Consider the following 922,746-nt stretch of genomic DNA (forward strand, 5'->3'; position numbering starts at 1 on the left):
CCGGGTACAACGAATCGCCATACCTGAAATCCGGCAACAGGCATCGTCACCGCAAGAGCTATAACCCCTGCAATCATGAAGTATACCCAAATCACGTCCGTCGGTCCCAGCACTTGAAGCTGACCCTCCACGTCGCGAGTCAGCATTTCATACAGCGGTTCGACATATAGAAAAGCGGCACAAAGGGCTACCAAAAAGGTGCCCAGTGTGATGAGAATCCGCTTGCGGAGCTCTGTTATGTGCTCTATTATATGCTGCTCCTGTTCGTGTCCCTGCTCGTGCGGGGTCATTTCAATTTATCTCCATCCTGGATATCTTCGCTTGAAACCAGTTCACGTGTTGAGTTTTTGAACTCGCTCAGTGTTCGACCGAAGGCACGGCCCAGTTCAGGCAGCTTCGAAGGACCGAAAATAATTAAGGCGATCAACAAAATGAGGATCAGCCCTGTCACGCCGATGTTTCCTAAAGGCATATGATCAACTCCTTTACCCTATTTTGTATCCGAAGCCATCCGAAGCAGTTCTGAAATATCTCTGGCTATCGACTCGTCGCGCGGTGCATCATGCAGCTTCGAGGCAATTCGGTCGATCAGCGCAGGAGCTTGCGGATTCGTTACCGTTAGAATTTGCACTTCTTCATTAAACATGCTCTTCACTTGCTCTTTGGCTTGCGACATATTATCGTTGTCCGCAATCTTTGCCCCGCTTACGCCTTCATCCGGCTCGCCTTTGCCTGACATTCCTTCTGTCTGACTTAACACCTTTTGCTGCATGTTGTCATAGTGGTTGGACGAAACCTGTGATTCTGCGCGTGCCAGAACAATCGTGTCATTAAGGACAAAAGCTTTCACCCCATCAATGCCTAGACCTGCAAGTCTTGACTGTACATGGGAAGAGACACCGCCCTCATGCAGGCTGGATGAACCGATCATGCTGTACACGGACATACCCATACCGCTTGTGGTATTGCCATGGACATTGGTCGTTTCGGTTTTCGGCCCATGATAGCTTGGGATGACATCGGTACTGTGCAAGTGCACGGCATCGGCATTACGCTGCTCCATGGATTGTGCATTTTGTTGATTGTCGTCGGTTTGATTTAAGCAGGCTGTTAAAGAAAGAAGCAGTGCCGAGCCCAAAATCGGGCCTTTCCACCTGCTCCACAATTGATTCATGAGCATTCGCCTCCATATCGGTTAGTAATTTTATCATGCCCGGATGGAGAATAATGTATGAATGAAATTTTGATGGGGACAATACCCATTATTCAAAAATGAAGAAGAGTAGGGGTGCAGAGAGTTTGAGCGAACAAGACGAACAACAAACCAAACCATCGAAGCCTGGCAGCTCGCAGACCATGTCACGGCGGAAGTTTCTGAGAAACTCCGGTTATGCCGTGGGAGGGGTCGTGCTGGGCGGTGTGCTCGGTTATCTGCTGCCGAAGCGGGAAACCCCGCCTGCAGCGCCGGCGCCTGAGCAGAATGAAAACAACTACAACCAAGCCTTAATGTTTTTTAACCAGGAACAATACAGGATCACGGAAGCAGCCGTAGAGCGCATTTTTCCTGCGGATGAGAATGGTCCGGGCGCCAAAGAGCTGGGTGCGGCATTCTTCATCGACCATCAGTTGGCCGGTGATTGGGGCTTCAATGCAAGAGATTATATGCAGCCCCCTTTCTATGTTGGAGAGAAAACGCAAGGCTATCAGGGTCGATTAAGACGACGTGAGATATTCTACATTGGTCTCCGCGAGATTCAGAACTACAGCCAAAAAAAGTATCAAAAAGATTTCCCGAGCCTGGCGCCAGAGGAACAGGATGCCGTGTTAACTGCCTTTCAGAACGATGAGGTCAAATTGACAACGATCTCAGCCAGCGGGTTCTTTAACCTGCTGCGCAGCAGCACATTGGAAGGGGTATACAGTGATCCGCTGTACGGCGGCAATAAAAACATGCAGGGCTGGGTCATGCGTCAATATCCGGGTAACCAAATGGCTTATACCAACATCATTGATAAAGATTTCACCGTGATCCCGCCGAAGAGCTTAAAGGATCACCTATAACCGCTCATATATAGCGAAAGGAGTACAGATATGGCCAAAAAATTACCGAAAACGGATGTTGTCATTATCGGCGTCGGCTGGGCTGGCGGGATTATCGCTTCGGAATTGACCAAGAAGGGATTATCCGTTGTCGGATTAGAAAGAGGGAAAGAAAGGGTAACGGAAGACTATTACATGGCTCATGATGAGCTCCGTTACGCGCTTCGGTACGATTTGATGCAGGACCTCTCCAAAGAAACGATTACTTTTCGGAGCACCGAAAAAATACGTGCGCTTCCGATGAGGCAGTATGGTTCGTTCCTGTTAGGGGAGGGGCTCGGAGGGGCCGGCGTCCATTGGAACGGGCAAACGTTCCGTTTCCTGCCCTACGATTTTAAAATCCGGAGCATGACGGAAGAACGATATGGGAAAGATAAAATACCGCCGGAAATGACAATCCAGGACTGGGGTATCACCTACGATCAGCTCGAGCCGTTTTTTGATAAGTTTGAGAAAACGACCGGTATCTCCGGCGAGGAAAATCCCATGGCAGGGAAACGTTCGAATCCTTACCCGACCCCGCCTATGCTCCACACGCCATCTATGAAGATGTTTGCAGAAGCGGCGAAAAATCTGAAGCTCAACCCCTATACGGTGCCTTCAGCCAATCTGTCGGAAAGCTACACGAACCCGGATGGCATTTCCAGAGCGGCCTGCCAGTATTGCGGATACTGCGAGCGCTTTGGCTGCGAATACGGAGCGAAAGCGGACCCTGTCGTTACCGTGATTCCTGTTGCGAAAAAAACCGGGAAATTCGAAATCCGTACCCATTCTTATGTTAGAAGAATTCTGCATAAGGGCGGTAAGGCAACGGGTGTCATGTACACGGACCTAACGACCGGAGAGGAAATCGAACAGCCGGCGGATATCGTAGTATCTACGGGGTATGTATTTAACAATACCCGTTTGATGCTCCTCTCGAAAATCGGCAAACCATACGACTCGTCCAGCGGGACGGGTGTGATTGGCAAAAACTATGCCTATCAGGTTATCAAAGGGAACGCCGCCGGATTTTTTGAGGATAAATTCAATTTATTTGCCGGTGCGGGAAGCCTGGGAATGAGCTTGGACGATTTTAACGGCGACAATTTTGATCACTCGGACTTGAAGTTCATTCATGGAGGGAACATTGCCCATACGGTAACCGGACAAAGGCCAATCCAAAACAATCCGGTTCCGGAGGAATCACCGCGTTGGGGAAAAGAGTTTAAGGCGAATTCCTTAAAGTATGCAAACAGCGTGCTGTCCGTGGGCTCTCAAGGTTCTTCTATGCCATTTCGGCATCACTATCTGGATTTGGATCCCACCTATAAGGACGCATTCGGAGACCCGTTGATTCGAATCACGTTTGATTTCGAAGAGCAGGACCGCCAGTTGGCCAGGTATCTGTCCGATCGCTGCGCGGAGATCGTGCAGGAGATGGGAGGCCAGAACATAATGAAACTGAAGGAACTGGGACCTTACGAAATTACGACATACCAATCGACTCATAATACCGGCGGGGTGATTATGGGAGAGAACCCTGGCAATTCGGCCGTCAACAATTACATGCAAATGTGGGATATGGAAAACTTGTTTGTAGTAGGCGCATCCGCTTTCCCGCATAATAGCGGCTATAATCCGACCGGAACGGTCGGAGCTCTTGCTTATCGCACCGTGGATGGAATTCTGGAGTACAGCAAAAAGGGCGGGCTATTAGTGTAGCCCGCATTTTACAAAAGGAGGCAGTTTCAGACATGTTCAAAAAAGGGTTACTGTTTGTTATGCTTTTGACAACTTTTGCTTTTGCAGCGGTAGCATGCGGCGGCGGCAATACATCCGAGCCTGCTCCTGCTGAAAACGGGGGACAGGCCCCACAAGAAGGAGCAACCGGCGGAGATGCCGGCAATGCTGAAGCAACGTCGCTCTACAATGCCAACTGCATGGCTTGCCACGCAACAGACTTGGCCGGGGGCGGGAATTTCCCAAGCCTGCAAAACGTAGGGTCCAAGTATGATGCTGGCGAAATTGCGGGTATTATTACGAATGGACGCAATGGAATGCCGGCATTCCAAGGCAAGCTGACGGAAGACGAAATTAATGTGCTGTCCCAATGGCTGGCTGCAAAAAAATAAGGTGAACTAAAAATGAAATATGAGGACCCTCATGCTACAATGCAGATAGGAATTGCGTTGTTATCATGGGGGTTTCTTCATATGATTACAACGTAAGAATGGAACACTTTTTTGGAGGTGGACTGTGAAGTCATGACAGAGGCGTTCGTATCCTCCTATAGCACATGTTCAATAAAGTGCCGAACGGTGGTTTGCTTTTTTGCCGGCATCCTCACCTATCGGAATAATTTTGAAGACGCTGCAAGCGAAATCGCCCTTCGATATCCCGATGCCAAAATAGTGGTGATTTTTCCGTATGGGATGGCAAACGGCATAGCGGGTTCCGCATTAATCCGTTTACTAGCCCGGCAGCTTACTCAAGTCGGTTATGACGTGGTTCGAGAGTACTCTCGTCGGGTAGTGAACGCAGGGCAGATCCTCCGCAAGCATGCAGCAGATGCAGATCAACTGATCCTGATCGGTCACAGCGCCGGAGGCGTTATTGCTTATAAGGTTGGGCTATATTTGGAGGAGAATTTTGACTTTCGAGGAATCCATGTATTTGCTGTGGGATGCCCAAAGTTTTATTTGAAGGACATTCCATATAACGACCGCTTTACATATATTACGGGCCAGAATCCGGACAGGATCACCCGAATTGGCAGTTGGCGCAAGCCGGGTTCTAGGGTGTACCGCGGAAGGCCGGGGCGCGAGGTTCAACTGGATTTTAATCCGGATCATCAGGGATGGCGGTTTCATGCCTCTTACTTTCTGAAATCGGCCTGGACGGATTCAAACGAAGCGTTCCATACCAATTCAGTAGATCTGGTATCCAAAATCCATGAATTGTACCCCGGAAACTGATAGTTACGTAATAAATATTATGTAAACTATAAGTGCGTGTAGGTTGTGTCATTTGCTGCCTCATCATGTGAATGGTCAAAGCGGTGAGGAAGAGTTATAGGACAAAGAGCCGAATTCCCTAGAAGGAATTCAGGCTCTTTGTTGCTTTACGGCCGTATATTCGTCTGATGATTTTTACGAAATTTCAGAGGAGAGAGACCGATTATGCTTTTAAACGTGCGGCCGAAATGGGTAGAATTCTCGAAGCCGACGCTTTCGGCGATATCGGAAACCTGCAAATTGGATTCTTTCAACAAATGACATGCTTGCTTGATCCTTACGTTATTCACATACTCGATCAGGGTAAATCCCGTTGATTCCTTGAAGGTTCGACTAAGATGGGAGGGACTTACATGGAATCGGCTGGTGAGTTCCTCTAATGTCAGGCGCTGATCGTAGTGGTGATTGATAAAGTGGGCAATATGGGAGATGCGCTGATGAACCTGGTTGGTTGAGACAGTTATGTATTGACGACCACTGTTTAGAATGCGGTGGATGAACACCAAAAGCTCGGACAGCAGGATTTTGAGATAGAAATTCGACTCTGGGAATCCGTTTGCCGATTCGGCGGCCATCTTCGCAAAAATCCCTTCGACATACCCCTGCTCCTGGCCTTTTAACCGGACGGAACCGGAACCTGCCTGGAATGGGGAGAGGGGATGAAAAGACGAATCCTCGGTTAATAACCCGCCTAAAAATTCCTCTTGAAAGAGCAGCGTTACTCTTTCAAATGGGGCCCCGTTAGGATTGATCAGACGGTGCCCGTCATTCTTGCGAATGAGCAGCATGGAACCGCCCACGAGCTGAAACGGCTGGCTTCCAATACAATAATGCAGTTCGCCCGAGACAATATACAAAATTTCATAAGCGTCGTGATAGTGGAGTGAAGGAATGCTTGACCGGGATTTGCTCTCTCGACTGATATAAAAGGGATCGGAGCAAAAAAAGTTGATGTCATATCACCTCTCACGGAATCCAGCTAGGTCATGATGTCCTCATTGTACCCGAAGCCGTTTGAATTGTTAATCAAAATAACAGCAATATATGTTGAAAATGGCCATTTTTAGATAAGATCCAGCGAGAATCCAGAGAAAACATGGGATATATTCAAGAAGGTGGGATTGAATTGAATCCTCAAGCCAAGCCGTTCATGTTGAACGGGAAAGGGGTTGCAAAGCATGCGAATCAAGAAGAAAAGAGGAAGGAATCCACAGCGGATGGTCTTATTGTTTTTAGCATTATTGTTGATCCCCTGGACATTGCCGGCAAATTCCTATGCCGACTCCGTGACGTCCAAGCCCGAGCTAGCCTCCGATGGACCGGGGAAAGCGGCCGAGGCCTTAATCGCTGAATGGGTCTTCAAGAACAAGGGAGAAGGAGGCATCCATCCTGCAACCGGAGGACAAAACATGTCTTCCTCCATCCTCCAACAGGTCGGAGGATATTTCGAATACTACGACAGCAAAGCCCAAGACATCAGCTATCAGGGCTGGGACAATGGCCAGGGCAAGAAATATTGGTTGGCCATGGTTTCTACTTCAGCCTACAAGAATGTCAAACTATCCTCGGAGCAAAGCTCTTCGGGTTCCGCTCCTAACGATTTCAAAGTACAGGTAAGCACCGACCGAACGGTATGGACGGACGTACCGGGAGGCACTGTTCAGATGAATATGGTTTCAAGTTACAATTGTCCGAATCAATCCTGCATACTCCGTAACATCCCCCTGCCGAATGCAGACGATAAGCAAATGCTGTATATCCGTTGGGTGGTTAACTCCAATAAGCCAGCCAACCCCAAAGATAATCCGAAAGGCATAGGATCGGGAGGTTCCAGTAAGATTCGGAACATTCGCGTAACCGGGGAACCGATATCCGGAACAACGCCTGAACAGCCTACCATCGACTTATCTTATGTTCCGGAACAAGGTGCGGAAAAGGTATCCGTGACGACGCCGATTGAGGTGAAGTTCAACAAACCGATCACGTTAACGGCCAAACAGGACATCACGGTACGGGATGGCCAGAATCAGGCTGTTCCAAGTCTTGCCGTCGAAGTTATAAACCAAACGACCTTACGCATGGGGCATGGAGGTTTAGGTCAAGGGAAAAGCTACAGGGTTACCATTCCCCAAACCGCGGTCCAAGGAAAAGACGGCTCCCCCCTGATTCGAAATATCGAGTGGAGTTTTACGACTGTAGGTACCGTCTCTTCGCCGAAACTCATTAACATGACCTTGAACGGCGATCCAAGGACGAGCATGGCTTTCGCTTGGTACACGGATACGCCGGCCGGAACCAAAGTCCAGGTTGCCGAATCAACGGGAACCGGAAACCTGTTTCCGAAAGAGGGGGTTCTTGAATTCACCGGATCTTCGGAAGAAATTTCGACTTATATGACCAAGAGTGACAGAACAATCGGAAAGAAGAAAACGTTTTTCAGCCATAAAGCAAGCGCGAATGGATTAAAGCCGGGAACCGATTATGTATTCCGGGTAGGCGATGGTTCGATATGGAGCTCCGTTGGATCGTTTAAAACTGATACGGCGACACCGCAGCCTTATCGCTTTATCGTGGGAGCCGACTCTCAGGCCTCGAGCAAATCAGGCTTTGAACCATGGGCAGATACCTTTAAGAAAGCCTACGAACATATTGGCAACCCCAAATTTCTGATCAATGCCGGCGATCTGGTCGATAATGGCGACTTGGAAGAGCAGTGGCAGTGGATGCTTGGGCTCGCGCAGGAGCATCTGATGAAAGTGCCATTTGTACCCGTACTGGGCGGACACGAAGTGTCGGATTGGGACGGGGACGCCACGACGCCGAATAACAACTTTTACAACCATTTCAATCTGCCACGGAAAGTGGTGGATGCAACACATGACGGCTCGGTTTATTCTTTTGAATACGGCGATGCGCTTTACATGGTCTACAACTCGCAATTTAACGGCAAGCTGAACGAAGACGGCTCCGTCGACTGGGATGATGATCAGCACGAACAGTTTTGGAACCAGATTGATTGGATGCGGAACACGGTGGCGAAGACCGACAAGAAATGGAAGTTCGTCACGCTTCACAAAGCGCCTTATGCAGCCGGCGATAATTCCGCTCAATGGGAAGGAGATCGCGTTGAATTTTACAGAAAAAATCTGATTCCTGTTTTTGACGAGCTTGGCATCGATATGGTGTTCGAGGCTCACGATCATATGTACATGCGTTCCTTCCAAATGTATGGGGACAAGGTCATCGATCCGAAAAAACTGGAAAAAGACGAAGCTGGCAACGTCGTCAATCCTCAAGGAACGGTGTATCTGATGTCCAATGCATTTGGAAACAAATTCTATTACAAGAACGAACCGTATGACGATTACTTCGCGGCAATTAACAACCAGCCGAAGAAAAAAATGTTTACGGATGTGTCGGTTTCGGATCAAATTCTGAAATTCGATGCCTATACGGCCGCTATTGAAGATGAAGGAAAGAGCGGATACGGAAAAAATGGGCTGAAGGTATACGATCATTACGGCATCAAACGAACTGACACCAAACCGGATCCGGTGGAGGGAGCTCAGGTTAAACTCCAAGGTACCAAGGCTACGTTGACCTGGAAGACACCTTCTTCCAGCAAAGAGCAGGTAAGAGGATTCCGTATTTACGAAAAGGATGACAAGATCAGCAAGCATTGGAGCCTCTATGTGCCCGTGAAGTCGGGAACGTCGCAGTACAGTGCCGTCATCGACAAATTAAATCCGGATATCCAATATAATCTGGTGATCAAATCTGTTGGCAGAAGAGACAATTCCAGTCCAGTCACGGTAAGCACGTCGGATCATGCCGAGGGGAATGAGCCTCCATCTGCTGTGGATGGTTTGGCGGGCAAAGGCGTGTCTCCTTTCCAAATTGACCTGACCTGGAGAGCGCCTTCCGGCAAGGCACCGGATCGGTATCATATTTACCGCAACGATCGTCATGTTGGAACAACCAAGGAAATAACGTATATCGATACCGGGCTGACGCCCGACACGGAATATCGGTACAAGGTGACGGCCGTCTCCGCGGGAGGAGTCGAATCGCTGCCGTCTGCAGAAATCCGCTTGAAAACGATGCCTTCTTCGCAAGGCACCGGGCCTTACAAGCGGTTCCCGCAGCATACGGCTTACACCGCCGGCTCGATCAAGCCCAATCATCTGCAACAAGCGCAGCTGGATGCGACCGTTGCTCGGCTGTATGATGAATGGAAGCAGAAATACTTGAAAAAGAAGCCGTATCTTCAATCTTCGGAGCCGGATCAGTACTACGTCTGGTATGCCGACGGGGACTGGTTCCAAGAAGAATATGACGAGGAGCTTAAAGTCAAGTATCAACCGATGACCGTTTCGGAAGCGCACGGATACGGGATGCTAATCACCGCACATATGGCGGGCCATGATCCTAAGGCCAAGGCTTATTTTGACGGGTTATATCGTTATTTCAGAGCACATCCGAGCAAGATCAACCCGGACCTTATGGCTTGGAAGCAGGGCGATACAGGTCAGGCCGTCGTGAATGTCGGCGGTGTTGATTCGGCCACGGATGGTGATATGGATATCGCATACGCTTTGCTCCTTGCGGATCGCCAGTGGGGAAGCGATGGTGAGATCAATTACTTGGCCGAAGCCAAAAAAGTAATCGACGCGATCATGAAGAGCGATGTCAATCACGCTGAGTGGACGTTGAAGCTTGCGGATTGGGTGAGCGACAACGATGCTAAATATGGCAGTGCTACGCGTCCTTCCGATTTTATGCTTCAGCATGTGAAAGACTTTAAAAACGCGAGCGGAGACGCCAATTGGGACCGGGTCATCGACAAAACCTATTCCATTAGCGAAGAAGTATACAAAAAGTACAGTCCGAATGCGGGGCTGCTGCCCGACTTTGTGGAGAAGAAAAACGGCAGCTATGCACCGGCAGATCCGGAATTCCTCGAGTCTGAAACAGATGGAGACTTCAGCTATAACTCTTCGCGTATTCCTTGGCGGATCGGCACGGATGCTCTTATGACTGGGGAAACTCGTGCCAAGGAGCAGCTCAATAAAATGACGTCTTGGATTCGCCAAGCGACCGGGGATGATCCAAGCAAAATATATGGAGGATACAAGCTGGACGGGTCCAAAGCACTCGTGGATTATACGGATACATCATTTTCTGCGCCGATGATGGTTAGCGCCATGATAAATCCGGCCAATCAAGCGTGGCTTAACCGATTATGGGACCACAATGCCTCCATCTCCACGAACGATGACGTCTACTTTGGGAATACGCTGCGTCTTCTAAGCATGATTGTCGTTTCGGGTAACTGGTGGTCACCGACCATCGCGGACACCGAAGCGCCGATGCAGCCAACCATCGAAGAAGCGGTAGCCGTATCCGATTCATCCGTGGAACTGAAATGGATTCCATCTATTGATAATACGGGAATTGCGGAGTATAAGGTTTATCGGAATAATAGCGTTATTGGAACGTCGAACACGACGGATTATAAGGATAGCGGCTTGACGCCGAATACAACGTATCAATATTTTATCGTTTCGTACGATACTTCCGGCAACATGTCCAAAATCAGTAATGTCCGAATCGTCTCGACGGGGAAGCAGTGAATGTAATGCGATGATGATTTTACGATGAAGTGCTCTTCCGCATTGATAGCATGGGCTAAGCGGTAATCATAACGAAGGAATAAAGAGCCTGGGACCAATCCGGGCTCTTTATTGTCCGCTCCTGATAACAACCTATTTACCGTTTGTTTAAGAATAAGGGGGATTAGAGCTATACCTGCTTCCTTATTTGATTGCGAATTTCTTAAGTTGTTTCCTTAGCCGAAAAGGTTATACTTATCAATAGGTTAATTTGAAAGTCATCAGGAGGATATGTGAATGGCAAAACAAGATGAAGTTTCATTACAGAAGAAATTGAGGCCAAGGCATATCAGCTTTATGGCGATGGGCGGTGTAATCGGCACCGGCATATTTAAGGGAAGTGCGGAGACGATCAGTCTCGCCGGTCCGGGCGTTATTTTCTCTTATATCTTTGCAGGACTGCTTCTTCTGGTCGTTATGGGAGCCATGACGGAAATGGCAACGGTATATCCGGGCCGCAATATGAAAGATTTTGTTCGGGAAGCCTTTGGAAAACGGGTTTCTTTTGTCATGGGCTGGATGTATTGTTTCATGTGGCTGTCAGTATGCGTAATTGAAGTGATTGCGGCAGGCAGCTTTCTGCAATACTGGTTTCCGGAGGTTCCGCTGTGGCTGCTGAGCCTTGCAAGCGCGGCGCTCATTATTTTAATCAATATGATGAGTGTTGGAAGTTTTGGCGAAGTGGAATTCTGGCTTGCCGGGATCAAAATCGCCATGATAATTAGTTTTATTGTATTGGGAAGTTTTCTTATGTTTGGCATTATTCCAAGTTCGGACACCCCGTATCTTCAAAATTTCACCGCTCACGGCGGATTTTTGCCAAATGGGTGGTTCGCCATATTCTCGGCTCTGCTTGTCGTTACCTTTTCGTATGGAGGTTCAGAGCTGATCGGTCTCACATTAACCGAAACCGAAAATGCGGAGAAAATCCTGCCTAAAGTCGTGCGCAACTTTATTTTAAGGGTGATTTTGTTCTTTACACTGCCCATCCTGATCATATGCGGATTGATTCCGTGGAACCAACTGGGAGGAGAGGCAAGTCCTTTCGTTCAGGTGTTATCCGCTACGGGATTGCAGGGCACGGCCCATATTATGAATTTCATATTGGTAACGGCCGTGCTGTCGGCAGCCAACTCCGGCATCTATGGTGCGACGCGCATGATTTATTCCATGGCAGCCGCAGGGGAGGCTCCCCGGAGCCTGGCCAAGACCACGAGCAAAGGCATTCCGCTTAATACGCTGAAACTTTGCGCGATCATTCTTTTGGCGGGCTCCCTGCTGGGACTGATCGCGCAAGACCAGTTGTTTCGGATCTTGATGGCGGTTCCGGGCTTCGTTGTGGTGCTGGTATGGATCTGCATTTGTTTCTCGCAGCTGAAGCTTCGCAAAGCATATCCGATGCAGCCCAGCTTCAAGGTGTGGGGTTTCCCTTATGTGACTGGGATTACTGCGCTTTGCCTTTCGGTAATCACGGTTCTTTTCCTCATAGATGGACAGAATCGGGTCAGCATCAGTGTATGCCTGTCCGTTCTGCTGTTATTGGTTGTCTGGTCCATCATGAAATTCAAGAACGAGAGCAGAAGCGGATAATGGAATGGATGTCGGGCTTCAACTTCATGGTCATCGGACAAGCGGAAATGGTGTCATGATCCGGTTGTGAGCCGCATGGCTGCGATTAAGAAAACGGAAAGTACGAAAGAGAAGGCGGCAGAGGAATGAATCCTCTGTCGCTTTTTTTTATGCGTGGGAACAAGTAAAGAAAGTGAAAGGAATGTAAAAAAGGAGAAATTGATAGCGCTTTCTTATGGAAATTATAATGAATTATACATAAATTTGCAGTGGTCTAGGTAGGATCGTGTTCATTAAAAAATCCTAATGACGAAGGTGCTGATGGGTTTGATGGTACATAAATTTTGCAGACTGAAATGGCTGAACATAGTCGGATTCTTAATCTTGATCATCGCGATTATCATTTTTATCGCAAAGCCTGAATTTACACAAACACATCATGAAGACACCTATATCGCGACAGTTGACGGTGTAGAGATTCATATAAGCGAATTTCAAAGAGCCATTCAAGCCAATAGAGCTGGAATTATCAACTATTTCCATGAAAAATATGATGCTGCCCAGTCGGCCGCATTTTGGTCCACGCCATACGGAAATGAAATCCCGCTTGAGTTGATCAAAAAGAAGGCGCTGGAAGATAGCATGAATCTTAAAATTCGACAGATCCTTGCCAAAGAGCAGGGAGTGCTTTCCGATATCAGTTACGACGGTTTTGTACACAACTTCAACCTTGAAAACGAGAGAAGGCAAAAAGCAATCAAGAATCATCAGGTTGTTTTCGGACCCGCTCAATATACGGAGGAAACTTATTTTGAATATGTGATGGGAAATACAACCTTATCGGTCAAAAACCAGCTGATGGATCATGACTGGAAGCCGAATGAACAACAGCTGATTACGTTTTACGAGGCGAATAAGAGCCGGCTTTACGATGCCCCCGCAACGGTGAAGGTACGACAATTATCGTTATCCTTTCTTGATGCAAGTCGGAATGTCGATCCACTTCTTAAGACGCAGGAGAAAAAAAAGATGGAGATTGCCAGGGAGAAAATTTCATCCGGGATTTCATTTGAGCAAGCAGCCAAGGACATCAATCAAGCTGACCAGGTTTCGGAGCAGTTATATAACTTGGACAGCTACAGGCACAACGCCAGAAGTCCGGTAGCTCAAGCTTCAGCCAACCTTCGTCCAGGAGAGGTTAGCGAAATTGTTGAAGAGAACGGCCACTTCTATCTAATCCAATGCATGGAGAAAGGTCAGAAGGGTTCCAAGTATCTGGCATTTGACGAAATTCGAGAACAAGTGTTAAAGGACTTTATCGATAACAAATACGAGGAATACATACGTGAGCGGGTAACCGATGCGCAGGTTGTATTGAATGAGGAGCTGTACAGAAAATTCCAAATGTAACCGCCAATTTGGCATTTACATAAATAAAAATGAAAGGAATGAAGTTGATTGCGCCAATCGTTTTTCAAAAAGCTTATCTGTATGGTTTCGATTTTATCTTTCGTTTGCAATTGGGTTACCGTTTCACCGTCGACTGCTTCTGCAGCCGGAACCACTTATTATGTGGACAGCACAGGAGGAGATGACGGGAATAACGGCACAAGTCAAGACGCTGCATGGAGATCGTTAGATAAAGTTAACGCAACTACCTTTGCCCCAGGCGACAAAATCTTGTTTAAAGCTGGGGAGAGCTGGAACGGCAGGCTGTGGCCTAAAGGTTCAGGTTCAAGCGAACATCCGATTATTATCGATATGTACGGTTCCGGTAGCAAACCATTAATCGCAGGGATTACGTCCGAACTGGAAGCCGTTTTTTTGAAAAACCAGGAGTACTGGGAAATCAACAACCTGGAGGTGACAAACAGCTCGCCGCTGCCTTTTGATCGAGATTGGGAGAATCCGCGGGGCCAAAGACGGGGTGTTTATATTTTAAATGAGGAAGCAGGTTTATTGAACCACATCCATATCAAAAACATGAACATCCATGATGTTGATGGATCATATACCACACGCTCCGGGGGCATCATTTTTGATTCGGTTGGGTCGACTACACCCAGCGCATTTAACGATATTCTCATTGACGGAAATATACTGACGGATGTGGATGCCTATGGAATTTATATAGGTTCCAACTGTATCTTGCGGTATGGAATGGGTGATTTATGGCCATGGGTACCTAAACCATACGGGCCATGGACGCCGTCTACCCATGTGAAAATATCCAATAATACCGTCATTAGAGCTGCAACAGGCGGGATCGCATGGAATGTCACCGATGGAGCGGTGGTCGAGCGCAACACCGTCCAACAAGCTACGTATCTGGCAACCAATGCTTCCATTTGGTGGGCGTATGCGGACAATAATCTCGTTCAATTCAACGAATCGTTTGCCAGTGTGAACGGCGCGGAAGACGGGCATGGCTTCGACGTGGATGCAGGAAACATCGGTTCGTTGGTTCAGTACAATTACAGTCATGATAACGCTGGCGGCTTCATGCTGTTCGTAAACGACACGTACTACACAATCAATACCATCGTCAGATACAACATAAGCCAAAACGACAGGAAAAGTATATTCCGATACAGCGGATCCATTGATCATGTCTATAACTACAATAATACGATTTACGTAGGAAAATCGTCAGGCAACCCGGTCATGAGCGATTACTTCACCAAGGCTTCGGGTGCTCCGCGCAACATTCATAACTATAATAATGTGTACTACAGCGTCGGTGATAAGGGATGGGACTTGACGGGTCAAACATTTGACTACAATGCATATTACGGAGGAAACACATTGGTGCAGGCCGATGCACATAAAATCACGGACGATCCGAGATTCGTTGATCCTGGAAGCGGTGGCAATGGCATGGGTACGGTGAATGGGTACCAATTGCAAGCGGATTCACCACTCCTAGGGGCAGGCATTCGCATAAAAGATAACGGAGGAAGGGATTATTTCGGCAACCCGTTATATAATGGTGCTCCCGATATCGGTGCCCACGAATACGAGGGCGGTGTGCCACCAGCCGGGAATATGCCAGATCCGATCGTCATCGTTCCGAAACGGCCAGCCAGCACACCTGTTGACAATCTAGCTACGCATGCTGTTGCAAGTACGACATTTCAAACGTCATCAACAGGACCGGTCGAAAACATTATTGATAATGATTATGACACGGCATGGGAAACCGATGCTGCGCCAGCATTTCCGAACGATATCACGCTCGATTATGGCAGTCAAACGCTTATGGCCAACCAATTGAAGTTAAATACTAGATACGGAAAAGAAAGGGGGATTACGAACTTTGATCTTGAATACAGCAATGGTTCGGCATGGATTCCCTTACGCACGAACATCAATCTCACTTGGGATCTGAACACGGGCGCGGATGAGATCAAATCCGTGGAATTTCCACTGACTCGATTCTCTCAAATCAGATTGAAGGTCCATGACGGAGCCGGCCAATCGGGGCGAATCGCACTGAACGAACTTGAATTGTATAACAATCCTGAACTGTCCAAAGATATGGTAACCACAACCTTTGCTACAGGAGCAGGCACCATTACTGATATCATCGACAACAATTTGAACTCTGCATGGGGAAGTAGTGGAGATGTGAGTTTTCCTGGTTATATTACCCTTGATTACGGCAATCATAAGGTTCCGGTCAACAAGGTTACATTGGTCACATTTTTCGGAATCGGCCAAGGCATTACAAATTTTGATGTAGAGTATTACGACGGAAGCCGGTGGGTGACGGCATTATCCGACGCATCGGTTGAATGGGAGCTTAACGACAGCACCAAAGAACACCAGAGCGTTTCTTTTCCAACGGTAAACGCCTATAAACTTCGATTAAAGGTTAATGACGGGAATCGGATCTGGGGGAACATTGCGTTAAATGAACTCATCGTTGAGCATATCTCTGATAACGTACCCGTTACTGGAATTATGATTGATAGACCAGAGCTTGTGTTTAATACCTCTTCCGGCCGCAGCGTAGAGCTCCATGCAACGGTTATGCCTGATCATGCAACCAATAAGAATATGACATGGAGCACGAATCAAGTCCAGGTGGCAACGGTAGACAATCATGGAATCGTAACTGCCGTAGGGGAAGGAAGGGCAGTCATCACGGCCACGACGGACGACGGTGATTTTGAGGCCTCCAGCCATATTACGGTGGATTGGACAGCTCCGGAGATTACGATAAATCAAGTGGTAACATCTGAATTCAACACGGGTGTGTTTCAACCCGAATTTGAAGTGGCAGACACGCTGTCAGGCGTCGACCAAGCAAAAACCGAAGTCATGTTGGATGGAAAAGCACTAACGGATCTAATGGATATTCCTTTATACAAACTTGAGCTGGGTACACATACGTTTACGGTAAAAGCTATGGATGCAGCAGGGAATTCATCGACGCAATCCGTAGATTTTCAAGTAAAAACAAGTTATGCTGCTCTTGAGGAACTGGTTCAACGTTTTGCAGACAAGGGCATAATTAACAACAAAGGAATTGCTAACAGTCTGCTGAAAAAATTGCAAAAACAAAACCTAAGCAGTTTCATTTCAGAAGTCCATGCACAAAAAGGGAATCATATCTCCGCCGAAGCTGCGGAATATTTGTTACGCGATGCAGCGACGCTCCTTAACCCATAGCAGATTTTTTATAGCCGTCATTGTCACATTGCCATTGACAATGCCGTCAGATTCAATAGATTCATAGTAAAATTCCAATTGTCTACTTCGTATTCTCACAGCTACGGCTCATGTGCAAACTTCCTTGCATGTGAGACCGTAGTTTTTTATGCCAGTTCATACTCCGTTCATATTGACGTCACGGGGAGTACATCTTCATTGGTTAAGATTCCATTAGCGGCGCATGGAGGAAGCCTAATAGACAGATCAGGACAGGAGAAGATGAGCGTGACACAAACAGAGAAAATGACGACGAGGAATGGGACGAAATCAAAGAAAGTACGAAGTGTTTTACTTAAAATCATAGGAGCAATCGTTATCGCCATTGTTCTTTTTCTAGGTATTGTTTATATCACCAATGTGATCAGCAGTCATTCCGAGGCGAAACGAATAGAGCCTTACGGCCAGCACGTGTCTGTAGACGGGAAAAATATGAATGTGTTCATTCAAGGCGAAGGTAAGGAAACGATCGTGCTTCTTCCAGGTTATGGAACAGCTGCACCAGCGCTTGATTTTAAGCTGCTCATTGATGAGCTATCTCCATATTACAAAGTTGTGGCGGTTGAGCCTTTAGGTTATGGATTAAGTGATGGAACTGAAAAAGAACGAACCATAGAGAATATCGTAAGTGAAGTTCATGAAGCGCTACAGCAACTTAACATTAACCGATATATGCTCATGGGCCACTCGATTGCAGGCATTTACGGCATTGATTATGTGAACAAATATCCGAGCGAGGTCACTGCATTTGTCGGCATCGATAGCAGTGTTCCAACACAACCGGGTATGGATGTTAAATTCCCGCTAAAAACGTTTGCATTTCTTAAAAAATCAGGTCTCCAAAGATTGGCGGTCAAATTTGGTGGCGATCCCTATGCTGACCTCGCATTTGATGATCACACCGTAGAGCAGATGAAAATGCTGTCGAATAAAAACTCGAATAGTTCCACGATGTTAAGTGAGATGGACCATATCTCTTCCAATTTTAAAGAGGCTCAAGGCTTAACATTCCCTAAAGACCTTCCACTTCTACTCTTTGTACAAGCGGATAATCCAGACTTTCCAACCTGGATTCCGTTGCATGAAGGTCAAGTCAAGGATTCTGACCATGGAAAAGTAATTCCACTTGAAGGAGAACATTATCTGCATCATACCAAATTCAAAGAAATCGCTGAAAAATTTAGAGAGTTTATGAAAGAAGTATAAGGGGGGCCAGTCCTTTAACGAAAATATACGAAGTGAACGGATTCATATTAAAAAGCCGGGTTTTCCTTCTTTAAGGAATCCGGCTTTTTGTTGGATCAAAAAGTTATTTCTTCGATGGCGTTACTGTTTTGTATTCAATGACTTGCAATACTTTTGGTTCGATAGCTTTTAACATTTGTTCTTTTGAAAGGTTGTTGTTAGGAACTTCGCCATCAGCTTCAGCTTGGATTTGCAAATCAACCTGTGTTTCTGCAATGACATCCACAACTTGCTGCTTCGAGACATGTTTAGTTGCTGCAATCTCCACTACAGATTTACCTTTTGCTAATTCTTGTTTTAATTCGGTTGGATTCATATTAAGTAAAGAAAAGAGTTTATCATCATTTAAAAAGGCGTCTGCAAAATAATCGGGCTTACCATTTGTAGTGAAGAAACCTTCCACTTTACCGTTTGAAGAAGCAGTCTCTCCTCCAATGAGAGAAACACTGATTGAATTACTCTGCACCATAACCTGGTAGAACGGTGTTTTTGATCCCTTATGGGTGTAATTCAACATCAACGTTTTCTGATCCGGGTTCTCCAATTGCTCCGAAGCAAACTCATACGCTTCGATGTTGCCATACATTTTATCCAAGAGATCATCAACCTTCGCTTTGATCTCCCGATCGGTTAAAGCCGTGAGTGGCTTCTCCTTAGGCTCCCAATTCTCTTGAATCACGTGTTCAATCTCACCCGTCGTACTGTTTGTATGAAGGGTGATTTTTTTGCCGATTCCCCCTTTTTCCTGGAGGATGATGCTTGTTTGGACACCTTGGACGTTGCTTGCCTCGATAATCTCAAACGATTTGGTTTCAGGAAAAGCACGATACAGCTTCTCAAGTGTGGCTTTGCCAACCTCATCCGTCTTGACTTGTTCAGCAGTCATCGGGGTTCTAGTCAGCATTTCAATCAGCGTAGGGGCAGCAAATGCTGCGGTTGGAATCAAAATCGCAGTCGCAACAATTCCAGCTATTAATCGTTTTTTCATAGGTTTCCCGCTCCTTTTTTGTTGCACATATTGTGAATAGGATCGTGCTATTCGGTTGGAAATTGCCGGCGGGCAATCCAACGTCTCTGCTTCTTTGCGCAGATGTTCACGGATATTGCGTTCAATAGTCATTGATCTTTTCCATCCTTTCCGGGGGGAGATTCCATATGTTTTTTCGAAGCGCCTGGATGCCTGCATGATATCTGGACTTGACTGTGCCCAGCGGGATGTCGAGTACGGTCGCGATTTCCTCCAACGTATAGTCGTGAAAAAAGCGGAGGATAATCACCGTTCGCTGTTTATCAGTCAGTTTCTGGATGGCCTGCGATATCATTTGATTCGAGCCGTCCATCAACACAGAAGGTTGATCCCAATGCGACTCTTCCCGTGAGAAGGCACGGATGCGTTCAAAAATTCGGAATCTCCGCCAGCGCTTGACCCGAAATCTCTGCACTTGACGGATGACCAAGCCGTGCAGCCAGAAACGGAAAGGTCGATTCGTATCGTAATTGGCAAGCGACGTCCACATTTGCATATAAATCTCATTCATGACATCTTCCCGATCCTGCTGATGATCCACCAGAAAGGAAACGGTCCGGTAGACGTCCTGATAGGTGGCATCGTACATCGTATGAAACGCCTGTTGATCACCATCCTTCATTTGTTTGAGCAATTGGTACATATATTCACTTTGCATTCAGAGGGCCCTCCTGGGTAAGCTTACACACTATATTGTCTCTCTATCAAAAAAAGGTTCGGTTTCATTATTTATTTTTTTCGAGAACGATTCCGTAGGGGGGGGACAACCCGGTTACTTAACTATTATACAGTCCGTCTGTGTATGCGTTTGTTGCGAACCTATATAACCGCGGAGGTTAACCAATCGAAACTAAAAAAAACTCGTATCCTTCACGGATACGGGTTTTTTAAATCATGGAGGGAGTTCATGGCGAGATCATTGCAGATCTCGAAGAGAGATTGGATTGAACGTTAATGGTTAATATCGCATTTGTTCATAATGAAGGAGATTTGATTCTCCAGTCGGTTGAGTTGTTCCTGTGTTTCCTTGTCTTCAGCACCCTGTTCCCGCAGAGCGGTAAGCTCCTGTTTGAGCCGATGGAGATCGTCGCTGGCTTTCGCGCAGTCATAGTCGCTTTCCAGATTGTCGAGCATCATGGTTCCTCCTTGGTTGTATTGTGTGGTTCTTCACTAGTATGGAGGATACTTCCAAACTTATTCATGGCTTCGGTTAAACGAGTTTTTTGCGAATCGCCCCTGAATTCATGTCGGTCAAGGTAATCATGACGATAATCCCGAGCAAATGCAATGAGGGCATAGGGGCGGAAGGCCGTGTATCGGGCTTGGAGGTTTAAAAAATATAACTATGACAATCCTTGTCACTATTAGCAGATAGGATGGAGTTAAGGATGAATTTCTTACATCCAATTTCAATGGGGAGGGAAGATGTAGAATTAACGATTACCATCAAATATTGAACGAGTTTCTTAAGAAGGGATGAACCAATCATGTATATAACCGTTTCAGATTTTATTACAGAATGGAAAAGAGAAGCAGAATTAACACAAAGGGTGTTAGACAGTTTAACGGATGAATCATTACTGCAGCAAGTATACCCAGAAGGCAGGAATCTGGGAAGAATTGCATGGCATTTCGTAACGAATACCCCTGAATACTTGACTGAATTCGGGCTTGTCGTCGATCAGGTACAAGATTCTGCTGAAGTACCCTCTGCGAACCAAATCGCCGAGACTTTTAGAAGAATAAGTTCTAATGTAGAAACAGCTCTTGAAGAACAATGGACGGATGAGACTTTAAAACAATTTCAAAATGCCTTTGGACGTCAGGAATCCAATGCTACCATTTTTATGGGATTGATTAAGCACATCGCTCATCATCGAGGACAGGTTACCGTCCTGATGCGTCAAGCGGGATTGAATATCCCTGCGGTATATGGTCCTTCAAAGGAAGGGTGGATACAAATGGGAGTAGAGAACCCGCCGCTTTGAACATGAATAAGCTCGGAGAACATGAACATACACGCATAGGAAGTCGCGAATCATCGCGGCTTTTTTTGTTATTACGATGTAAGATCATGAACAAATTTCATCCCCGCATTGAAGTTTTTATAGTAAAATGGAATTTGTGGTTTTACCATAGATTAGAATCGTGATTTTAGCGGAAGAGGAGTTATTGAGCAAGTGAAAAAGTTATATTCAACATGGTTCGGAAGCTACTGGAGTCCTTATCTCGTTATGGCTCTGGCCGGTATTCTCAGCGCGGTCTACTTCGGAATCACCCATACGGTATGGGCGGTAACCGGTGAGTTTACTCGCCTCGGAGGGCATATTCTGGAATTCACCGGGGTGGATATATCGGATTGGGCGTATTTCGAACTCGTCCATATGGACGGAACGACATGGACGCGGACCGACGGGTGGATCGTATGGGGCATGTTTATCGGAGCCCTCATTACGATTCTGCTGAGCAGCAATTTCAAGATCCGAATGCCGAGACAGAAACGGCGGTACGTTCAGGGATTTGTCGGCGGAATCATCGCGGGCTTTGGAGCCCGGCTGGCTCTGGGCTGCAATCTGGCAGCCTTTTTTACCGGCGTGCCTCAATTCTCCCTTCATTCCTGGATCTTCATCGTTGCTACTGGCGCGGGCACATTCTTGGGTGCTCGGCTGGTTAACACAAGGTGGTGGAAAGGGAAGCCCGTTCTAAAAATGGGCGGTACCGTGCCGTCCGTTAAATCGGGTAAGAACAGGCAACCTCTACTAGGGGCTGTGTTAGGTCTTGCGTACATCGCGCTGATCGTATACTTCTATGTAACTGGCCGCACGATGCTGGCGACAGCCGCCCTTTTCGGAGCGGCATTCGGCATCCTGATCGAACGGGGGCAGATCTGCTTTACTTCCGCTTTCCGCGATCTGTGGATCAGCGGCCGGGCCTCGATGACAAAAGCGATTGCCGTCGGCATGGCAGTCAGCTCCGTCGCTACGCTTATCGTAATTCTTGTATACGGTCTGGACCCGATTACAAAAATTGCCGCCCCAAGCACCTTTATAGGCGGATTGCTCTTCGGCCTGGGTATTGTCATGGCCGGCGGTTGCGAAACCGGCATGATGTACCGGCTGATGGAGGGACAAGTTGTCTTTTTACCCGTGTTTATCGGCAACATTATAGGTGCAACCGCTTTGGCATATGCATGGGATCATATGGGGGTATTTAACCTTCTCGTGAAGAGTGGCTCGCCTATTAACCTGATCACCGTCATGGGTCCGGCGGCTGCATTGATTGTTACGCTGCTCGTACTCGGTGGCGGATTCGCTGTCGCCGCATACTGGCAAAAAAACTACCGCTTCGGCGTAGGATTCAAGAAAGGGGATGCAACCCATGTCCGTTGATTTCACACTGGACCTCCGGGGGGAATCTTGTCCATACCCGGTCATCTACACACTCGAAACGCTCCGTGATATGAAAAAAGGACAAACGCTTCAGGTCATTTCGGACTGTCCTTCCGCATTTCGCAACGTGCCGGAGGAAGTCGTAAAACACGGCTACACCATGGCACAGGAGCCGATCAAAAACGGCCAGGAATTCAGCCTGTTTATCCAGGCGTAATGCTATTCTCATAACCGCGAAAAAAGCCTCCCTTCTGACAGGGGGGCTTTTTTATGTGAAGCCGTTTGCAGCAACCGTAAGCAACATGGAATGTTACGGTAAGTTTACGGGCTGTGGAGTGTGAAAAGCTCTCCAAGTTAATTGAATGACTTGGAGAGCCTTTTTATTGGAGAAGATCACATGGAATCAGAACTTGATTTTAAGCGTGTCACCATCCAGATAGACACCCTCGGAACGCATAATCGGCAGCTTCTGCTCCGCCGAAAAGCCAATGGTTTCCCCGTCTCTTAGTGTGACGTTCTGTTCAACGATGTATAAAGAAATATCCATAAGGAATTCACGAAGCTCGGCAGGTGTCACCTGGCTGTCCAGCACTTCGATCTCGTCTTTACCAAAGGCTCTGAGCCCATATGTATATCCATTGACTCCGGATTCCGTGCGAACTAGCCCGAAGTATACCAGATTTAACAGCGGAAATAGATCGTCGGATTTCATGGTTTCAGCCATTTCCACAAAGAGCTCAGGCTGAAATACCGTGCCGGATGAATAGAGTCCGACGGCATTAGGCAGCTTCAAACAGCTCGCCGCCAGCTTGGTGTACACCCTGCCGCTATCAAGCGGGGAGGCAGCTCGCGAAAACACCGCCAGAATAAGCTGGCTGACATGGGTTTTGGTTACCTCCACAGCCTCTGGCCACAGGTAGTTGCCTTGCGCGTAATGCTCAGCCTCGCCATCCGGTACCGGAGCATCAACGAAGCTGACCGCGATCATGCAGCCGTCTGACTCAAAGACCAGAATTCCTTCTTTTTCCTCTCCGGAGCTGCCATCCTCCGGGGAAGAGGAAATATTCCAATCGTGCAGAAGATTTGCTTTGATCTGTTCCAGGTCGCATTCCGGGGAGTTCAACAGAATGAAGCCATTAAATATCCCGGATGATTCATTGGAATCCAACGTGTTATCCTCTGAAGCTTCCCCTGCCTCATATTGTGCAGCCTGCTTCATCCAATACTCACGAATCATGTTAACCATGGCTACAGCTTCCTGTTCCGCGGTGGAAGGATGATAGGGCTGCATCTCACTGAATACATGTCCACAATGCTCGGTGTCTGACGGACTTTCATAACCGCCGTAAACGCCGACCAGCCATTTGCCAAACAGGGTCTTCTTATATTTGAAAATATAATAATGCATGTCGTGGAGATCAAATTCTCCCGCTAATTCGATTTTGCTGGGCTTATGGCCGAGCTCTTGTTCATTTGCCAGCCATTCGATCATGGAATCCTTAGCTGCTTGTTGTTGAACTGTCATTGTGTTCCTCTCCTTATGTATGTGCGATAGTATAACTGTTATATTCTACCAACCTTTATGGTGTTGGGCAATACTAGAAAAACGCGGATGATTAGCCGATGAGGGAACGTTTTTTTTGAATGCGGTATTCTCAAATATAGGCAGGATTGATCCATAACCATATTGAATATTTTTACATACATACGGAGGAATGGTGGTGGGTAGGTGGAACTTCTAAGGGTTTCATATGAGCAGAAAATAATATTACGTAACCTGATGGAACTCTATCAATACGATATGAGTCCATATGAAGATGAGCGTGAGAATGACGTTAACGAATTTGGTCTGTACGATTATAAGTATTTAGACCATTACTGGACGGAAGAGGGGCGGTATCCTTACCTTGTTATACAATCGGGGAAGCTGGCCGGATTTGTATTGGTGAGAGAAATCAAAACAGCAAGTGATGCAACTCCAAACTATTCCATGGCGGAATTTTTCATCTTGAAAAAATACCGAAAGCAGTCAATTGGTAAAGAGGCAGCTTTCAAAGTGTTCGAAATGTTTAAGGGCAATTGGAGTATCGCTTGGTTGGAAAAAAATCTGTCAGCCCAAGCTTTTTGGACAAAAGTCATCTCAGAATACAAGGCCGGCGAATATTCCAATACCATGTTCTCAGGTAACCCTGCAATTAAATTTTATGCATAAGGATTGATGAGAAATCTTTATGATAGAATTTCTTGAACGTCATCGGATGGGAACCTTTGTACTGATTACACCAATCGTAATTTGAGGTGAACTTATGGAGCATCGTTACCCCTGGTTTAGGGTCACTTTCGCCGCTTAGGCATGAATCGGCCATCATTTTTCTGGTGGAGCGTTATCTTTTCCAGAGGATAAGACAAATGGAAATGAAGAAGCGTCATAAATCCATCCGGGACGGTCGCCTAACCGCCCTCCACTGAATATATCTGGAGTATCAGATGATTCAAGAGAGGATGTTGACCTTGCAAGCAGTTTCTCATGTTCTCGATCAGGGGTGGATTGCCTACACATCGAATCGCGGCGGACCGTTCGACATTTGGCTGTACCGACCGCAGGACGGACTTCATGTTCAACTTACTCGGGGACTTGGCGCGGAATTCTCCGTTCCCTATTGGTCGCCCGACAGCAGGAGGATCGCATTTATCGGAATTGGAAATGTGGTCTACTTGCTGAGTATCGCCACGCGTACTGTAGCCAGGATTGACCAAATCGCCCCCTTCACGCTGTTGGACTGGTCTCCTGACAACCGGTCTCTGGTGTATGTTAAAAACGACCGAATCGTCGTTTATGATACGATCACGCATCGGAGCTATACCTTCTCAGAGCCAGGAGCTAGTGATGTCCAATGGTTCCCTTCGGGAACGGAGCTCCTATTTGCGGCTCCCGATGCCAGCGGTATCACGCAGCTCTTCCGCATGCGAACCGATGGCTCGAACCGGAGACAAATCACGCAAAATACGAACGGACCGCTCCACGACGTTCGGATATCCCCGGACGGAACCTTCGCACTGTATACATTCCCTGGTGCAAGCATCTCCATAATTTCAACTGTGGATTTGGCAACGGGTACCATCTATACGCTGGAAGGCGGACCGCTCGCCAAAAACTATTTTCCGTCATGGTCCCCGGACTCCCAGAGCATCGCCTACAGCGCAACCGCTTATGAAGAGCCCAATTATTATTCTCTTATCCAGATCGACAGCCGCACCGGTCAGAATCAACGAACGATAGCGGCATCCGACTGTTTTGCCACTCCCGTAGGGTGGTCCCCGGACGGTATGAAAATCGCGTATTTATCGGGATGCGCAGGTGTAGAAAGTGCAAGTCAGCTCTGGATTGTGGATCTCAGGGATCAGGTGCCGATGAACGTTGTCAGCGGCGGCCGGATTACAGCTTTGCAGTGGTCTCACAGAGCCAGAAGGATTTCGGAAAACATCTTCACCAGCTTTGTGTACCGGGTATCCTTTCCATATCCCGCAAACTGGCGTCGGGTCAGTGAAGAGAGATACGAAGGGGCCGACGGTTTTTTCCAGGTATCTGCGATTTCATCGAGTGAAGGTATTACCGAAGTGTGCCACTCTGAAGCCTTTCACCCATTGATGCCTTACGGCTCATCACCAAGAATTGTTCCTGTGAAGATACAAAATCAAGAAGCGTGTTTCATTTTTCCGTCAGCCGACCAACCAGCGGAGATGAATAAGCAGTCCGCCCTGATCGTAAGATACCCACGCCCTGTCCAAATTGGGGAAACGTTCTACAATTATTTTATCTTGTTCGCTGACGTCAACCATATCCGTCAAATTGGTGCGCGGTTGTCGTTCATTTAGTTAACTATTCATTTCTTTCGAACCATAGAGAATAAATCCTACTTGACAGGTGGTATTAATTGGTTTAATCTAGCCACAGGCATTTCCCTTCAATGATCATTAAATGATCATTCATTATCTTAGCATTGAACGATACGGTCAGCCGATTGGTCCACCAAAGGCTCCTGTTTACTCGTTTTGTCGTTAGTACGACGAAAGGGGTAGATGGGGGTCTTTCTGTATTTCAAGAGTTAGCTGTGGGAGATAAGGACTGCATATGGAGGTTTATGACCCGAGAGAGGAGCGACATGGAAGAGAAGGATTGGGATTTATTGGAGGAGGCTGATTGGCATTTTCGTAAAGTGGTACGCAGGTTTGTCAAAGAGCGTGACAAAATCTCGGTAGAAGGCATCTCACTGCCAGGCTTGCTGATTCTCAACACGATATTCCGGGATGGCGAGCAAAGGCTTGGCGAGCTGGCGGAACAGCTCGATTTCACATCCGGAGCGGTAACGGCGATATGCGACAAGCTGGAGACTTCCGGATTCGCGATCAGAAGGCGGAGCAAGACAGACCGGAGAGCGATTGCCTTAGACATTACAGAAGCAGGAAGACAGATGCTGCAGCGTAACGAAAATGTTGGCGGGTACATGATTGAGCTGATCTTCGGCGCATTCTCGCACGAGGAGCTCAGGGAACAGATTCATTATTTTAAACGGCTCCATGAACATCTTGAAGGTTTCTCGGATTCCGTGCTGGGACAGTGCGCATTATCCACCGAACCCAACGAAGGAAATGTTCAAGGTCATCGCGGCTCCTTGAAACGTTCGAATGCATTTATTTCTTACTAAATTCAAATTTGAAAGGAAGTTGTTACATGGGACATCCGACGATTTATCCAACAGGTACAACGGTATATAACCCAAAGAAGGCTTGGAGCGGTTACACGATTTATCAAGCAGCGGATACAGGGGCTCTCCTCATCGACATGAATGGGAAAGAGGTTCATTTGTGGAAAGGACTTCGAGGTTTTCCCAACAAGCTGTTTCCGGGTGGTTACGTGCTTGGCAGCACGTCAGAGCGCGATCCGAATTACGGGTTTCAGGATGAGACCAATCTGGTGCAGGTCGACTGGGACGGTAATATCGTCTGGAAATTTGACCGTTATGAATACATAGAGGATCCGGGGCATCCGCCGCAGTGGATGGCACGCCAGCATCATGACTATCAGCGGGAAGGCAATCCCGTCGGTTATTATGTTCCAGGGCAAGATCCGAAAGTGGATTCGGGCCATACGCTCATTCTGGCCCACAAAAATGTGAAACGTCCCGAGATATCCGACATTGAGCTGTTGGACGACACGATGATCGAAGTGGATTGGGAAGGGAATGTCGTGTGGGAGTGGGCCGTCAGCGATCACTTTGATGAACTCGGATTTGATGAGGATGCGAAGCTCGCATTATCCCGCGATCCGAATACGCGCGGCTTTGGCGCTCATGCGGGCGATTGGATGCACATTAATTCGGCATCGGTGCTCGGGCCTAACCGATTCTATGATGCGGGGGACGAACGTTTCCATCCCGATAATATAATCTGGGATGCTAGGGAAACGAATATTATTGCCATCATTGATAAAAAAACCGGGGATATCGTCTGGAAGCTTGGCCCCGATTATTCCACGGAGGAAACAAAGCATATCGGCTGGATTATCGGTCAGCATCATGCTCATCTCATTCCACAGGGCCTTCCGGGCGAAGGTAACATTCTCATCTTTGATAACGGTGGCTGGGGCGGTTACGGAAAGCCGAATCCGGAAGCGGGAGATGGCCTGAAAATAGCCCGGCGTGACCATTCGCGCATCCTGGAAATCAACCCCGTTACTTTAGAGATTGAATGGCAATATACGCCGACGGAAGCTGGATTCCAGGCTCCGCTTGACTCATACCGTTTTTACAGTCCATATATCAGCTCGGCTCAGCGGCTCCCTAATGGCAACACCTTGATCACCGAGGGGGCTGACGGGCGAATATTCGAAGTGACACGAGAATTCGAGCTGGTGTGGGAATATATTTCGCCTTATAAAAACACCCGCAACTCCAATATGGTCTATCGCGCATACCGGGTTCCGTATGAATGGGTACCTCAGCTTGAGTTGCCTGTTGAGACGGAGATTGCTCCGCTTGATGTTGCCGATTTCCGCCTGCCGGGGGCCGCACAAAGAGGTGCCGTTACGAGCGTGGAAGTAGAAGGCACGATCTCGTATGGAGAGGGAGCGCTTTGCGTGGCCAGAACGGATGAACTTGTGCAAAAAGGAAGGGATCGCAATGAGTAGAAACCAATCTTTGAAGCAATGGAGTTTTCGGTTTCTGTCGCTGATTCTCACCATGAGTTTGCTAAGCGGGTGCGGAAATGCTTCGGGCGAGCAGCAGGGGAATCGGCTCAAACTGAAAATCGCGGATATTTCCACCAATACCGTGTTTCGTGTGGCTAAAAGCAAAGGGTTCTTTGACAAACACGGAATTGATGCCGAATTGGTAAACTTCGCTACGCCGGCTGAAGGCGTGAACTCCTTATTCATTAAACAGGCAGACGTTGCATTCGGTGCGGACTTCCCGCTCCTGAACGCTGTCAGCAAAGGCGATTACTCCATCTTCGCTTCATCAGGAACAGCAACGGATGTAAGTGCGAGCGAATGGAAACTATTCGTCCGTAAAGAAATTGGGAGCGCTGCTGATCTCAAGGGTAAAAAGTTAAGTTTCTCAAGAGGCACTTTCATCCCTTATCTATGGGATGTTTATTTGGCCGAAAACGGAGTTGCGTTGTCGGATGTGGAACTGATCGGGCAGGGAGGTTTCGACGAGGCGTTTGTGGCTCTCAAAAAAGGCGATATTGACGCCGCCTGGGTATATGGGGCAGTGCTGAACGAGAAGTTCGGCGCGCTTACCGAAGCCAAAGAACTGTCGAATATGTCCAAGACACCGGTAAGGCTGGGTACTGGATTGATCGCTTCGAATGAGTTGATCAACAGCAACAAGAAAGGTTTCGTAGCGCTTCTGAAAGCGCTGGATGAAGCGTCAGCCTATGCCCAGGCGCATCCGGAGGAAACGGCGGACCTAATGTATGAAGAAGTCAAGCAGCCGAGAGAAGCGACCCTAAAGGATCTGCCGAAGAATCCATGGAACATAGGTTTTACGGATAAAGCCTACGAAGGATTACAGGGACAGAAGAAATATATGGTGGATAACGGTATCATCGAGAAGGATTTCGAACTGAATGAGAAATTGAATCTGGATTTGGTAAGAGAAGCATTCCCGGATCGAGTCATTGAATTGAAGTGAGGAGATGAAGATGATGAGAGCAGCGTCAAGGCAGAATGAAATCCATATTGAACAGTTGAATAAAAGCTATACACAGCAACCCTCGGCAGGTGACTTGCACTATATTATTCAGGACGTCAATCTGGCGGTAAAAGGCGGCGAGTTCTTTGTTCTTCTGGGTCCAAGCGGGTGCGGGAAGTCGACGCTGCTTAGTCTGATCGCCGGCTTTGTATCCAAGACATCGGGACAGGTGAGAGTAGGCGAGAAGGAGGTGGACCGTCCGGGCCAGGATCGCGCCGTTGTCTTCCAGCAAGCGGATTCCTCCCTGTTCCCATGGCTCACCGTAAGAGAAAATGTGGAATTTGGACTTCGCATGAAACGCATACCTGCCGCGAAGCGAAAGGACATATCCAACCAGTTTATTTCACTTGTGGGTCTTGCGGGGCATGAAAGCAAATATCCACGCGAACTGTCAGGCGGTATGAAACAACGGGTACAGCTGGCAAGGGTATTGTCCAATGATCCCGCGATATTGCTCATGGATGAACCGTTCGGCGCATTGGATGCGATGACAAGGCGGACCATGCAAAGGGAGTTGGTGCGCATATGGCAGGACACCGACAAAACCGTCATCTTCGTGACGCACGATATTCAGGAAGCCCTTCTGCTGGGAGGACGCATCGGCATCATGTCAGCGGGACCATCCTCGAAAATAACGGATATCTACGAGGTGCCTCTCGCTTACCCGAGAGATTTAACAGATCCGGCTTTTCATGCGCTATATAACCAAATCCAATCGCACTTTGACGAGTAGGAGGAGACCCATGAGCGAGAAAATGAAGAAATGGTCGCTGCATATCCTGCTGTGGATCGCCGGCCTTGGCGTCTGGCAGTTGCTTTCCCTTGCGTATGGGCCTGAAATACTGCCGGGTCCTATCTATACCGCCAAGGGCGGATATGAATTGTTGACGGACGGCACCCTGATTCAGTATATCGGGATCAGTTCATACCGGGTGCTGCTCGGCTGGACCCTTGGCAGTCTGATTGCGATACCGGCCGGACTTATCATCGGAAAGGTCGGGCCGATCCGCGCTTTCGCCGAACCTTTCCTCAATTTCATCCGGTTCATCCCGCCGATTGCCTTCATCACCTTGTTTCTGGTCTGGTTCGGCATCGGGGAAACATCGAAAGTGATGCTTATTCTGTATGCAACCTTCTTCATTGTGGTATTAAATACATTGACGGGCGTTCTATCCGTAGAAGAGGATAAGATTCGCTCCGCCCGCAGCATGGGGGCATCCGAGTGGCAGATTGTGCAGCATGTCATCATTCCGGCAACGGTTCCTTTTATGTTCACTGGCATTCGGCTGGCCATGGGAACCTCGTTCATGGCGATTATCGGGGCAGAAATGATTGCATCCAATGAAGGCGTGGGGTATCTGATCTGGAATTCACGTTTGTTCTTCCGCACGGATTGGATTTTTGTCGGATTGATTTGTCTGGGATTGATGGGGTTCATAACGGACCGTGTCGTGGGTCTGCTCGGGCGCAAGCTGTTGTCCCGTTACGGGGTGGTTAGTACGAATTCACTGCGTCGTTGAACGTGAAGCAATATACGAAGCAGCAGTTCCCTCTTATGGAGGGGGCTGCTGCTTTTTTAAATCTCCTGGTTATTTGGAATAATGGATCACCATGCTTAACCTGTTCATCGAGGCGCCGGAGTTATGGTAAACATGAGGTTTATCGGCCTTAAACCGAATGGATTTACCTGGAGTCACCGTATATTCCTCGTTATCGACACGAATGGTAAGCTCTCCCTCGAAAACAGTAATAAACTCTTCCGTCCCCTCGATGTGAGCCTCTGCACTTAAATAACCGCCATGCTCCATTTCTAATGAATATATCTCGAAGCGTCGTCCGTCCTCATAGGGAAAATAAGGATAAATCCGAATTTTTCCGTTATCCTCCACCAGCGCTTGGATCTCTTCCTGAGATACCACGACCGTTTCGGAATGAGGCTCATTGATCAATGACGTAAAAGAAAGCTTTAATCCGTTCGCGATTTTCCATACGGTTGTTATGGAGGGGCTCGATTCTCCGCGTTCGATCTGTCCCAGCATCGTCTTGCTGATTCCAGTCATCTCCGCGACTTTATCCAGGCTTAGCTTCCTTTGCTCCCTTAGCAGCTTCAAGTTATTCGCCAATATTAGATTGATGGGCTTCAAGGTATCATCGACCTCCATATTGCACATATTGTGCGTTATGACATACATAATGTATAATTATAACGGATGAACGCTATAACGTACAACTTTATTCATTATAACATTCAAGAAAGGAGGGGGAGCGTGTTGATCGTTCCGCTGTTGACCTATGCGATTGTCGCTTCATTTACGCCCGGCCCCAACAACATCATTTCGATGACTTATGGACGGAGTCACGGATTTAAAAAAACGCTGCGCTTTATCGGAGGTGTAGCGGCTGGATGCTTGGTCATTATGCTGTTGGCCAGCTATTTCAATCTGGTATTATCCCCATTCATCCCGAAGATCAGGTTTGTTATGAATATCATCGGTTGCCTGTACCTGATCTATCTGGCCATTAAAATCATGCAGAGCAAGGCGCATCGTGCAGATGATAAGGCGCGTGGATTCAATACCTTTTCCTTCGGATTCATCTTACAATTCATGAATCCGAAGGTTATTTTATACGGGATTACGGCCATATCGACCTTCGTAATGCCGATCTCTACATCCCATGCGCAGTTGTTATCATACTCGTTCTTGCTCACGATCGTCGGCATTTGTGCCAATATGACCTGGGCGTTGTTCGGCTCGCTGTTCCAGCATCTGTTGTCCCGGTATGAGCGCCTGTTTAATATATCGATGGGATTGCTTCTGCTTTACAGTGCAATTTCTATTTATACCGCCAACTGATATGCCCTTCTTCGCGCGTCATCGACGCCCTAGCCAAAAGAATAAGGCTTCCCGGATCGCTCATCCGGAAAGCCTTGCTTTGTTTTATTCGTAAATTTTGGAAATCTGCTCTTTCAGTTTGTTGGCGGATGCATGGAATTGGGTTAGTTCCTCATCATTAAACTCGAGATTCAGAATTTCACGAACCCCTGAACGATCAACCACACATGGTACGCCTAAGTACACATCGGACACACCGTGGTAGTCCGTGAGCAGGGTGGATACATTGAGAACGGAACCTTCGTTTTGCAAAATGGAGACGATGATCCGATCAAGCGCCAATGCGATCGCATAGGAAGTGGAGCCCTTGGCGTTAATGATTTCATAAGCCGCATTCTTGGTGCGGTCGAAAATATCCTCTTTTTCGCCGTCTGTCAGATCGATCCCGATCCCTGCGATGTTGGCAATGCTCCAAAGCGGCAGCTCGGAATCGCCGTGTTCTCCGACGATATGGGCGTGAATGCTGCGCGGATTAATGCCTTTGTTTTGTCCGATCAAATACCGGAAACGGGCGCTATCCAGCAAGGTACCGGAACCGATTACGCGATTGACCGGGAAGCCGCTCTTCTTCAAGGTGACGTAAGACAGAATATCAACCGGATTCGTGGCCACGAGAATGATGCCGTGATCATTGTATTTCACGATGTTCTGGATAATTTCGTCAAATATCGCCGTATTTCGCTTCAATAAGTCAATTCGCGTCTCGCCAGGTCTTTGGTTGGAGCCTGCGGCAATGACAATGATGTCTGCATCCTTGCAATCGCTGTAATCTCCAGCCCAAAGCTTCACGCCTCCGGCAAAAGGGAGGCCATGATTCATATCCAAGGCTTCGCCAAGAGCTTTGTCATGGTTCGCATCGATTAGTACCAGTTCAGATACTCTCTCACGTAAAAATAAGGTGTACGCAGTCGTTGCTCCTACAGCTCCTGTACCAATGACCACCACGCGGGACGGTCGCTGAACTTCATTTTTTGTCATAAGTGTTTCTCTCCTTGTACTGAGTTAATGAAATTTGGTGAATGGTTATACTTCTATTTTACTTACCCTCATAAGCCGCTGCTCGAACAGTGACTCCCTCAGGCATCTTCGATAGTAATGATAACATATTCAGGAAGATTTAAGCAGCGGGAGTGTGATTTATTTCATACAGTAATAGAAGTAAATAGTTGTCTTATTTCCTGAATCATGACTCTCTGATATTCATTACCGTCATGGTAGAGCTCGCCGATTTTTTTGTACGTTTGGTCCAGTTGTTCTTGATATCCTGCAGCTTGTTTATCGGGGTGGTTCCTTTTGAACTCGTCCATGACGTTTTGGATGTATGACGGTCGAGCGCCCCAAGTTCCGAATACTTCTCCGGTGCTTGCATGGAGGAAGACTGCAATCGGCTGTGCGCGTCCGCCATCCGTGAGAAAAAGATCCATTGTCTCCATATGATCTTCCATGATGAGCACTTCGGTCGGAATACGGCTATATTCCAATATTCTAAATAGTACAGGAACATTCCATATGACATCCGGACACCAATCCGTACAGAGAATAAGGCAGTGCAGTTGCTTGAATATGTGCAGCTCAGAAGTGAAGAATCGCTCAGCCTCTTCGTTCTCCCATTGGAAGCGATCATAGACTTGTCGACATAATTCCTTGGTGTTTGGGATGCAACTCAATTTCATTTCTCGAATCTTCATATTCTCCATAAATTGGTGAGGCGTTAAACCCTGGCCGATTTTGTGATGGAGACGGATGGGATGAGTCATGGGATCATACGTCCTTTCGTAACAGATTCATATGGATATACATCCAAGCTATCGTTAGCGTAAAATAAAACTGACCGTACCGAAATGGTCAGTTTTTATCTGTTTATGAAAGTCAGATGTTATAAAAGTGGTATTATCGAAAGAAATGTTTCGTGACTAGGGATGCGCATAACGTGGACCTGATTTATTGTATAATCTAGTAAAAGTATCTCCTATTTAGCTATAAAGAATGCCTGAGGTGGTCCAAATTGTTTGATATTCTTTTACCCGAGCAAAGCGAGTTCCCGTTATACCAGCAGTTATATCTTCAAATTCGTGAGGGTATCCGTAATGGCACCATTCCCAACGGACAACGATTGCCTTCCGTTCGTTCTCTCCAGCTTCAACTCAATATAAGCAAAACGCCGATAGAAACAGCTTATCAAATGTTAACGTCAGAAGGGTATGTGACCAGCAAGCCGAGGTCAGGGCTATATGTCATGAACCCATATCAGGAACTATCACATCACCATCAACAGCAGATTCCCCCTATAACCACGATGTCTGTCATGCATTCCTATGGGCGCTTGAATCCAGGTTTTATTGACTTTAATCCCACTCGATTAGATCAAGCGTCTTTTCCGCTGCGAACCTGGAATAAAATGTTGAAGGAAGCGCTGGAACAGCATGTGAGTGACATTGGAATGTATGGAGATCCGCAGGGTGAATACGGGCTTCGCACCATGGTTTCCGAATACTTGCGGAATTCCAGAGGGGTTAATTCAACACCTGAGCAAATTGTGATAGGTGCCGGAACGGCTTATAGCATGGGGCTACTTTCCAGAGTGCTGCAAGGGATTAAACATATCGCTGTTGAGGAACCGGGTTACAGCTTGGTACGAGATCAATTTCAGCTGAATGGCTGCCATTTACTTCCGATAACGCTTAATGATAAAGGAATCTCGCTTGACCAGCTGGAGCGCAGCCATGCCCAGCTTGTATATGTCACACCCTCTCACCAATTCCCGACGGGAAGCATTATGCCATATCCGGAGCGGGAGCGATTACTGGAATGGGCCCATGCCAAAAACGCATACATTATCGAGGATGATTATGACGGCGAGTTTCGATACCAGGGGAAACCCATTCCTTCCTTGCAAGGATTGGATAACAACGGTCGGGTCATATATGCCGGCACGTTCTCGAAAGTATTGACTCCGACATTGCGAATGAACTATCTCGTTCTGCCGCCGGCGCTGCTGAATCAAATATCCCACCTGCGTCAGGAAGTGTTCTTTGCCCCTTCACGCGTGGAACAGTGGGCAATGACTGCGTTTTTTGAACAGGGGCACTGGTACCGTCATATTCGTAAAGTGCGTAATCTGTACAGGAAGAGACATCATCAGTTCATCGGGTTGATCGAAGCTTATCTTGGCGGGTTTGTTGAAATTACGGGTCAGAATTCAGGACTCCACATTCAGCTGATCGTTAAAAAAGATGTGTCCTCGGAAGAATTGATTCAGGAGGCGGCGAAGGTCGGGGTTGTCGTATATGACCTGCGAAAAATGTGGATGAACCACCAGCAAGATGCTAACCAGTACCCGAGGTTATACATGGGATTTGCGGGCTTGAACGCAGTTGAAATGGAATCAGGAATACGGCTTCTGCAAAAGGCTTGGAACATGGGCTGAACACGGTTAATGTTTAACCTGTCTTTTATAAAACGTTGAAACTGACCATTTCATCAGGGTCAGTTTATTGTTTATGATAAAGCAAAAAAAGTAGGAGTGTACACTTATGATCAGCCAAAGTGAGGTAAGGGCATATTTAGACCGTTTAGGCATCTCGGATATTCAGGCTCCGTCGAAGGAATATTTGTTCGAGCTGCATAAAGCACACGTGGCGCGAATACCTTGGCAGACCTTGGATATTTTTGCTGGGAAACCGACATCCATCGATATACAAGAATCGGTACAACTTATGATCCAGCATCGAAGCGGTTATTGTTTTCATCTAAATGGAGCCTTTACCGCGCTTCTTCGAGGCTTAGGTTATAAGGCATATTGGCATCAGGCAGGAGTCCAGCCCTTAGGACAAGAACCTCGGATTAACGGCTTCCATCTCGGGATAACCGTATGTCTATTGAATGATCAACATGGGGAAGAAGAGAGGTGGCTCGTAGATGTCGGTCTGGGCGATATGCCCTGGGAGCCGATCCCATTGAAATTCGGAGAATACCTACAGGGACCTTTTCAATATGTGCTTGAGCCGTCTCGCATAACGGATCGTGGCTGGAGGCTGATTCATGATCCCCATTATTCTTTTGTAGGCGTAGATTATGCTCCTGATGTGGTGAACAGCCTGGATATGTTTAAATCAAATCATGCATTTTATAGCCGATCACCGGAATCTCCATGGATGGATCTGTTCATTATCAGGCAACGGCACGAGTTGGGTATGAATGAACTCAAAGGCTGCATATGGAGAAAGTGGAGCGGTAACGCCCTGGATAAGGTAGAGATTTCATCGAAGTCGGAATGGTTTGAGATCCTGGCGGACATATTTAATGAGCCGCTCGTCAACTATTCCACATTCGAACGGGACCTGATATGGGAGAAGGTATATAGGCAGCATCAGAATTGGAAGAAGCTTATGGAGAATGAGTCAATATAGAAGGCGTCGAATGCTTTACCTCCATTTGGTTCTCGAGCTGATCCCCAGCGGTATAGAACACGCTAAACCAATCTGTCACTTGAATTCCCGGAAACGCAGGTGATAAGATGAAACATAAAATTTGTGTTGTGAAGCATCATTAATTGCTACATTACCTAGCTGTAAGGAGATATAGTCATGGCAACCATCGATGATTTGACCAAGCTGGATATTCGGATCGGGACGATCGTGGAGGCAGAGCCTTTCCCGGAAGCACGCGTTCCGGCTATCAAAATGAAGATTGATTTCGGCCCGCTCGGGATCAAACGCACAAGTGCCCAGATTACGAATCGATATGATGCGAACACCCTCGTAGGGAATCAAGTGGTAGCTATCGTCAATTTTCCGCCGAGACGCATAGCTGGCTATCAATCCGAAGTGCTTGTGCTCGGCGGGGTACCGGAGCCAGGAGACGTTGTGCTTCTGAAACCGGATGTCGATCTGCCAAATGGAACGCCCATCGCTTAAACCTATTTCATCGGTCGGTCCGGTCGCCTTCGACCTGGTCCGACTAGATGAACCTCACCTCGCTACGCCTTTTCAACAATTCCGCGGCTCCTTCCGCAATTTTCTGAACACCGACTTCGATTAGTTCCTCCTTCACTTGAGATACGCTCAGCCGTATCATGGATTCGTTCTTAAACTCAGGCAAGAACATGCTGCTGGCATCCTGAACATATACGTTCTCGTTCTCCAGATGGCTAACCAACTGATATGCTTTCAATGGCACCGGCAGCTGAATCGTGGAATAAAACCCGGATGGCGAACCCGTAAAGGATAAGAAGGGCGGCAGGTGAGTTTGGTAAGCCTGCTGGAGCAGAGCTCCTTTCTGACTATAGGTCTGCCGCATCCTCTGAATATGTGCACGGAACATCCCGTTCTTCAGATAAATTTCGAGTGCGCCTTGCATGAGCACGGGGCTATGTATGTCTGCAGCGTGCTTCGCCCGCTGGAACATTTCACTCATCTCTTCGGGGATCACGGCCAAGCCCAGCCTTAGTCCCGGGAGCAAGACTTTGGAAAAGCTCTTCGTGTAGATCACCCTGCCGGACGGATCGTAGGCAAACATCGGATCATGTTTTGAATCCCGATCCAAATCTCCCATATAGTCATCCTCGATGATATAAACATCATACTTCTGCGCCAGCTCTACAATCCTCTTCTTCTCCTCATTGGAATAGCTGTAGCCTGTAGGGTTATGGAACCTTGAGACCGTATAGAAAAACTTGATATCGCGAGTTTTAAAAATGTCCTCGAGCTGTCCAAAGTCGATTCCGTCGTTCGTAACCTCAATCCCGTATGTCACAGCTTGATGGATCTTGAGGGAGTCCATCATGCTAAAATGCGTGGGCTGCTCCACGCAAATATTGTTCTTTCCGTTAGGAAAAGGGAGGGAGACGAGCAGATGCAGCGCTTGCTGCGAACCGGATACAACATAGATCCTCTCAGGAATCGTGAAGACCTGCAAATCGAGTAAATGTCGGGCTAACTCAACACGAAGTGACTTCAAACCCGGAATCTGGGAATAGGTGAACAACTCTTCCTTATATATTTCAATCGCTTGGTTCATGCAATGCTGAAAGTCTCGGTAGGGCATGACCGCTTTGTCAGGTCCCGCAGATCGGAAATCGATCACTTGGTCCGCGGGGTTCTGGCTGTTTCTGTGTACACTGCCCTCAACGATGTAGTAACCACTCTTGGGAACAGCGTAGATGATATGTCTCTTTTCCAATTCAGCATAAGCCCGTATGGCTGTATTTTTGCTGCAAGAATAGGATTCTGTCAAAGCACGGATGGATGGCAGCTTGCTGCCTGGTTTCAATAATCCATTCAGTATTTGGCATTCTATTGACTTTATAATGTCGGTGTATTTCATATCTCGTTATACCTCCAATCGATCTGTACGGGTACAGAGCCGGAAAACATGCATTCTCACAACGATACGCTATAAGTATACTCTACAATACAGCATGCTTTGGTTAGATATTGTTTTTTTCTGGGATGTTCTCCTTATTCCGCTTATGGAGGTCTCATTGTGGAGGTGGAGCTTGCTTGCCGTTTCGCTCATTGAAACCAGGATAACGATTCATCGGAGACAGCATGCCAAGTTGTTGATGCTGATTGGAATGGATTGTGTCCTGATCATGATACTTTTCATGGTTAGGAGAACGATGTAATGACGTCTAATGATATGGGGTTTGAGGAGTGGAATCGATGCATTTGAAGTGGGTATGGGTCTTCTTGTGCCTGAGTTTGGTGCTAATACATACGGGCTGTGACCGCAACCAAGAACCGGATCCGGAAGAGATCGCAAAACGGTATGTTGAATGGTGGGAGGAAGGCAGCTATGAATCGATGTACGATCTGCTGTCACACAAATCCAGACAGGAGATGACAAAGGAGGAATTTATAACACGATTTCAGACTATTTATGAAGGGATTGGAGCTGCAGACCTCACCATAACGCCTGACTTTACGGCTAAAGTAACTGAAGAAACAACGGATGAGCGAGTATTCTATCCATACCATATCCAATTGGAAACATCGGCAGGCCGGGTGCAGGCAAAAGGTTCGTTTGAGCTTTCAAAAGAGGACGATGAAACCGAGGGTAAGAGCCTGTCTTGGCGAATAGTGTGGCATCCATCCTTGATTTTGCCAGCTATGGATGACGGGGATAAAGTGAACGTGCAGACGTTGCCATCCAGCAGGGGGGAGATTTTGGATCGAAACGGTCAAAGATTGGCCATTAATGGCACCATGGAGGTCATCGGTATCGTTCCGGGTAAGCTCGGTGACGATAGAGAACAGATCTTGCTTGAGTTGGCTGAGCGATTGGGAGTATCGACCGAGATTATAAAGCGAAAGCTTGATGCGGCGTGGGTGAAGGATGATCTGTTCGTACCCATCCTAAACCTGAATGCGCAGCAGAGCAGAATGGATTACAGTGATTTGGCAGGCGTAGTAAAGAAGAATGAACGTGCTCGAGTCTACCCTTACGGTGCTGCAGCAGCACATCTAACAGGCTACATCCGACAAGTGACGAAGGAGGATTTGACCAATGCGCCCGAAGCGCAGTATGGAACGAATGAACTTATCGGTAAATCAGGATCCGAGCAAGTATATAATGAGGTGCTGCGCGGCCGGGACGGTAAACGGATATCAATCGTGGATTCCTCGGGTAAGGTCAAAGATATCGTAGCCGAGAAGGAAGCCGTAGATGGTCAGGATATTCAGCTAACCATTGATGCTGAACTACAACAATCCATATTTGCTTCATTTCGTGAGGATGCAGGTACCGCAGCGGCCATCAACCCTAAGACCGGAGAAATTTTGGCATTGGTTAACAGCCCGTCCTATGATCCTAATGCTTTCATTGTTGGATTATCGACCGAGCAGTGGGATGAGTGGAACCATAATCCGGATAAGCCGCTATTGAATCGTTTTACTAAGCTGTATGCTCCGGGCTCGGTATTCAAACCGATCACGGCTGCGATTGGTCTGAAGCTTGGGGTCACTACCCCCGGAAAAGTAAGGGAGATCCACGGCTTGCGTTGGTCCAAAGATCCGAGCTGGGGAAATTATTACGTGACACGCGTGAAGGAAGTTCCTGTCCTGAATCTAAGAGATGCTCTTGTGTATTCAGATAACATCTATCTGGCGCAGGAAGCATTGGAGATTGGTGCGGATCCTTTTTTGAAGGAAGCTGTAAAGTTCGGCTTCGAAGAGGGACTGCCGCTTCAATTCCCTTTCCCGAAAGCAAGCCTAGCTAATGAGGGGATAAAAAGCGAAATTCAACTCGCGGATTCCGGATATGGTCAAGGAGAAGTGCTCATGAGTCCTCTGCATTTGGCACTAGCCTATACCCCCTTTATGAATGGCGGGAAACTGATTCAGCCTGTGCTGGATTCATCTGAGCAGGAGATCCTTCCTAGTGAGACGAAAGAGGTGTTGGATTCGCATACTGCCGAGATCATCAAGAGCATGCTCGTAGATGTGGTTCAGGATCCAAAAGGCAGCGGACACGGTGCTGATATTTCGGGCATTGAGCTTGCTGGCAAGACGGGAACCGCCGAACTCAAAATCAGCAAAGCCGAAAAAGGACAGGAGAACGGATGGTTCGTTGCGTTTGACACGACGGAGTCCAAGCTCCTGCTCGCGATGATGGTAGAGCATGTTGAAGGACGGGGAGGCAGCGGGTATGTGGTGAACAAAGTCGCGCCGATTTTGCAAAAATATTACGGGAACAAATCGCCTTGAGAATAAGCTCACGAAAAGCTCTTGTTAAGCGAATTGGACGGTTGTAATATGGAATAAAACTAGTCGGAGATGATCTTATGAACAAGATTCAATTCTCAGTCCAAGTTCGATTGGTATCCGATCTAACACGTTCCAAACAGTTCTATCAAGAAGTGCTGGGTTGTGAAGTGAATGACGTTTGGGCGGTCAGGGATGATTTTGCGCTCGGATTCAAACTGATTCAGGCGGAATCCCGCTCAGATGTCACGCCGAATCCAGTAGGCAAGGACCAAGTGACGAGATGGGATACCTATGCTTACGTGGATACACATCACGATTTAGATGCATTGTATGAGGAACTGACCTCCAGGGGGGCCGAAGTGGCACAGGAACCTGTATTTATGGAAGCGGACTGGGGCGTGTGGAAGGATTTTGCGATTCAAGATCCGGACGGCTACGTGATTGCATTCGGCTCCGGGAAAAAGAACTAGGTGGGTGCGATGACGGACATCGATATAATGCAGGTCCTTATTAGCAGCGATCCTTCCCTCTTGGATTTGGACGCCATTGTACAATTTTTGCGGGAAAGCTACTGGGCTAACGAGCGCTCGGACCAGAAAATCAAAAAATCGCTAAAAGGCTCTACGTGCTTCGGCGCATATTACAACAACCGACAGATCGGCTTTGCTCGCGTGGTGACGGATGGCGCGACGGTTTATTGGCTGTGCGATGTGTATGTGGATGAAGCTTATCGGGGGCTTGGAGTGGGGAAGAAATTAATCGAAACGATTACTACCCACGAGGATTACCGAAATGTATTCGGCATATTGTCTACGCGGGATGCCCATGGTCTGTATGAACCATACGGTTTTGTCCGTGATCACGGAAAAACGTTGACTCGAATACCGGACTTTCTAAGGAAAAATTAATTGAAAATAAACCGTATCCCGTGCTAACCAAGGCAAAGGAATCGGTAAATTTCCATTAATCCCTCGGATATGAGGACCGTATCATTAAAGGGCTTTATAAAAGCTTGCCCTGTTAAGAAGGGGGATTCATCTATGATTATATGGGTAAACGGCGCATTTGGTTCAGGGAAGACCCAGGCTGCGCATGAGCTTCAGCGAAGAATCCCGAACTCGTACGTGTACGATCCGGAGAATGCAGGTTACTTCATTCGCGATAATGTGCCGAGGGATGCGAAACGCGATGACTTTCAGCATTATCCAATGTGGAGGGAGTTTAATTACTCCATGTTTAAGTATTTGGACCAGGAATCCGATCAATTGATCATTGCGCCGATGACCATTACGAACGCGGAATATTTTGATCAAATCGTTGGTAATTTGAGACGTGATGGCGTGGTGGTACATCATTTTACGTTGTGTGCTTCCAAGGAAGTACTCCTGAGACGACTGCGCAGCAGAGGGGAAGGCCCGAACTCATGGGCCGCACAACAAATTGACCGGTGCATTAGCGGATTCTCGAATGAAGTGTTCCAGCATCATATCGACACGGATCACCTATCGATTGATGAAGTGGTAGAGAGTATCGCAGCATGGGCAAATGTGAAGTTATTGCCAGATCATCGCAGCTCAGCCAAGAAGAAACTCGATCGAATGAAAACCAAATTTGCGCACATCCGATTTTTTGGATAACAAGTGGAAAAGGTATATTCTAAAGTGCGTGGTGTAGAGTTTTAGCGATACCGGGAATATTAACAAAAGAAAAGACGATTTCTCTTATAGAGAAGTCGTCTTTTTGTGTGTTTAAGATAACAGAAATCAAATCATTAAAATATTTTATATATAGCTAAATATTTTGCCTTGATGAAAAACGAGCCCTTCATGTACGTATATTATCAATAAAATCAAGGGGTAATGGAGAGCTCCATCAGAATTGGATGTGCGAATTCACAAAATTACATTGACAAATACCTAAAGATGGATTATTTTTTGTACATAGGAATTAAAGTTGCATTAGAGCAAAATAATTGGTTCGTGGCAGGACGGGGCTTGAGATTTTCCCGGATTGTCTAAGGATTGAGTAAACTCATTATTGATGTGGAGTGGAGGAGAAGAAGATGGAGAACAAGAGGACTAGTAGAAACAGGATATTAATAGGGGCAGCCGCCATTCTGAGTTTGCTGCTGGTGTTATCCGCGTGCGCTTCGGGAGAAGTGAAACAGGAAGGAGCAGCGGGTGAACAGGGAAATAAGAAAATCCGCGTAGTTACAACCATTGGACAGATTGCGGAACCCCTCTCCGTTATCGGGGGAGATCGGGTCGAGGTACTGAGCTTGATGGGGCCCGGCGTCGATCCGCATTTATATAATGCAACCCAAGGCGATATCAAGAAATTGGATAGCGGTGATGTTATTTTTTATAGCGGGCTTCATCTCGAAGGCAACATGACGGAAATATTCGAACAGATCGGTAAGAACAAACCTGTACTGGCGATTGCGGATGCCATCCCGAAGGATCAATTGCTGCAGGATGATACGCAGGCCATCGATCCCCATGTATGGTTTGACATCGATTTGTGGAAAGCGTCTTTGGATTCGGCTGTAGAGAAGCTGAAGTCCCTGGCCCCGGATGATGCCGACTATTTTGAAGAGAACAAGCAGAAGTATTTTGCCCAGTTGGATGAATTGAAAGCGGAGGCCAATGATAAGTTGAGTCAGATTCCGCAAGAGCAACGGGTCATGGTAACCGCTCATGATGCCTTTGGATATTTCGGCCGCTTGCATGGTCTGGAGGTAGTTGGACTGCAAGGCCTGAGTACGGAGGATGAAATCGGCCTTTCGGATATCAACGGAACGATCGATATTCTCCTGCAGCACAAGGTGCCTGCTGTATTCGTTGAGAGCAGTGTCAATCCAGCATCGATTAATGCCGTTATTGAAGGTGCTGCCAAGAAAGGGCTGGATTTAAAGCTTGGAGGAGAGCTTTTCTCCGATGCTATGGGCGAAGCGGGAACAACGGAAGGAACTTATATCGGAATGTATCGTCATAATGTTGAAACCATCTATCATGCATTAACAGGAAGTGGTGAATAAAATGTCTGTACTTCAAGTTCAAGACCTCAATGCATCCTATCGTAAAAATAAAGTGCTCCACCATGTCTCTTTTAATGTGGAACAAGGCTCTTTAACCAGTATTGTCGGGCCGAACGGCGCCGGTAAATCAACGCTGTTAAAGGTCATGCTGGAGCTTCACCCCAAGCTGTCCGGTAATGTCTCATTTTTTGGATCAAGCTTAAGCAAAACCAAATCTCGTGTCGGTTATGTGCCGCAGCGCGGATCCGTGGATTGGGATTTCCCGACCGATGCACTGGATGTTGTCATGATGGGTTTATACGGCCGGGTAGGCTGGCTGAAGCGACCGAATAAGAGCCATAAGGAAAAAGCGATGGCATCGCTGGATCAAATGGGCATGGCGGACTTTGCCGACCGGCAGATCAGCCAGCTCTCCGGTGGACAGCAGCAGCGCGTATTCCTCGCAAGGGCGCTTGTCCAGGATGCCGACCTCTATTTCATGGATGAGCCGTTAGCCGGTGTGGATGCTGCAACCGAGCGGGCGATTATGACCACGCTGAAGGATCTGAAAATGGCCGGTAAAACCGTAATGGTGGTCCATCATGATCTCCAGACGGTTGAGGATTATTTCGACCATGTGCTGCTCCTGAACCGTACGGTCATTGCGCATGGGAAGACAGAAGACGTATTCACGAAGGAACATGTATACCGCGCCTACGGCGGTTCGCTTCGCTGGATGAAGGAGGCGTAACGCATGCTGAATTCATTACTATCACCAAACACGCAATGGGTGCTATTGAGCACGTTAATCCTGGGCATGGCAGCCGGCATGATCGGCTGTCTCGCCTATTGGAAACGGCAAAGTTTGATGAGTGACGCGTTGTCTCATGCGGCTCTTCCCGGTGTCGTGGTTGCATTTGCATTGACCGGAAGCAAGAATCTGCTGGTGATGATACTCGGAGCTGCTGCAAGTGCTTTAATCGGAGCCTGGATGATCCAGTGGATCCGCACCTCAAGCCGCATTAAGGAAGATACGGCCATGGGCATGATCCTTTCTGTATTTTTCGGATTGGGCATTATGCTGCTTACGATTGTCAACCGTACAGCGGGCGGAAATCAGAGCGGGCTGGATAACTTTATTTTCGGTCAGGCTGCGTCCATGGTTCGTAAGGATGTTTTTACGATGCTCATCCTGGCAGCTTTAGTTATTCTGGTCGTCTCGATTGGCTTTAAGGAATGGAAACTGTTTCTGTTTGATCCCGATTTTGCTCGGGGATTAGGGTTGAATAGCCGTCTGATGAATACTTTCTATATGGGGGTGCTCGTTCTCGTCATCGTCATCGGCATACAGGCTGTCGGCGTTATTCTGATGGCGGCCATGCTGATCATTCCGGCTGTCAGCGCAAGATATTGGACTCAATCCTTCAAAATGATGGTCATTCTGTCAGCCATATTTGGAGGGGGCGCCGGGTTTGTCGGGACGCTGGTCAGCACGATAGGAAAAGGGTGGCCTACAGGGCCGTTCATCGTTGTGGCTTCTTCCGTATTGTTCACGATCTCCCTGGTTTTCGGAACCGAGAAAGGCCTGCTGATTCAGGCACTGCAGCTCCGGTCCCAGAAAAAAGAACATCTGGACGCAGGCAATCAAGCCGTTCTTAGTCCACGGCTATCCGAAAGGGGTGGCAATCAATGACCTATACAGGATGGATATTGCTCACGGCTTCTCTCGTCGGATTGTCTTGCGGCATCGTCGGCGTGTTCCTGATATTGCGCAGAATGGCGATGATGGCCGATGCGATCAGTCATACTGTGCTGCTAGGGATCGTAACGGCTTTTATCGTCACCAGAGAACTAAGCGGACCTCATATGCTGATCGGTGCGATTATTGCCGGATTGCTGACAGCGGTCCTCGTTCAATGGTTTCATTCCCGGGGCGTTCAGCAGGATGCATCGATTGGTGTTGTCTTTACCACCTTGTTTGCGATTGGCGTTATCCTGATTGCAACCCAGGTTGGCAATGCGCATCTGGATACCAAGCATGCCCTTATGGGAGAGATAACGTTTGTGCCTTGGGATGTGATGCACGTTCCTCTTTTAGGGGAGGTGCCAAAAGCTACCTTCATGCTTGCAGCCGTACTCATCGTTGTGGTCCTCGTGATACTGGCATTTTACAAGGAATGGAAGATTACGTCCTTTGATCCGGCCCTTGCAGCCAGTATCGGCATTCCTGTCGTACTCATGCACTATGTATTTATGTCGCTGGTCTCCATCACGACGGTTGCATCGTTTGATGCCGTGGGAGCGATCATGGTGGTGGCTATGCTTATAACCCCTGCGGCGGCGGCTTATCTCTGGACGGATAAACTCTCCATCATGCTGGTATTAAGCGGAGCATTCGGCGTCATTTCTGCATTCATGGGTTACTATGTCGCGTTATGGCTGGACACCTCCATCTCGGGCTCTATGGCATTTGCCACGGGTATTGTATTTATTCTCAGCTTCCTGATCTCTCCGAGACATGGCGTGCTCTCCCGTTATCTTCATAAATTTCATACGCACGGCAGCGAAGAGAAACTGGACGGTGTATCCTAATATAAGGGTTGCCATGAAGCTTGGGCGATGAGATGCCCAGGCTTCTTTTGTCTTCCAAAATCCAGGGTGTGGTATAATCAGGAAAAAATGCCGTGTTGTGATGAAGGTTAATTTCAAGGAGTGAGTACATATGCAGATGGAGTCAACAAGACTGGTGATCCGGGATTTTCAGGAGAAGGATTTTGCTAGTATTCATGCTTACGCCTCTGACCCATTGGTGACCGAGTATACGATGTGGGGACCGAATACGGAAGAGGAAACTTTAGAATATTTAAAGGAAATCCAACAAATGAAAGAGCAGAGCCCCCGTGACAGCTATGAACTGGCGATCGTACTGAAAGATAGCGGCCATTTAATCGGCGGTGTGGGTCTTCACCGATCCAAGACAAACGCAGAGCTTGGGTACTGCTTGAATTCCGCCTATTGGCGACAGGGTTATGCTACGGAAGCGGCTAGCGTCATGTGCCGTTTTGGTTTTAAGGAGCTGGGAGTTCATCGGATTTACGCCACCTGCCGGCCTGGAAACATCGGGTCAGCTGCGGTTATGCGCCATATCGGAATGAAGCAGGAAGGGCATCTTCGTCAGCACCTGTGGTTTAAAGGGGCTTACCATGATTCCTATTTATTCTCCATCCTCAAAGATGAATTCGAAGTATAAATCTATCTTATTGTTAAGGAGCCTCTGCCTGCATGGATAATACCCAATTGTTGATCCGTCATAACGGAATTTCGATTTACGAGGAAGCGTCAGGTAAAGTGTATTATACGAAAGAAAATCATGTGTCCGTTGTTGTTCTGGCTAAGCATGGCGATCAACTGCTGCTGATCCGTCAATATCGCGCCGCGGTGGATGACTACGTCATTCAGTTACCCGGCGGTGGCGTAGGCGAGGAGGAGGACCTGGAATCGGCAGCACGCCGTGAGATGATGGAGGAAACGGGCTGCACCTGCGGCAAGCTTCATTATCTGGGCAAGCTGTATCCGGCGTCCTGGAGATGCAATGAGATTGCCCATGTTTATTATACGGATGAGGTAATCAGTCAAGCGGATCAGCAGCTCGAGGGATACGAGCACATCGACGTAGTAAGAATGAGCGTAACGGAATGCCTGCACCGAATTAAGGAGAATGAGCTTCAGGACTCCGAGCTGGTCTTTGCGATGATGCAAGGTTTGCTAAAGGGATTTATTCAGTATAATTAATGGAGGTTTCATATTTTATGGAGTTTGTTGGGATTTTCATGACCGTGTTAAGTATCGTCGTTGCCATCATTGTCATTCGTTACGCGATCAATTCATCCAAAATCATCATTAGAATGGATGCCATGCTTCAAGAGATGAGAATGCTTCGAAAGGATGTAAATGAGCTTAAGGAGAACAAACATATCGTGGATAAAAGAGCATAAGTCGATCTCGATCCTCCATGAACTACAATCCGTACGAAGAGCCATGCCCATACAGAACTTATCTGTATGGGGGGCTCTTTTTTTCGTGAATTATGGACAAATTCATCATTTATGCCGCGGTGACAAACTTGGAGACCTGGGAACGAATATAATCCAATATGAGCATAAAGGAGTGTTCGAACTATGGGAAGGCATCTGCTGATCTATGATGTGGAGTGGTGGATCTTAGGAAAGCATGCAAAGGTCATTCAACAGCATCATCCCGCTCTGGACCTGATGTCCATCGGAGAATTGGATCGGTTTCTGGAACAGCACAGCAGCGATGATATCAATCAGGCCTATGAACGAATAGGTTCGTTGTGCCTGGGGATCGCAGCTTACTGCATATTCAAGCATATTCGAATCGATGCTTCAGCCGCTGTCTCCTATTATTACTTCAGTCAGAATTATGAGACTCTTCGGGAATGGCAACTAGATGAACTTGTCCCCGACCCGGAGTTTCTCAGGCTTGTCATCCCTAGAATCGGGGTTATTGGCGCGATGAACGAAAAGCTTAATCAAGCTCTGCGAAAGGTTGCGCCGGAGGCGAACGTGGAATATATCGGTCATTTTGTAGATCATCGAATCTTTCAACCATCAACCCGATTACGCAGGAGCAGCAGCCCGCTTGTGATCGGTTGGGCCGGTGATCCTGCTAAACGATCTAAAAATTACACTACATTATATAAGCAAATCCGAGACCACTTCCGTCATGATGAAAGGATTACATTTATGGAAACGTCCGGGGCGTATTCTTATGAAGATATGCCTAACTTTTATCATCAGCTGGATCTTCTTCTGATCACATCGGCGAATGAGGGAAGCGGAGCAACAGCGCTGGAGGCCTATGCATGCGGGGTACCTGTACTAGGGACCCATGTGGGCAACGTCAAGGCAGCGGCTCACCCGGAAGCGCATGGCTTGATCCTGGACAGCGACAATCCGGAAGATTTTATGAACTTGATCCATTCATGGATAGGACAAAAGCGCAAGCTGAATGACATTGGAGCGCAGTGCAGACATTACATTGAGTCATTCTGGACGATAGAGCAGGGGATTGGGCGCTGGTTAAGCGTATTATTCCAATTGGATAGGTAGTATGGCTATGAAGGAGGGGAGCCTGTGTTAGATCGAGTATCCGTGCTGATTCCGTATCAATCGGATGGTAACGGACCCAGGGATTCAGCTTTTGAATGGGTATTGGGCTACTACGCGCAGGTTATGCCGGAAGTCGAAGTATGCGTAGGCGAAATAACGGATTCCGGAGAGCTCTTTAGCAGATCCAAAGCCATCAATCGTGCCTATCAACAGGCTAACAAAGACATTATTGTCATTGCAGATAGCGATATTGTATACGATCCGGCTTTATTGAAGGAGTCCTTGACTTACGTAAATAGCGGGCAGTGGGTCATTCCCTTCAGCCGGATCCTTCGTTTATCCAAAGAAAAATCGCATTTGCTGCTGCAGCAAGAAAACATATGGCCATTGACCGTTAAAACTGAAACAGCCGCGGAGCAGGCGACCGCATTTGTTGGCGGATTTAATGTGCTTGGCCGCGAAGCCTATGAAACGGTAGGAGGATATGATGAACGATTTGTCGGTTGGGGCGGGGAAGATGAGGCTTTTGCCTATGCGCTGGATACCTTGGTCGGCCGTCATATCCGCCTGGAAGGGGAAATGGTTCATTTTTGGCATCCATTCGTAGGACCTGACGGGAATCCCAATTACGATTCCAATTACGCGCTGTATCAGCGGTATAGCCTAGCAAGAGGCGATGTTAATGCGATGCGAAAATTGATACTCGAACAATCTTCTCAATAAGGAGGAGCAAATCGCTATGAAGCTGTCAGTCATTGTACCGGTATTAAATGAAATCACCTTCATTCCCCTGTATGTAGAAAGCGTAAGCCGCTTCGCGGATGAAATCATCATTGCCGATGGCGGCAGTACAGATGGAACCATCGAAGAGATTGAACGTCTCCAGAATCGGTATGCGATCCGACTGTTTCATGTCCAGCAGAGCGGATTGCCATACACCGAGGATTGGAACGAGTCCGTGGTACGTAACTTTCTGATTGACCAGGCTCAAGGAGACTGGATCATGAATCTGGATATCGATGAAATGATGGAGGATCGTTTTGCTGAAGTGTTGCCGGAACTCATGAACCGATCCGATGTGGATATCTATCAGTTTCCCTTCGTTAATTTCTGGGGGGATCCATGGACGATCCGGGTGAACAGTCCCGGTGATGAACGCTGGTCAAACGACATCACCAGAATGTGGCGGGGCAAACAAGGAATACGCTATCGTGACGAGAAGCATCACTGCACGCTGGAGGCGGCAGAAGGCAAGAGTATATGGAGCATACCCCGCGGGCGAAGCGATGTGAACGTGTATCATTACCACTATGCACTCGGCAGCAAAATCAAGTTCAACGATAACCGAAGAGGCGATGTCAATGTGCAGATGAATCTCGGACAGCCGGATTGGAACTTCAAACCCGAACAATATGATATCGTCACACGGCCTTATGAGGGTCATCATCCTGAGGTGGTCATGAACTATTTGAGTCGGCGGAAAGGCCAGGAATCAACCGAATAAATCTATACAACAACAACCCCTCCATGATCTGAACGTCACATTCAGTTATCATGAAGGGGCTGTTATTTTAACTTATCTTTCTATTACCTCATGAACAGACAAGCATAGATGGCTAACCGCTTGAGATACACCGATCGGTTCCAATACTTGCAGCTTCGATACTTTAGTATGCAAGGAATTGAGCTGTTGTTCATGATAGCTTAAGGAATCGGCCCAGTATTGAACGGAATGGACCTGGGGGTGGATATCCGTAGAGCCGCAATAAATGACTAGATCAAACCTGACCTCAGAGAACAAATCGATCCGGTTTGTAAAATACAGCTGGGGTCCTATTTTTCGAGTTCCCACGATTTGATTGCCATGAAATAGATGGGTATACACGATCACCAAGAGGTCCTCGTTCTCGCATAATCCCTTCACGATCTGCTGCCAGCGCCTGGAATTGGTTTCCCATACGGTAAGTCCGAGCACCAGGACTACTTTCTTCCCGGTTTGGTTGACTCTGGATGCGATTTCGGCCGGTTGATCCACTAAATGAAAAATACTATTCGGCCCTTTTGGCATTCTCCACGGTTTGTTCCACTTTTGTTCATAATAAGCTTTGTTCTTATTCCATAACTCGTTATAGACATTATTATTCAGCTTATTGATCGTAACGCTGCCGTGATGATATACAAAGGCATCTTCAACGATGGCCAGGCGGTACCCGGCATTCCTGACGCGCTCGCAATAATCATCGTCCTCAAACATTCCAAGGCCGAAAGCGGGATCCAGTGCACCCACATGTTCCCACACACTCCGCCTGATGGCTACGCAGAAAAATCCAAGCAGATCCGTATATCGGTATTTTCGCCGATAACGTTCGTAGAATTCGGTAAGCCAACGTGGATGGGCACCTTGAACAGCATCCCCTATAAAATGATCCAGCGCTTGATCATTTCCCACATGATTGGACATCGGACCTGTCATAGCAAGCTTGGCATCCTCTTGAAAAGGTCTGAGCAGACGAGAGATCCAGCTTCCGTCGGGAACAAGTGTATCGTTATTTAACAGGACGATAAATTCTCCGTTGGCGTGCTCACACCCCAGGGTGTTGCCGGCGGCAAAACCAAGATTCGTAGACGAGGTTATCACCTGGATCAACGGATGACGCAGGCTCTCGAGATAGGAGGATGTCTGATCCTTCGAGGCATTGTCAACAACGATAATCTCCAGGTTAGGATAGTGACCCGGTTGGAGGAGTCGTTGAAGGCATTGCTGCGTATAGGACCAGTTATTATGAACAACCAGGATAACACTGACCTTGGGATATAGATGCTGCACAATATAATCATGAAGTGCTTCATAACGTTGAGACCAATTGTTGCATTCGGCAAATTGCCGCCGCTGTTCAATTGCGCTGTTCTCGGACTCAAGCAGAGCAGCTTCAATCGCCTCTTCAAATTGCACTTCCGTATCGGCAATCGTGACGATGTTACCTGCAACCGTCCTTACTTCAGGAAGTTCCGTAGAAATGACGGGTTTACCGGCTGCCAAATATTCATACAGCTTGACGGGATTGGTCGCTAACGTCAGTTCGTTCTTCTTGAACGGAATTAAAGCAACCTGGAACCGATGCAGGTACGCCGGAAGTTCATGATACGGTTTTTCTCCCAGCAATAATACGTTACTCAGCTCCTCGATCCCCGAGGTGTCGCAGCCAAAGGTGTGTCCAATGAGGACAAACGTCCATTCCGGCCGGCTTCGGGCCAGTGATTCCACCAGTTGAATATCAAACCAGTCCGAGATAGCCCCGTAGTAACCGATGATGGGCTGATGGATGGATTCAAGTTCGGGCAGAACCTCATCCGGAGGCTTCGAGAAGTAATCGGAATCTACTGCATTGCGGATAAGTACAGTGGCCGGGTTGTAATGGGCGGCCCAATCATACAGATGCTGAGAGGTTGTCACCACAAGCTCTGCTTCCCGAAGCAGCTGTTCTTCCAGCAGGAGCATGGATTTGTCGTTCGTTGAGAAGCCGCCATGATGGTCCATGCAGTCGTAGACGATATGATGCTGATCCATCGCGGTAACGAGCGGAGTCCAGAACGGGAGATCCACAATCGAGACCAGTTGGGATAGTCCGAATTTATCCCGAACATATTCAACCGACCATTTTAAATACTGAATATCCCAACGATCCATTTCATCTTGGTATAGATTTAACGGCCGATTCGCGCATAAGGTGACAAGCCATATATTCCGATCAATATTTTTGACCTTTACCTGGCGACTGATTTCTTCTCTGGATGTATCTTCTTTACCTATGCTAATCATCTCCGGAGTTACATAGAACACCCGGTGCCCCTGCTGCGCAAACTGCTCAGACAGTTGTTGGGGCCGCTGCCATCGAAACTGCCAATCGATAACGGGAAAACGTATAACATCGTATAGGGCCTTGGTCTTTGGCCCGATCTTCTCGGCAGTCAGCGTAGCCGCCGCTGTGGCTGACTGAACAGAGACAGGCTCCATGTGTTGTACGGACCGCGAGTACGTCGTTGGGAATGTGACCGCGGGAGCAAGCGGGGAAGCCGTTGGCTTCTTGCGGTTGTACTTCAGGTTCAGGCGGCGATGTTTCCCGCGACGTGATGCGGCTCGATGGGTTGTAGACTTGCGTCGGCGGTGCTGCTTGATTTTATTCAAGATTAGCCTCCTCACTGGTGCAATGGTCTATTTAACAAAATATGTATCATCCCAAACATCTGTATGGGTAGAACACCAGGTGCAGCGGAAAATCCTTTAATGATCAGGAAGCATTCCTCGAGCCATGGACAGCTGAAGCCTATAGCTTTAGGCCATTTTCTTATCTTTGTACATTCCGAGTTACCACTGTCCCGACGCTAACATAAGGTACCAATGAACTACAAAAAGGGAGGAAGCTCTTGTGAGGAGATATTGGAACCTTGGTCATGATTGTGAGTGCAAGGAAATCACTGGCCGAAGAAAGAAAAAGCAGGCGAAACCTTCTCATTCGGTGTGGAGGAAAATCCTGATTCTACGTCGCAAACTCATACGCAGCATTGTACAGATCCGATTACAGATTGCTCAGTTGAATGCACGCATCATCGCGCAGCAGGAGCAGGTGAGTGCACGCATCAATGCGCTGCAGGAGCAGGTGAATGGTTTAGAAGTAGGACAAAGCAGCGGTGTCCTTGCTTTATTAAGAGGAAGGCTGAATACTCGGATTACTATTGTAACCACGGCAGGTTCCGTATTCGGAACGCTCATAGCCATCGGTGAGGATTATATACAAATTGCCGAGCCGAACGGCAGCATAGACATCATTCCGTTCCGCAGTCTGTTGTCTATCGCTTAGATAAAAGAGAGGAGGGAGAACAGAATGGATTTTTCAGAAATTCTGGCTACATTCGTGGGCAGGACGGTAGAGGTTATTCAGACCAATCAATTTCTGCAGGGGCAGTTGCGTTCCTCGGCAAACGGATTAATTACGGTGGAGGTTGTGAGCTCGAATTATATCCCTACCTCACAAGTGGTCACCGTATTTAATGATACGATCTCATATGTGCGCATTCTGCCCCTCTGAGTGATTTGCCAATTCCGATTCATTTAACTTGTCTATTAAAGAGCTCTTCCATGCCGGATAGCGGTGGGGGTAGCGATGGGTCATGCTGGCTTTTCTTAGTCTTCGGTGGTAAAGCGCCTCCGGGACATGGTGAAGCTTACTGGTTTTGGATAGCTTGAATAAAATCCCAATATCTTCATACAGTCTTCCTTCATAGAGGGTGTTATGGTCCCAGCCTTTCTGCTGCTTGATTATAGAGACATTGAACATGCGCGGGGCAACAGCCGGGGCATCGTTCAGCAGCAATAGGGAAGACAGGGGAAAAGGCGCAGCCTTAACTCCTTGATATACCAGTTCTTTATTTGAGCGTTCAAGCCATTCCATATGGTCACCATAGATGACGGCAGCGTTCTGCACACTCTCTGCTTCCCGTAAGAGAATTTCCAGTGCATGGGGGGGCAGCCAATCATCGGCATCAAGCTCCAATAACCAGGGGGCTGTCGCCATATTCAGAATTTGATTCAGTGCTCGGGACTTCCCTGAATTTTCCTCCAAACGGACCAACTTCATTCGGGGATCCACAGGCAGTCTCTGCAAATAAGCTGTCGTCTCTTCATCGGATGAACCGTCATCCAGAATGACAAGCTCCCAAGCCCCACAGGTCTGTGCCAATACGGATCGGACAGCCCAAGGAAGATATTCGCCATCATTATAGGTGCACAGAGCAATCGTCACCTTTGGAGGAGTGGCGGCTCTTAATGTTGGTGTATGTCCTTGGGCTGCAGCTTGAAGAATTGGTGATACTGCGTTCCATTCTTCCGGTTCTTTCATCCAGGCAGGGGCGATGCGATGAGGATATAAGATTCCATCGGAAACCATTTCCGTCCACTCATATCGGGTTGATAACTGGAGTTGTTTATCGATCAACACGTATTTTTGGAATGGCAGCAGATCCCTCGTCGTAAAACCCGGTGTCTGTTCCTTCATTACAATCTTCGTGCGCCATAACAGGGGACCGCGGGGAAAACGGAAGGATGGAACAGGTCTGTAACTAGATGCGGCCGGTTGATCTATGATCGTAACGGGATTCACACTAAAGCCAGGTGAGCGGTCAGTGCAGGTTTGCAGCCACCGTTCGATTTCTTTCTCGGCATGAGGTTGTACAGCATCTCCGGCATAGAGTGTCATAAACCACGGATCCATTTCCCGGGATAGGGCTTCATTCATTATAGCTGCAGATTGTTCTTCGATTTGAACCACGATAGGACGCGCATTAGAAATAAATCGCTTAACCGTGGATAATGTATACTCGCTTAGATGCGGATTTAAACCTGGAAGAATAAACACGAGCATGGTCGTTATCGTTCCTTTCTCGATCCTTATGGAAACGGCTTGTATACGGATTTAAACGAATGGATAGCACAATCTGTTTATCATATGCCCATATGCACGCGCGGGATACAAACTATTGCCTGAAACCGACTCTTTGTTGCGACGTTCTGGTAAATCGGGAATAATAGAGTTTAGAGTTCGACAGCCAGGGATGGGGGATAATGATTCAGATGAAATCGACATATAGTCAAATCATTCAGCAAGCACAACAATTTGCGCGTTCTGTTCTCGGACAGGATTCAAGCGGTCACGATTGGTGGCATGTTCAGCGTGTCACCCGAATCGCGCGGATCCTGGCATATCTTGAAGGTGCGAATGCATACATATGTGAATTGTCAGCTTGGCTCCATGATGTAGCCGACGAGAAGCTGAATGAATCGAAGGAAGCGGGTTACGAACGGGTTCAGCATTGGTTGCAACAAGCCGGTGTGGAAGCTTCCGACCAGGAGAACGTGTTGGAGATTATCAGTACGATGTCATTTTCGGGCGGAACAGGAAGCACAATGCGTTCATTGGAAGGCCAAATTGTACAGGATGCAGATCGTCTGGATGCGATAGGCGCTATTGGGATTGCCCGAACATTTGCTTATTCCGGATGGAAGGGGCAAAGCATGTATGATCCATTCATTCCCCTTCGGGAGCATATGACACGAGAGGAATATCGAAAGGGCAAAAGCACAGCCATGAACCATTTCTATGAAAAGCTTCTGAAGCTGAAGGACAAGATGAATACGGAATCAGCAAGGCTGCTGGCAGAAGGCAAGCATCAGAGTCTCGAACTCTTTCTCCAGTTATTCGATAAAGAGTGGGCGATGGGGAATGAAGCCTACCTGCACGAATCCCCGATGCATCGCGGGAATGTTTCGCGTGTCCATATTGCCTTCGACGATTCAACCGCAGGGTCGTTAAAGATGATGCTGCGATCGAAACCAGGAGAAATCGTAGTTACATTGGGCGATGATCTCATGGTTGGGCCGCTTCCGAAAGATGAGGATTTCTCCCGTTCGTTTGTCATCCGAAATGAATGGTTTATGCAGCGGTATAGCATTGGGCATGCGGATGACAGGAAGTTAGGGATGCTGCAAGCAGCCTTCGCTTGGCTTACATGGCCCGAGCAGCTGAGGGAGGTGCCGTGCTTGGTTTGGGCAGGGGATTCCGCCTCGGAACAACTTGGTCTGCGCAGACTGTTATCACTGATTCCGGACCATCTCGATGTTAGGTTGGTGAATGCGACAAGTTTTCTTCACAAGCAAAACCCGAACATTTCGTATCGAGGTACGTTTGAGTTAGCTATGGATAAACTTCAAAACGTGCTGGACACAGCCGAGCATGTTCCATTGTCGCCGCAAGATCAGGCTGGCTATCGAGCGGATTGGCAGCGTATCCTGAACGAAGAAGGTGCCCTGCGTGTGCTTCAAGGGGAGCTGTTACGCACCGTTCCTGAATCTTACTATGATGAAGATATACTGCAAGCCGCTTATCGTCTTGAGGCTAGACACGGGTTCTTCAAAAAATCAGCCCGCATCATTGGCGAGGTGATCGGAATGGGTATTTTAAACGTATCCGACTCCTTTATCGAGTATCGGGTTCGCCACCTGATACAGAAAGGAGCTTTAACCTATAACGGCGAGCTGACTGCGATGCGAAACTACAGCGTGTCCCTTGTTGATGCTTCGGCGCCCGAGGAGCAGTGGAGTAATGAACAGCGCCTAGCGAAGGTCGTAAAGCTGAAGTCACTGCTGCTTGAGATGATGGAGATCAACCATGCAGAGAGAGCTCTGATGGAAGAAATCCGGCAGCTGGATGCAGTAGATCTGGGATTATCTGTTTCCTCCGAGCCGGAAGCCTTAAAGAGCAGCTTACAATCTCAAATCGACAGCCTGTTGGGCGTGTATCAACATCATCAAGAACAACGCGTGTCCTTCATGGGATCCCTGGAGAAGGTGTTAATCCAGATCGATGATGCGGCTCCGAAAGAATAGATTAAGTACATTCGTACCAGGTCGGAATCGTTATATTATTTTGACAGAGAAATGATAGTGGAAAGCGGTGGAGTTATGTTGTTTACAGCACATCAGATTCAAACCATAAGAGAACAAGCGCTTGGGATGGATAAGCACAGACAAGTAACACCCGAAGCGCTGGCAACGATATATGATCATCGATTGTTTCACTTGTTTGTGCCCGATGAGCTTGAGGGACGAATGACCTCGCTGCCGGAGGCTGCGCGCATTTTTCAGGAGAGTGCGAGGATCGACGGTAACCTGGGATGGCTGGTTACGATTGGAGCAGGCGGAGGATTCTTTGCGTCACTGATGAGCCGGGAGGTGAGCCGTCGCGTATTCGCACACCGAGAAGCGGTGATTGCGGGCAGCGGGATGCCGACAGGTACGGCAAGACAAGTGGACGGCGGATTTATTGTGAACGGCAGCTGGAAGTATTGCAGCGGTTCTACCTATGCTACGACCTTTACAGCCAATGCAGTAATTGAACCGGGTTTCACGGTACAAGACGCGACTGGCGAACTGACTGCAGATCAGAATGAGTCCCTAATTCGATCCTTTATCCTGAATCCTGGTCAAATCGAGATTCTGGAGGATTGGAATGCCTTTGGGCTGCGGGCAACGGCCAGTCATACGATATCCGCTGTGAATGCTTTCGTGCCGTTTGAGATGACGTTCTCACTTACGGAAACCCAAGGGTATGAGAACGAAACGATCTATCAATATCCTTTCCTTCCGTTTGCTCAAGTATCTTTTGCCGGTGTGGCCGCCGGCATTGCCGAGCATTTCCTTGAGGCTGCAGAATCACTTGCGACACAGAGGGGAGGCTCTTCTCATGTGGTCGGCAAGCTGGAGGAGCGTAAAGCTGCGTTGGAGCAATCTGTTTCGGATTTTTATGAGTCGGTGGAAGGCTCATGGGAGGAGCTGCTGCGTAACGGTGAATTATCAAATGCAACAGAAGCAGAGGTAACCGCCCGAAGCATAACAGCAGCCCAAACCGCGTTATCCTGCGGCCAGCAGGTGTTCCCGCTGCTGGGTTTATCGGCTGCGATGGAAGACGCCGAAATCAATCGCTGCTGGAGGGACCTTCAGACGGCATGCTCACATGCGCTGCTAAGAAGCTTCTGATTGAGAACTAAAGCTATTTCGAAGTAAAACCATGGGCTGCATACCAGGCAGCTCATGGTTTTTAGTTTTTGGCTTTGACAGAGATGTCTTCATTCGCTTCATTTGATAGGACTTACAAACCAGGTCGTCAAACCAGGAAATAACGCTGCGATAACGGCAGGTGGGAAGATGGGGCGCTTGTCAGCCTTTCGCCGTTAACGCTTACCGCATAGGTCACCGGATCCACCATAATTTCCGGCGTCTCTCCATTGTGAATAAGATCCGTTTTTCTCACAGTTCGGCAGTTCCGGACAGGCAGGAGCTGCTTCCGCAATCCCAGTGGATCAAGCGTACCCAACTGAAGGGAGGATTGGGATACGAAAGTAGCGCTTAGCGCAGCCTGGGCTCCGCCATAACTGCCGAACATCGGCCGATACATATAAGGCTGCGGTGTGGAGATCGACGCGTTGGGGTCGCCCATGACGGCATGGACAATCATGCCGCTCTTCAGCACGATCTCCGGCTTGGCTCCGAAGAGGGCGGGTTTCCAGAGTACGAGATCGGCCATTTTTCCGACTTCGATGGAGCCGACGTAATCGGATATGCCGTGGGTCTTGGCAGGGTTAATGGTGTATTTGGCAATATAGCGCTTGATGCGGAAATTGTCCGATTTCGTATCCGATCCTAGCGGGCCGCGCTGTTGTTTCATTTTGTCCGCCGTTTGCCATGTGCGGATAGCGACTTCGCCAACACGGCCCATCGCTTGCGAATCGGAGCTGGTCATGCTAATCGCTCCTATATCATGCAGAATATCCTCAGCTCCGATCGTCTCTGCCCGAATCCGGGAGGAGGCGAAGGCAACATCCTCGGGAATACGCGGATCGAGATGATGGCAAATCATTAGCATATCCAGATGTTCGTCAATCGTATTCACCGTATAGGGCATGGTCGGACTGGTCGAGGAGGGGAGGACATTCGGCATGGAAGCTACTCGCAGCAGATCCGGGGCGTGACCGCCTCCTGCACCTTCGGTATGGTAGGTATGAATCGCCCGGCCGTTAAAGGAGCGCAAGCTGTCTTCAACAAAGCCCGCTTCATTTAGCGTATCGGTATGGATGTTAACCTGCACATCCAGTTCCTCGGCGACGTTCAGGCACTTGTCGATTACGTAGGGCGTGCTGCCCCAGTCTTCGTGGATTTTGAGTCCAGCCGCACCGGCATGGACTTGTTCGGCCAGCGCTTCCGGACGACTGCTATTCCCGCGGCCCAGAAAAACCATATTAATGGGAAGGGCATCTGTTGCTTGCAGCATCCGCTGCAGGTTCCATACCCCAGAAGTACAATTGGTTGCCAGTGTTCCCGTAGCAGGCCCGGTACCTCCACCAACAAATGTAGTGACACCGCTTTGGAGCGCGATTTCGACTTGCTGTGGACTGATAAAGTGCACATGCGAATCCACGCCGCCGGCTGTTACGATCAAGTTCTCGCCGGAGATGACTTCCGTGCCTACACCGATAATCATTCCGTCGGTGACGCCATCCATCATGAGTGGATTCCCCGCTTTTCCGATACCGCTGATGAACCCGTCCTTGATCCCGATATCCGCTTTAACAATCCCCCAAGTATCGATAATGATGGCATTCGTAATGACCAGATCCAGGACGCCTTCCGCGCGGGTAGCGAGAGGATGTTGGCCCATGCCGTCACGTATCACTTTACCGCCGCCAAACACGCATTCATCTCCATAGACGGTATAATCCTTCTCAATCTCAAGCCAGAGGGAGGTGTCGGCGAGTCTAACCCGATCCCCTGTCGTAGGCCCGTACATGCTGGCATAGGTAGCACGATCGATTGTTGTCATAAGCTCACCACCCCATTGGTTTTTCCGTTCGTTAAACCTGCAAAACCGTGAATCTCCTGGCTGCCGCCAATTTGAACAAGAGTGACCTCCAAGGTTTCCCCGGGTTCGAACCTGGTCGATAATCCGGAAGCGATATCGAGTCGATAACCTTGCGTGCCGTTTCGATCGAATTGCAGGGCCGGATTGCATTCGTAAAAATGGAAGTGCGACCCTACCTGGATCGGGCGGTCTCCGCTGTTCGTAACTTCGCGCGTAATGCGAGGGCGGCCGGGTACCAGCTCGATCGGCGCATCTCGCAGGTCGTATTCGCCTGCAATAATGCCGGATGAAACGTTAGCGCCTTGAATCGGGTCATGAACGCTGACCAGCTTGGTACCGTCCACAAAGGTGGCTTCGACCTGAACTTCTCTAAGCAAGTGGGCCACCCCGTCCATCACTTGATCGGCTGACAGCACATGACGCGCTTCCTCCATTAATTCGGCTACAGACTTACCATCACGAGCTCCTTCAACAACAAAACCTGAAATGAGTGCCGCCGCTTCCGGATAGTTTAATTTCAACCCGCGGGCTAAACGTTTCTGCGCTAATTCCGACGCGAGAAAAAGCAATAATTTGTCTCTTTCTTGGTAAGTGAGGTGCATCCAAGCCACTCCTTTTGCATTATTTGAGTTAGAATACTTTACATTTCATGAAGCGAATAGAGACTGATTGAAATAATAAGACATTTATTTTGGATAAATGTAGCACTATACAAAAAAATAGTCAACATCAATGTCATATTATATAACATTGAATTCACTTCGTTTTCTGATGATCTCCAAGCTGTGATAGAGGATTTTGTTAGGCACAAAAAGGCCAACCAGAAATCTCTGGCTGACCTAAAAATACGAAAAAACCTTAGTAAGGGCCTTTTCCTTATTATCGAAACTTCCCGTAATCTTTAATGTGCACATCAAACGAGCATTCCACCGGAATCTTTTGAAGCTCCTGCCGCCAGTTCATTTTTTTCCATTGTTCATAGCCAACCCGATTTCGAACATGACTGCCGATTCCGAGATTATCCACCTGATGTTTTTTCATCAACGTAATCATGGCATCGCTTTTTTTTGAAATATATTGACTGATTCGCTGCTCCAGCTCACGCCGTTCCCGCTCGTTGTTTAACCTGGCATCACCGATGTATTCCAGAACAGAGCCGGTAACCTTGACATGAAACGTAACCTTCTCAACGCCTTGTACTCCGCGGGTGATCTTGACTTTTCGCGTGCTGATCAATGAACTGAACATGACGTTTTCCTGCTTGCCGTTAATCTCCGTCAGATCAATATTAATTTGGCCTTCTCGGAATTTGTCTTTCAGAAAAGCGAAGACCAATGCGTCCTGAGGTTCAATCTTCGTAACATAACGATCATCTCTAAATAAGGCGATACCATCCGTTGTAATGTAATTGTTCTCATGCTTCTTAAGAATCGGTGCAACAGGGTCTACGCCCTGATCAAAAAAATCCCTGGCGAAATTAAATAACGTGACCTTGGGAATGGTCTGCCCGAGTGCTTCCTTCTCAAGCAGCATATCGATATATCTGCCGGTTCGCGGGTGCTGCTTGTAATCGTCAATGAGCAATTCGCCTGCACTGCCTTCAACCACGCTGATTTTTACCTGCGAAGAGATGGAGGGATCCCGAAACAAGGTATCCAGATGACCGTGCAATCCGCTTTCCGCCAACGAAGTACCAAACAGCACATTACGCAATTGTCCACTCACCAGCAGCATCCCCGTTTGTCTGGACATGATCATTCTCGCTTCCTTGCTGCTCTTGGCTGTTGCCGTCAGCACTTCACGCTTAGCGGATGTCTCTGGATCCGCTTGGGGTATCGAGACTGAGAAGCTTAACTCGCCATTCGGGAGCAAATCATAGCTTGTCGTTTGGATGAATCCTAGATCTTCCAAAATGCGTTGATCCCCGCAGCCGGATACAGGGATGATACACAGCAGTAGGAGTAAGCACGTACATTTTTTTAACATATCACATCACGCTGCCTTTTTGCGCCGCTGCCATAACAGCAGAAGTATTAAGATCAACGGCATTATGTAGGCGAATCCAATCTGGATATAACCCAGAAATAAAAGCCACTCCCGGATTGTGTTCAATACCGTTGGAATGTAGGAAATGAGCAAAGCTGCCAGAATGATAAAAAAATAGTGGACATGGACTTTGACCTTTGGAAAAACTCTTTGGGTGCTTTCGCCAGCCGCCCAGAAGTAAAGGACCAGGGTAATGAGGGTGGTAAACAAGAAAAAGCCGTAGAAAAGATTCTCGATTCGCTCAACGAATGGAAGCTTGATATAAGCCAGCAAGTCCAGTAACGGGAATAACATGACTTTAAGCATATCCGAGCCAATTACGCCAAACGAAACAAAACCCAAGAGCGTATAGGATACCGTACGAATTAAATTTCCATAAAATACCGCTCTGAACAGTTTGGTCTTCTTATCGGTATAGGGAAACAAAAGTAAGCACAGCTCATAACCCAAGTACGCCAAATAAATTTGAAAAAGACCCTCGGTCATGCTGTAACCGTCTTTAAAAATATAAGGGGATAATCTCTCGATTTTGAATTCCCCAACATAATATAGCATAAGCAAGCTCATCCAGATGGTGGTCCAGAAGAAAACGGTCGAAGCCTTGGAAATGTTATAGAGCCCTTTGGTCAGCAGTATAAATGCAAGAACATCGATCGCAATCTTGAACACCATGGGGTTGGTTGTTGGGAACGCGAACATCTGAAAGATCAGTACATACTCCTTGGCAACGAGACAGCCAATAAGTGCCCATACCGTACTAATCGCCAGATAGAAGGGGACCAGAATGAACTTGGGAATACTTTTTTCTAATATTTCGAAAATGGACTGTCCTTGGCCCAGCCGATACACCCAATACATCATGTAGATATTCAGACAGACCATAAGGGACACCGGGATGGTGATTAGCCAACCATTTGTTCCGAAATATTGGGCTTCGACCTGGGTAATGCTGAATACATAGACACCCGTTTGAATCATGTAGATGAGGATCGCGGTATGGAATTGGGATAGTTTTTCTTTCAATTGTCCTCACCTCTTCATTTTTAACTTCACTTTATTTCTTGCTTTGACTTGGGTTGGCCGCTTGGCCAACGTGGAAAAAGGCAGCCTCAAGAATACATCTTTCCAGTCATAGGGCTCAAAAGGAGCAATGGGTGACAAATAGGAGGAACCGACACTCGTCAAACCACTTAAGTGAATGACGATATAGGCCAAGCCAAGAGCCAACCCCATATTCCCCCATAATCCAGCCATTACAATAAGCCCAAAACGGAAGAGGCGAAAGGATGCGCTCATGACATAATTGGGTATAACAAAGGAAGCGATAGCAGAAGAGGCAACAGCAATGATCAGTATGTTACTGGTTAATCCCGCTTGCACGGCAGCCTGACCTATCACGATACCGCCTACGATGCCGATGGTCTGTCCAATTTTGGTAGGTAGTCTGGCACCGGCTTCCCGCAGCAGCTCAATGGTAGTCTCCATCAGGAGCGCTTCAAAAATCGGGGGGAAGGGCACTTTACTTCTGGACTCTGTCAGTGTCAGGATTAGATTCTCCGGAATCATCTCATAGTGGAAGGAGGTTACCGAGACGTAAAGGGCCGTCAATGTCACCGTGATCATGAGCGCTGCAAACCTCAGGAACAAGGTTGCCGTGCCTATGCTCCACCTTTGGTAATAATCGTCGGAAGACGAGAAAAATTCAAAAAAGTTGACCGGGGCGCTGAAGGCGGTGGGGCTCCCGTCCATAATCCCGACGATACGACCCGATACCAGCTTGGATGCGATCGTATCCGGCCGCTCGGTGGTCAGAAATTGTGTAAAGATCGAATACGGATCATCATCAATGCACTGAATCAGCATGTTCGCATCATGGATAGCATCGATTTCGATATCCTTAATTCGCTTTATCACTTCTTTTACATAGATCTCATTGGCGATGTCTTGGATGTAAAGAACATAGACATCAGATTTGGTCACTTCACCAACGGACAATTTAATGACTTTGAGATGAGAACTCTGCACTCGCTTCCGGATCAACGAAAGATTGGTATAAGCTTGTTCCGTAAACGCCTCGTGCGGACCAATAATGATGGACTCCGTTTCGGATTCGGCAACCGTACGTGATACCGGGAAAATAACATCGATCAGGTATGCATTTTCTTCGTAAAAGATAGCCGCCATACCGCTAAGAATGCCTTCCACGCATTTTTTGGTTTCCGTTACTTGTTTAAATTGGGATTGCTCTGTTAACAGCTCCAACGGCGTCTCAGATTTCAACAATGGAGGGAGCAGGTCACGCTCCAGCCGATCCTCATTGACCAAATGGCTGAAATACAGTACATGCAAACGTTCCTTATGATAGGTTTTATGGACAAAATCGGCGGCATTATCAAATTGATCCATGATATGCTGCAGCGTTAGTGCAACTTCTTCCTGGGGGTTAGGGTCCTGTTGATTTTCGTGAGTATGGCCTTCTTCAGAATGTTCATGGCTAACCAGAAACATGGATTTTAACTTCTGTTTCATCCTCACGCCTTTTCACCTCGGATTCCTGCATAGTCTGTCACAGTGTGTGTACTTTTCCCTCAATTTATCCAACGAATCCCATGTCGAATTAGGATGAACATAAGCGGGAATCTTAGGCATGAGAGACAAGCGCCAGATTTATCTAGAGGTGTAAAGAGGAGGTTTACTATGCTGGGCAGCATCTTATTAGCCGGTGTTTTATCGCTTGGGATAAGTCCTGGCGATGATCAAGGAATAAAAGAGTCTTCGAAAAATCAGTTTCAGCAGGCTATCTTTGAATCTCGCGGTGAGCTTGTGGAGGAGGCTGTGAGGACCTGTGAGAAACATTTCGGTACAGCCATCTTCTTACCGCCGCAGTTGCCGCCTGTAGCTTTCACGCATCAGTATGGCCGCTGCTATGACATGAAGGGCGGATTGGACGAGCATTTGGAGGTTCATTACCAAAACCGATATAAACCTGAACATGACTACAAAATCGAGTTATATCCCCTGGAAAATAAACAGCAGCTGAACCATCTATCCTTTCAAGAATCGGAGCTGGCAGATCATACAACCGCAAAGTTCTACAAGGGACCGATCAATACGCTTCAGCTGTTCGTACTCGAAAAGGGAAACTGGCAATACCTTCTAACTGCTGCAAATCGCACTTCATCAAAAATCAGGCAGCAGGAATTGACGGAAATTGCAGAGTCCCTGATCCATGCCGTGAACAGTAAAGACCCTGCTTCCGCCACATGGGGAACTCTCGCGGTGACGGAAACGAAGCGTAAATACAATATGGATGTCGTCGACTACCTCTATATGGGAAGAACCACGATATCCAGTGAAATGGCGGAGGAGAAATTTAAGCTATGGCTGAAGAAAGGGGCTCGTGAATTCGGTGTATACGTAACCGTTTCGTTTCATCCGACAACTCATCAGTTCATATCGATTCGGTACGAAGAATTGTAGCTGGAATTCGAGCTGGATAGCAGGAATACACATGATTTTCAGATAGAGATTCACGTTTGCTATTTTGAAAGTCGTGTTTTCCTGCTGTTCAGAAGCATGCATATGGTGTACCATATTTGGTGAAACTTGCCTCCGTTCTACATTTTGCGCCAGTAATAGTGATTTAGGAGTGATTCGCTTTGTCGTTTATAGTACTCAAGCTCCTATTTGTACCAATGATATCGGTTTTTATCATGGTGTCGTCAGTTTATCTTGGATATCAAACGTCAATCCCTTTGATGCTGGTCACGGCATCGTTACTGTATGCATCCGTTTTTTTCGATCGAAAGTACGAATGGCTTCGCAGTATACAATTTCTCTTTCTCGGGGCGTTTCATTATGTCAGCCAATTGAATTGGTGTATCTTGCTGTATTACATACTAATCATCAATCTCATTCATAAAAAAGAGCGTTTCATAGAAACGATGCCGCTGTGCCTTCTTATGGTCCTTCAATATTCCATCATTCGTCTGACGTATGTACCTTTTACAAAATACCATATTCTGGTTTCCGTGTTTGATTGCTTAGCATCCTTTGTCGTCGTCATTTCCTTTCATTTTGTTAACTTTCTCGAATCGGAGAAGAAGAAATTATATAAGCAAAACGATTACCTGACCTATCACGATCCCTTGACGGGACTTCTGAATTATGATGGATATTTGCATAAAGTTCAGCATCTCATTGAGGTGAACAAGCCCTTTCAGTTGGTGTTACTGGACATCAACAACTTCAAATCGTTAAATGCCAAGGATATCTCAACAGCCAATGAGATTCTGATCAGTTTCTCACGGGCCGTGCGCAAACTGTTCCTGAACGATATGCTGGCAGCCTCCCGTTATGCGGGAGACCGCTTTGCTATACTGCTACCCGAGCACGTCAACATCGACAGCAGCATGTTCCATTTTGAACATATCGGTGTACAGGTGACCTATAGCATCACTTGTTACCCGCATGAAGCTATAAATTATCAAGAGATGATCAGCACGGCAGAGGACCGGATCTTTCAAATGCGGCGCAATTCCTGGATGAGAAGCCAGGAGGAAATGATCCGAACGGAAAAGATGAAAATGGTGGGGGAATTGGCTGCCGGGATGGCCCATGAGATTCGGAATCCTCTTACCTCCATTAAAGGGTTTATTCAACTCTCCAAAACTCAAAGTTATAACATTCAGCCCTGGTATGAAGTCATTATGGGGGAGATTACGCGGGTAGGGGAGCTGACGGCAGAATTTTTGCACTTCTCCAAGCCCCATGCCAGCAATATGAGGGTAGAATCACTTACGGACTGCATGACTCGAGTCTATTCATTGTGTGAATCCGAAGCAGCCTCGCATGGACATTTATTTATGCTGGACATAAGCGATGAACCGATCCAGATCGTCATGGACCGTGATAAGATCATCCAGGTGCTAATCAACCTGATTCGTAATTCCTTTCAAGCGATGGAGCACACCGGCTCCGTCCGAATCTCGCTCAGGGCGGAAGAACGAATGGCTGTCGTCGAAGTTGAGGATTCCGGTAAAGGCATTGCCGATGAAAATTTGGCCAAGATTTTTGATCCGTTCTATACAACCAAAGAAGAAGGGACCGGCCTTGGGTTATCCCTGTGTCAAAAAATTGTAGAGGACCATGGCGGCAGAATAACAGTGCAAAGCGAGCTGGGTATTGGCACAACATTTACCTTGCGGATTCCACTGGCTTAGAAAAAATGGATGGCAATCTATCGTAATATATCCTATGATAGGATAGTTATTTAGCAACCTAAGAAGGTTTGCTGAAATTTTATACTTATGCATCAATGTGTTGCAGGAAAGGAAGTAACAAAACGTATGTCGATGACCACGAATGAAGCCGGTTCAGCCATGGTTCTAACTCGCAGGAAGAGGCTTCAGTTTGCCTTGATTCTCGGATCTCTTTCGGCTTTCGGGCCGCTTTCCGTTGATATGTATTTACCTGCACTGCCTAAACTCTCCGAGAGTTTGGGGTCGCCAGCATCGTTGGCCCAATTAAGCCTGACGGCGTTTTTGCTTGGTCTTGCTCTGGGACAGCTTGTGGCAGGCCCGCTCAGCGATATCCGGGGGAGAAAAGCACCGCTCATCATATCCTTGATTATGTATTCGATTACCTCCTTGCTGTGTGCGTTTGCCCCAACGATATGGGTTCTGGTTGTGCTTCGGCTTGTACAGGGAGCAAGCGGAGCAGCCGGTATCGTCATATCCAGGGCTGTCGTCCGGGATTTATACACCGGTTCGGAGCTGACCAAATTTTTTACCTTGCTGATGCTGATCAATGGTTTAGCACCCATTATCGCTCCCGTATTCGGAGCGTTTATCCTTAATTTCGTCTCTTGGCGCGGAGTTTTTGTCGTCCTCTTCCTGATTGGATTGCTTATGCTGCTCGCTGTATGGTTTGGTCTTCCGGAAACGCTCAATCGGGAGAAAAGGGCCAACGGCGGGATCAAGCAAACCTTCCGTACCTTCGGTACGCTGGTTCGGGACCGCGTATTTGTCGGCTATGCGCTTTCCCAAGCGTTCGTATCAGCCGCGATGTTTGCTTATATCTCAGGGTCACCATTTGTATTGCAGGATATCTTTGGCGTATCCCCTCAAATGTACAGCCTGTTCTTTGCCGTAAATGGGGTCGGTATTGTCCTGTTCTCTCAAATTACGGGCAGATTAGCTTCCCGCACAGGGGAAACCAAATTGTTGACAACGGGTCTGGTCATTGCGGCCTTTGGCGGCACGTCGCTGTTCGCGATCACATGGCTCGGCGGCGGATTGCTGCTGATTGCACCCATGTTGTTCCTGATTGTTTCTGCCGTCGGCATGGTCAGTGCAACGACTACATCCCTGGCGATGCAGAAGCAAGCAGCCCACACATCAGGCAGTGCGTCTGCACTTCTTGGATTACTGCCATTGTTATTAGGTGCAGCCGCAAGTCCACTCGTGGGCCTGGGAGACGGAACAACCGCGGCCCCCATGGGAACGGTCATCGGGATCGCAGAATTGCTGGCCGTAAGCTCGTTTCTGTTCCTTGTTTTGCCCTTTAGTCATAGGAAAGAGACTCCTGTCTCCTTGTAAATGAGAGTCATGACATATAGAGAACCCGCACATTCATGGTGCGGGTTCTTTTGTTTATAAAACAATCTGAATGAATTACCTGTAATGCAATCATAATACCAGAGAGTGAACGAAACTGGATATGTACAAAAACGCGAAAAATAGAGAAAAACACAAAGATAAAGCAGGTGAACCAGCTTGAAATGGATGTCAGTCCTTGGTCTATTGTTTATGCTCCTGCAAGGGGATGAACCGGAAAACAACAATTTAATGATAACGCAAGAAGGCAAAGTCATGGCAAGCGTGAACCGAAGCGAACATGCGCTTGATGTTTTCCCGCTGCTGGATATGGATAAATACGATCAATGGGTGGATGCGCTTGATCGGAAAACCTATCTGGAAGCCCGGAACGCCCGGATTGGCAGCAGTGGCCAAATCATTCCGGGGCAGAATGGTCATAGACTGGATCGACGCAAGCTGCTGGAACAATATTATTCATATTGGTACGGCACTGGGGGTGCTTCCGTCGAAGCACCGAGGTATCCGATTTATCCGAAGGTGGATACCGAGCTTCTGGCCTCCATTCGGGTTAAACCGATAGGTTACTATGTCACCTATTTTAATTCCAACAACAAAAATCGTTCCCACAATATCGCGTTAGCTGCTCAGGCGATAGACAGTGCAGTTGTATTCCCCGGAGAAACCTTCTCGTTTAATCAGGTGGTTGGTATGAGAACAGTGGACAGAGGTTACAAGCGTGCCGGCGTTATCGTCAGGGGCGAATTATCGGAGGGAGTCGGAGGAGGGATTTGTCAGGTCTCCTCCACACTGTATAATGCCATTGACCGTGCAGGCTTACAGATTGTAAAGCGCTACTCTCACAGCCGGAACGTCCCGTATGTGCTGCCCGGGCGCGATGCTACGGTGAGCTGGGGAGGACCTGATTTTGTTTTTGAGAACGCCTATAATCAGCCTATCCTCATCCGGGCATTCGGTAATGGGGGAAGAATGACCGTTGCGATATACTCTTCTGAACTCATTGAATATAAGCCACGTAACGTACCGAGCATCTCCAACATGCTGCCGGAGGAGACGAGTGACAACAAGCACAATCCGGTTAATGGTGATTAATCCAAGGGTTGGATGGATGCAGCAGGTCGCGGGCTCGCCGACCTATACCATTGCATACACAACCAAAACACTAGAATAAGATCAACCGCGTCGCCACCGTAATACATCAGCATTCCGCCGAGCTGGGCCTGTTCCGAAGATACGCCATCGGGTGGATGGGCATATAGGTATTTGGAGAGTATTCCATGTCCGGCAATGGCGATCATCAGGATGATCGCACGAGCCTGAAAGCTGCGACGGTGCGGAGCCACATCCACGTAAATCAAAGATACTGTAAATAAATACCCGGCTGCAAAAACATGAACATGCACGACGATATGCAGCAAAAGGTTATGATGCATGGCCATGAATAAGCTGGTTGTGTACAGGATCCATAATCCACCGATATTCAACAAGGTCGCTACCGCCGGATGAACAATGATTTGGGCCGGTTTGCTCTTCAGCAAACGAGTGATTTGTCTGGCGATTGGAACGGGTGTAGACCTGAGCAGCAGCGTCATCGGCGCGGAGAATGCAATCAGCAGCGGTCCCAGCATACCGAGCAGCAGATGTCCGAGCATATGGATCGTAAAGTTCGCAGGGGCGAGTCGCGCTAGCGGACCGATCAGCGGCAAAACCATGCAAAGCATACCCGCAACCCAGCAAACATAACGATGGATCGGCCACATTCGGTAGTTGCGATTGGAGACCGCAGCAGCAATGATATATAGAAGAATGAGAAACGCAAAGATTAAGCCACCCATGATCCATTCCCAGAAGATCCATGAAGCAGAGGCCCCGGACATTCCAGCCCCATGATCAAGCGAATGGTTACTCATCATAGGATCAGCCCTCCTCGGAACGGTCACGATTTTGAGTTCGCACGATGAGAATCATACCAACTATGATCATGGCCGCAGCAATCAGGTTCCAGACCCAATCATAGGGACGGATATCGACGTTATACCGAATCTGGTGCAGCCGCATCCATTTATGCTGAATGATGCCGTCATACAGCTGGAAGGCGCCGCCTCCAAGCAGAATGCCTCCAATCCACCGTTTAAGCCAGAATGCATTCCGGCGATGCAGATCGGCAAGCATGAATGAGGACCCGATGGTAGCAAACCAGCTGAACGCATGAAACAGTCCATCAGATACAAGTCCAATTTCGGTTGTAGACTTATCGTAGAAATGATGCCAGTGCAGCAGTTGGTGGAACACAACCTCATCGATAAAACCGACCAGACCTAATCCGAATAAGATTCCGGCCCATACATTACGCGTGGAGTATCTTATGCGCTGTAATTGGTTTTCTTTGGCTGTTGTTGATTTCATTCGGTTCATCCTCTTCCAGTTTATAAAAATTCGAGGTGTATCGGTTAAAAGGGTGCCATTATCTAAGTTTACCCATTTTTACCATATCAATAACCAGAAGAGGTAGAGCGGTATGTTCTTATCGATGTCACCTCGATCAGATTGGTACTTATGCCAGTCTTCATGAAATTTGCCGGAAGTGCAAAACGGGTGGAAACCTCCTCGATTGCGGCGATTCCATGAACGTTACGGTGTTTCTGAGGCGGGGTAAAGTTAAAAAGAAGGATGCAGATAGACTGTCATCCACAATGAACGTCAGTTCGGCTGCTTGACACGGTTGTATCCCATGAACAGTACCAACCGTTTCCCCGATTAACGGGGAAACGGTTGGTTTATTGGATGTTTATGAAATGCTTCATAAGCTTTGATGGGATTTTCGAACCAGGCGGCAATTCCGTCAGCCGTCATTTGATCGGAGGCAGCTTGCATCAGCAGTCCAGCGATAGGCTCAGGAAGCGGCTCCGTCATCGCGTTGGTCCATTCCGTAACAGCCGTAATATATTGCTTGGTACGGTTCCAGTAGTCTATACCAACAGCTTCATCCCAAGTCGATTCCTTATGAGTTATGAGGGTTTCATATAACTGTTCAGCGGCATAAGAAGCGGTATTACAGCCTTGGCCTGTTATCGGGTCACTGAGAAAGACGCTATCACCGCACCCAAGTATCAGCGTTCCGTCCATTATTGCATATGGCCTGTGAATGACAGGCGTAATCGCGGTTTGTAGAAAGGCGTTCTCATCGATGAGTGCAAATCGTTCCATATCGATTCGTTCATATATAGGATGAAAGTGCTCTTCAATTACATTCGCCATACGTGCTACAAATTCGGAAGTGTTCTTAATCCCTTTAAAAACATCCAACATTCCTTCAGGCACAGCTTCAATGAATAAGATGGTGGCACGCCCTGAATCGGTCATAGCGGGAATCTCGAACATTTCACCGTTCCCCGGAAGAACCGTAATGGAAATACCCTCAGGCTCCACGGGTCGTACTCCGGTAAAATAACCAACAATGCATTTCCGTTGAGGCGCTTGGTAAGGAGTGAGTCCCGTTTCTACAGGAAATGGTGCCAGCGGCCCGGTCTTTCCCGTTGCGTCGATGATGAGATTGTAGGATGGAATCAGGTCCAGAAGATCTTCCGGCTTCAAACGCCCGTGAATTAACTTCACGCCCTGAGCAGCTAAATCATTCATCGATTCGGCGAAGCGTAAGCGCTGGTCCATGGATGCTGCGATTCCGGAAAGATTGCCCGTGAACAGTTTTTGTTGACCTAACTGAAAGTGAATCGTGCGGATGTGAGGCGCGTTATCCTCGTCAGGCATGCTAAAACGCCGTTCGCGTTCCAGTGTGGGATGAAAATGAACCTGTGTGGATCGAATTCTCCCATCAAGGATGTTCTGCGGCTCTTCATAATGATGCAACGTGACATCAAAATCATTTTTCAGAGAATAGGCAAGCTGGATTCCGGCGGTACCGCAGCCGATGATACCAATACGTCTCATTACATAAGTCCTCCTTGAAAATGGCTTTTAAATAGAATACAGTGATGCCGTTTGGATAAAAAGGGTGGAATTAACTATTATTCACTCCTGCATTTGAACTAAAGGAGAAATGTCAATTATGAGATTTAGTTTACATAATAATTAATATGTAACTATATGGAGTATTCTTAGAGATTACTCATGAGATATCTGCATCTTATCTGCATCTGCTCATGGTATTCTATTAAGATCAGAATCATCTATTTTATGAACGGGAGATCGAACGGTGCAGAAAACAATTCTTATCGTTGAAGATGAACACATTCTAAGAGAAGTCATGAAAGACTATTTGCTTCATGAAGGGTTTGAAGTTCTGGAAGCTGTTGACGGGAAAAGAGCAATGACATTATTTGAAGAGCATGAAGTGAATTTGATCATTCTCGATATCATGCTGCCTGAACTGGACGGCTGGTCCGTCTGTCAGCGTATTCGCAAAATATCGAACGTCCCGATCATTATGCTGACCGCCCGTGTCGATGAAGACGATACATTACTCGGTTTTGAGTTAGGAGCGGATGATTATGTAACCAAGCCATACAGCCCTCCCATATTGTTGGCAAGGGTAAAACGGCTATTGGAGCGTAAGCAAAATCAAGGAAATCAAGGAAATACGCTGACAAGCGGCGGAATCAAGGTGGATTTTCCTTCCCGTACGGTCACGGCACAAGGGGTAAACATTCATTTAACCTATACGGAATTTGAGATACTTGCGTATTTAATGAAGAATACAGGCGTTATTATTACGAGAGAGCAATTGATAACTAGAATCTGGGGTTATGATTATATCGGGGATGAACGGACGATTAATAGTCATATTCGAAATCTACGCACGAAATTAGGTTCCAGCGCTATTCATATCGTAACCGTCGTTCGTTCGGGATATAAATTTGAGGGATGCCCTTGAGGTAAAATTCGAGGAAGCAGGGTATCGTTATTTTAACCCTTTTTAATTAACTACAGGTTGATGCCGCGATGGCGTGTTTTTCACATGAAATGCATTTAAAACATAATGTTCACGTAAAGGGCGCAGAACTTCGGTTCTGTGTTTTTTGTTGTTCATGCCATATCTGTGACCGTCCATCATGAAGTCGATGTCGCGCACCCATTTTTAAACGATATCAATATAATCTGCATTTAATCTTTATCGAGCCGCATTAAACTCTGACGTGTAGAAGATTTACACAACCTGAGAGGAGTATTGCAATGCGAAAGATGATGATGGCCATTCTAGTTACGGGAATAATCAGCCTAACGTTGATGGCTTGCGGCAATCAAAAACAAGTGATGGAGGAGGAATCCTATCAATCCATCTTCCAAGACAGTGTATTTCTTGGAGATTCTATAACGGAAGGACTCTCGTTTCATGATGTATTGGATGAAGCCAATGTCATAGCGGGTGCCGGGAAAACAGCCGAAATCTCGATGGCCATGAAGGATGTCAAAGACATCGCAAGCAGAAATCCGAAGCGGGTGTTTATTCAATTGGGGTCGGATGACATTCTATGGCCGACGGATGAGCCCATACCCTATTCGTTGTCCCATTATGCGAAATTAATCCGCAGCATCAAGGATGAACTTCCTAATGCCTCGATTACCCTGCTGTCCGTAACCCCGGTTACGCCGGAGGCGGAGAAGAAGGAGCCTCGTTATAAACAAATTGGGGATTACAATCAAGAACTGCAAGAGCTTGCTCTTAGCGAACAGGTAGGATTCGTCGATCTGTCTCCGATATTCAATAACACGCAGGGACTGCACGATACGGACGGGATCCATTTTAAAGCTCAATTCTATACGCTTTTGCTGGATTTTCTCAAGGATCAGTTAACTTAATGGCGGCATGTATTGCTGGTTGTCCGGGCGGTGAGGGGATTTGGTCTTTAGCAGTCTAACCTTCCTGTTCGTCTTTCTGCCGGTTACCCTTGTCCTCTATTATATGGCTCCACGCCGAATTCGTAATGCCGTCCTGCTTCTTGCGAGCTTGGTGTTTTACGCCTGGGGTGAGCCATTGTATATCGGGATCATGGTCTTTTCCACCGTCTTCGATTATGCGAATGGGCTGCTCATTCATCACTTCAGGGGACGAAAAGGATTAGCCCGCACGATTTTTATCGGCTCTATTTTCGTAAACCTAGGCGTTCTTGGTTTCTTTAAATATATTGGATTCCTGGTCGACAACCTGAACCTGCTGTTTGGTTTCCAGCTCGAGGCTTCAGAGCTTCCGCTTCCGATAGGAATCTCTTTCTACACGTTTCAAACGATGTCTTATGTGATCGATATCTATCGTGACAAAGTACCTGTGCAGAAAAACCTTATATCCTTCGGTGCTTACGTCACGATGTTTCCTCAGCTTGTAGCGGGTCCTATCGTTAAATATGGTGATATTGCCAAGCAACTAGCCTGTCGTACGGTAACACTGGCCCGCTTCGGCGAAGGGGCGGAGCTCTTCCTTAGAGGGCTGGCCAAAAAGGTGCTGCTTGCCAATAATATCGGACTACTTTGGACCAGCGTGAAGGCTGTGCCTGCAGGAGAGTTGACGATCGCTTCCGCCTGGCTCGGCATTATCGCATTCACCTTCCAAATTTATTTCGATTTTAGCGGATATTCCGATATGGCGCGCGGACTTGGTAAAATGCTAGGCTTCGATTTTCTGAAAAACTTCAATTATCCCTACATGTCTGTGAGCATTACGGAATTTTGGCGGAGGTGGCATATTTCTCTGGGCACCTGGTTCCGGGAATATGTTTATATTCCGCTTGGCGGTAATCGGGCTGGTATACGGAATCAGACTCGAAACTTACTGGTTGTCTGGTTTTTAACCGGCTTTTGGCATGGAGCGAGCTGGAACTTCATCTTGTGGGGGTTATATTTCGGCTTCTTGATCTGGATGGAGAAATGGTTCGTTCTCGGATGGCTCAGCAGGCTGCCAAGCTTCATTGGTCATATATATACACTTTTCGCCGTGATTATCGGATGGGTACTGTTTGAGTTTGAGCAAATATCAGCAGCGGCTGCATATTGGGGCGCGATGTTCGGTTTTGGAGGACAAGGGTTCTACAATGCCGACACCCTGTATGATCTGTCTACGAATGTTGTAATGTTGCTTGTTTTGTCCCTGTGCGCAACACCGTATCCTAAGAAGGCTTTATTATTATTCAGGCAAAAGTCGGGGATGGGAGGGGCCATCGTTGTATGCGGCCTTTATATTGTGATGTTCTTCATGTCGACCGCCTTCTTAGTCAATGAAACCTATAACCCCTTCCTGTACTTCCGGTTTTGAAGGGAGGTGATCTTTCTGAGTAAGCATGACCCATTCTATTACGGCATAATGGCTATCGCCTTTATGTTATTTCTGGGAGCAATCCTGGCTCTGCAAATGTGGACACCGGTAAGATCTTTCTCGGAGTCGGAGAATCGGGTGCTGGAGCAGCGGCCAACCTTAACGTTCCAGCATATGATGACAGGCCATTTCACATCTCAATATGAGCGATATGTTTCTGACCAATTTGTTCTGCGGGATACATGGATTGAATGGAAGTCCGGGATTGAACGTGGGATTGGCAAGAAGGAGAGCAACGGGATCTATTTGGGTAAACAGGGCTACCTGATCCAAAAATTTAATCCCCCAACGAACGAAGAGCTTGAAGAGAAGGCGGCTGCCCTTCTTGCGTTTGCAGAGGATACGCCTCAACTTCGTAAATATGCCATGCTTATACCCACCGCTGTGAGCGTGTTTTCCAATCAATTGCCGGACTTTGTCGATAATGACGATGAGTTAGCGCATATAGACCAATTAAGCACAAGGATTTCACCTGCAATCACGATGATTGATGTGTATCCGGCACTCTTCGCTAAACAGGAAGAATACATTTATTATCGAACCGATCATCATTGGACAACTAAAGGTGCATTTTATGCCTACCAGGAGTTAAGCCAAGCGATGGGATGGACGCCAAAACAAAAAGCGGATTTCAACGTGCGAACGGTGACGGAGGATTTCTACGGTTCTCTGTATTCGAAGAGCGGTTATAGACATTCCAGTCCGGACTCGATCGAAATTTATGAACTGAAGGAAGAGGAGAAGTACCGCATCGAGTATGTTGATGAACATACAACCGCAGAATCTTTTTATGAGCTGAGTCATCTCAATAAGAAAGACAAATACGCGCTTTTTCTCGGCGGAAATCATTCCTTAATCAAAATAACGACCGGGCATCAGGTAAACAAGAAGCTGCTTGTGGTCAAAGATTCCTATGCCAACAGCATGATTCCGTTTCTAACACCTCACTATGGCGAAATCTATGTCGTAGACCTTAGATATTATGATGAAGAGCTGACATCATTGGTGAAACGGCACCGAATTCAGGACATGCTGCTGCTGTATAATGCTGTAACTTTTTTTGAAGATCCGTTCGTTAAGAAACTGGCAGAATAAGAAAATAGAGAAGGTGAGAAATATGGTTGAATTGCTTAAACTAGGCCGTATGCCATGGTTCATCATCTGCTGCTGCATCATGTTATCCATGGCCGGCATATTTACCGGATGTTCAAACATGAATGACAGAACCGGGAATTGGTCTGCGACCGAAGTCGGTCGGCGCATTCAGGAAACAATAGCGTTCGATCATATGAAGGAAGGGGATCTGGCAAAACTCCAGAAGTTATACCGCATCCCTGCCGAACAAGTTGAAGATTTTGTACTGTATACGTCCTCGTCGAATGTGAAAGCAGAGGAATGGACAGTCATGCAATTCAGCGATGCGGCGGATGCGGACGCTGCCATAGCCAAACTAAACGAAAGAATCAAAGAACAGGAGGCAAAATTCAGGGACTATCGTCCGGATGAATATAAATTGGTAAAAAACCATGTATTAAAAGCCAAGGACAGATTCCTTTTATTCGCGGTTTCAGCTGAAGCGGACCTCATTGAACGCACCTTTGACGAAGTTGTCCGGTAGACTTATGTTCTAAAAGGCCCTATTCAATACACTTTGTTTGTCTTAATAAATAACATAGTCAAAAGGCGAATCCCTAACGGGATTCGCCTTTTTCATGGTAGCAGCAAAATTCATCATGTTGAGCATTAGCCATGAAGCGAAATCGGAATCTCCTTTACACCGCGGACAATCATACCAGGTCTCCATTCAAGCTCATCGATGTCCCGTTGAAGCTCAAAATGGGGGTAGCGGCGGAGCAGCGTGTTGATTGCGATTTCACCCTCCAGTCTGGCGAGGGGGGCTCCCAGACAGAGATGAATCCCTTTGCCAAAGGCTAAATGCTGACTCTTCTCCCGGGTGATATCAAAGATATCCGGGTCGGCAAATTGGGAGGCATCCCGATTTGCGGAATTCAAAGCAATGACAACCAAGTCGCCTTTCTTCATGTGAACGCCATGAAAATCCATATCCTCCGCCGCCCAGCGGGAGGTGCTGAATTCAACGGGGCCGTTGTAGCGCAGCATTTCTTCAATAGCGCCATGAATGAGTTCGGGCTGCGCCTGCAGAAGCCGGCGCTGCTCCGGATGCTCCAGTAGCGCAAGCACGCCATTTCCGATGAGGTTCACCGTTGTTTCATGGCCGGCAATAATCATTAAGGTAACGACGCCATACAGCTCTTGTTCCGATAAGCGCTCACCTTGATTCTCGGCAATGACCAATTGACTAATCATATCATCGCCGGGATTTTTGCGAACCTTGGCAAACCAGTCCTTCAAATAAGCGATAAACTCGTTCATATGCTGACTTACTTGCTCGTTCATTTCCTGGTTGGAAGCGCCGATGATGGAATTGGACCATACCCGGAACTTGTCCTGATCCTCGGTAGGAACGCCAAGGATTTCACTTATTACAATAATGGGAAGTTTGAACGCGTACTCGTCAATGAGATTCATGGTGTCTTTGGAGGAGACAGCATCCAGCAGGCCGTCCGCGATCTCTTGAATATGGCTTCGCATATCCGAGATCCTCTGCGGCGTGAAGCCTTTCTGGACCAATCCGCGAAGCCGTTTGTGATCCGGCGGATCGGAGAACAGCATGTTGGTGCTGAACACGCTGGCCTGTTCCCCACCCATTGCTTTCGCGATGTCTTTGCTGAACCGGCCATCCTTCAGTGCTTCAACGGCTTCAGCGTAACTGCTGATCAGCCATCCGAAACGTCCATCCGGAAATTGCAGATTCAGTATGGGATCGCTTTGCCTCAATTTCTCGTACACAGGATAAGGGTTATGGGTAAATTCTTGGGTAAACAACGCATTTTTCAGAGATTCGTTCACATTCATCGGTATGGTCTCCTCTCGAAAATGATAGTTTCATATCCAGTATAAGGGATGGCGAAAAGGATAACCAATTTACGGTTGAAATGACGCCAGTCTCCAGTTCCTTCATGTCTCCTGTTAATGAATCATTGAGTTTTTTAGCTCAAGACTTTTTGCAATATGTCAATCGAATTGTATAAATCGTCATTTGCTTAAGATGAAATCAACATGCCGTTGTATGTTTTGCGAATATCGCCCCGGCGGACCCTCCATTAATCTGGGATAGACACAAACATTCGAAACGTTGGAGGGTTAGGTCAATGAGAAGAAAAGCACTGTCCACGAGTTTGATCATCTTGTTATTAGGCACGATACTCATGGCTTGTTCGTCAGGAGGAGGCAAAACGGGCGAAACGAATACGGGGGAGGGAGGTACGGACCCCAGCAGTACAACCGAAGCGGGAGCAACGACTTATCCGATCCAAACAGATAAGAAGCTTACGTATTGGGGCGAGATTAACGGCAATCTGATCGGAGTCAAAAATTCGCACAGCGAAATTCCGTTTTTTCAAAAATGGCAGGAGAAAACCGGGGTTCCGCTGGAATTCACAGCTCCGCCTACGGGTCAGGTCCGGGAATCCCTGAACGTCATGCTCGCTTCCGGGGATTTGCCGGACATGATTGAGTACAACTTCATTGGAGACTTTCCGGGGGGGCCGGAAAAAGCAATTAATGACGGTTACATCCTCAAGCTGAACGATTTGATCGACCAATATGCGCCCAACTTGAAAAAGTACCTGGAGGAGAATCCGGATATCGACAAAATGGTCAAAACCGACAGCGGCAGCTACTATGTATTCCCGTTCATCCGCGGGGATGAGTACCTTCGCGTCTTCCAGGGACCGATCATCCGTAAGGATTGGCTTGACGAGCTGGGACTTCCGGTTCCGGAAACGATAGATGAGTGGACGACAACCTTACGGGCGTTCAAAGAGAAGAAAGGGGCAGCCGCTCCGTTCTCGGTAGTGAGCAAGCCAAGATTTTTCAACGATTCCGGGAATGGCGCTTTTATTGGAGCGTTCGGCGTGAATCGCGGTTTCTACCAGGAAGACGGGCAGATCAAATTCGGCCCTTCGGAGGCCGGGTTCAAAGAGTATTTGAAACTGTTCCAGGATTGGTACAAGGAAGGACTCATTGATAAAAACATCGCAACAGCTGATACCAAAGCCGTTGATGGAAACATGGCGTCCGGCGCTACCGGGGCTACCGTCGGGAACGCCGGGGGAGGCATCGGGAAGTGGCAGCCGCTGGTAGAGGCAAACGATCCGGATGCGGTCCTAGTAGCAGCCCCGTACCCGGTGCTGAATAAGGGCGACGTGCCGAAATTCGGCCAACGCAACCAAGGCTATGCCTCGGAGGGGACGGTCGCCATCACGACTGCGGCGGAGGATCCGGAGCTTGCCGTTCGCATGCTGGATTACGGCTACAGTGAGGAAGGGCATATGTTCTTCAACTTCGGTGAGGAGGGCGTCAGCTACAATCTGGAAGGCGACTATCCGAAATTCACGGATCTGTTAATGAAGAACCCGGATAAACTGGCTCCGGCGCAGGCGATATCGCTGTATGCCCGCAGCAGCTATAACGGACCGTTCGTCCAGGACAAGCGTTACGCGGAGCAGTTCTTTGCCTTGCAAACCCAGCGGGACGCGATTGAAGTGTGGAAGAATACGGATGCAGCCAAATACAGCCTGCCTCCGATTACACCAACGCCGGAAGAGAGTTCTGAATACGCAACGATTATGAACGACATCAACACGCTTGTGGATGAGATGACCATCAAGATCATTCTGGGGAACGAATCGGTGGATGAATTCGAAGGCTATGTGGCCAAAATGAAGTCGCTGAATCTCGATCGTGCCATCGAGATTCAGACCGCAGCGCTGGAGCGTTACAACAACCGGTAAACAATACAAGGGGAGGGCTGCTCCGGCCCTCCCCATTTGAAACGAGGTGAAACCCTACATCATGAACGATCGTCAGTCCTTCAAGAGCCGGTTCATCCGGGACTTCGTGATGAACAAGTATTTGTACATCATGATGATTCCCGTCATCGGCTATTACCTTATTTTCCATTACGGTCCGATGTACGGCGCGATCATTGCCTTCAAAGACTATTCTCCGATGAAGGGCATTCTGGAAAGCGATTGGGTCGGACTCAAGCACTTTGAGGAATTCTTCAACAGCTATTATTTCCTACGCGTTTTAAAGAACACCATTCTCATTAGCTTGTATACGCTGATCTTTGAATTTCCGGCACCGATCATTCTGGCGCTGTTGATCAATGAAGTGCGCAAGAAGAAGTTCAAACGGGTCGTCCAGACGATAACCTATATGCCTTATTTCATATCACTGGTCGTAATCTGCGGCATTATTACGGACTTCACGAACGCCGACGGATTAATCAACCGACTGTTCATGTTGCTGGGATACGACGGTCAAGCCATGCTGCAAAAGCCGGAGCTGTTCAGGCCCATCTACGTCCTGTCCGAAATATGGCAGCGAATCGGTTGGGAATCCATCATCTATATCGCCGCGTTGATGAGCATCGACTTGGAGCAGTATGAAGCCGCTCGCATGGATGGAGCGAGCCGTATCAAGCAGATGTTTTACATTACGCTTCCGGGGCTGTTGCCCGTCATTACCATCATGTTCATTCTGCGCATGGGCAATATGCTGAACGTCGGGTTTGAGAAAATCATTCTGCTCTATAATCCGGTCACGTACGAAACGGCCGATGTCATCTCTTCCTTCGTGTACCGGAAGGGATTGCTGGAATTCGGTTGGAGTTACAGCTCCGCGGTCGGTTTGTTCAACTCCGTTATCAATCTGGTGCTCCTGATTTCGGCGAATTACATCAGCCGCAGGGTGAGTCAAAACAGCTTATGGTGAGGTGGTATCTTTGAAGAAGGAAAGCGGTTGGTTTGACCGGATATTTAATATCATTAATTATACATTTCTGGTTCTGCTCGTCATTGCCACGTTGTATCCGCTGCTCTACGTATTGTTTGCGTCATTCAGCGATTCGTCGCAGCTGTTGGCCAACAAGGGTTTGTTATGGAAGCCGGTCGGCTTCAGTCTGGATGCCTACAAGAGCGTCCTTGCGAATCCCGGTATCGGCATCGGCTTTCGGAACACGTTATTCATTGTGGTGTTCGGCGTGATCGTCAACCTCTTCATGACGGCGCTGGGAGCATATGTGCTGTCCCGCAAAAACGTGATGTGGAACAAAGTGTTCATGTTCTTTATCGTATTCACGATGTTTTTCGGCGGCGGGCTGATTCCGTTGTATTTAATCGTAAAAGGAGTCGGCCTGCTGGATTCCTTGTGGTCAACGATTCTGCCATTCGCCATCAGCACGTTCAATCTGATCATCATGCGAACGTCCTTTATGGGCATCCCGGACAGCTTGGAGGAGTCGGCCAAGATTGACGGAGCCAATCACTTCACGATTCTGTTCCGGATCATTATTCCGTTATCCATGCCTGTCATTGCTGTAATGATTCTCTATTATGCGGTAGATAAGTGGAACGGCTGGTTCTACGCGTCGGTGTTTATCAAGAGCCGCGAGTTGTTTCCGCTGCAATTGGTGCTGCGCGAAATCCTGATTGCCAATTCCACGGAGAGCATGTCGGCCGGCGCATCGGCGGGGGATCGGTTCCAGATTGGAGAAACCATTAAGTATGCAACCATTATGGTGGCTACGATACCGATCCTGTGCATTTATCCATTCTTGCAGCGTTATTTCGTTAAAGGTGTCATGGTTGGATCATTGAAAGGTTAATCCCATGAATCATAGCAATCGCATAAAGGGTAAGGAGGTCTGGCGTAAATGAACAGCGTGATTAAGAATAAGCATGAGGTTTGGAACCAAATCAAGAGCAAAACGGATCGGATGCTGGAGGCAATCGGGAACAAATCTCCGCACGTTGCCGGCGCGGACGGTAGGTATGACGACATGAGGCTCGATTGGTGGACATCGGGCTTTTGGCCGGGAATTCTATGGATCGTCTATGATATGACCGGTGATGAGAGATACAAGAATGCAGCTTGGGATTGGGATGAACGACTGTCGGAGCGATTCCTTGAGAATCACTATTTCGACCATGATGTAGGCTTTCAATTCCTGCCGACCGCAGCAATCAAATACAAGCTGACGGGAGATGCGGATGCCGCCCGGCGCGCTTTGTTCGCAGCCAATTTTCTGGCGGGCCGGTTCAATGCCCAAGGCAGCTTCATTCGGGCGTGGAACGGCGATAAGCACGGCTGGTCGATCATCGATACCATGATGAACCTGTCCTTGCTGTTCTGGGCATCGGAGGAAAGCGGCGATCCCCGATTCGCGCATATCGCAAGAGCCCATGCAGACATGGTGATGAAACAGTTCATAAGGGAAGACGGATCCGTCCATCATATTATCCGGTTTGACCCCATGACCGGTGAACGGGCAGAAGCCATAGGAGGACAGGGAGCAGCGCCGGATTCCGCTTGGAGTCGGGGGGCGGCATGGGCCCTATACGGTTTAACGAATACGTATAGATATACGGGAAACCCGGCATATCTGGGAGCCGCGCAGCGCGTAGCCAACTTCTTCATTGCCAGCCTGCCCGACCATCATGTGCCTTCTTGGGATTTTCGGGCAGAGCGAGAAGGAGCAGAGGACATTCCTCGGGACAGTTCGGCTGGTTCAATCGCCGCCTCGGGGCTGCTGGAACTTGCCGACGCGCTGCATGAACCGGAAGGCGGGGGGTATGGCGCGGCCGCAAGACGCATCTTATCGTCGCTGCACGAACATTACGGAACCTGGAACGACTCAGAGCATGAAGGCATTCTCCTCGAAGGCACCGGTCACAAACCGGCAGGGCAAAACGTGAACGTGTCCCTCATTTACGGAGACTATTTTTACGTGGAGGCCATAGCGAAAATAAACGGCTGGCAGCATCGTATTTTCTAATAATGAAATGGTGCCGGGATGGAATGATTCCTGCTGCTGAGCATAGGAAGCCCGATAGACGAAAGCTGTCTATCCGGGCTATTTGTGCTGTGGCTGTGGGCGCATCGAATTATCGGATCGTCTTTTTGTCAATCGAATTGAACTTTTTATCTATATGCCAATGCAAGCTCTTGCCGTATAATAAACTCCTGATCTACACATAGACAATTTACGAGGATATGGGTGATGAGCTATTGCTGAACATTCAATATTTGTGGCAGAAACGGGAAAGCATTATCGTGACCTGGCTCGTATCATACAGTGCTGTTCTGTTCGTGCCGATTCTGATCAGCCTGGTCATTTACGCGCAGGCAAACGATACGCTGAAGAGCGAAATTCACCGGGCAAACGATTCCTTGCTGAAGCAGATGCGCTACACCATCGATACGCAGATCGATCTCATGAAGCGGCTCAACATGGAGATGACGTGGAGCCCGACACTCCAAACGCTGATGTATTCCAATCAACCGGCTAAGGAAGCGCCCTATACCGCTTACCAATTGGTCAAGGAGTTCCGCTTATATAAAACGTCTTACGCATCCATCGACGAATTCTATGTGGTGTGGAAAAAAGACAATTCCGTTCTACGTTCAGGCAATATCCGGGATATGAAAACGGCATTCCATACGATACATCATACGGGTGCACTTACTTTTGACGCATGGAGGGAACGGATCTTCGGCGCGGGCACGAATCAATTCATACTCCTGCCGCATCTGAATGCGGCCCCTGCGGAATCTTCCATTGCGTACGTTACTCAGCTTCCGAACGATTTGAATGGACAGGAGACCGGCACGGTCGTGGTTATGGCGGATACCGGCAGGTTTCAGGAAGCGATCGAGAGCATATCGGGTTTTAGTGACGGGACGCTGCTGATCCTGAATCAGCATAACGAGATTCTGATGACGAATCGTCCGGGATCGAAGGAGCTGAAGCCCTTCATGGACGGAAGCCGGGTTTTGCTGGACCAGTCAAGGGCCGGCGAATCGGAGCTGTTCTATATGGACTCCACGGTGTCGGATTTGAAGTATGCCTTAATCATCCCCAGCAGATTGTACTGGGAAAAAGCCGTCTATGTCCGGAATTTCACGTATATCAGCATATTGGTAAGCCTGATCGGCGCCGGCGTGCTGACCTTGTTCTTCATGCGTCGGAATTACTCGCCGATCCAGCAGCTCGTGGAATCGTTGAAGGACAAAGGCACGCAGAGCTTGCCCGCTGAACGCAACGAGCTTCGGTTTATTCAGAAGGTCATCATGAACACGAGATCGGAGAAGAACGAAATTGCCCAGCAGCTGCAGAAGCATCAGCATGTGCTTCGGTCCAATATGATCAACCGGCTGTTAAAAGGAAAGCAGGACACGCTGGTTCCTTACGAAGAAGCCTTCCGCTCCTTCCAAATGCCGCTTTATTCCAGCGAATTCGCCGTCATTCTATTCGTGATCGAAAACGAGGAGAATCTGTATGCGAAGCTGCCGGGCATTGATATTAATGAAAGAAATAAATTGATCCACCTCATCATCTCCAACGTTGTGGAGGAGTTATCCAGTCAGCAGGGGCATACCGGGTATGTAGCCGAAGTAGACGATATGATGGTCTGTCTCGTTAATTTGAAAGCGGATTCTTCGGAGAGGGATCACGATTTGCATACCATCGCGGCGGAAGCCCAGCGCTTTCTGGAACGGTATGACATGGAATTGACGATTTCCATTAGCGGAATACATTCGTCGTGGATCGGTATTGCAGAGGCCTATCAGGAAGCCGTGGATGCAATGGAGTACAAAATGGTGCTCGGCAAGAAAGGCATCATTACCTATGAAGAAGTCCGAAGCGATGCGATGGCAGAAGATTCGTTCGGGTACGATTATCCGCTTCAGGTGGAGCAGCAGTTAATTAACTTCATTAAGGCCGGTGACTTCGACCAGGCCAGCGCCTACATGCAAGAGATCACGCAGCGAAATTTCGATAAGCCGATGATGTCGCTCACGTTGGCAAGATGTCTAATATTTAATCTCGTCGGCACGATGATCAAGGCCATGAATGAGCTGGGCGACAGCGAGAACAGCACATTGGCCAACTATACGCAGCGAATGGACGACATCATAGCATGTGATACCATTCAGGAGATGCAGACAGCCTTGCAGACTCTGCTTGAGGAAGTTTGCGCTTACGCCGCCGAGAAGCGCTTAAACAACGTATCCCAAGAGCGGGAGGACGCCATCCGCCATCTCGTCGCGCAGGTTACGTCATACATTGAGCACAATTATCATGATGCGAATTTGAACGTCAATGCGATCGGCGAGCATTTTGAACTGAAGGGCAGTTATTTGTCCAAGCTCTTTAAGAATCAAACAGGCGAAGGCCTGCTCGACTGCATTCATAAATATCGAATCCAACAAGCCAAAGAAATGATCCGGCACAAGCAGGAATCGATCAACGAAATATCCCGATTGGTCGGTTATAACGATGCGGCGACTTTTATTCGGGTATTCAAGAAATACGAGGGCATTACGCCCGGCAAATACAAAGAAATCTATTGATGAAGGGAGTAGGCATGCGTATGAAGTTGCAGAGCGAATGCACGCGGATGGCGTTGATGGTTGTCTTCATTGCGCTCACCTGCCTGTTGACAGCTTGCGAACACCCTGGGACCGATTCGGCCGTTAAGACCAGTGACCGATCGTCTCCTTCTAAACAGCAAGGGCCCCACACTCCTGCTTCGGACGAACAGCTGACTTTAACGTACTGGGCTGAGCTGAACGGCAATGCCGCAAGCATCAAGTCCAGCTTCTACGAAGTGCCTTTCTTTCAGGAGTGGCAGCACAGAACAGGGGTCAAGCTTCAATTCATCCAGCCGCCGACCAACCAAGCAAAGGAAGCGATCAATGTCCTGCTTACCTCCGGAGAGCTGCCTGACATGATCGAATACGAATGGATCAACTATCCGGGCGGACCGGAGAAAGCGATCAATGACGGCTATATTTTGCGGCTGAACGACATTATCGATCAATACGCGCCCCATCTGAAGCAGTACCTGAACGAGCATCCGGATATTGACATGCAGATCCGGACGGCCAACGGGAGTTATTACGCTTTTCCGTTCATTCAAGGAGACGACAAGCTGCGTACCTACCAAGGTCCGATCATCCGAAAGGATTGGCTGGACGAGCTTGGACTGGAAGTGCCAACGACGATCGACGAATGGCACAATGTCTTGACCGCCTTCAAGGAACGGAAGGGTGCTGAAGCACCGCTGACCTTCCTGGGCGTACCGAATCCGCTGTTCGGCATCGAAGGCGGCGGCTTTATTGGAGCTTATGGCATTAAGAAGGGGTTTTACCAGGAGGACGGCAAGATTAAATTCGGAGCCCAAGAGCCGGAATACAAGGAATTTTTAACGTTGTTCCGCGATTGGTATGCCGAAGGCCTCATCGATAAAAATTGGGCTGCGGTCGATTCCGAAACGCAGGATATGAGCATGATCATCGGCCGCAGCGGTGCAAGCATTTGGAATGCAGGCGCAGGCATCGGCACCTGGCTGCCTATTCTGCAAGGAAACGATCCATCGGCGGAGCTCGTTGCGGCGCCTTATCCTGTCCTGAATAAAGGTGACCGACCGAAATTCGGCCAGCTCGCCCCAGCCATAGGCTCCAGCGGCGGAGTCGCAATCTCCAGCAACAGCCAGCACGTCGAGGAGGCGGCTCGCATGCTGGATTATGGTTATGGGCCGGAGGGTCATTTGCTGTTTAATTTCGGCATCGAGGGAGTCAGTTATGTGATGAAGGACGGCTATCCCACGTATACCGACACCATCCTGAAGAATCCTGACAAGCTGGCACCTGCCCAAGCTCTCGCAATGTATACCAGAGCCAGCTACTTCGGCCCGTTTGTGCAAGATACGCGGTACATGGAACAGTACTATAATTTGCCGGAGCAGAAGGAGGCGGTTCGATTATGGTCCAGCACGGATGCGGCGCTGCATAGCTTGCCAACGCTGCCCAAAACGGAGAAGGAAAACACGGAGATGTCGGTCATCATGCAGGAAGTGAACAAGGTTGTCGATGAGATGTCGCTTAAGATTATTTTTGGCACCGAACCGGTCGAGACCTTTGATATGTACGTGGAGCAGATGAAGTCGCTCCAAATCGATCGCGCCCTACAGATCCAGCAGCAGGCTTTAGATCGCTATAATCAGGCCGTTTCTGTCAGGTAAAGACCGTCAGTGGAGGAAATGGGCATCGGAATGTAGTTTTTGATCATAGGACTCCATTCGTTCATGCCCTACAATCAAGGTGAAATGCCGACATGGCTTTGCCGTGAATCTTGCCGAGCAGCGATGGGAGGTGCAAAACACAGCTTGTTGTAACCGTTCACATCCGAATAAATCGTAATCAAGGAGGAGAATGAGGCAATGAAAAGAAAATGGCCCTTCCTAGTGTTGGCGCTGACTTTAGCTGTTGGAATATCCGTACCGGCAACGAATGAGGTACAGGCATCGGTGAAGGATCAACAACCATCGCAAGGGAGCGCAAGTGAGGGCATGTCATTAGATAAGGATGGCAGAAGCCGACTCTATCCTAAGAACTGGTATCCGGGATATCAAGATGAGCAGGGAAGATTTTTGCACGATTTCTCCTATGCCGGTTATCGGCGAGGGGAAGAAGAGATTCCGAGAACGAAAAAGAATAAGCGGATCGATGTGACAAAAGCGCCGTATCATGCGGATTCGTCCGGCGGCAGCGATGCGACGGCGGCTATTCAAAAAGCGATCGATGACGCATCAGCGCTTGGTGGAGGCGTAGTGTATCTTCCAAAAGGCACCTATCAAGTCGCTCCACAGCCCGGCAGGGATTATTCCTTGAACATATCGGCAAGCCATGTGGTCCTGAAAGGCGACGGCATGAACAAGACTCATATCTATAATGCGCAGGAAAACATGAAGAATAAGGATATCATCCGGGTCAGCAGCGGAGATTGGAAGAAAACAGGGATTTCCACGAAGCTTCGGAAATCCCTTACCGATCCAACCGCGCTCTTGCCCGTTGAGGATACCAGCGGGTTCGCGGTGAACGATTACGTGGTGATCACGTTCGAAACGACCCCGGGCTTCTTGAGCGAACTCGGCATGCAGAACAAATGGTCTTCCCGTCTTGGTAAGGTAGAGCCGTTATTCTACAGGCAAATCGTTGCCGTGGATCCTGAGAACAAGACGCTTACCTTGGATATTCCAACCCGGTATCCGATGAAACTTCGAGACAATATCACCATTAGCCAGACGGAAGATCCGATCGCTGAAATCGGTTTGGAGGATTTCTCGTTGGCCAACGTTCAGAATTCCAAGCCGGGGCTTGGCGAGGATGATTTCAAGGTCATCGGAACGGCCGGATATGAAAGCGATAATGCCAAAGCAATTAATGTCGTGGCTGCGGCCAACAGCTGGATTCGGAATATCAGCACCTATAAGCCCTCCGGCAATACAGACTATCATATTCTGTCCAAAGGGATCATTCTGGACCGGACCAAAAATGTCACCGTCGAGGATGTGACGATGCAGTACCCGCAGTATCGGGGAGCGAACGGGAACGGTTATTTATATCAATTCATCGGCAATGATAATCTCATCAAAAACAGTAAAGCGGTTGGAGCCAGACACAGCTTCACGTATGCCAACTTCTCCGCGAACGGGAATGTGCTGCAGGGTGCGTACTCCGAAAATCCTTCGCTGCTGACCGATTTCCACATGTATCTCAGCATGGCGAATCTCATTGATAATCTGGTCGTAAACGGCGATGCGATTTCGGCGATTACGCGAGACTACGGTTCATCGGAGACGAACCGCCACGGTGTCGTTACCACGGAGAGTGTATTCTGGAATACAACCGGACAGGCAGCACATCGAAGCAAACCCGGAGTCATCGTGGAATCGGAACAATTCGGCAACGGCTACGTGATCGGAACGAAAGGCAGCGTCACCGGCGTGAACGTCCATATTGTCGGCTCCATTCCGGATGCGAATACCCAGCCGTTTGATATGGCGGAGGGAATCGGTGAAGGAACGCGACTGTCACCACAGAGCTTATATCAAGACCAGACTAAGAACCGAATGGATCAGATCAACCTGGGCTTGCAATCCCTGCTGATTGATGGCGAGCCTATAGCAGGCATGCAGTTTTTAAGAACGGAGTATGCCCATACGCTGCCATATGGAACATCGGAGCCTCCAGTCATCGCTGCAGCGCCTTTTTCCAAGGATGCTAAAATCAGCATAAAGCAGCCGCGTCAAGCAGACGGTACAGGCGAGATCATCATAACGGATCGCGGGCATACCCGGAAGGTGAAGGTGAATTTTACTGTAGCGAAGACGCCGGTTCTGCCGGAAAATATCTCGATTACACCGAATAAAACCGTTCCAGGGTGGAGAGTCGCCGGAAATGCAATCAGTGCCGGCCGGAGCGGGGAACTGGTATCCTATCTAACGTTAGATAACGGTGAAGTGGTCCAAATCTCGGATTTGAACATTCCCGTAACGTATACATCAAGCGACGAGACAATCGGATATACGGAAGGGAATACATTCCATGCAACGAAAGCTGGCATTGTCGACATCGTTGCAAGCTGCGTGTTTCAAGGAGTGACCGTTGAAGCACGCGAAAGATTCGAAGTCAAAGAACCGATGGCGGAACCGGAAGGGCCTTTGGCCGCTGAATCCAAGGTTACTGCAAGCGCTGACGACGGAAACCTGCCGATTCATACGCTGGACCGTGATCCGGATTCCAGGTGGTCCGCGGATGGCAAAGGGCAATATTTGCAGCTGGAGCTGGAGCGGCCGACACTGGTGGATCAAGTCAGCATCTTGTTCTACAACGGGCATACGCGATCGAATGTTTTTGATCTCGAAATTTCAACGGACGGAAGCAGCTACCATAAGGTGCTCAGTGGCGTTTCCAGTAAGAAACAGGCAGCCTATGAAACCTTTGCATTCACTCCGGTTCAGGCGAAATACATTCGTTATGTCGGACAAGGGAATGAGATCAACACCTGGAACAGCATCATCGAATTTTGGGTTCATGGGGAGTAGCTGAAGAGGGGCATCCTGCCACTGTGATCAAAGCAGCGGCTGGATGCCCTTTTTTCCTTTGTTCAGGTGCCGGGCATAGGGATAAGACGCAACGATGAAATAACGATTAAACCGAATGGGCGTATCGGAGACCTGCACCAGCAGGTCTGTTTGCGTTACGATTCTGGAGGGAGAAATCAGTGCCTTTTGGTCTACTGACTATGCGCACAGTTCTTTGTTATATTGGATCATATCTGAAAGGAAGAAAGGGGGAATATGCCGGTGAAATCCGTTTCGGGGGAGAAGGCTGGGCTGTTGTTTCGATTTTTTATACCATATGCCGTCATTCTGGTAGGCTCGCTACTGGTTGGTTGGTTTGCTTATGGGAAAACCTCGAATCTGATTGAAAACGAGACGGTGAGGAGCACCTCCGCGGCACTGCAGCAAATTCAGGAAGCGCTCGATCAGAGATTTGCCGAAATCGAAAACATTGCAAGGCAGATGTCGAGCGAATCGAAGATTCAATCCTTTCAATTCGAGAAAGAACCATTTGCCGGGACAGGTCCGTACCGTCTATGGGATTTAGAAAAGAGTTTGTTTAACTACAAATTGTTTAATCATTTCATCGTGGATTATTACATCGCGTACAAGAACAGCAGTATGATCATCTCTCCCCGCAAGGTGTACACGGCAGATCAGTATTATCGTTCGCTGCTGCGCTATGAAGGTCAATCATTAAGCGAGTGGAAGCAAGCTCTGTTTGGGCAGTACCATTACAAAACGTATGCGCCGGGGCATTCGGTTGTTTATGAAGGTAAACCTTACTCGGTCGTGAGTTATATGCAATCCTTCGGGAATAAAAGCAGCAGCGGGGTGGTCACGATTCTGATTAACAACAGGCAGATCCAGGACATGCTTCGCAAAGTCGATCCGGAACAAGAGGGTTTTGCCTACATCGCGGATCAGAACGGCAACCTTATCAGTTCTATTGGTTTGAAAGAACCGGACGTTTTGAAAGCGCTTCCCAAACAAGGGGGCTACTCCCATATCCGAAGGAGCGGTCAGGAAATGCTGGTGACGCAATCCACGTCCAAATACAATGGCTGGAGCTATGTATCCGCTCAACCGAAATCCGTGGTGCTCCAAAAGGTAAATTATATCAAACAGCTGACATTGACGATTTTTATCACGGCTCTTCTGTTGGGGCTTGGCATGGCCGGCTATTTCGCTTATCGAAGCAGCAGGCCGTTCCTTAAGATCCTCCAGCTTCTACCCTCTTCGCGTCGGGATGTAAGGCTTGCTGTCTCTCGTAACGCCGTTGACTATATTGGACATTCCGTATCCGAGCTGATTGAAAGCCATGATACGCTGAAGGAACGGTTAGAAGAACAGATTCCGATGCTGCGAAATGTCGTGGTTGACAGGCTTCTGAAAGGAAGCTTCACATCGATGCAGGAGATAGATGCTGCCATGGAGCACGCACAAGTCCAACTTCGGGGATCTCACCATGCGGTAGCTCTTCTTCATATTCGGGGATACCAGGAGCCGTTTATGGAAGAGATGCTGATGGAACTCGATATTGTAAAAATCAACATCCGTGACCGGATTCAAGCGTTATGCGGGGAGAGGGTGCTGCTGCATGATTTTGGTGAAAACCAATTGGTCCTGATCCTGTCGGGAACAGCAGCAGACAACGCGGATTTTACGACACAGATGCGAGCGAATGTACAGGTAATTTATGAGCATTTGAGCGGAATCTCAGATACGGGTTTGTATCTGGCTGTTGGAGAATGCCAGTCCAGCGTTGCTGAGCTGTACCGTTCCTACGGGGAGGCCAGGTTTGTGCTTCATCACGCAGGATGGAGCGAGAAGACTCCTATCTTATATCATGCTGAAATGGAAATGCCGGCCTTCTCCTATTATTACCCGGCCGATGAAGAGATGAGGCTGATACAGCTTGTGAAGGCAGGCAATCTGGATGAGACGCAGCAGCTTCTGCTGCAGATCAAGGAGAAGAATAGATCGGAGCGGCAATTGCCGATGGCCGTGGAGAAGCTCCTTGCCCAGGAGCTTAGCGGTACCTTGATGAAATGCTGCGAACAGACAGGAAATGATGGAAGCGGCAGAACGGAGGAAATGGACGCCGTCATCCGAGCGTTAAACCCGGTCATGCCTCCTGCCGAAGCTATGAATATTCTCTACACCGCATTCACTCGGCTCTGCCTGAAGAACGAGGAGAGGAAGAAGAGCCACAATGATCATTTAACGAACCGGCTGCTTACCCATATCGAGAACCACTATGGAGAGAGCGATCTGAGTTTATCCACGCTCGCCCGGGAAACCCGCACCTCCGAAGCTTACGTATCTTACTTCTTCAAGGAGCAGACGGGTTTGAATTTCTCGGAGTATCTCGAGAAGCTCCGAATGGATGAGGCAAAGCGGGAGTTGGCGGCGAGCGAGAAGCCGGTAAGTGACATCGCTGCAGCTTGTGGTTATCTGTCGCTCAACACCTTCAGCCGGGCGTTTAAACGGGTAAATGGCATCAGCGCTACCGAGTATAGACGCCTTCACCGGGCCGGAGAACATGCTTAATCTAAAGAAATGCGTAATGCCGGATTGGTGAATAACAGCCCATTCTAAAATTCTGAATAGCGACCGGAAACATGAAGATTTACGCCGATCAACCCGGCTGTATATACTCCAATCACGGACCAGATTGGGACGAATTCATTAACGATTGGAGTGGTAACTGCTGAGTGGCTGGAAGAGTATCATCCGTAGCTGGCAACTGTACGCGCTTTTTTTGCTCCCGTTGTTGTACATCATCATATTTAAGTATGTACCGATGTACGGCGCGCAGATTTCGTTTAAAGAGTTCAACGTCACGAAGGGGATCAACGGAAGCCCATGGGTAGGCTTTGCCCAGTTCGAACGCTTCTTTCAATCGCATGAATTCTGGCGACTGCTGAAGAACACATTCTCCATCAGCTTGTACACGCTGATCGCCAGTTTTCCGTTTCCCATTATGCTTGCGCTTGGACTGAATTATGTAAGGAACCGGAGATTCAAGAATACCGTCCAGATGGTTACATACGCGCCTTATTTCATCTCTCTGGTCGTACTGGTGGGCTTGATGCTGCAGTTTATGGATCCAAGAACGGGACTCATCAATACGATGCTCGGCTGGATCGGCATAGGTCCGTTTCATTTCATGGCGGAAGCTTCCTGGTTTCAGTCGATCTATGTGTGGTCCCATATTTGGCAGAATGTCGGGTTTTCCTGCATCATTTTTTTGGCAACGCTTTCAGGTATTGATCCGGCCCTCCATGAAGCAGCCGTCATGGATGGAGCCACGAAGATGCAGCGGATGCGCCATATTGACCTCCCGGGCATCATGCCCATCGCCATTATTTTGCTCATTCTGAATACGGGGCAAATGCTGGAGACCGGCTTCGAGAAAATTTTGTTAATGCAGAACGCACTGAATTTGCGTTCTTCCGAAGTCATTGACACGTACGTGTACAAGGTTGGATTGGTATCTCAAGCGATGAACTTCTCATATGCCACGGCAATTGGGTTGTTTAAAGCGATCATCGGTTTCGTTCTGCTGCTGATCGTGAATCAGACGGCCAAAAAGCTGAAGCAGGAAAGTCTTTGGTAAGGAAGGGAGGACATGTATGCAATCACCTGCCATGAAGGAATCCGGCTCGGACCGCGTTTTTACGGTGGTCAACTACATCATTTTATCCGTTTTCCTAATCGTTGTGTTATATCCGCTGATTTATGTAGTCAGCGCCTCATTCAGTTCCAGCAGCGCGGTTTTGTCGGGAAAGGTATGGCTGTGGCCAGTCGACCCGACGCTCGAGGGTTACCGTGCGGTGTTCAAAAATACGATGGTCGCCAAAGGCTTCATGAACACGCTGTTCTATACGCTGGCAGGCACCTCGATCAATCTCATTCTGTCTGTTTTGGCGGCATACCCGTTGTCGCGCAAGGATTTTCGGGGCCGCAGCGTGTTCATGCTGCTGTTCGTGTTCACGATGCTGTTCAATGGGGGGCTCATTCCGACCTACCTGCTGGTGAAGGATCTCGGCATGATTGACACGGTATGGTCGATGCTGATTCCCGGGGCGCTGTCGGTGTGGAACGTCATCATCATGCGGACCTACTTCCAGACGACAATCCCCCCGGAATTGCTGGAGGCTTCGCAGCTGGACGGCTGTACGGATTTCCGGTTTCTGTGGCGCATCGTGCTGCCGCTTTCGGGTCCGATTCTGGCCGTCATTGCCCTATTCTATGCCGTTGGACACTGGAACCAATATTTCAACGCCATGATCTATTTGAAGAGCGCGGATTTGTACCCGCTGCAGCTGGTGCTCCGCGATATTCTGGTGCAGAACGAGGTCAATATCGAAATGCTCGGCGACGCCAAAACCGCTGCGGCCCGGCAAGGGCTGCGGGAGCTGCTGAAATATTCGCTGATCGTGGTCACTTCAGTGCCGCTGTTGATCGTTTATCCGTTCTTGCAGAAGTTTTTTGTCAAAGGGGTCATGATCGGTTCGTTAAAGGGATAATACATCCATCATTTCAGGAGGGCGGGACGTTATGAGAAAAAGAACACGGGTTATCATGAGTGCTTTCACCGCATTTAGTATCCTTCTTGCAGGCTGTACGGGTTCACAGAGCCCGAAGGGCGCGGATGAGGAGCAGAAAGCCGGCACCGAGCCTATCGCATTATCCGAACCGGGAACCTATCCGCTGGTTCAAGAGAAAACCACCTTGAAGGTAATGGTGCGGGGAAATCCACTGGTCGAGAATTTCGAAACGAATGAATTCACCAAATGGTACGAAGAAAAAACGAATGTGCATATCGAGTGGGAGGTCGTTCCGGAGCAGAGCATGCAGGAGAAGCTGAATCTCGTTCTTGCCAGCGAGGATTATCCCGATGTCATCATGGGCTTGAACATATCGCCGGCGCAGCAGATGATTTACGGCTCGCAGGGCGCCTTTCTTCCATTAAATGATTTGATCGAGAAGCAGGGCCCGAACACGAAGAAATTGTTCCAAGAGAACCCGGAGATCCAATCCACGATTACGGCGCTGGACGGCAATATCTATGCGCTTCCGGAAGTGAATGAATGTTATCACTGCTCCATGAGCCAGAAGATGTGGATTTATGAGCCTTGGCTGAAGAAACTCAATCTCAAAATGCCCGAAACCACCGATGAGCTGTACGAGGTGCTGAAGGCTTTCAAAGAACAAGACCCGAACGGCAATGGAATCCAGGATGAGATTCCGCTGTCGATTTCACCGAAATCCTGGAGCTCCTCCATCGATGCGTTCTTGTTGAACTCTTTCATCTATAATCCGGTTTACGGCTCAAGTTACAAGCATATATTCATAAAAGACGACAAGCTTGACGTTGCCTTCAACAAACCGGAGTGGAGGGAAGGATTGCGGTATATGAATAAGCTGTATGCTGAAGGGCTGCTCGCTCCGGAGTCGTTCACGCAGGATGACAATCAGCTGATCCAGATCGGGGAGAATCCCGATACCGTGCTTCTTGGTGCTTCAACCGGCGGCCATCAGGGTATATTTACCCAACTCCTCGGCGAAAGCGGAAGATGGTTGGAATATAAGACCGTGCCGCCGCTCAAGGGACCGAATGGGGTTCGCTATGCGGCTCTCGATTCCACCGGAATGAACCCGGGTGCATTTGTCATCACGAAGAAGGCCAAGCATCCTGAGCTTGCCCTGCGGTGGGCGGATGGGCTGTACGAGCGGGAGCATACGCTGCGAAGTGTGTATGGCCGCCCGGACCAGGAATGGCGGGAAGCGAAGGACGGAGAGATCGGCATTAACGGGGAGCCTGCGGTCTGGTCTGAGTTGAAGTCATACGGTACGGTCCAAAATATTGCCTGGATTCAAACCGGCCCGAGTTTGCGTACAAATGATTTCCGCCTGAGCGCTGTTGCCAAGGGAGACGACGACCTGGAAGTCGTATTGTACAACGAGACGAAAAATAAATACGAACCTTACAAACCAACCGATGTCAGCACCGTGCCGCCGTTATTTCTAACCAACGAGCAGGCGTCCGAAGTAGCGGATCTGTCCAAGACGATCAACGATTACGTGGATGAAATGATGGCCCGCTTCGTGATCGGCGATGCCGATCTGGATAAGGACTGGGATAGCTACGTGAAGCAGCTGGAGGCGATGAATGTAGCCCGCTACCTGGAAATCTACCAGGAAGCTTATGATGGAAGAAGCAAATAAAGGAGGGATTGCAGGATGAAGGTTGGAGTGAGCACCTACAGCTTGCTGCCGGCTATTCGCGCAGGAGAAATGACGGTGCTGGATGTGGTGGATTGGATCGCGGAGAACGGCGGCCAGCACATGGAGATTGTACCCTACGGATTTACGCTGGAGGACAATCCAGAGCTTGCCGATGCGGTGCGTGAGCGGGCGGCGGAAGTCGGCATCGCGTTATCCAACTACTCCATGCCCGCTAATTTCGTCCAGGAGAGCCGGGATGACTTCGATGCGGAGATAGAGAGGATCAAGCGCCACGTGGATACGGTCAACCAGCTGGGAATGAAGCATATGAGGCATGACGTAACGGCGTTCACGCTTCCGCCGGAGAAGATGGGAATTAATTATGTGGAATCCCACCTGGATATGATCGTGGAAGGATGTCGTCATATTGCAGATTACGCAGGCCGTTACGGTATTACGACCACGATCGAGAACCACGGCGTGAGTGTACAGGCGAGCGACCGGGTACAGCGCGTGCTGCAGGCTGTCGATCGCCCGAACTTCAAAACGACCCTGGATATCGGCAACTTTCTATGCGTTGACGAGCAGCCGCTGGTCGGCGTGAAACGCAACTTGCCGTTTGCCTCGCTCATTCATGTGAAAGACTTCTATTATCGTCCGTTTGATCAAGACCCCGGCGGGGGAAAGTGGTTCCGAACCTCCCATGGCAATTACCTTCGAGGCTCCATCTTCGGCCAAGGGGATCTTGATGTGCGACGAATTCTCCGACTCATTAAGCAGTCCGGTTATGACGGAGATATTACGCTGGAATTTGAGGGCATGGAGGAGTGCAGGGAAGGAACCCGGTTGGGCTTGGACAATCTGAAGCGGTTATGGGACGAAGCCTAGGTGGTTTCGAAACGGTAATTATATTCTCATAGTGAAACAGATATGGAATAACAGAATCGCAGAAAAGTCGCGCCTAGCGCGACTTTTCTTATTTATTATATACTTCGACTTCGAGGCATTTATTTCATCATATTAACTAATAACATGGTGCGTGGGTTATGGATGGGTTTCATTCTTCATCTGCATCAGGTCGGCTATGATTTTACATTCGGTTCGAATTCATATAAGATATAACGTGGATAATGTTTATCGTCTTTAATCGCGAATAGATGTATGGATGTGTTGTTAAGATATTGAACCGATATTTTCGTAAATTGAGGTGCTGCTTATGCATATGAAAACAGGCGTGGAACAGTCGGTGTATGCCCTGGTTCTATTGAATATGCTGCCGGACAAGGCGGTGCTGCCTGGGGAAGCGATTAGCCAGCAGCTGGGGACATCGGTAACCTATTTTCAGAAACTGTTAAGAAAGCTGGTAACAGCAGACATCATCACGTCTGTGCCCGGAATCAAGGGCGGTTTTAGATTAAAGAAGAAACCGGAGGATATCCGAGTATACGACGTATACCTCGCAGTGGAAGGGCAGCAATCTCTCTATTCATCCAACGGAATTCTAGTAGATTTGCTGGACTTGGAGAAAGAAGAAAGCTGCTGTCTGTTATCCGATTTAATGGAGGAAGCGGAGTCTTCCTGGAAGGCCGTATTAAAGCGGGAGACCATCGCATCACTGTCAGAGGAAATGTGCGGTGAACGCTTTAAGGACAAGGTTGCGGCTTTAGAGGAATGGATCAATAACAAAATGGTCATTTAACCGAGGAAGGGATGAAATCGCATGAGATTAAGCGTATTGGATCAGGCACCCGTAACAAGCGGGAACACGGCGGAAGGCGCCTTGAAAAAAGCGGAAGAACTGGCTATCCTGGCAGATGAATTGGGATACAGCCGAATGTGGATGGCCGAGCATCATGGAGGAAATACGTTTGCCAGCTCCGCACCCGAAGTGACGGCAGCCCGGCTTGCAGCCAAAACCGACCGGATTCGCATCGGTACCGGCGGCGTCATGATGATGCATTATTCTCCCCTTAAACTCGCGGAAGTGTTTAAGACGCTAAGCGCTTTTACTCCGGGAAGGATTGATTTCGGTGTAGGACGAGCGCCGGGCGGCGATACAAGTGCCATGTACGCTTTGTCGGAAGGGCGGCAGCTGATGCTTCATAATATGTATGATAAGCTTGCAATTACCATGCAACTCCTTCGTGATGAGGTCCCGGAAGATGAGCTGTATGCCCAAAACGCTGCTGCTCCAACCGGCGTTGCGCTGCCGGAAGTATGGCTGCTCGGCTCAAGTGGCAACAGTGCGTTAAAAGCGGCTCAGATGGGGGTTGGCTACTCCTTTGCGCAATTCTTTAACGGAGCGATGAGCAATGAGATCTTGGATCATTACCGCGATAACTACCAGCCATCCATATTCATGGAAAAGCCGGAGATTAACGTATCCTATATGGTGACTACGGCCGAAACGAAGGAAGAAGCCGAGTATGAAGCGCTGCCGCAGGATATTTTCCGTTTGATGATGAGCAAGGGTCGGATTACGCAGGTGCTGACGCCCGAAGAAGCTCAGAATGTGTCCTTAACGGAAATCGACCGGATGGCTATCCAGGAAGGCCGCAAGATTCATCTTGTGGGAGCGGTTCAAGATATCGCGGCACGCTTGCAGGAAGAGCAAGCCCACTACGGGTTTCAGGAAGCCATGATATGCAGCATTCCGCATACGCAGGAAAAGCGACTGGAGGTTTACCGCTTGCTCGCACGCGAACTGCTGTAATACTATAAAGTAGACTAGGGATAGGCGGATGCCTGTCCCTTTTTATAAAGGTGAAATTTTATTGATCCCTAACGAGAGTGAATCTGTTAGAATAGTAAAAAATTAGCTATTTTCATCATTCACACAGCAGTTAGGAGATCTTATGCCGTTTACATTCGCTCACCCCGTCATCACGATGCCTTGGTGGAAGAAGAAATCGCTGCCGGTGTCAGCCCTCATTATCGGCTGCATGGCACCGGATTTTGAATATTTTGTCCGATTTCGGGCAGCTGGTATATGGAGCCATGAGGGTCCTGGTATCTTGCTGTTTAATCTTCCCATGATCTTGCTCCTGTACGTTTTATTCGAGACCGTGGTACGACCCGTTCTATTCGTATATTTGCCTTCATGGTTCCCCTACCGCTGGGATCGGGAAGGGAAGCTCCCGACCTCACTTAAAGGTTGGCTTACCGTAACCCTCTTGGGATTGGTGGGCGTTGGCACGCACCTGCTGTGGGATCAGTTTACGCACAAAGGTGCCTGGATCGTGAATCAGATTCCTATACTTACCCAATGGATACATATCGACTCCGTACAAATACAGGTGTATAAATTATGTCAGCACGGCAGCAGTCTGTTGGGGCTGATTCTGATCGTATGGTGGATTCATCGCCATTTGTATGTAGCATCAACGCGAAGAGAGCATTCGTATCCGGTTTTACCTTTTTGGGGCGTATTTGTGGTGATTTATATTCTGGTTATGCTCATGGTCATGTTGAGAGTTGTTGATGGTGATGGGATGACGTTGGTATTACACCTTGTCGTTCCGGCCATCAGCAGCTTTCTGCTTGCAATACTTGTAGCTTGTCTTGTCTTTTGGCGGGCTGCAAGGGGTAAGTAGCATATCTAGTACACAAAATCGGAATTAACAGGAGGATGGTTATGGTAACCGTTGAGCAATTCACGCATAGGGGAATCCATTTCTTAAATGAAGATGCACTAGTCGTAAACGAGCGAGCTGCCGTGTATGGCGTGTTAGATGGGGTTTCATCCATCGTCCCATACCTTAGCGACAAGAAGGAAACCGGAGGTTACATCGCTGCTCAAGCCGTGAAAAACTACTTCGAATCACTGGACCGGGTCGAACAGCTTACGGAGCATGCTGCGGCAGCGAACCAAAAGCTAAGAGAGCTTATGGTGCAAGCCAATATCAACCTGGAGGAAAAAGATGGGCTTTGGGGTACTGCTCTTGCTCTTGTACGAATTCAAGAGGATCGCGTGGAATTTATACAGACAGGCGACTGCATGATTCTTGCCGTATACCAAGATGGAGAGGTTCGCCCGTTGACCTGGAGACAAGTCGCTCATTTAGAATCTCCGGCCATCGAGAAATGGGAGGAAGGCGTGAATAAGGGATTGTCCAATCAAAAAGACCTCCACGGGACGGTTATGGATATCATCAGGGAGAATCGCTTTCAGAGTAACACGAATGGAGGCTATGGCGTATTGAACGGGGAAGCCCGAGCCGCCCATTTTCTCGAATACGGAAAGATCAACAGGTCACGATTGAAGCACGTGATCTTGTTATCGGATGGTTTATTCTGGCCTTCCAAGGATGTGCCCAGTGATCGATCCTATTGGGACTATACCGTGCAGCGTATACTCGAAATGGGTGTTGAGCAGTATGCACATGAATTGCTAGAGATCGAAGAGGCTGACCCTGAATGCCTAACCTATGCAAGATTTAAAAAATCCGATGATAAAACAGGTATGGTGCTTCACTTTAACAGCCCTTAGATGGTCAATCGATAAAGCGTTTATGGTCTCCCAGAGCCCGTGTATATCACGGGTTCTTTCTTGATTTCGGAATGATGAGGCATCCTTATAATTAGGGGAATCCTTCCACGAAATACTGACATATTGTCGTCAGTGTTTCGCATCTATAATGAAGAAAAAATTCGAAAGCGAGGTTATCCCATGTCTAACGATCATCACGATACCAAGTACCAAGATAAAATCTCGATCCGTCCCTTCAATATGAACATCCCTCAACGGAACATTGACGAGCTGCGAGCTCGTTTAGCTCAGACCCGGTGGCCTTCTCAATTACCTGGAGCTGGATGGAATCGGGGGATTCCTGTCGCGTATCTTAAAGAGCTGGTGGAATACTGGCAGAATGAATATGACTGGCGTGAGTATGAGCAGCAGCTTAATGCATTTCCGCAATTTATAACGGATATTGAGGGTCAGCAGATTCACTTTCTACATGTACGATCTCCCGAGCCTGATGCCCTACCGTTGATCATGACGCATAGTTGGCCAAATTCCATTGTTGAATTCATAAATATGATTGGACCACTATCCAATCCAAGAGCATACGGTGGAGATCCAAGCATGGCATTTCATATCGTGGCACCTTCACTTCCAGGGTTCGCTTTTTCCACTTTTCCGGAGCCGGCAGATGAGAGACCATGGAGCATCAAACGCGTAGCCCGTGTTTGGGCTGAGCTGATGCGCAGACTCGGTTATGAAACTTATGGGGCACATGGCAACGATGCGGGCGCTTTAGTTTCCCCCGAGTTGGCTATCCTTGATGCTGAGCATACGATTGGTGTTCATATTACAGGAGGGCTGGGTATCCCGATGGGAGACCCGAATGAATTGGATGGACTTAGTGAGGAGGAAATGGCCGAATTCACCCGTCTTGCCGAGCTTTTTGCAGGAGGAAGCGGTTATGCACCTTATCTGTCCAATCGGCCGCAGACACTCAGTTATGGGCTTCTTGACTCACCGGTAGCTGGACTTGCTTACCTTGTCGAGCGGTTTAAAGAATTTGACGGATGGCCCAACAACTCAGAAGAGCTACCTCAAGAACCGATCCATAAAGATTTGCTGCTCACCAACGCAACGTTATATTGGTTCACGCAGACAGCGGCTTCCTCGTCCTGGACTTATTATGAAGGGGCAGCCGGGATGCCAGCAAATCAAATGAAAGTACCGACAGGGGTTTCACACGGGGGAGGTTCTGTCTTCCGGCGTATTGCTGAAGCCAAAAACAACATTGTGCACTGGTCAAATCGAGAGAGTGGTAGTCATATGGTTGCCATGGCAGACCCGGATTCGCTCATTGAGGATATCAGAGTATTTTTCAGCAAGCTTCGCTGGCTTTAGGCACGTTGTGAAATCGGTATAAAACAAGAGCATCATTAGAAGGGTTTGGGGCCCTATATCATGAAAAATATACAAACGTGCTTTGCCTAACAACATTTTCATGTCCGAATCATATTTTATTGTAATGGCATGGAAGCGGGAGGTATGTGGCATGGGCCAACGAACGCAAAGAAAACGAAGACAGCAAACAACCTCGCATAAAGCTACGATTAAACAATTGGCGTTTATTGCAGCTATCTTAGTGTTAATTGCCTCAGCTATAGGCCTCTACGTTGCATACGATGACTTGTTCGAGGATGAAGACGTGGAAGTTATCGTATAACAAAGCGTGTTGGGACAAACCGATCCAAAAAACGTTTATTTATCTTTTTCATATATGGCACATGAAGGTTCCACTTCAATACAAAGGCAGCCGTTCTTGACCATTAGAACAGGCTGCCTTTGATATGGCTTCTTTTTATGGCAAGAGTCAGGAATCTGCTTCGTTTTTGGTCGTAGGTGTCATTGGACCATTTTGATGGGGGAGCAATTTCATGCCAGCGTGCTCCAGATGGACTTCGACGTGAACGGTCTCCAGAGCGTCTGCTTCAATCGGTTGGGCAGAGGACTGATTGATTTTTTTCCAAAGCTGGGGGTCCTTCCTGAACAATACGTGCTCAAAACCGAAGAGGTCCGTTTTTGAAGTTACCCCATTTTTAAACGTAGCTAGAATTTCCTTGCGTACTTCCTTAGCTGCCTGTAGTTCCATATCCGTCTTGTTCATATCATCGAGCGCTTCCACCACGTTTCCAGTTAACTTGACGCTAACGTGGTATTTAGGCATGCCGTTGACAATCTTTAGTTTCCTGCGGATTTTGGGGTTCGATAAAACCAAGATTCCAGCTAATTCGCCACTCTTATTTGTAATCAGGATGTGTGAACGTTTCGTATCGGCTTCTAGCCAGCGCAAACCGGTGAGCTTGTCATTGGTGAATAAGCCTTTCGATTCCCCTTTGGCTATAGGAAATACTCCGTTAACCACCAACTTCGGATTTTCTTTTTGGTTTAGGCTCCATGTCTTTTTATCAATCGTGAGATTTGGAAGCAGCATCGTCCAGCCTGGTTCTGTCATCAGCGCCATGAAATCGAAATATCGAATGGGTTCAATATAGGATCTCTGTTTATATTCCTCAACAGGTTCATGGGCTAATGTGTTTAACGGGGAAAGGTTGAAAAACGCCGGGACATTCAATAGTTGTTCGATCGAATCCTTTGTGCCAAATACCCACGGGGTCATTCGAACCTCCTGATAACGGCCGATGGTATCCAATTTGGTTAGGACATTCGATTTCAATACGTTCTCACTAATGAGTATACAGGAAATATGGCTCCAGACCGTTCGTTCCTGGGAAGAATCATAGATGGCATTGATCGCCATGTCCAAGGTCCTGCCCTTTGTTTTGGAAGTCCATATTTGGGAGGGCTTTTCCGCCTTACCGGTTTCGGTTTTGGCAACGGATGTAAAATCCATCATCTGAGTGTAAACAACAAAGTGATCCCCTTCTTGATCGATTCCGATGGCCGTGATGTAATTGATGTCTTGTATTTCCTTGATGTCCCAGCAGCCTGTTAACATATTGAGAATGACCATTAACCACATTAATTTTAGGATTCTGACGCAAATTGTCATCTCATGTAGGTTCCCTTTCTTCAGATGTGTCATCTATCGTTTGATACATTTGCGGTCGTTTTTTGTTGAAAGCCCAAGGTTTTTTCAAGAGGGAATTCATCAGATCTTTGATGGTTAATGGTGACAAAGGAGCTAAATACGGAAGACCGAAGGATTCCAACACAGAGAGATATGCAATGAGGCTTAGTACTCCAATGAAGAATCCAAGCATCCCCAGCAAGGAGGACCAGATTAACACATAGACTCGGATAATGCTGACCGTCCCACTTAGCGTCTGATTAACCAAAGTAAAAGTTGCGACCGCTGTCGTTGCAGATACAACCAGCATGGTTGGTGATGTAAGGCCCGCGCGGATGGCGGCATCACCGATAATCAGACCGCCTAACACTGCGATGGTTTGACCGACTGCTTTGGGCAGCCTGATGCCAGCCTCTCTGAAAAGTTCGAACATACCCAGCATTAACAGGATCTCCATCGGCCCGGACAGCGGAAGCCCGAACCGGGAAACGGTAACGGTCGCTAGAAGCAGAAAGGGGAGCTGATCCATGTTATAGCTTGTCAGCGCTACCCAAAATCCCGGCAGCATAATGGCGAGAAAGAGACCCAGCAGCCTGAGAAGTCGCTCAAAGATTACAAAGTAATAAGGAAAATAGGAATCTTCTGGCGTTTTTAATAATTCCATCAAATTGCATGGGGCTATTAATGCCATTGGCGAACCATCCACAAGAATAACGAAACGTCCTCGAAGCAAGCACTCCACTACAAAATCCGGTCTGCCAATGTAGTCCATCAGCGGAAACAGGGAGAGAGTAGAATCGGAAAGGGCTTCTTCCAGTTGACCGCTGGTTACGAGAGCATCGACTTGGATGCCTTTTAATCGCTCTTTAGCCTCGTTGACTACTTCCGGGCGTATGATATCGGAAATGTACAGCAGCGAAACTCGGGTCTGACTGCGTTCGCCGATAACCATTTGTTCATTATGGAGCGTGGCGGTGCGCAGTCTTTTTCTGACGAGTGCCACGTTCGTGATGATATCCTCCGTAAAAGCGTCTCTTGCGCCTTTGATGGCCACCTCGGTATTGGATTCCTCAGGCTGTCTATTGGGACGCGCGGCGATATCGATGGAATAAAAGCATTTTTCGGTTGAAAAAAATAGTATCAATCGCCCTTCAAAGAGAAGCTTTACAACATCGGCATGCTTGTTAACTTCACTCCATTCCATCGATTTATCCAGTTCTCTGGCAAGTGGTTCCCAATCTTTGAAGTGCTCCAGCTTTTCTTCCAGATCCGGCAGCACGTATTGAGTCATCACCATGGCATCAACCATACCTTCACTGTAGATCAGCAAAGCAGGAATCGCACTAACATTCTTTGCCGGGAAGGATTTGATGACAACGTCTGCGGAAGAGGCAAACATGGAACGCAGGGTATGTTCATCCAATGTGTCGAAAGTGGGCTGACGGTCAACAGCACCCCGTACTTGTTTTGAATTTCGACGGAACATTCGATTTCGAGGTCTGTGATGTGTCATCGTCTACCCGCCCCCTTTTGTTTTAGGTCTAAATGTGACTACGATCGCAATGAACAGTGTCAGCCCAGATAGGAAGCCAAGGAATGCAAGTGAATATTTGCCCAGAACGAATAACTCGATTTGTCTATCGATTACCGGAATTAAAGAGAAGGCAGACAATGCCACCCCGAGCCCTAACAAATACCAAAAGCGCCGCTTGGATTTTTTAAAGGATATGCCATCCGCCATTATAAACAGGAAAAGAGAGATACGGATTAATGTCCCTGAAATCCATTGGTATAGAGCCAGAAAATCGACATGCGTTATATATTTCGTAATCGTGACCAGCATCCACTGTTCGTAAGCGGGATAGCGGGATTCCATCGCAGGAACAGGACCGAATGTGGCGATCGCTCCCATCAACGGTCCAAGCGTGAGCCCACCGAGAAGGACGGATAATATAACAATGGAGAGGTAGTTCATCTTTCGTTTCATATGATGCTGAAGAAAGATCAGCACAATCATCTCCATAAAACCGCCGCCGGCTACCATCATGCTCTTGAGCATCGGGGTGTAACCTTCTACGAATAGTGGTGTCAACAAGGAATAGTCCTTATATTGAAGATTCGACACAGCTACAAAATGGCCCAATACCCACACGATGGGAAGTAAGATTCCGGATATAATGGCTATTGAGCGAATGCCGTTATTCGCCACATAAACGCATAACAGAATAATGGCCAGCGAGACGACCGTTTTGGGCGTTTGCGGTAGGTAGGTGACCCGAATCCAAGTCGCTGTTTCTCTTAAAATGACCATGGACATCCAAAAAAAGTAGAGTGTCATGATACTCACAAATATCCAACCGACGACCGAACCAAAACAATCCTTGAACCAGGTGAATATCGATTGCTGCTGCGTTCGTTTCATGATAAAGAACAAAATGTAGACCCAGCCAATATGCAGGATCATCGTCAGCAGGGTACCCATCCATGCGTCACGGCCCGCGTACTGCAGAATAAGCGGAATCAGGATAACATGATTGGTGATACCCAATGACAACAGCATGATGAAGTAGACCTCAATCGATGATATCTTTTTGCTAGTGGGCATTATACTAATCTCCATACAAGGGAATACATGCTAATCGATATAGTGAGTATTCACCATTTGCCGCATTTTATGTATAAGAGAAGGAAGTACAGCAGAGAGTCCTTCAAATTCATAACTAGTTCGAGCATCTGTCGAATGGATGTGGTTTTTGCGATTACCCAAGAAATAATCAGGGGAAATCATCTGGCTGCAGATTAATTTGACATCGTAAATCGGGTCGATTGATGGGGGAGGGGAGGGTTGAACGATATTAATTAATGATATTAACTAAATTAATTAACGGCATTAAACACCATCAATGAATAGTGATTGCGTGGTCAATTAATGTCGTTAACTAATTTTATTTAATGACATTAAATATTTTCTCTAAAGGCCGTAAACAAGGGGGAGGGCAGGATATCTATTACATCATAAAAGCATCGCAGGTCCAATCCTAATCGGACCTGCGATGCCCCTATACATCTGTCACTTGTTTAACAGGAATCATCATTTCTTAATTGGCGGCAAGTTGTAGCTTTCACGGATCAGAGAGAAATAATGATCGGCGCGAACGACTTTGAAATCTGCCCCGAGCTGTTCGGTCAGGGCCAGCGCATCGGAAGGGGTCATGCTCCATGCGAGCATACCGAGTGAGACAAACAACGGTGACTTACCGTCCCAATTCGCTTTGGCTTCATTGAGCACCTGCAATCCGTCTTGAACGGTGCTGATCCCGCGGATCGTGGATACGGGCAGGCTGTCGCCAACGATTTCAACCCCGTATTTGTCTTCATAACTAATAAATAAACCGGGTACGTTATATTCCTCCTCATATGCTTTTGCTTTAAACGGAGATAACTGCACATTCTCGCTATCGACTCGGTTCAGAACATAAGGGATCGTCATTCCCGTCTTTTTCAGATATTTCTCGGTTTGCCGTAAAAACTGCTGGAAGCTTGCATCCGGCCAAGGACTAGGGTAAAAATATCCGGCACCAGACGGCCCGGCAATCAGCAAATCGTTCTCTGTAGCCGAGTTGAGATAATAATTCAAAATCGCGGGAGCACCTTCATAGAGCAGCGGGCTGGAGGTCCAGTTGATCGGAACTTTGCCCCGGGCCGGGTCATCCCACATGACGCGCATGCGATGCTGGTTATATTGAAAATTGTCTCCTTCCGTAAAGGTATAGGTCACGTAGATTTTGTTCTCAAGTGCCGGTTGTGGAGGTGTTTTCGCGAGCTTGAACTTCGGCTTGGTTCCGGAGAAAACGGTCAGATTGCTGAACCAATCGGCCGCCAGAACATACACGCCATAACGGGAAGCGATCTCGACCGAGCTGAACTCGCCCTCCACATCATTGCTGAACCAGCCAAGGTAAGGAGTACCCGGCTCCACATCGGACATGATTTTCTCGAAGAGCGCTTTTTGCTCAGGCACATTAGAATCGAGCCAGAATACCATCGCTTTATTGGCAACGGCGTAATCTCGTAAATAGCCATAGGGCTCCTGCTGCTCGGCAGAAGGAGGGCGGATATTCCCCGCCGAAACCTTGTACTGATTCCACATATCGACTTCAGCGGTCAGTTTCTCAGTTCCCGCAGGAGGGGTGAATTCATATACAAAATAACTGCCGTTATCGGCAAAGCGGTGCCCGCCTGAGCCTTCACTAAACTTGGAGTTTTGCCGATCATAGAGATAAGTCTCTTCTTCAGGGGTTCCTGCGATGAAGGTCGCTATCTCTTTGCCGTCTGCCTTAACCGTCACTTCATGTACCGCGGGTCCCCAACCATCCTGGGTGAAAGCATCATCAAAGCGCAGATAAACCGATGATTCTCCCAAGAGGGAGGAGAGGTCGAGGTTATAAGTATCACGGTTGCTTGCATCCCGCACCTGCTGCTTCTCTTCTGCAATTGTCACGAACGATTCAGGCAGTCCGGAAGGAATACGAATCGCTGTATCCGGATCCAGCCCGATCAGCATCTGATGAGTTGTCTGCTTCCACAGATGCTCATATTGCCAGGTGTATGCTTCAAGCCGGCTATCGAATTTGCCGCGAAGATCGTCCAGAATCTTCAAGTCGTATGGAGCTTTGGACAATTTATCGGCCAGCTCAGGGCTGGCAACGACCGCCTTCTTCAAACCTGCGAGCGTGGTGGCGACATTAATCGTGTCAGGAACTTCCGGATCATATACAATCATGCCTTTTGCCTCGCTGCGATAAGCGGAGAACACGTCCCAATAATCTTCATGAAGCGTGTAAGGCACGTTTATATCGTTAAGCCAGGTCATTTTCCCTTCTTCCTGGGATTCAATCAAATAGATCCGGGGCTGTTCCCTGTTAACGATTCCCTGCAAGGTCCCTAACAACAATTTAATGTCACCTGGCGCATCATAAATATCTGCGGCGTCCAAATGCTTAGGCTTCTTGAAACTTGGCAGTTCACGATGATTGGAGCCGTCAGTTTGCGCTGACTGTGGATCCGTTTCGGAAGCGTAAGCTGCGCCGGTCGTTAATGAAAAAGCACATAGGATGGCTAAACAGAGAATCGTGAATCTACGAGCCATGGCGAATTCACTCCTTGTTATGGTCTATGGTCAGAAATTGAAGCGTGTGTTCATCCGTAAACCTCTATCCTCCTTTTGCGGCCCATTAGCAGGTCAACACGCTTATCAACACATATTAAATATATTCAAATATAGATTTACAAGTGGTTCGACAAAACTTCCTATAATTCTTGAAAATTAGGCAATTTAAACACAGGTATAGCAAGGGTTTGTCGTCATGGGCTGTTGATCGACTCATGCTTGTTTATTGCGCTTGTATGTGTAAGGATATATTATATATTTCAAATATCATGAATGAATTGGTGATGTGATTAGAATGAGTGTAAACGATCGAATTCCGTTGTATCAGCAAATCCAGGACTATATCCGACACGTCATAGCAACAGAAAATATGAAGCCAGGTGATCGTATTCCGACAGAGAAGGAGCTGATGGATCAGTTTCATGTCAGTAAAATAACGGTTGCCAACGCCCTGACCGGATTAGCGAATGAGAAATTAATTGCCCGCGTCCCGGGCAAAGGCAGTTTTGTAGCAGAGGAGGCCAACTTCTTACCTGCGGGCCAGGCATCGACTACGCCGCTTAAGGGAAGAGACGGGAAACGGGCCACGGGCATGATTGGCGTGATTATGCCCACCATCCATGATTATTTCGCGATCAGACTTATCGAGGGCATCCAAGAGGCACTGAATGACGAAGGTTATCGGAGCATGATCATGTTGACTGACGGCAAGCTGGAAAAAGAAAAGGACGCCATCAAAGAGCTGAAGGCACTCGGAGCCGAAGGCCTGTTAATTTTCCCGGTCGACGAGGAGAACTACAACGAGGAAATACTGGGTATGAAGCTGTCTGGGTTTCCTTTTGTGCTGATTGACCGGTATTTGCCTGGGGTCGAAACGCATTATATTGCCGCCGATGGAAGGCGCGGCACGAGACTCGCCGTTGAACATCTATGGGAGCTGGGACACCGGAACATCGCCATATGCTCCGATTCTCCCCTTCAAACCGTCACCGTTCAGGAGCGGATCGAAGGATATATTGATGCACTAAAGGACAAAGGCGCGTTAATCAATCCGGCGCATATGATTACGGATTTCAAACCGCTGAGCGTGCTAAAGGATGCCGAAGCTCATCCACTGTACCGGTATATCCGAAATCGTATGGTTACCGCCTATATTTCGCTAAACGGGAGATTGGGCGTACAAATCTATCAGATGGCTAAGCAAGCGGGGCTTAACGTGCCGGAAGACGTTTCGATCGTCAGCTTCGACGATCCGACTTCCATCGTGGAGGAATTCAGCATATTTACCCATGTCAAGCAGTTTGAATGGGATATGGGATATCAGGCTGCCGGCAAACTGCTCGAAGTTTTACGCGGTCATGGAGAAGTGAAGAGCTACAGCAAATTGTTGATTGAGCCTGAGCTTGTGATCCGCCAAACTTCGGGTCATGTTCCACAAACTTAATCATTACGCTAAGGAAGAGCCCTTTCCGTTAACTAACGGAGAGGGCTTTTTTTAATTCTCACTAAAAAACATATTGAATATATTAATATTATATATTATATTCTAGAAAATGATGGATTACCTAGAAGCACAAGTACATCTAACCTGAGCAGGGAGGTTGAGAACGTGCCAAAAGATCGCAGAGAAGAGCGAACCGGGTTTCAGGAATCGGCTCCGTATCATCCCGACTATGATCTTCAGACTGACTTTGTGATGGTCTACGGAATTGACGAATCGATGCCGGAGCGCATTCAGCAATGGAAGGAAAAGGGATATATCGTCCATCTGATGACAGGCGTCGCATGGGGGACATACAACAACTATCTGGACGGGGAGGTTGACGGCTTATCCCATTGGGATGAAGCTCAGACCGATCGTCACGGGGAGATGATCCTGCATGGCAAACGACCGGTTATTCCTTACATGGTGCCAACGATTTCCTTTGGCCGCTATCTAGCGGATCGAATACGGATCGCGGTTGATGCGGGCGTCGAGGCCATCCATCTGGAGGAGCCGGAATTCTGGGTGAATGGCGGTTATTCGGAAGCGTTTAAGCGGGAATGGCTGCTGTTTTACAAAGAGCCATGGATTCCACCGCACACTTCACCTGACGCACAATACCGAGCCTCCAAATTGAAAGCGCATTTATACACGCGTGTGCTGGACCGGTTATGTGCAGAGATGAAGGATTACGCACTAACTCGTTACGGCCGAGTCCTTCGCTTTTACGTTCCGACCCATAGTCTGATCAATTATACGCAGTGGCGAATCGTCAGCCCGCAATCCGGACTCGTTGAGCTTCCATCCATTGACGGATACATTGCACAGATCTGGACGGGTACATCAAGGACGCCAAACGTGTATGAAGGGCAACGCAAGGAACGAACGTTTGAAACCGCTTACCTTGAATATGGTGTGATGCAGGAGCTGGTTCGCGGAACTGACAGACGCATGTGGTTCTTGCATGATCCGATCGAAGATAACCCGAACCACACATGGGAGGATTACAAACAGAACTACTTAAAGACCGTTGTCGCCTCACTGCTGCATCCCGGGGTTGCCCATTACGAAGTTTCACCCTGGCCGCGAAGAATCTTTAAAGGAACTTATCCATCCGATGACGGCTCGGGTAAGGAGTCCATCCCGTCGGACTATGCAACGACGCTGCTCCAGGTCATGCATACGCTGGGCAACATGGGCCAGGAAGTGATCGTATCGGCGGAAGATGAAATCCAAGTTGGCGTTCTTATTGCCGACTCCGCTATGTTTCAACGGATGAAGCCGGAACCGGAAGCGCCCGATGCCGGCAAATACGACGGTACCGACCCTGAAGGATTTCAGGCGGAAGGGGACACGGAGCTTCTTGATTTTTCCCCTTTTTACGGTCTGTCGCTGCCGCTGCTGAAGCATGGAATACCCGTTCGTCCGCTTCAGCTGGATAATGTAAGGCGGTATCCCGGGTATTTGGCTCCATACCGAGTGCTGGTTCTGAGCTATGAATTCTTCAAACCGGAGTATCCGGACATTCATAATGCGCTTGCCCAGTGGGTGCACGAAGGCGGGGCGCTGATCTATGCGGGCGATGACAGCGACCCGTATCATGGCATTCGTTCATGGTGGAACCATGATCATAAGGATCAACCGTTTGGCTCGAAGTACAACTCACCGCGAGAGCATCTGTTTGAGCAGCTTGGTCTGAAGGAGAAAGCGGAAGGTATCCATCGGGCAGGAAAAGGCGTCGTGTGCTGGTTGGATCAACATCCGACTGAACTTGCCCTATCCAAAGCCGGGGCAGACCGGCTGCGGCACGCTGTCCAAGCCACGCTGGAGGCACTTCAAGGCACAGAACGAACGGTGATTCCCAAACATTATTTCAAGCTCAAACGAGGTCCTTATCTTATCGTTTCGGTTCTTGAGGAATCGATCACCGATGAGCCGTTGAACATCGCAGGCCCGGTTGTGGACTTGTTCGATCCAAAGCTATCCGTTCTGCCTCAGGTTATGTTAAGTCCAGGGAAACAAGCACTGCTCTATGATGTTGAGGCCGGACGCCCTTCGGACGGCAAGGTATCCGTTATTGCCGCTTCCTCCCGCATCGAGAATCTTGTCCAGACGGAATCAGGTTTCCGATTCATTGCGAGAGGGCCGTCCAATCTGCAGGCAAGCGCGAGATTATACTGCCCAACAGAGCCGATATCTGTCCAGTACATCATTCAGGATCAAGCCGTACCTGCCGGATGGGCATGGGATCCGCAGTCGCTAACCGTCCTGCTGCAGTACGAACATGGCGGCGCGAACCTGGCAGAGATCCAGGTTGATTGGACAGCGCAATTCATACCTGAGCCTGCAACCGATTGATGCCATAGAGAGGAGCAAATCATCATGCCATACGAACCGATAAGGCTGGAACCGTTAAAACAAATGTTAAAGCATCTCCGGGAAGCTATATATGAGCCCGTTGCCGAGTTGGGAGTGACGGCATGGGTTACGCCCGAGCCCGTATCGTACATGGATCGAATGACAGGCACGCCAATGACGCTTGTCCATGGAGAACGATGGGGCAGACTGTGGGACTGTGCCTGGTTCCGTTTTACCGGGAGTCTTCCGGCTAATTGCCGTAAGGAAAACGTCGTCCTCTTACTCGACATCAACGGCGAGTTGTGTCTGGTAGACCAGGAAGGTTCGCCGGTTCAGGGATTGACTACCGTGAATTCGGAATTCGATTTTTCATTAGGACTCCCCGGCAAACGTGTTGTCCGGCTTCATGAGATGTACATGAACGGATCTGACATTGAAGTATGGGCAGATGCAGGCAATAACGATCTCTTCGGCAAATATCGGGGAGGAACCTTGAAAGAGGCTGTCATTGCGATCTGCCGGGAAGACATTCGAGGTCTCTATTACGATGTCGAAGTGCTATTGGAAGCTGCGGAGCAGCTCCCTGCCGGAACCGCACGCAAAGAGAGAATCTATCAGGCGCTGTATGACGTATCATTGCAGCTTACGGATTTCTCGCCGGAACCGATCAATCAAGCGAAGAGGCAATTGGATAAACAATTACGCTTGCAGGGGGGCGATCCGGTCTTAACGATCAGCGCGGTGGGTCATGCACATATTGATTTAGCCTGGTTGTGGCCCATCCGCGAAACGATCCGGAAAGGTGCCCGAACGTTCTCGACCGCACTTCGCATGATGGAACGCTATCCGGAGTATGTATTCGGCGCAAGCCAGCCCCAGCTATACGACTGGATGAAGTTGCATTATCCCGCGCTATATGAACAGATCAAGGAGCGGGTACGTGAAGGCAGATGGGAACCGCAGGGGGCCATGTGGGTGGAATCGGATACCAATGTGCCGGGCGGTGAATCCCTGGTACGCCAGATCCTGTACGGCAAGCGATATTTTCAGCAGGAATTCGGTTTGGAGATGAAATCGCTCTGGATGCCGGACGTATTCGGTTACTCCGCAAGCCTGCCGCAGCTGCTCAAGAAGTCGGGCGTGGATTACATGATGACCCAGAAGCTCTCCTGGAGCGAGTATAATCGACACCCTCACCATTCCTTTCTATGGGAAGGGATTGATGGTTCCGCCGTATTAACGCATATGCCGCCTGAAGATACGTACAACAGCCCGGCGGCCCCGCGTTCCATCGCCAAAGCGGAGCGGGAATATTTAGATAAAAATGTATCCGCCCATGCCCTGATGCTCTTTGGCATTGGCGACGGCGGAGGCGGTCCGGGCGAAGAGCATTTGGAGCGGCTGGCACGCGAGAAGAACCTGCTCGGCCTGTCCCCCGTCAGGCAGGAGCCCTCATGGAAGTTCTTTGAGCGATTGAATGAAGAACGCGAGTCATTCCAGACCTGGCGCGGTGAGCTTTATCTGGAGAAGCATCAAGGCACCCTGACCAGCCAGGCCCGAAGCAAACGGTACAACCGAAAGATGGAGAAAGCACTGCGCGAGCTGGAGTTTGCTTCCGTGCTGGCTGCCCGGTTAGGCAAGACATACCCATCCGAAACGCTGGAGACGATCTGGAAGGAAGTCCTGCTGTATCAATTCCACGATATTCTTCCGGGATCTTCAATTAAGCGGGTGTACGATGAGTCGTTAGAGCGGTATGAAAAGCTCCTTTCACAAACGGAAGCCATGATTACTGAAACCTACCGCTATCTGGCAGACCACATTTCACACGATGCCGAGGCTTCTTCTGGAACTGTCGTGTTCAATTCGCTGCCTTGGGAACGCCGGGAGTGGCTGCGCTCAAATGGACGATGGCATAACGTGTTGGTTCCATCGATGGGCTACGCCGTCATATCAGATGTCGCCGATCCTGGCCTTGGAGTCGAAGATGAAGTAGCGTCAGGGATCGAAATGCTTCTGGAAACACCGGAGACGGAAATAGACGTTACAGCCTCGGAACGAAGTCTGGAGAATGACAAATTGATCGTTACATTTGAGCAAAATGGAGGCATTGTATCGATCCTGGATAAGGCGGAAGCACGCGAAGTCATTCAGCAAGGCCGCTCGGGTAATGATCTGCGCGTGTATCATGACGACGGGGATGCCTGGGATTTCCGTCATGATTATTCGGCGAATCCAGGTAAGCCGTTAAATCTCCTTCATATTCAGGAGCTGCGGGACGGCCCGCGAATCGGGCTGGTCTTCGAATATGCTTATGGGGAATCCACGCTGACTCAGAGCGTTGTGCTAACGGAGGGCAGCCGGCGCATCGATTTCGAGACGGTCGTTGATTGGAGAGAGAACGGCAGGATGCTAAGAACCTCGTTCCCGGTCAATATACGCACGGATCAGGTTCACTGCGAAATTCAGTTCGGCAGCTTGAGCAGACCGACCCACCGCAATACGATGTGGGATTTTGCGAAAGATGAGATTTGCGCTCATCAATGGGTTGACTTATCGGAGCCGGATTATGGTGTCGCGCTGCTCAATGATTGCAAATACGGCCATCGGGCGATCCATAACGTGCTGGATCTGCATTTGCTCCGCAGCAGCTCTTATCCGGATCCGGAAGCGGACCGCGCGGAGCACCGATTCACCTATTCGTTATATCCGCATCAAGGGAACCATGTCCAAGCCGAAATCTACCGAAGAGGCAATGAGCTGAACATCCCGCTTCGTACGATGACCATGCCTTCCAAGCCTGATCAAGAGGAAGGAAAGCTTCCTTCATCCGAAGCATTTCTGCGACCGGATCATCCGAGCATTATGGTGGAATCCGTCAAGAAAGCCGAGGATGGTGACGACATCATCATTCGTCTGTACGAAACATCGGGAACACGCGCCAACACGGCACTTCATTTCGGATTTGAAGCGGCCGAAGCCTGGACTACGGATCTGATGGAAAACATCCTTACTGCGCTGCCGATTGACAAAATATCCAATACCATTGCGCTTTCCTTCACGCCGTTTGAAATCATCACGCTGCGTTTGAGATTCCGTTAATATAACCGGGGCGGCCCATCCGCCCCACTGAAAGGAGAGGTGGGAATGTGAGCAAGTCACGATTAACCAACAACCGATTCATGAAACGAATCTGGCAGCACAAGCTCTTTTACTTGTTCATGCTGCCAGGCATCGTCTGGTTTTTTCTATTCTCTTACGTGCCCTTATACGGAATTCAAGTTGCTTTCCGGGACTATACCTTCGTTGGCGGATTCACCGGGAGTCCCTGGGCAGGATTTAAATACTTTGAACAATTCTTCAATTACTATCAGTCTGGTGACATCATTCGCAACACGGTCATCATCAGTCTCATGAAGCTGCTGATCGGATTTCCGATGCCGATCGTGCTTGCGCTCCTGTTAAATGAAGTTCGGAAAATGAAATTCAAGAAGACGATTCAGACTCTTTCTTATTTACCTTATTTTGTATCGTGGATCGTGGTTGTTACTCTCATGCAGCGTTTACTGACTCCATACGGGGGTCCGGTCAATGACTTGCTGGGGTCATTCGGAGCCGAATCGATCCAGTTCCTAAACAACCCTACCTGGTTCTACCAGATGATTGTCGGGTCGGACATATGGAAGAACATCGGCTGGAATTCCATTATCTTTATGGCCGCCATTGCGGGTATCGATCAGCAGCTCTATGAAGCTGCCAAGATGGATGGCGCAGGACGTTTTAAGCAGATGTGGCATGTGACACTTCCAGGTATCCGCAATGTGGCCATCATATTGTTCATTCTCGCCGTGGGGAATCTGATGAGCGCCGGGTATGAACAGCTCCTTCTCCTGAATGGTCCTGCGACTGCCAGTATGGGCAGCGTGCTGGACGTGCATGCCATCAATTCCGGTATCCGGGAAGGGCGTCTCAGTTACGCCGCTGCGGTCGGACTGTTCCAAAGCATCATCGGGCTCATTCTGGTTCTGACCGTTAATCGAATCGCCCGCAAAGTCAGTGATGTATCCCTGTTCTAAGGAGGTGACGTTATGAAACGTAAATGGTCATTATTCTCGGTGTTCAATTACACCGTTCTTGCCATCATTGGATTTTCCATGATCTATCCGTTTATTTATATTTTGGCGTATTCCCTTAATGACGGGAAGGATTCCATGATGGGGGCGATCTATTTTTTGCCCCGTAAATTCACGCTGGAGAACTACGCCCAGGTATTCGATAATGCCCGCATCTGGAAGGCGTACCAAATTACGCTCATGCGCACCGTGCTGGGTACATTCCTTCATGTTGTGCTGTGTACGCTGATGGCCTATGCGCTTTCCAAAAAAACATTGCCAGGCCGCACTTTTTTCACCTTTTACATCTTTTTGCCGACGATTTTCAGTGCCGGGTTCATCCCGTTCTTCATCACGCTGCAAAAACTGCATCTTATCAACAGCTTCTGGGTGTATGTTCTGCCGATGCTGTTCAATTTCATGCACATCGTCATTATCCGGACCTTTCTGCAAGGCATACCTGAAGAGCTGGAAGAGTCCGCCCGCATTGACGGGTACGGCGATTTTCAAATCTTCGTGCGGATCATACTTCCGCTTTCGGGACCGGTGCTGGCCACCATCTCCCTGTTCATCGGAGTGGCCCATTGGAATGATTGGTTCTCGGGGGCGTACTACGTATCCAACAAAGATTTGATACCTGTGCAGACCCTGTTGCAAGAAATGCTGACGGAAGCTGAAGCACTGTCCAATTCCATGCAGCGGGCCGCGCAGCAGGGAGGGCAGACGGTTGGCGGAACCAGCGGTGCTGGCGCAACTCCGGAATCGCTCCGGATGGCCTTGCTTGTCATTACGGTCTTCCCGATCTTGTGCATTTATCCGTTCCTGCAGCGATATTTCGTAAAGGGGGTTATGATCGGTTCGGTTAAAGGTTAGGTCATCCTGACCCGGAATTTGTCCAAAGCTTTACCAAGATCATTGATATCCATATTCCAGGAGGCGATTGGTTTGAAGAGGGTTTGGTCGAAAGGCGTATCCGCATTGCTCGTGTCCATCATGGTTGGAGGTTTGCTGATCAGCTGCACGAATTCATCAGGGAACGGAGATAACGGAGAAGGGGCAGAAGGAGAGAATTCATACAAACTCAAAATATTACACAATTGGAATGGCTCAAACGGTTCCGATGCCATGACACCGGTGGAGGAAGTCATCAAAGAGAAGACGGGCGTTACCCTGGAGTGGGAATATACCAAGGGCAGCGAGACGGAGAAGGTCAACCAGATCTTCGCCACGCAGGATCTGCCGGATATCTATACCGGACCTGCCTGGGGCGGGGAACTGGATGGCATCATTAAGGCTGCCAACGAGGGACAATTGGTGGACATATCGGACAAGCTGAAGGATTATCCGAACCTGTCCAAATCCATTGCGGAAGAAAATGTGCCGCCGGCATTATATGAGAAAGCGATTGATGCTTACGACGGCAAAAAATATTTGCTGCTGCAAAATCAGCCGGCCACGAACGAAGACGGTATGGATTGGCTCTATGGCTTCTATGTGCGCAAAGACATTGCCGAGAAAGTCGGCGTCGATCCGCAATCCGTTGTCACGAAGGACGATTTCTATAACTTCCTCAAAAAAATCAAAGATGCCAATCTGCAAGAGAACGGCCAGCCGGTCTTTCCGCTGGGCGGTTTCAGTAACGGCTGGGCCGTTGGCATCGGCAACACTATGTTCTACCCGGGTGCAAGTTATGTAGATAAAGGTGACGGCACGGTTGAACATAACTTCTTCACGAAGGGTTATGAAGAGTACACGCTGTTCTACCGGAAGCTGGTTGAAGAAGGGCTGCTGGATCCGGAAACCTTCACCCAGACGGACCCGATCGCCAAGGAAAAAATCAATCAGGGCCGCATCGCTATCCTTGCCGCGCATTATCCGGCCATTCTGGATGCTTCCAAGGAGTATGTCTCCTCGCATCCGGGCAGCGACTACATTCCTCTCGGCCCATTGGAGCGCGCTGACGTCGAGCCGGACAGGCCTGTTGATCTCGGAATTCAGGGCAACAACGTCACGGCGATCACGAAGAACTGTAAAGGCGCTTGCGTCGACGCAGCGCTGAAATTCCTGGATTTCATGGCCTCGGACGAAGGGTTCATGCTGGCAAGATACGGAGTGCAGGGCGTTCACTGGGACATGAAAGACGGCAAGCCGGTTGCCAATCAAGAATGGTTTGACAAATTCAGCACGGACACCAACATGAAGCTGCGCAAGAACGAAGGCATCAGCATTGGCCTGGAGTCGCTGACGGGTCTTGACCGGATCAATTCGGTTGCTGGCGGAGACATCTGGGCTGAACAGGAACGGCTGGACGCCATGGAGAACGCACGCAAAATCCTCCGACCGAACGGCATTCACGTGATTACCGCCTATAACCCGGGCGATGTCATCACGAAAGCGCCGGAATGGGAAATGCTGAAGCCATCGATGGATCGGATGGGCGATGCCTGGAAGGAAGCGGTTTTTGCCAAATCGGATGAAGCCGCCATGAGCATTATCAACGAACTGCGCGAACAGCTCCGCAAGACCGGATACGATAAGGCGATGCAGTTCACGAACGAAAATCTGAAGGGGAAAGACGTGGTAACCGTTCAGATGCCGAACTGATGACGTCCATCATCAAGGGAGCCCGGTAATACGAAAGGCTTCGCAGCACCTTGGCAATCAAGGGGGCGAAGCCTTTTGCGCTCTTCTCACTTTTGTTTCCAAATCGCAAGGATATGAAAGGCATTACCCAGAATAAAGAAGAATAAAGGAGTTGAAGTCAGATGACAACGAAATTCAGACCTCCATCCGTACCCCTGGTCACCGTGGATCCATATTTTAGCGTGTGGTCCGCTGCAGATCATCTCTACGATGATCATACCCGGCATTGGACGAACAAGATTCAGGGCATGACGGGACTAGCCAACATTGATGGCGCCCCGCGAAGATTCATGGGAAAAGTTATCACGCAGGATGCGTCAGAACGACTTGAGCCTGAAGCGCTTGAGCAAATCGATCTGACAGTTGAGCCACTAACCACCCGTTATACGTTTCAGGGGGAAGGCATTGAGCTTCAGGTTGAGTTCACCACGCCTTTGTTGCTGGATCATCTTGATCTGTTATCCCGGCCCGTCACGTATGTAACGGTACAGGTTCGTTCGATGGATGGGCGTGCCCATGATGTTAAGATCTATTTCGATGTCACAGGCGAGTGGTGCGTGCATACACCGGATCAGCAAGTGACCTGGGAGCATCGCCTAATCGATGGACGCTTGAATATGATGTCGATGGGCACTGTGGAACAGCCCATTCTACAGCTTGCCGGAGACGATACGAGGATCGATTGGGGGTACATGGTTTTGGCGGTCCCCCGTACGGAACGTGTCCAGACGGTGATTCATGCTGTGACAAGCCGTGAATCATATGTACGAACCGGTCAATTACCGTCGGAAGATGATCATCAGAAGCCGCGACCGGTATCCGATAACGTTCCCGTTATGGCCGCTGAAATCGAATTGGGTCCGGTCCGGGAAGAATGGGTATCCGAGTATCTGATGCTTGCTTATGACGATATTCATGCTATCGAGTATTTTAACCAGCCGCTGGATGCTTACTGGAAGCGAAACGGAACGACGTTCCATGACATGCTGTTACAATCTGCCGACCAATATGAAGACATCATGCAGCAATGTGAGAGCTTCAATCGTCAACTCATGGCCGAGAGTCTTGCCGCAGGCGGCGAAAAATACCGGGATATCTTGGCGTTGACCTATCGACAGGCAATTGCCGCGCATAAATTGGTTGCCGATGAAGCGGGACGCGTGTTGTTTTTTTCCAAGGAGAATTTCAGTAACGGATGCATCGCTACGGTCGATGTCAGTTACCCGTCGATTCCATTGTTCTTAAGATACAATCCTGAACTGGTCAAGGGCATGATGCGTCCGATTTATAAATATGCCACAAGCCCTGATTGGCCGTTCGATTTTGCGCCTCATGACGTGGGAACGTACCCCAAAGCCAACGGTCAGGTGTATGGCGAGAATAAACTGGAGTACCAGATGCCGATTGAGGAATGCGGGAATATGCTCTTGATGGCTGCCGCGGTATGCAAGTATGAAGGAGATACGGATTTTGCCCGGGAACACTGGGAACCTCTTACCGCATGGGCGGGGTATTTACTGCAGCATGGGCTCGATCCGGATAATCAGCTGTGCACGGATGATTTCGCCGGACATTTGGCGCATAATGCGAATTTGTCCATTAAAGCGATCTTGGGCATTGCCGCGTATTCGTACATGTGCGACCAACTGGGCTTGCAGGAAGGAGCCACTTATCTTGCAGCCGCTCGAAACATGGCGAATGAATGGATATCCATGGCCGATGCAGGAGACCATTATAAGCTTACGTTCGACAGTGCCAACGATTCTTGGAGCATGAAATATAATCTGGTATGGGATCGCCTGCTGGGATTAAACCTGTTTCCAAAAGAAGTTGCAGCCCAAGAGCTGGAATATTATAAACATAAACAGAATCGATACGGTCTTCCGCTGGATAGCCGCGATACGTATACAAAAGCGGATTGGCTGGTATGGTGTGCCTCTATGAGTGCTACGCAATCCCAATTCGAAGCCATGATTGCGCCCTTATGGGATTTCATGAATGAAACCTCTGCTCGCGTTCCGGTGACCGATTGGTATGACACGATGAGCGGCAAGCAAATGAATTTCCAGAACCGCTCCGTTGTCGGTGGGTTTTTCATCCAATTGCTGATGTCCCGGTCTGGATTAAATTCGTGAAAAGACAGGTGATGCAGTGTGAATAACGTTAATGTTCAGGACGAAGTAGCCCATAAGGATCTAAAGCAGGAGCTAACGCAGCTGAAGGTGCAATTCGAGAATCCGGATGCCACGTATCGCCCGCAGCCGTTCTGGTTCCTGAATCATGAGCTCACGAAGCCGGAGCTGGAAAGCCAGATACAATCGATGTATGAAGCGGGTGTCGGCGGTGTTGTTCTGCATGCTCGTCATGGGATGCAAACCTCGTACCTGTCACCGGCATTTATGGAAGCGTTGGAGTTCTGTACCCTGGAGTGCGAGAAGCGCAGCATGGTCGTCTGGCTGTACGATGAGGACAATTGGCCAAGCGGAACGCTGGGCGGCAAGCTGACCCGTCGGCATCCGGAATATCGCATGCGATACTTAAGGGTCGAAGAGAAAAGATATACGCACGACGGACAGCAGCAAGGCTTGAAGCTGGACTTTGCACGCTATGATCATAATGAGCTTATAGCCATTCTGGCTTATCGCGCTGTGGAGCAGGACGGGGAATGGCTGCTCTGTGATGATCCCGAGGATCTCACGCATGCATGGGGAGGAGATTGGACGCCGACAACGGAGGATTCTTATATCGTGCTGGCCTGCTGGTCCTGTGAGATCGCGGAAGGCATCACGTTTGCCCAAGGGTACTACTTGGATACGTTGAATCCGGAAGCCGTCCAGGCTTTTATCCGAATGTCCTATGATCCGTTTCAGTCCTTACAGAAATACTTTGGCGCAACGATTCAAGGTGTTTTCACCGACGAACCCGGACTCATGATTCACGATGGTTTCTTCGGCGTGGAAGCGATCCGTACGACCGTTCACGATGTGACCGCTACCCTGCCCGGCATGGTGTTTGCTTGGACACAGGGCATGGCACAGCGGTATCGCCAAGAGAATGGGTATGATCTCATCCCGCGGTTAGGCGCATTGTTATACAACATGGCTGATGGCAGCCGATCAACGAAACAGCAATATTATGATACGATAACGCGCTGGTATGTTGAGGGTTATCATCAGGCGATTCGTACATGGTGTGAAGAGCATGGACTCCTGTACATCGGACATACGCTTGAAGAGCCGGTTTGGGGACAGGCCAGATCGCAAGGCAATCAGACCCGGGTACTGCAGCAGTTTCACTACGCAGGCGTGGATTATCTAACGCCCGGAATCGGTACGAAGGAGAATCCCCATCGGATTGTGTCCGTGAAGACGGCAGCTTCTGTCGCGCTGCTGAACAGCAAGGAACGGGTAATCTGCGAATCGTTTGGGGCAAGTGGTCACGGCTATTCCATGCGTCAACGGCGACTGGATGCGAATTTCATGGCATTCCTGGGCGTTAATCTGTTTATCCCGCATGCGTTCTATTATTCGTTTGCCGGGTATCGGAAGACCGATTTTCCGCCGACGGAATTCAAACACGCGCCGCATTGGCCGCATTATCGTGCTTTTGCCGATTATATCGGGCGACTGAGTCTGCTCGGCGCGTGCGGTAAACGTACACCGGAGGTTCTTCTGCTGTCACCTATTCAGACGGTATACGAAAATATGTTCGTATCCGGTCAATCGAATAGACATCCCTCTTCCGATGCTATGTTCTCGCTCCTGTCGGATCGTTTGCTTCGCAGATCCATTGATTACGACTATGTAGATGAATGTCAGCTTCGCGAAGCCACCCTTATGGATGGGGAAGGGGTTCGATTTAGCGAGGGTGGGAACGTATATTCGGTTTTGACTATGCCGGAGATTGAGGTCATGTCGAAGGACATTGCCGCACAGCTCGTTTCTTATGTGAAGCAAGGCGGTACTCTCGTGGCTGTAGGAGCGATCCCGCGGCATAGCGAGTCCTTGCATCATGATCCAGAACTGGCGAAGCATGTGCATGAGCTATTTGGTTCGACTCCGCAGCATGATGCGTTACGATCCATTGGCAAGGGTTATAGTCTGTTTTATTCCCTGGAGGATCGCGATTCATTGGATTCGTTGTGTGAACGTTTAGGCGGGTTATTAAGGAAATCTCCTGTTTTACGATGGAAGTTGATCGAAGGTCAACATGAGGATTTGATCAGTGTAGAACGTGTGTTCGATAATCAAGTATTTGTGTGGCTGATGAACTGGTCGGAGAAGCCTGTTTCCTTGAAGCTTGATGCAAGAGAGGCGAAGCACCGTATTGAAGAATGGGACTTGGAAAGCGGGAATATACGCCGGTTAACCAGCGATTCCGTTCTTACCTATGCTCCCGGAGAGCTGCGAGTTCTCTCGCTTGTACCGGAGGAAAGCCCAATCGGCGAAAAAGAACAGATGTTCGATTCGGATCGAAAATCCAAGGATGTAATCGTTCTTGAAGATATGTGGCGTTTTCAGACCCTTGAACCCAACGTTTTATTACTGGACCAATGGCAGGTCACGCTGAATGACCGAAAGTCCAGAATGAACGCAACGATGCCTGGGCAAGTGAACACGTATCGTACAACGTTTACCATGACGCAGAAATTGATCGAACGATTGCAATCACCGAGCGATAGGGGGCTTCCCGATCAATCCAATATCAACCCATCACCGAAGATCGAGTTAATTCTGGACGATGTGGAGCAGAAAATACCATCCCATATCGGCTTTCTGCAGCGTAGGCGCAATCTTGAAATCTTCGTGAATGGCGTAAGGCAGAATGCGCTGCAGCCCTCAAATTGGCAGGATCAACACTATGCCAGCGTGGATGTCACCCCTCATTTGTTAGCAGGCGAGAACCAACTTGAGATTCTGACGGTTTCATTGCTGGAGCCGATGCCGGCGATTTCATTCCCTGCATTTTTGATCGGAACCTTTGTTATAGAGGATCAGATGAGGCTAAATGCGGGTTACGAACATGTGTTTGGTTGTTGGTCATCTGCCGGCTATCCTTATTATGCGGGAGCGGGAGAGTACTCACAGCAAGTGGATCTAACTCAACTTAACTTGGCTCCAGATGAGGAATTATGGCTGGAAGCAGAAGATATCAGAGAGACGGCTTGTTTATACGTGAATGATATGGAGGCAGGGATCCGGTTGTGGCCGCCTTATCACTGGAACATCACGTCATATGTTGAACAAGGGAACAATCACTTTACCATCCGTGCAGCCAATACGCTGGAGAATTTGTATGGAAAGTCTGCTTTGCCTTCAGGGATGAACGGACAGGTCAAGTTGGTTCGTCGAACCTTATCCAAAGATATATAATCTTATAAGATATTTCTGAAAATGACTACAGCGAGTTCAGGTTGTAGTCATTTCATTAATTTAGTTTACATAATATATGATATGTAACCTATTAACCGAAAAACTTGCGTATTTCGAGTTTCAAAGCCGGTTGCTTTTTCTATCGGACATAGGTAGGGGAGCTCCATTCTTACAAATTCAACGATTTACGATGACATTCTCTTAATCATGAGGGCTTACACTTGAGAAGTTTGATGAATGATAACAACTCGGAGGTGCCATGAAATGCAGCTAAAGAAGAAAACCATCATGGTTTTGGCGCTCAGCTTGTCCATTCTTTCGCAAGGCATGATTGTTCATGCCAAGGAAGACGGGGCGAGGTTTAAGCCGGAAGGAAACGGCAAATGGATGACGGGTGAGTATCACGCGCATACGTATCAATCCGATGATGCCAGTCAATCGCTGCAGGAATTGCTGGACAACGGATTCGAAAAGTATCACTTGGATTGGATCGCGGTCTCCGACCATCTTAGAGTTTCTAAACGGGACGACGAGGGAAATCCTCTGGCCGGCGGAGCTATTCCGTTCTCTAAGGGAATGGCTCAGTACCAAATCCCCAAGATCCAGCAGCTTCAGAAAGCAGGGAAATACAAGAACAAAATGATCTTTTCTGGTGTTGAGTGGGACATGCCTACATATGAACATGTGGGAGTCGGCATTATAGCAGGCAATTTCGGTTCAGAATCGAGCCTGAAGGCAGTTCGTCAGTTCGAGTATCTGTTCACCGATCGCGAGGAAGCGATGTTCGATCCCAAAGATGTTGCCGAATGGAACAAACATGACAGCCGGGCCTATACTACACCCGAAGATGCCCGAACAGCGCTGGCTTGGCTCCAGAAAAACTACGGGAACAGCAGTTATGCATTGCTCAACCATCCTTCTAGAAAAACCGTGTACACCATCGCGGATATACGGGATTTCAACAATATTGCGCCGGATGTCGTATTTGGAATGGAAGGCATGCCCGGGAATCAGATGGAACCGGATCGTGGCGGACTAAATTTAGCCACACCGGAAAACAGAACCTACGGCGGTGCTGATTTCATGATTGCCAAGGTTGGCGGCGTCTGGGATGCGCTGCTTGGCGAAGGGCGCGAATTTTGGAACTTTGCGAACTCGGATTCTCATTTTGAGATCAGTGAAAACCGTTTATACTCCAGTGGATATTGGCCGGGACAATATGCGAAGAACTACACTTGGGTGAACGGAAAAAATATGCAAAGCGTATTGGACGGTATGCGTTCGGGTAAATCATTCTCCGTTTACGGCGATTTAATTAACGCGCTGGATTTTCGCGTTCGTCATGGGAACAAGCAGGCCGAGATGGGAAGTAACCTGCAAGTGAAAAAAGGGAACCCCATCGAAATAACGATCCGATTCAAAAGCCCGGACCAAAACAACAACGGTGATTCTGTATCCGTAGATCATGTCGATTTGATCTCAGGCGACGTAACCGGTAAAGCGAAACCAGGTACGGCCGCTTACAGCAAAAGCACCAACGATTCGACCAAAGTGGTTAAACGGTTTACGAGCAAGGATTGGAAAACCGATCGGGATGGATATAATGTGATTACGTATCGGACAACAGCAACGAAGGATCAATATTTCCGATTAAGAGGGACTAACCTTAGCGTGAATGTTACTGGAGAAACCAGCAATGGCGATCCACTGATGGATCTAAAAACGGACATCGAAGACAACGAGCAGCGGTTTGCGGAAATTAATAAACGGAACTACAGCGACCTGTGGTTTTACTCCAATCCGATCTTTGTTAGCGTTGACGACAAGCCGGTTAAAGCCCCTAACAAACAGGGGAAGCATCCGTAAGTCGCGGCTCGCGCACGATTCAGAAGACTGCCGATGGTTCGGCGGTCTTTTTGTTTTATTCACACGCAGTATAATGAAGGATGATCGTAATCTAGCTGATAAACATTGGATTGTAATTTTGTTGACATATCCCATCATTTTATTGTGCAAATTGAACGAAGCGTATAGGCTATTAAGGAGAGGAGAGATGATATGTTTACGATCGGTGAAATATCCAAGCTTTTTCAGATCGATATTCGCACCCTCCGGTATTACGACGATATTGATTTATTTAAACCGGCATCCGTGGATCATCTGACCAGTTACCGTTATTATGCGGTCGATCAATTCGAGCAGCTGAACACCATTCTGTATCTCAAAGCGCTTGGCATTCCTTTAAAAGACATTAAGCTTTTTCTGGATGATCGGGAGATTGAACATATATTAACCCTGCTCAAGGAGCAGCAGCGCAGAACTGAGGAGAAAATTGAGGAATATCAAAGAATCCAGGCGAAGATTAAAAGCCGAATCGATCAGATTGAAGATGCCTCGAATAAGGAAGAACTCTACAAAATTCGGGAAGTAGAGCTTCCCGAGAGAGTGATGGTGTTGCTGAAACAGAACATACATAAAAGCGACAATCTGGATATGCCGATCCGATTATTGGAGAACAGCACGAAGATGAAGTCCACCATTTTCCTTGGCAAAGTAGGATTATCGATCTCGATCGATCGTTTAATGCAAAGCAAATTTGATGGATACGATTCTATTTTTGTGATTGTCGAGCAGGAAAGTGCGCGCAGCAGCTCCGAAGTCGAAGAGAAGAGATGGCCGGAAGGCACCTACATCACGATTCGGTTTGGAGGGACACACGAAGATGCAGCGCCTTATTACAGAAAGCTCCTGGATTATATCGAGGAAAAAGGATACAGCCTGATTGAGGATGCGCTTGAGATCACGTACATTGATTATGGGCTTACCGGTGATCCTTCACAATTCGTAACCGAAATTCAAATGCTCGCTAAATAAACGATTGACCCTCCAGCTGCTGGAGGGTTTATTCTTTGTATCAAAACATATTAGTAGGAGAGAACGACTGTGATAGGAACCATTGTAAACGTAACAACCATTGTTGTAGGCAGCACGATTGGAAATGTATTTAAAAAGGGAATGAGCGAAACCTATCAGGACATCCTGATGCAGGCGATGGGTTTGGCCGTTATGGCACTCGGTGTGCATTCGATCGTGAAGTATATGCCCGATAGTCATTATCCCGTCTTATTCATCGTAAGTCTCGCCATAGGTGGTCTGATCGGGGAGAAGCTGAATCTGGAGCAGGGATTTAAAAAAGCGGTGTCGAGGTTTACCAAGGGAAATTTGGCTGAAGGATTATCAACGGCCATTCTGTTGTTCTGTATAGGAACACTGTCTATTATCGGACCGATCGAGAGCGCTTTGAACAATAATCATACCTATCTGTTCACCAATGCCATCCTGGATGGCGTGACGTCAATTGTACTGGCTTCAACCTTTGGCATTGGCATCGTTTTATCTGCCGTGGCCACATTTTGTTGGCAAGGGTTATTGTACGTTATAGCCGGCGCAGCCTCTGGATTGATCACGACGGAGCTGTTAACCGAAATATCCATTATTGGCGCCATTTTAATATTTGCTTCAGGCTTAAACATTTTGGGCATACGGAACTTCAAAACCATGAATCTCACGCCGGCGCTGTTGATCCCCGTCGTATTCCTTACGGTTAAAAATCTGCTCGGTTTTTAACCTAAAACCCGGATTCATACCAGCATATCGAGATTACAAGGATAGCCCGCCTCGGATGGCGGGTTTTTTGCTGTATTCCGTACCACATACGCTGTATGAGCCATTGTTTACCTGGGTGCATAAGTTTTGTGACAATTTCAATAATATAGGAGAACCGACAGCATCTAAGAATTGGACTCGTGGAAAGAGAGAAGGAGGCGTCATCGTTATGAATATAGCTGAACATAAACTGCTGGTCGCAGCTCTGGGCGGCGTTAATGAAATTGGAAAAAACATGTACTTCATTCAGTACGATCAAGATATCGTGGTCATTGATTGCGGCTCCAAATTTCCTGACGAAAACCTGCCCGGCATCGATTTGATTGTGCCTGACTTTACCTATTTGCTGGACCATGCGGATAAAGTCAGAGCTCTTATCGTCACCCATGGACATGAGGACCATATCGGAGGGATACCCTATTTACTGAAGCAGCTCCCGATCCCTGTGTATGGGACGAAGCTCACGATGGAGCTCATTAAAATCAAGCTAAAAGAGCATCGCATTCTGCGTGAATCCGAGCTTCACACAATCGATGTAAATTCCACCGTTCAAGCGGGTGCCATCCAAGCCTCTTTCTTTTCGACCAGCCACAGCATCCCGGACTGTGTGGGCATCGTTTTTCAGACCCCGGAAGGCAATGTTGTCCACACGGGGGACTTTAAATTTGACATGTCTCCTGTGAAGGGGCCTTATCCGGATCTGCATCGAATGGCTGATATCGGCAAGCAGGGGGTTAAGGTGTTATTGTCCGAAAGCACAAACGCCGAGAGACCGGGATTTACACCTTCGGAACGTCTGGTTGGCGGACACATCCTGGAAGCATTTGCGCAGGCCAAACAGCAGGTATTCATCTCTACGTTTGCTTCCAACGTGAACCGTGTTCAGCAGATCATCGATGCCGCCGCTGAAACAGGACGAAAACTAATTCTGCTCGGCCGCAGCATGGTCAATGTCGTTACCGTTTCCAAGGAACATGGCTATTTAAACATCCCCGATGACTTACTGATTGATGCAGGCGACAGCGAGCGCTATCCACCAGACAAAATCGCTGTGCTATGCACGGGGAGTCAAGGCGAGCCCATGGCAGCATTATCGCGATTAGCCAACTCCAAGCATCCCCATATTGAGATTTTACCTGGCGATACCGTCATCATTGCTGCAGGAGCCATACCGGGAAATGAAAGGAACCTTGCTCATGTGATCGATAATTTGTATGTGCTGGGTGCCCAGGTCATCTATGGGTCCGGCTCAGCTTCAGGGATGCACGTATCCGGTCATGGCAGCCAAGAAGAATTGAAATTAATGCTCACCTTGATGAAACCGGACTATTTGATTCCTGTTCATGGTGAATTCCGAATGCTGTATCAGCACCGACAGCTGGCGGACTCCGTGGGGATCCCTAATGAAAATGTGTTCATCATCCAGAATGGCGACACGATACAAATCCAGCAGGGCATGGCATCCTTAGGTCCCAAAATCCCTTCAGGCAACAGCCTCGTGGACGGATTGATGATCGGAAACGTAGGCAATATCGTTTTGCGGGACCGCAGGCAGCTGTCCTCCGACGGGATGCTCATTATCGTAACCACGCTCAGCAAAACGGAAAAGCAGATGGTGGCCAAGCCCGAGCTCATATCCAGAGGTTTCATCTTCGTGAAAGACTCGGAGGAATTCATGGGTCAAATCCACGATATCGTCACGTCTTCAATGAAGGATTTAACGGAAACCGGGTCTACCCAATGGAATCTGATCAAGCAGACCTTGAAAGATCATGTCGGCAAATTCATATACAGCGAGACCAAGAGAAGGCCGATGATTCTGCCCATCATTATCGAAGTATAAGCCCCTTTGCATATATAAAGCACAGCCTTAAATAGGCTGTGCTTTTATTTGTGCGTCGATATAGGGTAGGCATACACCCGGATGCGGGCAGCTGCATACACTGCCGATAAAAGGAATCACTGAAGGTGTTGTTCTTCCATTCATGTCTGTGAAAAAAAGAATAACACATAATCCGGATTCGTCCACATAACCATTTACAGAATGGACATGAACGTCTTGTCCGATTACCGGAAGGGATCCGGCTATTAATGAAAGGAGGAGGATCGGTTTGTCATCCACCCCAGAAGGGAAATGGACTGCGGGACATGGAAAATGGTCTAAACGAAAGTTCAGATTTACGCGTAATGACTGGATGGGTTATCTATTCAGCGCCCCTCTGATCATCGGAGTCATCGTATTTGCCATTTATCCCATGTTCGCCGCACTGTTTATGAGTTTTCATCAGACATCCGGGCTAAATTTATCCGGCACCTGGGTGGGCCTGAGCAACTACCGTTACGCATTAGAAGATTCCTTATTTTGGCAAGCGCTTTCAAATACGTTTGTCATGGGGATTTGGTCTGTGCTGCTTGGAATCGCACTATCGTTTGTTTTGGCGAGCCTGATTAATAATCTGAAATGGCATCTGGGACGCAATTTTTTCAAAGCGGTATATTTTCTGCCCAATGTTGTATCCGGCGTTGCTACAAGCCTGTTGTTCTCCTTCTTGTTTTTTCCTTCCAAGGAAGGGCTGATCAACTTTGTGATTGGTTTGTTTGGCATCGATCCTGTCGGCTGGTTCACGAACCCGGAAGTGGCGCGTTACAGTATCGTGCTTATGAGCTTGTGGGGCGCCCTTGGGTATAACACCATTATTTTTCTGGCCGGTTTGCAAAGCGTCCCGCGGGATCTCTATGAGGCAGCCGAAGTGGATGGGGCCGGCACCTATCGGAAATGGTGGTATATTACGATTCCATACTTGCGTCCGATCTTCGTGTTCATGCTTATCATGGGAACCATCGGCGGAATGAAGCGCTTTACGGATGTATGGTTAATCGGTGGAACCGCAGGTAATCCTGGTGGAAGCTTGATGACCGTGGTGCTGTATATTTACCGAAACGCGTTCCTCTCATCGCAGATGGGGCTGGCCACGGCCGTATCTTATCTGTTATTCGTCATCATACTCATCCTAACCGTGTTCCTCATGCTGCTCAACCGCCGCAAAGACAGTTTGGACTAATGCCATTATCCATTTTTCGGGTCCGTAGGGGAGCCTTATTCCAGAAGACAGGAGGGTAACTATGAGCAGTTCAGCCTTGCCCAAGGAGCCTGTGCGCCGTAAACGAATCACACTTCAACAGCTGATACTAACGCTGGTTCTGTTGGTAGGTTCATTCATCATGATTGTGCCATTTTTATGGATGCTGGTCACGAGCTTCGATTGGGCTGCACGATTAAATATTTCATTCCCGCCGAAAATATGGCCGGAGGAGCCTTCGATCCGAACATATGAAGCCGCATTCACCAACATTAATATGTTTCGATATATCGGCAACTCCACGCTTGTAAGCGCAGGGGTCATTATCATCAGCTCGTTGTCAGCACTCTTATCGGGTTATGCCTTATCCAAGCTCCGCTTCAAAGGAGCAAACTTTGTCCTGCTGCTAGCGCTAAGCACGATGATGATTCCATTCGAAATGACGATGATTCCGCAGTATTTGCTGTTCAGTAAACTCGGACTGGTCGACAACTATCTGGCTTTTTATTTGCCGGCGATGAACTATGCGTTCGGTACATTTTTAGCCAAAGCCTTCTTTGATCAATTACCCAGCAGTTTAAGGGAAGCTGCGGTCCTGGATGGCGCCAAGGAAATCACCGTATTCAGCCGGGTTTATTTGCCGCTGTGTACGCCAATTATCGCCACCATGGTCATTCTGCTGTTCTTAGGCGTATGGAACGATATGCTGTGGCCGCTTCTGATCTTGAAATCGGCTGCCAAGTACACAATCCAGATTGGATTGGCCATGTTTACGTATAACAACGGAATTAACCAGCAGCCATCCATCATTATGGCAGCAACAACTACGAGCCTCATTCCGGTTATCGTCGTGTATATGTTCCTGCAGCGTTATATTATCGAAAGCATTGCGCTGTCCGGTATCAAGCAGTAATTCAGATTTGAAGCTAAATTTATGCGGGGGTGTTGATGTGATGAAAAAAGCGGTGCTGCTTATTCTGTCATTCGTGCTGGTGTTTACATTGGCCGCTTGTTCAGGCAGTTCGGGAAAAGATGTGACAGGCGGCGTTACGATTGAAAAGGTATCGGATATGGAAGGAACGGTCCGCGTTGCACTGGCAGGCTGGCAGCTGGATAATGGAATTGATGCGCTGACAGGCAACCCGACCGTCGGACTCAACGAATATTTGGATAAAACGTTCAAAAAAATGTATCCCAACATCAAACTGGAGGTTTATCAAATCCCTTGGGAGAACGTAAAAGCCAAACAAACGGCCATGCTGCTCTCCGGCGATGCGGATGTCTTGTATACCGGTGGAGCCTTCGCATCACAATGGTACCAGGAAGGGCTGCTGCGTGACCTGGACGACTTGATCGAAAAGGATACCTCGTTTGACCCGAGCATTTATCTGGAAGGCATTATGAACAACTCCTACAGCACCAAGTCGCCCGACGGAAGCAAGCAGTTTGGCATTCCTGCCGTTCTTGGCCGCCGGATGACGATTTATGATAAGAAGCTCTTCGAAGACTGGGGCGTGGAAACACTCTCGGCACAGCCGGGACCGGATGAAATTCTGGAGAAAGCCAAACAAATGACCGGCAAAAACCCGAAAACCGGTGAAGACAATTTCGGACTGTATTGGAGCGGCAACTCGTTAAACGGATCCACCTTTGTGGCGTTAACCCTTGCTTATGGCGCCAAAGGAGCGGAAGGATCGCTGAAAGATATCAAGAACATCAAATGGCACCTGAATTCTCCGGAAATGGTCAAAGTGCTGGAATGGCTGAAAGAAGCCGCACAACTGCCGCCGGCAGGTTTCGTAAATGCCCAAGGAGCTGAGAATTTCGGTCTGGAGAAGAACAATATCGCCATCGCCCTTGATTCCACCGGCGGCTCAACGATGAGTGAATACCGGTCGAAGCAGAACAAAGAACTGCTGGACCGTTTTGAACCTGTGCTGAACATGGGACCTAAAGGCGAAGGCTGGGTAGCGGTTGACCCGTTCATCATGGCAAAGAATGCTAAAGATGTGGATGCATCATGGGAAGTATTAAAGTTCTTAACCAGTTACATGACGCAAAAATATATGTATGAGAACTTCTCCAGTACCCCGACACTTAAAAACGCTGATTTCGTAACGCCGGAAGACAAGTTTGTGAAAAAAGCACTCGAAATCGCAGATGTTGGCCACTCGGAGCTTATGGATGAAGCCAATCCGTTCTATATGAGCGATATCGCTCCAGCCATAAACGGATTTATAAGCCAGGCTGCATCCGGAAATGCACCGGATATTCAGAAGTTTCTCGATGATCTGCAGGCTCGTGCTGAGAAATGGTCGGCAAATCTGAAGTAAAATCAGGAGGGGACTGCACAGGGTGCGCATTGGCGTGGTTGGAACGTTTAGTAACACGGTGTCACGAGTTTGCCCGTATGAACAGACTGTAGAAATCTAAGGAAGTTCCTATCCCTGCAGAGGCAGGCCTAATCATGATGATTATATGAGTCAAACAACACAATATATTCCAGTATTATGTAAAACGTGCATTATCCCGATAATGTCCGAAAAAAACCGACCGATTTGGCCGGTTTTTTTGTGATTATGCTGACCAATTCCAGATTAGGCCAGGATTTCAGTACATAAAGTGGATAATGAGACCACTAATAAATTACCATTAAATGGTAAATAATAAAAATGTAGAAGGGAGGCAATGCGAAAAATAATACCGATGATCACACAACCAACAGGAAGCGCTATGAATTGATTATGATGCTCGGGATTATGGATTCAAGTTTATATGTAAAAAATATAAATTAAAAAGAAAATCCAGGAACGATCAATTCATTACACAAATCCAGAAACCGTGATAATGATTAATTAATTGAAATATGAATAAATCTGGATGATCAATTGAAGTTATGATTAACTACGAAGTGAAAATGTTTAAACCGACCGACGCGACGATCATCGATGATTGATATTGGTTTAAGCCAGAATTCAAAAGAAATTTAAATGAGACTTAACGAATGAACTAAATTTAAATTCGAAGATAAGAAATTAATAACAAAGCGAATGACGTGATTAAAAACGAAAGAGAACGATGAATATTGAGTAAAGGTTAATAATGAAGAAATATAGCAGTAAATCAGAAAAATCAGTTCATAAAACCTTCTAAGGCGTTTTTCCTTAGATCTGTTTCACAAAACTCGTATTTTGTACATATGTAGAAAGAACTTGATTCTTCAGTGAAAGAGTTTAAAACTGGATCCGTGGCTGGCCCACTCTCCTGCCACATAAAGCCCTGTAATTTCAGGTACGGCCGGACTCGGAAACCGATCTTCTCTGCCGATGTGCATATAATCATGGGCTACGACCATGTTGGGAAGGTACTGTCTTGCGACGAGTTCCTTCCTCCTGCCCGGTTGGATCAAGTCCATCATCTGCTCGAGGAATCGCTCATCGGCTTTTGCATCCGTTCCGCCAGTGCCATTGTGTTTAATAATGCTCACTACCGATGTGCCGTCTCTACTCAGTCGAGTAAATTTCGATTGATTCCCGAAGTATATCGGTTGATCGACACCCAATACCGCGAATCGATTCGGTACTGGCAGCCGCATCAGGCACAGATCCAAACATGCCACCGCAACCTTACGAGCCTGTTCATTCCAACGTAAAACAGACTTGCATACCGCATTTCCCAACAGCCGGCAGGTTACTTCCGGCGGGGTGGCGGAAATCACATGCGTGATGTTCATCTCCTTGCCGTCGGCAAACTTTATTTTTCGAACAGTCCCATCATGCCCGATTTCCATTACATTTGTTCCTGTCACCATGGTTACGCCTGCCCGATCTGCTTTTGCATAAAGCTGATCAACGATGGTTTGCCAACCTCCCTGCACATAGACAATGCTATTGTGCGTGCTACGTGACCCAGAACGGGACCAGCCATTTGGTGATCCTGGGCTAGCGTGAACGACCCTACCCTAAGCATGGCATAAACGATATGACGAACCATCGGATCGTGAAGTTCTTGTTCGATCCAACTCCGCACACTGATAGTCGGCACGGAATCGGCATCGATTCTTACAAACTTCGCAAAAAACTTTAACGACTCCATCTTACCTGACCAACTCAGGTTTTGAGAGAATATAAATTTGAACATAGGGGTTACCTTATTGTTCCAAAGAACTGATATATTTGCTGAAGGAGATCCTCCTTCAATTATTACACCTAAATCTTGAAAGACTTCTTCCGCAGACCCTCCCTTGACTATGGCATGACCACCTAGATTGAAGTTAGCCCCTTTCTTCTTGACAGATATTGCCCGACCGCCAAGTTGGCTGGACTTCTCGAAAAGGACAACAGACTTGCCAGCCTGAGCCAATTCAATCGCGGCCACCGTTCCTGAAATGCCTCCGCCAATGATCGCCACATCAAAAGGTTTCATCCTCCACACCCTCCTTCGCTGTTAGTCTTCATAAACTAAGATGGAGAATGCTGTGGATTTGTGACATTCTTACTAAGAACACGATATATCCATTCATTATCGGCAACTTAGCATGTTTTTGAAGGACAAGGTTTAATCTAAGGCAATGTACATATGCCAGGGGAGTGGACGATGCTAGAACTTGAGACGCAACCTTAAAGCTTCCGTTCTCACACCTTCGTGAGCAGAGCAAGCCGGTGCTCGCCTTGGCATTTGGCGGGACGTTGCTGTCTTTCCTTCTCATCGCTTTGGCGATGTACGGATTGATGGGATTACCGTTAGCTGTTGCTTTTACTTTTGCCGCACTTATGAGCGCAACAGATCTGATCAGTGTCATATCCATCTTCAAGTCCCTTGGTGTTCCCAAGAAAATTGTGACCATTATTGAAGGTGAATCTCTTTTTAATGACGGCATTGCCGTTGTCTTGTTTCAGATCTCTTCCATATACTTACTTACCTATTTGGAAATGGGGTGGGTAGGAATCGGCAGTGGTGTATTGCTCTTCCTGAAGTTTAGTTTGGGGGGAATTGCAGTTGGGGCTGTTTTGGGATTCCTCTTCTCACAGCTTATTCGCTTTTATGATGACTATCCACTCGAAATCGCTTTCTCAATGCTGCTGTTTTTCGGAAGTTATTTTATCGCCGAGCATTTTCACGTGTCCGGTGTTATTGCAGTAGTCGTAGGTGGCTTAATCTTCGGCAGCTACGGGGCTCGTATCGGCATGTCGGAAACCACGAAGATGAACATCAATTCATTCTGGGACGTCATCACCCTAGTAGCAAACTCGTTGATTTTCCTAATGATCGGACTTGAAATCAAGCACATCGACTTCACGGACAAATGGGCACTTATTGGTGCTTCGATTCTTATTGTTCTGATCGGAAGAACATTAGCCGTTTATGTCAGCATGAAATCCCTGAAATCCTTCCCCGCTTCCTGGAAAGTGATTTTGAATTGGGGAGGATTAAAGGGTAGTTTATCCATCGCGCTTGCCTTAAGCTTGCCCACGACCTTCGAAGGCCGTGACGATATTCTTGTGCTAACCTTCAGCGTCGTCCTCTTCTCTCTGCTCGTACAAGGACTCACAATCAAACCACTGGTTAAGAAATTAGGGCTCGGCAAATCAATGAAGGTAAGTGAATAGCAGTAGAAACTGTAGAAAGAAGCCGCGGTCATATTTTAAGTACCCAAAAACACAGCGTAAAAATATGGGGAATTTGCCGATGACCCGGCTAAACTTCCTCATACTCCTTACGCCGTCACACTTTAGGTACATTGCTACTACCTAAAACTTTATTTCTAAGTACTACGTCAGCTGCTTTATCCTATGAGCACCTTCTCTTCGGGCAAACGGTATTTTTGCTTGAACATTCGCTGCGACAACGCGAATGCAAGTGTTAAGGGTCCAAGTCTGCCAATATACATGGTCAAAATAATGATCCCTTTTCCTAAGGGTGAGAGTTCTGGTGTTAATCCCATCGATAAACCAACTGTTCCGAAAGCCGAAGTCACTTCAAAGAGAACCTCCATAAAATCCTTCTGCAAACTATGCTCACTAATGGTTAGGACAAAAGTAGCCAAAATAACCACCCCGACTGAAATCACCATGACGGCTAACGATCGAAGGATGATGGATTGAGGGATTCGCCTGTTGAGTATTTCAACATCTTGTTTGCCCCTTATAATACTTATCAAAGTGAACAAAAGAACTGCAAATGTGTTTGTCTTTATCCCCCCTCCTGTTGAACCAGAGGAAGCGCCGATAAACATTAAAAAGATCATAAAAAACTGGGAAGCCGTCATCATTTCAGCGATATTAATTGTATTAAACCCAGCGGTACGAGTTACTACGCCTTGAAAATAGCCCGCCCAAATCCGTTCTGCCCACGTTAAGGAGCCAAACGTATGGGTGTTGAACAATTCGATGATGAATATAACCAAAAAACCCGTGAGACAAAGGAAGCCGGAAGTTGATAACACAATCTTGGAATGCAGGGATAGCTTTGTCCACCGCCTATGCTTCCACACATCTAAAACTACAGTAAATCCGAGGCCGCCTATAATAAAAAGCAGAGTAATGACGATATTGACTAATGGATCACCAACGTATCGGCTCAAACTATCGGACCAAAGACTAAATCCAGCGTTATTAAAAGATGAAATGGAATGAAACACACCGTAATATACCGCTTGCCCCATACCCAGTTCCTCTTTCCAGCGAGTGATTAACAAGGCTGCTCCCATGAGTTCAATTATAAACGCAATGAGAAAAATACCCAGTGACAACTTCACAACACCTTGTGTTGATAAAGAGTTTGTAGATTCTTTTATGAGAAGGCGGTTTTTCAATCCGATTTTCTTACCCAGGACTACGGCTATCAACACACTAAATGTCATGAATCCAAGGCCGCCAACTTGAATCAAGCACATGATGACGATTTGGCCAAAGAGGGAGAAATCGGTTCCGGTATCCAGCACAACCAATCCTGTAACACATACTGCAGATGTCGAAGTGAATAATGCGTTTAACCAACCGACACCGGTGCCTGTTGATGATGATATGGGTAGTGCCAACAAGATAGCCCCTAATACAATCGGGAGAGCAAAGCCTAAAAGTATGAGACGCGAAGATGTTAAATGAAATTGCTTTATTGATATTTGGGGCTGTGATTTGCTACGAAACATCAGATATCCTCCTTCTTGTCCTAATTTTCAGTAAACGAAACCGTTCAGCCTACTACTGCGTAGTATTAACCTTATCAAAGCATTGATGCTACTGCAAAACAAATTTTCGCAATGCTATTATGCTGTATTTCGGTTTACATTTAGAACAAACTAGCATAATATGAATTACGATAATTTCATAATTAATAATCGCTTAATCCCCTCTTGGGGAGCGGGGGAACCATCGAGGTCGTACTAACGGCTTCAGGGGTGAATTCTTTCTAAACAGAAAGGACGGGGACTCTCAGACCCGAATCCGGCAGCTAACCTCGTCAGCGTCCTTGGGAGAGAACCCTCTTACCATTTTGACTTGTTACATATTAAACAGTCCAAAGCCTGGAAGCAGACACTCTGCTCCCAGGCTTTTTTCCTGAATGGTTTGCAGAGTATCTACATTTAGAAAAAGAAAAGGAGCAGAATTATTCATGGCAAATAACGAAAAAATCATGGTTTGTGTTTATTATGGTCCCCATGGGGAACGTCTCATTCGCCGAGGGGGGGAACTGGCTAAACTTCTGCAATGCCCCCTGTACGTATTGAGCGTCATTCCTGTAAGAGATGATGTGCTTGATCAAGAACAGGAAAAATTTATGGCCGCATGGCAAACGACATGCGACGAATATGGCGCTACATTTATCGCAAAAACGAACGTAGATCGTAAAGCTGCAGATATTATTGCGGAGACAGCCAGAAATCATCATATTACGCAATTAATCATCGGACAATCCGGGCAAACGCGATGGCAGGAAATTACGCAGGGTTCCTTCGTTAATGAACTACTGAATCGGATAGGTGAAACGGATCTTCACATTGTGGCGGTCCAGAGGATGGCACATCACATGACCGAGACCCATGAACGGGGAAGACGAGTCACGGTTATCAGAAATGGTGAACATTATAGGCTCAGCAATGGGGAGTCTGAAGGCGAAACTGTAGCTGAGGGTCTTTTTTTCAAGGAATTGAATACCGATTTCGATACGGGTTTACTTAAAATAATGACAAATAGTGAATTCAGGTATTTGAAGATAAGCAATGGAAAAGTGTTAGACCCTTCTTCTTTCCAGTCCAAATAGCGCATGATCAATATTACACGGGAGTGACACATGTGAGAAAACAGTTTATACTCATCGAAATAAATATCCCTATTACGGAGAATGACCATGATCGAAAACGATGACCATACCAGACGTCGCTCCGCCCTTTACAAAATCGATTCATTCGTAAACAAGTTGAAGAATAATATGAGTCCTCCCCAGCTCATCATGGTAGTGTTTTTTGTGCTGATCTGGACGGGTACCTTGTTGCTTACACTCCCTCTATCTTCTACAAACGGAAAATCTGTAGGTTTATTGAATGCTTTGTTTACCGCCACCTCGGCTATATGTGTGAATGGCCTTGTGGTTGTAGATACCGGGAGTGTTTATTCGACCTTTGGGCAAGTCATCATTATGATCTTGATCCAGATTGGCGGACTCGGATTTATGACTTTCGGTGTTATGGTAGCCATAGTACTGGGGAAAAGAATAGGTCTCAAGCAACGTCTTGTCATTCAGCAAACAACCCACTCGACATCAGCTCAAGGTTTAGTCAAGCTATCGCTGTATATGGTGCTTATAGCGTTCGCATTTGAGGCGTTGGCTACGGTCATTCTTACGATTCGATGGCATTACGAATGGGGTTGGGGTCAGGCAGCCTATTATGCGCTTTTTCATTCCGTTTCCGCCTTCAATAATGCGGGATTTGCTTTGTGGTCTGACAGTCTTTCACCTTTTGTCGGCGATCCAATCGTTAATATTACCATTGTTATGCTCTTTATCATCGGCGGACTCGGCTATATTGTTGTCGTGGATCTATTCCGCAAACGTTCATGGAAGAGACTGTCTCTCCACTCCAAGGTTGTTCTTCTGGGCACAGGCATTCTCTCAGGAATCGGTTTTCTAACTATACTATTGTTGGAAAGTTGGAATCCGTCCACCTTTGGTCAGCTTAGCGGAGGCGAGCGTGTGTTGGCCGCTTTCTTCCAAGGTACGACACCTCGAAGTTCTGGATTCAACACAATTGACATCAGCAGTATGCTAGCCGCTTCCCAGTTCCTTATGATTATTCTGATGTTTATCGGAGCTGCCTCTGGAGGTACAGGAGGTGGAATCAAAATCAATACACTGATTGTACTCATCTTGGCAACGATCCAAACGTTTCGCGGCGGTGGGCAAATTCACGCATTCAAGCGCAAAATAGGCGAAGAAACGGTTATGCGTGCCCTAGCTGTTGTCATGAGTTCATTGGTTGTTGTACTTTGCGTCTCCCTTCTGCTCACGATCACGGAGGGAATGCTGGAGGAACATTTTCTGGAGGTGCTGTTTGAAGCCACATCAGCATTCAGTACAACCGGGTTGTCGATGGGGCTGACGAGTGAACTATCTCCCCCCGGTAAGGTCATTGTGATTGTTACGATGTTTGCCGGACGCTTGGGTCCGTTAACGCTCGCTTTTGCGCTGGCTCAGAAAAAGCGTTTATCTAAAATAGGTTATGCGGAAGATCATATTTTGATTGGATAAACAAGTGATATAAGGAGGCCCCTCCAGTTGGAGGGGCTTCCTTATATCACTACAATGAATGCTTGGGCTATTGAAGCCTTTTATTTGTTACGTGGGTATCTCCTTTTTTTATTTCATTAAATAAATCTGTCTCTTGATTTTGAAGGTTGGGGGTTAAAGCATCACTTCCACTCACTATACCGTTTAAATATTTTGATAACAGGTTTTCCAGTTGCGAAAGGGTTACCGGTTTTGCCGAATCATGCAATTCGTAACCAAGTTGCCCGTTTGGTTCGATAGTAGCCGTCTTCACATCACTTAACTTCGATATTCCTTGCTGCCGTAATTTCATCTCCAGAGCATCCACGGTTAATCTCAGTTTCTTCATATTATGGATCACTAATTGGCCGCCTTCAATAACAACAATTGCCGGTCCTTTAATCCACTTTTCAAAACGATTCCAGCGAACTTGTAAGATTTCAACTAATATCAACACTGATATAAACACGATTGCAGCAACGATGGTTAGGAGTATGCTTTCATTGGCAATTGGTTGAACAATGATGGTACCTATTGAAATCATCGTAATCGTCGTAGGGATCGTCATCTGTGAAATGGACTTTCTCCCGGATATACGAAGCATGAGCATCCCGAATATAATTAATACAAGCGATTTCCAAAGCTCATCCCAAAATTCATTCATAAGAAGATATGTCCTTTCTCTTCATGTACCATTTACTTTTTACATTTTGTGCAGTGTTTATTCTGTTGAAATATACTGTAACTGCTGAAGGAACAAGTTCAAATAACAAAATTGGAACTTTCATCTACCCCCCTATGTTGAAACGAAGATTCCGTTGTCTTAGACTTTAGCTCTTACAATTGCGAACTTCTACATGGGCATCTGCATAGGATAAAAAAAACAATCAAGTGAGAGGGGTATGAAGGTGTACCGCAATTCGTATTTCAATTATCAATATTACAATCCTATGCATTTTAACAATTGGAAATATATTCAAAGACCTCATTATTACCATTGTAACAATCACCACTGGAATCCTCATTTTAGAACCGTTAAATTAGGAGATTATGGAGGAAGACCATTTGTTGTGAACATCGACCAAGCCGCTAAGCAAAACAATACTTATCGCACAGCTTTATGGACAGGAGAAAAATTACAAGTGACTCTTATGAGTATTAATGTTGGAGATGATATCGGTTTAGAAGTTCATCCGACAACGGATCAATTCATACGTATTGAAGAGGGTCAGGGGCTTGTTCAAATGGGTGATAGCAAAAACAAATTAGATTTTCAAGAAATGGCATTTGATGACTATGCCATTATGATACCCGCAGGAAAATGGCACAATGTAATCAATACTGGCAATACACCACTAAAAATTTACGTTATTTATGCGCCGCCTGAACATCCATATGGTACAGTTCATGAAACTAAATCAATTGCTATGTCAGCGGAAGAAAATCACCATTTCTAATGAAAGTAGTGGAAATTATTAATAGATTGAAACTGTGTTTTAACTCATGAGATGTTAGTCGGCAAAAACAACGGGGAACTAAGACATTATTATAAATAAGTCTTAGTTCCCCGATGCTTTAATTTTGATAGAGCTGTCTAAGCACACTTACAATAATAAATTATGATACTGATAGGTCAAAGGCGCCTTTCGCGAAGGGCGGTAACTACTTCCTTCTTGTGCTTTGAACCTCAGACGACAGCAGACGGATCGAATCCAATGCTGGAATGCTGATGGAATTATAATCTGTTTAATATATGAATTCAGAAAATTATAGGACAAGAACATGTATATTTTTCAAAGCCACCTATAATGTAGCCGAGTTTATGTCATAATCCTACAATGTGGCCACTTTAGTGCATTTTATAATGACACAATTATGGCTACAAAAATAATAAAAAGCCTGATAAATCAAGCTTTCTTATCTAATAAATAGACTCTTTTGTGTCATTAGACAGATACAAGAAGACCTCACTACAACCGTAAACGAATCTATCAAATCATCGATGCAGCGCTTTGTCATAATCGCATCGCCCTCCCCTCTTCGTCCAAATTATAACATTAATTTAATACTTCACGAAACGGTTATTTTGTGAAGTATATTTGTTTTTCTCTTACTTTTGGAGTTGGCTTGTGCGGATTTATCGTATGGTGTCTAATGACATTAAACTGTTATCATTCGTGACGATATATATCATTGTTTTCTTTGACAAAAAGAAGTCTCATTAGATTGAATTTATGATAACACTATCTTGTCATTTTTCTTTGGAGATGCCGCAAATTGCAAAATGAAAACATGCTCCTTCAAACTTTTTCCAGAAGTTGAGGCGTTCCTTTGATTACCGTTAAAGGATTCAGGATGATATTGGCTGTGCCCGCCGCCATATGCCTAATGGTTTCCCTTCTTTCTTTCTCACATTGAATTTGCACGTACTGTTGAAAATCTTGGATATCGGCCATTAGAACAAACGTTCCCCTTTTAGCTGCGGGTATACATAGGTGATCATTCATGGATCGCACTTTGCCATCTAACCTCTCTTGCACGAGTACTCCCGAGTAATTCTTTTTATCCTGCAAAACTTCCCCTACGATCGATTGTAATGCCGAGTGTTCAGGGAATTCTTCTCCGGGGGTTACTGAGACCAGCTTAACTTGGAGTTCCCCGAACTCTAGCCTTGGAAACCGACTTCTGATCTACGAAAGAGCCGTTCCACCACGCGCTTCATTATCCGATTCTTACGGGATTAGACGGAGGCCGGCAAAGTGCCGGTATAAACAAGTAATGATGTCTCTCTAAATGATTCGTTTTACAGCGTTCGCGATCTCATAACCCGGAAGAAAAAGCAAGTATATCCAATTGCTCTCGATTTTGATTTTGACTCCGTTCGTCCTGGATCAATTGACATAACGTTCTCGCCAATATACGTCCAGCCGTTCTTGGCGCGACCAATCCCGGTAAACTTGGTGCCAACAAGGCCTTGATTCCACGTTTTTCGGCAAAACGAAAATCGGTTCCACCTGGTTTGGAAGCCAAATCAATAATAATAGCGTGATGCGGAATACGGGTCAACACACGAGAAGTAAGGATTTGCTCCGGAACCGTGTTAAAAATAATATCCACATTTACGCCTTCATCGTACAAATCTTTCGTATAAAACGGCTCAATCCCCATCTCCCATGCACGTGCAAACTGCTCCGGTTTCTGCACCCCCGCTTTGACGTGTGCACCCAGGCGCTGAAGCATACTGGCTAACGTAAGACCGATTCTCCCCAAACCCAGCACCATACAACGCGAACCATGTATGGTAATTTCCGTCTGTTGAATGGCCATCATTAAGGCGCCCTCCGCAGTGGGAATGGAATTGTATATGGCAACATCGTCCCTGCTAAATAATTCTATCAGATCGATCTCTAGTTCCGCGCAAAGGTTCCTCAAGTAAGACTTGGCTATGCCAGTACAGACTTTTGCGTGTTTCGGCAAGCAAGACATATATTCCTTGTTCAGCAATAACGTTTCAGATGAAAATGAAGACTCTACTCTGCCATGGTCGTCTGTACCGACAACCGGTAATATCAATACGTCAGCATTGCGAAGCACCTCCCTCGTAAGCTTGGAATGCTGAACTTCATGAAGTTGTTCGTGCAAATCTTCATAACCGATTACCGCAATATTTGCATCCAGGTCAGTAAATGACCGAATGATTTCAAGATGCCGGGCATCGCCTCCAAGGAAGACAATATGCAGACCCGTTAACAAAAAATCCCCCTACTTTCCTTAAGTGTGGACTTAAAATTAACTAACCTCGTTTACCATCTTTAAAAGCGCATCTGCTCCTTTCATCCCAGGGCAAATTCCGCGTAATTCCGCCTCTGTGGTCACCATATCGAGTGGGGCATCCAGCAATTGCTCTATTGTTCGTACCCCAGTTGCGCGTTCTGCCACAATGCGGCGATCGTTTAATTTCTCATTTAACAAACGAACACCAAGCGCCCCGCACATGATATATCCGTGACGGTTGTGATGGCCAGAAGTGTTGTTTTGGGCAGGGCGACCTCGATACTTATAACCTGATACCTTCAGCTTCAATCGGTTTCATATGATCATCTATGATGCAGCTCCTTTTTTTACACTATATGCCGGGCGTGATATTTGCACCATAGACTGTTGCCCAAATTCGATATTACTTGTATTCGTTGGAAGCCTTCTCCCCTTTCGCCATATACATGTGTAAATTGGACTTCGATTCAATTCCATGTAATTTTTGAAATTTATAACAAAGGAGATAACAAACGCGCTGCTTGATCAAGCATGCGCTCGAAAGAAGTACGATGCATATGATCTTCCAAACGATATGGAGTAGCCTCGGCGAGATCCCGTTCGAATTGTTCCGTAAGCTCCCGGGCCACATCGGAATGATACATCACTGCACACACTTCGTAATTTAAACGGTAACTACAGAGATCGTAGTTGGAAGAACCCACTTCGGCAATCTCGCCATCGATAATCATGACTTTCGCGTGCAATACCCCTTTGTTGTACTGAAACACATCGATCCCTGCTTCCACGAGTTCGCCATAATACGTACGGCTTGCAGCTCCTGCAACTTTAGGAATCACTTGGCGCGGCACCAGTAATCTCACTCGAACGCCACGCGCTGCGGCTGTTTTGATGGCCATCATGATATCCGCATCGGGTATAAAATAAGGGTTGGTCACGTCGATGGTTCGGGTCGCCTGCGTCAGGCAGATGAAATGCATTTCCCGAATGACCGGAGTAGGCAGCCCGGGATTGCCTTCGAATATCTGTATATAGACGTTATGCGAATCCTTGGATGGGGAAGCTTTTCCCATGTGGGTGCCTTCCATCGTTCCCAGCTCCGATCCCCATTCCCATCCGTATCCGGATCGTTCTGTTTTGCCGGATGGAAATGGATGAATGGCTTTATCGTCTGAAAGTTGAGCCGATTCAGGGATAAATTTTGCCTTTCTCGTTGAATGGAGCATGTCCGGTGACGCCATTTTCCAGTGAGCCTCAAAAACGGCTTTCACATCATCCGCTGTTTCGCCGGTTAACCGCATATGAGTGTCGCGCCAAAAACCGACATCCGGCTTCATTCCGGTATACTCGTCCCCAACGTTGATTCCTCCCATGAAGGCTTCCTTTCCGTCGACGATGACGATCTTGCAATGATCCCGGTATGTCAAGTTGGATAGTACCCAGGGGAATCGCAAGGGAAAGATGGTCCTGCATTCAATGCCTGCTTCCATCATCCGGCGAACCGTATGTTTGGGAAATGACCGGCTTCCCCAGCCATCCCTTATAAAACGAATGTTCACACCGGATAAAGCCCGGTCAATCAGCACTTCTGTGATACGTTTACCGATATGGTCATTCCGGTATAAGTAATATTCCAGATCGATTGACTTTTGTGCGGCCTGAATTGATTGAAGGAGTTTTCCGTAGGTTTCCATCCCGTTCGTGAGGATTTGGACGTAACCGGTTCGAAGGCCACTGACAGACAAAGGTTGCAAAGCCCGAGCGATAACAAATGCGGAGTGATCATATTCTGGGGGTAATGAAATCGGGCTATTGTGCGAAGAAACGAGCTTGTCCCGCCGCATTTGCACAGGATTCGTGACGAACAGGTAACAAACGAATCCGATAATCGGTAATACTAGTCCGACTGATATCCAAGTCAACGCTTTGGCGGGGCGGCGCACCTCCCGAACCGCAATGATGATCAATAGTGCCGTATTTACTAGCCATAATCCTGCTATCCATGCCAAGAAAATCAGCCTCCCAATCCTGTCGTCTACGAGGGAATAAAGATAAAGGGGCAGCCATGCCGAGAAGAGATCGGCATGGCCTTTTTTAGAAACCTTTATACTGCGGTTCTTCCTGTTCAATTTGTTGTAACCGTGGAGTGACCTGGTCAATGAGGTTTTGTGTCTGTTGCGCTGCATTTGTGAACGTGGTTTTGGCCTGCTGGTTTTGTGTATTTAACGCAAACTGTTCAAAGCTGGCCTGCGCGCTTTTTAATGAAGCTACAGCTGTTTTCACTTGAGAAGCTACCGTCATGTTGATCACCTCCTGAAATGGCATCCGTATATAATATGTCAACTCGTCAGAAAATTAATGAATGGTAAAATTTGATGATTGGCTATTGTCAGGGGTTAGAGTCTTCCTGAAAAGACTTACCGCAATCTATGCCCTTCTTGGCAATGCTTGAAGCCAGCAAGTACAGCCCAACATAGATAGGAAAAGAATAGGTATGTTTCCAGTGAACGGGGTGGTATAAATCGGCCATTTGTGAGACCGGCTCGGCCACAAAAGCGGAAAATCCCCCAAATAGGAGAGCTTTGAACAACGGATGTATGCCAGACTTGTACTGGTGTAAGAACATAACCGTGACGGGAAGAAGTGAAAAATTCCATGGAAAATTGGCCGGCATGAACGGTATGACTTCCCAGTGATAATGCAAGAGTCCCATGGCAATCCCAAGCTGGTCCAGCCACGACGACACGATAATCATCATAAACCCGGATAGGAGAAACTGTCCCGTAGCTCTCTTATCCCGAAATCCGATCCAAAATAGCCAGGGGCATATCGATAAACCTACTCCCAACCACCATTGTCGCGTAAATAGTACGTGAGTGCGCCAAATGTCAGTCATGTTGCGGTGTGCTTAGACAATCAATTGATAGGCTTGTTCGATTACATGATGAATCTAATTTTCGTCCACCGATGCCACCCCTTTCCGTTATCCGCTTACCGATCATTTTTCATCCGATATGTGCCTGTTTTATATACGCGAGTTTCCATACAGTATATTCGACGTTACAAATACGCCGACCGGCGGCAGCGAAGTTGAAGGCGGTTGCGGTGGGATATAGCCGCTATACCCCGCCAAGCTTATATCAGTTGTCGCTACCCAGGTTCCATATTCGCCCGCCTGTAAAGAAGAGGGTAGCATCCGCAGACGTCCGGTGAGAACCAAATGCCGAAGTTGAATCTGGACATCGTCATAGATGGTTAATTGGCCGGAGTAGGCGGCGTAGGGGGAATGAAACATGATCTGCTGCGTGCTTTCATTCCAGCTTCCTTCAATCGGAATCGGCGTTCCGCGAAATTGGATGGTGCCTTGAATTTGCTGGTCCTGCAAAACACGCATCACGAGTTTGCCCCACACAACCGGTCTTCCGGCGACAGATGCATGAACTCCCCATATGGAAAAGGGAGGTAAACTCTTTGTACTTGTTTGAGCCGCAACGGACATGATTCATCACTCCTCAAAGTTGGATCACGTCATTATATGCGTCCTCGGCAAAAATGCCAGTCACTGGGCATGAATTCTTTACAGATAACCGAACATGATCAAGTAAAAGAAGATGGACTTTCTCTTATACTGGTTGTTTCTTAATGCAGACAGGTTTCGAACAAAATTGTTTCAACCCATCCCAGTTGCCCCAGATGCAATTTTTACATCGATTTGGTTGTCTTGGGGCAGAGGTAGTCCAGTTTTTAATGCTTGTACTGAATGTTGGTAACATGCAGGCATCCGCCTTTCCAAATTCATGCAAACGGCATTTAAGTTGTCCAGAAACGAATCATCCTATGCAGTTATCCGCATCGTGAAAGTCCGCTTGGATTTGATCCCATCTACCCTTGTCCCCTGCATACAAATATCAAAGGCCGGAGCAACCCATTTTGGGCAACAGCCGGCCATTTGGTCCTATTTCGCAGGCATTCTACCGATGGCTCGATCGCAAACATTTTTCACACACCGATTCTCCCAGTTGTTGCAGAAGTCCTCATATACTTGCTCTACGCCACAGTCGGATAGCATGTGCCTGACCAAAAAGTCATACCAGAACTGGTCGAAAGACAAGGGCATCCGGGTTCCACATTGGGAACGAAGGGTTACATAGCGGTCCCAGATTTTGATTCGGAATGCTGCCAATTCATCACATCGCTCCATGTCGGTTCGCCTTTAAGCGGCGCTGGTGTCGCTGGATATTTCTGACGTTTTCGCTTTTTCTTCGGAGAGCTTTTGAAATTGTTTCGCCCTTTCCAGATGAAAGGTACGTAATTGTTCGTGATACTGAGCCATTTTCATGTGCCAATCGTACATTTGCCTGACATAAGCGGCCTGGTCATGCGTATACATGGGCATTGCCTGTTTGATAAACTGCATTTGAAAACATTCCTCCTTGGGTTAGGTAAAGTTGAACTTACAGCATTAGTCTATGGCAGGTGCATAGAAGCGACAACGGCATCCGCCCGGTTTCCGGTCATTTTATCGGGTTGGTTGTCTATATGCAGGCGGAAACACAGCCTTTTGGGGAACTGACTCCTATGATGCATAAAGGATATGAAAATCGGAATAATATCAGTTGCATATTCTGAAAATGGCGAATGAAAAGGAGAAAGTATGGAAAAAAGCGAACTTAAATCACAATTTAAACAGCGAATCAAAACGACAAGTAACAAATCTCCAATAATCTTGGATGGAAAGGCAAGTGAAAATGTTCCAACCGAGCCGAGTTTAATGGAGCGAACCAAAGAAGTGATGGAGAATATAGGAACCGAAATAAATAGCGTCTGACAGTATATGGCTTTTATAGCTTGGTCAACGTAACCTTTGAGATTATCGATGGGGACATTCCGTACAGATTGGAACAAGTAAATGTTTCTCATAATCAAAACCGGCCGGTTAGGGATCGCCCTGACCGACCGTTACAGTGTATTTTAGCCAACGAAATTCGGATTGGGCCACGTATTATCCTTTGGGTTTTACGAACAATGCAGCGAGAAACGAAAAAATAATCGCTGCGGATATTCCGGCACTGGTCACTTCGAAAATTCCGGTGATGATCCCAATCCAGCCATTGCTCTTTAGTTCTTGAAGCGCACCATGGACAAGCGCGTTACCAAAGCTTGTAATCGGGACCGATGCTCCTGCCCCGGCAAATTCAATCAGCGGATCATACCATCCAATTCCGTCGACAATCGCGCCCAATACAACAAGCAGGGTCATGGTGTGGGCCGGTGTAAGTTTCAAGACATCAAAACAAAATTGTCCGAAAACACAGATTGCACCTCCCACCAAAAAAGCCCAAAGAAAAATCATAATATCTCCCTCCCTGCCTCTATGGATACGGCATGAGCGATACAAGGAATGCTTTCCCCTTGTTGAAATGAAATCGGGGATAGCAGCGCCCCCGTAGCGACAACGAGGATTCGTTTCAGTTCACCTCTTCGCATCCGATTTAGCAAATGTCCATAGGTAACAACTGCCGAACAACCGCAGCCGCTTGCTCCGGCTTGAACCATTTGGGTTTCATAATCGTAAATCATCATCCCGCAATCGGAATATTCGGTTTGTTCGATGGGAAAGTTATGTTTCTTAAACAATTTACAGGCGATTTCATATCCGACTTTCGCAAGATCGCCGGTAACGATCAAATCGTAATAACCCGGTTCAATTCCCAAATCTCGAACATGCGCCTCAATGGTGTCTACCGCTGCAGGAGCCATCGCTGCGCCCATATTAAACGGATCTTTAATGCCCATATCGATAACCCGGCCAATGGTGGCAGATGTAACAACCGGTCCGTCACCTTCCATGGATACGATGGCAGCACCGGCCCCGGTTACCGTATATTGGGCGGTTGGCGGTTTTTGCGAACCGTACTCGGTCGGATATCGGAACTGTTTCTCCGCACCGGAATCATGGCTGCATGTCCCCGCCAATACAAATTTCGCCGAACCGGAATTTACAAGGTTAGCTGCTAATGCCAGACTTTCCATCGAGGTTGAACAAGCGCCAAACACACCGAGGTAAGGGATCGATAATGTTCGCGCGGCAAAACTGCTGCTAATGATTTGATTCATCAAATCCCCTCCTATGTAAAACTGGACTTGTTCCTTTGTCAACCCCGCATTTTCAATAGCCAGTTTTGCCGCTTCTTCAATCAATGCCTTTTCTGCTTTCTCCCAGCTCTTTTGTCCCATCATGGATTCTCCATGGACAATGTCAAAATCTTTGGCCAGCGGGCCTCTTCCTTCAAATGGACCCACTACCGTTGCTGTTGATCGGATGAACGGCTTGTTCTCAAATAGCCAACTCTGGTGTCCCTTTAACATATTAAGAGCCTCCCCCGCCTTTGATCAGCAAATGTACAATTCCTACCGCAAAGGCGGCGACTGTACCAAATACAATAACCGGTCCAGCCAGTTTAAACATTTTACCGCCAACACCGAGCACCATACCTTCACTCTGATGTTCAATCGCAGCGGATGCCATCGAATTCGCAAATCCCGTCACAGGCACTGCGGAACCCGCACCGGCCCATTGGGCAAACTTATCGTACACCCCCGCGCTGGTCAGAATGACAGAAAGGAGTATCATAACCGCCACGGTAGGGTCTCCAGCCTTTTTCTCATCAAAGCCGCCCCAATGCACAAACATTTCCTGGATGGCTTGTCCAACCAAACAAATGGCCCCGCCAGCTATAAACGCACGAATGAAGTTTTTGAGTATGGGCCTTGGAGGTTCGACGCTTTGCGCCAATTCTTTATATTCCTGTTGTACCCGCGTTAAATTTTTCTTTATATTATTTGCCATGAACATCCTCCTCGAATTTCAGCTGACGTATAATTGGCGAATTGTTAACGAATCAGCAATGGTTTAACTTCATCAATAATCTTTTCTAACGCTTTTGAACATTGCTCGTACATCTGCTTTGTATTTTGTTCTTTGGTAGATAAGCCAAACATTTCGAGATCCGCTTCACACTTTTTCAATGTTGCAAGCAATGCGGCTTTTTTCTGGGGTTTCGGTACTTTGATCTGATCATCAAATAAATCAACGTATAGCTGGCCATAGGAATCCACCTGTCCAAGAAATACGTTATCAATCGAAACACCTAATTTCTCCAGTTCCGTATCCAGCCATTTCCTGTTTAGACCTATCGTGGCAAGCGGTTCGTCCATTATTTTTCCATCCATAATGACCGATTGAGGTTCTTGTTCTGGCCCGACATTTATTCCCAGGTGTTTAGGCGTTAACGGTTGATTTTCCTTGGTTAAAAGAACGCTAACGTCACCGCTTGACTCCATGATGGCGAATTCAACATCGGCAGCTTTGAACACATTCTTTATTCGAAGCTGTTCCATAAGTTCATCCGTGGTAATCCTTTCTTTTTTTAGGTTATCCTCCATGATCTTGCCGTCCTTAATGAGCACTGTTGCTTTTCCGTCGAATAGGTCTCTTGCCGTTTTGCTTTTCAGCTGTAGAAATTCAATCCCTAAAGAAACAACGGTCCAAACCGTCATCGCAACCAAGCCTAAATACCAATTGGTCTCCAGATCCAACGAAACGTAAGCTGCAATGCTGCCGATCGTGATTCCGGTGATATACTCAAACAATGACAGCTGTGATACCTGCCGTTTCCCCAATATCTTCGTTAGGACAAAAAGAACCCCCATAGCCAATAACGTTCGCAAAGCGATTTCTAGCCAATCCGGCATAATATCACCATTCCTTTCCAATCACATTAATCGACAAAGGTAAATATGTCCCTATTCCATTATTTTTATGCATTTCCATCTGAAAATTTTTCTAACGTATGCTTTTGTTGCGAGACGGAAATATTAATTTCGGTATTGGGAGAATGTAAGCATCTATTCCCATTACCCGTGAAACATTATCCTATCCTAAGGTAAAGGAGGTGACACCGTGACAGTTGCTTCTCAAGTGAAAACGTGCGTAGCATCTTTAAAAAGTGCTCAGGCGAGTCTGGAACAATTTGCTTTGGAAACACAAAATCAAGAAGCAAAATCGCTCTTTACGAATGCGGCCCAGCAAACCCAACAAATCGTGCAGCAAGTAGAAAACCGCGTACAACAGTTGGAAAATGAAGAGCCTCAATATAAGGGGTTTTAAGAAAAACAGACAACCCATGAATATTGAGGACATGGCTTGTCTGTTTTCATCGGTGAACAGATTAGAAAAGAGATCAAACCCTACAAGTTGAGTAGGGTTTGATCTCTTTTCGCCACTATTCTTTTGTTTAGACAGCTAACCTTGGATAAACCTAAACACTGCCGCCCCCATCGCCACTGCTAAAGTTGACAGTATCCAAGTTCCCCCTCATTTCGACTGCAGCTTTCCTTTTAAGGAAAACCTCTTTACGTTCTTCCGACCAATCGTCGGTTAAAACGACTGGCCAGTTGTTTATATCCAAATATTTCGGTTCAATTTCGACATTTTCTAAAATCCGTTTTCTACCCAATTCGCTTCACCTCGGTCAAGATTCCTAATTCGACTTCCTTTATATTGGATGCAATTAGTTCTCCTGAATAAATTAAGAAATATATGGATACGACTGATCGGAATTGTTGAACATATGCTTTGCAACTCTCCGATAGTTTTAGTTTCGTCACCGAGAGCACGTAGAATGTGCCTTTTATCCGTTTCGATGGGAATATTCCGTTGACCGATATATGGCAGTAACTACTTCATATTTTTCAGGTAAAGATCTTGTCCGCGTATGTCCTCTTCGTAGAGTACTTTATAGTCATATCCTTATTTAAAGCACCATTTTTCTAACCTCTCATGATCAGTCTCTTGGTTTTTATATCTTACGTTTACAAACGTTTCTTTTCCGTTTCGTTCAAGCTGCCACATATCAAAAACCTTATGTAAATTATTTTCTAGCAGTTTCTCACTGTTTGGTCTTTCGCAAAATTTAAGAATGTTGGGATCCGTTTCGACCAATATCCAATGATCGTACTTAAGATCACCGAACAATTGAACGTCCTTTTGAAGCTTGTAACTATACCTTTCCCAATAGCTACTTCCATACCGACTGCTTCGTTTAATAGGAATTGGCTCGTACATAAAACACCTTTTATTGACAAGATTTTGCTATTATCTTATCATAGTCATAATTTTCGGTAAATAATTTTCGCGCCTTATAAGTATATGTTTGTGTCACTGAGCTAGGACACAAACATCCCCTTTCAACTAATAAGAACCCTTGATTTTATTGAGTATTAATTATGGCATGTTTGTATCATTGGACATCAAGATTGTCGGATGACAAGAACTTGATAACATAAATGACAAATCTGCTGGTGCTCAAATTCGAATAGACACCAATTAAGTAGCTAACCGAACTGTCATTTCCACTTTCCTCTTTGATTTCGCGAATCAAACCTTCTATCAGATTTTCTCCAACTTCCACTTGTCCACCAGGGTATACCCAACCACCGTCACGAGTTTTTACTAAAAGTATATTTCCTTGCCCATCTTCTACAAATCCACCTTTGGCAACGATATGCGTTGGAAATGGCATATTACGACCTCCTTATGCAGTAACGTTTGTATATTTATTCCACAACCTATTCGAACTACCCTGCCCGTTAGCTTAATGAAATTGCATGGAAACATAGTTAGATACTTATCTAATCGGTAATCGGCTCATGTTCTTGTCCATTACGGCAATCGGTACAAGTTCTTGTCTTTGACTCGGGACAAGAACTTGTACCGATAAAACAAAAAAGCCGCTATTTTAGCGACTTTCAATAGGACCATGTTTTTGTCCTCCGACAAGGACACGGACCAATCTGCTGAATAACTATCGAGTTGTACCGATAAAATAAAAAAAGCCTCTAATATAGCGACTTCCAATGTGAGCATCTTATTGTCCCCCGACATAATTAACGGAAAGGCCAAGCGATGTCAAACCCTCTTCGATTGCCGGATTTATCATTCATCCTGGATTCCCGGCAAGTCATTATCTGAATCATACAGTTCCAGTGTGATATAGGTTGTCTAGCAGATCTATTCCAGCTCTACTCTCCTGATTGATTATGCATCTTCATGAAACAAACTATTTTCTCGTCAAGCTCCTGTGAGAGCATAACGATATCGTTGTGAAGTAGGTGGCGATCCCTGCTAAGTTCCTCAAGCTTTTTACGGTATTTCTCGATTTCTTGTACCAGTTTATTGATGTAATCGTTCATTGGAATCTCCGTCATTCGCACGTCCTCCTAATCCACGGAGGACTCGCCTTTTGCCAGTTCGCTATAGTCGTGATTCGTGAAATTAAAGCCATGAAGCAACTTGCTTGGAAACGGACCTAGTGATGCTGTCCGAGCATAATTTCATAATATTAGCGCATCGAGATGAGTTGAAATAGCTAATACTGCCGGAGCTGGACAACAAGGAAATAGATGTGTCGGCCAGCCAGTTCGGCAACTCGCTTGAACAGAAAACGGAGATAAAACTGATGATTGTTTTGAGTGATGAGACAGTTTATGTCGTCTGGATGATCATAAGCAATCTAGATAATTATTCCACGGAGCTTCCATCCCTTTGCCTCAGAGGAGGATCGGTCTTTCAGGCTAACTGATCGAGTTTTTGTTGTTTCTTTAATAAGAAAATCATGTCATCTTTGATTTGAGACAATTTTTTTTCAATTTGATTGCGATTATCCTGAAACATATCGATTTCATAGTCAGTAAAGTCTCTTTGTTGATCAGAAAACAACACGGTGAACCCGATCATCTTATCCTGATATCCTAATGGAGTGCAGCAATATGATTTAAATCCGTCTTCCAACATTGCTTTCTTATGATTTAATGTAACGAGGTCTTCACTGCGATAAATATCATCTACAATTAATACGTTTCTGATGTATACCGGTACTTCCGATCCACCTAGAATATCTAGTTTCACATCAAGTCCATGAGAATATTCTTTATAACTTCCCGGCATACTCGGTCCAGCACCAAGCCATAATCTTTTTTCATTTTCTTCATATAAATATACAACACATAACATACCGTTTAATTTTTCTTCCATAGCCAGACAATATTGATTTAGATACATTCTAGTTTCAAGAGAAAGTTTTTCTTGCATCCCTATTAAATCTGCATGGTAGAGTTTTTCAAACAAGTTGGATAAATCAGTTTGTCCTTTATTCATTGGATGAATTTGTGCCAGTAATTTTTTTATTTCTTTGCTCAGCTTATAATGCTTCATGGATTCGATTATTTCTTCCATCTTTTTTATTTACACCTCGAATTCAAGCAATCTCAAGTTCTTGGTAACCCTTTCTTGATTTTAGAACTACTCCGTTCTTGAACAACCATTTCAAGTAGATCATGAACGATTTGAAGATCATCCTCCGTTAATGGTATGCCATCCCAATGAAGCTTGGAATTCTTGAGAATCACTTTCGCATTCATATCTTTATCTTGGGGGGGATGAGGAATATTTGTTGCACCGATTATATAGTCAACGGATGTGTCAAACAGTATGGATAGCTTATGCAACACCTCGATCGGTGGCTGCCGATGATTTAGTTCATAACAGGCATAAGTGCTTTTAGCTACACCGATTGAGTCTGCAACCTCCTGCATAGTCATCTTTCTATTCTTTCGTAGTGTTTTTAACATAGAGACTCAAAGGACCCTCCTCTGGTAAAGTTATTGGTTGTATACAAAATCCAAAATTTTATGTTCAGAATTCCGTAAATCATAAAAATTCCCATTAGCCTCTACTAAAGGATTAATAAGGTCATCTGAATGAAGCATAACGATTCGAGCTACTTGACCATCTGTCAAAATCACATGATCGCCGACCATTCTGATCATCATGTTCATTATGAAACAATGGACAACCATAGAGTCAAATAATTTATAACCACGATTATAGATTTCCTCAAACACTTGATACAAAGGTATGGGTTTCTTGTATGTTCGTTCGGAGATCATGGTATGAAACACATCAGCTACCGCTACAATCTTGCTGTAAAGTGTAATCTTCACCCCCGCAATCCTAAACGGATATCCGCTGCCATCTTCTCTTTCATGATGCTGAAGGGCAACTAGGGCTTGTTGTTCCGTCATTTCTGAAATATTCCGAATCATTTCATACCCGAAATGAGTATGAAGTTTCATCTCGGCATACTCATCGGCACTAAGGCTACTTGTTTTATTTAAGATCGAGTCAGAGATTTTGATCTTTCCAAGATCATGCAATAAACCAGCAATTGCGAGATTTTGTAGTTCTTCATCCTTTAAACCTAACCATTTACCGATTAAATATGAGATGAGGGAAACACCTATACAATGACGATAGGTATAATTATCCTTCTTACTTAGCTCCAATATAACATTCGATAGGTTGTTGATACATAATTGTTGGATCTTCGGAATTATTGCTTCTTGTATATCTTGATTGGAAAGCTGTTCGGATTGGTAACGAATCTTCTCGAAGATCGCTTGAACTTCTAAAACCGCTTCTTTTGTTAGGATTTCCGTAACATATTGGGGATCTTCTTTCCATAAATCGATACCGTGCTGATGCAAGAGATTAATATGGTGATGGTCCAAAATACAGTTCTGTGAAAGAAGCAAGCTGCCTTGCCTCGAATAGATGTTTCTTTTTAACCTTCTCCCGATGAACTGATCAATATGAATCACCCGCCTTCCAATTATGTCGTTTAAAGCTGTTGCGGTCAAACGTTTTACCCTCAATTGGGTCAAAGATGTCCATACTATATCGATCAACGGTGACCCGTCCTTCAAACATTTTCCTAATTATAATCTTATTCCCTGCCTTAAGACTGGTTGCAACGCCAGTAATCCCACCTACATACATGGCAGATATGGTATCACCTGCTTCAAGTTTTGAGCCTCGACATACAGCGTTGTCCAACAGGAAAATGATATTCCCTGCTGAATAGAGATCACATTGAATAACTCCTTCTTTTCGAATCAGGATATCTCCATTGGACTTTAATGTTGAGTTCTGTCCTTGGTTAACATTAATCTGCACATGGGATTCCTGACTTAAGGCAACTCTCATGAATGCTTCTTTTAAAATCCGAACAAAATCTTCCATACGAGGAGCTGTCATAACTTCAACAATTTTTGGGGGCTGTAAGAATAACTCCAAGTAATATTTTAATTGCTGTAGATTATCTATATTATAAGTCTGTAAACTTGAAACAACTTCAAGCAGTTCCTTTACGAGATCCCGGACTTGCTGGAATTTACTCTCTGTAATTAACAACAACACTTGTCCGTACCGCACCTGCTTGTTTTTTTTACTGATTTCATATATCAATATCCTTACGTTTTCCATCATTATTTCTAGAATTTCCATCAACTGTTTAGAGCTATTATTGAGCCTGTTGTAGAACATACCAAAATACCCGGAATATAAATGACTTCCAATGAAGCTCCCCTTCACTGCAATACTGCCGGTAGCTGTTAATGTCGAGTTGAAAACACTGCCAGACACATAAATGTTACCGAGGGATTCAATAATCATGTTATCCATAACATCGCCATGAACGATCACATCACCAGCAAACACGATATTACCTGTTTGTAAATCAACATTACCGGGTACTATATAAGCGGTGTTGATATCAAAATATTTAATATGATTACCTGTGACTCGAGGTCTCCCCTCTTTCCGAGCGATGACGATGAAATCTGATGTGATTTCTACATTATCCTTACCAGTAATGCGAATCTCCTTGACTGGATCGGGAAGCAGCACATTGCCAAATACATCATACCCTGTCAGTCCTTCAACTGCCGGTGTCTTCTTAGCAATGACATCACCGCTCTTAACAGAGGGAATGTTCATATGATTTTTATAATCCATTACTCCTCGTACCTCGTTAAAGATGTTTTCAATATTTTCAGAGAAGAACAGTTCCAGTAGTGCATCCTCACCTTGAACGGGTGCCTTACCTCTTCCGATTATTATTGGTTTAAAAGAAGGTTGCAGGATTTCGGCCTGAATCGCTGCTACATCAAGATTCATTTTAATGTTCATATTTTCAACTATCGTAAGAATATCCTGTAGGTTTACAATTTCTAAAATAATATTTAAATCTTCCTCTGCAGCGAGTGTTACATTCAATGAGGGAGTCTTCTGTTCTAACAACCACGCACACCTCTGTATGCGATTTATGGTCAAATAGGCTTCTAATTTATCTTCTGAGACCGATACCTCAAATAGAGAATTCTCTTCAATCTTCCACTCTACCACACTCTCAGAAGAAACCTTCGTTTCCTTTCTGATCTCTTGGCCATCCACCAACAGTTTAACAGGCGAGTTTGCTTTAATAGTCGGGAATTGGCCACCATTGGTTGGGTTTCCTACGATGATTTTCCCATGTTCCACCTTAATATACCCATCTGAGACCTCATAATCAGTGTTCATACTATGGGAAACTGATGGGGATGCTCCTGTCCCTTCCATTTCCTGAGAACGAGAAACTTGGTCTAGTTTTTTTAATAGCTTTAATATCTCCTGTTCATTGAAAGAATCTGACATAGGGTAACACCTCCCTTGCAAGATTGACATATGTTTAATGAGTGTAATTGAGCGATCAGCTATTAGAAGTGTTAGAAGTTTGTGCATTATGTATTAAATTTTTAGCTTTATTATATTTGCGAATCGCAAACATTTCAATAATTCTACACAATTTGACATAAAAATCTTTTTGGAATAAAAGGCGAGTATGAGCTTTGAGTTTGTTCTGATTGTTTCGACTACATACCCTTGACGTTATCCTTCACTTAAATCATCGCAAAGCGAACCTGACGGACAATCCCGACTTCGCACAGTTCCTAGGATGCAACTAACTTTCGTCATCATTAAGTTGATGATTGCAGCCGCAACAATAACGTTCAGATATACTGCATCTCCTACCCGTCCATTTGCGGAGCCTGCTTTGCGTTTCGGATCAGAATCCCTTCCGAGGGCAAATGGAACCTCTGTTGACAAGCGGCCTTCTGGTTTACATGGCTGCTGGTATTGTTATCGCTGGCAGTGATCGGCCGGGAAGCCTTGATGTATGAAGCTTCGCGGCAGAACGCTTATGAACACCAGATCATTTTTTATCCATTACCGGCTTCCGCTGAGCGAATTTGTCAGCGGCTCCATAAATATCTTGTAATGTACCTCGACCTTCATTTGCGGCCATTCTTTTTGCCAATCCTTTCTTTCGATCCGACTCTGAAAAGCCCCTGAAGCGTATGATCCCATGTTTAAAGGATCCACTTTCAGCTCCTGCATTTTTTTGAAAAGCGATACGGTTTGTTTATCCATATAGGCTCCGATGTTCCGGTTAAGCTCGTCTAACTGGGCAGGGTCCAGTAAATCTTTTTTTCCGTGGTACTCCTCGATTCGGCATCGGATTTCCGTGTTAATTGTTACTCTCGTCTGTTTGCGGTCCACCTTCCAGTCGGACTTGGCGTGGACATCGCTGACGTTGACCGACAATTCTGGCAGAGAAAGATCCTGAAGGCGATGATTTTTGTACTGAAGCTGGAACATTTGTTCTTCGGTTCGGCTCAATACGGAAACCAGTTTATCTGTACGGAATAGACCGGTTCCCTCATAGGTTAAGTTATTCTGATCCGCCTGAAATACGGGCAGAACCGGATCCGCAAGCGGTGAATAGAAATTTTTCATAAATTGATGCAGATTGACGACGGTCATTTCCCCAGGGCTTCTGCTTTCATAATGCTTGAAGTTGCGATATATATAATAATCGATAAGCGGATCCTTCTTAATCTTCTTTTGCAAGTACCCCTGTAAATCTCCCCGATATACGGCCAAATAAAGGCGCATGGACAATTTGGGATCCGCTAGTATGGTGTCGATAATGGGCTGCATCCCTTGCCTTGCAAACTCCTCGCTGATGAACAGGACCCGTTTCTGGCCGGTCTTCAGCTCCCGATGATAGCTTCGGTTAAATTCTTTTTTACCCTCCTTTAGAAGATCGGTATGAAGTGTTATCATCTTTTTCTCTTCTTTGCCTAGAGGAGGCACCAGAAGGCTTATTTCCAGCATGCCGTCCTGACCCTGATCGATGGTCCAGAGAATGATAGGTGCGATTTCTTCAATAATATTGTAATCCCGGCTTGAGCATCCTGGAGTTGCAAATAGAATACCCGCCATAGCCCATAATGTGGCTTTCGTTCTCCAACTCATGTTAGGCACGCCCCTTTATTCTTACAGCGGCTACCATAAAGACGGGTACCGCCAAGAAGGATACCGCAGCGAAACAGACCTGAAGCACCGGCCAGAAATGTCCCTGTGTACCGGATTTCCAGAACCAGTGGTAGACGATGAGCATGCATAGAAACAGTACCATGAAACTCGCAATGAAGCCGGATCTGCTGGCTGGTTTCTTGGCTTTCCCCGCAATGATCCGGAGAGAACCGTAGAACAGCAGAATGAGCATAGCAATGGCAAACACATAGTGGAAAAAATGGATACAAATCATCATGATATCCAGACGTTCGAAGATCGGCGATTGCAAATAGCGAACCATGTTGATGACCGGGTAGCTGCTTTTTCTCAAATATTCCTGCCCAAAATACAACGTCGACGCGATAAACAGTGCCAGATATTCCACAATCGTCAATGCGTTCCCGATCGCCATCGGCTTAAGCAGCTTGTCCCGGGGGCTGAACCAGGCACCGATGCATATGAGGTATTCAGGTCCAGACAGCGATGCCCAGATCAGCAGCATGCCCTTCCAAATCCCTTCGTCTCGTTCTATCGGAATGATCGGGTACAGATCAGGTATCGAGGCGATAGGAGGCAAGAAGAAAGGAATGTACAGCACTATCAACCAGAACGAGCATAAATAGACAATGAAGATGAAACGAATCGTCTTCTCCATGCCTTTCACGGCCAGATAGCAGCCAACAGCAAATAGGCAAGCAAGCAGCCATTCCCTCTGGAAGGACGGCAGCACGAATTGATGTATGATTTCGGTATAGCCAAGCGTAGTCACCGTAATCTTGACAAAGATGAACAGCATTCCGATGAAGGAGAACAAACGAACCTTCCTTTCGCCGAAAAGCTCGACGAAGCCGATATAGCCTTTGCTGGCATAGGGCGAAGCGAACCATTTGGCAAGCAGCAGCAGATTAATGTTGGATATAATGCCAACAATGATGATGGCCCAGACCATATAGGGATGAACTAGATACTGGGGCATAAGCAGCACAAAGTACAGCATTTGAAGGCGATTCACGATAAGAAAGATATACTTGCCGCCAAACGTGGAATCTCTCTGGAACAACGATATTTCTGACACGCGATCATCTCCTTCGGCTGTATCTCCACTTTTTCAGGGGGCTCGAAAATATTGGCCGGCTTCTTAATGATGGCATGGGAGCCCGGATGAATAGATCCTTCCAATCTCTCCAGAAAAAAGGGGCGACCGGTGCAAAATATGGCTGTCTGAGGGAAGATAGCCCATTCAGGTGGATGAGCAGCAGAATAATACCCAGCACGACACCCAGAAGTCCGAGGTAAGAGGCTAGAATGAGCAAAGCGAAATGAACAATCGTATTGGCTTTCGTGATCATATAGTTAGGCACCAGGAATGAAGCGATGGCCGAGATTCCGACAAGCACGATCAGCACCTTGCTGGCAAAGCCTGCTTCGACTGCTGCTTGACCAATCACGATCCCCCCGATGACCCCCAGCGTTTGGCCCGACTTGGCGGGCATTCGTAGGCTGGCTTCTTTTATGATTTCCAGCGTAATCAGCATGCAGCAGGCTTCCCAGAAAGGCGTAAATGGAAGCTTGCTCCTGGAATCAAGAAGCACGAACAGGATCTGCAGCGGAACCATTTGATAATGGTGGGTCGTTAATGCCACATATAGCGGAATTAATGTGATGGAAAGAATGAAGCTTAGATAGCGGACTAGCCGAAGGAAGCTGGCCACGATCCAGCGGTTAATATAATCCTCGGGAGAATGGAACAAATGGAAGAACGTCATGGGAGCGATCAGAACAAAGGGCGTGCCTCCCACCATTATGACAAGCTTACCCGTACCGAGGTAGTATGCTGAAGCATCCGGTCGGTCGGTCTGCATAAATTGCGGAAAAACGCTGTGGACATGGTCTTCCATAAAAAAACCGAGATGGGACGCTTCCAGAATCATATCATAATCAATAGCCTCGATTTTCTCTCTGGCTACGGCGACATGCTTCGGATTGGTGATGCCTTCCATATACATGATCACGATCGTGGTTTTGCTGAGGGAACCAACTGAGTATTGTTCAGTTTTCAGATCAGGCGTCGGTAGCCGCCTGCGAATGAGCGTGATGTTTTCATCGATTTTTTCGCTGAAGCTGTCTTTAGGCCCTAAGATAATGGTTTCCGTATCGGAAGACTCGATGCTGCGACCCAAGGAACTCGGCAGAGACACCGCCCACCACCGGTTAATTCTGTCGTCGTGCACCAGCACCGAGCCCTGCATAAGAAGCAGCTTCGCTTTCTGCTGACTGGTAACTTCCGAAATACTGGACGCTGTGATACATTCGCAAACTGTATTATCGGTAAGGACACTAAGCGGCCCGATGACAGATTCATTCAGGCGCTCTAAATCGATTAAAGTTCTTATATAAATGAGAGTAATTGTCCGCTCGTCAAGAGCCGGACGTTCAATGACTTCCGCATCGGACATATTGACTAATATCTGTCTGAGGGCGTCCATTGTTAATGGGATTTCATTCTTTCCCGAGGAATCCTCGTTGCTGCGGTCAAGCACGTTCGTTAACTTGTTCCATACCATGGTTACCATCACCTGAACATGTATTTTGCACAACGAGGTTATTATGAACCTTTGCAGGTGATTTCATCCAAGCAATTGGTTGGCTTAAATCTGAATTTTTCAATAAAAACTGTTTTATCATTAGTAATACCAAGTACAGATCAACAAACAGTGGTTCTAAAAATTATGAGGACAACATGTTAGAATTGTGTAACAAGCCAAAGAACCCTTGATTTATCAGCAGAGGTTGCAATGTTTTTGTGAATATGTAGTTTACATAGTAAAAGATCAAGTTTTATATTCGCTTCTGTATCAGCGGCGTTATGGTGACGATAAAAAATACAATGAAGCCGACGGTAGCACAATTTAACATGATGTATACCGTTTCCCTTCCTGAGTTGCTTTCGATGCGTAATCATATCCGGATCCGATAAAGTTTTTTGGAAATGTCTGAGACAGCTCAAAAAACAAAAAGCTTCGGCACAAGCCGAAGCCTTTTGAAGGTAACTCTCCGTGTTCTATGACAAAAACGTTGCTCCGAGCGTTTCGCAGGTCATTTGCCCCTGCGGAGAATATTGGCGTAAGTTCGGTAACATCATCCACAGCGTCTACTCGACAATAGACATACGACATACCTCGACATTAGTGCCCCTACTTGTATCCGAAAAAGAAGGGAAATCTCTGCCAAGCTTATCAGCTCCAAGACCGTTTTATTGTTGGTCCGGCAGACGTAATGCGTTTGCTGAAGTTTGCGCTTGATCTAAGAATTCCTCTGCTCGGGTCAATTGCTGCCGGGCCGTCTCCAACGCTTGTGAATTTGTTGCATTAGATTCATTTAACGAGCTTATTGCCTGATTTAAAGCTGTCTCCACCTCAGAAACCGCGTTAGATGCATGCTGCTCCAGTGTATTTCCACTCGAGTTAAGTGAACCCTCTGCCGGTTTTCTTGCATTTTCGGTGGCTAGAACAATTTTGTTTTTATTTGGCACAGTGAGTCCTCCTCCCTTTTGCAAGATCATTTAAAACAGAAATAAGTATCGGATTAAGATTTTGTTTATATTCTTGCAACTGTATGGGAATATTCGGATCTTCCAGCTCCCGCAATCCATTTTAGTATAAGATCCGATTCGTTGGAAAATCTAACGTTGATGAAAAAAAGGAGGTGATCATTTCTCCATGAACAAACCAACATTAGCGCCGCACGAATCGATGGAACTGCATGAAGCTCTAAACTTTAAAACGCTGTGCCTCGCCAAGTCAAAACTGATGCAAGGCCTGGTCTTTGACCAAGAGCTAAAAGCTTTAATGCAGAAAGACGTCATTCAATCCATACAACAGATCGACGAGCTGCAAGCAATTTACGCGAAAGCTCCTTTCCAAGCACCTGTTCCGAGTAGTCCGACACCTATAACACATTAAGGGGAGCTCAAATGAATACCGATTATTTAGACCCGATTAATTCATTAAATATGCCGGAAATGGCAGATATGACTTTTGCCATGGACTTCCTTGTTCGTGCCAAGGAAGGTGTGCGTAATTTGTCCATCGCCCTGACGGAAGCGGCTTCACCGGATGTAAGAGCCCTTCTGCACACTCAGCTTAAACAAGGTATTGCTATGCACCAAGAAATCACGGAGCTCATGATTCGCAAAAAGTGGTTCCATCCTTACGAACTGAACGAACAGTACCAACTCGACCAGCTTTCAGCGAAAAATACGGTGATGATCGGGCAGATGAATTTGTTCCCGGATGATACGTCGCGTAAAGGGATGTTTGATCGGACCCCAGATGAACATATTGGAGGACATAAAGCATGAAGGCGGTAACGTATCAAGGGATTAAGAATGTCGTGGTCAAAGAGGTGCCGGATCCGAAGATAGAGAAACCGGACGATATGATCGTAAGAGTCACCAGTTCCGCCATTTGCGGTTCGGACCTTCACCTGATTCACGGAATGATCCCTAACCTTCAGGAAAACTATGTCATCGGGCATGAGCCGATGGGGATCGTAGAAGAAGTAGGTCCTGGAGTGACCAAGGTAAAGAAAGGCGACCGGGTGATCATCCCTTTCAACATCGCATGCGGAGAATGCTTTTACTGTAAGAATCAGCTGGAAAGCCAATGTGACAATTCAAACGAACACGGGGATATGGGCGCATATTTCGGCTACTCCGGAACGACCGGCGGATATCCTGGCGGGCAAGCCGAGTATTTACGGGTTCCATTTGCCAATTTTACCCACTTTAAGATTCCTGAAAACTGCGAACAACCGGACGAAAAGCTCAGCTTGATCGCTGATGCCATGACGACGGCATTCTGGAGCGTAGACAACGCCGGCGTAAAGAATGGAGATACGGTCATCGTGCTCGGCTGCGGTCCGGTCGGACTCCTGGCCCAGAAATTCTGCTGGCTGAAAGGAGCTAAGCGGGTTATAGCCGTCGACTATGTCGATTACCGCTTACAGCATGCGAAGCGAACGAACCATGTGGAAATCGTAAACTTCGAACAGGATAAGAATATTGGGAACACTCTCAAGGAAATGACCAAAGGCGGCGCCGATGTCGTGATTGATGCGGTAGGAATGGACGGCAAGATGAGCGACCTTGAATTTTTAGCCAGCGGTTTGAAGCTGCAAGGCGGCACCATGAGCGCATTTATCATTGCATCTCAGGCTGTCCGCAAAGGCGGAACCATTCAAGTCACTGGGGTATACGGCGGACGCTATAACGGATTCCCGCTCGGTGACATCATGCAGCGAAACGTGAATATCCGTTCCGGACAAGCTCCGGTCATTCACTACATGCCATATATGTACGAGTTGGTTACGTCTGGCAAAGTGGACCCTGGCGACATTATTACGCACGTCATTCCGCTCAGTGAGGCCAAGCGGGGCTATGAAGTGTTCGATACGAAAACGGATGATTGCATTAAAGTCATCTTAAAGCCTTAAATATGAATAGATACATGGGAGGACAATCTGAATGAATTCAACTTACGCTTTGCATGAGATGCTCGAGGTGCATGAAATAGCTGCGTTCAAGACGGTTTGCATGACTAAATCTAAGACCATGCAAGCTCTGGTAACCGACCCGGAGCTCAAGCAAATTTTGCAACAAGATGCGACATTATCACAACAGCAGCTTCAGGAGCTCGGTGGAGTGCTGTCTAAAGCGACTGTATAGGAGATAAAAAAATGAACCCAATATTAGAACACATGACTGGTCTTCATATGCTGACCGATGACGTGATCGCAATGGATTTTTTGATGAACGCCAAGAGCAGCGTCAGAAACTACGCCATGGCTGTGACCGAATGTGCCACCCCCGAAATCAAGCAAATTTTGATGAAACAGCTCGATGAAGCCATAGACTCTCATGAGAAGATATCAAATTACATGGTGCAGCATGGCTTATATCATCCCTACCATATTCCAGAGCAAATTCAGCTCGATCTGAAAAACATTCAAACTGCTATGAACATTCCGTCCTGACACAGTTTTTCATCCCGGCAAAAGGCTTAAAACGACGATGGTCAGGTCCGTTTTTGATTTTAGCCGGAGACTTCAGAGAACAAAATGTTCCCCGTTATAGTCAAACAGGTTCACGTCAAAGACGGGCGAACCTTAAGGCAAAGCATTTTGTGAGATGGCCCTTTCCGCAAAACTGCGGAGGGGCTTTTGCTTCTAGGAAGCAACATTTTCCCGCCAAGTACACGCTCCCTGATGAGGGATAGCTACCTTCGTTTAAGATTATTATGAAAAGGTAGGAGCAGGGAATTCATCAATTCTCATACGAAGTAAACTATATGGTTTTTCCCGCAAGTCTCTTCCATAATGAAATCTCGCCTGCCGATGTAATTGATTCACAATGACATATAAGTATTGATCGGGGCCAATCGAAAAAGTATCCGGCCATAAAATTCTCGGGTCATGCGCGATGGTTTCCATTGCGCCATTCGGCAATATCTTTCGGATACTGTTGTTTTCATAGTCTCCCGCATAAATTGTTCCTTTTGCGCCGGTGATCATTCCATCAGACGCACCTTTTTCTCCCCATGGGATAGATTCATGTCCTGTATTCTTCTGTCTCTTAGGGCTTCTGTTGAGATTGAGAACAGTTGACGGCTGGTTAGCGGAGCAAAAAATAAAACCTTTCCATCAGGAGAAATCGCTAAACTATCGGAAGCCAATCTAAATGGGAAAGTCGAGCCGTCCGGGTTTCGATTCATCAAAATTTCACCTTCTACTTTCGGTAAAAAGAGGGATCTGGTGAAGTTGATTCTGCCCCATTTAATCGTCTAAACGCGTTCCCATTTTCTAAATCTACGACGATAATAGCCCCTGGCCCTCTGGAAGAAGAATCCGTTATATATGCATATCCTGCGCTTCCAACCCGAAAATCCAAACGGACATCATTCAGATAAGTTGTTGGCAAGACAACATCTTCTGTAAAGGTATATACTCTCCTTATTGTATTCGTGCTTAAATCAACAGCAACTAATTTTGCTCCCCCTTGAATAGGTTCAGAAAAATTTGGTGCCCCTGTATCTAGTACCCAAAGTGTTCCTCTTCCATCAGCAACGATACTTTGGACACTGACGAAAGACATTGTGATATTACCAGTACTAACCATATTGTTTTCTAAACTGGGATAAGGCTGCAATTCACCCTCAACAATTTCCGCCACAGTAAATGGAACGTCGTCTCCCCATTTCGGAAAGCAAACAAAAATACGACTGGTTTCGGAAACGCTGACACCTGTAGGCATTGCCCCATAAAAAGCATGCACCAGTTCAAACTACCCAAAATATTTTTCCATAGGTAACATAGGTTGAATGATATCCTCCTCATCAAATCCGAACGGATATCAACTATATATGATGAAATTTTTTTGTAGTGCCTGGTTCTTGATAAATTTTTCTATCGTGTTGGATGCTGTGGGTATCAACTTCCCATTATTAAAAATTTTGGTTTTATTCTCACTATTACGAAAGGCAGTCTGAAGATAAATTTCAGTTCGGATTGTTTCTTACAGATTGCTAATCTAATCTGCCCGTTAGTTTAATAAAAGGGCGCGGCTTCTCATGTACTATGTTTTTGTCACCTGACAAGTTTAGATGACACGTGTCTATTCATTATTCACAAAATTCTGCCCTCTTCTACTTGTTTCTAAAACATAAGTATAGTTAGATACTTATCTAATCGCTAATTGGACGATGTTCTTGTCCTTTTCGGCAATCGGTACAAGTTCTTGTCCTCGACTCGGGACAAGAACTTGTATCGATAAAACAAAAAAGCCGCTACAATAGCGACTTTCAATGGGACCATGTTCTTGTCCCCCGACATTTGGTTTGTTGATTGAGTACAACTGAGTTCCATAATTAAATCGGATATTCATTCAACCAAATAAATGCTTCATCATAATTATCAAAAAAATAAACAGATTCTTTTGTGTTAGATTCTTGCAAATAATTCATTATCTCCCCCTTCTTCAAGAAGAAACGCAATTGCCATACTATGATTCAGAATGGTTTCATTGAAGAACTTATCTTTCCATGCTTTTTGAACGGAAAAATGATCTGGAGTGTACCCTTTTCTATCCACCAACAATTTGTATTGCCGACCCTCGGAAATGAATTGCTGGCAGACCTTCTCGAAGCCGTTAAACCATTCGTTAACATCATCTGTTTTAATCTTACCAATTAGATGGGTAACAATTATATTCCCTGAAACTGTTGTGCTGATATTCTGTTCACTCAACTTGGAATCATCTCCCTTAATTACAATTATGGGTAAGGAGCTTCATAAAATCAATAAGGATAATTCTTTACGATGAGTTTGTGCTACTTATGGTACAGAATATCCCTCGCCTCGATCTGCTGCTTTACACCTTACACTGATAAATGTAGCCGCTGTACATTTGGGGCAGGGGGTGCGGACCTCTCGTTCACCAGCTAAATGCTCGATCAGTTCTGCTTCGAATTAAAGACGAGTCCGGTATTCTACCGCTACAGAGAAGCAGAGTTGTGGAACGATGGCTAAGTGGACTTAAAGGTGATATCTGTCTTTTGGGTGAATTATTTATCTAAACTATACTGCCCGTTAGTTGAACAAAGGCAGCCGATCATGATGTCGGCTGCCTTCTTGGTTTTATTTGCTATCGTTTCCCGTTAGCTTAATCCCATCCGGATTAGCGGAAGCGATAACAGCCTTACCAACATCAATTCGGCCAAATGTTAAAGAATATGCTTGGTTAACTGATATAATTTTAATGCATCCTTCTTGCTAAGGGTCGAGAGATCGAGATCAACGGCCTTGGTTCGGTCCCAGGCGATGAGGGGCTGGGATGGAGGATTATCCATCAGTTTAATGATCGGTTGAATACTCCTCTCCACCGGCTGTGCGAAGAGCTTGCCCATTATGCGCAATATTCCCTTGAAAGGCTGAGCCAAATGATTCGTGCCGCTATGGGTATATCCGGGATGGTTAAGTATGAAACGTGTCTTCCCGGTCTTGTGGTTTTCAGCATACGCAACCCCCAGCAGATCATTCGCCCGTCCTCCCTGTAGAGTCGCCTTCAGCAGACCATACCCCTGTTGAAGTGTGAGGTCATCGTAGTGAACGGCTCCCTTCGTCATTCCAGTGCCTCCGATGCTTACAATGACCGGATTGGTCCCCCTCTCCAACAATTCTGTCAAACCATAACTCAGAATAAATCGGCTGACATAATAGAGTGCAAAAGTGCTTTCAAAACCATCCGGAGTCAACTTCCGTTTAGGAAATTGTTGCATCGCTGTAAGCACCAGTCCGTCAAGCGATGCATGGTGTTGTTGCACCTCTTGAATGACGCGGCGGTTCTCAGACAATGATAATAGATCAGCTTGAATAAAGGATGCCCGGTCCGCGGCGCCGAGTCGTGCAGCCTCGTCTAGAAATTCCTTACCCCGGAGACGGTTGCTGCCTGTTACAGTCACTCTGCTGCCCTGACGTAAATAGTAAATGGCAAGCCCTCTGCCCATCCCGGAAGTACCTCCTGCTATGAATAAGTCCTTCACCTTCCCACTCTCCCACATATGAATTAAGCTATAGATGTTGACTAGACAACAGTAGTCAATTACTATTCTAATAGTAATATTCTATGCTAATCAATAAGCTAAAGAGCCGATCTGTTGTCTAGACAACAATAGATCGAAATTGTATTCTTCCCAGCTGCGGAATCGCGAGACAAGGAGATGGTGTGGGATGGGTTTAGTGAACCCGAATGATCCTCGAGCGAAGCGAACGAGGAAATATATTCAGAAAGCATTTACGGATTTGCTTGTAGAAATGGACTTCGAAGACCTCTCGATTCAGGATATTATGGATCGTGCTGAACTGAACCGAGCAACATTTTATAACCATTATCAAGATAAATATGAATTGCTTGAGTTGACCATGACCAGCGCATTTACGGAGATTCTATCTACATGGATTCCTCCCGGTACACGAATGCAGGGCACAGTGCTGTTGCGCAATCTAATGCTGGCGGTTTGTGAGTGGCAGATTGAAACGACGAAGCAGCTGAATGCACGGCGGACCCTTTCGCAGGCGATGGAGGACAATGCCAAGCAACAACTGTACAATGTCATCATCTCTTGTATGGCGCATGTCAAAGACCTGCCGGCGGAAGAGCAGCGAAGAATGGAATGGGTCGCGACGATGATCAGTTGGTCAATTTATGGGGTGGTTGCGAAGTGGAGTCAACGGCAGGAAGAGCCGGCGGAACAATTCATCGAGCATGTTCTGCCTTTCCTGATGTCGAACTTGCATACGCTTAATCTGCAAGACTCAAAAGAGGAGTCGGGGTAGTCCAAGCTGAACTGATTTTCTTTCAAACAAAATGAAATCGAAAATAGTATTGTTTTCCACCTTTCAGCTCAATAATTTATCTTTTTCTTGTAAATCTTTTAGTGTGCATTCTCACTCTTTACTCCGTAACCGTTCGTCCGCTCCCTTTCATTCATAAAATACACCAAATAATAAAAAAGTACAATTCTGCTCGTTACTTCAACAAAAGCAGCTGATCACATTGATCAGCTGCTTTCTTATTTTGATCGTGCTATCGTTTCCCGATAGCTTAAAGAAGGTTAGAGTTTGTACCTTTAACAAATGAAATCATATCACTTTCTATTTGCTGTAAAACACTGTTCCTGTCTCGTGAAACATCATAATAAGTGATGTTGTACTTCTTTAGTAATCCCTCCAATTCTTTATTTCTCCTATACAATGCCTCAGCATAATTGCGCAGTTCAATATCGCTAAGATAATAACTCCAATCTAAAATGTTGTCATATTTCTTCATGTTTGCGTAAATTTCTTCTTCGTTTCTGTTTGGATAACATATTCCGACCACAATGAAATCATCTTTACTAAAATGCTTGAAATATTCATTTAGGTCTAAATCGCTGCCCTCGATGACATAGTTTATGCCCTTTTTTCTTGGGACATCATCATTCAGTTCTTTTAGATATTCTATTAGAAATGGATTGAATTCATTATACTCCAATATACCTACGGGGTTCTTTTCTAATTTGATGTTAGGCAAAGCTTTCTTCATTGCTTCTACAATAGGGTCAAGCTGTACTAAACTGTAGTTAAGTTTTTTACTTATTTCAAATGCTACTGTAGATTTCCCTGACCTTGGAATACCCGTAATAATTATATTCCTGTTTGTTTCATGCAGATATTTTATTCTCGACATATAAGTGCCCCCAGTTGGTTTACCATTTACTTTTATACCTCATTTATTAGTTCGTTCAACCCCATTTCGTTACCTCTAATTTCTAGAGTAATCTGCCCGTTAGTTTAATAAAAAGGCGTCTAATCATCTTTGTTTGCCGCCGTTGATGAAATCATATCGGGAATGTAACAATGTTCTTGTCATCCGTCGGGAATGTTATCAAGTTCTTGTCATTGTGTTTTGACAAGAACTTGATAACATAAATATAAAAAGCCGCATAATCAGCAGCTTCTAATGTAACTATGTTTTTGTCACCCGACACTAAACCTACTGTACTCACATAATATCCTTCTGCCCAAAATTTTCGATTCCCGTATTTATATTTTAGTTGTGCATGCTTCTCGAAGATGATTAACGAACTTTTCCCCTTTAGATATCCCATGAATGATGAGACTGAAATTTTCGGCGGGATAGCCACCAACATATGGACCTGATCGGGCATCATGTGGCCTTCTATAATTTCTACTCCTTTGTACTTACATAAGCGTTTGAAAATTTCTATTAAGTCTCTTCTTACTTGATTATAGATCTCTTTCCGTCTATACTTCGGGGTAAATACAATGTGGTATTTACACATCCACTTTGTGTGAGCTAGGCTGTAGCTCTTGGTTGCCATTTGAGACCATTCCTTTCTTTGAGCCTGAACATCTCAATTTTATTGGAATGGTCTCAGTGGTCAAACCCTCAATCCCTCCACCCGCATAGCGGGTGGTTTTTTGTTTCGCGCGTTTCACGCACTCAACTGGCTAAAGCCATAACAAAAAAGCCGCTAAATTAGCGACTTTCAATTGGACATGTTCTTGTCCCTCGACAAAAAGTAAATTAATCTAAGCAAGGATCCTGTCATCATGCAGAATCAGCATTCCTGATTATTTATTCCAGAACTCACTTTTCATTAATACCTACATTTTCTCGAATCATAGATGGTTAAAATGTTCGTATACATAGCCACTAAGCATAGGAGTTACTTTATTTTAATGACTACCTTTCCTTTTGCACTTCCGCCTTGCAGGTACGAGAATGCTTGCGCAGTCTCTTCCAAATGATACACTTTATCGATAACTGGCTTAATTTGGCAACCGGTACAGTACCGAACTCATTTTGAGAAAGCTGCCTAATGAAATAACCGTGTCTAACTTTTGGGGGTCACTTCACTTTCATTGAGACCATGTTCTTGTCCCTCGACACCTATGGCATGCGATAACTTTTTTGCTTTTCAATGTTAAAGTTTTGGATGTCTACTTGACAGGGCTATGACCAGCTTTGCGCATGCAAAGAAAAATAGTAACCGCCAACGCTTACAAGTACTCCTAATACTTTTCCAGTAAAAGGTCCGCCTATAAAGGAAGCAAGTACACCTGCTACTGCAGAGGCAGTGGTATATAATATCTCAGTCGAATTTTTTACTGCTCCTTTATATACAAAACCAGCTGCTAATACTTGTTGTGAGGAATTGAGATCTTCTTGAATGGGTTCAACTTCTTTAATTATATAATTCACTTCGAATATAGTAATTGTCGTATTGAACTAATTTAGAACCATCTGTAAAAGTGACAGAGTTCTTTGTCCTTATTATGAAGAAGAAGTGCCCTCTCAGCCTAATGCTGGGGGCACTCTTTCATATCTGACATGGATATCGTATACTTGTTGTTAAATGAACTTGTAGCTATGATTCCAACAAAATATTCTACTGTACTCCTAACTTATTACTCTACATTATTTTGCTCTGGTAAATAATGTACTTTAGCATTATTTGGTATAATGGGGGTTATCAACTTAGTATTAATAATATTCTTTTGATTATTAAGATCAGTGTAATCTATTATCCTATAAGCCTTTTGTAAAACATCTCCACTATCTCTTTTTTCATATTTTATAACTTGGTTTTTAAAATTCATCCAATAAGATACGTTATTTTGTTGATCTTTTAAAATCTTGACTCCTTCTTCATTTTCCATGGTACGCAACGACGGATTACGGGATAATTCATCTTTTATTCTTTCAGTCAATTGGGGTTGAATAAATACATTAGCCTCAACCTGTTTCCCATCATTATTTTTCGAAATAATGTAAGAGTCTACCTGGGGAATATATTCTGTAGTAGTATCACCATTATAAATCATATAATAATTATTGTTCTGCATTTGTCCATCAATACTTCTTAACTCTTTTCGCCAATGGCCGTTATCATTTCTCCAATAATCCCAAATAAATATTTTCCGAACACCATCAATATTTACTATCTCCTCAATAGATAGATGTGAGTTTTCCCATTTAATTTCAATGTCAGATTGTTCATCAGCATTGGTATTATTTGTATTAAAACACAAAACTACCATGACAATAATTGTTAATACTAATCCGATTCTTCTATTCTTAAACGTTCTCCCAATAAGTATCTTCATACCAGTAATAATCCTCCTTTATACCACTATTATTAATATAAGTATCTAAGTTTTTGACCCTCATCCTTAAGTAATTATCGCCTTTATAGATATGTTCAGTGGTATTAATTGAGTTATCATAATCAGTTGTTTTAGTACTGCCAGAATATTGAAATATAATGTCTTGATCTTGATCCCATATATTGAAATATTCAAGTCTAGAGTTTTTTACTGTTGACCAACCAAAATAAAATTTTTGATGTGCATGCGGAACACTCCACCAAGAAGCATCTTTACTCACTAAATAAATATTCATTTTACTATAAAGATTACTGCCAGGAGATGTTTCAAAATATAAACGCTTATCATAATCTATTTCATGTGCACTGGCATAAGAAATTGAGAACAAGAACATCAACATTGTGGTCAAAGATAATTTCAAAAACCTCATTTAAAATCATCACCTTTAAGATTATTTGTTGCTCAGGGAGGAAGTAGATAGCATAGAACTTTAATTATGTTGACTCAAAACCATATTTTAGTCTTACTTCAAACTCCCATTTTAAGCCAGAGTCTCTCATCAGGATCATATGTGTGCCACCTTCTTGACCCATTCCCACTGTAGAAATCACATATTCGTCTGCCCAGGATGGAATTAGTGAATAATATTTATTTTCAGAAAGTATATTTACTTCTTTATGCGTCCATTTTATTAAATCTCCATCAAAAGTTTCTCCAACTGCTTCGGCCCATACTACTGGTTCAGTAATTCGGACATCGTTGGATATTCTTTCATAATTCCCTTCCCATTTTGATATTCTATAAAAAGTGTTACCACCTTTTTCAAGTTCACCTTCATAATACGCTCTAGCAGTTGATCTAACACTTATTGAGCCATCTTCTCTTGTCTTTGGATCAATTATTGCATTAGCAATGAAATCGCTCTCATAAACCTCTGAAAAAGTAGTTACTCTGTATAAATATGATTCCTCACCTGTCAATGAATTCCTCAGTTTGTGAGTTTTTTCAATTGCAGTGTAAACCGGTAACTCATTTCCGTTAAGAAAGCTTGTAACTTCTGTTTGAATGGTCGTTGGTGAATCAATAGTTGCTTCTTGACGTAGGATATTCATGTCATCAATAACATCATAAGATTCGAGAATGATCCTATTATTAAGTTCCGGAATATCAGTTTCAACATTTGAATCTTTTTCTTGTGCATGTGTGGACAATACAAATAGATTTGTAGACATTAATATAAACATAATTAAAACAAATGTTAATAATTTCTTCATTTATTAGTCCTCCTTAGAAAATTACTTTTTCAGGAAAAAAATAAGGAATATAATGATTATCGCTATCAGAGTAGTCAAGCATCCTGTTTGATGGCCAATGATTGCTTTTCCAATTGATTGAGAAAAATTTAAAATCGCATTTTTTTCATACTCCTTCCCTAGTTTTTTTTCAAGTTCCTCTCGTTCATTATCTCGATTGTTATTCACATTTACTCCCTCCCTGAGTTTCTGGTATTATAAGTTAATTAAATGTATAATCAAACCTCTGAAAATCAAGATCATCCTAATATAACAGACTAAATACTGGCATATCCTAACATATTCTAATATTCCCTTAATTATCCTAAATAATGTTAAATTATGATCAAATTCATAATATTTTATAATACTTCGTTGTACGGTAGTTACTGATATCTCTTAAGTGTTCGAGGCTTGATGAGTGGATGTATCGGTATACGAACAAACCGATTGATCGAAAATAAAGCCCCAATCTGCCAAACTGTTTACCGCCGACACGGCATATAACTTGGCGTCTCCAAATAAACTAACTGCTGTGATGAAGCCAGCAATGATCATGTTTTTCTCAGGGGCTTCTCCGATTCACCATCATCCTCCCTTTTTAATTTTGATCCGTGGGACAAATACATTTGACGCTACCAGCTGCTTCACGAACATCTACCACATCACCTGGTTGAAATTTAACTTGTTGATCAAATGGAAGCGGGGTCCAGCTACCGCCATTTAGTGAATATTCTGCTACACTACTTGTGGTCCATAGATAATCGCTTTCTGAAATTGCATGTGTACCTTGGAAGTGAATAAGAAGCTTTTGAACTTAACCCTGTCAAGTAGACAAGCCTTAAAAAGGCAGCCTTAAGCAACCTTAGTTCGGAACTCAATTGGACTAAGGTTGTTTAGTTTTTGTTGAAAACGTTCGTGGTTGTAAAAATAGATATATTGTTCAATCGCCATAATAAGCTCTTCCTCGGTCGGACCTTCCTCCAGGAACATCGCAACAGCCTTGCGCTTGAATTCGATGTCATATGTCTTTCGTATTTCGCCCATGAAAGTAGACTTTAATGCGCTTTTTACACACTGTCTACTTAAAGGGGATAATATCATTTTAGCGACTTTCTATGGGACCATGTTCTTGTCCCTCGACACTTGTATTGGCCTCTAAGTGAGCTCCCCACGGACGAGGGGTAAAAAATGCTGATAGCGAGAAGCAGATTTTGTTCCAAAACTCGTATGATCCTCCCGATCATCTTATCACTCCATTCGTGAATGCTATATAAATATTCCACGGCAGCTGATCAATCTGACCAAGCTGCCTTCTCATCTTTATTCAACTAACGTTTCCCGTAAGCTTAATGACCGCGAATATTAAAATTTCTATAGAGTCCATACAAAAACGAAACAATTCCAATAACCAGAAAAGGGATTACAAAAACATTATCTTTGAGATCCACCCATGGTTCACTCAAAGATCCGTTACCAGAAAAAGATGCTAATCCTTGTGCTGATAGTCCACTAGCAATCCAGTTTGCACATCGTTCCAAGGTATACAGAATACCAGAAAAGATCACAAATATTATTCCAGTAATTTTATAAAACTTTCCTTTCACTTAATCACTCCTTTTGCATTATCTTTCCTTCTTGATGCTAAGCCCATTTATACGCTTACTCTAAATAACGAAAAGAGACAAGCATTAGTTACACACCAATTCACACTAAACTGCCCGTTAGCTTAATAAAAAGGCGTCTGCTGCCTTCGATGAAATCATATGTAACAATGTTCTTGTCATCAGTCGGGAATGTTATCAAGTTCTTGTCATTTTGTTTTGACAAGAACTTGATAACATAAATATAAAAAGCCGCATAATTAGTTAGCGGCTTCTAAATGTTACTATGTTTTTGTCACCCAACAGCCCAGTATTCTCTTAGAACTAAACAATAAAAAAACAAACCACATGGAGCGGTACACTCGCATGTGGTGTTTACAGCACTACAACTCAGCCATCTAGGACTTTATCAATTTTTGATCTTCAAATATAAACACTCTCTCGCAAGTACTGCACAACCAAACATCATTCAAGTTCGATATAATGCTATACAAACTCAGGCATACTTCACCAGAAGGGGTACTCTCAATTTAAATTTTTCATAACTAGATTTTCAGGTTATTTGTAAGTTTAACGACCATTGCATCTCCTTAAGGATGTACTGAAAGTTTCTATTGCTCAATGTAGCCACATTTATATCATAATCCAACAATGTGGTCACTTTTGTGCATTTTTTCATGACACAATTTTGAATACATAAAAACAAAAAAAGCCCGATTAATCAGACTTTTCAGCATTATTGAATGTAGACACTTTTGTCTCATTAGACATCACTCACACACTAGATTCGTTTTTTTGTACCATCACAAATCATGAAAGATAATCTTTCAAATGTTTGCTTGGCTCTTAATATTAAAACTATCCACCACATTATCGTTCTTCTTCTATTGATGACATGCCATTTTCTCTGTGATTTACCTATGCGATTACCTTTCGAAAATAAAAATCTAATGCATTTCGACGAAAGTTGGAGTTCAGACTTCTTCAGTCAGAACGCCAATTCTAATGTAATATGTTTAGGAGGGTTCGTTATGCGCGCTTACGGTATTTTTTGATACTAGTTCAGAGTGATACTATCAAGCTCGGCATATCCACTTGAACCTTTTGCTAGTCTTATGATGTTATCTCTAGTAGTTAGATTCACATTCACATTTATAGTAGTGAATTCCCCCCATCCTGTGGTTGGAGGGTAAGTAACCGCTGAACAAGGGCCACCGTTGTAGCAAAGGTTTTGTGACGAATTTGCTCCAGTACCATTAGCATATCGGATTGTCATCTCCCCGGCATGTCACGCCAAAAGATTAAAACGACCGTCTGTAGAATCGACTCTTTGTAATTGTCATTTGCGAAATGGCATTCCAAATCCTATCATCACGAACTATAAGATATTTCTCATGATTATATTCATATTTCCTGCTTTGACTAAGATTGCAAAAAAGAGTACCTTTAATCGGTTTTTACCGAATAGAAGGTACTCTTTTTTCTGCTCAATGTCAAAATACAATAAAAACATACGGAATCCTAAGGTTAAGGCATCTCCAAGCTCCAGTAGCTCTCCGGATCCACGTTTTCAAGACCCGGAATTGGCTTGCGCGCACTTGATTCACCTCAATGCCGGCAATAGCGGCAATTTCGTCATAGCTTAGTTCATTCGTATATCGCAGCAGCAGCACGATCCGATATTTATCCGGCAGCTGCTGCAGTAATTGCTGTACTTCCCCGCCGGTTTCCTTGCGGAGATAAGCCGATTCCGGCGTTTCGGTGTGATGATGCTGCACCCGGATCAGCACATCAGCTTCTACCGGCTCAGGCTTTTTTCTCCGCCCCGCATCCTTCATCACATTCACGGCGATGGCGTACAGCCATGAGGCGAAGTTCGATTCCTCCCTGAAGCCCGCCAGCTTGCGGTAAGCTCTCAGAAAAGCCTCCTGCGTGTAGTCCTGGGCATCCTGCGGGCTAGCACCCAGGCCTCGTAATAGGCCGTATATTTTATTTTTGTGCGTATCCACCAGCTGTGTAAAGCTCCTCTTGTCGCCAGCCAGTACTTGACTGACCAGCGTAACGTCCTGTGACGGGTCTGCCATAACCATCCTCCCTGCTCATCATCTGAACTTCATATATTATAGACGGATGTCCTTTGCCGTTTCTCTCACTTAAAAAAAGAGCCCTCTTAGAGTCCCTTCCTGGTTATTCCATTATACTGCCCGTTAGTTGAACAAAAGCAGCCGATCACAATGATCAGCTGCCATCTTATTTTGACGTTAGCTTAAAGAATTAGAGAAGTGTAAATATATAAAAACTTATCTAATCGGTAATCGGAATATGTTCTTGTCCTTTACGGCAATCGGTACAAGTTCTTGTCCTCGGCTCGGGACAAGAACTTGTACCGATAAAACAAAAAAGCCGCTATTTTAGCGACTTTCTATGGGACTATGTTCTTGTCCCCCGACAGATGACAAGAACTTGATAACATTCCCCACTTAACTTATCCCTTTATAAACTGAACAAAAGCAGCCGATCCACGTTGATCGGCTGCCTGTTCTTATTGAGCTATCGTTCCCCGTTAGTTGAATAGGAGATCGCTGTTTTATCCACTTAACCAGCCTGACCAAAAAAATAAAAGAATCCTATAAGCAGAAATGTTAGGATTATCCATATAAATAAGGTCTTCAATTTAGGCTTAGGTCCCTCTGTAAGAACTTTAAATCCTAATGGTAATAATGCGACACAAAGCCCCGCAGTCGCAATGAAAGAAAATGTCGTGCTACCTTTTAGAACACCAAGAGGAAGTGTCGACATAAGGGCTAGTGCAACACATTGATAGATCTTCAATACACCAGATCTATACGAGCCGATTGCGAGGACGATCCATCCGATCATAATGGCAAGATTAAAAGTCTTAAAAATATGAAATGCACCGTAAGAATTAGCAATCACTTTTGTTGCGATATCCACGTTTTGTTGGCGAACCAATTGGAAAGCAAGATGATCAATACCCGCATGAAATGTGCGAGTAAGTAAACCAAAGATTGCGAATGTTGCACCCCAGAATGCCCAACCTGGTCTTTTAATGCTAATCATTTTTGAAAGTAAAATTACGGCAGGCAGCAAAAGAATATTTCCAGCTGCGAAAGCACTATATGATGCGATAATTATTGTAGGATGTTCCTTAAATGCTACAAGTTGATCTGGAAAGAAAAAATTAAACTTATACCGAAGTGCCACACCAACCATAAGTAATAAAGGTCCTAGAATTAATGCAACCCCACCTATCCACCTTCCAGGAAAGTCATTTGAAGTAACTGATGTTTTTACTTGTTCGGTATTGAGCATTTGTTTTTCTCCTTTGAATTCAATATCTGAAATTCATGATTCATTATCTACCCTAAACTTCTTTCACATACTACCATACTACCACAAAATTTATCTTGAAATATTCCACTAATCTGCCCGTTAGTTCAACGAACATTGGAGCAGAGCCGCGGTGGCCTGCTCCCTTTTCTGCTTGAGCTATCGTATCCCGTTAGTTTAATCCTTACGCTTTGACCCGACAACCTCTCCTAAATTCGTGAGCCCCCACACTCCGGCAATCCGTTAGCTTTCCACGCGAATAAGTTCAAGAATCATTGGCTGTTTTTCAGCGCCTCTTACACTTAACTCATTCTGCTTCTGGAGTGAATCCCATCGCAACCGACATCCTGTTCCAACTGTTTATCATCACGATCAACATCGTTAGATTGATGTACTGTGTTTCCGAAAAGTACTTCCTGACATTATGGTACACATGATCCGGCACTTTAAGCGACGGCAATAATGTTACATGCTCTGTAAGTTCCAATGCCGCCTTCTCCATTTCCGAGTAAAGATTGCTTTCTTCCCATGCACTGAGACAATAAAGCCGCATTTCGGATTCCCCTGATTTTCGCGCATCAGCTGAGTGATAAGATAGGCAATATACGCAGCCGTTGATTTGCGATGCCCTGATTTTGACCAGTTCGCGAAGCTTTGGATCAAGATCAGTCGACTTCGTATACGCGTCCAGCTCACCTAGAAGCTTTACTCCTTGGGGCACTAAATTCATTACCTGATTCATTTCAAATCGTGCAGCCATGGATAGACCCTTCTTTCTTGATTAAGTTTTTCTTTCTTGCTAATCATATCTCGCTATCGCTGACAGTTACGGTCAGTATTTCTATACTGGTTTTCTTTCGGCCGCTATGAAAAGAAGGGGCAGTTCCTCGAATAAGGAACTACCTCTTCTTTTCATGAACCTGACTCTAGATTCCTTTGCCGCCTACCGGCCGCAGCTTTATCGGTTCCGCGCCGGCAATCAACGGCTTGCATTTCCGGATCAACGCCAATACATTCTCATCTTGAAGAGAAGCGGCATGCGCTTCGGCGTCTCTCCAAAGCTCCGTGATCCAAACTACGTCCGGATCGTCTACCGAAACATTAATGATATACAATTCACAGCCTTCCATAGAATCAAGCTGATTGGCCGCTTCCAGCATCGTCTGTACGAGCTCGTCTCGTTGACCAGGGTGGGCAATCAATTTTCCATACATGGCGTATTTGTTCACATCGTTCATCCTTTGCTATCTGGGATTCGAACCGATAGCATCGATTCGTAATGTGCCGCAATATCGCGACTTACTTCCACTAGCCTTTCAATAAGCATGTCCGGTTCGAGAATGACCAGCGATTTCCCGTAAGGGAGAAGAAAGTAAGGAACATAGGATTCCAAAGAAGACAGGCTAAGCTTGAATAAGGCCTGTCCCTCTTTACGTTCGACAAGCGTATGGCTGAATAGCCAATGCTGGCATAAGAGATCCAGCGCCTGCTCATAGCCCCGGATCTTCACTGTTAAGAGAGATTCTGAATCCGAAGCGCCTGGCAGCAAGTTGAGCAGCAGAAAATCTTTTGCAGAGAACTCGGAAGGCCGCTCGAAATAACGATCACGCAGTGTGATTCGGGAAATGCGATCCACCCTTAAGCTGCGTATCGCCTTCCGAAGGTTGCAATACCCGACGGCATACCAACTCCCTTTCCAATGTACAATGCCGTAAGGGTCGATTTCGCGGATGCTAGGGGTCTCTCGCTTGCCGTTGTCGTACACGATCTCCACAGATCTGCCCCCAGCAGCCGCATCTTCCAAAATCCGAAGCCAATTCCTTTGCATCTCTTCGATTGGCGGATTAATGATGGTGATACCTTCCATATGGCGCTCGATTTGATCAAGCTGCTCTTCGTTCGTATAGCGCTTCAGCTTGTTAATCGCCCGATTGAGCTCATCTTTGAACGGGTAACCCGTCTCGTGAGCGAACGTTGAAGCGTGAGCTAGCGCCTTTTGCTCTTCCATATCGAACATTAGGGGGGACTCCGTGAACCGATTGAGTATTCGATAACCTCCGTTTGGCCCTGAGTCCGCTATAATGGGGACCCCGCTGGCACACAACGAATCGATGTATCGGTATACCGTACGAAGATGGATCTCCAGCTCGTTCGCGAGCTGCTTAGCGGTCATTCGTCTACCTGACCGGAGTAACCACAGAATGGACAGCATATGGTCTGCTTTGGACATCGTTCGCCATACCTTCCTTTGATGAGTTGGATATATCAAGGGCGTTAAGGATATATTTTTTCGCCTTTCTCAAGCATCTGGATGAACTGCCGGATCCGCTTCTCTCGGGTTTCTTGTTTTTTGGCGTTGTTAATTCGAAATCCGATTGAATATTTATTTTGTCTGTCGAGCGTATCGTAGAACGCCTTAGCCTGGGCATTGCGCTCCAACTCGATCGCGAAGTCCTCAGGCAGCGAGGCGATGCTTTGAGATTCGTAGGCTTTATCCCAGTTCCCGTTTTTTTTGGCCACTTCAATTGCCTGATATCCGGGAGTCTTCATTCGCCCTGTTGTAATCAGCTGTTCGGTTTTATCTTTATTGACTTTCGACCAGGTGCTCTTGGCCCCGCGCGGAGTGAACCGCTGCAGCCATGTTTTCTCATCTAACGCTTCTTTCTGACTGTCAACCCATCCGTAACATAAGGCAACATCGAGCGCTTCGTTATATGAAATCGTAACGACGCCGGAATTTTTTTTCGCAATCTGTAATCGGATGCCGGGCGAGGTATAATTATCGTCGAGCCAACTCTCAAAAGACAGTGGATCGGCAAAGGACATAACCGGCAAGTCACTCGATTTTTTTACCACATGAATCGCCTCCTGATTCAAGTGTACACAATAATTGCTGACAAGGACAGTCAGTGATTTTCGACGGGAGTTATTGGAACGAGAGCCCCTTTTTTGATCGTGCTCGTGAGAGTTAGCCCTTGGTCGCACTCGTCAAAAAAGCATATGATTATTCATAAAATGCGTACTTGTGGGATTCAAACAAGAAGCCGAGCGATGTAATTAACCTGTGTGCCGATTGGTTCTCCAAGTACGGAAAATAGACAACACTCGATCGGCGCTAAGTTGAGTATTAATTCTTAACTATAGTAAGGACGATCGTTAGCAAGCTCCTACTCCCAACTAAGTTAAGCCTCCCTCTATTCAACTATCCTGCCCTTTACTTCAATAAACAACGGCAGCCGACGTTTGGGTGGCTGCCGTGTTATATTGTTCCAGCTATCGTTCCCAGATAGCTTAACAATCAATCGATTTAACTTTCCATTATATCGGTTGTTATGATAACCATGTTCAGGTTATGTTCATGTAAAATTTCGAGTCCATTTAGCTGTCCTTAATTGAGAATTTAATTTTAAAGCTTATTTTAGTAATAGCAAGTGAGAAGCACAATTAATTTACAAGAAGGAGAATTTAGATGAAGAGTATTGTTTCGCCAAATGAAAAAATCAATGCAGAAAGCTGGTTTCCAGGTAGATGGATTGGAGGATTGTCGCTGGTACTGGGGCCGATTCTTCTTCTTGCCGGGGAACTTCTCAGGGTAAAGTACCACTTTTACTATCCTGATCAACTTGCAGCCTTTAAAGAGCAACCGACACTGATGGCGGCGTCCTATGGATTATTCGCAGCCGGCATTATTGTTATGTGGCCTGGTATCCTTGCACTTGTCAGGCTAATAGGCGCAAAAAAGCCAGGATGGGCTTTATGGGGCGGCATCCTCGCGATTATGGGACTCTTTGCGCGCATGTATCATGCCGGTGTGGATAATCTTGCTTATTGGCTAGTTCAATTCCAAGGCTTAGAGCTCGCAACTACTTTTATAAGTGAATCTTACGCATATAATTACCAGGGATTTTATGTTATCGCTACAATCCTGTTTTCCGGCATGATTGGATGGTTCGTTCTTGCGATCGGCGCTTTCCGTTCTCGCACACTCAATCTACCCTACTCAATCGCGTTGGGATTAATGGGGATACACAGTTTAGGAGTTCTCAAAGGCACCAGTTGGGACACTTTAGTTGCCGTGATTGGTCTTTGCGTTGCGTTGACGCCTCTAGGCATTAAGATTTTGCAAGACGGTCCAACACCTAGCTTATCAGTCGCAATGAAATGGTTTATCGTAATCGTTATTATCGGAGGAATTTTCTTCTTTGTTGGCCAGAATGCATAGCATCCTGTCTTCCTGCGTTTGCCTTACGGAACGTTATTCTCGAAAGCCGATCATAACGGAAGAAGGATTGTAACTGCAGTCCCTTCCCCTGGCGCGCTTTGAATGTTGATCATGCCGTGGTGCGCTGCGATAAACCGTTCTGCTATCGCCATGCCGAGTCCTGTACCGCCAATAGGTGCTTCCGTTGACGTCCCGCGATAGTATCGCTGAAAGAGGTTGTTTTTCTCATTTTCATTCATCCCGATACCATTATCAGAAATCGTAATACACAAATAATTGTTCCTTTGCACGGTCATAGTTATGATCGTTTCAGGCGGGTTATGAAGAACAGCATTTATCAATAGATTGACCAATGCTCTCCCTATTAACTTTTCGTCAAACTCGTAATATATAGATTCTTCAGCCACCTCGAATCGAATTTGCTGCTTCCGGGCTGCGGGTAGTTGACGTATATCTTCTATAACTTTTATCGCGAACGAAACGATATCTGTTCGTTTCATAGTCGGTCGTACAGCACCGCTCTCAAATCGGAATGCATCGCTTAAATCTTCGATAAGACGGTGCATATGATCGGCTTTTTCCTGTATAATCGCTATAAACTTCCTCTGTTCTTGAATGGTCCATTGGTGCTCATCGGATAGCAACATCGTCGAATATCCCTGAATATAAGAAAGTGGTGTTTTCAAGTCATGCGTCACGCCTGAAGTCCAATCTCGGCGTAAGTTCTCCAGAACCATTCGTTCGTTCTCGCTCGCGGACAAACGATCGGATAGTTGCTTCATTTTTTCGGTCAACTCGTGAAAGAGACGAAATCCCATCGGTGATTTATTTCTTCTCGATCTCGGCATTTCTAAAGCGAAATAATTCCCCTGTGATAGTCGTTCAATCCAATTCAGGTAAAAAAACAGGGGCTCACTCAGCTTGCGACCATACATAAAGGTTGTTCCGAAAAAAAACAAAGAAAAAGACAGAAGAAAAACAGATAATATAAATGAGTCATCAAATAATCCTGACCACGCCAGCCTTTCTCCGAAAAAACTTATGTCAAAACCGAACAACATTAAAAGAGTAATGGAAGACGCGACATACGAAAATAGCATGACTGCCACGATAACTGCAACATAATGAAACATTAATTTCTTTTGAAGACTCACTAGTTTGACCCCTTCGGCGAGCTAAGGAGCTTATAGCCCATTCCCCTAATGTTGACAATCCATTTCGGATCATTTGGATTTATTTCGATTTTTTGGCGTAACCGTCGGATATGAACCATCACCGTATTCTCTTCTCCAAAGCTTTCCATTCCCCAAATTCGCTCGTATAGGTGTGATACACTGAATATTTGATTTGGATTCTCGCACAGAAACAGCAATAATTCAAACTCTTTGGCCGGACAGTTGATTTCCTGCCGGTTCACCATTAATCTTCCCTCTTGCTTATACAATTGAAAGGCCCCAAAATCGTATACTTCATTGTTGGTTTTTTTTCGATCTGACATATTTTTACGGCGTAATTGAGCTTTAATTCTCGCTACTACCTCTAATGGATTAAACGGCTTAGTAATATAATCGTCGCCACCGATAGTAAGTCCCATAATTTTATCCATATCCAGAGTCCGCGCCGTCAAGAATAAAATCGGTACGCTCGTCACTTCGCGTAGACGCCGACACAGTTCGAAACCATCCAAATCGGGCAACATAATATCTAGCACGATTAGATCAAAATTCATTGCATGTACACAATCAAGCGCTTCTTGGGCCGTAGTAGCAAAAGTAACGTCCTTAAAGCCCTCTTTTGTTAAAAGGTAATTCAACATATCCAACAGCCCTGTCTCGTCATCTACCAGGAGCAATCTACAATCCATTATTGTTCGCCTCCACCGAAACGATTTTTGTGTTGACTCATTTTACGACGCTTAAGCCAAATCAGAATGAGATAGCCGCCGAAGATACATCCTACTCCAATAAATATTATTTTAATATAATTTTCCACAAGATCGAATACAGAATTCCATTGATCTCCGAATAAATAACCAATCGAAAAAAATACAATCACCCATAGGCAAGCCCCTGTATACGCATAGAGAATAACATTACGGAAAGGGACGCGAATAACGCCAATGAAATATCCGATAAATTGCCGAATCCCTGGAATAAAAAAACCGATAAGCAACAGTCTATCTCCGTATTTATTATAATAATGACGGACCTTCTGTATAGAAGAGGGCTTTAAAAGCAACAATCCACCATAGCGTTCTATTAGGGGAGCCCCCAACTTATAGCCAATGCAGTACGTAATTGTAATCCCTCCTATCGCCCCTGCTAATGCCATAAAAAAAGCTGGTACAACATCCAATACGTTTTTAAAGGATAAATATCCAGTATACGTTAACGTAGTATTTCCAGGTGGAATAGGCAGTGCTATAAAATCTAAAGGCAATCCTATCAGTAAGACCAGGTATCCGTATTGTTTAAACCATAATTCAATCATTTCCATCATGTTTATTTTACTCCTTTTGTCATTTGTCACATCACTCCCCACAGTCTAAAACGAGAATATGAACCTGGCTAAAAGCCATGCTGAATAATACCATAAATTCGCCTGAATTTTACCTGAACGAATACATCTAATCGAAGAAACACTAGCTCTTAAATTCCGAGAAAAAACAATACAGGAGTTCCCATTCCAGAGGGACTCCTGTTAGTTCCAAGTTTCAACTATCCTGCCAGTTACTTCACTGAACAAAGGAGCGGTTGCCGCGGTGGCGAACTGCTCCTGGATCGTTTAACTATCGTCTTCCGTTAGTTTAACGCAATTTTCTGTGATGAAAATTAACGTACTATCTATCTTTCTTAACTTGTATTTTTGTTTACTTTTATCTTTAACCATTGAATATTAAACTGTATGATTAATAACCCAGTAATAATAAATATCCCTCCGACTATTAATCTATTTGTTAGATGTTCAATTCCAAAAGCAATGGATACAACACTCGCAAATAATGATTCAGTCATTAAAATTAATCCGGTTGTAATCACATCAGTGTATTTTTGGCTATATATCTGTAACGTTTGTGCTACGAACGAAGCACTTACCCCTAATATTATTAGGGGTATTACTGCGTGTGACCAATCAATAAATTCGTAACCTTCACTTTCAAATATTAACGAATAAACCCCGCTCACAATTAATTGAGTCATTCCTAACATAAACGCAACGATTTGAGGTCGTGCACCAGTGGCAAAATGTCCATAATATACAATCTGAAATGATAAGGCTAAAGCGGCTAAGACAGAAAGCCAATCCCCTAACTGGACATGAAATCCATCATCAATTACTCCAGTTAAATATGCCATTCCTACGAGACATAGCACAATTGAAATATAACTTTTTTTAGCAGGTTTCTTTCGAAATATAAGCCATGTAACAAAAGGAAGTATAACAACATACATAGCTGTTAAAAAAGCACTATGACTAGGTGTTGTAAACTTGAGACCAGAAGACTGCAACTGAAGAACAATGCAATTGATTAATCCAGCAAAAACGCCTACTCGAAATTCAGTACGAGTCATTTTATTGATGATTCTGAAAAAGAATAGATATATGAGTAAAGTAAAAATCAACCCCCGGAGAGAATTAATCAATCCCGGAGGCATCCCTGCAGCAATGGCTTGCTTGATAAAGGTAAAACTTGTTCCCCACAAAAATGCCACAATGATTAAAGCCAAATTTGCTTGTGTCTTTGATAGTTTCAATTTTGTTTTCCTTTCTTACCGAGGGAGCTAAATTGATAAGATAAATCTCATGAACTATCGCTTTGAGTGATTTCCTAATAACAGCGTACCCACATTCGCTCCTTTAATAATGTCATACAGAGCAGATGGATTCTTGCCATTGGTAATGATCGTGTCAATCCCCTGCATGGTTGCCAACTGTGCTGCTTGTAACTTTGTTCTCATGCCGCCTCTACCCCGGCGGGAGCCAGATCCTCCTGCTAATGATTGTATTTTCTCATCAATAGTGTATATCCGTTCTATAAGCTTTGCGTCAGCATGCAACCGAGGATCATTGTCGTAAAAACCGTCAATATCGGATAGAATAACAAGTTTTTGAGCTCTACATAATACGGCAACAATAGCTGAAAGCATATCGTTATCGCCAAATAACCTGTCTTCAGACTCGATTTCGGAATAACTAACGGAGTCATTCTCGTTCACAACTGGAATGATACCCATCTCAAGTAAAGCATCAAAAGTGTTTGTTAAATTCTCCTTTTTTTCCTCGATTTCAATATCTTCAGCATTTAGGAGGATTTGCGCTATGGTCTTATCGTAATCATTAAAAAATTTATCATACAAAAACATTATACTGCACTGTCCCACCGCCGCCGCAGCCTGCTTCAATCGCATGGAAGTAGGCCGCGTTTTCATTTGAAGCTTATTTGAACCTATGGCAATTGCTCCGGAGGATACTAAGATAATCTCATAGCCCATATTATGAACATCAGACAATACACAGGCAAGACGATCAAAAGAACGCAAGTCGTTTTGTCCTATTTCATTTGTCAGTGTGGAAGTTCCAACCTTTACAACAATCCTATTCTGATATAGTCCCATGTTACACTTCAACAATAGATGGGATATGCTTCACGAAAGGCAGAAATCTGTGAATAATTTCTTCTGTTTTAATTTTCATATAACCTGTGGTTGTACCATCACTACATCCATACCATTCCTCATAGGTAATATCCTTATCAAGAACAATTTGTATCTCATTTTGTTTGTCAAGTAATGCACCAAATACCGTTGCCGCTCCGATTTTCGTTCCTAGCATATTTTCCATTAAATCCGAAGGAGCAAATGAAACTCGGGAAACTCCTAATGCATTGCTAAACTCCTTTGCCTTAAAAGACTTATCACCTGCCGTGATGAACAGGTAAAATGCTGTTTGCTGTCGGTTGCAAAGAAATAAAGTTTTGACCATCTTCATATTCATCTTTTTGTTGATCTGAACACAGTCTTCCATTGTAATTGCCTCGTCTGTATCTACACGTTCAAACGAAATCTGCAATTCTTGCAAGGTACGGTACGTTTTTTCTTGTAATACCGTCGTATACTCAGATGGTGCACTTGTATAAATATCACTGATAAAAAACATGATTAATGCATCCTTTCACTTAAAGTTTTCTGCATCAGTTAGTTTATCATTCTTAAATTAATTACAATAGCGAATAATAATCATATTATACATAACAATACCAGATGTATTATTGCCGTATATCTCTTCATTATTCATTGTTTGACCTTGAAGACCTTGACTCGCCTATCCAAATGGAACCTAATAGCAAAGCAGCGCCAATCAGTTGTTGCACAGACATTCCCTCTCTGATGATAAAGGCGAAATCAGCAGTGAAGTAAGTGGATCAACATAGCTCAATACGGCAATACTTTGTGCCTTTAATCCTTTCATTCCTGCAAAGAACATGTAAAATCCAATTCCACCATGAAGAATACCTAGTAAAAGCAAAACAAAAATCGACTTCCCAGTGAGAGAAGAAAAATTAAATCCTTCGGTGAGTAACACTAAGGGGAATAATAGCAAAACCGATAAACCAAGTTGTAAAAGTGTAATGGTCAGGCCATCCAGACCCCGAATAAATTTGTTTGCCAGGGTTAACACGGCGTAAAACCCTGCTGCGATCAGTCCATAACCGATTCCAAGCAAATGATTTCCGGTGCTACCCCCTGTACTGTTTTGCAGTATTAGAAATAATCCTAATAATGCAACAACGATACACATTACCTTTTTAAGCGATAATTTTTCTTTTAACACAAAAGGTGAAAACATAATTACCAAGACAGGTGCAAAATAATAACTTAATGCCGCATTGGCTATTGTTGTTTCCTTATACGCTTGAAATAAAAAAATCCAGTTCCCGCTTAGTGCTATACCTGCAATCAAAAGAACTAAGACGTTTGTGCGTACAAGGTCCCACGATACTTTCATTTTCTTAAATACAAAAATAATAAGTAGAAATACTGCTCCAATTAGACTTAGAAAGAACGCAATTTTACTTGAAGACAGGTCAATATATTTTGCGAATACGCCTACTGCGCCGAAGATAATCATCGAGAACATAAAATACAGTTTTTCCTTCAATTTAGATTCCTGCTTTCTTTTTGATCTTAAACAATGAGTTATCATCATTTGTTTTTTCAACATAGGTAGATTATCATATATTTAAAGATAACAAAAACGAATATTTATTATGTTAAGTATGACAAAAACAAATGAAAAGAGGACAAATAAATATGGATATGAATATTCAAAAATATAGGGCTTTTATCAAAACCGTCGAATATGGCAGCTTTACTAAGGCTGCAGGAGTGCTGAATTATTCTCAGTCCGGGATCAGCCGCATGATTAACGATTTAGAAAAGGAATGGCAAGTGTCACTTCTTGAACGTGGTCGTGCTGGTGTTCGTTTGACTTCTGATGGGTTAAAGTTGTTGCCTTTTGCTCAAAGCGTATGTAACGAATTTGAGAAATTACAAACTCAGGTAGACGAACTAAACGGTTTGCAATCCGGGTTAATTCGGATTGGAACGTTCTCCAGTGTGGCAACGCATTGGCTTCCTAAGATTATCAAGGAGTTCCAAAAAGACTATCCTAATATTGATTATGAGCTATTATTGGGAGACTATACCGAAATAGAAAGCTGGATCTTGGAGGGGCGCGTGGATTGTGGATTTATTCGGCTACCGACAAACCCAGAGTTTGAAACAATTTTTTTGGAGCAGGATAGATTACTAGTCATTTTGCCAGAAGATCACCCCATGGCCGACTGTGAACATTTTCCTGTAATAGCGTTATGTGATTATCCCTTCATGCTTTTAGAAAAAGGCGCTAAAGCTGAAATATCGGAGATTTTTGAAAAATGTAACATTAAACCCAATGTACATTTTACAACATGGGATGATTATGCCATTATGTCCATGATTGAAAGTGGATTGGGAATCAGTATTTTGCCAGAGCTTATACTGCAACGTATTCCATACCGAATTATAACGAAAGAACTGGATATACCCGCTTACCGTAAGATAGGACTAGCAATGAGAGATAAAAAAACAGCATCACTTGCCGTCAAGAGATTCATTGATTACCTGCAACATAGAAACAAATCTATACACGATGAGGTGTAATAAATGATAAAGCTAGTTCAACCGAAGCCTTTTTTTCTATAAGGAGGAAATAAGGCCGTATATTGCTGCATTCCTTTACAAGTAATACTCGCGATGTTAAACAGCTCGACTATGTTTCCCCATTAGTCATCTTAATTAAGATACGATTCGAAGGGTCTGATATTAAACTAACCTGCCCGTTAGCTTAATGAAATTGCATGGAAACATAATTAGATACTTATCTAATCGGTAATCGGACCATGTTCTTGTCCTTTACGGCAATCGGTACAAGTTCTTGTCCTTGGCTCGGGACAAGAACTTGTACCGATAAAACAAAAAAGCCGCTAAAATAGCGACTTTCAATGGGACCATGTTCTTGTCCCCCGACAAAAGTTCTTGTCCTTGCCTTTAGACAAGAACTTTTACCGATAAAATAAAAAAGCCGCTAAAATAGCGACTTTCATTGGGACCATGTTCTAGTCCTTCCACATTTATTTCTATGTTTTTTGGAGCATCTTATGCTCATCACTTGGATTGTTCATGATAAGCATTGTAATATTAATTATTGAATCGACCTTTTAAGTTTGAAGGAATTAGGATTAAATTAACCTGCCCGTTTCGTCTGTGTTTAGACGTTGGCTTTTACCTTCTAATTACTAAAATAACATGTAAGACGTATGCCATAAGTATCTTTTAAGTAAGCATCTGTTGCAAGAATAATTTGTTTCATAGGATTTGTGATCTCTAATATCGAGACCCCTGGCTGGACAATAGATATTTCAAATTCCGTTTCAAAACCAGCTCTCACCATCTTTTTTAACATATTTAGAGGTGCCGGTGAAAATATCGTTAGGAATCACGAGTGGGAAGCATTGTGGTAAGGCGTTGAATTGAATGAGCACAGTCGTTTCCTTTTTCGAACGGGAGACAATGCGCTTTACCACAGCTCACCTGTCCCAATATATTCCTACTCTTCTGGTGGTTTTCTATCTGGTGCAGCAAGAAAATCATGTCGTTCCACATTTGAATCTATAAATTCCTTGTAATAATATTAAACTCCGAGTTTCTTCATCATCAGTAAGTTAGTCAACCCAGACTCTCCCAACATCTCTCTATATAAAGCCTCTTCAGCCGTTTTCTCCAGGATCAATATTTCCACCAGGTAACCTAAACTGTACACCTGGCACATTAAAGTAAACTAATAATTTTTTTCTTCCCATCTGATCTGTTTGTGCGATAAAACCGAAGGATTTTCTCTTTAGGGGTTTATTCGCCTTCATTGAATTATCTTCCTCAGAATTAGATTTTATACCGTTGCATGCTTTTCACATAACGTCTTAGTCTTAATCACGAAATTCGCAAAAAATTCCATAATTATTTAGGGTGTTCGCGAAACTTTTGAATTATCCTGCCCGTTAGCTTAATGAGATTGCATGGAAACAATGTTAGATACTTATCTAATCGGTAATCGGCTCATGTTCTGGTCCATTACGGCAATCGGTACAAGTTCTTGTCCTCAACTCGGGACAAGAACTTGTACCGATAAAACAAAAAAGCCGCATTTCTTCATTTAAGGTAGTTATGATATGTCAAAGATAGTCAAAGTCAAAGATATTACAAATGGCGTGTTTGTTTGCTATGATCAATCGATTTATCACTCGGTTTTCCATCAAGTTGCTCGACGTAAGGTAATAAGCCGTTGTTCCCTGAATCAGAGTGTTCTGCGATGACTGCTGATGAACGATATTGGTATTGCATAATACCAGCCTATAAAATAAAAAAGCCGCTAACTTAGCGACCTCTTTTTCGCCGTCAGGGTTATACTCCGGTACGTATTTTAAATCTTTGAGTTTTTCATGGACAAGTCTTCTCCTTTACGATACCCGCCATCACGAGTTTAACTAAGAGAATATTCTCTTGCTCAACTACACTTGTCTGGTAATCGGCACTTCACAAACAATTTGTTGGATACTTTATTTTGTTCACCATATCTCAGCGGCAAATCAGTCGATCTATCACACTGGTCAAACCAAGGTCAACAACTTTTTTTCGAATATGATCACTTTCATGCAATATGACCTTATTTTTTTGTTTTTCACCATTAATTCATGTCAGTTGTAAAGAAAAGCCGATACCGAAATTACTGCAGATGTACAAAAAAGACAATCTCCTGTACATTAATTTTCAATAACTCGACACATTTTGAAACCAGGAGAAGGAGGTGATGAGGTTTTTGATTAAAACTGAAGTGCAACAACCACACCAAGAAAAGCCGGCTGCCGCCCGCTCCTCCTCCCGTACCAGAACGGTCTGGAAGAACTGGGAGCTGTATCTGCTCATCCTTCCTGTTGTGGTATATTACATTATTTTTCATTATGTACCCATGTATGGAGTGCAGATCGCCTTTAAAGACTTCATCGCATCAAAAGGGATTACCGACAGTCCTTGGGTAGGCTTTAAACATTTTGAACGCTTTTTTGACAGCTACTATTTTGAGAGATTGATTATGAACACCCTGGAGATTGGACTTTATGAGCTAGCGGTGGGCTTCCCTGTCCCTATTCTGCTGGCACTCATGATCAACGAGGTAAGAAGTAAGCGCTTTAAAAAGACCATTCAAACGGTAACCTATGCCCCCCACTTTTTGTCTACTGTCGTGCTTGTCGGTATGCTATTCATCTTCCTGGATCCGAATTCCGGTATGATCAATACGATCATCCGATTGTTTGGCGGTGACCAGGTTGCCTTCATGACTCAACCCGGATGGTTCAAGACCATTTATGTCTTTTCAGGTGTCTGGCAATCCATGGGCTGGAGTTCCATCATTTATTTAGCCGCCCTAACCGGCATCGATCCGCAGCTTCATGAAGCAGCCAAGGTGGACGGCGCCTCTCGTTTAAAACGAATATGGCACATCAATCTGCCAGGCATTATGCCAACTATTATCATTTTGCTTATTATGAATGTCGGCTCCATTATGGCTATAGGGTTTGAGAAAGTCTTCCTTATGCAAAATGATCTTAACCGGGACAGCTCAGATGTTATCGCGACATATGTGTACCGAAGCGGGATTTTAGGCGCCCAGTACAGCTTCTCTGCTGCCATCGGACTGTTTAATTCGATTATAAACTTCATTTTGCTCGTTACGGTCAACTTCATATCCAAAAAGGTGGGACAAACAAGCCTATGGTAAAGGAATCTGCGGGCGACCGCCTCTTTGACATCATCAACTATATTCTTCTGGCCATCGTACTGATCATTGTCCTGTACCCTCTCATCTTTGTGGCCGTTGCGTCTATCAGCAACCCGGCTGCCGTTGTGAAAGGAGAGGTGTGGCTTCTGCCCAAGGAAATAAATTTCACGGGCTATGAAAAAGTATTTGCGAACAAGGAAATTCTGAACGGTTATATGAACACCATTCTCTATACCGTTGCAGGCACGATCGTGAATGTTGGAATGACCATTTTGGCTGCCTATCCCCTGTCGCGAAAAGATTTTCGCGGGCGGAATATCTTCACTGCGCTTTTTGTTTTCACCATGTTCTTTAGCGGCGGTTTAATTCCAACTTATCTGATCGTTAAGGACCTCGGGATGACCAACACGATGTGGGCACTGATTATCCCTAATGCGGTGGCTGTCTGGAATATCATTATTATGCGCACCTTCTTCCAGCAGAGCATTCCATTTGAAATTCAGGAATCGGCCCAAATTGACGGCTGCGGTAACTTCAAAATTTTGCTGAGAATCATCCTACCTCTCTCGATGCCGATTTTGGCTGTCATGACACTTTTTTACAGTGTTGCTCACTGGAACTCCTTCTTCAGTGCATTAATCTATCTGACAGAGAGGGACAAATACCCGCTTCAGCTTTTTCTTAGAGAAATTCTAATTCAGAGCAATATGCAAGATATGATCCAGACTAGTGAGGAGTCGCTAGCCAAAACGATTATGGAGGCGGAGTCGATCAAATACGCACTTGTCATTGTGGCCAATCTGCCCATTTTACTACTGTATCCATTTCTTCAGCGCTATTTTGTTAAAGGCATGGTCATCGGAGCTATCAAAGGTTAAACCTTTATTCAATCTTTATTCATATATTAAGGGGGCGTATTATGAGAAAGTCCATGAATCTGTTTCAATCCGGTCTCAAAGTATCGCTGGCTGCCATCATGTCTTTTTCCATCCTGGCGGGCTGCAGCGGCGGAGGTTCTGATGGACCTGCGGAGGGAGAAGCTCCAGAAGCTTCAAGCAACTTTAACCCAACGGGTCTGCCGATTGTTAAGGAACCCATCACGTTGAAGATGATTGCCGGCAAGGCGCCGACCACGGCACCCGATTGGAACACGACAATGCTATGGCAGGAATATGAAAAAATGACCAACATCAAAGTCGAATGGGAAATGGTTCCGAATGACACGATGACGGAAAAGCGTAACATTTTGCTTGCTGGCGGCGATTATCCGCACGCCTTTTTCACGGCAGGCATTCCGCTGGCTGATCTTCAGAAATATGGTCAACAGGGCATTTTCATCAAACTCAATGATTTAATCGATCAACATGCACCAAATTTGAAAGCGCTTTTAGAGAAATACCCTGACGTAAAAAAAGGACTTACGATGCCGGACGGCAACATCTACTCCTTCCCTGGCGTTTACGACCCCGAATTTAAATCTGTGCTCTCTTCTGCAAAAATGTGGGTCAAACAAAGCTGGCTGGATGAACTTGGCCTGAAGGAGCCTCAAACGACGGATGATTTTTACAACATGCTGAAAGCTTTTAAAGAAAAGGATCCGAACAAAAACGGACAACAGGACGAAATTCCTTACATGGGTGTCGGCGTCGATAGCCTGATGAACTATTTAAAGGGCTCTTGGGGCCTCAGCAATCACGGAATCCGTAATGCCAATGTAGATCTCCAGCCGGGAACCGAAGAACTCCGCTTTATTCCAACCGACCCGAAATATAAAGAAATGTTGGAGTACATGAACAAGCTGTATAAGGAAAAATTGATCGGCGAGGACGTTTTTACTGTCCAAGCTAATCAATATTATGCTAAGGGTGCGGAAGGTGTTTATGGAGCCACCATAACGACAAGTCCTTATACTTTGATGAACCAGGATGATTATATTGGAGCCACCGCATTAAAAGGGCCGCATGGCGACCAAATCTGGGCTGCAATCGGTTCACCCCTTGCTACTCCTGGTGCTTTTGTCATTACCGACAAAAATCCAAACCCGATTGAAACGGTTCGCTGGATTGATTACCTGTACGGTGAGGAAGGCAGCAAAATGTTCTTCATGGGCTTTGAAGGAAAATCTTATCATGTCACGGCAGACGGACAGTTTGAATATACGGATGAAATCACCAAGAACCCGAGCGGACTTACATTCGAGCAAGCATTGATTAAGTATGTTGTATGGCCGGGCGGCGGTTATCCGAATGTTGTCCAAGAGAAATTTTTCAAGGGTGCGGAGAGCCGGCCGGAAGCAGTTGAAACCGCTGAAAAATACGATCCATATGTTCCTGAAGAAGTATGGCCCGCCTTCTCTTTTACAGCCGAGGAAAATGAGGATATGGGCACGCTGGGAGCAGACATCAACAGCTACGTAACGGAGATGAGAGCCAAATTTGTTGCCGGCAGCGCCTCCTTCGATGAGTGGGATAACTACGTAAGCACTATAAACCAAATGGGCCTAGAGCGCTATATGGAAATTTACAAGAATGCGTATAATCGTTATAAACAGGATTAATTATACGGTACAGCTGACGATCGGGATGCCTCTCTCTTCCCGATCGTTGCCGTATCCTCATCTATTATGACGGGAGGCTGTGATGCGCATGATCAAAAGCCAGCGATTCTACCGATATTTTTTGTCATACATATTAATAACGGTAATTTCTCTGTCGATCATGAGCGGTGTAGTATACAACCTGGTATTAAGTTCTATGCGTGATGAAGTCCGCCACGCCATGATAAATTCACTCGATCAGTTCCGGAATGCCCTGGATCAGAGGATCCAAGAAATGGACCGGATGGCGCATCAGATTTCGAAGCATACAGATCTCACTCCTTTTAAAACAACGTCAACGGGCTACGGCGCCTACCTAGCGATCGATGAATTGAAACAGTTCCTCACCACCAACCGTTTTATTTCGGATATTGTCATCCATTATAACAGCCGCAAAGTAGACACCCTCTATGCCGCCAGCGGGACCTATGATATTAACCATTTTTTTAACGATATCTTTCGTTTTAAAAATTGGGACCAAAATCAATTTCTAATTGATAGCGCTTCCATATTATCGCCAGTCATGCGTCCAATGGATGCGGTGCTCGTAAATCAGGTTGCAGAACAGAACTATGTCGTTTATTCGGTCCCATTGGTAGCCAGTGCCGATACTCCTTACGGTACAGTCATGTTTCTTATTCCTGAAAAATCTTTTAACCAGCTTGCCGCTAATGTCCTTGGCGATTATAACGGTTCCGTGTATATTTTGGGTGACCAGGGCCAGAATCTCTATACCTATAACCGCGGCACAGCTGATGCCGGCCTGATGAATACTTTAACAGGTATGATGCCCGGAACCCAAAACCCCTGGAGCATTAATCATATACATTACCAGAATCAGGAGTACACGGTTACCAAAAAGGATTCCACAGCAAGGAACTACCGCTACCTCGCAGCCCTTCCATCGGATCAGATTATGTATAAAGTGGATCAAGTAAAAGACATTTATAACCTGACGGTATTTGGCATCTTTATTTTCGGTGTGGCTTTAGCCACTGCCCTATCGGTTCGGAATTATAAACCACTTCAGAAGCTTATGGGTGTGATTGCTGCCCAAAATCCGGCTTCACAGCTGCCTACACCGTCAGGCAAAAAGGACGAACTGGATGTTATCTCAACCGCTGTCGCAAATATGATCCGCGAAAATGAAGGGATGATCCACCAGCTGCATCATCAAGCTATTTCACTCCGGGAACAATTCGTACTCTCTTTGATCCGGGGAAAATACAAGACTAGAGAAGAAATTAATAGCTACCTGCATTCCGCAAACCTGCCGATGTATGATCCATTCTTTGCCGTCTTTTTGTTATATATCGATGATTATGAATCATTCTGTGCAGAATATTCAGACACTATGCAAAGCCATCTTAAAGACAGCCTCATAAGGGTCCTGGAGGAAGGGGCCGACGGTATCGGTCAAGGCTGCGGCGCAGAGCTCTTAGACGGACGCAGCATGGTCTTCGTATTGAATTTGAAAGACGGCCAGGATACAGAAGCTATTCTGCGTCAATACGCCGAACAAGTTATGTCTCTCATCCGGCATTATTTCCGATTTACCGTCACAATTGGTGTTGGATGCACTTATCCGGAGGTTAATCAGATTTCACAGTCCTTTATCGAAGCAAGCCATGCTGCGCGCTATCGGCTGATGCATGGCGGCTGTCGGATCATTTATTACCCTGACATTGACCAAAACCATGTAACCAAGCGGTCTTATCCTGTTGAGATTTTGGATCAGTTGGTAAAATCCATTCGACAGGGCGATCAACTGGCGGTGACAGATGCGGTTCAAAAAGCCATGACATACATCCGTGATCAGAACATGAGTGTGGAAGTCGCTTTGTTTATCTGCTTTGATATCGTTAATAATGTGGCCAAAACGCTCATTGAGCTGGAGATCGAACTTGATGAAGCAACCAACGAGACATTAGGTAAACTATTCGTTCCCCATCTGGAAACGATTGAGGAGCTGGAGCGATTAATCACTGACATCTGCCTTCGAGTCTGCATTACCACCAGCAGTAAGAAAGAAAGCGGGAATACAGAACTGCTTGATGAGATTAAAGCATATATTGAGGAAAACTACAAAGACCACTCACTCTCTCTAAAATGCATTGCTGACCAGTTCGGCATATCGGCTTCTTATGCTACTCGCTTCTTCAAAAACCAGACCGGTGAACCCCTAATGCGTTATATTGATTGCTTGCGAATGCAGGAGGCTAAGCAGTTGTTAAAAACAACTGAGCTTACGCTGAAAGATATTCTCTACGAGGTTGGTTATATTGATTCCACTAACTTTATTCGTAAATTCAAACGAAATGAAGGTCTGACGCCTATTCAGTACCGCAATCTTATGAATTAAGGATGTTCTGCGATTTTAAGCAGGTCTCGAGTCCCCGGTAACACCAAAGAAACCGCATCAAAAACATAGTTAGATGATTATCTAATCGGGAATCGGACTATGTTTGTGTCCTTTACAGCAGTCGGTACAAGTTCATGTCCTTGGCTCGGGACAAGAACTTGTACCGATAACATAAAAAAGCCGCTCAAATAGCGACTCTCTATGGGACTATGTTCTTGTCCCCCGACATCAACCCTTCGGCAATCCGATGTCTCTTCGGATGTACATAAATGCCCACCAACGGGATTGCAGACAAAGTCCAACATCACTTTCGTATAGACAGGTTCAGGCATCTACCCGAAAATCACCAAATCAATCAACCGCAATGATGTTTGCATTCATTCATCTGCCGTTTACTTTGATACAGGAAGGTTCCGGGCCACATCCCCTCGTTTCCGTGCAGTCCCAATTAGCATAGGAATGGAAATCAGAAGACTGACTACAACCGGAACAATAGAGCCCTCGAGTCCAAAGTCGCCCCCTGTGAGAAGTGCGGCACCATTCACCTTTACGGTAAAGAGACCGGCAGCAGGGTGTCCAGAAACAGGAATGCCAAGCAAGCCTTCAATGGCGTTCCATGCAAAATGCAGTCCCATGGTAAACCACAAGTTCCGCCGCCACAAGAAGGCGGCCCCGAGCAGAACACCCGCTTCCAGGACTATGGCGAACGCGCTCCATAATGTTGCCCCTGGATTTCCAAGATGGGCAACTCCAAAGAATAGAGAGGTCACAGCAAGCGCGAGCGGTCTTCCCCCCAATTGAGCAATGGCTTGAAACATAAGTCCACGAAAGATAAGTTCCTCGACAATGGCTGCTCCTAAAGCTGCTTCAAGGGAGGAGATTAGAACAGAACTCGTATCCGCAGAACTTGCCCACTGAAAGGAGTACCCTCCCAGAGCCATAATAATAAAAACGGACCCTGTGATAAAAATCGCCCCGGTTAGTACGCCCAGAACCGTTTCGATCCCTGCACGCTGTCTGGATATCTCTGGAGTGGACCGCCGGGCCAGGTATGTCAGCGTGAGCTTATAAACTAAGATGGCTAGAGATCCCATCACTAGTGTACAAACAAGGGAAACTGTCCCCTCTACTCGCGCTGACAGCTGCCGGAATAACGTATCGATGAGAATAATGCCGATAGCCCCCGCAATCATCCAGACGATAGGAAAGCGCCAAAATGAACTCCAAGCACTTAACTTCCCGCCATTCTGCTTCAGAAGTTCTTTATTTCTGGACATTTTTTTCTTCATATCTTATCGCCTCTTCTGTTGTTTGATGCTATGAGTATAGGCTGAAAAAGTCATAAAGAGACAGTGCGCTTTTGTCATAATTTATTCTATGGCTATATTCAAAAAAAGCCGGCAACCCTAATAAGTTACCAGCTTCTTGGGATCGACTTTTAATGATCCATAATTCCCGAATCTCGGGCTTTACGGGTGGCCTCCCGCCTTCCTTTCACATTCAGCTTCGAATAAATCGTTGAGATATAATTTTTAACCGTCCCTTCACTAAGATACAGCGCCTCGGCAATGTCTTGATTACGCAGGCCAGAAGCCAGCTTATGCAGCACTTCTATTTCACGGGCAGTGAGCCCGAATTCATTATTTTTCGCAGGGGTGGCATTGTTGATGCTCTTGATCATTTTACTCGCCATTTCCTGCGAGATTAAAGTCCCTCCCGCCTGAACCACCCGTATGCCTGCAGCCAGGTCTTTGGGATGAAGAGCTTTGAGCAGATAACCTTCTGCTCCATAGCTTAACGCCGCTAACACATATTCTACTTCCTTATAGGAAGTCAGCATGATGATTTTGGTTGCAGGTATTCGTTCCTTAATCAGGGCCGTTGCGGCAACGCCATCCATGATTGGCATATTGATATCCATCAACACAATATCCGGCATAAACTGCTCGCAGCCCTTCATTGCTTCTTCCCCATTCTTGGCTAAACCGACAATTTCCAAATCTTCTTCCATGGACAGGACGATATGTAAGCTCTCGAGAATTAACTCTTGATCATCAGCAAGCAGCACTTTAATTTTCACCATGTGGAATCACTCCTTTCAGCGGGATTTCGCATCTGACTTCGGTTATCGCTGGAGTTCCCTCTCCAGATGTTAGGTGTAGGCTGCCACCCAACCGCTCGACCCGATGATTCATCGTGGTCAAGCCGAAGCCATAATTTAGCTTGTCGATCGGTATACCGTCATTTCGAACGGACAATTGCAGATTGCTCTCAGAAAATCTAAGCTCCAGATGCAGTTGAGATGCTTTTCCATGTTTTAGTGCGTTTGTAAAGGATTCCTGGATGACCCGAAGGACCGCTTGCCGTACTTCAAAACGTATGGACCGCTCTGTCTCCGGCAGACTCAAAGTCAGGGCCGTACCCGTGTGCTCCCGGAAACGGACCACAAGGGATTCAACCTGTTGGATCAGACTTGATTCCTCTTCTTCCCCCATCTCGTGTACGATGTTTCTCATTTCGTCCAGATTTTTCTCAGCCAATGTTCTTAAGCGAAATAACCGATCTTTGGCCTCGGCAGGCTTGCTATCCATAAGGGCAATAGAAGCATCAAGACTCAGAATGAGTGAGATAAAGGAATGCCCCAGTGTATCATGAAGTTCCTTGGACATGCGGTTGCGCTCTTCAAGCAAAGTCATTTTCTCGATCTCGGCCGTGTAGTGAGTTAACAACTTATTTTGCTGCTCCACTTCGGCTACCAGTTTATTCTTCTGATCATATGCATTGGCGACGAAGCTTGCCCATATGCCGATGAAGCAGAACAGCAGATTGTCTGCTCCGATACTTAGGGTTTTCTCCCAAGATAATCTTAGGTAAGACTGAAAGGAAAAAGGAATGAAAACAACTACGGGAATGATCCAAAGGGTTTGCTTAGTCAATAAGTACCCCATTGTAAGACTCGGCAGTAAATAGTCCGCTTTTGAAGTCAGATCCGGATGAATGACAGAATTCACATAATAAGAACCACCAAGCAATAGCTCCAGTATGCAAAACCAGACTTTGTTCATCCGGCGCCCAGGAAACCAAAACAGCAACGGGACGACAAGAGCTATGCTCAGCCAGATTACGTTCAATAACGTTCGGTTCGAAAATTCATTTACTGCCAAAACCCGGGACAGCAGCAAAATATAATGGTATAAACGAAGAGCGAATATACCCCAATCCATGAAAGATAATATTTTTCTCATATCATCATCTTACAGGAAATCTAAAGGGTGAATAATAAAAGATTTCTCAAATACAGTTTAAACGAAATATTTGCAACACAATTGGAACAAAGAAAACGAATCTCCTACTGCCTTCTTTAAGGTTTCAGGGATTTCGCGGCTTTAGCGGTACGGTGAACCGTACCATAGTTTACAGACAGGTCATTCAGCTAACGGGGCTCAATAAAAACAAGAAGGCAGCCGATCAACGTGATCGGTTGCTTTTGTACGTATTTCTCCGCCGATAGGAGAATAAACATCGAGAAACCAATTTGTTCTCCATGCTACAATGAACGTCATGGAGGGGGATACCAGCATGGTATTATATAAAGAGAGGCTTATTCAGCTAACGGGCAGTAATTTTAAGATTGCTAATCCCTCTCTACCGCCACGTTTATGTCTCCAGTAAAATGCAGTAAAGATGTGGATTTTAAGCGTGATGGACACCATCATCCAGGACTATAAACGGCAGTAAGCGCATGAACCTCCGGCCCGGAGGTATACTCTTTTAAGATAGTCTCTGAATCGCCTCCAACTACCTTTTCACAAAACTTGTCACTACTTAGGATAAGGTTCTTCACGCAATCTGTAACGGCAAGTATTTAGCTCTGTTGAAAGCCCTCGATTCTCAAGAGAAAAACAACCCCAAAATAGAACCATCATAATCCGAAAAATCAATATTTCCCCCTAGAAAATACCCAATTGAAATAAAAATCGCACACCAGCACATGGCTCCCAAGCCCGAGTAGAGTATATATTTCAGTGGGTTCATGGCGCTCATCCCTGCCAGATAACAGGTCAGATGGCGGAGCCCTGGGATATAGTAACCGATGCATATCGCCCAGGGGCCGTAACGCTCGAACCAGCTCTCTGTTTTCTCTATCCTCTTGGTCGTGAACCTGACCCATTTTCCATACTTCCACAGCAACGGCTTGCCGAACTTCCGCCCAAGGGCGTAACTGCAGAGCATACCACTCATAGCCCCGAGGACGCTGATCACAAGGGATACCGGGAAATCAAGCAGCCCCATTGACGAAAGATAGCCAACCATCGTCATAAGAACCTCATCAGGCACAGGCAAACCAATAATGCCAAGCGCAAGGCATAGGAAGATGGCAATATAACCGTAATGGATAACGATATCTTGTAAGAAAGCGATGATGTTCACACTCCAGTTCTAATGGCTTTGGGCAAGGATTCATCGCCCTTACAGGTTATCTTAATGCCTCCCTTGTCAATAAACCTAGTGCCGAATTGTCACATGTCTCTTTCAAAGTGGCTGCATGTCATGGATGACAAAATGCAACTTGTTGGTGTGACAACTCCTTTGCCATACTGGGCTCAGCCGCCGATCGTTAAGAGGCAAATCTAATAGGCAAGGAGACATCATTTATGAAGAAATGGATTCGCACGAATCTCGCAGTTCTGCTATTAACTGTTCTGCTATTGACTGTTACGGTCATTACCGCTTATATCGGACTAGGGAAAACACCTAGTACCCCGCAGGCTCCCCCGCCAGTTGCATCTGAGGAGGCCAGCATGTACCTATTGTGACACTGAAGTAACTCATATTCTCTTTAGGGAGATGCCATTACTGAAAAAGCAGTCCATCCTCATTCGAGGTCAGGCTGTTTTTTTTCAGTTAACTTCAACATTGGGCTCACGGATAAAAACACAGTGTAGGCTTATAAATCCATTACCGATTGCAACCACCCGATCTTGTTCAATCTTGACAGATATTTATTAAACATTTATATTGTAACTACCGACTAAATAGTCGGTATTATAAAAGAGAGATAGGTGCATGTCATGGTAAAGAAATATGGCCTTCAACCGCCGATCCCACTCAGCTTTAAATCTTTAGCAGGATTCATCCTCATTTTTGTGATTTGGCAAGGCGGCACGTTAATGTGGTTAGAACTAACGAATATTATGATTCCCGCTACCCGCGCAGGCTTACCTAGCTTTATCACGCTTTTTTTGTCATTTTGTTTCCTGATTCTCGGAGTCTTTCTTATCACTAGATATTTCTTCAAGATTCGTTTTCGCACATTTCTGTTTGAAGGCAAAAGGTTCGACTTCCGAAAGTTTGCGATTTATTTTTCATTGTATTTTTTAGCCCTTATCCTCTACTTGATTATCGATATAAACGTTCATCCTCAAGCCTTTACGCTTCATTTCGATCCGCTGCCGTGGTTAGGCGTATTCATTATTGTCACTCCTTTGATTTTGGTTCAAAGCGCTGCTGAAGAAATTTTGTTCAGAGGCTATATGTACCGTATGTTCAGATCATTAAGAGGCGGAGCTTTCTGGTCCATCCTCATCACATCCCTGACCTTTGCCCTGGTCCATGGCTTTAACCCTGAGATGCTAAGTTACGGAATTTGGGGACCGCTTTATTACCTGTTGGGGGCATTCTTTCTGGGAATCGTTACTTATCACACCAATGGTCTGGCTGCTCCCATCGGAATCCACTTTGCCACAAATATTTTTAATACAACCATTTGGTCATATGGGGCATCTACGGTAGAAAACATGGGGCTGCAAAGTATTGTTTATCGCCACACGCTGAATATGCCGTTTGCATTCTTTGGGATTTTTGCTATCGTTGTCTCATATGGCGTTTTTCAGTTTTTTAAATATAAAAGGAACCGTTCGTAAGGTTCCGGGGGGAGCTTTATGACCAGAAGACGATTGCCGGCAGAAGAAGCAAAAACGATTATTTTACACCATGCTAAGTTATTATTTATTGAAAAAGGTTATGATCGGACCACAATGGACGACATATGTGCTTCGACGCAGATGAGTAAAGGCAACCTGTATCATCATTTTAGAAATAAAGAGGTGCTCTTTCTCCAATTGCTGGCCCAGCATGCCGAACAAATGTCACAAAAGTGGCTTCGTTCGGCCGAGCAATCCACGTCTCCAAGCGAACAGTTGATCGCAATGGCTGATTTATTCGGAAGAGATTGTGAAAGTCCCTTACTCCCTGCACTCGAAGAGTATGCCAAAACACTATCCAGCGAATCCGAGGCATTGGCTACATTGAGAGAAATTACAGAAGCAGCCTATCGTGCAATAAGACAATTGCTGCAAACAGGGATTGACCAGGGCGTCTTCATTCAAGAAGATATCGAAACGTTGAGTTTTACTGTGATGTCCACATTGTCTGGAGCGACGCAGCTCTGCCTAACGATGCCAAAATTAAGCGGGGACGAATACGCAGCCCTGCATGTCAATGCGATCAAGCTGCTGTTAAAGGGAATAGCAATGGATGAACCCAACTGATTAAATTCATTGGTTAAAACAATACAATGGGATCGGACATGATGAGGGTAACAGATATCGACACGCATACCGGTATTGGTAGTGTTCGAGGAAGAGAGAATGGGACTTCGTACAAAAAATGACCCTCAAGGAACCGATTTCTTGTCAATTTCGGCAAGCAAACAAGCCGCATATACACGAAGGTATAAATCAGTGGTGAGCGGCTATACTCATATGGAGTGATGTTTCCCCAATTCACTCCCTCAATACCAAAAAACCCTGCTGGCTTCATCGCTGGCAGGGTTTTCCTCATTTCATTAAAGATCGTAATCCAATCAAACAACGGACGAGACTGTTCAAAATTATAATTACTTTTGAAAGAAATTCTCAGACTTCTGGCTTCGATCTATTACGTTGAATGACTTCAAGGCTGCCGATCTTGCCAAGTTAATGGAGCAGCTCGGCCTTCCGATATGAATACGACTGTAATCTATACTCATAGTGCCGAAGAGGATCGACGTCATTCGATAAACAAGTCCGACAGTTAATTTTCTGTTTATTAGAGCGAGTAGTTAGAGTAGTTACTCCCTAAGTTTTTATTCAATCAATGCAATAAGTAAGTCTATGTTAAACGGATATAAAAGGTGTGTATATGCCCAGCTCCTTCCCCTTTCATTTTTTAATGGCGACCTAGCACTCATTAACGATGCCATCTCATTAAGATCTCCACTTGTGTCATAAGAATCGTATGCTCAGTTTCTTCATTATTCATTTATTCAAATACCATTTAACCCCATGTCAATGGCTTATGGAAGGGATCTCCGCACTGACTGTAACGGCAACTTTTAAGGCCACTCCTTGCGGAATGGCCCTTACTTTCATATATTGAACGATCTTTTCCGTAAAACAGTTGATTCTAGTCTCTCGATTCAAAGTAATTGATCGGCCGGATCTCAATCCCCCATCCAAACTGCTCGCCTGATGCCACTTGTACAGTTGGATGTAAGGAAGCAATCCGGATAGCTTCCTCCATGTCCCGTGCTTCTATGAGAAAAGCACTACCGATCATCTCCTTCGTTTCGATAAAAGGACCGTCCATAACCTTCACTTTCCCATTCGCCCGCCGCAAGCATTTCGTTTCGGATGCGAGACCAGCATCGATAATCACCTGGCCGCTCTTGTAGAAATTTTCTAGGTGGGGCGGACATTCGTTCATAATAGCATCAATCTCATCCTTTGGGCGGGCATCCATTTTATCTGACTCCAAGTAACCCAAGCACAGAAATTTCATTTTTTCATTTCTCCTTTAACGTGTGAGTTTGAAGCATTCTTTCTTGCCTCTATTTAATTGACGAACGGTATATAAAAAATCGACATACCCTAGAAAATATTTTAATAAAATAATCTTTAGCTTTATATAGAGCGATCTCGCAGGTTTGCTTTTCAAAATTTCACTTTCAGCTCATTTAATAGCAAATTACAATCGCTGTGTTTGTATGGAACTAACGTTTCCCGTTAGCTTTACGGGCTACCGATCACCCCAACCACTTTCCCCTCAATTTTATCTGTGGGTAATGAGCCGAACAATTTGCTATCATTACTGCGTAACCAATCATCACCTACAAGATAAGCGCTGTCTTCGGGGATCTCGATTTCCTCCATGCTCAGTTGTTGAAAATAATCCACATTGTTTTTAATGTTATCTCGTATGTAATCTTCTAAGTCAACACGCTCTAAAGCTTTTTTCAAACTATCGAGATCAGCACCCAGTCGATGTGCTCTTCCGTAAAAGGCATCAAGCAATTTCCCGTTAATATAGATCTGTCCTTTTTCAATCTTTACTTTTTCGCCAGGTAACCCGATTACTCTAGAAATACTGTACTCACCAAGATTCTTTTTAGTTTCAGGATTTGTAAAGTATACGATATCACCGCGACTCATCGCATGATCATTGTAATACTTCAAATCAACCACAACCTGACCTTCTAAATCATGATTCCCACGATCCATGTTGTCATAGTTATGATTGTAGATGACCTGCCCGGAATCTAACTCATTTTTGGTTACTGTATTAATCGTTGGTTTGGTTATGGAATCAGTTATGATTTTACTTGTTCGATCTGAACTACTACATGCTGCAAATATCAGTCCAAATACAATAACGATAATGACCACTTTCATCATTTACCACTCCCCTCGGACTTCTTTTCCTTTATACGAAACTTAAGGTTAAGTGTTCCAAAATTACAGTGGCTTGATTGAACTAATCTGCCCGTAAGCTTAATGAGATTGCATGGAAACATAGTTAGATCCTTATCTAATCGGTAATCGGACTATGTTCTTGTCCTTTACGGCAATCGGTACAAGTTCTTGTCCATGGCTCAGGACAAGAACTTGTACCGATAAAATAAAAATGTCGCTAAAATAGCGACTTTCAATGGGGCTATGTTCTTGTCTACCGACATAAGCCCCTCCTGAACGTACTTTGACCGTTGGAATGAAATTATATCCTCTTTAAATGCACTTGTGTAAACAATTGAATCAAGATCCTTCAGAATTTAGTTCTGAAGTTAGATGAAGGGCAAGGTTATATATATTTTGTTGCAGTATCTCTCTGCTCTTGGTCTAGGCCGTCTACTCTCAAATCAATATCAAACATTCTTCCAACGCGTTTCCCAGTTTATTTTTTCTAGCAGAGCGATTATTCAAATGTTTAAGAACTTTATTTGTACATGTATCTTGCATGGGGTCACGTTAACAACCTAATTTTACAATATTCTTCCAAGAAATAAAATACTAAGAACCCTGTGTTTGCCTATATCTGTTCTAGTAATCAGCGATTTCAGATTACAACCAAATTTCTTAGGGCAGTCAGTTAATACAACAGAAAAGACGCTTCCCGCATGCGACTTTCTAAGCTTCCATATTCTTGTCCCCTCTATCTGCCTCCTTCGTTAAAAAAATGTTAGAGGGTTATATGAATCATAAAAAAGGCTCCAGATAATTTTGTTGGAGCCTTTTAACTTATATCATGTCGTTAATCAGATAACTATTACGATGTAATTCTCGATTTTGATCCTTGAACCTAATATTCTAATAAAAGCCTTGGATTCATCCAATTATGATTTTCTTTTTCCGCAAATTGATATATGGTTTGACCGTTAGAATTTTAAATGCTCCTTCTCATCCAGTTCTTCTTCCCAACGTTTGTTTGAATGCTGGATATTTGGATAAGAATTAATCACATGAAATTCCATTTGAATCTCTTTTCTTATGAAACTTGCTAACCTGATATAAAAGTTCACTTAGCATTTTTATGAATATGTTTCACAACATACTTTGCATCCGGACCAACCCCGCGGAGGGTTGCTGAAGCAAAGGTTCGTTGTCCGGATAGGCCCACATAATATAGACCGGGTACAACTGTACTTACGCCTCGGTCTTGTAATGGATCTCCCTTAGGATCAAGCCCTTCAAGATCTTTGATAAAGGAAAGATTGGAACGAAACCCAGTTGCAAAAATAACACTATCCACCTTCTCTTTTGAACCATCTGGCCAGATCACCCCATCTTCATAAAACGATGTAAACATGATCTTTTGCTTTGGTTTGCCATCCTTCAACCTTTGTTTATACCCATCCAGGTCCATGACGGAAGATGCTTTGGCTAATGACTTCCCTATCCGCCAATGAGAATCGATACCGGTGATAATAAACCAAAAATGAATATCCTTTCCAAAAAAACGCTGCGGAACAAGCGAGACCGGCTCACGAACAGCTAACGTGGTATTGGATATTTCCGCTAACTCCATTGCGATTTGCACGGCTGAATTTCCCCTACCAACAACGATAATCGATTGATCCCGAAAGGGATCCGGTTTCTTATAAAAGGCGGAATGTACGATAGTACCTTTGAAATCTTCCTGGCCCTGTATCGATGGGATATATGGCTTGTTAAAAGAACCGGTAGCGCAAATCACGTTGCGTGCTGTATATGTCTCTCCCGAAGTTGTACGAACTTGAAAAACACCTGATTCTTTAGAAACTTGCTCAACACGTTGATGAAAGGTAATCGGTAACTGAAAGTGAGACGCATAGTTTTTTAGATACTGAACAACCTCATCTCGATTGGGGTATCGATCACCTGGAGGCAGTATGGATAGTCCGGGTAGGGATGAATATTTAGCCGGCGAAAACAGCTTTAAACTATCGTAGTAATTCGGCCACGAACCTGCAGCTTCCCCACTCGCTTCCAAAATTAAAAAGGATAAACCTCTTTGTTTCAGGTGTACCCTGATGCTAATCCCGATTGCCCGCCACCAATGACTAGGACATCTAAAACATGATTCATTGTCATTCTCTCCTCCCACATTATGTATGGTTATCAACATCACTTAGGATTTCACTTTTCCGATCCCTTTTCTTCACTCGAAGCAATACGAATTCACACAAAACTAACAATAGGGCAGCTCCAACATTCAATGCGGCGTCTCCTAGTACAGAGAGCAGTGTGACACCCAGAAACAGACCTAACGCGGCACCTATATCAACCGTCATGGAATACGAAAATACGACGTAATGTTTATTGGATGAATCAGCTGCATATTGAGCAGCATCAGCATCTAATAATGTAGTTACGATTGAAGATACGAGAAATAAGAAGATAAGCGTTGAGAGCCACACAATAGTATGGAGATGGAATGCGATGATAACAAATAGAATACCAACCACTGTGATACTTCCTGTTAACCATTCTGTTCTCGACTGCCTGATATCACGAAACCTTCCAACCCAATAACCAAGGAAAGGATCTGCAGCTAATTTGAGGGTGAGTAGTATTCCTGTTAACGTTGCAGCACTAATCGAACTTAATAAAGATAAAGCACTAAAATCCCGCATTTCTATCCAGTTGCTTAGTGTCGATTTCACGGACCCTTGGAATAATAAAGAAATTACATTATTTGCAAAATGCAAGTAATAACTCTTAGAATACGTCCCTTATTCCACTTCAAGGAGCATAGAAATTAAAACCCACTCACATTGTATGTATCTAACCTTAGATCAGTTATAACTCAGATATTTGTATTTTGCAAGTTTTAATTTTAAAATGAGTCCATTTAAATAGCCCCGCCTGTAGAACAGGTGGCTATCATAAGACTAGGCTTCAAATATTTTTGCGAGGGATTCCCTTTGCGTCGGCTTTATTTGAATAATGTGACGATTAATCGTATCATTTCCTCAGCTTCGGCAATGGTTTGGGCCTCTCCTAGGGCTAGCAAAGTTCCAATGGCAACGGTTCCTGTTCTTCCCTTACCTCCCCCACAATGAAAATCAACTTTTTGGCCATTGTGATAGGCACTTACTACTTCATCGATCGCCTTTTTAAATAAAACTTCCTCGCTCTCTGTTGCATTGTCGCCCAGAGGGGGCTTAATCCATTTCACATTGGCATCAGTTGATGCGCACTCCGTGGCTTCTTCTCGAAGATCCACCACAACCTGGACCCCTTCCTGTTTAACCATTTCTTCGACATCAGCGGCTCCGCCCATATAGATCTTATCTTCATGTAGGGCATGGTATTTCTTCTCCATGTTCTTCGTTGCCTGCTATTTTTGTGGGGCCGACATACTCCTATAGAACAGCACATGGCCAGCTCATAAATTTCAATGGATGTCATGTCGTTTCCCTCTAGTAATAAAGGAAGCCGAGAAAAGTTCCCGGCTCCTACAACCTACTTGATTACTCGCCGGTTTCAGCGAATATTTGAATACGCTCGTCGATTTGATCGCGAACACGTTGAAAAACAGCCCATTTTTCTTCGTCAGTACTCTGAGCCTTGGCAGGATCGTCAAATTCAATGTTTTTTATTCGTAAGCCCTCCTATTTGATATACATTAATTTTTTTTGATTTATTAACTAAAAATGAACCAATTTACTTGCACCAGTCTGGAAAAGGCACACTTAAAATTCAGTTCGTGCTATAAATGAATTCTAATCTTCTTATTTGCATATTGCAAGTATAAGCTACAAAAGTAGTACTATAGTGAATAACCTTTGGGACTTTATGAGCAGCATCCATTCTGCTTGTCGTCTATCGAACGAAAAATACAACATAACTCAGGAGAAAGCAGCCGATTAACTACAGCATGATTTAACTCATAATAGCTCCAAGTCCCTCTCGTCTCGAGAGTGATCATCTGGGCATCGAGTAGGATTCTTAGGTGATACGATAGCTTTGACTGAGGCATTTCCATGATTTCCATCAGGTCACAGACACAAACACTACCTTTTTGACTGAGCTCATGCATGATCTTCAGTCTTTTCTGATCTGCCAACGCTTTGAATTTAGTTTCGTATTGGACAAAATCAACATTCATGCTGGATGGCTGGATAACGTTCAGTTCTTTGATCATAAACACTTTACCTCCATTTAGCAGCAATGGCAACAAGCAGTGGTTGGTTGAACAGTGATAGGTGCCGAGATGCTCGTCGTCTGTTTCAAGTGTTGTGAATTCAACGACTTCCACATTTGTCGTGCCTTCAGCTCAATTTCATTTTGTTGATATTCAATCAATTTTTCCATTGTGTAGTAATTCATCATTGGACGTCCCACCATCCATCAATAAAATTTGATGAATGAAGCATAACATGAAAAAATTGTATGTTCAAGGACTAAATCAAAATATTTTGATTAATAATCATTCACTCAACTCATATGAAATGAAATTCAAAATCTTATATGGATCCCGTGTTATATTTGCATGTTGCAAATATATGTTGTATAACTATGACAAGAGGTGATTCGAAATGGAAAATGCTCGTGAGTTGTTTCAGATCATGACCCGAAGATTTGGTCTTCTAAATAAAACCTGCTGCAGCGTCGGAGGAAACGATGTCTCGTTAGTACAAAGCCACATCTTGTATGAGATTGACCGGCAGCACAACCCTTCGATGCAACAAATCGCTGAAACTTTGGGAACTGATATTACAACGTTTAGCAGACAGGTCCAATCCTTAATCAAAATGAATTTAGTGAAAAAAACTCAGGATCCACAGGACCGAAGAGTTTATACACTGGCTCTTACGACGGAAGGAAAGTTTATAGCGACTACCATTGATCAACAAATGAATGACTATCTTAACGAAGTGTTTTCGTACATGACCGAGTTTGAAAAAGAAACCGTGCTATACTCCGTTAAAATTTTTAACGATGCGATGGCGAAATCTAATAAATGCTGCGGCCCATTATCTGAATAATAAATTTGATACATAGGAGATGAATTACGATGTTGCTACATTCTTACGTTGCAGTATTTAATGAAAAATGACCTTCACATTCAAAAAAGCCGAGAGATAACCAATAAAGAACTCAATAGAATACAAACACGTATAGCTTTCTCGTTTTCAAGACAACCACGCATAAATACCTGCTGTGTCACCTGCTGCTAAGCTTATATTTTCTACATAGGAGGAACTAACAATGAAAACCCCTTTGATTAGAGAAGCAGATACTGGCGACGTGGAACGTATATTGCACATTTATAATCAAGGAATCGAGGATCGCATTGCGACACTAGAAGTTGATCAAAAAGATATTGCCTATATGAATAATTGGTTCGAACAACACCAGGAGCGTTATGCAGTCATTGTTGCTGAGCAGGATGGTGTAGTAATCGGCTGGGCTTCCCTCAACCCTTACTCACTGCGATGTGCTTATGACGGCGTTGCCGACCTATCCGTTTACATTGACAGAGCCTTTAGGGGTAAGGGAGTTGGAAGCATTCTTCTGGAGCGTCTAGAGGAGATCGCTAAGGAGAAAGACTTTTACAAAATCGTGTTGTTCACCTTTCCGTTTAATCATAATGGTCAAGGCTTATATCATAAACTTGGTTACCGTGACGTGGGGGTTTTCGAAAACCAAGGGATCTTGGATGGCAAATATGTGGATGTTAAGATTATGGAGAAGTTAATTAATATCTAAAAAAACCTAGAGCGTTCCTTCAGTGTTTTTTTACTGTTATTTCAGATTTGTGCTTATCGGAACATTATCTGATTCCTCATTGTATCAATAAAAAGCGAACTATCATCTGATAGTTCGCTTTTCTCACCTCGTTTAAAGCTGCAACCACGTGGAAAGATCCTCAGAAACGAGAGCTTGATGACGGTGCCTAATAGGCATCTCACTAATTTGCAACAGAAAGTAACTATCGTTGTTCCTAAAACATTCAAGGAGATACTTATCTAATAAATCAATATCATCATCCGTCTTGATAAGGTATACACGATCATGAAGATGTTTGATGTCATACAAACTATCCAGATGAAAATTAACGCAATCTTCAGTCCAACCTTCGTTCTTTGGCTTATATGAAAACAGATAGAGCTTCGATATTTAAATCAACCCCTTAAAGCCCACTATAGCCCGATTTTTTTGGAACTATTCAATTTACCTTGTGGTTGAAATAGGATCTTCAACAACGGTGGAGCAATTAATGTCGTCAGAATAACGACAATGACAACAGATGTGAAATATTCTGGTAGTAGAAGTCCTGCTTGTAGGCCTGTGGAAGCAATGATTAATGCAACTTCCCCTCTTGATACCATGCCAGCTCCGACAGCAAACGATGATAAGTTATTAAAACCTGTAATTCTCGCTCCAAGAGCACCTCCTTCATTGCGTCCCCTACGGCAAGCGTCAGATGTGCAGGGTTCCCTAGCCGAACCGCGAACTGCTCTAATTTCTGACGTGATCGCCCGAATGCAATCGTATGAATCCCTCGTCTAACCAGTTCTTCCGTAATCGAGGCTCCCGTTCCGCCGGTTGCTCCAATCACCAGTACCTTCAATTTGTAATTGATCGATCATTCACAATTTGCGTTTTTAATCTTGATAATGAAGAACAACCGTTTCTTTTAACTTTCCTTCAGTTCTGGCAATCGGATAGCTTCGGCAACGTTACATAGCATCCCGCGGGCAAGGAACAGTATCGTACTCTCTTCGGGATTCGAGTTCTCCACCTGACGGAAAGCTTCGAGCAATTCAGCTTCCAACCGCTCCGAAGACGCGGACTCGATCACTTGGTGGAACGACTCAAAGATTCGCAACCAAGATACTTCAAGCGCTGACAACAACAGCTGCTCCTTCGTAGCGAAGAAGCGGAACACGTAAGGCTGTGAGATTTGAACCCGCTGAGCGACTTGGGCCGTAGTGGCTCTGTAGTAACCGGTCTCGGCAAACACTTCAATCGCCGCAGAGATGATGTCGGTTCGGCGGTTGATGGATGTCTTCGCGTCTTTGTTCATGAACTTGAGCTCCTTTGCGAATTAACGGTAATACTTTCGTTATAGGTCGGGAAGATTGCCTGATTTGGTTCCTACCCGGTATGACGTCGTAATGCCTTCGTAATTCAACATCATGCTCATACCCATCGAGGCGTGCTTGAGGTTGTGGCAATGTATCATCCAGAGGCCGGGATTGTCAGCTTCCAGGTACAGCTCATAGGTCTCGCCCTTCTTCGTCAGAAGCGTATCGAGATACACCGGGCTGCCTTGCAAAGCTTCGCCGTTCTTACTCAAGACTCGGAACACATGCCCATGAAGGTGAAAAGGATGATCGCCTCCGCCTTCGTTGGAGACAGTAATGAAAACATGGTCGCCCTCCTTCACGGTCATCGGAGGAATATCGTGAAAGGATTTTCCGTTAATGGACTTGGTGAAAAGAGTTTGGCCGAGCTTAAGCTCAAAATGCCGATCGGGCTTGACATGTAAGACGGGGTCTTCAGGCAACGGGTTGCCGTAATCGAGAAACGAGAAGAGCTGCCCGTCTTCTTTATGCTGCGGCTGGCTTCCGCTGCCTATCATAATCGGTAAACCCTTAGCCGAGGAGCTGCTGACGACGACTTTACCCGACCCTGGAACTTGGATAAGCAGATCATAACGCTGGCCCGCTCCTATCGGAACTATCGTCCCTTCCAGCAGACCGGGTTCATGCAGATCGTGGCCATCCATCGCCAGGACTCGGAAGGGAGCCCCGTCGACGCCAAATTCCATCGTTTCATTGCTCGAATTGATCAGCCTTAGTCTGACCCGTTCGCCTGGCTTGCCCGGGATCGTCAGTCCTCTCTCGCTTCCGTTCACCAGCATGGAAGAACCTAGCTGTTGATAAAAGGCTGTTGTCTCCGATGTTGAAGTATCGGATTCAGAACCGTTTTTCGGCTCGACGATGAGCGCGCCTAGAAGTCCTTTGCTTACCTGAATCGAGCTCATCTGATGAGAGTGATACCAATACGTGCCCGGAGTCGTCGCAATGAAGGTGTACTTGAACTGTTCCCCAGGCGGAACGGCGTCCTGCGTTACTCCCGCAATCCCGTCCTGCGAGCACGGAACCGTAATTCCGTGCCAATGAATCGTAACGCCGTCCTCAATATCTTGGTTATGCAGAGTAACAACAATCTGGTCGCCCTCCGTGACGCGAAGTTCCGGACCCGGAGATAAGCCGTTGAAAGTCCAAGCATCGATGGTCTTACCGTTGTCCAATTTTAATGTCGTCCGGGCGGCCTTCAGATCGAACTTGCGAATCGGAGCCGATGACTCCGGGGTCGTGATTGAGGAACAAGACACAGCGCCTTCTTCGGAGGAAGATTTCCTCATGCCCACCATACCCTCCATGCCCACCATATGCTCCATGCCCTCCATATGGGTCATGTTTACCATTCGAGTCATGTCGGCCCCCATCTGATGGTAAGCCATGTTGATTTCTTCCGGCTTCTGAAGTCGCATTTGCCAAAAATAAGTGACAAGCACCGCTCCGACCAGAAGCACCAAACTTAAAGGAAGGCCGAAGTAAATCAGGCGTTTAACGATTTTTCTTTTATTCAAGATTATTTTCACCTCGTATGATTGATTAATTAATTACTATTCCGCCGATGTCAGCTGCAAGCTCTCGGCTGTTGATTTGAGGGCGGCGAGCCAGGCATTCAGCGAAGCCGTAAGTGCAGCGCTCATGCCGTCGGGATCAGCTGCTACTGGCGGACCGTCCCAGGATTCCGCGGTGTGCACGATTACTCCTTTAGGTGTGGGGGTGATGCTCCATACATGAACGCCTTCGATACCATGTGCTGGACCTCCCCATACAATACGTTTCATGGGTTCAACCTCAAGGATTGTGGAGACGATTTGTAGCCCATGAGTCTCCCACCAAAATGTGCTTCCTATCGCGATTGGACCGGATAACCGCACTTGCATGATATCCTTTTGCCAAGTCGGCCACTGTTCGACGCCAGTCTGTATTTGCCATACGATCTCCTGCGAAGCTTCAATCTCAATGGACAGGTCGACGATGACCTGTGCATTTCGGTCAACGTCGACCGTGCCCTCCAGTACGAACAAATCTTCCGTGTTCTCCGATCCCGTTATGCTGGCTACCCCATTTACCATCAACTTTTCATTTCATTGACCTCATTTCGTTGGATTTGTAATTGATTACGAACTTGGATTTCATGTAACGCTTAATAAGTTATATTGATATCCTGAAGATTATCTGACTTGGTTCCTAACTAACTGCGCGTCGCAAACATCTTGTGATTGATTGGTCACTTACTTCGTAAAACGGGGATGCCTTACAACCGCGAGGACCACTATCGCTCCTATAATCGCGAACGCAGCAGCTCCAAGGAACACCCAGGAGAATCCTCCGGTCAACGCTTGTGCTTCGGATACGCCGCGGCCCAACAAGCGATCGCTTCGAGCCGATGCCGCCGTTGTCAGCACCGCAAGTCCAATGGCTCCGCCGATCTGTTGGCTCGTATTGACCAAGCCGCTGGCAAGCCCAGCTTCTTCGTCCGCTACACCGTGAACCGCAAGCTCTGTTCCTGAGACGAAGGCGCCTCCCAGACCGATTCCGATCAAAATGGACGGTCCTAACAAATTGGCAGCAAACGTAGCGTCACTAGGCGATAGAGATAACCAGATTAGCCCTGAGGCCAGCAGGATCAGCGATGTCGCAAGCGTCTTGCTTGGACCAATTGCTTTAACCACCGTGGGAACGACTCCGGCAATTGCTACCAGTGCGCCGGCTAACGGGAGCTGGGTGAGCCCTGCTTTTAACGCATCGTAATGAAGCACTTGCTGCATGTAAACCGAGAGTGCGAAGAATAATCCCGTTGTCGCCCCTCCGATGAGGAACATCGCCAGATTGCCGCCCGTAACCGATTTGTTACGGAAGATGTCCAGCGGCATAAGCGGATTCGCAGCACGCTTCTCGAGGAAGATGAACGATCCCAGCAGCACAATTGCCAAGCCTGCCAGAATCAGCGTCTGCGGGGACGTCCAGCCGACCCGCTCTGTTCCGGAAAGCGCGGCCACTAGCGCTACGATGCCCCCCGTTACCGCAACCGAGCCTGTCATATCCAGAGTTATGCGTTCGCCGAGCGAATCTTTGGTGATGAGCAAGGGAACTGCCGCCAGAACCAATGCCGCTACAGGAACATTCACATAGAACACTGCGGACCAGCCAAGCGAAGCCGTCAGCACGCCTCCGAGCAAGACACCCGCCGCGCTGCCGATACCTGCAACTGCACCCCAAATGCCGAGTGCCCTCGCTCGATCCTGAGGATCTGCGAACAGCTTGGTGACAAGAGCAAGCGCGGCCGGGGCGAGCAGAGCGGCCGATGCGCCCTGGATCGCTCTGGCCGTGAGCAGCCAGGCTCCCGAAGTTGCCAATCCGGCTGCGGCCGAAGTAAGCGCAAATCCGGCGACTCCGGTCATGAATAATCTTCGATGTCCGAATCGATCCGACAACCTTCCACCGAGAAGCAGCAGGCCCCCGAAGGGCAAAACGTAAGCCGTAATGACCCAGCTCAGCGTATTTGTGCTTAGGTGGAGTTCTGAGCCGAGAGAGGGAAGCGCGATATTAACGATGGATGCATCAAGCACGACCAGAAATTGAGCTAAAGCCAGCGCGATTAGCGCCCACCACCGTAGCGACATATGGCGAGATTTCGCGATTGCCGGTTGAACCATTGAATTCATAAAAATTTCCTCCCGTTATTGATTGATCAATTACATACTGTTAAAAAAATATTCGATCCGCCAAACGTCTTGAAGGTTTTCGTTATAGTCCCTTTTGATCACTTTCGATCGAGTCTATGCCAATAGGTGGGACTTTCCTCACCTCCTCGCTTTTTCTGTTAGTGATTGATCAATTACTAACTTGGTGATTTCACTATATCAGATCGTTATCAGTTGGTCAATAACCATTTGGAACAAATTTCACCTCCTCATCCTTTCATCAATTCAGGCAAATTAATCGCAACGGCAACATTGCACAGCATTCCACGGGCGAGAAACAGCATCGTTCTCTCTTCGGGCTTATCAATACCAGCTTCGCGGAAGGCAGTCAGCACCATATCACGGACTTCCTTCAAGCCGCTCCGCATCGTCTCCTGGATTGCATCTTCCCGAATGGTCTGCGCCTGCATCTGCAAAAGCACCTCGTTCTGGTACATCTCCTGGATGTTCATGTACTCCTGAATAAGCTTGGTCTCCAGCAATTCTGGCGAAGTCGTCTCCACCAACTTACGGAATGATTCGATGACCCGGGACCAAGAAACCTCCAGGGCGGCCAGCAATAAATTTTCCTTAGTCGCGAAAAAACGGAAGACGTAAGGCTGCGAAATTTTCGCCCGTTCCGCCACCTGCGCCGTCGTAGCTCGGTAGTATCCGATTTCTGCGAACACTTCGATCGCTGCGGAGATAATCTCGGATCTGCGATTAACTGTCGTTGTTTCGGGTTTAGCCATCCTCTTCTTCCTCCTATCAAAAGTGATTGATCAATAACTAAATCATTATACAATGGCTTCCAGAACAAATCAACAGGGTTGCTGCAAGCTCCTCAAGCGTCAAAGGGCAAAACTTTACGGAATACCCTCCGTCGATGATAAGAGCAACCGCCTCTATTCTCCATTACTTACGATGTTGTGATAGTTTAATCTTTATTTGCGACCGGCCCAGCTCACTGCAAAGTGCTAGAAACATTTATGGCACTATTCACCTAAAAGAAATAACGCCTGCCTGAAATCTGCCGGCAGGCCTCTGCTGCAGATGTTGTTGAAAAATGGTTGAGAAAGGAACCTACGGTCTACACGTACTTTCTCGAAAGGAAGTAGCACTACTTCTGGATGCTACAACTGAAACTGTACGTAATTGGGAACGTAACGGACTTATTACCGTTCCAAGAATGAACAATGGTAATCGGGCATATGGAGAACGGGAACTTGAACAGCTACGAGTTATTCGTACTTTGAGAAGTGCCCATTACTCAATTAATGCCATTTTACGTCCACTCAAACAAATTCATCAACCATTATCTGACATTTTCACCATTTTAAATACACCAATAGATGAAGAAGATATCGTATCAATAACGGATCAATTAGGCAAACCATTATTAGAGGCCATAACAGATGCAAAAACTACTTTAGCTTTGTTTCATGATAAATATTTTAAGGAGGGATCGTTATGAGTGTAAACTCAGATGAACGGATTCTAGCAAGAAGGAGAAAAAGGAAAATTAATTCACATGCGTTGCAGAGGAACGATACCTTTTTTGTTAACAAATAAACAGTTGGTGTGGACATTTACTCGCTAATTTGCATTCTATAATGATTTGTCGGGGGACAAGATTATGCTCACATTGAAAGCCGCTAATTTAGCCGATCGCGTCGCCGGCTGCCTACGTGTCTATTCCGTTATCGTTTCCCGTTAGCTTAAAGATACTACACAATTTCCTGGTAAAGATCCTCTAAATCTTTTAACAAGTCAGGTATCCAAGTTTCTGAGCCATGGATTATTTCTGTCCCACCATAGACAAGCCAATGTAATGTCTTGATCAGCCAACATAAACCGTCTAGTCTGTAACGGCAAGTTTTAGGGCCATCCTCTGAGGGATGGCCCTTTCTTTGATCTTACTTTATCCATCTATGAATTTTAGGCACTCATAAATTAAGACTTACGACTCGAAAAACTGTATTACGGAGGCTATGCCATTCGTTACTTCGACTTCCGCTAGTGCTCCATTGACGAACGTCATCTGTGGGGGCACATGACCGCAGTCGATATCGTAGACTACTGGAACGCCTAGCTCCTCCGCAAGCTCTCGGTACACATCCAATACTTCATAATCGTCGATGGGCTTGTTCGCATCGCTTCTGCCGAATAGGATGGCGCTACAATGGTCAAACCAACCGGCCAGTCTCATTTGTACAAGTGAACGCCGAAGGTCGGTTACGTTCAATTCACAATTTTCAAGATACCAAAGAATCGGCTCGCCATGAATGAATTGACTCTGGAATGTCCGTACATTGCCATACGGCGTCCCAATCAAATGCCGGATGACATCAATACATCCCCCAAGTAGACGCCCGCGTACACGGGCATTATTGCCAGATGTTTGCCATGCGGTAGACTCGGTTAGATGAAAAACACATGGCGAAGGATTTTCGTGATCCCATGTCTTTTGAAACAGCTTTGACGAAAATTGCTGAACGGATTCACCGACCCGCGTCGCCAGCACGGTTTCCCACATTGCAGTTGTCTCGTCCGCATACTCCCCTCTCAAATCGATCAGATTCGTACCGTGAGCTGTGGCTATTCCTGTAGCGAGCGTAACAGCCAGTAATAGAACACTCGTATCTGAGTAGCCGAGAATCCACTTGGGCTGAATATGATCATATTCGATTCGATCCACTATTTCGATCAACAGTTCTCCGCCCCATGGCGGGAAGATCATTCCAATCTTTTCGTTCTGCAGTAAAGCGTTAAGTTCTGTAGACCTTAGAGTGGCAGATGCCGACTTTGCTTTCTCTTGAGTCCATACTGTTTCCCCGCAAATCACCGGATAGCCCTTCTCTTTCAAACGGCCAATTGACTGTTTTACCAACTCGTGTAAAGGTCCTTTTACGCCGGATGATGGGGCGGTGACGCCTATCGTCGTCCCTTTCTGTAACAATGGATAGCGGATCATATACTGATTCCCCCTCAAACATGTTGCCAGATCTACTAATCTGTTGTTTGGTGTCCTGCCAGCAAATTTGCATACATATATACGAAATCCACGCCATGCAAGAACCGATTCTAGCACATTTTGGAATATATATCATATTCGTGACCTAGTACCAAGACCCCTTTTTCAAGGGGTCAATTTAATTCTAAGGTGATGTAAGAATGAGAATCATCAAGACAAGGCAGGACTTTGACGTAACCGCGTCGGTACATTTCGGTGGCACTCCTCGAAAATGTCGAGGGACCATGTTCTTGTCCCTCGACATATGGCTGGAACCCTACGAATAAGAAACAAGCTACCGATAAACGATAGCTTGTTTCCTTTTAAGAACCGTTTTCTATCACCGGAACTCATCCTTATGTCCGCCAAACTGGAAACCGAACTGACCACTATAACCGCCTAAATGGGCACCGGCATCGAAGCCAAAACCATGTCCCCCACCAAGATGTGCACCGGTATAACCACCGACACCATATTTTCCACCAAGATATCCACCTGCATGAACTCCCATCCCATGACCACCACCGAGTTGGCCGCCAGCATGAACTCCTACTCCATAGTCACCACCGAGATGGCTGCCAGCATGAGCTCCTATTCCTTGGCCACTCCCGAGATGACCACCGACAAAAATACCTGCTCCATAATCACCCCCAAGCTGACCGCCAGCATGAACACCAATGCCATGTCCGAAATGGTTGCCATTAGGAGAATAAACGCCATAATATGGTGCAGGATACGGATAATAATAAGATGGTTGAGGGAATCGACTATATGAGCATAAATAGGGGTTATTTATCATTAGTAAGCCTCCAATCTGATCGATGATTGTAGCTTATTCCGAACTGATAAAACATGATACTTGACCATGAAAATCAGCTTTTTTTCAATCTGTAAGCACGTCTTGATGCAGGTGGACCGAAGGTCGTCCTGCTTCCTACGTTTTGACGACTCGGCGACCTACGGGTGGCGGACGATCTCGGCGATTCCGTCTATGTCGAAGCCATTCAGAGTCGTACTATTGATAGACCTCTGATATCCATGGGGTGCCCCTTATTTAATCCTAAAATAAAAAACGCCGCTTTATTTGGGCAGCGGCAGCCCTTGCAATCCACTCTTTAACCGCAACAGTCACGGTGGGAAAGGAGGGCAGAAGAAAATAACAAACAAGAGAAGAGTAATATATTCATATGATATTAAAATCATTTTTGACTAAGTGAGATTTCTTCGAGTTAAGAATTAAATTGAGTTGGTTCTACATATACACCCCGACAAATAGGAGCATACGCCAACGCTATGCCCCTTCTCTGCTTTTTTCCTTTTATGATACTCCATCCACTCACAATCACGGCAACCCACCACTTAAATAAGCTCTGATTTTGTCGTTTAAGAGCAATTATTCTCTAAATTTATGTCTACAACGATTGTCTAAACCAATTACGATCTATCTATCAAAAATTACAGCTATTAAAACATCTATAATTATTAAACCAATAATTAAACCAGGCATACTTTTAGTGTCTGGTCTTTCGCTGCGCTTTGACTGAACATCAGGAAGCCCATCGCTTGATCAAAATAATCCCGATTCGGTCTCTGATTAGCCTGCAACGTCATGGCAAGTCTAGGGTCATTCTCAATTTGCTCTTTCGTCTGCAGTCGAACGCCTTCCGCATTGACAGCTGCATAGCCTCTCGTGGAGATGGAGGCCAGCAGGATCAACCGCTGCACGCGCTGCGGATAATCGGCTGCAAACTGCATGGGGACCCCTCCTCCGTTGGACCACCCCATGAATACGACCTGCTCTACGCCCACCTGATGGATGAAATCCAGTCTTTTGAGAAATCCCTCCTATCGTGAATCAATTTCGGTAGCTGGACTCGCCATAACCCCGCAAATCCCGATAAGACAACGTTTCTCCATTAGACAACTCGACTGAATTTATATGAACTGCCATTTTGCCACATCCTTTCATTACAAATCCCCTAGTTTATTCACGAACTTTACGGACAAGAAGACACTTGCCAAGCCTAACAGACAGAATAAAGCATAAAGAAGATCATGGTTCAACGTGATACGTAACAGCCCACTGAAATTCGGGAACTGCATCATGAATATCGCGCAAATGACCGTCGGAATGACCGCTCGCTTCCAGATGCCGAACCAGAACAGCGGAACCAGCGAGGCAAGTGCGACAACGACGGAGTGAATGACCGCTCGAGCGGCATAATGCATAAGATCCGCTGCTGTAGGCGTTCCAGGAATGATATCCGTCACCTGATCGAACGCATATGTCGCAATACCGCTCAACACGAACGATATCATCGTCCCGAGAAATACAGCTAGGAAGATAAACAGCACTTTCGCCGTCACGAGTCTTTTTCGACTGATCGGGTATCCGAATGATAGGGCGATCGTCTTATTCTTGTACTCTTCAATGAATACATGATTGATCAAGGACGCGCCGAATAAGAGAAACCCCAGCTGGATGGGCAGCATCAGATCCATGGCGGCTGCGTAACTCTCGCCAAAAGAAATCGTCGGCATGTCGGCAAAGACTACTCTCAGCATCAGGAAAGGCAGGAACATCAGAATGATCCAGTATATCACCGCTTCGCCGATCACCTTCTTCCGCTCCAGCTTCATCCATTCGAGCTCGATTAGTTTCATCATATCGGTTCACCCCTTCCCCTGAATTTGATGATAGAAATAGTCTTCGAGCGTACTGGTATGTTTCTGAATCTCCTCAATTTCGATCTCGTGGGCTACGAGCAGCTTCGTGATCTGTCCAGGCGATATCTCGGCATCATAGATCCGGATTCGCTGACCCTGTACAATCTTCATATTGGAAATTTGCAGCTGCTGTTCCAGCAAGAAGGCCGATCTTTGCACATTCGAGGTCAGTATTTCAATATAATCGGTCCCATGTCGGCGTAACTCCTGCAGAGAAACTTCGTCGACCAACTGTCCCTGCCGAATGACACCGATCCGGTCCGCCACCTGCTCGATTTCGCCTAAGATATGGCTCGACAGCAGAAACGTAATCCCATATTCCTGATTCAGTGTTCGAATCAAATCCCTCATGTGTTTGATCCCGATGGGGTCCAGCCCATTTGTGGGCTCATCAAGCACGATCAGCTCCGGTTTGGTGACGGCTGCTCGTGCAATACCTAGGCGCTGCTTCATGCCGAGGGAGAATTCCTTTACTTTTTTACCTTCAATACCAGTTAATTGGACCAGATCCAACGCTTGGCGCATCCCCTGCTGATCATAGTAACCCAAGTATTCGCAGTGAAGCTGAAGATTCTCCACGGCTGTCAGGTGCTCGAAGAAGATGGGATATTCAATGATGCTTCCGACTCGCTTCAGTCCCTCCTTCGCGGTTTCGGAGAATGGCTTGCCGAACAGCATGATCGTCCCGGAGGTTGGCAAGATGAGTCCGGTGAGCATTTTCATGATTGTCGTTTTACCTGCACCGTTGGGACCCAGCAGACCAAAAATTTCGCCCTTTCTCACATTCAGATTGACACCGGATACGATGGTATTGCCATTTGCGATCTTCGTCAGCTTGGAGGTTTGTATGATGGCATTCATTGAGATTCACCGCCTTGTTTACGATTGGTTTCCTTTGTTATTTAAAGGATAGACCAGAGATTGAAGATATTCCTTTCCCAATCCTTACATGTTTCTTAAGAATCGAAATCTGTGTACGAACCACATAGAAAAAGAGACGTTGAACGAAAGAACAACCTCTCTTGTTTAGCTTCAGTAGGTTAACTGCTTGAATTTGCAGGTGAAGGTCGTCATTCGCTCACTCTGTGAGCTGCTCAAGCAGATGGACCCATTCATTTCCTCCGTTAAGCGTTTCGTAATGCTGAGTCCCAGCCCGCTTCCTTGAAATTGCGGGTTGCGCGCATCGTCCAGCGTATAGAGCCTCTCAAATACACGCTCCTGATGAATCTCTGCAATGCCTTTGCCGCGATCCCACACGTCGACAGCGACGAACCCTCCTTCTTCCCGAACCGTCAACCCGAATACTCCGCCGTCACTGCCATAGCGAATGGCATTCGAGATGAGATTACTCAGTATGCGCTGCAGAGCATCCTTGTTGCCAAGGAAGAAGCATGGCCGTTCTGGTATGTCGATCTGAACCTGCAGGTTGTTGGATACCAGCAGGTCGTAATACTCGAGCACGCTGCTCTTGCATATCTCGCTGAGAGAAATTTTGCTAAGCGGTATGTCATAGTCTTCCGATTCGATCTTGACCAGATCAAAGAACTGATTCAGCAATGAGATTAGACTGTTTACTTTATCATTTAGTCGCTCCATGAGCTGCTCCTTCTCTTGCGGAGTTAACGCATGCTGCTGATTTAATTTCTCCGTATAACCCAGAATGACTGTCAGCGGCGTCTTCAGATCATGGGACATATTCGAGATCATTTTCCGTTGGCTGTCCTTCGTGCGGGCATAGTCCGCAAAGACCTTCTGCTTGTTATCGAGGAGGCGGTTGATCTGGATCAACAGCTGACGAACCGGATCATCCCCTGTCGATACCAGCACTTTCTCGGCCGTTTCATGCTGCAGGATGTCAGATACTCGGTTTGAGATTTCAAGAATGCTTTGACTTCGTTTATGATGCAGATATGATTGCCAGCCAATTACCAAGATCAACAGCCCCATCGTGACGGTTAAAAAAAGGATCATGGCCTACTCCCCCAACTTGTATCCGATTCCCCAAATTGTCCGGATGTATTGCGGATTGGACGGATCAACTTCAATTTTTTCCCGCAATCTGCGGATATGTACGTTGATGACGTTCTCATTCCCATAGTAATCATCTTTCCAGATGAGCTGGTAGATTTGCTCCTTCGTGAATACCCTGCTGTGATTGGTCATCAGAAGCTTTAGGATGTGAAACTCCTTGGATGTCAGCGGAACGTTGTTTCCTTTGACTTTTACGGAGAACGAATGCAGATCCAGAACTAGGTCCTGATAGTTGAGCACAGGAGGCTTGGCCGGTTTGCTGTCCGTTTCCGCATACAGTGTCGCCCTTCGAATAGCTGCCTGGACTCTGGCTGTGAGCTCGATCATGGAGAACGGCTTGCTGATATAATCATCCGCCCCAAATCCAAGGCCCAAAGCCTTGTCCAAATCGCTGCCTTTCGCTGAGATGATCAGGACCGGGACTTTGCTTGTCCCTCGAATTTGCTTGAGCAATTCCATGCCATTGATCTTCGGCAGCATTAAATCGAGCAATATGAGATCAAACTTCTCACTTTGAAACTGTGCAAGGGCTTCCTCTCCATCACGTGCGGAAACTACGGAGTAGTCCTCTTGTTGCAGCTGACTCTCGATTAATTGATGAATGTCGTTGTCGTCTTCAACGAGCAATATTCGTTTTTGCATTTAAGTTCCTCCTGAACAGGGATATACGCTTGTTGCGGTTTCTTTGCGATCATGCGAATTGTAGTTTTATGCTTCGATTTTAACATAAATTAGCATAAGTAGCCGTGGAGATCCGCTAGATTTACACAACTTGATATACAAAAAGAAGCCACACAACACGTGGCTCCTTTAAAGTATATTCCAGGTAATCACCTGACCGAATTGCTGATGTTATATATCTTTCTGATTCGCTTTGAACGGTGGATAGTGATACGAGCACGGGACCGGCAAAGTCGGAAGCCTCTTCCCCTTTCGGCATTTGAAGACGGAAGAGGAAAGCGTCGCCTTGCTCTGACTGCCATACGATGTAATCAACTTTGTCATTATGGCTTCACAATACATTTGATCTTTTGGTGTGACTTTAAGAAAATATAATCATAAGATGTTCCTTTAATGTGATATTCAGATGATTTTGATTAGTTCTTTATGGTTGTTACGGGTTCATTCCGTTATCCTGCCCGTTAGCTTAATGAATTAGAGCAGTGAAAAGTAGTTAAATATTTATCTGATCGGTAATCGGAACATGTTCTTGTCCAGTTAAAAATGGTTATAGTATCTTCTTGGCGTAAGGGATTTTCCGAATCAGCATAGCGAGTAAATAACTCGTGATCGTCCCTAACCCACCTAATATCAGAAACTCAATAAACGGAGGCATTTGCGCGCTGTGCAACCAAATGCTATAAGCGATCAATACGAGTGAATGGATGATATAAACCGTATACGAGGTAGCATCCACACTACGTAGAAATCCGTTCGTTTGATTGCTATATTTGCGGTACACTGCCAACAATAGTAGCGAGATGCCAAATCCGACAAAGGGCTCCCACATGGCATAAATGAAGGCATTTGTGTTTAGTCCCCCTCCGGTACTCAATGTCGGATTGAGGATGAGAGCGGCGATCGGAAGTATCGGCAGGAAAACGAGTGCGATGATGCCCATGATTTTCACGGTTCGACGTGGAATACTCGTTAACCAAAGATTGCGGTACGCCATGATCCCTGCAATAAAGAATACGATATATGCAGGAAAATAACCAAAGTTCAATCCAAATATCAGCGTACCAATCGGGAATATTTGCCGAATTCCGAAGGTTACAAGCCCAATGAGCGTGGCAGTAAGCAAAAGCACTTTCACCGATGGAAAAGGGATACTCTTCTTCGGTGCACTATCTTTCCTTACCATACTCACAAGCGCATAAACTGCATTAAACACAAGCAGTGCGAGCAGAAACCAGAGTGGTCCAGGTTCTGTGATTGCAAAGCTGAGGATCTGGGTCCGGTAAAACTCCCAAAATGACACTACTTTGCTAGCGTTTGCGTTGTAGTGGAGCGTAGTGGTATATAAAATCACTGGACTGATGAGGAAGATATAAACGATCAACGGAATCCCCAAGCGCATCAGCCGATCTTTGAGAAAAGGCTTTGGTCCTTTGCGATCAAAAGATGAGGGCACGAAGTACCCCGCGATAAAGAAGAATAATCCCATAAAGAACGCTTGGTTGATAAAGACAAACAACAGCATCAGCACAAAACTCGCATCTGGCTTTTGTAGCGTATCAAAAAAATACCACGAACCCGGTACAGCATATGTCGTCGCTGCATGATGGAACACAACCAGAATCGTGAGAAATGTCCGCAGATGATCCATATAAAATAGACGATTGTTCATGTTGTTCCCCCTTTTATATGATGTTTTTCTTATTTGCTTTTCGCCTTGCGAAACCCACTAATAATACTAAATGGCATACTGCTTGAAATTAGCAGCCGGACGATACATTAAAATTCCGACTTCTGGTTCGTTGGATAACAATTGAGCAACAGCTATAAACATTTCGAAAACTCCTGCTGCAATCGCAAAAAGCCAAAGCAGATAAGATTTTTAACATCAGGCGGAATCCTCTTGTTGAACATAATAACCATTCCCTTCCATTGAATTGTATCTTTATGTTACTTGGAGAATGGAGTGCCCCAAAACAACCTTGAGTCTGATTCATAGCTCAGTCTACAGTCCGAGTTTTTTATTTACCTATCATAGGTGACGCCTATTATCTCATTGAAATGCAGCCGAATGTAGCCAGCTAGCTTCATTATCTTATTAATTTAGCGTTTCCCGTTACGCTGTACAGGTGTATTTATAATGCGTTTCATAATAATGAGCAGAACTTGAATGAAAATTCAGTAGTTGTTTTGAATGATGATTTTGGCTCGTTACTGTTCAACTAATTTTTGTATATCCGACACGTTGACCTATCTACTCTCCTCAATTTATTAAACTAACCTGCCCGTTAGCTTAATGAAATTGCATGGAAACATAATTAGATCCTTATCTAATCGGTAATCGGACCATGTTCTTGTCCTTTACGACAATCGGTACAAGTTCTTGTCCCGATAAAACAAAAAAGCCGCTAAAATAGCGACTTTCCATGGGACAATGTTTCTGTCCTCCGACACTTAGCTTCTTAAAGCAAAGTGTAGATAGACGAACCTTCGTCAAGGAAGATACGAATGCTCCCGTTCATCCACCAAGCCCTATTCCTCTACTTGGCGCCGCAATGACCGCAGTAACGCCAAAGCAAGATGGGCGTTTCCCAGTGCGAGGTTGACTCGAATTTGACTGACTTGTATGTTGTGCTCTTGCACCTCAGTGGCTTTACTATGTTTATCACCTCCTATCCTCTCAAACATAAGAAAACACAAAAAAAGCAGCCAAATTAGCGACTTCCAATGGAACGATGTTCGTGTCCTTCGACAACTGGGTTCAGCAAATTCCAAAATTGTTCAACCATGACGGATGGCGGATACGGCATCGAACGGATAATCCACCATTCCAATACACCCACTGATGCTGAAATTAAAAATTGTACTGTAATGTCCCTGTTCCTGTTCCTGTCCTGATCGAGATTGATTGAATCCAGATGTTCCATCAGACTTTTTCTGAACATGGTCTCCATTTGGTTTCGAAATACCATGCTTCCCTTGCTCTTCAGCATAATCGAGTAGAAAGAAGCATGCTGCTCCAGATATTCAAAAGTGTGAAGTAGTGCGGTTTTGGAAGGAAGATAAGCCAGGTCATCTCCAGACATACAATGTCGAAGCAACTGGTTAATCTCAGCTGCTATGCATTGCTCGCGCAGATCGTACTTGTCATCGAAATGCAGATACACCGTTCCTCGATTGACATTCGCTTCTGCCGCAATTTGATTAATCGTTATGCGCTCGAATTCCTTTTCTGACATTAGCCTCATAAAAGCATCATTAATCGCCTGCCTTGATTTTTGCATACGCTTGGCCATAATCCTTCTCCCCTTTATCCTATCCTAAAAATGGTCACTTTGAAGTCCTGTGTTGAAAAATCAACAACTGAGCTTGTTTTAACCATTGAACCCCATTTATCGCTCTGATACTTTCACTATATAAAACTCATGTTGATAGATCAACATGTGATCAATTCAAGAGGAGGTTTACAACATGAAACTTACAGGAAACACGATTTTTATTACAGGCGGCGGCTCGGGAATTGGACGTGCGTTAGCAGAAGCTCTCCACCATCTTGGAAACAAAGTTATTATCTCTGGTCGACGTAAAGAGCGATTGGATGAGACAATTCAAGCGAATCCCGGTATGTCCGCAGTGGAATTGAATGTACAAGATCCTGCCAGCATAGAGGTGGTTGCCAAGCAGCTAATCGAAGAATTCCCGGATTTGAATGTCTTGATTAACAACGCCGGCATCATACAGCCCGATGACGCGGCGGGCGTGATCGATGAGGATGTTTTGATTTCGACGGTCGAGACAAACTTGTTAGGCCCAATTCGGTTGACTTCTGCATTAATCGTTCATTTGAAGTCCAAAGAAGAAGCTATTGTCATCAACACGACTTCGATCCTTGGTTTTGTACCGTTAGCCGCAACTGCTATATATTCCGCAACGAAGGCAGCGCTTCATACCTATACGCTGTCTCAAAGATACATGCTTAAAGACACTTCGGTAAAAGTGATAGAAATGGTGCCGCCGTGGGTTCAAAGCAATAACGATGAACCGCGTGCGATGCCACTTTCGTCATTCATTGATGCGACGATAAAGGTACTTGGTACGGATACAGACGAAGTTCTGGTCGAAGAAGCGAAAATGTTTCGAAATAACCCTGGCCCGAACGAAGGTGTTTTTGTGACCCACCTTAACGATACGATGAAGTCTGAACCTCCAAAGATTCATTAAGGAACAAGTTCTCGTCCTTTACGGCAATCGGTACAAGTTCTTGTCCTTGACTCGGGACAAGAACTTGTACCGATTAAATAAAAAAGAAGCTAAATTAGCGACTAAAAAGGCCCTTCTTTTATCTCCAAGATCACTAAATATTAGTCCAGAAGGCTGTAGATCTGAATGCTCTCCACCTTGCCATCTTTGATATGAAACGACATCACATCCACATAATTGGATGGCTCGTAACGGAAGTCATCCTCCTCATTAGGGGCTCCATCACCAAGCAGTTTCCCCTCAGGGTAGGCGTTTTTGAGTGTATCCAGGCTATCTCCTGCTTTAATGTTTCGCACTGTCGCGTACTTAGGATCTGTAATTTCGATATGAAAGATGGAGTCTTGTTTCCCCTCCGGTATACTGATTGTTTTAATCTCCAGACCAGGATACATATACACCTTTTCTGTAAAACCGATTAACGTATCCATGTTTGTTCCATCGCCGGCACGGTACGTATGAGATTTCAGGTTATCCGGTTTGCCCAGCATCTGTTCCATCTGATCTTCATTCGCTGTATCCGAAATCGCAATGGTGTGCTCATTATAGACAAAAGCAAGCTCCTTCAGCACCACATTGCCTTCCTTCTCGATCGAACCTTCCTTAATAGCTTCAGCACGCTGTCCTTCCGAATTTTCTGAAGAGGGCGCAGTAGAATTTGATGCTCCTTCGCCTTTGGCCTGTTCGTCGGGCGTATTTTTTTCAGCCGAGTTCTGTGCTGCTTCTGGCGACTTGGCACCATTGGACTGACAGCCCGTCAGTGCCATCGTTAGTAAAATACTCAGCAGGATAGCAGCTGTAGCTTTGTTTATTAATTTCATCATGATCCCTCCATAAATGTGTGGTTTCTTCTTATGAAGTGATTATAAAAAAAGCATTTGTTAGTCTCATAACAGAATTGTATCAATCTTGTAACGTTAACTATTTACGCGCGTGTTTACGCACGGGGTAACACAATCGTAACGGTCGTTCCTTCCCCGATTTGACTTTCCATGTCGATATATCCATTAAACCGCTCTACAATCTCTTTACAAATAGAAAGCCCAAGACCTGAACCGTTCGCTGTGCTTGCATTTTTCGCCCGGTAAAAGCGTTCCTGCACTCTCTCCAGCTCATCGCCCGCGATACCGATACCTTGATCACGTATCCGTATAACGACCTCGCTTGGCGTATGTGTAAGCTTCAATTCGATTAGCGATGGACTGCCTGAATATTTGATGGCATTGTCCACAAGGTTGGCGATTGCATGGGACATTAGCATTGGATTCACGTTGGCGTGGACTCTCGTCAGAAGCTTATCCTCCGCTTCCGCCTCCCTGAACAGAATCTCGATTCCTTTATCTTTGGCCTTGGCACCCATACTCGTTGCGACTTCCTGAATCAGTTCGTTCATTTCCGTCTTCTTGGATTCCAGTTCGTTAGAACCAGCTTTGTCGAATCGGGATAGCAACAACAGTTCATTAATCAAACGCGTCAGCCGATCCGATTCCTGCAGCAGATGAGCATAAATTTTTTGCAGCTCCTTGTTCTCGTTCTCCCCTTCAACCAAGTATTGAGAGAAACCACGAATGGCTGCCAAGGGTGTTTTTAACTCGTGAGATACGTTGGAGACAAATTGTTTCTGGTACTGAATATAATCATGAAGCTGCCGCCCCATGGAATCCAGCCCATCTGCCAGCATGCCCAGCTCATCCTTCCGGTTTAGATGAACTCTCCGAAACTCCTGTCTAGAGAAACTTTGCGCAGCGCCAAGCAACAGCTTAATCGGCTTGGTTGTGTTGCGGGCAATCCACAGACTGGATAACGTAATCAGTACAATAAATCCACCTGCACCCGCAAACAGGATATAACGGATTTGATCCATAATCGCATAGAAGTAGGAAATGTCCTCCACGAACTCATACACATAAGCGTTTTGGTAGTATTGATCCTGAATGGGGGTAGAAAAATAAAGCAGATGATCTTCCGTTACGGTGTAGGCATAACTGCCGCTCAGAGCTTTCTCAATATTCTTTTCAAAAATAAGAGGTTTGCCATCATTAATGATGATGCCATCCACAGCCAAGCCCAGCAACTGCTTGGAGCTATCATAGATACGTACTTCCTTGCCTGAAGCTTTCAGCTTCTCCAGAGCAAGTCTGACGATTTCTTCTGTCTGCGGTTCTCCTGTCGATGATCTATGCTGTGCCAACACCTCACGGAAGGACAACTCGGACAGATCCGCCTTCTCCATCATCTGTTTTTCAATGGTAATGAAGCTGTAGTAATCGATGGCTTTATTCACCGCAATAATGATGATGCCAAAGGACAGCACGGAGAAAAATAAATAATTCAGCAGTAACCGGGTTGCGTATTTCAGGCCTCGTCACCTCCAAGTTGATAGCCAAATCCATAGATCGTCCTGACATACTTCGGTTCGTCCGCGTTATCCTCCAGCTTCTTCCGTAATCGCATGATGGTCATATCCACACTGCGACTGTCTCCCATAAAGTCATATCCCCATCCGATCTGCAGCAGCTCATCCCGTGTAAAGATTTTGTCTGGCCTTTTGAGTAACGTTTCCAGAATCTTAAACTCTTTGGCCGTTAAAGACACGGGTACACCGTTTTTCAGCACCCTTCGGCTTTCCAGATCAAATGTCAGCTCTTCATGAATGATGCGTGTAGATTTCACTTCTGTTCCTTCAATTGATTCCTCCTTGCTCTCGTTTCTTCTCAGAATCACCTTGATCCGAGCGAGCAATTCACGATTGTCAAAGGGTTTGGTCATGTAATCTTCCGCCCCTAGCTCTAGTCCCAATACCTTGTCGATTACCTCATTTTTGGCAGAGAGCATGATCACTGGAACGGCACGTTTCCCGGTGATTTCCTTGCACAGGTCATATCCGGAGCAGTCAGGCAGCATCAAGTCAAGCACCACCAGGTCCGGCCCAAAAGCATCCAGCAGCTGCAGGGCTATTTTTCCGTTTTCAGCCGTTTGAACGACGTAGTTTTCTCTTCTCAGTACGAGCTCAATTAAATCCCTGATTGCGGCTTCATCGTCAATGACAAGTATTTTCTTCAATGTGCACCCCTTCTAGCCTTGTTCACCAGCTTGAATCATCATTTACCCTCATCTTAGCACAGACACTTTAGATTCCTCTACCAACTGGAAGATGAGGTATATTCCACTGACAATCCATGGATCTGCTCTGGGTACTCATTGTTGGTGGACTTATTGACTGGTTAAGCGGCAACTTGTTGGAGCGGGACGTACCGAGCGGTGTACTTGGGAACATTATTGCGGGTTTTATCGGTTCCTGGTTAGGAACAGTATTGCTGGGACCAAGGGGGCCGGTGATTGGCGGATGCTGCCAGGGCATAAAGGTACAGGATAAATATAAAAGGACCGAAAGCATTCATCGATGGAAGATGAACACTTACGGTCCTTTTTTTATTTTTGTACTGATTTCATCCATTCTTTCAGTGCCTGAACAACCTGCTGAAGCTGTTCCTGTCCGGTAACCATAGGCGCGCTGTCTCCCTTTTTGTATTCCGTAGGAGCCAAATTGACCATGGGTTGCCACTCTTTATACTCACGAATGTCGTGTTTTTCGGAAGGTAAAATACCCCTTTGATCTATCCGTGTATTATTTGTCGTAACTCGTTCCTTTAGTATGAACTCTTCTTGTGGATAAGAGTTCGATTTCCTCAAAGGTAAGATATACTGTCTATCGATGAGAATGTATCATTCCTGCTGTCTGCTTTATGAGATAATTAAAGGCAAACTTAGAATTTTAAGGCGATTTCGCACGCTTGTTGTATCGCCTTTACTTTGATCTCAGGTTCCTGATCGATTTTTGCAGCCATTCCCTCAACAAAAATCCCCTCAAAGCTAGGAATCCCAACGAAATCCATAATGACTTTCAGGTGGCGATGACCCATTTCTAGGTCTGCATCATCTGAGCCTGGTGACAAGAAGCTACCGCTAGCTTGGATATGGACGGCTTTTTTATCACTCAACAAGCCGATCCTGCCGATATCCGGTAAATATTTGAAAGTCTTGCCTGCTATACAAATGGAATCAATGTATGACTTCATAACGGGTGGATACGAATAATTCCAAACTGGAGTAACAAATATATATTTATCTGCAGCAACAAATTGATCAACCAATTCATTGATTCGGCTCAGCTTCGTTTTCTCTGCTTCGGTCAATTTTTCAAATGTAGTGCCCGCCTTCAGTTTGTCCCATCCGTTAAAAACATCAGTATCCAGTTGTGGTATATCCATTTTATATAGATCAAGATGAATTACCTCATCATTCAAATTGGCAGATCGGTAAGCCTGTACAAACTCATTACCTACTAACATGCTGTATGATTTTTCATGATCGTGTGGATTTGCCGTAATATACAGAACTGTTGCCATGATGGCAATACCCTCCTCATTATTTGCTCTCGGAAACTGTTACGATCTGCCTTGTAGAGACGTTTAGTCTATTCCAGAGATTGGCCGTAGAGATCCCGGCGATCAGCGTGGCCAATGCCTGGACATCGAAGTGTCGGGCTGCCTCGTTAAAGATCTCATCCGGCACTGGGTCCACTCGGTCATTGAGTCGGGTAACCGCTTCACTGAGCGCAAGTGTAGAACGCTCGGAGTCATTGAAGTATTGCGTCTCACGCCATGCCGACACGGCCAAAAGTCGCTCTGCAGATTCACCTGTCGCCAATGCATTACGCGAATGAAGGTCGACGCATACACTATCCCCATTAATTTGGCTTGCCCGAAGATATGCGAGAAAAAGCGTGCGCTTGGGAATACCTGCTTGCTCTGCGGAAGCAAATAGGGCTTTGCCAAGGGCTTGTAAGGCTTGAGTCGCATCGGGTACGATCGTAGCAGGACTATCTATTCTTGATTTCAAATGAAAAACTCCTTTAATTAAGATTAGAACCGGTTTTGGCTCTCCAATATGTTGACGGATCAGACCTTGGGATGTGTGACAATATTTCATGAGAAATGTAAAAATCAGTTGAATGCGACGTCTTGTCACATTGTTCAGCTTACATTCGTCAGTACTTATAGTGGTTTATTATTTTTGTACGAGGGAGTTTGAAGGATGAGCGAACAGGATTGGTTGGCAAATACATTCGAAACGCATCGGAAGAACCTTCAGGTTGTTGCTTATCGAATGCTTGGATCATTAAGCGAGGCGGAAGACGCGGTACAGGAGTCTTGGTTGCGTCTTAGTCGTGTGGATGCAAAAGGCATTGAGAACTTGGGGGGATGGTTGACCACCGTTGTTTCGCGTGTATGTCTCGATATGTTACGATTGCGTAAATCAAGGCGCGAAGAATCGATCGAAGCTCATTTGCCCGATTCTTTCAACAGCCAAGAAAATATAATCGACCCTGAACAAGAGGCCATATTAGCTGATTCTATCGGTATTGCACTATTAGTCGTGCTCGATAATTTGAAACCTGCGGAACGCATTACGTTCGTGCTGCACGATGTTTTCGCCATGCCTTTTAATGAAATTGCTCCTATTGTAGGAAAATCGGAAGCCGCGACAAGGCAGCTTGCGAGCAGGGCACGTCACCGGGTTCGAGGGGTGAAAGCATCGGAAGTCGACATTGCTCATCAACGCAAAGTTGTTCAAGCTTTTCTTGCTGCAGCGCATGCAGGCGATTTCGATACGCTAATAGCTGTGCTTGATCCGGACGTTATACTTCGAGACGATCGTCAAACTGAATCTTCAAGAGTAACGCGAGGAGCGATCGCTTTAGCAAAACAAGTATCAGGGCGTGCACAGAAAGCAGCCCAACTAGCCTTGGTAAATGGAACCGTAGGAATCATTGCGGCCCCTCAAGGAAGATTGCTCTATGTACTCAAATTGACAATGAGTCACGGGAAGATTGCCGAGGTCGACCTGATCTCCGATCCAGAACGCGTACGCCAGCTTGATCTGGCGGTATTGAGTAATTGAGCCTTAAACTCAGCGTCTTCGACGGTGTGAAAGACATAATCCCCCCATATAAAATATAACAGTTATTAAAACCATAACACGTTCAAGCGGCACCCTTTGGGTGCCATTTTCTTATTAATGTCCTATTGTATCGCCTATTACATAATTACGTACGGATATTTTGCTCTCGTAAAGACCTTAGCTTGTGAACTGGACTGCATTTCTTCTCCTTTGTACAGTCAAATTTGACAGGAGATGGTAGTTTGTCTATGACAAACAATGAAACAAGCCTTAAACCAGCTTACATTTTGTCTTCTGGGAGTAAAAGAAAAAGCACCCCAAAGGATGCTATTTCTCCAACACAGGTCTCATATATTCCGCATTGAGCTGATCTTGCTTAACATCACCATCACATTTGTGACATTTGTACAGATTCTCTGACACATGCTCTCCATAAGAAAGTTACGAGTGACTCTCCTTGTTGTCTCAGGAATAATGAGTCGCCATTCCAAAGATGAATCCAAATCACCAAAAGTACTAAGGTTAAACGGGAAAGCAAAGTCAACTTACGTTCAGTTCGTGTTCATTTTACTTTCAAACCCAACCTCGTCTCACATGCCCCACCTAATACACCTACCCCCAGGTAATTAAACAGTCCCTGTTGTTACATTTAATTTTCGAGGTATCGATACAAGGTTGTTTTACTAATCCCGGTTTCTTCACGTATTTGTGCAAGCGTATATTTATTGCTTTCATACATTTGGATCGCCTTCATCACGTTCTCATCAAGCTTACGAGGACGTCCTAACTTCGTACCTTTTTCCTTAGCCTCATCTAACCCTTTTTTGGTGCTTTCACTAATTATATCCCCTTGAAATTCCAGGATAGTTTCCACATGTTTATGGAATAAACGGCCAGAATCTTCTCGGGTGTTTAAATTTTCATTCAATGAATACAAATGGACCTGTCGATTTTGAAATTGATCCAGTAATTCACTAAGATGCCTCGTCGAGTCAGCAAGCGAAAATAGTCTGGTTACAACGATTGTATCTCCAGGCATAAGCCTATCCAACATCGATTCTAATTGAATTCTCTTTTTTGCGGATGAGTGCTCTTCTTTAAATAAGTGATCGCAGGACTTTCTTTTTAAAATTTCAAGTTGATTTTGACAATGTGGATCATCCTGAGAGGGTCTCATGTAACCAAATATCATATTAAAACTCCTAACCACGTATGACTTTATAAAATTATAACACAAACAAAGGACCAAAAAGGTTCCATTTCGGAACGATCCGTGATAATATCAATGTACTTGAAGCGGTCATGACTTTAAAAAGCAAAAGTCATAGCAAATTATAAGGAGTGGAAGTACAAGTGATTGAACGGATTAAACAAGAATGGTTTTCTAACCCCAGAAGCGACATCTTAGCTGGTATCGTGGTTGCTTTGGCTCTTATTCCAGAAGCGATTGCATTTTCAATTATTGCTGGTGTTGATCCAATGGTAGGACTATATGCTTCGTTTTGTATTGCTGTAATTATATCCTTTATAGGTGGTCGGCCAGGGATGATTTCCGCTGCTACCGGAGCCATGGCCTTACTTATGGTTCCGCTAGTAAAAGAACATGGCGTGCAGTATTTATTGGCTGCAACTGTGCTCACTGGTATAATTCAATTGCTGTTTGGAATATTCAAAATCGGTAAACTCATGAAATTCATACCGAGAGCTGTCATGATTGGCTTTGTTAATGCTCTTGCTATTCTGATATTCATGGCTCAGGTACCGCATTTTGCAGGAATTTCAACGCTAACCTATATTTTCGTTGCCGTTACTCTCATTATTGTATATGTATTACCCCGTTTCTTCAAAGCAATTCCAGCACCTCTTATCGCTATTGTTGTGCTCACTGCCACAGCTATATGGGGCAATCTAGATTTGGGAACTGTCGGTGAATTGGGAGTCATCAATCAATCCTTACCCTCTTTTCTAATCCCTAACATCCCATTTAATCTTGAAACGTTACAAATCATCTTCCCTTACTCGATTTCCCTAGCCGTTGTGGGTTTGGTTGAATCTCTTCTAACCTCTTCGATTGTAGATGATATGACCGAAACAGACAGTAATAAAAATAAGGAAGCTCGTGGACAAGGCATTGCAAACATCATTACCGGTTTCTTCGGTGGAATGGCTGGTTGCGCGATGATCGGACAGTCAGTCATCAATGTGAAATCGGGCGGACGTACTAGATTGTCGACATTTGTAGCTGGTGTGTTTCTGATGTTTCTGATTATTGTTCTAGGTGGAGTTGTGGTACAAATTCCAATGCCTGTATTGGCTGGGATTATGATCATGGTATCCATTGGAACCTTTGATTGGTCATCATTCACCTATTTAAGAAAAGCCCCTAAAAGTGATGCTTTTGTCATGCTGGCTACGGTCATTGTTGTCGTTGTTACCGATAACCTTGCAATTGGGGTTCTCTTGGGAATCATCCTGAGTGCCATATTCTTCGCCTCTAAAATATCAAAAGTAAGTGTTACGAGCGATAACAAGGGGCATAAAACAACTTTTAAGATCTCAGGCCAACTCTTTTTTGCATCTGTTGAAGGATTCGTCAACGCATTTGATTATAACGTGAAAAACAAAGACATCGTTCTAGACTTTTCGAATGCACACATTTGGGATGACTCAGGAGTCGGTGCCGTAGATAAAGTTGTGATTAAATACCGTGCCAATCATAACCATGTCATCGTTAGAGGGCTCAATGCATCAAGTGAAAAAATTGTAAATAGATTAGCTGTGTATCATGATTCTAACGCGCAATTAAAATCACATTAGAACAGGAGTGATATCTATGTATCAACATATTTTACTTGCTGCAGACGGTTCTAAAAACTCTGTTCGGGCTGCAACTGAAGCTGCTAGAATCGCATCTCTTATTGAAGGTGCAACAGTAGAAGTTTTCTTCGCTGTAGATCCAACTAAAATAAAAGAAGAGGTACTTCATTCACAAAACCACGAAGAAATTGAGTTCAAACGAAAGCAGAAATTATTACCGGTTACAGAGGAACTAGGAAACAAAAACGTGAATCATCAAATCACAATAGTTATTGGAGACCCTGGTCCCACCATTGTTGATTACTCGAAAAAGAAAAATGTTGATCTGATCATTATAGGAAGTCGTGGCCTTAATTCATTTCAAGAATTTGTTTTAGGAAGTGTCAGCCATAAAGTAGTCAAGAGAGCCCAGTGTCCAGTAATGGTGGTGAAGTAATACCAACAAATTAAACATAATCTATGTCAAAAGGAATTGTTAAAACACCTTCAAGAGAATGCAGCCATGTCCTAAGATATGGAGACAACCTTGGAGGTGTTTTTGAGTTGGCAACAATATTCAGCTATCCTTTAAAAATGAAGAAGCACCCTCGAGATCCCCTTAATAATGAGCGATTTCAATGGGGCAATGTTCTTTACTCCCGACACCTTAAAGGTCGTCAAAAGCACAACCTAGAAATGATGTTTGATGAGTTGAGTTTCCAGAATGACGTACATAACAGGCCAGGATTCAATAAGCATGCGCTTTTGAATATATCACCTATAATGTAGTCTTATTTGTGTCAAATACCAACAATGTGGTCACTTTTGTGTCATTAGACATGATTATGGCCAGCCTGGCATTCTCTCCTACAAGTAGCTTTTCAAGTGTCGGAGGACACAAGAACTTGTACCTTTTGCCGTGTAACTGCCCTTTTCCCTCTTAGATTTCTTCCATTATCGTTTATTAAAAATAAAAACCCGTTGGAATTGATCATCAACGGGTTTTAAAAATTCAATTTTTTAACATATAGATCAACCGATTTTTGGAGTTGTTTATTCTCATCATCTGGTTTGCTCTTGACTAACATTGCAATTTTCTGAGGTGTAAATGAAAACATAGATTGGATTGCTTTCTTGCTTAGTTCATCCTGGTACGGTCAATTGTGCTTACCGGTTCATCCGTCCATTTACGGAGTTTTATTCTGTATCGTCGAAAAAGCACACCCCGGGCGCGTTGCCGCGCTAATCGGAATGTGCTTAGATCAATTGTTCCGCGTCTACTACTGCTGCTGCCCCTCGATTAATTGAAGAACGCGATACAAGAACGTCGCCGCTTCAGCCCTGCTGGTTGTACTCTTCGGCTTCATATAGCCATTAAAGCCCGTAACCAGCCCATACTCGAACATCGTTGCCACGCTGTCCGCAGCATATGGCGCAATCTGGCTCGCATCACGGAAGCCCTCAAGCGCCCCACCGGATGCGGACGGCTTTATGGCCCCCGTCGTTTGCAACGCTCGGGTCAGCATAACCATAGCATCCTGGCGGCTGATTGAATCACGAGGAGCGAAGTTAACTTCATTCACTCCTGAAGCGATTCCCAATTGCTTGGCGATGGACACCGCATCGTGGTAATAATCATTCGGCTTCACATCGGCGAACGTCGAGGCGATTTCGGCACGCAGGTCAAGCATGTTCACCAGCATCAAGATAAAATCAGCTCGCGTTACCTGATTTGCGGGGCTGAAAGTGCCCTTTTCGATCGAGGTGCCTTTGACGATGCCTCTTTCGGCCAGCTTCTCGATCGCCTCGCGCGCCCATTCATGCTTGCCAAGGTCGGTAAATGCAGCCGGATTCTTGCCGCCGATAGCATAGACGCCGATATGGTCGATGGAGAATCGCAGCATATCCTTGTCTTTGTCATAAGACGCGTCATTCATTGCCGCCGCGCTGTCGCCCATCAGCTCGAAAGCTTGCAAATCAACAGCTTGCTCTCCCGCTTGAAGCGAATACGGAATGGCAATCGAAATCGGTGCCTTCGCATTTTTCCAAGACAGAGCTTCACCGTCCAGTTGCAATGCAACTTCTACGATAGGCCTGTTGCCGATCCGCCCGGCCGCTTCGTTACTGCGATACTCGCCCGCATCATCGCTTACGATTACGAGCAGCTTTCCAGCATTCTTCTTGACTCCTGCCAGCATGTCACCAGTCAAAACAAGCTGAGCGTACGGCGTGGAGATATGCAAAATCAGATTAGACTGGTTCGTCAGATTAGCCGCCGGAAGCTCCAAAGCATAGCTCCCAGCCGCGTTCGATGACTTCAATTCAACATGAACATGTTTATTACCTTTGCTGTCGGCCACTGCCCTCTGAATGGCGGCATTTAGATCCGACACCCCGACCGTAGCGTCAGCCTGCTGACCGTTCATCGTCGGGACAAGCACGGCTTTGACTGAACCGTCCGCCTGCAACGTATACGGATCTTGCGCCTGACCGCCTCCACCGCTGCCACCACCGTTGCCACCACCGCCGCCTCCGCCGTTGCCACCACCGCCGCTTCCATTGCCTCCACCAGTCGTAGGCAGCTTGCGGTATTCGAAGGTTACCAGCTCGGGAGTCATCATGTCATCTGTTTCCAGCTCGACCGCATACAGTCCTTGCTCTTCTCCGGTCAACGTAAAGGTGATGCGGAAGCTTCCGTCATCCTCAGTGCCCGTCTGACCGGTATATTGAATGTTGCCTTTCGGGTCAAGCACTTTCACATACAAATGTTCTTTCTTGCCGTTCATGACCAGACCGTCAATCGTGACTTTCTTCGTGGAAGTGTCCACAGCGGCTTGTATGCCGTCCAACATCTTTAGCTCTTGCTGCGGGGCAAGATCGTACACGCCGAATTCATAGAAGGAATAACCGTAAAACGTTGCCCGATTCAATCCCTCAAACTTGATGTATCTTGCCGTTGTTGCCGGGAATACCAGGGTGTTCTTGCCGTCGGCAGCTTTAACCACGCCATTGTTGCCGACTTTCAAGGGCTCCCACGTCTGCTTATCATCCGAGACGCTCAGACGGTATTGGTCCGCACGCGCATATTCCCAATCGATTCGAATCGTATCGAAGGTTTGCTGGCTGTCCAGATCAACCTGGAACCAAGCCGTATCGCGCACTTCGCTCGCCCAACGCGTGGCCGGTGCGCCGTCCAACGCCTTCGCAGGCTCCAGACCTGCGGCCTCCGTCGAGGATGCCTCTGCTTCTTTATCTTGTGCGATGCTGCCAGCCTCGTAATACACACCTTCCTTCAGCGCCGTATAAGCGCCTTCCGTTACAAACTCAAGGCCTTTAGCTCCTTCCAGCTTCGCATTGAATGCCAGCAAATAGTCCCTGGCTTGCTCAGGGTCGCTCTCTTGCGTACGCTCCATCATGATCAAGGCGTTGCGCATAGCGCGTACCGAATCGGCATTGCTAAGCTGCTTGTTGTCCGCGTACTTATCAACAAGAGCCAATAGGCCTTCAGCGCCCAAACGAGCTTCTATTACGAATTTAACCGACTTGGATTTGGCAGCCGCCACGGTCAGCTCCAGCACATGCTTACCCGGCTTACCCGTCAGATCTACAACAGTTCCTTCCGTATAATGCTTGCCGTCATACTTGGCCGTAACTTTAACAATCCCGCTCCCGTCATCTCCCGGAATGGTCCAGGTGAAGGCGGCCTGTGTCGTATCAGGCACGATCGTATGCTCCGAGATCGGCTGCCCGTTCATGAGCGCTACAACATCGGGCGGGGCAGCGTCTTGCTTCTGATAAGTGCCTTTAGAGAATTGGTATAGCCAATCGTAAAGCACGCGGGTAGCAGGGTCTGTGCTTTTCGCCGCGTTGTATACAGCGTTGTTGCCTTGATAGTAAGCTTTATATCCATGCTGCATCAGACCGGTATCCACGCCGCTGTTCAAGTACTCGATGAACCGCTCGCGGAAGACGGCGTCGTTGATCATCCGGTCGTCGAATTCCAGCTCCAGCGACATGCCGTACCGCTTCGCCATATCCGCTGTATCCTCCAGACGCGAAGGGTCCAGTTTCTCGAAGAAATAGTTCGGCTGCAGAGATACGGCATCAATGCCGACATCCTTCCACATGAATGCCTTATAGGCCATAAAATGAGGAATCCAGAACAGCTTCAGGCCTGCGTTATGAACGATGTCGCTCGCTCTCTTGACCATCTCCGGCCCGGTTGCATGCGTGCTGATTTGTTCCTCCAGCCAATACATGCCGACGAGCTCCAGGTTCGAGTAGCCCCCAGCCGTCCATCTGGCTTGCACTTCATCGACCCACCACTGAATCGCTTTGGCCCTGTTATCCAGCGATGCGGCATCGCCGACCGCACCTACATCGAAGTTCAGATCCTCGCCGTCAATGCTGCCGAAGTCGGACTGATACTCGCCCGGTTCTGGAATCATCAGAACAACCTTCGTCTTATGGTCGGGCTCGCCAAGCTTAACGCCTGTCTCGACCGTCGCCTCGTTCAACGCGCTCATATCGCCGCCAGCGTTAAACGTTTTATCCAAATACCATTCCCATTCCTGTTTTCTGGCTTTGCCGGCCGCTTCTGTCGCTCCGAAGCCTCTGCCGTTATCCGATGTCAAGCCCAGATACAGCACGCCGTCGAACAGCCAATCGACAGGCTCTCCCTGCTCGTTCACATAACTGATATTAGGGATAGCCCGTTCCTTCGTCCAATTTCCTGTGCCGTCCGCGTAGTGTCCGTTATACAGCAAGCCCAGGTTTTGAATCCCGCCAGTAGCATCTCCAGGCTGCAGGAGGGCGTATGGCTCAGGCTGTACCGGCTGCGCTCCGGCGATCAAGCCATCCGCACCGGTAATCGTCACCTCGTCAATCATGCTCCATGCCCTCGGATGCATGGAGAACACGACTTTCACATACCGAGCGTATACGAGTCCTTCGGTATAATCGCCACGCTTGACAGCTCCAGTTTCAGGGCTGCCGTCCCATGCAAATGTCTCGATGTTGGTCTGGTCGCCCCATAACAACTGAGTTGCATTATGAGATAATACGCCCCAGCTCACCCCATCGTCCGACGCGTAGAACGAAACGGTGAGCGGCACAAGCGTTTCGTTGTTCGGCCAATCGTGCAGGAAACGCGCGCTCACCTCCTGAACCGTCTTTTGCTCGCCTAGATCAAACACAACCGAACGGGATTTCTTGCTCAGGTGGCCCACCCAGTTGCCGCTGTCACGCGAGGGGTCGGCGGCATTGCCGTCCGTCAGCTTCGTCCCGTCATCCGGGAAAGCGCCCTCCGGCTGTTCCGACCATGTGTACGTTTTCCCTTGGGCCAGATTATAAAAGCCGGTGCTTTCTCTGCCCGCCTCCTCCGCATTCACAGACGATATTAACGATAACAGCATGACCGGGACAAGCAGCAAAGCAGTCAAACTTCGTCTAGTTTTCACCTAATCTCACGCTCTCTTTCTATGCATAATTAGTTCTGCTCCTGTTCCTTCAACTCCGCAAGCGCATCAAGCATATTCAGAATAACGGTCACTGCTTCAGCTCTCGTCGCCGAGGCGGCCGGCGCGAACCGGTTGTCCCTGCGACCGTTCATCACTCCCGCCTCCTGGGCTGCTGCCACGTACGGCTTCGCCCAAGCCGGGATTTGATCCGCGTCCGCGTAAGAGAGCTCATGCCCTTTTGCAGTCTTCAGACCCAAGCCGCGAACAACCATTGCTGCCAGTTCTGCTCGACTAATCGAAACCTTCGGTCGGAATGTCCCATCCGCATAGCCGCTGATCAGTCCGGATTCCAAGGCTTGCGCAATATAAGGCTTCGCCCAGGTTTGAATCGAGCCTGCGTCCGCGAAGTCCAGCGAACTGTTCGCACCTTGCAGCTTCAACGCTTTGATCAGCATGACGACGAATTCGTCTCTTGTGACCGTCTTATTCGGCTTGAACGTCTTGTCGGTGTAGCCCGCTACGAATCCAAGCTCAACCGCCCGTTTGATGGACGCTTCTGCCCAATGGCTCGCAATATCGTTCAGCCGAACCGTTGTCGAGCCGCCGGTCTCCCCGCCGTTGCCGCTGCCGTTCTCGCTGCCATTGCCCGGATCTTCACCTCCCGGATTCGAACCGCCGTTTTGGCCTCCTTCCGGACCAGGAGTTACTGGAGTCGGAACCCATCCTCCGCCGCCGGAGCCAGGCAGCGCTTTGATTTTGATCTTGAACGTTTTCTCCGCGGATGCAGCTCCCTTGCTGATCGTCGCGGTCAGCACGACCTCCATGTCGCCTGACCCGCTTGACGGACGTTTCAACAACTGTCCATTCGCATTCAGGTAGTCGGGCTTCGAGCTGCTCCAGACGATGCGCGTACCGAACTGCCCTTTCTGCGGGAGGTAAAGGTTGGATGCGATACTTCCGTTTACATTAAGCTCGATCAGACCCATTACGTCTTCGATCGTTAGACGATCACGCGCAACGCTCAGCGCTGCATACGCCTGTTCTGCCTCAGGACGGGACAGCTGGGCGGTTTGAATAACCACAGTCGCTTGCCCAATCGCTTGCTGAAGCTGTGCCCAGCCCTCAGGAGAGTAATTGTCCTCCACAAGCTTGTCGGCCTCGATAGCCGTCAACAGGTCGATAATCGGCCGCAGATTGCCGAGCTTATATTCCTCGCCGTACACTTCAAATTCCTCAAAGGAATAGCCGAACATAGTAGCTCTGGACACGCCTTCGAACTTCACGTATCTGGCTGGCGTGCTCTGGAAGGTAGTCACGACTCGTCCCGGCTTTCCGTTAATCTCCCCGTTGCTGTCTTTCACAACGTTCGTCCAGTTCTCCTTGTCCTCGGACACGAGAATGCGGTACTTCGAACCATAAGCCGTTTGCCACAAAATTGATACAGCATCAATGTTCTTCACTTCACCTAGATCCACCATGAACCAGGTATCGTCCACCCATTCGCTGGACCATCTGGTATCCCCTCTGCCGTCCACCGCTTTATCCGCCGTGTAGGACGAGGATTCCGGCTGCGAGGATTCGGCTTGCTTATGCAAAGCCAGATTTCCATGCAGGTCCAAGTAGGTGTTCCTTATGATGAGTTCGTCAATCAAGCCTTTAAAAGCATCCGTTTCGCTGCCGATTTTGGCTACCGGCAGGACGAATGTTTCCAGCTTGGAGCCGTCTTTGAGAGTAGCCGTATATTCACTGCCGTTAATGAAGATGGAGGTCCCCGTGTCGTCGCCGATCATCATGACATGGGTCCAGCGATCGGTCGGCAGCTTATAATTGAATTCGCTGACGTAATTTTCTTTTGTGATGGCGATTTTGCCGCTGCCCCCAATGTTGTATTTCAGCTGTCCGTCCGGAGATTCCAGCAGCACAGCTCCTTGCGGGTTGTCAGCGTCCGGTTTGATCCACATGGACATCGTCCAGCCGAAACCAAGCGTGCGAAGCGGCGTTTCCACGTAGCTGGCCCCGCCGTTTAGCCTCACGGCTTGACCGAAGATTCCCTTCTCTGTGCCTGCATTCACCGCGTTGCCGTCAAAGCCGTTCCCCGAACGGTCCGCGAAGCCTTCGTCGAAGGTATAATCCAGCACGAGATGCCGCTCATTGTCGATTTGAAGCTGGTGTGACTGATGAACACCCGGCGGGTCCACGTACCTTGCGGCATCCGCCTGGAAGCTTGCGAAGTTCCGATCGATGCGGTTGCCTCTCCACAGCTTTTCCGCCAGCACTTGCATGGAAGGCAAGATCCTCTGATGCGAGTCCGCCATGGATACGCCTTTCTCTACGGACACATCGTTCCAGAGCGCGAACATGCCGCCTTTGACCTGCGGATGCGCATAAGGAAGCTTCGTTTCCAGCCAATCGTTAGGCTCCCACTCGTTGTAAATAAAATCGTAATTCAAATAGCTGCGGTACAGCTGCGGAACGATGTAGAGCAAATTCGTATTGGTATTGATAATATCGTAGCCGAGCTCCACGGCCTGCTGAGCGCTTCCGTACGGCTCATACCAGATGTCCATCGTCGCATTGTTGCTGACCGGCGTCGTGCCGTCGTATGCGGACAGACTGCCCCATAGACGGGCGCGTTTGCCTTTGCTGTTAATGTGGTTAAGGAGCATATCCACGTACCTGCGGAACGCCTCCTTGTCGTCGCCGAAATATTCATCCGTGCCGACGTGCACATCCGGGCCGACGAAGGTCGGATTGCTGCCATCGAGATACTCGTCAAAGAGTGCTTTAATGAAGTCGAGCGTTTCTGGACGATTGATATCCAGCTGATTGTTGCTGCCCAATTGAGAATCGTAGGCGATGAACGCGCCGGAGTGGCCTGGCGTATCAATTTCCGGCACGACGTTTACGCCGTATTCCATCCCAAGCAGCTGCAGGTCTCTGAATTGCTGTTTTGTATAATAGCCGTCCTTGCTCGTCACTCCCGGAAATTTCTCGCTCTCCAGACGGAAGTAACCGACATCGCCGACATCATCGTTCAGGTGAATCTGGAACCGGTTCATCTTATAGTAGGACATTAGCTTGACATAGTCCTGCAAAAACTCGATCGTATAAAACTTGCGGCCCACATCGAGCATAAAGCCCCGATCTGGGTATTTCGGATAATCGCGCGATTGCCCCTTAGGCATCGCCTTATGATCGGCAGCGTGGCCGAGAAGCTGTAAGATCGTTCTCGTGCCGAACATGACTCCCGTCTGCTCGGACGCAGCAACAGAAGCATACTCGCCGATAGTCAGCTCATATCCCTCTTTCCCCAATCCCGCTTGCATGGCATCCAGCATCAAATAGATATCTCCCTCTTGAGGAGAACCAACCTCAACTGTCAGTGACAACTTCGTTAAATCCAATAAGTCCTGCTGCAAAATGTCAGCCGTCCCCCGCAGAGCCGCTTCATCATCTGCGCGAATGACGATTTTGGATTTGTCCGACAAGCGGAACTCGCCGGTCGCGCCCAGCCACTCGCGCAAAGAAGGAATGACGCGCGGCTCCGGGTTCCTCTCGCTCGTCTGCTCATAGAGACCGGGTACAATGACTAGCGCATTATCCTTTAAGAGATATGTCGGATCACTGTCGCTCTCGATTTGCAGCAGCAGCTGAACCTGAGTATCGACAAGCGGCGCATGAATATTGCCCTGTACGTCGATCACCGGCAAGCTGTCCGTGTTCACCAGCGTCAGCGTATAACCTTCCGGTACAGCGGGCAGATTCAGCAGGGGATCCCCTTCGGAGACGACGATGCTGTTTTTCACCGCGTCCATGATTGGCTGCAGTTGCGGTCTGCCTTTGTATACCTCGAATTCCCAGAAGGAGTATCCGTAATAAACGCCTTCAATAGGACGCCGCGTCTCCCCTTGAAACTTGACGTATTGCGCCACTGTCGGCTCGAAATCGATCGTATCTTCACCCGGCCCGGACGCGACGAGCACGCGGTTGTCCGCGAATACGTTCCGCCAGGATACCGCATCGTCGGATACGAGAATTTGATATTGCTCCGCCGGAGTCTGCCAGTTGATGATGACTCTTCCGATTTCTACAGCCTCGCCCAGATCAACGTAAAACCACTGATCGTCCGTTCTTTCCGAAGACCAGCGGCTTGCATGTTCGGTGCCCCCATCGACCGCTTTTTCAGGTCCGAAAAAATCCACTTCGTTCGAGGACGAATAAGCCGTCTTCCCTAGAGCCATATTCCCTGTTGCGGCATTGGACCTCTCCGTTGGGGTGGTCACCATTATGAAAGCGGTAACAAATATGGCTAAAAAAATAACCCTCTGCCGTAAACCCACGAATATCCCTCCCGTTGTAATTTGCACGATTTACCACAAGCAACCCGCATGACCTTCCATGCTATTTGCTGCGGCAACTTCATTATAAGTAGAGGGCAAAGAAGCATCGATATACATGTGTTTACATTGCATATACACGTGTTTACATTCCATATACAAATGTGGACATTTGGCCTTCTACGGTGAATCAAGGCTAAGCATGCCAGCATTTCGATCATATCTGGTGCCACTATCAATGCGCCTTCCACTAAACTCGGACACAGTACTATTCGAGTCTCGTTAGATAGAAGTGGCTTTTCTTCATGTTATGGAATATCGAATCCTTCTATAGGTTCCGTCAGTTTGAAATATTCCTTTATATAATTCGGGTTTAAGACGCATAAAGAAACGCATTCGAGCAGCTTGTTCGATTCCAGTTCTGAATCGTCAACGACGATTCAATAATTCGCCTTCAAGCTTCTGACCGCCTTTTACGCGGAGTATTCGGAGCAGAACAAATTGAACCGCCCTGCCTTCGACAGAGGACAGGGCGGTTGCTTTGCTTTAAGGAAACATAATGGCCTGAACGGAGCATGCTCGCTTCCGAAAAAGCCGCAACGCCGCCAAAAAATATCTTAGTGTGACCCAATGTGTGGCCACGACTAAAAAAATCAATTTTTCAAGAAGTGAGGACACAAGCCAAAAATGTTACGAACGCAAAAACCGAAACGTACAGAGAGAAACAAAAATAAAAAAACCTTTTTACGTAAGGGTTTATCTGCATTTTGGTGGGGCGGCTATCTGCAAGCATTTTGAGAAAGCTGACAAATTGACCTTTAACTCCATACAAATTACAGCTGCAGGGGCCACAGCAGACACGCCGGCGACAGGCGAGATCTGTATCACCCCATGCTATCGGGTATAAAAAACAGAGCGATCCCTCCCAATGTGACTTCGCTCTGTTTTTATATTGCATCCGCCAACATTTTCTGAACATTAACGGTCATTTACTTGGAAATCAGTTTTGAAGTGCCTACACAACCTTAGCGTATATTTACGTTAAATTGGTGGCCCCACTAGTCTTTTATCGTTAAGCAAAATCGCAATCAGTATGATGGTTGATTTTCGTTTTGAACGGTGCGTTTTCCATAAGCGCAAAGAAATACGCGTACGCCTTCAGTGATGATACGTTTGGTTTGTTCCTTCTCCAAATCCCCTGCTTTTATCGGTTGATCAAATACCAATAAAAACGTTAAGGCGGCGAAGTGCTTTGTAGCCATTACAGGATCTGGCACATCGAGCAGTCCGTTTTGTCCAAACTCGGTAAGCCTCCTGATAATCCCCTCTTCCGTTGCGTTATCCAGCTTTTCTAAAAACGAGGCTGGCAGGTTGGCGGCTTCCATTGTAACCAGACGGATCAGAGCGCTGTAATCGGACGAACCGTTCGCAGAAGCTACGAATTGTTCGCAGAATAAGATGAGCGCCTGCTCCAGATCCTCGAATTCCCACAGGTAGTCTGATATCCCTTGCTTGATCATGTCCAGAACCGCCTGACTGGTTTCTTCCACAACAGCAAGCAGCAAGTTCTGTTTGTCGCCATAATAATCATAAACGGTCCTTTTGGAAACCCCCGCTCTAGCTGCGACCGCATCGACGCTGGAGCGATCAAACCCATCTGAAAGAAACAGATCTCGTGCCGCTGCAATAATTTTAGCTCGTTTGTCTGAAGAGCCTTTGCGGATTTTTTTGTTTTCCGTATTATCCATGCTTACGTTTCCCCCCTACAGGTATACTATCAAAAATGAGTTCCACTTTACAAATTATACTGCACGGTGTAGTGTAATTAATGCAACATATCAAAATCAATGATCAAGGAGGATTTTATCCATGAAAACCGTGCAGTCTTTTGTTGATGTTCTCATTGTCGGGGCCGGACCAACAGGGCTTACACTTGCCTGCGACCTTGCCCGTCGAAACGTCGACCATCGTATTATTGAACGAAACGCCTTATATAACGTAGCGTCTCGCGCCAAAGCAATCCAGCCCCGCTCGCTTGAGGTCGCCGATGATTTGGGGGCCGTTCGTTACATTATGGACACAGGGGTCGTGGATTTGCCTGTACGTTATTATAACGCAGATGGCAGGAGTGTGGACAAGCCGGCTATTACCGTTGCAGCCAGCATCGAACTGGAGACACCCTATCGTGATCCGGTCTGGATTGCTCAGTATGATGTGGAAAAAGCATTGCGCGACCGCTATGCGGCGCTTGGCGGTCAAGTCGAGTTGGGCGTGGAAGCTGTAGGGCTTGAACAGAATTTGGATGGTGTGACGGTAACCGTGAATACACCGCAAGGAGAAGAGCAAATTCGCGCTCGTTATGTGGTCGGCGCTGACGGGGGCAAAAGCAATATCCGCAAGTTTATTCAGTTGCCGCTGGTTGGAGAAACACACGATGATGAGCGATGGTATCTTGGCGATGTACGATTGGAAGGGTTGGATCGTGACCATATCCATATCTGGACATCTTCGGAGGGGATGGTCGGGGTGACACCGCTGCCGAAATCCGATATTTGGCAACTGCAGGCTACAATTCCGGCAGACATCGAAGAACCAGAACAGCCGTCGCTAGGGGCGTATCAAGCCATGTTTGACCGTCGCGCCGGGGCCGGACGTGTTCGGCTCACGGATGCTTCCTGGCTGTCCATCTACCGGGTCAACGTCCGTATGGTTGAATGTTACCGCAACAGACGGGTTTTCCTTGCCGGCGATGCTGCTCATGTTCATTCGCCAGCTGGCGGTCAAGGCATGAATACGGGGATACAGGACGCCTACAACCTCGGCTGGAAGCTGGCGGCCGTCATACGCGGAGCGGACATCGCCTTGCTCGACACGTACGATGAGGAGCGCCGCCCTGTGGCTCAAGCCGTGCTCGAGGACAGCACGAAAAAGATGGGAAAGGTTGTAGGAACGGCGACTGAAGGTGGAACGTTGTCCCAATCTTTGAGCACCATATCCGACGATCTGACGAGTGGGCTTCTCATTTCCTATCGGTCAAGTTCGCTTACCCGTCCGTCTGCTCGAACAAATGCTAACCGTTCATTTCCTGGAGATCGTGCTCCTAATGCTACGGGCCTGCAAGGTACCAGGTTTGCAGGAAGTGTCTTTGACCTATTGCGCGGTCCGCACTGGACGCTTTTGGCTTTTGTAAACTGCATCGATCCTTCTCTGAAGAACTTCACCAACGACGAACTCCATGTGCATTATATCCTGCCGTCGAACGTGGAGGGGGCGGAAGGCATAATAGACACAGCAGGGAATGCCTATAGAATTTATGATGTAGCAAGTGAAGAACTCGTGTTGATTCGTCCCGATGGTTACATCGCACTGCGTACCTCCTTTGATGATACCACATCGATTTTGAATTACTTGAATTTCATTTATCGCGAAAACTGATTTGGATAAGCCTGCGGCGATCTTTTAGAACATCTCAGGTGACTGCCGGCACTATTAATGAACTGAGTTTAAATTGATGATACGGAAAGGACTGTTTCTATGGAAGAGATTATTCGAACCATTAACCTGACAAAGCAATACGGAAATAAAGTCATTGTGGATCGCGTTTCGATTTCCGTTAAAAAAGGAGAAATCTATGGATTCCTGGGGTTGAATGGCGCAGGGAAAACGACAACCATTCGAGCTCTTCTCGGAATGAGTAAGCCTTCTTCCGGAGAAGTGTATTTGTTTGGTCAGCGCTGGGCGAATGGGAATCCAGATTTGTCGAGACGAGTAGGTTATATGGTGGAAGTTCCTTATGCCTACCCTAACTTTACGGTTAGGGAAAACTTGAGTTTGATGGCCAGGTTGCGAGGATTACCGGTTCCGAGGGCAGTTGACGAAATTATGGAGCAATTGAATTTGACCCAATATGCGGATAGTAAGGCAAGAGATTTGTCACTTGGTAACGCGCAGAAACTTGGATTGGCCAAAGCGTTAATTCATAAGCCGGACGTTCTGATTCTTGATGAGCCAACCAATGCGCTTGATCCTGCCGGAATTGTCGAGATAAGGGAGATGCTGAAAGCTCTAGCTTCTCAACAAGGGGTTACCGTGTTTATATCGAGCCATATCCTTGAGGAAATGTCCAAAATGGCTTCTCGAATCGGCATTATTCACAAAGGCGTATTGCTTGAAGAACTGACAACAAAAGACTTTGAAACCATCCGCCGAAAGCAGTTGATGATCGGTACGAAGGATGCTCGGAAGGCTCAAGCAATTCTTTCAGACTCCGGGTATGCGGTACATTCGATTCCGGATAACTGCCTTGCACTACCGGATGATCATGCCGTGAAGCATCCCGAACATATTGCGAGATTGCTTGCTCATCACGAAGTGCCGCTCACCATGCTTAACATTGAAGAAGAGAATTTGGAACATTATTTTCTCAAAGTAATCGGAGCCCAGGAGGGAAAACGAAAATGAGACCATTGTTGACAGCCTGTAGCGTTGAAATTTACAAATTGCGTCGATCCTTTGTTTTATGGGGCACGCTTCTGTTTATATTGTTTGTCATCACGTTGTTCTTGGGACAGCCCGATTGGCCTTCTTTTTTTGAACGGACTGCGTTTTTGTATGCATCCGTGTTTGGGCTGCTGGGGTTTGGATTGGTGACAAGCTGGACATTTGGCCGTGAGTATTCTGATCGGACGCTTAAGGATTTGCTCGGTTTGCCTATATCGCGCGGTAAAATAGCGATTGCCAAATATGTCGCAATTATATTTTGGTGTTTTGTAGTGATGTTGATCAGCTTTGCTTATGCCTTAGTACTTGGTTTTGCTATTGGCCTTCCTGGCTTTTCGTTCGCGATTGTACAACATTATTTGTTCCTAATACTTATCATTGGTGCTCTCCACCTTTTATTAAGTGCCCCTCTTGCCCTATTGGCCTGTATATCGCGCGGTTATCTGGTGCCGATCGGCTTTGCTTTTACAACTTTGATGCTGGCATTGGTATTTGGGCCTACTGCCATTGGCACGTACCTGCCCTGGTCTGTACCTGCTTTGCATTTGCAGGAAAACGGCGTCGCATCATTTCCCTTGGCAGGTATCAGTTATTTTCTGGTATTTTTAATAGGACTGGCAGGCTTCATTGGGACGGTTAAATGGTTGCAAAACAGGGAGCAACGATGATTTACTAGAAAATACACTCAACAATTCAATATAATAATTGACAAAATCAGTGTAGCATGTCCAAGGATGCGCCTGAGTGTAAAAGGGGCGCATCCGTTCAAAATTGAAATTTATCATCCGAACATATACAGCTAGACTCTAGCAGTCGCTCTACAACTCGATGTTGGAAACATCGCCAGCTTTGCGGCCTTTGCTAAGACAGTCTGTTCGACCTTGCAATCTACTTGGGATAGCCCCACTTTCAATCATCTGGCGAACAATGCCGGCCACGGAGAAATGATAGACTTTCGCCGAAACGCGGCTGCAGCGGTGTTCATTAAGCTATAGTTTCTCGTTAGTTTAACCTTTCTAACCAGACGTGACCTTGAGGATACTCCGTCTCAATAGCCCATCTTAACCATTGTTTTTGCTACAAACTAAAACATTTTAAGGCTGAATCGAAGTCTTGATTATGGTAGTCAGCATCGCTGCCATCTAAATAACTTGATTTATAAAAAAGGACTATTTCAGGAGCTAGATATGGAACTCCATCGGATGATGATAAAATGGATTTTTTTAGTTCGCGTTTTATTTTAGTTTCTCCTAGCAAGAAAAAATTTCCATAATTACGCTCATTGAAGAGAAACTCTACATACGTAAAGTATTGTTGTTCAACCTTCTCTAGTCCAAACCGATATTTGTCTTGTCCAATCGCTTCAAGTTTAACTCGGTGCTCATTGACAGTGAAACAAAATAGATTCCTCTTTTCAAACTTCTCATCTTGTTTCTTATTCAGTTCATGGACTACTCCACCACCACAAGCCTGAAGCACCCTCCATCCCGAACTTAACATCAAATCAATGATCAAATTTCTATCTTCCCAGAACACAGCAATATCTAAGTCTTTATGAATTCTGGTCTGTCTACCAAGATATAAATCAATAGCAGCACCACCACAAATTGACCAATCGAACCCATGTTCATTAAGTAATGTGTAAGCTTGAGAAATCAATTTTTTCATTTTACACAGCTCCCCAATAAGCTTAGCCTTCTACGCAATCTTACAATATATGGGACACCTCTACAATCAGATTTGTTGACGTAATCTGCCCGTTAGCTTAATGAACTTTCTTATCTAATCGGCAATCGGCTCATGTTCTTGTCCTTGGCTCGGGACAAGAACTTGTATCGATAAAACAAAAAAAGCCACTAATTGCGACTTTCAAAGGGACCATGTTCTTGTCCCTCGACACCGACATATATTGTCTATTGACAAATCATGAAACATAATTGACACAAAAGTGGCTACCTCCAAGCACGATTAATCCGTTATCATTCCGGTCGATTCGGTCGATTTCCAAGAGGATGATACTACCAAGGCCACAATATAAGCCACTATGGTTGCAGTTCCGATGATCAGAACGGTTGCCGTCCGAATTCCCACCATAAAAACCGGCATTGCTAGCGGAAGTTCTACTTTCCGAAGGCTTTCCGTTGATCCATCCCCATCGCACGAGCTGCCTCTAAGAGGACAGGGCCACTTCCTTGATCCCCGTATATGTGTTTCGGAGGATGGGAAGCAGTACATAGATCCACTCGGTAAAAATTCAAATTAGGGATGAATCGGCAGAGGCAACCTACCCCTAATTCCTCCAAGTCAACTTGAACACTGCCACACGGAGTTTGCGTCCAACTTTTGGTTTTATGTTGATCGAAGTTACGCTAATCTGCCCGTTGTCTTAACGAAAAAGCAGCCGATAATTTTACCGGCTGCCCCCCTATCTTTATTAATAACTAACGTTTCCCGTTAGTTGAACGACTGAAATCGGATCTAGTACCTTATCTGACATCGATAAAAATATAGTTTGTTCACCATGAACATTCAATATCCTAATATACACTCGAAGATATTTCAATCTAAATTACGAGAAAATAACAAAATTCAAACCATAAAAAATCCGCGTAAAACGCGGACTTAAATGGATATGTATGTTCTTTCCTCTTACATGAATACTATGCAAGTGGCAATAAACTTTCCTATCTAGTATTGAGCCCGCTATCGTCCTTAGTCGTGCGATTGTAGACGACGGTTTCTTTGGTGCCGTCCGCGTATTCCAGTTCAACTTCGTCGATACGTATTGAATCCAAAGCACCTTGATACGTGAAAAGCTCAAACACACCGAGTTCTAACCCCGGTATGACCGGACCGACATATTGAAGATTGAATGAGTTCTTTCCGGAGTGTTCATCATACGAAGGGTCTCCTACGGGATTAAATGTGCTGACCTTCACGGTATAGTAGTTGATCGTTTTGCCGGTCAAATTATCGACGAGCCACGTCAGCGTGATACCGTTCGCTGAATTGACACTGTATCTGAACTCTCTTGGGTCGCTGAAACGATTCTCCGCAGTCACTCGGGTAGCTTCGGGTTCGTCGTTGGCCGTTTCGTTACCTCCTTGATTCTGAGCCGTGGAAATCGTTGCGCCTTTTTCGCCATCTCCGTTGGAAGGTTCGTTTTCGGTATCCACTGTTTGCTCAGCTTTAACTATAGTTGGTTCACTCCGACTATAACCCAAGTCTTCCGAGAAATACACACCGCAGCTGAACGCGATGATAATAGATATTAGAAAAGATAAAAAGATATTCAATTTTTTAGCCATGCTGATGTCCTCGCCTTTTCCGTTATTTGTTTTATAATAACAGATCTAGGTCCAATGGGACAGATAGAAAGTAGTAATACCGAACTATGATTATATAGTAAGACCTAACTCGCAACTGCTTGTTCCTTCTTCTTACATGCATTCTTTATTATGAATTCCATCTTCCTCTTCCAAATCTCCATAATTAGAATCTGATGTAATCAAAATCCATATCGAGATCCTTTCACGATAAACTGCCCGTTAGCTTAATGAAATTACATGGAAACATAGTTAGATATTTATCTAATCGGTAATCGGCTCATGTTCTTGTCCTTGACTCGGGACAAGAACTTGTACCGATAAAACAAAAAAGCCGCTAAATTAGCGACTTTCTATGGAACTATGTTCTTGTCCTTTGACAAATAAGTTTCTCTGTCGTCTCCGTTCAGCCATGTTACAGTAATTCTATATGATCGCTAAACGCAAGGAGCTGAGAATATGTAACATCTACAAGGATAAATAAAGACACATTTAATATATCAACCGGCCATCACGGTATAAAATGTAACCTGCTGCATATCTGTTTTATATTTTAGTGGATGGATAGTGTATCACTCAACAAGCTGATCCTCAATAAAATGCATTCTCTTAATTACCTTCCCTTCCTTACTTTTGTCATAACTATAGTATTCTTTTTGTGAGTCTACATCTGACCAAATTATTGATGTAATCAGATCATGCTTATGATGTTCTATCCGATCTGTATTCATGTAGCTTTCATCGGGCTGCCAGTCTCTTGGAAAATCCTTGCTTTCCCTATAGAAGTACATATAAAAAATCCGGTTTTTTCCTTCTATTATTTTAATTTCGCCTTCAACTGGATGATCCTTACTGTATTTTTCAACTAATTCTTTCAATTGTATTAAATCCTTCGGTGGATTTAGAATCATATAGTGCTTTCTAACAGTCACCATTTCTTCATCCTTTTTACCAAAAACCTCTTCTGTATTGGCAATTTCGAAAATCTTTGTTTCCCCACTTGATTCCTTATTCATTGTACATCCAATTAAGTATGATGAAATTAAGAATATACCAATAATCAAAACTAGAATTTTTAAATCAACTTTAATCACATTTCCCCCTCGGTATAACGTCTTATCTATAATGTAGTCTTATTTGTGTCAAATTCCAACAATGTGGTCACTTTTGTGTCATGAGACATATATTGTCCGGCTGGTTGATTTCTAATAAAACTCGTATTAGACCGTATAGAAACTAATTCTACACGGCCCTTCAAAAATCCCATTTTATTGGATATATTTGTCAACCGTCACGTTTCCGCGGACTTATTACGAACTGGGATATAAGATCAATGATTGATATAATGGGCATATAATTGCTCGAAGGTTGTAAAACGTTCGACTTCTCTGCCGACCTTACCATATTCGTCTACATATTCATCCATCATTTCAAGGAACTTCTCTTTCATTACTGGTAAATCACTTGCATCAAAGTACTGCATGAGATCAAATTTCTTGGTTCCTTTCTCCGCAGCCATTTCATCAAGATATCCTTGTGCTCCAAAGGCCGAAAGAAAGGCATAGGAGGCATCGTTCGTTTTAACACTGTTCAAGATTTTATTGCGGTAGTTGCACCACAATTCTTCGTAAGTTCCCCTCAGATTATCAAATGTCGGAGTGGGTTTAACAATGAAGTTATCACACATCTTGCTATGTAACCTCGTAACGCTGTTCAACATATTAAAAGAAGCCATTCGGATATCTTCAATGGTATGAGCTTCGATGACTGACATGTATAAGGATTCGAGATCATCTGGAACATAGCGATACGAGCGTATTTCTTCTAAATATCGCTTGATTCCTCGTTTGATGCACGTGTTATTCATGCTGACCAATGCATTGACCAGATTGTACAGAACGCCGGCAGATGCATGTCTCACTAAACCAATATTATCACCCAGCATCGTATCGCTGTATGCTTGCTTAGCCAGATCGATCCATTTTTTTGCTCGGTTAAGACACGCTTCTCCTATCGGCTCCGCAAGCGCATCAAGAGCTTTTTGCCTAAAGTCGTTCAATTTCTCCAAATCCTCAGGCTTTGCATAATAGAGAATTTTGAGCTCGGTTAGGCTCGATACGTTGGGACTCTCTAAGATGGATTGTGCGTGTATTCTCGTATCCCATGGTGTGCAATAGATGTCATAGCCAACGTCATCCAAGATGAAGCAATCGGATATTCCCCATCCCCTTTCTGTATTATTTATGATAATTAAATCAAGATCGCTCTTCTCGTGAAAGTCCCCGGTGCTAAACGAACCAGTAAGCCCAATAATTGCGATATCGTCTAGAAAATCTCTTCTTGCGCGTTCGATCACCATGTTGACCAGCAGTTCATTTTTGTCCAGCAGCTTCTTCTTTATGATTTCGTTCATTTGTTACACTCCTTCGTATGAGACGGCCGTCCTTCATCACTACAACCTCAACTAGAGTCTATCGATTTAGTGGTGCGGTTGCTATGTATAAGTTGATTTAATTCATCTTTGCACAAAATCCGCTAAACTTTCGCAGTTTTTTCACGGTTGTAGACCCATAAATCGTACCAAAGTGTCACCTGTGTTGGGCATAACTTCAGTTATTATCATATACATGTAGCGCCATCAACCGGGAATCGTACATGGATAATAAATCATCGCTGGATAATAGCGCTGCCCTCCTAACATCAAATCCGATTTTAGGTATTCTATGATTGTATTGAGCAATCCTGCCCGTTAGCTTAATGAAATTGCTTGGAAGCTTAGTTAGATACTTATCTAATCGGTAAACGGCTCCTGTTCTTGTCCTTTACGGCAATCGGTACAAGTTCTTGTCCTTGACTCGGGACAAGAACTTGTACCGATAAAATAAAAACGCTAAAATAGCGACTTTCAATGGGACAATGTTCTTGTCCTCCGACGTGAGTTGGTGGCAGGAAGCATGTCCTTTTTTTACATCAAGCTCCGCAAGTTTAGGTTACAGCTCTCGGGTCATAAAGGTACTGTAAGGATCGAGCGTATAGTCCGCAAATGGCCCACACTCCTCAAACCCGAAGGCCGCGTACAGCCGTCTTGCCGGCTCGAACGACGCCATCGATCCTGTCTCCAGGCTCAGCCGCCGGTATCCCCGCCGCCGGGCCTCCTCAATCATATGGGCCAAGATGGATCGGGCCACGCCTTTACGTAGGTGGGCGGATGCGGTCCGCATCGATTTGATCTCGCCGTGGCCAGGATCGAGCTCCTTGAGTGCCCCGCAGCCAAGCAGTTCTCCCTGCTCCCACGCGCTCCAGAACGTCACGTCCGGCCGGCGGAGCCCGTCCAGATCAAGGGCGTGCACGCTCTCCGGCGGCGACTCCTCCGCCATGCCTTGAAGATGCTCGCGGATCAACGCGGCAATTTCCGGCCCTCTTAAATCATCCAACATAATTTCCATACCGTTCACCTTCGCTTCGTTGGTAAATTTTCATCTCATCTGCTGTGATCATTGTACTGCCGCACAGGTTTAAGAAAAAGGTAATCTTTCCGGGAAACATTTCCCCTTTCGTCACATGTCATGTTTTCCCGTACCGTATCCGTTATAGCTCTCCCGCCATTACCCTTCTCCTTTAAAAAAGATGTCCTTAAAATCTACCCAACCGGCAGCATTCAGCCTTACACCCTGCTGCGCCGGATGGAACAGCACCCGGGCTTCATTGTAGGTCAAATAGACGGCCGTGCCGCGTTCCATCAGCCAGGTCTCCAATCGCTGAAACGCCTCGTCCCGGGCTTCCGGTTCCGCCTTCTGAAGCAGCTGCCCCACAAGCCCATCTACCTCCGCCAGCAATTCGGGATCCAGCATGCTGCGAATGAAGCTGTACCGGGACAGCAAATATTCGATCTGCCGAAGCAGCCCCTCGCTCAGCAACGCCTCAAACAGGATCAGGTCCGCCTCCCGGATCCGCTCTTCCTTCATCATGTCCTCCCAGGGTACAATATGCACGTCCAGCCGGACCCCGGCCTGACCATATTGCTGCTGAAGCCAGTAAGCCGCTTGCTCATGACGCCGGTAAGCGTACAGCTTCAGCCCCTCTCCGCTGTATCCGGACCGTTTCAATTCCCTGGTTGCCTCTTCCAGATCATACATTGGATCAGCGGAAGCCGGCTTCGGCTCAAGGTGAAAACCGGGGCATGGAAAGGAGTACGGGTACCCCAGCTCCCGAACCATGCGGCTCCGGTCAACCGCAAGTCCAAGTGCTCTGCGGAAGGAACCAGTTTGCAGGATTCCCGGCTTTGCGAGGTTTATGGTCAGCATGCTGCATCCGGTGACGAGACGGCTGCGCCGCCATGTCTTCAGCTCCTGACGGCGGGCTTCTCCCGTCTCGACGACCAGTACCCCCGGATTGGTCTCTACCGTCCATTCTCCACCGGTGTCCGAGATGATCATCACTTCGATACGATCGATCTGGCCCCGGGCCGCATAATAATTTGGGAATACCTCGAGAACGCACATCCCCGGCGTAAACTTAGCGATCCGGTAAGGCCCGGCCCCGACGGGCAGGCTGCCGGGAACACTTCCGGTCCCGGACTCGCTAGTGTTGCGGGAAAGGACCGCTGCCCCCGTGTGAGACATAAATACCGCGAACAGAACATTGGGCTGACGCAGCTCCATGCGGACTATATAGCGGGATTCAGCGTAGATCTCAACGATGTCCCTGCACAGCCAGGAATGATTTTTGGATTCCTGCTGAACGCGGAACAGGCTGTATTTGACGTCATCGGCCGTAAGCTCCGTGCCGTCGTGAAACGTCACGCCTTTCCGCAAATAGAATGTCCAACAGCAGGCATCCATACTGGGCTCCCAATGAAGTGCGACGCCCGGAATAACCTTGCCGGTCGCCCTATCCAGCTCGACCAGGGTCGCATGGATCTGGCGGATCATATGGGTGTCGAAAGCATACATCGCGTCCGCCGGGTCCAGCGTCACGATCGGCCGGTATATCGGCAGGCGAAGCGTCTCCACAATACGGCCCTCCCCAATCGTTTCCATGCGATATCCGAAATACCCGGTCAGCCAGTCCATGAACCGCTGCTTCACTTCGGGTTCGCCCGCCTGCTCCTTTACCCAGAGCAGCGCGCCTTGCAAGTCCCCTTGCTTCACGTAATGCTGTGCTTCCAGAATCACGAACTCCCGCTTGTCCGCCAGAAACGTCAGCTCCGACCGATGGCTCCTGCCCTGCCCGGCCGCATACCGGACCAGGTCGGCGTCCGTCATTTTGCGCAGGATCAGCCTGGCGTTACGGGGCGTGCAGTACAGGGCCTCGGCCAGCCCGTCGATCGTCACCCGGAACGGCTCCCCTTCTTTTTCGTCGGAATAAGCGCTTCGCAGCCTAAGATAATCCTCTGCCAATCTCACCGGCCATGGCTCCTTTTGCTTAAAAATGGTATGAATCCAACATACAAATTTTAATGGCGCATTTCAATCCCAGCGGTCGGGCTTTTCTGTAGGGAGCAAAAAGGCAGCCTTTGGGCCCGTTTCAGCCTTCAGACTGCCTGTCCGTATATTTTGTGGTTGTACGCTAGCTACTTCAGCAGTTCAACCGCCTGCGCATCTGGATTGGACATCCATATCTGTTTCACCTTGTAAACCATTCTTGACTTTTCACATTATCTAAACAAATGAACCATTGCACCACGCTATCCTGCCCATTAATTTAAGGAAGGCAGCTGATCAATCTGACCGGCTGCCTTCTTGGCTTTATTCAGCTATCGTCTCCCGTTACTTTAATGACTTTTCTCTATGTATGATTGCTTCAAATATTTTTTTACCTGTAGAGTCTATCATCGTTCCTTGAGAAGGCTCTTTTTTAGTAATCCATTTTATTATTTGAGCAAAATAATAATCCATAAGAACATTGGAGAAAAAAGAATAGTTTGATAGCAACACAATTCCTACACGGAGTTCCTTGTTGAAAGCTAGATAACTATTAAAACCAGCTGAACCCCCGTTATGCCAGAGGATATCTTTATCTAGAAGTTTATCCTCACCCCAGCCAAAATAACGGTTTGAATTTCCGATCCATATCGGGAGATGACTTTTTTGTAGTGTAGAGGCTATCGGATTATCATCATTTAGATTGGCTTGGACAAATAAACTCAAATCGTTAACAGAGGACTTAATACCACCTGCACCTTCATGTATACCGAGATCCCAGTGAGGGACTCTTTTCCCAGTTGAGGCATGTCCATTCAAAAACCTGCCATCCTGTTCTGTATCAAGCATAACGGCTGTCTCATTCATCTTTAATGGACTGGTTATATATTTTTTTAACAGTTCGTCATACTTGCTTCCTGACACCTTACATAGAATGTTTCCCAGCAGGGCCACACCGATATTGGAATATCCAAACGAACCAAGGCTATCCGTGTAGTCAGCATTAGCTAAAAAAGCAGTCAAATCTTCCTCGGTGTACATTGAATAAGGATTCGATCTTTTTTTAGCCAAAATGTGGTTGGTTGCCAATATAGGTAATCCTGAGGTATGAGTAGCAAGGCTTCTCAAGGTAATTTTATTCAAATAATCGTTTTCAGCGTTCTGCACAAACTTACCAACCATGTCATCCGAGGAAAGCAGTTTTTCCTGTTCCATTTCTAATAAAAGTATTGATGTAAAAACTTTGGTTATGGATCCGATTTCAAACAACATATTCTCAGGAGGGACCATACTTTTCTTTTTACTATTACAAAACGAAAAGTATTCAATATCTCCCTCCCTAATAATCCCGATAGCAAGATGTAAATGTTTCTTATCTTTCGTGTAATCTGAAACAAAACTTTGTAAATCCTTCATATTAAAAGTTACCCCTTTTAGTTTTATGATGCTTTCATTACTCGAATGTTGAAATCACGTTAATCAACCTATTTTGGGAAGCTAGATTATGTATTCGTTTCCATTTCCCAACATTCCTGCCCGTTAGCTTAATAAACATTTACGGCAATCGGGACAAGAACTTGTACCGATAAAACAAAAAAGCCGCTTTAATAGCGACTTGCAATGAGACTATGTTTTTGTCCTCCGACAGGAAGCTCGATATGTAAAAAGCCTTCTAAAAAGTGTGAAACACCCTACCGTTAATTACAAGGGGGCTTTTGTGTCAATTTACAAGGAAATCATGATCAATAAAATAACCCATGCAATCCTATTTCCAGGACTGCATGGGCTTACCGGCGCAAGACCAAAGCTTGCTCAAAATATTATTTCTGCACCGCTTCTTTCAGAATGTCGACCTTCTGTTCCTTGGACATATCCCATGTGGTTGAAATGCTGTATTCGAAGCCGCCTTCATGCCAAAAAACGTATTTTGGATAGATATATGCCGGTAAGTCATCCTCAAAGAAACCTTTTTTCTTGCTTCCTTCTGCGTCTAGCATATATTTAGAAATGGCCAGCGTATCTTTCCCGTTCGTATATTCAAGACGGATGGTTGCCGCCTCTTTCCAATCTATCTTTTTCGCGTAGATGGGTTTTCCGCTCTTCTTGCCTTCGGCCCTTACTTCATCAAGGAACTTTCCTTCGGTTGGACCTTCAATTCTCGCTTTGGCAAACTTATATCCTTCCGGCAGGTTGGCGGGCTGCTTCAGAATGGAACCCTCCAGAGTGGAAGCTCTTTTCAAATAGTCCTCGTAAGCAGAGAATTTTTCTACCGCTCCCCAATAACTTAGGTCGAGACCGCTGTTAAGATCCTTATATTTATGATACAGAACGTACATATCACCTGTCTCTTTACTTAGCTTCTTCACTCTATTGGTCTCATCTTCGATATACTTCTTTTCCTCTGGAGTTAGAGCCTTGGCTGCTGCTTCTGCTTTTTTCCGGGCCTTTTCCAGCTCTTTCTTGTTGAACTCACGGTCTACATCCCCCTCGGGGTAGATAATATCCTGATCATTATTCCCAGCAGCTTTTAGATCCTGTTCCGATTGTACGGAAGCCTTTGGTGTTACGCTCCCCGCATCGCTTTCCTTTGCATTAACCAATGTCACGCTGCCAAGCGCTAGAATCATCCCCAGCCCCAGAATGGACAGGCGGTATGATTTTTTGTGAAAATGTTTAATCATCGTAAGTCTCCTTTTCATTTGTTTATGTGTGGCGGACAGGCCGGCAAGCCCCGGCTGGCGTTGGTTTCCTGAAAAATGCTCCAACACGTGGATGATCGTTTGTCCGTATGCATTGTTTTGCTGTGGGCTCATCCGATTCAAGGCGCATGCATCGCAGGCCATCTCCTGATCCTGTCTTGCTTTACGTACGGCTAGCCATAATAACGGATTAAACCAATGGAGTATCAGGATGATATGGATCAACCAGTTCACGGCGATGTCCCGTCGCTGAATATGTGCGAACTCATGCGCCAGAATATATTGAAGTTGATCTTTTTTCAGCGTGATGAGCAGACTGGGCGAAATGACGATCGCCGGCTTGCTAAAACCGACCACGGCAGGTCCAGGAATTTGCTCGCTGGACAGAAATTGCACTTTTTGCTTCACGCCTAATTGCTGTTTCGTCTCGTGAAACACTGCCGATAGAAAAGGCGTATCTATCTTTCGGCCCGTGCGCAGGGCTTGTTTCAATCGAAGCTGGTCGTATACCGTTTTCGCGGCAAGAAGCAGCACCCCCGCAAGCCAAGCCGCAATCAGCGTATTGGTGAAGCCTATTTGGTTGAACCCCTTCCACCAAAAGCCACTCTCCTGCACGAGTCCCGATTCAAGGGATGGAGCAGGTACTTCCGAGGTTCCGCTTGCTTCCGGGTTTGTAGAGCGCTCCACATGAACCGTCGCCTCGCTTATTCTCCCCGCTTCTTTCCCACCCGATGAAACCTGAGTTTGTTGATGAATACCGGGTGCTATGGCCTCCAAAGACAAAACATTGTATAGGCTAAGCGAGGATTCCGGAGCCCAAGGGAGCAGCAAGCGTATGGCCACAGGAAGCCATAGCCAATATTTCCATCTGGCCTCAATCTTGTTTCTTAATAGAAATTGCAGGATCAGGACAAGTACGATCAGGATGGAGGCCATGAACGATCCGCGAATTAACCAGCCGAAAATAGATAATAAATTTTCATACAATGTAAAACTCATCAGGGCTCTCTCTTTTCTGTTTCCCCGTCGCTGCGGTTATCGTCAAACAAAGCCTTTAGATCCTCGATTTCTTGCGCATTCAGTTTTTTATCCTGCAGAAAGTTAGCCAGCATCGGCTTTAAAGCTCCCCCATAAAGCTTTTTCATGAAAGATTTGGTTTCGAACTGCAGATACTCCTGCTCGCTGATGATCGGATAAAATAGTTGGGTGCGCTTTGAACCCTTTTCCAATTTCGCACCCGCTGCTTCCTTCTGCACCAGACGACTTAGGAGCGTCCGGGTCGTATTGGGGCTCCACCCCATTCGATCCGTCATTTGTTTTACGACCTCGCTGGAAGGGCAGTCCGGATTTGTCCACAATACTCGCATAATTTCCAGTTCTGCATCCGTAATCGGTGGTATTTGATTCATGAATGAAACCTCCAAAGTCAATTTACTCAGACTACATATGTAGTAATAATACACATCCTACATTTGTAGTTTAGTAATGTCAACTTGTTTGGCAGACCGTAATTTCTCGTTTTTGTTACACGAAAAAATGATTCGCCCCGCCTGTCCGGCATGATGATCTGCAAAAGAACCCATGTCATCGTATTTTGGAGCGCCTGTCCGAGAAAAAATATAGCTGGCGCAAAATGTTATTTTTTCACGGCTGCTTTTAGCATTTCGATCTTCTGTTTCCTGGACATATCCAAAGAGGAGGTTGAAATGCTGTATTCGAATTTGCCGCCATCATTCCAAAAAACGTATTTTGGAAAGACATGCTTCGGCAGCTTATCGTCAAAGAAACCTTTTTTCTTGCTTCCCTTCGAATCTACCGTATACTTGGAAAAGCCCAGCGTGTCTTTTCCGCTCGCATATTTAATACGGATGGTTGCCGCCTCTTTCCAATCGATCTTTTTCACATAGATGGGCTTTCCGCTCTTCTTACCTTCGGCCCTTACTTCATCAACGAACTTTCCTTCGATCGGACCTTCAATGACCGCTGATAAAAACTTATATCCCTTTGGCAGGCTGGCAGGCTCCTGCAGAATGGACCCCTTCAGGGTTGAAGCTTTTTTCAAGTAGTCCTCGTATGTAGCGAATTCATGTACCCCTCCCCAATAGCTAATATCAAATCCGCTATTTAATTTTGGGTACTTATGATACAGGACATACATATCACCCGACTCTTGGGTCAACTTCTTCACTCTCTGGATCTCTTGTTCGATAAACTTTTTTTCCTCAGCAGATATAGGCTTGGCTGCTTCGGCTGTTTTTTTAACAGCGGCTTCTTGGGATTTCTCGTAGGATTGCGCCTTCGCCACGAGGCTTACGGAAGAACCCATTAATAAAATGCTGCTTAGTGTCGCGATTGCTACTTTCGTTGCTGCTTTCATTTGTAATGCTCCTCTCCTATAATTTAATTTTTATTTTTGCAAACTACAGTTGTAGTTGCAAATTAATACTACAACTGTAGTTCAACAATGTCAATACGGTTTGTGCAGAAATTTTTTAGTTTTCGTTGAATACAAAAAAAAGCCGCTAATATAGCGACTTATTATGGGACCATGTTCTTGTCCCTCAACCAGTTAGTTATGCGTAATTAAATTGATTAAATCCCTATCTCATTCGGTTTTTTATGATTTGTCGGATGATATTCTTATTCGCTAGCAGGAGGGAAACATAAAGAAGCAACCCCATATAACGGAGAAAACAAGACAAAAGCTTATAGAATGAATCTGTCATTCAAACCAAATCCATATGTTGTATAACAATAAAAAAGCGGCATAAGCCTGTTTACACCATATACTCGATAAAGACTGACCTAACCTACTCTTAAGGGTCCGCATTCTGGAAATACAGGCCTGCAAGTTTTTCTTCAGAAGTATTGCCTCAATTTGTGATACGGTTCACCGAGATTGAACTTAAACCTCCTCCAAGTAGCATTGGGATACTTAGATATTCATCTAATCGATAATCAAAAATCACTACCGTTATATTTTTGAATTGATGAAACTTTAACTTAAGCATCTCGCCTACGGTAAAATACAATAGCTATTGTAATAAAGATTATTGTCCATAATATTGAAATACCTGTCCCTTGCATTGGTGTAAGGGCGTTTATTTCATCAGGAGAAGGCATCATATACATATAATACCCTGCCGTATCCGGAAAATAATTTTTAAACCTAGTCAGGAAATCTCTCGTCAATGGACTGATAACGAAATAATAACCAAGCAGTACCACTAAAGCAGGTGTGGTGCGTCTTAATAAAGCTCCCATAGCTGCACTGAGAAGTGCGGTTAAGGTTAGATAGCCTGTTGCACCTGCTAATGCTTTGATCATGATGCCTATTTCAAACCCTACTGCTGTGTCTCTCATCCTAATAAAACTATAAAGTACTCCTGATGCAGTAATAATAAAAGCCGCAGGAATGGTTATGATTGCCAATGCCAAATACTTCGTGGATAGTTGTAGCCCACGCCAAGGTATCGTAATTAATGTAGTTCGAATCTGTCCATCGGTATACTCCGAACAAGCAGCTTGGATTCCAAGAATAATGAACCCTGCTTGAAGATATCCCATAGTAGCAAGCCCTATATTCAGTATACTTTGCGTCCCTGCTGCACCTTGTAGTCCAACCGAAGTAAAAGCTGCGGCTAAAAGTAAATTAAGAATGAATGCACCCATAAGAGTGAGCCATGTCAATGGTAATGTAACTAATTTATCTAGTTCAGCACGAAGGATCTGTGTTCTGTTTCTTCTGGAAAGGACACTCATGAGTTAACGTCCCTCCTATGGAATACAATAGCTGCAACAATGAAAAGAACGACTACCCAGGCAAACATGACTAAGCCGCCTGTAAACGGGGAGAGAAATCTGTCGCTCAGAAACATAAACATTTCAAGGCCAACCCTATCTGGTAAGTATAACGCCAACTTTGTAACCTTAGAAAGCAGGAAACTGAATGATACTACGGATGTATTTATGATGAGCACAGCAAGCGGAATCGTGCCATTCTTAGTTAGAACAGTAATCCCAAATGCCAAAAGAGCAGTGAATGTCCAGTAACAAACTGCACCGATCAGTTTAGACCATTCAAATGCAGGGGTATATTCACCAAGAACCAGATGCGTAGCTGTCAAAGTTGTCATTATAGCCACAACACAAAACAGTATGCTGATTACTGTCACAGCGCCTGCTTTTGCCAGCAAAAAATAAAGCCTTGATGAAACAACAGTTAAACTTGTTGTAATCTGTTGACCTCCGCCAGATTCACTACTCTCTGTCAAAAACTCACTGCTGACAGCAAGCACACCTAGAATAATGACACCTTGCACACCAAGAGCTAGTCCAATATAGCCAACTTCCAATAGTCGTGCGCTAACCCCAGCTATAATCTCCTCTTTTTGTGCTATACTGTCCAAGGCAGATATGAACGCTGGGGCAAATGCTCCAATAAGAAAGGCAAGCCACATGCCGGGCAGGGAGAACAATTTAGATAGTTCTGCGTTGAATGCTCTCATACAACGACACCTGCTTTGTCAGATGTCAGGGCAAAAAAGGCTTCCTCCAGCGAGGAATGGTTACCCATTACTTCCTCCAATGTTCCATCTGCAACGATTTTCCCATGCTTAATAATCACCACATCATCAACAGTCTCTGCAAGCTCTCCTATTAGATGGCTGGATAGTAACACCGTGTTTCCGGACTCAGCACGTTCACGTAAAAATGTCCGAATAAAGCGAATTCCTTCCGGGTCAAGCCCGTTCACGGGTTCATCTAAAACCAATATTTTGGGATCACCCAGTAGCGCAGCTGCCATTCCGAGTCTTCTCCCCATACCAAGAGAATAATTCCCGACTCTTTTGTCAGCTGCTTTAGTAAGACCTACCATGTTCAGAACTTCCTCGACACGTGAGTGAGACAATCCTGCGGCACGAGCAATCCATCGTAAATGTGCCCGCCCTGTTCGCCTACGATGAGCTCCAGATCCATCCAATGTTGCACCTATTGTTGCTGCAGGATTATATAATTTTGCGAATGGCTTGCCATTAATTAGTGCACTTCCTGAGGTGGCACGATCTAATCCAAGCAATATGCGAAGTGTAGAACTTTTACCTGCCCCATTTGGACCTAAAAAACCAGTTACTCTACCTGGCCTAGCTTTAAAGCTGATACCTGATAAGATTTCTTGATTTCCGCGATGTTTGACTAAGTTATTAATTTCAATCAACCATAACACTCCCTTTCTGTTATGGTTCCCATTATAAAGAAGCAAAGTTACATCACGTTTATCAGCCTGTTTAATTCTGGATTAACTTTAAGTTAAGCTCTACCAATAGTTACTCTTGTGCCATTTTCATTGGATGTAATGTCAGCCATCAGCTTCATTTTGTTCAACATAAAATTACATATCGATAAACCAATCCCCGCCCCAAGCTCATAGGAAGAGTTATCCATACCTGGACCTCTGTCCGCAACAATGATCTGTTCTTGTTCTACATCAACCACAATGTTGGCATATTTCCCCTCCGCTGCATGGCGAAGAATATTCTGAAATAAATTGTCCAGAACCCGTGCCATCCATGTAGGATCTGCTTCCCAATAAAAGGTCTCCTCTGCCGGTAGATTAACATCCAGCTGAATTTCTTTTTCTTCAAAAACGGGATACCACGCAGCAACAGATGCTCTTACTAAACGCACAATATCTGTTGAAACAGGCCCAAAAGGATGTTTCCCTGAAGTAAGCAGTGTATAGGAAAGTAAATCATTCATAAGATCTCCAACTCTTGTAATCGTATGGTTGATCTCTGTTAACGAGTTTTGTCCATCAATGCTCATGGATTCTTTATTTAATCTGGTGACATGACCTCTCAAAATGGTAAGTGGCGTTCGTAAGTCGTGTGATAAATTCGCAATGAGCCGATGTCGTAGCAATTCCTCTTCATATTCTCGCTTGCGACTGTCTTCAAGCTGTTGAATCATCCAATTAAAAGAAGCTCCTAGCTGGTCTATTTCATCCATACGATCACTTTGAACTGATACGGGTTTGGGAAATGAGTTATTTTCAACTGAAAATGACATGTATTTCTGTAAGCGGGTGAGACGATTGCGAAGTTTCAAGAAGAACAGCCAAGATATTACAACAAATGCGACCATAATAAAACCAAATAGTGACACGGTAATGTAGAATTGATCTAACGTATTCATTTCTTTTTGATTAATGTCAGAAACCCCAAAAAACGCACTGAAGAAAATAAGCACAATGGGAGGTAAAAAGATAAATAGAAAATGTACTTTTAGAAAACGACGAAATAAGGATCTATTCTGTTTCATAGTTTCACCCGATAGCCTATTCCCTTCAACGTTTCAATAATCTCCGGGGAATCGGGATCACGTTCCAGCTTTTGACGCAATCGATGGATATGTACCATTATGGTTTTATCACCAGTAATATAAGCTTCCTGCCAAATCGCTTCATAGATTTGTTCTTTGGGCAAAACCTGATTAGGGTGGCGTAAAAAGTACATTAATATTTGATGCTGCCTCCCTGTTAATATAATTTCTTCTCCTGTGCGTTTGTCATATACCATTTGAACTTCTGGATCTACTTCAATATGATCCCCTAATGAAATGCGTTCGGAATGCGTTCCACCACTTCGACGGATTAATACTTCTATTCTTGCAACTAATTCATCCGTATGGAATGGTTTCGTTAAATAGTCATCGGCAAATTGCAATCCATCTACCTTGTCATCGATCGATGTTCGAGCAGATAACAGCAAAATAGGAACAGCAGGGGCTGCCTTCTTTAATCGTTTTCCCACAGTAAATCCGTCTAACCCGGGTAACATGATATCCAAAATAACTACTTCATGCGGGCTTACTTCTTGTTCGGCACCTTCCCCAGAAAGCAGCCATTGAACCGAAAACCCTCGCTGTTCCAGCTCTTCTTTGACCCAGCTGCCTATTTTTTCATTATCTTCAATATATAACACGCTTCTTTTCAATTAACATCCCTCTCTCTACACGGTGTTCTCTATTAGACAGATTAACACAATCTAAAATAAGGTTTCCATTTAAGACAATTTTAAAAATACTTAGATATTCATCTAATCTGTAAACGGACTATGTTCTTGGCCTTGACTCGGGACAAGAACTTGTACCGATAAAATAAAAAAAACGCTAGAATAGTCAGTAATCCAGATGTAGGAGGAACTCAATTATGAGAAAAATTATTGTGCTTGAACATGTCTCCCTTGATGGTGTCATACAAGCCCCAGGCGAGCGAGACGAAGATATCAGCGGCGGTTTCGCATATGGCGGGTGGTCAGCGCCATATTCTAACGAGATTGTTGGAACGCTACTGAGAAGGCAGATGAACATGCCGTTCGATCTGTTGTTAGGGCGCAAAACCTATGAAATTTGGGCACCGTATTGGCCGCAACATGCGGACGTATGGCCGAGGGCCAACAAGGCAACCAAGTACGTCGTCTCGAACACCATGACATCTGGCGTATGGCAGCCGTCCGTGTTTTTAAGTGGAGATATTGCGGGAAAAATCACTCAAATCAAGCAACAGCAAGGACCAGATTTGCACGTTTGGGGAAGCGGTGATCTCATCCAGACGCTTATCAAGCATGATTTGGTGGATGTGTTCTGGCTGATGATATATCCTATAACGTTGGGCAGTGGAAAGCGGTTGTTTGCTGATGGCACTACCCCGGCAGCATTTAAGGTGACGGAAAGCAAAGTCGCCCCGAATGGCGTTATTGTCGTGAATTACGAGCGTGCAGGCGCAATCACAACCGGAAGTTTATGAATATTCGCGCAGTGTCAGGCAGCTAACATCAAGTTCAGCGTGCAGGAAAACCTGTCGCTTAACTAACCGGTAACATTAGTTCAATGAAACAGCGACAGTCTAGGACTTTTTTTCTCGTCCATGGCAGTCGCTGTTTCGTTCGCAGGATGGATTGTGGTTGAGCGGCCATTTAAAGCTGCAAACGCGATTGCTGTTCGTCCTGTCTGACTAGTCGAACCGATGTTGGCGGCGTACTCAGGAGAAGCATTAAAAAGAGGTCTAGGCTCTCTCTGCCTAGACCGTGCTATTGATGATATCTTAGTGAACCCCGTGAAGTCTCACAGAAAATCATCTATTCTATAATTCTTGAATTCACTACGTTATCCGCATAGCTTTCTGCTGCGCTTTCAGACACAGTTCTGCCGCCATAAAAGCATGCGCTTGGGTCATGGCTTTCTCGGTTCGATTCAAGCAGTCGAGAATCAGTTCGCCGAAGAAGGGATATCCAACCTTACCGGACACTTGAAAATGATACTCTCCTTCTTTGTTGACCAGATAAACATGATCGCTGGCACGGTCGCGGGCGATATCGATATACTTTCTTAGCTCGATGTATCCTTCCGTACCCAAAATGAGCGTACGACCGTCCCCCCAAGTACCTAACCCGTCCGGTGTGAGCCAGTCAACTCGGAAATAATGCGTGGCTCCGTTATCCCCTAACAGTGTAGCGTCGCCGAAATCCTCAAGCTCCGGGTATTCAGGACTATGGTAATTACCGACTTTGCTGTGGAGCACCTCCGCCTTCTCGCAGCCGGCGTAAAAGAGAAATTGTTCAACTTGGTGACTGCCGATATCGCAAAGGATCCCTCCGTAGCGTTCCCTTTGAAAGAACCATTCCGGCCGGGAAGGTGCATTCAGGCGATGCGGACCGAACCCTGTCACTTGGACTACTCGGCCAATCGCGCCTTGCTGGGTTAGCTGTCCGGCATAAACCGCCGATTCCACATGCAGCCTTTCGCTGTAGTACACCATATACTTTCTTCCGGTTTCACGAACTTTTGCTCTGGCCGATTCCAGTTGCGTAAGCGTCGTAAACGGCGCTTTATCCGTAAAGTAATCCTTACCTGCGTCCATGACCCTAAGACCGAGCGCGCAGCGTTCCGATGTAACTGCCGCGCCTGCAACCAGGAGAACGTCCGGATCGGAAAATATCTCGTCTTCCGATGAAGCGATTTTAACTTGAGGAAAGGTCCGCGCGAATGCCTCAGCTTTGGCGGGGTCGCGGTCATATACCCACTTTAACGTTGCTCCCGCTTCGATCAGCCCGTTCACCATACCGTAAATATGTCCGTGGTCGAGCGCAACAGCGGCGATGATACATTCGCCCGGCTTCGCCACCGGACTGGGCTTCCCCTTCGGGGCGTAGTTCATTCCGTCGCTTTTCTGCATAATGATAAGCCTCCACCATCATCATTGTTTTTCGCCATAATTGCTTCCTGTCGTGATCTTCCCATCCTCAAAATTCTCAACGCTCTTGCCCTTTTGATAAAAATAAGGAATATTTTGTTGGGCACCTTCTTGTGTATAGAAGGGATCATCCTTTCGTAGCGGAAGTTGTACGTTCTCTCCCATGCTTGCGGATTTGTAGATGCTCATGATCAACTCCAATGTGCTGCGGCCGTTTTCTCCGTCGATGAGCACCGGCGTTCCCTTCTCGATCGCGCTCAGCACATTGTCGATCTGACCGGCATGGCCTTCGTACGGCAAATCCGGCAATTCGTCATAGTATTTCTGAATTTTTTCTTCCAGTTCCAAATCGCGTTCAGGGAATCCGTTCGGCAAGGAAGTGGAAGCCGTTACCCGCCATGGGGCGGAAATCCGTGCAAACTGTCCTTGGAAGACGTATTGCTGCTCTTCTCCGTGGTGGACGACCGAGCTGGTAAGTTGTCCCAAAGCTCCGTTCGGATATTTCATCATCGCGATGGATAAATCCTCAACCTCGGCATTGTCATGCGCAACGTTAGCCATGTAAGCTTGTACGTGGCTAGGACGACCTAGCATCCACAGCAATCCGTCGATATGATGTACGGCATGATTCAGAGTGGGGCCTCCCCCCTCTTTCTCCCAAGTGCCGCGCCACCATAAGTCGTAATAACAATGGCCCCGCCACCAGAAAGAATCCACTTGGGTATGTAGAATCTTGCCGGCCAGACCGCTATCCAGCACTTGTTTAAGCTTCATAATCGGATTTCTGAATCGATTCTGGGCGATCACGGACAACACCTTGCCGTTATTCCGTGCCGCTTCGATCATGTCATCACATTCCTTAAGCGACGCTGCCATAGGTTTCTCTACAATGACATGGCTTCCTGCGTTCAGGAAATCGACCGCAACCTGCGCATGAACGTACGGAGGCATACAAATGGACACGAGATCAATTCCGTCTTGAAGAAGTTCCTTATAATCATGTACGATTTTAGCTTCCAGTCCGTACTGCTCCCGCCTCACTTCAGCCTTCTCTGGGTAAAGATCGCATAAGGCAACAATTTTACAGCGGTCCTTAAACTGCAGATAGGCTTCGATATGACTGGGCGAAATTGCACCCGTACCTATAATCGCAACCTTTAACATACGTTATTTTTGCCTCCCCACTTTATTTTTTATATAAAAATTATATCCGGTGCAGCCTTGTAAATGTGTTTGGCTATGGGGGAAAAATAACGCTAGATTGCGGATTGTATGGTATATTCAAAGCATGTACGAAGACGAGGAAGAAGGAGGCAAACAAGTTGTCATTGGTTGCAAGCAACTACAGTATCTCTCCCTTGTACTTTGCCTATAGACGTAAAAGCGAAAATTACGAGCATAAAGAGACTTTCCATTCCCATCTTGGCCTTGAAGTGTTGTACATTCATCAAGGAAGGGGAACCATGATCGTTAACAACCATAGCTATGAGATTAAGCCAGGCATGCTTTGTATATTTCAGCCCTGTCAACTCCACCACCTAAAGCTTGAATACGACGATCATCAATGCTTCGAACGTTCGATTGCGATTTTTGAACCGACCGTGTTTGATGCTTATTTTAAACAGTGGCCCGCTCTCCATGAATTTTACAATTATATTTATCTAGGCAATCTTCCTTTCCCTTGTTTATATGAGGTCGACGACCCTTACCTGGACGGTGCATACAAGAGCATGAACGATCGATTCCCGACGCTGTCCGACACGGAAAAATATGAAGAAATTTCGCTGTTTCTTGTCGCACTTTTTCGCTCCTTGAAACCAATCTGGGATAAGCGGAAAGAACGGAGTTCAACTTACCAAACCCGTAAAAATCATCGGGTGGAGCACATCTTAACCTGGATTGAAACGAATTATACGATTCCTTTCCGATTGGACGATATGGCGAAGTCGCTGCATCTATCTCCCTACCATTTGTCACATCTCTTTAAAGAAGCGACAGGGATCAGCATCACGGAATACATAGCAGCCCGAAGGATTCATCAATCCATACAGCTCCTTGCGACTACCAAAAAACCGATCTCGCTTATTGCGGAGGAGATTGGATTAACAAATAGCTCTTATTTTTGCAAATGGTTTAAAACGCATATGGGAATCACGCCGCATCAATATCGCAAAAAATGGACGAGTACCTAAATAACGGGAATGCGCCTATTTATATTCAAGCATGCCCGATTCAGCACAACCTCTGATATTGCGGAATCCTCTTCTTGGCTCAGGTAAGGCTTTTATCTCTCTCTCTTCTATAGCAGCAAAAAAGCCTGATAAGTCAGGCTTTTTTAACTTTAAGAAATGTAGACACCTTTGTGTCATTAGACATAAGAAGAACCGACAAGAACATATATATAAAATTTCGGTTAACTCCGTTTCTTCCTATGGAGCACTCCTTATACAATGGCTTGCACTGTGTCTTATATTAATGGTCATGACCTCTCTTGCTTAACTCTTTCGATACTTGGGATTCGGTGCCTGGTTCGACAATGACAAACTGCCCCATCATACCGCTATCCTCATGATACAATAAGTGACAGTGATACATGTACGGCGTATCGGGATCAGGATAGCTTCCAAAGTCGACGGCCAGTCTGACTGTAGTGCCATTCGGAATAAAGACCGTATCTTTTCTCCCACGCTCATACAATGGCGGCACTTCTCCATTCTTGTCCATTACGGTGAATGCTGCATCATGAATATGGAAGTTATGATCCCAACCCTTATTCGTGATCTCCCATATTTCACGTGCCCCAGCCGGAACAACCTCATCAATACGATTCATATCCATTTCCTTGCCATTAATTGCAGATTTCGTTGTGAGTTCGAATTTACGTACCTTTACATTTTCGGGCACATCGATGAGCGGCTCAGCGGTAAGTTGATCCGGGAGTTGCGACGAAGCCGATAAACTTGCATCAGCGATAATCTTTACGATATCAAACTCCCCATTTTCAATTCCGTCTTTGCCTGCAAAGCTGTGCAAGATCGTTTCTTCGCCAGCTTCAAACTCCACCACGATCTCTATACGTTCACCCGGACTTAGCAACAAACGATCTAATAAAACTGGTTCGGGTATAAGTCCCGCATCATTGCCGACCAGATAAAATGAACGATTATCTGAAAAGCCGATATTATAAGCTCTCGCATTCGAACCATTCAGTAATCTAAAACGAACCTGACTTGCAGTGATCTCCAGGTAAGGATCGAGTGTCCCATTTACCAAGATTTGATTGCCCAACAATCCAAACGGAGTCATACTCATATTCTCGTTAAAAGACCCGTCGCCCTTAAATAATTTATCCTGGATAATAATCGGGATGTCGTTAACTCCATATTCCGAAGGCAACTTTTTAGACTCTTCATCCTCCACGATAAATAGTCCTGCAAGACCGCGATAAACGTGCTGCGCTGTCTTCCCATGCAAGTGGGGATGATACCATGTTGTCGCGGCCGGCTGCTCAATTGTCCAAAAAGGTTTCCAGGTTGCTCCTGCTTCGATCATCTGATGCGGCCCGCCGTCCATTACTGCGGGTAATCGCATGCCATGCCAGTGCAAGGTTGAGCTTTCATTCAATTGATTGATCACATCGAAAGAAACTTGGTCGCCGCGCGAAACTCGGAGGGTCGGCCCTAAATAAGATCCGTTAATCCCCCAAGTCGGTGTCTGCTTTCCTTCCAAAAACTCGGTTGATCCTGGCTGCATGGTTAAGGCAAAGTGTTTCTTCCCCTCCGAATCTGTGATTGGCTCAAGTATTGGCGGAATTTGCAATGGATTCTTAAATTCGAGCTTACCGACGTTAGTGGTCGTATCCCCTTCACATCCGACTAAAGAAAATGCTGATAAAATGAGCAGCAGCATGAACAGTTGAAGGTATTTTTTCATTTTTCTATACTCGCTTTCCTCATCGTTGTTGAAATCAAATTAAATTTTGTGCAATTTTAATTGCTATTGCAATCAATCCTGAGCATAATCCCCAAATGGCATTGCGGTAATAATCTTTTCTCCTTCACATATAACACTCAATCTTGTCCGGCTTTGTTTGTAAAACGTCTGGCCAGCATGACTGCGGCTATACCCCCGGCTAAAGGCAATATCATAGAAAGAGCTCCGATGAGCGTTACCGGAAACGCGTCCATTTGCCGCAACACGATCCGCACGATGAATTGAAAAAGGGTAAACCCTCCTAATATGCCAACAACAAAAGCGAGAAACAGCATTCCTGTCTTCTTCATTCCTAAGTCTCCCCTATGTCTCCTTTTATTCTCAATAGATCTACATGTGACTCGTTCATGTAATGATCATATTAGACGAATATTGTGAACTTATGACAATGAGTTGCGGTATCTGTGAATTTTTAAAAAGATATTTTAGAAGCAGAAATCATGGACGAAAAGAAAATGTGGAGAAAGACGGTGAGAAGCTATGAGCCATACCCTGTTAATCGAGGATGGCGAGGAAAAAGTAATCGAGTTTATCGTTCCGCTCCTTCAGCACCGTTAATGACGTTGTTAGGCCTTTTCCACGATGGTTCCAAACCCATAGCTTCGTTCGTGATACGGGGTCTACCGCACCTAGCAGCTCAAATATGGTTCTTTGGTGATCGTGAGAGAACAGTTTTTCTTACGGGATCATTGCCCCTAAAGCCGTCACATTCTCACGGTTCCCCCATCGTAAAACGAACACAAAAAAGGCCAACCAGAAGATTCTGGCTAACCTGATAATACGAACCGCTAAGAAAATAACAACTTTCAATGGAACAATGTTTTTGTCCTCCGACACATTTATATTGCTTTCTTATTCGATTTGTCACCCACTCGAACTCATCTATAGAAGATTATCAAATGCAACTATATATACTAAATTTAATGTTTAAAGATGGATAAGAATATTGATAAGTTTCCCGAATGGGTCCCTAACAAAAAAACGCCGAACCCCCCATGGCTCCTCAGTTGGTCCATACTCAATTGGAATTCCTGCTTCTTTTATACGAGTTAACGCGTCATCAAGATCATCAACCTCAATTGACAGATCAGGCACAGGCGTCCCAGAGCCACCCTCTAATAGGAAACTAACCTGAATGCCCATTTTCTCATGCGAACCGTATGTTGCAATAAATCCCATATCCATTAGTTGATCAAGTCCAAGTACTTCCCCGTAAAAGTACGAAGCTTTGGAAATGTCCTGCGTCTCAATATTTGCAACAATTCGTTTGATCTTCATTTTTCATCCTCCTAAAGTTTTGATATCAAATGTTAACTCAACAATGGTCCCGTTCGTGGCAAACTAATCCTTCAGCTCTCAGAGTACCATAGATTTACTTTTACGCTTTCAATATGCTAAAACCTACCCGCGCGTATTGAGCGCTGCCGACAGCAAAGAGCGGGTTGCGGTCATTTTTTGTACTTCCATCGTTTAATCCCTCCTTAGACTGGCCTTTCGGAAACCGCACGAATGGTGTAGGGGTACGGATCCAATTGAAACTCCCCTTCTTTAGGATCGAGAATCGTCATTTGAATCGGGTGAACTTCTGGAATCTTCATTGAAGGGTACCATCCGATGGCCATATCCCCCAGGATGAACATTCCGTACTCGTCACCGAGCATCTGAAACGTCTTTCCGTCCCCGATATAACGCATGACGTCAAACCGAGAGTTTAGACGTTGGATTGTTTCCGGTACGCTGCCGTGAAGCGGTAAGCCGATCTCGCTGACATTCAGAATGGATTCATGATCAAAAGGCTCTGTTGAGGTATTGTCCATTCGATGCCGAGCGATGAACTCCACCAGATTCCCCGAAGGATCTTCGAAATAGAAGGCATGCGCATCCGTTCCTTCGAAATAAGCGATATCTTCGTTTGCCTGGATTCCTGCGTAAGGAATGGACGCAGCGGAAAGCACCTGACATCCTTTGTCCAGAAGCCAGCTTTTTGCTTCGCGAATTTGGTTCTCAGGGATATTCATTGCCAAATGGTAGGACGGCAGTATCCTTCCCTCCTCTTCGTGAACGAAAGTCAATCGCGTTCCCCCGACAATGATCGTGATAGAATGTTCCGTTATGTCTGCTAGAGCAAATCCAAGTCTTTCTGAGTAGAACACTTTCATTTCAGCTAACCGGGTAGTTCTGAGTTCCAATTCGATGATTCTCATCTTACTACCTCCTCCAGATACTTAAGTTTGTCAGGATTTGCAACTGCATAGATGGAATGAATCCTACTGTCCGAAGCCTCGAACGAGTAAACGTAAGCAATACGTCCGCCGATCATCATGATGATTCCCGGGCTTGCGTTCACCGTAGTGATGATATAGGAATAGTGGCTGTCAGGACGCCTGAACCAATCCATCCATTGCATATAAAACGGAATGACTTGCGCCGCTCCGACGACGGGCTGCCGCGCGGCCGGCACCTTGCCACCTCCATCTGTATAATGGATGGCGTCAGGAGACAACAACTGCAACAGGCGGTTCGCATCCCCGGCGATCACGCTTTGGATGAATTGCCGCACTTGCGTCTCCGTAACGGTGCTCTTTGCTATGTCCGGCGGTTCATGGCGGATACCTTTCTTGGCCCGATGGAAAATTTGCCTGCAATTGAAGCTGCTTTTCCCCACCATGCCTGCAATCTCGTCGTACGGGTATTGAAATATTTCCCGCAGGAGAAAGACGGCCCGCTCGACCGCGCTTAGCTGTTGCAAAAGCATTAAATAGGCCGTTGAGATCGTTTCTCTTTGTTGATAAATTTCAGAAGGGTCCAAGCTAGCGTCTTCAAGATGCACAAGCGGCTCTGGCAACCAAGTCCCCACGTAAACTTCCCGTTGTTTCGCGGACGATTGTAACAGGTTCAGGCAACGGTTCGTTACGATTTTGCACATGTATGCCTTTACGTTCCTGATATTTGCGTCGGAAGGCAATTGGTTCATCGCCAGGAAAGAATCCTGCACGATGTCTTCCGCATCCATGACGCTTCCGAGCATTCGATATGCCAAGGAGAACAATAATGTCCGATAAGTTTCATATAGTTGTTCCGTGTCCATACAGACCTCCTTCTCGATATCGTCCGTTTAGTTCGCGAGAATATGAAGTGAAGCTCGCTTGGCGCTTGCTGCCGCCCCGCCTGCCAAATATTCACCGTGTGACACCCAATCTCCAGCCACGTATAAACCCTTAATCTGAGGGACGGCAGGACCTGGATTCTCGACCCGCTTCATATGTGGAAAGTCATGAACGACCGTCATCTTGGGCAAATACTGCTCCGCCACCACTTCCCGTCTCCAACCGGGATGAACGAGATCCATGGCTTGTTCAAGTTGGCTGCGGTCTTCTTGCGCATGGCTTCCCTGCACTTGAAACTTGATCATTTGATACACTTGAACGTCATCGTTCTCACAGAGTTCTAGCCCTTTGATACGGGAGGAGTTGATCATAAGGACCGGTTGATCGATGCCGTAGACGAATTGATGCTGCGGTGTGGGAAGTCGACGGAGCCCGATATCCAAACAAGCGGCCGTGATCGGAATGGCCTGCTGCTCCCACGTCCGCAGGGAAGTCAGTTCGGCTGATGGAACCAACCGGCTTGATATCTTCGGCGCTGTCGTCAGGATCACATAAGGAGCCTCAATCGTTTCGCCATTCTCGCATCGAACCCGCTGCACCCGTCCGTCATCATGCTCAACGGAAATGACTTTCCTACCTGTAATGACTTCCACGCCGAGCCGACGTGCTTCCGAACACATCTCTTCGATCAGGGATCCCCATCCTTTCTTCAAATAATACACTCCCGTGATGGAACGCTGCATCTGCCTGAACAAGGGTCCTGCCACTTGTAAATCCGGAGCCTGCACGTATGTTCCTCCTCGGGCCAGCACGTACAGAAGATGACGTACCATCGGGCTTCTCACGTGCTCCTCCATCCAGTCTCGCAGACTCATGTGTGGAATCGTGGCCGTGTCAAGCTTGAGGATCTTCAAGAGGATGGCTCCGAACCTGTATTTGTCAGTCGACGATAACAAGGAAGTCTTAAGCAGCGAACGGATCGCAGCCGGAAATGGGTGCACCTGCTCTTTCCAGATGCCGTACGGGGTGAACTCGTCGACTTTCCGAAAAATATCCGGATTTACGTTCAATTCCTGAAAAATGTCGAACGCGTCCCCGGCATAGAGTGCATGCGAACCCAAATTGAAGCGTATTCCGTCCTTCATGTTTGTGATCGCCCTTCCCCCCATCTGATTCTGACTTTCCAAAACGACGACGCGTTTTCCTCCTTTTGCTAAATAAAGAGCTGCGGTCAGTCCGGCAATACCTCCACCAACAATCGCCACATCATACTTTGCAACCATTCGAAGAAACCTCCTTCATGCGCTGTCATTAAACAAGACAGGAAGGAGGCGGAAAATGTGACAAAATGAAAATGCAATGTAGAAAAAAGAGCAACCCGAATATCGCAGCCCACATTGAGCTACGCAAGAAATTATTTACTTCAAACAAAAAAAACGCATTTATGCGACTTTCAAAGTGTATCATGTTCATGTCGTCGGACACATATTGAGTTACGATAAGATCATTAAGAGAATGAAAGGGTATTTGACCCGTTTTCTCACAACGTGAATTGTTACAGACGCATGAGATCACCGACTTTCTGAAATAAAGAAGCATTGTGGCCTAACGTCATCGACAGTGGTGTGTCGGGGCCTCAGCAAACTAACTGGCCATATAGTCATCCGGTACTGCCTGAATTTATCGGGGGTCTGAGTATTGCAGATCCGCATAATGGGGCCGTGGTTGAAATTCCTTCGCTGATGATCAGCTTAAGTTTGCCGTCCTTCGAATCGGTAATCGGCTCAAGTTCTTGTCCTTGGCTCGGGACAAGAATTTGTACCGATAAAACAAAAAAAGCCGCTAATAGCGACCTTCAAAGGGACTATGTTCTTGTCCCCCGACAATATATTGAATTCCCCTTCCTTCTGGATCGATTTCCTTAGACTTAAGAGCGACTGCTCTTTTTATCATATAATGATTCAAGCCATTTTCTATACGTTTTCTTAAAACATAAGTCTTTAATTCATCCATGACCTGTTTCCTGATTTCTATTGGTATATGTTGGACATGTAATCTATTTCTGTTCGAAGATAATAAAGTGTTAGACTGAGGTTATTGATTTGACGCCGTTATAGAGTTGGAAAGTCGTCAGCATTTGAAAAATAAGTTCTAGACTAACACACAGTAACCCAAACAGCGGCAAGAATGAAAAAATAAAGTCATAGACCGCCGCTGTTTTATTGAACTATCGCCCCTTTAGGTCGCTGAGTCAACCGCAAAACTAAGCTGGAACGTAGGTCAACCTGATCACCTGCTCGCCAATTCGATCGCTCGCCACGAGGCGCAGCGGCAGCCGCGGACCGGCGAAGAACGGCTTGCCGTGACCCAGCACGACTGGTTGGAGATAGAGTCGATACTCATCAACGAGACCGAGCTCCGTTAGACTGTGCGCCAACTCTGGCCCGGCAACTTCAATTTCCCCTTCATGCTGAGCCTTCAGCCCACGTATGGCCGCTGAGAGGTCGCCCTCGATCAGAGAAGCGTTCGGACCGACGGACTTTAACGTCCTCGACACCACCCACTTCGGTTTGCTTTGCCACGCAGCTGCGTATTCCCGTTCCGGCGCATCCCATTCAAAATGGTCTCCATCCCCGTCCCAATACCGCATGGTCTCGTACATGCGGCGCCCGTACAGGCAACCCGTCAGACCGCGCACGTCTTCGATGAAATGACGGAATAGCACAGGGTCGGGCTGAAACGCCATATGGTCGACGAACCCGTCCAGAGACTGGTTCAACGCAAAAATAATCTTTGCCATGAGACTGACTCTCCTCTCTGGTTTTCTCGCACATTCATCATTAGGATTACACGTTCCATATGCAGCCTCCTCTAGATCTTCATTTTATCATCCAACAGCATGCCCGGTTTCTCATGGATTGCTAATGTGCACAACCCGACCGAATACAACTTTAGCTTTTTCGACTAGGAATGAGCGGCTACATCGTTGTTCTCGAAGCGGGAGACAATCTTCGCGACCTCAGCTACGTTGGTTTGAAACCCGAGCGTGGTGGACTGGTGGGAAGTTACCCTGAGTATGTCGAATCGCTGGACTTGGGCGACTGCCAAAAGGCGTACAAAGTCGTGTTGCTGTACGACACGTATCTACTATGTTCCCTTTACCTTATGCCGGGAATGCCGGAATCGTTGGGGCTGGTATTCGTAATTATGCCGCGAACCTGCACAATGAGTTGAAAGAAAAAGGTGTGTTTGTCGGACATCTTTCAATCGGAGCCATGATACAACCCGGAACAACAGGGGACCCAGATGTTATAGCGGATGCTTGGTATAATTTATATGAGAAAAAGGACCATTTTGAAGAAATATTCCCTCCAGGGCTTGATCCAACTAAAATTCTTGGTGAAAATTAATACGAAAGAGATAAGACAACAATTGAAATGATAGATGTCTTATCTCTTATATATGCCTAAAGCATTCTCTAATCGACAATCGGAACATGTTCTTGTCCATCGTCAGGACTGTTACAACCATATCCATTGTTCTATTGACATATGGAGAAGTTCATTAAATCACAATTATAAAAAAATACAAAGTCGCTAAATTAGCGACTTTGTATTTGGGCATAATCAAATTTTGATGTTAGTTCGTTCAATCTGAGATTCTAATACATCATATAGAGCAAGCTTATAGTTTATTTTATCCAGGTTAAAATATAATTCCCTTATGCTCTTCTCAATTTCTTTTTTATGATGAAGCATCATCATTTTTCGTTCCGCAATCGTCGAGTCCCCTTCTTTATACAAGTATACATACTTCTGAATTTGAGCAATCGGCATCCCTGTGGCTCGAAGCGCAGTAACGAAGTGAATCCAGCTTAAATCCTCATCGTCATATAGCCGCTTCCCAGTTTCATTTCTTTTCACATGGGGAAGCAGCCCCTCTTTTTCGTAATATCGAAGTGTGGACGCCGCTATTCCTGTCAATTCAGTAACTTCCCTTATAGTCAACATAAATAGAACTCATCGCCTCCTATTAAAGTAAACTTTAATTGATTTTATGGATAATAATAATTAATACATCCAAATTTAGGTTATATAATTTGAGGAAGATATAGTTAAACCAAAGATTTCACGTTTTAATTATACACTTTTTTTTCAGTGAAAAAGTCTTGACTTCAAGTGAACTTTATCTTTTATGATACCAATGTAAATTAAAATGATTTCTGAGAGGATGAAGTTACAATGGCAAATATCTCAATCGTTACTGGCGGCAGCCGCGGACTTGGTCGCAATACTGCCATCAGTATTGCACGTCATGGCGGTGATGTCATCCTGACCTATCGTAGCCAAGCAGAAGAAGCAAAGTCTGTCATTGCTGAAATTGAAGCCCTAGGGCGTAAAGCAGTCGCTCTACAACTTGATATGGGGAACATTTCCAGTTTTACTGCCTTTGTTGAGACAGTTCGTTCGACCCTGCAGTCAACCTGGAATAGCACCACTTTCGATCATCTGGTGAACAATGCCGGCTACGGAGAAATGACCGGCTTTACCGAAACTACAGAAGCTCAGTTCGACGGCCTGTTTAATGTGCATGTTAAGGGTGTGTTTTTCTTGACTCAGGCCCTTCTGCCGCTTCTTGCAGATGGTGGTCGTATTGTGAACTTCTCAACGGGTCTTACTCGCGTTTCTTTTCCTGGATTCTCTGCCTACTCTGCCGCAAAGGGGGCGGTCGAGATTCTAACCATCTATTTGGCCAAAGAACTTGGTCACCGAGGTATCACCGCTAATACCATTGCACCTGGAGCAATCGAAACCGATTTTCTAGGAGGTTCTGTACGCGACATACCTGCTTACAATGAAACGTTTGCCGCGATGACTACCCTTGGTCGAGTCGGGGTACCCGAGGACATTGGTCCCGCAGTCGCCAGCTTACTTGGTTCCGACAATCGCTGGGTTAACGGGCAGAGAATCGAGGTCTCGGGTGGTCAGAACATCTGATCGCAAGTAATGGCAGCAAAGACAATCCGTGAAACTGGGGCCGTTTTCGAACGAATTCGACCATATTGTGTGTCTAAGGATAGTGTCAGCTATGTTGGACTAATATTGAGTTACAATAAGTTACCATGTTATTGTCACGAGCTGCTTCCTATGATCCACTCTATTCTATCCCTAGTTAAAGAAGCAACGGCAGCCGATCTCTTGGTCGACTGCCGTTACTTCATTATGGGGTATCATTTCCTGATAATTCAAATAAACTTTATTTCATTAGGTTAAACCAATTGATCCATATCATGAGTAATAACGATGTTGCTTTACCCCTGCCTTGCCTACATATCCCCCTTTAACATATTGCCCCGCTTTTGCAGTGATTTCATTTTGAGGTTTACAAGCGCAATACCAATGATAATTAGAATAAGTCCCACTACCATCTTGGTAGTAATCGTTTCTCCCAAAAAGAGAACGCTGATCACGATCGCAATGAGCGGGACCAGAAAATTAAACGACCCGATTTTGCCGGCTTCGCCCGATCTGACAAGCAGAAAGAAGACGAGCCAGGTCAAGGCCGTACAGAAGATTGCAATAACCGATAACGTCGAGATAAACGTCTGATTCCAAGCGATATCCGTCCAGTTTTCAATGGTAGTACCCGCTATCAACAATACAATTCCACCAAAAATCATCTGAAGGGTAGTCAACCAGATCGCATCGACTTTATTAGATGTTTTCTTCATATAAATTGTGCCGAATGTCCAAGTAATCGTGCTGGCCAAGCCAAGCAAAACACCAACGGTCGAGATATTTCCAGAGCCATCGTTCATGCTGATAACAGCGACTCCTATAAAGCCTAGAATCAAGCCGACTATTTTGAAACCGTTCATGGATTCACCTAACCACAACCAAGCTCCGATTCCGAGAAGAACGGGCTGCATGAACACGATTGTCGAAAATAAACCGGCAGGCATCATATTCAGTCCAAACGTTTGAAAACCGAAAAAGAGAATGATATTCAGCAAACCGGAGATCAGGTAAATGTGCCAAGTATGCTTCAAATTAACATATCTATAACGCGGTAAAGCGATAAGAAGCAAAATGAGACCTCCGATCGTGATTCTCAAGCCGGCGAAAAGCAATGGGGGTGCAAATTCGAGTGCATACTTGGACAACGGCCAGTTCACCCCCCACATTGCGACTAAAAAGGTTAACAGGATAACAGTAAGTGTTCGCGAGAGTTGCATTTATCTTCATCGCTCCTTTGTGTAATGGTGATTACCATGGTACAATGGATCAAATTATAAATAAAATGCATGTTTATTATGAAGGAGATATCAAAATTGTTATGACACATTCGCAATTGATGTTGTTTGTGAAAATAGTCGAGACTGGTAGCTTTACCAAAGCCGGTGAGCACTTAAATATGACACAACCTGCCGTCAGCCGCGCCATCTCAACGCTTGAATCGGAATTAGGAGTCACTCTTATGATACGGGAACGAAAAAGCGGAGTTATTCTCACCGATATCGGCTTGCGCTTACTGGCCATATTCAGAGAGATTTTGCAAGGATACAATAAGGTAGAGCAGGAGGTAACCGCTGAAAAAGGGTTTGAAGTCGGCTCCGTTCGTGTCGGGGTGTTCCCGATTGTGTCCGCGCACTTCTTGCCGAAAATATTGCGGATCATTGGGGAGAACCATCCGGGGCTGACATTTGAACTTTATGAAGGAACCATCGAGGAGATTAAAAAATGGCTAAACTCCAGAATAATCGATGTCGGTTGGATTATACCGCCGAGCAACGAACTTGAAACGATTCCGTTCTTTCGAGATGAATTATGCCTGGTCCATCGGGATGATCATCCATTGCAAAGCCGCCAAACCATTCATATTACGGATCTGGACAATGAACCTATGATTGTGTGCAAAGGTGGGTTTGTAACACCCATTTTTGAGCTATTTAAGCAGTTTGGAACCACTTTGTACGCCAAATATAACGGCCACAACATAAACACGGCGTTGAGCATGATTCAAGAAGGGCTGGGAATCTCGATCGTATCGAAAACTTCTTTGTCGCTTTCGACACTGCCACCGAATGTCCGCATCCGGACAATTAATCCGCAACCTTTTAGAGACATTCACTTGGCAGTTCCTTCATTAAAGGAGGCTTCACACGGGGTGAAACTGTTCCTTCAAACTGCACGAGAGCTTTATTTATCCGGGGATCGGATCCACTAATTACCCCAATCAAAAAGCCGCATTCTATGCGACTCTGTAAGTAATGATGTTCATATCGTCTGATATGTTGAAAAAAATACTAACAATCAATGCAAAAACACCTCCAAAGTAGTCTTCATATCTTACGACATGATTGCATTCTCTTGAAGGTGTTTTTAATTTGTCTCACGTTATGGGGCCGGGCCAGTCTCCACTATTCAGTGAATTTGAGATCCTTTTTTATGTTTTAGATGTTATGTTCCCATGTGATGCGAACAATTTGGGTACAGCCCCTTTTCCCGTGTGATATGCCCTGTTTCACTGCTTATGGCAGCTCTTGTGGGTATTCGCTCATTTTTTAGTATCCGCTAGCCCGCTAAACATTATAATTTAGCCAGGTATTTTGCGGTACGTACTAACTGGCTGGTAAAGGAGTTCTCGTTATCATACCATGCAGCAATTTTCACCAATGTATCTGTTCCTAGCTCTGTTACCTTTGTCTGTGTAGCGTCAAACAAACTGCCGTAAGTCATGCCGATAATATCAGACGAAACAAGCTGTTCATCTGTATACCCATATTCATTCGATTGGGACTGTTCCATCTTCTTATTGACCTGCTCTGCTGTCACGGAGCCGCCTACCACTGCGGTTAATTCTGTCAGTGAGCCTGCCATGACCGGCACCCTTTGCGATGTTCCATCCAGCTTGCCATCCAAGGACGGGATCACTAGCCCGATTGCCTTTGCTGCTCCGGTTGAGGTTGGGATGATGTTGCCCGCCGCAGAACGCGCCCGCCGCAGGTCGACTTTGGCATGGGGTCCATCCAAGGTGTTCTGGTCGTTTGTGTAAGCGTGTATGGTGGTCATAAAGCCCTTTTTGAGTGGTGCAAGCTCGTTCAAGAAATACGCCATTGGCGCAAGACAGTTCGTCGTACAGGAAGCAGCCGAAACAATGATATCGCTCTTAGCCAACGTATGTTCATTGATACCGAAAACAATAGTGGGAACATCCTTCCCGGCAGTGGTGGAGATCAGCACCTTTTTGGCGCCTGCTTCAATATGTGCTGCTGACGCTTTTTTTGATGCGAAGAAACCAGTGCATTCCAGAACAACATCAATTTGCAGTTCTTTCCACGGGAGCTTTCCGGGGTCTTTTTCGGCATAGATCGGAATATCCACACCGTTCACGTTCAAGCTGTTTTCGCTATAAGAAATCTTGGCATCATAACGCCCTTGCGTGGTGTCATGCTTCAGCAAGTGCGCAAGCATCTGCGGACTTGTAAGATCATTGATGGCTGCAACTCTATATCCTTCAGTATCAAAAAGCTGCCGAAATGCAAGTCTGCCAATTCTGCCAAAACCGTTAATTGCGATGTTAATTGCCATCAACATAACCACCTTTCTGTCAATATCCAAATTATATCCCTTGAATTTTTGTGATACACTGTCATAAGTGAAGCATTTAACTATACTATCTGTCAGGTGAGAACCATGCCACAAATTGACCGCCATAAAAACAGAACGGTAAATATCGAATTTGTAGCTGCCGAGGATTTTGCACATTTCCCCTACCCGGAGCGATTTACTCTTGCTTTTGTTACGAATGGAAGTATAAAAGGGATATTGAACGAACGCCCGTTCACCATTTCAGCACCCGCTATTCTTTGTTTGTCTGCAGAGGATACGATACAAGTTTTAGATAAGCACAACGTCTCTGCATCATCATTTTGTTTTCATCCGGATTTTCTTAACTCAACCCCCCATTCTGAAACACAAAATTACTTTCCGACCGATTTGAAAATACAAACAGGTCTTTCGCTGTTTCGTAATTCTCCCGAACGAACGGGGATACCTCGCATAACCGAGAAGGCATACCCACAATTATTTGAGTGGTTTTTTGTGCTTGGCACAGAAGTGTATGCGCAAAGCGATGCACTCTGGGCATGTAGAATAAAAAAATATTTTATACAAATATTGGGGGTGCTTGAAGATTTAAACCGTCATAGCGAACAATCACCTGTGGATTTAGTTCTGGAATATATACACACCAATTATTCGGACAAAATCATCCTGGAAGATTTAACAAAATGCGCGTACTTGAACCGCGTTTCTCTCAATAAGATGTTTCAGGAAAGATGCGGGTGCACAGCGATGGGTTACTTACTGTCGCACCGCTTGAAGGTTGCGGGGAATCTTCTGACTCATACAGACATGAGCTTAAATGAAATTGCACGTGCTACCGGATTTGAGTATGACACTTACTTCATCAAACAATTTACGGCTAAAAAGGGCATGTCACCAACAGCATATCGGGAAATCTCCCGCAAGTTCTCTGCTGCCCAATAATGAAGGAAACTTTGACTGGCTGTGCATTCGTCATACCCAAGGAGTAGGCGGCTTCCCGCTGACCAGGAACGTATTCCAGCCAGTGTTTGTCACTTCATAAGGGATACCCGATAGTTTAACAAAAAAATTACTGAACATGTATTTCCGATTTGATATCATTTCGACTTAAAAATATCATTAAATCATTACTCAGCTGCACAATCTCATTGTTAGCATTATTCGCATAATCCGGCAACATCATATCCCTAACCATTTCAGTTCGTAGCCATGTCATGAAGAAAAGATCCAATAATAAGTTTGGAAATTTAAGCACCAGCTTAAGCATTGGTGGATCAATTGAAACGCCAGCTTTTTGTATTGCCCTTAGATACGCTTTTAAAGTGACTGTTATTTTGCGTGCCGTCTTTCTGGTTCTGGCTGTTTTTTTGTCAATTATCTTATTCTCAGAATGCAAAACGCTCAACATGGCAATGTCTGATACGGAATGTGTAATTAGATACGCTTGCATATCCTTTTTAATAACGTAGGGAAGCCTTGCTGCTTTAAATATTTTTGCAAGGTTTTCTATGCGTTCTGTCAATACACCATTAATTTCTCCAAATGCAGTTGCCACTATAATCTTTGGTAGAAATCGAGCATGCAATACTCCATCTTTAATCTGTCCGCCGAAGCCGGGAAAGGCTGGTAAAAGCCTATCCCCTACGATATCCAGCCACGAAGAAAATCCAATTGAATTATTAGTCATCGTAACTATATTTTTGCTTTGATTATCTTTTAGCGCTAACAACGCTGATTCAGACCGATCATAACGAACGGTAACGAAAATATAATCGTATACATCGTCATTTTCGAGCGTATCAATGACATTCACCTGGATCGATTTAACCGTACCTTTTTCTTTATATTGCAGGCCATTTTTTCTTAATGATTTAAATCTATTAGAACGTGCAAACAGGGTAACGTCAACCCCCGCCTCAATGAGCTTAATTGCGTACATGCTCCCGATAACACCTGCCCCAAAAATTAAAATTCTATCTTGTTTTGCTGACATTAAAACCACCCCTACTTAGTAAAATTTCCCTTTGATTACCAGACAACATGTTGTATGATGTGAGTTTAAAACTTTATTATTCCTTGATCAACCATCAGTTTTTTATGATTTGTCGGATAATATTCTTATTCGCTAGTAGGAGGGAAACATGAAAAAGCAACCCCAAATAACGGAGAAAACAAGACAAAAGTTTGTAGAAGTTTTTTGTGAGTTATATAGCCAAAAGCCGATTGAGAAAATTTCGGTTCAGGAAATTGCGAATAAGTCAGGATATAACCGCAGCACCTTTTATCAATACTTTACTGACATTTACGAATTGTTAGACTCTGTTGAAAATGACTTGTTAAATGAAATGAAGATAGAGTTGGCGAATAAAGAACTATCGATGCATACGTTTCAAGATACGCTCTATTGTCTGGACAAAAGAGAACATCTCCTGGTTCTTAATGCCCTTTTGGGTGATTATGGAAGTGCCCGTTTTTTAAAACGCTTAAAAAAAGAAATCACTTTGGAACAATTAGAATTAAACGTTCTGCAAAACCATTCCTTAACGCCATACTTCATTGAGTTTTACCTGACAACTTCCCTTTCTTTATTTCGCCTTTGGCTCCAGCGTCAAAAGGATTTATCGTCAGAAGAGTTTTTCAAGTTAGTGGAAAACCTATATTCAAGAGGGATTACGCCCTATTTTAAAGACAGGCTGACCTAACCTACTCTTAAGGGTCCGTATTCTGAAATTGCATGGAAACATAGTTAGATACTTATCTAATCGGTAATCGGCTCAAGTCCTTGTCCTTGACTCGGGACAAGAACTTGTACCGATAAAACAAAAAAGCCGCTAAAATAGCGACTTTCTATGGGACCATGTTCTTGTCCCTCGACATAAATACCCACATTTTTGATACATCTCGGTAACCCATTTTTAGATATAAAGGATGTCCCGTTTGACTAGAAATAAGTACACTCTGGACGGCGCCTTCCTGCTTGGCGTCGATAAGCATTTTTTGGCAAAGAGTTTTTGCCATTCCTTTACCCCTGTGTACTTTTGACGTAAAAACATTATTCAAAAATACGGTTTGATCTACTCGTGCATAACTTCCATGAGATACAGGATACCCGTTTTCCTCAGCAATGTAAAAATGCAGATTGGGATCATTTAATTTCTCAGGCTCGATAACAGTCTTATTAAAAAAATGATTAATGCTTTGAGCTTCTTCCTCAGTTTTGACACGCTTGATGATCTTGGTATCTGTTTCAAAAGACCCGCTTTCTAGATTTAAAATCATAAGAAATTCTTTGCTTTTAATGGTATACCCTTTCGTTTCATATTCATCCAGTTCTTCATCTGAAAACACAGTAATCCAATAGTCCTTTTTAATGTCAAGTTTATTTATGGTATAGAAAACGTGGGCTGGATTTGAATTATAAACGATAAACTCGTCTGTTCTTCCATCCACATTTGCACCAAAAGCAAGATGTTTTATAGAATCGTAATCATATATTTGGGATGCAGGTTGACGACTACAATAAAATTCACCTCGAACAAAATAATCAATGGCTTTTATTAACTCCGATTCTTCCCTCATTGAATAGTCCTCCAATTTACTTTGTATACAAATTTCTTATAGGCATCATTATAGAGGTGGCATCCAATGATTGAAATATAAAATACAATTAATAACCGTATGATGCATAAAACCGACTCATGAGCAGTCCTGCCCGTTAGCTTAACAAAGATAGCCGATCACAATGACCGGCTGCCTTCTTGTCTTTCCAGAGATCAATCTAGAACACTCTTTTCACTAATACCTGCATTTTCTCGAATCATAGATGGTTAAAATGTTCGCATACATAGCCAATATGCATAGGAGTTACTTTATTTTAATGACCACCTTTCCTTTGGCACTTCCGCCTTGCAGGTACGAGAATGCTTGCGCAGTCTCTTCCAAATGATACACCTTATCAATAACGGGTTTAATGTGGCCTCCTTCAATGAAATCTTTTAAAACCTTCAATTGTGTTCCACTCGATTTCATAAAAAGGAAATGATATCTTGCATGGTACTTCTTCTCTAGCGCTGTGATCTCACGGCTCACGATAGACAAAATGGCCGTTTTCATCCAACCCAATTTTGTTTCTTTTCCAAATCTTGCGTTTGGCAATCCAGAGATGGATACGATTTGTCCACCTGGCTTCAGGACACGGAACGATTTTTCTAAAGCCGCTCCTCCTAGCGTATCAAAAACAGCGTCATATCCAGAAAGCATTTGTTCAAAGTTTTCTTTTTTATAATTAATGATCAGATCGGCGCCCATTGATTTGACCAACTCATACCCTTTATCGCTTGCTGTTGTTGCAACAAAAGCTCCCATCAATTTGGCCAGTTGAATGGCGAACGTCCCCACGCCTCCTGAACCTGCGTGAATCAGAATTTGTTGGCCCTTCTGGAGATGTAAAATATCGGTAAATGCTTGGTAAGTCGTAAGTCCGACCAGTGGAATAGATGCAGCCTCTTCAAAGTTTAAATTCTGCGGCTTTAACCATATATCATCCTCATGTACAGCAATGTATTCCGCCAATGTGCCGATACGGCTCTTGCGTGGTCTGCCATAAACTTCATCACCAGGCTTAAATGCACTCACCCGTTCGCCAACCTTAACTATAACGCCGGAGAAATCATTGCCTAAAATTAGAGGGAACTTGTAACTCAACAGGAGTTTTACTTTCCCTTCCTTAATTTTATAGTCGATAGGATTTAAGCTTGCTGCATGAATTTCCACTAACGCATCATGTTCTCCGACATAAGGCACTGGTTGTTCTGTCATAACTAAGGGAACATTTTTCCCGTATTTCTCAATGGTTATAGCCTTCATGTAATATCACTCCTATTATGATTATTGGTTTAAACAAATGGACCAATATGACAAAAATGATCTGCTCTACAGTATTCCACGTAAGTCTTTGGGGAATCACTGAGGCCAAGTGCACTCTGCTTCAATGGCAGTAATCAAGGTTTTGAGTTGTTCGAGCGGTTTGCGGACAGTCAATACATAATAATTTTCTACGCCCTTTTTCTCGGATTGAATAAAACCAGACTGTTTCAGCACCTTCAGATGATGGGAGACCGCCGGTCTAGATAAATTGATGTGACCTGATATCGCATTTACATTTAGTCCCGATTTGTTCTGTGCCAGCACCATAATTATAGCTTGACGGTTCTCATCGGTCAGCACATCCAACAGCGGGATGGACTCTTTGAATTGTTGAAGAACTTGCTCGGTTCGCTGGTTCATTCGATCGGCCCTTTCCGTTCATTCGTTTAATCACTTAAACATAATTATAGCTATATGCTTGATACAATCAAGAGTAAGATTGACTGTCCTCTATAAGCAGCCAGTCCCACTGTCCACAATATCCTTATTAATTTCTGGATATAGTTTAATAGAAATGTAACTCTTAAATAGGGATCCTCTTGACTCCAATTTGGTGAGACAAAGTCAATAATGAACCCCTAAATTGGGCTGTCTCTTCTCCGAATTGGATTTCTGGAGAGAGAATCTTTGAACGTCTAAGGATATTATTCCGATTCTTACTTACACAAAACTGATACGCTATATAAAATCCTTCCTGTTTGATATTCGCCTTACTTACTTCCACCCTATGGGACCATGTTTTAACGCCATTGAGCAGCTGATCAAAGCTCTATCGAAAATATCCGCCTCCACGCCAGCAAATATGAAGAGGCTGCCGCATGCTTTGGAAGCAATGCGGCAGCCTTGCATTTTTTTCTTTAGTGCAGTCATGTCTAATGTCTGTCAGGTGGCTTTCACGGATTGGATTCGTTCGAAGTTCTCGCGGTATTGTTCTACCATCCAGTTGCATACCTGCCACAAATCCGTAACCGGCTGATTGGTAAAAGGCAGCGTATGAAGATATCCCGGGGGACCGTATTCCGGAGTAAAGGTCAACTCTGTAGCATCAGCAAGCTGTCTCGCTTCGGCGATTCGCTGCCACCAGTCAAAATGCCGCGCGACTTCATGCGCGTACTCGGGTGCCCGCGGGTCCGGGACCTGCGGTCCTTGCGCATATCCGACACGCCCATGGATATGTACGCTGCGGGCGATCGCCAGATCCAATTCGCTCTCCAAATGTTCCAACGTGGATTCGGTAACGCAGCACCAGTGGCTAAAGTCGGCCGTCAGCCCGAGCCCTGGGACAGCATTCAGCACTTTCCCCGTATCCCAAGGATTAAATAATGCTCTTCCCCGGTGGGTTTCATGGCCTACCTGGACTCCCATCTGCTGCTCAAGCTGTACGGCTCGCCGGAAATAATCGATCTGCTCTTCAAGAGTAAGATAGTCCTTCAGGGAATGGGCAGTGACATGGATTGGTTCAAATGACTTCGCCCGTTCCAATTGTGCTTCGAAAGAAGCAAAGTGGTCTGGCCCTTCGGTAAAAATCATCCCCACGTAATCAAGCCCATGGCTTGCGAGGAGTTCCTTAAACCGCTGTTCGTCTTCAGGTGCCGGCAGGGGCGCCTCAACGCCATCGTAGCCGACGGAAGCGATGCGCGCTATCTGCTCTTCCAATGTGCCCGTACCCTCCATGCCCCACAATGCCTTGATCAATTTTAGTTTCATCCTTTTCCACCTCTCCCGGTTGATTGGACCCCGCTTCTCCCATTATTTCCGATACTTCGCCGGTTGTCCATGGATCCAAAGGAATGATTCGTGGATGGATTTGATATCTTTATATTTGCGGGCCGAATCCTTGAAGTCTTTTTATTATACAGTGCGCCTATTTACCACTGCTGTGGCAATGGATATCGAAAAAGGCTGCCGGCTTTTGGGTCGGCTGCCTTCAAATGTCTTCATTGAGCTATCATGTCCCGTTAGCATAATCTACTTCTGGAGACAAGGTCATCTAATTGTCTGGTAAACGAGGCCTATGGCTCCAGAAGCAAATGTCTTGTTTTCGATAAGTTTAAGATTGCTCTTCTCCTTGATACCTTGGAATAACGGCAACCCGCTGCCGATCAGGACGGGAGAAACCGTAATTTTATACTCATCTATTAAACCAAGCTGCATAAGGTAGTGTGCGAACCTAGGACTACCGAGGATGACCATATCCTTGCCTGGTTGCTGTTTGAGGTTCTTGATCTCTTCCTCGACATCTTCTTTCACCAGTCTGGAATTGTTCCATTCGACTTTCTCCAGCGTCGTGGAAAAAATGATTTTGGCTGTCTTTTCGATCCACTCGGCATGATTCCGTTCATGCTCCGAAGCTGATGGGTTCGAAGGCACAGATGGCCAGTAGCTGTGCATCATCTGATAAGTCCCACGTCCCCAAATAACAGTGTCGGCAGTACTCAGAATTTCTTTTGCGTGTTTCTCCAAATCAGCATCGTAGGAAACCCAGCCAATGTCCATTTCACCGTTCGGACCTTCTACAAAACCGTCAAGCGATGCGTGCAAAAATAGAACAAGCTTTCTCATTTTCAGTTCTCCTTTGTTCATAGGGATCTCTACATTAACTACATTATAGGACATTTCAGCTTGGTTGTTTCTTATGGATTGCTAATCACAAATGGAGTATTTTACTAATCCAGAAAAAAAATTCTTTCTTTATATTCTACTAAACTGCCCGTTAGCTTAATTAACCTGATTTTGTAGTACTTATAAGCGCTAAGCTCGAAAATTGGAATGGTCATTCGTCTACTCGGATGTGTATCGGTTACGAATAAGGCTCTACAGTTGTCTTCACGGCTGGCCAGATACTTCTTAAGTACACTTTGCACTCTGTCGTGAAATAAACCTCTCTCTGCTTTAACCCTAGCCATTAACAATTGCGGAGAAGTTTTCCCAGTTAAGATTCTCGATATTTATCTTTTCTACTTCTCCAACCCGGCAGCCCGTACTGTAGAGAAACTTAGTAGCGCCCTTTCCCTCAGTGATTGAAATCGATCTTTAAGTGAAATACATCTTCATCGATTATAAACTGAGGGAACGAATAAACCGAATCCGACTGGCTTCAACCGATTAGATTGCTTCGCTAAGTGCTCCTTCTGCAGAGTCAAAGTTATCTCGGTTATATCCAGGTCACCGAGTTCCTTCATCAGCATTTATGCTGGAGGGCGTGTGCTTTCCATGTTTTCGGACTAAATCCTTGGATACGTTTATCATTCTCATACAATCGCCATAACTCACTTAAAATCATAACAAAACCTCCTATTAGAACTATTAAATCTAGTTTGCTTCTAATAGAAGGTTTTAATCTTTCTGATTTGAACTAGTGTTTCCCATTAGCTCCACAGCGGAGTATATCAGGGCGAAAAATGTTTCCAATTCCCTTCGGAGACAACTTCGACCGCTCCGTCGATCACTTTGATGGCGGTCTGATCATCAATCGCATACGTCTGCCCTTGCATCCCAGCGGCCCATCTCTCTGCATCAGCCATGGTGTTTCTCGGCAGCATCTCGTGGTCAAGATGCGGAAATATTGCAAAATCAACCAGATTCAGCGTTTCATCGCTACCGGTGGGTGGAGTCCAGCCAACGAAGAATTCCCCGATGTTAGGTGCCATCACCATACTCCCGGCGCTCAGTCCCACATAAACCGCCTGCAGAGACGGCAAGAGGTCTGCCAGTCCGGACTGCCGCATCCAGTGGCACAGGTAGAGGGCGTCGCCGCCCGCAACCAACAGGACGTCCGTCTCCTGGACTAGCGGCACCCAGCGGTTTTTGTCGATGCTTGGCAGCGCTGTGAGCTCCAGCACGCCGACGGACTTCCAGCCCAGGTCGACCATGGGATTCTCGGAATTCCCGCTTATGAACTGCCAGGCTTTGACGCCGGGGCCTACCCAGGGGTGTCCGTACATCGCGGTGGGGATGCAGAGGGCGTTGGAGTCTGCGATCGGCTTACCCAGCATATCAACTAGCGAGTCGTGAATGCTTTTGTTATTAATGCCTGCAGATGTGAGCAATAATTTCATAACTTCACTCCTTTGTGTGCGTCTGTCGTTTATTCTTTTAGACTTTAGAGGGGCCTACATAAACTACAATATAGTACATTTCCGTTCGGATTGTTTCTTACAGATTGCTAATCTAATCGGTAATCGGAACATTTTCTTGTCCTTGTCCATTTCGGCAATCGGTCCAAAGTTCTCGTCATAGTCTCCGACTTCTCTTCGATTCGTCCCAAGGATAAATATGACTATAGAGGCTCCTTTGATTTCTCTATCGGTCTTTTGTTTTTAAGTGAAAAGTTTCTTCTTTGTCATCCCATTTAATTTCTACTTTAATAGGCATAGTTTCGTTCGTTACTGCACAGCCTGAACAACTAGAAGGCATTTCTATTATTGCTCCTCTGTGGTTCCCCTCTTTAAGGACGCGTTCTCCATCATTAATGGTAATTTCTAAATTATTAAGTTCTTTGCCAGTTGCATTTTTATAACCAAAAATGAAATTTCCACTTTCCTTATCTCCATTAATGTTTGCTGTGTATTCGCCACTCCAACTATCACTCTCCCCAGTAAGCGAAATTGTTTTATTATTGCATCCGACCAAAGTTAAAATCATAATCAATATCAACACATATTTTTTTTTCATTATGTCCTCCTCTGTAATATTGTTCTAAACTGCCCGTTAGCTTAATAAGGTACGATCGCACCTGACCTTAGATAATCATCTATTCGGTAAAATATATAAGTTCTTGTCATTGAGCTAGGACAATACTTAAAACAAAAAAGACCGCAACTTATGCGGCTTTCAATGTCTATATGTTCTTGTCGTTCGACATTAACAAAGGCAGCCAATCTCGTAAACGGCTCCTTCTCTTGTCTTTTATTGAACTAACGTTTCCCGGTAGCTTAGTGAGAGAACCTTATTTATTTCCCAATCCTTTAGTAAGGGCCCACGTAATCTCAGGTTTATCTCCTACTATGGTTATCATTCGCTCCTCCAAGACCTTAAATGTTTTCTTTTATCCAAGAACGCAACTTATCAGCATAGAAAGAGCGTTCATCTGGATCGGTCTGAGAACCCTTTGTCAGATAAAGTTGATCATTCACATATCTAGGGTAAACATGGAGATGATAATGCCACACGTCTTGATTGCCAGCAGGCTCATTATGTTGCCGCGTAGAAATCCCATCACATCCATATGTACTTTTCATTGCAAACGCGGTAAGCTGAGCCGCGCGGTGAATTTCAACAGCGTAATCCGCAGGGAGTTCAAAGATGTTCTCGAAATGTTGATTAGGAACAACAAGAACATGTCCTTTATTGTTTGGCCACCATTTGCTCGCTATAAATGCCGTTACCTTTTCATTCTGATAGATGATTTCCTTTTGTTTTGTTCCCTGATTAGGTCCCTCGATACCCCAAACACGACAAAATGGACATTCGTATCCTTCGGGCTTATGTGTAAATGATGCTGTCATCTTTTACATTCAACTCCTTTCATCTTTCTCCAACCAGCTATTAGACGCAGGCAACATCTGTTCGTTAAGGGTATTCTGCCCGTTTGTTCAGCAACGAGAAACATTGTGTCCCTGTATTCGAATAGACACCAACTAAACTGCCAACAGAAACATCAATTCCGCTTTCCTCTTTGATTTCACGAATCAAACCATCTATCAGATTTTCTCCAACTTCCACTTGTCCACCAGGGTAAACCCAACCACCGTCACGAGTTTTTACTAAAAGTATATTTCCTTGCCCATCTTCTACAAATCCGCCTGTGGCTACGATATGCGTTGGAAATGGCATATGACGACCTCCTTATGCAGTAACGTTTGTATATTTATTCCACATCCTCCTCGCACTTCCTGCACGTTAGGTTAACAGGCTGCCGATGTAGACCTACAGGACCTATCCGAGCAGTTCTTTGGCTCCGTTCATCACTAAGGGCATAGTCTGTTTAACGAATGATTCCGCACTTATTAGACGCCCCTCATTGTTCCAAACGTAAGCCGCTCCATACATCCCCCAACTTAACATGATAGAAGCTGTATTTATTAAGAATTGCGCGTTTGGACTCGATAGCATCTTGTCTTTGTCTATAAAGGAAAGAAGTATCGTTTGAATTTTTTCCTTTATTTGAATTTCGAATACAGCTCCAAGCGATGTATACCTTCTTTTGCACATAGTGCTTAGACTATTGTGAAAATCACATACACCCAGAAAAATACTCTGAATGGTTTCTTCATTTAATACTTCGTGACCGCTTATTCTACGATTTATGATTGTCATAAAGGATTCCATTAGTCTGGCCTCTAGAATTTCGAATTTATCTACAAAGTGCGCATAAAAAGTCGCTCTGTTAACAGTAGCCCGCTCTGCAATATCCCTAACGGTTATCGATTCAAAGTCTTTTTCTTGAATTAATGAAGCAAACGCGTCTTGAAGGAGTCGCCGTGTACGTATCACACGAGGATCAGCATCATTCTTTTTAATTGTCATAGTTAAAATCCCCCCTAATAAAACGACATTATAGAGATGGTGTTGTCTATACAACGGTTTATGGTTATTGATGATTGCGTATCATTCGGTTGTTATCATAACATATAAATACAACAAGTGTTGTTCAAACAACTAATGTTGTATTGAAACAAAATGCAGAATACCACTTTTCCAAAAGGAGGAGAGAACCATGTCGGTTTCACAACCGTCACTAACGATGGAGCATCAACTTTTTTTGATGTTATCCAAGAACGTCGGTCGGTTCGTAGCTATGATCCCGAGACCAAGATTTCGCGGGAGGAATTGACCGAAATATTGCGGCAAGTCACACTGGCCCCTTCAGCCGCTAACCTGCAGCCGTGGCGGTTTCTCGTTATCGACTCGCCGGAGCTGAAGCAGAGGCTGCTTCCGATCGCATTCAATCTGAATAATGCTATGAATTAGCAGAAGCAGCAGAGGAGCCAGTCAACAAGCTGGGGGCTTCTTTGATTTGATGATTACAATTAACCAATATATGAGTATATGCTGATATACGCATAAATTTCGATTTATATTTCGATATCTTTGAAAACATAGTTATTTAAACACATCAGGAGAGTGAATTATGAAGAGCACATGGAAAGTTTACGTTCTAGCCTTGGTCAGCTTTTTAGTTGGAACATCCAATTACATCATTTCCGGGATATTGGACCGGATCGCAGAGACGATGGGAACAAGCGTTGCGGCAGCAGGCCAGCTCATTACAGTCTATTCCCTGGCCTATGCGGTCGGCACGCCTATTTTAATGGCGCTGACGGCCAAAATGGACCGGCGTAAGCTCCTACTTTATTCGCTGGGCCTCTTTATTGTCGCAAATCTGCTGACATTTATATTGTCCGGCTTAGGTCTCTTCATTGCCGCCAGAATCATTACGGCGTTAGGCGCCGGGGTGGTCACCGTTAACGCGCTCAGTATCGCCGCCAAAATCGCTCCGCCAGGCAAGCAAGCCAGCGCCATCGCCAATGTCACCATGGGCATTACCGCATCGCTCATCATCGGCGTCCCACTCGGCAGAATGGTAGCCTCGGCTTTTGGCTGGAAAGCGGTATTTCTGACCATCGCAATTGTCGGGGTCATTGCCATGCTTGTCATTGCTGCGGTTTTTCCACGTATGCAGGGCGACAAACCTGTCCCTTTGATCAATCAATTTGCTTTGTTAAAAAAACCACAGGTTTTGGTTGCTTTAGCGATTACTTTTTTCTGGTTGGGCGGATATTCCCTTGCCTATACTTACATCTCCCCTTTTCTGCTAGAGGTGACTCATTTAAATGAATCATTGATTAGCGCAGCTCTGTTCGTGTTCGGCATTGCCAGTTTGATGGGCTCCAAAGTCGGCGGATACAGCGCGGATAAACGAGGCATTATATTCACGCTCGTTTCAGGTATGGTGCTTCACGTCATTTCGTTGATTTTGCTATCCTTGGTCGGACAGTCGGTCATTGCCGTTTTCGCCATTCTGATCCTCTGGTCTTTTGCCGCCTGGTCATCCGCTCCGGCGCAGCAATTTAACCTGGTCAAGCTTGTTCCTGAATCCTCGGGTATCATGCTGAGCTTGAACAGTTCCATGATGCAGCTTGCCATGGCTGTCGGCGCAGGAATCGGAGGGCTGATCGTTAACCGTGTTTCTTTGGCATCCATTACCTGGTTCGGGGTACTCGGCGTACTCATCGCCATCATTGCCGTGTTTGTATTGTCCAGCATGGCATCACGGCATTCGGCGGTGCAGTCACCGAATTAATGGGTATGCTAAACATGGAATATTTGATAAAGGACTCTGCTCACTAAGTTGATTTTTCGGATCATATCCCTCCTTAACAAAAAAGCAGAACGCAAATGAACTGCACCCCAATTGTTGGACGCAACAATGCGGTGTGGTTTTTTGTAGTTTAGGTAAATGGGCTGAGGAAAAAATATATATAATCCTGTTCGGAATACCCCAAAAAACCCGAATACGTCGCTCCTCGAAAACTGCAGATATATGCATGCATCGTCATTACGGGTGATTATTCAATAGATGGTCCCATAGAAGAAATACTTGACCCGTCCCTCCGCTGCACCTTCTGTCTAGTCGTTTCAAGATTAGAGCCAAGAAAGTAGTTAAATGCTTATCTAATCAGTAATCGGACTATGTTCTTGTCCCCCCGATAGCTGTTACTCGTCGGATCTGTTTTGGTGTAGAACTGGTATAAAAAAATAATTGTTCTCACTCACAGCCGTAGTGATTTTAATTAATAATTATATATATACGTTCTATTACTAATAGCAAAAATAAAAACCCGTTGATGATGAAGTCAAACGGGTTTTAAAAATTCGAAGGGTTGGATCAAGACGAATATCAGGCTGAACTCCTATTCTTTGCGTTGGTGTTTTTTCTGGATAAAATATACCGATTCCACTTGTTTCTTCTTTTATCGGCTTTAAACCAACCCTTTTCTTAATCTATATAAATTATAGTTTTTACTAAGGTTGGCCGTGGTCGCGTAATTTTTAAATTACAATGTTCCCTTAATCAGCCTTCCTCCTCTTTGTTCCACTAATCTGCCCGTTAGCTTATCACCAGGCAGGACAAATGGTTACCAAACAACTTAATTTGTGAGCTCGCAAAAAGGAGCTGCTTTACGGCAGCTCCTCCAGTGTTTCTGTTGTCAACTTCCTTATTGAACTATCGTACCCGTTTGTTCAGCAACGTGCTCAGGTATGCCAGATAACACCACAAACGGAAAACGGCCATCTCCGCCCCATCGGACGGAAATGGCTGTTATGACGGTACCGGGGCGCCTTTGAAGTCAGCTCACCTTCGCGAGTTTCGTGCTGCGAACCGATGCCGTAGCGTATACGACGAGCGCTGTCCAGATGAGCGCGAAGCCGACGAGCAGAACCGGCGAGACCGATTCCTTGAACACGAATACGCTCAGTAGCAGCATGATCGTCGGGCCGATGTATTGTACGAAGCCGAGCGTAGACAGCGTCATCCGGGCAGCCGCCCGAGCAAAGAAGAGCAGCGGCAGCGCCGTTACTACGCCGGAAAGAAGCAGTTCGACGAACATGGACGGAGGCAGCGTCCATGCCGTCGTCTTTCCCGCGGCGGCCAAATAGATCCAGTAGCCGAGCGCGAGGGGCAGGACTACAGCCGTCTCCGACAGCAAGCCTACAGAAGCGTCTTGTACGATCTTCTTCTTCGCGAGGCCGTACAAGCCAAACGACACGGCTAGCGAGATCGCGATCCACGGGAACCGCCCGTAGTCGATGGCGATGATAAGCACCGCAGCGCCAGCGATGGCAATCGCGAGCCATTGGCCGCGGTTTGGCTTCTCACGAAGGAAGACGACCGCTAGCAGCACGTTCAGCAACGGGTTCAAATAATAGCCGAGACTTGTCTCGACGACATGGCCATTGTTGACCGCCCAGATGAAGATGAGCCAATTAGCTGCGATCAGCAGTCCGCTGGCGGCGAGCGACAGCAGGAGCGAGCGACTAGCCGCAATCCGCTTCATGTCACCCCAGCGGCGCTGGACGGCGACGAGAATCCCCATGAAGACAAACGACCAGACAACCCGATGTGATAGAATTTCGCCTGCCGGTACTTCGTCAAACAACTTCCAATAAAGCGGGAGGACCCCCCACATGATATACGCGATAATAGCGTTGACCAACCCATTGTTCATAATTAATTCTCCTCTTCTCACTCCGATGTCTGAACGAATTATACGCCTCGATCCTCTCGTAAGTAAAGAAAATAATTGGTACGCTGGCAGGCAGTTGGGCACATAACGAAAAGCTCAACCAGTAAAAACTGACTGAGCTTATAAATATAATGACTGCTCCGTATGATACCCAAAACGTGAACGCTTATTTCGATCGATTCAAAGCCTTCTTTCACTTCTTCCGCGATGTGACTACGAAGTAGATGGACTTGTAAGCAACAATCTTTTGGAACTCAGCCATTAACTTCAAAACTCCCGCCAAGAAATTCATGGCTATATATATAGGTGATTTTTTCCAGCACTCGTTGTGCATGTTCTGTAAATTTCACGTCCGTAATCCGATCTTTGAACAGAAACACGCCGGTCTCATTGCTGTGTTTGCCTAGGGCTCCCTCATATAATAGATTGGCTCCATGAGTAGGCGGAGAGGAAAAAAACTTCATAAACAGTTCAAACCCTGCGGTCAGTCCTGAATCTTTTCCTTTTCTTAGCGTATTGTTTATGCCCGGGTCAACGCTGCGGAGCTTGATGCCCTCCTTTGCAAGCTGCGGTGCGACGGCTTGGGTCCACAACGAAAGAGCCAGCTTTGATGTCGCATAGGGTCCATACATTTTGCGGAAAGTTTTGGGACGCTCCAATTTTTCGATCGAAAACTCCTTCGTAAATCTAAACACCTGCGACGAAGTGTTAATCACCGTTTTTAAGCGGCCGTTCTTCAACAGCTCCTTCAATTCCATCAGAGTAATAAAAGGAACAACCGTCAACAATTCATAATGCAATTCGCGGCCTTGTTTCGAATAGCGCAGCTCACTTAAGCCTCCTCCGGCGTTGTTAAACAAAATATCGATCCGTTGTTCCTTGCTTTTTATTTCGTCCAAAGCGTGTCTCAAGCTGCCATAATCGGTGAGATCCTTCACTTTATAAGCTCGGAGGCGTCCTTCCTTGAGATGATTTTGTAGGAATTTATCGTCTGCTGGAAAATCCGACCGGTTCAAAGTAACCACCTGCCAGTTCTCCGACAGCATTTTCCGGGTCAATGCCAACCCGATCCCGTTACTTGCGCCTGTAATCAGTGCAATATGTTCTCGTTGGTTCTTACTCAATGCATGTCCTCCTTCATTCAGAATTTCATCGGTTATATGTGCTCATCAGTCGGAGTCGGGCAGGAGGATCAGTTTGCCATGGGCGCCTCCGCTCTGGCTGATTTCGACAGCTGAACGCCATTCGTCGAGTTCGAAAGTCTTCGCGACCGGAATCGTGAACTTGCCGTCCGCTGCGTACCCGGCAAAGTCGCCGACAACGTCATACCGTGCGGTATGTAGTTCTCCATAGCTGGTGCGAACGCCAAGTTCAACGGCTGCGGCGAAATCGCTGACGGTTAGGACATGCTGGGGATGCCCGTTGACGATTTGGACCAGATCTTTCAATGAACCGCTGATTGGTGCAGCATCCAGGGCAAGATCAATCGGCTGCTTGGCCAGTTCGGTCACTCGTTCGACCATTCCATCACCGTACGAGGTCACCAACGCCCCCATTGCGTGGAGCTTGTCGGCGTAGGTGGGCCCAGCGGTTGCGATCACACTGGCACCGCGCATGAGGGCAATTTGAACGGCAGCGAACCCTACCGTGGTGCCGGATCCGTGCACGAGTACGGTCTGACCCGATTTCACCCCAAGAGTATCAATGCCACGGTAAGCCGTTTCGACTGCCATTGGCAACGCTGCAGCTTGAACAAAGTCGAGTCCGGCCGGCATGCGGAACCAGTAGTACATAATCGCTTGATCCGACGCACCGGCGCTCGATCCATTCATGAAATCTGCGCCACCCAGAACGGAATCGCCGATGGCAACATCGGTTACGCCCTCTCCGATTGCGTCTACAATACCAGCCACGTCCAGCCCGATTCCGCGAGGCAAGGGCAATTGAGCGGCAAAATGGCCTTGACACGTCACCCAGTCAACCGGATTTAAGCCGCAAGCGCGTACTCTCACGCGAATGCGTCCCGGCCCTGGCTCTGGGATCGCCACCTCATCTAAGCACAAGACATCCGTTGGTTCTCCGTATTCGTGGAACCGGATTGTCCGCATGGTATTCTCCATTGTGATCTCCCCTCCATTTTGCTCTGATAAAATCGCGTTCTCTGTGATTTCGAACGGTCTTCCAAGGAAAACAAAGAAATCCTAAACTATAAAGTTCACTAGAAGGCAAGGGGGTCATGAGGGGAACCTATGCCCCCTGCCCTCGCTTTAATAGTCAGGTGTGCTCGAACTGAGGAGCTTATATCTGGGAGCCGCCTCCATCGACAGGGAACTCAGCCCCGGTGGTATAGGTGGCCTCAAATGCTAGGAATGCAACAGCCTTGGCTACCTCAACTGGATCGCCTAATCGCAGCATTGGGATCTGCTGTCTCATCTGTGCCTTTGTCTGCTCGGCAGCTTCTTCCGGCATAGACTTTTCCATGATGCCTGTGTCAATAACGCCGGGACTGACTGCGTTGACGCGAATATTTCGAGGTAATAACTCGCGCGCCAGACCTCGAGTCATGGAGCGCAGCGCTGCCTTACTAGCTGCGTAAGCACTGAGCATTGGGAGACCCACTACGTTCACGATTGAGGTGGTAAGGACTACCCCGCTACCTGAGCCCAGCAACGGAGCGAGTTTCTGTACGGTAAAGTACGGCCCTTTGGCATTGATTGTAAGTATCTCGTCGTACTTTTCTTCGGTCATTGTCTCGAAAGGGACAAACCCCGTGACACCAGCGTTAACGAACAGGGCATCTATTGTTCCAAATTCAGCCTTCACTCGATCGGCTAATGCGGCGATATCCTTCAATGAGGCGGCATCGCTTAAGACCGCGATCGCGTGGCTTCCGAGTTGTTCACGAGCCGTATCCAGCGTCGCCTGAGTACGTCCAGTAATCAGAACGTGTGCGCCTTCATCCACTAGCAGCTTCGCCGTCGCAAGGCCGATTCCGCTGCTGCCTCCCGTGATCACGACCTTTTTGTCAGAGAATTTGCCCTTACTGAATGGTTCCATTTAAATCGTCCTCCCTTTGTATAATCCGTAATCGGATGATTAGGTACAGGAGCGATTATACATCAGTGAATTTATTAAGTAAACAAAATTAATTAATTTAGTTCATTTAATTAATTTCATACATAAAGGTCAGCAAATTTGTTATAATGTGTTTTATAGGCATCAAAGGGAGGTACTTATCCGTGAGAAAAGCTGTGAGTGTAGATACCTATGTGGAAAAAATAAAACCCATTATAAGAAAAACAAAATTCAGCCAACTGAAAGTCGACGATCTCGCAAAATATATGGATATCAGCAAAGTGACACTCTATAAGCATTTTTCCTCCAAAGACGACATCATCGAACAAGTCGTGGATTATTACATTGATTATTCGAAGAAGGCTGACACCGTTGTGAAAGACGATTCCGTCTCTTTTTTGGATCGTTTTCAATTAACATTTTTACAATCTTTAATGTGTGCCGCGTATATCTCTGATTTGTTCTTGCAAGATCTGAAGGAATTTTATCCACAGCATTTTGAGAATCTGTCCGTTGCCCTGCAAAATCGGAATAAAAGCTTACAAACTTTTTTTGAATCCGGTATGGAGCAACAGATTTTCAACAGATTGAATGCCGTGTTGTTTATGGTTCAAGATGACGCTGTTCTGCGACGCTTTATCGAGCCATCTTTTTCGATTCAGTATGATATCACTGTGAAACGAGCGATTATGGATTTCTACTACATGAAGCAGTATCAATTGCTCAAACCTGAATATCTGAAGATGATTGACGACTCCGATATGGAAAGGAAGATCGTTCATATTTTGCAAGCCATTTCGTAAGTAAAGCGTCCATATCCGATTCCGTCTGGACTACATTGCTAGACGTCTTCCCATAAGAGTTGAGCGTAAATCTGGGACGGACGCTAAAACTAAGAACAACGAATAAAAGCATGCGGTGCCTGGTCGTTTGCAAATTAGGCATAGAGAAGACTTTAAGGGTGTAATCCACGTCTGAAATATTTCAAAAATGCTTGCCGAACGTAAATAACCGCCCTAACGAGCGGTTAGAAAAGCGACGTTCCAGTAACGAATCTAACGTTTTTATTTCATACTCCAAAAGCTATGTTTACTTACGTCGTTCCATGAGCGATTGCTTTCGTTTCATGAACTGTGCCATATGGATGCTCAGGCGGCGCATAGATAACATAAACTTTAAGAGGGCGATTACCTGTATTAGTTATATTGTGCCATTTTCCTGCAGGTATCATAATTGCATAGTCATCGTACGCCATCACTTGAAAATCTAAGTTTTCTCTGCGGTCACCCATTTGAACAAGTCCCTGACCTTCTTCAATCCGTATGAATTGGTCAGTTGTCGGATGAACTTCCAAACCTATGTCTTCACCAACATTAATACTCATCAAAGTTACTTGAAAATACTTGCCTGTCCAAATAGCAGTACGGTAGTTATGGTTTTGTTTGGTTGCTTGGTCAATATTCACAACAAATGGTCTTGTTCCATAATCCTGTAGTGTAATGTTTCCAAATGGATTATGGTTTCGATTGTTCCAATTGAAATAGTGGGGGTTCCAATTGTTATACCAATAGCATTGCATTGGATACTGCCATGGATGCTGATAACCTGAATTAGGGTACATACTTATACTCCTTCTAGTGATTTTCTTATTGACCATTTATCCTATGCAACTGCCTAGTTACAGGTAAGCAAAATGGGCAAATGCCCACTAGTTTACAACGATGAAAAAAGAGGGTTCTCTGCCCCTCTTTTCTATTACCATTTCTTGTCCGCTTTGTATTTCCTTCAGAGGTGTATTCGTATAGTTGAACTGTCCAAACTCTTTTACGCCCCTAGGTTTTCCCTCAAGTTCACCAAACGTATCGCTACTTCGCTCTCCTCCGCGTTACTTCAACGTAAACAGCAGCCGATCACCTTGCCGGCTGCCGTATGTTTCCGAGCTATCATCCCCGTTAACTTATCCCCACCACGTTCCATGCCTGAGCACCGCGGGAGCGGTCCGGAGGCGTAACGACTCTCTTCAGCGCAATTATTCGTCGTACCCTAGAATCATTTGGTCCAGCGGCGTGCCGGCAAGCACCATCGGGTACACGTTCTCATTGGTTGGGATGACGAACTCGACGAGCACAGGTCCTGGCGTCTGCAGCGCCTCAAGCCAGACCTTGGTGGCTTCAGCCTTGTTCGTTGCCCTTAATCCCTTGACTCCGTATGCTTCGGCAAGCTTGACGAAGTCCGGACTGCCCGAAAGATCAATCTGGCTGTAGCGTCGTTCGTACATCAATTCCTGCTGCTGCTTAACCATGCCGAGCACCTGGTTGTTCAAGACCACGATCTTGACCGGAATCTGATGAATCGCGCAAATCGCCATCTCCTGCGCGCACATCTGCATGCCCCCGTCGCCGTTGATCGAGACGACGAGACGATCTGGATTTCCGACTTGAGCGCCGATCGCTGCCGGAAAGCCAAAGCCCATCGTGCCAAGTCCGCCCGACGTGATGAGCGAGCGAGGATGCTTGAAGCGGTAAAACTGAGCGGTCCACATTTGGTGTTGGCCTACATCGGTGGTGATGATCGCATCACCTTGCGTCGTCTCGCTAATCATTTCGAGCACATATTGCGGTTTAATGACGGTATCCGAATCGGTATACCGAAGCGGATGCTGCACCTTATACTCTTGAAGCTGCTCGAGCCAGGTGACCGTCTGGGCTGCTTGCGCTTTTGTGTTCGCATAAGCCAGCACGTTTTTAATATCGCCGATGCACGCGAGATCTGTCTTGACGTTCTTGCCGATTTCCGCCGGATCGATATCGATATGGGCGATACGTTTGGCCTGAGGCGCAAATCCGTCCAGTCTCATCGTGACCCGATCATCGAAACGCGAGCCGATCGAAATAATGAGATCCGCATTCTGCACCGCCATGTTCGCAGCATATACGCCATGATGTCCGAGCATGCCCAGCCACAACTCGTCATCGCTCGGAAACCCGCCGAGGCCAAGCAGGGTCGTCGCGACCGGAATCCGGGTAGTGTGGACGAATTTGATCAACTCCTGCGAGGAGTTCGCATAGACAACGCCGCCGCCCGCGATAATAACCGGCTTGCGCGCTTCTGCAATCGCCTCAAGCAGCGCATCCATTTCTGCCGGATCCGGTTCCGGGGCTCCATGGTATCCGCGCAACTGAACCGTGTCCGCTGGACGATTCGCCATCCGCTGGTTGGTCACGTCTTTTGGAATATCGATCAAGACAGGGCCTTTGCGGCCCGTATTTGCAATGTAGAACGCTTCATGGATGATGCGAGGAAGGTCTTGTACATCGCGAACCATGTAGCTGTGCTTCGTAATCGGCATCGTGATGCTAATAATGTCCGCTTCCTGAAAAGCATCCGTGCCCATGACAGTCGTAGATACGTTCCCCGTTATGACTACCAGCGGCACCGAATCCATATAGGCGGTTGCAATCCCGGTCACCAGATTTGTTGCTCCTGCACCGGATGTCGCGATGCATACCCCAACCTTCCCCGTCGACCTAGCATAGCCGTCCGCCGCGTGGATCGCGCCTTGTTCGTGCCGGGTCAAGATATGCTTGAAATCCGGCTGATGTACCATCGCGTCATAGATATAGAGCACATTTCCTCCAGGATAACCGAATACGCACTCAACGCCTTCCTGCAGCAAGCCGCGCAAAAGCACCTCCGAACCGGTGATATATTCCTCTGATGGCGTCGTTGTTTCATTCTTCATTCCTAATTGCTGTTCCATTGGGCAGCCTCCTTTGCAAAATAAAACCCCCTCTCCTCCTGAGCAAACTGACAGCGGTCAGCTCACACAGGGACGAAAGGGGATTTTTTCGCGGTACCACCCAAGTTCGCTGCTACCCTCGCGAATGCAGCCTCATGAGGTAAGGCCAATGCCTTACCTGCGGCGCGTTAACGAGCACCATTTCGGTTAAGCCTACTTGCGGGTACGGAAAGAGACAAGCCGCGCTTTCGGTTAACAGCTCCGAGACGACACCATACAAAGGGTTAAGGCAAAGGTTTCAGCGTTTCCTCTGCTCTCTGGGCATAACCGCCCTTGCCGGCTTTCTCTTCATCGCCTGTTGGTATTAAATAACCCCTTCCTTCCCAAGGCTCGAAGCTACTGCTTGAAGCCTTGGGACGAAAGGGGAATGTTCGCGGTACCACCCAGGTTTACTGCAATCTCGCAATTGCAGTCTCATGAGGTAAAGCCGATGCTATACCTGCAGCATGTTAACGGATGCCAGGCCGGTTGATCCTACTTGCGGGCGTGCAATCACGCCTTCCGCGTTCGGTCAACAGCTCCGAGACGACACTATACATGCATTACGACGGAGGTTTCAGCATTCCCTCCGCTCTCTGGACATAAACGCTATTGCATAGCCTTCTCTTCTTCGCTATATTTTTATTTTTCTGATAGTAGCACAGACTCGACTTTTTTTCAAACCGAATTAATACTAAGCTGCTTTATGATGATTGAGTTCTTGTACCCGGTAAGTTTAACCCATTTATGCTCCAGAAGAGAATTCACGGTTTGTAAAATATAAAATTGCCGGCAACACCACATGATCAACAATCGTCAGGCATTGAAATAAAATCCGTTTACTTGGAACAAGACACATTAGAACAATTCAGCGGATTAACAGCCTCGGTACTCGTTATGGTTCTCTTTTGTAGAAACGACATTCAACAGAGACTATAATAATCATGTTTAGAGTGCTTTTGGTCTATTTGGTTAATAGCGATATGTATCTTCCATATGAGTAAATAGAGGTGACCCACATGAAAATGAATCGTTCCTCATCCGCATTGGGTGACTTCCTTAAATCGCGCAGAGAACGGTTGCAGCCTTCAGAGGCCGGGATTCAGCCGCTGCCCGGACGAAGACGCACTCCGGGACTTCGAAGAGAAGAAGTCTCTTATCTTGCCAATATAAGCGTCACTTACTATGCCTGGCTGGAGCAAGGCAAGGAGGTTAATCCTTCGCCGGAAGTGCTGCTAAGTATCAGCAAAGCGCTTCAGCTTGACGAAGACGAGCAGAAGCATCTATTCGATCTGGCCAATGTAGATGTGGCGAGCTTCGTCACAGCGCCAAATAACGGTGGGCCGGATACGGGAGTTCTGCAGAAAATCGTAAATCAACTGCATTATCCTTCTTTTATCACAGACGAAGGTACGGATGTTATCGCTTGGAATCGGGCGGCTGAACTGATCGTAGCCGATTTCGGCAGTCTGCCGGACAACGAACGGAATATGATGGACATTATGTTTTTAAAGCCTGATTACCGCAGCAGACTAGTGAATTGGGAAGGCGCTGCCCGTTACTCTGTAGCCATTCTGCGGGCAGGCTTCGATCTTTACAAGAACAACCCGTTATATATGGAACGGTTTGAACGCTTGATGCGGGAAAGCGTGGAGTTCGTACATTTCTGGGAGCTATATGAAATCAAACAAAAACGCGTAGCCACCGCTTTATTCCGTGTTCCTGACGCACAGGAGATGGAGTTCGAGCTCCATTCCGCGGCTGTAATCGATAATGACCCGGGACTGCACTGGTGTTTCTTTGTTCCGGTGCCCGGTTCAGGTACGGAGGAGAGATTATTGCGTTTACTTGAGCAGGACAGGCAGCTACCGTAGACTGTTACTCCCGTTAATAGAATAGACGTGCTGTGGCTAGCTCCCTCTAGTTGTTTGTATAATTCAGTGGATGACAACGAATGGAGGGTGTTTAGCATGCAAACTTGGTTCATTACAGGAGCATCAGGAGGCTTGGGTTCACGTATAACTCGCCAGTTGCTTGATAGAGGGGACCGTGTAGCCGCAACGGTACGCAAGCCGGGGGTGCTGGATGATCTGCAGGCACAGTATGGCTCACAACTTTGGCAGGCTAATTTAGATCTGACAAACTCTCAGCAAATTGCTGAAGTGGTGGAACGTGCATTTTTGGAACTGGGCACGATCGATGTGTTTGTCAATAATGCAGCCTATGGCTTGTATGGCGCAGTGGAAGAAGCAAGCGACAGGCAACTTGAGCATCAGTTTATGACCAATGTGCTTGGCTCCCTGCGTGCAGCGCGTGCAGTCCTGCCCTTTTTCCGTAAGCAGGGCGGCGGTCACATGGTACAGATTTCGAGTATGGCGGGTCATTATTCTATTCCGGGTATGGGACTGTATTGCTCTACGAAATGGGCGGTCGAAGGAGCCTTTGAAGCGCTAGCTAAGGAAGTGGCTCCGTTCAATATTAAGACCACTATGGTGGAGTCCGGCGGAATCCGAACGAATTTCATTACAAGCAACGCCGTATTCGGCGAGCGGATGGACGAATACCGGGATACGGAGGCGGGCCAATTCGTTAGCCTGATGAAGGGAGAACTGCCTGGTATAGATATGAGCATGTTCAATCAAATGGTTGTCGGCGATCCTGATAAAATGGCGCAGCAGATTATCCGCCGAGTCGACCAGGGAGAGGGTCCGATACGTATGGCGTTGGGCAGTGACGCCTATGAGCAAATCCGGGCAGCCCTGCTGGACAGACTCGCCGCTCTGGAAGCACAGAAAGAGCTGGCTCACTCCACTGATTCAGATGATGTGGTAAAACAATTTTAGAGGACACCAAAGAATTCGACATCCACGGCAACTGATATGCTCCTCTGAAGTGCTCTGATAATCGATTAGCAGTTGCTGCAGATTACCGCCATGGATGTACATTATGCACCCGACTCCGAAGCGCCTTCCCATCCTTTAAACGGGAAACGATTCAAGGATCTCAGCTTAAAGCTGAAAGATGGACAATTGATTAACTCCTATCCGCTCCTGCACAAAGGTACTTTTCTTCTGGTGCGGAGACATTACCGTGTATTAATTCGTTTGAGGTGTGTAACTGCCTTCCCGTTGGGTGAACTTGTATTTAGGGCGTCTGAATGAACTAAAATCACGGTACGCTGCACTCAAAAAAACGCAATGTTCTCCATGAGTATGAAAATACCGCCTAAGCGTTATTCAACAACGCTTAGGCGGTATTTTCATTTCTGAGAAAGAAGGTACTTTACGCTCCGCTTTGTTCCGCCGCTGCAGATCGGCGACGCATGGATAAAGAAATAATAGCCGGGATGAGTGCCATTGCGACGCCAACTCCGCCAAACCAACCAACTGCTGCAAGAGAGATGCTTTCTACAACGATACCCCCAATTACAGCCCCTACGGCCATGCCCAACTGCACGATCGAATTGTTCAAACTCAGGACGATCCCCGAAGCCTGAGGAGCCATACCGATTAAATAAACCTGTTGAACCGGCCCCATCGACCAAGCAAAAAAGGACCATAACATAAGCAAAGGCAACACGAACATGGACGAGTGGGAGAACGCAGTCAGTAACAATAATATTCCGGAGTGAAAGAGCAGGCCCCCAATCATCGTACGGGGGATACCCCATTTATCTGCACCGTAGCCGCCAACTTGGGAGCCTATGAGACTGGCCAGTCCAAACGCAAACAACCCGACGTTGACCATCCCTTCGCTCATCCCCGTAATGTCCAGAAGAAACGGCGTTATATAGGTGTACAGCATCGTATAGCCCAATATCCAGAAAAAACTGATGGAAAGCGCGACAGCGATTCGGGGGCTTTTTAATAAGGCAAGCTGTTCCCGAATAGGAACGGGAGCCTCTCCTTCCGATTTCGGAATCGTAAGCAAAAGGACCACCATCGCGACCAAGCTTAGGGCCCCGACTCCCGTGAAGATGATTTTCCAATCATGTGAGCCCGCAATGATCCTCCCAAGCGGGACCCCTAGAATAAGTGCGAGGTTAAAGCCCACTAAAACCGTGGCGATAGCGCTGCCCTGTTTTCCAGGATGAGACATTTTGGCGGCAACCGTCATGGCGACGACCATAAATACCCCCGTGCTGATCGCCAAAATAATTCTTGCTCCGAGCAGCATGCCGTAGCCTGTAGTTGTGACAGTGATCAAATTCCCAACGAAAAATAATCCCAAAGCCGATAGCATAAGCTTTCTTCGATCCATTTTTGCCGTAAGTGCAATAAGAATCGGGGTGCCGATGGCATAAGCAAGCGAGTAGACCGTAATCAACTGCCCGGCCGCTACTACCGACACTCCAATATCGCTTGCAAGCATATCCAAAATGCCGGTAATCACAAACTCCGAAGTTCCGACTAAAAAGCTGACAATAGCCAGAATATAAATTTTCCATGAGTTTCTCATATGTTTCTCCCCTTTTTATTTCTATATTTCTAAATCTATAGAAATCATAGTTAAAAAAATAATGCTCCATTTGCCGACTTCATTTCTCGGCCCAATCAAGCCTTCCCGTTTCAAGCGTTCATCCTCTGCTTTAGGCGTTACGGCCAAACGTCTGGCGGGCGAGCTCCTTACGGACAATCGGCGCTACTTTGGAGCCTAGAAGCTCAATCGTCTGCAGCAAGTCGCGATGCGGTAACGAACTGAAATCGTTGTACATCATGAAGCGAGTCAAGCCAAGATTCTTATGCAGAAGCACGATTTTTTCTGCGACATATTCGGGATCTCCGACGTAAAGAGCGCCGTGAAGGCTGCGGGCTGAATCGTACGAGTCACGTGTATAGGTAGGCCAGCCTCGTTCCCGTCCAATGTGGTTCATTTGGCCAGCCATGACAGGATAATACCGCTTAGCTGCCTCTTGTGCCGTATTCGAAATAAAGCCATGCGAATGTGTAGCAATTTGCAGCTTATTCGGATCGTGACCAGCTTTCACGGCGGCTTCTTTATAAAGCTCCACTAAGGGTGCGAATCTCTGCGGCGCTCCGCCCAGGATAGAGAAGGCAATCGGAAGTCCCAGCAGGCCGGCCCGAACAGCCGACTCCGGGCTGCCCCCTGTTCCGATCCAGACAGGCAAAGGCTCCTGCTGTGCACGAGGATAGACGCCCATGTTGTCAATCGCCGGGCGATGACCGCCACGCCATGTGACCTTTTCGGAAGCGCGAATCTTCAACAGCAGTTCCAGTTTCTCTTCATACAATTCCTCGTAATCTTTCAGGTCATAACCGAATAGTGGGAACGATTCGATGAACGAACCCCGTCCGGCCATGATCTCCGCTCGCCCGTTCGACAGTCCGTCCAACGTTGCAAAGTCCTGATATACCCGCACCGGATCGTCCGATGATAGTACTGTCACTGCGCTTGTGAGCCGGATCCGCTTCGTTGTAGCTGCGGCAGCTGCCAGAATGACAGCTGGCGACGAGCTTGTGTATTCGATGCGATGATGCTCGCCGATGGCATAGACGTCAAGGCCCACCTGATCTGCCAATTGGATTTCTTCGATCGCTTGGCGCAGCCTCTGGGCATGCGAGACACCGCCATTTCCGGCATTTGCATGGAGGAAGGTGCTCATTCCAATCTCCATCGTATTCATTTGACCGCTCATAGTTATTCGCTCCTTCTTAATATGGAATAGGGATGATTAGCAAAAATCATTGAAGGATCATTCCAAGTCGATTCGTTCGCTAAAATTACATTTAAGTATGGGTCCCATCATTTCCATTGTTCTAAATATATAGAAATGATTTTCAAAAAAATTACGCCAACAAAAAGGGCGCAAATTTTTCCGCTACTTCTCGATTGACGTTATAGTGAATAAACGATCCATTCTTGCGAGAATCAATCAAGCCAGAGTCCGTCAATTGCTTTAAATGATGCGATAGCGTCGAGCCTGCAACCGATTCAAGCCTTTCACCGACGGCGGTGAAGCATAAATTGCTCTCTTTCGCGAGCAGTAAAGCGATTTTCAGCCGGGTTGGTTCCCCCAAAGCTTTATACACTTTAACCGCTTGCCCGATATCTTCTTGATTTTCTCCCACTGTTTCCACCTCCCCGAACATCTTCGTCAGTTCTATAACTATCGAAATCAATATTAGCACCATGTCGTTCAAATGTAAAGGGCGTATTGGTTCTGTGACTCGATCAAGGATTACCCTCGCTAATTTTTTTCCTCGACTGCGATGCCGGCAGCTCTTAAATGCCCGTAGGCAACGATTCTGCTAAACTGAGATGAAACTTCATCTGCAGGAAGGGGTTTATCGTTTTTAATCCACCAAATTACAATCCCCATGAAAGACGATCCGAGGTATTCGAGCAGCAATTCCTTGGATATCGCTAATGGGGAGTTTCCCTGAGCAGGTTTCCACCCCTCCATTAATTTATCTTTAATGATATCCTCCATTTTCGCTTGAAACTGATAGATTCTATTCTCTTCAATTAACATGGAATGATAAAAGGTCATATTTAGGGAAATATGTTCCAGTACAGTTTGCATGACTGTTTCGAGTAGCGAAATACTGAAAGGATTCATGCTGATGGGACAAAGAACGACCGCATCCTTTAATTCGCTCAACAATTCATTCATACATGTATCTAATAAATCAGGTTTATTTTGGTAGTGGAGATAAAAAGTGTTTCGATTGATCATAGCCCGATCGGCAATATCCTGGATCGTTATCGCTTCATATCCCTTTTCCCGAATAAGCTCATAAAACGCTTTTCGAATCGATTGTTTCGTGCGCAGTATTCTTAGGTCGGTTTTCTTGTTCATTGTTTTCGTTCCCCCTAAATATATTTTTAGGTCGTTAAGCGACAAAGTTTTATGAGTTGTCTGTTATACTTCAAAACTAAAAATATTGAATATTGAGCGTTGTATTAACCTCTATTATAATGAGCATCAGATAAATAAACAACATACTGTTCATTATTTATCTAATGACTAAAAAAATCCAAGGAGGATATTTCAATGACATCCAACCATCAAAATGAGCTTGTTCGTAAGGCAGTCGCCGTACTGGAAAGTTTTGAGAGCGGCAACCCCGAAGCGATTACGGCTTACGTTCATCCAGATCAATATATTCAGCACAATCAGGCCTTACTCGATGGTCGTGAAGCCATGCTTGGCGCACTTGATCATTTAAAGGAGCTTGGTACAAAGGTAAGCATTAAGCGGACTTTAGTCGACGGAAATTATGTTGCTCTTCATTCTGTATATGATTTTCACGGCCCTAAAATCGTATATGATATCTTCCGTTTTGAGAATGGACTAATCGTTGAACATTGGGACAATTTGCAAGAGATGGTGGAGAAGACACCAAGCAATCATACGATGATTGACGGACCGGTTACGATTAAGGATATCGACAAGACGGATGCCAACAAAGCATTTGTCAAAAACTATGTTGAGAACATCTTGCTCGGGAAGAACCCTGACCTGCTTGCCTCTTACTTTGATGGAGATAACTACATTCAGCATAGTCCGCATATTGCAGACGGTCTTTCCGGTCTTCACGCTGCTTTGCAGGCTCTGAAGGAGAAAAATATTGAGTTTGAATATACTCATGTCCATCAAGTAATCGGACAAGGCAATTTTGTTCTTACAGTAAGTGAAGGTCTATTTGATGGTCAACATACTGCTTTCTACGATTTGTTCCGCGTAGAGGATGGAAAGATCGCTGAGCATTGGGACGTAATCGAGGCCATACTGCCGGAAGAAAAACGAAAAAATTCAAACAGTAGATTTTGAAGTTTGTGTAGCTGAATCGGAAGAAAGACATCGCCGAATTGAAGTACGGTGATGTCTTTCGCTTCACGAATGTACTTGAGTGATAAATCGTGTAATCAAATGGAAAAGGATCATGAAAATGCTGACACAAAAAATGATGTGGCTGGGAATGGTGCTCGTCCTGATCGTGTTGATCGTATTCGGGTTAGCGATGATGGGATCGGTGCTTGGATCGAAGTCAAAGGAGCTCCCGGTGGCCCTCGTTATCCTGGACCAGCCGACGGAGCTGTCGACTGGAGGAACGTTTGCGGTTGGGGAAATAATCCAGGAAAAGTTGTTGACGAACCCGGCAAACCCCTTCGTCTGGCATGTCGTGGATTCCGAGCAAAAGGCTCGGGAAGGACTGGATAAACGCGAATATTACGGAGCGATGGTGATTCCGGCGGATCTGAGCAGCGGTTTACTCTCGTTAGCAACTCACTCGCCGATTCACCCTAATGTGAAAATCATCTCTAACGAGGGTATGAACCCCCAAGCCTCGATGGTCGTAAGACAGGCAATGGGGCAAGCGTTGAAAATGATCAACGGGGAACTGTTGCAGCAGCTGCTTGGACAGATCGGACAGCAAACGGAGCATATTCCGGTTCAATCGGCTAAAGCTTTAATGACACCGGTGAACGTTCAGGAGGAAGTCGTGCATCCACCGGGAGCGAATAATGCGTCGGGGAATGCGCCGGGTTTGTTTACCCAGATTATATGGATCGGCAGCATGGTGACCGGAGTCGTCTTGTTCCTGGCTAGCCAGAAGGCGGTCGCCGCGGGTTCAAGGAGATGGACCGTCAGCGCGCTGCAAGCTATCGGGGGGCTTGTGATCGTCGGCATCGCCTCGTGCTTCACCATATGGATGGCTTCGTCGTGGTACGGCATGGAACTGGCGAACGTCGGGGAGACGTGGTTGTTCTTATGGTTGGCTGGATCGGCGTTCTTCTTGTTGCAATCCTCCTTGCTGAATTGGATCGGATTCCGGGCAATACCGCTGCTCGTACTTCTGATGTTCTTCTCCATGCCGCTGCTGAACATGGCTCCGGAGTTCTTGTCACAGACGACGCGAGATTGGATCTATTCGTGGACGCCACTGCGGTTCGCGGCAGGAGGGTTAAGGGAAGTAATGTACTTCGGCGGACTGGACGCAGCTCACTCAAACGCCTTGATTTTGTGGGGCGTCGCCGTGGGATTTTTGGTCCTGTTGCTCGCTTCCGGATTTAAGGCCGGTCGAGCAACAGATACGCCCCCTTCTTCTGTTACAGGTGATTAATATAAAGCTAAGAACAATCCACGTTGCGTTGTCGGTACTTGGTTTGGATAAAGTGGTTCTATAGGTTTGTTGGACGAAATCATGCGCACGAGATTAGCACGGTCGTTTCCTAAGAGTGAGTGGCAGGGATTTGACTCTTTTTGGCTGAAAATCGCTCAGCGTACAAAATTTCCGAAATGCCTATCAAGTGAGTATGTTCTTGTCGTCTTGCAATTCATGCAGCACTTACTACGCTGTTTTATTGAACTTTCGCCCCTTTAGGTCGCTGGGTTAACCGCAAAACTAAGCTGGAACGTATAGGACAACCTGATCACCTGCTCGCCAGTTCGATCGCTTGCCACGAGGCGCAGCGGCGGCCACGGACCGCCGAAGAACGGCTTGCCGTGACCCAGCACGACTGGATGAAGATATACAAGAAAGGGCACCCTCCCAGGTCCCCTTTTAATTCTGCCGTTAAAAATGGTTTTAGCCCCAGCGAAAAAGCTTGTGAGAGGGAGGTCGAAAGTATACGCATTTCAAATTTAATAAGAAATATTATGCCTTGTATGAACCCTGACATAACGTTGTCAGGGTTCGTTATTTAATATAGATATAGTAAATAAAATTAATGTAATTCATTTTAAGGAGGAAATTCCATGACCAATTCAAGACAAATCAGTTCCGAGGGAAGAACAGAAATTCATCCTTACCGCATTTCCATACTGCAAGAAGATCTTGATGATCTTCGAAATCGGTTGTCCCAGACTCGTTGGCCGGATGCGTTGGGCGAAGCTGGCTGGAAATATGGGGTTTCGCTGGATTATGTGAAGGAGTTAGCAGCCTATTGGCAGAAGGAATATGATTGGCGTAAGTTTGAAGCTCGCTTGAATGCATACCCACAGTTCCTTACGAATATCGATGGTGCCAACATTCATTTCCTGCATGTTCGTTCGCCTGAGCCTGACGCATTTCCACTACTGCTTACACACGCATGGCCCAGTTCGATTGTCGAGTTCTTGGAGCTAATCGGACCGCTCAGCGATCCGCGTAGTCACGGCGGTGATCCGACCCAAGCATTCCATCTGGTCATCCCTTCCATTCCTGGGTTTGGGTTCTCGGGGCCATTCCTTGAAGGCGGATGGGATATAACCCGCATATCTAAAGCATGGGATACACTAATGAAGCGCTTGGGATATACCGAATATGGTGCTCATGGCAGCGATGCCGGTGCCCTTGTGTCCAGAGAACTTGGAATTCAGAAGCCGGACGGTCTTCGGGGCATACATGTGCTGCAGCTGTTTTCATTTCCTTCGGGAGATCCGGCGGAGATGGTGGACTTATCGGAAAAGGATCAGCTGAAGCTTCAATTTCTAGCGAATTTCCAAATGAGGGCGGGTTTCAATGCGATCCAATCCACACGCCCGCAAACACTCTCCTATGGACTTGCGGACTCGCCGTCAGGTCAGCTTGCTTGGATTGCCGAGTTATTTTGCGGTTTCGGGGACCATGTGGACTTTATTGACCGTGACGCATTCCTAACGAATGTCACTTTGTATTGGCTGACGAATACGGCGGAATCATCCGCTCGCTTGTATTATGAGAATGCGCACAACCACGGCCAGGAGACGCAGGGGCCGAATACGATTCCGACAGGTGTAGCTGTGTTCGGAGATGATTTTAAATCGATAAGGCGCTTTGCTGAACGTGACAATACCAATATCTTGCAATGGTCAGAATTTGAACGCGGAACCCATTTTGCTGCGATGGATGCGCCGGACCTTCTAATCCCTGACATCCAGGCTTTCTTCCAGAAATTTCGCTAACACTTAACGATATTGAGGGGTATAAAGGATGGGAGCTATTAACATGGACTCAGTAAAAGAAACGCTAACTGAAGGTAAGTACTCAGTAACCGCGAGTTGATTCGCACCTTGCTCGCAAGCCAGATGCTGCTTAGCCGTGGGGAGCTTCCTGTCTCAAAAGCTGGTTAGCATACAGGCGCAATCTCCGATCGCCCCTTATTTCGGTTTGTGGTCAAGGATAGAAAAAGAAGAACTTGAACTCGCACTCAGCAGAAACATGAGCTCACACAATGCTAACCCATCTTGATTTGATTTCTTAACGGAACAAATTTCCGTCTGCGAGAACAACCGTGATGTCAGTTGGTCACGAATACATGGATTCGCTCAAAGTGAAGTTGCCGCTTGGTAGCATGACGGAGTACTTATACAGCAAGGGTCTTGACAAAAAATTCAGGGCACCCTCGCAAGGGTGCCCTGAATCATGATGTTCGGTTATGACCCCAAGAGTTACCCCCTGCCGCTGAACCGTTTGATCGCTTCCTCAGTCACCGGCTGGAAGAGGTTAATGAGGTTGCCGTCGGGATCACGGAACAACACAGCACGGTTCCCCCACGGCATCGTGGTCGGTTCCTTTACCCACTCGTCGACAAACGGCTTCAAGCGCTCGTATTCGGCATCGACATCGTGGACTCGGAACTCGAGGATGACAGTGCGATTGTCGGCCGCCACTGCGGAACCAATGCCGAACAGTGGCACCGTCTGGGAGTGACCGATCGCCAGAGTGCACGATGGCACAACGAGTTCGGCAAAGGCAGCCGCGGGACGTTCCGCCGAAACACCCATGACTTTCTCATAGAACTCAACAAGACGATCCACATCGTCGGTAATGATACGTACAGAAGCAAAATTCATAAAATACCATCCTTCCTACCTTCTATAATAAATGATACGTACCATATCATTTTTTGGGCAAGAACAAGCTCTCCACCCCATTATGTTTAACATAATCGATAATAAAATAACGCTACTGACAACAGTATGTCAGTAGCGGTTTAACATTTTCGGGTATTCTCTCTGCTAATGTTGATACCGCCCCGTTGTCTCGCATGCACCTGTGTTCGATGCGAGCCCCAATTCATCCACCTGCAGAAGCTCTCTTTCAGACGTCAGGCCAATGATTGCCATTCCGCTTGACATGGAATTGCACTTGTCTATCACCGGTACCACCTTACTGCCATCTCTGACTCTCTGGTATGAATATTTTTACTCATAAATTAATAGATCCAGGATTATATTTGAACTGCAGTCACAATGTTATAAAAAGCCGCATAATCAGCGGCTTCTAATGTTACTATGTTTATGTCACCCGACACTTGTCCTCCGACTCAATATGCTAAGGCTGATATTGTGTAGTGCCGTATATTGGTTTCCTTTGCGTGCCAAAGGTTTTATTGACGTTCTCCGCTTGCAGTATTGTTTTCATGAGATATCTGCTTCAGCTTTGTTGTATTCGTAACTTATCGCTTACACCCCTCATGTTATATTCCGAACCTTTCAGCATGTTAATCCCAACCTTACAGCAACCTTAAATAGATAAAAGGCGGAAAATACCGGAGAGCGCTTGGGCGCGCCCTCCACAAGAAATGAACTCCAAAAAATAAAAAAAGTCCGCAGCATATCGCGGACTTTTCCACTAATATGAATATGAAACAGCATTAGAAACGGACTGGAAGGCTCACCAAAGATCGCAGCGTGCTGTAATGATATGTCAAGTCCTCTGGATTAACGTCAAGACGCAGGTTGGGAAAACGCCGCAATAGAGAGCTGAACGCGATTTGCCCCTCCATACGGGCAAGGGGCGCCCCTAGGCAAAGATGGATTCCTCTACCAAAGGCCAAATGATCGATCTCTTGTCTTGTGATGTTCAGCCACTCAGGCCCGTCAAATCGGCTTGCATCCATATTCGCTCCGGCCAGTGAAACCACGACCATCTCGCCTTTTCGAATTTGTGTGCCATGTATTTCGATATCTTCAACCGCGACCCGGCTCGTTATCATGATCGGACCCGCATACCGCAACAGTTCTTCAACCGCAGCCGGCATAAGGGCCGGTTCCTCCTGAAGGAGCCGTATTTGTTCGGGATTTTGAAGCAGCGCCAGGGTTCCGTTACCGATCAGATTCACGGTCGTTTCATGTCCTGCCGTAATGAGCAGCCATATGGTGGAGAGCAGCTCGTTCTCGTTGAGCTTATCTCCCTCGTCATAAGCCTGGAGTAACCCACTGATGACATCGCTCCCGGGGTGCTCTCTCTTTTCGGAAATCAAAGATTGAATGTAGTCAGTAAACTCCTGAAGGGCTCCTTGAACTAAACTTTCTTGGCCGGGGTTTAGCGCAGCCCGGGCCAGCCTGTGGGTCCACTCGCGAAAACGTGCCTGATGATGGCCGGGGATCCCCAGCATCTCCGATATCACGATGATAGGCAGCGGATAAGCAAAATCCGAAATGAGTTCCATCTTGCCCCGGGTGGCTACCTTATCCAGCAGCTCGTCGGCAATTTGTTGGATTCGCGGACGAAGCTCTTCAATCATACGGGGCGTAAATGCTTTGGAGACCAAACGCCGTAGCCGGGTATGATCGGGAGGATCCACCGTGAGCATATTGGGCATATTCTTGAACCATTCAAGCAATTCATTGACGGAGCTGTTCTGGGGTGAGGCTTTTTGCGGTGAAGAGTACTTTCGCCGATCCGAGAGGAACCGGGGGTCCTTTAAAATTACCGAGACATCCTCATACCGAAAGGCTACCCAAGCTTCGCCCATGCCAAAAAAGTCATCAAGCCGATAAAGTCCTTCCTGATGTTGGGTCAGCTTTTGGTAAAACGCATTAAAATCACGCATTGTGTCCGGCGATACAAAATCGTTGCTTGTTATGCCTTTCACGGCTGATCACCTCTTTACTTTGTTTTCCATACCGAATCGGATCATGTCACAAAAAGCGTTCAGTTCCTTCATAAGGCTGCGGGTATAGGTTTCATCAATATGGTTCCTACCTTTCGTCTCCTCCAGAAACTTCGTTTCGAAATGTCTGGTAACGGCCATGACGAGCTCGAATGCATGCTTGCGGTTTATGCCTTCGCGAAGCGGCACCTTGTCGAAAAGCCTTACGAGCATCGCTTGACGGGTTTCGCTGACCTGACCGTACTTATCCTCGACTTCCTCCTTCAAGCCATCGGGTGTGGCATAAAATGCTTCAAATACTAACTTCCATTCATCAGAATGCTCTCGAAAATAGTTGAGCTTCGCATGGCTTAACTGAGAAATGGCTGTAAAAAAATCGGTGTCTTCCGTCCACTCATCGTAATGGATGCCGGTTCGGACTTTCTCAAAGCAGTGGTCAACTAAGCTAAGATACAGTTTCTTCTTACTCGTGAAATGATGAAAGATCAAAGCTTTGGAGATACCAGCAGCTTCCGCCAACATTTCAGTTGATGTATTCTTGTAACCGTTGCGGGCAAACACGGATAAGCAGGCTTGCAAAATCTTCTCCCGTTCGTAGAGCTGTATCGGCAGATTCATCACCTCTTTTTGAATTTGCTGACCAATTGGTTAGTAAGATCATACAGGATGCTGACCTGTCGGTCAATATAAATGAAAAAAACCACCTGGGAGAGCAGAAGGATTTATTGAGGTTACGGTTCAATGTCCTCAATCTCAATCGGCGAGTGGAGATGTTGTTCCGCATAATCGATGGATTGGCGAAGCAGCTTAAGCGTCTCCAGGATCTGGCATCTCCTTTCTCCATCAATGTAAAAGAACCACTGAATATCTTCTTGTTTAGAAATGCTCCATTTTGTCTAGACATTCAAGTACCACAACGAGAGATCTAGTCACGGTTCAATTCCTCTTCCGACATGTATCATTCCTGACCGATAGAAGGATTTCGCTATCCTTCTTTTTTTGTCTTTCACTTCACTTTTGTTAAGTGGAATTACGTATAATCAGCGAACTCTTGTAGGTTTTCGCGATAGGAGCAGATCGCATCCCCTTCAATCTCCGGGTAAGACATTCTGTAACATCCCTGACCATATCGGGAATACAATTGGTTAATGTGGTCAGTTCCGGATTCGTCATCAATCCCACAGGATGGTTATCAAATCCGATGACGGACATTTCTTGAGGCACGGATATCCCCTTTTGCTTTGCTGCTTTCAATAAACCTGTAGCTACAAAGTCACTACCTGCTATCATTCCATCCGGCAATTGATCAGAAGTAAATAATTGTTCTCCCAAGGCATAACCATCTTCCATCGTCACCAGACCCGTATAACATTGTGATTTCGTACACTCTAGGCCGAATTGTTGGTGAGCCAGTTGAAACCCGTTCCATCTTTTCTCTTGCAATAGTGTCAGGTGATCCATACAGAAAAACAGATGACGGCGCCCCTTGGACAGCAAATATGCTGTCGCTTGAAAGACCGCATCTTCTTCATCCAATCGAAAGACATCGAGAAACTCTCCGTCCATCGCTTCGTTGCAAATGATTCCAATGTAAGAACCTATATATTCTTTAATTTCTCTCTCCGAGAAATGGGAATGAGCAATAACCACGGCATCCATTTCTCGACGTAACAATCGGGCATACACATCAAGTTCATGCTCGCGGGATAATTCGGTCTGATAGATGACAAGTTGATACCCCATTGAGCCTAAAGATCGACTTAATGCACTAACAAGCTGACTGAAATAGGGATGCTCCACATCCGGGACAAGCACACCGATATGATTGCTTGCCTGTAGACGCAACTGAACCCCTTGCGTATTGCGGACATATCCTAGCTCCGTAATGGCTTTCTGTACTTTTTGTCTGCTTTCAACAGATACGTGTGGATGGTCGTTTAACACACGTGATACCGTCGACTTGGAGAGACCGCTTACACGTGAAATATCAATTATGGTGGGCAAAATTAACACCTCATCTAAAGTATTGACCTGGGAACGTTCCCTGCAACTATGATATCGTTAACAAACTGTAGGAGGAGTCACACTCATGGAAGTCATCTATACCCCCGCTGTAACCGAATATCTGATATTGTTTGATTTTGACGAAACGTATTACCCGCATGAATGTTTGCCTGAACAACTCAACATGGTGTACGAACTGGAACAATACCTCCAGCAGCTTGCCAGAAATCATCAAGTAAAGATAGCTTGGGTCACCGGAAGCAGTGTTCAGCAAATACAAGCAAAAATGAAAATAGCCGGTATGACGCAGCTCCCCCATTTTATAGCGAGCAATCTGGGCACAGAGATGTGGGAAGTCGAGCCTGACGGACAACTGGTCACTGTTCCTTCCTGGGCAAAAATTATAAGGGCATCCGAATTCTCTCGAAGAGATGTAGAAGATTTAATTAGCGAATTAAAATCAACATTCAACATTGTCCTTCACGAACAGACTCAATTTGGTCAATCCGGATATAAAATGAACTACTATTATTATCCGGTATCAGCAGCCAGAACCCAATATGATATTAGTGTCATCAGGCACCTGGCTGCAAATCACGGGATCGGAATTAATATCAATATTTGCAATCCTAAGGCGGGTGATCCGGAGCACGCATATGATGTCGATTTTATCCCCGCAGGAACTGGAAAGAAAGCGGCTGTGCAATTCCTGATGGATTATAGTCAGGTACTCCTGTCCAAAACATTGGCCTTCGGTGACAGTGGAAATGACATCGAGATGCTTCGGATGGTTGCCCATGGATATCTTCTCCAGAACGCTACGGCAGAGGCAAAGTCATGCCACAACAACGTTGCCCCTTATCCTTACGCCGAGGGAATTTTGCATGTATGCAGAAATTTTTTTGGGGAGTAATTCATATTATGCCGTTTGCTCAGCTGTTGTACAATACAAATACCGCCGTTTTCCTCTACGGAGAAGGGCGGTAGTAAGAGCGGTGAGATCATCTATAATAACAAAATAGTAATAGCCATAAGACTTTCAAGATTCATGAATGATTCCACTGTTTCTCTTCGTGATCCTTTATACAGACTAGTTGCACAACAAGCGCTTGTTGTCCGGGGGATCGTGAAAGGATTCGTTCGTTTTTAATTTTCTACACAAAAGCCACGCTATCCTGCCCGTTAGCTTAATGAAATTGTATGGAAATATGGTTAGATACTAATCTAATCGGTAATCGGCTCATGTTTTTGTCCTTTACGGCAATCGGTACAAGTTCTTGTCCTCGACTCGGGACAAGAACTTATACCGATAAAACAAAAAAGACGCTAAAATAGCGACTTTCTATGGAAATATGTTCTTGTCCCTCGTCATTTGTGTCAGTCAATAATCAACATTCGATTGCCTCAAAAAGATCGCTCAAGCACATTGCTTGAACGATCCTAATCCTGCATATGCTCCTGTACGCCTGATAGACTCTGACTTGTGGTGACACTGGCGAGCCGGTTGTTTTAACTACAGATCTTCACCTACTGATAGTTCGGATTCATGATCCGTGCTTTGTAAAATGCAGCACCGGTCTTGGTACGTGTTGCACTCGGAAGGAAAAAGTCTGCCGAGTCCGTACACCACGTGTACAGCGTACACCCGCCGACCGGATTTTTCGCAACATCTGCGACCGTTTGCACCACCTGGCCAGATGACTGATTACCGACGGCTTTCACGCCTACCCGGCTGATCTCGTCTGCTCCCGGATACGTAAGGTCGAGTGAATTGGTCGATTTGACATATTGATATACCTTCCCGCCCGATGCCACCCACATCCGGTCAAGATCCCCATATACCGGCTGTATGTCATGTCCATTCAAGCGAGCAACATCCAGCCGAACATGCTCGGTCAGTGTCGGGTTCGCGGCTGTTCCTCCGACCTTCAACCCAACGATCGCCCCATTTCCCAGGCTCCACAATATTTCATTGTGCGGATCCCAGGATACCCCATGTGCACTCTCCAAACGATACTCTGCGTATTTCGTTGAATGGCAGCGCTGTGACGACGTGTATATCCGTACCCAGCCGCCCGTGCTTGCTGCAACGGCAATGTTGCCATTAGGAAGAAGCTCGGCGGAATGGGGATTGCCTCCTACGTTCGCTGCCCATAGCTTAAAGTCTCCAGCAGGATACGGAATGATAGCGGCCAGTCCCCTTGAATCGGTAACGAGCATAACCTGAGTTCCGAAGAAATCACTATTTCGGATCCGCGCTTCCGTCGGCAGCCCCCAATTGGCGGTGAACTCAGCGAAGCCATTGGAGGCACTGGGGGCCCAAGTCCATTTGACGGCACTGGGATCATTCCAATCGGAGACGCCGGGATCCATCACCAATATTTTTCGGGAAGCTTGGTCGCTCATGGCGATATCATAATCCTCTTGAAGAGACGAGGATGCGTCCACCCACCTCAGGCTCTGGTAATCTCCGACAAGAAACAGAATCAGGACTGTCAGCGCGAAGCCGGCAGCAAGCTGCATATGACGCAGCCGGGATACGATTTTTTTCCGCTCATTCATATGGTCCCTTCCTCTCCTAATGGGATTATGGATATTCAGCAACCTCCGGATAAGCAAGATCATAGCCTTTGATCAACTGTTCCCAGCATGCTGCCAATTCCGAAGGATCAGGTCTGCGAACCTCGAACATAAACGGGCCTTGATAATCATGCAGAACCAAAGCTCGCAGCACCTCGTTCCACCGGATCGAGCCCATGCCCGGCATCCAGTGTCTTTCATCTTTACCGTCGCAATCCGACATATGAACCGTAAAGATCCGCTGGCCCTGTTCGCGGATGAAAGCCTCCGGCGCCTCCTTCAGCAGATGGTTGACATCACAGCATATGCCTAGCCTAGGATCTGCAGCGAGCAGATTACCGATCTCCCGCCCCGTATTCCCAAGACATGTGCGTGGCAAGCATTCAACCGCGATCCGTATGCCGAGGGCTTCCGCTTCATCTGCCAGCACCGATAATGCCCCCCTGCACGCTTCCAGCCGCCCGGGACGTTCCTCCTCCGAAATCGGCTCCCAGCTCGGGTGGAGCACGACCATGGGGATCCCCCATTCATGGGCAAGCCGCATCAGCCGGCATAATAAGCGGGATGCTTCTGCCGATGCCGCTTCGTCGACGGTCGATATATCAAAGGCGGGTCCGTAGGGAAGATGCAGCGTCCAAATGTTCATCCCAAGCTCTCGCATGTTCTCGATCCAGGAGTTGCATATGATTTCATTCGCCGGATTGAACAGATCGAAGGCATCGTTGCGCCAAGCCAGCTCGATACACGTGATACCGGCTTGACGAACAGCTTCAATATCGACATGACCATTGGCCCAATCATTTAACGACAGCGATGTTCCAAGCGGCCATCCGGAAGGATGAACAGAATGAGCTTGCCGAATCTTCTGTCCTGAGGTCATGAGATCCCCTCCATTTCCAATCATTTGTCGGACGAATATTCCGGCGTCCAGATTCTTGCCTTGTATATCGCGGCTCCTTGGCGCATCCGATTCGGAGCTCCGTGAAATCGGATCTCGTCCGTCGTCCATTCATAAAGCCCCCCCGCCCTCGGCGAAGTGGATACGATCAAGCCCGACGGCTGATTGCCGATGCTCTTCACATCGTGCCGATCCATAAACGAGCAATCAGCATATTCACGGTCAAACCGTCCGGATGATATTACGTACTGATAAACGTGCGAAACTGTAGTGATCCATAGACGATCGTCGTTTCCCCACACGGGATGAAGATCATGGCCATACTTGGTCGGCAGAGGGACTCGATCACCCACCACGATCTTGGGTTGATCATCCGTTCCTTCAAGTCGGAGAGCGACCAAGTCGTAATCGCCTAGCGCCCATAACACGCTTCTTCGAGAATCCCAATGCACGCCATGAGCTCCTAGAAATGATAGCTCGGCATAATCTTCACAAGTTGGCCCTTGCGAGGAAGCGTAGACTCTGACCCATCCTGCTGTGCTGGCCGCTACGGCCAAATTCCCGTTTGGGAGCAGCTCGGCGGAATGAGGATTCCCTCCTACATGGGCACCCCATATGAGAGATTCTCCTCCGGGATAAGGAACGATCGCTGCTAGTCCGCGAGAATCCGTAACGATCATGCATTGTCCCCCGCGGATCGGATCATGCCGAAGCTTGACATCGGTCGGCAGCCCCCATGCCTGGAGGAGCTCGTTGCATCCGTCCACGTCATGGAGAGACCAGGACCAAATCTCGGATTCATCTGCGCTCCAATCGAGTGCTGAAGGTGAGAATACTAGGATTCGATGGCTTTTTTGGTCAGTGCAGGCAATCGGATAATCCTTGGTCATGCCGCTCATTTGTCGAGCCCCTGCTCCCGCACAGCCTCATTTACTTCCTGTATGGCCTGCGATAGGCCCTTGTTCTCGTACCCCTGCACTATGCTCTCCCACATGGCTACCGGGTCCTCCTTGGAGAGCATGACCCGCGTCAAATCCTCCGTCGGATTTATGGCGCTCAATTTCGATTTGGCCGGGGTATACAGCAGTTCCAGTTGATAGTTGGTCGGCACAGGAACATGCTCGGCAATCCGCTGCTTCAGTCCCTCCCTCGACATCCTCGACAGCTTCTCTCCATATGCGATATTGTTGACTTCACTCTCTACGAATTCGAGCTCTTGTCCCCAAGCTGCGAGTGAGCCAAACAGGTTGAAGGACGGATACAAGCTGCCAATCGTTTTAATTTCGCCCTCTTCATTCTTCTCGCGCGTAATCGTAATCTTCTCGCCTTCCATGGTATAGTCCTTTCCTTCAATTCCATACTGCTTATCCCTGATAAATTCATCAGAAAGCAAATAGTCATAGATTTGCAGGATTCGGTCCATCTTCTCGTCGTTCACTCGGGCACTGAAATAGCTTTCCGACCAAAAGGTAACAGCCGTGTAGCGATATCGGTTGCCGTCATCCGATTGCCAGCTCACCGGAATGATGTGGGCAATATCCTCAAACTTCGTGTCCTTGTTGTATTTGCTCCACGCCGCATTGAGCTTGGCTAAACCGTTAGGGGTTGCCTGCATGGAAATCGCGCCCACCTTACCCTGACCGAATTTTTCAATCCCGTCATTTGTCTTCATGATGGCAAAATCCGGATCGATCGCGCCCTCCGTGAACAGCTGGCGCATCTGCTTGACCACCGTCTTCATCTTATCGGAGGCAAAGTAAGGAATGTACGTTCCATCCTCCTTCACCCATGAGCTGTTCAGCAGGTGTGGAAAGGTGCCTCCGGCGATGGGAGCCAGCATCGCAGCCGACCGGAAGGTAAGCCCAACTGTATCGTTTTTGCCATTTCCGTCCGGGTCATCCTTGGCAAAGGCCTTCAGCATATTCAAATAATCATCGTAGGTAACGGGATCTGCAATCCCAAGCTTCTCCATCCAATCCTTGCGGACGATCAAGGAACGTTCCATCGCCCATGTATCATAGTCCCGGTATGTCAGACGCGGAATCATGTAGGCCTTCCCGTCCACTCGAAGCGACTTGGTTTCATCCAGCGAAAGCACCTTAGCTACATTCGGATAGGGACTGAGATCGTCCGGCAGTGCGCGTATGATCCCCTGCTTAATCCAGGAATAATACGTCTCCGAGTTGATGATATCGTGGCTGAACACGTCGGGAAGCTCGCCGGAGGCGCTCCACAGCTGATATTTCTCCTTGTAATCCGAATAACTGATCACTTTGTCAACGAATCGAACATTGAATTTGCTTTCGAGCTTTTTCAAATATTCGTCCGTTTCTCGGTTTGGAAAGGCCAGCCCGATGTTAAAAAATGAGACGGATATGTCCAGTTTCTTCCCGTTCTTCCCTTCCCCCGATCCATCGTTTCCCCCAGCCTCGCCATTGCCTGACTTCCCGCTGCAGCCTGAAATTACAAGTGCGATGATCATGATCGCAATCACGACGGATCTTCCTTGCCATCGAACCTTTTGCATCGTACAACCTCCCCAAGTATATTCGTGAACCGCTTGTTCCGACTCCTAACTTTATCCCGCGTTATGATGCGTTACTCTTTGATAGCACCTAATGTAACGCCGGCTGAAAAATGTCGCTGCAAAAATGGATATACCAGCATAATCGGCACCATGGTTATGATGACGCTTGCCATTTTGATCCCGTCAGGGTACCCCTGATTGAGCTGCGACATCATGGCCGCGCCCATATCGTCCCTGGCCATCTTGGTTACGTCTGCCAGCATATTCCTTAGAAACAGCTGCATGGGATGTTTATCGGTGTCGGTCATAAACAGCATCGCATTATACCATTCATTCCATCTGGCAACTGCGTAAAACAAGGTAATCGCAGCAATCGTCGGCTTGGAAATCGGAATAACGATGCGAATGAGAATATACAAATCATTCGCCCCGTCGATCTTGGCCGACTCCTCGAGGCTAGGCGGGATCGTGCGGAAGTGATTGATCATGACGATCAAGAAGAAGGTGCTGACAGCTACGGGGAAAATCATGGCACCATAATGATTGATCAAATGCAGGCCTTTAATCGTCAAATAATACGGAATGAGTCCTCCCGAGAACAGCATCGTGAACACAATGCCTGCCATCATGATGGAGCGGCCGGGCATGGATCTCTTGGACAAGGCGTAAGCTCCGCATGTGGTAACCAGCATATTAACCGATGTTCCGAACACCGTGACGATGAGGGAGTTCAACAGTGCCTTCCCGACATAACTGCCGTCAAGCAGCATTCGGTACGAGCTGAGATTGAAGCTGGTGGGAATTAAATAGAACTGCTGCTTCACGACCGCCGCCGGATCGGCAAACGAGGTGATGAACACATTGTAAAAGGGCAAAATGGTCAAGATGGCCATCAGCATCAGCAAGACGTGAATAACGTAATCGGCTCCGTTCGCTTTCGGTTTCATTGGCGTCCTCCTTTCAGCCGAAGTACAAGCAGCAACGTAGATTCGAGCGCTTTAATAGAGTCCATCCTGACCCAACTTCTTGGCCGCCCGGTTTGCCGCTACAAGCAGTCCAAGATTGATGATGGATTTAAACAAGCCGACGGCCGTTGACGTCCCATAACTGTCGCCGACCGAAAACGTCCTTCGGTAGACATAGGTATCGAGAATATCCGCTTTTTCATAAACAGCCGGATTGTACAGATTAAAGATTTGGTCGAAACCGCTGCCCCCGGAGCTCATTGTATTTCCGATTTGCAGAATCAACAGAATCACAACCGTGCTTTTGAGTGACGGCCACGTAATATAACGCATCTGTTGAAATCGATTGGCTCCATCGATGCTGGCGGCTTCGTAAAGTGACGGATTGATTCCAGCGATAGCCGCCAAATAAATGATCGTCCCCCATCCCATATCCTTCCAAATGCTGCTGCCGAACAACAGGCCCCGGAAGGATTCCGGATCTACCAGCAAGTTGACTTTTTCGAACCCCGCCATGTCCAGCAGTTGATTCAGCACGCCGAACGAGCCCAGAAAATTAACGAGAATTCCGCTGACGATAACCCAGGATAAAAAGTGAGGAAATGTATAAACGACCTGATAAAATTTCTTTAGTCTCGCCTTTCGGACCTCGTTCAAAAGCAGAGCAACCACAATCGGTACCGGAAATTCGAAGATAAGCCGGCCCAGTGCAATGATGATCGTGTTACGGAAGGCGGTCCAAAAATCATCCAGCAAAAAGATCTCCCGAAAATTAGCTAGTCCAATCCATTCGCTGCCCCATACACCCTCGGCGAAATTAAACTCCTTGAAGGCAAGCTGCAGGCCATACAGTGGCACATACTCGAACAGTATGTAGAACATCAGCAGCGGGAACACGAGCAAGTACATGTATTTATGCTCCACCATCCGCGCCCATAAGCTTTTCTCCATCGCATCGGCCCTCTCTTTCGTTGCGTTATCTTTCAATGATCCAAGTATACGGTGCGACGCTGTCAAACCATATGTACGATCCTCAGCTATACTATGTACTTTTCTAATATCATTCGTTCAAAGCTTTCGTCTCAAATTTGTTCAGTCGCACGAAAAAGGCCCGGACACACTAGGTGTTCCGAGGCATTCAGCGGGGCTTACCCGAATCTATGGTTTTGTCGATGCATCAATGGATCGGTACTCGGTCGGCGTCAAGCCCGTATGCCGCTTAAACATTTTTGCGAAATAGAAATAGTCTTTGTACCCGGCCCGTTCAGCCACCTCGCGGACGGATAAGGGACTGTTGAGCAATAAGCCGCAAGCGTGCTCCATTCGGATATCGTTCAGAAATTTCGTAAAATTAACCCCGATTTCCCGCTTGAACAGCGAACTTAAGTAATTGGGATGGAGAAAGAACTGTCTGGAAATATCCTGTACCGTTAGAGGGTCTCGGAAATGCTCGCGAATGTACTGCTCGATAGAGCGAAGTGTATCGTCCCCCGATCGCGAATCTGCAATGTCCGGGATCTCGGGAGATGGTAAAATGGCTTCCGGCTGTTTGTCCCGCTTCAGGCGATTCTTTAAACTCTGCAGCACCTCGGTTATCTCATCGTTCTGAAACGGTTTAAGGATATATCCACCGGCCCCGTAATGCATAGCTTGCTTGGCATACTCAAACTCTGCGTATCCGCTGGCGACCACGCAACAGACCCCGGTCTCTTCCTCATACAGCTTGCGGATCAATTCGATCCCGTTCATGCCCGGCATCCGAATATCAATGAACGCAACATCCGGCCGATGGTGCTTCATTTGTCGATAGGCATCCAGCCCGTTGCAGGATTCCCCCACAATCTCATAACCGTGAGACGTCCAATCCAGCATACGTTTCAAGCTTTCCAAGATCCATGGTTCATCATCTGCAAGCCAAACTTTATACTGCATTCGTCATACCTCCACACGGAACCTTGATAACTACTCTAGTTCCATTCGACGGTTCGCTTTCGACCGATACGATGCCGTACGCCGGCCCATAGGCATATCGGATTCGGTTGTTTACGTTTAACATCCCGATAAATTTTATATCCGAGGTTAGATCCGGGCCAGACTTGTCCTCTATATGAGTGCGGATCTCATCCAGCTGGGCAGGCTCGATGCCAACACCGTCGTCTTGCACCCATATCAGCATACTGCCACCTTCGATCCGGCTTCCTACCGTTAGGCGGCAGCGCTCAAGGCTCGGTTCGATTCCATGGAACACCGCGTTCTCCACCAGCGGCTGCAGGATCATCTTGATGACCGACACCCGCAAGCTTCGCTCATCCACATCATAAACAACGTCAAACCGATCCTGGAATCGAATTTGTTGAATTCGGATATAGGCGTTGACAATCGCAAGCTCCTCCTCGAACCGAACATCATCCCCGCCTTTGATGCTGTAACGGAAGATGAGTCCAAGAGAATCCGTCATTTCCCGAATCTCGGGAACATTCTTCACATATGCGATTCCTTTAATGGTTTCGAGCGTATTGTATAGAAAATGGGGATTAATCTGATTCTTTAAAAATTGCAGCTCCGCTTGCTTCCTAAGAAGCTTAAGCTCATAAATATATGTTTTTGAATCGACAAGTTTCGCAGCCAGATCGTCAATCTCATCGAGCAGTGTATTGAACTGCCTGGCCATGATGCTAATCTCCGCATACCCGTCAAGCGATACACGCTTGTTGGGATTATCTAATCCTTGCGATCGCAGGCCGCTGATTATTTTCATGAAGGCACGGATCGGGTTGAGGATGTTGCGGCTTATAGCGGTGTAGAAAGCATATAAGATTACAACGGACAACGCAAAGATGCCGAGAACAAGGACTAGCATATCCTTTAATCCGCTGAAGAGGTCAGCCGTTTCGAATACGCTGATGATGCTTCCGCCGATCGCCGGCACCGGCCTGGCATGCAGGATGAAATCTCCCTCTTCGTTCTGAAACTTAACGGGCTCACCCTCCTTGACTTGAAGCGCTTGAGCTACCTCCTCTGCCATCCCGCCAATCGGTTGGCCGATGCTGGAAGCATCGTTGCTGGTCACCACGATTCCGTTACGATCCAGTACATAAAATTTCCCTGCAAGATGGGTCGACATCGAGCCGAGCTGAGGTGCGATCGCATCGGCCTCCAGAACGATGACGGCATATCCGATTTTTTTCCCGATTGTCACAACGTTTTTCTTATCATACACAGGCGTCCCCACATACACCACATTTTTTGTCGGACTTGAGAGCTTAAAGCGGTAAAGTCCAGAATAATACGCGTTAGTCTGGTCGGGAATATCGGAAAAGGGGATATAATCCTTGCAATTTACGCAATTATAGAAGCCTCCCCCTACCGTGGAGAGGAGCACGATCCTGTCAATTCCCTGCTTCATGGACTGAAGATTAACAAGCAGTGCTTCAACCCCTCCCTGCAGTTCGAACTGAGCCAGGCGCTCGCGCTCCATTAAAAACCGCTGAATCGTCTCATTATAAGCGATATTAGGCAAAATGCGGTTAATGGAGTCGGCGTTATCCGCGATATTTTTCTGAATCGTTGATATCAGCTCCAGGGTATATTCGCTGTTCCGTTTATACGTGATTCCCCGCATTTGGTCGTAGCTCCATAGAAAAGTTCCGAACAATAACAACAGCATGGCTGCACCGATTGTAAGCAGCTGAACGCGGATGGAATACTTCCGAAGTAAAGTGATCACGCGTGCTCCTTTCGTTTCATGGAAGATATTTCCCTGCAAGCGGAGGAGAGCCCGCTTATTAGGATTACGGAACCTATCCCTTTTCAATTCAGTATTCTAGCACATGCTAATCCTTTACCATATATATCATAAGGTTTATCTTCCCCTGTGCTGAAAGCAACATCCGAAGGGAAAACGAGTTCCTGCTGATCAAATCGATCCACTAGCATGCCCGTTAGTTGAACAAAAGCAGCTGATCACGTTTGGCCAGCTGCTTTAATGGTTTTATTAAGCTACCGTTACCGGTTACCGTAATGATTTCTATTCCCAATGATTAATACCTCGTGTTGCTACAACCAGGTCTTCACGATTTCGGCAAGCGTTATTGTAGTCGAGCCCTCGTCCGAAGGGTGAATTCCATCCGGAATAAGCCTGTCGAATTCGGCGGGGTTCTCGTCTAGCATCCTCCGCCAAACCGGGTAATGATCTATGAGCAAAAGTCCGCGCAAGCGAGCCGTATCTCGGTACACCTGATAATATTGCTCAATCAGAGGGCGAATTTCTAGGTGTTCCCGAACCGGCGGATTCATGGTCATCAACAGAATTTCGCAATTCTTGTTGGCAGCACGTAATCGATCAATAAGAGCATTCAGGTTTTCACCGCATTTCGTAATGCTCGTCTGATAAGGCAAATACGAGTCATTTATAGCGAATTCCAGAAAAACGGCGTCGGGAGCGAAAGCGATTACACGTTCCTCCAAATGTTCAACTCCCCAGCCCGACCATTGTGCAGCTTTGGCGCTGTTGGTCAACTTAACTTGTCCCGGAAACCGGCGATCCAGAATTTCCTTTAATCCGCTGACCCAAGCGCCGCCTTCGGTTAGACTCGTTCCATAAACGACGATGTGCTGATGTTTGCCGTTTTCCAAATTGCTGATTGTTGCCGATAGGCTCATACCGCTCAGCTCATCCTTCCATTTCTGATTTAGATAAATTTTTTTGCTTATTCTATTCGCCCGTGAGTCACGCAATCCTGCCCGTTAGAATTCCTGTAAATACGAATCAGCTTCGTTTCCACTCGCATCTCATCTCCAAGCATCCATCTTGGAGCCTAGCAGTCAATCGCCCGTTCATCTTTAACATGAGACTATAGGCAATGGATAACCCCAAACCAGTTCTGCGGCTCGATCTTGACCGATCCGCTGTGTAGAAGCGATCAAACAGTTTGTCTATGTCTTGCTCACTTAAGTTGTCCGCTTGATTCTTGATGATAAGCAGAATATTCCCTTCATTCTCCTTCAAACTAATCGCTACAGTGCCTGTCGTATGACGGATCACATTACTGATTAAATTTTCGAATACACGTTTGACTGCAGACGGATCCACTTCGGCAATGAGCGGTTCATCCGTTATTTGTAGGTCGGGTTCTATTTGGTTCTCAATAAATTGATCATAGAAACCGGTCAGCACCTCCCACAACAATGCATTCATTTGCACCGGTTCAAGCTTAAGGTGATACTCTGTAGATTGCACAAGAGACAACTCGAAAAACTCATGCAGTAAGGTATGTAATCGATCAGCAGTGGCTCTGATAATAGACATATACTCCTGTCGTTTCTCGTCCGTGACAGTACTGACTTCCAATAATTTGGTATATCCGATAATAGCCGTTAGCGGTGTTCTCAAATCATGGGACATATTAGCGATCGCTTGTCTCAATTCGCGATCACTGCGTATTCGATCCCTGTTCGACTGGACCGCCAGATCGATTAATTGATTGATATTTCCAGCGAGCTCTTCGATATCTTTGTCCAGTAAAGCAATATCGACCTTCTTCCCGCTCAAGCCTTGATGAAAACGTCCGACCTGGGCCGATAAACGTCTCATTTCTTTCTTGATCCACGCAAGACGAAGGAGAAAAATGAACATAAGCAGAACTGCAGTGATCGTTACATAGATCATTTTTCTCCACCTCACGGCCATTATTTAATCTCTTTCCTGTTAAACACCAATTTCCCGCACAACATCAGAACTAGAAGGGTGCTTATTCCAACCGACAAAGACTGGATGATATCAGCGTCGGACATCCTGATTCGGAAGGAATCAATAAGATGATGGAACATTGAATAATGATACAATGTTTCCAAGATCCCCGGTAGCGGTCTCAGAACTTCTGCTACGGAAATGAATAATGCGATTACGACGGAGGTAATTATGGTTTTCCCGCTATCTTCCACAAGCAGCGCGATCAGCATCAATAAGGCAACAAGGGCCATCAAATGAATGAGGAACAAACCCAGTGCTCTTGCCAAGTAGCCCAATGCCGACGAGTTTGTCATTTCTCCAAATCCAAACAATAGCTTTCCGCCCATGATTACAATTAACGGGCACACCACAGCCAGAATCACGGAACCGAGTGCCAATATGACGAGCTTAGCTAAAAAGATATGACTTCTGCGATTCCCGCTCATGACCATGTTCTTGACGACCCCTATTGTAAAGTCATTCGCAACAAAAAATCCGGCCAATGTGCACAAGAATAACATGAAGTAGAACGGGGTTGTAGCCAGCGCAAGGGATGAGAACTGCTCCAGTCCCGCATCCATGAACAAGTTATTCATCTTCCACCATCCGATGGTGATTAAATAGTGCATGAGGGCAAAAACAACGGTCACCGTGATGGTCAGTGTCCAGAATACTTTATTCTTGCTGAGTTTGAACAGCTCCGCACGTAATAAATTAATCATGAAGTTCTCCCCCGACCCGTTTGGTAAAATAACTTTCCAAGTCATCCCCGCCTGGCGCAAAATATTCGATGACCAGACCGCTGCTTGTCAAAGCCATTGATACCCTTCTGACATCGTGATCGAGGCTGTAAAGCTTGATCGTGCCATCCTGCAAAACTTCATAATCGGGTGTGCCCAGTTCCATTTCGAGAACCGTTGCTGCTTTGCTTGGATCATCGACCCGGATACGAAGATGCTGTCTGCACTTCTCATTTAAATCGTCATGGGTCAATTGCTCCAACAGTCTGCCTCTATGAATAATGCCGTACTTCGTTGCCATCTGATGAAGCTCGCTCAAGATATGGCTGGAAATCAGAATCGTTAGTCCCATCTCGCGATTCAGCCTCTTGACCAGCTCTCTAAGCTCCACGATGCCTCCTGGGTCAAGGCCATTTGTCGGTTCATCAAGTATAAGCAGCTCCGGGTCACCCAGCAAGGCGATAGCCAGCCCCAATCGCTGCTTCATGCCGAGTGAAAAGTTCTTTACCTTCTTCTTCCCCGTATCCTGCAGTCCGACGAGCGCAAGCGTCTTCGCTATGCACGCCTTGCCGGGGATCCCCCGGAGCAATCGATGGACTTCCAGATTATCGTGGGCCGACATATCGGGATGTAATGCCGGGCTTTCAATGATCGCTCCTACGCGCTTTCGGGCTTCAATCAACCCCGCTTCATTGCTTTCCCCGAACAAGCTGACGGTTCCGCTCGTTGGCCGGGCCAGCGCGGTCACCATGCGCAGTAACGTACTTTTGCCTGCCCCGTTCTGCCCGATAAAACCGTATATATCACCTTTTTCGACAACCATGTTAACACGTTCAAGGGCGGTCTGTTCTTTGTATTTCTTTGTCAGGTCGATCGTTGTCAAAACAGGTTCCTTCACTGGGAGATACCCCCTCTGATCCGATGATACATTCGTGTCCCGGTGATGGACACGGCACATAGGAAGATGACGAACAATAGAATCGCCAAGGCCGGCCACAGGCGGAATACATCCAGGATCGTCGTACTGTTATCCTGTAATTCCGGGACGATAAACAGTAACCAACCGATCCCCGCGATCGGAATGATTTGCGGGATTAACCGCAGATAATAGCGTAGAGCTGAATAGTGTCGGCGTCGATCGGACCACTTCTTGCCGCGCAGGATCCCCCTGATTCCCAAACCAGCATACAGCAACGTCAGTAATCCAACGGAGAAATCAATAATTGTCGGTATTGGTGTCTTCACTGTGTGCGCTTGTCCTTCGGTGAGTCGGATAATGCCGTCGCTTATCGCATACGCATGCTCGAAAGTGGTGGTGAAGCTATTAAGCATGACCGCTACTGCATAACCGCTCTCTGGTACGATGGTTTGTTGAGCCTGATAGCTGGATAAGGCTCCGCTATGCTGCACGCGTTTCGGCGCGATATCCGAAGCGCTGAGCGACCAGCCTAGTCCATAATGCTCGCTTCCGGGTTGCGGGGAATAGGAATCGTCCAGCAAGGATTCGGATAATAATCTTTCTCCGGATGCGCTTACGCCGTTACGGGTGTGCATCGCAAGCCATTCTCCCATATCCGCCGCTGTCGTTACGATTCCCCCCGAACCGGTGAACATTTGCTCCATTTCGGATATGGAAATTGCCGTTCCGAAGGCCGTAACATACCCGCGCGGCAGCCCGGGAACCGAATCGCCAGAGTTCACGGGCGAGAGGGAATCGTCCATGCCGAGCGGAGAGAACACCTTCGTGTCTAGATACGCAGCGAACTCCATGCCGCTTACGTTCTCCACCAGCCATGCCAGGATCCAATAGTTCGCATTGCTATAGGAGTACCGCTCACCAGGATCGGACTGGAGCTGCCACTGGTGCACACGCTTGACGCCTTTTTCCAAGGTATCCGCCTTGGACACGATGGTCGGGGTGGATATCCCGGAAGTATGGCTAAGCAGATGGCGGATGGTGACTTGCCCGAATCTTTGGTCGTTCATCTTCAGATCGGGCAAATGCTGGACGATCGGATCGTCCAGTCCGAAAGCTCCTTCATCTATGAGCTGCAGTACGGCAAAGGCGGTAAATGATTTGGAGACGGAACCGATTCTTAGTAAGGAATGCTCCGTCAGGGGTTTTCCTTCGGAATCATGCCCATAGCCTTGCGCATGGGCGATCCCGCCATCCTTGACGATAACAATCGACGCGCCTGGCAGCCCGTTTCGATTCAAATAACGTTCAACATAGTCGTCCACTGCGCCCTTGTCGAGAACAGACGCGGCATGGGTTGACGGAGGAAGATACAGAAACGGGGCCAAAAGCGCTATTGTTGCTATTACTGCGATTAAAATCTTTTTCATTGCACATTCTCCCTATACGATATGATGTTCTTTCATTCTAAACATCAGATCCTAATAGGATATTAACCAACATCTTAAGAAATCATTAATTCATCCTCTCAACCGATATCCCATTCCCCAGATAGTCTCAATATACTCGGCCTCCGGGTTTGCCTGCGCTAGCTTCTTTCTTAAGTTGCTCATATGTACCGTAATTGTGTTGTCATCACCCAAGTAGGCGTCCCCCCACACCGCTTCAAATAGATTCTGCTTTGTAAATACTTTCTTCGGATAAGACATGAGGAGTTCCAGCACTGTAAATTCCCTCGCAGTCAGCACCACATCGGAACCGTTAACCGTGACCGCCTTCGTATCGCTATCCAAATGAATGTCCTTGTACGTCAATTGACGGATCAGATCAGGTTCTGCTGCACGTCTATATCTGCCGAGATGAATGTCGATTCTGGCCGCTACCTCTTCCACATCAAATGGCTTAGTAATGTAATCGTCCGCTCCCATTCTTAGAACGGCGACTTTGGACTGCTGCTCGTTTTTGGCCGATATAATGATAACCGGCAGGCGGCGATCCGGTCCCAACTTCCGAAGGATTTCTTCCCCGGCAAGACCGGGAAGCATCAGATCGAGCAATACCATGCTCCACTCCCGATCATTGGCCAAATACAACAAAGCTTCTGTGCCGGAAAAAACCGGCTGCGGTACGTATCCGCTATTGGTTATGATTTCGCATAATAACTGATTAATTTCATTATCATCTTCGATAACCAATATTTTTATTGTTCCATTCATAGCATTCACTCCATTAATCGAGACTCTTTCCGATGGTTTCGAGATGTTCTCCTTGACCGTGCAGAATACGTATGATTTCCCTTATCCGACTGCCTAACATCAAATCGATATTAGTATTCTATGATTATATAGTTCGATCACTTTACTTAAAAATCCCCCCATTTATCTTCTCTATTATGTAGGATAAACCATGCAGGACCTCAGAAACGAGAGACAAAGCGGCGTTGCCAAGGCGTCTCAACAGCACGCGGTGTGTAGTGCTGGCGAATATAGTCGACAGCTTTATGATTTGGTAAGCCATCAATCACAGCGAGACAGGCTAATGCAGTACCCGTTCGTCCAATCCCTCCCCCGCAGGCGATTTCAACCCGTTCAACTTCAGAGCGAGTCCATGCTTCGCGAAGCGCGTCGGCGGCTGCAAGCTTGTTTTTTGGCAGCCAGAAGTCCGGCCAAGGAATCCAGCGGCTATCCCAAGCAACCGGCGCTGGTGGTCGCCCGAGCAGATAGAGTGCAAAAGTGGGTTGAAGCCCTTGGGGAAGAGGATGACTTAGTGCTCGGCCGCGGACAAGTCGACCTGAAGGAAGGCGCAGCACGCCTGGCGATTCGGGGTTCCATGTATCATTCATAATGTCACTCTCCTAAGGAAAAATTTTAGAATCAGGATAACATCTTCTTTGCTTAAGGATTAATAAGTTACACGTTTAATCACAAAAATACTTTCATCAAACAGTCCACTTGTAATTAGATGTGGCGGACGTTTGGAACGAATTTCTGGATCCGGATGTTGTTCTGAACCAAATGTAAACTCTACAGGCTGATTCCCTTTAACTTCTACAAAGACATCCAAACCTTGTTTTGGAATACCTGCTTGTTTGTAATAAAAAGTTTCCATTGATTTAGCTATGGTAAAGGATTCTTCACCAACTTTTATTTTTTGAACACGACCACCAGGTATGGACAGATACATGTTTTGCACATCGGTTCCACCTGTAAATCGAAAATGAATGATTTTATTTCCTTGTTTTGTCTCTGTCTTTACTAGCTTTATTTATGGTATTTGTAATATATTGGTTGTTAGTCATAATTGATCCCTTCTTAATGTTATTGGATTGCTTTTTACATGCGATTTGCTATGAAGCATACGATTAATTTTTTGAATGTAATACGCCTTCAGAAGGGAATTGGGTACAACTCAGTTCCATGGTTGTAAATATCATATTGAATAAGAAAAAAACAAACCAATGGTTTATCTTACATTTACCTTACTTTACGGTAAGGTAGGTTATTTAGAAAAAAGTACGCACTGTCGTCCCTTTGCCAATAAGGAAGGTCCTAATTAAAATTTTAAGGGTCAAGCGTGCGCCCACAGGCTGAAGCCCGGGCAACCGGCACGCCGCCGCTCCCTCATATCCGGACGGAGATCCGCGTAAAAAAAGACAGCCCTAATGGGCTGCCTTCATTCCCTCGCTATGAGACTCTTACTTTTAAATAACGCTTCTCGTTATGTCTAGCGAATCTGTTTAAACGAAACTACCGTTTGGGCTAGTAGCCGAAAAGAGTTTTGATCAAATTACAATACAGGATATATCCGACAAAGCTAATGTAGGTCGAAGACCTCCTAATCATGAGTAATATCTACGTTCGATTTGTCGCTCGTAGCATCCCATGTTCATGAACACTTAGCAGTTAGCTATATTTCTAAACGTATTATATTATTCTGCCCGTTAGTTTAATAAATGGGCGTCTACCGTCGTTGATGAAAAATGTATCGAGAATGTTATTCCGTTCTTGTCTTGTTCTTGACAATTAGTGAATATGAGGCAGAACCCCCTCCAGATAAGGGCAGTCAGCTCAATACAATTGCGGATTTGCTGAATCGGAAGCGATATTGACTACAGTCATCGTTCATCCTTCCCATTCGAATGGATCGTGATAGCTACTGCGAGGATGGATGGATCAGCATGGATTTGAGAGGCACCATCGAATCCTGCGGAACGTAATAATTGAATTTGTTTTCGCTGATCTGCCCAAGCAGCTGGCGGCGTATCGGATCGGCGTCCTTCAGCAGGCTCTCAGACGCCGAATGATAGTCGATTGGACGCATCCAGATCGGGCTGTAGCCGAGGAACAGCTGTCTTCTTGTGAATGCGGAACGATTCGGCGAACCAGCATGCCACAAGTTTTGGGCGAACACGAAGACGTCACCTGGTTTTCCGCACACTTGTACCTCCCCGTCAAGCTGCTGGCGCACATCCTTGTGATTCGGGTTGTACGGCTGCTTGTGACTGCCCGGAATCACTTTCGTATTGCCGCGATCCGGCTCCGACATATCGCTCAAAATATAGCAAACCTTAATATAATAGGTTGCTGTCAAGCCGTTAATGACAGGAAACTGCGGATGCGGACCGTCTTGATGCCAATCGATAAAGCTGTGCGTGGCCGTTTGGGCTTCGCTTGGATTCGGTTGTCTGATCGTGAGGTGGGAGATGTGAAGCTGAATGTTGTGGCCAAGCAAATTAACGATTAATGGAAGAATGGCAGGCTGATCGATTAATGCAGCGATCTCGGCATGGCGTTCTACGCTGTTATAAATATTATGTGAAAGCGCTTCTGGTTCCATCAAGACAATTTCGTCGATCGCGGCATTCAGCCGGCTCACCTGTTCCTGCGACAAAATATCTGGTATAACCAAATACCCCTGTTCATGAAATTGCTCCATTAATTTCGTTATTTCCAAATGGGCTGTCTTCATCCTTTATACCTCCTACTTGTATTTTATTTAATTATATTTGGCGAACCATCATGTTATAATGTAAGAAAAATCGATTTTCCTTGTATATAATTTCAATCTATGAAAAGGTGTTGTCATGCAATGGAGTTCAGCCGATTTCTGGATCCCGATCTGCAATACCATGTCTACGTGAAGGATACCCCTCAATTTCAGAAAACGCATGACACGTATGATAATTGGGCGTTGTTCATCGTCGAAGAAGGCGCTTTTAATTACAGAATGGGCAGCCAAAGCGGAAGGGCGGTCAAGGATGACATCGTGTTATGCCCGCCCGATCTAACCTTCTACCGGCAAACGGATGGTTTGTCGTTCCATCTCATGGGGTTTCAATGGATCAATTCCCTAGAGGAGCCGCCGCGAGCGGCCGATTTTCCGACTTTCGGCAAACTTCGGCTATTGAACAACAAACGCTTCCAATCCACCCTCTCTCAATTTCGCGAAGCCCAATACTTGCATGCAGGGATTGGTCATACGTACAAGAAACATCTTCTCAGGGATCTGCTCTATTTGCTTCAGATCGAGCAATCCGAGCAGCATACGATGACCTTGTTCAGCGAGGATCCGACCCTTGGGCGAGCCCTGCATCTGCTTCAGCAGCAAGCAGAATTCGGCCTATCGTTGAAGTCGGTCGCTGTGGAGCTTGGTCTTACCCAGGTTCAGCTGACAAGACTGTTTACACGCGAGTTCCGCATAACGCCAAGCGCCTACGCGACTAATCTTAGAATGGACAAGGTGAAGCAGCTCCTTGTATACTCTTCGCTTACCCTTGCCCAAATCGCTGAGCACTGCGGATTTACCGACGAACATCATTTAAGCAAAAGCTTCAAAAAGCTGTGCGGCGTCAATCCTTCGTCGTACCGAAAAACACATAGCGTATGATAAAACAGGCCGACCTGCATCGAATGAGGTCGGCCTTTCGTTCCCGTTATTTAGTCCCCGTAACCGAGCGCCTTAAGCTGTTCCATGGCGCTGTCCACTAACGCTTTGTAGTTCATAGACGTTTCCAGCGTCTTGATAAAGGTCATCATATTCGGTCAATGGACGTTTATCGTAGATGAACTTCGCGATCTCCTCTTCCATGTACCGGTTCGCATCGGCTGGGTTATATCCCTCTGGATTGTCGATAAATCCGTTCAATGCTTCAATACGGGGTTGATCGTTCGCGAATTCGATTGCAGCCGATTGAGCGGCGAACTTCGCCTGTAAATATTCCATTTCCGGTCTGCCAGTGAATTGGTACAGCCAGGAATGACCAACCTCGCCCGCTTTGTCCGTCATCTTCGGCTTGCCGTCCTCAAGTGTGAAGTGCGTATCCTTCACCCCGAACTGCACGAGCATTGAGCCTCCGTCCGGATTCGAAATATAGTTGAGCAGATCGAACACCCGCTGCAGTTTCTCAGGGTCTTTCTCAAGCGCTTTCGGAATGGCATATCTCCCAGGCGCCGCGCCGATATCCCATGAACCGTCGAATTGTCCTCCTGTACCCGAAGGAGCGGCGGTTTGCAGCCATTCCGCATTCGGATTAACGGTTTTGATTTGTTCCACGAACTGCTCCTTCGTCATGTTCGGCCAATCAATATAGACGATGCCCGCCTGCCCTTTGATCGCCTTCTCTTGATGCTGCAATCCGCTATTGGCGAGCAGCTCCGGATCAACCGATCCGGATGCGGTCATGTCCTTAATAAAGGCCAAAGCATCCTTCATTGCCGGTTCATGCAGCGCATTGACGACTTTGCCGTCCTTCTCGTAGAAGTTGCCTGGCATTCCGACGCCGAAGGCTCCGAAAACGGTCGAGAATGCGCTCAGCTTGCCGCCCGTTAGACCGAAGGTGTCCGGCTTGCCATTTCCATCCGGATCGTTCTTCGTGAACGCTTCCGCTACGGAAGCCAACTGCTCCACGGTCGTCGGCACTTCCAGCTTCAGCTTGTCGAGCCAATCCTTGCGGATCCATAAGGTGTTGTAAGGGATTTGTGGAGATTTGGAGATGCTATATACTTTCCCGTCGACCATCCCCTTCTTGACGCTGTCCTCCCCTATGAACGCTACCGTTTGCTCCAGCTTATCCATATGCGGCGTCAGATCGAGCAGCAGCCCTTGCTTGGAAAATTGAATTAGCTGCTGCCGGTCGACCATGAACAGGTCGGGAAAGTTCCCCGAGGACATCCGAACGTTTAGTTGATTGTTGTAATCGTCCGCTGCTGGATACACGGTCAGGTTCAGGTCGATATTCAGCGCCTTATCCAATTCCTGCTTAATCATGTCTTTATCGGGCGACGGAAGATTGTTCCCCGTCTCGATAATGTCGAGCTTAACCGGTTTGCCGCTAGGCTGCTCTGTCGTTTCCGCTCCGGGCTTGGCGGTAGCGTCCGAATGGTTTCCCGGATTATCGCTGCTGTTCCCCCCCGAACAAGCCGTAAGCATGGCTCCCGCTAATGAAACGGCTACTAGCAAAGTCCCTAATTTCTTCATGATCTTAACCCCTCTCTGATTGGTTTCATCGGTTAACCTTTAATCGAACCAAGCAGCATCCCTTTTGTAAAATGCTTTTGAAGAAACGGATAGATCACGATGACCGGCAAACTCGCAATCATGACGGATGCCATCTGCATGGTCTGCGTCGGCATCATATTTTCCGCGTTCTCGAGCGGCTGCTGGCTTTGCATCAGAATCTCCCGGACGACGACCTGCAGTGGATACAGCGTGCGATCGGTCACATAAAAAATCGCTTGAAAAAACTCGTTCCAATGGCCGACCAGGTAAAACAAGCCAACCGTCAGCAAGACAGGTACGGAAAGCGGCGTAACGATTTGCAGCAGGATGCGGAACTCTTTCGCTCCATCCATTCGGGCCGACTCGAACAGCTCCTCCGGCAGCCCTTCAAAAAAGCTTTTCATAATAAGAACGTTAAAGCTCCAGACCGCATTGGGCAGAATCATCGCCCAGATAGAATCGAGCAGTCCCATCGACTTAACGACCAGATAGGTCGGAATAAGCCCTCCGCTGAACAACAAGGTGAACACGATCATGAGCAGAAAAAAGTTTCTTCCCGGCAAATTCCGGCGGCTGAGCGGGTACGCCATCAGTCCCGTCAAGACAAGATTGACCGCTGTTCCGATCACCGTAATGAGAACGGTTATTTGGAACGCCTTCGGAATATTGGACTCCGTCAGCAGCGTGCGGTAAGCGGAAAACGTAATTTCCTTCGGGAACAATATGAATCCGCCGTTACGCAGCACTTCTCCGAACGGAGTGATGGATACGGATACGACATAAAGGATCGGAAGAATGGCGACAAGTCCGCATAGTCCGAGAATAACGTATATAATTGTGTTGAAAATTTTATCATCGAGGCCTCTTACCATATGCCCTCACCCCATTTCTTAGCCACACGGTTAGCACCTAGCACAAGGATGAGTCCGATGACCGATTTGAACAATCCGACTGCCGACGCCAAGCTGAAATTAAGCTGCTGCAGACCGGTTCGGTAAACCCATGTGTCGATGATGTCCGCAACCGGGTACACCTGAATATTGTACAGAATGTAAATTTGATCAAAGCCTGCGTCTAGCAGATGGCCAAGCTTCAGAACGAACAGCAGGACGATAATGCTTCTAATGCCAGGAAGCGTAATATGCCAGATCATTCGCATTCGGCTCGCACCATCCACCTTCGCCGCCTCGTAAAGCGTCGGATCGATGCCTGCCATCGCGGCTAAATAGATAATCGCACCCCAGCCGAGATTTTGCCATACCTCCGATCCGACCAGTATGCTGCGGAAATATTCCGTCGAGGTCAGAAACGGGATCGAGCTTCCCCCCGCTTCTACAATCCAGCGGTTGATGAGACCGCCGTTCTGGGAGAAGAGCGTCAAAAGAATGCCGAAAATAATGACCCAAGACAAGAAGTGCGGCATGTAGGTCAGCGTTTGTACGATCGACTTCAGCCAGCGAACGCGGCATTCGTTCAGCAGTACGGCCAGCATGATCGGTGGCAGCGTCCCCCATAACAGCTTGTAGAGGCTGATCAACAGCGTATTGGTCAGCAGCTGGCTAAAGTAAGGCGACTCGTAAAAGCTCTGAAAATGCTTATAACACGGATCGACCCACGAGCTGCCCGTTATACCGTCCAGGATCGCAAAATCTTTGAAAGCGATAATGACTCCGTACATCGGGAAGTACCGAAATATGACAAAATAAATAATGCCGGGCAGCAGCATGACGTAAAAGGCTTTAAACCGCCAGGCTAACTTTAAAAACATGAGCAGCCTTGTCCGCGGAGATAACCGTATCCGAGGGGCTGGCGTTAGGCTATGATTGGCTTCCATCGTATCCCTCCCTAGTTTGAATGCGCTTCCAATTAAGGTAAGTATAAAGGTCCTGACGTCTACTCGATATACACAAAAACGTAAAAAATGTAAGCATTTCCTTTATCATCATTAACATCGATCATGGATCCATCTGCATCAATATCAACGATTAATGAATAAAGGCTGTCACGAATGGTCTGAAGAAACCACGTAACAGCCTTGATATCGTTTATGGTTAACGCCAAATACCTAATCGTTCGTCGCTTTCCGTCAGGGCGGGCATATCGACGCGGACAACAGTTCCTGCCCCCTCCGCGCTGCCGATCCGCAAGCCGTACGTCTCGCCGTGATGGATCCGAATCCGCTCATGCACGTTCCGCATCCCGATGCCCGTAAACCGGTACAAGGAGCGCTGCTCACCGTCCTGATTTTCCAACAGCAGCCTGCTCCGCTTCTCCCGCTTGATGCCTATCCCGTTATCGCGCACATAGAGTCTCAGAACACCCTTCCTCAGCCCGCCTTTCACAAGGATAAGCCCGCCGTGATTCGGCGTTAGTCCATGGAAGAGTGCATTTTCTACGAGCGGCTGCAGCGTAAGCTTAAGGATGCGATACTGCAGAAGGACAGGATTGATGTCAATCATAAACCGATATTGCTCCCCATAGCGCACCTGCTGAATATGCATGTACATTCGCAGCCCTTCCAACTCCTCCTCAAGGGATACGTATTCTGATTGCTTGTCGAAGCTGAAGCTTAACAGCTTGACCAGTGAACGAATCGTATCGCGTAGCTCGTCGATACGCTGCTGCTTTGCCAAGCTGCTTATGCAGGCAAGGGTATTATACAGAAAATGGGGCGCAATCTGGCTTCGCAGCATCTTCAGCTCGTATTCCTTCTTCTGCTCCTCCGCATTTTTCGTCTTTTGGAGCAGGCTCTGAATCCTCTCGAGCATGGCATTGTAGCTCTGCGTTAGCCTGCCGATTTCGTCCATTCTCGTAACAGGCAGCTTCGCCACAACCTCAAAGTTGTTAAGACGGTCCATCTTCTCGACAAATCGGCGAATCGGATGTGTGAACGATCGGCTGAGCAGATACGCACTGATCAGAAGCATAATGATCCATACGATACTCGCGGTCCGGTAGTTGTTGTTCAGCCTCTGAAGGTCCTGATAGAAATAATCCTCTTCGATGAACGCCGCAAGCGACCAGCCTAGACGGTTTTTGGTCGACTTCACGGCAACGAGCGGATTCAAGGAATCCCCTTCTATGCCGCTTACGCCGACTTTGAGCAAGGCGAGCTGCCCGCGAAAGCTCTCCTCCAGCTTCGGCGGATACGAGGCGGCTTGGAAGGGGAGCAGCTTATCTCGGGAATCCAGCCGATTAATGACGCTGCCTTCCTTCGTGAACAGTATATAAGATTGATAGATCATCGGCGCAATACGCTCCGTGAGCAAATCGAGATTAAGTTCGGCGACGACGACACCCTTCACCTTTTTGCCAGCATCCGCAATAGGCAGTACGTAAGCAAGCGTTCGCCCCGACATTGGCGAATCATAAGGTTCGCTCACGTTAATGGCCCCATAGTTAATAAGCGCCAGCTCATAGAGCTGATTCAGATTTGGATTGCCGATGATGTCATAAACGACCTGTGAGCTTGCAAATACTTGGCCGTCAGCTCGAATCATGTACAAAGTTCTGGCGATGGAGTTGTTAATTCCCGCAAACTTGCGAAGCGTCTCGACGGCTGCCACCTCATTTCCTTCCTCCAGCAAATCGGCGCGGGTCGAGAGTAGCAGCAGCATATTTTCCACATTGTCCAAACTTGCATCGATATATTGATTCGTCCGGCTGACGAGCAGCTCTGCATCGCGAATGACTTGATTCTGAAGCAGACTTTCAGCCTCGTTGAGGTTTCGCCATGCAAGCACTTGAACGAGCAGCAGCGTCACGATGAACAAATAAATAAACTGCTTGGTAGCGAGACCAAGGCTGGCATACCAATGAAACAGTTTCGTCATTATCCCCCTTCTTTCGCGCCCGTTCTCACGCTCCCGTGCTATCAGCCATTCCGTTTATAGTCCGTCGGCGATACCCCGGTCCAATTTCGAAACGTAACGGTAAAATAGCGGTAGCTCGGAATGCCGACCTCTTCCGCGACCTCATATACCTTCTTATTCGAATGCCTAAGAAGCTCAATCGCCTTCTCCATACGAAGACGGGTTATATACTGATTGACCGTACTCCCCGTTTCCTCGCGAAACAATTTGCTGATATAATGTGGGCTCAGCCCTACCTGCTCTGCGATAATGGGCAGCGAAATCGGCTCCTTGAGATGGTCTTTGATCCATTGCACCGCCAAACGAATCTCAAAGCGCGAACGCGACTTCCCTAGCTCGGCAGCTTCCATATCCTGAACCATATTGGCGATCATCTCAGCTAACGTTCCTGCGTCCATTAAAATCCCCATTCGGGCTGCGCTTAACTCAGCGCCCTCTTGCTGCCTGTGCCAATCAACCTGCCAATGGAGTATCCGTTCCTTCAGTTGACTTGGCTTCACTCGCTCTGCGATGCACCAATCCCTGAACTCGCCAAGCAAGCATTCCTTCAAGCTCGCAGGAGACAATGATGCTTTTCTAAGCATCTCGTTTAATTCCTTCGTTTTCTTTTCCGTCAGATCCGTTAGAGGCAACGAATGCTGCGCGTACACAGCGCTTTCCTCGGGACATCGGTCGTAAAACAGCGCAACTTTCCACTCGTTCGAATAGGCGAGCGCCGATACAATTTCTTCCTTCGATGTGAGCGGTTGGCTAAAAAGGGCATATGCTGTCGCCAACCGCTCCTGCTTGGTCTCTTCCCGATTCAACAGCTCCGTCAAATGTTGAACAACCGTGCGGAGTGACTCAAGAACAGCATTGGGAGAAGTTCTGCCTTCAAGCAGAACAAAATATTCCCGCTCCCTTACTGTCAGCCAAGTCAGCCAGTTTGGATCCCTTTTTTCCTGCTCGATCAGCCTCTGCTGAACCGTTTCCTTCACAGCTAGATAGGCTAATGAAGGAATGTCTAACATAAGCCGTACCAGTCGAATCGGACGATCTACACTTAGCGTCATCAGCTGCCAATCGGAGCCGGCTGGCTCTTGCCCATGAAGCAGCTTGCCGAACAAGGCGGTTTGCAGCTGCCTCTGTTCCCTTCTCGCATGCTCCTGCACCATGCGCTCCTTGACGACCGCAGCTCTCGCTTTGTCCATCGCCAGCTTAAGCTCTTCTTCCTCCAGTGACACCTTCAAAATATATTCAAGCGCTCCAAGACGGAGCGCTTCTTGTACGTAATGAAAGTCGCTGTGACAGGTTAACAATATGATCTGTACGTTCGGGTGCCGCTTCCGGAGCTCCCGAATGAGAGCAATACCGTCCATAACCGGCATCGTAATATCCGTTATCACGACATCTGGCGTGCGTTCAGCACATAGCTGCATCGCTTCCGAGCCGTTGCTCGCTTCCCCTATCCATTCGGCTCCGCATGCCTCCCATGGAAATATCCGAAGCTCTTGCCGCAGAGGAATTTCATCTTCGACGATCAATACGCCAAGCGGCTTTATGGCCATGATATCCTCTCCTTAATGCCCATAAAATGAAAGCGCTGTCAAATATTTTATTCCATTATAGAGCATAGACTCTTATTTCGGCAACCTCCGCGCGTGGTCCTCCATTCGTTTCGTCGATCCATAATCTAATCGTATGTGACATGATGGAACGGCTGAGCTTATGCACTTTTTTGCGCTTATGGTTGTGCTTTTCTTCAGCCAGCGTGACCCATTCCTCACCAATGAGCGCCTCTATCCGATAAGCTCGGACGAGCTCGGGAATCGCTTCGAAAGCGGTGCGATGATGGTGCAAATTTATTAAGTCTTCATTAACATCGTCGTTAAAGGTGACGTGGATCTCGGCGATCGATTGCACTTCAGCCCACTCTAGCTGCAGCCATTCCGGATTGCCTGGAGACATCGGCTCGGACATCCACAAATGCGGACCGGCGAACGGCCGAATATACCCGTCCGTTACCGCTCCGGCAGCATACGCTTCCGTATTTGGCGTAACCTGCAAACATAGCGGCTTGCGGTTCCAACGGCGCATGCTCCACTGTACGACCGGCTGATCCGGCTGACGATCCTCTAAAAGTGTCGAGACGATCGGCTTTGGCCCCTTCTCAAAGCACAGCACGCCGGTCATTGGACGATCCGATCCGTGAAGGTGAATCGCTTCGTTTGCCTTAATAATAAGGAATGCATTGCAGGCTTCATCGGGCTGCCAAACTAGGTCCAGCTTGACCCACTGCCCGGTACCTTCGGCTACTGACACCGATGCTTCAGCCACCATCTGCTTTGGCACGTAGTTTTCACCTTTAGTAGTATGCCACAGCTCCACTTCAAGAGTAGCAGCCTTTACGGCATCGATCAGCAGCGCCACTGATTCAAGCGATGGATTCACTGGAAACAGGATGCCCAGTTCTTTGTCCAATGGGTGAGTATAGGTTGAGTCTGTCAGCGAAACTTTGGTCATGGTGCTGGATGCCGTAATGCGGGCCGACTTGGCGTGATCGTAAGGGTCGTCTGCCGCGATCCCGATAATCGATGCATCCTGCCTGAGCATCGTCTGCTGCAGGTCGTTCATATGGTCACGGTGCAGCGCTCGCGGCGATATCCCTTTCTGCACGCACAGTGCGGCGCCGCTACCCGCTGCTTCGCCGATGACTGCACAGGTTGCCATTACCCTCGTCGTGCCGAATGCGACGTGAGTTGCACTGATATCGCGGCCTGCGAACATCAGATTGCTGACGTTACTGGAGTAAAGACACCGAAATGGAATATGATAGATGCCGTCCGAAAATAAATGCTTTGAACCGCTCTCTGTCGAATACATGCCTTGCGGCGGATGAAGATCTATCGACCAGCCTCCGAAGGCGATGCGATCGGTGAAGGGCTCCTGCGCGATAATATCGTTTTGGTTCAACATATAATCTCCTGTGAATCGGCGATACTCCCGTTTGCCAGGGAGCGACCCGACCCATTCCAGCGTCATGCGATCGGCATCGAAAATGCCGGAGTTTTTGATATAATCCCATACCCCGTAAATGACCGACCAGAGCTCATCGCGTATTCGTTCATTATCATGCACCGTATCCAGCTCGCCGCCCCATTCGATCCACCAATAGTGGCAGCCTGAGTCGCCGCTGCGAATGACCCGCTTCATCGGGATCGCCGTTTGCGTAATGTCCTTCGCAAAGCTCGGCGGAATGTACTTGACCGGCCGATCGGCTTCCTTCGTATAGAACAGGAGCGTGCTGCCAAGCGTAATATCGTCCGCCGTCTCCGGTGCCCAGTCCTCGTTGTATTCCTCTGCGGCCTCGCGGCCGATCCGATATTTAGCGCCTGCCAGAAAACCCGCAAGGCCATCTCCTGTACAATCTATGTACATATCGCTTTCAAACCGGATTTTCCGCTCGGAGCCCATCATCCAGCCCGTGACCGACTTAATGATGCGCTCCTCCTCCGTGCCCTCCGCTTCGACCTCGTGCACATCCGTATTGAGAAACAAGGCAATGTTCGGCTCTGCTCGGACCGTCTCGAGTACGACGAGATCCCATAAATACGGATTTCCATCCGGGTTCCGGAATTGATTCTCGACGAACATTTCTCCCATGATGCCGGTTTCTCTCGCGTAACGCTGCGTACCATGCGCCGTAGCACCGCATACCCACACCCGTACCTCGCTGCTAGAATTGCCTCCGAGTACGGGTCTGTTGTTCACGAGCGACACGGTTTGGCCAAGACGTGCCGCTGCAACGGCAGCGCATACGCCAGCCAGGCCTCCGCCAATAACGGTAATGTCGGATTTTACTAATTCAAACTTCAATCGAATCCCCCCATGCCTAGAATTACTATCATCTTAATCGAGGGGGTCGTTATTTAACATGCACTGCGCTATCATATTGGCATATACTTTATTTCATTCTGGAGGCTGATTGCCGTGATGATGTTAAATCGAAGCCCCATCCTATATCCTAGTCTAATGCATCATGTCTTTTGGAATCATAAGAAGCAATTTCAATACAGCGTGGACACCTACGGACATTGGGTTCTATTTGCGGTGGAGGGCGGCAGCTTCCGTTATGGGATCGGCGATGGCGAAGGTACGGCGCAGATGGGCGACGTCATCGTTTGTCCGCCGGGCATCGATTTTCATCGCGACGTTATCCATGCGCCGTCCTTTCATTTCATCGGATTTTCGTTAGGCTTTATATCGGGAGAGGCGGTTGAAGGGCAAGAGGCAGTGCAGGACGTCCACCATCGTTTAGCGGCTTCTGCCTACAAGCCCGCCGTCGCGCATAAGGAGAGGTTTGCCGATAATTTGAGATATTTCAAGAGGCAGGACGAAGCTGCCGCGGAGATCGATCAGCGGAGCTATTGGCAAAACCATGCGCTGAACGATATTTGGCTCTTTTGTTTGCAGTCGATAGCGGTCGGTGTGGTTGGCGATGACAAAAAACCTGCCGATCCTCTGATGGAACAAGCACGGCTCTATATCCAGCAGAACGCCTATAAGGACATGAGCTTACTGGTGCTTGCGGACGAGCTGGGCATCAGTCCCGTTCAGCTCACCCGCAGATTCAACCGAAGTGTGGGGATGACGCCTTCACGCTATTTAAGCCATATTAGGCTGGAGCAAGCAAAGTCCTTGCTCGTCGATACCCATCTGAATTTAGAGCAGATCGCATTAGCTTGCGGCTTCAACAATGGGTTCTACCTCAGCCGCGTGTTCACGAAGCTGATGAAAGTCAGTCCTTCCGCTTACCGGAAAACGAACCGGGTCTAATGCCTGCCACTTGACATCTGCAGCCGTCGATGAAGTCATATCGGTAATGTAACATTGTTCTTGTAACGGTACGACACGATTAAATACAAGACGATCACCGGTTCGGAAGAATGCGAGAACGCGGTATATGAAGCGCTGATGGCCGGTATCGCTTGATCGACACCGCCGCCGGTTATCTAAAACGAGGAAGCGGTCGGACGCGCGATCAAGCGCAGCGGCGTACCGCGTGAGGAGCTGTTCATCACAACCAAGCTTTGGGTTCAGGATGCCGGTTACGAGAGTGCCAAGCTGGCGTTTGCCACATCCTTGAAGAAGCTACAGCTCGACTATCTCGATCTATATCTAATTCACCAGCCGTTCGGCGATTACTACGGCGCTTGGCATGCGATGGAAGATCTGTACCGCGAGGGCAAGATCAAGCCGATCGGTGTCAGCAATTTCCTGCCCGATCGTCTGATGGACCTCATCGTGCATAACGAAATCTTGCCCGCGGTCAACCAGATCGAGAGCGTCGCTTTTATGAAAGAGCAGGGAGTGCGGCACCAGTCGTGGGCCCCGTTTGCTGAAGGACTTAACAACTTGTTCGGCAACGAAGTGCTGGCCACAATCGCAGAAAAACATAACAAGTCCGTAGCCCAGGTCGTGCTTCGCTGGCTTGTTCAGCGTGGAGTCGTTGCTATTCCAAAATCGGTGCGCAAAGAGCGGATCGTTGAAAACTTCAACCTTTTCGATTTTGAGTTGAGCGCAGACGATATCGAACAAATTTCTAATCTCGATACGCGGAAAAGTCTTTTCTTATCATACCGCGATCCGGAAGTAGCCAAGATGATGGGCAATTGGAGAGTAGATCTAAACCTAGATCGAACCGTAAACATACTCTCATCTATTAAGAAAGGACAGGGCGGGGTCCTCTTGTCCTTTTTCTGCACTTGATTGCAAATTTCAAGAATAGTGAACCTGTATCCTGATCTTAGGCAGCATTAAATCATATACCTATTAAAAAACACAGGAGTTCAGATTGAAAACTTTGCAGTAAAACTAAGTACACGATTTTTATGAACAAATTAGACCATGCGAAAAACTCATTTTGGACCATCAATGCATAATGTAATGATCCAGAAACGTATTTCGAAACTTCCCTATTGGATCGTATCGAAGCAGCAACTGACGGAAATCCGCTAACCGCTCATACCGAGCTTGCATCATTTCCGGTTCCATCGTAAACAGTTTCGCCCAATGTGGGCGTGCTCCAAACGGTTCGAGTTCACGTTCTATAAGCGGAAGTAACTGGCGCACGCGCTCCCAATCCGGCTTCCATGTAAAATGCAAACCAACACTGTCTTGTCGGTAGCATGGACTCATCCAGTAGGTATCCGAGGCAATAGTTCGTATCTCGGAGATGAAAAGCAGAGGCGCAATTCTATCACTAAGTTTACCTAGCGCACGCATCGCTTCGACCGCATGCCGTCTCGGAACGAAATATTCACTTTGCAGTTCGTTGCCCGCGCTGGGGGTAAATTCCATGCGAAAATGAGGCAACCGTTCGTACCATGGTCCAGGAACGCTTAGCTGCTCGCTACAGTTCACCACAGATTGACCAGGTACCATATGCCGTTTTTCCGGAGCTGGCAAAGCCTCGAAGAAATCGGAAGATGCCTCGTCCTCCCCGTTATTTCCCACCTTTCGCTTAACCCACACTTGATTGAATATGGGCTCTGCCCAATCCGTAAACAAGCTGACGCTGTATGCTGAAGATAAAATTTCGTCTATGCCATGATCCAGTGCAGAAAAAGGAAGACGATCATATACGGTCTGACTTACCTGAAACGAGGGTACTAAATCCAGTTTAAGCTTTGTGACGACTCCCAGTCCGCCAAGTCCGACGACCGCCCCATCGAACTCGGGGTCTATCCCCCGCGTGAGGACCGTAACTTCTCCATCCGCTTTCATTAGCTCGATAGCACGTACAGAAGACGCCAAGCTTGCATTAAGATCGCCCGAGCCGTGCGTGGCTGTCGCCACGGCGCCAGCCACGCTTATGTGCGGCAGCGATGCCAAATTATGCAGCGCATAGCCATGATCATCTAAATATCGGCACAGTTCGCCATACCGAATGCCACCCTCGACGGTTACGGTTCTCTGTACACGGTCGAGATCGATTACCCGATTCATCTTTCGAAGCGAAAGATGGCAGCCCCCGGTGTCGGCAATCCCGTTAAAAGAGTGACGCGAGCCGAGCACGCGTATGCTTGTACGGCTAACTACCAGGTCCTTAACCTCTTCTAGATTTTTGGGCTCAAGCAGCTCCATCGAACAGTAGCGATAATTCCCGGCCCAGTTCAGCTTATCTCCCATATGAACTCTCCTATTTAATATGCTGGTTTTGTCTTAAATCTATTGGTCATTGGTTTACCTGATTGTCCAATTACAGTTCTTATCTGTCAAACTGAATCGGTACTCATAAACTTTAACAAACACAGGCTATCGCATCTTTGTGTTGATTTACCAGTAATCAACAGGTAAGTCAACTTAAAACTAGGTATTCGGCATCATGTTCCGCTTTCCTGCCCGTTAGCTTAATGTAAGTGTATGGAAACATAGCTAGATACTTATCTAATCTCTGATCTTGTAGTTGCAAGCATGTAGGGCATTATGTCGGTTCAACTATAAGTTAGATTGTTTCGGATTGGATTATATTGCTACGGATATTTCAAGAATGAAGAATCGGCTGAACCCCTCACCCAGCTGACGCACTAGATGAGGAGCAACAGCTCTATCCACCCCGCTTGGCATGCCGCTATGGCTTTTGGATCAAATGCTTTTCCTTGTATTCCTGCGGTGAACAGCCGGTAGCCTTTTTGAAAAAACGAGTAAAAGAGGAGGCGGTTTCGTAGCCCACACGGCGGGCAACTTCACCGATTCGGAGATTCTCGCTATGAAGTAAACGCTTCGCTTGCATAAGACGGGAGGAGTCGATAAACTCCGTCAGATTGTTTCCGGTTTCCTGTTTGTAGATGCGGGATAAATATGACGGATTCAAATATACTTGTTCCGCCAATCGCACCAACGACAGGTCTTCATCCAAATGATTCCGAATGAATTCCTGCAAAAAATCGATGATATGATCCGCGCGTTTTTTCTGCTCTACTTTTTGCATGTCAAACAACACAGACGATAACTCCGTCAAATATAAGGAAGCTTCGCTCCAGCTGTCAAAAAAATCGATCCGCATCAGTCTGTTTTGACCCACCTGAGCTTCAATTTTCTCATTGAGTGCCCATCGATTGATATAGGACATCAAATATAAGGACACGGTGTAATAAATTTCCTGGGCAAAAGCATTATTCTTCGTGCGAACGTCTCTGATAGGAGCAAGAAGCAGCTCCAAGGCTTCAAAATACTTACTCCTTTGTCCTGCCTCCAGATATTGCTCGATAAGCGAAAGATCGTTGGACTTAAGCACCCGCGCAAGCCTTTCTCCTTCGAGATCCTCTTCCTTCAAACCCTGAACATTGCCTGCCTCATCGGGTTCATCATGACTAACCACATCGTCGATCAGAAGAACTGTATTTTCGAGTCCGATCCGGTAATTGAGCAAGTGGTGGAGCGAGTGATACTTATTGGAAACCGTTTCCCATCCATCCGCTTGGCTGCCGATTGTAAAGCTGATCGGAATTCCGATATTTTCCTGGCATGCCGACTGGATGACCTCCAATATTCCTTTAAGGAACGACACTGTTTTATTGAACGTCTGCAGGATCGTCTCCGCATTCTCAGTACCGGTAGCGGACAACGACTCCTTAGGCTGAATAAAAATCACGAATCTGCGACTATCATCCAGCACAATCACAAAATTGACACGGGTGGCTAAGTACCTGTGCATGATTTGACGTACGGCATAGATTTGTTGCATCTTCTGCATATAACCGGTAGAGTCGGGGAATTTGTCGATCTTGCCCACGACCAGGGCAACCGGCCACTTAACATTCAGCGGGATCGACAATTCTTCGAACTGCGATTGGCTGGCTTGCAACCCGCGGCTTCCTTTTAACATGCCTAGAAGATAATCTTCTTGAAACAAATTCAGCGCGATGTTTATTTGCTCTTTGGCCTCCCGGATCAGATCTTCCGTTTTAATTTCCTGGCGGATTTTTGATACGGTCTCTTCGACCACCTGAATCACTTTGTCGATATTTTCGGTCTTTAAGATATAGCTGACATCCTGATACTGAATCGCTTTGTACACATATCTGAATTCACTGTGCCCTGTTAAAAAAATAACTCTGCACTGAGGCCAGCTTCGAAAAATCTCCTCCATGAGCTGCAGACCATCAATGTGGGGCATGTCGATATCGGTCAACACGATATCAATTCTTGTACGGTTGAGCCACTCAATGGCTTCTTCTCCCCCATATGCTTTATAGACATCGAGATCCAAATGGTCAAATCCTCGAAAAATTTCATAAAGATGATTCACTATGATCTCTTCGTTATCAACAATCAGGAGTCTGTACATCCCTTACACACTCGCTTTCGGGTCAAGTTGCAGCGTCACCTTCAAGCCGCCCATTGCGCTTCGTTCCAAAATGAGGCCGTGTTCGTCACCATATATCAAACGAAGCCGGCGATGAATGTTAATCAGACCTGAGGTCTCGATATTGGTCGAATCGTATAGGAGCTTTTGGAGCGCGGATAATTTGGATTCCGGCAGATCCGTTCCGTTGTCCTCTACGATAATACGCAAAGCGCGATCGTCCTGCTGAAAGCGCATTGTGATCAAGCCTTTGACTTTGGTTTGTTCCACAGCATATTTGAATGCATTTTCAAGAATCGGTTGAAGAATCAATCTAGGCACCTGTATTTCCTTGACCTCATCCGGAAGATCTTCAAAATGGATCGTCAGCCGGCTCGGAAAACGCATAAACTGAATCTCGCTATAGGTCCGTGCGTGCTCTACTTCCTCACGCAGCGGCAAAAAATCCGAAGCATTTCTTGTAATAAACTGAAAATAATCTCCCAGCAGCTTAGTAAAAGGGATTAAATTATCGTCCCCTAGTTTGGCCATCGTGTTAATCAAAAATAAACTGTTATATAAAAAATGCGGACTAATTTGCGATTGCAATTGCTTTAGCTCTGCCCTCTGGTTTAAAATTTTCTGCTTGTATACCTGCTCGATCAATGCAGATACGTTCTGTACCATCGAATTAAAGCCTTGATAAAGATAACCGAACTCGTTTTTGCTGTTTACGTGGATCGAGACGTTAAAATTTCCGCTCTCGACGTGTCGGAACGATCCGACAAGCTTACGCATGGGCTTATGAATTAAGTTATAGGTGTAGATAGAGTAAAACAACATAATCATTGCGCCTGCACCGGTGAATACCCACAGCCAGATATAAAAATCTCGCAACGGCACAAAGATGAGCTCTTGGGGAATATAACGCAGTAAGAGCATATTTAAATAATCCGATTTGACAGACACCACATACATTTTCTGACCGTTTATGTTGCTGTATATGACGTTCCCGCTCTTAAGTTCATGGTAGTTTCCCGCCAAATCTTGTAAACGTACATTTGCATCGTTGCCTTTGCCGCTAATGACGATATCGTGCGTGAGATCAATTAAAAAGGATCCGCTGTTGTCGTAAGTATGAAACTGGCCCAGCGCCTCTTGAAACGCCGTCGTATCGAGTTCAATCTCGATCATGTACTTTTGAGGCAAGCCGGCATTTCCGGTATGTAGAGTGGTTATGTAAAGATTATTTTTGTATTGTACCAGCTGCGCGCCAGTTTCCCCCGCCGGAACGCGAATCTGATCGAATTTGTTCATATCGATCGGACTTACGGTAGCGGTGGAGGAAATGGTTTTTTGAATCGGCAAAATGTGTGCGCTTACATTTGAGGTGTAGGAGCTGCTGTTATGAATAGTGACGAGACGCTGATGGAGCTTTCGCATGCTTTCCATAATTTCATACTCGTCCATGATGGAATACCGTACCGCGAGTTTGCCCAGGTATTCATCAGTCAAGCTTTCGTGTTGCAAAATTTTAATGCGTTCGATCTCCTCCTCCAGGCTTGTAAGATAAAACGAAACCTGTGCAGTCGAAGAATTAATAATTTCATTTTTTACGGTGTTCAGGCTCCAATTGTACATATAGATGCCCAAGAAAATAATTAGGACGATCGCCAATAAGAAGGACGCGATCAATCGTGCGAAAATGCTGTTCTTGATCTGCCCTCCCTCCCTTATTCACGATTATTATTGCGGGAAACGAGGTCGGCCTTTCGTGTTTATCCCTTCACGCTCCCGAGTACAATTCCTTTGACAAAGAAACGCTGCAGGAACGGATACACGCAGATGATCGGCAGAGCTCCAAGGAAAATCTGGGCCGAACGCAGCGTCTTATCCGAAATGTCCGCCATCAGCTTGGCCTCTTCCGGCGTCATCGTGGCTAACGAGCGCTGAACGACGATCGTCTGAATGTAGCTCTGGATCGGGTAATGGCTGGGATCGTTCATATAGATTAACCCATCGAACCAGCTGTTCCAGTGCGTGACCAGTGAAAATAGCAGAATGGTCGCAAGAGCCGGCAAGGATACCGGAACGTAAATCTGACACAGCGTTCGCCAATGTCCGGCACCATCGATAAACGCGGCCTCACTCAGTTCCTTTGGTACTGCTCGAAAAAAATTCAACAGCAAAATGACACTGAATACAGGAATCGCAGTTGGGAAGACCAGCGCCCAGATCGTGTCGATCAACCCGAGCTGTTTGACAACCATATACGACGGAATTAATCCAGCCCCAAATATCATTGTAATAAAAAAGGCCCATGAATAAAAGGTGCGCAGCCGGAATTCTCCCTTTTCTTTCGAAAGTGGATATGCGACTGTAGCGATCAAAACGAGATTCAGCGTCCCTCCCAAAGCGATGCGCTCCAGGGAAACGAGCATCGATTGCCAAAAGGCTGAACGATGTGCGACAAATTCATAGGATTTCAACGTAAATTCCTTCGGCCACAAGGTTACGGTTCCTGTTGCAGCGACAGCGCTGGAGCTTAATGACACGGCCAGGATGTGTATCATCGGAATCAGACACAGCATTCCGACTGCGATCAAGAATATACTATTGCACACAACAAACCAATCCAGCCTCTTTTTTACAGGCATATCAGTCCCTCCTTAGAAAATCCTGTAGTCCGCAACTTTATACGCGATGTAATAGGAGACGGACACGAGAACAAGCGCGATAACGGACTTGAATAATCCTACTGCGGTTGCAACCCCGAACTGCGCATCCAGCAGTCCGATGCGGTACACGAAGGTATCGAGAATATCCCCGCTTTCATATACCATCGGGCTGTACATGTTAAAAATCTGGTCAAATCCGGCATTCAGCAAATTCCCCAAATTAAGAACCATAAGCAATACAATAACCATCTGCATCCCAGGCAGCGTCACGTGAAGCGTCTGCCTCCAACGGCTCGCCCCGTCGATTTGCGCCGCTTCATACAGGTTCGGATTGATGCTTGTCAGCGCGGCCAGATATATGATGGTTCCGTATCCAAACTCTTTCCATACGTCTGTCAAAATCATGGTGTTTGGGAACCACCGATTGTCCCCAAGGAAAAAGATCGGTTCAATCCCGAACGATTGAAGCGCCCGGTTGACCAAGCCGTCATTCGGTGACAGAATTTCGATAAAGATTCCGCCCAATACTACCCAGGATAAAAAATGGGGCAAGTAAATGGCGGTCTGCACACCTCTCTTCAAAGCCATATGCCGGACCTCGTTTAATAGAATCGCAATCACAATGGGCACAAGCAGTCCTAGAATGACTTTCATCATCGCGATATAAAACGTATTCCACATGATGTTATCGAAGCTCGGCAGGTTCATTACATATTCGAAGTTGCGCAGACCAATCCAATCCTGATCGCCGAACAAACCTTTCGCCGGTATAAATTTTTGGAACGCAATAATGATTCCGCCAATGGGAAGGTAATTGAATACTAGCAAAAATAGAAAACCCGGCAAAATCATAACATGCAGAGGCAATTCCCTTTTCCAGCTTCTTTTTTGCATCATAAATCACCCGTTTCTTAAGATGAGAATGAGGAATGGAAAGGATGCCCTTGGTCAATGCAACATCCTTTCTCATGGTCCTAGGCACTTATTTTACAGATGCGTACCACTCATTGACTTCTTTGGTCATATCGGCTCCCCCAAGCGTATTCCAGTTCTCTACAAACTTGTCGAACTCATCAATCGAAGTGGCGCCCATAATGATTTTGACAAACACCTCGGTTTCCAGTGCTTTTAGTGTGGACTGCTTTTCCGCCATGGTTTGGGTAGGCGGTCCGGCAAACGCCTCAAGCATGAAATGGTCGTTCTCCAGGTATTTCACGCTATGCTGGAACACGCCGTCTTCCCCATAAATTTTAGGCCATCCCCATAAAGTGGTTTCTCCATTGTTGAAGGCTTCCATATTTTTCTGAATCGACAGTGCCTCACCGGTTAGCTGATCCAAGGTTTTATTCTTACGCGCCTCCTCGATTTCCTGGAACGCATTCACGTTTTTAAATGGTGGGTAGGGTTGTACCGGCGAATATTTCCACACGCCTACGCTGTCATTAGCGGAAGGCATATAATAATAATCGAAATCTCCGCTTTCTCCCCAATTCAACTCAATGTGCAAATTAAACATTTTCACCAAGGCTTCCGGATTGGAAAATCCTTTTCTGACGACCCAGAACTCCGATGCAGCAAATTTCTGAGGTGACAGCACCGGTTCCCCGTCCACCGAAACCAAGGCGTAGCCTTTCCAATCTGCACCCGGATCGTTCTGATAGTTGCTGATGAGCGGGTACATCGGATTCCATTGTTGCCCGAACTCCATGCCCACCTTGCCGGCGGCTATCGTCTCAGCCACCTTGCCGCCGTCCTTAACTCCGAATTCCTTGTCGATTTCACCGGCCTTATACATCGAAGACAGCGCTTTCAATCCCTCCTTTACTTCAGGAAGCGTACTGCCCCAAACCAGATTTCCCGATCCGTCATCGATCCACATGTTCGGGTACGCGTGGTATCCGGCAAAAAATCCTTCCAGCCCCATGGCTCCGCCGTACAGATCCTTCGTAATGGCTAGACCGTAGGTGTCATTGACCCCGTTCCCGTCCGGGTCCTGCGTGGTAAACGCTTTACTGATTGCAATCACATCATCCATCGTTTTGGGCTCTGTAAGCCCGAGTTTCTCTAACCAGTCGGCACGAAGCCAGATAAATACGCCGTCTCCGTATACCTCCGGCGGACCAAGGCCCATCATCTTACCATCAACCGTAGCGGCCTGGAGGACCGCAGGCCCTTGCACCGAGTACAGTTCCTTTATTTGGTCAGAAGCATATTCGTCCCAGTACGGTGTGAGATCCTCGATCATATCTGCTTCAGCCATCTGTTTCATTTGTGCGGCTGTGACGCGGATCATGTCCGGAATATCCCCAGATGTCAACGTTACGTTAACCTTTTGGGTATAAGCATCCCCGCCGCTGACCGTCCAATCGTATTTTACGTTGATTCCCAGTTTTTCCGAGAACGCTTTCAACCAGCGGTTGTCTTCCACTGTTTCGCCAGGTGTTTTGGGTATGATGTTATCCTGCATATCGTTGTCTACATCGCGGGCAAATCGAATCGTGAGCGGTTCTTCATATTTGCCGAACGGTCCTTCCGCTGCGGTGGCTCCCCCTTCAGATGATTGGCCTGAACTGCTTCCTGACGGATTGGTTGACTGTTGATTGTTTGAGTCGGAACTACATGCGGCGATCGCTCCTGTTAAAAGTATTGTCGCTAAGATGAGGACGACTTTCGGGTAAACCCTTCGTTTCATGCTAATAACCCCCTTGAAATCGTTTTTGCTTTGAATCACGTTTCATTTTAACCCTGAAATTTAGGGATGAATACAGGCGAGCTGTTACATTTCTAACATTTGTTTACGCATTTGTCCCACCCCATGCTCGCAGTTTTCAACAAGTTTATCATCTTTTTACAACCTCGTTCGGGAGCGTGAAATCGGGTTGAACCGTTAAAATGAAAGCGCTATAATGGAACATCGCAAGGAAGTTCACAGGTCTGGCAACATATATTATTCCGAATGGAGAGGAAGGCAATGGCGTTACTGTTCATTGATTCAGGGCGGCAGTACGGAAAAATCAACAAAAATGTTTACGGGCATTTTTCAGAGCATTTGGGACGAGGTATTTATGGCAGCATTTATGTCGACGAAAACAGCCCAATTCCCAATATCCGCGGGATACGTACCGACGTTGTGGAGGCATTGCGGCATATCCGGGTCCCGGTGCTGCGCTGGCCCGGCGGATGCTTCGCTGAATATTACAATTGGAAAGACGGCGTAGGTGCTGAGCGCAAGCGCATCGTGAATGCAGGCTGGGGCGGCGTGGTAGAGGACAATTCATTTGGCACCCACGAGTTTTTGGATCTATGCGAGCAGATCGGCTGCTCGGCTTATATCGCAGCCAACGTCGGCTCCGGTACACCGAGAGAAGTGAGCGAATGGATTGAATACATGACCTTTGACGGAGACTCGCCAATGGCGAACTGGAGACGCCAGAACGGCAGGCACGAACCGTGGAAGGTTGAATATGTCGGCATCGGTAATGAGAATTGGGGATGCGGCGGGCAAATGCGGCCGGAATATTATGCCGATGTGTACAAGCAATTCAACACTTATGTTCGCAATTACGGCAATCATCGGATTTTCAGGGTTGCTTGCGGTGCCGATGGTAACGATTATGCCTGGACGGAAACTTTGATGCGCGAAGCGGGCACCCATATGAATGGATTGTCTCTGCATTATTACACCATGCCGGGATATTACAAATTTGACGAATATCCCGAGGAACGCAAAGGTCCGGCTCTGGAGTTCGATAAGCCAACATATTATCGAACCCTGCGCCGGGCGTTGTATATGGATGAATTAATTACCCGGCATAAACATGTCATGGATCGCTACGACCCCAAAGGCGAGGTGTCGATCATTATCGACGAATGGGGAACCTGGCATGAGGTGGAGCCTGGGACTCACCCGGCATTCTTGTTCCAGCAAAATGCGATGCGAGACGCCATTGTCGCCGGAGTGTCCCTGAATATATTTAACGCCCACAGCGATCGGGTTCAAATGGCCAATCTGGCGCAGCTGGTCAATGTGCTCCAATCGGTTATCCTGACGGAAGGCGAGGATATGGTGCTTACACCGACGTACCATGTATTCGATCTCTATAAAGGGCATCAAGATTCGACACTGATCGAGAGCTATATCCAGCAGCAGCTAACGGGTACAACCGATGCCGAGGTGCCGGCTCTGCACGTCAGCGCATCGAAACGGGCGGACGACCGCGTTCACGCCACAGTGGTGAACTTGTCCGCAGATGAGTCACAGCAGCTCCTTTGCGTGTTAGATGGTCAAGCGTTTTCCTCTGCCGAAGTTCGTTACATTTCTGGGACCATGACGAGCCACAACGCGTTCGGACATCCCCCACAGGTCGAAATAAAAAAGATGCCGGTCAATCCAATTAAGGACAACCGTCTGGATGTGCACCTTCCTGCCTGCTGCGTTGCTGAAATCGTTTTGTCTTAATGCATCCATGCTAACTCGTGGCCGAGTTCGTTGATTTGTCGATAGCTCCACTTTCCTACACATCGACGGTGGTTTCTTACTTGAGTCTTCTGTAAATGCTTGAATTTTGTAATTTATTTGCATCATAAATGCACCCCTAGAATCATCGGAATCGCCAGGGGATTCCAATGTCTATTCTAAGGGGTGCACTTAATGGTCTGATACCGCCTGTGGAGAGGTTGCCCAGAAATTTTGGCCCGTCCGGCATTGTTTTTGTTGATAGTCACAATCACCAACTTGATATGGTCTTTATATGGTCTTTATATGGTCTTTATATGCTGACGTGCACCTGCCGTCTCCTACCTTCCCTACAGCTTGCCTCCCTGGTTCTGGCCCTGAATACAACAGCCCTACTCCAAGCACGTCCGAGCGGTATCCCGAGATCTTTGTCAGCGTTACGTTGAAATTGCGTTTCAACTGCTCTCGCTTTTCTTTTTCAATTTGAGTGTTTTCAACCCCTTTTCACAAGATCCTCTCTGTTCACGATAGCATCAACAATGCCTTTGGATGCTTTCGAATGATCTCGATGATTGCCATTCACATTTCTTTATATACAAAATAATCAAAATCAGCGTGTTTCCGAGTCCCGCCAAGATCTTGCACGCAAAGACCGATGAAGGTTCCCGTAAACCGGATATATTCAGGGGATTCATCCGACAGATGCGTGATATCGAACCATCCGCCTGCCGGATGCCAGGACGGATCATCATGTAACCCATAGTGAAAACAGGCACGGTCATGATCGATCACAACCTTTAACCGGATCCCGTTCACCGATTTCAACGGGATATCCTCCAGCAGCTCGTCGTATAACCCGTATCGCGACTGAATGATTCCGAGGCACACTCCTTTCTCTTCGTGATACGTTATCCGTAAATAAAGATAGTCTTTCGTATCGTAATACAGAATCAGCCCTGCCATATGCTGCGGATGGTCCGGTTCAAACTCCAGACAAGTTTCGGCTTCACACGCAAAACCCTGCTGTCTTCGGGCTACCATGCTTTGCCTGTGCGTTGAGCTCATCGACTCCATGCCGCGCAGGCGCAAGTAACCGGGACGTTCCCCAAGGCTCAGCCAAGTCGGATCCGGTGGAATACGAAGCGTATTCCAATCGCTCCGGAGCATGGGTTGATCAAAGTGGTCCATCTCCGGTGCCGGTTCAAAAGGGTGTGGCTTGATTTTCGGTGCAGGCACCTGAACCTCGGGATATCGGTCACCGCTCGCAAGGCGCAGCCAGCCGTCCTCGCTCCAGACACATTGCTGCAGAGCCGTCTCACGGCCAAGTGTGCAAAACTGTACATTGACGGGCCGGCCGACCAGGTGGGCCATGTACCATTCACCGGTGTGCGTTTCGACGAGACTACCGTGACCGGCCTTCTGGAGCTTTAAATCCGGCCGGCCGTATGAAGTCAGAATCGGATTGGCAGGATCGACTTCATAAGGTCCCTCTAACGTGCGGGAGCGTGCTACCGTCACCGCATGCTCGTAACCGGTTCCCCCTTCAGCCGTTATTAAATAATAATAATCCTTATATTTGTACAGATGCGGCGCTTCCGTCAGCCCTAATTCTGTGCCCTTGAATATGTTAACAGCGGGCCCGATCAGTTTTTGTTCCTTAACGGAAAATTCCTGGAGCACGATGCCCGAGAACCGGTTCTTTCCCTTACGGTGATCCCAAATCATATTGACCAACCACTTGCGTCCGTCCTCATCATGAAATAAGGATGGATCGAATCCGCTGCTGTTCAAATACACCGGCTCGGACCAAGGGCCTTCGATATCCGTTGCCGTCACAAGGTAATTATGGGTATCTTTAAAAGCCCCGATCCGGCTTTTGACATCCGTGTAGATCAGGTAAAACACACCGTTGTCATAGCTAAGGCAGGGAGCCCATACTCCTCCGGAATCGATGTTGCCATCCAGATGCAGCTGCGATGTCCGGGTCAGTGGAGATTGTATTGGCTTCCAATGAACCAGGTCCCTGGATTGGTGAATCCGTACGCCCGGGAACCATTCAAAGGTCGACGTGGCGATATAATAATCTTCCCCCGCCCGACATATGGACGGATCGGGATGAAAACCGCGAAGAACGGGGTTCGTGATCATATGCATGAAGCAACCTCCGGTATGAAAATGATGTTTGTACAAAAATGTTTGATTTCAATGCCAGCCCAGTGCTTTTTTGCCGGCTTCCAGAGCGGTTATGATCCGCTCCACATCGTACACATTCCCTCTCCATGTTCCTCCACTGACGGACTGCAGCGCAGCCCACAGCCTGGTGTCATCCGGCAGAGCTTCATCAGGCCGCATATCCGGGTGGAAGGGCCTTTGTGCTAAGATGAGAGCTCCCTCCTCTGGCGAAACCTCGATTTCCCCTTCACCGACAAAATTCATGCTGCCTTCCAGCGTGTTGCGATCCACGACAATATCGATCAAGTCACCGTTCCGAAGCTTGCCGATCGGCCCGCCTGCCAGCGCTTCGGGGCCAACATGGCCAATGCACGCCCCGGTGGAAACACCGGAAAACCGGGCATCGGTAATGAGCGACACGTATTTGCCGAATGGCAGATACTTCAGCGCAGACGTAAGCTGGTAAGTCTCCTCCATCCCGGTCCCTGACGGCCCCCGCCCGAGAAGTACGACGACGTCGCCTGCCAGAACACCGCCAGTCTTAATTGCACGGATCGCTTCGCGTTCGGTTGTAAACACTTTTGCTCTTCCTTTGTGACGATACACGCCATGGTTATCCAGTACCGTAGGGTCGATCGACGTGGATTTGATCACAGAGCCCTCCGGAGCGATATTCCCTGTTGGAAATGTCACGGTAGAGGTAATGCCAAGACGCTGCGAATACTCAACGCTCATAATGACACTGTCCGGATCTATCCCGTCCTTCTCCTTCAGCTGCTTCCGCAGCAGATGACGGCGTTCCGACGATTCCCACCAGTCGAGAACCTCGCTCAGCGTCGTACCTGTTACGGTAAGTACGGACTCATCCAGTACGCCAAGCTGCCTGAGGTGAAGCATCACTTCGGGCACGCCTCCAGCTTGAAACACCCGAATGGTCGGGTGGAAGATCGGGCCGTTCGGCAGGGCGCTGACCAATCTCGGCACATCTTTGTTGACCTGGATCCAGTCCTGCACCGCAGGCACGGTTAAACCGGCTGCATGGGCAATGGCCGGAATGTGAAGCAGCAGGTTGGTAGAGCCGCCGAACGCGGCATGAACAGCCATCGCATTGCGAATCGCCGCATCGGTGACAACGTCCGCCATTCTCAGCCCTTCGGACTCCATCACCATCAGTGCGCGTGAGGATTGGCGCGCCATTTCGATCCAGATCGGCTGCCCGGAAGGCGCAAGCGCGGCATGCGGCACCGTCATACCCATCGCCTCGGCGACGACCTGGGCCGTTGCCGCCGTGCCCAGAAACTGGCAGCCTCCCCCCGGTGTAGAGCATGCCCGGCAGCCAAGCTCCGCCGCCGCTTCAAGCGAGAGTTCGCCGCTGACGTACCGTGCGCCGATCGTTTGAATTTTGCCTGCATCCTCTCCATCGACAGGCGGCAGAGTGACGCCTCCGGGAACGATCACTCCGGGCAGCTTCGGCATGCCTGCAAGCGCAAGCATCATCGCCGGCAGACCTTTGTCGCAGGTGGCGACGCCGATCACGCCTTTGCGCGTCGGCAGGGAACGAATCAGTCTGCGGAACACGAGAGCGGCATCGTTCCGGTACGGGAGCGAGTCGAACATGCCTGTCGTGCCCTGTGATCGGCCGTCACAGGGGTCGCTGACATATCCGGCAAACGGTATTCCGCCGCGGCTCGCTATCTCTTCCGCCGCAGCCTTCATGAGCAGGCCGACCTCCCAGTGGCCCGTATGGTAACCGAGGGCTGCAGGACTGCCGTCCTCATTGCGAATTCCGCCCTGCGTGCTCAGGATCAGAAACTGTTTTCCGTTCAATTCCCCGGGCTTCCAGCCCATTCCCACATTCTGGGACATGCCGAACAAGTCGCCGCTCGGAGCGTTCCGTAGCAAATCATCGGTTAAAGGCAGACGTCCCGATGCCCCGGGAGCTTGCGCTATAATATCGAAACAATTTGAGTCCTTCTCCCCCATAATCGACATAATCGGTTCGTGCATGGCACCCTCCTGCAACTTATGACTTTACGAAGACTGTTTTGATGGTAGTGAAAAACTCGATCGCCGCTTGACCCTGTTCCCTGGAATGCGAGCTTGACATCTTCATCCCGCCGAACGGTGCCTGCAGCTCTACGCCGGCCGTTTCCGCATTGATCCTGACCAATCCGGCATCCATATCCCGGATGAAAGACAGCATTGCCCCGACATTTTGCGTATAGATGGAGGCACTCAAGCCATAGTCGCTGTCATTGGCCGTCTTTATGGCTTCCTCCAGGGAATCCACTACGATCAACGCAAGCACAGGGCCGAAGATTTCTTCCCGGGCGATGGACATATGCGGTTCGACACCCTCAAATACGGTCGGCTGGACATAGAATCCATCTTCAAGCCCTGGACCGTCCGCTCTTTTTCCGCCGGTCAGCAGTACGGCACCTTCATCCTGCCCTTTTTGAGTATAGCTCAGCACCGTTTCGAGCTGTCCTTCGTTCGCGCACGGGCCCATCCAGCTTTCGGATGACATGCCGTCGCCCAATCGGATCTCCCGGATTTGCGACAGGAGCTTTTCTTTAAAGGCTTCATATACTTTTCGTTCAACAATGACCCGGCTGGTGGCGGTGCATTTCTGGCCGGTGGATTTCAAGCCGCCGCTGATGGTGGCCTCGACTGCCAAGTCCAGGTCGGCATCTGCCGCGATAATGATCGGATTTTTGCCGCCCATTTCAAGTTGATACTTGGCCCCGCGTTCCAATGCGGCTGCGCCGACACGCTTTCCGACTTCGTTGGAACCCGTGAACGTGATCCCGTTGACATCCGGATGCTCGGCAAGCGCAGATCCGATCACCGATCCTCTGCCGCATACAAGATTGAGAACGCCTGCCGGAATTCCCGCTTCCTCAAAGCATTCCATGATTTTGGCTGCCGTGACCGCTGTTTCCTGTGCCGGCTTTAACACAACCGTATTGCCGTAGATCAAAGCCGGGGCCGTCTTCCAAATCGGAATCGCTACGGGAAAATTCCATGGAGCAATGACCCCCACGACGCCAAGCGGTACGCGTGTCGTAAACATCAGCGCTTCGCTGTCCGTGGAAGGAATGACATCGCCGATTTTTCGCATCCCTTCACCGGCGTAATACCTTAGGATCGCAACGCCGCGCATCGTTTCTCCTTTAGCTTCAGCTAGCGTTTTACCCATTTCCCTGGTCATCGCCTCGGCGACCTCCTCGGCCCGGAGTTCCAGCGCATTCGCCGCCCGAAACAGAACATTGCCGCGTTCCGCGCCGGTTAATCTCCGCCAATCCCGGCCTGCTGCTTTGGCCGCTCCTACAGCACGGTTCAGATCCTCTATATTGGAAACCGGCACATAACCGACTACCTCATTCCGGTTTGCCGGATTGATGCTGGGTTCGGTTTCTCCGGACGCAGCCTTTATCCATTCTCCGTTGATATAGTTCCTGTATACTTGCTCTCCCTGAAATGCCGTCATGGAAATATGTCCTCCTTATTAAAAACTAATTTGATAAGACACGGTTCACCAGCGTTCCGATACTGCTGATCGAAATTGCGATCCGGTCCCCGGGCTCAAGCGTAAAATCATTAGGCGGCACAATGCTTGTGCCTGTCAAAAGCACCGTACCATCGAATAAATCGTTGTCCTTTGCCAAGAACGAGACCAGCTCATCCAGCTTTCGGTTTAATTCACTCGTACTCGCCTCGCTCTTAACGACAATGCGACCCTCGCGATAAATCTCGCAGACGATGCTGAATGCATATGGATTCTGTACCGTTTCCGCAAGCCGGATGGCCGGTCCGATGGAACAGGAATTGCGCCATATTTTTGCTTGCGGCAGGTACAGCGGGTTCTCCCCTTCGATATCGCGGCAGCTCATGTCATTGCCGACGATATATCCCACAATGCTGCCGTCTGCGCCAAGCACCAATCCCAGCTCAGGCTCAGGGATCTGCCATGTGGAATCACTGCGCAGCGTGACGGCCTCGTTCGGTCCGATGGTGCGGGCAGCCGTGGATTTGAAAAAGATCTCAGGCCTCTCAGCCTCATAAACTTTATCGTAAAATGTCTCCGCATCCAGTTTTCCATCCGTTGCTTCATAATTTCGTGCTTCGCGGCTTCGTTGATACGTAACGCCTGCCGCCCATACCTCCGGTGCTTCCACTGGCGTGACAAGGTGCAGAGAAGTCCAGTCACCAGCCAACTCATTCGCCGGACTAAAAGCGCTTTCAACCAGTTGGACAGGAGAGATCCCACGCTCCCTGGCTTGATGGATCAGAGTCATAAAATCCGACTGTGGCAGACGATAGACTCTTTCATCATCCGTAACTGCTGCCAGCCGCTTCTGTTGCCCGTCCAGAAATCGAATTATTCTCATTCAGGCTTGCCTCCCATTTCCCCTTTGGGTTGATAGTATTACCTTAGCATCACAGATGGTCCCTGACGATGTGCTAATCATGACGTCGATTTATCCTTTTCACGCATTGTAATTCTGTTAATATAAATGTATCCGTATCTGGAATTCAGATTTTTTCGAGGAGGTTGCTGTGACCAAGCTTTCAGAAGCTGTATATTTAGGCCGTCTGCCCGATGTTCGAATGTCTTTTCAATTATTAGGACTGCACGCAAGAAAGGTGGATTCCCACTGGACTTATCCGTCTCATGAGCATTCCATGTATGAGATCCACTGGTTGATGGATGGCGAGATGAACATGGTGGTCAACGGACAGTTGTACAGACAGTCCGCCGGAGACCTGTTGTTCATCCATCCCGGTATGACTCATTCCTGCACCGGCGCCGGAACGCAGGGCTTCACTTACTTTTCCGTTCATTTCAGCGTACACGATACTTCGTTTTGCAGAGAACTCAACCGCTGCAAGGACATTTATTATTCGGCCGATTCGGCATTGGCCCAGGGACTGTCTTCCTCTCTATCTACATTATTTGATCTGGCCAGAGAGCACTTGTCCAGCTCATTACCGGCCTTCAAACAGATGAAAGTGCATGCAGCCGTCTTTGAACTGCTCGGCACCCTGGTCGGCCAGTTGTCTCAGAACGTATCCGTAACCTTGACAAGAAAAGAAGCCATTGCCCGTCAGGTGGCCGACCAAATAGAGGACTCCGTGCGATATATTCATCTTCATGGTGAAATTCAGGAAAGCGAGCGAACCTGGATCCAGGACATCGCCAAGTCGCTGAATCTTAGTCCCTCCCAGATCAATCGGATCTTTCGTGAAGTGTACGGCAAAGCACCTCGCAAGTTCTTGTCAGAAACCCTTTTGGGCGAAGCTCAGCGGCTGTTAAAGCAAACGGATTTAAGCATGGACCATATCGCGATGATGCTAGGATATAAGACCAATGCGCATTTCAGCCGCCAGTTCAAGCGGTGGACAGGGATGGCGCCCAGTGAATACAGAAACTGAGTCCAGCAACGGGCATTAGCTTATGAGCCGGATCAGTAACCTCATGAAGAATGCGTATCACGAGCAATAAAGTTAATTGTTGCTCTCTCATCCCTTTTCTGGGTGAACGTGTAAGACCGGCCGGCTTCTCCCGTAAACGAAACGGGGTCAAGTCCAGGAGCTTCCAATCGGCACGGACCGGAAACCGCGCAGGTCACGACCGCTTCAGTTACCTGTCCCTTCGTCCAGATGAAATTCAAGGTGAAGCCGCCTCGTGCCCGCAGACCTCTGACTTCCCCATCACTCCAGCTGTCAGGCAAAGCGGGCAGCAGCCGGATTCGACCGGCGTGGCTTTGCAGCAGCATCTCGGCAATACCCGCCGTGCCGCCGAAATTACCGTCGATTTGGAATGGTGGATGGTTGTCGAAAAGGTTAGGCAGCGTGGAGTGATGGAGCATTGCTCTTACGTTTTCGTAAGCCTTGTCGGCATCCAACAGCCGTGCCCAGAAGTTGATGATCCACGCCCGGCTCCAGCCGGTGTGTCCGCCGCCGTTATCCAGCCTGCGTTCCAGAGTCGTCCGAGCCGCTGCGGCCAGCTCCGGCATGGAATCCACGTTAATGCCTTCGCCCGGATAAAGCCCGAATAGATGGGAGATGTGGCGGTGTCCGGGCTCCACCTCCTCGTAATCCTCCATCCACTCCTGAATTTGTCCATATTTGCCGATCTGCGGTTTGGGCAGCCGTTTCAAGGCGGCAGCGAGCTCCTCGCGGAACGCCTCATCCCTCTCGATGATTTCTCCGCTGCGGATGCAAGCCTTAAACAGGGCTTCGATAATCTGAAAATCCATCGTAGCCCCGGCGCAGAGAACCCCTGTCTCGCCGTTTGGCAGCCTGTAGCTGTTCTCGGGGGAGACGGATGGACAAGTTACCAGAACACCCTCGTTATTTTCCATTAAATAATCGAGCAGGAACAACGCAGCCTCTTTCATCGTCTCATAGGCATGCGCCAAAAAAGAACGGTCCTGGCCAAAGCGGTAATGCTCCCATAAATGCAGGCACAGCCAGGCGGCTCCCATCGGCCAGAATGAAGCCGGAAGATACGTGTCCTGCGGTGCCGTGTCCGCCCATATATCCGTATTGTGATGCGCCGTGAATCCCCGGCAGCCGTACATGACGCTTGCCGTGACCCGCCCAGGCAAACGCATCCTTTCGATCAAATCGAACAAAGGCTCATGGCATTCGGACAGATTGCAGATCTCCGCAGGCCAGTAGTTCATCTGCGTGTTAATATTGATCGTGAATTTACTGTCCCATGGGGGAGTAAAGCTATCGTTCCAGATGCCTTGAAGATTCGCGGGCAAAGAGCCCGGCCGGCTGGAGGCAATGAGCAGGTAGCGCCCGAATTGAAAATAGGTCGCGATCAGGCCGTGGTCTTCCTCGCCGTGTTGGAACCGCTTCAACCGTTCATCGGTCGGGAGCGCGGCTTTGTCCGGATCCTCGGGCAGCTTCAGTTCGACCCGTCCGTACAGCTCGCGGTAATCGGCGACATGCCGGGCTAACAGCTCGGCATACGGAACTCGGCTCAACTCCTCCAGCCGCCGTTTGCCGTCAAGCTCCGGGTCGGGATGCCGGAACGTCGTTCCGGCGGCAAGCAGCAATGTGACCGAGCTTGCGCCGTCCACCAGCAAATACTCGCCAAGCGTGCGGCAGACGCCGCCTTCCGGGACCGCCTTCAAGACGGCGCTTAAGGAGCTGCCTCCTTCGCCGCCGCAATCCCCGCGCATGACCAGCCCGCTCGCCTCCCATTTGTCCGTCTTCTCCACGTACCTCCAGTTCCGGCGGTTGAACCGGGCTTTGAACGTGACCGCCTCCTGCTTGTCGGCGGTGATGCGGATGACGATCGCCTGATCCGGATAACTGGCAAACAGCTCGCGCGTATACCTGATCCCGCCGATCCGATAGCTGACCCGGGATACACCGCGCTCCAAATCAAGCTCCCGCATGTAATCCTCGGCAAGCTGGCCATGCTGGCCGAACGACAGCAGCAGATCGCCGAGCGGCACATAGTGCCGCTGCGCTTCGGGTAGCCCCGCCATCGTCATCGCCGCCAGCTCCTCCGCTTCCTGCAGCCTGCCTTCCATAATCAGCTTGCGGATCTCGGGCAAATGGGGCAGCGCATCTTCGTTGTTGCGGTCGCGCGGGCCCCCGTACCATACCGAATCCTCGTTAAGCTGCAGCTTCTCCTCGGCCGTGCCGCCGAAGATCATCGCGCCCAGCCGGCCGTTTCCGATCGGCAGCGCCTCATTCCATTCGGCCGCCGGTTTCCTATACCACAAGCGATGCTTCAGTTCCATGCCATTCAAACTTGTCATGCTTCTCCTCCAATCCGCTATCGCTATTTGAACTAGTTCAGCTCCACCAACGCCTTGATCACCTTCGATTCCGGCAAGAGCCAGCTGTCGAACCTGTCGATCATGTCCTCGAGCGAGCTTCGGTGGATAATGTAATCGGCGATGTCAATGCAGCCGCCGGTTATGGCCGCAATCACCCGCTCGAAGTCCTCCCGCGTCGCATTCGGCTACCCTGCACCGTCTTTTCGCGCGCGTGAAAATCGGGATCGTTAAAGGTAATCGTGCTTTTTACCAACCCGACAAACGTCTAGGAACCGCCGTGGCCGACGAGCCCAAAGGCGCTTTCCATCGACGAGGCGCTGCCCGTACGGCCGTTTCGCTTAATTTCAGAGTGAATTCGGTTTCCTCGATCTCGGCGCCGCCTGAACAAGAATCGTATGGCCGATGCCGTGTCTCTGCAAATGCGGTTTGAGATCGGAAGGCAAATGGTCGCGGTAAAGCACCGGAATTTCGGGCGTCATCCATCCGTAATCGTTGCGTTCGATTTTCCAAAAATGCTGATGGGCGTCAATGCGCATCGAACACAACCTCCATTCCACCTTGTTGTAACATCCGATAACCGAATCGAAATTTCCGAATCCCGCATTTTTGTACCTTTTTTTGATGTCACGGTCCCAAATCGAAGATCACTTAAACGCCGAACTTTAAAAATAATGAAGACAAGAGCCCCCGCGTCCTGAGCGAAGACTCCTGCCTCCAAGAAGCCGGGCTTATCGGGCCACGGTTTATTTCGATATTGTCGATGAATCGTAAGCAGCCTGCATGATTTCAATATAACGCGGCATGTTCAGACCCTCCAGCCCTTTCAAGTAATCATCCCAATCCTTATCTAGGCTCTTGGCACCGGTGATGAACAGCAAGGCGTTCTGGTCAATATAGTCCTTGATGTTCGTCTGCATCATGCTGGCTTCGTCGGCAACCAGCGGGTCGACCCATAGCGCCCAGTGCGGGAAGATATCTTGTGGCTCCTTGCCTTCCATCAATAGCGTTGCCTCGTACAGGCGGCGTTCGTAACCGTCATCGGCGTAAATATCTGTGCCCTGAACCTCGGCATCGCGGTATGCCCGGTGATGGTTATATTGGGTTAATGCTCCCCAATTGTCATTGCGGGGCTGTTCCCCGGGTTCAAGCGGGATCGCTTTATAGAGCGGCTCCACTTTATCGTTCAGCGCGATTTCTCCATCCTGCGGCTTGCGCCAGCTTTTGCCTTCTTCACCGAGGTAGGAAAGCATCGCGCCTTCTTGCGTGTAGAAATAGTCCAGCATTTGAATGGCGGCGATTTGGGCCTCTTTGCTCGCTTTATTCGTCAGGACGAAGGATGCGCCCGGATCAATCGGATAGTTGAATGTTGCATAATCGACATGCGGTCCTCGCAAAGGCGGAAGCGGGTTATAGTCCTTGCTGTACGGCGCGTCTTCTCCCGTCGTCAGGAACAAGGCGGGATGCATGCCGGCCCCGGCGCCCAACAGCTGTGCGTCCGCGTTATCCCCGATTTTTTTGTACGCGCCTGCATTTTGCGTAAAGGCTCCCGGGTCAATGAGCCCCCCATCATAAAGCGATTTGATGTAGGCCAGCGCTTCCCGCCATTCCGGTTTGTTCGCGGCGGTGTCTACCTGGCCCTCCTTCATGATGAGATACGTTCTGTCGTCGTTGTATATAAAGCCGTTCATAAGGTACGGGATTACGTGAACGCCGAAATTTTCGACGGATCCGCTGAGCGGCACTTCGTCCGCCTTGCCGTTGCCGTTCGGATCCTGTGTCTTGAAGGCCTCGAGAACCGCTTTGAATTCTTCCGGCGTCGTCGGCTGCGCAAGCCCGAGCTGATCAAGCCACTTCGTATTGATCCACATTTTATTCGGGTAGGAGCAGTGGAAGCATTCGTTTAAGCCGGTCAATCCGTAAATGTTGCCATCCGGCGCGGTGTTCATCGCTTTATAATATTCGTTGTTCTCCAGCACTTCCTTAATGTGCGGAGCATGCTCATCGACCAGGTCGTTCAGCGGGATGATCACTCCCTGCTGTCCAAACTTCAATAAGTCCGTCTGCGAGAAACGGTCTACCCATGGAATAAGCATATACAAATCCGGATAGTCGCCGGACGCGAGCGAGATTTGCCGTTTTTCGGCCGCGCCGTCAAACGGAACGGTTGTCCAATTGAATTTGATGCCGAATTGCTCTTCCATTTTTTTCGTAAACTTGTTGGTTTTCAGATCCATATCCGATCCTTGATGGGCAAAAACGTTGATCGTTACCTTCTCGCCGGAGTCCGGCATGCCGCCTTCCTTCCCTGCGCTTCCCGGGTTGTCATTTCCGCCGGAGCATCCGGCAAGCACGAAACTAAGCATCAGTATGAGAACAAGCAGACGAGTTGCTGTTTTTCTCAAATCAATCTCCCCCTCATGAATTGGTAATACAACATAACGGGCTCTGCCCACGATCAGCCCTTCACGGAGCCGATCAGCATGCCTTGCACGAAATAGCGCTGCACGAACGGATAGATCACCAGCACCGGGAGGCTTGCCACCACAATAAGCGAGTATTTCATGAGCTCGGCCATTTGCTGCTGCTTCACCATCTCCCCGGCGTCCATATTGCCCGTTCCGCTTCCCAGGATGAGAATGCTGCGGAGAATGAGCTGAAGTGGATAGAGCGATTGCGATTTCAAGTAGATCAAGGCATCGAAATAGGCGTTCCACTGCCCCACCGCGTACATAAGCGAGAGCACGGCGATAATCGGTTTGGCAAGCGGAAGAACGACGCTGAAAATGTAGCGGATGTCGCTGCACCCGTCAATGTCTGCCGCCTCGGAAAGCTCATCCGGGATCGAGGTCTGAAAGAAGGTTCTGGCGATAATGACCTGCCATACCCAAACGGCATTCGGAATGAGCAGCGCCCAGCGGGTATCGATCATGCCCATCGATTTGACGACCAGATAGGTCGGGATCAACCCGCCGGAGAACAGCATGGTGAAAGTAATGAAAACCATAAGCGGCGTGCGGCCGAAGAATGACTTTTTCGACAGCGGGTAAGCGACCATGATGGTCAGGGATACGCTGATGAACGTACCGGCAACGGTATAAAACAGCGAATTGGCATAGCCTGTCAGCACCTGGCCGTTTCGGAACACCGCCTCGTACCCTGCCAGCGATACGTCGACCGGCCACAGCCACACCTTGCCTGCAGAGACGGCGCTTGGACTGCTCAGGGACGAGCTTACGATGTAAATAAGCGGATACAGGACGGCAATTAAAACCAAGATCAGCAAGATGTAGGTCACGCTCAGAAAAATACGGTCCCCCAGCGACTCCTTGATCCTCACGCTCCGTCGGCTTCCGGAATGGGCCCGTAATGCGTTCATGTCACTCACTCCTTTTTGTGAAATTTACCAGAGGCTGGTATTGGATGCCCGCTTGGCAATGGCGTTGACGACTAGGAGCAGCACCAGATTGATCAATGAATTGAACAATCCTACCGCCGTGGCGAAGCTGTAGTTCGCGTTCAGCAATCCGATTTTGTACACATACGTGGAAATGATCTCGGACGAGGACAAGTTCAGCGGATTCTGCAATAAGTACATTTTCTCGAAGCCGAGTGCCATGATGTTGCCTACACTGAGAATCAGAATGATGACCGCGGCCGGCAGAATGCCGGGAAGATCGACGTTCAGGATTTTCTGGAACCGATTGGCGCCATCCACTTTGGCCGCTTCATATAATGACGGGTCCACTCCCGCCAGAGCAGCAAGATAAATCACCGCGGAATAGCCCATGGTTTGCCATACGTCGGACAGCACGTAGATCGTGCGGAACATGCCAGGCTCTCCAAGATAATTGACCGCTTCAAAGCCAAGCGCGCCAGCAATGGTATTCACGATCCCAAGACGCGGGGACAGGAACAGCATGATGATGGACACCATGACCACTGTGGAGATGAAATATGGCGCATAGGTGACCATCTGCACGGTTTTTTTGAACCTTGCGCTCTTCACCTCGTTCAAGGCCAACGCCAGCAGAATCGGGATCGGAAACCCGACGATCAATTGATAGAACGAAATGTACAGCGTATTTTTGATCAGTGTCACGAACGCAGGGTTGCGAAAAAACATCTCGAAATACTGTGTGCCGACCCATGGACTCCCCCAAATCCCTTTCATTACGTTATAATTCTTGAATGCTAGCACGGTGTTTGCCATAGGCAAGTACTTGAAGATGATGAAGTACAAGACCGGCGGAATGACCAGCAGATACAGCTGCCAATGTCTTCTGAAGCTTCGATAGGCGGCTCTTCCGATTTCCGAGCGCTTGCCGCTCGGGGCTCTGACCGTTTTGGACTTGGAAAATAGAGTACTCAGTTCCATCCCTCCTTCGATGAGTAGCTGCCAATGAAGCCAGAACTTATTTGGCAGCGCTTTCTTGAGCGTAATCATAAAATTGCACGCTCGGCTTCGTAAAGGCACACTTTCTCCCTTGCCGTACAATTTCGGAAACGGATGCTTTCCAAGCCTTGATTTTACTAGGTTTTTCATTAGGCGGATTCGATTAAAAAACGTCCGCCAACACGTTCGATCCCCTTTGATTAAGCAGACGGCTGACCTCCCTTTTACGCAAAAGATTGGCGAGATCGCCGTCTCCTTAATCGGCCATTTGCCGGAATGTGCTCGGCGACACGCCGCGAACCCGCTTGAAGGCCCTCCGAAATGAATGGGCGCTGTTATACCCCACCTGCGCGGCGATCTCGTCAATCGTCAATAGGTTCTCCTGCAGCAGCTCGGCCGCCTTGCCGATCCTCACCAGCTCAACGTAGTCCGAAGGATTCGTTCCCGTATGTTCCTTGAACATTTGGGAGATATACTTTTCGGGCTTGCCAATATGCTCCGCGATACGATAAAGCGTCAACTCTGCGTCGGAGTAACGCTCGTGGATATAGCGGATGATCTCACCCACGGTCTCGGCATGCATGTCGCATTTTTTCTTCCGGACGTCCATGCAGATATCATGAATGAGCTTCCCGAATCTGTCCCTGAGCTGATCGACCCCGTCCGTCGTCGTAACGGCCGCGATCTGTTCCTTGATATGGTCGGTCAACGAGTCTTCGTGGAATATTTTTTGTTCGGCCAGCTTCAAAAAGGTTCCCTTGAGCTCCGTCACAAACTGCTGCGTCATATCGTACGACAGCTCCCTTTCTTCAAAGTTCCGGCTGAACAGCTGGTCAAGAAGGCGGCTTGTTTCCTCCAGTTCACCCGCCTTAAGCGTATTGAGCATACGCTGTTCGGATTCAATCGGATAATAGTACAGCTCCGTTGCTTTCATCGCATCCTCGAACCGGGTGATGGTGACTGCCCCAGTGTGGACGGCATATTCCAACGCTTGCTGCGCTTCGTTGAACGAGTCAGCTACGCCGTTCCACGCGTCGAACACCGAACCCAGCCCGATCGTGATCGACAACCGATGCTGCCGATATACGGTATCGACCAGTTCGAGCAAACCGGCTTCCAGGCGACGATGTAAATCGTCCAGCGGCTCTCCGGCAAGCGCATGCACGAAAGCGATCTGGTCCGAACCCCAGTCCGTAACCAGCACATCGGGTTCCAGCCGGCTCAAGCCCTGCCGGACGATCAACCTTGCGACGCTGAGTTCCTGGATGATTTCCTCACTGTCAGCGCTGCCATATCCGGCAACTTTTAGAATGCCTGCACGTCCATGCTCGCCGCGGAGGCGGACTCCGGTTTGACCGGAGACCGCCTCGATCTCGCGCAGCGTATAGAAGTCGCCTGTCAACAGCCGCTTGATAAACGCATCCCTAAGCAGCGGGAGCTGATCGTTCAGTGAAGACTCCAGCAATTCATTGTTTGCGATCAGCGCCGCGATATTGCCGGCCAGAAAATCATACTCGTTACCGATCTTCTCCCGAGAAATGTGGTTTTGCTCGCGAAACACGGACAGGAGCGAATGGAGATTAGCACTGTGCCGGTACGCGAGCACAAGTCCGATCAGCAAACCGATGACCAGCGCAGCCAGCGTAAACGTCGTCGTGACCCGCTGGATTTTGTCGGCCTTCGTCAACAGCACCTGCTCGGGTATTCCGGCGATATAGGTCCACCCGTTCAGGTCGGACCGGATGGAAATCAACAGTCTGCCGTCGCCCGTTGGGCTGACGTCGCCGTTTTCGTCTCCCGGAGCTTCGGTGAAGCGCTTGGCTTCCTCTTCGCCGATGCCGCGGGACAGGATCAAGCTGCCTTCCCGGTCCGCAACCACCGCCCAGCCGCCGTATTGGTCAACGATGTTTTGCAGCAGGCTGCCCATATGATCTTCATCGATCATAACGCCGATCATCGCCTGTGGATTGTTGAAGCTGTTAAGCGGTATCGACTGGAGAAACGTGACTGCCGGTATTTCGACAAACACCGTATCGCGGATTTCCCGCCTATATTTCTTAAGCGGAATCAACTCATTTAGATGAGGTTTCTTTAATACGGCCTCTTCCCATTCCTCGAACGTCATTCCTTCAAGCCGATTCGCCTCGTAATAATGCTCAGGCCGGTAATAGACGGTGCTCGGCGTAATAATGGCGTTATAATTGCGTATGTAGATGAAGAAATTGGACAGGTAATCGTTCGTGCTGCTGTACATGGACAGACTGCGCTGCATCCTCCCTAAGCCGTAAACGTTGTTGCTGTCGAGCGGCTTGGGATCGGCGATCAGACGATATAAATCCTGATTGATCGCAAGCTGCTTCGTGAAGGCTTCCACCTCCACCAGATGCCGCTCGATGATCTCTTTTCCCAGATTCAATGAACTCAGACTGTTTTCGATCGAGCTTGATTTTGCTACTTCAATCGAAGCCCTGTACGATGCATAACCTGCGATTTGGGGGATTAACAGCACAATCAGGTAGGAAATCAGAAATCTGCGGAACACGGGGGAGAACTTGGACCATAAACGCTGCATATGTACCCTCCTCAATAGAAAGCGTTTTCAAAACTGAAGCAATTCGATGATACACTTGACTGTTCGCAAGAAAAAGGTACAATTCCTTCCTCGGAGTACAATTGCATACGATATGGCAATAGGCTATGAGCGAAAGGACGCAAATTCCTTTACGAGGCAATATGATCAATCAGAGCTAATATAAACATTAAGGGGTTTGGCAGGAACCACTGCGAGCTGTGTGTCGGCACTTCGTGGATTTCCTTACTGATTACCAGCCCAGAACAAAGAGCTGCCCTTCCAAGTCACCCTTGTGACTTGAAGACAGCCCTTATCATACGCTTTGTTAACAGTACCGTAAACGATGTGTTACCGTCCGAGTTCACCCACAAAAGTCGTAACGCTTTGCGCGGGAAGATGAGCCCAGAAATTGCTCCCTGTTACATTGAGAGACGTTCCTGGCTGGAGATTGCTGCTGCTGCTCGTGATCCATCGGGATACCTGCGAAACGGATCCATTCTGAAGGACAAAGTTTTGATTGACCCCGGAGTTGTTCCGGTTTATGGCAACGATAACGATTTTGTTGTCGCCTTTATAGGCTGATACGTAAACGTTCGTTTCTGGATTTTTCGAAGCATCCACCCTGATATAGCCGGGACGGACAAATTTGGAGAAATGAGCCATATTGTAGCCGCGTTTGCTGATCGTGCCGTCCTCTTTCATCGGACCGTAGGATCTGCGGATATACCACCATACGTAAGCTTGAAAATCTCCCTCTACCATCGCGTTGTGGATATGGTAGGACACATCCAGGGCTTCGGGCCAGCGATCTGCCGAGTTGTTTTCGCTGTTCGGGTAGTACACCTCGGTCATCCAGAGGTCTTTTCCCGCTCCTTTTTGTTTGAATAGTGGATACGCGAAATTACTAACTTGGGTACCGTATAGATGAGCGCCAAGAATATCCATATTGGCAAGCGCCTGGGGATCATTTAGAATCGGGTCCGACATATTTTTCAGATATTGGAATGATTCCGGTGCGATCACTCTGCTGTTGATCGATCCGGCATTTTCTTTCATAAAGCGAAGCATTTCCTGCGGCGTCCACCACGTCCAGTCATGCGCATAATCGGGCTCGTTCTGGACGGAAATCGCGTAGAGATTCACGCCATTGTTTCTCATGTAGGTTACGAAATCGTTAAGATGCTGGGCATAAGCGGCATACTTGTCGTAACGAAGTCGCTTTGCCGACGTATCGCCGTTGCGGTTGAAGGTCTCGACCATGTCGGCGGGCGGATTCCATGGCGAAGCGAATACGATAGCTCCAAGGGCAATCGCTCGTTTGGCCGTATCCAGTTCACGGTACCACTGATTTCGGTCTTCGTGCACGTAGATTCTTAATATCGAGAATCCTAACTGGTTGTTTCCGTTTCCGAATGCGGTTTCTCTCTGTGCTGCCGTCAAATCTCCGATCCATGCCGGGTGGTTGATGCCTCCGAAACCGCGTATCACTTGTTTCTCCGACGATACATTCACAACGGCGTCGCTGGCTGCGGCAACATCGCCAGGTGCCGCCATGAGAGACAACGCAAGGACAAGGGCCAAACATGCACTTATGGCTTTCTTATAACGTGAAATCAAGAAACGATTCATGAGACTGCTCCTCCCAAAATTTTTTTTTTGGATTCGTGTCAGGATGCACTCGGTTGAATTCATATCCGACCTTTCAATTCCACTCCATCCCTTCCTCAGTTAGCAATCGCTTTATCGCTTTGGAAGCCTCGACGAATAGTTGGGGATTGGTGAATCCCTCGAACCTTCCGGCGGCCCGCAGATGCGGCTCCAAAGACAGAAAGCCGGAATACCGCCTGCGGCTAAGCTCTTGAAGGAGCAGACGTAGCTCGCCGTCTCCATCGCCTGCGGGCACGACCATCCCCTTCCCCATCATGGCGTCTTTGACATGGATATACGCCGTATAGTCGCCGACCAATGGGTAGGCCTCGCCTACGGGTTTCACGCCGCACTGCACGAAATTCGCCGGATCGAATGCCGCCCGCAAATGGGGGGACGAAACTGATTGAAGCAACTCCAAGCATCGCTCGCCGGTGTCTCCGTAAATATGGCTTTCGTTCTCATGAAGCAGTACAATGCCTTCCTGCTCTGCCAACTGAGCGAGCCGAAGCATGCGCCGTATTACCTCTAGCCGATACTTCTCGTGGTCTCCGTCGGGAATGTAAAAGGAAAACACGCGGACATAAGGCGCCTGGAAATACTTAGCCAAACGAACGGCATGCTTGGCATGTTCGAGATGAGGTTCAAAGTCGTCGGTGATTTGGATTTTCCCGATCGGCGATCCGATTGAGGAGACTCCGACCCCCCGCTGCGATAATCGTTCTTTTATGCCAGACAACTCTTCTTCCGTTAACTGCAGCACGTTTTTCCCCCATACGCCTCGAAGCTCAAGATAACGGATGCTTTCGGATTCAAGGACATCCAGCTGTTCCTCCAAATCCTGGGAGATCTCATCCGCAAACCCGGTTAACGTGATCATTCGACCATTCCCTTTCTTAGCTGAAAATTTCGATAATAGCAAGCGGCGATTCCATGGTAAAATTACAATCCAATCTCAGGTTGTAAAAGTTCATTAGGACGTTACAATTTTTTTAAAAGGAGGCGATTTTCGCATGGAGCTTGAATATCACCCTCATCTCGTACCGAATATCTTTCTGTTCGTAGACCGTAAATGTTATCCGGATTGGAAAATTCAGAAGTCCCGAATCGGATTTCATGATTTGACGTTCGTTGTTGAGGGCCGGGCAAACTACTACATTGACGGCAAAAAATTTGCAGTCGAAGCAGGCGACCTGGTATACGTTCCCGGAGGAAGCGTACGAGAAGCCCATACATGTAAGGAGTCGCCCATGCATGCGTATCCGTTCAATTTTTTCTGGGCCGAGCCGCATAATTATATCCGGCTTCCGTTTGGCGTGGTCACAAAGAAATTGATCACCAAGGAGATTCTTGCCTACATCCGTGAGTTCAACCTCGTGTGGATGAATAAACAACCGTTTTATATGATCCATGCGCGCGCATTGTTCGAACTCATTCTCCATCGGCTGCTCCGCTGCATGCATCGCCAAACGACGATGCAGATGGGTCCGCGGATCAAGAAACTGACAGCATTCATCGAAGAGCACTATGCGGAAGACTTGACGTTAAACGATTTTGCCGAGCAGCTCAATCTCCACCCCGTCTACCTTGGAAAGCTATTCAAGCTGAACACCGGTTCGACCTACAAGGAATACCTGCAGCGCGTTCGCGTAAATAATGCTGAAATCATGCTGGCGACCGGCAATTGTACTGTTACGGAAGCCGCGGAATGCTGCGGTTTTTATGACCTTTCCTATTTCAGCAAAGTGTTCAAGGAATCGAAAGGCTATCCTCCCTCTGCCATTAAGAGGCATTAATCGAAATCGCTTTCCAACACGAATGGCTTTACCTGAAGCCGCCCTCCTAATCGAAAGAGGATGCGAGGGCAGCTGTTATGCTTGACGATCCCTGCTCACTTTTTCCAAACCGCATCAATCGCTGACTGGAACGGTCCTTTATATTTCTCGACGACCGTCGAAACCGGGATGCCTTCCATGATTTCCCCTATAAACTCGTAATAAGGCATCGATGGATATCCGCTGTCGGTATCGATCACTTTAATGCTCTCACCGGCCATCTTGGCATTTTCAATATCGTCCTCGTTGCTGAATAAAGTCTCCAGCGTAGATTGTTTCGGATAGTCGTAGATCGAGTAGATATCGTTGATTTTCTCATAAATGTAGACCAGACGTTCGGGATGCTCCACCGCGCTTGGAATCGTCAAGTAGTTTGGGATCGTATTATGCGAATGATAACTTGTTGCGCTTGGCCCTTTCGGGAATGGGAGAAAGCCGATATCGTAATCCGGCATGTCCTTCTTGAAGTTTTCCATTTCATAATCGCTGCCTGCAAACATCAATGTGTTGCCTTGGCGGAAAAATTGGCCCGGCTCGGTCCAGTCTCCCCCTTCCGTTGGTCTCCCGACCGCCTCGGTTGCGAGGCGCGACAAGAAGTTCAGCACTTCCAAGGTTTTTGGATCCTCAATGCCTTGCTTATCGAGAATGACCAGATTCGCTTCGTTCGAAGCCATGGCAGGAACCAGCAGGGAAGCGGTTGCAAGACCCCAAATATCCAACTTGCCGTCGTTATTTGAATCTTTGTTCGCTTCTTTCGCGACTTGAATGAACGTATCCCAATTCCATTTGTCTTCGTTCACGTATTCCTGCAATGGCTTCATGCCCAATTGATTCATTAACGTGCGGTTATAGAAAATGCCGGATGACGCGCCGTTGATCCCCGTCCTGAACCCGTAGCCCCTTCCTTCGTATTGGGAGTACTCGTTCGTATACTGCTGGATGAATACCTTCTCATTCTTGGTGTATTCATCCACTGGCGCGAACAAACCTTGATTGACCAGCGTCGGAATCATCCATGGCCTTGCAACCCGGATGATATCGCCGATCGGTTCGCCCGCTACCAGCGAAGCTGTCACCTTGTCCTGATACTCGCCGAAATCCACGGTTACGTATTCCATTTTAAAATTATGCTTTTCCATTAACTCTTCCAAATTTCGTTTCCGATTAATGTTGTCAGGGTTGTCTTCCTGAATGGACTCGTCATACCAGGACACCCATTTGATGGTGCTGCCGCCCATATCAAAATCCATTTCCGGCGTACCGGTTATGTCTTCCTGGCCGCTTGGTTGGTCTGCCGGTTCCTCGTCTTTCACTGCAGGCTCGTTGACGGCCTCATTCGCTATGCCGGGTTCGCTCGACTTCAGATCACCGCCCGAACCGCTGCTGCATGCCATCATGAACACCAGAATCAGACTGCAGAACAGCAGGCTGATCTTTCGCATCCACATGCGTTATTCCCCTCCCTTGGTCATGGCTGCATTCATGTTGCAGCGCTTACATTTTGTAGCTACCAAGATCATATAACTGCTTGCGTTAACGGACCAGAGAGAAACTAAACATGATTTGTAATTACTAAAAGTGTTGATGCTCTGGGCAACGCAAAGGGCCGGAAAGTGGAAAGCGCATGAGCGTCGGCTAGACGGTGTGCCCAATCTGAATTCATCATTGGCAAAGGATTAACCTCGGGTCACGTCGTCAAAACGCAAAAGAAGCGCTGCGTACCCGCACACGGGAACACGGCGCTTCTTTTGTTCTTCATGTTCAACAATTCGCACAAACCCAGAAAAGTTGTTGTTCCGTCATCCTTCCACCAATGCTTCCACCTGCACATCCAGGTATACGGACGCAAGCGCTGGATTCAGGTCCTTCTCTTCCGTCAAGCCCAGCATTGGTTCACCGTCAACGTCGAAATGCACGCGACGGAGACCCGAGCAGCGGGGTTGGCCGATGCCTGGACGAGCGTGATATACGCTCCAGATCGTTCCTTCCTCGTCCTTCACATAAGAATTGTGTCCTGGCCCGTATTCGCCCGGCACGCTTCTGGAGGTTAGCAGCGGGTAATTTCGCTTCGTCCATTGGTTCGGGTCAAGCAAATCAGCGTCAGAATTGACGCTGAGCATGCCGACGCAATACGTGGCATCGACCAGAGCACCGGATATCGTCACGAAGATCTTCCGGTCTGTCATGAGTGCAAAGGGCCCTTCCTCCACGAACGTTTGATTGTTCGCCCAGCCGTAATCGGGCTTGGACAGCAGGACAGGCTCCGATATCAGTCTCCACGGTTCCCTCGGATCCGCCTCGGCGATATAGATCCACGAGCCCAGGTCATGCGGTACCAATTCCCTTTGCGCCCAGAGCACATATAAACGGTCTTTCCGCTCTAATACGGTCATGTCCAGCGTTATGCCGGCTTGAAACAGCGGGCTTCCGTCATTCCTGGCGACCCGGATTGGGGTCCCCCAATCCGCAGCCATTCTCGGATTGCCGCCATTCTTTAACCGCATAACATGCGATTGAATGTCTTTGAATTCGCCGCTGCTGCCGGCAAGAAAAATATACAGATCGCCGCCGATGCCATGAAGTTCAGGCGCCCACAGAAATCGCTTCAGATGATCATGCATGCCTGTATCCAGGATTTTGGTTTCTTCTGCCGAGACCAGACCGAATATGGAATCCGCCTCCCGGATCGATATCGTATGGTTGCCGTCGGCATCATTGGTCGCGACAAAATAATACCTTCCGTCCCACTGCGCAATGCAAGGGTCGGCAAGGTTCGTCGCCATCGGAAACGTATAGCGATCCTGCCGAATGCTTCCAGAAATGCGATAAGTTCCGGGACGGCTCCAATCGATCTCGGACGCATCCCACTCAATCGGCTTGATCGCGGTTGTGCCATCACTGTATATCGCCGTCACTTTAACGGCTTGTAACTGTTCTTTGGACGTAACGGCCACACGCTCCGGCAGTTCATTACGCACATGAACCGGTACCGTAAGCTTATGAATCAGCCTCTGAGCCACGCCTCGCGATACACGTATCGCATTGCGGGGCACTGCTCCTTCAATGTCGACGCGTCTCGGGCTTAGCGTGAAAGCTTCGCACGGCTTCGGCTTGGCAGCGTCGTCCGGGCATGTCACGTCCGCCATTTCCCTTTGATAATACCTTCCGTCTTCTTCACGCCAACGAAGGATATACCTTCTGGAAGCATGTTCATATTCGCACATGATATCTTGTACATGAAGCCCGTTCGTTAGGTTCAACAGACCGAGCTCCCGATACTGCAGCAAGTCCGGGGAAGTGAACAAAAGCACCGAGCCCTTGCTCTGCTGATCAGGAGAACCGTCCGCTTCCGTCCGAATGGCCAGTACGCCAAAGTTTCCGTCAGCCATGTGGAACAGGTACGGATTCTTCAAACTCTTGGCGGACAGCGTGGCGTTTGAGAGCTCGGCGGCTTTAGCGAACAGCACCCCCGAGTTGTGATTAAGCTCCCGATAACTCATCCCGTCTTCGGTGTAAGCGAGATGCATGCTATATGCAAGCTTCGGGGAATAGATTTCCGGTTCAAGCGGTTCTCTCGTATAGCAGAGAACGCTGAGAATTTCATTTTCCATACGCTGCTCCTTCCCTCCTAACGGATAAGGCTTTTCAAGAATAATCTCTTCCAGCTTTGCAGTCGGCTTCGAGTAATGAATATTCACTCCGATCGTCCCGCCGAACATGAACGTTATATGAGACTCCGACAGCTTACATCTCTCAAATCTCCATTACGGAAATGGCAATTTTACCGATCTCAGTATCCGCCTGTTTGATGTTACTAGTCATCAGCCTAGATCTATCGCAGGAATGGATGTTGATCGGCTGGACACACAGAATATTTTATTTTTCTCTCTTCACTATAATTTTGTACGCGTTACTTTGAAGTAAATTTGATAAGGTTCGTACCCGATATCCCGAATTCGTTTGAACGTGATGGCAGGTTCCTGGTTGACTGTCTTGAAGAAATACCGCCAACTCCCCCATTCACGTTCATTTTCGTTCTCGATAGCGGACGCAATATTCTCATCCCTCATATAGAGCTGCTGTTCTGATTCGCACAAGCCTGCCAACACTTCTGGCCCGTATCGGAAGGCACATGTTCGTTCATCGTCCGGTAGCGGAACAAACCGAATGCCGATTGGCAGCATAATCGAGACGGTATCGCCTTCCTTCCATTCTCTGTGAATGTCATAGAAGTTCTCGCTGTCCAGAGTCGTCCCCTGCAGAACGTCATTGACGTACACGGATGCTCCCGCCATGATCCACTCAGGTATGCGGAAGCGGAGCGTGAACGTTGTCGGTGCGGCAGCAGATACGATGAAATCGTATTTGCGAAAAGTAGGTATATTTTCATTTATCGACGCTGTATCATTAATAGCTTGGTACCCGGCCGTGTTAGACGAGGATAGGAGGCTACCGCTCATTTTGTCCTGCGTCTGTACGATACGTATGAGGGTTCCAGCGATACTTGCGTCCAACTCGGAATCGAAATATTGACTGATATAGACGATATCCCCGTCCTGATAATAAATTCCCATGTTCCAGGCCGCATTCGCCTGAACCATCGTGCCGTGGCAGCAGAAGAAGCTGTCGGTTTCCGTGCTCCACTCCTTGCGCAGACCGGCCTTCATGGGGAGGAAATAGGTCAGCAGGCCGGTTCTAGGATAGTTATGCTGACTACCAGTCAAACCATATTCCTGATAATAGGATTGCGCCATAATGCCATTGTATAGATTGTACTCGATATATTGCGCGTAGGTAGGGTCGCCAGATTGACGAAATAAGAAATCTGCTAGTCGGATCATGTTATAGACAGTACAATGCTCCTGATTTTTGTCACCTAGGCGTGCCTTCATCTTCATCTTCGGCATCCAGACCTCTCCAGCGGTTTGACCGCCTGTCGCAAGGCTTCCCCTTTCCGTTACAGCGCAATTCCAATACGCTTGGACGATGGACAGCCACCTGTCGTCTCCGGTAACCTCATAAGCTCTCGCACAGCCGAGCACTTCCGGTATCGTAGTGTTAGCATGCATATTCGTAAGCGGATCCTTGCCCTCCAGCAAGGGTTGAAACAGCCGACTGCGATAATACCGGTCTAACAGCACACGATATTTGTCCGCTCCGGTTATGTGCAACAGATCGGCCCAAACCTCAAGCATTCCGCCTGTCTCCACATCGAGAATATCGTCGAATTGCTCTCTTGTGAATGTGCCGCTCCATTTGACAAACCAGTCCGCGAACCGATCCACGATATCCAGGGCCTGCCGATTACCGGCATATTGCCAGGCATCGACCAACCCCATTAATATTTTGTGCAAATTGTATTGGGGCGCCCAGATGCTTTTTCCGCTTGCAATCCAGTGCAGATATTTTTCGGGTATCGGACCGACCCACTGACCGCCGTTATCGCGTTGGCATTCATGCAATTCATGCACAATAGCATCCAGTTTGGCCTTTAATTCGATGTCGCCGCTTTTTTCATAATGCAACGCCGCACCAGACAACCAATGACCAAGAAAATGGCCGCGCAATTGGCAGACCGGCGTTTCCCAACCGCCGTGCGCACCTTCGGGAATCGTTCTTCCATGAAATCTTCCGGCCTCCAAATGATAATTAAACAACAGATGACCGCTGTCCAGCTTCATCAGATAGCTTCTGTTCGCTCGTTCCCTGCGAATCAGTTCTTGCTCTTTCAAAATGACCTGTTTGCCTCTCAATGCTTTCATTGAGTTCCTCCTTTCGATATGTCGGAATCTTTCAGCCCGGATACCGCAATGCCTTTAATAAAGTACTTTTGTCCTGACATAAACAGCATAATAGGCGGAACGAGAACCATCGTGGCCGCCGCCATCAACAACTCCCATTGAGCTGTGTAATAGCCAATAAATTGCTGCAGGCACCAAGCGCCAGCGTGAACTTAGATTCCTTGTTGATGTAAACAAGCGGGCCCAAAAAATCGTTCGACACACCCAGAAACTGAAACAGCGCAACCACAATGACGGCCGATTTGGATAAAGGAAAAATAACATGCGTGAAAATGTAAAAATAACCTTCTCCGTCAACAAGAGCTGCTTCGTCAAGTGATTTAGGGATCGTTCTATGAACTGCCTTATTAATATAATGTTAAACGCTCCGCCACCGAACCAGGCTGGCAAAATCAAGGGCAAATAACTGTTGGATTCGACCACCATTTGCCAACCGAGAAAAGTCGGGATAAGCGTGACAGCAGCCCTCTAACTTACCCATCGCTCCAGCTGTTACGCGAAACGGACAGCAGACGGATCAAACCAGAGGAGTGGTGGAGCATCGCTCTTACGTATTCGTAAGCTTTGTCGGCATCCAACGGTTGTACCCAGAAGTTGATGAACCACGCTCGGCTCCAGCGGTATGTCCGACGCCGTTAGCCAGCCTGCGATCCATGTCGTTCGAGCCGCTAAGTCAGCTCGGGCGTGGAATTCACGTTAATACCTTCGCACGGATAAAACGCAAACAAATGGGAAATGTGCGATGACCCGGCACCACTTTCTCATAATCATCCATCCACTCCCGGCTGGCTGGAGGTAATAAGTAAATATCGGCCGAATTGAAAATAGGTTCGATCAGCCCGTTATCCTCTCAGCCCTCCCTTAAACCGTTTCAGCCTGTCTCCGGTCGACAGCGTGTTTTTTCCCAGGCTATCTTGCAGACTTAGGGTCACCCGGATGAACAGTTCAGTGTAATCTTTACTATGTCGGGCAGCAGCTCAGAATAGGAAACTTGGCTCAATTTCTCCAACGTTCATAAAGATCCATCTTTGTGTTTTCCATATCGTCTATTTCACAGTAAGCATCTGGCGGCGTCATACCACCACGGAAGGGTCGCTCTTGCGGGACATGCCGCGCTGGGCGGAGATCAGATTGTAGTAAATTCCCTGCTTCTTCACCAATTCTCGATGCGTGCCGATTTCGGCGATCCGCCCCTTGTCAAGGACGATAAGCCGGTCGGCATTTCGCAGCGTAGAGAGACGATGCGCGATAGCGATCGTCGTGCGATTCTTCGTCACCCGTCTCAGTGCCTCCTGGATGGCCGCTTCCGTCTCGATATCAAGCGAAGCCGTCGCCTCGTCCAGAATGAGGATTCTCGGATCGTTCAGCACGGCCCTCGCGATGGCGATCCGCTGACGCTCGCCTCCCGACAGATTGTTTCCGTTCTCTTCCAGCCTCGTGTCGTAACCGTCAGGCAAGCTGATGATAAAATCGTGCGCGTTGGCGATTTTGGCCGCCTCAATAACCTCTTCCGGCTTCGCGCCCGGCTTCGAGTATTGAATATTCTCCGCGATCGTCCCGCTGAACAGGAACGTCTCCTGCAGCACGACTCCGATCTGCGAGCGCAAATCTTCCTGCCGGATCATCCGGATATCGATATCGTCGATCCGAATCTCCCCTTCGTTCACATCATAAAAACGGGAAATCAGATTGATCGTCGTTGATTTGCCCGATCCGGAATGGCCGACGAGTCCGATCATCTCCCCCGGCTTCACGGTGAGGTTGATTTCCTTCAGAACAGGCTCATACGATCGGTAACCGAAAAAAACGTCGCGGAACTCGATCGAGCCCCGAATCCGGTGGCCCACCGCGTTCTTTGCATCGATGACTTCCGGCTGCTCGTCGATCACCGAGAATACACGATGCATTGATATGACGGCATTCGCGATCCAGCGCGGCATGAACATCAACCAGGAGATCGGCCCGAATATCATTGCGGCGTAAGCGCTGAACTGAATCAGTTCGCCAACGTTCATTTCCCGGCCGATAATCATGTAGCAGCCGATCATGAGGACGAGATATTGGCCGATCTGAATCAAATAATTCGAGATCGGCGATAAAACGCTGTACAATTGCTCGCTCTTGATCGCGGCTGCGGCAAATTCGCCGTTGTATTTCCGGAATCTGCGGATTTCCCGCTCTTCCTGGCCGAACGCCTTCACGACCCGGATGCCGCTTAGAACGTCGTGAAGAAATGAGTTCGCCTTATCGGAGATTCGCCACTGCTTGTGAAACAGCTTGTGCAGCACGTGTCTCCAAATATGGTAGTGCAGATAAGCAACGAACGGAGCGGGAAGGAGCACGACCAGCGCTAGCCGCCAATCGGCGGTAAAGAGCAGAGCCGCTGACGCAACCAGGATGATCAGTTGGTAGATGGCCGTTGTGCACATCTCCTGAATCAAATGACGGATGCGGTCCGTATCGGCCGTCACCCTGTTCATCAGGTCTCCTGCTCGCTGGGACGTCAAAAATCCGAGCGACATGTTCTGAATCCGATCGAATACCGTTTTGCGCAAATCGGCCGCAATGCCCGTACTGACGCTGGCCATGATCCGGTTTTTGGCGATGCCGAGCAGCTCGCCGAAGGCCAGGGCGAACAGCATCCCGGCGAGGGCAAGGAAGAACACCCTAACGTTCGCTTCTTGCCCGGCGGGGGGCAGCAGCGCAGCGTTGACGAGTAACTTCTGGAAATAGGGTCCAGCCATCGCCAGTCCCGAAGCGACGATCAGAACGCCAAGCCCAAACATTAAGCCTCGCCAGTGCCTTCTCGACACGAGAAGCAGTCGTTTGAAAGCGGCTGTTCTGCTCATGCATCGGGGACACACCCGCGTACCCGGGACGAGCGATCGTCCGCAAGCTGCACAAACCGGATCCGCTTCATCATGATAAATACGGATGGGGCGAGCGGCAGCCATGTCATTCAAGATTTGGGCGATATAGCCGTACCTGGCCGCATGCTGCATCGTCACCCGGACGACGATTCGCTTCGTCTCGTTCTCCGTGGCTTCGAGCACTGCATTGCCAACGAACGGCACCAGCTTATAATCGCTGGCGTCCGCGATGTTTCCCTCGTCTCGCACCTGGCCGTCTTGCACATAGGCCCAACTGCCACCGCCGATCGCAAGATAGCCTTCCACCCGCCGCCCTTCCAGCGACAGGTCGGCCGGGACGCAATAAGCGATCTCCGCTCCGACGACTTGCCGTACCGCAGCTAGATCCTGCTCTGAAAGCGTGAAATTCAAATTCATCGATTTTCCTCCGTTACCGCCGTTTACAATCTCATTTCGACCATTCGGTATTCCTTGTCGCTCAGACGGTCCACCTGCGGGATGACGAATCGGTTTCCGTCGACGTCGATAATCAGCAGGCGGTTCTCCGCGGCGAACTTGACGTTGCCGCTGCCGTTTCGCACCGTAAACCGGCACAGTCCGGCAGTCGTTGCAACTTCCCAATAGGAATAGCCGAACTCCTCGGTTACGGCAATAACCTTTGTTATTTCCGGCGTAAAATAGCGGATTATCATCTGCCTTTCAATCAGGGAGGCCGTGCCTTGGGGAAAATCGTCAAGATGGCGGATCATGCCGATCTCCTTGTTATCCGCCGTACGAATCGACAAGAATGAGCGCTGGTTCGTATGCGGAAAGGAACAATGCACGTAAACCGGCGAATGCACTTCGCCCCCGGTACAGACCGATAGCATACGTCCGTTCGTCTCCGTGAAATCCGTATTGCCCGGGGTCAAATATCGGATGCCCGCCGCATCCGCCAGCTCTGTCCCCCGATGTTCGTCCATCGTCGTCATGCGATGATCTCCCCCTTCATTCTGAGCGCTTCGTCATGTTTGCGGACCAGTTCCCTATAGACGCCCTCCATCGCCATCAGCTCGTCGTGTGTGCCCGCTTCGACGATGACGCCTTTATCCATCACAACCAAAAAATCGGCTTGCCTTAACGTGGACAGCCGGTGGGCGATCGCGATCGTCGTCCGTCCTTTGACAAGCGAATCAAGCGCCTGCTGAATTTGCAGCTCCGTCTCCGTATCGAGCGAGGCGGTCGCCTCGTCTAGAATGAGCACCTTTGGGTTGTGCAGCACGGCCCTGGCGATCGAAAGCCTCTGCTTCTCCCCGCCGGACAAGCTGTAACCGCCCGATCCGACCTGGGTATCATAGCCGTCCGGCAGCTTTTCGATGAAATCGTGCGCATTCGCGATTTTGGCCGCATGCAGAATGTCCTCCGCCTGGCAATCGGGATCGGCGTACGCGATATTTTCGGCGATGCTGCCCGAGAACACATAGACATCCTGGGATACGATCCCGATATGACGCCGCAGTGAAGCTGTCGAAAGATCCTTGACATTGACGCCGTCGATCCGGATTTCCCCCTCGGTTACGTCGTACAATCGCGACACCAGATTGACAAGCGTCGATTTCCCCGCACCCGAATGGCCGACAACGCCGATCATCTGCCCCGATCTCGCGCAAAAGGACACCTGCTTCAAAATCGGTTTGTTCGGCTCATAGCCGAACGAAACGTTATCGACCACGATATCGCCTTTCATCGCCGGCAAATGAACGGCGCCAGGACGCTCGGCTACATCCGGCACGGCATCCTGGATCTCGAAGATACGTTGCGCCGCCGCCATGCAATTGGACCACCAGCCGACGATATTGTTCATGAACTGAATCGGCCCGTACAGCATCATCATATAGTTGACGAACGTCAGCACGGCGCCGAACGACATCCGGCCTTGCATCACGTACCAACCGCCGAACGCCCAGATCAAGATCCCGCCCGCCTGCGTCAGGAAATTGAGCACCGGGAACACGGTTCCGCTCAATTTGTTGAAACGCTGTTCGGCCCCGGAGAATGCATCGTTCGCCCGCTGAAAGCGGCGGATCTCCACCTTTTCTTTACCGAATGCCTTGACGACCCGCGAGCCGCGAACCGAATCGCTGATGATTGAATTCAGGGCGCTCACCCTGCGGTGCTTTCGCCAGGACAAGCGCCACAGCTTCGGAAACGCGCTCCGGACAAGCCAGAGGACCAGTGGCATCGGCAGCAGGCAAATCAGCGTAAGCCGCCAATCCATCCAAAGAAGCACGGCGGTGATGCCGATGATGTTCAACGCATTTACGATGAAATAAGAAAGCCCGTCTACGAAGAAATATTGCAGTTCCTGTGCGTCGTTATTCACTCGGGTCATGAGATGACCGGTCTGCCTACGCATGAAAAAATCGAGCGACAACCGTTGCAACGCGGTAAATACGGCCGATTTCAAATCGAATGCGACCTTTGCCGCCAGTTTTGCGATAATGGTGCCGAACAAGACCCCGAATAACAGCGATAGCGTTCGGAATGCGAGAATGATCACAATGACAAGACCGATCTTCCCCGCGAAAGCGCCACTTCCGGCAAGCGCCTGATCAAATAGCACCGTGCCTTGAAAATAAGGAATGACGAGACCGGTCGCCGAATTGAGCAGCATAAACAACACGATAAAGATGATGGACAGCTTATACTTGCCCGCAAACGACAGCAAACGTGCGAAGACGGCATGTCTCTTCATGCATTTCGGGCAAAATGGCCTGCCTTCTTCAGGGTACATCAATCCGCATGTCGGGCAGGAAGCCTCAACCGATTCCTCCCCATGGTCAAAGTGCTCATACAACTCGTTTTTCTTCAATTTATCGAAGGCTTGCGCAAACCGGACGGCCTGATTCGTTTGACCGCTTGTAAATGCACCGATTACTCGCTCCTCCTGCTCCTTGGCAACGACCATGCCGGAAGCGACCTGATTGACGATGGTCAAGGCTTCCAGTCGTTCGAGGGGAATGCGCTCCCAAGCCCAATCGCCGGAACGATCTTGCCCCGGCTTGCCAGCGTCCTTGCTCCTTCTGGCTGCATAACCCGAAAACGTCTTCTCCTTCGAAATGTTGGTGCCTCGAAAGATGTGGAGATATTCCCGGGACAAGACGAGATAGCTGTCTGCAAATCCGCCGTCCGGCAACCGGTCGCACGCCATCCAGTGCACCAGATCCGCAGCTTCGGTGGTACCGTTTCGGTCCAAAATGGACACGATGTCCTTCGGCAGTAACGTCATGATTTTACCCTTTCGTTCATTTTGGCTGAAAGTAAAAAGCCCGGCCATAAACGGGCAAGGCTTCCTTGCACATTAGCTATCTTTAAAAAGGTGCTGTGAAAAATGATACAAATCGTTCTTCCATACGGACCAATCATGTCCGCCAGGTTCCTCAAACCAAATATGTGGAACCTGGTGCTCTGCCAAATACGCATGCGTCCGGTCGCTTATCGGCTTAAGATTGTCTTCGTCACCGCATGACAGCCACAGCAATTTAAGCCCTGACGACGTTTCTTCCGGATTCGGGACGAGCTGTTCCGGCGATTTCGTATTCGGAGCCGGAGAAAAAGCGCCAATCCATGCGAAGCGGTCAAGATGCTTCAAGCCGATATTCAAGGATTGCCCTCCGCCCATGGATAACCCTGCAATCGCGCGGTTTTCCCGACCCGTCGATACTGAATATCTCGACTCGATATAGGGAATCAGATCGCTTAGCAGATCGAATTCGAACGTCTCGAACGCTTTTATTTTGTCCGGATCAAACAGGTCCCCTTCCGCCCGATCGTTTGGCATCGCACGGCCATTGGGAAACACGACGACCATGGGCGCGAGTTTCCCGTCCGCATATAAATTATCTAGGATCGTCTGAGGATCGCCATGACGGTACCATTCGGCTTCATCACCTCCGATGCCATGCAGCAAATAAAGAACGTTGTACATGTTGTCTTCCGCATACCCTGGAGGCGTGTAAATCATCGCCTTTCGATCATTGCCCACCGTTTCGGATGCATATCCCACGGTTTCCATTTTTCCCCTGTCGATATGTTCCCGCGGCCGATCGTATCCAGCCAATGCCGGTGCCGTCTCCTTCATATTCCTCTCCCCTTCTTATTGAATTAGCGCCGGTTAATGTCCAATCAGGCTTACCCTTGGAACTTTAAGCTATCGCAATCCTACGGGACGTAACCGAAGCCCAGAATTGTGAACCGCTTATCCTCGCGCCCTTCCGCCATTTTGATCTCTACCGCATGTTCTTCTGACTTGGACTCGTTGTATAAAATCACGGCGCTGCAATGCGTCCAATTGACGTCATGCGGATCAGCTGTCTTCTTCAGCTTCCCGTCTACCCAGATCTTCGCGGTCCCGAATTCCCGGCTTCCCGAATCTTTATAAACAAGGATAAGACTCATGCTCCGGATGGTCATCTTAAAGCTGTGCTCGCCGGAATCAGCCGTGTGCATCCAGTTATTCGGAAATTGCGGCGTGCCGTATGCATGATCGTCCAGCTCCGCCATTTGCAGATCCATGTCGGTGTCCGAAAAACCGCCAGGATCAATGCGGGCGATGCGATCGCCATTCCTGCGATCGAGCAGCTGCGTTAAGGCGAAGTCATTTCCGATCAGCGGAGGCTGCACATATGTCAGGTCTTCCTCGTCGATGGAGGAACGATCGGTTACTTCAAATAACCAGTCCAAACAATCGGCCATCACCCGATGGCCTGCATTGGTTGGATGATAAATGTCGTAGAAAAACTGTCTTTTCGTAATCACGTTCCCTTGCTCCTTGGTCCATCGGAACTGATCCGTGACCGCATCCTTCACGCTGACCATCGGAAGATTGTAATGCCAACCGACCGGGGCCAGGCGGTCTTGAAGATTCCAGTCGTTCACGAAGACGCTGAACAGCAAAATTACCGCGGGCTTGTGATCGGCGCGAAGAGCCTTGAGCACCAGGCTCTCGTAACAATTTCCTTTCGTTTCGTCGCCGGCGTCGTTGACGGCAAACTCGATAATCACAATATCCGGCCGTACCTCCCCTTCTCGAAGCACATCCCGATCATAGCGGACGATGCCCAGCTCCGACGGCGTGCCGCCTACGCCTGCTTTGACTAGACGAATCGGGCAATCTGCGGCCGGTGCAAACCTTCGCTTGAACAGGTCATAGGATTGGTATGCGTAGCATTGGGAATGGAGCGGGACAGCGCCGGCCCCTTGGGTAATGGAACCGCCGATGTAGGCGATGGTTACGGGCTCGCCTCGCTTCGCTTTTTCGATCGCCGACTTTAATCGTTTGTTATGACCCGGGCTTATGAGCGATTTCTTAATCATCTCTTTGTACGCTTGCGATTCCACATCGACCGGCGGGTCGTCTGCAGCCTCGGGGACTTGGTAACCGTCACGAAGATAGAATACGATGCTGGCCGTTGCCAACACGCCCCCTCGCTCAAACTCGAAGACGAATTTGCCGGGAACATCGTCATCCGGATATCGACCCTCGTCGTCATCCAGAACCAAGAGCGTTTCCGTGCCGTCGGTTGGACAGGTTATGCTCAGCCGGGATCCCGTTTCGTATGGATTCGCTTTCGCTTTTCCCCAATTCCAAAATGTGAACAGAGCGCTCGATACGTCCCGTTCATGCGCATGAACGGATATCCCGATGCAGTCCACCAGCCGGCGAAGACCGCTGCTGCTCTTTAGCAGCTCTAGAATGGCTTCATCCGTCACACCCCCGGTAAATCGGGCTTTATCGACGAGCTGGCTCCCGTCCAGGTATATCTCTTGCGTGTACTTTCCATCGGGACGAATCGTCGCTTCGATCATCGTCTCATACAGGATGTACAGTCCGCGACGTTTGACTGCCGGATCCTGCGGCGCCACAGGACCTTCCGTTCCAATTTCCCTTGGCGTGAAATGGCCTGTCAGGGTTCATCCTCCTCCTCACTTTGCCGGCTCTTTTCATACATCGATCGGCTCCTCTTATTTTGGTTACTTTGATTATCGCTCGGCTTTTTCGTAGCGGAAATAATCGAAGTCGGCATGACCGCCGATGTGCCCGGTCGCATAATAATAAAGCCCGATGCGGTAACCCATAAAGTGATCCAACGTATAGCGCATGCTCAGCTCCCCTCCGATCGGAATCCATTCCGCCCCGTCGACGGAATACTGAAAGAAAGCCACATCTTTGCTGTCCTCAAAATCAAAATCAATTTTCAAGTGCACATCCCTGCCGCGATAAAGAACCCTTTCCAGCTCTATTTCTTCGCCATTCCCGCCGTTCACGCTCATCACTATGAACTTGTCGCCGCTCTCCACAATTTTGACTGCGATGGTGCCGAAATGGCTTTGCAGCGCAACAAGCCCCGCTTGATCGCCAGGCTTCATCCCCCCCGTGTCCAATAAGACACTTCCCGAGCATGTTGGCCCTTCCGTACGCTGCGTCAGCGTATTCCGCGCTTGAAGCACACTCGATGCCAGGCTCCCCGTTGTCAATCTTAGGAAACCGGGGCGTTCGGTCACCGACCATAACCGATGATCCGGGTTGTGGTTCCACTGCCAATTCAGCGCCAGTTTATTCGATTCGTATTCGAATTCATCGCTGATTACGAGCGGCTTCGTAGCAGCTTGCGGCAAGTCGACTTCAAACCGTTCCGGCACCTTGCCTTCCCTGCCGAACACCGGCCAATCCTCTTCCCAGACTACCGGCACCAAGCACGGGATTCTGCCGACGGCATCATGATCCTGGAACAGCATCGCGTACCACTTGCCATCCGGCGTATCAAACATCCCGCCTTGTGCGATTCCCTTGTTATGGTAGCCGAGATCATCATCCAATACGATTCTTCGTTCATAAGGGCCGAGCAGTTCCCGTGACCGGTAACAGATTTGTCTGCGCCGGCCGTTGCCGAAACCTGCTTTCGGCCATTCAATGAACAGTAAATAATAATAACCATTGATTCGATAGGCATGGCAGCCTTCGCAGCGCAGTCCGATGCCCTCCACTTCCGTTTGGAACAGCAGCTGGTGAATTCCGTTCGGCTTAAGGGCCTCTGCATCCTCAGTCAACTCGGTGATGTAAATATCCCCGTTGCCGTAGATCACGAACACCCGGTCATCATCGAATAGCAGGCCCGGATCATGCCGCAGTCCATCGATGACGGATCGCTGCCACGGCCCCTGAATGACGTCATCCGTGCGGTACACATAAAACCGTCCGGTATCGTTGCTGGAGAAGCAGACATAGAATTTCCCCTGATGATGGCGAAGGCTGGCCGCCCAAGAGCCTTGCCCGTATATATTCTTGCCGCCTTCCAAACGATGGGCCTCGTTGTCTTCGAGCGTATCGTATACGTAACCAACGATTTCCCAATGCATCAGATCCTCGGAACTCATGATCGGGCAGCCCGGCATGGAATGCATGCTCGTACTGACCATATAATAGGCGTTCCCTACGCGAATGGCATCCACATCCGGCACGTCCGCCCACATGATCGGATTCGTGATCTGCGTCTTGTTCATCTGATGATTTCTCCTTTCAACCCATGGCGACTGCCGAAATACGACTTACGATCGTACATCTTGGAATGTTGTTTCGGGATTGGCTTCCTTCAACAGGTTCCAATAGGATTCCTTCGGAAGATGGTTCTCGTCGAACACGAACGGCCAATTTTTACGGCCCCTTACCGGAAAATGATCCAGCCAGGTATAATCGTCCGCCGCGCCCCAGAAGGTTACGGAAGCGATGCTGCCGCTGTACTCTTTAAGCAGCCGGAACAATTGTCCGTAACGCTCCGCCTGGCGTTCAAGCATTTCTTCCGTCGGCGCCGCCAGATCGGTCCGCTTATCCTCATGCGCGAAAACGGATACGTCAAGCTCCGTTATATGCAGCATCAGGCCAAGGCTGGCATATCTTTCGATGGCCCTGCGGATATCGTCAAGCGATGGAAACTCCAGATTCCAATGAGCTTGAAGTCCGACGCCGTGAATCGGCACATCCTGCTCCTTTAATGATTTAAGGAGCGCGTAAATCTTCTCCCGCTTCTCGGGTACGGATTCGTTGTAATCGTTATAAAACAGCAGCGCTTGCGGATCTGCCTCGTGCGCGTATTCAAATGCCTTGGCGATAAAATCCTCCCCGATCGAAGCAAGCCACGGGGAGGAACGAAGAAGTTCGCTTCCGCTGTCGGCAATGGCTTCGTTCACGACATCCCAGGCATAAATATCTCCGCGATAACGGCCAACCACCTCATGGATGTGCGCTTTCATCCGCGCAAGTACCAGCTCGCGGCCGGCTTTCCCTCCGGAGCTGTTTTGAAATACCCATTCCGGCGTCTGATTATGCCATACGAGGGTATGCCCTCTCACCGCCATTCCGTTCGACTTGGCAAACGATACGATCTGGTCGGCTTGATCGAATGTATATACCTCTTCCGATGGGTGCAATCGCTCGAATTTCATTTCATTTTCCGCGGTAACGCTGTTGAAATGGTGCGCCAACAATTCCTTTTGGGTCACCATCGTGATCGGATTCACGGCAGCACCGATCTTGAAGCTATTTCCATAGGCTTCATGAAGGCTGGGCAGCCTCTTCACATTTATTCTCATAACTCGGCTTTCTCCTTATCAACGTTTTTTTCAGTAAGCAGCATTGAGCTTTGGGTTTATCCATAACCGTCCGCCAGGCTCTGGGAAGACGTCCATTTATCACTCATTCCTCGCCGCCTCAACAACGGCCCAGAACGCCGGTTTGGGCTGATGTTGTTGATCGAACAGCAAAGGCGCATTTGTGCGTGCGACCGGAAAACCATGAAGCCAGGTATGATCATCGGCGATGCCCCAAAAGACGACACCGCTAAGGATGTCCTTGTTTTGGCGGAATGCCTTAAACAACTCGCCATATCGTTCGGCTTGCAGGTTTAGGATTTCTTGCGGGAGATCTTGGCCGTAATCGCTGCGGTCGTTCCAGGCATAAATGTTCATGTCGAGCTCGGTGACGAGATTGTCGAGGCCAAGCTCCGCGAATTTTCGCATCGACGTGATGATGGAATCCACCGATGGACCATAGATGTCAATATGCGTCTGATGTCCGACACCGTCGATCGGAACACCTTGCTCCAGCAAATCTTTCACAAGCTGAAACAAACGGTCCCTTTTTACAGGGTTATCCGTACCGTAATCGTTAATATAAAGCTTCGCTTCGGGTCCTCCGGCTTCCCGAGCCGCTCGAAATGCCGTTGCGATGTAATCGGTGCCGGCAATTTTATACCATTCGCTCGCGCGCATCCCGTCCGGATCCCCGGGTTCAATGACTTCATTCACCACGTCCCAAGACGTAATCTCGTCCTTATATCGGCCGACGATCGTCCTTACGTGGGTATCCAGGCGTACCAGCAGCAATTTTTTGTTCGCTTCCCGGCGCTTGGGGTCTGTCTCATCCACCATCGATTTGCCTTCCGCATCTTGAAAAAACCACGCGCCAACTTGGGTATGCCAGACCAGCGTATGGAAACGGACTTGCATGTTGTTCTCCTTGGTAAATTCCACGATTCGGTCGGCATTCGTCCATATAAACTGGCCTTCCGATGGCTGGATCGCATCCGGCTTCATGACGTTCTCCGCCACCAGCCAGTTGACATGCTTCTTCAGCAGCTCCGATGATGGGCCGTTGGTCTGATTCGGTTCGATCGCGGCGCCGATCGGAAAATCCTCCTTGTAGAGTTCATGAAGCGAGGGAATATCCCGCCGTACAGACGGTTGTACCTGCGGTTCAGTAGATGCGGGTTTGTTCGTACTGGCTGGCGATTCGGCACTCGTATTCCCGTTCAACGCTTCGGAATCCCCCCTTATCTCCGCTACTCCTTCCTCCAGTGTCCCAGGTGCCAGACTTTCAGCGGCCTGCTTGTCGCGGCTGTCCATATAGGACACGATTAAGAGGAGAACAACAGACGCTGTCACCGCAGCTGCCGCTGCCGTTACCGCCCATCGGCCGCGTTTAGGCATACGATGCAAAGCATTACCTCCTTTCCGCTTCGAGCAAGGAAACATGGATCCGGTACGGAACCCAGCCCGAAATGTCATAACTCCATATTAGCGCTTACATTTTTTTGCAACAACCTGCCAAATTGGGGTCCTTCACCCGTCCAATTTCAGGTTGTCAAAATTTCTTACGCGTTCACATACCGGTTATATTCAGTAAGAAGTAAATATCGGTTAGAAATATAAAGATCGGCACATTGTGATCCAGCCTTCCGTTCACCATAATGTTATCAAACCGTATGTAAGCGTTATTACAAAGAAGTTAGGGGGAAGCATTGTGCATGATATTCTGCTTGTTGATCTGGAAACTCATGATGTAGAAACACCGGGAAGCCCGCCGGATTGGAATGATTTGAGATGCTCGCGGTGCCGCTGCGTCAGGTCCTCCTCATCCGCTATGCAATTCGTTGCCTTGGAACCTTACACGGTAGTAATTATCCATGCGTTCGGTTCAGATTCCGCAGGCATGGAGTTATGCGAACAAATCCGGTGCGTAAGCCGAGTCCCTATCATTGTTGCCGGAGGCAGCACGGACTTTTATTGGACCCGGAAAGCCTTGCAGCTGCAAGTCAACGATTATTTGCCAGCACCGTTCACAATCGAAGAGCTCAGCTCCAGCTTGCAGATGATCACGCCGGCAACCGATTCCGGTGACGGGAATCCGTGTCTTAGAGTGTCCCATGTCCATGCGGAAAAGGAGGATCAGGTCATTCAAGAGGTCAAGGAATACTTGGAAGATTCGAAGTATCAAAACGTCACCTTGAAAGAAATTGCCGAGCGGATGCATTTCAACTACTCCTATTTAGTCCAAAAATTCAAGTTCCACGAGAAGATGACCTTTAACGAATATCTGTTGCAGCAGAGGATGGAGAAAGCGAAATTCTTGCTGGTGCACACCGACATGAAGATATACGAAATCGCTGACATGGTGGGTTATAACGATATGGACTGGTTCTATAAAAAATTCAAGTCCTACGCCGGTGTAAGCGCTAACATGTATAGAAAAATGCATGGATCGCAGACAGTTCAGATCGCCTCTGGCCAGCATTAACTTGTACGTACATTATAACCTCGAAACCTAAAAAAGGCGCTGTTTTTTCGGGAGCGCCTTTTTAGATTGCAATCATGTTATTAACGAACAGGCAATATCAGCAATCAATGATGAAATTTCCATGCTTCGAAATCAAATAGCCTCTGATCCCGCTGACCGGTAAATATGAAGTAAAGATGATGGATGCCGGACGCGCCCGAAACCTCTATGGAGAATTCCCTTCGCTGTTCCGTACCGGATGAAGGCGGTACGTCCACCGTGCCGATTCGTTCTCCATCCGGACGATCCAGCCGAAGCTCCAGCTGCCCTCCCGCATCTATACCCGAGACCCAAGCCGTAAACACAGATGCTCCTTTCCCGAAATCAGCATTGGCCACTGCGATCCAATCCTTGTCATGGATGTCCGTGACCGTCAGTATCGGGCCGCCCTGCGAGTCCTCAGCAGCCGTAGACGTATTGACTTGAATTCCGGCATTCCATGCCATCGTTACCGCCTCCGTTCGTTGGAAAGGATTGAGCGGCTGGATCCCTTTCACGCCTTCCATGTCAGCTTCAATCTCCCTGATGGTACCGTCCGGCTCGATATAAACCCGGTTCAGATGGGTGGAGCGATAGCCTTTGGGAACCCCCATGGACTTCGACAGCGTTTGGGCGTGATAGGCAATATACCAGTTTTGTCGGAGCTGAAAGATGACGTGATGATTATTCCCTCCGACCCCGAAGAAATGCCCTGGATTTTTCAATATAGTCCCTTGATACGTCCAGGGTCCCATCGGATGCTCGCTGACCATATAAGCGATCTCGCCTGGAGGAGGACTGTTCTCCGGCCGCGTTCCTCCGGAGAAATTGGAACAGTACGTATAGTAATACCTTCCACCAAACTTGTTGATTCCTGAATCCTCGAACATATAAGGAGCTGGAATCGTGACGGCTTCTCCAAGCACGCTGACCATATCTTCACCAAGCTGCATGACGCGAGCCGTATCCGGCATTTCGGCTTTGCCTTCCGGAATGCCGCCGCCAAAGTAAATATAGGCTTTCCCGTCATCGTCGACGAGCACGGCGGGATCAAACAACCACGTGACTCCTTCCACGCCTGGCGTGTTTCTTGTGATCAGCGGCTTTCCTATAGGATCTATCCACGGGCCAACGGGGCTGTCGCTCGTGAGTACACCGATGCCGCTGGCATTGTTGGCAAAATAGAGGAAGAATCGATCTTCCCCGTGAATCACCTTGTGCGCGGCCGCTGGTGCCCATGATTGCGTTGCCCATGCGGTAGCGCCGGTCGGTCCTGCAACCTGGATTGCGCCGTGATCGGTCCAGTTGACCAAATCCGAAGAAGAGATGACGGACAGCTTGTTGATCGTGCTGTAGCTGTTGTCCTTGACGTTCCCGTCACCGTCATACTCTAGTGCGTCGTACGTGTTATATAAATAAACGCGTCCGTCTACTGCCAGCGCATAGGGATCCGCGCCGAATTTATGCGAGACGACCGGATTCCCATTTGGAGGAATCTTGCCGATCGCGACCGCATACGGCTCGCTGCGGGTGCTGTCCGCATCCCGAATCGTTTCCATGCTGCTGCCCTGGTCCATCATTTCAGTTCCCGCCTTGCCTGCTTTGATTTCATCACCCATCTTGTCACTCAACTCCTGGTTTAACAGTTTTGGATCGTCTTGGCCACGATTCGCAAGGTTTGCAAAGACAAACATTATGCAAACGAACGCGAATACGGTAGATATGACCAGTAACGGCTTTACGGGCTTCATCCCTGAACACGCCCTCCTCCATCGTTACTTGGCGACCTGTCATTCCCATTACGGGTCGACATTCCGGAAGTGGTCGTAAAAAGTGTACCGCTTGCTAAGCAAGGCAACAACCCGACATTCCATCTGAAAACACCGGACTAATGGTAGGTGGCCGGCCTAATTCACGAGATTGTCCCGGTACTCCTGCGGCGTTAACCCCGTCGCCTTTTTGAAGAAGCGGGTGAAGGAATGGGCTGCATCGTATCCGACAAGAGGAGCCACGTCCCTTACCTTCAAATCCCCTTCCTTAAGCAGCTCCTTGGCTCTTCGGATTCGGCATTTTTCGATATATTCGGAGATGTTGATTCCCCGTTCTTGCTTAAACAAGCGCGATAGATAGGACGGATTGAAATAATATCGTTCGGCAAGATGCACAAGGGTCACGTCCTGATCCAAATGCTCCTCGATATATTGACATACCCGATCAATGACATGCGCCGTTTTGCCTCGTTCATCCATTCGTTTGAAAGCGAAGATGTCTTCGGCCGTTCGCCTCAAATACCGAAAAGCTTCCTTCATGGAATCATGGCCTTCCAAGTCCAGCAGCTTTCCCCGTTCACCGGTAGGATCCTGAAGACCTAGCCGGGTCAGCTTCGCATACAGCACCAGCGCAATAGAATAATAAGCTTGGGCAGCGTGCTGATGAAGATCGTCCACGTTCAGCACGATTTCCGACATCTGCTCCAATTCTTCCATAAATTCATTTTCCCTTCCGGCCTCCAAATGTGCTTCCAAGATGTCCGCCTTATGACTCGCCTCCACTCCTTCCTTGCAGTACGGCGATTTGTCAGAGTCGGTTTGATCCTTCAGAATCATCGGAATTCCGTCGCCCATCTTTAGCTGCTGCAGCCTTCGCAGCCGTTCATACTGTGGTGTCACATCCTCCCACCGGCACGGGAAGCCGCTTATGGTGAATGATACGGTAAGTTCAAGAGAATCAAGGCAGGCTTCCTGGATGAGTTCAAGCGTACCCTCCAAATAAAGAACCAGACGATCCCCGGTTGGGTTCTCGGACCGCGGCTGGAGCAACCATAATAAATCCCCGTGTTTGTCCACGACGCCGATGCTGCGGACATGCTCCTCCATAAAAGAATTCCATATCCATCTTACCGATCGATGGCCATTTTTCTTTTCTGTATATGCTTTGCCTGCTGAATACGCTACGCGGCCAAGAGCTAACAGTACAGGAAGTTTAGGATCCAGCCCAATGTTCAAGGTTTGGAAATCGTCAATCATCGCTTCGTTATCCGCTCCAAGCAAGCTGCTGTCCGCTACGAATTGCCGGAAGTACTCCCCCTGCTCCATCCACTCCAGCGCTTCGATCTGCATGCGAGATTGCTTGAGCCATTCTTTCATGCGGTTGCCGCTCTCGATTTCATGGATAACTTCCTTCACGACCTCCATGACCTTATCGAAACCTTCCGTCTTCAACAAATAGCGAATATTGGGCATCTGGATCGCTTGATAAGCGTAATCGAAATTACTGTACCCGGTCAGAAAGATAATTCTGCACCTTGGCCAAAGAGCGCGGATGCTCTCCGTCAATTCCAATCCGCTCATGCCCGGCATGCGTATGTCCGTCAGAACGATGTCGATTCTCGTGCGCGACATCCAATTCAGCGCTTCCTTGCCGGAGTAGGCCCGGCAAACATCAAGCTTTTCGGGCATCCATTGATGAAATACTTCGAACAAACTGTTCGTAATAATCTCTTCATCGTCGACGACCAGCAGTCTATACATGTCCATTCCCCTCCGTCAGCCTGATTCGAATCTGGACTCGCAATCCATTCAATGGACTTCTTGAAAAAACTAATCCGCTGCTTTCCCCGTACGTTAAGGCAATTCGCCGATGGATGTTGATAAGGCCGGTCACTTCAGGGGATTCAGCGGATTCGGATGTCCGTTCAAGCCGCCTGTTTAGCGCTTCGATTTCGTTATTCGTCAACCCGCTCCCATTTTCTTCAATCACGATGGAGGCTTCGTCATTATCCAAATGAAACGCTACATGCAGCAAACCTTCATCCTGCATTTTTTCGAGACTGTGCTCATAGGCGTTTTCGATAATAGGCTGAATGATCAATCGCGGCACCTTGATGGTCTCCATTTCCTTCGGCAGCTCCCCGAATTGAACGCGGATCCGCCTTGAGAATCTGAGCTTTTGAATCTCGGTATAAATGCGGGAATGCCTCGTCTCTTCCAGCAATGGAACGTTGTCCGCATCATTGCGGGTAATGAATCGAAAATATTCTCCAAGCATGTTCGTGAACAACTCGATTTGCGCGACATCCCCCGTTTTGGCCAGGGAGCTCAAGATGAAGAAGCTATTATATAAAAAGTGGGGATTGATCTGGGATTGGAGCTGTTTCAGCTCCGCCCTTTGCATCATGAGCTTATGCCTGAAATCCTGATCAATCAAATGCTGCAGCTTGATAAGCATATGATTGAATCGATCGTATAAATAGCCGAACTCATCCCTTTGTCCGTGCCTGATCCGGATATTAAACATGCCATCTTCCATTTTCCTGAAGCTTTGGACAAGCAGGAGCAGCGGTTTATGAACCAGCTTGTATGTCGATACGGCATAGATGGCGATGGCTAAGAGCGTCGTGCCTGCAAACAGCCAGGCCCAGACATAAAATTTACTTAGCGGCCGCTTCACCACCTTGGTAGGCAAGTAGGTGAACACGGATAATTTCAGCTTGTCGGAATACGCCTTATCAATCAGATACCTGCCTGTACCGATCGTTATCAGTTGGCGATTCGCATTTTGGATGGCCTGCACGGCCCCTCCCATTAAACGATCCGCCTCCTCATGGCTGGCCAGAGCAAATCCGGACGGCTCGGAGACGATAAAAGCCCCGCTTTCCGGATATACGCTGATTTGTATCAAGGATTCCCTGAGTTTGCTCGGATCCAGTTCGATCTGAACGATCAGGAACGGTTCTTCCCCTTTTCTAGCTCCGTATTTAGCCGCTACAAGATGGAGCGTATCGTCGATCTGCAAGAGTCTCGCATTGCCGCGCGCCTTTCCTGCTTGGACATTGTTATACCGTCTCGAGTCGAATGGGTTCATCCCGGTCATGGCTGAAATCGTTTTATCCATACCGCGGATATGAACGAATACATCTTTTATGTAGACACTGCTGTTTTTGATGGAGACCAGTCGAGGCAGCAAATAATGGAGGCTTGCTTTTCTATCGACCGTGCTCATCATCTCCCATGTCAGCGCCATTTTGTTGAGTTCCCCGTCCTGCAAAATATCGTATTGCTGAATTTCCAACCATTCGATTTCCCGGTTCAACCCGTCCAGGTAAGCCGAAAGCTGCGCTTGCGAATTTTTGGATATTTCCTGGCTAGCGTATTGGTAACTCCAGTTATACAGATAAACACCGAGAATGATAAGCGGAAGAATAACGAATAGATAGGTAGCAACCAATCGAATAAAGATGGTATTACGAATGGAATTCACGGGTAACTTAAGCAATTAAACTCCTCCGATGCGTGTGAATATGCTTGATGATTAGCGGCCTGATGGCCTTTGAAGCCAATCATGCTTGTGGGGCTCATGGTTCTATGGACGGCCTTTCTTTTCCTCATGCCATTGATTCACTTCGGCCGTAATGTCCGCGCCGCCAAGCCGATACCATTCCTCGACAAACCGGTCGAATTGGTCAACGGGTTCGCCGAGGATGATATTAACGAAGTAATCATGCTGAAGATTGTCCAGAATGTTTCTTCTTTCGATCATGGTTTCGGTCGGAGCGCCGGCAAATGCATCGAATAACAACTGATCGTTTTTCTCGTATTGGTCCAGGATACTCATCGCACCGGATGACCCGTAGATTTTTTCCCATCCCCAGTCGGATTCGCTGTCTTCTTTCTTATCCATATACCGATCGATTCGGTCTTGAATGAATCCGGACTCACCTTGTAACTGTGACGTCGAGCCTTGTCGACGCGCTTCGGCGATTTGCCGGTAGGCTTCGAGGTTTTTATCAGCAGGGAAAGGAGTCACGGGAGATAGACCCCACACGGGCGAGGAATCGTTGTAGTAAGTCCCGTACTCGGCCGTTTTGCCCCAATTTTTTTCAAGATGCAAATTGAACAATTTCAGAATCGCTTCCGGGTGAGCAAAATCCTTTCTTACGGCGTAAAAAGAACTTGTGGTAAATTTAAGCGGAACCTTTGGCGCCTTGCCGGAGTCAGTAACAATGGGAAAAGCCTGCCACTCTGCATCCGAATCGCCGCTTCGGCTGGATTGAAACAAGAACGCTCCCCATTGCTCTCCATAGGCCATTCCGATCTTCCCATCGGCTATGAGCTGTTTGGCTTTGCTTCCGTTTTTAAAAATGAATTCACTCTCGATTTCATGGTTGCGATACATATCCTGAAGCGCTTTGAGTGCCTGTTTCACTTCGGGCTGAATGCCTCCGTATACGAGTTTGCCGCTCTCGTCTTCAAGCCATATGTTCGGGTAAGCTCCATAACCGGCCATGAATCCGGTTAAACCCATGACGGGGTCCCACAAATATTGGGTAGCCGCTATTCCATAGGTGTCCTGTTGGCCATTTCCGTCGGGATCCTGTTCTGTAAACGCTTTCGAAATTACCAGGACATCATCCATCGTTTGCGGAGGCAACAGCTCCAATCGGTCCAGCCAATCCGTTCGAATCCACAGAAACATCGCCTTTTCGATAGAGGAATCGGTCTCTGGTATGCCCATCAGCTTGTCACCGATTATGCCGGATTCCAGGGTGCCGCTCCCTTCCTGACGATGAACTTGCCGAGTCAACGCTGAAGCATATTCCTCATAAGCCTGCGTCAGATCCTGGATCAGACCGGCATGACTTAATTGCCTGAGCTGCTGGGCATTGACCTTGACGATATCCGGAATGTTCCCTGAAGCCAGCATAATATCCAGCTTTTTGTGGTATTGTTCGCTTCTCACAGCCCATTTGTATTTGATTTGAATGCCAAGAACTTGTTCGTACAACTGACTCCAGCGATTGTCCTCCAGCGTTTCATCAGGCAATGCCTTCAGAATATCTTCCAAGCCGTCGCCGATTTCTCTAACAAGCGTGACTTCGATCGGCGGATGATAAGCGCTTAATGACTTATCGTTGTATACGCCCTCCCCGCGTGTATCCGGCCCCCGATTGTGGTCGATACCGCTGCTTTGGTGACAAGACGCCAGTGTTGAACCAAACAGTAAAGCGCTTAGCATGACCTTGGATAAGTTCTTTACGATGATCAGCAACAGATAACACCCTTTCCTATCGATTAATTGTATTATTATACTTTAAAGGACCCGGCCCACAATAAACATTTTTTTACTTTCCATCCCGTTATTTACTTGTTGCTGCATGCAAGCAAAAACCGCCATCCCCTAGATTCGGGGTGGCGGTTTTCATCTTGAAATGTTAGCCTACGATACCGGTACGCTCGATACTTTCCACGAAGTATCGCTGGACGAACAAATAAATGACGATCAACGGAAGGATGGCCAGCAAGATGCCGGTATCCTGCACCATACTCAAATAAAAAGGGTCTGCCTTCGACGGATCGCCGCCCAGCATGATGGACAGATTGTACGGCAGCGATGAAAGCTGGGTGGACATGACCTTGCTTGAAGTCAGATACGTCGTCGTGTAGAAGCTGTCGTTCCATTGCCAGACGAAGGAGAACAACGTCGTGGTAATGACGGCAGGAATCGCGTTCGGCATCATGATGCGGGTAAAGGTGGTTCCGACGCCCGCGCCGTCGATATAAGCGGCCTCTTCCACTTCTTTCGGAATGCCGCGGAAAAATTGTCGGAATATAAAAATGTACAAACCGGCTTTGAGGGAATTGGCCGTCAGCGAAGTCAGAATGAACGGCCAATAGCTGTTTAACAGATTGACGGATTTCCCGGTTATGAGCGGGATCAAGCCCATCAGCGTAAAATCTTTCAGATTCAAGTATATGGGAATGAGAATCGTGGTTGGGGGCACCAGTATCGTCAGGATAACGCAAGCGAACATAAATTGGCTGCCCTTGAACTTCAAACGGGCAAAGCCGTATCCCGCAAGCGCGCAAGAAGCGGCTGTCAAGACCGTCGTCGTCGCCGACAGCGCAAACGTGTTGAAGAGCGTTTCCCAGTAATCCATAATGCGGATGGCATCAAGGAAATTGCTCATCGTAAAATTTTCCGGAATCCATACGACGACCGGTGAATAAAGATCGGCCTTGTCTTTGACGGCCGTCGAGATTTTTTGCAGAATCGGATACAGAATGACAAAGGACAGGCCTGCGATCAATGTTAAACGTATGAAAGACCAGAGCCATCGTTTCCAATGTTCGAGCGATAGCAACCGAGATACCGGCATTGCATTCACCTTCTTCTATTCATGGTAAAAGACCTTTCTGGATACCAAATATGCGCTGATTAATAGGATGATAGTAATGGCTAAGAAATAAATCCAGGCCATCGCTGAGCTAAGGCCGAAATCGAACTGAACGAAGCCCGTGGTACGGATTAACTCTGTCAGCTCATTTCGGGAGAACGAGTCGATAATCGTATAAATCATATTGACCAGGATTAGCGGGCTAACCATCGGAAACGTGATTTTCCAGAAGGCTTCGTAACCCGTTGCCCCTTCCATCTTGGACGCTTCATACAGCTGGGGAGATATCGTCTGGATGCCAGCCAGGAATATGAGAATCTGTACGCCGGATTGGCTTACAATATCATAAATACGATCCACGGCTCCCGTTAAATAGTTTACGATGGTCTCGCTTACGCCGGCTTGAAGCATTAATCGCTCGAGCTCAAAGCTTCCCAAAGCGTTGATCAGCCCTCCGGAACCGGCATTCTGATCATTGATCGCCTGAACGAGGCTGCTGCTTTCCAGGGTCAGTATGACCCCGGAAGCAAGAATGACAGGCAGGAAGAATATCGATCTGGCAAAGGAACGGCCAAGGAATTTCTGATTCAGGACAACAGCCAGAAAGAGGCTGAAAATAACGATCAGGGGCACGTTTACCACCATATTAACAATCGCTTCGGTCAGCATTCGATTAAAGCTGGTGTTGACCGTAAAGGCGGTCACATAATTTTTCATCCCCATTAGGGTAATGCCGATTCCTTCGGAATTCGCGGTTACAGTGCTAAAACTGTAGATCAGGGAAGTCAGCAAAGGGATCAGGAAGAAAAATATAAAGCCGAGAAGCCAAGGCATAACATAAGCAATGCCCCATAAAGCCTTCTGTTTCCCATAGCTCCTTTGCTTTCCCCCCAATCGCTGGTTTATGAATTTCACGGCGCTTCACCACCTGTCACATAGCTTTCGGCTTCAATGGTTAGATCGTCAATCGTCACCGGTACATGATTATAATTCACGATGACATAAACGCCGCTCTCATATATCGTCTTGAATACGCCGTCAGCCAATTCGTCGTGTCCGATGATCCGATCATGGCGAACCTTTTTCAGAAAAGCATTCACTTCCTCATAGATACGGGCGGCTTCATCGATCCATATCTCGTAATTGGCGGAGAACAAGTCGTTATGCGCTGTGTCCTTTATGTTGTGATTCGGTTCAAAGATCCATTGGAAGTACACGCTGGAACCGTACTCCAAACACTTCAATATATACGGTTTGGGATCGGTATACGCAGTCAGATTGTAGGGTGAGCCTGTGTAATCGATATAACCGCGGACGACCATTTGATAGAACGGGATTTCCGCGTCCTCGATTTTAAACCTGCTGCTTGCCATGGGCGCGTGGGTGATATCGGTTAAGAAAGGCAGCGCATAAGCATTTCCTCCGTCAGCCATGACCTGAAGATTGGCATCTTCAATCTTGTTCAGCGCATCCTGAGACAGCTGCTCGGACTCCGTTCGGTCAATTTGGCGGTGCTTGCGAAAATCGCTATCGAGCTCGGCGGCCAGATCACTCAGCGAAACGGCATTTGCGCCGTATTTGCCATAGTCCTTTAAGAAAGCTTCCGTGTAACTACCTATAAACCGCGGCGATATGACATAGGTCGGCGAACCGGTCCGATCCCGGCGATTCAATGCCGGATTGAATGAATAGAGCTCTGCGGGGACGCCTCGGAGCGTTCTGGCCGCCTCCTTCGTTTCGTTGAACCCGGAACCGGACAATGCGGTAAGGATGGCGACATCCGGATATAGCGTTACCCCATTCTCGTTTGCATAGGATAACAGACGCCGAAGTCCCTTCTCTCCCCCTACCTGCTGGTCAACGGAGACGCTGCCAGGTACCTCATGAGCCAGCCCCTTGTTGAACCAGCCGCTATATTTCAATTTGATGTCATGGATTCCACGCTGGCTCATGTCTGTCAGAATACTTTGCGCTTGTTCAAAGGTCGTGAGCGGCTCCAGCGCCCGATAGGGAATTCCTGCAAAATGCTTTTTCTTATAAATGCTGCCTACGAGCTCCAGATAGAACGGCATATTCTCCCTGTTCCTCTCGGCAATTGCGGGAAGACCGCCATACTGCTCCAAATATTTCCTGTAATAGGCAGCAAGTCCTTGATAGGAAGCCGACTGCTTGCCCACGAAGGCATATCGGACCGTAAAATCGCTTCGCATCGGAGCTTCTTGAAATTTCGGAAGCGAGCGCTGCTGACCGTTCGCATCCAGGCTTAAGTCGCCTTTGTTGATCACCGTGAACGTCGGGTAAACGTAGTTATAGCTGTTCAGTCTGCCGCTAACGTCGGCATTGATTGTCGCGGCCGGAGCCCCTTCCTCGATGATGCCGATAAATGCCCCGGCTTGACGGATGATTCCGAACACCGGCAGCCTGATTTCCTGGCTGATTTCTGCCGTTTCGATGCGGCTCACGGTTCGGTCCGTTCCGTACACGTTCTGTTGGTAGGCTGGATACCGGGTCTTGCCGTTATTAAAATGGATCAGAGCCCCCGATCCGTCCGGAATGAAGATCGAGCCTTTTTCTTCCGTTCCCCCGGCACCGAAGAAACTCAGGAACGATATGGTGTTCACCGGATATTCAGCCGGGAAATCGATGCTGGAAACCGGGATCTTGGCGAGCAGACTGTCGCCGTCCAGCGTGTATTCAACCGAAGCATGAAATACCCGCGGTTCAGGCTTGGTCTGATCCAAATGGTTTTCCTCAATGTCGACCAGCAAATCTTCTTCGGTATACCCGGCATCCTCAAAGGCTTTAAGCGCCCGCTCCAGCTGAAGGCCTTTAAGCGCGCCGTCGGACCGGACATACATCCCCTGTTCCGCATCCTCGGTGTACGCGATTTTCAGCGTTCGCTGGCCCGTGCTGTCCAGCTTGCTTAACAGGTTCTGCTCGAAGCGCGAATTGCTGATCTTCTTGGGCATGTCGTCGATTGTTTTCTTGTCCGAGCCGAACCGGTAGTTTACGCGAACGCCATTTGCGATTTCCTCCATGCCGATTTGTTTATAAGCCACGCTATCGGCGTGCGAATTGACGGAGTTTATTTGTCCGAAACTATTATAAAAATCAAGCTTCAACTGAGAGGACAACAAACTCTTGTTCACGCCTGCAGCCAGCGGATCCGACTCACGCCCGGGAGGATTGCTGTGCCAAACTTCCCTGCTCGCTTTATGCACGACGGCGATCGCCCCCGTCTGATCGTCCGCTAGCAGCTGCAGTTGATCGTTCTCGGCGATGCCTTTCATGCCTTGGACTCTTGGATTGGCGAACGACGCCTTAAGAGTTGAATCGGGTTTAAACGTTTCGGTGAGCCTGTTGACTTGATCGCCAGCTGCCTCATCGGGTCCTTTATCCGTGCATCCGGCCATGATCAGCGCTGTCAGTACACTGGCAGCAAGCAGCATATATCTAGCGAAATTGCCCATTTTTCCTCCTCCTTAAGTTCTCATGACGAATTCTTGATAGATGACGGATATAAAGGCCACGATCTGTTGGACCAAGCTGAAAAACAGCAAACTGATAAAAGCCATGAACCCCATGGCGACCAGGGTCAGCATCATAATTCCGATCGTTTTGGACGGGGAAAACTGATGTACGGTCATATTGCCGATAAACAGCAGATATACGAACCAAAGAACCGCAACGGAGTTGGAAAAATAATAGAAGGCGGTCTCTTGCAGCGAAACGAGATTGCTGAGCCAAATCCATGGAAATTGAATGATCACGAGCGGCAGGAGCGCGAAGCAGGTCGAGGTAAAAATTTCGACGAATTTGCCTTCTCCGTCCATCAAGGTCGTAAGCGACCAGTTGGCCACGCACCAGAACAATACCGGCACGATCACATACACGATTTCCATGAAGCTGTTCATGGTCTCTGGATTGTACACATGGACTAGAAAACCGCTGTACTGGCTCCCCAAAATGTTCGTAACGGCCACCAGGAACAATACGCAAAATGAAATGATCAACGTGAATTTTCGGTTGCGATCGTATTTCAGGTCCCAATAGCCTTCAAAGGGATGAACCATGAGATTTAGGGGGAATCGAATCCAATCCCTGCTCATGCGGAAGCCCCCTTTCTTCGTTCCTTCGCTTTCCGAAGCCTTGCCGCAACAAAAATACCGATTCCGGCTAAGAACAGCACGGTCATGATCAACGGAAAATGCTCTCTCATGACTTCTTTTCGATATAGCAGGAATGCTTTGGAATAGTTTTTCTGATCCAAACTGCGTTTAAAATGCTTCATGGCGTCCTTATAATCGCCTTGACGAAGCAAGGCTTTACCGATCCCCGCATAGGCAAAATCCAGATTGGCATTCATGGCGATCGTTCGATTAAACAACGCAAAAGCGGTTTCTTCCTCGCCACGGTAATAGCTATTGACTGCTTCATTCAGCGTTCGCCCGTACTCGGTCGTTCGGAATACTGTGATTTCGCCCAGCGCTTTATCCAGCACAAGAAAATCCTCGCCGATTCGATCGATGGCGGCCGGCGTATGAAACTGGCCCAATTGGTTCCCCAGCCCGCCGAATACGTACATCAGATGACCGTCCCCGTTGTAAGTGAACACCCGCCCTCGCTTGCCATCGAGAACAGAGTAAATCTCGCTGTCTGTAACATCGATATCGATCAGCTTAGAAGGACCTTCGCTGCTGATGTAAAGAATGTCGCCCTGCGGGTCGGAATACCCTGTTCTTCGTAAAATATCGCTGCCTTGCGCGTTAAGCTTCTTAATGTTGTTCCCCCACTGGTCTCCGTTAGTGGCATAGATAAATCCTTCCGAGTCAATATCCAGATTCGTAAACTCCGTAGGCGTAAACATGACCATCTGGCTGCGCTGCGCTTTGGTCGACACCTGCTTCCAGAAATATTCGATCGGATCGATATAAACGCGATTCGCGCCAATGAAAGTAGTAAACGCCCCTTCGGCGTTGAATTCCATGAACCCGTCAAACACGCCGACAGCCATGACATAAATTCGCTGCGCATGGTCCATTACGACCCGCACGGGTTCGAATTTAAACGAATCTTGCAATAGTTCCGACTCCGGTGAATCGATGATCTTGACCAGCTGAAAATCCGCATCTAAGTGAACCACCCGCTTGTTACCCGTGTCCGCTACAAGCACATCGCCGTCATCCGTCACGAAAATCCCTTGCGGTTGAAGGAATGTATCCGGCTTGCCCTCTCTCGTGAAGGAATCCACGGTGGTTACCAGCTTTAGATCATGGTCCAGCACAACGATCCGATTGTTGCCTGAATCCAGTACGTATACGCGATTGTCGGCGGCGACGTGGAGATCACTCGGCTCTTGGAAAGCCCCCGTCCCCAGGTCCGAGCCGCTGATCCATTCGGTCGCTACATAAGCGGCCGGCGCTGCGACGGCATCGCCCCAATAGGAATAATTGTAGGAGTCCGCGGCGCTCTCGGCGCTTACGTTCCCCGTTCCTGCGCCAACCCCCAATAAGCAGCAGATCAAGATGAGGAGAGGCGTTTTCAGTTTGCGCAAGCTGTTGATCAATCTGGTCATGCCTCCTTTCTAGTCCTTCATCCCTGAAGTGGCCATCGTCTGCATGACGCTGCTCTGGGAGATGATAAAGAGCGTGATGGGAACGATCATCAGGAGAAAAGCAACGGCCGCGCCGACGCCGGCTCTTGCGATTCCGCCTTCCGTGATCTGTCCCAGCGCGAAGTGTAACGTCTTCAGATGCTCGCTGTATATAAAGCTGCCGCCGTCGCTGCCCCAAAGCGCGGGAAATTGCAAAATCATAAGCGTCAGCCAGGCAGGCTTCACGTTCGGCATCACAATGGACCAGTAAATCCGATACTCGCTGGCCCCGTCAATTTTGGCCGCCTCGAGCAGCGCGTCGGGAATTTGCTCCATAAACTGCTTCATCAGGAACAGCCCGAGCGGAAAAGCCAAGGAAGGCACGATGATGGAGGCATGCGTATTGATCCACCCCAGCCAAGACATGACCATATAGTTCGGGATCGCCGTTACATGAGGCGAAAACATCAGGGCGAGCACCACGATGGAGAACAACGCTTTCGAGCCGGGAAACCGGTATTTGGCTAGCGGATAGGCTGCCGCGGACGCCAGCAGAATATGTCCGGCCGTTCCAATGATGGTGATCAATAGCGTGTTTGCAAAATAGCGCGATAAGGGTACCCAGGAATTCCCCATTAACACCATCAAGTCCAGGAAATTATCCATCGTCGGATTGTTTACGAAAAACCGCGGAGGGAAAATGAACAATTCGTCCAGCGGCTTGAATGCGTTGTTCACCGCGTAAATCAAGGGCAATGCCATGAAGGCTCCGAACAAGGCGAGCAGCGCAAACAGCAAAATGCTAACGGGCAAAGAACGGTTCAGCGTTCTCGGCAGCCGGAAATATCGAATCATTTTCGCAGCCAACGTTACTCACCTATCTTTCTCAACATTTTTTGCGTTAACTTGTTGGTCCCTACCATCAGCAGGAACAGGAACGTCGCAATGGCTGATGCGTAGCCGAGTTCAAAGCGGATCGTGCCGAAATCCATCAGATGGGTTACGATCGTGTGCGCCGCATAGTTAACGCTCGGAAATCCGGCGAGCGCGATGGAGATATCCGCGACCGCGAATGCGGTTGTAATCTGCATGACGGCCCCGAACATCAGCTGCGGCCTCATGGACGGCAGCGTAATATACCAGAGCTCCTGCCAACGATTTTTAATGCCGTCCATCGCCCCGGCTTCGATCAGTGACTTGTCGATCGTTTGCAGACCGGCGATAAAAGCCAGAAAGCTGGTGCCCAGGCTGAGCCAAAGCTGTACGATAATCACGATCCATAGAATATAGTTTTCATTCAGAAGCCATTGAATCGGTTCCAAGATAAAGCCGGCTTTCATAAGAAATCCGTTTAAATACCCGTAGCTGTCACCGGAAAAGATGATGAGCCAAATGAAATAAACGTTTCCCGATATGGAAGGCGCATAAAAGACCAGCGTCATGAACGCCCGCACTTTGGGCGACAGTTCGTTGATGATCCATGCAAATACAAAGCAGGCGATATAACTGACAGGACCGGTTACGACTGCAAACATCAGGGTGTTTTTCAAGGCGATCATAAAGATATCGTCATTCAGAAATAGTCTCGAATAGTTTTGCCAACCGACGAACCTCGGAAATTCCAGCATGTTAAAGTAAAAGAAGCTTAGGGCAAAGGAAAAGACCACCGGAATAACCGTAAACAGAAAGAAAATAATCATATACGGACTCATCAGCAAATAGTAATGCTTGCTGCGTTTTAACTCATTTATGAAGGAGACCCTACGGCTGTTCCTCTGCACATTCGATTTGGGGCTCTTCACGGTTTGAATTCCTGGTTGCATCGACTACCGCACCTCCCCTGTTAATATGGGCAAATTGAACTCCTTCCGCTTGATCTCGATTTCATCGTTAATGTACAGAATATAATCGGATAAGGCTTCTCGCGGATTTTCGCTGGCATTCACCACTTTTCTAAACGCATTGTCCAAATGCCTGCCCGTGAAATATCCTCCTGGCACTTGCGGAATGCCTCGCACCCATCTCCATTGGTTATTCAAATTCCGGTAATCCTTCACCGGCCATGGCAGCTCCTCCAGCGCTTCGATGTTGGCCGTCGGATAGCGGGCCGCCTCACCCATCAAGCCTTCCATCTCTCGTCCATACGCAATTTGCGTATCCTTGCCGGTCCACCACTTCAGAAATTCCCAAGCGGCCTCTTTGCTCTTCGAATTCTGAAGCAGCATGACGGCGGTCGTATGGCTGGCAACCTCGTGGTTTACGGTGCCGTCCCCGCGTTCAGTGCCCGGCACGATCGTGAAATCCCACAGTCCCTTAATCTCGGGGGCCATAACCGTCAGCATGTTGTACGTCGTGTAATCCGCAATCCCGATCGGCATCTCTCCGGTCCGGAAACGATTCGGAAAATCCGCTTGAAGCGGGAACTTGTAGCTGGTATAGAACTGCGTCCACTTCTTGAAGGCTTCCATGGAGATGTCGGAATCGAGCGCGCTCTTCGTATCGTTATCGCGGTAGAACTGCCCGCCGTTCTGGTACAGCAGCATCGCGAACGTAGCATTCGGGACCAGGCTTGCATTAGTGGCTTCCAGCGGCAAATAAAATTCCATGTTGTGCTTCTGAAGCACGGAAATCATGTCATAGATTTCTTGCCAGGTCGCGGGCGGCTTTAAACCAAGTTCCTCCAAAATATCTTTCCGATAGAACAACATCGGGAAGGTTTGCTGCTCAGGCAAGGCGTATACTCCGCCGTTATACTTATAAGGCTCCAGCCCGCTGTCGCGAAACCGGGTAACCACCTGCTCGAAATCATCGAATTTCGTCAAATCGGCCGCAGCGCCCCTCATCGCGTAGTTGACCGGCACATCCTCGCCGATTTGCATCGCGACATCCGGACCCTCTCCGGCAAGCGTAGCTGGCAGAAGGATATTTCCCGGAACAAGCCGGAGATGCACCGGAATGCCCGATTCAGGCGTAAACGTGTCGTCGATCAATGCTTTCAGTACTTGGGCCTGATCGCGTCCGGTCGTTACCCAAACGGTAAAGGCGTCTTCTTCATCGCCGGCGTTGCCGATCGTGTCATAGTCTTCCGTGTATGAAGCCACGTAAGCGCCTAACTCATGGCCCGTTATTTCGAGAAACGACGCGTCCGGTTTGGGCAGCTTGCGATCCGGCGAGTGAATGATAAGGTAATCGAGCGAGATGGGCTGCTCTTTAATCTGCAGCATCCAGGTTCCCAGACCGCCTACGTTCACTTTATACGTATCCAAGCGCTTCGCGACGGTTTCGGGATTTTCGGCAAGCTCGTTCAGCTGGTGCACCATCGAATGCAGGACAGCTACCTTGTCGCTGCGCTCGCCCGTAGCCTCTTCCAGGTAATCGGCCACGCTCTGAATGATTTCGGCCTGCTCGGCGAACACCTCCACCATATCCGGAATCCGCTTCTCCAATTGATAATCGCGGAACGGATCCGGCGTATTGGAGGTGATCATCAATATTTTCCGGTACATTTCATTCAGTTCCAGCACGCTGGATTCAATCGTCTGCAAGAGCGGTGCGATCTCGCCAAGAGACACCATCATTCGGACCCGGTGCGTGCCTTTGGTGAAATGGAATAGATAAGGCTCTTCCTCGCCCAGCACATTCATCTGCCAATCGCGGTCGTAATGAAAGCGGATTCGTTTCATTTCCTGAAAAGGAAACTCCCCGTCAATCATAAGGCTGCGGGTGGCGAAGACGCCGCGGAGCTGGTCCTGCTTTTGCTTTAAGGCGATTTGGTATAATCCGTCTTCTTCCACCTCGAACTCCCATTCGATCCATTGCCCCGGCAGCTTCCAGTTGACGCCTCCGATGGTGTTGACTCTGATTTTGGAAACGTCGTAAGGCACCACGGTCGGGCTGGATCTGTCGGATGTTGGATACAAGGTCGGCGACGATTTCCGCTTGGCGTCCTCCGCTTGGATCAGAATGTACTGATCCCGGCTCGGTTTCAAGCCCTCGGACTCATATTCATTCGCCAGTTCCTCGTACGTTCTCAAGGCATGATCCTGGTAGAGCTCGATATAATCAATGGCCATCGGCTCCCGCAAGGACGTTAGCGTAAGCTTTTGCTTGCCCTTGTCAAAATAAAAGGAATACGGCTCATCATAATAGCCATACCGATCGGAGAGCGGCGCAAGCTGCCATGAAGGCTTTTCGACCTGCCTTGGCCGCAGATCGTTTCCCCGGTTATCCTGCCTGATTTCTTCGTCCCGATTTCCCCATACCCTGTCGAATAACACGATATCCGCACCTTTGAAAGGCACCTCGTCATTGATAGAGAACTGTCTTTCGATCGCCGAACTCTTACCTTCAATAGGATAATATCGGATCCGTATATGGTATAAGCCCGGTTCTTCCACGTTCACGTCCCATGTGATGGAACCTACCTCTGGCGTGATCACGGATTTGCCTTCGGAACCGTGTAATTTCTCCGCGATCTCGAATCCCTTCCCAGCGGTTGATACAAAAGACTCGCCTTCGATGCGGACAATGCGGTCCGGACGATTTGCCGATGCATGGGCGTCTAAATACTGGCTGTACCCGTCCTGCCCTTCCGTTTCCATGATCGCTTCAAAGTCGGCGGTCGCTTGAACGGTGCCTTGGTTTGTCGATTTCGAAGGGTAGAAGGCCCATAGAGACAAAAAAAATAGGACGATGACAAGTATGGCGCTGCCGAAACGCTTGTTCCTGGTGTTCAATTTCTCTCCCTCCCACACGGTTAATCCATCCAATGACCGCCCCTGCCGCAGCAATGAGCTCCGCAGGGACGATCGGTCTTCGGCTAATATTCAAGGTCAAGGACCATATACTTCGTCGATGGCCGCTTGAAACGTTGACTTATACTTCTCAACAACGGTGGAAACGGATATCCCTTCATTCAGCTCCCCGACGAAATCGTAGTACTTCAAATTCGGGAATGTATTGTGGTCAAGAATCATCATGTTTGGCGCCACCATTTTGGCGTTATTCAAGTCGTCTTCATTCGAGAATATCGTTTCGTATGAGCCTTGGTCCGGATAATCGTATACGGAATCAATGTCGTTGATTTTCTCCCAGATATACAGCAACTGTTCCGGATTTTCGACTGCTTTCGGAATGGTAAGCGCCTGGAAGAGTGCTTCGGCAGAGTGGTATTCCGTTGCGTTCGGCCCTTTTGGAAAAGGTACGAAACCGATGTCGTAATCCGGCATATCCGTCTGCAAGCCGCTCATCTCATAGAGGGCACCGGCGTACATTAATGTATTGCCTTGACGAAAAAATTGCCCTGGCTCCGTCCAGTCGCCGCCCTCGGTCGGTCTTGCTATTTTCTCGATGGCAATACGAGAAATGAATTGAAGTGCATCCAATGTTGCAGGATCATCGAGATTTTGCTTATCTTCTTTGGTCAGCCCCGTATTGTTGGAATACAAGGCATGGTCCATGAGCGAGGAGTTTGCTAGCCCCCAAGTGTCCAGCTTGCCATCGTTGTTCGTATCTTTGTTGGCTTCCTTAGCCACTTGGATGAATGTTTCCCAGTTCCAGTTATCTTCGTTCACGTACTCTTGAAGCGGCTTTAAGCCAAGCTGGTTCATAAGTGTACGATTGTAAAAGATGCCTTGAACCAGATTTGCTTGGTTTTCGGTAAATCCGTACCCCCTGCCTTTATACGTGTAGTATTCCTTCGTAACCTTTTGATTAAAGGCGATGGGGTTTTGGGTGTATTCGTCGATCGGCCAAAGCAGATCCTGTTTAACCAAGGTAGGCACCGTATAGGTTTTGCCAAGTCGAACGATATCGCCGATCGGCTCACCGGCTATCAGGGAAGCGGTAACTTTCTCTTGGTACTCGCCATAATCGATCGCCACGTACTCCACTTTAAAATTATGCTTTTTCATCAGGTCTTCAAGGTTCTTCTTGCGCTCGATATTGTCCGGGGTATCCTCCGGAATCGTCATATCCCACCAAGAGACGATTTTGATGGTCTTGCCGCCTAAATCAAAATCCATATCCGGCGTTCTGTAGACTTCTTCCTCGCCGCTGTTTTCGGTCTCGTCCGTACCCTTCGACGTCTCGTTTTCAGTGCCGCTATTCGTCTCCGATTCCACGGTTTCTTGGTTGCCGCTGCTTGGGCTGCCTGAGCCTCCGCTGCAGGCTGCAAGCAGCAGCGCCAATCCTAATAACAGAACCATTAATTTGCGAACACGCATCTTTAATCCCCCTCAACGATTGATGTTTGGTCCATATTCATCCAAAGTTTAGCGCTTACATTTCCATGCAACAACCTGGGGAAATCGGGATGTTCAACCTGTGAAACGCTAGAAGGCCGCCTCCTGCAACGGCTTGTCCGCCGATCTTTTTCAACTAAAGCTTTGCAAGAAGTAAAGAATGGTTAGCGATGCAAAGAAAAGCACATTGTGGAAAAGGGACTCCGGACAACATAATGTAAGCCTAAACATTTTTGATTGATATTCCGCTTTTCGCAATATACGGGGAGGGAGTCATCATGTCTAAGTTACTGTATATCAATCTGGGCTGCTGCTCCGATGACATGCTTCGCCTGCAGGATTGGGGCAAATGTGGGATGAACATGGAAATCTGTGATGATGATTCTGAGGCATCGCTGCATCTGATTGAGGAGAACGGCTATTCACTGGCGGTTATCAACATGAACGGCAGCCCCAAGAAAGGGCTGGAGCTGTGCGGTCGGATCCGGGGGATAAGCCGATTGCCCATCATTGTTATCGAGGATACCATGGAATTTGCCTTCATCCGCAAAGCGCTGCAGCTGCAGGTAAGCGATTACGTACCGAGCACGTTGCCGGCTGAGGAACTGGTGAAGAGCGTAGCTGCTGTTAACGCGAACCAACGCCGCACTGAGGATGACGTAATTCACAGAGTCAAGGAATATGTGGGGAAAAAGCTGCACGAAAATATTACGCTCAAAGACATTTCGAGCAAATTCCATTTCAACCGCTCCTATCTTGGTCAAAAGTTCAAGAACCATGAAAATATGAGTTTTAACGAATATTTGCTCATCCAGCGCATGGAAAGAGCGAAAATATTGCTGGAGCAAACGGATCTCAAGGTTTACGAAATTGCGTATGAGGTGGGCTATACGGAAATCGACTGGTTCTATAAGCGATTTAAATCCTATACCGGCGTAAGCGCGAACGAATATCGGAAGATGGTCGCCTCCTAATAGTTTTAAGGGAACGCGTCAACTCTCCCAGACTTTGGAGAACTCGCAGCAAGTTTTACAGGCCTATATCGACATTCGAAGCCAAACGGACCTCAAGCTCAATTCCATGGTTTACGATGAGTATGCACCAGCCTTACAGCTCCCTCGTTTTTCAGACGGTTGGGAACCGCCTTCGGCGCCGACTCTGCGATGGATTTTCCATCATGTTTTCGATCATGAATCGTACCATGTCGGTCAAATCGGCGTCATCGCACGTCTGAACGACTTTCCCGGCCCCCTCTTCTGAACGTAAAGATCAACTAATCCGCTCTCTGCTGTCATCTGATTTCTCATCAGGGAAAATAACATGTCAGCAGTTCACTTCAGCTTTTCCATACTTTCAAGTTCCGGAAGTCCCGCTTCCGGACGTTTCTCGATGATCTATTGTACATTCAATGACAAGAACCACAACGGAAATGGCAAGCAATAACCAAATGTTCATTCCATTCCTCCACTCATCCAGGGTTTAAGTGATCTGCGACAAATTCAATCGGCTCGTCTGCCGCCCTCGATGTAATCATAAATATAAAAAGCCGCATTCAGCGGCTGCTTATATTACTATGTTTTTGTTACCCGACACTTAATAACATAAATGACATGAACATGATAATCGAAATATACCGTAGTCGCGATTCCCCATGGTGGAGTGGTTTTCCTCTCGTTACCGGACACTGCTTCTTTGCCAGCCACACTATGATCGGAACTCTACAGCTTAGACCGCCTCGGCCTCCGCTAATGCGGTTAGCAAATGCAGGTCTTTTTCTTGCTGCCGATTCGGCCCATCGCCTCGATCTTGCCGATATATTCCGTTGCAAGCGGGACTTTGCATGCCGTATTGCCGACATCCACCTGCACTTTGCCGACCTCCTCTGCGACAGCCTTCGCTTCCTCCGTTAATGCCTCGACGTATGCGCCGACCGAAATAACGAAAGTATTCATAACATATCGGACCCAGTTGCGCTCGCCGTGGATGGTGTCGCGCACTCTAAACAAATAACTGCGTATCTCCTCCATGTCGAGCGCTTCGTCTGGCGCAACCGATACATAATTAGCATAAGTGCTCCATCCGCTCACAGCGACCAGTTCCTCCGGCGAATCAATCCACTCCACCGCCAGGTCATGCGCATACGGACTTTCTGCGGCCACTCTCGCTACCGTATACTCGGCTGGCGAATGCCAATTGGCTCCCTCCACCCAATGCTGCAACTGTTCTTTGGTGATCGTCTTCGGATTGATGCTGAGCCCCGCCAGGTACATCGCATCATAGTTGCCGGAATCATACAACTGCAGAGCGAGTGCTTGGTCTTTTTTCACATGCTTAACGAGCCTCTTCATGTCCCCGATTTTGACGCCAAAGAACGGCTCTTTCGCACCATGGCGAATATAAGTGCTTTTCGTCTGCTCACTGCCCATGCCAGCCAATGCTTCCATGATTTCTTCATAGGTCATCTATTATTCACGCTCCTAAACCTATATTAAATCTTCGAGAGGTTCGTTGTCATCATTTTGACTACTATGACCCGAATCTCGCCTTGCAGCCCCCTTGCGATTTGAAATTTTCCTGAAATTTTAACAACTTGTGGTGATACCAGCAAAGCTGACACCACCTGCAGCGTGGATCAATAAGAATGATAACATTGGTGATATCGAAAAACAGACCGATTCAATATAGATATCGGTCTGTTTTGACGCAGGAAGAAAGAACGTTATAGCTTCTTGTAACTTAATCCTGATTTACTTAAAACCACTAGAGTCTACGGAAGTACCGAAGGCAACTTGCAAGTAACGCATCAAAAACAGTGATAAATACTCTGCCACCCTTGGCAATCAGGACCAAGACCAATGGCGGAAGCGTCCGACGGTTCGGCGGCTGAAGTGGGTTGATATCCGACGTACCATGCGCGGGTTCGGTATCAGTCTTCGATAGCCTGATAGACCATGGTCCAGAAGTCGTGGATAAGATGCGCCGAATCCGGAGTGGACATCCCGACCTGGGTGAGCAGGATTCCGATGAGCTGTTTGTCCGGGTCGGCGTATGCCGAGGTACCGCTCCCGCCGTCCCAGCCGAACTGGCCGATGGACGCGTAGTCACCGCGGTAGGTGCGTACGGCCATCCCGAAGCCCCAGCCGCCGTGCTGCCCTTGGCCATGCGACAAATGGACATTGTTTTTGGCCAGGTCGTCCCGGAATGCTTGTTGCTCGGGCGTAAGACGGTTCGTTGTCATCAACTGGACGGCGGGCCGGGACAGGATCCGTTCGGTCCCGTGCATCCCTTGGTTCAGTAGCATACGTAAAAACGCGTGGTAATCGTCAACGGTTGAGAGCAACCCACCACCTCCGGCTTGAAATGCCGGAGGCTTACTGTAGCGTCCGCCTGCCGCTTCGTCCCACACGATGAACTCTCCGGTCTGCGGATCAGGGACGTAGGCAGGCGGCAGCCGATCAATCTTGCCTTCGGGCACGTAGAAGCCGGTATCCTTCATCCCCAGCGGTTCAAAGATGCGTTCGCGCAGGAACGTCTCGAATGTCTGACCCGTGACCCTGGCAACGAGTACGCCGAGCACTTCGTTGCTCATGTGGTACTGCCACCGCTCTCCGGGCTGGTAGCATAGCGGGAGCGTACCCAGGCGGCGCATCCATTCATCCGGCTCAGGCATCTCCTGCCCTGGCGTATCAAATAATCCATTCTCGAAGATCGCGTTTTGGATCGGTGAGCCCATTAGCGTCATATCCACTCCGAGTCCGAACGTAGAAGTCAACAGGTCCCGCACGGTGATCGGCCGTCGCGCAGGCACCGTGTCGACCAGCGGGCCGTCGGGTCGTTTCAGCACTTGCCGGTTGGCAAGTTCGGGCAGCCATGTGTCTACTGGGTCGTCGAGATGCAGCTTACACTCATCGAGCAGGATCATCACCGGGGCGGCCCCGACCATCTTGGAAGTGGACGCCATCCGGAATATCGTATCCTGGCGCATCGGCGCGCCACCGTCATGGCGCATCGTGCCGATCGCTTCGACGTGCGTCTCCCCGTTCCGGCTGACTAGGGCGACGAGCCCTGGAATCTTCCCGGAATCGACATGTTTTGCCAGCACGTCGCGCATTCTGCGCAGCCCTGTTTCGGAGAAGCCTCCACTCTTTTGTTCCATCATCTTTATCATTAAGTTTCCCTCACTTTACTTTTTTTTCAGTCCTATTGTTTAAACTCCAAAATCTCTCCTTGCTTATCGCTTTCCTGCAAGCTTGGCATCGGATCCCCTTCCTTAAATGACCGTAACTTTTGACAAATCAGCATCCATGCCTTTCAGTAGAGCAAAGGTTAATTTATCCATCGTTGCACCGTCAAAGCAGATGGTTTTGATCATACGATAGTACTTTTTAGTCAATGTAAACCCCGGATGGAAAGAAACATGATGAAGAGTAGCGCCCTTGAACGAAACGTCGGTTAACGCAGCTTTCTCAAACTTGACGCCGATAAACGTCTGTCCGTCCAAACGTTTCCCGCTCAGATCGGAGTCCTTGAAGTCAACCCCATCAAATAAGCAATCTTCAAACATCGTGTTTCTAAGATCGGTCATCGTTAACGTGACGTCGGTCAGTCTTACTCCTGTGAATTTGGCTCCGTGAAGCTCAGACTTGCTGAAATTCGTTCGTACCAGGATCATCTTATTGAAGCTTGCATTTTTTAACAAGCTTATGAACTGGATCACCCATTCATACCAACCGTTGGTATGAATGGGCTGAAAAATAAGCTGCCTTTCGGCAGTTAGTTTTCTTTGATGATTTCTCTAGCTGACACACGAAATAGCTCCTCGTATCGTTGATACATTTGCTCATCGAATAGGTCAAGCCCCAAGCCTTTCAACATTTCATCGAAGAATCTTACCTTGCGCAACATCATCTCGGGCGAAGCCTGGATGACCTCCGGGTTTAGCCACAGGTTGGTGAGAATGACCAAAGCTTCGCTAAGTTCCCTTGGATAGTCGGTTCGGATCGAGCCGTCACGCATACCCTGTTCGATGATGGGTTGGATATAGACGGGTACGGCTTTTTCGATGATGTTCTCGATCTGCGCCGCCAACAGCTTCGGATTGCGTAAGAGATTCGGCCCGACCGATGCCAGTTCGTTGCGGGCAGCATTGTCGAGGGAGACTTGGGAAATCTTGCGGAGCTTCTCCAAGCCGTTCAGCCCATTGTCATCCCGGATGCCGGACAGCACCTCGTCAACGCCTTTGAACACATGATCGATAACGCCCTGCCAGATCTCTTCCTTCGACTTGAAGTGATGGTAGATAGCCCCTTTTGTCAACCCGCCCAGCTCATTGATGATATCCTGAATGGAGGTCTGCTCGTATCCTTTTTGCATGAACAGATTAAAAGCCACGGTAAGGATTTGGTTGATTGTTTCTTCCGGATATTTATTTCTTGCCATTTGCCCCCTCTTTTCATACATTCGGTTGGTATGTAACAAATATATCCAATCATTTTTTTGATGTCAACCCCTTTTCTAAAAATAAACAGCAGATGCTCGACTAACCAGCTGAAACGTCTCATGAAACCAAGGCATGAGTACATCCAACAATGCAATAGAGATGGTTACGTCTGTTTTTTTGACTTAGGTTTCGTGAGTTCAAAGCTATGATGCACCATTTCGAAAATATCATCCTCTTCCATGTTACGATCTAAAATAATGGTATTCCAGTGCGTTTTGTTCATGTGATACCCAGGCTTAACATCTTCATAAATGTTGCGTAGGAAATCGGCTTTGTTCGGTTCACACTTGACGTTAAGGCAAAGATGTCCATCGAGGTTAAAAATCATTGCAAATATCTTCTTGTTTTTCTTGTGACGTAAAACAGTCCATTTATCATCAAACGGTTTGTCTTTATAAACATCGGGGTAGGTTAAGCAATAGGAGATTATTTCCTCCTCCATCATTTTATTTTCCTCCTTGCTAAGAATAAATGTCTTTCTTATATAGAATGGGTATCACTTGAGTTTCCGTTCTTCCTTCCATAAAATAAATATAAGTTGAATCCCTATGATGATAGACACTCAACTTATACTAATTCTATCTTCTTACCGGAGGAATCATGAAACTAGTTGCTTTTTTTCCTTATCGAAATGATGTGAGGAAGATCCTGATCCCTTATTTAAACCAATTGACGGAAGAACAGTGGTATGCAACGCATCCCGCCCATCCCAACTCTATCGCCTGGATCGTTGAGCACATCGCACGTAGTGAAGACGAATGGATTAACGTCATTAGTTTTAAGGGAACGTGTCAACTCTCCAAGACTATGGATCATCCGCAGCAAATTTTACAGGCCTATATCGACATTCGGAACCAAACAGACCTCAAGCTCAATTCCATGATTTACGATGAGTATGCACCAGCCATACAGCTCCCTCGTTTTTCAGACGGTTGGGAACCGCCTTCGGCGCCGACACTGCGATGGATTTTCCATCATGTTTTCGATCATGAGTCCTATCACGTCGGTCAAATCGGCGTCATCGCTCGTCTGAACGGATTCCCCGGCCCCCTCTTCTGAACGTAAAGATCAATTTCGTTTGTTAACGGTAAAGCCGGTTGTTATCCAAAGTCGAACGAATTAAGCTACCGGAGCTATAGCCCAAGAGTTTGATCATTTAGTTGGCTAGAACAAGCAGTGGGTACTGTGTCATCGTTCAGAGATATTTACGAATCAAGAAATTTTTTTGCGGCAGCCAAGAAAGCTGGTAAATTATCATCATGCACAAAGTGCCCGGCATCCTGTATCATCACCAATTCACAATTCGGAATAAGCTCAGAAACTTCGCGTAATTTGTTATGAGGAATGTGACTGGAGCCTCCGCCTATAATAAGAGTAGGCATGATAATGTCATTAAGACGCAACCACCAATCGGGATTGGGTTCATTAAGTTGCCGTAAAATCGAAGGCACTACTTGCCAATCAAACGGCAGGGGATCAGAAGGTTTGGCAGGAACTTGGATCGGCTTATCCGCAAAAGGAGGCGGAGTGTCTTCAACGATCAACCGTTCTATCCTCGACGGATAGAATTCCGAGAAAAGATAAGATACGGTTCCCCCCATGGAATGGCCAAGAAGCGTAAATCGTTCCAAATTCATGGCGTTTGCAAAATGAAACAAGTCATCGCACATCAGTTCAAAAGAGTAAGTACCTATTCTTGCACTCCCCCCGTGACCCCGCTGATCTAAAGCTAAAACGCGGAATTTGTCTCCTAATGCAAAAGCGACTTGATCCCATGATTCTGCGCTTGTTCCAAGCGCGTGAAGTGCAACAAGCGGCGGTGCAGAAGGCTCCCCACTCTCGCGATATTGAAAAGTGTGTCCATTCAATTCAATTTGCTTCACACGTGTTTCCATCTTCGCCTCATCTCCTAATTTGAGATTTGCCCCTTTTAAACGGTAGACTAGATACAAACTCCCTTCTAATCTGCTTCTTTAGGAAACTGTAGATAAGTAGAAATGTAAATAGAACCGATAGAATTCGGGTTTTTTGTTGATATTATCCATGGGACCATTGACTACAAGTTCAAGCTGTTTACTAGGTGTATCTAAGGTGAGTGCTTCTTCCATGACAACAGGATCATCAGTGCAAGTAATCTCAAAATGTAAAAACAATGCAAACGCTCCATTTTCTACTGTTTTTTTAGTATTAGTTTATTATTGAGTGAACATTTAGTCAATATAAAATAAAAACTGGAATCGCGCCAGACATTAGATAATCATCCGAAAGCGTTTTTAACGGAATATTGTACAACCACCAATTTAAAAAATGCTTGTTTGGCCGGCTGCCTTCTTGTTTTTATTGAACTAACGTTACCCGTTTCAATGATCCCTCATACCGAAACAAAGACGTATTTATCCCTTTATTGATGATCCAACGTTCTGTCTGTCTTCATCATTCAGGAGGTTTTTCGTACCGCGAACCACAATTCAACATAATTAAGGCCATCTCTGCCTCCATAGACTTCGAATTCCATCCCATCGACCTGTTCGTAACCTGCTGTTGGAAGCCATTCTGAATAAAAGCGGTGGTATAACGACTCAATGGAATCATTAAATTGATCCCATGTAAACAGTTCGGATGGGAATATAGCCCACGTGTGTGAAGGGATCGTGATTTCCGAATATCCTTCCGTTTTACTGGAATCGCTCTTAAATGAACACAGCATATACGGAAACGTATCCGTTTCGGTTTTTCGATAGCTGCACACTGCATGCACTTTATACAAATCCTTACTGAGATATACAGGCAATTCACCCGCATTGGTAGCGAGTCTCTCTACCTCCCCATTGGCATGGCATTGTTGCCATAATCCCCCCGGTGTAGTCGGTCCATCGCCATCTCCGCTTGTTTGAAACACTCTTTCAATACCAAATACTTGGAAAGATTCCTTGGTTTCGATCCGATAATTCATCGCCTCAACCCCTTTGATTGAAATAAGAAAGGAAAGCCGTGGATATGCTTTCAACGCGACGCTTTCTTGACGAGCCGTAGTTGGATTGACACCATGCATCGATTGAAAAGCTCTCGCGAAAGAAACCGGTGAATCATAACCGTACTTAATGGCAATATCAATCACTTTCGTATCGCTATTCAACAAATCAATCGCCGCAAGAGTAAGCCGTCTGCGTCGTATATATTCCGCCAGTGTAACATCCGTAATGAAGGAGAACATTCTTTGAAACTGATAACACGAACAGCAAGCTTGTCTTGCTATCTCCGTCAGGTCGATTTCTCCGGATATATTCATTTCGATATAATCCAATGCCCGATTCATCCTCGTAAGCCAATCCATTTCTTTCCCTCCTCTCCATCGAAGTATAGAGTAACAGCGACTTTGTATCGCAACTTTTTATGCACAAGTAAGTTGGCATTATTTCCTCTACATGATTCGGCAGGGACGGATTTAACTCCTTTATTAATCAAAACTGCCCATAAGCTTAATAAAATGGCTGTTGAATTCTAATTAGATATGTACCGAATCAGTAATCGGACCAACTTGATGTCCATTACGGTAATAGGCACAAGTTCTTCTCCTTGGCTCGGGACAAAAACTTGTACCGATAAAACAAAAAAGCCGCTAAATTAGCGACTTTCAATGGGACCATTTTTCAGATCCCTCGACATGGACAATGGGACAACGTTTTTGCCCTCCGTCAATTCCATGTGGTAAATCCCCCCTAGATTTAGGCAATTATTTCAACCGGCCTCCCTTTTTATTACTTTCCTCCAACATGAAACACACCAATTACAGTTTCACCATCAACATCAAACAGCGGAATATCGTGACCATCTGGTGATCTTCTGTTCTGTATTGCAATGGCTTCCTCGGGTGATTTTGGCAGCTCGCCGTCTAAGTCTTTTTTTAGCACATATCCTGCAGTGCCATCCACACCTATAGCACTAATTAATTCAGGTTCCGTTTTTGGAGAAGTTGCATCTGAGCTAGAACCGTATGTCTGTCCGTTTTTATTTTTAGGATAGTTCATATGCTTATCGCTAATATGAAAAGAACCAATTATGGTTTTCCCATAAACATCATACAGTGGGACGTCACCAGGTTCACCGAGATAATCTTTTTTCAGCAAATACCCTTTAATGCCATTCACACTTCCCGCTTGGATTAAATCAGGTAGCATTTCAACGGAGGTGGTTTCTTCAGCAGAACCGTATGTCTGTCCATATTCATTTTCAGGATAGTTAGGAGAATTTGTGTGGCTTTGACTAGTCGTACTTTTAGCATATGTGTTTTGGAATACCATTACACCTCCTACTAAACAAACTATAAAAACCACACTAATCAATATTCTATTGCTTTTAGAATACATCCTCACATTTTCGCTCCTTTCTCACTCTTCACACTGTAACCGTTCGTCCCGTCATTTCACTTCTTATACTATACCATATAATGGAAGTTGCGCAAATCTGCCCATTAGCTTAATGAAATATCTGTCGAATTACAAAAAAAGCCGCTAAAAATAGCGACTTTCTTTGGGACCATGTTTTTGTCCTCGAGAATTAATCTCCCTTTACTTCATTATCGTTCGGAATTAATTCATACAAGGCACGAACATCACAACCGATGGAATCGGCGATCGATATGGCCATTTTGAGTGGCATCACTCTTTTGTTTTCAATAAAGTCGTAAACCCGCTCCGGTTTGAAACGCAAGTCTTTTGCCAGCCATTCCGCTGACTTTCCGGATTCCATCAATCGTTCATTCAGTAAGCAACGTCCTAGTTCAAATTTCAAGCAGCGATGACCTCCCGCATAAGATAATCTTTAACCTTAAGCGTTGTCCATTGCCAGCATGGATATACTTTATAAAGGGCCCATAACGATGAAGTTCCCCATGCGTCTGTCCAATATGTTGGGCGAGTTCCAACGCCGGGCTATCGTCTCCCGTTAGTTTATTGATCCATTCTTTGAAAAAGGAGACAAGTCTATAAGATTTTTACGGCGTCGGCGGCAAAACTACGGCTCCATTCGCCTTGCCGTCAAGGCCAAGAACTTCGATTTCATCAAGGAAGACCCAGACGTTGACCGGGAATTCGACCTTGACGTAGCGGGCGTACACTTTATCGGCTCCCGCTTTTCCCGGTACGCCGTCTGCTGACCCGCTCCATTTCACGAATTCGGCAGAGACAGCATCATGTGCCGGTGGTGGGGAAACGGTTGCCAGTGTACTCCAGGTTTGGCCGTTCGTTGAAACGGAAAAATCGACGTTCTGAGGGAAATAGATGCCGGGTCCTTGATCCTGAAGAAAATGGGCTCTGATGGATCCGATCGATTTGTTGCGGCCCAAATCCAATGTGATGGTGCGGCTTCGTTCCTCAGGGAAAGCGCTTCCCGCATGACCCTGCCACTGCTCGTTGCCGAAATCCGTTCCGCCGAATAGGCCGTTCGTCAGTTCATTTCCGGAATCGGGATAGTTGCTGTTCGGCGGTTGCGAAATGGTATAGCTTAGACCTTGAGCCAGATTGCTGAGGCCCCAGTCGTCAGACCAAGTTTCCATGAGAACTTGGGCATAGGTATCAAGCACCGTTGCTGCCGGTGCCGAAATCAACCCTTGCGCTTGCACGGCAGGGTCGTGAATGTGTGCGAGGAAATCCTGCATATACGATACGGCGTCCTTCGGCTTGTTTTGCTCCAGAAGCTGCTTGATGTTCTGCAAACGATACAACAACTCATTGCCAAAAACCGAAACGATCTCGCTCGATGCGACATAACTCCGTACCAGCTCCTCCATTGTCTCCGGCGTCGGGCTGCTGTCAATCGTGTACGTTCCGTTTAAGAACTGGTACAGCCAGTCATACATTAAACGCAAGCTTGGATCCTTGCTTACCCCTATGTTATAAACGGCATTATTGCCTTGGTAATACGCTCTAAATCCATTTTGCATCAAGCCGGTTTCAACACCGCTGTTCAAGTATTCAATATAACGATCGCGGAATACGCCGTCCGTCAGCATCCGGTCATCGAACTCAAGCTCGATCGACATCCCATATTGCTTGGCCAGGTTCGCGGCATCCTCCAAACGGTCGGAATCCATTTCGCCGAAGAAATAGTTAGGCTGTAGCGCCACGGCATCAAACCCTACCTCTTTCCACATAAAGCTTTTATAAGCCAAAGAGTGAGGAATCCAGAAAAATTTCAAGTTCATGTCATGAACTTTGCCGCTTACAGCTTTGAGCAAATCCGGACCTGTATCGCTTGTGCTGATTTGTTCTTCCAGCCAATACATGCCAACAAGCTCCAGATTGGAATAGTTCGCCTCCTGCCATCTTTGGCGGACCTGATCGAGCCACCACTGCATCGCTTTTATCCGATTGTCGAGCGCTTTCTCTTTGCCGACAACCGAGTCGTTAAAGCTTTCGGATACCCCGTCACCGTCAATGTCGCCAAAGTCGTTTACGTATTCCCCCGGGTTCGGTATCATGAGTACAACCTTCATCTTATGATCAGGCTGGTGCAGCTTGGCCCCGACTTCCACAGTAGCCTCATTCAGCTGCTGCATATCCCCTGCGGCTGCGAAGGTTTTATCCAAATACCAGTTCCAGTCCTCCAGGATCGTTTGTCCGACGCCGAAGTCACGGCCGGCAGGTGAAGCCAGTCCGAGATATAATATCCCGTCAAAAAGCCAGTCGACAGGCTCGCCATCTTGATTTACATAACTGATATTAGGGATAATCCGTTCTTTGTTCCAATCACCCAAACCATCTGCATATTGTCCGTTATACAGCAGATTCAGGTTCCGGATACCGGCCGTAGCTTCTCCCGGCTCCAAAAAACGAGGCGGTTCGGCAGGAACCTTTACCGCCCCCTGGGCCTTGCCATCCGTCCCTATAATTTCGATTTCGTCAATGTATTCCCATTGCGAAGGATGCATCGTAAAGGTTACTTTAACATAACGGGCATAAGCCAGCTTGCCGTCCGTATTCCCGCCTTTGATACCATCCCGGCTGCCGTCCCATTCAAAGGTTTCCTGTCTTGGCGGCCCTTCCCCCCAGAGCAGCTGGGTGGCGTTATGGGACAGCAGTCCCCAATTTTCTTTATCGTCGGAAACATACATCGAAACGGTTAAAGGAACGAGGATCGAGTTGGCAGGATAGTCTTGGAAGAAGTGAGCCGTAATCTTTCCGATTGACTTTTCCTCACCGAGATCAAAGACGACTTCCCGCGTTTTTCCATACACATGTCCTACCCATGCCGTGTCGTTCATATCCAAGGTACCGTATTTTCCATCCGTAAGCTTGTACCCGCCGTCTGGACGCGACGCTTCTGGCTCCTCGGACCATTCATAAGGGAGACCGGCCGCCAGATTGCGGAATTGTATCTCCTCCACTGCCGAAGATGCACCCCTCTGGTTTGTATTCGGCGCTGAGGATGCTTGTTCCGCTTCCGGTTCCCCGGCATCCGTCGGCTGATCCGGTGCGAATTGTGGATCTCCTGCATCTTGTCCTTCCATCTGCGCTGCAGCTCCCGCCTGCGCAAGAACCACTTTTGGAACAGGCGATATCGCCTGCACCGCGGAAACCGGGGCCATCAGCAATACGGCTGCCAGCAGGGCGGATCCCCATTTCTTATTTGAAATCATCTGGTCAACTCCTTTTTTACTCTCGAGTGTTGTAGGAAATGCCTAAAATCATTACCACATTGTGAAGAATACCTGAATGGATCCCCCCTTTCATGAAATATGGCACAAGCCTCATTTGGAACCGCTTTCAAAAACAAAAATTTCTCATTCCCCATTTCCTTCTTTGCTCGCGAACTTGTGCGGCATCCGGGGTACTCACTTTCCAAGCCCGGACGCCGCGGATGTCCGCCATCATTACGGCGCAGCAAGTGATTCCGTTCAATTTTGCCTATCCCACACACACATCGTTTTGAAGATTTCTACAATTAAACGCCCGCTTCTTCCTTGTGATACATCTCGGTCAGCTTTATGCTTCTGCCTTGCTGTAAACGGGATCGTTCGGAAGCGAAGGCAATCAAATGGCTTTGCAAGGAAGCTGTAGCCGATGTAAGTCCTTGGGACGGATTGCGATCGAACTTATGTACATTTTTGAGGAAGGAGCTCACCATGCGCTCATCGCCTCCGCCGTGGCCGTCTCCCTGCACGCTGCATTTCATTTCAATTTCTTCGCCCGTTGCATAGCGGTACAGCGTAAATGAGCCCTTATCCATGTCGCCGATGATCTCTCCCTGCGTGCCCATAATCTGCACTCGGCGAGTACCGCTCTGGGTTAATCCCGACATAATAAAGTTAGCGTTAGCGCCGCTGGCAAATTCCATATTGACGACCTGATGGTCGACAACATTGTTATCGCAGCGATAGACGCAGCGCCCGAACGGTCCTTCCTTAAGTGCCCGGATAATGCCTTCCTGTGATAAATCGTGCGTCATATAGCGCGCCCAATGATCGGCAGGCTGCTCCAAATACATTTTAATCGCTGAAAAGGCACATTCTCTCTCAGCTTCGCAACCATCAATGCAGCGGTCCGTTGCACCCTCCGGCGCGTTCTCGGCTTTAAAATGAAGCAATGAGCCAAAGGAGCTGACCGCTGTGCACGGCTCATCCATCAGCCAGGAGATGAGGTCCAGGTCATGGCAGGATTTGGCCAAAATCATCGGGCTTGTTTCCTCGGAATTGCGCCAATTACCGCGTACGTAGCTATGAACCATATGGTGATAGCCTACGTTCTCTGTCAGCTGAATGGTGCCGATGGCACCCAGCTCCCCAGCCTCAATGCATTTCTTGATGCCCGACCAGAACGGGGAATAACGAAGCACATGCGTGACCACCAGCAAACGCTTAAACTTAAGGGAAGCCTGCTCCAGTTCTATGCATTCCCGCATATTCGGTGACATCGGTTTCTCCAGCATGACATGGTAGCCCAGCTCCAACGCTTTCAATGTCGGTATATAATGCATCCGATCAAGCGTGCAGATGATCATCACGTCGGCTATTTTTCCCTGCTCGAATGCTTCTTCCCAAGAATGATAAACATGCTCCTCAGCGATTTCATGAATCTCTGCAAAGCGTTGTCTGCGTTCATCATCCGGCTCGGCTACGGCAACAAACTTCAGCTCATTCGGAAATTTTTCCGCATACGGTCCATAGATGTATCTTCCTCTACTGCCTGCGCCTAATAGTACAGCCGTTAATGTTCTCAATGTTAGTCCCCCTTGCATGTACAATTGCATTATAATTTCATTGTAAGGGGTGACTCCGCGCATCAAAATAGATCATTGCTTACATTCCATATACATTTATTGACCTTGCTGCATCGTTTCGGTGCGGGCCGTCCGAAAATCCTGCGGCGTCATATCATTTTGCTTCTTAAAGAAACGGATAAAGGCAAGCGCTGAATTGTAGCCTAGCTTGGCGGCAATTTCATTGACTTTCATGGATGTATTGAGCAACATGTCCTTTGCAATGACATTACGGTAATCATTTACATATTTAGATAGTCCGATTCCCGTTATTTGCTTGTAAAGCCTTGATAAATAGGATGGGTTCAAGCTGACATAATCCCCAATCGCGGTTAGGGATATATCATCCGCAATATGCTCCTCTATATAACGATGCACCTTATTGACGACCTCCGCCGGCAGCTCTGTCCCTCGAATCGCATTCCATTCAAAAAAGCAGTCCGCGATTTGCCAATAGTATGGAATGAGCTCCGTCCATGAAGCGGTCTCCTCCTGGCGGAACAGCATGTCCATATTCATCTGGGTATTCATATAGTCTCGCATATCTTTATTTTTGTGCAAATGTGCCAGGAATACCGCAGATAGGAAATGGTACAACTCCACCTTGCGCTCATAAGGAGTATCCGGATCGTTCCAGATATCTGTCAATTCAACAAACAGATGATTAAACTGCTCGCGGTGATTATTTTCAAGACAGCTCATCAGCAGCTGTACGCGAGCGTGAAAAAAGCTGTCATGATAGCTTTTCGCCTTCTCTTTTTCTTCGGACTTCTGAAGATCTTGATCGGTCATGATGACCTCATGGAACAAGCCATGGCCTTGCATAAGACCGTATTTCATCGCATGAAAACGATCCGACAGCCGATTCCATGGGACAGCCTCGCTGCCAATAAGAAAAGATACGGAGAGGCTTAGCAGCTTTTTGCTGGTTGCCTGTATCGTCTCCAAATTGCCGCTCACATAGCGGTATGCCCGGGTCCATTCCATCGTACAGGTATCCGCCGTTATCTCCGGACTGGCTTTAGGCTGAAAGATCCATACCATTTTGTTCATATCAAATACAACGGAGAAGCAGCGCACATGGGCGGATAAATACTCATCGCCGATATTTTGAAGGGCGTAAGCGAGCAAAGCCTTGTCCGGCGCCGTGAACATTTCCTTCCAGGCATCGATCCGGCCAATCAGTAAATAGACGGGCAGCGATGCGTCGAGCGGAATGTCCATTTCCGCAAAAGCATCCCGAAGCTGCTGTCCCGTCATCGTCTTGCCTTGAAATAAGCCCCAAATATATTCCTTCTGCAAGGAAGGCATCGCTATTCTCATTTTGGACTGGGCACGCAAGATCATTTGAGCCTGTCCCTGCTCCTCTTCAATTTCCTCTATCGCCCGTTCAACGGTATGAATGATCTTCTCGTCGCTTTCCACTTTCAGCAAATAATCAAAGGCGCCAAACGTAAGGGCGTTCTTCGCATAGTGAAAGTCATTGAACCCTGTCAATAAAATAACTTTGCACGCCGGCCACTGCGATTTTATTTCCTGCAGCAGCTCAATGCCCTCGATGCCGGACATCTTAATGTCCGAAATCACAATATCCATCCGGTGATGTGACAGCACCTCAAGCGCCTCTTCGCCGGAATAGGCCTTCATGACTTCAAGCGCCAAATGCTCCGTCTTCTCGAACAACTCCAGAAGACCATCTACAATAATCGGCAGATCATCCACGATTAAAAGCCTGTACATGGCGATTCCTCCTTAGCTCATGCTCAGTTTAATAATAGTTTGAAGCCCGCCAAGCTCAGAGCGTGATACGTCAATCCCATACTCTTCTCCATAACGAAGCTGAATTCTGCGATGAACATTAAGCAGGCCGGTTGTCTCCTCCATCTGGTTCGTTGAATAACGCAGCCTCTTGCCAAGCGCTTCGATCTCCTCGTCCGTCATGAACTCGCCGTTATCTTCTACATAAATGTATAAAGCATCATTTCGCAGCTTGCTGTGCACCCATAGCTCGCCCGTGCCGCGCAAATTGCCGAGGGCGTACTTGTAGGCATTTTCAATAATAGGCTGCAAAATCAATCGGGGGACTTCAATCGGCTGGGTTTCGACTTCAAACAGCACTTGGATTCGATCCCCGTAACAAATCGACTGCATCTCCACATAAATGCGGGAATGCTCAAGCTCCATCTCCAGCGGGATGTCGTCATCATGTTGGCGAGTAATGAATTGAAAATATTGCCCGATGTACAAACAGAACTGGTAGGCTTTTTCCTTCTGGTGATCGGATTTAATCAAGCGGCAAAGCACGAAAAAGCAATTATATAAAAAATGAGGATTAATTTGCGATTGCAATCTTTTCAGCTCCGAACGCTGATTGCGAATTTGCTGCTCATAATTTTCCTCAATCAATATTTTCAAAGATTTCACGGTATCGTTAAAAGCCTGGTATAAATAGCCGAACTCATCCTTCCTGCGGTCGATCAAGATCGGCTCCAGCTCGTTTTGCTGCATGCGGCGGAAGGAACGCACCAGCTTGATCAGCGGTCGGTAGATTAACCGGATTAAAAAATAGGTAAAAAATAAAAAAATAATAACCGCAAGCGCGCAAGCCCACCAGAACAAAGCTTTATATACCTGCAACGAACCGAGAATCATCTCTTCCGGTATGCTCGTTACCAAGTATGAATTCCATAGGCTGGAATACTTGAATACGGTTAGATATCGCTTATTTTTATAATGAATCGTATCATAGCCCTCATCCATTTTCGCCGCCTGCTTTTCAAAAGCCAGCTGCTTCATCAGATCATGAAATTCAAGGTCGGAGCCGCCATTGATTTCCCAGCCGCGCTCCAGATTAAACAATACGGTCTGGCCACCCCTGCTATTGCCGATTTGCGCTAAGGTTTCTTTCATTTTGCCGGTTGAGAGCTCTACGCCTACCACATAGAGCGGGTCTTCTTTGCCTGCAGGGTACTGCATCGTAATAAACAGCCGGTCCTGCCAATAAATAAAGGGCTCCGCATAAAGCTTCTTGTCTGGCTGCATCGCTTCATATTCTTCCGCATCCAGACTGGTTTCAAAGCTGTTGCTCAGCACCGTTCGCTCGATATGCGGAATGTACGCCTTCGCCTCACGAATGAACGGACTGGAATTTTTCATTAAATCCAAGCGGTGCTGAATATCCAATATTTTATACGACCGCTCATAGGAGTTCATTTGCTCGCCTGTCGCCGCCACTTCCATTAAATCCCTGTCCATGACGTAGTTAGGCAAATATCGGCTGATCCGGTCTGCTTCCTGATCCAGGGAGTCTAAATAAAACCGCGTCGTATTCAATATTGAATCGGATATTTCACTGCGGATATGATCGGCTCCTTGCTCATTCATCATCCAGGTAAATGCCATAAGCGGCAGTAAGGCCGCCAAAAAGGCAGCCATTATTTTTCTGAATATAGAGGAATCCTGTAAAAAGAATATACTTTTCATCGTTTGTTCTCCTGTGTCTGAGATCTACGACCTTCTTTGTCTATTCTTTTACACTTCCCATTACTATGCCTTTGATGAAAAACCGCTGCAAGAATGGATAGACAATAAGAATCGGGAAAGCCGCTACGAAGATTTGTGCCGCCCTGCTTGTACGATCGGACAGCTGGAGCATGAGTTCCACATTTTCCGATTTAAGAAATCGGAAGTCCATCTTAATAATAACGGTTTGCAAGAAGGTTTGCAGCGGATAATTTTCCGGATGATTCATATAAAGCATGCCATCGAACCAGCTATTCCAATGCCCTACCATCGTAAACAGCCCCGTTGTCGCCAGTGCGGGCAACGATAGCGGAACATATATTTTCCAAAGTGTTGAAAAATGCCCGGCTCCGTCTATCCGTGAAGCATCCTCAAGCTCCCTGGGCAAATTGCGGTAAAAGTTCAATAGCAGGATGACGTTGAATACGTTAATCGCCATAGGAAACACCAGGGCTCCGAGAGAATCAATAAGTCCCAGGCTTTTAATCGTCAAATAGGTAGGAATGAGTCCGCCGTTGAACAAAATCGTAAATACGAAAATCCAGGCATAAACGGTTCTTAGACGAAACGTATGGCGGTCCTTGGATAAAGGATACGCCGTAACAATCGTTAACAGCATGCTCAATGCCGTCCCAACCACAACCCGTTGAATAGAAATGCCAAAGGCTCTTACATATTCAGGCTTGCCGAACACGTTATCATAAGCCGCCGTTGTAAACTCTACCGGCCACAGCGCAACCTTGCCGGCTGCCGCCGCCGAACCCGAGCTAAAGGAAATCGCCAAAATATGAATGATCGGCATTAAGCATAAAAATGATATAAACGCAAGAAAGATGAGATTGCAAACGAGAAAAGCCCTTCTTCCGAATGAGGGTTTAATAACCACGGTCTGTCTCCTTTCTGAATCACCGACTTTTCCGACATTAGAAAATACGGTAATTCGCTAGTCGGTATGCGAGTACGTAGGATACGGAAATGAAAATAAAGGATACGACGGATTTTAATAGGCCGACAGCTGTGGCAAATCCGAACTGGGCTTGCTGTATCCCCATGCGGTAGACGAAAGTATCGATGATATCGGCACTTTCATACACCGGCGCGCTGTACAGGTTAAATATTTGATCAAATCCGGCATTCAGCACATTGCCGATATTAAGCGTAAGCATAAGAACGATGATCGGCATCATGCCCGGCAGCGTCACGTGAAGCGTTTGTTTCCAGCGGCCCGCGCCATCGATTTCAGCGGCTTCATAAAGCGTAGGATTGATTCCTGTCAGCGCCGCCAAATAAACAATGGTCCCAAATCCAAATTCTTTCCATACATCGGAGATGACCATGACATAAGGGAACCAGTTATTATCGCCAAGAAAGAAAATCGGCTTCATGCCGAACCATCCAAGCAGCTGGTTCAATATGCCGGAGGAAGGAGACAAAATATCGACCAAAATCCCGCTCAGCAGCACCCAGGATAGAAAATGGGGCAGATAGACCAGGGTTTGGAACGTTCTTTTCATCCATTCTCTACGCAATTCATTAAGCAAAATTGCTATCGTGATTGGCACGAACAAACCGGCAACGATTTTCATTACAGCAATGTATACCGTATTAAAGAAGATGCGGCCGATATCCGGATAATCCATTAACAGCTGGAAGTTCCTCCATCCGATAAACGGGGAGCCGAACAACCCTTTATTCGGCACATATTTTTGAAAAGCCATCATGATTCCTGTCATAGGAATGTAACTAAAAATAACAATCATAGCTAAACCCGGCAGCAGCATCAAATGAAGCGGCCATTCCTTCTTCCACATGCGCGTCAGACTATTCATATCTTCACCTCGCTGATTCACTTTTCATGTTGTGCGCATTCCTTGCTCAAGAACCTGATTGTTCTTGAAAAAAGGAGGGATTGCATAGATTCAATCCCTCCTTTGCGCTACAGATCCTATTTCATCGATTGATACCACTCGTTAACTTCTTTCGTGATTTCATCGCCGCCAAGCTTCTTCCACTCTTCAACGAATGAATCGAATTCGTCTACGGATACTTGGTTCATTATGATTTTGATGAATATTTCATCACGTTTCTTCGTTAAAATTTCTTGACGGTCTGCCATCGTCGGCGTAGGTGCGCCGTAGAATTTGTTTTGCAGGTATTCTTTGTTTTGCTGGATTTTTGGGTTATGCGATACCGCTCCGTTCGGCCCCGAAATCAGCACTTCCCACCACATATTGATATCGCTACCATCGATAAATTTCATCGCACGTTCATAACGACCCTTCTGGTCTGCAGTTTGAAGAATGCTAGGATCTTTCGTTTCGATCGCTTTCGGCAGAATTTCGCCGTTGTTATCCATCTGTTTGCCTACGCGAAGCGGGTTCAGCAGCCAGTAGTTGTTGCCTTTTTCTTGTTTGTCTTTACCATACAGATAGATTTTTTGCTCATCTGTCGGATTCATCGTATTATCAACGACGATCCATTGGTTCAGCAATTTGATAACGCCTTCAGGATGCTTGGCTTGTTTAGAGATCACATAGTACTCGTCAACACCAAGACCAATTTGATTCAATGTAGGCTTGTTGTCTACGGAAGGGATAGGGAACACTCCCCATTCTTGAACAACCTTCCCGTCTTTCACAGCGCCCTGCACAAGCTGCGCCGGTGTCCAGGAAGCACCAAATACCATGCCGATGCTGCCGTCGTAGATGAGCTCAGCGGCTTTTTCCGTATCTTTAACCGCAAACTCAGGATCGATCAACCCTTTTTTGAACATGTCTTGCAGCGCTGCAAGCGCCTGCTTCATCTCGGGCTGGATATCACTGTTCATCAAACCGCCGTTCCCATCTTCCATCCAAATGTTTTCATAAGCGTGATAGCCGTTCAAGAACGCTCTCAGACCGGTAACGCCTGTCTCGATACTAAATGGGTTTTTGCTGACCGCAATACCGTAAGCTTGTTTTGTGCCGCCAGGATTCTTGGTTTTGAACGCTTCGGCAATTTTTATGAAATCATCCATTGTTTTAGGCTCAGGCAAGCCAAGTTCTTTCAGCCAGTCTGTACGAACGAACAAGTATTGATAGTTGAACGGGTTGTAGGAGCTTGGAATCCCCATCATTTTCCCGTCGATCATCGCAGTTTTCATCTGCATGCCGCCGTCCATGGTCAGAAACTTTTTCGTCTCTTCCGTAGCATGCTGATCATAAATCTCTGTCAAATCCATAATCATATCCGCTTCTGTAAGCTCTTTAAGCTGTGCGGCGTTTACAAGCAAGAAATCCGGAAGATCGTTGGATGCGATCGCAATTTTTACTCTCTCTTTAAATTGGCTTACATCGGCAATCCACTTGTTTGTAATTTTGACACCGATATCTTTTTCATAAACGTCATAAACTGAGTTTTTGTCGAAGTCTTCACCTTCGTCAAATTTCAAGTAAGGATCGCTTGGCGAAACCGTTGAAACCTCAACGATATCATTGCTGTTTCCTGTGCCTGGCGTTTGGATTGGTTCCTTGGAATTTCCAGGTGGTTGGTTTGGCTCAGACGACGTTTTGAAGCCGCAGCCTGAAATCGCCAATGCAAGCGTCAAGGAGATCATGACAAGTGCTTTTTTGCTCTTCAAATTTTACCCCTCCGTGTATAATTCGTTTAGTTTTTGCTGCAAATTGTACTGCAGTCTTTCATAATTCCAGTATAGAAAGAAGCTCCTCGCTGTTCTATATACTAGTCTTTACTTTCGTATACACCTCTTGACACCAGGCAAAAAATAAATAATTACCGTGAATTAACGTATACAACGGCGGCGTTTACTTTTCAATTGAAACACCTCAACATGTATGTATGAAAGTAAATAACAGTATCTGGTTGAAGGCATGCCTTGTCTATATACTTAGCATATAAATTCATGTTTGTCTGGAGGCGTTGGATCATAATGAAACTTCATATTGCCTATGACCATCCCATTGCTATCAATGCTTTCGAATGGACACCTGCCACTTATCGGCAGCCGCCTCATGTGCACTCAAGTCTGGAGATCGGCCTCTGTTTAACAGGCAAAGGCTATTTTTACTTTGGCAACAAACAATATGCAGCGAAACCTGGCGACTTATTTCTGGTCAACAATGAAGAACGGCATATTGCCCAATCTGCCCCCGACGACCCGAGCCGCTATCTTTTTATTAATTTTGATCCCGCGCTGCTGCTAGCGGAGGAGCCCGGTCTGCTGCTGCCATTCTCCTATCGCTCCACTCATTTTTGCAATCGTATTATGGGCGGCACACCGATCGCCAAACAGCTTACGCCTTGGGTGCTGGCTATAGCGGAAGAGCTGCGGGAGAAATCCCCGGGTTATGTGGTCATGGCCAAAAGCGCGCTCATTCAGCTGTGCGGCCGTCTTCTTCGACATTACCACGGTTTGCTAACCGATGAGGAGCGTCATCATATGGTACATTCCGTTCGCCAGGCGCAATCGTTGGCCGCTTTGGTCGAGCATCGTTACCACGAGCCGGTTAGCTTAGGGGAATTGGCTGATGAACTTGGTTTAAGCGTCTCGCGCGCGAGCCGGGCATTTCTGGAAACGACCGGTTATCGTTTCTCGGAATATGTTTCCTTGCTTCGTGTCCAGGCTGCCAAGCGTGAATTGGCAGGAACGGACAAAGCTGTTGCTGATATTGCATTCGAATGCGGTTTTCAAAGCTTGCCGACCTTTTACCGCGTATTTAAAGAGAATGTCGGTCTGTCCCCGGTCCATTATCGGCAATCTATGGGGATTACGGAGTGAGCAAAAAATGAGAATAATGCTTTCCTAATTTGAGAAGTCATTGCCGGCATGGCTGGTTATAATCAAGCCATATGTTGATTTCATGTATTTCAGGAGGGCAACTGTGATGACGAAATGGATTGGACTGAGGGAAATAGTTCGCGACGAAATAAAACAGCGCGGAGAAGAAGGCTGTCATGTAGAGGGGATGACCGAACGTCTGGAAGCAGCCGGCACAAACGAAGCAAAGCTTATGAAAGTATACCAGGCATTAATGGCTCTTGAACCACGTGCGGATTTCAAGTATATCGAGCCGTCGGAATTGGAAGCCATTCGCGCCGAACGTCCGGATGGACCTAGAATCCTGTCCGGAAACTGGGATGAACTTAAATGGCAGGATAAATTTCATGGTGCGTGGCTTGGCCGTTCGGCTGGTTGTGCGCTCGGAAAACCTCTCGAAGCTCCTTCCTTCATGCAAGGCTCCGGCGGAAGACCCGGCTGGCACAATGTTAAGTTGTGGTTCGAAGGCGCAGGACAATGGCCAATTCGCCACTATACACCGGGCGAATCAACTGCAGAAGCCGAGTACGGTATCGAGATCGCAAGGTGGAGCAGCTTGGCCAGCTGCCGGGAAAACATACGCTATATGGAAACAGACGATGATATTCGATATACCGTTCTCGGTCTGCTCATGCTTGAGGAGCGCGGGCTTGATTTCAACTCTTGGGATGTGGGCAAGCTGTGGCATCGTCATTTGTCATTCGGGCAGGTATTCACGGCTGAAGCGCAGTCCTATCTTAATTTCGCTCGTGTCACTTCACATATTAGCGGCGATCAGCCAGACGACTGGGAGAAACATATCCACTGGGGACGTTCTTATCTAAACCCCTACCGCGAATGGATCGGCGCCCAAATCCGTGTAGACGGCTATGCATATGGTGCTGCCGGCCAGCCCCAGCTTGCAGCTGAGCTTGCTTGGCGGGACGCTTCCTTCTCCCACGTGAAGAATGGTATTTACGGCGCCATGTTTTGCTCGGCTATGATTGCCGCCGCATTCGTTGAAAGTGACATGAAGCGAATTGTTGAGATCGGATTGAGTGAAATTCCGAAACACAGCCGCCTTGCAGAAGATATCGCATTAGCGGTCAACATTGCTGAGGAAACGGAAGACCCATTAGATTTGGTGAGTAAAATATGGGAAGCATTTAAGCACTATCACCCTGTTCATACCAATAATAATGCTGCATTATGCGCGGCAGCGCTCATTCATTCCGGAGGCGATTTCGAGAAAGGCATTACGACAGCCGTACTTGGAGGCTGGGACACCGATTGCAATGGCGCCACCGTCGGTTCCATTCTTGGCGCATCGCTTGGAGCAGCGGCGCTTCCTGAGAAGTGGATCTCGCCGCTAAACGATACGTTGTATGCCGATGTCAGCGGCTTCCACCCCATTGCCATCTCCGAATGCGCTCAAAGAAGCTATAGAGTCTTCCGAAAATTGCAGCTTTAAAATGATTAGAGATGAATCGAGTTTAATGTGATGTCAAGTTCAACTAACATGTCTGTTAACTTATAAAGGCAGCTGATCGCTCTGACCAGCTGTCTTCTTTTCTTTATTCAACTATCGTTCTATACCTCCATCAGGTTCATTTGATTAGGGATGGTTACCCTTTTATCCTGCAGGACGGACGCATATACATGCATCTTACGGTCCGCGTCCTACGGGTCGCCTTTGTTTTGATGACAATTGAAAAGTCGCCATCTATACTAAACTTATAAAGCGTACGGAATGGAGGAGCCGTCTTTACATGAAAATTTTACTCGACATCGACCCGCGCAACGAAGAAACCACGGTGACGATTCACTGCAAAGAATTGACCCCAGCCATCCAGGAGATCCTCGACTACCTCAATAAGAATGACACGGATTTGATCGTCGGAAAAGATGGAGAGAACCAGCACTTAATTAAGCACGAGGAAGTACACTACTTTCGTACAGAAGGCGATGTGGTCACAGCCGCCACCTCAGAAGGAATCTTTAAAGTAAAAGAAAAATTGTATGAGCTCGAAAACTCCCTTCCCTCCCACCGGTTTATCAGGATCTCAAAGTCCGTCATTGCAAACCTTTATGCAATGAGCCATTTCGAACCATCATTTAACGGGACCCTTTGCGTTCACTTTAAATCAGGTGAGAAAGAATATGTTTCGCGTCATTACATTGGTCGAATTAAAGAAGTTTTAAAAATGAACAGGAGGGAAACGAAATGAATGCATTTTTTTTCAGAAGTTTGATCGGTATATTCTTCGGCGCCTTTATTGCTGTAATGACTACAAGTGCGCTTATTTATTTTGGAGGTCAATCGACAATAGACGGACTGAGTTTTATTAAAAATGCATTTGGCTATATATTCTGCGGTTGGTTGTTTACTGTCACCCCCCTCTATTTTGAAATCCGCTCACTTGCCCTGCCCATGCAGACCGCTCTGCACTTTCTAACCGTCACCATCGTCTACTTTATTTTAAGCCTATGGGCTGGCTGGATCCCGTTTGCTGTAAAGAACTTTTTGTTATACCTGGCAATCTCTATTTTCGTTTACGCCATCGGATGGATTGGGTTTTATCTTTATTTTAAGAAGGAATCGAAAAAGCTGAATAACGACCTTCGAAGGCATTGAATTAAAGGAGGATACGCATGGAGAGTGTCATTACTGTTAGCAATCTATCGAAAAACTTTGGCGGGACCAAGGCAGTAAAGAATCTTTCTTTTGATGTTTACAAAGGAGAAATCTTCGGGATTATCGGGCCGAACGGCGCTGGGAAAACGACCACCCTTGAAATTCTGGAAGGCATCTCTGATCCAAGCGAGGGAGCGGTTGAAGTCCTTGGACTTGTTCCCAATAAGCAGCTCCGGGAACTAAATAAGAGAATTGGTGTCCAGTTTCAAGCCACTTCGATCCAGAAGAAAATGAAAGTAAAAGAAGCGCTGGATCTCTTTTCTTCATTTTACGATAACGCCACGCAAAAAGATTATTTAATAGAATTGCTTGGCTTAAGCGAAAAGCTGAACGTAAAATTCGATGACTTATCCGGCGGATGGAAACAGCGGGTAACTCTTGCTTTAGCCACTCTGCATGAGCCTGAAATCTTATTTCTTGATGAGCCGAGCATGGGGCTGGATCCCTCAGCAAGGCGGGAAATGTGGTCATTGATTCGGCTGTTACGGGACCGTGGAAGTACCATTGTGGTAACCACGCATTATATGGAAGAAGCTGAGCAGCTGTGCGACAGGGTGGCGATGATGTACGGCGGCCAATTAAAAGCTTTAAATTCTCCCCGTGAATTATTAAACGAAGGTACTGCTGGCTGTCTTGCCTTTGTCAGTGAAGAGCTTGGTCCCGAATATTTAAGCTCGCTTCCCGGAGTGGAGCGCGTTGAAAAGAATCAAGACGAATTCAAGGTGTTTTGTGATGACCAACAGACAACGGCTTATCACATTTTCAGCTACTGCCAGGAAAAAGGCATCCCATTGTCCAGCTTCAGGTTTGAGAAAGGCTCTCTCGATGATTTATTTATCCAGTACCTGGAAAAGGAGAAAATCGGATGAAGGCAATCGTAAAACTCGCCAGTTTAGAAACGAAAATGTTCTTTAGAGACCGTTTAAGCATGTTTTGGACATTCCTCTTTCCCGTTGTGATGATTGGACTGTTTGGATCCATGTTTGTTGGAGATAACATGAGCCAAAAGGCTTTTGCGGAATATTTTGTTCCTTCGTGGATTGGCGTCAATATCGTAACCACTTCCTTTTTTACACTGGGAACTGTTTTAACCAATTCCGGGAAACGGGCATATTAAGAAGATATCAATCAACACCGCTCCAGCCATGGAAAATCCTCGCCGCCCATACCTTTCAAGGGACCGTCATCTTTGCTATATCCGCCATGCTACTTATGGTTTTTGGCATGCTGCTCTATGGCTTAACCCTGCCTGCCTATATCGGAAGTACCCTGCTTTCATTGCTTATTAGCATCCTGGCCTTTTTCCCGTTTGCCTTATTTCTGACTTCCTTAGCAAAAAACACTCAGACTGCTTCCGCAATCAGTTCATTATTTCTAAACCTGATGCTGTTCCTGTCAGGGGCGACATTTCCGCTCGAGATGATGCCGACGGTTCTTCAATATGCAGCGAAAATACTCCCGCTTTATTACGTCATTCAGTTGCTTCGTGGGACGTGGACAGAAGCGCCCATTACGGAATATGGCTTTGAAGCTGCTGTTTTGATTGGTATTGCGATTGTATCTGTTGTGCTTGCTACGCGGTTCTTCCGGTGGAGCGGAAAGTAGGAATATTATTAGGAGATTATTTTCAAGCTGAAGGCCCTCTGACCAGCTGCTTTCTGTCTTTATTAGACTATCGTCTCCAGTTAGTTCAATAACAATTGCTTATTGCATACTTGTTGTGCTCAAAATCTATCTTCCAATATATACGAACTCTCATACCAATGTTACCACGACGAGAGCTCTGTTCTTTTCCGCTTGTTTTCGGTAACGCAAACATATACACAATTCTCGTCCCATGCTATTTGACCCTGATTACAGGCATCTGTGGATGAGTCCCACGAGGGGATATAACCAACATGCATGTTATGGATGCACGAAATCATTATCATCCATATTAGCTTGTTCAACGTCCACCCAATTTGTATTATGCATCATCTCGGAAGAATCCCCATGAAATGCCTTCATGGCTTCCTGATCATCAAGCAGCCGATATCTCATCCAAGCCGTCAAGTACCCCCTATGATTGCCACCATCACCTTCAATCGCTGTATGAGCCGCACCTTTTGCCATCCCCATCATAACAGGCGTGCCCGCGTTAGTGCTATGTAATGCTAATTGATTCGTTGATACCGGTGAGATTAGAAAATCTCGTGTACCTCCCATAATGAGAAAAGGAACGGTAATACGTGCTGTATCGTACACATCTTCTGGATCACAATGCTTCAAATCCGGGAGAGCGATGGATACAACCGTCTTAATCAACGATCCACTTTTATAGTTGGTATGAGCATTAATAACCCCTGTTGACCCTTGAGAGTGTCCAGCTGCACCAATATGTTCCATTTGTATTTTTTGATAAAACAAGCTGTTTGCTTGTTCGTTTTCATTTGTCAAATAATCAATGGCCTCTAGAATTTCTTTGCCTGTTCCTGTTGTTTTACTATAGGAATCGATTACAATGAATCCCCAGCTTGCTAGATGAGTTAAGAGCTCATCATAACGATCTGGCGTGGCATCTGTTCCATTCCCCCATGAAATAATAGGATAGGATTCGTCTCCTTGAAATGCTGGGTAGTATATTCTAAATAAAGCCTCCCCGCTCATACTCTTAACTTCTTCTACCTTTACATGATGGCTTCCTTTCTGTGCATACCGCTGCTCTATGCTTCCTTCTGCAAGCTCTGGTACATTAGAATGAATGATAATTTGCATGAAAATTGTTATTGGAACTGCAACGATAAGGACTAAAGCTGACAACCATATCATCCACTTTCGATTTCTCAAAACTGACATACACGTGACCTCACGATAGCCTATCAATTTCTCTATCGTTTCTCTGTTAAAGTATGAAACTGAATGTGTATACGTAAAAGATGTCGTTAGGTTTCGTGACAAGCCAAGTTGGCGTTAAACTTTGGACTATTTCATCTCAGCTCTATGCTTTCGAAAAGCTTTGGGTGTTCTTTCGTGGTACTTTTTAAAAGACTGAATAAAATGATTCACATGATTGAAGCCTACCCTGCCGGCTATCTCGGTTATAGTATCGTCTGTTGATATTAATAATTCGCTGCTTTTCTTTATCCGATATTTGATCAGGTACTCGTAGGGAGTCATATGAACCGTTTTTTTAAAACACCGGGTGCACTCCGAGATGCTCAGATGCGCAACATCGGCTATTTCTTGCAGCGTTACAGGAAACGAGTAGTTTTGATGTATGAAGCTAAGCATGAATTGCAGTCTCTCCTGTTGCCGCTTCACGTGTTTCGGTCCTTCCTCGGGAGAGACCGACATATTGGAAATCAAGACGAACCATAGCTGTACGGTTTGAATCGAAATCTCATACTCCCATCCCCAGCTTTTTTTTATATTGAACTTCTTTCTCATTTCCCAAAGCATCTCCAATACCTGCTTCTCCCACTCCGCGCCTCCTTTGATCACCAGCGAAACGAAAGAAGAATTGGTAAAAGGGAACACATAATTCTTTTCCATAGCACTGTCCGTGTAGAAGGCGAGCAGTTTTTCAGGAAAATTGAAGCTCACATATTGACCGTCATGCGTTAACTGCGTCGTCACATGAAGAACTCCCTTGTTTATCAAAATTGCCTGGCCGGTTTCCAGCTCATGATCAATCCCATTTACTTGAATACTCAGTTTCCCTTTCGTCACCAAAGTGATCTGCAGCTCTTCGTGCCAGTGCAGATCGTTGAATCCTCTGCCTTCGGGAATACTTTTATGAATCGTATGCGTGTACATGATATAAGGAAACGAATCGTCGGGATACGAAATAGTCTCATGCAGCGGCTTAGCCATTCCAAGAAGCTCCTTTCTATGACGATATATCTATATTAATGAAAGATATAATTGCACAAAAAAATAAAATACGATGATATTATTATATCATGAATTTGGCTTATCACTAGCCTGTGCACAGTCGATCGGATAGGCCCTCTTGGAGGGTTATAATTGAAAAGATATAAATCATCGCTACCGCTTCATCCTTATATACTGCTGTTTATCGCTATTCTGTCGGTATCCGTATCTTCGATCATGATCAAATCTTCGGATACACCAACAGCTGTTGCCGGTATGTACAGACTTTTTCTATCGGCCATCATCATGCTTCCATTTGTCCCTTGGACAACGCTCCGCTCCTCGAAACTGGACTCAAAGGATTGGAGAAACGTTATATTAGCCGGCCTGCTTCTGGGACTGTATTTCCTGTTTTGGATGGAGTCACTGGTATATACCTCCGTGGCGAGTTCCATGGTAATCCTGGCGCTACAGCCTATGTTTGTGATGATCGGCTCGTACTATATGTTCAGGGAACGAGCCAGTATGCTGACCGTTCTCTGCTTGGTTGCCGCCCTGTTTGGCTCGATCATTATCGCTTGGGGAGATATTGGAGTTTCAAGAGAGGCTTTGATCGGGGACGGTTTGTCTCTGATAGGAACCATACTGGTGTCAGCTTATATGCTCGTCGGACAGAAAGTGAGCCAAAAAATCAATGCAAACCTATACAGTGTTGTCGTCTTCTTTATTGGTGGGAGTGTCCTGCTCGTCTACAGTTTGTTGAATAACTTTTCTTTGACCAATTACAACGCTTCAGATTGGACATACTTCCTTCTGCTTGCGATCATTCCCACGATCTTTGGCCAATATGTTTTCAACCTGCTGCTCAAGTCCATTGGCGCAACAACGGTTTCCGTTGGCATTATCGGCGAGCCCGTTTTGGCCATTATGCTGGCTTATCTGTTTTTGGGAGAAACGATCTCCGCATTTCAATTTGTGGGTGGAATGATTACGCTGCTGGGTATGCTTACCTATTTTTGGCTGCAAACCTTAAAGTATTCAGCTCACAAAAATCTTTCCCATTAATCGGTGTATGCAGCATTAGTACATCCGTAGCGTTTAACTAGCCAGGATCCTCCATATGGAACAGGATAAATTGCATACCTTATTATTGCATGAGGTACAACATAATTAAACTGCCGCCCTTTTGCTGAACAAAAACAGCCGATCCACGTGGATCGGCTGTTTTTAAAACCTTCTGTATAAATACCATGCAACGACATCTTATTTCTTCTGGCCATAATCCCGCTCTCGTCCGTATTATGGCTCAATAATTTGTCTGCCCACGTTCACATCGTCTACCTTCCATTGGTTATCAACAAATTTATAGAATACATAACGATCAACGAGTTCAAGATTGATAGGACCGCTTTCAAAGTAAGCCGATTGGTGCATTCTCGCCGCTGTGGTACTACTATAGGTAATATCGGCCTTTTTTGTTAATATGGCGTTATTTTTAATGCCATGACTGTGAATCATCTTGTTTATAAATAAGTCCGTGAAATAAGGTCTGAAATGTGTTCGGATTTGCGAATAGCTTGAGAGATCGGTGGCTTCATTTATCTTTTCATTAAGTACGTTTATTCTCTCTTGACTCATTCTCCAAGGCTTCTGCGGCTCTGTATGGATAAAGACCTGCTGCAGACCGATCGTAATGGTTGCTTTTCGTTCTTGTTCGGACCACAGCGCTGTTCCGCCAAAGGCTTCAGCAAAAACACGTGCGGGTACATAAGTCGTTCCATGATCGATTTTTGCAGGCACATCAAGGCTGAAAGCGGCGTTATTTAATAAAGCTGTGTGAGAATTCACACGCAGCAATAGCTCTCGTTTGCCACGAATAATCGTAATGCTTTTTTTGGCCTGGTTCCAAGTTACTTCTGAATTGAATCTCTCTGAAACAGCACGTAATGGAATCAGCATTCGTCCATTTTCGATTTTTCCATTGTCAACCGTATTCGAAAAATTATTGGCGAAGCTGATCGCTGGATTACCGATTAGTAAGGTACACACTAAAGAAAGAGTGAGTGCGATTATTGTTCTTTTCATAGATGATTCCTCCCACGGTTCGATTGTATCCTTGACCCTGACTCAATCCTTGTTTTTTAAAATAAAACCCTCCAGCAAATTATGCCGGAGGGATCAGGCAGTACGTAATGAAGCTATTTTTGCTCAAATATGATTGCCGTTTTGGGATTCGCCATGTATTCTACGGGAGATCCTAACAGCTCGGACACGAAGCGTACGGGTATAAACGAACTATTCTTCTTCAACAGTAACGGCGCATCAAATGAAACGGTTTTTCCATTCACATTTGCTTTCTTCTCATTCACTTTCCAACGGATCGTCGTGTTGTCTTTGCTGATCGTTACCTCTTGTTTGCTTTGGTTCCACCCTACCTTCGAACCCAATCGCTCGGATACAAATCGAATCGGGACATAAGTGCGGCTCGATGCAATAAACGGGGCTTCGCTTAACTTAAAGGAACTCTCTCCTACGTAAGCAGTTCTACTCCCGATTACTAATCGCTGGGCTTTCAGTTGGGAAGACCCACCTCCACCGAGCTTATTGAGAAGTTGATACGTTTTGGTCGTACTTCTTAAATCCAAATAGTTACCGCTTAAATCCAACGCGTATCTAATTGCTCCCGTGTCAAAATGAGGAGGATCGAACGTATGATTTCGAATGGGATCCAAATTCCATACACGGTTATCCGCTAGATATAAATAATGAAGTTCGCTTAGGGATTTCAGAGGCTCAAGATTGTAAACCAGATTCGAGTTTAGATTCAAGGAAGACAGGTTAGACATTTTTTTCAGTGGATCTAGTTTCTTGATCTGATTGTTTTCCGCGGAAAGAGATCGCATTAGCGTCATCCCTTCAAGCGCACGGAGATCCGAAATTCGATTGCTTCCGATGTTAAGGCTCATTAAACTTTTGGATAGCGGCTTAAGTGGACTCAGGTCCGAGAATCGATTGCTCGCTAGTTCCAAATTCTTTAGCTTGGTTAATTTGCTCAAGGGCTGAATTTTCGCGATCTGGTTCCCGTTCAGTTGTAACCATGTTAATTCTGTGGCCGTCGATAATGCCGTAATATTCGAGATTTGATTATCGTTCGCTTCGAATGTATGCAGACGCCCAAGCTGCTTGATCACATCAATCGACGAAATTTGGTTCCGGTTTACGATCAACATTTCCAAATCCGTCATGGCGGACAAATCCTGAATTGAAGCGATCTGATTGTCCGCAATATCAAGTTCGCGAATCTTAGTCAATGGCTTGAGTGGCATAATATCGTCAATTTCATTATTGGACAAGTCAAGATATTTCACATTGGAAGCATATTGCAAGCCTTGAATGCTTTTAATTCCTCGATTTGAAAGATCAACCAAGGTTAATGATTGCATATCTTTCTGTGTAACGGCCGCATTTGCATCCTTTTTTAAAATTTCTTTTATTGCTTGCTCCAACTGCTCGTCCTGAAAACTTACTTCCAGGGAAGCCTGCTCCATAGATGCCTCGCCCGGTAAGCTGATCATCATTACCAAAACTAATACTAGCCCTGATAAAACCTTATTCATTTGGTTCCTATCCCCTCTTCTACTGGTGTCTTATGGTAATGACGCTTATACCGTTAAAGAGTTGCGGTCCAATTTTTTACATTCCTACAAAAGATCTTGGGAATTTTAAATTGCCAAATCTAAAAGTGGCTGCTCCGTATGTTGAATTTGTATATGACATAGATAAGCCACCTGGTTTCTTTCCAAGTGGCTTATTAAGCTTGCTACATATTTGATTTTTTTCGTTTTATCCCTTGAAAAATCAGCATAAACGCCATGAAGAAGAATAAAGTATTGACTGAACTTAGAGGCTGTTTTCCTAGAAAGTCCTTTATTATAAGATAAGATTGGATAACCAAGATTATGGCTGCATATAGGAAGTACATATCCGATTTGTCTTTAAATTTCCGGCCAAGTAACTTAATTATCATTGTAAATGCAGTGGCATAGATAGTGATTATCCCCATAAGGAAAAGAGCTAGGATCGTTAAGCTCATCAAATCAGCCCTTCCATTTATTGATAATTACATTTTATCACAGGGGTGTTGTTTGTAACATAATCATTTTGGTGTTTCAGGAGTTTAATTAGAGATTAACTAGCGTTTACCTCGACTTATACCGCTGTCTATATTCGCTCGGCAGCATGCCTGTCTGTTCTCGAAAAGTTCTGCTGAAATATTTCTCATCCTCGTATCCGGTTTGCTTGGCAATCCAGACAATGGGCCTGGCCGTCTGCTCCAGATATTCCCGCGCTTTATCGATCCGTACCTTGCGCAGATATTCATTGAAGGAATAGCCTACGATTTCTTTGAAACATTGGTAGAAGTAGCTTCGGCTCAGATTGACCCGCTTCGCAACATCGATAGCGAATAAGGGAAACTCAAGTTCGTCGTGCACGATCTTGACCGCGGACATAATGCTGCCACTCACTTCCGGGCTCAGCTGCAGGCTGCCTGAGCGCGTTATCCCATTTTCCCTGAATTGTTTCATCCAGTCCGCAAACTCCCGCCAGCAGGTAAATGTGTCAGGCAGCTTGATATCATCCGGTTGTATCGCTCTATAGAGCCGGTTCCAGTCAACCATAAAGCCGTAGATCCATTGCATTAGTTTGGAGACGGGGATACGCAGCTCTTTTAATCGACTACAAAGCTTATCAAAGGCCTCATCGTCATGAACCCATGTGAAGGCGTGCAGTAATTCCTTCACAGTGTCCGCCTCTTCTTCTCCCGGTTCCGGATGTTCCACCAGCAGCTCCATGACAGACTTCTCAATCGGATAGGTCTCATTGCCGTCGCAGTCGTAGAAAAAATCTCTTCTCCTGTAGGCCCGGATCCGTTGATGCAGATCGGATGGAGATAAATCGGCTGTATGCCGCAGCCGCACCATATGCCATCCGGTGCTGCGCGTTCCGTTTGGAAGCGGCGGCAACGGGTCTTCTTCGTCATTGCCTTGAGGCTGAGCCTCCTTGGCAAGATCCGTCAACCACAACAGAATAGAGCCTTCCGCTTCGGCTATCCAGCCCAAGGAAACGCAATCCGCAACCATTCTGCTTGTTAATGGCTCATCCGGGAACTTCAATAGCGCATAGGCCGTATCGCAAGAACAAGCCTCTACTATCGAATCCGACTCAATTTTGTGCTTCTGCTTCTCTTCCACAATGCGCGAGTGAATACGCCGAAACACTTCTTCGAACTGTTCTTTTTCAAGCTCTACCTTGGCGATGTAATCAATGGCACCCAGTCGCAGCGCTTCCTGGATGTATTCAAAATCCTGATGAAGCGTCAGCACGGCGATCGCGATATTCGGATATTGCTTGCGTACAACCCGAATTAATTCGATGCCCGACATCACCGGCATGGCTAAATCGGTCATTAACAAATCCACCCGATTCGCCTTCAGAAACTCGAGCGCCTTCTCCCCGTTAGCGGCTTCGCCTACAACTCTCATTCCGAACGATTCCCAGGGCAAAAAGGACATCAATCCCTTACGTACAAGCTTGTCGTCGTCTACGATGAGAACATGGATCATTTCGTTTAATTCCCCTCCCCGATTTGAATCGAAATGATGATCCGGGTACCTATGCCAAGCTCGCTTGTTACCGTAAGACTCGCTTTCCCTTCGTAATGAAATTCTAACATTCGTTTGACATAATTCAGGCCGATTCCCATTCCCACTCGATGGTGTTCAGCCTGTTCCTGCTCAAGCAATGCCTCAATCGTATCCTTAGAGATCCCCCCACCGTTATCTCGAATTTCGATCTCTAGTCTATCATTCTTTCTAACCTCCACCTCGATCCTGCCGTTGTCATCTAGTCCGTGATACAGCGAATTTTCAACCAACGGCTGCAGAATGAATCTAGGAACTGTCACTTCGAGCAATGCGTCGTCCACGTGAATATGGACATCGAACTGAAAATTGTATCGAATCTGCTGAAGAATGAGATATTGTTTCAATGAGTCAATCTCATCCCTGATCGTCGCGACACTGTTGCCTTTGCGGAGATTGTAGTAAAGCAGTTTGTTCAACGAAGTGACAAGCCTGTCGATCTCCTCTTGACCGTTCATAACGGCAAGCCAGTGTGCGGTATCCAGCGTATTCATTAGAAAATGCGGATTAATCTGATACTGCAACTTCTCGATCTCCAGATCCGCTCTGCGCTTCTCCTTGGCCTTGACTTCAGAATACAGCTGCGTAATCTGAACCTTCATATGTTGAAATTGATTTAACAACATCTCAAATTCCGGGATGCGCGAATGCGTGGCAGCCGCATTAAAATTGCTGCCCGCAATCGATTTGATCTCCTTATTGAAGTGTGACAGCGGCCGGTACACCATTTTCCATAACAGCCCGCCAATCGTCAGACTGACTACAGCGAACAGCAGCGCCAGCCCCAGCATCTGCATCATCCAGCGATTTTTCTCGCGGTTGTAGTCGGATTGCGCAATAAGTGAGACCACACTCCAGCCCTGATTGCTGACTTGTCGATACCAATAATAGTCGGAAGTAATACCTGTTACCAGCGAAGGCTCTGGTGAGTCCGAAAAAAATGAATTTTCAGGAAAGATATCTTGAAGTTCGCTGTATGAAATTCTTCCGTTGTTGTCCAGAATTAAATGATTGGTATGCTTGCTGACTTCATCCAAATCCAGAATGCTCTGCGTCAGCTTGAAACCGGACTCAATGTAGACATAGGCATCTTCCCTCTCCGGCAAATCAACCTTACGCAAGGCCGAAAGCACATATTGATTGTTGAATCGATCATTACTGATATGCGGTCCAAAATAGGTGATGCCATAATACTCTGCTATGATTGGAAGGTTATCGATATCGAATGGTTGTTTCATGCCTGTATTCTCAAAAAGAGTGGTCTGATCGTCGCGTAAATAATACAGCGTTAACCCGACATTGGGATTCGTGAATGTAATGAGATTCAGCTGATTTTTGATTTCATCCGTCAGATAACTCCGGTCATAGGGCTGCTTCGCCATCAAAAACATCTCAAGCTGCCTACCGACATTCCCCTTAAAGGTCAGTTGTTGGGAAACGTGATTCAGATTGTCCAGCGTGTTCTCAAGCGACAATCTGACCTGCTTTAAATTGCTTTGAATGCCGGATTGCAGCTTCGTATTCAGAATGGATGTAATGGTGTTGTATGAAAGATAACAGGTGCAGATGAAAGGGATCAATGTGGCTGCGGCGAACAGTAAAAGAATTCTATTTTTCAAGGTCAATCGCTTCAGGCGGGATTTCCAATCCTTTTCCGGTTTCATCGTTTCATCCCCATCAATTACTTAATAAAGTGTCTGTAAACTCGAGCGCCCCCCTATGTTGTTTCCCAGGGCCCTGAATCTCATCATCATTACCGCAAAAACGGTGTCATGTCGGGCAAATCGTAACCGCTTCCAATCACTTGTGAAGGTAACTTTTCTGAATTGAATAGCCGCTAATTTCTCTTCCACCGTTTTACGGTAATCCGGAAATTTTGGATCTCGAGACAGGGTCCTGCTCTCATTCTATCTGATCATTCAAAATCTCCTATGAAATGGGCTCCTCCTCTCTTTGAATGATATGGATTACGACGTGCATAAATAGAAACAGGTGAAAATTCTTTTTAGAATATAACATAAATAAAGAATGATTATTGAGCAAAGATTTCAATACATCAGGTGCCTAAACTGTTATCCTTCAAATGAAAATCTGGGTAGACATATGTCTGCTCCTTAGTGGGTGAAATGTCCAACCACCGGGAACAGCCGTAAATTTTTGTACATATGACCCCCTCATTTAGAAACCACCTTCTATCCTTGAAGGCGGTTTCATTGTGTTACAGTTAAATGGTCCATGAGGATAGTAATTCCATTCAATCTGAAAGAAGGGGTGTAATTATGAAAAACAAGTCCAATATGTTTGCGCTTATACTGGCCTCTTTTCTCGTACTAGGTGCTTGCAGCAATACAACGAATAACACGCCGGCTGCACCGGAGAAAAGCGCGGAGTCAAGCGAACCCGCTGATCCATTTGGCCGCTACGAAGAACCTGTCCAGATCAGCATCAGTATTGAAATCGATCCCACCGATAATGAATTGCCGCCTGGCGACACGCCGCTCGACAATCAATACACTCGTCAGATTAAGGAAGCGCTTAATGTGGACGTCGATCATCAATTTGCTGCCTCTGGCCAGAATCTTCGTCAGAGAATTAGTCTCGCCATTGCAAGTAACGATTTGCCGGATGCTATGGTCGTCAATGCCGTTGAGCTGCGCCAAATGGTCGAAGCCGACCAAATTGCCGATTTAACTGAGGTGTATAAGCAATATGCTTCCCCGGATATAAAGACAATCATTGAAAATACCAACGGTGCTGCCTTGGATGCAGTAACATTCGATGGTAAAATGATGGCCCTTCCGGGTGTGCAAGCCAATGCCGATGGCATTCACCTCATGTGGATTCGACAAGACTGGCTGGATAAGCTGAACCTTGAACCGCCAACTACGATGGCTGAGCTTGAGGCCGTCGCCCGTGCTTTCGTCGAAGATGATCCAGATGGAAACGGTCAGCGCGATACGATTGGGATCACCGGACCGGAGAGTGGTGGCAAGCTGTACGCGAACTTCCTTGAGTCGAAGAACAATTTATACGGTTTTGACGCCATTTTCTCCGCGCATGACTCGTTCCCTGGATACTGGCTCGAGGGCGAGGATGGCAGCCCTGTATACGGCTCGATCCTGCCGGAGACTCGTGAGGCGTTAGCTAGTTTAAGAGATTTGTATTCCAAGGGACTGATCGATCCCGAGATGGGTGTTCGAAACAAAGCGGATGAGCCCATTATCGCCGGAAAATCCGGTATGTTCTTCGCGCCATGGTGGATGGCTTACGGCCCGCTAACCAATGCTGTAAAAAATGATCCTGAAGCCAACTGGCAAGCTTATGCTCTGCCTTTAAATGAAAATGGCGAATTTAGACCACATGCTGCTACCCCTTCTACTGAGTTTGTGGTGGTTCGGAAAGATTACGAGCATCCAGAAGTTCCTATGAAATTACTTAACAATTTGTTTAAAAACGAGCAAGAGAACACCTTTGACCCGAGCAAAGGCGGTCCCGGTTACTATCCGCTCCGCGTGGTACACGCTCCATCCGATGAAATTGAATTTACAGTCAAAGCCCTCCGTGATGTGCTGGCCGGCAATAAAACCGCAGAGGATTTTGCGGATGACAAAGCCTACAAACTGCTGCCTTCGGACATCGCCAGTATCAAGACAATCAAAAAAGAGCCTTATGATTCTATGGATCTTTCAACATGGAACCCTGAAGCGAACTGGGGAGCATGGACTCGAGCGTACTCCATCATGGTAGGCGGCAGGCCGCTGGTTGATACCGAGTTTGAGGAGGTAACCAGTCTTCTGTATGAGCAGACGCCGTTAATGGAGAGCCGTTGGGTAAATCTGCGCAAGTTAGAGGATGAGACCTTCCTGCGCATCATCATGGGTGCGGCTCCGCTGGAGACATTCGACTCCTTCGTCGAGAACTGGAAGCGTCAAGGCGGGGACCAGATTACTCAGGAGGTTGCGGACGCGCTGGCAAAGTAAATCTTAAGGCATATAACGAATCATATAGCCAGAGCTCCAGGCACCTGAGAGGAGCTCTGGAACATTCGATGTAGGATTCAGGGAAAGGAGTGCTGTCATGCGAATGAAAGGTTTCGCCAAACATTATTATCTGATGCTGATCCCGGGATTTCTATGGCTGTTCGTCTTCAGCATCGTTCCGATGTTCGGCATCGTCATTTCGTTCCAATATTTTAATCCTGGCAAAGGTATACTGGGCTCGGATTGGGCGGGGCTTGAGCACTTCAAGTATATGTTATTGCTGAAGGATACACAGGAAGTCTTTATCAATACGCTTGTCATCGCGTCCATGAAGATTGTCGCTAATCTGATTGCGCCTCTGCTGTTTGCACTCATGCTCAATGAGCTGCGTCTGATGATTCTCAGACGTTGGATTCAGACCATTGTTTATCTGCCTCACTTTTTATCCTGGGTTATTCTGGGGGGCATTGTACTTGATCTGTTCTCCTACAACGGCCCCGTCAATCAATTGACTGCTTTGTTCGGATTCCAGCCCAAGCTGTTCTTTGCCGATTCCCAGCTGTTCCCGTTCCTCGTTGTCGGCAGTGACGTTTGGAAGGAATTCGGTTTTGGTACCATTATCTATCTTGCGGCGCTGACCGGAATTAACCCGGCACTGTACGAAGCCGCCAACATCGATGGCGCGGGACGCTGGAGAAGTCTCTGGCATATCACGCTGCCCGGGATTCGCACGACAGCCGTATTGCTTACGGTACTCAGCTTGGGTAATGTGCTTAACGCTGGTTTCGACCAGATCTTCAACCTGTACAACCCGCTCGTCTATTCTACAGGTGATATTATTGATACCTGGGTCTATCGAACAGGTTTGCTCAACCTGCAATATGAACTTGCGACCGCCGTCGGCCTGCTGAAGTCCGTTGTGGGCTTCCTGCTGATATCCGTCTCGTATTATCTGGCATACCGTTTTGTAAACTATCGCATATTCTAAGAATTCATCCGGATGCAAAGCTATTTAAACTCATCCCATTCCAACTAGAGTAGGAGGTGCTGACCGTGGTCAGAGATCGGACGTTCGGCAACCGAGTGACTGATATTATACTGATTGTAGTCCTGATTGGCATTACTTTGTCATGCATCCTGCCGATCTGGTACACGTTCTCCCTTTCGCTTAGCTCCAACTCTGCCGCTGCGGCCGGTAAGGTCTGGCTATGGCCGGTCGATTTCAATCTTAACGCATATGCCCAGATTCTCAATGACAATCAGTTCTTCCGGTCCTTCTGGACCTCGACTCAGCGAGTTCTGCTGGGGGTTATGCTCAATTTTATCACGGTTGTGCTTATGTCTTACCCGCTCTCGCGGACAGCGAGAGAGTTCAAGGGGCGCAATGTGTTCATGTGGATTCTCATTTTCACGATGTTGTTTAACGGCGGTCTGATCCCGTTGTATCTGACGGTCAAAGAGCTCAACATGCTGAACAGCATCTGGGCACTTGTCCTGGTTGGAGGCGCGCAGACACTCGTCTTCAACGTCATCCTCACGATGAACTTCTTCCGCAACCTGCCCAAGGAGCTGGATGAAGCCGCCCTTGTCGACGGCGCGGGACCCTGGTACATCCTGTTCAAGATCTACATCCCGCTGGCCGTGCCGGTGCTGGCGACCGTCTCGCTGTTCAGTATCGTGTATCACTGGAATGAATTCTTGTACGGTCTGATCTTCATGTCCCGTGAGCAATTCTATCCACTCCAGACGTATATCCAGCAGCTCGTCGTCTCGGTCGATCCATCGACGATGTCCGAGGACCAGTACCGTCGCTTGTCTGAGTTGTCCAACCGGACACTCGATGCCGCCAAGATCTTCATCGCGATGCTGCCCGTCCTCATCGTTTATCCGTTCCTCCAGCGCTTCTTCATCCACGGGATTACGCTGGGTTCGGTTAAAGAGTAGCCGAGTGCGGCCGAATGGCGGTGATCGTTGTGGAACACCGTGTAGTGACTGGCCCTCCCTCCTGTCATCTTCAACGTCAGCATTTGAACAGCTAAAGGGAGATAAAAACAGCGGCATGGTAGGACACAAATATCCTAGAATGCCGCTGTATGTTTCATACTATAACGTCCCTCCGTTAGTATAACTATTCATCATCTCTGCAGTTCCCCAAGGAGTTAATGTACAATGAGGACTGGGCAACTCGATAGCTGTGAAACCTTGTGGCTGACACTTCCAAGCATCATTCCTTTTATGCCCCTTAGCCCACGGCTTCCAATAATAATAAGTTGCTGCTCGGTATCCCTTGAAAAATTCAATATTTCATGTGCAGGATCTCCCTTAAGATGAACTATTTCCGGTTTAATTCCCGCAGATTCTAACTTAGATTTCGCTTGTTGCAACTGTTCCAAACTCGCTTTCTCCATTTCGTTTAATATTTCCTCCAAGAAATTCTCTGGTACATATATCATGCCATTTGATACATATTCCTGGCTGACATTAACTAAGGAAACTTGAGTTTGTTTGTTTTGTGCTATTTCAATGGTTGCATCGAGGAGTTTGTTCGTTATTTCAGCTTTATCAATGGCCACCATAATTTTGTCAAACATATTTATCATCCTTTCCGAGGCAACTCGTAATGATTTCGGCTACCTACAAAACGGTTTCTTGCTGCTCCTATGCCGACTAAAAAGAGTGAGACCGAAGCGCCAAGCAGAATGAAAAGTGGCAGGTTCCAACTATTGGTTGCATCATGCAGATATCCTATAAGGGCAGGACCAATTGCGGCAAGCAGATATCCGATCGATTGCGCCATGCCAGACAGTTCCGCTGCTTGATGCGCATTTTCAGTACGTAACCCGAAAAACATCATGGACAAACTAAAGGCGAAGCCTCCACCAATTCCGAGTATGATGATCCACAACAGAATGATATTGGAGCTTCCATAAAGAAGTCCGAGCGTTCCCGTCAAAAACAAAATGGTTGTGATGACCACTAACAAACGTTGGCTAGACATGCGCCCAGCAATAACGGGAACAATAAAGGTAAATGGAAGCATAGCTAACTGCATGATCGAGAGGTACCATCCTGATTGGCTGGAGTCAATTCCTTGCTCCTTTAAAATTTCAGGCAACCATGCGATCAACACATAGAAAACCATGGACTGTATACCCATAAACAAGGTTACTTGCCAGGCAAGCGGGGAACGCCAAACATTCACATCGTTGCTGGCCATCTGTTGACTCGTCGTGGCTGTTTGCTTCGTTTGATTTCTTAATTGGGGCAACCAACAGAGGATCGATACAAAGCTTAGAATCCCCCACATTCCCAATGCTCCCTGCCATTTTAGCCCTGCGTTCACGGCTAGCGGTACACTGATTCCCGATGCGATTGCTGCACATAAATTCATTGAAATCGAGTAAACACCTGTCATGGAGCCAATTTTATTTGGGAAATCCCGTTTGATTATACTGGGCAATAATACATTACAAACGGCAATTGCAAATCCAAGAACTGCTGTCCCAATAAACAGATTAACTGCGCCAGATAAAGATCGTATTACAATACCAACAGTCAGAAAGATTAGGGCAATCAAAATGATACGCTCAACCCCATACCTTCGTCCTAATTTTGGGACTAGAGGCGATAATAAAGAAAAGGCAAGCAAGGGTACCGTTGTGATCAGGCCTGCTAATGTATTTGTAATATGAACGTCATCCCTTATAAGGCTCACTAAAGGACCAACTGAGGTTAAGGGAGTACGTAAATTAGCTGCAATAACAATAATGCCGAGAATGATTAGCCCTACAGAGGATGGCACGGATTTTTTATTTTGTTTTTTCGGCATCTCTTCATTTCTCCTTCCTGAATTCATACACATTATTTTTTTCTATATGTTATTAACATCCGCGCGAACAACAAAAGTATATTATAATATATTTAAATTAACAAGTAATATTTTATGATATACCTTTTCTCATCTAAACAACAAAAATACAACTCTGAATTCCCACCATGAATTCGGAGTTGTATTTAATAAGTAGAATTTATCGACTTTTAGAAACCATACTTTAAGGATATATGGAGCACTGTTTCGCTATCCGTATGGTTAGTATAAGAGTGAGGACAATCTGCACGAAAACTGATCGTATCATATTGATTCAATGTATAAATCTCTCCATTGATTTGAATTTCAATGGAGCCCGTCATTACTGTCGCAATTTCAGTTGTATTCACATGATGACCTTCAGGGTGATACGAGCTATTTGGCTGTAAGTAAGCCCGACACATTTCAATATCGTTACTTTTAAAGACTGGCTCAATGATCCAATTCTTTTGATCATTAGAAAACCGTAGCCCTTCGCCTGCTCGATACAAACTAACAGGGTTTTCTGATTTGAACAAAGCCAATAGCGGTAAAGATATGCCTTTTGAAATTTTCCATATAATTGCCAAAGTTGGATTTGTATCGCCACGTTCGATATTCCCCAGTGTAAGTTTGCTTACGCCCGTAATTTCCGCTAAATCGTCTAGACTCATGTTTTTTTCTTTTCTATACTTTTTCAACGCACCGCCCATTTGTAATACAATTTGTTTTGTTTCATCAACTTCATCCATTTGATATTCACCTCAACCTTTAACTTTATAGCTAGTATATTGTTTATCTAGACTCTTTTCCATACGATTAATATTTGATGGTGGACTACACACCTATGCAAAAAAATTATGACTTCTATGTAAAATAATCTGCCCGTTCATCGCGCTCGTTTCTGGATTGTCGTAGATCTAAGGCGTAGAACATTTTATCGTATCGGGCATTGCCGACGGCTTTTTCAATATTGGCATGAGGACTGTGCTGCTTTTTGTACAAACGATAAATCTTCCATGTTTTCTACATCTAAGATACGAAACTAAACAGTGTCCGCCATATTATCAACTTCCTCTTACCCTGTAATTCTAACATAACGCAATATTTTCATTTCAGTCGGAATCGTAACGTAAAATTCTAAATTTCTCTTTATCGCCAGTTTTCACGCCATTCGCACACGCGAGCCCAATTGGGTGCAGCTCGCCTTTATCGACTCAGGCTTGCTTCGATGCGGCAAGGCAAATCCCTTTATAATATGTTGTTATGAGATGTTATAGCTTGATGAATTAGAGCCAGTGATAGTTAGTTTTAGAAAGGCAGCCGATCACTTTGTTCGGCTGCCTTTTTGTTTTTATGAACTATCGTTTCCCGTTAGTTTATATTCTTGTATTCGGGAGCTTACGGCTTACACAGTCTGCCTTTTATCGCTTCTTTCCTGCTTCATTTTTTCTTTCTGCCCGTCTTCTTGTATCTGACCGGTTTCTGCTCCCTACCTCATTACTAATGTACTTTACAGTTTGGTTCATTCTCATTTTATGCGAGCCTTTGACGAGAATCGTTGTGCTCGGTGTAGTCAATCTGTACAAAGCCGCGTGCAGCGCTCTCCTGTCGTTAAAATGTCTGGCCTGGACGGACGATAATCCTGAACTTACAGCTGCGTTTCGAGCATGTCGGGAGGCTCTGCCGTAGGTTAGAAGATGATGGACCTTATTCCTTGCCGCATAAGCTCCAACGATTTGGTGCCCCTTCTCGGAGTAACGTCCGAGTTCCAGCATATCTCCCAGAACGAAGATCCGTTTCCCCTTGCCGATCTGTGCCAGGACATCGACCGCCGCCTGCGCTGCTTGCGGATTGGCGCTGAAGGTGTCGTCGATCACTTTGACATCTTTTCTAAGCCGGTAGACGACTAGCCGCCGGTCCGGCTTTTGATAGTTCTCCAGCCCTTTTCTTATCGTGTCGACCGAAATGCCGAGCTGCCGTGCCACCCCAATGGCAAAAAGCGCATTGTAGATATTATGCTTGCCGAATGCAGGGATGTGGAAGCGGATCAGTTTTCGGTTAATTTCAACACTGAACGACATCCCGGTTTCCGTGAAGGCGATCCGACTCGCCCGGTACTCCGCTTTTTGATAAAGCGAAACCGTGAATACCTTTCCTCGAAAATCTTTGGTGGTCAAATACCTCGAATTTCGGTCATCCGCATTGAGAAACAGCATTCCGGATTGATTCATGCCTCTGATAAGCTCCGATTTTGCTTGGGCCACTCTTCTGATGCTCCCCCCGAAATTGCCGATATGCGCGGCTCCTACCATGGTGACGACACCGATGTTCGGTTTAATCAGCTGACAGCTTTTTCGGATATGGCCCGCCTTTGACATCCCGTACTCCAGGACGACTGCTCTATGCTTGGACGAAATTTCTTTACTTTGCTTATCAATGTAAGCGGGGAGATTCATATTATCTTTGGTTTTATAGACTTTCCATTTTCTTTCCAAAATCGATGCGATCATTTCCTTGGTCGTCGTTTTTCCGGCGCTACCCGTGACGGCAATCACCGGACGATATTTGGAGCCCAGAATATCATCCCCTTTGCAATCATTCGTACCAAAACATTGTATGTGGCATATGCGGAGCCGTATGGGCCTACTTCCTACCGATTCAGCCCATTTTATGGAAGAAGGATTATGATCGGATTCCGAATCTATGAACTTTTCATAACCTTATTTACCCCCCCGTATTTAAGGTTACTAGAGGGACTTTGGCTCCCGTTTGTCAAACTGGGGTTCGATATGCGAATTTTATTGTATTTGGCATCCGTGGAGATGATTAAGCAGCTTGTCGGATCGCTTCTGTCCAAATTGAGGGGACTTGGACCTTTAACTCATTCCAATACGATTATGAAATCATATACTGTTTTAACCGCTAGAAAGGAAGTGTTGGATGCATGCAGGAAATTGGCAGAGTTCATTTTCGGGTGGATCATAACGGGGTAGTTAAAGAATTGATATTGTTACAAAATAGAAATGGAAGTATAAACTATATTCCGCTTGAGAAAGAGAGGAACTATTTGAATGCAATAAAGAATCGGGACGTAACAAAAATTTTGACCATTGAACAGATTGGCGATAAATATTATACGAATTACAAAACGCTTCCGGGAAGGCACAGATATACTAAAAAAGATTTGAAGATGATAACCGCTTCGATGTTGAAGCGATTGGAGGGTACGGGCCGACAAAAGATCATCATTCTTTTTTAATGAATGGTTAAAAAAGAATAGTTCGACATGGGAGCCGAAGTATTCAGGGATTAGGATTGTACGATGTGGCCTTTGTATTCGTCTGGAAAACTTTTTTCCACGCGGCTATTCGAAATGAGTCTATAAATTGAAACAGCGACAGCTAAGGACGAGAAATAATGTCCTAGACTGTCGCTGTTTTATTGAACTAACGATCCCGTTAGGTTAAAGGACATCCCAGGTTCTCGAAATCCAAGACTCGGGTATACCATTCCTATACTCCTCTGCGTCTCCACCCAAAGACTTTGACGTGCACGATGGCTTTGGTTACCCAATGCGAGAGCACATACAACACGATGAACAGGATTAGCAAAGGCCTAAATATTAGCACGGCCACAGCCCAGGAAAGCAGAATCTGCCAATTCTTCATTTTTCTCAAAAATTTGCCTGGCCACAAAAATATTTTAAATAACATTTCGTTATGCTGAAGCGCCTCTAGAAATTCATCCTGGTACTGTTTGTCTTCTGGATCTAAGCGAACGGCATTCCGCATATACGTCTCTTTCAGCTTGTATTCCCCACGCTGGCCAGCCGCCAAGCCGAGAAATAAATATACTTCTGACGATTCCATATTGTTTTTGAGGGCGAGTCTTTCCAACCTAGCAGAATCCTCATAGTTTCTCAGCAACGCTTCCGTATAGCTTAACACAGCCAAATATAATGGTGATTCCGGACGCAGTTCAAGTGCATGCGAAAGTGCCGTCTTCGCTTGGTTTGGTTTGCCCTTCTTGTTCAACATATTTGCTTGTAGATAATAATAATAAGGCTCATAGGGATCGATTCGTAAGGCTTCCTGCAGAGCTTCTTCGAAAGCCCGATCCTTATCCGTAGCGTAGAAAACGCTGACCCGCACATACCAGGCCAGCTCCTGCTGCGGCTCCCGGCTAAGCGCCTGGTTCGACCAATGCAGTGCTTTGTCATATTCGTTCATAAATAGGTGAATCTTCGAGATTAGCGCAAAGACATCCGGGTCCTCCGGTTCCTGTCTTATTAGCTGCTCAGCTTCCTTTAATGCTTCTTTATACCGCCTCCATTCGATAAGCTGCTGCGCCTTAGCATAAGCGGCATAATTATGTATGTTCTCCACCTGCGCTATCCCCCCTTATACAATTATGACTTGACACCATGCTTCTTAATGTAATCCAACACGATTTGATAATCACGGTTTACATCACTGAATGTCGCATAATTCTTTGCTGTAGCAAACCAATCCAGCGTCGTTGCCTTGCGGCCTTTTGCCGATCTCTTTAAATCGTCCTGAGTAATAGGCTGGATCTCACCCTTCTCAAAGGTTCGCTCCATGGCTGATTCTACGGCATCCTTGACTAGCTGCTCTAAATCGGCTCCGGAATAAAGCTTCGTCTCTGCGGCAATCTTGGACAGGTTCAGCGAACCCAGCGGCTTGCCGGATAGCTTTAGTTCCAGAATGATTTGCCGCTCTGCCTCTTCAGGCGGCGGTACAAAAACAAGATGGTTAAAGCGCCCGGGACGTCTCAATGCGGAATCAAGGTACCAAGGCGTATTGGTTGCCCCGATGACAAACACGTTATCGTTCTCCGCCTGCAGACCGTCAAGCTCCAGCAATAATTGGTTAACAAGCATGCGGTCATGATGCTGGCGCATTTGATGACGGCTGCCTCCGAGGGCGTCGATTTCATCAATGAAAATAACGCACGGCTTGCTTTCCCGCGCTTTTTCGAATATATCGTGTAAGTTATGCTCGCTCTGGCCAGCATACATGGAAAGAATAGACTGAAGCTCGACATGAAGAAAATTAGCATCGATCTCGCCTGCCACCGCACGTGCCAAAAATGTTTTGCCGCATCCGGGAGGCCCAAACAAGAGCAAGCTCCCTCCAGCTTGTTTGCCGTATGCGGCAAATACTTCCGGCTGCTTCAGAGGCAGTATAAAATTCATTCTGATTTTTTTCTTAACCTCTTCCAGGCCTCCGACGTCGGCAAACGTCTCCTTTGGTTTCTCTGACTCGACAAGCGATTGATCCTCTTTGCTGAAATGAATGAGCTTTAAATTTTTGCGCCTATGCTCTGCTAGTTCATCATGGTCCGACATCCTGCTCTCTCCCCTGTCATATTTTCTCTTAAGAATATCATATTCCCATAAATTAGGGAGTAACTAAACAAAAAAAGACTACTCACAAGAGCAGCCTTTACAGTTAGCTGAACTACTTCCGATAATGATAAACATGAGATACTCATCTAAAAGATGGTTTTATTCTTTAAAATCGAATAATCCTCTGTAAATCAAGTTTGCAGAAACCGGCTTCTTTCCGATTTCTCGTGACCATATAGACAATTGACCGATATGGTGAATTTCGTGGGCGATCACGTGCCGCATCACTTCACCGAATCTAAAGCTTTCCTGCTCCCCGTCTTGGTTTGTATCAAACATGACATGGTCTTCCAAGCTACCATTCCAAGCGTAGACGAAAGGTGCAATTTCCGCACGGCTTCGGGCCGAATAATCTCGTAATCCTTGCACGCTGGCACAATCTTCGAACGAAGGGATATTCAGCTCTCTCCCTTGCAAATCCCCGCACAACCAGGCATATTCGACTGTCACGATGTGATATAGTGTGTAAAGAATGCTTCCTATGCCGCCGGTGCGCCTTTTCAACAGCTCTTCCTCGCTCACCGTTTCGCACCAGTCAAACCAGTCATTGCGAACTTGCCAGTTATACTCGAATAGTTTCAACATGTCGCCGCCTCCTGAAATAATCAACTTTGTTACTCCTACCATGATTCGCGATATAATCCTGTTATCCTCCGTTTATCGCATAAAGATCTGCAGTGTCCCAACCCAAAATGTTGCCGTAACAATCCCATTCACGTTCCCCACCCTCTGCCGGAAGCTGAAACCGTGTCACCTTTGTTAAGGGGGATTATTCCTGACTCCTCCACTCGTTAAAAAAATCACCTCAATTATAGGATTGAAACACTGACAGCATAATGTCAGTCTTTAAATGTCCCCGTTAGTTGAAGCTTCTTATGATACAATTACTGTTCAAGACCTTCAAAATTGCGTCGCCAATCAGAACGTCATAACTCTAAAAATAAGTTACAATGACATTTGGTTGTAAGTACCTGTGCCTAATCTATATTTCTAGGAGGAATTCATGAAACTCGCTGCCTTTTTTCCTTATCGAAATGATGCAAGAAAGATATTGATTCCTTATTTAAATCAATTGACTGAAGTACAGTGGTATGCATTGCATCCGGATTACCCGAATTCCATCGCTTGGATCATTGAGCACATCGCTCGCAGCGAAGACGAATGGATTAACGTGATCGTTCTTAAGGGAAAGCCACGACTTCAACGAGTCTTGGATCACCCTCAGCAAATTTTGCAGGCATATATCGACATTCGGGAGCATACAGACCTTAAACTCAACTCTATGGAATACGATGAACATGAGCCTGCAGTACAGCTACCTCGTTTTTCAGACGGTTGGGAACCGCCTTCACCGCCGACGCTGCGATGGATTTTCCATCATGTTTTTGATCATGAGTCGTATCATGTCGGTCAAATCGGCGTCATCGCACGTTTGAACGGATTCGCCGGCCCCCTCTTCTGAACGTATAAAAGATTTCGTTTTCTTAACGAGAAAGGTGGAGCCCCTGTGGACTCGTGGCGACTTATATATTCTTTCTCACGACATCATCAACTAAGAAATGTTATATATTTATTTTAATCCTCTTGTAAAATCCCTTATTTTTTCAGAGATTTCTTTTGGATGGGAACGATATAAATAATGTCCCGCGTCCAACAAGACCATTTCTCCATGTACAGACTCCTCTATTTGCTTCTCATGTTCGGGGATCCATCGGTCCGTCACAGGGTGATTCGCTTGGACAAAGAAAAGGACAGGTAAGTTGGTAGGAAAAGTAAGCTGCTCTGCTGCTTCAAAGTTGGAATACATGCTCACCGCCTCATTTAATTGAGTGTTGTTATACATGTTTTTGCGTATCAACATGTTCAATTGTTCTTTGGTTTGTTGATCATACGGCAGTCCTTCATAAGGGTCAGCGCTTAGTTTCAATTGTAAACGGGCGAAGCCCAAATTGCGGAACCATTTAACCGGGTCTGTGTCTGACGAATCAATCTTCTGTTCACTCAGCGTGGGAACACTGCTATCCAGCCCGATAAACGCTCTCACTTCGTTTGGATATTGGTTTACATACTCCAGACTATAGATCCCCGAAATAGAATGACCCATAAGAATATAACGATTGATATGGAGACTTTGTAACGCTTCATGAATTTCGCTTACGATATTTTCTGTACTGCGCTCCTTCTGGGTTTGATCGCTCAAACCGTAACCAAAAGGTTCAATCACGACGACTTTATAATAAGGGATTAACTCTGATAGAAGTGGCTTAAAATCAAGTGCAGGTGCTACTGTTCCATAACCAGGAAGAATCACTATGGTTTCTTCACCTTGACCTTGAATGAAAACATTCATCTGTTTTCCATCCACGGATACATGCTGACCGTATTGTTCCATTCTTTTTTGTTCTGTAAGACCGCTGATTTTATTTACGGTATAGACGATTGCGATAAAAAGTAGGATGGCTATAACTACTGCGACGATTACTTTAAGCAAAATATGTAGTACTCTCTTTGTTTTTGTACTATACCTTACTTCCTTTCCTGCTGCTTGTGTCAAACTCTTCAGCTCCTCTTGTTATTGTTATCTGTACAATGGCCTTGTGGTCCACTCATCCAAGTCTAGCCAACCAAGATGTCCTCTCAATGAATGCAATATGAACGGAGCATGAACAAAGTTACTCGGCAATCGGCAGAAGAAATTTGTACCGATAAAACAAAAAAGCCGCTAAAATAGCGACTTTAATGGGTTATTACCGATTGATATTATGCATAATTGCACTGTACAGAAAATCTGCGAAATCCTCATGGCTATATTGATTAAAATAGTTTCTGAAACGCGTATCGAATTTGTAGGTATTAGCCATGCAAGTCAGTAATTCTGCGTCGCAAGTCATGAATTGCATTAGATTTTTTTTCCACTCCTCGATTAATCGCTGAACTTCATCGGAAGAAGGATCCTGATCGACTAAAGACGCGATTTGTTTGAATATTCCTTCCATGGACCGAAAACGTTCCTCTTTTTCATCGAGTGATATCGTATCCAACGTTTCATTAAACTTTTGATACGCCTCTGTTTCACCATAAATGAATTTGGCTTCATTTGCATATTGTTCTTTCAATGGCAGAACGGAAGAATTGTTGAAGATTTGCAAATGACTAATATCATTACCCGAAACATATTCCTCGAGAGCGACCATGATGGTTTCTATTCTTTGTTTTCTTGATTGTAAGGTTTGTCTCTGATTCTTTACTATTTGTTTTTGTTCTTGTCGGGTCAGTTTTAAAATGTCCGCAATTTCTTTCAAGGAAAAATCCAGTTCCTTTAAGAATAAAATGGTCTGAAGTTTTTCCAAACTGCTTCGTTCATATAGGCGATACCCTTTTTCCGTCAGGTGTGTCGGTTTGAACAAATGAATACGGTCGTAATAATGCAGGGTGCGAGCGGTAATGCCGGTAATCTGAACGATATCTTTAACTGCTAATAATGGTTTCTTCATTCCAATACTCTTCTACTTCGTCTAGTATTTGAGCGGCAGGCGTTATCGTAGCCTCGAAAATCGTTTTCCCTGTTTTTCGTAAATAATATTGGATTAAATGATATCCGCAAGCGTATCCGGCACTATAAGGCATGTTGACGGGTTTTGAATTTTGAAGTTTTGCGATCTCGTCACCGTAAAGATACGGAGCAATTCGATCGAACCCTGTTAATTGCAGTTGCTCTCTAAGCACTGGCTTTATGCGCCTGTTAAGCGTTTCTGCGTTTGTTTTCGTTACCCAAGGACCGAGCAATTCTTCTCCAAACATGAACGTAGCATAGTTTTCGGCCAAGCCTTCACTTACAATGAGCTCGCCCAAGTTAACGGTGTGATCCCACTGAATAAATTGATATCGCACATTATGGTTGCATTCGTGCGCCAGGGCAGCCTTCATTCGAGGAATCGTGTACTCATTTGGCAAGATTGTACCCCAAATAAACCCGGGAATGCCCCCAAAACCGCTATATCCTTCGTTTATGGTTAAGGCACGGCTTTCCGGATTTCCTAGTTGAATGGTAAATAAATATTCGGAAACGGGGAGGTTAATTTCATGCTCTACAAATAGATGCAGGCTTTTCTTTACAGCATGCTCGCACGCTAACCAAAATGATTCGGACGATATCAGCTCGATCTCTGCCGAAATCTGAGAGGTAATTTGATCAGGAGATCGATGCATCATACTATTGAACGTCATAACGTCAAAACCGTTGGCCTCTTCGGCTTTAAAAGGGATCTGTTGAATTTGCCATTGTTTCTTAAAGGGAGCCATCATTTCGTTTCTGAACAATTCAAGCTTTTCCTCGGGCGAAGCTTGGGCCACTTTTTGATAAATATGATCTGATCGCAGTGATTTAATCTTCATTTCTCTCACTCCTAGTTATGGATTCATTGAAAAATTATGCACTATGACCTAACGTCATAGTCAAGAACTTTTATCCCGACTTTGGGTACATCTTCCGCTGATCGAAAGAAGACCTTAACACATCATCATCATATTTGAAAAAAAGAAACCGATGAAAGGTCGACTTTAGATATATTCATTTATTATCTCCTCAGCGCGTAACAAAAAAAATAAAACCTCCATGATCCAGAAGTTTTATTTTGTAGAATAATCCTTATTTAACTAAAATTCACGCAACATATACATCATCAATTTTATCTTTGCTAACATCGCTTACAATAAAACCATGATGGTCAAGACCATAACCCGATTTTAAAATCCTATTTCAATCGCCGCCTTATTTCTTACCCCAGCATTTTCCTAATTATATCACCAAAAAAACATCTGGCCTAAAAAGTGAGTTAAGACGCTCCCATCGGCTTTTTTTCAAAATGGCTTAACGACCATAAGCACCAATATGGCAATCATCAGCAGCTGCGCTGCCGTCTCGACGGGTATGATCTTTTTTATGAGCAGTCCGAACTCGGCGGGTATTTCATTACCCTGATCTTGACTTTCCGATATGATCTTTATGACCTTTTTCATACGCGGTTCGATCCATCCGTCGATGAGGACGATCATGAGGAGCGATAAAAGGATGGACACATTCAGCCACATTTGGGATAACCCCATCTTGGTTATGATCATAAGCCAAACCCCGGTTACAATAAGTACGGCTCCGCCAATTTTAGGCATGATGGCAAGCTTTGTCGTTATACCAAAAGTAAAGTGCAGCTGGCCGACGGTTCTAGCGAATCTACGAATGATGGGCATCACGAAAGCCGGGCCAATGATGGCAATCGAAGCCAATATATGCAAAACGAGCAGTAATCCAAACAAACCTATGCTCCCCCTTCTTCTAAGTGCACCGTAATATTGTTTTGATAGGCTAGACCGACCCTTTTTCTTTTAAACGCTCCCCCGAGCTCAATATGGTCCAGCATACATCTTGCGACATCGTCATAAGTAACATTCAGCTCTTGAAATCGGTTGAACAAGTGACCGGCGATATCTGCCTCGGAATATTCCTTGATCGCCTCCGGAATCGGAACAGGCAAGGTTTCCGTTGTTACATGCAGATGAACCGGCTCTGAATGCTCACTCGAATCCATCATGGTCCCCGGACACATAACGGACCAATCGAGCCCAGTCTGTTGCAGCCTTTCGTAATTCCGATTGTGATTTTTATACTCAGGCGGGAAGCCGGGTAAATGGTTGCCGATAAGATCGGTATATGGAATATCCAGCAGTCCCGCTCCTCCCATCATCCATACCCGCCCAGAGAAACTAGGCTCTAATTCACATTGGCTTATAATGGTATCGACGATACGAACAAACTCTTCTCCCTGGCCCGCATGGCCGGCTGCAATAATAGCGGCGTTTTGATGCGCGAGCGCCTCACCGATGCTGACCGGGTCCATCATATCGTCCACGATCACCTTCACATGCTTTGCGGAATGCTTACCTAGCTGATCATAAAGCTTCTCAGCATTTCGAACATAGGCGGTCATTTCATGCCCCATTTTTATCCCTTGTACCAGCACTCTTTTCCCTGTATTCCCCGTCGCTCCGAAAACAATAATTTTCATTGTTCTTTCCTCCTCATTCATGGCCCCTAATATTTGGTTAACTCAAGCTTAGCATCGCTTCAAAATGATGTTAAGAACCCACTTTAAAGTAGGGTGCTTACTTAAAAGTAAGCATGACGGAAAAGGATGCCCTAAGAATACGCAAGAGCTCGGGAGGTCGGGACGTCGGGAATATTCTAAAGACAGATTGGCGACAATCCCACACTATAAGAAGTTTTATGATCTCAAACCCGATAATTAATTCAGATCAGAAGTGCGACTGCAGGCAAACAAAAGCTGCCCGGAATCCCGTGGCAGCTTTTGTTTTGAGTTGATTGAATTCGTGTACAAGTTCATTGAACCAGCTTTATGACGCTGACTCTTGATATTTCCGCTTATTATGATTTTCTCCCCAAGCACACATGACTTCTGCTACAGGAATCAATGTTCTGCCGTATTCACTAAGAGAATATTCTACTTTTGGAGGGACAGTCGGGTAGACCGTTCGATCGACTATGCCTTCTTGTTCCAAATCTCGGAGATGTTGTGAAAGCATTTTTTGTGAAACATCAGGTATAAGCTTTTCCAGATCGTTGAATCGCTTTTTGGATTCAATCAGATGCCATAAAATCATCGGCTTCCATTTGCCACCTAAAACATGAATGAGTGTCTCAACTGGACATTCACGCTGATGAATCATTGATAAATCATCCCCTTACTTTTAAGTAAGTGCATTACCTAAAATTAACATAACGGTAGCTTTACAATCAAGTCAATATTGAAAGTAAAAAGCTACAAGACATTCACGAATGCAGTACTCACCTCCGCCCTACTATCCGTGGAGAATGAGATCAAGTTCTTGACTATATCATACACAGGTAAAGAGAAATGGTTTGGTGGGCTTTTAAATTTCTACCTCTAGTCCTGTTCTTTTTTCTCCTGTACGACTGGCATCATCATACCGTCATCCATTCCCATCAACGTCACGCTGGATGATTCGGGAATCTCATCATGCTGCGTAATATCCACCGGGGTATCGAATATCGGTTCCGCATAAGCAAGATGCGTCCGGCCTCGCGCCAAAATCTGGCGGTAGTTCCCGCTTTCGCCCTCATAACCGTCATGGTCCCACGGAACGAACGACCGCGCGTTACAATAATGGCACACATAGGAGCGGCGATAACGGTCCTTCGTTCGGTTCCGATATGAACGGTGGAACAAATGGGAATCAAAGAATAGCACATCCCCAGGCTTCATTCGCACAGGAATCGGAGCCGGATATTTTGACACCACTTTGGATAGCGTGTTGACCTCATCGTCCAGATGACTGACATTCTCAACGGAGTGGAGATCGGTAAAGGCTTCTTTAGCATGAATACTGCCGCTGTTATCCCCTGGGGGTGGGTAGATCGGCTCGTGATTGGAACCAGGGACGACCCACAAACACCCATTCTCTTCATCGGCATCCTCCAGGGCAATCCATGCCCCGATTAGCGTGTCGGGATGGGTCTTGATGTAATAAGCATCCTGATGCCAACCTTGCCCGCCCTTTCCCGGCGGATTAAAGAACATCATCGATTGCAAAGCATATACGTCGGGCCCAATAAGTGCCTCAAGCACATCCAGAATCCGGGGATGAAGCATCAGCTGCTCCCCTTCCGGATGGACGCGGGAGATCATATGAACCCTCGTCTTCTCGGCAAACTCCGATTTGAGAGGGTCCTTATCTTCCTTAGATGCCTGTTCACGTTTCCCCTCATTTTCAATACGCAGTCTCTCTGCCCACGCTGCGTATTGTTCTATTTCTTTCGAATCCAACAGTCCTTCAACAATGAGGAAACCATCTCGGTGATAGTGCTTGTATTGCTCTACCGTTACATAAAAACGGCCTTCTCTTAGTTTGGCCTTAGGTACATAAGTCTGCCCCATATTGATCCCTCCACATCCATTGATTACCTTCAGTTTGAAGGATTCCGAAAGCGTTCTCAATGGAGAGGACACGGAAAACAGTGGACGGATTTGATATCCGTTATCATGTCCGCTCCTGATTCAGAGCGACAAAATGCCGGTTCAGGGGATAAGCGGACTCCTCCTCTTCGATCATGGCCAAATGACGAAATAACGGATCCGCATAGCGATCGCGGAATTCAAGTGCAGTAACACCCCGGGTACGTTTGAACATGCGGGAGAAGTAGTGCTCATCGGCAAATCCGACATCGTAAGCGATTTGCTTGATCGTTCGCTCCGCTTGGATTAATAGCTGTTCCGCTCTCCGTAGACGGCGTTCCAGCAGCGCCTTCTGGGGAGGGATTCCAATCCAGCGGACAAACATCCGGGTAAAGTGCTCATGAGTCCAGCCGGAACTGGCAGCAATTTCTTCAATGGTAATCTGGCGGTGAAGATGTTGTTCCAAATAATCCAATGCCTTGATAATCGGGGCAGGCAGGGTCGAGGAAGAGCGCGAATCGTCTTCATCGATCGCCCGCCATTCCTCTAGGACGCTCAGTAGCAAGATAGCTCCTCTTCTCTGCCAGCCGCCGGGCTTTACATGCACGATCTTGAGCATTTGTTTCAACAGTGAGGGAACAAGACTTCCCCCGGCAATCACCGACCAGTCCTGACATTCCCCTCGGCTATTGCCCTGTTCGTGGAAGGTTTCCCGGAATGCAGCGTATTCGAAGTGGACATATAAATGCCTGGTGGGAACGAACGGATCAAACCGGTACCTATGCGGCTCCCCGGGACAAGTGAATATTATGCCGGGGCGATCCAGCAGAAACTCGCCCCGGTCGTTTTCATAAACGGTCCTGGACCCCGTCGGAAAGAATACCAATTCGAAATCATCGATCGTTCGCATCCCCAGAACGGATCCCTTGTTGACGGTGATATCCCCCATGACATGAAGTGCGGGTAGCGTAAGCGACAACGGATAACCCTCCATTCCTTTCATACACCGTAATGTTAGTTATTTTCATAGTTTCCTGCATAAAGACGGCGCTGCTCTTTGTTGCTCGGTTCTTGTCTAGACATTAGCACAAATGGCCAACAACCAACTAATGAATTTTCGTAGAAAGCCATTAGATTTATCTTTTTCCCCTTCCCTTCCGTTTCTCTTCTAGACATCTAATGTCATACGCACCCTGTTTATACCATGCAAAATGAGTTGAACATACTTGATCTAATTATGCGGCTTCGTTCTCCCATTCAGCTATGAAATCTTCAACCATACAGAACATCGTCATATCCCCTTATTTTTGTTCCATTAAAAAATCATTAACCGCCTGATAATAACCGTTTAAATCGTCGGAGTGGACGCCGTGGCCGCATTCTTCGAACACGATCAGCTTGGTGTTAGGCCTTTTAGCTTCCATCCGTCTCGCTTGTTCGGTACCAAGAATGAAACTCTTCCCGCCGTGAGCATGTCGCATAGGCTTGATCAAAGACATGTCTCCGAAAAAGTGGTCGTCGTTTATGGGGGGAATGAACTTATTGTGCGGCGGCAAGTCACAATAAGGAGAAATATAGGGTCTAATCCGTAATCGCACCATCTTCGTATCATTACGGCGAGAAAACAAAAAAAAGCCGCTAATATAGCGACTTTCTAAAACTCTTCCAAAACCTTGGATTTGTCACCATAAACCTTTTCCAGGTGATCCTCTCCCCAATAGCATAAATGGTCTAGCGCGGGCTTTAATCCCCAGCCGTAAGCCGTTAACTCATACTCCACCTTAGGTGGAATCTCTTTATAAACCTTTCGTGCAACAATCTCATCCTTTTCCAGGCCTCTTAGTTGGGTGGTCAGCATTTTTTGCGTAATGCCGGGCATTAACCGTCGAAGCTCAGACGTCCGTTTCCGCCCTGTCATCAAATGATAGATGATTAAAGGCTTCCACTTTCCCCCCATTACTTCTAATGCCGCCTCCACTCCAACTTTATACTTCTTTTGAACGTTGCTTTCCCTATTTTCAGTCATCTCTTATTCCTCCGTTAAAAGGCTGTGTTTTTGCTAGGAACATTAAGATTGATTCATTTCAGATTTATTCTTTTCAGATTGATTCTTTTCAGTCCGTTTTTCAGGTAATTCTCTAGGGCACTTACCTAGGGCACTTCCATGTTACTATGGCACCCGTATCATCCTATAGAACTTGAAAGTGCGTACTTCCAGGTTATTTTATTACTGTTTATAATAGCATCAGCCATTGATCGTGGCTACAATTTAGCTGTTGAGAAAGGCAGTGAAGATACAAGTATGAGAGTATTAAGCGTTGTTTCGCACCCAAGAAAAGATTCCCTGACCTTTAAGGTTGCCGATCGTTTCGTAAAAGGTCTTGCCGAGGCTGGCCATGACTATGAGATATTGGATTTACACGGGATTGGCTTTGATCCTGTTTTAAAAGGAGTAGATGAACCGGATTGGTCAGCTGAGAAACAGTCCTTTTCCCCTGAGGTAGAAATGGAAATAAGGCGAATGAAGGAGCATGATGCCTTGGCATTTATTTTTCCAATTTGGTGGTGGCATTTGCCAGCCATGCTAAAAGGTTATATTGACCGTGTATGGAACAATGGGTTTGCGTACGGTTCGAACCAGCTTCATCATCAGCATATCTTGTGGATTGGTTTGGCGGGTGTTTCGAAAGAACAGATGAACAAGCGTAACTATGAAGAAATGATGACTCATCTGCTCAATGTGGGAATTGCAGATTATTGCGGTGTATCCAATTCCAAGGTTGAATTTTTATACGAGACTTTGGATTCTAATCCCAAGCATTATGAGATGCTGCTTAACCAAGCTCATCACTTAGGCTTGAATTATGCCAAGGAGCTGTAACCTCTAAGTTAAGTCTGCACGATCTGATTTACGTTATTATGCGTTTACGCTGCATGAAACCTCAAACAAACCTCCTGCCCTCTGATAAGAGGGTTGGAGGTTTGTTTGCAGTCGTTGATAGATTTTTGTTATAGCACTGCATTTCATATCATTCTCGGAAATAGAGGGAACATAATGGTGAAAAATAAATTTTGACGGAGGAGCATTATTCCTGCAGCCTCTTGTTTATCGTTGTTGAGCTCTTAATCCTCAGATGGATCCTCATCCATGCCGACGGCAGAATCAAATACACTGTCCTGTGGAACGCTTGTTAGATCCAGCTTTTGCTTCACCTGGTGGTTGATATTCCCATACCAGGCCTCAAAGGAGTCATCCAACTGCTCTTCACGATTACGATCTTCGTTCACATCCGAATCCACTTCGATTTTATTGCCTAATACCCCATAATCGTCTTTGGGATGGATCATACTCTGCTTCAGCTCCTTTGGTATACGGATACTTTAAAATTCCCTGTAAAACCAATTCTATACAGTTTTTGATCAATATTTATTGTTCAAAATCTTGTTAGCAGCAAGATGATTAATTTGTATTCTCTCTTGCTTCAACCACTTCCGGTAATTTCCAGTTGGTCTAATACTATATTTTCAGTCTAGTAACCCGTTGGACGAGAACTAATTATCGATCCAGATTGGGTTGAAAAAGTTACTTTGGGTTGGAAAACGAAATTCGTACGCGTCAACTTTAAGTGATCAAACATCCTTAACATTGGGTTAGCGCGCCTAAGGCGCGCTTTTTTAAATCTCATTTTTGACACTTCTTGACTTTCACTTTCTACACGACTTCGTTTTATCCGAAACCTTTTTCATGCCTTGTTACCTTTTTGGTCTACAGATTCTTGATAGATGTCAGCGTAAGTTTTTGAATCTTTGATTAGATCATCGCAAAAAGCCGCTACGTCACTGCCTGTCACTTCGAGCACGCCTTTTTCCAATGCCGCGCCCTCTTCAAAAAGATCGATAATTCCCGAGAGCAAACCCGTCCCGCTGGTTAACTCAACAGGGCCGACCTTAAAGAGATATTTTTGAATCTCTTTATAAACAATCTGATAATCTTGCGGGAGTGCTTTGACACGCGCCACATGCGCTCGCCACTCTCTTTTGCCTTCAATGATATCTTGTATTCTCATTTTATCCTCCTATTTACCTAATTTTTTAGCGATATTATTGTTGAGCTGCTTACGCCACTTGTCACGAAAAGACTTTGCCCCTTCTTCGCCGGCCAGCGCTGAACAGAACCCTTTGATATCATCACCCAAAACCTCTTGGACACTCTGACCGTCCGCCGCCGTTTCTTCGAGCAGGCCAAGTACACCGTCAAGAATTGGCATGAGGTTGCGACCGGTGAAATCGGAGTGCGGCCAAAGATTGGCATTAATTTTTTTCCATGCCGCTTGATAATCAGCCGGCAACTTTTGGGCTCGCGCTTGAAAACTTTTCATTTCTTTAGTCATGTCACTGCCGGTGATTTTTTCCCAAAAATTCATTATTTTTTCTCCTTTAACTCGTTAATTTTTGATAAAACAAACTCCCATTTTTCCCAGAACCTACGCAGCACCTCGCTCCCCACGTCGTTGATCGCGAAAAACTTTCGCGGCGGTCCCATATTAAAAGGCTTCTTGGTGATTTTCACCAACTTGTTTCTGTAAGCCGGATCAGGATGGTGCACACCGTTCCCTTCACAACATCTTTGAAGCCGAGGGCGTTCAGCAAGCCGCGTGATTTCGCAGCCGTAGATTTCTATGCGGTATATAAAAATTCAAGGACACAGCACTCAAAGCACCCATTGCTATTCTGTAACACTGGTATAAAGTGTTACTTACTACAGCTATAAAGTAACACGTAGTAGATGGATTGTCAATAGCGTTTCTTTTGCACGGATTTTATGTTTTCAACTACCCGTTTAGAAGAAGCTTTTCGTCTACCATCATTACGACTCTATTCGTAATTTCCCATGGAAACGTCAATGCTGGAACTGGGGTCGGCTTCGGAAAACGGTGTAATTTGCCGCCCCTCCCCTGTATCCGTATTGCCGGACATACTTATAACAAAAAAGCCGCATATCATGCGACTTTCAAAGTAATCAAGTTGTTGTCGTCCGACACAAGTTCTCCTTCCCCTCATCGTCGCCGTTAATACTAATGATGTGTCACATTCTGTTTTGCCCTGGTTGGCCCCTTCGCGCCGACGCTGCGATGGATTTTCCATCATGTTTTCGGTCATGCGTCGTATGATGTCGGTCCGCTCTATTCTGTTAGGTAATAGCTTGCAAATTAGAACATGGGAACTTCCCCGCCCGGATACAATGTCGAGTTGGACAAGCGTTTCGGCTGCGGCAGTGGGATACCTGAAGGGAGCTCGCTCAGATCCGCAGGTTTGCTTGAATATATGGACGCTGTTTCGCTGTTGTAAATAATGACTTGCTCCGTACCGCTGCCCCATAGGTCGGCATGGACGGCATAACCCTCGGAAGGAAACTCCACGACGGCGTTCATATGACCGTCATACAATGTTGGGAAGATGCCCCCACCGCGACGGTATGCCAAAATATAGTCTGGGGCGCCTTCCGCCCACCCGCTCAAGGGCTCGATAATCGTAAGCCAGCCGGGTGTTTTGCGGTCTTCTTTCCACACCTCTTGTCCGCTGCTGTCCAGCAGGAATAAGGCGTCTTTGCCAATGAAGCCCTTGCCGTCGTCTTCTCTCACGAGCCGATCCAATCCGGCAATTTGCATTCCCGGCAAGTCGCTTCGGAAGCGCCCGAGCGCTATATGTTGTGACTCGACTGAGCCTTCGTATCGCCATAATTCCGTGCCGTTACGGTCATACATGACCGTAACGCTGCCTCCGATCACAAGCTCCTGCTCTCCGTCGCCGTTTACATCACCGATCCAAATGCAATCGGCGTGATCGTCCAATTCGCGGCAGCTCCATAACGGCGTGCCGTCATGGTCCAGCAGCGTATAACCGGCCATCACTTCGTCGTATCCATCGCCATCCAAATCGTATGCCCAAGGGAAATGGCCCGGGTTGCCCTCGTGCGTCCAGAGTAAATTGAAGTTCCGGTCCATTGCCCACATGCGGTGATAACGATCCTTTAGAATGAAATCTCGTCCATGCGGGCCGCCCGTCAAATTCGCAATGATTATGCAGTCGTGCGCCTCAGGGTCCGGGAGCTCATGGGAAGACCTAACGCTTCCGTCGTGCCCGTTAATGACGATGAGCCGGCTGTCCATAACACACAGCACCTCCAAACGGCCGTCTCCGTCGATATCGACAATTTGTGCGGGATAATCCGAGCCTTGACTGCCTGCTCCTGGATCCGGCTTTCCCGTCTGCCAGAGCAGATTCCCCTCCAGATCGAACGCAGTGAGGCACTGCACCTGATGGGGAATATAACGAACGTCCTGGCGGTTGTCGGGCTGCACGAGCAGCATCTCCATCCGGCCATCTCCGTTTAAGTCGCCGAGCAGCATTTTACAGCGTGGACCTGCCGCCCGTATATCCAGCATGCCGATGAGCAAAGGTTCTTTTGTCATCACTTGGTTCATCCGATATCCCTCCATTCCTCTCTTCTCATTACAACTTGATTTGCTTGCCGCCTTTCACTTCGACGATCTCTCCGTCCACGTTCAACCAAACGCTTAACGCTGAAGGGTTGTAGACGAAATCCAAGTCAGCTGCAAACTTCAGTCCTTCGAATGCCTTGGCGTAATCAACAAACTCAATGTTCGTACAATACCAAATATCCGGATGGCCTCCCATATAGGTGCCGAACTGTTCCATAAGCTCCCAATTGTTATCATTATCGAATTCGTAGCTGTGGCCCCATACGTACATCAGATACAGGTATTGCTTTTTGTGCAAGCTGACGAAGGTTTCCGCATGCTTCATCAGCTCACGATTATGATGGCATGTCGGCTGCCATTCCAGAAAATCGTCCGGCATTCCGAATTGCCCTGAACCGGCAACGACTCTTGCATATTCCATGCCCAGACCCGGCAGCATCTCTTTGATTCTGCGATTGTAAGAGCCGTTCGGATACGACATCCCTCGCACCGCATAGCCCACGATACGTTCCAGATGACGCCGATCTTCCATGATTTCGTGCACAATTTGCTCGTTCGGGCAGCGAGCGATCGTCGGATGGGTCAGCGTATGCGCCGACACCTCATGACCATCATAGAGCGTTTTGACCTCATCTGCACCCACCCTATCCGGCGTTCCGAGTAGTCCGGAATTGATATGAAAAGATCCTTTAAGCCCATACCGGTTAAATATGTCTACCAGCCGCCGATCGGCGAAGCGGCCGTCGTCGTAACTCATCGTTAACGCTTTGTGCCGCCCTTCCGGAAAGCACATCAAAATGTTCGGCATCCTCTTTCCTCCTTTGCGTATATGCTCCACTACAGACATACTTCTGCAACTTTCCGTATTTGTTAATGAGCGGAGCCAGCAGACGGATAACCTGGTTTCAGTGAGAAACGGCCCGAGTTCGAATCGTCTACCCTCTAGCTATACGACCCAAAGCATTTACATCAACAAACATGGATGACCCTCACGGGTCGTTAGTTGCAATTACGTTCGCATACACGGGGTAGATATAGACTTGGGATTGGAACCTTCGCCCAATCGATGTCGGATGCAAAATAAAAGCTTGCGTAGCAGGGCTGGTTATATACGACATTCTGCCATGCGATACCGGTTCTGTACTGCGCATCATGCATTAACGTATATAATTTGCGGTCTGTTACCTCGGTGCTCAGGTAGATCCGAATCGCCGAGCTATCCGTTGTTCGGACCAGCAGCTCTTCTCTCCAATCTCCGAAAACGTCAGCGACAAGGCAAGGATTTCCCTTCGTTCCGTTATTGGAAACCGCACCTTCTGCTGTAAGCAGCCTGCCTTGTTTCCAATCGTCGATCGTAACAGGCTCGTCAAATCTGCCGTTAATGATCTGGGTTGTCATGTTGGCTGACCACTTGATACTCATGTTCGTGCCCGGAATCTGTTTTGCAATTTGGTCTCCTTTACATGTCCTCAAACCGAAGGCTTCATCGCTTTCATAACCCTCGCTGCACCATGTTTGAAGCCCCCTATGGTTCGGATCAACCTGTCCGATCATCCCGCGCCCCACGTCATCGATTGCGAAGCCGCCGTACAATACCTCGCCAGTAGCCGCATCACGCAGCGTGTATCCGTAAGGTCCCGAGTCGCCGCTTTCATGCACCATGAAAATCTCCAATCCCTGCCGGTCTGGATCAACGTTCGCTACATGAAGGGCGTCGCCATGACCAAGCTTGGCGATTTTACCAGGTGCCTTGCTTTCCGGTGGCATTATGCCCCGGGAGCTGTATAAAATGGATCCGTCATGGTCAATGGTAGCGGCTCCGTAAATAATTTCGTGGCAGCCGTCTCCATCCACATCTGCGATGCTTAAGGAATGCGCCCCTTGTTTAGCGAGGCTGCCAAAATTCTCATTTCGGCCGTCTTCCTGACGAAGCGTATCATGAAAAGGATTATTCATCGAAACCCAGCCGCTGTCAACGAACCAGCTCTCCTTCAAGCGTGTTCCATCCCAAGCGTAGGCTGCAACAGCAGCTCGAGTATAATAGCCGCGAGCAAAGATCGCAAACGGTTGTTTACCGTCCAAATAGGCTACGCCTGCTAGAAATCGATCCACACGATTGCCTGGCTCAATGCGATTCCACGAGTAATCCCCCCACATCAGGCCATCGTCATGCCGTCCCGGTTTATAGTGGATCGTCTCCAATTCTTCGCCTGTTTGTCCATGAAACACGGTTAAATACTCTGGCCCATCAAGAATGAATCCCTCAAATGACCTCAAGTTGTTGCGCCCGCTCCGACGGGGAGCATACACGTCGAGGAAGTAATCGGCAAGCTGCTCCGCATCCTCCCTTGACAATGGATAATTGTAACGACGCTCGATCCCGAAGCACTCTTCAAGCGTGGAGGGCCATCGCTTCGCCACGACCTCCTCATGCGAGTGCCAGCGCATAAACATTTGGACAATATGCTTGTAGTAGTCCATGCTGCTCATTCGATAGTCGTCCTGATGACTGTACCCGGCAGCTATATCCTCCGGAGGCATGGTTATATAGGTTTCGGAGGATACTCTTCCTTCCTGATCGTACCTTATGACCTTTGTACCGGGTGCTGTCTTAAACATCAGCTCGGCTTTCCCGTCTCCGTCAAAATCATAGACCAGAAACTGTGTATAGTGAGCACCCGCCCGAATGTTCACACCAAGCTCAATCCGGTAGAGCAGCGTTCCGTCCAGCTTATAGCAGTCGATGTATACCGGACCGGTGTAGCCGGAATGCGATACATCCTTTGCATTGGACGGATCCCATTTCACAAAGTACTCATATTCACCGTCGCCATCTACATCACCGACGCTCATATCATTTGCCGCATAGGTGTAGATTTGGCCAGTCGGCGTGACTCCGTCAGCCGGTTTTCGCAAAGGTAATTCATAGTATGGACCCACCCAGGGAGTGACGTCGGCACAACGGTCAACTTCCCGTCCATCCACAACTGCACAAACATAATAAACCGATGTTAGCGTCCCGCCGGGGTCCAAATAGTTGGTACTGTCGTGGATAGCTGCGATACAGGCGCCATTGCGATACAGGTTAAAATGGGTGCCGATCATTCCGTTACAGCTATAGCCGGTCACTTCATTCCCGAGCAATCTCCAGCTGAGAAATATTCCTTCCGTTGTCGCAGCTGCAACCAACCCCCGGTTCAGATATTCCAGCTGCATCCTGGATAACTTCTTTGCATCATACTCGTGCTGCTCATGGACGGTTTTCATAAATAGACACCCCTCCTTAATGGGCTTTGGCAGTAATTATGGAGATCGCTGTGAAAATTACGGTTTGCTTTCGGCATATACGGTCAAATTCGCATATTCTCCAATCATTGGCGCCATCTGGCGGAAACCAAGCTTTCCGCCAGCGATCGGAAGCCCGTACGTCTCGCCGTCGTCTTCCCACGAGAAAACCGGAAGGTTGTTAATGGCAAACGTAATGCGATGGCCGTCCTTGACGATGAGCATCTTATATGGTCCGGCAGCGTCCATGACGCTTGGAATCGGGTCGGCACCTTGCGCGACCAGGTGGAAACCGTAGCTTTTACGCAAATTGCATGTTTGAAACTTTCGCTCCTCCGCCCACTTCCTCCGGAAGTAAGAAACATGGAAGGCATTCATTTCGCCGTGATGATACTGGACGTATTCTCCTGTCCGTGGCTTGATTGAAGAATCGAACAAATCCCTGCCTTCCGTGCCGCTTGCGCTAAAAAACATAATCGCCAGGCCCGGCTCGCGGACCGGCCAAAAATCCCATGAGATAGCAGCGTCCGCCGGAAAATCCTCCGGGCACCACAGCACGAAATTGGCGCGCTGTCCCTCCGCCTCGTCGCGGACGCTTTCGAGCCGCATCCGTCCCAAAGGAAACGTAACGGCTGCTTCTCCCTCCATCCGAAAATCCGCGACATGCTCGGGCTTGGCGAACGGGTTTGCATATATCGCACGCCAACTTTCGGGAATAAGCGGGCTTTTAGCAGCATGCATGGCCCCTGTTTCGGTTGGTTGACCCGTTGTCATCGTATTCATGCTCCTTTCTTCCCAGGTCTGGGTTATCGCACTTCAGCGACGAGACGAGCGGTAACCGCGCTGCGTTAGACATTAGCTTCCTGGCGGGCCAAGCCTGTATGGTCAGGCAATGCATCGGGGATCAGTTCCAGGCTAATGATCGTGTTCAGCGACCATTGCGACGCCTCGTTCGTGTTCATCCAGTCAATCTCCTTCAGCTCGTCAACGAACGTTACATCAGCTGCGTCTTTCTTGAGGTCGGTCGTGGCAAAAGGATGCTTCAGCAGCGTCGACCAGACAAAATCGGCTGTACGTTTATCCTTACGGTACCAAGCGCCGTAAGCGACGAGGGCCAGCGTCAGGACGGGATGCTCAAACCGTTTCGTGCTGATCGCACCGCCCGTGATCCGATCCTTTTCTTCCTGCGAGAGATTATAGAAAACACCGAAATCGGCCATCATTTCATCCCACTGCTTATCCTTCAGCATGCCGGACAGCTCGAACCACACCTGCGGCGCGCCCATGCATAACGCAAGATGGCGGCCCCAATTGTCGTCGCCCATCGACGTGAGCAAGCCGGTATTCGGGTCATAACCGTAAGTCGGACCGGAGATCAGACCGAAATTCGCCTGTTTAATGCATTGAATGCCGGCAAGCAGTTTGTCGCGGTAAAACGTATCCTCTTTGCGCTCCCAGCGGGTCATCCAGTTGGAGCTGAATGCCGCCCAATCCGGACCGACCCGGATATGCGTCTTATGCTCGTCCTTCGGAAAATAGGCGCGCATCGGGTCGATATGAACGGTCGTATAATCAGCGTCCTTCGCTTCGTCCATCATGTCACCGATCCGCTCGTCTCCCGTCAAATAATAATAGTATCGGTGCAGGCCGGCCATGCCGATCCGGGCTTCCTTGCAGCCGCAGCCCCAATGGACGACGTTATGCCGGGAGCCGAGCCCGGCGTATTCACCGAAATGATAGACGTCGACCTCGCTCGTATGGCGCGTCATCGCCTCCGCCATCCGGAAAATATCTTCGCGTCCGGAGCGCAAAAACATCAGCCACAGCCACATGTTCGGAACCAGCTCGGTATTCTGCCATGCACAGCCGCCGAGGTCGTAATTCCAGACGTGACGGGCCGGATCGTAGCTGTGCATGAAATCGCCGTAATCCCAGAACCCGTACCAGCGCCGCTGCTCGACCTCCCGTTGATAGAAGGCGATGATGCCGTCCAGCTTCTCTTCAAGGCAAGCCTTGGTGGGCGTTCCCCGGTCCGGCAAGCTCCAGATGCCGAATGCGCCCTGACTTCGTAAATAAGCAGGCTCGCATACAAGCTGGGGCGGCGATTCGTTATAGCTCGCATATGCCTCTAACTCAACCGGCGACGGCGTCGACGTCCGGCACCAGATCGTCAGCTCGCTCGTATTGCCGACGCCGTAAGGTGTTGCACGCAATTCTTCTGCACCTTCGTAAGAAGACTCAACATGCGTATCCGTATCGTAATGGCGCATGTCCATGGCCGGCGCTTCCGGCGACCAGAACCAGGCGGTCAGCTGCGACTCGTCCTCTGTAAGGCCGTGTGCCTCCATGCCGGAAGGATGCTTTTGCCAGAAATTACGGATCGCAAGAGCCAAACCACCGCCTGGTCCGCCGACGTACGCGACCCCGCGTGATCTGCGGCCTTCGGCGGCTTTGAGCCAGCTGCAGCCTGCCTTGGTCCGCTTGGCCATCAGGTAATGGTCGGCTGAGAACTGTGTCGCCTTAAAGCCGTCCCAGCATGCGGAGTCGCCCAGCAGGCTCATGAAGTATTCGTCGTCCATGTCTTCGTCGGTCAGCGTTTCTCCGTTGAGCTGACGCTTGAACAGCTCCAAATATTTGCCTGTTGTGCGCCGCGAATGGAGCGTTTTCGGCGATTCGCTTAAAAAACCGGTATCACCTGCGAACCGAATGTGGCGGTTGTACAGCGGCCCACGCATCGGCAGCCTGAAACGGATACCGAGTCCCTTCACGAAATCCTGATTCGGATTGCCGTCATAAAAAAACGTATGCACGATCCGGATCGACTCCAGACCGGCGTAAGCGTTCAGGCGAAGCGAAAAAGGAAGCCATTCACCGGTTCCGTTTACGGCCCGGTGTCGGCCCGTCAGCTTGACGACCACTCGTACCGGACCTGCCTGCTCCACCTTCGCCTCGTAGATTTGGGAATGATATCGTTCTTCCCGGATCGTTCGGCTGCCGGTCAGCTCGCTTATGCTTTCCTTGATAGCAATCAACTCGCCGCAGGAGCTGATGCTGACGCCATTACGGTGAACATCCGCGATCATTTGGCTGCCCTTTTTCGGTACCCGAAAGCTAAGAACGCCCGTGTCGATGGTAAAGCCATCCTCCGTCTCACGTACGGATAACGAAGCCGCTGCCTTGAAAAGTTCGGGATCTCCCTTCACGATGGAGTATCCCTGTGGTGCACCAGCCTGAAAAGCGGCTGCATGCGCCGTCCATTTGACGCTGCCGTCCGGCCAATAAGCAGTCGGCCAGCTTTGCAGTGCGGGGGCGGTGCCTTCCTCCATGTGCAGCGACAAGCGATCGTCCCGCGAAAGCTCTCCCTCCTTCCACGGCATTCCCCATGTCACCCCAGCCGGAATATCTGCGGCTGCCTTTAACCAACGCAGTGTGACTCGCGTGTCGTTCATGGAATCATCTCCTAAACGTTTTGTTGGTTTCCGTCTTGCTGCAACGCCCTCATTGTAGAGAGCCGCAGCTTTCCCGGCAATGGCACTTTCTTGATGACATCCGCCGGCCTGTATTGCACGTTTTCGTGAGAATTGCACTTTATTGCACGATAGGGTTCTTCTAGTGCCCTGGTGCTTCGCGGTCTTACGCATCACAACAAAGCCGGCAGCGGTCGTATCAAGAACCTGCTGCCGGCTGCTCCTCCGATTTTATTTCTGCAATACACTTCCTACTCCGCCCGGCTTAGTTCACGGTAACGGGTGGGCGTCATGCCCTCGAGCTTTTTAAAGATCCGATTAAAATAGCTGTGCCGATATCCTACTTGTTCGGCGACCGTGTTAATTTTCATCTCCGATTCCCGAAGAAGCTCCTTCGCTTTATCCATGCGCAGCTCGGTCAAATAATCGATAAAGTTTTTGCCCGTTACCTGTTTGAATGATTTGCTCAGGAAAAACGGGTTCGTGCCGATGTGTTCAGCGCAATTGTCGAGCGAAATGTCACGCATATAGTTTTGCTGCAAATAAATCATGGCTTGCTCGATCAGCCGTTTCACCTGGCCATCCGTCCTGCTCGTCAGCTCCTTCATGAAGGGGGCGATCACCTTCACTTGGAACCATTCCCTTGCACCTGCAGGCTCTTTGACCTGGGAAAGCTGCTCATACAGATTGGCGCCCTTGAACAGGCGATTCGGCTGAATGCCGGATACGAGAATCGCATGCTGAACGGAACCCAGCAAATGAAGCATTCCCTGCTGAACGTCTATCGCTTTAGCCCCTTTAGCGGACAGCGCTTTCTGGAACTCGACGAGCAAGGCATGGGCGTCCGCTTCCTGCCCGGTCCGAAGCGCCTGAAGAAATTCTCTTTCCAACGTAAACGGATACTGCGGTTCGGACGAATCCTCAAAATTCAGCTGTTCCATTTCGATGATCTGGTTGTCGTTATCGAATTTGCGGAAGCTGGCTGCGTGCTTCACACCCTCAAATGCGAGCGGGATGTCGCTCACACGAGTGGTACCCCTGCTGATCGCCACCGTTACCACCATGTTCAGCAATCGATTAACCGTCTGTGCCAGCTCTTCGCTGAACGATTTGATTGCTTCCGCATATGGCTCCCCTTCCGGCAAGATCAGCAGCACTCCCGAGCCAAGATCATGGAAGTTGATCGTGCTGCTTTGCTCGAAATACGAATCCGCCAGCTCTTCGATCATGTTGACGGACGCAAAGGTGACCAGTCCCTCGTCGCCAAACTTGAATTTCCCTTCCATGCTCGCAATTCCGGTAAGCTGTACGTACAGCACGACAAACTGCTTGCCGCATACCTGCCATTTATAACGCTCCATCCTTGACCGCAGATCCTCCTCCGTATAGGCGTACAAATAGCCGTGCAGCAGTTGATGGAGAAAGCTTTCCTTCACGTGCGGCAGCTGCTCGAGCAGCTTTGCGTTCAGCTCTCGACTCTCCCTGTTTAAATGCTGCCATTGCCGCTCAATTAGCGTGAACTCGTCCTCCCGGCCTCCTCCCGCCAAGGAGGCACTCGGCAGCAAATCCATCATCAGCCGTTTGACGGGCAAGTACATGCGGATCGATGCAAGCCAAGCAAGAAGCATTGCCAGCAAGAGAGCGCTCAAGCTAACCGTCAAAATGACTTTGGAGATAAAAACGACCGGGGCCGTAATATTGGTGATCGGCGAAGCCGACACGTACAGCCAGTTATCCATGATCCGTGCAAAATAACCGTACGTGACCGCATAGGTTTTGTCGTTCCATTCATAAAGAAACGAACCTTCCGTGTTCCCGTTTGACTCGACCTCGCTCCTGACTGCCTTTACAAACATCGAGTCGATCGAGCTCCCGTTAGCGGATACGTATAGATCTCCACCCGGCTCCATGAGAAAGTTTTCGCCGTCGGCATAAGGTGTAATGGTCTGCAGCGCCTCCGCAACTTGTTCGTTGTCCAAGCGAACGATCAAAGCCCCCATCGGTTTTTGGCTGCCGCCGGGAACAAGATGTACAAACGTCAATTCCCGTTTTCCCGGCTGATCGGGATCAAGCGTTAACTGTGTCCAATACGTCGTTTTTCCCGCGTCGAGCAGACGATCGTATAGCGATATGACACTTGCGTCATTCAAAGCGGAATATTCCGGATAAAACAATACTGGCTGGCTTCCGTGCAAATAGAGGCTGACGTTACGAATCATCGTATTGGAGCCTTGCATGACGAGCAGCGTATTCGTAATATCGCGGGTCTTCTCGAAATCGCGCACGAAGTCGCGATCGCTGAGCGAATAATCGAAGCTCGTATCGAATGCCCAATGCGCCAGCATCATTTCGAGATTGGACAGCTGTTTATTCAGGTTCTGCGACCGCTGCTCAATCTGGTTATTATGGAGCTTCAACAGCTCCTTTTCCAGCTTACCACCCGCCATCGAATAAACGAGAACCCCCGTTATGATGCCGGGAATACCGGCAACGAACAGGAACATGATGAAGCTTTTCCTATAGAAGCTGCCGGATCTGCCGGATAAGCGGGCCAATAACGTCTTCCATCCATTCATCGTCTGCTCACCAACCATATCTAAAATTAGTTTTGCCTTCCTCCAGGCGGTTCTTTGCCCTTTCAGATATGTAAGCGTATTCATAAAACTAAAAAAAACGACTTCCTTAATAAGGATAACGCGGTCCTATCCATAAAACCTGCATATTTTCAGAGTACATTGTTCAAAAAACAGAGGAATCCAAATCAACACCATAAGGCGTGTCTTGGCTGCTTATCGGATACATTCACTTTGCTGGCCCCCTGGAAAGATAATTTTTATAGAGAAAAAAGAGGCACCAGGCCTCTTTTTCCTCTGAACGTAACTTAGAATGACTTCACCTAGGATTTGGATGCTGCGTACAGCTCGTTGATTTCTTTAACGTAATCGTCCCCGCCTGATTTTTTCCACAATTCAATTGCATCGCGCCAGCCTTGCTCGTCGATTTGGCCGACGATGAATTTAATGCGGGCGTCGTTAATAATATTGCCTAGCTGTTGTCCTTTTTGCGAGTACACCTCAGAAATAAACGGCTCCGCCGGATTGGTGACGATCGTTTCCCGGTTTTTCATTTGGACCTCTGTTTGCTTTAATCGAAGTGGCGTCTGAGCCACCTGCAGTCCTTTGCCTTCCGGAATGTAAGGTACCATTTGGTTTAGCCCTTCGACTTCCGACTCGAGGAGCACCGAATCCGTGCTTCTTTCCAGTGTTGTATCATCGATTTTTGTATAATGCACGCCTTCAAGCCCGAAGCTGGTCAGTGTCTGCAGGTCAGGCTCGTTCAGTTGGTCTAGAAATTTCAAAATGCGGTCGACCTCCTCCTCGGTCTTTACACTCGACTTCGGAATGGCCAATAGGCCAGCAAAACCGGAGGTAGGCAGCGTACGAATTTGTCCATCCGTACCGGTTACGGCGCCGAACACGTCTATGTAATGCTCTCTTGAGTCTGTACCTGCTGCCACGTTCGCCGCCTTGATTTTGTCATCAACTCGAGCCGCTCCGTCCACGACGTCGATAATCACGCCGGCTTGCCCGTTAACGAGCGGATCCGTCCACTTCGCCGAGTCCATGACGGCAAAATCTTGGTTGACGAGTTTTTCGTCATACAGCTTTTTCATGAACTTGAGCGCTTCGAGATATTCGTCGTATTCAAACTCCGGTACGAGCTGACCGTCCCTTTCACCCCATACATTAGGTGCACCGAACCACAGTTTGATCTGGTCGAAGCCCGCTCCCCAGCCGGCCGTCCATTTCACCATAACCAGTCCGTAGGTGTCATCCTTGCCGTTGCCGTCCGGATCCTTCTCTTTGAACGCTTTCAGCATGTTGTAAAAATCATCGATCGTTTTCGGCTGCTCAAGGCCGACGTTCTCCAGCCAATCCTGGCGGTAATAAACGCCGTTGCGGCCAAGCTCGCGTCCGCGATATACGCCGTACGTTCTGCCGTTAATCGAGGAGTTGTTCAGGATGACTTCATTGGCCTGGCCGAGGTTTGGATAATTTTTGAGCTTGTCGGTCAAATCCCAGAACGCCCCCGATTTCACTGCGCTCACGAAGCTGGGACCCTTCGAGTCGGGTACGTAAATGATTTTCGGCAAATTGCCGGATGCGAGCGTAATGTTGAATTTGTCGGCATACGAAGCGTTAGGCACCCATTCGAAATGAATGTCCGTGCCCGTCAGCTTCTCGAGCTCGGCCGCTACGGGACTGTCGTCCTTCGGATAGTTCGTTTTAAAAATCGGGAGCATGATGTTCAGCTTAAACGCCTCTTGCGATCCTGCGGAAGCGCTTGCAGGCGGAGCCGCCGTCGAATTGTTGGAAGAGTCTGCGCCCCCATTGTTTTTGCCGGACGAGCAGCTTGCCAGCAATACGATGCAAACCGTTCCTAGAATTAGAAATGTGGAAGCACGCTTCGCCTTCATTGTCTTTTTCTTCATTAAATAGCCTCCCTTTATTATTAGAATCATATTGCAAAACCGCGCGAGCTCCAAGCAAAACAATCCGTGGGTCTCGGTATAAAAAGCAGAGCCAGGCGGAATCACACACTTGGAAAAACAAGCTTTAGCCTTTCACCGAGCCAAGCAGGACGCCTTTGGCGAAATGCTTTTGCAGGAACGGATACACACACAGGATCGGAATCGTGCCGACGACGATCACGGCCATTTTGATCGATTGATCCGGCGGCTTCACAAAATTAGGGTCCATCGAGTTCAAATCGCCGGCGGCCGCTTGCGACAGCAGAACGATCTGGCGCAGCATCACCTGCAGCGGCCATTTTTCCGGATCGTTAATATACAGCAGTGCCGCAAAGAAGTCGTTCCAATGCCCGACGGCGTAAAACAACGTAAATGTAGCAAGGACAGGCATTGAAAGCGGCAGTACGATCCGCCCTAAGAGGCCAAGCTCGGAGCAGCCGTCGATCCGGCCGGCCTCCTCGATCTCCTTCGGAATTTCCTGGAAAAAGTTTTTGACGATGATCAGGTTAAATGCGCTGATCGCGCCAGGCAGCATGAGTGCCCAAAGCGAATCAAGCAGGTGCAGCTCCTTGACGACCAGATAAGTCGGTATCATCCCCCCACCGAACAGCATAGAGAAGATGACGAGATTCAACACCAGATTCCGGCCGTACAATCCTCTCTTGGCCAAGGAATAGGCCATCGTGACCGTGAAAAACAAGTTAACGAGCGTGCCGATGACCGTTATGTAGACGGAGACACCGATGCTTTTCATGATCGTATCCGTCGAAAAAATAAACTCGTAAGCATTTAAAGTAAATGTTTTGGGTATGAAAAATACCGCTCTTGACGTTAACTCCGCGTCCGATGCAAAGGAGCCCGCAATCACGTAAATGAAAGGGAGCACGGCAGCCAGCCCGAACAACGTTAGCACGATATAATTGGCAGCGTCGAACGTGACACCGGCCGCAGTTCTGTAATGCTTGGCCATAGATTGATTCCCCTTTCTTGCTTATTAGTACAGCCCGGATTCGCCGAATTTTTTCGCCAGCCAGTTCGTGCCGAGCACAAGCGTGACGCCGACAACCGATTTAAACAGCCCGACAGCCGTGCTGTAGCTAAAAGCGCCTTGCGTGATGCCCATCGCGTATACGTAGGTGTCGAACACTTCGCCTACCGAGCGATTGAGCGGATTCAGCATCAAATATATTTGTTCGAAGCCATTGTCCAGCACGCTGCCCATCCGCAAAATCAAAAGAATCACGATGGTGCTGCGGATCGCCGGCAGTGTTATATGCCAGATTTGCCTCCACCGGTTTGCCCCGTCAATCGTCGCTGCCTCGTACTGCTCCACGTCAACGGCCGCCAGCGCCGCCAGGAATATAATCGTTCCCCAGCCGCATTCCTTCCAGATCGTCTGCAAAATAATAACGGGGCGGAACCATGACGGATCGGACAGAAATTGGATTTTGTTCCCCGTATATTGGAAAAGCAGCTCGTTGACGGTGCCGCCTTCCGTGGTTAGGAACACGTACGTTAGGCTTGCCACGATTACCATCGAAATAAAATGCGGAACGTAAATCATCGTTTGAATCGTGCGCTTGAAGAAGGAAAGCCTCACCTCGTTTAACAGGAGTGCCAATATAATCGGAGCGGGAAAAAAGAAGATGAGATTATAAAATGATAACAACAGCGTATTGCGCAGAAGCATCAAAAACTCGGGATTGTTAAAAAACAGGCGAAAATGCTCAAAGCCCACCCATTCGCTTTTCAAAAATCCGGTAAACGGCTGATAGTTTTGAAATGCCAGCATGACCCCCCACATCGGCACATATTTAAAAACCAAAAAATAAAGCAAGCCGGGGAGCAGCAACAGGTATAGCCATTTGTCCCTGCGAAGCCTTGCCGCGAAGCTTGTGCGGTGATCCGCCCGCTTGAACGGTTGCGGGAAATCCCTTCGAGCCGTAGCTTGCTTCATCAGTCTCCACCTCCATATGTCGTTCATCGCCTCGCGAGCGGTGTGGCCTAATTATGCAGCAGCGCTTTCTTTTCCGGCAATGAGACATTTTTGAAGAGTAAAAAAGCCTTGGTATTCGGCATTTTTAAAGAAAGTGCAAAGTCGGCAAACGAGTGGTAAGACGTGGATAGCTCGGTATAAAACGGTTGGATGGCGTCCATTCGGGTCAACCGTGGTTCGAACATCGGCCCCTCTTCGAGTAGTTGATATTCCCGCTCTGGTATTTTAGTCTTGTCCTCAGCTCGGAAAGCTCTTATCACTGAAAACAAAAAAGCCGCCTGATGGCGACTCCATATGCTAGTCCACGATGGACTCTATAATTTGCTTTTTATGATATAGATGCCCGTTTGGAACATGTGTATCTGATGCGTTTGGTTACATTTGGCCGCGCTCTGCGTCGGCATGCCGGGCAATTTTAATAATAAGCGTTCCATTTTATTGACGTTTCAACGCATACAGCTTTTGAATCTCTGTCATCACTCTTTTCTCCGGGACCACAAGACAACTGGAATAAGAAGCAGGGATAGAAATCCTCCGGCCAAGGAGAGTGTCGAATAACTGGACTGAGCTACAACCATGCCCGACAAAGCACCTCCGGATGCACCAGCCAGAGCGATAAGCACGTCCACAGTTCCTTGAGTCTTCGCACGTATTTGCGGAGGCGTGGCATCGACTATCGCTGCTGTCCCGCTAATTAAGCCAAAGTTCCACCCCAATCCGAGAAGCGCAAGCGCAAGAATGAGCAGTACCATAGAGTCTCCGGGTGCAAATGCAGCTAGTAAACCCGCCAAAAGCAGAGTAATGCCGGAGGCATAGGACATTGGCAATCTTCCGTACTTATCAACGAGAACACCCGTTAGCAGCGATGGTAGATACATGGCTGCAACATGGATTCCGATCACAATGCCAACCTCCCCTAGTCCGTGTCCGTGATGCTTCATGTGAACCGGTGTCATGGTCATAATGCCAATCATAACAACCTGGGTTAGCACCATCACCGACGCACCAACGATGATCCCCCGTTTATTAACACTCGCCTCCAAAGTATGCGATGGTTGAGCGTTATTCTGAATATCTTTGGCAATTTGAACCTCTGTGATGGCTTTGGCCACGATTAAAGGATCAGGCCGCAAAAAAATGAGCAGTACTAATCCTGCTACAATATACGCGATAGCTGCCAGCATAAATGGACCGGATAACGCAGGAGCGCCAAGAGAAGTCGCTATCCGGCCTGTCATATTTACAAGATTCGGCCCGGCAACCGCACCAAAGGTCGTGAAGACCATCGCCGTACTAATGGCTTGGGCCCGTCTTGTCGGGAGTGCCAGATCCGTACCGGCGTATCTTGCCTGCAGGTTGGTTGCCGTCCCTGCTCCATAAACCAGCAGCGAAAGAAAGAGCAGCGCTATATTATGGAGGACGGCTGCCAAGACAACGCCTGCAGCACCCAGTCCGCCTGTTAAGAAGCCGGCAGCCAGCCCCGCACGACGCCCTAAGCGTTGGGACAAGCGACCGACGATTAGTGCCGCGGCAGCAGAGCCTAATGTAAACAATGCGGTCGGAACGCCGGCATAGCTGTCCGTTCCGAGCATATCCTGTGCAAGCAGCGCCCCTACCGTGATGCCCGCAGCCAATCCCGCCCCGCCAAAAATTTGAGAGACAATTACGATAATCATCGTTCTTTTGTGCAACTGACGCTGCTTCTCGGGGGAATCCACATAGGGCCTCAGTGATTCTCCCATGCTTTCTATTTTTTCTGTAACGGAAGCCGTCTGGATCGACATGTATGCACTCCACCTCTACTGTTTCTATAAATTGCTTTCATAAATATGGAGAACGGCTCGAAACCGGGTGGATGCCGACATCATTTTGTCATAGGCCTCGCTTGCGCGTTCTAGCGAAAAGCATTCGACTATAGGCCGTACATTCGTAAGCATGCTAAAGTTAACGGCTTCCTGAATTTCTTGAGCATGTCCAGTAAAGGAGCCTCTAACCGTCATCTGCCCTTTTAAGAAATCACTTGCCGAAAATCCCAGTTGCTCACCCGAGCCAGCTACAATAATGAGCTCACTATCCGATCCAAGCCCGCTGATTAGAGAAGAGATCGCTTTGGCGTTTGGCGCAGTCGCAAGAATGACTTTGGCTCCTCCTAAAGCCTGCAGCACCAAAGCTGGATCTTCCATCTCTGAATTAATGTAGTGATGCGCTCCAAGTTGACGTACCCGTTCTTCTTTGTCACTTCCGCGCGAAATCGCGACCGTTCGGAACCCCGCTTTCTGGGCGTACTGAACCGCCAGATGCCCTAGTCCGCCAATACCTTGAATAGCTACAAGATCGCCAGGTCGAGCTTTACTATTCCTAAGTGCACTAAATGTTGTTTCACCTGCACACATAAGCGGTGCTGCTTCTACTGCGGACCATTCATCCGGGATGCTTGTCAAACTATCCTCATAGGCAACCATATACTCAGCGTAACCGCCGTTGATGGTCAGGCCTGTTACGTGGTTGTCCCCACCATGCCATCCAATGCCCACACGATCACCCATGTTCCACTTCGTCGAACCGGCGCCAAACTGCACAATTCTACCAATGACTTCATGGCCTGGAATGCGGGGATATTCTGGGGAAGCCCCTCTAATCGCGACCGAATCTCCATGACATACTCCGCACGCTTCTACTCGGAGCAGTACTTGCCCATCACCAGGCTGTGGCACTGGGATCTTCACTAATCTCATTTTTTCCCCTTTGGACGGAATTTGTATGGCATTCATCACGTCCATCGTTCATTACCTCCTATCCATTTGGAAATCTCTGAAACTGCCTTTTCAGCTGACCGAAGTGCTCCTTCCAAATGCCCGCCGAATTGCGAATTCGTCTCTGTACCAGCAAAGAAGACTTTCTTCTCCCATCCCCCAACTACCGACGGTTGACCGTATTCCGGATAATTTAAAAGCGGATTGAAGTCTTCTTCAACAGCGGTTTCGTCATCTTCTGACCAATCCTTGTAAAGAAAATCGCTTACTTGATGAGCCGAGGGTCCAAACATCCGAACCAATTGGCCAACGACTCGTTTTTTCAACTCCTCCTGCCCCAGCTCATGGCGTACTTTTGCTGGTATTCCGAAGAAACCGAATAGCGCTCCAGCAGAGCCTCTATCAGGAGAAGCATCATGGATTTCCTGCAAGGGTCCGACCCGGCTCGACGCGAAACCGGAGAGCCCCAGTTCTCTCCAAAACGGACGATCGTAGATAACAACTGCCTTGGCCTGTCCTGCCATCCACGTAGGTTTGTTGACAAGATCAGTAATCAGTTCTGGAGGAAGTGGCGGCGAGAATTCCATATGTCGCGCTACAATCCGAGGCGGCAGGGCTAGGATCACCGCGCTTGCTGAAATTTGTCTTCTCTCTCCATCTGCAAGCTCTGCTTCAATCGTGATTGCACCACCTTTATCGAGCCCCAAAGCTCTAACTCGTGTTCCTAACTCGATTGTCCCGGGAGGTATCGCATCCGCTAATGCATCAATAAGTGATTGCATGCCTCCTGTTAATCGGAACGAGCTTGCATTTCCGTTGTCTGGGAGCATATATCGCTCTGGTGTTTCGTTATGCAGCCGTTCCAGCAGCATCGCCCCATTGGTATACTGAATAAAGGTTCCTAAGTTTAGTTCTTTAATCAGATTAGTAATCTTGCTCTCATACTGCGGCCAGAACCATGTCGGTCCAAGGTCATACTTGCCCAGCTCCGGCCGATTTAGAACAGAAGTGCTCAAGACCCTGCCGCCAACCCGGTCTCTAGCCTCGAGCACCCTGCAAGAGATGCCATTTACATGAAGTAGAGAAGCAGCCCGAAGGCCGCTTAATCCAGCTCCAACAATAACCACTTGATTGTTCATATCGTGTCCTCTTTTCCTGCAAAAAGGGCTGTTCCCTACCCTGTAACTAGATTTGCCCCATCATAACACGCACAAAAAAACCACACAATATTATAATTGTATGGCAAACAATTTTTCTATTAAGTCAGCTCTTGAAGTAAACGTTGAAGAATCCTTAATCCTTCCTCTAGTTCTTCAAGTGTTTCTGGTGCACAGACAGCAATCCTTACAGCCCGCTCTGGGGAGCTATTCCCCACAACGAATCGATCAGCCGCATACACTTGTACCCCTTGTTGTGCTGCCAGCCTTTCGAACTCGGCGCCTGTGATGATGCCTGGTAACAGCAGCCAACGGAAGATACCTGTTTCAACCCCCAAGCACGTATAGTCTGCCAAATATCGGTTTACGACTTGGTTTCTGCGAATGGCTTGTTCCCGGTGCCCATGAATTAAGCTTTCGAATTGATTGGATACAATCGTACGCGCTGCCAGTTCAGCAAATAACGGCGAAACGGATACATTTAAATTATATAGCGCCTTCGAGATTGGCTCCTTAAAGGGATCCGGAACGGCTGCATAAGCTAGTCGCAACCCCGGTGCGATGGATTTGGATAAACTCGCAATATAGATGGCCCGCTCTGGCGCAAAGGACGCGACTGCTGGAAGCGGTTTTTCGCATTGGAGACTGTAAGCCGCATCCTCAATCACGAACTGATTATACTGTTTAGCAAGTGCTGCAATCCTTTTGCGATTCTCTACAGACATCGTGCTAGCTGTCGGATTATGATAATCTGGAATTAAGTAAATACCTTTAATATTGTCATTTTTACACGCATATTCCAAAGCGGTCGGACTCATTTCATTGTTCTCCGACTTTATCGGTACAATCTGGATACTGAGCATCGCTGCAGCTGTTTTTAAGCCAGGGTAAGTATGAGGATCGGCACCAATGCGGTCTCCAGGCTTGCATAGACTTGCTAGTGTGGCCGCTATCACGTTTTGACCACCATTAGCCAATAAAATACGATCAACTGTTGTTTCAAGGCCGCTTCTTCGGATTAACTTAATAGCTGCGTCCTTTTGCCAGAGGCTTTCGCCTGCCCGACCATAGCCAAACCACTTTGCATAATCCGTTTCTTGCAGCATGCTCTTCAGTTGAAGCAGCAACGGCTCGTATGAAGCATTATCTGGCAGCGTTGCTCCCATTTCGATTAAATGTTTCGGCTTTGCGTCTTCGAGTAAATACGCATTCGATAACGCATCGTACGATACGAATGTTCCACTACCAACTGCTGCACTTAACAAGCCTTTCAACTCACACATCTTAAACGCTTTTGATATCGTGCTCAAATTCAAGTCTAAAAAATCGGCCAGTTCACGCTGCGAGGGAAGTCTTGTTCCTGGTAATAAAACTCCGTTTACAATATCCTGATACAATTGCCTTGCGAGTGCTTTATAAATGGGTTTTTGATTTTTATCAATCGTTGGTTTCCAACTCATTGGATAGTTTTCAAACGAATTAATCGGCATGATCATCGGCATCCTTTTTCATATTTTGCTAGTTATAGAAACAAGGTATGTTTTATTATACCCTTGGGCCCTTTATTACACTACCTCCCCCGAAAAGAGGAGACCTGGGATGTTATCAACAAATTTCTTTGTCATTATAGGCTTGCCTGCACCACAACCGCCATGTATCCAGTAAACTTTTTAATTGCTCTCGCCCTTTACGGCAAAAGGAACAAAAAAAGCCACCATCTAGGCGACTTCTAATGCGACTATAATCTTGTCCCTCGACGGCTAAAGAAGCCAATAGTGTGTCAATCCTTTCGAAGGGCTACATGGAGAACAGCGCCCCAATGGCGACGAACCGACTTTTCTGGACGGCTATTAAGGCGAATTCGGATTTCATTGAAGAGCTTGTCGCGTTTCCACTCCTCCATAAGGATGTGTCCGGAAAAAGTTTCGAGGAGTTTAATATACTCATCAACATGATAGATGCGCTCCCAGTCGAAGTGTCTAACGTGAACAACCTCAAACAGCCCACTTTTCTCAATCTCATATCTTTGCTCGTGTAGTTCTCCTGGTCGAGGCCATTCGTTATGCTCTACTGATTTACCCTCGCCGATTTCATAGTACACGGTTTGAATTTCACGGAAGAATGGGTCCCCACCCTCTGGAAAAACGTGATCTGCGTTCCAAAATGCCAGATGTCCGCCTGGACGAAGGGCTTGCCATGCCTTGATGTATCGAACTTCGGGATCAACCCATTTCCAAGCCGTTGCAGCGAATACCAAATCAAACTCTTTCTCCATCTCTGGCCGCCAATCTTCGAAACTTCCCGTGATTACATCGACGTCCATGCCGACAAGGTTTTGACGGGCAACTATAGCGAGCTCAGCACCAAGTTCTACACACGTGATTTTAAATCCAAGCCTGGCTAACGGAAGAGTAGCCTTACCTGTAGCACAGCCCACTTCCAACAAATGATCACCTGCATGCAAATTGGCTGCCTGAATTAATTCATCGAACAATTCTTCCGGGTAATCCGGACGCGCCCTTTGATAATAGCTCGCGGATTGCTCAAATGACTTGCGCAATATCTTGTTGTCCTTCTTCAGGTTCATTATATTCCTCCTTATTCGTTACTCATCATAATGCGACTTATAGAGTGTGCATGTTCTTGTCGTCCGACATATGCAGCCACACGAATAAGCGCTCTTGCATCGCAACAGCGCTTATCCATAATATAACAGAAATTTGTAGTCCAGCATCATTATATTCTCTGGCTTATTAACGGCTCCTCAGGACCAGCCGGATCGCTTTACAAGGTTAGTTACAAGTTCATCGTCGAAGACGATTCCGAAACCAGGCGTGGCCGGAATATGAATCTCTCCGTTTTCGATACGATAGCCTGATACATCCATTCCTTCAATTGTAATGTCGTCATATTCCACAAATTCGAAGTTCCGCACTGCGGCTGACAAATGTCCTGACGCGTAAATACCATAAGCATTGCCGTAACAATGAGGCGCAGACCGCAAACCATGGGCATCCAACTTCTCGCCTAACTCCATCCAATGCGTGAAACCGGGCCAGATGATATCATACTGCAGCACATCGACACGGCCGCGGGTCGCCCACTCAATAAGATGGGGGGATGCAAGCCCTTCCCCATCCGCGATGAGCACATTCTGCCCACGTTGCCGGAGCCATTCCTTCAGGTCCTCGTATAAGGCTTCATCCTCATGGAACGCTTCTTCCAGCCAATACAGATTCACATCCGCCAAAGCCGCCAAGACCTCTTTGGTTAAGTTCAAATTATATGCATTATTCGCATCGATCATGATCTTGCCTGCGGGACCTGCCACTTCGGAGATCCCTTGAACGATTGCGATATCTCGTTTCGTCCCTTCCCAGAGTGGCATATGGCGTCCGCCTCGGCCAACCTTAATCTTAAAATGACGTTGGCCCTTCGCATAACCTTGCATCGCTTCTTCTTTCATCAACGCGACTGCGGTCTTCTCATCGGGCAAATGCAAATCGTCGAAGTATAAAGAGGTATCATAGCAGGGTACAACCAATGGGACTCCCTTTTCCAAATGGGCACCCGACACCAAGTCATACACTGGTTTGCCTAGTCTCTTTCCTAACCAATCGAACACGGGATATTCCAATTGCAAACGATACGCTTCGCGCAGTCTGCCCCGATCATCGAATAAGTCAAGCAATCGGCGACCTATTAGATCTTCGGCCCATTCCGGTGTTATATGAATCGAGTTACCGTAACCTGTTTGTCCATCGATCGTAATTCTCGCGATATCCACTGTGCAGCCTTTGCCATGAATGCCGATTCGGCCATTGGCCCCGGCGCTTCTGGCTCGCTCTCCCGTTAACCTCGCGAATTCGATTTTTTCCACTTTCCAATCAGATTGCATACCCGTAATGTTCATAGGATCCTCCTTAACCGATTCGACGGTTTCATGTCCCGATTTGATTCGTAAGTAGAATACCATATTATAGAATTATACTGTTAGTGGATAAGAAAATTCCTCATCAATTGGGAATCCTTAATAAAAGTTGAATTGATCCACTTTTGCCAATATCAGTTGCTGTTTCCCACTGTCCCCAACACAATCCGCCTCGTGTGCACGGTTAGTTAAATTTTCGATAATGTGTTGCTCTAGATTTGATCCATGAATCCGGCTTTTTGTGGTTCAAAACTCCGGAACTCGACTGTGTTAAAAACAAAAAAACCGCAACTTATGCGGCTTTCAATGTCTATATGCTCTTGTCGTCCGACAAACGCCGATTGTTTTGAACGGCTGCCATCGATCGTTCCTATTTAGTTATAAATTGTAAGGATAATTTTTTCTTTACACTAGGAAGAACAAGATACGTCGTCTATGACCAGAACCAGTCCCCCACCAGAAGAAATCGGCACCCGGCTGTTCCGGAAGAAACAACCCTTGTTGATGCCACGGCTTGACTACTAACTATTTTGCTGCTGCTTCTTCTTCAAGAACACTTCCGCCTGCCGCTCTCCAGTTTGCAACAAATGTGTCGAAGTAGTCGATTGGTTTTTTCCCCGTAATCATATCTACATAGGCTTCTGACCTGATTTTGTCAATTTCCGCTTGATATTTTGAAGCGGATGGTAGCGGTAAGATGACTTCATTCATAATACCGTCACTTTGGAGAGTTCCAAGCGCCTTGCCCCAAGCGTATTCACGGTTAACCTTCTGAATGATGGACGGCAGCCAAATTGCATTATTGAACGTTGCTCCGCCGCCAATTTTAACGATTTCATTCCAATCAGAGTAAGGCGCGATCGCCTCAGGGTATCCATCTTTCATGTTGTAATGTACGCCCTCCTTGCCGTAACGAGTAAGCATATAACCTTCATAAGTAGATGAGGAGTAATCCAAAATACTTAAGATACGAGCCTGCTTATCCAGATCTTTCTCCACTTGCTTACCGAATACAATAAATCTGCCTTGGAGCGAATTTCTCATTTGAAGACCTTTCTTACCGTTCGGACCCGCGACAGGTTTGCCGTAGACAAGCTTGTCAACAGCATCCGGCATTGTTTTTCTCATTTCCATAATGTTAGAACCCTCTCGATCGCCGGCTGATTGTGCTGGTTTCCAGTACAGATAATCCGCATAGCTGGTTACACCGATAATACCGTTAACAAAATCAGTAGCGATCGACCAGTCTCCTCCCTTATTCTCGCCATTGATAAATTCTGGCGTAAGCACACCGTCCCTGTACCACTTTGCCAAAACTTTCAAGGCTTCTTTCATTTCAGGTTGAACAGCGCCGTAAACGAGCTTTCCATCTTTTCTTGTCCATGAAGTTGGAAGATAACCGTATGCGCCATAAACGGTTTGCATCATCGATTCAGACAAACCGTACGTATCTTTTTTTCCATTCTTATCGGGGTCATTGTTTGTGAATTTATACATGGCATCTTCAAACTCAGATAATGATTCTGGAACCTTTGTGATGCCTACATTTTCAAGCCAATCACCTCTCCAAACAACAAGCGGCCTAAAGTTCCCGCTTTCTGGATTAGGTACAACGAGTCCATAGTTTTTGTCACCCATCTTCGTCAAATCCATATAGGTTGGTACTTCCGTTTGATAAGCTTGGTATAAATTCGGGGCATATTTTTCAATTGACTCATATGGAATTTCACCTACAATTTCATCATCAATGAATTTTTGGTATTTTGAGAAGTCAAGCGGAAAGACATCGGGAACTTCTCCAGCTGCGATTTTGACGTCAAATGCGGTTCCATCACTAGCATCTACCATGTGAATGTCAACGTTGAATTTTTCTTCAATTTCTTTGACAATTTCACCTTTGTCATGAACAGGACTGCTCCAGCCCACCCAAGAAATGTTTATTTTCTTATCAACGTTTGGAGTTGCGGATTCTGACGAATTTGATGCTTCTTCGTTTGCCCTTTTGTTTACTTCATTATTATTGCAAGCTGTGAACGATGCCAGCATTGCAGCACAAAGAATAAGTACCATGCTCTTTTTTAGCGCCACTAAATTATTCATACGTTTCACTCCCCTTAATTTTTATCCCTTTAAAGAACCAACCATAATCCCTTTAACAAAATACTTTTGTAAAAAAGGATAAATGGCGATTACGGGTAACGAAGTGATCATGATCGTAGCAGCCTTTATTGTTGTTGGATTAACGCTGCCAGAGAGCACTGTGGAGGTTGAACCGGCTTCTAAAGTTACATCCCCCTGTTGAATAATGTTTCGCATAACAACTTGTAATACTTGCTTCTCGGGAGACGTTGAATATAGAAGCGAGTCAAACCATGCATTCCAGTGTCCGACAATTGACCACAATGCAACGGTCGCAAGAATTGGAGTAATCATTGGCGCAATGATTTTATAAAGAATGGTAAATTCACTTGCACCGTCTATCTTTGCCGACTCCTCGATACTATCAGGAAGTGACATGATATAATTTCGAATCAGAATCATCGAGAAAGCGGGAATCAGATTGGGAAGAACTAACGCCCATATTGAGTTCATTAAATGCAGTTCTCTTATGAGAATATAGCTTGGAATTAGCCCCCCGCTAAAAAACATCGTAAATACAATGATTCCGGTCCATGAATTCCTCAAGGGAAGATATTTTTTTGCAAGCGGGTAAGCCGTAAGTAAACAAAAAAACAGTTCTAACGCTGTTCCAAGAACAACACGCATAACCGAATTCATAAAACCCGTTTTTATATATCCATAGCTTAAAACGCTTTCATAATTTGCAAGCGAAAACTCTGGAGGGAACAAGTGGATTTTCGTTAATGAGATGTTCCCACTGCTTAAGGATAGAGAGAGCAGATACAAGAATGGATAAATTGTAGTAAAACACAATACCATCATGAATACGACATTGAGAGAATCAAAAACATGCTCTCCGATGCTCTTCTTTATTCGGTTAGAACTGTTCATTTTGCCCACTTCCTTTACCAAATTCCGTATTCGCTGAATTTTTTCGCAAAATAATTAGCAGCGAAAAGCATGATCAAAGATACAATATTGGTAAACAGCCCCACTGCCGTTGCAAAACTATAATCCATGCCTTCGATTCCATTTCGATAGGTGTAGGTACCAAGCACATCGCCAACTTTATATACAGCTGGAGAATAGAGGTTGAAAATCTGATCAAAATCGTCTGCAACGATGCCGCCAACAGCAAAAATGAACATAATGGTAACGATCGGCATGATGGCTGGGATTGTTATATACCTGGCAAGCTGAAAGCGGTTGCAACCATCAAGACTACCTGCTTCATACAGTTCGGAGTTGGTCCCCGCAATAGCCGCAAGGTAAACGATCGAGCTCCAGCCAATACTTTTCCAAATGCTTGTAACAACCAACGTGCTCACAAACCATCCATTATCCCCTAAGAAATATATAGGCTTCATCCCCAATTCCTTGAGCAATATATTTAGAGGACCTGTAGTTGGTGAAAGTAACTGTAGGAATAGACCGCCAAGGATTACCCATGAAACGAAGTGTGGAAGATAACTGATGGTTTGAACTGCTTTTTTGAATTTAACCAATCTGAGTTCATTTAAGAGTAAGGCGAAAATAATGGGAGCAGGAAATCCGAAAATAAGTTTAAGCGTACTTATTTGTAGCGTGTTAACAAATACTTCTTTGAAGCTCGGGCGCGCGAATAAGTCGTAAAAATGCTGCAGCCCTACCCATGTACTTCCTGTAATACCTTTGTTGAACTTAAAATCTCTGAACGCAATTTGTATTCCGTACATTGGCGCATACTTAAAGATTAAAAAGAAGAGTATACCGGGCAAAATCATAAATAAAAGATTTCTGTGCTTGATGCAATCGGCAAGCAGTCCTTTCTTTTTGTGATGAACACCTGCATTAACAAGTTTCAAGCCTATCGCCCACCTTCCTAATAACCACCGTTCACGTGAACGATTTCAGTCTAACATGACATTCCATTTTGGTAAATACTTTTTTCGTTCACGTGAACGACTCCTTTTTTCTTTTACTTTGGATACGGAATAATGGTATAGTAACATGCAGAAAGAAATACATTTTTATGTCAAAGGTGAATGGGATGAATATTACAAGCAAAGAAATTGCAGAGATATGCGGCGTTTCCAGAGGGACCGTCGACCGAGCGCTGAATAACCGGCCGGGAGTGAATGAGGCTACAAAGCAAAAAATTCTGGAAACGGCCTCGCAGTTGGGCTACCGGCCTCATTTTCTAGCCCAAAGCCTCGTCAAAGGCAAAACGATGTCGATCGGGACGGTCATTTTCGATATCAATAATCAGCTGTTTCCGCAGCTTATCAATGCCGTCGAATCGCGGGCAAGGGAAGCGGGCTACTTCCTTAATCTGACGCTCACGAGCAAAAATCCGGACATCGAACAGGAATGCCTGAATCATTTGGCGGACCGGAAGGTGGACGGCATTATTCTATTATCGGTCAACACGGGTGCGGCCTTCGAGCAATTTATTCAGCGATTGAATATTCCAGTCGTCACATTTGGCAACCGGGTCTCCAAGACTGTGCCGTACGTATGGATCGACGACCGGAAGGCCGTCCGCGACGCGATTGCAATGCTCACCGCTAAAGGCTATGAGGAAATCATTTATGTCAGTCCCCCCTTGTCTCTTCGCGGAATTACGAACGTTTATGCCGTGGAACAACGATTCGCGGGCTTTCAGGATGCACTGAAAAAGGCTGGCCATCTCAAGTCCCATGTCATCGGCCATAAAGGATATATCGAAGAGATCGACAAGCTTCTTGCGCAGGGCGGCAAACGTAAAGCCATTTTCTGCACAAGCGACAAATACGCGCTGAAAATTTGGCTCCACTTGAAGCAAAACGGGGTTCGCGTGCCAGAGGATGTCGGACTGATGGGATTCGACAATATCGAAACGCTCAAATATATTTCCCCTGCCTTATCGACGATATCGTACTCCTTGGAAACCATCGGCAACCGGATCATCGACTGTCTGATCGGACAAATTGAAGGCCGGCAAGTGCCGCTGACTACGCTCGTTGAGCATCAAATTATCGAGGGCGAATCGTGTTGATCCCCTCGATTCACCAATAAAGCTGCTATGGACTGCCGCAACCTAGACTCTCAAAAGTGAGGCTCAGTGAGCATAGCAATTCCGTGCACGTGAACGAATAACAGTTCACAAGGTTATTTGCCTATGCTAAGATAGAGTCGTTCACGTGAACGGAACAAACCATTTCCTGTTCAAAAAAGGAGATATGCGGCGATGAGCAGATTTATTTATGAAGGCTCCAAAACAAAAGAAATTTCGTTTCCGCTTGGAGGCATTGGAACAGGCTGCATCGGTCTTGCCGGAAACGGCCGTTTGATCGACTGGGAGATTTTCAACCGGCCGAACAAGCAAAGCGAGAACGGGTTCAGCTTTTTTGCGGTGAAAGCTGAAGCGGACGGCGAACTTCTCGACGCCCGTGTGCTGAACGGCGATCTGTTGCCTTCTTACACCGGCAACATCCAAACGAGAAAACACGGCGGTTACGGCTTCGGGCCCAACCAGGCGACGCTGGCGGGTGTCCCCCATTTTCAGCATACACGCTTTATCGGCGAGTTTCCGTTTGCCCGTCTTCAGGCAGCCGACGATTGTTTCCCGGGCACGGTGGAGCTGACGGCTTTTAATCCGTTCATTCCGCTTAACGACAAAGATTCGAGCATTCCCGGTGCGTTTTTTGACATCGCGCTGCATAATACGACTGACCGGACGGTTACATATACGGTCAATCTTTCGCTGACGAATCCGATGCAAGATCATAAACGTTATCACCGTTATGCGAGGAATGGCAGTATTCAGCTGATCAAACTGTCGTCCCGCGGCCCTGATTTCAGCGCCCCCGAATTCGGCGACCTGTCCATTGCAACGGATGCGGAAGTAGTCAGCTATCAGGAGTATTGGTATCGCGGCGGCTGGTTCGATAATCTGGAGATGTTCTGGAGGGACTTCACCGAGGCGGCCCGATTTACGAACCGTACTTACGACCCGGCCGCGACAAAAGGTAAAGGTGGTGACGTCTGCTCCCTCGCCGCGCACTTCGTGCTGAAGCCAGGGGAAAAGAATAACGTCCGCTTCGTGATCACCTGGAGCTTCCCGAACTGCCACAATTATTGGCATCCGGAATCTTGCGGCTGCAGCGACGACGATTGCAAGCCATCGCAACCCGCAACGTGGAAAAATTATTACGCAACGCTATTTTCTGATTCCACCAAAAGCGCGGCCTACGCGCTCGAGCATTGGGAGCGGTTGTACGGCGAAACGAAGCTGTTCAAGGATGCGTTGTACTCGTCCAGTCTCCCTCCCGCCGCGCTCGACGCCGTTTCGGCCAACATTTCGATCCTGAAATCGCCGACCTGCCTGCGGCTACCGGACGGATCGTTTTACGGCTTCGAAGGCTGCATCTGCAATGAGGGCTGCTGCGAAGGCTCCTGTACCCACGTGTGGAATTACGCCTATGCCCTGCCGTTTCTTTTTCCGAAGTTGGAGCGATCCATGCGCGATCTGGATTTCAAGTACAACATCCGAGAAGACGGCAAAATGGCCTTCCGACTGCAGCTTCCGCTCGGCAGATCGACATCGGACTTCCGGGCGTGTGCTGACGGCCAGTTCGGCGGCGTGATCAAAGCGTACCGCGACTGGAAGATTTCCGGCGATACGGCATGGCTGAAATCGATATGGCCGGCCGTCAAAAAGTCGATCGAATTTGCTTGGGCCGATACGAACGAGGACGGCTGGGACGCCGACCGGGACGGCGTGCTGGAGGGCAGGCAGCATCATACTCTCGATATGGAACTGTACGGACCAAACGCCTGGCTGAACGGATTTTATCTCACCGCGCTTAAGGCAGGCGCTGAAATGGCCCGTCATTTGGGAGAAACGGACGCGGCCGAACAATACTTGGCGCTTTTTTCCAAGGGGAAAACATGGACGGACGAACATTTATTTAACGGCCATTATTATGTCCAAACCGTCGATTTGAAGGATCGGTCCGTACTGGAGAAATACGACGAAAGCGCTGTGCGGGATTATTGGAACGACGAAGCGAAGGAAATCAAGTATCAGGTGGCGGACGGCTGCGTTATCGACCAGGTGCTGGCCCAGTGGCACGCCAACCTGTGCGGTTTGGGTGAGATTTTCGATCCGGAACAGACCCGGAAGTCCCTCGCATCCATCTACCGCCACAACTTCAAAAAAAGCATGCGAAACGTATTCAACCCATGGCGCTTGTACAGCTTGAACGACGAGGCAGGCTTAATGATTTGTACATGGCCGGAAGGCACTGTGAAACCGACCGTTCCACTCACCTACTCGACGGAAACGATGAACGGCTTCGAATATCAGGCGGCCATTCATATGATTCAGGAAGGAATGGTCGCCGAAGGCATGGAGATCGTTGAAGCGATCCGCGACCGGTACGATGGTGAACGGCGGAATCCGTGGAACGAGTTCGAATGCGGAAGCAACTATGCCCGATCGATGGCCAGCTATGCGCTGCTGCTCGCTTTCAGCGGATTCGAATACGACATGAAAGAGAAAAGGATCGGCTTTCAGCCCATAACCGGGGAAGTATATTTCCGCTGCTTCTGGTCGCTGGATTCAGGCTGGGGAACATTCGTGCGGAAGAACGACCGGATCGAACTGAGCCTGCTTTACGGGGAACTGGAGATACGTTGCCTGAACTTGCCGTTTATGAAAGGGCAGAATGTAAACGGGATTTCATTAGACGGCACGGAAGTCCTTGACTGCAACTGGGACGAAGGAGTGCTCGTTTTCTCTTCAACCGTTCGGATAAATGCCGGGCATTCGTTGGTTATTAAGCTCGGATAGACGAGTGACTATCAGTTTCAGTTAAAGCGGTCTGGTACTAGGTGAATAGGAGAAGGGGCTCCCCCTCCTCCTCTAGCTCGTCATTACTTATTTTTTTCAACCACGAATAGGCAAATCACGGATCTCAAGCTTTCGTTGCTGTTGTCCATACAAACCAGCGAGCACAGCGGCAATCGCCATAAAGATTGCGCTGGATGCCACGCCGAATTGCAAACCGAACTGTTCGACCCCCACGCCTCCAACGATCGGACCGATAATTTGTCCAGCGGCAAAAAAGGCAGTGGCTATGCTAAGGCAAGACGCATACGCATGGTGAGGGACATGACGACGAAGAAGTGCAGTTGTCATCAGCGGCGGGGTAATAAAGGAAACCAGCCCGATCGTGGTGGCTCCAAGCACAGTAATTAACATATTATTAGTGGTTACCCCACTCACACCGATTGTCCCCAAGGCTAATCCCGACGCAAGCGTGTACCCGCTCGGCCATCGGTCAATGGCTCTGCCTCCGATCCATCCGTTAAACAAACCCGCAAATCCGATTCCAGACCAGATCAGCCCGGCATAGAGTGACGGAATGCCTTTGCTCACCAGATAGGGAATCAAATACGTAAAATAGATGATGTATCCTGAGCCGAAGAAGAAATAAGAAGCAATTAGGAACAGGAGCTTGTTTGGGTTCAACAGGAGACGATACACATTTTCGCTTTTTTGCTCCCGTGGCTCCGAATCGGTCGGTGCGGGTATTTTTTCGGTTCGCCTCTCTCTGGTAACAACGAACTCGAAACCCACTGCGGCAATTAAACCGAATACGCCCATGATCACCCATGCATATCGCCACCCCTGCAAGTGTGAAGGATCTATGGTATAGGGGGCGAATAAACCCGTCACTAAAATGCCGGCAGATCCGCCCAGCCATATAAGGCCCGATGCCACTCCTCGTTCCGCCGGTCGAACGGCATCCATTGCAATGGACAGGACTAACACGGTAGCGAAGGCTGATAACAATCCACTGGCGAACCGCCAAAGCCCAAGCCCGATAAAATGATCACTAAATGCCGAGCCGATCAAAGTTAGTCCGAGCCATAAACACGTCATCCGATTCATGACATGCTTGTGGTCTGGAAACCGCGAGATCAAAGGAGAAAGACACAATGTCCCGACAAAATAACCGATAAAGTTGACGGTGCCGAGTATACCCAACTGTCCGTAGCTCCCCCCGATGACCCTCTGGATTCCAGGCAAAAACATGCCGTAGGAAAGCCTGGAAAAACCGAGTATGACAACAAACAATAACGATGCCCATAGAGTAATCCAATTAAATGCGGATTTTGTCCCCATATCCCCCATCTTCCCCCAAAATAATAAGGCGGTCCATTTATATAGCTCACTAACCATTTACGCGATCTTTGTTAAACCTGAGTCATATCATTGTGGTTGTATTTTTAGCTTTACTGGACATATGTTAGCCGCTGCTTTCCTGCAAAACAATCTCCGCTTCGATGCCCAGCTGTTCACACAGCTTGTGAATACGGCGCATGTCCTGAGTGCTGGTAACCCATTCGCAACCCAAGGTTGATGCCTCGTGAGCCGCCCATTGCAGGATATATGTCAACGCATCCGCATGGGCTTCCTTCGTAGCGAAGTCCTCCAGCACAAGCACACCGCCGCGGACCGAAGCACGCACATATGCCCAGTGCTGGTCGGCAAAGCTGCGGGCGACAAAACGTGTTTCGCCATCCGACTGGACCTGCATGGAGAGCGCTTGCAGCCATTTGCTATAGGCGCCGGTCCCTGTCGGGGCTTTCGGGTTCCCCCATTCAAGTGAATCGGCAGCCAGCTTCCGCAATTCATCTTCCCCGTCTACCCGCTTCCACTGCTCACTATGGAAAGAATTTTGGAGAGTCGGTTTGAAGCGGACTTGCCAGCTGCGTTCGCCTGCCCTGATGCCATCAGCATGAAGTAGTTCGGATACCGTAACCATATCAAGACCTTTGGCGTGAGTATGGTGTACAAGCGATTTAACGGCCTGCGGCGTCTCTTTGGCGATTTCATTGGCATGAAACATTAAAATGGACCCATGATCCAGCTTAGGTATCACCCGTTCCACAAGCTGCCCGCTTGGCGGTCCCGACCAGTCGACGGTGTCCTCCCCCTCGATGACCAGATAGCTCCACTCCCGGAGCCATTCCAAATTCTCTTCCCGATAAGAGGCATAAGGAAAACGCATGAAGGTCGGAACCGGCCTTCCCGTTGCTTCTTGATAAGCGAGCTCAGCCAACTTCAGCTCTTCGAAGAATACGGCCTTGGTCACATCTGCCATTCTGCGGTGATGGTAGGTATGCGTTGTAAGCTCATGGCCCCTGGCTATCATTTCTCTTGCTTTCGCCGGGAACCTATCGAACCATTCTCCTGTTAGAAAAAACGTCCCGTAGGCGCCTCCCTGCTCCAAGGCATCCAGCCATGCATCAACAGGAATCCGCATAGGACCGTCATCAAACGTAAAGGCCCAGTGAGAAACCGCCGGATTGCCGCGGGTAATGACCAAATTTGACATTGTAAAACTCCCTTCTGTGATATCTTTCCACCATGATACCACTTGAACCTATTGTAAAATCCCGGTAATGTTTTGTAAAATTGAATAATATGAATAAATGGTTCGAATAACTTAAACAAAGGTGATGACAATGGATCTTCGAGCTTTAAAGACCTTCGAGGCTTGCGTGCGTCTTGGACATTTTCTGAAAGCCGCAGAGGAACTCCAATATGCTCCCTCTACGGTAACCCTTCAAATTCAACGTCTAGAAGCTGATCTTGGGGTTTCTTTATTCGTGCGCGACGGAAAACGTGTGATCGTGACCGAAGCCGGCCGATGGCTCCATCATGAGGCAGCGGTTTTACTGAAATCCATCGAAGCCATGAGGCAGACCGTCTCGGATATTGCTTCGGGAGATAACGGCTCGGTGCGTTTTGCCGCTATTGAGCCCGTCGCAAGCCAGCAGTTAGCGACCGTTGTTGCTGATTTTTACAAGACTCGACCGAAAGTGGAGTTAACGATGGAAGTAGGCGGCAGCAGATCCATAGCGGAGAGGGTTCGGGCCGGCGAATTGGATTTTGGTGTTTGCTCGGCCCCCCCTTCGAAGCTCATGCTCGAGTTTGAGCCGCTGATCGAGGAAAGATTAGGAATCATGTTACATACGAATCACCCATTAGCCGATCGAGATAGTATCTCGGCGAGCGACCTCGCGGGGCATACCATTCTAGTCAAAGAACCGACTTGTATCTATCGAGAGCTTTGGGAAACGGCGATTTGTGAGTCGGGGCAATACCTGTTTTCTTGTATGGAGGTTGGAAGCTTCTTTGTCATTCAACAAATGGTTAAGGCAGAGCTCGGCATCGGGATTGTTCCGATTTACAGCGGTCTGGAACAGGAAGGCTCCATCGTCATAAGACCTATAACCGATTTGAATCCTGTCATCACGATAGGCATCGCTTATAAAGACAAAAACCTCCTAGGCAAGGCAGCATTATGGTTAATGGAAGCAATTAGGGGCATCCGTGAACCCAACACGCTACAAAATTCGACAGGGCCTGAAGGGAAAAAGACGGGGACTTAACATCTATGATAAAGAATAGCAGAAAAATGTATTATGGATTTATGGAGGTCCTTTTGGATCTCTATTTATTTTTAATATTTCACGGAATTAAATCATTATAATGATATAATGTTTTAGTCGGCAAATCGTTGTTGTTGATGAAATCGGATTTTCGCATGACATGAAAGCATACAATGGAGGATTTACCCAAATGACAATTCACAAGCTCAAATCATTCATCGTATCCACTTTCCAAATAAACTGGAATCACTTTAAGTCGAAACTGCTCTTAAGATACGTGCTGTCTTATATTCTGATCTTCCTGATTCCCCTGACGGGGGTAACGATTTTTGTTTATGATAGCGCTGTCAACGGGCTTCGTTCCGAGATTGAACAATCCAACATTAATCAATTGAATCAGATGAAAATGACCATCGACTCTCGTATCGCAGAGCTTCGGGAGATTTCCGGCCGAATCGCTTATGACAGACGTTTAACCCCTTATATGGTTCGTGATTCTTATTATAGAGTTGAAGCCATTCAAGCTTTGGCTAATTATAAGGCAAACAGCAGCATCATTGAAGACATCTTTTTATACTATCATAACGACCCAGTTGTCTATTCTTACCGCGGTCTGACAAATGTTAACGTTGCGTTCGATTCCTATTATCGTTATGAGAATTGGAGTTTGGAAGATGTCATCCTTGCTCTGAACGAAACAAATCAGATGGTAATACGCCCTGCCGAGAATGTTACGATCAACAGCTCTAGACAGGAGGCGATGCTGACCGTAATCGTACCCATTAAGCCAAATGCCCCCTATCCCTACGGAAGTGTCATATATATGGTGAAAGAGTCCAATCTTACCGGGGTCATGGATTCCATTCTTAGTGATTTCACCGGGAGCAGCTATATTTTCAATCAAAAGGATGAAGTGCTAACAGCCAACAATCACGGCGTATCCCTGTCTCAAGAGCATCTAGGGACATTGGCTGCGCTTGATGCCGGCATACACAATCTCTCCCTGAACAATGACAAGTATTCCGTCGTATCCGTCAAATCCCGGGAGAATGGATGGAACTACATGACCATCATGCCAAGCTACCAGTTCTTCGGCCGGGTCGCTCATGTACAGACGCTCATTCTGCTGGTGTTTGGCATCGCAGTCATAACCGGAGTGCTCGCCGCTTTTGTGCTGGCTAAACGCCAGTATCACCCGATTAAGGATTTGATGGAATTCGCCAAGCTCAGAGTCAATGATACCCCAGAGCCAAAAACGCGCAATGAATGGGAATGGATTCGTCAGACCCTTCATGATTACAGTGCCCGAATCGATATGCAGGAGCCCTTCGTGCGCAACCAATGCATGCTGCTTCTACTGAAGCACGGCAAGCCGGATGATCCCGAAATCGAGCGAATGATCGCCGGAGTTGGGCTGGAACCTCCTCAAGAACAAGTCATTTATTTCTGTGTGATTCTGTCCTGGGAAGAAAACGATGCGGCGGAGGAAGTTCAGCATGATCGTCAACAGGTGCATGAAATTCTCAGCTATGCTGAACCATCAGGGCTTCAAGCAAATATTTATGGCGTTGAATTCTCAGCCGACAATCAATTTGCGCTGATTGTATCCCTTCCTGACCCTGGTCAAGATTTGCTGAAAATCCGGATGGAGCAGATTATTCATGCGGTCCAGGCATTGATCACCGAGAACACTCGGCTCGATCCGAGCATGGGCGTAGGTACGCCTTACCGGGATTTGGGGCAACTGAACCAATCCTTCATCGAAGCCGCAACCGCTCTGGAGCACCGAATGGTTGGCAGCAGCCGTATCACCTATTTCGACCAGTTGGCTGAGCAGAATTATCCTGTCGCCAAAGGCGTGTGGCTTCCAAGAAAGTCGCTGCTCAAGCTGGAGCAAAGCCTAAAGCAAGGCAACGAGTCGGTGGCTGTGCAGATGATCGCCGAGATGATGGAGACCATCCGGAGCGAACCGCTGCAGATTCATCTGCTGCGCTGCATTTGCTTCGATCTGCTGAACGCACTGCTTCGGTCCGCCTCTGAGGTCGGAATGAACGAAGTATTCAGCAACATCTCGGACTATACGTCGTTTGAAACGCTGGAGGAATTTGAGGATAAGCTGTTGTCGCTGACGGCAGAGGTTTGCGAGAAGGTTGAGCGTAACCATGAGCAAGCAGCGCCTAAACTGATCGATGATATCGTACATTATGTGAATCAGCAGTTTGCCGACTATACGCTCAGCCTGGAGCATGTTGCCCTTAAATTTTCCGTCTCTACCTCTTACTTGAGCCGCAGCTTTAAAGAGAAGACCGGGATCAGTTTCTCCCAGTATATCTGGAAGAGGCGTACGGAGGAAGTCATTCGGCTGCTTGTGACGACAAGCGCTCCCCTGAAGGAAATCATCGAACAGGTGGGCTACCTGGATGCACCCAATTTCATCCGCAAATTCAAGAAAGAAACCGGGCTTACGCCCGGTCAGTACCGCAAACAACATCACTCGAACAGGCTGGATATCTAACAGAAAGGCCCTTTAGGAGACTATGTCTCAAAAGGGCCCTTCTGTTTCTACTTCACTCACGCTTCACTCACTGTGGTTCGTTCAAGATATGCTCTACCAACTCATCGACCGGCACGGTAGCCAGTGCAATTGCAGTGTCGGTGACACCATAATAGATATAGAGCAGGCCGTCTTTGACCACGTTTCCTGTCGGGAACACCACATTCGGAATTTGATAACCGAATTTCTCATAATAGGTTTCCGGTTCCATAATGAAAGTCTTCGTTCTTGCTATGACCTTCTCAGGGTTGTTCAGGTCAAGAAGCATCGCCCCAACACGGTAAACGACCTGATCATCAACGCCGTGGTAAAGGACCAGCCAGCCTTTATCGGTTCGCACAGGTGGCGTTGCTCCGCCGATTTTCCTGGATTCCCAAGAAGGATTCTCGGCCTTGGCCAGAAGTTTCGGCTCTTCCCAATGAACCAGATCCTCGGAGTACGTAATCCATATCGCAGCGCTGTCCGTTCCGTAAGCAGCACCCACGTATTCCTCCGGACGGCGCAGCAATACATATTTTCCGTTAATCTTCTCAGGGAACAAAATGTTGTCACGGTCATTGATGTTGAGCGGTGTCGTATCGGCAACGAATTCCCAGTCGATCAGATTGTCCGACTTTAGAATCGAAGAGCGAGTGAGCCAGTGGCCTTCCTCCTCCCCCCAGCCGTCCGGATATTTCGGAATCGACCGCTCCGGTATGCCCGCTCCTGTCGGATAGTAACTCATGGCGCATGGCCTAAGGGCATAGTTTAAATAGTACGTGCCGTCCATTTTGACAATCCGCGGGTCCTGGACGCTTCCATATGGAAAGCCCAGCATGTCAGGCGTCACGATCGGCTCGTCTTTCACGTGCGTAAAATTCACTCCGTCTTCACTCTCGAGCAGTCCCAAAACATTCTTGCAAGGCGTTAGCGAGCCTGCGGTACGTTCGATCATGTAAAACTTGCCGTTGTCTATAATAACCGCAGGATTGAATACGGTGACTTTACGCCAGTCGTATTTTCCCGGAACGACGATCGGATTGCTCGGATGTCTCGTAATTTTCATAGGCTATGCCTCCACATTTGCATGATCTTCAGGATTGAATCAGGCCTTCTTGCATTCATAGGTACGCCTGAAGCAGGCATCCCACCTCTCCAGGCCACCTTTTCCTTAAAAGCTTCTGTCATCTCAAGTGCTTCAGTTTGTAGGCACCTTTCGGTTAAACACAATTTTATGTTTAGCTCGACTTCCAGCGGTCATATGCACCTTGATAGATTTCGACGACCCGGTCAGCACCCATTTTCTTCATTGTGTTCAGGTAGTTGTCCCAATTGGACAATGGTTCTGCTCCAGTAACGAATTTGGCCTCCATCTGTTGTACATACGTGCTCAGATCCGAGTTCAGACTGTTGATCTCGGTTTGCTCTTCAACGGTAAGGAACAAGGCAGGGAACGGGGGTCTGGCTCCGCGATCAAGCAGCTTTTCCTTCGTTTCTTTTTCAACCCACAGATCAAAGTCGGTCTTTAATCCTTTATTGATATCGTCCGTGTTGATGGTAGGAGCCGGAATGCCGTAGTTTGGCGTCAAAGTCGCACGGTAATCCTCCATTTCCATGCCGTCCGGAACAGGCAGATAGCGCTTCACACGATTGGCTTCATCCGTGTACTCCCACAGCATGCCTTCTGGTCCTTTGTTGAAAAAGAGCGATCCTTCATAAGAGTAAAGGTAGTCCACCCAACGCATCGATGCTTCAGGGGCGGGATTGGTAACCGAGATGGCAAAAGCCCCTGTCGTAATCCCTCTGTTCTTTGCGATGGCCGGCTTGTCTACCAAATCGCTCTTCACCGGAGCAAACATCGGATCTTGGGTGGACGGTTCCCCGCCTTTGGTCATGTAGGCATGCCAGTCGGAGAACAGGGCCACCTGATTGTTCTGTGCCTTGGCCTTTTTCTGTTCTGCGGTTTGCGAATAGCTTTCGTGGTCGAGCAGATCCTCTTTCCATAGACGGTTCATATAGACCAGATACTCTCTGAAGCCCTCTTCTATCGGGGTATAATGAACAACATCCTCATCGTCTACATAAATTTCGTCTTCATAGACGCCGAAAGCGCCAAGAAGCCAAGTACGAATATCCCGAGCATTGGTCGTCGCCGTCGATACGGAAGAGATCGGGATTTCATCGGCAACTCCATTGCCGTTCGGATCCTCTTCTTTTACCCGCTTCAGGAAGGTATAGAGCTCCTCGGTCGTCTCCGGAAGCTTGTCGATATTCAGGGCCTCCAGGAAATCACCGTTGTACCACAGCGGGTTCCGATACCAGTGCTGGCTTAAATCGACCGCAGGCAAGGAGTAGATATGTCCATCCGGAGCCGTAATGGATTTACGGATCTCCGGAATCTCGTCCATCAGCGCCTTGAAGTTCGGAGCATATTCCTCGATAAGCTCCTCAAGCGGGATCAGAATTCCCTGCTCGCCATAGTTCATCTGTTCAGCCGCCGTCAAGCCTGCAGCATAGAAGACATCCGGGTAATCGCCGCTGGCAAATACGAGGTTCTTCTTCGTGTCAAAACTATCCTTCGGTGCGTTCAAGTACCGGAATGAAATGCCTGTCTTTTCCTCCATCTGCTGCAGCACCACCATATCCTTCCAGTTCTGAACACCGACATCAGGTGCCATCATGGTCAGCGTAATCGGTTCATTCATAATCGGGAAGCCTTCTTTATTCACAGCGGCTGCTTCTGTTGACTTCGTTCCGGTAGAATTCGTATCGCTGGCCGAACTGCATCCGGCGAGCAGGGACAGGACTGTCATGCCCGTCAACACCAGCTTCCACGGTTTGCTTGTCATCTTCATTCATGTTTCCTCCCTTTGAATACTCAAACTCTTTTTGATAAAACGCTTACATTATCCTTTTACAGAACCGATCATGACCCCTTGAACAAAGTAACGCTGTAAAAAAGGATAGAGAGCCACAATCGGCAGCGTCGATACGACGATAACCCCGTATTTGATCAGGGATGCGGTTTCGGCTTTGGAATTCATTGCCCTGGCCGCATCCCCGCTGATTCCGGCACCAGTCGTTTCCGCCGTCATTTCCTGAAGAACCAAAATTTGCCGTAGTACCATCTGCAGAGGATACTTGCTCTCATCGTTGAGATAGATCAGAGCCGGAAAATAGCTGTTCCAGTGACTGACTCCATAAAACAATGCCATGACTGCAATAATCGGCGCGGACAGCGGCAGAATAATGCGGGCGAACAGCTTCAGGTTGGTACAGCCGTCCATATATGCCGCTTCCTGCAGTTCCTTCGGGATCGTCGACTGGAAGAATGTCCGGGCAACGATGATATTCCATACCGATGCTGCTACGGGAAGAATGAGCGCCCCCATCGAGTTGATCAGCCCCAAATTCCGGACGACGAGATACGTTGGCACAAGCCCCCCGGTAAAAAACATCGTGAACAGAATAAATCCCAAGAACAGTTGACGACCGACCAAATCTGACCTGCTGAGTGCATAGGCTGCAGGCAGTGTCACGGCCAGGTTCAATAGCGTACCTATCCCAGTATAAACGATCGTGTTCAGATATCCGTTCCAAATCTTCGGGTTTTCGAAGACCAGCTGGTATCCGGCCCAGGTAATCTCTTTGGGAAACAGCCACATCGCACCGGAATTCACCTGCTGCGGGCTGCTGATCGATGCGCTGAGAATATAAATGAGCGGATACAGAACAACAATCAGAGCAATGGATAAATAGACATAGACGCTGCCAAGAAAAATCTTGTCCCACTTCGATTCCTTCATTGCGGTAACCAATGTAATTCCCTCCTTTCTACCATAGGCTGTTCTCGCTGGTGCGTCTAGCAATCCGGTTGACCGTTACCATTAGAATGACGTTGATAACGGAGTTGAACAGGCCAACGGCTGTCGAGAAGCTGTACTGCGCGTCTACCAGACCGGTTCGGTAAACATAAGTTGAAATGACATCGGAAGACTCCATATTCAGTGAGTTTTGCAGCAGCAGTATTTTTTCGAAGCCAATCGTAAGAATATTGCCCATGTTCAAAATCAACAAAATGGTGATCGTCGGGAGTATGGCCGGCAGGTTGATGTGCAACAATCGTTTGAAACGACTCGCTCCATCCACTATCGCGGCTTCATGCTGCTGGGGATCGACACCGGATAGCGCAGCCAGATAGATAATGGTCCCCCATCCGGTGCTTTGCCAGACCCCGGACAGAACGTATACGGTCTTGAACCAAGCCGGATCCGACAGAAAGTTTGGCGCATCGATGCCCATCCATTTGATAAATTGGATCAGTATGCCTGTGGACGGCGATAAAAAGGTAATAATCATACCCGCCATGACAACAACGGATATAAAATGAGGCGCATACGTAACGGTCTGGACGATTTTCTTGAAAGGACCCGTCCGGATTTCGTTAAAAGCGAGCGCCAGGATGATCGGCAGCGGAAACCCGATTAACAGCTCGTAGAAGCTGAGGCTGAACGTATTCCAGAGCAGATCCCAGAAATAGTAGGAATTGAAGAAACGCTCGAAATGATCGAAGCCCACCCATGGGCTGTCCATGATTCCTTTGCTAGGGATAAAGTTCTTAAAGGCAATCTGGATACCATACATCGGCGCATAGTGAAATACAAGGAAATACAGTAAGGCCGGCACCAAGAACAGATAGAGTTCCCAGTTCACCCTGATTCTTTTACCAAGGGACGTTTGGTTTACACCTGGATTAGGCGGCTTCGTTTCGCGATGGATGGAACGTCTTCCGGATATCACAGCAAGTAGTCTTCTTCCCCTCATGTTTCCCCTCCTCTCTTACCTATCGATTCATGTCAGGTTATCTGGTTCACTCACGTACATCACGTTTCAGTGAATAACAGGTAACGCTTACATTCCAAAGTGTAGAGAAGACAGCATGATATCGTAAATGTGTAAGATGTGCATTGTCATCCGTCTGTCCGGCGAAATCCCGCTGCTATCATTTTTTTCTCATCCAAATTGTCGCGATCCATGCTCATATACGATCTGGAAAATATGTAACATATGAACCTATTATCAAGTTTCATAAGTTACATATTGCGCTCCATCTAGCTGCCCGAGCCCGTAGGATAATCCTAATGAACCTGCCAGATCGAACGATGTATAGATCCTAGGTGGTGTCACGTCAACAATATGCTGAGTCATCAGACCAGGCATAGAGAGACCTAAGACTTAGACATATAGTTGCATTTTTTTATAATTAAATCATTTTTAGTAATTTTTGGTTGTTATGACATTCTAGGTGTGTTACATTATCTCTGATTTTATACATTGAAATAATAAGGAGGACGATGAATGTGAAGGATCGAAAAAAAATGGGTGTCGGTTGGTTGCGCGTTATGTTGGCCACCCTGACGCTTATAGTCGCGGCTCCCGTCTCCACGATGTTAGCCGCCGAACCCGAATTGGAATCCAGAGCTGTGGAAGGAAATGTTGAATCTACCCCTAACATCACGATTATTCGTGCCAACGGGGATGTCGTCACCCCGATGGGAGCAGGCGAGTGGGATTACCTCGGTAAACTCTCAACGGTTTCCTCACAAAACCCGGCAAACTACGTTCACTCTGGCGGCGGTGATTTCAAGTTCCAGGTTGAGAGCGGTCCGGGCGGCGGGGCCTGGTATCAGCTGCGGGAATATGATCCGGGCAGCAATACCGACGAAATTGTGACTGGCTATGAATACTTTCTGTACCCTGGCGACACACTGATCTATCGGGGAATGAGCAACTATGTCGACGGGGACAACAAGAAGGCAGAATTTTACGTTTATGAAAGCTTCAGCGGATCCGGTTCTGTGAAGTTTTGGGATTAAACAACCGGGATTGAAATGATAACTAAGTCATTGTGAATACTCTCATTAGCATATTAATAGACCAACTTATCATTAGAGTTGGTCTTTAATATGCTTTAATTGAATGACTCCACATCATAATCTTAATAGGGATACCTCTGTACAAACATCTAGGTAACATCTAGGTACGGTTTGAACCTATTCATCTCATTCATGTCGTCTGACACCGCCATCCCGAAGCCCAGCTACCTTTAATCACATTTTCGAAACCCTCTCACGGCTACTTTAGGCAGTGCATTTCTACTAGCCAGAATTTCTCATGGAATTTATTGGGTGTGGGCATCAAGTGCTTCTATAGCTGCTTCAATAGAAGCAATGCGTCTTTCAAGTAACGTTTTTTGAGGACTACCTTCTTTAGCGTGACCATACTGTTTTTCAACAGATGGAAGAATATCAACTATGACATTTCGGGCTTCAAGGATGTTTTCCTTCTCGTATGAAAATTCTGTTCCATACCAAGCATTTTCTAGACTATCTAAGGCGATTTTCACTGCATCCAGCCGTTTCTTAGCCAGGGTTGCATTTGATCCTTTCTCAATCATATTCTTATAGGTTTTTTCGAGTTTGCTTAAAGTGGACTGCATCGATTTTATCAACAATGTTTGGCGTTCTGGGCTAACAGCTTTCATTTTTTCAAACCTCACTTGTTATGTATTTGTACTGAACGTAAGTGCGAAATCCAAAGGCCGCTGCACCCACTCCTGAGCTTTCGTTTCCAATATAAGTGTACAACATGTATGCAAGTGCAAAGATAAAGCTGGCATACCCTTGATATCCCTAATATCAATATAAAAAGATTATCGTTGTACTTTAATGTTTTCTCTTAAGATGGTTGGTCATGACTCAATGACAAAAACTTATCTACTTAAAACAAAAAAACCGCAACTTATGCGGCTTTCATTGTTTATATCTTTGGTTGTTCTCGCTCATAGCCCCCCCACCAATAAATCTTTTGGGACAAGAGAAATTGTTGGTAGTACGAAGAGATCGCCGTGAACGTTCTCCGTCTCCTTATTGTAAGCGGCTCTTCGGTGGCCGCAGCGCCCACGAGAAGATATTTAGTGCAGCGTATGAAAGCGGGAGGATCAGATTAAACCCGTAATCACCATAATCGTTAGCAAATGCATGGGATAATGCCGCACCCGTCATTAAAAAGAGGATACCAGCGTGAACCCATTCTTTGAGTCGAGGTAAACCTGGCACGACAAGAGCGATGGCTCCAAGCACTTTCCAAATCCCGAGAATGGTCAGGACGTATAATGGGTAGCCCAGATTCGTCACCAACTCGAGGTTTCCTCCAAATTGCATCAGTTGTCCGATACCACTTAACATCATAGCTGCTGCGAGTAGCACTGTGACTGTCCAATAAGTTACCATTTTTCCGAGCGGACGGGCATTTACTTTCATCGTTGTTTCCACACCGATCATCTTATTCATTAGTTTCCACCTCATCAATATAAGTTCTCTTCATTACAAAGAACGAGCCCCGAATGGTTCCGGCTAATTTCGACTTCTGCCTGGCAAACTTAAACTTCCCTTCTAACTCCTCTGGTACCTCCATCCCCTCCGAAAGCTTAAAACCAACGGCCCGCTTCTTCGGGTCATCCACCGTATACATGACATTGAGTCCTAAACCATTCTCATAAAATACATAGGCAAATTGGATGTTATCCACTTGAAAGCGCGACGTTTCTAACGGTTTAGCCGCAAACTCAAGATGTCGTTCTTCTTTCAATATTCGGTTCACATATTCAAGGGTCTCCTGACTCTCGCTGGCGGGTACAACCGTAAATTCATGCTTATATTTGTTCATAAAGTAACGGGATTCATTCGCTCGTAACCCAGCAAGCGCATCTGCTACGGGTGAAGATTCTAAACCAACCGTAGACACATTTTTAAAATCAACGATATTCGACATGTTCATCCCTCCTTATTTCCTGACAACGGGAATCCACATTTCCCCAAATGCGAGGCCGTTTCGCTGCCCCATCTCAACCGTTGCATTTGGCCCGCCGACATAGGCGAAATTCTTGGCTTCCGGCAATACTTGACCAAAGGCAATGCCAGCAAGTTTATTACTCAACTCATCAGCCGACTTCCCTTCCCCTTTTACAACGAGGTATTCCCCTTTAGGAAATTGGATAACGCGGGTTGCTTCGGGTACCGATTCCTCTGTCACAACCCCAGCGTAGTACATCATCTTGTTATTCACCGCTTCGTTTACGGCAAAAATGTAGTCATTTGCAGCGATGGCCTTTAACGTGTCCAGCCTTCCATCTTGTTTCACGGCCTCCCAAAAGTCGGCCTTCTCCTTGCTTATGCCAGCATAGTCTGTATAATCGCTCTGAAGCTCCGTTCCAATTCCTAATACGATAAAGCTGTCTTTTTCCTCAAGCGTATAATTTGTCATATTCAATCCCTGCCTCTTCTTTAGATTTCTTTTTACTTGATGGGTTTATCATATTCTTAAATCATGTCAAAAAGTGATACTGTTTATGGAGTCGATGAAAAAAGGTCATACGGATCAATATCATCATGCGGTATATCGAGAACCATGCGCCAATCTAGACCATCATCTAATGGGTTAAATAATCGATGTCTTCCGTATTCCACCCATGAAAAATCCCCTTCAAGTAAACCTAATGCGCATTTTACACATTGTCTACTTAAAGGGGATTATCTGCGGCTTGATGTTTTCATCATCAAGAAAGTTCACCCAGTGGCTTCCTTTTCATATGACCAGACTGAATAAGTTTTTCGTTGCTCTGCGACTTAAATGTTCACTTATGTTCTTTTGCTTTTCGTGATCACCTCATTTCCGTTTGTTTTTTAGATATATATTTCTGTAACTATTTTTATAGCATCCTTAGCTATAATGAACGTATCACAATTAAGAATATCATATACATTCAGCGAGTTTGCTTCAGTTGTCTGCACCTCAGGAATGTTATTTGCGCTTTTATACACAAGGTGATCCACCTCAGGAGTTACGAGAAGCACTTTCTTATTGGCATCAAGAGCTTTAAGCATGGCGACGATCGATTTTGTCCTGTAGCTTTCAAGTGTAATACGGTCAACTACAATGAGTTCGTTATCTTGTACTTTGGCGGATAGAGCTGATTTGATCGCAAGACGTTTAACCTTTTTATTGAGACGATATCCATAGTCACGAGGTTTGGGACCGAAGGCAATACCTCCGTGACGCCAGTGCGGCATACGAATGGAACCCGCTCTAGATTTATTAATTTTATTTTGTTTATAGGGTTTTCTGCCACCACCTCTAACTTCGCCACGAGTTAAAGTCGAGTGTGTCCCGCTACGCTTGTTCGCAAGATGGTTCACAACAGCTTCATGCAGAACCGATTCATTGGGGATAATGCCGAAGATGGATTCTTCAAGTTCCATTTCACCCGTAATTTTACCTTCCATATTATAAATAGAGACGTTTAACAATCTTAGCTACCTCCTGATTATCATCATAAAAAGTGGATTTTATATAGGAACGTATAGCTCAAAAGTGAGCAGAAATCATGATAATCAGTTGTTTTATTAGATTTAGAAAATCAACCTTTTCTTTCTACTCACTTATATTGCAATCGAAGTATGTACGATAACATCCATCACTTCGACCCCCTCCTGGTGCAAATTTAAATGGTTTATATCCCATGTTCCCTACATCTACACGATAGCAGATTGAAAAATCATGATCTATATACAAAACGATGCTGTAGTATTTTATATTAGTTAACATATATCTGTTGCTAATTAACTTATAAGTGGATACTCAGTGTTCCGAAACTCTTCTTTTTATTATAAAAAACCCCTTCAAGAATCGTGCTCGATTTAGCACACTTGAAGGGGAACGTTGGTATCTATTTCTGATATATTATTTTTCGGATAGCATAGGTTGATAAAAAGAATGATTCTGAGAGCTCCTCGACGGAAGCGCCAGATAAATAGGCATTCAGAATATCATCATTTCTTTTGTTAATCTCTTTTCGTGCGCCAGACAGCTCTCCCCAGACTTTATATTCATTTTTTCTAGCTGGTATATAGAGGTATTCACCTTGAACATATTCCTGTAATTTTTCAACTAATTCCTCCGGCAAGACGACAGAAGCATTAATATATCTCACGAGCGACTCACTCCTTGAAAATTATAGTTCAAGTAGCAAAGCCAGTTTAAATGCTATTGGCTACTCCATGCAAATACCCAAAACCGGCTCTGCATGGAGTAACACATGTGTTATAGATGTATTTTTATGGAATATTGCATTTCCCTCCTAGAAGCTATAATTTTTCCATAAACTTATTTTGATCCATATAGTTGACCGCATGCCGCGTTGATGTCCGATCCAAATTGGGTTCTGACGGTGACATGGATTCCTTTTGACTTCAAGATTTTAAGGAACGTATTTATACGGTTCTGATCCGACTCTACAAAACTTTGTGGTGTGGCATCAGTGGAATTGTAAGGGATTAGATTAACATGATATAAATGTTCCCATGACCCTCTTCCACGCAACAAATCAGCAACAGCTTCAGCATGTTTAGTGGAATCGTTTATTCCCCTAAGAAGTATATAAGCAATGTAGACCTTTCGCTTCGTTTGTTGAATATGCTCATCCAACACGGTCATAACTTCTTCTAATGGAAAATGACTGTTAATTGGCATTAACTCACTTCTCTGATCATTAAATGGTGAATGCAGGGAGAACGTTAAATTAATCTGTGGAAATTCCTTCGTCAACTTTTTTACTCCAGGTAATAAACCTATTGTAGAAACCGTAATTCTTCGATGCCCTAAACCGAAATGCTGAGGATCCGTCAACACATGCAATGCATCAAACACGTATGGGTTTGCAAGTGCCTCCCCCATCCCCATAAAGGACACACTGTCCAATGGATAGCCATTCAAAGTAAAGAAAAGAAGTTGATCCGTTATTTCATCCGTTGTGAGATTCCTTTTCAAACCAAGTGTTCCCGTAGCGCAAAATGTACAACCAAATCCGCAACCACACTGCGAAGAGATACAATACGATTCCCATCCCGTTTTATAACTTAATCTTACGGACTCAATGTATTCATTACCAGGAATGGCAAACAGAATTTTACTAACTTGATTGGATTTCTGCTCCATTTTTGGTGTGATGCTTAACACTTCGTTTCCAAGCTCTTTGATTAATTCATTTCTTAATGGCTTTGGCAAGTTGTTCATTGCTTCAAAATTTCCAATCTTGTTCTTGAAAATTGCCTCTGTTATTTGCGAATATCTATAATTAGGTTGTTTTAGAGCCGATAAGATTTTACGAATTTTCTCATACTTTGATAAATGCTTCATATCTATCTCCCTTTTAACGGAGAAAACGCAAAAAAGCACCAGCTTACCGGTGCTTTTTTGCGTACATTAACCTAACTATACTTATACAAAAGTAAGAGACTAACTATAAATGAGTCACGAATTGTATATATGCATAGAAGGATAAAGTTCCGGTATCTGATTTGTTATTTTGTGAACCTTGTCAAACATCGCTTTAAAAGACAGGTTCACATTTACATCTACAATTTCAGAAGCAGTCATCACTTTATCCCTCCCATCATTATTCATCATTATCACATGAAAAACTTAACACAATAACTATATTACGGTCAAGAAGAGTCATTTACAGGTATAGAATTCTTTAGTTGTTCTAAGTATTGATATAGATCCGCGAAAAAGTCTTAGATGTCATTTATTGAAAGTGACCTTCTCCGAACCGCCTTCAAGAATGATCGACGTGTCCCGCGGCTTCGTTTCCGCGATTTTACGGCCGCCTCTGAACGAATAAAGCACTCCGGCCTGTTTGCGTATAGCCTCATATTCGTTCTCTGCTTCAAGGACGATGAAGTTGGCAGGCTTACCTTCTTCAATACCGTACACATCTTCGATATGCAACGTTCTTGCGCTGTTTTTCGTAATGAGATCGATCGAATTCACGATCTGATCGTATCCGAGCAGCTGCGAAGCATGGATGCCCATGTGCAGCACCTGAAGCATGTTGCCCGTGCCTAGCGGATACCATGGATCAAAGATGTCATCGTGACCGAAGCACACATTAAGACCCGCTTCCTGCAGCTCTTTGACGCGAGTCAGCCCTCTTCTTTTCGGATACGTATCGAAGCGTCCCTGCAGGTGGATGTTAACCAGAGGATTGGAGACGAAATTTAGGTCAGCCATCTTCAGCAATCTAAACAATTTGTACGTATATGCATCATTGTATGACCCCATCGCTGTCGTGTGGCTTGCCGTTGTACGCGAGCCCAGCCCGCGTTCGTAGGCTTCTTTGGCAACGACTTCCACGAAGCGGGATTGCTCGTCATCGATTTCGTCGCAATGGATGTCGATCAGACGGTCGTATTTTTCGGCGAGGTCAAACGCAACCTTCATGGAATCGACGCCATATTCCCTCGTGAATTCGAAGTGCGGTATGCCGCCGACCACGTCAACGCCCATTTTCAGGGACTCTTCCAGCAATTCCACGCCGTTCGGGTAAGAGTGAATGCCTTCCTGGGGAAAAGCAACGAGCTGGATGTCGATGTATGGAGCCATTTCTTCTTTCACTTCAAGCATCGCTTTAACTGCGGTCAGGCTGGGATCGGTGACGTCCACATGCGTCCGTACATGCTGGATGCCCTGCGCCATCTGCCACTTCAGTGCCGTTTTGGAGCGTGTTTTGACGTCTTCATGCGTCAGGAATGCTTTGCGTTCTGACCAACGCTGGATGCCTTCGAACAGTGTACCGCTCAAATTCCATTCCGGTTCGCCCGCCGTTAATGTGGTGTCCAGATGAATATGAGGTTCAATGAACGGCGGCAGCACAAGTGAGCCGTTGACGTCAATGACTTCCTCATTCCCTGTCGCTTCCAGCGCCTGCGTTATTTTTACAAAATTCCCGTCGTTCACGACGATATTCCATAAACCTTCTTTACCCCGCAATTTTGCGTTCTGTATAATCATTGTTTTTCCCCTTTTCTTTGGATTCTTTGGCAGGAACGATCAGCATTAACACGATGTAGGCCACCGCCGTACCAATTAGTGCGTTCAATGGCGTTATTCCTGGGGCAAGCTGGGCGAACGCTACGCCGATAGCCCAAGCCACCATCGCTATCCAGTTTACCTTCTTGAAAGTCATGTCGGCAAACGGCTTATAGTTTCTGCGCTTCACGAAGAAGTAATCCGCGATGATAATGGCCCCGATGGACGGTACCGCCGCACCCAGCACATTCAGAAAACCGACAAAATTGTTGTACATCCACATGGCCAATACGGTACCCACAATGCCGTTTACAATAACGAAGAATTTTTTCGAAATTTTTGTGATGTTGGCAAATCCCAGTCCGGAAGCGTAAAGGGCGTTATCGTTGGTCGTCCAGATATTCAGCCCTAGTACGATGATCGCGGGAAGGATCAACCCTTGCAGGAACATGACCTCCGAGATATCTGCCAGGTTATAGGCCATTGCGCCGACAGCGCCGAACAGGAACATGAGTGAATTCCCCAGGAAGAACGCAATGACCGTAGCGGTAACTGCCTGCCGGGAAGTCCGGGAGAACCGTGCAAAATCGGGCGTCAGCGTTCCGCCGCTAATGAATGAACCGATGCAAATGGTCAATGCCGCTGCCGTGGTGAGTGTCTGTGTCGGCGTGTAATCGAGCAACCCTTGAAGTCCGCCCAGCGTATCTGCGCCCTCGAACATGGAGTAACCACCGAGAATGGTAATAGCTGGAACCGCGATATAACCCAAAATGACGAGCGACTTCATGCCGAAGATGGCCGATGCCGTCATGGCGAGACCAAACAAGAAGATCAACAGGTACACGTTCCAATCCATCGCTTTGGCGACCGGGATCGCAAACATCGCCACGCCGACGCCGAACCATCCGACCTGCGTAAAGCCGAGCAGGAACGAAGGCAGGTACGACCCTTTCTCACCGAACGCATATTTTGCCAGCAAATGCGTGGAAAGGCCCGTTTTGGCAGCAATATGTGCCAGCGCTCCCGTATAGATGCCGAGCGCCAAATTGCCCGCCAGCACGACGCCGATGAACTCCATGAACGTCAAACTGACGCCCAATGTCCCCCCTGCCAGCATGCTTGCCGAAAAGAAAGTGAACCCTAACATAACGGATAACGTCTTCCAAAAATGGTTTCTCTGCGTTTTCGGCACCTCTTGCCACGAAAACTCTTGATCTTGTTTGCTCATCAGAATACCTCCAGGTTAAAGTGTTCTGATACCAAAGAAGCAGAAAAAAGAGGCTACTCGTCAAGTCTTAAACTGACAAGTAGCCTCTTTTTAGTACATCATAACCCGCGCGAAGACGCAGAGCATCCCTGACGGAATACTCGCTCATACACGCGTGATTATAAAAATCCGCTGCCCTTGCCAGCCTCTCTGGACTGAATTAAAGGTACCAGTATTCAATTACATTCTATTATTTTGGAAAAACCTACGATTGTCAATGTTATAATTATCCAATGGTGTTTATTTTGCGTCCCGTTTATATAGCTGCTCTCCCATATACTTCATCCGAGACAGGTTCCAACCATTCCGGCTTACCCGCCGTGATCGCAATGTGTTCAAACCAGCTGTCTTTGGCGGCACCATGCCAATGTTTCACACCATCATGAGTGACGATCACATCACCAGCCGTTAAGAATTGAGCCGGTTTTCCTTCTTCTTGGTACCACCCTTCGCCTCCAGTGACTAATAAAATTTGGAATCCACCTCGATGGATATGCCAGTTGTTTCGACATCCCGGTTCAAAGGTTACATTCCCCACACCAACATTTACTTTAGGGTCGGCGATCAAGGTTTTAAGATAACTTCGCCCCACAAAAAATTGTGCAAACGAGGTTCAGTTTCGGCGGAATATACCCGAGTTGCCTGCCTATTTATACAATTTGTCCTCTATTTCATGTCCTGCCAGCTTTTGAAATCGTGAATGGCGAAGCCGGCATAGCTTGCGTAGTGCGCCAATTGATTATGGGCGGACTGCAGCTCTTTTTCCATCACTTCGCTGCTCATGGAATAGTATGAGACCCTCGGACCCTCTTTGCTTATGAGCGTTTCTACAGCAACAACAACTTTCTTCTTCAGCGTGGAGGCCTCTCTCAGCATGGCCTGCGCATTTTCCACAATTCCATTGCTGCCTAACGCATGATTCCGATAATTCATAATGACGAGGCAATCGAACTTCTCCAGCATCCATGCGCTCATACTGTAATCCTTCCCCGGTACATTAATCGTATTTAGCCAAAATGGAACGTCGATCGCAATTTTCAAGCCGCTTCCTTTGGTTTCTTTCTCGATCAGTCTCATATTGTCCATCCAGCTTTCAAGAATCGTCGTATTGTCCTTCGTCCATTCACTTAGCGCATAAGGTTCAATATCGAAATGCAACCCCGAAAAGCTTGCTTCCGGACCGACAGAGGAGTTATAGGCTTTGACCCAGGCTATAAATTTTTGAATCTCCTCCTGCTTAGACTTATAGGCCCATTCGGGACGACCCTCAAGTGCTTCTACTTGAATTCCTTCGCTCTTCGTTTTTCGAATAAAGCCCTCATAAATTGCAGGATCTATATCTCTATCAACCTGAAGGTAAATAGATGTCACACCTTTCATTTTTGCGAAGCTTATAATGATATCTTGATCTTGTTTGATGATGTTACTGTCCCATATCCATGTTCCTTTCGGAACACTAGCAACTGAGGACATAATGTTCACCCGATTGTGCGCGGGCTGCCATTCCACAATTGCATGCAAGGTTTCACTAATAAAGCGCAGCGGAACCATCGTGCGACCGTTTTTGAGCACCGCCGACCCTTCAAAGTCAACTCTTTTTCCATTCACCAGTGCATGATTTTGGCCAATCACCAAAATAATGATGTCACGGTTAAGCGAGATCGTGATTTGTTTTAATTTTCCGTTCCATTTCGCAGTAGCTCCGAGCTTGTCGGATACAAAAGCAAGTGGAACCATCGTAAGGTTGGATCTCTGATCAACGTATGGGTACTCATCTGGGAATTGTACTTCACGCCCATCCACGGATACTCGGACTTCAGAAGCGTAAATAGCGGGGGGAAACGCAGTTAAACTTAGCATGATAGCTAATGCGCATACTAGCAATTTTTTCATGGGTGACTTCCTCATCTTTTTGAATTTGTTCTTATCCTTACTGTGCACGCATTGTCGCACAATGAGATTATAAGGTATGTAATAATTGGTAACAAGATCAACAGGCTTGATCGTCTTCTGATATACAAAAATAAAACCCGTTGGAATTATCAAGATCATCAACGGGTTTTATAAATTTAATATTTTAACATAAAGATAGATCAACCGATTTTTATATTCGATATTCTCTTCATCTGGGTTGCTATGATGATTTCCCATGGGTCATACCGAATATAGTAGAAACTCATCACTCCGTGTTTCGATGTACAGCCCGGAACGCAAATTCATGAAGATCATGGAAACGCCGGCCCAGCAGCTCATACCCCTCGGCTCCAGGGTGCAGACCATCCGCCAGAAAGGCTTCATCCTCCGGACCGAACCAGTTCAAGCCATCCTGATAGAACAACTGACGATCGCCACGTGCCCTTAGCAGCTCCACGGTCTCGCGGATGAATTCTCGCATTATGGGCAGGGTGAAGCCCAGGGAATTAAGCTCCGTTTCGCGGGCGGTCCCATAAATCGGGGAAATGACAAGCAGCGGAGTATCTCTGTGTTTCTCGCGGATCGTCTCCAACAGTCCAATCAGCAGCGGTTTGAACATGCGTGGGCTTAAGGTGCCCCCGCCATAGATATTCACGCCCGCACATATCGAGATAAAATCGGCCGGCAAGTCGCGAATCAGGCGCCCGATCATCGGTTCCATGTGGCAGTTGCCGGAGAAGCCGAGATTGGTCAGGCTGAAGCCGCAGGCTTCGGCGGCAATGGCAGGCCAAGCGCGGGAAGGGCTGGAAGCCCCGACGCACTGGGTAATGGAGCTGCCGTACGTAATCCAGCGGGGCCGGGTGTCCGGCAGCGGGACTCCGACAGCATGGGCGCTGATCCGCAGGCCGTTGACCGTTATTCCTATATTTTGCGGGAGCCAAATCTCCAAATCCTTGATTCCGTCCTCAAGTCCACTGAACAAGGCTTCTGTTGCCCCGACGGCCAGGCTAAGCGTCTGACATAATTCTCCTCCTGCCACGCAATCCATAGCGGCGGCATCCGCAAGCGGCGCGAAAGATACTGCCACCTCGGTGGAGTCCGTACGCAGCCGCAGGCGAACACCGGCACATATCTCGGCTTTGCCATCGATTCCCGCAGGCGGATACAGCTCGTAATCCATGTAAGGAATACGCCACGGCTTGATACCCTCCTCCCGGTGCTCGAGCGAAACGGCACCGTGGAACCACTCATCCGTTAATGGAAGCTGCTTCACGGCGCATTCCCTTCCTTCTGCTTCTCAGCCGGAATGAAATCTTCTCCTAGCCATACATCCTGCTCCAGCAGCCGCTGCTGAAGCTCGGCTACGGAAATGCCGCGCGAGCCGGTGCCATCCCGCAGCGCCAATGCAGCCGCCGTACCCGAGGCCTGGCCCATGGAGAAGCAGTTCGGCATCACCCGGAGGGAGCCTTGCACTGCTCGGTCCGAGGATACGCAGCGTCCGGCAACCCAAAGGTTGTCGATGCCAACCGGCAGCATAATCCGGTATGGGACGCCGTGTGAAACACCCGGCGGCAGGTGGTTAAAGGTCATTTCACTTTTGCTGTTGGCGAGATGGATATCGATATAGTATGCGTTGCGGGCAATGTCGTCCGGGAAGGAACGCGCAGCAAGGAAGTCATCGACCGTCAAGATATAGTCCCCTTCGATCCGCCGCGTCTCCCGGATGCCGAGCTGCTCCCCGCTCGCCACCATATGGGCGTGTTCAAAACCCGGCACGTAGCGGCGGAAGAACTGCAGCTGACGTTCCGCCGTGCGGCGCCCTTCAATCGCCCCCCGCGTCAAATCCTCGGCAAGGGTGCCGTCAACGCCGAATACATGGCCAAAGTTGACGCCAACCAAATAGTCGCTGACCCAAGCAAGGCCGGAGATCGACTTGCGGCCCTCCGGCAGCGCACCGTCCTCGATCGCCAGCTCCACCGTCTTGTGAAGTTGGCCCGTATCCCCGCTCTCCTCCAGGTACCGTCTGAACCGTGGACGGTCCACATTCGCAAGCAGATAGCACATGCTGCCGGGCTGAAGCTCGCCCGCTTCCCCGCCCTTCTGAAAAGGAACCCCCGCCAGAGCGGCAATATCCCCATCTCCCGAGCAATCGATAATATACCTGCAGGGGATGAAAGACCGTCCTGTTTTGTTAACGACAACGACACCTTCAACCTTCCGGCGGTCCTCAGACCGGACAACATCGTAAACAAAGGTGTGATACAGCGGCGTCACACCGCTTTCCAGAATGGCATCATCATAAACCCGCTTCAGCACTTCGGGATCGATCGGCACCCAATCCAGCATCTCTTGATATTCCTCGCGGTACTGAGGATCGCATGCCTGCTTCATCCGTTCCATCAATTGAAGGCCGAGACCGCGGATAATCGGCTTCCGCTTATCCGTAAAGGGACAAAAAGCCGGAACGAGCGCAACCGTGCCCATACCGCCAAGGAACCCTCGCTGCTCCACCAGCATCGTTTGCGCCCCCCCTTTCGCAGCGGCAATGGCGGCGGCGATGCCGGAAGCACCTCCTCCGATGACAAGCACATCCACCTCGCGGGCAACCGGAATGCTGGCGGATGGCAACGTAATATGTCCTTTCATAGAAACCTCCCCATTCTGTATAGCTTTAACATGTCAACATTACTTACGGACTGCGTCTTTCAGACAGAGATCCAGCAAATCATCTACATGCGCAGTTGCCAGGCATTCTACCGTATCGGCGGCGCCGTAGTAGATTTTGACTTCCCCGGTTTCTTCCAGAATCATGCCTCCCGGAAAAATAACATGATTGCGGAAGCCCCCATCGGTCTCATAATCGGCTTCCGGGGCAAGCAGCGGCGTCTCCGCCATGCCGATGATCCGGCTGGGATCGGCAAGATCCAGAAGTAAAATGCCGGATGTATAGCGCTTCTTCCAGCTGTCCTCCCAGCCGTTCTTGCCTCTGCTGGGATCGATGTCCACGGCATGGAACAGAGTCAGCCAGCCTTTGTTCGTTTTGACGGGCGGAGCGCCGGGGCCTACCTTGTCATTGGCATAAGCTACATCTTCAACCGCCAGGAGCAGCTTGGAGTTGCCCCAGTATTTCAGGTCAGGCGAGTCGCTCATCCACATGTCGAAGCGGTCGATCCCGCCCCGGCTGTATACTGGCATCGGACGCTCCAGCCGGACGTACTTGCCCCCGATCCGCTCTGGGAACAATACCATGTTGCGGTTGTCCGGCAGCGACAGGCTCAGCACCTCGAAGGAGCGGAAATCCTCGGTGACGGCGATGCCGCCGCGCAGCCCGTGCTTGGTATCGACCGCAAAGCACATATAACATTGTTCGCCGATTACCGTTAGACGCGGGTCATACACGCGGATGACCTCTTCATCATGCCAAGACCAGCACGGTTCCGGCTGCACATCCCACTTTATGCCGTCATCGCTGAAGGCCAGCCCAAGATTCGTCGTATGATGAGGGGCAACAATTCCTTGATGTTCATCACCGTAGTCATTGCGGAAAACCATCACATACTTGCCTTTAAATTTGGTAACCCCGGCATTAAAGACCAACGCCGGACCGTAGGGCACATCACCCGGTGTCAGAATCGGATTCGCCGAATGCCGGGTAATGACCGGGCTGGAAAACAAAGGTCCTACTTTAAAACTCATGTGCATCATGCTCCTTGTATATGGTATTGTGTTTAACCTTTGACTGAACCCGCTGTCACCTGAATAAACGACTTGTTCGCCACAATATAAACAAGAAGCATCGGCAGGATCGACAGACATGCTCCCGCCATCATCAAATGGATCTGCATGGCCGCGGAAGAACCGTAACGGAGATTCGCCAGCCCGACGGTGAGCGTCTGCAGCTGCGGATTCGTCATCGTGAACACCAGCGGCAGAATGTATTCGTTCCAGGCATGACGGAAAGCAAACAGCCCGGCCACGCCAAGCCCTGGTGTCAGGAGCGGAAGAATAATCCGAAAGAAGGTTCGGATAAACCCGGAGCCGTCCACCATGGCCGCTTCGTCAAGCTCGCGGGGAATCGCTTTGAAGAAACCCAGCAGCATAAAAAAGGTGCTGGAATGGGCGCTGATGAGAATCAGGATCACGCCCCACAGCGTGGTATTCAGGTTCAGCGCGACCATCAAATCGAATTGCGGGCGCAGCACAATGGCACCAACGGATATAAACATCATCGACGCCTGCGTCGTCACATACAGGGATTTGCCGGGAAAATGGCGACGGTCCACCACATAAGCCGCCATGGCAGCTACCAGCAGGGTGCCTGCGGTAACCATAATGCTGACAAAAGCGCTATTCCAGGTATAGCGGGCAAAATTAGCCTGCTTCCAGGCTTCGGCATAGTTGACGAACTGCAGCTTGGCCGGCAGCAGGCTGCCGCCGGTCATCATTTCGGCGCCGGTCTTGAGCGAACCGGACAATGTCATCAACAGGGGAAATAATGTCAGTATCGCCGTTATCAATAAGAACAGCCACATCACCGTACGGCCCACAATTCTGCCTGTGGGACCGGAAGGCGGGCGGGCGGCGATTTTGCCGCGCGCATCCGGTTGTTGGGGTAATACCTGTTCGTTCATTTGCTGATCCTCCTGCACGCCTGCAGCCATTTTGAACCGCTCTGCGGCGTTGTTGTCATATCGTAAGGGTCTTCGCAAAGTTGTAAAGCGGACTTTTTGAGCAGCCTTTAATACAACTTGTTCATTTTCCGGCTCAATAAGAAATACAAGCCCGTGATCGCTCCCACAATAACAGCGGTTGCGAAGCCTACGGCGCTGCCGTATCCAAGCTGCTGCTCCACAGGCGAACCCGTGGATACCGGGAATAAAAGTTTGTATAGATAGAGATACATGACCTCGGTTTTGCCGATTGGTCCGCCTTCCGTGATGAGCATAATGCTCTCATAGCCTTTCAGGGATGCAATAATTGCGAGCATGATGACCAACTGGGCTACCGGAGCCAGCATCGGAAGCGTAATGCTCCAGAACCGTCTTCCGGCGTTTGCCCCGTCCATGGCCGCGCTCTCGTACAAATCCTGCGGAATGCTCTGCAGTCCGGCCAGAAACAGCAGCATATAATTGCCGACCGCGCCCCATACCGCCACCATAATGACCGTAAGCATCGCATGCTTCGGCCCGAGCCAGTCGATCGGCTGCGAGACCAGGTGCAGCTTCATCAATACGGTGTTAACCATCCCGTTATAGGAATTGAAGATCGTATAGAACACCACGGAGATAACTGCGGTGCTGATGATTGTCGGCATAAAATAGATCCCTCGCAGCAGTTTTCCGCCTCGCAGCTTGCCGTTCAGGATGACCGCGAGCAGCAGGGACAATGGCAGCGTCAGCAGCAGCTTGCCTCCGGCGTAGACAAAGGTATTGCCAACCGATTCCCAGAACAGCGCATCGCGCATCAGCCGACGAAAATTATCCAGCCCAACAAACAGCGCTTCGCCATACCCGGCATAGTCATAAAACATATAACGCAGCATCCATATCAAGGGGTAGATGCCCAGGGCAGCCGTCAAAATGATGCTCGGCGATAGAAAAAGAGCATTCTCCCCTAGCCGTTTCCATTTCATACTCACGATGGGTTCCTCCTTCGGGGAAAGAAAAGGGGCATCCGCCAAAAATGCGTGCGGCAGCCCCATCCTCGCCTGTTATTCTCCCTGCGGTTTGGTTGGATCAAAGGCAGGGTTTGGCGTTACGTTGACCTCGCCTTTCTCCACCGCTTTGGACAATGCGGCGTTGTATCTTGTGTTTAAATCCTCCGTAATCGCTTTCAGGTCTTCATCGGTAAGGATATATTTGAAGAAAGCGTCCGCATAGGTGGATCCCTCCGGAGTAACGTTTGGCGAAGCAGGCCAGAGCGAGTCGTGTTCCCCGACCAGGAAGCCTTCCATGCCATTGATCTCCGGATCTTTTGCCTGTTCTACAATGCTCGGTACAATGGCAATCCCGAAGCCTTTTTCGTGATAGGTCTTCAGAACCTCATCGCCGTACATATACTGCATGAATGTCCAAGCCGCTTCCTTATTGGCCGATTGGGCGCTGATGCCGAGCCACGTTCCGGCGGACACGATTTCGGAAGTTCCCTTGATCTGACCGTCCAGCGTTGGAGCCAATGCGCCCCCCCAGTTGATTTCAGTCGGGAATTGATCCATGTACACGCCGGGCTCCGTCGAGAAGGATAGATACATCCCGATTTTGCCTGCGGCGAATTGGGCGCGCAGCGGGTCGATGTCCAGCGCTTCCGCGCCAGGCAGAATGCTTCCGTCTTTATGCATTTGCTTGAAATATTCAATGACCTGCGAGTAAGGCTCGAAATCGAATTGGCCTGTTTTCAGATCAAAGCCAAGTCCCTGATAACCGCTCAAGGAAAGAATCTCCCGGACGGAACGGTCAAATGCTTGCTTCGGATTTTTGAAGTTCAGCGCAAAACCATAGATGCCCTCGGCTTTGCCGACTTCGGTAATTTTCTTGGCATCCTCCACCATTTCCTGCAGCGACTTCGGAGGATTCTCGATGCCCGCTTTGGCAAAGAGATCCTTGTTGTAGACCAGGCGCATGGTGAGGCCGGTATTGGCGAGCGAGTACACCTTGCCGTCAAAACGGTTGACATCGTCGATCAGCAGGCTGCCGAACTTCGCTTTCAAGTCATCGGTCAGATACTCGTCAATTGGGGCGAGATACCCTTTTTTGACGAATCCGGACGTATTGGCGCTCTTGAGACGCAGTACATCCGGCGCCTGGTTGCTGGAAAAGGCAATGTCGACACTTTGCGCGTAATTCTCGGACATGACCGTCAATTCCACCTGGATGTTATCGCCGTTTGTTTCATTGAACTTGTTGATCAATTCCTTGATATACTCCTGGTCATGACGGTCGTCAGTCCAGTATTTAAGCTGTACGGGTTGGCCCGTCTCGGTTGATGGTGCTGCCGTTCCGCCGTCAGACTTGCCATTCGTCGTGCCGCCGTTGCCGCTGCTGTTGTCGTTCCCGCTGCAGCCTGCGATTCCGGCTGCCAGAATGAGGCTCAAGCCGAGACTTAACCATTTTTTTCGCATACATTCTACCCCTTTGATTAACGTTTGTATTGTGAGCTCGTTTTTTATTATAGAATCCCGTTCTCGGAAAAGGAGTGTGGCAAATTCACTCTCAAGGGATAGAATTCTATGGTCTCCTGCAGCCGGCACCTCACGCCTCTGGCCGGTCCATGTGATAGCCCGCCCTGAATTCCGACGGTGTCTGGCCGGTGATCTTCTTGAACATCTCGCTGAAATATCTGCGCTCCTCATACCCTACCGCCGCGGCCACCTCCTGCACCTGTGCCCCCTCCACCAGCAGAAGTCTTGCCTTTTGAATGCGTTCCGAGGTGATATACTGTGTGACCGTCATTCCGGTCACCTGCTTGAATAAGCTGGAAAAGTAGCTGGCACTGAGATGCACATGGGCGGCACATTCGCCAACGGTAATATCCTCGGACAAGCGGCCTTTGATATAGCCTATAGCATTATAAATAACCTTCTGCCCCTCGGATAAGCTGTTCCGGCGAACCAGCTCGGCTCCCTCCGTGCACAAGGCAAGCAGTTGACGCTGCAAAGAGGCCAGCGATAGCCCCGCCGTCCCTTGTACCGTTCTGAATTTCTGAATCATCGGCTGTATCTCCGAATAGGGAACCATTTCGTAAAGCGTGCGGATTGCTGAAGCTGCCAGCTCATCGTACAGGCTGAGGAGATAATCCGGATTTTGCCGGGAGATTCGTTTCTGCAGCGCTTCCGAAATCGCGGTTAGAATCGCGTCCGTCCGGACAGCATTTCCGGAACGAAGGGCCAGCAGGAGCTCTTCCTTGTACTCCAAAGCCAGCGGCTCCTGGCTTCCGCTCTGGTGGATATCGTCATACTCAATGGCGGCATTGCCTTCGGTAAACAGGTGATGGGAGAGCGCCCGATGAGCCTGGCGATAGGAATCCGGAAGACCGCTGATCTCCTCCACCCTGCCGCCGACCCCGACCGAGACCGTAAACTTGGTGTATCGTTCAATATTCCGGCAGCACTGCTCGGCGATTTCAATCGGACAGGACGGTCCTGTATCGTTCAGTACGGCCAGGTACTGGTCGTGACGGGCGCGGAAAAGAACGCTTTGCGCATAATGCGCAAGCGTCTCCTGCATAATATTCAACAGCGAGAACCGGATCAGCTCCATTTCCTGGACGGACTGCTCGGCAACCTGCTCCCGGAAACGATCAATTTCAATCAGCATTACCACGAATCCGCGCGGCTCCAGCTCAATATTCAGAAACTCCCACCGTTCCGAGGCCTCTTCCCATGAAGTGCGGTGGCTTATGAGCAGCGCAAAGTATTCCTGTCGCAGTGCCGGCATGCTCTCGCGAAGCTTGTTCTCCATATCCCTCAAACTTATCCGTTTGGACCTCTCTTCCATAACCTCTGCTTTGGCTCGCAGCACAGCCGACATCATATCTTCTTCTGTGAAGGGCTTCACCACAAAATCAAACGCCCCCAGCTGTACCGCCTGCTGCGCATATTCAAAATCGGCATAGCCGCTGATCAGAATGACCTTGCAGCCGGGGTTCTCTTCCAGCACCAAACGCAGCATGCTCAACCCGTCCATGATCGGCATTCGGATATCGGTAATAACCAGATCCGGACGCAGCCCGTTGATCAGCGTAAGCCCCTCTTCCCCATTGCTCGATACACCTGCGACCCGAATCCCCTGCTCTTCCCAGTTCATCGCGGTCAGTCCGTCCACCACACTTTTAATATCGTCGATAATGCAGAGACTGATCGCCTCAGGATTGCTCATCCAAATGATCCCCTTTCTTGGGCAATGAAATCCGTATTTCGGTTCCGCGCTCCGGCGCACTGTCTACGTGAAATTCCGCACCGTCCCCATAATAGAGCCGGAGCCGCCGGATCAGATTGGACACCGCATATCCCTTCTTCGACTCCTGCAAAAAGAGTTCGCGCACTTGGGTCTGGTCCATTCCCCTTCCGTTATCACGTACGGCAATCGTCCAGCGTTTCTCATCCCCGCTAATCTCGATTTCGATTAGGCCGCCGTTCTTCAGGTCGCGAAAACCGTGCAAAATGCTGTTCTCCACCAGCGGCTGCAAAATGATGCGCGGAATCGAAAGCGATGACGCCTCCGGTTCGCGTACATGGATCTCATAAGAGAATAAGCCTTCATAGCAGCTTAACTGCAGCTCCAGATACTGGCGCACATGCTCCAGTTCTTTCAACAGTGTCGTAATTTCCTGACCATTGTTCAATCCGAGTTGGAACAGACGTGAGAGCGACATGACCATTTGCTGTGACGGCTCGATCTGCTTCAATTTCAATTTCCAGTAGATGGTGTTGAGCGTGTTGTACAGAAAATGCGGGTCCATCTGCGCCGACAGCGCCTTGATCTCTGCAGATCGCTTATGCGTCTGCGCTTCCGTAACCTCATCAATCAACACCACAATCTGTTCCAGCATCCGGTTAAACCGAAATCCCACCTGAGCCAGTTCATCTCCGCTGCCGCTCTCAAAACGGGCGGTCAGATCGTTGTTCTCGACCCGCTTCATCACCTTCAGCAGCCCTTGCAGCGGTTTTAGCAAATAGCGTGAAAATGCGCCCGAAATCAACGTGGTGACGCTAAAAGCAGCCAGCGTAACCCCGGCGATCAGCCATTTGACAAAAACCATGTCCTGAAGCACGTCGGCCCGGGAACGGATGGTGGTCATGGTCCAATCCGCAATGCCGAGACGGGCATAATTAAGCAGATAGGTCTGGCCATCCATTTCAAAGGGCTGACTTCCCTCCGAGCGGCTCATCAAGCCACTCAAATTACCCGTCTCCACTGCCTGCCTGACCAGCGGTTCCTTCACGGGGTAAACCGCCTCTCCATCAGCGTTCAGCAAGAAGCTGGACGCCCCTTCCGCGGTATTCCCCTGCACCAGCTTGCGAAAACCGTCCTCACGGATATTCACGACAATATAAACACCGCTGACCGGCGTGTCAAAGATCGGCTCCAGAATAAGCGAAATGACGCGTTCCTTGCCGGAGAAGAGCATATCCTCATGACCCTCCACCCACAGGTTCTTTTTCTCCTGCTCGATGCGCGCATACAGAACGGTATCCTCGAATTCGGTGAGCCGATTGCGGTTCATGGACGAAGGATAAAATTCGCCAATCGGCGTAAATACGTAGATCGATTGGATAAGCGGTTCGGCGATCCGCGCCTGCGAGAAAACGTTATCAAGATCGTTCAGATGCGTGTAATATCTGCTGGCATCCCCGGAGGCGGCATCCTTCAGCATGTCGTAGAATGGCTGGCTGATCATAAACGTCATCATAATCAGCATCAGTTTGTTCAGCTTCTCATCCACGATCTGCGCGGATCTGACCACCGTATCCTGCGTGAGCTTCAGCGCATTCTTTTCCAGCGTGGCAGCCGAGATATAATAAGACAACCCTCCGGTCATCAGGACAGAAAGCACGATGACGGCCAGAAAAGCGACCTTGAGTTTGTTGCGGAACGATTGCCTGCGGAGGTACTCCAAGCTTTTCACGCCTTCCGTTAAATTCTATCTACCCATGCCGAGAGTACTCCCACTTCTGCAAGTGGAGAGGTGAATCGGCGATTTCTTGTCCGGGCCTACAAGATGTTCTTTCTTTTCTTCCAATGTAGCGGTATAATAAACAGGAACATACATTCGTATTCCGGAAGTGAAAAGAGGTGAAATCTTGTCCGTTCCAGCACTCGGGTATAGAACCTATCAAGTATGGATCAAGCCGGGGCATCGGTTGTTCGCCTATCTGGATGCATTGGGTCAGTGTGCAAAAAACCTGTACAATACGGCTAACTTTTATATCCGGCAAGTGTTTACCGCAAAGGGACAGCTATCGGCTTGTCAGCCGTTGCAACAACAAGTGATGAACACCCTGTCCGCACATCTGGATGCGATGAACGAGCGAAGAAGCGTGAAAAATCGTTCCCGGCCCTTTACGTTGCCTTCGCCAGAGCAGCCCTTCCTGTCTTTCTTTCTTGGATGCCTTGTTCAAAGTGATGGAGCAACCCGATTATCGCTCCCTCCCGGCCCAAAGCAGCCAAGGCATTCTGAAGGTCGTCTTCCAGAACTGGGCGGCCTTTTTCGCCAGCATGAAGGCGTATCGTCAACATCCGGAGACCTTTACCGGCAAGCCGAAGATTCCGGGCTACGCCCGCAGCAAGGTGAAGGAAGTGGTGTTCTCGAATCAAGATTGCGTCATCAAAGACCGAAAGTTCCTGAAGTTCCCCCGAACCAAGCTGAGACTGAACATCGGCAAGCTAGGGCGTACCGACGGCAAGTTCATGCAGGCGCGTGTCGTACCTCGTCATGGGCACTATGTTATCGAACTCGTCTTCACGTGTCCAATGGAAGAGCAGAACACAGAGGGGGAACAAGTACCGGACGTCAGCCATTCTAATTTCATCATGGCGATTGATTTGGGTGTAGACAATCTTGCAACCATGGTCACGACAACCGGCTTACAGCCGGTGATCGTGAAGGGCAGGATCGTCAAAGCGATCAATCAGTATTATAACAAGATGAAAGCGCACTACACGAGTATTCTTCGTCAGGGTAAAAACCCGCGTGAAGGCACACACATCCAAACGATTGGAACGATTGCATCTGCAGCGCCACCGCCTGATCAAAGACCTGTTTCACAAAGCCAGTCATCATATCGTCAGACTGGCCGAAGAGCAGAGGATCGGTACGATCGTCATCGGTCATAATGCAGGATGGAAACAAGAATCCGCCATGGGACGGCGAAACAACCAGTCGTTCTGTCACCTCCCGCACAAGCAGCTCATTGCGATGATCCAGTATAAGGCAGCAGCAAAGGGAATCACGGTGATCCTGACGGAAGAAGCCTATACGTCAAAAGCGAGCTTCCTGGATAAAGATCCGTTGCCGCGTTTCGGTGAGGGAGGAACCTATCTCTTCTCCGGCAAGCGGATTTATCGCGGGCTGTATGCGAGCCAGGCGGGCGTGATTCATGCCGATGTGAACGGAGCAGCCAACATTATACGCAAAGTATTCCCAAACGTATCTGCTAAGCCTTCGGATGGGATAGAGGGGTTGGATGGTAACCAGTCCATCAACGTGTCAACTCCAAGGGTGTTAAGCATCCTGAAACCTTCAGGTTGAGACATCTGAAACCCGCACTTCAACCGAAGCGACTGCCTAGGTAAGTGGCGGGAGTATTCATTCTTTGATTATGTCACTGCATCCCCTGTACGACAATGCAAAAAAACGAAGCTGTCCCTGGCAGCCAATCATGGCGTAAGGGGCAGCTCCTTCGTATGATCCTCTTAACGCTGACCGACCTGTGGATCGGCTTTTATTGACACGGTACGGGATGCCTTCAAGTTAGATCGAATCAGGTGCCAGTACCACAGCATCATCAAAAGCTACGCCTGCCGAAGTGGTCCGAAATCCTATTTTTCCTGCTGTCAGTTCCGTCTCGGGATTGGTCCATTCCACTTTTAATACTCCATCCACATAACCTTTTATTGCGTTCCCTTCAATAGAAGCCTTCATCGTATACCACTGGTTCGCCTGAGCTGTAAACGGGGTACTGGATACAAGGGTCATGACGTTGTCCACGGATTTGTACAACTCCAGCTTTTGGGCTGCGGAATGGATTCGGAACATATAGAAATTACCCGCATCCTGTACCCTGAAGAGAATGCCTGCGTTGGCATTGGTGATGGGCATTTTCGCTTTGGCCTCATACGTATAATCCGTCCACGAATCGCCGGCAGCAATGACTGCAGTGGCAGCTTGATTCTGAATCAAGGCATTTGTGCCGTCAGTTATTACATCCCAAGAACCTGAAGCAGACGTCCATCCTCCGGCATTTCCATCTTCGAAATCGTCGCTGAATACAATGACCGTAGGATCCGGATTCACGGGAGGTTCATTCACGTCCGTGACATGGATCGTAAAGTTCTTCTCAACGTACAGTCCTCCTGAATCTGTGCTCCTCACCCGGATGCTGTAGCTGTCCTTGGCTTCGTAATCAGGCGTTACGGCTAGGAACAACTTATTGTCCGAAATGGTGAAGCTGCCGTTGTCCTCATCCCCTGAACCTGCTATCAGCATATAAGAAAATGTTTCTTCCGCATCAGGGTCGCTGGTGGAAAAGGTTCCGACCATGCCTCCCGCCGTCGTGTTTTCAACAACACTGTTGTGTGAAAGGGCAATCTCCTCAGGCGCTTTATTGAGGAGACTAACCACGGCATCGTCAAAATGGACGCCCGCCGAGGTGGTCCGGAATCCGATCCCCCCAGCTGTCAATTCGGTTACAGGATTGGTCCATTCCATCTTTAATTCTCCATCCACGTAACAGGAAATCGTGTTCCCTTGTATAACCGCCTTAACCTTATACCACTGTTTCTCAATGGCCGTGAACGGCATACTGTTTACAAGCGTCAGCTGTCCATTTACGGATTTGAACAACTCCAGCTGTTGATTCGATGAATGAATGCGATACATATAATAATTGTTTGCATCCTGCACCCTGAAGACCATGCCCGCGTTGGCATTGGTGATGGGCATTCTTAATCTGGCTTCATAAACGTAATCCGTCCATGAACCCCCGCTATTAGCGGTAATCAGGGAGGTGGTTGTCTGATTTCCGCTGGACAGCACGTGATTCGTGCCGACTTTCGGGACGGTCCAACCGCCTGACATCGACGTCCAACCCGCCGTATTTCCGTCTTCGAAATTGTCGCTGAATAGCGGAGGTTTGGAATTGGCAAAAACGATACCATTTACATTGTTATTGACGGTAACATTCAAGTCGTCCAGGGTTGTTGCAAGTTTGCCTCCAACATAAACATCCGTGAACGTGACCCCGTTAACCCTTCCGCCTTTCGTGGCATTCCCGGAAATTCTGGATTTCTGGGTGCCGGTCTCGCGAACATTAATGTTCTTGACTACAACATTGCTTACATCGCCGGAAGTGCTGGTAGACACTCCAAGCCAATAGTTCCCGAATTGATTGATACCGACGCGTTCGATGTCGATATTCTCAAACGTAATATTTTGGGCGTAACCTTCCTCCGGGAGTGTATTCAGTTGGTATCCATGATCAATAAGCAATGCTCGGGCGCTTTGATAGACATACGAATTTCGGATGGTTACGCCGATTTGCGGCTGGGCTACACCCATGCCAATCTTGAAAGCCGCGCATCTTGTCCATGCAAAAGCGTCATCAAAGACAACATTCTCCAAATGTTCAAGCTCGCCCGGCCAGTCTTTGGACATCCCCGTCTGCAGCCAGGTTTTAGTGGAATACGTGTCATCATCCGATATGGCAATCGAATGCTGAACAAGCACGTTCTGACTCTCATTGATATCGATAACGTCATTCTCGATTTTGTATAAATCCTGGAATCCCTTAAGATTGTTTATGGTCACATTGTCGGAACGAACCACCATAAACGACCAGAAACCGCCATCCCGCAATATTAGTCCGTCGAAAGTAAAATTGGATGTTGCGATCGGAACGAGCAGGTTATTGAGGAACCCTTCATTCTTATTCGGCGCCGGCATCTTTCGCTCTCGCATCGCAATGCCTTTTCCATCAATGGTTCCCCGTCCCCGTATCGTAATATTGGTGGAATCTACGGCAGTGCGAATAAAATACGTTCCATCCGCGTTTCGTGAATCCTTGCGAAAATCAATCACGTAGTCTTCCCCCTTGCCCGTGCCGACAATGACGGCGCCGCCGGCCAGGTAAAAGGTTACGTTGCTTTTTAATGTCAGGTTCCCGCTCTTATAAACACCGGCCGGTATGAATACAACGCCGCCGCCGGCTTGATGGGCGTCATCGATCGCCTGCTGAATCGGACCCGATGCCAGCGATGTACCCGTGTTATCCGCATGGTATGGCGACTGTGTCACATTATAAATCCCGGCACCTGTGGACGGGGGAATATCCGTCTCCAAGGGATCTGCTGCGATAACAATCTTCTTCCTCTGGTCATTGATTTTCACGATGACATAGGTTGAGGATGAAAGATAGAACGTTAGCTTGTTCCCGTTGACCGTGCCTTCGATATTTTTAGCCTGAGGACTGATGGAGTATGATGTAATCGGCACATTGTTTGTAACTTCGATACGGACCGTGCCGGAAAAAGAAAATTGAGCATAATCATAATCAGCCAGATAACTGATTACAGGAATCGCTTCGTTATTCGCTTTCAACGAAAACACGCTGGATGCGGTATAGATGGATGGCATCGGGTAATTTTGTATCGTGGCCGGAGCAGCGGCGGTCTGTCCCAAAGATGCCGGATCAGCGGCATCCGTCATATCCATTGAATAAATTGAATAGCTATCGATTTCTACAGCATCCGCAGCTCGGGGTGAGAATCCTGTGATTATTACGGCAAGCACTACCAACAGACTAACTGCTTTTCTTGTCATGGTAAGCATAAATACCTCCTCAAGATTATTCATCTGCCCCACGATAATAAGGCAGCGCAGCTTCTGTTCTCCCGGTTGTATTCTTGCTTGGTTTTTTCTGAATGCGCTAACATTTTATCGGAAGCAAGCAGCCCGCTCTCTGACGTTCACTCCCCCCTCCATCCAAACTTTTCTCTGTCACCATGGATTATATTCCCTGCACATTAAAAAAGGAGTGGGGCAAGCCCACTCTCCAGGGACACATTTTAACTGTTCTCACCTGCCGATGCACTGACAGCCATTTCGTTGCGGGAATGAAGATCTACGCAGACGCTATCTCCATTGATTGCACCAAGGCTACTTTTCCGATAAATCGTCGTAAGAAAGGACTCTCGAAGTCATGTGCTCAAAAGTTCCCTTCTCCAACATTTCTTGGCCCATGCGATATAGCAGCGATATTGCGGCGCGAAAAGGTCCTGAGCCGGTGCTGATGCGCTGAATCCCTAGCGCTTCAAGTTCCTTTGCGGAAGGCATTCCCGGTCCGGCCAATACATTGATCGGACAGCTGATTTCATGGCGCAGTGTCTGGATGTCGGAGATTTCCTGGATTCCGGGAACAAAAATACAATCTGCCCCGGCTTCCTGGTAGGCATGGGCCCGCTTGATCGTCTCTTCAAGCCTCCCAGCAGGCGGCATAGACTTGATCCAGTAAGCATCGATCCTGGCATTGATAAAGAGAGGATAACCCATGGCATTCCCCAGCGCCCGGATCACGGCTAATTTGTTTTGCTGGAGCAAAATGTCATGCAGCGGCGCTTGCCGATCCATGCCGCTGTCTTCAACGTTAATCCCCGTTGCGCCTGCCTTGATCACCTGCTTAACCGACTCGGCGACTTCATCAGGTGTTTGTCCATACCCGTCTTCCATATCCACGGTAACCGGAATATCCACGGTTTGCACGATCCTGCGGACCGTATCCAGCATCCGATCGAAGGGCATATTCCGATCCGCATACCCATGGGAAACCGCTATGCCGGCACTTGTCGTGCCGATTGCCTTGAAGCCGCACTTCTCGAAAGTGTTCGCGCTCGCAGCATCCCATGCATTGGGCAAAATAAAGAACTTAGAGTGCATTTTTTTAAAGGCGGCAAGCTTTTCAAGCTGTTTTGTCATGTCCATACCATACCTCTCCCCATCTATTTTCGACTGGCGTACTTTTGTATATAGTATAAACCGAGTACTATTCGATACCTATCGAAATATGGAATGACTTTGGAGTTCCAGAAGGATATGGAAATGTCTGACTAGAATAATAATCAGAGCCTATAAGAAATTGGAGTGAATACGGTGGGAGAAGGTAGACCATGAATGACAAAATAAATGAATTTATGATTTGGGCAGAAGAAAACGGTTGGACGATAACTAAGAATGAGGATCATCAGTTACATTTAGCTGGCAGCTTGTTATCAAGATATAAGGAAATTCCTAATGATTATTTGGAATTTTTAAGTGTTGTAAAACGATGCATCACACCTGATGAGAAGTCCTGGTTTCTTTGCGAGGATGAATACAATAATCGCTCCGATACTGAAATTAAATGGAATGAATTTGAAATGCTCAGTTTGGAGGCAGCAATGGGCGATGAACTATGGAAATCAGAAATAACTGCGTGGTGGGATTCTTACCTGCCGATCGTGATATCAGTCGATGGTGGGTATTCCTTCTATGCGATTGATTTAACCAATGACGTTGGTGCTATCGTGCGCGGATATGAACCTGAATTTGAAGAAGTTGAAAAAGCGTCCCATAATCTAGAAGGGTTTTTGGAATTGATTATGTCGAAAACTATAGAGTTCCAATGATAAATAGGCAATGCATACAACCTTAGTTCGGTACTCAACCAGACTAAGGTTGTTGGCCTTCGACCCAGGGAGTATTAATATTCAAGTAGACGGCCATGATCGTTCCATTGACCGTACATTTTGTTTTCTCTCGTGTTGGTTATGAATTTGTCTAATCTGCTCTTAAATAATTCCGGCTGATTCTTATAGCTTTGTATCGTGTCGATCCGAACTCTTTTATAAAGATCCGGAAATGCCATGAAATTCTCATATACTTGCTTTTCCTCTTTTAGCCTTTGTTCTATGACCTCATCTATTCTGAAAGAAGCAGGATCCATGTCAGGAAGAACCCTCCTGCCTTCGTCACTCATGAGCCCCAACTTTTCGAGGCGGCGGACACGTTCTTTATTCAATTCAGTCCATGAGCTTTTTTTAGTTCTAGGAGACAGTCTCTGGGCCAACTCGGTTTCGTACATTTTCTTTTTAATGCCATCAATCCATCCAAAGCATAAGGCCTCCTCAACGACGTCCAAATATAACAACATATCAGGGGTTGGCGTCATACTAACCAAGACCCAGCAAGACTTCTCGGTCGTGCCATGGTTCTGCAGCCAAAGCCTTAAATCCTCTCTTGTTTTTGCTGGAATGACATGCTCGATTATCATAGCTAAAACCCATCCTCCTCCTTTCTAAAGAGAATATCAAAACATGGCCTTTCATTGGAAGGCCATGTTTTGAATGCGTTACTGTTTGTTTGAAATGACTTTATCCAGAAACCGATCTGCGTCACGATTAAATTTCCAGGCAACTCCGAACTGATCAACCAGCATTCCAAAGCACGAAGACCAAGGGGTATTGGATAACGGCATCACAACATGACCGCCAACAGACAATCGGTAAAAGTAGTCTTCCAATGTTTGTTTATCATCCATGACTACACTAATAAGTACGTTATTTCCTCTCATCAACTCACCCGTTACCGCCTTCATGGAAGGCAAAATATCCGACATCATGATTTTCCCGCCTGCAAATTCTACCGAAGACTCCATGATCATATTTAATTCATGTTCTGGCAATGGATAGTTTGGATCCTGCGGAAAATCCTTAAATTTCACTTTTTTTACCTCGTTCGCATGTAGAGCCTCCGAATAAAATTCAATCGCTTCTTCGGCGATTCCATCAAAGTTCAAATAGGCAATGGCTGACATAAAGTTGTACCTCCTTCTTTTGATAGATGAAGTATAATTTATTAGTGGTGACAGACGCATGTCACCATTTAAAAATTTGCACCAAAAGAGGGGCCGTTATGGAGAAGGTTGAGAGATTAATATCCATTATCATGATATTGCTGAAAAAAGATATCGTTTCAACAAAAGAATTCGCACAATTATTCAACGTTTCCAAGAGAACGATTCTTCGCGATATGGAAACACTGAGCTTATCCAACATTCCCATCTATTCTGTTCATGGAATTCATGGCGGATACGGTATTATGGATGAATACAAGGTGGATAAGCGACTTTTAAACAGCTCCGACTTAGAAAATATACTGACTGCCCTCGGCGGATTGGAACAAATTCTAATTAGCGAGGAAGTTGAAATCACGATTAAAAAAATGGAGGCCATGGTTCACCCCATGTCACTGAAAGGTTCAGTCCGTCTATCATTTTATGATTGGGAGGGTCGGTCCGAAATTCTTCAAACCTTAAAGACATGCCAAGAATCGATCATAGGGAAAAAGTTAATTTCATTTGATTATATTGATAAAAATGGCATGATAACGAATCGTATCGTCGAGCCGTATCAGCTTCATTATAGCGAAACGAGTTGGTACTTGAAGGGATTCTGTTTACATCGTCAGAGCTATAGAACATTTAAATTATCCAGGATCGATAATCTAAAAATGAATGAAGAAACCTTTAACCCGAGAGATTATGCATTAGAACAAGGCGCAGCCAGTTATCAGCCGCAACTCGTCACCATTAAAGCGTTAATTGCGCCCGGCATAAAAGATCAGTTTATTGAAAGGTACGGTCGAAAGAGTATTGAAAGCTATAGTTCTGAATATTTCCTGGCTACCATCCATATTCCTCAAGACCCTTTTGGATTTCAATTTTTAGCAAGTTTCGGTACAAATTTAGAAATCGTTGAACCTAAATCATACGTGGCGGATTTTCGCAATTATTTGCTTAAAATGGTCGAGAAATATTCTTAAAAGGTCCCTTTTTACATTAACATGTTAGCGTCTTCTAACAGATAGCTGACTCTTGCTCCCAACACAAAAACACCTTCAAGACCGCCTCCATATCTTACGACATAGCAACGTTCTCCTGAAGGTGCTTTTCTTACCGATTCATCACTTCTCCATTCCGGTATCGGCGCCCTTCAAGCCCAGCTGGGAGTTGAAGAGCTGCTCGATCCGGGTGCAGGTATCCGCCGGGGTCTCCATGCCAGCCCACAACAGATTCAGTTCATCCAGCAGCGTCAATATTTCTGATTGGTTCATGTTGAGGATATGCAGCGGATAAGCATGCGGCAGCACCTCGAGATAACGGTTATAGTGCTGCGGATGAATGTCCGGATTCAGCAGGCTGTCATCCTCGGCCACGGACCGCAACACCGGAATGGTGCATCCGTACTGTTTAAGCAGTTTCTGAGCTTCCTCGTCTGTCATAAAATCCACGAGTTTTTCGGCGATATTCCGATGACTGCTCGCAGCGTTGATCGACAGACCCCCACCTAACAGTATAGTGGCGGGTTTAGCCTCTTTCGGCAAGGTCATCACATCCCAGTCGATGGAATGGTCGCGGAATTCATTCATGAAATAATAAGTGGACATGATCATCGCGACCCGTTCCTTCATAAACAGGCTTTCGGCTAAATGGCTGCTGCCATGGGAAAAGATCGGCGACACATGCTCCTTGTACATCAGCGATACGCAATACTCCAGCGCTTCGATGTTCCGCTCGTCCGCCATCGTGCTCCGGCTGCGGTCTGCAGCCATGATGCTGCCTTCATTTTGAAGCAGAAAGACCGGCCAGCGGTTGGGGGACGAAGAGAAGCAGAAGCCGTAATGATCGGTCATTCCGTCTTCGTTCGGGGCCGATGTGCAGGCTTTGGCCGCCTCCAGCAGCTCCTGCCAGTCGCCAAGACTGACAGGGTGAGTCAGTCCGTGCTGACGGAAGATCGAACGGTTATAGCAGATGACTACCGGAGAGAACACAAACGGCGCCGCGAGCATGCCGCCTTCATGATTGAACAGCTCGAAGACCTGCGGATAGCTTACTCCTTCCTCCATGAGACGGGGAGGAACATATCCTGTCAGCAGATTCGTGCGCCCGCTTTCGGCCCATTCCCGGAAATGCTGATCCGACATGATAAACAGATCTGGCCCTTGACCGTCCTCCATGGAACGGATGATGGTTTCGGTGTAGAAATCCTCGGAGTACAGCACCATCTCCACCTGAACGAACGGATGCTTCCGCTCGAACGCCTCGATCATTTTTTCGATAATCGGAATCTCATAGGAGGAAGAGAACCAGGCGAGTCTCAGCACGACAGGCGTTCTGTCCTCATCCGGCACCTTCACCCGGTTGCCCTTGCCCGCGATTTTCTCGATCAATCCTTCGTTCACCAGCTCATCCAGCGCCTTCCGGATCGATACCCGGCTCATTTCATATTTCTGGCTAAGCGTATTTTCCGGCAAAATAAATTCACCCGGCTGAAGAACACCGGCAACGATTTCATTCCTTAATTCCTGAATAAAGCGTTCATAACGCTCATGAAATTCATTTCTTCTACGCAACAATATATACCGCTCCTATACATGTCTATAACATTCAGTATATCATGAGGGACATCAGGATTCCATGCACTCCGGATAAAGAACGCGGTTATATTTTACTTCGCAAGCTGTTTTTCAAGAAAAGCGTAGGCTCGCTGCCGGATATCCGGCGGAAAATCGTGCCCTTCATGACCCATCCAGCTCTCGAAAGCAGATGAAGCTCCCAGAAACTCATACAAACCATCCAGTTCCCCCAGTCCCGAGGCTATCTCCCTCCAGTTCGGAAAAATCGGGTCTCGCGTTCCGCACCACATCAACATCGGCACCGGAGCCGCAAGCGCCGCGATTTCATGCCACTCAAACGGAAGAGAGCCGTTGTTCAGACTGTCCGTAATGGAAGGGATATGGGAAAACCATTCCCGAAGGCCCCAGCGGTTCGGCTCCGGATCGCCGCGAAACATCGTAAATCCGCAGCTCGAGACGACGGCCTTGATGCGTTTATCCATTCCGGCTAGAAACCAGCCGTTATAGCCGCCCAGCGAGTGACCGATAACGCCGATCCGGCGTGGATTTACCTGCGGCAGCGAAGTCAGCACGTCGACCCCTACCATGTGATCGGAGAGCATTTTGCCGACTGCGGTCCACGCAGGGTGCCGTTGATAGAACGGAGCCGTTTGAAACGGCGCTTCTCCTGGATAGATTCGGGCGCCGAACGTGATGGAGTCCGGAGCCAGCACGGCAAAACCGCGCTGTACCAGCTCTAGTCCGTATCGCCGGTTCGCCCTTCCGGAAGCCAGACTTACATCGTCCTTTCCATTCTCGGTTGTCGGGTGAAGGGCAAGTACAGCTGGATATCCTCCTTCAGCAGGCTTTCCCGAAGGGAGCAACAGATAAGCAGAGATCGAATCCCCGTCCGGTGATTCGTACATGATCGCCTGTCTTATGTGATCTTCTTCCTCATGCACAGAAAGCACCCGGAAGCCCCCGCTGTCTGCGACGGCTCTCGGCCTATAATCAACCGGCTCCGGGGGCTCCCCCAGCAGCTGCAGCCATCGTGCTCTCAGCCTGGACTCCTTCTCCCTCCAGGCCTCAAGAGTATGGATTCCCTCTAACAGCGGCACAAATTCCCCATTAAACCGAATCATAAAAGTAATCGCCCTCCTCTTCCATCCGATACCGCCACAGCTCAGCACCGGAACCGAAATACACGTCTCCGTTAATGCAGGCGATTCCGCTGGTCGCTTCGACCGGAAGCACTTCCAGCAGTTCCGGCTGCATGCTCGCCGTATTTACGGTGAACATAGCCCGGCTCAGCAGACCCAGAAGGAATGGATGCCCCTTTCGCTCTATCATGAGCAGTCCCTGCCGGACGATACCGCCCCAGGAAGAAAGATCGCCGCAATGAATGACCTTTTGCAGTCCCGCATCATAAACAAAGAACACCGATTCCGAGGTCAAGCCATAGAGAAGACCGTTTGGCCCGGAAATCAGCTGAGCGATTTCCCTGGCACCCGGAACCGGCACCCAGCGCCGAATCACTTGTCGGGCAGGCCAATTCAGCTCATACATCACCGCTTCCTCCGCCGTGCTGATCCCGCCGCCGGGCGTCTCGATGCTGGTGCCGCCGAATACCCTGCCATCCGGGAGCACTGCAATTGAAATCGTACTCTGCTCGCTGATAATATCCCGGTTCTCCAGCATCTCCACCTGCCCGGCCAGCACATCCACGATGCCGAGCCCTCCGCCTGCCGTACCATAACCGGGAAAGCCGCCGTACAACACATGGCGGCCGTCCGGATGCGCGGCTGCGCATCTCGGCCTGTGGACAGCAGCATTTTCATAGATCAGGCGGGGATTCCGATGGGGTCCTGGATCCGTACACCATTCTTTCGCCGTGTCCAGCAAATGGACCATGCCGCCGGCATAAGCCGCACCCACGATGATGCTGCCTTGAGCTGCATAAGCGGCAATATTACCGCCGCCTCCCCGCTCCACGATATCGCCGCCCCAATCGGTCAGATGTCCAGCTGCGGTATCGTATGTGAACAGATGAAGCGGGTGATTGGAAGTGCCGTATAGAATGCCGTCCGGACCGCCGAACAGCGGGGAGAGCGGTGTTCCGCCACCCTTGTAGGTAAGCGGTAGCCGGCTCAGGCTTTCGTCCGCTTCCATGATTTCGATCTGCCTGTCGGACAGCTGCCATTTCAGCAGCACTCGACCGGCGTCAAGGTCCAGATGCAGCTTGTTGTAACCTGCCCCCTTATACAGGGACGGGTTGACCTCCTCCGCCGACACCTGCTCTGCCCCCTGCTCGCTCAGCCGGTGCCATACGCCGTCTCCGTTCTCCCCGGATGGCAGCCAGCCGTAAACGGCGCCGTCGCAGCCTTGGTGAACGGCAGCGCTGCCTGTCGTACCCGGCGCTCCCTCCAGTATTATCTCAAGCTCTCCGGTCTCCTCATGAAAACAGGTGATGGCCGGCGACGACGTGCCCAGTCCTGCATAGACCTTTCCCCCGCTTCCGCAGGCGAGCGTCATGGCATACTTCCTCTCGGCATCCAGCCTGCATAAGGTTCGCGAGGAGTTTGACGAAGCATCGAGCTCCATCAGATAGCTTCCCGGGTAAGTTGTAGCGTAGACCCAACCATCTCCATCCACGGCAAATGCAAAGCCGGCTCCCTCTTCCCCTTCAGGTACCCGGTGCTGCCCGACAAAAGCCGGGGTGAACGGATCGATAACGTAAAAATAGCGGCCTGCTCCCGTATAGAACCATCCTCGGGAATCACTGATCGACGCAAACGGGTACTGGCCCTCGCCCCCTGGAAAATAAAGCTGGGTGCTGTTTCCTGTTCCCGGATCCGCGATCAGCACATATCCCCGGGCTGCGATTACGATGCGCTCGGTCCCGTCGGCTCTCCGGCACACCGCCGCGGATCTGCTCTCGTCGACATCAACGGGTACGCCGATCCGCTCAAAAACCCCCATCGTCCCCGTTGCCTTGCTGTCGTTCACTTCTTCCGTATTATTCATCGCTTTTCGCATAATAAGCGCCTACCTTGGCAACCGCCTGAATGATATGCTCAATATCCTCGGGCGTGTAGAATTCGTTCATCGGAATCTGCACCGCCGTGTCTAATATCGCCTCCGCGACAGGACAACGGCCAGGCTCATAAGAGACGCTGCTGCCGTCAAACGGAAAATGGCTCCCCGGATAAGCCTGCCGGTTCTGGAACAGCGGCTGCAAATAGCATACCTGCGGGATATAGCCGGCACGGTTGGGGATTCCCTCTGCCTCCAGCGCCCTGCAGAACTCTTCACGGCTGCAGGTCAGCTTATCCAAGTCAAGTCGCAGCATGTAGAACCAGTATGTACAGTCATGCTCCGGGTCGACCTGCGGCGGAATGACGCCCTGGATTCCCTGCAATCCTTCATTGAGCCGGTCGCCGTATTGCTGACGCCGCCCGCAAATCCAGGGCAGTTTCTTGAGCTGGGCGATTCCGACGGCTCCCTGCAGCTCGGTCATCCGGTAATTCGGTGCAATATAGCTGGTTCCCCGGTCAACCGTGGTTCCGAGACGGCGGTAGTTTTTGTCCGCAAAGGCGTGAGCGGTTTCGTAATCCTCGCGCTTTCCCGAATTGATCAGCACCATGCCCCCGTCCCCGGTGGAGATATGCTTGAAATCGTTCGTGCTGAAACAGCCATAATCGCCGATGGTGCCGGCCAGCCTGCCCTTGTACCTGGTCAGATAGGCCTGTGCGCAATCCTCAATAACCTTGATGCCGTGCTTTCTCGCGACCTCCATGATCGGGTCCATATCGCACGGATATCCCGCCAGATGGACGACAAGGATCGCTTTCGTTCTTGGCGTAACGCAGGCTTCGACCGAGGCCGGATCCAGATTGTAAGTGTACGGCTCCAGATCGGCAAACACGGGAATCGCATTCTGGTACAGAATGCCGATCAGCGTTCCCTGGTCCGTAATCGGGCTTGTAATGACCTCATCCCCTACGGAGACGCCAGCCGCACCCAGCGCGACATGAATCGCCGCGGTGCCGGAGGATGTCGCTACACTGTATTCCCGGCCGTACATCGCATTGAAATCGGCCAAAAACTGTTTAACCTTCGTGCCGAAATGATAAAAGAGCGTGTTCTGCTCCAGCGCTTCAAGCAGCTGCGCGGCCTCCTCTTCCCCGAATCTTTTGCCTGTGCCAAAAGGACCGGTCTTGACCGGCGTCCCCCCATGAATCGCTAACGGTGCCACTGTCTGATTCCTCCTCATTGTCGTTATTCGGCTGCTGTTTTCATAATGCTCGCCGCTTCTGCACACGGCCGCCCAAAGCGCATGACCGCCTGCGAAGCTGACCGCTCCACCTTTGCATCCGACGGCTGGCGCACTACCGCTCCCTGCGGAAGATTCTCGGTGATGAGGGTACCGTCTGCGCCTACCCGGAGCACCGCAGCTCGTCTGGCCTGCTCCCAGCGGGTGATCTCCTCGCTCGTCCAGAACGCATAACCGAGCCCCTTCGCGGTTTCGACCGCTAGCGAAAACGCATGCCGGACGTTCCCTAGATGATGGATGTGCTGCTGGTGAAACAGAAAATGGGCGACGCCGCGGACTTCCGCCACCTTTTCGAGAAACGGGGCAATCACCGACGCATCCGAAAGCGTGGGATGCTCCAGGTCCTGGGTCAGAAAGCCGATCTGCAGCACCCGGTATAGCCGGTTGCGGTCATCCGAACGAGCGATCGGGTAATACGGATGGCTGGTACCGAACGGAAAGCCGACATTTCCTTTTTTGCTCGGCCCTCTAGTTTGATCCGCTTCGATGCCGTTCTGCTCGCACCATACATAGAGCTCTCCCCAGCCCTCAAAGCGGGTATAGTGGTTCTTGTTCGAAATGATCGGCGCGCCGCTGGTGCTCCGGATTACGTTCAGTTGACGGGCAAATTCCTCGGCGCTCCATATCCCCTTCTCCTGCTCCAAAGCATTATAGTGAAATGCCAGCTCATGTCCGGCAGCCTGAATTTCTTTGTAGAGCGACGGGGAATAGCCCGGTTCGATCATGCACCAGGTCGAGCGGACGCCGTTATCCTGAAGCACGCTCAGGGTCGTTCGGGCCGCCTCCTCCATGTTGAAGTCGCTGTCGTGCGAGATCATGGCCACCTGATTGACGCCTTCCGGCCAATAGTCCAGAAACGGAAGTGTTATTCCCTGCGCATCCGCTTCCTCCATCAGCTGGCGGACCATCACCTCGCGCCACCAGTCTGCATACGGCGTATCAAAGTATGGCATCCCGGTCTCCGTCACCGAGCGGTCCTCATTCCAATCCAGCTCACACCGGTCATCGGCCTTCAAAATGCCTTCGTCCACCGCTCCCGTACCGTCCGGTGCAGGGATGCCGTCCTGGACGACCGGGCCGCTGCCCTGCTGCAGCATAACGATATTCGCGGGGATGTCCAAATTCCAGCGGATCAGCCGGCCTGCACCTAGCGGAAACTCCAGAACGGCTGCGGCTGACTCTGCACCAGCTTTACGGAGCCGGCGCAGAACGCCATCCGCTTGAACCGGGATGACGGATTTCTCTGACACCATCCACGGATCGCTGCATACCGCCCTTAGAACCGGTATGCCTTGCGCATAGCTTAACCCTGACAGGTCCCCATACACCGCTTCCCGGATGGCAAAGCGGCTACAGCCCAGCCGGCCGGCCATGCGGTTCAATCCGCCGTAACTGATGAGTGTCGCTCCTCGGCGGGCCCACTGCTCCAGTCGGTTCAGATCCTCTTCCTTCTCTCCCGGGTGCAGTACGACGATGATATCGGGTTCATAAGACTCAAGGGATTCGGCATCGTCAAACCTTGCATAAGGAATGCCTGCATGACCGAGCACCTCCTCCACATAAAGCTGAAACAGGTCCTGACCGTGTCCCCAGAAGTATTCCGCCGACTGCCTGTTAAACCACAGACCGATTTTCGCTGTCTTTTTCATGATTCATGTCTCCCTCCTCCACAGCTCGCATTTCCATAGGCGCTAGGTATCCCAATGCAGAACAGGGGCAAAAAGATTTGCCCCGCTGTCCTACAGATCATGTATAAGGCGCATTTCAAAAGTCTCACTTAAACAGGGCCTTCGGATCCTTCTCTTTGATATTCGCGTTGTATTCCTGGATGATTTGGGCACCGCCTTTGTCCAGATACTCCTGAACCAGTTTATCCCAATCGGAAACCGGACGGGTGCCTGCAATCATTTTTACCTGCTCATCCATGACATACTTTCTCAGCTCGGCGCCTTTCGAGTTGTCGGTCGGCGACTCCAGTCCATTGATCGGGTTGATATAAAGCTTCATATCCTTGTACATCGTCTCGATGGCGGCTACAAGATCCACAAGCTGCTTGGTCTGATACGTAATGGAATATACATTGTCCGAGTCCTGCGGTACCCAGGAGGAATTATCAACATAATACGTTGATGGGCCAAGACCGTCTCTGCCGAAGTTCTCGTTGAAGACAGGCAGGCCGTCTTTCATAACGTAACCTGAACCGACTTTGCCTGAATACCAGTCAAAATCGGCATTCTTTTCATTTTTCTGATCCTGCGGGTAGAATTTGCGTCCGAAATCGATCATCTCCAGTACTTTCTTCAGCTTTTCCGGTTCATCTTGAAGTTTGGCGCTAAGCACGGTGAGACCGTTATAACCTGCTCCGGCCATAAGTCCCTGGTTCCCATATTGGTCCATAAACGGATCCAGATGCACAAACTCGGCTTCGGGATGGATCGCCAGCAGACCGTTCATATAATCCTGCGACATTCCACGAGGCGTTCCGATGAAGATGCCTGCCTTGCCGGAGTAAAACTCCTTGTTCGTGTCTCCCCAGTTCAGTACCGCGTAGTCTTTCGACATCGCTCCCTGCTTATAAAGCTCGGACAGCATGGTGATGAACTCCCGGCGGCCTTCGCCAATGATGCCTGGGATGTAGTTGCCCTGAGCATCCTGATGGTACCAGGCATCCGGGTCCCAATACGGTCCCTGGTTAAAGTTCGGGTTAATGTCCTGGCCGATGGCGATCCCGTATGTGTCCTTTTTGTTGTTGCCGTCCGGATCTCCGTTCGTAAACGCCAGCGCTACCTCTTTCAGCTCCTCGTAATTTGTCGGTGGTTTCATGCCAAGCTTATCAAGCCAGTCCTTGCGGAGCACGGTGACGACCTGATACTTCGGGGCATATTGCGGAATCGCATGGATTTTGCCGTTTACCCGCATGGAGTCCCATATGTAATCGGGCACAACCTTCAAGGTCGGATAATCGTTGATGTACGGCTCGAGATCCAAAAACGCCCCCTGCTTCGCAAACTTATTGTAGCGATTTTTCAGGTCGGTCGACATTAAGCCGATCATATCCGGAATCTGACCCGATGCAAATACGGCGTTGATTTTCTCATCAAATGCGGTATTCGGTACAAAGACAGGCTTGTAGTCTACATTGAATTTTTCGTTGATCATGTCAATGCCTGGACTCGAGGTCGGCGGCGGATCTCCGTAACGGAAATCGATTGCCGTAATCGTAAACTTTTCGTTAGCCTCTAACGGGTTCTTCCCTCCCGAAGTCGGCGCTTTCGGCTGCTCCTCCGCTTTCGGCTGGCCGCCGCATGCAGCCATGCTGATGGAGAGCAAGGCCGCCATGACTGCGGTAAGTCTGCGTTTCTTTAACATGAGCTTTCCCCCATTCATATCAATGTTGGAGTGTGACCTCCATTTATGATTCATTCGGACAGCTCCATGATCCGGCCGTTCGAAGTCATCAACCCTTGACGGCGCCCAGCATAACGCCCTTGGCAAAGTGCTTTTGCAGGAACGGATACATGATCAGGATCGGCAGGGTCGCCATCAGAATGGCGGCCATCTGAATCGTTTCGGGAGGCGGCGGATTTTCGAGGAACATGTTATCTCCCCCGAGCGTGCCTGTCGTTTCCCCCACCACCACAATCTGTCTCAGCACGACCTGGATCGTCCATTTGGCCGGATCATTGATGTACAGAATCGGCGCAAAATAGTTGTTCCAGTGCGTGACCGCATAAAACAGGCTGAATGCCGCCAGCGCAGGCTTCGAGAGCGGCAGGATGATGCGTCCGAAAATCTGCAGGTCATTCGCGCCGTCCACGATGCCCGCCTCGATCATATCGCTTGGTATGTTCATGAAAAATTGACGGATGACAATCAGGTTGAAGGGCGCGATCGCCACCGGCAAAATAAGCGACCAGATGGAATCAAGCAGCCCCGTTTCCTGGACGACCAGATAGGTCGGAATCATGCCGGCCGAGAACAAGAGCGCAAAGACGATCATAAACATGACGGTGCGCTGGCCGACGATCGGCCTGGACAAGGCGTATGCCATCGTCGCCGTAAAAAACAGATTGACGATGGTGCCGAGCACGGTAACCACCGACGTGTTCAGCAGCGCCTGCCGAAACGTCCTGGATGCCCAGATATATTCATAGGCGTCGGTCGTCCATTTGGACGGCCAGAGCAGCAGTTTGCTGCCCAGAAAATCCTCGAACGAGGAAAATGAAACCGAGAACAAATATACAAACGGAAACAGCATGACTGCGGATATGACAAGCAGCAGGCTGATATTCACGCCACTGAACAAGCGGTCCGCAATGGATTTTTGCTTCATACGTCGATCTCCTCCCAGAAAGAATCGAAGCCCCTAATATACGCCCTGCTCGCCGAACCGCTTGGACAGCTTGTTGGCGGCCATAACCAGCACAAGACCGACCAGACCCTTGAAAACGCCGACCGCGGTGGAGAAGCTGTAGTCCGACTGCTGGATCCCCTTGTAATACACAAAGGTGTCGAGCGTATTGCCGATGTGCATGTTAAAGGCGTTCAGCTGAAGGAACACCTGCTCGAAGCCGACCTCCAGCACGTCGCCCAGACGTATGATCAGCATGATAATGATCGTACTTCGGATGGCGGGCAGCGTAATATGCCAGATTTGGCGGAAGCGCCCTGCACCGTCCATGACGGCTGCCTCGTAAAGAGCCGGATTAACGCCTGCCAGCGCCGCCAGGAAAATAATCGTTCCCCAGCCGGCTTCCTTCCAGATGACCTCCAAAACCAGAAAAGCTCGGAAATAATCGGGCTCGGTGAGAAAAGGGATCGTCTGCTGCAAGCCAAACAATTCTCGCAGCACGTCGTTGATCAAGCCCTCGTTGCGGAAAAAGATCGTCACGATGCCGACCACCACGACCCAAGATAGAAAATGCGGCATGTAAACGATGGACTGCAGCCCTCTTTTCAAGAGCGGATTTGCCACCTCGTTCAGCATGATGGCCAGAATGATCGGCGCCGGAAATGCGAACCCGATTTGCAGAAAGGAAATGGTCAGCGTATTCCAGATAACCTGGATAACCTCCGGGCTTTCGAAAATCCGGGCAAAGTTCGCGAATCCGACCCAAGGACTCTCCGCGAACCCCCGGAACGGGCTGTATTCTTTAAAGGCAAGCGATATGCCCAGCATGGGCAGATACCGGTACACGATAAAGTAAAGCAGGCCCGGCAGCAGCAGCAGGTACAGATAACGGTCCCTCCACATTCGGGTCCGGATTTGCTTCCATGCGCTCTTTTTGGCGGCAGCGGATGGATTGACCTCCGAAATCACGGTTTCCACACAGCTTCTCTCCCTTCCGCCTGATCACCTCTGCCGATATTCATAAGAACATAATAGCCAGGTGGTGCGGTTTGTTCGACTTCCACGCCAGCAGTTACCTGCTTCAGCTTGAAGGAGACCTCCACAGGGTGGGGGTTATGAACAATGCAGGATGAACGGCGGGCATCGCTGTATACGCTCAGAGGCAGCTCCGCCTCAAAATCGATGTCCCCGCCGGACAAACGTTCAGCCTTCCACAAATTAAGCAGGCCGTTACCCGATATGCGGGCGGCTTCTCCCTGGAAAGTAACCCCCCGGTAGCAGGCTTCCACAGCGTCAGCGCAGAACAGCCAGATATCCTCCGCCCCGCCGGGCCTTTCCACCGTTAACCCGGCAGCCAGGCTTCCGCTATCCTGCTCCTCCTGACGGATGGCCAACCTCTCGCCGTAATGGACCCGCGGATTGATCAACGTGACGAACCGCCGTCTTTTCCCCCTCGTGCCACCCACGGCTACATAAGGACCGTAGGTTTCAGCTCCGGGGTACTCGCGGAGGGCGAGCACCTTCTCCTTGGGAAAAGGAATCATAAGCTGCAGAGCGGCCTTTTCACCCTGGAATACAACGGATTCACTTCCCAGATTCTCGCCCGGAGCCTTGAGCTCTTCCCCATCCTGAACCGCCGAGGTCGTATGAAACAGCAGCTCGACCTCATCCGAATCCTGATGAAGCTCCACCTCATCCACGACGAAGTAATATGACGAATCGATATGTAGGACAGATCGTCGGAAGGATTTCAGCAGCCCGCCATAGCTTTCCGCAGCGTCCCCGACAACCGCCTCAAATGACGGGAGTAACAATTCCTCTTGGAGACCCCCGCCTCCCAGGTGGATCTGCCCCTGACCATTGACGAGCAGCGAATTGTGGCCGACCGTGCCGGTCGTGTAATCCGCCTTCGGACCAGGTACATAATCCTGGTAGCCGGGATTGGTCAACAGCCACTCTCCGCCGACATTGATCACCAGATTGTTCTGGTCCTTGTGATTATGGTCCTTCGCCGAGCAGCTTGAGGTAAAGCACAGCAGATGATCCTCATCGCCCCATCCCGACCGCAGGGCGGCCCAGCCAATGCTCCGGAACACCGCGGAAGCGCTCTTGCCGTACAGTTCCGATGGGCTTGTTGGTGAGGTATCTTTCCGTAAATATAGAAGCGATGCGTGATGCGTTGCAGCATGCTTATGCAGGTACCACAACGCTGCCGGATGGTCGTAATGGGTAGCTGTCATGGCCATGAGATAGGCGATATCCAGCTTGTAAAACGAATCCGACAGATTCGGGAATGAGCTTTCTTCCCCCGGCGCCAGCAGCCGGAAAAAACGTTCAGGAAGCTCTTCCCGTAAATACGGATGCTGAATCAGGCTGTCATCGCCGCTGATTCTCCGATAAAGATCCGCCGCCATCCAGGCATGGCGCGCAGCCACATTGTCGTACAGCAGCCCCTCTGTTTCTCCGGATTCCCTTTTTCGGTCCAGATAGCTTTGAAGATAAGTGAATCCGGACTGTAAATATTTGGCGGCGAACGGGCTCTCATCCATGATGGCCGCCGCGCCGTACAACATCGCTACCTGCTTGGTTGCCACGATGTTGTGCATATCACGGCTTCCGATATCGATGGCCAGCGGATGAAGCCCTTTTTCCAGAATGGCTTGGCGAATGGATCGCCGCTCTTCTTCCGTCAGCAAGCTGTGAATGGCATCATAGGCGCACGAAGCGCCAAGCAGCAGATGTGCGTTGCTCAGATTTCCTTCCGCGCCCCGCTCGTCAAACTCATACCATTTGCCGAAGGCGGCCAGGGACAACAGATGCTGCTTCACTCGAACCGCATACTTTTTCTCTTCCGTCACCAGGAAGGCCGTGGACATGACGACCAGCCGATCCTCTATCGCTCTGGCATACATCGTCCAGAACGGGAAGAAGGTATGGCCTTGCGGTTCTGGCACCCGCTTCGGCTCCGTTAGAGGCAGCGCTATCTTCCACCGATCCGATATGGACGGATACAGCACCTCGAAGCTATCTTCCTCCACATAGGCATCAGCTTTTGCCAGGTATCCGGCCCATAGCCTGGCTGCATCGACTACCTTCGCGGAACTGCCATCATCCCGCTTAATCCGTTCCCGAAATTCCGCGAGTTCCTCATTCGAAAACAACATCCTCGGACGGTCCTGCAGCTTCATTTTCGCCGATAAACCTGCCGGCCGTACAAGAACCTTCCATCTAAACACCGAGAATCTATCGTTCAAAAGGTCTAAGGCAATTTCGGTCTCGCCCGGCTTTAGCCCGGTGATCACGCTGCCGTTCACCTCAACGATCTCCGGGTCGCTGCAAGTCATGCTAAAGGTCATATCCGATTGCGGCTCCATTCTTCCGCAGGGGTGCACAAGCATGAAGTTAAGCCGATGTTTCTCCCCGGTCTCCAGCAGCGAGGGCTTTATAAATTCCATCCGCAGCATCAATCGTAAGCTCCTCCTTTAATACATGAGTTTCTTTCTTTTCAATCGATCAAGAAAACGCTCTCATAAGTTTTTGCAACAAAGCCCTAATCGAAGCCATCCGCTGTTCCGTAACTCCTGGTCGCCACGCTTCAATTGAATTCTCTTAGTAGTATACATGTATATTACTTGTATTTTTAATGATCTGTCAATTCAAAATTTTGTCTTATTCATCCAACTGCAACGTGATCAACAGGAAGCCAATCCCCTTCATAGGGCCTGTACAAGGAAACTTGCCCGTTCCAAAGCGTTAGGCTGTAACCCTATTTATTTCCGAATTAAATCCTTGTTGTTAATCTCGGATCCGTTACTTACGGCGTCCGATAAGGGTAATCCCAAATGTAAAGCAGCACCAAACATTCCATTTGGTGCCGCCTCTTTTTGGCTTGCTATTTAACCGTGACTACACATTCCGCCGTCTTGCTGCCATCCAGTGTCGTGACCTTAATAACCGCCGTGCCCGGCTGCAGTCCTTTGACGACTCCGGCATCGCTGACGGAAGCAACCGCGCTGTTGCTGGAGGTCCAGGACACATTCTTTACCGTTGCAAAAGATGGCTGAACCTCCGCTTTTATTTCGGCCGTTTGATTGACGGACAGCTCGAGGGTGCTGACGCTTAGACGCACCTCGGTAACCGCAGCTTTGTTATCCTCGATCACATGACGCCAGAGCTCGTTACCGGTCACAAAGTACAGGTTGCCCATGATATCCCGTGATAACCAGGCGGCCTGATTCCTCATGATCGTCATTTTTTTGTCCTCAGGATGGATGGAGAACAACTTGCCGCTCATTGTTCCGTAGACGAGGCCGTCTTTCCCGATAACGAGGCTCGCATCTCTCCACTGTCCGCCCGCTTCCGGAAACTTCTCATCCTGATACACCACCTCTCCGGACGAAGGGTCATAAATAAACAGCGTGCCCATGGCAAAACCCCAGATGTTCCCGTCCGGACCTTCCATCAGTGAAGTGATAGCTCCTTTCCCGGGGACAGGAACCAGCTCCCTTTCCTTGACTCCCTTCGCAATGTCCCACACCAATAACTTCGCTTCGCTTTCGGTCGGCGTGCTGCCGAGACCTCCACGGATTGAACTGCCTGCATAAATCTTTCCGTTCTTGTAGGCCAAAGACACGATGCTCTGATTCGGCACGATCTGCGTATGAACCGACAAATCATGGTTTGCCGGGTCATAGACGCTGAAGGCTCCGCCAAGCTTACCGTAGTCCGGAACCGTGCCAATGAACAGCTTGTTTTCCGCTCCTAGCATGGCAAACGGACGATCCTGCAGATGATCTGTTTTCAAATCAAACAGCTTGTTCACCGTTCGGTTAGTACCGGAGTTTCTCCAGGGCTTCGTCGTGTCATATTCAAAAATATTGGCGCCCGGATAGGTGCCGAAGTACATTTTGTCTCCGATAGAGGTCATCCCCTCGGTCTGCCCGATCGAGTTATTGGTGGAGAGCCCTGTGTCCGGATCATAGATGCCCATGCCGCCGGGAAGAAATCCGCCGGCATAGATGTTCCCGTCAGGTCCTTGTCCGGTAATATGCAGATCGATAGGCTGCTTAGGAAGCGGCATGACGGCCTGCTTCAGCGTTCCCAGCTCCAAATTGTATTTGATCACTTTTGCCGAAGCATTTCCGGCAACGCCGATCAGCGTCGGACCGGGATAATCGGGCTCATCAATCAAGGCTGTTCCCCAACCGATTACGTTGGAGACAAAGTTGATCTTTTCACTGCCTGTATATACTTCCTTCACTTCGTTGGTCGACAGATCATAGCTTTTTAGAATGCCGCCGTAAGTAAAATACACCTTACCATCGTGCGGTTCGGACACCCCTCTGGAGTGAATCAACTCATCATCTTTAATCACTGAGCCGGTTCCTTTGTCCAGCACGATCATTTTGTAGCCGGGATCCATCTTCAGAAACAGCTTGTCGCCTACGATGTTCAGATCATAGGTGCTCGTCAGATTATACTGTGCCGGCATGATGTTGGTCTTCTGATCGGTATTCAAATCATGGCGAATGAGATAATTTTTCGTTCCGCCACCTCCAACATATAGGACGTTCTCCTCCTTGTCGTATGCCACGCTCCGCGGATAAATCTGACCCGGCATAGGGTTGCCGAAATTCGTAAAGTCTTTTACCGGGTCATATTCGAACACGGAGCCTGACGGGTAAACACCACCGTAAACTTTGCCGTCCAATCCCGGAGTCAGCTCGAAGAATTGAGTGGTTTGACTGACCGTGCCTTCGGCTGGGTCACCGAGATTGACGATCGTATCGGTCGGCGGATCATACCGGTAGAGTGAAGCGGTGCCGTAGGAACCGAGATAAACCCTGCCGTCCGTTGCTACCGCCATCCCCCAAGCCCCGGTTGCCCCCGGCAGATCGATCGCCTTTAACGTCTCCTCGGTCTGAATATCGACGACGACAAGCTGGGCCGGATCGCCGACCTGAACCATATAAGCGACATCGCGTCCGTTTTCATTGCCGAACACTGCCCGCATGACATAGTTGTTATACACCTGGATGCCCAGATTTTGATAGGCGGGAACGACTTCCACGGATTCCTCGTCTTCTGCCAGCACGTCGCCGCTTTCGCCGTCGATCAGCCGATAGCTGAAGGTGTACTTACCGATTTTCGAAAATTTAACCCGCCAGTCCTTGGTGGAAGAGTCGTCTGCCGGCAGCTCAAAACCCGGCTTTCCGTAATCCCCGCTGTTCAGTATCGAGTGATGTCGTCCCTCTTCGTCCTGAACCGTGAACATAATATCACCGTCTCCCTGGGTTTTGGACACCTGTAGATAAGCGGATTTGTTTCCTCCGTTCTCGTGAGCTTTCGTGGAAATCGTGACAGGCAGCGTCAGGTATTCCCCCGCACCGGCCTGATCCAGATCCGTGATCTCGATCTGATACGGCGATCGGCCCGGGGTCACATTCACCTTCTTTACCGCGGCAGCAACCACCGTTCCATCCCGACTGACTACTTTATAGGTCACCGTATATTCTCCCGGCTGATCGAACTCTGCGGTCCAATTCGAGGTGTTAGCATATTGGGGAGTCAGGCGGAAGCCCTCTTTTTGCAATTCCGACCGGTCAATGAAGGATACCTCTCCGGCTCCGGGAACCTCGGGAGAGCTGTAATCCGCGCGGCCCGGCCCGCTCGTATTCACTTCAAAATAAACATTGCCATAGGTTGCAGGAGCAGGTTCATAGGTAGCAAGCGTAACTGTGTAATCGATCATGTCTCCTACCGTAACCGTGTCCGGCAGCGTAAGGTCCAGACGATAGGACGAATGTGCGGGCTTGGCGCTGCCGTCAGCATCGGCGACCTCCGGCATAAACAGCTGGGGAAAAATCAGTGCAAATGCTAGGGTCCAGGTCCAACCTTTGGAGCGGAATAATAATCGAGACTTCATTTCATCAACTCTCTCCTTTGACTAATTAGATTTGTAGACGCTTTCAAACAAACCGTTTTGTTCTGCTTTTATCCTGGTATGTAATTGTATTCCCCCTTTCAGAATACATGTATTTAACATGTATTTGTTGATCATAAGTTAACATGTATAACAGGCAGCGTCAACGCCTGATTATTCGTTTCTCTTCTACCGTTCAAAGTCGCTCTCACCGAATTTCCGGCCCCAAGAACTTAACTACTGATAACAAAAAAAAGCCGTATCTCATACGGCTTTCAGAAACAACTACTTGCCGGGCAATTGGATACCGTGCCATTCGCTTACATCGCATTGGCCATATTCATTATCACCCACGGCTACCACCGTGCCGTCCGATTTAAGGCCGAGCGTATGAGCGCAGCCCGCCGCTACAGCTACAATGTCGCGCCAGCTGCTTACATTGCATTGGCCATGCTCATTCCAACCGACAGCCATGACCGTACCGTCCGACTTAAGGCCGATAGTATGATAACTACCCGCCGCGATCGCCACGATACCCCTCCAACCACTTACATCGCACTGGCCATGCTTATTTAAACCCGCAGTCGCTACCGTGCCGTTCGATTGAAGCCCGACGGTATGAAGGTAGCCCGCCGCTGCCGCCACGATGTCGCGCCATCCGCTTACATTGCATTGGCCGTACCGATTATTCCCCACGATGGTTACCGTGCCGTCCGTTTTAAGACCGACGGTATGCCAGTCACCTGCCGCGACCGCCACCATATCACGCCAGCCGTTTACATTACATTGACCTTCATTATTTCGTCCCACAGCCACCACTGTGCCGTCCGATTGAAGCCCGACAGTGCGACGCCAACCCGCCGCGACCGCAACAATATCAGACCACCCGTCAACATCGCATTGATCATGCTTATTCCAACCCACAGCGGCCACCGTTCCGTCCGATCTAAGACCGATGGTATGAGCATTACCCGTGTTCGTTGCCTTATGAACATTACCTGCAGCGACCGCTACCATATCGTGCCAGTCACTTACGTCGCATTGGCCGTATTGATTATCTCCTGCAGCCGTGACCGTTCCGTCCGATTGAAGTGCCACGGAATGACGTCGCCCCGCCGCTATGCTAGGTTTGGGCCACCGTTTTTCCTTTATCACTGCTTCTGTCAGTGAAGTGTAATCCATGCTTGACCTCCTCGATTTTTTATACCAACTTCGATCATATAACATTCAGGCAAGAATTCGCTTGATAGACCAGGAATCCTTGCGGGGAGGGGCATTGACTCTTAAAAAACGGGTATAGAGTAATTACCTCGAGCGAATTAAAAAAGATTATTGTGCTGAGCAGTTTAAGGGAAACCGTCTTTTTCATTGAAAGCATGACCCCCCTTAAATCATAAATTAAAGTCCCATCATAAAGAGCTTGATGGGACTTTAATTTTGAAAAATCACTGTCGCATCCTGGCACAGATCTCACCAAGCCTTGAATCCTTCCTTGTTCTAGAATTGACAGACTTGGAGAAAACCTCGTTCTTTATGAATTGCTTTGAACCGTAGATAACGAAACGAGGACCGGTCCGGCAAAATCCGAAGCTTCTTCGCCTTTTGGATTATGAAGACGGAACAGGAAAGCGTCGCCTGTTTCAGATTGCCACACAGTATAATAGTTAATCCCTTCATCACTCGAGGTCTGAAGGTAGAGTTCGGCTGAACCCAGCGGATGCTCGACGAGTTCTCCACTAAAATCGGATACTTTGCCGAACTCTTCCAACTCCTTTTTTCCTGCACTTTTAAGCTGCGTTAGGTCATAATTTGCAGGCAGGGGCTCAATATCAACATAGTATTCTGGATTGCTGCTAAGAAACAGACGTCCTTGGGCAGCATCGAACTCGAACTTTTCGAATACGTACAAGGAAAAGCCCTCGCCTTGATGCAAGGTGGCTGTATGTGACTGGTTACCCTCACCAGTCATCAAATCAAAGGTTTCGTTCTGGGGACGCGTCCCTTCGTAAGCTTGCTCGTTCTCGGTTTCAGGAGCCGTGACCTCTTCATTGGCCGGTGTTGATATTTCAGGACTGGCGGGAGGCTCAGCTGCTCCTGAGCATGCCGTAAGCGATAGAACCACGGCGAAAATCGTTATTGTTATGAATGCAAAATGCCTTGGATTCACATCGGATCACGCCTTTCTGTATTGAGTTCATACACGCTTCATGAGTTTCATTACATTATGATCAATTATGAGTTATTACCCAAGTAAGGGTGACGAAACGTTGATTCCCCCATTATTTAGATAGACGTGAGCACCCCATGATAAGTTACGTCCACACTCGAATAATTTGTTAAGCTTCAGATCGCTCTATCCCCCCGCTTGACAAACGATCGATGACTTCATAATCAAACCAGTCAAACAGCGCAGGGGTTGTTTCGTTGTCACCGAATGCATACATTGCTAACATTACGCCTGTAAACCCGCCGGCAACTTCCGTCGAAAGCAGATGGGTTTCGCCCGATCCCATAAAGATGACCTCGGAAGAGTTTTGTTCGATGGAGAATCGGAAAATGCTCGGGCCTAGCTTCGATCCTTAATACGACGGGTCCCTCAGTACATGGACGGGTTTGCTCTGTGCTAATCGACCTAACGGTACGTCTGAATACGACGGATTTTTGCCCGTTGACCGGCCTTACAGCCAGATCATAATGATACTGTTCATTCATAAATACGGTTAATCCCGCTTCCTCTCCCTCGTGTACAGGCTCATAGTCCAGGGCAGTGGATATATTGCAGGAAAATTGCATAAACGGCGTCCGACAAAAGCGGGGGAGCCTGCATCATGTAGAGAGGATGGATGGCCCCGAAGCACAAGATATCCCGGACGTTCATGCAGTGACCAGCTTTCCTGTAACGGATTGCGCAAAAAGACCCAGTCCAAACCAAGGCTGCCCTCATCGAAATTATCTCTGATCGGCTTTGCAGGCCACCGGAGCTCGGGCAGCTGCGGCTTGTCCATCTCCTGCTCCACGCGTCCCTCGATGCCGATGCTCGGCCAACCGTCAGCCGTCCACGTGACGGGAGCCAGAAATGTCTCTCTGCCGAGATGATGACGCATAGGATAAGAAAACGGCCCACCAACTGCCATCCTGGGCCTGCACCAGATCTGCGTGTCCTGTCGCGTGTATGCTGCTTCTTCGGCTTCGATGCGACAGGATGGGATTATGCGGACAGTACTCAAACGGTCCATAAGGACGTTGGCTTCGTGCGACGGTCACCATATAATTTAGAACTTTGTCCTCAATCCTTGATTTTAGAGTCTAAAAACAGCATGATAAGGACAAGTGGTCACTGCAAGTCATGATTGGGAGGGAGTTCGAATGAGAAGCGTTCATTTGAATTGGTTTACGACCGATGAGCAATTTAAGTTCTTTATTCAGTACGGCAGACATGAGGAGGATATGTATGTGCATCGCCATGCTGATTTCTCCGAACTCGTTATTGTTTTACATGGGAATGCCACCCATATTGTCAATACAGAAGAATCGTTTATCAAGAAAGGGGACGTATTTGTCATTAACGGCACAACCTCCCATGGATATAAGGATCCTCATGAGTTTCGTATTTGCAACATCATGTATAAACCCGAGATGCTGGAATCGGCAGGTCCTGAGTTCAAAAGATCGAACGGGTATTAGGCGCTTTTCGTTCTGGAACCGTATTACCGCAATATTAACCACGCCTTGAGCAAGATGAGCTTGCCGATCTCAAGTCTGGATTACGTAACGTCCGTTGTTGATTTCATGATTGAGGAGTACACAAACAAGCTGCAGGGCTACCAGACCATTTTGCGTTCCCGTTTTATGGAACTCGTCGTCCAGTTGTCAAGGCAGTATGAAAAGCAGGAGCGGCGTCAAGGGGCCCAAAGCAATCTGATGCACCTGGCCGAGGCCATTTCCTTTATGGAGGATAACTATTTGCAGCCCATTTCTCGTGAAGAAATTGCGGCCAAATCGAATATATCCGTCAGACATTTGAATCGGATTTTCCAATCCTATTACCAAACGACACCCTTCGCCTATCTCCTGCAGCTCCGCTTGGAGCACGCATGCAGGCTGCTGAAGACGACCAACCTTCCGATTTCGGAAATTTCTTTTCAGAGCGGGTTCAACGACAGCAATTATTTTACTCGTCAGTTCACCAAGGTCTTTACACTATCTCCAAAAGCATACCGAAAAAACAGGTAAGTGCTTTCCACTCGTGGCCACGCAGGTTCATCTCCACACACGACGCCTCGCTAATGGAAGAAGCGACGCACCTGTGGATAAAAGGTACGTCGCTTCATGATTACAACTTCTGATAGTTAAAGTTTTTAAACGTAACCTCGCCGGAACCTTTCATCCGGAGAGCGATTCGTAATGCAAGAAATCCGCCCAACGAATTGTGATGCCAGCCGGAAGTTTCGAATGAGTGTTCAAATTTATTCCATTCCGATCCATCCGCACTGTAATAAAATACGACCTCATGCTCGTTATTTTCAAGACGTACGATGACCCGCCGATGCGGATAAGCCTTTGAAGGGGTCTCCCAGCCGCGAATAATACCGTATATGCCCTCTTGGGATATGCCAAATCCGCTATACGTCGATTCATTATAAAACAATAAAAACTGCCCTTCCGATTCTTCGGAGAGCTCAATCTCCACTTGTGCCGCATACGAATGGTCCTCCGGCATAAAGACCAAGGGTGCCGCCTCGGTCGCAGCCTGGAGCGTTATCGCATGTTTCTGAAGGGTATACTGCATCTCATTGCTTGATTGATACCAGCTCCACGGATATCCCAGCCCGCCGGACGCGGCTTGAAATTCATCGTAAGCCATGCCGTGTGTGACGGCCTCGCCCGGCGGTTTAAGAATGGGCTCGTCGGTCTGACCATGAGGCGGGACGCGGAACCATCCGTCTTCCGTCCATTCCAGCGGTTCGAGCAGCGTTTGTCTGCCGAGCGTGTAGTACCCTTTTTCGTACGCGTGATAAACGATCCACCAGCCGCCATCCGGGGTGTCAACCAGTGAACCGTGCCCTTTGGAGCACCATCGTTCATTCCGGCTTTGCGTTCGAATAATCGGGTTGTAGGGAGAGTGCTCATATGGCCCCCATGGTTCTTTGGATCGGGCAGAAGCGACCATATGACTTGTCGCAGGACCCGATGTTCCTCCTTGCGCCACGGTAAGATAGAAATATCCGTTATGAAACGTGAGTTTAGGTGATTCCATAAAGTTTCCTTCCACGACCCATTCCTTCGGAAACGGCCAACCATCATACACTTTGCGAGGGGCGCCAACGGCCGACAGTCCGTCCTCGGCCAGTTCTACCATATAACCATCGCTAAAAAACAAATACCGATTTCCATTGGAATCCGCGACATGTCCCGGGTCAATTCCTTGAACCCCCACTTTTTGGGGATCGCTCCAAGGTCCGTATGGATGTTGTGCCGTAAGCACCATGATCTCTTCTTGGATGGGAGCATAGATATAAAACCGGTCTTTGTAGTATGTCAAATCAGGTGCCCACACATCGCCGGCATAATCGGTTAACGCTTTGGCGATGGGTTCCCAGTTCACCAGGTCTTTAGAGTGCCAAATCAGTAACCCCGGCGCAAACTTAAAACTGGAGTGTGTCATATAATAATCGTTTCCGACTCTGACCACGCTAGGATCCGCATAATCACCGGCCAATATCGGATTTCTATAGGTGCCGTTTCCTAAATCTCCGCTTGCTTGCATAATCCAAACTCCTCACATTCCAAGATGTTATAACCTGTCCAAACTACAATTATAAGCAGATCGAAATGACTGGACCTTGATTATACGGTCATGGATTAGCACGATTGAGACATGACAGTGGCGGATCAACCATTTTATTATCAATTCCCGGCTTGCAGCTAAACCCGATCAACATAGACGTGATAGCGTTCATGATACACATGCGCAAGCGGGATGAACAATACATCATCCGCAACATGGCGGAAAGCAATCTCGTGCTGCTCTGTTTCCTTGATGAAACTTTCCTGTAACGACTCTTCGCGCAGCGGAAGGCGCAGATAGCCTTTTGCTTCAGAGAGCGCAGCCAAAATGTACGGGCCATACGCCAGCGACACACGCTCTTTCCGATCGGGCGCAGCTTCCAGACGGAGCCGGCAGTCCAAGAAGAGTTTGATCTCATCTCCGTCCTGCCAATCCCGACTCACGCAGATATACCCTTTGGAATCTGCGGCCATATCGGCCTTCCGTCCGTTGATCTCCATACGACAGTCCGGCCCGCTCCAATATGGACGGCGAATCTTCAGTTCGAATGTCCCCCTCCCTTCCATCCGCAGCGACACATTCCCGGGGTTGTAAGTATCTACGTCCAGCATCAGCTTCACCTGCCGTTCCCGCCAATGGAGCGTTGAAGGAACAAACAGGTTTACGTACAGGTCGGATTCATCGTAAAAATAAACCGCCTCCGTATATTTCAAATGATTTTCCAACCCGGTGCCGTGACAGCAGGTGTTCCCCGCCACGTCAAAGGACTTCGCCCCAGCGGGCGCCAGCGGCATGAAATACGTGCTCCCTCCCGTCGGCTTATGATCGCAGGAGGCCAAAATGTGATTGAACATTGTTCGCTCGTAATAATCCATATATTCCGTATTCGGGCCATATGCAAACAATGCCTTCGTCAGTTTCAGCATATTATAGGAGGCGCAGGTTTCCGCGGTTTTGTCGCTGAGATACTCACCGATCCTGCCCGGCTGCTGGAACATTTCGCCCTCGCCGGTGCCGCCGATGGAATACGTATGGGCGCTCGTTACGGCCTGCCAGAAAAAGCGGGCCATATCGTAATATTCCTTCTCCCCGGTGGCCTGGAATATTTTTAGCGCGCCGATGATCTGCGGAATGTGCTGGTTGGCATGCAGTCCGCCGATGGCGTCAATCTCCGCACGCATCGGGACAAACAGACGGTCATTGTCGAACAGCCTTGCCGCAGCTAGATGTTCAGGTTTATGCGTAATGGTATACAGCTCAGCGAGCGATTCGTTGATGCCGCCAAATTCGCCGGCGATGTACATGCCCCACATGGTTTTCAATACACGGTTCGAAAGCCTGCTTAAGCGGTGGTACACCCAATCCCCGAGCTTATCGGCAATCACCAGCGCCGTGCTGTTTCTCAGATGGCGGTAACAGTCAAGCAGTCCGGCGAAAATTTTATGCAGAGTATAGTAAGGAGCCCATATCTCCGGATAGCGGGTAAACTGCTCCAGCAGGTCAAACTGCTCCTCAGAGTATCCGCTAAGGAAGCCGCCGTGAAAACCGGGTTGGCTTGCAAAAGCAAGCTGGCATTCCTCCAGCGAAGCGATCATATACTCTGCCTTCTGTTTAATGTCTTCATCCCCTGTAGCCGCATAGCACAATGCCAGCGCCGACAAGTAATGTCCTGTCGTATGCCCTCTCAGCAGGCAATCCGGCGAATCCCAGCCGGTCATTTCAGGGGCTCCGCACGTATCCAGCCCGGCGGCTGCCCGGAAATTATATAACATTTGGTCGTCATTGACCTCCTTCAAGAAAGCGAGGCTTCTGTCTTGAGCGGCTTTAAAGGCCGTTCCGGGCTTCAGAATGACTGCCCCAGCGGGAAAGCTATTCATGGCGGGAGCGGTGTCCATCATTTCACGCTCCAGCTTGGCCGCCGTCCAGACCTCCGCGCTTACCGGAATGGCCGTGTCTTTTAGCACCCCTTGGATCATGACGGAGCCTGGCTCCTCAAAAGAGCGTTCTTCTCCTTGTTCCCAATCCACGGCATGGGAAATGACTTCCCCCTCTACCGTTTCGACCACAGCCACTGCCGGTAAATAAAATGTCCTGCCCAGCTCGGCTTTCAGTCGAGTCGGATAGATCCGGGACACTTGAATTTTGTTTTTTTCCTCCAAAATGGTCACTTCATAGACTTTTTCCTTGATGCAGCCACCATACTGAAACGTAGCGTGCAGCGGGACCGTACGTTTGCCGATTCCGTATTTCGGCCGGGTCACCGAGCCGTCGTCATGGAGAAAGCGGGAATCCTCTGATGTCCAAGTGATCTTCGAGCCGTATTTTCCTTTCCGGGGCAAACGCAGATCGAATTCCACCGTTGCCAAATTGCCCAGATACAGCGTCTCTATATCCTTCTTAACAATGCGCTCATCCTCTTTAACCGTACTCATGTCATGCCCAAGGGAAAACGATTTTTTCATATCCATGCCTCCTCTTCCCATTTCTTATATAACTGCTCTCTGGCATCTGGAATGCCTGAATGAAACTGGATCAAGGAAGAGGCGCGAACCCGGCGGACATGCTCCATCGCTTCATGCAGGTATTGTTCCTGATCCTTCCCCAGCGCCCCGGCATCGCGACAAATGGTGACGGCCGCAACCCTTCCCTGGGCCATGGCCACCCGTGCGCTCTCAATTCCCGCAATATTGCCGGCGACATACAAGCCCTCTGCGGGTGTCTGCATGTTCTCGTTGTGAATCGGGATATGACCGCCCAGTTCCTTCACATAAACAAAAGGGCAGCCGGCTACCGCAGCCAATTCCGCGAGCGGGTACAAGCCGCCGGCAAGAGCCACGAAATCCACCTGCTCCTCCCGCTCGCTTCCATGAATGATTTCACCTGCTCCGGTTATATCCGCCAGCGTCACGGATTCCACATGATGTTTACCATTGATGGATATCGCGGCAGTACGCAGCTGCAAAGGAATATCCCAAATTTTCATTCCGCCCCGCGGAAAGAAGCGGGACACCGCACCAGCCATTCCCAGGCTTGCACCCAGCTTTCCTCCGATTCTCATCAGCGGAGACGGCGCCATATGAGCAAGGTTCAGCAATCGTTTCACCGCTTCTTCAGGCAAAGCGTCCTTACCGGATACAGAACTTCGTTCTGGCAGCACAATCCCCGCAATCGTTACCCCGCTGACGGACAACTCGCGGGCAATCGCCATAGCGAGTACATTCACGCCGATAATCAGCCCTCGGCGGCCCGGCTTTACATAATGTACATTGGCCATCACCTGAGCGGCCCCGATCGACATGACCCCGGGCAGCGTCCAGCCTGGGGTCGGCTGAGGAATTTCGGCGGCCCCGGTGGCGAGCAGCACCCTTGGAGCCGTGAGCGATCCGCAGGTGGTTCGTACAATCCAGCGCCGGTCAGTCCGGAGCATGCCATGAACGGAAACACCGCAGCGGATGTCTACCCCCAGAACACGGCATTTTTCTATCAGCTGTTCCGCAGCCCGCCTTCCTACCCACCAGCGGGCATTTTCCTCGTGAAATTGCCCTAGCATGCGTCCACCCGGCTCTGGGAATTCATCCAGCACAGCTACACACAGGCCATGCTCGGCCGCCACTGCTGCGGCGGATAATCCTGCCGGACCAGCTCCTACAATCAACAGATCGAATGACGGTGTCTTGGTCATGGCAGCTTCCTCCCCGTAATATCATTGGGAAGCTGCCGCCCTTCGCAAATAAGCATCCCCTCTTCGAGCGGGGTAAGGCAAGAGCGCACCGGCCCCCTCCCTTCCACGTTCAGCCGGCATTCCATGCAGTGGCCGATGGCGCAGTACAGCCCCCGGGCCGAGCCGGTCTCCTCGTGTCTGCGCAGCGTTCGAATGCCGGAGGCCAGCAGGGCCGCCGCGATCGGCTCGCCTTGAAGTCCGGTCAGCTTCCTCCCGTTAAACGTAAAGCTCACCGGTTTCCGCTCTTTCCTCTGCGGTCCCAATATCGGATGAACAGGAATCCTCTCCATTACACATCATCCTTTGCCAGCTGGCCGAAGGTTACGGGCCGTACCGGCGGACGGTGCGCGAGCAGCTCCGGATCCCGAGGGGAATCCGGATTCTTGGTATGAATCCAGGCTTCGAGAAGCTGTCTGCATACCCTGCCTTGACAAGCTCCCATAGCGGCCCGCGTTTTCATTTTTAACTGCCGAGAAGTGCGGCATCCTGACTCATAGGCGGCCTCCAATTGAACAAGGGTCACTTCTTCACAGCGGCACATGATCATATAAGAACCATTCATCAGAAGCCTCCTATCGATAAGAAATAGCGCACGTCTTAAGCTCAGTATAGAAATCCAGAGCAGCTTGCCCCTGTTCGCGCGTATGGGAGCTTGACAGTTTCATGCCGCCGAACGGGGACTGATATTCGACTCCCGCCGTTTCCTGGTTAACGCGGACCATTCCCGCCCGGGCCTCGTCCAGGAACCGGTGGGCATAAGATAAATTTTGAGTAAACAACGAGGCGCTCAGCCCATAAATCGATTGATTGCATATGGCCACCGCTTCATCAAAATCGGCCGCTTCAAGCACTGCAGCGACGGGTCCGAAAATTTCCTCTTGAACCAGGGGATGCCCGGCGTTCAAGCCCCCAGCCACCAGCGGCCGGATATAGTAACCTTCCTGATCTCCGGTTGCAATGGGGCCTTGCGCCAAAATTTCCGCTTCCTCGTTGGCCAACTGCACATAAGACATCACCGTTTCATACTGGCTTGCGGACGCCACGGGACCCAGGTAAGCCTCGGAGTCAAGAGCCGGAGCAAGCTTGATTTGGGATACGGCTTGTGACAACGCCTCGATAAATGTTTCATAGATTCCGGATTCAACGATAATCCGGCTTGTTGCCGTGCATTTCTGGCCAGCCGATCGAAAGGAGCCGCTGACAACGAGCGGCACCGCCGTTTCAAGATCGGCGTCGTTTAACACAATCGCGGCATTTTTACCGCCCATTTCAGTCTGGTATTTAATATTGCGTTTTGCACAGATTTGAGCGATGTTCAGCCCCGTAGATGTTGAGCCAGTGAAACTTAAGGCATCCAAAGGGATTTGCTCCAGAAGGACATTGCCGATCTGACTGCCCTTGCCGACAACCAGATTCATGACGCCTGGCGGAAGCCCCGCCTCGGCAAAAACTTCAGCGAGCCTGGTCGCGGTTAACGACGCAAGCTCCGCCGGCTTCCATATCACCGTGTTTCCGCTAATCAATGCCGGGGCTATTTTCCAGATCGGAATCGCAACCGGGAAGTTCCAGGGCGTAATAATACCCGCCACGCCGAGTGGAACCTTTCTCGTGTACTGCAGCACGTTCTGCTCGCTGGAAGGGATAACCGACCCGTTTGCGCGGACACCCTCCGCTGCGTAATATCGGAGCAGATTCACTCCCCGCTTGAGTTCCCCCCGCATTTCTGCAATCGGTTTTCCCATCTCCATGCTTGCAAGAAGAGCCACGTCATCTGACTTGGCTTCGAGTACATCTGCCATGCGGTCCAAATGCCCGGCCCTGGCTGAGCCGCTCATGCGGGACCAGGAGGCATAGGCCTCGCGCGCCGCCTGCTCGGCCTGAATAACGTGTGATGGATCCGATAAATGCAGCACCCCCACCTGCTCTTTAGTGTTGGATGGATTGGTCACGGCGACTTCCCCCGCCGCAGGCTTGATCCACTCTCCGCCGATCCAATTACGGCTGTTTATCATTTCCTTCCCTCCTATTCCTGAATCCTCTAGCTTTTTGACCTAGGGCTTTATAGCTGGCTGATTCCGGTTGACGGCAAACTCATACGCTTCCTTGATCGCTGCATAATCGGCTTCAGGCAGCGGAAGGCGAGGCGGACGCGTTGGGCCTACCGGAAATCCGGCCAGCTCCATCATGTACTTGATCGATTGAACCAGCTGCGGACTGGCATCGAAGTGGAACAACGGGAGAAGATGGCGATACAGTGCGGACGCATCCTGAAGCTTGCCTTGTCTCGCCAGGTTAAACAGCTCCACGCCTTCCTTCGGCAGGGCATTCGGCACGCCGGAAATCCACCCCGAAGCTCCGAACAGCGCTCCTTCCATCGCTAAATCGTCGACGCCGATCATCACTTCCAGATCCGTATAGGCCAAAATATCGTGCACACGGCGGATGTCCCCGGAGAATTCTTTGACGGCAACTACATGTTCGAGCTTGGATAGTCTAGAAAGCAGCTGCGGCGTCAAATCGACCTTGTAATCATGCGGATTGTTGTAAACGATAACCGGCAGCCCCACTTCATTGATCGCCTCATAATGAGCGATAACCTCAAACTCAAGCGGTTTGTAATTAATCGGAGGCAATGCCATTACGCCGGCAGCGCCCGCATCCTTGGCATGCTGTACCCATTCGACCACCTGCTTGGTGGAAGGTGCAGCAGAACCGACTACTACCGGCACCCGGCCAGCCGCGGCTTCGATGACGGTTTCAACAACCTTGGCCCGCTCTTCCCGGGTCAAGGCTGCATATTCACCTAAAGATCCGGTCGGGATCAGACCGTGCACGCCTTGTGAGATGAGAACATCACAAAGCTCGGCCAGACGCTGGTAATCAACCTCGTAATTCGGTGTAAACGGTGTGACAAGCGCGACATAAACCCCTTCAAATGTTGCCATATCGACATTTCTCCCCTCTAATCCGTTTTCGTTCCATATCCATATCTATCAGTAAAGAACAAATCCTTCCGGCAGCGGATCGGTCGGATCCAGCACGAAATTCATAAATCCCATAATATAAGCGGTTCCTGTAAGCCGAGGAATGACGGCTTTGTACCCGTGCGTTTCCGTTTCCTCCGCGATGCTTCCAACCGTTTGAGCGCCGGCCATCCCCTCGTAAATGACCGGCTGTCCCGGCTCAAGCAAGCCGTGGGAATGTAAAACCGCCATATGGGCAGCGACGCCGGCGCCTCCCGGCGACCGGTCAAGCTGAACCCCGGCAAATACAGCCGTGCTGCGATATGCGGGCCGGTTCGGGGTTCCGCCATCGCACCGTTCAACCCTTTGAAAGAAAAACACGCCATGAATCCCGGAAATCCAGTCCAGTTCCGGATGCTTCACCTCGTGCTGCCGATCGAGCTCATCGCGGATCAGCCTGCCCCACTCCCGCAGCTTCTGAAGCGGGAAAGCGCCTTCGACTCCAAATGCGGTTGTGTCGACCACGGCATAAAATTCGCCGCCAAAAGCAATGTCGACCCTCGCTGCCACGCCTTGAACATTCACCGTAACCTGCTTGGCATAAACGAAGCTCGGAACATTCAAAAAGGAAACGGACCGGACTTCATGCCCTACGCAGTCGGCATAAGCCGTCACCGTACCAGCCGGGCAATCGATCAGGACCCCATTGACCGCATCCGAAGGATCCAGCTGTCCCGTCGCCGTCCATGCCGCGACGGCCGCGATGATGCCGTGACCGCTGACGGCCGCGAGACCTTCCTGATTCAGGAAGAGCAACCCGAAGCGCGCAGCTGCCGTTGACGGTGCCGTGACAATCGCTCCCGTCATCTCGCGATGCCCTCGCGGTTCGGCCAGCAGAAGCTGTCTGGCGGAATCGAAATGCCTTTTGAAAAATAATGACTTTGCGTGCTGCGAGGAGCCGCTTAGCTGCGGCAGGCCGCCAGTGATGATCCGCAGCGGCTGGCCGCAGGAATGGGTATCCATCGCCGCATACCATTTCGTTGTTTCCATAATGCTTGCCTCCGGTACGATTCATTAGAGCAGGAAAAAGCCCTGGTTCAGCTGATCCTGATCCTGCAAAGCAAACTGATGAAAGCCCGTGATCCAAGCCGAACCGGATATTTCGGGGATGACCGCCGACAAACTGCCCACCGTCGTTTCCTCCACAACCTTGGCCCGGAACAGGGAGCCCACAATGCTTTCATGCCAAAACTCCTCCCCCTTTTCAATTTCCCCCTTGGCGTATAGCACGGCGGCTTTCGCTGAGGTTCCCGTCCCGCAGGGGGAGCGGTCGATGCCTCCGGGAGGAACCACAACCGTATTCCGGCAGCGGGCCGACGGGGATTCGGAATCGCTGTAAAACTCAATATGGGTGAGCCCGCGAATGACGGGATTCTCGGGATGTACAACCTCCACCTCGCGATTGATCGCCTCCCGTATTTTTATCGCCAGCCGCACGATATCCGAGCCCCGACCGGGAACCAGCGGCAGATGAAGCAATCGTGCATCCACAAGCCCGTAAAAATTGCCGCCGTATGCAATATCGACGGAAATTTCGCCGAGGTTCTCCACGTGAACCCGAACATCTTGCTTGTATAAAAAAGAAGCGACATTCGTGAACGAAACCTGCTTCACCTTGCCGTTCTCCACCATAAGCCTTGCTTCAACAAGTCCCGCCGGAGTATCCAGCTTGATGACGCTTTTGCTCTCGGGATAAATTCCTCCCTCAACCAGCGCGGTGCATAAACCGATCGTGTCGTGACCGCACATCGGCAAATATCCACCGCTTTCTATGAAAACAACCCCGATATCGGCTCTTCTGTCGCACGGGGGTGTCAGAATACAGCCGGACATCACTTCATGTCCCCGTGGCTCCAGCATCAGAGCTCGACGAAAATGGTCGTAATGCTCAGACATATACACCATCTTCTCAGTCATCGTTCGACCGATCAGCTCTGGCGCTCCGCTTGTCACGGTCCGGGTCGGGTTTCCCCCCGTGTGTGTGTCGACTGTGCTCACCAGCTTGGATATTCTCACAAGATGACCTCCTGACGAACCGTCCCGCGGTGGAAACGGTCATAACGCAGCGGCTCTACCGGAATGCAGGTCGCTGCTCCGCTCAGCATTTCACTGATCGTTTTCCCCGTGACGGCGGCCAAACTGATGCCGTCGCCTTCATGTCCCGCCGCAATATAGAATCCGGGGATTTCATCAACGGGCGAAACAATCGGCAGATGATCCGGGGTCCAGGGACGCAATCCCGCGTAGGTTCGAAGCAGCGGAATCTGCTCCAGGACGGGAAAGAAGCGGATCGCCCTTTCAGCGATGAGCCGAATGACCTCCTGATCCACGCGGGCATCCATCCCTGCAAATTGGCGGCTTGAGCCGATCAGGAAATTTTGCGAGGCGGTCGGTTCAAAAACGAGCGCGATTCCGTACTGCTCAAATTTCGGATCAACGCTGCGCTTCCCGCCAAATTTGCTGATCAGATAGCCGAATTCCATCACCTTCCGTTTCCCGATGCTCTCCCATCGGGAAGCTACCAGGATATGCCCTTTGCGGGGCTCGATCGGAATATCGAGTCCGACCATTCGTCCAATATGCTTCGACCATACTCCAGCAGCATTGATGACGGTATTCGTGCGAATCGTACCGCCGGCCGTCTCCACACCGCGGATTCTACCGCCCGCATCAAGCAAAATCGACGTGACGGGTGTATGCACCCGAAGCCTGGCCCCATATCGGCGGGCGGCGGATGCCAGCGAGTAGGTGAGCAAAACCGGATTCACCGTAGAATCCGTGGCGCATTCCAGGCCCCCCAACAGATCTTCGGCCATATGGGGCCACTCGCCGCGCAGATCCTTATGGTCGAGCATGCGGAAGGGAAGGCCTGCCTCCCGTTGACGTAAAACCCAGTTTTCGGCTGCAAGCATCTCCTCTTCCGTCTCGCAAACCAGGATGCTGCCAGGAGCCCGATACTCAAATTCCTCGTCGAGGTCCTGTACCCATTCCGCCACCAGCTCCTGTGATTTTAAGGACATCTGGCTGTCGAAGCCCGGATCCTTGTCAATCGCCAAAATGTTGCCGTCGCATTTGGAGGAGGTTCCCCCTGCGATTTCACCGCGCTCTACTACCATCACGTCCATTCCCGCTTTCGCCGTATAGTAAGCGATGGACATGCCGATAATCCCGCCGCCGATCACGACAACTTCCGCAGATTCAGCATTCATGGATGGATCCCATCCCTCCCCTCTATAAAACGATCAGCTCTTTGTTCGATGTTGTCAGTACTTCAATGCCGGTTTCTGTCACCAGAATGTCGTCCTCGATGCGAACGCCTCCGTAATCAGGAAGATAGATGCCGGGCTCAACCGTCAAAATCATCCCTGGCTCAAGTGGCTCTTCCGTTTGTTGAGAGAGCCGCATAGGCTCATGAATCTCCAAACCGAAGGCGTGGCCGAGGCCATGGCCGAAATATTCTCCGAATCCGCGGTTGGAAATATAATCCCTGGCCAGCGAGTCTCCTTCCTTCCCGGTCATTCCCGGTTTTAGCCCCTCCAGGGCAGACCGGTTGGCTTCCAGCACGATCCGGTAAATCTCCCGGTGACGTTCCGACGGTTTGCCGATAAAAACCGTCCGCGTCAAATCGGAGCAGTATCCATCAACATTCGCACCAAAATCAAGGGTCACGAATTCATTCAAGCCCAGCAGCTTGTCGCTGGCTATTCCGTGCGGCAGCGACGAGCGTACGCCGGAAGCGATGATGGCGGGGTACGCCGACGAGACCGCGCCGTTTTTGCGCATGAAATATTCCAGTTCCGCAGCCACCTCCCTTTCGGATACGCCAGGCTTCATAAAGCCCAAAATAAACTCAAAGGCCTTTTCCGTAATTTCGATCGCTTTTCGGATACAACGCTGCTCTGCCTCATCCTTGATGCCTCGCAGCTTTTCGATGATTGGCCCGATTGGCAAGAGTTCGATGCCTCCAAACGTCCGCTCATACGATTCATAGTCCGCATAGGAAACATGATGTTGTTCGAACCCCAATTTCTTGACGCCGACCTCGTTCAATTTCTCACGGATCAGCTCAAGCGGCTGGCCCCCATGCTGCACTACCTCAAATGCCTTGGCCTGCTGCTCCGCTTGGCGGGTGTATCGGAAATCGGTTACTAGCCAAGCCTGACCCTGTGTAATGACCGCCCAACCCGCGGTACCCGTAAAGCCGGTAATATATCTCCGGTTAAACGGGCTGGAAATCAACAGCGCGTCTATTTCCTTCCGCTCGAGCGCTTCCCTTGCCTTATTAAGTCGTTGAGACTCCATATTCTTCACACTCCCTCCGCATTGTGACAAATCGAATTTCATTGTTTTCAGAACTTAATGACATTACATTGAATTATATTCAACTGTGTTGAACGGTAGGTATGCAAACACCCGCATCATCCTTTTATACCGGTCAACGTAATCCCCTCGATAAAATAACGCTGACCTATGAAAAACACCACGATGACCGGCAGAATCACCACGGTCGAAGCTGCCATCAGCAGATGCCACTGCGCGCTGTGAAGCGACTGGAACATTTGCAGGCCGAGCGCCAGCGTGAACTTTCTCTCCTCATTTAAGTACACCAGCGGTCCCATAAAATCGTTCCAGGAATTCATAAAGGAAAACAAACCGATCACGATAAGGGGCGGTCTGGACAAAGGAATAATAATCCGGGAGAAAATGGTCCACGGGCCGGCTCCATCCACATAAGCCGCTTCGTCCATATCTTTAGGTATCGTGGAATAAAACTGCCTCAGCAGGAAGATATCAAAGGCTGAGCCGAACCATACCGGCAAAATTAACGGCACATAGGTGTTAATCAGATCGGCAAACCTCCAGCCGATAAAGGTGGGGATCAAAGTAACGGCGCCGGGAAGCATCATGCTGGCCAGCAGCAAGCTGAAGAACAGTTTCCTTCCCGGCCAATCCAGCCTGGCGTAGCTGTAAGCACCGATCGAGCTGCTGAAGAGAGCCCCAAACAAGCAGCTGAGGGTAATGATCAGCGTGTTGCGGAAGAACCGGAAAAAGTCAATGGTTGTCAGCGCCTCGACATAATTTTGCAGCCGAAACGGCGAAGGTATCCACTTCGGCGGCATCTCAAAAATCTGCAGTGAATTCATCATCGAACTACGCACCAGCCAAAACAGCGGCAGCAAACAGAAGGCAGCTCCCACAACGAGGACCGAGTAAACGATAATCTGCGAAATACGGCGGCTTCTTTTCACAGGGAGCTACACCTCGCTTTCGTAAAATACCCAGGACTTCGACGTCCGGAAGAAAATCACGGTGACCAAAAGGATGATGATAAAAAGAATCCATGCAATGGCCGAAGCTTGCCCCATTTCTCCAAACTGAAAGGCCTGCCGGTAAATGTAATAGTTATAAAACAAGCTGGCGTTATTGGGACCTCCCTGCGTCATAATCAACGCCTCGGTAAACACCTGAAAAGCTCCGATCGACCCCATGATCAAATTAAAGAAAATAATTGGCGTCATCATGGGAATCGTAATATGCCGGAATTTCCGGATGGCGCCGGCGCCATCCACGATGGCCGCCTCATACAAGGATCTTGGCACCCCTTGCAGGCCCGCCAAGAAGATGATGATGGTGCTTCCCATTCCCCATAGGCTCATCAAGACAATCGAAGGCACCACGGTTTCTTCGGAATACAGCCAGTCGAGTGTGGGCAGATTGAGCGCTTCTAGAAAGCTGTTGAACAATCCTAGATCAGGACTAAACAACCATAGCCAGATCATCGAGGAGGCGACCGCAGGTACGATGGACGGCAAATAAAAGATCGTGCGGAACACGGATTTGCCTCGGATAAATCCCATATTCAGTAAAAATGAGGCGATGAAAGAGAATACCAGCCCCAGTGGAACACGGAGGATCACATATTTGAAGGTGACCCATAACGAGTTGTAAAAATAGGGATCCGTTCCGTCAAAGAGCCGAGTATAATTGGTGAATCCGATAAATTTAGGCGTGTTGACAATGCGGTAATCCGTAAAGCTGAGCAGCAAGCTGGCGATCATTGGCAGCATGACAAACAACATCAGCCCCAAGATGCTGGGTAGGGCAAACAGGATGCCTGCCATTGCAATCCGGCGTTTGTGCAGAATATGAATCCCCCCCTATCTTAAATAACTATCGTTAAGGTCTAACAGGCCGTGATTTAAAGCGGCTTTTCGTAAAGAATCACCTACCGTAATATCCTTCGATCAGCGGCAGTACTTTGGGCTCCACGCCTCTTAAAGCTTCTTCCGCGCTTTGTTTGCCCGTCCACACCAAATCAAGGGCGGGTGTGACGAGCGCGTTGATTTTATCCAGGTTTTTGACTTCAAATCCCGGGGTGCGGATGCCGTTTTCAATGGTTTGCTTCATAAAAGCTTCCGTATAGCCTTCCGGATGCGCTTTGTTCCCTGCCGCCCATTTGTTGATCTTCTCGGGATTCGTGTACCATTCTTTCTTCAGCGGCATCCATAACCCGCCCTCGATCAGCGGCAGCACCGATTCGGGATCCGCCATGTATTTATACAACAGCCATGCCTCTTCAGGGTGCTTGGTTGATTTGAAAATGACCGTCGGCGCGCCATCAAGCAGCGTGTTGCTTACCTTAAGCTTCGGCAATACCCCGACACCGAGATTAAAGTCCTGCTCCGCAAAGGCTTGAAGAGCCCAGTTGCCGGACACCGTCATGGCGACTTTTTTCGTCTGCAGCGCCGTGTCCGGCAGGTTTTTGGTCTGCAGCGGGGTAGGGGAAACATGATGAACATACATCAGATCCGCAAGCTTTTGAATCGCTTCGATCGCCTCCGGCTGGGCAAGCCCAAAACCTTTGCCGTCTTCGGTCAGAAAGTTGCCACCATTGGAGACTACCGCCGCCATCATGTTGTAAGGGTCATACTGAAGGCCGAACTGCCTGATTTTGTCCGGGTTAAAATTCGGATCCAGCGCATTTCTTCCTTGGTCATCCAGCGTTAATTTTTTGGCGTATTCCACAAACGTGTCCCAATCCCACGCTTTATCCGCCTCCGTCGGAGGCAGCTCGACTCCCGCTTCCTGCAGCAATTGTTTGTTGTACATTAGACCGTAGCCTTCAACGGCGGTGCTCATCCCGATGGTATTGCCTGGATCAATTTCATACCATACCTGGTCCAGGTAGTCCTCTTTGTTAAAATCAGGGTCGTTCTCCATCAGCGGCGTGAGGTTCAACAGTTTCCCGTCACGCCCCCAGCTCAAAGCCGCTCCCGATGACAAATAACCGAGATCCGGTGCCACATTGCCTGCCACCATCGTAGTCAATTTTGTCAAATAATCAGCCGGAACATGCATTGGCTCCACCTGGATGCCGGTCTCCTTCTCGAAGCGTTCAAGCGCTTCTGTAACCGTTTTCTTTTCAATCGTGTCTCCCCAGAAGGAAAATTTAAGCGTAACCGTTTCCTCCTTGCCTTGGCCTTCCTTGCCAACTTGCCCTTCTGAAGCTCCTCCGCTGTCCGAACAGCCTGCCAGCAATACGCTGATGGCCAAAGTTGACGATAAAACCGCCCCTGCAAGACGTTTGGTTATGTTCATCTACTCACCCTCCATTCATTGGCTGATCGTTCATATATTTATTGTAAAAAAGAGCCGTCCCAAAAAAAATTCTAACATTTTTGTATTGGTGGAGAATTTTCAGTTATTTGATATAGGCAGGTTGATGTTTACGATGGTGCCCTTTCCTTCAGCCGAAGTCAGGGTGATCCCATAAGCTTCCCCATAAATGAGTTTGATTCTCTTATCCACATTTCGGATGCCGATGGAATCGCCTTCGAGCTTGATCAGTTGTTCTAATTTGGCGGGTGGGATGCCCGTTCCGTTATCCTCCACCGTAAACTTGCGCGCCTCGCCAGCCATCCATCCCCGAATGGCAATCCTTCCCCCGCTGTGCAGACGGGAAAATCCGTGGACGATCGCATTCTCGACAAACGGTTGCAGGAAGAGCTTGGGTACACGGTAAGCATAGAGCTCAGGAGCGATGTCATACTCGACGGTAAACCGGTCCTCGAAACGCTGATTCGTGATGAATATGTAATGTTTCAGCCAGTTCAGTTCCTCGGCCAAATCACCGGTGTCCTGGCTGTTCTCGGAGGTATAATGCAGCATGGAGGACAAGCTGACAATCATGCGGCTTAATTCTCTTTGGTTGTTTTCAAGCGCCGTCCAATTCATGATGTTCAGGGTGTTGTATAAAAAATGAGGATTCAGCTGTATGTTCAGCGACATGATCTCGGTTTCTTTTTCTCGCAGCTTGACTTTGTAATTCTCTTCAATCAAATTATTGATCTTGACGTTCATTTGATTAAATTTGTGGATTAACAGCCCCATCTCGTTGTAGGATTCCACCGGTATTCGGGTATCAAATTCACCTTCGCCCGTCTTTTTGATCGCCTGAAGGAGTTGATGAATGGGCCTGATAACGGTATTGGCAAAAACAAACGCAAGCAGGAGCGAAAAAAGCAGGAGGGCGACAGCCAAGTATAAAGTGTAGGATTTAATCTCCGGCAAAAAAGCGGCCGCCAACGCTTCGGGCGATATGGTGACACCCGATATCCAGCCCGTTACCTCCGATGTATCAAAACAAACGATGAGCGGTTTCCCATCCTGCGTAACCGTCAAGGTCCCACTCTTCAATTTCACCATTTTGTCAAGCCAACCGGGATCGACGCCCGTATCTCCCTGCTCGATGCTCGTGCCCGCCACGGGCTTTCCGTCCGGGCTGACAATAAAAAAAGAAGCTCCTGTGGAAGGGAGCGTGTCAGCGAAGCGGGAATGATAGATTTCCGGATGATAAACAATCGCCAGCACCGGGAGTTCAGCCTTGCCCTCTAGTTCGATGACTTCGCCATTGTTGATGTTGAACAGCTTCAGCAAGCGGACACCCGCCAGCAGGCGGTCATATTCGGGAGGCTTGGAGCGGCTGATATCCTGCTTAAACATCTGATCAAACGAAAAGGTAGGCACCCACTGCATGGCACCGTCCCCCTGTAATGCAGCCTGGTATAAAGCCGTTTGGTTAAAATTCCCATATGGGATAAAAGCGGAGGCGCCCGTTGGGCCAATGTTGGAATAACTGGTCATGAGGTGGATGGAATAGATTTGCTCCAAATCCGTAAAGTATTTGTTTAACGCGCGGCTGACCTTTTTCTCCATTGTGATCATGCTGTATTCGTCATGCGGATTTGCATGCAAATACTGCTCATACAACGTTTGCTCTGCGATGATGGCCAGGCTGCTTTCTTCCACCCGTGCAAGCTCCGTGTCCATGATTTCATTGTTTTGTTTGACGATGGAATAAAGATTTTGCCGGGCAAATTCGGAGACAAACTCTCTGCTGGAGTTAAAATATTTCCAGCTCAGGATGCCAAGAGGTATCGAAACAATGAGGGCATAGGTTAAAAAAAGCTGAAACCTGTAGCTGAGATCTTTTAAGCGCGGCAATAAACAACGTCCTCTCAAATGACATCCCTTCCTTTTAGCGAGTAGCGGATAAATGGCGATATTCTTCCGGGCTTGTGCCAAATTCCTTACGAAACAGTCGAATGAAGTACTTTACATCCTTATACCCTACGCACTCGGCAATTTGGTAAACCTTTTGAGAAGTTTGCAGCAGCAGGCCTGCGGCCGCTTTCATTCTAGTATGTGTGATGTACTGATGGACGGTCATGCGGGTATGCATTTTGAACAGCATACAAAAATACGAGGCATTAAAATGAAATTTTACCGCCAGTGTGCTTAGTGACAAATCACCTTCACTATAGTGCGCATCAATATAGGCTTTGCAGCTGTCGATAATGGACCCGGCATTGTACTGCCGCCGTTGTTCCAGGCGATCCGTCAGCTCGAGGATCCATTGCCGGGCCGCCTTAACTAATTCATCAACGGTATGGCAATGCAGCAAAGCTTCCTCGTAGACGGCGCTATGTAAGGGAGCGAGCCCTTTCTCCATTAGGAGAGAGGTGGCTTGATGGATAGAGGCCGCGAGAAAGTATTTCAATTTTTCCGGCTCGGGATAACCGCTGCTGACGGCCTGGTGAACAGCCGAATCCAGACAGGCTTCAATTTCCGGCTTATTTCCGGATAGTACCGCTTTGGTTAATCCACTGAATTCAAGCTTCACGACGGCCGGACGATCTGCGTTATCCAGTGGCTCGGCTTCATACACCGCCCCTCCGCCTTTATAAAATCTTGTTTTGAGTGCGTGACAGGCCTGCTGGTAAGCTTGTTTGGCTTCCTGTCTCCATTCCGTAAAATAACGGCCCATGCCAAACGTTAGTTCCACCCCGTATTCACGCTGGAAGTATTGAATGACCTCCTGCAGCTTCGAGTTCAAACCGGGAACAACCATGGAGGGAGGATCGGAGCTTATCATCAAGACGGCGAGCATTTTGTCCTGTAAGCAAAAAGCGCAGGAAAACCCCAATTCCTCGATCATCGGCAGCAGTATCCCTTTAAGTCCGCTCAGCAGAAGTTTGTGATCTTTCGCCTCGCCAAAAACAGCGGTGAGCACGATACCGTGCTTAAATTCCGGGAACGTGCTCTCCAGTAACCGATAATCCTCGTCGGACGGACATCCCTCCAACATCTCGGAAAGCGAGGATTCAACGGACGCAAGGCGTACAGCGCTTGCTCTGCGCTCCGCTTTTGCAAGCAGCGGCAGAATGTTTTGTTCTTCAACCGGTTTCAGCACATAATCGCTGGCGCCCAACTGGAGCGCGCGCTGCGCATAAACAAAATCGGAGTAAGCGCTCATAATAATGATGCTTTCATTCCCCCCGTGGCGGGTCAGATGCTCCATCAATTCCAGGCCGTCCATCACTGGCATCTGAATGTCCGTAAAGACCAGATCCATCCGCTGAAGCTCCATGCTGTGCAGAGCTTCCGCCCCGTCCCTGGCATGAAAAATGTTATACTCCGGCTTCAGAGCCTTCAGCATCCGTGACATTCCTTTTCTGTGCTTCGGTTCGTCATCCACAACCAAAATGTTTAACATGATCCATCCCCCTTGTAATGTGATGAAAAAAAGCCCACGCGGAAATCAAGTAAATGGGAAGTTTGAACTGCCATCGTTTACATGAGTCCTGCATGGGCTTCATTAACATTGCATGATATTTATTTAAAATCACCCTCTCCTAAGCATTGGAGTTGGAGCAAAACACCGACAGATACTTGACCTCATCGGTAACCAGTGTATATGAATGGTTTTCAACCGAATCGAAGTACAGGCTGTCACCGGCATTTAACGTGTACTCTTCTTTCCCTACGTAATAAATCATCGTGCCTTCCAGCACATAAATAAATTCCTGCCCGACATGAGAATATGTCCTTTTGCCCGTTTTCCCTTTCTTTGCAACAAAATAAAACGGCTGCATTAATTTCTCCGGCCGTTCGGCCGCAATCGCGGAAAACGAATACCCTTTATCCGTCTGAACCATTTTCCCTTCACTTCTAGCTTTCGGTGTATATACCGTTCCATTCAAATCGCTGTCGTCCAGCAAAATCGAAATTTTGGTTCCAAGCGTTTCGGCAATCTTGATGAGCGTCCCGATGGGAGGCACCGTCTTCCCATTTTCGATTTTGGACAACAAGCTCTTGGTGAATCCGCAAGCCTTTGCGATGTCATCCAGGCTCCGGTTTTGCTCCTTTCGAAGCCTTCGGATTTTGCTTCCCAATTCCATACGATTGTTCTCCTAGTAAAAATAATGTCATTCAACATAGTTTAATAAAATGAAACAACATTAAATTAAAGTTGTCAATAAAAATTAACAAATATGCCTAGACAATTTAACATACCTGTGATTTTTAAAATGCGGAGGGAGAATAAATCAAATCAGTATTACCCGCCTTTTAAAAAACCTCTCGTGGGCAGATATACTCCGCTAACGAGAGGATTCTAACGAGTACAGTGATCGACAGGCCGAGATGGCCAGGAGAAAGCCTGAGGAATCCTCAACTATCCATGCGACCTACCCAATCTTGCAAAGTAGCTCACTACAAAATCACGAAACTGCACTGCAGTATGGGTTATATAGCGGTCCTGAGGCCAAGATAGGGCAATCGAGCGATTGCACCAGTTTTCTTCTAGTCGCAGCAAGACGACTTCAGATCCGTTGGAACCGCCCCAAGTAATAGATGGAAAAAAAGCAACACCTTGACCCGCGCGAATCAACCCGCGGACTGTGGCAGGGTCATCGCTCTCATATCGGATCTTCGGAGTAAACCCCGCAAGACGACAAAATGCATCGGTCGTCTCTCGTAACGATTTTCCCCGAGGAAGCATAATAAAACTCTCATCCTTAAGCTCCCTTATTCCAATATGTCCGCGGTTAGCAAGATGGTGCGTTGTGGGAACTGCAACGTAAATGTCCTCCTTAAGCAATGAAACAGACGCGGTCCCCTGTGGAAGTGAAACAGCATCGGAAAGGCAAAGATCAAATTTTGTTATTCCGGTATATGATTCGGAATGCTGAAGAAGATGGAATTCAGCGTGGGGACATTCCTTACGGAAATCGGCCAGTAAATCCGGTAGTAGGTGGGATGAAACACGAACGTCAAGAGCTATGTAAGGTCCAGCCGCACCGACTAGATCTTGCAGCTGCAGTTTACCATCTTCAATCGCTTTCAAGGCGATATCCACTTGATGAAGAAACAACGCGCCATGATGATTCAAACGTATCCGTTTGGGCTCACGGTCAAAAAGCTTGGTGCCCAGCTCAGCCTCGAGGGAAGCGATCATTTTGCTAAGTGCTGGCTGAGAAATATGTAAGTAGTCTGCTGCTTTCGTAAAATGCTGCATTCGAGCCGCGGTCTGAAAATATTTTAGCTGAAGCAGTTCCATTGCTGTTCCTCGCTTCCTATCATACATAACTTCTAGGTTATGTATATTATGAATTAACATATATTATAGCTCATGCAGAAAACAAGTTATACTAATTCAAACCATATGATAGGAGATGACTCCTTTGATCGTACAAACGGATGCCGGGAAAGTTGCAGGTGTGCTATGTAAAGGCGCCCACGTATTCTGGGGCATACCTTATGCGGCTCCAGCAAACGGAAATCGCAGATTTAAGCCTCCTGCACCTCCACTCCCATGGTCAGGTATAAAAGACTGCCGTCATGTCGGAACGATTGCCCCACAAAACGTTGGAGCGCAGAGTTCAAATACAACTCTTGTTCAGTCAGAGGATTGTTTACATTTGAACGTGTGGACCTCTGGCTCTGACAAAGAGCTAAAGCCAGTGCTGGTGTTCATCCATGGCGGTGGGTTCATATCCGGAAGCGGAGCAGACAGTGACGGTTCCCGGTATGTGGTGGAAGACGGGCTGGTTTACGTATCCATTAATTATCGTCTCGGGGTGCTAGGTTTTCTCCACCTAGAGGACATTCTTGGTGAGGAGTACATGACTTCGGGGAACAACGGCATGCTTGATATTGTATTTGCGCTGGAGTGGGTCCAACGGAATATCTCCGCCTTCGGCGGTGATCCGGAACGCGTTACTGTCAGCGGGGCTTCCGCCGGTGCCAAATGTACCGCTTCGCTGTATGTGATGGAGGCTGCGCAGGGGTTATTTTGCCGAGCAATTGCTCAGAGTGGTGCCACTCAGGCGATAAGGGATCGAAGCACTGCAAACGTGACAACACTTCGGATACTTGAAAAGTTGGGCTTGTCTAGTGATCCTGGGCGGTTGTTGAAGCTTCCTTTCGAGCAATTAATTGAGGCACAGTCCGCCGTTGGATGCGGCACCTCGCGCAATCTGCATATGTTCGGGCCAGTAGCAGATGGGCGCATCATACCCTTGAAACCACTCTCAAAATTGGCTAATCGTGAGAAGATGCCGCCGATGCTGATTGGAACAAACGAAGATGAGTCTACTATTTTCATCCACAACGATATTGAGCTTCAATCTCCAAACCCAGTAACACTGGAACGATTCTTCGGGAGAAATGCTTCAACTATATGGGCAGCGTATCTATGTTATTCCGAAACGATGTCAGATGCAGATGCATGGCGCACGATATTAACCGAACATTTATATACGGTTGGAGCCATCCAGTTCGCGAATGCACTGGCATCCTCAGGAACCCCTGTATGGATGTATCGTCTACGCAGCGGCGGTGTCCTGGGAGCGACGCATGGATATGAAAGCAGTCTCATTCATTTTGCAAATTCATCGCACACGGTCCCTGTCCATCTGACCAATGATCCCCACACCATACCAACTGAACAATATGAACTGGCAAGGAACATGCGTAAATCCTGGTTAACCTATATTCGTCATGGGAATCCCAATTCAGACGCATTACCCGTTTGGCCAACTTATAATAATGAATGTAGTACTATGATGCTGGACAAAGTCAGTTACGTCCAAGAGAATATGCCTCAGCCTGCAGGTATAGGTGTTCACCATCAAGTATGGAGAATTTTAGATGCAGATGATTAACATTACGCTTGTGATGGTATTGCTTGGCCTTCTCTTAGGCTTTGTTGGCGCTGGGGGCTCTGGTTTCATTATCTCCATATTAACGGTCGTTTTCGGTTACCCCATACATTTAGCGTTAGGAACGGCATTAGCGGCCATGTTTTTCTCCTCTCTTTCCGGTTCGGTCAGCCATTATCGTGAGGGGAACATGATATTGAAGACCGGTATTATTGTCGGTTTAGCCGGAGCAGCGGGCGCATGGATCAGCTCAGGCTGGTCATCATTCATTCCGGAGAGCTGGTTGGGCCTGATGACCTCCGTGATGCTATTTGCATCAGGGATTGCCTTGTGGCTAAGAATGCTTCTCGCCCGCACGGGTCCGAATGGTTCAGAGGACATGACACTTGCTCTCGCCAATGGGCTGCGATATTGGTCCTACGCGATACTAATCGGTCTTGTTACCGGGATCTTGTCTGGACTGTTCGGCATTGGCTCCACGCCCTTCATCCAGTTGGGACTTATGCTGCTGCTGGGCATGCCCCTGCGTTATGCTGCAGGTACAACCATGTTGGTTATCATCCCAACTGCACTGGCAGGTGGAGCAGGCTATTTTAAGATAGGTTATCTAGATGTATATCTGCTAATTGCAGTTGTGATTGGAACCATGTCAGGTTCGTACGTAGGGGCAAAATTCACAAAACGTGTTCCTGTGGCTTGGCTTAAAACATGCATGGTTATCACGCCGATGATTGGAGCAGCAATATTACTGCTGAATGTATAATATGAAGAATTACTTTTTCTATGCTAGTTTAGCGACTTCGAATGGTACCTCGTCTCGCAACAGCTAGATTAAGCTAAACGGTTTTATACTCCTCCTCTTTAGCGATAACCTCCCTTGCTGCTTCTATGAAAGATAATATGATGGGTGAAAGCCACTTGTCTTTATGCCATAACATCTGTGTATACACGTGCAAGTCCGGAATTTGCCATGGAAGAGCAACAAGCTCGCCCCGTTCAACTTCGGCTCCCGCGACGATTTCAGGAAGAAAGGCAATACCGATTCCCGTGATTGCACATTGTTTAATGGCTTCGGCACTCTGAAACTCTAAATACGTAATACTATCAATGCCCTCTTTCTCAAATGAGCGGTCAAACATCGTTCGATAGGGACAACCCTTTTCATTCGTCAGGAACACTTCTCCGTGAAAATCATCCAGCTGCAGCACAGTTCGTTTAGAGAGCGGGTGGTCTGGAGCGGCGAAAAGGCGGAACGTTTCTTCCAGCAACGGCTCCACTGCAAGCGTGCTTGCGCGAATGGGTTCGTCCAGCATGAAGACGACATCCGAGGTTCCCTCAAAAAGCGTTTGCTTGAGCTCCTGATTGGGAACGGAGCGGAAGATCAGACGCACTCCAGGATAGCGCGAACGAAACAGGCGAAAGACAGCGGGAAGCCGATAGGCGCAAAGAACCTCGTTGGCACTGATCGTTAGAGTGCCGCTTAAGTTTTCGTTGTCATGAACGACGCTGCGAGCTTCGTCCAATTGGTTTAACACGCCTTCGATATGAGTCAAAAAGCGTTTACCTGCAGTTGTAAGAACGAGCTGTTTGCCCAAGCGGTCAAAGAGACGAACACCAAGCTCATCCTCCAACGCTTTCATTTGCATTGTGACGTTGGAGGGGACATAATTCAGCACTTCCGCAGCCCGACTGAAATTTAAAGTTGATGCAACCGTGCGGAACGTGTTCAGTTGGCGCAATTCCATCATTCCATCTCCCTTTACTTTCAAAATTATTGAATATAGCTTTGAAAACCATTCACTTTTATTGAGAGTATCACGGAACTATACTAACAACAAGAAATACATTCTAAATATATGGTTTCATTTTGAAGGGAGTTAACAATACGATGGATTATGAGATTTTTGATTTGGGTGACGTAACCTTGCAGTCAGGAGTGACGTTACCGAGCGCTTTTCTTGCTTATAAGACTTATGGAAGATTGAATGAACAAAAAGATAATGTCATCGTCTATCCAACGGCTTTTGGCGACCAGCATGTTCAGAATGAATGGTTGATTGGAAACGGCATGGCACTGGATCCGGACAAATATTTCATTATCGTTCCTAATCTGCTGGGCAACGGATTATCTTCGTCCCCCACGAATACGCCGCCTCCTTTTGACAGAGCTAACTTTCCACAGGTAACCATCTATGACAACGTTAATTTCCAGCATCGGCTGGTGACCGAAAAATTCGGTATTCAAAAGATCGCTCTCGTCGTTGGATGGTCCATGGGAGGCATCCAGGCATTCCAATGGGGGGCAAGTTACCCCGATATGGTGGAACGAATTGCTCCTTTTGGGGGCATTGCCAAGCCTTGGCCCCATACATTTGTGGTTCTGGACAGTATGAAAGCTTCGCTGCTGGCTGCGGTAGGCTTCGATTCAAGTAAACTAAACCAGCTGACTTCTTCAGACATGCGCGCCGTTGGCCGGGTCTATGCGGGATGGGGATTATCACATGCGTTTTATAGAGAGGAACGTTATCGTGAGCTGGGATTTGACTCCCTGGAGGATTTTGTGGCTGGTGTTTGGGAAGACAGCTTTATGAAGATGGATCCGCATAATGTCTTGACCATGTTATGGACAGGCCAACATGCAGATATTAGTGCAAACCCCTCTTATAACGGAGATTTCGATAAGGCGCTTAAGAGCATTAAGGCTCTTGCCTGCATCATGCCGGGGAGCACGGATCTCTTCTGCACTGCGGATGATAACGAATACGAGGCTAAGCTTATGCCGAATGCTGAGTTTAATCCTATCGAGTCGATCTGGGGCCATTTTTCCGGCCGTGGAATCAACAGTGCCGATAATAAATTTATTGATGACAACCTAAAGCGCTTGTTGGGTCTTAGTGCTAACGGATAAATCATATTCACAGAAAAGGCGGTGCAGCTAAATGCTGCGCCGCCTAGATTTGAGTTGTCACCGTCTGGCGTTCGCAACATAACAACTTCCTCTTTAACGTCTTGAAGCCCTATGATCCGCTCCACCCACTCGCATTTACATCAATTGTTGCGCTATCTCCCAAATATGTCCGCCCGCCTCTTCATAAAACGACTTCGAAGCATGCAAATCCTCGACAAACAAAGTAATGACAGTTACGCTGCAGGACCCTAAAGAAGTCATTTCTACACCTCATCTCGTTTTTTATGTATCAGACAAAGAGTCCGCCTAAGCGATCATCGGCAGGAGGGGGATTGCCTAGATGTTTTGCCATCGATACGATTTGACCTTTGTGATGAAATTCGTGTGTCACAGCATGGGTTAACAGCAGCAGAGGAGTAGGTCTCCTTGGGTAACCCTGCCATTCATCACCTTGCTCAATAGGTTCAAAACAGCGATCGTAATACGCTTTCAAAAATCGTTCCACGATTTCGTCTACTTCCGTAAATCTGTTACGGACATCCTTCACATCTGCACCTTCAATCTCGTGTACAGTAGTTTCCTTGTGTTCACTGATCTTCTTAAATGCGAAGGATCCCAGCCAGAACCGATAAGAATCTGCAACATGAAATTGGGTCCGTAGGATCGTCCCGTGCCCAAACTCGGGAATTGTTTGATGTAATACATTAGAGGGCATCTCTTCCAAAAACGTAAACAAGGTTTCCCTAGCGGATTTGATCCAATCGTATTGTTGCTGCAAGATTTCAAGCATTCAAATCACCCCTCTAATTTTAGATTAAATGATTACTTCCCTCTTTGGCTTATCCTAACACAATGCAAGTAGTACGATTTCTTATCATTTACCCTTCCACGATATCTGCCCGTAAATCAGTTGCAATTTCAATCATGAGGGGCACGAGCTCTTGATGGGAAACGGCTACATACAACTCCCCCATATAGAGTCTGAATGGAATCAAGGCTTCTCCATGTTTCCATACAAAGAAATCCCCTTCTATAGACATGGTGCTCTCCTCCCCTTTCACAGTCAGCACCGTCTGATAAGTAAAATCGTCTTTGGATGAAAAATATGATTGGCATTCTTCCAATGAAATCTCCTGATTGTTAGAGTTTGGTTGCATGGATCTCGTGATCCGAAAACGTTGATTCATAAATATCCTCCAGAAATAAAATAGCTTGTATCTTCGATTACTTTTATCGCTTAGCTCTTCTCTACGGTGGAGGTATCGAAGCCCCACCGACTCAGTCCAATACTATTCATACCACGATTGGTTAACCTCGTCTACCTGCCGCTGACTTTCCATGCGTTCAATGAAAATCCGATTGGTATGCCGGATCATCTTTGATATGCTGAAATCAAACACATGAAAACTGGAGATGAAGCATGAATGCATAAGATACTAATCGTGGACGATGAAGCGGATCTTCGAAAGCTGCTGACCGATTACTTTGAAATCAACGGATATTTCGTCATGACGGCCAAGGACAGCCGGGAAGCTCTGCGAAAAGTGGAGCTAGGACCTGATCTCGTTTTGCTCGATATCAACATGCCTGAGGAGAACGGCCTTGAAATATGCGAAAAGATCAGAGGTTTTGTCTCGTGCCCCATCTTATTTTTGACCGCTCGAATCGAAGATGCCGATAAAATTGCCGGCTTTCGGGCAGGAGGCGATGACTATATCCTAAAACCTTTCAGTATTCGTGAGCTCGGCGCCAGGGTCGAAGCGCATTTGCGCAGGGAACAGCGAATCCTAACCAAAGCCTCGGTGAGGTTTAATCACGATTTAGTCATTAACTATACGGCCCGGGAGCTCTATTTCCAGGATAAACGAATTCCTCTGGCCAAAAAAGAGTTCGACATTATCGAGCTGCTGTCCATGAATTCCGGCATGGTGTTCGAGAGGGAGCGCATGTACGAAAAAATTTGGGGATTGGACGAAGAAGGCGATAGCAGCGTCATCGCAGAGCATATTCGACGAATTCGCTCCAAATTCAAGGAATACGGCTGCGACGATCGAATCGAGACGGTTTGGGGAGTTGGGTACAAATGGCCAAACTCGTGAATAGGCTGCTGCTAAAAAGACTTAACTTGCTGCAATCCTCCATCCTGTTATGCATTCTCACGCTCTTGGCCGTGCTGGCCATCATCACCGTGGAGTTCGCCTGGGCGGAGAACCTGCGGAAGCGTTTTGGAGAGACCGATTGGATTCTGCCCTCCCTCGTCGCGGCGGTGCTGCTGACCGTGGCCGCCGGAATTGTCAGTATGGCCGTTCTATTGTACAGATGGAAACTTAAACGACCGCTGGAGATACTGAAGCAAGCATCCGAGAAGATTTCGGCCAACGATTTAAGCTTCAGCATCTCCTATGACAGCCGGGACGAGATGGGCGAGCTGATCGCCGTATTTGAAAACATGCGATCACAATTGGAAAAAAATTTAAAAGCGCTCTGGCGTTCGGTTGAGGAGCGCAAGCAGCTCAATGCTATTTTTGCCCATGATCTGAGGACGCCGCTGTCTGTGCTGAAAGGATACGCCGAGTTTCTCGAGACCTATTTTCCCGAGAAGAAATTGTCAGAAGCAAAGGTGCTGGACCTGATCCATACCATGAACCTTCACATCGTTCGCCTGGAGAACTATGCGGAGGCCATGAACTCGATTCAAAAGCTGGAGGATGTCCCGGTGCATCGCGATCGGATGGACATCCTCCCTTTCACGGCTATGTTGAACAATAGTGCCGAACAAATGGTTAGACAATCCGGCAAAAGCTTCGTCTTTTCCATTGAAAACGCTAATGCTGAAATCAACCTGGATGCCCATGTCGTCATGCAGGTATTCGAGAACCTGGTGGCCAATGCGGCGCGATACGCAACCCATCAGGTGAACGCTCGCTATGTCATTCGGGGTGACTCTATGCATATTACCGTCACGGACGACGGACCCGGTTTCTCGGAGGAAGCCCTGGACAAGGCTGCGCTCCCTTTTTACCGCGGGGACATGTGGGATGCAACCGAACATCGTGGGCTAGGACTATATGTTTGCAAGGTGCTTAGCGAAATACATGATGGGAGCTTGCAGGTCGAAAATGGACCTCATGGCGGAGGATGTGTGACGGTAAGTTTTGGATTGTAGTTGATAAATAGTTGAATATTATCCGATAGCATTTCCTTAACTTGATTGAAGGAGTGCTATGATGCCGAACACTAAACAAAGAATGTTAATCGTATTTACCTGCTTGCTGCTATTATGGACCGCGATGGCAAAGTCCGTATCCGCCTTGGAAGTCCGAGACCGCACGAAAATTTGGCGGGAGATCGACGAATACATGAGTCAGAGCATGAAGGCCAACCATATCGAAGGTGCGTCCTTGGCGATTTCCCTAAACGAAGAGGCTTTCTACACTAAAGGCTATGGTACATTTGCAGATAGCAAAAGCATAACGGGCGAAACCCCTTTTCCCATTGCTTCGCTCAGCAAGTCCTTTACCGCATTAGCCGTACTGCAGTTGGTGGATAGCGGCCGGATTGATCTGGATGAGGCTTACGTTTCTTATTTTCCCGAGCTTTCACCACGGGATCCCCGAGTGCATGACATTACGGTTCGGCATTTATTGAATCAGACCAGCGGTCTGACTGATAGAACAAATCCAGATATGACAAGGACTCCGCAATTCCAATCACTGCCTGAAGCAAACCGGTTATTAAACGAGGTTGAGCTCGCCCATAAACCTGGAACAACTTACAGTTACCATAATCCTAATTACGTGCTGTTGGCGAACCTCGTGGAAAGCATCAGTGGAGAGCGTTTTTCGGATTACTTGAATCGTCATATTTTCAACCCCCTGGGTATGAACCATACCTACAGTGTCAGCACGACGCATCAAATCAATGGGAATGAAGCTATCCCACCAGGTCATTACTCGATTCTAGGCCGCTCCGTGAGTCGCTCAGAGCCGCTGTGGTTTATTGACGGTCCTGCAGGCATCGTTTCAACCGCGGAAGACATGTCCAAATGGATGATTGCCCAATATAGCGGCCACCTTCTTTCCCCGGCGCTGAGGAATCAATTTCATTCAGCCGGAGAGACTTCGCCGTACGGCATGGGATGGCTCGCAGACCAAGATGAATCACGCGGCCGTACAATCTCTCACAGCGGCATTTTCTGGACGTATAAGTCGGAAGAAACGGTTTATTTGGACGAGCAGATGGGGATTACGGTGATGTTTAATTCGGGATTGAACGCATTTGTGAATTACTCGGAAGTCATCGATGGGATCGCGGCTATTATGAGGGGAGATCAGCCCGAAATCTCTTTTCTTAACGACCGAAACATGGCAATGATCATGATGACGCTGATTCTCGCAACGCTTGTCTGGGGTGCCTATGCTTATGTTCGTATCCGTCGGAGGAAGAAACGCCTTACTGCCGGTATGTTCATTCTGACAATGGTCGTTAGGCTGATTCCGGTCCTCATCCTCTTGTCTCTCCCCCCATTGCTGACGTTTATCGGCGGAGGGCGCGTGCTGCCTTGGTCCGGTCTTTGGACTACCCTGTCGTCACCTATTATATGGCTTGTTGTATGGTCGCTTGTCAATTTCGTGCATGTGGCTTGCTACTATAACAACTATACTCAATACACAAGGAATGGCCAATTGAAGGCTAACAAACCATAATGCCACAACGTTCACCATCATACCGATTGAAGAAAAAGGCAGCTTTATAACTGCCTTTTTAAATCGTTCACCTATGAGATTCAGAGCTAGTTATACCGCCGGATAATCTTTGTCTCCCTTGAATCAGGAAGAGATAGGCAGCAATCGATAATAAACTGGTAGAAAAGATGACCATTCCAAAAGGAATCGCAGAGTTTTCTCCCGCAATTCCCACAAGCGGAGACGTCACGGCACCTAACGCGAATTGTAAGGAGCCGAGCACGGCGGAAGCGCTGCCTGCAATATGCCCCTGCGACTCCATGGCTAACGTAAAGGAGATAGGCCCTATGATCCCAATGGAAAAAGCGAATAAGAAGATCGAAATAAACATGGCAGACAGTGCTCCATGTACCAATACGACGAACAAGATTGCAGCGACACGCCGTACATGTTTTGATAAATAAACGGGGTGCCCGCAACATAGGCGAAGACACCTGCGAACAAGATGCCATTGACCAGAGCATATCCCATAAACGACCGCTCTCGGAACAAGCTGTTATAATTTTTGATCAACGACCGGGGATTACTTGGTACCCGCTGCAGTACAGGTAAACTTTCCTTTAATCCTCCTACGGTTATCGCGGTCAGTGCGATGCCGAGCGCCCCTAAAAATAGAAATACACTTCCCCATGAGCTGTAAAACATAACCGCACTCCCGAGCGTTGGCGAAATTAACGGAGCTACATTGCTGATCATCGTTAAGAGCGCGATAAACTTCGTCATTTCGACACCGCTAAACCGATCTCGGACAATAGCTCGCGAAATCACGAGTCCGGCCGACGCTGCAACCCCTTGAATAAATCTTAAACATATGAACCACTCTATGCTTGGTGCAAAAGCGCATCCAATCGAGGAAAGGATGTACAATATCATGGAGGTCAGCAAAGGCGGACGTCTTCCATACATATCGCTTAGCGGCCCCATGACCAACTGTCCTAATCCTAAACCTAACAGGCTGGTGGTTAAACTCGCTTGAACCGCCGCTGCGCTTGTTCCAAAAAAAACAGCGATTTGTGGAAGTGATGCAAGATACATATCAACCGTAAATGGCCCTAATGCCGAAAATGCTGCCAAGATCAGGGCAAATCCAAGAGTATTCTTTTTGGTCTTATATTTCATTCCTCTATCTCCTATGACTGATTGAATGTTTTCTTTAAAATAACGCATTTGCTTTAGGTGTTATCGCATTTAGTCGTACGCTCGACCGACTTTCCTCATCTTAACTAAAGGGCACACCACTCGGTGTGCCCTTCATTATTTTGGGATGCAATGAATTCTTATTCATTCTCCATTGTGCTGATATCAATGACAAATCGATACCGGACGTCCGAAGCAAGTACACGTTCCCAAGCCTCATCAATCTGATTAGCGGAGATAACCTCGATCTCAGGCGTAATGTGGTGTTCAGCGCAGAAATCCAGCATTTCCTGTGTTTCTCGAATACCGCCGATTGCCGATCCAGCAAACGATCGACGATGCGGGATAAGCGAGAACACTTGAACAGGCAATGCCTCCGGCGGTGCACCGACGTTCACCAAGGTACCGTCCACCGCCAGCAGTGACAGGTAGGCATTCAAATTAATCTTGGCGCTCACCGTATTCACGATGAGATCAAACGTACCGGCTAGCTTCTTAAATGTCTCCGGATCGTTGGTGGCATAATAATGGTCGGCGCCTAACTTCAAACCGTCTTCTTTTTTCTTCAAGGTTTGAGAAATAACCGTTACTTCTGCTCCCATGGCATGAGCAAGCTTCACAGCCATGTGTCCAAGGCCGCCAAGTCCAACAACCGCGATTCTTTTGCCGGGTGCAGCACCCCAATGGCGCAGCGGCGAGTACGTCGTGATCCCAGCACACAAAAGCGGTGCGGCGGCATCAAGTTTTATGCCGTCCGGAATTCGAACCACGAAATCTTCCGTTACGACGATGTGGGTGGAATAACCACCCTGTGTATATTCTCCATATCTATCGATTGCTGCATAGGTACCCGTATGTCCATTAAGACAATATTGCTCCTCTCCTCTTCGGCAGCTCTCGCACTCACCGCAGGAATCAACCATGCAGCCAACCCCTACTCGGTCACCAACCGTATACTTAGTGACTTCCGAACCAACCTGGGCGACTATGCCGGCGATTTCATGTCCTGGAACGAGTGGATATTGGACCGGTCCCCAGTCCCCGCGAGCGGTATGGATGTCAGAGTGGCAAATACCGGCGTACTTGATCTCAATGAGGACATCATGCGGCTTAAGATCCCTACGCTCAATTGTAGTTCGTTTGAACGGACCTTCCGGACCGAACACAGCACGTGCATTAGCATTCATCATGTATAACCTCCAGGTAATATCATTTTTATTTGGGAATCGTCGTAATCCACAGAGAGTGAATAAACAAATTGAGTTGTTTAATCAACTCGTGTCTATTATTATAGAAAAAAGAAGCATAAGTTCAATGGTTAAAAAAACGGAATTTGTTGATATATCAACAAGATCATCAAAAGTGTTCATTATGTTGGGGATGTTAGGAGGAAAAAAAATGGCCAAAGTAGATCGGAGAATTCTAAAAACGCAGGAAGCCTTAAAAAATGCCGTTATTGAATTGATGACAGAAAAAAACTTCGATGATATTACCATTCAAGACATTGCGGACCAGGCAAATTTAAACCGCGGTACGATTTATCTTCATTATCAGGACAAGTATGATTTATTGAATCAAATCATGGAGGCACACATTCATGAATTAAAAGAGATGGATACATGGGCATGTGAGATGGAATGGGCGGATGCTCTTGTTCCGTATTTCGAATATTTTGAAAAGAACTATGTGCTATTTTCAACCATGTTAGCGTCCAAAGGTGCCCCTTCCTCTTTCAGAACGCGGCTGCTTACTTCTTTCATGGAAGGATTCAGAGGTGAGATTGACAAAGAAAGCGGAAAAAATGCGGAATTAAATGAAGATGTGATGCTCCAATATGCAGGGACTGCTTATGTAGGGATCATTGAATGGTGGATCCGAAATGGAATGCCCTACTCGCCGCAAGTCATGGCCAAACAAGTCGGGACCTTGTTAGAAAGAAGCCTTTAACTCAAAATGAAAAAAGCCGCAATACATGCGGCTTTCAGTCGCCAAGCCTGCAGACAACACCGATCTTTATCGATGCTTGGACTCCAGGTTACCGGTGAATCTTCGAAGTTGCTATTGCTGCTGTCCCCCCTGATAGACCGTCTCATCCTGATGCACCTTGCGTCCCGCTGCCTTGGCTAGCTCAAGCAGCTTGGTTGCGTCATCCTGAGGTTGGTATCCGATCAATTGCTCCAGATAATCGATGTTGTAGTAGTTATCGCTATTGGCGGAGGTGCCGTACAGATTTAAATACTTAAGTTCGTCATCAGCCTCAATGCAACAAACGATCAGTTGGAGCATATCACGCTCGGATATCCAGATATGCCCCGCACGCTCTGAATGAGGACGATCGTCCCCAGGAAAGTTGCCAATACGAATATTGAACGAAGAGATCTTGCCCTGATCTGAATAAAGTCGGCCCAGCAGTTCGATATAGCATTTGCTGAGCCCGTAAAAGCTATCCGGACGGTACGGATCGTCAGGCTCCACCTTCTCGGAAGTCTTGTAGAAACCGGTTGCATGATTGGAACTGGCAAAAATAATGCGGCGAACGCCATTTTGCACCGATGTCTCAAATAACTTGTATGCACCGCTCACGTTTCCCTCCAGCACCTTACCGAGAAAATCCCCGTTGTCCTTTATCCAGGCAAAATGAAGCACCGTGTCAATACCTTTCGTGAGCTCGGCCAACCGGGCCTCGTCCACGATGTCCATTTGTACAATGCCTTGCCTATCATCCGCCTGTATATCCGCTCCGACAATGTCATACCGATTGTCTTTTTGCAGCCCCTTGTAGATTACATTCCCTATGGTGCCCGCCGCTCCGGTTATTAACAGTTTGCGTTTCATTCGTTTAAACTCCTTTCTCGCTTCGTCGTCACGCGATTGCTGTGCTGTTAGTAATTACCCGTTGGGAGAAGGATATATACGATAATGTTCGTCTGACTTAGTACCATTTAAAGAATGAGTATTCTAACACAAGTGCAAACTCGGGACCATAAGTTCATTAAAACGGAAATTAAGCTTTCCATTGCCACCCTTGTTTACGTTTGGAATAATATGGGTTGTATTATTATGGTTAAAATATCCGATTTTATGTAGAAGATCATTCACGAGTCCGACATATACCGTGGCATAAGTTCATAACTGAAAAGGAAATACTCTTCATGAAGGAGGGTTATCATGGTTAAAATCAACAGCTGGCTCGGACAAATGGCTCACAATTATTTGCTAATTGTAATTGCAGCCATCATCTTTTTTGGTATCAAATCAATTCTCGGTTTATTAACTTACAGACACTACAATAAGGAACTGCAACAATTGCACAAAAAAATAGATCTCCTTTCAAAAAAAATTTCAAAAGAATGAAGTATGGCTTGTAGGAACAGAACTAAGCCCCCTCCCTCCAACCTCCATCTATGGAACCGTCCCATTTTGTACGGAACCTTCTGTTTCTTAAACAACACGTAACAATACAAAAAACTCTCATCCTAAACGAAAAAAATGACCGGCGTTCGACCGGTCATTTTACTTGATGCTCTTATCCTTAGACCATGGGTATAAAGGGTCCAGCACTTGTTTGCCCGTGAGCCTTGAAATCAAATCCTTGCTCGTACGATGAAGAATTCGCCTTCTACCGTCTCATCTTTCTAAGCAAATCCATATTGCCGCTTCCAATCGCGCCAATATATTGATTGATGACTTCGATATCGTAATCCCACCATTTGATTTCCAATAACTCTTGTATGATTTCAGTTGAAAACCGCTTGCGGATTTCCCTTGCAGGATTTCCTCCAACGATCGTATAGGGCTCCACATCCTTTGCAACGACAGCTTCTGCGCCAATGATAGCCCCGTCGCCAATCTGTACACCCGGCATGATCGTTGCACGCCTTCCGATCCATACGTCATTTCCAATGATCGTATCTCCCTTGATCGGCAAATTTTCTATAGATGGAGTGAATTTCTCCCAACCGTTTCCAAAGATATTAAAAGGAAAGGTTGAACCGTCCATCCGATGGTTCCCTCCATCCATCATAAATCTGGTTTCGGAAGCGATTGAACAAAACTTGCCGATTATTAATTTAGTTCCAATGAATTCATAATGGTACAATACTTGATCCTCAAATGATTCTCCGTTTAATGCATAGTAGTATGAATAATCTCCTGCGATAATATTAGGTTTTGTAATCGTGTTCTTAATAAATTGGAGATTGTTATCCCCGGGTAGAGGATATCTCTCATCTGGATTCGGTCCTGTCATTTCTACACCATCCCTCTCATCGCAATTTATCCGGCTGGAACGCTACCATCTTTCAAACCATTATCGGCCACACAAAAAAAAGCCTCCTTTCCGGTCAACGGATAGGAGGCACACATACAAACACAAAGACGTGCTGCTATACAAAAAAGCAGTCGCACATTATGTTAATATATAAAAGCCCGCACTAATCCTATCCCGAAAACCTGGAAAATAGATTTTCTTTGGTGGATAGGATTAATAAATCATCGGCTTGGGGTCACCCTTTCTTTACTGAATAAGACAAATTTACCATACTCCACATATGGAATCAACTCCCATTAACCGTTTCTGTCCCTTCAGTCATCTGAAATGGTGAAACTCGAGCAGCTTCCGCCTTCCTCTTCATTTAACACTAGCCATTTACCGAGACATCACGTTAAGTACATTGCCGCTTCCATCATCAATAATACGTATATTTTTATCATCAATGAGTTGAATGGTGCCGTCCGACTTCAAGATTTCATGCGGCTCCATTAACCCATGAGCAATGGATTTGCGAATCAGCCCTTGATTCTTGAATACCAATGCATACAGATCGTAGTCTCCAGTCTTTCGGTTAGTATATTCAATGCTTAGGATAAGTAGATTCTTGGGAGACCTCTTGAAGTTAAAGGTAAGATCATGAGTATTTACATTAATGTCCTTTATGCCTAGCGGAATGGAATGCTTTTGACCCGTATAAGCATTAGTAATCTCAAGATCCCCTTTTGCTGAGCGAATCATATAGCTGTATCCCATCATGCTGTCATTAAAAGTATCCTTATAGTTGTTGAGTCCCGTCACGGTTACCTTCCCCGTCTTCGTGTCCCGATTGGCCACTTCCCCGTCCAAAGCAGACGCGAGGAATCGAATCGGCACATAAAGGTTACTGATGTACCACACAGGTTCTCTGCCCATATCCACTTCTCGACCATCTACTTCGGCAATGCTGCTTCCCATGTGTACAACAATGCGCTTCTGATCCCGCTTCAGAACCGCCGTATTGTCATTTTCCATCCCCCAACGCAGACCTGCTAGGTTACCTAGCGAGAACAAACTTCCGTAAGTCACTCCGTCCTTATGAAGCGTCTCAATATGAGTGGTACGACCGTCTTCCCATTGCATTTCCAGTTCGACGTACTTGGAAGCCGCATTAGATACTTGAGCCCCCAGAGGTAAAAGAACAGACATGATAAATAGAACGGCAGCTGTATGTTTCCATTGCTTCGTTTTCATACTAATCTCACCCACTAATTGTAATTTTTAATGCTAACAATAAAGACGATTATAACTGGTAAAAGGTTACTCACACAATATTCGATATACACCTCGCTCATAATATCCAGGACGTCGTGCTTGCTTGGGGCAAGATAATAGATTAATCCGAAAGCCTGATCACGCGTTAAATCATAAACTGCCTGGAACGCTTCTTCATCTCCCTGGCTCATCCGGATGAGCCAAGGCTGGATATCCATTTCATTCATAGGGCCGGCCTCCATTTTAGGACTTACACCTGATATTGGCTCCATCGCCCAATAAGGTTCAATACGATGTGAAAAAACCTTGGGTGATCTCGTCTTCATAGTACAAAAAACGCAGCTTTCCGGCTGCGTTTCATCTCATTATACTAGGATTTTCTTTTAGCAAAAGGTAGCGGAACAGACTTCTCTAGCAATTCATGCCGAAAACCGGTCATTGGATGACAATTAAATAGAAGAGAGCTGCTAAGACAAAACGGTATAGAGCAAACCATTCCAATCGAAGCCGCTTAATCAGTTTGATGAAGGTCACGACTGCAATCATTGCCACAAGAAAGGATGTCGTAAAACCAATCAACATGAGAAATAAATCGTCAGCATTCAGCAGATCGCGACTATCGTATAAATCCAGCAAGCTTGCACCAAACATAACAGGCACGGAGATAAGGAACGTAAAATCTGCGGCGGCTTTTTGGCTGGTTCCAAGTAAAAGTCCGCCTGAAATCGTCGAACCCGATCTCGAAAATCCCGGCCACAAAGCCAAACATTGGAACAGGCCGATCCCGAAAGCTTGTTTATAATTAATCCCATCCATCGTATCAGCGGTTTTAGTTCTCCTGCTCCGTGCTGCGATGATCATCAACAAGCCACCGGCAACTAAACCGATCAAGACAGGGGTTGGGCCGAATAGTTGGCTTTTTATGGTGTCGTTGAAGAGAAGATATAGGATCAGTGCCGGTAACATAGCCAAAATCATATGAATGACATTTAATCCTTTACTTTGGGAAAAATCCATTCTAATCAGATTAGCCCCAATCTCCAAATACCTTTTCCAATAAAGAATGAGAACTGCCAATACTGCACCCAACTGAATAACAATTTTAAAAGTTATTGCAGCGTCTCCCTCAAAGCTAAGCAAATTGCCTGCTAAAATAAGATGTCCGGTAGACGAAACCGGTAAAAATTCAGTTAAGCCCTCTATAATGCCAAGTATTATTGCTTTAACTACATCAGTCACCAATGAATATCCCCCTTCGGAAACAAACTCGTTCAGCAATTTCCAGTATAAGGGGGACATCTATATATTCCCATCGATTAACATAACAAAATTCCATTCCGTATGACATAATTGTCACATTGCTCATTGTTTTAGTCTTAAACAGCCCTTTGACTAAATAATTGGGCGGATAGGCACCCACTTGTTACACCATGAACGAAACTGTTCTCACACACAGACTACGTGAAAAAGGACAGCCCCGCTAAGCCGGGACTGTCCATCATCCAACGTTCTGATATGAAGTAATTATATTATCCAGTCACACGATTCACAATTTTAAGTACCGTATCCCGCGTTAATTTGCTTCCCCCCGCAGAAATGAGGTTGACCGTAGCATGAGCTAACGCTAATGGAATCTTGCAAAACTTTAACGCTGGACCATCCTTCAGGTCGGCGATATAAGAGTCTGCGGTTTGTAAATTACGGCATGTGTACTGGTGCATCTCATGAAATCCCCAACCATCAGGGAAGAAGTCAACGCCACGTTTAAGATCCTCATCTCTATTTCGAAGTATATTTACCGATTGGAGCCCTCTTCCGAAGGCAATTGCCTTCGTTAGATCAGATTGCGTTCCGTCATGCCATAACCATAGTTCGGATAACATTTCTCCAACCATACCCGCAACGCTATAGGTATATCGGTCCAGATCCTCTTCTGTATGAATGTTCCACCCGTTCTGAACCCATTCAGACATATGTAACGCCATCTTTGCGATGTAATGATTTACGATGGGAGCTCCGGAAGACGGACAAAGGATCGCCCATTTGTCTAGCTGCATCGTAACTTCTGGTAATACTGTCCGATAAGGTGATAGTAGTCTTGGTGTTGCTTCCATAATATCCTGTGACTTAAATATTTCATGAATTCCAAAAAGCAATTCAACTTTCAATTCGTCATTGAGTTCATTATGATCCTCGATTTCGTCTATTGCCCGCATACATAGATAGGCAGATGTAACAGCCTCCCTTAATCCTAAATCCAAATAACTAATGGGTATATAAAAAGTACGGCTCGTCTTCTTTAACATGGACATGGCTTCATTCAAGGCGACGTTATTAATGAGTACTCCCTCCAAGTATTAGCTAAGTTTTAAATTGCTCATTACTTACCATGATAACACACGTTGATATAGTCAATCCAAATTGTACTTAAAACTTAGGCATCGTTATAAACAAAACAAGAGGCAAACCGATATTCTCGATTTGCCTCTCTCACCCCTCACTGGGAATGACGCGTTTATTGATTGGTTCTCTCGAAATACACTAGGAAAGATCTCCCCCAGCAGTCGGGAGCATCTGAATGGACGCGGCTTTATAATAAACACATAACATCGACCACAGTGTGTCAGTGATTAAAAATAATATAAGTTTACGGATCGGTCCCGAAGGGAAAACGGATACTTCGCATCGCGGGGGCAATCTGGGCTTTATATCACCCTTCTATCCATGACAGGTTGTATTTCATGCCGTCTTTCATGACAAAACCTTTTACTTGACGCATTCAGTTCTTACAATATTTCGATATACCCTTCTGTTCCATGGACGCGAATTCGCTGCCCATCTTTTATCCGTTTAGTAGCATTCTCCACGCCGACAACTGCGGGTAAGCCATATTCACGTGCAATAACTGCTCCATGAGTCATCAGTCCACCCACTTCGGTGACTAGGCCTTTGATGGATACAAACAATGGTGTCCAGCTAGGGTCAGTAAAGGAGGTGACTAATATATCTCCATCTTCCAGATCAGCATCTTCCATGTTTAAGATGACTCGTGCTCGCCCCTCTATAACTCCAGAGGAAACAGGCAGACCTGCAATCGCTCCGACAGGGAGATTCTCTCGTTTGTACTCGCCTGCTATGATTTCACCATCCGAGGTGATAACACGCGGCGGAGTAAGTTTTTCATATAATTTGTACTCGTCTTTTCGCTTGTTGATCATCCGGTAATCCAGTTTATGTGTGCGTACGACTTCGTGAAGTTCCTCAAAAGTGAGATAATATATATCTGCTTTATCATGAATAACGCCCACTTGTACGAGTTGTTCGGCTTCTTTCAGTAAAGCCTGCTTATATACGAAGTAGCGATTAATATACCCGTATTTTGGATATTCACGATAACCGATGAAATTCCGGACGAGGTCGATCATTCGTTTGGTTTCTTTGGCTTTTTGTTCACCATCCGGCAATTGCTTCAATCGATATAATAAGTCTTGTTCTTTTTGCAGAGCTTCCCGTCGCCCTTGCTCAAATCTCCTATTGCTTTCATGAGGCTCAAAGTTTTTGATGTTATTCAGAATTAAAGGCACAAGCGTAATCGGTTTTTCGCTCCAACGCGTTCGAGTAATATCGATTTCTCCGGCACATCGCATACCGTATTTGTTGAGATAAGCTTGCACCGCGTCTCGGGCTTCCTGTCCGCCTTCAAACTTAGGTAGTTCATCCAAAAAGGGATCATCTTTTACATGTTGCAAATATTCAATCACTTCCGGATAAGGACGGATCGCATCTGCGACATCCAACAACGCCAGACCCATTTCCGAAGTAATATTGTGGGGCACGGATTGCGAAAGCGCATCGGCTGCGTTTTTTTCCCCCAACCACTTCATCATTTTCTCGTTGATCCATTCGGAAGCATCCATAGCCGCCATAAACACAGAGGTACTTCGGGGGTCGAATAAGATCTTCTTTAATTGTTGGATATCCTCCAGAATAAAATCAAACAAATCCGATCCCGATTTCGCTTGGATGTTATATTTTAGTTCTTCTACTGAAGCTTGATTGCTCTTAATCAAATCGGAAACGATTGCCGGATCGTGTTCGAATTGCGCTTGAACGCCTGCGGACGACTTGCCTTTACCGCGATTCCCGGGACTCCGTTCTTTATCTTCAGTCGGCACCAGATTTATAAAATCTCGCTCTATAATGGTCTCAAGTGCGTCTTTTATGAGCGGATCGGATCGTCCCAGGGTTAGTAACGCATCTCTGCCGACAGGCGAAGCCAACATAGCTGAAATATCGACAAACAACCTCCCGCCGGCTTTACGCATAGGTGCAGAAGTAATTAACAGGTAAAACGACAACCCCAGTGGTTTTATAGGATCCGTCATCATTTGTTGATGACCAACAGAGATATAGACGTGATTTTCTTGATCGCTCGCTTCAGGGATCGGATATAAAGTCGTGATTGGCCGACTCTGAACAATATAAAAGGTATCATGGGCCAAACACCATTCGATGTCTTGGGGCTGGCCGAAATAAGCTTCGATTTGTCTTCCGATGCGTGCCAGTTGTAGAATTTGCTCATCAGTAAGTGTTTGAGTCTTTTGCTGATCAGGATCGATCTGCTTTGTCTCCGTTCCGCCTTCTTTTCGTCCATAGATCGCCAATGTTTTGGCTGCTATCCTCTTATCGACGATATCCCCTTCCCGCACTTTATAACCATCGGCAGATACTAAACCAGAGACAAGCGCTTCTCCAAGTCCAAAACTGGCATCGATGGATAACACCTTTCGGCTCGAGGTCATCGGATCGGCGGTAAATAATATCCCTGAAGCCTGTGGGAAAACCATCCTTTGCACAATAACGGATAAATAAACTTGACTGTGGTCAAATCCATTTTGCATACGGTAGATCACCGCGCGATCCGTAAATAGGGAAGCCCAGCATTTGCTGATATGCTGCAAGATGGCATCGACGCCGATGATGTTTAAATAGGTGTCTTGTTGACCGGCAAAAGAGGCATGCGGTAAATCTTCGGCAGTCGCACTAGAACGCACGGCATAAGCATGTTCCTTGCCAAACCGGGAGAGATAGTGAGTTACGGCTGTCACTACATCGGGAGGAATTTCTATATCCATAATGGTTTGTCTGATCTTCCTGCTGATTTCACCAATTTGATCTCGATCTTCTGCTTTTAGCATAGTTAGTCGACCCAGCAAAGCATGATACGTTTCGTTTTGCTCGATGGCTCTTTGATAACCCACGGTTGTCACACAAAATCCTTCGGGAACCTGTATTCCTTCGATTTTTGATAATTTCCCTAAATGTAACCCTTTTCCGCCAACGAGCCAAAGCTGCGTTTTTTCCATTTCCTGAAAATCGAGAACCAACGAACGCATTCAACATCTCTCCTAACCATTAAATTGAGAAAAAACATTTGACAACGATTTTTCGGCATGGTACAATTAAATTGTAAGATAAGATATTTATGTCCAATTTACTTCTGTCAGTCGTGGTCTGATTATATCACCATGTCTGTTTATATGCAATAAAAAAGAACCTTCAGGTTCTTTTTTTGTTTTCCGCTATCTTAGTGACATCCAAACCAAATAAAAAGAGCTGCGAAATATCGCTGCTCTTGTCAGTGGATAGCTAGCAGGGTTTTCACTGCATGCACAAGTTTCTGTCTTCTGTTAATCCTTTAATATTCTCCTTTAATGACGAAAAACGAGCCCCGAATGGTTCCAGCTAATTTCGACTTCTGTCTAGCAAACTTAAACTTCCCTTCCAACTCCTGTGGAACCTCCATCCCCTCCGAAAGCTTAAAACCAACAGCCCGCTTCTTAGGATCATCCACCGTATACATGACGTTGAGGGCAAGACCATCCTCATAAAAGACGTAGGCAAATTGGATATTTTCCACTTGAAAGCGCGAGGTTTCTAAAGGTTTGGCCGCAAACTCAAGATCACGTTCTTCTTTTAAAATTCGGTTTACATAATCAAGGGTTTCCTGGCTTTCGCTAGCGGGTACAACCGTAAATTCATGCTTATATTTGTTCATAAAGTAACGGGCTTCATTCGCTCGTAAACCAGCAAGCGCTTCTGCTGCGGGTGAAGATTCTAAGCCATGCGTAGACACATTTTTAAAATCAACGATATAGGACATTTCCATTCCTCCTAAAAGTTATGCGAGCATTACTTCATTGAATCGACTTCGAGTAAAGCTCGCATCAAGAGCATTCGCTTATTTCCTTACAACCGGAATCCACAACTCACCGAATACAAGATCGTCTCGCTGCCCCATTTCAACCGTTGCATTTGGCCCGCCAACATAGGCAAAATTTTGTGCTTCCGGCAAGACTTGTCCAAAGGCAATGCCAGTAAGTTTATTACTCAACTCATCAGCCGTCTTCCCTTCCCCTTTTACAACGAGGTATTCCCCTTTAGGAAATTGAATCACTCGAGTTGCTTCAGGTAACGATGTCTCTGTCATGACGCCGGCATAATGCATCATCTTATTATTCACCGCTTCGTTTACGGCAAAAATGTAGTCATTTGCGGCGATGGCCTTTAACGTGTCCAGCCTTCCATCCTGTTTCACGGCCTCCCAAAAATCCGCCTTCTCCTTGTTTATGCCAGCATAGTCTGTGTAATCGCTCTGGAGCTCCGTTCCAATTCCTAATACGATAAAGCTGTCTTTTTCCTCAAGCGCATAATTTGTCATATTCAAAACCATCCTTTTTTTAAGTTTATCAAATGATTGTCTTTTCACTTGATAGGTTTATAATAACCTTAAATCATGTCAAAAAATGATACTGTTTAGGAGAGGCCCGATGAAAAAAGTTGAACGAATCAATACCATTATGCGATATATCAACAACCGCGCCCACTTTACCATTTCTGAGATCATGCAGGAATTTAACATCTCTCGTTCGACGGCGATTCGAGATATCCGAGAAATTGAAGCCATGGGGATGCCGCTTGTTGCTGAAGTTGGGAGGGACGGGGGTTATTTTGTTATGAACAACTCTGTACTGCCCACGGTCCGCTTTACCGATACTGAAATTAAAGCGCTGTTTATTGCCTTTATGGCCACAAGAAATCAACAACTCCCTTATCTAAAGAGCCGTCAGTCTTTAGCTGAAAAATTACTAGGCCTCATCTCGGAGAACCAGCAAGATGACCTTGTGCTTTTGAATCAAATATTGCTTTTTGAAGGGACCAACCCCAATAACCCAGACCTGCTTGACTTGTCTGACCTGCCCCATCCGATGTTAGAAAAGCTCATCCAAATTCTTCTTGTGGACAGGTATTTATCGGTTTCCATCCAAGAAGAAAAGATGATAAAGTCTTATACCATTTATCTCTTACACCTCTATCGTGAAAAGAGCTTATGGATAATTGAAGGCTTTGACTTAGAGGAAGAAAAGAGGCGGATTATTCCTGTCGACAATCTCACCCATGTAGAACCATACCCTACGAAAAAAAGAGTAAGTAAGAAAAAAATTTTAGAACAACTAAGTAAGCACGAAGAAGTAATCAACCTTGTCCTTGATCTTGGCCCCAAGTCGATTGCCCAGTTCAAAAAATACCATCCTTTAAAGTTTTCAATTTCATATACGAACCCGTATCAAACCACAGCTACCTTAAAGACTTTTATCAATGTTCATCATTCAGAAGAATTAACTGAAATTACAAATTGGCTGCTTTTCCTAGGTGGAGATATCAAGGTCAGGGAGATACCGGAACAAGTCTTAGTAGGTTTACAAGAGAGATTAAACTTATACTGCCCATAAGCAGTACCAGTTAAACCAATTAAAACATCCCATTCCTCTTTTGGTGAGAATGGGATGTTTATTAGTATCTTCAAATGGAAATGGAAGTCTTCCAATTCATTTGCTGCTATTTTCATGATTGGTTTGATCGTATATTGGAGCTGCCTTGCCAACCCCAAAAGCGTAATAACTCATCACAACAATACCTAAGAAAATAATGCCGGAAATCAGGGAAAAGCGAGTTTCATCGTTCATCCACATACCGACCAGTACCATAAGCAAAAAGGCAATGGTCACATAGTTTGTCACCGGGGCGAAAGGCATTTTGAACGGATGATGCTGCAAGGCATTCCCCTTGGTTTTTCTGAAATTGATTTGACTGATTAGAATGACAAACCACGGTATGCCACAAGTTCGAAAATCCAATCGCATGCCCACCGTTGCCTATTCCGAACAAAATCAGACCCAACCCTGCAACAATCATCAGGACGATGGTAACGATTTTAATCATCGCAAACCAAAACTCAAATTCACCAAATGATTTCACAGAGAATAGGTTGGCTGCACCGAGAATCACGATTGCGACGAGCCCTGGTATCCAGGCGGGCAAATCCGGAAACCAGTACTTCATATACGTCCCAACAGCAATGATCTCCGCCATCCCGACAATAACCCATTGGAACCAGTTGCTCCAAGCCGTCACATACCCTGCCAAAGGATGAATGTACTTATGTCCAAAGGTCGCAAATGACCCCGTGCTCGGTTCTACATACTGCATTTCCCCCATTGCGCGCATGATGAAAAATATAAAAACCCCTACAATTGCATACGCAAGCATCACCGAAGGACCTGTCCAATTGATCGTGCTTGCAGAGCCCATAAATAATCCGACACCGATTGTGCCGCCTAAAGCAATCATCTGAATATGACGAGCTTCGAGCCCTCTCTTTAATTCATTGTTTTTCATTACAGTTCCCCCCTCTGCTGCTCTCTTTGCTTTTCATTTGGACAAGCTGCAAATCTCATAAGAAGTAGACGCCAATTTTGTTTTATACACGCTAATCCAATTGTAGTAGCTTGTTCCTATGAAAACAATTATATTCATTTGGTAAACCTACAAGGGGCCCTACTATTCTAGAATGACATCAATCTCATTTATTATCAGACCTTGTAAATGTATATAACCCCGTCCTAATAATAGGACAGGGTTAACATTAAAGGTATTTTAATTTTTGATAAAAAACGCTTCACTGACCGTAAAACTCCCAATAAAGTCGTTAGAACTCGCCATGGAGTTACTTCTGCACAATCTGAATAAGGTTGCCGCATGTATCATCGAAGACAGCTATTGTGAGTTCGCCCATTTTTGTCGGCTCCATCGTAAACTTCACGCCGCTTTCCAACAATCGATGATACTCTTTATTAATATCTGCAACGCCAAACATCGTTGCTGGGATGCCATCGGCAAATATCTTCTTCTGATATTCTTTAGCGGCAGGATGGTCATTCGGTTCGAGTAAAAGCTCGGTACCCTCTTGGTCATCGGGTGAAACAAGCGTTATCCACCTAAATTCTCCGACGGGAACGTCCTCCTTTTTGACAAACCCCAGCTTTTCTGAATAAAACTCAAGTGCCTTGTCTTGATCTTGAACAAATAAACTGGTCACCATGATTTTCATAATGTTTTTGCCTCCTTAGATATTTGTGATGTTGGTGTGCTGCTAACAATCTGGCTCCAATCAGAAAAACCTTACATTCTTCCGAAGCAATTAAAATTACTCTACCCATCCTTTCAGTAGATTTTTAAGTGGTTCGTTGTTGAAAATAATCACTCGATATTTTCCTTTTTTTTCTGATTTTACGAGCCCTGCATCTTCCAATGCCGAAATATGTTTAGCTATCGCTTGTCGAGTAATGGAAAGATTGTGCTTCGTAATGAGGCGCACCGTAAGTTCATACAACGTCTGCTCATTGCGTTCGGATAGTTCGTCTAATATAAGCCTCCGAGTCGAATCGTTAAGTGCTTTGAATATAGCATCATTGTCCCAATTCATATATTGATTATAAGCAACCCCGCGGTTGCTTGTCAAACTTACCAAACGGGAAACCGCAATGATACTGCCAGCACCCATCATTGTGAACTTACGATTCCATCGATCAAGCCAGACACCAATGAACGGGCAAACATCAGATCACTGAAAATTGGACCATAGAAGACGTTAAAATTGAAAATACAGCTCATTTACTCCTTACTTCAATCGAATAAGTTGGCCATCCTTCACCTCATACACCTGGGTTGCGACGCCCTCGATCAACCGGACATCGTGAGATATAAACACGATCGTGCCTGCGTATTTTTGCATCATGGTCTCGAGCGCTTTCACGGCTGGAATATCCAGAAAGTTGCTCGGTTCGTCCATAAGCAGGATGTTGTAGCGCCCAAGCAACAATTGGGCTAGGAGGAGTTTGATGATTTCGCCGCCGCTTAATACCGAAAGCTCTTTGCGAACATCCTGATGCGTGAACCCCATGGACGCGAGTACAGCTCGAATGTCCGAAACAGGGTATTCACAGTTTTCCTGTATGAATGCCATTACGTTCTGATTCCGATCGAACTTGTAATCATTTTGGACAAAGCAGCCAATTTCCGCTTTTGGCGACAACGTAATCCCGCTCTCCCGATCGCGAATCATGTTAAACAACGTGGTTTTTCCGACGCCGTTAGCCCCGGTTATCGCAATCTTGCCACCAAGCGGGAACTGGAAGGACACGTTGTCGAAAATCAGTTTATCTCCGAACCGTTTGCTGATCTCGTTGCCCACAATCGGAAAGGGATTGTGCAACTCCAGCGCTTTGCTCTGTCGGAATTGAACGCTTCGTTCGGGCTCGGGCGGGGTAACTTCGCCAAGCGCTTGGATTCGCCGTTCCGTACTTTTGGCTGCGTTATGGAGCTTTTTTTGCTTGCTGCCTTGGGACTTCTGATGGCCGAGGCGTCCTCCGCTTTGCAATCTGTTTTTTCTGTCTGTTCCCATTGCCTTTTGCTCAAGCTTCCGTGCCTGACTCTTCTTCTCATTGACGACCTGTTCGAGTCGCTCTCTTTCCTCCACATATTGTTTATATTGGGTAAACTGGGATTGTCGTTCCTCTTCCTTGTGAACCCAATAGTCAGTATAACCACCCCAGTATTCGGTAATTTTACCGTCTTTCAGCTCCCAGATCTTATCGACGACCTGGTCTAGGAAATAACGATCATGACTAATGATGAGCAGAGCTCCGGAATAATGTTTAAGCCGGTTCACGAGGAAATCGATGCCTTCGCGATCCAGATGACTTGTCAGTTCATCGGCAAAAATGCCATGAACTTCTCCCGAAAGTGCCTGTGCAATTTTTAGTCGCGTCTCTTCCCCACCGCTCATTGTGTCGGCTTGCACTCGGTCGATCCCTAATTTGCCAATTATGGCGTAGTCCTGCACATCTTGAACAACGACCTCTTCCAACTGGGGGAGATAGGCAAATGTCCCTTCCCTTGAAATCTTGCCGTGCTGAAGAGGGATTTTGCCCAGCAGAGTTTTGAGCAACGTACTCTTCCCAGCTCCATTGGCGCCAACCAGACCGATTCGGTCGTACTCATACAACTCCAACTGGTCGATATCGAGCACGTCGCGCCCCAAATATTCCACATAAATATCCTTAGCTTTTATTAATAACATGTATTATCCTCCTTCGAAAATCGCAGTTTCCGTTGTTCCGTTCGCAGGTTGACCCGCGATTCACAAAGGGAGGATTATATAAAGAAGTACCAGTGTATCCTTTGCATCGTCATGCCTCCTTTTCAAATAAATGACTTTGATCGTTACGTGCCAAGCACGATAGCAATAAAAAATGCAGATCCAAGTCCACAAGTGGGCTTGGATCTGCATGAATTACGTGCCAGAACAGAGCGAAACAAGACACAGCAAAAATGCCGTCCGGGTCGCAATCAATGTCCTCATACGTAAAATAAGCAGCTCAAAAAAAGCCCACCTCAGTGGATATCCGCTTTTTTATCGCTTGCTTACCATAAACGCATGGAGTGAACCATTGATCGCAATCCTCCTCTTCAATAATAGTCGTATGTTAACATCGACCGCTGCAACTGTCAATTGATATCCCAATTAATACCCACTAACCATACTTTTTCTGAATGAAGAGTTAAAAACCTACCCATAATACGATAGTTCAGAGCCCGAACAAATATCCCAGAAAAAGGAGTGAAATGGTATGCAGCGGATGATCCCTTTCAAAATCAATAATCAGAAAACCGTCATGTCTTTATTAGCTGTAGGTGTCGGTGCCACACTCATTGGAATGGCATATAGACGCAGGTCGAATAGAAATGCTTGGGGTCGAATGTTGAGGTCTATTCAATAATTTTCTTGAACAGTAAAAAGAATAAAGCAGTCGGATTCAAAACTCCGGCTGCTTTGTTTATACAAACGTTTTGCTTTTCTTAAAACGAAGGAAACCGGTTATGTTTTCTAAGTATATCGAATGCCTCAATGAGTTAAATTAACTTTTGAGTTACATAAAATAAGGTGGTGACTTGTTTACACTATGCCTCTATCCCCGCGCCTGTATCACTGGTTTGTCCGTCCCCAATGGATTACAAAAAAATACATCCATGACCATATCCAAAACCATTTCCAATTGGAGAATAAGTTCATTCTTGATTTTGGGTCGGGTACTGGAGCCAATTGCTCTCTTTGTCATGCAGATCGGTATCTTGGCATTGAACCCAATATGGATCGGGTTCGTCTCGCCAAAAGGCTGTACCCTAACCATAAATTTGAAATATTTGATGAATCCCAGATCCCTATAGAGAATAACACCATTGACTATATCTTTGTCGTAGCTGTTCTTCATCATATATCAGATGATCAGATTCGTTCATATTTGATCGAGTTTGAGCGAGTTTTGAAACCGGGTGGGAAGGTTATCGTCATGGAGCCGTATTTTTGTATGAACAGAACATTTAACAATCGATTTATGAACTGGTACGATGATGGGAAATACATCCGCAGCGAGATTAGTTACCTAAATTTATTTCAAAAAGGGCAATACGAATGTGAGGTCATAAAGAAGTTTACAAAGTGCATGTTATATAACGAAATTTACTTCACGGCGGAGCCAACCAAGCAGCAAATTAGTAACCTCATGAGAACTTAGCTCTCCATCCCAATTTACAGAGGTTTCTGACTTACGTCTGACTTAATATCGGACACCGCATATTATCAAAGGCTTGCTAAAAGACTAAATCTTTCGTTCCTCATACTCAAAGGGTTCTTCACTCGAGTAAATCTCATGGAAAAATCCTTTATACGGGATATCGTCTTCCAAACATTTTATGAGATACGATAACTCCTCGTCACACTTCGGTTCCTCACCATGGTTCTGCATCACCTCGAATGTATCGACAATATTTTCCATGAGGGTTACTTTGATAAATAAGGGCAGCATATCCAGCATCGATTCTTCGATCTTGGTCTCGGATCTGTAACCCGCGAGGACGGTTTCAAAATAATCATCCATAAACTTTCTGCGTTTACCGGCGTCTGGTTCGAATTGTATCCAGCCCATCCCGTTTCCCCAGATACTAGCCAAGTCAAACATATACCAACCGAAACATGAATTATCGAAATCATATACGGTTATTTGCCCGGTATCATAATCTATCGAATAATTCCCATCGTTATAATCAAAATGAATCATACCGAAAGTTTCCTGGTTTCTGTCCAAGCCTTCCAAGGTAGTAAGGAGCTCTGTCAGCTTCTCCTTGAGCATAGATAAAGAGTCGGGTATTAGTTTATCAATATATTCGGCATTGAATCTGTCAAAGAAATGAAACCGGCGATGGACAGGAGTATACCCTTTCGAGATTTGGTGCAGTTTCCCCAGGACTTTACCGCAATTATAATAATATTCGGTAATGGGAGCACCTTCCCGGTACCGGTAATGATTTTCTACAAGCATATTCCCCTTAGCTTTTTCAAATAAGCAGATAAAAAAGGTATGATTATTGTGAGTGATCTCCTCCAGCAGATTCCCCTTTCGGGAGCTGATTACATTGGAGACACTGCCTCCATGATCAAATAGATACCGCACATATTCCACCTCACCCAGAAAATCATTCCGGCTCCTGTCAGGTAAAAAAGCGATTCGGAGTATTTTTGAAAGGCTCCCTTCTTTCTCACAGGTATATACGACATTCCTTCCTCCTTCATGTGGCGGAATCAGCCGGATATCATAGCCCTCCAACCCGTACAACTCTGATATTAATGGACGCAAATATGTATCACCGATGTTAACAACCTCGTTATAATTCATAGCATCTCTCCTTTAAAAATTCAATACACACTTACAGAATAACCCTTTTTTACATATGACTACAAATCAAAAAATGATTATAGCGAATTTCTCCCAATTACTCGCTCTTGGTTGATCAACAGTATATTCAAATCACCTTTCTAAGGGCTGTATGTTCGATACTGGACTTTAGTCGAGGTCCACTACCTGCCGTAGTCTGTTCCGATTCACGAAGAAATTCGTTACAATATAGCAAAGACTTTTGGAGGAGCGATTGATCATGAATTACGCACATAAAGTGCAGAGGGAAATTGCCAACTGGGAACAAAAAATGTTCAAACCGCCGGGATGGCTGGAAAAAACATCGAAAACCATCGGCAATCGAATTAATCATTTGATTCCCCCGAAGGTGCACAGCATGATTACGACCACCATACGATCGATCGTGCGCACGGCGCTGTTCGGTGCGGAATATACGCCCAGCCGTTCGGTGCAGCATACTCTGGAACTGGAGTCTGCCGATCAAGAAGCGAAAGAGTTGTTTGCCCTATACCAAAAAATCGCGGTTGCCGAAGGCGCTGGAACGGGAGCTGGCGGCATTATGCTCAGCATGGTAGACTTTCCAGCTTTAATTGCGATCAAGATGAAATTTTTGTTCGAGCTGGCGCATGTTTACGGTTATGACACCAAACACTTCTCCGAGCGGGTATTCATTCTCAAGGTTTTTCAAATGACGTTTTCGGGACCGGAAAACCGTGCCAGGTTGCTCTATTCCATCAAGCATTGGCATATGGAAAAGGAACAATGGCTCTCCGACGCCGAATACTCCCGAAATATGGACTGGGAGACATTTCAGATCGAGTATCGCGACGCCATTGACTTCCGGAAAATGCTGCAGATGGTTCCCGGGATCGGCGCTATCGCAGGCGCATGGGCCAATTACACGATTCTAGATGAGCTGAACGAATTCGCCATGAACGCTTACCGCCTGCGCAGATTGCACGATGATGTCGTGGTTATGGATTAATCCTCTCTCTCGCCATATACGTCCAGGAGGCAGGGGGGTTTGGAGAAAACAAAGGCAGCTAATCCGTAGGATTGGCTGCCTTTAGGTTTGCCTTCAATTGACATTATTTCGCGATGACCGCGCCCTTCCTATTAAACAACCTATGTGTAAAACACATCACTGTGCTCTATTGGATAATTACAAGAGATGGCCCCCTCATCCGAAATTGCGAACCCCTTCCCGAAATTCCAATACTCCTATATTTTGGTAAAACGGATTATAATCGTTTTTGTAATCACATGGATTCTAATGTCAGACAGCCAAATACAGCCGCCAACACAAAGGAGGAATGCTGTTTCAAACCCAATTACGAAGTTGCTTTTATCCCCATTCTAAAGGAGGAACTTTGATGATGCGAAAGGGAATACCTTATCTGCTGATCCTGTCGTTGCTGTTGACCTGCTGCACCCTCTTCGGTACGAAGGCAGAGGCTGCGGACTATACGCAGGGCGTCGAATTATCCGGAAGCGTAGCCACTGTATGGTTCAAATCCACCGTTAACACGAGTTGGGTCGATGTCCATTATAAAGGGAACGACGGCGTACAGCAAAATTTCAGAATGGCTTACAACGCTGGCAAATCCCGATACGAACAGGCCATCTCAGGCATTGCAGCAGGCCACGTGATTACGTATTCTTTCACTTACAATAACGGAACCCCAGCCTACGACACCGGTGTCTTTACTTACACCGCCGGTTCCACGCCACCTCCCTCTTCTTCCGGCTCCATTGATGACATTCATCCATCCTCAATTCCCATGCCGCCAAATGGCGCCGTCTCGGTGAAAATCATGAACGGTACCCATGGCGCTTATACCGACCAGCAAATATACTGGGGCGTTCTCGGTATCAATCCCGTCAACAATCAGTGGAGCTATCTGGACCTCAATGGCAATCTGATCCCCATCTCCAGCGCCTTGAATGATGCGCCGGGACATCTAACCAAGAACGGTATCAACTACGCCAACATTTATCACAAGGCCAGCGATGCTTCCTGGATCACCTTGCCCCGGATCACGTCGGGCCGAATGTTCCTTAGCGTTGGCACTCCAATGTACATGAAGACTTATAACGATGGGTTCGCCGGCCCCGATCTGAACAATCCGACCGATCCCAACCGCGACATCTATTTCGATTTCGTCGAATTCACGATTGACGCGGCGGGCTATCACGGCAATACGACCCGCGTTGACGGATTCGGTTTTCCCCTCCAGCATCGACTGATCAACATATCCGGTTCCTTCGATCAGACCGTGGGTGAGCTCGAATCCGAAACCCGAAACGGAATCTTCGCCAAATTCCAGGCGGAAGTTCCTGGTGCTTTCAAATCACTGGCCACGATTCAAGCGCCTTATCGCATCGTCGCGCCGATTCACGGTTCTTTCGCCCAGGGTGGTGCTAATGCGAACTATTTCAGCGGATACGCTCCATACAGTACACAGGATATTTTCCGTTGCGACGGCGCTTTAACGGATGCGGCAACTTGTGCAGCCATCAATCGTCACGTATATACGACTAACGACTGGAATAACGTGTCGAATTACTATCAAGCCGCACCTGCTAACTATTACGCGAAATTCTGGCACGACCACAGCATGAAACGCTTGGCCTACGGGTTTCCATATGACGATGTCAACGGTCAGGCTGCTTACCTTGAAGTGGGCGATCCGAAAGGCCTGATCATTCGTGTAGGCTGGTAAATCATCCACGATTGCTAAAGCATGGAGCCCGCCGATATACAAAAAAAATGCCTTGGTATCAATGAAGCTGCCTATCGAGCGGACCAAAGCTATTCAACATTAAGCACATTTAATCGGCAGGTATATTAGTTTTTGTTTGCCGACGGTTGAATAAATTCAAACTTCAAAAACAAAAACGATGCCATAAAGTCATCGTTTTTGTTTTTGAACTATTGAGTGGTTTGCGACAGTCCCGCTGTTTACGCATAAGTTGAAAAACAGCAGCCATTTCTCTGGATACCCATCTCTTCCGTTTTGTTGAACAACGATTACATCGCTTTCGGTACGTTTGAGTCTGTCTGTTTAGGCGAACGGATAAACATCAAGGCTAATATTGCACCTGCAAAAGCAACGATTCCAGACCAAAGGAAAGCTTGCTGAAAACCATGATTAAGTGCTGCTACAGGATTAGAATCTGATATGGAAGCAGTCGTTGATGCAGCGATCGCTACCATGATAGCAAGACTTATGGCTGATCCTATCTGATAGCTTGTATTAGCAAGTCCGGATGCCAGCCCCGCTTCATCAGGCTTAGCTCCCGACATAGCGGCCATCATAGAAGGAATATAGGCTAAAGACATTCCGAGAGCACCTAATAGTGAAGCTGGAAGTACATGAATAAGGAAGCTGCCATCCACAGGCGTATTGGTCGAGAACATAAGCATTGAACATCCGAGGGCAGTCAATCCAATCACGATGTTAGCTTTTATACCGAATCTACCGATCAATTTGCCCGTAATAACAATCATGAAGATGGCAATCAAAATCGTCATCGGAAGCAGTCCGACCCCTCCAGCGAAAGCTGAAAACTTGAGTACTTGCTGCATATACAGGTTTAGGAAGTACCATAACGGTATCCAACCGCCAGATAACATGATGAGCGCGATATTACCAGCGGCCAAATTAGGCACCTTAAAGATTCGAAGAGGTACAAGCGGTTCCTTTTTGATTAGCTGAATAATGAGGAAAAGGATAAACAGTATTACCCCAGCGATAAGTGTCCACAGGGTGATTGCTGCTCCCCATCCATTATGTTCTGCCGTTACGATACCGTAAACGATTAGAACCAATGATGCTGTTACTGAGATGGATCCTGCGACATCAATGCTTCCTTTTCTACGTATACCTTTTGCTAAAAGACCAGGAGATAAAAGTAAGGCGACTACCCCGACAGGTACATTAATTAAGAAGGTCCATTGCCAGCTTAACCACTCCGTTATAACACCACCCAGAAATACCCCTGCTGATCCTCCAGCAGCTGCCGAAGCACCCCAGAGCCCCAATGCTTTACCCAATTCTTTAGGATTACCGCTGAATAACATCATCACGATGGTTAGAGCTGAAGGTGCTATTAATGCGGAACCGAATCCTTGCAGTGCACGACCGATGTTTAGTGACTCTTCGTTCCATGCAAGACCAGCGAGTAAGGATGCTACTGTAAGGATCATAAAGCCCCACATGAACATGCGCCGTTGTCCAAAGAGGTCTGATAATCGGCCACCGAGTAGTAATAGACCACCGAAGAAAATCACATAAGCATTAAAGACCCACTGTAAACTTTCCTGAGTATATCCAAGCGCTTCTTTGATTGCTGGCAATGCAACTCCGATAATCGATGTATCCATAATCACCATAAAATTCGCAAGACACAACAATGCTAGTGCGAACCATCGTTTTGGATCTGCTTGTAAAAGAACCTGCCCTTGTTTTGACATTATATATTCAACCTCCTTTAGCTACATATCACCAGGTTCTTTTGATTCGATAAATTAACGCTCTCGACGGCCGCCTTAGAGACTAAGTTAATTTCAATCCATTATTTACCGGTGAGTTTCGTATTTATAGTATACCCCCCTACCCTATACTGTCAATAAATTTTTTTCTTTAAAAATAAGTTTTTTCATACAATCAACGAAATCAGGCCACTCAAAAAATACAGTGATAATAAAAAAAGCGCAGAACTTGAAGTTCTACGCTACCAAAATAGCGACGTGGAATGGAATTAAGAATTCTCAACTCGAGCACAGGAAATCCTTTCGCTTCAAGATACTGCCGAGTGACATATGCATTCCCACGAACCGGGTGAGGCATCCGGAACGCCATTTCATTGCTGCATACATGTTTTGGTCATGATAAAGTCCTTCTGCTCTTCATCCCCCATGTGCACTTTCTTATTTCTAAAGTCAATTGGCTTCTCCTCCCTTGTGTAATTCAATACAACCTCTTGTTCCCCTTTTTTACAAACTCCCAATCTTTTTCAACGTTTTTTCTGACCCTCTGCAAGAGATTCAACATAGTTTCCGCTTCGCTTTCGGAAAAAACCTCTAAAACAACCCTATTGGAATAATCATGTTTTCTTTTTATTAAAGGATAAACTTGTTTCCCTTTCTCTGTTGGAAAGAGTTTTTTGATTTTTTTATTAAACTGATCTTCTTTCTTTTCAATAAAGCCATGAAGTTCAAGCTTTTTTATAGCTCGGGCTGCAGTTGTTCGATCTACTTTTATCATCTCAGCTAACTTTTCTTGAATGATTCCTGGCTTTTCACATACTCGAACAAGGTACAAGTACTGTCCTTTTGTCAGGTCATATTCTATAAATTCGATATTGCTTATCGAATCTAATGCCCTTGCGATCATTCCGATCTCACGCAGAATTCCCTCCATGCATTGACTCCCCCGATATCATTGATTCGCTTGACTTATGTGCACATTGACCTCGGTTTGAGAAGAGCACGTCATTTTTAGGCTGCCATTCATGAACAAATGACCATTTCAATGAAATGTTCTGATTCATCGAAATGGTCATTAGATTGAATTTACAATCGACTCCCTAAACACGAGCAAGCTTATCCGGGTTTCGTACAGCATACATTCTGGCAAGCTTTCCGTGTCGGAGCTGTATGCATATCGCGGCCAAAATTTCGTCCCCCGAACGGATTACGAAGCCAATTTCACCGTTAAGTGGTGCAGGCTCAAAGTGAAACTTGCCCTGAATAGTTTGGAACCCGTCGAGCAATACTGAGGCCACGTGATCGCGCGTTTGAATTGGGCGCTTGTATGCTTGTGCTTTGCCGCCTCCGTCGGCGATGAATGTGACGTCTTCGGTGAGCAGAGACAACAAATGATCGATATTACCATGCTCAAGGGACATAAGGAAGCGACTGATCCATTCCTTTTCGTCCCCATCGGCCCTTACGGACTCATTCTCGGAAACCCCCATCTTGTTTTTTGCCCGGCTCATCAGCTTGCGGCAATTTGCCTCTCGCTTGCCGATCAGGTCGGCAATTTCGGAATAATCGAAGCCGAGCGCTTCACGCAGGACGAAAATCGCCCGCTCTGTCGGGGTCAGCCGCTCGAGCAATACGAGCATGGCGTAAGACAGCAGATCGAAACGGACGACGGTTGTCTCGATCGTATCCTCCTCAGGCGTCCGAATCGGTTCGGGGAGCCACGGACCAACGTATATTTCCCGCTTCTTCCGCGCCGATTTTAGTTGATTGAGGCAATGGTTGGTTACCATTTTGCATAAATACGCCTTTGGCTCTGCAAGACGTTCGGGATGTACGTCGTACGCCTTAACAAACACGTCCTGCACCGCATCTTCCGCGTCTGCCGCAGATCCAGTTAACTGATAGGCCAGCGTGAATAACAGCGCTTTATATTGATCGTACAGTTCTTCCATTCGGCGTCTCACCTTCTCTTAGCTGCAAGCTAGATCTCTTCCTTGTTTCTATAGAAGTTTACTGCCTGCTTTCCATGCAATATTCCTGAATTTCCACGCGAGCTTCCCCGTTATGATCATATTAAACCCTTGTTTGCGTCCCCACACCAATCCGCGGTTTTCCCCAAGTCCAATGCAGAAGAAATCCAAGGGAACCTTCTTGTGAATCGGGGCGGGGCGTCCCTCCAAATCGGCCAAGACAATTTTCCCCAGTCGATCCCCCTGTAGCCCGCCTTCTTTGCACGTCATTTGATCTGCTTTGCCGTTTCTCGGATCGACGATTCTCGTACAGTCTCCGATGCTGTATACACCCGGTGCCCCTTGAACGCGATAAGATCCATCCACCAGCACTTGACCGTCCGGAGTGGCAAGCCCATACTGCGAAGCTGCGGATTCGGAATCAGACCAATCGTCCATATGCACAGACCAACCGGCATACGATCACCATTGCTGACCGTCACCATTCCCGCTTCCTCTCTGATCGCCTTACGATTGTGAAGTACTGTCACTCCGCATTTGTTGAGCGTCCGTTCCAGCTTGTATCCAACTTTCTCTGGCGCTTCCGGGAACAGCCGCACTTTTGCATTCAGCAAATAGACGGAGACATCGGATAAATTAAGTCCTAGTGAAGATGCTTCCTTCTGCATCTCAATTACCAGCTCAGCGGATGTCTCAACGCCACTGATGCCCGCCCCCGCAACTGCGACGGTCATCAGTCGCTTACGTTCTTTAGGATTTGTCTCGCCAACAGCTTGCCGTAGATTGGCGCGCCAGCGCTCCCGGATGACTGCTGCGGTTTGCAGATTGGTTAAAGAAATGCCACCCCGATCAGGATCAGGGCGCCGAGCGACACTACCGACCGCCACAACTAAAAGATCATAACGAGTCCAGGCCTCATTTCCTTCTGCATCCTTATATTGAATCTGCTTCCTCCCGCTATCGACAGACGTAACCGTACCTTGCACGAATTCGACTCCTTGTGAAAAACTATAATGCATCCAGGGAATCATAATCTCTTCCTCGCCTACGGCCGGCCGGAACAACAGCATTTTACGCACATGTCCGGGCTGCTTATCCAATAGAACAAACCGAATCCGCCGTCCGTTCGCCAGGCCCCGGGTCGTTTCTTTTATTGCTTTGAGCGCTGATAGCCCTGCATGGCCGCCTCCAATAATGATGCATGTCAAGTTGTTCATCATTCCTCAGCTCCTTTACATTTTGCACATAAAACAATATAAGGCGCTGATTTGTGACATCGTAATCGTGCGAATAAGAAACGCGGGTAACTTATTTCCCGTTCGAATGATAGATTAGCTGCACAACGCCAGAGGAGAACGTTCTTGTATTAACCAGTTTTAAATTCAACCTTTTGTTAATATCCATAAACAACGGTTTTCCTTCTCCCAGAACAACAGGGTGAACAGATAATCTGAATTCATCAACAAGCCCTAAATGAATAAAAGTTGTAATAAGACTTGCTCCACCATATAACCAGATGTCTTTGCCAGGCTTATTCTTTAACGCATTTACTTCTTCAATAATATGATCATTGATGTATATTGCTTTATGATCGGTCGCTTTCTGTGTCCTGGAAAACACATATTTTTCTTTACTATGAACGATTCGCCATATTTCTTTTTCAGTATCCGTATGATCTATTTCTGGAGTGAATTGCCCCCATAAGTCATAGCTTTTTCTTCCATATAAAATGGTATCAATTTGATTTAAGAAATCTATAAACCCCATCTCAGAGTCCATAATGCACCAATCTACTTCCCCATTTTTCCCTTCAATAAAGCCATCTAATGTAACTGCTAAATCTAAAATGATTTTTCGTCTCATGGTTTGTTACTCCTTTCGGGATTTACCACTCATTATAGACCATCAATATGTCATCTTATGTCATATTAATAACAAGCCGGTTTTCTTACGATATTCCCCTTATGATTAAACTTCCATGAGAGGCGGTTCAATTTATAAATGTTTCGGTCATCCATTGTTAAAATTTCTCCTTCTCTTCGAATTGAAGGTAATGTGCGGATTGCTCATAAGCGATAAATTCCTTTGAATCAGCATCCATGCTGTCGAAATACGTTTTTGCTGCATTCGTTGAAATCATGCAGTCATATTTCCCCATAATAAAATAACACGGGATTTCAAGTTTTGTTATTCCCATCGGGGTTATCGATAAGCCTTGAAGCTCCGCCGTATTTCATGACATAATATCGCGGGGTAAACGCATCGCCACAGCCACCGATTGGCGACTTCTTGGATGTATAAAGTTATTGTCTCCCGGGGTAGGGACTATCCAGCTATACCCAACGAATAGGTAGGTTCGTTGCACCTCACCTATGCCTTTTACTATGTGGCTGTTTTTATACGTCGGCATGCTGCGGACCCAATCGTTCGAGAACTCGGTCCAATTGCCGGGTTAGATAAGGCGAAACGTCGCCAAGCCCGCTCACTGCTTCTAACAATGGGAAGGTTTGCCCGCCCCACGGACCTTGCGGATCAAAGACTTGTCTGCCGACTCGCAAGCCTCCTGCTGTCATCGAGGAGTTTAATCGTTCCAAACCTTCAACAAGCAGACCGACCGGCAGCGCTTTGTTCCTCCGCAGGGACCATTCTGCTAAATAGGACATGCCGCGCAATATATCGTATTCGAAAAATCTCGGGAAGCAAGGCTTCAGCCACTCCTTATCGATGACGTTCCCCGTTTGCTTGGAACATACAAGACGATGCTCCATTAAATAACGGGCGCCCTCATCCAAGAATGCGGCTTCCTGTTCGGTATATTCCCGGTCGGTATGCCATAAGATCGCCTCAAGCGGAGGAAGCGTAGAAACGATAGAGCTCTTTCTGGAGTATGTATTAGCATCAGGCTCGCAGTTCAGTCCGCCGTCAGGCAGCTGATGCTTTAGAAGCCATTCGCGAATCCATGGCAGTTCTCTGTCCAGATCACAGCCATACGCCATGAGAATCTTATAAAATACGGCAAGTTCGCAATGGCAGCAATCCATCTTCATCTTATCGGTTTCCGAGATTGGCTGGTCATCGACGGAAATGACGAAGGTCTGCCACACCTGAGTTTCGAGTAAATGTTTGGCTTTGGCGATCACAGACTCAGGAATCTGCCTCACTTCTCCCATTTCATAAAGCACAGACATATGCCACCAGGCTCCATCCCATTTTCGACGGGTGTGCTCACCGTGGGCGGTTTCCCATTGCGAAGTGGATTCAAGAAATCGTATAGATTCTTCAATTACCAAACGAATCGTTTGATTGGTTACCATCCTGCTATCTCCTTTTTTGTTCGCCGCGCTTTCATATAACGCGGCAAAGCTGCCGAGTCAACCATGGATCAGCAGCTTTGCTTTGTGAGCTCTGGCAATCACAATGGTTATATCACCAGAACCCTCCATCTGAATGAATAATTTGTCCCGTAACCCATTCGGATTCTTCACTTGCTAAAAAAACGATTAGCTTTGCAGCATCCTTAGGTTCACCGATTCGCCCCATCGGGAATTTTGGTAACAAGTATTCTTTCAATTCACTGTTCATCCATCCACTATCCGTTGGTCCAGGATCTACGGCATTAACCGTAATGTGAAGCGGCGCTAGTTCAATAGCAACGGATTTCGTAAAAGTAGAAACAGCCCCCTTTGTTGCTACGTATGCCAAATTCCCAGGCTGAGGCGACTTGTCTTGACCTGATACCATGTTAATAATTCGACCACCATGTTTTCCTTCTATATGACGAGCAAACTCAACCGTCAAAAGAAACGTTCCTCTAATGTTCACACGATAATGAGCATCGAGGTTATCTGCATTGATGGAACGAAAATCTACGTCAACGGAATGCGTTGCATTATTCACAAGAATGGATGGGGAGCCTAGTTTCTCATGAACCTCATCAAGCAGCATTCTCGGTGCTTCTGATTGTGAAAGATCCAATTCCATGGATTCGCACCTTACTCCATAGCTGCGGATCTCCTCCATAAGATGCTGCGACCAGTCTGCGTCATCATCCATAAAATAGTTCATACCACGATCATACTTTGACCAATGCGTGAAAAAAATGTCTGCGCCTTCTCTGGCTAATGCCCGGCATATTGCAGTACCGATACCCTTTTCTCGGCTAGCTCCAGTAACAATCGCGATCTTATTCATTAATCGTTTCATTAAAAGCATCTCCTCGCGAAAAACGCTGAACAACGTGCTAACGGAGATGTATGCTCACCATTCAAAAAAACGAACACCCTAAAAAAGGCATTCGCTCGGTGTGTTTATAGCACATGAACCCAGCGATCCTATAATGGTTTAACTGAAAATGGCCAAATGACCCCTTCAATCAAAAAGGGATCAACAAATCCATTCAACTACTTAACCATTAAAGGATATCTCCCATTTCGGTCCATGCTCCTTTCGTACATCTCCTTTCACATAGGGTATCATAATTCCAAATTGTAGTAAATTATGGTTCGGGAAAGAACTTATAGACCTCGCTTACTGCTGGGATCCCCATTTGGACTGGATAGCTTCATATTCGGATTTGGTAATCGGCAGAATGGAACCGTGACGTTTTTTTAGGGTGCCGAAATCATATTCTTCCGGTTCAGGCTTCCTCCAGCATGCTCCTGTCGGATCGCCGATGTCCGTCGTTATGATTGGCAAATATCCTCCGCTAGTTGAATATTGGTCAACGTGTAGCCCCTATTTTTCCTCGCCATTGAATTTAAAAAACTCCGGACCTTCGACATCCTTTCCCGTCAGCGTAAGCCCGAGTGACTCTAGCGTCGAAATCACTTTCCAATCTCCCATTAGTCGGTCACTTGTCTCGATGGTAATCTGCCCGTCGCAGGAAGCGCGGAAATACTTGTCGCCGGCTTTAATCATCGTTGTGTCGATAATCGTACGTTGTTCACCGCGGGTTATATAAAGCTCGGCCGGCGTAAACGTACGGAAATCCTGCGTTTTGCAGCAATAAATATGCATCCCGCGGCCATCACCGGCGCGAGCGTCCCGGCTGGAAGCCCAGAATATCAGATAATCGCCTTCTTCCTCATCATAAATCGCTTCCGGTGCCCAAGCGCAGCCCGCCTCCTCGGGAGCCAGCTCTACCATGCGCGGTTCAGACCAGTGCACCAAATCCGGTGATTCCCAGATGATCAGCGAGCGGCTGCCGGTTATCGTGGCCTGGGAATTCTGCCAACCGCCGCGATGATAAATACTAAGGTCGGTTGCAAGCAGATAGAAACAGCTGTCGTCCACGCTCCGAAGTATAAAGGGATCACGAACTCCCTGTTCCCCAACAACAGATCGCAAGACAGGTTGGTTCCGGTTCAGATCCTTCCAATGGAGTCCGTCTTGGCTCAGAGCGAAATAAATTTGCTCGCCGTCCTCCTGCTCACCGGTAAAATGAACGAACAGATATCCGTACAAAGATTCGGTATTTTTTGAATTTTGCATTGAGTGTCCATCTGCCTCCCGACTTCTTCGAAGTTTATACGATTGGAGCGCTACCGATGTTATGCTTGCGATTTTTCTTGCGATTCGACAACTTGGATGACCGCAGCCAGGAACGCAAGTGTCAATCCTTGTCCCCATCCTTGTGCCCACTTTCGGTCAATACCGAGATATCCTTCAATGTCGTTCATGACAGCCGTTCCCCCGGACACGTTCAAGACCCGCCCGTTGTCAGCAATATTGGCAAGGACGCCGTCTAATGCTTTCCGGACATGCTTCGCATGAAGCGGATTGCCCTGCATCACCATCGCTGCCGCAATACCCGCTGTCGCCGATACTTCGCCGTAGGCTTCCGGGTAATCGAGCACCGTGCCCCACAAGCCGTCCTCTTTCTGCAGCCTTTTGATCGCCGCGAGCTGATCGCGTAAAGAGCTCCATATGTGCATCATTGGAGGATAAAGATAGCCTTCCGGCAGCCCCCTTGCTGCACGCGACATCGTATAGGCCGCCCACGCGTTGGCCCTCGCCCAATGGATACCGGACATATGATCCTCATTAACGTGGTTGTAGCCGTGATACCATAGACCGGAATTCTCGTCTTGCAGGTAATGAATATGCCGCTCGAATTGATGCAAGGCGTCGTCAATGAGCGTCTTCTTCCCTAGCAGCACGCCGACCCGAAGCTCAAAGTATGCCGCCATGAACAGGGTATCCGCCCAGCACTGCTCGGGAAAATCATTATTAGCCGACACCGTATGCTGAAGCACCCGGTCTCCGAACCGCAAAGCATGATGTTCCAGATAATCGATTTTACTTAAAATGATATCCAGGTATTTTTGTTCCTTCGTCTGTTCATAAAGGGTAAGCAGCATGTGCCCCATCGCGCAGCTATTCACGGTCCATCCTTCTGGCAGGCCCGCTTCCATGTATTCCTCGACCCAATCGATCATCTGTTCCAGGTAGAAATGCTCGCCAGTCACGTCGAACATGCGGCTGACGCCATAAAATGCGACACCGCCCGGCCAGTCCCATGTCAAATCCATCCCGAACGTATAGGTGGCAACGCGCTTCGCGGCTTGCTTTAAATCTTCCGAAGTGATATCCATTTTCAGCTTCATCATACCCTCCATTTTATGTAGAGCCCCCGCTTACGGCAGGAGCCCCTAAGTTTTAGTTAGGATTATCGCGATTACCGGAATTGGCCGGCATCAATCGCTTCTTGCTTCTCGTCCAAGATTTCTTGATAGCCGGCATCGAGGAATTTCTGCTTGGCCGCTTCGTACTTCGCATCAAACTGGTCTTCCGGCGCAAGGACAATGTCCAGATACAGCTCCTGGAAGAGGTTGTTTAAATCTGCCTTATACTCGTTTACTTTCTCAAGAACTACGGTGAACAGCGGGTCCTGGATCTGATACGGCTTTATTTCTTGCCGATATTTTATCATGTCTTCGACAATTTGCTCGTAACCGGCAGGCGTCCAGTTGTTTTTGTTGGCCTTAAGCGTGAGTTCAGGCGTTTCAAATGTAGGCGCTTCCGTAATAAGCGCCCAATAGTCCTTGTTATTGTTCTGGGATAGTACGGATTCGCCCTTGAAATCCGGGTCTTTTACCGGCAGGCCATCGGAATCAAGCGTATAGTTTTCCCCTTCTACTCCGTTCTGCAGGAACATCAGGTTCTCCGGTTGGCTCATCCACTCGAGGTACATCCATACGGCTGCGCGCTCCTCCGCCGTTGATGCATGGTTGATGCCCATGATCAAGCCGAACGTCCAGTCGGCGCGGCCTTGCGGCACATTGCCCTCCGGCACACCAGTCCCTGGAGGAATGACAGCAAATTCAGCTCCCGGATTGTTCTTCAGTGTAGCTGCAAACACGTCGGTGTTGTTGGTAATGTAAAGTCCGTACGTGCCTGTATTGCCCGCAACAAACTCGGCCTTGAGCTTGTTATCATCGTCGCGAAGATAGAACTCTTTGTCAATAAGTCCGTTACGATATTGATAACTTAAGTTACGCAACCATCCTTCGGTTGCCGAGGTCGTAAAGTCCGCAACAGATAGATCTGCATAAAGTGCGTGGACCTTCGGGTCGGTCGGCCAATCCCGGAAGCCATAGCTGTAGTTGAACACATTTCGTGTCAGACCGGCCCCGGCAACGCCGATTCCTGCTTCCTTCCATTTCATTGTACTTCTCGAGCGAGGTCAAGTCCTCGACCTTCATCCCCACTTTCTCCACCCAGTCTTTACGAATGATATTAACAAAGTTGCCATAGTTGTTTAAGTCCGGACGCTTACCGAAGACAAATGTATTTTTTCCATCAACGACGCCATATTGCTGAATCGTCTCGCTCATATTGCTCCAATAGGTTGGCGCATATTGTTCAATCTCTTTCCAGTCCAACTCCTGCATAACACCTTCTCCGTAGTAAGCAAGCGCCTGTGGCATGTCATAGTGGAAAATGATATCCGGCGCCTTGCCAGCTGCGAGCAGCTGCTGATAATTCGTAACTTCGTTTGTGCGGGCGATCGGGGTGAACTTCACTTCGATATTATATTTGTCGCCGAATTCCTTCTGAATCCAGCGCGTGTAATAGTTATCGGTTACGTTCCAGCCTTCGAATGCACGCTCATACACGGGAATTTCCATGGTAACTCGTTCCGGGAAACCTTGCGAATAATCAGGATAGCCGCCTGCGGCGTTTTGGTTTGGGGTGGTACCCTCATCCGATGGAGAAGGCTCCTTCGAGCTATTGGTGCTACTCCCCGTACAGCCGGCCATAAGACCGGCAATGAATAGTAAAGCCATGAACATAGACATGATTTTCCGTTTGCTCATCGTATATCCCCCTTTTTAAATCTCATCCTATCGCTGCAAAAGCATCTCGAGCACTATTCCTTGATAGCCCCAAGCATGACTCCCTGGACAAAATACTTCTGAATGAACGGATAGACGCAAATGATCGGCAATGTCGCAAATACAACACATGCTGCTTTGAGCACTTCCGGATTGCTCAGCGAGACTTGCGTCATCTCAAGTTGAAAGCTCTCGCTTGCCTGAACAACCAAGTAATACAGTTTCAACTGCAAGGGCCTCAGATCGACATTATGCTTAATGTAGAATAGGGCATCCTGATAAGCGTTCCAGCGTCCGACCGCGTAAAAAAGGGACAGTGTCGCCAGAATCGGCTTTGAGAGCGGCAGTACGATGCTGAACAGGATCCGGAAATGCCCCGCCCCATCCATTCGAGCTGACTCTTCCAGGCTGACCGGAATATTGCTGGAGATCGAAGTTCTCAATATCAGCAGGTTGAACGCGCTAAAGGACAGCGGCAAGATGAGGGACCATATCGTATCGAGCATCCCCAGGCTGTTGATCAGCATATATTCGGGAATCATGCCGCCGCCAAAAAACATCGTAAACATAAAAATGAAGGTAAAAAAAGAACGGCCCTTAAGCTGCTTTCGCGATAGCGGGTATGCCGCACAAATGGTGACGATCATACCGATCATGGTGAACAGCACCGTAATAACAACGCTTACATAAAGAGACCTCAGGATACTCTGATCAGCGAAAACTTTGCCGTAGGCCTCCAGAGTGAAACCCGCTGGCCAGAGAAACACCTTGTTAGCAATGACGTAAGCGTCTTCGCTTAAAGATTTTGCAACGACATGAACGAATGGAAGCAAACAAGCAAGTGAGGCAGCAACAAGAAAGAGACGGATCAGGATATCCCATATGTCCAGTTTCCTGGTACGGCGAACGGCATAGCTGCTAACGGTTGTTTTCATCGCTTCCCTCCTTTCTAAATGACACCGTCTTCGCCCAGTTTCTTGGCAACCCGATCAGCAATTAATATAAGGACGAGCCCCACGACAGCTTGGAACAACCCGAGAGCGGTTGCTCGGCTGAAGTTCCCGCCTTCAATGCCCCAGCGATATACCAAAACGGGAATGGTTGTAGTGAACTCCGTAGTGGCTTTATTCGCTAAGGCAAAGACACGCTCAAAGGAACCTGCCATCACGTGGCCCAAGTTCAAAATCAGCAATGTCACGATCGTTACTCGGATCGAGGGCAGGGTAATGTTCCACATTTTCCGCCACCGGCCTGCACCATCCACGACCGCCGCTTCATACAACTCTGGGTTAATGCCGCTTATTGCGGCCAGATAGATGATCGTCCCCCACCCCATGCTCTGCCATACGCCAATGAAGACATAACTGATCAGCCAATTGACGTCTTCTTGAAGGAACGGGATGCGCGTCCCACCCAGATGCGCGATCAGATTATTGATCATACCGGTTCCTTCACCCAATAGTTGATAGGCGATTGCGCCGATAATGACCCAGGACAGAAAGTGCGGCAAATAGAGCAGGGTCTGATTTACGCGCTTGAATAGAACATTCTTGACCTCATTAAGTAATAATGAGAGCACAATCGGCATTGTAAAGCTAAATAAGAGGTCCGATACATTCAGCAGAAGCGTGTTGCGAATTGCGCGACTGAATTCGGATTTTGCGAATATGTCTTGAAACACTTCAAATCCGACCCATTCGCTGCCCCAGAATCCCTTGGCAATCTTAAAATCCTTAAATGCAAGCACGAGACCGCTCATCGGCGCGTACTTAAAAACCAACACAAACGATAGAGGAATGAGGAGCAGGAAGTAGAGCTGCCAATCCCGACGAAGATAATAGAGAACCCCCAGTTTCTTATCTGTTAAGGAGATTGAAGCGGTTTCATTTTTGGATGCAGTGACTAGACCTTTCAAAATCTCACCTCCTCCATTCACGATCTCCCCGACTCGGTTCCCTAGTTCGGTGACCTCGAGGTTGGACTTATCATATCGCCCCGATCGTCCGCAGGTAAACGCCGAATATTGATACATTTGCGTCATGATTGATTCCATATTTAGCCGATTCGATATTCAAGTGAGTGCAAGAATCAGTATTGACTAATCGAATCAAATGTTGCGATATATATCGCTTCGCTATACCTGTGAAATTGGATTGGTTGAGCCTTCACGATGTTCTGGACCTCTGCATCTTATAGCTGCTCGGCGGCATCCCTTCAAATTTTCGGAACAGACGATTGAAGCTTCGTACATTCATGCAGCCTACCTCGGATGCAATCTGCGCGATTGACAGGTTACTGTTCAGAAGCAGCTCTTTTGCCTTCTCGATTCGCAGCAAGTTGAGATAGTCCGATATGCTTTTCCCCGTTTGTTCATAGACAATTTTTCGCATGTAGGAGTAACTGATTCCGATTTCTTTAGCCATCTCTTCAAATATGATTTCTTCACGGTAGTGCTCATTCAAATAATGAATAATTCGCTCGGCGTATCTGTTGGATGCTCCCGGCGAGCGCGTAAGGTAGTGAACAATCTCGCTGTAAAATCCAATAACATATTCTTCAAGCTCATCAAGCGTATCAAAAGAAGCCAAGGCAGCGTAAATGTTCCCCCGCCTCGTGAATATCCGCGCTGTGCTGACATTATTCTCTCTAAGGTGTTTAATGGTCACGCCAACCAATTGATGATAGATGAACAAGATATTATCGTAGGACACGTATTCGGCAGAACGGATTTCGTCACGAATGATTCTCAATTCTTCGATAATATTGTCCAGATCGCCATGTCCAAGGAAGTTGAGAATTCGTCTTTCACTGTTAGCAGGATAGATATATTTCTTGTCCCGTGCTTCCTCCTCCCTCCAGTATGTGATGCCGCCGCTGCCGGCGATCATTCGCTGCTTGATCGCTTCCATGGCCTCCCCCAGTCGATCGGAGACCAGACGGATCGAATCTGCCGGACTGCTTACGCCGATCGTTACGGAGTACTCCAGCAATTCGTCCGCAGTGTTCCTCATCCTATCCAGAGCGTTACGAATGCCGATTCTATGGTTGTCATCTTCCCCCTGTCTGTAGTTGATCAGAATTACAAAGTGACCGTCACCGTGATAGACGCAGCGCGCATAGACCTCTTCCGGAAACAAATGATCACACGTCGAGAGAAGCAGGTAGCGATGGTAGCTGCGAGTTTCCGGATTGTTCCGACTGATATACTTTCGATAGCCATCAATAGAAACGACGGCAACAAGAAAGTGCGAAGCCGGGAAGATTTCTTCGGCCTGAGGCGTCACTTCCCCCCGCAGCAAACTATGAATGGCGTGGCTCTGGGCATCCTGCTCGCGGATGCTGAGCAGCTTATAAAGTCCTTCCTCCTCTTCTTGCATTCGTCTGAAGGCCGCCTCGAGGAATACAAGCTCATTTTTATCCTGTACCCCTGGATTGACGCGTCCGCGAATCGTTCGGACCAATTCTCTGGCCGGCTTGGACAACCATGTTGCAATAAATACGGTCAGTATGGATCCCGCAAAAATAATAACAATCGTAAGCAAGATGATACCTCTCTGCAAAGAGTGGGGTTTGTTCATCAGTTCGTCGACCGAGTATATACTCACGTTCGTCCAACCGAATTCGTTCGAACGGGACCACGCGTACAGCAATCGCTCACCGCTGAGCTCCCGAAACATGTAGCCTTCAGACAATTCTTGCCTGGCAATTTCGGTAATAAACGGCTCCTCATAGGCGTTCTTGAGCAACAAATCCTTGTCATGATGGGAGATGATGGCACCGCTTGGCTTCATGAGCAAATAGCCTTGCTTCCCCGATTTCGTTGATCGCAAATACTGCTCGATTTGACGCTCCTTCAAATTGACCACAATCGTTCCGCGAGTAGCGGTTGAAAGACGGTTTAGAGGCAGCGCAAACGATATTACGTTCACTCCCGAATCAAGCCTGCGCGGATACCACACGCCGCGGATCCCTTTTTGCTCAAGAAGCGCCTCGTTCAGCCAGTCGATGGATTCATATTTGTCCAAACTCGTAATGCCTTTATCCGTCGAAATCACGTAATTCGCATCATCGAGGTAAAAGAAAGACGAATAGACCCCATCGACGCTCTGATTCAGATTCAACAATTCCTTGAGCACCGCCATCGCCTTGCTCACATTCATATAATCCTTCTTGAGCCCGGCAAGGGACTTAAACGGGCGGATTCGATCAAAGATATCAGTGCCGCCAAGGCGTACCGTATTCTGGGACAAATTGTTAAGAGCGTTCTCGTTTAGCTCGCGATTGGCATTTAGTTCTGCAAGCGAAGTTTCCGCGAAGGCATGCTCCGAATTCCGTAGAATCTGAGAGCTGCTGTACCAGGTTAAAATTGCCATCGGAATGGCCATGATGCAAAATAGGATCAATGCCAATTGCATCATCATCGGAATTCGCTTCATTGGACCCCTCCATCCTTTAATTGGTTGTACTAGAATCAACACAGATCAATAAAGCGCTTTCATATGTATGAGTCTTTTATAAAAGCATTATAAGAAATATTGAAACTGGGGAAATATTGAATGGTTCTACTGTCGTTAGCCTCCCTTCGTTTGATCATCAAAAAAAACCTAAGTTATTTCCTTTCGGAACGATAATCAATTCTCCTGCCGTTATAACAGATGACCGGGAGTTTGAAAACATCCCTTTTCTTGTTCATCCGTTATTCGAAAATCGGCGCACATTGCTTATTACGAAATAAGCTGAGCCATCAGGTGGCGTCAGCTTATATGCGTTTTAAACCTGAAAAATATTTTTATGATGGGCTCGTATGAATTTGATTCGTAGGGGCTGCAGTGGTTACCTGGCACTTTTAATTGAAATGCTTTATATTTGTCCATTGTAAGACATAGTCAGACATGGTTCATTTTAAAGAATGGATCTCATGTTATGTTAAGCCCAAATTCTCCCACTCGTAAATCACCAATAATGATATTTTTGATCCAAATCTGATTCGATCCTAAAAATGAATCATATTTTACCATCTTGATCAAAAATGACATGCCATAAATCTGTTGCATTAGATAATCTAATCGACTACATATCTGCACCACACATCCGCGCAATTAAAAGAGCGGAAGGCTTCTCCCGCTCTAATGATGTAAGTACGTTTAGATGATATCTGCTTGCTTGATTCTCATTTTTACGATGCCTTCCGGCTTTTCACCAGGTAGTTGTACATGAGTTCTGCTGCCATGGCCCGATTGGTAACAGCCTTCGGAGACAGCTTGCCTCCACCGGTGCCTTTAACCAATCCGGTATCCAGCATGAAGTCCATCGCTTCCCGCGCATAACCGGATACGTCCTTCGTATCGGAATAGCGATCGATGCCATTCCCTCTACCAGGCAGCTCGTTCCCTGCCGATTCCATCATCGCATGGAGCATGACGACCATATCCTGACGCGTGATGGAGTCCTCCGGCCTAAACCGGTTATCTCCCGTCCCATGGACCAGCCCAAGCTTCTTCGCCTCAGACAAATACGGCGTGTAGTACCGGCTGCCCGCATCGGCAAAATTACCGTCGTCATCCGCGTTCTCTGGCTTCATGCCGAAGGCGTTCATGGCCATGACCAGGAAGTCGGCCCGGCTGATCTCCTCCTGCGGGAGGAATCGCCCTCCCCCTGCACCCTTTACAATATCTCGGGCTGAGAGGAAATGTACGGCGTCTGCATACCAGCTGCTCGGCTCCACATCCCGATAGGACACCTGCGCGTAGGCGATTGCATAGGTCCCGAGCTTGTTCGTATCGAAGGTCACGGCGCGAAGCCCGGTATCGTAATATCCGTTCATCATGGCGGGTACCGATCCTGTTGCATCGACTTCCCACGCAACCAGCTGGTCCGAGCGTTCGGCCGCCTCCGCATCGTAATGGAGCGATACCCTTACATTCGTTCCGCTTCCCGTCCATTCCACCATCTTGCCGTCGATCTGCAGAAACAGCTCCACGACCGGTCGGTTCCCGATCCCGGAAAGTCGGTCCGCGGAAAGTCCACTGCGGTTGCCCGGCCGAATCACGAGGCCCGTGAACTGCCCTGCTTCCGGCAGTTGGTTCAGCATATCGGAAGGCAGCTTCACGGTTGCCTGCGGGGTCACGATCTCGATCCGCTCCTGTGCGTGATTTCTGTTCAAGTAAGCCGACGGGATCTGGATGACAAATTCGCCGTTGAACGAACGGGCATTATCGTCCATTTGAATGGTTACGGTCTTGATCCCTCTCCGGTCAGCAGCGACGCTTTCGAAGACAGTGCTCAGATCCGAATCGCTGACTGATGCCTGAGCCCTCTGACCACTTATGGTGACTCCGACCGTAATCGTTCCCGGTTTGGAAGGACCCGTAGTCGGCGGCGTGCCCCCAGGCTTGCCTTGGCCCGGTTGATTGCTGCTGCCACCGTTATTTCCGTTGTTTCCGTTATTACCGTTATTTCCATTGTTGCCGTTATTGCCTCCGCCATCGTTTCCTCCTCCGTCATTCCCGCCGCCCGGAGGAGAGGTTTTCTTTGAGGTCGTAAAGCGATAGATTTGGCTAAGCCGCTTGGCGCCGAATTCATCGGTAATATCCATATACCAGTAATACGTCTCACCGGCTTTTCGTCCATTCCATGCGGCAGAGGCGATTTCTCCGGACTTCACGGCTTTTTGCTCGCCGATCAGCGTGTCTTTGTACACGTTGACCGCAAAATAATCGGTTGCCACCCGTTTTTGAATGTCCCTGAACGCAAACGGCTCAGTAAAATCCTCGATGGCGTCGTCAAAGAAATTATAGTCGTCTAAGTAAGGCGAATACGTATCCACATCCAGCGTTCCGGAGGTTGGATCGAACTTCAGCAGGCGCAGATAACCGTTTCCTCCGTTCGGTCCTCCCTGATAGTCCGCCAGCATTTCGATGACCTGTCTTGACGATCCATCCGGATGTGTCACCGTCTTCACGACCCGGTTGGCAGCATGATAATGTCCGCTCAGCACGAGCTGCACGTTTTTGTTCGGTGCAATGACCTGGTCAAAAACGCTCTGCGCCATATTGGACAGAGTGCCGTTGCTCTCCAGATAAGCGTGCATGCCCACGATCGCGATGCGGTCCGCATGCTTCTTCAGCGCCTCGTTGGCCCAAGCAATCGTTTCCGGCGTATCCTCCAGTCCAAAGCCGATATACAGGAAAATAAAGTCATGGCCTCCAAACGAATAAAGGTCGTAATGGTTGCGGTTGTTATCCATTTCGCCGCCATACCACGGATTGTTTTTGTACCGGTCAGCCCCGACATACTTTCCGTAGTAGGAGTAATCCACACCGTCAATGATGACGTCGTGATTGCCCGCAAGCACGCCATACGGTACTCCTGCTTCGTCCAGCTTCTTTAGGTTGCGATCGGCTACCGCCCACTGCTTCTCGTCGTCGGCCACGTTCACAATGTCGCCGGTATGAATCACATAACTGAACAAACCCTTCTTGTATTCTTCCGTGATCCAATCGCCCAGCTTATCGAAAATGTCCGGGTACGACTCCGCATAATACTGCGTGTCCGTAAACCATAAAATGTTGAACGGCGCGTTCGCGCTCTTCACTTCATCTTGGACCATGGCCTGAATTTTACCGTTTCGTACGAAACGGTTTGGCTCCACTTCGGCAGACAGCGTGATATCGGATTCCGTTTCGTTGCCGGTGGCCGACTCCAGCCCCGTCCACTTGCCGGTCTCATAATCCCAAGCATACAGCGTCACGATGCGCCCCGGAAGTGTGCGCCCTTGCCAGTGCAGCTCTACCGCATCTCGCTGCGACCACGCTTCGTCCAGCTGGACTTCGAATCGATGATAAGGGAATCCGGAATCCGTATCCGTGATAAGGTACTCACCGTCCGGGTATGAAATTTTGTCTGCATCCTCCTTGCCGATCCCCTTCTCGCCGTCCGGCTCCAGCACAAGCGGCGGCTCCCGGTCTGCAACGTTGATGCGGCCTTCGATCCCGTCTTCGCGGGCAAAATCGTATTTATCCCCTTCCAAGAAACGAACGTCCATCGAATCTCCGCTCGGATCGCTGAGTCGCGCTCTCAGGCTCGGATTCAAATTTACATTCTCCGCGAAATCGGCTGGGGAAACTTCGCCCGGAAGAAGAGGCTTCTCGTCTTCAATCATGAAAGTACGAGAGATATCCGCCGAGTTGCCGGCGCCGTCATGAACGGTCACTTTCAGAATATGCTCGCCAGGCGCAAGCTGCGTAGAAGACGTTTCGTAAGGAAACTTGATCGGCTCGCCATCAAGCTCCGCCGTAATGTCGGTTACGCCGGTCAAATTGTCCAAAGCGACCACATCCAGCGTGAAAGGGCCTTTGAGCTGCATGGCATCCGCCAACAGCTGCCCTTCCCCATACGTTATTCCCTCAATCTCGGGAGCCGTATTATCTACCGTCACGTCGATAGATTGGAAGTCTTGGCCGTTCATCAACATGCTAAGGGAATATATCCCGTCCTCTACCGAATCGGTGTCGAGCTCGGAATATCTCGCCGTGAACTTGTCCTGCGGGATCGGAAAATGAAAATCGCTGATCATGGGCTTGTTCGGATTGCTGCCGTAATCTGCGTCCCCGAATCCGTAATACGTATCCTCCCGGTAATCCACTGTCGATTGCCCGAGGTTGCCCAGGTAGTTCAGCACCTTGTCCGGTTTGACTACAGAGCCGTCCGGCAGCACGAGATGAAGATTCATCACTTCGAAATCGTCATGGTTGTTCTTGCCGAATACTTTGTCGTGATCTTTGACTTGATACGGCGCATTCTCATTCCCGGTATGCACGGAAACGGTCGTACCGGTCACGAAAAGCTCTGGAGTCATGTCGAACATCGACCAGGCGCCGTCCATGTATTTGGGCAGGATGCGTCCGAAAAATACCGTCTCCCCGCTTGCGTCCAGCGCGCTTGCCGACGCTTGGTAAATCTGATCGATGCCACGGGTCTGCATGCCCAGCTGCACCTTACCTGGCAGCGCCTTGCGAAGCGGCAGCGGATTTCCGTCAAAGCGGATTTCGATATCATCCTCGGCCCGGGAGCCGTATGCGTAGAAGAATGCCTTCCCGCTGAGCATGCTGCCGTTTGCCAAGGATAGGCCCGGATCCGGCAGTTCCGTTCCCGTGCTTTCTTTGTTAACCGTTAGGAGGCCCCCCCTGGAATTATAGGGTACCCGCGTGCGGTTGCCACTGTCGTCGGCCGCATCGATGATATAACGATAAACGCCGATCTCATTTAGCGTGATCGAGCCTTGGTAGACGTAACGGCCGTTATCCTGGGATGCAAGCGTAAGCGCATGCTTGTCCGTAAACACCGTCGGCTCCTCGGTAGCCGCTCCAATCAGTACTTCTACGGAAGCAAGAGGCTCATCGCTGATCACGGAAACCGGATAAGCCTGGCTCTTGCCCATATTATAGGCGGTCTGCTCATGCTGCAGCACTGGAGCGATCATGTCGACGCCTGCCACAGGCGGCACCTGACCAGGATCAATGCTCCCGGGATTGGCGTACATCCGGTTATCCAATCTTCTCATGGTTGTTCCTGCATCGGGGTAAGCATATCGTACGACCGCATTGCGGACGTCGTTGACCAGTCTGTCCGGGCTGTCCGGCGTGCTCGGATCGTACCAGGCCTGCACGATGTACGAATTGGCCTGTCCCGGCGCGGACAAGGCAATCCCGCGATGCAGCGAATTCGGTAGATTGAAATCCGATGCTTTCGAATTATCGTAGAAAATGATGTCATTATCCTTCAGCGTGCTGTTAAAATGCAGATTAAAGTCGCCCGTCGTGGTATATCCCTTTCCGTTCGCAACCGCTTCCTTCGCGAACCAGATTACGGCAGCGCTGTATGGTTCGATCGAGGTATGGTCCGGTATCGTCCAATGCTTAGGCGCTGTTGTACCCGGATATAGGTACGAGAGCGTGTAATCCTTGAGATCCAATATCTGATTCGAATTATTGTAGATTTCGACGTATTCATACTGGTTGCCGCTACCCCAGCGGTAATCCCCGGCCGGGTTCGGAAGAATCTCAGTGATTAGGATTCGCGGAACGTCCCCGCCGGCGGTTCCTCCGGTTAACGCCGTTTCATACTCGCTGGATCTCGAACGCTGAAGCCCATCTGCTGCCTCTATATAATAGTGCAGCTTATCGCCGGTCAGCTGATCGGCCGGAATGACGGCATCGAATTGGTTCCCCCCGCGATCGATCATGTCGATCATGCTGTAGGGGCTATTGACGGCCGTTTTATAATACAGCTTAACTTCTAGCGCATCTCCGTCGGCGTCATAGACGCTTGAGCTTACGGTCAGCGGCTGCGTCCGTTCGGTCGAGGCGACGGGCGTGTGTCTGATTTCCGGGACGTGATTGTCAGGCGGCAATAGCTGCCCCGGGTCGATGATTCCGGCGGAAGGCAAGGCTTCCCTGGCATAAGGGATCATGTCCAAGCCGCCATTAGGAGGCTGGAGATGCACGCTCTTGCCGTCACCGACATCTTCGGCGGTATAATAGAAGCCGCTGATTACATCGGCGTCATCGCCTTTTCGGGTTATGTATAAGCCGCGGTCTGTGTTGTTGAGGCCGTCCTGCCCCCGAAGCTTGAATACCGGCACATGGTCGGGAACCGAGTGGTACAGGCGGAAATCGGATTCCGTCAAGGCTGCGGCTGCCCCGGTTATGGACGAGCTTGTGCGTTCTACCCAGAGCACGGCCGGGCTGTCCGCCGGGATGACCGCCCCATCCGGATTGCCGTAAACCGTGTCGGTCACCGTTAACGTCTTCATACCCGTATTGTAGTCGTAACGAATGTTGAACTCGTCGTTAAACGAGATCGGCGCAACCGAATGATTGTAGAGCTCAACATATTCGAACAGATCGGCTCCGCCTGCCCCCTCGATCGTTTGCTGATTCGACCGGTCATCGGGATAAATTTCCGAGATCAACACCGGCATCGCTCCCGATGGGGCGGCATAGGCTGGGGTGCTTGCAAGCGCAAGCTCAAATAAACTGCTGCCGATCAGTATGCCGGATAATAATCCGGCGATCCATTTCCGCTTCATGTGCTCCTCCTTTATGCTTTTTCCCTCTAAAAGCCTAAAGCATAAAGGTCAAGCGAATATCAAATGAAATCGCATGTTTCGTAAACTGAATTGAAACACAGAAACACGGATCAATTTCTGCTAATCCAAAATCATGTCAACGACTTGCTTCGCAAACGCAGCATAGGGCTCAATCAGATCAGGACTTTGATCGATTGCCCACCTGAGGTTATCGAAAGCCCTTAATAGCAGCAAATGCCTCATGTCATCAAGGTCTTGTTCACGTATCCCGTACCCGTCTAAAAACGCTTTGAATTCCTTAATATTCGGGCCTTCTTCTAGTCCTAATATTTGGTACTGCATCAATTGAGTAACAGCTGCATGCGGTACCACGCTTACTTCTGCATTGCCCCAATCCAGTAATATAACTTGGTTTGCCTGATTGACCATCGTATTCTTTAAAGAGATATCTCCATGATTTAAACCGAAGCGGAACGTTTCTTTCTTCAAATTCTCGAACAGCTTTCTCACTCTCTGCGATTCCACCTGCGAAATTACGCCAAGCTTAATCAAGCGATCATGCTCTGTCAAACTATTGATATTATACTGCACGTACCCGTGCCAACTGCCATCTGATCCTGCATGAGAAGGTGACTGAAACTCACCATGGACTGGATCAATCAGATTCCCTCCAAAACCTTTCACTTGAATCGAATGAATAAGCTTGGCATATTCGCCAAGCTGCCTCCAAACTTCGGACTTGGATACCGTACTGTCTAATCCGTTGTCGCCATGTATAAATGTTTGAATCATATATGCTGTTTCATCAACGATACCAATGGACAACACCTCAGGCCCAGGAATGCCAACTGCGGCTGCTTGCTCGATACACCATTTTTCTTTGATAAAGCTTGAAAATGTATCTTTATCGTTCATGCGGACGACGACTTTATGACTCTCTGTTTCAACTACGCAAACCTGATTTACGATACCTTTACCTATGATCTGGTATGACATTTTCGGTTGTTCTAGCAGAAAATCGCCTGTAATTCGTTCTGCTTGCATAACTACAGAGTGCTCCATCGTATCTTTCATCCCCCTTTAATAAAGCTCCGCGATAAAATGTTCTATCACATAGAATACCAAAATGTTGGAGATCATGACTGGTAAAGATTCGTTATTAACTAAACTATACTGGCCGTAAGTTTTAACAAAAAGCAGCCGTTCCTAATGACCAACCTGTTCCATTATCCGTATTCTGTGAAAGAAGTTGAATCTGCTTGCGTTCCTTATTTGCTTCTCTTGTTTGGGCGCCTCTGATGATGCGGATGATTTGTCCTCTTCCCGTTTCACCTGCATGGTTCCGTATCAATACGCAGCTGCCTTGTCAGCAACTCTCCCATCCCTTTTCTGCATAAATCCGATCTCAATACACATTCTATATTGTACAGCTTAGAAAAAAGGTGGAATGTGAAATGGCAAATAACAACAACTATAATCATAATCAGCATGATCATACGGATAATAATGATCAGCGGCAGAACAAAGTACATGGTGGGGAGTATCGCAATGGACGTCTTAGCCAAATTAAAAATAATAACCCGGATGGCGAAGATGTTCCGAATGAGTTTGTAAGTCGAAAAGAGTAATAGGAACCTAATGGATAATCCTTCAAGCTGGCTCTGTCTACAAATGTAATTATGCGAGAAGGTGTCGATTTCCTCTTCTCAAGATACAAGAGACCCCCACTGATTCTTCGTTGATCAGTGGGGGTTAACATGTTCATCGACGTATTCTGGTAATAACTACTTTCGGTTGTTGGGGAAAAGAATACCTTCTGCATATTCTCAAAATCTACACCATTCATTCTTCCAGCACAGCGTTCAGCCGATCTAAGTTTTGTTCATTGGCCACGACGCAGTATTGCTTAGCTTCTTCGAACTCCGCCGCTTTCATGAATAGCTGGCGAAAAATGACCCTTGTACGGTCGCCCAGTTCCTCGAAAGTAGCCGTCAACTGAAATTCGTGGCTATCCGGATTGGTCCAGGCTTCAAAGACCCGCACACGCGGAAAATCGAATTCTCGCGAAGTTATAATTTCGTTCTCACCCATAGTAGATTTCATGGGTATACCTCCTATTCGAGTGTTTTGCCAAGTGTATCAAGCATTTCATTCGTGCCATGCTCACGCACTTCCGGCGTATCATACCCGTCGAAAAATGCCCCTTGCTCGGTGAAGACCAGCTTTGTGCCGCCCTCGGTCGGGATGAATTCGACTGTTGTGAGTGAAACAGACATACGAATGTCGTCCGAATCCAGGGAGTAGCTATAGACGATGCGCTCTTCCGGCACAATTTCTTGGTAGCATGCGTCAAAGGTAAAGACGGGACCCTCTGGCGGGCCTCCTCTGCTGTATTCGCGTCCTCCGACATGGAATTCGAAAATATCGGGTTTTGAGAACCACTTTGCTTTGGCGGCCGGATCGGCCCAAGCTTGATAGACCTTTGCAGGCGAAGCTGTATAAGTCCGCTCCACAACGAAGGTAGCATGTTTGACAAATCGTTCGTTCACGGTTATTCCTCCCTAAATTTCGATTCTATCTCTTCCTCGGCAATGAAATCACCCAATAAATCCAGATGGTGCTCCCAGCTCGTTCTCCGCTCGATCACTAACTTCTCATGGCTCTTTTTAATCGCTTGCATGAGATCGGTGAAGTCTTCCACTGCTAAGGGAGCCTTCCCCTGCATCGACTTGGATACATGATGAAGCTGTTCAAGGAGCATTTGCTGCAGCTTGATTTGTTCTTTGATTCGGGCTATTTGCAGGTTGACGATCTCTACTGGACTCATCTGCTCGTCGTTCAGGACGGACTTGACCTCCTCCAAAGATAAGCCTAATTCCTTAAGCGATATAATCTGCTGCAGGCGTGACAGGTCAGATTCATCGTACAGCCTATGTCCGGACTCCGTCTTGCCCGATGGCGAGAACAAACCGATTTGATCGTAAAATCGCAAAGTCCGCACGGTGAGTCCCGTTTGTTTGGCAAGATCCCCCACCTTCCAATTTCGTTTCATAAGTGCTCCTTTGTTAGCGCTAACTATGTACCGGTAGATTAAGTATAAAAGATGACGTAACGTTAGGTGCAATCGAAATTTTTTATTTTGGTAAAAAAACAACTACATGAATCGCCACTTGAACACATATTTTCTTTCTGAATATATACATGTCGTTACATCTTAATAGCAAAAAAGCCGCGAGTTCCGCGACTTCCTATGCGTATATGTTCTAATCCTCCGACAATCCTCTACTCCAATTACAGACTCTTTATATGAGTATGTTTTAATTTCTGATGGATGAATTACTCTCTTGCAGCGTCTCCATCATGATATAAAAATATGGACTGTCGCCAGTATTGTCTATGTATAATCTAATCGTTCCACAGAGATAACATTTATTAATCATTTAATCCCTTTCCAGCTAGGATATGCGGGATATATTTTTCAACCCTAGATTCTCGGGTTTTGGATTGCTTGGGTGTAGAAAAATGGAGAAGGTATGCTCTTTGTCGTCCCGGCGTCAATGCTTCAAAAGCCGTCTTTAAGCCTTGGATTTCCACGAATTTATTTTCTAATTCTTCCGGTATGATGTATTCCGTATTCTTTTTATAGGTCACTTGCAAACCGGCCTTCTCAACTTCAATGGCTTCATCAATATATGTTTTCAAGATAAGTTGCATTTCATCGATCTCTTGAACATTGGTGAACCGGATCTGACGCGCTGCCTGAACATTCGCTGTTTGTTGGATTAGGATCCCGTGGGGATCTTTTAACAATGCGCCTTTGTGAAACAGAAGCGCACAGTAATCCTTAAATCCATGAATCAAAACGATGTTTTTATTGTCAAACGTGTAACAAGGATGCATCCATTTAAAATCCTCGGTCAGCCCGCAGTCAAGAGCGATTTCTCTCAGCAGCTTGAATTCTTCCTTCCACTTCTTAAGCTTGTTAAAATAAGGATCAATCTTTGAATTCCTCTCACCTTTGATCATCAAGATCCCCCTCCTGAATTGAAAATCCATAGATAATGTTAAAATCATTCTTCATTATCCTCTAGAAGTTGATTCAAGCGCAACATATTCTAGAGCCACCATTCCCCCCCCATTTTACTCTCAATAAAGTCCATATGTTACTGCCAGCGAATATCTGCAATGACCGGATAGTGATCCGAAGCGTCGTAAGGAAGAACCCTGGCTGTGGCCCGTTCTGTCGGCATGTTTACAAAGATGTGATCGATCTCCATACCGTTCTCCATGGTAGGCAGGTTGTTCTGAAGAGTGACTTTTGTCCATCGGGAGCTCAACCGTTTCATGAATGGATCGTCCATATCCATATTAAAGTCCCCAGCCAGGATCGCCGGTTGTTCCAGTTTCTCTAGAGCACTCCAAAGAATGGGGTTCTGTTTGATCCGTTCCTTCATATGTACTCCCAAATGGGTATTTACTACTGTGACCACGGCATCATTAATTTGCAGCTTTACCATTAAGATGCTCCTTCTCTCTTTAGACCCGCCAATATACTGAATTTCTTTTGAAATTATCGGATAGTGGCTTAAAATGGCGTTTCCATATTGAAGGATAATGAGATTAACGCTAGGAGAGAAACAAGCGTGCATCCCGAGCAGTTTAGCCAGCCTTTTCAGCTGATCTCGAAAGCCGCTTCGGGGCATAAAACGGTCCACCCCTTGCAATGCAACAATATCCGGTTGGGCTTTTGTGATTACTTCCGCTATGCGGCTCAAACTGGCTTTCCCATCTAATCCTTTTCCATGCCGTATACTGTAGGACATCACTTTCAGATTAATGTTGTCATCCATAGAATTCACCTTTTCCGTATTATGTAACATTCGTGTAGTTTGCGATAGAGAAAAAAGCTAATATTCCAAAGGAAACGATGAAATCTAAAACCAAGCTTATCCCCGCAACCCTTTGTTATTTTTTCACAATAGGACAACATTCATGAGTCTCAATTAATGGCAATTGCAATAAATATCTTGTTACAGAATTTGAATGAACTGATTAGAGCGTCATCTAATCGGGGTGAATATAAGTTCTTGCCCATTTCGACTAACAATGCAAGTACTTGTCCTCAGCTCGGGACAAGAGCTCTCATCGGTTAAAACAAAAAAGCCGCGATTTCAGCGACTTTGTATGTGTTATGCTCTTGTCCTACAACTTTCTATCGTCACTTCGATGTGTTTTTGTCGCCAATCACAGCTTCGGTTCTGTTAACGCTAGGTCAATTTTCAATAGCATCGGAAACGTTTTTGATCGTAACTGACCCGTTCATTGGATCAGTCCTGTGATCAGCTGCAAATCCATACCCGTTCCACTAATTAACAATCGTTCCTTCTTGTTCCCGAGTAACTGCTGGGTCCAATCCACGAAACCGCCATCCACAATATTCACTCCATCCACATACACTTCGAAGTTCAGGCCTTTGTAATACTGGTTGGTGCTATCTACCCTGTCTTCAATCAATAAGCAGGAGGGAAACTTTACATTCAAATGATCGACCAATCTATCCAACAAACCTTCTGAATCGGTATAGCCCTTCCGCATATGAAGAAATACCTTAATCTCCTTACCTAGTTTCTCGCCGTAATAATTGAGATAGAAATCGATATGCCGGGTCAGCGAATCTTTTTCGAAGCGATAAGAACCGGTATCTCTTCCTGAACTAACCAAGGTAAATAAACCGAAATGAGGAAGGACATTGGCATTTTTAAACCACTGCCCTCGAGTGACTCTGCTGGCCGCGCAAACATGCACATCGCTGACGCTGTTGTTTATTGTTTTGTTCTTTATGCCATTCGCCAGATAGATCGCAAGCATATTGGTGCTGTCCGACATTAATTCGACGCCTCTTGTCGCTGAAATCACCTTGTTTTGATCTACCTTCGCAATCACCGAACAGCTTCCCAGCGGGCTAGCTGGAGAAAGTTCCAGTGTGGTAAATCCACGATGTTCAGCCAATTCGAGCATATCAAGCTCTTTTTTCCTCAGCTTTATGGGACTGAGTTCGGAAGGCTTTACAAAACGATTCGTCGTATATTTGTTGAGCAAATCGACGGGAGAACTTTGAGCCGTAATTTCTTTTGAAAGCGCGAGAAGAAGTGTCGTCATTTCCGATTGCGACAATGTTGTCGTCAGTTCCGTAATCAAACGTTCATTTCCTAATTTCGCAAGGATTGTATGTACGATTTGGGGATGTTCCATATTCCATCTTCAACCTCCTCAAAACTCACCTTATTCCATCGCCCAACGCGAGATACTACCGCTATGTCCTTATACGTTTCCCTAGAGACGTCGGCAATCGGTCGAGGCTGCTCAAGTTCTTTTCCTGCCAATAACCGTGCAAGCCTTCTTCCCCTTTATGCTCCGCCCACCGCTGGAGCGTATCCCTCTCCTTTTCGTACGTCATGAATGGCACCGAATAACCGCAGGACGTCTGGACTTTATGTATATCGACCGTAATGATCTGCCGGACTCCAGGCAGCGGTTCGAACATTCCGTATACCCGCTCCCACTCGCTGTCCCCCGGCAGAATAACCGTTCCGGTTCCGTACAGGCGCAGGATGTTCGGCGGACCCTGGAATGCGCAGAACATCATCGTGATTCGGCCGTTCTCTTCGAGATGGGCGCTGGTCTCATTGCCGCTCCCGGTCAAATCCAAATACGCGACCTTACGTTCGGACAAAATCCGGAACGTGTCATATCCCTTCGGCGACAGATTGACATGTCCATCCCGCGACATCGGCGCTGTTCCGACAAAGAACAGGTGCTGCTTTCGGATAAAGTCCGTATGCTCGGGGAGCATGGCCGGAAATTGTTTTCCCATTCGAATCCCCTCCGATGAACTTGTATTGCGTTCGATTCGCGCGTGATCACCGCCCGGGTTGCGCTCAAAAGCGTTCAGGACGGATCGCTTGCTTCATACGTGATCTCGTGCTTAGCTATACGTTCATTGTATTCGAAGCCGCCACATAAATATAATATATTCTTAACCTGCATAGATACACTCCGGTTATGAATGAGGCGACTAGTGGCCTATTCAGCAGCTCCGGATCTTCTAGTAAACGCCATTCATTAATAAAAAAACCATCATGATGATCACTGATGGTTTTTTATATTCTAATATAGAAACGAATCGATTTATAGATCTAATAAAATGAATCGTAACTTTTTCACGGTAGTATCGATTATGGTGTCTCGTAGTTTTTTAACGGCATACCTACATATTCACGGAAGGATCGGATCCGCTCTGCCTCAAACTCGAAGACGATTGCAAGCTCATTGCGAAAAGGCCGCCCATTCAGCAAACCTTCCGAGCGAAATACCACAACCCCGTGGTCCTCGTTCTCAAGCACGATGAGTGGAGTCAGCTGCATCTTAAATACGGAGCGCTCGAACCGGATCAATTCCTCGAACCGCTCTTTGCCTTTCTGCTCGTGATTCCACCCCTCTAGGGGAAGCGGAACGAAGAAATGGAAATCTTCCGTAACCTTCTTAAGAAAATCTTCTGTATGCCCTGTTTCTAAAGCTTGCCTAAAAGCATCAAACGCTTCGCTAGTTCGGGATGAGACCGAGCTAAAGGATTTTTCCATGAAAGATTCCTCCTCATTATGGTTGACTGGTCGCTGTCGCTGTTTCCATCAAGTCGTTTGGATTGGTGAGGCCGGCAAGATAAAGGACTCAAGCTATTCATAGGTTAGCGCGACAAAACCTTTAACTGGCTCGCTATCGTTCCAAGGTGAAAAGCTTCGTGAAACAGAATGAAGTTTAACAACTCACCAGAGATGTTAAATTGGAACGGTCCCAAGGCAAACGGAGTTGAAAGCTTCTCGCCCAGCATTTCAGGTTTCAACTCCGATAAGCGGGAAAGCTGCGCGGTTAACATCTCGACCAACTCTTCCTTCGATGGAGGAGCAAACGTCCAGTCCAAAGGCTTTGTTCCGGAGTTAAACAGCGTATCATACAAGTCCGGTATGGCCGATGGTGAGCCGAAGATCAAGGGAGAGTACTTATCCATCCAATAAATCATATGACCAACATTCCAACGGATTGTATTGTTGAAACCAGCCGGTTGAATGTCGAACAGTTCCTCAGGGATCGCCTGCACCTGCTGCAGTAGCACTTGACGTGCGGTTTTTGCCGTGTTGATCATCATTTCAGACATGTTGATTTCCTCCTTTTCATGAGAAACACTTGAACTATTCTTAATATAGGTCTCATGGAACTTTCCATCAATGCAGTGGGCGTTACCGGAACGTTAAGTATAAGTTAATGATGATGCATTGACAGGATAAGGAAGATGAAGTAACAATAATCTGTAACATTCAGCCAAACAGGCAATAGAAAGCAGGTGTGAGCGATGGAGTTAAAACAACTGCAATATTTCATGGCTATTTGTGAAGAGCTTCATTTCACGAGAGCAGCCGAAAAAATGGGAGTCAGCGCACCCAACATCAGCCAGCAGATAAGGCGATTAGAAGAAGAATTAGGGGTTCTGTTGTTCGATCGTGTGGGAAAAACAATTGTCCTTACAGACGCTGGAGCGATTCTTCGTGAACATGGTGCTGCCGTATTCACGCATCTGCAGCAAGCGGGCGACGCCATCGCAGATCTGAAGCAAATGCAAGGCGGATCCCTTTCGATCGGGGTCTTGCCCGGTGACGCGGATCTCATGTTCAACGCCATGCTGCTAAACTTCCATCAGACCTATCCCACTATCTCGCTGTCCCTTTTGGAGACCACGAAAGTAACAGAACAAGTTCTGGATCGAAGCATCGATGTCGGCGTAACCATTGGACCTGTTATCGATGAACGTGTCACGTCAATTCCACTGTTTCATGAGGAGTTCTCATTAGCGGTGAGTATGAGTGATCCTCTTTCCACGGAGAACTTCATCCCATTGAACAAACTGCAAGCCTTAAAGATGGTCATGTTTCCAGCAGACCACCAATGCCGCAAGCTGATCGATCGCTTTTGCATGGACAACGGGTTTTCTCTACAGCCGCATATGGTGACGACAACATTATCTTCCCTCCTTCAAATGGTACAGAGCGGAGTTGGCGGTTGTGTTCTGCCGCGACTTCTGCTGGAGAATCTGCACAATCCAGACATCAAGGTGGTGCACCTGAGGAACCCTACGCCTTCTCAAGACATTTGCCTGATCTACCGCAGCGACAGGTATGTCGGATACGCCATGCGCACCTTCATCAAGACTTTGAGAGCCTACATCGAAACAGCTATCCAGCAATCAAAATCTTCATAAATAAGGAAACAAGCTACTTTTTAGTACTGCACTGCGGACTTTGCCAATATATTTTATAGACATGATCATGATGGCTTCTTCTATAATCAGGGAAGGAAGAAAAGGATATGCCGATACGTCCGCCAATCTTGCAGAGGGGCGATACCGTTGGAATCGTCACCTTGGGTAGCCCGCTCGCTGCTGACATCATTAATGCACGAATCGAATATTTGAGAGCAATGGAGCTTAATGTTGTATTGGGTCAATATGTATATGCGCAAAACGGGTTTCTTGCCGGCACAGACGAGCAGCGGGCAGCCGATTTAATGATGATGTTTCGAGATGAGCAGGTTAAGATGATACTGCCCACACGAGGCGGTACAGGAGTGGCCGGAATTCTTCCGTACCTTGATTATAATGAGATACGAAATAATCCAAAAATCGTTACGGGTTACAGCGATATCACGGTACTACTAAATGTACTGCATCAATATGTGGATTTAATAACATTCCATAGTCTGCTGCTTATTGACTTTAAGCCTGAAACGCCCGCTTATAATTTCGATCAGTTTTTTTCCGCAACATCCGTATATTCATCAACCCGGTCAATCTTGAATCCGCCGGGAATGCCGCTGATAAGCCGTGTTCCGGGCAACGTTACGGGGCAGCTTGTGGGCGGTAATCTGACATCGTTTGTCGATACGCTAGGCACGCCTTTTGAAATCGATACACGCGGAAAAATTCTCGTTCTCGAAGAAACACATGAACCTACCAATACCGTTTACAGGTACTTGAATGATCTGAAGCTTGCCGGAAAATTTCGTGACTGCATCGGCATTATTATGGGGGAATGCTCGGGCTGCCAGGCGGCTTATGGCAAATCCTATGAAGATGTAATCAACGAATTTGTGGTCCCTCTCGGTAAGCCGCTTATAACGAACCTGGCTACAGGACATGGTATTTATAAAGCCGCTTTGCCGATTGGCGCAACCGTGAATCTCGATTCAGTCAATAATAGAATTACTACAGTTGAACCTACCGTCAGCGTTTAACGTCGGCTAAGACAATGAGCTATGTCGTCTAACGACAAGCCGCACTGAGCCGTGCCGGCAATGAAAGTCCCTTGTGCTTGTAAAGCGTACTGCACAGACTAACATGCAGTAAAAAACAGCCTTGGCCGACGAACGGCCAAGGCTGTTTGCATGTTTACTACGAGCAATTCGGCGTAATTGTTGCATAGGAGCTGACATGATCCCTGCTTACTTCTCGTCGAGTTGTGTTTGGATAAAAATGATAATTGAAGAACACATGGATCAATTCTCGAAGATTTGCTGAATCATGAGCTGCAGCTAATCGCGAAAGAGCGCCATTCCCGATCCGTTAGTATGCTGCTTTCTCATACAAATCAACAGGCAATGCCTGCACGAACGGCGACCAATCGCCCGTCGTGTAAACATGAAGCCGATGCATGGCCCTTGTACATGCTGTATACAGAAGTTTGCGATCATTTTCCCGGCTGTAAGCTTGGGGTGAAGCCTCATAAATCAGAACCGCATCAAACTCAACACCCTTCGCGAGATACACGGGAATAACCATCGCTCCTTTATCAAAGGTGACCGTCTCCTTCGTAATGAGCTGCAATGTCTCGCTTCCTTGCTCCCGTAATGATTCAAAGGCTGTGCGGCTTTCAGCCGCAGTCTTCGTAATGACGGCAATAGATTCAAAGCCTTCGGCTTGCAGTGCCGCGATGTCTTTCAATATTCGTGCGTCACGCTTCTCCCCACCTTCTAACCTAGCGAGAAGAGGTTTCGGTCCGCTCCTTTCAAAGGGGACGATTTCCGACTCATCAGAGAGCAGCATTTTCGTAAATTCCACAATCTCACGAGTTGAACGATAACTGCGCACAAGGCGGATCAAGCTTGTTTCGGCTTCACCATAAAGCTGAACCAGCGGCGAATCGGACTCCTGCAGCTTTGTAGACTGCGTAAAAATCGCCTGCCCGAAATCGCCGAGTACCGTCATGCGGGCACGAGGAAATAGTTTTTTGAGATACTCATATTGAAACGTCGAGTAATCCTGCCCCTCATCGACAAAGACATGCCGAATCTCCGTGTTCGTCCGAACGCCTTCGATCAGTTCTTTTAAATACAAATACGGAGTCGCATCCTCATAGAATAATTCGAGCCGGTCCAGCTTTTCTTTGGTCTGCTTGCAGATTTCAGGCCATAGAACAGGGATCTCGGTCTCCTTCGTCTTCTCTTGATAAGCCGCTTCATCGTCAAACAATTGGACGTATAGGCTTTGGACATCGATAAACGATAATTTCCTCACGCTTTGTCTTATCGGTTTGAAGCTCATCTTCACGATCCTTTGGCTGAGCAATTCCTCCTCCCGCTCGGCGAAGTCAAAGTCACCTTCATCTTCCCGGCGCTTTTTGGTTATTTTCTCGTGAACTTCGGCGTAACGCTCGGCAATGTCAAACACTTCCCTATCTTTATGCAGCTCGCTGAAAATTTCCGCATATTGGTCGTTGTCCAAGTAATGAAGCTCCTCCTCAACCCAGGACGCCCCGCGCTCCTTGCGTTCCAATAGTGAAAGTTCCTTCAAAAGCCACTTCTGCAGGAGATCGACACGATTGGCCAAGCTCAAGGAAGGGTCATAACTGTAAAATTGCGATCTCATTTGCTCCGCGGTGATCAGATCACGATCCCGGAAATGAATGCCTTTGAAAAGCATGCCTTCGCGCCCCAGCCACTGCGCATAGTTCTGCAGGGCTCTCAAGAAGGCCTCGGAAGCTTTGTACTTCATCCCCTGAAGACGAGCTCCATATTCGGGAGAGGATTGTGCAGTCAGCACATATTCGATCTGATCGAAGGGATCCTCCAGACGCAAGGATGAACCCAGCCAATATTCTAGATATTCCTGCAAAGTCGTCTGCTGCATGTTCTCCTCACCGAGCTCGGGAAGGACGGAAGATACATAACTGTTAAAAATTTGATTAGGTGAGAATAGTACGATCTGGTCAGCCTTAAGCGAATCGCGGTTTTTGTACAGCAAATACGCCACACGTTGCAAGGCCGCGGAGGTCTTCCCGCTCCCAGCCGCCCCCTGCACGATAAGCAGCCGGCTATGATCGTTTCGGATAATGGCGTTTTGCTCTTTCTGGATAGTTGATACGATACTCTTCATTTGCGAGTCCGCGCCTTTGGCCAGCATTTGTTGGAGCAGCTCGTCACCGATCGTTACGTTCGCATCAAACATATGAAGAATTTGTCCGTTGTGAATCTGATACTGCCGTTTCAGCTCCATCGTGCCCGTGATCTGCCCGACCGGCGTGACGTAAGAGGCCGCACCAGGGGAGTGGTCGTAGTAGAGACTCGCGATGGGACTGCGCCAATCATACACCAGGAAGCTCAATCCATCTTCATCAATGAAGGAAGATACGCCGATATAAATCTGCTCGCTCACGTTCAGGCCGTCCTCTAAAAAATCAATGCGCCCAAAATAGGGTGAAGGCAACAGCCGATGTAAGCTCCTCCATTGTTGCGTCAGAAGCCGATGACGGCGCTCACGTTCAGATAACACCGCAGCCTGTTGTTTAATCGTATAAAATGTTTCTTCAAAATCTTCGTCCGAGCTCGTGTTGACCGTAACCTCTTCCCAGAATCGCCTGCGAATCTCAGCAGCCTGATCGCGCAGCCCGGTAACGTCCGGTTCCAACTCGTCGATCCTCGCCTTCAGCTTTTCCCTTACCTGATCCAGCCGTTCTTGTTCTGTCCGCCATTCCTTCGCTTCCATGTTTTCCTGAACACACTCCTTTTCAATCTGGTCTGAAAAAAAGAGCATTGACAAATCAGAAATCACTGGTGTAAAATAAAATTAGGAAAAGTAATTATTATACCAGCTTAATATGATTTTTCAATCGCGCTACCGATTATATCACGGCGCTTTTTCTCGTTCAATCATTTTTTTTCTTGGCGTATCTGCCAAGTTTTTTTGTTTTCCCGTAGAATACAAACTCGCTCGTCCCCTCCTCTCACATCAATTACAAGATGTTAATTTTATTTCTGGATTCCGATGGTATCCACTGTCAAGCTATCGTTAACGCAAAAAAAACCGGGTTGTGGGAAGAGGTTCCCCAACCCGGTTTTGTCAAATGTTAATCCGCCGGCTTTCTGAGTGCTTTTTCTTTTTTTATAATGGTCTGTTCATATCTTGCGATTTTATCGTTGAGCCGTACCAGCGTGTTCGTCATTTCTTCGATTTTGTCCGCAAGCCGACTGCGCTGCTCAATCAGTAGCCCTTTTCGTGTTTCGAGCGTGTCGTCTCCTTGTTGAAAGAGCGTAACATACTCGATAAGCATCTCGACCGGAAGCCCCGCGCTTTGACGCATGCATTTAATAAAATCGACCCATTTGATGTCTTCCTCCGTATATTCCCTGATACCGTTTTGATTCCGGTTTACAGGCGGAATCAGCCCAATTCGCTCATAGTAGCGAAGAGTATCCTGGGAAAGCCCGAACCTTTCGCTAATTTCTTTAATCGTCACCGCCATGCCTTGATTCACCTTCTCATCTTTCAATACCGTTTCCTGATATGCTTAGGCTATAACGCGCCCACTACCCGGTGAGGTACATACGGCTCTTCGAGGGAGGCGATCTCCTCCAGGGTGAGATTGACCGAGAGAGCGGCTGCCGCGTCTTCGAGATGCGACATTTTGGTCGCACCGACAATGGGAGCTGTAACCGGTTGTTTTTGCAGCAGCCAGGCAAGAGCAACCTGCGAGCGGGGAACGGCTCGCTCTGCTGCAATGACTGCAAGCCGTTCCACAATTACCCGATCGGCATCGGCAGTGGCATCATACTTGGATTTTTGAGTCATGTCTGTTTCGGAACGGTGCGTCGTTTCCGACCAATCGCGTGTCAATCGTCCTGATGCTAGAGGACTGTATGGGATCACGCCAATTTTTTCGGATTTGCACAGCGGCAGCATTTCGCGCTCTTCTTCGCGGTATATGAGATTGTAATGGTTCTGCATCGAAACGAACCGGGTCCAGCCATTCTTCTCTGCGACATGCTGCGCTTTGAGAAACTGCCATGCATACATGGCCGAAGCTCCGATATAGCGGGCCTTTCCGGCTTTCACCACATCATGCAGGGCCTCCATCGTTTCTTCGATCGGCGTATCATAATCCCAACGATGGATCTGGTACAGATCGACATAATCGGTACCCAAACGCTTGAGGCTCTTGTCGATTTCACTCATGATGGATTTCCGGGACAGCCCCATGCCGTTCGGACCTTCGTGCATACGGAAATGAACTTTAGTCGCGAGGACGATTTCATCCCGGTTGGCGTAATCCTTCAATGCGCGGCCTACAATTTCCTCACTCGTACCGTCTGAATACACATTTGCTGTATCGAAAAAGTTAATGCCGAGCTCCAATGCCTTTTTAATAATGGGACGACTGTTCTCCTCATTAAGCACCCATTGATGTATCCATCGCTCTGCTACGCCGAATCCCATGCATCCAAGACAGATGCGGGATACGTCGAGTCCGGTATTCCCTAGCTTCACATATTCCATGAACATCCCTCCTTAAATCTAGTCTATCACCTGGAGTTAACTCAAGGTCAACATGAAATAAAATTCTCATGACTAACCACCTATATCAATACACCTCAGATCATGTTCGTCAGTAATTACATCCGCATCGGGAGTTTGAAGATCAAGTCTTGCAAGCTGTTCTTTACGCTTCTTCAGCCACTCCAGCATGTCATGATATTGAAAATCCAGCTGAAATGAGCCGACAGTCGTTCCATTGAGCTCTGCAAAAATCCGCAAAAATAAACTCAGCTCTTCCTCCAGCCTCTCCCGGCTCTTCAATCCGCGGGTCAGTAAAGCAGTCAGATAGGTGCCGTTATCAAGCGAGCTGTTCTCCAAATGGTAGTACCGTCCCAATTCCATTAGGAAATGCCCGATCTCGCCGCTGGCATCTTTAAATACGTACTCCGACAGATAGCTCTCCATTTCACCTTCCCGATGCAATCCCGGCGGTTGACTGTATTCGATTCGGAGTCCCTCTTCATCCCATTGCAAAACATAGCCTTCCGGATGTAGTCCCTCCCGTAAAGAGCCCCCTATATGAATGGACGAATCTGTGGAAGCACCATGCTGAGAAGAAACTGCCAACGCCTGCACCAATCGAGTGTTCAGTCTCACCTGCTCCACATCTGAGACGGCTCGTTCCTGAATGTCATACGTATCGCTGGCTGACCAAGTCTTCTCCCCACACAGCCTTGATTCTCCTCCATAAAAAAAAGCCGCGATTTCCGCGACTTTGTATGCACATATCTTAAAATACAGGCTTAATCACCATAAGAAGGATAATAATGACTGCAATTAGGTTTGCCAGCATATCTCGGGATTGTTTTCTCTGAAATAACATCTTATATTCTGAGGAAATCTCGCTAGACACTGACTGATTCAACGCGATTCCTTGCATTTGTTTCAGGATCGGTTCAACCGCAAAGATCGCATACATTCCTGAGATAAAAAACAAAACTAGCGAAACAATGTACCATTCCGATTGAAACAAGTAAGGGTTCATCCAGCCCATCAATAATCCTGATAGGAGGATAACGCCAAAAGAAAAATTGGCATTTCGGTTCAATTTTTCAACGATATGATGAGCATATTTCAGCTGTTCCACCGACGCCGCCCTCTTCAAAATCATATTGAACAGAAACACGGGTCCAACTCCAACAATCGCTGATAATATATGGAAGACTAACAATGATGTATAAAGGTAATGCATCTCATCATCCCCTCCTCTATTCCTTGCTCCAAGTAACACAAAATACTCGCCTAAAGTTCGCATCGTTATCAAGAGCGTCGACTAATACCGTAGCTAAGTCTGCTCTAGATATTTGATATGGACCAAAAGGGAAACCATGGCGTTGCTCCTGGACTCTTATCTTCCCGGTTGCAGAGTCATTATTTAGTTGAGCTGGGCGGTAGATAATCCAATCAAGCTCACTCTCCTGGATGAGTTTTTCGGCTTTATCAAGTTCCGTCAATTCGTGACGGTAGATCCACCTAGCGACGGATGAGAAGATCCGGGGGTGTTTGGCTTCAAGCAAATAAGAGCTGACAAAAATGAAGCGCCGGGTTTTGGCTTCCTTCATCGCTCTGATAATCGTTTGCGTAACGCCAGCTACACCGGTTTTCCCGCCTATAATCGCAATAACTGCATCCGTACCGTCAATCGCTTGAAGAACGTCAGAGTCATGAAGTCCGTCTCCAATTACAATTTTGTCTAAGCCTTGATCCATATTTAACAACTGCGGACGTCTTGTAAACGCAATAAGTTTGTGTCCACGTCTCATGCCGTATTTTAGAACCTCCAGCCCTGTCGGGCTGGTTGAACCGATGACGGTTATTCTCATATCCATCTCCCCTACTCATTAGACTCACTGGCGAGTTGAAGTTTGTATATGCTTGTTCAAATTGTTTAATACGATCTTTAACAACCTTATTAATTCGAGGTACTCCTCTGCTGAGATGCCTTCCGTTCCAATATCCATCACTTCTGCTAGCGCATCCTCAATCTTAGGAACGACAGCCCTTCCAGCATCAGTTAAATAAATCTTTTGGTTACGTAAATCGATGGGGTCAATCTCTTTGCGAATATAACCTTCAGATTCAAGCTTGCGGATCGCCTTTGCCGTCGTTGTCTTGTCGACCATCAGTTGCTCGCTTAATGTTTTCTGATTCACCTCCTCTTTCATTGAAAGCATTAGCAAAAACATATGCTGCCCAAATCCCAAGCGATGCGTCGCAAGCCGCGGAGTTAGCAACAAATGTAAATGACGATTGATCGCGGTTATTTCTTTTCCATACGATTCGTTCTGGTATTCATGTCTTTTCATCTTATTCAACTCCAATAGTATCACTAACCAACTATATACATTTTATCTGTATTTAGTTGAATGTGACAACTGTTTTTTTCGCATGCAACCCATATCTCATTTGTTTTCTATTCCGGCATTTTAGCTCCAGCACGGCAATCATTAAGAACTTGAATTTATAAAATTTCCGGAAGCCGATAAAAAAAGCTTTCCATAGTCACCCGTTCGGCGATTATAAAAAGCTTAATCTGTTTTGTGATTGGTTTGTTTTAGATGAACCGTTTCTTCTAGAACTTCCGTTCTTCTTGTGTTGTCACACAAATAACTCAAGAGCAAGGAAAAGGAGCAAACCGCTAACACTTGCATAAGCACTGAGGAGGTATTGTTTGGAATCCTTCTTGTAGCGTCTTTCAATAACAGATCGGAAAGCGTGTAGAACAGCTGTCACAAGAATAACGTCCTGATATGCCTCCACTCTCCATTCCCAAACAAATCTCATATAGTAAATGGCGATAAGGGAACCAGCTACGAGGATGAGCTCACCAATTAGATGAAATCGATTGATATGCTTATACAGCAGCTTATCTGAATCGTGGGATACCTTCAGCTTTTTTTTGATCCATAAGTACCCGGAGACGAATACGATCGCATACAAAATGATACTCATAATGAGCATTCTAAAGTCACCCCTCTCTAAAATAGCTGTCAGTATCACTCAGGACTAACATACAGATTTTTTACAATTGCTCGTATATGGTAAAAGAGGTTTATACTTCCCTAAAAATACACGATTTTCTTATTTGTATCAATTACAAATGGAAACCTTAGTTTGCAGATTTCGGTGCAGGATTACGAATTTATATATGATGATGGCCAACATTCAACCTCTGCAGTGTGACAAACAACTCTATGAAGTTTTCAATGCATACAGTTGCGAAATTATCCGATCGAGTCTCTCTTGGATGAGGATCGCTTCCGCATATCGGGCAGGAATACCCTCATATCCGTAGTAAATGCCTGCCAATCCACCGGCGATGGCGCCGATCGTATCAGAATCCTCGCCTAGATTTGCCGCCTTCTGTACGACTCCTGCAAAATCTGACGTATGGAGCAAAATATGTAGTACCCACCGGAAGGTATGCACCACAAAACCGCTTGCCGGGCAATCCGGCTGAGCTTCAATGTTACCTTCGTATTCGCTTCCCATCACCTCGGCCATGATGGCTGCTCTTAAATCTTCGCCTTGTAGAAGGCGTTGCGCCATTCGGTTGTACATGACACAGACTTCGGCGCACCTTGGATCATAATGCGTCATCCGTGACTGCATGATTGTCACTCGGTCAATGTCCGCTGGGTCCTTGTAGGCCAGTGCCGCCGGCAGGCATCGCATGAGGGATCCATTCCCGCCGCTTTGCCCCATATCCATGTGCGCAACAAAGGCGGCTTCGAACCAGTCTCCCTCGTATTTTTGAAAAACATGACGGATGATATTCCCTATGTCTTTGGGCCGTGATTGGTACCATTTCATAAAGAAACGCCCGATCGCCTCCATAGGCTCCACAGGATTTTCGAGTATTCCTGCCGCCACGCAAAGCGTCATCATCGTATCGTCGGTCACTTCCCCCGGTTCCAGCTGCCACACCCCGCCGCCAACGATCTCCGTCAAATAGCCATACTTCTCCTTAATCTCCCGCTCGCTCATAAACTCCGTCGTTCCCCCAAGTGCGTCCCCAACAGCCACTCCGTACAGGCCACCCTTAATGCGATTATATAATTTGTTTTCCATGCAACCACCTCACATTCATTTTTTGAACGAAATCAAGCAGGCTCCTATTAGCTATGATTATAACAAAATGGACAGCTGCAATCTTCTGATTATAATGGCGGTTTTGAACGATGGATAGGTTGCGAATCACGCCATGCTGCCCATATCTTGATGGCCTGCAAAATCGATTACCATAAGTTCTTGTCCAGTTAGTTCTGGCCCATAAATGGGAACAGGAAACTTACATCGTTAAATCAAAAAAAAGCCGCGATTTCCGCGACTTCGGATGTGGATATATCATAACCATCCCTATTCTTACTGGTATTTTGCTGGGTTTTATCACTAGGAATGCAGAAGAAGAACCGACAAATTATTCATAGCCTGCTCTTCTGCATTATAGTCAAATAGAAATCGCGAGATTATGTTTCTTGTGCAGTAAGTACTTTATCCGGCGCTTTTTGATTCATGATCGGCACCATGACCATTGCGCCAAGAAGAAATAAGAATCCGGCTCCGCTATAGATCGTACTCAGTGAAAAGGCGTCCTTTAATGCGCCAGCAAAAGACATGGAAATGACCATCATGCCAACAAACATCGGATTCAGAACTCCATTCACCCGACCGACAATGGAAGCATGTGACCATTTCAGGATCATGGTGCTGATCCCGATATGAATGCAAGGGAAAACAAGCCCATTCAGAAATTGAACGGTCAGCGTGACAGGAACACTCGTCGAATACCCGACAATGGCTGTACAGACCGCGCCTGCAAGCATGCCTATGGCAAGAAGAAGCTGCGGTGGAACCCGCTTTGCAAAAACAGCTACGATCCCGCCGCCGATCAGCATGGCTGCGCCATTCACCATCAGCAGATATTGGAGGAATTCCTCGCTCCTGCCCAATCGCTCCGTTACGATAAACAGGTTGAGAGCTTGGGCTACGCCAACAGCGAGTCCCGCGAGAATAAACGCGAGTCCCAGCATACGCAGCACTTGGCTTTGCCAAACATAGCGAAAGCCTTCAACGAAATCTTTGCGGAATTGGCCTTTTACTGCGGCCGTTTGAGATTTCATATTATCCTCAGGCAGTCGAACCAGGACGAGTGCGGAAAGCAGAAAAACAACGCCCATTACAGCGATCGATGTTTCAAGGCCAAACGTGCTGTATACGAAGGTGCCCAGCATAGGTCCAAGCACCATGAATATGGCCATCAGCGATTGGAATAGAGCCATCCCTTGCTGCAGTTGTTCCTCGGACACATGATACTTAAACAACCGCATACTTGAAGGCTGCGAGAACTGCGAAAGAATAGCCGAGATGAATGCGACAAGGTAGACGGATTGCCAAGAACCGTAATGTATGGTCAGAAGCACCACGAATACCGATACCGCGGATAATAAATCGCACCAGATCATCGTTCGCTTTGGTCTCCAGCGGTCCGCAAATGTACCTCCGATGAACGAAAAAACAAAAATAGGTGCGAATTCTGCTACGCTGATTAGCGAAATGGCGTATGGATCATTGTTTGTTCTATCCGCAACGTACAGGAGGATTGCGAAATTACGTACCCAGATGCCGATCTGCAGGAGCACGCTTGATAATAAAATCGTCTGCAGGAACCGATTGCGAAGAAGGCTTGGTGCATTTGTGCTTTTGTCGTGCCTATTCAATCTTTTCAACCTCCAATTAGTCTTTAAAAAATGCCCATCTTGAGTATTGGTATGTCCCTCCTTTCCAATCCTTATTATACGGACCTCATCATCGTTGACCTCCTCCTTAAGACTGAAATTACATATACAATATTCGAACTGCTTATGACATTAAGTACCATCTCATTCAACCAGCAAGGAACACAGCATGTTTGAAAACGATCCGCTCGGGTTTATTGATCTCAACAAAAACGTTAGTGTTGGGAAAATCAACGCCATCAGGACCGTGCATGATAAACTCCCATGTACCGCCCGGTTTCATGTCAAACTGGTGAATAGTCATCGTAAAACCTTGAGGGCCCCACCATTTCGACAGATGCTCCTCTTTCGTCCAAGCATCAAACACAAGATCCCGTGGAGCATCAAATACACGGGTGACCACAATCTCGCATTCACCTACTTGCGTTGCGGTCTCGCTTGTTTCGTTATTCTGGTTGATGTCCAGCCCTCCAAAATGAATTTGAGTTACTGACTACTCGTTTATCAATCATAGCAAATGAATCATGCATTGATTTCTTACAGATTGCTCTCTTGAATAATTCAATCATTCCATCCGGAAACGCCGATTACCTTAATGATGCCTTCAATAAAACTACCCGTTATCTTCATGTTAGGCTGGCAAGATCGATTGGAATTAGAGTATTAATTAAACGGTTAGTAAAATAACCTCTTGCCCGTATCGGCTGACAAAAAAAGCCGCGATTTCCGCGACTTGGTTTGTGCATATATCTTTGTCCTCTGACCATGCCTTGAGACTTTTCAGCGTTTTTCGTTCACTTACCTTCCTCATCGGCCGAGGGACCGTAGATGCCCGGCACCGGAATATCAAGCAGACGCAAATAAACTCCGAGCTGCGCACGGTGGTGGACCATGTGGCTTAATCCGAAGGTGCGAAACGCGATCGCCCGCGGTTGGCGCAGGATGATATGGTCGCCGTTCCGTAAGGTCCATTCCTCGCCGAGCGTTTTCTCGTCGCATTCGGCTAACAGTTTTTCAAGCTTGACAACGTTAGCGTCGAATTCCTCCAATACGTCATCGCGTCTTGCTAAGGCTTCCCGCCGAAGCGGTACAGACGAAAGATCGAATTCAGGGTACAGAAAAATTGCGATTTGCCAGTTTAGGATGTTGATCAGATGCGTGGCAAGTCCACTGAGCGTCATGGATTTGACGTGCGGCTTCCACGTCATATGCTCCTCGGGCAATCGCTCCAGAATGCGGCGTGTAGTTGCCAGCTCATGGCTGGCGTCACCAACGATCAGCTGTTTCACCATAATTTTCCACTCCTCCTTTTTATGGTTAGCATACTATAAAACCTCTCGAGTGAAAAGGCTTGTCTCGGTCGTTCGGCATCCGATGACGAGGCGACATCCAGGTAAGCCTTCGCTGACTTAACAATCCCCGTGTGGATGTAGATTACGTCAAGTATTTTCCCGTAATCGACTGCTCCGCTTGGATGATCTGGGAAGGTGTGCCTTCGAATACCACTTGGCCTCCCCTGCTTCCTCCGTCCGGTCCCATATCGATGATCCAATCCGCTTGACTGATCACATCGAGGTTATGCTCGATGACGATCACCGTATTGCCGGCATCCACGAGACGGTTCATGATCCCTAGAAGGTCACCGATATCTGACATATGCAGGCCAGTCGTCGGCTCGTCCATCACATAGATGCTGCCTTTCTTATGCAGCTCGCTTGCCAGCTTGATCCGCTGACATTCCCCGCCTGAGAGCGTGCTGAGCGGCTGGCCGAGTGTAATATAGTTCAATCCTACATCACTCATCGCTTGCAGCTTGCGTACAACCTCTTTTAGTTCAAAAAATTCCAATGCCTGCTCCACTGTCATTTCCAGCACTTCTGCAATGGATTTGCCGTTCAGCTGGTACGCGAGCACCTCTTCCTTGAACCGTCTGCCTCCGCATATTTCGCATGGCAGCTTCACGTTCTCGAGGAATGCAAGGTCTGTATAAACGACACCCAGCCCTTGGCAGTTCTCGCAGGCCCCTTTGGAGTTGAAGCTGAACAAGCCTTGGCTGACCTTGTTTGCGGAAGCAAACGCTTTGCGCACATCATCCATAATGCCCGTATAGGTCGCGGGATTCGAGCGTGTTGACACGCCTACCGCCGATTGGTCGATGACGATCGCATCCGGATGATGGCTGAGGAATATTTCGTTAATCAGCGTGCTCTTGCCCGAGCCGGCAACTCCTGTAACGACAGTCAGTACGCCGGTTGGAATATCTAAGCTCACGTTCCGAAGGTTATGAAGTGAGGCATCCTGAATGGGCAGCTTGCCGGTGGGCTGCCTGCAATCGTGCTTCAGCTGCAGCGGCCGCTTCATATGGGTGCCGGTCAGCGTACCTGATTCCAGTAATCCTTGGAAGCTTCCTTCATACACGATCGTACCGCCGCGGCTGCCGGCGTGAGGCCCTACGTCAACGATATGATCCGCCACCTTGATCACATCGGGATCATGCTCGACAACAATCACGGTATTGCCCTTGTCGCGCAGCTTCTGAAGCAATTCATTTAAACGGTGTACATCACGAGGATGTAAGCCAACGCTTGGCTCATCGAAGATGTACGTGACATCCACCAGACTGCCGCTCAGGTGTTTCACCATCTTGACGCGCTGCGACTCACCGCCGGACAATGTGTCTGTTTCACGGTCCAGCGTCAGATAGTCGAGTCCAATGTCTACCAGATGCTGCAGCCGCTCCGTCAGAGATTTGACCATCGGCGCGGCGATCGCATTGTCAATCTCCCGCATGACACGAATGAGCTGACCGACCTCCATGGAGGACATCTCCGCAATGTTGAGTCCATTGATCCTACAGCTAAGGGCTGCCTGACTTAATCTGGCACCTCGGCAGCTGGAGCAGGGACCCTCGGAGATGTAAGGTGCAACAGCTTTTTGCGTGCGTTCGGACTTCGTCTTCACATCCTGCTTGATGTATTTGTTCGTGAACTTCTCAATGACGCCTTCCACGGTAATATTCGTTGCCTTGCCGGCGAAATCCATCTTCACTTTCCTTGCCTTGGCGTACAACAGTTGCTCCAATTCATCATCGGAATAGTCGCTCAGCTTCTTGTCGAGATCAAAGTCTCCCGACTGAACAATCATGTTCCACTCCCAGCCGTTCACCGAATAGTCCGGCAGCATAATCGCCCCTTCATTGAGCGACTTTGACATGTCCAGCGCCTTGCTCATGTCAACGCCTAATTTGCGACCGATCCCGTTGCATTCGGGACACATGCCTTGGGGATCGTTAAACGAGAACATGTTCGCTTGTCCGACATAGGGCTGCCCAACCCGGGAGAACAGAAGACGGAGAATGGGAGAAATATCGGTAATCGTGCCCATTGTGGAATGGGAACCGCCGCCCAGCCGCTTCTGATCAACAATTACAGCCATGCTCAGGTTCTCGATCGCGTCCGCGTCAGGCTGCGGATAGCGAGGAAGAAAATTACGCACGAACATGCTGAAGTTCTCATTCAGCAAACGCGTGGATTCTGCGGCAATCGTATCGAAGACGATTGATGACTTGCCGGATCCGGATACCCCGGTGAATATCGTGATCTTCCGCTTGGGAATGCGCAGGGATACGTTCTTGAGATTGTTTTCCCTCGCAGCCGAGATGACGATATATTCCTGATTCGATTCGCTCATGGCTAACATCCTTCCGGTCGAGTTATTTTCTACTTGATTCATTGTTCAAATGGTTTATACAGAACAAATTAGGATGCCCATACTTGACCAGATGTGTTACGAGATGTTCTAAGGAGACATAAACCAGCTGCAAGAGACATGCAGCCGGTTTATGTTGATTCGGTTCATGGTTCAACGATCGAGCCCAAGCAAGAGCTGATAGAATATATGGTATGTATAGGCCCTGTCGTCTCACACGAATGTTGTGATGCAGCTGCGCCCGTCATTTCAGTGAAAATGCCTGCGCTTGCTCATCTATAACTGGCGGAGTTTCCGGCACTGGATAACTATCGGCCCAAGCACTTGTTTCAGGCGAAACTTATTCAGGCCCCAATCTCTTTGCAAATGACTCCATCCAAATTGGACACCATTTAGTGACGCAATGATTATAGGAAACTAATTAGTGTCGTGTCAACTCGTAACTTTTATTGGAGGTACTCTTCAAGGTCACCCTGGCTCCATTATTTCCACAAGATCGTGTCCGTCGTGATGTAAGCAGCCCCTGCCGCTTCAAACGGCCGCGAAATCTCCCGTTCGTTAACGGTCCAAAGAGAGACTTCCACTCCGGCTCTCCTGATGTTTCGTATGTCCTCCGGAGTCGTCACGTGATAATCGTAATCTAGGAAGGCCGGCTGTAACCGGGCGATTAGCTCCAGATCTGCAGCGGTTGGTGATTGGGATGAGAGAAACCCAAGCGGCACCCGATCGTCAATCGTTCGCACCTTGAGCAGATCATTGGCATTGAAACAAATGAAACTGCTTTGCTCAAGCATGCCAGCGCGGCGAACAAGCTCAACCAGCACTTCCTGATCCCGTTCTTGATGATATTCCTCAATTTCGATAAAAGCGTGCATACCATAGGACAAACAGACATCTAGCACTTCCTCCATCGTCGGAATTTGCAGACCGGGATAGTCGCCAATTCCGTTCCCTGCAACGATATCCAAGCTTCGGATTTCCGCAAATGAGAAGTCCTTTGTCTTCCCCGTCCCGTTTGTCATGCGGTCAACGGTACGATCATGATGGACTATCCAGCGGCCGTCCGTTGTGCAATAGGTATCGCATTCAATGCCCCAAAAGCCCGATTTGCCCGCCAGCTCAAAGGCTGCGATGGTATTCTCAGGAGCGTGCATACTTAAGCCGCGATGGGCTACATATTTCGGTTCATTATTCATCTTATTGCCACCTCATATCCGATTTTATTTACCTCAACAAGCTCGCTCTTCCTTTAACCGCCCCCAGCATGACGCCTTTATTTAAAGTACTTTTATGTGAAAAACACCATGAAATTCATTGAATCGTGAAATTTTAGCCACCGCTTGGGAATAACGAAGAAACCGCGCGTTAAATGTTGAATACTCGAACTCCCTCCTTTCTTACCCCACGATGAAGACACTTTTAATAATGCTAGTTCAACTAATCATTTCATAATGTTTCACCGTTTTCCCACTTAAATAATACAAGATTACTGTTAATTCTGATCACCGATTTTTTAGATTATCAAGGACGCATTTAGGATAATTCTTTCTATTTATGACTATTAAAAAAACAACTGATCCCATAACCCGGCATGCAAAATGGCCCTCCCTTACGGGAAGGCCATCTGTCAGGAATGATGGAAAAAACGGAATTAGAGTTGACCCGTCTGTGACTGTTTATTTTTACCAGGCGCAAACCAACCGAGAAGGGCTATCGCCACCAAGACACCATAGAAGATAATGGTCCAGACTGTGCTATGTGGGAAATCATGATCTAACACCCCGATATCTTCATGGGCCAAAGTAATCACAGCAAGCTTGACACCAACCCATGCCACGATGGCATAAGCCGTGGTCTCGAGTGCCGGTCGTTGAGCAAGCAGCTTTACAAACCATGTGGCTGCAAATTTGATCAGAACGAGCCCGGCGATTCCGCCAAGCACGACAACCAAGAATTGTCCTCCGTCCATACCACCGAAATCCGGTAGCGGTGAGTCCGGGAGACCCAGTGCCAGAGCCACTGCAGCAAGAATGGAATCAATCGCAAAGGCGAGATCCGCAATCGCAATTTTGCTTACCGTTGGCCAAAAGCCTTTACCGGCAGCATCTTTCTTTATGTCCTCGCGAATATTCTTGTTTTCCTTACCGAACCGTGCTTTGATTATGTGCTTTAAGCCAAGGTATAGAAGATAAGCAGCTCCGATCGCCTGTATTTGCCAGACGTTCGCAATAAACGATATCGCAAACAGAGCAGCGAAGCGAAAAACAAAAGCCATAATGATCCCATAATTGATCGCTTTCTTCTTCTGGTCCTCCGGTAAGTGCTTCGCGATAACTGCCAGAACAAGGGCATTATCCGCTGATAGTAAACCTTCCAATCCAATAAGAATTAGTAATGCCCATGCATACTCCAACCAAATTGACTCCAACAGTAGTTCTCCTCTCTTATGTGAGAATGTTCATAGTTCAACTTCTGGCTAAAAACGTGTAATCTCCAGTTAAAACACCAGAGGTTTTTTCCAGTTTTGATTGTTCCATGACTCCCTTTCGTTATTACGTTGTCAAGTAATGTCTCGTTTCATTCATTTCAGGCAAAATTTTAAATCTACTGCAGCCTCGAGGTCTACGCTTTTTTATTCAAATAAAAATAGAAGATGACCCCATCCGGTGAATGGGTTGCGCCATAAGATACGCCATGCATCTCCAGAATCTGTTTCGAAATGGCGAGTCCAAGCCCCGTTCCTCCGGTCGACCGTTGGCGGGAAGCTTCGCCACGATAGAATCGATCCCAGATCTTTTCCAATTGCTCGCCTTCAATGTGTGTTCCTTTATTTTCAATGCAAATTTTAACGCTGTTCCTCTCTTCCGTCGTTGTTACGATAATGGATTGCTGATTCGGCGTATAACGAATCGCGTTGGTGAGAAAATTGACAATGACCTGCTCAATTCGGAGCTCGTTCCCCACCACTTCCACAGGTTCAAGTGAAGTATGCAGATGCAATTGCTTGTCCGAGATATCCACAGCCAATTTTGCGCATATCCGTTCGATAACGGTATCAATATAAAAGGACTCCGTGTGCATTTGATAAGTTCCCGATTCATACTTCGCCAATTCCAGCATATCCGAGATCATCAGATCCATCCTTTTAACTTCGTCCTCCATAGCCTTAAAATAATAATCCCGTTTATGAATTGCAACCCCGTCCTTCACAATCGCAAGACAGCTTTGAATGACGCTTAACGGTGTTTTCAGCTCATGCGATACACCGGATATAAATTCTTTTCGCGTATGCTCCAGCTGCTTTTCTTTCTCGATGTCCTTATTGAGCCGGAGGATATGGGATTGCAGCCGCTCGGAAAGTTCGTTAATGTTGCGCGACAAATCACCGATCTCATCCTTGGTCGTGACCGGAATTTTTTCTGAAAAATCAAGGCCTGCCATTTGCTGCGTCGTACGGTTGATACGCAGGAGCGGCCTGGCGATCCGACGGGAATAATAGAACGATGCCAGCAGCACGAGCAGCAGGGTGACGATGACAACGTAGACATAATAATGTCGCATGACCCCGGCGGCTTCACTTACAGGCTGCATCGATGTCATCGCGAAAAGGTATGCGGGATTTCCGTTTATGTCTTCGATATGGTTCACGAATATTTTGTATTTCAAGTGATTTTCTTCATAATCCATCATGTGATTCGCATTCCTGGCATGATCATAGTCGCCGTACAGCAGTTCAGCCTGAAAAGCCTTGATACGGTCAAGAAACAAGTGATTCGTGTATCGCGAGCTTTCAGCGCCTTCCGGTATATGTAAGTCCGTAACCGTTCCGTAGGCCAGGACGTTGGGATACTTTTCGTGGTACTGAACCGGGCTTGGAAATCGGGGGACAACCTCGTACTCTTTGCTCACCATCTGTCGATTCTCCAGTTGGTCTTCCTGTCGAAGATTAGCGACACTCCTACCCATCCGCTGAATAACCAGCTGCTTGTCCATATTCAGACCTTCAACAACGATGGGTTCCCCTTCCTTGATCCATGGATAGATAAACGTATTCTCACTATAAAAATCTTCCACGTTCATGAACTTATATAGCGGGATCTTTATCTCACGTCCAGAAAACTCGGGATTGTCGTCCATACGGTCCAGCCTGATCGTCATGAAATAATCCTCGGTATTCTGCAAATTACCCTTGGAGTCCAATACCGCAATCCAGGTGTTATACGTTTGATCAAATTCGCGCTCGAGTCTGGAAGCAGTCTGTGCGTCCGTGGCATTTTTCAGGTAGTCATTTTTATAAGATTGGAGAGCCGCCTTCACATCTCCCACCTTTTGATGCACATAGAATTGTTTAAAGAATAGGGTTTGTCCAATGAAAATAACAGCTATAATGAGCATGCATAATGCGGTCGTTAATAGAAACAGCTTGAGAACAATCCCTCTTTTCATGGCTGCTCCTCAAATCTTCGGAATGGGTTATGGAGTGAGGCATCCATCTTGATTTCCATATCATATGGCTCCTCTTTCACCATCAGTATCTTTTTTGACATGTTCAGACCTCTCAGGCATTCATGTATTGTTGTTTTTCCGTACAATAATATTGGATATCCTAACATGCCTATAAAAATTAGACAAATGCTTACCATTCATCATAATATTCCATGCCAAAACCCAAACAAACCGGGAAAACAGCCACTCCTATTCAAAAGTGTCTATATTCCGGGATATAACTTATGCTGATTGCACAAAAAAACTCCACAACCATGTCACAGGGAAGTTCCTATATCCCTAGAAGGTTGCAGAGGGGATTTAGTTTCGGTACGAATTTCTTGCCCATATTAGAGTTCGGGCGCTATTTCGGAACTAGAGTCACATCAATATGTGCATGTTCTGACCTTTTCTTACATACCTATGAGAGAATACTCATGGTTTCAGGCGAAAGAAGGGATATCATGAAGACAAGATGGGGCATTGCTTTGTTGTTGCTCTTTATGATTGTGGTTCTGATTCTGTACCGACAGGTTCATGATCGTTCCAAAGCAGAAGATCTTTATACGGATGGGCAGCTTCGTATGGAAATAGAATCCGTTCAATCTGTTGCAGAACCCATGAAGGAGACATCCTTTCAGGTTATCATTACGGAGCTACCTGAGAAGCCTGTTAGAAACGCCGATATTGAACTCAACCTTACTATGCCCGATATGTTTTGTGGTGTATTCCCCGCAGCCATTGTCGAATCAAAGCCGGGTGTATATACCGCAACGGCTGTACCTGTTATGCAAGGACTTTGGCAGGCGGAAGCGGTCCTTCGTTGGGAGGATCAGCATGTCACGGTAAGGACGTTGTTCAAAGTTCGTTAGTCCTGCTTACTTACCATAACCAGGGGTGAATACCCGGAATCCATCCGTTGGCGCTTAGTCCCTTTAATATAGACAGCATCCCCATTAAAAAGGCTAGAAAACCGCCGAATTTGCGCATTCCTCTGCGCCACTTTTTCGTTAGACTGCCGGCAGACAGCGCCGTTAGGAGCAGAATGGGAAAAGTCGAAAGTCCAAATACCAGCATGATCAAGAGGCCTTGCAGACCAGAACCGGATGCCGCTGCATTCATATGCATCGCATAGGTCAAACCGCATGGAAGAAAACCGAGCAGAAGGCCGGTTAGAAAAGTCGCAAACAGCTCATGCCGCTGACCAAGCCGTTCCAATTTCAGGTGAAAAAAAGAATGTCTCGGCAGATGCGCGTTATAAATGGGCAATGTGTACCGGCGAAAGGTCCACAGCAGTATGAGCAGTCCGCCAATGATGCTGGCCGCTCCTTGGAAGCCTACAAAGCTGCCAGCCACATCCAGAAAGGAGCCAACCATCCCCATAAAGCCTCCGATCACCGTGTACGTTGTCACTCTCCCAGCGTTGTAGGCTAACGTAGAAGCAAGCGGGGAGACGCTGGTTCGAAGGGCCAGAGAAGAAACGATCCCCCCGCACATCACCAGGCAATGCGGCGCCCCCATCAAGCCTGTCAGTGCTACTAACAGTAATCCGCTCCCCGTTAAGGCCATTTTCTTAAAACCCGTTGTACCGATAACTGGGGTCCAAGCGAATGACCGGCATCCAGTAAAGAGCTGGCTGCCATTCGAATTTCTGCTTTTTGCTTCAGCTTCTGTCCAAGCCTTACTCCAGCCACTTCCGATTTCCCACACATACGTAATTTCTCTCGACGAAGCATTCCATCCCCCTTCCCGGCGCACCTTATATGCCGTTCTTCATAGGATCACGCATCCATTCATTGTATGAAGGTGCGCGAATATTAAGAATAGAGGCCAGCGGCAGGTTGAATTCTGTCGCTTTAATTTTGCATGCTTGTTGAGTTCAAACCAAAGGTAGATACACATGGCATACTCTTATATTCCACACCACTCATTTCTTATTCATATTTTCTACTGAACCAGGTCCGAATACCGGCGCTAATTTTGATGCGGACAATTGCTCGCTTAGACCAAAATATTCGCAAAAATTCATAATCATCGGATTCCATTTCGAAGGATCGATATAGTTTGATTTGGGGTCCATAAGAAGTTCATCTTCGATATGAACTTTTTCAATGCGCACTTCGATGGCTACAAGCGAACTTGGTTCTTCAAAAGGATGGAGCTTTACCAACCTGGCTTCCAGATGGACGGGACATTCTTTCACACGCGGCGCTTGAACAACATGGGACTGAACTTGAGTTAGCCCTGCGACACCAAATTTATTCGCCTCGAACTTATATCCCCTCGATGCTTTCGACTCTGGGACTGGGTTGCGACCAGTTAACAGGGTCAGACGATCAACTGCGGGAATCAAGTCAATCGACGGGAGATTAAGCACACACTCGCCTTCACGAATCATATTTTGAACAGTCTGGGACCCGCTGCTCATACCAAGCATACATGATTGATTGAGCCACCAGGCGGAGGACATCGGAGCCAAATTGGGGGTGCCGTCTTCGTTGATGGTACTGATCAACACGACCGAAGTCCCGAAGTAATGGATTTTCGGATTGATTACTTTGTGCATAACGGATTCCATCTCCTCATCATGATTTTTAAGTAATGTATCATAAGCTCCTTGTTGAAGCATAGGGATATGGAATAAGTCCGCAAGATATAAAAAATTTGATCATTACCATTCATTGTTGATGGAAAAAACAGCCGAACCTTAGGCCGGCTGTTACAGATCATTTAGTAAGAAGCAGCACGGGCGAAGGCATATGCCAGTCCCTTGCTTGCCCCTGTAATGAACTAAATACGATTTTGTTTTGTCAATGCCATCCTCCCCTTGCAGAAATAATAAAAAAACACAGACATGGGATTGTCTGCGTCTAGAATAATCGGATATGCATCGCCTATAAGTCCAAATAAGCAATCATAAAGAAAAAACCAACTCCTGTATGGTTGGAGAAAGGTTGGGATCACTTATAATCTCATGGAGCCACATGGACAGACCATTCCCGTTAAGCTATGCATTATTTTCTTCAAATTGAGTTATAGACGGTCCAGCTTGAACCAAGCCGACATTAATGGCTTCCCATAGGTATAAGGAAACAAGCGTATTGTAAGGCTTCCAATCTAAATGTTTAAAAAGTAATGGAGAAGAACCGCTGCTATTCTCTGTTGCATAAAGCCATTCAGCAGCACGGTTAAGTCCACGATCGCCAAAAGATATAACATCCTGTCTTCCCAAGTAGAAAATGAGGAACATCTCCGCTGTCCACCGGCCAATACCCTTTACCGATGTCAACAAGCGAACAACTTCCTCGTCTTCCATATTGGCAAACGCTTGAAAATTAAGCACTCCCTCTTTTGTTTGTTCAGCAGCGTTCCGGATATAGCCTAGCTTGTTCTTGGATAATCCCGCTGACCGTAAGCTCTCCTCTGCTACAGACAGGAAGGAATCGGGCGTAATCCCCCCGCATAGACGTTCTATCCTCTGGAAAATCGTTCCGGCGGCTTTGACCGAAAGCTGTTGGCCGATTAACGTTCTCGCCAGGTAGGTAAAACCATCAGGCTGCACAGGTACTCGGGCTATTATAACCTATATCCAAATTTTGTAATACTCAAGTTGGCGACCCAATAACCCATTACGGCAAAACCGTCATAGCTATTCGGCATAGCTATTATACAAAGTAAAAAAGCCCGGCTGTTAACCAGTCCGGCCTTTTTTCGATTCAAATATAAGTTGCAGCTACATCACTGGTTTGTTTGTTGTTTCTGCGAGCGCAGCGCCAGCAATAGAGCCACAGCGATGAGCACGAACGCGGCAAATGCCAGCATCGGAATGGTCAACCAGCCGAACCAATTCAAGTAGTCATTCAAGCAGGACACTGGCCCGCAAGCGGCAATATCCGAATCTTTAGGGAGTTTTTGAATGATACTATGATATGTGGATATGCCTCCGCCAATGATTACTAGGGGGAGGATATATGGGACGATGTGCGTCTTTTGCCGATATGCTGCGATTCCTAAGACAATGACTAATGGATACATGAAGATCCTTTGATACCAACATAAGACACATGGCGTAAAATGCCATACTTCACTAAGAAACAAACTTCCGCTTGTTGCCACAGCGGATACAGTCCATGCAAAAAACAACCAAACTCCCGTTTTATTCATCTTTCAAATAACCTCCCTTCTATTTGTTGCTCTAGCCACCATACGATACCGGTATTATTACATGATTTTCTCATTTTCTCTTAATTGTCTATATATGAAAATGGCTCCTTCGGGCTATATGTTGGATAAGTCGATATCCAATATCCCTCGTTACAATACAAACACCTAGGCAGGGTCAGTTCCCTGATATCAAAAAAGCCGCCAAAAATGGCGACTCTTTGATGAATGCGTTCGAAGCTGCAGCTCAAAATATATATACCAAGTACTCCAAAATAAGGACGTTCCGATTGCTGCCGATCCAGCTTCTTATGAGGCTCTTTTAATATTTCGGCTTTATTTTTTACCCGTTTCTAAAAAAGGGTTGCTTTTACTCATCTGCCCCGATGTTTACATCGGCCCCTTGCACTCTTGGCTTCCCGTCAATGTCCTGCGTCCCGATGATCGCGTTATCCGTCGAACCAGCATCTATCGCTGGGGACGAAGACTGAAGATGAAAGTCGCCTCCGGGAGCATTTACGAATTTAGGATCCATGAACAAAGAATGCGCATCGTTGCCGGATCCCGCTTTGTATGCGGAAAAGCCAGTATAGTCTTTGCTCTTCCATGTCCAAAATGCATCTGCACTACCACCTGGAGAAAAATATAGATTGTAATCCACGACGTTTCCTGAATTTTTTGTATATTCATTGTAGATCAGAACGCCCGTGGAACTAGCCACAAAGATATTGTTCTTGACCACGTTATTACGCGTATCATACTGGACATAGAGCTGGCCGCTACCCTCGCCTATCATATCGTTATTGTAAATGGTGTTGTTCACTACCTTGCAATTCACCGTTGACCCCCGCTCGTCGTCGTATCCGCCCATGGCGATGCCCGTCAACCGGTTATTGTGCACCATGTTACTTCGGATCGTAATATGACTGGTGGATTTACCCGCATGCTCCGAGGCAATTTCAATGCCGATGTCATTATTGTAGCTGTAGTTCTGTTCAATGATGCTGTCTTTGCCGCCATCAACATAAATACCACCGGCTGCATTACTGTTATTCGGAAGTCTTTTCCCATAAGAAGGATTGTGGTTGGAAGAAATATTGTATATCCGATTACCTTTCACCAAGCCATGACGTGCCTGGTCGTAAGCTTCTTCCGGAGCAGTCCCCTCGAAACCGATAATATCCACCCCGATGTTGTCGTTATCGTGAATGAGATTGTCCGTCACCGCAAAGGTATCTACATTACCATTCAGTACCAGTGTTTCACTGGAACCCAGGACAAGATTGTACAGCTCATTACCGTGAATCGTAATGTCGTGAAGCGATTCCGGAGCTTTGGTGCCGTATACGGCGATACCATGAGCATCTCTTCCAAGCAAATCACTGCCGGCTGGCGTGGCCGTACTCTGGATATCATGGATCTTGTTGTTGCTCAGATTAATAAAGCCGCCTGAACCTTGAACATAGATCCCAACTGGCACCGCGTTTCTGGAAGAAGTGGCATAGTTGCGAATCTCCAAGCTTTGAATGGTAATGTAACTAACATCGGTTATCTCAATAAGCCCTTCAATCCCGTTGACTGAAAGTCCTGTACCATCCATGATGGGTTTCTCCGAACCATAGCTCGTGAAAGTAATGGGACCTTGTGATGCTGTACCGGAGCGTGTTATCTTGAGCTTCTGATTGTATACGCCGTCCCGAACGTAAATCATGCTGCCCGGATCAGCTTTGTCAGCCGCATGCTGCAGCGTCTTCCATGGCGCACGGATCGTCCCCGGATTGGAATCACTCCCGTCGGTGGCCACATAATATTCAGCACCGGCTGCCGATACGACGGAAGATTGCACATTTCCAGAATCTACACCAAATACAATCATGCTCAATCCCACCAGCAAAGCCTTTACTAATTTCAACACCGTTTCTCATCTCCTATCTGTACATATTTATATTACAGTGAGGTCATCATTGAAGTCACGACGAATTTGGAATTGACTTTTCTCTATTAATAAAGGCACCTCTTGCTCGATATCCAGACATGCATATTGTCATCCCTTTGAGATCTCTTTTCTATTCATGAAGACAGTTATCATTCTGTTCCTTCAATTAGAGCCGGTGTGCTGCTTCAAGATATATTTCGGCAATATTCCTGATTCAAATTTTTCTTGTGTACATGCTTTGATCCTGCAATCGAACCAGTACTTTACCATAACGACCACTCTGCCGGATGATTACTTTACCGGACGGGTACGCTTGCTCTAAATAGTCTGCAATTAACTTCCGATTCTGATCATCTGCAGGAAGACCGTGACTGCGAAGCCAGTTCATCATTTCCTGTAACGCCGCTTCTCTTGAGACTTCCGTCGTTTTCGTTTCCCGTGTTATAAGGGACTCATAGGAATAGCCTTTGAGATACAGCAAATGAAGCAAATATCCGAATTCCATGTGTTTCGATTTGAAGGGCTGACCGGTGATAAGCGGCCAGATTTCATTTACCAAACTGAGCTCCGTGGAACCTGCCGGCATACTGATATAACAATAATCCCTTGCGCATTGTAGTACCTTCTCGACGCTATCCCAATCTAGAATGACGGGACACATTGAGACAAAGACAAGATCGAAGGCATTGCTCCAGTCTCTGGCCGCCACGTCAATATCTTCAAAAGGTTCAGGCACAATCTTCACCTGGTCATCGGCGAATGTTCCGATGTTTTCCTTCAGCAGTTCGATCAACGGTGGAGAGGATTCTACGGCCGTTACGCGGGCCCCCCGCTCTGCAAACGGCACCGAAAATACGCCCGAAGCGGCGCCAATATCCAGCACAGAGGCGTTGTCGAATCGAACCCCTTGTCCTTCAAGCCAATTCATGATTCGTGTGGTCCGTTTTCTTCCCTCTTCATTAAACGATTGCTCGTTGAAAGTCTTCGCCTTATGATCAAAGGCGCGGGTCGGTTTGATTCCGGCCTTTTTCATCTTGTCCACAACGCTATCGCCATGTTCTTTCCAAGCCTTTTCCCAAATCGCTTCATTAAAAAAATCGTTCATAACCTTCATCTCGCTTTCCGCTATAGTTTCTGGTTGCGGGCGAGAAGCCCGCCGAGCCGCCATAATCGCCAGTATTGGTGATTTAAAAGACTTTAATGGATCTATATTATCCATAATTAAAGCATGTTTTCTCTCCTTCCTTCTTAAGATCGCTCTTATTTATGGATATATGATATCCATATTAAATGATTCAGCCCTCGTTTGCAATGATTTCCGCCTCCATTTATTTAGTACCTCACTCCCACACGATCACAAACCATTTAACTCCAATCCATCTTTCGCATCTTCGTAATCTAGTAGGCGTCCCTGATCATGCCATTGACCGTACATTTTATTCTCTCTATTGTTTGTTATGAATTTCATCCAAAGCATAAAAATAAAAAAAGAAATATGACTATTAAATGTCATATTTCTCCGCGAACGACACGAAAACCTTGATCGGGGCCAAAGCCATTGGGATCGAACTTGCCTCGGAAGGATATCTCGTTGTTGCTAACGTCGCCGATCCAACCGCCGCCCTTTACTACTCGGAAAGAACCGCTTTGACTATCTATGTCGCCATGCCAGTCCCAGCACCACTCTCTTACGTTGCCAGACATATCGTAAATTCCCAACTCGTTGGGTTTCTGGGTACCGATCGATTTTGTTTTATTATGATTGCTCTCTATGATAGGCCAGTTCCAATCCCCAGATAGGTATTTGTCCCCGGCGTTTTTCCAATACCATGCAACCTCGTCGGCATTATTACTTCCGCTGTAGATGTAACCCTTGCTGTTCTGACCTCCGCCTGCAGCATATTCCCATTCCGCTTCTGTAGGCAATCGGTAACCGTTAGCTCCCTCATTGATCGTAACGGTCCATTTGATCTGATCGTTATCATTTCTATTCTTCGGATCTTTTTTGCCCTTGTCTATGTTGTAATACGGTTTTAAGCCCTCTTGAATGCTTCTTTGATTACAGTACTCCACAACGTCATACCAACTCACCATTTCCACCGGCAAATGGTCGCCTTTGAATGCAGAGGGATTCCTGCCCATGACTTCCACCCACTCTTTTTGAGTGACCTCATATTTGCCGATGTAGAAGTTTGATACGGTTGCATTTATTTCAGCGTAGTTAGACTGATTGTTCTTAAAGGTCCCGCCTTCCACAAATACAAAATCATCTTTCTTCTCAGGCTTATCTTGCGAACAAGCGCCGATCACCACCATTGTTGCTATTAAAAAGAACATGCATAGCTTCCTCATTGGTATATCTCCTTTAAGCTGATAGGGAAAATGATAGGCCATAACGGCATTTAACCCGCCTCCCCTTTACGTCGAAGGCCGTTCGTCTGGCGAATAACGGCCCGCAACGTATCCGGACTAACGCGGAGAACAGAGGGGAACGGTCCATCCGACTGTTTCCCTGTCAAGGCTTGCTGATTCCAACTCGCTGGATTCGTTTAAACCATTTCAGTCGCTCGAACCGGGCTTATCGTGAAAGACGTTCCCCACCGTGCCCCTTGGTTGAGTTTACTGATGGCGATTGGTTACCACACTGTTACGTTAGAGCTTCCGCTACTTTGATAACCCTCTGTAGCTAACACCTGATATGACCAGCTGCTTCCCAGATTCATTCCCTTGCTAGCCCATGCGTTCACGTGGTTGCTGAACGTAATGGAGGAGTTTACCCCGGTCGCTCTTTTCGATTGTCGAACACTCCAGTACTGGGCAAACGTTTGAGTTCCGTCAATGGAAGGCGCGTTGTATCGCATGGTCGTATAGATATCATATGTGCCCCCATCACTTGTCACCGTCCCTTTATATGTTCCTGTAGGCCGATAAGTACCCCAGCTATCCACGACGTAATATTCAATGAGTGCGTTTCTCGTCCATCCGTAGAGAGTCAAATACCCATTGCCGGAAGGCGCCCAGACGCCGGCATTGTAGTTAATTGTTCGGTTAGGCGATCCGGTATTCCAGCCTTTGCCGACGACGAAATTCCCGGTATTTTGCCATGTCACGCTGTAATTACCGCCGGAGCCGTTTACAGCATTAACCGTTCCGCCGCCATCGGTCCAATTTTGCCAATAGTCGGTTGCTGCACTTGAAGTTGTTGCAAACAAACCAAAACTCATGGTAGCTGCAAGAATAACCGTCATCATTTTCCTACTGAACTTAAACATAATCTACCTCCTCATATTGTTGAATTATTTTTTCCTTTTACCTCCTTTCTAAGTAAATTATAGGATGGTAGCGATTACATAACACTTAGCAAATTAAACATGATATCTAGATTATTTTACAATTTTAGGAACTAATAACCGAACATGGAATAGGACGAAAATGATTAGCCAAGATGAACAGATTATTACAATAAAGAAGACTGCCGGGAATTTCGCCGACAGTCTTTCTCTTCAACATAGTTATCTCTTTATCCTTTTCACTGGACCACCCGGGAAAGTATCGTCTTTTCAATGGATTATCACGGTCTTTTCCATCCACGGCTCATAGCTGCCAGCGAAGCTTTCTCCCGGCTTTGGTACCCTTCACTCCACTTGACCGGATTGCGGCGTCTGACCTCCGAACCCCTTTGGTTTCCTTCTAATGCCCATAATGATGAAGGTGACATAGATTATGATCGCAATCGAGTCGATTAGCGTATCCGTGAGTGCCGATACGTCTTGTAATGCTGTTATGCCAATAATAACCATCAACCGGATGATTAGAAGAGACACGATGGTCCATGCGGCATACCGGATCTTCGATCGCTCGCTTTGGAATGACATGAAAATGAACACGATGCCGAAGACCAGATTTTCCGCCGTGATGATATGCCAGACATACATGAATACTATTCGGTTGTCCAACGTGATCGCACTCACATCAAGCGTCGGCAGTACAGCGGTTTGCCCGTTCCATGCGTGCGTAAAGGCAAACAGTATCGCCAGAATGCCAGCGATCAGAAAATAAAAATTCCTAACCTTGATGCCCATGACATCCCTCCTCGGATATTCCTGGTTCCTTCTTGCGAATAGACCGGTAAAGCTCACGAACGATTTCTGCCAGCCGTTGGTCGCTTTCTTGATTAAAGTCCCTTAGCGTTTCGGCTGCTACGTCGAGCAATTGACTGACCTTTTCCAGATGGGCCATTTTCCTACGCGTTTCTGCATTCTTGGCATCGAGGAACGAAGCAACCTCACGGCAATAAGCAGGGTCTACATTCTCCATTCTGTGGAATCCAAACGTTCCCTTGATTTCGTCAAGAGTGAAGTCTGCATACTGCATGATTTGAATATTCATCAAATCGATGAGATCGTTCTTCGAATACCTGCGGTACCGATTGTCTTCACGGGACGGCGATACGATTCCAATCCGGTCATAATACCGAAGCGTATCCTTTGGAATCCCAAGTAACTGCGAAACCTCTTGTATAGAATAAAGTTTTTCCATGAATTCAAAGTAACATTGGAGTAAGCTCCAATGTCAAGATGTTTTTCTATATTTATCTTTCGACACATTTCATTTGTCAGCCCATTTCGACTGAAACGGATCCTCGCTCATCCATTCACTTGCTCTTCTGAAAAATAAAATCCTTCTAAGTGACTCTAATGTTATATAGAGAAGAGAGTCCGATCTATCTCGATCGGACTCTCTTCTTTGTTCAGCAGTTTAAACCATTGCGTCCCTTTATTGGCGAGCGCTTGATAGCTTCAATCAAGCTCGAGGCCATGTTGCTGTCTTTTTTTGCGCCTGTATCTCACATTTCGGATAGGATGTGCTTTTTCCCCCACTCGCTCATCGTATCTAGAAATTCAATCATGGTTCGTCCCTTCGGTGTCAGCGTATATTCGACTCTAGGCCGAGGCTCCGGATACGATTTTCTATCGATGATTCCATCTCGCTCAAGCTCTCGAAGCTGCTCAGTCAATATTTTCTTCGAAATGGCTGGTAAATGCCGTTGCAATTCGCTATACCGAACGGGTATTGAGCTTTTAAACAAATATCTATAGATTGGAATTTTCCATCTCCCGCTTAACATGGAAATTACGATTTCAACCGGACATTCATTTCGTTGTACAGGCATTCGTTTCCCCCTCCATTTTTATCCATAGTGTATCATGGTTCTTTAAGCTAAAGCTTGGATACAAAAAAGTGCCTAATTGTTATCGATATTTAAAAGAGAATACAATCACACTTAAAAAGGAGTTGATATCCATGCGAATTGGAGTCCTCGGAGCGGGAAATGTAGGTCAATCATTAGGAAAAGGACTTGCGAAATCAGGTCATCAAATTCTCATCAGTAGTCGAACACCTCATAGCGAGAAACGCAATCTTTGGAAACACGAGGTAGGTGATGCGGGGGATATTGCATCATTTGCTGAAGCAGCTCAATTTGGCGAGGTTATTATTGCGGCTCTCCCTTGGTCCAGTATGATAGAAGTGATTGAAACCATCGATCCTGTGTATCTAAAAAGCAAAACGGTTATTGATGTAAGCAATGCCGTCCATTTTGACAATGGCCCGCGCTTGCTCCTTACAAATACTTCAGCAGGAGAAGTCATCCAATCCATTTTACCAGAGAGTCATGTTGTTAAGACACTGAATACAGTTAGCGATAAAGTCATGAGTCATCCCCAATATAAAGAAGGTTCACCGATCATGTTCGTATCCGGAAACCATGCACCTTCCAAAGATCAGGTCAAGGTACTTCTTCACGATCTCGGCTGGTCAACGATCGTTGATTTAGGTGATATTCGGCAAAGCTCTCTACAAGAATCCATTATGCTTGCATGCGTGATTAGTGAAATTCAATTGCAATCGCCAGGATCATCCTTTGCCTTATTAAGACAATGAGTATTACCCTTCATTGATTATGTATGCTCAAATTAATTGGCGAACGGCCAAGAAGCTTAGAGATATTTTGTGGGCAAGTAGAAAGTAAATCACAATATCTAATGATTTCTACAAGAAAGAAGACTGCCGGTATTTTACACCGACAGTCTTTCGCTTCCAAGTAGTATACGCTTCATTCTATTCGCTGGACAATTCCTTGAGCGATTTGATTTTACCATGGGGATGCTGTTCTTGCTTTCGTGACTTCCAGGCAGCTTCTTTCCTTCTCTTCTGGTGAGCCATGACAGAAATCCTCCTTTGGAAAATGAAATGTATACCACTTTCTTATATTGTCATTCCTCGGCTCTGTTCATTCATGAAATTCATCCTCGTGGACGCAGACCAAAGCGCTTCTAGTGATGATGAATGCTGGTCAGCTTGGAGTAACGTCCGATCCAGTCCCCTGCTATATTTTAATGTACTTTTGAGGCTGATCCACAAGCGACTTACAAGAATAGAAATATAGTACGTTTCCCGTTACTATTATAATGGAATATGGCAACCCAAGGTTGTCAGATGAGTGGGTGTATTCCCGGCTCGATTGAAAGGAGTTATCCATGAATAACAAGCTGATACGCGTTTTGAAAAAGCTGTACCACCACTCGAATAATAACTATGACCCGGAACGCGAGGTTTCCATCTATAAGACGGATACACTTGCTCCGGCCGAGCAGGAGCTGCTCCACGCCAGCGGGTGGGTCCCAAACGATCTGCAGTACATCCGTCATGACGAGATCATCCACAAGCTGATCGAGCTCCAGACAAACCCCATCCTTTCCTGGAGCAGCGTTGGCAGCGCCTTTGTCGCCGGGGTTGGCGGGAGTTACCCGCGAGCCATATCCTCGCTGGCCAGTTACCATTCCATGATACACGCTCGAGCGCATGCGTATGAGGTATCTGAGCGAGTTCTTGCCTGCAGGGTGTGCGCATTCAGCCATCGTGACGAAGGCTGGGACAACCTGTCCTACATCCGTTATGCGATGCATCTGGGGAATAATTACAGCGGATCAAGCTTCGGCACGTATGTAGACATGACCGAGTTCGTCAATCTGCTGGAGGTAGACGCTATTCAACCAACGGAAGAAGACAAGCAGGCCTTCAGCCACCTGCTGCATAGTCTGGACCGGGCGGAAGCGGGCGAAACACCAGGAAAATATGAGAAACGGCTCACGTCCGAGAAAATCATCAAAGGGCATAGCGGCATACGCCGTGGTATGCTCCAGGCGTTAGCTATGGTCGGCGTGATCCCCAACCGCGTCCTGGAGCTTGCCCCCGATCGCTGGACGAACATGGAGTCGATCATCAACGCCGAGTTCAGTCTGGACAACACCAAGGGCCGTTCCGACATGGAGATGCCTTGGGCTGGCTGGCAAGGCAGTCTAGGCGTGGATTGGAATAAGGCTCGAACAATCTTCGGCGAGTGGGTTTAAGTAACTGCTTTTTGCGATCTACACACCTAAAATAAAGGCAGCCCATCATACTGCCCCGGCTGCCTTCAACTTATTCTTCAGTTATGGTTTCCATTAGCTTAGTTTGCTTAACAAGGGATTATATCTGTTCCTTTTCCTTCGTCCATTCTTTGTATTCTGGTAAAGTATATTCGTCAGTTTTTACGACGGTCCAATGATTGTTCTTACGTTCTAAGAAGACCTTTACTAAATATTCTCCTCCGGACTCATCAAAATCATCTCTCAAATAAATCATACTTGCATGGATAAGAACTTCCACTTCATTATCGTTTATCGTTTTCACTTTCATTCGTTCATAACCTTCAATATTATAATTAGCATCCAACAAATGAACATGTTGATTTAAGGATTCAACCTCATTCTTCTCAACATTGACTCCTTGTTTGTGGTCCATATTCTCTTTTAGATCTGGGTAATGATCCCACAGAATATGAATATCCTTGTTAAGCACGGCTTGTGTTCTATAATACATGTACTCTCTGACTGGCGTTATGTATTTCACCCAATCCGAAGGTTCCGGCTCCACAAAACCATCTAGACCTGAATCAGTAGTGAGGTTTTCTGTTTGCGTTGTATTTTGCTGACACCCGATTAAAGATACGAATAGTACAATCAATATACCTCTTAAAAGAATCATCATATTCGCCCCCTTCATTATATGACGAGCTGTTAGTATAATCCCTTGAGTATTTGTCTTGCATAAGAATTCCAGTCTGCTTCATCTGTGTTGATCTCCAAAGTGGGAATTAGTGATTGTTTCGCACACATGCGAAGTTGATCCTGGTCCTCTAAGAACTTATGACATGCCTCCGTTACCGTGGAGTGATTTTCCATCACATATGATTTCCACGCGTTGCTACGACTTTCAATAAACCTTGGCTCCACTGCATCTTCAGACAGAGTTAAAAGCACACATTGTGCATTCAGTCTAAATAATCGTTTTTCTAATACCTCAATGTTCGAAGAATTTGAAAATGCCGCTCGATGATTTAAATGGAATCTCTCCAAAAGATAAAATATACCGTTTGAGGGTTTCGTATGGCCAAGTGAATCAATCCAACTGTATTGAAGCTCAAGATAATCAACATGACGAATTAATAGTTGAATATGTTCATCTTTATCCATTGATCTCAAGACGCCTTGGTATGAATGCAAAACTTGTGAATAGTGTTCACTTATTGCAATTATCGATTTTTCAACATTGGACGCTTGACTGTGTATTTCCTTGATTGCAGAAAACAATGATGTTTTTCCAGCAGTTGACAACCCTTCGATTATGACTCCCCGAATCAAGTATCCAGCTCCTCTTCAATTGTTCTCGACAACCATTCTACCACATATTAGGAATCGTGATCCTGGCCTGCTTAGCAAACTAAACGGCCTGCCAGCTTTGTTTCTCATCAGACCTCCATCCTATCCGCTATGAATCGCAAAAAAAATCGCCAAAATGGCGACTTTTTTTAGATCCCTGCTTTATGATGATCCTTACGTGTTCTCTTCATCTTGGTATTCTAAAATATCTCCAGGTTGGCATTCCAGCGCTTTGCAAATGGCTTCTAAAGTTGAAAGCCTAATGGCCTTGGCCTTTCCATTTTTCAATATAGAAAGGTTCGCCATGGTTATTCCAACCCTCTCCGAAAGTTCGGTTACGCTCATTTTTCGTTTAGCCAGCATGACATCAATATTGATTATAATCGCCATCGTTATCACCTCAGACCGTCAAATCGTTTTCAGATTTTATATCAATTGCCTCTTTTAGAAGCTTTTGAAGAACAGCAGCAAAAACGGCAATCACCATGGACGCAAAGATCAGGGCCATTCCGATGAGTATAATACCTGGGGCATCGTCTTTCTCCGCGATCAGGTAGAAGAGCGGCATGCCTACCACAAACAAGCTGCTGATTATGACTGCACAGTTTTTTATATTCTTTAGAACGCGTACAGATAATTCCGAGAAAGCTTTGTTCTTATCAATATAGCCTAGAAGCTTATAAGCTTGATACAAAGCAAAGTAAAAAGGTATCGCCGTTGCATACAAATCGATGAAAACGAGATATTTCAAATAAGTATGATCTGGATACAATTCTGCCATAAAATTCGCTATCTCTGGTACCACAAATACGCACAAAGCAAGAACTGGAATCCCAATCAGAATAACAGCAATCCTTAAAAAGAGTGTGGATCCTCGTTTCATAAAAAAGCACCTCACTTGATATTTATGAATTTGATTTTATCAACTAATTTATCGTTTTGCAATAAATATTTGATGTTTTTTATTATACTTATATTGTTATAAAGATGTCCCAATGATTTTTGACAATAATAAAAAGCATTCCTTATGACAAAGAAATGCTTTACTTTTATTTTATGACTCGGCAAGTTGAAGACCATCCCCAAGGCAAAGGAATGGCCTTCATTTGAATCTGCTTTTTTTACGAGCAATCGCTATTCCTTTGATATATTGATTTTGCGGGCAACAGGAGTAGTTTTTTCCTCCTCCATCGTGTCGATGACACTTTCGATCACGGATCGCGAAGCAAGCAGCCATTCCTTAACCGCGTTTTTTACATGCTTCTTGGCTTGATGCCGCTCCAAGTTTTCCAATAAAAACTCCAATCGAGGCATTCTTTCCATCACTCGTTCCCTCCTAAGCACTCGCTTTCATTGATCCTTTGCACTCATTTCCAATTCCCGCTTGCCAAAACGAATGATAAGCCGGTCCTCCGCATACCTCGCGCCTACAACTTGGCGTCCCATCAACGTTCTTGGTAAAATGACCTTGCGTTTGTAAGCACCGGCATCTACCGTCAATTCATCGCCCGTCTGCATTAGATTTAGATCTTCCTTATCGATAAAGGGAATCATCAGCTCTAACAACATCTCTCCCTCCTCTTCCCGAATTGTCTCCGTTATGCCATGGTAAAGTATTGCAGAAGGATCCCGATCCACATAGATGATATCCGCTAATTCTTTAAGAATGGGGAGTCCGATAACTTCCTTTTGCATCATAGGTGCTTTCAGAATCGGAAGCGGCTGGAAGTTCAATACGATTTCTTCCTCGTATTTCTTTTGAATATCCCGCCAATGTGCGAAAAATCCTTCTCCCGCCTCATCCGGCAGCACCCGATTAACGATCACCGCATCCGTATTGAACCCGAACAAATTCAAATATGTAAAGGAGCGCTTCGCTTCGGCAAGAACCATCTTTTCGGGATTCAGCACGATTCTAACCGACGTGATCTCCGGATCCAGAACGAGCCGCTGCATATCCTCCAAACCGCGTGCCAAACGCTCGATACTGTCCAGCACGTCATCTGAAGGGAGCTCTATATCCTTTACAATTTTGGCTACCGGCCGCACAAGCTTGATCAATTTGCGTTCGGTCGGGAATATTTTCTCGAGCCACCAATTCAATACGTTCGGGTAGCTTAGCAGACGAAGCGTCTCTCCGGTCGGGGCGCAATCCACCACCATTACGTCATATTGTCCGCTTTCCGCGTATTCCTTGATTTTCAGTAAACTGAAGAGCTCCTCCATGCCTGGAAACACAAGCATTTCTTCTGTCGTGACATCTTTCAGCTGCGCTTTGTCGAGTAATTTGGTGAGCCAGACTTGGACGGTTCCCCAATTGCGCTCCGTCTCGCGGATGGCGTTCACTTCCTGTCCCCACAAGTTGTCGCTGATTTGGACGGGATCCGGCCCGATCGGTACCGCCAGCGAATCCGCTAAACTATGTGCCGCATCTGTGCTCAGAATAAGAGTTCTTTTTCCTTGTTCTGCCATTTTCACTGCCGTTGCCGCCGCAATACTCGTCTTGCCGACGCCGCCTTTACCTGTGTAGATAATGATCCTCATGTCCACCCGCTCCTTTTAGTACGATTTCGTAGTAATTCGCCGGAAAAAATCCGGTTTAAAACCGGTTATTCCTCAATCTGAATCTTTATGGGAAGGCGCTTTACTTCTTGAGGTGTAACAGGTCCCCCATCCTGGAAAACCCTGGCTGCCTTGAACAGGAGTGTTGTGAATTGCTCCAGTTCTTCCGGCGTAAATGCCGCCTCCAATCTGCCCAGCATCGCCATCATGATTTGCTCCCATTCTTTCGCCAGCTGCAGACCTTCCTGCGTCAGCGTGACGAGCTTAACCCGTTGGTCTTGTGCAGACGTAGCTCGTGCGATCAAGCCTTTACGTTCAAGCCGCTTAGCAATGCTTGTCATTGAACTTAGTGGTGCCCCCATCTCGGCGGCCAACTCAGACATGGTCAAATCCCCTCGGAGGAGCAATATGAGCAGTGTTGACATATCTGAACGAGTCACTTTTTGTTCAAGTTGAAGCGTATCGGTCATAAAAGCAAACGGACGCAGACCGGTCTTGAGGAAAAGGTCATATAGGTGTTTTATACCGGTCACTCCCTATCGTACGATTTCGTAATAATACTTCTGCGACCATTTTAATACGATTTCGTATTAATTTCAATAACCTATAGGATTTTTTTCTTGAACCAAGTAATAGCTTGGCATCGACACCTTTTGCATCACGTGATTAAGCATTCAGACAGGCAGGCAAAATTCCTCATTGACACGCTTTCGTATCGGATGGTAAATTGAACCCAGTAAATTACTACGAAATCGTACTAATGGGATGCTGGAGGTGTATGAATATGGACTTGAATAGTATTCTATTGACAGCGGCCGGTGCCATCGGCGGCGTCACGGCGGTGATTCACGGTATATTGATGAAACGGCTTATTATCAGGCCAATCGAGGCGAATTTTGCAGCGAATGGGCGGATCTCTGGACCGCTGCAAAAGCTTGTGGCACTGCTATTACAATTTAGCACTTTCAACTGGTTGCTGAGCGGACTCGCCTTAATCGCCGCAGCCATCTGGATTGAACAGGACGCAAGGCTCGTGATTAGCCTGCTTGCCGGTAGTTCTTTTTTGTATGGTGCGATCATTTCTCATTGGGCCATTCGCCGCCCTCATCCTGGCGGGATCTTGATGAGCGCTGCGTGCATTCTCATCGTTTTGGGACTAACGGTAGGTTAGACTCGGATTACTTTCAAGTTCCCTCCAATCGCATCAATCATGAAAAAGTTCCAATATTCTTTCCACCACATAAAAATACACCCTAAAATGCATGGGTGTATTTTTTATGATTTTGCCGTTCATTATTCTATTAAATTTTATCGATGCCTTTAGTTATTTAAAATAGGTATTTCTCCAAGGAGATTCTTCAGGTTGATGGAGTCCCACGGCAAATGCTCTGTTATACCTAACCCAACGACATCTGTCACTTCAGATAATTCCTTAATCAAACTCAGTAGTTGAGGCATTTGCATGGTTCCCTTAGGAGATAAATGAAAGGGTTCTTCAGGGTTGGCGAATAATAAAGAACGGAATGCATTTGGATCAAGCACGTCTAGATCAAGGTGAATAGCCAGGTGCTTAATGCCGCTTTGTTTGATCCATTTTTTTATAGATTCAGTGCTGCTCGCTAACTCTTTCGTTCCAGCCGTTCGAATACCAAGTCTTTGAATCATTTCCGTGTCTGGTTCTGTAGGTGCAACACCTAGTCTTTGAAACGCTTCTGAGATCACTGCAACTTCTTCTTCTGTAGGAGCCGCTAATCCTGCAATAAAGACGTTTTCAGGTTTTAGCGGGGTTTTCACATGTTTTGCGAACTCCTCATCTCCTTCACCCAAAAGATTCCCGAGAGGCAATGCGTGTCCGTTATCATACCCGACATAATTGACCAAATCAGAGTGAGCATCGATCCATATTAAACCTAACTCCCCGCCGTACCGTTCGTTTAAATAGGCAAACGGAGCTTGTTCAACCAGACAATCACCACCAAACATAACAATGCGATCCGGCTTATGAGCCTCAATAAGATGATGAGCAGCCTCTAGCTGTTCAAGCAGCTGCTTTCTTCCATTCATGCCGTTCTTGTTTTCAAGCGGAGTTCCATCATAAGCTTGAACGGGTACGTGGATAAGGGGTTGATCACTTTCGGGAGCTAGCCAAGCAAGCAGCTCGGCTCCAAAAGAGTAGTTCGGGTTGTTTCCTCCTTGCCATTGTGGCATTAGCAGTCGTATTGTTTTTGTAGTCATTTGTTTCTCTCCTTTACATCAAAGTAAGCTTAGTATAGACTGAGCACAAATAAAAAAGTAGTACGCACAATTATGATAGGTACTACCCGAAAGGATAGTGTAAAGTATGAGTATGGCTGAATATAAAGGTAAAGTTAAGAATGTTCAAGATACACCTTTTGGTTATACCATTTCGATTATTGGGGGTAAGTGGAAGATGGTTATTATGTACCTCTTGGCAGAAAACCAACCGGTTCGATTTAATGATCTGAAGAGACAAATTGGAGCGATTACTTACAAAACATTGAGCGCACAACTCAAAGAATTGGAAGCGGATGGTCTGGTGACACGGAAAGAGTATCCTCAAGTTCCCCCCAAAGTCGAGTACAGTCTTACAGATAAAGCGGAAACGCTATTACCCGTTTTGGAACAGTTATGTGAGTGGGGAGCAAAAAACCAACCTCATTAATTCCATTTCTGCGATTGCAAAAAAGCCGCATAACATGCGGCTTTCAAAGGTTGATCCATTGAAGCAGTGAATCAAAGTCTTAAAACGGTTATTTGCTCGTTTTCGATAATTTCGCCGTTGTCACGGAAGCCGTAGCTTTCATAAAGCTTTTTGGCGGCCGCGTTCTCAGCCTTATAAGGAATCCAGCAGAATTGTGCGGGCCCTGCCGGAAAGGTGCGGATAAATTCCAGGATTTTTTTCATGGCTTCCCGACCATAACCTCTGTTCTGGTATTGCTTGTCAATCATCAGCCGCAGAATGCAATAGCTGTCGTCTGCGATTGTCGGGAGATCGTATCCGGTGATTCTATAAGTAATCATAACAAAACCGACTGGCTGTTCATCCGCGTATATGGCAAATGGGAATGGATGTCCCTCATTGGTTGCAAGGACATAACACGAAGCCACGCTCGACAAATTGGACGCTACGAAGCGCCGTTGATCTTCTGAGACCTCCAGATTAAATATGGCACGTCGGTTTTCTAACGTGATTTTCCTGAGAGTAATCATGCAAGGTTTCTCCCTTCAGTATCTTGGGTTGATCGTTTTTGCGCCGCGGTCGCTTATATAACATACAATTTATCCAAAAAAAGTAATAGACTTATATTGAATTTTTTTATAGACTATTATGTATCTATGGCTTTTTTAGGTCAATATGAATTAACCGGCACATCTTGTGCCGGTTTTATTTTTTTGCTCATATAAGCTGCGTTTTAGCATTCCTGTTGATGGGGATTCATGGCGAAGACGAAACTACTGACGGGGATCATATAGAAGCAGAGGCTGAAGAAACAAGTGAACCCCCTTAGAGTAGACATTGTTGGAAACCCATATGGGAAACCAATGATTCTTAGGGGGATTTTATGAGCAAGAAGCTATACGACCCACGCCGTGTGGACCGTGATTCCGCTATTTGTAAGCAAAGGTGCTAAACATATGGTTAAGCGGACACAGGTTCCGCTAAGGCCGGCAAATCACACTAAAAACGGGGAAAATCCGAGAATAACGGATTCTGTGTCCGCGAAACCTTGAATTTGGTACAATTGTTGGGAAATAGCGGATCTCCTGTCCGCATACATCAGATGCACACCACATACAGCAGCGCACACCAACACATTAGTGCTCACCACTTGCGTCTTCATTTTCAACGGGTTCTTCTAATGCAATATTTTGGCATGTAACGGAGAAGTCGTCATGAACGGTGACGTATTTTAGGCGATGGCCTAAATGCAGAATAGCAGGATGAGGGGCAATTGTATCAATGATGACGATACCAATGTTCTTCCCGGATTCCGTAAAATCCGGAGCGTCTGAAAAGCCTAGTCGTGCCCACGTAGGTTCAGGTGATTTTCTCATGGATTCGCACTCCTTATAAAACAACCCCGAAGATAATATATCTTCAGGGTTGTAGTCCTATAATAGTATGTTGTATGTCGCTGGTACGATTAATCGCTATCTGTTCTTTTGGCCGGGTCCTCTTCATAAGTAAATGGATAGCTTTGACTTCCTAGCAGCATTCTACGTCCTTGGAACTCATCATACAGATGGATTCGAACCGCCCCTCCACTTACGATTTTGCTGAAGTTGCTATTCAAGTTAATGGAGTATGATTTATTGTTGCCAATGGTCAAATCCGTACCGAGTGTTAGTACCTTCTCTGTGGACTGGCCGGTCGGGTCAATCAGCTCCATGATGAGCTTATGGTCATAAGATCCTGTCTCGTAATCCCCATTCCTCGAGAGATTATAGTGAATAACGGTGTTGAGCATATCTTTCCCTGCGCTAAGCGTACCTTCTCCTCTCGTAATGGTGAGATGGTACGGAAACAACTCCACATTTTGCAGATTCGTTGCCGGTTGGGTAACTCTAGGGCTAAGTGCAAGACCTACGGTATTGATAGATCCCGTTGATTCTTCCCCTACATCTGTCATCTTTCCGTTTGCTACACCTTCCCCGACATACAATACAAGCTGCGAAGGATTTACATGCTGCGGAAGCTTGCTCCAAACGGTCACCAGATTCTTCCCATTCGGACTTGTCTTATCGGAAGATTGACTGATCTTTGCCTCAAAAACCTCGTTTTCCGGTGTTTTATAATAAGCTAAAAGCTGCGCCTGTTTGGATTGGCGTGTTTCCTGACTCGCCATCACCAATTCCGTATATATTACATTGGAACTGTTGTCTTGGTAGACGGTCGTCAAACGTTCTCGGACTTCCGCTTTCTTGCCTGCCGTATGGATAAGATAAGACTCGCCGGCAGCGACCTGTTTCATGACATTGTTGAGCGAAGAAGTATTCAGCGACAGAAATTTGTGAACGTCCTCTCCTGAAGTTTCCTGCAGATCGACTCTGAATTGATTGAATGAATAGGAATACGGCACATGGGCAAGTACAAACAGCTCCATGGTTTCATTCGGTTCCAGGGTTGTTTGATCATTCGGTACCACAATTTGGGCCGTACCGCTGAGATCGCGCATTCCTGCCTTAACTGCAGCTTTGAACTCGGGCAGCGCTACGGTCGACGATGAGGTATTACGAATGCTGATTTTAGCTGCAATTTGATCCACTTCTCCCTGCGGCACGCGCTGATATGAGCTCAGTTTGACGCCGAATGTTCCATGAGCATTCTCTATGATGTTTTCTACACCCAGATGACTTTTACCTTCCTGAGCATAAGGAATTTTATAGTGGGCAGTCGGGAAGCTGATTTTCCCCTCCACAGCAGGCTCTGTCAATTGCAGTTGCAATTTATTCTGTTTCATATGCAATGGCACTTCTGCACTGAGATCGATGAGTTTCTCCTCCAGCGGCTTCAACGCAACATGGTCAAACGCCTTGGCATTCACCGGGATGCTGTACCCTTCATCCGTGAGGATGGAAAGCTCATAAGCCGGAAGCTTCAGTGATTTTTCACCGAGATTTTTCACGCGGAATTGAAGATTCCATTTGCCGGTATCGTTCTCTGCATATACGGAAGCATGTTTCAGCTGCGTCTCCATCGATTGATGGTTCACCGATATTTTTTTGATGGCATAATCCGCCGCTGGTACATCGGCGGTAATTGCAGGAAGTTTGAAGGTTTTAACCGGGAGCGTCATGTTCAATGCTTCGTCTTCCCGGGTGAATTGCATCGTCATCTGATCTGTTTTCAGTTGGGACGGAACCTCAGCCAGATAATAAATCGTTCGTTTCTGTCCTGGCTGGATCCTGAAGCTGCCCCCTGTATCATCCTCTGGCATCAGATCGAATACGGAGCCGCCGGCCGACTTCAGTTGTACTTTATATCCGGGATCGCTCAGCACCTTCTTGCCTCCGTTTGCAAAATGAACCCCCACTCTCATATACACTTTTCCATTATGCTTCATTCGCTTCACACTTTCCGCCTTGACCGTCACAGGCTGCTGTTTCATCCGCAGCTCTGCGCTTTTGCCCTTTGCCACGGCGATATCCGTCGCTGCCGCCGGAAGCTTGAACGATTGCACCGGAAGATTTATCTTCAATGCTTCGTCTTCCTGCGCCAGCTGCAGTATCATACCCATACCATTCGTCTTTATCGTGGGAGGGATCTCCGCCCAATAGTAGATGACGCTGCTCTCCTGTGGCTGTAGCTTGTAGCCGGTGCTGGCTGAATCGGAGATGAGTTCGAATACCGAGCCGCCGGGAGATTTCAGATATGCTTTATATCCGGGGTCGCTTAACACTTTTGTTCCCCCATTCGAGAGTCTGAGCCCCAATTGCATATATACTTTTCCATGGATCGTATATCTCTGCAAGGTATCCGCCTTGGCCGTAACCGGAAGATGATTCATCGTGATCTTCTGGCTCTTGCCTACCGGAACTACCGATGTGTACTCGGCCGGAATTGTGATTTGCCCCAGTTTTTTCTGATAATTCGCGCTGTCAAAGTCCCATCCGAACATGGAAACCTCGATCCCGTTCACCTTATTCGATGTTCCAATGTTTGCATAGTACGTCACGGATAGACTGCTCTTCGCTGGCACCGTTCGTTTCACAGCATCACTCGTAACTTGCTTACCTTTTGTCGTGCCGCTTGGCGTGGAAACTTTGGAAAAATAATCGATAAGATCTACTCTGCTGCCACTGTTGTTACTATAACGAAGCGTATATACGAGAATATTCCCGCCTGGCTGAGTGAAAATATCCATCCCCGTCAGCTTTACACTGACGTTTGGCTTCAAAGTGACCGAGTCCAGTTTATCCAATGTCAGGCTGGACGCGGCTGCAGCAGATATGGAAACAGAGTAGTCTGCTGCGGATGCCCCGTACACGCCATGGGCAAGCCCATGACTCAACATTGCGACGCTGAGCACGATGACCGCGCATGTCTTTTTTGACCTGTGCATACATGTACCTCCCTGTATAAAAAGAAAATCAAAAAGTCTATTCTCCGCCGTTCCTCTTCTGTGAAATCGGAAGCAGCACACGAATGTGAGCTGCTTCCTGGATGATCTATCTATTCGTTTAAATAGGTGGTTACTCGGTTCTGGATCAGCTTCGCCACCTCTTCTGCTGTTTTCTGTCCGCTGAAGTACGCCAGAGACTCTTCACTGGCAATCGTTATCACCTTACTGTCCAGATTCACATATTGATCCGCGGATTGAACAATTTGTTTAAACACGGTGAATTGTTCGTCAGATACTTTGGCGGGCTGCCCATTCGGAAGCGTATAATCGCCACTTCCCACTTTGTCCTGAAGGTCATTGATCATCTTTTCATTCACGGATTTAAGCATCGAGAACCCTTCTCTTTCCTGCAGTAATTGCGCTTCTTCGGATAGTAAGAAGGTGATAAACTTCCAAGCTTCTTGTTTGGCTGGCGATTTGGCATGGATCGCGAACTCGGTAGAAGTAAAAACTCTCGCACCTTTTCGGCCTGCGATGTCTCCCGCTCGGGGTAACAGCATCAACTTTGGATGATCAAAAAGCATATAAGGGCCTTCGACAAAATCAAGCGGTGACCTAATCGGGGTGGAACTGAACAATTGATTGCCCGGCTTTGCTTCGTCGGATGTAATGATCTTGTCATCATTCATTTTCATGGCTTGCTGGAGCAAATTCACAAATGCCGGAGAGTCGAAGGTTGCCTTTTTGGCTGAAGGATCAACAAATGCTGCATAGTTCTCATAAAGCATCTCCTGAAAGAGGTATTCCGGCGGGTAGGACGCTAATGCATAAATCTCATCCGTACCGTTCTCCTTCGCCTTCTGGATCACTTCTTTCGAAACCTTCTCGAACTCCTTCCAATCCCATGTCGTATCATCGAACGTAGCATTGGCGTTACCCAGCATGTCCCCATTACCAACCAATACTCTCAAGGAGTATCCCAACGGGATGGTATACACCCCGTCATTCAGCTTCAGACCGTCCACAATATTCATTTGTAAATCGTCTTTATGGAGCGTCTGGTCCTGCTCGATCACATCATTCATATTGAACAGAAAACCTTTGGTCACGTATTCTTTAAGGGGCAGGCTGTCAACTTGAAGGATATCCATCCCTTTTCCCGATAGCATGGCGGTATTCGTTGTTGTGCGATACTTCTCGAATTCCCCGGGTCCCCATTGTTCACCCATGCTTTTATATGCATGGATCTGCAAGTCGATATCCGGGTATTTCTCTTCGAACTTTTTCTCGAGCGTTTGATAGAATGGAGTCGACTCTCTCAATGACAGGGTAAGCACCGTTTTCCCCTCCTTCATTGCGGGCTTGTCCACGTTCCCGCCTTCTCCTGAGCCGCACGCGGTTAAACTCGCGATTAAAGCTCCCATAGAAATAATTAAAAGCCATTTTTTCATTGTATGATTTCCTCCTGATATGTTCTGATTACAACGCCTCACTATTCCAAGCGAACTCGGTTGCCATCCTGCAGAGGCTCGCTGCTTTTCAGAATGATCTTATCTTGTTCATAGATGCTATCCGTTTGGATCATCGTTTCTTTGTCATTTCGCTCGCTGTACGTTATGTTGACTTTTCGGGCAACAAAAACATTACCGAGTGCACCTGGCTGCTCTTCGACTACAAAAACATACATGCCTTCCCGGTCCTGATGAATAGCTTCATTAGAAACAAGCAGCCCTTGATCGAGAGAGCTTTTCTCGATGTTAATCCGAGCCTGCTCACCTCCCTTCAGCTTGGCATCGAGGAGTTTAATACGAATCATCTTTTGAGGGACGGTTATCGTCTCCGCTCCTTCGGATGCCCCTTCTATAAGGGGCTCCGCATGGGAGATTTCTTCAATGACGCCGTCCATGACAATGGCTTGCTGCACTTTATCTGTATGGACCTCAACCTCGATCCGCTCTCCAATAGATATCCCAATGCTGGACAAGCGCTTTGCATCCGCGCCAACCTCCAACCTGTATCCTTGGCTGCTGTTTGAAACAATGACATCCGGCTCACCCGCGGATGCCAGTCCTTCTACCGCATTCAGCTTCGTTACAATACCGTCGAACGGAGCGGTTAGCACCTGATCTTTTGACAGCCGTACTTTCATCTCGTTGATCTTGCGTTCCTGCGCGGCAATATCAAGTTTCCCTTTTTCAATTTCACGTTTTGCGCTGCGCAGCTTAAGCTCATCCTCTTCGATGGACGACTGAATAAACTGGTCCTGAAGATTTTGCTGCTCGATTCTTTGCTTTTCCAGATTCGTTACTTCAAGTTCGATTTCTTGTCTTGCCGAAGAGTTGTCATAGGTGATAAGCTTCTGTCCCTTCTTCACACGTTCTCCTTCTTTCACGAGAACCTGTTGAACCTCCCAGTCGGTTGAACTGGAGAGCTTGGCTTCAGCGATCGGCTGAAGCATTCCGCTTCCTTCGATCGATAGCGCAATGCCTCCGTTTTTCGGCTGTTCCGTGGTCACCTTGGGTAAGGTCAGCGACTGCAGCGTGTTACTGAACAATGTAAAGAGCAGCAGCAGCCCCATAAAACCCATGAACACGAATTGAAGGATTCGCTTTCGTCTTTGGTCAACTGCCCCTTTTCCTAGCTCCATATCCTTTCTTCTCCTCCTAAAAAGCGCCCTGAAAAGTTAGCCCTTAACTCCTGACAATTGGATGCCTTCAATGAAATATGACTCCGCGTACAGAAATAACATCACCATCGGGGCCATATAGAGCATGGATGCAGCAAAGGCAATCCCCCGCTCGCTATCCTTGATCCTGGATAAAAAGACGGACAGCGGCTGCTTGAACGGGTCGTCCAAAAAGACAAGCGGCTGTTCCACCATGTTCCAATAATCAACGAACAGCAAGATCACTAGTGCGGCCAACCCCGGCTTGATCATCGGAACGATCATCGTCATAAAGATCCGCAAGTGGCCGGCGCCGTCGATTTTGGCAGCTTCAATGTAGGCATAGGGAATGTCCAGCATGAACTGTCTGAGCATAAACACGCCAAAAGCAGCGAAAATGCCGGGAACGATGATGGCTCCCGTACTATTCAGCATGCCAAGCTTATCGACCATAATATAGTTGGGTACCAGCGTGACTTGGAATGGCATGAGCATCGTCATGACATATACCAAAAACATAGAATCCCGGCCGCGGAATTTCAGCTTGGAGAATGCATAAGCAGCCAGTGCTGCCACGAGAGTCTGACCCACAATGATCGGCACCACCATGAACACGGAGTTCCAAAACATCGTCAGATACTTCGGGTTGTCGATGAACACTTTCCCATACTGTGCAAAAGTCACCTTGTCCGGAATCAGCTTCAGGTTTGCAAAAGAGCCATCCCTACCTGGAATCACTTCATTCATTTGACCGATGAGACCATAATTGATCTGGATTTCCAGTTCCGTCATCAATGAATTTGTGAATGTAATCACAATTGGTGATATGAAGATCATGGCGATAACACCCATGACGAATGTTAATATACTTTTTTTCAATATGTTGACGACTCGCACAGACTTCGCTCCACCTCCTATTCCATGTACTGTCGATGCCTGCGCTCAATCGCAAACAGCACCAGGACGATCAGCAGAATACAGACAAACATCAAGGATGCCGCTGCGGTCAGCTTCTGAATGTCGAGTGAAATGAACATATTATTCATATAGTGCTGCATCATGTAAATGCTGTCATGGGGATAATCGCCTGCGATCAGATACGTTTCCCGGAACACTTTGAATGAGTTGATAATGGACATAATCACAACAAAAAACATCGTGGAAGTCAGATAGACCAGCGTAACACTTCGAAATTGCCGCAAACGACCAGCCCCTTCAATCCGGGCCGTTTCGTAATAATCCTTCGGAATTTGCTGTAGACCCGCCAGGAATAAAATAACGTTGTAACCCATGTTCTTCCATAGATACACCATGATCACAACCAAACGTGCCGATTCCGTCTTCATCCAGTCCACGCGTCCCATTCCAAAGCTGTTCAGCCAGGCGTTCAGAGAGCCGTTCCAATCAAATAACATCTGCCAGATCATGATAATGGAGGCGACGGGCACAACAAGCGGCATGACATAAGCTGTCCGAAGCCATTTTTGAAAATATGTATTTTTGTGGAGCAGCATTGCTAATCCGAGTGACAGCATGACCATAAGCGGAACACTGACCGCGCTGAAGTAAAACGTGTTGGATGCCGCCTTGCGGAAGGAGGTACTTCCAAGCAGCTCCAGGTAATTATCGAGTCCCACAAAATGACCGTCTATCGATTGGCTCATAAAGGAATAGTACAAGCCCATGACAAATGGAATAAGGTAAAAGAGTGCAAATCCGATACCGCTTGGCACGAGAAAGAACATGGCCGCCGAAGCATCCTTACGGAGCCATTTTTTCATGATTTTCTTGATCCATCCTTTCACGATTTAGTTTGTCCTTCATTTCTGTTCCATGTTATTCGCCCCGATGCATTCAGTTTAGGGAAGATAACTTAAGAAAAAAGTATGGAAAATATTAAAAATATCTAAAGTAGTGAACGCAATCATAAGAATAGGGAACGTAGCGGAAGCGCCCCTACTTCTTGGGTTCAGAAAAAACTCGCACGTTCTCGTTCTCAACGGTTGCAAGCATTACATCGTGGATATTCGTATTAGCGGGTGCTATTTTTGAATGAAGCCAAGCCAAATCCTTACCCATTTCCTGAAGAAGCGACATATCGACTTTTCCATCTATGATGATCGGCCTTGAGATCGTAAACGGCCCCGTCTCTAATCTCATATCTGCCGGAGTAACCGGTTGGTATGGGGTGTCCATAAAAACCGATATGGTTCCACCCGGTTCCCATACGGCAAGGGCTACCTTTTGTATATCCTCTACTTTTTCCTTTCTTAGCTCAGAAAATAAAAAATCAATAGAGATTCTGGCTTTAGATAAGTTATGAAACTGGATGAGTCCATTTTTAACGAGTGTGATGGGCGATGGATCTAGATAGTGTTTGAAGAACGGCCACTTCAGGCTCAACCACGTCGCTATAATGTATAAAACGACGAGAACGATCGTCGTGATCATAGATCCCTTTAATCCCAATTCTTCATCTGAAAGCGGATGAGCAATAATATTGCCGAGCGTTAAAGCCAAAATGAAATCGAGGAATCTCAATTGAGAAATGGAACGCTGCCCCATTAATTTGGCTGCAAGAAGTAAAAAAACGAAGCTAACAACCCCTCTTAGGATCCATTCCATGGTTGTCAGCGATTCTTGACTTTGGTAAAAATCCAATCCATTCACCCCGCCGATTCACATCAATTATTGTTCAATATATTCATATATTCGCTTGAACGATTTCTTCATTCTGTAGCACGTCCGTTTAGACTCGAAGTACCTTTACGAATAGTCGTTTTACAGCCCCTAAAATCCGAGGTTTCGCCCATGAAGAAGATATGAAAATCGTGTACATCCCCAGACGGTTTCCGCCCCATAAATCTGTAATGATGCCGTTTCCGATAACGGCTGTCTCGTTACTACGGGTTTCAAGCATATTCAATGCGGCTAAAAATGCTTTTTTCTTCGGTTTACCGGCTTCGAACAAAGCTGGAATTTCATGGACCTGTCCGTGGTCACCCATTGGAGGTTTGCTGTTAGAAACGATGATCACCTTAATTCCATATCTCGACTGCATGTTAGTCAGCCAAGATTTCATCGAATCAGTTATGGAGTCAGCTTTCTTGGTCGTTAAAGTATTGGTCCAGTCAAGGATTATCCCTTTAATACCTGCCTGCTGGAGTCTTTCTCCGTTAATCTCATAAATCGAGCGCGCAATTTGCGATGGTTTAAAAATAGGCATAGTCTTCCTCCACTACTTTCATATAAGTGAGTCAATCGTGTATAGAATGCCTTCATTTTGTTAAAATCATACTTTTGAACAATCATTTCACCTGGTTGGTCTGTATGTATGGATTCGGCTAAACAAAAAAAGCCGCGATTACCGCGACTTCATAAGATGTTCCAACGGATCGTCCGGTAAGCAAACCTACAAGGCGCGTCGTCGATCGTGCAGAACAAACAGCATGATTATGAACATCATGACGCCAAAGACGACACCGGCCTCCGTCGTTAGCATCCGCAGCAGCTGGTACTCTGGCGAGAACTGCGAATCGGTGCGAATCGCGGAAAAGAGGTTATACGAGAACAGCATGCCCGACGAAATCCATGCCGCTGCCATCGGGTACAGAAATCGCTGCGGCCCGCGGCGGGAAGTTAGCACCAGCAATCCCCACGCCCCCGCGATGGACCACGCTCCGGTACTCAACGTCAGCAGATGCCACCACACATCACGATCGTCCAGTCTGGCCGGGTCAATGCCGAGAGTGCCTCCGGCAGCCCAGAACACCTTAATGATACCTAACAGGACACAGCCGGCTCCAACCAGCCTGGACAATGTATGCTGCAATCTCCAAGTATTGCCCGGTAACCTGCTATAGTCGATCGAATCACCGAACGCCTCCGGCCACCGTGTCCTCGCATACCCTGCGAAGGCGAGAGGTAGACAAATGCCGATGCCGACCAGCGAAATCATGACGAAAAATTGTTCGTACACCCAAACCTCGGCGGCCCCCGCCTCCTGATCCCGAGTCATAGCTGCCGGTCCTAGCACCGGCGCCAAGACCAGCATGGGAACGAGCAGTCCGGTACCAACCCATACGGGAAAGGCAATCAGCCATGCAGGCATACGTTCGCCCCACGGCCTGGTGAACGCCATGGCCAGCAGAATTCCGATAGCCGCTAGCACTGCGGTAGCTGCGTTGATCGCACGCCAGCTAGCGTCGCCCATTTGCTCGGTTGGTATGAAGTAACCGAAAGTCCATGCCATTTTAATCAATAGATACGGCGCCACCGCTATGGCAGCGCCATAACCAGAAATTCTACGTATCTTCATCCATTGCGGTGACTGCAGATCAGCTGAAACTTGCTCATGCTCAATCTTCATGTTGGTAAACTTACCTCCTTAAATAACTCTGTCTTCACCTTACACCTCATTCTAACCCCCTTATCGAAAGGCAAAGTGACCTCAAGTTTAAGTTTGGGTTAAATTCCTTTACGAGAGAGCAGTACGGCTCTCTTTCCGATATAGGTACGTTCACATTCAAAAAAGAAGCTGCGTATAAGTCATTCTGAGCGACTTGTACGCAGCTTCTTCCCTGGTCTTTTAATGTCAAACGTATATTATATTTTCAATAACATGAGCTCTTCCAAATATAAAATGCACTTCCATTTTCATCGGATTTCACTTCCCATTGCATATCCATCTCCCTGGCCATCATCGATACAATGGACAAACCGATTCCTGCACCTTTTTCAGGTGACTCGTTGCCGAAGCCAGGACCCTTATCATGGATGACGAGCATCAATTGCTTCTGACGATCTATCATTTGAATGCCGATGTACCGACCCGCTCCCGCATGGCGTACCACGTTCTGAAACACATTGTCCAGGATACGGTTAAACCACAATGGATCCGCATCCCAAAGTAACGTCTGATCAGGAAGCTCGACAAGGACTTCAAATTCCTTCGCCTCGAATACTGGATACCACTGAGCCACTCGATTCCGGACTTCTTCTACGATATCAATCGGCTGTTTATGCATCGGATATTTCCCCGCCGATAACAGCGTGTATGACAGAAGGTTATCCATCAGATTACTGATGTCATCCAGCTTATGCTCGATGACAGAAAGTGAAAACTGCCCCTGGGAGGAAGCAGGGTTTTTGCGAACGGTATGGACATGCTGCCGGATGACAGTCAACGGAGTTCGGAGATCGTGGGAAATCGTTGAAATCAATTGCTTACGCAGTTCCTCCTCCTCCCGCTCCCGTTTTTGACTTTCTTTGAGCTCCTTCACCATCCGATTAAACGAGCCTTCGAGTTCTCCGATCTCGTCTTCCTTGATAATCGGGACTTCATTCGGAATTTCTTTCAATCCGTTTACGGTCATTGCCGATTGAAGCCTGACCAGTCTTTTGCGAAGCTTAATGAAGAACAGCCATGACAGCATAAAGAAGCTTCCACAGATCATCAAAAACAGAAAGATTAGTGGCAAGTTTCCCGAGAGCGACATTTCTGCGTCAAGGATATGGGATTCCGGGAGCCGCATCACCATGAAACCTTGCTTCGGATCGTTTCCGATGAGGGAAGTTAAGACCAGCGTTTCTTGATTATGGTCTTGCGCTCGAATAGAGAGTATATCCAGATAAGTCCACTGCTTAGGTATATCTCCCGAGAGGTCACTGTCTGCATTCGTTCTCCCTGACGGGTCCACCCAGAATATCTCCGCACTCGGATAGTCCTCATTCAACTCCCGCAATCTAGTATCAATCCTATCCTTACCTGCACCGTCCAGGTTGACTGCCTCCTGCTGCCACATGCGGGTTATCTCTTCAGGACGATACATGGGATGATCGCTAAACATATAGCCAGGTAAATAAAACATGGCTGGAATGATCGGCCATAGCAGCAAGGCGGTCAAAATAAGAACCAGATATTTGCTCATTAACGAGCCGCGGATCTTCATGAACGCACCCGGTATCCTACCCCACGGATGGTCTCGATAATTTGGGGGGAGCCTGAATCCCGCTCAATCTTCTCGCGCAGATGCCGGATATGCACGGTCAGCGTTTTATCTCCGTTCAGATGCGGTTCGCCCCAAACGGCTTCATAAATCTGCTTCTGGGTCAGTATGTGGTTCAGGTGGTCCAGGAAAAACATGAATATATGGAACTGCTTGCCTGTAAGCACAATCTCTTCCCCAGTTTCAGAATTCCATATACGACTTCCTTTTCGGTCGATGATTAAATGCCGGATCAGGAGCTGTTCCGGTTCCGCAGTGACAGAACGCCTGAGAAGGACTTGAATCCGGGCAGCCAATTCATCCGGATGAAACGGCTTTGTCATATAATCATCGGCAAAAGACAAGCCCGTAAGCTTATCCTCGATAGCGGTTCTGGCCGTAAGCATCAGGATGGGTACAGCGGGATTGATTCGTTTTAGCCGCTGACCGACCGTGAATCCGTCCAGACCCGGAAGCATAATGTCCAAAATGACAAGATCGCAACGTTCCATTGCTGCTTCCGCATCGTGGCCTGAACTCTTCCATATCACTTCATAGCCTTGACCGATTAAAAAATCCTTGGACCAGGAACCGATTTCCTGATCGTCTTCAATGTACAAGATGGTAAATGTCTTCATCGTATGATGGACTCCTAAAAGTAATATATAGGTAGTCTAGCATATTATGGCTGTCGGGAGACCGGAAAATCCATCGAAAAAATTTCACGCAAATCACAAAGTCTCGTCATAAGTTCACAACATCGATTTGTTAATGTTAACAGCAGCCGGGGAAGTTGAAGCACGGGCTGCACGGGCATCGGCATGATTCTTACTTGTTGGGGGATGAATCGGCAGTGGCTTATCGACTTCATCAGGCCGTAGATCATCCACAACTTCGGAAAGGAACTGATTGGATATGAAAACAACCGATATCGTGAAAGAAAACCTGCTTTTGATTCTCGGTCTGGGTGCTTTAGCGCTTATCAGACCCATCATGAAGATGACCGGGATCATGGATCTGATCGGCCAAGCATTCGGCAGCATTCTGATGACGGTCCTTATCTCCTTGGCCTGGCTCATGATCGTTCTTGTCAAGAGAGCTGCTTTTCCCGTTGTCATTCTTGTTTTTTCGGGATTGAGTTATGCCTTATTTGCAATCATCCTAAGCGGTATTGCCTCCCCCCTTCTCGATGGAAAATTGCAAGGGCCTTTAACGAATCCACTGGCAATGGTAAGTGTCTTTGCAGTAAATGCGATTTGGGGCTTAATCGTGGGCGTAATTGCCAATGCACTGCGTCGTAAAGGCTAAGCAAACCGCTTTGTAAAATGGATCTTGTGAGGGAGGAAATGACGCATTTATCATCGTCTCCGGGAATGGACTCAGAAATGAGAAACTACTCTCAAATCAAGTCATTCGATATTTGAAAATAATTAAAGAAAAGGCGGCACAGGAGCCCTCCCTGTACCGCCTTTTCTTTATTCGCAGCATCTATTTGACCCAAGTTTGCGCGCTCTCATGCAGGCTTACCACAACTAGGAACACCCTTAACACCTTCAATATAGCTCAAGCCATGTCAAAACGTAATCTATACCGCTGCCTTTTGGGCGTTATGAAATTCCTCCAGCGCCTGACGAACGGCTTGGGGCGTATCGAGGCGAAGAACGCGCTTCGCCAGCTCACGGCATTCCTGACGATCCAGGTTAGCGAGCCTTTCCTTCATTCGGCTGAGACCGCTAGCCTCCATGCTCCATTCGTCGAGCCCTAAGCCGAGTAAGAGCGGTGCCGCCAGCGGATCTCCCGCCATACTGCCGCACATGCCGGTCCATTTACCGGCCTTGTGGGAAGCCTCAATAACCGTGCGGATTAACTGTAGCACGGCTGGATGGAAATAATCGTACAGGTGCGCAACGTGTTCATTCATGCGGTCCGCTGCGACCGTGTACTGCACGAGGTCGTTCGTACCGATGCTGAAGAAATCGACTTCGCTCGCGAATCGTTCCGCCAACACGGCCGTTGAGGGAATCTCAACCATGATGCCAGCTTCCATCTTCTCGTCGAACCGGATGCCATCCTGCCTCAATTCTCCCTGTACTTCTGTGAGGATGGCTCTCGCCTGCCTCCATTCCTGCAGGCCGGAGATCATCGGGAACATCACCTTTACCGTACCAAAGGCGCTGGCCCGCAGCACCGCTCGCAGCTGCGTACGAAGCAGCTCCTGGCGGACGAGCCCTACCCGTATCGCACGGTAACCCAGGAACGGGTTCGCTTCCTTTGGCAGCTGCAGATACGGCAGCTCCTTATCTCCGCCGATATCCATCGTGCGGATGATCACGGGGCGGCCCTCCATCATCCGGGCCGCTTCCTGATAGGCACGGAACTGCTCCTCCTCGCCCGGCATGGCCGGGGCGTTCATGAACAGGAACTCCGTGCGGAACAGCCCTACGCCGTCCGCGCCCTGCCGGACGGCGGTCTCGGCTTCCGCGGCGCTGCCGATGTTCGCCGCGAGCTCCACGCGCGTGCCGTCGGCGGTCACTGCCGGACGCGCCGCGTACTCCTCGAGCGACTGCCTGCGCTCGAGGTCCTGCTGCATGCGGAGCCGATACTGCTCGGCCTCCGTCTCTTCCGGCCGAGCGATGCATAGCCCGGCTGTTCCGTCAAGGACGAGCGTGTCGCCGTCCTCAATGCCATCGACGCCGGCACCTGCGCCGACGATGGCGGCAATTCCGAGCGACCGTGCGAGAATAGCGGTATGCGAGGTCGCTCCTCCCGTCCGGGTGATAAAGCCGATCACCAAGGCAGGGTCCAGCTGCACCGTATCCGACGGCGCCAAATCGTCAGCGACCAGAATGACTTGTTCGGTGATTCCCGTAAAACCGTGCGTTTCTCCGGGCGACAGACAGGCGAGAAGGCGGCTGCCGATATCGCGGATGTCCGCCGCGCGCTCCTTCATATAATCGTTGTTCATGCTTTCCAGCATGGCAGCGACCTGGCTCACCATTTCGGCAACGGCCCTTGGCGCTGGTTCCAGCTTCTCTCGGACCCGGGCCTCCATCTTCGGATAGAAGGCAGGATCGTCCAGAAGCTTCCGCTGTCCTGCTAGAATGCCGGCTTGTTCTTCACCCACGGCTTTCTTCGCTTTCTCCGTCAGCGCCTCCAATTGTTCCGCGCAGCTGGCTTTGGCTTCACGGAGCTTGTTAAGCTCGGCATCGATAGCGGCCGGGGTATTCGGAATAAACTTTTCATCAGGGCTGCTGTCGCTACTGGCCCCCTGTGAAGACTTATAGAGGTATGCCTTTGCGATCCGGATTCCCTCCGATACGCCGATTCCTTGAATATGCAGCCTCTCCATCAGGCTTCACCAAACTTGCTTTCGACTAGCTGTCTCAGAGCTTCGACTACCTCTTGTTCTCCATCTCCGTCAGCTTCGATGGTCACGACTGCTCCTTGTTCGACCCCGAGCGTCATTAGCTCCAGCATGCTTTTGCAATCCGCGGAGCGTCCTTCGCTAGTCTTTAGATGGACCTCTGCTCCAAACTGTCCTGCTTTTTCCGAGAAAAGCTGAGCCGGACGGACATGAAAGCCCTGCTCATTTTGTATGGTTACGGTTTGTGCGAACATGTCTTTCCTCCTCATCCTGTAACCGCCTGCCGAGGCAATTCAATTGCAGAAATCGTAAGTTACGGCTGCTCTCTTCCGTATCCTGCCGTTCATCTGCCCTATCCTTGCCAGGCGGCATGTTTTATTTGTTGTTCAAGATCCAGCTCTTCTATGGCAAACCTCGTATATTTTCTTTACTCGCACTCTACACCTCATCATGCCAGTAAAGCGATCCGTCCTTTATAAGCCTCAACCAACGCTTTGTTGTGTTCATCCGAACCATCGATATTTCCGCTGAGAAATACAGGAGGGTTGAAGCCTTTTTCAATCATAATCTCAATAGATTCGGCGAACAGGGAGTTCAAAATGAGGGCCCCAACGACCGTCGAGCTCGGCGTGAAAGGCACCTGGAGCCCCGGATGGCTCAATACGGCATCTCCCTTGACCGAGAAGTTGTCGATCACAAGATCAACGGCATCCGCCAGGTGCTTGCCGCTGCTGTGCCGGGACTTCATGCTTTTGGAATATTCCAGAGAGGTAATACCAACAGTAAAGGCACCCTTCTCCTTGGCCATCAAAGCGACATCTACGGGAACGGGATTTCGGCCGGAAGTGGACAGTACAAATACAATCTCGCCTTCGCGAATATCCTGCTCCTTCATAAAATCGACCGCTAGGTCGTTTTGTCTTTCCAGCTCGGACGAACGGACCGCGCCTTCGTGAAGCATCAGCTTCTCTACAAGGATCGGACGAATCGGGACGAGCCCGCCAGCTCGGTAAAAAACTTCTTCGGTCAATATATGCGAATGTCCGCAGCCAAACAAGTGAATAATCCCACCCTGCTGAATACAGGACGCCACCTTCTCCGCCGCTTCACGGATCGACTTGGCCTGCTCGGTTCGGACTTTGTTCAACAACCCGCCAATCACATCAAAATAGGTGTTCATCATCGCAGCTTTCACCTCGTTGTTCCTGTATTTATAATGCTATCTGCTCTCTTCCGGTTGATCATCGGTTGACAATGCTCTTTTAGCCCGGAGAACCATATCGGCCATCACTTCCAAGCTGCGCTCGATAATCTTCTCCCCCTTCTCCCTCGTTGCCAGCGTTGCATCCCCAAGTACGGCAGAGGAAGTCATTTCCTCCCACGGTGTTGGCGTGCAATCCGCTTCGAGCGGGATATGCGGGGCACCGTCGATCGCCTTGCTCATATCCACATATTCGCCCGCGAGATAGAGCATATAGGATGTCTCGATCTCATCGGCATGCATATAGCTCCCGTGTGCAGCCGAAGCTTCCCGTACCAGAGCCGTTACTTCCTTCGTGCCGGGATAAAAGAAATAGAATACCTTCAGTTCGGGAACCCGTTCGTATAACACTCTCGCAGCTTCCTTCAACGCAATCGCATTGCCGAGATGGCCATTGACCATGACGAAAATGCGAAATCCCTGCTGGTACAAGCTTTCGCCGATATCGGCAAGCAGCCGGATGAGCGCTTCGTTTGAGACGTTGATGCTCCCCGGGAAATTGCGCAGGCTCCACACTTGGCCATAGGGCAGGGTCGGCAGAACAAAGCTTTCCGTCCGCTCGGCCAATTTGTCCGCGAGTCTGGTCGCAAGCAGGTTATCCGTGCCCAGCGGCAGATGCGGCCCATGCGCTTCAACGGCACCAATAGGAAGTATGGCAGCGCGGAGTTGGCGAATTTTACCCTTCACCTCAACCGAATTTTCGAGTTCGAATTTCATAGCGAGCGCACCCCTTACTTTTTAAATGAAAAGCAGTTGGCCGGATTGCTTACGAAAAATTTCTCCACCAGTTTTCGTCCGTCAAAGCCGCTTCGGTTCGCCTCATCCACAAAGCGCGGTACCCATTTGGCAATAATGTACTCCAGACCGAGACCCTGGTCGTAATGCTTGTAGTAGGTTTTCCGGGCGGTATCTCCGCTGATGAGAATTTGATCTTCGAAGCCTTTGCGGACAAGCTCCAGAATTAGCGAGATGCGGGTGCTTTCCGGTGCGTACTTGATTTTGCCGATCCCGTCAAAGCTCATGTAAGCTCCCGTTTTGGCAATCTGCTCATGGTAGTACGGATCGGGATTGCGGTCCATATGTCCCAGGCTCAAAAAAGACAAATCCACGCCTTCGCTCTTGAGGAGCTCAATTTGCTCCAGCGCCATGGTGCCAACTTCGGTATGGGAATGAATGGGGGCTTTTGTCTCATGATGGGCACGCGCTACAGCGCGCAGCGTCTTCTCCTCCAGATGCGTGATGCGGTTATAGCCTGTCCCGAATTTAACCTGGCCCGCTTTGAAAGAAGAGCCTTCCAGCCCTTCTTCCACCTCCCGGATGACGAAATCCGCCAGCTCGTTAATGCTTTTCGCTTCAATCCACTGTGCGTAGGTTTCATAATGGCCTGTCAGCGGTTTAAGCTCCTCTTTGATTTTGGCGTCCCACAGAAAGCTCTTATTGAAGCCCGCCGTTCCTACGATGTGAATGCCGGTTTCAAGTGCAATTTCCTGTACCGCCTGAACATCACGTCCATAATCGATGGCTGTAGCGTCCACGATCGAGCGTCCGCCGTGTTGTTTAAAATCAAGAACGTCCCGTTTGGACTTCTCTTTATCGTCCAGGAGCAAATCGTCCTCTCCCCGCTCCTGCCAGTAAGCCGGACGGCATACGATATGTTCGTGGGAATACGTAAAGCCCAGCTCCTCTTTGCTGATATCTCCATGTAAAGTACGAATAAAGCCCATATCGTTTCTCCTCCACTCTCTGTAAAATATGAACCTGCCGGATTTCTAAAAAGGCGTGTTCAAAAAGTGCGTGTTCAAAATTCAAAAATCCCTGCTAAAAGAACAGCTTGGCCAGGAAGTGCAGAATCGGTCCAATGATGAACATATCGGAATCAGCTGCCCACATGGCCGTATCCGGCACCGTCGAGGCGATGAAGAAGCGAACCATCAGAAACTGTCCCCAGGCTACAACGGTTGAAGTGATGAAGCCGCCGATAACGGCCCCGCGGACACCGCCTGTCGAGTTCCCGAACACCCCGGCCGTAGCACCGTGGAAAAATAAGACGATCATCGTTGGCACGAAAATGTAAGCAACGGTGTTGCCAAGTACAAGCAGCCAGATAATCGCTCCCGCGAAAGCTCCCAGGAAGCCAAGAACCACCGCATTCGGCGCGTAAGGGTACACAACTGGCGCATCGAGTGCCGGTTTGGCGCCTGGCACGAGTTTGGTAGCGATCCCGTTAAAGGCCGGAACCAGCTCGCCGACGAACATCCGGACGCCCATCAGAACGATGGCGATTCCGCCTGCAAATGTGAACGATTGGATAATGGAGTAGATAATAAAGTTCTGGTCACCCGATTGTTTCATCAGTTCCGCAGCCGCCGGCGTGCCCTTCGTTGATAGAATTATGGCCCCGATCAGGAACAAAACCCCCATGCTGAGCGCCGTGATGACGTTGGAATCGCGGAGGAACTCAAAGCCCTTTGGTACTTTGATTTTCTCGGAATCGTTGTTTTTGTTGCCGAACAATTTACCGAACAAGGCAGCAAGCAAAGCAACCGAGGCCGAGGTGTGACCAAGCGCAATGTTATCGTTACCTGTAATTTTACGCAGGAACGGCTGAACCAGCGCCGGCTGGAATGTCCAGTACACACCAAGGACGACAGCGATCATCAGAACCAGCTTCCAGATCGAGATGCCGCTGGCCGCATGAACGATAACGCCTGCAAATACGGTTGATGTCCAGAACATCATGTGCCCGGTCAGATAAATAAATTTAAACCGGGTAAATCGGGCCAGCAGAACGTTGATCAGAAAGCCGATAAGCATGGCGAGCGTAACAGCGCTCCCGAATTTCGAATTGAATGCCTCCTGCCCCATGAAGGTACCGAGGGATCCGCTCTCCAATCCGAAAACTTCTTTCCACATCGGCTCGAATACATTCAAGGCTTTTACGATGACATCAGAGCCTGCACCGATGATGAGGAAGCCGATGATCGCTTTAAAGGTGCCGCTTACAAGCTGACTTGTTGATTTCTTCTGAAGCAGAAGGCCGACCAGAACGATAAATCCGAGCAGAATGGCGGGCGTTCCAAAAATGTTGGTGGCAATCCAAAAAAGTACGTCCATATGCCCTCTCCCTTTCTAATGGTTTACAGCACTTCTTCCAGCTTCTGTTTGATTTCGTTATTGTCAAAATAGTTGTTGACGATAACGATTTGGGCCGCATGTCCTTGAAGGCTTTGGGCCAGTTCGTTGCTTGTAATGATATACTCGGCTGCGGTTCCGGATGCCGTTGAAACGTCGGTATGCTCCACGTCGGCATTTATTCCCATTCCGCTAAGCACATTCTCCACATTCATTCTCAAAATCAGACTCGTTCCTTGTCCAAGACCGCATACGCATAAAATTTTCATTGTTCGTTCCCCCTAATCAGTTGTTGGATTGTCTCCACATCAGTTGCCTGCATGAATTGTTCAATGCTCCCCGGGCTGCTCAGCAAGGTGGTCAGCTTGCGCAGCATGGCGATATGCTCCGAACTAGAGGAGCCGCCGAGCGCAAACACAAGCTGTACCGGGTCGTTAGCCGCATGGCCGAAAACGACCGGTTTCTTCAATTTAATCAGCGAGACGGACGCTTCCTTCACCCCATCCTCCGCACGGGCATGCGGAAGTGCGATATGAGGTGCAAGAACAAAGTACGGGCCTCTGTCACGGTAAGATTTGACCATGGCATCGGCATAACGTTCTTCCGCCGCCCCCGCTTTCGCTAGCAGTTCTCCTGCTAAGCGGATGGCTTCTTCGGCCGTCTCGGCCTCCACATCCAAGGCTATTAGTGACGGTTCCAAAAATTTCATTCTCATCTCTCCCAAGTCCGGTATTCTAATCGATGCTAAAGACCGGTGTGTAATTGCTGCAGGATCTGTTCTTTTGTCTTGGCCTCTTTCAGACGGATCAGGTTCTCCTTCTCCCTGAGCAGGATGGTCAGCTCCGACAGCGCTTTGAGGTGGGATTCGCCGTCAATCGCCGCCAGTACCAGAATGATCTGAACTTGATGCCTTGCTTCTTCTGAGAAGGCGACGGGTTGCTCCAGTCGCAGCAGACTGATTCCCAGTCGCCGGACTCCATCCTGCGGCTTGCCATGCGCAATCGCGATGCCCGGGGCAACGACGATGTAAGGGCCGAGCGCCTCCACTTTGGAGATCATCGCATCGATATAGGCTTCATCGATGCGCCCATCCTTCAGCAGGGGCTTGGAGGCATCGCGAATGGCGCTCCGCCAGTCGGCCGCTTCTCTTTTCATTTGGATCATCTGCCCAGTGAGCAGATCCGATAGTGATGGCTTGCGTGCTTCACTCAGCCATGTTTTCCCAACGGACAAGTAGTGGTTAAGCTCCTCCGTAAGTCCTGCTTCATCCCTAACCGCGGCGTATTTATGGACAATGTCCAGCAGCGCTTGAACCGAGTACGCCGGGGTCTTTGATTTACGGCCGGCAACCATGTTGACCTGGTTCAGCAGGTGCTCCTTATCCTTATCGCTGAGAATCGGATTCACTAAGAGAACGGGCACTTTGCTATCCGGCAGTGGTACCGTTGAGAAAATAAAATCAACATTTTCTTCATCAAACGACTCGTAATTCCGCAGTGAGAGTATCGCTGTAATATCCACTGCCGAGAAGAGGTTCTCCAGCTGCGATTTCAACATCCGCGAAGCGGAAATGCCGTTGACGCAGACGATGGCGGCCTGTCTCCGTACGGCCGGCTTCGTGTTCTCTCTGCGCAGCCAGCCGCCGAAATGCATGGCGAGATATCCGATTTCGTTATCATCAAGTTGACGTCCAACCAGTTGTTCGAACGCTGCCGCGGAACGGCGGGTCAGCTCGAATACTTCCCTGTACTTGGAAAGGATATTTTCGAGCAGCGGATTTTCAAGGCCGAGTCCGTATATGATCCGGTAATAAGCCGGCTTCAAATGGACAAGCAGATTCTCCTCCATCGCTTCCCGGTTCGGCAGGAATACACAGGCGTAACGCTGAAAATCATCTGTCATCTGTCTGGTCACTTGCCGAAGCTGCTTCAGCACTTCTTCGGATCCGGTCATCTGTTCCATCCGATTGACCCTCGCTCCCAGCAGATGCATCGTCAAGTAGCAGACTTCTTCATCCGGGATCGAGACGCCGAACATTTGGCCAAGACCTTCAGCAACCTCTGAGGCGACTTCAAACTCTGGCATCCTCCGCAGCACGCTTCGTTCATCTTCGTCTATCGAGATAAACTGTTCGGCCTGAATCCGTCGTACATACATTAAGAAGCGTGCCGTCAAATGAAATAGCATCTCGTCCGTCAAATCTACGCCCAGCGTTATTTCGCTATCCGAGATCAGTCGATAAACCCGCTTCAGATGTTCCGACTTCATAGGGGGAAATAAAGATTGGGCGAGATCCGGTCTTTCCGATTCCGGGTTCCGGTTAAATACCTGCTCCCAGTCTGCATCGCCGAAAAGCTGCCCGAAATAATAGCTCAGGGCCTTCCGCTTGTCACGTTCCTCCCCATGTACGCCATAGCCCCGCTTGCGGTCGTAGGTTACATTGAGATTCGAGGCTTTCATGTCCGACCGGACCGTATTCAAATCCTTGAGCACGGTCCCACGGCTCACCTGCAAAAGATCCGTCAGATGATGAACAAAGAGCGGAGCCTCCACCGATAACAGATAGAGCGACATCCAGGCCATTCTTTCTCGTGGGGACAAATAGTACTGCTGTGCATGAGGCTTCCCGGTTGACTGCGGAAGACTGGCCCGGCTTTCATCAGGCAAATAATAGCCGACTGTCCTGACATATTTGACCGGCGGAAGATGAACCGCTTTCAAGTAGTCGTTTATTTTTTCCATATCATAATAAACGGTTCGTCTGGAGATACCGACCTTCTGCATTAGTTCTTCCAGCGACACATAATCGGCTGCCTCATGAAGCAGCGTCAAAATCCGTGTACTTCTTTCGTCCAGAATACGGCATCAACTCCTTTGCCGTTTAGTGTGGTACCTTTTGCAATTCGATTATACCCACAGGCAATTCATGAAAGACAGTTCATTTCATGGAGTCCCTTTTGTGCAAAAATGAACTCAAGTGTTCAAAGTCAATCCCTCCCATAGCAATCTAAAACAAAAAAAGCCGCATACCATGCGGCTTTCAAAGTTTTTTTATAACTTGTGTCGTAGACCAGCAGAAACTCTTTTCATTAAATAACTCGGCATAATAATAACCGCTATCCCCATCTCACTCATTGAAGAAGAAGTGTTGAGCTCATTTTCTAAAGTTGCTTTTTCAATACGCGTAACAAGAAATCCACATTAGGCATTCCATGTTCTTCCTGTCCAACTAAATCAATGCCTGTGCATGCTGTAGTAAGTAGCGTGCGGCATCGCTATGAACATGTTTGCCGCTCTGTGCTTGAATTTCATGGATGAAACTGTTCAGTTCACCCTTGTCGAGCTTTTGTCTCAAGCTGTTTGCGATACCGTTGTTGTCAATCCAGCCATCCTTTTCAAATCTTGCGACCAGCGCTTGGAGCGATTCGCTAGTCGCAGTTGTTTGAAAGTCCACACTGGCCCTCCCTATATTTCCTGCTGAATCGTAACCTGTAATTTCTAATGAATGACTCCCCAGTGAAAGTGTATAAAGCGGAATCGTTGCGCCATGTTCCAAAGGCTGTCCGTCAAGCAACAACGTTGTCTTCGACTGATCGACGCCGGACAGATCATCGTTCACAACAAATTGCGGCAACAAGTCTTGATCCATACTGTAGCTTTCTGCTGCCGGATCGCCAACAATGATAAATGGAGCCCCTGTATCCAGACTAAATGTAATCGTCTTTTTAGGCTCTGTGTTACCCGCATCATCCCTTGATTGATAGCTTATCGTATACTTACCGTCTTGACTGAATGTAACGGGTCCATTGTATGTCTGCCATGAGCTCCCTCCGTCCAGGCTGTAAACCGATTCGGTTACCCCCGATAATTGATCCTTAGAGGCCAATGATAACGTTACAGGATGGACATACCAACCGTTGTGGCCGTCCGGCTGCTCCGGGGATAACGAGGCTATCGTGTCGGGCGGAACCATATCCTGTCGTTCGAACAGAAGCACAGGCCGGTAAGCTGCATCCGTATGTTCCTTAGAGCCGTAAATAATCCAGCCGTTCGAGCCGTAATTGGTCGTTTGAGCGAGTTGAACGGCGATCATCCGTTCACCAACCAAGGCTGCATTCACTTGTGCGGTTACATCAATGGTTACGGGTGTTCCGGCTGCTGGGACGGTCCAGTTTCCGATCAGGCTGCCGGCAGCAGGCTTATTGTTCCAAGTCATGCCGTTTTCTGTCCATGTATGATTGCTTACTTCATAAGCAACGCCTTTTGTGTTGGCGAGTCCGGCACTTGTCGGAACCAGACGAATCTGCGCGCTTTTAACTTGTTCCGGCAGCTGCGATAAATCAAATTTCAAATAAGAGTATCGGTGGTAGCCGGAGTTGGGATCGTTTTTTACGACCAATTGATCGGAAGAACCAAAGTTGCTGTTTGCATAAGACCCGCTGCGAACGTAGGCATCATCGGAAGGTGAGATTGCATAACCAAGCGTTACGGATAATTCATTGGATGCGGCGCTTTCCATACCCGTGCTGTTAAGGGCTTTTATCGCAAAATAATACGTTGTCCCGCTGGAAAGGTCCGTGACCGTATACTGGTTGTTGCCGCTGACTGCCGATATATCCACGGTTTTCGTATAACTGCCGGGCGCTGTCCCGTAATAAATGCGGTATCCGGTAGCTCCGGTGCTGGCGTTCCATTTCAGTGCAGCTGAACCGGGTCCTGGCAAGGCTTCGATCAATTGAGGCGCCGCTGGCGGCGTCGTTGACCCTGTACTCAGCTTAGCCAGGAACGTTTTTCCAATCGCTCCTGCCATATTCACTTCCAATATCGTAGTCGGTGAAAACTGTTTCACTGTAACGCCTGGATCAAGCAGCAGCGCGCCGGTTGTTGCACGGTGAAGTTCGACTTCAATGGTGCCACCGTTTGCTTTGGTCGGGTCTGAAACCCCGATTTGCAGCTCATTTCCGTTCTCGGCAATGGTGACGGATGCTTTCTTATTACTTGTCAAGTAATCTGCTCCGTTCACTTGGACGGTTTCAACCGAATCCGTCCAAAAGTTTGCTCCGACCGCCATTTGATCCGTGGTATCCATGACCGCCTGTACGTTTCCTGTGTTTTTCAATACGGTGAAGCTAGGGTCTGCCGCATAGTCTGCTGCCTCAGTCGTCGACGCTCCCGGATAAACGGCATATGCATAGGAGGCTTGCACCGGATCGACGCCGTGATTCAGCGCGAGGCTTGCGTATTGTGCGGATACCATCTTATCGCTTCCATCGGTGTTTATATCCTTCCAGGATCCGGAACGCGTTTCACGTAGACCACGAACTGTCGCTCCTCCAGGGAATACGTACGCGATATCCGATCCCGGTACGCTGCCAGACAGATGCGCCCACTGTACGCCTGTCATCGCTTCCGTCCACCCGGTCGTTGAAGGCTTAGCCGTTCCATCCACCGTCAACGTATTTGACCCGCTCTCATTCAGCTTCCGATTTTCAACGATCGTCTCTACAGCGCGACCTCCAGTACTCGAAATGTCGGATCCGAGTGCTATATATTTATCGCCGAATAGAAACCATGACGTTTTGCCTGATAACGGAGTACCCGTATTTTTCGACATCGAAAATTCCATACCGACCGTTCCGTAAGGGCCATCAATCGATGAGCCTCCTACCCAATTCGACGTATTGAATTTAAAGCTGAAAGAGCCCACGCTGCCCGTAGAGCCGTCCGTTGTCGTTCCCGGCAATCTCACCGGATTGATCGTTGGCCAATAGGCTCCTGAAAACTGCGTCTGATCCGTGTTGTACAAATATGCGGCACCTGCGCCTTGCCACCATGGCTTGGTATTTTCGCCGTTACCATATTCAAAAGCAGAAATGCGCGTTGAGAACAAACCAAGCGCCAGTCCGAATTCAGGCCTTAAGTGTACGGCGCGATCCATACCAGCGAATACATGGGTATCGATCATATCGCCAGCGGGTTCAACGGATGGATCGTCCAATAATGCTTTTATTTTGCCGATACTTAAGATGGACAGCCCTTCCGTATAACTCGGGAACGTTGTATCCGACATCATTTGGCCTTTAGCAATTTGGCGTACTGTCGCAGCATCCCGAGCGTTCAGGCCGTCGGCCAGCATGACGAGTGAAGCCAAGATTTTCCGTCCCGCCTGATGATCCTGTGATGCTTCGCGCGATATCGCACGTCCTCGTACCGTATCCATCATGGCGCCTTTATACAGAAAAGGACGGTACGCCTCTGTTACCCAACGAATGACATTAGCGATATTTGGGTCCGTAACGTCCCAGCTCGAACCGCCAAGGAGGTACAGCAGCTTCGCCATGTCTTCGAGGAGAACGGCACCGTAGCTTCCTGTATACGCGACATAGTCATGTTGGATAAACGAGCCATCCTCGTAAAACCCGTCCCTGCTCTGCACATACAACAACACCTGGCTGATCGCATCGCGGCCTTGAGCCATCTTGGCATCCGTCTTATTCAGCACGCCGCGCAGAGAGACTATCAGCGCTTTATCAAGCCGATTCGCACCCGTTTCTTGGAGTGAAGGGGAATTTGTACGATAGGTTGGATCCGGAACGAATTTGTCCAATGCCTTCGTATAGTTTGTTTTTTGCGTTGCGGACATTTGATCATAAATTAAAATCATCGCATCCGTCAGGTTCATCGGCACGCCGATCTCCCAATCCCACCAATTGCCCGTTTCACCCTTCGTTTCGTTATATTTGTTAGCATACATCCAGTCCAGTCCACTCAGAATGTCAGCAGCTAGCTGCTCATTTCCTTTCAGGGATGACCCTGTTGTAGCATAGGCCAGTGCCATTTCCTTCAGCCTTACATAGTTGGATGAAATCGTACTGGAAACGCTCCAGTTCGCCAAATCACTCCATAAATAAGTTCGCCCGGCGCTTTTGTTCATCGCGGCCCAGTACTTGTTCGCGTTTGTTTCGATTAGACTGATTTTCGCTGCAATTTCCGGGTCGGACGTATCAATTGCCGTCCCCCCGGTCAAATATACATGCCACCTCTCCCTTAGCAAATCGTACTCGTCTGCAGCGGTTGATGCTTGTACTGGTCCGGCAAACAACAAAATGGGATACAGCACTAAACTGGTAAGAAGAGAAACCACAGTGAATTTCCGCCAACGCAAGCTCATCACAATATCTCCTTCCAACTCTCGATTTAAACTACTAATTGATAACACCAGCATCCTTTGGCATAAATTCCGTCTGTTGCATCACCCCCTTTCATGCGGCCCTCCGCTAAGAATGAGCAAAAAGCCACGTTCAATCCCTCAGATAGCATGGTGGCGTCAAGACAACATTCTAAAAGAAAGAGGCAGATTGAATATGGCTCAGTATGATAAGGAAGAACATTCACAGCTTATTGTTAACTCTCTAGGAACTCTATTTTCAGGATGAAGAACCCTATTGATATACTATCGATGAAGCTGAGCGACCGGCTTATGTATCGGTAATTCCGCGATAAGTCCGTCCCTCTGGCGGATCCATGTCTCGAACTGTCGTTCGCCCGCTTTTAATCGAATGACTCTTCCTCCTGTCGGAAACTTATCTTTACGTATACCGTCTACATAACTAACGTAACGAGTAGACCTCCCGTAGCATAGACGTATGCCGTGGAGTGTCCCGCAATAATCGTTCGAGTGGTCATGGCCGACGAACGTCCCCATAACATCGCCCATCTCTACCATGGCGGTGAACAAGCCTGAATTTACCTTCGGCGAGCTGATCCATTCGCTGCAATGGCCCTCGCATACGCTCGTCTTCCATACCTCATCGTATTCCGGCAGCGGAATATGAAAAAAAGCCAGTGCAGGCAAAGGCGCCCCGCCATTCTGCTCGGCCAATTGCCGAGATTCGGATACATACCATTCGATTTGATCACGGCGTATCCAGTCGTATCCGCCCACCGCATCAATCGGTGAGTAATCGCCGCTGTCGAGAAAAAACAACGAGGCCGCTGGCTTCCCTGCCCGATCGTCAATCGTCAGCGCATAGTTTCCCGCTCCGCTCACTCCCGGAGGATCCGGTTGGGCAACGCAATATTTATGCAGAAGCTGCTCCTCATGCATTCTCTTTCGAGGCAAGCTCCCTTCCGAGTCATGATTGCCAAACACAGCCGCCCATGCCACGCGGTTTTCTTCAGCGACAGCGACCGCGCTTCGGAACGATTGAAGCGGATCTTTGCTTCTAGCGCTTGCCGTCAAGTCGCCTGCAAACACAACAAGATCCGGCTGCTCCATCGCAATGACTCTCTCCATCGTCGCCTTCGTCATCGAGTCGAGAAGCGGCGTCTCGGGATCGCGGTCCTCAGCGTCAATAAACTCTACATCAGAAAATTGTACAATGACAAACGTTCCATCCTCACGAAACTTCAGCTTTTTCTCCAAGATATACCCGCCCCTTTGTCACATATTCCTTCCAATACCATAACCCGATCAAAATGAATACAGCAGCACACGCCAAATACATCGATGTCACGCCATACTGCAAACCGACCACCCAATAAATCAACGTCGGGCCGATCGCCGCTCCTAAATCGGTAGATACGGAATAAGCGGTCATGACTGTAATAACGGAAGTGCTCTTCGCTGCGTCAGAAGCCATAGCGTCCATGATCGTACCAAGCGCGGTGCTTGTTATCATGACGAAAATAACAATAACAATCCAAATACCAATCGGCAGCTGCCACGGAAGTAATGCGTAACCAGCCGCCGCACCCGCCAACGATAGCATAAATAAAGGCAGCCTTCCTCTCGGCCCATCCGTACGCTGTCCGAACCATCGGGCCAAGAACGGCTCCCAAGCACAGCGCAGCGCTGTCAATACGCCGCCTAACGCCGTACTGCCAATGATCAATCCGAACCACGGGATCCCCGTTGGATAACTCGTATCGATAAGATACGTAAGTGTCGCGCCGAACACGGCGTGCAGTAATGATATAATTAATCCGCTTATCACGATTTTCTTCACCTGAAGCGACCACACCTTACTTCTGTTACCGCGAGGTAATTCCATTTGGTGTGATCCGGATGCTTTCCCCTGACTTATGGATGCCGCGATCAACGGAAGTCCGACCAATGCCATCATGCCAAACCATATCGAGACGGACCGTAAACCGAAGAAGGGCACAAGCCATCCTCCGAACAGCACGCCTACCAAGCTGCCAAGGCGCCACAACCCGTTATACGTTCCCATTAAGCGCCCTCGATTCGTATCGTCGGAGTAGCGAATGACGGTCAAATACCCGCCCATTCGCATCAAGGACCATGCAATCCCCCACACCGCTCGCAAAGCTATCCAAAGAACGAAGCCTTTGAACAAGCCGTATCCTACTGTGGTTAGAGCCGCGAGCAATACGGAGATGAACAGACCGGTTCGAAGCGACATGCGGTGATACAACCAGCCAATAACAGGATTAAGGGGCAGCCTTACTAGTCGGTTTATGGACAGCAGTACGCCTACCTGCCAAAGCGCGTCCAGTCCCGCTTCCTTCCAATACACAGGGAGGACAATGTACAACATCGAATCGCCAAAGAGGGTTAGGGCGGTTACGATGCCGACAATCCGAATCTGTCGCTGTTCTATTGCGTTGCTGCTGTCACTCGTCATAGGTCGACGATGAGGCCATCGTACGCCACCTTAATACCAGCCGGTTCGAAAGCACGCTCAAAGTCATCATGCAGAAATCCGGAGTTATGTGTAAAATGAGTCACATATACAAGGCCATTACTTCCAAGCGTACCTTCTTCCCGCCACACGCGCTGAACCTCCCGCACGGTTTCAATCCCCATATGGTTTGGATTTCGATCATTGTTCGTAAAGCTGTGCGTGCAATCGATTATCGCCATATCGATCACTTTGCCTTGAAGCCATTTCCAAGTATCGTCATGCAGCCATCCGGTGTCATTGCCGTAAAATAGCGTTTTGCCCCCTTTTTCTATGTAAAACAGCAAACAAGTTTCCATTTGGTCATGATTCGCGAGCAAAGGGGTGACTTGTGCGTCGCCGAGTGAAATCGTCTCGAACGGGCGCAATAAGTGGAACGCGAACCTGTTTCCAATGGCCGGGCCGAGTGCAGTTATACTCTGGTTAATCGCCAAATCGTTGCCGTAAATATGTAAGGGGTGATCGATACCGTGCGCAAATCCTTCGATTCGGTTGTACAGATCCGATGGTTGAAAATGATCGTAATGCGTATGTGTAAACAATAGATGCTCAACCGCGCCCAAGTCGATCCGATCACGGAGCGCCTGCATATGGGAATCTGCGGAATAGTCAACCTTGATCACGCCATCGATCAATACAGAGCTTCTGGTTCGAATGTTTTTTCCTCCGAGCGATCTCGCGTTGCAGCAGGCGTCACAGCGGCAGAACGGGTTTGGGAATCCTTCCGCTGCAGCTGTTCCAAGAAAGTGGATTTTCATTGGTTTCTCCTCCCTTTGAGAAGCAATCGTTTATTTTCTTGACCCTTGATTAATACAGATAATACCACATATATACAATCAATCACATACAATTATTTATGATTTACAACCTTTTTTCTTGCGAAGTCCGTTGACCGAACATGCCTCGAATAGTTCATGAACTACCTAGTTAATTCAATGGATCGAGTCAAGCTACTATCGGGATTAAGCGTTGATTATGCTGCGACATAAATACACATGAATACAACTCCTTATAACCAAAAACCGCCCATAAATATAAAAAAAAACGATCCCTGGTTCGTGGAAACCAAAAATCGTTCATATGATCCTATTATTTGTATACGATTTCGATGCCGCTTTTGCTAAATGTATCAACGAGATCCCGGTCGATTTTGGAATCCGTCACAAAGCGTTCGACTTCCGTTACTCCGCATACTTTGATAAATGAATTTTGTCCGAACTTGCTGCTGTCTGCAAGGGCGATGCAGCGCTTCGCGTTCGCGTGCATTATTTTTTTCACTTGGACTTCGCCGATGGCGTTATCCGTAATTCCAGCTTCTAACGTAACCCCGCTCATACTCATAAAGAACAAATCCGCATAAAAGCGCGATGTAAACTCTTCTGCCAGATCGCCGATGATGCTTTGCTCTTCGTGACGAATAACGCCCCCGGTCATAATCACCGTATAACCCGGCATCGAAACCAATTCGTTCACGATCGGAAGCGAGTTTGTAATAACGGTTAATCGATCGAACTTGGCCTTCAGCGCTTTAGCAATCTGGGTGTTCGTCGTACTTGGGTCAAGCGCGATGGACATTCCTTCGGTCACATAACGAACCGCAATTTGAGAAAGCTCCGTCTTCTCTTCCATATATATAGATTCGCGGATCGGCAGGGGGATTTCCCGGCTATAGTCGGGCTCATTCAGAATCGCACCGCCGTGCACCCGCCGCAGGTAGCCTTCGCTTTCTAAATATTCGAGGTCTCGTCTGATCGTCTCGAATGAAACCCCGAAATGCTCTATGAGCTCCGACGCTCGGATCGATTTGTCCTGATTCAGTTTCTGAATAATAATTTGATGCCGCTGCTCAGCAAACAACTACTCCACTCCTTACTTGCCTAGACTTCTTAAATAGAAGTTTACCATAAAAGCAATCAATCCTCCTGTTCAACTGAATTGTGCTATTTCGTTTAAGATCCAGCCCGCACTTATTTTACAAATAGCTTCATCAACTGTATGTAAATCGGATTTATCATGTAGCCAGTCGGGTTAACCGAATATCGTGTACCCGTGTCTAGTTCCCGGATTCTGTCCATTTGCTCATCGCTCAGGTCAAAGTCAAAAATTTCGCAGTTTTCCTTTATCCTTTAAAGCAAATGAAGATCCATATTTTCCCTTGTTGATAAAATGACTACTATCGATACATGTTTAAATTATGGCTGCACAAAAATTAATCAAGCCGCGATTTTACGCGGCTATGTCAAATATGGACTCCGATATATTCACGGGCTCAACTAGAGCCAGTTAAAAAATCAATGTCGCATACACGACAGACTCGACACCAGCATTCAACTTATATCGCCGTGTGCTCCCCTTTTTTCCGTGAAAAAGTACAGTAAAGCCAAGAGTGGGAACAGAACGCCAACCCACATCGCCGCTTTCCAGCCTCCCATGGCGTAAGCCCATCCCCCGACTGCGGAGCCTATGGCTCCACCCGCAAAAAAGATCGCCATATACATGCCGTTCAGCCGGCTGCGCACCTCAGCCCCCAAAGCGAAGATCGCTCGCTGTCCTAACACCATATTAGCGGATACGCCCATATCGAGCAGAATAGCGGCAATGACGAGGATAACGATAGAGAATATAGAACCTCCAGGAAACAGAATCGGCAAAAGTCCCGAAACAATCACCAGCGCGATGGATATTCCGGTTGCCGAACGGATCAAGCCTTTATCTGCGAAGCGACCAGCTATAGGCGCTACCGCCGCGCCGGAAACCCCTGCCAAAGCGAACAGCGCTACGCCTGTAGAAGAAAAATGAAACACCGGACTCGTTAAAACGAGCGGAACCGTTGTCCAGAACAGACTAAACATGCCGAACAAAAACGCGTGATAGAGTGCGCGGCGCCGCAGAATCGGCGTCGTCTTGAGCAGCTGCAGCATGGACGAGATGATGACCGGATAATTGTCCGTCGTTTGCGGCCGCCTTGCAGGAAGGACTTTTGCCAAGACAAGAGCCAGTACCAAGAGCATGGCAGAGGAAAGAATAAAGATGGCGTGCCAGCCGAAATATTTATCCACCATACTCGAAACCGGACGGGCCAGCATGATTCCTAATAACAGACCGCTCATTACGTTGCCTACATTACGTCCACGTGTCTCCTCAGGGGAAAGATGCGCTGCATAGGGAACCAGGATCTGGGCCGCGACGGCCCCCACGCCTATAAACAAGGAGGCGGCAAGAAACAGAGCCGCGCTCTGGGCTTCGGCGGCGATGATTAAAACAATGGATGTCAGAATCAGCAGCGTAACCACCAGTTTGCGGTTTTCAAGCAAATCTCCCAAGGGGACGATAAATAACAAGCCGATCCCGTAGCCGATTTGAGTCAGCGTGACGATCAAACCTGCGGCTTCCGAAGATAACCCGATGGCCAAGCTGATCGATTCAATTAAAGGTTGAGTATAATAAAGATTTGCAACGATCAAACCGCAGGCAACAGCAAGAATCAGCGTGATCCATGTAGAAACGGATTTCTCCAATCTTTCCTTTGCGTTTTCATTCATGATAAACACTCCTTTTTTTTATGAACTATTGCATTACAATACAGGAATGATTGTTCCAGTATAAAGATAGTTTGCCCCCTATGCTCGCACTCAAAGGGGGCGATTTTCCGGAACGATCATTCCAGTTTGCTAAAAAAAATAGATTTACAGCATCTCGAAGACCGCGTTCATCATACCCTGGACTTTATGGATATCGCTTTGGATCCTGGCCATTACGTTAATGCTATGGTTAAGATTCAGCAGCAGGTACGATAACATTCTAATATCTTTCTCCGGGTCTATTTCTCCCGTTTCTTGCCCTTTCTTTAACGTCTCATAAAACAGCTGCTCTAATTCCGTAAAGCTTTGCCGAATCGTATTCTGCAAGGGCTCATCCACGGCATCCAGACCAACGGAAGCATTCGTGATCAGACATCCATTGGGGAAAGCTTCACCGTGCGTGGCAAAAGCGTTCATGATATGCAGCTCGAAATACTGGCGGATTCCCTCGATCGCAGAAGTTGCATGTATCATCTGATCGCGTTTTTTTTGCGACATTTTTTTATAATATTGGATGGCCTCGTAATATAGCGTCTGTTTATCTTGAAACGTTTCGTACATACTGGATCTGCTCAACTCCATGGATTCCAATAAATCCGGTATGCTTGCAGCTTCATATCCCTTTTCCCAAAAAACGATCATGGCTTTGCGAAGTACTTGCTCCCGGTCAAATTCCTTGGTCCGTCCCATTGATACCCCCTCCTTTTCTACATGAGTATAAACCAACTGGAACGAGTAGTCCAGTATTTATTTCAAACATTAGCGGATGATCAAAATGATATGGACTGAGATGATCTTCAAACGGCCTTGGTTTGCCACAATGAAAAAGAGAAAAGTCATCGTCCCCATGACCTTTCCCCTCATTCGTTTATTTGAATAGATTTTCGATGACCCTGCGATCGAAGTCGTTTACGATTTTATACTCCTTGCGATACCTTTTGTGATTGCTCGAACCGTTGTGGATTCGCACGTGGTCAGGGCTAAAGAAGTATACGGCGAAGGTCGGGCCGTTTCGGCCCTGTAACCAAACTTCATATTCTTCGCTACGGTAATCCACATTGCTGGTTTTACGCAGTTTGACTTCGGAAAAGCTGTTCATAATCCGCTCAATCTCCGCGGGATCTGTAATTTGTATCTCTTGCTCGTTCGGACCGAACCGATTTTTCCTGACACTCATATGGCTGATGATCTTAGGCTCAATCAACTGATCGAGCACCATCTCCTTAAACGATGTTCTGTTTTGAAACGCCGAATATATCATCGCGCTGATTAGCATCAGGACACAAATTGCCAGAAAGACATACCATGTACGCTTGTTCAGCCGCCATCTCCTCCCTCGTGTCGAAATAAAGCGTCCACTTTGATTATAACATCAATCACAGCCCAGAATTATCCAATATCCAAAGTGTGGCTATATTTTCACCTTGTACCAGCCAGCTTCTCCTAAGAAATCAGACCTTGTCAATCCATCTTCACCTAACAAGCATCGGTAGTTCGTTACCGTTCCATCATGAGTTATGATAAAGACCCTCTTTGCACACAACCCTTGAATCCACCTCATCAGTCGCAATCCAAGTGGTGCGAATGCGGATTCAGACAGCGTATTAATTCCCGAATTCCATAATTCCGGATGATCCTTTTCCAATACGTCAAAATCTGAATGCTCGGTTACAATCAAATCAAGTGGATAGTGGATATCACATTTCAACACAAAGGCTTCGGGGTTTGAGGGCATCGGAAACATTCGTGGTCCTACAAGTGGAGTCACGTATTTCTTCGCCGAGTTCAATCCACATGTAACTATATTGGTGGTCTCGATTGTTCTTAATGTTGGGCTGGAGATAAACACATCCTCTTGATGAAATGAGAATTCTGACCTCAGTTTAGCTACCTGCTCACGGCCTTTTTCGGTCAAGTGGGGATTCACTGTATTCAGTCTGTCAGGGATGTCTGTATTATGTAAGCCTTGTCCATGACGAATAAAAATAATGTCCAATATCCAACACCCCTTCCTATCCTCCCATCAGGAGGATTACTGGAAATCGTCAATCAACGATATTCCTTTTAGAATCCGCATCCTGCTATCTCTTAAAAAATCACGGGTCCAACCATCTGGTTGACTTAAATCCCAGCTCCGGTGCATACCGACAACGACGATAATTTCACGCAGTCTCAGGAAAAGCTTCAGCTGATCCTTCCAGCCCTCAGGCATTTGACGGCCATCCTCTGTATAGCCTCGCTCGAAATGCTTCATGAAAAGTTCGTACTGCACCTTACGTTCAGCCTTCGAATCTTCCCCGAATACGTAGAGCAAATAATAAAGCTGGATGGCAATGTCTTCGACATACCAACTGTACTGGCATTCGTCGAAGTCGAAGAGCGTTATTTCCCCTGATTCATCAACCATGAAATTTCCTACATTGATATCTCCGTGTATCAAACCGAAATTATCAGTCGTAATACGGAGACTGGCCAAATGTGGCTTAAGTTCATCAAGCGCAAAAAGAATGGGTAGATGCTCAGTCGGTATATAATTTCCGGCCTGTAAGAGGTATTCATTGCATTCCCATGTGTGTCTGCTTGCCTTAGGTTTGTAACGCTTTGACAGTTCGTGGAGACGACCAGTCAGGCGTCCGCATTGTTCGTAAAGTATGGAATTACCTAGGCATTCTGGGTATCCGATTTTACGGCCAGGTGCATATCTGAAGGAGGTCACGTAGAAATCAATAGAATTTCCTTGGATTCGTTCGAAGTCCTTTCCATTAACCGAAGCTACCGAGTCTGAGACAGCCAAACCATTCTCTGATAGATAACGAATCCACTCTATTTCAGCCGCAAGTCCTTCCCCTGTGCGATGAGTGCTCGGCGTGAAACGGAGGATATATTTCACATGATTGCGATTGTAGGAATAAATAAAGTTCTGAAAACCTCCAATCAAAGTCAGCTCCTCGGGACTAACTCCAAACCGTGCTGCGCCTTCAATGGCATGTTCGTCCAAGAACATTAATTTTATGTTTGGGTCCATACGCCCTCCAGTCATTCTAATCCATATTCTTATGATTCATAATAACATCATATATAAATTTGGCTATCCAATTCGGTATGGTTTGCTGGGAAAGCCACGTTTCTTCGAACTCCACGCAATAATCAATGCAATGAGCAGCAGAATCAACAGCACTCCCGGAAACGACTTGACTCCAATAAACTCCAGCAAAGCGCCGCCGACAAGCCCACCACCGGCGATGGCTAGATTCCAGACAGTAGTATTGATTGGCATTACGATGTCCACACCTTCTTCACCACTTGCATCGGCAAGCGCTGTTTGCAGTATGGTTGCGGCACCGCCGAAGGTAAATCCCCATAATGCCACGGCCGCATAAACGACGAATGCCGATGTGACGCCCGTCCATAGTGCTGCGGCTGCTAGCAGGAAGCCCAACAGACTAAGTAGTACAAGCAGGCGCAGGTGTCGATCTATCAACAGACCCACAATCCAGATCGAGATCAGTGCGAATGCTCCAAATACAAGCAAGACCAGATCAACACGCCCAGCCAGTCCCAAAGGCTCAAGAAACGGCGCGATATACGTATATAAAATATTGTGTGCCAGCATCCACGTCAGCACCACCATAAGAATCGGACGGATGCCGGGCATAACAATTACTTGACGGATTGTCATACGTTGATGTGCAGGCTGCCCGGGATAGTCCGGAACCTGCCACACAACCCATCCAATTAATGCGAGAGTCAGAAGCGACATGAGTCCGAATACAAGGCGCCAACCGATCAGGTCACCGAGCAAGGTGCCAACCGGCACGCCTAATGTAAGAGCAATCGGAGTCCCGACCATCGCGACTGCCAAGGCACGACCTCTTAAAGCATCCGGAACCATACGTCGTGCGTATCCGGCGATCATCCCCCATGCGGCACCGGCAGATACACCGGCGAAAAATCGAGCGACCAGTGTTAATACATAGCTGCTTGACAGTGCGGTCATCGAGTTGAAGATGAAAAAACCTGCAATAATGGCTAGCAGAAGCGGACGTCGCCGCATCCCACCGGTAAAGATGGCAAACGGAATTGCCGCTACGATGGAACCCAAAGCATAAGAAGTAACGAGTTGTCCGGCCATCCCTGTTGTAATATTCAAACCTCCCGCGATATGCGGCAGTAAACCGGCCGGAATGGTTTCTGTAAAAATACAAATAAAACCTGTCATCGCAAGCGCGAGCAGTGCCAACCAAGGAAGCCTGGCGGGCATATTGGCCGTTTGTGCCGTACCCGTAGAAGATGATAAATGAGACAAAATAGTTTCCCCCTCTAGAAAATTTAATTATGGATCGATCATTCCATATATTAAATTTATTCCTTCTCCCTTGTCAAGGACTTCTGGATCGATTAGTATAGAATTAATAAAGGGGGGCATTTATATGGCACGAACGGGACGTCCACGCGCTTTTAACCGTGACGAGGCAGTTGCTGCCGCCATGCTTCTGTTCTGGGAACACGGCTATGAATCCACTTCGCTTGCTCAGTTACGAGCTGCCATGGGCGATATATCTGCTGCGAGTTTCTATGCCGCTTTCGAATCAAAAGAATCCCTGTTCCGAGAAGTGATGGATCAATATATCTCGACGTATGGACAAGTTTCTGAAAGTTTCAGGGATACAAGTCTGACATCCAAAACGGCCATCGAGCAAGGGCTACGACAATCGGCTCGAATGCAAACAGAAAGTTCCCATCCTCTCGGTTGTCTGTTGATTTTGTCCGCTGTGAACTGTTCACCCGAGCAACAACACATCCGAGAGATGCTTGCCAAGGAACGAGCAAGGGTCAACGGTTGGCTAAAGGGTTGTATAGAGCGGGCCGTAGTCAATGGAGAGCTGCCGGGTTCAACGGATATCCCCATGCTGGTAACCTTATTCGAAACCTTTCTGCAAGGCATTTCGACACAAGCCCGGGACGGTGTTTCATACGAAGCCCTGGATGCAGCCATTACTCAACTGATGAGTGTATGGGATGCATTATCGACGAAGTCAGGCTAACGCGGCCATCATTAAACCATAAAGTAAATGAACAAAAAACCTGCTAGCCATGGCTAGCAGGTTTTGCTCTAACAATACTTCCCCTATTACTGAATAACCGGTCTGCTTTCTAGTATGTATCGCATCGGGTTCCGCAGGTACTTACCAGTGACTCCTTCGAGCCTTCGAGCAGCGTAATCAGTTTTTGCAAGAGTACAGGCTCTTCCTTTTGGAACTCATCGAACCGGAGCCTCAGCCGTTCAAACATTTCTTTATCTTCGCGAATTTCATGACGAATGTACTGATCCCTCAGCTTCATCGCCCTTTTGGCGATATCCTTGTAGCCAGCCACAAGCTCTTCATCATACGGGATGATCCCCTCATCCACCAAGTATCCAATCCGTTCGCTCATCATCTTTTTGTGCTCCCAGAGCACATGAAGATGTCTTACATCGTTACGGTCACCGAGCCGGGAATCGTTACCCTCTACGGCATCATAGTACAATCGCAAATAGTCGTATACCTTGATTCCGAAAGCTTCCTCGTTGTCCGAATTGTAATTGATCCGGTTGAGATGGGTCTCTCCGTTTAGATAATCGCGCAGCTGGTCAATCGCGGCCGTTTTATCAAAAGGATATGGAGAATGCGGCTCATATTTATAAAAGTATGTATGATGATCGGCCGTGAGCTTCTCCTTTAGTAGATGCCTCATGGACTGAACGGCGTCCTGGAACTCCCGGAACGGGATCTGCAAATTGCGGTACACTCCCGTATGGTCGAACATCGACGCATAGAAGACTCTCTCGTCCCAGTCGAAACCGTATAGAAAAAGATGATGAGGAAACGGTTCTTTCAGATAGGAGGCCGCCGGCGATAGCCTGGCTTCATCCAAAAACACAACGCAATAATAGCCGTTTCGGATCTGATCCGCGAAAAATTTCGGCCAAGCGTCCAATGCCAAACTCTCCAGAATCGTATAATTGACCGAGCACGTGAGTAGAAACGGGTTGTTGAAATTCAGTTCGTTGGGCTTGCCCCGAAAAAAATCGACATAGTACTGCCTGCCGTCCTCCAGAAAGTTTTTTTTGCAGAACAACTGGATAAAATTGCTGTAATACCAAGGCATCGTTTCTTCGTGGATGCTGGTGATCGAGAGTGTGTAAGCCCACCGCAAAAATCCTTTAAGCGGCGGGTTCACCACCGGAAGCTGAAACGCGTTCATCTGATTCTCCCCTTTCTGACAAGTGATCCGGAATCGTGGCCAGCCGTGTTCCTGTGATTGAGCCCGACAGATTTATTCTTTTTCTTCGATGCAAGGATGCAAACTCGGCGTTCAGCCCCACCAAGCGACTGGCTTAACTGCTCGCGCTGCTGTATCCTTTTACAGCCTGCTTCCAGAGCAGTCGTACAGCTGCGAAGAGCAGAAGCGACGCGGCCAGTGCGAGCCCCGCATGTAGCCAGTTGAGCTGCTCAAGCAGAAACATCGGTCCGAAATTGGTAATGAGGAATAGAGGAATAACAAAGGTTCCGATTCGCCGGACCCAGGCTGGGTAAATAGCCATGGGGAAATTGTTGGCGTCCCAGATGGAATGGGCGATCTCCGACACAGAACCCGTCTGGACGAACCAGAATGAAAGCAGCGCCGGGATAATCATCAGGCAGTATGTGATGACAACGGAGACGAGCAGCAGCAGGGCAAATCCCGCGAGCTGCAGTAACGTCAGAGGAATATCCATCGCATGCCAGCCGATTACGACCATGACGAACCCAACCAGAATATCGGGGATCGGCAGCGCCAAATCGACGTAACGCAAGGAAGCCATGAATTGAAGGGATACCGGCTTTGTCAGCATTAAATCAAGCGAACCGTCCTTAATGTATTCCGGAATTTTCATGAAGTTTGTAAAAAACAGGCCAACATAAATTCCGGTCACCACCGTATGCATGCCTATAAATAGAAGCAGCCCTTCCGGCGGTATGCCATCTACATGAAGATCGGTGCGGAACACGACGAGCACATATAACAGCTTGGCAAGCAGGTAGACGGATTCGACCAGCAGGCTCATCATGAAATTGCCCCGAAACTCCATTTGGGCGATGAGACAATTTTTGATGAATAAACCGTACAGCCGCATGTATTTCCTCGCAATTTTAAACATATGCAACGTCCGCTACCCCCCTACCGCCGAATATTTCTTCATGGAAACGCGCCATGTCAGCCTGGATAACCAGAAGAACAGCAGAATCCACCCACACTGGATAAGCAGTCCTTGGTACATAGCCGCTGTTTCCGCTTTGCCGCTGAGGATATTGACCGGAAAATAAATCGTATATGGAAATGGCGTGTACTGAAGTGCCTTCACAACCGACTCCCCGAAAATCTCCAGCGGAAACATCCCTCCGCTCAAAATATTGACGAGCAGGCTTGTAATGACAAAAAAATACGAGATCTCATGCAGGTAAAAGGCGCTCGCACAGATGCAGTAAGCGATCAGGAAATTGAGCAGAAGTGCCCCCGATAGCGTGACCGCGAACAAAAACAGGCGTATAGCCTGGAACTCGAGCACGCCACCGGCAGACGCGAACCCAATAATCCCGATGAGCAGTAAAGCCGTAATCCCGTAATAGATCGCCTTCTGGCCGAAAAAAGATACCAGCCGATACCCAAAATAGCTGATCGGTTTGATCAAATACTTGTTGAGACCACCGTTTTTGATATCGTCGGCAATCTGGTGCTCGAACTGGGTAGCAATCAGCTTGGACACCAATCCCGCCAAGATCGTATACAAAATAATTTGACCGTACGAATACGAGAACAACGCATCCTGACCGGAATGACGATACACCGCCGTCCAGATGAAATACTGGACCAGAATCGGAAACGTGGCCCCCAGAAGACCGAGAAAGAAGTGAAAACGGTATTCCATCGAATGCTGAACGCCCATTGAAAAAATAGCCCTATACAATTTGCCTCTGTTCATCCGACGGATTCCTTGCGGTAGAGCATCGAAATACTCTCCTCGATCGCCACGTCCTCTATTGTCCAGTCCACGATCGGAAACGAATCGAGCACGGCACGCGACACTTCCTTCAAGCGGTACTTAGGCAGCTCCAAAACCGCGTTGTAGTCGTCTGCGCTGACGATTTTTCCGAATTTGGCCAACCGCTGCTCGGCAACGGGTTCGGAGAACTGCAGCCTTATCACTTTGTTCTCGCCAAATAGATCATTGATTTTATGAAGGTCACCGTCATACAGAATACTGCCTTCATTAATGATGATCGTCCGCTTGCACAGGTCCTCCACATCCTTCATGTAGTGACTCGTCAGCAGAATCGTCGCACCGAATTGTTCGTTGTAATATTTCAGAAACTCCCTGACCTTCTTCTGGGAAGGGAAGTCGAGGCCAATCGTCGGCTCATCGAGATAAAGCAGCTTAGGCCGGTGGATCAGAGCGGCGATGAGCTCCATTTTCATCCGCTCCCCCAGGGACAGCCGACGCACCTGCACGTCCAGAAGGTCCTGTACATCGAGCATTTCCGATAGCTCGGCAAGACTCCGGCGGTAGAGATCATCGTCCACGTCATAAATACATTTGTTCAAATAAATCGACTCGCTGGCGGGAAGGTCCCACCAAAGCTGGTTTTTCTGGCCCATCACAATGGAGAAAAGCCGTTTGAACTCGTTCTTTCGCTCCCATGGCACATAGCCGAGTACATTGGCTTCCCCGCTCGTGGGATATAAAATGCCCGATAACATCTTGAGCGTTGTGGTCTTGCCCGCCCCGTTGGGCCCGAGAAATCCAATGCATTCGCCGGGACCGATATCGAAGGAAACGGATTTAACCGCTTCCTTCACCAGTGACTTGCGGGCAAACAAATTTTTTAATGAATTTTTGAGCCCGGCTTCTTTCCGATAATACACAAACGATTTGTGCAGCTCCCGCACACGGATATAGTCCATCTCCGATCCTCCCGAACGTTTGCCTGATTCGCCTGTTTGAACGGCATAAAGTTTAAACGCTTAAACTCCATTGTTATAAAGCAGCACGCATTTCGAGCAAATCGGCATCAGACCGCACGCCAGAACCTCACGCTGTTTCTGAAGATCTTCGCCGTGGAAAATATCCGCCACACTATCTTCATACAAATTGCCGACACTGAATTCCGGAAAAAATTTGCACGGATTCACTTTCCCGTCCGGCATCACGTCCATCCGGTTCGAGATCGAGAAACACTTCGTCCGGTTCATGGCCGGCTTCTCGCTTCCCCGGATAAACCCTTCCACCTCTTCAGGCTCCAGCGCAGGCTGATAGCGTATCCGTACATTCCATACCCGTGAATTGACGCGTTTCAACTCTTCGATCAACGTGTCGAAATGGTCCGGTGAGATGTGGAACGTGAAAGAGTGCCAGCTGTTCTTGTGGTCGTCCGCAAAGCGGGAGGCAAGGTGCGGGAAATGGGCATCGAAGTAGGCGTCCATTTTCTCCGCCGTACCGGAAGGGATGTACCAAGGGAAGCAGAAGTATACGGAATCTACGCCCATCTCTTCGAAGAATTCCATAAAGCTGTAAAGCTGGCCGACCATCTGGTCATTTACCGTTAGAGCTACAGACACTTTGCCTTTGTACAGGCCCTGCTTTTGCAGATCCAGCAGCAGCTGTATGGCGTGGATCACTTTCTTGAACGTGCCTTTGCCTCTTATCGCGTCATTCTCTTTTTCGAAGCCTTCCAGGCTGACCAGCATGACCAGATTTTCCGACATTTTCAGAATGGAATCCAACTTTTGTTCTATGAGAATCGCATTCGTACAAATGGTTGTATACCGATCTTCTCTGGCCAGCAGCTCCGCCAGTTCATCGAACTTGGAGTAGAACAGCGGCTCCCCGCCCCACAGGAACACGCGCGATTTGCGTTCTCTTGTTTCGGCAAGAAGCTTCTCCACGACAGGAATCTCGATTTCGTCGTTCTTTACTTCTTTGGCGAAGCCGTGATGAAAGCCTTCCGGATTCCATTCAAAGCAGTGCTTACAGCGAAGATTGCAGCCGTTATTGAGCTTGATCCCGATCTCATAGGGCACGGGGGCAGCATAAGTCGGATCCTCCTTGAGCTTCCTTCCTGTTTCCGCAAGCGGCACCAGGGTTCTTTTCATATTACGGAACGTCAGTTGGTCAAACGTAACTGCTGTTTTCGGCTGCATAGGTGTTCCTCCCAAAATGGTTAATTTTTGATCGCTGCTCCAGTAAACGTCTGCAAATCTCCTGCAGCAAAGGTTTGGAAAAAGCCTGGGCTTTCCACTCCGCAAACCGGATACCGAAACCACAGGATTCCCAATAGGTTGAATTATGAAGCTCATGGTCGCCGAACGGTTCCAGCATGACAAATGGGATTCCGAACGACAGCGAGTCGTTCAGGGTCGCTCCCCCCGGCTTGCTGATGATGGCTGCGCAATTTCGCATCAGATCCGTGTAAACGGAGTAATCCCCGAGCGGAAACTCCCGCAGCACGCCGTCTTCACGGACATAACGGGCCATCGGCGGAAATGTGTGACGCCCCTGCTCGTTCTTGCTCCACGGATCCCAAGATCCCTCCGTTCCGAAGTAGCGCGTAACCCCGTCGTCCTCCTCCACCTCGGAGGGATCGTAGACGATCACATCAAGGCTGTGGCCGAGCTTACGAAGTTCTGAGATCGTCCCGGCATAGGTCCCGATCCCCCAGCCACCGCCATGGATCAGAATGCGTCCGGTACGCTGCGTATAAGGCAGCGGCTCCGCTTCGTCCGAAGCAAGGTAACTGCCCGGGGACAGCTTTGAGGGCTCGTAGAACCAGACGTTCTCGTAGCCTAGATATAACCGCTTGTGCACCTTATAAGACGGTGTATCACTCGCATCCAACCGAATCAGCCGGATGTCCAGGGGGATGCCGGCAGCTGCCTTATAACGTTCCAGGATTGGCAGCCAGAAGCCCGTAAACACTGCAAAGCGAGAGATACCTGCCTGCCTCCAGTCGTCCAGCATACTCCGAACCGCTTCCTCGTCCAGGGAAGAGTCAACGGGCTTGGCCAGTTTATGCCCCATACGGGCTACGGAGAAATCCGCATGGAATGCTTTTTTGGTGGAACGTATTTTGTGCCGGACTTCTTCGTGGTACAGATTTTCCAGAACGTAAACGTCTGCTCCGATACCTCTGCCTTGCAGGTACGTTTGCAGATGCATAGCCGGAATGTATGCGCCGAGCGAATTCCCCGACGCCAGCAAGGTAACCGAAGATGAATTCATGCGTGAGCCCCCGAGTTCCAGATTTAGTTGTAAACTTTAACGGACAAGTCGGCGAGCATCTGACGCAGGCTTTTGACCAGCTCGCAGCGATGTCCGTCGTCACGTCCCAGCACAGCTGCATACAGCCGTCCCTTCGGCATCCCCCGTTTGTTCTGTGTTCCTTCGGCGATACGGCGTCGGGTTAGAATCTCGTTCACCATGACGGTATTGGATGATAGCGGCACGATCCCGTAATCCCCGGGTGCTGCCAGCAGAAGACCGGTTTCGCGTAAAGCTTGCAGGAGTTTCCCGAAAGTGAACCCTTCGGGAAGACCGAGAGACAAAAACGTAAGCCATCCGGTATGGCCGTATGGTTCCCACCATGTATTGAGATACGCGTTAATCAGTCCCATGGACTTGCGGGCGTTGATCTCCACGATGGATGCGACTTCTCCGTCCTCCAGCATCATGGAGTCGAAGCAGACGAAGCCGTGGTAGCCGTCCTCGACCAGAGCCCGGAGCGCTTTCTCCATCACGGTAAAATAGCCGGCGTTCTCCAGCATCCCGTTAAAAGCTTCATCGGCTTGGATAGACCCGCTGTAATTTTGCTGGTGATTCATCATCCGCTGAACGGAGATGAACTCCTTCTCACCGTTCTCCCGGATGAACCAGTGAGAACTGAAATCGGTCACTTTCGGCAGCAGGGGCTCCAGCAGAAATTGAACGCGCAATCCGCTTCCCTCCTGTTTATGCAGGTGTTCTGCGATCCTTCGCTGCATGGCTTCACTGTCGATGAACAGGTTGCCCTTGCCCGAAACACCGAAGGGGTCTTTCATCAGGTATGGCCCCCGCTTCAGAAGCGTAGTTCCGATCGCCTCCATTTCCGCAGCGCTGTTTGCCTCCATGCCGTAGCGCTTCTCGCCGATTCTGGCCAGGAGTCGGCTCGAGTATATCTTGGAGTTAACACGTACAACCGTCTCCACGTCCGGCAAAGGTCCAAACGGTCCGGCGGCACGGAGGTAAGTTTCCGTTTCTGTTGTAATGGCGTACGGAGATAGAATGTTTGCGACGTGGGTGAACAACGCTTCATCCGGTGATTGTGTTTGGCGCAAACGGTTTGCGGCATTCCTGGAAGAGATTGGGTCCGGCAAGACCGCACCCTCAGAATAACCGGCACCGGCTGTCTGCAGCGTTCTGTTTGCCGGTATTAGCTTTTGGGCTTGTTCGGCTGCAAGGCTGAACATGCACCGCTTGAAATCGTCCGATTCCGGTAAAGGCTTATTCTCATCGTTCAAATCATAGTGATAACGGGTCCGAAAAGAAAAGCCCAACCCGTTTAGGTATTCGTGCTGCGCCGGATCGATTTTGCAACGACTGTAAAGGACATCGTCCGGACCGCAAAATGGAAAAAGCAGCTCGTCCATGCATAGGACAATCGATTCTCGGTCCTTATCGGGCATAGCGGGCAGCCGGGCCAGATTCGGATCCCTCCAACGTGTTTCGGGATCGAAGGTACCCATCACGATTTTCGGAATCACGCCGGCTTCATTGCTTGACATCTTCATACAAAGGCTGCTCCTGCGATTGGCAGCTTTTCAGAAAAGTGATAAATGAGTCGATCGACTGGAGATGTTCGTAATCGAATTGGTCATAGTCAATGACCACGTTTAACTGATCTTCGACTTTGAGCATAAACTGGATCATTTGCAGTGAATCGAGGCCTATATCGTTGTTTAGATCCGTTTCGGGGGACAGGACTTGGCGGAGTTCCGGTTGGTCTTCTTTGATAGAGCACAAAATGTCTACGATTTTATCGTACATGACTACACTCCTTTAAAAGGTTAATATACGAGGTACAACCGAATCCTTACGTTTAGAAATTCCATTATTCGAATAAAAAACGCCTTAAACATTTCCCTCCTTTTTCCATAGTTACAATTATTATCTTCTTGGTGTTAAAATCTGTCAACAATAAATATAACATGATTCTATAGAGCGAAAATTGTCAGAATTGTCTTACGAAAAAAGGAGCCGTAACCTCAAAAGGTCACTAGCTCCTTGTACTCAAGACATGGCCATATGCGTTATGGTTCCGCGCAACACCTAGGATCCTTAGTATAAGCTTCCACACTTCGTTCGGTATGTCCATTCTCCGTCGATCTTTAATGAAAGGATCGCCTGGATATTCAGCCTCGCTTGCTTTAAGTGGATAAACTCCCATTTTGTCGAGGCTTGGAAGCATTAATCCGGTATGGCTTCTTGTTCGTTCTGCAGCGGCATGCCTGCTTCAACCAATCGCTTGTTGCGAGCGAAGAACACAGTAAGTACGAGCATAAACAGTCCGGTACCGACCAGCAGCCATTCGATTTTGACCACGTCGGCAAGAGGTCCGAATATCAGCATCCCGATGGGCATCATGGAAGTCGAGATCATCCCGAAGACACCGAATATACGTCCCAGATAATTTTCGTCCACCTTCTCCTGCAGCATGACGGTCGTCGGCGTATTAAATATGGGCATCGCAACTCCGAACACAGCCATGATGGCTAAATAAATCCAGAATACAGGTACAATGCCAAGCGCAAAAGTGGACAAGGCCATGATGAAGCTGGCGATAGCCATCGTGTACACTTTATTTTTGAAGCCGCCCCATGACGCGATGATCCCTCCTCCGGCCATCATGCCAACGGAAAACGCGATCTCGATTGCCGTCAAGCGCCAAACATCGTCACCGAAGCTGCGGGTAACCTGCAGCGGAGTCAGAAAGGCAGCAGGTGCCATGAGCACGAAGAAAAAAGCGAAGAAGATAAAAAATGATTTTAAAAAGGCATGCCGTTTTATGTACACCAAGCCCTCCTTGAAGTCGTCCAGATAGCCTGTACTTTGCGTGTCAGATGCCTTTTTGTGCAGCGGAATTTTGAGAAAGACAAACAAGGTAAAGATCGCGATCGCAGCCGTAACGACGTCGATGAAAAAAATCACTTCGATCGTTGCCATGGTAAGCAAACCCGCGCTGACGATGGGCGCTACGAACATGGTGAGTGCTTGTAGGCTGCCGTTGATGCCGTTTACTTTCGTTAGCTTTTCTTGAGGCACGATTTGAGGCAATATCGCCCCGACCGCTGGTGTCTGAATGCCTGCTCCGAGTGCGCGTACGGCAGAGATGATAAACAGCAGCCAAACCGCTTGGTAGCCAAGCATAAATGTAATGGCCAAAATGAGTGTAACCACCGCGATCATCGCATCCGCAATCATAATGAGCGATTTACGATTGAAGCGATCCGCCCATACCCCCGCAAACGGCGACAGCAGGAACGTCGGAATGAATCCGCAAATAATATACAGCGTCATCATGATGCCTGACTGTGTAGTCAGCGTAATGTACCACATGATAGCATATTGCACCAAGGCGGAACCAAACAGCGAGAGGGTCTGGCTGCTTAAGAAGAGAATGATGTTCCTCTTCCAGTGGATTTTCTTATCACCTTCGACTTCTGACATCGTCCCAACCCTTTCATGATAAATCTCCCTTACTCGAATTACACTCATTATACCTTAAAATGAAATGCGATATTTCTTCTTGATTGCTCATTTTGCGTCCGTCATAGCGGACGATCCAATGACCTATGTTCTGCTCCTCTGGATACAATTCCGGTGTATCTATTTTGATTCAAAATAGATGGGGTTTGTCACAACCGCCATCGACATGCCATCCGCCTGTTTGAAACTCCGCCAAATTTCTGCTCGTAAAAATCTTCTTTGTTTGGCGTTAAACGTAAGTATAACTCCCCCGACCGAGTCAGCAGAAGTTTCTTCCTCTAAACCGCGCTCGCTGTATAGGCGAATCAGATCGCCTGCAAGCAAATCATCCAACTGAACGACCACCTGTTGATCGGCTTGCTCATAAGGGACTTGATCTCCAATCCCGTACTCACCGCACTGAAGGTTGGCAAAAGGTCCGTCAGGCGAATAGGTCATCACGACATGACCTCCCTCAATGCCTTTCAGCACGCCCTCCACCGTTCTTTCATCGGTCCAAACCCATACGCATGGCATTGCATGCTTCACATATGTATCCGGACGATGGACATCGCTTCCGCCTACAGCTACCAGGCGTCTCCCTGAGGCGAGCTGCTCCTGCCACCAAAAAAGCGCGCGTCTGTTGCGCTCTCCCCATGGCCCGTTCCAAATTTCCACCCAGTCGTAATCCACTTCGAAATCCCATTCCCAAGGGCAGTTATCGCAGTGCGTATGATTCAGTACGATCTTGGCCCCCCGCTCGCGAGCGACTCGAAACTTCTCATGCACATCGGATATCTCCGAGACACGGAAATCATCCATGGGGTTCTTTACGCCGAGAAAATTACTGTGGCCAAAATTCGTCGTAAACTCCGTACCCGGTATCATAAGTACCGAAGTCCCGCGCGGATACGCAAGGTTTTGGCTGCTTGTATTGTGATCGGTCATGGCAATAAAATCGCAGCCCAGGCTCTCCATAATGGCCGCATTTTCTTCCAGTGTATAAGTGCCGTCACTATGAACGCTATGCGTGTGAAGATCACCCTTCAGCCAACGCGGTGACTTATATGTAAACTCGATTATAATCGAGACCATACAGCCCTCAACGGGCACCTTGTAGGCGTTATGGAGAATGGCCCATTCTCCCGGCGCTAAATGTCCGGGCAGATATCCTGGAGTCGCTTGATTCGGTCCAATATTAAATTCCTGGCGTGCTCCTCCACTCCAGCCTCTTACGCTGTCGCTGTCCCGAACGCCAAGATCAATGACAGCTTTTGCGCTTTCAATGCCATAGGATTCCACCTGATAGCTCACGTGAATTTTTTCGACGTTCTGTGGCATTTGGAATGGAATTTCAATGTACGTACTTTGTTCCGAATGCTCAATAAATCGTTGGAAAGTTGATGAATACACCAACTTGGTTCGTTTTACCATGCAAACTCCTCCTCATTCCTGCTTATTCTTTATTTGCGCCAACAAACATCCCTTTGACGAAATACTTTTGCACATACGGATAAATGATGATAAGCGGAAGCAAGGCAATGACGATGCCCGCCATTCTGACATTGGTCGTGATCATGAAATTGCTCGAGGTCGAATCGCTATCGACAATGAGTGATTTTAACGCTATTTGCAGTGTATATTTGGATGAGTCATTAATGTAAAGGACAGCAGGCGTGAATTGGTTCCAGCGACTAACAAACTCAAACAGGGTGACCGTTGCCAGTCCTGCTCTCGCAAGCGGCAAGTACATCGTAAAGAAAATCCGCGGATCCCCGGCGCCGTCGATTCGGGCCGATTCCGACATCTCGTAGGGAACGCTCAGAAAGAAATTTCGCATGAGCATGACGCTGAAGCCGGAGACGAAACCCGAAAGGATCAGGGAGGTCAGTGTATTAAGGAGTCCTAGATCCTGATTCACGATATACAGCGGAATCATGATAGCCTCACTTGGAATCATCATCGTTAACAGGATCGCGGATAACATCCACTTTTTTCCGGGAAGTCCTTTCTGAATCAGTACATAGCCCGCCATAGAACTTAGGAATACATGACCTATCGTACCGACCAAGGTGACAATGACATTGTTCGAAAAAGCCAAATAGAGCTTCATGCGGCTCCATACCGTGGAGAATCCCTCCAGGCTGAATTCTTTGGGCCACAGTACGATCCCTGGCTGCATGGAAGCAAAATTAGATGAAAATGCAAGGGCAAGTGTATTTATAAACGGAATAATCATGGTCAATATGAGCAGAAGGAGGAAAAGAAAATTGAACGTATCAAAAAACCGGCCTGATAAGCTTATTTTATTCGTTGATTTCATATACCGACTCACCCTTCATCGTAGCGGATAACCGCTCTTGTTGCATACGTAAGTGTGAATGTTGCCATAATCACCAGGAACCCGGCCGCCGTAGCAGGACCAACGCTAAACTCCAATATCCCTTTTTGATAGGTGTACATCATAATGACGTCTACTTTATTTGCAATGGCGCCATTACTCATCACAAATATTTGATCGAACAAGCGCAGGATACCCAATACATTCAGCATAATGACCACTTTCATGGTGGAACGAAGCATCGGAATCGTTACGAAACGGACCTTCTGCCAGCGGCTGGCTCCGTCCATGCTAGCAGCCTCATAAAGCGATGGATTTATGTTTACGATGGCGGCCAAGTACATAATGCAGGTATAACCCATCTCTTTCCAACCTGAGGTAAGGATCATGACGATGCGGGCATAACGGTCTGAAGACAGGAAACCGACCGACTGACCCCCGAAGAGCTGAATGATCTGGTTAACGATGCCGGTGTCCGGGGACAGCAGGAGAATCCACATCCCGCCTACGACGACCCAGGAAAATAAATGAGGTAAATAAACGATCATCTGGGTCATTTTTTTGAACCAGACAGAAGCTACTTCATTTAAGGAGAGCGCAAGGATTAGCGGCAAAATGAAGTTGATGATAAAGCTTCCTGCGCCGATAAAGATGGTATTCTTGAAAACTTCCCAAAAAACCGGGTCCTTCAGCACGCTCAGATAATTATCGAACCCAATAAACGGCCGGTCTCCGATAAGCCGGTAATCTTGAAAGCTGATGACAAGTCCGCGGGCAAGCGGATAAAAGGAAAAGATCAGGAAATAGGCCAAGATTGGGATCATCATATAATATAGGGCTTTGTATTTGAATAAGGCTTTCACGGAAAATCACCACCATGGTTGAAAATAAAGAGGGCGCGGAGTTGTCGCCGCCCCCTCCCCTTAAAGCTTTAATCGATATACCCGCCTGCTTTAAGTTCTTCTCTCATTTTCCTTACGGCATCGGCAGCCGGCAGCTCGCCCATGATCGCTTTGAAGGAATGTTCATTGATAATCTTCTCGGCATTCGACCAATTTGGAGGCGTTAATTCCAAGGAAGCGTATTGATCGACGAGCTCCTGCGCTTCTTGAACGCCTGGCAGTTTACCGAAGGGTGCTTCGACGTTACGGTTATACCAGAAAGGAACGCCGTGATCGGAGGCATGCTCTTTACCGGTCTGAGTCAGCACATACTTGCCGCTGTTGTCAATTGTGTAGTCAACGTCCTTAATGCCCAGGCTGCCTAGGGTAATCCCTTCCTCGGAATGCCACCATTCAATGAATTCAAAGGCTGTTTTCGGATGCTCCGCATTGACAGGAACAACCCATACATCCGGATCGCCCCTTCGCAACATGTGGTTACCGTTCGCATCGGCAGCACCCGGCAAGCCCTTCGCTTCGAATTTCGTATTCGGATCCTGTTCGTGACGCGTGTTGTTCAGCATGCCTACCCAAGCGTCCCAGTACGTAATCATGCCGACACGATCGGTCAGGAACAGGTCGCGCATTTTGCCCGTATCGTTCGTGGTAAAGTTCGGATCAAGAATACCCTCCTTAAAAAGCTTGTTCAGCCATTCATAAACCGGGATGGCCGCATCTGTGGAATACGGCACGTCCAGCTTGCCTTCCGCGGTTTCCACATATCGTTGTTTTAGGCCCGCTGCGCTGAAGAAGCCCTGCAGTTCGTACATGCCGGCCGTACTGAGCCCATACGTGTCTTTTTTTCCGTTGCCGTCCGGATCTTGTTCGGTGAACGCTTTGAGGACATTGTAATAATCTTCCAAAGTTTCAGGCTCGGGCAGGTTTAATTTGTTCAACCAGTCCTTGCGAACGATCGGCATCGTGCCTCCCTGGTACTTGGTGAAAATGCCGTAGATCTCCCCATCTTTTGTCTTGACTTGTTCCCACTCCTTGGCGGGAATGACATTTGGATCCGAGAGTACCTTGGAGCCGGTCACTTGATCGGTCAACGGTGTAAGGATTCCTTGATCAATAAAAGTGGACATTTTCTCTTTGCTGATCTGCAGCAAATCGAACTTTTCCCCGGAAGCGATGGCGGCCAGCAGCTTCTGGTCATAGTCGGCAGCCGGCTTATTCATCGTTACCTTGATGCCGGTTAGGCGTTCGATTTCCTGCTCGAACTGCGTATTCTCTTCAGACGTTTTCCCGCCAATGACGCCCGTCATGATTTTGAGCGTGCGTTCTTCGGCATTCGATGCAGCTTGGGACGCGGCATTGCCGCCTTCCTGTGTACTGCTGCCTGCGTTTGGGGAGCAACCCGCAAGCAGCACGCCGAACAGAGATACAGCCAGGATTGCACTCATGATCTTGTTTCTTTTTACCAAGCTAATCCACTCCTTAATTGTCGTTAAAATAGTACATTGCAGGATTCCCTTACAACCAGCTGTGCAGGTATGATGATTTGCCTGTGGATACGCTTATCGCTTATTTTCTCGAACAAGAGCTTGGCCGCTTCAGCTCCGAGCGTCTCAGCCGACAATTCCACAGATGTAAGCTTTGGATTCATATCCTGAGCCAAAATAGCATCATTGCTGAGAGCGATCACCGATAGCTGTTCGGGCACTTCGATATCCAATTCCCTGGCAGCCCTCAGCACGCCAAGTGCCACTCGATCCGTATCCGTAATGACTGCCGTATAGTTCATGTTTCCATAGGTGTTCATGATCGACATATATCCGTATTCCGTACCGTTGGCATACAGCATGTGGTCATAGTACACCACATACTCTTCACACATCGGTAAACCGTGCTTTCTATAAGCCTCCAACAAGCCATGTCTCCGATCATAGGACACGGTCATATCGGAGGATGCATTCAGGAAAAGCACGGTTTTATGTCCGCCCCGGAGCAAATAATCTCCAACCTGTTGAGCCACGCTTGTATTGTTGTTATCCACGTAGCTGATCGAATCGTCATACGGATCAGATCGCCCTACCAGAACAAGAGGGGTACCCATCGTACGGTACCGTTGGATTCGCAAGTCATTCTTTCGCGGGTTGAGCAGAATGACGCCATCGACAGGATCCTGCGAATATAACGTAGGATCCTCCTGCTCGGGCAAGGTGTCCAGAACTAGGCGGTACCCTTGCTTGGAGCATTCCTGGATGACCCCGTTAATCAGCTGAGTATCGAATGCCGTCATTGTCCCGTCAGGCGGGAGAGGTATTTTGAGGCCGATGCTCATTGTCCTCTTGATTGCCAGACTTCGCGCCAGATGATTGGGGTAATATCCCAGTTCTTGGGCCACCTCTAGTACCCGCTTCGTAACGGGTTGGCTGATAGGTCTTTTTTTGCTAAAGACACTGGATACGGTTCCCTTGGATACTCCAGCCATTCTGGCGACGTCATCAATGGTAGCCATCTATTGTTGTTCCTTTCTTCTTGCAGAGTCTGATGGAAATGCTTGATCATTAAACCGGTTTAATAACCCTACGTGATTGATTGTAAAAAAGATTAATTGAATAGAATGCAGGTTTTTGTTAATTGAAAATTAAATCTTAGAAATGAAACTCGTATCTCTCGGCAAACAAAAAAAGCCGCCTATTTGGCGACTTGGTATGCATATTATAGAGAACCCATCCCCATGGAGTTTGGGTTACCGTTAAAGTGTATCCTCCCGATATAGCTCCTAGGCTCTTTTGGAGCGCATCGCCTTAAATTGAGCAATGCCTTTATCGTTCATGAGTTTTATGTATTCATCTGACTCTACGGCATAAATCGCGACTTTCCCTTCAGCGTCATGATGAATCCCCCAGCCATAGCGCTTGCCCAAGGACGAGGTTCGGAGACAAGGCTGCCCTTTGGAAAAAAACTTCTCGCGAGCGGCTGCTCTCTCCGTTTCCGAGATCTGATTGCGCTCGGCAAACACTTCGAACAACACATCCTCTTGCGTATATCGGTAAGGGTGGTTCGATATCATCTCATATTGAATAACCGGTACGGTCTTAGACTCACCTTTAGTCTTCGGAATTACAGCCACGCTAGCAGGGCAGTCTTCGGCAACTTGAATAAAGGTATTGTAATGATTCATGTCTTTCATATGTAAGAATGACCTCCAGTTCCAATTAACATTCAATATACATCATATCGTAACATCATCTAAAGGATAGCGCTAGAATCTTGAATCGTTTTCCGCCTTATATCCGAAGCAGCGGCTCCCGGCAGCGGCAAGCTGGCTTCGACCACTCACTTATTGCGGGAGATCAAAGCAGTCAGTTCGAGCATGAGTAATCCGTTTCCAATCAACGGTCCGAATATCAACATCCCGACGGGCATCATGGACAAGCTTCTCTTAATCGTAATCGCCAAAAATTAAGTGCTTGAGGATCCATGACTTATCCTGATAAGTTTCCCTATGTCCCAAAATAAATAACAGCCTCAATCCGTCCTACCGGAGAAATCGAGACTGTTATGTTATTGAGGCAAAAGAATCCGACTCTCATCCACCCGTATAATATCGAATCAAAGCCTGCGTGCCTTTATCCTCAAATCCCTTCTCGGCCAGCTGGCTGTACAGCGATTCAGCTAGGGACAAGCCCGGCGTAACCAAGTTCATCGCCTTAGCGGATTCCAGCGCGATTCCCATATCCTTGATGAAATGCTTGATATAGAATCCCGGCTCCAGATTCCCGGCAATCATGCGCGGAGCCAGATTGCTAAGCGACCAGCTGCCCGCCGCTCCGCTCTCGATGCTCTTGAGCACGGTTTCGGGATCGAGCCCGGCGCTCTCCGCATAGGCCATCGCCTCGCAGACTCCCATCATGTTAGAGGCAATAGCGATCTGGTTGCACATCTTTGTATGCTGTCCGGCGCCGGCTTGTCCTTGATGGACGATATTGCTTCCCATCGTCGACAGCAGAGGCTGCACCGCCTTGACGTCTCCCTCTTCCCCGCCAATCATAATGGACAGCCTCGCTTCACGTGCACCCACGTCACCGCCAGAGACCGGAGCATCCATAGCATGGAGCCCTTTCGACGAGGCGGCTTCATAAATGCGGCGGGCAAGCAGCGGACTGGACGTCGTCATATCGATCAGATATGCCCCTTCCCTAGCATGCGCCACCAGCCCTTCCGGCTCTAAATAGAGTTCCTCGACATCCTTCGGATAGCCCACCATCGTAATGATTACGTCGCAGGCTTGCGCCAGCTTTGCCGGGGTATCGTGCCAAACGGCGCCGTCCGCCACCAGCCGCTCCGCCTTGGAGGCGGTTCGCGTGTAAACGTGAAGCGAGTAGCCGGCGTTCCGAATATTTCCTGCCATACTGTGGCCCATTACGCCCAAGCCGATAAATCCTACGGTCGTTTGTTTCGGTGCGATTGTCATTATGTGATCCTCTCCTTTTTCTGTATAAGCCTAAGCCTGTTTCATTGGTTTTCCTATCTTACCGACAGCCGATACTGCCGTGGAGACATCTGCACGAAACGCTGAAAGGCCCGGTTCAGGTTCCGTTCGGAATAACCGACGATTTCAGCAATCTCCATGACCGTGTAATCCGTGTCCTTGAGCAGCTGTTTCGCCTTCTGCACTTTGAAGTTCATGACATATTCGACAAAGGATACGCCCATCTCCTTCTTGAACAGCCGGCTGAGGTACGACGGGCTCACACCCACCAGCTCGGCGCAGTCCGCCAGTGAATGAGCACCATCGGGATGACGGCTGATATGGCCGCATACCCGCTGAACGATCAGGCGGGTGGATCGGGTGCGCAGGTCATGGCTGATTTCCTGATACAGCGGGAACAGGACGCCGATGAACCAGTCATGCATTTCGCGGGAGGTCTGGTTCTCCTTCAGCTGATCGAACAGATTCCCCCCCAGCAGCTCCAGCACGCCGGGACCTTTCTCCTCCATCGACTGGACAATGGCCGAGAGCAGCACGTAATAGCTCTGGGAGGTCACGTTGTACGATTCCGACACCCGAATCCGCCGGGAAAATTCATGAAGCGACGCCTCGGCCTGCGGCAGATCCCCGTTCCACAAATATTCGATCATCTCCGATTCGATGTCCTTCGGATACATGAACACGGGATTACGCACGATGCGGATCATGTCTTCATAGAACAGTACGGTTTCCGCATCATGGAACAGGCGATATTGCAGAGCAAGCTGCGCCTCCTTATAGGATTCCGCCGCCCGGCTCAATGTTCCAGTATTGCCGATGCCGATGGACGCGGAGAAAGAAAGATAGCGCGCCAGGGACTGGCTGACGGATTCCGCATAACATGCGAGGAGGCTGCGGAACTCCTGGGAGGAAGCCCCGGGCTCTCCCGGCCTTAGAATCGCCGCCGCTTCACGATCCTCCCGGTCCACCACGTAGCCTTCCAGCTGCCGGTTGTTTGCCAGCAGCTCGGACATGACGTTTTTGACCGCAAACACGATGACCGGACCTTCGTTAGGCAAGAATCGTTTTTTCACCGGATTCTCGACCTTCACCACCATCGTGGCATATGGTCCGTTCATCGGGATCTTGTGCTTCGCGCACCCCTCCTCCAGTGTGCCGGACCGCCACGAGCTTCCGGACAGCAGCAAACGCTGCAGAAATCGTTCCCGTAAATCCGGTTGAATTTTTCGAATATAGCTGTTCAGGGATTCTGCCTGCTCGTTCAAGTAGCTAAGGGAGGAGCGGATGTACTCGATTTCATTCTCTTTGACGGAGCTCTCTACCCCGCTCCTGCCGTTTCTTCTTAAATGCTCCCCGTAACGAAGGAGCTGCTGGATCGGATTGTACGCGATTTTGGACGAGAACCAGGTGAGCAATACCGCGATCAGCATAAAGACGGACACCGACATGACGATCAGGACGCGGATCCACCTCAATTGCTCGATCATCTCCCGCTCCGGCATCCGGGACACGTATAGACGGCCCATAGACGTCTTGTAAAAGGCGATCAGTTCCTTGCCGTCCTCCCCGGTCATCACGTCATGGCTGGACGTTTCCCCGCTCTCTAGCAGAGATCCCAAAATGGAGTCTTCATCCGCGGTTTTGCCGATCTCGCTGCGTCCATCCGTATGCAGCAGGACCCGGTGATCGGAGTCCAGAATGGCCAGCGACTGCTCCTCCAGGGAAAGGGAATAATTGTTCAAAAGGCTGCGAAGCGATTCCTCTTTCACCTGTATTAGGATGGTGCCTCTCGGTTGGCCCTGCACCATAACGGGAAGATGGCGGACGTAAGAGACGTATCCGTTCTCCGACGACTTTGGGAGGTGCATCCACCTCGCTCCGCCTTCCCTCGCCAGGGCTTGCTCAATATCTTCTTTTCCTTTATACCCGTCCAGGTGGACCAGGCCATAGGAATGCGACAGGAGCAGCCTGTGCCGAACATCGTAAAACAGGATGTCTTCGATCAGGTTATTGGTATTTTTGTGCAGCTGAAACAGTTGGAGTATATCCAATTGCTGCATGTAGTCCGTCTCATATTCGGGATTTTCCAGCGCGCTGCGAATCAGCGGACCGCTGGCAAGTTGAAGCGATTCATGCTCGATGCTCGTTATGATATTTTCGACGCGGTCCTTCAGCTGCATCAAGGACGCCATATTATTTTCCTGGAATTGGACCGTCAGCTTTTTCATGGAGAAATGATAGTACGCGCTTCCGGCTAGGATCACCGGAATTACGGCCGACAGACATCCGAGCCAAATCAGACGCTTCAGATAGCGGTTCGCGGAGAACCAGCGGAGGAACGATGCCTGAATATGCTGCCAAAGAGACTTCACGATTTTCACCTCCGGTTCCCGCGGCAGGAACTGCCCTGCGGATCACTGTGCCATCCGCAACTCTCTACGGATGATCCTACACCCTGTTATACTTCGTCCTCCCGACTCCTCTATCCTTCCCCAACAGCGGTAACGGTGGGATTTAGCGGGATCCGGATGCACTCCCAAACCTCCAGCCGCGGCAAGGTGAAGTTCAATACGTCGTTCGCTGCGGATCCTACTATATAGCCTCCGCCGATCAGCGTTTCCAGTTTAAAGCCGCTCCCCGTAGGCCATCTAGTTCCCGGTCTCAGCCGGACCTCGATGTCGTGCAGAGGCAGCGCCGCTGCAAGCGGCCGGCGGCCGGCTCCGTTCACGAAGTGGAGCAGCAGATCACTGCTGCTTCGGAAGAGGGTGGCCTGCAGTCCGGGATACGGCGTTACCGACAGCTGCGGCTTCCCGTCGAGCAAATGGTCGATCGCGTTAGCCAGCAGCATCTCGTGCTCGGGCAGCTTGAATTCACGAAGCAGCGTACCCAGCGAGAACGTGAAATACATGGCGCGGCCGGCACCCCACGATTGCTCCAGCGCAAGGGGCAGTTCGGTACGGGATACTGGCAGCGATGCCCGTTCCGGCGGCGCTCCCACGCTTTCCGGCGGAGAAAACGGCGGCACCAGCGTCGCCAGCACCCGTACCGCGTCATTCCGCGGATGAGCATAGGTCACATAACCACGGTGAGCGATCAGCGCCGTCGTATCCATTCCCTGTTGAAGCGGATTGATCTCGCACGGCAGCTCCTGAAACCGCAAATAGGAGGCAATCAGGTATTCGCTTTTGAAGGCTTCATCCGAAATGCCGAGCAGGTCATGTAACGGCTTTACGACGGCATCGGCTGCAGCGGAAGGAAGCGCCCCTTCCGTTAGCAGTTGTCCCCCACTATGTACGTACGAACGCAAGTCGTGGATCAAGGACGGGGTAAATTCCGTTCCTTCAGGAATCAGTACAACGCGGTAGCGGCCCAACTCCCATTCCTTCCTGCTCTGGGGAAGCAGCACGTCAAACGGGATTTGCCGGTTGATCATCGTTTCGGCCCAGCTCTGCGCCTCGCCGCGCTCGTTCCAGAGCAGGGCGGTTTCCGCAGCCGATACGGCCCCGTCCATATAGGCATCCAGCTTGGCGGCATGATGATTCAGCTCGGCTACGGTCTTCAAAATCCGCTTGTCTTCGATCGTATCGGGTATGCCCGTGACGGAATGCCAGATCTGACCGCCGTTGGCCGGAATTTGAGCCAGCCAGAAGCGGTATTCCGCTACCGGAAGCCCGGTATGGCGCCAGTCCATGCCCGGGCAGGAATGCACGATGCCAAACGGAGCCGGCCTGCCTGGAACCGACCGCCCCACCTTGATGCTGAGAGCCGGCTTCCAGAATTCGGGGATCCGGGCATGGCCGAGCGATAGCACGTCCTGCGGCTCCGTACACAGCATATCAGTGATCTGAACGCGCTTCGTCAGATTGTCGCGGTGGAGGTTGTAGTATAGAATCATGGGCACCTCCGGCCTCTCCCGCTTGATCAGGTCATACATCGCTTCCATATTGTCATCGAAGCATCCTGCAGCAAAATCCGGCTCCATCTCCTGCGGGGAGTCCGGGAGGTCCTTGCCGTACCGTTCCGCGTATTTGCGACGGCACCGCTCACAGCGGCAGAACACATAACCGGGGTTATTGAAAAAAATACCGTCGATCGGATACCGCGACAGTGCTTCCCGGAGCACCGGAACCGCGACATCCGCATTGCGGTAGCCGCCATTGATGCAGGTCGACATCAAGAGCGGCCACGGTCCGGGCCGTTCGGCCCCGATGATTTCCGGACGGCCGCTCTCTTTGCGAACAAACCATTCCGGCCGCCGTAGGTACACGCTGTCATCCGCTTTGCTGAAATCGAACCGGGCAATAAAACGAAGCTCTTCAAGGTGACAGGCCGTGATCAGCTCTCCGAGGAGATCGCGCCCCTCCGGGAGATATCCGTTCACGGTATGGTACGGAATCTGCGTATCATACCAGGCATATATACCTCCCGTATTGAAAACCATCGCGTTGGCCCCCATCTCCTTCAGCTGCGCGGCTAGCCGGGGCGGGTCGATGCAGGCGGTATCCCGGACCTGCATGTTGGGCTGGATGACGCGCAGCGGCTTGTGCCACCAGAAGCGTTCGTCTTTAACCTTCGTCATTGCCTTACCTCCGTCTCTTTTCAAACTGGCAACAGACGGGCGATTCGCAAGACGGAGACAGCCGGTGGAACAGAGACTTCAATGATGCTGTCTCCTCCCGTTCTCCGGCATATTCGCTCCAGACTGCGAGACCGCCCGAGCAGACTGTCCTTACTCCCCGTTGAACTGCTTGTATGCCTCCGCCATTTGTTGGTACGCTTCCTGAATGTCCGGCTGGCTGTTCAGCCTATCGACGTAAGCGCGGAACTCCTCCATTGGAATATGCCCGACAATCGCCTTTGTCACCATGGAAGCATATTCGTCGCTGTATTTAGGCCATGTGCTGCGCCAGCCCTCGGACGTGATGACGCGATAGTGGTCGATTTTTCCGATCTCGTCGTAATTTTCCACCTCTTTGATTTTGGCATCGTTAAAGGCTTTATCGCCGGAAGCGCTAATCACCTTGCCCCACTTGGCATAAGCCAGTACGCCCGCACCCTTGCTCGTCGTATTGACTTCCTTGACCCCCTGCTCCGTCAGCACCTTCTGCCCGTCTTTCTCGGTATAATGGACACCCTCGATGCCGTAGTAAGCAAAATCAGTCATTTCCTGGGAAGCCGTCTGGTCAAAATATTTCAGCAGCTGCTTCACCTTCTCTTCAGGCACCTTCTTGGAAATATAGAAGCCGCCTGCAACGCCGGTTTCCAAACCGACCGCATAATTCCCGCTCGGTCCCTTCAAGGTCACGTTCAGGATTTTCGCGTCGGGTTGACCGGATTTTTTCATGGCCTGCTCCCATTCATGATCCCACCAGATCGGACGGCCATAGGAAGCGGCTCGGTTCGTCTTGAAGAGCTCCTCCGCCTGGCTTTCCTTCATGACCGCGTATTCCTTGGACATTAGGCCATCTGCGTACAGACCGCGCAGCCATTCCACCATCTCGACGTACTGAGGCGTAAGGGACGGGCTCATCAGCCCGCCGTCATCGGTATAGGTCGGATTGTATACGCCGAAACCGGCCTGGAATGATGCGGGTGGGTTATTGATATATAGGAGACCTACCGTATCCTTCTTCCCGTTGCCGTCCATATCGGCATCGACGATCTTCTTCAACGCTTCTTTATACTCATCGAAATCGGTAGGGATCGGAATGTCCAGCTGCTTCAGCCAGTCCTCTCTTATTTTCAACCCGCCGTCGATCCTGGATCGGGACCGCGGCACCGCATAGATGCTCCCCTCCACCGACAAATATTTCAGTGCATCCGGGGCGAGATTGCTTTTCAGGTTCGGATACTCGCTGAGATCCCCTAGGAACGGGGTCAAATCCCAAAACGCGCCGTTCTGAATCGCCGTAATCAGCGTGGGGCGGATCGGGTTTTGATATGCCACGACCTCGGGCAAATCACCGGAAGCCAGAAGCAAATCCAGCTTCGTGTCCAAATCGCCCGACGGCACCCATTCCACGTCCAGCTTGACGTTGGTACGGCGTTCCCATTCTTTCCAATAATCATTATTCATGTCGGGGATTTCGTTATAGAGACCGGCAAACATTTTGATTGTCATCGGCTTGCCGTCCGTGTCTTCCGCTTCCGGTCCCCCGGCGGTCTGCGGCTTCTCGCCAGCCTGTTCACCGCATCCGGCCAGCATGACGACGGTCATGAGGGCTGCGAGCCAGAATGTCCAGCATTTGTGCGAGCTTCCCTTACTTGATGTATTTTTCATGTAAACCCCTCCTTATGGATGCTCATCATCCATCTATTGTTCTTGAAGCAGAGTCCTATCTCCTTCCCGCCTATTGCGGCAGGATAACGCTTTCAATCCTACCGGCTGCATATCCGATGCAGAGGGCATCGATGCGCCGTTTCCTTCATCAGCCTTTAATCGATCCCAGCATGACTCCTTTGGCAAAATGCTTTTGTAGAAAAGGATAAACAACCAAGATCGGTACCATCGCGAGTACAATTGAGGCCATCCGGATGGTCTCCTGCGGCACCACATTTTCGTCGCTTGCCCCGGCCTGGGCCACCGCCACCGAATTGGAATCGATGACCAGCGTTTTAATCAACAGCTGAAGCGTCCACTTGCTGGAATCCGATAAGTAAATCAAGGCGTTAAAATAGGCGTTCCAATGCCCGACCGCAAAAAACAGGGTGAAGGTGGCGATCGCCGGCATCGACAGCGGGATTATCATCCGCAAAAACACGCCCATATCCGAGCAGCCGTCCATTTTCGCGGAATCCTCCAATTCGGATGGAAGCGAATCCAGAAAGCTTTTGATGACGATCAAGCTCCAGGCGTTGGTCAAGCTCGGCCAGATCATGGACCAGTAGGAATTCAACAGGCCTAGTTCCTTGACCAGCAAGTAGTTGGGCACGATGCCCGGGCTGAACACCAGCGTGAAGATGACGAGCCCCATTACCCAGCGGTTGCCGGGCATGGACCGTTTCGTCAGCGCATAGGCCATCGTAAAGGAAACGACAATGTTGAGCGCGGTACCGACGACCGTAATGAAAACGGTGCTCTTAAACGCATTCATAAAGCTGTTGGTAGATAGAATGTACTTGTAAGACTCCAAGGACCACTGCTCGGGAAACAAATAAAATTTAAGCGGAACATAGACCTCGGGATCCGTAAAGGAAACGCTGAACACGTAAAGAAACGGAAACAAGCATGCGACCGAGAACATGGTGATTAGACTGTAGTTGACCCAATCGAACAAGCTTAGCCCTTTTTTTCGGATAACGAAGCTCACGCGGAATTCCTCCTTTCGTTTAGCATAATGAGTATGCGGCAGACGCCGTTGGAGGCTTAATAAATGCCTTCATGGCCGAGCCGCTTCATGATTTTGTCGGCGGCCACAATCAGGACGAGCCCCACCAGCCCCTTGAACATGCCGACCGTCACCCCAATGCTGATCTTCCCTTGAAGAATGCCGTGCGTGTAGGAGTACGTATCGAACACCTCCGCCACCGAGCGTACCAGCGGATTCATCATCAGTAAAATCTGCTCGAAGCCAGTGTCCGCCATGCTGCCCAGCCGAAGAATAAGCAAAATGATGATCGTTGGCCGGATGGCCGGAAGTGTGATATGCCAGATCTGGCGGAACCTGCCTGCCCCGTCCACGACGGCGGCTTCGTAGCGCTGGGGATCCACTCCCGCCATGGCCGCCAGGAAGATAATCGTTCCCCATCCGGCCTCCTTCCACATGCTTTGCGCCGTCAGCAGTCCCCAGAAGTAATTGGGATTGGACAGAAAGGAAACGGTATCCCTGCCGCTTTCGGCGATGAGTTTATTGACGATCCCCACGTCCGTCGACAACAGAAAGAACGTCATGCTGGCCACGACGACCCACGACAGGAAATGCGGCAGGTAAACGATGGACTGGTTCAGGCGCTTGAAGCTCTCATGCCGGATTTCGTTCAGCATCAGGGCCAGCAGGATCGGGAGCGGAAAATGAAAGATCAGAGCGATCATATTGATCGCAAACGTGTTCCGCAACATAATGTAGAAGTTGGAGCTAGAGAACAGATCCGCAAAGTGCTTAAATCCAGCCCATTCGCTTCCGGCAAAACCAAGAAACGGATTATAATCTTTAAAGGCCAGGAGCAGCCCCCACATCGGAGCGATTTTGAACAGCAAGAAGAAGAGCAGCCCGGGCAGCAGCAGCAAATAAATGACCCGGTGCTTGACGATGCGGGACGCGAGACTGCCCGGGCGAAGCGTTAGGCCCGGCTTGATGACCCCGTCGGCCCCTTGGGCAGGTATAGCAGATTTAAGCTTTGCCATCGCTGGAGATCAGCTCCTTTCGATCGCCGACAGGCACGGCCTGCAGCCAAACCGCTTCATAACGGCCGATTTGCGGCAGCGTCACCATCACGCGATCTTGCGAGGTTTCCACCAACGCATCGGAATCGGTACGGAGCAGCCTGCCCCTCGCTTCCGCGTTTCTCGGCAGCCGCCACTTTTGCGGCCAAGAACCCGAAGCATTTGCTGCAACGGTCTCGTCCACGCGATCAACGGTCAGTTCCACCTGAACATCATATAACGGAAGCGGATTCATAAAAGTCGTCCCGTTATATCCGGAGAGATTCAGCAGCTGAACCAGGCATCCGCCCTCCTTTAAACGGTGAACGAACAACTCTAGACATGGGGGCGCGTTCGTAGCAGCAACCCGATTCGGCACGATGTCATGTAGCACGTCCGCCATTACCTGCCTGTAGTCCTCGAACCCGTGGCGATAGTAGAGCTCGCCGGGATTCCAAGGCATATACACGCCGGTTCGGATAGTTCCCTGCTTGCCGACCCGCCTGTTCAGCGCCAAACCGTAATCTGTTCCGATGCGGTGGCCGTAGGCACGCTCCGGCGGCCCGAACGTGGACGGCTCGATGAATGGCAATCGGCACTCGGTCGTATCCGGGTCAAAGGCAACGCGGGCAAAGCTTCCGCCGGCGACGATCCAGTCCCGGCCATGGGCAACGCCGGGGAAATGCGACTTGTCCGAAACGTCCAGATAAGCGCCCGGCTTCGATTGTTTCACGCCGGTGAACGAGGCCGCAAACCATTCCTTAAGCAGCTCCGGCTGTCGCTCCAGCGCGTTTCCCGTTGCGACCAGCACCGCACCGGCATCCGCCGCCCGATGCAGCGTTCGAGCCGCCTTCACCGACAATCCCTGAACGCCGGGAAGAATAACCGCTCGCACAAGCAATAGTTTGGACTCCATAGCCACCAGCTGTTCTTCCATCACCACGTCGAAGAGGACGTGCTCTTCCTTTAACATTTTGAACATACCGTGATACTCCGCTGCCGCTTCGGGGGCCGCTGGCTTGACGAGCACCACATCAGCCATGGAACCGAGCTGTCCGAACAGCTCCTCGTGCTCCGCATGGTATCGGAAAATCTCCTTCACCGTTTCGAAGCTTGCCCGGTCCGGATATCCTTCAAATGCCCCGATGATGCAGAAATCCAGCCCCGATCCGCTTCCGATGCTTTGATATAAACGGATCGCATTTTCATTCTCGGATACTCCTGTGAATCGGTAGGTCAGGTCTATGGCGTTAATGCTGCAGTTGCTGATCAGCTTGTCATTCCAACTGTCTTGTATGGACGCGACATTCTCCGAGGCTGAATACAGCCAAGGCGGGCTGCACCTTGTCAGCGACGTATTCGATTCCTTGCGGACGATATCGACCCGGTGTGGGTGATACGTGCTAATGGCCACATCGGACCGCAGCGACTTCACGAATCCGTGAATGCGCTCCAGCACTTCCCTTGACGTCCGTTCCTGGAAGGACCGGTACAGCTCGTGCATGGGATGTTCGGGCCCGGTATACGCCAGCAAATCTTCACCGGTCACTTCGCGAAACCGAAAGCGGCAGTTTGGGCAATAGCATGGTCCATAGAAATTTCCGCTGTAATCCCAATGCTGGTAGCCGAACATATTGAAGAAAATCCCATCCACCGGATAACGTTCCAGCACTTCTTGAATGCTCTCCAGCGACTTCACCTGCTGATAGGCTCCATTCAGGCACGTATGAACGATGCCGTGATAATTGACCTCCCGTCCCTCACGGTCTCGGTAAAACCATTCGGGATACCGCATCCACAACGATTCATGCGCTTTACTGAAATCGAACCGCGCAATAAATCGCATTCCATTAGCATGGGCTTTTTCTACCGCTTCCCCCAGAAGGTCCTTGGTTAAGTAAGGCGTTACATATTGATGCATAAGCGATGATGGATAGAACGCAAATATGCCCCCGGCATTCATCATGAGCACATTCGCTTGGAACGACTTGAGTTCGCGAATCAAAAGATCCACATCCATATCGGCGTCCGTCTCGCGAAGATTATTTTGAATCAATCGGAGACGGTTCGTTGACCACCATTTCATCCGCATTCCCTCCTTTGCTTGTGGTGTATGTCTACCATAATGAAGCTGAGGGCAGCAGAACAGGGACAATTCTTGCATGAACACGTTAGGAAAAATATGGCCGGTCCGCGCATGGGGCGTAATCCAACGCGAGGTCCCCTATACCTGACAGAGCCGCAAGGTAAGAACAGGAGCTTATTGGTTATTTCTTGTTTTGCAGGAAAACCGCAAAAAATGTCCCGTTCCAACATTCTCTTGTATGGCGGATTATGTTTGCATGATCGATCGAGTTTACGGTTAGACATCCATACGATGGGTATGTATTTTCTTTGTACTCATAACAAAAAAACTCACCCTTGGGTGAGTTTTTTCAATCATGCGCGGGTAACCGAATACGTCTCGACTGCGATCATGCCAGATTGATGCTTCGGATCGCTTCCACGTTTACTTTGGGTTTACGGTCTTCCGTCAGCAAGCCGTTTACTTCCTGCTGCACGTCCGTAATTTGCGTATAACAGAATCCGCACACATAAGGCAAATTCTTGATCGCTTGTGTTATACCTTCGTACCGATTCAGGAATTCATCCTCGCTGCGAACCTGATTCCCGTAGCCCCAGCCCTCTTTGCTTGTAAAAGCGATGCCGCCGTACTCGCTGATGATGACGGGCTGGCCTCGATAGCCATACCCCTGCGCGAATGGATAACGATGTGTATTATGCGCGATTTTGTTGCCTAATAGCGCATCCTTGTCCCGATACCGCTCTTCCAGCATAGCACCGATTTCTTCATAATCATGGAGCGTAATGATATCCGAAACCGTATGTTCCCAGCCGTCGTTCACGATCACTGGCCGCATCTGGTCGAATGCCTTGGTCAAATGATAGATCGATTCCGTAAATTGCTGCTGCTTGCGGTCGGTGGCTATGTCGGTTATCCCCCAGGACTCGTTAAACGGTACCCAGGTGATGATGGAAGGATGATTGTAATGCTGCCGGACAACGGCCATCCACTCCTGCGTGAACCGCTCGACCGCATCATCCCCGAATTCGTAAGTCGACGGCATTTCCGACCATACCAACAATCCTTTGCGGTCACACCAATATAAATAACGGGGATCCTCCAGCTTCTGATGCTTGCGTACGCCGTTAAAACCGAGCGCAAGCGTCTTGTCGATGTCTTCCAGCAGCGCTTCCTCCGACGGAGGCGTCAGATGCGTATCGCTCCAGTATCCTTGATCCAGCAGCAGCCGCTGATAAATCGGCGTATGGTTCAATATGATTTGATCCCCTGCGATCCGAATGCTCCGCATGCCGAAATAAGAATAGGCGGTGTCGATCGGCTTGCCGTTTTGCTTCAGGATCATCTCGACGTCGTATAAATTCGGATGGTTCGGATGCCACGGCTTGACTTTCCATTCGCCCACGGCTTCGTTTACGACGCTCACATCGACCGTTACGGTTCCTCGCTCCACGCTCGTTTCCGTCGAGCGGATCAGCTTCCCGTCAAACCGGATGATCGTCTGAAGGGTTAATCCATCGTAATTATGCCCGGAATTGCCGAGTTCGTAATGGAAGTTTGCTGCGCCGCGTTCCAGTTCCGGCGTTATCTTCACCCGGCTGATGTGAATCGGATTCACGTATTCCATCCATACGGTTTGCCATATTCCGGTCGTCTGCACGTACCAGCACCCGAAGTTGTCCTTCATCCATCGCTGCTTGCCGCGCGGCTGCGTGCAGCTGTTGCCGTCCACGGCTTGAACGGTAATCCTGTTCTCGCGTCCGAACTCGACCGCTTCCGTAATGTCGAAGGAAAAGGCCGCGTATCCGCCTTCATGCATGCCAATTTTGCTGCCGTTGACCCACAGGGTCGCCGCGTAATCGACCGCTTGAAAATGCAGAAGGATCCGTTTGCCTTCCGCCTCCGCAGGTACGGCTACACTTCGTTCATACCATACGCAAGGATGAAATGTTTCATCCGCGATGCCGCTTGCTTTCGTTTCATATGCAAAGGGCACTGTGATTTTACGGTCAGCCTGAAAGCGTTCGTACCACTTGGCGCTTTCTCCTTCCAGAGCATCGTCGAAGCGAAAATCCCATTCCCCGTTCAGATTTACCCATTCCTCGCGCACCAATTGCGGTCTGGGATAGTCCTTTATATATTTGTGCGAGCTAGACATTATGTTCCACTCTCCATCTTCTGTTAGTTTATCGTTTCTATTTTGTTCCTATGGATTCCACCGTTAAGTCGCCGAGCTCGATCTGCTCCGCATGAACCGATCGTATGCCTACTCTCCCTTGCATGAATGCCCGGGGATCATCATACGTCAGGACAGGCTCCTCTTGTTCCTCTACGAAGACGCGGATCGTGCCGCGAACTACCTCGATGCGCAAGCCGACGGGCTTGTTCCGTTCCAGCTCAACTTTGATGCTTTGAAGCAGCTCGGAATCGTAATTATGTTTGTACAGTTCCAATTTCGTGGCGGTGACTGCGAGGAAATATCCCATCAGCGAATCGCTCACTTGATCCCGGAAATCCGACTCGTTTGTCACCCGGAAGAGTATGCCCGCTTGACCGGACGGATCATCGCCCAGCGTTACGTGCGTCCGGATGCGGTAGTCGGACCAAAGACGGCTGCCTCCGTACATCTTGGCATCGGCATCGGCTGCGCCGACATACCCGCTGTCGGTTTCAATCCATTGGCCGTGAACGTCCTCGGAGCTTGTTTGTTCCAGAAGATGCTCCAACTTGAACGTTTGCTCGTCGACCAGCTCGAAGTCCATTGTTTTCCATTCCATCGTTTGGTCGCTGTCCAATTGAATGGCAACGCTATGTAATCCCTTTTCGAGCTTTAGGGATCCAACCCGAATTTTAACCCAGGGTTCGCTACCGGAGTATTGGCTGCCGTCGACTTTATAGTTTCCGGATTTCTTATCGTCCACGAGCAGCTTAAAGGATGTCGGCCCCGCTCCTGCCTTAACCGTCAAGTCCAGCGCATAGGTGCCGGATTCCGAAACGTTCACCGCATAACGCAGCCAGTCGCCTTTTTCCGTAAGCGCGGCCGAATAGCTCCCATCCTCCGCCTGCCGGATCGCCGTTCCGTCCGAATGACGCCATGCGGCGGTGTCCGACGGTTGACGTACCGCATACCCCCTGCCTTCGCCGCTAAGATAATGCACGGCTTCCATGCTGCCGGGAAGCGGCTTGGCCGTATCGAAGTCACTGCTGCCGGAAGCGTGGTTCGAGAATGCCGTATACGAAAAGCTCGGCTCGCCGGTTTCGTATCGGTATCCGATTTTGCCTGGTCCGAACGGCTCCGCCGATTGATCAAGCTTCAGAGTGCCGTCCAGGTAAACCCGCAGCCGATCTTCTCCGCGCTCGACGCGAATCGTGTGCAGCTTGGACCAATCCGTATCTTCGGGAAGCTCCACGGTGGCGAGCACTTTACGGATGCCGTCCTCCATCCTGCCCAAGGATAGACGGTTTAGTTCCGTTTCGATTTCAGCGAAACCGAAACGGTTGGCCTCCTCATATGCAAACAACGCGGCGACCCGTGTCTTCGACGGCACCAAGTTATATTCCGCCGTATAGATACGATCCGTGCTCGCCCTGCTGATGATTCGATTGCCTCTCTCCGATTTTGCTGACTCCCACAGATTCTCATCGATGGCATCTGCGTCCAGCCGATCGGCAAAGACCGGCCCTCTCGGGATAGGCTGATCGTAATTCGTAGGACCCAGAATCTCCATCTTGTCTCCGTTGAATACCAGCCGGTCGATGTTCATGCGACGGACGGGCGGGCCTTCCTGGGATCTTCCCGTCAAGTTATGATAGACAAGATAATAGGAATCCAGATCGGGCCCCATTACCGTCGAGCTGTGGCCGAGTCCGTAGAAGTCCGGCTTGGTGCTGATGACGAGCGGATTATTGGCAGGAATGCTGTACGGACCAAGCGGCGAATCATGCGACACGGCATAATTGATGCGGTAGCCTTTGCTGAATACATGATTTCCGGTATATGTCATGTAATAGGTACCGTTTCGCTTGATGATCATGGACCCTTCCGTCCAATGCCCCAGATAAGGACCGGGAATCGTCTGACCGACACCGAATTCGGCAGGGCCATCCATCGGAACGCCGACAATGCCCGACGAACCAGCATGGGTAAACAGCCAGGAACCGTCATCGTCGATAAACACCGAGCCGTCGATGCTCATTCCGACGTTCTCGGAGATTCTTTCGAACGGGCCTGTCGGCGATTCGCTGCGGTACACGTAATGTCCCCTTCCCGCCGGAGAAGTGTATAGGTAGAACCAGCCGTTCGAGTAAATCACTTCGGGGGCATAGGCCCCGGTTGATACGGGATCCTCCGTCACCAGACCCGCATACCTCCAATCGACCAAATTGTCCGATACCCACCCCTTGATGCCCGTCCGGTGATCCTTCGTGCTGACATACAGATAATAACGGCCGTCATGCCGCAGTACATACGGGTCTCCGTTGCCGTAATCCTCCCATTCTTCCTCTAAGGAGGGAAAAGGATTGGCGTACATTTTTTCGTTGTAAATGTCCAAATCGACCGCCTCCGGTTTCGTTCTTGAATCGCATCCCGACAATGCCAATCCGGCCGCTAATCCTAACGTGCCAAGACAATAAACGATCTTCGACAGGCGCGCCATTCTTATCGGCACGTACCTCACCCCTTGATTCCGCTGATTGCCATCGACTCGATAAAGTATCTTTGGCAGAAAAAGAACACGATGATCACCGGCACCATGGCAATGATGGCGGCGGCCATGATCATCGGATAATCCGACTGGCCTATGTACATGGCCTGCATGGAAGCGATCAGCACTTGAATCGTTTGCTTCTCGGGCGTATGCAAGTAAATCAGCGGACCAAGAAAATCGTTCCAGATGCCCATAAACCCGAGGGCGGCTTGGGCGGCAAGCGCCGGCTTCATGATCGGCAGCGCGATCTTGAAGAAAATGCCCGGAAAGCTGCAGCCGTCGATCTTCGCCGCTTCGATCAATTCGGTCGGCATCGCGCTCTGCAAATATTGGCGTATGAAAAAGATGACAACGATGTTGCCGAACAGACCGGGTACGATGAGCGGCAGCAGCGTGTCCACCCAATCCAGCCTGGAAAATCCGATATACTGCGGTATCATCACGACCGAATACGGAATCATCATCGTTCCGAGCAAGCCCATGAAGAGCATGCCTTTGTAAGGGAATTCGAATTTGCCGAATGCATAGGCCGACATTGCGGATACCAGCATTCCTATCGTCAGGACGATCACCACGATGATCAAGCTGTTCATGAATCCATACAGTAACGGCGATTCCAGCCAAACCTTCGCATAGTTGCCGAACGTGATCGGTTCGGGAATCCACTGCGGAGGAATTTCAAACACGTTTCGTCGATCCTTCAACGAAGTCGAGATGGTCCAGATGAACGGAGCGATCATAAAGATCGATCCGAAAAGCAGCAGCAGCAGCGACCAGAGGTCCGTCATTTTTTCCCGTTTCACAGATTTCCCCCCTAGTCTTGGTAAACCCAGCGATTGGAAAGTTTGAATTGTATAAGCGTGACAACAAAGATGAGAATGCCCAGCACCCAGGCAACCGCGCTTGCATAACCCATGTTAAAGTACTGGAACGCATGCTGGAAAATATAATAGACCACCGTGGCGCCGCTGTATTCCGGCCCGCCGTCTACCGCCAGCACGTAAATTTGGCTGAAGGACTGGAACGCCCCGATGATACCCATGACCACGACGAAAAAATGAATCGGCGTGAGTAGCGGGATGGTAATCCGTGTCAGCTTGTGCCATGCGCCGGCACCGTCGATTTCCGCGGCTTCATAATACGTCGAGGAGATGGATTGCAGTCCTGCAAGGTACAGCACCATGTTCCCGCCGATGCCGCTCCACAGCCCGATCAGGATGAGCGAAGGCTTTACCCACTCCGGCTTCCCCAGCCAGTTAGGTCCGGCAATGCCGAACGTTTCCCACAGAAAATTGTTGAGCAAGCCGTAATCCTGATTTAAGATCCACTGCCACAACAGCGATACGGCGATGATCGGCGAAATGACCGGAAGATAATAGATCGTGCGCATGAACGAGATGCCTGCGAATTTACGGTTCATCAGGATGGCCAGCAGCATCGAGAGCACCATGCCGATCGGAATGCCGATCATTAAATAAATCGTATTGTACATTGATTTGTACACTTTCTCGTCGCCCAAAAGATCCTTATAGTTGGCCAGTCCCGCCCACTGCGGATCGGATAGCATATCCCATTTGTGAAAGCTGATATAGATCGAGAACAAGATCGGCACAAGGCCGAACAAAAGAAACCCGAGAACCGGCGGAGCGACGAACAGATACAACCACGCCAGTTCTCTTCTGCGATACCCGCCAAGCTTGGTACCCATATTCCATTCCACCTTCGCCTGTATTTCGTTATGACAGGATGCCCGTAAGGCGAGAGGCGCCGATATGAATGGCTGACGCCCCCTGCCCCTGCGGCATTATTTATTGCCTTTGTCGTACAACTCCTGCATCTTCGGCTGGATCTGGGCCGTAAAGTCTTTCGCCGACATCTCACCGTTCCATACTTTGCTCGCGTTCTGGTTGAACGTATCCAGCCATTGCGTATCCTTTGAGAAAGCTACAACGTCCGGACGTCCGTAATCTTGGATAATATCGAGGAATACTTGGCGTGTTTGCGGTCCTTTGTCCATTTCCTTAAATTCGCCTTCCGCCATGTCGATCAGGTTAGGAACCGCTTGGCCGAGCTGATAATTTTCGCGCTGCCCTTGCTCATCCAGGGACAGGAAAGCCGCTAAGTCGAACGCTTCCTGCGGGTGTTTGGATTTCGCCGAAACTGCAAATCCCATCGAGCCGAGCCAGGTCGCCGTTTGTCCCGTATTCGGGCTTGCCGGCCACGCAGCAATATCCCAACCGAAGGGCAGCTCCCAGAATGCAGGTTGATCCCATGGGCCCATCGCAAACATAGCCAGCTGGCCGTTAATAAACCGGGTATATGCGTTCATCGCTTGCTCGGCTTCCTGGTTCGGGCTGACCTTAAACTTCAGATTCAGGTCTGCAACAAATTGCATCGCCTCATAAAATTCGGGCTCGTTCACCTTTACCGTGCCAGTGGCGTAATCGATATATTCACCGCCGTTGCCCCATACCGCTGATTCAAGACTGTAAGCGCCTACACCATATTGATCGGGCTTTCCGTCGCCGTTATCGTCGACCGTCAGCTTTTGGGCTGCTTCCAGCATGTCGTCCCAGGTCCATTCCCCTGCCGTTGCGGAAGGATACGGGACGCCCGCTTCATCAAACAAATCCTTGTTATAGACAAATGACCACGGTCCTACGTCTTTCGGCAGTCCGTACAAGTCTCCGGCTCCAACCTTGCTGCCGTCGAAGCGATAACGGTCCATCGCCTGCTTCCATACGTTATCGGGATTGAACAAGGAGGTCTGATCCAGATAGGACTGAATGTTGAGAAGCGTTCCGGCTTCCGCGAAGCGGTAAAACTCCGGACCTCCGACGTAGAATACGTCCGGAACCTTGCCGGAGCTGATCAGCGTCGTCATCTTCTGCGAGTATTCGCCCGGCGGTACCGAAGTGTATTTAACGGTGACGTTCGGGTACTTCTCCTCGAAGGAAGCGATCAGCTTTTCGAAAATCTTTTTTTCGTTCGGATTGCCGTGGCCCATAAACTCAATCGTTACAGGTTCTTTTGGGTCCTGCCCGGCGGAAGCTTCATTACCTGGCGTAGAAGTGTCCGGGTTGCTTGGAGCAGCCCCGTCATTTGGTCCGTTGCCGCCGCTGCATGCGGTTAACGCGAACATCAGCAACAGCATGATCATGCCTGCGAATTTGCTCTTCGATTTCATGCGATTCCCCTCTTCTATAAAAGATGTGGTGTAAGCGCTTTACGAAATCATGATAACTTATAATAATATAATTTTATATACTATATTTATTATAAAATAGGTGTACTCCTCGCTTCTCCACCATCGCTTTATTCTTTTACCAGCATGACCGGCACCACGATTCTTCTCGCCTCAAAAGCTCCTTCGATCTGCTCGATTAACAGCTCTACGGTTAACCGGCACATATCCTCCTCGTTTTGGCGGATATACGGGACATTCGGCAGATCCGGCGGATCGAACGTGATCAACTCCAGTTCGTCCGGCACCTGTCTACCGGATGCTATTGCCGCTTTATAGGCATTTCTGCACAGTTCCGTATTGGCCGTTATGATGCCGGTAATATGGGGACTGCCATCTAAAAACGACCTGATATGCTCGACAGATTGACCTGATGCGATCTCTTCCAACGGGAGGAGACACCATAAGCTTTTGTCGATCGACAGACCATGCTCGAGATAAGCCTGCTCAAACCCCTGGGCCCTCTCGTCCGTCACCGTATTCGTAATTTCGGGAGAGATGAACGCGATGGACGAATGGCCTTTGTTAAGTAAATACTCCACGGCTTCCCTTGTGCCGTTTACGTTATCCGAGCTTACGCTGTAAGTCTTGATCTCCTTCAAGAACCGATCGATCAGAACGAATGGGAAACGATCCAGCGAGAGCCGCAGAATCGAATCGTTGTACGTCTCGTTTTCAACCGGAAAAATGATCATGCCGTCCACCCCCTGCTTCAGGAAGGACGAGATAACCTTAGATTCCTCGAGCTGGGATTCGCGCGTAATTCTCAGCATCACTTCATAGCCTGCGGCGGACGCGTACTTCTCGATATTGTCCAAAAAGCGCTGGTCCACTTTCGTTTTCATTGTCGGCAGCACTAACCCGATACGCCCGCTCTTGCCCGGACCTGCTGTCCATTCTCCCAACTGATCAAGCGCCGTGGCGTTCTCTGGCCTGCTCATCACGAAGGTGCCCTTGCCTTGGATCCGGACAAGTAAGCCTTCCTCCATCAGTCCGACCAGCGCGTTCTTGCTTGTAATTTGACTTACGCGGTAACGTTCGGCCAATTCCTTCTCCGAAGGGACCCGGTCGCCTTCTCGCAGCTTGCCGATGGCGATCAGCCGCTTGATATCTTCCTGAATTTTTTTGTATAGCGGCAGAGATTTCAATGCCCATCACAACCTTTATAATTTAAATAGTATATTTAGTATATTATTATAATATAACTTGACGTTTGTAAATGACGAAAACATCTTACAAGAGGATTCCAAGTGGAGACAGACTGCTCTTAACGGAGGTTTTTCTGATGATATCAGGAATGCCTATGCCTTGAAGTTTATAGTTTCTCTTCAAAAAAAACGGTCTGAACTAAGTTCAGACCGTTTTTTGGCGGGATATTTGATTGTATTCTTAGACCCGAACTTCGCAAAGTCCGGCTCATTGTGACCAAATCCAGCGGACCGGTACGACTTCAAGCCTTGGCTCGTGCGTCCCTGACAACTGTTCCGTCAGCAAATCGACGGCACGCCGACTTACTTCATCCAATTGCTGACGGATGAAAGGAATACCTTCGAGATCCGGATCATCAAATGCTGCCAGCTGCGGTTCGTTCCCTGTACCCGTCCAAATTTCCCGAATGGCATAGTGGGCATAGCGGGCCAATTCCGCGTTAACGGCAAAAACGGCCGTGATATCGCTCCGATCGCGCAGAAAACGGGCAACCTCCCGTTGTCCGTGCCCTTCTGCTATGGTCTCTAAATCCAGCATGCACCACAGCGTCTTATCTATAGGCAAACCCTGTTCCATGCAGGCGGCCTCGAAGCCTTTGGCTCTGTCGTCTGTAACCGAATTTGTAATTTCCGGTGTCAGGAATGCAATGCGCCTGTGCCCCGCCGCAAGCAAACTGGATATGGCTTCACGAACGCCTCCGTAATTGTCGGAGCTGACGCTGTATGCCTTGATCTCCTTCAAGAAACGGTCGACAAGCACTAATGGAACCCGGTCGAGCGACAAGCGTAGAATGGCGTTATTGTAGCTTTCCTGTTCAACCGGGAAAATGATGAACCCGTCGACTCCTCGTTCTTGGAACTGCACGATCGCTCGGGATTCTTCCTCCTGCGACTCGCGCGTAATGCGGATCAATAGGTCATACTGCCTTTCCGCACAATAGCGTTCCAGACCGTCCAATAGCTGCTGGTCGATCTTGGTTTTCATTGTCGGCAAAATAATCGCGATCGTCTTATTCGTACCCGACTGAAGGTGCGACTCTTCTAGAATGCCCAGCTCCCGAACGAAGGTGCCCTTTCCCCGATAACGCACTAACAAGCCTTCCTCTACCAAACCGTTGAGTGCGTTCTTGGATGTAATCTGGCTTACACCGTACCGCTGAGCCAAATCCTTCTCCGATGGTACTAAGGCGCCTGCTTGCAGCTTGCCGCTCTGAATGCACTGGCGTATGTCGTTTTGAATACGTTTATATAACGGATGCTCCATGTCTGACCTCTCTTTTTACGTCAGTCCCAACTGAAAAATAATATATATTTAGTATATCTTAAAATATATTAATTGCGATACAATCCATTTTAGAAAGCGCTTTCTAATTCAGTTTGGGAGGTTAATTGCATATGAAACGAAACAAAGGCTTCTGGAAGAAACCGCTTGCTTTCGTCGTTATGCTTGCGCTTGCTTTAACGGCAATTCCATTGTCGCCGGTTCATGCCGCTTCATCAGGCATGGCGTGGGCTTCGCAGCAGATTGCCATCTATACGCCGCCATCAGGAGGCGTATGGTATCCAAGGCTGCTCAAGCTTACGCCAAGCGAGTGGCTCGTATCCTTCGACACCAACGCTGGCGGGGGTAACACGCGCATTGTGGTCTCCAGAACGCAGGACGGCGGGTATACTTGGAGCGCTCCGGTCACGGCCGTCTCTAGTAGCTCGGGCAATGTCGGGAACGGTCAAATGTTAAGGCTGCCGAGCGGGGAAATTTGGTTAGCCTATCGGCAGGTCGTTCAGAACGGCTCGACCTATGATATCCAGCTTAACGTCAGGCGGAGTGTCGATGGCGGGCATACATGGAGCAATTTGCCGGGCGGGTTGATCGGGAGTTCAACCGCCTCCAGCTTTAAAGGTTTGTGGGAGCCGCATCTGGACATGATTAACGGCACGATTGCCGTACTTTATGCGGATGACAGTCCGGCTGCGGTCGGAACGACCGGGCGGCAAAATTTGTATATGAAAACCTGGAACGGAAGCGGCTGGGGCAACCGGATCACGGTCAGCGACGGAGTCGCCGCCGGCTCCCGCGACGGCATGCCGGTCATCACGCGAATGAATGACGGGCGATATATAACCGTATTCGAAGCCTCGGACGTTGCCGGCCACCCTTTTGTCATCAAATATAAAATTTCGCCGGACGGCTTCAATTGGTCGGTTCCCCGCCAAACGATGTACGTGCCCAACGGCAATGGCAAAAAGGCGGGCGCACCTTTCGTCGTGAAGCTCGACGACGGCCGTCTCATGGCCGCATTCCAGACCGATGAAAGCAGCGCCAATACGGGAGATCCTTACACCTCGATGTTTACGATGATCAGCTCCGATAACGGCGCGTCATGGCAGTACAAAACCAACGTTTTTCCGGTATCCGATACGAAATCCTCCAACTGGAATGCCCTGATGAGCATTGATTCGACCCGCGTCGCAGCCGTCACCAGCGCGACTTATCCGTCAAACGGCATCTATCTGCGCTTCGGGCATGCCGTGACGCCGCCACAAACGAATGTCGTCAACAATCCCGGCTTTGAAACGGCCAACGTGGCGGGCTGGACAACGTACGGCGATGATTACCCGAATCGGATTCTTATTCATGGAGCTAATGACGGCGTTGGGCTTCCAGCTGCCGAAGGCTCTTACTTTGTCGGTCTCGCAGGCACAAGCGGACCTTCGACCGCATATGTCGGCCAGACGATTACCGGCCTTGATAACGGCACGTATACGATGCGCGCCCGCATGCGCAGCAGCGGAGGCCAGAACAGCTGCGTCATGGAAGTGAAGGACTATGGCGGCAGCATGCTTCAAACCGGCTGCCCGGTAACGACAGCGTGGACGCCCGTCACGATATCCAATATTCAAGTGACGAGCGGCAAGGCGACGATCGGATTTTACGTATCCAATTCGTCCTCTTCCCAATGGACGGATATCGATCAGGTTGAGTTCTTCCGAAACTGATAGGAGTATAACCTCCGGCTAAACCAATCGTCTTAATGGACCCTCTCCACTATAGAAGCAGGCAAAAGCTGCATTAATATTGGTGAAATTGCTTTATTCCAGGGCTGTCCCATCAGTCATCGTAGATGGCAGTGGACGGCCCCTTCTCATTTTTAATCAGCAAAAAGAAAACTTCATGCCCTTTGACTTTGTTCGTTGTATGAATGATCATCACATGATCGCTCTCCTTACATCTCTGCAAACATCGCTTCCGACACAAGAAACGCTGTTCCGTCGTATTCATACCGCAGCCGGACCGCGACCGGGAATTCGCCAGGAGATACCTGGATCGGCACCGATGCATATAAGATGCCTCCCTCAACGTAATACCTAACCATGTTGCCAAGTGCGGGCTGATCCAGCCAAAATCCGGCGTCTTCCTCGTTATATTCAAATGTGCGTGTTACACCGACCAGCGTAAATTGAAAGATCCGCTCTCCCGCTTCTGCCGTCGCCTTGTAGCTTAGTCTGGACTTTACCGCAAGCACCGGATCGGCTGACATCACTTCTCTAAGATGAACGGTAAGAAGCTTTAACACTGATTCTCGCACGCTGGTTCCGTAGCCGGTTGTCAAAATGATCGCAAGAACATCCTCCTTGTTGTTCCTTGCAGGCAGCAATGCAACGTCCGGAAAATAGGATTCGTTGCTCACATTCTTCCAATCATGAAAAGTGTGTTCCATATCGCCATACTGAACGTGGATGGAGCGGATCATCCCTTCTTTTTGGATCAGAGTTCCGGTCATCTTCAGACCAATCTGTGCATCCTCCTTCAAAATCACGGGTTTTCCTTGTTCGTCTCCAGTCTTGAATTCCTCCAAAGGCGCTCCCGTTTCGTCTATGTTGATTTGCTCAATAAGCGAGATTTTGTGTGAATCGTTACGGATGGTAACGTCAATCGTTTCCTCATACGTCATCGGAATCGAATCCCGCAGCAGGAGACGGAGTCGATATACGGTTTGTGCTTCTTCTGCGTTTATCTCCTTTACGTGCACTTCATACACCCAAGGGCTGGACACATCATAGCGGTCCAGCGGCCATTTCACCTCGGAATGCTCCCATATGTCCGGCGATGGGCCGCCCCAGATGCCAAGCTCTCGCTGCAAAAGCGCTGCGGCCAGTGTCACAATCGTGCGGTCGTTATCCTGTTTGACCTCACTTTTTGCAAGGTTCCACCAATCGAAGTCGCCTCCTGCCCCAAGTAGGAAACTGGATTCAAACGTTCCTCCCCCTTGTGTGCCTGGACTTGGGGCTGCCGGATCGGGGATAGATGGGGCCAAGTTTCCGAACCAGATACCAATCCCTAACAGAAGCAGTAATACAGGAACGATGGCTACAGCAGCTCGCCTCCAGCCACGGCGGGTGCGTTTCATATCAACAAGCATAAGCCTTTTCTCCACATCATCCATCATATCGGCTTTAAAACGCGGCTCCTTAAAGGGCGGTTCAGCCAGTCTCTTATTCCACTCCGGCTTCCATTCATTCATCGTCGTTCACTCCTTCCCACCTGGCGGCAACCTTCTTTTTAGCTCTGTAAATTCTAGACTTTACCGTCCCTGGCGAAAGACCTGTAATACCGGATATTTCCTCTATGGATAGCTGATGATGTACGCTCAGCACGAGGGGGTCTCGAAATTTGCCGGGTAGTTCTAGAACCTGCTGCCACAGTTCATCCGCCTCCTCCCGTTTCAAATATTCCGACTCGGCAGATGGCGAAGACATCGTCCCGTTCAGTCCATCCCCCGGGGATCTCTCTCCGAACAACACCACTCTGCGCAAATACGCTCGTTTCAGATAGGAAAGCGCTGTGTTTCGGGTGATTTTGAGCAGCCAGGTTTTGACGGAAGCCTCCCCTCGAAAGAAGGCAACATTTTGATAAGCTTTGATAAATACATCCTGCGCGACATCGTCAGCTGTATACGTATTTCTGGTGATCACGTAAGCATAATTCCAAACGTCCTCACCGTAGGATTCCATCAGCATCCGTATGTCCGAAATATTCAGTTCCGCAGAATGCTGCATCTGCATCTCCCTCAAGCTGTTCTCCCCCCTTATCAAAACAGACTCCACAAGGTCGATGAAAGTTCCCGAAATCAAATGAATATTATCCGGCAGTTTAATAAGTATTTTTCGTCACTTTAACCGATTCCCTTCGTGAACTAAAAAAGGACACCTGTTTTGGTGTCCCTCAGTTTATTTTGTGCAAGCTGGTCAGACTTGCTTATCAGCGGCGATTAATAAGAAAATGGGGCGCCTTAATGCATCATGCCATTCTGGATCCTGAAGCTGCTCGCGTTCTGGCTTAAGTTCAGACATTTCCCTAAACTGGAATCCTGTTTTCACTAACACATTTATCTGTGTGGCTATATTCCGATGGTACTTGGTGACATCATGATCAAGAAATCTAGATTGGCGTGCTCCTTCCTCATGATAGTGATCCAAAGGCCAGTGCAGCTTCTTCCCGTCCGGGCTATAATACCAATCTTGTTCGGCCACAGCAGTAAACACGGGATGTTCAACTGAAAAGACAAACGAACCTCCAACCGTTAGACTCTGATATACCTTTTTACAGATATCCTCGAAATCACGAATGTAATGAAGGGCAAGCGAACTAATCACGACATCAAACTCGTTAGCAGGGTAGTCAAAATCCTCTATTGTGGACTGCACATAGGCTATATTCGTATCATCGGTCATCAACCTTGCCCTCTCCAGCATTTTCTTTGAGATATCCACTCCGACCACAGATCGCGCATGCTGTTCTCTCACGTACCTGCAGTGCCACCCGAATCCACAGCCGAGATCAAGCACCTTTTTATCCCTGAGATCCGGAAACATGGATCGAAAAGCACCCCATTCTCCTGCACCTTCTAATCCTTTGATGGAACGGGGGAGTTGATTATAATTCTCAAAAAATCCCTGATCGTCATACTTGTTTTGCTTCACTGCAATCTCCCCTTCACGTCTTTATAATTCCACCCCATTATATTGATCCTATTTACATTTCTCAACGCCAGACTTGTTTCTGCTTTAAACATGATCCTGGATCGATTATTCTAACTCAAACCGTTTACTCCATATCTTCATCCAGATTCAACGTGAACACAAGTGCCCACTCTGTTTTTGTTAACGATTCCGTTGAAAAATCCGCTGTATGTATTTTATTGGTACTTGTAGCATGCATGCCAAATACATGTACGGGCTGATCTATCGTAAACGAACGTGGTCGCGTATCCTGAATCAATCGATGCTACAAGTGAATATCGCAGCCATCAAAAGGCAAACCTCTCTCAATCAGCTTAACAGCATGGTTTATTGCATTCTGTTGGTCCTCTGTAAGGGAGCTCTCATGACCATCCCATTCACCTAACCACCAGAAGAAAGAACAAATATTTCTATACTCCATAAACATGGGGATTGTTTGTTTCCAGAACTCGGAGATATGGTGTTCCTTCTCGTAACCCATGAGGAATTCACGCAAGAACTGCTGGGCAAACCTGTTTTTGGTGACACGATCCTCTGCATGCACTCCCCACCAAACGGCATGAGTGGCTGCTATTGCAATGTCTAACGAAAACCAGCCATAGATACTATCGTCAAAATCAAAGACCGTTATTTCACTGTTGTCGATAAAAAAATTATACGGATGGAAGTCATTATGGATCAGTCCAAACGAATCGCTGCCCCTAGGCAGTGAATCAATTATGCTCTCCATGGAAATCAATTTTTCAAGAAGTACATAGAAACGGCCTCGCTGCAAATGAGGATTATTGATATTTCTTCTGCTCCAGCTGTCTCTCTTTACAAGAATTTCTGATGTTTCATATATTGTCGATAGCCTATGCATCCTTCCCATGGTTTCTCCCCAATTCCTGAATACCTTTTACTACCGCCCAGATTGGGGCTCCTTGGGATAACGTAATGAATTCATGAATAGTTACTCAAACACAAATAATTTTAAAAGCCGCTCCTTCGCGAACGCACGCAAACCACTGCATAAGTTCGTAAGGTTTGGCGCATTGTAGTAATGCAGAGAATATAAAGGTTTTATCACAGCATGGAGGGATCGTTTTGGCGAAGAGCAAACAGCATCAGGAAGCGCATGGGATTGGACAAGTAGAACAACAGCTGAATAATCAAATGGAGGCTGCCGAAGAAATTCAAGGACCTTCGAAGCTGGACCGAGACATTAAAAAAGCCACTCACCGTCGGGTTGATCCATTGAAAGACCTTTCGAAATAAGGAGAATTGTCATGAACAAACAAAGAGCGATTGAAATTTCGGAATCAGCCATTATGAAAAATGTAACGTATCAGGATACCCCTATTTATATCCAGCATGTTAATGAGGATGAAACCGTTCGGGTCTATCCGATCGGAAACTCGGAGGAAGAAATGACCGTCCCTTTATCCAGTCTCACCGAGCATCCTTAGGATAGAAGATATTCACCCTAATATAAACAAACCTGAAATAACAAAATCCCATCTCAATTCCGTTGATGGGATTTTGTTTTTCTTAAACGAAATATGATTCAAGTAGTACAAGCTATACCCTTATTTCAACGATGCCGGTACCTTTACACCGAGGAGCTTCCCCTCTGCTTGGATGATGATCATACCGTTCGTCTTTAGGGTCGACTCGTGTAAATCCGCTCCAGTTGTTACTTTAAAGACTGGCCGGGACGTCATCAAGTTGATGCCGAGCAGTGTACCGTTACGCTGTGCCCGGTATAATCCTTTCCCATGCACATCAATCTGTGCAGCAGGTGCATCGCCGTTCCATCCGATCCGTTGACCATTTGCAAGTTTGGTGCCGGCTAGCTCCCCCGTCATTCTGTTATTGAAAATCAACCGTTCCTGAACCAGTCCGATCAACTCCCAGTCGCCCCCATAAGGGCGAGGAAAAGTTCGCAGAGGAACCTCACCCTTCTTATAGGTGTCAAAATTGTATTCAGCCACGCTATTCCCCTGATCCATGTATAACTTCCCTTGGTTTATAAATAAGCTGCCTCCGCTGTACTCATATGGCGGCTCCCCCGACATTTTCCAGCTATACTCTCGGCTGCTCTTCTTTACGCCTGTCTTAAGGTTATATACATTTACGATCCATTTGCGGTCCGGCAGCGACTGATAATCAGCCAGCAATGGAGAATAATAGTCAACCGAATACACGAGACCATCTTTAATTTGAAGCGCTGCTCCCTGACCAAAATGCTCCCATAACTTCTTGCCCGTCTTCTTCTCAAAGGCAGTCAGTTGAATAGACGTGAGCGCTCCTTGTACATAGAACGTCCGAAGGATGACTCCTTCCGCCTCCTGAAGGTAATCTGAGCCGTTTCCTTCTCCCGACGGCTCATTCATTTTCCAACGAAGCTTTCCTGTTGCCTTATCAAATGCGAAAGTTGCGCTCCCTTTGATTGCATAGAGCGTATCATACGTCGGCACCAGCGCTTCCGTTCGTAGGTGCGCATCCATAAAGATGGATGTGTTCGACTGCCATTTCAATTTTCCTGTCTTCGCATTCAGCGCGTATGGCTTCTGACCTGCCGATAGGCCGTAAATAACGCCTTTATCATAAACAATATAAGGTTTCAGGTCTTTACCGTAGCTCCACAGCCGCTTGCCTGTCCTCGCATCCATTGCGATGAGTTTGTTTCCCGCGAATGCAAATACCTTGCCCTCTTCAGCAATTGCCTGGTGACCTAAAACATCGTTTTCGCCCATATTCAGATAATTGTCCACCTTTACCGTCCAGGAAGGCTTCAGTTCGGGTACCTCGATTGTTGATGAATAATGCCAGTTACGTACCGAAACATCGGCAGTTTCTGCATTCACTTGCGAAGGTGGTACTAAAAGCACGCCCTGGACAGTAAGTATGCCTGCAGCGATGCTTGCAATGAGACTCCGTCGTAATCGAGCTTTGAAGCTTATACTTGTTTGTTTCTTCTTGATTTTAAGCATGAATAGACCTCCCATTTGTTATGGCTTCTTGCTTCACGACAAATATAACGCTCAAAGAAGGGATAAAGTTCCAAGCGAACTATAAAATCTCTTTAAATTTCCTTAAGTAATTGCCTACACGCAAAACTGTTTATCATGCCAAACGGGAATCACCCCAATTGACATTGGAGAAGATTCCCGTTGATTTAGTATTTACAATTCCAAATAGCTTTCGGCAATTTTCATCAAAGTTTCTTTGCTTACTCTATCCGTATTTCCCAGCACGGAATAGCTGTATCTTTGTTTTTTGTCCGGGCTTTCGTATACCCATTTCAACTCGCTCGCACGCGAAGGACCAAATTCTGTTAGCAGCATTTCTACGCCCTTCACATGAACCTTTTCCTGTTTAAATTCTACTTTCTCGTCAATATACGATGTGGGGTTGCTCTTCCCGGTCAGATTATTGATCATAACCTCGATTTTATCTTCGCCATTTTGATATGTAGCAAAGAGAAGGGAAATCTGATCTGTCATTTCAACTGGCATCATGGCATATCCCTTATTGGACTCTTCCGCCTGCTTTCTCAGTTTTTTAGCCATCGACGCTTTTCCTTCCGGAGAAGGCGGATTTACTTCCTGAACATTTTTAAAGAGCACTTCCGCCTTTTGGAATGTATAATTTCCATTGACTTTGTCTGCGATCTTAATGGATTTATCCGTAATCTTATCGCGCAAGTGAGAAAGATTTTGGAAGATAGCCACCTTCGTTCCCAGATCTGTTTGATGATTCGGGTTATTGGCAACCATATAGAACAGCCCAGCTTCCCCGTTCGTTAGCACCTTCTCCTTAAGTTCAAAAAATGCCTTAAAACGCTCTATTTCATCTTTCGATTCTGTTTTTCCGTACTCTTTCGTCGATTTAGTCTCATATACGACTTCGCCATCCTTATTTGTCAAAGAATGATACTGCACGGCCGCATACCCCGTGGATGCCATTAACATCATACCTACAAACGCAGTTAAAGCAACTTTATATTTCACAAAAAACCTCTCCTTTTCTTTTTTCTCAGTATGTAGTGCTCTCATTACTTTTCCTGTCAGGTCGGCGTCGGGAATGCGCGGGTCATCAAACAGTTTTTTCAAATCCCGATCCCTGTCCATATTCATACACTCCCACTTCCTTTACTTGAGCATAATACTTTCGGAATTTTGCAGATGTACGCTCGTATTTTTTACGAAGGCTTGCGCTGTTCTTGCCGAGAATCAAACCGATCTCCTGGTAGCTTTTATCCTCGACACAACGTAAGATTAACAAATTACGCTCTTCCGCCGATAATTTCGCCATGGCCTGATGTACGGATTCATCAAAATAGTTGGCCTCAATATGCATATCGACATCATTGTTATCTTTCTCATCCCGGTAAAAGAAGGGCAAATATTTCACCAATTTTCGCTTACGGATGATGTCAATGCATTGATGATAGGCAATCTTGTATAACCATGCGCCAAAATCCATCTCATATTGGGTATATTTCCGCAAGTTGCGGAATGTCTTCAAAAATACTTCCTGTGCATTATCCTCGGCTTCGGCATAATTGCCCAGCATATGATAACAATAGAGAAAAATCGGTTTTTGATAAACCTTCATGATTTTCTCGAATTTTTCTGTCCCCCCATCCAACACATCTGCAATGATCTGACTTATCTCCGTGTCATTCAAGCCCTCTCCCCCCCTTTCACTCTATACAACGAACAACTCGACCAAAAATGTGACAGCACGAAAAATCACTACAATCTAAAACGAACTTCGCAAGGAGCTTGTTCGGGTGGATCGCCATGTTCTGCACAGTTGCTGCATCAGAGCTGGTTCTCTGACAATCTGCAATACAGGGCCTAATTATGGGGCATTTTTGGAATACTAAAAAAGCTTGGGATCCTTTTCAGATCCCAAGCTTTTATGAGGAATATTTCTTGACTTACATGTTAACACGTCGCTCATAAACTCGACTTATAAGTTCTTCAATAATTTCATCCGGTGACCGGTCAACCATCCAGGTTTGACCATACATTTGCAATATTTTAATGAGTGGACCATCTTCCCAAAATCCGACGAATTCATCATTGAGGTAAATCTTTTCTACGACATGCTGGTTCATCTCATCGAGGCATTCTTCCAATACCATTTTCGCCACTGGATCGCTAATCCAATCGCTAATCAAGCTGAATTTATGAAATGATACTTCTTCCTTCCCGAAATCACAATACAATCGCTCCGTAATTCTTATATCGCGAGAAGAGCTGCCAAGCGCAATTTGGAAATAACCACTCTCCGCTACCCAGCGGTTATATTTGGTGTTGTAATAGGCAAAGTCTCTCTCTTCGAGTTCAAAAACAATCTGCTGTTTCTCCCCAGGAGCCAACTCGATTTTAGAAAATGCCTTCAATTCTTTCTCAGGACGTGTCCAGGTGCATTCTTCGTCATGCACGTAAAGCTGAACGACCTCTTTCCCTGTTCGGTTTCCGATATTCTCCAGCCAGAAAGAGACCGTGATCCCTGTCTCCGTTTGAGCTGCCTTCATATCCTTATAGGCAAATGAAGTGTAGGATAAGCCATGGCCAAACGGAAACTGCGGAGCGAGTTCCTTTCGATCATAGTATCGATAGCCGATGAACAGCCCTTCACGATAGTACAGCTTGCCGTTTTCACCACGGATCCTCATATGTGAAGGATTGTCTGAAAGCTTAACCGGAAACGTCTCGGACAGTTTACCGGAGGGACTCACCTGTCCAAACAAGATTTCAGCAATCGCTTTACCCATGCCTTGTCCGGAAAGCCATGAGTGAATGACAGCGGGAACATGCTGAACCCAAGGACGCATCGCCAAGGCTGTACCACTGCTGGTCACCACAATGCACTTAGGTTGTACGGCTGCAATCGCTTGAATAAGCAGAATCTGCTGTTCCGGCAAATCAATGCCCTTCAAATCACGCATCTCGGATTCTGCGTATTCAGGCTGGCCAACGAAAATGACTGCGACATCAGATTTTGCCGCCAATGCGACACTTTCTTTGATCATTTCCTCATTGACGGAGTCATCTTCAGGGTAACCCTCAGCATAACTCAACTCAACGGAATCTCCGGTCAACGCCTTCATCTCTTCAAATGGAATATCAATGCGTGTAGGCGTAACTTTTGCGCTGCCGGCTCCTTGAATTCTAGGTTTTTTGGCAAAACGGCCGATAACCGCAATGGAATGGGTTGACTCTGCATGGATCGGAAGGATGCCATTCTCATTCTTTAGAAGCACAATGCTTTCTGCTGCAGCTTTTCTCGCAAGATTATGGTACTCCATAGCGGATGCCGGAGCAGCTTCTTCCATACCGGTTACACGTTCTACGAGTTTTAGAATACGGGCAACGCTTTTATCGAGCTGCTCTTCTGCAAGAACTCCGTTCTCAACGGCTTTGATAATCGCTTTCGTGTTATAACCGGCTGGTCCCGGCATTTCGAGATCAAGTCCTGCTTTCAGCCCACGAATCCGATCATTCACGGCCGTCCAGTCTGAGATGACAACCCCCTCGTATCCCCATTCTTCTCTCAAGATATCATGCAATAAGTGTTCATTCTCGCTGGTATACGAGCCATTAAGCAAATTATAAGAGCACATGACGGTCCAGGGGTCCGACTTCTTAATAATTCGCTCAAAGGCGCTTAAATAAATTTCGCGCAGCGTCCGTTCGTCTACCTCTGAACTCGTCACCATCTTCTCATATTCCTGGTTGTTGCAAGCAAAGTGTTTAAGTGAAGCCCCGACTCCTTTGCTCTGGAGGCCATTGATGAAAGCAGCGCCTAGTTCCCCTGTCAGGCAAGGATCTTCGGAGTAATATTCGAAATTTCTTCCCCCAAGCGGAGTCCGTTTCATGTTGATTCCTGGGCCGAGCAGCAATTCTACGCCCATCTCTTTGGATTCATTACCAAGTGCTTCCCCGACTTCCTGCAGCAGTTCCGTATTCCACGAAGAACCGATAGCTGAGCCCGTGGGATAACAAGTTGCCGGAACATTCTCTGTTGTGATCCCCATTTCATCGTCACTGTTCGTTTTGCGGATCCCATTCGTTCCGTCATACATATGAATCGGCGGGATGTTGAGTCGCTCGATCCCCTTGGTCATCCACATATTTAATCCCGCACAGAGGGATGCTTTTTCAGCAAGTGTCATTTCCTTTATTAATTCGTTAATCGATGCATTCATTTGTATCCATCCTTTCATATCAAGCTTCTTCTTGTAACTCCCGCTCTTTCTTCAATTCCTGCGCATCGTACAGTTTAAAAAACGGAAACCATACGGCGAACACAATCAGCAAGACAACGGCGAGCAGAATAAGTCCATTGAATCCGGACATGAGGTAAGTCGATACACCGATCGGCGTATACCACAGCTGAAAGATTTTACTCGGGATTTGTGCAAACCCCATATCAAGCGCTAAGTAGACGATAATGGGTGTAATTAGACCATTGATCCACATAGGCACCATCAATAACGGATTGAAAGCAACAGGCGCTCCATACACAACAGGCTCGTTAATATTAAATAGAGAAGGAATTAAAGTTGCTTTACCAATGGTTTTCAGCTTCTTGGATCTGGCAAACAGGAACCAAATCACAAGCGGTAAGGTTGCACCCATGCCTCCAATTCCAAGCCATCCGGAAAAGAATGTTTCAAAGGTATTAATGTTGACGGGATCCAGTCCCTGTGCCACCAATGCGGCATTTTCCTCAATCGCCGGAATCCATATGGCATACCAGATGGGCATCAGAACCCATGGGCTAACTCCGAAGGAATACAGTACAACCCCAATAAAGTTGAACAGAATAAACCCAAACAGGCTTTGCCCCATAGCATTAATAGGCTCAAACACGCTCACAATCAGTCCAAAGATATCAAAGTGGAGCTGATATACAAGAACCCAGCCTAAACCCATGATCACGGCAATCGGTACCAGGAAGTCAAACCAATCCATGATAAACTCTGGCATGGAAGACCCTTTTTTAAAGAAAGAAAACTTCGCGCAAACATTCATGATGACGGCGATGAAGATGCCTACAATGAGTGCCGTTACCATACCCGCAGGACCGAAACGCTCAAGAACGAACTGAACGGTTCCATCCTCGTTTACGACGGGATTAAGCAGCATGAGGAATAAGGATATGCCGGTCATTCCCGCCAGCAGCTTGATTTTGTGCCTCTCCTTTTTCTCCATGACCGTATACGGCGTTAGAAATGCAATAAACAAACCGAGAAGACCGAAGCTGAATGTTGTGATTGGCGTTAAATCCGGCATTCCAGGAATGAAGTCTTGCAAAATTGAAATCAAAGTAATAATGGAACCAATAAAAATCATCGGGATGGCAACCATAATGGCTTCTTGAATCGATGCTATCCAAATGTTATTTGTAATCGCATCCAATCTTGGCGCAAAGGATTCCGTCATCCATTTCATGAAACGCTTCATCTGTTTATTCCCTCCTGTAATTCTGTTATGGACATAGTTATAGTATAGATTCCATTGTTAACGCTTACTCGTTGTAAATTGCCTCGCCAATGGTCGTTTTTTGTTCATTTCTCGTCTTTGGGACCGGCTGAACAAAGCCACCTGAAGCGGACAGCAAAAAACACCCCTCTCTTATTGAGCGGTGGTGTTCTTGAAGGTTTTAGTGTTTAAAACTGTTTCTCAAAGGTGAGCAATAGGACACCATGCGGTGGAAGAATGAGTTCTTTATGCCAACCCTGATTCTCTACAATCTCTGTCCGGATGACCGGGCCGCTTCTTCCGCGAAGATACGCAAGTTCCTCCTCCGTCAAGGTTTCGGGTGCCCCCATGCGAACCCACTCGTCAAAAACGGAGCCATGGTCCCGGTCCATCTGATAGGTTGTGCATTTATAGGCTCCTGATAGATGAGGAATGCTGATTTGATACACCTTGCTGCCTTTCTCTTCGAACACGCCGTAACGGTTAAGATGGGACATCTCCGACCAGTCCCCGCTTGAAAACATATGATCCAAATGGACGTAATGATAGAGCAAAAGCTGCATGCTCCCATCTTGCTTCTGAGTGCCTACATAACCATCCCCCTTAACGGTGATCTCTTCCCCCAGTTTCTGAAGAAGCTCAAAGGCGTAATAGCTCGGCTTCTTAAGTCCATCCCGATTCATTAAGCCAAAGCCGCCATAAAACGGGGACGATGGAACAAGACTTTCCTCAAACACATCCGTAAAGCACCAAAAAGCCATTGCCTTTACGTCTCCCAGTGTATTCATCGCATGATACATCACAAACGGGGCCATAAACATGGTATCGTGCAGCAGATGCCGGTCATAGAGCGAAAAGTTCCATTCGGTAATATGCAGCTCGATCTCACGGAAAGAGGCAAGCTTCATTTTTTCCTGCAGTCGATAGATGCTCTCTTTATAAAAGGTTGGCGGCATCATCTTCGTTAATAGGTTCTGCTCTGCTTTAAGGTGAGGATACTCCGAATAGATATGAAAGGAAAAGAAATCGATCGCTACTTGGCGGCTCTTACAATATTCCATAAAATCCTCGGCCCATGTGTCGTTCCAAAGTGAACCATAACCTAAAGCAGGGCCTCCTGTTTTTAGTTCAGGAAGCACCGACTTGATCACTCGAACGGTAGATTCATAAAAAGAGAAGTATTCCTCTTTGCTTCCTGCCCAGCAAACGCCTGATAAATCCGGTTCGTTCCACACTTCAAAGTACCATTGCTTTACTTCCTCAACCCCGTACCGATTTAAGCAATGCCGAACGAATTCACGAACGAGTGCCTCCCACTTTGCCTGATCGGCTGGAGGGGAAATATTCCCTTTCCACCAGAAAACCGTTTCGTTGGAACGGCTGAGCAGGGTCGGCATAAAACCAAGCTCCACAAACGGCCTGATGCCGAGCCCAATCAGAAAGTCATAAAGCTTGTCAACATATGCCCAGTTATAAACCGGAGTACCGTCATCCTCTTCGTTGTATACCATCATCTCATCATTGAAGATGCCATGGAAACGTATGTATTCAAAAGGAATTCGTCCTTTAAGCTCGGTAAGCTGCCGACGCCAGTCATCGCGCAGCCCTTCAACTGCCCTGCCCGCTGTTGTGGTAACATTCCAGTGCTTTTTGTACCCTGTTGACGACATTCCCGGCTGAAACTGAATATGCTCATGATCCGTAACAACTGCTGTTAAAGGGTTTTCCCTCTCCGGTTCTTGATCCGACTTCACTACCAGGTATCGATATAACGATCCCATTGCATTTATCGTATCTAATTCATAATAGTCTCCACTAGAGGACTCTTCGTATGTAAGCGGTTTTCGATTCGGCTTATCCTGAAGTGAAGCAGCGGCCTCACGATACGAGCTTGGTGTACACCCATACTTTTCTTTGAAGTACTTATTGAATAGCTTTACGTTCGCAAAACCGCAATCCATCGCAATTTCGGTAATGCTCTTATCACTTCCGGATAGCTCCGACTGGGCCTTCTCCAAACGGATCAGCGTTAAATATTTTTGGAAAGGAATACCGATTTTATCGGTGAAGAAGTGAGAAAAATAATGCAAGCTTAAGTGCTCTTGTTCCGCCATCGTCTGCAGCGTAATCTTCTCTTTGTAATTTTGATCGATATAGGTAAGAACCCGGTTCAACCTTTTATAGTCATAACTCTTGCCGCCTTCATCGGCTTCCGGGTTGATTCCATCCGAAAAATATCGCAATAAATGTCCACATAACGTTTGCAGCCTCCCCATGGTATAACTTCGATAGCCTGGAGACTTCTTGTTCATTTCCCATACCATCTTCGCAAGCTCTTGCTTGATTGTGTCAAATCGAAAGCCGCTCGGCTCAGCCTCAGTCGTTGAATTACAGGAAATGATAACGTTATTATGCAGCCACTCCGGGCCAAACTGAAGTGTTAATAAAATATTGTCATGGTTATTCTGTTCAAACTTATGGATCGACATGCTGTTCACCACAATGACATCGTCCTGATGCAGGGTATACTCCTTCTGGTCAAGATGCAGGATAACAGAGCCTTGGAGAACATAGACAATCTCCACCTCTTTATGCCAGTGAAAGGGAACATGCTTCACACTATTAACAAACAGCTTAAAAGGCATATCATCTTGATGCTCGATAAATTCATAAAGGTAACGCATAATTTGTCCTCATTTCTAATGAACTGTAAACCATATATCTTTATTTTACATATCGAACGGATTATTAAGTGTTTCATAGATTACAATTATGTTCTTACATATAGAAGCCTATAGAAGCTTATCATCATAGCATGTATAGTTTACGATGTTTACATACATTAGAAAACAGGCTATCCGGAGCACATTCTTCATGAAAGGATAGCCCCGGGTAGTCATTCATTGCAAATATACTTGATTCACAAACGTAACCATAGACGATTGTACTCCATAAAATAAACGATACCGTATTTGTATGAATTACGGTCAAATACACTTTCAGATTAGGAGCTGTTTTTGGTGAATTCAAAAACGAAGCTGACCGGAAGAGTTATTTTCCGAGGAGACCCAGGTTATGAATCGGCACGTAAGAACTGGGATCCCCATACGAACCGGTTCCCCAAGGTGTTTGTTTTTGCTCAAAGAACCCAAGACGTTGCCAACGCCATAAAATGGGCTCGCGAGAATCATGTACCCATTCGCGCCAGAAGTGGAAGACATGCGCTAGAAACCAATCTCTCCCAAGTCAACGGAGGCATTGTAATCGATGTAAGTGAAATGAAGAAAATTAAGTTAAACAAAAAAAATGGAACGGTTATTGTTGAGACGGGTAATAGAGTAGGAAGAATTGCCAACACGCTTGCTGCGCAAGGATTTATAGCCCCCTTTGGGGACAGTCCTACGGTTGGAATCGGGGGAATCACGCTCGGCGGGGGAATCGGGCCGCTGCAGCGGACAATCGGCCTGATCAGCGATAACCTGATCGAGCTGGAGATGGTGGATGCAAATGGAAAAGTGATTGTTGCCAATAAGAAACAAAATGCTGATCTTCTATGGGCATCCCGTGGAGGTGGGGGCGGAAACTTTGGAATATACACAAGATACAAATTCAAAGTGCGCCGGGCACCAGCAAAAGCAACCGTATTTAAGATTAGCTGGCCATGGAATCAATTCGAAAAGGTGTTAAAGGCGTGGCAGCAATGGGCTCCATCCGTCGATACCAGGCTGGGCAGCGAATTAAATATTGGCCCGAAAAAAGGCGGCAATGTTATGATGGAAGGGTTGTTCCTCGGATCAAAAACAGAGGCCATTCGACTATTAAAACCTCTTACATCCGTTGGAACGCCAACGGAGAGCATCATCCGCTTGCTGCCTTATACGGAGGCCGTGAAATTCTTATTACCTCCTGATCCGGTCCTTACCCAAAGGTTCAGCAACCAGTTCTCTTCCGGCTTCGGAAAACGTCCTTTCCCCGATAAGGCTATTAAGGTGATGCGCCATTTTCTCGAGAAAGCGGAGGCAAATTCTACCGCCGGATTCTTTTTCCTCAACTGGGGCGGCGCTGTAAGTCGGGTTTCCCCTAAAGCTACTGCGTTCTTCTGGCGTAAAGCGAAATTTTATGTGGAATGGAACACCTCATGGATCAAACCATCCGATGCAGCCCGAAATATCGCCTTAACTCGCAATACGCGCCGAAAATTACAGCCCTTTATCGTGGGATCCTATATAAACGTACCAGACCAGGGAATTGAAAATTCCGGGCCGGTTTACTATGGAGCTAATTTTCCTAGATTGCGGAGAGTCAAAGCTAAATATGATCCTCAAAACGTATTCCGCAACCCCCAAAGCATACCTCCGGCTTAGTGAAGCGAGGATTGGTTATCGATAACGCAAGTTCAATGATCCTATGGTTCATGTGTAATAAAGTGAAGGGCTACCCAAATGGCAGCCCTTCTGTCATAAAACAAACAACAAAAGGATCTAATGAATAGCGTCATGATATACCGCTCACTTGAGATTAAGATTGCTGTCTAAACTCCTGCGGAGAAACGCGGTATACCTTTCTGAACATTTTGGAAAAATGCGAGAAGTTATGATAGCCAAAGGTTTTGGCTACTTCGGATATGGGAATGGTCGAGGTCAAGATTAAATCTTTCGCCTGTGACATCCGGACAAACAATATGTAATCTGTAATCGATTCGCCTACCTCGCGTTTGAATAGACGGGACAGATAAGCAGGATTGAGATGTACGAAGCCGGCCAGCTGTTCTCTTGTGATCGGTTCGTGCAAATGCTCCTTTATATAGGATTGAATACGTTGTATCACGGAGCAATTCGGATGGAGCTGATCATGGATGACCTGAACAACTTGAAGAACCGATGCTTTCAATTGTTCAAGATTACGCGGCTGTGCATACAGATGATTTCCTGCCTGATCCTGAAACAACTCCAACGCAGTCAGTCCATTTTTATGAAGAATGTAATGCACCATTTGCATAAATTCTTGCCGGAAGCCTTCAAGCTCACTAACCGAAAGCTGCGGATTTCGGCTCAGCTCTTCGATACGTCCATGAATCTCTCGCTGCATTTCTTCCAGCTGCCCATGCTCCATCAGGAGGGTCCAGGTCGATAGTCGCGGAATCATCGTCTTCATGGAATGGGTACCTAATGAAGCCAGCAGATACACTTGGTTGGATTTATTCAAATTGTTGTACTCCATCTCCAGCAGCTGCCTGTATGTATCGGCAATTTCATACAAGGTGGAGTGATTGCCGATATAGCAGGAAATATTACAACCAAAGTAGGTATAACAGTCCTGAATGTATTTTTCACAGCGCAAGTTCAGTTCATGAGCAGCATCCCCCTCCTTCCCCTCTTCTCCAACAATAAGGACGACATTCACCCCCTGTTTGGTCTGAATGACCTCTCCTTTGCCGGCCGGCAGCAGCATTTCGGATGCACCTTTGCGGATGGCGTATTCCATGATCTCTTCATCCTTTGTGCTGAGCTCGCGCAGCCAGGATTCCACGCTCACCAGAACAGGCAAGAATACTGCATCTTGCAGTCCGCTAAGCTCATGCTCTTCAAGAACATCCGTAACATTAGCTGGAGTGCAGACGATTCTGCCCGAAAATACATCATTCCAGAACTTATCCGTGATCAGACTTTTTTTCTTCCGCCACAGCTCATAATACGGTTTGTAATGCTCGCGCATATGACGGAGTTCCTGCTCCTGTTGAATAGTTTGCAGCGCTTTGGCTATGGTTGCCTGAAGCACATCAAATTCTATCGGTTTTAACAAATAATCGAAGCCATCCAGCTGAATCGCTCTCTTCATGAAGTCAAAGGCAGAGTGGGCGGTTAGAAAAATGGTTTCTGTATCGGGAGAAATATCATTCACCCGCTCAAGCAGCTCAATTCCTGTCCCCTTGGGCATTTCAATATCACAGATCATAATATCAATCGGTGTGCGTTCAAAAATTTGTAATGCATCGCGCATATTATAAGCCTCATACACTTCAGATACCTGCAGATCCTGCCAATTCACACCGCTCTTAATTCCCATTACCGCATAAATCTCGTCATCTACAATAAGTGCCCTAAACATGCGACTACCCCCATACAGATCATCAATATGAAGTAAACTCCTCTACCGTTCGGAAAGGAAGTGCAATTCTTATCCTGGCCCCGGAATCCGGAGCGTTATCAAACTCCAGGCGAGTCATATGCCCAAAGATATGCTTAAGACGATACTGAACATTGGTGATTCCTAAATGCTCCCCTGTCTGATTCTCCATGAAACCGCCCGATTGCAATTGCTCCAGCACTTCCCGGGAGAAGCCACTCCCGTTATCGGAGAACACAATCTCCAATTGATCATGCACGGAAAGGCAGATATGTATGGCAATATGAAAAGGATGATCCATGAAATCAAATCCGTATTTGATTGCATTTTCAATAAATGGCTGAATTAAGAGCGGCGGAATGGCCGCTTGGTCTGCGCCATCCGATATATGTATTTCATAGGTGACTCGCTCTGGAAACCGGACCTGCTGTATTTTGATATAACTCTCCATATGCTCCATTTCTTCAGCAATCGTCACCGCGACTTGATTCGTCTTCGTTGTAAAACGGAAGTACTTGACGAGGTTCATGCACATGAGCTGGATCACGTTATAATTCTTGATTTCAGCCAAATTGTAAACGATATTGATGGAGTTCAATAAAAAATGGGGATTGATTTGAAGCTGTAAATGCTTAAGTTCGGCCTTATGCGCCTTGATCTGTTCCTCATAAACGCTGATCTTCAGGTCATGAATCTCGGAGGCCATGCTGTTAAAAGCTTCGTTGATCATGGTGAATTCCTTTGCTTTAGAAGTATGAAGCCGCGTATTCCAGTCCCCGTGCTTGATCCTGCGCATTCCGCGGACAAGATTGTTCATGGGCTTCAGAATGATCTCATTGAGATAAACCAAATAGACAATCAGAATGATGAAAGCCACGATGGATATGATGATAATGCCTCTACGAAAGTGATACAGATTCTTCAGCATCTGGGACTCGGGTACAAAAGCGCTTAGTATGACATCTGTCCCCTGAATTTGATTCATGACTACGATAAATTTTTGATCATCCCTCTTCACGATTTGATACACTTCGTTGGATTCAGAGGCAAGAGAGGTATTCAGGCGGTTCCTTCCACTAGCTGACGTGTTGGTAATCAGTTCTCCCTGCTCATTCACAAAGCTGGCAAAGCCATGTTCCAGATGAATCAAATCCAGCGGTATCATCAAGTTCTCCAGTTTTACAAACGCCCCGAGGTAAAAATCATCCCCCGTATCCACCAGTCTGATCAACGCGTATTTATGCTGGCTGTACTCAATGGCCTTCCATTCGCGGAAATAGGCGCTGTCCGGTTGAACCTCCTTGACGAGCTGTTCAATGGTCGTTTTGATGGACAATAGCTCTTCGTAGGATTGAGTCTTGATCGGTGTAGTGAATAAATCCTGCTTCTGTACGGAGTAAATAAATTGAAGATCGACGCTGTTGTCAAACCGGTGATAACGCGTAAGCGTATTCAAGATTCTGGCTTTGGCAAGATAGTACTCATCGGGATCATTCAGAAGCTGTGAGAGCGCCGCAATGTTCGGATCTTCAACAGCAATGTTGTACAAAAAATTCGTCTCCTTGTTCAGGGCTGCCTCGATCTGGTGGGAATAGAGGATCATCGAATTTTTATTTGAATCCGCCACCTGCTCCCTGATCGTATTGGATGCATAGTAGTTGTTGTAGAGAAGCAGGGCCAGAAGAGGAACCGCGATCGTAAAGAATCCGATGATTAGCTTAAAGCGAAGCGAGTCTTTAATATTCAACATAGGCATACACTACCCCGGCTTCATGGAAAGTTAGCAGAATGGCTTTGCAGTATAGCAGGTCATCTACACTCTGAGTATAGTCACACATAGGAAAAAAAGGAATCCCTTATAGGACACACAACGATAGTCCCGGTTCGGAATCCCCCTATTCCTTATCTTCGTTACTTCTGAGTTTCTGCCCATGCTGCCAGCTGTTTTTCAACTTCGGCTTTCACTTTGTCAAAGCCGGCAGATTTCCGTTTTTCTTTCCACTTGGCAATGATTTTTTCAGGATCCACCGCTCCGGATCTTAACGAAGCTCCAAACTCTTTCTCGACATTCGCAATGGATGCCATCTCCGATTTGACAGGCTCTTGATTAAAAGCAAATCCGAGCGCGATGGAAATTGATTCCCGAACATCCAGCCCCCCGGATTCGGATAAGTTTGCGTGTCCGCGTTCACGCCTTCGGGAAAATCAATCATGTTATCGGATTTCTTCACATAGTGAATGCCTTCGATACCCCAATCCAGCATATTGAGCAGCTTCGGATCGCTGTACAGCAGATTAAGGAACATCATGGCTCGTGCAGGATCTTTGGACGTTCGTGAAATACCCAGCATCGCGCCTTGCGCGTCTCCTGTCGTCGTAAACGGCTCCGCCGTTTCAACTTGCACCACCTCAACGCCCGCGCTTATGGTCATCTCCTTGTCTTTCCCTGGCTTCAAGGATTGGGCAACTGCAAAGGCTTTACCCGCCTTAATCATATTCATCCCTTGATCAGCGTCTGATGTCAGGATATCCTTATCAAACCAACCGTTCTGATTCCACTGATGCATCCGTTTATAAAATTCGATGAACTTCGGATCCTCCAGGGTATCCACGGCTTTCAACTCTTTACTTCCCCGTGGAATCGAGAGATTGGCAACGATGCCATCATAATTGGCGGCTTCCCAAACGTTTGTGAATTTGCTTGAAACGATCGGAGTCACGCCAGGTTCATTGTCCTTAATGGTTTGGAACATGGCTTCCATATCTTCCAGTGTTTTGATGCCATTCGTATCAAATTTGTATTTATCAACCAACTTCTTATCGAGCAGGAATCCGAAACCCTGGCCGAATTCTTTCTTGGTAGGAAGTGCATACAGCTTGCCGCCAATTCTGGATCCCTTAATAAATTCCTCGCCAAGGATACCCGGAATATCTTTTCCGTGTTCGGCCATCAAATCATCAAGTTCCAGATACTGCCCTTTAGCGACATCCTTCGGATACGAGAACCAGCTGGCCGTAAACATCAGATCAAACGGCTCATTCGAGATTTTCATCAAGTTGGTCTTATCATCCCAAGAAGCCCACTCAATAGGCTTGAGCTCAATGGTTGCATTTATCTTTTCCGTTAGATATTTGCTCATCTCTTCCTGAACAAGCTGCAAGTCTTTGGGAGCGGTTGCCGGATATACGAGCGTTATTTTATACGGTTTGAGTGAGGAATCTGAATGTTGTCCTGTTTCATCGGTTTGTTTGCCCCCGGTATCCGAAGTATTTTCAGTTCCCCCCTTACTGCAGCCTGTTAATGCCAGCATTCCGCAAAGCATGATCATAAGCATCAGTTGATGCGCTTTTTTTCATATCCTTGAGTTCTCCTCTCAACTATTAACTTTTATATAAGGCACGAATTGGAGTGCGAATCGCTAACCTGCCCCACCTCCTCTAATGAACAATCGTATGGCCGCTAACCTTTTACGGCACCGGTTGTGATCCCGCTAATGTAATACTTCTGAAAGAACGGGTAGGCGAACATCAAGGGGGCAATGCCGACAATCGCAAGTGCCATGCGGACGGTTTCCCTTGGCATCTTGGCGAGCAGGTCCCCAACCTGAGCCGAACTGTTAGACTTCATTAGAAGATACTGAATGTTAGTAAGCGTTTTTGTCATCAGATATTGGATGTTATATAATTCAGGTTTATCGATAAACAGCATGCAGTTGTACCAGTCATTCCAGTAGGATAACGTGTTAAACAGTCCAATCGTGGCCATAATCGGCAACGAAAGCGGAACGACGATTTTAAAGAAAATCTTCAGCTCGCTTGCACCGTCAATCGTTGCGGATTCAACCACGGATTCGGGTATGGTCGAGGCGAAAAAGCTCCGCATGAGCAGCACGTTAAAGGCGCTTAACAGCAAGTTGGGAATGATCATCGCAAAAATCGTATTTTTCAGATCAAACATATTCACATAAGTGATATACCAAGGTACCATTCCGCCGCCAAACAGCATGGTAAAAAAAATATAAAAGGAAATGGTGCGGCGAAACGGCAGCTCGGGTCTGGATAACGGATACGCAAAAAGCGCTGTTATCAAAAGGCTTACCACCGTTCCAACGAGCGTGGTCAAGATCGTAACGCCGTAAGCTTTCGCTATTTCCGAAAAATCATGGAACAAAAATTGATAGGCCGCAAAGCTGATTTGACTGGGAAACAACGAGTATCCGTTCTGCAGAATGGAATCTTCACTGGAGATCGACACCATAAAGACCAGGATAAACGGAATTAACGAAGCAACTGTAAAGGCCCAGAAGAACAGGTGAATCGAGGATGCGCCGATCCATTTTTTAGTACTCAACACCTTCACCATTTCTACCTCCCCCCTCTGTTAAAATAAAGCGTCACGTTTATTAATGCGTCTTACTGCCGTATTGGCTACTAGGATGAGCACTAAACAAACAACGGATTGATAGAATCCAGCCGCTGTCGACATGCCGATATCCCCCGATTGAATCATGGCACGATAGACAAAGGTATCGATGGTATTCGTTGTCGGGATTAGAGCGCCTGTATTCATAGGAACCTGATAGAATAATCCAAAGTCCGACCGGAGAATGCCGCTGACCGCAAGCAGGGTCATGGTGGTGATGACTGGCAAAATAAGCGGGATGGTGATCCGGGTCATTTGCTTCCACTTGGTTGCACCATCAATCGTGGCGGCTTCATAATATTCTTTGTCTATCCCGATAATGGAGGCAAAATAGATGATGGATAGATAACCTACGTTCTTCCATGCATTGACGATGACCAGGATGTACGGCCAATACTTCGGTTCCCCATACCAAGATACAGCCTCAGAACCAAACCAATGGATCAATAACCTGTTCACAAGTCCGCTATCCACATTCAAAAAGCTGTAGACCAGATAGGCGACTACGACCATCGAGATGATATGCGGCAGCAGGAATGTGCTTTGATAGAAACGGCTGATTGCTTTATCCTTAATTTCATTAATCAGCAGCGCTACCAGAACGGCTAAAACCAGGTTCAGCACAATAAAAACGAAATTATAAAGGAAGGTATTCCGGGTAATAACGTACGCATCCTGTGAGTTGAACAAGAATTTAAAGTTATCGAAACCCGCCCACGCGCTTCCCCATATGCCATCGACATAATTATAGTTTTTAAATGCTAGAATCACACCGTACATCGGGACATAGTTGTTGATGAACAAGTAGACGATCCCCGGCAGTGTCATTAGCAGCAGCCACTTATACTTCTTCAGCCTCTTCCTTAAATGAGACGAACCCCTCATGTTCCAGCCCCTTCTTATCACGTCATGTAAACCCTTACACCCTCATTCTATAACCAATGGTTTTGGTCAACCACTATCCATATGACTTTCTGATACCACAATGGTGACTTCTTTTCATCCGATTACAAATTGAAGCAACACAAGTCCGAATAAGCTGTTGAAGTTTTTAAATGCAAAAAAAGGGGTGCCCCAAAAGGTCCAAAGACCTTGGGGCACCCCCGCTGTATGTTGTATGACGCAATGCGTACGAATCCTTCTTCCAATCGCAAGTCATGCTTGATTAATATAAAACAAGACGTTTTCATAGTATTTCATAAACCTTTTATAATCCGTTGTTTCCTTCAGCACAATTATGGTTGGATAAGCATTTACTTTGCATTGTTTTAGTGCAGCTAATACATTCTTCTGTTCGATGCAATAAAATTTGCCTTCTTTATACTCAATAAGAAGCGGTGGAAGAGCAGCTGCGTCTGCTTCATCGGTACAGTCTTTCCCAGGCATGATTCCATTAAGTTCGATGAGACGCAAAGGAAATTTAACAACACCGAAATACAAATACTCTTTTCTCATAAAATCATGTAAACTAGGAGCAGCATTTCGGGAGTGGAGCATATAACAATGAATCCATTCTTCGAGCATTCCGATATTCGCATATTGCACTGCCGATCGTACAGTTGGAGCATAAGTGAATTGTTGGTCATTTTTCTTCGAATAAATGATTTTCTTAATGGAATCCAAAGATAAAAAGTACTCGTCCGCAAGTTCCGAAACCGTTACCCCATTGGCATACTTATTGCGAATCATAATATTACGCCTTTGTAATTGATTTCGGTAACCCGACTTCTCCCCCCAACCCCTTTTTTCCTCTCCAGTAGGAATATAAAGAAGTTTTCCTGCAGCGTATTTCTGAATTTCTTTCAATAACTTCTCAGGTATGATATCGCTGGCATTTTCATATTTCATAGGATCACCCTTTATAAGGCGTATATTCGATCCTTCAGTTGACCGATAGATTTCATAATAGAATTGCAAGATTCTATGTCATCGATCGACGCATGCCATCGCAAAACATCGATTCCCTTATAATACGCCATACATAAAAATCGTTCTTTAAAATCCGGAATGACAATGTTCCTTTTTTTGCAGTACTCGAATAACAATTCAGGTATGTTTAAGTAAGGCTTATTTAAGTCCATAATGACAAAGTCTAAAAGGAAATCGCATATGCCGGATCTGCTCCAGTCTGGGAATCCGACCGTCGTTTTTCCATCTGTGATCATTATTTCAAAAAACGTGTTATTATTAACTAAATAACGTTTTCCTTCACAATAATCAATTCTAGCGTCCATTTCCATCAAGTATTTTTCGACAAAGTCACGATCTAAAATCGTTGTATCAAAGAGCTCCTTCCAATTAAACCAGTATCCTTCTTTATCTTCTGCAAATGTGTCAATTAGAAATTGCCTGCAGGTGCTATACTCTGTTTTACAATCCTCGTTGAACTCACCATAGCCTTCTATTCCCGCTATATCCGCTGCACTAATTTCCAAGACTTTGTCAAAAAACAACTCGTAACAATCTGCAAACTGAGTTGGGCTTAATTCATCTGCGACAAATCCATTTGGTGTCATACTTACCTGATCCGAAAGCATGGACTTAATTATACTGTCTTTACTCATGTTCATATCTCCTTTACATCAACAATGGTTATACACATCAGCTGCGCACCTGATATGGGGTAATGATAACATTGGTCATGTATGGGATATAGGCAACGAATAGGTTTAGTCAACTTTACACCAGCCTCTTGTGATTACTTCCATTCTAACAATAGAGCTTACCCTCAATCATCGTCCACTGCACTTGATACGATTCGTCCATCAGGACGAGATCCGCATCGTATCCTACCTCGATTTTTCCTTTACGAGATAAATCTAGAATACGGGCCGGCGTTGTTGAAGCCATGTGCACGGCATCCTCCATTGATATTCCGTTAGCTACGGTCAGACGTAACGCTTCATTCATAGTCACGGTACTTGATGCTAAAGTGCCATCCGCAAGCCTTGCAATCCCCTCGGAAACGGTAACATGATGACCTCCAAACATATAAGTACCATCACCTAATCCCATCGCCTGAAGCGCATCCGTAATAAGCACCATGCCAGCAGGTCCTTTGAGTCGGTGCATTAATCTGACAATGGCTGGATGAAGATGGACTTGATCGACAATCGCTTGCAAGCTTACATGCGGTTCTTCGAATGCGGCTACAATCATTCCGGGATCTCGATGGTGAATCGGTCTCATGCCGTTAAAACAATGGGTTACATGACTCGCTCCGGCTGCGAAAGCCAGCTTTGCTTCCTCGTACGTGGCATCGGAATGAGCTACGGCAATCACAACATCCTGCTCTTTCAGATAGGATATGAGCTCCAATCCTCCAGGCAATTCTGGTGCGATCGTTACCATTTTAATGAGCGAACCCGCTTCCTGAAAAATCAACTTTATTTCTTCCAGATTCGGATGGCGAAGATATTTCTCGTTTTGCATCCCTTTACGCTTCGGATTCAAATAGGGGCCTTCCAAGTGAATGCCAGCGATCCTTGCCCCTTGTTCTCGTCCGATTACAGATTTCACGCTGCGAATCATGTTCAGCAGGTCTTCCATCGTCGAACTCACGGAAGTTGCCAGAAACGAGGTGCATCCGGTTGCAGCACAAGCCCGTGATACTTCTTGAATGCTGTCCTCGGTTCCGTCCATCATGTCATAGCCATTGGCCCCATGAATATGAACATCAATCATCCCCGGTAAGAGCCACATTCCTTTGCCATCAATTCGTTCATCATCGCCTTCGATCTTTTCCATTTCTTGCGTCGGTTCTATTCTCGTCAACTTCCCGTTCGTAATCCAGACCGTTGCAGAAGGAAGTATTTGATGAGGCAGGTGGACTTTAACATGTTGAATGATTTTGTTGTTCATTACTACTTAAGCTCCTTCCCGTTGGTTATGAGTCTGACACTCTATAAGTGTAATATTCTTGTTGTCTAATATTTCTTGTATTTCAGCGGGAATCGATTGATCGGTTACAATAATATCCACGTGATCAAAGTCTAACTTGAACCTCGATTTCACCGCGAATTTGGTATGATCCGCAACAAGTATAACCTGGTCCGAGCGCCGCGCCATTTCTCTCTTCACCCGGACATCTTCTTCGTATGGATAATAGAGTCCGTCAGGTTGAATTGCCGTCGCACCGATGAACGCTTTGTCGGCACGGATTTCACTGATTTTATCAATGACGGAAGGACCGTATAATAGCCGGTTTTGGGTATGCAGGTAACCTCCGAGCACGTAGATGCTCAGATCTTCTCGCTTGGAGAGTATCCCTACATTATCTATGGAATGCGTAACCGCTGTTATCTGTTTGGCTTGAATATGTTCCGCAACAAATTGTACGGTCGTAGATACGTCCAAGAATACCGTTTCGTGGTCCCGAATCAGTTTAGCGGCATGCTCGCCTATCACGTTCTTGCTCGTCGGCTGATCAATAAGCCGTTCCTGATAAGAAGTCAGTTCCTTTTGCAGTTCAGGCAAGGCTACCCCTCCGTGCGTTCGAACAACAACTCCTTCTTGAACTAATCTGACGATATCCCTGCGCGCGGTATCCCGCGACACTTGAAAGAATGAGCATATCTCTCCAACACTCATCGTTTTATGTTGTTTTAAGTAATCCAGGATTTTTACTAATCGTTCCTCTTGGAACACATCCTATCCCTCCCTGCTTAAGCATTTACATCCTAAATATAAGTATATATAAGTAATTTAAAACAATCAATAAGTATATATAAGCTTTTATTGTTTTTGTTAAAACAAAAAAAAACCACGATCATCGCGGTTTTTAAAGTACGCATAGGCTAGATCTTCGACATTTTCCATTCCGGCAATCGTGACATAAGCCCAGATACAATCGCAGATAGAATGAAGACAGGCCGCTTCTTGCATAGAAGCAGCCTGCCCTTACCATCGTAGCAGGAGAGCCGTTAATAAGTAAACGACTGTTGTACCGTGCCAATCCGAGCGTTTGCATATTGGATTTCATTACATCTCATATTTTCAAAAGCTTGCACTGCTGCATTGGCAACGTCAATATCTTGTGCGCTTGTTCCTCCGCTTACACCAATGCCGCCGACAACCTTGCCTTCGTGAACGAGCGGAATCCCCCCACCAAGTATAACGACTCTCCCCTGATTCGTTGTATTAATGCCAAATGTAGCCCCGCCTGGAAGCGCGGATTGCGCTAAATTCGCTGTCGGCATTTGCATCGCTACGCTGGTCCAAGCCTTGCCGATGGCAATATCGATACCTGCTATTCTGGCATTGTCCATTCGATGAAAGGCAATGAGGTTTCCCCCTTCATCGACGATCGCTACATCAGAATTAAGACCCATTTGTCGTGCTTGGTGTTCAGCAGTCTCCAATAACTTCTTAGCCGCAGTTAAAGTGAGTTTGTACATGGTAGCTCTCCTTTACATAAAAGAAATACTACATTATATTGCCATTTCCTATATAGGTGAATTGCCCAATTCCAGTATTGCAGAATGCATGCTAAAGAAATGTCTCGGACACCCATTCAAAAAATTTCCCCTTCTCTTCAAATTGCGGATAATGGGCAGATTGATCAAACGCGATAAACTCCTTCTGATCGGCTTCAAGCCTATCAAAAAAATCTTTTGCTGCATGGGAGGACGTCATATAGTCATAATCGCCCATGATAAAGTAGCACGGTATTTCAAGTTTCGTTACAAGCGTTGGCAACGGATGTTCTATAACCTCCTGCAACAAAATCTTTTGAGAATATGATATCCCGACGTTATACCGAATGACGTCCATTAAGTTATACTCGCTGCTTAATAGCATCCCGAGGCTATCGCCGTCGGGACTGTCAATAAGTCTTGAAGCTCCACCATATTGAATGACATAATTTCGTGGAGTGAACATCTCGCCCTTTTTGATTTTATCGGTTAGTCCTTGCAGATATAAGACGTCTTCTGCGTTGCCGGCCTGTTGAGCTTGGCTGATTAAGTAGGTCAAGCTGTCCATCTCGCTTGTTACGGTATCCCCCATCTGACCAATCCCCACGTAAGCCTCGTATTTTTCGGGTGCCTTTTGGGCCGCCTGTGCAGCAATATACGTGCCATAAGAATGTCCAATAAGGATTACCTTTTCTTTGCCCAGGCGCTCCGAAACATAATCGGTCAATGCCAACAAGTCATCTACCAGCAATTCCGATGTAAGATTAGAGTAGTCCTCAAAAAAATGATAGGATTTTCCGCTGGCTCTTTGGTCGTAATGAACAACCGTAAACCGGGTTTCCAACAAGTCTTGATATGCCGCCGCATATGGGATTTCCGGGGCTCCAGGTCCTCCGTGTACATATAAAATGACGGGATTATTCTTGTCATTGCCGCGTATCATCAGTTCTTGCTTGCTTCCATTGATCTCTACTTGTTCTAATATGCTAATACTATTTTCACCTTTGATGGACGATGTCCATGTAGGAAAAATTAGGGCTGTTATGAGTAGCCCTATTAGTGTTATACCGATAATTCTTAATGTTTTTTTCAATTTTCTCATGGTCTTGGGACACCTTTCAGCTTAAAGCTTGAAGTAAATTGCGGATTGCGGAAGATCCAATGTAGATTTCATTACATCTCATTGTACCTTAGGCTCGTTTACTCCAAATCCTTCCTGAGACTGAATTGGACCTAGACCCTAGTCGAAGAAATCAGCGGCATTAGAACATAGCTAATAACAAAAAAAGCCGCTGATCTTGATACAGATCAGCGGCGCAGAAACTACCAGGAGGATAGTTCGGTCCTTTTCCAATTGTTTTGGGCAACGCAAACATATACATATTTGTCGTCCCAAGAGATCTGGCCTTGGCTGCATGCAGCAGTGGACGAAGCGGGCGTATACTTTTCGCGAAGACGCAGCATATCCCCGTTTACATCAAGCTTGGTGTCGGGTTCATTCGTGCCAATTCCGATATTGCCGTCACTGCGCTGCACGGTGAGTGGGGAATCGAGCACTTTGCCGTCATCTCCATAACGGACGAACTGCAGGTTGGCACCTGCATTGTCACCCGATTCCTCTAAACTGTCGGCCCGTACGGCCCATCTCGGTGTCGTCTCATTATCCTTGCCGGCTGCACTTAGTTGGATATCCCGGTTCGTCCCGCTTTCGCCGGCTACCCGCAAGATACCACTCATGACATTGAAATTGGACGAATGCGTACGGATCTCGCTTACGTCGGTGTCAAACGGAATTTCAAACCGGGTAAACAACTGGTTGGGGTATTGACCAGTCGGCGACATAGTCGTCTCGAACGAGATATGCTTATGATCCTGCTGCTCCGGATTGTTTGCCTTGTCATGGGAAATGATCGCCGTCTTGTCCTTGCCATTCTCGTCAACCCAGACGATCGCCGGCTTGGCCCTTTCCGCCGTCCATTGCAATCGAATCAGATCAGACTGATGCCCTTCTTCCTCAATCCACTTCTTGTCGGTGGACAAATGAAGCCGCTCATTGTGCGGAACGCGTATATCGTCGCCGTTCTGTTCGGATTGTCCAAGCTTCGTTGCCACTCCCTGCTCCTGATCCGTACATCCTATGCCGAGCAAGAAGAAGCTCCCCATTACAATCATAATCGTCCCTAATAATTTCACAGTGTTTCCCTCCGTTTATCTGCGTGATTCGAGTTCATTCGTAGTAATGAATAAAAATACTTTGTCTGATCGTATTATATCCAACACGCAGCGTACACCCATTTCATCAAACTTCCCGAAAAAATGATTCTTTTCGTCTATAAAATTTTGTCGGTATTCGTCCGAAAGGTGTGCTTTGGTTGGTCATACTAATTAACCCAAACCATTAGGCTTCTGCTGGCTCAGCAAGAGGGACTTTTGGGTCATTGGGTAGTGACTGGCTGGTTTGAGCTTAAAACATGAAGTCCTAGTCTTCCATGATTTTCGCCATCGTTAAAACAAAAAAAGCCGCGATTTCCGCGACTTCCGATGACTGAATATACTTATCCCACGAACAAAAATTGACAAAAGGAGATTTGATTAATAAACTTCATAATTTTGTCCAGTTTGAGCTCCTTCTACGCTTTTTTTGAAAGCAAGAACTACGCGACTAGCAGGAACTGCTTCAAAGCCGGGAAAAAAGTCGCCATATTTCCCCAGTGATTCTTGTAAGACATTAGGGCTAACACTATTTATCCGGATTCCCCTAGGCATTTCAATTGAGGCGGACTTCACGAACGCTTTAACACCACCATTTGCCATGGCTGCCGATGCGCCTAGCGGAATTGGATCATCCATCATGATCCCCGTAGTTAAAGTAAAGCTTCCACTGTCATTAACATAGTTCATTCCCAAAAGAACTAAATTGATTTGTCCTTTCAGTTTGCTTTCAATCCCTATTTCGTTTAACTCTGGCGTTAATTCTGTAATAGAAGCAAAATGAGCGCCTCCTGTTGCACTAATGACTGCATCCACTTTCCCAACTTGCTCATACATGTTTTTGATGCTCTCCATCGATGTAATATCAACCGTTACGTCCATTCCGTTCCTTCCGGCACGAATAATTTCATGTTTTTTCCCTAGTTCCTTGGCGACCGCTTGTCCAATCGTACCGCTTGCCCCAACAATGATTATTTTCATGTTTGCTCTCCTTTCTGTCTAAAAAAACTTGCACCATGATTCATTTTTGGAATTTCCCTTGGAGATAGGAATCCCACAGCTGATGAATAAATTCAATATTGATTTGGTTGTGGAAAAATCCATTCAACTCATCTTAAAAACCATATTTATATTAACACATCATCGGGAAGAGAAAAAAAGTCGCCCAGTAGGCGACTTTTTATACGCAGATGTTTTTCCTGCAATGAAAATCTATTTAAAGCGATTCCCTGCAAAAATCAGGACCATTCACCAATGATCGCTTGTATGCGCTGCTCCACTTCCGAACGTTTCTCTTCCGTAATACTTCCCGCTTTGGCTTTATTCAGATGTTTGAGCGCATCGTTCAGATGCTTTACGGCCTGATCCTTCTTGCCCTGCTTATGCTTCAGCTCCGCTTGTTTCAGCGCATTGCCGATCTGCTGACTAAGCGGATGGCTGATATCCCCCTGCGACTTCCAGGACTGAATATCGTCCATCAGGGAGCCCAGCCTATCCGGTGCCGCCCCATCAGACACTTCAATCTTCATCAGCTGCGTATCGTTCGTGTAGTAAATGTTACCGTCATGTCCCAAATTCACGTGTTGGGATTCCGCCAGCGTCTGGTGCTCCATCGTTTCCGGATCGACCACGGTGACATGACCGGCAAGCGTCAGATACATGAGGCCGTCCTCGCTCCAGCGAATATAGACCGGACGCCAATTGCCGTATTTCTCAACACCTTCGTAAATCGTCTTGCTTTTGACAATCGCCTGGGTGTTCGGGTCTACAGCGAAAATCGTTCCGTCAAAAGCCGCCCACAGCAGGCCGTCCGGACCAAAACTGGTACCGCTGATAATATGAGGCGTAGGAGAAGCGCCTTCAATGGAAGGTACCCATTCCTTCTCTACTTTACCGGTCGCGATGTCCCAGATAAACAATTTGGCCGCCGGTTCTGAAGGAGTGATGCCCAGTCCGCCAGCAACGGTAGTGGACCCGTAAACCTTGCCGTCTTTCACCGCAATGCCGACTATCGACTGATTGTTGATGACGTTCTTGTATTCGGTATAATTGCTGCCGTTGGCTGGATCATAAATGGTTAGGGATCCGCCGAGTTTGCCGTAATCCGGAATGGTACCGATAAACAGCTTGCCCTCCGCGGCTCTCATGATGAACGGACGGTCCTGCCCGGTAATTTTAAACAGGCTTTTGCGCTGCGTCGGATTTTCCGCATTGTATTCAAAGATATCCGCGCCAGGATAAACGCCCATATACATCTTGCCGTTCATGGACACCATCCCTTCCGACTGACCCATGGGGAAGGTCTCGAAGGTACCGGTCTCTATCGAATACGCAGACCCTGTACCCCCAGGGTAACCGCTAATGAACAGACGTCCATCCGGACCGTTCTCCATCGTCTGAACAGGAATCGGGTTGCCATTCACCGGATACGGAATCGCCTTGACCTGCTTGGTCGTAAGATTCATGAAGGCTACGCTGCCGCCGAATTGAACGGTTGCTAGAGAAACACCTGGAAGATCCGGATCGTTCGGAACCTCCACCCAGGCCGTATTACGCAGGAACGTTCCGTACACCACACCGGTGTCAACAGCAGCAAGGGTATTTAAATCCACTTCCATCAGATGGTTATTCTGCACGAAATAGATTTTATTGCTGCCTTCCGGTCCATAAGAGAGACGAATGCCTTTATTGTTCAAGTGGTATGTCTCGCTCCACTGCTGCAGCTCCAGATCATAGAACAGAAGCGCGCTGTTTCCTTTGCTGATGCCCGCAACCAAATATTTGCCCGCGACATCCAACTGGTTCACCATGCCGATGTCAACCGCTCCGTTGTAGCTCGGAAGCTGGATGGTCTCCTTCTCGCCAGACTCCACATTGACCTTCACAATGCTGCCTTCTATTCCGATACCGACATACAGATATCCGTCATGATACGCAGTGGAACGACTGTAGCTTTGGCCCGTGCCTACAATGCCGTAGTCTTTCATTTCCCCTGTAGAAGGATCGTAGCGGCCCGCTTTCGCATGGGGATAAGAACCGAAGTAGACCCGGCCCTCCTCATCGTGAGACAAGCCATATACGACCTGCTCACCGATGCCGCCCAGAACTTTCAATTGTTTAGTCACCGGAGAGTAGGAGTACAGTGTACCGTTCCCCCCGATATACACCGTCCCGTCAGGGGTCGTCAAATGCGTCCAAGAGCTTTCGGATCCCGTTAACGGGTGCGTGCTCAGCACTTCTTTGGTTTTCAGATCAATGACATGAAAGATAGCCGGCTTACCGGATACCGTTGTGTACATAACCTTGCGCCCGTCCTGAATTCCGAATGCCCCGTCATAAATCGCAACGCTTTGCATCGGGGAGCCCAAATCGATAGGATTACTGTAACTTTTTCTAATGTCCGCCGAGGCGCTTGCCGGGAAGAAAACCGCCGTCAGTAACGTGACACAAATCGCGAGACACAGGCGATGGAGTCCCTCCTTCACGCGAGGCTTGCTGTGGGTTACGTTCATTAATTCATCCTCATTTCTATAATGGAATGTACTATAGACAAAACAACTGTCCGACCTGTAGCGGTAAAATGGATCGTTTTACCAAGTAAGGATCGCGGCATCCCTCCCCGATTAAGAGTGAGTTACATCATGATGTTCTGGTATTTATGTAGTTCATATACTCGCAAAGAATTTAGCATATCTCCTCTACAGTGTCAATTGGTTCTTATCTGGTCATTATCTTAAAATAATAGAATCGTTCAGCATCGCTAAAACTTTTAAATACTATAAAGTAAAAAGCTGTGACCACGGTGGTCACAGCTTATGAATCCATTTGTCTCTTGTTGTTTTACTTCCCAGCACGGACATCAGCTCTTCCTCATCGATCAGATAAGAGAAGTATTGCTTCAATTGTTCGCGGAACAGCAGCATCTCATCCAGGCTTAGTGGTATATCTTTGCAGGTCTTATATAGATGAGCCATTTCACGGTGCAGGTTGAGACGGGATGGCCGTCCCTCCAGCTCCGGGTCTACATTCTCGGTAATATAGCGGTTTGCTGGTAGGCTGTACGAATGCCTGCGGATGTATTCCTGCACTTCATCGGAGGCCAGAAAATCGGCAAAGCTTTGGGCCAGATCCCGCTCTTTGGAGTGAGCACTTACCCCGATCCCGGTGCCCAATAGCAGAGTTGTCCCATTATCAAAATGCGGCAGAGGCGCCACGTCATAAGTAAAGGACGCTCCCTTCAGCTGGTTGAGCAGATAATACGTCGTCAGGATGACGGAGACCTTCTGCTCACGGAACAAATTCTCCGCTTCAAAAGCCCCTTGAGCCAGCGCTAACGGGAACATGCCGTCCTCATGAATCAGCCCGCGGAGCCAGGACAGACCCTCGATCGCCCGGCTCCATGACGAATCAATCTCCATATCGCCTCTACTCTGCATGAGGAAGATGGGCCATCGGTTCAGCGAATACAATTGCAGGGCCAGACTGTAACGTCCGGGGCTTTTCAACTCCTGCAGCATTCGCTGAAGATCGTCCCAGCTCCAACCACTGTCCGGCTCAAACTGGCGTTTTTCCCGAAGATGTTCTTTGTTGTAAGCCAATATCACAGGAGAATGAATGAACGGCTGTGCCGCCAGCTGGCCTTCAGCATCCACGAAGGGAGCATGCAAAAAAGTGTAGGTTGACGCATAGGGCTGCTGCGGGAGAAACAGACCTGTATGTCCGCTCTCCTGAAAGTGCATCATATCCTGCATGTTGACGGACAGCACGTCCACAATACCAAGCCGCATCAGGTTCGCGATGCTTTCCGCATGTTCATAGGGCAAGTCCACGATTTCCACTAAAATATCCGGATGCCGCTCCTGAAATAGGGAAAGCAAGGCCTCCATTTCCGCCTCTGCATATAGAGATGGATACATGCCGAAACGAATCTTCCGGACTTGTCCGGTAGAGGCAACCACCTGGGTGCCCACCCGGGGCACTTTAACGATCAACCCTTCCTGGACCAGCTGGTCCAGCGCTTGCCGGACTGAATTTTTGCTTAGACCGTACAGCTCGATCAAAGACATTTCCGACGGAAGATAATCGCCCTGAGCGTAAATGCCGTTTTTAATTTTTTGGCGCAGGTCGGTCACCATACGCTTCATTTTATTTTGAAAAGTATACCGGTCGGATTTAGCCATATGTGTCCACCTTTATTTACCATATCTGGTTTACTCCATCAATCCATTCTTATAGTATACTCACTCTTCCGTTCGTTTGGCAAAATGAAATCCCATGGAAACTGTATCTGGGCAGATCATCGTTGAAATTAATAATCAACAAAAAAGGATTTATTCATATCCTCTCGAACATGATATTTCGGTGCATGGATTGCAAGGTTTCATTGGTTACCATCCCCTATACTCAATTTTGAAAGGATGGTCTATATGGATTGGCTGGATCGTATGAACAACGTTATGGAGTATGTAGAAACACACCTGTCTGATACGATTGATTTCGATATCGTGGCTAGAATTGCCTGCTGCTCAACATACCATTTTCAGCGAATGTTTCCGTTCATAACGAATGTGTCGCTTTCAGAGTATATTAGACGCAGGCGGCTGACCCTTGCCGCATTTGAACTGCAGCAGAGCGGTACAAAGGTCATCGACATCGCTTTAAAGTATGGTTACGAATCGCCTGAAGCATTTTCTAGAGCGTTTAAAAAAATGCACGGTGTGATGCCAATGTCAGCGTGCGACAAAGGAGTTACACTGAAGGCCTATCCTCGGTTATCCTTTCACATTTCGATTCGAGGAGATGTTGAGATGAATTACAGAATAGAGGAAAAACAGGCTTTTGAGATGTTCGGCATATCAACCCTGGTGAATAGCGATGGCGATAATCCTTTTGTTGATATACCTGCTTTTTGGACGAAGTGCATATCCGACGGCACTGTTGATCGAATCCGAACAGCTGCGGGTCTGGGGGAAAATGGTCAGATTCATGGGGGACTATACAACAAGGAAGGTGGAGAATTTTCCTACCTGATCGGTTACTTTATACCCCAGAGTGGCATGCCGGAAGGGTTTGAAAGGCTCTCTATCCCACCTCAAACCTACGCGATATTCTCAACCGGCCTTTATCCCGACGGGCAAAGCGGGATCCATGCATTGTGGAAGCGCATTTGGGCAGAGTGGTTTCCAACCTGCAATTACGAACCGGCAAATGGTCCTGAGTTTGAAATGACTTACGATAGAGGCAATAGCATGTATGAAATGGAAGTTTGGATCCCTGTCGTTAAGAAGTCTGGATCTTAGAATGGAAGAGCAGCACGGGTGACTATCACTCGTGCTGCTTTCATCATTCACTTGCATAATTGAGCGCCTGTAAAAAAGCCGCCATGATAGGCGACTTTTACTCTCCAACGCTATATTTCCCTAAATCGCTTTAAGTAAAAACGGGATACTTCCGGGCATATTGTTTGGACACCCGGTACAATTGCTCGACCTCCAACCGGTTGGTGGCACTGAACTCTTCGTGATTTTTCGAACGGCAGCGATAGTTCGTCAGTACGCCCTCCAGCATGAGATAATACTTGGCATTCACTGGATAGAGCTGCCTTTCAAGAAATGACGACACACTGAGAAAATCGGACAGTTCCCCTGCCGCTTCCGGTTGACTCTCCCAATTTCGGAACAGCCACGTATACAACTCAGGGTGGAAGTTGACCATCACGCCGCTGAAGCCGAAAGCGCCGAGCCTGTAGCTGTCCAGAAGCGTCGCCGTGTTGGCGTTGAAGATTTTCAGACTCCCGCCCTTGACCGCCTCGAGTTTATCCCCGAATAGCTGCAGGTCGCAGCTCACGTCCTTGATAAACCGAAAGCGTCCGGTATCCGAGCATGTCCTCAGCATTTCGGGCGTCAGAAGGCGCCGATACGGGGCTGGACACTCATACAGTCCGAGAGGTACGTGTTCCGGAATGCGCGCGAGCAGCTTATCGAGATTCGCCAGCCACACGTCATCGGATTCCTCAGCAGCGGCGAGCCGGTTCGTGATTAGGACCACGGCGTCGACGCCGGTTTCCGCGATTGCGTTCAGCTCCGCTACTTGATCATCAAACGCATCCGATACATGACCCGATGCAATGACCGGTACCCTGCCGGCCGCCTTCGCTTTGACGAAGGCGGCGATCAATACGCGCTCCTCCAGGGTCAATGTATACATTTCGCTGGATTGACATACGGCAAACAGGCCGTCGGCCCCCCGCTCGATATACCAGTCGATAAGCCGCTCCAAGGCCTCGTAATCCACTTCGTTCTGCTCCGTAAACGGCGTTAGCATAACCGGCCAATTGCCGTCGGTAATTATCTGATACATATGCGTCCCCTCCCGAATGGTTCGTATCAATGGTTGAACATTATTCTTTTGATGTGAGTATATTTTGCGGTTCCCTTCCTTCGAATATATCAAGCAATGCCTGAGCGGTTATCATGCTGACCCGCGTATACGTCTCGAAAGTTTCGGCTGCGGTGTGCGGCGTCGTAATCAGGTTTCCGATCTGCAGAATCGGATGGTCGGCGGATACGGGCTCGGACTCGTAGACATCGATGGCCGCCCCGGCGATAACTCCGGAAGACAGCGCCCGGGACAGCGCCTGTTCATCCACGACGGCTCCTCTCGCGGTGTTAATGAAAATAGCGGATGGTTTCATCCTGGCAAAAGCCTTGTCATTCATAATATGGTGCGTCTCTAACAGGCTAGGTAGATGCATGCTGACGATGTCGCTATGCGCCAGCACTTGCTCGAAGGTTGTCATTGTAACGCCGTATTCCGAAGCTTTGGCTGTATCTGGATATTTATCATAAGCGATAATCTCGACATCAAAACCCTTTAACTTCTTCGCGGTGAGCTGGGCGATATTACCGAACCCTAGAAGGCCGATCGTTCCCCCAGCAAGCTCGGAGCCGACAAAGCGTTCCCAGCCGCCGTTCTTCGTCGATCGATCCAGCGCCGGAATGTGCCGGCGGACCGAGATCATCAATCCGATCGCCAGCTCGGCCACCGCGTTGGCATTGCCCCTTGGTACATTGGTCACTTGTATTCCATATTTCCTTGCAGCCCCCAAATCGATATTGTCCACGCCGACGCCGAAACGGGCGATGCCTCGAAGCTGCGGGGCAAGCTTGAATACCTCCTCATTCCAAGTGTCCACGCCGGCGATGACGCCGTCGACCGATCCAACCACTTCCTTCAGCTCCTCGAACGTCAGCGGACGTCCGAAACGATTCTCGATAATCTCGCATCCATGGCTCTCGAGCAGCCGCTTCGCATCCGCGCACAGTTTGGAGTAATTCGTAGCCGTTACTAATACCCTTTTCGCATTCATTATTTAACTCCTCCTACCGTCATTCCGCTTACCATATATTTCGATGTGAACAGATACATCACGATGACCGGAATCGATGCAATGATGGAGCCGCCCATCAGGGGTCCCCACGCGAATACGTCGCCGACGATCATATCCGACAGTCCCAGCGTGATCGTCTTGTCTGCGCCTTTAGTGACAACGACCAAAGCGTATAAATATTCGCTCCAGCATAACGTGAATGAAAAAATGAAGGTAGCCGCAATGCCCGGCGCCGATAATGGAAAAATGATGTGGGTCATCGTACGGATTCTCGAACATCCATCGATCATGGCCGCTTCCTCGATTTCGTCCGGGATGGATTTGAAATAGGAAATGAGCATCCAAGTAGCATACGGAATCGTGATCGTCGGATAAATCAGCATGAGGCCGTAAATGGAATTGTTGATGCCGATTGCCGTCACCAGCATGTAGAGCGGGATAAACAGAACGGCCCTCGGCATCAGGTACGCATAGAGGATGCTCTTGGAGATGAAGCTTCTCCCTCTAAACTTGAGCTTGGAGATCGCATACGCAGCCAGCATGCTGACCGTAATCGAGAACAAGGATACGATCAATGAGACGAACAAGCTGTTTTTGATATTCGTCATAAATCCCTTTTCGTTGATCAGCTTATCGTAGGCGGTGCCGAGAAATTCCTTCGGCCAAAACGTAGGCGTCATGGAATAGATCTCCCCGTTGGACTTGAAAGAGGTAATCACCATCCAATATAAAGGGAAGAGCGCGAATATTAGCAGCAGCGCGAGCGTCGAGTATACCGTAATTTGCTTGCCGAGCGAATTCTTCATCAAGATCACTCCTTACTTGTCGGACGCCAGCGAACGCTTGGTCACATAATGGATCAGCATCATCAGAGGCGGCAGCGTAATGAGGGATATCGCAATGGCTTTACCGAGACTCATGTTCAGAAAGCCAACGGTATAGCTAAGCGTGGACAGCACCTGCGTGCCGTTGTCCGGGCCGCCGCGTGTCAGAAGCCAGATGATCTCGAAGTCGTTCAGCGTCCAGATGGTGGTGATAACGGAAGATAGAATGGTCACTTCTTTTACCGAGGGGAGCGTCATGTAGAAAAACCGCTTGACTGCTCCCGCTCCATCCAGCATGGCGGCTTCATACATCTCTTTGGACACCGTCTGCAGGCCGGCCAGAATGGCAATGCCCATGAACGGAATGCCGCGCCACACGTTGACGAGAATGACGGAGAACATGGCCAGGTCAGGTGTGGCCAGCCAGCCGACGGGACTGTCGATGATCCCTGTTTTGAGGAGGATGGCATTCAGCACGCCGCCGACGTCGGAATAAATCCACTGCCAGGTAAAAACGGAAACGATCGTCGGAATGGTCCACGGAAGAAACAGCATCACCCTGAAAAAGTTTCGGGCGACGATATTCTCGTTGAGCACGAGCGCCATAATCATTCCGAACACCGCTTTCAGAATGACCGCCACCATCGTAAAGACAACGGTGTTCCATACCGCCTTCCAAAACACGGAATCGGTAAACAGCTCCGCATAGTTCCGCAAACCGATGAACGTTTCGGGAACGCCGACTACTTTATTGGTCAAGCTAAGATAGACCGCCCAGCAAAAAGGGAGCGCCATGACAGCCAGCAAATAAATTAGTACCGGACTCATGAGGAGGTAGGCCAGCCTGCTGCTTGTACCGCCTTGTTCCCGCCTAGGCGCCGGGGGCTTCCCCGGTGAGGTTTGAACTTCCAAGCTTTTCATTGAGAGCACCTTCTTTCTGTCGCTTCAGGCTCGTCCGCAGCCACGGACCTTGCATCGATGCCTTGTATTCGGACTGCGGTAGCCTGATGCGCGGCTAAGTCATAACCCTACTTCGCGTATACCGCCTCGATCTTACTCTGTAATTCGTCCACTGCTTGCTGAGCCGTGAAGCCTGAATCCAGCAGCATTTTTTGGAAGACGTCGTTGACATATCGAAGGTTATAAATCTCTCCAGCTTTCGGATTATACTCCCCGGGGTATCCAAGGAAAGCGAAATGTGCGATGGAGTCGACGAATCCTTTGTTCTTCTCCTCCTGCCAGACGGATTCGTTTGCCAGATCCGTGTAGATCGGACCGGTCAATGGAGCCCCGTTCTGCACCCACTGGCCGTACCACGTTTTGTCCGCCATATATTCGATGAAGGATTTGGCGAGCTCCTTGTTCCGGGATGCCTTGAATATGCCCAGATTATTGCTAATGCCAGGCACTACGGCTCCCTTCGGTCCTGCGGGCAGCATGGCGATCCCTGTATTCTCGTACAATTCGGGATTATCGTTCTTGATCGTCGCAGCCAAGCTTCCTACGTTGAAGATCATGGCTGATTGGCCGCTTAAATACGATTTGTTATTGCCGCTGTCATCCCATCCGATGGAGCTTGGAGGCGTCACCTTATCTTCGATGAAAATGTCCCTGATCAGCTGAACCGCCTGAAGAGTTTCGGGCGAATTCACCGCCACGTTCTTGCCGTCCTCGGTATCGAGGGAACCTCCGTAGGACCAGATGATCGCCCGGGTGAGCCATTCGGCATCCGAATTGCCTTTCCCGTAACCGAGCCCTGCACCGTATATCCCTTTGGAAGGATCCGAGAGTGCCTTCGCCATTTCGCGGAATTCTTCCCAGGTTCCGGGCGGCTCGCTGTACCCGGCAGCCTGAAGCATGTCCTTACGGTAATATAAAGCCGTGGACTCGGTCCAGAACGGCACTCCGTATAGCTTGTCCTCGAACGTTACGGAGGTTTTCAGGCTGTCCTGTATTTCCCCGTTTGCCTTCTCCACGCTGACCACAACGTCGGTAACATCCTCGAGAACGTCCTTGGCGTAGAATTGTCCGACTTCCTGGTAGCCGAAGAAAGAGACGTCCGGCATTGTACCCGATTCGATGGCTGCCGACCATTTCGGATAAAAGTCCTCGTACGCGATAAACTCCACGTTGACATTCACGTCATGCTCTTCCCCGAACTGCTTTGCCCTCTCTTGGATCATCTGGTTTTGCTCTTCGAACATCTGCTTCTTCATCCAGAATGTCAGGGTTTCCTTCCCCGGATCGGCATTCCCCGATCCGCTGTCTCCCGTTCCCCCTACGCTGCATCCTGCCATCAATAACATGGTTAAAGCTGCCGTTATCCATCGTATAGAGGTTTTCTTCATCTTCATCATGTTCACCCCTCAGCATATAGTGGAATGTCCTTACACCATTCATTGTAAGGGCTTCATAAACAGGGTTAAATGATATAGGCTTAACATCCCCTCTCCTTACTTAACATGATAACGCTATCGAAAGCAGCGGCCGAATTACACAAAAAAAGCCCGCTTCCAGCGCAAACGCATGGCTGGAAACGGACGGTATACAGGCTTTATTAGGGCTTTCCGGCTTCCAAGCTGTTTCGGTATTCTTGGGGCGTCACGGAATAATACTTTTTGAACACCCGAATAAAATAGTTCGGGTTGTGGTATCCCAGCTTCAGGGCAACTTCGAAGCTCTTCAAGGAGTGGTCGGCCAGCAGCTCGGCCGCTTGCTCCATCTTCAACCGGAGCACATAATCACTCAAGTTCGATCCGGTCTCCATTTTAAAGAGGCGGGACACGTGAACCGGATGCATATACATATGATCCGCAATGGCTTGCAGGGAAATATCCTGAGACAGATGGTCCCGTATGAACCGTTTCATCCGGGACACGGCAGCGCTCCGGTCGCTGCGGGTTGCCTGTTCGGCGCTAGACTCCAGTAGAGGCAGCACTTGACCCACCCATTTGCCGAGCGTGGCCGCGGTTGTGCATTGCGACAGTCCCGTTACGTCCGCAAGGGACGCTCCGACGATATCGGCCAGACCGCGTCCGTTCTTGTGCGCATACGCGCTTAGCGAGGAGTATATAAAGAAAAAGGCTTCGATTACATGCTCCTGCGATTGGCTGTGCGCGAGCGACAATTCCTTGAGGATCTGCTCAAGCTTCTCTTTAATCTGCTTCCAACTGCCGGATTCCAGCAGATGAGGGAGAAGCGGGGGCTCATAACACTTTTGCAAGGAACGGACCGGATGAAGCTCCTCTTCATCTTCTGCGTAAACGAACATATCACTGTGACTGCCAATATGGCGGCGCAAAGCGAAAAGACTGTCCTGGTACAGCTTTCGGACATCTTCCGGAAAGGAACCTCGTTTTCCTATCAGGACGGAGATCGTTCCTTTCAGGTAACGGCTGACGTTCATCTGTAACTGCGCCGCGAGATGCTTGAGTTCATTTTCCTGTGCATGCTCATGGGGGTGCATCCTGTCCGCCGATTCATCGCTTACAAAAACAAAAAAGACGAGATATCCGTGTATGTCCCTGCATCGCCACAACCGAAACCGTTCCCCGAAGATCTCGTCCGCCATGTTACCGATCGCGTACTCCATGATGGAGGAGTCATAAGGACTCATTTCCGTCAGACGGTCCTCCATCCGTACGAGCATCAAGGCCGCTTGATTGCCGATGGCGGATTTCATTTCAAGCAGCTCCAGTTTTTCGGCCCAAACGTTCTTCGGCGATTTCATGCCTTGAAGCAGCTGATTCAGGAATTCGCCTCGAATTTGAGGCAGATTAGCTCGAAAAGCCTGAACCGCACGGTTGTAGGTTTCGCTGGACTCACGCTCCTGCCGCAGCGATTCCACAGCTCCGCCTACTTTTTCAAGCACGACTTCGTCGCTGACGGGCTTAAGCAGGTACTCGTAAGTGCCAAGCGTTATGGCTTCTTTCGCGTAAGCAAACTCAGCGTAACCGGACAGCAGGATCGTTTTGATCTTCTTCCATCTCGATCTCGTGATCTCGATAAGCTCGAGCCCGTTCATCCGTGGCATCGTGATGTCGGAAATCATAATGTCGACCGGCTGCGTCTGCAGTATTTCCAGCGCTTCGAAAGCGGAGTATGCCTTGCGCACTTCATCAATCCCGATTGTACGCCAAGGTATCGTATGCGCCAGCCCCTCTACCACGCTTGCTTCATCATCAACGATCAGCAATGTATACAACATCATCCCCCCTTGCTCTACTTGGATCTTCCCAGCATAATTCTACGCGAAGCCCTCCCGACGGCGATTCCGAGAAGGTCAAACCCGCATGTTTGCCGTACCGGGTGATCAGTCTCTGATGAATGTTCCACAGGCCGAATCCCCCGCTTTCGTTCAAGGGCTCCTCGACCTGCCGCTTCAGCTTGTCGATGATGCCAACGTCCATGCCCTGGCCGTTGTTGTCAATTCTGATTCTGCATCGACTCCCTTCGGTTTCTCCGGAAATATGAATCATCGCAAAATCCAATTGATCCTCGACGCCATGAATGACGGCATTCTCCACGATAGGCTGGAGCAGTAAGCGCGGAATCTCAAGCTGCATCATTCTTTCGGGAACCTCGATCTCGAAGGTTAGGCGCTGAAGCCGCAGCATCTGAATCGTTAAATAATTGTCTACCAGCTTCATTTCCTCTTCAAGCGGCGCGGTCGGGTTTTCCAGTCGAGTCGTGTACCGGTAATACTCCCCCAAGTTCAGGGCCATGGCCACGACAGCTTCCTTCTCACCGAGATTTGCCATGTTCTTGATGTAGAACAGGCAGTTATACAGGAAGTGAGGGTTGATTTGCGATTGGAGCTGCTTAAGCGTGGCTTCCTTGGATCGCAAAGACTCTTTGTATACCCGTTCGATGAGCTCCTCGATTTGCTCCGCCATATTATTGAAGGAATGGAACAGATACATGAATTCGTTCTTCGGCGCATCCTTCAGACGCGTCATATATTGACCGTCCCTGATCCTTCTCACCGCATGAAGCAGGCGGGAAATCGGACGCTGAACATTGCGGTACAACAACAAGGTCAGCAGTAAGACGAGAACAAGCAGGAGCGATACGGAAATGTAAAAGAGGGTGCTGCTTAAAGTGATCGGAGAATAAACACTGTCCAGTCGGACGAAATCCACCAGATACCAGCCCAAACTGCTGGACAAGACGTAATTCATTACATATTTGCCCTGCCCGGATTGCACGATTCGGCTGCACTCTTCCCCAAGCTGCATCTCGTTCAGGATGCCGGCCGCCATTTGTATCGTCTCCTCGACCGATGTGCTGTTGGCAATAACGGTTCCGTCAGGTGCATACAGGAATGGCTCGCTGTCCCCATCCTGTTTCAACCGATTCAGCATATTGACCAGATTCTGGTCGGTGAAACGGACCTCCACGATCAGATCCTGCGAAGAAGCGGACGTTCTCATCCAGCTGAAAAAGGCTTGTCCTCGCGAATCCCGATGATAAGACCAGTTCTGCTCATGCGCATTAGCCAAGTATTCGGCATCATACCTTGCCGACAAGTCGGTAGTCAGCAATTCTTGATACTGCATTACGTACATAAGGATTTGGCTGTCCCAGCTGCTAGTTGCAATCTGCATATTCAACATATCCGTGATCCGCTGCTGGCTGTCGATTCGTTCCATGAGGGTGCTCCGTGGGCGCTCCGCCAGATAACTCTTGATCCCGTCATCATTGCTCGCAATCACCGAATATTTGGTTAGCTGATCGATCATGTTGTCCATCTGACTCATGAAGAACGTCAGTCGGTTCCGCTGGCCCTCCTCCACAGCCGAACGAACGACGTTGATGCTGACCTGATGGGAGTAGGCATACAGCAAAATAATCGGAATAACCAAGACCGCCAGCAGTGTTGTTAGCTTCGCAAACGTACTTGTCCTTAACCGCTTCATCAAAAAACATACCCCCGTGTCAGAGCGATTCGCTCTACTTCTCGCTGTCGATCAGTTCTTGCAATTGAACGTTTGCCGACTCCGCAGCAACCCCGACATCTTCGCCGATGAGTCCCTTCACCACAACGCTGCCGATAATGTCCCGTGCTTCCTTCACGTGAATGACTTTTGGACGATCATAACTCATTCCGATCGGGATGGATTCATTGATTACCGGAATCAGCTCCTCCGGAAAGCCGGAGATGCCTTCCTTGTCATGCCACAGCGAGCTCCGGGCTCCCGGGTTACCAATCCTCTGGGCTTGCAGCACCATGTCCCGGCCCGAGGCCCACTCGATGAAAGCCCAGGCCCCATCCTTGCGGGCCGATTTCGCATTGATCGCAATGCCCCAAGCGGTAGTGCTGTAGGGCTTGCGGCCGGCTTCGCCTGCCGGAAACAGCGCATACCCAATCTTCTCCTTCGCCAGTCCTGATTGCGTGAGCATGGGGTAGATCGCGCTGGCATCGGTGAAAAACGCCGCCTTTCCTTGAGCGAACAACTCCGCGGACTGAGTCCAACTGTAGTTCAGCACATCCGGTGGACCATATTTTCCGAGTAGCCTTACATACCGTTCAATTCCCTTGACCGCTTCCTTTGAGTTCAGTACCGCCTGATCCTCATTCGTAAAATTTCCGCCTTCGGAGTATACGAAGGACGAGAGCTGGGTGACGAGAGCGCTTCGCTGCCCTCTTGCAACAAAACCGTAGACGCCACGCTCGGGATCGTGCACCTGCTTGACCGCCGCTTCCAGCTGGTCCAAAGTCTGCGGCACTTCGATTTCTTTTTTCTCCAGCAAATCCTTGCGATAAAATAGAATCTGCTGCTCGGTTGAAAGCGGGACGGCAAGCAGCTTTTCCTTCACCGTTACCGATTCCAGCGCCGTTGACGAAAAATCGGCAAAGTCGTAACGTGGATCCGATACGGCATACGATTCCAAGGGCATTAGCCAGCCATTGTTCTCATACAGACTCAGCTCTTCCAAAGGCCGGATCATGAACACGTCGGGACTTTCGCTACCTACCGTCATCTGTACGAACATCTTTTGGCTGAGCTGCTCATTGGTCAACGCTTGAAAATCAACCTTGATGCCCGTCTCCTTCTCGAATTCGGGAAGATGGGCGCGAAGGATATCCGCAACCGGGTTTTTGGCCATATATGCGGTAATCCGCACGTTGTCAAACGGTCGTTCCGATTCGGACATTCTGCTGTCAGCTCCGTTCCTCCCCGCCATGCATCCAGCTGCCGACACCATCATGACGACTATCCATAACACCCTGCAGAAACGTCCTGCAACCTTCATAACTCCTCCTCCTGTTCAGTCGGTCATAAATCGATATTAAAACGTTTACAATGAAGAAGACACTGAAAAAATTTAACATATGGTACACATATTTAGCGTCATGCATAGTCCTGATTCCCATACGGCTTTTCGGCAGACGAAATGCCCCTCTTTATCAAAGACTTTATTTAAACAAAAAAGCCGCTGATCTCATTCCAGATTAGCGGCTAAAAATTTACCTATTATGCTTCCTCTTCATAAACAACAACGGTCTGACTTTCTGATTCCCACTTGACGGTTGCATTCAATGCCTCACTTATGAAGCGTACGGGCACATACGTATTGCCCTTTGTAACGGTGGCTGGGGCATCCAATGAGACCTTCTTCCCATTAACGGTTGCTGTTTTACTGCCCACCAGGAGTTGAATGCTAACCCCGTCCTTCGTAACGGTGATGGAACGCTTTTCCGGATTCCATATGACCTCGGCTTCCAAAGCCTCGGCTATCGCGCGAAAAGGAACATATGTATTGCCTTTTTTGACAAAAGGTTCGGCATCCGAAGCTTCGCCGTTCACATACAGCTTAACCCCATTCTTCTTACCCGCCTTTTCGTTAAGCTTGCCCATGGTTTTGTATAGATCCAAATTTTTAAAATTTGCTTGAATAGCTTCTTCTTGCAAATACACAGCGTCCGTCACGCTGCCGTTTGTTTCAAGCATGCCCGCCGCCGCTTCTAACGCCTTGTCCTTTTCAATAATGGCTTCAAGTTGTTTTTGTTGTTCGTCCGTCAGCTCGGCCGCATATTCGGTAAGCAAAATATTGGCTAAAACGGCGCCTGCCGGTTTATCTTCTACGTTTTGAATGGCATTTAGCAAGCCTTTGTATCCTTTGTGTCCTTTGTTCTTGGAATCGACTTTATCGGTGGAATTGTCGTTTGTATTCTCTGTTTCCGGGGATATTGAATCCTTAACTTGGTCTTCTTTTTTGCTAGTCGTATCAGATGCCTCTGCTTCCTCGGTTTGAGGCTCTTCATTTCGAGTTTCTTTTTCTTTAGGTCCCTTTGACGATGCCGCGTTACTCGTCTTGCCAGGTGGGGTGTTACCCGGTTTGGCTGAGATCGTGCCTGCGGCGGTCGCAAACATCAGTGCCGCACTGGTGAGCAGAATAACTGTTTTTTTCATCATAATTCCTCCTGAATGATAAAAATATATGCCCCTTCAATATCGGCAGAATAAATAGACTTCAATAGATATACGTTAAATTAAATAATCCCAGTTAAAAGAAAAAGTCGCCCTGATGGCGACTTTTCTTGTACAAATTTCGATTATTATCATCTGCATTCGTATTTATAATAATCTTGTACATGCACTGCCTTAAATCCAACCGACTCATATAACCTCAGCGCATGGTTGTTTTTCGTTTCGACTTCTAAGTGTACCGTAAATCCGGCAGAGCTTTGCTCTTTAACGACTTGGCGAAGCGCTTTTCTGCCTATCCCTCTGCCCTGATATTCTGGCAATATGGAGAAGCCATAGATCCACGCCTGCCCCTCTTCACGACTTACCCGAAGTTTCCCAACCGTTTCTTCGTTCACGTCAATCATGAGCATATCCGTATGATCCGCGAAATGATGGCTCTCCATCACTCTGGCGTCTTCTTCGTCCAATCCGAAAGCCGTCACGGACAAACGAACGCTCATTTCGTAGTCTTCTTCGGTTGCCTGTCTGAGAAGAATATCGCTTGTCTCCTCCAGAGGCGTTTCGTGCCATTCCATTTGATGCTCCGAGAATGCATATTCAGCACCTTGTTTATTCAAAAAGAATGTTGCCGCATCGGATCTCGCAGGCGCGTTCAACAAGATTTTTTTGTATCCATTGGATTTCACTTGTTCCATTGCAAGGTGAAACAATCGCCCGAAATGCCCCTTTCGACGTTCATTAGGCTTTACCATGCCGCATACTTCGACAGTCGAACCAAAAGGATATAAACCTAGAAACGCTACTAGTTCGTCATCCTCATAATGAAAAAAATCCAGATTCTCCGTTTTGCGTTCTCTGAGTATATCCCAGTTTAGCTTCAGTTGTACATGATCATGAAGTTCACACTCTTTTTGCAATTGTTCAATGTCTTGTAGTTGCTGTGTCGTTAACATTTTTTTCTCCTTTTAACTGTCGAAATCAATAAACTCTGCTATAAATATTCGGCAACTCGTTAATCGACACCTTTTATTTTGTCTCCATGGCGCGCCAAATCACGGTAATCGCTTCCGCACGGCTAGCATGAGATTTGGGTTTTAACATGTCGTTTGGATAACCCTTCATGATTCCATGATCTACTGCAATCAACATCGCTTTCCGTGCCCAAACAGCAATCTTATCCTGATCGATAAAGGTTTTGTTGGTAAGGGGATGATCCAATTGAAAGGCTTGAACCACCATTTGTGCCATTTCTTCGCGCGTAATGAAATCGTCGGGGCCAAAAGTAACCGGATCGTATCCTTGGATGATTCCGTAAGAATACGCTGTTGAAATGGCTTGCCTCGCCCAATGATCCTTGGTATCGGCGAATTCCTTACTGCCTTTATTAGTGAGACTTAATGCTTGAACCAGGATTGTCGCGAATTCTGCTCGGCTCATCGTACGGTCAGGTCTGAAGCTTCCGTCTATATAACCGTTCACAATGCCCTTTTCTGCGAGATTCTCAATGTTCTTTTGCGCCCAATGACCTGTTACATCGGTAAACGTAACACTGATCTCAGCCGGCGCAATCGTTCTCGCGAAAATCACAAATGGAGTAAAGTGGTCGGTTGTACCACTTATAATCCCCTCATCCCAGTCTATGTTGAGGTTATCCAGTGCTTCCCATTCCAACGCATCTTCGTTAAGTTGACGGAGTTGGAGCTCATGAATGCCCTTTTGTATGATATTGGCGTCAAATTTCAGGCTGATGGTTACGTCTTTATCGAATTTTCCGGACACATCTTTCTTAAACTCAACGACTTTACTAGCTAATCGTTCTCCTTCGGATAGGGAAAAATCATCATCTGGAAGTGTTAGATTGATGGATAAATAAAATGGCCGATATAGTGCTTTAGCAGGGATGTGAATCTGTCCCCCCTCAAAAGCAATGGTTCTCCCTTCCAAGCCTACAAGAAAAGTGTTGTTCGGCAGCGGATAACCATGGCTACCGTTAGAGGGATTTGAATTGCTTGTTTCACTTGCCTTCCGGGTTATCAAACGATACCGGCTGGACGTCACACTCACGGCATTACCTGTTTGGTCTTGTGCTCTTACATGCAAATACCAATCACCGTCAACGCCACTTTTCATAAGCGTGGCCTCGTTCACAAACGGTTTCCAGCCTGTAGTTGGCATGGACGAATCGGTCGTCCACTGAAACTCCAGTGAGGATTTATCTATGCTGCTTCCTGAATCAATGACCGTTACCCTCGGTGTTACCGATGTAACCTGCATTTCGCTTCCATTAGGGTAAATCGTAATCCATGGCGGTGTATGGTCGATCTTCACCGTAATATCCAAGAATAACGTATTGCCCGCATGATCGGATGCCTGAAATCGAATGTTAGTTTCGCCTTCATTCGATATTTCGAAGGGGGTTTTGTTTTCGTAGGCTTGTGAAGGCCCCCCGTTCAGCGAGTAGGTAAGATTGGCGATCTCGCTGACTCCTGATTCGGCATAGACACTCAAGGTTACGCTTGACCTACTCCATTCGCCGCTCGTATATTCACTTCCGTCCGCCTTCACTAATGTAGGCGTCAAGTTTATTCCAGTTGTGCTGATGCAGACTGTGCGTCGTTCAATCGATTCATTGCCCGCAGTATCGACGGCTTTGAATGCGATTCTATGAACACCTTCATCGCCCAGGACGATATCAGATAAATAAGGGCTCCACGACACGCCGTCATTTAGCGAATACGTAAATGAAGTGACGCCAGACTCGTCAGATGCTTCTGCACTTACGTTAACCGTTTGATGGCTCCACGTGCGATCAACATACTCCATTCCATCCGCCGTGGTCATCGTAATGGCGATGGATGGCGGTATATGGTCAACGGGACGAGTCAGGTTATCGACGATCCGATCCGTTAAACTGAGCAGCGCATTGTTTGCGCGGTCGGAAATGTTTCCGGATGGTTTATCGTAGGATAGGAGAACTTGTTGGTCTTCTTCAAATGCTTTATCTACTTTAAGGACAAGTGTATTAGTTCCTGATCCGTCCACCCGAGAAATGGTAGAAGGCTTTCCGTCTGTTGTAATTATAATTCCCCCGGCGTCAGTGAGGCTGACTTCTTCATCAAAGCTCACGATGACGTTGCTCGGATGCTCGCTTTCGATCTTCGCACTGGTGATGGTTGGTGGAGCAGCGTCCCATTCGAGGTTGGCTGCAATTCCTTGCAAAACAGGAAACATGGCTCCCTCCTGTAACGCCCATATTCCGCTGAAGTCCCAATCGGTACCAAATCGTGCATACTGTTTCATTTCCGACGTAATCCGCGGTTCACCTTTGCCGGTATCCGATTGTCCGGTCGTTTCCTTATTATAGAAGCTCGAGGTAACCGTACCGAATTCCCGTCCGACCAGGCCGCCGACTTCGCCGCTGCCAGTTACACTTCCGACGGCATACGTGGTCTTGATATCACCGATATTCCTTCCCACGAGGCCGCCAACATCGTAACGACCGTCAACGGAGCTGATGGCATACGAATCATTTACCTTACCGCTCTCATTCCGACCCACGAGGCCTCCGACAAAATCCATACCGGTAATGCTCCCGGCGGCGAAAGACAAGTTCACTTGGCTATTCATATCATTGTGTCCGACCAATCCGCCGATATTGAATTGACCATCGACTTGACCCGTTGCATATGCGTTATACACCAGGCCCGCATTCGAGCCGATCAATCCACCGATATGGCTGTTTCCGCTAACGCTCCCGGTAGCATACACAGCCTCAGTAACACTCCCCATGCCGTTCCTTCCGACCAGACCGCCTACTTCATCCACTCCACCGACAGTAGCACTCGAGCTAGAACTGCCAATCGTTCCGTCGTTATTCCCGACCAGGCCACCTGTCATGCCTGCTCCGGTAACATTCCCTGTAACATGGACCTTCATAATCTGGCTGCTGGGCCCGTTTTGTCCCGACAGCATGCCTGTCTGAAGGCCGCCGGTGACATTCCCGTTCTTCAAATGAACGTCTCGAACCTCACCACTAGAAATATTACCGAACATCCCGACACTCATTAAACTGCTCCTGTTGATATATAAGCCCGTAATATCATATCCTTGGCCGTCGAGTGTACCTGTGAACGGAGTGCTGCCATTACCGATGGGTTCAAATCCAAAACCGTTCCCTGTGCTCGTCCCCCACATATCGGAGCGGGTGTTATCAGTGAATGTCGTGTCGAAATCAATACCCTGCGTCAGTATGTAGTTCGCCGACAGATCCATTGCCATCAGCTGCAGTTGATGCGAGTTCCATATTTCGGTCGACCATTCGGAGCGAAGGAATGGTCGCGTCGAGTCCTCGACCATAAACCAGTCATTGTTGAAATCCCAGCCGGAATAACTCGATTGGGTTAGTGCCTGTGCAGTCGTGAGGCCGCTCGCGGTACAGGATCCGTATGTATCGTATCCACAGGCACTATTCAAGCCGACAGTTTCAGCATCCCAGAAACTGTCGCTCAATTTCCCACTATTACTCCCAACCAGACCGCCCACAGATTGATCGCGCCCGCTGACGCTGCCACTGGCGTATGACTGAAGGATCAACCCGTGGCCCGTGCTGCCCGCAAGACCGCCGACAGCACTCCTGCCACGGACTGTTCCCGTGGCATATGACCTACTTATAAGAGCGGAAATATTATAACCGACCAGTCCGCCGACGTGTTCAGCGCTCCCGCTGACGTCACCCGTGGCGTAGGACCGGATGATTTCTCCACCTTCGCTGTCCCCTACTAACCCACCCACTATAGAGGTGCCACTGATCGTACCGGCAGCATAGGAGTCACTTACCATCCCGTCGCTGCGCCCTGCCAAACCACCCACATAATCGGTCCCGGTGACGGTACTCGTAGAGTAGGAGGAGGTTATTTTACCCTGAATGCCATTGTATCCTACCAACCCTCCGACGGTGGCCATGTTGCTTCTAACCGTTCCGGTAACGTAGGACCCGTTAATGGTTCCATCGCTGCGCCCTGCGAGCCCGCCCACATGGTTGTTTCCAATGATCGAAATACCTTCGAGAGCGATATTTTCTAACACACCATTGGAGCCTACAATTCCGAATAGGCCGACCATGTCCATCTTGGGCTGATTCATGGTCAGATTGCGGATGACATGTCCCGCTCCATCGAAGACACCAGTGAACGGGCTATTGCCGTTTTTGTCATCGCCGATAGGCATAAAGCCAGCCCCATTACTCCAATTTGCAGTCTCCGAAGCATCGATATCCGCTCCGAGCTTGTAATGAGCATTCAAGTCATTACGCACGGCGTTTAATTGATCTAACGTTGTGATGACGTAAGGATTGTTCGCCGTCCCGTCGCCGGACATCGCATCATTCGAATTAGCGAATGCTTGAAGCGGGATGATGCCGATCACGAGTAATAATGTCATCGAAATACAGAAGATGCGTCTCATCTGGTCTTTCCTTCCTTTCGTTATTCAATTGCCACGATGTACATTATATTGGATCTTTCGAGAGTTCGAATCTAACCCCGGTTATAGGCCCGGTTATAGTTACGCAATAAAAGAGACCCGCCGTGCGGCGAGCCTCCTGTTACAACCTTCCGTGTTTAACCCTGGAACTCTTTCCCTCTTTTGATCGCCTCGACTCGGTTTTTCGCCTGCAGCTTGCTGTAAATGCGATTGATGTGTGCCTTCAAGGTCCCCATTCCGATGCCGAGCGTTTCAACGATCTCCGGATTGTCCAGCCCTTCCTCCATATAACGAAATATCGAATATTCTCGCGGTGTCAGAAGCTTTTCCAATGTTGCTTTGCCTTGTAGCGGAAATTCGGCTGTCCCTCCGAAAGCGGACAAAATTCTCCGTACATAGGCAAGTGAAGGCGCGTTTTTATCTCGGATGTTTCCTTTTTGACGATGCTGGACATATACCGCAAGCAGTTGTGCCACCAGCTGGCCTTTATCAACAAACACACGGATATAATCATCGGGCTTCGCAAATATAAGCGCCTCTTCCAGCTTAAGCAGCGCTTGTTGCGGCTTATCCATCATCTGCAGCAGCATCGCCTGAAGCACTTGGAGCTCCAAGGCGTCCATCGGACGATGGCCTTTTATCGCGATTTGCAGCAATCTCTCCGATAACGTCCATGCCTCCTGACTGTTGCCGGTCTCCATCAACACCCTAACGAGAAAGATATAGGCGAATAGCTGAAATACGGATACCGGATCATCCGACGAGACCTTGTATCGATCCTTCCATTCGACAGCTGCAGACAAGTCTCCGGACTCCATTCGCAGACTTGCCATTTCGACATCGAGCAAGATGGGGGCTGCCTTAGCGCCATCCTCAATCGCCCTTCTATAGGCTTCTTCCAACCATTTTTCGGCCTGACTGATATCCTGTCTGGATTTGCTGATACGCGACAAGAAAAGACTGGCGGGAACGTACACCTTCTCTGGTTGGTAATGCGCCTGACTTGTGCCTTGTAATCCAAGCTTCAAGTACTCCTCCGCCTGCTCCAGCTCGTTGCGTTCGTAGAGTAATTCGCCATAACATACAACGACCGAATCCTGTAGTCCCATTGGTTTCATGAATTCGATCATGCTCAAAAAGAAAGTATCCGAAAGGCCCCGAGGCAAATGTTCGCCACGCTTGCCATTGTATGACCTGTATATAGAAGGAGACAGTGGCATATGAGGAGATGCGAAGATCAGATCCGTTCCTTTAGGACTATGCTGAAGTGACAGATGGATATACTCCAGCCCTTTTATCATGTCCATGTCATATTGGGTCGCTTTAAAGTTCCTTACATAATACAGATAACCCAAATAGCGATTATTCTCCTCCGGACTCCAGCTTGCTGAGGAAGCAGCATAATGCTTCTCTGCTAGCTGTAAATACCGTTCCGACAGCTCCAGCTCCTGAGACCACAATAACGAAAAAATGTAAGAAAAATAAAGGTAAGGATACTGCATAAGCAGTTCCTCGGGAATCGCTGACAACCAAACCTTCATGGTCGAGAATTCCCTGCGGACCATCAAGCTTCTCAACTGTTCTAGCAGACGTATCGCTTCCGAATGATAGTCTCCGGCCAAGTAGTAATCGATCGCTTCTTCCATCAGTCCCTGCGATTCACACCAGGCTGCAGCCGATTGGAAGAGCACGTTTGTCTTCGCAGGATCAAGGCGTCGCTGCTGCTTCAGCAGAAACTCGCCGAACACATGGTGAAATCGGAACCAATCCCTGTCTTCATCCAGCGGGATGAGGAACATGTTGCGTTTTTCCAGCTGGGCCAGCATCTGTGCACCGTGTTCTCCAGCAACAACCTTACATAGCTGCCCGTTCATCCGCTGTAAAATCGAGACGTTCAACAGAAATTGCCTTGTTGGCTCGTCCAACGATTCAAACACTTCCTCGAATAAATATAGCTCGACGCGTTCAGGGTTGGACTGTACGTGCTTGAAAGCTCCCATCCACTCATCGTCCTGAATAGACAACGAGATCAGCCTAAGTCCCGTCACCCAGCCCTCGGTCTGGATTTGGATGTGTTCAATCTGCTCCCTTGGCAGCTCCCTCTTCTCAACGATGTGGAAGAAATTCACCGTCTCCTGCAAATTGAAGCACAATTGCCGGGTATGGATTTCATGGATCCAGTCCCGACTAATCCATCTCGACTTCAGAAATCCATGGCTGCTTCGACTAGAGAAACAAAGATGCACCCGGGAAGGCAAATACTCCAGAAAATAAGAAACCGATGCCTGGATATCCGTATTATGTATGACATGCCAGTCATCCAAGATCAGGATAAACGGTTCATTCAAGCCGTTCAATTCGTTTAACAGAGCAACGATAAATGGCTCGTATTGACCGGGAGTCAGCATTGCGTTTGAGGCACGGACGGAGTCTGGCAAACTGCCGATTGCCTGTTCGATCGCTTTCATGAAGTAGTTCCAAAATCGGATGAGGTCATTATCCTTGTCATCCAGCGATAACCACCCGACGGGTCGGTCCAGTTGTCTGGCCCAATCACTGACCAGTGTCGTTTTACCGTATCCGGCGGGAGCCGTCACGAATGTCGCCCTGCGGTTTAGTCCCGCATTCAATCGCGCAAGCAGCCGGGGACGTGGCACAGATGGATAAAGGGGCTGGGGCAGTTTCAATTTAGTTAGAAGCAAGAACTGGCTTTCCTCTCTCTCTTGTATCATGTATCCTCTTTTCGAAGGCCTCTCTGGGCCGTATCTTAGGTTTTGTCCATGAAAACTTCCAGAAGCCGGGTTGTTGTCAATCTGGTAATGTGTAATGACATGTTGAGAAATTCATAATCAGTGGAGAACCAGCAGATGTGTGACATCGTTTTATAAAATGAAGGATATCATTATCTAAAATTCAGATTATCTTAGTTTTAGAACTTTTGCACCTGTATTTTGGGAGCAGCCCGTTTTCTTTATAGAGTCGATACTTGGTAGTCCCCCAATAAGCCATCCGAGAATGACACGGTTTTGTACTAAATAACAATATCAATATCAATATCAAAATCAAATCTGTCAATTACCCGGTTTATTTAAGTGATGACAAAAGAAAAATGATCTAAACAAAAAAAAGACTGTGCATAGACAGTCTTTTGGGGCTGGTTTAAATCAATTATAAATGGATCCTGAATTTACTGCTGGCATATTCGAGTTATGTTGCATCATCCCTTGAGGGATCGAGTTTCCGTGACAATTATTGTACATTTGCTCTAAATCGGAATCGCTGAGATTGGGATGCATTTCTTTCATGAAAGGAATCATGTCTTTAAAGGTACTTGTAGCCACCTCCGAAGCATAGACAGCAGTTCCGATGCCAAGTGTCAAAACAGCAGCACCTACTATCGCGATGAACTTGGAGTTCATGATGTTCACCTCCTTTCCAGACCCTCATGCATGTTTGGACAACCCTTGTCCGATATGAATTAAAGAACCTTCATAGCTGGCATGTTCCTACTCATATTTAGGTCAATAATGAACTTCCACTATCATACATAATAAATGTGTTGAAGCTGTGAAGATATCATAAACGTCACTTTCTTTCCTTTCCTCTTATAGTATAGGACCTCTCTCCCTCCTTCATTTTTGTATGCAGATTCGGCATTTCTACCCCTTTAGTTTAATGAAGTAAGTGAGTTATGTTGACAAAATCGACTAATGTAAAACGCCCATCACAACACCTGATATGCGTTACAGAACATTCTGGGACCAGATCGCTTTGTGCCAGTATAAAATTCGGGTGTGTACCGTTCAACTCTTCCTCGGTAAATTCGTTTACCATAAAGTCTGTGATCAAACCACCATGTGTCACAATAACCATGCTTTCGTGTGGATGCTGATCTGACAGCTCCAGTAAGCAGGAAGACAACCGCTCACCGGCTCTCCTTGCGGAGTCTCCCACAGGAGGCACATAGTCTCGTTCCTTATTGCAGCGATTCCACATCTCAACAAACTCCTGAAAGGTTTGACCAGGCGAGTCTCCCCAGTTCGCACGTTCCCGTAACCGAATGTCCTCTGATACGGTTATATTAACGGCTTCTGCAACAATTTGAGCGGTCTGCTTTGCTCGATTCAGCGGGCTGCTAATCATTCTATCTATGGACATTTTACTAAAATGAAGGGCCATCATATGAGCCTGCTTTAGCCCTTCGGTTGAAATGGAAACATCTCCAACACGCTTCTCTTTTTCAGCATGTCGAACTAAGTAAAACTCTGTGCTCACCATCATCATTCCTTTCATACGTCCATCAATTTGATAATGTTTAAATTAAATGGGTATCTAATTAGATATTACATTGTCTTGGACGCAATGGATAGACCGCGCTTCGATATGGGGCAAGAAAAAAAGCCGCCAAATTGGCGGCTTAAGCATGCATATGTTTTTATTTATAATGTCATGGCGTGTCCGTACTTCGCGAGGAACGCTTCCTTCGCTTTGTAATCCTTCATCACGCTGCCAACGAGCCGCCAGAAGGAGCGATCATGATTCATGTGAATGAGATGGCAGAGCTCATGTATGACCACATAGTCAATGACCTCAAGGGGCGCCATCGCGAGCCGGTAATTGAAGGTGAGATGCTTCGTCGAGCTGCAGCTGCCCCACTTCGTTTGCGACTCCTCAATGGTGAAGGATTTAGGCGTGACTTTCAGCTGCTTTTGATAGATCTTAATTCGTTCCCCGATTACCTTCTTGCAGCTGGCAAAGTAGAACTTCTTCAGTTCATGCTGGAGCGCTTCTTCCGTACGATTATGCGTCTCGATTAACTCATCAAGCGAATAATATCGGCCAAGATGAAGGAACTTGCCACTTTCTTCGTATGCTCTAACCTTCGGAGCATTTCGAGCTGCCTCAATCGATTGCAGTTGTTTCATAATCTTATCCCCATACTGCTTCACGGCGTTCAGCACCACATCATCAGCTGTATGATTCGGTGCCTTCACCGTAACCAGCCCTGAAGGATCGATATGGATCGAGATCTTCTTGCGTGGGCCATATTCTACATGACATTCTATTTGTTGTTGTCCTAGTTCAATTTTCATATTCAACTTCGTTTCTAAAAGGTTTTAACTTCATTGTAACAGAATGGTGCCGAATCCACCTCTATTTGGTGGTAAGATTCAACCTGTTGCGTGTTTTATGGGCTCGAATATAGCACAATCAAAAATGCAGCTATATTTTGATATGGGATAATATTGCGGATGGTTTCCGGCCTGTAATCAGCTGTTGCCCATCCGTATAACCTTCCTCACGACCATCAAGCTCCTGTATGAGAACGGAGCGCCAATGTCGGATACGTTCCTGACGTTCTTCATCCGCAATCGCATTGTGCAGCTCTTGCGGGTCATGAACCAGGTCAAAGAATTGCTCCTCGCCGGTTTGGGAGAACCAGATGAACTTCTCCTTCCCATCGGTCACCCAGTGATTGGACTGCATTCCTTGTGCATGCTCGCCATGAAGATGGTGGCGCCAAGACGAAGCGCTATGCCCTTCTTTCTCTTCTGCTGAGGCAAGTCTCCAGATGCTTTCTCCTTCGACTGTATCCGGTATAGGCACGCCGGCCGCCTCCAGCAGCGAAGGCATGATGTCCCGCATCTCCACCACTTGATCCGACACCATTCCCCGCTGCAAGCCTAATCGGTTGCCCGGATCATTGACGATAAACGGCACGTGGGTGCTTCCTTCATACGGAAGAGACTTCCGGAATAAATGATGGTCTCCAAGCAGCTCGCCATGGTCCGATGTAAACAGGATCACGGTGTTCTGTAGCTCGCCATATTCATTCAACGATTGCAAGAAGCGGCCAATTTGGTGATCGATATGCGTGATCAGAGCGTAATAGGCAGCCATCGCTTTACGCAGGCGGCGTTTCGGGACCAGCCCCCGCCCCGTTATAGGGGAGTATCCGGCCAAATCCGGATCTTCCGTCTGCGCCCAATCGCCAATCGGCGGCTCCGGAATATCAGCATCCTCATATAGATCCAGATACGCCTGTGGAGGGTCGAACGGTGGATGGGGCCTGACGAATGACATCCACAGGAAGAATGGCTTCCCGGGATCCCGGCGACGTAGAAAATCAATAGACTGCGTGACTACCCAATTTGTCGGATGCAGCATTTCCGCCAAATGCCAAGGACGGGCGACGGTCGATGCATTGCAATCCAGACCGAGATCGATCATATCCGAGCCGGGCACCCGCTCACGAAGCCATGGCAAGTAATCGTCGACTTGATCGTAATGCTCCTGCATCGGAATGCTGTGGTTATTGCGGTTGTGATGCAGGTAACCGTCGTGAAGCATGACGTTGTGGAACCCCATCAGATTCCGTGCCGGATAGACATGCATTTTACCGATACACTGTGTGTGATAACCGGCATCGGCCAATTCCCCCGGCAGCGTTCTCTTATAATCCCATGGCACGCAGTCCTGATAGCCGACACGGCCATGAGCCCGCTGTGATTGCCCGGTGAATATGGCTGCCCTTGCAGGTACGCAAGTCGGTGTGGCAGAATACGCACGGCTAAACCGTACACCTGTCCTCGCAAGCTCGTCCAGATTGGGCGTCTCGACGACGGGATGACCCGCTATGCTGAGACAATCAAAACGCATCTGATCGACTGTAATGAGCAACACATTCGGCTTTCCTTGGTTTTGACTCAAATTCATCAGTTTCCCCCCTCCAACTACACCCCGCGGTTTCTTGAACATTTGGTCAACTCTACTTTATCGGGGACGGCACCCACTGACTAATAAGTCATGGCAGTTTCCCAAAAACGAGATGTTCTATTGAATGTATTCGTCCGAATTCATTCATTTCCTTTTATTAAATTCCTAATGTCCCTGTTGAAGAAATTGTTGATGGGATCACCCAAGAAAGTGAAAAAAGAGCCGGAATTTTGCGGCTCCTATCGTTCTGTTGCTAGCAAACGCTCCATGATACTTTGAAGCTATCGATCCTATTCGTTCAACACATATCGATACGCAAAAAGTGAAACCCATAGCAAAGCTGCTAACCATATAGCAATAATTATACTTCCTGCAAACCAATTTTTGGGTTTACCGCGCTTCATCCGTTCGTCGGCTTGCAGTTCATGCTCTTGGACCACGGCGCTAGGTATCATTTTCAATGTGATCGCAATTCCAAGGGGGACTAATATCACATCGTCCAGATAGCCTAGTACAGGTATAAAATCCGGAATCAAATCAATGGGACTGAAGGCATAAGCTACAACACATATGGCGAATATTTTGGCGTACCAAGGAGTCCGATTATCCTTGTAGGCATAATAAAGTAAAAAGACCTTTCTTTTTAACATCCCAGCCCATTTTTTTATCCGATCCTTCATAACCGTTCTCCTACGCTGCATTTTACTTCATATTACCACGCAATCCTGTCCGGCGGCTAACTGCTTTCCACTGGTTAGTCAAGCGGCAATGGCTGCAAACTCCCAGCCCATTATTGGTTATAACAAAAAAGCCGCCAATATGACGACTTCGTAAATACTTTGCTTATTCCGAGACTACCTTGGTCAGTTCCTGATGCACATCCACCTTCTTATTGATCGCTTGCATCGCAAGACATGCTTCCGTTCAGATGTTTGGCATGCGGCACGATTCTTCAACCTGTGACTCTCGGCTTTGTCGGATCGCAGTTCGGGTTCTGTACTTCACCCAAAGCGGCCAACTTGGACAAATAGTAGCACTCTTCTCGATACATATGATCCGGCATCAGCGGATTAATCCGGTCCAGCACCTCCCCGCGGAGTTCAAATTCTTCGAGTTCTGCCAGAAAGTGCATGAACACTCTCATTTCCAGATCAATATCAGCGTGAAATTTGCGCAGGGCAGGAAAATCCTTTAAATGGGTCCTTAAATAACCCGTCATTTCTACTGCTTTTAAATAAAAGCCTTCAAAATCTTTCTGGAACGCCAAACTTTTTGCAATTAACGGCTTTTCAGCAAAATCCAGATCGGCCGCAAGGCTTGCTGCATGACCAAATGCATCCTGCAGCCAAACCATATCATAGTGCAAGGGGTGGAACAGAGGTACGCCCTTACCTTCTTGTAACGCCTGTAAGATCCGAAGGTATTCCTCCAATTCATTGACCATATGGTTGACAAAGGAAGGCGTCAGGAGCAAATCAATTTTGCCTGCAAGCTGTCGTTCCAGCAAATTCAGCTTGAATTCGCGCAGTTCATACGTGGCATTATAGGCATCATTCGTCAGTTTTGCGATGAATGTGGATGCATCGGGTCTTCGCGCCTCCCCAAGCAGCATATCAAATGTAGCCATTAAGGACTCGGCTGTGGCGATATCCCCTTTTTCCTTGGGTGAAAGCGCAGTAAAAATAAAACGACAGTGGTCGCCAAGAATCTGTAGCCAAAACCGGTGCTCATACAAGGGATCACTCATTGATCTTGCCCCTCCCGTTGCGTTATTCTCAGAAAATATATGCTGATGACAACGGAGTAGAACGCGGAAGGGATCATCGGACCATATTTGCAACTCGAGCATCATTCACGACAAAATACGGGATAGAAAGTTTTCAGTTCTTTGCCTAGGGCCTCCTTACGACTGCATTTCGTTTTCGATCCGTTTCATAAAGTCTTCAGCCGCGCTGTATCCAAGTTGTTTAAGATACCAATTGTTGGCCGCCGCCTCGATGAGACTGGCGACGTCCCGTCCCGGCTGAAGCTGAACCTCGATATGCGGAATTTGAATGCCTAAATACTCGGTAAACTGAGGCACCGCCTCCAGCTCGTTGTTCAGGGAATTTTCCCGCCAAGGCGACAGCTCAATATCGAGCACAATTCGCGTCTCGTCCTGAAACGCCGTGCGTCCGTATTGACGAACGACATTGATCAGACCGATGCTTCGCAGCGCCAGAAACTCGCGGGTTGTCTCATTGTGTGTGCCGAGAAGAGTCGAAGGACCCAGCTTTTTAAGCACCACGATATCGTCTGCCACAAACCGGTGGCCTCGTCTGATCAAGGTGTGGGCTGTCTCGCTTTTGCCAATCCCGGATTTACCCCGAAGCAGGATTCCTATGCCCGATACATTCACACATACTGCATGGATCGACATCTCCGGTGCCAGTGTCTTCACCAAATAGCTGTCCAACTTGGCGATAAATTCCGTTGTTGTCTCTGTCGTCCGCAATAACGGTATGCCCTCTTGATTACAGAAAAGGGTCAGATATGGAATCTCCTGCTGTCCTGACGTGACAATAAAGCACGGCGGATGATATTTGACGATATTCCCGATATGTAACTTGCGTTCTTCTATGGTAAGCGTCAATAAATAGTTGATTTCTTTGCGACCAAGCACCTGCACTCGCTCCATAGGGAAAAAATCGAAATACCCGACAAACTCCAGCCCCGGTCGGTGCGTTTGTGGACGGGAAATCATACGATCCATGCGATTGGCTCCTGCAAGTACTTCCAAATGAAAAATTTCCGTAAGACTTTGAACGGTGATCGACTTCATGTTGCTCTCCTCCTGCGATTGCAGTATGTATTCGGAATATATTCAACAAACAACAGGTATTTTCCTGCCTATTTGTTTCCATTTATGAGCCCCCCACCCTTCCAGATAATTAGATCATGACGACCTTAACTGCCTCCAAACATGAGTTTACATCAAAAAAGCCGCCTATTCGGCGACTCTTGTGAGTATATAATGTGATCAATATCGTAGGCTGCATGGCAACCTTTTACAACAACTCAAAAGTAAGGCTGGGTGTGTTCTCTGCCTTCTCAAGCTCCATGGATCGTTCATGATATCCCAATTCCAGCACAGCAACGATCCGCTCGTCATCATGAACACCAAAACGAAGGGTGCAAGCTCTATCATAAATCCAGTCATTCATCGTCATTCGCACATGGAGCATACGATCCTGAGCGAGCAGACGAAAATTCTGCATGAGGCAGCTTGCTGCTGCGTAATCTTCTTCTCTTTTATGAGGATCATGATCTTCCTTAATGACCAATATCAGATAAGCCGGTGCCTGATCCTGCAATTCAGATAGCAAGTCTGTATTGCTTGAGCCGATAAATATAAACCGCCAAGGTTCCCGCATTCCGTCATTAGGAGCCCATACCGCAACATTTAATAGTTCCAGTATATGATTTTCGGAAACGGGTCTATCGATATAGCTCATCAAAAGGACCCTCCTCCACTCGATAAAATCGTCCATTTCTTTTCTGCTTGTGTTCGTGCTCTGGCTCTTGGAGCCTTATCGAAGTATCCCAGATGAAAAATACCAACCAGCCTCTCATTGGGCTGCAGCTTCAACAGCTCGAATAATTCTTTGCTCTGCATCATCGGTTCAGTATCCCACAGCGTACCGAGCCCACGTTGCCAGGCAAGAAGCTGAAAATTTTGCATGATCCCGCAGACCGCCGCATAATTCATATCACTTTTCCTTCTGTCCGCATCCGTAGAGGCAAGGATGATGAGATGGCCAGGTATATCGGTGACCCTCTTCCGAACGAAATCCCGAACCTTTTCCGGCAGCCATTTGACCAGTCTGTTCTTCACCAACGGTTCCAGCATACTGACAGCCAAACGTTCCTTCGAATCCGCCGTCCCCGCATACATGCTTCGGAACGCCACTTCCTCTCTGGACGGATAAAGCTGCCGCGCAGCGTAGAGTAATTCGATCACTAGCTCCTGCTCCACGGGAATGGAGTTAAACTTGCGAATGCTTCTTCGTTCTCTGATCGTCTTCACGAAATTCATGTATTCAACCCCCAGCCATTGCTCGCTTGAATAACCCTTTAAGATCTTCAAGTATCACATCGGCGAACATATTCTTATTGATAAAAGTCAGCCAAATCTCCAAATAATCGCTTCATAAGGTCAAGCTCGGATTCGCTATACCTATCCAAAAACTCGTTCATCCTCTGCTGCTCCTTGATATGGAGCTCAGCATGTATGGCAAAAAGCTTTTTCCCAGCCGTTGTAAGCCGGAAGTACACTTCTTTTTTGTTATCATTGAGCTGGGCCCTGCGAACCCAACCCGCCTTCAATAATTTATTGGTTATCTTGGAGGTGTTCCCTTTGCTCAGGCTCATCGTTTCGGCAATGGAAGTGACATTAATCGGTTCTTGCTCACCAATACATGCGATGGTATGTAGTTCCGTTATGTTTAGGGTGGAGTCTATCTCTATTATTTTCCGGAGCTCTTCGATAAAAGCGCTGCTTAACCGGTTCTCATATTGTTCTTTTTGCTGCAGAAATTGAATGAAATTTTCATGGATAGCGTTTTTTATTTTGCTCGTACTCATGATTATGCAAGCTCCTCGACTCATTGTTTTTTTTCATTATAACCAAAATTAGTTTCGCGAGAAACAATATGAGCATATTAAAGAAGTTACACCCCGGAAAGAAATGATGGTTTCAGTTGTTCAGCCATATCACGCCCCTTCGCATTAATATATTGTTTCTATAGAAAGAATAATCAACCGATAAAACAGGAGATAATTCGATGAATCACTGAAATATTTATTCTCATGAAACAATTTTATTTTAAGGTTATTTCGATCCGATGTCAAATTCAGTAAGAAATCCGCGCCCTCCTAGCGGAGAAAAAAAAGGCAGCTGCGTGATCGCAGCTGCCTTTTGGATAAGCAGTCATGGACTATTTGCTTGTCTTTAATGCAAGCGCAGGTCTCGTTAAGGAATAAACGGCGCAGACTAGCGCCACCATGACAATTCCTCCGCCTACCCAAGACGTACTGGCTACGGTACCTCCCTGCTCTAACACGAGGCCGCCGATAGCGGATCCCAGCGCGATTCCGATTTGCAGCGCCGAATTGTTAAAACTTTGCTGAATATCAGACGAGCCTGGATCCACTTGAATCAAGTAATTCTGCAGCGGAGGAGCCAGACTCCAGCTTAATGCTCCCCATATCATCATCACGACTAAAAATACGCCGATCGAGAATGTAGAGAACGGAAGTAGAAACAGAACCAACATGAATGACGTAATGATGATGACGATGCTTTTATTCGACCCCAGTCGGTCAGCGAGCGCGCCTCCAAACGCTCCGCCGCCGACTGCGGATAGTCCGAACAGGAAGTAGCAAATGCTGATCCAGTATGGACTCAGCCCAAGCTCCGATTCAAGAAACGGCGTGAAGTATGCATAAATCGTGTAGTGCCCTGCAAGCATGAACAAGGTGGCGAGATGCGCTCCGGCGATTTTCGATTTGCCCAGCGCCTTGATCTGGACGGATAACGGCGTGACATTTTCAGGCTTGATCCGATCCAGGAACATATAGATCAAGATCATGGAGCCAATTGACAGAATGCCGATACCAAGGAATAATACCCTCCATCCAAAAGCTTCACTAATCAAAATGCCGAGCGGCACGCCAAGCACCAATGACGAGCTGATCCCCATATAAATAACGCCTAATGCTTTCGCCCGATGCGCAGGCTCAACCACCTTGGCGGTAATGGTCAACGATAACACGATAATCAGCGCTGTACTCATGGCGGTTAATATTCTGGCAGCCATTAACAACATAAAACTTGGACTTAGATATGCAAGTAAGTTACCAATGAAGAAAACGAATAAGGAAATCATATAGAGTCGTTTCCGCTCCACTCTTGCCGTCAGTGCAAGGAGAACCGGTCCAGCTACCGCATAGACCAGGGCGAACACAGTAATCAGCTGACCAGCCGTACCGAGTGAAATATGCAAGTCGTCCGCGATGAGCGGGAGTATTCCGCCAACAATAAGTTCAACCAGCCCGACGGATATCGTCGATATCGCTAGAATTAATACTTTCAGATTCATCTGGAATGGAATCCCCTTTCTTCGATGTCATATTTGCCTATAAACAACAAAAAATCCTGATTACAAAAAATGAGAAACATTTTCTGTAATCAGGATTTTACGGTTCCTGGTAGAGACCCTCAGACCATATTAATGAGGTTATACATTCAAATATTTTATTCAGTTGCACAACAATCGTTGATTAATTTATCACATTCGTTACGAAAGATCAAGCTCCCAGGCAGGATTCCAGCAAATCTCCCACAAGTGACCATCCGGATCGAGAAAGTGGCCGGAGTATCCTCCCCAGAATGTGTCTTGTGCCGGAACGGTAACCGTTGCACCCGCCCTTCTGGCTTGCTCCATCACCTCATCCACTTCCTCCTTGCTGCCGACGTTGTGACCGATGGTAAACTCCGAGGAACTCGGAGGGGACAGAGGAACATTTGCCTCAACTGACAGATCTTTGCGATTCCAGATCGCCAGTTTCACACCTGCTTGCAAGTCAAAGAATGCTACAGCCCCGTGCTCAAATTCCGTCCCAATGATCCCTTCGGTCGGGAGGCCGAGTCCATCACGGTAAAACTTCAATGACCGCTCCAGGTCATCGACGCCGATTGTAAGTACGGATATACGCGCTCTCATTATGGTAATACCTCCTATGCATCATCTTTGTTACCCGTTACTATTTTCGTCGATTACGCTATTAAAAGATTGTAAAAAACGGACAACTTGCGCTTAGACATCAAGAATTCCATGATCGATCACTTAAAGCCTGTTTTGGTGACATGCCATATAAACGCCTAAAGCTGTTAATAAAATGAGGCTGATCATAGTATCCGTATTGGGCAGCGATGTCGGGAAACCGCGTTAGCCTGGCCTGATGCAATTCCTGCAGCAAATATTGAAAACGAATGATCTCTGCCATGACCTTCGGACTGACGCCCAATTCCTTCTGAAATATCCTTCTTATGTTTCTCTCGCTATAATTAAGCTTTTCGGCCAAAGCACGAACCGTTATTCTTCCTTTGGCGGCGTACAGATACTGCATGCCGTGCTCCAGCAGCGGCTCGGAACGAACGTTATTCTGTCCTAAGACGCCCATTAAAAACCTTTCAACCAAATCCATTCGGTGCGCGGAATCCAGAGCCGTGACCATTTCCTCGTTCAGCTGATTCACATTCAGCCCCCAGGCTTCCTCCAAGAATACAGGACCCTCCCGGAAATCGGAAGCGGGATAATGTATGAAGGGGCGGACGGATTCCGCGAAAAAGCGGATGCCGAACAGTGACTGATCCTGTGTGAGCCTCATGGCTTCGTAAGATGACATCAGACCGGTAATGAAGCCGGAGGTTGAAGCTGCCGGTGCCTTCAGATTAAATATGATATCCACGCAACCGTCAGGAAGGATACGATGAAGCGGCTGCTGAAGTGACGAAGCTTGATAATCCAAGGTCCAATAACAGGCCACATAAGGAGTTAGTGGAGGGCTTGGCAAATGTTCGTGATAGGTGTAAGAAGAGTCCGGAGGTGGATTCTCTATCGTTGGTGCTTGTATAGGGACATAGTTCCGCAATGTGCTCACCCTTTATTAGCGTTGGATATGCAAATGACTCAAATAACTCCATTTAATTATAGCATCTGATTCATACTGCCCGCCGGCTTTGACATCCATATATCCGAATTCCTCCGTTCCTCAGTAGACATTCAGTATCACTTTGCCCAAGCTGTTCATGTTACGATCTTTAACCGTTAATTTCTTGCCATTATAAACTTCCCTATTCGCTGCGCTGCTTCGCGGAGTGCCTCTTCTTCCTGGACTAACGCGATTCGCACATAACCCTCTCCCTCGGAACCGAAAGCATCTCCAGGAATAACCGCAACGCCGGTTTCAAGCAGTAATTCGCGGGCGAAACGGCGCGAGCTCCATTGAACATCACGAAAAGCTTCAGGGAGCCGGGCCCATAGGAACATCGTGGCCAGCGGCTTAGGAACAACCCATCCCGCTTCGGCAAGCGCTGCCACGAGGACATCACGCCGGCGTTCATATAGTGAAGCGACACCCTGTTCCTCATCGCCAGATGCCATGGCTTGACGCAGTGCATGGACAGCCGAAATCTGTACGGGCTTGAATACGCCGAAATCGATGTTGCTTTTGTACTCCCGCAGCGCGCCCACTGCTTCTTCGTGACCGGCAAGAAAGCCGATGCGACATCCTGCCATGTTAAAGCTCTTGGAGAAGGAGTGAAATTCCACCGCGATGTCGATGGCGCCTGGAACCTGCAGAATACTCATGGGACGGTAGCCGTCAAACCCCATCTCGGAATATGCAAGGTCATGGACGATAAGCACGTCCCATTGTTTCGCCAAGCCGACCAATTTTTCAAAAAAAGCATCATCTGCCCGGACCGCAATCGGATTTCCCGGAAAATTCAGCAGAATGAAGGTCGCCTTCGCCCAAATCTCCTCCGGAATGCTGTCCAGATCCGGTACAAATCCATATTCTTCCTTCAGCGGAAGATACCAAGGCGTCACGCCTGCAATCGCAAGCGCTCCGGCATAGATCGGGTACCCCGGATTCGGCACAATGGCCACATCCCCCGGATTACATATGGCCTGAGCCAGATGCGATAATCCATCCTGGGATCCCATCAAAGCCAGTATTTCGGTATCCGGGTTAACATTTACACCAAAACGGTGCTCCATCCAAGCCGCTGACTGTTCTCGAAACTCCGCGATTCCTCTAGTACCTGGGTATGTATAGTTATCTTCTTTCAACGCTTCCTGGCTAAGCACCTCTCGGATATCCGCAGAAGGACCACGGTCAGGACTGCCGATGCTCAAGTCGATTATATGTCTTCCCGCTTGAAGAGCCTCTTGTTTCCACTCGCTGACCTCGGCACATATGGAAGAACCGATCTGCAATAGTTTGTCCGCACGCCATGTGCGTTTTGAAGTTTGATTCGGCAAGATATCCACCCACTCCACTTTTTTCCCTACATTATAGCATGAAGCTGGAGGAGCATCTCTTTGAAATCCTCATTTCAGGCTTGACTTGAAAAGCCTTTCATAACGTAAGATCGAAGCATACAAAAAGAGAAATCAGGAGAAGAGACAACCATGACCAGAACACGAGAGACCATCTTTATTATCGCCTTTACTTTTGCCGCCTTTGTATTGGGTACTACCGAATACGTCATTGTTGGATTATTAAAAGACATTAGCGCAAGTCTCAGCATATCGCTTGCTGGAGCCGGTGTCCTCGTATCCAGCTTCGCCATTGCTTATGCCCTCGGAACGCCGTTTGCGGTGACGCTGCTCGGACGCATTCCGCGGCATGTTACCATTCTGACAGCGTATATTGCGGTGTTAGTGTTTAATTATTTGACCATCTTTGCCACCACGTACCCCGTCATGTTATTCATTCGCATCATCACCGCGATTTTGTGCGGTTTAACCTTATCGCTGGCCATTGCCGCTACAAGCGAGCATATGAGCGCTTCCCGCAGGGCTGGTGCGGTTGCCTGGATCATCGGAGGTTTCTCGATTGCCAATGTCCTGGGCGTTCCGGTCGGAACGCAGATCGGCCAGATGGCAGGCTGGCAAACGGCTTTCATTGTTACTTCATTGGTCGGGATCATCCCACTAGTCTTGATGATGGCAGTCATGCCCAAGAGCAATACCATTAGCGTAAGCTCCATGAAACAGCAATTTGCCTTGTTCAAGAACAAGCGGATTCGTCTTGCCTTCTTCATTCCGGTCCTTGGCGTAGGCTCCGTATTTATCGTATACACGTACATAACGCCGCTCTTAGAGAATGTGATGGGGATTCCGCAGCAATGGATCAGCACCGTCCTGCTGGCCTACGGCGCTTTCACAATTCTTAGCAATTGGCTCGGGGCCAAGGTAGCGCAAGGCAATTCAAGGGTAAAATTGAAAGTCATATTCACCATCCAAGCGATGATTATGATGGCTCTTGCCCTTACCCTATCACTCCCATGGATGGCCTTAGTGTCGTTAATGCTGGTCGCCTGCTTCTCCTTTGCGCTCAGTACCGCCGTTCAGTTATACCTGATTGACCTGGCGGATGAATCTTCACCCGGCTCCAAGGACTTCGCTTCCACGCTCATGCCGGTTGCATCCAATCTGGGTATCGCCGTTGGTTCCCTACTGGGCAGCCTAGTCGTGGATAACGTCGGACTCGAACACCTGCCTTGGGCTGCAGTTTTGTTCGCTATCGGAGCATTTGCCGTTACGTCCCGCTGCCATCAGCTGGATCAACAGCATTTGGATATAACGCCGTTGACATCGGCAAAAGCTTCGTAGAACGCTATTCTTCAATCCTTCTCATTTTCCGGTGAAGAGGGATTTTTGGTACCGGCGGGAAATCGGTTATTCTCGTGAGAACAGCTACCTTATCGGAAAAATGAACAGATACCTTATCGTAAGAATGACACAGTAATAAGAACAGCTACCTTATGCCCCGGCATCGTTAATGTCTATCGAGTTGCGATATTGAGGACACTGGTTCCGCTATTTCCTTGTTTTCACCCATTTCGCAGCAATAAGCGGACAAGAGATCCGCTATCGCGGGATTATCAGCGGAATAATTCATGATTATGGTGCAATAGCGGATCCTCTGTCCGTGTGAACTTCATAATAGGCCGTTTCCGGTAAAATAACGGATCCTCTGTCCTCATAATCTTCTTAATGTGCGAATATCAGCATATAACAGGGCCTCTTCTGCCCGCATATACACGAGAATAGGCCGATTCCCGTAAATAGCGGATCCTCTGTCCTCATGATCTCCTTAACGGGCGATTTTCAGCATATTAACGGGGCCATATATCGGAGCCTCTTCTGCCCACATGTGCCCCAAAAAAAAAGGCCGTCTCCCTCATATAGCGGTTCTTCCCGCATCGTCCACCTGTTCGATGGATGCCGTGCTTAAGCTGCCATCTCCCGGCATGCTTTTGCACATCGAAAGCATGCCTCAGCACATTCCTGACAGTGCTTCATATCATGCTTCTTGCACTCGTTACCGCATGCTTCACAGACATCGGCGCAGATCCTGCATATCTCGCTGGCATACATACTGTTCGTGGACATCGCCTGAGCCGCAAATCCGCAAATATCCGCACACTGCCGATCCAAGCGAATGCATTCTTTCATCATCGCCACATCATGTTCATCCAAACATGCGGTGTAACAATGGTTACAGGCTACCATACAGCGTAAGCATTCCTCGATACATTGTTGAAATTGTTCATGGGACATCATACATTCTCCTTTCGGTCTTAGCGATCATAGGATTACCTTTTTTCAAGGTTGTATGTAATTAACCAAAACTTGTGAAGATTATGTGAGGATATTTTATGATTTCGATATCATTGGCGAACAGAAAAGACGACTGCATGCAGTCGTCTTTCTTTGTCGTTTTTTTCATGAATTATGTTAACCAATCTTCACATGAATCCGCCAAATTTTGTAAATCTTGAAAGAACATGCTGGCATGGTAACCATCACACACAGCATGGTGCACCTGCAATGAAACTGGGAGTAGCTTACGGCCACCCTGCTCGATATATTTTCCGCCGGTTATGATGGGAAGAAGATAGTCTGTTTCATTGACAATGTTTAGATTAAATCCGCTAAAGCTAACCCAGGGTATCATGGATATGGGAAACGTGTTCGGCGGTGGATTCTCTTTAACGAAAATCCCTTTTGCATCCCGATATCGCTCCATGTCCTGCTCGTAATGATCGTGGAATCGATAGAAATCATTCGAACATGCTGTCCATAAACAGGAGAAGGTATGGTCATCGTTATGGAAAAAGGTATAGCTTGGCGTCATCCGATCCCAGTAACCCAACTCCCCTTCGGGACTATAGGACGTTTTGAATTCGACCCGGTTATTGACAACCCTGGTAACCATATAAATAAAAGCAGGATAAAGCTTGAATCCATAGGCTTTTAGCGAATACAGCAAGCGAGTAATGTCGATATCCACGGTAATGCTAAAGGTACATTTATTCGATCGATAATGCTCGTAATAAGGTTTTCTCGTCCACTGTTCAACATCTATAATATGAAATTTCATCTTTTATGCCCTCCTAAAATAAAATCGTTCTATTTCAGGAGGGAATATCCACTGATCTAATCACACGCCATCACTCCAAGTTTCCGTATTAGCAGATTTCTGTTAGATCCTCGAATGTATCCGATTCTGCCCCACTTCCCTATTATAAATGATACCCCCATTGAAAAATAGGTGTCTGTCTATGCGCCCACTGGGTACTTGTGCACTCAACTCATGCACAGGACACGTATGATATACCAATTCAAGGGGAGGTGTTCGCGGATGGGATGTCCACCTAGGAAGGCCAAACGCTGCCGGAAGAAAAAAATGATCCTCATACGTAAACCAAAAAAGAAAAAACGTCGATGTATTATTGTCAAAAAGAAAGTGATCCGGGTAAAATGTCCTCCACCTACGATCATAAACGGAACTGCAGGGACACAAGGCCCACAGGGTACTTCAGGATTAACAGAATCTCAGGGTATTCCAGGACCACCTGGACTACCTGGACCACCTGGACCACCAGGACTGCAAGGAATCCCTGGTCCACAAGGCGCTCAGGGCGTACCAGGACCTCAAGGTCCACAGGGTCTTCAGGGTCCTCAAGGTCCTGCAGGTGAAAGCCCAACGGATCCCTGTTTTGAAGAATTGAGAGATACTTTACTGCAATTAGACAATCAATACATTTCGGTTTCGACTTCCGGCTTCGCCGATAGTATCGAGGGCCGGATTTTGCGAACCGGAGAAGGAACGGTCATTCTTACCGGTGTATTCGGAACGCGAATCATTCCGGTATGCTCCATCAATTCCGTGGACCATGGACCCTTCGCTTACGCTATATTTGGTTTCAATGATGTCATCACCGTCATTAATACGGCTACAAATACCATTATGGGTTTCATCCCGGTCGGAGATAGTCCAAACGATATTGTGTTCACGCCCGACGGCACTCGTGCCTATGTTACCAATTTTAGCGATGATAGTGTACAGGTGATTGATACGGCCTCCAACACCATCATCGGTTTGCCGATTCCGGTTGGCGATGGTGCAGATCGGAATGCCATCACGCCGGATGGTTCGCGGGTATACGTCACGAATTTTATTGACAGCACAGTCTCCGTCATTGATACGGTCACAAATACGGTCATCGGAACGCCGATACCCGTAGGGGACGGTCCTACTGGAATCGCCATTACGCCAAACGGCCTGCGAGCCTATGTCGTTAACTCAACCGATGGAACCGTCTCCGTTATCGATACGGCTTCTAACATGGTGCTCGGCTTGCCAATACCGGTTGGCTTATTGCCTCAGGAGGTCGCCATTACGCCGGATAGTACGCGAGCGTACGTTACCAATTTTTCAAGCGCATCTGTCTCCGTCATCGATACCGCCTCCAACGTGGTCATTGCGACCATCCCGGTCGGAAATAACCCTACCGGAATCGCGATTATGCCTGACGGATCTCGGGCATATGTCACCAATGCCGGCTCAGATACCGTATCCATCATTCATATTGCAGCCAACACGGTTATTGCTCCCACAATCACGGTTGGAGATAGTCCGAACGGTATCGCAATTACTCCAGATGGTACAAGAGCGTATGTAACGAATACACTGAGTCCCAACATTTCAATCATTAACACATCATCCAACACGGTTACCTCATTGCCATTAACCAATACGGGATATACAGGGATTGGCATAACACCTATAACGATTTAATGATTCAAAAGAATAATCGATGAAAGAAGGTGTTTTATGCGGAAAAATGATATCCGTGCTTGGATTCAAAAAGAATTGGATGAGCATCCGGACATCACAAGCATACAGCTTGCGGAGAAATATCGAATTCCACTGCATATCGTCCAAATGATGAAAGACAAATTATTAAAGGGTGTTGATCATACACCACGTAAAGAGCATGAATAATACCATATTCCGCTTCCCGTATGAGGCGATAGATGAACCGACTCTCAACAGAGGAAGAAACAGTGCCCAGCAGTGGAACATGATTTAACGCAAACCATGCAACACCACCGCACTCTTTACTCCTGTTCATCTATCGACTAACAACAATAAAGGCTTCACTCCTCAAGCAGCTGCTCAAGTCGTGAAGCCTATATGCAATCAGGTCTTAATGAATAGCTTCAGGCATTTGGGTAAACAGCAGGTTGACTGGCAAATTGCTTCCTGGCGCAGCCGTCAGCATGATTTCAACCTTTTGTTCGTAATCGCCTGTACGATAGAGGACCGCTTGCTCGCCAGGAGCGACCTGTCCAAGGGAATAGATCGGTACAATTGTTCCATTTACCATAGCATATCCCGAGTACTTACCGCCCCGCGGGTTAAACGAGATCAGGGTATCCGGTGCTACGCGATCCAATGTTATTTTATACAGGACACCAAAGTTACCCGTATTGTGCGTAATGTCCCCAACCATAGGGTCCATGCCTTCCAAGTTAGGGTCATCCTGATTGTCTCCAAGTATGAGACGCTCGGATTCGGCACCCACCAGTTCGGAATAACGGATGATCCGCGTCGAATCCGGATAGGTTCCACGGTTATGAACACCATCGCGATTCAGGATCGGCAGTGTGCTCAGAACCTTCAACGGATCGGATTTCTCATCAATCATCACGACATCGAACTGAATCGGCAGGTCGCTGTACATATCCGAGTAAAGGGAAATGACATGTCCTTGCTTCATTCTAACATCGCTCAGTTCCGTCATGACCAGCTTTTGTTCACCTGGTGCAAGCGTTACTGAAGTTCGCTTGGAATCGTCCTGCATGGATTGGAAGTAGTTCAGCACAGACTTCTTGCCTGCTGCCGTTGCGATCGGCGACGGACCTGCAAATCCCAAGTAATCTTGTCTGAGCGTTACCGGGGTGCTGTTCTTGTTCGTTGCAATAACGTACATTTTCACATTTTTATTCAAATTGTTTACATGGTGAATCATAAAGCGCATGTCGCCAACCGCCGTCTCTTGGTACACAATGCCTTCGCTGTTGACGGTTTCCGGACTGTTACTGCGAATCAACGTGCTTGGCTCATCGTAAAAATCATAATTAATCTTCGGACGCGAAGTCACATTGCCGAGGAACGTGAATTTCTCCCCTTCCGGGATAAAGAGCATATTGAAATCCTCTTCTTGATACAATGTCTCGTTTGTCACGTTAATCGTCGTCTCGTAGGTGGAGCTAAGTCCCTTCTTGTCGGTAGCCGTTAACTTGATCGTATAAACGCCCGGTGTGAAGAAAGCATATTGTTTATTCTCCCATTTGTACGTCAGATCCTCAGGCTTGTCCTGATCATCTGTACTTTGGTTCGTATAAGTAATCAATTCACCCATTTTATACTCGGACTTATCGGTCTCGAACATGGCAACAGGCGGAAGATTCGGCTGAATGACCGTAATCGTTTGGCTGTATGGCTCGCTCCACGCTCCTGTAGAATCCTGAACCGAGTAAGTGACTATGTATTGGCCTGGTGCATCGAAAATATCCTGTTTGCCTTCCCAGCGCTCGTCGATGATTTCACCTTGTACATTCTCCAGCTGCGGTGTATAGGTCACTGTAGTTTGTCCTGCATAAATCTCTTTAGGTCCCACCGTAAACTTGGCTACGGGCTTGGTTTCCAGATTCATGATGACGCGTTTACCCACATTATCCACTTTATATTGAATGTCGAGTGCTTGGGTTATAGCTGTCAGGGGAACCATGAAGGTACTCTTTGTCTGGTAGGAGGTGCCTTTCATCTCTTTCGTTACGCCATTCACGGTATACTTGCTGCTGTCTGTTTTGAAGCGAAGCTCATTGGTTCCTTTGGTAATGACGGTTTCTTTGGTCTTCTTATCGTAAGTGACCTTGAAGCCTACACGGTCCACAAGGGCACGAATGGGAACATAGGATACTCCCTTTTTGACTTGCATCGGCTGCGGTGCATTGTAGGTAACGCCGTCTTGTACCATTTTTGTACTATTAAAAAATAGAATAAGTTCTTTACCCGTCACGGTTTGCTGGTTATTCTGGTTGCCCTGCTCTTCCGTAGTTGTTGCCGGATCTTGCACTTCCCCGGTTTCCTCAGCCGGTACTTCGGTTGTTCCTGCTTCATTCGGCTCTTGAGACCCTTCTGTCTCTGTCTCTGTTGTATCGGTCGTCTCTTGAGCAGCGTCTGTACCCCCGGATGTTACTGCTTTGGTTGCCGCAGCGTTTTGCTCGTACACTTCTTGGGTGACTGACTGTTGAGGTTTGTCTGCGGTATTTGCATCCGCGCTCGCCGGATAAGCTGCCGCTAATTGGGCAACAGCCAATACGGTTAGCAATGATCGTTTCTTCAGTTTCATTCCATAACTCCTTCTAATCCTTTTTTGATATTTTATTTAGGTCATACTATTAGACGCAAATTTTGGTAAAAAAGTTTCTCTAAATCTGTTAATAATATTTACGATAATGTAGATCATTGTAAAGCCTATGAAAAGTCCCGCAACAGCACGTTGGCTATAGCGGGATTTTAATGTGCATATTATTTCATAATAGATGCTCCTGCAAATTCGTAGCCGCAATTATCTTTTTCCCGCTACGATCATATCTCCATAGATGAACGCCTGTGTCGCCTGTCGGGATATGAATATCCGTATGATAAGGAAGATTTAAGAAACTTCGGAACAACATCGTGATCATTCCGCCATGGGAGACAATGCATACTCTTTGCAAGTCAGGCTCGCTATGGATTGTAGTAAACAGCTTGGATATGAATTGTTCGGCCCTTGCTCTGAAACGCACTTCAGACTCTCCGCCTTCGATGGAATCGTGCCGCTTTCTTCCTCCATCAGGCAAGGGATATTTAAGTAAAGCCTCTTCTCTTAGCATACCGGCTATGACCCCATTATTTTGCTCCATTAAATCATCATCGTAGGTAACAGGGACTTTTGTTGTTTCAGCTATGGCTGCCGCGGTCTGCTTGGCCCGGTTTAACGTACTGGAGAAAATGGCATCCAAAGTATATTCACGATGAATCCACTCTGCCAGGAGCCGTGCCTGTTGCTGGCCAAGACCCGTCAGTGCATAGTCAGCCCGTCCTTCACACCGATTCAAAATATCCGCTTCCGATTGTCCATGCCTGACGACCAGAATTTCAACCATGTCTCATCCCCCTCCTTTTCGCGCCTAGTTTCTATAGCTTATTACCAACTGCGATCCAGCGTCCGTCCACATCCTCAAACACAAACTCATGATTGTTATAATCCGTCGTCGATAAGGCTTTAACAATCTTCACGTCCAAATCCATAAGCGCTTGCTGGATCTCCCGTTGTCCATAAGTAATAAAATAAGCATCGTACCCATATCCGTAACGGATTCGATTGGGAACAACCTCAATCTCCGTCTTCGTTAATACAATCTCAATAGAGTCCTTGTAGAGGCACACATGCGGTTCTGCTGCATCAAAATAGTTCACAGCACGGAACCCGATTCGCTCATAAAACTCGCTGGTCTTCTCGAAGTTAGACGTCGGGAAAATTTGCAAGCAATGGGAAAACCCTTTATTCATCGTTCATTCTCCTGTTCGAGCTTATTTATGCTTATCCACATTGCCCATCTTTACTTACTCCTCTAGACCGTGAATCTATTGTTTATTCTTTAATTCACGGATATCTTTGATCATGAGATCGAGTCTCTCAATGATTCTCTCGTCATGATGCAACTTCTTTTTAAGTCTGACCTTAATTACAAGGAGTTCAATAATAAGCACCACGATAAGGATGCCGATGATCATAGCCCGCTCCTTTCTGAACCTGATACATTCACCTGATATTTATTCATTAAACTCATGTCACTTGATCCTCCTCCATCCCCTCAGTAATCGGGGTAGTTCCAAACAGATGAAGGATAGCCAGATAGAATGGGTACAGTGCCAAAACTGCGATGGCAATGAGCCCTGTTACAGGATTCGGTTTGTCTGCCGGATCGATGATCGGAAACCATGCAGCCACAATATAGGTCAGAATCATGAAATAGGGGATCCACAAAAGAAGCGAAAAGAAAGACGTTTTACGGCCACCCAACCAATGCCTGATCAGCTTTGGAAATCCGTAACCCGATAGAAGCAGGCCAACTAAGGAGAAGACCAAAATCACAACATTCACGTGATCCAGCCCCCACCCTGTTACTCGACTGAGTCGGTAAACGTTAGCCATGAGTTCAATCCCGGCAAAAGGGAACAGTGCATACAAAAAACTCGATATATTTAATCGAATGAAAAAGCTCATGCTCACGCTCCTGAAACTTATATAACTGAAGCCGATTATTTGCAGTACGCTATATTAAACCAGCTCTTTAATCAGATACAGATTCAGATCGTCATCCGCACATACCATGTCACCGGGCACCACAGGTTCATTGCTGTACATAATCCCGTTGCCATCGGGAATATAACCGCGACGGACATATATTCTTTGAGCTGCACCATAGTCTTTGTACAATCCAACCCCGATACCGATACGCGCCATTTTTTTGCGAACGATGTTCTCGAATTCTTCCATGATGCAGTTCGCTATGCCGTTTCTCCGGTACTCCGGGAACACATTCAGATCATTGATTTCCGGAATGTTCTGATCTCGAAAATACGGATATCTCGATTCGTATTTCAAGTGGGAAACCCCGGCCAGCTCCTCATGAACAAATGCCAACAAAGTGACACGCTTGCCAATTTGGTTCTCATATTCGCACAAATCATAGTACTCATCCGGGCGCTTTATATTTTGCTGTTGAAACGCTTCCTTCCAGATGCTTTTAAGCTCCGTATTATCTAACACCTTTAATGTAACGTTCATTGGTTTACCTCGCTGTAATGTATTTTGTTGGTAGGATTCAGGTCATGATATAAGATGTTATGCTGGATTTCTTTCAGCATTTTAGCGTGCACCTTGCTTCAATACCCGCTGGATAAAATCAGATTTGCCTTCCGTATAGGCTTTCCGATCATTTCGAAAAGTTATGGATAAGTCTTCTTTCAATGAGGCGTATTCTTTAACCAGTTCCGGGTTATGAATGAGAGCATCTCGAAAAGTAATGTGCCTGAATAGTTCTTTGCTGTCCCGATGGCAGACATATAAATGCTGGGTCATTCTCAATGTAAGCTTCTCGCTGTATGGGGCATACTCATCTTTCCTTTCAAAAGCTTCTCTGCCCTCGACCCCTAAATCCCCCTGATGGTTATAGCCAAGCGTTTCTAATTTCGCAATGACCGCCGGAAGCGATTTCATGGATTCGATCACAACGTCAATATCCAATATTGGCTTTGCGGCAAGCCCTGGTATGGAGGTGCTTCCCACATGCTCGATACTCAGCGCATCAGCACCAAGGGTCTGTGCCAATATGGATTGAATCACCTGAAACATTTTCGGCCATTCGGGATTATATTCCTCGATGATGACGGGTTTGGGTGTCATTTATGGGATACCTCCAGTACTTGTATCATGTATAACCCCATGATTATGTTTCATCTAAAATCTCGTATGCCTGCCTCAAACGCCTCAGCATCTTGATGAATGACCCCATGCAGCGCCTCTTGCAAGGCGAATGTGCTTCTATAAAAATGTACGCGCTCCGCGATTTGCTCTCCATTCGGATACATGGCGATACACTTATCGAAGAACGCTTGACCATACCCCGACAGAATTCCCGCAAGATCATAAGCCGGGTCTCCGATCCCTGAGCCTCCAAAATCAATGATGCCTGTGATTCGACCTTTCTCCCGGCTCCATAAGATGTTGGACGTGCCAAAGTCACCATGAATGCAGCTTGGACGAATGTCATGATTCGCAGGGTTGTTCAAAAATCCGGTGAAGTTGCTTGAGATTTCCTCCTGTGCATCGGGCCTGATGTAACCAAACAATAGGTTTTGAATTTGAGTGTACAATCCGGACATTTCTTCGTGGACATTTACAATCTGTTTATCGCCAGCGATCCATTCATTGATCTCCACAGCATGAAGTTGAATGAGAAATTCGATCATCTGTTCTGCCAGCCTATCCTCGATGTCCGAATTCCGGTGTGAAAGCAAATCTTCTGTCCATAACGGTTGACCCTCGATTAAAGGATAACCCATGAACATTTTGCCCACTTGCATATCGTCAAATGAAACATACATCGGATTCGGTATAGGCAGCGTCAACTTGGTCTTGATCCCATTCAATATTTGGGTTTCTCTGATCAACGCTTGGAAACTTTCCGCGTACTTAGGAAATCTGAAGACCAGCGTCTGATTCACAATCAACACATCGTTGTTCTGGCCTATGTTGTTCATCTCAACGTCTTGAATATCTAGGTGCGGATAAACTTCTTGTATGCGCCGGGTATATGACGGGTTCATGCATAACTCCTTCTACTTGCAATGTCGATAACCTCTATTTTAATGCTTTTCCTTAACATGGTAAATCATGACGGAGCAAATTGGCTGCATTACAATGACCCAAGGCACACTGTTCCCATTTCCGTCGGGTCCAGTTCGTTCTAAATTTCTGATAGGTTATTCTCCTAAATTGAAAGGGCCAGGACACCTGTCCTGGCCGCTCTTTCCTGATGATAACTAACGCTATATAAACAGTCTTGCTAAATTTATCTCCGATCTCGCCTATCTTTCATTCGTTCTGCCCGAATAATTCTACGGATCGATTGCTCCGTTAAATAATATCGTTCTGACAATGCACGGATGGAGTCGCCATGCAAAAAACTTTTGAAAATGCTGCGATTCCGAATATCCAGATCCTTCTTAACCCCGGTTTGTTCACCCCAGGACTTCCGGTTCTCCGACTTTCTCGGAATATAAATATAACTTCCATCAATATATTGTTGAATGGTTTTGACTACGTGTTCAGGTAAAATATCTAGTGCTTTCTCGTATTTCATTCTCCCTGCTCCTATCTACATAGAATCGTGTAAATAGTGAGCAAAGCCGACACATGAAATAATGCAGTTCTAATTAATGTTGAAGAAGGCTCCGAACAAATAGTCTGCCCGATATTTCCGTGCGGCTTTGCCCGGAGCCTGATTTAACGACTTGAACGGTTGTGCTTCTAATGTGAGCTATCATGATTTTCACCTCGCCGAATTGGATGATTCAAAATTTACTCGCTTCTTCTTTCTATTCTAACAAATTCCTTGCTTACCCGCACTCACCGCTCACAAGTGACTAGGTCCTTGCTCCTCTTTTAACCATCAGTCCAGATAGGTCGCGCCCGGCATGGTATACTTTTCCCAAAATCCAGTTATTAAGGAGCTTGTTCCCGTGTTAAAAGAACGAATTGATTTCTTGTGCAAGAAAAAAGGAATATCCCGCAAAGAGCTAGTTGAGGGATTCGTGACAACCACCCATTTTGCGAACATCCTTGCCGATCGTTATCCATTGGCCGAGGACCTTGCCGGGCATCTGGCACAGCGTTTGCAAGTGACCCCCTCCTATTTAATCCATACGGCTAATTCCGATAAGGATACACTCGAGACCGCGGAACGCATCTTTGAAGAATTATCCCAATCGGTCTCTCACGTTACAGAGGAGCGCATACACGATCTTCCCGATCGACATGACTGTCTGACGGTAGAACTTACAACTGCCTTGATGAAGGCGGTCTATTATCAACAAGTGAACGATGCGGTATCCCATGATTATCTGCACCAGAATTACCTCAATTTTTATCTGGAGAAATACGGCCGTCCCGACGACGCTGAGCTCCCGCTCCCCGCGAAAAAAGCGATGCTGTTCTATAAAATCCAGTTCTATCGCTCTAAGAACCGCTATCATGAGGCTTTAAGCCAAGTGAACCGGTTAAGCGAATATGTGCAGGACGGCACCGATTTATGGCTGACCACCCAAAACTTCAAGATGGAGGCCTGTATATTTTTGAAGCAATATGACCAGGCCAAGCATGTGTTTGAAGGTACGATGAGACGGGTTTATGAAGACCGATTGTTTCACCGCTTATCCGATCTGTACATCGCGTACAGCGGCTATTGTTATTCCATGGGATTGTATCAGGAAGCGCTGGTTACCCTCTCCATGGCGGAAGCCCATTTGGTCTATGCGGTAAACCAGGGGAACATGGTGTCAACCATCTTGAACAATCGGATCATCATGCTGACGATGCAGGGAGATCATGAAAAAGCCGAAGAAGAAATCCACCGTTTTGAAGGACTTCTCGCGCGGGAAGCCGTAGAGGTACGTCAGCAATTCCGCCCGGTTCTATTGATTTACCGGTGTGAATTGGCATTGGCTCAAAAGCAGTGGGGGCTTGTAACCCAGTATATTCAAGAGCTGAAAGCGATAGAGCTGACAACGGATCAAGAGATGTCGGCAGCCTACTACCAAAGCCAGCTGGCCTTGGCTCACGGTCATCATGATGAATTTATGGGGTATGCCCTTTCTTGTTTACCGTACTACGAGTCCAATCAGCTTACATTGCGACTCGAATCCTTATATGAAGCATTGGCCGTGGTATCAGAGGAAGCAAGGAAATACAAAGAGTCCACGTCTTACTACAAAAAGCTGGTCTACCTGCTTCGAAGTAAATAACTCATGCGCCAAAATGGTTACAAAAGCATGCTTTACAAGCAAAACTTTTGCCGTTCCCTTCATTTTATTCGCTGTGTGACAGGATAAAGAGTGCGCAAACCATTTCATTCGGCAAAAGTTTTTGAAGGAGTATCGAGTTAATTTACTCCTAACGCCGGAAGTTTTGTATCCTTGCCAAACCATTGTCTCCTTCAGACCCCACGGGTAACATGGAATTATAAATAATTTAACTAGCGAGGTGCTGAGCTTATGGGATGGTTTGGAAAAAAGAAAAGTCCGCAGGATGCGCTGGAGAAAGCAGATAAAATGATGAACAAGGGTTTAACCGGCATGATGATGAAAGGTTTTGTACCGAAGGAGCATCGCAATGCCATCAACCAAAGTTTAGAGCAGGCGAAGCAAGCGCAGCTGGCAGCGACCGGAGCGCTGGCAATAACGGCCACCGCTAAAGTACGAACCGTACGGGATACCGGGAAGCTGATCAATTTCGACCCGGTTGTCATCCTTGAATTGGATGTAACGGAGAACGATGGAAGCCAATATACCAAAACGCTGGAGACCCTTGTATCGAAGCTGCAAATTCCCAGAGCCGGTGATATCATTGGTCTTGCCCAGCATCCGGCCAATTCGTCCGAGCTTGTCTATATGGGACCGATTGGATGAATATAGGCAAATGAAAAAGGACCTGATTCAGGTCCTTTTGTCATGTGCTCGCAGCTTCCTGCAATTTCTCATTCAACAATTGAAAAGCTTCTTGAATGCTTTCTCTCGGCGTCTTGCCGTACCGTTCCCCAATGTGAACTTCCGTATAACATTGACTTTCCCCTGCTTCGTTTAGATAACTGATCAATCCGACGCCCGTCGCGCGGAAAACCTCGATCAGAATGGGCTCAAGCTGTTCTTTGTCCCATTCAAAATGGACATGAAACATATTCGATACGGGCACGGCAGGCTTCGTATTCACGCCCTCGCACGAATTAAACAAAGCTGCAAGCTCTTTAGCCTCCTCGTAATATCGGCCCATATTACCTATTCTTTCCGTGTAATAATAACTTGAACTAATGATATACGGGTAAAGACTGACCAGATCCCCGCCATGCCTCCTTTTCCATACTTTGGACTTCGCCACAAAATCGGTGCCGCCAGCCAGAATGGCGCCGGCAATCCCGCCTATACCTTTATAGTAGGACACATATACACTGTCAAATAGAGCACAGATTTCTGCCGCCGTTTTTTGATAATACGGGGTGATCTCGAACAATCTTGCCCCGTCCAGATGCAGCTTAATGCCTTGAGAACGACAATACGCCGATATGGCCTCCAACTCTTCGTAATCGGGCAGCTGACCTCCGATTTCACGCTGCGGCAGCTCCAGCAGTAAACAAGCAATGTCATGATCCAGGCTCTGCACGTCTTCAAGCGTGATCAAACGCTCTTTATCGGCAAGAAGAATCGGTTCGATATGATGCAGCTCCTTAAGCCCGTCCTCTTCGTGGATCTCCAAATGGCAGAGGGGATGATAGGCCACTCGTTTCAGCCCAGCATCATCGCACCAGATCCGCAAAGCAATCTGCTGCGCCATGGTTCCGCTTGGAAAAAAGACAGCCGATTCCTTGCCCAGTACGTCTGCCATGCGCGCCTGAAATTCCTCAATGATGGCGCCTTTGCCGTATGTATCCCCCATCTGCGACCCATCCACATCCCGAAATGCCTCCAGCAGCACCTCAAGATTCCTGCGGCTATGTCCAATCAATGGATAGGCTGTTTCGCCATAAGCTTCACTAATCGATTTACGTTGTTCTCCCATGTCGTATACCACTCCTTCTCTACAACCGATATTAGTTCCAAGATCATCACTCGGAGATCTAATTATCTCGCTAATCAAGCATACTAGATAAATGAACAAGTGGAAAATGATTTTCACATTCGCAGACTCTCCGGAAAAACTTGACAAAAACAAACGGAAGGATTACATTGTATATGAGCATATGTTCATATTATATATAATGTAAATTATTTTATGATTATGGATTACATCTAACAGATGGATCCGAAGGGAGTTTTCGATTATGCATCATCATAACCATCATCATGGGCATGACCACAGCCACCATGATCATGCCCGCTCAGGAAACAAAAAAGGACTTGCCATTGCCCTCATCATCACACTTGGCATCATGATTCTAGAGTTTGTAGGGGGCTTGCTAACCAACAGTTTGGCGCTGTTATCCGATTCCGGACATATGTTAAGTGATGCCAGTGCGTTGCTGCTCAGTCTGGTTGCATTATGGTTTGCCACGAAGCCCTCATCGCCGAATAAAACCTATGGCTTTTATCGTTTTGAAATATTGGCAGCACTATTAAATGGCGTCGCCTTGTTTGTCATCGCCGGCTTTATCGTATGGGAAGCGATTCAGCGCTTTGATGACCCGCCTACCGTCGCTAGCGGAAGCATGATGCTCATTGCAGCTATCGGCCTGTTGGCTAACCTTCTCAGTGCCTGGTTCTTGATGCGGACGGGGGATGTGAAGAACAATGTCAATCTCCGCAGCGCGTACCTCCATGTTATCGGTGATGCACTCGGCTCTGTAGGCGCAATCATCGCCGGAATCGTGATGCTTGCCTTCGGATGGTACATTGCGGACCCGATCATATCCATCCTTGTGTCGATCTTGATTCTGAAGAGCGCCTGGAGAATCATACAGAATACCGTTCATATTCTGATGGAGGGTGCACCGGCAGCGATAAACCCTGAAGAAGTAACGAAGTCCCTGCTTTCTATTCCAGGGGTCACCGGCATCCATGATCTTCATATTTGGACGATTACGTCCAATTTCGATTCCTTGAGCTGCCATCTCGTCGCCCAGGATGACGCGAATAGTTATGAGATTCTGCAACAAGCGATCGATCTTCTGGACAGCCGATTCCACATCGAGCATTCAACGATCCAGATTGAGAATTCCACCATCACGCATCGTGAACATAAAGTCTAATCTCTTCTCTGCGGTAGTCCTTTAGTTCATGAAAAGGGGAAAAAAGGCGGCCGAGGTTTACACTTTTTACAAGTTCGGTTGACCTCCATAATGAGAGTATCAAGACATTCTACCGGCGTTACAGCGAATTCCGAATGTCTGATAGGGAGGTTAACATGAACAATGATCATTATACGCTGGAGAAATTGAACGAATACCAGCAAGCTAAATGGGACGAACTTGATCGCCAAGGAAGATTCATTATTCATGACGAGATCGCAAGTGAATCGCAGCATACCACAAGCAATACCCGAATTCTCGATAAACTTTATGGCTTCTTTCGAAAGCGGAGATCCCGAAGAAGCCGCACGAAATCCTTATAAGAAATAAAGAGCAAGCGCGGTTATTTGCGCTTGCTCTTTTTATGAGAAGAAATCATACTCGCCAAATCTGCTTAAAATCCAGCCATCCCAGATTATTGATGACAAGCCCTTTATAAGAAGGATCCAAGCTTGCGTAAAATCTTGTATGAACCAAGAATGATACATGCGCTTCCTCCCGAAGCCTCTCTTCAATATGGGATAACAAACTCATACGCTCCTCATACCACTCGCTGGCAAGCGCATCATCTACGCAATCTTTCACCCAATGATGCAGCGATGGATCCATGAACTCCTTGACTACGCTTCCCTTCTGTTCGTAATTCTCGATTAAACATACTTCTTCACCTGGAAGAACCAGACCATGCAAGATACAATCCATGCTGTTCATCACATCCGATTGGTGTATGGTATCCATCCTCTCTTCCCGGATGATCAATGGAATCCCGATGGAAGCGCACTGATTCTGCACCCATTCGGCGTCTTTGATATGATTGACGAGCGTCCCCATGGTAATGGGAGAGCCGTCATAACCCGATTGTTCCAGCAGTGATTTTGCAAGCTCGGGATCATATCGGTCTTTACGGTAAGGCGCTTGCTCATCCATAATGAATCCTTTGGCCGGGTAAAGCCGATTGTCGCCAAGTTCGCGTATCATCTCGGTACGATTCAGAATCAGGCTGAATGCCCGACGAAATTCAATGGACTGATAGGGCCCCTGCTTTTTCATATTCCATGTAATCAAAGTCGTACAGCCTTCGGATGATTCGATGATATCTACTGCATGTTTCTCACCGCTATGATTGACATGCTCCGGATCCCGCAGCAGCCGCTCCCAGCTGACCTCGCAATGCTCCGCATCTTCCGGCATCAAGATAATGTGGATGTTGTCCAAATGCGGCCGCCCTTGATAATAATGGGGGTTAGCATGAATGGTCAGCCGTTCATCGGTCCATTCCTCTACCCGAAAGGGTCCCGTTCCGACAGGTTGCTTCCAGAACTGTTCTTCATGGACGCTCGCCAAATGCTTAGGCACGATGGACATGCAAGTGGAGCTAAGAAACCGGATAAAAATCCGATTCGGCTTGTTAAGAATAAAACGAACCTCACGAGGGGACACCACCTCTACCCGCTGCAGTTCACGCACGATCCAAGCATTTCGTTTATCCCGTCCCAGACGTTCCACCGTGAATTTCACGTCCTCCGCCGATAATTCCTTACCGTCATGGAATAGTATTCCTTTACGCAGATGAAAAGTCCAAATCGTTCCATCCTCATTGCTCTTCCAATAATGCGCGATAACGGGGAGGTATTGATCATTTGCATTATCGTATATTACCAACCGGTCAAATATCTGCTGGACCATGTGAGCTTGAAAACTGTAGTAGCATTCGGCAGGATCCAACGTTTCAATCAGGCGGTAAACCGGAAGCCGCAGAGAATCCCTTGCTTCTTCTTCCCCTTCTTTCATCTCCTTGCTAAAGCCAAAATGCCCGTTCATCCATTCCACATAAGAATCATGGGTGTAAATACCCTGACCAAAGGTACGCAGCAGTTCGAAGGCCTGCTTATATTCCCCTTTTATCGCAAGCTGCTGCGCCGCTTCCTTAAGCAGGTCTGCTTGCTCGGCTACAAAGGTAAGCTTGGAACGGATTCCTCGCCCACGTCCTGCCTTCCATATAATCCAACCCTTTTCTTCCAGCTTGCGTATAACAAGCTTGGCATTCCGCGTTGTGCAATACAGCGTTTCGGCGATCTGCTCAAGCGTCACTTCCGTAGCCGTGTTGGCTGGAGCGTTAACAGCAAGCTTTTGATGCAGCATGAAGAATTGTTCGTACAGCATGGCAATCCGCTCCCCCCTGGTAACATCTATACGCTTTATTCTACTTGGAGATCGTTTCGAGCGCGAGTCCCTTTTCGGTAGAAAACCATTATATTCAAAAAAGAACAAAGGCATTCCATATGTCGGCTTCATACAGCTGTTGGAAATGAGTTTACACGCCAAGATGGGGAAGCGGGGCTTCCCCGCTTCCTGTCATCATTCACATCTTTGAGTAATAAGCGCAACCGCCTCCTGCAGCGTCAATGTAAGCTCCTTGCCCTCCATCATTTTCTTCAGCCGGACCGTGCCCGCCGCCGCTTCATCTTCGCCAATCAGGATGGCATAAGGAATACTCTCAGCTGAAGCGGAAGCTAATGCTTTTTTCAATTTGCGCCGGTTGTCCGCCAATCGCGCATGAATTCCGCGATTCCGGAGTGCCGCTGCAGCCGTCAATCCTTCAGGGACGGTTTCACCTATCGGGATAACCACTACGAGCGGCTTATTCGTTTCAATCGGACGGCTCCGGATCATCTCCATGATGGATTCCATGCCAAACGAAAGACCCACCGTAGGATAAACCATATCCTCGCGTCCAACGAGCTGACCGATAATCGCATCATACCTGCCGCCTCCGCCCAAACTTGAACGAAAGCCCTGAGATGCGTCAAAGATTTCGTAAACGGTTCCCGTGTAAAATGACAAGCCTCTTGAAAGAAACGGATCCAATACGCAGATATCTTGCAAACCGACGCGCTGCAGCATATTTTGCAGGATCTGTACTTCTCGTGCTCCGCGCTCATTGTCCAGGTTGTATTTGCTTGTTATCTCCTCTAATGTCGGCTCCTTGAGATTAACAAAATCAAGAATTTGACGACAAATCTCCGGAGCGAGTGCCTTGCCCGCAAGCTCTTGCTGAACTCCCTCCTTGCCAATCTTATCGAGCTTATCCAGCGTCAGCATGACGGATGTTTTCCTTTCTTCCGGTACGCCCATAGCCCCAAGGACTTCACCCAGAAAGCTTCGATTGTTCCACCTGACAATGATCGGTATTTCAAGTCTCCGAAACACTTCGGCTGCAAGCTGCATGAGCTCAACTTCCGCTTCTGGTCCCGGAATCCCTACCACATCAACGTCGCACTGCAGAAACTCCCGCAATCTTCCCCGTTTGACGGGACCATCCCGGAATACCTTTCCCATCTCATAACGCTTGAATGGCTGGCTGATGGCGGGATTCAGCGCGATCACCTTGGCGAATGGAATTGTTAGGTCGTACCGGAGCCCCAGACGTCGCGTGCCCTGATCCGTCAGCTGGTACATCTCCTTCAGAATTTCTTCCCCTCCTGCGTATTTGGAAGACAACAGGTCCGATTCATTCAGAATGGTTGTCTCCATTTCAGCATAGTCATAGCATTCAAACACTTCACGCAGCGTCGATTGCACCTTTCTTCGGATCGCCTGTTCTTGGCCAAAATAATCATACGTTCCTTTTACGTTCTGCATCGCTACTCATCCTTTCGTTCTAATGAAAATAAAAAACGCGCCGGACCTCTTGGTCCCGCGCGCTGGATATGCGGCAGGGAGGCCAACGCGAACAGCGTTAGCCCACCCTGTAGAATGACAGGCGTGCTAACGCTGCTTGTGATGATGAAGTTGATTGAATTGGATGTTCATCATCGTGTAATCCCCTTCACTTTTCAGACAATGATTAAGGGGAATTATAGCGCAATCATTTTATATATTCAAGGGCAATCCATTCTTAGATCGTACGCGACCAATGGCGATGCGCCGCGATGGCATTAATGAAGGCTTCGCCAAACGGCTTCAAATCCTCATTCTCCTGAGCAACCACGATCCCTTCACCGCTGGATGATGGTAGCAAGTTTGCCCCTTCGGCTATGGCTGCGATCGGCTTGAAATGCTGATACGCTTCCTTGACGAAATCCAGCACCTTCTGATCCGCCAGGAGCTCCGATACGCTTAACGCGCCGCCTGCAACAAGCACCGCATCAAACAAGACGGAATCCGCCCCAAGCAGCGAATGGTTCACTTCCAGTTCCGCGCCGGCTTTGCCTTGAATGACGCCGAGCTTCGCGCTAACCACCTCGGTGATGATGCCGGCTTGCTGCAGCTGCGTGAGCACAAACGGCAGTTCGTCCGTGAATCCGTTACCTGCCAGCACCGCCACTTTACGGGTTAACGGGAGCTTCACGGTATTCATCATGCTCAGTGCCGGAGAAGAGTCGCTGGAAGCGGAGCCGCTGGTTTGCGGAGGCATGGTTCCGATGCCCTCCGAAATCCGTGTGGCAAGTTCGCTGTCAACGTTCGCGAACAGATCGACGACTTGCTGGCGAATTTCCTTTCGCAGCACTTTACCAAGCTCGAACTGGAACGCGGATACGATATGCTGCTTCTCGACCTCAGACATGCTGTTCCAGAACAGGGCCGCTTGGCTGAAATGATCCTTAAAGCTGTCACTGCGTGCCTGCACCTTACGTCCTTCCACCTTCTCGGTGTAATGCTCGTAACCGCCGCGCTCCACTGGAACCGGCTTCGGCGTGTTACCGGCAATACCGTTCTTGTGGTAGCTGACTGGTCCTTTATTAATGGTCATACGGTGCATCCCGTCACGCTGATTGTTATGAACCGGTGCAATCGGGCGGTTGATCGGAATTTCGTGGAAATTGGGTCCACCAAGCCGGGAAAGCTGGGTATCGGTATAGGAGAACAAGCGGCCTTGCAGAAGCGGATCATTGGTAAAATCGATTCCGGGTACGACATGTCCCGGATGGAATGCAATCTGTTCCGTCTCCGCAAAAAAATTATCCGTATTGCGATTGAGCGTCATCTTGCCGATGATTTTGACGGGAATGAGTTCTTCGGGCCAAATCTTGGTCGGATCAAGGATGTCAAAACCAAAATTGAATTCTTCATCCTCCCGAATCATTTGAACACCAAACTCAAATTCCGGATAATTTCCTGATTCGATCGCATCCCATAGATCACGGCGGTTAAAGTCGGGATCCTTGCCTGCCAGCTTCTGCGTTTCATCCCATACAAGGGAATGTGTGCCGAGCACGGGCTTCCAGTGAAACTTCACGAAATGCGCTTGTCCTTCTTCGTTCACGAAACGGAAGGTATGTACGCCGAAGCCCTCCATCATTCGGAAACTTCGCGGAAGCGATCGGTCGGACATCGCCCACATGATCATGTGCGCGCTTTCCGAGTTGTTAGCGACAAAATCCCAGAACGTATCATGGGCGGACTGCGCTTGCGGGATCTCGTTATGCGGCTCAGGCTTGACAGCATGAACGAAATCGGGAAACTTCATGGCATCCTGTATGAAGAAGACCGGCATATTGTTGCCAACAAGATCATAATTCCCTTCTTCCGTATAAAACTTGGTTGCGAAGCCGCGCACGTCCCTGACGGTGTCGGCTGATCCCCTGGAGCCCGCAACCGTGGAGAATCGGACAAACACCGGCGTGACGACGGAAGGGTCCTGCAGAAATTTGGCTTTTGTATAATCTTTCATGGATTCATATAGCTGAAAATAACCATGAGCCCCAAAACCGCGGGCATGGACGATTCGTTCCGGTATCCGCTCATGGTCGAAATGCGTCATCTTCTCTCTGAAATGGAAGTCCTCCATCAAGGTCGGACCGCGCTCGCCCGCTTTAAGCGAATGTTCATCCTCAGAGACCTTAAGTCCCTGATTGGTTGTCAGTTCCTTACCGTCATTGTCTACCGTGAATTGTTCCAGCTGTTGGTCCTTGCTCGTCTTGTTGTGGCTGCTGTTAGCATTCGAATTGGCGTTTGAATTGTCCATTTGTCGGAACCTCCTGGTATGTAGGTAGTAGATGAGTGCCTGACGAAAATGCACTTGGTAACAGATCCGCTTGCGAACCCGAAATGTAATTACCCTGCATACTGGAATACGAATCCAGGATCAAACTTCCTTCATGAAAAGCTCATCTAACCGTTCGATTGGGTTTCGCTCATGCATCTCCTGTCTCCAGTAAAAAAACAGCCCCCTCCCTAGAGGTAGGCTGCTCTAATTGTACTTTAACGATTTTCAAGCAAACGCTTAAATCCCCGCGAGTTTATCCGGATTCCTCACAATATAAATATTTTGCAGCAATCCGTTGCGAATATTGACAAAGATAACGCCGGTGACACTTCCTCCCTGACGGAAAATAACAGCGGTTTGATGGTTCAGTTCCCTTACCTCGATCTCCGGAGCTTCTCCATCCTCCAGCTGCGCTTGGTGAAGAATGCCGATGAGGAAACGGGTAACCCGCTCCTTGCTCTCTACTGGTCTTGCAGCTGCAATTACTTTACCGCCGCCATCGGAGAGCAGCACAGCATCATCCGCTAGCAGGGTCAGGACATATTCGGCATCTCCCTCGGAAAGGGCCGTGAAGAATCGGCTCACCCATTCCTCTGCCATAGACCCCACGCCAATCAGATCGTCCTCCGTGATCCCCATCTTTCCTCTCGCCCTGCTCATGAGCTTGCGGCAGTTGGACTCGGTTTTATCGATGAGTCCGGCGATTTCCGGATAATCGAATCCAAGCGCTTCCCGCAAGACAAATACGGCCCGCTCCGAAGGAGACAGCCGCTCCAGCAGAACCAGCATGGCATAAGAGAGCAGTTCATGATTCTCGACGGCTTCAAAGGACTCGATATAAGACGGCGGAATCGGCTCCGGAAGCCAGGGGCCGTAGTACTGCTCTCTTCGCTTTCGGGCTGACTTGATCTCATCAAGACAGCGATTCGTCACCATTTTGCACAGATACGCTTTGGGCTCCTCCAACTGCCCCAGGGGGAGACTTTGAACTCTCACGAACACATCCTGTACCGCATCCTCTGCGTCCGACACCGTTCCGGTCATTTGATATGCAAGATGAAACAGGAGCCCCTTATACTGCTCATACAGCTCTAACATGCCGTTTCTTCATCCCTTTCAAGCAGGATTGCTCCTCATCTATCGAACCATGCTGGAATAATTCCACATGAACGATTTTACCTTGTAAGCCAGCTTTCCAGTGATCATGATATCCAATCCCCAGGTACGCGACCAGACTAACCCATGTCCCGGCCCCAGCCCTACCGTATAACCTTCCGTTACACTCCTGTGCTTGGCGGCGGGGGCACCGATTAAATCCGCATGCACAATGCCGCCAAGTCGCGCCGCTTGGGGTATCGCTTCCTTGCATGTCATTCGGTCGGCAGCACCGCTTGCGGGATCAACCACATGCGCGCAATCGCCGATGCTGTATACTCCCGGCGCATCCTTGACACGATAGCTTTCATCTACAACGATTTGACCGTCTGCCGTAACCGGCAGTCCAAGTCTGAGCAGGGCGGGGTTCGGAGCCAGGCCGAGCGCCCACACCATGAAACCAACAGGGATGGGAGATCCAACATTAACATGAACCAGTCCCTGTTCCTCTTTGAGCACTTTTCTCCCATGGTGAATAGTTACGCCAAGATCGATTAAATATGATTCAAGCCGATGTCCCACCTTCGCAGGTCCTTCCAGGAACAATCGCTCCTGAGAATTGAATAGATGCACACGGATTTGTTCCGGATCTAAACCAAGCTTAACCGCCTCTGTCCGCATGGCGTGGACCAGCTCGGCGGACGTTTCGATTCCCGTTATGCCTGCACCTGCTACGGCTGCACTCATCAGCCGCTGTTTCTCTTGCGGATCCGTTTCCTCTGCCGCCAGCCTAAGGTTTGAGTGCCACCGTTCCCGGATACGTTCCGCCGCTTCAACACCTGTCAGCGATATCCCGCCTAGGTCCGGTGCTGCCTGACGCACGATGCTTCCAACGGCCATAACAAGGACATCATAATGAATCTTATGCTCCAGCCCTTTGTCATCTTCGCAGCTCAACTGCATGCTCTGCTTATCAATGCCAGTTACCCTGCCCTGTATGAACCGGGTACCTTCCGGCATGACTTGTTCCCATGGAACAGTAATTCCCTCTTCGCTCACTGCAGGACGGAACAAAAGCACTTTCCGCACATGGGCGGAACCTTTATCGATAAGGATCAGGCGCAGCTTCCTTCCGTTAAGTCCTTTGTGACAAGCTTTTTGAATCGCTTTTAGGGTGTGTATACCCGCAAAGCCTCCACCAACAACAACACATGTAAGATCCTTCATGAGACAACCATCTCCTTTTGTTTTATGCGATTTTGCATATAACACGAGAAGAGGGCTGTTTTTGTGACATTAAATCAGACCATTTTTAGAATAGGATTCTTGCTTCACCCGTTCCGATATCTCGATGAGACGACGTATCCCTTCTTCCAGCTGAATCTCGCTGATATACGAATAACTCAACCTGATCCACGAATCCATCTGATCCAGCGGGTCGCATATACGCCCCGGTACAAAAGCTACCGACTCCGCCAGGCATTGCCGCAACAACGCATCCACGTTGACGTTTTCCGGCAGCTGTATCCACAAATTCAAGCCGCCGCCGGGGCTGTTCCATCGCCATTCTGTAGGCTCAAGCAGCTTCTCCATCCTCGCTTTACGAAGCTCCAGCGCAATCCGAAGCTTGGCCACATGCTCCTGAAGTCTGCTTGAGAAGAAATAGTGCTGGAAAATCTTTTGCGTCAACAGCGGCGTCCCGTTGTCCGACAGCGCCTTGATCGGAAGGATGACATTCATCAGTTCCGGACGGGCAGCCAGCACCGATATCCGCAAGCCGGGGGCCACATATTTGCTGAAGCTTCGAATGTGAATGACATAGCCTTCGGTATCGTAATAAAAAAAGGGCAGCGGCGGCGGATCTCCAAAATAAATGTCGTGATATACCTCATCCTCCACCAGAATGCACTGATATCGTTCCGCCAGTTCAACCAGTGCTTTGCGCTGTGCGATCGGAACCGTGTATCCCGTCGGATTCTGAAACGTTGGGTTCATGTAGAACAGCTTCGGTTTCTCCGTTTGCATAAGACCTTCAATTCGTTCAAGGTCATACCCTTCCGGCGTTATCTCAATTGGAAGCAGCTTGACATTTTGCTGCACAAAAACATCGATCGCCGGACTATACGTCGGTCGTTCGATCAATACGCAATCTCCGCTTTTGACGAGCGAACGCGAGATTAGGTCGATCGCTTGCTGGGATCCCGTCGTAATGAGCAGCTCATCCGGATGGACCGTAATGCCTTGTTTGTCCATAAAATACCGAGCCATTTCCTCGCGCAGCTCCAAATCTCCGGACACGGAAGAATACGTGCTTAATACCTTCGGATACATGTCAAACACTTGTTTCACGTGATTGGACAAGAATGCATTCGGCAGCAGTGTAGGATCAATCAGCGCTTCCGACATCTGGTAATCGACTTGATGCCTGTGTATTTCGGACAAGCGGCTGCGATTGACGTATATCGATTTGGCTTGATATGCCCATGGCGGGCTGGATGAACAGCGTTCCGGCAATGTGACAGGGGCCTTCGCCGCTACGAAATATCCCGATTTATATTTAACTTCCACGATCCCGTCCTCTAACAGCTGCTGATAAGCCTTCAGCACCGTTAATCGATGAACGTTCAAACGTTCGGCCATCGCCCTCACGGACGGGATTTTGCCCTTCTCCTTCCACTCTTCCCGAGCAATTCCTTCCAGAATGGTGTCATAGACCGACTGCTGTAATGTTCGCTTCCCTTGATGTTTGTCGTCCAGCATTGATATTTCCATCTGTTCTTCCCCCGATCCCAATAAAGCATATCTGTTCTACCTATCACCAATCTGTTCTATTAACTACCTATTATAGTATAGAAAAAGGAGGATGCTACATGATTATTTTTAACTACTTGCTAATGTGCGCCATTTTCAGCACGACGTTTCTCGCCATCAAGATTGGCGTTGAAGCAGGACTGCCGCCGTTTCTCTCAGCGGGACTTCGATTTCTTCTGGCGGGCGCCTTCATCTTCCTATGGATGATATTACAGCGGAAGGCGAAACCAAGTCTTCTCCTGCGAAAGGAATTCCTTCTAATCGGGATGACCAGCACATTCTTGACGTTTGCAACACTGTATTGGGCTGAGCAGCACGTATCCTCGGGGATCGCTGCCATTCTATCGGCAACAGGCCCCATGATGATTCTGATGATCCAATCGGTCGTGATGCGGAAGAATGCCCGGCGCAGTGATTATTGGGGGTGCGCGGTCGGTTTTGCGGGGGTATGTTTGCTTATCATGCCCGAGATGGCGATGGGGAGCGATCTCATCTGGATTCTGAGCTGTATCGCCATTCTTATAGGTGAAATCGGCTATAGTGTGGGCTCCCTGGCTACCCGGAAGTTATCCTTTGACATGCCGGATATCTCACCGATTACGATCAATGCGGTGCAGATGATGTATGGCGGCGCAGCCCTATTGCTGTTATCCCTATTCAGTGAACATGTACAATGGAATGGTATTCAAACGTTACCAGCCATCGGATCCGTCTTGTATTTGACGATGGTTGGCTCGATGCTGGGCCATAGTCTGTATGCCTGGCTGCTAAAAGCAACCAATGCTTTTTTTCCGTCCACCTGGCTCTTTGTTTCTCCCATCATCGCGCTGGGGCTGGGCGCATTTCTGTACGGCGAAACGATTTCTCTCTATTCCATCGTTGGCAGCATGCTCATCATCGGCGGAATTCTGGTCGTGAATCTGCCTGAGCTTCGAGCACGCCGGATCGCACGCCGTGTGGCTTCGAGCACTTGATATCGAACCTGCAAGGTTCCTAGAATTAACGCCAAAAATAAAAACGGCTGCTACTCGTAAACCTCATCACGCGTAGCAGCCGTTATGTTTCATGATTCAATGTTATGATTCCATACTTAATCCACTTTAGCCCGATAAGCTTCCGCCGTCAGCAGTTGTCCGAGTGCTTCCTCCAAATCGCCTTCCACCTCTACCTCAATGATCCATCCGCCTTCGTACGGCTCTCCGTTCACAAGCTCCGGCTGATCTTCCAGGGAAGCATTCACTTTCGTAATGGTTCCTGCTACAGGGGAATACAGTTCCGATACGGTTTTGACCGACTCAATGGTACCGATGCTGTCACCTGCTGAAACGACAGCGCCCGTCTCGGGGAGTTCAACGAATACGATATCGCCCAGCTGGCATTGCGCATGATCGGAAATACCCACGCGCACCACATTTCCATCTACCTTCAATGCCCATTCATGATCGTCGCTGTACACCAAATTCTCTCTGATTTCGCTCATTTACGGATACTCCTCTTTTCTTAAAAGAAATGAAATTAGGGTGAATAAATGAAAAAAAGGACGCGAAAAAAGGCATTCGCCTTTTCTCTGTCCTCGGTACCTGAGAGTTTATGATCGACCGTTTCTTGCACCGGTTCGATCTTTCCCCTTGGGTGGCTTGCGCACTCTCCAGAGCTGCGTCAGATGGCGGTTCGTGTACCTGAGAGATTACTCGTCAGCCCGGCAGGCATAACGGTTTGCTCCTTCGGTGCCGCCAAGGTTTCAACCCTCGTGGGGCGGTCTCTCCCATCCATCGTCATCCGCATATTCGGTTGGCTTATTCTCCCACAGAATAAAACAGGGACGAGATGATGTCAAGATATCTTACAAAAATTTTAAGAATGAAAATAATTTGGTGAAATAAAGGTTGACACTTTATGGAGAGACACGTTTATAATAATCACAAGAACGTAGGAAGATGATGACAACTCAATAATTTTCACGCGGATGATGGTAGCGGGAGAGATTACCGACAGGATTGACAGGTAGCGCCGAAGGAGTAAGCCGTAACACGGTGAATCTCTCAGGCAAAAGGACCTTTACCGGACGCACCTCTGGAGAGAATTCTGAATGTAGAATCACCCACGGGGAAACTCACACACGCTTGACATTATACTTACATGACATGTGGGGTAACTCTCAGGTACAAAGGACAGAGCAGAAGGACTACGCAACGGGCGGGCTTTTTTAGCACGGCTTGTTATCCTTCTGTCTGTCCTTTTTTGGTGTTTCCCCAATTGATCATGCCAATTAGAAGAGGTGAAGAGATGAGTTCATTACAACGTACACCGCTTTACCCGCTTTATTCCGATTTTCCTTCTGCCCGCTGCATCGACTTCGGCGGCTGGGAACTGCCCGTGCAATTTTCCGGCATTGTTCAAGAGCATGAAGCCGTACGCAAGCACGCCGGCCTGTTCGACGTCTCCCATATGGGTGAATTTATCGTCACCGGACAAGACGCTGAAGCTTTTATCCAGAAGATGACCACGAATGACGTAACCCGCATATCAATTGGCCAGGCCCAATACACGTTAATGTGTTACGACAACGGCGGTACGGTAGATGACCTGCTTGTGTATAAACTGTCGGCAGATCGATTCATGCTTGTTGTGAACGCATCCAACATCGACAAAGACTTTCAGTGGCTTCAAGACCATCTTGCAGGTGATGTCACCATCTGGAATGTGTCCGAAGAAACAGCTTTGATTGCACTTCAGGGACCTGCCGCCGCGAACATCATGTCACAGGTAACGACCGAGGCGCTAGGCGAACTCCCTTCCTTCCATTTTATCCAGAACGCACAGGTATGCAGCTGTACCGCCCTACTCTCCCGTACTGGTTATACCGGAGAAGACGGCTTTGAAATCTATTGTTCCGCTGGGGATGCTCCCGTCATTTGGAGAGATCTTTTAGCAGCCGGAGAACCACATGGTCTTGTTCCAACCGGACTCGGCGCCCGCGATACACTCCGTTTCGAGGCGAAATTGCCCTTGTACGGCCAAGAGCTCTCAAACACGATCTCTCCGCTTGAAGCCAGTCTCGGTTTCTTCGTGAAGCTGGACAGCGGTGATTTCATCGGTCGGGAAGCGCTTCAACAGCAGAAGCAAGACGGTGTGCAGCGTAAGCTGGTTGGCATTGAACTCATCGATCGCGGAATTCCGCGCTCCCACTATCCTGTATACAACGATGAAGGAGAACTCATCGGTGAAGTGACCAGCGGTACCCAATCCCCTTCACTCAAGCGAAATCTCGGATTGGCCCTCATCGAAACCCCATATACGGGCCTCGATACCGAGGTATGGGTCGAGATCCGCGGTAAGAAGTTACAAGCCAAAGTGGTAAAGACACCATTCTACAAAAGAGGAGCTGCCTTAACATGAAGCATCGTTACTTGCCTATGACGGATCAGGATCAAGCCGATATGCTTGCTGCGGTCGGCGCGGAAACGATCGAAGATCTGTTTGCCGATATCCCCAAAGCGGTCCGTTACAACGGCGTCCTCCCCATGTCAAAACGGCTGGGTGAGCCTGAGCTTCTCAAGCATATGCGCCGCCTGTCAGACCGCAATGCCGATTTCGACCGTTATACAAGCTTTCTGGGGGCTGGTTTGTACGACCACCACATTCCTGTCGTGCTCAATCATGTGATCTCCCGCTCTGAATTCTACACCGCGTATACGCCATACCAACCGGAGATCAGCCAAGGCGAGCTGCAAGCGATTTTTGAATTTCAATCCTATATCTGTGAATTGACCGGCATGAAAGTTGCCAATGCCAGCATGTATGACGGTTCCACGGCACTTGCCGAGGCTGCGGCGCTCGCCAGCGGCGCAACCAAACGGAAGAAAATCGTCATTTCGCGTGCTGTCCATCCCGAAGCCCGTGAAATCGTTCTGACTTCGGCCCGCGGACTCGATCTGGACGTCGTGGAAGTCGGCATCGTCAATGGCGTTACCGACCAGGATGCACTCGCTGCAGCCATAACGGATGATACCGCCGCCGTTCTGCTGCAATCACCAAATTTCTTCGGCTGCATCGAAGACGTGAAATCAATCGAGCCGCTGGTTCATGAGAAAAAAGCACTGCTTGTGCTGAGCGTTAACCCGCTGTCCCTCGGTTTACTGGAATCCCCTGGCGTGCTCGGAGCCGACATCGTTGTAGGCGATGCCCAGCCTCTTGGCATTCCAGCTTCTCTCGGTGGACCGACCTGCGGATTCTTCGCGGTATCCGAGCCGCTGATGCGCCGCATTCCCGGTCGTATCGTGGGCCAAACCGTCGATCAGGACGGCAAACGCGGATTTGTACTGACGCTGCAGGCGCGCGAACAACATATTCGCCGCGAAAAAGCAACGTCCAACATTTGCTCTAACCAGGCCCTGCTCGCCTTGTGCGCGTCCGTATATATGTCCACGCTGGGCAAAGCCGGCATGCAGGAAGCCGCGCTTCTGAATGTGCGCAAATCCCATTACGCTGCCGACCGGATCGCCAAAGGCAATTTCTCCCTCCCGTTCAGTTCGCCGTTCTTCAATGAATTTGTGGTAAAGCTGCCTGAAGGAACGAACGTGAAGGAGGTCAACTCGAAGCTGCTGGGTGCAGGTTATATCGGCGGTTATGATCTTGGTACAGCTTATCCAGAGCTTCAAGGATGCATGCTGATCGCCGTAACCGAACGGCGGACCAAGGAAGAAATCGACCAATTTATTGGTGAATTGGAGGCGATCGTATGAAACCGGAAAAAGCCTTGATATTTGAACTCAGCAAGCCCGGCCGTGTCGCCTATTCCCTTCCCGAATGCGACGTTCCGGAGACCGATGCCGCTTCATTGATTCCGGAAAGCCTGCTTCGCAGCAAACCGGCGGAACTGCCTGAGGTATATGAAGTGGATGTGATTCGTCACTATACCGAGCTGTCGAGACGGAACTTCGGTATCGATAACGGCTTCTATCCGCTCGGCTCATGCACGATGAAATACAACCCGAAGATCAACGAGGATGTTGCCCGTTTTGCCGGCTTTGCCAAGATTCATCCGTACCAGCCTGAAGAAAGCATACAAGGCGCTCTGGAGCTGCTCTATACCCTGCAGAATGATCTCGCTGCACTGACCGGCATGGATCAAGTAACGCTTCAGCCCGCTGCGGGAGCGCATGGGGAATGGACAGGGCTGATGCTGATCCGTGCTTACCATGAAAGCCGTGGCGAGAAGCGAACCAAGGTGATTGTTCCCGACTCCTCGCACGGTACTAACCCCGCCAGCGCAACGGTGGCCGGTTACGACACGATTACGATTAAGTCCAATGAACGCGGCATGGTGGATCTGGATGCCCTTCGTGCTGTCGTTGGTGACGATACGGCGGCTTTAATGCTCACGAACCCTAGCACGCTGGGACTGTTCGAAGAGCAGATCTTGGAAATTGCGGAAATCGTACACGAAGCCGGCGGCCTGCTTTACTATGACGGAGCCAATTCCAACGCCATCATGGGCATTACCCGCCCAGGCGACATGGGCTTTGACGTGGTCCATCTCAACCTGCACAAAACGATGAGTACGCCGCATGGCGGCGGCGGTCCCGGTGCAGGCCCTGTCGGCGTGAAAAGCCTGTTGATCCCGTTCCTGCCCAAACCGATCGTGTCCAAACGCGAGGACGGCACCTTCTATTGGGATTACGACCGTCCACAGTCAATCGGGCGCGTAAAGGCGTTCTATGGCAACTTTGGCATCCTGGTCCGCGCCTACACGTATATTCGAACCTATGGACCGGAAGGACTTCGCCGCGTCTCGGAGCTCGCCGTACTAAATGCCAACTACATGATGCATCGTCTGGCCCCATACTACGAAGTGGCCTACCCGGGGCTGTGCAAGCACGAATTCGTGCTGTCCGGCAGAAAGCTGAAGGAGTACGGCGTGCGAACCCTGGATGTTGCCAAGCGGCTGCTTGATTTCGGCTATCATCCGCCAACCATTTATTTCCCGCTCAACGTGGAGGAATGCATCATGATTGAGCCGACCGAGACGGAGAGCAGAGAAACGCTGGACGGTTTCATCGACACGATGATCCAGATCGCCAAAGAAGCCGAAACTACGCCGGAGGTTGTCATAGGCGCCCCTTATACCACGGTCGTGAAGCGGCTCGACGAAACGACGGCGGCACGCAAACCGGTTCTGAACTGCACCTGCGGTTAATGTTGAGTTGATATATCCACTAAGAAAGGGTGTCCCCTCGCCGTAGGATCGGCAGTAAGGGACACCCTTTTATGTGCTGGACAACATAGGGATTAATACACCTGTTAAATGCCTATACAGCTGCAGCCAACTTGCCACTCTAACTCCTTGGTAAGAAATTGGTGGGCAATTCTTCAGAGCCCAATAAACCTACTGTCATTCCCTGATACTATACGATTCTGCATCACTCGTTGGCTCAGGTTTTGGACCATATTAGCTCTCCACTCATGGCATCAATGAATTCTAATACATACTCCGTATGGTTTCCTTCCGCTTCAACTCTCCTCTTACATACGGGATCATAGATTAACTGGTAGTGAACTGTGTTGTCATCATAATAATCAAACCAATTAAGCGATACATCGAGCTGTGCCACGTAACGGGCAAGCGCTGATTCCGGAGAAACTCCAGCCTCAAACTTACACGCCTCCAATTCACGGATTTTCTTCATAGACACACCGCGGTAGAGAAGCACTTCACCCGTAATCGTGCTTACACTGATATTTACCCGCTCCAGCCGTACGCGGTATTGATCAATATATAGCGGCATGTGGAAGAACTCCCGATCATGCGGTTCAGCTTCACCCTCATCTCCCCCTTGATCACTGTCCGTTCCTCCGTCTTCCCCATCCCATTTCACTTCCAATTGCAGGTACTTTGCGTACGAAGGAAAAAATCTTCGCAAGAAAAGCTCTGCTCTTTCCCAGCATTGCTCGCGTGTGAATCTGACTTCTTCATTCCGGCTGTCCTGTTTTTGATGGTACGCTTCCAGGGAACCTGTCGATTTATCAATATGTATCATAAACGCTGCTTGAAGATTACGAAGTGCGGTTCCCCAACGTCTTTCAAAATATACATCTACCGATAACGGATCGGTCGCAGAACGATCCTCTTCATCCTCATTAATATCGCTTGTAGCGAAGTATAATAAAATCAGGTTTTGATCGTCTCCCCTAGGCTTATCAAGCACATATCGCTCCGTATCAATGCCTAGCTGCGCTTCCCAGAATTGAATCAAACTTGAATCTTCATCTGAGCTTGCATCCGCTAGTCCATGGCTTGGTGGAAGAATAGGGTTGATGGCATGGAGATTCTCCCTATTCAATTCTCCATGTTCCGCTTGGATGATTGGAACACTCGGCGGCAGCAAATCATGCTGCAGACTATGCAAAGGTTCACCTGTAATTGCATCGATCTTACGACGGCCTTGAATCGGTTCATAGACCAGACAATGCTGATCTTCATCCCCTTCCATGTCATACACGGAAGGATACAATGTGGTTATGATTGGCTGAATATGCAGATCTTGAACAATCCTTTGCTTGGCAGCCTCGGCGCTGATAATCTTGGCCGGCCAAACCGGAAGCTCTTCTCCCAAAAATAATTCTGCCTTGTAATGAACGATATTTAAATTAAGGTCTAGCCGAATATCGCAACCGGAGTTCGGTAACGGTAATCCGCCGACCTCGGCTCTAAACTCAATATCATAATCATTTCTTTTGGTCTTTGAATGGATATAAGTCAGCACTTCGTTATCCGGATGATGCTGGATCATGAACCTTTTTGCTGCTTCAATTGCCTGCTCAATCGGATATATTTCCTCTAACACATGATCCCGCTCTCGCTCGATCTGAAGCCTCATCAGCTGTCCGGATCCAAGACTTAATGAGACCTCTATTCGATTATCCTCGTGTTCAGGGTCCTCCCATATAAACGTTCTCGCTTTTTCATCGTACCCTTTGGGGGTGTTATCCTCCATAACAAGTTCATAACGCTCAGGTATGAAGATGATCGCTCTTGCAGCTGCCTGAAGCGCCGTAATATCCATTGGCATAGTCTGTCCTCGCCTCCTTCTTGTTCTCTATTAGAACGCCTAAATATATGATATAAAGTATATAATTATATACGGCTTACTTCTACCAAGCTGACAAAAGACGAAAGATGCGGTGATCGAATGAGTAACCCGATACAAGGCCTTGACGTAAACCAATATCTTGAGCGTATTGGATACACGGGCCCGATTGTAAACAGCGCTTATATGCTCGCCAGATTGCAGGAACAGCATGTGCATACCGTACCCTATGAAAATCTCGATATCCTTCATCAAATTCCGCTTTCCCTGGATATCCCCGATCTTTACGATAAAATCGTAACTCGGCACCGCGGCGGCTACTGCTTCGAGCTTAATGCGTTGTTTGGCTGGCTGCTGCAGGAACTGGGATTTAAGGTCACTCATTACTTCGGACGCTTCTGGCGGGATGAAACCGATACGCCTGCTAAGCGCCGGCATCATATTCTGCAGGTGGATATCGAAGATCAGCGATATATTGCCGATGTTGGTGTCGGAGGAGCCGGACCGCGTCACCCTTTGGAATTGGTTGATGGCCTTGAGCAAACCCAGGGAAACGAAACCTACCGGCTCGTCCAAACCGAAGCGTATGGCTGGATGCTCGAAGAGTGGAAAAAAGAAGCGTGGGATCCCGTCTTCTCCTTTACGGAAGAGCCTAACTTACCGAGAGATTTCATCACCACCTCATTCTGGTGCGAGTATGCCCCCGATTCGCCTTTTAATAAAACAGCTCGGGTATCCATACGCACGGCAGAAGGCAGAAACACCGTGGATGATGACGAATTCAGAATTTATAAAGCCGGCGGCGTCCACACCTTCAAACCGGGTAATGCGCAAGAATATGCTGAAGCGCTCTATACCTATTTCGGCATCCCTATCCATAAATAAGAATAAACCGGGCTTCTCTTGAAGGGAGCCCGGTTTTATGTTTAATATTCGATTTTGCGCTCGGAGGAGCTCCACGCTTGGAATGGCAGCAAATAATCCGCTGTTTGAATCTGCTTCATAGGGATGGAGCGCTGGTCCATCGGCATCGCGATTTCATCGTATATGAAATGATCGTCGAATCCGATCTCAGCCGCATCCTGCTTCGTGCTTGCATAATAAACGGCATCGGGCCTGGACCAGTAAATGGCCCCTAGACACATCGGACAAGGCTCGCAGCTGGTATAAATCGTACAGCCTTTTAATTGAAAATCCTCCAGGTGCAAACATGCTTCCCTTATGGCTTGCACTTCGGCATGAGCCGTCGGATCGTTCAGCGCAGTAACCAGATTCCGGCCCCTGCCGATCACTTGACCATCCTTCACCACAATCGCTCCAAAAGGACCACCCTCCACATGTTGAACGTTTCGATGGGCCTCCGCAATCGCTTGACGCATCCAGTACTCATGATTATGTTCGCTCACTATGTACAGCTCCCTTCCCATGTTCATCCTGATCCCGGTGTTCGTATTCATCCATGTCAATCTCCTGGGACTGCTAACTATCATCATAGCATATCTTCCTTCGCTCTCCTCAATTTTTCCAATCTAATGGAGAAAAACGGGTTGACGAATTGTATACAAATGTATACAATCACTTTAAATAGTATACAAACGTATACGTAAAGGAGGTTGATGTTATATGCGCCAAGAGGATCAGGATACAGCGAGTCAAATACGGTCGGAGCCTCGCGACCGGGATAACCACCGGCACGGCGGGCGGCACGGAAGACGGCGTGAGGAAGGGCATGGCGGCAGGGAAGGCGGCAAGATGGCGCAGACATTCCGCCGGGGGCGCGCGCTTTCTTTTCTGGACCATTTAGTTGTGAAACGGGAAACCTTGAAGAAGCAAGTCAATGACCCGGACTTTGAAGCCATCCGAGAAGTGGTCAGCGGAGAGCTGAAAGCAGTAGACCAGATCATTCAGGAGTATATTCAGGCGTTTGAGCTGTATGATACGAACCCATCGCAAGACAGCCAATAATGGCTGTCCGCCAACCATTCAAACCAATTACCATGACAGAGGTAGAACTTGGAGCGTGATAATTCTTGATCAGAAAGTTTTTTTCGTACTATCGGCCCTACAAGGGACTGTTTATTTTGGATTTTACGTGCGCCGTTATTGCCGGACTGCTGGAGCTTGCTTTCCCGCTTGCCGTCAGCAAATTTATTGACGACCTGCTGCCAAGCCAGGATTGGCCGCTGATCCTGATTGCCTGCATCGTCCTTCTCTCGATCTATGCGCTGAATACCGCGCTGCAATACATCGTCACTTATTGGGGGCATATGCTCGGGATTAATATCGAGACGGATATGCGGGAAAAAATGTTCTCCCACATTCAGAAGCTCTCCTTCCGTTTCTTTGATAACAACAAAACCGGACATCTCATGGGACGCATCACGAATGATCTTAATGACGTGGGAGAAGTAGCCCACCACGGACCGGAAGACGTATTCATCGCCGTTATGACGCTGCTCGGTTCCTTCTCCTTAATGGCTTACATCAACCTGGAGCTTGCGCTGCTGACCTTTATCATCGTGCCGCTGATGGCATGGCTGATCATTAAATTCGGCGGCAGAATGACCACGACCTATCGGCAACTGTTCCGTAATGTAGGGAATTTCAACGCCCGCATCGAAGACAATGTCGGTGGTATCCGCGTGGTTCAATCGTTTGCGAACGAAGAGCATGAGAATAAACTGTTTCAGGAAGAGAACAAGCAATTCCGGGCAACCAAACTGCTGGCTTATAAAACAATGGCAAAAAGCACGTCCATCAGCTACATGCTGATGCGTTTGATCACGGTATTCGTCATGATCTGCGGCGCGTGGTTCTTCATCCAGGGCAAAATTGAAATGGGTGAATTCATGGCCTTCCTGCTGCTCTCCAACATCTTCTTCCGTCCGATCGAGAAGATCAATGCAGTCATTGAGAGCTATCCAAAAGGAATTGCCGGCTTTAAACGCTACCTGGAGATTATGGATACCGATCCGGAGATCGCCGATGTGCCTGATGCCGTATCCCTTTCCTCCGTGCGGGGAGATATCCGCTTTGAAGGCGTTACCTTCGGTTACGAACCCTCCCGGACGATACTGAATAACATACATCTCACGATCCATGCCGGAGAAACGGTTGCGTTTGTCGGACCATCCGGTGCGGGTAAGACAACCATCTGCAGCCTTCTCCCCCGCTTTTATGATGTGGATCAGGGCACGATCACGGTGGATGGAATCGATATCCGGAATATCAAATTGCAAAACCTCCGCAAGCATATTGGCATCGTGCAGCAGGATGTGTTCCTGTTCTCCGGTACGATCCGCGACAATATCGCTTATGGCGACTTACAGGCAACGGACCAGCAAATCTGGGAAGCCGCACGGCGTGCTTCGCTGGATGAACTGATCCGAAGTCTGCCGGACGGTATGGAAACGGTGATTGGCGAACGCGGGGTTAAGCTGTCAGGCGGTCAGAAGCAGCGCTTGTCCATTGCAAGAATGTTCCTTAAGAACCCGCCGATTCTGATCCTGGACGAGGCCACGTCGGCACTCGACACGGAAACGGAAGCGCAAATCCAGAAGTCTCTGGCTGAGCTGTCCGTCGGCAGAACAACGCTGGTGATCGCTCACCGACTCACCACCATTCAGAGCGCGGACCGGATTATCGTCGTCAATTCCGAGGGCATTGCCGAACAGGGGACGCACCAGGAATTGATTCATTCCGGCGGTGTGTACAGCAGGCTTCACCAAGTTCACTAATGAAGCCAATGATCTGTAGTTAAACATGGATATTAAACTGAAAGTGATGAAATGCCGTAACATTATATTTAAAAGGATGACTCCCCTCAGTAGGGAGTCATCCTTTTTTTTCGAGACGGCTTAAGAATCTAATCCTTATGACAAGCTGTCATGATATCACGCAAGAGAACTTTGGCCTCATTGTCCTTGGATAAAAAAGTTGCTGTATGGAAACATTAATGGCGTACTGCAAAGACATCGTTACAGGAGGCGCTTTATGTTTTATATTTATAGTGTCGGTCTACTCTTCGGCGGACTGTCGATCATCAACCTTGTCTTCTCGTACCAAACCAAGTTTATCCAGCACCTGTTCTGGCCTACGCTGCAGTTTCAGTTATTCATGCTTCCTCTGTTCCTTATGGCCAACATGTGCATCGGATACGGGATCCGTTATGGATTTAAAGCCACCGACCAGTTAGGCTATACGTTGATCTTCTCCAAGTGCCTCGAAATCCTAATCTCGTTAGGGGTGGCTTATTTGTTCCTGAAGGAAGTTCCAACCTGGAAAAATTGGGCCGGCATCGGTATCATTGGGCTGGGCATATTCCTTGTTAAACAGAAATAAACGCACGCCCTCCTTCGACGCCTTTCTAGCTTACAATCATTCTTTGCTTTTATCTTAGCGAAAGAGCGTGACCGTTATTTTTTCCCCATCCATCCTTGTTCGTAGGCATAACGGGTCAGCTGTACCCGATTTTCCAAATGCAGTTTTTGCAAAATGTTCTTCAGATGGTTCTTGACCGTATTCTCGGATATGCACAAGGCTACCGAAATATCGCGGTTGGACAATCCCTCGGCTACAAGTCCCAAAATTTCTTTTTCCCGGGCCGTAAGTGGACTATTGCTTGGGTCCGGCTTATCGTACTGCGAAAACTCCTTCAATATACGGAAAGCTAGTTCCCTGCTCATCGGTGCTTCGTCCACGGCAATGGCTTTAAGGTATTCGTGCCATGATTCGGGATTCAGATTCTTCAGCAAATAGCCTTGGGCTCCACGTTTCAGTGCATCAAACAAATGTGCGATGTCGTCGGACACCGTAACCATGACAATTTTAACGTAAGGAAATTTGTCCTTCACTCGCTTGGTCGCTTCCAATCCGTCCATCCCAGGCATCTGAATATCCATGAGGATAATATCAGGCATCCATAACTCGGTCAGCTCCAGCGCTTCCTCGCCGCTTTGTCCTTCGGCCACGACCTCAAAGGTCGGGTCGCTGCTTAGAATGGTGCGAATGCCTTCTCTCGCAAGATCGCTGTCATCGATGATTAACACACGAAAAGGCTGCTCGTTCATGCGGTTCTCTCCTTCCGAATGCTGATTATCGTCTTGTGGTTATGTCTTTCCACCATGAACTTCCAGCCCATGGCCTCGGCCCGATCCTTCATGATTTTGATTCCATACCGGTTGCTGCCGAGCGGCTTGTCCAACTCAAAACCTTTGCCATCATCGCTGACAGAACAGTGCCAGCTCGAATCCGCCGCTGTCGCGGTTATCTTCACGTGCTTTGCTTCGGCATGCTTATGGATATTCAATAAGGCTTCCCTGATCGAAGCCAGCAGCTCCACCTTTTCTTTGGCGGACAGCATGTCATCCGGGATTCCCCACTGAACGTCGAAATGCAGATTCGTCTCCTGCTTGATTTCCTCAATTAAGCTGTTCATGCTATGCATCCACGGAATGGCTTGCGGATCTGCCGGATATCGGAGATTAGCGATGGCTTCTCTTACGTAGGCATTGGTTCGGTGAACACTTTCCTTAATTTCCTGGTATGGAATTTCGCCGGTTAGCCCCGATTTCTCAATTCGGTCAATCTGTGCGTTCAGCAAGAATAAGGATTGGGCGATTCCGTCATGGAGCTCCCGGCCAATCTTCTCCCTTTCATGCATGGCTGCTTGCAATGCCCTGGATTGGTTCAGTTCCTCCTGGTTCCGTTCAATCAATGAGAACAACTGAGTAAGAAACAGAATGGAAACCAAGAACACGATAACAGGTGCCAGCAGATTGCCAAGATCCATCGATATATAAGGCAGCAGGAACTCATGCCTGACATACTCCCAAATGCCAATCGTCAATGTGGGAATGATCAGAATCAACCATTTTATTTGTTTATAGGACATACCCTGCCTCCTAATTCAATCTAAACATGAATGTACCTGCCTCTTTATCTATCATGTTACCACTGGTTATCCCTTCATTGTAATCAAATTCGGCCCTGGACGGAATGACTCTAAAGTGCTACGGACCTTACCGGTTTCACCCGTACTGTAATAACCTATTTACAATTCGAGTACAAATCGCGTATAAAGAGTAAAAGATATCCATTCATTCCATTTCCGATGAAGGGAGCTGCAGTTAGATGAAGCAAAAAATTGCAGTGATCATTGTACACGGATTGGGAACACAAAAGAAAGACTATGCGGATAAATTTATGAAAAAGTTGAGAGAAACCTTCTCCCGAACCTCAGGTATTCCGCATGAGCAACTGGCCATGGAGGCTGTTCATTGGGCCGATGTATTCGCAGCACGCGAGTCTGAGTTAATCAGCAGCAGCATTAAACCTTACCGTTTACGTTATCAGCACCTTCGGCAGTACGTGATCCACAATCTGGCGGATGCCGTTGCTTACCAACCCGTGGAATCCGAGGATCAGAACTACGAAGCCATTCATCGGACAATCAGTGAAGCGCTGCACCGACTTGCCCTCTCTGCCGGTCCCCAGGCTCCATTATGCGTAATCTCTCATAGCCTGGGATCTGTAATCGCCAGCAATTTCTTCTATGATCTGCAATTCTCCTCCCGCGGGCATCACCTGGTCGTTGACCCGGAAGCTCCGTTGGAGCGAGGAGAGCTCCTGACATTATTCTATACGCTGGGAACCACCTTGCCGCTATGGAGCATGCGGTATCGTGATTTTGACAAGCCCATTGACGTCCCTTCCGGGCAGCTGAAGCACTATCATGATCAGCTGCTGGGGGAATGGGTCAATTTCTATGATAAAGACGATATACTGGCCTATCCCATTAAGAGTATAAATGAAGCGTATGACCGCACCGTACGTAACGATATATCCGTTAACGTGGGAAACTGGTTAACCTGCTGGAATCCCCTGTCACACAGCGGTTATTTCTACAGCAAACCGATTCTGGAGTATATCGCTTCAAGTTTGGAAGCGACCTGGCGGAGCGTCAACCAAGTTAAATAAAGCAATGCCGCAAAGACCAGGCGTCTTTGCGGCATTTTATTTCAGATGGTTATATTCATAACCCATTGTTCTCCGATAGGCCCCATCCTTCTTCTGCCCGTATCTTCGAAACCAACCCGTTCATACAGCTGCTGAGCCGGAACATTCTTATGGTTCACGACCAACACCACTTCATCGCAGGAAGGAAACTGACTTCGAATGAACGATGGCAGCGCAAGCATCCCTCTTCTGGCATACCCCTTACGCTGCTGACGATGGTCAATGGATAAGGCAGTAAGCAGCATGGCATGAGAATTGCTAGTATACTCCTTGACGCGCTCCGTGGCGTGCAGGATAAAGAAGCCGACAGGATGATCATCAGCTAAAATAACGATGGGAAACTGACCTTCCACTAGGTTTAATGCTTCTTTCGGATGAGCGGTAAATTGGACTTGATCATCCGGAAGCTCGAATTCATTCAAGATAGGCAGGTGTTCTGCCGAACGGAATTCCAGCTGAATTTGTTCCGCTTTTTGCATGGGGGATATCTCCTCTGTCATTGGTGAAATGGATACATCTTTTACTCTATCGATTGCAATCTTGCTTATTAACCTGTTTCTTCGCCATACCACAGCTGCCGGAAGCTTTCGCTTGAAGCCAGCAGCTGTTCTGCCGTGCCTTCAGCCTCAATCTCTCCGCCATTCAACACGATGATATGGTCCGCATGGTGAAGTGCTGCTTTTCGATGTGATACGACAAGGCAAGTCGCCCCGCCGCGCTCGCTGAACAGCCGCTCCCATAACTTACGCTCGGTCTCAACATCCAATGCGCTGGATAAATCGTCAAATACATACAGCTCCGCGTCCCGTACCAGCATCCTTGCGGCCGCTGTCCGCTGAGCTTGACCGCCGGACAGCTTGACTCCTCGTGGTCCTACCATCGTCTCCAGGCCCTGCTGCAGATGCTTGATATCTTCTTCCATTACAGCCGCATGTAGTGCGCGGTCCAGACTGCCCGGCTCCTCGATTATACCTAACAGGATGTTGTTACGCAGTTTATCGCTGTACAGCCTGGGGATCTGCGCAGTATACGCACTCTGTGGAGGTATAAAGAAATCAGCGGGTTCTGTTATCCTCTCACCGTTCCACCGGATCTCGCCCTTTTCAGCTGGCAGTAAGCCCAGCAGGGTGCGAACCAGCGTCGTTTTACCGCTGCCGATCATCCCTGTAACGACAGTAAAGGTACCACGCTTCAGGGTCAGATTAATATTCGAGATGCCGCGTCCGGTCTCGGGATATTGATACGACAGCCCTTGCGCTTCAAGCAGCGAGAGGGGCGGTGCCTCGATAATAGCCGTTTCCATGCCGTCTTCGGCAACGGAAACAGCGGAAGGATTGTGTCTTCCATTGGTCAACGAATCTCTCTGTGCCCAGCAATTAGGATGAGCTTCCTTCTCTTTATTCCGTTTGTTCTTAAACTTACCGATACCGATATAATTGGCTGCCGTAAGCAGCGAAGCCGGTGCCCCTTGCAGCATGGATTGGATGCGCTGAAAGCTGACGCCCATCTGCTTGTAGTAAGTCATGAAGTTGCCAACGTTCGATATAAGCTGCGTGACAAAAGTTAAATAATATACAAAGAGCGACAAGTCCCCGACCGTAAAATCGCCACTTCGCATCTTAAGACTCGCAAGCACAAGGATCAATCCTGTGCCGAGATTGACGGAGTTGGTGAACACGGAAGATAAGGTCTCCGTTAACAGCTTATCCTTCACCATGGATTGGCGCCGTTTCTCACTAAGGCTTACAAACCGTTCCACTACGCGTTTCTCAGCCCCTGCGACTTGAATGGCTTGCACATTGGCAAACATCTCGCTGATCGCCCCGGTTACCTTGGCCGTCGATTCCCGGCTTGCCGCCCTGTATTTCTGGATGCGTGCGGTCGCAATCTGGGCTGCGGTGACCACGAGGATCAAAGGAACGAACACGAGGATCGTAAGCTGCAGATCGATGGATATGAGAATCCAGCTGGCAACAATGACGAAACCGATAAGTCCTAACGTATCTACGGACCAGCTTGTCGCTTCTTCGGCCTGATCGACGTCATCCCGGAAATTGCTGATGGCTTCTCCGGGCGAGCAAGGTATTGCCCGTGCTCCAGGCTCTTTCATGACATGGGACAGCATATTTCGGCGAAGCAAGGTGCTGATCCGGAAGCGAAAATGCACGTCTGTCATGAAACCGCCGAAGATCAGTGCAATTCGGGCTAATGCAGCGCCAATGAGCAGCACGGCAATTGCCCAAACGCCGTAGGGAAAAGCATATGTACCTTCCAAATGGTCGAAGAAAGCTTTGGTTAACAATCCGGGAACCAGCGGTGCCATATGAATAAGGGACCATGCCAGCAGGTTGATAAGATACAGACCCGGCCGGTACAGAATCAGCCTCCAGAAGAAATGTCTTGCTTTCATGCCAGCACCTCCTCCATTCCAACGGCAAGCATGCGGCTAAACCGTGATTGCGGGTTTGAGGCAAGCTCTTCCCGGCGACCGCTTTCGAGCATTCTGCCATTTTCCAGAATAAGAATCCGGTCGGCACGCTGAACCGTGGCCAAGCGGTGGGCAATGATAATACATGTCTTCTCCTGCAGCAGACGCGTAATGGCTGCTTCAATCCGGTATTCCGTTAACGGATCAAGGCGGGACGATGCTTCATCAAGGATGACGAGACCCGGATCCGTCAGAAAGACGCGGGCAAACGCCAACAGCTGGGCCTCACCGGCCGACAGGCTCCCACCGCCCGAGGCCAGGCTCGTATCGAGCCCTTCGGGAAGCGAAGCATACCAGTCCCCAAGCCCAAGCTCCTCTAGCACGGATATAATTCGGCTATCCTCGATGCCTTCATCAAACAAGGTCAGGTTATCACGAACAGTCCCCTCCAAAATCTCAATATTCTGCGTAACCATCGCGACCTTGCGCCTCAGTTCATGAAGCTTGCAGACCCGGATATCCGTTCCTGCCAGCTCGATGCTTCCCTCCTGAGGATCATAGAAACGCAGCAGCAGGCGGGCGATCGTCGTTTTGCCGCTGCCTGTGCGCCCGAGCAGCCCCAGAGTCTGGCCCGGCTCGAGCCGCAGCTGAAGATTTTCGAGCGTAGCCTGCCCGCCCTCTTCATAGGTGAAGTTTAGGTTGCGGAATTCCACCGATAGCGGGCCTGCCGGAAGCGGAGCTCCGGGTCCGTCTTTAATCTGGGGCTCGGTTGCAAGCAATTCCCGGACTCGCATCAAGCTGGCATCTGCCTTTTGCAGGTCCTCCAATTGGGTGCGGATCTTCTCGATCGGTTTGGCTAGCAGCTCGGTATAATAAAACACTAAATATATGGAGCCGATTGTCAAACCGCCTTGTCCGTTCTTCCATAGTATGGCGCACACGATAAAAGCGGCAGCATTGCCAAGCGCAAACACCAATATCGTGGTGCTCCACATCAGAAAAAATCCGATGAACGCACGAACGCGAACCGGCAGCATCCGCCTGGCCATCTCATAAAATCGATTCATGACATATCCAGCCGCCCCGTTGGCACGCGTATCTTCAGTGCCTTCGAGGTGCTCGCCGATGAATCCGTAGAAATCCGCATTCAGCTCGCGCCAGCGCTTCCATACCGGTATTGCAAACCGCCGGATATGTTGAATGACGTAAATGCTGCCGACAACAAACACGGTCATGGCAAATCCAATCCAGAAGTTCTCCCGATACAGGAGAGCCAGAATTCCGATCATAAGGAGCAGATTGCCGAACAGATGGATAATAAAGCTGGAGAAGAAATTGGCAAGCGCATTCACATCGCCATCGACCCGTTCGATTAAAGAACCCGACGTTTGGGTTTTGTGAAAGCTCATATCCAGCGACAGGCAGTGCTCCGCCAATTCAGCGCGAAGCTTGTTGGTTGTCGTCCAGCCCAGATTCTCGCTATAGTAAGCAGCCGCAATAGAAACGCCTTGTTGGAGCAATGAAAATACGATAAAAAAACCTGCCGCATAGTAAAGGGACGTCAGACTTCCCTCTCCTTGAGCCGTATCGATAAAATACCGGATGATCTGCGGATTAATCAGTTGCAAACCGATTGAAAATAACAGCAGCACCGTCAGGGCTGCCAGCAATTTCTTATGCGGGAATACGTATCGGATTAACATCTCCCGGTACATGCCAATCCCCGTGGTCCTTCGCTTGCTGTTTAACGTGTGATCGCTTTGCATTCGTCAATAATCCCCCCGCTTCAGGTTAACCCTCTTGATAATAATAAGCTTCCTGGGAAGATATGACAAGAACATGGGTTCCTGTTTTCAAAAAAATTTACAGTCGATTGATCAGAAACCATCTGCTGCCGCAAAATCACTCTGATTAAGAACTCTTTTGAACCCCGCGCCAAAAAGACCAGCCCCCTGAGCTTGGGACTGGTCTTCAAAACCGTTTACGTATAGAGAATCACATGATCTTATGTCTCTGCCACTAATTTTAAGAATTGATTAATCATTTCGGGGGTGATTTCCTGGTTCTCGGGCATTTTGACTGCCGAGCTCTTATTAACGGATTGGATGGCCACATTGGATCTAGCTGCACTTGAAGCGATACCGGATCGGGCTTGTCCATCATGCACATTGTCATGGTTAGCTAGCATCATCATCAGAAAAGCACTCCCAAGTCCTATCGACCACATGCTCATTTTGTTTTTCTTATTCATCTGCGTTGCTCCTTCCATCACTTGTAGTGACATACTTAGTATAAGGTCCAAACCTTAACGAGAGATGAAGGCAGCCTAAAATCCAGTTAAGTAAAGTGAGGATATGATCATTTCCATGAAATCCCATCCCTTCTGCTATATGCTATATTTTTCGTATTAACTGATTTTAATTTTTAGTTTACATAACATAAGTTATGTTTGAGATCACACAAACAAGCGCGAAAAACGTATGCTATGCAAGCATTTATTCAAACAAGCCGGAACCTGGCTCCTTGATCCCTCCTCGATCGGATAACTTCGATCCCATCCTACTAACACTTGCGGAACGGCGGAGTATCAGCTCCGCTGTTTTCTGCGCGACGAGCCGCGAAGCTTTTTTTAATAAATAATGCCTCCCAGTATCCCCGTCAGAACCATGAGAAGGATCGGGTTCATCTTCCATTTTCTTAATACAAACAAAGATCCTGTAAATACACTTACAGCAATCCCATTCACTTTAGAAGCCACGTTTATTGCTGAAGTCCCAAGAAACGTCATTAGCAATATGGTTGCAGCAGCCGAAATAATAAGCCCCAGTGAAGCCGACTTCAGGCCATTCAAAGCTTCAAACACATAGATCGATTTATTGAATTTTTGAAAAAAGCGATACAGCAAAATAGAAATGCCGACACCTGAAATCACGCAGCCGAAAGTTGCAATCATTGCGCCCGGTATCCCCGCGACCTGTAAGCCAACAAATGTGGAGGTGTTTACTGCTAATGGGCCGGGTGTCATTTGCGAAATGGTAATGATATCGGTAAAAACCCTTTGTGATACCCATGCGTATTTTTGAACTGCCAGTTCCTGAATGTACGGGATGATGGCGTACCCACCCCCGATACTGAACGAACCGATTTGAAAAAAGACCCATAACAGTTTCAATAGTTCCCCCATTATTTCTGCCGCCTTTCATTAAGCCGCACTCGCACTATGCATAAAAAACAACACGAGATGAGGATAATGGCTACATTGACTTCAAAGATAAAATTCGCTAAAAATGCTGCCGGAATCATCAGAGTAAGAAATAGAGAACGTTCTTGGATCATCATACTGCACATATCCACAACGAAATCAACGATAAGGGCTGCAACGCCTGCCTGCATTCCTCTCAATACTGCGGAGATTAACGGATCCGCCGCAAACGCAACATAGAACGTAGAGATGAATCCCAATATGACGAGGGATGGAATGACAGCAGCAATACAGCTGATTACAGCGCCCGTCATCCCCGCTACCCGAAACCCTGCGAGAGTTGACAAGTTGATTGCGATTGCTCCTGGTGAGGACTGTGCGATAGCAGCCATATTAATGAGTTCATCTTCGCTGAGTAGTTTTTTCCTGGATACAAAATACTTCCGAATCATCGGAACAACAACATACCCACCGCCAAATGTAAATGTGCTGATAAACAAATTTATGCCCAGAAGCCAGAGATATAGTTTGGTTCTTTGGCTTATCATCAGTTCGCCTCCTTGTCACCCTGTTATTATGGAGGTTGATGATCGATTAGTAAAATGATATTATTTTGCAATAACGATTAGTTTTATTCATGAGAGGGGAAGCATCAATGATGACTCTTCGACATTTTGAAATATTTCGGGCAGTAGCAGAAACGGGAAACTTCACAAGGGCTGCGGAAAGGTTATATATCACGCAATCGGCAGTTTCTCATGCCATACGTGAACTGGAAGAAAAGGCAGAAACCGCTTTGTTTGACCGACTTTCAAAAAGCGTTCAGCTTACAAAAAGCGGCCGGCTTTTGCTGGAGGAAGTTACACCGATTCTATCTTCGTGCGAAGCATTAGATGCACGGATTAGCTGTTTGGAAAAACAAGCTCCCCTGCACATCGTTTCCAGCATTACCATTGCAGCGTTCTGGTTACCAAAAATCTTGAAAGCCTTTCAAAAAGATTGGCCTGATATACTGATCCATGTCGATGTGGTCAGCGCAGCGAATGCCATTGAAATATTGCGAAACGGCAAAGCTGACATCGCTTTGATTGAAGGTGCGGCTCCCCAAGGGCCTTTTACATGCATCCCTTTTGCTTCCTATCCGTTATATGTTGTGTGCGCCCCTGACTATCTCATCACGCACAACGAGTTGACTCTGCAACAATTTTGCTCTGAAAAACTATTGTTGCGTGAAAAGGGAAGTGCGATCCGCGATACTTTAGACAGCGTTCTTTATTTGTCCGGACATACCGCGCAACCTGCCTGGACAAGCGTAAATTCCCTAGCATTGATCGAAGCTGCCAAGGCTGGATTCGGCATCACGATTTTGCCTGATGTTCTTGTAAGTGAGCAGCTATTGCAGGGGGAATTGATTTCACTGTCTGTTCAAGACCTCTTGTTGAGAAATGAATTGCTTGCCGTTCACCATCGAGATAAATATCTGACAACTCCGTTAAGGGCCCTTCTTTTGCACATAGAATCTACGATGTCATGAAGCCTTCTCCTTATCTTACTAACCCCCCCTTCACACACGTCAAAATCGGCAACAACCACCTTCATCTCTTACATAACCTTAAGATGAGGTGGTTGTCACAAGAAATCCTTATTAAGTTAAGGCTACGCTTTATTCTCAACGGTCAATGTAGATTTCTCTTCGGTAACCAACTGTTGTTTGCCTGGCCAGAAAGCCCACTTGCCCAGGAGCGTTGTGATCGCGGGTACCAGGAAGGGTCTTACAATGAACGTATCCAGCATAACACCGATGGCCGTTATGATCCCAAACTGTACCAATACTTGAATCGGAAGCGTGGCCAGTACGGCGAAGGTCCCTGCCAGGATTAAACCGGCTGAGGTGATAACCGAACTCGTCTCGCCCACGCCTTCTTTAATCGCCTGCTTCAGCGGCATCTGCTTCCGTTTTTGCCATATGCTCGAAATCATGAATATGTTGTAGTCTTCGCCCAGCGCGACCAGGAATACAAACGAATACAGCGGTATGGCTCCTTGGATGGATTCTGCCCCCAAACCGTAATGAATGATAATCCAGCCAAGCCCCAAGGCGGAGAAATAAGACAAGATGACTGTGGCAATCAGATAGACGGTTGCTACAATCGATCTCAGATATACCAGAAGCAGCAGCGTAATCAAGCCGATAACGACGGGAATGATCAGTTTGGCATCATGTTCTCCCGCGATCTCCGTGTCATACTGGGTAGCCGTTTGACCGCTGATCCACACGGCTTCCGCCGGATTCTCGACTCCTGCCTTCTCAAGTGAAACCTCCGCGATCTCCCTGAGATCCGGAATATGCTGCATCGCTTCCATAGAGTAAGGATTCATGGATAGCTCGATTTCATAACCGATAATATCGTTATTCTCCGCCCCATTCTGCGGTTCGGATACACGATCCACATAATCCAGAGCCTTCAGGCGTTCTTCAAGATCTAAAGCTTGCCCGGCGCCATCCACCATCAGCCGAACCGGCGCAAGCTCTCCTTCGGAGAACTGTTCGCCGATGACGGTGAATCCTTCGCGGGAAGGAACATCCTCAGGGAATGAGGATAGGAGATCGTAGGTGAATTTGATTTGGGATGAGAAGGTCGCAAGTCCACCCAGCAATACTAATGCTACCAAGACGACGGTCCATGGCTTCGTTGTCACCATACGGCCGATCCGGCTCTCCTTCTCTTTGTGCGGTGCAGGAACCGGCTTTCCTTTTTTCTTGGCGCGCTCCGCTTGCATCTCCGGCGTTCTCGGAATGAAAGGATAAAAGGAACCTCTCCCGAAAATAGCCAACAATGCCGGTACCAATGTCAGACTGGCTATGAACATGATCAGAATTGACAAGCTGAAAGGCACCGCAAATCGTTGGTATGCCCCGTACTGAGCCAGAAGCAGCGCAAATAGAGACAAAACAACCGTGAAGCCGCTCATCGCGATGGCGCCCGATGAACTCGTAATCGCCTGGAACAAGGCTTTGCGTTTATCGGGTTCATGCCATAGCAGCTGGCGGAATCTCGAAATCAGGAACAAGCAATAATCCGTCCCGGCTCCAAAGAGCAGCACGGTCATAATGGCGATGGATTGGGAATCCACGGTGATTACGCCTTGATCCGCCATAAAACCGAGAATCGGGCTAGTTACCATATAGGCAAAACCGACTGCTACAAGCGGGATTAGGGCAAGAATCGGTGAACGGTAAATCAGCAGCAGCAATATCAGCACCAGAAGCACGGTTGCAATCATGAGCGACACGTCGGCATCCTCAAACAATCCGGTTGCATCAATAGAGATTCCAACCGGACCTGTTACGCGAGCACTGATTCCGTCTCCGCTCTGGATGGCCGTCTGAAACGGATTATCGCCCAGCAATTGTTCCGAGCGCTTCTCAAGCTCTGCCGTTCCTTCCTTCAACTGGTCCGTCTCCTGGTCTTCTTCAAAAAATAGCGGCATCACCAGCGTGCTCTGATCCTCTGACAACTGGGCGCTTAAAGCCTGCGGAGGCAGCTGATGGAAAGGAACAACGAAGGTTTGATACGGGAGCGGATCGGATTCCAGGCTCGCCGTCAACTCCTGCAGCTTGGTTAAATCCCCTTCGTTCAATCCATTGGCTTTATGCCACACGATGAGAGCCGGTACTCCCCCGTTGCTAGGAAATTCCTTATCGGCAATGGCTTCCGCTATGACGGATGGAGCATCCTCCTTCAGGTTGGCTGCATTGTTATCCTCTTTATCTGCAACAGCCGGCCATAGCAAATTCAACGCCAGTGCGATGAGTACCCATACACAGAGCGTAACCCATTTGCTTCGCTTCCCTGCAACCCATTTACCGTAATTCGGTCCTGATCCGTGCATTTGTAGATCCTCTCCATTCCGTGATGTTCTTTATCATGATCTTGTTTCTTTCTTAGTAAGACTGAAAACAAACTGCGCAAATTAATTATATATACCGGTAGGTTAATTTTCAATATTCATTTTGAAAAAACGACCTGCATGTCTTACACTATACACAGGAGGTCATCATGACAAAAATACGAAACCCCCGAAATCCCGGGCGTCCCAAAGCAGCTGCCGATCAGGCTCCTATCCAGGAAACCATCCTCTGGACCGCCTCCAAGTTATTCATGGAAAATGGCTACGAGCCCGTATCCTTGCAGCAGATCGCGAAGGCTTGCCAAGTGACCAAGGCTTCCATCTACTATCATTTCACAAGTAAACCCGAGCTGTTTAAAATAGCGGTAACCACGATTCTAGATAAAGCTTATGCTTCTACTCGTCAGTTTCTGCAGGAAGCCGATACCCTAGAGTCTGGATTGATCCGGGTAGCCGAAGCGAAGATTGCCAAGCCGCATGCCGAGATGGAGACCATGATGCGGGAAGCACAGCCTTTTTTATCCCAGGAGCAGATGGCCGCTATCCGTGAGGCGGAACAGCGCATTCATGAAGTCATCGCCGATCGGTTTAATCAAGCCATGCGTTCTGGTGAACTTCGGGAAGGCAATCCTTTGCTCATGGCGCAGGCTTTTTCGGCGATGCTGATGCTGGGCAATCGTGAAGATACCCGAAGCGGTTATGCCAGCCCTCGTGATATGGCTGTTGAGATCGTAGATCTATTCTTGCACGGAGCAGTGAAACTTCCGAAGTAACACGCTGCTCTATAACTGCATGCTTCACACATGAATCAAGAGATTTAGTTCACGAATCATGAGCATCGATCATATCAACGCAAAAGAACGGAGATCATCAAACAGGATCTCCGTTCTTTTTGCTTATGTTTTAGATTTCATTCCAGAAAGCAACGTCTTCAAGCGGCAATCTTACCGTTGGCCGACCTGGAGCAGCTGCTTTCCCGATGGCAATCAACATGACGCTGCGATAATGGGAAGGAATATTGAACTCTTCCACGAATTGAACTTTGTTATATCCGCCCATCGGTACCGTATCATACCCTCTGGCCCGTGCACTCAGCATCAGCTGCATGGAGATCAATCCGGCATCCACATCCACGATGCTTTCTTTAACGGATGGATCCAGGTTCGCATACATATTTTCGGCCGTGTAAATGAAGCGCTCCTTCACCTCTTCAGTCATATAACCGGCTTCTTCAGACATGGAATAAATCTTCTCGCCTTTTTCATACCATTTCAGATCGCCCAATACGGCGATGACGGCCGAGGCTTGAAGAACATGCTCCTGATTGTTGGCAATCGGATGCAGCTTCTTCAAAAGCTCAGCATCATCAATCACCAGAAAGCGCCATGGCTGAAGGTTGCTTGAGGAAGGTGCCAGTGTAGCGTCCCTAAGGATGGCTTCCATCTCTTCTCTTGGAATCTTTACCGACGGGTCATATTGACGAACCGAGTGGCGTTCCCGAATCACGGTTTGAAAATCGGATTTTGTTATTGTTGACATGGTTTTTCCCTCCAAAATTATATTGTGCATTTTTTTGCACAGTTTAAATCGCGAGTTAACTGTGTTGATTTATGCACAGTATATAGCAGACTGAATTTCTTTGTCAACAACATTTTGAACGGTTCACTGAGCCATGTCCGCAATCGTGCGGGATTCCAGTATTTTCAGGGTGCTTTCCTCAATCTCGGATAAAATTCCGACAAAGGATTCCTTGATTTCCTCGGCAAAACAATGTCCGGAAGCTGCATCCAGCATACTGTCGCTGATGGAGCTGTGGACCTGAAGAATCGAGTAAACTTCAGCCAGCGTAATGTCGCAGGCATTCTTCTTTAGCCGGTATCCGCCGTCTCTTCCTTCACGCGATTCAATCATATCGGCTTGCGCAAGTGTTTTCAGCACTCGTCGAATCAAAGTCGATTCCGAATGCAGATACGATGCGATATCGCCGCTTGAGCATTTGCCGGAGTGACGTTCAAGCGTAACCAGCGCCTGTACGGCCAGACTGAAGGTTTTATAAGTGGACGGGCAGGCCATTGTCGATTTTTTGGAGGCCGCTTCTTTATGGATGCTCATGTTCCTACCCCCTTTAAGATTGGAATTGCCTTTAATAGGTATTCTGCAGCTTTAGCTGTGGTTCCCATCAAGCTTTTCATTATTGTAACGTAAACCTGACACTCCATCAAGAACAACAAGGACCATCGTCTAATGGCCCTCGTCTTCAACCAAGGCTTGAGACTCATACAAATTCGCCTCACGGTAATTCACATCCATTCTTAAATGGCTCGCTAATGCCCGGTCAATATCGCCCTGTTCGAACATGTTTTGGATCTCGTTTCGCTCTGACTGAATGGCTTTTAGTTCCAGTTCTCTGCGTTCACTGCTAAGCTTCTGCTTTCTTCGGCTCCATACACGATCATTCTGAAGAAAATGCTCCATTGCACGGTAGTCTGCAATAACCGCTTGCAGGATTTCCTGCCTCGGCGCCGGTTTCACTGCTTGGATCTCATGTATCGCTGCACGAATTGCCGCCAGCTTCAATGCCTTATACATGTCCCAATTCGGATGATCCGGAGACATCGGCGTTTCTTTGGCCTCGTTTTTTTTCAACAGGCGCTTCATTTTCCGCCATACAGTCTTCGTGAGCAGCTTGAACTTATATCGGCTGGTAAGCAGCATCTCGACTTTGTTCAGCGAGGAAAGGAACTGCTCCGCGACCCTTGCAGAAGCTTTATCTTCCTTAAGCCATATTTCTGCAACGTTCCGTTCCGCAGTAAGTCCGATTTTTCTGACTGCGATCGTGGCTTCCCAGAACGCTCGCATGTCGTTTTTATCCGTGATTTGAGATTGCTGAAGCCGCTTGGTATACGCATAGATGAGCTGAACCGCCTCCTCCCTGTTTTCATCCGTCATTTCTTCCCGCACGGTTCGTATTCCCGCTTGCAGCATATGAAGCCGCGCTTCTTTCTCGCGATCGATGGCCACAGCCGAATCCGCATGTTTCTCACGTGTCAGCAGCGGAAGCAGAGCACTTGCGATGACCAGCGTTAAGAGGATGACGCCCGCGCAGATAAATAACATTAAGCTTCGCTCTGGAAAAGGACGATGATCCGCAAGGGTGAGCGGAATGGAGAAAGCCGCGGCCAGCGTCAATGCCCCCCGTACGCCCGATAGTGCGGTCAGCAGGGAAGATTTGAACTGACGGTTCGTTGAAGCCCATACCCATACGAAGCGCAGCAATATCAGTACAGCCGTAATCAGCAATATATAACCGACGACTTGTCCATTGTTATAGGCAGGGTCACTCCATATTTGATTGACGACCCCCGGGATTTCATGCCCGAGTAGAAGGAACACCAGCCCGTTTAATGTGAACAGAATGACGGACCAGGTGCTGTCTGATACAACTCTAAGCTTAATGGATGCCGATCGCATACGATCCCTCTCCACAGCGTGGGTAACACCCGCCGCAACGACAGCCAGAATCCCGGATAGATGAAATTCTTCGGCTATGAGGTAGATGATGAATGGCGTCAGAATGATGATCAGCATATGAAGCGTGACATCCTCCATTCCGAGCCGGCGCAGCAGCATTCTGAACCAGATCACAAGAAATCCTAGAAGCGCCCCGACAACGATGCCTCCAACCGCAATGACAAAAAAACTGCCGATCGCATTCGTTAAAGAAAAATAACCCGTCACTGTAGCCGCAATCGCAAAATTAAATGCCACGAGACCGGACGCATCATTCATGAGCGCTTCGCCTTCAAGTAAATGCATGATTTTTCCCGGCAGCTTCACCCTGCCTGACAGGGAGCCCACCGCAACCGCATCGGTAGGCGACAGTATTGCCGCCAATGCAAAGGCAGCCGATAACGGTAGGCTCGGAATAAGCCAATGAATGAAAGGTCCCGCGATCAGAACCGTTGCAAATACGAGGCCTAGCGCCAGCAGCAGAATATTGGACCTGAGCTTCCATAACTCGCTCCGCGGGGTCAGCTTCCCGTCATTAAACAAGAGCGGTGCGATAAACAGGACCATGAACAATTCCGGATTCAGCGGCACGTGATGGAAACCGCGGATATAGGCGGCCCCGATCCCAAGCGCAATCTGGATCAACGGGACAGGAATGAATGGCAGAAATCGATTGATGATGTTGGAAATACCGACAAGGACGAGAAAAATAAGTACCATAAGAAATATTTCCACAATGCATCTGCTCCTTCCTCGAGAAGAATAACCTATGTAAGCATGGGCATATCCGTCAGTAGACGGATTTAGGTTGTGTAGAATCGGAAAGGTTTATTTATGAGTTGGAGAAGTTTCAACCGTCATGCTGCCTTACAAAAAAAAGGCTTCCTAAAGGAGAGGTCCTTTAGAAAGCCCTTGAGCTAGTGATTGCTTATTAATATGCCGTCCAGCCTGCATCGGCTGTAACCACCGTACCGTTTACAAAGCTGGCTTCATCGGAAGCGAGGAACAATACCACCTTCGCGACCTCTTCCGGTTCGCCTGCCCGCGGGTTCAAGTTCATTCCAGCCATCGCTCTTTCCATGCCAAACGAATTCGGCGCGTTGATGGTGGTGCCGATGTTCGTACTGACGCCGCCTGGAGCAACCGCATTGCACCGGATTCCCTGCGTTGCATATTGAAAACCGACATTTTTGGTCAATCCGACAACGGCATGTTTAGCCGCCGTATACGCTGCACCTGCTCTGGATCCCATAAGACCTCCAGCAGAAGCAATGTTGACAATGACTCCGCTCTTCTTCTCCAGGAAGATGGGCAACGATTTACGAATGGTTCTCATCGGTCCGGTTGTATTAATGGCAAATACGCGATCCCACAACTCATCCGTTACATCTGCAGCCGGTACGAAGTTGTCCATAATGCCGGCATTGTTGATCAAAATATCAAGCGTTCCATATTCATTAACGGTGGCATCCACCAGCTGCTGCACTTCTTCTTCCTTGGCCACATTCGCTGCCAGTGCCAGGGCCGTGCCGCCTTTCGCTGTAATTCCGTCAACAACCGCCTGAGCCGCCTCAAGACGTAAGTCGGACACGACAACTTTTGCGCCTTCGGCAGCAAACAGTTCCGCTGTCGCTTTTCCCATACCGGAAGCGGCACCTGTAACAATCGCAACTTTACCAGATAATCTCATGTTCCATACCCCCATTATTGGTTGTGATATCATTTTGGAAATCAGGGACAACATTCAACAGCTGTACAATACACGACATATGTCTATTCTAGTATAATCGTAGTATGATTTAGGTCACAATCATTAAAAAACGTGGAAATGTACGATACCGAACAAAAATCATAAAATTGTTTATATTTTAACTATTAAATTCGTTATATTTTTAACCGAAAGGAATCGAATCTATGCAAACGAGCAATAAAATGACCGATCGTCGCATCGTCCGCAGCAAAGAAGCTTTAAAGCAAGCGCTCCTATCACTCCTCTCCCAGAAGAGCTTCTCCAGCATTTCCATTACGGAAATCGTGGAGCTAGCCAATTACAATCGAGGAACCTTTTATACCCACTACGACAACAAAGAGGCTCTTCTGGATGATATCCTGACTCCTTTAATGGAGGAACTGATCGCTTCCTTCAGGGCTCCTTACGGGGAAGTCGACGTATTTCATATCGATGAGCTGCCCGCCAATGCGGTAAAAATATTTGATCATATTCATCAGAATGCCGGCGTGTATACGTCGCTGTTCAAAAGCGATGTGCTGCCGTTAGTCCGGGATAAAATGTTCTCGGCATTAAAGCAAATCGCCTTGGAGGACTTGGACTATCCAAACGAGGAGCTAAATCATGAGCTTCTCATCATCTACAACATGCACGCCTTAATCGGCCTGGTATTCCACTGGATCGAGAACAATTTCCACTATTCCGTCCCTTATATGAGGGATCAGCTGGTTCTCATGATTAACTGGAGGCCGAGAAGCGTAAGAACACAGATTAAGCGCACGGATCATACTTGAAATCGGTGAGCAGATGACGTTAGAAAAATAACGTAGAAAAACCATCAACCCGTTCAAAACGTAAATTGAACGGGTTGATGGTTTTAGTTGATGGTTTTGGTTGCTGAGTTAACAGTTATTTTTACAACGCCTCCTGCCGCCAATCTGGTCCAGATCGTGAAACAGACTTATCCACGGCGGATGTTCTTATGCTTGTTGGTCCAGAGGTATGGAGAGAACCGTCATCGTCGTGGTATGGCCGTACTCGCTGCACTGATAAATGAAGGTTTCAAGAGACTTCATGGAAGCTGTTTCGATTTTCATAAGAAAATTGTATAGCCCGCTGACTTGGTAAATCTCGGCGACCTCCTGCGACTGTTTGGCGAATGCCGTCAGCCGGTCACAATGGCTGGCTTGAATCAGGATGAAGGCCGTTACGCCCTTCCCCATTTTGTCAGGAGATAGAACCGCACGATACCCCGTAATTACGCCCTTCTCCTCCAGACGCTTCACGCGTTCGGATACCGCAGGCTGCGTCATATTGACCTTTCTTCCCAATTCGGAGAAGGAGATTCTTGCATTATGTTTTAATAGCTCCAAGATTTGAAGATCGATCTGATCCATGTTTACACTCCTCTGCTTTACCCAAATTCAATTTCAAAGTCGAATGGACGAAATCGCTATAAATTCAAAGTAATACGGTAGGGATGCCTTGATTTTAACCTGTAACTATAGGGCTCCGATTTATACAATGGAACTAGGTTAACAATCATTCATTCAAGGAGGAATATACAATGACAATCACCCTGCACGATCCCATACAAATCGGAACGGTACGATTGAAGAACCGAATGATCATGGCTCCTATGCAGCAACATC

The 922,746-nt window shown here is 47.6% G+C and carries 781 protein-coding genes, 23 pseudogenes and 5 riboswitches (2 of these 809 cut by a window edge); of the genes and pseudogenes, 210 read left to right on the forward strand and 594 right to left on the reverse strand.

Annotation, left to right across the window (positions count from 1 at the left end):
* The 3 genes in view from tatC to PAEVO_RS07395 are tightly spaced (at most 18 nt apart) and all read right to left on the reverse strand, a layout consistent with a single transcriptional unit that may run on beyond the window.
* A protein-coding gene (tatC, locus tag PAEVO_RS07385) for a twin-arginine translocase subunit TatC (protein WP_100536977.1) crosses the window boundary here: on the reverse strand, nt 1-290 show its 5' portion. Its footprint begins 454 nt before the window's first position; 290 of the gene's 744 nt are visible here — the first part of the coding sequence; the start codon lies at nt 288-290; its stop codon lies off the left edge, out of view.
* On the reverse strand, nt 287-472 hold the full coding sequence (tatA, locus tag PAEVO_RS07390; protein ID WP_100536978.1) for a twin-arginine translocase TatA/TatE family subunit: 186 nt from the start codon (nt 470-472) through the stop codon (nt 287-289). Before tatA ends, tatC begins: the two co-directional genes overlap by 4 nt.
* 18 nt (nt 473-490) lie before the next feature.
* Nucleotides 491-1,174, reverse strand: coding sequence for a hypothetical protein (locus PAEVO_RS07395; protein ID WP_100536979.1), 684 nt, complete (start codon nt 1,172-1,174; stop codon nt 491-493).
* A 125-nt stretch (nt 1,175-1,299) separates the two neighbouring features.
* Here PAEVO_RS07395 and PAEVO_RS07400 point away from each other — a divergent pair, with 125 nt between their 5' ends.
* From PAEVO_RS07400 to PAEVO_RS07415, 4 genes are all read left to right on the forward strand, one after another.
* Complete coding sequence (locus PAEVO_RS07400; RefSeq protein ID WP_100536980.1) at nt 1,300-2,061, forward strand: gluconate 2-dehydrogenase subunit 3 family protein; 762 nt, start codon at nt 1,300-1,302, stop codon at nt 2,059-2,061.
* Between the two features lie 30 nt (nt 2,062-2,091).
* Nucleotides 2,092-3,804 (forward strand): GMC family oxidoreductase, encoded by a 1,713-nt coding sequence (locus tag PAEVO_RS07405; RefSeq protein ID WP_100536981.1) that lies wholly within the window; start codon nt 2,092-2,094, stop codon nt 3,802-3,804.
* A 32-nt stretch (nt 3,805-3,836) separates the two neighbouring features.
* A complete protein-coding gene (locus PAEVO_RS07410; RefSeq protein ID WP_100536982.1) occupies nt 3,837-4,214 on the forward strand; it encodes a c-type cytochrome in 378 nt (125 codons plus the stop codon).
* Between the two features lie 132 nt (nt 4,215-4,346).
* Nucleotides 4,347-5,057: an alpha/beta hydrolase family protein gene (locus tag PAEVO_RS07415; RefSeq protein ID WP_100536983.1), complete on the forward strand. Its 711-nt coding sequence runs from the start codon at nt 4,347-4,349 to the stop codon at nt 5,055-5,057.
* A gap of 146 nt (nt 5,058-5,203) precedes the next feature.
* On the opposite strand, the gene PAEVO_RS07420 is transcribed toward PAEVO_RS07415, so the two are convergent.
* Complete coding sequence (locus PAEVO_RS07420) at nt 5,204-6,049, reverse strand: helix-turn-helix domain-containing protein (protein WP_347708125.1); 846 nt, start codon at nt 6,047-6,049, stop codon at nt 5,204-5,206.
* A 225-nt stretch (nt 6,050-6,274) separates the two neighbouring features.
* Between PAEVO_RS07420 and PAEVO_RS07425 the strand changes: the two genes are divergently transcribed.
* The 5 genes from PAEVO_RS07425 to PAEVO_RS07445 all read left to right on the forward strand — a co-directional run bounded on the left by PAEVO_RS07425 (nt 6,275) and on the right by PAEVO_RS07445 (nt 18,256).
* On the forward strand, nt 6,275-10,729 hold the full coding sequence (locus PAEVO_RS07425; protein WP_243390664.1) for a glycosyl hydrolase family 8: 4,455 nt from the start codon (nt 6,275-6,277) through the stop codon (nt 10,727-10,729).
* A gap of 276 nt (nt 10,730-11,005) precedes the next feature.
* On the forward strand, nt 11,006-12,358 hold the full coding sequence (locus PAEVO_RS07430; RefSeq protein WP_100536985.1) for an amino acid permease: 1,353 nt from the start codon (nt 11,006-11,008) through the stop codon (nt 12,356-12,358).
* A gap of 285 nt (nt 12,359-12,643) precedes the next feature.
* The gene (locus PAEVO_RS07435; protein WP_243390665.1) at nt 12,644-13,747 is read left to right on the forward strand and encodes a peptidylprolyl isomerase; all 1,104 of its coding nucleotides are present in this window, start codon (nt 12,644-12,646) and stop codon (nt 13,745-13,747) included.
* 48 nt (nt 13,748-13,795) lie between these two features.
* On the forward strand, nt 13,796-17,011 hold the full coding sequence (locus tag PAEVO_RS07440) for a discoidin domain-containing protein (RefSeq protein WP_100536986.1): 3,216 nt from the start codon (nt 13,796-13,798) through the stop codon (nt 17,009-17,011).
* Nucleotides 17,012-17,272: 261 nt separating this feature from the next.
* The gene (locus PAEVO_RS07445) at nt 17,273-18,256 is read left to right on the forward strand and encodes an alpha/beta hydrolase (RefSeq protein WP_481856494.1); all 984 of its coding nucleotides are present in this window, start codon (nt 17,273-17,275) and stop codon (nt 18,254-18,256) included.
* Between the two features lie 103 nt (nt 18,257-18,359).
* On the opposite strand, the gene PAEVO_RS07450 is transcribed toward PAEVO_RS07445, so the two are convergent.
* From PAEVO_RS07450 to PAEVO_RS07460, 3 genes are all read right to left on the reverse strand, one after another.
* Nucleotides 18,360-19,415 carry a hypothetical protein gene (locus tag PAEVO_RS07450; RefSeq protein WP_207797453.1) on the reverse strand — a complete coding sequence of 352 codons (1,056 nt, stop codon included), beginning with the start codon at nt 19,413-19,415 and terminating at the stop codon, nt 18,360-18,362.
* Nucleotides 19,405-19,980, reverse strand: a complete 576-nt coding sequence (locus PAEVO_RS07455) for a sigma-70 family RNA polymerase sigma factor (protein WP_100536988.1) — start codon at nt 19,978-19,980, stop codon at nt 19,405-19,407. Before PAEVO_RS07455 ends, PAEVO_RS07450 begins: the two co-directional genes overlap by 11 nt.
* 293 nt (nt 19,981-20,273) lie before the next feature.
* A complete protein-coding gene (locus PAEVO_RS07460; protein ID WP_100536989.1) occupies nt 20,274-20,456 on the reverse strand; it encodes a DUF2524 domain-containing protein in 183 nt (60 codons plus the stop codon).
* A gap of 353 nt (nt 20,457-20,809) precedes the next feature.
* Here PAEVO_RS07460 and PAEVO_RS07465 point away from each other — a divergent pair, with 353 nt between their 5' ends.
* The 3 genes from PAEVO_RS07465 (at nt 20,810) to yedF (ending at nt 22,928) form a co-directional block, all read left to right on the forward strand.
* Complete coding sequence (locus tag PAEVO_RS07465; protein WP_100536990.1) at nt 20,810-21,310, forward strand: DinB family protein; 501 nt, start codon at nt 20,810-20,812, stop codon at nt 21,308-21,310.
* A 246-nt stretch (nt 21,311-21,556) separates the two neighbouring features.
* Nucleotides 21,557-22,711 (forward strand): selenium metabolism membrane protein YedE/FdhT, encoded by a 1,155-nt coding sequence (gene yedE / locus PAEVO_RS07470; RefSeq protein ID WP_243390856.1) that lies wholly within the window; start codon nt 21,557-21,559, stop codon nt 22,709-22,711.
* Complete coding sequence (gene yedF, locus PAEVO_RS07475; RefSeq protein WP_100536992.1) at nt 22,701-22,928, forward strand: sulfurtransferase-like selenium metabolism protein YedF; 228 nt, start codon at nt 22,701-22,703, stop codon at nt 22,926-22,928. The genes yedE and yedF overlap by 11 nt, the downstream gene beginning before the upstream one ends.
* A 186-nt stretch (nt 22,929-23,114) precedes the next feature.
* Here yedF and PAEVO_RS07480 read toward each other — a convergent pair whose 3' ends face one another.
* Nucleotides 23,115-24,236 carry a DUF4261 domain-containing protein gene (locus PAEVO_RS07480; protein ID WP_100536993.1) on the reverse strand — a complete coding sequence of 374 codons (1,122 nt, stop codon included), beginning with the start codon at nt 24,234-24,236 and terminating at the stop codon, nt 23,115-23,117.
* A gap of 255 nt (nt 24,237-24,491) precedes the next feature.
* Here PAEVO_RS07480 and PAEVO_RS07485 point away from each other — a divergent pair, with 255 nt between their 5' ends.
* From PAEVO_RS07485 to PAEVO_RS07515, 7 genes are all read left to right on the forward strand, one after another.
* Nucleotides 24,492-24,923: a GNAT family N-acetyltransferase gene (locus PAEVO_RS07485; protein ID WP_243390666.1), complete on the forward strand. Its 432-nt coding sequence runs from the start codon at nt 24,492-24,494 to the stop codon at nt 24,921-24,923.
* 290 nt (nt 24,924-25,213) lie between these two features.
* A complete protein-coding gene (locus tag PAEVO_RS07490) occupies nt 25,214-26,587 on the forward strand; it encodes a PD40 domain-containing protein (protein WP_100539359.1) in 1,374 nt (457 codons plus the stop codon).
* 287 nt (nt 26,588-26,874) lie between these two features.
* Complete coding sequence (locus PAEVO_RS07495) at nt 26,875-27,417, forward strand: MarR family winged helix-turn-helix transcriptional regulator (RefSeq protein ID WP_100536995.1); 543 nt, start codon at nt 26,875-26,877, stop codon at nt 27,415-27,417.
* 26 nt (nt 27,418-27,443) lie between these two features.
* The gene (locus tag PAEVO_RS07500) at nt 27,444-28,898 is read left to right on the forward strand and encodes an aryl-sulfate sulfotransferase (RefSeq protein WP_100536996.1); all 1,455 of its coding nucleotides are present in this window, start codon (nt 27,444-27,446) and stop codon (nt 28,896-28,898) included.
* The gene (locus PAEVO_RS07505) at nt 28,891-29,904 is read left to right on the forward strand and encodes an ABC transporter substrate-binding protein (RefSeq protein ID WP_207797454.1); all 1,014 of its coding nucleotides are present in this window, start codon (nt 28,891-28,893) and stop codon (nt 29,902-29,904) included. Before PAEVO_RS07500 ends, PAEVO_RS07505 begins: the two co-directional genes overlap by 8 nt.
* Nucleotides 29,905-29,917: 13 nt before the next feature.
* Nucleotides 29,918-30,697, forward strand: a complete 780-nt coding sequence (locus PAEVO_RS07510; protein WP_100536998.1) for an ABC transporter ATP-binding protein — start codon at nt 29,918-29,920, stop codon at nt 30,695-30,697.
* Nucleotides 30,698-30,707: 10 nt separating this feature from the next.
* Nucleotides 30,708-31,484 carry an ABC transporter permease gene (locus PAEVO_RS07515; protein WP_100536999.1) on the forward strand — a complete coding sequence of 259 codons (777 nt, stop codon included), beginning with the start codon at nt 30,708-30,710 and terminating at the stop codon, nt 31,482-31,484.
* Between the two features lie 69 nt (nt 31,485-31,553).
* Here PAEVO_RS07515 and PAEVO_RS07520 read toward each other — a convergent pair whose 3' ends face one another.
* Complete coding sequence (locus PAEVO_RS07520; protein ID WP_207797455.1) at nt 31,554-32,108, reverse strand: helix-turn-helix domain-containing protein; 555 nt, start codon at nt 32,106-32,108, stop codon at nt 31,554-31,556.
* Between the two features lie 123 nt (nt 32,109-32,231).
* Here PAEVO_RS07520 and PAEVO_RS07525 point away from each other — a divergent pair, with 123 nt between their 5' ends.
* Nucleotides 32,232-32,819, forward strand: a complete 588-nt coding sequence (locus tag PAEVO_RS07525) for a LysE family transporter (protein ID WP_100537000.1) — start codon at nt 32,232-32,234, stop codon at nt 32,817-32,819.
* Between the two features lie 84 nt (nt 32,820-32,903).
* On the opposite strand, the gene PAEVO_RS07530 is transcribed toward PAEVO_RS07525, so the two are convergent.
* Both PAEVO_RS07530 and PAEVO_RS07535 read right to left on the reverse strand, forming a co-directional pair.
* Nucleotides 32,904-33,836 (reverse strand): L-lactate dehydrogenase, encoded by a 933-nt coding sequence (locus tag PAEVO_RS07530; protein WP_100537001.1) that lies wholly within the window; start codon nt 33,834-33,836, stop codon nt 32,904-32,906.
* A gap of 164 nt (nt 33,837-34,000) precedes the next feature.
* Complete coding sequence (locus PAEVO_RS07535; protein ID WP_243390668.1) at nt 34,001-34,555, reverse strand: thioredoxin family protein; 555 nt, start codon at nt 34,553-34,555, stop codon at nt 34,001-34,003.
* A 308-nt stretch (nt 34,556-34,863) separates the two neighbouring features.
* Between PAEVO_RS07535 and pdxR the strand changes: the two genes are divergently transcribed.
* The 3 genes from pdxR to csaA all read left to right on the forward strand — a co-directional run bounded on the left by pdxR (nt 34,864) and on the right by csaA (nt 37,774).
* Nucleotides 34,864-36,285: a MocR-like pyridoxine biosynthesis transcription factor PdxR gene (pdxR, locus tag PAEVO_RS07540; RefSeq protein WP_100537003.1), complete on the forward strand. Its 1,422-nt coding sequence runs from the start codon at nt 34,864-34,866 to the stop codon at nt 36,283-36,285.
* Nucleotides 36,286-36,391: 106 nt separating this feature from the next.
* Nucleotides 36,392-37,267 (forward strand): arylamine N-acetyltransferase family protein, encoded by an 876-nt coding sequence (locus PAEVO_RS07545; protein ID WP_100537004.1) that lies wholly within the window; start codon nt 36,392-36,394, stop codon nt 37,265-37,267.
* Between the two features lie 177 nt (nt 37,268-37,444).
* Nucleotides 37,445-37,774: a chaperone CsaA gene (csaA, locus tag PAEVO_RS07550; protein WP_100537005.1), complete on the forward strand. Its 330-nt coding sequence runs from the start codon at nt 37,445-37,447 to the stop codon at nt 37,772-37,774.
* Nucleotides 37,775-37,817: 43 nt separating this feature from the next.
* Here csaA and PAEVO_RS07555 read toward each other — a convergent pair whose 3' ends face one another.
* A complete protein-coding gene (locus PAEVO_RS07555) occupies nt 37,818-39,182 on the reverse strand; it encodes an aminotransferase-like domain-containing protein (protein WP_100537006.1) in 1,365 nt (454 codons plus the stop codon).
* A gap of 338 nt (nt 39,183-39,520) precedes the next feature.
* Between PAEVO_RS07555 and PAEVO_RS07560 the strand changes: the two genes are divergently transcribed.
* The 14 genes from PAEVO_RS07560 to PAEVO_RS07625 all read left to right on the forward strand — a co-directional run bounded on the left by PAEVO_RS07560 (nt 39,521) and on the right by PAEVO_RS07625 (nt 51,215).
* Complete coding sequence (locus tag PAEVO_RS07560) at nt 39,521-41,563, forward strand: penicillin-binding transpeptidase domain-containing protein (protein ID WP_100537007.1); 2,043 nt, start codon at nt 39,521-39,523, stop codon at nt 41,561-41,563.
* A 77-nt stretch (nt 41,564-41,640) separates the two neighbouring features.
* Nucleotides 41,641-42,033, forward strand: a complete 393-nt coding sequence (locus tag PAEVO_RS07565; RefSeq protein WP_100537008.1) for a VOC family protein — start codon at nt 41,641-41,643, stop codon at nt 42,031-42,033.
* 9 nt (nt 42,034-42,042) lie between these two features.
* Nucleotides 42,043-42,471: a GNAT family N-acetyltransferase gene (locus tag PAEVO_RS07570; RefSeq protein ID WP_100537009.1), complete on the forward strand. Its 429-nt coding sequence runs from the start codon at nt 42,043-42,045 to the stop codon at nt 42,469-42,471.
* Between the two features lie 132 nt (nt 42,472-42,603).
* Entirely contained in the window at nt 42,604-43,200 is a 597-nt protein-coding gene (locus PAEVO_RS07575) for an AAA family ATPase (protein ID WP_100537010.1), read from the forward strand.
* 425 nt (nt 43,201-43,625) lie between these two features.
* Complete coding sequence (locus PAEVO_RS07580; protein ID WP_100537011.1) at nt 43,626-44,600, forward strand: metal ABC transporter solute-binding protein, Zn/Mn family; 975 nt, start codon at nt 43,626-43,628, stop codon at nt 44,598-44,600.
* A 1-nt stretch (nt 44,601) separates the two neighbouring features.
* Nucleotides 44,602-45,330 carry a metal ABC transporter ATP-binding protein gene (locus PAEVO_RS07585; RefSeq protein WP_100537012.1) on the forward strand — a complete coding sequence of 243 codons (729 nt, stop codon included), beginning with the start codon at nt 44,602-44,604 and terminating at the stop codon, nt 45,328-45,330.
* Between the two features lie 3 nt (nt 45,331-45,333).
* Complete coding sequence (locus tag PAEVO_RS07590; RefSeq protein WP_100537013.1) at nt 45,334-46,272, forward strand: metal ABC transporter permease; 939 nt, start codon at nt 45,334-45,336, stop codon at nt 46,270-46,272.
* Entirely contained in the window at nt 46,269-47,171 is a 903-nt protein-coding gene (locus PAEVO_RS07595) for a metal ABC transporter permease (RefSeq protein WP_100537014.1), read from the forward strand. The genes PAEVO_RS07590 and PAEVO_RS07595 overlap by 4 nt, the downstream gene beginning before the upstream one ends.
* A 130-nt stretch (nt 47,172-47,301) precedes the next feature.
* The gene (locus PAEVO_RS07600; protein WP_100537015.1) at nt 47,302-47,829 is read left to right on the forward strand and encodes a GNAT family N-acetyltransferase; all 528 of its coding nucleotides are present in this window, start codon (nt 47,302-47,304) and stop codon (nt 47,827-47,829) included.
* A 32-nt stretch (nt 47,830-47,861) separates the two neighbouring features.
* Nucleotides 47,862-48,371, forward strand: coding sequence for an NUDIX hydrolase (locus tag PAEVO_RS07605; protein WP_100537016.1), 510 nt, complete (start codon nt 47,862-47,864; stop codon nt 48,369-48,371).
* 17 nt (nt 48,372-48,388) lie between these two features.
* Nucleotides 48,389-48,574, forward strand: a complete 186-nt coding sequence (locus PAEVO_RS07610) for a hypothetical protein (RefSeq protein ID WP_100537017.1) — start codon at nt 48,389-48,391, stop codon at nt 48,572-48,574.
* Between the two features lie 183 nt (nt 48,575-48,757).
* Nucleotides 48,758-49,711, forward strand: coding sequence for a glycosyltransferase family 4 protein (locus PAEVO_RS07615; protein WP_100537018.1), 954 nt, complete (start codon nt 48,758-48,760; stop codon nt 49,709-49,711).
* Nucleotides 49,712-49,735: 24 nt separating this feature from the next.
* A complete protein-coding gene (locus PAEVO_RS07620) occupies nt 49,736-50,434 on the forward strand; it encodes a galactosyltransferase-related protein (RefSeq protein ID WP_100537019.1) in 699 nt (232 codons plus the stop codon).
* 16 nt (nt 50,435-50,450) lie between these two features.
* Complete coding sequence (locus PAEVO_RS07625; protein ID WP_100537020.1) at nt 50,451-51,215, forward strand: glycosyltransferase; 765 nt, start codon at nt 50,451-50,453, stop codon at nt 51,213-51,215.
* 72 nt (nt 51,216-51,287) lie between these two features.
* Here the strand turns inward: PAEVO_RS07625 and PAEVO_RS07630 are convergent, their stop codons facing one another.
* On the reverse strand, nt 51,288-53,897 hold the full coding sequence (locus PAEVO_RS07630) for a glycosyltransferase (RefSeq protein ID WP_100537021.1): 2,610 nt from the start codon (nt 53,895-53,897) through the stop codon (nt 51,288-51,290).
* Between the two features lie 241 nt (nt 53,898-54,138).
* Between PAEVO_RS07630 and PAEVO_RS07635 the strand changes: the two genes are divergently transcribed.
* Both PAEVO_RS07635 and PAEVO_RS07640 read left to right on the forward strand, forming a co-directional pair.
* Complete coding sequence (locus tag PAEVO_RS07635; protein ID WP_243390669.1) at nt 54,139-54,570, forward strand: hypothetical protein; 432 nt, start codon at nt 54,139-54,141, stop codon at nt 54,568-54,570.
* 24 nt (nt 54,571-54,594) lie between these two features.
* Nucleotides 54,595-54,798, forward strand: coding sequence for a hypothetical protein (locus PAEVO_RS07640; protein ID WP_100537022.1), 204 nt, complete (start codon nt 54,595-54,597; stop codon nt 54,796-54,798).
* Here PAEVO_RS07640 and PAEVO_RS07645 read toward each other — a convergent pair.
* The gene (locus PAEVO_RS07645) at nt 54,772-56,130 is read right to left on the reverse strand and encodes a glycosyltransferase family 2 protein (RefSeq protein ID WP_100537023.1); all 1,359 of its coding nucleotides are present in this window, start codon (nt 56,128-56,130) and stop codon (nt 54,772-54,774) included. The two genes, PAEVO_RS07640 and PAEVO_RS07645, sit on opposite strands and share 27 nt — an antisense overlap.
* Nucleotides 56,131-56,339: 209 nt before the next feature.
* On the opposite strand from PAEVO_RS07645, the gene PAEVO_RS07650 reads away from it, so the two are divergent.
* Together PAEVO_RS07650 and PAEVO_RS07655 are read left to right on the forward strand one after the other, a co-directional pair.
* Nucleotides 56,340-58,151, forward strand: a complete 1,812-nt coding sequence (locus tag PAEVO_RS07650; RefSeq protein ID WP_100539362.1) for a DUF3658 domain-containing protein — start codon at nt 56,340-56,342, stop codon at nt 58,149-58,151.
* 75 nt (nt 58,152-58,226) lie between these two features.
* Nucleotides 58,227-59,300 (forward strand): acyl-CoA dehydrogenase family protein, encoded by a 1,074-nt coding sequence (locus PAEVO_RS07655; RefSeq protein ID WP_243390670.1) that lies wholly within the window; start codon nt 58,227-58,229, stop codon nt 59,298-59,300.
* 127 nt (nt 59,301-59,427) lie between these two features.
* Here the strand turns inward: PAEVO_RS07655 and ureC are convergent, their stop codons facing one another.
* The 5 genes from ureC to PAEVO_RS07680 all read right to left on the reverse strand — a co-directional run bounded on the left by ureC (nt 59,428) and on the right by PAEVO_RS07680 (nt 65,760).
* Nucleotides 59,428-61,140, reverse strand: a complete 1,713-nt coding sequence (gene ureC, locus PAEVO_RS07660) for an urease subunit alpha (RefSeq protein WP_100537025.1) — start codon at nt 61,138-61,140, stop codon at nt 59,428-59,430.
* Nucleotides 61,137-61,781 (reverse strand): urease subunit gamma, encoded by a 645-nt coding sequence (gene ureA / locus PAEVO_RS07665; protein ID WP_100537026.1) that lies wholly within the window; start codon nt 61,779-61,781, stop codon nt 61,137-61,139. Before ureA ends, ureC begins: the two co-directional genes overlap by 4 nt.
* Before the next feature lie 277 nt (nt 61,782-62,058).
* Nucleotides 62,059-63,165 (reverse strand): Ger(x)C family spore germination protein, encoded by a 1,107-nt coding sequence (locus tag PAEVO_RS07670; RefSeq protein ID WP_100537027.1) that lies wholly within the window; start codon nt 63,163-63,165, stop codon nt 62,059-62,061.
* Nucleotides 63,166-63,171: 6 nt separating this feature from the next.
* A complete protein-coding gene (locus PAEVO_RS07675; protein ID WP_100537028.1) occupies nt 63,172-64,248 on the reverse strand; it encodes a GerAB/ArcD/ProY family transporter in 1,077 nt (358 codons plus the stop codon).
* 6 nt (nt 64,249-64,254) lie between these two features.
* Nucleotides 64,255-65,760 (reverse strand): spore germination protein, encoded by a 1,506-nt coding sequence (locus tag PAEVO_RS07680; RefSeq protein WP_100537029.1) that lies wholly within the window; start codon nt 65,758-65,760, stop codon nt 64,255-64,257.
* A gap of 162 nt (nt 65,761-65,922) precedes the next feature.
* On the opposite strand from PAEVO_RS07680, the gene PAEVO_RS07685 reads away from it, so the two are divergent.
* From PAEVO_RS07685 to PAEVO_RS07700, 4 genes are all read left to right on the forward strand, one after another.
* A complete protein-coding gene (locus PAEVO_RS07685; protein WP_100537030.1) occupies nt 65,923-66,705 on the forward strand; it encodes a DUF3889 domain-containing protein in 783 nt (260 codons plus the stop codon).
* 233 nt (nt 66,706-66,938) lie between these two features.
* On the forward strand, nt 66,939-68,447 hold the full coding sequence (locus PAEVO_RS07690) for an ATP-binding protein (protein WP_243390672.1): 1,509 nt from the start codon (nt 66,939-66,941) through the stop codon (nt 68,445-68,447).
* Between the two features lie 126 nt (nt 68,448-68,573).
* Nucleotides 68,574-69,824 carry a multidrug effflux MFS transporter gene (locus tag PAEVO_RS07695; RefSeq protein ID WP_100537032.1) on the forward strand — a complete coding sequence of 417 codons (1,251 nt, stop codon included), beginning with the start codon at nt 68,574-68,576 and terminating at the stop codon, nt 69,822-69,824.
* A 177-nt stretch (nt 69,825-70,001) separates the two neighbouring features.
* The gene (locus PAEVO_RS07700; RefSeq protein WP_100537033.1) at nt 70,002-70,934 is read left to right on the forward strand and encodes a VanW family protein; all 933 of its coding nucleotides are present in this window, start codon (nt 70,002-70,004) and stop codon (nt 70,932-70,934) included.
* On the opposite strand, the gene PAEVO_RS07705 is transcribed toward PAEVO_RS07700, so the two are convergent.
* The 3 genes from PAEVO_RS07705 to PAEVO_RS07715 all read right to left on the reverse strand — a co-directional run bounded on the left by PAEVO_RS07705 (nt 70,931) and on the right by PAEVO_RS07715 (nt 73,790).
* Nucleotides 70,931-71,752, reverse strand: a complete 822-nt coding sequence (locus PAEVO_RS07705) for a cytochrome c oxidase assembly protein (RefSeq protein WP_100539363.1) — start codon at nt 71,750-71,752, stop codon at nt 70,931-70,933. The two genes, PAEVO_RS07700 and PAEVO_RS07705, sit on opposite strands and share 4 nt — an antisense overlap.
* 7 nt (nt 71,753-71,759) lie before the next feature.
* Entirely contained in the window at nt 71,760-72,248 is a 489-nt protein-coding gene (locus tag PAEVO_RS07710) for a DUF2243 domain-containing protein (protein WP_100537034.1), read from the reverse strand.
* A gap of 351 nt (nt 72,249-72,599) precedes the next feature.
* Nucleotides 72,600-73,790: a styrene monooxygenase/indole monooxygenase family protein gene (locus PAEVO_RS07715; RefSeq protein WP_100537035.1), complete on the reverse strand. Its 1,191-nt coding sequence runs from the start codon at nt 73,788-73,790 to the stop codon at nt 72,600-72,602.
* A 265-nt stretch (nt 73,791-74,055) separates the two neighbouring features.
* Between PAEVO_RS07715 and PAEVO_RS07720 the strand changes: the two genes are divergently transcribed.
* The 5 genes from PAEVO_RS07720 to PAEVO_RS07740 all read left to right on the forward strand — a co-directional run bounded on the left by PAEVO_RS07720 (nt 74,056) and on the right by PAEVO_RS07740 (nt 78,784).
* The gene (locus PAEVO_RS07720; RefSeq protein WP_100537036.1) at nt 74,056-74,733 is read left to right on the forward strand and encodes a response regulator transcription factor; all 678 of its coding nucleotides are present in this window, start codon (nt 74,056-74,058) and stop codon (nt 74,731-74,733) included.
* Between the two features lie 299 nt (nt 74,734-75,032).
* A complete protein-coding gene (locus PAEVO_RS07725; RefSeq protein WP_207797456.1) occupies nt 75,033-75,659 on the forward strand; it encodes a GDSL-type esterase/lipase family protein in 627 nt (208 codons plus the stop codon).
* Nucleotides 75,660-75,699: 40 nt separating this feature from the next.
* Nucleotides 75,700-77,106 (forward strand): MBOAT family O-acyltransferase, encoded by a 1,407-nt coding sequence (locus PAEVO_RS07730; protein WP_100537038.1) that lies wholly within the window; start codon nt 75,700-75,702, stop codon nt 77,104-77,106.
* A gap of 48 nt (nt 77,107-77,154) precedes the next feature.
* A complete protein-coding gene (locus PAEVO_RS07735) occupies nt 77,155-78,261 on the forward strand; it encodes a DHHW family protein (protein ID WP_100539364.1) in 1,107 nt (368 codons plus the stop codon).
* A gap of 118 nt (nt 78,262-78,379) precedes the next feature.
* Complete coding sequence (locus PAEVO_RS07740; RefSeq protein ID WP_243390673.1) at nt 78,380-78,784, forward strand: DUF4358 domain-containing protein; 405 nt, start codon at nt 78,380-78,382, stop codon at nt 78,782-78,784.
* A gap of 125 nt (nt 78,785-78,909) precedes the next feature.
* On the opposite strand, the gene PAEVO_RS07745 is transcribed toward PAEVO_RS07740, so the two are convergent.
* Complete coding sequence (locus PAEVO_RS07745; protein WP_100537039.1) at nt 78,910-80,103, reverse strand: cytochrome P450 family protein; 1,194 nt, start codon at nt 80,101-80,103, stop codon at nt 78,910-78,912.
* 296 nt (nt 80,104-80,399) lie between these two features.
* On the opposite strand from PAEVO_RS07745, the gene PAEVO_RS07750 reads away from it, so the two are divergent.
* The 18 genes from PAEVO_RS07750 to PAEVO_RS33720 all read left to right on the forward strand — a co-directional run bounded on the left by PAEVO_RS07750 (nt 80,400) and on the right by PAEVO_RS33720 (nt 104,647).
* On the forward strand, nt 80,400-82,043 hold the full coding sequence (locus tag PAEVO_RS07750) for an extracellular solute-binding protein (protein WP_100537040.1): 1,644 nt from the start codon (nt 80,400-80,402) through the stop codon (nt 82,041-82,043).
* Nucleotides 82,044-82,104: 61 nt separating this feature from the next.
* Nucleotides 82,105-83,028, forward strand: a complete 924-nt coding sequence (locus tag PAEVO_RS07755) for an ABC transporter permease (protein ID WP_100537041.1) — start codon at nt 82,105-82,107, stop codon at nt 83,026-83,028.
* Between the two features lie 10 nt (nt 83,029-83,038).
* Nucleotides 83,039-83,920 carry a carbohydrate ABC transporter permease gene (locus PAEVO_RS07760; RefSeq protein ID WP_100537042.1) on the forward strand — a complete coding sequence of 294 codons (882 nt, stop codon included), beginning with the start codon at nt 83,039-83,041 and terminating at the stop codon, nt 83,918-83,920.
* Nucleotides 83,921-83,968: 48 nt separating this feature from the next.
* Nucleotides 83,969-85,090, forward strand: a complete 1,122-nt coding sequence (locus PAEVO_RS07765) for a glycoside hydrolase family 88 protein (protein WP_100537043.1) — start codon at nt 83,969-83,971, stop codon at nt 85,088-85,090.
* A gap of 233 nt (nt 85,091-85,323) precedes the next feature.
* Entirely contained in the window at nt 85,324-87,669 is a 2,346-nt protein-coding gene (locus PAEVO_RS07770; protein ID WP_243390674.1) for a helix-turn-helix domain-containing protein, read from the forward strand.
* 20 nt (nt 87,670-87,689) lie between these two features.
* Nucleotides 87,690-89,342 (forward strand): extracellular solute-binding protein, encoded by a 1,653-nt coding sequence (locus PAEVO_RS07775; protein WP_243390675.1) that lies wholly within the window; start codon nt 87,690-87,692, stop codon nt 89,340-89,342.
* Between the two features lie 198 nt (nt 89,343-89,540).
* On the forward strand, nt 89,541-92,207 hold the full coding sequence (locus PAEVO_RS07780; protein ID WP_100537046.1) for a discoidin domain-containing protein: 2,667 nt from the start codon (nt 89,541-89,543) through the stop codon (nt 92,205-92,207).
* Nucleotides 92,208-92,462: 255 nt separating this feature from the next.
* Nucleotides 92,463-94,778, forward strand: a complete 2,316-nt coding sequence (locus tag PAEVO_RS07785; RefSeq protein WP_100537047.1) for a helix-turn-helix domain-containing protein — start codon at nt 92,463-92,465, stop codon at nt 94,776-94,778.
* A gap of 211 nt (nt 94,779-94,989) precedes the next feature.
* The gene (locus tag PAEVO_RS07790) at nt 94,990-95,847 is read left to right on the forward strand and encodes an ABC transporter permease (protein ID WP_243390676.1); all 858 of its coding nucleotides are present in this window, start codon (nt 94,990-94,992) and stop codon (nt 95,845-95,847) included.
* Nucleotides 95,848-95,863: 16 nt separating this feature from the next.
* Nucleotides 95,864-96,760, forward strand: a complete 897-nt coding sequence (locus PAEVO_RS07795) for a carbohydrate ABC transporter permease (protein ID WP_100537049.1) — start codon at nt 95,864-95,866, stop codon at nt 96,758-96,760.
* 31 nt (nt 96,761-96,791) lie between these two features.
* Complete coding sequence (locus PAEVO_RS07800) at nt 96,792-98,462, forward strand: ABC transporter substrate-binding protein (protein ID WP_100537050.1); 1,671 nt, start codon at nt 96,792-96,794, stop codon at nt 98,460-98,462.
* A 15-nt stretch (nt 98,463-98,477) separates the two neighbouring features.
* Complete coding sequence (locus tag PAEVO_RS07805; RefSeq protein WP_100537051.1) at nt 98,478-99,350, forward strand: sugar phosphate isomerase/epimerase family protein; 873 nt, start codon at nt 98,478-98,480, stop codon at nt 99,348-99,350.
* A 328-nt stretch (nt 99,351-99,678) separates the two neighbouring features.
* Nucleotides 99,679-100,161: an Rrf2 family transcriptional regulator gene (locus tag PAEVO_RS07810; protein WP_100537052.1), complete on the forward strand. Its 483-nt coding sequence runs from the start codon at nt 99,679-99,681 to the stop codon at nt 100,159-100,161.
* A gap of 21 nt (nt 100,162-100,182) precedes the next feature.
* A complete protein-coding gene (locus tag PAEVO_RS07815; RefSeq protein ID WP_100537053.1) occupies nt 100,183-101,175 on the forward strand; it encodes an LLM class flavin-dependent oxidoreductase in 993 nt (330 codons plus the stop codon).
* Between the two features lie 142 nt (nt 101,176-101,317).
* Complete coding sequence (locus PAEVO_RS07820) at nt 101,318-102,055, forward strand: DUF4184 family protein (RefSeq protein WP_100537054.1); 738 nt, start codon at nt 101,318-101,320, stop codon at nt 102,053-102,055.
* 41 nt (nt 102,056-102,096) lie between these two features.
* On the forward strand, nt 102,097-102,951 hold the full coding sequence (locus PAEVO_RS07825) for a protein phosphatase 2C domain-containing protein (protein ID WP_100537055.1): 855 nt from the start codon (nt 102,097-102,099) through the stop codon (nt 102,949-102,951).
* Between the two features lie 180 nt (nt 102,952-103,131).
* A complete protein-coding gene (locus tag PAEVO_RS07830) occupies nt 103,132-104,325 on the forward strand; it encodes an epoxide hydrolase family protein (protein ID WP_100539366.1) in 1,194 nt (397 codons plus the stop codon).
* A 151-nt stretch (nt 104,326-104,476) separates the two neighbouring features.
* On the forward strand, nt 104,477-104,647 hold the full coding sequence (locus tag PAEVO_RS33720) for a hypothetical protein (RefSeq protein WP_165789629.1): 171 nt from the start codon (nt 104,477-104,479) through the stop codon (nt 104,645-104,647).
* A 147-nt stretch (nt 104,648-104,794) separates the two neighbouring features.
* On the opposite strand, the gene PAEVO_RS07835 is transcribed toward PAEVO_RS33720, so the two are convergent.
* The 4 genes from PAEVO_RS07835 to PAEVO_RS07850 all read right to left on the reverse strand — a co-directional run bounded on the left by PAEVO_RS07835 (nt 104,795) and on the right by PAEVO_RS07850 (nt 111,161).
* On the reverse strand, nt 104,795-106,027 hold the full coding sequence (locus PAEVO_RS07835) for a Ger(x)C family spore germination protein (RefSeq protein WP_100537056.1): 1,233 nt from the start codon (nt 106,025-106,027) through the stop codon (nt 104,795-104,797).
* Nucleotides 105,996-107,525, reverse strand: a complete 1,530-nt coding sequence (locus PAEVO_RS07840; RefSeq protein WP_100537057.1) for a spore germination protein — start codon at nt 107,523-107,525, stop codon at nt 105,996-105,998. Before PAEVO_RS07840 ends, PAEVO_RS07835 begins: the two co-directional genes overlap by 32 nt.
* Nucleotides 107,526-107,528: 3 nt before the next feature.
* Nucleotides 107,529-108,617, reverse strand: a complete 1,089-nt coding sequence (locus PAEVO_RS07845; protein WP_100537058.1) for a GerAB/ArcD/ProY family transporter — start codon at nt 108,615-108,617, stop codon at nt 107,529-107,531.
* 486 nt (nt 108,618-109,103) lie between these two features.
* Nucleotides 109,104-111,161 carry a GxGYxYP domain-containing protein gene (locus PAEVO_RS07850; protein ID WP_100537059.1) on the reverse strand — a complete coding sequence of 686 codons (2,058 nt, stop codon included), beginning with the start codon at nt 111,159-111,161 and terminating at the stop codon, nt 109,104-109,106.
* 316 nt (nt 111,162-111,477) lie between these two features.
* Between PAEVO_RS07850 and PAEVO_RS07855 the strand changes: the two genes are divergently transcribed.
* From PAEVO_RS07855 to PAEVO_RS07925, 15 genes are all read left to right on the forward strand, one after another.
* Entirely contained in the window at nt 111,478-112,626 is a 1,149-nt protein-coding gene (locus tag PAEVO_RS07855; protein WP_100537060.1) for a GntR family transcriptional regulator, read from the forward strand.
* A 165-nt stretch (nt 112,627-112,791) separates the two neighbouring features.
* Entirely contained in the window at nt 112,792-115,023 is a 2,232-nt protein-coding gene (locus PAEVO_RS07860) for a hypothetical protein (RefSeq protein ID WP_100537061.1), read from the forward strand.
* A gap of 24 nt (nt 115,024-115,047) precedes the next feature.
* Nucleotides 115,048-118,125, forward strand: a complete 3,078-nt coding sequence (locus PAEVO_RS07865; RefSeq protein WP_100537062.1) for an alpha-mannosidase — start codon at nt 115,048-115,050, stop codon at nt 118,123-118,125.
* Between the two features lie 47 nt (nt 118,126-118,172).
* Entirely contained in the window at nt 118,173-119,099 is a 927-nt protein-coding gene (locus tag PAEVO_RS07870) for an ABC transporter permease (protein WP_100537063.1), read from the forward strand.
* A gap of 12 nt (nt 119,100-119,111) precedes the next feature.
* Entirely contained in the window at nt 119,112-120,008 is an 897-nt protein-coding gene (locus PAEVO_RS07875) for a carbohydrate ABC transporter permease (protein ID WP_100537064.1), read from the forward strand.
* A 72-nt stretch (nt 120,009-120,080) separates the two neighbouring features.
* Nucleotides 120,081-121,739, forward strand: a complete 1,659-nt coding sequence (locus PAEVO_RS07880) for an extracellular solute-binding protein (RefSeq protein WP_100537065.1) — start codon at nt 120,081-120,083, stop codon at nt 121,737-121,739.
* Nucleotides 121,740-121,900: 161 nt separating this feature from the next.
* Nucleotides 121,901-123,913, forward strand: coding sequence for a glutaminase family protein (locus PAEVO_RS07885; protein ID WP_100537066.1), 2,013 nt, complete (start codon nt 121,901-121,903; stop codon nt 123,911-123,913).
* A gap of 18 nt (nt 123,914-123,931) precedes the next feature.
* A complete protein-coding gene (locus PAEVO_RS07890) occupies nt 123,932-127,150 on the forward strand; it encodes a glycosyl hydrolase (RefSeq protein WP_100537067.1) in 3,219 nt (1,072 codons plus the stop codon).
* A 264-nt stretch (nt 127,151-127,414) separates the two neighbouring features.
* Nucleotides 127,415-129,016, forward strand: coding sequence for a CehA/McbA family metallohydrolase domain-containing protein (locus tag PAEVO_RS07895; RefSeq protein ID WP_100537068.1), 1,602 nt, complete (start codon nt 127,415-127,417; stop codon nt 129,014-129,016).
* 192 nt (nt 129,017-129,208) lie between these two features.
* The gene (locus PAEVO_RS07900; protein ID WP_100537069.1) at nt 129,209-130,024 is read left to right on the forward strand and encodes a MerR family transcriptional regulator; all 816 of its coding nucleotides are present in this window, start codon (nt 129,209-129,211) and stop codon (nt 130,022-130,024) included.
* A 69-nt stretch (nt 130,025-130,093) separates the two neighbouring features.
* Complete coding sequence (locus tag PAEVO_RS07905; RefSeq protein WP_100537070.1) at nt 130,094-130,777, forward strand: DUF554 domain-containing protein; 684 nt, start codon at nt 130,094-130,096, stop codon at nt 130,775-130,777.
* A gap of 208 nt (nt 130,778-130,985) precedes the next feature.
* Complete coding sequence (locus PAEVO_RS07910) at nt 130,986-132,659, forward strand: ribonuclease J (protein WP_100537071.1); 1,674 nt, start codon at nt 130,986-130,988, stop codon at nt 132,657-132,659.
* A gap of 268 nt (nt 132,660-132,927) precedes the next feature.
* The gene (locus PAEVO_RS07915; RefSeq protein ID WP_100537072.1) at nt 132,928-133,878 is read left to right on the forward strand and encodes a carbohydrate ABC transporter permease; all 951 of its coding nucleotides are present in this window, start codon (nt 132,928-132,930) and stop codon (nt 133,876-133,878) included.
* Nucleotides 133,879-133,939: 61 nt separating this feature from the next.
* On the forward strand, nt 133,940-134,809 hold the full coding sequence (locus tag PAEVO_RS07920; RefSeq protein WP_071220686.1) for a carbohydrate ABC transporter permease: 870 nt from the start codon (nt 133,940-133,942) through the stop codon (nt 134,807-134,809).
* A 40-nt stretch (nt 134,810-134,849) separates the two neighbouring features.
* Entirely contained in the window at nt 134,850-136,229 is a 1,380-nt protein-coding gene (locus PAEVO_RS07925) for an extracellular solute-binding protein (RefSeq protein ID WP_100537073.1), read from the forward strand.
* An 887-nt stretch (nt 136,230-137,116) separates the two neighbouring features.
* Here PAEVO_RS07925 and PAEVO_RS07930 read toward each other — a convergent pair.
* Together PAEVO_RS07930 and PAEVO_RS07935 are read right to left on the reverse strand one after the other, a co-directional pair.
* Entirely contained in the window at nt 137,117-137,773 is a 657-nt protein-coding gene (locus tag PAEVO_RS07930; protein ID WP_165789630.1) for an FAD-dependent oxidoreductase, read from the reverse strand.
* Nucleotides 137,710-138,321, reverse strand: coding sequence for an FAD-dependent oxidoreductase (locus PAEVO_RS07935; RefSeq protein ID WP_100537075.1), 612 nt, complete (start codon nt 138,319-138,321; stop codon nt 137,710-137,712). The genes PAEVO_RS07930 and PAEVO_RS07935 overlap by 64 nt, the downstream gene beginning before the upstream one ends.
* 185 nt (nt 138,322-138,506) lie before the next feature.
* On the opposite strand from PAEVO_RS07935, the pseudogene PAEVO_RS07940 reads away from it, so the two are divergent.
* Nucleotides 138,507-139,505, forward strand: a pseudogene (locus tag PAEVO_RS07940) (cation:proton antiporter); the annotation flags it as partial.
* A gap of 176 nt (nt 139,506-139,681) precedes the next feature.
* Here the strand turns inward: PAEVO_RS07940 and PAEVO_RS07945 are convergent.
* Nucleotides 139,682-141,046, reverse strand: a complete 1,365-nt coding sequence (locus PAEVO_RS07945) for a TrkH family potassium uptake protein (protein ID WP_100537076.1) — start codon at nt 141,044-141,046, stop codon at nt 139,682-139,684.
* 180 nt (nt 141,047-141,226) lie between these two features.
* A riboswitch (cyclic di-AMP (ydaO/yuaA leader) is annotated at nt 141,227-141,378 on the forward strand.
* A 132-nt stretch (nt 141,379-141,510) separates the two neighbouring features.
* Between PAEVO_RS07945 and PAEVO_RS07950 the strand changes: the two genes are divergently transcribed.
* Both PAEVO_RS07950 and PAEVO_RS07955 read left to right on the forward strand, forming a co-directional pair.
* Complete coding sequence (locus PAEVO_RS07950) at nt 141,511-142,158, forward strand: universal stress protein (protein ID WP_100537077.1); 648 nt, start codon at nt 141,511-141,513, stop codon at nt 142,156-142,158.
* A gap of 87 nt (nt 142,159-142,245) precedes the next feature.
* Complete coding sequence (locus PAEVO_RS07955) at nt 142,246-143,643, forward strand: TrkH family potassium uptake protein (protein WP_100537078.1); 1,398 nt, start codon at nt 142,246-142,248, stop codon at nt 143,641-143,643.
* Between the two features lie 67 nt (nt 143,644-143,710).
* Here PAEVO_RS07955 and PAEVO_RS07960 read toward each other — a convergent pair whose 3' ends face one another.
* Entirely contained in the window at nt 143,711-144,325 is a 615-nt protein-coding gene (locus PAEVO_RS07960; protein ID WP_100537079.1) for a DUF421 domain-containing protein, read from the reverse strand.
* Between the two features lie 238 nt (nt 144,326-144,563).
* Between PAEVO_RS07960 and PAEVO_RS07965 the strand changes: the two genes are divergently transcribed.
* Nucleotides 144,564-145,118 (forward strand): cupin domain-containing protein, encoded by a 555-nt coding sequence (locus PAEVO_RS07965; protein WP_100537080.1) that lies wholly within the window; start codon nt 144,564-144,566, stop codon nt 145,116-145,118.
* Nucleotides 145,119-145,961: 843 nt separating this feature from the next.
* On the opposite strand, the gene PAEVO_RS34195 is transcribed toward PAEVO_RS07965, so the two are convergent.
* The 8 genes and pseudogenes from PAEVO_RS34195 to PAEVO_RS08005 form a co-directional block, all read right to left on the reverse strand.
* Complete coding sequence (locus PAEVO_RS34195) at nt 145,962-146,168, reverse strand: hypothetical protein (protein ID WP_243390677.1); 207 nt, start codon at nt 146,166-146,168, stop codon at nt 145,962-145,964.
* A 313-nt stretch (nt 146,169-146,481) separates the two neighbouring features.
* Nucleotides 146,482-147,414 carry a dipicolinate synthase subunit DpsA gene (gene dpsA, locus PAEVO_RS07975; RefSeq protein WP_100537081.1) on the reverse strand — a complete coding sequence of 311 codons (933 nt, stop codon included), beginning with the start codon at nt 147,412-147,414 and terminating at the stop codon, nt 146,482-146,484.
* Nucleotides 147,415-147,450: 36 nt separating this feature from the next.
* A pseudogene (locus PAEVO_RS07980) lies at nt 147,451-147,754 on the reverse strand (YunC family protein).
* A gap of 172 nt (nt 147,755-147,926) precedes the next feature.
* Nucleotides 147,927-149,444, reverse strand: a complete 1,518-nt coding sequence (locus PAEVO_RS07985; RefSeq protein ID WP_100537082.1) for a phospholipase D-like domain-containing protein — start codon at nt 149,442-149,444, stop codon at nt 147,927-147,929.
* Nucleotides 149,445-149,529: 85 nt separating this feature from the next.
* Nucleotides 149,530-149,736: a DUF1657 domain-containing protein gene (locus PAEVO_RS07990; protein ID WP_100537083.1), complete on the reverse strand. Its 207-nt coding sequence runs from the start codon at nt 149,734-149,736 to the stop codon at nt 149,530-149,532.
* A gap of 88 nt (nt 149,737-149,824) precedes the next feature.
* The gene (locus tag PAEVO_RS34200; RefSeq protein ID WP_326114904.1) at nt 149,825-150,331 is read right to left on the reverse strand and encodes a CBO0543 family protein; all 507 of its coding nucleotides are present in this window, start codon (nt 150,329-150,331) and stop codon (nt 149,825-149,827) included.
* A 129-nt stretch (nt 150,332-150,460) separates the two neighbouring features.
* Nucleotides 150,461-150,934: a hypothetical protein gene (locus tag PAEVO_RS08000; RefSeq protein ID WP_100537084.1), complete on the reverse strand. Its 474-nt coding sequence runs from the start codon at nt 150,932-150,934 to the stop codon at nt 150,461-150,463.
* Between the two features lie 714 nt (nt 150,935-151,648).
* Nucleotides 151,649-151,852 (reverse strand): hypothetical protein, encoded by a 204-nt coding sequence (locus PAEVO_RS08005; RefSeq protein ID WP_023559066.1) that lies wholly within the window; start codon nt 151,850-151,852, stop codon nt 151,649-151,651.
* A 237-nt stretch (nt 151,853-152,089) separates the two neighbouring features.
* Between PAEVO_RS08005 and PAEVO_RS33725 the strand changes: the two genes are divergently transcribed.
* Nucleotides 152,090-152,263 carry a hypothetical protein gene (locus PAEVO_RS33725; protein WP_153784608.1) on the forward strand — a complete coding sequence of 58 codons (174 nt, stop codon included), beginning with the start codon at nt 152,090-152,092 and terminating at the stop codon, nt 152,261-152,263.
* Nucleotides 152,264-152,437: 174 nt separating this feature from the next.
* Here PAEVO_RS33725 and spoVAE read toward each other — a convergent pair whose 3' ends face one another.
* From spoVAE to PAEVO_RS08025, 4 genes are read right to left on the reverse strand one after another with little or no spacing between them, the layout of a single operon-like run.
* On the reverse strand, nt 152,438-152,788 hold the full coding sequence (gene spoVAE, locus PAEVO_RS08010) for a stage V sporulation protein AE (protein ID WP_005832063.1): 351 nt from the start codon (nt 152,786-152,788) through the stop codon (nt 152,438-152,440).
* Complete coding sequence (spoVAD, locus tag PAEVO_RS08015) at nt 152,785-153,804, reverse strand: stage V sporulation protein AD (RefSeq protein ID WP_007784321.1); 1,020 nt, start codon at nt 153,802-153,804, stop codon at nt 152,785-152,787. Before spoVAD ends, spoVAE begins: the two co-directional genes overlap by 4 nt.
* 1 nt (nt 153,805) lies before the next feature.
* A complete protein-coding gene (gene spoVAC, locus PAEVO_RS08020) occupies nt 153,806-154,285 on the reverse strand; it encodes a stage V sporulation protein AC (RefSeq protein ID WP_100537085.1) in 480 nt (159 codons plus the stop codon).
* Nucleotides 154,286-154,329: 44 nt separating this feature from the next.
* Entirely contained in the window at nt 154,330-155,190 is an 861-nt protein-coding gene (locus PAEVO_RS08025) for a DUF421 domain-containing protein (protein WP_100537086.1), read from the reverse strand.
* Nucleotides 155,191-155,398: 208 nt separating this feature from the next.
* Here PAEVO_RS08025 and PAEVO_RS08030 point away from each other — a divergent pair, with 208 nt between their 5' ends.
* On the forward strand, nt 155,399-155,605 hold the full coding sequence (locus tag PAEVO_RS08030; protein WP_100537087.1) for a DUF1657 domain-containing protein: 207 nt from the start codon (nt 155,399-155,401) through the stop codon (nt 155,603-155,605).
* 1,132 nt (nt 155,606-156,737) lie between these two features.
* Here the strand turns inward: PAEVO_RS08030 and PAEVO_RS08045 are convergent.
* The 10 genes from PAEVO_RS08045 to PAEVO_RS08095 all read right to left on the reverse strand — a co-directional run bounded on the left by PAEVO_RS08045 (nt 156,738) and on the right by PAEVO_RS08095 (nt 167,267).
* The gene (locus PAEVO_RS08045; protein WP_100537089.1) at nt 156,738-157,019 is read right to left on the reverse strand and encodes an NUDIX hydrolase; all 282 of its coding nucleotides are present in this window, start codon (nt 157,017-157,019) and stop codon (nt 156,738-156,740) included.
* A gap of 499 nt (nt 157,020-157,518) precedes the next feature.
* Nucleotides 157,519-157,704 carry an aspartyl-phosphate phosphatase Spo0E family protein gene (locus PAEVO_RS08055; protein ID WP_100537091.1) on the reverse strand — a complete coding sequence of 62 codons (186 nt, stop codon included), beginning with the start codon at nt 157,702-157,704 and terminating at the stop codon, nt 157,519-157,521.
* Nucleotides 157,705-158,065: 361 nt separating this feature from the next.
* Complete coding sequence (locus tag PAEVO_RS08060) at nt 158,066-158,710, reverse strand: GAF domain-containing protein (protein ID WP_165789631.1); 645 nt, start codon at nt 158,708-158,710, stop codon at nt 158,066-158,068.
* 53 nt (nt 158,711-158,763) lie between these two features.
* The gene (locus PAEVO_RS08065; protein WP_100537093.1) at nt 158,764-159,126 is read right to left on the reverse strand and encodes a helix-turn-helix domain-containing protein; all 363 of its coding nucleotides are present in this window, start codon (nt 159,124-159,126) and stop codon (nt 158,764-158,766) included.
* Nucleotides 159,127-159,156: 30 nt separating this feature from the next.
* Nucleotides 159,157-160,218 (reverse strand): HD-GYP domain-containing protein, encoded by a 1,062-nt coding sequence (locus tag PAEVO_RS08070; protein ID WP_243390679.1) that lies wholly within the window; start codon nt 160,216-160,218, stop codon nt 159,157-159,159.
* On the reverse strand, nt 160,142-162,028 hold the full coding sequence (locus PAEVO_RS08075; protein WP_165789632.1) for a DUF342 domain-containing protein: 1,887 nt from the start codon (nt 162,026-162,028) through the stop codon (nt 160,142-160,144). The genes PAEVO_RS08070 and PAEVO_RS08075 overlap by 77 nt, the downstream gene beginning before the upstream one ends.
* Nucleotides 162,029-162,601: 573 nt before the next feature.
* On the reverse strand, nt 162,602-163,693 hold the full coding sequence (locus PAEVO_RS08080) for a Ger(x)C family spore germination protein (RefSeq protein ID WP_100537096.1): 1,092 nt from the start codon (nt 163,691-163,693) through the stop codon (nt 162,602-162,604).
* A 1-nt stretch (nt 163,694) separates the two neighbouring features.
* Nucleotides 163,695-164,810: a GerAB/ArcD/ProY family transporter gene (locus PAEVO_RS08085; protein WP_100537097.1), complete on the reverse strand. Its 1,116-nt coding sequence runs from the start codon at nt 164,808-164,810 to the stop codon at nt 163,695-163,697.
* Nucleotides 164,811-164,814: 4 nt separating this feature from the next.
* Nucleotides 164,815-166,299: a spore germination protein gene (locus PAEVO_RS08090; protein WP_100537098.1), complete on the reverse strand. Its 1,485-nt coding sequence runs from the start codon at nt 166,297-166,299 to the stop codon at nt 164,815-164,817.
* Between the two features lie 689 nt (nt 166,300-166,988).
* On the reverse strand, nt 166,989-167,267 hold the full coding sequence (locus PAEVO_RS08095) for a hypothetical protein (protein ID WP_100537099.1): 279 nt from the start codon (nt 167,265-167,267) through the stop codon (nt 166,989-166,991).
* Nucleotides 167,268-167,454: 187 nt separating this feature from the next.
* Between PAEVO_RS08095 and PAEVO_RS08100 the strand changes: the two genes are divergently transcribed.
* Genes PAEVO_RS08100 through PAEVO_RS08120 form a run of 5 tightly spaced genes read left to right on the forward strand, consistent with a single transcriptional unit; the run spans nt 167,455 to nt 169,768 of the window.
* The gene (locus PAEVO_RS08100; RefSeq protein WP_009594190.1) at nt 167,455-167,697 is read left to right on the forward strand and encodes a hypothetical protein; all 243 of its coding nucleotides are present in this window, start codon (nt 167,455-167,457) and stop codon (nt 167,695-167,697) included.
* A gap of 11 nt (nt 167,698-167,708) precedes the next feature.
* Nucleotides 167,709-168,095: a spore coat protein gene (locus PAEVO_RS08105; protein WP_009594188.1), complete on the forward strand. Its 387-nt coding sequence runs from the start codon at nt 167,709-167,711 to the stop codon at nt 168,093-168,095.
* Nucleotides 168,092-169,228: a zinc-dependent alcohol dehydrogenase gene (locus PAEVO_RS08110; protein ID WP_100537100.1), complete on the forward strand. Its 1,137-nt coding sequence runs from the start codon at nt 168,092-168,094 to the stop codon at nt 169,226-169,228. Before PAEVO_RS08105 ends, PAEVO_RS08110 begins: the two co-directional genes overlap by 4 nt.
* A 31-nt stretch (nt 169,229-169,259) precedes the next feature.
* On the forward strand, nt 169,260-169,460 hold the full coding sequence (locus PAEVO_RS08115) for a hypothetical protein (RefSeq protein ID WP_100537101.1): 201 nt from the start codon (nt 169,260-169,262) through the stop codon (nt 169,458-169,460).
* Between the two features lie 11 nt (nt 169,461-169,471).
* Nucleotides 169,472-169,768: a spore coat protein gene (locus PAEVO_RS08120; protein ID WP_009594198.1), complete on the forward strand. Its 297-nt coding sequence runs from the start codon at nt 169,472-169,474 to the stop codon at nt 169,766-169,768.
* Nucleotides 169,769-170,029: 261 nt separating this feature from the next.
* On the opposite strand, the pseudogene PAEVO_RS34600 reads toward PAEVO_RS08120, so the two are convergent.
* The 3 genes and pseudogenes from PAEVO_RS34600 to PAEVO_RS08135 form a co-directional block, all read right to left on the reverse strand.
* A pseudogene (locus PAEVO_RS34600) lies at nt 170,030-171,044 on the reverse strand (L-dopachrome tautomerase-related protein).
* Nucleotides 171,045-171,657: 613 nt separating this feature from the next.
* A pseudogene (locus PAEVO_RS08130) lies at nt 171,658-172,082 on the reverse strand (STAS/SEC14 domain-containing protein).
* A gap of 430 nt (nt 172,083-172,512) precedes the next feature.
* Nucleotides 172,513-173,331 (reverse strand): SDR family NAD(P)-dependent oxidoreductase, encoded by an 819-nt coding sequence (locus PAEVO_RS08135; RefSeq protein ID WP_100537102.1) that lies wholly within the window; start codon nt 173,329-173,331, stop codon nt 172,513-172,515.
* Between the two features lie 187 nt (nt 173,332-173,518).
* Here PAEVO_RS08135 and PAEVO_RS08140 point away from each other — a divergent pair, with 187 nt between their 5' ends.
* Entirely contained in the window at nt 173,519-174,124 is a 606-nt protein-coding gene (locus tag PAEVO_RS08140; RefSeq protein WP_100537103.1) for a TetR family transcriptional regulator, read from the forward strand.
* Nucleotides 174,125-174,392: 268 nt separating this feature from the next.
* Here the strand turns inward: PAEVO_RS08140 and PAEVO_RS08145 are convergent, their stop codons facing one another.
* The 16 genes from PAEVO_RS08145 to PAEVO_RS08210 all read right to left on the reverse strand — a co-directional run bounded on the left by PAEVO_RS08145 (nt 174,393) and on the right by PAEVO_RS08210 (nt 186,563).
* A complete protein-coding gene (locus PAEVO_RS08145; RefSeq protein ID WP_100537104.1) occupies nt 174,393-175,016 on the reverse strand; it encodes an AAA family ATPase in 624 nt (207 codons plus the stop codon).
* Nucleotides 175,017-175,167: 151 nt separating this feature from the next.
* Entirely contained in the window at nt 175,168-175,671 is a 504-nt protein-coding gene (tnpA, locus tag PAEVO_RS08150; protein WP_411830446.1) for an IS200/IS605 family transposase, read from the reverse strand.
* A 348-nt stretch (nt 175,672-176,019) separates the two neighbouring features.
* Nucleotides 176,020-176,127: a zinc-binding dehydrogenase gene (locus PAEVO_RS34605; protein ID WP_100537105.1), complete on the reverse strand. Its 108-nt coding sequence runs from the start codon at nt 176,125-176,127 to the stop codon at nt 176,020-176,022.
* Between the two features lie 179 nt (nt 176,128-176,306).
* Nucleotides 176,307-176,555, reverse strand: coding sequence for a hypothetical protein (locus tag PAEVO_RS33460; RefSeq protein WP_133120308.1), 249 nt, complete (start codon nt 176,553-176,555; stop codon nt 176,307-176,309).
* Between the two features lie 206 nt (nt 176,556-176,761).
* Nucleotides 176,762-177,460 (reverse strand): hypothetical protein, encoded by a 699-nt coding sequence (locus PAEVO_RS08160; RefSeq protein WP_100537106.1) that lies wholly within the window; start codon nt 177,458-177,460, stop codon nt 176,762-176,764.
* The gene (locus PAEVO_RS08165; RefSeq protein WP_100537107.1) at nt 177,432-177,890 is read right to left on the reverse strand and encodes a hypothetical protein; all 459 of its coding nucleotides are present in this window, start codon (nt 177,888-177,890) and stop codon (nt 177,432-177,434) included. The genes PAEVO_RS08160 and PAEVO_RS08165 overlap by 29 nt, the downstream gene beginning before the upstream one ends.
* A gap of 64 nt (nt 177,891-177,954) precedes the next feature.
* A complete protein-coding gene (locus PAEVO_RS08170; protein WP_100537108.1) occupies nt 177,955-178,734 on the reverse strand; it encodes a hypothetical protein in 780 nt (259 codons plus the stop codon).
* Nucleotides 178,735-178,755: 21 nt separating this feature from the next.
* A complete protein-coding gene (locus PAEVO_RS08175; RefSeq protein ID WP_100537109.1) occupies nt 178,756-178,941 on the reverse strand; it encodes a hypothetical protein in 186 nt (61 codons plus the stop codon).
* Between the two features lie 666 nt (nt 178,942-179,607).
* Complete coding sequence (locus PAEVO_RS34860; protein WP_481856488.1) at nt 179,608-179,856, reverse strand: IS3 family transposase; 249 nt, start codon at nt 179,854-179,856, stop codon at nt 179,608-179,610.
* A 245-nt stretch (nt 179,857-180,101) separates the two neighbouring features.
* Nucleotides 180,102-180,359 carry a hypothetical protein gene (locus tag PAEVO_RS33465; RefSeq protein ID WP_133120309.1) on the reverse strand — a complete coding sequence of 86 codons (258 nt, stop codon included), beginning with the start codon at nt 180,357-180,359 and terminating at the stop codon, nt 180,102-180,104.
* A 1,490-nt stretch (nt 180,360-181,849) separates the two neighbouring features.
* Nucleotides 181,850-182,440 (reverse strand): RNA polymerase sigma factor, encoded by a 591-nt coding sequence (locus PAEVO_RS08185; RefSeq protein WP_165789633.1) that lies wholly within the window; start codon nt 182,438-182,440, stop codon nt 181,850-181,852.
* Nucleotides 182,441-182,951: 511 nt separating this feature from the next.
* Entirely contained in the window at nt 182,952-183,689 is a 738-nt protein-coding gene (locus PAEVO_RS08190) for a fatty acid desaturase family protein (RefSeq protein ID WP_243390681.1), read from the reverse strand.
* A 325-nt stretch (nt 183,690-184,014) separates the two neighbouring features.
* Nucleotides 184,015-184,467: a carboxymuconolactone decarboxylase family protein gene (locus PAEVO_RS08195; protein WP_411829508.1), complete on the reverse strand. Its 453-nt coding sequence runs from the start codon at nt 184,465-184,467 to the stop codon at nt 184,015-184,017.
* A gap of 166 nt (nt 184,468-184,633) precedes the next feature.
* Nucleotides 184,634-184,921 (reverse strand): putative quinol monooxygenase, encoded by a 288-nt coding sequence (locus PAEVO_RS08200; RefSeq protein WP_243390682.1) that lies wholly within the window; start codon nt 184,919-184,921, stop codon nt 184,634-184,636.
* A 20-nt stretch (nt 184,922-184,941) separates the two neighbouring features.
* Nucleotides 184,942-185,937 (reverse strand): helix-turn-helix transcriptional regulator, encoded by a 996-nt coding sequence (locus PAEVO_RS08205; RefSeq protein WP_100537112.1) that lies wholly within the window; start codon nt 185,935-185,937, stop codon nt 184,942-184,944.
* A gap of 44 nt (nt 185,938-185,981) precedes the next feature.
* Nucleotides 185,982-186,563, reverse strand: coding sequence for a YdeI/OmpD-associated family protein (locus PAEVO_RS08210; protein ID WP_100537113.1), 582 nt, complete (start codon nt 186,561-186,563; stop codon nt 185,982-185,984).
* Nucleotides 186,564-187,176: 613 nt separating this feature from the next.
* Between PAEVO_RS08210 and PAEVO_RS08215 the strand changes: the two genes are divergently transcribed.
* Nucleotides 187,177-187,929 carry a hypothetical protein gene (locus PAEVO_RS08215; protein WP_243390683.1) on the forward strand — a complete coding sequence of 251 codons (753 nt, stop codon included), beginning with the start codon at nt 187,177-187,179 and terminating at the stop codon, nt 187,927-187,929.
* 50 nt (nt 187,930-187,979) lie between these two features.
* On the opposite strand, the gene PAEVO_RS08220 is transcribed toward PAEVO_RS08215, so the two are convergent.
* The 7 genes from PAEVO_RS08220 to PAEVO_RS08250 all read right to left on the reverse strand — a co-directional run bounded on the left by PAEVO_RS08220 (nt 187,980) and on the right by PAEVO_RS08250 (nt 194,088).
* A complete protein-coding gene (locus PAEVO_RS08220) occupies nt 187,980-189,083 on the reverse strand; it encodes a sensor histidine kinase (protein WP_100537114.1) in 1,104 nt (367 codons plus the stop codon).
* Nucleotides 189,083-189,793 (reverse strand): response regulator transcription factor, encoded by a 711-nt coding sequence (locus PAEVO_RS08225; protein ID WP_100537115.1) that lies wholly within the window; start codon nt 189,791-189,793, stop codon nt 189,083-189,085. Before PAEVO_RS08225 ends, PAEVO_RS08220 begins: the two co-directional genes overlap by 1 nt.
* Nucleotides 189,793-190,428, reverse strand: a complete 636-nt coding sequence (locus PAEVO_RS08230; RefSeq protein WP_326118389.1) for a DedA family protein — start codon at nt 190,426-190,428, stop codon at nt 189,793-189,795. The genes PAEVO_RS08225 and PAEVO_RS08230 overlap by 1 nt, the downstream gene beginning before the upstream one ends.
* Nucleotides 190,429-190,781: 353 nt before the next feature.
* A complete protein-coding gene (locus PAEVO_RS08235; RefSeq protein ID WP_100537116.1) occupies nt 190,782-191,684 on the reverse strand; it encodes a DMT family transporter in 903 nt (300 codons plus the stop codon).
* Between the two features lie 54 nt (nt 191,685-191,738).
* On the reverse strand, nt 191,739-192,545 hold the full coding sequence (proB, locus tag PAEVO_RS08240) for a glutamate 5-kinase (protein WP_100537117.1): 807 nt from the start codon (nt 192,543-192,545) through the stop codon (nt 191,739-191,741).
* 1 nt (nt 192,546) lies between these two features.
* Nucleotides 192,547-193,086: a prolyl-tRNA synthetase associated domain-containing protein gene (locus PAEVO_RS08245; RefSeq protein ID WP_100537118.1), complete on the reverse strand. Its 540-nt coding sequence runs from the start codon at nt 193,084-193,086 to the stop codon at nt 192,547-192,549.
* 201 nt (nt 193,087-193,287) lie between these two features.
* Complete coding sequence (locus tag PAEVO_RS08250) at nt 193,288-194,088, reverse strand: DMT family transporter (protein ID WP_347708102.1); 801 nt, start codon at nt 194,086-194,088, stop codon at nt 193,288-193,290.
* Between the two features lie 158 nt (nt 194,089-194,246).
* On the opposite strand from PAEVO_RS08250, the gene PAEVO_RS08255 reads away from it, so the two are divergent.
* Nucleotides 194,247-195,131 (forward strand): LysR family transcriptional regulator, encoded by an 885-nt coding sequence (locus PAEVO_RS08255; RefSeq protein WP_207797499.1) that lies wholly within the window; start codon nt 194,247-194,249, stop codon nt 195,129-195,131.
* 1,106 nt (nt 195,132-196,237) lie between these two features.
* Here the strand turns inward: PAEVO_RS08255 and PAEVO_RS33730 are convergent.
* On the reverse strand, nt 196,238-196,390 hold the full coding sequence (locus PAEVO_RS33730) for a hypothetical protein (RefSeq protein ID WP_165789634.1): 153 nt from the start codon (nt 196,388-196,390) through the stop codon (nt 196,238-196,240).
* 944 nt (nt 196,391-197,334) lie between these two features.
* On the opposite strand from PAEVO_RS33730, the gene PAEVO_RS08260 reads away from it, so the two are divergent.
* The 4 genes from PAEVO_RS08260 to PAEVO_RS08275 all read left to right on the forward strand — a co-directional run bounded on the left by PAEVO_RS08260 (nt 197,335) and on the right by PAEVO_RS08275 (nt 203,261).
* Nucleotides 197,335-198,303 carry an ABC transporter permease gene (locus PAEVO_RS08260; protein ID WP_100537120.1) on the forward strand — a complete coding sequence of 323 codons (969 nt, stop codon included), beginning with the start codon at nt 197,335-197,337 and terminating at the stop codon, nt 198,301-198,303.
* A complete protein-coding gene (locus PAEVO_RS08265; protein ID WP_100537121.1) occupies nt 198,297-199,181 on the forward strand; it encodes a carbohydrate ABC transporter permease in 885 nt (294 codons plus the stop codon). The genes PAEVO_RS08260 and PAEVO_RS08265 overlap by 7 nt, the downstream gene beginning before the upstream one ends.
* A 41-nt stretch (nt 199,182-199,222) precedes the next feature.
* Nucleotides 199,223-200,860 (forward strand): extracellular solute-binding protein, encoded by a 1,638-nt coding sequence (locus tag PAEVO_RS08270; RefSeq protein ID WP_243390684.1) that lies wholly within the window; start codon nt 199,223-199,225, stop codon nt 200,858-200,860.
* Between the two features lie 88 nt (nt 200,861-200,948).
* Complete coding sequence (locus PAEVO_RS08275; RefSeq protein ID WP_165789635.1) at nt 200,949-203,261, forward strand: helix-turn-helix domain-containing protein; 2,313 nt, start codon at nt 200,949-200,951, stop codon at nt 203,259-203,261.
* 392 nt (nt 203,262-203,653) lie between these two features.
* Here PAEVO_RS08275 and PAEVO_RS08285 read toward each other — a convergent pair whose 3' ends face one another.
* The 4 genes from PAEVO_RS08285 to PAEVO_RS08300 form a co-directional block, all read right to left on the reverse strand.
* Entirely contained in the window at nt 203,654-204,550 is an 897-nt protein-coding gene (locus PAEVO_RS08285) for a CPBP family intramembrane glutamic endopeptidase (protein ID WP_100537123.1), read from the reverse strand.
* A 149-nt stretch (nt 204,551-204,699) separates the two neighbouring features.
* Nucleotides 204,700-205,344 (reverse strand): response regulator, encoded by a 645-nt coding sequence (locus PAEVO_RS08290; RefSeq protein ID WP_100537124.1) that lies wholly within the window; start codon nt 205,342-205,344, stop codon nt 204,700-204,702.
* Entirely contained in the window at nt 205,331-206,506 is a 1,176-nt protein-coding gene (locus PAEVO_RS08295; RefSeq protein WP_165789636.1) for a sensor histidine kinase, read from the reverse strand. Before PAEVO_RS08295 ends, PAEVO_RS08290 begins: the two co-directional genes overlap by 14 nt.
* A gap of 646 nt (nt 206,507-207,152) precedes the next feature.
* A complete protein-coding gene (locus PAEVO_RS08300; RefSeq protein WP_100539373.1) occupies nt 207,153-207,683 on the reverse strand; it encodes a DedA family protein in 531 nt (176 codons plus the stop codon).
* 650 nt (nt 207,684-208,333) lie between these two features.
* Between PAEVO_RS08300 and PAEVO_RS08305 the strand changes: the two genes are divergently transcribed.
* Complete coding sequence (locus tag PAEVO_RS08305; protein ID WP_100537125.1) at nt 208,334-209,185, forward strand: CPBP family intramembrane glutamic endopeptidase; 852 nt, start codon at nt 208,334-208,336, stop codon at nt 209,183-209,185.
* 18 nt (nt 209,186-209,203) lie between these two features.
* Nucleotides 209,204-209,812, forward strand: a complete 609-nt coding sequence (locus tag PAEVO_RS08310; protein ID WP_100537126.1) for a TetR/AcrR family transcriptional regulator — start codon at nt 209,204-209,206, stop codon at nt 209,810-209,812.
* Between the two features lie 895 nt (nt 209,813-210,707).
* Here PAEVO_RS08310 and PAEVO_RS08315 read toward each other — a convergent pair.
* The 7 genes and pseudogenes from PAEVO_RS08315 to PAEVO_RS08350 form a co-directional block, all read right to left on the reverse strand.
* Entirely contained in the window at nt 210,708-211,082 is a 375-nt protein-coding gene (locus PAEVO_RS08315; RefSeq protein ID WP_100537127.1) for a YciI family protein, read from the reverse strand.
* 230 nt (nt 211,083-211,312) lie between these two features.
* Nucleotides 211,313-211,975 (reverse strand): signal peptidase I, encoded by a 663-nt coding sequence (gene lepB, locus PAEVO_RS08320; protein WP_100537128.1) that lies wholly within the window; start codon nt 211,973-211,975, stop codon nt 211,313-211,315.
* A 1,117-nt stretch (nt 211,976-213,092) separates the two neighbouring features.
* A complete protein-coding gene (locus tag PAEVO_RS08325; RefSeq protein WP_347708103.1) occupies nt 213,093-214,181 on the reverse strand; it encodes a flavin-containing monooxygenase in 1,089 nt (362 codons plus the stop codon).
* Nucleotides 214,162-214,719, reverse strand: coding sequence for a hypothetical protein (locus PAEVO_RS33470; RefSeq protein WP_165789637.1), 558 nt, complete (start codon nt 214,717-214,719; stop codon nt 214,162-214,164). Before PAEVO_RS33470 ends, PAEVO_RS08325 begins: the two co-directional genes overlap by 20 nt.
* Before the next feature lie 272 nt (nt 214,720-214,991).
* Nucleotides 214,992-215,381 (reverse strand): protein-tyrosine phosphatase family protein, encoded by a 390-nt coding sequence (locus PAEVO_RS08335; protein WP_347708104.1) that lies wholly within the window; start codon nt 215,379-215,381, stop codon nt 214,992-214,994.
* 148 nt (nt 215,382-215,529) lie between these two features.
* A pseudogene (locus PAEVO_RS34215) lies at nt 215,530-215,643 on the reverse strand (arsenate reductase); the annotation flags it as partial.
* A 209-nt stretch (nt 215,644-215,852) separates the two neighbouring features.
* Nucleotides 215,853-216,167 (reverse strand): ArsR/SmtB family transcription factor, encoded by a 315-nt coding sequence (locus PAEVO_RS08350; protein WP_100539374.1) that lies wholly within the window; start codon nt 216,165-216,167, stop codon nt 215,853-215,855.
* A 430-nt stretch (nt 216,168-216,597) separates the two neighbouring features.
* On the opposite strand from PAEVO_RS08350, the gene PAEVO_RS08355 reads away from it, so the two are divergent.
* Nucleotides 216,598-217,047, forward strand: a complete 450-nt coding sequence (locus PAEVO_RS08355; protein WP_100537131.1) for a MarR family winged helix-turn-helix transcriptional regulator — start codon at nt 216,598-216,600, stop codon at nt 217,045-217,047.
* Nucleotides 217,048-217,270: 223 nt separating this feature from the next.
* Nucleotides 217,271-217,771: an arsinothricin resistance N-acetyltransferase ArsN1 family A gene (locus PAEVO_RS08360; protein WP_100537132.1), complete on the forward strand. Its 501-nt coding sequence runs from the start codon at nt 217,271-217,273 to the stop codon at nt 217,769-217,771.
* Nucleotides 217,772-218,205: 434 nt separating this feature from the next.
* On the opposite strand, the pseudogene PAEVO_RS08365 reads toward PAEVO_RS08360, so the two are convergent.
* The 7 genes and pseudogenes from PAEVO_RS08365 to PAEVO_RS08395 all read right to left on the reverse strand — a co-directional run.
* A pseudogene (locus PAEVO_RS08365) lies at nt 218,206-218,460 on the reverse strand (cation:proton antiporter domain-containing protein); the annotation flags it as partial.
* 1 nt (nt 218,461) lies between these two features.
* Nucleotides 218,462-218,648 (reverse strand): annotated as a pseudogene (locus tag PAEVO_RS08370) (NAD(P)H-binding protein); the annotation flags it as partial.
* A 54-nt stretch (nt 218,649-218,702) separates the two neighbouring features.
* Nucleotides 218,703-219,092 (reverse strand): TetR/AcrR family transcriptional regulator, encoded by a 390-nt coding sequence (locus PAEVO_RS08375; RefSeq protein ID WP_100537133.1) that lies wholly within the window; start codon nt 219,090-219,092, stop codon nt 218,703-218,705.
* 39 nt (nt 219,093-219,131) lie between these two features.
* On the reverse strand, nt 219,132-220,667 hold the full coding sequence (locus tag PAEVO_RS08380) for a multicopper oxidase family protein (RefSeq protein WP_243390685.1): 1,536 nt from the start codon (nt 220,665-220,667) through the stop codon (nt 219,132-219,134).
* 36 nt (nt 220,668-220,703) lie between these two features.
* Nucleotides 220,704-221,225 carry an SRPBCC family protein gene (locus PAEVO_RS08385; RefSeq protein ID WP_100537134.1) on the reverse strand — a complete coding sequence of 174 codons (522 nt, stop codon included), beginning with the start codon at nt 221,223-221,225 and terminating at the stop codon, nt 220,704-220,706.
* Between the two features lie 159 nt (nt 221,226-221,384).
* On the reverse strand, nt 221,385-222,818 hold the full coding sequence (locus PAEVO_RS08390) for a DHA2 family efflux MFS transporter permease subunit (protein WP_100537135.1): 1,434 nt from the start codon (nt 222,816-222,818) through the stop codon (nt 221,385-221,387).
* Between the two features lie 248 nt (nt 222,819-223,066).
* The gene (locus PAEVO_RS08395; RefSeq protein WP_100537136.1) at nt 223,067-223,588 is read right to left on the reverse strand and encodes a TetR/AcrR family transcriptional regulator; all 522 of its coding nucleotides are present in this window, start codon (nt 223,586-223,588) and stop codon (nt 223,067-223,069) included.
* A gap of 314 nt (nt 223,589-223,902) precedes the next feature.
* Between PAEVO_RS08395 and PAEVO_RS08400 the strand changes: the two genes are divergently transcribed.
* Complete coding sequence (locus PAEVO_RS08400; protein ID WP_243390686.1) at nt 223,903-224,310, forward strand: MerR family transcriptional regulator; 408 nt, start codon at nt 223,903-223,905, stop codon at nt 224,308-224,310.
* A gap of 486 nt (nt 224,311-224,796) precedes the next feature.
* On the opposite strand, the gene PAEVO_RS08405 is transcribed toward PAEVO_RS08400, so the two are convergent.
* The 9 genes from PAEVO_RS08405 to PAEVO_RS08440 form a co-directional block, all read right to left on the reverse strand.
* Complete coding sequence (locus PAEVO_RS08405; RefSeq protein WP_100537137.1) at nt 224,797-225,810, reverse strand: S66 family peptidase; 1,014 nt, start codon at nt 225,808-225,810, stop codon at nt 224,797-224,799.
* Nucleotides 225,811-226,189: 379 nt separating this feature from the next.
* Nucleotides 226,190-226,648, reverse strand: coding sequence for a hypothetical protein (locus PAEVO_RS33475; RefSeq protein ID WP_133120312.1), 459 nt, complete (start codon nt 226,646-226,648; stop codon nt 226,190-226,192).
* A gap of 695 nt (nt 226,649-227,343) precedes the next feature.
* Nucleotides 227,344-227,634, reverse strand: coding sequence for an alpha/beta fold hydrolase (locus PAEVO_RS34220; protein WP_243390858.1), 291 nt, complete (start codon nt 227,632-227,634; stop codon nt 227,344-227,346).
* 183 nt (nt 227,635-227,817) lie between these two features.
* Entirely contained in the window at nt 227,818-228,516 is a 699-nt protein-coding gene (locus PAEVO_RS08415) for an ABC transporter permease (protein ID WP_100537139.1), read from the reverse strand.
* Between the two features lie 6 nt (nt 228,517-228,522).
* On the reverse strand, nt 228,523-229,437 hold the full coding sequence (locus PAEVO_RS08420) for an ATP-binding cassette domain-containing protein (RefSeq protein ID WP_100537140.1): 915 nt from the start codon (nt 229,435-229,437) through the stop codon (nt 228,523-228,525).
* Nucleotides 229,438-229,608: 171 nt separating this feature from the next.
* Nucleotides 229,609-230,547, reverse strand: coding sequence for a sensor histidine kinase (locus PAEVO_RS08425; RefSeq protein ID WP_100537141.1), 939 nt, complete (start codon nt 230,545-230,547; stop codon nt 229,609-229,611).
* 3 nt (nt 230,548-230,550) lie between these two features.
* Nucleotides 230,551-231,249: a response regulator transcription factor gene (locus PAEVO_RS08430; protein ID WP_100537142.1), complete on the reverse strand. Its 699-nt coding sequence runs from the start codon at nt 231,247-231,249 to the stop codon at nt 230,551-230,553.
* Nucleotides 231,250-231,835: 586 nt separating this feature from the next.
* Nucleotides 231,836-232,957 (reverse strand): acyltransferase family protein, encoded by a 1,122-nt coding sequence (locus tag PAEVO_RS08435; protein WP_100537143.1) that lies wholly within the window; start codon nt 232,955-232,957, stop codon nt 231,836-231,838.
* A 1,042-nt stretch (nt 232,958-233,999) separates the two neighbouring features.
* On the reverse strand, nt 234,000-234,581 hold the full coding sequence (locus tag PAEVO_RS08440) for a TetR/AcrR family transcriptional regulator (RefSeq protein WP_100537144.1): 582 nt from the start codon (nt 234,579-234,581) through the stop codon (nt 234,000-234,002).
* Between the two features lie 175 nt (nt 234,582-234,756).
* Between PAEVO_RS08440 and PAEVO_RS08445 the strand changes: the two genes are divergently transcribed.
* A complete protein-coding gene (locus PAEVO_RS08445; RefSeq protein ID WP_100537145.1) occupies nt 234,757-235,506 on the forward strand; it encodes an SDR family oxidoreductase in 750 nt (249 codons plus the stop codon).
* A 140-nt stretch (nt 235,507-235,646) separates the two neighbouring features.
* On the opposite strand, the gene PAEVO_RS08450 is transcribed toward PAEVO_RS08445, so the two are convergent.
* The 3 genes from PAEVO_RS08450 to PAEVO_RS08460 form a co-directional block, all read right to left on the reverse strand.
* Complete coding sequence (locus PAEVO_RS08450) at nt 235,647-236,363, reverse strand: hypothetical protein (protein ID WP_100537146.1); 717 nt, start codon at nt 236,361-236,363, stop codon at nt 235,647-235,649.
* 116 nt (nt 236,364-236,479) lie between these two features.
* On the reverse strand, nt 236,480-237,856 hold the full coding sequence (locus tag PAEVO_RS08455; RefSeq protein WP_100537147.1) for a sensor histidine kinase: 1,377 nt from the start codon (nt 237,854-237,856) through the stop codon (nt 236,480-236,482).
* Between the two features lie 41 nt (nt 237,857-237,897).
* Nucleotides 237,898-238,605, reverse strand: a complete 708-nt coding sequence (locus PAEVO_RS08460) for a response regulator transcription factor (protein ID WP_100537148.1) — start codon at nt 238,603-238,605, stop codon at nt 237,898-237,900.
* A gap of 116 nt (nt 238,606-238,721) precedes the next feature.
* On the opposite strand from PAEVO_RS08460, the pseudogene PAEVO_RS08465 reads away from it, so the two are divergent.
* A pseudogene (locus PAEVO_RS08465) lies at nt 238,722-238,889 on the forward strand (GlsB/YeaQ/YmgE family stress response membrane protein); the annotation flags it as partial.
* Between the two features lie 420 nt (nt 238,890-239,309).
* Here PAEVO_RS08465 and PAEVO_RS08470 read toward each other — a convergent pair.
* Complete coding sequence (locus tag PAEVO_RS08470; RefSeq protein WP_100537149.1) at nt 239,310-239,951, reverse strand: NAD(P)H-dependent oxidoreductase; 642 nt, start codon at nt 239,949-239,951, stop codon at nt 239,310-239,312.
* 19 nt (nt 239,952-239,970) lie between these two features.
* On the reverse strand, nt 239,971-240,444 hold the full coding sequence (locus PAEVO_RS08475) for a carboxymuconolactone decarboxylase family protein (protein WP_100537150.1): 474 nt from the start codon (nt 240,442-240,444) through the stop codon (nt 239,971-239,973).
* Nucleotides 240,445-240,639: 195 nt separating this feature from the next.
* On the opposite strand from PAEVO_RS08475, the gene PAEVO_RS08480 reads away from it, so the two are divergent.
* Nucleotides 240,640-241,506 (forward strand): sigma-70 family RNA polymerase sigma factor, encoded by an 867-nt coding sequence (locus PAEVO_RS08480; RefSeq protein ID WP_100537151.1) that lies wholly within the window; start codon nt 240,640-240,642, stop codon nt 241,504-241,506.
* A 649-nt stretch (nt 241,507-242,155) separates the two neighbouring features.
* Here PAEVO_RS08480 and PAEVO_RS08485 read toward each other — a convergent pair.
* Nucleotides 242,156-242,698 (reverse strand): recombinase family protein, encoded by a 543-nt coding sequence (locus PAEVO_RS08485; protein ID WP_100537152.1) that lies wholly within the window; start codon nt 242,696-242,698, stop codon nt 242,156-242,158.
* A gap of 161 nt (nt 242,699-242,859) precedes the next feature.
* On the opposite strand from PAEVO_RS08485, the gene PAEVO_RS08490 reads away from it, so the two are divergent.
* The 3 genes from PAEVO_RS08490 to PAEVO_RS08500 are packed head-to-tail and all read left to right on the forward strand — an operon-like array spanning nt 242,860 to nt 245,091.
* The gene (locus PAEVO_RS08490; RefSeq protein WP_100537153.1) at nt 242,860-244,323 is read left to right on the forward strand and encodes a SulP family inorganic anion transporter; all 1,464 of its coding nucleotides are present in this window, start codon (nt 242,860-242,862) and stop codon (nt 244,321-244,323) included.
* A gap of 16 nt (nt 244,324-244,339) precedes the next feature.
* A complete protein-coding gene (locus PAEVO_RS08495) occupies nt 244,340-244,759 on the forward strand; it encodes a universal stress protein (protein ID WP_100537154.1) in 420 nt (139 codons plus the stop codon).
* 23 nt (nt 244,760-244,782) lie between these two features.
* Complete coding sequence (locus PAEVO_RS08500) at nt 244,783-245,091, forward strand: hypothetical protein (protein ID WP_133120313.1); 309 nt, start codon at nt 244,783-244,785, stop codon at nt 245,089-245,091.
* A gap of 491 nt (nt 245,092-245,582) precedes the next feature.
* Here PAEVO_RS08500 and PAEVO_RS08505 read toward each other — a convergent pair whose 3' ends face one another.
* From PAEVO_RS08505 to PAEVO_RS08515, 3 genes are all read right to left on the reverse strand, one after another.
* Complete coding sequence (locus PAEVO_RS08505; RefSeq protein WP_100537156.1) at nt 245,583-249,761, reverse strand: DUF4855 domain-containing protein; 4,179 nt, start codon at nt 249,759-249,761, stop codon at nt 245,583-245,585.
* A 29-nt stretch (nt 249,762-249,790) separates the two neighbouring features.
* Nucleotides 249,791-254,002 (reverse strand): discoidin domain-containing protein, encoded by a 4,212-nt coding sequence (locus PAEVO_RS08510; protein WP_165789638.1) that lies wholly within the window; start codon nt 254,000-254,002, stop codon nt 249,791-249,793.
* Between the two features lie 1,184 nt (nt 254,003-255,186).
* A complete protein-coding gene (locus PAEVO_RS08515) occupies nt 255,187-255,846 on the reverse strand; it encodes a TetR/AcrR family transcriptional regulator (protein WP_100537158.1) in 660 nt (219 codons plus the stop codon).
* Between the two features lie 121 nt (nt 255,847-255,967).
* On the opposite strand from PAEVO_RS08515, the gene PAEVO_RS08520 reads away from it, so the two are divergent.
* The 3 genes from PAEVO_RS08520 to PAEVO_RS08530 all read left to right on the forward strand — a co-directional run bounded on the left by PAEVO_RS08520 (nt 255,968) and on the right by PAEVO_RS08530 (nt 259,266).
* Nucleotides 255,968-257,533, forward strand: a complete 1,566-nt coding sequence (locus PAEVO_RS08520) for an FAD-dependent monooxygenase (RefSeq protein ID WP_100537159.1) — start codon at nt 255,968-255,970, stop codon at nt 257,531-257,533.
* 99 nt (nt 257,534-257,632) lie between these two features.
* Nucleotides 257,633-258,559 carry an ABC transporter ATP-binding protein gene (locus PAEVO_RS08525; protein ID WP_165789639.1) on the forward strand — a complete coding sequence of 309 codons (927 nt, stop codon included), beginning with the start codon at nt 257,633-257,635 and terminating at the stop codon, nt 258,557-258,559.
* On the forward strand, nt 258,556-259,266 hold the full coding sequence (locus PAEVO_RS08530) for an ABC transporter permease (protein WP_100537160.1): 711 nt from the start codon (nt 258,556-258,558) through the stop codon (nt 259,264-259,266). Before PAEVO_RS08525 ends, PAEVO_RS08530 begins: the two co-directional genes overlap by 4 nt.
* A gap of 409 nt (nt 259,267-259,675) precedes the next feature.
* Here the strand turns inward: PAEVO_RS08530 and PAEVO_RS08540 are convergent, their stop codons facing one another.
* The 16 genes and pseudogenes from PAEVO_RS08540 to PAEVO_RS08615 all read right to left on the reverse strand — a co-directional run bounded on the left by PAEVO_RS08540 (nt 259,676) and on the right by PAEVO_RS08615 (nt 277,041).
* A complete protein-coding gene (locus tag PAEVO_RS08540) occupies nt 259,676-260,266 on the reverse strand; it encodes a nucleotidyltransferase domain-containing protein (protein WP_100537161.1) in 591 nt (196 codons plus the stop codon).
* Nucleotides 260,267-260,555: 289 nt separating this feature from the next.
* Nucleotides 260,556-260,837 (reverse strand): annotated as a pseudogene (locus tag PAEVO_RS34095) (ABC transporter permease); the annotation flags it as partial.
* Between the two features lie 445 nt (nt 260,838-261,282).
* A complete protein-coding gene (locus PAEVO_RS08550) occupies nt 261,283-261,774 on the reverse strand; it encodes a hypothetical protein (protein WP_243390687.1) in 492 nt (163 codons plus the stop codon).
* A 722-nt stretch (nt 261,775-262,496) separates the two neighbouring features.
* Nucleotides 262,497-263,018 (reverse strand): hypothetical protein, encoded by a 522-nt coding sequence (locus PAEVO_RS33735; protein ID WP_100537163.1) that lies wholly within the window; start codon nt 263,016-263,018, stop codon nt 262,497-262,499.
* A 236-nt stretch (nt 263,019-263,254) separates the two neighbouring features.
* Entirely contained in the window at nt 263,255-264,337 is a 1,083-nt protein-coding gene (locus PAEVO_RS08560; protein WP_100537164.1) for a nucleotidyltransferase domain-containing protein, read from the reverse strand.
* A gap of 577 nt (nt 264,338-264,914) precedes the next feature.
* Complete coding sequence (locus tag PAEVO_RS08565) at nt 264,915-265,370, reverse strand: GNAT family N-acetyltransferase (RefSeq protein WP_100537165.1); 456 nt, start codon at nt 265,368-265,370, stop codon at nt 264,915-264,917.
* Between the two features lie 159 nt (nt 265,371-265,529).
* Nucleotides 265,530-267,329, reverse strand: coding sequence for an ABC transporter substrate-binding protein (locus PAEVO_RS08570; protein ID WP_100537166.1), 1,800 nt, complete (start codon nt 267,327-267,329; stop codon nt 265,530-265,532).
* Between the two features lie 363 nt (nt 267,330-267,692).
* Nucleotides 267,693-268,763 carry a serine hydrolase domain-containing protein gene (locus PAEVO_RS08575; protein WP_100537167.1) on the reverse strand — a complete coding sequence of 357 codons (1,071 nt, stop codon included), beginning with the start codon at nt 268,761-268,763 and terminating at the stop codon, nt 267,693-267,695.
* 404 nt (nt 268,764-269,167) lie between these two features.
* The gene (locus PAEVO_RS08580) at nt 269,168-271,045 is read right to left on the reverse strand and encodes a M56 family metallopeptidase (protein WP_100537168.1); all 1,878 of its coding nucleotides are present in this window, start codon (nt 271,043-271,045) and stop codon (nt 269,168-269,170) included.
* Nucleotides 271,045-271,455 (reverse strand): BlaI/MecI/CopY family transcriptional regulator, encoded by a 411-nt coding sequence (locus PAEVO_RS08585; protein ID WP_100537169.1) that lies wholly within the window; start codon nt 271,453-271,455, stop codon nt 271,045-271,047. The genes PAEVO_RS08580 and PAEVO_RS08585 overlap by 1 nt, the downstream gene beginning before the upstream one ends.
* Before the next feature lie 227 nt (nt 271,456-271,682).
* Nucleotides 271,683-272,423 carry a hypothetical protein gene (locus PAEVO_RS08590; protein ID WP_100537170.1) on the reverse strand — a complete coding sequence of 247 codons (741 nt, stop codon included), beginning with the start codon at nt 272,421-272,423 and terminating at the stop codon, nt 271,683-271,685.
* Nucleotides 272,424-273,049: 626 nt separating this feature from the next.
* Complete coding sequence (locus tag PAEVO_RS08595) at nt 273,050-273,808, reverse strand: ABC transporter permease (protein ID WP_100537171.1); 759 nt, start codon at nt 273,806-273,808, stop codon at nt 273,050-273,052.
* The gene (locus tag PAEVO_RS08600) at nt 273,805-274,554 is read right to left on the reverse strand and encodes an ABC transporter permease (protein ID WP_100537172.1); all 750 of its coding nucleotides are present in this window, start codon (nt 274,552-274,554) and stop codon (nt 273,805-273,807) included. Before PAEVO_RS08600 ends, PAEVO_RS08595 begins: the two co-directional genes overlap by 4 nt.
* Complete coding sequence (locus tag PAEVO_RS08605) at nt 274,551-275,264, reverse strand: ABC transporter ATP-binding protein (protein WP_100537173.1); 714 nt, start codon at nt 275,262-275,264, stop codon at nt 274,551-274,553. Before PAEVO_RS08605 ends, PAEVO_RS08600 begins: the two co-directional genes overlap by 4 nt.
* Nucleotides 275,265-275,356: 92 nt before the next feature.
* Nucleotides 275,357-276,367: a HAMP domain-containing sensor histidine kinase gene (locus tag PAEVO_RS08610; RefSeq protein WP_100537174.1), complete on the reverse strand. Its 1,011-nt coding sequence runs from the start codon at nt 276,365-276,367 to the stop codon at nt 275,357-275,359.
* Nucleotides 276,364-277,041: a response regulator transcription factor gene (locus PAEVO_RS08615; RefSeq protein WP_100537175.1), complete on the reverse strand. Its 678-nt coding sequence runs from the start codon at nt 277,039-277,041 to the stop codon at nt 276,364-276,366. Before PAEVO_RS08615 ends, PAEVO_RS08610 begins: the two co-directional genes overlap by 4 nt.
* A gap of 215 nt (nt 277,042-277,256) precedes the next feature.
* On the opposite strand from PAEVO_RS08615, the gene PAEVO_RS08620 reads away from it, so the two are divergent.
* Nucleotides 277,257-277,853 carry a dihydrofolate reductase family protein gene (locus PAEVO_RS08620; protein ID WP_100537176.1) on the forward strand — a complete coding sequence of 199 codons (597 nt, stop codon included), beginning with the start codon at nt 277,257-277,259 and terminating at the stop codon, nt 277,851-277,853.
* Nucleotides 277,854-278,207: 354 nt separating this feature from the next.
* Here the strand turns inward: PAEVO_RS08620 and PAEVO_RS08625 are convergent, their stop codons facing one another.
* Together PAEVO_RS08625 and PAEVO_RS08630 are read right to left on the reverse strand one after the other, a co-directional pair.
* Nucleotides 278,208-279,281, reverse strand: coding sequence for a Gfo/Idh/MocA family protein (locus PAEVO_RS08625; protein ID WP_100537177.1), 1,074 nt, complete (start codon nt 279,279-279,281; stop codon nt 278,208-278,210).
* Between the two features lie 21 nt (nt 279,282-279,302).
* Nucleotides 279,303-280,463: a Gfo/Idh/MocA family protein gene (locus PAEVO_RS08630; RefSeq protein ID WP_100537178.1), complete on the reverse strand. Its 1,161-nt coding sequence runs from the start codon at nt 280,461-280,463 to the stop codon at nt 279,303-279,305.
* 158 nt (nt 280,464-280,621) lie between these two features.
* Here PAEVO_RS08630 and PAEVO_RS08635 point away from each other — a divergent pair, with 158 nt between their 5' ends.
* Nucleotides 280,622-281,491, forward strand: coding sequence for an AraC family transcriptional regulator (locus tag PAEVO_RS08635; RefSeq protein ID WP_100537179.1), 870 nt, complete (start codon nt 280,622-280,624; stop codon nt 281,489-281,491).
* A gap of 280 nt (nt 281,492-281,771) precedes the next feature.
* Here the strand turns inward: PAEVO_RS08635 and PAEVO_RS08640 are convergent, their stop codons facing one another.
* The 8 genes from PAEVO_RS08640 to PAEVO_RS08670 form a co-directional block, all read right to left on the reverse strand.
* The gene (locus PAEVO_RS08640; RefSeq protein WP_100537180.1) at nt 281,772-283,232 is read right to left on the reverse strand and encodes a multicopper oxidase family protein; all 1,461 of its coding nucleotides are present in this window, start codon (nt 283,230-283,232) and stop codon (nt 281,772-281,774) included.
* 137 nt (nt 283,233-283,369) lie between these two features.
* On the reverse strand, nt 283,370-283,582 hold the full coding sequence (locus PAEVO_RS08645) for a hypothetical protein (RefSeq protein ID WP_100537181.1): 213 nt from the start codon (nt 283,580-283,582) through the stop codon (nt 283,370-283,372).
* Nucleotides 283,583-284,219: 637 nt separating this feature from the next.
* The gene (locus PAEVO_RS08650; protein WP_100537182.1) at nt 284,220-284,570 is read right to left on the reverse strand and encodes a VOC family protein; all 351 of its coding nucleotides are present in this window, start codon (nt 284,568-284,570) and stop codon (nt 284,220-284,222) included.
* A gap of 203 nt (nt 284,571-284,773) precedes the next feature.
* A complete protein-coding gene (locus PAEVO_RS08655) occupies nt 284,774-285,496 on the reverse strand; it encodes a VOC family protein (protein ID WP_100537183.1) in 723 nt (240 codons plus the stop codon).
* Nucleotides 285,493-286,380 carry an RNA polymerase sigma-70 factor gene (locus PAEVO_RS08660; protein ID WP_100537184.1) on the reverse strand — a complete coding sequence of 296 codons (888 nt, stop codon included), beginning with the start codon at nt 286,378-286,380 and terminating at the stop codon, nt 285,493-285,495. Before PAEVO_RS08660 ends, PAEVO_RS08655 begins: the two co-directional genes overlap by 4 nt.
* A gap of 27 nt (nt 286,381-286,407) precedes the next feature.
* Complete coding sequence (locus PAEVO_RS08665) at nt 286,408-287,682, reverse strand: phytoene desaturase family protein (RefSeq protein ID WP_100537185.1); 1,275 nt, start codon at nt 287,680-287,682, stop codon at nt 286,408-286,410.
* A gap of 559 nt (nt 287,683-288,241) precedes the next feature.
* Nucleotides 288,242-288,412: a hypothetical protein gene (locus PAEVO_RS33740; RefSeq protein WP_165789640.1), complete on the reverse strand. Its 171-nt coding sequence runs from the start codon at nt 288,410-288,412 to the stop codon at nt 288,242-288,244.
* 250 nt (nt 288,413-288,662) lie between these two features.
* The gene (locus PAEVO_RS08670; protein ID WP_100537186.1) at nt 288,663-289,199 is read right to left on the reverse strand and encodes a dihydrofolate reductase family protein; all 537 of its coding nucleotides are present in this window, start codon (nt 289,197-289,199) and stop codon (nt 288,663-288,665) included.
* 349 nt (nt 289,200-289,548) lie between these two features.
* Between PAEVO_RS08670 and PAEVO_RS08675 the strand changes: the two genes are divergently transcribed.
* Nucleotides 289,549-289,809, forward strand: a complete 261-nt coding sequence (locus PAEVO_RS08675) for a dehydrogenase (protein ID WP_100537187.1) — start codon at nt 289,549-289,551, stop codon at nt 289,807-289,809.
* A 216-nt stretch (nt 289,810-290,025) separates the two neighbouring features.
* Here PAEVO_RS08675 and PAEVO_RS08680 read toward each other — a convergent pair whose 3' ends face one another.
* Complete coding sequence (locus PAEVO_RS08680) at nt 290,026-290,409, reverse strand: MerR family transcriptional regulator (RefSeq protein ID WP_100537188.1); 384 nt, start codon at nt 290,407-290,409, stop codon at nt 290,026-290,028.
* Between the two features lie 231 nt (nt 290,410-290,640).
* On the opposite strand from PAEVO_RS08680, the gene PAEVO_RS08685 reads away from it, so the two are divergent.
* The gene (locus PAEVO_RS08685; RefSeq protein WP_100537189.1) at nt 290,641-291,396 is read left to right on the forward strand and encodes an SDR family NAD(P)-dependent oxidoreductase; all 756 of its coding nucleotides are present in this window, start codon (nt 290,641-290,643) and stop codon (nt 291,394-291,396) included.
* 329 nt (nt 291,397-291,725) lie between these two features.
* Here the strand turns inward: PAEVO_RS08685 and PAEVO_RS08690 are convergent, their stop codons facing one another.
* Nucleotides 291,726-292,634, reverse strand: a complete 909-nt coding sequence (locus PAEVO_RS08690; RefSeq protein ID WP_100537190.1) for a DMT family transporter — start codon at nt 292,632-292,634, stop codon at nt 291,726-291,728.
* A gap of 101 nt (nt 292,635-292,735) precedes the next feature.
* Here PAEVO_RS08690 and PAEVO_RS08695 point away from each other — a divergent pair, with 101 nt between their 5' ends.
* Nucleotides 292,736-293,626, forward strand: a complete 891-nt coding sequence (locus PAEVO_RS08695) for a LysR family transcriptional regulator (RefSeq protein WP_100539377.1) — start codon at nt 292,736-292,738, stop codon at nt 293,624-293,626.
* A 362-nt stretch (nt 293,627-293,988) separates the two neighbouring features.
* Here the strand turns inward: PAEVO_RS08695 and gap are convergent, their stop codons facing one another.
* Nucleotides 293,989-294,990, reverse strand: coding sequence for a type I glyceraldehyde-3-phosphate dehydrogenase (gap, locus tag PAEVO_RS08700; RefSeq protein ID WP_100537191.1), 1,002 nt, complete (start codon nt 294,988-294,990; stop codon nt 293,989-293,991).
* A 105-nt stretch (nt 294,991-295,095) separates the two neighbouring features.
* On the opposite strand from gap, the gene PAEVO_RS08705 reads away from it, so the two are divergent.
* Nucleotides 295,096-295,950 carry a helix-turn-helix domain-containing protein gene (locus PAEVO_RS08705; protein ID WP_100537192.1) on the forward strand — a complete coding sequence of 285 codons (855 nt, stop codon included), beginning with the start codon at nt 295,096-295,098 and terminating at the stop codon, nt 295,948-295,950.
* A 127-nt stretch (nt 295,951-296,077) separates the two neighbouring features.
* Here the strand turns inward: PAEVO_RS08705 and PAEVO_RS08710 are convergent, their stop codons facing one another.
* A complete protein-coding gene (locus PAEVO_RS08710; protein WP_100537193.1) occupies nt 296,078-297,001 on the reverse strand; it encodes a ketopantoate reductase family protein in 924 nt (307 codons plus the stop codon).
* Between the two features lie 148 nt (nt 297,002-297,149).
* Here PAEVO_RS08710 and PAEVO_RS08715 point away from each other — a divergent pair, with 148 nt between their 5' ends.
* A complete protein-coding gene (locus PAEVO_RS08715) occupies nt 297,150-297,710 on the forward strand; it encodes a TetR/AcrR family transcriptional regulator (protein WP_100537194.1) in 561 nt (186 codons plus the stop codon).
* Nucleotides 297,711-297,855: 145 nt separating this feature from the next.
* On the opposite strand, the gene PAEVO_RS08720 is transcribed toward PAEVO_RS08715, so the two are convergent.
* The 10 genes from PAEVO_RS08720 to PAEVO_RS08775 form a co-directional block, all read right to left on the reverse strand.
* On the reverse strand, nt 297,856-298,587 hold the full coding sequence (locus PAEVO_RS08720; protein ID WP_100537195.1) for a GNAT family N-acetyltransferase: 732 nt from the start codon (nt 298,585-298,587) through the stop codon (nt 297,856-297,858).
* 285 nt (nt 298,588-298,872) lie between these two features.
* The gene (locus PAEVO_RS08725; RefSeq protein ID WP_100537196.1) at nt 298,873-299,874 is read right to left on the reverse strand and encodes an NADP-dependent oxidoreductase; all 1,002 of its coding nucleotides are present in this window, start codon (nt 299,872-299,874) and stop codon (nt 298,873-298,875) included.
* A gap of 96 nt (nt 299,875-299,970) precedes the next feature.
* On the reverse strand, nt 299,971-300,294 hold the full coding sequence (locus tag PAEVO_RS08730; protein ID WP_100537197.1) for an ArsR/SmtB family transcription factor: 324 nt from the start codon (nt 300,292-300,294) through the stop codon (nt 299,971-299,973).
* Between the two features lie 522 nt (nt 300,295-300,816).
* Entirely contained in the window at nt 300,817-301,641 is an 825-nt protein-coding gene (locus tag PAEVO_RS08735; RefSeq protein WP_100537198.1) for a sugar phosphate isomerase/epimerase family protein, read from the reverse strand.
* A gap of 279 nt (nt 301,642-301,920) precedes the next feature.
* Entirely contained in the window at nt 301,921-302,496 is a 576-nt protein-coding gene (locus PAEVO_RS08740) for a dihydrofolate reductase family protein (RefSeq protein WP_100537199.1), read from the reverse strand.
* An 827-nt stretch (nt 302,497-303,323) separates the two neighbouring features.
* Nucleotides 303,324-303,992 carry a Type 1 glutamine amidotransferase-like domain-containing protein gene (locus tag PAEVO_RS08755; protein WP_100537200.1) on the reverse strand — a complete coding sequence of 223 codons (669 nt, stop codon included), beginning with the start codon at nt 303,990-303,992 and terminating at the stop codon, nt 303,324-303,326.
* 244 nt (nt 303,993-304,236) lie between these two features.
* Nucleotides 304,237-304,608, reverse strand: coding sequence for a hypothetical protein (locus tag PAEVO_RS08760; RefSeq protein ID WP_243390688.1), 372 nt, complete (start codon nt 304,606-304,608; stop codon nt 304,237-304,239).
* Between the two features lie 359 nt (nt 304,609-304,967).
* A complete protein-coding gene (locus tag PAEVO_RS08765; protein WP_100537201.1) occupies nt 304,968-305,441 on the reverse strand; it encodes an HIT family protein in 474 nt (157 codons plus the stop codon).
* Nucleotides 305,442-305,505: 64 nt separating this feature from the next.
* Nucleotides 305,506-305,769, reverse strand: coding sequence for an NUDIX hydrolase (locus PAEVO_RS08770; RefSeq protein ID WP_100537202.1), 264 nt, complete (start codon nt 305,767-305,769; stop codon nt 305,506-305,508).
* A 102-nt stretch (nt 305,770-305,871) separates the two neighbouring features.
* Complete coding sequence (locus PAEVO_RS08775) at nt 305,872-306,462, reverse strand: TetR/AcrR family transcriptional regulator (protein WP_100537203.1); 591 nt, start codon at nt 306,460-306,462, stop codon at nt 305,872-305,874.
* Between the two features lie 190 nt (nt 306,463-306,652).
* Between PAEVO_RS08775 and PAEVO_RS08780 the strand changes: the two are divergent.
* Nucleotides 306,653-306,885, forward strand: a pseudogene (locus tag PAEVO_RS08780) (nitroreductase family protein); the annotation flags it as partial.
* A 181-nt stretch (nt 306,886-307,066) separates the two neighbouring features.
* Nucleotides 307,067-308,239 (forward strand): MFS transporter, encoded by a 1,173-nt coding sequence (locus PAEVO_RS08785; protein ID WP_100537204.1) that lies wholly within the window; start codon nt 307,067-307,069, stop codon nt 308,237-308,239.
* Nucleotides 308,240-309,287: 1,048 nt separating this feature from the next.
* Here PAEVO_RS08785 and rarD read toward each other — a convergent pair.
* From rarD to PAEVO_RS08805, 4 genes are all read right to left on the reverse strand, one after another.
* Complete coding sequence (rarD, locus tag PAEVO_RS08790) at nt 309,288-310,166, reverse strand: EamA family transporter RarD (RefSeq protein ID WP_100537205.1); 879 nt, start codon at nt 310,164-310,166, stop codon at nt 309,288-309,290.
* Nucleotides 310,167-310,438: 272 nt separating this feature from the next.
* Entirely contained in the window at nt 310,439-311,308 is an 870-nt protein-coding gene (locus PAEVO_RS08795) for an SDR family NAD(P)-dependent oxidoreductase (protein ID WP_100537206.1), read from the reverse strand.
* A 45-nt stretch (nt 311,309-311,353) separates the two neighbouring features.
* On the reverse strand, nt 311,354-312,304 hold the full coding sequence (locus PAEVO_RS08800; protein ID WP_100537207.1) for an NADP-dependent oxidoreductase: 951 nt from the start codon (nt 312,302-312,304) through the stop codon (nt 311,354-311,356).
* A gap of 178 nt (nt 312,305-312,482) precedes the next feature.
* Nucleotides 312,483-313,241, reverse strand: coding sequence for an SDR family oxidoreductase (locus PAEVO_RS08805; protein ID WP_100537208.1), 759 nt, complete (start codon nt 313,239-313,241; stop codon nt 312,483-312,485).
* Nucleotides 313,242-313,423: 182 nt separating this feature from the next.
* Between PAEVO_RS08805 and PAEVO_RS08810 the strand changes: the two genes are divergently transcribed.
* Complete coding sequence (locus PAEVO_RS08810; RefSeq protein WP_100537209.1) at nt 313,424-314,062, forward strand: TetR/AcrR family transcriptional regulator; 639 nt, start codon at nt 313,424-313,426, stop codon at nt 314,060-314,062.
* Between the two features lie 290 nt (nt 314,063-314,352).
* On the opposite strand, the gene PAEVO_RS08815 is transcribed toward PAEVO_RS08810, so the two are convergent.
* Both PAEVO_RS08815 and ilvB read right to left on the reverse strand, forming a co-directional pair.
* Nucleotides 314,353-314,880, reverse strand: a complete 528-nt coding sequence (locus tag PAEVO_RS08815) for a cupin domain-containing protein (RefSeq protein ID WP_100537210.1) — start codon at nt 314,878-314,880, stop codon at nt 314,353-314,355.
* A 408-nt stretch (nt 314,881-315,288) separates the two neighbouring features.
* Nucleotides 315,289-317,019: a biosynthetic-type acetolactate synthase large subunit gene (gene ilvB, locus PAEVO_RS08820; protein ID WP_100537211.1), complete on the reverse strand. Its 1,731-nt coding sequence runs from the start codon at nt 317,017-317,019 to the stop codon at nt 315,289-315,291.
* A gap of 1,037 nt (nt 317,020-318,056) precedes the next feature.
* Here ilvB and PAEVO_RS08825 point away from each other — a divergent pair.
* Both PAEVO_RS08825 and PAEVO_RS08830 read left to right on the forward strand, forming a co-directional pair.
* Nucleotides 318,057-318,911, forward strand: coding sequence for a helix-turn-helix domain-containing protein (locus tag PAEVO_RS08825; RefSeq protein ID WP_100537212.1), 855 nt, complete (start codon nt 318,057-318,059; stop codon nt 318,909-318,911).
* Nucleotides 318,912-319,007: 96 nt separating this feature from the next.
* On the forward strand, nt 319,008-319,880 hold the full coding sequence (locus tag PAEVO_RS08830; protein WP_100537213.1) for an SDR family oxidoreductase: 873 nt from the start codon (nt 319,008-319,010) through the stop codon (nt 319,878-319,880).
* Between the two features lie 439 nt (nt 319,881-320,319).
* On the opposite strand, the gene PAEVO_RS08840 is transcribed toward PAEVO_RS08830, so the two are convergent.
* From PAEVO_RS08840 to PAEVO_RS08855, 4 genes are all read right to left on the reverse strand, one after another.
* Nucleotides 320,320-321,495: an MFS transporter gene (locus PAEVO_RS08840; protein ID WP_100537215.1), complete on the reverse strand. Its 1,176-nt coding sequence runs from the start codon at nt 321,493-321,495 to the stop codon at nt 320,320-320,322.
* Nucleotides 321,496-321,625: 130 nt separating this feature from the next.
* Entirely contained in the window at nt 321,626-322,693 is a 1,068-nt protein-coding gene (locus PAEVO_RS08845) for an LLM class flavin-dependent oxidoreductase (protein ID WP_100537216.1), read from the reverse strand.
* Between the two features lie 151 nt (nt 322,694-322,844).
* Complete coding sequence (locus tag PAEVO_RS08850; RefSeq protein ID WP_100537217.1) at nt 322,845-323,126, reverse strand: ArsR/SmtB family transcription factor; 282 nt, start codon at nt 323,124-323,126, stop codon at nt 322,845-322,847.
* 119 nt (nt 323,127-323,245) lie between these two features.
* Nucleotides 323,246-323,857 carry a TetR/AcrR family transcriptional regulator gene (locus tag PAEVO_RS08855; RefSeq protein WP_100537218.1) on the reverse strand — a complete coding sequence of 204 codons (612 nt, stop codon included), beginning with the start codon at nt 323,855-323,857 and terminating at the stop codon, nt 323,246-323,248.
* Between the two features lie 195 nt (nt 323,858-324,052).
* Between PAEVO_RS08855 and PAEVO_RS08860 the strand changes: the two genes are divergently transcribed.
* Together PAEVO_RS08860 and PAEVO_RS08865 are read left to right on the forward strand one after the other, a co-directional pair.
* Entirely contained in the window at nt 324,053-324,832 is a 780-nt protein-coding gene (locus PAEVO_RS08860; RefSeq protein WP_100537219.1) for a nuclear transport factor 2 family protein, read from the forward strand.
* Nucleotides 324,833-324,944: 112 nt separating this feature from the next.
* Entirely contained in the window at nt 324,945-326,126 is a 1,182-nt protein-coding gene (locus PAEVO_RS08865) for a YhgE/Pip domain-containing protein (RefSeq protein ID WP_100537220.1), read from the forward strand.
* A 257-nt stretch (nt 326,127-326,383) separates the two neighbouring features.
* Here PAEVO_RS08865 and PAEVO_RS33745 read toward each other — a convergent pair whose 3' ends face one another.
* On the reverse strand, nt 326,384-326,551 hold the full coding sequence (locus PAEVO_RS33745; RefSeq protein WP_165789590.1) for a dihydrofolate reductase family protein: 168 nt from the start codon (nt 326,549-326,551) through the stop codon (nt 326,384-326,386).
* A gap of 210 nt (nt 326,552-326,761) precedes the next feature.
* Between PAEVO_RS33745 and PAEVO_RS08870 the strand changes: the two genes are divergently transcribed.
* Complete coding sequence (locus tag PAEVO_RS08870; protein ID WP_100537221.1) at nt 326,762-327,928, forward strand: epoxide hydrolase family protein; 1,167 nt, start codon at nt 326,762-326,764, stop codon at nt 327,926-327,928.
* Between the two features lie 486 nt (nt 327,929-328,414).
* Here PAEVO_RS08870 and PAEVO_RS08880 read toward each other — a convergent pair whose 3' ends face one another.
* From PAEVO_RS08880 to PAEVO_RS08900, 4 genes are all read right to left on the reverse strand, one after another.
* A complete protein-coding gene (locus tag PAEVO_RS08880) occupies nt 328,415-328,819 on the reverse strand; it encodes a VOC family protein (protein WP_100537222.1) in 405 nt (134 codons plus the stop codon).
* Nucleotides 328,820-329,622: 803 nt separating this feature from the next.
* Nucleotides 329,623-330,846 (reverse strand): cytochrome P450 family protein, encoded by a 1,224-nt coding sequence (locus PAEVO_RS08885; RefSeq protein WP_100537223.1) that lies wholly within the window; start codon nt 330,844-330,846, stop codon nt 329,623-329,625.
* A gap of 6 nt (nt 330,847-330,852) precedes the next feature.
* Entirely contained in the window at nt 330,853-331,482 is a 630-nt protein-coding gene (locus PAEVO_RS08890) for a TetR/AcrR family transcriptional regulator (RefSeq protein ID WP_243390690.1), read from the reverse strand.
* 402 nt (nt 331,483-331,884) lie between these two features.
* The gene (locus PAEVO_RS08900) at nt 331,885-332,868 is read right to left on the reverse strand and encodes a LacI family DNA-binding transcriptional regulator (protein WP_100537225.1); all 984 of its coding nucleotides are present in this window, start codon (nt 332,866-332,868) and stop codon (nt 331,885-331,887) included.
* A gap of 127 nt (nt 332,869-332,995) precedes the next feature.
* On the opposite strand from PAEVO_RS08900, the gene PAEVO_RS08905 reads away from it, so the two are divergent.
* Entirely contained in the window at nt 332,996-333,781 is a 786-nt protein-coding gene (locus PAEVO_RS08905) for an HAD-IIB family hydrolase (RefSeq protein ID WP_243390691.1), read from the forward strand.
* Nucleotides 333,782-334,395: 614 nt separating this feature from the next.
* Here the strand turns inward: PAEVO_RS08905 and PAEVO_RS08910 are convergent.
* The 15 genes from PAEVO_RS08910 to PAEVO_RS34225 all read right to left on the reverse strand — a co-directional run bounded on the left by PAEVO_RS08910 (nt 334,396) and on the right by PAEVO_RS34225 (nt 349,878).
* On the reverse strand, nt 334,396-335,430 hold the full coding sequence (locus tag PAEVO_RS08910; protein ID WP_100537227.1) for a DUF6528 family protein: 1,035 nt from the start codon (nt 335,428-335,430) through the stop codon (nt 334,396-334,398).
* A gap of 25 nt (nt 335,431-335,455) precedes the next feature.
* Entirely contained in the window at nt 335,456-336,328 is an 873-nt protein-coding gene (locus PAEVO_RS08915) for a sugar phosphate isomerase/epimerase family protein (protein WP_165789641.1), read from the reverse strand.
* A 20-nt stretch (nt 336,329-336,348) separates the two neighbouring features.
* Nucleotides 336,349-337,245, reverse strand: coding sequence for a DUF6528 family protein (locus PAEVO_RS08920; RefSeq protein ID WP_100537229.1), 897 nt, complete (start codon nt 337,243-337,245; stop codon nt 336,349-336,351).
* A complete protein-coding gene (locus tag PAEVO_RS08925; protein ID WP_100537230.1) occupies nt 337,242-338,873 on the reverse strand; it encodes an extracellular solute-binding protein in 1,632 nt (543 codons plus the stop codon). The genes PAEVO_RS08920 and PAEVO_RS08925 overlap by 4 nt, the downstream gene beginning before the upstream one ends.
* 71 nt (nt 338,874-338,944) lie before the next feature.
* The gene (locus PAEVO_RS08930; RefSeq protein ID WP_100537231.1) at nt 338,945-339,820 is read right to left on the reverse strand and encodes a carbohydrate ABC transporter permease; all 876 of its coding nucleotides are present in this window, start codon (nt 339,818-339,820) and stop codon (nt 338,945-338,947) included.
* 51 nt (nt 339,821-339,871) lie between these two features.
* Nucleotides 339,872-340,789: an ABC transporter permease gene (locus PAEVO_RS08935; RefSeq protein WP_100537232.1), complete on the reverse strand. Its 918-nt coding sequence runs from the start codon at nt 340,787-340,789 to the stop codon at nt 339,872-339,874.
* Nucleotides 340,790-340,996: 207 nt separating this feature from the next.
* Nucleotides 340,997-341,770 carry a response regulator transcription factor gene (locus PAEVO_RS08940; protein WP_100537233.1) on the reverse strand — a complete coding sequence of 258 codons (774 nt, stop codon included), beginning with the start codon at nt 341,768-341,770 and terminating at the stop codon, nt 340,997-340,999.
* Nucleotides 341,760-343,565, reverse strand: coding sequence for a cache domain-containing sensor histidine kinase (locus PAEVO_RS08945; RefSeq protein ID WP_133120316.1), 1,806 nt, complete (start codon nt 343,563-343,565; stop codon nt 341,760-341,762). The genes PAEVO_RS08940 and PAEVO_RS08945 overlap by 11 nt, the downstream gene beginning before the upstream one ends.
* Nucleotides 343,566-343,894: 329 nt before the next feature.
* Nucleotides 343,895-344,500: an SGNH/GDSL hydrolase family protein gene (locus PAEVO_RS08950; RefSeq protein ID WP_100537235.1), complete on the reverse strand. Its 606-nt coding sequence runs from the start codon at nt 344,498-344,500 to the stop codon at nt 343,895-343,897.
* Nucleotides 344,501-344,606: 106 nt separating this feature from the next.
* On the reverse strand, nt 344,607-345,506 hold the full coding sequence (locus PAEVO_RS08955) for a sensor histidine kinase (RefSeq protein WP_100539380.1): 900 nt from the start codon (nt 345,504-345,506) through the stop codon (nt 344,607-344,609).
* 20 nt (nt 345,507-345,526) lie between these two features.
* Nucleotides 345,527-346,291: an ABC transporter permease gene (locus PAEVO_RS08960; protein WP_100537236.1), complete on the reverse strand. Its 765-nt coding sequence runs from the start codon at nt 346,289-346,291 to the stop codon at nt 345,527-345,529.
* Complete coding sequence (locus PAEVO_RS08965; RefSeq protein WP_100537237.1) at nt 346,284-347,207, reverse strand: ABC transporter ATP-binding protein; 924 nt, start codon at nt 347,205-347,207, stop codon at nt 346,284-346,286. Before PAEVO_RS08965 ends, PAEVO_RS08960 begins: the two co-directional genes overlap by 8 nt.
* Nucleotides 347,204-348,655 carry a serine hydrolase domain-containing protein gene (locus PAEVO_RS08970; RefSeq protein WP_207797458.1) on the reverse strand — a complete coding sequence of 484 codons (1,452 nt, stop codon included), beginning with the start codon at nt 348,653-348,655 and terminating at the stop codon, nt 347,204-347,206. The genes PAEVO_RS08965 and PAEVO_RS08970 overlap by 4 nt, the downstream gene beginning before the upstream one ends.
* Nucleotides 348,656-348,745: 90 nt before the next feature.
* A complete protein-coding gene (locus tag PAEVO_RS08975) occupies nt 348,746-349,441 on the reverse strand; it encodes a response regulator transcription factor (protein WP_100537238.1) in 696 nt (231 codons plus the stop codon).
* 200 nt (nt 349,442-349,641) lie between these two features.
* Nucleotides 349,642-349,878 (reverse strand): protein-tyrosine phosphatase family protein, encoded by a 237-nt coding sequence (locus PAEVO_RS34225; RefSeq protein ID WP_243390860.1) that lies wholly within the window; start codon nt 349,876-349,878, stop codon nt 349,642-349,644.
* On the opposite strand from PAEVO_RS34225, the gene PAEVO_RS34230 reads away from it, so the two are divergent.
* Complete coding sequence (locus PAEVO_RS34230; RefSeq protein WP_243390883.1) at nt 349,764-350,069, forward strand: hypothetical protein; 306 nt, start codon at nt 349,764-349,766, stop codon at nt 350,067-350,069. The genes PAEVO_RS34225 and PAEVO_RS34230 overlap by 115 nt on opposite strands.
* A gap of 57 nt (nt 350,070-350,126) precedes the next feature.
* On the opposite strand, the gene PAEVO_RS08985 is transcribed toward PAEVO_RS34230, so the two are convergent.
* On the reverse strand, nt 350,127-350,417 hold the full coding sequence (locus PAEVO_RS08985) for a hypothetical protein (protein WP_243390692.1): 291 nt from the start codon (nt 350,415-350,417) through the stop codon (nt 350,127-350,129).
* Between the two features lie 960 nt (nt 350,418-351,377).
* A complete protein-coding gene (locus PAEVO_RS08995; protein WP_100537240.1) occupies nt 351,378-352,193 on the reverse strand; it encodes a phytanoyl-CoA dioxygenase family protein in 816 nt (271 codons plus the stop codon).
* A gap of 120 nt (nt 352,194-352,313) precedes the next feature.
* On the opposite strand from PAEVO_RS08995, the gene PAEVO_RS09000 reads away from it, so the two are divergent.
* Nucleotides 352,314-353,111, forward strand: coding sequence for an AraC family transcriptional regulator (locus PAEVO_RS09000; protein WP_100537241.1), 798 nt, complete (start codon nt 352,314-352,316; stop codon nt 353,109-353,111).
* 72 nt (nt 353,112-353,183) lie between these two features.
* On the opposite strand, the gene PAEVO_RS09005 is transcribed toward PAEVO_RS09000, so the two are convergent.
* From PAEVO_RS09005 to PAEVO_RS09030, 6 genes are all read right to left on the reverse strand, one after another.
* The gene (locus PAEVO_RS09005) at nt 353,184-354,701 is read right to left on the reverse strand and encodes an extracellular solute-binding protein (protein ID WP_347708105.1); all 1,518 of its coding nucleotides are present in this window, start codon (nt 354,699-354,701) and stop codon (nt 353,184-353,186) included.
* 32 nt (nt 354,702-354,733) lie between these two features.
* On the reverse strand, nt 354,734-355,594 hold the full coding sequence (locus PAEVO_RS09010; RefSeq protein WP_100537242.1) for a carbohydrate ABC transporter permease: 861 nt from the start codon (nt 355,592-355,594) through the stop codon (nt 354,734-354,736).
* Nucleotides 355,588-356,490 (reverse strand): ABC transporter permease, encoded by a 903-nt coding sequence (locus tag PAEVO_RS09015; protein ID WP_279300467.1) that lies wholly within the window; start codon nt 356,488-356,490, stop codon nt 355,588-355,590. Before PAEVO_RS09015 ends, PAEVO_RS09010 begins: the two co-directional genes overlap by 7 nt.
* Before the next feature lie 283 nt (nt 356,491-356,773).
* Complete coding sequence (locus tag PAEVO_RS09020) at nt 356,774-358,555, reverse strand: sensor histidine kinase (protein ID WP_100537244.1); 1,782 nt, start codon at nt 358,553-358,555, stop codon at nt 356,774-356,776.
* A 41-nt stretch (nt 358,556-358,596) separates the two neighbouring features.
* Complete coding sequence (locus PAEVO_RS09025) at nt 358,597-360,141, reverse strand: response regulator (RefSeq protein ID WP_100537245.1); 1,545 nt, start codon at nt 360,139-360,141, stop codon at nt 358,597-358,599.
* Nucleotides 360,142-360,196: 55 nt separating this feature from the next.
* Complete coding sequence (locus PAEVO_RS09030) at nt 360,197-362,449, reverse strand: FAD-dependent oxidoreductase (protein ID WP_100537246.1); 2,253 nt, start codon at nt 362,447-362,449, stop codon at nt 360,197-360,199.
* A 156-nt stretch (nt 362,450-362,605) separates the two neighbouring features.
* Here PAEVO_RS09030 and PAEVO_RS09035 point away from each other — a divergent pair, with 156 nt between their 5' ends.
* Nucleotides 362,606-363,409: an AraC family transcriptional regulator gene (locus tag PAEVO_RS09035; protein ID WP_243390693.1), complete on the forward strand. Its 804-nt coding sequence runs from the start codon at nt 362,606-362,608 to the stop codon at nt 363,407-363,409.
* 93 nt (nt 363,410-363,502) lie between these two features.
* Nucleotides 363,503-364,261, forward strand: a pseudogene (locus tag PAEVO_RS09040) (aldo/keto reductase); the annotation flags it as partial.
* Nucleotides 364,262-364,504: 243 nt separating this feature from the next.
* On the opposite strand, the gene PAEVO_RS09045 reads toward PAEVO_RS09040, so the two are convergent.
* The 6 genes from PAEVO_RS09045 to PAEVO_RS09070 form a co-directional block, all read right to left on the reverse strand.
* Nucleotides 364,505-365,764: an FAD-binding protein gene (locus PAEVO_RS09045; protein ID WP_100537248.1), complete on the reverse strand. Its 1,260-nt coding sequence runs from the start codon at nt 365,762-365,764 to the stop codon at nt 364,505-364,507.
* Between the two features lie 442 nt (nt 365,765-366,206).
* Nucleotides 366,207-367,925 (reverse strand): response regulator transcription factor, encoded by a 1,719-nt coding sequence (locus PAEVO_RS09050; protein ID WP_100537249.1) that lies wholly within the window; start codon nt 367,923-367,925, stop codon nt 366,207-366,209.
* Between the two features lie 3 nt (nt 367,926-367,928).
* Nucleotides 367,929-369,437: a sensor histidine kinase gene (locus PAEVO_RS09055; protein ID WP_243390694.1), complete on the reverse strand. Its 1,509-nt coding sequence runs from the start codon at nt 369,435-369,437 to the stop codon at nt 367,929-367,931.
* A 263-nt stretch (nt 369,438-369,700) separates the two neighbouring features.
* Entirely contained in the window at nt 369,701-370,579 is an 879-nt protein-coding gene (locus PAEVO_RS09060; protein WP_100537251.1) for a carbohydrate ABC transporter permease, read from the reverse strand.
* 12 nt (nt 370,580-370,591) lie between these two features.
* The gene (locus tag PAEVO_RS09065; RefSeq protein ID WP_100537252.1) at nt 370,592-371,494 is read right to left on the reverse strand and encodes an ABC transporter permease; all 903 of its coding nucleotides are present in this window, start codon (nt 371,492-371,494) and stop codon (nt 370,592-370,594) included.
* Nucleotides 371,495-371,582: 88 nt separating this feature from the next.
* A complete protein-coding gene (locus tag PAEVO_RS09070) occupies nt 371,583-373,292 on the reverse strand; it encodes an extracellular solute-binding protein (protein ID WP_100537253.1) in 1,710 nt (569 codons plus the stop codon).
* 279 nt (nt 373,293-373,571) lie between these two features.
* Here PAEVO_RS09070 and PAEVO_RS09075 point away from each other — a divergent pair, with 279 nt between their 5' ends.
* Complete coding sequence (locus PAEVO_RS09075) at nt 373,572-375,059, forward strand: alpha-N-arabinofuranosidase (protein WP_100537254.1); 1,488 nt, start codon at nt 373,572-373,574, stop codon at nt 375,057-375,059.
* 576 nt (nt 375,060-375,635) lie between these two features.
* Here the strand turns inward: PAEVO_RS09075 and PAEVO_RS09080 are convergent.
* The 4 genes from PAEVO_RS09080 to PAEVO_RS09095 are packed head-to-tail and all read right to left on the reverse strand — an operon-like array spanning nt 375,636 to nt 381,619.
* On the reverse strand, nt 375,636-377,210 hold the full coding sequence (locus PAEVO_RS09080) for a glycoside hydrolase family 43 protein (protein ID WP_100537255.1): 1,575 nt from the start codon (nt 377,208-377,210) through the stop codon (nt 375,636-375,638).
* Nucleotides 377,211-377,258: 48 nt separating this feature from the next.
* Nucleotides 377,259-379,235: a YjhG/YagF family D-xylonate dehydratase gene (locus tag PAEVO_RS09085; protein WP_100537256.1), complete on the reverse strand. Its 1,977-nt coding sequence runs from the start codon at nt 379,233-379,235 to the stop codon at nt 377,259-377,261.
* Nucleotides 379,236-379,251: 16 nt separating this feature from the next.
* The gene (gucD, locus tag PAEVO_RS09090) at nt 379,252-380,718 is read right to left on the reverse strand and encodes an alpha-ketoglutaric semialdehyde dehydrogenase GucD (RefSeq protein WP_100537257.1); all 1,467 of its coding nucleotides are present in this window, start codon (nt 380,716-380,718) and stop codon (nt 379,252-379,254) included.
* 25 nt (nt 380,719-380,743) lie between these two features.
* Nucleotides 380,744-381,619 carry a fumarylacetoacetate hydrolase family protein gene (locus tag PAEVO_RS09095; protein WP_100537258.1) on the reverse strand — a complete coding sequence of 292 codons (876 nt, stop codon included), beginning with the start codon at nt 381,617-381,619 and terminating at the stop codon, nt 380,744-380,746.
* Nucleotides 381,620-381,788: 169 nt separating this feature from the next.
* Between PAEVO_RS09095 and PAEVO_RS09100 the strand changes: the two genes are divergently transcribed.
* Nucleotides 381,789-382,664 carry a helix-turn-helix domain-containing protein gene (locus tag PAEVO_RS09100; protein ID WP_100537259.1) on the forward strand — a complete coding sequence of 292 codons (876 nt, stop codon included), beginning with the start codon at nt 381,789-381,791 and terminating at the stop codon, nt 382,662-382,664.
* 41 nt (nt 382,665-382,705) lie between these two features.
* On the opposite strand, the gene PAEVO_RS09105 is transcribed toward PAEVO_RS09100, so the two are convergent.
* From PAEVO_RS09105 to PAEVO_RS09140, 9 genes and pseudogenes are all read right to left on the reverse strand, one after another.
* Nucleotides 382,706-385,015 carry a glycoside hydrolase family 95 protein gene (locus tag PAEVO_RS09105; RefSeq protein ID WP_100537260.1) on the reverse strand — a complete coding sequence of 770 codons (2,310 nt, stop codon included), beginning with the start codon at nt 385,013-385,015 and terminating at the stop codon, nt 382,706-382,708.
* Between the two features lie 32 nt (nt 385,016-385,047).
* On the reverse strand, nt 385,048-385,191 hold the full coding sequence (locus PAEVO_RS33750; protein ID WP_165789642.1) for a hypothetical protein: 144 nt from the start codon (nt 385,189-385,191) through the stop codon (nt 385,048-385,050).
* Between the two features lie 178 nt (nt 385,192-385,369).
* Nucleotides 385,370-385,572, reverse strand: a pseudogene (locus PAEVO_RS09110) (amidohydrolase family protein); the annotation flags it as partial.
* A gap of 207 nt (nt 385,573-385,779) precedes the next feature.
* A complete protein-coding gene (locus PAEVO_RS09115; RefSeq protein WP_100539382.1) occupies nt 385,780-387,438 on the reverse strand; it encodes an ABC transporter substrate-binding protein in 1,659 nt (552 codons plus the stop codon).
* 53 nt (nt 387,439-387,491) lie between these two features.
* Complete coding sequence (locus PAEVO_RS09120) at nt 387,492-388,412, reverse strand: carbohydrate ABC transporter permease (protein ID WP_015735508.1); 921 nt, start codon at nt 388,410-388,412, stop codon at nt 387,492-387,494.
* 24 nt (nt 388,413-388,436) lie between these two features.
* Nucleotides 388,437-389,411: an ABC transporter permease gene (locus tag PAEVO_RS09125; protein WP_207797500.1), complete on the reverse strand. Its 975-nt coding sequence runs from the start codon at nt 389,409-389,411 to the stop codon at nt 388,437-388,439.
* A 274-nt stretch (nt 389,412-389,685) separates the two neighbouring features.
* Complete coding sequence (locus PAEVO_RS09130; protein ID WP_100537261.1) at nt 389,686-392,001, reverse strand: helix-turn-helix domain-containing protein; 2,316 nt, start codon at nt 391,999-392,001, stop codon at nt 389,686-389,688.
* A 348-nt stretch (nt 392,002-392,349) separates the two neighbouring features.
* Nucleotides 392,350-393,618 (reverse strand): glucuronoarabinoxylan endo-1,4-beta-xylanase XynC, encoded by a 1,269-nt coding sequence (gene xynC, locus PAEVO_RS09135; protein ID WP_100539384.1) that lies wholly within the window; start codon nt 393,616-393,618, stop codon nt 392,350-392,352.
* Nucleotides 393,619-393,703: 85 nt separating this feature from the next.
* On the reverse strand, nt 393,704-394,528 hold the full coding sequence (locus tag PAEVO_RS09140) for a sugar phosphate isomerase/epimerase family protein (RefSeq protein ID WP_100537262.1): 825 nt from the start codon (nt 394,526-394,528) through the stop codon (nt 393,704-393,706).
* A 133-nt stretch (nt 394,529-394,661) separates the two neighbouring features.
* Between PAEVO_RS09140 and PAEVO_RS09145 the strand changes: the two genes are divergently transcribed.
* Entirely contained in the window at nt 394,662-395,444 is a 783-nt protein-coding gene (locus PAEVO_RS09145; RefSeq protein WP_100537263.1) for an AraC family transcriptional regulator, read from the forward strand.
* 95 nt (nt 395,445-395,539) lie between these two features.
* Here PAEVO_RS09145 and PAEVO_RS09150 read toward each other — a convergent pair whose 3' ends face one another.
* From PAEVO_RS09150 to PAEVO_RS09205, 12 genes are all read right to left on the reverse strand, one after another.
* Nucleotides 395,540-396,931, reverse strand: a complete 1,392-nt coding sequence (locus PAEVO_RS09150; protein WP_100537264.1) for an ABC transporter substrate-binding protein — start codon at nt 396,929-396,931, stop codon at nt 395,540-395,542.
* 351 nt (nt 396,932-397,282) lie between these two features.
* Nucleotides 397,283-399,181: a family 43 glycosylhydrolase gene (locus tag PAEVO_RS09155; RefSeq protein WP_243390695.1), complete on the reverse strand. Its 1,899-nt coding sequence runs from the start codon at nt 399,179-399,181 to the stop codon at nt 397,283-397,285.
* A 195-nt stretch (nt 399,182-399,376) separates the two neighbouring features.
* A complete protein-coding gene (locus PAEVO_RS09160; RefSeq protein ID WP_100537265.1) occupies nt 399,377-401,245 on the reverse strand; it encodes a beta-L-arabinofuranosidase domain-containing protein in 1,869 nt (622 codons plus the stop codon).
* Nucleotides 401,246-401,369: 124 nt separating this feature from the next.
* On the reverse strand, nt 401,370-401,636 hold the full coding sequence (locus PAEVO_RS34780; RefSeq protein WP_347708127.1) for an ABC transporter permease subunit: 267 nt from the start codon (nt 401,634-401,636) through the stop codon (nt 401,370-401,372).
* A gap of 721 nt (nt 401,637-402,357) precedes the next feature.
* Complete coding sequence (locus PAEVO_RS09170) at nt 402,358-404,571, reverse strand: ABC transporter ATP-binding protein (protein WP_100537266.1); 2,214 nt, start codon at nt 404,569-404,571, stop codon at nt 402,358-402,360.
* Between the two features lie 23 nt (nt 404,572-404,594).
* Nucleotides 404,595-405,125 carry a DUF1854 domain-containing protein gene (locus tag PAEVO_RS09175; RefSeq protein WP_100537267.1) on the reverse strand — a complete coding sequence of 177 codons (531 nt, stop codon included), beginning with the start codon at nt 405,123-405,125 and terminating at the stop codon, nt 404,595-404,597.
* Nucleotides 405,122-407,422 (reverse strand): ABC transporter ATP-binding protein, encoded by a 2,301-nt coding sequence (locus tag PAEVO_RS09180; protein WP_100539386.1) that lies wholly within the window; start codon nt 407,420-407,422, stop codon nt 405,122-405,124. Before PAEVO_RS09180 ends, PAEVO_RS09175 begins: the two co-directional genes overlap by 4 nt.
* Before the next feature lie 72 nt (nt 407,423-407,494).
* Nucleotides 407,495-408,274, reverse strand: coding sequence for an alpha/beta hydrolase (locus PAEVO_RS09185; RefSeq protein WP_100537268.1), 780 nt, complete (start codon nt 408,272-408,274; stop codon nt 407,495-407,497).
* A gap of 80 nt (nt 408,275-408,354) precedes the next feature.
* On the reverse strand, nt 408,355-410,103 hold the full coding sequence (locus PAEVO_RS09190; protein ID WP_100537269.1) for an SGNH/GDSL hydrolase family protein: 1,749 nt from the start codon (nt 410,101-410,103) through the stop codon (nt 408,355-408,357).
* Between the two features lie 72 nt (nt 410,104-410,175).
* Nucleotides 410,176-411,696 (reverse strand): glycoside hydrolase family 43 protein, encoded by a 1,521-nt coding sequence (locus PAEVO_RS09195; RefSeq protein ID WP_100537270.1) that lies wholly within the window; start codon nt 411,694-411,696, stop codon nt 410,176-410,178.
* A gap of 45 nt (nt 411,697-411,741) precedes the next feature.
* A complete protein-coding gene (locus PAEVO_RS09200) occupies nt 411,742-412,782 on the reverse strand; it encodes an endo-1,4-beta-xylanase (protein ID WP_100537271.1) in 1,041 nt (346 codons plus the stop codon).
* Between the two features lie 99 nt (nt 412,783-412,881).
* Nucleotides 412,882-414,177, reverse strand: coding sequence for an endo-1,4-beta-xylanase (locus PAEVO_RS09205; protein WP_347708129.1), 1,296 nt, complete (start codon nt 414,175-414,177; stop codon nt 412,882-412,884).
* A 313-nt stretch (nt 414,178-414,490) separates the two neighbouring features.
* Here PAEVO_RS09205 and PAEVO_RS09210 point away from each other — a divergent pair, with 313 nt between their 5' ends.
* Nucleotides 414,491-415,264 (forward strand): helix-turn-helix domain-containing protein, encoded by a 774-nt coding sequence (locus PAEVO_RS09210; RefSeq protein ID WP_100537272.1) that lies wholly within the window; start codon nt 414,491-414,493, stop codon nt 415,262-415,264.
* Nucleotides 415,265-415,368: 104 nt separating this feature from the next.
* Here the strand turns inward: PAEVO_RS09210 and PAEVO_RS09215 are convergent, their stop codons facing one another.
* The 13 genes from PAEVO_RS09215 to PAEVO_RS09275 form a co-directional block, all read right to left on the reverse strand.
* On the reverse strand, nt 415,369-417,033 hold the full coding sequence (locus PAEVO_RS09215; RefSeq protein WP_100537273.1) for a glycoside hydrolase family 43 protein: 1,665 nt from the start codon (nt 417,031-417,033) through the stop codon (nt 415,369-415,371).
* A gap of 156 nt (nt 417,034-417,189) precedes the next feature.
* On the reverse strand, nt 417,190-418,812 hold the full coding sequence (locus PAEVO_RS09220) for a response regulator transcription factor (RefSeq protein WP_100537274.1): 1,623 nt from the start codon (nt 418,810-418,812) through the stop codon (nt 417,190-417,192).
* Nucleotides 418,805-420,556 carry a sensor histidine kinase gene (locus tag PAEVO_RS09225; RefSeq protein WP_100537275.1) on the reverse strand — a complete coding sequence of 584 codons (1,752 nt, stop codon included), beginning with the start codon at nt 420,554-420,556 and terminating at the stop codon, nt 418,805-418,807. The genes PAEVO_RS09220 and PAEVO_RS09225 overlap by 8 nt, the downstream gene beginning before the upstream one ends.
* Nucleotides 420,557-420,643: 87 nt before the next feature.
* Complete coding sequence (locus tag PAEVO_RS09230) at nt 420,644-422,296, reverse strand: extracellular solute-binding protein (RefSeq protein WP_481856495.1); 1,653 nt, start codon at nt 422,294-422,296, stop codon at nt 420,644-420,646.
* Between the two features lie 196 nt (nt 422,297-422,492).
* Entirely contained in the window at nt 422,493-423,437 is a 945-nt protein-coding gene (locus tag PAEVO_RS09235; RefSeq protein ID WP_100537277.1) for a carbohydrate ABC transporter permease, read from the reverse strand.
* A 15-nt stretch (nt 423,438-423,452) separates the two neighbouring features.
* On the reverse strand, nt 423,453-424,370 hold the full coding sequence (locus PAEVO_RS09240; RefSeq protein WP_100537278.1) for a carbohydrate ABC transporter permease: 918 nt from the start codon (nt 424,368-424,370) through the stop codon (nt 423,453-423,455).
* Nucleotides 424,367-426,925: a DUF5696 domain-containing protein gene (locus tag PAEVO_RS09245; RefSeq protein ID WP_100537279.1), complete on the reverse strand. Its 2,559-nt coding sequence runs from the start codon at nt 426,923-426,925 to the stop codon at nt 424,367-424,369. The genes PAEVO_RS09240 and PAEVO_RS09245 overlap by 4 nt, the downstream gene beginning before the upstream one ends.
* A gap of 12 nt (nt 426,926-426,937) precedes the next feature.
* Nucleotides 426,938-427,564, reverse strand: coding sequence for a Yip1 family protein (locus PAEVO_RS09250; protein ID WP_096773856.1), 627 nt, complete (start codon nt 427,562-427,564; stop codon nt 426,938-426,940).
* Nucleotides 427,561-429,021 (reverse strand): hypothetical protein, encoded by a 1,461-nt coding sequence (locus tag PAEVO_RS09255; RefSeq protein ID WP_100537280.1) that lies wholly within the window; start codon nt 429,019-429,021, stop codon nt 427,561-427,563. The genes PAEVO_RS09250 and PAEVO_RS09255 overlap by 4 nt, the downstream gene beginning before the upstream one ends.
* Before the next feature lie 18 nt (nt 429,022-429,039).
* Complete coding sequence (locus tag PAEVO_RS09260; RefSeq protein WP_207797501.1) at nt 429,040-429,903, reverse strand: carbohydrate ABC transporter permease; 864 nt, start codon at nt 429,901-429,903, stop codon at nt 429,040-429,042.
* Nucleotides 429,904-429,917: 14 nt separating this feature from the next.
* Nucleotides 429,918-430,871, reverse strand: a complete 954-nt coding sequence (locus tag PAEVO_RS09265; RefSeq protein ID WP_100537282.1) for a carbohydrate ABC transporter permease — start codon at nt 430,869-430,871, stop codon at nt 429,918-429,920.
* 3 nt (nt 430,872-430,874) lie between these two features.
* On the reverse strand, nt 430,875-433,784 hold the full coding sequence (locus PAEVO_RS09270) for an extracellular solute-binding protein (protein ID WP_100537283.1): 2,910 nt from the start codon (nt 433,782-433,784) through the stop codon (nt 430,875-430,877).
* A 96-nt stretch (nt 433,785-433,880) separates the two neighbouring features.
* The gene (locus PAEVO_RS09275; RefSeq protein WP_100537284.1) at nt 433,881-435,272 is read right to left on the reverse strand and encodes an ABC transporter substrate-binding protein; all 1,392 of its coding nucleotides are present in this window, start codon (nt 435,270-435,272) and stop codon (nt 433,881-433,883) included.
* A 296-nt stretch (nt 435,273-435,568) separates the two neighbouring features.
* On the opposite strand from PAEVO_RS09275, the gene PAEVO_RS09280 reads away from it, so the two are divergent.
* The gene (locus PAEVO_RS09280) at nt 435,569-436,264 is read left to right on the forward strand and encodes a helix-turn-helix domain-containing protein (RefSeq protein ID WP_100537285.1); all 696 of its coding nucleotides are present in this window, start codon (nt 435,569-435,571) and stop codon (nt 436,262-436,264) included.
* 780 nt (nt 436,265-437,044) lie between these two features.
* Here the strand turns inward: PAEVO_RS09280 and PAEVO_RS09290 are convergent.
* The 5 genes and pseudogenes from PAEVO_RS09290 to PAEVO_RS09310 form a co-directional block, all read right to left on the reverse strand.
* Nucleotides 437,045-437,752, reverse strand: a complete 708-nt coding sequence (locus PAEVO_RS09290) for a DNA alkylation repair protein (protein WP_100537286.1) — start codon at nt 437,750-437,752, stop codon at nt 437,045-437,047.
* A gap of 464 nt (nt 437,753-438,216) precedes the next feature.
* Complete coding sequence (locus PAEVO_RS09295) at nt 438,217-439,446, reverse strand: serine hydrolase domain-containing protein (RefSeq protein ID WP_100539388.1); 1,230 nt, start codon at nt 439,444-439,446, stop codon at nt 438,217-438,219.
* Between the two features lie 114 nt (nt 439,447-439,560).
* Nucleotides 439,561-439,986 (reverse strand): annotated as a pseudogene (locus tag PAEVO_RS09300) (pentapeptide repeat-containing protein); the annotation flags it as partial.
* A gap of 77 nt (nt 439,987-440,063) precedes the next feature.
* Nucleotides 440,064-440,729 (reverse strand): TetR/AcrR family transcriptional regulator, encoded by a 666-nt coding sequence (locus PAEVO_RS09305; protein ID WP_100537287.1) that lies wholly within the window; start codon nt 440,727-440,729, stop codon nt 440,064-440,066.
* Nucleotides 440,730-440,893: 164 nt separating this feature from the next.
* Complete coding sequence (locus tag PAEVO_RS09310) at nt 440,894-441,235, reverse strand: MmcQ/YjbR family DNA-binding protein (protein WP_100537288.1); 342 nt, start codon at nt 441,233-441,235, stop codon at nt 440,894-440,896.
* A gap of 155 nt (nt 441,236-441,390) precedes the next feature.
* Here PAEVO_RS09310 and PAEVO_RS09315 point away from each other — a divergent pair, with 155 nt between their 5' ends.
* Nucleotides 441,391-441,849: a DinB family protein gene (locus PAEVO_RS09315; protein ID WP_100537289.1), complete on the forward strand. Its 459-nt coding sequence runs from the start codon at nt 441,391-441,393 to the stop codon at nt 441,847-441,849.
* 146 nt (nt 441,850-441,995) lie between these two features.
* Here the strand turns inward: PAEVO_RS09315 and PAEVO_RS09320 are convergent, their stop codons facing one another.
* From PAEVO_RS09320 to PAEVO_RS09370, 11 genes are all read right to left on the reverse strand, one after another.
* Nucleotides 441,996-442,685, reverse strand: a complete 690-nt coding sequence (locus tag PAEVO_RS09320; protein WP_100537290.1) for an alpha/beta fold hydrolase — start codon at nt 442,683-442,685, stop codon at nt 441,996-441,998.
* 542 nt (nt 442,686-443,227) lie between these two features.
* Nucleotides 443,228-444,124, reverse strand: a complete 897-nt coding sequence (locus PAEVO_RS09325) for an AraC family transcriptional regulator (RefSeq protein WP_100537291.1) — start codon at nt 444,122-444,124, stop codon at nt 443,228-443,230.
* A gap of 424 nt (nt 444,125-444,548) precedes the next feature.
* Nucleotides 444,549-445,157 (reverse strand): hypothetical protein, encoded by a 609-nt coding sequence (locus PAEVO_RS09330; RefSeq protein WP_133120318.1) that lies wholly within the window; start codon nt 445,155-445,157, stop codon nt 444,549-444,551.
* Between the two features lie 190 nt (nt 445,158-445,347).
* Nucleotides 445,348-445,581 carry a transcriptional regulator gene (locus PAEVO_RS09335; RefSeq protein WP_100537293.1) on the reverse strand — a complete coding sequence of 78 codons (234 nt, stop codon included), beginning with the start codon at nt 445,579-445,581 and terminating at the stop codon, nt 445,348-445,350.
* Nucleotides 445,582-445,783: 202 nt separating this feature from the next.
* On the reverse strand, nt 445,784-448,426 hold the full coding sequence (locus PAEVO_RS09340) for a DUF4855 domain-containing protein (RefSeq protein WP_243390696.1): 2,643 nt from the start codon (nt 448,424-448,426) through the stop codon (nt 445,784-445,786).
* Nucleotides 448,427-448,731: 305 nt separating this feature from the next.
* Nucleotides 448,732-450,006 carry a Gfo/Idh/MocA family protein gene (locus PAEVO_RS09345; protein WP_100537294.1) on the reverse strand — a complete coding sequence of 425 codons (1,275 nt, stop codon included), beginning with the start codon at nt 450,004-450,006 and terminating at the stop codon, nt 448,732-448,734.
* Between the two features lie 96 nt (nt 450,007-450,102).
* Nucleotides 450,103-451,785, reverse strand: coding sequence for a response regulator (locus tag PAEVO_RS09350; protein WP_100537295.1), 1,683 nt, complete (start codon nt 451,783-451,785; stop codon nt 450,103-450,105).
* Nucleotides 451,786-451,797: 12 nt separating this feature from the next.
* Complete coding sequence (locus PAEVO_RS09355; protein ID WP_100537296.1) at nt 451,798-453,528, reverse strand: sensor histidine kinase; 1,731 nt, start codon at nt 453,526-453,528, stop codon at nt 451,798-451,800.
* A 40-nt stretch (nt 453,529-453,568) separates the two neighbouring features.
* Nucleotides 453,569-454,453 (reverse strand): carbohydrate ABC transporter permease, encoded by an 885-nt coding sequence (locus PAEVO_RS09360; protein WP_127592939.1) that lies wholly within the window; start codon nt 454,451-454,453, stop codon nt 453,569-453,571.
* A gap of 37 nt (nt 454,454-454,490) precedes the next feature.
* Nucleotides 454,491-455,396, reverse strand: coding sequence for an ABC transporter permease (locus PAEVO_RS09365; protein ID WP_207797460.1), 906 nt, complete (start codon nt 455,394-455,396; stop codon nt 454,491-454,493).
* A 116-nt stretch (nt 455,397-455,512) separates the two neighbouring features.
* Nucleotides 455,513-457,186, reverse strand: coding sequence for an extracellular solute-binding protein (locus tag PAEVO_RS09370; protein WP_100537297.1), 1,674 nt, complete (start codon nt 457,184-457,186; stop codon nt 455,513-455,515).
* A 309-nt stretch (nt 457,187-457,495) separates the two neighbouring features.
* Here PAEVO_RS09370 and PAEVO_RS09375 point away from each other — a divergent pair, with 309 nt between their 5' ends.
* From PAEVO_RS09375 to PAEVO_RS09400, 6 genes and pseudogenes are all read left to right on the forward strand, one after another.
* On the forward strand, nt 457,496-458,344 hold the full coding sequence (locus tag PAEVO_RS09375; protein WP_100537298.1) for a helix-turn-helix transcriptional regulator: 849 nt from the start codon (nt 457,496-457,498) through the stop codon (nt 458,342-458,344).
* A gap of 106 nt (nt 458,345-458,450) precedes the next feature.
* Nucleotides 458,451-459,833: an ADP-ribosylglycohydrolase family protein gene (locus PAEVO_RS09380; protein WP_100537299.1), complete on the forward strand. Its 1,383-nt coding sequence runs from the start codon at nt 458,451-458,453 to the stop codon at nt 459,831-459,833.
* A gap of 298 nt (nt 459,834-460,131) precedes the next feature.
* Nucleotides 460,132-460,590 carry a LytTR family DNA-binding domain-containing protein gene (locus PAEVO_RS09385; protein ID WP_100537300.1) on the forward strand — a complete coding sequence of 153 codons (459 nt, stop codon included), beginning with the start codon at nt 460,132-460,134 and terminating at the stop codon, nt 460,588-460,590.
* On the forward strand, nt 460,587-460,997 hold the full coding sequence (locus PAEVO_RS09390) for a DUF3021 domain-containing protein (RefSeq protein WP_100537301.1): 411 nt from the start codon (nt 460,587-460,589) through the stop codon (nt 460,995-460,997). Before PAEVO_RS09385 ends, PAEVO_RS09390 begins: the two co-directional genes overlap by 4 nt.
* Nucleotides 460,998-461,014: 17 nt before the next feature.
* Nucleotides 461,015-461,926, forward strand: coding sequence for an ABC transporter ATP-binding protein (locus PAEVO_RS09395; protein ID WP_100537302.1), 912 nt, complete (start codon nt 461,015-461,017; stop codon nt 461,924-461,926).
* Nucleotides 461,923-462,662: pseudogene (locus tag PAEVO_RS09400) on the forward strand (ABC transporter permease). Before PAEVO_RS09395 ends, PAEVO_RS09400 begins: the two are co-directional and overlap by 4 nt.
* Nucleotides 462,663-462,962: 300 nt before the next feature.
* On the opposite strand, the gene PAEVO_RS09405 reads toward PAEVO_RS09400, so the two are convergent.
* Both PAEVO_RS09405 and PAEVO_RS09410 read right to left on the reverse strand, forming a co-directional pair.
* Nucleotides 462,963-463,892, reverse strand: a complete 930-nt coding sequence (locus tag PAEVO_RS09405; protein ID WP_100537303.1) for a poly(ethylene terephthalate) hydrolase family protein — start codon at nt 463,890-463,892, stop codon at nt 462,963-462,965.
* 126 nt (nt 463,893-464,018) lie between these two features.
* The gene (locus PAEVO_RS09410) at nt 464,019-464,909 is read right to left on the reverse strand and encodes an AraC family transcriptional regulator (RefSeq protein ID WP_100537304.1); all 891 of its coding nucleotides are present in this window, start codon (nt 464,907-464,909) and stop codon (nt 464,019-464,021) included.
* Nucleotides 464,910-465,062: 153 nt separating this feature from the next.
* Between PAEVO_RS09410 and PAEVO_RS09415 the strand changes: the two genes are divergently transcribed.
* Nucleotides 465,063-465,974, forward strand: coding sequence for a DMT family transporter (locus PAEVO_RS09415; protein WP_100537305.1), 912 nt, complete (start codon nt 465,063-465,065; stop codon nt 465,972-465,974).
* 234 nt (nt 465,975-466,208) lie between these two features.
* Here the strand turns inward: PAEVO_RS09415 and PAEVO_RS09420 are convergent, their stop codons facing one another.
* The 4 genes from PAEVO_RS09420 to PAEVO_RS09440 form a co-directional block, all read right to left on the reverse strand.
* A complete protein-coding gene (locus PAEVO_RS09420) occupies nt 466,209-466,994 on the reverse strand; it encodes a stalk domain-containing protein (protein WP_100537306.1) in 786 nt (261 codons plus the stop codon).
* Nucleotides 466,995-467,107: 113 nt separating this feature from the next.
* Nucleotides 467,108-468,484, reverse strand: a complete 1,377-nt coding sequence (locus PAEVO_RS09425; protein ID WP_243390698.1) for a stalk domain-containing protein — start codon at nt 468,482-468,484, stop codon at nt 467,108-467,110.
* Nucleotides 468,485-469,108: 624 nt separating this feature from the next.
* On the reverse strand, nt 469,109-470,533 hold the full coding sequence (locus tag PAEVO_RS09435; protein ID WP_100537309.1) for a response regulator transcription factor: 1,425 nt from the start codon (nt 470,531-470,533) through the stop codon (nt 469,109-469,111).
* Nucleotides 470,534-470,538: 5 nt separating this feature from the next.
* Nucleotides 470,539-472,275 carry a sensor histidine kinase gene (locus tag PAEVO_RS09440; protein ID WP_100537310.1) on the reverse strand — a complete coding sequence of 579 codons (1,737 nt, stop codon included), beginning with the start codon at nt 472,273-472,275 and terminating at the stop codon, nt 470,539-470,541.
* A gap of 615 nt (nt 472,276-472,890) precedes the next feature.
* On the opposite strand from PAEVO_RS09440, the gene PAEVO_RS09445 reads away from it, so the two are divergent.
* From PAEVO_RS09445 to PAEVO_RS09455, 3 genes are all read left to right on the forward strand, one after another.
* Nucleotides 472,891-474,591, forward strand: coding sequence for an extracellular solute-binding protein (locus PAEVO_RS09445; RefSeq protein WP_100537311.1), 1,701 nt, complete (start codon nt 472,891-472,893; stop codon nt 474,589-474,591).
* A gap of 97 nt (nt 474,592-474,688) precedes the next feature.
* Complete coding sequence (locus PAEVO_RS09450; RefSeq protein WP_100537312.1) at nt 474,689-475,579, forward strand: ABC transporter permease; 891 nt, start codon at nt 474,689-474,691, stop codon at nt 475,577-475,579.
* A 65-nt stretch (nt 475,580-475,644) separates the two neighbouring features.
* Nucleotides 475,645-476,535, forward strand: a complete 891-nt coding sequence (locus tag PAEVO_RS09455) for a carbohydrate ABC transporter permease (protein WP_100537313.1) — start codon at nt 475,645-475,647, stop codon at nt 476,533-476,535.
* Nucleotides 476,536-476,750: 215 nt separating this feature from the next.
* On the opposite strand, the gene PAEVO_RS09460 is transcribed toward PAEVO_RS09455, so the two are convergent.
* The 4 genes from PAEVO_RS09460 to PAEVO_RS09475 form a co-directional block, all read right to left on the reverse strand.
* Complete coding sequence (locus tag PAEVO_RS09460) at nt 476,751-477,182, reverse strand: universal stress protein (protein WP_100537314.1); 432 nt, start codon at nt 477,180-477,182, stop codon at nt 476,751-476,753.
* Nucleotides 477,183-477,187: 5 nt separating this feature from the next.
* Entirely contained in the window at nt 477,188-478,420 is a 1,233-nt protein-coding gene (locus PAEVO_RS09465) for a CynX/NimT family MFS transporter (protein ID WP_243390699.1), read from the reverse strand.
* Nucleotides 478,421-478,629: 209 nt separating this feature from the next.
* Nucleotides 478,630-479,190, reverse strand: coding sequence for a helix-turn-helix domain-containing protein (locus tag PAEVO_RS09470; RefSeq protein WP_100537316.1), 561 nt, complete (start codon nt 479,188-479,190; stop codon nt 478,630-478,632).
* Between the two features lie 672 nt (nt 479,191-479,862).
* Nucleotides 479,863-480,996, reverse strand: coding sequence for a UDP-N-acetylmuramoyl-tripeptide--D-alanyl-D-alanine ligase (locus PAEVO_RS09475; RefSeq protein ID WP_243390700.1), 1,134 nt, complete (start codon nt 480,994-480,996; stop codon nt 479,863-479,865).
* A gap of 389 nt (nt 480,997-481,385) precedes the next feature.
* Here PAEVO_RS09475 and PAEVO_RS09480 point away from each other — a divergent pair, with 389 nt between their 5' ends.
* Nucleotides 481,386-481,700 (forward strand): hypothetical protein, encoded by a 315-nt coding sequence (locus PAEVO_RS09480; RefSeq protein ID WP_100537317.1) that lies wholly within the window; start codon nt 481,386-481,388, stop codon nt 481,698-481,700.
* Between the two features lie 253 nt (nt 481,701-481,953).
* Here the strand turns inward: PAEVO_RS09480 and PAEVO_RS09485 are convergent, their stop codons facing one another.
* From PAEVO_RS09485 to PAEVO_RS09495, 3 genes are all read right to left on the reverse strand, one after another.
* A complete protein-coding gene (locus tag PAEVO_RS09485) occupies nt 481,954-482,826 on the reverse strand; it encodes a tetratricopeptide repeat protein (protein ID WP_100537318.1) in 873 nt (290 codons plus the stop codon).
* A 23-nt stretch (nt 482,827-482,849) separates the two neighbouring features.
* A complete protein-coding gene (locus PAEVO_RS09490) occupies nt 482,850-483,809 on the reverse strand; it encodes an ATP-binding protein (protein WP_100537319.1) in 960 nt (319 codons plus the stop codon).
* 159 nt (nt 483,810-483,968) lie between these two features.
* Nucleotides 483,969-484,454: a DinB family protein gene (locus PAEVO_RS09495; protein ID WP_100537320.1), complete on the reverse strand. Its 486-nt coding sequence runs from the start codon at nt 484,452-484,454 to the stop codon at nt 483,969-483,971.
* A gap of 418 nt (nt 484,455-484,872) precedes the next feature.
* Here PAEVO_RS09495 and PAEVO_RS09500 point away from each other — a divergent pair, with 418 nt between their 5' ends.
* Entirely contained in the window at nt 484,873-485,331 is a 459-nt protein-coding gene (locus PAEVO_RS09500; protein ID WP_100537321.1) for a DinB family protein, read from the forward strand.
* Between the two features lie 108 nt (nt 485,332-485,439).
* Here the strand turns inward: PAEVO_RS09500 and PAEVO_RS09505 are convergent, their stop codons facing one another.
* From PAEVO_RS09505 to PAEVO_RS09555, 10 genes are all read right to left on the reverse strand, one after another.
* Nucleotides 485,440-486,423 (reverse strand): alpha/beta fold hydrolase, encoded by a 984-nt coding sequence (locus PAEVO_RS09505; protein WP_100537322.1) that lies wholly within the window; start codon nt 486,421-486,423, stop codon nt 485,440-485,442.
* Nucleotides 486,424-486,616: 193 nt separating this feature from the next.
* Nucleotides 486,617-487,363, reverse strand: a complete 747-nt coding sequence (locus PAEVO_RS09510; RefSeq protein ID WP_100537323.1) for a MerR family transcriptional regulator — start codon at nt 487,361-487,363, stop codon at nt 486,617-486,619.
* Nucleotides 487,338-488,264 carry a DUF2268 domain-containing putative Zn-dependent protease gene (locus PAEVO_RS09515; protein ID WP_100537324.1) on the reverse strand — a complete coding sequence of 309 codons (927 nt, stop codon included), beginning with the start codon at nt 488,262-488,264 and terminating at the stop codon, nt 487,338-487,340. Before PAEVO_RS09515 ends, PAEVO_RS09510 begins: the two co-directional genes overlap by 26 nt.
* Nucleotides 488,265-488,729: 465 nt before the next feature.
* On the reverse strand, nt 488,730-489,188 hold the full coding sequence (locus PAEVO_RS09525) for a DUF2269 family protein (protein WP_100537325.1): 459 nt from the start codon (nt 489,186-489,188) through the stop codon (nt 488,730-488,732).
* Nucleotides 489,185-489,931, reverse strand: a complete 747-nt coding sequence (locus PAEVO_RS09530; RefSeq protein WP_100537326.1) for an NAD(P)-dependent oxidoreductase — start codon at nt 489,929-489,931, stop codon at nt 489,185-489,187. Before PAEVO_RS09530 ends, PAEVO_RS09525 begins: the two co-directional genes overlap by 4 nt.
* Before the next feature lie 346 nt (nt 489,932-490,277).
* A complete protein-coding gene (locus PAEVO_RS09535; RefSeq protein ID WP_100537327.1) occupies nt 490,278-490,610 on the reverse strand; it encodes a winged helix-turn-helix transcriptional regulator in 333 nt (110 codons plus the stop codon).
* A gap of 218 nt (nt 490,611-490,828) precedes the next feature.
* Nucleotides 490,829-491,839 carry a phytanoyl-CoA dioxygenase family protein gene (locus PAEVO_RS09540; protein WP_100537328.1) on the reverse strand — a complete coding sequence of 337 codons (1,011 nt, stop codon included), beginning with the start codon at nt 491,837-491,839 and terminating at the stop codon, nt 490,829-490,831.
* Nucleotides 491,840-491,942: 103 nt separating this feature from the next.
* Nucleotides 491,943-492,860 carry a helix-turn-helix domain-containing protein gene (locus tag PAEVO_RS09545; RefSeq protein ID WP_243390701.1) on the reverse strand — a complete coding sequence of 306 codons (918 nt, stop codon included), beginning with the start codon at nt 492,858-492,860 and terminating at the stop codon, nt 491,943-491,945.
* 298 nt (nt 492,861-493,158) lie between these two features.
* Nucleotides 493,159-493,350: an alpha/beta fold hydrolase gene (locus PAEVO_RS09550; protein WP_100537330.1), complete on the reverse strand. Its 192-nt coding sequence runs from the start codon at nt 493,348-493,350 to the stop codon at nt 493,159-493,161.
* 161 nt (nt 493,351-493,511) lie between these two features.
* Complete coding sequence (locus PAEVO_RS09555) at nt 493,512-493,883, reverse strand: winged helix-turn-helix transcriptional regulator (RefSeq protein WP_100537331.1); 372 nt, start codon at nt 493,881-493,883, stop codon at nt 493,512-493,514.
* A 276-nt stretch (nt 493,884-494,159) separates the two neighbouring features.
* Here PAEVO_RS09555 and PAEVO_RS09560 point away from each other — a divergent pair, with 276 nt between their 5' ends.
* The gene (locus PAEVO_RS09560) at nt 494,160-494,738 is read left to right on the forward strand and encodes an NAD(P)H oxidoreductase (RefSeq protein ID WP_100537332.1); all 579 of its coding nucleotides are present in this window, start codon (nt 494,160-494,162) and stop codon (nt 494,736-494,738) included.
* Between the two features lie 242 nt (nt 494,739-494,980).
* On the opposite strand, the gene PAEVO_RS09565 is transcribed toward PAEVO_RS09560, so the two are convergent.
* From PAEVO_RS09565 to PAEVO_RS09670, 24 genes and pseudogenes are all read right to left on the reverse strand, one after another.
* A complete protein-coding gene (locus PAEVO_RS09565) occupies nt 494,981-495,205 on the reverse strand; it encodes a hypothetical protein (protein WP_100537333.1) in 225 nt (74 codons plus the stop codon).
* Between the two features lie 395 nt (nt 495,206-495,600).
* A complete protein-coding gene (locus PAEVO_RS09570; RefSeq protein ID WP_100537334.1) occupies nt 495,601-495,924 on the reverse strand; it encodes a DUF1048 domain-containing protein in 324 nt (107 codons plus the stop codon).
* A 9-nt stretch (nt 495,925-495,933) separates the two neighbouring features.
* Nucleotides 495,934-496,281 carry a DUF1048 domain-containing protein gene (locus tag PAEVO_RS09575; RefSeq protein WP_100537335.1) on the reverse strand — a complete coding sequence of 116 codons (348 nt, stop codon included), beginning with the start codon at nt 496,279-496,281 and terminating at the stop codon, nt 495,934-495,936.
* Nucleotides 496,281-496,603: pseudogene (locus PAEVO_RS34245) on the reverse strand (PadR family transcriptional regulator). Before PAEVO_RS34245 ends, PAEVO_RS09575 begins: the two are co-directional and overlap by 1 nt.
* A gap of 129 nt (nt 496,604-496,732) precedes the next feature.
* A complete protein-coding gene (locus tag PAEVO_RS33490) occupies nt 496,733-497,017 on the reverse strand; it encodes a hypothetical protein (RefSeq protein ID WP_133120320.1) in 285 nt (94 codons plus the stop codon).
* Nucleotides 497,018-497,067: 50 nt separating this feature from the next.
* Entirely contained in the window at nt 497,068-498,342 is a 1,275-nt protein-coding gene (locus PAEVO_RS09585; protein ID WP_243390702.1) for an FG-GAP-like repeat-containing protein, read from the reverse strand.
* Nucleotides 498,343-498,370: 28 nt separating this feature from the next.
* On the reverse strand, nt 498,371-499,168 hold the full coding sequence (locus PAEVO_RS09590; protein ID WP_100537337.1) for a polysaccharide deacetylase family protein: 798 nt from the start codon (nt 499,166-499,168) through the stop codon (nt 498,371-498,373).
* Between the two features lie 191 nt (nt 499,169-499,359).
* Nucleotides 499,360-501,627, reverse strand: coding sequence for a rhamnogalacturonan lyase (locus PAEVO_RS09595; protein ID WP_100537338.1), 2,268 nt, complete (start codon nt 501,625-501,627; stop codon nt 499,360-499,362).
* Nucleotides 501,628-501,684: 57 nt separating this feature from the next.
* On the reverse strand, nt 501,685-502,419 hold the full coding sequence (locus PAEVO_RS09600) for a DUF1961 family protein (RefSeq protein WP_100537339.1): 735 nt from the start codon (nt 502,417-502,419) through the stop codon (nt 501,685-501,687).
* A gap of 74 nt (nt 502,420-502,493) precedes the next feature.
* Nucleotides 502,494-505,094, reverse strand: a complete 2,601-nt coding sequence (locus tag PAEVO_RS09605) for an exo-rhamnogalacturonan lyase family protein (RefSeq protein ID WP_100537340.1) — start codon at nt 505,092-505,094, stop codon at nt 502,494-502,496.
* 269 nt (nt 505,095-505,363) lie between these two features.
* Complete coding sequence (locus PAEVO_RS09610; protein WP_100539392.1) at nt 505,364-507,688, reverse strand: AraC family transcriptional regulator; 2,325 nt, start codon at nt 507,686-507,688, stop codon at nt 505,364-505,366.
* Between the two features lie 320 nt (nt 507,689-508,008).
* Nucleotides 508,009-509,604, reverse strand: a complete 1,596-nt coding sequence (locus PAEVO_RS09615) for an extracellular solute-binding protein (RefSeq protein ID WP_100537341.1) — start codon at nt 509,602-509,604, stop codon at nt 508,009-508,011.
* A gap of 124 nt (nt 509,605-509,728) precedes the next feature.
* Entirely contained in the window at nt 509,729-510,613 is an 885-nt protein-coding gene (locus tag PAEVO_RS09620; protein ID WP_009595429.1) for a carbohydrate ABC transporter permease, read from the reverse strand.
* A gap of 24 nt (nt 510,614-510,637) precedes the next feature.
* Nucleotides 510,638-511,600, reverse strand: coding sequence for an ABC transporter permease (locus PAEVO_RS09625; RefSeq protein ID WP_411830408.1), 963 nt, complete (start codon nt 511,598-511,600; stop codon nt 510,638-510,640).
* Nucleotides 511,601-511,647: 47 nt separating this feature from the next.
* Nucleotides 511,648-511,800 carry a hypothetical protein gene (locus PAEVO_RS33755; protein WP_165789643.1) on the reverse strand — a complete coding sequence of 51 codons (153 nt, stop codon included), beginning with the start codon at nt 511,798-511,800 and terminating at the stop codon, nt 511,648-511,650.
* A gap of 315 nt (nt 511,801-512,115) precedes the next feature.
* Nucleotides 512,116-513,423 (reverse strand): MFS transporter, encoded by a 1,308-nt coding sequence (locus PAEVO_RS09630; protein ID WP_207797461.1) that lies wholly within the window; start codon nt 513,421-513,423, stop codon nt 512,116-512,118.
* Nucleotides 513,424-513,447: 24 nt separating this feature from the next.
* Nucleotides 513,448-514,419 (reverse strand): alcohol dehydrogenase catalytic domain-containing protein, encoded by a 972-nt coding sequence (locus PAEVO_RS09635; protein WP_009595427.1) that lies wholly within the window; start codon nt 514,417-514,419, stop codon nt 513,448-513,450.
* Entirely contained in the window at nt 514,410-515,531 is a 1,122-nt protein-coding gene (locus PAEVO_RS09640; protein WP_100537342.1) for a flavin monoamine oxidase family protein, read from the reverse strand. Before PAEVO_RS09640 ends, PAEVO_RS09635 begins: the two co-directional genes overlap by 10 nt.
* 119 nt (nt 515,532-515,650) lie before the next feature.
* Nucleotides 515,651-517,039, reverse strand: coding sequence for an aminotransferase-like domain-containing protein (locus tag PAEVO_RS09645; protein ID WP_100537343.1), 1,389 nt, complete (start codon nt 517,037-517,039; stop codon nt 515,651-515,653).
* 290 nt (nt 517,040-517,329) lie between these two features.
* On the reverse strand, nt 517,330-518,136 hold the full coding sequence (locus PAEVO_RS09650) for a class I SAM-dependent methyltransferase (RefSeq protein ID WP_100537344.1): 807 nt from the start codon (nt 518,134-518,136) through the stop codon (nt 517,330-517,332).
* A 177-nt stretch (nt 518,137-518,313) separates the two neighbouring features.
* Nucleotides 518,314-519,462, reverse strand: coding sequence for an enolase C-terminal domain-like protein (locus PAEVO_RS09655; RefSeq protein WP_100537345.1), 1,149 nt, complete (start codon nt 519,460-519,462; stop codon nt 518,314-518,316).
* A 543-nt stretch (nt 519,463-520,005) separates the two neighbouring features.
* Entirely contained in the window at nt 520,006-521,580 is a 1,575-nt protein-coding gene (locus tag PAEVO_RS09660) for a type 2 periplasmic-binding domain-containing protein (protein ID WP_100537346.1), read from the reverse strand.
* 21 nt (nt 521,581-521,601) lie between these two features.
* Nucleotides 521,602-522,492, reverse strand: coding sequence for a carbohydrate ABC transporter permease (locus tag PAEVO_RS09665; RefSeq protein WP_100537347.1), 891 nt, complete (start codon nt 522,490-522,492; stop codon nt 521,602-521,604).
* A gap of 14 nt (nt 522,493-522,506) precedes the next feature.
* Nucleotides 522,507-523,445, reverse strand: a complete 939-nt coding sequence (locus PAEVO_RS09670; RefSeq protein WP_207797462.1) for an ABC transporter permease — start codon at nt 523,443-523,445, stop codon at nt 522,507-522,509.
* 185 nt (nt 523,446-523,630) lie between these two features.
* On the opposite strand from PAEVO_RS09670, the gene PAEVO_RS09675 reads away from it, so the two are divergent.
* Together PAEVO_RS09675 and PAEVO_RS09680 are read left to right on the forward strand one after the other, a co-directional pair.
* A complete protein-coding gene (locus PAEVO_RS09675) occupies nt 523,631-524,617 on the forward strand; it encodes a LacI family DNA-binding transcriptional regulator (protein WP_165789644.1) in 987 nt (328 codons plus the stop codon).
* A 192-nt stretch (nt 524,618-524,809) separates the two neighbouring features.
* Complete coding sequence (locus PAEVO_RS09680) at nt 524,810-527,416, forward strand: GH116 family glycosyl-hydrolase (protein ID WP_100537349.1); 2,607 nt, start codon at nt 524,810-524,812, stop codon at nt 527,414-527,416.
* 96 nt (nt 527,417-527,512) lie between these two features.
* Here PAEVO_RS09680 and PAEVO_RS09685 read toward each other — a convergent pair whose 3' ends face one another.
* A complete protein-coding gene (locus PAEVO_RS09685; RefSeq protein ID WP_100537350.1) occupies nt 527,513-528,754 on the reverse strand; it encodes a YbfB/YjiJ family MFS transporter in 1,242 nt (413 codons plus the stop codon).
* Nucleotides 528,755-528,878: 124 nt separating this feature from the next.
* Entirely contained in the window at nt 528,879-529,970 is a 1,092-nt protein-coding gene (locus tag PAEVO_RS09690; protein ID WP_100537351.1) for a polysaccharide deacetylase family protein, read from the reverse strand.
* Nucleotides 529,971-530,100: 130 nt separating this feature from the next.
* Between PAEVO_RS09690 and PAEVO_RS09695 the strand changes: the two genes are divergently transcribed.
* Nucleotides 530,101-531,030, forward strand: a complete 930-nt coding sequence (locus tag PAEVO_RS09695; RefSeq protein ID WP_100537352.1) for a LysR family transcriptional regulator — start codon at nt 530,101-530,103, stop codon at nt 531,028-531,030.
* Between the two features lie 190 nt (nt 531,031-531,220).
* Nucleotides 531,221-533,545, forward strand: coding sequence for a helix-turn-helix domain-containing protein (locus PAEVO_RS09700; RefSeq protein ID WP_100537353.1), 2,325 nt, complete (start codon nt 531,221-531,223; stop codon nt 533,543-533,545).
* A 67-nt stretch (nt 533,546-533,612) separates the two neighbouring features.
* On the opposite strand, the gene PAEVO_RS09705 is transcribed toward PAEVO_RS09700, so the two are convergent.
* The 4 genes from PAEVO_RS09705 to PAEVO_RS09720 form a co-directional block, all read right to left on the reverse strand.
* Nucleotides 533,613-534,629 carry a glycoside hydrolase family 130 protein gene (locus PAEVO_RS09705; RefSeq protein WP_100537354.1) on the reverse strand — a complete coding sequence of 339 codons (1,017 nt, stop codon included), beginning with the start codon at nt 534,627-534,629 and terminating at the stop codon, nt 533,613-533,615.
* Between the two features lie 172 nt (nt 534,630-534,801).
* On the reverse strand, nt 534,802-536,418 hold the full coding sequence (locus PAEVO_RS09710) for an extracellular solute-binding protein (protein ID WP_100537355.1): 1,617 nt from the start codon (nt 536,416-536,418) through the stop codon (nt 534,802-534,804).
* 51 nt (nt 536,419-536,469) lie between these two features.
* Nucleotides 536,470-537,381 (reverse strand): carbohydrate ABC transporter permease, encoded by a 912-nt coding sequence (locus PAEVO_RS09715; protein ID WP_100537356.1) that lies wholly within the window; start codon nt 537,379-537,381, stop codon nt 536,470-536,472.
* 16 nt (nt 537,382-537,397) lie between these two features.
* Nucleotides 537,398-538,387, reverse strand: coding sequence for an ABC transporter permease (locus PAEVO_RS09720; protein ID WP_100537357.1), 990 nt, complete (start codon nt 538,385-538,387; stop codon nt 537,398-537,400).
* Nucleotides 538,388-538,923: 536 nt separating this feature from the next.
* Between PAEVO_RS09720 and PAEVO_RS09725 the strand changes: the two genes are divergently transcribed.
* A complete protein-coding gene (locus PAEVO_RS09725; protein WP_133120321.1) occupies nt 538,924-539,439 on the forward strand; it encodes a hypothetical protein in 516 nt (171 codons plus the stop codon).
* Between the two features lie 305 nt (nt 539,440-539,744).
* Here PAEVO_RS09725 and PAEVO_RS09730 read toward each other — a convergent pair whose 3' ends face one another.
* The 19 genes from PAEVO_RS09730 to PAEVO_RS09820 all read right to left on the reverse strand — a co-directional run bounded on the left by PAEVO_RS09730 (nt 539,745) and on the right by PAEVO_RS09820 (nt 560,297).
* The gene (locus PAEVO_RS09730) at nt 539,745-540,107 is read right to left on the reverse strand and encodes a hypothetical protein (protein WP_100537359.1); all 363 of its coding nucleotides are present in this window, start codon (nt 540,105-540,107) and stop codon (nt 539,745-539,747) included.
* 382 nt (nt 540,108-540,489) lie between these two features.
* Nucleotides 540,490-540,915 carry a DoxX family protein gene (locus tag PAEVO_RS09735; protein WP_100537360.1) on the reverse strand — a complete coding sequence of 142 codons (426 nt, stop codon included), beginning with the start codon at nt 540,913-540,915 and terminating at the stop codon, nt 540,490-540,492.
* Nucleotides 540,908-541,396: a phage tail protein gene (locus PAEVO_RS09740; RefSeq protein WP_100537361.1), complete on the reverse strand. Its 489-nt coding sequence runs from the start codon at nt 541,394-541,396 to the stop codon at nt 540,908-540,910. Before PAEVO_RS09740 ends, PAEVO_RS09735 begins: the two co-directional genes overlap by 8 nt.
* Nucleotides 541,397-541,408: 12 nt before the next feature.
* Complete coding sequence (locus PAEVO_RS09745; protein ID WP_100537362.1) at nt 541,409-541,888, reverse strand: GyrI-like domain-containing protein; 480 nt, start codon at nt 541,886-541,888, stop codon at nt 541,409-541,411.
* Between the two features lie 419 nt (nt 541,889-542,307).
* The gene (gene rplD, locus PAEVO_RS09750; RefSeq protein WP_411830416.1) at nt 542,308-542,907 is read right to left on the reverse strand and encodes a 50S ribosomal protein L4; all 600 of its coding nucleotides are present in this window, start codon (nt 542,905-542,907) and stop codon (nt 542,308-542,310) included.
* Between the two features lie 443 nt (nt 542,908-543,350).
* Nucleotides 543,351-543,614, reverse strand: a complete 264-nt coding sequence (locus tag PAEVO_RS09755) for a CD3324 family protein (protein ID WP_100537364.1) — start codon at nt 543,612-543,614, stop codon at nt 543,351-543,353.
* Between the two features lie 173 nt (nt 543,615-543,787).
* The gene (locus PAEVO_RS09760; RefSeq protein WP_100537365.1) at nt 543,788-544,819 is read right to left on the reverse strand and encodes a Cfr family 23S rRNA (adenine(2503)-C(8))-methyltransferase; all 1,032 of its coding nucleotides are present in this window, start codon (nt 544,817-544,819) and stop codon (nt 543,788-543,790) included.
* A gap of 387 nt (nt 544,820-545,206) precedes the next feature.
* Nucleotides 545,207-546,475 (reverse strand): cytosine deaminase, encoded by a 1,269-nt coding sequence (locus PAEVO_RS09765; RefSeq protein WP_100537366.1) that lies wholly within the window; start codon nt 546,473-546,475, stop codon nt 545,207-545,209.
* A complete protein-coding gene (gene codB / locus PAEVO_RS09770; RefSeq protein ID WP_100537367.1) occupies nt 546,444-547,721 on the reverse strand; it encodes a cytosine permease in 1,278 nt (425 codons plus the stop codon). The genes PAEVO_RS09765 and codB overlap by 32 nt, the downstream gene beginning before the upstream one ends.
* A 295-nt stretch (nt 547,722-548,016) precedes the next feature.
* The gene (locus PAEVO_RS09775) at nt 548,017-548,352 is read right to left on the reverse strand and encodes a cupin domain-containing protein (RefSeq protein WP_243390704.1); all 336 of its coding nucleotides are present in this window, start codon (nt 548,350-548,352) and stop codon (nt 548,017-548,019) included.
* Between the two features lie 74 nt (nt 548,353-548,426).
* Nucleotides 548,427-549,653 (reverse strand): copper amine oxidase N-terminal domain-containing protein, encoded by a 1,227-nt coding sequence (locus PAEVO_RS09780; protein ID WP_100537368.1) that lies wholly within the window; start codon nt 549,651-549,653, stop codon nt 548,427-548,429.
* Between the two features lie 286 nt (nt 549,654-549,939).
* Entirely contained in the window at nt 549,940-550,947 is a 1,008-nt protein-coding gene (locus tag PAEVO_RS09785) for an SGNH/GDSL hydrolase family protein (protein WP_100537369.1), read from the reverse strand.
* Nucleotides 550,944-552,320, reverse strand: a complete 1,377-nt coding sequence (locus tag PAEVO_RS09790) for an FAD-dependent oxidoreductase (protein WP_100537370.1) — start codon at nt 552,318-552,320, stop codon at nt 550,944-550,946. Before PAEVO_RS09790 ends, PAEVO_RS09785 begins: the two co-directional genes overlap by 4 nt.
* A gap of 39 nt (nt 552,321-552,359) precedes the next feature.
* Nucleotides 552,360-553,370, reverse strand: coding sequence for a glycoside hydrolase family 130 protein (locus tag PAEVO_RS09795; RefSeq protein WP_100537371.1), 1,011 nt, complete (start codon nt 553,368-553,370; stop codon nt 552,360-552,362).
* A 32-nt stretch (nt 553,371-553,402) separates the two neighbouring features.
* Nucleotides 553,403-554,305, reverse strand: coding sequence for a carbohydrate ABC transporter permease (locus PAEVO_RS09800; protein ID WP_100537372.1), 903 nt, complete (start codon nt 554,303-554,305; stop codon nt 553,403-553,405).
* Nucleotides 554,306-554,412: 107 nt separating this feature from the next.
* A complete protein-coding gene (locus tag PAEVO_RS09805; protein ID WP_100539396.1) occupies nt 554,413-555,312 on the reverse strand; it encodes a carbohydrate ABC transporter permease in 900 nt (299 codons plus the stop codon).
* 72 nt (nt 555,313-555,384) lie between these two features.
* Complete coding sequence (locus PAEVO_RS09810) at nt 555,385-556,791, reverse strand: ABC transporter substrate-binding protein (RefSeq protein ID WP_100537373.1); 1,407 nt, start codon at nt 556,789-556,791, stop codon at nt 555,385-555,387.
* A 130-nt stretch (nt 556,792-556,921) separates the two neighbouring features.
* A complete protein-coding gene (locus PAEVO_RS09815) occupies nt 556,922-558,547 on the reverse strand; it encodes a response regulator (RefSeq protein WP_100537374.1) in 1,626 nt (541 codons plus the stop codon).
* Entirely contained in the window at nt 558,534-560,297 is a 1,764-nt protein-coding gene (locus PAEVO_RS09820; protein WP_243390705.1) for a cache domain-containing sensor histidine kinase, read from the reverse strand. The genes PAEVO_RS09815 and PAEVO_RS09820 overlap by 14 nt, the downstream gene beginning before the upstream one ends.
* Before the next feature lie 175 nt (nt 560,298-560,472).
* On the opposite strand from PAEVO_RS09820, the pseudogene PAEVO_RS09825 reads away from it, so the two are divergent.
* Nucleotides 560,473-561,920, forward strand: a pseudogene (locus PAEVO_RS09825) (RNA-guided endonuclease InsQ/TnpB family protein).
* Nucleotides 561,921-562,142: 222 nt separating this feature from the next.
* Here the strand turns inward: PAEVO_RS09825 and PAEVO_RS09830 are convergent.
* Nucleotides 562,143-565,208 (reverse strand): 3-keto-alpha-glucoside-1,2-lyase-like domain-containing protein, encoded by a 3,066-nt coding sequence (locus PAEVO_RS09830; protein ID WP_243390706.1) that lies wholly within the window; start codon nt 565,206-565,208, stop codon nt 562,143-562,145.
* A 336-nt stretch (nt 565,209-565,544) separates the two neighbouring features.
* Nucleotides 565,545-566,366 (reverse strand): isocitrate lyase/PEP mutase family protein, encoded by an 822-nt coding sequence (locus PAEVO_RS09835; protein WP_100537377.1) that lies wholly within the window; start codon nt 566,364-566,366, stop codon nt 565,545-565,547.
* A 185-nt stretch (nt 566,367-566,551) separates the two neighbouring features.
* Between PAEVO_RS09835 and PAEVO_RS09840 the strand changes: the two genes are divergently transcribed.
* Nucleotides 566,552-567,049 (forward strand): SMI1/KNR4 family protein, encoded by a 498-nt coding sequence (locus PAEVO_RS09840; protein ID WP_100537378.1) that lies wholly within the window; start codon nt 566,552-566,554, stop codon nt 567,047-567,049.
* A 74-nt stretch (nt 567,050-567,123) separates the two neighbouring features.
* On the opposite strand, the gene PAEVO_RS09845 is transcribed toward PAEVO_RS09840, so the two are convergent.
* Both PAEVO_RS09845 and PAEVO_RS09850 read right to left on the reverse strand, forming a co-directional pair.
* Nucleotides 567,124-567,693, reverse strand: coding sequence for a YdeI/OmpD-associated family protein (locus PAEVO_RS09845; protein WP_100537379.1), 570 nt, complete (start codon nt 567,691-567,693; stop codon nt 567,124-567,126).
* 78 nt (nt 567,694-567,771) lie between these two features.
* On the reverse strand, nt 567,772-568,236 hold the full coding sequence (locus PAEVO_RS09850; protein WP_009595424.1) for a VOC family protein: 465 nt from the start codon (nt 568,234-568,236) through the stop codon (nt 567,772-567,774).
* Between the two features lie 98 nt (nt 568,237-568,334).
* Here PAEVO_RS09850 and PAEVO_RS09855 point away from each other — a divergent pair, with 98 nt between their 5' ends.
* Nucleotides 568,335-569,243, forward strand: a complete 909-nt coding sequence (locus PAEVO_RS09855) for a helix-turn-helix transcriptional regulator (protein ID WP_100537380.1) — start codon at nt 568,335-568,337, stop codon at nt 569,241-569,243.
* Nucleotides 569,244-569,384: 141 nt separating this feature from the next.
* Here the strand turns inward: PAEVO_RS09855 and PAEVO_RS09860 are convergent, their stop codons facing one another.
* The 15 genes and pseudogenes from PAEVO_RS09860 to PAEVO_RS34260 all read right to left on the reverse strand — a co-directional run bounded on the left by PAEVO_RS09860 (nt 569,385) and on the right by PAEVO_RS34260 (nt 589,688).
* Nucleotides 569,385-570,836 (reverse strand): extracellular solute-binding protein, encoded by a 1,452-nt coding sequence (locus tag PAEVO_RS09860; protein WP_100537381.1) that lies wholly within the window; start codon nt 570,834-570,836, stop codon nt 569,385-569,387.
* 92 nt (nt 570,837-570,928) lie between these two features.
* Entirely contained in the window at nt 570,929-571,957 is a 1,029-nt protein-coding gene (locus PAEVO_RS09865; RefSeq protein WP_100537382.1) for an alpha/beta hydrolase family protein, read from the reverse strand.
* Nucleotides 571,944-573,839, reverse strand: coding sequence for an NHL repeat-containing protein (locus PAEVO_RS09870; protein ID WP_243390707.1), 1,896 nt, complete (start codon nt 573,837-573,839; stop codon nt 571,944-571,946). The genes PAEVO_RS09865 and PAEVO_RS09870 overlap by 14 nt, the downstream gene beginning before the upstream one ends.
* Nucleotides 573,832-575,070, reverse strand: coding sequence for a DegT/DnrJ/EryC1/StrS family aminotransferase (locus tag PAEVO_RS09875; RefSeq protein WP_100537384.1), 1,239 nt, complete (start codon nt 575,068-575,070; stop codon nt 573,832-573,834). Before PAEVO_RS09875 ends, PAEVO_RS09870 begins: the two co-directional genes overlap by 8 nt.
* Before the next feature lie 23 nt (nt 575,071-575,093).
* A complete protein-coding gene (locus tag PAEVO_RS09880; protein ID WP_100537385.1) occupies nt 575,094-576,797 on the reverse strand; it encodes a polysaccharide deacetylase family protein in 1,704 nt (567 codons plus the stop codon).
* Nucleotides 576,798-576,921: 124 nt separating this feature from the next.
* Nucleotides 576,922-578,517, reverse strand: a complete 1,596-nt coding sequence (locus PAEVO_RS09885) for an extracellular solute-binding protein (protein WP_100537386.1) — start codon at nt 578,515-578,517, stop codon at nt 576,922-576,924.
* 88 nt (nt 578,518-578,605) lie between these two features.
* Nucleotides 578,606-579,481 (reverse strand): carbohydrate ABC transporter permease, encoded by an 876-nt coding sequence (locus PAEVO_RS09890; RefSeq protein WP_100537387.1) that lies wholly within the window; start codon nt 579,479-579,481, stop codon nt 578,606-578,608.
* Nucleotides 579,482-579,514: 33 nt separating this feature from the next.
* Entirely contained in the window at nt 579,515-580,477 is a 963-nt protein-coding gene (locus tag PAEVO_RS09895) for an ABC transporter permease (RefSeq protein WP_100537388.1), read from the reverse strand.
* A complete protein-coding gene (locus PAEVO_RS09900) occupies nt 580,465-582,963 on the reverse strand; it encodes a heparinase II/III family protein (protein WP_243390863.1) in 2,499 nt (832 codons plus the stop codon). The genes PAEVO_RS09895 and PAEVO_RS09900 overlap by 13 nt, the downstream gene beginning before the upstream one ends.
* 428 nt (nt 582,964-583,391) lie before the next feature.
* On the reverse strand, nt 583,392-586,424 hold the full coding sequence (locus PAEVO_RS09905; RefSeq protein ID WP_100537390.1) for an Ig-like domain-containing protein: 3,033 nt from the start codon (nt 586,422-586,424) through the stop codon (nt 583,392-583,394).
* Nucleotides 586,425-586,706: 282 nt separating this feature from the next.
* The gene (locus tag PAEVO_RS09910; protein ID WP_100537391.1) at nt 586,707-587,603 is read right to left on the reverse strand and encodes an RCC1 domain-containing protein; all 897 of its coding nucleotides are present in this window, start codon (nt 587,601-587,603) and stop codon (nt 586,707-586,709) included.
* 349 nt (nt 587,604-587,952) lie between these two features.
* On the reverse strand, nt 587,953-588,588 hold the full coding sequence (locus PAEVO_RS09920) for a hypothetical protein (RefSeq protein ID WP_100537392.1): 636 nt from the start codon (nt 588,586-588,588) through the stop codon (nt 587,953-587,955).
* Between the two features lie 169 nt (nt 588,589-588,757).
* Nucleotides 588,758-588,934 (reverse strand): beta-xylosidase family glycoside hydrolase, encoded by a 177-nt coding sequence (locus PAEVO_RS34610; protein WP_279300443.1) that lies wholly within the window; start codon nt 588,932-588,934, stop codon nt 588,758-588,760.
* Nucleotides 588,849-589,555, reverse strand: a pseudogene (locus PAEVO_RS34865) (beta-xylosidase family glycoside hydrolase). Before PAEVO_RS34865 ends, PAEVO_RS34610 begins: the two are co-directional and overlap by 86 nt.
* Nucleotides 589,470-589,688: a family 43 glycosylhydrolase gene (locus tag PAEVO_RS34260; protein WP_243390709.1), complete on the reverse strand. Its 219-nt coding sequence runs from the start codon at nt 589,686-589,688 to the stop codon at nt 589,470-589,472. Before PAEVO_RS34260 ends, PAEVO_RS34865 begins: the two are co-directional and overlap by 86 nt.
* A gap of 99 nt (nt 589,689-589,787) precedes the next feature.
* Between PAEVO_RS34260 and PAEVO_RS09930 the strand changes: the two are divergent.
* Nucleotides 589,788-590,654 (forward strand): annotated as a pseudogene (locus tag PAEVO_RS09930) (helix-turn-helix domain-containing protein).
* Nucleotides 590,655-590,754: 100 nt separating this feature from the next.
* Here the strand turns inward: PAEVO_RS09930 and PAEVO_RS09935 are convergent.
* The 18 genes from PAEVO_RS09935 to PAEVO_RS10020 all read right to left on the reverse strand — a co-directional run bounded on the left by PAEVO_RS09935 (nt 590,755) and on the right by PAEVO_RS10020 (nt 611,854).
* Nucleotides 590,755-592,188: a family 43 glycosylhydrolase gene (locus PAEVO_RS09935; RefSeq protein WP_100537393.1), complete on the reverse strand. Its 1,434-nt coding sequence runs from the start codon at nt 592,186-592,188 to the stop codon at nt 590,755-590,757.
* A gap of 158 nt (nt 592,189-592,346) precedes the next feature.
* Nucleotides 592,347-594,671 (reverse strand): beta-L-arabinofuranosidase domain-containing protein, encoded by a 2,325-nt coding sequence (locus PAEVO_RS09940; protein ID WP_243390710.1) that lies wholly within the window; start codon nt 594,669-594,671, stop codon nt 592,347-592,349.
* Complete coding sequence (locus PAEVO_RS09945) at nt 594,668-595,891, reverse strand: NAD(P)/FAD-dependent oxidoreductase (protein ID WP_100537394.1); 1,224 nt, start codon at nt 595,889-595,891, stop codon at nt 594,668-594,670. The genes PAEVO_RS09940 and PAEVO_RS09945 overlap by 4 nt, the downstream gene beginning before the upstream one ends.
* Entirely contained in the window at nt 595,888-596,220 is a 333-nt protein-coding gene (locus PAEVO_RS09950) for a (2Fe-2S)-binding protein (RefSeq protein ID WP_100537395.1), read from the reverse strand. Before PAEVO_RS09950 ends, PAEVO_RS09945 begins: the two co-directional genes overlap by 4 nt.
* On the reverse strand, nt 596,220-596,492 hold the full coding sequence (locus PAEVO_RS09955) for a (2Fe-2S)-binding protein (protein WP_100537396.1): 273 nt from the start codon (nt 596,490-596,492) through the stop codon (nt 596,220-596,222). Before PAEVO_RS09955 ends, PAEVO_RS09950 begins: the two co-directional genes overlap by 1 nt.
* 10 nt (nt 596,493-596,502) lie before the next feature.
* Nucleotides 596,503-597,939, reverse strand: coding sequence for an aldehyde dehydrogenase family protein (locus tag PAEVO_RS09960; protein ID WP_100539398.1), 1,437 nt, complete (start codon nt 597,937-597,939; stop codon nt 596,503-596,505).
* Between the two features lie 42 nt (nt 597,940-597,981).
* Nucleotides 597,982-598,875 (reverse strand): dihydrodipicolinate synthase family protein, encoded by an 894-nt coding sequence (locus PAEVO_RS09965; protein WP_100537397.1) that lies wholly within the window; start codon nt 598,873-598,875, stop codon nt 597,982-597,984.
* 48 nt (nt 598,876-598,923) lie between these two features.
* The gene (locus PAEVO_RS09970) at nt 598,924-599,943 is read right to left on the reverse strand and encodes a proline racemase family protein (RefSeq protein ID WP_100537398.1); all 1,020 of its coding nucleotides are present in this window, start codon (nt 599,941-599,943) and stop codon (nt 598,924-598,926) included.
* A gap of 24 nt (nt 599,944-599,967) precedes the next feature.
* Nucleotides 599,968-600,969, reverse strand: a complete 1,002-nt coding sequence (locus PAEVO_RS09975) for a proline racemase family protein (protein WP_100537399.1) — start codon at nt 600,967-600,969, stop codon at nt 599,968-599,970.
* A complete protein-coding gene (locus tag PAEVO_RS09980; protein WP_100537400.1) occupies nt 600,966-602,162 on the reverse strand; it encodes an NAD(P)/FAD-dependent oxidoreductase in 1,197 nt (398 codons plus the stop codon). Before PAEVO_RS09980 ends, PAEVO_RS09975 begins: the two co-directional genes overlap by 4 nt.
* 22 nt (nt 602,163-602,184) lie before the next feature.
* Complete coding sequence (locus tag PAEVO_RS09985; RefSeq protein WP_100537401.1) at nt 602,185-603,255, reverse strand: M24 family metallopeptidase; 1,071 nt, start codon at nt 603,253-603,255, stop codon at nt 602,185-602,187.
* Nucleotides 603,256-603,371: 116 nt separating this feature from the next.
* Nucleotides 603,372-604,202 (reverse strand): carbohydrate ABC transporter permease, encoded by an 831-nt coding sequence (locus PAEVO_RS09990; protein WP_100537402.1) that lies wholly within the window; start codon nt 604,200-604,202, stop codon nt 603,372-603,374.
* A gap of 6 nt (nt 604,203-604,208) precedes the next feature.
* Entirely contained in the window at nt 604,209-605,075 is an 867-nt protein-coding gene (locus tag PAEVO_RS09995) for a carbohydrate ABC transporter permease (RefSeq protein WP_243390711.1), read from the reverse strand.
* Between the two features lie 100 nt (nt 605,076-605,175).
* Entirely contained in the window at nt 605,176-606,552 is a 1,377-nt protein-coding gene (locus PAEVO_RS10000; RefSeq protein ID WP_100537403.1) for an ABC transporter substrate-binding protein, read from the reverse strand.
* A 99-nt stretch (nt 606,553-606,651) separates the two neighbouring features.
* Nucleotides 606,652-608,457: a sensor histidine kinase gene (locus PAEVO_RS10005; protein ID WP_100537404.1), complete on the reverse strand. Its 1,806-nt coding sequence runs from the start codon at nt 608,455-608,457 to the stop codon at nt 606,652-606,654.
* 34 nt (nt 608,458-608,491) lie between these two features.
* Nucleotides 608,492-610,009 (reverse strand): response regulator transcription factor, encoded by a 1,518-nt coding sequence (locus PAEVO_RS10010; protein WP_100537405.1) that lies wholly within the window; start codon nt 610,007-610,009, stop codon nt 608,492-608,494.
* A 139-nt stretch (nt 610,010-610,148) separates the two neighbouring features.
* Nucleotides 610,149-610,694 (reverse strand): helix-turn-helix domain-containing protein, encoded by a 546-nt coding sequence (locus PAEVO_RS10015; protein WP_100537406.1) that lies wholly within the window; start codon nt 610,692-610,694, stop codon nt 610,149-610,151.
* A gap of 275 nt (nt 610,695-610,969) precedes the next feature.
* On the reverse strand, nt 610,970-611,854 hold the full coding sequence (locus tag PAEVO_RS10020; RefSeq protein WP_100537407.1) for a LysR family transcriptional regulator: 885 nt from the start codon (nt 611,852-611,854) through the stop codon (nt 610,970-610,972).
* Between the two features lie 124 nt (nt 611,855-611,978).
* Here PAEVO_RS10020 and PAEVO_RS10025 point away from each other — a divergent pair, with 124 nt between their 5' ends.
* Nucleotides 611,979-613,460, forward strand: coding sequence for a carboxylesterase/lipase family protein (locus PAEVO_RS10025; RefSeq protein WP_100537408.1), 1,482 nt, complete (start codon nt 611,979-611,981; stop codon nt 613,458-613,460).
* On the forward strand, nt 613,447-614,220 hold the full coding sequence (locus PAEVO_RS10030) for a sulfite exporter TauE/SafE family protein (protein ID WP_100537409.1): 774 nt from the start codon (nt 613,447-613,449) through the stop codon (nt 614,218-614,220). Before PAEVO_RS10025 ends, PAEVO_RS10030 begins: the two co-directional genes overlap by 14 nt.
* A 73-nt stretch (nt 614,221-614,293) precedes the next feature.
* Here PAEVO_RS10030 and PAEVO_RS10035 read toward each other — a convergent pair whose 3' ends face one another.
* The gene (locus tag PAEVO_RS10035; RefSeq protein ID WP_100537410.1) at nt 614,294-615,202 is read right to left on the reverse strand and encodes a LysR family transcriptional regulator; all 909 of its coding nucleotides are present in this window, start codon (nt 615,200-615,202) and stop codon (nt 614,294-614,296) included.
* Nucleotides 615,203-615,345: 143 nt separating this feature from the next.
* On the opposite strand from PAEVO_RS10035, the gene PAEVO_RS10040 reads away from it, so the two are divergent.
* Nucleotides 615,346-616,365 (forward strand): alpha/beta fold hydrolase, encoded by a 1,020-nt coding sequence (locus PAEVO_RS10040; RefSeq protein ID WP_100537411.1) that lies wholly within the window; start codon nt 615,346-615,348, stop codon nt 616,363-616,365.
* A gap of 289 nt (nt 616,366-616,654) precedes the next feature.
* On the opposite strand, the gene PAEVO_RS10050 is transcribed toward PAEVO_RS10040, so the two are convergent.
* Nucleotides 616,655-617,155: a DinB family protein gene (locus PAEVO_RS10050; RefSeq protein WP_100537412.1), complete on the reverse strand. Its 501-nt coding sequence runs from the start codon at nt 617,153-617,155 to the stop codon at nt 616,655-616,657.
* 88 nt (nt 617,156-617,243) lie between these two features.
* Nucleotides 617,244-617,552 (reverse strand): hypothetical protein, encoded by a 309-nt coding sequence (locus tag PAEVO_RS10055; RefSeq protein WP_100537413.1) that lies wholly within the window; start codon nt 617,550-617,552, stop codon nt 617,244-617,246.
* Between the two features lie 237 nt (nt 617,553-617,789).
* Between PAEVO_RS10055 and PAEVO_RS10060 the strand changes: the two genes are divergently transcribed.
* The 3 genes from PAEVO_RS10060 to PAEVO_RS10070 all read left to right on the forward strand — a co-directional run bounded on the left by PAEVO_RS10060 (nt 617,790) and on the right by PAEVO_RS10070 (nt 621,071).
* A complete protein-coding gene (locus PAEVO_RS10060; protein ID WP_100537414.1) occupies nt 617,790-618,464 on the forward strand; it encodes a response regulator transcription factor in 675 nt (224 codons plus the stop codon).
* Entirely contained in the window at nt 618,449-619,531 is a 1,083-nt protein-coding gene (locus PAEVO_RS10065) for a HAMP domain-containing sensor histidine kinase (RefSeq protein WP_100537415.1), read from the forward strand. Before PAEVO_RS10060 ends, PAEVO_RS10065 begins: the two co-directional genes overlap by 16 nt.
* A 61-nt stretch (nt 619,532-619,592) precedes the next feature.
* Nucleotides 619,593-621,071 (forward strand): serine hydrolase domain-containing protein, encoded by a 1,479-nt coding sequence (locus tag PAEVO_RS10070; protein WP_100537416.1) that lies wholly within the window; start codon nt 619,593-619,595, stop codon nt 621,069-621,071.
* A gap of 67 nt (nt 621,072-621,138) precedes the next feature.
* Here PAEVO_RS10070 and PAEVO_RS10075 read toward each other — a convergent pair.
* Both PAEVO_RS10075 and PAEVO_RS10080 read right to left on the reverse strand, forming a co-directional pair.
* Nucleotides 621,139-622,229, reverse strand: a pseudogene (locus PAEVO_RS10075) (multidrug effflux MFS transporter).
* A 158-nt stretch (nt 622,230-622,387) separates the two neighbouring features.
* Nucleotides 622,388-623,437 carry an NAD(P)-dependent alcohol dehydrogenase gene (locus tag PAEVO_RS10080; protein ID WP_100537417.1) on the reverse strand — a complete coding sequence of 350 codons (1,050 nt, stop codon included), beginning with the start codon at nt 623,435-623,437 and terminating at the stop codon, nt 622,388-622,390.
* Nucleotides 623,438-623,645: 208 nt separating this feature from the next.
* On the opposite strand from PAEVO_RS10080, the gene PAEVO_RS10085 reads away from it, so the two are divergent.
* On the forward strand, nt 623,646-624,194 hold the full coding sequence (locus tag PAEVO_RS10085) for a TetR/AcrR family transcriptional regulator (RefSeq protein ID WP_100537418.1): 549 nt from the start codon (nt 623,646-623,648) through the stop codon (nt 624,192-624,194).
* Nucleotides 624,195-624,305: 111 nt separating this feature from the next.
* On the opposite strand, the gene PAEVO_RS10090 is transcribed toward PAEVO_RS10085, so the two are convergent.
* Nucleotides 624,306-625,082 carry an NAD-dependent epimerase/dehydratase family protein gene (locus tag PAEVO_RS10090; protein WP_100537419.1) on the reverse strand — a complete coding sequence of 259 codons (777 nt, stop codon included), beginning with the start codon at nt 625,080-625,082 and terminating at the stop codon, nt 624,306-624,308.
* A 333-nt stretch (nt 625,083-625,415) separates the two neighbouring features.
* Between PAEVO_RS10090 and PAEVO_RS10095 the strand changes: the two genes are divergently transcribed.
* Nucleotides 625,416-625,601, forward strand: a complete 186-nt coding sequence (locus PAEVO_RS10095; RefSeq protein ID WP_100537420.1) for a LapA family protein — start codon at nt 625,416-625,418, stop codon at nt 625,599-625,601.
* A gap of 265 nt (nt 625,602-625,866) precedes the next feature.
* Here PAEVO_RS10095 and vat(I) read toward each other — a convergent pair whose 3' ends face one another.
* From vat(I) to PAEVO_RS10135, 8 genes are all read right to left on the reverse strand, one after another.
* Nucleotides 625,867-626,496 (reverse strand): streptogramin A O-acetyltransferase Vat(I), encoded by a 630-nt coding sequence (vat(I), locus tag PAEVO_RS10100; RefSeq protein WP_100537421.1) that lies wholly within the window; start codon nt 626,494-626,496, stop codon nt 625,867-625,869.
* A gap of 399 nt (nt 626,497-626,895) precedes the next feature.
* Entirely contained in the window at nt 626,896-627,750 is an 855-nt protein-coding gene (locus tag PAEVO_RS10105) for a stalk domain-containing protein (protein ID WP_100537422.1), read from the reverse strand.
* 14 nt (nt 627,751-627,764) lie between these two features.
* Nucleotides 627,765-627,998, reverse strand: coding sequence for a hypothetical protein (locus tag PAEVO_RS10110; protein WP_207797463.1), 234 nt, complete (start codon nt 627,996-627,998; stop codon nt 627,765-627,767).
* A gap of 208 nt (nt 627,999-628,206) precedes the next feature.
* Nucleotides 628,207-629,010, reverse strand: coding sequence for an undecaprenyl-diphosphate phosphatase (locus PAEVO_RS10115; protein WP_100539400.1), 804 nt, complete (start codon nt 629,008-629,010; stop codon nt 628,207-628,209).
* 290 nt (nt 629,011-629,300) lie between these two features.
* Nucleotides 629,301-630,125, reverse strand: coding sequence for a squalene/phytoene synthase family protein (locus PAEVO_RS10120; RefSeq protein ID WP_100537423.1), 825 nt, complete (start codon nt 630,123-630,125; stop codon nt 629,301-629,303).
* A 432-nt stretch (nt 630,126-630,557) separates the two neighbouring features.
* Nucleotides 630,558-633,167 (reverse strand): phosphoenolpyruvate synthase, encoded by a 2,610-nt coding sequence (gene ppsA / locus PAEVO_RS10125; RefSeq protein ID WP_100537424.1) that lies wholly within the window; start codon nt 633,165-633,167, stop codon nt 630,558-630,560.
* 302 nt (nt 633,168-633,469) lie between these two features.
* The gene (locus PAEVO_RS10130) at nt 633,470-633,934 is read right to left on the reverse strand and encodes a phage tail protein (RefSeq protein WP_100537425.1); all 465 of its coding nucleotides are present in this window, start codon (nt 633,932-633,934) and stop codon (nt 633,470-633,472) included.
* 78 nt (nt 633,935-634,012) lie between these two features.
* The gene (locus PAEVO_RS10135; protein ID WP_100537426.1) at nt 634,013-634,492 is read right to left on the reverse strand and encodes a GyrI-like domain-containing protein; all 480 of its coding nucleotides are present in this window, start codon (nt 634,490-634,492) and stop codon (nt 634,013-634,015) included.
* A 109-nt stretch (nt 634,493-634,601) separates the two neighbouring features.
* Here PAEVO_RS10135 and PAEVO_RS10140 point away from each other — a divergent pair, with 109 nt between their 5' ends.
* Nucleotides 634,602-635,564, forward strand: coding sequence for a helix-turn-helix transcriptional regulator (locus PAEVO_RS10140; RefSeq protein ID WP_100537427.1), 963 nt, complete (start codon nt 634,602-634,604; stop codon nt 635,562-635,564).
* Nucleotides 635,565-635,660: 96 nt separating this feature from the next.
* Here the strand turns inward: PAEVO_RS10140 and PAEVO_RS10145 are convergent.
* From PAEVO_RS10145 to PAEVO_RS10160, 4 genes and pseudogenes are all read right to left on the reverse strand, one after another.
* A pseudogene (locus PAEVO_RS10145) lies at nt 635,661-636,510 on the reverse strand (amino acid permease).
* 328 nt (nt 636,511-636,838) lie between these two features.
* The gene (locus PAEVO_RS10150) at nt 636,839-637,222 is read right to left on the reverse strand and encodes a VOC family protein (RefSeq protein ID WP_100537428.1); all 384 of its coding nucleotides are present in this window, start codon (nt 637,220-637,222) and stop codon (nt 636,839-636,841) included.
* Between the two features lie 96 nt (nt 637,223-637,318).
* Nucleotides 637,319-637,597 (reverse strand): ArsR/SmtB family transcription factor, encoded by a 279-nt coding sequence (locus tag PAEVO_RS10155; RefSeq protein WP_100539401.1) that lies wholly within the window; start codon nt 637,595-637,597, stop codon nt 637,319-637,321.
* Between the two features lie 195 nt (nt 637,598-637,792).
* A complete protein-coding gene (locus PAEVO_RS10160; protein WP_100537429.1) occupies nt 637,793-639,253 on the reverse strand; it encodes an Msr family ABC-F type ribosomal protection protein in 1,461 nt (486 codons plus the stop codon).
* A gap of 883 nt (nt 639,254-640,136) precedes the next feature.
* Between PAEVO_RS10160 and PAEVO_RS34870 the strand changes: the two genes are divergently transcribed.
* Nucleotides 640,137-640,748 carry a class I SAM-dependent methyltransferase gene (locus PAEVO_RS34870; protein WP_100537430.1) on the forward strand — a complete coding sequence of 204 codons (612 nt, stop codon included), beginning with the start codon at nt 640,137-640,139 and terminating at the stop codon, nt 640,746-640,748.
* A gap of 84 nt (nt 640,749-640,832) precedes the next feature.
* Here PAEVO_RS34870 and PAEVO_RS10170 read toward each other — a convergent pair whose 3' ends face one another.
* Nucleotides 640,833-641,906 (reverse strand): phosphotransferase enzyme family protein, encoded by a 1,074-nt coding sequence (locus PAEVO_RS10170; protein WP_207797464.1) that lies wholly within the window; start codon nt 641,904-641,906, stop codon nt 640,833-640,835.
* Between the two features lie 259 nt (nt 641,907-642,165).
* On the opposite strand from PAEVO_RS10170, the gene PAEVO_RS10175 reads away from it, so the two are divergent.
* Both PAEVO_RS10175 and PAEVO_RS10180 read left to right on the forward strand, forming a co-directional pair.
* Nucleotides 642,166-642,912: an EcsC family protein gene (locus PAEVO_RS10175; RefSeq protein WP_100537431.1), complete on the forward strand. Its 747-nt coding sequence runs from the start codon at nt 642,166-642,168 to the stop codon at nt 642,910-642,912.
* 388 nt (nt 642,913-643,300) lie between these two features.
* Nucleotides 643,301-644,650 carry a glycoside hydrolase family 64 protein gene (locus tag PAEVO_RS10180; protein WP_207797465.1) on the forward strand — a complete coding sequence of 450 codons (1,350 nt, stop codon included), beginning with the start codon at nt 643,301-643,303 and terminating at the stop codon, nt 644,648-644,650.
* Between the two features lie 308 nt (nt 644,651-644,958).
* On the opposite strand, the gene PAEVO_RS10185 is transcribed toward PAEVO_RS10180, so the two are convergent.
* The 18 genes and pseudogenes from PAEVO_RS10185 to PAEVO_RS10260 form a co-directional block, all read right to left on the reverse strand.
* Nucleotides 644,959-646,404, reverse strand: coding sequence for an MFS transporter (locus tag PAEVO_RS10185; RefSeq protein ID WP_100537432.1), 1,446 nt, complete (start codon nt 646,402-646,404; stop codon nt 644,959-644,961).
* 496 nt (nt 646,405-646,900) lie between these two features.
* On the reverse strand, nt 646,901-647,353 hold the full coding sequence (locus tag PAEVO_RS10190; RefSeq protein WP_100537433.1) for a MarR family winged helix-turn-helix transcriptional regulator: 453 nt from the start codon (nt 647,351-647,353) through the stop codon (nt 646,901-646,903).
* A 166-nt stretch (nt 647,354-647,519) separates the two neighbouring features.
* Nucleotides 647,520-648,371 carry an RNA polymerase sigma factor SigJ gene (gene sigJ / locus PAEVO_RS10195; RefSeq protein ID WP_100537434.1) on the reverse strand — a complete coding sequence of 284 codons (852 nt, stop codon included), beginning with the start codon at nt 648,369-648,371 and terminating at the stop codon, nt 647,520-647,522.
* A gap of 48 nt (nt 648,372-648,419) precedes the next feature.
* The gene (locus tag PAEVO_RS34265; RefSeq protein WP_243390712.1) at nt 648,420-648,659 is read right to left on the reverse strand and encodes a hypothetical protein; all 240 of its coding nucleotides are present in this window, start codon (nt 648,657-648,659) and stop codon (nt 648,420-648,422) included.
* Nucleotides 648,656-649,606, reverse strand: coding sequence for an NAD(P)/FAD-dependent oxidoreductase (locus PAEVO_RS10200; RefSeq protein ID WP_243390713.1), 951 nt, complete (start codon nt 649,604-649,606; stop codon nt 648,656-648,658). The genes PAEVO_RS34265 and PAEVO_RS10200 overlap by 4 nt, the downstream gene beginning before the upstream one ends.
* 91 nt (nt 649,607-649,697) lie before the next feature.
* Entirely contained in the window at nt 649,698-650,252 is a 555-nt protein-coding gene (locus PAEVO_RS10205; protein ID WP_100537435.1) for a dihydrofolate reductase family protein, read from the reverse strand.
* Between the two features lie 157 nt (nt 650,253-650,409).
* Nucleotides 650,410-650,656 (reverse strand): annotated as a pseudogene (locus PAEVO_RS10210) (alpha/beta hydrolase); the annotation flags it as partial.
* A 129-nt stretch (nt 650,657-650,785) separates the two neighbouring features.
* Entirely contained in the window at nt 650,786-651,703 is a 918-nt protein-coding gene (locus PAEVO_RS10215; RefSeq protein WP_100537436.1) for a hypothetical protein, read from the reverse strand.
* A gap of 112 nt (nt 651,704-651,815) precedes the next feature.
* Entirely contained in the window at nt 651,816-652,592 is a 777-nt protein-coding gene (locus PAEVO_RS10220) for an SDR family oxidoreductase (RefSeq protein WP_100537437.1), read from the reverse strand.
* 324 nt (nt 652,593-652,916) lie between these two features.
* Nucleotides 652,917-653,084 carry a hypothetical protein gene (locus PAEVO_RS34270; RefSeq protein WP_243390714.1) on the reverse strand — a complete coding sequence of 56 codons (168 nt, stop codon included), beginning with the start codon at nt 653,082-653,084 and terminating at the stop codon, nt 652,917-652,919.
* Nucleotides 653,085-653,123: 39 nt separating this feature from the next.
* Nucleotides 653,124-653,879, reverse strand: a complete 756-nt coding sequence (locus tag PAEVO_RS10225; RefSeq protein ID WP_243390715.1) for a glycoside hydrolase family 43 protein — start codon at nt 653,877-653,879, stop codon at nt 653,124-653,126.
* A 59-nt stretch (nt 653,880-653,938) separates the two neighbouring features.
* Nucleotides 653,939-654,994: a glycoside hydrolase family 88/105 protein gene (locus tag PAEVO_RS10230; protein WP_100537438.1), complete on the reverse strand. Its 1,056-nt coding sequence runs from the start codon at nt 654,992-654,994 to the stop codon at nt 653,939-653,941.
* A gap of 71 nt (nt 654,995-655,065) precedes the next feature.
* Nucleotides 655,066-656,055, reverse strand: a complete 990-nt coding sequence (locus PAEVO_RS34785) for a type 2 periplasmic-binding domain-containing protein (protein ID WP_347708107.1) — start codon at nt 656,053-656,055, stop codon at nt 655,066-655,068.
* A 705-nt stretch (nt 656,056-656,760) separates the two neighbouring features.
* Nucleotides 656,761-657,660 carry a carbohydrate ABC transporter permease gene (locus tag PAEVO_RS10240; RefSeq protein ID WP_100537439.1) on the reverse strand — a complete coding sequence of 300 codons (900 nt, stop codon included), beginning with the start codon at nt 657,658-657,660 and terminating at the stop codon, nt 656,761-656,763.
* 14 nt (nt 657,661-657,674) lie between these two features.
* Nucleotides 657,675-658,766, reverse strand: a complete 1,092-nt coding sequence (locus tag PAEVO_RS10245) for an ABC transporter permease (RefSeq protein WP_100537440.1) — start codon at nt 658,764-658,766, stop codon at nt 657,675-657,677.
* A 124-nt stretch (nt 658,767-658,890) separates the two neighbouring features.
* Nucleotides 658,891-661,161 carry a helix-turn-helix domain-containing protein gene (locus tag PAEVO_RS10250; RefSeq protein ID WP_100537441.1) on the reverse strand — a complete coding sequence of 757 codons (2,271 nt, stop codon included), beginning with the start codon at nt 661,159-661,161 and terminating at the stop codon, nt 658,891-658,893.
* 740 nt (nt 661,162-661,901) lie between these two features.
* Nucleotides 661,902-667,814, reverse strand: a complete 5,913-nt coding sequence (locus PAEVO_RS10255) for an S-layer homology domain-containing protein (RefSeq protein WP_100537442.1) — start codon at nt 667,812-667,814, stop codon at nt 661,902-661,904.
* Between the two features lie 120 nt (nt 667,815-667,934).
* A complete protein-coding gene (locus tag PAEVO_RS10260) occupies nt 667,935-668,888 on the reverse strand; it encodes a phosphotransferase family protein (RefSeq protein ID WP_243390717.1) in 954 nt (317 codons plus the stop codon).
* Nucleotides 668,889-669,268: 380 nt separating this feature from the next.
* Between PAEVO_RS10260 and PAEVO_RS33765 the strand changes: the two genes are divergently transcribed.
* Nucleotides 669,269-669,442: a hypothetical protein gene (locus PAEVO_RS33765; protein WP_165789646.1), complete on the forward strand. Its 174-nt coding sequence runs from the start codon at nt 669,269-669,271 to the stop codon at nt 669,440-669,442.
* A 214-nt stretch (nt 669,443-669,656) separates the two neighbouring features.
* On the opposite strand, the gene PAEVO_RS10265 is transcribed toward PAEVO_RS33765, so the two are convergent.
* From PAEVO_RS10265 to PAEVO_RS10305, 9 genes are all read right to left on the reverse strand, one after another.
* Nucleotides 669,657-669,917: an SRPBCC domain-containing protein gene (locus PAEVO_RS10265; protein WP_207797466.1), complete on the reverse strand. Its 261-nt coding sequence runs from the start codon at nt 669,915-669,917 to the stop codon at nt 669,657-669,659.
* Between the two features lie 11 nt (nt 669,918-669,928).
* Nucleotides 669,929-670,363: an SRPBCC family protein gene (locus tag PAEVO_RS10270; protein WP_100537444.1), complete on the reverse strand. Its 435-nt coding sequence runs from the start codon at nt 670,361-670,363 to the stop codon at nt 669,929-669,931.
* Between the two features lie 2 nt (nt 670,364-670,365).
* The gene (locus PAEVO_RS10275) at nt 670,366-670,866 is read right to left on the reverse strand and encodes a MerR family transcriptional regulator (RefSeq protein WP_100537445.1); all 501 of its coding nucleotides are present in this window, start codon (nt 670,864-670,866) and stop codon (nt 670,366-670,368) included.
* A gap of 380 nt (nt 670,867-671,246) precedes the next feature.
* Nucleotides 671,247-671,840 (reverse strand): YdeI/OmpD-associated family protein, encoded by a 594-nt coding sequence (locus PAEVO_RS10280; protein WP_100537446.1) that lies wholly within the window; start codon nt 671,838-671,840, stop codon nt 671,247-671,249.
* Nucleotides 671,841-671,977: 137 nt separating this feature from the next.
* Nucleotides 671,978-672,664, reverse strand: a complete 687-nt coding sequence (locus PAEVO_RS10285) for an endonuclease/exonuclease/phosphatase family protein (RefSeq protein ID WP_165789647.1) — start codon at nt 672,662-672,664, stop codon at nt 671,978-671,980.
* A gap of 469 nt (nt 672,665-673,133) precedes the next feature.
* On the reverse strand, nt 673,134-674,066 hold the full coding sequence (locus tag PAEVO_RS10290; RefSeq protein WP_100537448.1) for a hypothetical protein: 933 nt from the start codon (nt 674,064-674,066) through the stop codon (nt 673,134-673,136).
* A gap of 61 nt (nt 674,067-674,127) precedes the next feature.
* Nucleotides 674,128-674,688: a pyridoxamine 5'-phosphate oxidase family protein gene (locus tag PAEVO_RS10295; RefSeq protein WP_100537449.1), complete on the reverse strand. Its 561-nt coding sequence runs from the start codon at nt 674,686-674,688 to the stop codon at nt 674,128-674,130.
* Between the two features lie 361 nt (nt 674,689-675,049).
* Nucleotides 675,050-675,454, reverse strand: a complete 405-nt coding sequence (locus PAEVO_RS10300; protein ID WP_100537450.1) for a nuclear transport factor 2 family protein — start codon at nt 675,452-675,454, stop codon at nt 675,050-675,052.
* Between the two features lie 104 nt (nt 675,455-675,558).
* Nucleotides 675,559-676,026 carry a DinB family protein gene (locus tag PAEVO_RS10305; RefSeq protein WP_100537451.1) on the reverse strand — a complete coding sequence of 156 codons (468 nt, stop codon included), beginning with the start codon at nt 676,024-676,026 and terminating at the stop codon, nt 675,559-675,561.
* A gap of 195 nt (nt 676,027-676,221) precedes the next feature.
* Here PAEVO_RS10305 and PAEVO_RS10310 point away from each other — a divergent pair, with 195 nt between their 5' ends.
* Nucleotides 676,222-677,124, forward strand: a complete 903-nt coding sequence (locus PAEVO_RS10310) for a LysR family transcriptional regulator (protein ID WP_100537452.1) — start codon at nt 676,222-676,224, stop codon at nt 677,122-677,124.
* Between the two features lie 107 nt (nt 677,125-677,231).
* On the forward strand, nt 677,232-678,155 hold the full coding sequence (locus PAEVO_RS10315; protein ID WP_100537453.1) for a S66 peptidase family protein: 924 nt from the start codon (nt 677,232-677,234) through the stop codon (nt 678,153-678,155).
* Nucleotides 678,156-678,483: 328 nt separating this feature from the next.
* Here the strand turns inward: PAEVO_RS10315 and helD are convergent, their stop codons facing one another.
* From helD to PAEVO_RS10395, 17 genes and pseudogenes are all read right to left on the reverse strand, one after another.
* The gene (helD, locus tag PAEVO_RS10320; RefSeq protein WP_100537454.1) at nt 678,484-680,901 is read right to left on the reverse strand and encodes an RNA polymerase recycling motor HelD; all 2,418 of its coding nucleotides are present in this window, start codon (nt 680,899-680,901) and stop codon (nt 678,484-678,486) included.
* 361 nt (nt 680,902-681,262) lie between these two features.
* Nucleotides 681,263-681,658, reverse strand: coding sequence for a MerR family transcriptional regulator (locus tag PAEVO_RS10325; protein WP_207797502.1), 396 nt, complete (start codon nt 681,656-681,658; stop codon nt 681,263-681,265).
* A gap of 50 nt (nt 681,659-681,708) precedes the next feature.
* On the reverse strand, nt 681,709-682,689 hold the full coding sequence (locus PAEVO_RS10330; RefSeq protein WP_100537455.1) for an aldo/keto reductase: 981 nt from the start codon (nt 682,687-682,689) through the stop codon (nt 681,709-681,711).
* 72 nt (nt 682,690-682,761) lie between these two features.
* The gene (locus PAEVO_RS10335; protein ID WP_133120322.1) at nt 682,762-683,325 is read right to left on the reverse strand and encodes a hypothetical protein; all 564 of its coding nucleotides are present in this window, start codon (nt 683,323-683,325) and stop codon (nt 682,762-682,764) included.
* A 133-nt stretch (nt 683,326-683,458) separates the two neighbouring features.
* Nucleotides 683,459-683,983, reverse strand: coding sequence for a DUF2269 family protein (locus tag PAEVO_RS10340; protein WP_100537457.1), 525 nt, complete (start codon nt 683,981-683,983; stop codon nt 683,459-683,461).
* Complete coding sequence (locus tag PAEVO_RS10345; protein ID WP_165789649.1) at nt 683,937-684,551, reverse strand: NAD(P)-dependent oxidoreductase; 615 nt, start codon at nt 684,549-684,551, stop codon at nt 683,937-683,939. Before PAEVO_RS10345 ends, PAEVO_RS10340 begins: the two co-directional genes overlap by 47 nt.
* A gap of 24 nt (nt 684,552-684,575) precedes the next feature.
* Nucleotides 684,576-685,034: a MarR family winged helix-turn-helix transcriptional regulator gene (locus PAEVO_RS10350; protein ID WP_100537459.1), complete on the reverse strand. Its 459-nt coding sequence runs from the start codon at nt 685,032-685,034 to the stop codon at nt 684,576-684,578.
* Between the two features lie 292 nt (nt 685,035-685,326).
* Nucleotides 685,327-685,689: a DUF4181 domain-containing protein gene (locus tag PAEVO_RS10355; protein ID WP_100537460.1), complete on the reverse strand. Its 363-nt coding sequence runs from the start codon at nt 685,687-685,689 to the stop codon at nt 685,327-685,329.
* A gap of 231 nt (nt 685,690-685,920) precedes the next feature.
* On the reverse strand, nt 685,921-686,799 hold the full coding sequence (locus PAEVO_RS10360) for an ADP-ribosylglycohydrolase family protein (RefSeq protein WP_100537461.1): 879 nt from the start codon (nt 686,797-686,799) through the stop codon (nt 685,921-685,923).
* Nucleotides 686,800-687,197: 398 nt separating this feature from the next.
* Complete coding sequence (locus PAEVO_RS10365; RefSeq protein WP_100537462.1) at nt 687,198-688,448, reverse strand: MFS transporter; 1,251 nt, start codon at nt 688,446-688,448, stop codon at nt 687,198-687,200.
* A 178-nt stretch (nt 688,449-688,626) separates the two neighbouring features.
* Nucleotides 688,627-688,926, reverse strand: a pseudogene (locus tag PAEVO_RS10370) (SRPBCC domain-containing protein); the annotation flags it as partial.
* Between the two features lie 334 nt (nt 688,927-689,260).
* Nucleotides 689,261-689,758: a DinB family protein gene (locus tag PAEVO_RS10375; protein WP_100537464.1), complete on the reverse strand. Its 498-nt coding sequence runs from the start codon at nt 689,756-689,758 to the stop codon at nt 689,261-689,263.
* A 142-nt stretch (nt 689,759-689,900) separates the two neighbouring features.
* Entirely contained in the window at nt 689,901-692,156 is a 2,256-nt protein-coding gene (locus PAEVO_RS10380; RefSeq protein ID WP_100537465.1) for an ATP-binding cassette domain-containing protein, read from the reverse strand.
* A 294-nt stretch (nt 692,157-692,450) separates the two neighbouring features.
* Nucleotides 692,451-692,585 (reverse strand): hypothetical protein, encoded by a 135-nt coding sequence (locus PAEVO_RS34875; RefSeq protein WP_481856496.1) that lies wholly within the window; start codon nt 692,583-692,585, stop codon nt 692,451-692,453.
* A gap of 71 nt (nt 692,586-692,656) precedes the next feature.
* Nucleotides 692,657-693,370: a glycerophosphodiester phosphodiesterase gene (locus PAEVO_RS10385; RefSeq protein WP_100537466.1), complete on the reverse strand. Its 714-nt coding sequence runs from the start codon at nt 693,368-693,370 to the stop codon at nt 692,657-692,659.
* Between the two features lie 455 nt (nt 693,371-693,825).
* Entirely contained in the window at nt 693,826-694,602 is a 777-nt protein-coding gene (locus PAEVO_RS10390) for a TerC family protein (RefSeq protein ID WP_100537467.1), read from the reverse strand.
* 194 nt (nt 694,603-694,796) lie between these two features.
* Complete coding sequence (locus PAEVO_RS10395) at nt 694,797-696,620, reverse strand: sensor histidine kinase (RefSeq protein ID WP_100537468.1); 1,824 nt, start codon at nt 696,618-696,620, stop codon at nt 694,797-694,799.
* Between the two features lie 503 nt (nt 696,621-697,123).
* Between PAEVO_RS10395 and PAEVO_RS10400 the strand changes: the two genes are divergently transcribed.
* Nucleotides 697,124-697,531 carry a FixH family protein gene (locus tag PAEVO_RS10400; protein ID WP_100539406.1) on the forward strand — a complete coding sequence of 136 codons (408 nt, stop codon included), beginning with the start codon at nt 697,124-697,126 and terminating at the stop codon, nt 697,529-697,531.
* 10 nt (nt 697,532-697,541) lie between these two features.
* On the opposite strand, the gene PAEVO_RS10405 is transcribed toward PAEVO_RS10400, so the two are convergent.
* The 11 genes from PAEVO_RS10405 to PAEVO_RS10455 form a co-directional block, all read right to left on the reverse strand.
* Nucleotides 697,542-698,228, reverse strand: a complete 687-nt coding sequence (locus tag PAEVO_RS10405) for a sulfite exporter TauE/SafE family protein (protein ID WP_100539407.1) — start codon at nt 698,226-698,228, stop codon at nt 697,542-697,544.
* Between the two features lie 358 nt (nt 698,229-698,586).
* Nucleotides 698,587-699,225 (reverse strand): flavin reductase family protein, encoded by a 639-nt coding sequence (locus PAEVO_RS10410; protein WP_100537469.1) that lies wholly within the window; start codon nt 699,223-699,225, stop codon nt 698,587-698,589.
* Between the two features lie 441 nt (nt 699,226-699,666).
* Nucleotides 699,667-700,221: a DNA-3-methyladenine glycosylase family protein gene (locus PAEVO_RS10415; RefSeq protein WP_165789650.1), complete on the reverse strand. Its 555-nt coding sequence runs from the start codon at nt 700,219-700,221 to the stop codon at nt 699,667-699,669.
* 176 nt (nt 700,222-700,397) lie between these two features.
* Nucleotides 700,398-700,823: a disulfide oxidoreductase gene (locus tag PAEVO_RS10420; protein WP_100537471.1), complete on the reverse strand. Its 426-nt coding sequence runs from the start codon at nt 700,821-700,823 to the stop codon at nt 700,398-700,400.
* Between the two features lie 367 nt (nt 700,824-701,190).
* Nucleotides 701,191-702,735 (reverse strand): right-handed parallel beta-helix repeat-containing protein, encoded by a 1,545-nt coding sequence (locus PAEVO_RS10425; protein WP_207797467.1) that lies wholly within the window; start codon nt 702,733-702,735, stop codon nt 701,191-701,193.
* Nucleotides 702,736-702,970: 235 nt separating this feature from the next.
* Entirely contained in the window at nt 702,971-703,861 is an 891-nt protein-coding gene (locus PAEVO_RS10430) for a class I SAM-dependent methyltransferase (RefSeq protein WP_100539409.1), read from the reverse strand.
* A 404-nt stretch (nt 703,862-704,265) separates the two neighbouring features.
* Nucleotides 704,266-705,108: a formylglycine-generating enzyme family protein gene (locus tag PAEVO_RS10435; protein WP_100537472.1), complete on the reverse strand. Its 843-nt coding sequence runs from the start codon at nt 705,106-705,108 to the stop codon at nt 704,266-704,268.
* Between the two features lie 284 nt (nt 705,109-705,392).
* Nucleotides 705,393-706,028: a glycoside hydrolase family 11 protein gene (locus PAEVO_RS10440; RefSeq protein ID WP_100537473.1), complete on the reverse strand. Its 636-nt coding sequence runs from the start codon at nt 706,026-706,028 to the stop codon at nt 705,393-705,395.
* Nucleotides 706,029-706,391: 363 nt separating this feature from the next.
* Nucleotides 706,392-706,838: a hypothetical protein gene (locus PAEVO_RS10445; protein ID WP_207797468.1), complete on the reverse strand. Its 447-nt coding sequence runs from the start codon at nt 706,836-706,838 to the stop codon at nt 706,392-706,394.
* The gene (locus tag PAEVO_RS10450; RefSeq protein WP_100537474.1) at nt 706,822-707,295 is read right to left on the reverse strand and encodes a MerR family transcriptional regulator; all 474 of its coding nucleotides are present in this window, start codon (nt 707,293-707,295) and stop codon (nt 706,822-706,824) included. Before PAEVO_RS10450 ends, PAEVO_RS10445 begins: the two co-directional genes overlap by 17 nt.
* 307 nt (nt 707,296-707,602) lie before the next feature.
* Complete coding sequence (locus PAEVO_RS10455; protein ID WP_100537475.1) at nt 707,603-707,929, reverse strand: winged helix-turn-helix transcriptional regulator; 327 nt, start codon at nt 707,927-707,929, stop codon at nt 707,603-707,605.
* A gap of 131 nt (nt 707,930-708,060) precedes the next feature.
* On the opposite strand from PAEVO_RS10455, the gene PAEVO_RS10460 reads away from it, so the two are divergent.
* Complete coding sequence (locus tag PAEVO_RS10460) at nt 708,061-708,699, forward strand: NADPH-dependent F420 reductase (protein WP_100537476.1); 639 nt, start codon at nt 708,061-708,063, stop codon at nt 708,697-708,699.
* A gap of 177 nt (nt 708,700-708,876) precedes the next feature.
* Here PAEVO_RS10460 and PAEVO_RS34280 read toward each other — a convergent pair whose 3' ends face one another.
* Nucleotides 708,877-708,981, reverse strand: coding sequence for a DUF6254 family protein (locus PAEVO_RS34280; RefSeq protein WP_015735743.1), 105 nt, complete (start codon nt 708,979-708,981; stop codon nt 708,877-708,879).
* A 314-nt stretch (nt 708,982-709,295) separates the two neighbouring features.
* Here PAEVO_RS34280 and PAEVO_RS10465 point away from each other — a divergent pair, with 314 nt between their 5' ends.
* Entirely contained in the window at nt 709,296-710,168 is an 873-nt protein-coding gene (locus PAEVO_RS10465) for a hypothetical protein (RefSeq protein WP_100537477.1), read from the forward strand.
* A 118-nt stretch (nt 710,169-710,286) separates the two neighbouring features.
* On the opposite strand, the gene PAEVO_RS10470 is transcribed toward PAEVO_RS10465, so the two are convergent.
* The 7 genes from PAEVO_RS10470 to PAEVO_RS10505 form a co-directional block, all read right to left on the reverse strand.
* Nucleotides 710,287-710,844, reverse strand: coding sequence for a hypothetical protein (locus tag PAEVO_RS10470; RefSeq protein ID WP_100537478.1), 558 nt, complete (start codon nt 710,842-710,844; stop codon nt 710,287-710,289).
* A 32-nt stretch (nt 710,845-710,876) separates the two neighbouring features.
* Nucleotides 710,877-711,500, reverse strand: a complete 624-nt coding sequence (locus PAEVO_RS10475) for a hypothetical protein (RefSeq protein WP_100537479.1) — start codon at nt 711,498-711,500, stop codon at nt 710,877-710,879.
* A 192-nt stretch (nt 711,501-711,692) separates the two neighbouring features.
* A complete protein-coding gene (locus PAEVO_RS10480) occupies nt 711,693-711,908 on the reverse strand; it encodes a helix-turn-helix domain-containing protein (RefSeq protein WP_100537480.1) in 216 nt (71 codons plus the stop codon).
* 10 nt (nt 711,909-711,918) lie between these two features.
* Complete coding sequence (locus PAEVO_RS10485) at nt 711,919-712,401, reverse strand: DUF2975 domain-containing protein (protein WP_100537481.1); 483 nt, start codon at nt 712,399-712,401, stop codon at nt 711,919-711,921.
* Nucleotides 712,402-712,652: 251 nt separating this feature from the next.
* The gene (locus tag PAEVO_RS10495) at nt 712,653-712,841 is read right to left on the reverse strand and encodes a hypothetical protein (RefSeq protein WP_100537483.1); all 189 of its coding nucleotides are present in this window, start codon (nt 712,839-712,841) and stop codon (nt 712,653-712,655) included.
* A 27-nt stretch (nt 712,842-712,868) separates the two neighbouring features.
* Nucleotides 712,869-714,062, reverse strand: a complete 1,194-nt coding sequence (locus PAEVO_RS10500; RefSeq protein WP_100537484.1) for an ArsA family ATPase — start codon at nt 714,060-714,062, stop codon at nt 712,869-712,871.
* A 65-nt stretch (nt 714,063-714,127) separates the two neighbouring features.
* Nucleotides 714,128-714,550 (reverse strand): MarR family winged helix-turn-helix transcriptional regulator, encoded by a 423-nt coding sequence (locus PAEVO_RS10505; RefSeq protein ID WP_326113741.1) that lies wholly within the window; start codon nt 714,548-714,550, stop codon nt 714,128-714,130.
* Between the two features lie 314 nt (nt 714,551-714,864).
* Between PAEVO_RS10505 and PAEVO_RS10510 the strand changes: the two genes are divergently transcribed.
* A complete protein-coding gene (locus PAEVO_RS10510; protein WP_100537485.1) occupies nt 714,865-715,251 on the forward strand; it encodes a class I SAM-dependent rRNA methyltransferase in 387 nt (128 codons plus the stop codon).
* A gap of 149 nt (nt 715,252-715,400) precedes the next feature.
* Here the strand turns inward: PAEVO_RS10510 and PAEVO_RS10515 are convergent, their stop codons facing one another.
* A complete protein-coding gene (locus PAEVO_RS10515) occupies nt 715,401-716,315 on the reverse strand; it encodes an arginase family protein (protein ID WP_100537486.1) in 915 nt (304 codons plus the stop codon).
* A gap of 106 nt (nt 716,316-716,421) precedes the next feature.
* On the opposite strand from PAEVO_RS10515, the gene PAEVO_RS10520 reads away from it, so the two are divergent.
* Nucleotides 716,422-716,763: a winged helix-turn-helix transcriptional regulator gene (locus PAEVO_RS10520; protein WP_100537487.1), complete on the forward strand. Its 342-nt coding sequence runs from the start codon at nt 716,422-716,424 to the stop codon at nt 716,761-716,763.
* Nucleotides 716,764-716,834: 71 nt separating this feature from the next.
* Here the strand turns inward: PAEVO_RS10520 and PAEVO_RS10525 are convergent, their stop codons facing one another.
* The 12 genes from PAEVO_RS10525 to PAEVO_RS10580 all read right to left on the reverse strand — a co-directional run bounded on the left by PAEVO_RS10525 (nt 716,835) and on the right by PAEVO_RS10580 (nt 730,455).
* Complete coding sequence (locus PAEVO_RS10525) at nt 716,835-717,311, reverse strand: GNAT family N-acetyltransferase (RefSeq protein ID WP_100537488.1); 477 nt, start codon at nt 717,309-717,311, stop codon at nt 716,835-716,837.
* 606 nt (nt 717,312-717,917) lie between these two features.
* The gene (locus PAEVO_RS10530) at nt 717,918-718,157 is read right to left on the reverse strand and encodes a hypothetical protein (protein WP_100537489.1); all 240 of its coding nucleotides are present in this window, start codon (nt 718,155-718,157) and stop codon (nt 717,918-717,920) included.
* A gap of 89 nt (nt 718,158-718,246) precedes the next feature.
* Nucleotides 718,247-721,165 (reverse strand): hypothetical protein, encoded by a 2,919-nt coding sequence (locus PAEVO_RS10535; RefSeq protein ID WP_100537490.1) that lies wholly within the window; start codon nt 721,163-721,165, stop codon nt 718,247-718,249.
* Between the two features lie 110 nt (nt 721,166-721,275).
* On the reverse strand, nt 721,276-722,616 hold the full coding sequence (locus PAEVO_RS10540; RefSeq protein ID WP_100537491.1) for an ABC transporter substrate-binding protein: 1,341 nt from the start codon (nt 722,614-722,616) through the stop codon (nt 721,276-721,278).
* Nucleotides 722,617-722,657: 41 nt separating this feature from the next.
* A complete protein-coding gene (locus PAEVO_RS10545; protein ID WP_100537492.1) occupies nt 722,658-723,812 on the reverse strand; it encodes an efflux RND transporter periplasmic adaptor subunit in 1,155 nt (384 codons plus the stop codon).
* 36 nt (nt 723,813-723,848) lie between these two features.
* On the reverse strand, nt 723,849-724,667 hold the full coding sequence (locus tag PAEVO_RS10550; RefSeq protein WP_243390720.1) for a carbohydrate ABC transporter permease: 819 nt from the start codon (nt 724,665-724,667) through the stop codon (nt 723,849-723,851).
* A 77-nt stretch (nt 724,668-724,744) separates the two neighbouring features.
* Entirely contained in the window at nt 724,745-725,611 is an 867-nt protein-coding gene (locus PAEVO_RS10555) for a carbohydrate ABC transporter permease (RefSeq protein WP_100539412.1), read from the reverse strand.
* A gap of 175 nt (nt 725,612-725,786) precedes the next feature.
* Nucleotides 725,787-726,491, reverse strand: a complete 705-nt coding sequence (locus PAEVO_RS10560) for a DUF421 domain-containing protein (RefSeq protein ID WP_100537494.1) — start codon at nt 726,489-726,491, stop codon at nt 725,787-725,789.
* A gap of 88 nt (nt 726,492-726,579) precedes the next feature.
* Nucleotides 726,580-727,056, reverse strand: coding sequence for a YqeG family HAD IIIA-type phosphatase (locus PAEVO_RS10565; protein WP_100537495.1), 477 nt, complete (start codon nt 727,054-727,056; stop codon nt 726,580-726,582).
* A gap of 186 nt (nt 727,057-727,242) precedes the next feature.
* Entirely contained in the window at nt 727,243-728,199 is a 957-nt protein-coding gene (locus tag PAEVO_RS10570; RefSeq protein ID WP_100537496.1) for a hypothetical protein, read from the reverse strand.
* Nucleotides 728,200-728,443: 244 nt separating this feature from the next.
* Nucleotides 728,444-729,760, reverse strand: a complete 1,317-nt coding sequence (locus PAEVO_RS10575; RefSeq protein WP_100539413.1) for a HAMP domain-containing sensor histidine kinase — start codon at nt 729,758-729,760, stop codon at nt 728,444-728,446.
* 17 nt (nt 729,761-729,777) lie between these two features.
* Nucleotides 729,778-730,455, reverse strand: coding sequence for a response regulator transcription factor (locus PAEVO_RS10580; protein ID WP_100537497.1), 678 nt, complete (start codon nt 730,453-730,455; stop codon nt 729,778-729,780).
* 277 nt (nt 730,456-730,732) lie between these two features.
* Here PAEVO_RS10580 and PAEVO_RS10585 point away from each other — a divergent pair, with 277 nt between their 5' ends.
* Nucleotides 730,733-731,125 (forward strand): hypothetical protein, encoded by a 393-nt coding sequence (locus tag PAEVO_RS10585; protein ID WP_100537498.1) that lies wholly within the window; start codon nt 730,733-730,735, stop codon nt 731,123-731,125.
* 277 nt (nt 731,126-731,402) lie between these two features.
* Here the strand turns inward: PAEVO_RS10585 and ptsP are convergent, their stop codons facing one another.
* From ptsP to PAEVO_RS10685, 20 genes are all read right to left on the reverse strand, one after another.
* Entirely contained in the window at nt 731,403-733,166 is a 1,764-nt protein-coding gene (gene ptsP, locus PAEVO_RS10590; RefSeq protein WP_100537499.1) for a phosphoenolpyruvate--protein phosphotransferase, read from the reverse strand.
* Nucleotides 733,166-733,435 (reverse strand): HPr family phosphocarrier protein, encoded by a 270-nt coding sequence (locus PAEVO_RS10595; RefSeq protein ID WP_100537500.1) that lies wholly within the window; start codon nt 733,433-733,435, stop codon nt 733,166-733,168. The genes ptsP and PAEVO_RS10595 overlap by 1 nt, the downstream gene beginning before the upstream one ends.
* A gap of 194 nt (nt 733,436-733,629) precedes the next feature.
* Nucleotides 733,630-734,364, reverse strand: a complete 735-nt coding sequence (locus PAEVO_RS10600; protein WP_100537501.1) for an SIS domain-containing protein — start codon at nt 734,362-734,364, stop codon at nt 733,630-733,632.
* Nucleotides 734,365-734,400: 36 nt separating this feature from the next.
* Complete coding sequence (locus PAEVO_RS10605) at nt 734,401-735,159, reverse strand: creatininase family protein (protein WP_100537502.1); 759 nt, start codon at nt 735,157-735,159, stop codon at nt 734,401-734,403.
* Between the two features lie 14 nt (nt 735,160-735,173).
* Entirely contained in the window at nt 735,174-736,166 is a 993-nt protein-coding gene (locus PAEVO_RS10610) for a phosphotriesterase family protein (RefSeq protein WP_100537503.1), read from the reverse strand.
* 94 nt (nt 736,167-736,260) lie between these two features.
* Nucleotides 736,261-737,556 (reverse strand): PTS ascorbate transporter subunit IIC, encoded by a 1,296-nt coding sequence (locus PAEVO_RS10615; RefSeq protein WP_100537504.1) that lies wholly within the window; start codon nt 737,554-737,556, stop codon nt 736,261-736,263.
* Between the two features lie 23 nt (nt 737,557-737,579).
* Complete coding sequence (locus PAEVO_RS10620) at nt 737,580-737,843, reverse strand: PTS sugar transporter subunit IIB (protein ID WP_100537505.1); 264 nt, start codon at nt 737,841-737,843, stop codon at nt 737,580-737,582.
* A complete protein-coding gene (locus PAEVO_RS10625; RefSeq protein WP_100537506.1) occupies nt 737,840-738,283 on the reverse strand; it encodes a PTS sugar transporter subunit IIA in 444 nt (147 codons plus the stop codon). The genes PAEVO_RS10620 and PAEVO_RS10625 overlap by 4 nt, the downstream gene beginning before the upstream one ends.
* A gap of 35 nt (nt 738,284-738,318) precedes the next feature.
* Nucleotides 738,319-740,433, reverse strand: a complete 2,115-nt coding sequence (locus tag PAEVO_RS10630; RefSeq protein WP_347708130.1) for a BglG family transcription antiterminator — start codon at nt 740,431-740,433, stop codon at nt 738,319-738,321.
* 370 nt (nt 740,434-740,803) lie between these two features.
* The gene (locus PAEVO_RS10635; RefSeq protein ID WP_165789651.1) at nt 740,804-744,745 is read right to left on the reverse strand and encodes a polysaccharide lyase family 8 super-sandwich domain-containing protein; all 3,942 of its coding nucleotides are present in this window, start codon (nt 744,743-744,745) and stop codon (nt 740,804-740,806) included.
* 282 nt (nt 744,746-745,027) lie between these two features.
* Complete coding sequence (locus PAEVO_RS10640; protein ID WP_100537509.1) at nt 745,028-745,999, reverse strand: metallophosphoesterase family protein; 972 nt, start codon at nt 745,997-745,999, stop codon at nt 745,028-745,030.
* Entirely contained in the window at nt 745,974-747,221 is a 1,248-nt protein-coding gene (locus tag PAEVO_RS10645; RefSeq protein ID WP_100537510.1) for an MFS transporter, read from the reverse strand. The genes PAEVO_RS10640 and PAEVO_RS10645 overlap by 26 nt, the downstream gene beginning before the upstream one ends.
* Nucleotides 747,218-748,036: an MBL fold metallo-hydrolase gene (locus tag PAEVO_RS10650; RefSeq protein WP_100537511.1), complete on the reverse strand. Its 819-nt coding sequence runs from the start codon at nt 748,034-748,036 to the stop codon at nt 747,218-747,220. The genes PAEVO_RS10645 and PAEVO_RS10650 overlap by 4 nt, the downstream gene beginning before the upstream one ends.
* A gap of 331 nt (nt 748,037-748,367) precedes the next feature.
* Nucleotides 748,368-749,135 carry a DeoR/GlpR family DNA-binding transcription regulator gene (locus tag PAEVO_RS10655; RefSeq protein WP_100537512.1) on the reverse strand — a complete coding sequence of 256 codons (768 nt, stop codon included), beginning with the start codon at nt 749,133-749,135 and terminating at the stop codon, nt 748,368-748,370.
* A 470-nt stretch (nt 749,136-749,605) separates the two neighbouring features.
* A complete protein-coding gene (locus tag PAEVO_RS10660; protein WP_100537513.1) occupies nt 749,606-750,820 on the reverse strand; it encodes an MFS transporter in 1,215 nt (404 codons plus the stop codon).
* Between the two features lie 144 nt (nt 750,821-750,964).
* Complete coding sequence (locus PAEVO_RS10665; RefSeq protein ID WP_100537514.1) at nt 750,965-751,549, reverse strand: TetR/AcrR family transcriptional regulator; 585 nt, start codon at nt 751,547-751,549, stop codon at nt 750,965-750,967.
* A gap of 178 nt (nt 751,550-751,727) precedes the next feature.
* Nucleotides 751,728-752,120 carry a hypothetical protein gene (locus tag PAEVO_RS10670; protein WP_243390721.1) on the reverse strand — a complete coding sequence of 131 codons (393 nt, stop codon included), beginning with the start codon at nt 752,118-752,120 and terminating at the stop codon, nt 751,728-751,730.
* 150 nt (nt 752,121-752,270) lie between these two features.
* Entirely contained in the window at nt 752,271-752,855 is a 585-nt protein-coding gene (locus PAEVO_RS10675) for a histidine phosphatase family protein (protein ID WP_165789652.1), read from the reverse strand.
* A 36-nt stretch (nt 752,856-752,891) separates the two neighbouring features.
* Nucleotides 752,892-753,857, reverse strand: a complete 966-nt coding sequence (locus tag PAEVO_RS10680) for a phosphotransferase enzyme family protein (RefSeq protein ID WP_165789653.1) — start codon at nt 753,855-753,857, stop codon at nt 752,892-752,894.
* Nucleotides 753,858-753,947: 90 nt separating this feature from the next.
* On the reverse strand, nt 753,948-755,165 hold the full coding sequence (locus PAEVO_RS10685) for an MFS transporter (protein WP_100537518.1): 1,218 nt from the start codon (nt 755,163-755,165) through the stop codon (nt 753,948-753,950).
* 124 nt (nt 755,166-755,289) lie between these two features.
* Here PAEVO_RS10685 and PAEVO_RS10690 point away from each other — a divergent pair, with 124 nt between their 5' ends.
* On the forward strand, nt 755,290-755,904 hold the full coding sequence (locus PAEVO_RS10690; RefSeq protein ID WP_100537519.1) for a TetR/AcrR family transcriptional regulator: 615 nt from the start codon (nt 755,290-755,292) through the stop codon (nt 755,902-755,904).
* A 109-nt stretch (nt 755,905-756,013) separates the two neighbouring features.
* Here the strand turns inward: PAEVO_RS10690 and PAEVO_RS10695 are convergent, their stop codons facing one another.
* The 29 genes from PAEVO_RS10695 to PAEVO_RS10840 form a co-directional block, all read right to left on the reverse strand.
* Complete coding sequence (locus PAEVO_RS10695; protein ID WP_100537520.1) at nt 756,014-757,105, reverse strand: hypothetical protein; 1,092 nt, start codon at nt 757,103-757,105, stop codon at nt 756,014-756,016.
* A 133-nt stretch (nt 757,106-757,238) separates the two neighbouring features.
* A complete protein-coding gene (locus PAEVO_RS10700; RefSeq protein WP_100539414.1) occupies nt 757,239-758,042 on the reverse strand; it encodes an ABC transporter permease in 804 nt (267 codons plus the stop codon).
* A 12-nt stretch (nt 758,043-758,054) separates the two neighbouring features.
* The gene (locus PAEVO_RS10705) at nt 758,055-758,828 is read right to left on the reverse strand and encodes an ABC transporter permease (RefSeq protein WP_243390722.1); all 774 of its coding nucleotides are present in this window, start codon (nt 758,826-758,828) and stop codon (nt 758,055-758,057) included.
* A 32-nt stretch (nt 758,829-758,860) separates the two neighbouring features.
* Nucleotides 758,861-759,844 carry an ABC transporter ATP-binding protein gene (locus tag PAEVO_RS10710; RefSeq protein ID WP_100537522.1) on the reverse strand — a complete coding sequence of 328 codons (984 nt, stop codon included), beginning with the start codon at nt 759,842-759,844 and terminating at the stop codon, nt 758,861-758,863.
* A gap of 60 nt (nt 759,845-759,904) precedes the next feature.
* Nucleotides 759,905-761,080: a radical SAM protein gene (locus PAEVO_RS10715; protein WP_100537523.1), complete on the reverse strand. Its 1,176-nt coding sequence runs from the start codon at nt 761,078-761,080 to the stop codon at nt 759,905-759,907.
* Nucleotides 761,052-762,158 (reverse strand): glycosyltransferase family protein, encoded by a 1,107-nt coding sequence (locus tag PAEVO_RS10720; protein WP_100537524.1) that lies wholly within the window; start codon nt 762,156-762,158, stop codon nt 761,052-761,054. Before PAEVO_RS10720 ends, PAEVO_RS10715 begins: the two co-directional genes overlap by 29 nt.
* A gap of 23 nt (nt 762,159-762,181) precedes the next feature.
* On the reverse strand, nt 762,182-763,702 hold the full coding sequence (locus PAEVO_RS10725) for an ATP-grasp domain-containing protein (RefSeq protein WP_243390723.1): 1,521 nt from the start codon (nt 763,700-763,702) through the stop codon (nt 762,182-762,184).
* Nucleotides 763,683-763,958 (reverse strand): acyl carrier protein, encoded by a 276-nt coding sequence (locus PAEVO_RS10730; protein WP_100537525.1) that lies wholly within the window; start codon nt 763,956-763,958, stop codon nt 763,683-763,685. The genes PAEVO_RS10725 and PAEVO_RS10730 overlap by 20 nt, the downstream gene beginning before the upstream one ends.
* Nucleotides 763,959-764,378: 420 nt before the next feature.
* Entirely contained in the window at nt 764,379-765,638 is a 1,260-nt protein-coding gene (locus PAEVO_RS10740) for an MFS transporter (protein ID WP_100537527.1), read from the reverse strand.
* 159 nt (nt 765,639-765,797) lie between these two features.
* Entirely contained in the window at nt 765,798-767,090 is a 1,293-nt protein-coding gene (locus PAEVO_RS10745; RefSeq protein ID WP_100537528.1) for a CehA/McbA family metallohydrolase, read from the reverse strand.
* 22 nt (nt 767,091-767,112) lie between these two features.
* Nucleotides 767,113-767,979 (reverse strand): carbohydrate ABC transporter permease, encoded by an 867-nt coding sequence (locus PAEVO_RS10750; RefSeq protein WP_100537529.1) that lies wholly within the window; start codon nt 767,977-767,979, stop codon nt 767,113-767,115.
* 8 nt (nt 767,980-767,987) lie between these two features.
* A complete protein-coding gene (locus PAEVO_RS10755) occupies nt 767,988-768,821 on the reverse strand; it encodes an ABC transporter permease subunit (RefSeq protein WP_243390724.1) in 834 nt (277 codons plus the stop codon).
* Nucleotides 768,822-768,928: 107 nt separating this feature from the next.
* Nucleotides 768,929-770,362, reverse strand: coding sequence for an extracellular solute-binding protein (locus PAEVO_RS10760; RefSeq protein WP_100537531.1), 1,434 nt, complete (start codon nt 770,360-770,362; stop codon nt 768,929-768,931).
* Between the two features lie 23 nt (nt 770,363-770,385).
* Nucleotides 770,386-771,399 (reverse strand): LacI family DNA-binding transcriptional regulator, encoded by a 1,014-nt coding sequence (locus PAEVO_RS10765; protein WP_100537532.1) that lies wholly within the window; start codon nt 771,397-771,399, stop codon nt 770,386-770,388.
* A 267-nt stretch (nt 771,400-771,666) separates the two neighbouring features.
* A complete protein-coding gene (locus PAEVO_RS10770) occupies nt 771,667-772,077 on the reverse strand; it encodes a DUF6157 family protein (RefSeq protein WP_100537533.1) in 411 nt (136 codons plus the stop codon).
* 399 nt (nt 772,078-772,476) lie between these two features.
* Entirely contained in the window at nt 772,477-773,361 is an 885-nt protein-coding gene (locus PAEVO_RS10775) for an NAD(P)-dependent oxidoreductase (RefSeq protein WP_100537534.1), read from the reverse strand.
* Nucleotides 773,362-773,414: 53 nt separating this feature from the next.
* Nucleotides 773,415-775,751: a helix-turn-helix domain-containing protein gene (locus PAEVO_RS10780; RefSeq protein WP_100537535.1), complete on the reverse strand. Its 2,337-nt coding sequence runs from the start codon at nt 775,749-775,751 to the stop codon at nt 773,415-773,417.
* A 110-nt stretch (nt 775,752-775,861) separates the two neighbouring features.
* Nucleotides 775,862-777,958, reverse strand: coding sequence for a hypothetical protein (locus tag PAEVO_RS10785; protein WP_100537536.1), 2,097 nt, complete (start codon nt 777,956-777,958; stop codon nt 775,862-775,864).
* 150 nt (nt 777,959-778,108) lie between these two features.
* Nucleotides 778,109-779,659, reverse strand: coding sequence for an extracellular solute-binding protein (locus tag PAEVO_RS10790; protein WP_100537537.1), 1,551 nt, complete (start codon nt 779,657-779,659; stop codon nt 778,109-778,111).
* A gap of 148 nt (nt 779,660-779,807) precedes the next feature.
* Nucleotides 779,808-780,689: a carbohydrate ABC transporter permease gene (locus PAEVO_RS10795; protein WP_100537538.1), complete on the reverse strand. Its 882-nt coding sequence runs from the start codon at nt 780,687-780,689 to the stop codon at nt 779,808-779,810.
* 56 nt (nt 780,690-780,745) lie between these two features.
* On the reverse strand, nt 780,746-781,723 hold the full coding sequence (locus PAEVO_RS10800; RefSeq protein ID WP_100537539.1) for an ABC transporter permease: 978 nt from the start codon (nt 781,721-781,723) through the stop codon (nt 780,746-780,748).
* Nucleotides 781,710-783,827 (reverse strand): family 10 glycosylhydrolase, encoded by a 2,118-nt coding sequence (locus tag PAEVO_RS10805; RefSeq protein ID WP_243390725.1) that lies wholly within the window; start codon nt 783,825-783,827, stop codon nt 781,710-781,712. Before PAEVO_RS10805 ends, PAEVO_RS10800 begins: the two co-directional genes overlap by 14 nt.
* A 388-nt stretch (nt 783,828-784,215) precedes the next feature.
* A complete protein-coding gene (locus PAEVO_RS10810) occupies nt 784,216-785,982 on the reverse strand; it encodes a glycoside hydrolase family 2 protein (protein WP_100537541.1) in 1,767 nt (588 codons plus the stop codon).
* Nucleotides 785,983-786,019: 37 nt separating this feature from the next.
* A complete protein-coding gene (locus PAEVO_RS10815) occupies nt 786,020-788,494 on the reverse strand; it encodes a family 43 glycosylhydrolase (RefSeq protein WP_243390726.1) in 2,475 nt (824 codons plus the stop codon).
* Between the two features lie 5 nt (nt 788,495-788,499).
* Nucleotides 788,500-789,336, reverse strand: a complete 837-nt coding sequence (locus PAEVO_RS10820) for a carbohydrate ABC transporter permease (RefSeq protein WP_100537542.1) — start codon at nt 789,334-789,336, stop codon at nt 788,500-788,502.
* 11 nt (nt 789,337-789,347) lie between these two features.
* On the reverse strand, nt 789,348-790,241 hold the full coding sequence (locus tag PAEVO_RS10825) for a carbohydrate ABC transporter permease (protein ID WP_100537543.1): 894 nt from the start codon (nt 790,239-790,241) through the stop codon (nt 789,348-789,350).
* A gap of 96 nt (nt 790,242-790,337) precedes the next feature.
* Nucleotides 790,338-791,720: an ABC transporter substrate-binding protein gene (locus PAEVO_RS10830; RefSeq protein ID WP_100537544.1), complete on the reverse strand. Its 1,383-nt coding sequence runs from the start codon at nt 791,718-791,720 to the stop codon at nt 790,338-790,340.
* A gap of 128 nt (nt 791,721-791,848) precedes the next feature.
* Nucleotides 791,849-792,925 carry a GntR family transcriptional regulator gene (locus PAEVO_RS10835; RefSeq protein ID WP_100537545.1) on the reverse strand — a complete coding sequence of 359 codons (1,077 nt, stop codon included), beginning with the start codon at nt 792,923-792,925 and terminating at the stop codon, nt 791,849-791,851.
* Nucleotides 792,926-793,193: 268 nt separating this feature from the next.
* A complete protein-coding gene (locus PAEVO_RS10840) occupies nt 793,194-794,249 on the reverse strand; it encodes a LacI family DNA-binding transcriptional regulator (RefSeq protein WP_100537546.1) in 1,056 nt (351 codons plus the stop codon).
* A 131-nt stretch (nt 794,250-794,380) separates the two neighbouring features.
* Here PAEVO_RS10840 and PAEVO_RS10845 point away from each other — a divergent pair, with 131 nt between their 5' ends.
* Complete coding sequence (locus tag PAEVO_RS10845; RefSeq protein WP_100537547.1) at nt 794,381-795,982, forward strand: sialidase family protein; 1,602 nt, start codon at nt 794,381-794,383, stop codon at nt 795,980-795,982.
* A 227-nt stretch (nt 795,983-796,209) separates the two neighbouring features.
* Here PAEVO_RS10845 and PAEVO_RS10850 read toward each other — a convergent pair whose 3' ends face one another.
* The 4 genes and pseudogenes from PAEVO_RS10850 to PAEVO_RS10865 all read right to left on the reverse strand — a co-directional run.
* Nucleotides 796,210-797,508: a hypothetical protein gene (locus PAEVO_RS10850; RefSeq protein ID WP_100537548.1), complete on the reverse strand. Its 1,299-nt coding sequence runs from the start codon at nt 797,506-797,508 to the stop codon at nt 796,210-796,212.
* Nucleotides 797,501-798,049 carry an RNA polymerase sigma factor gene (locus PAEVO_RS10855; protein WP_243390865.1) on the reverse strand — a complete coding sequence of 183 codons (549 nt, stop codon included), beginning with the start codon at nt 798,047-798,049 and terminating at the stop codon, nt 797,501-797,503. The genes PAEVO_RS10850 and PAEVO_RS10855 overlap by 8 nt, the downstream gene beginning before the upstream one ends.
* Before the next feature lie 183 nt (nt 798,050-798,232).
* Complete coding sequence (locus PAEVO_RS10860) at nt 798,233-798,967, reverse strand: class I SAM-dependent methyltransferase (protein ID WP_100537550.1); 735 nt, start codon at nt 798,965-798,967, stop codon at nt 798,233-798,235.
* Between the two features lie 304 nt (nt 798,968-799,271).
* Nucleotides 799,272-799,889, reverse strand: a pseudogene (locus PAEVO_RS10865) (phosphotransferase enzyme family protein); the annotation flags it as partial.
* Nucleotides 799,890-800,092: 203 nt separating this feature from the next.
* Here PAEVO_RS10865 and PAEVO_RS33770 point away from each other — a divergent pair.
* A complete protein-coding gene (locus tag PAEVO_RS33770) occupies nt 800,093-800,263 on the forward strand; it encodes a hypothetical protein (RefSeq protein WP_164817442.1) in 171 nt (56 codons plus the stop codon).
* 11 nt (nt 800,264-800,274) lie between these two features.
* Nucleotides 800,275-800,454 (forward strand): H-type small acid-soluble spore protein, encoded by a 180-nt coding sequence (locus PAEVO_RS10870; RefSeq protein ID WP_100537552.1) that lies wholly within the window; start codon nt 800,275-800,277, stop codon nt 800,452-800,454.
* A gap of 120 nt (nt 800,455-800,574) precedes the next feature.
* Here PAEVO_RS10870 and PAEVO_RS10875 read toward each other — a convergent pair whose 3' ends face one another.
* From PAEVO_RS10875 to PAEVO_RS10900, 6 genes are all read right to left on the reverse strand, one after another.
* The gene (locus PAEVO_RS10875) at nt 800,575-801,981 is read right to left on the reverse strand and encodes an outer membrane protein assembly factor BamB family protein (protein WP_100537553.1); all 1,407 of its coding nucleotides are present in this window, start codon (nt 801,979-801,981) and stop codon (nt 800,575-800,577) included.
* 192 nt (nt 801,982-802,173) lie between these two features.
* Complete coding sequence (locus PAEVO_RS10880; protein WP_133120323.1) at nt 802,174-803,121, reverse strand: hypothetical protein; 948 nt, start codon at nt 803,119-803,121, stop codon at nt 802,174-802,176.
* Nucleotides 803,087-803,680, reverse strand: coding sequence for an RNA polymerase sigma factor (locus tag PAEVO_RS10885; protein WP_100537555.1), 594 nt, complete (start codon nt 803,678-803,680; stop codon nt 803,087-803,089). The genes PAEVO_RS10880 and PAEVO_RS10885 overlap by 35 nt, the downstream gene beginning before the upstream one ends.
* A gap of 256 nt (nt 803,681-803,936) precedes the next feature.
* On the reverse strand, nt 803,937-806,213 hold the full coding sequence (locus PAEVO_RS10890; protein WP_100539417.1) for a beta-glucosidase family protein: 2,277 nt from the start codon (nt 806,211-806,213) through the stop codon (nt 803,937-803,939).
* Nucleotides 806,214-806,232: 19 nt separating this feature from the next.
* Complete coding sequence (locus tag PAEVO_RS10895; protein ID WP_100537556.1) at nt 806,233-807,474, reverse strand: PTS sugar transporter subunit IIC; 1,242 nt, start codon at nt 807,472-807,474, stop codon at nt 806,233-806,235.
* Nucleotides 807,475-807,680: 206 nt separating this feature from the next.
* Entirely contained in the window at nt 807,681-810,176 is a 2,496-nt protein-coding gene (locus PAEVO_RS10900) for a GH39 family glycosyl hydrolase (protein WP_100537557.1), read from the reverse strand.
* Nucleotides 810,177-810,512: 336 nt separating this feature from the next.
* Between PAEVO_RS10900 and PAEVO_RS10905 the strand changes: the two genes are divergently transcribed.
* Nucleotides 810,513-811,856 (forward strand): FAD-binding oxidoreductase, encoded by a 1,344-nt coding sequence (locus PAEVO_RS10905; RefSeq protein ID WP_100537558.1) that lies wholly within the window; start codon nt 810,513-810,515, stop codon nt 811,854-811,856.
* 154 nt (nt 811,857-812,010) lie between these two features.
* On the opposite strand, the gene PAEVO_RS10910 is transcribed toward PAEVO_RS10905, so the two are convergent.
* The 16 genes from PAEVO_RS10910 to PAEVO_RS10985 form a co-directional block, all read right to left on the reverse strand.
* Nucleotides 812,011-813,600: a response regulator gene (locus PAEVO_RS10910; protein WP_100537559.1), complete on the reverse strand. Its 1,590-nt coding sequence runs from the start codon at nt 813,598-813,600 to the stop codon at nt 812,011-812,013.
* A 22-nt stretch (nt 813,601-813,622) separates the two neighbouring features.
* Nucleotides 813,623-815,368 (reverse strand): sensor histidine kinase, encoded by a 1,746-nt coding sequence (locus PAEVO_RS10915; RefSeq protein WP_100537560.1) that lies wholly within the window; start codon nt 815,366-815,368, stop codon nt 813,623-813,625.
* Nucleotides 815,369-815,529: 161 nt separating this feature from the next.
* Nucleotides 815,530-815,703, reverse strand: a complete 174-nt coding sequence (locus PAEVO_RS34285) for a DUF3502 domain-containing protein (RefSeq protein ID WP_243390727.1) — start codon at nt 815,701-815,703, stop codon at nt 815,530-815,532.
* On the reverse strand, nt 815,658-816,953 hold the full coding sequence (locus PAEVO_RS10920) for an extracellular solute-binding protein (protein WP_243390728.1): 1,296 nt from the start codon (nt 816,951-816,953) through the stop codon (nt 815,658-815,660). Before PAEVO_RS10920 ends, PAEVO_RS34285 begins: the two co-directional genes overlap by 46 nt.
* Nucleotides 816,954-817,078: 125 nt before the next feature.
* Nucleotides 817,079-817,981, reverse strand: coding sequence for a carbohydrate ABC transporter permease (locus PAEVO_RS10925; protein WP_165789654.1), 903 nt, complete (start codon nt 817,979-817,981; stop codon nt 817,079-817,081).
* An 18-nt stretch (nt 817,982-817,999) separates the two neighbouring features.
* Nucleotides 818,000-818,926, reverse strand: coding sequence for an ABC transporter permease (locus tag PAEVO_RS10930; RefSeq protein ID WP_098745917.1), 927 nt, complete (start codon nt 818,924-818,926; stop codon nt 818,000-818,002).
* Between the two features lie 270 nt (nt 818,927-819,196).
* The gene (locus PAEVO_RS34790; protein WP_347708108.1) at nt 819,197-819,889 is read right to left on the reverse strand and encodes a CD3324 family protein; all 693 of its coding nucleotides are present in this window, start codon (nt 819,887-819,889) and stop codon (nt 819,197-819,199) included.
* 11 nt (nt 819,890-819,900) lie between these two features.
* Complete coding sequence (locus PAEVO_RS10940) at nt 819,901-820,605, reverse strand: hypothetical protein (RefSeq protein WP_100537561.1); 705 nt, start codon at nt 820,603-820,605, stop codon at nt 819,901-819,903.
* A gap of 145 nt (nt 820,606-820,750) precedes the next feature.
* Nucleotides 820,751-821,902 carry an N-acetylglucosamine-6-phosphate deacetylase gene (gene nagA, locus PAEVO_RS10945; protein ID WP_100537562.1) on the reverse strand — a complete coding sequence of 384 codons (1,152 nt, stop codon included), beginning with the start codon at nt 821,900-821,902 and terminating at the stop codon, nt 820,751-820,753.
* 6 nt (nt 821,903-821,908) lie between these two features.
* Complete coding sequence (locus PAEVO_RS10950) at nt 821,909-822,688, reverse strand: DeoR/GlpR family DNA-binding transcription regulator (RefSeq protein WP_100537563.1); 780 nt, start codon at nt 822,686-822,688, stop codon at nt 821,909-821,911.
* A 275-nt stretch (nt 822,689-822,963) separates the two neighbouring features.
* Complete coding sequence (locus PAEVO_RS10955) at nt 822,964-823,437, reverse strand: GlcG/HbpS family heme-binding protein (RefSeq protein WP_100537564.1); 474 nt, start codon at nt 823,435-823,437, stop codon at nt 822,964-822,966.
* Nucleotides 823,438-823,528: 91 nt separating this feature from the next.
* Nucleotides 823,529-824,557 (reverse strand): alpha/beta fold hydrolase, encoded by a 1,029-nt coding sequence (locus PAEVO_RS10960; protein WP_100537565.1) that lies wholly within the window; start codon nt 824,555-824,557, stop codon nt 823,529-823,531.
* A 221-nt stretch (nt 824,558-824,778) separates the two neighbouring features.
* Nucleotides 824,779-825,648: a hypothetical protein gene (locus PAEVO_RS10965; RefSeq protein ID WP_100537566.1), complete on the reverse strand. Its 870-nt coding sequence runs from the start codon at nt 825,646-825,648 to the stop codon at nt 824,779-824,781.
* 399 nt (nt 825,649-826,047) lie between these two features.
* Complete coding sequence (locus PAEVO_RS10970; RefSeq protein WP_100537567.1) at nt 826,048-826,647, reverse strand: short chain dehydrogenase; 600 nt, start codon at nt 826,645-826,647, stop codon at nt 826,048-826,050.
* Between the two features lie 257 nt (nt 826,648-826,904).
* Complete coding sequence (locus tag PAEVO_RS10980; protein ID WP_100537569.1) at nt 826,905-829,178, reverse strand: FIMAH domain-containing protein; 2,274 nt, start codon at nt 829,176-829,178, stop codon at nt 826,905-826,907.
* Between the two features lie 294 nt (nt 829,179-829,472).
* Nucleotides 829,473-830,846 (reverse strand): extracellular solute-binding protein, encoded by a 1,374-nt coding sequence (locus tag PAEVO_RS10985; RefSeq protein ID WP_100537570.1) that lies wholly within the window; start codon nt 830,844-830,846, stop codon nt 829,473-829,475.
* Nucleotides 830,847-831,092: 246 nt separating this feature from the next.
* On the opposite strand from PAEVO_RS10985, the gene PAEVO_RS10990 reads away from it, so the two are divergent.
* Nucleotides 831,093-831,965: an AraC family transcriptional regulator gene (locus PAEVO_RS10990; protein ID WP_100537571.1), complete on the forward strand. Its 873-nt coding sequence runs from the start codon at nt 831,093-831,095 to the stop codon at nt 831,963-831,965.
* 130 nt (nt 831,966-832,095) lie between these two features.
* Here the strand turns inward: PAEVO_RS10990 and PAEVO_RS10995 are convergent, their stop codons facing one another.
* The 26 genes from PAEVO_RS10995 to PAEVO_RS11115 all read right to left on the reverse strand — a co-directional run bounded on the left by PAEVO_RS10995 (nt 832,096) and on the right by PAEVO_RS11115 (nt 864,619).
* On the reverse strand, nt 832,096-833,025 hold the full coding sequence (locus PAEVO_RS10995) for a dihydrodipicolinate synthase family protein (RefSeq protein ID WP_100537572.1): 930 nt from the start codon (nt 833,023-833,025) through the stop codon (nt 832,096-832,098).
* A 40-nt stretch (nt 833,026-833,065) separates the two neighbouring features.
* Entirely contained in the window at nt 833,066-834,034 is a 969-nt protein-coding gene (locus PAEVO_RS11000) for a phosphoglycerate dehydrogenase (protein WP_100537573.1), read from the reverse strand.
* The gene (locus PAEVO_RS11005) at nt 834,034-834,861 is read right to left on the reverse strand and encodes a carbohydrate ABC transporter permease (protein WP_071218478.1); all 828 of its coding nucleotides are present in this window, start codon (nt 834,859-834,861) and stop codon (nt 834,034-834,036) included. Before PAEVO_RS11005 ends, PAEVO_RS11000 begins: the two co-directional genes overlap by 1 nt.
* A 12-nt stretch (nt 834,862-834,873) precedes the next feature.
* Nucleotides 834,874-835,800: a carbohydrate ABC transporter permease gene (locus tag PAEVO_RS11010; RefSeq protein WP_100537574.1), complete on the reverse strand. Its 927-nt coding sequence runs from the start codon at nt 835,798-835,800 to the stop codon at nt 834,874-834,876.
* A gap of 107 nt (nt 835,801-835,907) precedes the next feature.
* On the reverse strand, nt 835,908-837,233 hold the full coding sequence (locus tag PAEVO_RS11015) for an ABC transporter substrate-binding protein (protein ID WP_243390729.1): 1,326 nt from the start codon (nt 837,231-837,233) through the stop codon (nt 835,908-835,910).
* A 203-nt stretch (nt 837,234-837,436) separates the two neighbouring features.
* Nucleotides 837,437-839,083: a response regulator gene (locus PAEVO_RS11020; protein WP_100537576.1), complete on the reverse strand. Its 1,647-nt coding sequence runs from the start codon at nt 839,081-839,083 to the stop codon at nt 837,437-837,439.
* Complete coding sequence (locus PAEVO_RS11025; protein WP_100537577.1) at nt 839,061-840,797, reverse strand: sensor histidine kinase; 1,737 nt, start codon at nt 840,795-840,797, stop codon at nt 839,061-839,063. The genes PAEVO_RS11020 and PAEVO_RS11025 overlap by 23 nt, the downstream gene beginning before the upstream one ends.
* 34 nt (nt 840,798-840,831) lie before the next feature.
* Nucleotides 840,832-842,136: an ABC transporter substrate-binding protein gene (locus PAEVO_RS11030; RefSeq protein WP_100537578.1), complete on the reverse strand. Its 1,305-nt coding sequence runs from the start codon at nt 842,134-842,136 to the stop codon at nt 840,832-840,834.
* Nucleotides 842,137-842,357: 221 nt separating this feature from the next.
* A complete protein-coding gene (locus tag PAEVO_RS11035; protein ID WP_100537579.1) occupies nt 842,358-843,296 on the reverse strand; it encodes a copper amine oxidase N-terminal domain-containing protein in 939 nt (312 codons plus the stop codon).
* A gap of 149 nt (nt 843,297-843,445) precedes the next feature.
* On the reverse strand, nt 843,446-844,267 hold the full coding sequence (locus tag PAEVO_RS11040; protein WP_100537580.1) for a GNAT family N-acetyltransferase: 822 nt from the start codon (nt 844,265-844,267) through the stop codon (nt 843,446-843,448).
* A 73-nt stretch (nt 844,268-844,340) separates the two neighbouring features.
* Nucleotides 844,341-848,753 carry an S-layer homology domain-containing protein gene (locus PAEVO_RS11045; protein ID WP_165789655.1) on the reverse strand — a complete coding sequence of 1,471 codons (4,413 nt, stop codon included), beginning with the start codon at nt 848,751-848,753 and terminating at the stop codon, nt 844,341-844,343.
* A gap of 179 nt (nt 848,754-848,932) precedes the next feature.
* Complete coding sequence (locus tag PAEVO_RS11050; RefSeq protein WP_100537582.1) at nt 848,933-851,527, reverse strand: winged helix-turn-helix domain-containing protein; 2,595 nt, start codon at nt 851,525-851,527, stop codon at nt 848,933-848,935.
* Nucleotides 851,528-851,959: 432 nt separating this feature from the next.
* Nucleotides 851,960-852,214 (reverse strand): CUE domain-containing protein, encoded by a 255-nt coding sequence (locus PAEVO_RS11055; protein ID WP_100537583.1) that lies wholly within the window; start codon nt 852,212-852,214, stop codon nt 851,960-851,962.
* A gap of 253 nt (nt 852,215-852,467) precedes the next feature.
* Nucleotides 852,468-853,088, reverse strand: coding sequence for a histidine phosphatase family protein (locus tag PAEVO_RS11060; RefSeq protein WP_243390730.1), 621 nt, complete (start codon nt 853,086-853,088; stop codon nt 852,468-852,470).
* Between the two features lie 146 nt (nt 853,089-853,234).
* Nucleotides 853,235-853,888: a M48 family metallopeptidase gene (locus PAEVO_RS11065; RefSeq protein ID WP_100537584.1), complete on the reverse strand. Its 654-nt coding sequence runs from the start codon at nt 853,886-853,888 to the stop codon at nt 853,235-853,237.
* 130 nt (nt 853,889-854,018) lie between these two features.
* The gene (locus PAEVO_RS11070; protein WP_100537585.1) at nt 854,019-855,512 is read right to left on the reverse strand and encodes an arylsulfatase; all 1,494 of its coding nucleotides are present in this window, start codon (nt 855,510-855,512) and stop codon (nt 854,019-854,021) included.
* A gap of 290 nt (nt 855,513-855,802) precedes the next feature.
* Nucleotides 855,803-856,192 carry a YkvA family protein gene (locus tag PAEVO_RS11075; RefSeq protein ID WP_100537586.1) on the reverse strand — a complete coding sequence of 130 codons (390 nt, stop codon included), beginning with the start codon at nt 856,190-856,192 and terminating at the stop codon, nt 855,803-855,805.
* Nucleotides 856,193-856,464: 272 nt separating this feature from the next.
* Entirely contained in the window at nt 856,465-857,259 is a 795-nt protein-coding gene (locus PAEVO_RS11080) for a DUF2935 domain-containing protein (protein WP_100537587.1), read from the reverse strand.
* A 156-nt stretch (nt 857,260-857,415) separates the two neighbouring features.
* Complete coding sequence (gene hprK / locus PAEVO_RS11085; RefSeq protein WP_100537588.1) at nt 857,416-858,333, reverse strand: HPr(Ser) kinase/phosphatase; 918 nt, start codon at nt 858,331-858,333, stop codon at nt 857,416-857,418.
* A 226-nt stretch (nt 858,334-858,559) separates the two neighbouring features.
* Nucleotides 858,560-859,006, reverse strand: coding sequence for a nitroreductase family protein (locus PAEVO_RS34290; protein WP_243390731.1), 447 nt, complete (start codon nt 859,004-859,006; stop codon nt 858,560-858,562).
* A complete protein-coding gene (locus PAEVO_RS34295) occupies nt 859,006-859,587 on the reverse strand; it encodes a nitroreductase family protein (RefSeq protein ID WP_243390732.1) in 582 nt (193 codons plus the stop codon). Before PAEVO_RS34295 ends, PAEVO_RS34290 begins: the two co-directional genes overlap by 1 nt.
* 74 nt (nt 859,588-859,661) lie before the next feature.
* A complete protein-coding gene (locus PAEVO_RS11095; protein WP_100537589.1) occupies nt 859,662-860,135 on the reverse strand; it encodes a MarR family transcriptional regulator in 474 nt (157 codons plus the stop codon).
* A 353-nt stretch (nt 860,136-860,488) separates the two neighbouring features.
* Nucleotides 860,489-861,652, reverse strand: coding sequence for an MFS transporter (locus PAEVO_RS11100; protein WP_100537590.1), 1,164 nt, complete (start codon nt 861,650-861,652; stop codon nt 860,489-860,491).
* A 66-nt stretch (nt 861,653-861,718) separates the two neighbouring features.
* Nucleotides 861,719-861,818, reverse strand: a riboswitch (purine riboswitch).
* A 32-nt stretch (nt 861,819-861,850) separates the two neighbouring features.
* Nucleotides 861,851-862,276: a VOC family protein gene (locus tag PAEVO_RS11105; RefSeq protein WP_100537591.1), complete on the reverse strand. Its 426-nt coding sequence runs from the start codon at nt 862,274-862,276 to the stop codon at nt 861,851-861,853.
* 100 nt (nt 862,277-862,376) lie between these two features.
* On the reverse strand, nt 862,377-863,216 hold the full coding sequence (locus tag PAEVO_RS11110; RefSeq protein WP_100537592.1) for a helix-turn-helix transcriptional regulator: 840 nt from the start codon (nt 863,214-863,216) through the stop codon (nt 862,377-862,379).
* Between the two features lie 167 nt (nt 863,217-863,383).
* A complete protein-coding gene (locus PAEVO_RS11115; RefSeq protein WP_100537593.1) occupies nt 863,384-864,619 on the reverse strand; it encodes an aminotransferase class I/II-fold pyridoxal phosphate-dependent enzyme in 1,236 nt (411 codons plus the stop codon).
* 132 nt (nt 864,620-864,751) lie between these two features.
* Between PAEVO_RS11115 and PAEVO_RS11120 the strand changes: the two genes are divergently transcribed.
* Nucleotides 864,752-865,957, forward strand: coding sequence for an MFS transporter (locus PAEVO_RS11120; protein ID WP_100537594.1), 1,206 nt, complete (start codon nt 864,752-864,754; stop codon nt 865,955-865,957).
* A 621-nt stretch (nt 865,958-866,578) separates the two neighbouring features.
* On the opposite strand, the gene PAEVO_RS11125 is transcribed toward PAEVO_RS11120, so the two are convergent.
* The 3 genes from PAEVO_RS11125 to PAEVO_RS34300 all read right to left on the reverse strand — a co-directional run bounded on the left by PAEVO_RS11125 (nt 866,579) and on the right by PAEVO_RS34300 (nt 868,338).
* Nucleotides 866,579-866,908, reverse strand: a complete 330-nt coding sequence (locus tag PAEVO_RS11125; protein ID WP_100537595.1) for a four-helix bundle copper-binding protein — start codon at nt 866,906-866,908, stop codon at nt 866,579-866,581.
* A gap of 172 nt (nt 866,909-867,080) precedes the next feature.
* Nucleotides 867,081-867,731: a type A chloramphenicol O-acetyltransferase gene (catA, locus tag PAEVO_RS11130; RefSeq protein WP_100537596.1), complete on the reverse strand. Its 651-nt coding sequence runs from the start codon at nt 867,729-867,731 to the stop codon at nt 867,081-867,083.
* Nucleotides 867,732-868,128: 397 nt separating this feature from the next.
* On the reverse strand, nt 868,129-868,338 hold the full coding sequence (locus PAEVO_RS34300) for a hypothetical protein (protein ID WP_100537597.1): 210 nt from the start codon (nt 868,336-868,338) through the stop codon (nt 868,129-868,131).
* 20 nt (nt 868,339-868,358) lie between these two features.
* Here PAEVO_RS34300 and PAEVO_RS34100 point away from each other — a divergent pair, with 20 nt between their 5' ends.
* Nucleotides 868,359-869,432, forward strand: coding sequence for a beta-propeller fold lactonase family protein (locus PAEVO_RS34100; RefSeq protein ID WP_243390733.1), 1,074 nt, complete (start codon nt 868,359-868,361; stop codon nt 869,430-869,432).
* 36 nt (nt 869,433-869,468) lie between these two features.
* The gene (locus PAEVO_RS33780; RefSeq protein ID WP_165789656.1) at nt 869,469-869,639 is read left to right on the forward strand and encodes a hypothetical protein; all 171 of its coding nucleotides are present in this window, start codon (nt 869,469-869,471) and stop codon (nt 869,637-869,639) included.
* 205 nt (nt 869,640-869,844) lie between these two features.
* Here PAEVO_RS33780 and PAEVO_RS11145 read toward each other — a convergent pair whose 3' ends face one another.
* The 8 genes from PAEVO_RS11145 to PAEVO_RS11180 all read right to left on the reverse strand — a co-directional run bounded on the left by PAEVO_RS11145 (nt 869,845) and on the right by PAEVO_RS11180 (nt 876,619).
* A complete protein-coding gene (locus tag PAEVO_RS11145; protein WP_100537598.1) occupies nt 869,845-872,055 on the reverse strand; it encodes a stalk domain-containing protein in 2,211 nt (736 codons plus the stop codon).
* Nucleotides 872,056-872,239: 184 nt separating this feature from the next.
* Complete coding sequence (locus tag PAEVO_RS11150; protein ID WP_100537599.1) at nt 872,240-872,854, reverse strand: histidine phosphatase family protein; 615 nt, start codon at nt 872,852-872,854, stop codon at nt 872,240-872,242.
* 31 nt (nt 872,855-872,885) lie between these two features.
* Nucleotides 872,886-873,260, reverse strand: coding sequence for a VOC family protein (locus tag PAEVO_RS11155; protein ID WP_100537600.1), 375 nt, complete (start codon nt 873,258-873,260; stop codon nt 872,886-872,888).
* Nucleotides 873,261-873,537: 277 nt separating this feature from the next.
* On the reverse strand, nt 873,538-873,978 hold the full coding sequence (locus tag PAEVO_RS11160; RefSeq protein ID WP_100537601.1) for a hypothetical protein: 441 nt from the start codon (nt 873,976-873,978) through the stop codon (nt 873,538-873,540).
* Between the two features lie 54 nt (nt 873,979-874,032).
* The gene (locus tag PAEVO_RS11165) at nt 874,033-874,542 is read right to left on the reverse strand and encodes a GNAT family N-acetyltransferase (RefSeq protein ID WP_100537602.1); all 510 of its coding nucleotides are present in this window, start codon (nt 874,540-874,542) and stop codon (nt 874,033-874,035) included.
* Nucleotides 874,543-874,623: 81 nt separating this feature from the next.
* Complete coding sequence (locus PAEVO_RS11170) at nt 874,624-875,160, reverse strand: GrpB family protein (protein WP_100537603.1); 537 nt, start codon at nt 875,158-875,160, stop codon at nt 874,624-874,626.
* A gap of 50 nt (nt 875,161-875,210) precedes the next feature.
* The gene (locus PAEVO_RS11175) at nt 875,211-876,083 is read right to left on the reverse strand and encodes a phosphotransferase family protein (protein WP_100537604.1); all 873 of its coding nucleotides are present in this window, start codon (nt 876,081-876,083) and stop codon (nt 875,211-875,213) included.
* Between the two features lie 245 nt (nt 876,084-876,328).
* On the reverse strand, nt 876,329-876,619 hold the full coding sequence (locus tag PAEVO_RS11180; protein ID WP_100537605.1) for a CD3324 family protein: 291 nt from the start codon (nt 876,617-876,619) through the stop codon (nt 876,329-876,331).
* 379 nt (nt 876,620-876,998) lie between these two features.
* Between PAEVO_RS11180 and PAEVO_RS11185 the strand changes: the two genes are divergently transcribed.
* Nucleotides 876,999-878,279, forward strand: a complete 1,281-nt coding sequence (locus tag PAEVO_RS11185; protein ID WP_100537606.1) for a transcriptional regulator — start codon at nt 876,999-877,001, stop codon at nt 878,277-878,279.
* Nucleotides 878,280-878,528: 249 nt separating this feature from the next.
* Nucleotides 878,529-878,942 carry a hypothetical protein gene (locus PAEVO_RS11190; RefSeq protein WP_100537607.1) on the forward strand — a complete coding sequence of 138 codons (414 nt, stop codon included), beginning with the start codon at nt 878,529-878,531 and terminating at the stop codon, nt 878,940-878,942.
* A 40-nt stretch (nt 878,943-878,982) separates the two neighbouring features.
* On the opposite strand, the gene PAEVO_RS11195 is transcribed toward PAEVO_RS11190, so the two are convergent.
* Nucleotides 878,983-880,086 (reverse strand): threonine aldolase family protein, encoded by a 1,104-nt coding sequence (locus PAEVO_RS11195; protein WP_100537608.1) that lies wholly within the window; start codon nt 880,084-880,086, stop codon nt 878,983-878,985.
* A 262-nt stretch (nt 880,087-880,348) separates the two neighbouring features.
* Here PAEVO_RS11195 and PAEVO_RS11200 point away from each other — a divergent pair, with 262 nt between their 5' ends.
* Together PAEVO_RS11200 and PAEVO_RS11205 are read left to right on the forward strand one after the other, a co-directional pair.
* Nucleotides 880,349-881,272, forward strand: a complete 924-nt coding sequence (locus tag PAEVO_RS11200) for a cation diffusion facilitator family transporter (protein ID WP_100537609.1) — start codon at nt 880,349-880,351, stop codon at nt 881,270-881,272.
* Between the two features lie 155 nt (nt 881,273-881,427).
* Nucleotides 881,428-881,634, forward strand: coding sequence for a hypothetical protein (locus PAEVO_RS11205; RefSeq protein WP_100537610.1), 207 nt, complete (start codon nt 881,428-881,430; stop codon nt 881,632-881,634).
* A 52-nt stretch (nt 881,635-881,686) separates the two neighbouring features.
* On the opposite strand, the gene PAEVO_RS11210 is transcribed toward PAEVO_RS11205, so the two are convergent.
* The 6 genes from PAEVO_RS11210 to PAEVO_RS11235 all read right to left on the reverse strand — a co-directional run bounded on the left by PAEVO_RS11210 (nt 881,687) and on the right by PAEVO_RS11235 (nt 891,167).
* On the reverse strand, nt 881,687-883,474 hold the full coding sequence (locus PAEVO_RS11210) for an ABC transporter substrate-binding protein (protein ID WP_100537611.1): 1,788 nt from the start codon (nt 883,472-883,474) through the stop codon (nt 881,687-881,689).
* Nucleotides 883,475-883,669: 195 nt separating this feature from the next.
* Nucleotides 883,670-884,953, reverse strand: a complete 1,284-nt coding sequence (locus tag PAEVO_RS11215) for a histidine--tRNA ligase (RefSeq protein ID WP_100537612.1) — start codon at nt 884,951-884,953, stop codon at nt 883,670-883,672.
* Between the two features lie 256 nt (nt 884,954-885,209).
* Complete coding sequence (locus PAEVO_RS11220; RefSeq protein ID WP_100537613.1) at nt 885,210-887,279, reverse strand: catalase; 2,070 nt, start codon at nt 887,277-887,279, stop codon at nt 885,210-885,212.
* 258 nt (nt 887,280-887,537) lie between these two features.
* Nucleotides 887,538-888,398 (reverse strand): RNA polymerase sigma factor SigJ, encoded by an 861-nt coding sequence (gene sigJ, locus PAEVO_RS11225; protein ID WP_100537614.1) that lies wholly within the window; start codon nt 888,396-888,398, stop codon nt 887,538-887,540.
* A gap of 39 nt (nt 888,399-888,437) precedes the next feature.
* Nucleotides 888,438-889,622, reverse strand: a complete 1,185-nt coding sequence (locus tag PAEVO_RS11230) for an NAD(P)/FAD-dependent oxidoreductase (RefSeq protein WP_100537615.1) — start codon at nt 889,620-889,622, stop codon at nt 888,438-888,440.
* A 69-nt stretch (nt 889,623-889,691) separates the two neighbouring features.
* Entirely contained in the window at nt 889,692-891,167 is a 1,476-nt protein-coding gene (locus tag PAEVO_RS11235) for an aminotransferase-like domain-containing protein (RefSeq protein WP_100537616.1), read from the reverse strand.
* A 98-nt stretch (nt 891,168-891,265) separates the two neighbouring features.
* On the opposite strand from PAEVO_RS11235, the gene PAEVO_RS11240 reads away from it, so the two are divergent.
* A complete protein-coding gene (locus tag PAEVO_RS11240; protein ID WP_100537617.1) occupies nt 891,266-892,180 on the forward strand; it encodes a DMT family transporter in 915 nt (304 codons plus the stop codon).
* A gap of 116 nt (nt 892,181-892,296) precedes the next feature.
* Here PAEVO_RS11240 and gcvH read toward each other — a convergent pair whose 3' ends face one another.
* Nucleotides 892,297-892,686, reverse strand: coding sequence for a glycine cleavage system protein GcvH (gene gcvH, locus PAEVO_RS11245; RefSeq protein WP_100537618.1), 390 nt, complete (start codon nt 892,684-892,686; stop codon nt 892,297-892,299).
* Nucleotides 892,687-892,863: 177 nt separating this feature from the next.
* A riboswitch (glycine riboswitch) is annotated at nt 892,864-892,985 on the reverse strand.
* 187 nt (nt 892,986-893,172) lie between these two features.
* Nucleotides 893,173-893,274, forward strand: a riboswitch (glycine riboswitch).
* 3 nt (nt 893,275-893,277) lie between these two features.
* Nucleotides 893,278-893,383, forward strand: a riboswitch (glycine riboswitch).
* A gap of 109 nt (nt 893,384-893,492) precedes the next feature.
* On the opposite strand from gcvH, the gene gcvT reads away from it, so the two are divergent.
* Genes gcvT through gcvPB form a run of 3 tightly spaced genes read left to right on the forward strand, consistent with a single transcriptional unit; the run spans nt 893,493 to nt 897,405 of the window.
* Nucleotides 893,493-894,605, forward strand: a complete 1,113-nt coding sequence (gcvT, locus tag PAEVO_RS11250) for a glycine cleavage system aminomethyltransferase GcvT (RefSeq protein WP_100537619.1) — start codon at nt 893,493-893,495, stop codon at nt 894,603-894,605.
* Nucleotides 894,602-895,951: an aminomethyl-transferring glycine dehydrogenase subunit GcvPA gene (gene gcvPA, locus PAEVO_RS11255; protein WP_100537620.1), complete on the forward strand. Its 1,350-nt coding sequence runs from the start codon at nt 894,602-894,604 to the stop codon at nt 895,949-895,951. The genes gcvT and gcvPA overlap by 4 nt, the downstream gene beginning before the upstream one ends.
* The gene (gene gcvPB / locus PAEVO_RS11260) at nt 895,948-897,405 is read left to right on the forward strand and encodes an aminomethyl-transferring glycine dehydrogenase subunit GcvPB (protein ID WP_100537621.1); all 1,458 of its coding nucleotides are present in this window, start codon (nt 895,948-895,950) and stop codon (nt 897,403-897,405) included. The genes gcvPA and gcvPB overlap by 4 nt, the downstream gene beginning before the upstream one ends.
* 235 nt (nt 897,406-897,640) lie before the next feature.
* On the opposite strand, the gene PAEVO_RS11265 is transcribed toward gcvPB, so the two are convergent.
* Nucleotides 897,641-899,278: a YcdB/YcdC domain-containing protein gene (locus tag PAEVO_RS11265; RefSeq protein WP_100537622.1), complete on the reverse strand. Its 1,638-nt coding sequence runs from the start codon at nt 899,276-899,278 to the stop codon at nt 897,641-897,643.
* A gap of 120 nt (nt 899,279-899,398) precedes the next feature.
* Here PAEVO_RS11265 and PAEVO_RS11270 point away from each other — a divergent pair, with 120 nt between their 5' ends.
* Nucleotides 899,399-900,181: an arylamine N-acetyltransferase family protein gene (locus PAEVO_RS11270; RefSeq protein WP_100537623.1), complete on the forward strand. Its 783-nt coding sequence runs from the start codon at nt 899,399-899,401 to the stop codon at nt 900,179-900,181.
* Between the two features lie 41 nt (nt 900,182-900,222).
* Here PAEVO_RS11270 and PAEVO_RS11275 read toward each other — a convergent pair whose 3' ends face one another.
* Entirely contained in the window at nt 900,223-900,723 is a 501-nt protein-coding gene (locus PAEVO_RS11275) for a nucleoside deaminase (RefSeq protein WP_165789717.1), read from the reverse strand.
* A gap of 196 nt (nt 900,724-900,919) precedes the next feature.
* Here PAEVO_RS11275 and PAEVO_RS11280 point away from each other — a divergent pair, with 196 nt between their 5' ends.
* From PAEVO_RS11280 to PAEVO_RS11290, 3 genes are all read left to right on the forward strand, one after another.
* A complete protein-coding gene (locus PAEVO_RS11280) occupies nt 900,920-901,261 on the forward strand; it encodes a hypothetical protein (RefSeq protein ID WP_100537624.1) in 342 nt (113 codons plus the stop codon).
* A gap of 65 nt (nt 901,262-901,326) precedes the next feature.
* The gene (locus tag PAEVO_RS11285; protein ID WP_100537625.1) at nt 901,327-903,033 is read left to right on the forward strand and encodes an ABC transporter ATP-binding protein; all 1,707 of its coding nucleotides are present in this window, start codon (nt 901,327-901,329) and stop codon (nt 903,031-903,033) included.
* Between the two features lie 256 nt (nt 903,034-903,289).
* Nucleotides 903,290-903,637: a hypothetical protein gene (locus tag PAEVO_RS11290; RefSeq protein ID WP_100537626.1), complete on the forward strand. Its 348-nt coding sequence runs from the start codon at nt 903,290-903,292 to the stop codon at nt 903,635-903,637.
* Between the two features lie 74 nt (nt 903,638-903,711).
* On the opposite strand, the gene PAEVO_RS11295 is transcribed toward PAEVO_RS11290, so the two are convergent.
* Nucleotides 903,712-904,365 carry a response regulator gene (locus PAEVO_RS11295; RefSeq protein ID WP_100537627.1) on the reverse strand — a complete coding sequence of 218 codons (654 nt, stop codon included), beginning with the start codon at nt 904,363-904,365 and terminating at the stop codon, nt 903,712-903,714.
* Nucleotides 904,362-905,189: a sensor histidine kinase gene (locus PAEVO_RS11300; RefSeq protein WP_100537628.1), complete on the reverse strand. Its 828-nt coding sequence runs from the start codon at nt 905,187-905,189 to the stop codon at nt 904,362-904,364. The genes PAEVO_RS11295 and PAEVO_RS11300 overlap by 4 nt, the downstream gene beginning before the upstream one ends.
* 239 nt (nt 905,190-905,428) lie before the next feature.
* Between PAEVO_RS11300 and PAEVO_RS11305 the strand changes: the two genes are divergently transcribed.
* Nucleotides 905,429-906,274, forward strand: a complete 846-nt coding sequence (locus PAEVO_RS11305) for a chemotaxis protein (protein WP_100537629.1) — start codon at nt 905,429-905,431, stop codon at nt 906,272-906,274.
* Between the two features lie 41 nt (nt 906,275-906,315).
* On the opposite strand, the gene PAEVO_RS11310 is transcribed toward PAEVO_RS11305, so the two are convergent.
* The 6 genes from PAEVO_RS11310 to PAEVO_RS11335 all read right to left on the reverse strand — a co-directional run bounded on the left by PAEVO_RS11310 (nt 906,316) and on the right by PAEVO_RS11335 (nt 912,491).
* Nucleotides 906,316-906,792, reverse strand: a complete 477-nt coding sequence (locus PAEVO_RS11310; RefSeq protein ID WP_100537630.1) for a GNAT family N-acetyltransferase — start codon at nt 906,790-906,792, stop codon at nt 906,316-906,318.
* Nucleotides 906,793-906,860: 68 nt separating this feature from the next.
* Nucleotides 906,861-908,723 (reverse strand): ABC transporter ATP-binding protein, encoded by a 1,863-nt coding sequence (locus tag PAEVO_RS11315; protein WP_100537631.1) that lies wholly within the window; start codon nt 908,721-908,723, stop codon nt 906,861-906,863.
* On the reverse strand, nt 908,720-910,507 hold the full coding sequence (locus tag PAEVO_RS11320; protein WP_100537632.1) for an ABC transporter ATP-binding protein: 1,788 nt from the start codon (nt 910,505-910,507) through the stop codon (nt 908,720-908,722). The genes PAEVO_RS11315 and PAEVO_RS11320 overlap by 4 nt, the downstream gene beginning before the upstream one ends.
* A gap of 239 nt (nt 910,508-910,746) precedes the next feature.
* Nucleotides 910,747-910,992, reverse strand: coding sequence for a hypothetical protein (locus PAEVO_RS11325; protein WP_100537633.1), 246 nt, complete (start codon nt 910,990-910,992; stop codon nt 910,747-910,749).
* A gap of 378 nt (nt 910,993-911,370) precedes the next feature.
* Complete coding sequence (locus PAEVO_RS11330) at nt 911,371-911,925, reverse strand: chromate transporter (RefSeq protein WP_100537634.1); 555 nt, start codon at nt 911,923-911,925, stop codon at nt 911,371-911,373.
* On the reverse strand, nt 911,925-912,491 hold the full coding sequence (locus PAEVO_RS11335) for a chromate transporter (protein ID WP_100537635.1): 567 nt from the start codon (nt 912,489-912,491) through the stop codon (nt 911,925-911,927). Before PAEVO_RS11335 ends, PAEVO_RS11330 begins: the two co-directional genes overlap by 1 nt.
* Before the next feature lie 107 nt (nt 912,492-912,598).
* On the opposite strand from PAEVO_RS11335, the gene PAEVO_RS11340 reads away from it, so the two are divergent.
* Entirely contained in the window at nt 912,599-913,477 is an 879-nt protein-coding gene (locus tag PAEVO_RS11340) for a LysR family transcriptional regulator (protein WP_207797470.1), read from the forward strand.
* 122 nt (nt 913,478-913,599) lie between these two features.
* Here the strand turns inward: PAEVO_RS11340 and PAEVO_RS11345 are convergent, their stop codons facing one another.
* A complete protein-coding gene (locus PAEVO_RS11345) occupies nt 913,600-915,837 on the reverse strand; it encodes an MMPL family transporter (protein WP_100537636.1) in 2,238 nt (745 codons plus the stop codon).
* Between the two features lie 167 nt (nt 915,838-916,004).
* Here PAEVO_RS11345 and PAEVO_RS11350 point away from each other — a divergent pair, with 167 nt between their 5' ends.
* Complete coding sequence (locus PAEVO_RS11350) at nt 916,005-916,628, forward strand: TetR/AcrR family transcriptional regulator (RefSeq protein ID WP_100537637.1); 624 nt, start codon at nt 916,005-916,007, stop codon at nt 916,626-916,628.
* A 130-nt stretch (nt 916,629-916,758) separates the two neighbouring features.
* On the opposite strand, the gene PAEVO_RS11355 is transcribed toward PAEVO_RS11350, so the two are convergent.
* The 4 genes from PAEVO_RS11355 to PAEVO_RS11370 all read right to left on the reverse strand — a co-directional run bounded on the left by PAEVO_RS11355 (nt 916,759) and on the right by PAEVO_RS11370 (nt 921,055).
* Nucleotides 916,759-917,394: a nitroreductase family protein gene (locus PAEVO_RS11355; protein WP_100537638.1), complete on the reverse strand. Its 636-nt coding sequence runs from the start codon at nt 917,392-917,394 to the stop codon at nt 916,759-916,761.
* A 123-nt stretch (nt 917,395-917,517) separates the two neighbouring features.
* A complete protein-coding gene (locus PAEVO_RS11360) occupies nt 917,518-917,967 on the reverse strand; it encodes an RrF2 family transcriptional regulator (RefSeq protein WP_100537639.1) in 450 nt (149 codons plus the stop codon).
* Nucleotides 917,968-918,096: 129 nt separating this feature from the next.
* Nucleotides 918,097-920,100 carry a Na+/H+ antiporter gene (locus tag PAEVO_RS11365; RefSeq protein WP_100537640.1) on the reverse strand — a complete coding sequence of 668 codons (2,004 nt, stop codon included), beginning with the start codon at nt 920,098-920,100 and terminating at the stop codon, nt 918,097-918,099.
* 196 nt (nt 920,101-920,296) lie between these two features.
* Nucleotides 920,297-921,055: an SDR family oxidoreductase gene (locus tag PAEVO_RS11370; RefSeq protein WP_100537641.1), complete on the reverse strand. Its 759-nt coding sequence runs from the start codon at nt 921,053-921,055 to the stop codon at nt 920,297-920,299.
* Between the two features lie 224 nt (nt 921,056-921,279).
* Here PAEVO_RS11370 and PAEVO_RS11375 point away from each other — a divergent pair, with 224 nt between their 5' ends.
* Entirely contained in the window at nt 921,280-921,888 is a 609-nt protein-coding gene (locus PAEVO_RS11375; protein WP_100537642.1) for a TetR/AcrR family transcriptional regulator, read from the forward strand.
* A gap of 186 nt (nt 921,889-922,074) precedes the next feature.
* Here PAEVO_RS11375 and PAEVO_RS11380 read toward each other — a convergent pair whose 3' ends face one another.
* A complete protein-coding gene (locus PAEVO_RS11380; RefSeq protein ID WP_100537643.1) occupies nt 922,075-922,491 on the reverse strand; it encodes an Lrp/AsnC family transcriptional regulator in 417 nt (138 codons plus the stop codon).
* A 170-nt stretch (nt 922,492-922,661) separates the two neighbouring features.
* On the opposite strand from PAEVO_RS11380, the gene PAEVO_RS11385 reads away from it, so the two are divergent.
* A protein-coding gene (locus PAEVO_RS11385) for an oxidoreductase (RefSeq protein WP_100537644.1) crosses the window boundary here: on the forward strand, nt 922,662-922,746 show its start. 896 nt of this gene lie beyond the right edge of the window; 85 of the gene's 981 nt are visible here — the first part of the coding sequence; the start codon lies at nt 922,662-922,664; its stop codon lies beyond the right edge, outside the window.

It is taken from the genome of Paenibacillus sp. GM2FR, from assembly GCF_002803325.1.
In the GTDB taxonomy this organism is placed as follows: domain Bacteria; phylum Bacillota; class Bacilli; order Paenibacillales; family Paenibacillaceae; genus Paenibacillus_AQ; species Paenibacillus_AQ lautus.

Excerpts from the sequence above, each read along its gene's own strand:
- tatA (WP_100536978.1), bottom strand. The coding sequence starts at position 472 with ATGCCTTTAGGAAACATCGGCGTGACAGGGCTGATCCTCATTTTGTTG.
- PAEVO_RS07395 (WP_100536979.1), bottom strand. The coding sequence starts at position 1,174 with ATGAATCAATTGTGGAGCAGGTGGAAAGGCCCGATTTTGGGCTCGGCA.
- PAEVO_RS07405 (WP_100536981.1), top strand. The coding sequence starts at position 2,092 with ATGGCCAAAAAATTACCGAAAACGGATGTTGTCATTATCGGCGTCGGC.
- PAEVO_RS07410 (WP_100536982.1), top strand. The coding sequence starts at position 3,837 with ATGTTCAAAAAAGGGTTACTGTTTGTTATGCTTTTGACAACTTTTGCT.
- PAEVO_RS07415 (WP_100536983.1), top strand. The coding sequence starts at position 4,347 with ATGACAGAGGCGTTCGTATCCTCCTATAGCACATGTTCAATAAAGTGC.
- PAEVO_RS07425 (WP_243390664.1), top strand. The coding sequence starts at position 6,275 with ATGCGAATCAAGAAGAAAAGAGGAAGGAATCCACAGCGGATGGTCTTA.
- PAEVO_RS07430 (WP_100536985.1), top strand. The coding sequence starts at position 11,006 with ATGGCAAAACAAGATGAAGTTTCATTACAGAAGAAATTGAGGCCAAGG.
- PAEVO_RS07435 (WP_243390665.1), top strand. The coding sequence starts at position 12,644 with ATGACGAAGGTGCTGATGGGTTTGATGGTACATAAATTTTGCAGACTG.
- PAEVO_RS07445 (WP_481856494.1), top strand. The coding sequence starts at position 17,273 with ATGAGCGTGACACAAACAGAGAAAATGACGACGAGGAATGGGACGAAA.
- PAEVO_RS07450 (WP_207797453.1), bottom strand. The coding sequence starts at position 19,415 with ATGACTATTGAACGCAATATCCGTGAACATCTGCGCAAAGAAGCAGAG.
- PAEVO_RS07455 (WP_100536988.1), bottom strand. The coding sequence starts at position 19,980 with ATGCAAAGTGAATATATGTACCAATTGCTCAAACAAATGAAGGATGGT.
- PAEVO_RS07460 (WP_100536989.1), bottom strand. The coding sequence starts at position 20,456 with ATGCTCGACAATCTGGAAAGCGACTATGACTGCGCGAAAGCCAGCGAC.
- PAEVO_RS07465 (WP_100536990.1), top strand. The coding sequence starts at position 20,810 with ATGTATATAACCGTTTCAGATTTTATTACAGAATGGAAAAGAGAAGCA.
- yedE (WP_243390856.1), top strand. The coding sequence starts at position 21,557 with ATGGCTCTGGCCGGTATTCTCAGCGCGGTCTACTTCGGAATCACCCAT.
- yedF (WP_100536992.1), top strand. The coding sequence starts at position 22,701 with ATGTCCGTTGATTTCACACTGGACCTCCGGGGGGAATCTTGTCCATAC.
- PAEVO_RS07480 (WP_100536993.1), bottom strand. The coding sequence starts at position 24,236 with ATGACAGTTCAACAACAAGCAGCTAAGGATTCCATGATCGAATGGCTG.
- PAEVO_RS07485 (WP_243390666.1), top strand. The coding sequence starts at position 24,492 with ATGGAACTCTATCAATACGATATGAGTCCATATGAAGATGAGCGTGAG.
- PAEVO_RS07490 (WP_100539359.1), top strand. The coding sequence starts at position 25,214 with ATGTTGACCTTGCAAGCAGTTTCTCATGTTCTCGATCAGGGGTGGATT.
- PAEVO_RS07495 (WP_100536995.1), top strand. The coding sequence starts at position 26,875 with ATGGAAGAGAAGGATTGGGATTTATTGGAGGAGGCTGATTGGCATTTT.
- PAEVO_RS07500 (WP_100536996.1), top strand. The coding sequence starts at position 27,444 with ATGGGACATCCGACGATTTATCCAACAGGTACAACGGTATATAACCCA.
- PAEVO_RS07505 (WP_207797454.1), top strand. The coding sequence starts at position 28,891 with ATGAGTAGAAACCAATCTTTGAAGCAATGGAGTTTTCGGTTTCTGTCG.
- PAEVO_RS07510 (WP_100536998.1), top strand. The coding sequence starts at position 29,918 with ATGAGAGCAGCGTCAAGGCAGAATGAAATCCATATTGAACAGTTGAAT.
- PAEVO_RS07515 (WP_100536999.1), top strand. The coding sequence starts at position 30,708 with ATGAGCGAGAAAATGAAGAAATGGTCGCTGCATATCCTGCTGTGGATC.
- PAEVO_RS07530 (WP_100537001.1), bottom strand. The coding sequence starts at position 33,836 with ATGACAAAAAATGAAGTTCAGCGACCGTCCCGCGTGGTGGTCATTGGT.
- PAEVO_RS07535 (WP_243390668.1), bottom strand. The coding sequence starts at position 34,555 with ATGGAGAATATGAAGATTCGAGAAATGAAATTGAGTTGCATCCCAAAC.
- PAEVO_RS07545 (WP_100537004.1), top strand. The coding sequence starts at position 36,392 with ATGATCAGCCAAAGTGAGGTAAGGGCATATTTAGACCGTTTAGGCATC.
- csaA (WP_100537005.1), top strand. The coding sequence starts at position 37,445 with ATGGCAACCATCGATGATTTGACCAAGCTGGATATTCGGATCGGGACG.
- PAEVO_RS07555 (WP_100537006.1), bottom strand. The coding sequence starts at position 39,182 with ATGAAATACACCGACATTATAAAGTCAATAGAATGCCAAATACTGAAT.
- PAEVO_RS07560 (WP_100537007.1), top strand. The coding sequence starts at position 39,521 with ATGCATTTGAAGTGGGTATGGGTCTTCTTGTGCCTGAGTTTGGTGCTA.
- PAEVO_RS07565 (WP_100537008.1), top strand. The coding sequence starts at position 41,641 with ATGAACAAGATTCAATTCTCAGTCCAAGTTCGATTGGTATCCGATCTA.
- PAEVO_RS07570 (WP_100537009.1), top strand. The coding sequence starts at position 42,043 with ATGACGGACATCGATATAATGCAGGTCCTTATTAGCAGCGATCCTTCC.
- PAEVO_RS07575 (WP_100537010.1), top strand. The coding sequence starts at position 42,604 with ATGATTATATGGGTAAACGGCGCATTTGGTTCAGGGAAGACCCAGGCT.
- PAEVO_RS07580 (WP_100537011.1), top strand. The coding sequence starts at position 43,626 with ATGGAGAACAAGAGGACTAGTAGAAACAGGATATTAATAGGGGCAGCC.
- PAEVO_RS07585 (WP_100537012.1), top strand. The coding sequence starts at position 44,602 with ATGTCTGTACTTCAAGTTCAAGACCTCAATGCATCCTATCGTAAAAAT.
- PAEVO_RS07590 (WP_100537013.1), top strand. The coding sequence starts at position 45,334 with ATGCTGAATTCATTACTATCACCAAACACGCAATGGGTGCTATTGAGC.
- PAEVO_RS07595 (WP_100537014.1), top strand. The coding sequence starts at position 46,269 with ATGACCTATACAGGATGGATATTGCTCACGGCTTCTCTCGTCGGATTG.
- PAEVO_RS07600 (WP_100537015.1), top strand. The coding sequence starts at position 47,302 with ATGCAGATGGAGTCAACAAGACTGGTGATCCGGGATTTTCAGGAGAAG.
- PAEVO_RS07605 (WP_100537016.1), top strand. The coding sequence starts at position 47,862 with ATGGATAATACCCAATTGTTGATCCGTCATAACGGAATTTCGATTTAC.
- PAEVO_RS07610 (WP_100537017.1), top strand. The coding sequence starts at position 48,389 with ATGGAGTTTGTTGGGATTTTCATGACCGTGTTAAGTATCGTCGTTGCC.
- PAEVO_RS07615 (WP_100537018.1), top strand. The coding sequence starts at position 48,758 with ATGGGAAGGCATCTGCTGATCTATGATGTGGAGTGGTGGATCTTAGGA.
- PAEVO_RS07625 (WP_100537020.1), top strand. The coding sequence starts at position 50,451 with ATGAAGCTGTCAGTCATTGTACCGGTATTAAATGAAATCACCTTCATT.
- PAEVO_RS07640 (WP_100537022.1), top strand. The coding sequence starts at position 54,595 with ATGGATTTTTCAGAAATTCTGGCTACATTCGTGGGCAGGACGGTAGAG.
- PAEVO_RS07645 (WP_100537023.1), bottom strand. The coding sequence starts at position 56,130 with ATGCTCGTGTTTATTCTTCCAGGTTTAAATCCGCATCTAAGCGAGTAT.
- PAEVO_RS07650 (WP_100539362.1), top strand. The coding sequence starts at position 56,340 with ATGAAATCGACATATAGTCAAATCATTCAGCAAGCACAACAATTTGCG.
- PAEVO_RS07655 (WP_243390670.1), top strand. The coding sequence starts at position 58,227 with ATGTTGTTTACAGCACATCAGATTCAAACCATAAGAGAACAAGCGCTT.
- ureC (WP_100537025.1), bottom strand. The coding sequence starts at position 61,140 with ATGACAACAATCGATCGTGCTACCTATGCCAGCATGTACGGGCCTACG.
- ureA (WP_100537026.1), bottom strand. The coding sequence starts at position 61,781 with ATGCACCTCACTTACCAAGAAAGAGACAAATTATTGCTTTTTCTCGCG.
- PAEVO_RS07670 (WP_100537027.1), bottom strand. The coding sequence starts at position 63,165 with ATGTTAAAAAAATGTACGTGCTTACTCCTACTGCTGTGTATCATCCCT.
- PAEVO_RS07685 (WP_100537030.1), top strand. The coding sequence starts at position 65,923 with ATGCTGGGCAGCATCTTATTAGCCGGTGTTTTATCGCTTGGGATAAGT.
- PAEVO_RS07690 (WP_243390672.1), top strand. The coding sequence starts at position 66,939 with ATGGTGTCGTCAGTTTATCTTGGATATCAAACGTCAATCCCTTTGATG.
- PAEVO_RS07695 (WP_100537032.1), top strand. The coding sequence starts at position 68,574 with ATGTCGATGACCACGAATGAAGCCGGTTCAGCCATGGTTCTAACTCGC.
- PAEVO_RS07705 (WP_100539363.1), bottom strand. The coding sequence starts at position 71,752 with ATGAGTAACCATTCGCTTGATCATGGGGCTGGAATGTCCGGGGCCTCT.
- PAEVO_RS07710 (WP_100537034.1), bottom strand. The coding sequence starts at position 72,248 with ATGAAATCAACAACAGCCAAAGAAAACCAATTACAGCGCATAAGATAC.
- PAEVO_RS07715 (WP_100537035.1), bottom strand. The coding sequence starts at position 73,790 with ATGAGACGTATTGGTATCATCGGCTGCGGTACCGCCGGAATCCAGCTT.
- PAEVO_RS07725 (WP_207797456.1), top strand. The coding sequence starts at position 75,033 with ATGCGAAAGATGATGATGGCCATTCTAGTTACGGGAATAATCAGCCTA.
- PAEVO_RS07735 (WP_100539364.1), top strand. The coding sequence starts at position 77,155 with ATGGCTATCGCCTTTATGTTATTTCTGGGAGCAATCCTGGCTCTGCAA.
- PAEVO_RS07740 (WP_243390673.1), top strand. The coding sequence starts at position 78,380 with ATGAATGACAGAACCGGGAATTGGTCTGCGACCGAAGTCGGTCGGCGC.
- PAEVO_RS07745 (WP_100537039.1), bottom strand. The coding sequence starts at position 80,103 with ATGAATGTGAACGAATCTCTGAAAAATGCGTTGTTTACCCAAGAATTT.
- PAEVO_RS07750 (WP_100537040.1), top strand. The coding sequence starts at position 80,400 with ATGAGAAGAAAAGCACTGTCCACGAGTTTGATCATCTTGTTATTAGGC.
- PAEVO_RS07755 (WP_100537041.1), top strand. The coding sequence starts at position 82,105 with ATGAACGATCGTCAGTCCTTCAAGAGCCGGTTCATCCGGGACTTCGTG.
- PAEVO_RS07765 (WP_100537043.1), top strand. The coding sequence starts at position 83,969 with ATGAACAGCGTGATTAAGAATAAGCATGAGGTTTGGAACCAAATCAAG.
- PAEVO_RS07775 (WP_243390675.1), top strand. The coding sequence starts at position 87,690 with ATGAAGTTGCAGAGCGAATGCACGCGGATGGCGTTGATGGTTGTCTTC.
- PAEVO_RS07780 (WP_100537046.1), top strand. The coding sequence starts at position 89,541 with ATGAAAAGAAAATGGCCCTTCCTAGTGTTGGCGCTGACTTTAGCTGTT.
- PAEVO_RS07785 (WP_100537047.1), top strand. The coding sequence starts at position 92,463 with ATGCCGGTGAAATCCGTTTCGGGGGAGAAGGCTGGGCTGTTGTTTCGA.
- PAEVO_RS07795 (WP_100537049.1), top strand. The coding sequence starts at position 95,864 with ATGCAATCACCTGCCATGAAGGAATCCGGCTCGGACCGCGTTTTTACG.
- PAEVO_RS07800 (WP_100537050.1), top strand. The coding sequence starts at position 96,792 with ATGAGAAAAAGAACACGGGTTATCATGAGTGCTTTCACCGCATTTAGT.
- PAEVO_RS07805 (WP_100537051.1), top strand. The coding sequence starts at position 98,478 with ATGAAGGTTGGAGTGAGCACCTACAGCTTGCTGCCGGCTATTCGCGCA.
- PAEVO_RS07810 (WP_100537052.1), top strand. The coding sequence starts at position 99,679 with ATGCATATGAAAACAGGCGTGGAACAGTCGGTGTATGCCCTGGTTCTA.
- PAEVO_RS07815 (WP_100537053.1), top strand. The coding sequence starts at position 100,183 with ATGAGATTAAGCGTATTGGATCAGGCACCCGTAACAAGCGGGAACACG.
- PAEVO_RS07820 (WP_100537054.1), top strand. The coding sequence starts at position 101,318 with ATGCCGTTTACATTCGCTCACCCCGTCATCACGATGCCTTGGTGGAAG.
- PAEVO_RS07825 (WP_100537055.1), top strand. The coding sequence starts at position 102,097 with ATGGTAACCGTTGAGCAATTCACGCATAGGGGAATCCATTTCTTAAAT.
- PAEVO_RS07830 (WP_100539366.1), top strand. The coding sequence starts at position 103,132 with ATGTCTAACGATCATCACGATACCAAGTACCAAGATAAAATCTCGATC.
- PAEVO_RS33720 (WP_165789629.1), top strand. The coding sequence starts at position 104,477 with ATGGGCCAACGAACGCAAAGAAAACGAAGACAGCAAACAACCTCGCAT.
- PAEVO_RS07835 (WP_100537056.1), bottom strand. The coding sequence starts at position 106,027 with ATGACACATCTGAAGAAAGGGAACCTACATGAGATGACAATTTGCGTC.
- PAEVO_RS07840 (WP_100537057.1), bottom strand. The coding sequence starts at position 107,525 with ATGACACATCACAGACCTCGAAATCGAATGTTCCGTCGAAATTCAAAA.
- PAEVO_RS07845 (WP_100537058.1), bottom strand. The coding sequence starts at position 108,617 with ATGCCCACTAGCAAAAAGATATCATCGATTGAGGTCTACTTCATCATG.
- PAEVO_RS07850 (WP_100537059.1), bottom strand. The coding sequence starts at position 111,161 with ATGGCTCGTAGATTCACGATTCTCTGTTTAGCCATCCTATGTGCTTTT.
- PAEVO_RS07855 (WP_100537060.1), top strand. The coding sequence starts at position 111,478 with ATGAGTGTAAACGATCGAATTCCGTTGTATCAGCAAATCCAGGACTAT.
- PAEVO_RS07865 (WP_100537062.1), top strand. The coding sequence starts at position 115,048 with ATGCCATACGAACCGATAAGGCTGGAACCGTTAAAACAAATGTTAAAG.
- PAEVO_RS07875 (WP_100537064.1), top strand. The coding sequence starts at position 119,112 with ATGAAACGTAAATGGTCATTATTCTCGGTGTTCAATTACACCGTTCTT.
- PAEVO_RS07885 (WP_100537066.1), top strand. The coding sequence starts at position 121,901 with ATGACAACGAAATTCAGACCTCCATCCGTACCCCTGGTCACCGTGGAT.
- PAEVO_RS07895 (WP_100537068.1), top strand. The coding sequence starts at position 127,415 with ATGCAGCTAAAGAAGAAAACCATCATGGTTTTGGCGCTCAGCTTGTCC.
- PAEVO_RS07900 (WP_100537069.1), top strand. The coding sequence starts at position 129,209 with ATGTTTACGATCGGTGAAATATCCAAGCTTTTTCAGATCGATATTCGC.
- PAEVO_RS07910 (WP_100537071.1), top strand. The coding sequence starts at position 130,986 with ATGAATATAGCTGAACATAAACTGCTGGTCGCAGCTCTGGGCGGCGTT.
- PAEVO_RS07920 (WP_071220686.1), top strand. The coding sequence starts at position 133,940 with ATGAGCAGTTCAGCCTTGCCCAAGGAGCCTGTGCGCCGTAAACGAATC.
- PAEVO_RS07925 (WP_100537073.1), top strand. The coding sequence starts at position 134,850 with ATGAAAAAAGCGGTGCTGCTTATTCTGTCATTCGTGCTGGTGTTTACA.
- PAEVO_RS07935 (WP_100537075.1), bottom strand. The coding sequence starts at position 138,321 with ATGAAACCTTTTGATGTGGCGATCATTGGCGGAGGCATTTCAGGAACG.
- PAEVO_RS07945 (WP_100537076.1), bottom strand. The coding sequence starts at position 141,046 with ATGTTTCGTAGCAAATCACAGCCCCAAATATCAATAAAGCAATTTCAT.
- PAEVO_RS07950 (WP_100537077.1), top strand. The coding sequence starts at position 141,511 with ATGGCAAATAACGAAAAAATCATGGTTTGTGTTTATTATGGTCCCCAT.
- PAEVO_RS07955 (WP_100537078.1), top strand. The coding sequence starts at position 142,246 with ATGATCGAAAACGATGACCATACCAGACGTCGCTCCGCCCTTTACAAA.
- PAEVO_RS07960 (WP_100537079.1), bottom strand. The coding sequence starts at position 144,325 with ATGAATGAATTTTGGGATGAGCTTTGGAAATCGCTTGTATTAATTATA.
- PAEVO_RS07965 (WP_100537080.1), top strand. The coding sequence starts at position 144,564 with ATGAAGGTGTACCGCAATTCGTATTTCAATTATCAATATTACAATCCT.
- PAEVO_RS34195 (WP_243390677.1), bottom strand. The coding sequence starts at position 146,168 with ATGAATGATCACCTATGTATACCCGCAGCTAAAAGGGGAACGTTTGTT.
- PAEVO_RS07990 (WP_100537083.1), bottom strand. The coding sequence starts at position 149,736 with ATGACGGTAGCTTCTCAAGTGAAAACAGCTGTAGCTTCATTAAAAAGC.
- PAEVO_RS34200 (WP_326114904.1), bottom strand. The coding sequence starts at position 150,331 with ATGACTGACATTTGGCGCACTCACGTACTATTTACGCGACAATGGTGG.
- PAEVO_RS08000 (WP_100537084.1), bottom strand. The coding sequence starts at position 150,934 with ATGTCCGTTGCGGCTCAAACAAGTACAAAGAGTTTACCTCCCTTTTCC.
- PAEVO_RS08005 (WP_023559066.1), bottom strand. The coding sequence starts at position 151,852 with ATGCAGTTTATCAAACAGGCAATGCCCATGTATACGCATGACCAGGCC.
- PAEVO_RS33725 (WP_153784608.1), top strand. The coding sequence starts at position 152,090 with ATGGAAAAAAGCGAACTTAAATCACAATTTAAACAGCGAATCAAAACG.
- spoVAE (WP_005832063.1), bottom strand. The coding sequence starts at position 152,788 with ATGATTTTTCTTTGGGCTTTTTTGGTGGGAGGTGCAATCTGTGTTTTC.
- spoVAD (WP_007784321.1), bottom strand. The coding sequence starts at position 153,804 with ATGTTAAAGGGACACCAGAGTTGGCTATTTGAGAACAAGCCGTTCATC.
- spoVAC (WP_100537085.1), bottom strand. The coding sequence starts at position 154,285 with ATGGCAAATAATATAAAGAAAAATTTAACGCGGGTACAACAGGAATAT.
- PAEVO_RS08025 (WP_100537086.1), bottom strand. The coding sequence starts at position 155,190 with ATGCCGGATTGGCTAGAAATCGCTTTGCGAACGTTATTGGCTATGGGG.
- PAEVO_RS08045 (WP_100537089.1), bottom strand. The coding sequence starts at position 157,019 with ATGCCATTTCCAACGCATATCGTTGCCAAAGGTGGATTTGTAGAAGAT.
- PAEVO_RS08055 (WP_100537091.1), bottom strand. The coding sequence starts at position 157,704 with ATGACGGAGATTCCAATGAACGATTACATCAATAAACTGGTACAAGAA.
- PAEVO_RS08060 (WP_165789631.1), bottom strand. The coding sequence starts at position 158,710 with ATGAAGCATTATAAGCTGAGCAAAGAAATAAAAAAATTACTGGCACAA.
- PAEVO_RS08065 (WP_100537093.1), bottom strand. The coding sequence starts at position 159,126 with ATGTTAAAAACACTACGAAAGAATAGAAAGATGACTATGCAGGAGGTT.
- PAEVO_RS08075 (WP_165789632.1), bottom strand. The coding sequence starts at position 162,028 with ATGTCAGATTCTTTCAATGAACAGGAGATATTAAAGCTATTAAAAAAA.
- PAEVO_RS08080 (WP_100537096.1), bottom strand. The coding sequence starts at position 163,693 with ATGAGTTGGAGAACGAAAGCCACATTATGGGCTATGGCGGGTATTCTA.
- PAEVO_RS08090 (WP_100537098.1), bottom strand. The coding sequence starts at position 166,299 with ATGGTATGGAACAAGTTAACGAACGTGCTTGACCGCAGCAACGAGGAT.
- PAEVO_RS08100 (WP_009594190.1), top strand. The coding sequence starts at position 167,455 with ATGAACAAACCAACATTAGCGCCGCACGAATCGATGGAACTGCATGAA.
- PAEVO_RS08105 (WP_009594188.1), top strand. The coding sequence starts at position 167,709 with ATGAATACCGATTATTTAGACCCGATTAATTCATTAAATATGCCGGAA.
- PAEVO_RS08110 (WP_100537100.1), top strand. The coding sequence starts at position 168,092 with ATGAAGGCGGTAACGTATCAAGGGATTAAGAATGTCGTGGTCAAAGAG.
- PAEVO_RS08115 (WP_100537101.1), top strand. The coding sequence starts at position 169,260 with ATGAATTCAACTTACGCTTTGCATGAGATGCTCGAGGTGCATGAAATA.
- PAEVO_RS08120 (WP_009594198.1), top strand. The coding sequence starts at position 169,472 with ATGAACCCAATATTAGAACACATGACTGGTCTTCATATGCTGACCGAT.
- PAEVO_RS08140 (WP_100537103.1), top strand. The coding sequence starts at position 173,519 with ATGGGTTTAGTGAACCCGAATGATCCTCGAGCGAAGCGAACGAGGAAA.
- PAEVO_RS08145 (WP_100537104.1), bottom strand. The coding sequence starts at position 175,016 with ATGTCGAGAATAAAATATCTGCATGAAACAAACAGGAATATAATTATT.
- tnpA (WP_411830446.1), bottom strand. The coding sequence starts at position 175,671 with ATGGCAACCAAGAGCTACAGCCTAGCTCACACAAAGTGGATGTGTAAA.
- PAEVO_RS08160 (WP_100537106.1), bottom strand. The coding sequence starts at position 177,460 with ATGAAGATACTTATTGGGAGAACGTTTAAGAATAGAAGAATCGGATTA.
- PAEVO_RS08165 (WP_100537107.1), bottom strand. The coding sequence starts at position 177,890 with ATGAGGTTTTTGAAATTATCTTTGACCACAATGTTGATGTTCTTGTTC.
- PAEVO_RS08170 (WP_100537108.1), bottom strand. The coding sequence starts at position 178,734 with ATGAAGAAATTATTAACATTTGTTTTAATTATGTTTATATTAATGTCT.
- PAEVO_RS34860 (WP_481856488.1), bottom strand. The coding sequence starts at position 179,856 with ATGATATTATCCCCTTTAAGTAGACAGTGTGTAAAAAGCGCATTAAAG.
- PAEVO_RS08185 (WP_165789633.1), bottom strand. The coding sequence starts at position 182,440 with ATGGCAGACCCGTCACAGGACGTTACGCTGGTCAGTCAAGTACTGGCT.
- PAEVO_RS08190 (WP_243390681.1), bottom strand. The coding sequence starts at position 183,689 with ATGCTCAATACCGAACAAGTAAAAACATCAGTTACTTCAAATGACTTT.
- PAEVO_RS08195 (WP_411829508.1), bottom strand. The coding sequence starts at position 184,467 with ATGGCTGCACGATTTGAAATGAATCAGGTAATGAATTTAGTGCCCCAA.
- PAEVO_RS08200 (WP_243390682.1), bottom strand. The coding sequence starts at position 184,921 with ATGTATGGAAAATTGATTGCCCACCCTGGTCAACGAGACGAGCTCGTA.
- PAEVO_RS08205 (WP_100537112.1), bottom strand. The coding sequence starts at position 185,937 with ATGTCCAAAGCAGACCATATGCTGTCCATTCTGTGGTTACTCCGGTCA.
- PAEVO_RS08215 (WP_243390683.1), top strand. The coding sequence starts at position 187,177 with ATGAAGAGTATTGTTTCGCCAAATGAAAAAATCAATGCAGAAAGCTGG.
- PAEVO_RS08225 (WP_100537115.1), bottom strand. The coding sequence starts at position 189,793 with ATGGATTGTAGATTGCTCCTGGTAGATGACGAGACAGGGCTGTTGGAT.
- PAEVO_RS08230 (WP_326118389.1), bottom strand. The coding sequence starts at position 190,428 with ATGATGGAAATGATTGAATTATGGTTTAAACAATACGGATACCTGGTC.
- proB (WP_100537117.1), bottom strand. The coding sequence starts at position 192,545 with ATGGGACTATATCAGAATAGGATTGTTGTAAAGGTTGGAACTTCCACA.
- PAEVO_RS08245 (WP_100537118.1), bottom strand. The coding sequence starts at position 193,086 with ATGTTTTTTATCAGTGATATTTATACAAGTGCACCATCTGAGTATACG.
- PAEVO_RS08255 (WP_207797499.1), top strand. The coding sequence starts at position 194,247 with ATGAATATTCAAAAATATAGGGCTTTTATCAAAACCGTCGAATATGGC.
- PAEVO_RS33730 (WP_165789634.1), bottom strand. The coding sequence starts at position 196,390 with ATGAAGGCGAATAAACCCCTAAAGAGAAAATCCTTCGGTTTTATCGCA.
- PAEVO_RS08260 (WP_100537120.1), top strand. The coding sequence starts at position 197,335 with ATGAGGTTTTTGATTAAAACTGAAGTGCAACAACCACACCAAGAAAAG.
- PAEVO_RS08265 (WP_100537121.1), top strand. The coding sequence starts at position 198,297 with ATGGTAAAGGAATCTGCGGGCGACCGCCTCTTTGACATCATCAACTAT.
- PAEVO_RS08270 (WP_243390684.1), top strand. The coding sequence starts at position 199,223 with ATGAGAAAGTCCATGAATCTGTTTCAATCCGGTCTCAAAGTATCGCTG.
- PAEVO_RS08275 (WP_165789635.1), top strand. The coding sequence starts at position 200,949 with ATGATCAAAAGCCAGCGATTCTACCGATATTTTTTGTCATACATATTA.
- PAEVO_RS08285 (WP_100537123.1), bottom strand. The coding sequence starts at position 204,550 with ATGAAGAAAAAAATGTCCAGAAATAAAGAACTTCTGAAGCAGAATGGC.
- PAEVO_RS08290 (WP_100537124.1), bottom strand. The coding sequence starts at position 205,344 with ATGGTGAAAATTAAAGTGCTGCTTGCTGATGATCAAGAGTTAATTCTC.
- PAEVO_RS08295 (WP_165789636.1), bottom strand. The coding sequence starts at position 206,506 with ATGAGAAAAATATTATCTTTCATGGATTGGGGTATATTCGCTCTTCGT.
- PAEVO_RS08305 (WP_100537125.1), top strand. The coding sequence starts at position 208,334 with ATGGTAAAGAAATATGGCCTTCAACCGCCGATCCCACTCAGCTTTAAA.
- PAEVO_RS08310 (WP_100537126.1), top strand. The coding sequence starts at position 209,204 with ATGACCAGAAGACGATTGCCGGCAGAAGAAGCAAAAACGATTATTTTA.
- PAEVO_RS08315 (WP_100537127.1), bottom strand. The coding sequence starts at position 211,082 with ATGAAATTTCTGTGCTTGGGTTACTTGGAGTCAGATAAAATGGATGCC.
- lepB (WP_100537128.1), bottom strand. The coding sequence starts at position 211,975 with ATGATGAAAGTGGTCATTATCGTTATTGTATTTGGACTGATATTTGCA.
- PAEVO_RS08325 (WP_347708103.1), bottom strand. The coding sequence starts at position 214,181 with ATGTTGATAACCATACATAATGTGGGAGGAGAGAATGACAATGAATCA.
- PAEVO_RS08335 (WP_347708104.1), bottom strand. The coding sequence starts at position 215,381 with ATGGAGAAGAAATACCATGCCCTACATGAAGATAAGATCTATATGGGC.
- PAEVO_RS08350 (WP_100539374.1), bottom strand. The coding sequence starts at position 216,167 with ATGAATGTTGATTTTGTCCAATACGAAACTAAATTCAAAGCGTTGGCA.
- PAEVO_RS08355 (WP_100537131.1), top strand. The coding sequence starts at position 216,598 with ATGGAAAATGCTCGTGAGTTGTTTCAGATCATGACCCGAAGATTTGGT.
- PAEVO_RS08360 (WP_100537132.1), top strand. The coding sequence starts at position 217,271 with ATGAAAACCCCTTTGATTAGAGAAGCAGATACTGGCGACGTGGAACGT.
- PAEVO_RS08375 (WP_100537133.1), bottom strand. The coding sequence starts at position 219,092 with ATGAACAAAGACGCGAAGACATCCATCAACCGCCGAACCGACATCATC.
- PAEVO_RS08385 (WP_100537134.1), bottom strand. The coding sequence starts at position 221,225 with ATGGTAAATGGGGTAGCCAGCATAACGGGATCGGAGAACACGGAAGAT.
- PAEVO_RS08390 (WP_100537135.1), bottom strand. The coding sequence starts at position 222,818 with ATGAATTCAATGGTTCAACCGGCAATCGCGAAATCTCGCCATATGTCG.
- PAEVO_RS08395 (WP_100537136.1), bottom strand. The coding sequence starts at position 223,588 with ATGGCTAAACCCGAAACAACGACAGTTAATCGCAGATCCGAGATTATC.
- PAEVO_RS08400 (WP_243390686.1), top strand. The coding sequence starts at position 223,903 with ATGGTTGAGAAAGGAACCTACGGTCTACACGTACTTTCTCGAAAGGAA.
- PAEVO_RS08405 (WP_100537137.1), bottom strand. The coding sequence starts at position 225,810 with ATGATCCGCTATCCATTGTTACAGAAAGGGACGACGATAGGCGTCACC.
- PAEVO_RS33475 (WP_133120312.1), bottom strand. The coding sequence starts at position 226,648 with ATGATAAATAACCCCTATTTATGCTCATATAGTCGATTCCCTCAACCA.
- PAEVO_RS34220 (WP_243390858.1), bottom strand. The coding sequence starts at position 227,634 with ATGGGGTGGTCCAACGGAGGAGGGGTCCCCATGCAGTTTGCAGCCGAT.
- PAEVO_RS08415 (WP_100537139.1), bottom strand. The coding sequence starts at position 228,516 with ATGATGAAACTAATCGAGCTCGAATGGATGAAGCTGGAGCGGAAGAAG.
- PAEVO_RS08420 (WP_100537140.1), bottom strand. The coding sequence starts at position 229,437 with ATGAATGCCATCATACAAACCTCCAAGCTGACGAAGATCGCAAATGGC.
- PAEVO_RS08425 (WP_100537141.1), bottom strand. The coding sequence starts at position 230,547 with ATGATCCTTTTTTTAACCGTCACGATGGGGCTGTTGATCTTGGTAATT.
- PAEVO_RS08430 (WP_100537142.1), bottom strand. The coding sequence starts at position 231,249 with ATGCAAAAACGAATATTGCTCGTTGAAGACGACAACGACATTCATCAA.
- PAEVO_RS08435 (WP_100537143.1), bottom strand. The coding sequence starts at position 232,957 with ATGAACAATCGTCTATTTTATATGGATCATCTGCGGACATTTCTCACG.
- PAEVO_RS08440 (WP_100537144.1), bottom strand. The coding sequence starts at position 234,581 with ATGGCCAAGCGTATGCAAAAATCAAGGCAGGCGATTAATGATGCTTTT.
- PAEVO_RS08445 (WP_100537145.1), top strand. The coding sequence starts at position 234,757 with ATGAAACTTACAGGAAACACGATTTTTATTACAGGCGGCGGCTCGGGA.
- PAEVO_RS08450 (WP_100537146.1), bottom strand. The coding sequence starts at position 236,363 with ATGAAATTAATAAACAAAGCTACAGCTGCTATCCTGCTGAGTATTTTA.
- PAEVO_RS08470 (WP_100537149.1), bottom strand. The coding sequence starts at position 239,951 with ATGGCAACAGTTCTGTATATTACGGCAAATCCACACGATCATGAAAAA.
- PAEVO_RS08480 (WP_100537151.1), top strand. The coding sequence starts at position 240,640 with ATGAGCGAACAGGATTGGTTGGCAAATACATTCGAAACGCATCGGAAG.
- PAEVO_RS08485 (WP_100537152.1), bottom strand. The coding sequence starts at position 242,698 with ATGATATTTGGTTACATGAGACCCTCTCAGGATGATCCACATTGTCAA.
- PAEVO_RS08495 (WP_100537154.1), top strand. The coding sequence starts at position 244,340 with ATGTATCAACATATTTTACTTGCTGCAGACGGTTCTAAAAACTCTGTT.
- PAEVO_RS08500 (WP_133120313.1), top strand. The coding sequence starts at position 244,783 with ATGTCAAAAGGAATTGTTAAAACACCTTCAAGAGAATGCAGCCATGTC.
- PAEVO_RS08510 (WP_165789638.1), bottom strand. The coding sequence starts at position 254,002 with ATGGCTCTAGGGAAGACGGCTTATTCGTCCTCGAACGAAGTGGATTTT.
- PAEVO_RS08515 (WP_100537158.1), bottom strand. The coding sequence starts at position 255,846 with ATGGATAATACGGAAAACAAAAAAATCCGCAAAGGCTCTTCAGACAAA.
- PAEVO_RS08520 (WP_100537159.1), top strand. The coding sequence starts at position 255,968 with ATGAAAACCGTGCAGTCTTTTGTTGATGTTCTCATTGTCGGGGCCGGA.
- PAEVO_RS08525 (WP_165789639.1), top strand. The coding sequence starts at position 257,633 with ATGGAAGAGATTATTCGAACCATTAACCTGACAAAGCAATACGGAAAT.
- PAEVO_RS08530 (WP_100537160.1), top strand. The coding sequence starts at position 258,556 with ATGAGACCATTGTTGACAGCCTGTAGCGTTGAAATTTACAAATTGCGT.
- PAEVO_RS08540 (WP_100537161.1), bottom strand. The coding sequence starts at position 260,266 with ATGAAAAAATTGATTTCTCAAGCTTACACATTACTTAATGAACATGGG.
- PAEVO_RS08560 (WP_100537164.1), bottom strand. The coding sequence starts at position 264,337 with ATGAACGAAATCATAAAGAAGAAGCTGCTGGACAAAAATGAACTGCTG.
- PAEVO_RS08565 (WP_100537165.1), bottom strand. The coding sequence starts at position 265,370 with ATGGAAATTATGTTGGATGATTTAAGAGGGCCGGAAATTGCCGCGTTG.
- PAEVO_RS08575 (WP_100537167.1), bottom strand. The coding sequence starts at position 268,763 with ATGAAGGATTTACAAAGTTTTGTTTCAGATTACACGAAAGATAAGAAA.
- PAEVO_RS08580 (WP_100537168.1), bottom strand. The coding sequence starts at position 271,045 with ATGAGTTTTACATTGTATGAAAATTTATTATCTATTTTCGGCTGGTTA.
- PAEVO_RS08585 (WP_100537169.1), bottom strand. The coding sequence starts at position 271,455 with ATGAATCAAATACCACCGATTACGGATGCAGAACTGGAAATTATGCGA.
- PAEVO_RS08590 (WP_100537170.1), bottom strand. The coding sequence starts at position 272,423 with ATGAAAGCAGCAACGAAAGTAGCAATCGCGACACTAAGCAGCATTTTA.
- PAEVO_RS08595 (WP_100537171.1), bottom strand. The coding sequence starts at position 273,808 with ATGAGTGTCCTTTCCAGAAGAAACAGAACACAGATCCTTCGTGCTGAA.
- PAEVO_RS08600 (WP_100537172.1), bottom strand. The coding sequence starts at position 274,554 with ATGAGAGCATTCAACGCAGAACTATCTAAATTGTTCTCCCTGCCCGGC.
- PAEVO_RS08610 (WP_100537174.1), bottom strand. The coding sequence starts at position 276,367 with ATGAAACAGAATAGATCCTTATTTCGTCGTTTTCTAAAAGTACATTTT.
- PAEVO_RS08620 (WP_100537176.1), top strand. The coding sequence starts at position 277,257 with ATGAGAAAAATTATTGTGCTTGAACATGTCTCCCTTGATGGTGTCATA.
- PAEVO_RS08625 (WP_100537177.1), bottom strand. The coding sequence starts at position 279,281 with ATGCAGAAAAGCGACGGAATGAACTACGCCCCGAAGGGGAAGCCCAGT.
- PAEVO_RS08630 (WP_100537178.1), bottom strand. The coding sequence starts at position 280,463 with ATGTTAAAGGTTGCGATTATAGGTACGGGTGCAATTTCGCCCAGTCAT.
- PAEVO_RS08640 (WP_100537180.1), bottom strand. The coding sequence starts at position 283,232 with ATGAAAAAATACCTTCAACTGTTCATGCTGCTGCTCATTTTATCAGCA.
- PAEVO_RS08645 (WP_100537181.1), bottom strand. The coding sequence starts at position 283,582 with ATGAAGAAGACAGGAATGCTGTTTCTCGCTTTTGTTGTTGGCATATTA.
- PAEVO_RS08650 (WP_100537182.1), bottom strand. The coding sequence starts at position 284,570 with ATGAAGATCAAACGAATTGTTGCAAATATTGAGACGCAGGACATTTCC.
- PAEVO_RS08655 (WP_100537183.1), bottom strand. The coding sequence starts at position 285,496 with ATGAGAATCATCGAATTGGAACTCAGAACTACCCGGTTAGCTGAAATG.
- PAEVO_RS08660 (WP_100537184.1), bottom strand. The coding sequence starts at position 286,380 with ATGGACACGGAACAACTATATGAAACTTATCGGACATTATTGTTCTCC.
- PAEVO_RS08665 (WP_100537185.1), bottom strand. The coding sequence starts at position 287,682 with ATGGTTGCAAAGTATGATGTGGCGATTGTTGGTGGAGGTATTGCCGGA.
- PAEVO_RS33740 (WP_165789640.1), bottom strand. The coding sequence starts at position 288,412 with ATGGATGAATTAAAGACTTATGTTTTAAGAAAACGTATAGAAAATGGC.
- PAEVO_RS08670 (WP_100537186.1), bottom strand. The coding sequence starts at position 289,199 with ATGGCAAAGATTATTTTTGCGTTGAACCAGTCTCTGGACGGGTTCGTC.
- PAEVO_RS08675 (WP_100537187.1), top strand. The coding sequence starts at position 289,549 with ATGTTCCCTTTACCTTATGCCGGGAATGCCGGAATCGTTGGGGCTGGT.
- PAEVO_RS08680 (WP_100537188.1), bottom strand. The coding sequence starts at position 290,409 with ATGTTGACTATAAGGGAAGTTACTGAATTGACAGGAATAGCGGCGTCC.
- PAEVO_RS08685 (WP_100537189.1), top strand. The coding sequence starts at position 290,641 with ATGGCAAATATCTCAATCGTTACTGGCGGCAGCCGCGGACTTGGTCGC.
- PAEVO_RS08690 (WP_100537190.1), bottom strand. The coding sequence starts at position 292,634 with ATGCAACTCTCGCGAACACTTACTGTTATCCTGTTAACCTTTTTAGTC.
- PAEVO_RS08695 (WP_100539377.1), top strand. The coding sequence starts at position 292,736 with ATGACACATTCGCAATTGATGTTGTTTGTGAAAATAGTCGAGACTGGT.
- gap (WP_100537191.1), bottom strand. The coding sequence starts at position 294,990 with ATGGCAATTAACATCGCAATTAACGGTTTTGGCAGAATTGGCAGACTT.
- PAEVO_RS08705 (WP_100537192.1), top strand. The coding sequence starts at position 295,096 with ATGCCACAAATTGACCGCCATAAAAACAGAACGGTAAATATCGAATTT.
- PAEVO_RS08710 (WP_100537193.1), bottom strand. The coding sequence starts at position 297,001 with ATGTCAGCAAAACAAGATAGAATTTTAATTTTTGGGGCAGGTGTTATC.
- PAEVO_RS08715 (WP_100537194.1), top strand. The coding sequence starts at position 297,150 with ATGAAAAAGCAACCCCAAATAACGGAGAAAACAAGACAAAAGTTTGTA.
- PAEVO_RS08720 (WP_100537195.1), bottom strand. The coding sequence starts at position 298,587 with ATGAGGGAAGAATCGGAGTTAATAAAAGCCATTGATTATTTTGTTCGA.
- PAEVO_RS08725 (WP_100537196.1), bottom strand. The coding sequence starts at position 299,874 with ATGAAGGCTATAACCATTGAGAAATACGGGAAAAATGTTCCCTTAGTT.
- PAEVO_RS08730 (WP_100537197.1), bottom strand. The coding sequence starts at position 300,294 with ATGAACCAGCGAACCGAGCAAGTTCTTCAACAATTCAAAGAGTCCATC.
- PAEVO_RS08735 (WP_100537198.1), bottom strand. The coding sequence starts at position 301,641 with ATGAAACTAAAATTGATCAAGGCATTGTGGGGCATGGAGGGTACGGGC.
- PAEVO_RS08740 (WP_100537199.1), bottom strand. The coding sequence starts at position 302,496 with ATGAGAAAGCTTGTTCTATTTTTGCACGCATCGCTTGACGGTTTTGTA.
- PAEVO_RS08755 (WP_100537200.1), bottom strand. The coding sequence starts at position 303,992 with ATGAAATTATTGCTCACATCTGCAGGCATTAATAACAAAAGCATTCAC.
- PAEVO_RS08760 (WP_243390688.1), bottom strand. The coding sequence starts at position 304,608 with ATGAAAAAAAAATATGTGTTGATATTGATTATGATTTTAACTTTGGTC.
- PAEVO_RS08765 (WP_100537201.1), bottom strand. The coding sequence starts at position 305,441 with ATGACAGCATCATTTACACATAAGCCCGAAGGATACGAATGTCCATTT.
- PAEVO_RS08770 (WP_100537202.1), bottom strand. The coding sequence starts at position 305,769 with ATGCCATTTCCAACGCATATCGTAGCCACAGGCGGATTTGTAGAAGAT.
- PAEVO_RS08775 (WP_100537203.1), bottom strand. The coding sequence starts at position 306,462 with ATGACAATTAAAAAGAATGATGCTGATCCTCGTGTGATACGTACACGG.
- PAEVO_RS08785 (WP_100537204.1), top strand. The coding sequence starts at position 307,067 with ATGAAGAGCACATGGAAAGTTTACGTTCTAGCCTTGGTCAGCTTTTTA.
- rarD (WP_100537205.1), bottom strand. The coding sequence starts at position 310,166 with ATGAACAATGGGTTGGTCAACGCTATTATCGCGTATATCATGTGGGGG.
- PAEVO_RS08800 (WP_100537207.1), bottom strand. The coding sequence starts at position 312,304 with ATGGAGAATACCATGCGGACAATCCGGTTCCACGAATACGGAGAACCA.
- PAEVO_RS08805 (WP_100537208.1), bottom strand. The coding sequence starts at position 313,241 with ATGGAACCATTCAGTAAGGGCAAATTCTCTGACAAAAAGGTCGTGATC.
- PAEVO_RS08815 (WP_100537210.1), bottom strand. The coding sequence starts at position 314,880 with ATGTACCCTAATTCAGGTTATCAGCATCCATGGCAGTATCCAATGCAA.
- ilvB (WP_100537211.1), bottom strand. The coding sequence starts at position 317,019 with ATGGAACAGCAATTAGGAATGAAGAATGAAACAACGACGCCATCAGAG.
- PAEVO_RS08825 (WP_100537212.1), top strand. The coding sequence starts at position 318,057 with ATGAAAATGAATCGTTCCTCATCCGCATTGGGTGACTTCCTTAAATCG.
- PAEVO_RS08830 (WP_100537213.1), top strand. The coding sequence starts at position 319,008 with ATGCAAACTTGGTTCATTACAGGAGCATCAGGAGGCTTGGGTTCACGT.
- PAEVO_RS08840 (WP_100537215.1), bottom strand. The coding sequence starts at position 321,495 with ATGAGAAACTCATGGAAAATTTATATTCTGGCTATTGTCAGCTTTTTA.
- PAEVO_RS08845 (WP_100537216.1), bottom strand. The coding sequence starts at position 322,693 with ATGAGCGGTCAAATGAATACGATGGAGATTGGAATGAGCACCTTCCTC.
- PAEVO_RS08855 (WP_100537218.1), bottom strand. The coding sequence starts at position 323,857 with ATGAACAAGAAAACCGACCTAAGAATACTGCGCACGAAACAATCGATT.
- PAEVO_RS08860 (WP_100537219.1), top strand. The coding sequence starts at position 324,053 with ATGACATCCAACCATCAAAATGAGCTTGTTCGTAAGGCAGTCGCCGTA.
- PAEVO_RS08865 (WP_100537220.1), top strand. The coding sequence starts at position 324,945 with ATGAAAATGCTGACACAAAAAATGATGTGGCTGGGAATGGTGCTCGTC.
- PAEVO_RS08870 (WP_100537221.1), top strand. The coding sequence starts at position 326,762 with ATGACCAATTCAAGACAAATCAGTTCCGAGGGAAGAACAGAAATTCAT.
- PAEVO_RS08880 (WP_100537222.1), bottom strand. The coding sequence starts at position 328,819 with ATGAATTTTGCTTCTGTACGTATCATTACCGACGATGTGGATCGTCTT.
- PAEVO_RS08890 (WP_243390690.1), bottom strand. The coding sequence starts at position 331,482 with ATGAATCTGCCGATACAGCTCTACGAACGGGAGAAGATTTTGCAAGCC.
- PAEVO_RS08910 (WP_100537227.1), bottom strand. The coding sequence starts at position 335,430 with ATGAATGAGCGGAAAAAAATCGTATCCCGGCTGCGTCATATGCAGCTT.
- PAEVO_RS08915 (WP_165789641.1), bottom strand. The coding sequence starts at position 336,328 with ATGACCTCAGGACAGAAGATTCGGCAAGCTCATTCTGTTCATCCTTCC.
- PAEVO_RS08920 (WP_100537229.1), bottom strand. The coding sequence starts at position 337,245 with ATGAGCGGCATGACCAAGGATTATCCGATTGCCTGCACTGACCAAAAA.
- PAEVO_RS08925 (WP_100537230.1), bottom strand. The coding sequence starts at position 338,873 with ATGCAAAAGGTTCGATGGCAAGGAAGATCCGTCGTGATTGCGATCATG.
- PAEVO_RS08930 (WP_100537231.1), bottom strand. The coding sequence starts at position 339,820 with ATGAAACCGAAAGCGAACGGAGCCGATTACGTTATTCACGTCTTGCTG.
- PAEVO_RS08935 (WP_100537232.1), bottom strand. The coding sequence starts at position 340,789 with ATGGAGAAAAGCTTATGGGCGCGGATGGTGGAGCATAAATACATGTAC.
- PAEVO_RS08940 (WP_100537233.1), bottom strand. The coding sequence starts at position 341,770 with ATGCAGTATAAAGTTTGGCTTGCAGATGATGAACCATGGATCTTGGAA.
- PAEVO_RS08950 (WP_100537235.1), bottom strand. The coding sequence starts at position 344,500 with ATGAGCCTATCGGCAACAATCAGCAATTTGGAAAACGGCAAACATCAG.
- PAEVO_RS08955 (WP_100539380.1), bottom strand. The coding sequence starts at position 345,506 with ATGATCTATGTAACGATCACTGCAGTTCTGCTTATGTTCATTTTTCTC.
- PAEVO_RS08960 (WP_100537236.1), bottom strand. The coding sequence starts at position 346,291 with ATGATTAATTTATTACGTGCGGAGCTGTTCAAACTCAGCAAGAATAAA.
- PAEVO_RS08970 (WP_207797458.1), bottom strand. The coding sequence starts at position 348,655 with ATGAAAAAGATTTTAATCGCAGTAATAGCAACAATAGCGCTTTTGGCC.
- PAEVO_RS08975 (WP_100537238.1), bottom strand. The coding sequence starts at position 349,441 with ATGAATGGAACAATAAAAATATTGGTTATCGAAGATGATAATGAAATT.
- PAEVO_RS34230 (WP_243390883.1), top strand. The coding sequence starts at position 349,764 with ATGCAGTACCCGTTCGTCCAATCCCTCCCCCGCAGGCGATTTCAACCC.
- PAEVO_RS08995 (WP_100537240.1), bottom strand. The coding sequence starts at position 352,193 with ATGAAGACAGCCCATTTGGAAATAACGAAATTAATGGAGCAATTTCAT.
- PAEVO_RS09000 (WP_100537241.1), top strand. The coding sequence starts at position 352,314 with ATGGAGTTCAGCCGATTTCTGGATCCCGATCTGCAATACCATGTCTAC.
- PAEVO_RS09005 (WP_347708105.1), bottom strand. The coding sequence starts at position 354,701 with ATGAAGAAATTAGGGACTTTGCTAGTAGCCGTTTCATTAGCGGGAGCC.
- PAEVO_RS09010 (WP_100537242.1), bottom strand. The coding sequence starts at position 355,594 with ATGGTAAGAGGCCTCGATGATAAAATTTTCAACACAATTATATACGTT.
- PAEVO_RS09015 (WP_279300467.1), bottom strand. The coding sequence starts at position 356,490 with ATGTTTTTAAAGTTAGCCTGGCGGTTTAAAGCCTTTTACGTCATGCTG.
- PAEVO_RS09020 (WP_100537244.1), bottom strand. The coding sequence starts at position 358,555 with ATGACGAAACTGTTTCATTGGTATGCCAGCCTTGGTCTCGCTACCAAG.
- PAEVO_RS09025 (WP_100537245.1), bottom strand. The coding sequence starts at position 360,141 with ATGGCCATAAAGCCGCTTGGCGTATTGATCGTCGAAGATGAAATTCCT.
- PAEVO_RS09035 (WP_243390693.1), top strand. The coding sequence starts at position 362,606 with ATGCATCATGTCTTTTGGAATCATAAGAAGCAATTTCAATACAGCGTG.
- PAEVO_RS09045 (WP_100537248.1), bottom strand. The coding sequence starts at position 365,764 with ATGGGAGATAAGCTGAACTGGGCCGGGAATTATCGCTACTGTTCGATG.
- PAEVO_RS09050 (WP_100537249.1), bottom strand. The coding sequence starts at position 367,925 with ATGTACAGACTCCTGATTGTTGATAACGAAGAGATCATAGTGAATCAT.
- PAEVO_RS09060 (WP_100537251.1), bottom strand. The coding sequence starts at position 370,579 with ATGCCTGTAAAAAAGAGGCTGGATTGGTTTGTTGTGTGCAATAGTATA.
- PAEVO_RS09065 (WP_100537252.1), bottom strand. The coding sequence starts at position 371,494 with ATGCAAAAAAGAAGCTGGAAAAGGGAATTGCCTCTGCATGTTATGATT.
- PAEVO_RS09070 (WP_100537253.1), bottom strand. The coding sequence starts at position 373,292 with ATGAAACGAAGGGTTTACCCGAAAGTCGTCCTCATCTTAGCGACAATA.
- PAEVO_RS09075 (WP_100537254.1), top strand. The coding sequence starts at position 373,572 with ATGGCGTTACTGTTCATTGATTCAGGGCGGCAGTACGGAAAAATCAAC.
- PAEVO_RS09080 (WP_100537255.1), bottom strand. The coding sequence starts at position 377,210 with ATGCATATGATCACGAACCCCGTTCTTCGCGGTTTTCATCCCGATCCG.
- PAEVO_RS09085 (WP_100537256.1), bottom strand. The coding sequence starts at position 379,235 with ATGCACGAACCGATTATGTCGATTATGGGGGAGAAGGACTCAAATTGT.
- gucD (WP_100537257.1), bottom strand. The coding sequence starts at position 380,718 with ATGACGGCATTTCAGGGAGAGCAAGTATACAGGAACTATATCAACGGA.
- PAEVO_RS09095 (WP_100537258.1), bottom strand. The coding sequence starts at position 381,619 with ATGAGAATAATTCGATTTCTGGACGGGCAACAGAAGCGGCTGGCAGCA.
- PAEVO_RS09105 (WP_100537260.1), bottom strand. The coding sequence starts at position 385,015 with ATGACAAGTTTGAATGGCATGGAACTGAAGCATCGCTTGTGGTATAGG.
- PAEVO_RS09120 (WP_015735508.1), bottom strand. The coding sequence starts at position 388,412 with ATGAACGCATTACGGGCCCATTCCGGAAGCCGACGGAGCGTGAGGATC.
- PAEVO_RS09125 (WP_207797500.1), bottom strand. The coding sequence starts at position 389,411 with ATGGAACTGAGTACTCTATTTTCCAAGTCCAAAACGGTCAGAGCCCCG.
- PAEVO_RS09130 (WP_100537261.1), bottom strand. The coding sequence starts at position 392,001 with ATGCAGCGTTTATGGTCCAAGTTCTCCCCCGTGTTCCGCAGATTTCTG.
- PAEVO_RS09140 (WP_100537262.1), bottom strand. The coding sequence starts at position 394,528 with ATGATCACGTTAACCGGGTTTGCGGATGAGATCTCCCAGGATTTGGAG.
- PAEVO_RS09145 (WP_100537263.1), top strand. The coding sequence starts at position 394,662 with ATGGAGCTTGAATATCACCCTCATCTCGTACCGAATATCTTTCTGTTC.
- PAEVO_RS09150 (WP_100537264.1), bottom strand. The coding sequence starts at position 396,931 with ATGTGGATGCGAAAGATCAGCCTGCTGTTCTGCAGTCTGATTCTGGTG.
- PAEVO_RS09160 (WP_100537265.1), bottom strand. The coding sequence starts at position 401,245 with ATGAAAGCATTGAGAGGCAAACAGGTCATTTTGAAAGAGCAAGAACTG.
- PAEVO_RS09170 (WP_100537266.1), bottom strand. The coding sequence starts at position 404,571 with ATGAATTTGAATTTCACGCTTTCAGAGCAGGATCTAGCTGCGGTACGG.
- PAEVO_RS09175 (WP_100537267.1), bottom strand. The coding sequence starts at position 405,125 with ATGACGACGATGGACGAACATCGGGGGACAGAGCTGGCGGATGCGGCG.
- PAEVO_RS09180 (WP_100539386.1), bottom strand. The coding sequence starts at position 407,422 with ATGACGTTACTGCCGAAGGACATCGTGTCCATTTTGGACCGAAACGGT.
- PAEVO_RS09185 (WP_100537268.1), bottom strand. The coding sequence starts at position 408,274 with ATGAAGGAGACGGCACCGGCATTGGCTGGATACGATCGGCCGCGGGAA.
- PAEVO_RS09195 (WP_100537270.1), bottom strand. The coding sequence starts at position 411,696 with ATGAACAAGACGCAGATCACGAATCCGATCATGTGGGCGGACGTGCCG.
- PAEVO_RS09200 (WP_100537271.1), bottom strand. The coding sequence starts at position 412,782 with ATGAGAATAAATGTGAAGAGGCTGCCCAGCCTTCATGAAGCCTATGGA.
- PAEVO_RS09205 (WP_347708129.1), bottom strand. The coding sequence starts at position 414,177 with ATGCCTAAACGCGGCCGATGGGCGGTAACGGCAGCGGCAGCTGCGGTG.
- PAEVO_RS09215 (WP_100537273.1), bottom strand. The coding sequence starts at position 417,033 with ATGAAGCCCGTAAAGCCGTTACTGGTCATATCTACCGTATTCGCGTTC.
- PAEVO_RS09220 (WP_100537274.1), bottom strand. The coding sequence starts at position 418,812 with ATGTATAGACTGCTGGTCGTCGACGATGAAGAGATTATTACGAACAGT.
- PAEVO_RS09230 (WP_481856495.1), bottom strand. The coding sequence starts at position 422,296 with ATGCTAAGCGCTTTACTGTTTGGTTCAACACTGGCGTCTTGTCACCAA.
- PAEVO_RS09235 (WP_100537277.1), bottom strand. The coding sequence starts at position 423,437 with ATGCCGGTATCTCGGTTGCTATCGCTCGAACATTGGAAACGATGGCTC.
- PAEVO_RS09245 (WP_100537279.1), bottom strand. The coding sequence starts at position 426,925 with ATGGGCAATTTCGCTAGATATATGCTGCTTGCTGCCAGTGTACTGACA.
- PAEVO_RS09250 (WP_096773856.1), bottom strand. The coding sequence starts at position 427,564 with ATGAGCAGGGATTGGATTCGATTCCCCCTAAATCTCATGGTTCATCCC.
- PAEVO_RS09260 (WP_207797501.1), bottom strand. The coding sequence starts at position 429,903 with ATGATTCGATATTTCCGGCTGCCGAGAACGCTGAACCGTTCTTTGCCC.
- PAEVO_RS09265 (WP_100537282.1), bottom strand. The coding sequence starts at position 430,871 with ATGCAACCAGGAATTCAAACCGTGAAGAGCCCCAAATCGAATGTGCAG.
- PAEVO_RS09275 (WP_100537284.1), bottom strand. The coding sequence starts at position 435,272 with ATGCGTGTTCGCAAATTAATGGTTCTGTTATTAGGATTGGCGCTGCTG.
- PAEVO_RS09280 (WP_100537285.1), top strand. The coding sequence starts at position 435,569 with ATGTCTAAGTTACTGTATATCAATCTGGGCTGCTGCTCCGATGACATG.
- PAEVO_RS09290 (WP_100537286.1), bottom strand. The coding sequence starts at position 437,752 with ATGACCTATGAAGAAATCATGGAAGCATTGGCTGGCATGGGCAGTGAG.
- PAEVO_RS09295 (WP_100539388.1), bottom strand. The coding sequence starts at position 439,446 with ATGGAACAAAAGAGTGGAGGCTTCTCCGAAACAGGGCTGCGCAGAATG.
- PAEVO_RS09305 (WP_100537287.1), bottom strand. The coding sequence starts at position 440,729 with ATGGCAAGAAATAAATATCCGGAAGAAACAATCAACCAAATCCTTACC.
- PAEVO_RS09310 (WP_100537288.1), bottom strand. The coding sequence starts at position 441,235 with ATGATGGAGGAGGAAATAATCTCCTATTGCTTAACCTACCCCGATGTT.
- PAEVO_RS09315 (WP_100537289.1), top strand. The coding sequence starts at position 441,391 with ATGAAACTAGTTGCTTTTTTTCCTTATCGAAATGATGTGAGGAAGATC.
- PAEVO_RS09320 (WP_100537290.1), bottom strand. The coding sequence starts at position 442,685 with ATGGAAACACGTGTGAAGCAAATTGAATTGAATGGACACACTTTTCAA.
- PAEVO_RS09325 (WP_100537291.1), bottom strand. The coding sequence starts at position 444,124 with ATGGATTGGCTTACGAGGATGAATCGGGCATTGGATTATATCGAAATG.
- PAEVO_RS09330 (WP_133120318.1), bottom strand. The coding sequence starts at position 445,157 with ATGTATTCTAAAAGCAATAGAATATTGATTAGTGTGGTTTTTATAGTT.
- PAEVO_RS09340 (WP_243390696.1), bottom strand. The coding sequence starts at position 448,426 with ATGATTTCAAATAAGAAATGGGGATCCGCCCTGCTGGCAGCCGTATTG.
- PAEVO_RS09350 (WP_100537295.1), bottom strand. The coding sequence starts at position 451,785 with ATGTACAGGCTTTTAATCGTGGATGATCTGCCGATTATTGTAGATGGT.
- PAEVO_RS09355 (WP_100537296.1), bottom strand. The coding sequence starts at position 453,528 with ATGAAAAGTATATTCTTTTTACAGGATTCCTCTATATTCAGAAAAATA.
- PAEVO_RS09365 (WP_207797460.1), bottom strand. The coding sequence starts at position 455,396 with ATGAATAGTCTGACGCGCATGTGGAAGAAGGAATGGCCGCTTCATTTG.
- PAEVO_RS09375 (WP_100537298.1), top strand. The coding sequence starts at position 457,496 with ATGAAACTTCATATTGCCTATGACCATCCCATTGCTATCAATGCTTTC.
- PAEVO_RS09380 (WP_100537299.1), top strand. The coding sequence starts at position 458,451 with ATGACGAAATGGATTGGACTGAGGGAAATAGTTCGCGACGAAATAAAA.
- PAEVO_RS09385 (WP_100537300.1), top strand. The coding sequence starts at position 460,132 with ATGAAAATTTTACTCGACATCGACCCGCGCAACGAAGAAACCACGGTG.
- PAEVO_RS09390 (WP_100537301.1), top strand. The coding sequence starts at position 460,587 with ATGAATGCATTTTTTTTCAGAAGTTTGATCGGTATATTCTTCGGCGCC.
- PAEVO_RS09395 (WP_100537302.1), top strand. The coding sequence starts at position 461,015 with ATGGAGAGTGTCATTACTGTTAGCAATCTATCGAAAAACTTTGGCGGG.
- PAEVO_RS09405 (WP_100537303.1), bottom strand. The coding sequence starts at position 463,892 with ATGTCAGTTTTGAGAAATCGAAAGTGGATGATATGGTTGTCAGCTTTA.
- PAEVO_RS09410 (WP_100537304.1), bottom strand. The coding sequence starts at position 464,909 with ATGGCTAAGCCGCTGCATGAGACTATTTCGTATCCCGACGATTCGTTT.
- PAEVO_RS09420 (WP_100537306.1), bottom strand. The coding sequence starts at position 466,994 with ATGAAAAGAACAATAATCGCACTCACTCTTTCTTTAGTGTGTACCTTA.
- PAEVO_RS09425 (WP_243390698.1), bottom strand. The coding sequence starts at position 468,484 with ATGATCAGCTTACCGGGCGAGGCATCTATGGAGCAGGCTTCCCTGGAA.
- PAEVO_RS09435 (WP_100537309.1), bottom strand. The coding sequence starts at position 470,533 with ATGATCCATGTTCTCATCGTAGACGACGACAAGCTTGTACGTAAGGGA.
- PAEVO_RS09440 (WP_100537310.1), bottom strand. The coding sequence starts at position 472,275 with ATGAAACCGGAAAAGGATTGGAAATCCCGCCTGAAGCGATTGACCTTG.
- PAEVO_RS09445 (WP_100537311.1), top strand. The coding sequence starts at position 472,891 with ATGAAAAACAAGTCCAATATGTTTGCGCTTATACTGGCCTCTTTTCTC.
- PAEVO_RS09450 (WP_100537312.1), top strand. The coding sequence starts at position 474,689 with ATGCGAATGAAAGGTTTCGCCAAACATTATTATCTGATGCTGATCCCG.
- PAEVO_RS09460 (WP_100537314.1), bottom strand. The coding sequence starts at position 477,182 with ATGTTTGACAAAATTATGGTGGCCATTGATAAAGCTGAAATAACGAAC.
- PAEVO_RS09465 (WP_243390699.1), bottom strand. The coding sequence starts at position 478,420 with ATGCCGAAAAAACAAAATAAAAAATCCGTGCCATCCTCTGTAGGGCTA.
- PAEVO_RS09470 (WP_100537316.1), bottom strand. The coding sequence starts at position 479,190 with ATGGATGAAGTTGATGAAACAAAACAAATTGTATTACAAATGGGCGGT.
- PAEVO_RS09480 (WP_100537317.1), top strand. The coding sequence starts at position 481,386 with ATGCAGGAAATTGGCAGAGTTCATTTTCGGGTGGATCATAACGGGGTA.
- PAEVO_RS09490 (WP_100537319.1), bottom strand. The coding sequence starts at position 483,809 with ATGTCGGACCATGATGAACTAGCAGAGCATAGGCGCAAAAATTTAAAG.
- PAEVO_RS09495 (WP_100537320.1), bottom strand. The coding sequence starts at position 484,454 with ATGTTGAAACTATTCGAGTATAACTGGCAAGTTCGCAATGACTGGTTT.
- PAEVO_RS09500 (WP_100537321.1), top strand. The coding sequence starts at position 484,873 with ATGAAACTCGCTGCCTTTTTTCCTTATCGAAATGATGCAAGAAAGATA.
- PAEVO_RS09510 (WP_100537323.1), bottom strand. The coding sequence starts at position 487,363 with ATGAAGAAACCATTATTAGCAGTTAAAGATATCGTTCAGATTACCGGC.
- PAEVO_RS09515 (WP_100537324.1), bottom strand. The coding sequence starts at position 488,264 with ATGAAGATTAAATCACTGCGATCAGATCATATTTATCAAAAAGTGGCC.
- PAEVO_RS09530 (WP_100537326.1), bottom strand. The coding sequence starts at position 489,931 with ATGAAAATTATTGTTTTCGGAGCGACGGGGAATACAGGGAAAAGAGTG.
- PAEVO_RS09535 (WP_100537327.1), bottom strand. The coding sequence starts at position 490,610 with ATGATTCATCAGCGTGAATGTCCAGTTGAGACACTCATTCATGTTTTA.
- PAEVO_RS09540 (WP_100537328.1), bottom strand. The coding sequence starts at position 491,839 with ATGGGGCAGACTTATGTACCTAAGGCCAAACTAAGAGAAGGCCGTTTT.
- PAEVO_RS09545 (WP_243390701.1), bottom strand. The coding sequence starts at position 492,860 with ATGAAAGGAATGGAGGGTTATCCGTTGTCGCTTACGCTACCCGCACTT.
- PAEVO_RS09555 (WP_100537331.1), bottom strand. The coding sequence starts at position 493,883 with ATGACTGAAAATAGGGAAAGCAACGTTCAAAAGAAGTATAAAGTTGGA.
- PAEVO_RS09560 (WP_100537332.1), top strand. The coding sequence starts at position 494,160 with ATGAGAGTATTAAGCGTTGTTTCGCACCCAAGAAAAGATTCCCTGACC.
- PAEVO_RS09565 (WP_100537333.1), bottom strand. The coding sequence starts at position 495,205 with ATGATCCATCCCAAAGACGATTATGGGGTATTAGGCAATAAAATCGAA.
- PAEVO_RS09570 (WP_100537334.1), bottom strand. The coding sequence starts at position 495,924 with ATGAGAATACAAGATATCATTGAAGGCAAAAGAGAGTGGCGAGCGCAT.
- PAEVO_RS09575 (WP_100537335.1), bottom strand. The coding sequence starts at position 496,281 with ATGAATTTTTGGGAAAAAATCACCGGCAGTGACATGACTAAAGAAATG.
- PAEVO_RS33490 (WP_133120320.1), bottom strand. The coding sequence starts at position 497,017 with ATGACCGAAAACATGATGGAAAATCCATCGCAGCGTCGGCGCGAAGGG.
- PAEVO_RS09585 (WP_243390702.1), bottom strand. The coding sequence starts at position 498,342 with ATGAACCAAGTGATGACAAAAGAACCTTTGCTCATCGGCATGCTGGAT.
- PAEVO_RS09590 (WP_100537337.1), bottom strand. The coding sequence starts at position 499,168 with ATGCCGAACATTTTGATGTGCTTTCCGGAAGGGCGGCACAAAGCGTTA.
- PAEVO_RS09595 (WP_100537338.1), bottom strand. The coding sequence starts at position 501,627 with ATGAAAACCGTCCATGAGCAGCACGAGTATGATGCAAAGAAGTTATCC.
- PAEVO_RS09600 (WP_100537339.1), bottom strand. The coding sequence starts at position 502,419 with ATGACAACGGGTCAACCAACCGAAACAGGGGCCATGCATGCTGCTAAA.
- PAEVO_RS09605 (WP_100537340.1), bottom strand. The coding sequence starts at position 505,094 with ATGAACGACACGCGAGTCACACTGCGTTGGTTAAAGGCAGCCGCAGAT.
- PAEVO_RS09610 (WP_100539392.1), bottom strand. The coding sequence starts at position 507,688 with ATGAATGGATGGAAGACGTTATTGGCCCGCTTATCCGGCAGATCCGGC.
- PAEVO_RS09615 (WP_100537341.1), bottom strand. The coding sequence starts at position 509,604 with ATGAAGAAAAAGACAATGAAGGCGAAGCGTGCTTCCACATTTCTAATT.
- PAEVO_RS09620 (WP_009595429.1), bottom strand. The coding sequence starts at position 510,613 with ATGGCCAAGCATTACAGAACTGCGGCCGGTGTCACGTTCGACGCTGCC.
- PAEVO_RS09625 (WP_411830408.1), bottom strand. The coding sequence starts at position 511,600 with ATGAAGCAAGCTACGGCTCGAAGGGATTTCCCGCAACCGTTCAAGCGG.
- PAEVO_RS33755 (WP_165789643.1), bottom strand. The coding sequence starts at position 511,800 with ATGGACGCCATCCAACCGTTTTATACCGAGCTATCCACGTCTTACCAC.
- PAEVO_RS09630 (WP_207797461.1), bottom strand. The coding sequence starts at position 513,423 with ATGTCGATCCAGACGGCTTCCGTTACAGAAAAAATAGAAAGCATGGGA.
- PAEVO_RS09635 (WP_009595427.1), bottom strand. The coding sequence starts at position 514,419 with ATGGACGTGATGAATGCCATACAAATTCCGTCCAAAGGGGAAAAAATG.
- PAEVO_RS09640 (WP_100537342.1), bottom strand. The coding sequence starts at position 515,531 with ATGAACAATCAAGTGGTTATTGTTGGAGCTGGATTAAGCGGCCTTCGG.
- PAEVO_RS09645 (WP_100537343.1), bottom strand. The coding sequence starts at position 517,039 with ATGCCGATTAATTCGTTTGAAAACTATCCAATGAGTTGGAAACCAACG.
- PAEVO_RS09650 (WP_100537344.1), bottom strand. The coding sequence starts at position 518,136 with ATGAACCTGAAGAAGGACAACAAGATATTGCGCAAGTCATTTGAGCAA.
- PAEVO_RS09655 (WP_100537345.1), bottom strand. The coding sequence starts at position 519,462 with ATGAACATTACGGGTATGCAATCTGATTGGAAAGTGGAAAAAATCGAA.
- PAEVO_RS09660 (WP_100537346.1), bottom strand. The coding sequence starts at position 521,580 with ATGAATAATTTAGTGGCGCTAAAAAAGAGCATGGTACTTATTCTTTGT.
- PAEVO_RS09665 (WP_100537347.1), bottom strand. The coding sequence starts at position 522,492 with ATGAACAGTTCTAACCGAATAAAGAAGAGCATCGGAGAGCATGTTTTT.
- PAEVO_RS09675 (WP_165789644.1), top strand. The coding sequence starts at position 523,631 with ATGAATATTACAAGCAAAGAAATTGCAGAGATATGCGGCGTTTCCAGA.
- PAEVO_RS09680 (WP_100537349.1), top strand. The coding sequence starts at position 524,810 with ATGAGCAGATTTATTTATGAAGGCTCCAAAACAAAAGAAATTTCGTTT.
- PAEVO_RS09685 (WP_100537350.1), bottom strand. The coding sequence starts at position 528,754 with ATGGGGACAAAATCCGCATTTAATTGGATTACTCTATGGGCATCGTTA.
- PAEVO_RS09690 (WP_100537351.1), bottom strand. The coding sequence starts at position 529,970 with ATGTCAAATTTGGTCATTACCCGCGGCAATCCGGCGGTTTCTCACTGG.
- PAEVO_RS09695 (WP_100537352.1), top strand. The coding sequence starts at position 530,101 with ATGGATCTTCGAGCTTTAAAGACCTTCGAGGCTTGCGTGCGTCTTGGA.
- PAEVO_RS09700 (WP_100537353.1), top strand. The coding sequence starts at position 531,221 with ATGACAATTCACAAGCTCAAATCATTCATCGTATCCACTTTCCAAATA.
- PAEVO_RS09705 (WP_100537354.1), bottom strand. The coding sequence starts at position 534,629 with ATGAAAATTACGAGACATCCGAGCAATCCGATCGTCGTTCCGGGAAAA.
- PAEVO_RS09710 (WP_100537355.1), bottom strand. The coding sequence starts at position 536,418 with ATGAAGATGACAAGCAAACCGTGGAAGCTGGTGTTGACGGGCATGACA.
- PAEVO_RS09720 (WP_100537357.1), bottom strand. The coding sequence starts at position 538,387 with ATGAGGGGAAGAAGACTACTTGCTGTGATATCCGGAAGACGTTCCATC.
- PAEVO_RS09730 (WP_100537359.1), bottom strand. The coding sequence starts at position 540,107 with ATGAAAGCTGTTAGCCCAGAACGCCAAACATTGTTGATAAAATCGATG.
- PAEVO_RS09735 (WP_100537360.1), bottom strand. The coding sequence starts at position 540,915 with ATGAATAAGATGATCGGTGTGGAAACAACGATGAAAGTAAATGCCCGT.
- PAEVO_RS09740 (WP_100537361.1), bottom strand. The coding sequence starts at position 541,396 with ATGTCGAATATCGTTGATTTTAAAAATGTGTCTACGGTTGGTTTAGAA.
- PAEVO_RS09745 (WP_100537362.1), bottom strand. The coding sequence starts at position 541,888 with ATGACAAATTATACGCTTGAGGAAAAAGACAGCTTTATCGTATTAGGA.
- rplD (WP_411830416.1), bottom strand. The coding sequence starts at position 542,907 with ATGGAAGGTAAAATTACGGGTGAAATGGAACTTGAAGAATCCATCTTC.
- PAEVO_RS09760 (WP_100537365.1), bottom strand. The coding sequence starts at position 544,819 with ATGAAGCATTTATCAAAGTATGAGAAAATTCGTAAAATCTTATCGGCT.
- PAEVO_RS09765 (WP_100537366.1), bottom strand. The coding sequence starts at position 546,475 with ATGATTATACAGAACGCAAAATTGCGGGGTAAAGAAGGTTTATGGAAT.
- codB (WP_100537367.1), bottom strand. The coding sequence starts at position 547,721 with ATGAGCAAACAAGATCAAGAGTTTTCGTGGCAAGAGGTGCCGAAAACG.
- PAEVO_RS09780 (WP_100537368.1), bottom strand. The coding sequence starts at position 549,653 with ATGAAAAAATTGCTAGTATGCGCATTAGCTATCATGCTAAGTTTAACT.
- PAEVO_RS09790 (WP_100537370.1), bottom strand. The coding sequence starts at position 552,320 with ATGAAAGGACATATTACGTTGCCATCCGCCAGCATTCCGGTTGCCCGC.
- PAEVO_RS09795 (WP_100537371.1), bottom strand. The coding sequence starts at position 553,370 with ATGAGTTTTAAAGTAGGACCTTTGTTTTCCAGCCCGGTCATTACCCGG.
- PAEVO_RS09800 (WP_100537372.1), bottom strand. The coding sequence starts at position 554,305 with ATGAACGAACAGGTATTACCCCAACAACCGGATGCGCGCGGCAAAATC.
- PAEVO_RS09810 (WP_100537373.1), bottom strand. The coding sequence starts at position 556,791 with ATGCGAAAAAAATGGTTAAGTCTCGGCTTGAGCCTCATTCTGGCAGCC.
- PAEVO_RS09815 (WP_100537374.1), bottom strand. The coding sequence starts at position 558,547 with ATGAGCAATCCTGAGGCGATCAGTCTCTGCATTATCGACGATATTAAA.
- PAEVO_RS09830 (WP_243390706.1), bottom strand. The coding sequence starts at position 565,208 with ATGACAAGAAAAGCAGTTAGTCTGTTGGTAGTGCTTGCCGTAATAATC.
- PAEVO_RS09835 (WP_100537377.1), bottom strand. The coding sequence starts at position 566,366 with ATGGACATGACAAAACAGCTTGAAAAGCTTGCCGCCTTTAAAAAAATG.
- PAEVO_RS09840 (WP_100537378.1), top strand. The coding sequence starts at position 566,552 with ATGAATGACAAAATAAATGAATTTATGATTTGGGCAGAAGAAAACGGT.
- PAEVO_RS09845 (WP_100537379.1), bottom strand. The coding sequence starts at position 567,693 with ATGATAATCGAGCATGTCATTCCAGCAAAAACAAGAGAGGATTTAAGG.
- PAEVO_RS09850 (WP_009595424.1), bottom strand. The coding sequence starts at position 568,236 with ATGTCAGCCATTGCCTATTTGAACTTTGATGGAATCGCCGAAGAAGCG.
- PAEVO_RS09855 (WP_100537380.1), top strand. The coding sequence starts at position 568,335 with ATGGAGAAGGTTGAGAGATTAATATCCATTATCATGATATTGCTGAAA.
- PAEVO_RS09865 (WP_100537382.1), bottom strand. The coding sequence starts at position 571,957 with ATGATTCGGTTTAATGGGGAATTTGTGCCGCTGTTAGAGGGAATCCAT.
- PAEVO_RS09870 (WP_243390707.1), bottom strand. The coding sequence starts at position 573,839 with ATGAATAATACGGAAGAAGTGAACGACAGCAAGGCAACGGGGACGATG.
- PAEVO_RS09880 (WP_100537385.1), bottom strand. The coding sequence starts at position 576,797 with ATGAAAAAGACAGCGAAAATCGGTCTGTGGTTTAACAGGCAGTCGGCG.
- PAEVO_RS09885 (WP_100537386.1), bottom strand. The coding sequence starts at position 578,517 with ATGTTAAAGAAACGCAGACTTACCGCAGTCATGGCGGCCTTGCTCTCC.
- PAEVO_RS09890 (WP_100537387.1), bottom strand. The coding sequence starts at position 579,481 with ATGAAGCAAAAATCCATTGCGGACCGCTTGTTCAGTGGCGTGAATATC.
- PAEVO_RS09900 (WP_243390863.1), bottom strand. The coding sequence starts at position 582,963 with ATGCTGCGGATGGAATTTATAAAGCCCTCGCTGCTGGAGACCGGGGAG.
- PAEVO_RS09905 (WP_100537390.1), bottom strand. The coding sequence starts at position 586,424 with ATGAAGTCTCGATTATTATTCCGCTCCAAAGGTTGGACCTGGACCCTA.
- PAEVO_RS09910 (WP_100537391.1), bottom strand. The coding sequence starts at position 587,603 with ATGGATTACACTTCACTGACAGAAGCAGTGATAAAGGAAAAACGGTGG.
- PAEVO_RS34610 (WP_279300443.1), bottom strand. The coding sequence starts at position 588,934 with ATGGGATCGGGCGAAACCCATCTGCTTTCGACGGAAGTTGCCGGCGGG.
- PAEVO_RS34260 (WP_243390709.1), bottom strand. The coding sequence starts at position 589,688 with ATGGTGACCGTCGCACGAAGCCAACGTCCTTATGGACCGTTTGAGTAC.
- PAEVO_RS09935 (WP_100537393.1), bottom strand. The coding sequence starts at position 592,188 with ATGCAAGCAAGCGGAGATTTAGGAAACGGCACCTATAGAAATCCGATA.
- PAEVO_RS09940 (WP_243390710.1), bottom strand. The coding sequence starts at position 594,671 with ATGAAAAAATCGTTTTCCCTTGGGCATGACATGAGTACGGTTAAAGAG.
- PAEVO_RS09945 (WP_100537394.1), bottom strand. The coding sequence starts at position 595,891 with ATGACCAAGACACCGTCATTCGATCTGTTGATTGTAGGAGCTGGTCCG.
- PAEVO_RS09950 (WP_100537395.1), bottom strand. The coding sequence starts at position 596,220 with ATGGAGAGGATTCCTGTTCATCCGATATTGGGACCGCAGAGGAAAGAG.
- PAEVO_RS09955 (WP_100537396.1), bottom strand. The coding sequence starts at position 596,492 with ATGAATGGTTCTTATATGATCATGTGCCGCTGTGAAGAAGTGACCCTT.
- PAEVO_RS09965 (WP_100537397.1), bottom strand. The coding sequence starts at position 598,875 with ATGGCAACATTTGAAGGGGTTTATGTCGCGCTTGTCACACCGTTTACA.
- PAEVO_RS09970 (WP_100537398.1), bottom strand. The coding sequence starts at position 599,943 with ATGGAAACAACGAAATGGTATGCGGCGATGGATACCCATTCCTGCGGC.
- PAEVO_RS09980 (WP_100537400.1), bottom strand. The coding sequence starts at position 602,162 with ATGAATGCTGAATCTGCGGAAGTTGTCGTGATCGGCGGCGGGATTATC.
- PAEVO_RS09985 (WP_100537401.1), bottom strand. The coding sequence starts at position 603,255 with ATGGAGTCTCAACGACTTAATAAGGCAAGGGAAGCGCTCGAGCGGAAG.
- PAEVO_RS09995 (WP_243390711.1), bottom strand. The coding sequence starts at position 605,075 with ATGGCAGGCATCCTGTTTGCCCTACCCAGCATCTTGGGGCTGATGTTG.
- PAEVO_RS10000 (WP_100537403.1), bottom strand. The coding sequence starts at position 606,552 with ATGAACATAACCAAACGTCTTGCAGGGGCGGTTTTATCGTCAACTTTG.
- PAEVO_RS10010 (WP_100537405.1), bottom strand. The coding sequence starts at position 610,009 with ATGTTAAACATTTTGGTTGTGGATGACGAACCGAAGCACAGAAAAGGA.
- PAEVO_RS10015 (WP_100537406.1), bottom strand. The coding sequence starts at position 610,694 with ATGGAATTGGGAAGCAAAATCCGAAGGCTTCGAAAGGAGCAAAACCGG.
- PAEVO_RS10020 (WP_100537407.1), bottom strand. The coding sequence starts at position 611,854 with ATGGAACTGCTTCAGCTAAAATATTTTCAGACCGCGGCTCGAATGCAG.
- PAEVO_RS10030 (WP_100537409.1), top strand. The coding sequence starts at position 613,447 with ATGCAGATGATTAACATTACGCTTGTGATGGTATTGCTTGGCCTTCTC.
- PAEVO_RS10035 (WP_100537410.1), bottom strand. The coding sequence starts at position 615,202 with ATGGAATTGCGCCAACTGAACACGTTCCGCACGGTTGCATCAACTTTA.
- PAEVO_RS10040 (WP_100537411.1), top strand. The coding sequence starts at position 615,346 with ATGGATTATGAGATTTTTGATTTGGGTGACGTAACCTTGCAGTCAGGA.
- PAEVO_RS10050 (WP_100537412.1), bottom strand. The coding sequence starts at position 617,155 with ATGCTTGAAATCTTGCAGCAACAATACGATTGGATCAAATCCGCTAGG.
- PAEVO_RS10055 (WP_100537413.1), bottom strand. The coding sequence starts at position 617,552 with ATGAATCAACGTTTTCGGATCACGAGATCCATGCAACCAAACTCTAAC.
- PAEVO_RS10060 (WP_100537414.1), top strand. The coding sequence starts at position 617,790 with ATGCATAAGATACTAATCGTGGACGATGAAGCGGATCTTCGAAAGCTG.
- PAEVO_RS10065 (WP_100537415.1), top strand. The coding sequence starts at position 618,449 with ATGGCCAAACTCGTGAATAGGCTGCTGCTAAAAAGACTTAACTTGCTG.
- PAEVO_RS10070 (WP_100537416.1), top strand. The coding sequence starts at position 619,593 with ATGCCGAACACTAAACAAAGAATGTTAATCGTATTTACCTGCTTGCTG.
- PAEVO_RS10080 (WP_100537417.1), bottom strand. The coding sequence starts at position 623,437 with ATGATGAATGCTAATGCACGTGCTGTGTTCGGTCCGGAAGGTCCGTTC.
- PAEVO_RS10085 (WP_100537418.1), top strand. The coding sequence starts at position 623,646 with ATGGCCAAAGTAGATCGGAGAATTCTAAAAACGCAGGAAGCCTTAAAA.
- PAEVO_RS10090 (WP_100537419.1), bottom strand. The coding sequence starts at position 625,082 with ATGAAACGCAAACTGTTAATAACCGGAGCGGCGGGCACCATAGGGAAT.
- PAEVO_RS10095 (WP_100537420.1), top strand. The coding sequence starts at position 625,416 with ATGGTTAAAATCAACAGCTGGCTCGGACAAATGGCTCACAATTATTTG.
- PAEVO_RS10105 (WP_100537422.1), bottom strand. The coding sequence starts at position 627,750 with ATGAAAACGAAGCAATGGAAACATACAGCTGCCGTTCTATTTATCATG.
- PAEVO_RS10110 (WP_207797463.1), bottom strand. The coding sequence starts at position 627,998 with ATGAATGAAATGGATATCCAGCCTTGGCTCATCCGGATGAGCCAGGGA.
- ppsA (WP_100537424.1), bottom strand. The coding sequence starts at position 633,167 with ATGCGTTCGTTGGTTCTCGATTTTCAGGAAATGGAAAAAACGCAGCTT.
- PAEVO_RS10130 (WP_100537425.1), bottom strand. The coding sequence starts at position 633,934 with ATGTCCTATATCGTTGATTTTAAAAATGTGTCTACGCATGGCTTAGAA.
- PAEVO_RS10135 (WP_100537426.1), bottom strand. The coding sequence starts at position 634,492 with ATGACAAATTATGCGCTTGAGGAAAAAGACAGCTTTATCGTATTAGGA.
- PAEVO_RS10140 (WP_100537427.1), top strand. The coding sequence starts at position 634,602 with ATGAAAAAAGTTGAACGAATCAATACCATTATGCGATATATCAACAAC.
- PAEVO_RS10150 (WP_100537428.1), bottom strand. The coding sequence starts at position 637,222 with ATGAAAATCATGGTGACCAGTTTATTTGTTCAAGATCAAGACAAGGCA.
- PAEVO_RS10155 (WP_100539401.1), bottom strand. The coding sequence starts at position 637,597 with ATGAATTGGGACAATGATGCTATATTCAAAGCACTTAACGATTCGACT.
- PAEVO_RS10160 (WP_100537429.1), bottom strand. The coding sequence starts at position 639,253 with ATGTTATTAATAAAAGCTAAGGATATTTATGTGGAATATTTGGGGCGC.
- PAEVO_RS34870 (WP_100537430.1), top strand. The coding sequence starts at position 640,137 with ATGCCTCTATCCCCGCGCCTGTATCACTGGTTTGTCCGTCCCCAATGG.
- PAEVO_RS10170 (WP_207797464.1), bottom strand. The coding sequence starts at position 641,906 with ATGAATTATAACGAGGTTGTTAACATCGGTGATACATATTTGCGTCCA.
- PAEVO_RS10175 (WP_100537431.1), top strand. The coding sequence starts at position 642,166 with ATGAATTACGCACATAAAGTGCAGAGGGAAATTGCCAACTGGGAACAA.
- PAEVO_RS10180 (WP_207797465.1), top strand. The coding sequence starts at position 643,301 with ATGATGCGAAAGGGAATACCTTATCTGCTGATCCTGTCGTTGCTGTTG.
- PAEVO_RS10185 (WP_100537432.1), bottom strand. The coding sequence starts at position 646,404 with ATGTCAAAACAAGGGCAGGTTCTTTTACAAGCAGATCCAAAACGATGG.
- PAEVO_RS10190 (WP_100537433.1), bottom strand. The coding sequence starts at position 647,353 with ATGGAGGGAATTCTGCGTGAGATCGGAATGATCGCAAGGGCATTAGAT.
- sigJ (WP_100537434.1), bottom strand. The coding sequence starts at position 648,371 with ATGGAAGAACTGTACGATCAATATAAAGCGCTGTTATTCACGCTGGCC.
- PAEVO_RS34265 (WP_243390712.1), bottom strand. The coding sequence starts at position 648,659 with ATGACGTGCAAAGAAGGCGGGCTACAGGGGGATCGACTGGGGAAAATT.
- PAEVO_RS10200 (WP_243390713.1), bottom strand. The coding sequence starts at position 649,606 with ATGAACAACTTGACATGCATCATTATTGGAGGCGGCCATGCAGGGCTA.
- PAEVO_RS10205 (WP_100537435.1), bottom strand. The coding sequence starts at position 650,252 with ATGAGACGAAAAATCATTTTAGATTTAGCAGTTACATTAGATGGCTTT.
- PAEVO_RS10215 (WP_100537436.1), bottom strand. The coding sequence starts at position 651,703 with ATGGTAACCAATCAAACGATTCGTTTGGTAATTGAAGAATCTATACGA.
- PAEVO_RS10220 (WP_100537437.1), bottom strand. The coding sequence starts at position 652,592 with ATGAAACGATTAATGAATAAGATCGCGATTGTTACTGGAGCTAGCCGA.
- PAEVO_RS10225 (WP_243390715.1), bottom strand. The coding sequence starts at position 653,879 with ATGCAAAATTCAAAAAATACCGAATCTTTGTACGGATATCTGTTCGTT.
- PAEVO_RS10230 (WP_100537438.1), bottom strand. The coding sequence starts at position 654,994 with ATGAAGCTGAAAATGGATATCACTTCGGAAGATTTAAAGCAAGCCGCG.
- PAEVO_RS34785 (WP_347708107.1), bottom strand. The coding sequence starts at position 656,055 with ATGAAATGGAAGGAAGCAGGAATCGGCGTTGCCGGGGCCGGTCTGACA.
- PAEVO_RS10240 (WP_100537439.1), bottom strand. The coding sequence starts at position 657,660 with ATGAAAACAACCGTTAGCAGCTATGCCGTTCGCCGTACCAGGAAACTG.
- PAEVO_RS10245 (WP_100537440.1), bottom strand. The coding sequence starts at position 658,766 with ATGACGCAAATGTATCAATATTCGGCGTTTACCTGCGGACGATCGGGG.
- PAEVO_RS10250 (WP_100537441.1), bottom strand. The coding sequence starts at position 661,161 with ATGAAGCGAATTCCGATGATGATGCAATTGGCATTGATCCTATTTTGC.
- PAEVO_RS10255 (WP_100537442.1), bottom strand. The coding sequence starts at position 667,814 with ATGAAGCGGAAATGGATCGCCGGATTATTATCCGGCATACTGATCGGC.
- PAEVO_RS10260 (WP_243390717.1), bottom strand. The coding sequence starts at position 668,888 with ATGAAAGATACGATGGAGCACTCTGTAGTTATGCAAGCAGAACGAATT.
- PAEVO_RS33765 (WP_165789646.1), top strand. The coding sequence starts at position 669,269 with ATGGCAAATAACAACAACTATAATCATAATCAGCATGATCATACGGAT.
- PAEVO_RS10265 (WP_207797466.1), bottom strand. The coding sequence starts at position 669,917 with ATGAAATCTACTATGGGTGAGAACGAAATTATAACTTCGCGAGAATTC.
- PAEVO_RS10275 (WP_100537445.1), bottom strand. The coding sequence starts at position 670,866 with ATGAAACGAAATTGGAAGGTGGGGGATCTTGCCAAACAAACGGGACTC.
- PAEVO_RS10280 (WP_100537446.1), bottom strand. The coding sequence starts at position 671,840 with ATGATCAAAGGTGAGAGGAATTCAAAGATTGATCCTTATTTTAACAAG.
- PAEVO_RS10285 (WP_165789647.1), bottom strand. The coding sequence starts at position 672,664 with ATGGATGACAACATTAATCTGAAAGTGATGTCCTACAGTATACGGCAT.
- PAEVO_RS10290 (WP_100537448.1), bottom strand. The coding sequence starts at position 674,066 with ATGGAACATCCCCAAATCGTACATACAATCCTTGCGAAATTAGGAAAT.
- PAEVO_RS10295 (WP_100537449.1), bottom strand. The coding sequence starts at position 674,688 with ATGGGAAAACAATTTCCGGCCATGCTCCCCGAGCATACGGACTTTATC.
- PAEVO_RS10300 (WP_100537450.1), bottom strand. The coding sequence starts at position 675,454 with ATGGAAAAATCCTTTAGCTCGGTCTCATCCCGAACTAGCGAAGCGTTT.
- PAEVO_RS10305 (WP_100537451.1), bottom strand. The coding sequence starts at position 676,026 with ATGTCTGAAATGATGATCAACACGGCAAAAACCGCACGTCAAGTGCTA.
- PAEVO_RS10310 (WP_100537452.1), top strand. The coding sequence starts at position 676,222 with ATGGAGTTAAAACAACTGCAATATTTCATGGCTATTTGTGAAGAGCTT.
- PAEVO_RS10315 (WP_100537453.1), top strand. The coding sequence starts at position 677,232 with ATGCCGATACGTCCGCCAATCTTGCAGAGGGGCGATACCGTTGGAATC.
- helD (WP_100537454.1), bottom strand. The coding sequence starts at position 680,901 with ATGGAAGCGAAGGAATGGCGGACAGAACAAGAACGGCTGGATCAGGTA.
- PAEVO_RS10325 (WP_207797502.1), bottom strand. The coding sequence starts at position 681,658 with ATGGCGGTGACGATTAAAGAAATTAGCGAAAGGTTCGGGCTTTCCCAG.
- PAEVO_RS10330 (WP_100537455.1), bottom strand. The coding sequence starts at position 682,689 with ATGGAATATGTGAAGCTAGGGAATACCGGACTCGACGTATCCCGCATC.
- PAEVO_RS10340 (WP_100537457.1), bottom strand. The coding sequence starts at position 683,983 with ATGCGAACTTTAGGCGAGTATTTTGTGTTACTTGGAGCAAGGAATAGA.
- PAEVO_RS10345 (WP_165789649.1), bottom strand. The coding sequence starts at position 684,551 with ATGAGAATAACCGTCATCGGTTCAACCAGCCCGACAGGGCTGGAGGTT.
- PAEVO_RS10350 (WP_100537459.1), bottom strand. The coding sequence starts at position 685,034 with ATGAAAAGACATGAATACCAGAACGAATCGTATGGAAAAGAAATAACC.
- PAEVO_RS10355 (WP_100537460.1), bottom strand. The coding sequence starts at position 685,689 with ATGCTCATTATGAGTATCATTTTGTATGCGATCGTATTCGTCTCCGGG.
- PAEVO_RS10360 (WP_100537461.1), bottom strand. The coding sequence starts at position 686,799 with ATGGAAAACAAATTATATAATCGCATTAAGGGTGGCCTGTACGGAGTG.
- PAEVO_RS10375 (WP_100537464.1), bottom strand. The coding sequence starts at position 689,758 with ATGGTGAAACAGCTGATCGTTGGTGACGCCAGCCATGAGCTGGCAACT.
- PAEVO_RS10380 (WP_100537465.1), bottom strand. The coding sequence starts at position 692,156 with ATGAGCGAATCGAATCAGGAATATATCGTCATCTCGGCTGCGAGGGAA.
- PAEVO_RS10385 (WP_100537466.1), bottom strand. The coding sequence starts at position 693,370 with ATGAATAATGAACCGAAATATGTAGCCCATCGCGGCTTAAGTATGCAC.
- PAEVO_RS10395 (WP_100537468.1), bottom strand. The coding sequence starts at position 696,620 with ATGAAAAGAGGGATTGTTCTCAAGCTGTTTCTATTAACGACCGCATTA.
- PAEVO_RS10400 (WP_100539406.1), top strand. The coding sequence starts at position 697,124 with ATGAAGACAAGATGGGGCATTGCTTTGTTGTTGCTCTTTATGATTGTG.
- PAEVO_RS10405 (WP_100539407.1), bottom strand. The coding sequence starts at position 698,228 with ATGGCCTTAACGGGGAGCGGATTACTGTTAGTAGCACTGACAGGCTTG.
- PAEVO_RS10410 (WP_100537469.1), bottom strand. The coding sequence starts at position 699,225 with ATGCACAAAGTAATCAATCCGAAAATCCATTACTTCGGGACTTCGGTC.
- PAEVO_RS10420 (WP_100537471.1), bottom strand. The coding sequence starts at position 700,823 with ATGAATAAAACGGGAGTTTGGTTGTTTTTTGCATGGACTGTATCCGCT.
- PAEVO_RS10430 (WP_100539409.1), bottom strand. The coding sequence starts at position 703,861 with ATGAACGATTTTTTTAATGAAGCGATTTGGGAAAAGGCTTGGAAAGAA.
- PAEVO_RS10435 (WP_100537472.1), bottom strand. The coding sequence starts at position 705,108 with ATGAGGAAGCTATGCATGTTCTTTTTAATAGCAACAATGGTGGTGATC.
- PAEVO_RS10440 (WP_100537473.1), bottom strand. The coding sequence starts at position 706,028 with ATGTTTAAGTTCAGTAGGAAAATGATGACGGTTATTCTTGCAGCTACC.
- PAEVO_RS10445 (WP_207797468.1), bottom strand. The coding sequence starts at position 706,838 with ATGGGCATCAAGGTTAGGAATTTTTATTTTCTGATCGCTGGCATTCTG.
- PAEVO_RS10450 (WP_100537474.1), bottom strand. The coding sequence starts at position 707,295 with ATGGAAAAACTTTATTCTATACAAGAGGTTTCGCAGTTACTTGGGATT.
- PAEVO_RS10455 (WP_100537475.1), bottom strand. The coding sequence starts at position 707,929 with ATGCCTGTACAACGAAATGAATGTCCGGTTGAAATCGTAATTTCCATG.
- PAEVO_RS10460 (WP_100537476.1), top strand. The coding sequence starts at position 708,061 with ATGCGAATTGGAGTCCTCGGAGCGGGAAATGTAGGTCAATCATTAGGA.
- PAEVO_RS34280 (WP_015735743.1), bottom strand. The coding sequence starts at position 708,981 with ATGGCTCACCAGAAGAGAAGGAAAGAAGCTGCCTGGAAGTCACGAAAG.
- PAEVO_RS10465 (WP_100537477.1), top strand. The coding sequence starts at position 709,296 with ATGAATAACAAGCTGATACGCGTTTTGAAAAAGCTGTACCACCACTCG.
- PAEVO_RS10470 (WP_100537478.1), bottom strand. The coding sequence starts at position 710,844 with ATGATTCTTTTAAGAGGTATATTGATTGTACTATTCGTATCTTTAATC.
- PAEVO_RS10480 (WP_100537480.1), bottom strand. The coding sequence starts at position 711,908 with ATGGCGATTATAATCAATATTGATGTCATGCTGGCTAAACGAAAAATG.
- PAEVO_RS10485 (WP_100537481.1), bottom strand. The coding sequence starts at position 712,401 with ATGAAACGAGGATCCACACTCTTTTTAAGGATTGCTGTTATTCTGATT.
- PAEVO_RS10495 (WP_100537483.1), bottom strand. The coding sequence starts at position 712,841 with ATGGAAAGAATGCCTCGATTGGAGTTTTTATTGGAAAACTTGGAGCGG.
- PAEVO_RS10500 (WP_100537484.1), bottom strand. The coding sequence starts at position 714,062 with ATGAGGATCATTATCTACACAGGTAAAGGCGGCGTCGGCAAGACGAGT.
- PAEVO_RS10505 (WP_326113741.1), bottom strand. The coding sequence starts at position 714,550 with ATGACCGATACGCTTCAACTTGAACAAAAAGTGACTCGTTCAGATATG.
- PAEVO_RS10510 (WP_100537485.1), top strand. The coding sequence starts at position 714,865 with ATGGACTTGAATAGTATTCTATTGACAGCGGCCGGTGCCATCGGCGGC.
- PAEVO_RS10515 (WP_100537486.1), bottom strand. The coding sequence starts at position 716,315 with ATGACTACAAAAACAATACGACTGCTAATGCCACAATGGCAAGGAGGA.
- PAEVO_RS10520 (WP_100537487.1), top strand. The coding sequence starts at position 716,422 with ATGAGTATGGCTGAATATAAAGGTAAAGTTAAGAATGTTCAAGATACA.
- PAEVO_RS10525 (WP_100537488.1), bottom strand. The coding sequence starts at position 717,311 with ATGATTACTCTCAGGAAAATCACGTTAGAAAACCGACGTGCCATATTT.
- PAEVO_RS10530 (WP_100537489.1), bottom strand. The coding sequence starts at position 718,157 with ATGAGAAAATCACCTGAACCTACGTGGGCACGACTAGGCTTTTCAGAC.
- PAEVO_RS10535 (WP_100537490.1), bottom strand. The coding sequence starts at position 721,165 with ATGCACAGGTCAAAAAAGACATGCGCGGTCATCGTGCTCAGCGTCGCA.
- PAEVO_RS10540 (WP_100537491.1), bottom strand. The coding sequence starts at position 722,616 with ATGAAAAAATGGCTTTTAATTATTTCTATGGGAGCTTTAATCGCGAGT.
- PAEVO_RS10545 (WP_100537492.1), bottom strand. The coding sequence starts at position 723,812 with ATGGAGCTAGGAAAAGGGGCAGTTGACCAAAGACGAAAGCGAATCCTT.
- PAEVO_RS10550 (WP_243390720.1), bottom strand. The coding sequence starts at position 724,667 with ATGATCTTCATATCACCAATTGTGATTACATTCACAAATTCATTGATG.
- PAEVO_RS10555 (WP_100539412.1), bottom strand. The coding sequence starts at position 725,611 with ATGAAAAAATGGCTCCGTAAGGATGCTTCGGCGGCCATGTTCTTTCTC.
- PAEVO_RS10565 (WP_100537495.1), bottom strand. The coding sequence starts at position 727,056 with ATGCCTATTTTTAAACCATCGCAAATTGCGCGCTCGATTTATGAGATT.
- PAEVO_RS10570 (WP_100537496.1), bottom strand. The coding sequence starts at position 728,199 with ATGAAGATTGAGCATGAGCAAGTTTCAGCTGATCTGCAGTCACCGCAA.
- PAEVO_RS10575 (WP_100539413.1), bottom strand. The coding sequence starts at position 729,760 with ATGAGCAAATATCTGGTTCTTATTTTGACCGCCTTGCTGCTATGGCCG.
- PAEVO_RS10580 (WP_100537497.1), bottom strand. The coding sequence starts at position 730,455 with ATGAAGACATTTACCATCTTGTACATTGAAGACGATCAGGAAATCGGT.
- PAEVO_RS10585 (WP_100537498.1), top strand. The coding sequence starts at position 730,733 with ATGAAAACAACCGATATCGTGAAAGAAAACCTGCTTTTGATTCTCGGT.
- ptsP (WP_100537499.1), bottom strand. The coding sequence starts at position 733,166 with ATGGAGAGGCTGCATATTCAAGGAATCGGCGTATCGGAGGGAATCCGG.
- PAEVO_RS10595 (WP_100537500.1), bottom strand. The coding sequence starts at position 733,435 with ATGTTCGCACAAACCGTAACCATACAAAATGAGCAGGGCTTTCATGTC.
- PAEVO_RS10600 (WP_100537501.1), bottom strand. The coding sequence starts at position 734,364 with ATGATGAACACCTATTTTGATGTGATTGGCGGGTTGTTGAACAAAGTC.
- PAEVO_RS10605 (WP_100537502.1), bottom strand. The coding sequence starts at position 735,159 with ATGAAATTCGAACTCGAAAATTCGGTTGAGGTGAAGGGTAAAATTCGC.
- PAEVO_RS10610 (WP_100537503.1), bottom strand. The coding sequence starts at position 736,166 with ATGGGCTTTATTCGTACTTTACATGGAGATATCAGCAAAGAGGAGCTG.
- PAEVO_RS10615 (WP_100537504.1), bottom strand. The coding sequence starts at position 737,556 with ATGGACGTACTTTTTTGGATTGCCACCAACATTTTTGGAACGCCCGCC.
- PAEVO_RS10620 (WP_100537505.1), bottom strand. The coding sequence starts at position 737,843 with ATGAAAATTTTATGCGTATGCGGTCTTGGACAAGGAACGAGTCTGATT.
- PAEVO_RS10625 (WP_100537506.1), bottom strand. The coding sequence starts at position 738,283 with ATGAAATTTTTGGAACCGTCACTAATAGCCTTGGATGTGGAGGCCGAG.
- PAEVO_RS10635 (WP_165789651.1), bottom strand. The coding sequence starts at position 744,745 with ATGAGCTTGCGTTGGCGGAAATTCACTGTGGTTTCTCTTCTTACCAGT.
- PAEVO_RS10645 (WP_100537510.1), bottom strand. The coding sequence starts at position 747,221 with ATGACGAGTGACAGCAGCAACGCAATAGAACAGCGACAGATTCGGATT.
- PAEVO_RS10650 (WP_100537511.1), bottom strand. The coding sequence starts at position 748,036 with ATGAAAATCCACTTTCTTGGAACAGCTGCAGCGGAAGGATTCCCAAAC.
- PAEVO_RS10660 (WP_100537513.1), bottom strand. The coding sequence starts at position 750,820 with ATGAATGAAAACGCAAAGGAAAGATTGGAGAAATCCGTTTCTACATGG.
- PAEVO_RS10665 (WP_100537514.1), bottom strand. The coding sequence starts at position 751,549 with ATGGGACGGACCAAGGAATTTGACCGGGAGCAAGTACTTCGCAAAGCC.
- PAEVO_RS10670 (WP_243390721.1), bottom strand. The coding sequence starts at position 752,120 with ATGATATATTCGGCGTTTCAAAACAGAACATCGTTTAAGGAGATGGTG.
- PAEVO_RS10690 (WP_100537519.1), top strand. The coding sequence starts at position 755,290 with ATGGCACGAACGGGACGTCCACGCGCTTTTAACCGTGACGAGGCAGTT.
- PAEVO_RS10695 (WP_100537520.1), bottom strand. The coding sequence starts at position 757,105 with ATGAACGCGTTTCAGCTTCCGGTGGTGAACCCGCCGCTTAAAGGATTT.
- PAEVO_RS10700 (WP_100539414.1), bottom strand. The coding sequence starts at position 758,042 with ATGTTTAAAATTGCGAGGAAATACATGCGGCTGTACGGTTTATTCATC.
- PAEVO_RS10705 (WP_243390722.1), bottom strand. The coding sequence starts at position 758,828 with ATGGGCGTTCAGCATTCGATGGAATACCGTTTTCACTTCTTTCTCGGT.
- PAEVO_RS10710 (WP_100537522.1), bottom strand. The coding sequence starts at position 759,844 with ATGGACTATATCCGTGTGCGGGAGCTGCACAAATCGTTTGTGTATTAT.
- PAEVO_RS10715 (WP_100537523.1), bottom strand. The coding sequence starts at position 761,080 with ATGCAGCCGAAAACAGCAGTTACGTTTGACCAACTGACGTTCCGTAAT.
- PAEVO_RS10720 (WP_100537524.1), bottom strand. The coding sequence starts at position 762,158 with ATGAATTCATCTTCGGTTACCTTGCTGGCGTCGGGGAATTCGCTCGGC.
- PAEVO_RS10725 (WP_243390723.1), bottom strand. The coding sequence starts at position 763,702 with ATGAAGATGTCAAGCAATGAAGCCGGCGTGATTCCGAAAATCGTGATG.
- PAEVO_RS10730 (WP_100537525.1), bottom strand. The coding sequence starts at position 763,958 with ATGTACGATAAAATCGTAGACATTTTGTGCTCTATCAAAGAAGACCAA.
- PAEVO_RS10740 (WP_100537527.1), bottom strand. The coding sequence starts at position 765,638 with ATGTCAGAAGTCGAAGGTGATAAGAAAATCCACTGGAAGAGGAACATC.
- PAEVO_RS10745 (WP_100537528.1), bottom strand. The coding sequence starts at position 767,090 with ATGGTAAAACGAACCAAGTTGGTGTATTCATCAACTTTCCAACGATTT.
- PAEVO_RS10750 (WP_100537529.1), bottom strand. The coding sequence starts at position 767,979 with ATGAAATCAACGAATAAAATAAGCTTATCAGGCCGGTTTTTTGATACG.
- PAEVO_RS10755 (WP_243390724.1), bottom strand. The coding sequence starts at position 768,821 with ATGATCCCAATCTTGGCCTATTTCCTGATCTTTTCCTTTTATCCGCTT.
- PAEVO_RS10765 (WP_100537532.1), bottom strand. The coding sequence starts at position 771,399 with ATGGCTACCATTGATGACGTCGCCAGAATGGCTGGAGTATCCAAGGGA.
- PAEVO_RS10770 (WP_100537533.1), bottom strand. The coding sequence starts at position 772,077 with ATGAAAGACATGAATCATTACAATACCTTTATTCAAGTTGCCGAAGAC.
- PAEVO_RS10775 (WP_100537534.1), bottom strand. The coding sequence starts at position 773,361 with ATGACAATCGCACCGAAACAAACGACCGTAGGATTTATCGGCTTGGGC.
- PAEVO_RS10785 (WP_100537536.1), bottom strand. The coding sequence starts at position 777,958 with ATGACGAAGGTTAAAGACGAACGCTTCTGGTGGCACAAGCCGCTGCGC.
- PAEVO_RS10790 (WP_100537537.1), bottom strand. The coding sequence starts at position 779,659 with ATGAAAAATACATCAAGTAAGGGAAGCTCGCACAAATGCTGGACATTC.
- PAEVO_RS10800 (WP_100537539.1), bottom strand. The coding sequence starts at position 781,723 with ATGGCAAAGCTTAAATCTGCTATACCTGCCCAAGGGGCCGACGGGGTC.
- PAEVO_RS10805 (WP_243390725.1), bottom strand. The coding sequence starts at position 783,827 with ATGAAATGGTGGTCAACGAACCGTCTCCGATTGATTCAAAATAATCTT.
- PAEVO_RS10810 (WP_100537541.1), bottom strand. The coding sequence starts at position 785,982 with ATGTCTAGCTCGCACAAATATATAAAGGACTATCCCAGACCGCAATTG.
- PAEVO_RS10825 (WP_100537543.1), bottom strand. The coding sequence starts at position 790,241 with ATGGGTACCAAGCTTGGCGGGTATCGCAGAAGAGAACTGGCGTGGTTG.
- PAEVO_RS10830 (WP_100537544.1), bottom strand. The coding sequence starts at position 791,720 with ATGAAATCGAAGAGCAAATTCGCAGGCATGATCATGCTGTTGCTGATG.
- PAEVO_RS10840 (WP_100537546.1), bottom strand. The coding sequence starts at position 794,249 with ATGGAGCATCCGTTATATAAACGTATTCAAAACGACATACGCCAGTGC.
- PAEVO_RS10845 (WP_100537547.1), top strand. The coding sequence starts at position 794,381 with ATGAAACGAAACAAAGGCTTCTGGAAGAAACCGCTTGCTTTCGTCGTT.
- PAEVO_RS10850 (WP_100537548.1), bottom strand. The coding sequence starts at position 797,508 with ATGAATGAATGGAAGCCGGAGTGGAATAAGAGACTGGCTGAACCGCCC.
- PAEVO_RS10855 (WP_243390865.1), bottom strand. The coding sequence starts at position 798,049 with ATGCAGATGCAGCATTCTGCGGAACTGAATATTTCGGACATACGGATG.
- PAEVO_RS10870 (WP_100537552.1), top strand. The coding sequence starts at position 800,275 with ATGAACAAACAAAGAGCGATTGAAATTTCGGAATCAGCCATTATGAAA.
- PAEVO_RS10875 (WP_100537553.1), bottom strand. The coding sequence starts at position 801,981 with ATGCTTAAAATCAAGAAGAAACAAACAAGTATAAGCTTCAAAGCTCGA.
- PAEVO_RS10880 (WP_133120323.1), bottom strand. The coding sequence starts at position 803,121 with ATGGACAGGGATCGGGATTTGAAAAAACTGTTTGATGACCCGCGCATT.
- PAEVO_RS10890 (WP_100539417.1), bottom strand. The coding sequence starts at position 806,213 with ATGAATGCATCGATTAACGAATTAATAAAGGAAATGACACTTGCTGAA.
- PAEVO_RS10895 (WP_100537556.1), bottom strand. The coding sequence starts at position 807,474 with ATGAAGCGTTTCATGAAATGGATGACGGAATCCTTTGCGCCAAGATTG.
- PAEVO_RS10900 (WP_100537557.1), bottom strand. The coding sequence starts at position 810,176 with ATGCGTTACCTTTATGAATTTATCGAGCATCAAGATGATATGCCTTTT.
- PAEVO_RS10910 (WP_100537559.1), bottom strand. The coding sequence starts at position 813,600 with ATGTTTAGGGCACTTATTGTAGATGACGAGATTTATGCGGTAATGGGA.
- PAEVO_RS10915 (WP_100537560.1), bottom strand. The coding sequence starts at position 815,368 with ATGTTGAATATTAAAGACTCGCTTCGCTTTAAGCTAATCATCGGATTC.
- PAEVO_RS34285 (WP_243390727.1), bottom strand. The coding sequence starts at position 815,703 with ATGGCATCCATTGCGAATGTCGAGAAAGAGTTTGGAGCTTCGTTAAGA.
- PAEVO_RS10920 (WP_243390728.1), bottom strand. The coding sequence starts at position 816,953 with ATGCTTATGATCATGCTTTGCGGAATGCTGGCATTAACAGGCTGCAGT.
- PAEVO_RS10925 (WP_165789654.1), bottom strand. The coding sequence starts at position 817,981 with ATGGTGAAGGTGTTGAGTACTAAAAAATGGATCGGCGCATCCTCGATT.
- PAEVO_RS10930 (WP_098745917.1), bottom strand. The coding sequence starts at position 818,926 with ATGAGGGGTTCGTCTCATTTAAGGAAGAGGCTGAAGAAGTATAAGTGG.
- PAEVO_RS34790 (WP_347708108.1), bottom strand. The coding sequence starts at position 819,889 with ATGAAATATGAAAATGCCAGCGATATCATACCTGAGAAGTTATTGAAA.
- PAEVO_RS10940 (WP_100537561.1), bottom strand. The coding sequence starts at position 820,605 with ATGAGTAAAGACAGTATAATTAAGTCCATGCTTTCGGATCAGGTAAGT.
- nagA (WP_100537562.1), bottom strand. The coding sequence starts at position 821,902 with ATGAACAACAAAATCATTCAACATGTTAAAGTCCACCTGCCTCATCAA.
- PAEVO_RS10955 (WP_100537564.1), bottom strand. The coding sequence starts at position 823,437 with ATGTACAAACTCACTTTAACTGCGGCTAAGAAGTTATTGGAGACTGCT.
- PAEVO_RS10960 (WP_100537565.1), bottom strand. The coding sequence starts at position 824,557 with ATGAGAAAATTGAAAAAAACATTAAGAATTATCGGTATAACACTAATA.
- PAEVO_RS10970 (WP_100537567.1), bottom strand. The coding sequence starts at position 826,647 with ATGAAAATAATCATTGTTGGGGCAAGCGGTACGATTGGACAAGCGGTC.
- PAEVO_RS10980 (WP_100537569.1), bottom strand. The coding sequence starts at position 829,178 with ATGAACGTAACCCACAGCAAGCCTCGCGTGAAGGAGGGACTCCATCGC.
- PAEVO_RS10985 (WP_100537570.1), bottom strand. The coding sequence starts at position 830,846 with ATGGCTAAATCCGACCGGTATACTTTTCAAAATAAAATGAAGCGTATG.
- PAEVO_RS10990 (WP_100537571.1), top strand. The coding sequence starts at position 831,093 with ATGGATTGGCTGGATCGTATGAACAACGTTATGGAGTATGTAGAAACA.
- PAEVO_RS10995 (WP_100537572.1), bottom strand. The coding sequence starts at position 833,025 with ATGTATCAGATAATTACCGACGGCAATTGGCCGGTTATGCTAACGCCG.
- PAEVO_RS11000 (WP_100537573.1), bottom strand. The coding sequence starts at position 834,034 with ATGAATGCGAAAAGGGTATTAGTAACGGCTACGAATTACTCCAAACTG.
- PAEVO_RS11005 (WP_071218478.1), bottom strand. The coding sequence starts at position 834,861 with ATGAAGAATTCGCTCGGCAAGCAAATTACGGTATACTCGACGCTCGCG.
- PAEVO_RS11010 (WP_100537574.1), bottom strand. The coding sequence starts at position 835,800 with ATGAAAAGCTTGGAAGTTCAAACCTCACCGGGGAAGCCCCCGGCGCCT.
- PAEVO_RS11015 (WP_243390729.1), bottom strand. The coding sequence starts at position 837,233 with ATGAAGATGAAGAAAACCTCTATACGATGGATAACGGCAGCTTTAACC.
- PAEVO_RS11025 (WP_100537577.1), bottom strand. The coding sequence starts at position 840,797 with ATGAAGCGGTTAAGGACAAGTACGTTTGCGAAGCTAACAACACTGCTG.
- PAEVO_RS11030 (WP_100537578.1), bottom strand. The coding sequence starts at position 842,136 with ATGAAGGTTGCAGGACGTTTCTGCAGGGTGTTATGGATAGTCGTCATG.
- PAEVO_RS11035 (WP_100537579.1), bottom strand. The coding sequence starts at position 843,296 with ATGAAAAAAACAGTTATTCTGCTCACCAGTGCGGCACTGATGTTTGCG.
- PAEVO_RS11040 (WP_100537580.1), bottom strand. The coding sequence starts at position 844,267 with ATGTTAACGACACAGCAACTACAAGACATTGAACAATTGCAAAAAGAG.
- PAEVO_RS11045 (WP_165789655.1), bottom strand. The coding sequence starts at position 848,753 with ATGACATTATTACTCGTGATCGGCATCATCCCGCTTCAAGCATTCGCT.
- PAEVO_RS11050 (WP_100537582.1), bottom strand. The coding sequence starts at position 851,527 with ATGATACAAGAGAGAGAGGAAAGCCAGTTCTTGCTTCTAACTAAATTG.
- PAEVO_RS11055 (WP_100537583.1), bottom strand. The coding sequence starts at position 852,214 with ATGAACTCCAAGTTCATCGCGATAGTAGGTGCTGCTGTTTTGACACTT.
- PAEVO_RS11060 (WP_243390730.1), bottom strand. The coding sequence starts at position 853,088 with ATGAAAGGAATGATGATGGTGAGCACAGAGTTTTACTTAGTTCGACAT.
- PAEVO_RS11065 (WP_100537584.1), bottom strand. The coding sequence starts at position 853,888 with ATGAAAATTGAACTAGGACAACAACAAATAGAATGTCATGTAGAATAT.
- PAEVO_RS11070 (WP_100537585.1), bottom strand. The coding sequence starts at position 855,512 with ATGAATTTGAGTCAAAACCAAGGAAAGCCGAATGTGTTGCTCATTACA.
- PAEVO_RS11075 (WP_100537586.1), bottom strand. The coding sequence starts at position 856,192 with ATGAAGGATCGGATAAAAAAATGGGCTGGGATGTTAAAAAGAAAGGTC.
- PAEVO_RS11080 (WP_100537587.1), bottom strand. The coding sequence starts at position 857,259 with ATGAGTGATCCCTTGTATGAGCACCGGTTTTGGCTACAGATTCTTGGC.
- hprK (WP_100537588.1), bottom strand. The coding sequence starts at position 858,333 with ATGAAGTCGATCACCGTTCAAAGTCTTACGGAAATTTTTCATTTGGAA.
- PAEVO_RS34290 (WP_243390731.1), bottom strand. The coding sequence starts at position 859,006 with ATGAGCTATATCGATAGACCCGTTTCCGAAAATCATATACTGGAACTA.
- PAEVO_RS34295 (WP_243390732.1), bottom strand. The coding sequence starts at position 859,587 with ATGAATTTCGTGAAGACGATCAGAGAACGAAGAAGCATTCGCAAGTTT.
- PAEVO_RS11095 (WP_100537589.1), bottom strand. The coding sequence starts at position 860,135 with ATGAGTACGAGCAAAATAAAAAACGCTATCCATGAAAATTTCATTCAA.
- PAEVO_RS11100 (WP_100537590.1), bottom strand. The coding sequence starts at position 861,652 with ATGAATCTGAAAGTATTAATTCTAGCGATATCGACGATATCCGTCGGG.
- PAEVO_RS11105 (WP_100537591.1), bottom strand. The coding sequence starts at position 862,276 with ATGAGAGCGCGTATATCCGTACTTACAATCGGCGTCGATGACCTGGAG.
- PAEVO_RS11120 (WP_100537594.1), top strand. The coding sequence starts at position 864,752 with ATGACCAGAACACGAGAGACCATCTTTATTATCGCCTTTACTTTTGCC.
- PAEVO_RS11125 (WP_100537595.1), bottom strand. The coding sequence starts at position 866,908 with ATGTCCCATGAACAATTTCAACAATGTATCGAGGAATGCTTACGCTGT.
- catA (WP_100537596.1), bottom strand. The coding sequence starts at position 867,731 with ATGAAATTTCATATTATAGATGTTGAACAGTGGACGAGAAAACCTTAT.
- PAEVO_RS33780 (WP_165789656.1), top strand. The coding sequence starts at position 869,469 with ATGCGGAAAAATGATATCCGTGCTTGGATTCAAAAAGAATTGGATGAG.
- PAEVO_RS11145 (WP_100537598.1), bottom strand. The coding sequence starts at position 872,055 with ATGAAACTGAAGAAACGATCATTGCTAACCGTATTGGCTGTTGCCCAA.
- PAEVO_RS11150 (WP_100537599.1), bottom strand. The coding sequence starts at position 872,854 with ATGGTTGAAATTCTGGTCGTCAGGCATGGACAATCGGAAGCGGATATT.
- PAEVO_RS11155 (WP_100537600.1), bottom strand. The coding sequence starts at position 873,260 with ATGAATAAAGGGTTTTCCCATTGCTTGCAAATTTTCCCGACGTCTAAC.
- PAEVO_RS11160 (WP_100537601.1), bottom strand. The coding sequence starts at position 873,978 with ATGAGCTTTTTCATTCGATTAAATATATCGAGTTTTTTGTATGCACTG.
- PAEVO_RS11165 (WP_100537602.1), bottom strand. The coding sequence starts at position 874,542 with ATGAACGTTACATTAAAGGTGTTAGATAATACGGAGCTTAAAAGCATC.
- PAEVO_RS11170 (WP_100537603.1), bottom strand. The coding sequence starts at position 875,160 with ATGACACCCAAACCCGTCATCATCGAGGAATATAATCCCGAATGGCCG.
- PAEVO_RS11175 (WP_100537604.1), bottom strand. The coding sequence starts at position 876,083 with ATGAACCCGTCATATACCCGGCGCATACAAGAAGTTTATCCGCACCTA.
- PAEVO_RS11180 (WP_100537605.1), bottom strand. The coding sequence starts at position 876,619 with ATGAAATACGAGAAAGCACTAGATATTTTACCTGAACACGTAGTCAAA.
- PAEVO_RS11190 (WP_100537607.1), top strand. The coding sequence starts at position 878,529 with ATGGGATGGTTTGGAAAAAAGAAAAGTCCGCAGGATGCGCTGGAGAAA.
- PAEVO_RS11195 (WP_100537608.1), bottom strand. The coding sequence starts at position 880,086 with ATGGGAGAACAACGTAAATCGATTAGTGAAGCTTATGGCGAAACAGCC.
- PAEVO_RS11200 (WP_100537609.1), top strand. The coding sequence starts at position 880,349 with ATGCATCATCATAACCATCATCATGGGCATGACCACAGCCACCATGAT.
- PAEVO_RS11205 (WP_100537610.1), top strand. The coding sequence starts at position 881,428 with ATGAACAATGATCATTATACGCTGGAGAAATTGAACGAATACCAGCAA.
- PAEVO_RS11210 (WP_100537611.1), bottom strand. The coding sequence starts at position 883,474 with ATGCTGTACGAACAATTCTTCATGCTGCATCAAAAGCTTGCTGTTAAC.
- PAEVO_RS11215 (WP_100537612.1), bottom strand. The coding sequence starts at position 884,953 with ATGCAGAACGTAAAAGGAACGTATGATTATTTTGGCCAAGAACAGGCG.
- PAEVO_RS11220 (WP_100537613.1), bottom strand. The coding sequence starts at position 887,279 with ATGGACAATTCAAACGCCAATTCGAATGCTAACAGCAGCCACAACAAG.
- sigJ (WP_100537614.1), bottom strand. The coding sequence starts at position 888,398 with ATGTTAGAGCTGTATGAGCAGTATAAGGGGCTCCTGTTTCATCTTGCA.
- PAEVO_RS11230 (WP_100537615.1), bottom strand. The coding sequence starts at position 889,622 with ATGAAGGATCTTACATGTGTTGTTGTTGGTGGAGGCTTTGCGGGTATA.
- PAEVO_RS11235 (WP_100537616.1), bottom strand. The coding sequence starts at position 891,167 with ATGGAAATATCAATGCTGGACGACAAACATCAAGGGAAGCGAACATTA.
- PAEVO_RS11240 (WP_100537617.1), top strand. The coding sequence starts at position 891,266 with ATGATTATTTTTAACTACTTGCTAATGTGCGCCATTTTCAGCACGACG.
- gcvH (WP_100537618.1), bottom strand. The coding sequence starts at position 892,686 with ATGAGCGAAATCAGAGAGAATTTGGTGTACAGCGACGATCATGAATGG.
- gcvT (WP_100537619.1), top strand. The coding sequence starts at position 893,493 with ATGAGTTCATTACAACGTACACCGCTTTACCCGCTTTATTCCGATTTT.
- gcvPA (WP_100537620.1), top strand. The coding sequence starts at position 894,602 with ATGAAGCATCGTTACTTGCCTATGACGGATCAGGATCAAGCCGATATG.
- gcvPB (WP_100537621.1), top strand. The coding sequence starts at position 895,948 with ATGAAACCGGAAAAAGCCTTGATATTTGAACTCAGCAAGCCCGGCCGT.
- PAEVO_RS11265 (WP_100537622.1), bottom strand. The coding sequence starts at position 899,278 with ATGCCAATGGATATTACGGCGCTTCAGGCAGCTGCAAGAGCGATCATC.
- PAEVO_RS11270 (WP_100537623.1), top strand. The coding sequence starts at position 899,399 with ATGAGTAACCCGATACAAGGCCTTGACGTAAACCAATATCTTGAGCGT.
- PAEVO_RS11275 (WP_165789717.1), bottom strand. The coding sequence starts at position 900,723 with ATGGGAAGGGAGCTGTACATAGTGAGCGAACATAATCATGAGTACTGG.
- PAEVO_RS11280 (WP_100537624.1), top strand. The coding sequence starts at position 900,920 with ATGCGCCAAGAGGATCAGGATACAGCGAGTCAAATACGGTCGGAGCCT.
- PAEVO_RS11290 (WP_100537626.1), top strand. The coding sequence starts at position 903,290 with ATGTTTTATATTTATAGTGTCGGTCTACTCTTCGGCGGACTGTCGATC.
- PAEVO_RS11295 (WP_100537627.1), bottom strand. The coding sequence starts at position 904,365 with ATGAACGAGCAGCCTTTTCGTGTGTTAATCATCGATGACAGCGATCTT.
- PAEVO_RS11300 (WP_100537628.1), bottom strand. The coding sequence starts at position 905,189 with ATGTCCTATAAACAAATAAAATGGTTGATTCTGATCATTCCCACATTG.
- PAEVO_RS11305 (WP_100537629.1), top strand. The coding sequence starts at position 905,429 with ATGAAGCAAAAAATTGCAGTGATCATTGTACACGGATTGGGAACACAA.
- PAEVO_RS11310 (WP_100537630.1), bottom strand. The coding sequence starts at position 906,792 with ATGCAAAAAGCGGAACAAATTCAGCTGGAATTCCGTTCGGCAGAACAC.
- PAEVO_RS11315 (WP_100537631.1), bottom strand. The coding sequence starts at position 908,723 with ATGAAAGCAAGACATTTCTTCTGGAGGCTGATTCTGTACCGGCCGGGT.
- PAEVO_RS11320 (WP_100537632.1), bottom strand. The coding sequence starts at position 910,507 with ATGCAAAGCGATCACACGTTAAACAGCAAGCGAAGGACCACGGGGATT.
- PAEVO_RS11325 (WP_100537633.1), bottom strand. The coding sequence starts at position 910,992 with ATGAATAAGAAAAACAAAATGAGCATGTGGTCGATAGGACTTGGGAGT.
- PAEVO_RS11330 (WP_100537634.1), bottom strand. The coding sequence starts at position 911,925 with ATGGGGGAACTATTGAAACTGTTATGGGTCTTTTTTCAAATCGGTTCG.
- PAEVO_RS11335 (WP_100537635.1), bottom strand. The coding sequence starts at position 912,491 with ATGATAAGCCAAAGAACCAAACTATATCTCTGGCTTCTGGGCATAAAT.
- PAEVO_RS11340 (WP_207797470.1), top strand. The coding sequence starts at position 912,599 with ATGATGACTCTTCGACATTTTGAAATATTTCGGGCAGTAGCAGAAACG.
- PAEVO_RS11345 (WP_100537636.1), bottom strand. The coding sequence starts at position 915,837 with ATGCACGGATCAGGACCGAATTACGGTAAATGGGTTGCAGGGAAGCGA.
- PAEVO_RS11350 (WP_100537637.1), top strand. The coding sequence starts at position 916,005 with ATGACAAAAATACGAAACCCCCGAAATCCCGGGCGTCCCAAAGCAGCT.
- PAEVO_RS11355 (WP_100537638.1), bottom strand. The coding sequence starts at position 917,394 with ATGTCAACAATAACAAAATCCGATTTTCAAACCGTGATTCGGGAACGC.
- PAEVO_RS11360 (WP_100537639.1), bottom strand. The coding sequence starts at position 917,967 with ATGAGCATCCATAAAGAAGCGGCCTCCAAAAAATCGACAATGGCCTGC.
- PAEVO_RS11370 (WP_100537641.1), bottom strand. The coding sequence starts at position 921,055 with ATGAGATTATCTGGTAAAGTTGCGATTGTTACAGGTGCCGCTTCCGGT.
- PAEVO_RS11375 (WP_100537642.1), top strand. The coding sequence starts at position 921,280 with ATGCAAACGAGCAATAAAATGACCGATCGTCGCATCGTCCGCAGCAAA.
- PAEVO_RS11380 (WP_100537643.1), bottom strand. The coding sequence starts at position 922,491 with ATGGATCAGATCGATCTTCAAATCTTGGAGCTATTAAAACATAATGCA.